At 72.9% G+C, this 922746-nt stretch carries 828 protein-coding genes, 5 tRNA genes, 1 other RNA gene, 21 pseudogenes and 1 riboswitch (2 of these 856 running past the window's edge); of the genes and pseudogenes, 381 read left to right on the top strand and 474 right to left on the bottom strand.

Going from position 1 to position 922746, the window contains the following annotated elements; all coding sequences use genetic code 11:
- The 3 genes in view from ACN26Y_RS18570 to ACN26Y_RS18560 are tightly spaced (at most 1 nt apart) and all read left to right on the top strand, a layout consistent with a single transcriptional unit that may run on beyond the window.
- Positions 1-587, top strand: the 3' end of a protein-coding gene (locus ACN26Y_RS18570) for a hypothetical protein (RefSeq protein ID WP_422733132.1). It extends 1819 nt beyond the left edge of the window; the window shows 587 of its 2406 coding nt (coding positions 1820-2406); the start codon falls outside the window, past its left edge; it ends in the stop codon at positions 585-587.
- Positions 584-2647: a phage tail protein gene (locus ACN26Y_RS18565; protein WP_155331498.1), complete on the top strand. Its 2064-nt coding sequence runs from the start codon at positions 584-586 to the stop codon at positions 2645-2647. Before ACN26Y_RS18570 ends, ACN26Y_RS18565 begins: the two co-directional genes overlap by 4 nt.
- Before the next feature lies 1 nt (position 2648).
- Complete coding sequence (locus tag ACN26Y_RS18560; RefSeq protein ID WP_155331497.1) at positions 2649-5207, top strand: DUF6519 domain-containing protein; 2559 nt, start codon at positions 2649-2651, stop codon at positions 5205-5207.
- A gap of 166 nt (positions 5208-5373) precedes the next feature.
- Here the strand turns inward: ACN26Y_RS18560 and ACN26Y_RS18555 are convergent, their stop codons facing one another.
- Together ACN26Y_RS18555 and ACN26Y_RS18550 are read right to left on the bottom strand one after the other, a co-directional pair.
- The gene (locus ACN26Y_RS18555; RefSeq protein ID WP_422733131.1) at positions 5374-8379 is read right to left on the bottom strand and encodes an eCIS core domain-containing protein; all 3006 of its coding nucleotides are present in this window, start codon (positions 8377-8379) and stop codon (positions 5374-5376) included.
- 102 nt (positions 8380-8481) lie between these two features.
- A complete protein-coding gene (locus ACN26Y_RS18550) occupies positions 8482-8892 on the bottom strand; it encodes a YbaB/EbfC family DNA-binding protein (protein WP_155331495.1) in 411 nt (136 codons plus the stop codon).
- A 160-nt stretch (positions 8893-9052) separates the two neighbouring features.
- On the opposite strand from ACN26Y_RS18550, the gene ACN26Y_RS18545 reads away from it, so the two are divergent.
- The 5 genes from ACN26Y_RS18545 (at position 9053) to ACN26Y_RS18525 (ending at position 11297) form a co-directional block, all read left to right on the top strand.
- On the top strand, positions 9053-9376 hold the full coding sequence (locus tag ACN26Y_RS18545; protein WP_155331494.1) for a PE domain-containing protein: 324 nt from the start codon (positions 9053-9055) through the stop codon (positions 9374-9376).
- Between the two features lie 5 nt (positions 9377-9381).
- A complete protein-coding gene (locus tag ACN26Y_RS18540) occupies positions 9382-9876 on the top strand; it encodes a hypothetical protein (RefSeq protein WP_155331493.1) in 495 nt (164 codons plus the stop codon).
- 157 nt (positions 9877-10033) lie between these two features.
- On the top strand, positions 10034-10501 hold the full coding sequence (locus ACN26Y_RS18535) for a DNA/RNA non-specific endonuclease (RefSeq protein ID WP_196255620.1): 468 nt from the start codon (positions 10034-10036) through the stop codon (positions 10499-10501).
- Between the two features lie 11 nt (positions 10502-10512).
- The gene (locus ACN26Y_RS18530; RefSeq protein WP_196255619.1) at positions 10513-10848 is read left to right on the top strand and encodes an immunity protein YezG family protein; all 336 of its coding nucleotides are present in this window, start codon (positions 10513-10515) and stop codon (positions 10846-10848) included.
- A 29-nt stretch (positions 10849-10877) separates the two neighbouring features.
- Positions 10878-11297, top strand: a complete 420-nt coding sequence (locus tag ACN26Y_RS18525; RefSeq protein ID WP_366599728.1) for an ankyrin repeat domain-containing protein — start codon at positions 10878-10880, stop codon at positions 11295-11297.
- Positions 11298-11403: 106 nt separating this feature from the next.
- On the opposite strand, the gene ACN26Y_RS18520 is transcribed toward ACN26Y_RS18525, so the two are convergent.
- On the bottom strand, positions 11404-11634 hold the full coding sequence (locus ACN26Y_RS18520) for a YrhB domain-containing protein (protein WP_366599729.1): 231 nt from the start codon (positions 11632-11634) through the stop codon (positions 11404-11406).
- Positions 11635-11775: 141 nt separating this feature from the next.
- Between ACN26Y_RS18520 and ACN26Y_RS18515 the strand changes: the two genes are divergently transcribed.
- Entirely contained in the window at positions 11776-12579 is an 804-nt protein-coding gene (locus tag ACN26Y_RS18515; protein ID WP_366599730.1) for an inositol monophosphatase family protein, read from the top strand.
- A gap of 384 nt (positions 12580-12963) precedes the next feature.
- Here the strand turns inward: ACN26Y_RS18515 and ACN26Y_RS18510 are convergent.
- Positions 12964-14106 (bottom strand): annotated as a pseudogene (locus ACN26Y_RS18510) (SigB/SigF/SigG family RNA polymerase sigma factor); the annotation flags it as partial.
- Between the two features lie 468 nt (positions 14107-14574).
- On the opposite strand from ACN26Y_RS18510, the gene ACN26Y_RS18505 reads away from it, so the two are divergent.
- The 3 genes from ACN26Y_RS18505 to ACN26Y_RS18495 all read left to right on the top strand — a co-directional run bounded on the left by ACN26Y_RS18505 (position 14575) and on the right by ACN26Y_RS18495 (position 17121).
- Positions 14575-15249, top strand: coding sequence for a putative glycolipid-binding domain-containing protein (locus tag ACN26Y_RS18505; RefSeq protein ID WP_422733130.1), 675 nt, complete (start codon positions 14575-14577; stop codon positions 15247-15249).
- An 86-nt stretch (positions 15250-15335) separates the two neighbouring features.
- Positions 15336-15758 (top strand): PRC-barrel domain-containing protein, encoded by a 423-nt coding sequence (locus tag ACN26Y_RS18500; RefSeq protein WP_366599732.1) that lies wholly within the window; start codon positions 15336-15338, stop codon positions 15756-15758.
- A 331-nt stretch (positions 15759-16089) separates the two neighbouring features.
- Complete coding sequence (locus ACN26Y_RS18495) at positions 16090-17121, top strand: S1C family serine protease (protein ID WP_422733129.1); 1032 nt, start codon at positions 16090-16092, stop codon at positions 17119-17121.
- Between the two features lie 182 nt (positions 17122-17303).
- Here ACN26Y_RS18495 and ACN26Y_RS18490 read toward each other — a convergent pair whose 3' ends face one another.
- Positions 17304-17681, bottom strand: coding sequence for an STAS domain-containing protein (locus tag ACN26Y_RS18490; protein ID WP_366599734.1), 378 nt, complete (start codon positions 17679-17681; stop codon positions 17304-17306).
- A gap of 19 nt (positions 17682-17700) precedes the next feature.
- On the opposite strand from ACN26Y_RS18490, the gene ACN26Y_RS18485 reads away from it, so the two are divergent.
- From ACN26Y_RS18485 to ACN26Y_RS18455, 7 genes and pseudogenes are all read left to right on the top strand, one after another.
- On the top strand, positions 17701-17829 hold the full coding sequence (locus ACN26Y_RS18485) for a hypothetical protein (protein WP_255456013.1): 129 nt from the start codon (positions 17701-17703) through the stop codon (positions 17827-17829).
- A gap of 291 nt (positions 17830-18120) precedes the next feature.
- Positions 18121-18248, top strand: a pseudogene (locus ACN26Y_RS18480) (AMP-binding protein); the annotation flags it as partial.
- Positions 18249-18409: 161 nt separating this feature from the next.
- The gene (locus ACN26Y_RS18475) at positions 18410-19321 is read left to right on the top strand and encodes an alpha/beta hydrolase family protein (RefSeq protein WP_422733128.1); all 912 of its coding nucleotides are present in this window, start codon (positions 18410-18412) and stop codon (positions 19319-19321) included.
- Positions 19322-19606: 285 nt separating this feature from the next.
- Positions 19607-21289: a TIGR02677 family protein gene (locus tag ACN26Y_RS18470; protein WP_422733127.1), complete on the top strand. Its 1683-nt coding sequence runs from the start codon at positions 19607-19609 to the stop codon at positions 21287-21289.
- Positions 21286-22545: a TIGR02678 family protein gene (locus ACN26Y_RS18465; RefSeq protein ID WP_366599738.1), complete on the top strand. Its 1260-nt coding sequence runs from the start codon at positions 21286-21288 to the stop codon at positions 22543-22545. The genes ACN26Y_RS18470 and ACN26Y_RS18465 overlap by 4 nt, the downstream gene beginning before the upstream one ends.
- Positions 22542-26669 carry a TIGR02680 family protein gene (locus ACN26Y_RS18460; RefSeq protein WP_366599739.1) on the top strand — a complete coding sequence of 1376 codons (4128 nt, stop codon included), beginning with the start codon at positions 22542-22544 and terminating at the stop codon, positions 26667-26669. Before ACN26Y_RS18465 ends, ACN26Y_RS18460 begins: the two co-directional genes overlap by 4 nt.
- Entirely contained in the window at positions 26666-27922 is a 1257-nt protein-coding gene (locus ACN26Y_RS18455; protein WP_422733126.1) for a TIGR02679 family protein, read from the top strand. The genes ACN26Y_RS18460 and ACN26Y_RS18455 overlap by 4 nt, the downstream gene beginning before the upstream one ends.
- Positions 27923-28576: 654 nt before the next feature.
- Here the strand turns inward: ACN26Y_RS18455 and ACN26Y_RS18450 are convergent.
- From ACN26Y_RS18450 to ACN26Y_RS18400, 11 genes and pseudogenes are all read right to left on the bottom strand, one after another.
- Positions 28577-29488, bottom strand: a complete 912-nt coding sequence (locus ACN26Y_RS18450; RefSeq protein WP_422733125.1) for a replication-relaxation family protein — start codon at positions 29486-29488, stop codon at positions 28577-28579.
- Between the two features lie 348 nt (positions 29489-29836).
- The gene (locus tag ACN26Y_RS18445; RefSeq protein WP_366599742.1) at positions 29837-30739 is read right to left on the bottom strand and encodes a DUF5996 family protein; all 903 of its coding nucleotides are present in this window, start codon (positions 30737-30739) and stop codon (positions 29837-29839) included.
- 4 nt (positions 30740-30743) lie between these two features.
- Complete coding sequence (locus ACN26Y_RS18440; RefSeq protein ID WP_155331478.1) at positions 30744-31457, bottom strand: alpha/beta fold hydrolase; 714 nt, start codon at positions 31455-31457, stop codon at positions 30744-30746.
- 12 nt (positions 31458-31469) lie between these two features.
- Positions 31470-31751 (bottom strand): annotated as a pseudogene (locus ACN26Y_RS18435) (alpha/beta hydrolase fold domain-containing protein); the annotation flags it as partial.
- A 41-nt stretch (positions 31752-31792) separates the two neighbouring features.
- Positions 31793-32038 carry a (4Fe-4S)-binding protein gene (locus tag ACN26Y_RS18430; RefSeq protein WP_155331477.1) on the bottom strand — a complete coding sequence of 82 codons (246 nt, stop codon included), beginning with the start codon at positions 32036-32038 and terminating at the stop codon, positions 31793-31795.
- A 31-nt stretch (positions 32039-32069) separates the two neighbouring features.
- Positions 32070-32378: a GNAT family N-acetyltransferase gene (locus ACN26Y_RS18425; RefSeq protein ID WP_155331476.1), complete on the bottom strand. Its 309-nt coding sequence runs from the start codon at positions 32376-32378 to the stop codon at positions 32070-32072.
- A 363-nt stretch (positions 32379-32741) separates the two neighbouring features.
- Positions 32742-32891, bottom strand: coding sequence for a hypothetical protein (locus ACN26Y_RS18420; protein ID WP_155331475.1), 150 nt, complete (start codon positions 32889-32891; stop codon positions 32742-32744).
- A 46-nt stretch (positions 32892-32937) separates the two neighbouring features.
- The gene (gene bla, locus ACN26Y_RS18415; RefSeq protein WP_422733124.1) at positions 32938-33846 is read right to left on the bottom strand and encodes a class A beta-lactamase; all 909 of its coding nucleotides are present in this window, start codon (positions 33844-33846) and stop codon (positions 32938-32940) included.
- 171 nt (positions 33847-34017) lie between these two features.
- The gene (locus ACN26Y_RS18410; RefSeq protein WP_230688624.1) at positions 34018-34578 is read right to left on the bottom strand and encodes a hypothetical protein; all 561 of its coding nucleotides are present in this window, start codon (positions 34576-34578) and stop codon (positions 34018-34020) included.
- Between the two features lie 180 nt (positions 34579-34758).
- The gene (locus ACN26Y_RS18405; protein WP_155331473.1) at positions 34759-35361 is read right to left on the bottom strand and encodes a response regulator transcription factor; all 603 of its coding nucleotides are present in this window, start codon (positions 35359-35361) and stop codon (positions 34759-34761) included.
- The gene (locus ACN26Y_RS18400) at positions 35358-36515 is read right to left on the bottom strand and encodes a sensor histidine kinase (protein WP_155331472.1); all 1158 of its coding nucleotides are present in this window, start codon (positions 36513-36515) and stop codon (positions 35358-35360) included. The genes ACN26Y_RS18405 and ACN26Y_RS18400 overlap by 4 nt, the downstream gene beginning before the upstream one ends.
- A 108-nt stretch (positions 36516-36623) precedes the next feature.
- Here ACN26Y_RS18400 and ACN26Y_RS18395 point away from each other — a divergent pair, with 108 nt between their 5' ends.
- From ACN26Y_RS18395 to ACN26Y_RS18370, 6 genes are all read left to right on the top strand, one after another.
- Positions 36624-37505, top strand: coding sequence for an ABC transporter ATP-binding protein (locus ACN26Y_RS18395; RefSeq protein ID WP_422733123.1), 882 nt, complete (start codon positions 36624-36626; stop codon positions 37503-37505).
- Positions 37506-37531: 26 nt separating this feature from the next.
- Positions 37532-38251 (top strand): ABC transporter permease, encoded by a 720-nt coding sequence (locus ACN26Y_RS18390; RefSeq protein WP_155331470.1) that lies wholly within the window; start codon positions 37532-37534, stop codon positions 38249-38251.
- Complete coding sequence (locus tag ACN26Y_RS18385; protein ID WP_155331469.1) at positions 38248-38928, top strand: GOLPH3/VPS74 family protein; 681 nt, start codon at positions 38248-38250, stop codon at positions 38926-38928. The genes ACN26Y_RS18390 and ACN26Y_RS18385 overlap by 4 nt, the downstream gene beginning before the upstream one ends.
- Positions 38929-39137: 209 nt before the next feature.
- Positions 39138-40202 carry an alpha/beta hydrolase family esterase gene (locus ACN26Y_RS18380; RefSeq protein WP_155331468.1) on the top strand — a complete coding sequence of 355 codons (1065 nt, stop codon included), beginning with the start codon at positions 39138-39140 and terminating at the stop codon, positions 40200-40202.
- A gap of 227 nt (positions 40203-40429) precedes the next feature.
- Complete coding sequence (locus ACN26Y_RS18375; RefSeq protein WP_422733122.1) at positions 40430-41320, top strand: NAD(P)H-binding protein; 891 nt, start codon at positions 40430-40432, stop codon at positions 41318-41320.
- A 165-nt stretch (positions 41321-41485) separates the two neighbouring features.
- On the top strand, positions 41486-41884 hold the full coding sequence (locus ACN26Y_RS18370) for a DUF4260 domain-containing protein (RefSeq protein WP_155331466.1): 399 nt from the start codon (positions 41486-41488) through the stop codon (positions 41882-41884).
- A gap of 162 nt (positions 41885-42046) precedes the next feature.
- Here ACN26Y_RS18370 and ACN26Y_RS18365 read toward each other — a convergent pair whose 3' ends face one another.
- The gene (locus ACN26Y_RS18365) at positions 42047-42634 is read right to left on the bottom strand and encodes a TetR/AcrR family transcriptional regulator (protein ID WP_155331465.1); all 588 of its coding nucleotides are present in this window, start codon (positions 42632-42634) and stop codon (positions 42047-42049) included.
- A 169-nt stretch (positions 42635-42803) separates the two neighbouring features.
- On the opposite strand from ACN26Y_RS18365, the gene ACN26Y_RS18360 reads away from it, so the two are divergent.
- Complete coding sequence (locus tag ACN26Y_RS18360; RefSeq protein ID WP_155331464.1) at positions 42804-43823, top strand: aldo/keto reductase; 1020 nt, start codon at positions 42804-42806, stop codon at positions 43821-43823.
- Positions 43824-43973: 150 nt separating this feature from the next.
- Positions 43974-44813, top strand: a complete 840-nt coding sequence (locus tag ACN26Y_RS18355; RefSeq protein WP_422733121.1) for an LLM class flavin-dependent oxidoreductase — start codon at positions 43974-43976, stop codon at positions 44811-44813.
- Here the strand turns inward: ACN26Y_RS18355 and fxsT are convergent.
- Positions 44700-46892: an FxSxx-COOH system tetratricopeptide repeat protein gene (gene fxsT / locus ACN26Y_RS18350; RefSeq protein ID WP_196255615.1), complete on the bottom strand. Its 2193-nt coding sequence runs from the start codon at positions 46890-46892 to the stop codon at positions 44700-44702. The genes ACN26Y_RS18355 and fxsT overlap by 114 nt on opposite strands.
- 378 nt (positions 46893-47270) lie before the next feature.
- On the opposite strand from fxsT, the gene ACN26Y_RS18345 reads away from it, so the two are divergent.
- Entirely contained in the window at positions 47271-48167 is an 897-nt protein-coding gene (locus tag ACN26Y_RS18345) for an IS982 family transposase (protein WP_155331462.1), read from the top strand.
- Between the two features lie 347 nt (positions 48168-48514).
- Here ACN26Y_RS18345 and ACN26Y_RS18340 read toward each other — a convergent pair whose 3' ends face one another.
- Positions 48515-49306 carry a nitroreductase family protein gene (locus ACN26Y_RS18340; RefSeq protein ID WP_155331461.1) on the bottom strand — a complete coding sequence of 264 codons (792 nt, stop codon included), beginning with the start codon at positions 49304-49306 and terminating at the stop codon, positions 48515-48517.
- Positions 49307-49414: 108 nt separating this feature from the next.
- Between ACN26Y_RS18340 and ACN26Y_RS18335 the strand changes: the two genes are divergently transcribed.
- Together ACN26Y_RS18335 and ACN26Y_RS18330 are read left to right on the top strand one after the other, a co-directional pair.
- A complete protein-coding gene (locus ACN26Y_RS18335; RefSeq protein WP_155331460.1) occupies positions 49415-50341 on the top strand; it encodes a LysR family transcriptional regulator in 927 nt (308 codons plus the stop codon).
- Positions 50342-50520: 179 nt separating this feature from the next.
- Positions 50521-51639 (top strand): mandelate racemase/muconate lactonizing enzyme family protein, encoded by a 1119-nt coding sequence (locus ACN26Y_RS18330; protein WP_155331459.1) that lies wholly within the window; start codon positions 50521-50523, stop codon positions 51637-51639.
- A gap of 10 nt (positions 51640-51649) precedes the next feature.
- On the opposite strand, the gene ACN26Y_RS18325 is transcribed toward ACN26Y_RS18330, so the two are convergent.
- A complete protein-coding gene (locus tag ACN26Y_RS18325) occupies positions 51650-52129 on the bottom strand; it encodes a MarR family winged helix-turn-helix transcriptional regulator (RefSeq protein ID WP_155331458.1) in 480 nt (159 codons plus the stop codon).
- A 169-nt stretch (positions 52130-52298) separates the two neighbouring features.
- Between ACN26Y_RS18325 and ACN26Y_RS18320 the strand changes: the two genes are divergently transcribed.
- The 8 genes from ACN26Y_RS18320 to ACN26Y_RS18285 all read left to right on the top strand — a co-directional run bounded on the left by ACN26Y_RS18320 (position 52299) and on the right by ACN26Y_RS18285 (position 61019).
- Positions 52299-53345, top strand: coding sequence for a cupin domain-containing protein (locus ACN26Y_RS18320; RefSeq protein ID WP_196255614.1), 1047 nt, complete (start codon positions 52299-52301; stop codon positions 53343-53345).
- A 1-nt stretch (position 53346) separates the two neighbouring features.
- A complete protein-coding gene (locus ACN26Y_RS18315) occupies positions 53347-54519 on the top strand; it encodes an FAD-dependent monooxygenase (protein WP_155331457.1) in 1173 nt (390 codons plus the stop codon).
- Between the two features lie 28 nt (positions 54520-54547).
- The gene (locus tag ACN26Y_RS18310; protein ID WP_422733120.1) at positions 54548-55897 is read left to right on the top strand and encodes an MFS transporter; all 1350 of its coding nucleotides are present in this window, start codon (positions 54548-54550) and stop codon (positions 55895-55897) included.
- Between the two features lie 30 nt (positions 55898-55927).
- The gene (locus ACN26Y_RS18305; RefSeq protein ID WP_230688622.1) at positions 55928-56803 is read left to right on the top strand and encodes a fumarylacetoacetate hydrolase family protein; all 876 of its coding nucleotides are present in this window, start codon (positions 55928-55930) and stop codon (positions 56801-56803) included.
- A gap of 249 nt (positions 56804-57052) precedes the next feature.
- Positions 57053-57895 carry a fumarylacetoacetate hydrolase family protein gene (locus ACN26Y_RS18300; protein ID WP_422733119.1) on the top strand — a complete coding sequence of 281 codons (843 nt, stop codon included), beginning with the start codon at positions 57053-57055 and terminating at the stop codon, positions 57893-57895.
- A gap of 28 nt (positions 57896-57923) precedes the next feature.
- A complete protein-coding gene (locus tag ACN26Y_RS18295; protein WP_422733118.1) occupies positions 57924-58646 on the top strand; it encodes a maleylpyruvate isomerase family mycothiol-dependent enzyme in 723 nt (240 codons plus the stop codon).
- A 108-nt stretch (positions 58647-58754) separates the two neighbouring features.
- Positions 58755-59756 carry an NADPH:quinone reductase gene (locus ACN26Y_RS18290; protein WP_422733117.1) on the top strand — a complete coding sequence of 334 codons (1002 nt, stop codon included), beginning with the start codon at positions 58755-58757 and terminating at the stop codon, positions 59754-59756.
- 276 nt (positions 59757-60032) lie between these two features.
- Positions 60033-61019: a pentapeptide repeat-containing protein gene (locus tag ACN26Y_RS18285; protein WP_196255613.1), complete on the top strand. Its 987-nt coding sequence runs from the start codon at positions 60033-60035 to the stop codon at positions 61017-61019.
- Here the strand turns inward: ACN26Y_RS18285 and ACN26Y_RS18280 are convergent.
- Positions 60990-62009 (bottom strand): hypothetical protein, encoded by a 1020-nt coding sequence (locus tag ACN26Y_RS18280; RefSeq protein ID WP_155331452.1) that lies wholly within the window; start codon positions 62007-62009, stop codon positions 60990-60992. The genes ACN26Y_RS18285 and ACN26Y_RS18280 overlap by 30 nt on opposite strands.
- 392 nt (positions 62010-62401) lie before the next feature.
- Between ACN26Y_RS18280 and ACN26Y_RS18275 the strand changes: the two genes are divergently transcribed.
- From ACN26Y_RS18275 to ACN26Y_RS18265, 3 genes are all read left to right on the top strand, one after another.
- Positions 62402-62854: a PH domain-containing protein gene (locus tag ACN26Y_RS18275; RefSeq protein ID WP_422733116.1), complete on the top strand. Its 453-nt coding sequence runs from the start codon at positions 62402-62404 to the stop codon at positions 62852-62854.
- 140 nt (positions 62855-62994) lie between these two features.
- On the top strand, positions 62995-63225 hold the full coding sequence (locus tag ACN26Y_RS18270) for a hypothetical protein (protein ID WP_422733115.1): 231 nt from the start codon (positions 62995-62997) through the stop codon (positions 63223-63225).
- Positions 63226-63379: 154 nt separating this feature from the next.
- A complete protein-coding gene (locus ACN26Y_RS18265; protein WP_422733114.1) occupies positions 63380-64135 on the top strand; it encodes an AEC family transporter in 756 nt (251 codons plus the stop codon).
- A 477-nt stretch (positions 64136-64612) separates the two neighbouring features.
- Here ACN26Y_RS18265 and ACN26Y_RS18260 read toward each other — a convergent pair whose 3' ends face one another.
- The 4 genes from ACN26Y_RS18260 to ACN26Y_RS18245 all read right to left on the bottom strand — a co-directional run bounded on the left by ACN26Y_RS18260 (position 64613) and on the right by ACN26Y_RS18245 (position 69535).
- On the bottom strand, positions 64613-65749 hold the full coding sequence (locus tag ACN26Y_RS18260; RefSeq protein WP_370463252.1) for an XdhC family protein: 1137 nt from the start codon (positions 65747-65749) through the stop codon (positions 64613-64615).
- On the bottom strand, positions 65715-66284 hold the full coding sequence (locus ACN26Y_RS18255) for a nucleotidyltransferase family protein (RefSeq protein ID WP_422733113.1): 570 nt from the start codon (positions 66282-66284) through the stop codon (positions 65715-65717). The genes ACN26Y_RS18260 and ACN26Y_RS18255 overlap by 35 nt, the downstream gene beginning before the upstream one ends.
- Positions 66285-66350: 66 nt before the next feature.
- On the bottom strand, positions 66351-67742 hold the full coding sequence (locus tag ACN26Y_RS18250; RefSeq protein ID WP_422733112.1) for an NF041680 family putative transposase: 1392 nt from the start codon (positions 67740-67742) through the stop codon (positions 66351-66353).
- Positions 67743-67984: 242 nt separating this feature from the next.
- Entirely contained in the window at positions 67985-69535 is a 1551-nt protein-coding gene (locus ACN26Y_RS18245) for a PucR family transcriptional regulator (protein WP_422733111.1), read from the bottom strand.
- A 145-nt stretch (positions 69536-69680) separates the two neighbouring features.
- On the opposite strand from ACN26Y_RS18245, the gene uraD reads away from it, so the two are divergent.
- The 9 genes and pseudogenes from uraD to alc all read left to right on the top strand — a co-directional run bounded on the left by uraD (position 69681) and on the right by alc (position 77741).
- Positions 69681-70199, top strand: coding sequence for a 2-oxo-4-hydroxy-4-carboxy-5-ureidoimidazoline decarboxylase (gene uraD, locus ACN26Y_RS18240; protein WP_422733110.1), 519 nt, complete (start codon positions 69681-69683; stop codon positions 70197-70199).
- Positions 70196-70531, top strand: coding sequence for a hydroxyisourate hydrolase (gene uraH, locus ACN26Y_RS18235; protein WP_422733109.1), 336 nt, complete (start codon positions 70196-70198; stop codon positions 70529-70531). Before uraD ends, uraH begins: the two co-directional genes overlap by 4 nt.
- 5 nt (positions 70532-70536) lie before the next feature.
- A complete protein-coding gene (gene pucL, locus ACN26Y_RS18230; protein WP_155331447.1) occupies positions 70537-71403 on the top strand; it encodes a factor-independent urate hydroxylase in 867 nt (288 codons plus the stop codon).
- The gene (locus ACN26Y_RS18225) at positions 71403-72281 is read left to right on the top strand and encodes an FAD binding domain-containing protein (RefSeq protein ID WP_155331446.1); all 879 of its coding nucleotides are present in this window, start codon (positions 71403-71405) and stop codon (positions 72279-72281) included. The genes pucL and ACN26Y_RS18225 overlap by 1 nt, the downstream gene beginning before the upstream one ends.
- Positions 72278-72619: pseudogene (locus ACN26Y_RS18220) on the top strand ((2Fe-2S)-binding protein); the annotation flags it as partial. The gene ACN26Y_RS18225 and the pseudogene ACN26Y_RS18220, both read left to right, overlap by 4 nt.
- Positions 72620-72623: 4 nt before the next feature.
- Positions 72624-74240, top strand: a complete 1617-nt coding sequence (locus ACN26Y_RS18215; protein WP_422733108.1) for a molybdopterin cofactor-binding domain-containing protein — start codon at positions 72624-72626, stop codon at positions 74238-74240.
- On the top strand, positions 74240-75424 hold the full coding sequence (locus tag ACN26Y_RS18210) for a DUF6986 family protein (protein ID WP_155331442.1): 1185 nt from the start codon (positions 74240-74242) through the stop codon (positions 75422-75424). Before ACN26Y_RS18215 ends, ACN26Y_RS18210 begins: the two co-directional genes overlap by 1 nt.
- Positions 75421-76731 (top strand): allantoinase AllB, encoded by a 1311-nt coding sequence (gene allB, locus ACN26Y_RS18205; protein ID WP_422733107.1) that lies wholly within the window; start codon positions 75421-75423, stop codon positions 76729-76731. Before ACN26Y_RS18210 ends, allB begins: the two co-directional genes overlap by 4 nt.
- Entirely contained in the window at positions 76728-77741 is a 1014-nt protein-coding gene (gene alc / locus ACN26Y_RS18200; protein WP_422733106.1) for an allantoicase, read from the top strand. Before allB ends, alc begins: the two co-directional genes overlap by 4 nt.
- Before the next feature lie 27 nt (positions 77742-77768).
- Here alc and ACN26Y_RS18195 read toward each other — a convergent pair whose 3' ends face one another.
- From ACN26Y_RS18195 to ACN26Y_RS18185, 3 genes are read right to left on the bottom strand one after another with little or no spacing between them, the layout of a single operon-like run.
- A complete protein-coding gene (locus ACN26Y_RS18195) occupies positions 77769-79163 on the bottom strand; it encodes a DUF1116 domain-containing protein (protein WP_422733105.1) in 1395 nt (464 codons plus the stop codon).
- On the bottom strand, positions 79156-80622 hold the full coding sequence (locus ACN26Y_RS18190; protein WP_155331438.1) for an FdrA family protein: 1467 nt from the start codon (positions 80620-80622) through the stop codon (positions 79156-79158). The genes ACN26Y_RS18195 and ACN26Y_RS18190 overlap by 8 nt, the downstream gene beginning before the upstream one ends.
- A complete protein-coding gene (locus ACN26Y_RS18185) occupies positions 80619-81485 on the bottom strand; it encodes a DUF2877 domain-containing protein (protein ID WP_196255612.1) in 867 nt (288 codons plus the stop codon). Before ACN26Y_RS18185 ends, ACN26Y_RS18190 begins: the two co-directional genes overlap by 4 nt.
- 52 nt (positions 81486-81537) lie before the next feature.
- Between ACN26Y_RS18185 and ACN26Y_RS18180 the strand changes: the two genes are divergently transcribed.
- From ACN26Y_RS18180 to ACN26Y_RS18100, 17 genes and pseudogenes are all read left to right on the top strand, one after another.
- A complete protein-coding gene (locus ACN26Y_RS18180; protein ID WP_155331436.1) occupies positions 81538-83184 on the top strand; it encodes a PucR family transcriptional regulator in 1647 nt (548 codons plus the stop codon).
- 128 nt (positions 83185-83312) lie between these two features.
- Positions 83313-84791, top strand: a complete 1479-nt coding sequence (locus ACN26Y_RS18175) for a uracil-xanthine permease family protein (RefSeq protein ID WP_422733104.1) — start codon at positions 83313-83315, stop codon at positions 84789-84791.
- On the top strand, positions 84791-85669 hold the full coding sequence (locus ACN26Y_RS18170; protein WP_155331434.1) for an FAD binding domain-containing protein: 879 nt from the start codon (positions 84791-84793) through the stop codon (positions 85667-85669). Before ACN26Y_RS18175 ends, ACN26Y_RS18170 begins: the two co-directional genes overlap by 1 nt.
- Positions 85656-86138 carry a (2Fe-2S)-binding protein gene (locus tag ACN26Y_RS18165; RefSeq protein WP_155331433.1) on the top strand — a complete coding sequence of 161 codons (483 nt, stop codon included), beginning with the start codon at positions 85656-85658 and terminating at the stop codon, positions 86136-86138. Before ACN26Y_RS18170 ends, ACN26Y_RS18165 begins: the two co-directional genes overlap by 14 nt.
- Positions 86135-88537 (top strand): aerobic carbon-monoxide dehydrogenase large subunit, encoded by a 2403-nt coding sequence (gene cutA, locus ACN26Y_RS18160; protein ID WP_155331432.1) that lies wholly within the window; start codon positions 86135-86137, stop codon positions 88535-88537. The genes ACN26Y_RS18165 and cutA overlap by 4 nt, the downstream gene beginning before the upstream one ends.
- Positions 88534-89208 (top strand): SRPBCC family protein, encoded by a 675-nt coding sequence (locus ACN26Y_RS18155; RefSeq protein WP_155331431.1) that lies wholly within the window; start codon positions 88534-88536, stop codon positions 89206-89208. Before cutA ends, ACN26Y_RS18155 begins: the two co-directional genes overlap by 4 nt.
- Before the next feature lie 17 nt (positions 89209-89225).
- On the top strand, positions 89226-90122 hold the full coding sequence (locus ACN26Y_RS18150) for a carbon-nitrogen hydrolase family protein (RefSeq protein ID WP_422733103.1): 897 nt from the start codon (positions 89226-89228) through the stop codon (positions 90120-90122).
- Between the two features lie 104 nt (positions 90123-90226).
- On the top strand, positions 90227-92281 hold the full coding sequence (locus ACN26Y_RS18145) for a hydantoinase/oxoprolinase family protein (protein ID WP_422733102.1): 2055 nt from the start codon (positions 90227-90229) through the stop codon (positions 92279-92281).
- Positions 92278-94104 (top strand): hydantoinase B/oxoprolinase family protein, encoded by a 1827-nt coding sequence (locus ACN26Y_RS18140; protein WP_422733101.1) that lies wholly within the window; start codon positions 92278-92280, stop codon positions 94102-94104. Before ACN26Y_RS18145 ends, ACN26Y_RS18140 begins: the two co-directional genes overlap by 4 nt.
- A 26-nt stretch (positions 94105-94130) precedes the next feature.
- Positions 94131-94427, top strand: a complete 297-nt coding sequence (locus ACN26Y_RS18135) for a hypothetical protein (RefSeq protein WP_155331427.1) — start codon at positions 94131-94133, stop codon at positions 94425-94427.
- A gap of 43 nt (positions 94428-94470) precedes the next feature.
- Positions 94471-95400, top strand: coding sequence for a carbamate kinase (locus tag ACN26Y_RS18130; RefSeq protein WP_155331426.1), 930 nt, complete (start codon positions 94471-94473; stop codon positions 95398-95400).
- The gene (locus tag ACN26Y_RS18125) at positions 95325-96539 is read left to right on the top strand and encodes a ring-opening amidohydrolase (RefSeq protein WP_230688615.1); all 1215 of its coding nucleotides are present in this window, start codon (positions 95325-95327) and stop codon (positions 96537-96539) included. Before ACN26Y_RS18130 ends, ACN26Y_RS18125 begins: the two co-directional genes overlap by 76 nt.
- Positions 96536-98026: an acyl-CoA synthetase gene (locus tag ACN26Y_RS18120; RefSeq protein ID WP_422733100.1), complete on the top strand. Its 1491-nt coding sequence runs from the start codon at positions 96536-96538 to the stop codon at positions 98024-98026. Before ACN26Y_RS18125 ends, ACN26Y_RS18120 begins: the two co-directional genes overlap by 4 nt.
- 339 nt (positions 98027-98365) lie before the next feature.
- A pseudogene (locus ACN26Y_RS18115) lies at positions 98366-99630 on the top strand (IS701 family transposase).
- Between the two features lie 96 nt (positions 99631-99726).
- Entirely contained in the window at positions 99727-99960 is a 234-nt protein-coding gene (locus tag ACN26Y_RS18110; protein WP_422733099.1) for a hypothetical protein, read from the top strand.
- Between the two features lie 780 nt (positions 99961-100740).
- Positions 100741-101088 (top strand): AbrB/MazE/SpoVT family DNA-binding domain-containing protein, encoded by a 348-nt coding sequence (locus ACN26Y_RS18105; RefSeq protein ID WP_422733098.1) that lies wholly within the window; start codon positions 100741-100743, stop codon positions 101086-101088.
- Positions 101089-101132: 44 nt separating this feature from the next.
- Positions 101133-102116 (top strand): tyrosine-type recombinase/integrase, encoded by a 984-nt coding sequence (locus ACN26Y_RS18100; protein WP_422733097.1) that lies wholly within the window; start codon positions 101133-101135, stop codon positions 102114-102116.
- Positions 102117-102514: 398 nt separating this feature from the next.
- Here the strand turns inward: ACN26Y_RS18100 and ACN26Y_RS18095 are convergent, their stop codons facing one another.
- Genes ACN26Y_RS18095 through ACN26Y_RS18080 form a run of 4 tightly spaced genes read right to left on the bottom strand, consistent with a single transcriptional unit; the run spans position 102515 to position 105385 of the window.
- Positions 102515-103408: an alpha/beta hydrolase gene (locus ACN26Y_RS18095; RefSeq protein ID WP_422733096.1), complete on the bottom strand. Its 894-nt coding sequence runs from the start codon at positions 103406-103408 to the stop codon at positions 102515-102517.
- Entirely contained in the window at positions 103405-104136 is a 732-nt protein-coding gene (locus tag ACN26Y_RS18090; protein WP_422733095.1) for a flavin reductase family protein, read from the bottom strand. Before ACN26Y_RS18090 ends, ACN26Y_RS18095 begins: the two co-directional genes overlap by 4 nt.
- A 37-nt stretch (positions 104137-104173) precedes the next feature.
- Positions 104174-104962 (bottom strand): alpha/beta fold hydrolase, encoded by a 789-nt coding sequence (locus tag ACN26Y_RS18085; RefSeq protein ID WP_422733094.1) that lies wholly within the window; start codon positions 104960-104962, stop codon positions 104174-104176.
- 21 nt (positions 104963-104983) lie between these two features.
- On the bottom strand, positions 104984-105385 hold the full coding sequence (locus ACN26Y_RS18080; protein ID WP_422733093.1) for a tautomerase family protein: 402 nt from the start codon (positions 105383-105385) through the stop codon (positions 104984-104986).
- Between the two features lie 175 nt (positions 105386-105560).
- Here ACN26Y_RS18080 and ACN26Y_RS18075 point away from each other — a divergent pair, with 175 nt between their 5' ends.
- Complete coding sequence (locus ACN26Y_RS18075; protein ID WP_422733092.1) at positions 105561-106025, top strand: MarR family winged helix-turn-helix transcriptional regulator; 465 nt, start codon at positions 105561-105563, stop codon at positions 106023-106025.
- An 80-nt stretch (positions 106026-106105) separates the two neighbouring features.
- Here the strand turns inward: ACN26Y_RS18075 and ACN26Y_RS18070 are convergent, their stop codons facing one another.
- The 6 genes and pseudogenes from ACN26Y_RS18070 to ACN26Y_RS18045 all read right to left on the bottom strand — a co-directional run bounded on the left by ACN26Y_RS18070 (position 106106) and on the right by ACN26Y_RS18045 (position 111404).
- The gene (locus ACN26Y_RS18070) at positions 106106-107455 is read right to left on the bottom strand and encodes an MFS transporter (protein ID WP_422733091.1); all 1350 of its coding nucleotides are present in this window, start codon (positions 107453-107455) and stop codon (positions 106106-106108) included.
- A 280-nt stretch (positions 107456-107735) separates the two neighbouring features.
- Positions 107736-108164: a nuclear transport factor 2 family protein gene (locus ACN26Y_RS18065; protein ID WP_422733090.1), complete on the bottom strand. Its 429-nt coding sequence runs from the start codon at positions 108162-108164 to the stop codon at positions 107736-107738.
- Between the two features lie 139 nt (positions 108165-108303).
- A pseudogene (locus ACN26Y_RS18060) lies at positions 108304-109056 on the bottom strand (IS1634 family transposase); the annotation flags it as partial.
- Between the two features lie 59 nt (positions 109057-109115).
- Positions 109116-109697, bottom strand: a pseudogene (locus ACN26Y_RS18055) (tyrosine-type recombinase/integrase); the annotation flags it as partial.
- A gap of 368 nt (positions 109698-110065) precedes the next feature.
- Entirely contained in the window at positions 110066-110674 is a 609-nt protein-coding gene (locus ACN26Y_RS18050) for a hypothetical protein (protein WP_422733089.1), read from the bottom strand.
- Positions 110667-111404, bottom strand: coding sequence for a hypothetical protein (locus tag ACN26Y_RS18045; protein ID WP_422733088.1), 738 nt, complete (start codon positions 111402-111404; stop codon positions 110667-110669). Before ACN26Y_RS18045 ends, ACN26Y_RS18050 begins: the two co-directional genes overlap by 8 nt.
- A gap of 910 nt (positions 111405-112314) precedes the next feature.
- Between ACN26Y_RS18045 and ACN26Y_RS18040 the strand changes: the two genes are divergently transcribed.
- From ACN26Y_RS18040 to ACN26Y_RS18015, 6 genes are all read left to right on the top strand, one after another.
- Entirely contained in the window at positions 112315-113349 is a 1035-nt protein-coding gene (locus ACN26Y_RS18040; protein ID WP_422733087.1) for a hypothetical protein, read from the top strand.
- Between the two features lie 127 nt (positions 113350-113476).
- Positions 113477-113815, top strand: coding sequence for a pilin (locus ACN26Y_RS18035; protein WP_422733086.1), 339 nt, complete (start codon positions 113477-113479; stop codon positions 113813-113815).
- Between the two features lies 1 nt (position 113816).
- The gene (locus tag ACN26Y_RS18030; RefSeq protein ID WP_422733085.1) at positions 113817-114833 is read left to right on the top strand and encodes a conjugal transfer protein TrbL family protein; all 1017 of its coding nucleotides are present in this window, start codon (positions 113817-113819) and stop codon (positions 114831-114833) included.
- Positions 114834-115074: 241 nt separating this feature from the next.
- A complete protein-coding gene (locus ACN26Y_RS18025; RefSeq protein WP_422733084.1) occupies positions 115075-115299 on the top strand; it encodes a hypothetical protein in 225 nt (74 codons plus the stop codon).
- The gene (locus tag ACN26Y_RS18020; protein ID WP_422733083.1) at positions 115286-116224 is read left to right on the top strand and encodes a PrgI family protein; all 939 of its coding nucleotides are present in this window, start codon (positions 115286-115288) and stop codon (positions 116222-116224) included. The genes ACN26Y_RS18025 and ACN26Y_RS18020 overlap by 14 nt, the downstream gene beginning before the upstream one ends.
- 1 nt (position 116225) lies before the next feature.
- Complete coding sequence (locus ACN26Y_RS18015; RefSeq protein ID WP_422733082.1) at positions 116226-118016, top strand: VirB4 family type IV secretion system protein; 1791 nt, start codon at positions 116226-116228, stop codon at positions 118014-118016.
- A gap of 346 nt (positions 118017-118362) precedes the next feature.
- Here ACN26Y_RS18015 and ACN26Y_RS18010 read toward each other — a convergent pair whose 3' ends face one another.
- A complete protein-coding gene (locus ACN26Y_RS18010) occupies positions 118363-119607 on the bottom strand; it encodes a magnesium transporter MgtE N-terminal domain-containing protein (RefSeq protein WP_422733081.1) in 1245 nt (414 codons plus the stop codon).
- Positions 119608-119720: 113 nt separating this feature from the next.
- Positions 119721-120152, bottom strand: a complete 432-nt coding sequence (locus ACN26Y_RS18005) for a hypothetical protein (protein WP_422733080.1) — start codon at positions 120150-120152, stop codon at positions 119721-119723.
- Positions 120153-121112: 960 nt separating this feature from the next.
- Between ACN26Y_RS18005 and ACN26Y_RS18000 the strand changes: the two genes are divergently transcribed.
- Entirely contained in the window at positions 121113-121298 is a 186-nt protein-coding gene (locus ACN26Y_RS18000; protein WP_422733079.1) for a hypothetical protein, read from the top strand.
- Between the two features lie 838 nt (positions 121299-122136).
- Here ACN26Y_RS18000 and ACN26Y_RS17995 read toward each other — a convergent pair.
- Both ACN26Y_RS17995 and ACN26Y_RS17990 read right to left on the bottom strand, forming a co-directional pair.
- Positions 122137-123371, bottom strand: a pseudogene (locus tag ACN26Y_RS17995) (IS3 family transposase).
- 72 nt (positions 123372-123443) lie between these two features.
- Positions 123444-123827 (bottom strand): hypothetical protein, encoded by a 384-nt coding sequence (locus tag ACN26Y_RS17990; RefSeq protein ID WP_422733078.1) that lies wholly within the window; start codon positions 123825-123827, stop codon positions 123444-123446.
- Between the two features lie 33 nt (positions 123828-123860).
- Here ACN26Y_RS17990 and ACN26Y_RS17985 point away from each other — a divergent pair, with 33 nt between their 5' ends.
- A complete protein-coding gene (locus tag ACN26Y_RS17985) occupies positions 123861-124703 on the top strand; it encodes a hypothetical protein (protein ID WP_422733077.1) in 843 nt (280 codons plus the stop codon).
- A gap of 464 nt (positions 124704-125167) precedes the next feature.
- Positions 125168-126685 (top strand): recombinase family protein, encoded by a 1518-nt coding sequence (locus ACN26Y_RS17980; RefSeq protein ID WP_422733076.1) that lies wholly within the window; start codon positions 125168-125170, stop codon positions 126683-126685.
- 172 nt (positions 126686-126857) lie between these two features.
- Here ACN26Y_RS17980 and ACN26Y_RS17975 read toward each other — a convergent pair.
- Positions 126858-126941 (bottom strand) — tRNA-Leu (locus ACN26Y_RS17975).
- Between the two features lie 189 nt (positions 126942-127130).
- Between ACN26Y_RS17975 and ACN26Y_RS17970 the strand changes: the two genes are divergently transcribed.
- The 5 genes from ACN26Y_RS17970 to ACN26Y_RS17950 all read left to right on the top strand — a co-directional run bounded on the left by ACN26Y_RS17970 (position 127131) and on the right by ACN26Y_RS17950 (position 137028).
- Positions 127131-129593 (top strand): tetratricopeptide repeat protein, encoded by a 2463-nt coding sequence (locus ACN26Y_RS17970; RefSeq protein WP_422733075.1) that lies wholly within the window; start codon positions 127131-127133, stop codon positions 129591-129593.
- A gap of 149 nt (positions 129594-129742) precedes the next feature.
- Positions 129743-132352 (top strand): fibronectin type III domain-containing protein, encoded by a 2610-nt coding sequence (locus ACN26Y_RS17965; RefSeq protein ID WP_422733074.1) that lies wholly within the window; start codon positions 129743-129745, stop codon positions 132350-132352.
- 29 nt (positions 132353-132381) lie between these two features.
- The gene (locus ACN26Y_RS17960; protein ID WP_422733073.1) at positions 132382-133377 is read left to right on the top strand and encodes an AAA family ATPase; all 996 of its coding nucleotides are present in this window, start codon (positions 132382-132384) and stop codon (positions 133375-133377) included.
- A gap of 13 nt (positions 133378-133390) precedes the next feature.
- Positions 133391-134563 carry a DUF58 domain-containing protein gene (locus tag ACN26Y_RS17955; protein ID WP_422733072.1) on the top strand — a complete coding sequence of 391 codons (1173 nt, stop codon included), beginning with the start codon at positions 133391-133393 and terminating at the stop codon, positions 134561-134563.
- Positions 134539-137028: a transglutaminaseTgpA domain-containing protein gene (locus ACN26Y_RS17950; protein WP_422733071.1), complete on the top strand. Its 2490-nt coding sequence runs from the start codon at positions 134539-134541 to the stop codon at positions 137026-137028. Before ACN26Y_RS17955 ends, ACN26Y_RS17950 begins: the two co-directional genes overlap by 25 nt.
- Before the next feature lie 31 nt (positions 137029-137059).
- On the opposite strand, the gene ACN26Y_RS17945 is transcribed toward ACN26Y_RS17950, so the two are convergent.
- The 3 genes from ACN26Y_RS17945 to ACN26Y_RS17935 form a co-directional block, all read right to left on the bottom strand.
- On the bottom strand, positions 137060-137482 hold the full coding sequence (locus ACN26Y_RS17945; protein ID WP_422733070.1) for a nucleotidyltransferase domain-containing protein: 423 nt from the start codon (positions 137480-137482) through the stop codon (positions 137060-137062).
- Between the two features lie 15 nt (positions 137483-137497).
- Complete coding sequence (locus ACN26Y_RS17940; protein WP_422733069.1) at positions 137498-138124, bottom strand: M23 family metallopeptidase; 627 nt, start codon at positions 138122-138124, stop codon at positions 137498-137500.
- A 66-nt stretch (positions 138125-138190) separates the two neighbouring features.
- Entirely contained in the window at positions 138191-138982 is a 792-nt protein-coding gene (locus ACN26Y_RS17935) for an SDR family oxidoreductase (protein WP_422733068.1), read from the bottom strand.
- Positions 138983-139109: 127 nt separating this feature from the next.
- Here ACN26Y_RS17935 and ACN26Y_RS17930 point away from each other — a divergent pair, with 127 nt between their 5' ends.
- A complete protein-coding gene (locus tag ACN26Y_RS17930) occupies positions 139110-139991 on the top strand; it encodes a DUF1028 domain-containing protein (protein ID WP_155331367.1) in 882 nt (293 codons plus the stop codon).
- A 51-nt stretch (positions 139992-140042) separates the two neighbouring features.
- Here the strand turns inward: ACN26Y_RS17930 and ACN26Y_RS17925 are convergent, their stop codons facing one another.
- Entirely contained in the window at positions 140043-140717 is a 675-nt protein-coding gene (locus ACN26Y_RS17925; protein ID WP_422733067.1) for a maleylpyruvate isomerase N-terminal domain-containing protein, read from the bottom strand.
- Positions 140714-141595 carry a phosphatase PAP2 family protein gene (locus tag ACN26Y_RS17920; RefSeq protein ID WP_422733066.1) on the bottom strand — a complete coding sequence of 294 codons (882 nt, stop codon included), beginning with the start codon at positions 141593-141595 and terminating at the stop codon, positions 140714-140716. Before ACN26Y_RS17920 ends, ACN26Y_RS17925 begins: the two co-directional genes overlap by 4 nt.
- 170 nt (positions 141596-141765) lie before the next feature.
- Between ACN26Y_RS17920 and ACN26Y_RS17915 the strand changes: the two genes are divergently transcribed.
- Positions 141766-142467: a DUF3159 domain-containing protein gene (locus ACN26Y_RS17915; RefSeq protein ID WP_155331364.1), complete on the top strand. Its 702-nt coding sequence runs from the start codon at positions 141766-141768 to the stop codon at positions 142465-142467.
- 295 nt (positions 142468-142762) lie between these two features.
- Here ACN26Y_RS17915 and ACN26Y_RS17910 read toward each other — a convergent pair whose 3' ends face one another.
- Entirely contained in the window at positions 142763-145657 is a 2895-nt protein-coding gene (locus ACN26Y_RS17910) for a glycoside hydrolase family 48 protein (protein WP_422734951.1), read from the bottom strand.
- Positions 145658-146422: 765 nt separating this feature from the next.
- Here ACN26Y_RS17910 and ACN26Y_RS17905 point away from each other — a divergent pair.
- Complete coding sequence (locus ACN26Y_RS17905; protein WP_422733065.1) at positions 146423-147901, top strand: GH1 family beta-glucosidase; 1479 nt, start codon at positions 146423-146425, stop codon at positions 147899-147901.
- A gap of 51 nt (positions 147902-147952) precedes the next feature.
- Here the strand turns inward: ACN26Y_RS17905 and ACN26Y_RS17900 are convergent, their stop codons facing one another.
- The 3 genes from ACN26Y_RS17900 to ACN26Y_RS17890 all read right to left on the bottom strand — a co-directional run bounded on the left by ACN26Y_RS17900 (position 147953) and on the right by ACN26Y_RS17890 (position 152336).
- Complete coding sequence (locus tag ACN26Y_RS17900; RefSeq protein WP_230689074.1) at positions 147953-148366, bottom strand: roadblock/LC7 domain-containing protein; 414 nt, start codon at positions 148364-148366, stop codon at positions 147953-147955.
- A gap of 5 nt (positions 148367-148371) precedes the next feature.
- The gene (locus ACN26Y_RS17895) at positions 148372-150861 is read right to left on the bottom strand and encodes a nitrate- and nitrite sensing domain-containing protein (protein WP_422733064.1); all 2490 of its coding nucleotides are present in this window, start codon (positions 150859-150861) and stop codon (positions 148372-148374) included.
- 95 nt (positions 150862-150956) lie between these two features.
- On the bottom strand, positions 150957-152336 hold the full coding sequence (locus tag ACN26Y_RS17890; protein WP_422733063.1) for an FGGY family carbohydrate kinase: 1380 nt from the start codon (positions 152334-152336) through the stop codon (positions 150957-150959).
- 241 nt (positions 152337-152577) lie between these two features.
- Between ACN26Y_RS17890 and ACN26Y_RS17885 the strand changes: the two genes are divergently transcribed.
- Positions 152578-154491, top strand: coding sequence for a chorismate-binding protein (locus tag ACN26Y_RS17885; RefSeq protein ID WP_155331358.1), 1914 nt, complete (start codon positions 152578-152580; stop codon positions 154489-154491).
- Positions 154492-154576: 85 nt separating this feature from the next.
- Here ACN26Y_RS17885 and wrbA read toward each other — a convergent pair whose 3' ends face one another.
- A complete protein-coding gene (wrbA, locus tag ACN26Y_RS17880; protein ID WP_155331357.1) occupies positions 154577-155194 on the bottom strand; it encodes an NAD(P)H:quinone oxidoreductase in 618 nt (205 codons plus the stop codon).
- A gap of 99 nt (positions 155195-155293) precedes the next feature.
- Here wrbA and ACN26Y_RS17875 point away from each other — a divergent pair, with 99 nt between their 5' ends.
- The gene (locus tag ACN26Y_RS17875) at positions 155294-155782 is read left to right on the top strand and encodes a GNAT family N-acetyltransferase (RefSeq protein WP_155331356.1); all 489 of its coding nucleotides are present in this window, start codon (positions 155294-155296) and stop codon (positions 155780-155782) included.
- 180 nt (positions 155783-155962) lie between these two features.
- Here ACN26Y_RS17875 and ACN26Y_RS17870 read toward each other — a convergent pair whose 3' ends face one another.
- From ACN26Y_RS17870 to ACN26Y_RS17845, 6 genes are all read right to left on the bottom strand, one after another.
- Entirely contained in the window at positions 155963-156349 is a 387-nt protein-coding gene (locus ACN26Y_RS17870; protein WP_155331355.1) for a DUF4190 domain-containing protein, read from the bottom strand.
- A gap of 89 nt (positions 156350-156438) precedes the next feature.
- On the bottom strand, positions 156439-157260 hold the full coding sequence (locus ACN26Y_RS17865) for a BPL-N domain-containing protein (RefSeq protein WP_422733062.1): 822 nt from the start codon (positions 157258-157260) through the stop codon (positions 156439-156441).
- 16 nt (positions 157261-157276) lie between these two features.
- Positions 157277-158665 carry a heparan-alpha-glucosaminide N-acetyltransferase domain-containing protein gene (locus ACN26Y_RS17860; RefSeq protein ID WP_155331353.1) on the bottom strand — a complete coding sequence of 463 codons (1389 nt, stop codon included), beginning with the start codon at positions 158663-158665 and terminating at the stop codon, positions 157277-157279.
- Entirely contained in the window at positions 158662-159420 is a 759-nt protein-coding gene (locus ACN26Y_RS17855) for a BPL-N domain-containing protein (RefSeq protein ID WP_422733061.1), read from the bottom strand. The genes ACN26Y_RS17860 and ACN26Y_RS17855 overlap by 4 nt, the downstream gene beginning before the upstream one ends.
- On the bottom strand, positions 159420-160229 hold the full coding sequence (locus ACN26Y_RS17850; RefSeq protein ID WP_155331351.1) for a dimethylarginine dimethylaminohydrolase family protein: 810 nt from the start codon (positions 160227-160229) through the stop codon (positions 159420-159422). Before ACN26Y_RS17850 ends, ACN26Y_RS17855 begins: the two co-directional genes overlap by 1 nt.
- Before the next feature lie 78 nt (positions 160230-160307).
- On the bottom strand, positions 160308-164237 hold the full coding sequence (locus tag ACN26Y_RS17845) for a Pls/PosA family non-ribosomal peptide synthetase (RefSeq protein WP_422733060.1): 3930 nt from the start codon (positions 164235-164237) through the stop codon (positions 160308-160310).
- A 485-nt stretch (positions 164238-164722) separates the two neighbouring features.
- On the opposite strand from ACN26Y_RS17845, the gene ACN26Y_RS17840 reads away from it, so the two are divergent.
- Positions 164723-165832: a winged helix DNA-binding domain-containing protein gene (locus ACN26Y_RS17840; protein WP_422733059.1), complete on the top strand. Its 1110-nt coding sequence runs from the start codon at positions 164723-164725 to the stop codon at positions 165830-165832.
- Between the two features lie 4 nt (positions 165833-165836).
- Here the strand turns inward: ACN26Y_RS17840 and ACN26Y_RS17835 are convergent, their stop codons facing one another.
- Positions 165837-166184: a hypothetical protein gene (locus ACN26Y_RS17835; protein ID WP_422734950.1), complete on the bottom strand. Its 348-nt coding sequence runs from the start codon at positions 166182-166184 to the stop codon at positions 165837-165839.
- A gap of 404 nt (positions 166185-166588) precedes the next feature.
- On the opposite strand from ACN26Y_RS17835, the gene ACN26Y_RS17830 reads away from it, so the two are divergent.
- Together ACN26Y_RS17830 and ACN26Y_RS17825 are read left to right on the top strand one after the other, a co-directional pair.
- Positions 166589-167389 (top strand): helix-turn-helix domain-containing protein, encoded by an 801-nt coding sequence (locus ACN26Y_RS17830; RefSeq protein WP_422733058.1) that lies wholly within the window; start codon positions 166589-166591, stop codon positions 167387-167389.
- Positions 167377-167577 (top strand): DUF397 domain-containing protein, encoded by a 201-nt coding sequence (locus ACN26Y_RS17825; RefSeq protein WP_422733057.1) that lies wholly within the window; start codon positions 167377-167379, stop codon positions 167575-167577. The genes ACN26Y_RS17830 and ACN26Y_RS17825 overlap by 13 nt, the downstream gene beginning before the upstream one ends.
- 18 nt (positions 167578-167595) lie before the next feature.
- On the opposite strand, the gene ACN26Y_RS17820 is transcribed toward ACN26Y_RS17825, so the two are convergent.
- The 6 genes from ACN26Y_RS17820 to ACN26Y_RS17795 all read right to left on the bottom strand — a co-directional run bounded on the left by ACN26Y_RS17820 (position 167596) and on the right by ACN26Y_RS17795 (position 173835).
- Positions 167596-168171 carry a hypothetical protein gene (locus tag ACN26Y_RS17820; protein ID WP_422733056.1) on the bottom strand — a complete coding sequence of 192 codons (576 nt, stop codon included), beginning with the start codon at positions 168169-168171 and terminating at the stop codon, positions 167596-167598.
- Positions 168172-168335: 164 nt separating this feature from the next.
- Positions 168336-169190, bottom strand: coding sequence for a hypothetical protein (locus tag ACN26Y_RS17815; RefSeq protein ID WP_422733055.1), 855 nt, complete (start codon positions 169188-169190; stop codon positions 168336-168338).
- A gap of 263 nt (positions 169191-169453) precedes the next feature.
- Positions 169454-170659 (bottom strand): ABC transporter ATP-binding protein, encoded by a 1206-nt coding sequence (locus ACN26Y_RS17810; protein ID WP_155331345.1) that lies wholly within the window; start codon positions 170657-170659, stop codon positions 169454-169456.
- A 9-nt stretch (positions 170660-170668) separates the two neighbouring features.
- On the bottom strand, positions 170669-171502 hold the full coding sequence (locus ACN26Y_RS17805; RefSeq protein WP_155331344.1) for a carbohydrate ABC transporter permease: 834 nt from the start codon (positions 171500-171502) through the stop codon (positions 170669-170671).
- Position 171503: 1 nt separating this feature from the next.
- Positions 171504-172499: a carbohydrate ABC transporter permease gene (locus tag ACN26Y_RS17800; protein WP_422733054.1), complete on the bottom strand. Its 996-nt coding sequence runs from the start codon at positions 172497-172499 to the stop codon at positions 171504-171506.
- A gap of 49 nt (positions 172500-172548) precedes the next feature.
- Positions 172549-173835, bottom strand: a complete 1287-nt coding sequence (locus ACN26Y_RS17795; RefSeq protein WP_155331342.1) for an ABC transporter substrate-binding protein — start codon at positions 173833-173835, stop codon at positions 172549-172551.
- Between the two features lie 235 nt (positions 173836-174070).
- On the opposite strand from ACN26Y_RS17795, the gene ACN26Y_RS17790 reads away from it, so the two are divergent.
- The 5 genes from ACN26Y_RS17790 to ACN26Y_RS17770 all read left to right on the top strand — a co-directional run bounded on the left by ACN26Y_RS17790 (position 174071) and on the right by ACN26Y_RS17770 (position 177502).
- Positions 174071-174649, top strand: a complete 579-nt coding sequence (locus tag ACN26Y_RS17790) for a DsbA family protein (protein WP_422733053.1) — start codon at positions 174071-174073, stop codon at positions 174647-174649.
- 163 nt (positions 174650-174812) lie between these two features.
- Positions 174813-175706: an endonuclease domain-containing protein gene (locus ACN26Y_RS17785; protein WP_422733052.1), complete on the top strand. Its 894-nt coding sequence runs from the start codon at positions 174813-174815 to the stop codon at positions 175704-175706.
- A gap of 171 nt (positions 175707-175877) precedes the next feature.
- A complete protein-coding gene (locus tag ACN26Y_RS17780) occupies positions 175878-176582 on the top strand; it encodes a VOC family protein (RefSeq protein ID WP_422733051.1) in 705 nt (234 codons plus the stop codon).
- Between the two features lie 171 nt (positions 176583-176753).
- On the top strand, positions 176754-177185 hold the full coding sequence (locus tag ACN26Y_RS17775) for a hypothetical protein (RefSeq protein WP_155331338.1): 432 nt from the start codon (positions 176754-176756) through the stop codon (positions 177183-177185).
- Between the two features lie 47 nt (positions 177186-177232).
- On the top strand, positions 177233-177502 hold the full coding sequence (locus ACN26Y_RS17770; RefSeq protein ID WP_155331337.1) for a hypothetical protein: 270 nt from the start codon (positions 177233-177235) through the stop codon (positions 177500-177502).
- Between the two features lie 386 nt (positions 177503-177888).
- Here ACN26Y_RS17770 and ACN26Y_RS17765 read toward each other — a convergent pair whose 3' ends face one another.
- The 3 genes from ACN26Y_RS17765 to ACN26Y_RS17755 form a co-directional block, all read right to left on the bottom strand.
- Entirely contained in the window at positions 177889-178644 is a 756-nt protein-coding gene (locus ACN26Y_RS17765) for a DUF4184 family protein (RefSeq protein ID WP_155331336.1), read from the bottom strand.
- 17 nt (positions 178645-178661) lie between these two features.
- Positions 178662-179357: an HAD family hydrolase gene (locus ACN26Y_RS17760; protein WP_422734949.1), complete on the bottom strand. Its 696-nt coding sequence runs from the start codon at positions 179355-179357 to the stop codon at positions 178662-178664.
- A 75-nt stretch (positions 179358-179432) separates the two neighbouring features.
- The gene (locus tag ACN26Y_RS17755; protein ID WP_422733050.1) at positions 179433-182168 is read right to left on the bottom strand and encodes an MGH1-like glycoside hydrolase domain-containing protein; all 2736 of its coding nucleotides are present in this window, start codon (positions 182166-182168) and stop codon (positions 179433-179435) included.
- Positions 182169-182210: 42 nt separating this feature from the next.
- Here ACN26Y_RS17755 and ACN26Y_RS17750 point away from each other — a divergent pair, with 42 nt between their 5' ends.
- From ACN26Y_RS17750 to ACN26Y_RS17725, 6 genes are all read left to right on the top strand, one after another.
- The gene (locus ACN26Y_RS17750) at positions 182211-184148 is read left to right on the top strand and encodes an amylo-alpha-1,6-glucosidase (protein WP_422733049.1); all 1938 of its coding nucleotides are present in this window, start codon (positions 182211-182213) and stop codon (positions 184146-184148) included.
- A 144-nt stretch (positions 184149-184292) separates the two neighbouring features.
- Entirely contained in the window at positions 184293-185621 is a 1329-nt protein-coding gene (locus ACN26Y_RS17745; protein ID WP_422733048.1) for a glycosyltransferase family 4 protein, read from the top strand.
- Between the two features lie 148 nt (positions 185622-185769).
- Positions 185770-187455 (top strand): serine/threonine-protein kinase, encoded by a 1686-nt coding sequence (locus ACN26Y_RS17740; RefSeq protein ID WP_422733047.1) that lies wholly within the window; start codon positions 185770-185772, stop codon positions 187453-187455.
- Positions 187456-187599: 144 nt separating this feature from the next.
- Positions 187600-189219, top strand: a complete 1620-nt coding sequence (locus ACN26Y_RS17735; RefSeq protein ID WP_155334138.1) for a serine/threonine-protein kinase — start codon at positions 187600-187602, stop codon at positions 189217-189219.
- 98 nt (positions 189220-189317) lie between these two features.
- Positions 189318-190127 carry a metal-dependent hydrolase gene (locus ACN26Y_RS17730; protein ID WP_155331332.1) on the top strand — a complete coding sequence of 270 codons (810 nt, stop codon included), beginning with the start codon at positions 189318-189320 and terminating at the stop codon, positions 190125-190127.
- Positions 190128-190129: 2 nt separating this feature from the next.
- A complete protein-coding gene (locus ACN26Y_RS17725; protein ID WP_422734948.1) occupies positions 190130-191023 on the top strand; it encodes an amidohydrolase family protein in 894 nt (297 codons plus the stop codon).
- A gap of 3 nt (positions 191024-191026) precedes the next feature.
- Here ACN26Y_RS17725 and ACN26Y_RS17720 read toward each other — a convergent pair whose 3' ends face one another.
- Both ACN26Y_RS17720 and ACN26Y_RS17715 read right to left on the bottom strand, forming a co-directional pair.
- Positions 191027-191620 (bottom strand): nucleotidyltransferase family protein, encoded by a 594-nt coding sequence (locus ACN26Y_RS17720; protein WP_155331330.1) that lies wholly within the window; start codon positions 191618-191620, stop codon positions 191027-191029.
- Between the two features lie 186 nt (positions 191621-191806).
- Positions 191807-193486, bottom strand: a complete 1680-nt coding sequence (locus tag ACN26Y_RS17715) for a bifunctional 3'-5' exonuclease/DNA polymerase (RefSeq protein ID WP_422733046.1) — start codon at positions 193484-193486, stop codon at positions 191807-191809.
- A 307-nt stretch (positions 193487-193793) separates the two neighbouring features.
- Between ACN26Y_RS17715 and helR the strand changes: the two genes are divergently transcribed.
- Complete coding sequence (gene helR, locus ACN26Y_RS17710; protein WP_422734947.1) at positions 193794-195938, top strand: RNA polymerase recycling motor ATPase HelR; 2145 nt, start codon at positions 193794-193796, stop codon at positions 195936-195938.
- An 86-nt stretch (positions 195939-196024) separates the two neighbouring features.
- Here helR and ACN26Y_RS17705 read toward each other — a convergent pair whose 3' ends face one another.
- The 5 genes from ACN26Y_RS17705 to ACN26Y_RS17685 all read right to left on the bottom strand — a co-directional run bounded on the left by ACN26Y_RS17705 (position 196025) and on the right by ACN26Y_RS17685 (position 201124).
- Complete coding sequence (locus tag ACN26Y_RS17705) at positions 196025-196825, bottom strand: carbohydrate ABC transporter permease (protein ID WP_230689072.1); 801 nt, start codon at positions 196823-196825, stop codon at positions 196025-196027.
- A 169-nt stretch (positions 196826-196994) separates the two neighbouring features.
- Positions 196995-197936: a carbohydrate ABC transporter permease gene (locus tag ACN26Y_RS17700; RefSeq protein WP_155331326.1), complete on the bottom strand. Its 942-nt coding sequence runs from the start codon at positions 197934-197936 to the stop codon at positions 196995-196997.
- A gap of 23 nt (positions 197937-197959) precedes the next feature.
- The gene (gene ngcE, locus ACN26Y_RS17695) at positions 197960-199363 is read right to left on the bottom strand and encodes an N-acetylglucosamine/diacetylchitobiose ABC transporter substrate-binding protein (RefSeq protein WP_422733045.1); all 1404 of its coding nucleotides are present in this window, start codon (positions 199361-199363) and stop codon (positions 197960-197962) included.
- A 25-nt stretch (positions 199364-199388) separates the two neighbouring features.
- Positions 199389-200138, bottom strand: a complete 750-nt coding sequence (locus ACN26Y_RS17690; protein WP_422733044.1) for an SIS domain-containing protein — start codon at positions 200136-200138, stop codon at positions 199389-199391.
- The gene (locus tag ACN26Y_RS17685) at positions 200135-201124 is read right to left on the bottom strand and encodes a MurR/RpiR family transcriptional regulator (RefSeq protein WP_422733043.1); all 990 of its coding nucleotides are present in this window, start codon (positions 201122-201124) and stop codon (positions 200135-200137) included. Before ACN26Y_RS17685 ends, ACN26Y_RS17690 begins: the two co-directional genes overlap by 4 nt.
- 192 nt (positions 201125-201316) lie before the next feature.
- On the opposite strand from ACN26Y_RS17685, the gene ACN26Y_RS17680 reads away from it, so the two are divergent.
- Positions 201317-202318 (top strand): N-acetylglucosamine kinase, encoded by a 1002-nt coding sequence (locus tag ACN26Y_RS17680; RefSeq protein ID WP_422733042.1) that lies wholly within the window; start codon positions 201317-201319, stop codon positions 202316-202318.
- A gap of 13 nt (positions 202319-202331) precedes the next feature.
- Here ACN26Y_RS17680 and ACN26Y_RS17675 read toward each other — a convergent pair whose 3' ends face one another.
- The 3 genes from ACN26Y_RS17675 to ngcE (ACN26Y_RS17665) all read right to left on the bottom strand — a co-directional run bounded on the left by ACN26Y_RS17675 (position 202332) and on the right by ngcE (ACN26Y_RS17665) (position 205634).
- Positions 202332-203240 (bottom strand): carbohydrate ABC transporter permease, encoded by a 909-nt coding sequence (locus ACN26Y_RS17675; RefSeq protein WP_155331321.1) that lies wholly within the window; start codon positions 203238-203240, stop codon positions 202332-202334.
- On the bottom strand, positions 203237-204145 hold the full coding sequence (locus ACN26Y_RS17670; protein WP_155331320.1) for a carbohydrate ABC transporter permease: 909 nt from the start codon (positions 204143-204145) through the stop codon (positions 203237-203239). The genes ACN26Y_RS17675 and ACN26Y_RS17670 overlap by 4 nt, the downstream gene beginning before the upstream one ends.
- Positions 204146-204218: 73 nt before the next feature.
- Positions 204219-205634 carry an N-acetylglucosamine/diacetylchitobiose ABC transporter substrate-binding protein gene (gene ngcE / locus ACN26Y_RS17665; RefSeq protein WP_155331319.1) on the bottom strand — a complete coding sequence of 472 codons (1416 nt, stop codon included), beginning with the start codon at positions 205632-205634 and terminating at the stop codon, positions 204219-204221.
- Between the two features lie 191 nt (positions 205635-205825).
- Here ngcE (ACN26Y_RS17665) and ACN26Y_RS17660 point away from each other — a divergent pair, with 191 nt between their 5' ends.
- Positions 205826-207277, top strand: a complete 1452-nt coding sequence (locus tag ACN26Y_RS17660; RefSeq protein WP_155331318.1) for an acyltransferase family protein — start codon at positions 205826-205828, stop codon at positions 207275-207277.
- Here ACN26Y_RS17660 and ACN26Y_RS17655 read toward each other — a convergent pair.
- On the bottom strand, positions 207249-208739 hold the full coding sequence (locus ACN26Y_RS17655) for a CoA-acylating methylmalonate-semialdehyde dehydrogenase (RefSeq protein WP_155331317.1): 1491 nt from the start codon (positions 208737-208739) through the stop codon (positions 207249-207251). The two genes, ACN26Y_RS17660 and ACN26Y_RS17655, sit on opposite strands and share 29 nt — an antisense overlap.
- Before the next feature lie 17 nt (positions 208740-208756).
- Entirely contained in the window at positions 208757-210061 is a 1305-nt protein-coding gene (locus ACN26Y_RS17650) for an aspartate aminotransferase family protein (RefSeq protein ID WP_422733041.1), read from the bottom strand.
- Between the two features lie 502 nt (positions 210062-210563).
- Here ACN26Y_RS17650 and ACN26Y_RS17645 point away from each other — a divergent pair.
- On the top strand, positions 210564-211157 hold the full coding sequence (locus ACN26Y_RS17645; protein WP_422734946.1) for a hypothetical protein: 594 nt from the start codon (positions 210564-210566) through the stop codon (positions 211155-211157).
- A 136-nt stretch (positions 211158-211293) separates the two neighbouring features.
- Here ACN26Y_RS17645 and murD read toward each other — a convergent pair whose 3' ends face one another.
- A complete protein-coding gene (murD, locus tag ACN26Y_RS17640) occupies positions 211294-212643 on the bottom strand; it encodes a UDP-N-acetylmuramoyl-L-alanine--D-glutamate ligase (RefSeq protein ID WP_155331315.1) in 1350 nt (449 codons plus the stop codon).
- An 85-nt stretch (positions 212644-212728) separates the two neighbouring features.
- Between murD and ACN26Y_RS17635 the strand changes: the two genes are divergently transcribed.
- Entirely contained in the window at positions 212729-214078 is a 1350-nt protein-coding gene (locus ACN26Y_RS17635; RefSeq protein ID WP_422733040.1) for a hypothetical protein, read from the top strand.
- 170 nt (positions 214079-214248) lie between these two features.
- Here the strand turns inward: ACN26Y_RS17635 and ACN26Y_RS17630 are convergent, their stop codons facing one another.
- Both ACN26Y_RS17630 and ACN26Y_RS17625 read right to left on the bottom strand, forming a co-directional pair.
- Positions 214249-216177 carry a PucR family transcriptional regulator ligand-binding domain-containing protein gene (locus ACN26Y_RS17630; RefSeq protein WP_422733039.1) on the bottom strand — a complete coding sequence of 643 codons (1929 nt, stop codon included), beginning with the start codon at positions 216175-216177 and terminating at the stop codon, positions 214249-214251.
- A 101-nt stretch (positions 216178-216278) separates the two neighbouring features.
- Positions 216279-217220 (bottom strand): TrmH family RNA methyltransferase, encoded by a 942-nt coding sequence (locus tag ACN26Y_RS17625; protein WP_370463342.1) that lies wholly within the window; start codon positions 217218-217220, stop codon positions 216279-216281.
- A gap of 171 nt (positions 217221-217391) precedes the next feature.
- Here ACN26Y_RS17625 and ACN26Y_RS17620 point away from each other — a divergent pair, with 171 nt between their 5' ends.
- Both ACN26Y_RS17620 and ACN26Y_RS17615 read left to right on the top strand, forming a co-directional pair.
- Entirely contained in the window at positions 217392-218804 is a 1413-nt protein-coding gene (locus ACN26Y_RS17620) for an endo-1,4-beta-xylanase (RefSeq protein ID WP_422733038.1), read from the top strand.
- A 127-nt stretch (positions 218805-218931) separates the two neighbouring features.
- Positions 218932-220773, top strand: coding sequence for a thiamine pyrophosphate-requiring protein (locus ACN26Y_RS17615; protein WP_155334136.1), 1842 nt, complete (start codon positions 218932-218934; stop codon positions 220771-220773).
- A gap of 10 nt (positions 220774-220783) precedes the next feature.
- Here the strand turns inward: ACN26Y_RS17615 and ACN26Y_RS17610 are convergent, their stop codons facing one another.
- Together ACN26Y_RS17610 and ACN26Y_RS17605 are read right to left on the bottom strand one after the other, a co-directional pair.
- The gene (locus ACN26Y_RS17610) at positions 220784-220972 is read right to left on the bottom strand and encodes a DUF397 domain-containing protein (RefSeq protein ID WP_155331310.1); all 189 of its coding nucleotides are present in this window, start codon (positions 220970-220972) and stop codon (positions 220784-220786) included.
- Positions 220963-221763, bottom strand: a complete 801-nt coding sequence (locus ACN26Y_RS17605) for a helix-turn-helix domain-containing protein (protein WP_155331309.1) — start codon at positions 221761-221763, stop codon at positions 220963-220965. Before ACN26Y_RS17605 ends, ACN26Y_RS17610 begins: the two co-directional genes overlap by 10 nt.
- 183 nt (positions 221764-221946) lie before the next feature.
- On the opposite strand from ACN26Y_RS17605, the gene ACN26Y_RS17600 reads away from it, so the two are divergent.
- Positions 221947-222498 (top strand): hypothetical protein, encoded by a 552-nt coding sequence (locus ACN26Y_RS17600; RefSeq protein WP_422733037.1) that lies wholly within the window; start codon positions 221947-221949, stop codon positions 222496-222498.
- Positions 222499-222657: 159 nt separating this feature from the next.
- Here ACN26Y_RS17600 and ACN26Y_RS17595 read toward each other — a convergent pair whose 3' ends face one another.
- The 6 genes from ACN26Y_RS17595 to ACN26Y_RS17570 all read right to left on the bottom strand — a co-directional run bounded on the left by ACN26Y_RS17595 (position 222658) and on the right by ACN26Y_RS17570 (position 229411).
- Positions 222658-223014 carry a hypothetical protein gene (locus ACN26Y_RS17595; RefSeq protein ID WP_155331307.1) on the bottom strand — a complete coding sequence of 119 codons (357 nt, stop codon included), beginning with the start codon at positions 223012-223014 and terminating at the stop codon, positions 222658-222660.
- A 155-nt stretch (positions 223015-223169) separates the two neighbouring features.
- Positions 223170-225383 (bottom strand): transglycosylase domain-containing protein, encoded by a 2214-nt coding sequence (locus tag ACN26Y_RS17590; RefSeq protein ID WP_422733036.1) that lies wholly within the window; start codon positions 225381-225383, stop codon positions 223170-223172.
- A 179-nt stretch (positions 225384-225562) separates the two neighbouring features.
- Positions 225563-226372: a hypothetical protein gene (locus tag ACN26Y_RS17585; protein WP_370463360.1), complete on the bottom strand. Its 810-nt coding sequence runs from the start codon at positions 226370-226372 to the stop codon at positions 225563-225565.
- Between the two features lie 144 nt (positions 226373-226516).
- Complete coding sequence (locus ACN26Y_RS17580; protein ID WP_155331304.1) at positions 226517-227626, bottom strand: SPFH domain-containing protein; 1110 nt, start codon at positions 227624-227626, stop codon at positions 226517-226519.
- A gap of 4 nt (positions 227627-227630) precedes the next feature.
- Positions 227631-228098, bottom strand: a complete 468-nt coding sequence (locus ACN26Y_RS17575; protein WP_422733035.1) for an NfeD family protein — start codon at positions 228096-228098, stop codon at positions 227631-227633.
- An 86-nt stretch (positions 228099-228184) separates the two neighbouring features.
- A complete protein-coding gene (locus ACN26Y_RS17570; RefSeq protein WP_155331302.1) occupies positions 228185-229411 on the bottom strand; it encodes an RNA-guided endonuclease InsQ/TnpB family protein in 1227 nt (408 codons plus the stop codon).
- A gap of 277 nt (positions 229412-229688) precedes the next feature.
- On the opposite strand from ACN26Y_RS17570, the gene ACN26Y_RS17565 reads away from it, so the two are divergent.
- Complete coding sequence (locus tag ACN26Y_RS17565) at positions 229689-230996, top strand: serine hydrolase domain-containing protein (protein WP_422733034.1); 1308 nt, start codon at positions 229689-229691, stop codon at positions 230994-230996.
- Positions 230997-231065: 69 nt separating this feature from the next.
- Here the strand turns inward: ACN26Y_RS17565 and ACN26Y_RS17560 are convergent, their stop codons facing one another.
- Complete coding sequence (locus tag ACN26Y_RS17560) at positions 231066-231881, bottom strand: DUF3097 domain-containing protein (protein ID WP_155331300.1); 816 nt, start codon at positions 231879-231881, stop codon at positions 231066-231068.
- A gap of 225 nt (positions 231882-232106) precedes the next feature.
- Between ACN26Y_RS17560 and ACN26Y_RS17555 the strand changes: the two genes are divergently transcribed.
- Positions 232107-232901: a hypothetical protein gene (locus ACN26Y_RS17555; RefSeq protein ID WP_155331299.1), complete on the top strand. Its 795-nt coding sequence runs from the start codon at positions 232107-232109 to the stop codon at positions 232899-232901.
- A gap of 301 nt (positions 232902-233202) precedes the next feature.
- Here ACN26Y_RS17555 and ACN26Y_RS17550 read toward each other — a convergent pair whose 3' ends face one another.
- A complete protein-coding gene (locus ACN26Y_RS17550; RefSeq protein WP_155331298.1) occupies positions 233203-233808 on the bottom strand; it encodes a TetR/AcrR family transcriptional regulator in 606 nt (201 codons plus the stop codon).
- 28 nt (positions 233809-233836) lie between these two features.
- Between ACN26Y_RS17550 and ACN26Y_RS17545 the strand changes: the two genes are divergently transcribed.
- Positions 233837-234595: an alpha/beta fold hydrolase gene (locus ACN26Y_RS17545; RefSeq protein WP_422733033.1), complete on the top strand. Its 759-nt coding sequence runs from the start codon at positions 233837-233839 to the stop codon at positions 234593-234595.
- 6 nt (positions 234596-234601) lie between these two features.
- Here ACN26Y_RS17545 and ACN26Y_RS17540 read toward each other — a convergent pair whose 3' ends face one another.
- The 4 genes from ACN26Y_RS17540 to fabG all read right to left on the bottom strand — a co-directional run bounded on the left by ACN26Y_RS17540 (position 234602) and on the right by fabG (position 238051).
- Complete coding sequence (locus ACN26Y_RS17540; protein ID WP_196255872.1) at positions 234602-235468, bottom strand: HAD-IIA family hydrolase; 867 nt, start codon at positions 235466-235468, stop codon at positions 234602-234604.
- On the bottom strand, positions 235417-236448 hold the full coding sequence (locus ACN26Y_RS17535; RefSeq protein ID WP_155331295.1) for a ferrochelatase: 1032 nt from the start codon (positions 236446-236448) through the stop codon (positions 235417-235419). Before ACN26Y_RS17535 ends, ACN26Y_RS17540 begins: the two co-directional genes overlap by 52 nt.
- Positions 236449-236555: 107 nt before the next feature.
- Positions 236556-237323: an enoyl-ACP reductase FabI gene (gene fabI / locus ACN26Y_RS17530; RefSeq protein WP_155331294.1), complete on the bottom strand. Its 768-nt coding sequence runs from the start codon at positions 237321-237323 to the stop codon at positions 236556-236558.
- 23 nt (positions 237324-237346) lie between these two features.
- Entirely contained in the window at positions 237347-238051 is a 705-nt protein-coding gene (gene fabG, locus ACN26Y_RS17525; protein ID WP_155331293.1) for a beta-ketoacyl-ACP reductase, read from the bottom strand.
- A 417-nt stretch (positions 238052-238468) separates the two neighbouring features.
- On the opposite strand from fabG, the gene ACN26Y_RS17520 reads away from it, so the two are divergent.
- Positions 238469-238621 carry a hypothetical protein gene (locus ACN26Y_RS17520; protein WP_155331292.1) on the top strand — a complete coding sequence of 51 codons (153 nt, stop codon included), beginning with the start codon at positions 238469-238471 and terminating at the stop codon, positions 238619-238621.
- Positions 238622-238691: 70 nt separating this feature from the next.
- Here ACN26Y_RS17520 and ACN26Y_RS17515 read toward each other — a convergent pair whose 3' ends face one another.
- The 3 genes from ACN26Y_RS17515 to ACN26Y_RS17505 are packed head-to-tail and all read right to left on the bottom strand — an operon-like array spanning position 238692 to position 241725.
- Entirely contained in the window at positions 238692-239642 is a 951-nt protein-coding gene (locus ACN26Y_RS17515) for a VWA domain-containing protein (RefSeq protein ID WP_155331291.1), read from the bottom strand.
- A complete protein-coding gene (locus ACN26Y_RS17510) occupies positions 239639-240640 on the bottom strand; it encodes a DUF58 domain-containing protein (RefSeq protein WP_155334135.1) in 1002 nt (333 codons plus the stop codon). Before ACN26Y_RS17510 ends, ACN26Y_RS17515 begins: the two co-directional genes overlap by 4 nt.
- Positions 240619-241725, bottom strand: a complete 1107-nt coding sequence (locus ACN26Y_RS17505; protein WP_155331290.1) for an AAA family ATPase — start codon at positions 241723-241725, stop codon at positions 240619-240621. Before ACN26Y_RS17505 ends, ACN26Y_RS17510 begins: the two co-directional genes overlap by 22 nt.
- 239 nt (positions 241726-241964) lie before the next feature.
- Between ACN26Y_RS17505 and ACN26Y_RS17500 the strand changes: the two genes are divergently transcribed.
- From ACN26Y_RS17500 to ACN26Y_RS17490, 3 genes are read left to right on the top strand one after another with little or no spacing between them, the layout of a single operon-like run.
- Complete coding sequence (locus tag ACN26Y_RS17500) at positions 241965-242189, top strand: hypothetical protein (protein WP_155331289.1); 225 nt, start codon at positions 241965-241967, stop codon at positions 242187-242189.
- A gap of 22 nt (positions 242190-242211) precedes the next feature.
- Positions 242212-242838, top strand: coding sequence for a PH domain-containing protein (locus ACN26Y_RS17495; protein WP_370463341.1), 627 nt, complete (start codon positions 242212-242214; stop codon positions 242836-242838).
- Positions 242835-244310, top strand: a complete 1476-nt coding sequence (locus ACN26Y_RS17490) for a PH domain-containing protein (protein WP_422733032.1) — start codon at positions 242835-242837, stop codon at positions 244308-244310. Before ACN26Y_RS17495 ends, ACN26Y_RS17490 begins: the two co-directional genes overlap by 4 nt.
- A 9-nt stretch (positions 244311-244319) precedes the next feature.
- Here ACN26Y_RS17490 and ACN26Y_RS17485 read toward each other — a convergent pair whose 3' ends face one another.
- Positions 244320-245384 carry a phosphatase PAP2 family protein gene (locus ACN26Y_RS17485; RefSeq protein ID WP_422733031.1) on the bottom strand — a complete coding sequence of 355 codons (1065 nt, stop codon included), beginning with the start codon at positions 245382-245384 and terminating at the stop codon, positions 244320-244322.
- A 134-nt stretch (positions 245385-245518) separates the two neighbouring features.
- On the opposite strand from ACN26Y_RS17485, the gene ACN26Y_RS17480 reads away from it, so the two are divergent.
- The gene (locus tag ACN26Y_RS17480) at positions 245519-245914 is read left to right on the top strand and encodes a thioesterase family protein (protein WP_422733030.1); all 396 of its coding nucleotides are present in this window, start codon (positions 245519-245521) and stop codon (positions 245912-245914) included.
- Positions 245911-246768 (top strand): MBL fold metallo-hydrolase, encoded by an 858-nt coding sequence (locus tag ACN26Y_RS17475; protein WP_366604056.1) that lies wholly within the window; start codon positions 245911-245913, stop codon positions 246766-246768. The genes ACN26Y_RS17480 and ACN26Y_RS17475 overlap by 4 nt, the downstream gene beginning before the upstream one ends.
- A 145-nt stretch (positions 246769-246913) precedes the next feature.
- Here ACN26Y_RS17475 and ACN26Y_RS17470 read toward each other — a convergent pair whose 3' ends face one another.
- Positions 246914-247849, bottom strand: coding sequence for a PfkB family carbohydrate kinase (locus tag ACN26Y_RS17470; protein ID WP_155331284.1), 936 nt, complete (start codon positions 247847-247849; stop codon positions 246914-246916).
- 384 nt (positions 247850-248233) lie between these two features.
- Between ACN26Y_RS17470 and ACN26Y_RS17465 the strand changes: the two genes are divergently transcribed.
- A complete protein-coding gene (locus ACN26Y_RS17465; protein WP_366602212.1) occupies positions 248234-249337 on the top strand; it encodes a lytic polysaccharide monooxygenase in 1104 nt (367 codons plus the stop codon).
- 70 nt (positions 249338-249407) lie between these two features.
- Here ACN26Y_RS17465 and asnB read toward each other — a convergent pair whose 3' ends face one another.
- Positions 249408-251369, bottom strand: a complete 1962-nt coding sequence (asnB, locus tag ACN26Y_RS17460; protein WP_422733029.1) for an asparagine synthase (glutamine-hydrolyzing) — start codon at positions 251367-251369, stop codon at positions 249408-249410.
- A 178-nt stretch (positions 251370-251547) separates the two neighbouring features.
- Between asnB and ACN26Y_RS17455 the strand changes: the two genes are divergently transcribed.
- Entirely contained in the window at positions 251548-253029 is a 1482-nt protein-coding gene (locus ACN26Y_RS17455; RefSeq protein ID WP_155331281.1) for an aminopeptidase P family protein, read from the top strand.
- Positions 253030-253327: 298 nt separating this feature from the next.
- Positions 253328-255511, top strand: a complete 2184-nt coding sequence (locus ACN26Y_RS17450; RefSeq protein WP_422733028.1) for a hypothetical protein — start codon at positions 253328-253330, stop codon at positions 255509-255511.
- A gap of 84 nt (positions 255512-255595) precedes the next feature.
- On the opposite strand, the gene pulA is transcribed toward ACN26Y_RS17450, so the two are convergent.
- The 5 genes from pulA to ACN26Y_RS17425 all read right to left on the bottom strand — a co-directional run bounded on the left by pulA (position 255596) and on the right by ACN26Y_RS17425 (position 264022).
- Positions 255596-261103 carry a pullulanase-type alpha-1,6-glucosidase gene (gene pulA / locus ACN26Y_RS17445; RefSeq protein WP_422733027.1) on the bottom strand — a complete coding sequence of 1836 codons (5508 nt, stop codon included), beginning with the start codon at positions 261101-261103 and terminating at the stop codon, positions 255596-255598.
- 173 nt (positions 261104-261276) lie between these two features.
- Positions 261277-261948, bottom strand: a complete 672-nt coding sequence (locus ACN26Y_RS17440; protein ID WP_422733026.1) for a cellulose binding domain-containing protein — start codon at positions 261946-261948, stop codon at positions 261277-261279.
- Between the two features lie 85 nt (positions 261949-262033).
- Positions 262034-262693, bottom strand: coding sequence for a hypothetical protein (locus ACN26Y_RS17435; protein ID WP_155331277.1), 660 nt, complete (start codon positions 262691-262693; stop codon positions 262034-262036).
- Positions 262694-262887: 194 nt separating this feature from the next.
- Entirely contained in the window at positions 262888-263277 is a 390-nt protein-coding gene (locus ACN26Y_RS17430; protein ID WP_155331276.1) for a hypothetical protein, read from the bottom strand.
- Between the two features lie 37 nt (positions 263278-263314).
- On the bottom strand, positions 263315-264022 hold the full coding sequence (locus ACN26Y_RS17425) for a hypothetical protein (RefSeq protein ID WP_366602204.1): 708 nt from the start codon (positions 264020-264022) through the stop codon (positions 263315-263317).
- Between the two features lie 159 nt (positions 264023-264181).
- Here ACN26Y_RS17425 and ACN26Y_RS17420 point away from each other — a divergent pair, with 159 nt between their 5' ends.
- The 4 genes from ACN26Y_RS17420 (at position 264182) to ACN26Y_RS17405 (ending at position 268204) form a co-directional block, all read left to right on the top strand.
- Entirely contained in the window at positions 264182-264364 is a 183-nt protein-coding gene (locus ACN26Y_RS17420; protein ID WP_155331274.1) for a hypothetical protein, read from the top strand.
- A 242-nt stretch (positions 264365-264606) separates the two neighbouring features.
- The gene (locus ACN26Y_RS17415; protein WP_422733025.1) at positions 264607-267462 is read left to right on the top strand and encodes an aconitate hydratase; all 2856 of its coding nucleotides are present in this window, start codon (positions 264607-264609) and stop codon (positions 267460-267462) included.
- Positions 267463-267578: 116 nt separating this feature from the next.
- The gene (locus tag ACN26Y_RS17410; protein WP_155331272.1) at positions 267579-267833 is read left to right on the top strand and encodes a type II toxin-antitoxin system Phd/YefM family antitoxin; all 255 of its coding nucleotides are present in this window, start codon (positions 267579-267581) and stop codon (positions 267831-267833) included.
- Positions 267830-268204: a type II toxin-antitoxin system VapC family toxin gene (locus ACN26Y_RS17405; protein WP_155331271.1), complete on the top strand. Its 375-nt coding sequence runs from the start codon at positions 267830-267832 to the stop codon at positions 268202-268204. Before ACN26Y_RS17410 ends, ACN26Y_RS17405 begins: the two co-directional genes overlap by 4 nt.
- A 1-nt stretch (position 268205) precedes the next feature.
- On the opposite strand, the gene ACN26Y_RS17400 is transcribed toward ACN26Y_RS17405, so the two are convergent.
- The 7 genes from ACN26Y_RS17400 to ACN26Y_RS17370 all read right to left on the bottom strand — a co-directional run bounded on the left by ACN26Y_RS17400 (position 268206) and on the right by ACN26Y_RS17370 (position 276487).
- A complete protein-coding gene (locus tag ACN26Y_RS17400) occupies positions 268206-268808 on the bottom strand; it encodes a GTP-binding protein (RefSeq protein ID WP_155331270.1) in 603 nt (200 codons plus the stop codon).
- Complete coding sequence (locus tag ACN26Y_RS17395; RefSeq protein ID WP_155331269.1) at positions 268789-269175, bottom strand: DUF742 domain-containing protein; 387 nt, start codon at positions 269173-269175, stop codon at positions 268789-268791. The genes ACN26Y_RS17400 and ACN26Y_RS17395 overlap by 20 nt, the downstream gene beginning before the upstream one ends.
- A gap of 5 nt (positions 269176-269180) precedes the next feature.
- Positions 269181-269600: a roadblock/LC7 domain-containing protein gene (locus ACN26Y_RS17390; RefSeq protein WP_155331268.1), complete on the bottom strand. Its 420-nt coding sequence runs from the start codon at positions 269598-269600 to the stop codon at positions 269181-269183.
- A 94-nt stretch (positions 269601-269694) separates the two neighbouring features.
- Positions 269695-272517 carry a nitrate- and nitrite sensing domain-containing protein gene (locus tag ACN26Y_RS17385; RefSeq protein ID WP_422733024.1) on the bottom strand — a complete coding sequence of 941 codons (2823 nt, stop codon included), beginning with the start codon at positions 272515-272517 and terminating at the stop codon, positions 269695-269697.
- A gap of 135 nt (positions 272518-272652) precedes the next feature.
- Complete coding sequence (locus ACN26Y_RS17380) at positions 272653-274275, bottom strand: prenyltransferase/squalene oxidase repeat-containing protein (RefSeq protein ID WP_155331266.1); 1623 nt, start codon at positions 274273-274275, stop codon at positions 272653-272655.
- On the bottom strand, positions 274272-275156 hold the full coding sequence (locus tag ACN26Y_RS17375; protein WP_196255871.1) for a terpene synthase family protein: 885 nt from the start codon (positions 275154-275156) through the stop codon (positions 274272-274274). Before ACN26Y_RS17375 ends, ACN26Y_RS17380 begins: the two co-directional genes overlap by 4 nt.
- Positions 275153-276487: a cytochrome P450 gene (locus ACN26Y_RS17370; protein ID WP_370463359.1), complete on the bottom strand. Its 1335-nt coding sequence runs from the start codon at positions 276485-276487 to the stop codon at positions 275153-275155. The genes ACN26Y_RS17375 and ACN26Y_RS17370 overlap by 4 nt, the downstream gene beginning before the upstream one ends.
- Positions 276488-276750: 263 nt before the next feature.
- On the opposite strand from ACN26Y_RS17370, the gene ACN26Y_RS17365 reads away from it, so the two are divergent.
- Complete coding sequence (locus ACN26Y_RS17365; RefSeq protein ID WP_196255870.1) at positions 276751-277005, top strand: DUF2630 family protein; 255 nt, start codon at positions 276751-276753, stop codon at positions 277003-277005.
- A gap of 106 nt (positions 277006-277111) precedes the next feature.
- Here ACN26Y_RS17365 and ACN26Y_RS17360 read toward each other — a convergent pair whose 3' ends face one another.
- The 3 genes from ACN26Y_RS17360 to ACN26Y_RS17350 form a co-directional block, all read right to left on the bottom strand.
- Positions 277112-278047, bottom strand: a complete 936-nt coding sequence (locus tag ACN26Y_RS17360) for a serine protein kinase RIO (RefSeq protein WP_155331264.1) — start codon at positions 278045-278047, stop codon at positions 277112-277114.
- A 208-nt stretch (positions 278048-278255) separates the two neighbouring features.
- Entirely contained in the window at positions 278256-278900 is a 645-nt protein-coding gene (locus ACN26Y_RS17355) for an HAD family hydrolase (protein ID WP_155331263.1), read from the bottom strand.
- A 61-nt stretch (positions 278901-278961) separates the two neighbouring features.
- Positions 278962-279831, bottom strand: a complete 870-nt coding sequence (locus ACN26Y_RS17350) for a carbon-nitrogen hydrolase family protein (protein ID WP_155331262.1) — start codon at positions 279829-279831, stop codon at positions 278962-278964.
- 93 nt (positions 279832-279924) lie between these two features.
- On the opposite strand from ACN26Y_RS17350, the gene ACN26Y_RS17345 reads away from it, so the two are divergent.
- From ACN26Y_RS17345 to mug, 6 genes are all read left to right on the top strand, one after another.
- Complete coding sequence (locus tag ACN26Y_RS17345; RefSeq protein ID WP_155331261.1) at positions 279925-280497, top strand: TetR/AcrR family transcriptional regulator; 573 nt, start codon at positions 279925-279927, stop codon at positions 280495-280497.
- A gap of 114 nt (positions 280498-280611) precedes the next feature.
- A complete protein-coding gene (locus ACN26Y_RS17340; protein WP_422733023.1) occupies positions 280612-281517 on the top strand; it encodes a TIGR04222 domain-containing membrane protein in 906 nt (301 codons plus the stop codon).
- Entirely contained in the window at positions 281514-282332 is an 819-nt protein-coding gene (locus ACN26Y_RS17335; protein WP_155331259.1) for a DUF692 domain-containing protein, read from the top strand. The genes ACN26Y_RS17340 and ACN26Y_RS17335 overlap by 4 nt, the downstream gene beginning before the upstream one ends.
- Positions 282333-282346: 14 nt before the next feature.
- Positions 282347-282826, top strand: a complete 480-nt coding sequence (locus tag ACN26Y_RS17330) for a hypothetical protein (protein WP_422734945.1) — start codon at positions 282347-282349, stop codon at positions 282824-282826.
- A 183-nt stretch (positions 282827-283009) separates the two neighbouring features.
- On the top strand, positions 283010-283771 hold the full coding sequence (locus tag ACN26Y_RS17325; protein ID WP_422733022.1) for an SDR family oxidoreductase: 762 nt from the start codon (positions 283010-283012) through the stop codon (positions 283769-283771).
- On the top strand, positions 283771-284334 hold the full coding sequence (gene mug, locus ACN26Y_RS17320) for a G/U mismatch-specific DNA glycosylase (RefSeq protein WP_155331257.1): 564 nt from the start codon (positions 283771-283773) through the stop codon (positions 284332-284334). Before ACN26Y_RS17325 ends, mug begins: the two co-directional genes overlap by 1 nt.
- A 176-nt stretch (positions 284335-284510) precedes the next feature.
- Here mug and ACN26Y_RS17315 read toward each other — a convergent pair whose 3' ends face one another.
- The 3 genes from ACN26Y_RS17315 to ACN26Y_RS17305 all read right to left on the bottom strand — a co-directional run bounded on the left by ACN26Y_RS17315 (position 284511) and on the right by ACN26Y_RS17305 (position 287647).
- Positions 284511-286487: an ABC transporter ATP-binding protein gene (locus tag ACN26Y_RS17315; RefSeq protein ID WP_155334130.1), complete on the bottom strand. Its 1977-nt coding sequence runs from the start codon at positions 286485-286487 to the stop codon at positions 284511-284513.
- 118 nt (positions 286488-286605) lie between these two features.
- On the bottom strand, positions 286606-287373 hold the full coding sequence (locus ACN26Y_RS17310; protein WP_422733021.1) for an enoyl-CoA hydratase/isomerase family protein: 768 nt from the start codon (positions 287371-287373) through the stop codon (positions 286606-286608).
- Between the two features lie 46 nt (positions 287374-287419).
- Positions 287420-287647 carry a helix-turn-helix domain-containing protein gene (locus tag ACN26Y_RS17305; protein WP_007462679.1) on the bottom strand — a complete coding sequence of 76 codons (228 nt, stop codon included), beginning with the start codon at positions 287645-287647 and terminating at the stop codon, positions 287420-287422.
- Positions 287648-287873: 226 nt separating this feature from the next.
- Here ACN26Y_RS17305 and ACN26Y_RS17300 point away from each other — a divergent pair, with 226 nt between their 5' ends.
- Positions 287874-288473, top strand: coding sequence for a cadmium resistance transporter (locus tag ACN26Y_RS17300; RefSeq protein ID WP_230689029.1), 600 nt, complete (start codon positions 287874-287876; stop codon positions 288471-288473).
- A gap of 101 nt (positions 288474-288574) precedes the next feature.
- On the opposite strand, the gene ACN26Y_RS17295 is transcribed toward ACN26Y_RS17300, so the two are convergent.
- Positions 288575-290182 (bottom strand): ABC-F family ATP-binding cassette domain-containing protein, encoded by a 1608-nt coding sequence (locus tag ACN26Y_RS17295; protein ID WP_155331254.1) that lies wholly within the window; start codon positions 290180-290182, stop codon positions 288575-288577.
- A 244-nt stretch (positions 290183-290426) separates the two neighbouring features.
- On the opposite strand from ACN26Y_RS17295, the gene ypfJ reads away from it, so the two are divergent.
- Positions 290427-291341, top strand: coding sequence for a KPN_02809 family neutral zinc metallopeptidase (ypfJ, locus tag ACN26Y_RS17290; RefSeq protein ID WP_422733020.1), 915 nt, complete (start codon positions 290427-290429; stop codon positions 291339-291341).
- Positions 291342-291509: 168 nt separating this feature from the next.
- Here the strand turns inward: ypfJ and ACN26Y_RS17285 are convergent, their stop codons facing one another.
- Positions 291510-292172: an acVLRF1 family peptidyl-tRNA hydrolase gene (locus ACN26Y_RS17285; RefSeq protein ID WP_422733019.1), complete on the bottom strand. Its 663-nt coding sequence runs from the start codon at positions 292170-292172 to the stop codon at positions 291510-291512.
- A 134-nt stretch (positions 292173-292306) separates the two neighbouring features.
- Positions 292307-292933, bottom strand: coding sequence for a LysE family transporter (locus tag ACN26Y_RS17280; protein WP_422733018.1), 627 nt, complete (start codon positions 292931-292933; stop codon positions 292307-292309).
- Between the two features lie 265 nt (positions 292934-293198).
- Between ACN26Y_RS17280 and ACN26Y_RS17275 the strand changes: the two genes are divergently transcribed.
- The 3 genes from ACN26Y_RS17275 to ACN26Y_RS17265 all read left to right on the top strand — a co-directional run bounded on the left by ACN26Y_RS17275 (position 293199) and on the right by ACN26Y_RS17265 (position 299570).
- Positions 293199-296702, top strand: coding sequence for a DEAD/DEAH box helicase family protein (locus ACN26Y_RS17275; protein ID WP_422733017.1), 3504 nt, complete (start codon positions 293199-293201; stop codon positions 296700-296702).
- On the top strand, positions 296699-298054 hold the full coding sequence (locus ACN26Y_RS17270) for a restriction endonuclease subunit S (RefSeq protein ID WP_422733016.1): 1356 nt from the start codon (positions 296699-296701) through the stop codon (positions 298052-298054). The genes ACN26Y_RS17275 and ACN26Y_RS17270 overlap by 4 nt, the downstream gene beginning before the upstream one ends.
- Positions 298055-298148: 94 nt before the next feature.
- Complete coding sequence (locus ACN26Y_RS17265; protein WP_422733015.1) at positions 298149-299570, top strand: HsdM family class I SAM-dependent methyltransferase; 1422 nt, start codon at positions 298149-298151, stop codon at positions 299568-299570.
- A gap of 200 nt (positions 299571-299770) precedes the next feature.
- On the opposite strand, the gene ACN26Y_RS17260 is transcribed toward ACN26Y_RS17265, so the two are convergent.
- Positions 299771-300031 carry a hypothetical protein gene (locus ACN26Y_RS17260; RefSeq protein ID WP_422733014.1) on the bottom strand — a complete coding sequence of 87 codons (261 nt, stop codon included), beginning with the start codon at positions 300029-300031 and terminating at the stop codon, positions 299771-299773.
- Between the two features lie 180 nt (positions 300032-300211).
- On the opposite strand from ACN26Y_RS17260, the gene ACN26Y_RS17255 reads away from it, so the two are divergent.
- On the top strand, positions 300212-300562 hold the full coding sequence (locus tag ACN26Y_RS17255) for a hypothetical protein (RefSeq protein ID WP_422733013.1): 351 nt from the start codon (positions 300212-300214) through the stop codon (positions 300560-300562).
- The gene (locus tag ACN26Y_RS17250; RefSeq protein ID WP_422733012.1) at positions 300559-300876 is read left to right on the top strand and encodes a hypothetical protein; all 318 of its coding nucleotides are present in this window, start codon (positions 300559-300561) and stop codon (positions 300874-300876) included. The genes ACN26Y_RS17255 and ACN26Y_RS17250 overlap by 4 nt, the downstream gene beginning before the upstream one ends.
- 90 nt (positions 300877-300966) lie before the next feature.
- On the opposite strand, the gene ACN26Y_RS17245 is transcribed toward ACN26Y_RS17250, so the two are convergent.
- From ACN26Y_RS17245 to ACN26Y_RS17210, 8 genes are all read right to left on the bottom strand, one after another.
- Positions 300967-301341, bottom strand: a complete 375-nt coding sequence (locus ACN26Y_RS17245) for a metal-sulfur cluster assembly factor (RefSeq protein WP_155331249.1) — start codon at positions 301339-301341, stop codon at positions 300967-300969.
- On the bottom strand, positions 301338-301814 hold the full coding sequence (gene sufU / locus ACN26Y_RS17240) for a Fe-S cluster assembly sulfur transfer protein SufU (RefSeq protein WP_155331248.1): 477 nt from the start codon (positions 301812-301814) through the stop codon (positions 301338-301340). The genes ACN26Y_RS17245 and sufU overlap by 4 nt, the downstream gene beginning before the upstream one ends.
- Positions 301814-303118 (bottom strand): cysteine desulfurase, encoded by a 1305-nt coding sequence (locus ACN26Y_RS17235; RefSeq protein WP_422733011.1) that lies wholly within the window; start codon positions 303116-303118, stop codon positions 301814-301816. Before ACN26Y_RS17235 ends, sufU begins: the two co-directional genes overlap by 1 nt.
- Before the next feature lie 22 nt (positions 303119-303140).
- Positions 303141-303914 (bottom strand): Fe-S cluster assembly ATPase SufC, encoded by a 774-nt coding sequence (sufC, locus tag ACN26Y_RS17230; protein ID WP_155331246.1) that lies wholly within the window; start codon positions 303912-303914, stop codon positions 303141-303143.
- Entirely contained in the window at positions 303914-304240 is a 327-nt protein-coding gene (locus tag ACN26Y_RS17225; RefSeq protein ID WP_155331245.1) for a non-heme iron oxygenase ferredoxin subunit, read from the bottom strand. Before ACN26Y_RS17225 ends, sufC begins: the two co-directional genes overlap by 1 nt.
- A complete protein-coding gene (sufD, locus tag ACN26Y_RS17220) occupies positions 304240-305382 on the bottom strand; it encodes a Fe-S cluster assembly protein SufD (protein ID WP_155331244.1) in 1143 nt (380 codons plus the stop codon). The genes ACN26Y_RS17225 and sufD overlap by 1 nt, the downstream gene beginning before the upstream one ends.
- A gap of 97 nt (positions 305383-305479) precedes the next feature.
- Positions 305480-306910, bottom strand: coding sequence for a Fe-S cluster assembly protein SufB (gene sufB / locus ACN26Y_RS17215; protein ID WP_155331243.1), 1431 nt, complete (start codon positions 306908-306910; stop codon positions 305480-305482).
- Positions 306907-307662: a helix-turn-helix transcriptional regulator gene (locus tag ACN26Y_RS17210; protein WP_155331242.1), complete on the bottom strand. Its 756-nt coding sequence runs from the start codon at positions 307660-307662 to the stop codon at positions 306907-306909. The genes sufB and ACN26Y_RS17210 overlap by 4 nt, the downstream gene beginning before the upstream one ends.
- A gap of 97 nt (positions 307663-307759) precedes the next feature.
- On the opposite strand from ACN26Y_RS17210, the gene ACN26Y_RS17205 reads away from it, so the two are divergent.
- A complete protein-coding gene (locus ACN26Y_RS17205; protein ID WP_196255869.1) occupies positions 307760-308725 on the top strand; it encodes a COX15/CtaA family protein in 966 nt (321 codons plus the stop codon).
- A gap of 112 nt (positions 308726-308837) precedes the next feature.
- Here the strand turns inward: ACN26Y_RS17205 and ACN26Y_RS17200 are convergent, their stop codons facing one another.
- The 3 genes from ACN26Y_RS17200 to ACN26Y_RS17190 form a co-directional block, all read right to left on the bottom strand.
- Positions 308838-309758 carry an ATP-grasp domain-containing protein gene (locus tag ACN26Y_RS17200; protein ID WP_155331240.1) on the bottom strand — a complete coding sequence of 307 codons (921 nt, stop codon included), beginning with the start codon at positions 309756-309758 and terminating at the stop codon, positions 308838-308840.
- Between the two features lie 6 nt (positions 309759-309764).
- On the bottom strand, positions 309765-310100 hold the full coding sequence (locus ACN26Y_RS17195; protein ID WP_155331239.1) for a hypothetical protein: 336 nt from the start codon (positions 310098-310100) through the stop codon (positions 309765-309767).
- A gap of 263 nt (positions 310101-310363) precedes the next feature.
- Positions 310364-311320 (bottom strand): heme o synthase, encoded by a 957-nt coding sequence (locus tag ACN26Y_RS17190; RefSeq protein ID WP_155331238.1) that lies wholly within the window; start codon positions 311318-311320, stop codon positions 310364-310366.
- A gap of 265 nt (positions 311321-311585) precedes the next feature.
- Here ACN26Y_RS17190 and tkt point away from each other — a divergent pair, with 265 nt between their 5' ends.
- From tkt to pgl, 6 genes are all read left to right on the top strand, one after another.
- On the top strand, positions 311586-313724 hold the full coding sequence (gene tkt, locus ACN26Y_RS17185; protein WP_422733010.1) for a transketolase: 2139 nt from the start codon (positions 311586-311588) through the stop codon (positions 313722-313724).
- A 16-nt stretch (positions 313725-313740) separates the two neighbouring features.
- Entirely contained in the window at positions 313741-314919 is a 1179-nt protein-coding gene (gene tal / locus ACN26Y_RS17180; RefSeq protein WP_366602166.1) for a transaldolase, read from the top strand.
- 76 nt (positions 314920-314995) lie between these two features.
- Positions 314996-316645, top strand: coding sequence for a glucose-6-phosphate isomerase (locus ACN26Y_RS17175; RefSeq protein WP_366602164.1), 1650 nt, complete (start codon positions 314996-314998; stop codon positions 316643-316645).
- Positions 316646-316683: 38 nt separating this feature from the next.
- Positions 316684-318201 (top strand): glucose-6-phosphate dehydrogenase, encoded by a 1518-nt coding sequence (gene zwf, locus ACN26Y_RS17170; RefSeq protein ID WP_366602216.1) that lies wholly within the window; start codon positions 316684-316686, stop codon positions 318199-318201.
- A 34-nt stretch (positions 318202-318235) separates the two neighbouring features.
- Entirely contained in the window at positions 318236-319252 is a 1017-nt protein-coding gene (locus ACN26Y_RS17165; protein WP_155331234.1) for a glucose-6-phosphate dehydrogenase assembly protein OpcA, read from the top strand.
- 61 nt (positions 319253-319313) lie between these two features.
- A complete protein-coding gene (gene pgl / locus ACN26Y_RS17160) occupies positions 319314-320084 on the top strand; it encodes a 6-phosphogluconolactonase (RefSeq protein ID WP_155331233.1) in 771 nt (256 codons plus the stop codon).
- 53 nt (positions 320085-320137) lie between these two features.
- Here the strand turns inward: pgl and ACN26Y_RS17155 are convergent, their stop codons facing one another.
- The 8 genes from ACN26Y_RS17155 to rapZ form a co-directional block, all read right to left on the bottom strand.
- Positions 320138-320488, bottom strand: a complete 351-nt coding sequence (locus ACN26Y_RS17155; protein ID WP_155331232.1) for an RNA polymerase-binding protein RbpA — start codon at positions 320486-320488, stop codon at positions 320138-320140.
- Positions 320489-320629: 141 nt separating this feature from the next.
- Positions 320630-320893 (bottom strand): preprotein translocase subunit SecG, encoded by a 264-nt coding sequence (gene secG / locus ACN26Y_RS17150; RefSeq protein WP_155331231.1) that lies wholly within the window; start codon positions 320891-320893, stop codon positions 320630-320632.
- 95 nt (positions 320894-320988) lie between these two features.
- Positions 320989-321780, bottom strand: coding sequence for a triose-phosphate isomerase (gene tpiA / locus ACN26Y_RS17145; protein WP_155331230.1), 792 nt, complete (start codon positions 321778-321780; stop codon positions 320989-320991).
- Entirely contained in the window at positions 321781-323004 is a 1224-nt protein-coding gene (locus ACN26Y_RS17140) for a phosphoglycerate kinase (protein ID WP_155331229.1), read from the bottom strand.
- Entirely contained in the window at positions 323001-324005 is a 1005-nt protein-coding gene (gene gap / locus ACN26Y_RS17135; RefSeq protein ID WP_155331228.1) for a type I glyceraldehyde-3-phosphate dehydrogenase, read from the bottom strand. The genes ACN26Y_RS17140 and gap overlap by 4 nt, the downstream gene beginning before the upstream one ends.
- A 267-nt stretch (positions 324006-324272) precedes the next feature.
- Positions 324273-325253, bottom strand: a complete 981-nt coding sequence (gene whiA, locus ACN26Y_RS17130) for a DNA-binding protein WhiA (RefSeq protein ID WP_155334128.1) — start codon at positions 325251-325253, stop codon at positions 324273-324275.
- Between the two features lie 54 nt (positions 325254-325307).
- Positions 325308-326402 (bottom strand): gluconeogenesis factor YvcK family protein, encoded by a 1095-nt coding sequence (locus tag ACN26Y_RS17125; RefSeq protein WP_155331227.1) that lies wholly within the window; start codon positions 326400-326402, stop codon positions 325308-325310.
- Positions 326399-327283 carry an RNase adapter RapZ gene (gene rapZ / locus ACN26Y_RS17120; RefSeq protein ID WP_155334127.1) on the bottom strand — a complete coding sequence of 295 codons (885 nt, stop codon included), beginning with the start codon at positions 327281-327283 and terminating at the stop codon, positions 326399-326401. Before rapZ ends, ACN26Y_RS17125 begins: the two co-directional genes overlap by 4 nt.
- A gap of 325 nt (positions 327284-327608) precedes the next feature.
- Between rapZ and recQ the strand changes: the two genes are divergently transcribed.
- Positions 327609-329444, top strand: coding sequence for a DNA helicase RecQ (gene recQ, locus ACN26Y_RS17115; RefSeq protein WP_422733009.1), 1836 nt, complete (start codon positions 327609-327611; stop codon positions 329442-329444).
- A 135-nt stretch (positions 329445-329579) separates the two neighbouring features.
- Here the strand turns inward: recQ and uvrC are convergent, their stop codons facing one another.
- Positions 329580-331559, bottom strand: coding sequence for an excinuclease ABC subunit UvrC (uvrC, locus tag ACN26Y_RS17110; protein WP_422733008.1), 1980 nt, complete (start codon positions 331557-331559; stop codon positions 329580-329582).
- Positions 331560-331709: 150 nt separating this feature from the next.
- On the opposite strand from uvrC, the gene ACN26Y_RS17105 reads away from it, so the two are divergent.
- Complete coding sequence (locus tag ACN26Y_RS17105) at positions 331710-334988, top strand: penicillin acylase family protein (protein ID WP_422734944.1); 3279 nt, start codon at positions 331710-331712, stop codon at positions 334986-334988.
- Between the two features lie 90 nt (positions 334989-335078).
- Here the strand turns inward: ACN26Y_RS17105 and ACN26Y_RS17100 are convergent, their stop codons facing one another.
- The 4 genes from ACN26Y_RS17100 to tnpB all read right to left on the bottom strand — a co-directional run bounded on the left by ACN26Y_RS17100 (position 335079) and on the right by tnpB (position 341551).
- Complete coding sequence (locus tag ACN26Y_RS17100) at positions 335079-335555, bottom strand: Rieske (2Fe-2S) protein (RefSeq protein WP_155331224.1); 477 nt, start codon at positions 335553-335555, stop codon at positions 335079-335081.
- A 207-nt stretch (positions 335556-335762) separates the two neighbouring features.
- Positions 335763-338705, bottom strand: coding sequence for an excinuclease ABC subunit UvrA (gene uvrA / locus ACN26Y_RS17095; protein WP_155331223.1), 2943 nt, complete (start codon positions 338703-338705; stop codon positions 335763-335765).
- A 210-nt stretch (positions 338706-338915) separates the two neighbouring features.
- On the bottom strand, positions 338916-339995 hold the full coding sequence (rsgA, locus tag ACN26Y_RS17090) for a ribosome small subunit-dependent GTPase A (protein ID WP_155331222.1): 1080 nt from the start codon (positions 339993-339995) through the stop codon (positions 338916-338918).
- 140 nt (positions 339996-340135) lie between these two features.
- Entirely contained in the window at positions 340136-341551 is a 1416-nt protein-coding gene (tnpB, locus tag ACN26Y_RS17085) for an IS607 family element RNA-guided endonuclease TnpB (protein ID WP_230689028.1), read from the bottom strand.
- Between the two features lie 153 nt (positions 341552-341704).
- On the opposite strand from tnpB, the gene ACN26Y_RS17080 reads away from it, so the two are divergent.
- Positions 341705-342421, top strand: a complete 717-nt coding sequence (locus ACN26Y_RS17080; RefSeq protein ID WP_155331221.1) for a maleylpyruvate isomerase family mycothiol-dependent enzyme — start codon at positions 341705-341707, stop codon at positions 342419-342421.
- 7 nt (positions 342422-342428) lie between these two features.
- On the top strand, positions 342429-343082 hold the full coding sequence (locus tag ACN26Y_RS17075) for an MBL fold metallo-hydrolase (RefSeq protein ID WP_155331220.1): 654 nt from the start codon (positions 342429-342431) through the stop codon (positions 343080-343082).
- A gap of 15 nt (positions 343083-343097) precedes the next feature.
- Here ACN26Y_RS17075 and ACN26Y_RS17070 read toward each other — a convergent pair.
- Together ACN26Y_RS17070 and ACN26Y_RS17065 are read right to left on the bottom strand one after the other, a co-directional pair.
- Positions 343098-343691: pseudogene (locus ACN26Y_RS17070) on the bottom strand (DedA family protein); the annotation flags it as partial.
- 93 nt (positions 343692-343784) lie between these two features.
- Complete coding sequence (locus ACN26Y_RS17065) at positions 343785-344474, bottom strand: class I SAM-dependent methyltransferase (RefSeq protein WP_155331219.1); 690 nt, start codon at positions 344472-344474, stop codon at positions 343785-343787.
- A gap of 174 nt (positions 344475-344648) precedes the next feature.
- Here ACN26Y_RS17065 and ACN26Y_RS17060 point away from each other — a divergent pair, with 174 nt between their 5' ends.
- Positions 344649-344852: a cold-shock protein gene (locus ACN26Y_RS17060; RefSeq protein WP_155331218.1), complete on the top strand. Its 204-nt coding sequence runs from the start codon at positions 344649-344651 to the stop codon at positions 344850-344852.
- A 47-nt stretch (positions 344853-344899) separates the two neighbouring features.
- On the opposite strand, the gene ACN26Y_RS17055 is transcribed toward ACN26Y_RS17060, so the two are convergent.
- The 5 genes from ACN26Y_RS17055 to ACN26Y_RS17035 form a co-directional block, all read right to left on the bottom strand.
- Entirely contained in the window at positions 344900-346243 is a 1344-nt protein-coding gene (locus ACN26Y_RS17055; protein ID WP_422733007.1) for an MFS transporter, read from the bottom strand.
- Entirely contained in the window at positions 346240-346815 is a 576-nt protein-coding gene (locus ACN26Y_RS17050) for an ArsR/SmtB family transcription factor (protein WP_155331217.1), read from the bottom strand. Before ACN26Y_RS17050 ends, ACN26Y_RS17055 begins: the two co-directional genes overlap by 4 nt.
- 129 nt (positions 346816-346944) lie before the next feature.
- Complete coding sequence (locus tag ACN26Y_RS17045) at positions 346945-347811, bottom strand: hypothetical protein (protein WP_422733006.1); 867 nt, start codon at positions 347809-347811, stop codon at positions 346945-346947.
- Positions 347812-347970: 159 nt separating this feature from the next.
- Positions 347971-349632: a CocE/NonD family hydrolase gene (locus tag ACN26Y_RS17040; protein ID WP_422733005.1), complete on the bottom strand. Its 1662-nt coding sequence runs from the start codon at positions 349630-349632 to the stop codon at positions 347971-347973.
- Between the two features lie 6 nt (positions 349633-349638).
- Positions 349639-350145, bottom strand: a complete 507-nt coding sequence (locus tag ACN26Y_RS17035) for a MarR family winged helix-turn-helix transcriptional regulator (RefSeq protein WP_155334123.1) — start codon at positions 350143-350145, stop codon at positions 349639-349641.
- Positions 350146-350294: 149 nt separating this feature from the next.
- Between ACN26Y_RS17035 and ACN26Y_RS17030 the strand changes: the two genes are divergently transcribed.
- On the top strand, positions 350295-352421 hold the full coding sequence (locus ACN26Y_RS17030) for an MMPL family transporter (protein WP_422734943.1): 2127 nt from the start codon (positions 350295-350297) through the stop codon (positions 352419-352421).
- Between the two features lie 44 nt (positions 352422-352465).
- Here ACN26Y_RS17030 and ACN26Y_RS17025 read toward each other — a convergent pair whose 3' ends face one another.
- Together ACN26Y_RS17025 and ACN26Y_RS17020 are read right to left on the bottom strand one after the other, a co-directional pair.
- Complete coding sequence (locus ACN26Y_RS17025; protein ID WP_155331214.1) at positions 352466-353335, bottom strand: lytic transglycosylase domain-containing protein; 870 nt, start codon at positions 353333-353335, stop codon at positions 352466-352468.
- Between the two features lie 264 nt (positions 353336-353599).
- A pseudogene (locus ACN26Y_RS17020) lies at positions 353600-355018 on the bottom strand (DedA family protein); the annotation flags it as partial.
- 136 nt (positions 355019-355154) lie between these two features.
- Between ACN26Y_RS17020 and typA the strand changes: the two are divergent.
- The 3 genes from typA to ACN26Y_RS17005 all read left to right on the top strand — a co-directional run bounded on the left by typA (position 355155) and on the right by ACN26Y_RS17005 (position 358673).
- Positions 355155-357023: a translational GTPase TypA gene (gene typA / locus ACN26Y_RS17015; RefSeq protein WP_155331213.1), complete on the top strand. Its 1869-nt coding sequence runs from the start codon at positions 355155-355157 to the stop codon at positions 357021-357023.
- Between the two features lie 67 nt (positions 357024-357090).
- Positions 357091-357954, top strand: coding sequence for a serine hydrolase (locus ACN26Y_RS17010; protein ID WP_155331212.1), 864 nt, complete (start codon positions 357091-357093; stop codon positions 357952-357954).
- Positions 357955-357977: 23 nt separating this feature from the next.
- Entirely contained in the window at positions 357978-358673 is a 696-nt protein-coding gene (locus ACN26Y_RS17005; protein WP_155331211.1) for a lysoplasmalogenase, read from the top strand.
- On the opposite strand, the gene ACN26Y_RS17000 is transcribed toward ACN26Y_RS17005, so the two are convergent.
- Positions 358642-359439 (bottom strand): tyrosine-protein phosphatase, encoded by a 798-nt coding sequence (locus ACN26Y_RS17000; protein ID WP_422733004.1) that lies wholly within the window; start codon positions 359437-359439, stop codon positions 358642-358644. The genes ACN26Y_RS17005 and ACN26Y_RS17000 overlap by 32 nt on opposite strands.
- Positions 359440-359551: 112 nt before the next feature.
- Between ACN26Y_RS17000 and ACN26Y_RS16995 the strand changes: the two genes are divergently transcribed.
- Together ACN26Y_RS16995 and ACN26Y_RS16990 are read left to right on the top strand one after the other, a co-directional pair.
- A complete protein-coding gene (locus tag ACN26Y_RS16995; protein ID WP_366601999.1) occupies positions 359552-360649 on the top strand; it encodes a mandelate racemase/muconate lactonizing enzyme family protein in 1098 nt (365 codons plus the stop codon).
- Between the two features lie 59 nt (positions 360650-360708).
- Positions 360709-361623, top strand: a complete 915-nt coding sequence (locus ACN26Y_RS16990; protein WP_422733003.1) for an NlpC/P60 family protein — start codon at positions 360709-360711, stop codon at positions 361621-361623.
- A gap of 58 nt (positions 361624-361681) precedes the next feature.
- Here ACN26Y_RS16990 and ACN26Y_RS16985 read toward each other — a convergent pair whose 3' ends face one another.
- Positions 361682-362680, bottom strand: coding sequence for a TerC family protein (locus ACN26Y_RS16985; protein ID WP_155331207.1), 999 nt, complete (start codon positions 362678-362680; stop codon positions 361682-361684).
- A 316-nt stretch (positions 362681-362996) separates the two neighbouring features.
- Positions 362997-363368, bottom strand: coding sequence for a hypothetical protein (locus ACN26Y_RS16980; RefSeq protein WP_422733002.1), 372 nt, complete (start codon positions 363366-363368; stop codon positions 362997-362999).
- A gap of 76 nt (positions 363369-363444) precedes the next feature.
- Here ACN26Y_RS16980 and ACN26Y_RS16975 point away from each other — a divergent pair, with 76 nt between their 5' ends.
- Positions 363445-363738: an antibiotic biosynthesis monooxygenase family protein gene (locus ACN26Y_RS16975; protein WP_155331206.1), complete on the top strand. Its 294-nt coding sequence runs from the start codon at positions 363445-363447 to the stop codon at positions 363736-363738.
- A gap of 124 nt (positions 363739-363862) precedes the next feature.
- Here the strand turns inward: ACN26Y_RS16975 and ACN26Y_RS16970 are convergent, their stop codons facing one another.
- The 4 genes from ACN26Y_RS16970 to uvrB form a co-directional block, all read right to left on the bottom strand.
- A complete protein-coding gene (locus ACN26Y_RS16970) occupies positions 363863-364723 on the bottom strand; it encodes a helix-turn-helix domain-containing protein (protein WP_155331205.1) in 861 nt (286 codons plus the stop codon).
- A 128-nt stretch (positions 364724-364851) separates the two neighbouring features.
- Positions 364852-365220, bottom strand: coding sequence for a VOC family protein (locus ACN26Y_RS16965; RefSeq protein ID WP_155331204.1), 369 nt, complete (start codon positions 365218-365220; stop codon positions 364852-364854).
- A gap of 24 nt (positions 365221-365244) precedes the next feature.
- Positions 365245-366096, bottom strand: a complete 852-nt coding sequence (locus tag ACN26Y_RS16960) for a helix-turn-helix domain-containing protein (protein WP_422733001.1) — start codon at positions 366094-366096, stop codon at positions 365245-365247.
- Positions 366097-366106: 10 nt separating this feature from the next.
- The gene (gene uvrB, locus ACN26Y_RS16955) at positions 366107-368206 is read right to left on the bottom strand and encodes an excinuclease ABC subunit UvrB (RefSeq protein ID WP_155331203.1); all 2100 of its coding nucleotides are present in this window, start codon (positions 368204-368206) and stop codon (positions 366107-366109) included.
- Positions 368207-368502: 296 nt separating this feature from the next.
- On the opposite strand from uvrB, the gene ACN26Y_RS16950 reads away from it, so the two are divergent.
- Positions 368503-370125 (top strand): hypothetical protein, encoded by a 1623-nt coding sequence (locus ACN26Y_RS16950; protein ID WP_155331202.1) that lies wholly within the window; start codon positions 368503-368505, stop codon positions 370123-370125.
- Between the two features lie 4 nt (positions 370126-370129).
- Here ACN26Y_RS16950 and coaE read toward each other — a convergent pair whose 3' ends face one another.
- Together coaE and rpsA are read right to left on the bottom strand one after the other, a co-directional pair.
- Entirely contained in the window at positions 370130-371311 is a 1182-nt protein-coding gene (gene coaE / locus ACN26Y_RS16945) for a dephospho-CoA kinase (RefSeq protein WP_155331201.1), read from the bottom strand.
- 372 nt (positions 371312-371683) lie between these two features.
- Entirely contained in the window at positions 371684-373168 is a 1485-nt protein-coding gene (gene rpsA / locus ACN26Y_RS16940; protein WP_366601989.1) for a 30S ribosomal protein S1, read from the bottom strand.
- A 395-nt stretch (positions 373169-373563) separates the two neighbouring features.
- On the opposite strand from rpsA, the gene ACN26Y_RS16935 reads away from it, so the two are divergent.
- The 3 genes from ACN26Y_RS16935 (at position 373564) to ACN26Y_RS16925 (ending at position 375216) form a co-directional block, all read left to right on the top strand.
- Complete coding sequence (locus ACN26Y_RS16935; RefSeq protein ID WP_155331199.1) at positions 373564-374370, top strand: class I SAM-dependent methyltransferase; 807 nt, start codon at positions 373564-373566, stop codon at positions 374368-374370.
- Between the two features lie 185 nt (positions 374371-374555).
- Positions 374556-374798 carry a DUF2945 domain-containing protein gene (locus tag ACN26Y_RS16930; protein ID WP_422733000.1) on the top strand — a complete coding sequence of 81 codons (243 nt, stop codon included), beginning with the start codon at positions 374556-374558 and terminating at the stop codon, positions 374796-374798.
- Positions 374785-375216 carry a DUF3140 domain-containing protein gene (locus ACN26Y_RS16925; RefSeq protein ID WP_155331197.1) on the top strand — a complete coding sequence of 144 codons (432 nt, stop codon included), beginning with the start codon at positions 374785-374787 and terminating at the stop codon, positions 375214-375216. Before ACN26Y_RS16930 ends, ACN26Y_RS16925 begins: the two co-directional genes overlap by 14 nt.
- A 9-nt stretch (positions 375217-375225) precedes the next feature.
- On the opposite strand, the gene polA is transcribed toward ACN26Y_RS16925, so the two are convergent.
- The gene (polA, locus tag ACN26Y_RS16920; RefSeq protein WP_422732999.1) at positions 375226-377925 is read right to left on the bottom strand and encodes a DNA polymerase I; all 2700 of its coding nucleotides are present in this window, start codon (positions 377923-377925) and stop codon (positions 375226-375228) included.
- Between the two features lie 370 nt (positions 377926-378295).
- Between polA and ACN26Y_RS16915 the strand changes: the two genes are divergently transcribed.
- A complete protein-coding gene (locus tag ACN26Y_RS16915) occupies positions 378296-381070 on the top strand; it encodes an AfsR/SARP family transcriptional regulator (protein WP_422732998.1) in 2775 nt (924 codons plus the stop codon).
- A gap of 62 nt (positions 381071-381132) precedes the next feature.
- On the opposite strand, the gene ACN26Y_RS16910 is transcribed toward ACN26Y_RS16915, so the two are convergent.
- The 7 genes from ACN26Y_RS16910 to ACN26Y_RS16880 form a co-directional block, all read right to left on the bottom strand.
- Positions 381133-381843: an ABC transporter ATP-binding protein gene (locus ACN26Y_RS16910; protein ID WP_422732997.1), complete on the bottom strand. Its 711-nt coding sequence runs from the start codon at positions 381841-381843 to the stop codon at positions 381133-381135.
- Positions 381833-382738, bottom strand: coding sequence for an ABC transporter ATP-binding protein (locus ACN26Y_RS16905; protein ID WP_155331193.1), 906 nt, complete (start codon positions 382736-382738; stop codon positions 381833-381835). Before ACN26Y_RS16905 ends, ACN26Y_RS16910 begins: the two co-directional genes overlap by 11 nt.
- Positions 382739-382745: 7 nt before the next feature.
- Positions 382746-383864, bottom strand: coding sequence for a branched-chain amino acid ABC transporter permease (locus ACN26Y_RS16900; protein ID WP_230689069.1), 1119 nt, complete (start codon positions 383862-383864; stop codon positions 382746-382748).
- A gap of 32 nt (positions 383865-383896) precedes the next feature.
- Positions 383897-384850, bottom strand: coding sequence for a branched-chain amino acid ABC transporter permease (locus ACN26Y_RS16895; RefSeq protein ID WP_155331191.1), 954 nt, complete (start codon positions 384848-384850; stop codon positions 383897-383899).
- Between the two features lie 91 nt (positions 384851-384941).
- Complete coding sequence (locus ACN26Y_RS16890; protein WP_155331190.1) at positions 384942-386108, bottom strand: branched-chain amino acid ABC transporter substrate-binding protein; 1167 nt, start codon at positions 386106-386108, stop codon at positions 384942-384944.
- 260 nt (positions 386109-386368) lie between these two features.
- Complete coding sequence (locus tag ACN26Y_RS16885; protein ID WP_155331189.1) at positions 386369-387550, bottom strand: hypothetical protein; 1182 nt, start codon at positions 387548-387550, stop codon at positions 386369-386371.
- 55 nt (positions 387551-387605) lie between these two features.
- Positions 387606-388226 (bottom strand): ANTAR domain-containing response regulator, encoded by a 621-nt coding sequence (locus ACN26Y_RS16880; protein ID WP_155331188.1) that lies wholly within the window; start codon positions 388224-388226, stop codon positions 387606-387608.
- Between the two features lie 104 nt (positions 388227-388330).
- Between ACN26Y_RS16880 and ACN26Y_RS16875 the strand changes: the two genes are divergently transcribed.
- Positions 388331-388407 (top strand) — tRNA-Leu (locus ACN26Y_RS16875).
- A 13-nt stretch (positions 388408-388420) separates the two neighbouring features.
- Positions 388421-389188, top strand: coding sequence for a transcriptional regulator (locus tag ACN26Y_RS16870; RefSeq protein ID WP_230689024.1), 768 nt, complete (start codon positions 388421-388423; stop codon positions 389186-389188).
- 7 nt (positions 389189-389195) lie between these two features.
- Here the strand turns inward: ACN26Y_RS16870 and ACN26Y_RS16865 are convergent, their stop codons facing one another.
- A complete protein-coding gene (locus ACN26Y_RS16865) occupies positions 389196-390356 on the bottom strand; it encodes a trans-sulfuration enzyme family protein (RefSeq protein ID WP_422732996.1) in 1161 nt (386 codons plus the stop codon).
- A gap of 102 nt (positions 390357-390458) precedes the next feature.
- Here ACN26Y_RS16865 and ACN26Y_RS16860 point away from each other — a divergent pair, with 102 nt between their 5' ends.
- The 3 genes from ACN26Y_RS16860 to ACN26Y_RS16850 all read left to right on the top strand — a co-directional run bounded on the left by ACN26Y_RS16860 (position 390459) and on the right by ACN26Y_RS16850 (position 393760).
- A complete protein-coding gene (locus ACN26Y_RS16860; protein WP_155331186.1) occupies positions 390459-390938 on the top strand; it encodes an Lrp/AsnC family transcriptional regulator in 480 nt (159 codons plus the stop codon).
- 46 nt (positions 390939-390984) lie between these two features.
- On the top strand, positions 390985-391995 hold the full coding sequence (locus ACN26Y_RS16855) for an LLM class flavin-dependent oxidoreductase (protein ID WP_196255868.1): 1011 nt from the start codon (positions 390985-390987) through the stop codon (positions 391993-391995).
- A 331-nt stretch (positions 391996-392326) separates the two neighbouring features.
- Positions 392327-393760, top strand: coding sequence for a pyridoxal-dependent decarboxylase (locus ACN26Y_RS16850; RefSeq protein WP_422732995.1), 1434 nt, complete (start codon positions 392327-392329; stop codon positions 393758-393760).
- 114 nt (positions 393761-393874) lie between these two features.
- On the opposite strand, the gene ACN26Y_RS16845 is transcribed toward ACN26Y_RS16850, so the two are convergent.
- From ACN26Y_RS16845 to ACN26Y_RS16815, 7 genes are all read right to left on the bottom strand, one after another.
- Entirely contained in the window at positions 393875-394822 is a 948-nt protein-coding gene (locus ACN26Y_RS16845) for a sulfite exporter TauE/SafE family protein (protein WP_422732994.1), read from the bottom strand.
- A 135-nt stretch (positions 394823-394957) separates the two neighbouring features.
- Entirely contained in the window at positions 394958-395428 is a 471-nt protein-coding gene (locus ACN26Y_RS16840) for an RrF2 family transcriptional regulator (protein ID WP_366601967.1), read from the bottom strand.
- Between the two features lie 85 nt (positions 395429-395513).
- Positions 395514-396398, bottom strand: coding sequence for an acyl-CoA thioesterase (locus tag ACN26Y_RS16835; RefSeq protein ID WP_155331183.1), 885 nt, complete (start codon positions 396396-396398; stop codon positions 395514-395516).
- The gene (gene pyk / locus ACN26Y_RS16830) at positions 396395-397843 is read right to left on the bottom strand and encodes a pyruvate kinase (RefSeq protein WP_155331182.1); all 1449 of its coding nucleotides are present in this window, start codon (positions 397841-397843) and stop codon (positions 396395-396397) included. The genes ACN26Y_RS16835 and pyk overlap by 4 nt, the downstream gene beginning before the upstream one ends.
- 231 nt (positions 397844-398074) lie before the next feature.
- Positions 398075-398440: a YciI family protein gene (locus tag ACN26Y_RS16825; RefSeq protein WP_366601965.1), complete on the bottom strand. Its 366-nt coding sequence runs from the start codon at positions 398438-398440 to the stop codon at positions 398075-398077.
- 237 nt (positions 398441-398677) lie between these two features.
- Positions 398678-399535, bottom strand: a complete 858-nt coding sequence (locus tag ACN26Y_RS16820; protein WP_155331180.1) for an esterase/lipase family protein — start codon at positions 399533-399535, stop codon at positions 398678-398680.
- A 183-nt stretch (positions 399536-399718) separates the two neighbouring features.
- A complete protein-coding gene (locus ACN26Y_RS16815; RefSeq protein ID WP_422732993.1) occupies positions 399719-400420 on the bottom strand; it encodes a hypothetical protein in 702 nt (233 codons plus the stop codon).
- A 19-nt stretch (positions 400421-400439) separates the two neighbouring features.
- On the opposite strand from ACN26Y_RS16815, the pseudogene ACN26Y_RS16810 reads away from it, so the two are divergent.
- The 3 genes and pseudogenes from ACN26Y_RS16810 to ACN26Y_RS16800 all read left to right on the top strand — a co-directional run.
- Positions 400440-400520 (top strand): annotated as a pseudogene (locus tag ACN26Y_RS16810) (pentapeptide repeat-containing protein); the annotation flags it as partial.
- A gap of 33 nt (positions 400521-400553) precedes the next feature.
- Positions 400554-401123: a pentapeptide repeat-containing protein gene (locus ACN26Y_RS16805; RefSeq protein ID WP_422732992.1), complete on the top strand. Its 570-nt coding sequence runs from the start codon at positions 400554-400556 to the stop codon at positions 401121-401123.
- Between the two features lie 107 nt (positions 401124-401230).
- Positions 401231-401659: a nitroreductase family deazaflavin-dependent oxidoreductase gene (locus ACN26Y_RS16800; protein ID WP_422732991.1), complete on the top strand. Its 429-nt coding sequence runs from the start codon at positions 401231-401233 to the stop codon at positions 401657-401659.
- Between the two features lie 100 nt (positions 401660-401759).
- Here the strand turns inward: ACN26Y_RS16800 and ACN26Y_RS16795 are convergent, their stop codons facing one another.
- The 8 genes and pseudogenes from ACN26Y_RS16795 to ACN26Y_RS16760 all read right to left on the bottom strand — a co-directional run bounded on the left by ACN26Y_RS16795 (position 401760) and on the right by ACN26Y_RS16760 (position 407841).
- Positions 401760-402527, bottom strand: a complete 768-nt coding sequence (locus ACN26Y_RS16795) for a VOC family protein (protein ID WP_155331177.1) — start codon at positions 402525-402527, stop codon at positions 401760-401762.
- A gap of 87 nt (positions 402528-402614) precedes the next feature.
- Positions 402615-402893, bottom strand: a pseudogene (locus tag ACN26Y_RS16790) (VOC family protein); the annotation flags it as partial.
- Positions 402894-403216: 323 nt separating this feature from the next.
- Entirely contained in the window at positions 403217-405193 is a 1977-nt protein-coding gene (locus ACN26Y_RS16785; RefSeq protein ID WP_422732990.1) for a S9 family peptidase, read from the bottom strand.
- Between the two features lie 216 nt (positions 405194-405409).
- Positions 405410-405973: a dihydrofolate reductase family protein gene (locus tag ACN26Y_RS16780; RefSeq protein ID WP_422732989.1), complete on the bottom strand. Its 564-nt coding sequence runs from the start codon at positions 405971-405973 to the stop codon at positions 405410-405412.
- Between the two features lie 58 nt (positions 405974-406031).
- Positions 406032-406361 (bottom strand): hypothetical protein, encoded by a 330-nt coding sequence (locus tag ACN26Y_RS16775; protein WP_422732988.1) that lies wholly within the window; start codon positions 406359-406361, stop codon positions 406032-406034.
- 96 nt (positions 406362-406457) lie between these two features.
- Positions 406458-406910 carry a YunG family protein gene (locus ACN26Y_RS16770; protein ID WP_422734942.1) on the bottom strand — a complete coding sequence of 151 codons (453 nt, stop codon included), beginning with the start codon at positions 406908-406910 and terminating at the stop codon, positions 406458-406460.
- 417 nt (positions 406911-407327) lie between these two features.
- Positions 407328-407462, bottom strand: coding sequence for a hypothetical protein (locus ACN26Y_RS16765; RefSeq protein ID WP_255456189.1), 135 nt, complete (start codon positions 407460-407462; stop codon positions 407328-407330).
- Between the two features lie 160 nt (positions 407463-407622).
- The gene (locus ACN26Y_RS16760; RefSeq protein ID WP_155331173.1) at positions 407623-407841 is read right to left on the bottom strand and encodes a winged helix-turn-helix domain-containing protein; all 219 of its coding nucleotides are present in this window, start codon (positions 407839-407841) and stop codon (positions 407623-407625) included.
- 261 nt (positions 407842-408102) lie between these two features.
- Between ACN26Y_RS16760 and ACN26Y_RS16755 the strand changes: the two genes are divergently transcribed.
- Positions 408103-408288 carry a hypothetical protein gene (locus tag ACN26Y_RS16755; protein ID WP_422732987.1) on the top strand — a complete coding sequence of 62 codons (186 nt, stop codon included), beginning with the start codon at positions 408103-408105 and terminating at the stop codon, positions 408286-408288.
- 8 nt (positions 408289-408296) lie between these two features.
- On the opposite strand, the gene ACN26Y_RS16750 is transcribed toward ACN26Y_RS16755, so the two are convergent.
- From ACN26Y_RS16750 to gltB, 7 genes are all read right to left on the bottom strand, one after another.
- Entirely contained in the window at positions 408297-409121 is an 825-nt protein-coding gene (locus tag ACN26Y_RS16750) for a hypothetical protein (RefSeq protein WP_422732986.1), read from the bottom strand.
- A gap of 2 nt (positions 409122-409123) precedes the next feature.
- Positions 409124-411676, bottom strand: a complete 2553-nt coding sequence (locus ACN26Y_RS16745) for an FtsK/SpoIIIE domain-containing protein (protein WP_422732985.1) — start codon at positions 411674-411676, stop codon at positions 409124-409126.
- A gap of 185 nt (positions 411677-411861) precedes the next feature.
- On the bottom strand, positions 411862-414555 hold the full coding sequence (locus tag ACN26Y_RS16740; protein ID WP_422732984.1) for a hypothetical protein: 2694 nt from the start codon (positions 414553-414555) through the stop codon (positions 411862-411864).
- Positions 414556-414673: 118 nt separating this feature from the next.
- Positions 414674-415471 (bottom strand): SGNH/GDSL hydrolase family protein, encoded by a 798-nt coding sequence (locus ACN26Y_RS16735; protein WP_422732983.1) that lies wholly within the window; start codon positions 415469-415471, stop codon positions 414674-414676.
- Between the two features lie 171 nt (positions 415472-415642).
- Positions 415643-417094: an MFS transporter gene (locus tag ACN26Y_RS16730; RefSeq protein WP_230689021.1), complete on the bottom strand. Its 1452-nt coding sequence runs from the start codon at positions 417092-417094 to the stop codon at positions 415643-415645.
- A gap of 214 nt (positions 417095-417308) precedes the next feature.
- The gene (locus tag ACN26Y_RS16725) at positions 417309-418817 is read right to left on the bottom strand and encodes a glutamate synthase subunit beta (protein WP_155331167.1); all 1509 of its coding nucleotides are present in this window, start codon (positions 418815-418817) and stop codon (positions 417309-417311) included.
- Entirely contained in the window at positions 418810-423567 is a 4758-nt protein-coding gene (gene gltB, locus ACN26Y_RS16720) for a glutamate synthase large subunit (RefSeq protein WP_155331166.1), read from the bottom strand. The genes ACN26Y_RS16725 and gltB overlap by 8 nt, the downstream gene beginning before the upstream one ends.
- A 146-nt stretch (positions 423568-423713) precedes the next feature.
- On the opposite strand from gltB, the gene ACN26Y_RS16715 reads away from it, so the two are divergent.
- A complete protein-coding gene (locus ACN26Y_RS16715; protein ID WP_155331165.1) occupies positions 423714-424559 on the top strand; it encodes a GNAT family N-acetyltransferase in 846 nt (281 codons plus the stop codon).
- 6 nt (positions 424560-424565) lie between these two features.
- Here the strand turns inward: ACN26Y_RS16715 and ACN26Y_RS16710 are convergent, their stop codons facing one another.
- Positions 424566-425753 carry an FAD-dependent oxidoreductase gene (locus ACN26Y_RS16710; protein WP_155331164.1) on the bottom strand — a complete coding sequence of 396 codons (1188 nt, stop codon included), beginning with the start codon at positions 425751-425753 and terminating at the stop codon, positions 424566-424568.
- Between the two features lie 14 nt (positions 425754-425767).
- A complete protein-coding gene (lgt, locus tag ACN26Y_RS16705; RefSeq protein ID WP_155331163.1) occupies positions 425768-426958 on the bottom strand; it encodes a prolipoprotein diacylglyceryl transferase in 1191 nt (396 codons plus the stop codon).
- A gap of 104 nt (positions 426959-427062) precedes the next feature.
- Between lgt and ACN26Y_RS16700 the strand changes: the two genes are divergently transcribed.
- Positions 427063-427566 (top strand): NUDIX hydrolase, encoded by a 504-nt coding sequence (locus ACN26Y_RS16700; protein WP_422732982.1) that lies wholly within the window; start codon positions 427063-427065, stop codon positions 427564-427566.
- A 30-nt stretch (positions 427567-427596) separates the two neighbouring features.
- On the opposite strand, the gene trpA is transcribed toward ACN26Y_RS16700, so the two are convergent.
- Genes trpA through trpC form a run of 3 tightly spaced genes read right to left on the bottom strand, consistent with a single transcriptional unit; the run spans position 427597 to position 430473 of the window.
- Entirely contained in the window at positions 427597-428400 is an 804-nt protein-coding gene (gene trpA / locus ACN26Y_RS16695) for a tryptophan synthase subunit alpha (protein WP_155331161.1), read from the bottom strand.
- Positions 428401-428404: 4 nt separating this feature from the next.
- Complete coding sequence (gene trpB, locus ACN26Y_RS16690; protein WP_155331160.1) at positions 428405-429640, bottom strand: tryptophan synthase subunit beta; 1236 nt, start codon at positions 429638-429640, stop codon at positions 428405-428407.
- Between the two features lie 29 nt (positions 429641-429669).
- Positions 429670-430473: an indole-3-glycerol phosphate synthase TrpC gene (gene trpC / locus ACN26Y_RS16685; RefSeq protein WP_196255915.1), complete on the bottom strand. Its 804-nt coding sequence runs from the start codon at positions 430471-430473 to the stop codon at positions 429670-429672.
- Between the two features lie 489 nt (positions 430474-430962).
- On the opposite strand from trpC, the gene ACN26Y_RS16680 reads away from it, so the two are divergent.
- Complete coding sequence (locus tag ACN26Y_RS16680; protein ID WP_155331158.1) at positions 430963-431220, top strand: hypothetical protein; 258 nt, start codon at positions 430963-430965, stop codon at positions 431218-431220.
- 51 nt (positions 431221-431271) lie between these two features.
- Here ACN26Y_RS16680 and ACN26Y_RS16675 read toward each other — a convergent pair whose 3' ends face one another.
- The 3 genes from ACN26Y_RS16675 to hisI are packed head-to-tail and all read right to left on the bottom strand — an operon-like array spanning position 431272 to position 433899.
- Positions 431272-431850 carry a Trp biosynthesis-associated membrane protein gene (locus ACN26Y_RS16675; protein ID WP_422732981.1) on the bottom strand — a complete coding sequence of 193 codons (579 nt, stop codon included), beginning with the start codon at positions 431848-431850 and terminating at the stop codon, positions 431272-431274.
- Between the two features lie 55 nt (positions 431851-431905).
- Positions 431906-433453, bottom strand: coding sequence for an anthranilate synthase component I (locus tag ACN26Y_RS16670; RefSeq protein WP_155331156.1), 1548 nt, complete (start codon positions 433451-433453; stop codon positions 431906-431908).
- Positions 433450-433899 carry a phosphoribosyl-AMP cyclohydrolase gene (gene hisI, locus ACN26Y_RS16665; protein WP_155331155.1) on the bottom strand — a complete coding sequence of 150 codons (450 nt, stop codon included), beginning with the start codon at positions 433897-433899 and terminating at the stop codon, positions 433450-433452. The genes ACN26Y_RS16670 and hisI overlap by 4 nt, the downstream gene beginning before the upstream one ends.
- Positions 433900-434055: 156 nt before the next feature.
- Between hisI and ACN26Y_RS16660 the strand changes: the two genes are divergently transcribed.
- The 3 genes from ACN26Y_RS16660 to ACN26Y_RS16650 all read left to right on the top strand — a co-directional run bounded on the left by ACN26Y_RS16660 (position 434056) and on the right by ACN26Y_RS16650 (position 436322).
- Complete coding sequence (locus ACN26Y_RS16660) at positions 434056-434823, top strand: ABC transporter ATP-binding protein (protein ID WP_422732980.1); 768 nt, start codon at positions 434056-434058, stop codon at positions 434821-434823.
- Positions 434820-435575 carry an ABC transporter permease gene (locus ACN26Y_RS16655; RefSeq protein ID WP_155331153.1) on the top strand — a complete coding sequence of 252 codons (756 nt, stop codon included), beginning with the start codon at positions 434820-434822 and terminating at the stop codon, positions 435573-435575. Before ACN26Y_RS16660 ends, ACN26Y_RS16655 begins: the two co-directional genes overlap by 4 nt.
- Before the next feature lie 150 nt (positions 435576-435725).
- On the top strand, positions 435726-436322 hold the full coding sequence (locus ACN26Y_RS16650) for a TetR family transcriptional regulator (protein ID WP_155331152.1): 597 nt from the start codon (positions 435726-435728) through the stop codon (positions 436320-436322).
- 73 nt (positions 436323-436395) lie between these two features.
- Here ACN26Y_RS16650 and ACN26Y_RS16645 read toward each other — a convergent pair.
- From ACN26Y_RS16645 to ACN26Y_RS16625, 5 genes and pseudogenes are all read right to left on the bottom strand, one after another.
- Positions 436396-438480 (bottom strand): annotated as a pseudogene (locus ACN26Y_RS16645) (glycogen debranching N-terminal domain-containing protein).
- Positions 438477-438905, bottom strand: a complete 429-nt coding sequence (locus ACN26Y_RS16640; RefSeq protein WP_155331150.1) for an SCP2 sterol-binding domain-containing protein — start codon at positions 438903-438905, stop codon at positions 438477-438479. The pseudogene ACN26Y_RS16645 and the gene ACN26Y_RS16640 overlap by 4 nt, the downstream one beginning before the upstream one ends.
- Positions 438906-439015: 110 nt before the next feature.
- On the bottom strand, positions 439016-439771 hold the full coding sequence (locus ACN26Y_RS16635) for a DUF2470 domain-containing protein (protein ID WP_155331149.1): 756 nt from the start codon (positions 439769-439771) through the stop codon (positions 439016-439018).
- A 65-nt stretch (positions 439772-439836) separates the two neighbouring features.
- A complete protein-coding gene (locus ACN26Y_RS16630; RefSeq protein ID WP_155331148.1) occupies positions 439837-441612 on the bottom strand; it encodes an ABC transporter ATP-binding protein in 1776 nt (591 codons plus the stop codon).
- A complete protein-coding gene (locus ACN26Y_RS16625) occupies positions 441609-443495 on the bottom strand; it encodes an ABC transporter ATP-binding protein (RefSeq protein WP_155331147.1) in 1887 nt (628 codons plus the stop codon). Before ACN26Y_RS16625 ends, ACN26Y_RS16630 begins: the two co-directional genes overlap by 4 nt.
- A 187-nt stretch (positions 443496-443682) precedes the next feature.
- On the opposite strand from ACN26Y_RS16625, the gene ACN26Y_RS16620 reads away from it, so the two are divergent.
- From ACN26Y_RS16620 to ACN26Y_RS16610, 3 genes are all read left to right on the top strand, one after another.
- Positions 443683-444312, top strand: coding sequence for a TIGR03085 family metal-binding protein (locus ACN26Y_RS16620; protein ID WP_155331146.1), 630 nt, complete (start codon positions 443683-443685; stop codon positions 444310-444312).
- Positions 444313-444438: 126 nt separating this feature from the next.
- On the top strand, positions 444439-445380 hold the full coding sequence (locus ACN26Y_RS16615; protein WP_155331145.1) for a terpene synthase family protein: 942 nt from the start codon (positions 444439-444441) through the stop codon (positions 445378-445380).
- 139 nt (positions 445381-445519) lie between these two features.
- Positions 445520-447343, top strand: coding sequence for an AMP-dependent synthetase/ligase (locus ACN26Y_RS16610; protein WP_155331144.1), 1824 nt, complete (start codon positions 445520-445522; stop codon positions 447341-447343).
- Between the two features lie 63 nt (positions 447344-447406).
- Here ACN26Y_RS16610 and ACN26Y_RS16605 read toward each other — a convergent pair whose 3' ends face one another.
- Both ACN26Y_RS16605 and ACN26Y_RS16600 read right to left on the bottom strand, forming a co-directional pair.
- Positions 447407-448717, bottom strand: a complete 1311-nt coding sequence (locus ACN26Y_RS16605) for a low temperature requirement protein A (RefSeq protein ID WP_155331143.1) — start codon at positions 448715-448717, stop codon at positions 447407-447409.
- A 105-nt stretch (positions 448718-448822) separates the two neighbouring features.
- Positions 448823-450280 (bottom strand): PLP-dependent aminotransferase family protein, encoded by a 1458-nt coding sequence (locus ACN26Y_RS16600; RefSeq protein WP_155331142.1) that lies wholly within the window; start codon positions 450278-450280, stop codon positions 448823-448825.
- Between the two features lie 58 nt (positions 450281-450338).
- Here ACN26Y_RS16600 and ACN26Y_RS16595 point away from each other — a divergent pair, with 58 nt between their 5' ends.
- A complete protein-coding gene (locus tag ACN26Y_RS16595) occupies positions 450339-450992 on the top strand; it encodes a YczE/YyaS/YitT family protein (RefSeq protein WP_422732979.1) in 654 nt (217 codons plus the stop codon).
- Between the two features lie 150 nt (positions 450993-451142).
- Positions 451143-451604 (top strand): hypothetical protein, encoded by a 462-nt coding sequence (locus ACN26Y_RS16590; RefSeq protein ID WP_155331140.1) that lies wholly within the window; start codon positions 451143-451145, stop codon positions 451602-451604.
- Positions 451605-451656: 52 nt separating this feature from the next.
- On the opposite strand, the gene hisF is transcribed toward ACN26Y_RS16590, so the two are convergent.
- From hisF to hisD, 15 genes are all read right to left on the bottom strand, one after another.
- Positions 451657-452424, bottom strand: coding sequence for an imidazole glycerol phosphate synthase subunit HisF (gene hisF / locus ACN26Y_RS16585; protein WP_366598997.1), 768 nt, complete (start codon positions 452422-452424; stop codon positions 451657-451659).
- A gap of 120 nt (positions 452425-452544) precedes the next feature.
- Complete coding sequence (locus tag ACN26Y_RS16580; protein WP_422732978.1) at positions 452545-453543, bottom strand: NADP-dependent oxidoreductase; 999 nt, start codon at positions 453541-453543, stop codon at positions 452545-452547.
- A 40-nt stretch (positions 453544-453583) separates the two neighbouring features.
- Positions 453584-454015: an organic hydroperoxide resistance protein gene (locus ACN26Y_RS16575; protein ID WP_155334118.1), complete on the bottom strand. Its 432-nt coding sequence runs from the start codon at positions 454013-454015 to the stop codon at positions 453584-453586.
- Positions 454016-454020: 5 nt separating this feature from the next.
- Positions 454021-454464, bottom strand: a complete 444-nt coding sequence (locus tag ACN26Y_RS16570) for a MarR family winged helix-turn-helix transcriptional regulator (RefSeq protein ID WP_422732977.1) — start codon at positions 454462-454464, stop codon at positions 454021-454023.
- 42 nt (positions 454465-454506) lie between these two features.
- Complete coding sequence (locus ACN26Y_RS16565; RefSeq protein WP_422732976.1) at positions 454507-455949, bottom strand: hypothetical protein; 1443 nt, start codon at positions 455947-455949, stop codon at positions 454507-454509.
- A 12-nt stretch (positions 455950-455961) separates the two neighbouring features.
- Positions 455962-456510 carry a hypothetical protein gene (locus tag ACN26Y_RS16560; RefSeq protein ID WP_366598993.1) on the bottom strand — a complete coding sequence of 183 codons (549 nt, stop codon included), beginning with the start codon at positions 456508-456510 and terminating at the stop codon, positions 455962-455964.
- 82 nt (positions 456511-456592) lie between these two features.
- The gene (locus tag ACN26Y_RS16555) at positions 456593-456856 is read right to left on the bottom strand and encodes a hypothetical protein (RefSeq protein WP_366598992.1); all 264 of its coding nucleotides are present in this window, start codon (positions 456854-456856) and stop codon (positions 456593-456595) included.
- 46 nt (positions 456857-456902) lie between these two features.
- Positions 456903-459647 (bottom strand): AAA family ATPase, encoded by a 2745-nt coding sequence (locus ACN26Y_RS16550; protein WP_422732975.1) that lies wholly within the window; start codon positions 459645-459647, stop codon positions 456903-456905.
- An 85-nt stretch (positions 459648-459732) separates the two neighbouring features.
- Positions 459733-460458: a bifunctional 1-(5-phosphoribosyl)-5-((5-phosphoribosylamino)methylideneamino)imidazole-4-carboxamide isomerase/phosphoribosylanthranilate isomerase PriA gene (priA, locus tag ACN26Y_RS16545; RefSeq protein WP_155331132.1), complete on the bottom strand. Its 726-nt coding sequence runs from the start codon at positions 460456-460458 to the stop codon at positions 459733-459735.
- A 16-nt stretch (positions 460459-460474) separates the two neighbouring features.
- A complete protein-coding gene (locus ACN26Y_RS16540) occupies positions 460475-460798 on the bottom strand; it encodes a hypothetical protein (RefSeq protein ID WP_155331131.1) in 324 nt (107 codons plus the stop codon).
- A 33-nt stretch (positions 460799-460831) separates the two neighbouring features.
- On the bottom strand, positions 460832-461464 hold the full coding sequence (gene hisH, locus ACN26Y_RS16535; RefSeq protein WP_155331130.1) for an imidazole glycerol phosphate synthase subunit HisH: 633 nt from the start codon (positions 461462-461464) through the stop codon (positions 460832-460834).
- Between the two features lie 58 nt (positions 461465-461522).
- Positions 461523-461696, bottom strand: a complete 174-nt coding sequence (locus ACN26Y_RS16530) for a hypothetical protein (RefSeq protein WP_196255867.1) — start codon at positions 461694-461696, stop codon at positions 461523-461525.
- A gap of 58 nt (positions 461697-461754) precedes the next feature.
- Positions 461755-462366: an imidazoleglycerol-phosphate dehydratase HisB gene (gene hisB / locus ACN26Y_RS16525; RefSeq protein WP_155331129.1), complete on the bottom strand. Its 612-nt coding sequence runs from the start codon at positions 462364-462366 to the stop codon at positions 461755-461757.
- On the bottom strand, positions 462363-463436 hold the full coding sequence (locus tag ACN26Y_RS16520) for a histidinol-phosphate transaminase (RefSeq protein WP_366598987.1): 1074 nt from the start codon (positions 463434-463436) through the stop codon (positions 462363-462365). Before ACN26Y_RS16520 ends, hisB begins: the two co-directional genes overlap by 4 nt.
- 76 nt (positions 463437-463512) lie before the next feature.
- On the bottom strand, positions 463513-464835 hold the full coding sequence (gene hisD / locus ACN26Y_RS16515; RefSeq protein WP_155331127.1) for a histidinol dehydrogenase: 1323 nt from the start codon (positions 464833-464835) through the stop codon (positions 463513-463515).
- A gap of 106 nt (positions 464836-464941) precedes the next feature.
- Here hisD and ACN26Y_RS16510 point away from each other — a divergent pair, with 106 nt between their 5' ends.
- Entirely contained in the window at positions 464942-465646 is a 705-nt protein-coding gene (locus ACN26Y_RS16510; protein WP_155331126.1) for an LON peptidase substrate-binding domain-containing protein, read from the top strand.
- On the opposite strand, the gene ACN26Y_RS16505 is transcribed toward ACN26Y_RS16510, so the two are convergent.
- From ACN26Y_RS16505 to mraZ, 25 genes are all read right to left on the bottom strand, one after another.
- The gene (locus ACN26Y_RS16505) at positions 465561-466448 is read right to left on the bottom strand and encodes a DUF2567 domain-containing protein (RefSeq protein WP_155331125.1); all 888 of its coding nucleotides are present in this window, start codon (positions 466446-466448) and stop codon (positions 465561-465563) included. The two genes, ACN26Y_RS16510 and ACN26Y_RS16505, sit on opposite strands and share 86 nt — an antisense overlap.
- Before the next feature lie 61 nt (positions 466449-466509).
- Positions 466510-467946, bottom strand: coding sequence for a MinD/ParA family ATP-binding protein (locus ACN26Y_RS16500; protein ID WP_422732974.1), 1437 nt, complete (start codon positions 467944-467946; stop codon positions 466510-466512).
- Between the two features lie 77 nt (positions 467947-468023).
- Positions 468024-469049: a hypothetical protein gene (locus ACN26Y_RS16495; RefSeq protein ID WP_422734941.1), complete on the bottom strand. Its 1026-nt coding sequence runs from the start codon at positions 469047-469049 to the stop codon at positions 468024-468026.
- Positions 469050-469167: 118 nt separating this feature from the next.
- Positions 469168-470112 (bottom strand): RluA family pseudouridine synthase, encoded by a 945-nt coding sequence (locus ACN26Y_RS16490; RefSeq protein WP_422732973.1) that lies wholly within the window; start codon positions 470110-470112, stop codon positions 469168-469170.
- Positions 470109-470819 (bottom strand): signal peptidase II, encoded by a 711-nt coding sequence (gene lspA / locus ACN26Y_RS16485; RefSeq protein WP_155331122.1) that lies wholly within the window; start codon positions 470817-470819, stop codon positions 470109-470111. The genes ACN26Y_RS16490 and lspA overlap by 4 nt, the downstream gene beginning before the upstream one ends.
- A gap of 68 nt (positions 470820-470887) precedes the next feature.
- On the bottom strand, positions 470888-471307 hold the full coding sequence (locus ACN26Y_RS16480) for a TraR/DksA family transcriptional regulator (protein WP_007463005.1): 420 nt from the start codon (positions 471305-471307) through the stop codon (positions 470888-470890).
- A 221-nt stretch (positions 471308-471528) separates the two neighbouring features.
- Entirely contained in the window at positions 471529-473028 is a 1500-nt protein-coding gene (locus ACN26Y_RS16475; protein ID WP_155331121.1) for a potassium/proton antiporter, read from the bottom strand.
- A gap of 184 nt (positions 473029-473212) precedes the next feature.
- Positions 473213-473530, bottom strand: a complete 318-nt coding sequence (locus ACN26Y_RS16470; RefSeq protein WP_155331120.1) for a DUF167 domain-containing protein — start codon at positions 473528-473530, stop codon at positions 473213-473215.
- Positions 473514-474107: a hypothetical protein gene (locus ACN26Y_RS16465; RefSeq protein ID WP_155331119.1), complete on the bottom strand. Its 594-nt coding sequence runs from the start codon at positions 474105-474107 to the stop codon at positions 473514-473516. The genes ACN26Y_RS16470 and ACN26Y_RS16465 overlap by 17 nt, the downstream gene beginning before the upstream one ends.
- A 71-nt stretch (positions 474108-474178) precedes the next feature.
- Complete coding sequence (locus tag ACN26Y_RS16460) at positions 474179-474979, bottom strand: DivIVA domain-containing protein (protein WP_155331118.1); 801 nt, start codon at positions 474977-474979, stop codon at positions 474179-474181.
- Positions 474980-475023: 44 nt separating this feature from the next.
- On the bottom strand, positions 475024-475329 hold the full coding sequence (locus ACN26Y_RS16455) for a YggT family protein (RefSeq protein WP_155331117.1): 306 nt from the start codon (positions 475327-475329) through the stop codon (positions 475024-475026).
- Between the two features lie 31 nt (positions 475330-475360).
- Positions 475361-476056 carry a cell division protein SepF gene (locus ACN26Y_RS16450; RefSeq protein ID WP_155331116.1) on the bottom strand — a complete coding sequence of 232 codons (696 nt, stop codon included), beginning with the start codon at positions 476054-476056 and terminating at the stop codon, positions 475361-475363.
- A 191-nt stretch (positions 476057-476247) separates the two neighbouring features.
- Entirely contained in the window at positions 476248-476994 is a 747-nt protein-coding gene (locus tag ACN26Y_RS16445; RefSeq protein WP_155331115.1) for a YggS family pyridoxal phosphate-dependent enzyme, read from the bottom strand.
- 9 nt (positions 476995-477003) lie between these two features.
- Positions 477004-478119 carry a cell division protein FtsZ gene (gene ftsZ / locus ACN26Y_RS16440; protein WP_155331114.1) on the bottom strand — a complete coding sequence of 372 codons (1116 nt, stop codon included), beginning with the start codon at positions 478117-478119 and terminating at the stop codon, positions 477004-477006.
- Positions 478120-478347: 228 nt separating this feature from the next.
- Positions 478348-479163, bottom strand: coding sequence for a cell division protein FtsQ/DivIB (locus ACN26Y_RS16435; protein ID WP_422732972.1), 816 nt, complete (start codon positions 479161-479163; stop codon positions 478348-478350).
- Entirely contained in the window at positions 479160-480692 is a 1533-nt protein-coding gene (murC, locus tag ACN26Y_RS16430) for a UDP-N-acetylmuramate--L-alanine ligase (protein ID WP_422732971.1), read from the bottom strand. Before murC ends, ACN26Y_RS16435 begins: the two co-directional genes overlap by 4 nt.
- A 55-nt stretch (positions 480693-480747) precedes the next feature.
- Positions 480748-481854, bottom strand: a complete 1107-nt coding sequence (gene murG / locus ACN26Y_RS16425) for an undecaprenyldiphospho-muramoylpentapeptide beta-N-acetylglucosaminyltransferase (RefSeq protein WP_155331111.1) — start codon at positions 481852-481854, stop codon at positions 480748-480750.
- Positions 481854-483248 carry an FtsW/RodA/SpoVE family cell cycle protein gene (locus tag ACN26Y_RS16420; RefSeq protein ID WP_196255914.1) on the bottom strand — a complete coding sequence of 465 codons (1395 nt, stop codon included), beginning with the start codon at positions 483246-483248 and terminating at the stop codon, positions 481854-481856. The genes murG and ACN26Y_RS16420 overlap by 1 nt, the downstream gene beginning before the upstream one ends.
- Positions 483249-483527: 279 nt before the next feature.
- The gene (mraY, locus tag ACN26Y_RS16415; protein WP_155331109.1) at positions 483528-484652 is read right to left on the bottom strand and encodes a phospho-N-acetylmuramoyl-pentapeptide-transferase; all 1125 of its coding nucleotides are present in this window, start codon (positions 484650-484652) and stop codon (positions 483528-483530) included.
- A complete protein-coding gene (locus ACN26Y_RS16410) occupies positions 484649-486106 on the bottom strand; it encodes a UDP-N-acetylmuramoyl-tripeptide--D-alanyl-D-alanine ligase (RefSeq protein WP_422732970.1) in 1458 nt (485 codons plus the stop codon). The genes mraY and ACN26Y_RS16410 overlap by 4 nt, the downstream gene beginning before the upstream one ends.
- The gene (locus ACN26Y_RS16405) at positions 486103-487620 is read right to left on the bottom strand and encodes a UDP-N-acetylmuramoyl-L-alanyl-D-glutamate--2,6-diaminopimelate ligase (protein ID WP_155334116.1); all 1518 of its coding nucleotides are present in this window, start codon (positions 487618-487620) and stop codon (positions 486103-486105) included. Before ACN26Y_RS16405 ends, ACN26Y_RS16410 begins: the two co-directional genes overlap by 4 nt.
- A 118-nt stretch (positions 487621-487738) precedes the next feature.
- A complete protein-coding gene (locus tag ACN26Y_RS16400; protein ID WP_422732969.1) occupies positions 487739-489898 on the bottom strand; it encodes a peptidoglycan D,D-transpeptidase FtsI family protein in 2160 nt (719 codons plus the stop codon).
- A 3-nt stretch (positions 489899-489901) separates the two neighbouring features.
- Positions 489902-490507, bottom strand: coding sequence for a hypothetical protein (locus ACN26Y_RS16395; RefSeq protein ID WP_155331106.1), 606 nt, complete (start codon positions 490505-490507; stop codon positions 489902-489904).
- Positions 490497-491600 (bottom strand): 16S rRNA (cytosine(1402)-N(4))-methyltransferase RsmH, encoded by a 1104-nt coding sequence (gene rsmH, locus ACN26Y_RS16390; RefSeq protein WP_155331105.1) that lies wholly within the window; start codon positions 491598-491600, stop codon positions 490497-490499. Before rsmH ends, ACN26Y_RS16395 begins: the two co-directional genes overlap by 11 nt.
- Positions 491601-491805: 205 nt before the next feature.
- Positions 491806-492237, bottom strand: a complete 432-nt coding sequence (gene mraZ / locus ACN26Y_RS16385; RefSeq protein WP_155331104.1) for a division/cell wall cluster transcriptional repressor MraZ — start codon at positions 492235-492237, stop codon at positions 491806-491808.
- Between the two features lie 357 nt (positions 492238-492594).
- Between mraZ and ACN26Y_RS16380 the strand changes: the two genes are divergently transcribed.
- The 3 genes from ACN26Y_RS16380 to ACN26Y_RS16370 are packed head-to-tail and all read left to right on the top strand — an operon-like array spanning position 492595 to position 495291.
- A complete protein-coding gene (locus tag ACN26Y_RS16380; RefSeq protein ID WP_155334115.1) occupies positions 492595-493842 on the top strand; it encodes a MurT ligase domain-containing protein in 1248 nt (415 codons plus the stop codon).
- Positions 493832-494554, top strand: a complete 723-nt coding sequence (locus ACN26Y_RS16375) for a type 1 glutamine amidotransferase (protein WP_155331103.1) — start codon at positions 493832-493834, stop codon at positions 494552-494554. Before ACN26Y_RS16380 ends, ACN26Y_RS16375 begins: the two co-directional genes overlap by 11 nt.
- Before the next feature lie 26 nt (positions 494555-494580).
- On the top strand, positions 494581-495291 hold the full coding sequence (locus tag ACN26Y_RS16370) for a TVP38/TMEM64 family protein (RefSeq protein ID WP_155334114.1): 711 nt from the start codon (positions 494581-494583) through the stop codon (positions 495289-495291).
- 122 nt (positions 495292-495413) lie between these two features.
- On the opposite strand, the gene ACN26Y_RS16365 is transcribed toward ACN26Y_RS16370, so the two are convergent.
- Both ACN26Y_RS16365 and ACN26Y_RS16360 read right to left on the bottom strand, forming a co-directional pair.
- The gene (locus ACN26Y_RS16365; protein ID WP_155331102.1) at positions 495414-496070 is read right to left on the bottom strand and encodes a response regulator; all 657 of its coding nucleotides are present in this window, start codon (positions 496068-496070) and stop codon (positions 495414-495416) included.
- Positions 496067-497287, bottom strand: coding sequence for a sensor histidine kinase (locus ACN26Y_RS16360; protein WP_422732968.1), 1221 nt, complete (start codon positions 497285-497287; stop codon positions 496067-496069). Before ACN26Y_RS16360 ends, ACN26Y_RS16365 begins: the two co-directional genes overlap by 4 nt.
- Before the next feature lie 132 nt (positions 497288-497419).
- On the opposite strand from ACN26Y_RS16360, the gene ACN26Y_RS16355 reads away from it, so the two are divergent.
- Together ACN26Y_RS16355 and ACN26Y_RS16350 are read left to right on the top strand one after the other, a co-directional pair.
- Positions 497420-498331, top strand: a complete 912-nt coding sequence (locus ACN26Y_RS16355) for an ABC transporter ATP-binding protein (protein ID WP_155331100.1) — start codon at positions 497420-497422, stop codon at positions 498329-498331.
- The gene (locus tag ACN26Y_RS16350; RefSeq protein WP_155331099.1) at positions 498328-499182 is read left to right on the top strand and encodes an ABC transporter permease subunit; all 855 of its coding nucleotides are present in this window, start codon (positions 498328-498330) and stop codon (positions 499180-499182) included. The genes ACN26Y_RS16355 and ACN26Y_RS16350 overlap by 4 nt, the downstream gene beginning before the upstream one ends.
- Before the next feature lie 105 nt (positions 499183-499287).
- On the opposite strand, the gene leuS is transcribed toward ACN26Y_RS16350, so the two are convergent.
- The 7 genes from leuS to mbhE all read right to left on the bottom strand — a co-directional run bounded on the left by leuS (position 499288) and on the right by mbhE (position 508014).
- Positions 499288-502128: a leucine--tRNA ligase gene (gene leuS, locus ACN26Y_RS16345; RefSeq protein ID WP_155331098.1), complete on the bottom strand. Its 2841-nt coding sequence runs from the start codon at positions 502126-502128 to the stop codon at positions 499288-499290.
- Between the two features lie 250 nt (positions 502129-502378).
- On the bottom strand, positions 502379-502735 hold the full coding sequence (gene mnhG / locus ACN26Y_RS16340; RefSeq protein WP_155331097.1) for a monovalent cation/H(+) antiporter subunit G: 357 nt from the start codon (positions 502733-502735) through the stop codon (positions 502379-502381).
- Positions 502732-502989, bottom strand: coding sequence for a monovalent cation/H+ antiporter complex subunit F (locus tag ACN26Y_RS16335; RefSeq protein ID WP_155331096.1), 258 nt, complete (start codon positions 502987-502989; stop codon positions 502732-502734). The genes mnhG and ACN26Y_RS16335 overlap by 4 nt, the downstream gene beginning before the upstream one ends.
- A gap of 3 nt (positions 502990-502992) precedes the next feature.
- Positions 502993-503394: a Na+/H+ antiporter subunit E gene (locus ACN26Y_RS16330; RefSeq protein ID WP_155331095.1), complete on the bottom strand. Its 402-nt coding sequence runs from the start codon at positions 503392-503394 to the stop codon at positions 502993-502995.
- The gene (locus ACN26Y_RS16325; protein WP_422732967.1) at positions 503391-504860 is read right to left on the bottom strand and encodes a proton-conducting transporter membrane subunit; all 1470 of its coding nucleotides are present in this window, start codon (positions 504858-504860) and stop codon (positions 503391-503393) included. Before ACN26Y_RS16325 ends, ACN26Y_RS16330 begins: the two co-directional genes overlap by 4 nt.
- A complete protein-coding gene (locus tag ACN26Y_RS16320) occupies positions 504857-505180 on the bottom strand; it encodes a sodium:proton antiporter (RefSeq protein WP_155331093.1) in 324 nt (107 codons plus the stop codon). Before ACN26Y_RS16320 ends, ACN26Y_RS16325 begins: the two co-directional genes overlap by 4 nt.
- On the bottom strand, positions 505177-508014 hold the full coding sequence (mbhE, locus tag ACN26Y_RS16315; RefSeq protein ID WP_422732966.1) for a hydrogen gas-evolving membrane-bound hydrogenase subunit E: 2838 nt from the start codon (positions 508012-508014) through the stop codon (positions 505177-505179). Before mbhE ends, ACN26Y_RS16320 begins: the two co-directional genes overlap by 4 nt.
- Before the next feature lie 369 nt (positions 508015-508383).
- Between mbhE and ACN26Y_RS16310 the strand changes: the two genes are divergently transcribed.
- The 3 genes from ACN26Y_RS16310 to ACN26Y_RS16300 are packed head-to-tail and all read left to right on the top strand — an operon-like array spanning position 508384 to position 513224.
- Positions 508384-509436: an AAA family ATPase gene (locus ACN26Y_RS16310; RefSeq protein ID WP_155331091.1), complete on the top strand. Its 1053-nt coding sequence runs from the start codon at positions 508384-508386 to the stop codon at positions 509434-509436.
- Position 509437: 1 nt separating this feature from the next.
- Entirely contained in the window at positions 509438-510736 is a 1299-nt protein-coding gene (locus ACN26Y_RS16305) for a DUF58 domain-containing protein (RefSeq protein WP_155331090.1), read from the top strand.
- A 16-nt stretch (positions 510737-510752) separates the two neighbouring features.
- Positions 510753-513224 carry a transglutaminase TgpA family protein gene (locus tag ACN26Y_RS16300; RefSeq protein ID WP_155331089.1) on the top strand — a complete coding sequence of 824 codons (2472 nt, stop codon included), beginning with the start codon at positions 510753-510755 and terminating at the stop codon, positions 513222-513224.
- Positions 513225-513483: 259 nt separating this feature from the next.
- Here the strand turns inward: ACN26Y_RS16300 and ACN26Y_RS16295 are convergent, their stop codons facing one another.
- From ACN26Y_RS16295 to ACN26Y_RS16255, 9 genes are all read right to left on the bottom strand, one after another.
- Positions 513484-513879 (bottom strand): DUF3040 domain-containing protein, encoded by a 396-nt coding sequence (locus tag ACN26Y_RS16295; RefSeq protein WP_155331088.1) that lies wholly within the window; start codon positions 513877-513879, stop codon positions 513484-513486.
- A 115-nt stretch (positions 513880-513994) separates the two neighbouring features.
- Entirely contained in the window at positions 513995-515254 is a 1260-nt protein-coding gene (locus ACN26Y_RS16290; RefSeq protein ID WP_155331087.1) for a DNA polymerase IV, read from the bottom strand.
- A 38-nt stretch (positions 515255-515292) separates the two neighbouring features.
- Positions 515293-516486 (bottom strand): alkaline phosphatase family protein, encoded by a 1194-nt coding sequence (locus ACN26Y_RS16285; RefSeq protein WP_155331086.1) that lies wholly within the window; start codon positions 516484-516486, stop codon positions 515293-515295.
- Positions 516483-517250: a methyltransferase domain-containing protein gene (locus ACN26Y_RS16280; RefSeq protein ID WP_155331085.1), complete on the bottom strand. Its 768-nt coding sequence runs from the start codon at positions 517248-517250 to the stop codon at positions 516483-516485. Before ACN26Y_RS16280 ends, ACN26Y_RS16285 begins: the two co-directional genes overlap by 4 nt.
- 29 nt (positions 517251-517279) lie before the next feature.
- Positions 517280-517462: a hypothetical protein gene (locus ACN26Y_RS16275; protein ID WP_155331084.1), complete on the bottom strand. Its 183-nt coding sequence runs from the start codon at positions 517460-517462 to the stop codon at positions 517280-517282.
- A 98-nt stretch (positions 517463-517560) separates the two neighbouring features.
- On the bottom strand, positions 517561-520935 hold the full coding sequence (locus tag ACN26Y_RS16270) for an error-prone DNA polymerase (protein ID WP_155331083.1): 3375 nt from the start codon (positions 520933-520935) through the stop codon (positions 517561-517563).
- Positions 520936-521145: 210 nt separating this feature from the next.
- Positions 521146-522828 (bottom strand): DNA polymerase Y family protein, encoded by a 1683-nt coding sequence (locus tag ACN26Y_RS16265; protein ID WP_230689068.1) that lies wholly within the window; start codon positions 522826-522828, stop codon positions 521146-521148.
- A gap of 77 nt (positions 522829-522905) precedes the next feature.
- Positions 522906-523697, bottom strand: coding sequence for a hypothetical protein (locus ACN26Y_RS16260; protein ID WP_155331081.1), 792 nt, complete (start codon positions 523695-523697; stop codon positions 522906-522908).
- 147 nt (positions 523698-523844) lie between these two features.
- Entirely contained in the window at positions 523845-524294 is a 450-nt protein-coding gene (locus tag ACN26Y_RS16255; RefSeq protein ID WP_155331080.1) for an SAV_6107 family HEPN domain-containing protein, read from the bottom strand.
- A 457-nt stretch (positions 524295-524751) separates the two neighbouring features.
- Between ACN26Y_RS16255 and ACN26Y_RS16250 the strand changes: the two genes are divergently transcribed.
- From ACN26Y_RS16250 to ACN26Y_RS16225, 6 genes are all read left to right on the top strand, one after another.
- Entirely contained in the window at positions 524752-525240 is a 489-nt protein-coding gene (locus ACN26Y_RS16250) for a YbaK/EbsC family protein (RefSeq protein ID WP_422732965.1), read from the top strand.
- A 28-nt stretch (positions 525241-525268) separates the two neighbouring features.
- On the top strand, positions 525269-526030 hold the full coding sequence (locus ACN26Y_RS16245) for a monooxygenase (protein ID WP_155331078.1): 762 nt from the start codon (positions 525269-525271) through the stop codon (positions 526028-526030).
- A gap of 81 nt (positions 526031-526111) precedes the next feature.
- Entirely contained in the window at positions 526112-526681 is a 570-nt protein-coding gene (locus tag ACN26Y_RS16240; RefSeq protein WP_155331077.1) for a GNAT family N-acetyltransferase, read from the top strand.
- Positions 526678-527544, top strand: a complete 867-nt coding sequence (locus ACN26Y_RS16235; protein ID WP_155331076.1) for a carotenoid biosynthesis protein — start codon at positions 526678-526680, stop codon at positions 527542-527544. The genes ACN26Y_RS16240 and ACN26Y_RS16235 overlap by 4 nt, the downstream gene beginning before the upstream one ends.
- A 43-nt stretch (positions 527545-527587) precedes the next feature.
- Positions 527588-528715, top strand: coding sequence for a glycosyltransferase (locus tag ACN26Y_RS16230; RefSeq protein WP_155331075.1), 1128 nt, complete (start codon positions 527588-527590; stop codon positions 528713-528715).
- 15 nt (positions 528716-528730) lie between these two features.
- On the top strand, positions 528731-530218 hold the full coding sequence (locus ACN26Y_RS16225; RefSeq protein ID WP_155331074.1) for a phytoene desaturase family protein: 1488 nt from the start codon (positions 528731-528733) through the stop codon (positions 530216-530218).
- A 68-nt stretch (positions 530219-530286) separates the two neighbouring features.
- Here the strand turns inward: ACN26Y_RS16225 and ACN26Y_RS16220 are convergent, their stop codons facing one another.
- Positions 530287-530976, bottom strand: a complete 690-nt coding sequence (locus ACN26Y_RS16220; protein ID WP_155331073.1) for a CDP-alcohol phosphatidyltransferase family protein — start codon at positions 530974-530976, stop codon at positions 530287-530289.
- 43 nt (positions 530977-531019) lie between these two features.
- On the bottom strand, positions 531020-531937 hold the full coding sequence (metF, locus tag ACN26Y_RS16215) for a methylenetetrahydrofolate reductase [NAD(P)H] (protein WP_155331072.1): 918 nt from the start codon (positions 531935-531937) through the stop codon (positions 531020-531022).
- 154 nt (positions 531938-532091) lie between these two features.
- Here metF and ACN26Y_RS16210 point away from each other — a divergent pair, with 154 nt between their 5' ends.
- Positions 532092-533174 (top strand): polyprenyl synthetase family protein, encoded by a 1083-nt coding sequence (locus ACN26Y_RS16210; protein WP_155331071.1) that lies wholly within the window; start codon positions 532092-532094, stop codon positions 533172-533174.
- 37 nt (positions 533175-533211) lie between these two features.
- Here the strand turns inward: ACN26Y_RS16210 and ACN26Y_RS16205 are convergent, their stop codons facing one another.
- Positions 533212-533580, bottom strand: coding sequence for an Rv2175c family DNA-binding protein (locus tag ACN26Y_RS16205; protein WP_155331070.1), 369 nt, complete (start codon positions 533578-533580; stop codon positions 533212-533214).
- Positions 533581-533768: 188 nt separating this feature from the next.
- Here ACN26Y_RS16205 and pknB point away from each other — a divergent pair, with 188 nt between their 5' ends.
- Positions 533769-535742 (top strand): Stk1 family PASTA domain-containing Ser/Thr kinase, encoded by a 1974-nt coding sequence (gene pknB, locus ACN26Y_RS16200; RefSeq protein ID WP_155331069.1) that lies wholly within the window; start codon positions 533769-533771, stop codon positions 535740-535742.
- Positions 535743-535744: 2 nt separating this feature from the next.
- Complete coding sequence (locus tag ACN26Y_RS16195; protein ID WP_422734940.1) at positions 535745-536638, top strand: deoxyribonuclease IV; 894 nt, start codon at positions 535745-535747, stop codon at positions 536636-536638.
- A gap of 34 nt (positions 536639-536672) precedes the next feature.
- Here ACN26Y_RS16195 and ACN26Y_RS16190 read toward each other — a convergent pair whose 3' ends face one another.
- From ACN26Y_RS16190 to ACN26Y_RS16175, 4 genes are all read right to left on the bottom strand, one after another.
- Positions 536673-537701: a threonine aldolase family protein gene (locus ACN26Y_RS16190; protein WP_422732964.1), complete on the bottom strand. Its 1029-nt coding sequence runs from the start codon at positions 537699-537701 to the stop codon at positions 536673-536675.
- Between the two features lie 50 nt (positions 537702-537751).
- The gene (locus ACN26Y_RS16185) at positions 537752-539158 is read right to left on the bottom strand and encodes a class II 3-deoxy-7-phosphoheptulonate synthase (protein ID WP_155331067.1); all 1407 of its coding nucleotides are present in this window, start codon (positions 539156-539158) and stop codon (positions 537752-537754) included.
- Between the two features lie 85 nt (positions 539159-539243).
- On the bottom strand, positions 539244-539723 hold the full coding sequence (locus tag ACN26Y_RS16180) for a hypothetical protein (protein WP_155331066.1): 480 nt from the start codon (positions 539721-539723) through the stop codon (positions 539244-539246).
- Positions 539724-539873: 150 nt separating this feature from the next.
- Positions 539874-541505 carry a glycosyl hydrolase family 18 protein gene (locus ACN26Y_RS16175; protein ID WP_422732963.1) on the bottom strand — a complete coding sequence of 544 codons (1632 nt, stop codon included), beginning with the start codon at positions 541503-541505 and terminating at the stop codon, positions 539874-539876.
- A gap of 198 nt (positions 541506-541703) precedes the next feature.
- Here ACN26Y_RS16175 and ACN26Y_RS16170 point away from each other — a divergent pair, with 198 nt between their 5' ends.
- From ACN26Y_RS16170 to ACN26Y_RS16150, 5 genes are all read left to right on the top strand, one after another.
- Positions 541704-542198 carry a glutathione peroxidase gene (locus ACN26Y_RS16170; RefSeq protein ID WP_155331064.1) on the top strand — a complete coding sequence of 165 codons (495 nt, stop codon included), beginning with the start codon at positions 541704-541706 and terminating at the stop codon, positions 542196-542198.
- 147 nt (positions 542199-542345) lie between these two features.
- On the top strand, positions 542346-543020 hold the full coding sequence (locus ACN26Y_RS16165) for an NADPH-dependent F420 reductase (protein ID WP_155331063.1): 675 nt from the start codon (positions 542346-542348) through the stop codon (positions 543018-543020).
- A gap of 119 nt (positions 543021-543139) precedes the next feature.
- Positions 543140-543991, top strand: a complete 852-nt coding sequence (locus tag ACN26Y_RS16160; protein ID WP_155331062.1) for a DUF4397 domain-containing protein — start codon at positions 543140-543142, stop codon at positions 543989-543991.
- Positions 543988-544632 (top strand): class F sortase, encoded by a 645-nt coding sequence (locus tag ACN26Y_RS16155; RefSeq protein WP_230689019.1) that lies wholly within the window; start codon positions 543988-543990, stop codon positions 544630-544632. The genes ACN26Y_RS16160 and ACN26Y_RS16155 overlap by 4 nt, the downstream gene beginning before the upstream one ends.
- 225 nt (positions 544633-544857) lie before the next feature.
- On the top strand, positions 544858-545454 hold the full coding sequence (locus ACN26Y_RS16150; RefSeq protein ID WP_155331061.1) for a flavoprotein: 597 nt from the start codon (positions 544858-544860) through the stop codon (positions 545452-545454).
- A 63-nt stretch (positions 545455-545517) separates the two neighbouring features.
- Here ACN26Y_RS16150 and ACN26Y_RS16145 read toward each other — a convergent pair whose 3' ends face one another.
- The 5 genes from ACN26Y_RS16145 to ACN26Y_RS16125 form a co-directional block, all read right to left on the bottom strand.
- Positions 545518-547089, bottom strand: a complete 1572-nt coding sequence (locus ACN26Y_RS16145; protein WP_155331060.1) for a phytoene desaturase family protein — start codon at positions 547087-547089, stop codon at positions 545518-545520.
- A 318-nt stretch (positions 547090-547407) separates the two neighbouring features.
- A complete protein-coding gene (locus ACN26Y_RS16140; RefSeq protein WP_422732962.1) occupies positions 547408-547563 on the bottom strand; it encodes a hypothetical protein in 156 nt (51 codons plus the stop codon).
- 153 nt (positions 547564-547716) lie between these two features.
- The gene (gene proC / locus ACN26Y_RS16135) at positions 547717-548535 is read right to left on the bottom strand and encodes a pyrroline-5-carboxylate reductase (RefSeq protein WP_155331059.1); all 819 of its coding nucleotides are present in this window, start codon (positions 548533-548535) and stop codon (positions 547717-547719) included.
- A gap of 73 nt (positions 548536-548608) precedes the next feature.
- Positions 548609-549637: a 6-phosphofructokinase gene (locus ACN26Y_RS16130; RefSeq protein WP_422732961.1), complete on the bottom strand. Its 1029-nt coding sequence runs from the start codon at positions 549635-549637 to the stop codon at positions 548609-548611.
- 193 nt (positions 549638-549830) lie between these two features.
- Positions 549831-550337, bottom strand: a complete 507-nt coding sequence (locus ACN26Y_RS16125) for a polyadenylate-specific 3'-exoribonuclease AS (protein ID WP_155331057.1) — start codon at positions 550335-550337, stop codon at positions 549831-549833.
- 273 nt (positions 550338-550610) lie between these two features.
- On the opposite strand from ACN26Y_RS16125, the gene ACN26Y_RS16120 reads away from it, so the two are divergent.
- Positions 550611-551303, top strand: a complete 693-nt coding sequence (locus ACN26Y_RS16120; RefSeq protein WP_155331056.1) for a Crp/Fnr family transcriptional regulator — start codon at positions 550611-550613, stop codon at positions 551301-551303.
- A 19-nt stretch (positions 551304-551322) separates the two neighbouring features.
- Here ACN26Y_RS16120 and ACN26Y_RS16115 read toward each other — a convergent pair whose 3' ends face one another.
- The 4 genes from ACN26Y_RS16115 to ACN26Y_RS16100 form a co-directional block, all read right to left on the bottom strand.
- Positions 551323-552036, bottom strand: coding sequence for a lysophospholipid acyltransferase family protein (locus tag ACN26Y_RS16115; RefSeq protein ID WP_155334111.1), 714 nt, complete (start codon positions 552034-552036; stop codon positions 551323-551325).
- Between the two features lie 429 nt (positions 552037-552465).
- The gene (locus ACN26Y_RS16110; protein ID WP_155331055.1) at positions 552466-552762 is read right to left on the bottom strand and encodes a hypothetical protein; all 297 of its coding nucleotides are present in this window, start codon (positions 552760-552762) and stop codon (positions 552466-552468) included.
- Positions 552763-552771: 9 nt separating this feature from the next.
- Entirely contained in the window at positions 552772-553332 is a 561-nt protein-coding gene (locus ACN26Y_RS16105; protein WP_422732960.1) for a suppressor of fused domain protein, read from the bottom strand.
- Positions 553333-553475: 143 nt separating this feature from the next.
- Positions 553476-561551, bottom strand: coding sequence for a LamG-like jellyroll fold domain-containing protein (locus ACN26Y_RS16100; RefSeq protein WP_422732959.1), 8076 nt, complete (start codon positions 561549-561551; stop codon positions 553476-553478).
- A gap of 438 nt (positions 561552-561989) precedes the next feature.
- Between ACN26Y_RS16100 and ACN26Y_RS16095 the strand changes: the two genes are divergently transcribed.
- The 3 genes from ACN26Y_RS16095 (at position 561990) to ACN26Y_RS16085 (ending at position 566014) form a co-directional block, all read left to right on the top strand.
- Positions 561990-563360, top strand: a complete 1371-nt coding sequence (locus ACN26Y_RS16095; protein WP_230689018.1) for a serine hydrolase domain-containing protein — start codon at positions 561990-561992, stop codon at positions 563358-563360.
- A 222-nt stretch (positions 563361-563582) separates the two neighbouring features.
- Positions 563583-564395: a DUF308 domain-containing protein gene (locus ACN26Y_RS16090; RefSeq protein ID WP_155331051.1), complete on the top strand. Its 813-nt coding sequence runs from the start codon at positions 563583-563585 to the stop codon at positions 564393-564395.
- Positions 564396-564595: 200 nt separating this feature from the next.
- Positions 564596-566014: an alpha,alpha-trehalose-phosphate synthase (UDP-forming) gene (locus ACN26Y_RS16085; protein ID WP_422732958.1), complete on the top strand. Its 1419-nt coding sequence runs from the start codon at positions 564596-564598 to the stop codon at positions 566012-566014.
- Positions 566015-566026: 12 nt separating this feature from the next.
- On the opposite strand, the gene ACN26Y_RS16080 is transcribed toward ACN26Y_RS16085, so the two are convergent.
- The 6 genes from ACN26Y_RS16080 to ACN26Y_RS16055 form a co-directional block, all read right to left on the bottom strand.
- Complete coding sequence (locus tag ACN26Y_RS16080; RefSeq protein WP_155331049.1) at positions 566027-566842, bottom strand: alpha/beta hydrolase; 816 nt, start codon at positions 566840-566842, stop codon at positions 566027-566029.
- A gap of 55 nt (positions 566843-566897) precedes the next feature.
- Positions 566898-568304: a flavin-containing monooxygenase gene (locus ACN26Y_RS16075; RefSeq protein WP_155331048.1), complete on the bottom strand. Its 1407-nt coding sequence runs from the start codon at positions 568302-568304 to the stop codon at positions 566898-566900.
- A 94-nt stretch (positions 568305-568398) separates the two neighbouring features.
- On the bottom strand, positions 568399-569109 hold the full coding sequence (locus ACN26Y_RS16070) for an endonuclease/exonuclease/phosphatase family protein (protein WP_155331047.1): 711 nt from the start codon (positions 569107-569109) through the stop codon (positions 568399-568401).
- Positions 569110-569132: 23 nt separating this feature from the next.
- The gene (locus ACN26Y_RS16065) at positions 569133-570080 is read right to left on the bottom strand and encodes an ROK family glucokinase (protein ID WP_155331046.1); all 948 of its coding nucleotides are present in this window, start codon (positions 570078-570080) and stop codon (positions 569133-569135) included.
- Between the two features lie 69 nt (positions 570081-570149).
- Positions 570150-570788, bottom strand: a complete 639-nt coding sequence (locus ACN26Y_RS16060) for a hypothetical protein (RefSeq protein WP_155331045.1) — start codon at positions 570786-570788, stop codon at positions 570150-570152.
- Between the two features lie 40 nt (positions 570789-570828).
- Complete coding sequence (locus ACN26Y_RS16055; protein ID WP_155331044.1) at positions 570829-571284, bottom strand: SRPBCC family protein; 456 nt, start codon at positions 571282-571284, stop codon at positions 570829-570831.
- A 129-nt stretch (positions 571285-571413) separates the two neighbouring features.
- Here ACN26Y_RS16055 and ACN26Y_RS16050 point away from each other — a divergent pair, with 129 nt between their 5' ends.
- The 5 genes from ACN26Y_RS16050 to ACN26Y_RS16030 all read left to right on the top strand — a co-directional run bounded on the left by ACN26Y_RS16050 (position 571414) and on the right by ACN26Y_RS16030 (position 578364).
- Positions 571414-573210 carry an AMP-dependent synthetase/ligase gene (locus ACN26Y_RS16050; protein WP_155331043.1) on the top strand — a complete coding sequence of 599 codons (1797 nt, stop codon included), beginning with the start codon at positions 571414-571416 and terminating at the stop codon, positions 573208-573210.
- 14 nt (positions 573211-573224) lie between these two features.
- Positions 573225-574916, top strand: a complete 1692-nt coding sequence (locus tag ACN26Y_RS16045; RefSeq protein ID WP_155331042.1) for a GAF domain-containing sensor histidine kinase — start codon at positions 573225-573227, stop codon at positions 574914-574916.
- 7 nt (positions 574917-574923) lie between these two features.
- Entirely contained in the window at positions 574924-575592 is a 669-nt protein-coding gene (locus tag ACN26Y_RS16040; protein ID WP_088972416.1) for a response regulator transcription factor, read from the top strand.
- Positions 575593-575747: 155 nt separating this feature from the next.
- The gene (locus tag ACN26Y_RS16035) at positions 575748-576563 is read left to right on the top strand and encodes an SAM-dependent methyltransferase (RefSeq protein WP_155331041.1); all 816 of its coding nucleotides are present in this window, start codon (positions 575748-575750) and stop codon (positions 576561-576563) included.
- A 145-nt stretch (positions 576564-576708) separates the two neighbouring features.
- A complete protein-coding gene (locus tag ACN26Y_RS16030) occupies positions 576709-578364 on the top strand; it encodes a putative bifunctional diguanylate cyclase/phosphodiesterase (RefSeq protein ID WP_230689067.1) in 1656 nt (551 codons plus the stop codon).
- A gap of 31 nt (positions 578365-578395) precedes the next feature.
- Here the strand turns inward: ACN26Y_RS16030 and ACN26Y_RS16025 are convergent, their stop codons facing one another.
- The 8 genes from ACN26Y_RS16025 to ACN26Y_RS15990 form a co-directional block, all read right to left on the bottom strand.
- Complete coding sequence (locus ACN26Y_RS16025; RefSeq protein WP_155331039.1) at positions 578396-579520, bottom strand: glycosyltransferase family 4 protein; 1125 nt, start codon at positions 579518-579520, stop codon at positions 578396-578398.
- Position 579521: 1 nt separating this feature from the next.
- Positions 579522-580781, bottom strand: a complete 1260-nt coding sequence (locus tag ACN26Y_RS16020) for a M48 family metallopeptidase (protein WP_155331038.1) — start codon at positions 580779-580781, stop codon at positions 579522-579524.
- 211 nt (positions 580782-580992) lie between these two features.
- The gene (locus ACN26Y_RS16015; RefSeq protein WP_366598919.1) at positions 580993-581784 is read right to left on the bottom strand and encodes an ABC transporter permease; all 792 of its coding nucleotides are present in this window, start codon (positions 581782-581784) and stop codon (positions 580993-580995) included.
- Positions 581781-582734: an ATP-binding cassette domain-containing protein gene (locus ACN26Y_RS16010; RefSeq protein WP_422732957.1), complete on the bottom strand. Its 954-nt coding sequence runs from the start codon at positions 582732-582734 to the stop codon at positions 581781-581783. Before ACN26Y_RS16010 ends, ACN26Y_RS16015 begins: the two co-directional genes overlap by 4 nt.
- 25 nt (positions 582735-582759) lie before the next feature.
- On the bottom strand, positions 582760-583608 hold the full coding sequence (locus ACN26Y_RS16005) for a DUF4097 family beta strand repeat-containing protein (protein ID WP_155331035.1): 849 nt from the start codon (positions 583606-583608) through the stop codon (positions 582760-582762).
- A 66-nt stretch (positions 583609-583674) separates the two neighbouring features.
- The gene (locus ACN26Y_RS16000; protein WP_155331034.1) at positions 583675-584193 is read right to left on the bottom strand and encodes a ribbon-helix-helix protein, CopG family; all 519 of its coding nucleotides are present in this window, start codon (positions 584191-584193) and stop codon (positions 583675-583677) included.
- 208 nt (positions 584194-584401) lie between these two features.
- Positions 584402-584617 carry a hypothetical protein gene (locus ACN26Y_RS15995; RefSeq protein WP_155331033.1) on the bottom strand — a complete coding sequence of 72 codons (216 nt, stop codon included), beginning with the start codon at positions 584615-584617 and terminating at the stop codon, positions 584402-584404.
- Positions 584618-584831: 214 nt separating this feature from the next.
- Positions 584832-586280, bottom strand: a complete 1449-nt coding sequence (locus tag ACN26Y_RS15990) for an NYN domain-containing protein (protein WP_155331032.1) — start codon at positions 586278-586280, stop codon at positions 584832-584834.
- Between the two features lie 161 nt (positions 586281-586441).
- Between ACN26Y_RS15990 and ACN26Y_RS15985 the strand changes: the two genes are divergently transcribed.
- The 3 genes from ACN26Y_RS15985 (at position 586442) to ACN26Y_RS15975 (ending at position 591381) form a co-directional block, all read left to right on the top strand.
- On the top strand, positions 586442-588199 hold the full coding sequence (locus ACN26Y_RS15985) for a DEDD exonuclease domain-containing protein (protein ID WP_155331031.1): 1758 nt from the start codon (positions 586442-586444) through the stop codon (positions 588197-588199).
- Between the two features lie 128 nt (positions 588200-588327).
- Positions 588328-590118, top strand: a complete 1791-nt coding sequence (locus ACN26Y_RS15980; protein WP_155334110.1) for a RelA/SpoT family protein — start codon at positions 588328-588330, stop codon at positions 590116-590118.
- Between the two features lie 564 nt (positions 590119-590682).
- Positions 590683-591381, top strand: a complete 699-nt coding sequence (locus ACN26Y_RS15975) for a class I SAM-dependent methyltransferase (protein WP_155331030.1) — start codon at positions 590683-590685, stop codon at positions 591379-591381.
- A 185-nt stretch (positions 591382-591566) separates the two neighbouring features.
- On the opposite strand, the gene ACN26Y_RS15970 is transcribed toward ACN26Y_RS15975, so the two are convergent.
- Together ACN26Y_RS15970 and ACN26Y_RS15965 are read right to left on the bottom strand one after the other, a co-directional pair.
- Positions 591567-591857, bottom strand: a complete 291-nt coding sequence (locus ACN26Y_RS15970; protein ID WP_155334109.1) for a DUF1905 domain-containing protein — start codon at positions 591855-591857, stop codon at positions 591567-591569.
- A gap of 8 nt (positions 591858-591865) precedes the next feature.
- Positions 591866-592087 carry a VOC family protein gene (locus ACN26Y_RS15965; RefSeq protein ID WP_370463358.1) on the bottom strand — a complete coding sequence of 74 codons (222 nt, stop codon included), beginning with the start codon at positions 592085-592087 and terminating at the stop codon, positions 591866-591868.
- Between the two features lie 118 nt (positions 592088-592205).
- On the opposite strand from ACN26Y_RS15965, the gene ACN26Y_RS15960 reads away from it, so the two are divergent.
- Entirely contained in the window at positions 592206-592640 is a 435-nt protein-coding gene (locus ACN26Y_RS15960; protein WP_155331028.1) for a VOC family protein, read from the top strand.
- 128 nt (positions 592641-592768) lie between these two features.
- Here ACN26Y_RS15960 and ACN26Y_RS15955 read toward each other — a convergent pair whose 3' ends face one another.
- On the bottom strand, positions 592769-593155 hold the full coding sequence (locus ACN26Y_RS15955) for a VOC family protein (RefSeq protein WP_155331027.1): 387 nt from the start codon (positions 593153-593155) through the stop codon (positions 592769-592771).
- 334 nt (positions 593156-593489) lie between these two features.
- Complete coding sequence (locus tag ACN26Y_RS15950; protein WP_155331026.1) at positions 593490-594695, bottom strand: MFS transporter; 1206 nt, start codon at positions 594693-594695, stop codon at positions 593490-593492.
- A gap of 312 nt (positions 594696-595007) precedes the next feature.
- On the opposite strand from ACN26Y_RS15950, the gene ACN26Y_RS15945 reads away from it, so the two are divergent.
- A complete protein-coding gene (locus ACN26Y_RS15945; RefSeq protein ID WP_155331025.1) occupies positions 595008-595364 on the top strand; it encodes a VOC family protein in 357 nt (118 codons plus the stop codon).
- A 46-nt stretch (positions 595365-595410) separates the two neighbouring features.
- On the opposite strand, the gene ACN26Y_RS15940 is transcribed toward ACN26Y_RS15945, so the two are convergent.
- Positions 595411-596331, bottom strand: coding sequence for a tyrosine-type recombinase/integrase (locus ACN26Y_RS15940; RefSeq protein ID WP_422732956.1), 921 nt, complete (start codon positions 596329-596331; stop codon positions 595411-595413).
- A 210-nt stretch (positions 596332-596541) separates the two neighbouring features.
- Here ACN26Y_RS15940 and ACN26Y_RS15935 point away from each other — a divergent pair, with 210 nt between their 5' ends.
- Entirely contained in the window at positions 596542-597057 is a 516-nt protein-coding gene (locus ACN26Y_RS15935) for a DivIVA domain-containing protein (RefSeq protein ID WP_155331024.1), read from the top strand.
- A gap of 218 nt (positions 597058-597275) precedes the next feature.
- Here the strand turns inward: ACN26Y_RS15935 and ACN26Y_RS15930 are convergent, their stop codons facing one another.
- Complete coding sequence (locus ACN26Y_RS15930) at positions 597276-597557, bottom strand: YrhB domain-containing protein (protein WP_155331023.1); 282 nt, start codon at positions 597555-597557, stop codon at positions 597276-597278.
- Between the two features lie 10 nt (positions 597558-597567).
- Positions 597568-598155: a DinB family protein gene (locus ACN26Y_RS15925; RefSeq protein ID WP_155331022.1), complete on the bottom strand. Its 588-nt coding sequence runs from the start codon at positions 598153-598155 to the stop codon at positions 597568-597570.
- A 5-nt stretch (positions 598156-598160) separates the two neighbouring features.
- Between ACN26Y_RS15925 and ACN26Y_RS15920 the strand changes: the two genes are divergently transcribed.
- The gene (locus ACN26Y_RS15920) at positions 598161-598289 is read left to right on the top strand and encodes a hypothetical protein (protein WP_422732955.1); all 129 of its coding nucleotides are present in this window, start codon (positions 598161-598163) and stop codon (positions 598287-598289) included.
- Between the two features lie 294 nt (positions 598290-598583).
- Here the strand turns inward: ACN26Y_RS15920 and ACN26Y_RS15915 are convergent, their stop codons facing one another.
- Positions 598584-599450 carry an aldo/keto reductase family oxidoreductase gene (locus ACN26Y_RS15915; protein ID WP_230689015.1) on the bottom strand — a complete coding sequence of 289 codons (867 nt, stop codon included), beginning with the start codon at positions 599448-599450 and terminating at the stop codon, positions 598584-598586.
- A 141-nt stretch (positions 599451-599591) separates the two neighbouring features.
- Here ACN26Y_RS15915 and ACN26Y_RS15910 point away from each other — a divergent pair, with 141 nt between their 5' ends.
- Positions 599592-600035: a winged helix-turn-helix transcriptional regulator gene (locus ACN26Y_RS15910; RefSeq protein WP_155331021.1), complete on the top strand. Its 444-nt coding sequence runs from the start codon at positions 599592-599594 to the stop codon at positions 600033-600035.
- Positions 600036-600170: 135 nt separating this feature from the next.
- Here the strand turns inward: ACN26Y_RS15910 and ACN26Y_RS15905 are convergent, their stop codons facing one another.
- Entirely contained in the window at positions 600171-600917 is a 747-nt protein-coding gene (locus tag ACN26Y_RS15905; protein ID WP_155331020.1) for an MBL fold metallo-hydrolase, read from the bottom strand.
- A 259-nt stretch (positions 600918-601176) separates the two neighbouring features.
- Positions 601177-601863: an SHOCT domain-containing protein gene (locus ACN26Y_RS15900; RefSeq protein WP_155331019.1), complete on the bottom strand. Its 687-nt coding sequence runs from the start codon at positions 601861-601863 to the stop codon at positions 601177-601179.
- Between the two features lie 404 nt (positions 601864-602267).
- Between ACN26Y_RS15900 and ACN26Y_RS15895 the strand changes: the two genes are divergently transcribed.
- From ACN26Y_RS15895 to ACN26Y_RS15885, 3 genes are read left to right on the top strand one after another with little or no spacing between them, the layout of a single operon-like run.
- A complete protein-coding gene (locus ACN26Y_RS15895) occupies positions 602268-602810 on the top strand; it encodes an NUDIX hydrolase (protein ID WP_422732954.1) in 543 nt (180 codons plus the stop codon).
- Positions 602807-603721: a nucleotidyltransferase family protein gene (locus ACN26Y_RS15890; RefSeq protein WP_155331017.1), complete on the top strand. Its 915-nt coding sequence runs from the start codon at positions 602807-602809 to the stop codon at positions 603719-603721. The genes ACN26Y_RS15895 and ACN26Y_RS15890 overlap by 4 nt, the downstream gene beginning before the upstream one ends.
- On the top strand, positions 603718-604005 hold the full coding sequence (locus ACN26Y_RS15885) for an Lrp/AsnC family transcriptional regulator (RefSeq protein WP_155331016.1): 288 nt from the start codon (positions 603718-603720) through the stop codon (positions 604003-604005). The genes ACN26Y_RS15890 and ACN26Y_RS15885 overlap by 4 nt, the downstream gene beginning before the upstream one ends.
- 90 nt (positions 604006-604095) lie before the next feature.
- Here ACN26Y_RS15885 and ACN26Y_RS15880 read toward each other — a convergent pair whose 3' ends face one another.
- The 5 genes from ACN26Y_RS15880 to ACN26Y_RS15860 form a co-directional block, all read right to left on the bottom strand.
- Complete coding sequence (locus ACN26Y_RS15880; protein ID WP_155331015.1) at positions 604096-604767, bottom strand: DUF4142 domain-containing protein; 672 nt, start codon at positions 604765-604767, stop codon at positions 604096-604098.
- 136 nt (positions 604768-604903) lie between these two features.
- Positions 604904-606526 carry a cytochrome b gene (locus ACN26Y_RS15875; protein WP_155331014.1) on the bottom strand — a complete coding sequence of 541 codons (1623 nt, stop codon included), beginning with the start codon at positions 606524-606526 and terminating at the stop codon, positions 604904-604906.
- Positions 606523-607617 carry a ubiquinol-cytochrome c reductase iron-sulfur subunit gene (locus ACN26Y_RS15870; RefSeq protein WP_155331013.1) on the bottom strand — a complete coding sequence of 365 codons (1095 nt, stop codon included), beginning with the start codon at positions 607615-607617 and terminating at the stop codon, positions 606523-606525. Before ACN26Y_RS15870 ends, ACN26Y_RS15875 begins: the two co-directional genes overlap by 4 nt.
- 67 nt (positions 607618-607684) lie before the next feature.
- Positions 607685-608518 (bottom strand): cytochrome c, encoded by an 834-nt coding sequence (locus ACN26Y_RS15865; RefSeq protein ID WP_155331012.1) that lies wholly within the window; start codon positions 608516-608518, stop codon positions 607685-607687.
- A 73-nt stretch (positions 608519-608591) separates the two neighbouring features.
- On the bottom strand, positions 608592-609191 hold the full coding sequence (locus ACN26Y_RS15860; protein ID WP_155331011.1) for a cytochrome c oxidase subunit 3: 600 nt from the start codon (positions 609189-609191) through the stop codon (positions 608592-608594).
- Positions 609192-609299: 108 nt separating this feature from the next.
- Here ACN26Y_RS15860 and ACN26Y_RS15855 point away from each other — a divergent pair, with 108 nt between their 5' ends.
- The 4 genes from ACN26Y_RS15855 (at position 609300) to ACN26Y_RS15840 (ending at position 612317) form a co-directional block, all read left to right on the top strand.
- Entirely contained in the window at positions 609300-610244 is a 945-nt protein-coding gene (locus ACN26Y_RS15855) for a cytochrome c oxidase assembly protein (protein WP_155331010.1), read from the top strand.
- Positions 610245-610338: 94 nt separating this feature from the next.
- Entirely contained in the window at positions 610339-610734 is a 396-nt protein-coding gene (locus tag ACN26Y_RS15850; RefSeq protein ID WP_155331009.1) for a hypothetical protein, read from the top strand.
- 82 nt (positions 610735-610816) lie between these two features.
- Positions 610817-611863, top strand: a complete 1047-nt coding sequence (trpD, locus tag ACN26Y_RS15845; protein ID WP_155331008.1) for an anthranilate phosphoribosyltransferase — start codon at positions 610817-610819, stop codon at positions 611861-611863.
- Positions 611864-612110: 247 nt separating this feature from the next.
- Positions 612111-612317 (top strand): hypothetical protein, encoded by a 207-nt coding sequence (locus ACN26Y_RS15840; protein WP_155331007.1) that lies wholly within the window; start codon positions 612111-612113, stop codon positions 612315-612317.
- Positions 612318-612661: 344 nt separating this feature from the next.
- On the opposite strand, the gene ACN26Y_RS15835 is transcribed toward ACN26Y_RS15840, so the two are convergent.
- Together ACN26Y_RS15835 and coxB are read right to left on the bottom strand one after the other, a co-directional pair.
- Complete coding sequence (locus tag ACN26Y_RS15835; RefSeq protein ID WP_155331006.1) at positions 612662-613087, bottom strand: cytochrome c oxidase subunit 4; 426 nt, start codon at positions 613085-613087, stop codon at positions 612662-612664.
- A 10-nt stretch (positions 613088-613097) separates the two neighbouring features.
- Positions 613098-614069, bottom strand: coding sequence for a cytochrome c oxidase subunit II (coxB, locus tag ACN26Y_RS15830; protein ID WP_155331005.1), 972 nt, complete (start codon positions 614067-614069; stop codon positions 613098-613100).
- A gap of 255 nt (positions 614070-614324) precedes the next feature.
- Here coxB and ACN26Y_RS15825 point away from each other — a divergent pair, with 255 nt between their 5' ends.
- Both ACN26Y_RS15825 and ACN26Y_RS15820 read left to right on the top strand, forming a co-directional pair.
- The gene (locus ACN26Y_RS15825; protein WP_155331004.1) at positions 614325-615476 is read left to right on the top strand and encodes a cysteine desulfurase family protein; all 1152 of its coding nucleotides are present in this window, start codon (positions 614325-614327) and stop codon (positions 615474-615476) included.
- Positions 615473-615706, top strand: coding sequence for a sulfurtransferase TusA family protein (locus ACN26Y_RS15820; protein WP_155331003.1), 234 nt, complete (start codon positions 615473-615475; stop codon positions 615704-615706). Before ACN26Y_RS15825 ends, ACN26Y_RS15820 begins: the two co-directional genes overlap by 4 nt.
- A gap of 82 nt (positions 615707-615788) precedes the next feature.
- Here the strand turns inward: ACN26Y_RS15820 and ACN26Y_RS15815 are convergent, their stop codons facing one another.
- The 3 genes from ACN26Y_RS15815 to ACN26Y_RS15805 all read right to left on the bottom strand — a co-directional run bounded on the left by ACN26Y_RS15815 (position 615789) and on the right by ACN26Y_RS15805 (position 618597).
- Positions 615789-616766: a carbohydrate kinase family protein gene (locus tag ACN26Y_RS15815; RefSeq protein WP_422732953.1), complete on the bottom strand. Its 978-nt coding sequence runs from the start codon at positions 616764-616766 to the stop codon at positions 615789-615791.
- A 163-nt stretch (positions 616767-616929) separates the two neighbouring features.
- Entirely contained in the window at positions 616930-617298 is a 369-nt protein-coding gene (erpA, locus tag ACN26Y_RS15810) for an iron-sulfur cluster insertion protein ErpA (RefSeq protein WP_155331001.1), read from the bottom strand.
- Between the two features lie 162 nt (positions 617299-617460).
- Positions 617461-618597, bottom strand: coding sequence for a glycerate kinase (locus tag ACN26Y_RS15805; RefSeq protein WP_422732952.1), 1137 nt, complete (start codon positions 618595-618597; stop codon positions 617461-617463).
- Between the two features lie 68 nt (positions 618598-618665).
- On the opposite strand from ACN26Y_RS15805, the gene nadA reads away from it, so the two are divergent.
- From nadA to ACN26Y_RS15790, 3 genes are all read left to right on the top strand, one after another.
- On the top strand, positions 618666-619865 hold the full coding sequence (gene nadA, locus ACN26Y_RS15800; protein WP_155330999.1) for a quinolinate synthase NadA: 1200 nt from the start codon (positions 618666-618668) through the stop codon (positions 619863-619865).
- A gap of 211 nt (positions 619866-620076) precedes the next feature.
- On the top strand, positions 620077-621432 hold the full coding sequence (gene murA, locus ACN26Y_RS15795; RefSeq protein ID WP_155330998.1) for a UDP-N-acetylglucosamine 1-carboxyvinyltransferase: 1356 nt from the start codon (positions 620077-620079) through the stop codon (positions 621430-621432).
- Positions 621433-621522: 90 nt separating this feature from the next.
- Positions 621523-622119 carry a DUF3043 domain-containing protein gene (locus tag ACN26Y_RS15790; RefSeq protein ID WP_155330997.1) on the top strand — a complete coding sequence of 199 codons (597 nt, stop codon included), beginning with the start codon at positions 621523-621525 and terminating at the stop codon, positions 622117-622119.
- 92 nt (positions 622120-622211) lie between these two features.
- Here the strand turns inward: ACN26Y_RS15790 and ACN26Y_RS15785 are convergent, their stop codons facing one another.
- Together ACN26Y_RS15785 and ACN26Y_RS15780 are read right to left on the bottom strand one after the other, a co-directional pair.
- Positions 622212-622520 carry an AzlD domain-containing protein gene (locus ACN26Y_RS15785; RefSeq protein WP_155330996.1) on the bottom strand — a complete coding sequence of 103 codons (309 nt, stop codon included), beginning with the start codon at positions 622518-622520 and terminating at the stop codon, positions 622212-622214.
- Positions 622514-623320: an AzlC family ABC transporter permease gene (locus tag ACN26Y_RS15780; protein WP_422732951.1), complete on the bottom strand. Its 807-nt coding sequence runs from the start codon at positions 623318-623320 to the stop codon at positions 622514-622516. The genes ACN26Y_RS15785 and ACN26Y_RS15780 overlap by 7 nt, the downstream gene beginning before the upstream one ends.
- A 67-nt stretch (positions 623321-623387) precedes the next feature.
- Here ACN26Y_RS15780 and ACN26Y_RS15775 point away from each other — a divergent pair, with 67 nt between their 5' ends.
- Entirely contained in the window at positions 623388-623948 is a 561-nt protein-coding gene (locus ACN26Y_RS15775; protein WP_155330994.1) for a helix-turn-helix domain-containing protein, read from the top strand.
- On the opposite strand, the gene ACN26Y_RS15770 is transcribed toward ACN26Y_RS15775, so the two are convergent.
- The 3 genes from ACN26Y_RS15770 to ACN26Y_RS15760 are packed head-to-tail and all read right to left on the bottom strand — an operon-like array spanning position 623894 to position 626569.
- A complete protein-coding gene (locus ACN26Y_RS15770; protein WP_422732950.1) occupies positions 623894-624907 on the bottom strand; it encodes an ABC transporter ATP-binding protein in 1014 nt (337 codons plus the stop codon). The genes ACN26Y_RS15775 and ACN26Y_RS15770 overlap by 55 nt on opposite strands.
- Entirely contained in the window at positions 624904-625725 is an 822-nt protein-coding gene (locus ACN26Y_RS15765) for an ABC transporter permease (RefSeq protein ID WP_155330992.1), read from the bottom strand. Before ACN26Y_RS15765 ends, ACN26Y_RS15770 begins: the two co-directional genes overlap by 4 nt.
- On the bottom strand, positions 625718-626569 hold the full coding sequence (locus tag ACN26Y_RS15760; RefSeq protein WP_155330991.1) for an ABC transporter permease: 852 nt from the start codon (positions 626567-626569) through the stop codon (positions 625718-625720). The genes ACN26Y_RS15765 and ACN26Y_RS15760 overlap by 8 nt, the downstream gene beginning before the upstream one ends.
- A gap of 100 nt (positions 626570-626669) precedes the next feature.
- Here ACN26Y_RS15760 and ACN26Y_RS15755 point away from each other — a divergent pair, with 100 nt between their 5' ends.
- A complete protein-coding gene (locus tag ACN26Y_RS15755; protein WP_255456185.1) occupies positions 626670-626801 on the top strand; it encodes a hypothetical protein in 132 nt (43 codons plus the stop codon).
- A complete protein-coding gene (locus tag ACN26Y_RS15750; protein ID WP_422732949.1) occupies positions 626798-631765 on the top strand; it encodes a WG repeat-containing protein in 4968 nt (1655 codons plus the stop codon). The genes ACN26Y_RS15755 and ACN26Y_RS15750 overlap by 4 nt, the downstream gene beginning before the upstream one ends.
- A 188-nt stretch (positions 631766-631953) precedes the next feature.
- Here the strand turns inward: ACN26Y_RS15750 and ACN26Y_RS15745 are convergent, their stop codons facing one another.
- Complete coding sequence (locus tag ACN26Y_RS15745; RefSeq protein ID WP_155330990.1) at positions 631954-632505, bottom strand: DUF3558 family protein; 552 nt, start codon at positions 632503-632505, stop codon at positions 631954-631956.
- 26 nt (positions 632506-632531) lie between these two features.
- Complete coding sequence (locus tag ACN26Y_RS15740) at positions 632532-633011, bottom strand: cupin domain-containing protein (protein WP_155330989.1); 480 nt, start codon at positions 633009-633011, stop codon at positions 632532-632534.
- A gap of 93 nt (positions 633012-633104) precedes the next feature.
- Between ACN26Y_RS15740 and ACN26Y_RS15735 the strand changes: the two genes are divergently transcribed.
- Both ACN26Y_RS15735 and ACN26Y_RS15730 read left to right on the top strand, forming a co-directional pair.
- The gene (locus ACN26Y_RS15735; RefSeq protein ID WP_155330988.1) at positions 633105-633764 is read left to right on the top strand and encodes a TetR/AcrR family transcriptional regulator; all 660 of its coding nucleotides are present in this window, start codon (positions 633105-633107) and stop codon (positions 633762-633764) included.
- Between the two features lie 92 nt (positions 633765-633856).
- A complete protein-coding gene (locus ACN26Y_RS15730; RefSeq protein WP_155330987.1) occupies positions 633857-634855 on the top strand; it encodes an aldo/keto reductase family protein in 999 nt (332 codons plus the stop codon).
- Positions 634856-634925: 70 nt separating this feature from the next.
- On the opposite strand, the gene ACN26Y_RS15725 is transcribed toward ACN26Y_RS15730, so the two are convergent.
- Positions 634926-635723, bottom strand: coding sequence for a site-2 protease family protein (locus tag ACN26Y_RS15725; protein ID WP_155330986.1), 798 nt, complete (start codon positions 635721-635723; stop codon positions 634926-634928).
- On the bottom strand, positions 635723-635923 hold the full coding sequence (locus ACN26Y_RS15720; RefSeq protein WP_155330985.1) for a hypothetical protein: 201 nt from the start codon (positions 635921-635923) through the stop codon (positions 635723-635725). Before ACN26Y_RS15720 ends, ACN26Y_RS15725 begins: the two co-directional genes overlap by 1 nt.
- Positions 635924-636039: 116 nt before the next feature.
- On the opposite strand from ACN26Y_RS15720, the gene ACN26Y_RS15715 reads away from it, so the two are divergent.
- From ACN26Y_RS15715 to ACN26Y_RS15700, 4 genes are all read left to right on the top strand, one after another.
- Positions 636040-637842, top strand: a complete 1803-nt coding sequence (locus ACN26Y_RS15715; protein ID WP_422732948.1) for a protein kinase domain-containing protein — start codon at positions 636040-636042, stop codon at positions 637840-637842.
- A gap of 71 nt (positions 637843-637913) precedes the next feature.
- Positions 637914-639872: a bifunctional adenosylcobinamide kinase/adenosylcobinamide-phosphate guanylyltransferase gene (locus ACN26Y_RS15710; protein ID WP_422732947.1), complete on the top strand. Its 1959-nt coding sequence runs from the start codon at positions 637914-637916 to the stop codon at positions 639870-639872.
- Positions 639862-640635, top strand: coding sequence for an adenosylcobinamide-GDP ribazoletransferase (locus ACN26Y_RS15705; protein WP_422732946.1), 774 nt, complete (start codon positions 639862-639864; stop codon positions 640633-640635). Before ACN26Y_RS15710 ends, ACN26Y_RS15705 begins: the two co-directional genes overlap by 11 nt.
- A 66-nt stretch (positions 640636-640701) precedes the next feature.
- Positions 640702-641997, top strand: a complete 1296-nt coding sequence (locus tag ACN26Y_RS15700; RefSeq protein ID WP_422732945.1) for a DUF2314 domain-containing protein — start codon at positions 640702-640704, stop codon at positions 641995-641997.
- A gap of 98 nt (positions 641998-642095) precedes the next feature.
- Here ACN26Y_RS15700 and gcvT read toward each other — a convergent pair whose 3' ends face one another.
- Positions 642096-643226: a glycine cleavage system aminomethyltransferase GcvT gene (gene gcvT / locus ACN26Y_RS15695; RefSeq protein ID WP_155330980.1), complete on the bottom strand. Its 1131-nt coding sequence runs from the start codon at positions 643224-643226 to the stop codon at positions 642096-642098.
- Positions 643227-643388: 162 nt separating this feature from the next.
- Here gcvT and ACN26Y_RS15690 point away from each other — a divergent pair, with 162 nt between their 5' ends.
- Complete coding sequence (locus ACN26Y_RS15690; protein ID WP_155330979.1) at positions 643389-644963, top strand: leucyl aminopeptidase; 1575 nt, start codon at positions 643389-643391, stop codon at positions 644961-644963.
- Positions 644964-645045: 82 nt separating this feature from the next.
- Here ACN26Y_RS15690 and ACN26Y_RS15685 read toward each other — a convergent pair whose 3' ends face one another.
- The gene (locus ACN26Y_RS15685) at positions 645046-645375 is read right to left on the bottom strand and encodes a hypothetical protein (RefSeq protein ID WP_155330978.1); all 330 of its coding nucleotides are present in this window, start codon (positions 645373-645375) and stop codon (positions 645046-645048) included.
- A gap of 180 nt (positions 645376-645555) precedes the next feature.
- Here ACN26Y_RS15685 and lpdA point away from each other — a divergent pair, with 180 nt between their 5' ends.
- Together lpdA and sucB are read left to right on the top strand one after the other, a co-directional pair.
- Positions 645556-646944: a dihydrolipoyl dehydrogenase gene (gene lpdA, locus ACN26Y_RS15680; protein ID WP_155330977.1), complete on the top strand. Its 1389-nt coding sequence runs from the start codon at positions 645556-645558 to the stop codon at positions 646942-646944.
- 67 nt (positions 646945-647011) lie between these two features.
- Positions 647012-648823: a 2-oxoglutarate dehydrogenase, E2 component, dihydrolipoamide succinyltransferase gene (gene sucB, locus ACN26Y_RS15675; protein WP_422734892.1), complete on the top strand. Its 1812-nt coding sequence runs from the start codon at positions 647012-647014 to the stop codon at positions 648821-648823.
- 61 nt (positions 648824-648884) lie between these two features.
- Here sucB and ACN26Y_RS15670 read toward each other — a convergent pair whose 3' ends face one another.
- A complete protein-coding gene (locus tag ACN26Y_RS15670) occupies positions 648885-649835 on the bottom strand; it encodes an SDR family NAD(P)-dependent oxidoreductase (RefSeq protein WP_155330975.1) in 951 nt (316 codons plus the stop codon).
- Between the two features lie 202 nt (positions 649836-650037).
- Here ACN26Y_RS15670 and ACN26Y_RS15665 point away from each other — a divergent pair, with 202 nt between their 5' ends.
- Genes ACN26Y_RS15665 through ACN26Y_RS15650 form a run of 4 tightly spaced genes read left to right on the top strand, consistent with a single transcriptional unit; the run spans position 650038 to position 652718 of the window.
- Complete coding sequence (locus ACN26Y_RS15665; protein WP_155330974.1) at positions 650038-650616, top strand: TetR/AcrR family transcriptional regulator; 579 nt, start codon at positions 650038-650040, stop codon at positions 650614-650616.
- Positions 650617-650662: 46 nt separating this feature from the next.
- A complete protein-coding gene (locus tag ACN26Y_RS15660) occupies positions 650663-651994 on the top strand; it encodes a low temperature requirement protein A (RefSeq protein WP_155330973.1) in 1332 nt (443 codons plus the stop codon).
- 48 nt (positions 651995-652042) lie between these two features.
- Positions 652043-652312 (top strand): type II toxin-antitoxin system Phd/YefM family antitoxin, encoded by a 270-nt coding sequence (locus tag ACN26Y_RS15655; protein WP_155330972.1) that lies wholly within the window; start codon positions 652043-652045, stop codon positions 652310-652312.
- On the top strand, positions 652302-652718 hold the full coding sequence (locus ACN26Y_RS15650; RefSeq protein ID WP_230689012.1) for a type II toxin-antitoxin system VapC family toxin: 417 nt from the start codon (positions 652302-652304) through the stop codon (positions 652716-652718). The genes ACN26Y_RS15655 and ACN26Y_RS15650 overlap by 11 nt, the downstream gene beginning before the upstream one ends.
- A gap of 21 nt (positions 652719-652739) precedes the next feature.
- Here the strand turns inward: ACN26Y_RS15650 and ACN26Y_RS15645 are convergent, their stop codons facing one another.
- Complete coding sequence (locus ACN26Y_RS15645) at positions 652740-653642, bottom strand: LysR family transcriptional regulator (RefSeq protein ID WP_155330970.1); 903 nt, start codon at positions 653640-653642, stop codon at positions 652740-652742.
- A gap of 70 nt (positions 653643-653712) precedes the next feature.
- Between ACN26Y_RS15645 and ACN26Y_RS15640 the strand changes: the two genes are divergently transcribed.
- Both ACN26Y_RS15640 and ACN26Y_RS15635 read left to right on the top strand, forming a co-directional pair.
- A complete protein-coding gene (locus tag ACN26Y_RS15640) occupies positions 653713-654591 on the top strand; it encodes a dihydrodipicolinate synthase family protein (protein ID WP_422734891.1) in 879 nt (292 codons plus the stop codon).
- Positions 654592-654761: 170 nt separating this feature from the next.
- Positions 654762-655454, top strand: coding sequence for an MOSC domain-containing protein (locus ACN26Y_RS15635; protein WP_422734890.1), 693 nt, complete (start codon positions 654762-654764; stop codon positions 655452-655454).
- 71 nt (positions 655455-655525) lie between these two features.
- On the opposite strand, the gene ACN26Y_RS15630 is transcribed toward ACN26Y_RS15635, so the two are convergent.
- Positions 655526-655753 carry a GntR family transcriptional regulator gene (locus tag ACN26Y_RS15630; RefSeq protein WP_422734889.1) on the bottom strand — a complete coding sequence of 76 codons (228 nt, stop codon included), beginning with the start codon at positions 655751-655753 and terminating at the stop codon, positions 655526-655528.
- A 334-nt stretch (positions 655754-656087) separates the two neighbouring features.
- Here ACN26Y_RS15630 and ACN26Y_RS15625 point away from each other — a divergent pair, with 334 nt between their 5' ends.
- The 7 genes from ACN26Y_RS15625 to ACN26Y_RS15595 are packed head-to-tail and all read left to right on the top strand — an operon-like array spanning position 656088 to position 665057.
- Positions 656088-656423 carry a hypothetical protein gene (locus ACN26Y_RS15625; protein ID WP_155330966.1) on the top strand — a complete coding sequence of 112 codons (336 nt, stop codon included), beginning with the start codon at positions 656088-656090 and terminating at the stop codon, positions 656421-656423.
- Positions 656420-656776: a hypothetical protein gene (locus ACN26Y_RS15620; protein ID WP_230689011.1), complete on the top strand. Its 357-nt coding sequence runs from the start codon at positions 656420-656422 to the stop codon at positions 656774-656776. Before ACN26Y_RS15625 ends, ACN26Y_RS15620 begins: the two co-directional genes overlap by 4 nt.
- A complete protein-coding gene (locus tag ACN26Y_RS15615) occupies positions 656773-658314 on the top strand; it encodes a type I restriction-modification system subunit M (protein ID WP_155330965.1) in 1542 nt (513 codons plus the stop codon). The genes ACN26Y_RS15620 and ACN26Y_RS15615 overlap by 4 nt, the downstream gene beginning before the upstream one ends.
- A complete protein-coding gene (locus ACN26Y_RS15610) occupies positions 658311-659519 on the top strand; it encodes a restriction endonuclease subunit S (RefSeq protein WP_196255863.1) in 1209 nt (402 codons plus the stop codon). Before ACN26Y_RS15615 ends, ACN26Y_RS15610 begins: the two co-directional genes overlap by 4 nt.
- Positions 659520-659565: 46 nt before the next feature.
- Positions 659566-662982: a DEAD/DEAH box helicase family protein gene (locus ACN26Y_RS15605; RefSeq protein WP_155330963.1), complete on the top strand. Its 3417-nt coding sequence runs from the start codon at positions 659566-659568 to the stop codon at positions 662980-662982.
- Positions 662983-663003: 21 nt separating this feature from the next.
- Positions 663004-664410 carry an AAA family ATPase gene (locus ACN26Y_RS15600; protein ID WP_155330962.1) on the top strand — a complete coding sequence of 469 codons (1407 nt, stop codon included), beginning with the start codon at positions 663004-663006 and terminating at the stop codon, positions 664408-664410.
- Positions 664407-665057, top strand: coding sequence for a DUF4276 family protein (locus ACN26Y_RS15595; protein ID WP_155330961.1), 651 nt, complete (start codon positions 664407-664409; stop codon positions 665055-665057). The genes ACN26Y_RS15600 and ACN26Y_RS15595 overlap by 4 nt, the downstream gene beginning before the upstream one ends.
- Here ACN26Y_RS15595 and ACN26Y_RS15590 read toward each other — a convergent pair.
- The gene (locus ACN26Y_RS15590) at positions 665043-665423 is read right to left on the bottom strand and encodes a MerR family transcriptional regulator (protein ID WP_155330960.1); all 381 of its coding nucleotides are present in this window, start codon (positions 665421-665423) and stop codon (positions 665043-665045) included. The genes ACN26Y_RS15595 and ACN26Y_RS15590 overlap by 15 nt on opposite strands.
- Before the next feature lie 54 nt (positions 665424-665477).
- Between ACN26Y_RS15590 and ACN26Y_RS15585 the strand changes: the two genes are divergently transcribed.
- Both ACN26Y_RS15585 and ACN26Y_RS15580 read left to right on the top strand, forming a co-directional pair.
- Positions 665478-666485 (top strand): aldo/keto reductase, encoded by a 1008-nt coding sequence (locus ACN26Y_RS15585; RefSeq protein WP_422734888.1) that lies wholly within the window; start codon positions 665478-665480, stop codon positions 666483-666485.
- A gap of 46 nt (positions 666486-666531) precedes the next feature.
- On the top strand, positions 666532-667431 hold the full coding sequence (locus ACN26Y_RS15580) for a TIGR01777 family oxidoreductase (RefSeq protein ID WP_422734887.1): 900 nt from the start codon (positions 666532-666534) through the stop codon (positions 667429-667431).
- 60 nt (positions 667432-667491) lie between these two features.
- Here the strand turns inward: ACN26Y_RS15580 and ACN26Y_RS15575 are convergent, their stop codons facing one another.
- Entirely contained in the window at positions 667492-668700 is a 1209-nt protein-coding gene (locus ACN26Y_RS15575; RefSeq protein WP_155330957.1) for an alpha/beta hydrolase family esterase, read from the bottom strand.
- 232 nt (positions 668701-668932) lie between these two features.
- On the opposite strand from ACN26Y_RS15575, the gene ACN26Y_RS15570 reads away from it, so the two are divergent.
- Together ACN26Y_RS15570 and lipB are read left to right on the top strand one after the other, a co-directional pair.
- Complete coding sequence (locus ACN26Y_RS15570) at positions 668933-670765, top strand: DUF2079 domain-containing protein (protein WP_422734886.1); 1833 nt, start codon at positions 668933-668935, stop codon at positions 670763-670765.
- Positions 670766-670815: 50 nt separating this feature from the next.
- Positions 670816-671454, top strand: coding sequence for a lipoyl(octanoyl) transferase LipB (gene lipB / locus ACN26Y_RS15565; RefSeq protein ID WP_155330955.1), 639 nt, complete (start codon positions 670816-670818; stop codon positions 671452-671454).
- A gap of 6 nt (positions 671455-671460) precedes the next feature.
- Here the strand turns inward: lipB and ACN26Y_RS15560 are convergent, their stop codons facing one another.
- Positions 671461-672048: a peroxiredoxin-like family protein gene (locus ACN26Y_RS15560; RefSeq protein ID WP_422734885.1), complete on the bottom strand. Its 588-nt coding sequence runs from the start codon at positions 672046-672048 to the stop codon at positions 671461-671463.
- A gap of 48 nt (positions 672049-672096) precedes the next feature.
- Between ACN26Y_RS15560 and ACN26Y_RS15555 the strand changes: the two genes are divergently transcribed.
- From ACN26Y_RS15555 to ACN26Y_RS15545, 3 genes are all read left to right on the top strand, one after another.
- Positions 672097-672747, top strand: a complete 651-nt coding sequence (locus ACN26Y_RS15555) for a TetR/AcrR family transcriptional regulator (protein ID WP_230689009.1) — start codon at positions 672097-672099, stop codon at positions 672745-672747.
- 134 nt (positions 672748-672881) lie between these two features.
- Entirely contained in the window at positions 672882-673535 is a 654-nt protein-coding gene (locus tag ACN26Y_RS15550) for a hypothetical protein (RefSeq protein ID WP_422734884.1), read from the top strand.
- A complete protein-coding gene (locus ACN26Y_RS15545) occupies positions 673532-674206 on the top strand; it encodes a DUF4166 domain-containing protein (protein WP_155330953.1) in 675 nt (224 codons plus the stop codon). The genes ACN26Y_RS15550 and ACN26Y_RS15545 overlap by 4 nt, the downstream gene beginning before the upstream one ends.
- A gap of 104 nt (positions 674207-674310) precedes the next feature.
- Here the strand turns inward: ACN26Y_RS15545 and aspS are convergent, their stop codons facing one another.
- Positions 674311-675597, bottom strand: coding sequence for an aspartate--tRNA(Asn) ligase (aspS, locus tag ACN26Y_RS15540; RefSeq protein WP_422734883.1), 1287 nt, complete (start codon positions 675595-675597; stop codon positions 674311-674313).
- A 400-nt stretch (positions 675598-675997) separates the two neighbouring features.
- Between aspS and lipA the strand changes: the two genes are divergently transcribed.
- Complete coding sequence (gene lipA, locus ACN26Y_RS15535) at positions 675998-677050, top strand: lipoyl synthase (RefSeq protein ID WP_422734882.1); 1053 nt, start codon at positions 675998-676000, stop codon at positions 677048-677050.
- A gap of 66 nt (positions 677051-677116) precedes the next feature.
- Positions 677117-678793 (top strand): hypothetical protein, encoded by a 1677-nt coding sequence (locus ACN26Y_RS15530; RefSeq protein ID WP_422734881.1) that lies wholly within the window; start codon positions 677117-677119, stop codon positions 678791-678793.
- A 12-nt stretch (positions 678794-678805) separates the two neighbouring features.
- Here ACN26Y_RS15530 and ACN26Y_RS15525 read toward each other — a convergent pair whose 3' ends face one another.
- A complete protein-coding gene (locus tag ACN26Y_RS15525) occupies positions 678806-681754 on the bottom strand; it encodes a helix-turn-helix transcriptional regulator (protein WP_422734939.1) in 2949 nt (982 codons plus the stop codon).
- A 332-nt stretch (positions 681755-682086) separates the two neighbouring features.
- Complete coding sequence (locus ACN26Y_RS15520) at positions 682087-682257, bottom strand: hypothetical protein (RefSeq protein ID WP_196255862.1); 171 nt, start codon at positions 682255-682257, stop codon at positions 682087-682089.
- Positions 682258-682452: 195 nt separating this feature from the next.
- Here ACN26Y_RS15520 and ACN26Y_RS15515 point away from each other — a divergent pair, with 195 nt between their 5' ends.
- Positions 682453-683142 (top strand): DUF4191 domain-containing protein, encoded by a 690-nt coding sequence (locus ACN26Y_RS15515; RefSeq protein ID WP_155330949.1) that lies wholly within the window; start codon positions 682453-682455, stop codon positions 683140-683142.
- 64 nt (positions 683143-683206) lie between these two features.
- Here ACN26Y_RS15515 and ACN26Y_RS15510 read toward each other — a convergent pair whose 3' ends face one another.
- A complete protein-coding gene (locus ACN26Y_RS15510; RefSeq protein WP_196255861.1) occupies positions 683207-683605 on the bottom strand; it encodes an RDD family protein in 399 nt (132 codons plus the stop codon).
- Between the two features lie 254 nt (positions 683606-683859).
- Here ACN26Y_RS15510 and glnA (ACN26Y_RS15505) point away from each other — a divergent pair, with 254 nt between their 5' ends.
- Positions 683860-685284 carry a type I glutamate--ammonia ligase gene (gene glnA / locus ACN26Y_RS15505; protein WP_155330947.1) on the top strand — a complete coding sequence of 475 codons (1425 nt, stop codon included), beginning with the start codon at positions 683860-683862 and terminating at the stop codon, positions 685282-685284.
- A 134-nt stretch (positions 685285-685418) separates the two neighbouring features.
- Here glnA (ACN26Y_RS15505) and ACN26Y_RS15500 read toward each other — a convergent pair whose 3' ends face one another.
- The 4 genes from ACN26Y_RS15500 to mptB (ACN26Y_RS15485) all read right to left on the bottom strand — a co-directional run bounded on the left by ACN26Y_RS15500 (position 685419) and on the right by mptB (ACN26Y_RS15485) (position 689215).
- A complete protein-coding gene (locus ACN26Y_RS15500) occupies positions 685419-685877 on the bottom strand; it encodes an SRPBCC family protein (RefSeq protein WP_422734879.1) in 459 nt (152 codons plus the stop codon).
- A 14-nt stretch (positions 685878-685891) separates the two neighbouring features.
- The gene (locus tag ACN26Y_RS15495; protein WP_155330945.1) at positions 685892-686245 is read right to left on the bottom strand and encodes an ArsR/SmtB family transcription factor; all 354 of its coding nucleotides are present in this window, start codon (positions 686243-686245) and stop codon (positions 685892-685894) included.
- Positions 686246-686324: 79 nt separating this feature from the next.
- Complete coding sequence (gene mptB, locus ACN26Y_RS15490) at positions 686325-687800, bottom strand: polyprenol phosphomannose-dependent alpha 1,6 mannosyltransferase MptB (protein ID WP_422734878.1); 1476 nt, start codon at positions 687798-687800, stop codon at positions 686325-686327.
- A complete protein-coding gene (gene mptB, locus ACN26Y_RS15485; protein ID WP_155330943.1) occupies positions 687797-689215 on the bottom strand; it encodes a polyprenol phosphomannose-dependent alpha 1,6 mannosyltransferase MptB in 1419 nt (472 codons plus the stop codon). The genes mptB (ACN26Y_RS15490) and mptB (ACN26Y_RS15485) overlap by 4 nt, the downstream gene beginning before the upstream one ends.
- Positions 689216-689260: 45 nt before the next feature.
- On the opposite strand from mptB (ACN26Y_RS15485), the gene ACN26Y_RS15480 reads away from it, so the two are divergent.
- Positions 689261-690934 carry a hypothetical protein gene (locus ACN26Y_RS15480; RefSeq protein ID WP_422734877.1) on the top strand — a complete coding sequence of 558 codons (1674 nt, stop codon included), beginning with the start codon at positions 689261-689263 and terminating at the stop codon, positions 690932-690934.
- A 133-nt stretch (positions 690935-691067) separates the two neighbouring features.
- Positions 691068-691712 carry a class I SAM-dependent methyltransferase gene (locus tag ACN26Y_RS15475; RefSeq protein WP_155334103.1) on the top strand — a complete coding sequence of 215 codons (645 nt, stop codon included), beginning with the start codon at positions 691068-691070 and terminating at the stop codon, positions 691710-691712.
- Positions 691713-691749: 37 nt separating this feature from the next.
- Here ACN26Y_RS15475 and ACN26Y_RS15470 read toward each other — a convergent pair whose 3' ends face one another.
- Both ACN26Y_RS15470 and ACN26Y_RS15465 read right to left on the bottom strand, forming a co-directional pair.
- Complete coding sequence (locus ACN26Y_RS15470; protein ID WP_155330941.1) at positions 691750-694836, bottom strand: bifunctional [glutamine synthetase] adenylyltransferase/[glutamine synthetase]-adenylyl-L-tyrosine phosphorylase; 3087 nt, start codon at positions 694834-694836, stop codon at positions 691750-691752.
- Positions 694836-695600: a type 1 glutamine amidotransferase gene (locus ACN26Y_RS15465; protein WP_366598845.1), complete on the bottom strand. Its 765-nt coding sequence runs from the start codon at positions 695598-695600 to the stop codon at positions 694836-694838. Before ACN26Y_RS15465 ends, ACN26Y_RS15470 begins: the two co-directional genes overlap by 1 nt.
- A 53-nt stretch (positions 695601-695653) precedes the next feature.
- Between ACN26Y_RS15465 and ACN26Y_RS15460 the strand changes: the two genes are divergently transcribed.
- Positions 695654-696583 (top strand): S66 peptidase family protein, encoded by a 930-nt coding sequence (locus ACN26Y_RS15460; protein WP_422734875.1) that lies wholly within the window; start codon positions 695654-695656, stop codon positions 696581-696583.
- A gap of 312 nt (positions 696584-696895) precedes the next feature.
- A complete protein-coding gene (locus tag ACN26Y_RS15455) occupies positions 696896-697348 on the top strand; it encodes a hypothetical protein (protein ID WP_422734874.1) in 453 nt (150 codons plus the stop codon).
- Positions 697349-697550: 202 nt separating this feature from the next.
- Here ACN26Y_RS15455 and glnA (ACN26Y_RS15450) read toward each other — a convergent pair whose 3' ends face one another.
- The gene (gene glnA / locus ACN26Y_RS15450) at positions 697551-698900 is read right to left on the bottom strand and encodes a type I glutamate--ammonia ligase (RefSeq protein ID WP_155330937.1); all 1350 of its coding nucleotides are present in this window, start codon (positions 698898-698900) and stop codon (positions 697551-697553) included.
- Positions 698901-699112: 212 nt separating this feature from the next.
- Here glnA (ACN26Y_RS15450) and ACN26Y_RS15445 point away from each other — a divergent pair, with 212 nt between their 5' ends.
- The 3 genes from ACN26Y_RS15445 to ACN26Y_RS15435 all read left to right on the top strand — a co-directional run bounded on the left by ACN26Y_RS15445 (position 699113) and on the right by ACN26Y_RS15435 (position 702698).
- Entirely contained in the window at positions 699113-700873 is a 1761-nt protein-coding gene (locus tag ACN26Y_RS15445) for an NAD+ synthase (protein WP_422734873.1), read from the top strand.
- A gap of 151 nt (positions 700874-701024) precedes the next feature.
- Positions 701025-701870, top strand: a complete 846-nt coding sequence (gene panB, locus ACN26Y_RS15440; protein ID WP_155330935.1) for a 3-methyl-2-oxobutanoate hydroxymethyltransferase — start codon at positions 701025-701027, stop codon at positions 701868-701870.
- Positions 701871-702041: 171 nt separating this feature from the next.
- Positions 702042-702698, top strand: coding sequence for a class I SAM-dependent DNA methyltransferase (locus ACN26Y_RS15435; RefSeq protein WP_155330934.1), 657 nt, complete (start codon positions 702042-702044; stop codon positions 702696-702698).
- 248 nt (positions 702699-702946) lie between these two features.
- On the opposite strand, the gene npdG is transcribed toward ACN26Y_RS15435, so the two are convergent.
- From npdG to ACN26Y_RS15415, 4 genes are all read right to left on the bottom strand, one after another.
- Complete coding sequence (npdG, locus tag ACN26Y_RS15430) at positions 702947-703645, bottom strand: NADPH-dependent F420 reductase (protein ID WP_155330933.1); 699 nt, start codon at positions 703643-703645, stop codon at positions 702947-702949.
- A 205-nt stretch (positions 703646-703850) separates the two neighbouring features.
- Complete coding sequence (locus ACN26Y_RS15425) at positions 703851-705284, bottom strand: RNB domain-containing ribonuclease (protein WP_155330932.1); 1434 nt, start codon at positions 705282-705284, stop codon at positions 703851-703853.
- 287 nt (positions 705285-705571) lie between these two features.
- Positions 705572-706405: a histone gene (locus ACN26Y_RS15420; RefSeq protein ID WP_422734872.1), complete on the bottom strand. Its 834-nt coding sequence runs from the start codon at positions 706403-706405 to the stop codon at positions 705572-705574.
- Positions 706406-706481: 76 nt separating this feature from the next.
- The gene (locus tag ACN26Y_RS15415; protein ID WP_155330930.1) at positions 706482-706685 is read right to left on the bottom strand and encodes a hypothetical protein; all 204 of its coding nucleotides are present in this window, start codon (positions 706683-706685) and stop codon (positions 706482-706484) included.
- Between the two features lie 223 nt (positions 706686-706908).
- Between ACN26Y_RS15415 and ACN26Y_RS15410 the strand changes: the two genes are divergently transcribed.
- The 3 genes from ACN26Y_RS15410 to ACN26Y_RS15400 are packed head-to-tail and all read left to right on the top strand — an operon-like array spanning position 706909 to position 709473.
- Positions 706909-708174 carry a M48 family metallopeptidase gene (locus ACN26Y_RS15410; protein ID WP_155330929.1) on the top strand — a complete coding sequence of 422 codons (1266 nt, stop codon included), beginning with the start codon at positions 706909-706911 and terminating at the stop codon, positions 708172-708174.
- Positions 708175-708193: 19 nt separating this feature from the next.
- Complete coding sequence (locus ACN26Y_RS15405) at positions 708194-708679, top strand: NUDIX hydrolase (RefSeq protein WP_422734871.1); 486 nt, start codon at positions 708194-708196, stop codon at positions 708677-708679.
- Entirely contained in the window at positions 708676-709473 is a 798-nt protein-coding gene (locus ACN26Y_RS15400; protein ID WP_155330927.1) for a nucleotidyltransferase domain-containing protein, read from the top strand. Before ACN26Y_RS15405 ends, ACN26Y_RS15400 begins: the two co-directional genes overlap by 4 nt.
- A gap of 268 nt (positions 709474-709741) precedes the next feature.
- On the opposite strand, the gene ACN26Y_RS15395 is transcribed toward ACN26Y_RS15400, so the two are convergent.
- Together ACN26Y_RS15395 and ACN26Y_RS15390 are read right to left on the bottom strand one after the other, a co-directional pair.
- Entirely contained in the window at positions 709742-709918 is a 177-nt protein-coding gene (locus ACN26Y_RS15395; protein WP_155330926.1) for a hypothetical protein, read from the bottom strand.
- 332 nt (positions 709919-710250) lie between these two features.
- Positions 710251-710787, bottom strand: a complete 537-nt coding sequence (locus tag ACN26Y_RS15390) for an alpha/beta hydrolase (protein ID WP_155330925.1) — start codon at positions 710785-710787, stop codon at positions 710251-710253.
- Between the two features lie 398 nt (positions 710788-711185).
- On the opposite strand from ACN26Y_RS15390, the gene ACN26Y_RS15385 reads away from it, so the two are divergent.
- Complete coding sequence (locus tag ACN26Y_RS15385) at positions 711186-711356, top strand: hypothetical protein (RefSeq protein ID WP_366598834.1); 171 nt, start codon at positions 711186-711188, stop codon at positions 711354-711356.
- Positions 711357-711550: 194 nt separating this feature from the next.
- Here the strand turns inward: ACN26Y_RS15385 and rnpB are convergent.
- An RNA gene (gene rnpB / locus ACN26Y_RS15380) (RNase P RNA component class A) lies at positions 711551-711963 on the bottom strand.
- A gap of 234 nt (positions 711964-712197) precedes the next feature.
- On the opposite strand from rnpB, the gene ACN26Y_RS15375 reads away from it, so the two are divergent.
- The gene (locus ACN26Y_RS15375; protein WP_422734870.1) at positions 712198-712959 is read left to right on the top strand and encodes a sulfite exporter TauE/SafE family protein; all 762 of its coding nucleotides are present in this window, start codon (positions 712198-712200) and stop codon (positions 712957-712959) included.
- Positions 712960-713096: 137 nt separating this feature from the next.
- Here the strand turns inward: ACN26Y_RS15375 and mctP are convergent, their stop codons facing one another.
- Both mctP and ACN26Y_RS15365 read right to left on the bottom strand, forming a co-directional pair.
- Positions 713097-714746: a monocarboxylate uptake permease MctP gene (gene mctP, locus ACN26Y_RS15370; protein WP_155330922.1), complete on the bottom strand. Its 1650-nt coding sequence runs from the start codon at positions 714744-714746 to the stop codon at positions 713097-713099.
- A complete protein-coding gene (locus ACN26Y_RS15365; protein WP_155330921.1) occupies positions 714746-714988 on the bottom strand; it encodes a DUF3311 domain-containing protein in 243 nt (80 codons plus the stop codon). Before ACN26Y_RS15365 ends, mctP begins: the two co-directional genes overlap by 1 nt.
- A gap of 160 nt (positions 714989-715148) precedes the next feature.
- On the opposite strand from ACN26Y_RS15365, the gene ACN26Y_RS15360 reads away from it, so the two are divergent.
- Positions 715149-716006, top strand: coding sequence for an alpha/beta fold hydrolase (locus ACN26Y_RS15360; RefSeq protein ID WP_155330920.1), 858 nt, complete (start codon positions 715149-715151; stop codon positions 716004-716006).
- A gap of 42 nt (positions 716007-716048) precedes the next feature.
- On the opposite strand, the gene ACN26Y_RS15355 is transcribed toward ACN26Y_RS15360, so the two are convergent.
- The 5 genes from ACN26Y_RS15355 to ACN26Y_RS15335 form a co-directional block, all read right to left on the bottom strand.
- Entirely contained in the window at positions 716049-717254 is a 1206-nt protein-coding gene (locus ACN26Y_RS15355; protein WP_155330919.1) for a bifunctional RNase H/acid phosphatase, read from the bottom strand.
- Positions 717255-717257: 3 nt separating this feature from the next.
- Entirely contained in the window at positions 717258-717995 is a 738-nt protein-coding gene (locus ACN26Y_RS15350; RefSeq protein ID WP_155330918.1) for a zinc ribbon domain-containing protein, read from the bottom strand.
- A complete protein-coding gene (locus tag ACN26Y_RS15345; protein WP_422734938.1) occupies positions 717985-718821 on the bottom strand; it encodes a Nif3-like dinuclear metal center hexameric protein in 837 nt (278 codons plus the stop codon). The genes ACN26Y_RS15350 and ACN26Y_RS15345 overlap by 11 nt, the downstream gene beginning before the upstream one ends.
- 165 nt (positions 718822-718986) lie before the next feature.
- Entirely contained in the window at positions 718987-719562 is a 576-nt protein-coding gene (locus ACN26Y_RS15340; protein ID WP_155330916.1) for a flavoprotein, read from the bottom strand.
- 16 nt (positions 719563-719578) lie between these two features.
- Positions 719579-720805 carry a helix-turn-helix domain-containing protein gene (locus ACN26Y_RS15335; RefSeq protein WP_155330915.1) on the bottom strand — a complete coding sequence of 409 codons (1227 nt, stop codon included), beginning with the start codon at positions 720803-720805 and terminating at the stop codon, positions 719579-719581.
- A 246-nt stretch (positions 720806-721051) separates the two neighbouring features.
- Between ACN26Y_RS15335 and ACN26Y_RS15330 the strand changes: the two genes are divergently transcribed.
- A complete protein-coding gene (locus ACN26Y_RS15330) occupies positions 721052-721723 on the top strand; it encodes a bifunctional DNA primase/polymerase (protein ID WP_155330914.1) in 672 nt (223 codons plus the stop codon).
- A gap of 326 nt (positions 721724-722049) precedes the next feature.
- Here the strand turns inward: ACN26Y_RS15330 and ACN26Y_RS15325 are convergent, their stop codons facing one another.
- From ACN26Y_RS15325 to ACN26Y_RS15305, 5 genes are all read right to left on the bottom strand, one after another.
- A complete protein-coding gene (locus ACN26Y_RS15325) occupies positions 722050-722772 on the bottom strand; it encodes an FAD:protein FMN transferase (RefSeq protein WP_155334102.1) in 723 nt (240 codons plus the stop codon).
- Positions 722773-722873: 101 nt separating this feature from the next.
- Positions 722874-723470, bottom strand: a complete 597-nt coding sequence (locus tag ACN26Y_RS15320; RefSeq protein ID WP_230689005.1) for an FMN-binding protein — start codon at positions 723468-723470, stop codon at positions 722874-722876.
- A 7-nt stretch (positions 723471-723477) separates the two neighbouring features.
- Positions 723478-724899: a ferredoxin reductase family protein gene (locus tag ACN26Y_RS15315; protein ID WP_155330913.1), complete on the bottom strand. Its 1422-nt coding sequence runs from the start codon at positions 724897-724899 to the stop codon at positions 723478-723480.
- Positions 724896-726275 carry a DUF1501 domain-containing protein gene (locus ACN26Y_RS15310; protein WP_155330912.1) on the bottom strand — a complete coding sequence of 460 codons (1380 nt, stop codon included), beginning with the start codon at positions 726273-726275 and terminating at the stop codon, positions 724896-724898. The genes ACN26Y_RS15315 and ACN26Y_RS15310 overlap by 4 nt, the downstream gene beginning before the upstream one ends.
- Positions 726276-726283: 8 nt before the next feature.
- Entirely contained in the window at positions 726284-728302 is a 2019-nt protein-coding gene (locus tag ACN26Y_RS15305; RefSeq protein WP_155330911.1) for a DUF1800 domain-containing protein, read from the bottom strand.
- Between the two features lie 518 nt (positions 728303-728820).
- On the opposite strand from ACN26Y_RS15305, the gene ACN26Y_RS15300 reads away from it, so the two are divergent.
- The gene (locus ACN26Y_RS15300) at positions 728821-729078 is read left to right on the top strand and encodes a DUF3040 domain-containing protein (RefSeq protein ID WP_155330910.1); all 258 of its coding nucleotides are present in this window, start codon (positions 728821-728823) and stop codon (positions 729076-729078) included.
- 33 nt (positions 729079-729111) lie between these two features.
- Here the strand turns inward: ACN26Y_RS15300 and ACN26Y_RS15295 are convergent, their stop codons facing one another.
- Positions 729112-730035 carry an SWIM zinc finger family protein gene (locus ACN26Y_RS15295; RefSeq protein ID WP_422734869.1) on the bottom strand — a complete coding sequence of 308 codons (924 nt, stop codon included), beginning with the start codon at positions 730033-730035 and terminating at the stop codon, positions 729112-729114.
- Positions 730032-733433 (bottom strand): SNF2-related protein, encoded by a 3402-nt coding sequence (locus ACN26Y_RS15290; protein ID WP_422734868.1) that lies wholly within the window; start codon positions 733431-733433, stop codon positions 730032-730034. The genes ACN26Y_RS15295 and ACN26Y_RS15290 overlap by 4 nt, the downstream gene beginning before the upstream one ends.
- Positions 733434-733496: 63 nt before the next feature.
- Here ACN26Y_RS15290 and ACN26Y_RS15285 point away from each other — a divergent pair, with 63 nt between their 5' ends.
- Positions 733497-734372 carry a carbohydrate kinase family protein gene (locus ACN26Y_RS15285; protein ID WP_155330907.1) on the top strand — a complete coding sequence of 292 codons (876 nt, stop codon included), beginning with the start codon at positions 733497-733499 and terminating at the stop codon, positions 734370-734372.
- 53 nt (positions 734373-734425) lie between these two features.
- Positions 734426-734632 carry a hypothetical protein gene (locus ACN26Y_RS15280; protein WP_155330906.1) on the top strand — a complete coding sequence of 69 codons (207 nt, stop codon included), beginning with the start codon at positions 734426-734428 and terminating at the stop codon, positions 734630-734632.
- A 56-nt stretch (positions 734633-734688) separates the two neighbouring features.
- Here ACN26Y_RS15280 and ACN26Y_RS15275 read toward each other — a convergent pair whose 3' ends face one another.
- The 5 genes from ACN26Y_RS15275 to ACN26Y_RS15255 all read right to left on the bottom strand — a co-directional run bounded on the left by ACN26Y_RS15275 (position 734689) and on the right by ACN26Y_RS15255 (position 738412).
- Complete coding sequence (locus tag ACN26Y_RS15275) at positions 734689-735837, bottom strand: polysaccharide pyruvyl transferase family protein (RefSeq protein ID WP_155330905.1); 1149 nt, start codon at positions 735835-735837, stop codon at positions 734689-734691.
- Between the two features lie 266 nt (positions 735838-736103).
- Positions 736104-736901 (bottom strand): alpha/beta fold hydrolase, encoded by a 798-nt coding sequence (locus tag ACN26Y_RS15270; protein WP_155330904.1) that lies wholly within the window; start codon positions 736899-736901, stop codon positions 736104-736106.
- 22 nt (positions 736902-736923) lie between these two features.
- The gene (locus ACN26Y_RS15265; RefSeq protein ID WP_255456183.1) at positions 736924-737058 is read right to left on the bottom strand and encodes a hypothetical protein; all 135 of its coding nucleotides are present in this window, start codon (positions 737056-737058) and stop codon (positions 736924-736926) included.
- A 73-nt stretch (positions 737059-737131) separates the two neighbouring features.
- On the bottom strand, positions 737132-737785 hold the full coding sequence (locus tag ACN26Y_RS15260) for an alpha/beta hydrolase fold domain-containing protein (RefSeq protein ID WP_422734867.1): 654 nt from the start codon (positions 737783-737785) through the stop codon (positions 737132-737134).
- A 129-nt stretch (positions 737786-737914) separates the two neighbouring features.
- Positions 737915-738412 carry a DinB family protein gene (locus ACN26Y_RS15255; protein WP_155330902.1) on the bottom strand — a complete coding sequence of 166 codons (498 nt, stop codon included), beginning with the start codon at positions 738410-738412 and terminating at the stop codon, positions 737915-737917.
- A 142-nt stretch (positions 738413-738554) separates the two neighbouring features.
- On the opposite strand from ACN26Y_RS15255, the gene ACN26Y_RS15250 reads away from it, so the two are divergent.
- The 6 genes from ACN26Y_RS15250 (at position 738555) to ACN26Y_RS15225 (ending at position 742190) form a co-directional block, all read left to right on the top strand.
- A complete protein-coding gene (locus tag ACN26Y_RS15250; protein WP_155330901.1) occupies positions 738555-739241 on the top strand; it encodes a helix-turn-helix domain-containing protein in 687 nt (228 codons plus the stop codon).
- A complete protein-coding gene (locus ACN26Y_RS15245) occupies positions 739238-739897 on the top strand; it encodes an arsenate reductase ArsC (RefSeq protein ID WP_155330900.1) in 660 nt (219 codons plus the stop codon). Before ACN26Y_RS15250 ends, ACN26Y_RS15245 begins: the two co-directional genes overlap by 4 nt.
- A 55-nt stretch (positions 739898-739952) precedes the next feature.
- Entirely contained in the window at positions 739953-740696 is a 744-nt protein-coding gene (locus ACN26Y_RS15240) for an aquaporin (RefSeq protein WP_155330899.1), read from the top strand.
- Positions 740697-740874: 178 nt separating this feature from the next.
- A complete protein-coding gene (locus tag ACN26Y_RS15235) occupies positions 740875-741282 on the top strand; it encodes an arsenate reductase ArsC (RefSeq protein ID WP_422734866.1) in 408 nt (135 codons plus the stop codon).
- A gap of 105 nt (positions 741283-741387) precedes the next feature.
- Positions 741388-741744, top strand: coding sequence for a hypothetical protein (locus ACN26Y_RS15230; protein ID WP_155330897.1), 357 nt, complete (start codon positions 741388-741390; stop codon positions 741742-741744).
- Entirely contained in the window at positions 741741-742190 is a 450-nt protein-coding gene (locus tag ACN26Y_RS15225; protein WP_155330896.1) for a MerR family transcriptional regulator, read from the top strand. Before ACN26Y_RS15230 ends, ACN26Y_RS15225 begins: the two co-directional genes overlap by 4 nt.
- A 162-nt stretch (positions 742191-742352) precedes the next feature.
- Here the strand turns inward: ACN26Y_RS15225 and ACN26Y_RS15220 are convergent, their stop codons facing one another.
- Together ACN26Y_RS15220 and ACN26Y_RS15215 are read right to left on the bottom strand one after the other, a co-directional pair.
- Positions 742353-742760, bottom strand: a complete 408-nt coding sequence (locus ACN26Y_RS15220) for a DUF805 domain-containing protein (protein ID WP_155330895.1) — start codon at positions 742758-742760, stop codon at positions 742353-742355.
- A 306-nt stretch (positions 742761-743066) separates the two neighbouring features.
- Positions 743067-743339, bottom strand: coding sequence for a hypothetical protein (locus ACN26Y_RS15215; protein ID WP_155330894.1), 273 nt, complete (start codon positions 743337-743339; stop codon positions 743067-743069).
- A gap of 581 nt (positions 743340-743920) precedes the next feature.
- Here ACN26Y_RS15215 and ACN26Y_RS15210 point away from each other — a divergent pair.
- A pseudogene (locus ACN26Y_RS15210) lies at positions 743921-744249 on the top strand (hypothetical protein).
- Positions 744250-745199: 950 nt separating this feature from the next.
- Here the strand turns inward: ACN26Y_RS15210 and ACN26Y_RS15205 are convergent.
- Positions 745200-745370 (bottom strand): annotated as a pseudogene (locus ACN26Y_RS15205) (BldC family transcriptional regulator); the annotation flags it as partial.
- A 525-nt stretch (positions 745371-745895) separates the two neighbouring features.
- On the opposite strand from ACN26Y_RS15205, the gene ACN26Y_RS15200 reads away from it, so the two are divergent.
- The 5 genes from ACN26Y_RS15200 (at position 745896) to ACN26Y_RS15180 (ending at position 749584) form a co-directional block, all read left to right on the top strand.
- Entirely contained in the window at positions 745896-746282 is a 387-nt protein-coding gene (locus tag ACN26Y_RS15200; RefSeq protein WP_422734865.1) for a hypothetical protein, read from the top strand.
- 14 nt (positions 746283-746296) lie between these two features.
- Positions 746297-746572 (top strand): hypothetical protein, encoded by a 276-nt coding sequence (locus ACN26Y_RS15195; RefSeq protein ID WP_422734864.1) that lies wholly within the window; start codon positions 746297-746299, stop codon positions 746570-746572.
- Between the two features lie 209 nt (positions 746573-746781).
- Complete coding sequence (locus ACN26Y_RS15190; protein ID WP_422734863.1) at positions 746782-747666, top strand: hypothetical protein; 885 nt, start codon at positions 746782-746784, stop codon at positions 747664-747666.
- Between the two features lie 70 nt (positions 747667-747736).
- Entirely contained in the window at positions 747737-748279 is a 543-nt protein-coding gene (locus ACN26Y_RS15185) for a hypothetical protein (RefSeq protein ID WP_422734862.1), read from the top strand.
- Positions 748280-748903: 624 nt separating this feature from the next.
- Positions 748904-749584, top strand: coding sequence for a site-specific integrase (locus ACN26Y_RS15180; protein WP_422734861.1), 681 nt, complete (start codon positions 748904-748906; stop codon positions 749582-749584).
- Positions 749585-749658: 74 nt separating this feature from the next.
- Here the strand turns inward: ACN26Y_RS15180 and ACN26Y_RS15175 are convergent.
- From ACN26Y_RS15175 to ACN26Y_RS15155, 5 genes are all read right to left on the bottom strand, one after another.
- Positions 749659-749733: transfer RNA gene (locus tag ACN26Y_RS15175), tRNA-Val, on the bottom strand.
- Positions 749734-749820: 87 nt separating this feature from the next.
- Positions 749821-750288: a peroxiredoxin gene (locus ACN26Y_RS15170; RefSeq protein ID WP_155330893.1), complete on the bottom strand. Its 468-nt coding sequence runs from the start codon at positions 750286-750288 to the stop codon at positions 749821-749823.
- A gap of 82 nt (positions 750289-750370) precedes the next feature.
- A complete protein-coding gene (locus tag ACN26Y_RS15165; RefSeq protein WP_155330892.1) occupies positions 750371-750808 on the bottom strand; it encodes a DUF3052 domain-containing protein in 438 nt (145 codons plus the stop codon).
- 111 nt (positions 750809-750919) lie between these two features.
- Positions 750920-753292, bottom strand: coding sequence for a transketolase C-terminal domain-containing protein (locus ACN26Y_RS15160; RefSeq protein ID WP_370463357.1), 2373 nt, complete (start codon positions 753290-753292; stop codon positions 750920-750922).
- A gap of 579 nt (positions 753293-753871) precedes the next feature.
- A complete protein-coding gene (locus ACN26Y_RS15155; protein ID WP_155330890.1) occupies positions 753872-754354 on the bottom strand; it encodes a MarR family winged helix-turn-helix transcriptional regulator in 483 nt (160 codons plus the stop codon).
- A gap of 81 nt (positions 754355-754435) precedes the next feature.
- Between ACN26Y_RS15155 and ACN26Y_RS15150 the strand changes: the two genes are divergently transcribed.
- From ACN26Y_RS15150 to ACN26Y_RS15140, 3 genes are read left to right on the top strand one after another with little or no spacing between them, the layout of a single operon-like run.
- A complete protein-coding gene (locus ACN26Y_RS15150; RefSeq protein WP_155330889.1) occupies positions 754436-754915 on the top strand; it encodes a GbsR/MarR family transcriptional regulator in 480 nt (159 codons plus the stop codon).
- Positions 754908-755819 (top strand): ABC transporter ATP-binding protein, encoded by a 912-nt coding sequence (locus ACN26Y_RS15145; protein WP_155330888.1) that lies wholly within the window; start codon positions 754908-754910, stop codon positions 755817-755819. Before ACN26Y_RS15150 ends, ACN26Y_RS15145 begins: the two co-directional genes overlap by 8 nt.
- Complete coding sequence (locus ACN26Y_RS15140) at positions 755806-756603, top strand: ABC transporter permease subunit (protein WP_422734860.1); 798 nt, start codon at positions 755806-755808, stop codon at positions 756601-756603. Before ACN26Y_RS15145 ends, ACN26Y_RS15140 begins: the two co-directional genes overlap by 14 nt.
- Before the next feature lie 48 nt (positions 756604-756651).
- On the opposite strand, the gene ACN26Y_RS15135 is transcribed toward ACN26Y_RS15140, so the two are convergent.
- Positions 756652-757056, bottom strand: coding sequence for a YjbQ family protein (locus ACN26Y_RS15135; protein WP_155330887.1), 405 nt, complete (start codon positions 757054-757056; stop codon positions 756652-756654).
- A gap of 52 nt (positions 757057-757108) precedes the next feature.
- Positions 757109-757564, bottom strand: a complete 456-nt coding sequence (locus ACN26Y_RS15130; protein WP_422734859.1) for a hypothetical protein — start codon at positions 757562-757564, stop codon at positions 757109-757111.
- Positions 757565-757771: 207 nt separating this feature from the next.
- Between ACN26Y_RS15130 and aceE the strand changes: the two genes are divergently transcribed.
- The 3 genes from aceE (at position 757772) to ACN26Y_RS15115 (ending at position 763046) form a co-directional block, all read left to right on the top strand.
- Positions 757772-760510: a pyruvate dehydrogenase (acetyl-transferring), homodimeric type gene (aceE, locus tag ACN26Y_RS15125; protein WP_422734858.1), complete on the top strand. Its 2739-nt coding sequence runs from the start codon at positions 757772-757774 to the stop codon at positions 760508-760510.
- Positions 760511-760788: 278 nt separating this feature from the next.
- Positions 760789-762078, top strand: coding sequence for a choice-of-anchor B family protein (locus ACN26Y_RS15120; protein WP_155330884.1), 1290 nt, complete (start codon positions 760789-760791; stop codon positions 762076-762078).
- Positions 762075-763046 (top strand): hypothetical protein, encoded by a 972-nt coding sequence (locus tag ACN26Y_RS15115; protein WP_422734856.1) that lies wholly within the window; start codon positions 762075-762077, stop codon positions 763044-763046. Before ACN26Y_RS15120 ends, ACN26Y_RS15115 begins: the two co-directional genes overlap by 4 nt.
- A 94-nt stretch (positions 763047-763140) precedes the next feature.
- Here the strand turns inward: ACN26Y_RS15115 and ACN26Y_RS15110 are convergent, their stop codons facing one another.
- Entirely contained in the window at positions 763141-763587 is a 447-nt protein-coding gene (locus tag ACN26Y_RS15110; protein ID WP_155330883.1) for an SRPBCC family protein, read from the bottom strand.
- 185 nt (positions 763588-763772) lie between these two features.
- On the opposite strand from ACN26Y_RS15110, the gene ACN26Y_RS15105 reads away from it, so the two are divergent.
- The 3 genes from ACN26Y_RS15105 (at position 763773) to gltX (ending at position 767895) form a co-directional block, all read left to right on the top strand.
- Positions 763773-765122 carry a GH1 family beta-glucosidase gene (locus ACN26Y_RS15105; RefSeq protein ID WP_422734855.1) on the top strand — a complete coding sequence of 450 codons (1350 nt, stop codon included), beginning with the start codon at positions 763773-763775 and terminating at the stop codon, positions 765120-765122.
- Entirely contained in the window at positions 765119-766390 is a 1272-nt protein-coding gene (locus ACN26Y_RS15100) for an MFS transporter (protein WP_422734854.1), read from the top strand. The genes ACN26Y_RS15105 and ACN26Y_RS15100 overlap by 4 nt, the downstream gene beginning before the upstream one ends.
- Before the next feature lie 95 nt (positions 766391-766485).
- Positions 766486-767895 carry a glutamate--tRNA ligase gene (gene gltX / locus ACN26Y_RS15095; RefSeq protein WP_422734853.1) on the top strand — a complete coding sequence of 470 codons (1410 nt, stop codon included), beginning with the start codon at positions 766486-766488 and terminating at the stop codon, positions 767893-767895.
- Between the two features lie 106 nt (positions 767896-768001).
- Here the strand turns inward: gltX and ACN26Y_RS15090 are convergent, their stop codons facing one another.
- The gene (locus ACN26Y_RS15090) at positions 768002-768601 is read right to left on the bottom strand and encodes a copper resistance CopC family protein (RefSeq protein WP_422734852.1); all 600 of its coding nucleotides are present in this window, start codon (positions 768599-768601) and stop codon (positions 768002-768004) included.
- A gap of 277 nt (positions 768602-768878) precedes the next feature.
- On the opposite strand from ACN26Y_RS15090, the gene ACN26Y_RS15085 reads away from it, so the two are divergent.
- Entirely contained in the window at positions 768879-769529 is a 651-nt protein-coding gene (locus tag ACN26Y_RS15085) for a hypothetical protein (RefSeq protein WP_155330878.1), read from the top strand.
- Positions 769530-769545: 16 nt separating this feature from the next.
- On the opposite strand, the gene ACN26Y_RS15080 is transcribed toward ACN26Y_RS15085, so the two are convergent.
- The 3 genes and pseudogenes from ACN26Y_RS15080 to ACN26Y_RS15070 all read right to left on the bottom strand — a co-directional run bounded on the left by ACN26Y_RS15080 (position 769546) and on the right by ACN26Y_RS15070 (position 770291).
- Entirely contained in the window at positions 769546-769593 is a 48-nt protein-coding gene (locus ACN26Y_RS15080; RefSeq protein WP_422734937.1) for a hypothetical protein, read from the bottom strand.
- A 128-nt stretch (positions 769594-769721) separates the two neighbouring features.
- Positions 769722-769811: pseudogene (locus ACN26Y_RS15075) on the bottom strand (NADP-dependent oxidoreductase); the annotation flags it as partial.
- Between the two features lie 147 nt (positions 769812-769958).
- Complete coding sequence (locus ACN26Y_RS15070; protein ID WP_155330876.1) at positions 769959-770291, bottom strand: hypothetical protein; 333 nt, start codon at positions 770289-770291, stop codon at positions 769959-769961.
- Positions 770292-770465: 174 nt separating this feature from the next.
- Between ACN26Y_RS15070 and ACN26Y_RS15065 the strand changes: the two genes are divergently transcribed.
- From ACN26Y_RS15065 to ACN26Y_RS15025, 9 genes are all read left to right on the top strand, one after another.
- Positions 770466-771674, top strand: coding sequence for a sensor histidine kinase (locus ACN26Y_RS15065; protein ID WP_422734851.1), 1209 nt, complete (start codon positions 770466-770468; stop codon positions 771672-771674).
- Entirely contained in the window at positions 771671-772381 is a 711-nt protein-coding gene (locus tag ACN26Y_RS15060) for a response regulator (RefSeq protein WP_155330874.1), read from the top strand. Before ACN26Y_RS15065 ends, ACN26Y_RS15060 begins: the two co-directional genes overlap by 4 nt.
- Before the next feature lie 50 nt (positions 772382-772431).
- Positions 772432-773796, top strand: coding sequence for a PucR family transcriptional regulator (locus ACN26Y_RS15055; RefSeq protein ID WP_422734850.1), 1365 nt, complete (start codon positions 772432-772434; stop codon positions 773794-773796).
- Positions 773797-773874: 78 nt separating this feature from the next.
- Positions 773875-775044 carry an acyltransferase domain-containing protein gene (locus ACN26Y_RS15050; RefSeq protein WP_155330872.1) on the top strand — a complete coding sequence of 390 codons (1170 nt, stop codon included), beginning with the start codon at positions 773875-773877 and terminating at the stop codon, positions 775042-775044.
- A 46-nt stretch (positions 775045-775090) separates the two neighbouring features.
- Complete coding sequence (locus ACN26Y_RS15045) at positions 775091-776035, top strand: beta-ketoacyl-ACP synthase III (protein ID WP_155330871.1); 945 nt, start codon at positions 775091-775093, stop codon at positions 776033-776035.
- A 76-nt stretch (positions 776036-776111) separates the two neighbouring features.
- A complete protein-coding gene (locus ACN26Y_RS15040) occupies positions 776112-776351 on the top strand; it encodes an acyl carrier protein (protein ID WP_007072348.1) in 240 nt (79 codons plus the stop codon).
- Between the two features lie 2 nt (positions 776352-776353).
- The gene (gene fabF, locus ACN26Y_RS15035; protein WP_155330870.1) at positions 776354-777580 is read left to right on the top strand and encodes a beta-ketoacyl-ACP synthase II; all 1227 of its coding nucleotides are present in this window, start codon (positions 776354-776356) and stop codon (positions 777578-777580) included.
- A 22-nt stretch (positions 777581-777602) separates the two neighbouring features.
- On the top strand, positions 777603-779027 hold the full coding sequence (locus tag ACN26Y_RS15030) for an acyl-CoA carboxylase subunit beta (protein ID WP_422734849.1): 1425 nt from the start codon (positions 777603-777605) through the stop codon (positions 779025-779027).
- Between the two features lie 118 nt (positions 779028-779145).
- The gene (locus tag ACN26Y_RS15025; protein ID WP_422734848.1) at positions 779146-779829 is read left to right on the top strand and encodes a lipoprotein; all 684 of its coding nucleotides are present in this window, start codon (positions 779146-779148) and stop codon (positions 779827-779829) included.
- A gap of 10 nt (positions 779830-779839) precedes the next feature.
- Here ACN26Y_RS15025 and ACN26Y_RS15020 read toward each other — a convergent pair whose 3' ends face one another.
- Together ACN26Y_RS15020 and ACN26Y_RS15015 are read right to left on the bottom strand one after the other, a co-directional pair.
- Positions 779840-781573 (bottom strand): glycoside hydrolase family 3 protein, encoded by a 1734-nt coding sequence (locus ACN26Y_RS15020; RefSeq protein WP_155330867.1) that lies wholly within the window; start codon positions 781571-781573, stop codon positions 779840-779842.
- Positions 781574-781672: 99 nt separating this feature from the next.
- Positions 781673-782164, bottom strand: coding sequence for a DUF3145 domain-containing protein (locus ACN26Y_RS15015; protein WP_155330866.1), 492 nt, complete (start codon positions 782162-782164; stop codon positions 781673-781675).
- 311 nt (positions 782165-782475) lie between these two features.
- Between ACN26Y_RS15015 and ACN26Y_RS15010 the strand changes: the two genes are divergently transcribed.
- On the top strand, positions 782476-782805 hold the full coding sequence (locus tag ACN26Y_RS15010; RefSeq protein ID WP_155330865.1) for a hypothetical protein: 330 nt from the start codon (positions 782476-782478) through the stop codon (positions 782803-782805).
- A 130-nt stretch (positions 782806-782935) separates the two neighbouring features.
- On the opposite strand, the gene ACN26Y_RS15005 is transcribed toward ACN26Y_RS15010, so the two are convergent.
- A complete protein-coding gene (locus tag ACN26Y_RS15005; RefSeq protein ID WP_155330864.1) occupies positions 782936-783562 on the bottom strand; it encodes a carbonic anhydrase in 627 nt (208 codons plus the stop codon).
- A gap of 149 nt (positions 783563-783711) precedes the next feature.
- On the opposite strand from ACN26Y_RS15005, the gene ACN26Y_RS15000 reads away from it, so the two are divergent.
- From ACN26Y_RS15000 to ACN26Y_RS14985, 4 genes are all read left to right on the top strand, one after another.
- Positions 783712-784650, top strand: coding sequence for an alpha/beta fold hydrolase (locus ACN26Y_RS15000; protein ID WP_155330863.1), 939 nt, complete (start codon positions 783712-783714; stop codon positions 784648-784650).
- 118 nt (positions 784651-784768) lie between these two features.
- Positions 784769-786886, top strand: coding sequence for a HelD family protein (locus tag ACN26Y_RS14995; RefSeq protein ID WP_155330862.1), 2118 nt, complete (start codon positions 784769-784771; stop codon positions 786884-786886).
- An 86-nt stretch (positions 786887-786972) separates the two neighbouring features.
- Positions 786973-787890 carry a cation diffusion facilitator family transporter gene (locus tag ACN26Y_RS14990; RefSeq protein WP_155330861.1) on the top strand — a complete coding sequence of 306 codons (918 nt, stop codon included), beginning with the start codon at positions 786973-786975 and terminating at the stop codon, positions 787888-787890.
- Positions 787891-788042: 152 nt separating this feature from the next.
- Positions 788043-788174: riboswitch (cyclic di-AMP (ydaO/yuaA leader) on the top strand.
- Between the two features lie 17 nt (positions 788175-788191).
- On the top strand, positions 788192-789238 hold the full coding sequence (locus ACN26Y_RS14985) for a coiled-coil domain-containing protein (RefSeq protein ID WP_196255909.1): 1047 nt from the start codon (positions 788192-788194) through the stop codon (positions 789236-789238).
- 52 nt (positions 789239-789290) lie between these two features.
- Here ACN26Y_RS14985 and ACN26Y_RS14980 read toward each other — a convergent pair whose 3' ends face one another.
- Positions 789291-789746 (bottom strand): SRPBCC family protein, encoded by a 456-nt coding sequence (locus tag ACN26Y_RS14980; RefSeq protein ID WP_155330859.1) that lies wholly within the window; start codon positions 789744-789746, stop codon positions 789291-789293.
- A 168-nt stretch (positions 789747-789914) separates the two neighbouring features.
- Here ACN26Y_RS14980 and ACN26Y_RS14975 point away from each other — a divergent pair, with 168 nt between their 5' ends.
- Both ACN26Y_RS14975 and surE read left to right on the top strand, forming a co-directional pair.
- Positions 789915-790901, top strand: a complete 987-nt coding sequence (locus tag ACN26Y_RS14975) for a 1-phosphofructokinase family hexose kinase (RefSeq protein ID WP_422734847.1) — start codon at positions 789915-789917, stop codon at positions 790899-790901.
- Positions 790898-791722, top strand: coding sequence for a 5'/3'-nucleotidase SurE (gene surE, locus ACN26Y_RS14970; protein WP_155330858.1), 825 nt, complete (start codon positions 790898-790900; stop codon positions 791720-791722). The genes ACN26Y_RS14975 and surE overlap by 4 nt, the downstream gene beginning before the upstream one ends.
- Positions 791723-791890: 168 nt before the next feature.
- Here surE and ACN26Y_RS14965 read toward each other — a convergent pair whose 3' ends face one another.
- The gene (locus ACN26Y_RS14965) at positions 791891-792253 is read right to left on the bottom strand and encodes an STAS domain-containing protein (protein ID WP_155330857.1); all 363 of its coding nucleotides are present in this window, start codon (positions 792251-792253) and stop codon (positions 791891-791893) included.
- 483 nt (positions 792254-792736) lie between these two features.
- Here ACN26Y_RS14965 and ACN26Y_RS14960 point away from each other — a divergent pair, with 483 nt between their 5' ends.
- Together ACN26Y_RS14960 and ACN26Y_RS14955 are read left to right on the top strand one after the other, a co-directional pair.
- On the top strand, positions 792737-792886 hold the full coding sequence (locus ACN26Y_RS14960) for a hypothetical protein (RefSeq protein WP_155330856.1): 150 nt from the start codon (positions 792737-792739) through the stop codon (positions 792884-792886).
- 115 nt (positions 792887-793001) lie between these two features.
- The gene (locus tag ACN26Y_RS14955; protein ID WP_422734846.1) at positions 793002-793409 is read left to right on the top strand and encodes a hypothetical protein; all 408 of its coding nucleotides are present in this window, start codon (positions 793002-793004) and stop codon (positions 793407-793409) included.
- Positions 793410-793494: 85 nt separating this feature from the next.
- Here the strand turns inward: ACN26Y_RS14955 and ACN26Y_RS14950 are convergent, their stop codons facing one another.
- Together ACN26Y_RS14950 and ACN26Y_RS14945 are read right to left on the bottom strand one after the other, a co-directional pair.
- Positions 793495-795714, bottom strand: a complete 2220-nt coding sequence (locus ACN26Y_RS14950) for a cellulose binding domain-containing protein (RefSeq protein ID WP_422734845.1) — start codon at positions 795712-795714, stop codon at positions 793495-793497.
- On the bottom strand, positions 795597-796253 hold the full coding sequence (locus tag ACN26Y_RS14945) for a WD40/YVTN/BNR-like repeat-containing protein (RefSeq protein ID WP_422734844.1): 657 nt from the start codon (positions 796251-796253) through the stop codon (positions 795597-795599). The genes ACN26Y_RS14950 and ACN26Y_RS14945 overlap by 118 nt, the downstream gene beginning before the upstream one ends.
- Before the next feature lie 275 nt (positions 796254-796528).
- Here ACN26Y_RS14945 and ACN26Y_RS14940 point away from each other — a divergent pair, with 275 nt between their 5' ends.
- A complete protein-coding gene (locus ACN26Y_RS14940; protein WP_155330853.1) occupies positions 796529-797215 on the top strand; it encodes a BON domain-containing protein in 687 nt (228 codons plus the stop codon).
- A gap of 183 nt (positions 797216-797398) precedes the next feature.
- Complete coding sequence (locus tag ACN26Y_RS14935; protein WP_155330852.1) at positions 797399-797947, top strand: DsbA family protein; 549 nt, start codon at positions 797399-797401, stop codon at positions 797945-797947.
- Between the two features lie 79 nt (positions 797948-798026).
- Here the strand turns inward: ACN26Y_RS14935 and ACN26Y_RS14930 are convergent.
- Positions 798027-801007 (bottom strand): annotated as a pseudogene (locus ACN26Y_RS14930) (LuxR C-terminal-related transcriptional regulator).
- A 175-nt stretch (positions 801008-801182) separates the two neighbouring features.
- Here ACN26Y_RS14930 and ACN26Y_RS14925 point away from each other — a divergent pair.
- From ACN26Y_RS14925 to serS, 5 genes are all read left to right on the top strand, one after another.
- The gene (locus ACN26Y_RS14925) at positions 801183-801557 is read left to right on the top strand and encodes a hypothetical protein (RefSeq protein ID WP_230689062.1); all 375 of its coding nucleotides are present in this window, start codon (positions 801183-801185) and stop codon (positions 801555-801557) included.
- Complete coding sequence (locus tag ACN26Y_RS14920; RefSeq protein ID WP_422734843.1) at positions 801554-802726, top strand: zinc-dependent alcohol dehydrogenase; 1173 nt, start codon at positions 801554-801556, stop codon at positions 802724-802726. Before ACN26Y_RS14925 ends, ACN26Y_RS14920 begins: the two co-directional genes overlap by 4 nt.
- Before the next feature lie 91 nt (positions 802727-802817).
- Positions 802818-803987 carry a saccharopine dehydrogenase family protein gene (locus ACN26Y_RS14915; protein WP_155330849.1) on the top strand — a complete coding sequence of 390 codons (1170 nt, stop codon included), beginning with the start codon at positions 802818-802820 and terminating at the stop codon, positions 803985-803987.
- Positions 803988-804093: 106 nt separating this feature from the next.
- Positions 804094-805149, top strand: a complete 1056-nt coding sequence (locus ACN26Y_RS14910; RefSeq protein WP_422734936.1) for a MerR family transcriptional regulator — start codon at positions 804094-804096, stop codon at positions 805147-805149.
- A gap of 118 nt (positions 805150-805267) precedes the next feature.
- Positions 805268-806551, top strand: a complete 1284-nt coding sequence (gene serS, locus ACN26Y_RS14905; protein WP_422734842.1) for a serine--tRNA ligase — start codon at positions 805268-805270, stop codon at positions 806549-806551.
- Positions 806552-806662: 111 nt separating this feature from the next.
- Here the strand turns inward: serS and ACN26Y_RS14900 are convergent, their stop codons facing one another.
- Genes ACN26Y_RS14900 through ACN26Y_RS14890 form a run of 3 tightly spaced genes read right to left on the bottom strand, consistent with a single transcriptional unit; the run spans position 806663 to position 810455 of the window.
- Positions 806663-807271: a redoxin domain-containing protein gene (locus ACN26Y_RS14900; RefSeq protein WP_155330847.1), complete on the bottom strand. Its 609-nt coding sequence runs from the start codon at positions 807269-807271 to the stop codon at positions 806663-806665.
- A 23-nt stretch (positions 807272-807294) separates the two neighbouring features.
- The gene (locus tag ACN26Y_RS14895) at positions 807295-808764 is read right to left on the bottom strand and encodes an NADH-quinone oxidoreductase subunit NuoF family protein (protein WP_155330846.1); all 1470 of its coding nucleotides are present in this window, start codon (positions 808762-808764) and stop codon (positions 807295-807297) included.
- Positions 808761-810455: a hypothetical protein gene (locus ACN26Y_RS14890; protein WP_230689000.1), complete on the bottom strand. Its 1695-nt coding sequence runs from the start codon at positions 810453-810455 to the stop codon at positions 808761-808763. The genes ACN26Y_RS14895 and ACN26Y_RS14890 overlap by 4 nt, the downstream gene beginning before the upstream one ends.
- A 286-nt stretch (positions 810456-810741) precedes the next feature.
- On the opposite strand from ACN26Y_RS14890, the gene ACN26Y_RS14885 reads away from it, so the two are divergent.
- The 3 genes and pseudogenes from ACN26Y_RS14885 to ACN26Y_RS14875 form a co-directional block, all read left to right on the top strand.
- Positions 810742-812187 carry an alpha-amylase gene (locus ACN26Y_RS14885; RefSeq protein WP_155330845.1) on the top strand — a complete coding sequence of 482 codons (1446 nt, stop codon included), beginning with the start codon at positions 810742-810744 and terminating at the stop codon, positions 812185-812187.
- Positions 812188-812267: 80 nt separating this feature from the next.
- Positions 812268-813191: a L,D-transpeptidase gene (locus ACN26Y_RS14880; protein ID WP_230688999.1), complete on the top strand. Its 924-nt coding sequence runs from the start codon at positions 812268-812270 to the stop codon at positions 813189-813191.
- A 68-nt stretch (positions 813192-813259) separates the two neighbouring features.
- Positions 813260-813416, top strand: a pseudogene (locus ACN26Y_RS14875) (DUF397 domain-containing protein); the annotation flags it as partial.
- Here the strand turns inward: ACN26Y_RS14875 and ACN26Y_RS14870 are convergent.
- Positions 813404-813898, bottom strand: a pseudogene (locus ACN26Y_RS14870) (S9 family peptidase); the annotation flags it as partial. The pseudogenes ACN26Y_RS14875 and ACN26Y_RS14870 sit on opposite strands and share 13 nt — an antisense overlap.
- A 111-nt stretch (positions 813899-814009) precedes the next feature.
- Between ACN26Y_RS14870 and ACN26Y_RS14865 the strand changes: the two are divergent.
- The 3 genes from ACN26Y_RS14865 to ACN26Y_RS14855 all read left to right on the top strand — a co-directional run bounded on the left by ACN26Y_RS14865 (position 814010) and on the right by ACN26Y_RS14855 (position 815923).
- Entirely contained in the window at positions 814010-814216 is a 207-nt protein-coding gene (locus tag ACN26Y_RS14865; protein ID WP_155330844.1) for a type II toxin-antitoxin system VapB family antitoxin, read from the top strand.
- Positions 814213-814632 carry a PIN domain nuclease gene (locus ACN26Y_RS14860; protein ID WP_155330843.1) on the top strand — a complete coding sequence of 140 codons (420 nt, stop codon included), beginning with the start codon at positions 814213-814215 and terminating at the stop codon, positions 814630-814632. The genes ACN26Y_RS14865 and ACN26Y_RS14860 overlap by 4 nt, the downstream gene beginning before the upstream one ends.
- 151 nt (positions 814633-814783) lie before the next feature.
- Positions 814784-815923 carry a site-2 protease family protein gene (locus ACN26Y_RS14855; RefSeq protein ID WP_155330842.1) on the top strand — a complete coding sequence of 380 codons (1140 nt, stop codon included), beginning with the start codon at positions 814784-814786 and terminating at the stop codon, positions 815921-815923.
- Between the two features lie 52 nt (positions 815924-815975).
- On the opposite strand, the gene ACN26Y_RS14850 is transcribed toward ACN26Y_RS14855, so the two are convergent.
- The 3 genes from ACN26Y_RS14850 to ACN26Y_RS14840 form a co-directional block, all read right to left on the bottom strand.
- Positions 815976-816698 (bottom strand): NUDIX hydrolase, encoded by a 723-nt coding sequence (locus ACN26Y_RS14850; protein ID WP_196255859.1) that lies wholly within the window; start codon positions 816696-816698, stop codon positions 815976-815978.
- Positions 816691-818190, bottom strand: coding sequence for a hypothetical protein (locus ACN26Y_RS14845; RefSeq protein WP_422734841.1), 1500 nt, complete (start codon positions 818188-818190; stop codon positions 816691-816693). The genes ACN26Y_RS14850 and ACN26Y_RS14845 overlap by 8 nt, the downstream gene beginning before the upstream one ends.
- A 112-nt stretch (positions 818191-818302) precedes the next feature.
- Positions 818303-819547 carry an FAD-binding protein gene (locus tag ACN26Y_RS14840; protein ID WP_422734840.1) on the bottom strand — a complete coding sequence of 415 codons (1245 nt, stop codon included), beginning with the start codon at positions 819545-819547 and terminating at the stop codon, positions 818303-818305.
- A 298-nt stretch (positions 819548-819845) separates the two neighbouring features.
- On the opposite strand from ACN26Y_RS14840, the gene ACN26Y_RS14835 reads away from it, so the two are divergent.
- Positions 819846-820229, top strand: a complete 384-nt coding sequence (locus tag ACN26Y_RS14835) for a hypothetical protein (protein ID WP_422734839.1) — start codon at positions 819846-819848, stop codon at positions 820227-820229.
- A 70-nt stretch (positions 820230-820299) separates the two neighbouring features.
- Here ACN26Y_RS14835 and ACN26Y_RS14830 read toward each other — a convergent pair whose 3' ends face one another.
- Positions 820300-821229: an LLM class F420-dependent oxidoreductase gene (locus ACN26Y_RS14830; protein WP_422734838.1), complete on the bottom strand. Its 930-nt coding sequence runs from the start codon at positions 821227-821229 to the stop codon at positions 820300-820302.
- A gap of 52 nt (positions 821230-821281) precedes the next feature.
- Here ACN26Y_RS14830 and ACN26Y_RS14825 point away from each other — a divergent pair, with 52 nt between their 5' ends.
- Entirely contained in the window at positions 821282-821431 is a 150-nt protein-coding gene (locus tag ACN26Y_RS14825) for a hypothetical protein (RefSeq protein ID WP_230688998.1), read from the top strand.
- Positions 821431-821961, top strand: a complete 531-nt coding sequence (locus tag ACN26Y_RS14820; protein ID WP_422734837.1) for an SRPBCC family protein — start codon at positions 821431-821433, stop codon at positions 821959-821961. The genes ACN26Y_RS14825 and ACN26Y_RS14820 overlap by 1 nt, the downstream gene beginning before the upstream one ends.
- Before the next feature lie 62 nt (positions 821962-822023).
- Here ACN26Y_RS14820 and ACN26Y_RS14815 read toward each other — a convergent pair whose 3' ends face one another.
- Together ACN26Y_RS14815 and ACN26Y_RS14810 are read right to left on the bottom strand one after the other, a co-directional pair.
- The gene (locus ACN26Y_RS14815) at positions 822024-823061 is read right to left on the bottom strand and encodes a hypothetical protein (RefSeq protein WP_155330836.1); all 1038 of its coding nucleotides are present in this window, start codon (positions 823059-823061) and stop codon (positions 822024-822026) included.
- Complete coding sequence (locus tag ACN26Y_RS14810; RefSeq protein WP_155330835.1) at positions 823061-823330, bottom strand: hypothetical protein; 270 nt, start codon at positions 823328-823330, stop codon at positions 823061-823063. Before ACN26Y_RS14810 ends, ACN26Y_RS14815 begins: the two co-directional genes overlap by 1 nt.
- A 595-nt stretch (positions 823331-823925) precedes the next feature.
- Here ACN26Y_RS14810 and ACN26Y_RS14805 point away from each other — a divergent pair.
- From ACN26Y_RS14805 to ACN26Y_RS14795, 3 genes are all read left to right on the top strand, one after another.
- Positions 823926-824300, top strand: a complete 375-nt coding sequence (locus tag ACN26Y_RS14805) for a YciI family protein (protein ID WP_230688997.1) — start codon at positions 823926-823928, stop codon at positions 824298-824300.
- Entirely contained in the window at positions 824264-825529 is a 1266-nt protein-coding gene (locus ACN26Y_RS14800) for an RNA polymerase sigma factor (RefSeq protein ID WP_230688996.1), read from the top strand. Before ACN26Y_RS14805 ends, ACN26Y_RS14800 begins: the two co-directional genes overlap by 37 nt.
- A 100-nt stretch (positions 825530-825629) precedes the next feature.
- Complete coding sequence (locus ACN26Y_RS14795; protein WP_155330833.1) at positions 825630-826334, top strand: dihydrofolate reductase family protein; 705 nt, start codon at positions 825630-825632, stop codon at positions 826332-826334.
- A 30-nt stretch (positions 826335-826364) separates the two neighbouring features.
- Here the strand turns inward: ACN26Y_RS14795 and ACN26Y_RS14790 are convergent, their stop codons facing one another.
- On the bottom strand, positions 826365-827174 hold the full coding sequence (locus tag ACN26Y_RS14790) for a hypothetical protein (RefSeq protein WP_155330832.1): 810 nt from the start codon (positions 827172-827174) through the stop codon (positions 826365-826367).
- A gap of 196 nt (positions 827175-827370) precedes the next feature.
- Between ACN26Y_RS14790 and ACN26Y_RS14785 the strand changes: the two genes are divergently transcribed.
- Positions 827371-829587: a DUF4153 domain-containing protein gene (locus tag ACN26Y_RS14785; protein ID WP_422734836.1), complete on the top strand. Its 2217-nt coding sequence runs from the start codon at positions 827371-827373 to the stop codon at positions 829585-829587.
- A 45-nt stretch (positions 829588-829632) separates the two neighbouring features.
- Here ACN26Y_RS14785 and ACN26Y_RS14780 read toward each other — a convergent pair whose 3' ends face one another.
- The gene (locus ACN26Y_RS14780) at positions 829633-829797 is read right to left on the bottom strand and encodes a hypothetical protein (protein ID WP_155330831.1); all 165 of its coding nucleotides are present in this window, start codon (positions 829795-829797) and stop codon (positions 829633-829635) included.
- Positions 829798-830313: 516 nt separating this feature from the next.
- On the opposite strand from ACN26Y_RS14780, the gene ACN26Y_RS14775 reads away from it, so the two are divergent.
- Both ACN26Y_RS14775 and ACN26Y_RS14770 read left to right on the top strand, forming a co-directional pair.
- Positions 830314-830556, top strand: a complete 243-nt coding sequence (locus ACN26Y_RS14775; RefSeq protein ID WP_155330830.1) for a hypothetical protein — start codon at positions 830314-830316, stop codon at positions 830554-830556.
- Positions 830557-830560: 4 nt separating this feature from the next.
- The gene (locus ACN26Y_RS14770) at positions 830561-830815 is read left to right on the top strand and encodes a hypothetical protein (protein ID WP_155330829.1); all 255 of its coding nucleotides are present in this window, start codon (positions 830561-830563) and stop codon (positions 830813-830815) included.
- A 79-nt stretch (positions 830816-830894) separates the two neighbouring features.
- Here ACN26Y_RS14770 and ACN26Y_RS14765 read toward each other — a convergent pair whose 3' ends face one another.
- Positions 830895-831449 carry a Uma2 family endonuclease gene (locus tag ACN26Y_RS14765; protein WP_155330828.1) on the bottom strand — a complete coding sequence of 185 codons (555 nt, stop codon included), beginning with the start codon at positions 831447-831449 and terminating at the stop codon, positions 830895-830897.
- 61 nt (positions 831450-831510) lie between these two features.
- A complete protein-coding gene (locus tag ACN26Y_RS14760; RefSeq protein WP_155330827.1) occupies positions 831511-832530 on the bottom strand; it encodes an NAD(P)/FAD-dependent oxidoreductase in 1020 nt (339 codons plus the stop codon).
- Between the two features lie 80 nt (positions 832531-832610).
- Between ACN26Y_RS14760 and ACN26Y_RS14755 the strand changes: the two genes are divergently transcribed.
- Entirely contained in the window at positions 832611-833201 is a 591-nt protein-coding gene (locus tag ACN26Y_RS14755; RefSeq protein WP_155330826.1) for a helix-turn-helix domain-containing protein, read from the top strand.
- Between the two features lie 54 nt (positions 833202-833255).
- Here ACN26Y_RS14755 and katG read toward each other — a convergent pair whose 3' ends face one another.
- From katG to ACN26Y_RS14740, 3 genes are all read right to left on the bottom strand, one after another.
- A complete protein-coding gene (katG, locus tag ACN26Y_RS14750; protein WP_422734835.1) occupies positions 833256-835487 on the bottom strand; it encodes a catalase/peroxidase HPI in 2232 nt (743 codons plus the stop codon).
- A 49-nt stretch (positions 835488-835536) separates the two neighbouring features.
- Positions 835537-835956 carry a Fur family transcriptional regulator gene (locus tag ACN26Y_RS14745; RefSeq protein ID WP_155334091.1) on the bottom strand — a complete coding sequence of 140 codons (420 nt, stop codon included), beginning with the start codon at positions 835954-835956 and terminating at the stop codon, positions 835537-835539.
- 92 nt (positions 835957-836048) lie between these two features.
- A complete protein-coding gene (locus tag ACN26Y_RS14740; protein ID WP_155330824.1) occupies positions 836049-836327 on the bottom strand; it encodes a hypothetical protein in 279 nt (92 codons plus the stop codon).
- A 145-nt stretch (positions 836328-836472) separates the two neighbouring features.
- On the opposite strand from ACN26Y_RS14740, the gene ACN26Y_RS14735 reads away from it, so the two are divergent.
- The 3 genes from ACN26Y_RS14735 to ACN26Y_RS14725 all read left to right on the top strand — a co-directional run bounded on the left by ACN26Y_RS14735 (position 836473) and on the right by ACN26Y_RS14725 (position 841365).
- A complete protein-coding gene (locus tag ACN26Y_RS14735; protein WP_155330823.1) occupies positions 836473-837039 on the top strand; it encodes an RNA polymerase sigma factor in 567 nt (188 codons plus the stop codon).
- A complete protein-coding gene (locus ACN26Y_RS14730; protein WP_422734834.1) occupies positions 837036-838118 on the top strand; it encodes a hypothetical protein in 1083 nt (360 codons plus the stop codon). The genes ACN26Y_RS14735 and ACN26Y_RS14730 overlap by 4 nt, the downstream gene beginning before the upstream one ends.
- A 109-nt stretch (positions 838119-838227) precedes the next feature.
- Positions 838228-841365 carry a BTAD domain-containing putative transcriptional regulator gene (locus ACN26Y_RS14725; RefSeq protein WP_155330821.1) on the top strand — a complete coding sequence of 1046 codons (3138 nt, stop codon included), beginning with the start codon at positions 838228-838230 and terminating at the stop codon, positions 841363-841365.
- Here ACN26Y_RS14725 and ACN26Y_RS14720 read toward each other — a convergent pair.
- The 6 genes from ACN26Y_RS14720 to ACN26Y_RS14695 form a co-directional block, all read right to left on the bottom strand.
- Positions 841349-842098 carry an ABC transporter permease gene (locus ACN26Y_RS14720; RefSeq protein WP_155330820.1) on the bottom strand — a complete coding sequence of 250 codons (750 nt, stop codon included), beginning with the start codon at positions 842096-842098 and terminating at the stop codon, positions 841349-841351. The genes ACN26Y_RS14725 and ACN26Y_RS14720 overlap by 17 nt on opposite strands.
- Entirely contained in the window at positions 842095-843036 is a 942-nt protein-coding gene (locus ACN26Y_RS14715; RefSeq protein ID WP_155330819.1) for an ATP-binding cassette domain-containing protein, read from the bottom strand. Before ACN26Y_RS14715 ends, ACN26Y_RS14720 begins: the two co-directional genes overlap by 4 nt.
- Before the next feature lie 207 nt (positions 843037-843243).
- Positions 843244-843441 carry a hypothetical protein gene (locus tag ACN26Y_RS14710; RefSeq protein ID WP_155330818.1) on the bottom strand — a complete coding sequence of 66 codons (198 nt, stop codon included), beginning with the start codon at positions 843439-843441 and terminating at the stop codon, positions 843244-843246.
- 239 nt (positions 843442-843680) lie between these two features.
- Positions 843681-844574, bottom strand: a complete 894-nt coding sequence (locus ACN26Y_RS14705) for an RNA polymerase sigma-70 factor (RefSeq protein WP_155330817.1) — start codon at positions 844572-844574, stop codon at positions 843681-843683.
- A gap of 74 nt (positions 844575-844648) precedes the next feature.
- Positions 844649-845032 carry a DoxX family protein gene (locus ACN26Y_RS14700; protein ID WP_155330816.1) on the bottom strand — a complete coding sequence of 128 codons (384 nt, stop codon included), beginning with the start codon at positions 845030-845032 and terminating at the stop codon, positions 844649-844651.
- A gap of 135 nt (positions 845033-845167) precedes the next feature.
- Positions 845168-846352: an NAD(P)/FAD-dependent oxidoreductase gene (locus ACN26Y_RS14695; RefSeq protein ID WP_155330815.1), complete on the bottom strand. Its 1185-nt coding sequence runs from the start codon at positions 846350-846352 to the stop codon at positions 845168-845170.
- Between the two features lie 358 nt (positions 846353-846710).
- On the opposite strand from ACN26Y_RS14695, the gene ACN26Y_RS14690 reads away from it, so the two are divergent.
- Positions 846711-847679, top strand: coding sequence for a GNAT family N-acetyltransferase (locus ACN26Y_RS14690; protein ID WP_155330814.1), 969 nt, complete (start codon positions 846711-846713; stop codon positions 847677-847679).
- A gap of 97 nt (positions 847680-847776) precedes the next feature.
- Here ACN26Y_RS14690 and ACN26Y_RS14685 read toward each other — a convergent pair whose 3' ends face one another.
- Positions 847777-848853: a bifunctional NAD(P)H-dependent oxidoreductase/GNAT family N-acetyltransferase gene (locus tag ACN26Y_RS14685; protein ID WP_155330813.1), complete on the bottom strand. Its 1077-nt coding sequence runs from the start codon at positions 848851-848853 to the stop codon at positions 847777-847779.
- Positions 848854-848884: 31 nt separating this feature from the next.
- On the opposite strand from ACN26Y_RS14685, the gene ACN26Y_RS14680 reads away from it, so the two are divergent.
- Both ACN26Y_RS14680 and ACN26Y_RS14675 read left to right on the top strand, forming a co-directional pair.
- On the top strand, positions 848885-849382 hold the full coding sequence (locus tag ACN26Y_RS14680) for a MarR family winged helix-turn-helix transcriptional regulator (RefSeq protein WP_155330812.1): 498 nt from the start codon (positions 848885-848887) through the stop codon (positions 849380-849382).
- A gap of 172 nt (positions 849383-849554) precedes the next feature.
- Positions 849555-850160: an AAA family ATPase gene (locus ACN26Y_RS14675; RefSeq protein ID WP_422734832.1), complete on the top strand. Its 606-nt coding sequence runs from the start codon at positions 849555-849557 to the stop codon at positions 850158-850160.
- Here ACN26Y_RS14675 and ACN26Y_RS14670 read toward each other — a convergent pair.
- The 3 genes from ACN26Y_RS14670 to ACN26Y_RS14660 are packed head-to-tail and all read right to left on the bottom strand — an operon-like array spanning position 850089 to position 851382.
- On the bottom strand, positions 850089-850322 hold the full coding sequence (locus ACN26Y_RS14670) for a hypothetical protein (protein ID WP_370463330.1): 234 nt from the start codon (positions 850320-850322) through the stop codon (positions 850089-850091). The two genes, ACN26Y_RS14675 and ACN26Y_RS14670, sit on opposite strands and share 72 nt — an antisense overlap.
- Positions 850319-850684, bottom strand: a complete 366-nt coding sequence (locus tag ACN26Y_RS14665; protein WP_422734831.1) for a transcriptional regulator — start codon at positions 850682-850684, stop codon at positions 850319-850321. The genes ACN26Y_RS14670 and ACN26Y_RS14665 overlap by 4 nt, the downstream gene beginning before the upstream one ends.
- A complete protein-coding gene (locus tag ACN26Y_RS14660; RefSeq protein WP_155330809.1) occupies positions 850681-851382 on the bottom strand; it encodes a hypothetical protein in 702 nt (233 codons plus the stop codon). The genes ACN26Y_RS14665 and ACN26Y_RS14660 overlap by 4 nt, the downstream gene beginning before the upstream one ends.
- Positions 851383-851557: 175 nt before the next feature.
- Here ACN26Y_RS14660 and ACN26Y_RS14655 point away from each other — a divergent pair, with 175 nt between their 5' ends.
- The 5 genes from ACN26Y_RS14655 to ACN26Y_RS14635 all read left to right on the top strand — a co-directional run bounded on the left by ACN26Y_RS14655 (position 851558) and on the right by ACN26Y_RS14635 (position 856314).
- Positions 851558-852673 (top strand): MerR family transcriptional regulator, encoded by a 1116-nt coding sequence (locus ACN26Y_RS14655; RefSeq protein WP_155330808.1) that lies wholly within the window; start codon positions 851558-851560, stop codon positions 852671-852673.
- Between the two features lie 103 nt (positions 852674-852776).
- Positions 852777-853523, top strand: coding sequence for a phosphotransferase family protein (locus ACN26Y_RS14650; RefSeq protein ID WP_422734830.1), 747 nt, complete (start codon positions 852777-852779; stop codon positions 853521-853523).
- A 385-nt stretch (positions 853524-853908) separates the two neighbouring features.
- Positions 853909-855114, top strand: coding sequence for an acyltransferase family protein (locus tag ACN26Y_RS14645; RefSeq protein WP_155330807.1), 1206 nt, complete (start codon positions 853909-853911; stop codon positions 855112-855114).
- Between the two features lie 336 nt (positions 855115-855450).
- Positions 855451-855696, top strand: coding sequence for a hypothetical protein (locus ACN26Y_RS14640; protein ID WP_422734829.1), 246 nt, complete (start codon positions 855451-855453; stop codon positions 855694-855696).
- Between the two features lie 141 nt (positions 855697-855837).
- The gene (locus tag ACN26Y_RS14635; RefSeq protein ID WP_422734828.1) at positions 855838-856314 is read left to right on the top strand and encodes a hypothetical protein; all 477 of its coding nucleotides are present in this window, start codon (positions 855838-855840) and stop codon (positions 856312-856314) included.
- 474 nt (positions 856315-856788) lie between these two features.
- On the opposite strand, the gene ACN26Y_RS14630 is transcribed toward ACN26Y_RS14635, so the two are convergent.
- A complete protein-coding gene (locus ACN26Y_RS14630) occupies positions 856789-858057 on the bottom strand; it encodes a PQQ-binding-like beta-propeller repeat protein (RefSeq protein ID WP_422734827.1) in 1269 nt (422 codons plus the stop codon).
- A gap of 431 nt (positions 858058-858488) precedes the next feature.
- On the opposite strand from ACN26Y_RS14630, the pseudogene ACN26Y_RS14625 reads away from it, so the two are divergent.
- Positions 858489-859872 (top strand): annotated as a pseudogene (locus ACN26Y_RS14625) (IS1380 family transposase).
- Between the two features lie 232 nt (positions 859873-860104).
- Here ACN26Y_RS14625 and ACN26Y_RS14620 read toward each other — a convergent pair.
- Positions 860105-860332, bottom strand: a complete 228-nt coding sequence (locus tag ACN26Y_RS14620) for a hypothetical protein (RefSeq protein WP_422734826.1) — start codon at positions 860330-860332, stop codon at positions 860105-860107.
- Between ACN26Y_RS14620 and ACN26Y_RS14615 the strand changes: the two genes are divergently transcribed.
- Positions 860322-860654, top strand: coding sequence for a tyrosine-type recombinase/integrase (locus tag ACN26Y_RS14615; RefSeq protein ID WP_422734825.1), 333 nt, complete (start codon positions 860322-860324; stop codon positions 860652-860654). The two genes, ACN26Y_RS14620 and ACN26Y_RS14615, sit on opposite strands and share 11 nt — an antisense overlap.
- Before the next feature lie 123 nt (positions 860655-860777).
- Here the strand turns inward: ACN26Y_RS14615 and ACN26Y_RS14610 are convergent, their stop codons facing one another.
- From ACN26Y_RS14610 to ACN26Y_RS14580, 7 genes are all read right to left on the bottom strand, one after another.
- On the bottom strand, positions 860778-860951 hold the full coding sequence (locus tag ACN26Y_RS14610; RefSeq protein ID WP_422734824.1) for a hypothetical protein: 174 nt from the start codon (positions 860949-860951) through the stop codon (positions 860778-860780).
- A 184-nt stretch (positions 860952-861135) separates the two neighbouring features.
- Positions 861136-861297: a hypothetical protein gene (locus ACN26Y_RS14605; protein WP_422734823.1), complete on the bottom strand. Its 162-nt coding sequence runs from the start codon at positions 861295-861297 to the stop codon at positions 861136-861138.
- Positions 861294-861593, bottom strand: a complete 300-nt coding sequence (locus ACN26Y_RS14600) for a hypothetical protein (RefSeq protein WP_155330804.1) — start codon at positions 861591-861593, stop codon at positions 861294-861296. Before ACN26Y_RS14600 ends, ACN26Y_RS14605 begins: the two co-directional genes overlap by 4 nt.
- 212 nt (positions 861594-861805) lie before the next feature.
- A tRNA-Ile gene (locus ACN26Y_RS14595) sits at positions 861806-861879 on the bottom strand.
- Between the two features lie 141 nt (positions 861880-862020).
- Positions 862021-863262: an FAD-dependent oxidoreductase gene (locus ACN26Y_RS14590; protein WP_422734822.1), complete on the bottom strand. Its 1242-nt coding sequence runs from the start codon at positions 863260-863262 to the stop codon at positions 862021-862023.
- On the bottom strand, positions 863252-865366 hold the full coding sequence (locus ACN26Y_RS14585; protein ID WP_155330802.1) for an MMPL family transporter: 2115 nt from the start codon (positions 865364-865366) through the stop codon (positions 863252-863254). Before ACN26Y_RS14585 ends, ACN26Y_RS14590 begins: the two co-directional genes overlap by 11 nt.
- A gap of 248 nt (positions 865367-865614) precedes the next feature.
- Positions 865615-865687, bottom strand: a tRNA-Asn gene (locus tag ACN26Y_RS14580).
- A 271-nt stretch (positions 865688-865958) separates the two neighbouring features.
- Here ACN26Y_RS14580 and ACN26Y_RS14575 point away from each other — a divergent pair.
- Positions 865959-866354, top strand: coding sequence for a hypothetical protein (locus tag ACN26Y_RS14575; protein WP_422734821.1), 396 nt, complete (start codon positions 865959-865961; stop codon positions 866352-866354).
- A 137-nt stretch (positions 866355-866491) separates the two neighbouring features.
- Positions 866492-867676 (top strand): ROK family protein, encoded by a 1185-nt coding sequence (locus tag ACN26Y_RS14570; protein WP_422734935.1) that lies wholly within the window; start codon positions 866492-866494, stop codon positions 867674-867676.
- 152 nt (positions 867677-867828) lie between these two features.
- Here ACN26Y_RS14570 and ACN26Y_RS14565 read toward each other — a convergent pair whose 3' ends face one another.
- The 25 genes from ACN26Y_RS14565 to ACN26Y_RS14445 form a co-directional block, all read right to left on the bottom strand.
- A complete protein-coding gene (locus tag ACN26Y_RS14565; RefSeq protein WP_366599888.1) occupies positions 867829-868836 on the bottom strand; it encodes a sugar phosphate isomerase/epimerase family protein in 1008 nt (335 codons plus the stop codon).
- Positions 868837-869045: 209 nt separating this feature from the next.
- Positions 869046-869867, bottom strand: coding sequence for a tyrosinase MelC2 (gene melC2 / locus ACN26Y_RS14560; protein ID WP_155330798.1), 822 nt, complete (start codon positions 869865-869867; stop codon positions 869046-869048).
- Positions 869868-869888: 21 nt separating this feature from the next.
- Positions 869889-870287, bottom strand: a complete 399-nt coding sequence (locus ACN26Y_RS14555; RefSeq protein ID WP_196255854.1) for a tyrosinase family oxidase copper chaperone — start codon at positions 870285-870287, stop codon at positions 869889-869891.
- A gap of 421 nt (positions 870288-870708) precedes the next feature.
- Positions 870709-872820 (bottom strand): ThuA domain-containing protein, encoded by a 2112-nt coding sequence (locus tag ACN26Y_RS14550; RefSeq protein WP_422734820.1) that lies wholly within the window; start codon positions 872818-872820, stop codon positions 870709-870711.
- Between the two features lie 75 nt (positions 872821-872895).
- The gene (locus ACN26Y_RS14545; RefSeq protein WP_155330795.1) at positions 872896-875754 is read right to left on the bottom strand and encodes an RICIN domain-containing protein; all 2859 of its coding nucleotides are present in this window, start codon (positions 875752-875754) and stop codon (positions 872896-872898) included.
- Positions 875755-876003: 249 nt separating this feature from the next.
- On the bottom strand, positions 876004-877071 hold the full coding sequence (locus ACN26Y_RS14540; RefSeq protein ID WP_422734819.1) for a polyprenyl synthetase family protein: 1068 nt from the start codon (positions 877069-877071) through the stop codon (positions 876004-876006).
- A complete protein-coding gene (locus tag ACN26Y_RS14535; protein ID WP_422734818.1) occupies positions 877068-878513 on the bottom strand; it encodes an alkaline phosphatase family protein in 1446 nt (481 codons plus the stop codon). Before ACN26Y_RS14535 ends, ACN26Y_RS14540 begins: the two co-directional genes overlap by 4 nt.
- A complete protein-coding gene (gene eboE / locus ACN26Y_RS14530) occupies positions 878510-879769 on the bottom strand; it encodes a metabolite traffic protein EboE (protein ID WP_422734817.1) in 1260 nt (419 codons plus the stop codon). The genes ACN26Y_RS14535 and eboE overlap by 4 nt, the downstream gene beginning before the upstream one ends.
- Positions 879769-880620, bottom strand: coding sequence for a TatD family hydrolase (locus ACN26Y_RS14525; protein WP_422734816.1), 852 nt, complete (start codon positions 880618-880620; stop codon positions 879769-879771). The genes eboE and ACN26Y_RS14525 overlap by 1 nt, the downstream gene beginning before the upstream one ends.
- Positions 880620-881249: an EboA domain-containing protein gene (locus tag ACN26Y_RS14520; RefSeq protein WP_155330790.1), complete on the bottom strand. Its 630-nt coding sequence runs from the start codon at positions 881247-881249 to the stop codon at positions 880620-880622. The genes ACN26Y_RS14525 and ACN26Y_RS14520 overlap by 1 nt, the downstream gene beginning before the upstream one ends.
- Before the next feature lie 56 nt (positions 881250-881305).
- Complete coding sequence (locus tag ACN26Y_RS14515; RefSeq protein WP_422734815.1) at positions 881306-882340, bottom strand: sugar phosphate isomerase/epimerase family protein; 1035 nt, start codon at positions 882338-882340, stop codon at positions 881306-881308.
- Positions 882337-883212 carry an SCO3242 family prenyltransferase gene (locus ACN26Y_RS14510; protein WP_155330788.1) on the bottom strand — a complete coding sequence of 292 codons (876 nt, stop codon included), beginning with the start codon at positions 883210-883212 and terminating at the stop codon, positions 882337-882339. The genes ACN26Y_RS14515 and ACN26Y_RS14510 overlap by 4 nt, the downstream gene beginning before the upstream one ends.
- Positions 883196-884356: an inositol-3-phosphate synthase gene (locus tag ACN26Y_RS14505; protein WP_155330787.1), complete on the bottom strand. Its 1161-nt coding sequence runs from the start codon at positions 884354-884356 to the stop codon at positions 883196-883198. The genes ACN26Y_RS14510 and ACN26Y_RS14505 overlap by 17 nt, the downstream gene beginning before the upstream one ends.
- Before the next feature lie 532 nt (positions 884357-884888).
- Entirely contained in the window at positions 884889-886070 is a 1182-nt protein-coding gene (locus ACN26Y_RS14500; protein ID WP_370463356.1) for a Gfo/Idh/MocA family protein, read from the bottom strand.
- A 53-nt stretch (positions 886071-886123) separates the two neighbouring features.
- Positions 886124-887176 carry a substrate-binding domain-containing protein gene (locus ACN26Y_RS14495; protein WP_155330785.1) on the bottom strand — a complete coding sequence of 351 codons (1053 nt, stop codon included), beginning with the start codon at positions 887174-887176 and terminating at the stop codon, positions 886124-886126.
- 94 nt (positions 887177-887270) lie between these two features.
- Positions 887271-888392: an ABC transporter permease gene (locus ACN26Y_RS14490; protein WP_155330784.1), complete on the bottom strand. Its 1122-nt coding sequence runs from the start codon at positions 888390-888392 to the stop codon at positions 887271-887273.
- Positions 888389-889900, bottom strand: coding sequence for a sugar ABC transporter ATP-binding protein (locus tag ACN26Y_RS14485; RefSeq protein WP_422734934.1), 1512 nt, complete (start codon positions 889898-889900; stop codon positions 888389-888391). Before ACN26Y_RS14485 ends, ACN26Y_RS14490 begins: the two co-directional genes overlap by 4 nt.
- Before the next feature lie 119 nt (positions 889901-890019).
- The gene (locus tag ACN26Y_RS14480; protein ID WP_155330782.1) at positions 890020-891198 is read right to left on the bottom strand and encodes an ROK family protein; all 1179 of its coding nucleotides are present in this window, start codon (positions 891196-891198) and stop codon (positions 890020-890022) included.
- 369 nt (positions 891199-891567) lie between these two features.
- Positions 891568-892584, bottom strand: coding sequence for a YihY/virulence factor BrkB family protein (locus tag ACN26Y_RS14475; RefSeq protein ID WP_155330781.1), 1017 nt, complete (start codon positions 892582-892584; stop codon positions 891568-891570).
- 68 nt (positions 892585-892652) lie between these two features.
- Entirely contained in the window at positions 892653-893462 is an 810-nt protein-coding gene (locus tag ACN26Y_RS14470; RefSeq protein WP_155330780.1) for an ABC transporter permease, read from the bottom strand.
- 11 nt (positions 893463-893473) lie between these two features.
- On the bottom strand, positions 893474-894274 hold the full coding sequence (locus tag ACN26Y_RS14465; RefSeq protein WP_422734933.1) for an ABC transporter permease: 801 nt from the start codon (positions 894272-894274) through the stop codon (positions 893474-893476).
- Positions 894275-894511: 237 nt separating this feature from the next.
- Positions 894512-895291 (bottom strand): dienelactone hydrolase family protein, encoded by a 780-nt coding sequence (locus tag ACN26Y_RS14460; RefSeq protein WP_422734814.1) that lies wholly within the window; start codon positions 895289-895291, stop codon positions 894512-894514.
- 149 nt (positions 895292-895440) lie between these two features.
- Positions 895441-895626: a DUF397 domain-containing protein gene (locus ACN26Y_RS14455; RefSeq protein ID WP_422734813.1), complete on the bottom strand. Its 186-nt coding sequence runs from the start codon at positions 895624-895626 to the stop codon at positions 895441-895443.
- Positions 895617-896024, bottom strand: coding sequence for a DUF5753 domain-containing protein (locus ACN26Y_RS14450; RefSeq protein WP_422734812.1), 408 nt, complete (start codon positions 896022-896024; stop codon positions 895617-895619). The genes ACN26Y_RS14455 and ACN26Y_RS14450 overlap by 10 nt, the downstream gene beginning before the upstream one ends.
- A complete protein-coding gene (locus tag ACN26Y_RS14445; RefSeq protein ID WP_422734811.1) occupies positions 895913-896407 on the bottom strand; it encodes a Scr1 family TA system antitoxin-like transcriptional regulator in 495 nt (164 codons plus the stop codon). The genes ACN26Y_RS14450 and ACN26Y_RS14445 overlap by 112 nt, the downstream gene beginning before the upstream one ends.
- A 432-nt stretch (positions 896408-896839) precedes the next feature.
- Here ACN26Y_RS14445 and ACN26Y_RS14440 point away from each other — a divergent pair, with 432 nt between their 5' ends.
- From ACN26Y_RS14440 to ACN26Y_RS14430, 3 genes are read left to right on the top strand one after another with little or no spacing between them, the layout of a single operon-like run.
- The gene (locus ACN26Y_RS14440; protein WP_422734810.1) at positions 896840-897109 is read left to right on the top strand and encodes a flavin reductase; all 270 of its coding nucleotides are present in this window, start codon (positions 896840-896842) and stop codon (positions 897107-897109) included.
- Between the two features lie 22 nt (positions 897110-897131).
- Complete coding sequence (locus ACN26Y_RS14435; protein ID WP_422734809.1) at positions 897132-897443, top strand: PadR family transcriptional regulator; 312 nt, start codon at positions 897132-897134, stop codon at positions 897441-897443.
- Entirely contained in the window at positions 897443-897781 is a 339-nt protein-coding gene (locus ACN26Y_RS14430; protein ID WP_422734808.1) for a hypothetical protein, read from the top strand. The genes ACN26Y_RS14435 and ACN26Y_RS14430 overlap by 1 nt, the downstream gene beginning before the upstream one ends.
- 99 nt (positions 897782-897880) lie before the next feature.
- Here the strand turns inward: ACN26Y_RS14430 and ACN26Y_RS14425 are convergent, their stop codons facing one another.
- From ACN26Y_RS14425 to ACN26Y_RS14390, 8 genes and pseudogenes are all read right to left on the bottom strand, one after another.
- Entirely contained in the window at positions 897881-898813 is a 933-nt protein-coding gene (locus ACN26Y_RS14425) for an ABC transporter ATP-binding protein (protein ID WP_422734806.1), read from the bottom strand.
- 150 nt (positions 898814-898963) lie between these two features.
- The gene (locus ACN26Y_RS14420; RefSeq protein WP_155330771.1) at positions 898964-899407 is read right to left on the bottom strand and encodes a GNAT family N-acetyltransferase; all 444 of its coding nucleotides are present in this window, start codon (positions 899405-899407) and stop codon (positions 898964-898966) included.
- Positions 899408-899451: 44 nt separating this feature from the next.
- On the bottom strand, positions 899452-899988 hold the full coding sequence (locus ACN26Y_RS14415) for a hypothetical protein (RefSeq protein ID WP_422734805.1): 537 nt from the start codon (positions 899986-899988) through the stop codon (positions 899452-899454).
- A gap of 27 nt (positions 899989-900015) precedes the next feature.
- A pseudogene (gene dnaG / locus ACN26Y_RS14410) lies at positions 900016-901912 on the bottom strand (DNA primase).
- A 141-nt stretch (positions 901913-902053) separates the two neighbouring features.
- Positions 902054-903688, bottom strand: coding sequence for a BCCT family transporter (locus ACN26Y_RS14405; RefSeq protein WP_155330768.1), 1635 nt, complete (start codon positions 903686-903688; stop codon positions 902054-902056).
- Between the two features lie 109 nt (positions 903689-903797).
- Positions 903798-904634, bottom strand: coding sequence for a siderophore-interacting protein (locus ACN26Y_RS14400; RefSeq protein WP_422734804.1), 837 nt, complete (start codon positions 904632-904634; stop codon positions 903798-903800).
- Between the two features lie 10 nt (positions 904635-904644).
- A complete protein-coding gene (locus ACN26Y_RS14395) occupies positions 904645-905922 on the bottom strand; it encodes a deoxyguanosinetriphosphate triphosphohydrolase (protein ID WP_155330766.1) in 1278 nt (425 codons plus the stop codon).
- Positions 905919-906272: a VOC family protein gene (locus tag ACN26Y_RS14390; RefSeq protein WP_422734803.1), complete on the bottom strand. Its 354-nt coding sequence runs from the start codon at positions 906270-906272 to the stop codon at positions 905919-905921. Before ACN26Y_RS14390 ends, ACN26Y_RS14395 begins: the two co-directional genes overlap by 4 nt.
- A gap of 195 nt (positions 906273-906467) precedes the next feature.
- Between ACN26Y_RS14390 and ACN26Y_RS14385 the strand changes: the two genes are divergently transcribed.
- Entirely contained in the window at positions 906468-906947 is a 480-nt protein-coding gene (locus ACN26Y_RS14385; protein WP_155330764.1) for a roadblock/LC7 domain-containing protein, read from the top strand.
- Positions 906948-906996: 49 nt separating this feature from the next.
- Here ACN26Y_RS14385 and ppdK read toward each other — a convergent pair whose 3' ends face one another.
- Complete coding sequence (gene ppdK / locus ACN26Y_RS14380; RefSeq protein ID WP_155330763.1) at positions 906997-909705, bottom strand: pyruvate, phosphate dikinase; 2709 nt, start codon at positions 909703-909705, stop codon at positions 906997-906999.
- A 314-nt stretch (positions 909706-910019) separates the two neighbouring features.
- Here ppdK and ACN26Y_RS14375 point away from each other — a divergent pair, with 314 nt between their 5' ends.
- Positions 910020-911747, top strand: a complete 1728-nt coding sequence (locus ACN26Y_RS14375; protein ID WP_155330762.1) for a beta-N-acetylhexosaminidase — start codon at positions 910020-910022, stop codon at positions 911745-911747.
- Positions 911748-912112: 365 nt separating this feature from the next.
- Positions 912113-912784, top strand: a complete 672-nt coding sequence (locus ACN26Y_RS14370; protein WP_155330761.1) for a C39 family peptidase — start codon at positions 912113-912115, stop codon at positions 912782-912784.
- Between the two features lie 173 nt (positions 912785-912957).
- Here the strand turns inward: ACN26Y_RS14370 and dusB are convergent, their stop codons facing one another.
- Entirely contained in the window at positions 912958-914121 is a 1164-nt protein-coding gene (gene dusB, locus ACN26Y_RS14365) for a tRNA dihydrouridine synthase DusB (protein ID WP_155334087.1), read from the bottom strand.
- A gap of 187 nt (positions 914122-914308) precedes the next feature.
- On the opposite strand from dusB, the gene ACN26Y_RS14360 reads away from it, so the two are divergent.
- Together ACN26Y_RS14360 and ACN26Y_RS14355 are read left to right on the top strand one after the other, a co-directional pair.
- The gene (locus tag ACN26Y_RS14360; RefSeq protein ID WP_230688993.1) at positions 914309-914605 is read left to right on the top strand and encodes a type IV toxin-antitoxin system AbiEi family antitoxin domain-containing protein; all 297 of its coding nucleotides are present in this window, start codon (positions 914309-914311) and stop codon (positions 914603-914605) included.
- A 56-nt stretch (positions 914606-914661) separates the two neighbouring features.
- The gene (locus ACN26Y_RS14355; protein ID WP_422734802.1) at positions 914662-915267 is read left to right on the top strand and encodes a hypothetical protein; all 606 of its coding nucleotides are present in this window, start codon (positions 914662-914664) and stop codon (positions 915265-915267) included.
- A 59-nt stretch (positions 915268-915326) separates the two neighbouring features.
- Here ACN26Y_RS14355 and ACN26Y_RS14350 read toward each other — a convergent pair whose 3' ends face one another.
- From ACN26Y_RS14350 to ACN26Y_RS14340, 3 genes are all read right to left on the bottom strand, one after another.
- A complete protein-coding gene (locus ACN26Y_RS14350; RefSeq protein ID WP_155330760.1) occupies positions 915327-916706 on the bottom strand; it encodes a glycine--tRNA ligase in 1380 nt (459 codons plus the stop codon).
- Positions 916707-916819: 113 nt separating this feature from the next.
- Positions 916820-917398: a hypothetical protein gene (locus tag ACN26Y_RS14345; RefSeq protein ID WP_230688991.1), complete on the bottom strand. Its 579-nt coding sequence runs from the start codon at positions 917396-917398 to the stop codon at positions 916820-916822.
- 24 nt (positions 917399-917422) lie between these two features.
- Positions 917423-917764: an antibiotic biosynthesis monooxygenase family protein gene (locus ACN26Y_RS14340; RefSeq protein WP_155330759.1), complete on the bottom strand. Its 342-nt coding sequence runs from the start codon at positions 917762-917764 to the stop codon at positions 917423-917425.
- A 27-nt stretch (positions 917765-917791) separates the two neighbouring features.
- Between ACN26Y_RS14340 and ACN26Y_RS14335 the strand changes: the two genes are divergently transcribed.
- The 7 genes from ACN26Y_RS14335 (at position 917792) to ACN26Y_RS14305 (ending at position 922139) form a co-directional block, all read left to right on the top strand.
- Positions 917792-918049 (top strand): hypothetical protein, encoded by a 258-nt coding sequence (locus ACN26Y_RS14335; protein ID WP_155330758.1) that lies wholly within the window; start codon positions 917792-917794, stop codon positions 918047-918049.
- Positions 918050-918104: 55 nt separating this feature from the next.
- On the top strand, positions 918105-919094 hold the full coding sequence (locus ACN26Y_RS14330) for a metal ABC transporter substrate-binding protein (RefSeq protein ID WP_155330757.1): 990 nt from the start codon (positions 918105-918107) through the stop codon (positions 919092-919094).
- A complete protein-coding gene (locus tag ACN26Y_RS14325; protein ID WP_155330756.1) occupies positions 919091-919852 on the top strand; it encodes a metal ABC transporter ATP-binding protein in 762 nt (253 codons plus the stop codon). Before ACN26Y_RS14330 ends, ACN26Y_RS14325 begins: the two co-directional genes overlap by 4 nt.
- 2 nt (positions 919853-919854) lie before the next feature.
- Positions 919855-920724: a metal ABC transporter permease gene (locus ACN26Y_RS14320; protein ID WP_155330755.1), complete on the top strand. Its 870-nt coding sequence runs from the start codon at positions 919855-919857 to the stop codon at positions 920722-920724.
- Between the two features lie 37 nt (positions 920725-920761).
- Entirely contained in the window at positions 920762-921088 is a 327-nt protein-coding gene (locus ACN26Y_RS14315) for an ArsR/SmtB family transcription factor (RefSeq protein ID WP_155330754.1), read from the top strand.
- A gap of 105 nt (positions 921089-921193) precedes the next feature.
- A complete protein-coding gene (locus ACN26Y_RS14310; protein WP_155330753.1) occupies positions 921194-921796 on the top strand; it encodes a hypothetical protein in 603 nt (200 codons plus the stop codon).
- Positions 921797-921971: 175 nt separating this feature from the next.
- Positions 921972-922139 carry a hypothetical protein gene (locus ACN26Y_RS14305; protein ID WP_196255853.1) on the top strand — a complete coding sequence of 56 codons (168 nt, stop codon included), beginning with the start codon at positions 921972-921974 and terminating at the stop codon, positions 922137-922139.
- Positions 922140-922312: 173 nt separating this feature from the next.
- Here ACN26Y_RS14305 and ACN26Y_RS14300 read toward each other — a convergent pair whose 3' ends face one another.
- A protein-coding gene (locus ACN26Y_RS14300; protein ID WP_155330752.1) for an acyl-CoA dehydrogenase family protein crosses the window boundary here: on the bottom strand, positions 922313-922746 show its final stretch. It continues 1570 nt past the right edge of the window; only the last 434 of its 2004 coding nucleotides appear in the window; its start codon lies beyond the right edge, outside the window; its stop codon occupies positions 922313-922315.

Here is a 922746-nt window from a genome sequence, read left to right as displayed (position 1 = left end):
CCGCCGCGGCCCGGGTCCGCGCGCTGGACCGCGCGGTGTCACTGGACGATCTGGCCGACCTGGCGCTCGGCGTGCCGGGGACGAGCCACAGCGTGGCGTGGCGGGGCGCGGGCCCGGTGGGCTGCCCCTGCGGCGGGAGCGGTCTGCATGTGGCGTCGCTGCGGTTCGGCGACACGGGGGTGCGCGCACCGCTGCCCGCCGAGCTGACCTCGCTCGCCGGCTACCTGGACGCCCGGCGGGACACCTCGGTGGGCCTGTGCGTGTGCGCGGGCGTGCCGAGCGCGCTGACCGCCACGCTGACGGTGACCGCCGACCCGCGCCGGGACCCGGTGACGGTCCGGGAGGCGGTCGGCGCGGCGCTGCTCGACCCGGCCGGCCCACTCGCGCCCCGACCGCGCGACCTGGGCGTGCCGGTCGACGCGAGCGACGTGCTGGCCGTGGCGCAGGCGGTCACCGGGGTCGTCGGCGTGGTCGCGCTGTCGGTCACCCCGGGCGTCCGCGCGCCGTCCGCCGCCGAGGCCGCGATCGGCCGGACACCGGCTGAACGGTACGAACTGTTGAGCGTGACGGCGGTGCATCTCCAATGAGCGAACGTTTCCTGCGTATGGTGCCGCCGGCCCTGCTGAACACCGGGCCGGCCGGCGCCGACACACCGCCGCTGCTCGCGTTGCTGGCGGCGTTGGAGGAGCAGTGGCTGCTGCTCGCGGCGGACGTCGACCGGGTGCTCGACGACGCCTTCCCGGACAGCGCCGCGGACTGGGCGCTGCCGTACCTGGGCGCGCTGCTGGGGCTGCCGCCGGACGCCGACCGGCGCGAGATCGCGTACGCGACCGCGCTACGCCGGCGCAAGGGGACCCCGGCCGCCCTGGAGGACTTCGCCGAGGTCGTCACGGGCTGGTCGGCACGGGTGCGCGAGGGCTGGACGGCGACGGTGTGGTGCCAGCAGCTGCGCCACCCGGTCCGGCGTACCGCCTCGCTGGACCTGCGCAACGGCGAGCACCTGCTGGCGGGCACCGGGCTCGACCCCGCGCGACGGTCGGTCACGCCGGGCGGGTCGTTCCACCCGGCGGCGGCGACCGTGCAGGTGTTCCCGTGGCAGGTGCTCGGCTACGAACAGGTCCAGGTGGCGCCGCTGGGGGGCGGCCGGTTCGCGCTGCACCCGCTCGGCGGCAGCGCGCCGCTCTACCTACGGCCGCGACCGCTGGAGATCGCCAGCGACGCCGAGGACGAGCGACCACCCGGCGAGCCGCCCGCACCGCGTCGTCCGCGCACGCCGGACGAGCTTCCGGTACGCGCCACGTGGCGGCTGATCGACGCGCTCGGCGACGTGAGCTACGGGCCGGTGTGGACGCTCGCGGCCGACCATCCTCTCACCGGTGACGGGCCGGCGCTGCTGGAGCTGACCGTGGACGGCGTGCCGCTGCCCTGGGCGAAGATCGGGCTGACCGCCCTGCCGCCCGCCGGGTCCCCCGCCGCCCCGGCGGGGACGGTGCTCGTCGACCCGTACCGGGGGGTGGTGAAACCGGCCGGGGACGTGCCGGGCACCCTCCGCGCCACGTTCTACCGGGCCGTCCCGGGGCGGCTCGGCGCGGTGGCGAGCACCGCCGAGACCCGCGACGACGCGGGCGTGGTGATCGTCGTCGATCCGGCGTCGGGTCCGCACCCCGCCGGGCAGATCGTCGTGCCCACCCTGACCGCGGCGTTCGCCGCCGCCACCGCGGCGACCAGCAGTTCCAGCGAGCCGGACGCCCCGCAGGTGGAGATCCGCCTGCTCACCAGCGACCGGCTCGCCGCGCCCGCGGCGCCGGTGACCGGCACCCCGACGCTGACCCGGTGGCGGGTCGTCGCCCCGACCGGGTGCACCCCGGTGGTCACCGGGGACCTGTCCCTGCAGCTGACCGACGTGCGGATCGAGCTCTGCGGGTTCCTCCTCGCGGGCGCGCTGCGGATCGGCGCCCAGCTCGCCGGCGTCGACCTGGTCGGGATGACCGGCGACCCCACGTCCGGGCACGGGATCGACGTGGACCCGACCGCGTGGACGGTCCGGCTGGCCGCGACGCGCTGCCTGCTCGGCCCGATCCGCGCCGACCTGTCCGCGTACCCGATCCAGCTGACCGACTGCGTCGTCGACGGGCGGGGCGCGGCGCTGATGCCGTGCGGCGGCGATCCGGGCGGCGACCCGACCCGCGCCGCGGTCGCCGCCGCCGACCGGTTCCCGCCCGACCTCGTCGCCACCGGGGTCACCTTCGTCGGGCCGGTCGGAGCCGACGAGGTGTGGGTGACCGACTGCCTGTTCACCGGCGGGCTGCGCACCACCGTCACGTCCACCGGCTGCGTGCGCTACTGCCACCTGGGCGAGCACGACTCGCCGCAGGCCCACCCGCCCGCGTACCACTGCCTGACCGGGCCGTTGCCGCGCTTCGGCGGGATCGGCTTCGACTCGGCCGGCTACTACGCGCCGGTGCTGGACGCCCCGTCGGCCCGCCCGTCGCCGGCACTGCTCACCGGCGCGAGCGACGGTGGCGAGATCGGCGCCTACCACCACGCCCGCCGCGGGCCGCTGGCCGTCCGGCTGGCGCAGCGCCTGCCCGAGATGACCCCGCTGACCGTGCATCCGCACCTGAGCGTCGCGCACCCGGAGGAATGACATGACCGGAGACGTCACCAGCGTCCCGTTGCGCGCCACCGACCGGTGGACCGCTGCGCTCATGCAGCAGGGCCGGGTGCTGCTCGACACCGACTGGAACCTGGTCGTCGGGGGCTCCGCCCGGGACGCCCGGCAGCTCGCCCGCGACGCGATCGGCCCGGCCGGGGTGCCGGTCGGCAGCACCGCCTTCAAGGTGGAGTTCGTGGGCGGGGCGTTGACGGTCCGCGCCGGGACGATGTGGATCGGCGGGCTGCTCGCCCGCAACCCCGCCGACCTGGGGTACGCGGCACAGCCGGAGGTCGCCGCGCTGCCCGCGTCCGGCCTGGTGAACGTCTACCTCGACGCGTTCGTCGAGGAGGTGCAGGCGGCGGAGGACCCGAGCCTGCTCGACCCGGCCCTCGCCGGCGTCGACACCACCACCCGCACCCGGGTGGGCTGGCGGGTACGGGCCGTCCCCGCGACGTCCCCCACCTGCTCGGGCGCCGGCCTGCCCGTACCGGTGTCGACCGGCCGGCTGGACGTCTCGCGGACCGCCGCGCCGGTGTCACCGGACCCGTGCGCGCCTCCGGACGACCCGCGCAGCAAGCTGCCCGACGGGCTGCTGCGCATCGAGGTGCTCGACGCGGGCACGGAGAAGACGGCCCGGTTCGCCTGGTCGTACGCGAACGGCAGCGACGCGGTGGCGGCGACGGTGGCCGGCACGACGGTGACCCTCGCCCCGTCGCCCGCGGTGACGTTCGCCCCCGGCGACCTGGTCGAGGTGTCGACGCTGGCGCGCCGGGCCGACCGGCGCGACCACGGCGCGCTGTTCACCGTGGCGGCGGTGGCGCCGTCGGCCGGCGGCGACACGGTCACCCTCGGTACGGCCAGCCCGCTGGCGGGCGACCCGCCGGGTACCTGCCTGCGGCGCTGGGACGGGCAGGTCGTCGGCGCGGCCACCGCGGTCCCGCTGACCCTCGGCGGGGCCGACGTCGGCATCGCGTTCACCGCCCGCGCCGGCGGCTACCAGGTCGGCGACTGGTGGGGGGTGCGGGTCCGCGGCAGCGCCGCCGACGCGGTGGAGACGCTGACCGACGCCCCGCCCGACGGCGTCGTGCACACCGCCGCGCCGCTGGCCGTGGTGGACCTGACGAACAAGACCGTGCTCACGGACTGCCGGCCGACCTTCCCGCCGCTGACCGACCTGCGCGGCGGGACCTGCACGGTGACCGCGTTCCCGGGTGACGACCTGCAGGCCGCCCTGGACGCGTTGCCCGCCACCGGCGGCGAGCTGTGCCTCGCCGCCGGCACGTTCCGGGTCGGTGCCCCGCTGACCGTCACGGGCAAACAGCGGGTGGTGATCACCGGGATCGGACCGGCCACGGTGCTGGTCGGCGAGAAGCACGAGGCGGTGCTGGTCGCGACCCGCTGCCCGGACATCGAGGTCACCCGCCTGCGGGTGGAGTCCGGCCGGGCCCCCGACACCCCGCCCGGTGAGGAGCACCTGCTGGGCGCGTTGACGTTCCTGGGCTGCGACGGGGTGCGGGTGCGCGACTGCGAGGTGTGGTGCCCGGACTCGTCCGGGCGTGCGCAGTCGGGCATCTACGCGGCGCCCGACCCGGACGGCAGGCGTCCCGGCGCGGTGGAGGTGCGTGGCAACCGGCTGGAGATCGGTGACCACCAGGCGGGCGTCATCGTCGCGTCGGCGACCGAGAGCACGGTCGTGGACAACACCGTCGTGCTGTCGGCCGGCAAGGCGACCACGCTGATGACCCGCCTGGTGGCCCGCGAGCTGGGCCGGTTCGTCGCCGGCCACCTGGCCGCCGACCCGGCGGCCGGCGGCGGCGCGGCGGTCGAGCTGGCCGACGGGCGCACGGTACGGATGGGCGGCCCGGCCGCGCTGCGCCGGGTGGCCGCCGACTGGGCGAAGGCCACCTCGACCCGGCGGCTGAAGTCCCGTGCCTCGCTGCACCAGGGGCTGGCGCGGTTCGTCACGGCCAGCGCCACCGAACCGCACCAGGCGGCGGTCGGCTCGGTCAGCGGCCGGTTCCTCGCGGCGGCGCTGAAGGACACCCGGGCCGTCGGGCAGGGCATCGTGGTGGCCGGCGACCGGGCGAACCTGGTCCGGGTCGAGGGCAACGAGGTGACCGGGGCGCTGCAGGGCGTCCATGTGGCACTGCGGGCGGCCGGCGGGGGCCGGCGGGTGCTCGGCCAGGTGGTGATCAGCAACAACACGGTGTCCTGCGCGGTGCCGTTCTTCTGGGGCCGCCAGCGGCACGCCTTCTACGTGGGCAGCTTCAGCAGCCTGACCATGCTGGACAACCACGCGCGGTTGCACCGTACGGGCGACCAGACCGACGGCACGCCGGTCGACGCGGTGCGGGTGACCGGCCAGCTCGGCGCGTTCCTGCAACTACGCGGCCTCGACGCGTCCGGCCCGTTCCGGGCCGGCGTGGTGCTGCGCGACGAGGGGGCTGCGCAGAGGGTGTCGTTGCGTTACGTCAGTGACGTGCTCAACCCGCTGGGCGTCGGGGTACGCGTCGAGTCGGGCTCGTTCCTGCTGGACCGTTGCTTGCCATGACGGCGGGGAATATCCTCGTAGGTCCAGGCATGCGCCAACCCGCGGTAGGGACAGCCGAGACCTTGTGTAGCGGATGAGGGGTTCGACACCCCGTATGGCTGGACGGCACGGATGAGAAGGCGCCGACGAGGTCGGCGCCTTCTGATGTGTCCGGGGTCGTTCGGGCTCACCAGCCGTTGGCGGGGGTGATCGTGCCCCCGCCGGTGGGTGAGTAGTCGGCGTTGAGCTGGCGGATCCGGATCCGGCCGGCGGCGAACGCGGCCCGGATCGCGTTCTCCAGCGCGGGGTCGCCGAGGTTCAGCCGGCCCGGTGCGATGGCGGCCTGCAACTCGGCCCGCCAGGTGGGCTTGAGGGTGGTGGCCGGCGTCGGGAAGCTGCCCACGGTGGACAGCTTCACGTCGGTCGCGATGAGAGTCACCTGACCGTTGGCGTCGATCTGGGCGGTGTAGAAGTCGCCGCCGGGCACGTTCGAGCCGGTCGGTCCCTGCAACCCGATCTCGCCGCGGGCCAGTGCCGCCCGCCAGGCCGCCGCCTCGCCCTCGTCGGCCCGGATGCCGGTGATCAGCGACCGGGCCGTCTGCGCCGACGCGGACCGCTGCCCGAGCACCTCGCCGGAGAACGGGTCGACGACCTGGCGGGCCGGGTTGGGAACGAACGCGCCGGTGGAGACCCGGATGGTCAGCGCCTGCTGCGGTTGCTGCGCCGGCGCCTGCTGCTGGACCGGCGCCGGCGCCTGCTGCTGCACCGCTGCCGGCGCCTGCTGCTGGACGGTTGCCTGCTGCTGCACCGCCGCCCGGCCCTGCTGGACGAAGCCGCCGTCGCTGTCGCGCACAACGATAGTGGTCGAGGCGGAGGACTCCCCCACCCGCAGCGACGGCCCGACGTTGCCCAACCCGATCATGGCCGCGCCCGCGTACGCCCGCACGCCGCCCATGAACTGCCGGCCGAGCTGGAAGGCGCGCTGCTGGGTCGGGGTGACCGTGGTGGGCTGGCGGCCGGCCAGCCCGCCGACGGTGAGCCCCAACGCGCCGGCCTGCAACGTCTGGCTCCAGTCGCCCCCCGACTGGAGGTACGTCCCGCCGGCGCCGGCCAGGCTGGGCAGCCCCACGCCGACGCCGAACCGCGCTCCGGGTGAGCTGAGCCACCGGGAGCCGGTCCCGGCCGCACCGCCGAACATGCCGAGCCCGGCGCCCCACGCCCCGGAGCGCAGCACGAAACTCGCCCGGCTCTCGCCCTCCGGGACGTCGCTGAGCGCGGCGCCGGTCATCGACCCGATCGCGTTGCCGCCGCCACCGGCGAGCGCACCGCGCCACAGCTGCCCGCCGCGACTCAGCCCGGTCGCGCCCATGCCGAGGTTGCCGGCCAGCCCCAGGCTCGCCCCGCCGCCGACGCCGATCGCGAAGCCCGCCCCGCCGACCCGTCGCCCCTCGCTCAGGCCGGTCCGCAGCGCCGCCTCGCCACCGTGGCCGGCGACCAGCTCACCGCCCGCCCCACCGGCGAACCCGAGCAGGAAGCCCTCACCGCCGACGACCGCCCCGGTGCCGACCGCGGTCATGCCGGTGGCCAGCAGGCCGGTCGCGCCGGTCCCGGCGACGCCGGCCGCGACCACCGGGGCGGCGAGGATCGCGCCGATGGACAGCGCCACCGCGAACGCGAGGTTCCGGGTGATGGTCAGGCCGGTGACGATCGAACCGGCCGCCGCGACCGCCCGGTCGATGCCGTCGAGCACGACGGTCTGCGCCTGGTCGGCCTTCTCCACGGCGGTGAAGACGGCGTCCGCCATCTCGGTCAGCGAGCCGCGTTGCTGGGCGTTACGGAAGCGGCTGAGCGCGATGTTGGAGTCCGCCATCGGGTCGAGCATGCGCCGCTGGACGTCGACCGGCTCCTCGCCGCTGACGACGCTGACGAAGAAGCCGACGACGTACTGGTCCTCGTAGTTCAGTCGCATGTGCTCGCGCATGCGGTACTCGGTGCTGTCGTTCACGTCCCGCGCCCGGCGCGCCGCCTCCTGCAGCGCGGCGGTGACCTCGGCCCGCACCCGGTCGGCGAGTTCCTGCGGGAAGACGAGCAGCTCGCCGTCGTGCATGACGTACGCCATACCCGGCTGCTCCTGGTAGGGCCGGATCGATTCGATCAGCCGGATGTTCGCGAGCACGCCGGACCGGTCGGCACCCGCCGCCGGGGACAGGGCGCGGGCCAGTCGCTGCTGCTGCCGCTGCGCGCTCGCCCGGCCGAGTTCCGCGCCGAGGCCGGGCTCCAGCGCCGCGAGCTCCTGCCGCAGGATCCACCGGGTGTCCCGGCTCAGGTCCGGACGCTGCAACCAGGCGGTGATCAAGTCCACCTCGGCCCGTATCTCGTCCGGGTCGGTGAGCTGTCTGCTGTTCCGCTCCCGCAGGATGCGCGGCATCTCGGTCTGCTCGGGCAGCTCCGGCTGGGCGGGCGCCTGCCCCGCCCGGCCGCGGCCACGGCGTCGCGGTGGCGGCCGGTCGGCGGCCCGGATGGCGGCCTGCCGGCGGGCGAGCTCCGCCTGCAGGGCCTCCTTGGCCTCCATCATCCGGTCGGTCTCCTGCGAGCCCACGATCTGCCGGTTGAGCCATTCGTCGACGGCGCGCAGCTCGTCCACCAGCTCGGTGAACCCGTAGTGCCGGACATCCGGGGTCGTCTGCAGCCAGTCCTCGGGGGCGAACGCGACGTACCACGTGCCGGTGGTGCGCAGCGGCCCGAGCGCGTCGAGGTCGTGCGCGCCGTGGTGCGCCTGCGCCTCCGCGTCGTCGGGTGCGGCATCCCCGTCGCCGGACTGCTGGGCGGCGTGGATCAGCTCGTGGGTGAGCAACGCTTCGGGGAGCTCCTGCCCCGGCCCGACCGCGATCCCGATGTCCCGCCCGGCGGTGAACGCGGCGGCGCGGCCGGCCCGGGCCGCCGTCCGCACGTGCGGGCCGGTGTGCACCCGTACGCCGGCCAGCGACACGCCGGTTGCGGCCTCGACGGATGCACGGACCGCGCCGTGGACGGGCCGGACCGGGTCGGCGAACGCCCGCTCCAACGCCACCCGGCCGAACTCGGATCCGGCTGCCGGCCGCGGCGACGCGGACGGGCGTTGCTCGGTGGTCGGAACGGTCTTCACCGCGGGCGGGGCGGCGCTCGGGGCGGCAATGGCGTGGGATTGGCTCACCGCAACTCCATCCGTCCCTGCCCATCATGCCGGCGCGCCGATGGTCGAACAAGGACCGTTCGGGCTGGTGAGCATCACCGCGCCAGCGGACCCGCCGCGCGGTTACCGTCGCGTGGCGCGGGCGGCGGCGTCCTGCTGGGCGCGGGTCAGCGCGTCCACGAACGAGCGCAGCTGCGGGACCGCGGCCTCCTGGACCTGCTTCAGTTGCGCCATCATCTCGGACAGGTCCACTGCCGGCCCACCATGGCCGCGTTGGGCCTGCTGCTCGTCCAGGGCCGCGTTGACCGCCTCGACGATCGCGGCGGCTACCCGCTCCATCGGCAGCCCCTTCAACCCCGGATCGAGCGTCAGCGCGGCGAGCCGTCCATCCGCGCCCAACTCGGCCTCGACCCAGCCGTTCGCCGCGCTCGTGCGCACCGGCTCCGCGCCGCCGGTGGCTGCTTCCTGCACCCTGCCGGCGGCGGCGACCACCTGGTCCAGCATCTCGGCGAAACCCTCACTGCTCGGACGCATACCCCGCTCCCCTGTCCCCTCGGCCGCCCCTGAGCGTACGAACATGCCACACCGTCCGCGGCCCGCACCCGACGGACCCGGGACCGTCCGCGTAACCCGCGGGTTGGCGTCTGCCGATAGGATCCGTGCCGCCACAGTCCGTCACTCGATCGGGGGAACGGTGCCAGGCTTCGACGTGCAACCGGAGGCGATCCTCACCGCCGGCAACAACCTCGCCACCAGCGGCGAGGATTTCCTGGAGCAGTTGGCGGCGTTCGAGGCCGCCACCGCCGCCTACGACGGCGCCTGGGGCGACGACACCATCGGCACCTACATCGGCACCGCCTACGTCGCCGTCGCGCAGTGGGCGCTCGACTGCTGGCACACCGTCGCCGACGAGCTGGCCGCCGCCGGCGACGACCTGGTCGGCGTGGCGGAAGCCTACGAACGGGTCGAGGCGGACGCCTTCGCCGCGTTGAACGCCCTCGGCGAGAGCCTCGGCTGACCGGCATGGGACTGCAGCTACCGGGTGAACTGGTGTCCATCCTGGGCATGCTCGGCTACGACTGGCCCACCTCGGACGAGGAGCGGTTGTTCCAGCTCGGGCAGTTGTGGGTGGAGTTCGCGCCGAAGATGGAAGCCGCGGGAGCCGCGGCCCTCGCCTCAGCCTCCACCTACTTTGCGAACAACCAGGGCGAGGCGGCCCAGGCTTTCCAGGCGTGGTGGAACGGCGCCGACAGCCCGGCGAACGCGCTTGCCCAGGGCATCCCCGGCGCCTCCCTCGTCGGGGCGGGAATCATGGTCTGCGCCGGCGTCGTCCTCGCCCTCAAGATCCAGGTGATCGTGCAGTTGGCGATCCTTGCCGTGCAGATCGCCCAGGCCATCGCGACCGCCGCCGTGACGTTCGGTGCCTCGCTCCTCGAAATCCCGGTCTTCAAGATGATCACCTCGCTGATCCTCGACCAGCTCATCGCCATGGCCGTCGAAGCGGTGCTCAATGGCTAGAGGCCGAGGCGGGCGAGGCAGCGGACGGCGTGCGACCCCGGGCGGCGCACCGAACGCCCGCGGACCGATCGGCGCTGCCGGACGAGTCATCCCCGCCCCACGCACCCGCGCCCGGATCGACTTCAACGCCGGTCAGCCCGGAGCGTGGAACCGCACGGTGAACCGGCGCAAACTCCAACCCAACACGACCTACGTGGAACGCACCACCGGCTACACCTACAAGACCGACTCCAAGGGCCGGGTCACCCACTTCAGCGGACGTCTCCAGGCGGTGGACGGACACCGCAACGCCTACCAGCAGCGCGTCGCCGGCAGGCCGTTCCGCAAGTCGACCGACCAGGGCGGCCACCTGTTCGCCCACATCTTCCGCGGTCCCGGCGAACGCATCAACCTCGTGGCGATGGACTCCAACCTCAACCTGTCCGCCTGGAAACGGATGGAGAACAGGTGGGCGCGGGCCCTGGACCCGGACCACCCCACCCCCGGCGCCGGCTCCCAGACCGTCCGAGTCGAGGGCCGGGTGCACTACGATCCGAACTCAGCATCAACCCGGCCGACCGCGTTCACCATCACCGAGCAGATCGACAACGGCCCCAAACGCACCCACCGATTCCGGAATCCATGAAAGGTGCCGTCGTGCCTGACGGTCGTGACAGCGACATCATCACCCGCATCGGGCAGATCCTGCTGTCGGTCCTGCCCGACAACGCGGAAACCATCATCGCCAACGGCGAAACCGACGTCGACTACGCCAACGCGTCCCTGGAACTTCGGGGGCCCGACGGGAAAGCGTTCTACTTCTCCTGGGACGACAACCCCGACGAGGCCGTCGACGAGATCACCGACCTGCTCATCGACCTGCGGCAGGTGATGATCGACGACGGCGGCGACCCCTGGTACGGGTTCACCATGGCCGTCCAGCGCGACGGCGCCTTCGAGGTCGACTTCTCGTACGAGCCCCCCGCCGACTGACCGGACGCCACACCGGACCCCCTGTTCCGATGCTGGTGAACGTCCGACAGCGCAAGAAGCTCACCGCCCGCCTGATGGCGTCGCTGCTACGTGACGATCTTCCGGCCGTGCTTGCGCTGTTGCGCGCGGGGGCAGACCCGAACGCGGCAGACCGTGACGGCACCACGCCTCTCTACCTGGCCGCGCTGCAGGACAAGCGTGCGGCGGTGCGGATCCTCCTGGACGCCGGTGCGGACCCGAACGTCGAGAGCGGGCGCGGCGAGGAGGGAACACCGTTGACTGGAGCCGCAGCGTGGGGACATGCCGATGTCGTCCGCGAACTCCTGACAAGGGGCGCAGATCCGAACCTCCGCGAGGACCACGGCAGCGGGCTGTCGCCCCTCGAATGGGCCGTCCGAAGTGGCCACCCTAAGACGGAATCGCTGCTCAAAGCCGCAGGGAACGGTTGAGCGACGAGGACGCTGCGAGCTCATGCGACTGCAGCGCTCTGGCCCAGGTGCTTCTGCTGGGGTTGTAGCCCGGCACCGGCGCACGATCAGCGGCATGCCAGTGCGTTCAGCCGAGGGTGGGCCGCCCCTCGGCGATCTGTTCTTCCACCGGCCGACCGGACCAGGCCAGCCATGGCTCCGCGCCGGACTTGGGTACGACCACAGGTCCGTTGCCTACCAACGAATCGGGTATGTCCCTTGACTCGATGAAGGCGCGTGACTGGTAGCCCACGGACCATGCGGTCTCGTGCTCTCGCGCGCCGATGATCACCCATTCACCGGTGTGGATCTTTTCCATGCGACGTCCGTCCGACCGGCAGCCAGGCCAGCTCGGCGTCACGCTGCCTAACGCGCGGCAGATCCGGGTACTTGACCGATGCTCGCTGGCCGTGGCGAGGCCACGCGCGTTCGAGGTGCGGTGGACATCTATGGTCCCTGCATGTCGATCACCGACCAGGACCTGGTCATCGAAGCGGCGGAAGCCGGGGCTGCGGTCGTCCGCTCGCACTACGGATCATCGCTGACACGCTTGCAGAAGTCCGCAGGTGACTTCGCCACCACGGCCGACATCGAGGCCGAAAGAGCCATCATCGACGTGTTGCGTACCGCGCGCCCGGACGATCTCGTGCTGGGTGAGGAGAGCGGGCGCACGGGCAACGGCGACAACGATCGTACGTGGCTGGTCGACCCGTTGTGCGGAACGTTGAACTATGCCGTGCGTAACATGCTGGCCTCGGTGAATGTGGCGCTGCGAGCCGGTGAGCAGGACACGGTGGCCGCCGCCGCGGACCCGTTCACGAACGAGGTGTTCTGGACTGACGGTGCCGCTGCATACGTGCGTCGCGGTGGTTCGGACCAGCGACTTGCCCCGTCGGCCGAGTCGAGACTGGTCGACGTCAATCTCGACCCACCGTTTCCCAACAAGGGAGTCTTCTCGGCCGCCCGGATGCTCGCCGACGAAGGATTCATCGAGCAGTTCCGCCCTCGCGTCGTCTCCACCACCCTGGCCGTGGCTTGGGTCGCCGCTGGCCGCCGCGCCGCCTACGTCACCGATGGTCACCTGTCCGACAGCGTTCATTTCGCGGCGGGAATCGCCCTCTGCCAGGCAGCCGGTTGTGTGGTCACCGGAATCGACGGCCAGCCGATGCACACCGGTCTGGGCGGTCTGGTGGTGGCTGCGGACGAGCAGACGCATGCCGCCATACTGACCCTCGTCGCGAACCAGCGCCCACGAACGGAGTGATCCGGTTTCCCCTTGGCGCAGCGGGCATCGTCGTCGCTGGGCGCGCCTGTCGTCGAGGAAGCGGTGACCCGCACGATCCTCCACCGCCTTGGGGAGGCCGGCATTCCCATCGCCTCCGCCACCCGGGAGGTGACGCTCCGCCGGGCAGCTGGTGGCGAGTCGTGACGGACACCGTGTCCGGTCCATCCACACTCGCCGCCAGGCCCGGGTCCCGACGGCGGCACCGCTGCGGAACCGGCGGCGGTACCTTGTCCGGTCCGGCGGTCCGGGCAGCGGGACGGTTGCGGTCGCATCGGCGGGACGGGCGGGCGTCACAGGTCCGCCGGCTGTGGTCGGCGGAGCAGGGGTACGCCCGGCGGCCGCCGCGCCCGCCGCCGGGCGGACGTCCAGCAACCGGTCGAGCCCGGTGCGGTGCAGCGCGTGGTATGCCTCCGGGCCGACGTTGACCAGGCAGAAGCGGGATCCCACGTGCCCGCAGGCGCGGCGGGCGTCGAGCAGGGTCCGGGCGGCTGCCATCGGCAGGTGCCCGGCGTGACGCAGGTCGACGACGAGCATGCGCGGCCGTCGGGCGAGCGCCAGGTCCATGAGCAACTGTCGGAGGCGGGCCGCCGCGGCTGCGTCCACGACGTCCGCGACCGCCACCACCGCACAACCCCGACCGGCCTCGTACGTGCGCACGCGCAGGTCCCCGTGGCCGTCGACGGCGGGCCGCGGTTCCGAGGTCCGTTCGGACAGCGTCGCCCGCAACTGGGCGAGGGCCTGCGTGAGCACCCGCGACACTGTCATCTGCGAGGTGCCGAGGTCGGCGGCGATCTGCGCCTGCGTACGGTTGCGGTAGAAGTACTCGTGCACGGCGTGCCGGGCCCGGGGCGCCAGTCGCTCGACGGCGGCCCGCAGCGTTACCCGGTCGCACACCGCTTCCAAGGCCTCGTCCCGCGCGCCGAGCAGGTCCTGCTGTTCGCAGCTGTCGTCGTCGGGCCTCGCCGGCCGGTTCAGCGAGTCCGCCCGGTACGCCGACATGCTGCCCTCGGTGGCGCGGACGTCGGCCGCGCTGACACCGAGGGCGGCGGCGATCTCCCCTGCCGACGGCCGCCGGTGCAGGCGCTGCGTCAGGTCATCGCGGGCCCGGGTGACCTCCAGGCACCGCTCCTGCAGCCGCCGCGGCACGTGCACGCTCCACACCCGGTCCCGGAAGTGCCGTTTCAACTCGCCGAGCACGGTGGGGGTGGCGTAGCCGGTGAAGCTGGGGCCCCGGCCCGGGTCGTACCCGTCCACCGCCTTGACGAGCGCGAGCGCCGCGACCTGCTGCAGGTCGTCGAGGCCCTCGCCCCGGTGCTGGTAGCGCCGGGCCAACCGCCGGGCCAGCGGCAGGTTCCAGCGCACCACGTCCTGCCGCAGGCGGTCACGCTCGCCACCGGAGCACCGTGGGTCGCGCAGCCGGCGGATCGCCGCGACGGTCGCCTGCTCCCGGCGCTCGGCCCCGACAACACCGGTGTGGGTGTCCCGGACAGCATCGATCGAATACATGTCGCTCCCGTGGTCGTCGAGTGGGCGGGCCGTCGGCCCTGCCGCCGCGGGGCGCGGATGGTGCTCAACGGACGGCGCCAGCGCCGCTGGCACGGGCTCCACACCGATCACGCCCCGCCACCTCGGCACCGGTTGGCGGACCTGCCGTCCGGCGCCCCACGGTCAGCAATCTCCTCGACGTCGCCCGGAAAACCGCCTTTGAAGGATCGTCAACGACTTGTCACCGACCTGTGCAACGCCGACCGGCCCAGCGTCGAACGTCCACCCGGCGAGGTGACGGGAGGGCCGGTCGGACAACGCGCCGCTTGGGACCCACGGGCATCGTCGGTCGGCTCCCTTCCGTCGGTATCGGACCGGTTCGGCGCTACCACCGACGCCCGCGGTGGTCCGGAAACCGGGGGGACGGCCCTGCGTCGGGGCCGGCCGGGACGGGTAGAGCCAGCCGCCGACCGAGGAAGGGAGACGATCATGTTCAGCCTCACCGCCAACCGGGAAACCGCCGCGGAGGAAGCCGCTGCCCTGCTCGATCCGGCCCTGGACCGTGCGCTGCTGTGGCAACGCCTCGACGTCGTCGGCACCGACTTCGCCGTCGTCGACCAGCAGCTCACCGCCGCCGACGGCGTCGCGCTCATCGGCGGAGTCCTGCCGTACTGCCTGCACTACCGCCTGCGCCGGGAGCCGGACGGCCGGTGCACCACGCTGTCGGTGACCACCGAGGGCGCCGGCTGGCGCCGCCGCGTACGCCTGCGACGCGACGCGGAACAGTGGCGGGTCGACACGCACGAGAGCGGCGACCTCGACGCCGCGCTGCGCCGCGCCGGACGTCCAGTGGCCCCAATCGCCGGCATCGATGACACCAACCGCCTCGACGCCGTCGGTGAGATCGCCATCGCCCGCGCACCGCTGTTCGCCACACTGCCAGGGCGACACCGCGACGGGTCGGAACCGACGCGCACCCGGGTCGGCCTGGTCGTACCGCCGTCACTGGCCGTCGTCGTCGTCGACAGCCAGCGGCATCCGCTGCCCGACGGCGGCATGCGCGTCGAGTCCGACACCGGCAACGCCACCATCTCGTTCGACAAGGCCGGATTCGTGACCCACTGGCCCGGCGTCGCCCGACGGGCACCAGCCCACCTGGCCTGACCGGTGCCGTTTATCCGCCGCACCGCCCCGGTAGTGGCTGCGGAACGCCCTGTGCGACGACCGACAACGACAGAAGGGAGACCCCGATGACCCGCCAGAGTTCCCTGTCGCTGACCAAGCTCGGCGACAGCGATCAGGTCCTCGTCGACCCCGCCGAGGACATCCGGGGCCGCAAGGTCCGCGACCGGGACGGAAACGACCTGGGCAAGGTCGACGACCTGCTCGTCGACAGCGAACGGCACAAGGTACGGATGCTGCGGGTGGAGCACGGCGGCATCCTCGGCCTGGGCGCCACCCCGTCGTACCTCCCGGTCGACGCCGTCACCAGCATCTCCGACGACGTCGTGTGCGTGAGCGAAGCCCGGGACCGGGTGTCCGACGCACCCCGGTACGACCCCGACCTCGTCGACGAATCCGACTACTACCAATCCCTCTACGACTACTACGGCTACCCGCCGTACTGGGGAGCCGGCTACGTCTACCCGACCTACCCCTACTACCGCTTCTAGCGGCGGGCACGGTGGTGTGCCGGACCGAACCGGCACACCACCGCCCCGGCCCTCGCCGGCGGGACGGTCAGGCGCGCGGCCGGCGAGGCCAGGTTCAGGCTTCCAGCCGGCGGACCCGGTTGCTGACGTCGTGCACTCCGGGTGTGCGCCAGGCGAGGATGTGCGCCTTGGCGCTCAGCTCGGCCGTGACGAACGGATGACGATTCCTGCCCACCCCTGTGACGGTCCGGCGATGGGCGGCGGTCCGAGGTTTGCCGGCGGGGGGTTCGGGTAGCGGGCCAGCCAGGGCGCAGGCCTGCGCCGCCGGACGACCGCGGAGGAGGACGGAGCCGTGACGCGCCGATCGCGCTGGGTGGCACTGCTGGGCAGCGGAGCGATGCTGGTCGCCACCGCCGGCTGCACCGCCGACGACGGTGACACGGCGACGGCGGCACCGACCGCCGGGGCGACGGCCGCGCCGGCACCGGCCAGCGTCGACCTGCCACAGATCATCGCGCGGTTGCAGCCCTCCGTCGTAGCCGTACGGGTCGGGCAGGGCCTCGGCTCCGGGGTGGTGTTCCGGGACGGCGGGCTGATCCTCACCAACGAGCACGTCGTGGGTGATCGGGAGAGCGTGGAGGTCGCCCTCGCCGACGGCACGCGCGTACCGGCCCGGGTGGTCGCCGCCGACGCCGTCACCGATCTCGCCGTGCTCCGCGCCGAGCGCGCCGACCTGCCGCCCGCCCCGTTCCGCACCGAGCTGCCCCCGCCCGGCGAGCCGGTGGTCGCCCTGGGCAGCCCGCTGGGCTTCCTCAACAGTGTCACCGCGGGCATCGTCTCCGGCGTCGGCCGGGAGATCCCCGGTTCGGCGAGCCAGGGCAACGCCCTTGTCGACCTGATCCAGACCGATGCGGCCATCTCGCCCGGCAACTCGGGCGGCGCGCTCGCCGACTACTCCGGGCGGGTGATCGGCATCAACGACGCGTACCTCCCGCCGCAGACCGGCGCGGTGTCCATCGGGTTCGCGATCCCCGCCGCCACCGCCCTGGACATCGCCGACGACCTGCTCGACGACGGCCGGGTCACCCAGCCGTACCTCGGGGTGGCGGTGGCCCGGCTGACCCCGCAGATCGCCAGGTCGCTCAATGCCGGCACCGACCGGGGGGTCCTGGTTCGGGACGTCGACGGGAACGGTCCGTCGGCCGCGGCCGGCCTGCGCCCGGGGGACATCGTCACGCAGGTGGCCGGTGAGCGCACCGACACGCTGGAGGAGTTCCTCGGCGCGCTACGGTCGGTCGAGCCCGGCCAGCGCGTGTCCGTGACCTACCTGCGCGACGGCGACACCCGGCAGACCACCGTCACACCGACCGCCGCCACCCGCTGAGGCCGCCGTGCCCGACCGCCACCGGAAGCCGCGGCCATACCGCGCCGGGCGATCTCGCCGTCCGCGGCTCCCGCTCCGCCGGACGCCTGCTGCGCGCCGGCTTGGCGGATCGAGCCGGCCGGACAGGTTGATCACCGCTCGGGTGTGGCGGTCGCTGCTGTGAGGGTTGACAACGCAACGGCTCAGGTGACCGGACCGCCGCCGAGTTCCACCGCCGCCCGACGACCGGACGAGGCGCCTGGCCACGAGCGTCCTGAGACGATTGACAGGTCCTGGTCGACGCGCAGTAGCCGTAGCACGCGGTGGACGCGCGGGGCCGGATCTGACACGATGAGCCGCCCACCGTGCTGACGCAGCCGCCGGTTCAGGTCGATCAGGTGCCCGACGGCGGCAGCGTCGATGTGTCGACACTCGGACAGGTCGACGACGAGACGTGCCGGCCGCAGTGCCAGGAGTTGGCCGCACAGCGCCTCCACCTGCGGCACGCATGCCAGGTCACACTCGGTGATCCGCACCTCGACGAGCGACAGCCGGCAACCGCCTGGTGCTGGCGTCGTCACGGGACACCCTCCTTTCGTCATGTCGCTGCTCGATAAATCACGCTGGGCGATTGCCGTAGCGGTCGCCGCGCGGATCGATGACAGTTGCTCAACAAGTGCCGAGCAAACGAAATATCAGGGATCTAAGAGCGAGATTCTGAGCGACTGATCGGGCCGGCGGCCTTCACAGCAGCTAGATTCCCGACAGCCCGGTCAACAGACGCCGCTCCAATTCCGATAATCGCCGCTCAATACCGGCTACGCTCCGTCCCCTCAACCGCCGGCCTGGAGGCAGCCATGCCCCGCACCCACCAGCAGACCATCAGGCTGTTGTGTGCCCGACGACGGAGGTGGCGTCGCCGGTAGGGGTGGCCTGCTCCCGCACCCCGACTACGGTGGGACGTCCGGCACTGTGCGCCACAGGCGCCGGCGCCACCGCGCGGCCCTCGGCGCGAACCGCACGGTGGTCGGTGTCGTCGGCGCGCTGCTGGCCGGGGCGGCGGTCGTACCGGTGCCGCCCGATGCCGGACCCAGAGAGCGTGAGCACATCCTGCGCGATTCGGGGCCGAGGCGATGCTCGTGCCGGCGGACGGTGTGGGACCCCGAATCACGCGGGTGCCGCCGCCGGCCTGGTGGGTCACGCGGGCAACGCGGTCATAACACCGTCGGTATTGCTCATTCGGACTGCGCGCGCCGTTGCCACTCGATGCTCTCCTCTATTCACGTCGATGCATCGATAGGAGGCAGTCATGTGGAGACGGCTCACCGCCGCCGGCGCGACGGTTCTCGCCCTGGCGCTGCCCGCGCCGCTCGGAGCCAGCGCGGGCAGCGCTGTCCCCGATCCGGGCAGCGCGGGTGCGTACGCCGCCGGCTACGTCGACACCACCGTCAGCGCGGCCGGCCGATCCTTCTCCGCCCGGGTCTACTATCCCGCCACCACCCCCGGCAACGGCCAGCCCGTCGCGGCGGGCCGGTTCCCGGCCATCGCCTTCGGGCACGGCTTCCTGCAGGGGATCTCGCGCTACCACTCGACCCTCGGCCACCTCGCCACGTGGGGCTTCATCGTCGTCGCGCCCGGCTCGCACGGCGGGTTGTCCCCGAACCACAGCGCCTTCGCCGACGACCTGAACGCCGCGCTCGCCTGGACGGTCGCGCAGGACGCAACCGCCGGGTCACGGTTCGCCGGGCGCGTCGACACCGACCGGCTCGGCCTGTCCGGTCACTCCATGGGCGGCGGCGCCAGCCTGCTCGCCGCGGCCCGCAACCCGCGCGTCGTGACGGTGGCCAACCTGGCCGCCGCCGAGACGAACCCGTCCGCCAAGGCAGCCGCCGCGACGCTCACCCTCCCGGTGCAGCTGGTCGCCGGGGAACGGGACAGCATCGCCGGGATCTCCGGCCACCAGCGGCCAATTTACGACAGCAAGCCACCCGCGAAGCAGCTACGCACCATCCGGGGCGGCTACCACTGCGGCTTCCTGGACAGCTCCTCCCTCTTCTGCGACAGCGGAAGCATCAGCCGAGCCACCCAGTTGCAGCTCACCCGGCGACTGCTCACCCAGTGGTTCCTCCGCCACCTGGCCGGCGACCCGGCGTACGACGCGGCGGTCTGGGGCACGCCCGCGCAGACCGATCCGGCGGTCGCCTTCGAGGGCGTCCGCTGACCGACCCGGCCGGGCCGCCGACCCCCGGATGGGCCGGGTGCGCCGAGCCGAAGCGGTCAAGTCCCAAGCTCGACTCGGCGCACCCCCACCGCATGACGAACGGGCGCTACCGGAGACGGAACGTCCGGGTGGCGTACGGGCCGAGCGGAATCGCGGCGCCGCAATCGAACACCTGAGCGGCGCCGGTCTCCGCCAGGTCGCACTCCGTCAACGAACCGTCGGCGCCGGACAACGCGGGGCTCCGGCGGCGGCCGGGCGACCGGACGGGATGCGATGATGAGGTCCATGCCTCTCGGGACCGGGTCGACCGCTGCGCCGTTCGCCCACCTTCAGGCACAGCACGCGACCCTGTACCGACAGGTTCTCGACGTCTTCGTCCGGGCCAAGCAGCGGTTCACCGTGCATCTGCGTCCTGAGGATGTCGTCGCCGAGATCGGCGCCGGCCCGTCGCTGGAGACCGTCCGTGCCGCCCTGGACCAGCTCGCCGACTGGGGCAACCTGCGCGCCGACCCGGACACTGGCCGGGTCACCACGGTCGAGGACTTCCACCGGGCCCGCTATCTCTACCAGCTCAGCCCGGAGGGGCATGCGGTCGAGGAGGCGGTCGCCGCCTACGAGGCGGCGCTCGGACGGCGCGGGGCGTTGCAGTCGGTCGCGCTGTCCGACATCGCGGAGCAGCTGCGGGCACTGCTGGTCGTCGCCGAGGCGGCCGCAGCCGGCGAACTCCCGGACTCGGCCAAGACCCACCTGCTGATGATGAGCCTCGTCGACCGGTTCACCGGCCTGGCTGACAACGCGCAGGCCTTCATGGCATCGTTGCGCCGGGCCATCGACTTCGCCGACGCCAACGTCGCGGCGTTCCTGGCGTACAAGGAACAGTTGATCGCCTACCTGGAACGGTTCATCGCGGATCTGGCCAACCGGGGCGCGGAGATCGCGCTGCTGGCCCGGCAGATCGAGGCGGCCGGCGTTGAGCCGCTGCTGCTGGTGGTGGCCCAACGCGAGGCCGCCGACGCGGCCCCCACCGAGGTACCCGAGGATACCGGCACCGACCCCAAGTCGGAGGCGACCGGCACCGCGGCGCAGGCCGATCCGGCAGCCGGCGCCCGGACGGAGACCGCCGCCGGTGTGACGGACGATGTCGGTACGGACGCGGGCGGCCCCCACAGCCATGAGGCCGCCGTCGGGGAGGCGCTCGACGCATGGCGGCAGCGCTGGGTTGGACTGCGGGACTGGTTCGTCAGCGCTGACGGCAGCCGCCCGTCGCAGGCGCGGCTGTTGCGGACGGCTGCGATTGGGGCGATCCGGCAGCTGCTCGGCATTGTGGCGGCGATCAACGAGCGGCGGTCCGGACGCTCCGACCGTACCGCCGACTTCCGCCGGCTCGCCCTCTGGTTCGCCCAAGTCCCCGACGACGAAGCGGCACACCGGCTCTGGCACACGGCGTTCGGCCTCTCCCCCGCCCGGCATCTCACCGTGACCGCCGAGACGCTCGCCGTCACCGAGCAGCAGCCGGTCCCGGCGGCCACCCCGTGGGCTCAGGCCCCGCGGCTGCAGATCAGCCCCCGGCTGCGCCGCACCGGCTCGTACGAGCGGCGCGGCTCGCCGAATCGTGTGCTCGACCGCACCGAGCAACGGCGCCTGCTCGCCGAGCGGATGCGACACGAGGCGGAACAGACCGCGCGGGCCCGCGCCGCACTGGCCACTGCGGGCCCGGTCACCCTCTCCGAGCTGGCCCGACTCGACTCCGCCGAGTTTCGGCTCTTCCTCCAGTTGCTCGGCGACGCCCTGGCGGCCAGCCGACCCGACGGCTCTGGGGCAGAGACCACCACCTCCGACGGGACGATGGCGGTACGGCTGCGTCGGGTGGCCGGCGGCGCGACAGTCCGGATCGTGACCGAGGACGGGGTGCTCGCCGGACCGGAGCACCTCATCGAGATCGTCGATCTGGTCGGGGCGGACCGGTGAGGGCACGCGGCGCCGCCGAGGATGTCCCCGAGGCCCGCAAGCGCCGGGCGGCCCGGCTGCTGCTCGCCCGCCCGCTGCTGGTCGCCGGGCAGACCGCCGACGACGAGTTCCGCCTGGTTCGGGCGTACGCGGCGGAGCTGCGCGAATGGTTCGACCGGGAGACCGGCTGGCGGCTGCTCGCCGACGCCCAGACGATACGGCTGATGAAGCTGACCGCCGACCCCCTCGACGGCAGCCACCCGGCCCGGGACCCGCGCTCGCGTACCCCCTTCTCCCGGCAGCGGTACGTCCTCACCTGCCTCGCCCTGGCCGCGCTGGACCGCGCCGACGGGCAGATCACCCTGGGCCGGCTCGCCGAGGATGTGGTGGCAGCGGCCGCCGAACCGACCCTGGTCGCGACCGGTTTCACGTTCGCACTGGACCGCCGGGAGCGGCGGGCCGACATGGTCGCCGTGGTCCGCCTGCTGCTGCACTGGGGCGTGCTGCGCCGGGTCGCCGGAGACGAGGAGGCCTACCTCGGCGCCGGCGGCGACGTCCTCTACGACGTGGACCGACCCGTCATCGCCGGTCTGCTCGCCACGACCCGGGGGCCGTCGATGCTCGGCGGGGCGACCCTGAAAGATCGGCTGGCAGCGCTGACGCTGGAGGTCGTACCGGACGTCGACGACGCCCGCAACCGGGCGCTGCGGCACCGACTGACCCGGCTGCTGCTGGAGCAGCCAGTGGTTTACTACGACGAACTCACCGAACCGGAACTGGCGTACCTGACCAGCCAGCGGCACGCACTGTTGACCCGGATCACCTCGTTCACCGGGCTGGTCGCCGAGGTGCGACGGGAGGGGATCGCGATGGTCGACCCCGACGACGAGCTCACCGACGTACGGATGCCGGCCGAGGGAATGCAGAGCCACCTGACCCTGCTGCTGGCTGAGCGGATCGCCGCCAGCGACCACGGAGTACGCGTCAGCGACCTGCACCGACACGCCCGGGAGCTGGCCCGCGAGCATCGGTCGTACTGGCGCAAGCACGCCACCGATCCCGGCGCGGAGGTGGACCTGGTCGCCACGGCTCTCGACGCGCTGCGCGCGCTCAAGCTGGTCACCGTCGAGTCGGGCGACGACCCGCTCGTGCTACCCCGCCCGGCGATCGCCCGGTACGCCCTGGCCGAGCCAACCATTCGAGAGCCCGCCGCTGCCGCGCCGGCCGAGGGGCCGGGGCCACATTCGCCCGAACGAACGAGGGAGTCAGCCCGGTGACCGACGCACTGCCGCAGCCCGACCGGCAGCGGTGGCAGCCGCTGCGCGCCGGACTGGTCGACGTCTTCTACTACGACCAGGAGGAGTTCCACTTCCACGGCGGAAGCCTGCTGCTGCGCGGCAACAACGGCACCGGCAAGTCGAAGGTGCTGGCTCTGACCCTGCCGTTTCTGCTCGACGGGGAGCTGACGCCGTACCGGGTCGAACCCGACGGCGACCCGAACAAGCGGATGGAGTGGAACCTGCTGCTCGGCGGCAAGCATCCGCACCCGGAACGGCTCGGCTACACCTGGCTGGAGTTCGGCCGCCGCGACCGCGACGGCGACCACTTCGTCACCATCGGCTGCGGCCTCAAGGCGGTCGCCGGTCGGGGCATCGCCCGGCACTGGTTCTTCGTCACCAGCCAACGGATCGGCGTCGACCTGGCACTGGTCAGCCCGACCGGCACCGCCCTTGCCCGGGACCGGCTGCGCGACGCGATCGGGACCGCCGGCATGGTCTACGACCGGGCGGTCGACTACCGGCGGGCCGTCGACGAGGCGCTGTTCGGGCTCGGCAACCGCTACGAGGCACTGGTCTCGCTGCTGATCCGGCTCCGCCAGCCGCAGCTGTCGAAACGGCCGGACGAGAAGAGCCTGTCCCGGGCGCTGAGCGACGCGCTGCCACCGCTGGACGAAAACCTGATCACTCAGGTCGCCGAGGCGTTCCGGGGGCTCGAAGGCGAACGGGAGACGCTGCGCGAGCTCGCCGAGACCAAGCGCGCCGCAGACGACTTCCTGACCCGCTACCGGGAGTACGCCCGAGTGGCGACCCGCCGCCGCGCCACCGTCCTGCGCCAGCAGCACAGCCGGTACGAACACCTCGGCCGGGAACTCGCGGACGCCCAGCGCGGCTGGGAGCAGGCCGACGCCGAGCTCACCGGGGCGCTGACTCGCCTCGACGAGTTGGCGACCCGGACACAGGAGTTGGGTACCCGCCTCCAGGCGCTGCGGGAGAGCCCGGAGGCGCGGACCGCTGACCACCTGCGCCGGCTGGCTGAAGTTGCCGCAGACCGGGAGCTGATTGCGGGCCAGCAGCAGCGGCGGCTCGGCGAGTTGCAGGCGGAGGCGGCCCGCGCCGCCCGAGACGCGCAGGACGCCGTCCGGCGGCTGCGGGACGCCCAGGCGTCCGAGGAGGCGACCCGCGACCGGGCGGCCCAGCAGGCCGTGACGGCCCGGATCGGCGACCGGCACACGGCCCGGGTGGCGGCGGCCCTGCCGTACGGGGTCGGCGAGGCGACCCGGGCCGCCGAGGAGCTGGTCGAGTCGCGGAGATCGGCGCTGCGTACCCTCGACAGGTTGCGCAGCACCGCCGAGGCCGCGCGGGATCGGGCCGAGCGGGCCCGCGAGGAGGTGGACCGGCTCGACGCCGAGGTCGCCGCCGCCGACCTACGCATCGCCGACGCCGAGACGGCCGCGACGGATGCCGGGCATCGGCTGGTCGACCAGACCCGGGAGCACCTCGCCGGACTGGTCGAACTTCCGGTCGGCGACCCCGAGGCGGTGCTCGCCGAGCTCGAACTCTGGGTTGCCAGCCTGGCCGGGGAGAACCCGGCGGCCCGGGAAACGGCCCGCGCCGCCCGAGCCGCGACCGAAACCCTGGCCCGCGCCGACGCCGCTCTCGACGCCGAGGAGGGCGGGGCCGGGGCCGCGCTGGCACAGGCCGAGGCCGAACTTCGTGAGCTCGAGGAGGGCGGGCACCACCCACCGCCGTCTCCCTATACCCGGGCCGACGAGGTACGCCGGGACCGGCCCGGCGCTCCACTGTGGCGGGTCGTCGACTTCGAGCCGGAGGTGACGCAGCGGGCGCGGGCCGGCATCGAGGCCGCGCTGGAGGCGGCCGGTGTGCTCGATGCCTGGCTCGACCCGGACGGCGCACTGCGCGACCCGGTCACCGGGGACGCCGTGCTGCGCCCCGGCCCGCCGGCAGCCGCGAATCTGGGCACCGTGCTCCACCCGGCGATCGACCGCGCCGATCCGGGCTGCGCCGCGTTGAGCGACGGGGCGGTCACGGCGGTCCTCGCCGCGATCGGCCTCGGCGTCGACTCGACGGCGACGACCTGGGTCGACCCGAGCGGCGCCTTCCGCAACGGCGTCCTCGCCGGGCGGTGGGCCAAGCCCGCGGCGGAGCACATCGGCGACGGCGCCCGGGAGGCGTACCGCCGGGCCCGGATCGGGCAACTGCGGGATGAGATCGCCCGGCTCTCGGCGACCCTGACCACGATCGCCGAAGCGCGCGGCGAGTTGCGCGAGCGGCGCGACCGGATCACCGCGGAGGCGGACAGCCTTCCCCCCGATCAGCGCCTGCGAGAGGCACACGCCCTGGTCCGCGGCGCCCACGAGGCCCGCCGCGGCACGGCCGACCGCCGAGCGGAGGCTGACGGGCGGCTGCGCCAGCGTCACACCGAGGCAGCCTCCGCGCTGGCCGAGGCGGCCGAATTCGCCGCCGACGTGGACCTGCCGTACGACGTCGACGAGCTGGCTGTGGTTCGCGACGGGTTGCACGCGTACCAGCTGGCGCTCGCGGCCTGGTGGCCGGCGGTGACCGCCGTACGGACCGCGACCGGCTACCGGGACGAGACGGCCAGCCGCCACGCGGAGCTGTTGGAGCGGCTGGAGCCGGCGGCCGCCGACGCGGCCCGGGCCCGCGACGCGGCGACCGCCGCCCGGGTGGAGTACGAGACCCTCGACGCCGCAGCCGGCGCCTCCGTCGCCGAGCTGGAACGGCGTCTCGCCGAGGCGACCACGCAGCTCGACGAGTGCGAACGGGAGCGCGGGGAGGCAGGCCGGCAGGAAGCCGCGGCCCGCGACGCCCGGGGTAGGGCCGACGGGCTGCGCGAGCGCCTCCACGCGGAGCTGGACGAGGCGACCGCCGGCCGCGATGCCGCCGTCAACGGGTTGCGTGCGTTCGCCGGTACGGGTTTGATCGCGCTGGTCTGCCCCGGGCTGGAGGTGCCGGAGCTGGCGCAGCCGTGGGCGGCGACCCCAGCGGTGACCCTGGCCCGCGGCATCGAACGGGAGCTCGCCGACGCCGATGACGACGACCGCCGCTGGGACCGGCTGCAGCAGCAGGTCAGCGTCGAACTCAAGACGCTGACCGACAGCCTCTCCCGGCACGGGCACCAGGTGCTGCCCACGGTCCACGAGGAGACCATGGTCGTCGAGGTGACCTTCCAGGGCAGCACCCGCAGCGTCGCCGACCTCTCCGCCGCCCTGGTCGACGAGATCGACGAACGGCACCGGCTGCTCTCGGCGCACGAGCGTGAGGTGTTGGAGACTCACCTGGTCAACGAGGTGGCCGGGGCGCTCCAGGAGCTGATCGTCGGCGCCGAGCGGCAGGTCGGTGGGATGAACACCGAGCTGGAGCGCCGCCCCACCTCCACCGGGATGCGCCTGCGGCTGTTGTGGCGCCCGACTCGGGACGCCCCGGCCGGGCTGGCCGAACTGCGGGCCCGGCAGCTACGGCAGAGCACCGACGTGTGGAACGACGAGGACCGGCGCGCCGTCGGTGCGTTCCTGCAGGAGCAGATCAACCGGGAACGCCTGCGCGACGACGCGGCGACCTGGACCGAGCAGCTCACCCGGGCGCTGGACTACCGGGCCTGGCACGAGTTTGCGATCCAGCGACACCAGGACGGGCAGTGGCGGCCGGCGACCGGTCCGGCCTCCGGCGGCGAGCGGGTGCTCGCAGCGAGCGTGCCGCTGTTCGCAGCCGCCTCCTCCTACTACGGGTCGGCGGGTAACCCGCACGCGCCCCGGCTGATCGCGCTCGACGAGGCGTTCGCGGGGGTCGACGACGACTCCCGGGCCAAGTGCCTCGGCCTGCTCGCCACCTTCGACCTGGACGTGGTGATGACCAGCGAACGGGAGTGGGGCTGCTACCCGCAGGTGCCGGGCCTGGGCATCGCCCAGCTGGCCCGCCACGACGGCATCGACGCCGTTCTGGTCACGCCGTGGCGGTGGGACGGCCGGGAACGGCGGTTGATGACCCGTCCGGAGCCCGCACCGCGTCCCCCGCACCAGCGCGAACCCGAGCCGCAGGATCACCAGCAGGTTGCGGCACCGGGGCTCTGGGAAACCGAATGACGGACCTGGAGCGCCTGCGGCGGCAACTCGGCGGCCCGGAGACCGGGCGGCTGCTGCAACGCCTACGCCGCCGGCTCACCCGGGGGCAGCCGCTGACCGGCACACTCTCGCTCAACCAACCGAGCCCGGACGAACGCCGGGCCATCGAAGGGCTGCTGGGCCGCCCGCCCGGCCGGGGCGGCACCCTGACGGTCAACCTGGACGAACTCGACCAGGTGGTCCGACGCAGCGGCATGCACCCAGCCGGATTGGCCGCCGCGGTCGAGGCGCTGACCGGGACCATCGCCGTACTCGCCGACGTTCGGGCCGCCGAGGCAGCGGCCTGGCGCGCCGCGTCAGCGCCACTCGTCGCGCTCGGCGAGGCCCGTACCGAGCTGGCCGGGTGGTGCACCGATCCACGTACCACCACGCTGCTGCGCCGGCTGTCCGGCTCGCCGGAGGCGGCGGCCCGCCTCGCCAATGCGCTGGTCGCCGTGCTCGGCGCGTTGCCGGCCGCCGGGGAGCCGCTGAGCCGGCTGGCGGCGCGGACGACGGACGACGCGCACGCCCTCGACCCGGACCGACCGCTGGCCACCCTGGTCCGCTCGGCCATCCGGGCAACCTGGTGGGGCAGCGAGCCGCTGCCGGAGTCGGCCGCCATGCAGCGCCGGATGCTCTGGTACGCGGTCGGGGTCACCGTCGACGAACTTTCCTCCACGGTGCTCGCGGTCAACCTGCCCACCCGGCCCGGCTGCCGGCTGCACACCCTCGCCGGGCCAGCCACGGCGCTCGGCGAACCGGTGGTACTCACCCTGCGACAGCTCACCCGCGACGAGCCGAGATTCGCGGCGGAAGAAATCTATGCCTGCGAGAACCCGACCGTGCTCGCCGCCGCAGCCGACGAACTCGGCCCGGCCTGCCCGCCGCTGGTCTGCGTCGGCGGGCAACCCACCACGGCCGCGCTGCGCCTGCTCACCGCGTTGACGGCGGACGGCGCCCGGCTGCGCTACCACGGCGACTTCGACTGGGGCGGCCTGCGGATCGCCAACCTGCTGCACGCCCGGCTGCCCTGGCGACCGTGGCGTTACCAGGCCGAGGACTACCTCGCCGCGCTCGCGGTGCATGGTTCGACCCGGCCGCTGCGAGGCAGCACCGTGGATGCGGCCTGGGATCCCGAACTCGCCGCCGCGTTGCAGGGCCGCGGGGTACGGGTGGAGGAGGAACTCGTCCTCGACGACCTCCTCGGCGACCTGTCCGAATTCGCCAGCGCCTGAACCGGTTCTGTCTTGGCGGTGAGCGATCTGCTTGCCCCTTTGCGGTTTCCAGAACTCGTCGCACCTCTGCGACAGCTCAACCAGACCCCGCACGCACAGATCTCGGCAGATGTCAACTCAGCTCGCCCGCGGCGGCGAGGCCCTGCGGAACTGGCCGCCGGTCTAGTTAGCGACTCAAGGATCTTGGTGTCGAGGGTGTAGCGCGTGGGTCGTCGCTGCGAGATGTCTGACATCGAGTGGGAGGCGCTGTCGCGGTATCTGCCGTCGGCGGTGACTGGTGGTCGGCCGCGGATCGATGACCGGCGGGTGCTCAACGGGACCGTGTGGAAGTTCCGAGCTGTCGAGCGGATGCTCGCCGGGTCCGGGCCGATGCGGACGCGGCTGGGGACATCGACCGGCTGCTCTCGGTCGACTCGTCCATTGTGCGGGCCCACCAGCACGCCGCGGCCAGCCGCCGGGACGGTCACCTGCACAAGGAACCACCGGTGGCGTGGCCACCGAATTCCGACGATCACGGGCTGGGCCGCTCGGCGGCGGGGTCACCCACAATGACGCACCTGGCCTGCGAGCAGGGCCGCGAAACCCTCGCCGTGGTGATCACTGTCAGGGCAGCGCGCAAACAGCCCGGCAGTTCATCACCGTGCTGGAAATGGATCAGTGATCGTCGGGGTCGATGTAGCGGTCGGGGTTGGTGGCGGTGGTGTGGGGGCCGTGGTCCGACGGCAGATCGTGCAGCCATCGGCGCAGGCCGGGGTCGGTGGTGAGGGTCCAGGCGGGGCCGGCAGGGTGCTCGTCGTGCAGGCCGGTGGCCACGGGCATGGCGGTGGGCACGTCGGCGAGGGCGTCGAGCAGGCTGGCCTCGCGGCGGCGGTGGGGCACGCGCAGCAGGACGGGGTATCGGGGGCCGTACTCGGCGAGGCGCTCGTAGGCGCGCAGCTTGCGCAGCACGCTGGCAGGCGGTTCGGTGCCGTTGTCGTGTTCGAGGAAGAACCCCACGGTCCGGCCGCCGGCGGTCCAAATGCCGTGGCCGTCGGGGCGGATCCCGGCGAGATGGTAGGCGGCGGTGGCGTGCTGCTCGGACCACCAGCGTCGCAGGTGGGCACGTGAGTCGGTGCGCGTGTAGGCGATCAGGTCGACGAAGAGCTGGTTGACGCCGAGCAGGTGCCGCAGCCGGGGGCTGCCGATGATGCGTTCGGTACGCTCGATGCTGCTGCGTGGCGGTCGAGCGTCCGGCCGGTCGGGATCGGTGTATGTGGTGGGATGTACGAGCATCCCGAGCGGGCCGAGGGTGTAGAGGTGCTGGCTGTCGCCGGTGGTGACGTCAACGAACCGGTGCACGGCGTCGATGCGGTGCAGGGTGTCCAGGCGCAGCCGGGCCGAGCGCTCCGACGGGAACAGCGCCCGGGTGATCTGGGCGGTGGACAGCACGTAGTGCTCAGCGAGCCACGGGAGGAGCTCACGGTCGAGCAGGGTCAACCGCCGCAGGTGCGACAGTCGCTGTGACTTGTTGGACGGAGTTCGGGGCGACGACGGACGGAACACGGGAATGGAGGAATCGCTGTTCATGAGGTGTTTCTTCAGGGAGTAGCGGGAAGGGACCCCTCCCGTGGGGAGGAAGTCTGGAACTGTCGCCGCTGATGACGGTGGACGGTCACGGGGCGGCGTGCTGAGGCCGTGCCGTGGGAACCGTGACCGGCAGATCCACACCGAGCCCCGGTCGATCGCCAGTCGGGCAGCAACTGGGGTGTTCGAGCCTGCCTCCGCAGACCAGCACGATCCGTGCCTCTCACCGCGCTGACGCCTGCGCCGTCTTACGGTCTGCACCCTGCGACGGCGATCGATCGGCACCGGCCAGCGGGATCGTCGGATCCGGCACTCCACCACCAAGCTGATGGAAACTGTCGACTCAGGACGCTAGCCCTTCGCCTCCAGAGCGGAGCGTTCCCATCTGGCCAGGTCGGCGGCGGCCGCGTAGGTCGAGCGGAGGAACTCGGTCAGCACGGCGTCGGGATCGGGCGCGCTGGCGACCGTCTCGTAGGGCAGCACGCACTCCCGCAGGTCTTGGTCGTAGAAGGCGGCCGTGCGCTCTGGATAGCCCGGCGGCTCCGGATAGGCGTACGCATAGAAGGCGCCTTCCTCGCCGCCGCCCGGCCAGAAGCCGAAGCTCGCCAGCTCGTGCGAATAGCCCTCCTGCATCACCGCCGGCGGGCAGTTGGGCACGCCGCCCGGGTGGGCCGGGGCGACGCGGCCGGAGAATCGCGTGTAGGCCAGATCCATCGCTCCCCAGAAGAAGTGCACCGGGCTTGCCTTGCCCACGAACTCTGAGCGGAAGCGGCCGAGGACGCGTTCGGCCTGCAATAGTTGCTGCCAGAAAAGATGCGCGGCCTCTCCGTCGTACGACTTGTTCTTGTGGTCGTCAGCGAAGGGGATCGCGATCTCGACCTCGTTGGGAATCGCATGGATCTGCGGCTCGAGTCCGAGCGCGGCCAGCGTTTCGAGGGTTTCGCCGTAGAACGTCGCGACTGGCTTTGGTTCGAGGGCGATGTCGCTCGAGCCGCCGTCGCTGGTGCGCAGGCGAAGCCGGTGATCGAGGAAGTCGAACTCGATGTCGAAGGCCCCCTCGCGGTACGGCACCGGCGACGTGGTCAGGCCACGCGCGGTCGGATAGAGCGTGACGTGCCACCAGTGGTTGACCGCCGGCGCGTAGGCCATGCGAATCTTGCCGATGATCTGGGTCCACATGTGCAGCGTGTCGCGGGTGTCGGCCCAGTCCGCCACGCGCAGCCGGGGCCATGACGCGGTGATCGCGTTCTGCATCGCCTTAACCCGCCCAGCCGGTCGACGTGGCCGCCTTGAGAATGATCTCGGCCACCGCGGTGGGCTCCGAGGCGGGGATCGCATGCGACGCACCGGGAAGTTCCACGCTCGCGCGAGCACCGGCGCGCTCGGCCATGAAGCGGTGTGCCTCGAGCGGGATGTTGTAGTCCAGCTCCGGGTACACGAACCAGGACGGCACGGTCTTCCACGCCGGTTCGCCGGAGCCCTCGTTAAGCGCCGTGGTGTTGAGCGGGCGCTGGGCGGCCGCGTCGACGGCGGCTCGCTCGGGCGGAACATCGGCGGTGAACTGGTGGTGGAACTTATCCTGCTGGATGTACAGATCAACCGTTCCGTCCGGCAGGGGGACTTCCTGGAGGGTCTCGCCAAGGGTGCCACCGGGGAACTTGCCGGACAGCTCGCCGATGCTCTCACCGGCTTCAGGCGCGAAGGCGGCAACGAACACGAGCGCCTTGACGTGGTCGTGGCCGACAGCGGCGTTGGAGATGACCGCCCCACCGTAGGAGTGGCCGACGAGTACGACCGGTCCGCCGATCGTGGCCACGACGCTGGAGATGACGGCGGCATCGCCGGACAGGCTGCGCAACGGGTTGGGCGCGGCGACGACCGGGTAGCCGTCGGCGTGCAGCCGCTGGATCACGCTGTTCCAGCTGGCGGACTCGGCGAACGCGCCGTGGACGAGGACGATGGTGGGTTTCATTCCAGTGCCTTTTCATCGGGTCGACAGCAGGACGGTGGACAGGAACTCGGCGGCCTGGCGGATCGCAGCCTCGGCCGCCCGGGTTTCACGGAGCACGTTGAGCATCACGAAGTCGTGAATGACGCCCTGGTAGCGCACCGCGGTAACGGGCACGCCGGCTTGACGCAATTTGTCGGCATACGCCTCGCTTTCGTCACGCAGCACGTCGGCCTCGGCGACGATGACCAGGGCCGGCGGCAACCCGGCCAGTTGCTCGGCGGTGGCGCGCAGCGGCGAGGCGGTGATCTCGGCACGCTGCGCGGCGTCGGTGGTGTTCCTTCAATGATCTGCGTGGATCAGTCCGGGGTTTCGGCCCCGCCGTCCACCAGTTCGTACTGCAACGCCCCCGACGGGCAGCGCCGCACCACTTCGGCCAAGCGCTCGGCCTCGGCACCGTCGGGCCGAATCCACGGGCGCTGGCCCGTGTCGAAGACTTCCGGCAAGCCGCGCACGCACTCGGCGGCGTGTAAGCAACGCCTCGCCTCGAACGTGACGGTGATCTTCTGGCCCTCATACGCTTTCTTCTCGGTTCTGCTGCTCATGCGGGCCTCCGTCGCTGCCATGTCCGGCTGTTCAATCGCTGACTCTGCTGTAGGACTGGTACACCAGGTCCTGATACTCGGGGTGCCTGGCGATCCACCCCGCGATAAATGGGCAGGTGGCCAGGACCAGCAGGTTCGCGGCGCGCGCCTCGTCGAGGGCGGTGCGGGCCAGTGCTGCCCCGACTCCCCTGCCCTCGTACTCGGGCGGAACCTCGGTGTGGACGAACGCGACGAGTTCCGTGGTACGGATGTACTGCGCGACGCCCGCGACCTTGGACTCTCCCTCGATTCGGGCCTCGTACCGCTTGGCCTCGGGAGCATCACTCACTCTGACTGCCATGTGTCCTCCAGGTGTCTTTGGCGTGGGTCTGAATTCACACCGGTTCGGTCTGTCTAGCTGATGCGTCACTTAAGGTCACCGGCCTTCTGGGCCGACCCGTTATCAGGACTTGGTGGACAACGCGTCGCTGGGCGTCGCCAGGTTGAGCGGGCGCAGCCGTCTCCGCGTCGTCTCGGCGAGCGCGGCAATCCTGCGGCCACCACCCAGTGTGCGTCAGCAACCGGCCACGACCAGTGACACCGCGTCACATGCGGTGATGACACGGCGCCACTGCCGGATGAGCTGCGCGCGCTTCAAGAAGGCCTGACCACCCTGGCCACGGAGCCGCCGAATCGAGCGGATGGCCAGTACTCATGGAGTGCTCTACGACCTGGTCGCCGCCGACCAGTACTCCGTAGAGCGGCCAGTCCGGTCGGTCAGGATGCCGGCCACCAGGCCACAGATGATCAGCGACACGGTGTTGGTCAGAATCGTGCGGTCACGCATCGCATTCTGGTCAACCTCGATCCACATGGTGCAGCCAGTTGGCGGTGCCACGGCCCCGGCGGGCCGCTCACCGTCACAACGTGGCGATCACGACCTCGGCCGCCCGGGCGATCAGGGCGTTGTCGTAGCCGGCGTCCTTCTGGTCGCGGCTGGACAGCACCGCGAGGACGATCGGCGCACGATCCGGGGGCCAGATCACCGCGATGTCGTTGCGGGTGCCGTAACCGCCGGCACCGGTCTTGTCCCCGACGACCCAGCCGTCGGGCACACCGGCGCGGATCAGCTCGCCGCCGGTGGTGTTGCCCCGCAGCCAGCCGTTGAGGATGTCGCGGTCCGCGGGTTCGAGGGCGTCGCCGACGGCGTACGCCCGCAGGTCCTGGGCCATGGCCCGCGCGGTGCTGGTGTCCCGCCGGTCACCCGGCCTGGCCTCGTTGAGCGCGGTCTCGTAGCGCGCCGGATCGGTGACCTTGTCGCCGACCTCGCGCAGTTCCTTCTCGAACTTCTGCGGTCCACCGAGCCGGCGCAGCAGCAGGTTACCGGCGGTGTTGTCGCTGTACCGCACGGCCGCGTCGGCGATCGCGCGCAGCGTCATGCCGTCGGCGACGTGCCGCTCCGTGATCGGCGAATAGGTCACCAGGTCGTCCGCCGAGTACCGCACCACCCGGTCCAGCTCGGCGTCGGTGGTCTCGTCGAGGACCTCCGCGGCGGCCAACGCCTTGAAGGTCGAGGCGTACGCGAACCGCTCGTCGGCCCGGTACCCCACCGTCCGGCCGGTGCCGGTGTCGATCGCGTAGACCCCCAACCGCGCGTCGACCCTCTCCTCCAGCCGTCGAAACTCGCGGTCCGGGTCGGTCTGGGCGGAGACGGTGGCCGTCGCCACGGGGTCGGGCGGCGGCGGCCCGGCGGCATCAGCGGGGCCGCACGCGGCCAGGGACACCGCCGCCACCGAGGCCACCAGACGGTGTGTCGCAAAGGTCATCATCGCTCCTTGCTCGCTGCCGTGGGTCCGGCGCGGGCGGCGCCGGTCGGACAGGACTTGACCCTGGCAGGGATCTGGCATGCGGTCGAAGACGGAACTGGCGGTGTTCATGCTGATCTGGCATTGCCGGCGCGGCGCGGATCGGACCGGTCCTGCTCGAGATCAGGCCGGCGGTCACGAGCTGGGATCCGCGAGGGGACCGTCGGCGGTGAACGCCCGCTTCGCGAAGCGTTCGGCGATGCGCCGGTGGGTGGCGGTGTCCGGGTGGAGCTGGTCGGGCAGCGGCAGGTCGGCGAAGTCGGATCGGCCGTAGAGGTCGAGGCCGTCGAGGTGGTGCAGGTTCGGGTCGCCGGCCGCCCGCTGCGTGCTGATGCGGGCCAGCTCGTCCCGGGTGACGCCGAGGGTCAGCTTTTCGCTCGCCCGCTCCGCCGGGTCGCCGGTGGCCCGGAAGCGCACCTGTCCGGTGCCGAGGCGGTGGGGCTGGTGGCGTTGGGGCCCTGGCTGATGGAACTGCCGTGGTGCAGCCAGACCCGGCGCCCCCCGGTCGGGTACCGGTGCGACGGGGGCGTCGGTGCGCAGGGCGACGAGTTCGGTCCTCTCGTGGTGCGGCAGCCAGATCTCGACGTCCTTCACGCGGTCGGACAGTCCGGTGAAGCGGACGGTCCCGGGTGGGCCGGATCGGCGCTCCGTGGTCCCGCTGGTCATGTCGATGGTCACCGTGTCGCCACCGGTCACGCTGGCCTGGTCGGTAACGGCCGGTGCGGCAGCACACCGCGCGCCGTTTGCTGCACGTCGAGTGCGCCGCGCAGGAGGTCCGTGCTGATCGGGGGTGGTGATCCAGGTGGAGGTCGTGCTCTCGATCCGTCGATCGGTCTGGGGTGGGTTGCGCCCGGCGAGGACCGGCCGGCCCGCCGGTTACAGCCAGTCGTGTTCGCGGGCGTAGCGCGCCGCTTCGTGGCGGGTCCGGGTCTGGGTCTTGCGCATGGCGTTGGAGAGGTAGTTCCGGACGGTTCCCGGCGCGAGGTGCAGCCGAGCGGCGATGTCGACGACCGAGTAGCCCTCACCGGTGACCCTCAGCACGTCGACCTCGCGGTCGGTCAGGGGGCAGTCCTCGGTGACCGCGAGTGCGGACACGTCCGGGTCGATCCAGCGTCTACCTGCGTGCAGGGTGGCGATGACTGAGGTGATGTGGGCCGGCTCGGCGGACTTGCTGACGAAGCCCTGGACGCCGAGTCTCAGGGCCTTGCGCAGCACGCCGGGCCGGGCGTGCCGGGTCAGCATGAGGACCACCTGCTCCGGGCGCGTGCGGCGGATCTCCGCGACCGCGCCGAGGCCGTCCACGCCGGGCATCTCCAGGTCGATGACCAGGACGTCGGGCCGGTGCCGCAGGGTGGCCTCGATGGCGGTCTCGCCGTCCTGCGCCTCGGCGAGGACGGTGATGTCGCCTTCCAGGGGCAGCAGTGCGGCGAGGGCCGTACGGAGCAGCACCTCGTCGTCGGCGAGCACGATGGTCGTCATCGACCGTCCTCCTCCCCCGGGGCCGGCGGGGCCGCGGCGCCACGGGCGGGCGGGAACGTCGCGGCGGTCCGGAACCGCCCCTCGTGCTGCTCCACGATCAGCTCACCTCCGTCGCCTGCCACCCGCTGCCGCAGCGCGGACAGTCCCCTGAGCTGCGGCGGTGTGTCGGCGGTCGCGCCGTCGTTGACGATGGTGATGCCCGACTCGGAGAGCGTGATCTGCACCTGGGTGGCCTGCGCGTGGCGCAGGATGTTGGTGGTCGTCTCGCGCAGCACCTGGCCGAGCAGTTCGCTGACGCGGACGTCCACGTCGGCCTCCCGGGTCACCCGGACCCGGATGCCGGCGGCCTCGAACAGGTTCTTCGCGTTCTCGATCTCGGCGGTGAGGTTGAGCCGCCGTTGGGCGTAGGCGAGTTCCTTGGTCTGTGCGATGGTGTCGCTGACCAGCGCGTACGTCTCCCGCAGTTCCTTCTCCGCCCGTGCGGTGTCGCGGAGCAGCAGTCGCTGGGCCAGAGCGATCTTCAGCTTGACCACGTGCAAGGTGTGGCCCTGGATGTCGTGCAGGTCGCTGGCGAACCGGACGCGCTCCCGGACCACGGCCAGCTCCGCCTCGCGTTCCCGGGTCTGTTCGAGCTCCCGGATGAGGTCGTAGAACCGCTCGCCCACCATCGTGAAGACCGTCACGACGACGGTGAGGGCGGTCGGGATGAGGACGTAGGTGACCAGGACGTGACCGATGTCGTCCCGCTGCACCAGCAGCCGCGCCGCGCCGACGGCGGCGACATAGCAGAACAGCCCGGCCACCGCCAGCCTGCGGTGTCGCCGGACCTCGCGCAGGGCGAGGGATCCCACGGCGCAGAACCCCCAGTAGGCGTTGGGGCTGCCGGTCACCAGGACCCCCAGTGGCCACACCGCTGCCCCGACGATCACGCACGGCAGCGCCACCCGTGCCAGGTCGTTGGCCGTCCACCGTTCGAAGGCCACCACGGCCGCCACGGCTCCGGGCGCCAGGACGACGAGGTGCCACCAGGTCCGCGCGTCGGTGTAGAGCAGGACCACGGCGGCGATCACGACCGGCGGCAGGGACGTCGCCAGGTTGAGCCGGCGCAGCCTTCCCTGCGTCGACTCGGTGAAGCGCGGCGATCGTGCGGTCACCGCACCAGTATCCGGCAGCCAGGGGCCACGACCAGTGACAGCACGTCACATACGGTGATGACGTGGTGCCACTGACGGGCCGGCGGCGCCCGCGCTGTCATAGGGTGCATGTCCGCCACACCCGTCATCGAAGTCGACCGGCTGAACCTCACCTACGGTGACTTCCACGCCGTCAAGGACCTCTCCTTCGAGGTATGGCCCGGAGAGCTGTACGCGCTGCTCGGCACCAACGGGGCCGGGAAGACCTCGACCTTGGAAGTTGTCGAGGGCCACCGGAGGCCGGCCTCCGGCACCGTGCGCGTCTTCGGGCACGACCCGGGCGACCGGCGCGTGGTCCGTCCCCGAATGGGCGTCATGCTCCAGGAGAGTGGTTTCTCCCCGGACCTCACGGTTCGTGAGTCCGTCCGGCTCATCGGCCAGCTCACCCGGCGCAGCGACGACGTCGGGCGAGTGCTCGACCTCGTCGACCTCACCGGCCGGGCCAGCCGCAAGGTGTCGCAGCTCTCCGGTGGCGAGAAGCGGCGGCTGGACTTCGCCACCGCCGTCTACGGCACCCCGGAGCTGCTCTTCCTGGACGAGCCGACCACCGGCCTCGACATTCAGTCCCGCGACGCCGTCTGGGCGACCGTCGACCGGCTCCGCGAGAACGGCGCGACCATCGTGCTCACCACCCACTACCTGGAGGAGGCACAGCAGCGCGCCGACCGCATCGGGCTGATGCACCAGGGCACCCTCCACCGCGAGGGCACCGTGGCCGAGTTGACCCGCACCCTCCCGGCGGTCATCCGCTTCACGCTGCCCCCGGCGGCGCCGACGCTGCCGCTGCAGGCCGCCGTCGGCCCCGACGGAAAGGTCGTGGTCGAGACCGTCGCCCTGCAGAAGGACCTGCATGTCCTGCTCCGGTGGGCCCAGGACCACGCCGTCGAGTTGCAGGGCCTGGAGGCCGGGCCGACCCGCCTCGACGACGTCTTCCGCGCCATCAGCAACTGACCCGCCACCTCGACAGGAGTGCCACCGTGTTGTCCATCGCCGCAAGCGAGCTGATCCAGATCTTCCGCAACCGGCTGGTACTGATCACCAGCCTCATCATCCCGGTAGTCGTCAGCGCGTTCTTCGTCCGCCAGCACGAGACCTACGCCGCCCTCGGCAGCCTCGGCTACATCGCCGCGATCGTGATGTTCACGATCACCGCCTTCGGCCTCTACGCCACCGCCGTCACCACCCTGGCCTCCCGACGGCAGAACCTCTTCCTCAAGCGGCTGCGCTCCACCGCCGCAAGCGACACCCGCATCCTCGCCGGCCTGCTACTGCCCGTCGTCGTCCTCGCCCTGATCCAGGTCACCGCGATCCTGACCGCCCTGGCCCTGGTCGCCGGCGGGCCGGCCAACGTCGCCCTGCTCGTGGTGGCGACCGTCGCCACCCTGGCCATGATGATCGGGCTGGCCCTGGCCACCGCCGGGCTGACCAACTCACCCGAGCACGCCCAGGTCACCACCCTGCCCGTCACTCTCGGCGTGATCGCCGTGTCCAGCTGGATCGGCATCACCGGCACCACCGACCTCACCTGGCTCAAGCGACTCCTGCCCGGCGGCGCCGCCACCGAATTGACCATGAACGCCTGGAACGGCGGCGTCGCCGTGACCGAATCCCTCGCCCTGCTCGCACCCACCCTGGCCTGGGTCGCCATCGCCGTCACCCTTGCAACCCGACTCTTCCGCTGGGAGCCCCGCCGATGACCACCGAACCCCGGTCGGACGTCCCGACCCTCGCGGAAGATCTCCTACTGCTCCTGTTCCAGCCCAGGTCCGGGACCATCGCGGGGGAGAACACGCTGTTCTACGTCCTCGGTGGAGCCGTCCTCGCGGACCTCGCCCTCGGCGAACACCTGACCACGCCGGCCCGGGGCCGGGTCAGGAGTGTGGAGGGCCACCCACCGTCGGACGACCTCCTCCGCCCGGCATGGGACTACCTCGCCGAGAAACCGAGGGGGGTGCAGACGGCACTGGCGGCGATCGGTCCCGCCCTGCGCAAGCCGGTGTTGGACAGGCTCATCACGCGAGGCGAGATCGACCAGCAGCCGCACAAGGTGCTAGGCCTGTTCCGCACGACCGCCCTGCGCGAGGGTGGGACCGGACGCCGGGCGCGTCTGCTCGCCGACGTCCGGCACGCCCTCGTGGACGGTGCACAGCCGCAGACCCGCATCGCCGCGCTCGCGGCACTGCTCTCCGCGAGCGGTACCCTCCCGCAGTTCCACCGCGAGATCCCGTGGACGGCACCGGTGATCAACCGGGCCAAGGAACTCGAGCGCGGCGACTGGGGCGCCGACGCCGCGGCGCAGGCCGTGACCCGCACCGTGACGGCCACGGTCGTCAACAGCGCCATCGCGGCCATCACCGCGCTTCCGCGCAGCTAGTGCGCCCGCATTTGGGACGACATCGACACCCACCCGAGGTGTACGGCGTGCCCGCCGAGCTCAGCCTGCTCCGGCCGCGTGCGGGCCGGGCGCGGGACAACTACACGCCGGTGGCGGCGTCGGCTACCTCAGCTATCCGGCACACCCGACCCACGCCGCACCGTGTCGACATCCACCAGACGCGGTCCCGTACAACTAAGGAGACGCGCGTGACCTCCCCGTCTTCCGCGCCGGATACCGACGCCGAGCCCACCCGTCCTTTGCGACGGCGGTGGCTCCGGATCGTATCCGGCGTCCTCGCCACCGTGGTGGCCGCCGTCAGCCTCGGCGTCGCCGCCCTGCAGCTCGGCCTGCCCTGGCAGATGGGCGACGGCGACCGCAACCACGTCTACGAGGGCGACGCCGGTTCGCAGCGCTACCAGGTCCACCTCCCGCCCCAGCACAAGGGGACGACCCGGCTACCGGTCATCATGGCGATCCACGGCTGCGGCATGACCGGCTACGGGTGGAACTCCATGAAATCCACGACGCAGTTCAACCGCCTGGCCGACCGGGAGGGCTTCATCGTCGTCTACCCCACACAACTGATCACCCGCAACCTGATCGCCTGCTGGAACTCCGCCAACCCACGGCATCAGCACCGGTACACCGGCGAACCCGCGCTGCTCGCCGGCGTCGCCCGCCAGGTGGTCGAGAAGTACGACGCGGACCCCGCGCGGGTGCACGTGGCCGGCGCCTCGTCGGGCGCGGGAACCGCGGTCATCCTCGCCGCGACCCACCCCGACATCTTCGCCACGGTGACCTCGGTCGCCGGCGGCGAGTACGGGCTCAACCAGGTCGACCCGGACGATCCCGACTCGACGTCGCCGCTGGACACGGCACGTCAGGCCTGGGCCCAGATGGGCGACCGGGCCCGCCGGGTGCCGCTGCTGGTCATCCAGGGCGAGCGGGACGAGGTCGTGCCGCCTCTGGTCGCCACCCGCCTCGTCGAACACTGGACCGCGGTGGGCGACCTCGTCGACGACGGCCTGCCCAACGACAGCCTCGACACGACCGAGAAGACCGTGTCCATGCCCGCCGCGGCGGGGCGGCACGCGTACACGCAGACGACGATCTCGGCGCCGGACGGCTCGTCGATCGTCGAGGCGTACCGCGTCCAGGACATGGGGCACGTCTGGCCCGGTCCGGACGGCGACGGCCGCTACACCGATCACGCGGGCCCCGATGCCAGCGCGATCGTGTGGGAGTTCGCCGAGCGCCACCCGATGGCGTGAGGACCGCGTCGGCCCGGCCGCGCCTATCCGGGGCCGGTCGTCTCCTCAGCCAGGTCGACCGGGCGCGCCTTGAGCTTGGTGGCGATGCGCATCAGCGCGCGTCGGTCCGCGGGGGTGAGCGGGTCGAGTTCGCGGGAAGGCTGATCGCCTTCGACGACGCCCGTGTGCACTGACAGCGCGACCAGGGGTTGACACACACGAGTTACCAACCAAAGGAGTGGTTCACGGTGCGGAGTTCGCAATCGGCTGAGGCCGGCGTGCCCCGGGTGCTGGTGACCGGCGTCCGCGGCAAGACTGGTCTACCACTGGCGGAGCTGCTCGTGGCACGACGAGACGTCGACGTGCTGCGCGGCAGCAGCGATCCGTCCACCATCGGCATCGACGGCGTTCACCCTACCGCCTTCTCGTGGGACGAGCCGTCCGGGTGGGCGGCGGCGACCGAGGACGTCGACGCCGTGTACGTGGTCCGGCCGGACCGCGCGGACGCGCCGCAGCTCGTCGGTGCGTTGCTGGCCGGAACGTCGCCCCGGACCCGGGTGGTACTGCTGTCCGACCAGGACGGCGGCCACCCAGGCCCTGACCATCCGGACCCCGCCGGCTGGGCACCGCGTGTCGAGCGTGCGGTACGCGACAGTGGGCGCGCCTGGACGGTCCTGCGGCCGGGTTGGTTCATGCAGGTCCTCACCGATCCGCGCTTCTACCGCGACCAGATCGTCGGTGCCGGTGAGCTGCCGTTTCCCAGCGGCGACGCCATGGTGGCCTGGATCGACGCCCGGGACATCGCGGCCGTCGCCGCGCGGGCGCTGCTCGAGGACGGGCATGCCGGCCGGACGTACCGGATCTCCGGTCCGGAGGCACTGTCGTTGCCGCGCACCGCGGAGCTGCTCTCCGCCGCGGCAGGGCATCCCGTGACCCACCGGGACGTGACCGTCGACGAGGCTGTTGCCGGTCTTGAGGGCTTCGAACGAGACCTCTCCGCGCTGACGTTCGAGCGGGTACGCGCCGGCAGGTTCGCGGAGGTAACCGACATCGTCGAGCACGTCACCGGACGGCCGGCGCGTGCGCTGCGGAGCTTTCTCGCCGACACCGAGCCGGCGTTGCGGCGCGGGGGTCGCTGACATCCGGGACGGCCGACCTCACGAGGGCCTTTCTCGACCGAGCCCTGCGTGCCGCCTGACCGCACATGGAAAGGTACCGAAGTGCGCACCGGCGAGAGCGGCACCGTCCGGTCGACGCACGCGGGATCGGCGCCAGCGGAACCCTGACAGATACCGAGGTGTGAGATGCCAGATGTGAACCCGGTTGCAGCGCAGCGCATCGAGGCCGCTGTCGTTGCTGCCCTCGCCGTCGTCGTGACCGTCACCGCCGGGTACCCGTGGTGGTGGCTGCTTGCCCTCTTCCTCGTCTTCGACCTGTCAATGCTCGGCTACCTGCACGGGCCACGCCTTGGAGCCACCTGCTACAACCTGGCGCATTCCTACACCCTGCCGGCGTTGCTCGGTGCGGTGGCCGTGATCACGGCCGCACTCCGCGACCCGATCGACTGGCTCGGAGTCCTGGCCGTCGCCTGGGCATTCCACATCGCGGTCGACCGCGCCCTCGGTTACGGCCTCAAGACGACCGAGGGGTTCGAACACACACACCTCGGTCGGATCGGGAAGGCCCGGCCCCTCGACCGCTGAACCAGCCGGCTTGGTGGAGGCGCTCCGGGAGACGACCCGACGGCATCCGGAAGCTACGGGCCAGCAAGCGCAATTACGTGCTGTCCGGCCACCGTTTAGGCCAAGGGATCCGAAGGCGGCCGGCCGCCCGCGTTCGATCCGGTCGTCTACCGGCAGCGTCACCTAGCGGACGCGAAGCCCGGCGACGAGGAGATCGACCAGGCGGCGTGCGTCGTAACCGGGATCGCTGCCCGCGCCGATGCAGAGATTGCCGACGCCCCGCAGCAGTCCGTAGGCGTCCATGTCGGGGCGGATCTCGTCGGCGGCGACGGCAGCGTCGAGGAGCTGGTCGCACACCGGGACGAGCCGGTCGAGGAAGTAGGCGTGCAGGGTCTGGAAGGCGGCGGCGTCGGACTGTAGCGCTGCGGCGAGACCGTGCTTGGTGACCAGGAAGTCGACGAACAGGTCGATCCACTGCGCCAGGGCGGCGTGCGGTGTGTCGCTGTCGGCCAGTAGGGCCGGTCCTGCCTCGGCGCACGCCTCGATCTGGTGCCGGTAGACGGCGACGATGAGGTCGGATCGGGTGGGGAAGTGGCGGTAGATCGTGCCCACGCCGACGCCCGCCCGTACGGCGATGTTCCGCACGGGGACGTCGACGCCGGAGGTGACGAACGCCGCGGCGGCAGCGTCGAGCAGGGCCTTCTCGTTGCGCCGGGCGTCGGCCCGCTTGCGCGGGACCGGTTGCTCCGAGCCCCTGTCGATGTTGGCCACGTCGCGTTACCTCCGTCACTCCCCTTGGCATCCGGAACGCCGTTCCGTATGTTGTTTATCGGAACAGCGCTCCGCTTGCTCAGCATACTGACCGGACGGGCTGCCACCAACTGACCGGACGGGCTGCCACCAAATCGTGGACCGCCGGACGCCTGAAGGAGAAACAGTCATGCAGTACCGCACCTTGGGTCGCACCGGTGTGCAGGTCAGCACCCTCGCACTCGGCGCGATGAACTTCGGCAGGATCGGCAACACCACCCAGGACGACGCCACGGCCATCGTCGACGCAGCGCTCGAGGCGGGGATCAACCTCATCGACACCGCCGACGCCTACAGCGGCGGCCAGTCCGAGGAGATGGTCGGCAAGGCCATCGCCGGCCGCCGGGACGACGTCGTCCTGGCCACCAAGGCGACCCTGCCGATGGGCGACGAGCGCAACCAGCGGGGCGGCTCGCGCCGCTGGCTGGTCACCGCGTTGGAAAACAGCCTGCGCCGCCTCGGCGTCGACCACGTCGACCTCTACCAGATGCACCGGTGGGATCCGACGACCAGCGACGAGGAGACGCTGTCGGCGCTGACGGACCTGCAGCGCGCGGGAAAGATCCGTTACTTCGGCTCCTCGACCTTCCCGGCCTACCGCATTGTGCAGGCGCAGTGGGCCGCCCGCGAGGGACGCCTCAGCCGTTACGTGACCGAGCAGCCGAACTACTCGATCCTGCAGCGCGGCATCGAAACCCACGTGCTGCCCGCGACGCAGGAGTACGGCATGGGCGTGCTCGCCTGGAGCCCGCTGGCGTCGGGCTGGCTGTCCGGGGCGATCCGTGCCGGCCAGGAAATCAGCACGAACCGCTCGGGCTTCATGCAGCAGCGCTACGACATCAGCATCCCCGCCAACCGCGCCAAGCTCGACGCCGTCGAGCAGCTCGCCACAGTTGCCGACGAGGCTGGCCTCAGCATGATCCAGCTCGCGCTCGGCTTCGTCACCGCGCACCCGGGCGTGACCAGCGCGATCATCGGCCCCCGCACGATGGACCACCTCCGCTCGCAGCTCGCCGCCGCGGACACGGTGCTTTCGGCCGACGTGCTGGACGCGATCGACGCGATCGCGGCTCCCGGCGTCGACCTCGCCGCCCACGAGAAGAACGACACCCCACCCGCTCTGCTCGACCCGGCGCTGCGCCGCCGCTGATCACTCGGCACTCGGTGACCAGGCTGCAGACGGACGTGCGCCTGCGCGTCCGCCTGCCGCCTGACCCGCCGCACAGCCAGGCCTTCCCAGGCTAGCGCCGAAAGCACGAACGGACCCATGCCAAGCAAGCCCTCGCCCAGCCTCGGGCTCATGACCGCCCCGATGTACGTCGACTACCACGACATCCTGCGGGTTCGGCAGGAAGCGGACGCCATCGCCGAGATCGAGCACGCCTGGCTGTTCGACCACCTCATACCCATCAGTGGCGACCCGGGCGGACCGGCGTACGAAGGCTCGACCCTGCTCTGCGCCCTCGCCACGCAGACCGAGCGGCTGCGCCTGGGCGTGATGGTGACCAGCAACCGCTTTCGGCCTCCCGCGATGCTCCCCAAGATCGCCACGGTCGTCGACATCGTCCCCGGCGGGCGCCTCGACTTCGGCATCGGCGTCGGGTCGCGGCCTGGTCACCCCCTGGCCCGGCGGGAGTACGCCGCACACGGCCTGCCCTTCGCCGACGCCGTGGGCAACCTCGCCGAGGCGCTCACGGTCATCCGGCGACTCTGGACCGACAACGAGCCGTTCGATTTCTTCGACACCCTCGCCGCAGTGCTGCGGCCGGGCCTGCCCGTCGAGATCGTCGATCACGATCCGGTCGGTGCGGTCCGGAAACATCGACGCGTACGCGGCCCGAGCGCCGACCCGTACGACGTTCCAAGAAAGCTCGCCTTCTCCTCCCCGAGCGCAGCCCGGATCGCATCCAGGTCCCGCGCCGTGTTCGCCGTCGTCACATGCCGCAGCCGGCCCTGCGTGTCGTTGGCCGCGCACCGGTCCAAGCAGGAGACCATGGAGCAGCGTCCCGGCGGGGCATCCGATCATTCAGGGCGGGAACTCGTGCAGCGATGGCAGCCGCTCCAGGCTCGACCGGGCGCTCGCCGTGTATGGGTGCGCTTGACCCAGCACCCGAACGTAGTCGGCCAGCACGTCCGTTAGCACGCTTCTCGCCCGACGACGCTGGCCTCGTACCGCGAGGGCCAGTCCCAGGTTGCGGCGCGCGTTCAGCGATGCGGTGTGGTCGGCGCCCAGTATCCGCTCCCGGTCCTGCACCACCCGCTCGAACAGTCGCAGTGCCCGGCGGCCCTGGCCTGCGGCCAGCAACGCACGGGCGAGGAAGAGTCGCAACCGGATCAGGCTGGGGTTGTCCCGCGGAAGAGCTGCCTCGGCCTGTTCAACGAGGCCGCGCAACAACGCAATCGCATCGCCATGGCGGCCTGCGGCCGAGTAGGCGGCCGCTCGGTACTGCGGCCACCACATGACCTGCGTTCCAGCGGCCTCGGCGCAGTGCACGCTAGCGTTGATCTCGTGGAGCGTGACCGCCTCCGCCGCACGGCCCGCCCGGACATATGCTCGGGCGAGTTCGCCACGGGCGTTAATGGTCGACTCATGCTCGGGCCCGTACACGCGGATATTCTCGCGAAGATTTTCTTCGAAGATCGGCACCGCGTCGTCGTTCCGGCCCATTGAGCGCAGCGTGCTGGCGATGTTGATGCGCGCGGCCATGGTCGAGCGGGCATCGGGGCCGCAGATGCGCAGGCTCTCCTGCAGGTTGTAGCGGTGGATTTCCAGGGCGCGCTCTAGGAGGCCGGCGCATTCGCAGCAGTATCCGAGAAGGTTGCGGGTCGCCACGGTGGCCGCCTGGTCGGGGCCGTGCACGCGCATCCGGTCCGCGAGAACTTCCTCGGCGAACGCCAGCACGTCGAGTTCGCGGTGCGTGCCAATGCCCGCGTCGATCACTGCGCGGCGGGCGAGGAAGACAGCCTCGTCGTCGATGCCGTCTGTGTTCTGATGCTCCTCCAGCACGACGAACGCGGTGGTCAGTGAGCGGGAGGATTCCCCGAGGATGCCGAGCCGTTCGACGCTCCACCGGCGTAGCCGCAAGAGTTCGGATACGAGTGCCTCTGCCTCGGGGTCGCCGTTCAGGTCGCGGCGCACGGCGGCCCAGACATCGGCCACGTGGTCGACGACGTCGGTACCGGACGGCGGTGTGGCCGCAGCGGCGGCGCCAAGCACCTTGGTCGCTTCCTGCGCCGCTGCCCGTACTCGACCCTGGGTTCGCATACGTGTCAGTGCGAAGCGCCGCGTAAGCCGGTGCATCACTACGACTGTTCCGGTGACATCGAACCCGATGACGGACGCGCCGGCGAGCGTCCCGAGGGCGTCGTCGACTCCAGATCGCTCGATGGGCAGGTAGTACAGCAGGTCGCGCCGGATGCCGGCGGGTGACAGCAGGGCCATGAGATCGACGATGCGTTGGGCGACGCCGGTCGGGTCGGCCGCTTCCGCGTCGGCGATCGAGCGGAGTGTGGCTTGCTCGACGCTGTTCGGGTAGGCGTCGCCTGGTACTCGGGCCAGCATCGAGGCGAGCGGCCCGGTACGGAGTCCGGCGAGGTAGTCGCCAAATGACTGGCGCCGGCGGCGAATCACCGCACCCGCCTGGGACAGTGCGAGGGGTAGATCGCCGAGTTCGTGCGCGACAAGCGCGGCCTGTTCAAGGTCGTCCAGGCCACTGCGGGTGCAGAGAAAGGCCGCCGCCTGTGCCGGGGTGAACACCTCGACGCGGACCTCGGTGCCGAGTTGAGCGAAGTCCTGGTTGGTCGTGGTGATGACGACTCGCGCTCGGCCACGGCGGGGCAGCCAGGGCAGGACGGCGTCGGGGTCGAGGGCGTTGTCGAGGACGATGAGCGACGGCGTGGGTCGCTCTTCGATCCAGCGCAGCGCGGCCTTCGCCGCGGCGTCGGCATCGATAACCGTCTCGACGAGCCTGACCTCGCGGGCCAGGGCCGCCAGTGCCGTCGTGATCGCGGCGGCGTCCTCGGCGACGATCCAGAGCACCAGCCGCAGTCGCCGGGCTAGGTGTTCGCGGGTGTACGTCGCGGCAAGGTGGGTTTTGCCGACGCCGCGCCCACCGGTCAGCGCGGTGACGGGGCCGTTGTCGACGGCGCGTGCCAACTCGTCGAGCAGCGCTGCCCGGCGGGTGTAAGCCAGTGGCTCTCGCGGCACGTCGCCGATCACGACTGGCGCCCGCCACCGCGCGGGCCAACGCGACGCACCCTTGGTTGAGGTCTGGCGCAGCTGGAGGTACGAGACCCCAAGCCCGGCTACGGCCACGATCGCGCTTACAACGCCCACCGTCACCTCGGCGCTCACATGCTCCAGGCAACCATAGGCAGGGATCCGTGTGACTCCGCCGTACGGAGAGACAATCACTCATGTCGAGCATGGACAATGGCTCAGTCCGCCTCCGCCTTCGCTCCGCACCGAATCCACGACACCATCGCCGCGATTGCAGACAGCCAAGACGAGTCGCACCTAGACGAGTGATTCCCAACTCTGGGTTGAGCGGCGTGGCAGGTTGACCAGCGCAAGTAGAGAGGGCATCGATGGTCGTTTGTGAAGACAGACCTCGACACCCTCTTGACCGCACTGTACGTGCTTATCGACGACCACGTCATCCCGCCCGGCCGCAAAGGCCCGGGCCGGCCGAAGCGACTTTCCGAGGCCGAACTGGTCTGCCTGGCCGTGGCTCAGGTGCTGCTGGGCGCCCGCTCCGAGCACCACTGGCTGCGGATCTGCTACGGCCGTCTCGGGCATCTGTTTCCCTACCTGCCCAAACAGCCCGGCTACCACAAGCGGGTCAAGGCCGCCGCGCCGCTGATCTGCCGAACCACGATGTACCTGGCCGGGCTGTGCCCCACCATCGGCGACCAGCTGCGGCTGCTGGACGCCACCCCGGTGCCGTGCGGCACCTCTCGGTCCACCGTGCAGCGCTCCGCGCTGGCCGAGATCGCCGGCTACGGCTACTGCGCGTCGCACTCGCGCTGGTACTGGGGCCTGAAGCTGTACCTGTTGACCACCGCCGAAGGGCTCCCGCTGGCGTGGTGCCTGGCCGACCCGAAGATCGGCGAACGCGAGATCGCCGAGGACCTGCTCGACTACGCACGCGAACTGGGCGCTCTGGCACCGGGCATGGTCGTGCTGGCCGACAAGGGCCTGGCTGGCAGGGCGATCGAACGCTACTGCGCCGAGCAGGTCGAGGTGCTACTGGCCAGGCCGGACCGCAAGGACGAACGGCGCCGTTTCGGCAACCTCGCCGGGGTCCGGCAGTGGATCGAGTCGGTCAACCAGACCCTGAAAGGCCAGCTCAACCTGGAAGGACACGGCGGTCGTACACCGGCCGGGGTGTACGCCCGCGTCGCCCAACGGCTCCTGGCCATGACCGCCGCGATCTGGCACAACTGGCGCATAAACGCCGACGTCAAACGCTCCCTGACCGCGTACGACCACTGATCCATTCGGAATCACTCGTCTAGAGGAGAGAGCGACCGTACTGGCCCGCGCTCAACTCGCCGACTGCGATACCAAGCTCCCGGGCAGCGCTTGAAGCCGGCGCGGATCCCAACATCGTTACGGGATGGATCGCTGAGGTTGAGGCGGATCGTCAGCGTGCCCTCGCAGTGCTGAACGAGCCCAAGCCGAGGTCCGCTCCCAGGATGAGCCGTGAGCAGATCACGGAACTCGTCCAGCAACCGGGCGACATCACCGCGGCCTTGGGCGAGGCCGACCCAGCCGACCGCACCGAGGTCTACCGGCAACTCGGACTGCGGCTGACCTACCACCCGCAACAACGCGGGTCATCAGGCGGGATCCTCGGTCGGGCCCCGGCCCTTCAGTCCGTTGTTCGACCGGAACCCACCGAGCAGTGTGTCGTCCCAGAGGAACCGCTCCACAGCCTCCTGATCGCGGCTCCTGTCCTGGTCGTAACGCTCGTGGTGGACGATCTCGTCGAGCCCGCGCCGCGAGGTCGGGGTCGGCATCACGGCCGGGTATCCGACGCCGAACATGTCGTAGATCCGCATGTGCCGCGGGATGCCGAGCCAAGACTTGATCATCGTGCTCATGTAGGGCGAGCTCACGTCGCTGACCCACTGCGAACCGAGGCCGAGCGAGGCGACCGCGAGATGGGCGAAGACGGTCGCCTGAGCCAGGCTCGTCACGAAATGGGACTCGCCCTTCTCCAGCGCAGTCCGCACGGGATAGGCATCGATCACTCGTGGGTCGCCCAGCACGAGGACGAAGACCGGCGAGTGCCGGAAACCGGTGTAGCCAATGTGGTCGCGATGACCCCACACGGCCTCCTGCATCTCGCGCTTGTCGGCCATCTGCCGGGCGTAGAGCTCGGCGATCCGCTTGCGCGTTTCGGCGTCGCGCACCACGAGGAATTCCCACGGCTGGGCGTTGCCCGCCGAGGGCGCCCAGCGGGCGACCTCCAGGATCTTGTCGATGGTCTCGTCAGGCACCTCACGGTGCGGATCGATGGCCCGCACCGAGCGGCGGTGCCTGGCGAGCGCGAGGAGTTGGTCGTACGTCGCGGCGTCCGGCGGGGGCGTGCCGACCTGCTGCCCGTCGGTCTCTGCCGTCGTTGTCATCGCGTCTCCTTCGTCGTGATGTGGTGCCCCAGCCTGGACGAAACTAGTGAGAGCGTCCAATATCGGTTCTCATCTGTCTGATAGCGCGGCGTGATCAGAGGTGGAGTGGTGGAGTTCCGACATCTGCAGTACTTCGTGGCGGTAGCGGAGGAGCTGCACTTCCGCCGGGCCGCGGAACGGCTGCACATCGTGCAGCCCGCCCTCAGCCAGCAGATCGCTCGCCTCGAAGAGGAGCTCGGGGTCCGGCTGCTGCAGCGCACCAAGCGGCACGTCGAGCTGACCGCGGCGGGCCGGGTCTTCCTGGTTGAGGCCCGGGCAATGCTCGAGCACCGCGACGAGGCGACCGCCGCGGTGCGCAGGGCCGCGGCGGGCAGCACAGGGCGCCTCGCCGTGGGGTTCGTCGGCCCGGCCGCGTACAGCGTCCTACCGGGGGTGGTGCGCGCGTTCCGCGGCGAGTATCCCGACGTGGACCTGAGCCTGCACGAGCACACCACAGCCGAGCAGCTCGAGATGCTGGCCGCGCGCCAACTCGACGTCGGGTTCGTTCGCCTGCCTTCGGCAGCGGAGGGCCTCGAGCTCGAACAGGTGCTCTCCGAGCCGATCTGCGTCGTGCTTCCTGCGGGACATCCGCTTGACAATCGGCCGAAGGGCGCTCCACTGGAGGTCACCGAGCTCCGTGGTGAGGGTTTCGTGGTGGTCCCCCGCTCCCGCGAGGCGCTGGTCTTCGACCGGATCGTCGCGCTCTGCCACGGTGCGGGGTTCAGCCCGCGCGTCGTCCAGGAGGCACAGCAGGTCCACGCCATCATCGGCTTGGTGGCTGCCGGCATGGGTATCGCCCTCGTGCCGGACTCCATGCGAGCTCTGCGACGCCCGGGGGTCGTCTACCGGTCACTGCCGCCGTCCTCGAACACCGCGGTCGGAACCGGACTCGCCTGGCGGCGAGAGGAGGAATCACCGATCGTCGAGCCGTTTGTCCGCATCGTCCGGGCCTTGGCGAAGAACCAGGTCGACGGTGCGACATCAGCCAGGCCGTGAGGAACCGGTCGGGCTCAGGACACCGGCGCCGAGGACAACCGACCGCGGAGGGTCCGACCGGCCGCGCGCGAACGCGATCACGGGCCGCCTGACGCCGCAGTCCGGGACCCACCCGACGAGCGGGCGCAGGGTAGGTACTCAGTACACTGACCATTCTCGGCGAATCGGAGGCGAACCGAATGACGGCACGGCAGGCGGGCCATGACGGTGTGGTGGACCGCGTCGAGGTGAAGCTGGTCGACATGCCCCTCGGGGCGGCCCGCGGCGGATCCGGAGCGACGCAACTGCAGCTCGTCCGGGTCGAGGTGACGGCCGATGACGGCGCCGCAGGCGTCGGGTTCACCTACTCGCTCGGCCCGGGAGCCGAGGCCGTCGCGGCGTTGCTGGAGGCGGTGCACCTGCCCGCCGTGCTCGGGTTGCCGCTGCAGGACTGGGACCGCACCTGGTACGCGCTGCGCGACCGGACGAGCCGCCTCGGCGCGGGAGTCGCCCTCCTCGCGACCTCCGCCGTGGACATCGCCGTGTGGGACCTGCGCGCCGTGCGCGCCGGGGTCCCGCTCTTCCGGCTGCTCGGCGCCCACCGCGAAGATGTGCCGGTGTACGGCAGTGGCCGGGCCACGCACGGGATGTCGACGGCCGAGCTGGTCGAGGGGGCCCTGTCCTACGTCGCGGAGGGATACCGGGCGGTCAAGCTGCGGGTCGGGGTCCATCCCCCTGCCGTCGACGTCGCCCGGGTCGCTGCCGTGCGGGCGGCCGTGGGTGACGAAATAGCTATCATGGTGGACGCCAACGAGCGGCTCGATCTGGCGACCTCACTGTGGATGGGACCCGCGCTCACCGAGCTGGGCGTCGCCTGGTTCGAGGAGCCGCTCCCGTCCGCCCACGTCCGGGCGCACCACACGCTCGCCGCCGCGGCGGCGCCACCCCTCGCCGTCGGCGAGCACCTGCTCGGGCTGGGCGGCTTCACGCCTTTCGTCTCCGGCGGCGCCGCGATCCTCATGCCCGACGCTCCGCTCACCGGCGGCGTGTCGGAATTCCGGCGCATCGACGCGCTCGCCGAGGCGCACGGGCTCGCCCTCACGCCGCACTTCCTGCCCGAGCTGCACGTCCACCTGACGGCGGCGGCGCGCAGCGGCACGTGGCTCGAGCACTTCCCGCTGCTCGACGATCTCCTGGGCGAGGTCCTCACCCCGGTGGACGGGCGGGTGGCGCCGCCGCAGCGGCCGGGCCACGGCATGGTGTGGGACGAGGCGGCGCTCAACCGGTTTACTGTCCGCACCGCCGTGGCCGTCCGCTGACCCAGACGGGTCAGTCGTAGGCGACCTGGTGGTGGTCGACGACCAGGTTCAGTAGCCGGACGAACTCCACGCGCTCCCGTTCGCTCAGCCCGAGCAGGAGCTGCTCGCTGACGCGCTCGGCCGCGGGGAGCGCCCGCTGCAGCAGTGCGCGGCCGGCGTCGGTCACCCGGAGCAGGTTGCGCCGGGCGTCCCCGGCGTCGCGGAACCGGACCAGGAGGTCCCGCGCGACAAGGCGGCGGACGATCTCCGCGGTAGTCGAGCGGTCCATGCCGGCCAGTTCCCCCAGCATCCGCTGGTCGATCCCGGGCTTCTGGTCGAGGATGTTCAGCACCGCGAACTGCGCGGACGTGACGTCGCCGGGCACCTCGCGCGCCCAGATCTCCCGGTGCACCTGTTGCAGCCGGCGGACGAGGTGACCGGGGGCCGCACGCAGCTCGAAGGGCTCGCTCGACTCCTCCTGGGCATCAGTCAGGCGATCGGCCGGGGACATGCCCACAGTGTAGTGACGGGACTGCTCCGGCCACGCCGTCCGGGAACTCGCCACGCCCGGCCTATTGCGCACGCCGCCCCGCTCTCCTAGCCTCTTGCCCCAAGATGCTCAGTGTACTGAGCATCTATGTGGTCAGTGTACTGAGCATTGGCGACGAAAGGGGCTGATCATGACCATGAACACATCGGAGAAGGCGTACGAGGAGCTGGACGCCCTCGCCGTCGCCCCACTCTGGCGGTACTTCGGGGAGCTGTTCCTCCCCGAGCCACGCAGCGCCGCCCGCCCGCACCGCTGGGAGTACGCGGCGCTGCGGCCACACATGATGCACTTCGCCGACGCGCTGTCCCTTGAGGACGCCGAGCGCCGGGTGCTGATGCTGATCAACCCGGGGCTGCAGGACCCGCCGGCCACCGTGAACAGCCTGTTCGCCGGCCTCCAGATCATCATGCCGGGCGAGACGGCGCAGGCGCACCGACACACCGCCAACGCCTTCCGTTTCATCATCGAGGGTGACGCCGCGTACACCACGGTGAACGGCGAGCGAGTGCACATGCACCCGGGCGACCTGCTGATGACGCCGGGTTGGCACTGGCACGACCATTATCACGCGGGCGACCGGCCGATGATCTGGCTCGACGGCCTCGACTTCCCGATCACCAATGCGTTCGAGGCGGGCTTCTTCGAGCTGTTCGGCGACCGCTCGCAGAAGTCGACGGTGCCGGACGACCTGTCCAGCCGCCGGTTCATCCACGGCAGGCTGAACCCGGCCTGGGAGCAGGCCGCCGGGCCCGCCTCCCCCGTCGGCAACTATCCCTGGCGCGAGACCGAGCGCGCGTTCGCCGCGATCGCCGACGACGCCGAGGGCAGCGAGTCCGAGGGCGTCGTCCTGGAGTACACCAACCCCTGGACCGGCGGTTCCGTCCTCCCCACGATCGACTGCAAGGTCAGCAGGCTGCGCCCGCGCTTCGGCGGCAGGCCCCGGCGCACCACTGCGAGCACGATCCTGCAGGTGGTTCGCGGGCAGGGGCACGTCGAGATCGGCGACGAGCGGTTCGATTTCGCCCCCCACGACGTGATCGCCGTGCCCGGTTGGGCGCCGCACCGGTTCGTCAACGGCTCGGCGACCGAGGACGTCGTCCTGTTCGCCTACAGCAACCGCCCGGCCCTGCGGGCCCTCGGGATGCTCCGCGAGGAGATCCCGGGAACGGAGGTGTGACATGGTGCGCCTCGGAGAGGTCGTGATCGCCGGCGGCGGGATCGGCGGCCTCGCCACCGCGCTCGCCGTGCGGCGCAGCGGTGCCGCCGCCCGGGTCCGCGTGCTCGAACGCGCCGGGGAGTTCGGCGAGGTGGGGGCCGGGCTGCAGCTCGCACCGAACGCGGTCCGCGCCCTGCGCTGCCTTGGCCTCGACCGCGAGATCGACGACTACGCCTTCTACCCGCGCCGGCTCGTGATGCTGGACGCGCTGACCGGCGACCTCGTCACCGCCCTCGACCTCGGCGGCGACTTCCGCAGACGCTACGACGCGCCGTACGTGGTGATGCACCGCAGCGACCTCCTCGCGATGCTGCTCGACGAGGCCAAGCAGCACGACGACATCGAGCTGTGCAGCGGAACCGAGGTCACCGGCGTCGACCAGGACGACCGGGGAGTGGTGGTCCGCACGGCGCCGGGCGAGGAGTTCCGGGCCGACCTCCTCGTCGGCGCGGACGGGCTGCGCTCCGTCGTGCGTGCGGGCATTGTCGCGGACGGCGAGCCGGTCGGCGCCCGCTACGTCGCCTACCGCGGCACCCTCCCGTTCGACGACGTCGCCGGGATCGCCGGCGGCGAGGACGTGCTGCTGTGGGCTGGACCCCGGATGCACCTGGTGCAGTATCCGATCCGCCGCGGGGAGCTGTACAACCAGGTGGCCGCATTCGAAAGTGACCGCTACACCCCCGATCACGACCGTTGGGGCGACCCTGCCGAGCTCGACGAACGGTTCGCCGAGGCCTGCGCCCCCGTGCGGACCGCGGCCGCGCTCATCGACCGCAGCCGACGCTGGCAGATGCTCGACCGCGAGCCCGTACGGAACTGGGTACACGGACGGATCGCGCTCCTCGGCGACGCGGCCCATCCGATGCTGCAGTACGTCGCCCAGGGCGCCTGCCAGGCCATCGAGGACGCCGTCGCCCTCGGTACGGCCCTAGAGGCCGAGGCGGACGTCGACGCCGCACTCGCCCGCTACCTCCACGAGCGCGTGGACCGCGCCTCTCGGGTTCAGCACACCGCCCGCCTGTTCGGCGAGCTGATCCACCTCGCCGGGATGGGCGCCACCGTCCGCAACCGGCTGCTCTCCGCCCGCCCGCACGACGACTACAGCGACATCGACTGGCTCTACCAGACCGCCTGACCCCCGCTGACGTCTCGAAGGAGAGATCATGTCCAGCGCCGTTCCCGCAGTGCCCCCCGCCGTGTCCCCCGCTCCCCCGGCTGCCGCCGACGTCCCGGCCGACCCGGCCGCGAGCCGTCGGGTCGCCGCCGCCAGCCTGATCGGCACGACCATCGAGTACTACGACTTCGCCGTCTACAGCATCCTCGCTTCGATCGTTCTCGGCCCGTTGTTCTTCCCCTCGGCGAGCAGCACGGCCTCCACCATGGCCGCCTTCGCGACGTTCGCCGTCGCGTTCGTCGCACGGCCGATCGGGTCGATCCTGTTCAGCACGATCGGCGACCGCGTGGGACGCCGTCGCTCGCTGCTGATCTGTCTGCTGATGATGGGCGGCGCCACCGTCGCCATCGGGCTACTGCCGACCTACGCCGGCGTGGGCGTGCTGGCCCCGGTGCTCCTCGTCGTCCTACGGATCCTGCAGGGCCTCGCGCTGGGCGGGGAGTGGGGCGGCGCGGTGCTCCTCGCCACCGAGCACGCCCCGCCCGGCAGGCGCGCGATCTTCGGGTCCGTCCCGCAGATCGGGCCGCCACTCGGCTTCGTGCTCGCGAGCCTCGTCGTTGCCGCCGTCACCGGCGTCATGGACCGTGCGCAGTTCGTCGCGTGGGGCTGGCGCATCCCGTTCCTGATCAGCGTCGTGATGGTCGCCGTCGGCCTGTGGGTCCGGTTCAAGGTCGCCGAGTCACCGGTCTTCGAGCAGGCGGCGCAGAACCGGCAGCTCGTCCGCTTCCCCGTCGTCACCGTGCTCCGCGAGTTCCCCGGCCGGTTCGCGATCGGCGTGGCCGCCCCCGTCGGCGGGCTGGCGACCTGGTACCTGATCACCGCGTTCAGCGTCTCCTACGGATCCTCCGCGCAGGGAATCCCGCAGGCTCAGATGATCCTCGTGGCCTGTGCGACGGCCTTCACGCACATGGTGCTCGTCCCCCCGGCGGCTCTGATCGCCGAACGTTTCGGGCGGCGCATCCCCATGCTCATCGGCGCCGCCGGCGTCGCGATCTGCGTCGTGCCCGCGTTCGCGCTGCTCGAGACCGGCAACGCGCTCCTCGTGGGCGTCGGCTTCTGCGTCACCATGATCCCGTTCACGCTCATCTTCGCCCTCGTCGGCGCGTGGCTCGCGGAGTTCTTCCCCACCCGGGTGCGTTACAGCGGGGCGTCCGGCGCGTTCGTCCTCGCCGGCGTGCTGGGCGGCGGCTTCGCCCCGCTGATCGGAACCGCCCTCCTCGCCAATGGCGGTTCCCCGATCCGGCTCGGCCTCTACGCGGGCGCGCTGTCCCTGATCTCGACCGCGGCACTGGCGTTCGCGCCGGAAACCAGGCACCGCGCACTCACCTCGACCCACTGAGATCGCCATCCCCGACCCAGGAGGTCCGCCATGCGGCTCGCCACCTTCGACGACGACCGCGTCGGTGTCGTCACCGAGACGGGCGTCGTCGACGTCTCCGACCTGATCGACCGCCCGGTCGACGGCCCGATCGCCGCTGCTCCGGGAACCAGCCGGATGCGCCGGCTCGCGGCCGCGCCCGCACTGCTCGCCCGGATCCGGCACGAGTTCCCGGCACGCAGCCCGCGTCCGCTGGCCGACGTGACCTTGCAGGCGCCGCTCCCCGATCCCGGCAAGATCGTCGCCGCACCGGTGAACTACCGGGACCACAAGGCCGAGATGCGCCTCAAGGGCGACATCAACGCCATGGGCTTCTTCCTCAAAGCACCTACCTCAATGCTGGGCCCCGGCGGGCAGGTGCGGCTGCCGTACACCGACCGGCGCATCGACCACGAGGCCGAGTTCGCCGTGGTGATCGGAGCGCCGGCACGCCACGTCCGCCCGGACGAGGCGCTCGGCCACGTGTTCGGCTACACCGGCCTGATTGACGTCACGATGCGCGGCGGCGAGGACCGGTCAATGCGCAAGTCGTTTGACACCTTCACCCCCGTCGGCCCGTGGATCGTGACACCGGACGAACTCGGCGATCCGACGGACGTCGGCTTCACGCTGTGGACGAACGGCACAGTGCGGCAGAAGAGCAACACCGCCGAGCTCATCTGGGACGTCGCCCGGTTCGTCGCGTTCGCCTCGACCGTCACCACGCTCCTACCTGGAGACGTTATCTCCACAGGCACTCCCGCGGGCGTCAGCCCGCTCGCCGATGGCGACACCGTCACGCTCGAGATCGACCGCATCGGCCGGCTGACCGTCACCGTCACCGCGGACGGCGCCGTTCCCTGTCCCCTCACCCCGGTCGAGGGCTGACCGCCTGGCGGGCCATGGCGCTCGAGCACACGTGCGGCCGGCATGGGCCGCACGTGTGCTCGCAGGGGTAAGGCAAGTGCATCGTGGTAGGCGATGTCGATCGAGGCGCTCGTGCTGGCGACCCCTCTCGGTCAGGTCCGAGGCCTCGGCGTCCGACTCCGAATCGGCTGCCCTCGATCTCTTCCGGTTCAGCGACAGCCCGATGTTCGAGGCGCTGCAGCCGGACAGCTTCCAGACGGAAGGACAGGAATGAAGCTCGCCACTATCCGCACCCGCGACGGCGCGACTCAGGCCGTGCGCGTGGACGGGGAGACGCTGATCGACCTCGGCCTTGCCGACGTCGGTGAACTGCTGGCCGAGCCGGACTGGGCCGAACGCGCCGCCCGTGCCGGGGACACGGTCAAGGCGTTCGGCTACGCGCCGGTCGTGCCCCGCCCCGGAAAGATCATCTGCGTTGGGCTGAACTACCGCAACCACATCCTGGAGATGGGGCGGGAGCTGCCGCAGTACCCCACGTTGTTCGCCAAGTACCCGGAGGCGCTCATCGGGGCGTACGACGAGATCCAGCTCGCGCCGGAGTCCGAGCAGGTCGACTGGGAGGCCGAACTCGCCGTCGTCATCGGCAAGACCGTGCGCCGCGCCACCGAGGCCGAGGCAGGCGGGGCCATCGCCGGGTTCGCCGTCCTCAACGACGTCACCATGCGCGACTGGCAGTACCGCTCCCAGCTGTGGCTGCAGGGCAAGACCTGGGAGAACAGCACCCCCTTCGGCCCCTATTTGGTTACCCCCGACGAACTGCCCGGCGGCACCCGACCTTCGCTCACCCTCACCGGATTTGTCGATGGTGAGGTGGTGCAGCAGTCCGACACCTCGAACCTCGTGTTCGACCCCGTCGCCCTGGTGCGGTACATCTCCACGATCGTCACCCTCAAGCCGGGCGACGTCATCGCCTCCGGTACGCCTGGCGGGGTGGGCCATGCCCGAAAGCCGGCCCGGTACCTTACCGACGGCAGCGTTCTGACCACCGAGATCACCGGTCTGGGGCGTTCCGAAGCACAAGCTGTCACGGAGTTCATCTCTAATGGTCGCTGATCGCACCCACGTCGACAGCCTGCGATGGATGGCCCAGGGCACCAAAATCTTCTTCGATGCCCTGGCCGCCCTGCCCGATGATGAGCTTGACCAGCCGACCGCGCTCGATGGCTGGACCGGCAAGCATCTGCTGGCCCACGTCGCCGCCAACGCCGACGCGCTGGTCAACCTGACACGCTGGGCGCGCACCGGCGAGGAAACGCCGATGTACTCCTCTCCAGAGCAGCGTGACGCCGACATCGAGGCCGGCACCAGGCGGCCGACGGCCGAGTTGCGTGTCTGGGCCGCGCAGGCCGCCGCGGCCCTCGACGCACGGCTCGCCGAGCTGAACGAAAAGCAGTGGACCCACCGGGTCCGGACCGCCCAGGGCCGCATGGTCCCTGCCGAAGAGATCCCCTGGATGCGCGCCCGCGAGGTCATGGTCCACGCGGCCGACCTCGGCGCCGGAGTGGGCTTCGACGATCTACCGTCCGATTTCCTCGCCGCCCTGATAGACGACATCGCCGCCAAGCGTTCCGGCGGCGGCGGTCCCGCGCTCATGCTTGCGGCCAGGGACCAGAAGTGCACGTGGGCCGTCACCGGCACCGGCACCGGCACCGGCACCGGCACCGGCACCGGCACCGGCACCGGGGAACCCATACTCCTGACCGGCACCGTCGCCGGCCTCGCGGCGTACCTGTCCGGCCGAGCGGCCGACGGCGTCACCGGCTCAGGCGGTCAGCCCGCCCCCGAACTGCCGCGGTGGCTCTAGAACGGGCCCGACCTTCCTGAAAGGAGCGTCGGCTCGTCGATTCCTGGAGTGCGGGGTACGCCGCCGTGCGCCAGGGCCCGGCCGGCCCGGTGGGAAAGGAGACCGTCGGTGGGTCTGCCTGACATGATGCTGGCGGCGTACCTCACCGAACTCGGGGGCCCGGAAGGCATCCGGATCGGCCACCTTCCGGTGCCGGTTCCAGGCCCCACCGACGTTCTGGTGAGGACGGCGCTGATGGCGGTCAACCACGTCGACACGTTCGTACGCTCCGGCGGGTACAGGACACAGACGCCGATCCCGTTCGTGATCGGTCGCGACCTGGTCGGCACCGTGGTACGGACCGGCGAGGGGGTGGACGACCTCGCGATCGGAGCAAAGGTCTGGTGCAACAGCCTGGGGCACCAGGGGCGTCAAGGGTCATTCGCGGAGTTCGCCGTGGTGCCTCGGGAACGTCTCTACCGCCTGCCGGCGCAGGCCGACCCGGCGACCGCCGTCTCCGTACTGCACACCGCGGCGACCGCCTACCTCGGCCTGTTCCGGACCGGCTCCCTGCGGCCCGGTGAGACGGTCCTCGTCGCCGGGGCGGCGGGTGGGGTCGGGAGTGCGGCCGTACAGCTTGCGGTGGCGGCGGGTGCTCGCGTCATCGCCACGGCGGTGCCAGAGGACTTCGACTGGTGCCGCCGGTGCGGCGCGGATGTGCTGATTGACTACCGCGACCAGGCCTTACCGGCTCTGCTGGCGGAGGCCGCGCCGGAGGGATTCGACCTGTGGTGGGACAACTCGGGACGCCACGACCTGGACCTTGCCGTACCGCTGCTCAAGCGGGGTGGACGGATTATCGCGCTGGCCGGGATGGCGGCCCGGCCGGTGCTGCCGATGGGCGCACTGTACACGCGTGACGCCAGCATCAGGGGGTTCGTCATCAGCAACGCCTCGGCCGCGGACCTGGCGGAGGCGGCCGCCGTTGTCAACGACCTGCTGGCCACCAACCGGCTCATCTCGCGAATCAACGGCACCTACCCGCTAACGGCGGCCGCCGAGGCTCACCGCCAGATGGAGGCCGGAGTGAAAGGCCGGATCCTCGTCGCCAGTGACCCCGATCCGGGCTGATGCGCGCACACCAGGAAACGTAGACGACAGCGGGGGTGGCTCACCATATCGGGGCCCGAGTCGGTAGGCGAGGCGCCTGTGGCGGCGGCCAGCACCGACCGTACGGACGGCAGCGGCCAGTGCCCGCCGGGAGCGCCGACGAGCAGATCCTTATCAAGGAACTCCATCAAAGCGGGAGATTTCAATCCGCCAGAGGATCGCCCGGCCGAGCTGACAACCACGATCCGCGTGCCATCATAAGCCATGCGTTCTCGGCGGCGCCGTTTGGCTTCGGGCATGGACATGGTGGAACGGCGGCTGTCCCGCGCCAGCGCGATCCACCGACGCTGGCCGCTCCTCTTGCTGGCCTTCTCGGCATTCGCCGCGCTCGGCGTCCTGGTCCTTCTCATCGGCCCGGTGGCTCGATGGCTGACGCCGCTGACCGGTGTGTTCGGCAAGGACATTCCAGCCTCCCTTAACGCGACACGTCAGATGCTCCTAGTGGCCGTCGCCGGCATAGTGGCGACCGCCGGGCTGGCCTTCACCGCGCGCACCTTCTTCCTCACCCGACGCGGTCAGTGGGCAGATCGGTACGGCAAGGCGGTGACGCAGCTCGGCTCGGCAGAACCGATGGAGCGAGTCGGCGGGATCTACGCCCTGGAACGCCTGATGGCCGAGTCCCCGCACGACCACTGGACGGTCGTCGAGGTCCTGGCCACCTTCGTCCGCCGGCACGCCGCACGGCTGGAGGGCGAGTCAGCGGACAGCGGGTCGCCCACGCCACCCGCGGTCGACGTTCAGTCGGCCCTGACCGTGCTGTGCCGCAGACCCCGGAGGCCGGAGACCCACACCCTCGATCTGTCGGGCTCCGATCTCCGCGGCGCGGCGATGTCCGGCGGGCATCTGCCGCGGACGCGCTTCGACAACTCCTGCCTCAAGCGAGCCGACCTCAGTGGAGCCGACCTGCGCGGCGCATCGTTCCTGACGGCCGACCTGACGGAGGCGCTGCTGGTAAACAGCAATCTCGAGGACGCGTTCCTGACCGCCGCCGATCTGAGCTGGGCTGCTCTTGCCGGGGCACGGCTGGATCGGGCGAGTCTCGTGGCGGCACGACTAGAGGGCACGATCCTCGAGGACGCCCGGCTGCACGGCGCTCTGCTGACCCCACCGGACGTCGACGGTCTCACCGCCGCCCAGTTAACGACGGCTCTGCTGGACGACGCTACGGAGCTGCCGTCGCACCTCGCCACGCCCTCAGGACCGGACCGGGCCGCCCGGGCCTGACACCTGCCGTGGCACGAGGAGGCGAACCCACCACCGGCGGTAAACCTGATCGATCTGCTTGTAAGCGGTGTCCAGGGAAGCGCCGTACGCCCTGTTCTCGGCCCGCAGTTGCTGGTTCGCATGCTGGAAGCTCGCCCTGTCCCTGCTCGCCTCAGACAGTGACTGCCGCAACTCGACGGCCTCCCGCGCCGCCTTCTCCCGGGTCGCGGAAAGCTCGTCGGTCAGCCGCTTCATTTGGGCGCCCCAGATCTCGTCGAGTTTGCGGAGTTCCTCCTGGGTGTCGCGCAGTTGCAGCTCGGCTTGGTGCTTGAGCCGCTCCTCGTACTGCGCCCGTTCGAACTGGAACTCGACCAGCCGGTGATTCACCTCCGCAAGCTCGGTGGCGATCCGCTCGCGTTCGGTGCTGACGACGAAGAGCTCACCCTTCAAGCGTTTGATGTCCCGGCGTAGCCGGCGGCGCTCGGACTCCAGCTCGGTGATCCGCTGCGCCAGCCGGTCCTCGTCGGCCTTCTTGCGCAGGGCCACGATCAGGGCCGAGACGCGGTCGACCTCGCCCTCGACCGAGCGCATGCCACGGACGATCTCATCGTGGTGCTCGCGCTCGGCGTCCGCGCGGCGACGCAGCTGCCGGCCCCGCGCCTGGAGGTCCGCGGGATCACTCGGGATCGCGATGGCGCGCTCCCCGGCCGTCGTGTCGCCCGATCCAGTCTGACCGAGCTCGAAACTGCCCTCCTCCTTGACGGCGGCGACCCACAACTTCTCGATCACCTGCACATCACCACCGAGGGCCTCGGTGACCTGCAGCCAGTATTCCCAGGCCGGCAGGGCCGGACCGGAGAGCATCTTCATCACCGTCTCCGGGATGACACCACCGGCCGTACGGGCAGCGATCTGGACCGGGTCGAGCGCGCCAAGCGTGGAGCAGAGCGCCCGGAAATGGTCCTTGAGGTCTTCGAGAGCCTTGGTCGACGTAGGACCATCCGATGGCATGGCGACTCCTGACAACCGCGACTGTGGGCTCTCTCGATGGAGACCCACAGTACCGACTGGGTACCTGAATCTGACGCACAAGGCGGCCGGAGGTGTCGGAATTCCGTCCCGGGAGCCTAGTAATGCGACGGCAACCGTGCCACTGCAAATGCCGAGGTGGCAAAAAGTACAGCCAGGTCCGCTTCGCCCACACCCGGCATGGCCCCGACCGGCGGCCACCACCCCGAAACACAGGCGCTGCAGGTGTTGAGCAGCCTGTCACGCTTCGCAGGGAGCTGATCGCGGCCGTCCGTGCGCCCGATCTTGACTGCGGCTGTTGATCGGACGACGCGACGTCACGGTCAGACGGGACTACACCGTTGGCCGGAAGTCCCTCCGTAGCATGTCGCGCCATGAGCCGCATCGTCGTCAGGCCCCGCATCCAGATCCCGATCCTGGTCGTGATCTTCACTGTGTGGACCCTGCTGGGCGTCACCTACTTCACCTCGGGGGACGTAGTGGCCGAGCGTGACTGGTTCGGCATCGTGCTGGGATGCGTGCTCGTCACGAGCGGCCTGACCGGGATCTGGCGTGCTGTTCGACTCGGCGTGGTCATCGACGCAGAGGGTGTCCGGGTCCGCGGCTTCGACAGCCGTGACCAGGTCACACCATGGAGCGCGATCCAGTCAGTCGACTGCGTGCAGATCGACGAACGGGGAGGCTTCCCGCTTTACGCTCCCGTCCTCCGCCTCGGTGACGAAGCCGGGGCCATGGCTCTTTCGGCGCTCGGCTCGTACTTGCGCCAGGATGCCGAACGCAAGGTCGAACAGCTGCGAAGCTTCAAGGCCGGCGCCGCGCGGTCCTGATCGAGATGCAGAGGCGGGCGCCCGACCAGCGGCAGATGTGCACGTTAGGGATGACCATGTGAAGCTGCGGATGAGCGGGATGTTTGCTCGGTCCGGACGGGATGCGAGGCTGAACGCGTGGCTTCCCGATCGACGTACACGTGGACAACTCCCGGCTGCCCGGCGGCTTGGTACGCACCTTGGACGCGTCGGTGTATCTGAAGACCGGCGAAAGCGCGGTGGAGTGTCACGGAACCGGGCTCACCCTGCGGCAGGTCGATGACATCCTCGCACAGGTGGAGCTTGTCGCCGGGTTCCTCGACTCGTACGCCCCGGACGCCCGCCAGTACCTGAGCCGGCGCGACGCCCGCCCGCCGGTGACGCCCGTATGAGCTTGGTGTCGGCGTTCGTACCGATCTGGATCCTTACCGCGGTCGGCTACGCGGCCTGTCGTTGGGGCCTGCTGGGCGAGGCGGTGGCGTCGGTGCTCGGCCGGTTCGTGTTCCATCTTGGATGCCGTCCGCCCTGTTTCTAGCCCTGTCCCGAATGCCGCTTTCCGGGTTCGCCGGCCGGTCGCTGCTCGCCTTTGGGGTGAGCACGGCCGCGGTCGTCGGGTTCGGCTGGGTCGGCGCGAGCTGGCTGTTCGGTCGCACGCCCGGCGAACGGCCGATCTGGGGCATGGCCGCCGGGTACGTAAACTCGGCGAACCTCGGCATCCCGATCGCAACGCAGGTTCTCGGCAACGTGTCGTTCCTGGCGGAGGTGGTGCTGCTGCAGGTGCTGGTGGTGACGCCCGTGATCGTGGTCGCCCTGGACCGGCACAGCGACCCGGCCGGGCGGGTACGGGTCCGCCGTATCGCCTCCCTGCCGGTACGCAACCCTGTGATCCTGGCGTCGCTGCTCGGTGTCGCGTGCTCGGCTGCCGGCCTGCATCTGCCGTCTGCGGCCGGCGCGTCGCTCACCCTGCTGTCGGGCGCCGCGGTTCCGGCCGCCCTGGTCGCGCTCGGCGCGTCGCTGCACCGCACGGCGCCGCCGCGGGCAGAGCCGGCCGAGCTGGCCGTGATCACCGCGCTGAAGCTCGTCGCACAGCCGGTCATCGCGTACGCGGCCGGGCTGGCCTTGCACCTGTCCGCGCCGCAGTTGCTCGCCGTGGTGGTGTGCGCGGGCCTGCCGACAGCGCAGAACACGTTCATCTTCGGCCAGGAGTACGGCGTCGGCGAGGCGGTGGCCAACCGGGCGGTGGTGGTGACCACGACGCTGTCGCTGGCCACCCTGGCCGCGGCGGCGGCGCTGCTCGGGTAGGTCCGTCAGCTGACTCGTCCAGCAATCATGGTGAGTCACGCCGACCATGGCGCTGGCGGCCAGGTCTGCAGCCACGATCATCGCCTGATGATGGGCGGCCTGTCGACCACTCACTCGTCTTCATCCCACCGCGACAGCTCTCCCCGCCGAGCGAGATAACGGCAAGCAAAGTCGCTCAACAACCAACCGCCCAACCAAGCGAGTGCTGCGACGAAGATGAGGTCAAGAAAGGCGTTGGACGCAAAGCGACCAACGCCCCAGGCAACCGCGGCGATTACCCCGGCTGGCCAGGTGACCCATCGGACCAGCGCCCGATCGTCCGACCCCATCAAACACCTCCGAATCCAGAGCGGCCCTCCACAGCGACTCCTCGGCACGGACCAACACGATCAAACGAAGACCAGCAATGTGCAAGGACTGTCTCTGGCATTTCGTCCTGGCGCCAACTCGCCCTGGCGATGGCCCGTTGAGCAGACGTCAGTGATGGATGCGGCCGGTGGTCTTGGACAGCCGGGCGCCGTCGCCGCCCCACCGGGCCGCGACGATCTCGGCGGCGATGCTGACCGCGGTCTCCTCGGGCGTACGCCCGCCCAGGTCCAGCCCGATCGGCGAGGCGAGCTTGGCCAGCGCCGCCTCCGGCACGCCGGCCTGGCGCAGCTGGGTCATCCGCACGTCGTGGGTACGCCGGGAGCCCATCGCGCCGACGTACGCCAGCGGCAGGTCCAGCGCGAGCCGGAGCACCGGGACGTCGAACTTGGGATCGTGGGTGAGCACGCAGACGACGGTGCGCTCGTCGATCCGGCCGGCCTCGGCCTCGGTCGCCAGGTACCGGTGCGGCCAGTCGACGACCACCTCGTCGGCGTCGGGAAACCGGCGGGCGGTGGCGAATACCGACCGTGCGTCGCAGACGGACACCCGGTAGCCGAGGAAGGCGCCTACGCGGGCCACCGCGGCGGCGAAGTCGATCGCCCCGAACACGATCATCCGCGCCTTAGGCGCGAACGAGTTCACCAGCACGGACAGCCCACTGCCCCGCCGTTGACCGTCAACACCGTAGTGCAGCAGGCCGGTCCTGCCCGCGGCCAACATGCCCCGCCCGTCGTCGGTGACCGCCGCGTCGAGCCGTTGCGAACCGAGCGTGCTCCGGCACTCTTCCGGCCCGATCACCATCCGCCGGCCGAGGCTTTCCGGCGGGCCCGTCACGCAGGTCACCGTCGCCACGGGGCGCTGCGCGGCGATCGCCGCCGCCACCTCCGGCAGGTCCGGGAACCGGTCCGGGTCGACCCGTTCGACGTACAGGTCGATGACGCCGCCACACGTCAACCCGACGGCGAACGCGTCGTCGTCGCTGACGCCGTACCGCTCCACGCGTGGCTCCCCGGACCGGATCACCTCCTGACACAGCTCGTAGACGGCCGCCTCGACGCAACCACCGGAGACGCTGCCGACGGCGGTGCCGTCCGGACCGACCAGCATGGTCGCGCCGGGCGGCCTCGGCGCGCTGCGCCAGGTGCCGGTCACCGTCGCCATCCCCACCGGCTGCCCGTCCCGCCACCAGCGCAGCAACTCTTCCAGCACGTCACGCATGGGGTGCCAGATCCAGGTCGTCGTCATCGGCCACGTCGGCGCAGGGCACCACCCGGACGGCGGCGGTGTGCGCTCGCAGGTACGGCCGGGCGCCGGTGTCACCCACGGCCAAGGCCGCGACGCCGGGCCAGTGGTCGCGTCCGAGTAGCACCGGATGGCCGGACCGGCCGTTGTCGTAGCCGGCCATGATCAGCTCTGCAGGGCCAGCGCCAGCAGCGACCCGCCGCACCGCTGCGGCTGTCACACCGGGCATGTCGACCAGCGTCACCACGGTCGCGGCGGCGCCGGTGTCCGCCAGCGCGGCCAGTCCGGCCCGCAGGGACGAGCCCATGCCGGTGGTCCACTCAGGATTGTCGACGACCGCGACCCCGTCGAGGGCCGCCCGAGCCCGGACATCGTCGGCCGCCGCGCCGAGCACGACGACCACGGGGGCGCACCGCGCTGCGCGAAGAACGCCGATCGCCCGGTCGACCAGGAGCTGCCCGTCCTGGCGGACGAGAGCCTTCGGCATGCCGAAGCGGCGCCCGCCGCCGGCGGCGAGGAGAAGCCCGGCCACCATCATCGGCGGAGGCTAGCATGCTGCCTGACGTCAGGGTTCCCCTGATCGGGGCAGGTTTAAGCTTGTTCTTTAACCTTTGCGCTGCTTACGGGCGGTGATGCTTAGGTCGCGTTTGACGGTTTTGCCGACGTCGTGGCGGGGGGCGGGTCGTCGGTTTCGGGAGCCGGGCGGCCGTCCTGGGCCGGGTTTGGCGGGTTTCGGGACGCTGGCTGGTAGGGCGCTGGTCGCGCGGATGTTGCGAAACCCTCGGCGTACGCGGGCGGGGGTGAGCCGTTCGGGTGGTGCGGGGCGTTCCCAGGGGCGGCGTAGGTCAGCGGCCAGGGGCCGGGCCAGGTGTAGCTGGGTGTAGGCGACGATGACTAGCCACGTCCAGCGGTCAGCGGCTTCGGTGGTGCGGATCTTCGGCCGGGTCCAGCCCAGGGTCTGTTTGAACAGGCGGAAGGTGTGTTCGAGGTCGAAGCGGCGCAGGAACGTCTGCCACCATCGGTCGATGTCGGCGGTGGTGGCGTTCGTGGCCGAGCACCACAGCCAGACCGGTTTGGGGTCACGCTCGCCGGGCAGGTGCTCGACCTGCAGCCGGATGAGGGTGCCGTCAATGACCGGCAGGTCGCCGTCGTGGTCGATCCAGCAGGTGCGGCGGGTCAGCCTGGGGTGTAACCGGTCCCAACTGTCGGCTCGTGCGGTGCCGTAGCGGCTGGTCGGGGTGAGCGTGGTGTGTTGCGGCGTTGGCCAGGTGGCCGGGTCATTGCAGGCGAACTCGGTACCGTGTTTGCGGGGACGGCCGGTGGCGCCCGGCTGCCTGGTCGGCTTGGGAAACCGTAGGACCCGGTCCGAGCGGATTCGGCCGACCAGTAGCACGGGCAGGTCGGACAGCACCCAGGCCAGTCGAGTGGTGTCGTAGCCGGTGTCACAGACGATCAGGATGTCAGGGTCGCCGGGCCGCCAGTGCCCGGCGCGGATCAGCCGGTCGATCAGCTGCCGGAGTTGGTCGGCGGTGACTGCGGTGGCGTCGTCGGCCGGGTCCAGCCGCACCGCGTCGAGCACCTGCGTCCACGATGTGCGGCCTGGTTCCAAGGCGGCGACGAACGAGTACGGCCAGCCGGGGATCATCTGGGCGGAGCCTCTGCCGCGGCCATAGACGTGGCAGAACAACCGATCCGGGCTGGTGGCCGCGTCCGGGCGCAGCCAGTTGCTGACGTCAACGGCGAGCATGATCCGCCCGTCGACGGCGCGGGGCAGCGCCAGCCCCGCGAGGGTCACCCGCAGCCGGCCGACATCAATCCCGCCAGCGCCCAAAGCGTCGTAGAGGGCGCCGTGACCACGGCGAGGCTCGGCGGCCAACGACAGGTCGACCAGGCTGGTCACGGGCCCGCCCGAGCACAGCAACGCGTCGGTGAGCTCGAACAACGCGTCCGCCCGACGTGGCAGACACCGGTAGAAGTCCCGACGAAACCCCGCCAACCTCGCCGCTGAATCCTCGGCCGACCTGACCGCCGACGTGTCAGAGGGGACGGGCGTGTCGGGCAACACGAGGCCACCCAGGTGGTCCAAAATCGTGGCCACGGCCACCGCCTGTTCTGTTCTTCGCGTCCTTGCAGGGAACGCAAAGGATCATCAGACGGTGGCCGGTCTACGTCTCCACGACACGCCGAGTCCACACAGGACTACCAGCCAACCGAGACGTCCGAGGTTAAAGAACAAGCTTAGCCGGGCAGGCGCAGTGCGAGGAAGAAGTCGACCCGGTCCTCGAAGCGGCTCAGGTCGCGACCGGTGAGCTGCTCGACCCGGCCGATCCGGTAGCGAAGTGTGTTCACATGCACGTGGAGCAGTTCCGCGCAGCGGCTCCAGGAACCGGAACAGGCCAGGAACGTCTCCAGCGTCTGTACCAGGCGGGCGTCGTGGACGCGGTCGTACTCGACGAGCGGGCCGAGCAGCCGGCCACGGAACGCCCGCCGGGTGTCCGTAGGCACGCCGGCCAGCAGCAGCAGGTGCGAGGCGAGTTCGCCGGCCGACACGACGGTGGCCCGACCCGGCCGCTCGCTCGCCGCGCGCCAGGCGTGCCGGGCCTCCTCTACCGCCCCGGACAGCGCGACGGCCCCCGCGGCCGGCCCGCTGATCCCGACGGTGAGCCGGCCGGCCCCCAGCGCCGGCACCAGCGCCGCGATCTCGGCCCGTACGGTGTCGAGCACGGCCGGCGCCAGCTGAGCCGGCACGGCGACGACGGCCAGGACACCGTCCGGGTCGGCGGCCAGCCTGGCGACCAGGGTCTGCGGCGCGTACGGCCGCAGGATCTCCTCGACCACAACCACGGCCAGCTCCTCGGGCGCCGACAGCCGGGCCAGGCTCGCGGCCAGAGCGAAGAACGTCGCATTCGGCGACAGCCCGCACGACGACAGCCGCGCGCGGAGCTCAGCAAGATCACCGCCGGAGTCGAGCAGCGAGCCGACCCGGTCAGCGAGCCGCCGCTCCACCCTGGTCGCCTCGTCGGCTTGGGCTCGGGCCAGCGCGACCAGGCTGACCAGTTCATCGGCGGCGTCGGGAAGCGGGGCCCGGGCGGCTCCGGCAGTCACTGCGAGCAGCCAGGACGCCAACCGGTGCTCGGGCCGGCCCGGCACGGCGAGCACGGTCAGCGGCCGCCCGTCCACAGTGATCGCTAATGGCAGCCGGTCGGCCGCGACGAACGCCGCGGCCAGTTCGGCCCGGGCGGTGGCGTCCAGGCCCGCGGTGCCCGCGACGATCCGGCCGGTCGGAGTCAGCACCCAGCAGTCCACACCCAGGTCGGCGGCGACCGGCGACAGCAGGTCACCCAGCCGCGCCCCGGCCGCCATCGCCGCCACCAGGCCGCGGTGCCGGACCAGCACGGTCGCCAGTCCGGTGGCCCGCCGCGCCCACAGCGACGGGTTGACCTCGTCGAGGATGTCCCGGAAGGAAACCTCGACCGGGACCTCGAACAACGGCATCTGATGGGACCGGCACGTCTCGACCAGGTCCGCCGGCACGGAGCCGTACGCCGCGTCGCCCGCGCCGATCGCGGCCACGCCGGCTGCCGCGCAGGCCGCCACGAAGGTCTCCGAGTCGGCCGGCGACCGCCGCCACATCAACCCCGTCAGCACGACCTCGCCGCCGGACAGGTACCGACGGGGGTCGAGCAGGTCGGTGACGTAGAGGCGGGTGAGCGGCCGGTCCAGGTCGTCGGCGCCGGCCAGCACCGACAGCCGCAGCTGTGGGATGCCCAACACCTCGCGCAGCAGCATGGCCGACCTTCCCGTACGCGCCGACCGGTCGCCCGGCTTGTAGGAACGCACAAGAAGCGTACGGCGGGCGTGCCACGGATTCGGTGTTCGAGCCGATGTCGCCCGGACGCCACCGCTGCTCTACTGCTCCTCAAGGAAGAGGGAGGTGATCGTCATCAGCCCAGGTGGCGGCGCTTTCGCCGAATTCAACCGCGCCCCGGCCGCGCTGGCCGAACGCGACCTGCTCGCCTGTTGTGCCGTACCGGAATGGGCCCGCGCGGTGGCGGGCGGCCGGCCGTACCGGGATCTACCCGCTCTGCTGGACTCGGCCGATGCCGGTCTGCTCCGGCTCTCCTGGGAGCAGGTCGCGCAGGCGCTCGCGGCGCACCCGCGGATCGGCGAGCGAGTGGCCGGCACGGACCGCGAGTCGGCCTGGTCGCGGCGTGAGCAGGCCGGCATGGACGGCGCCGACGCGGCGACGAGGGCCGCACTGGTCGAGGCCAATCGGGCGTACGAGCGGCGCTTCGGCCACATCTTCCTGATCTTCGCCAGTGGACGCACCGACGCGGAATTGCTCGCGGCGGCGCGTGGCCGGCTGACCAACGACGCCGCCACCGAGCGGCAGGTGGTGCGCCGGGAACTACGCAAGATCGCCCTGCAGCGGCTGGAGAGGCTCGTCGGATGAGGTACGCCGCGATCTCGACCCACGTGCTCGACACGGTGCGCGGTGAGCCGGCGCCCGGCGTACCGGTCCGGTTGGAGCGGGCCGGACCCGAGGGCTGGACCGTCGTCGCGGACGGACACACCGACACCGACGGCCGGTTGCGCGACTGGGTGGCGGAGCCGCACTGGGGCGCCGGCGGGTACCGGCTGGTGTTCGACGTTGGCGCCCACCTCGGGCCGGACGCCTTCTTCGCCGAGATCACGGTGGCCTTCCAGGTCCACGATCCGGCCCGCCATCACCACGTGCCGCTGCTGCTCAGCCCGTACGGCTACACGACCTACCGAGGGAGTTGACACCCATGGGCATCGCGCTCGGCGCCAACCAGTACGGCAAGGCGGAGACGCGGGTCGTGCGGGTGGTCCGCGACGGGCCGCGCCACGAGTTGCGCGACCTGAACGTCAGCACCTGCCTCGCCGGTGACCTCACCGCCACCCACCTGACCGGCGACAACGCCAACGTCCTGCCGACCGACTCGCAGAAGAACACGGTGTACGCCTTCGCCAAGCGCCACGGCATCGACCAGATCGAGGACTTCGGGCTGCTCCTCGCGCGGCACTTCGTGACGTTGCAACCGGCGATCACCCGGGCCCGGGTGGACATCGAGGAGTACGCCTGGCAACGGCTCGGTCCGCACTCGTTCCAGCGGGCGGGCGGGGAGGTGCGTACCGCGTCGGTGACGGTCGACGGCGACGGGACCCAGGTGGTGTCCGGGCTGACCGGGCTGGTGCTGCTCAACTCGACCGACTCGGAGTTCGCCGGCTTCGTGCAGGACCCGTACACCACGTTGCCGCCGACCAAGGACCGGATCCTCGCCACTGCGGTGAACGCGCACTGGCGGCACGCCGGCGAACGGGCGGCGCAGGACGCCGACTGGGCCGAATCCTATGCCGGGGTACGCGCCGCCCTGGTCGGCGGCTTCGTCGAGACGTACAGCCTCGCACTGCAGCAGACCCTGTACGCGATGGGTGAGCGGGTGCTGCGTGAGTGCGCCGGGATCGTCGAGGTGCGGCTGTCCCTGCCCAACAAGCACCACCTGCTGGTCGACCTGGCGCCGTTCGGGCTGGAGAACCCGGGTGAGGTCTTCGTCGCGACGGACCGCCCGTACGGGCTAATCGAGGGCACGGTGCTCCGCGACGACGCGCCGGCACCGGAGGGGGCCGGGTGATGGAGTTCCTGCAACCGTCCAGCTGGTCGGATGCGCTGGCGGCGAAAGCCGCCCGACCCGACGCGGTCCCGATCGCCGGGGGCACCGACGTCATGGTCGAGCTGAACTTCGACCGCCGTCGCCCGCCCGCACTGCTCGACCTGACCCGAGTGGGCGCGCTGACCGAGTGGGGGTACGACGGTGACCTGCTGCGCGTCGGGGCGGGCGTGAGCTATCGGCGGATCATCGACGAACTCGGTGGTGTGCTCCCCGGCCTGGCGATGGCAGCGCGCACGGTCGGCTCCCCGCAGATCCGCAACCGGGGCACGGTCGGCGGCAACCTCGGCTCGGCGTCGCCGGCGGGCGACGCGCACCCGCCGCTGCTGGCCACCGACGCGCTGGTGGAGGTGGCATCGGTGCGGGGCACCCGCACGGTGCCGGTGGACGAGTTCTTCACCGGGCCGAAGCGGTCCGTGCTGGCCCCCGACGAGCTGATCGCGGCTTTCCTGGTCGCACCGGCCGCCGGACCGCAGCAGTTCGCGAAGATCGGCACACGCAACGCCATGGTGATCGCGGTCTGCTCCTTCGCGGTGGCGCTGCACCCCGCCACGCGCCGGGTCGGCACCGGAATCGGGTCCGCCGCGCCGACGCCGCTGCGCGCTCATCAGGCCGAGGAGTTGCTCGCCGCCGAACTGCCGTGGCACTCACGCGGCTCGCTGCCCGCTCCACTCGTCCGCCGCTTCGGCGAACTGGTGGCCGGTGCGGCGGCGCCGATCGACGACGTGCGCGGCACCGCCGCCTACCGCCGACAGGCGCTGGCCGTACTCGCCCGGCGCACGCTCGGCTGGGCCTGGGCGCAGTTGTCGGCATCGCAAGGGGAACCAGGAGGCCGCTCGTGAGAATCACCTGCACGGTCAACGGCGAGCGCCACGAGGCCGACGACGTGTGGCCCGGCGAGAGCCTGCTCCACGTGTTGCGGGAGCGGCTCGCCCTGCCCGGCGCCAAGAACGCCTGCGAGCAGGGCGAGTGCGGCTCCTGCACGGTCTACCTCGACGGCCTGCCGGTCTGCGCCTGCCTGGTCGCCGCCGGCCAGGCGCAGGGCCGGACGGTCATCACCGTCGAAGGGCTGCCGGCCGAGGTCCACCCGGGACTGCCCGCCGGAACCGGGGAGGGGCTGTTTGCCGACGCCGGCGCGCTCGACCCGGTGCAGCGAGCCTTCATCGAGGCGGGTGCCGTCCAGTGTGGATTTTGCACTCCCGGTCTGGTCGTGGCGGTCCACGACCTGCTGGCCGGGCGGCGCGTTCGGCGCCCGCGAGGACCTGTCGATGCAGGTACATGCCAGCATGCTGGCCCTGCACACCCGCCGCCCGGTGAAAATGGTTTACTCCCGCGAGGAGTCCTTCTTCGGGCACGTGCACCGCCACCCGGCCCGGCTCCGGTACGAACACAGCGCCACCCCCGACGGACGGCTGGTCTCGGTGCGGGCGCGCATCCTGCTCGACGGCGGGGCGTACACGTCCACCACCCCGGCGGTGGTGGCCAACGCCGCCACCCTCGGCATCGGTCCGTACGAGGTGCCGAACGTGGCGCTGGACGCCTACGGCCTCTACACCAACAAGCCGCCGTGCGGGGCCATGCGCGGGTTCGGGGCGGTGCAGGCGTGCTTCGCCTACGAGTCGCAGATGGACAAGCTCGCCGCCGCCCTCGGGCTCGACCCGGTGGACCTGCGGATTCGTAATGCCATGACGACCGGCTCGGTGATGCCCACCGGACAGGTCGTCGACGGTCCGGCGCCCGTGGCCCGCCTGCTGCAGCTGGTCCGCGACCGGCCGGCCCCGCCGCCGGCCACCGGTGATCCCCGCGAGCTGCCGGGCGGGGTCGCCAACACCACCCACGGCGAGGGCGTGGTGCGTGGGGTCGGGTACGCCATCGGCATCAAGAACGTGTGCTTCTCCGAGGGGTACGACGACTACGCGACCGCCCGCGTCCGACTGGAGGCGATCGGCGGGGAGCCGGCGGTGCTGGTGCACACCGCCGCCGCCGAGGTCGGTCAGGGCGTGGTGACCGTGCAGGCGCAGATCGCCCGTACCGAGCTGGGCGTGCAACGGGTCACCGTGGCCACCGCCGACACCGCCGTCGGCAGTGCCGGATCGTCGTCGGCGTCGCGGCAGACGTACATGACCGGTGGGGCGGTGCGGGCCGCGTGCCGTGCGGTACGCGACCGGCTGCTCGCCCGCCTGCCCGCCACCGACCTCCGGCTTGCCGGCGGCAAGGTGGTCACGGCTTCCGGGGCGGTGGTCGCCGACCTTGCCGAGGTGATCGGCGAAGAGCCGGTCGAGGAGACGGTGGTGTGGCGGCACCGGCCGACGTACCCGCTGGACCCCCGGACCGGCCAGGGTGACGCGCACGTCCAGTACGCCTTCGCCGCGCACCGGGCCACCGTCGACGTCGACACCGAACTGGGCCTGGTGCGGGTGGTGGAGATCGCCACCGCTCAGGACGTCGGAAAGGCGGTCAACCCGCAGGCGGTGCTCGGCCAGATCCACGGCGGCACCGCGCAGGGCCTGGGGCTCGCACTGATGGAGGAGATCCAGGTGGTCGGCGGGATCGTCCGGAACCCGTCGTTCACCGACTACCTGATCCCGACGATCCTCGACATGCCGCCGATGGCGGTTGACGTGCTGGAACTGGGCGACCCCACGGCTCCGTACGGTCTGCGCGGGGTCGGCGAGCCGCCGACCATCTCGTCCACCCCGGCGGTGGTCGCGGCGATCCGGGCGGCGACCGGACTGGCGCTGAGCCGGGTGCCGGTGCGCCCGGAACACATCTGCCTGCCGACCTACAGACTGGCCCACTGATGGGGAAGCTGCCCGAGGGCGTCTACGCCGAACTCGACGAACGGCTCGGGCCGGTCGACGCGGCGCTGCGGGCCCGCTACCCGGGCGGGCGGGGCCGCCGCCGCCAACCGGTGCACACGGTGTACGTGCCGGCCGACCGGGTCCGGCCGGGTCTGGTCGACGACTGGGGCGCCGCGGCGCTGAGGGCACTGACCGAGCACCCGCCGCTGCCGTACGCGGCCGAACTGTCCGACCGGGTGGTCGCCAAGCTGCGGCGGGAGCCGATCGAGGATCTGCGGATCGACTTCGAGGACGGGTACGGCGTACGCGACGACGACGCCGAGGACGCGGCCGTGCGGTCGGCCGTCGCGGCGCTGCGCGACGGCACGGTGCCGCCATTTGTCGGGTTGCGGATCAAGAGCCTGGAGGCGGCGACCCGGCACCGGGCGGTACGCACCCTGGACACGTTCCTGGAGGCGTACCTGGGGGCGTTCGCCACCGTGCCGGGCACCTTCGTGGTCACCCTGCCGAAGGTCAGCGCACCGGAGCAGGTCGAGGCGATGGTGCTGCTGTGTGAGCGGCTGGAGCGGGCGTACGGGTTGCCGGCCGGTGCGCTGCGCTTCGAGGTGCAGGTGGAGATCCCGGCGGCGGTGCTCGGCGCCGACGGCACCGCGACCGTGGCGCGGCTGATCACGGCCGGCGGGATGCGGCTGTCGGCCCTGCACTACGGCACGTACGACTACAGCGCCGCCTGCGGTGTGGCGGCGGCCCAGCAGAGCCTGGCGCATCCGGTGGCCGACCACGCGAAGGCGGTGATGCAGGTGGCGGCGGCCGGCACCGGCGTCCTGCTCTCCGACGGTTCGACCAACGTGCTGCCGGTGGGCGGCACCGAGGCGGTCCAGGCGGCCTGGCGGTTGCACGCGGGGCTGGTCCGCCGTTCCCTGGCGGCCGGCTTCTACCAGGGCTGGGACCTGCACCCGGCCCAGTTGCCGACCCGCTTCGCGGCGACGTACGCGTTCTTCCGCGACGGCGCGGCCGCCGCAGCCGACCGCCTCGCCGCGTACCTGCAACGCCGCGCGAGCGGGGTGCTCGACGAGCCGGCGACCGCCCGGGCACTGGCCGGCTTCCTGCTGCGCGGGCTGGACTGTGGCGCCCTCGACCCGGCCGAGGTCGGTTTCCCCCGCGAACAGCTGGAAACGCTATGAACTCCTATGACCTGGTGGTGCGGTCGCGGTGGGTGATGCTGCCGGACGGTCCGCGGCCGGCCGCGGTGTGCGTACGTGACGGACAGATCGCGGCGATCGAGGAGTACGACGCGGTCGGCGGCCACGACCTCGGTGATGTGGCGCTGCTGCCCGGCCTGGTCGACACGCACGTGCACGTCAACGAGCCGGGCCGCACCGAGTGGGAGGGGTTCGCCAGCGCCACCCGGGCGGCACTGGCCGGTGGGGTCACCACGATCGTCGACATGCCGCTCAACTCCCTGCCGCCGACGGTCAGCATCGACGCGCTGGCGGTCAAGCGGGCGGCGGCCGCCGGGCAGATCCACGTCGACGTCGGCTTCTGGGGCGGCGCGGTGCCCGGCAACGCCAGTGACCTGCCGCCGCTGCACGCCGCCGGGGTGTTCGGGTTCAAGGCGTTCCTGGTCGACTCGGGGGTTCCCGAGTTCCCGCCGTTGGACCCAGCCGGGCTGGCGGCGGCGCTGGACGCGGTGGACGCCCTGTTCGTCGTCCACGCCGAGGACCCGACCGAGGTCACCGATGCGCCGGCCTCACGGCGCTACGGCGACTTCCTCGCCTCCCGACCACCGGCTGCCGAACTGCGGGCGATCGGCACGGTGCTCGACGTGGCGCGCCGTACCGGCGGGCGGGTGCACATCCTGCACCTGTCCGCCGCCGACGCGCTGCCACTGCTGAAGCAGGCGAGGGCGGCCGGCGTCCGGGTGAGCGCGGAGACGTGCCCGCACTACCTGACGCTGGCCGCCGACGAGGTACCGGACGGGGCGACCGAGTTCAAGTGCTGCCCGCCGATCCGCGGGACCGGCAACCGGGATCGGTTGTGGGCGGCGCTCGCGGCGGGCGTCGTCGACTGCGTGGTCTCCGACCACTCCCCCTGCTCCCCGGCACTGAAGTGCGGCGACACCGGTGACTTCGCGGCGGCGTGGGGCGGGATCGCGTCGGTGCAGCTCGGCCTGCCGGTGGTGTGGACAGCGGCCCGCCGGCGTGGCCACCCGCTCGAAGACGTGGTGCGGTGGATGGCGACGGGTCCGGCGGCGTTGGTGGGGTTGCGACGCAAGGGACGCATCGCCGTCGGCTGCGACGCCGACCTGGTCGCGTTCGACCCGGACGCGCCGTTCACCGTCGACCCGACGGTGCTGCATCACCGGCACCCGGTCACGCCGTACGCCGGCCAGGTTCTCACCGGCGTCGTCCGGGCCACCTGGTTACGCGGCATGCCGGTCACGCCCGGCGGACCACCGCGGGGGCGGCTGCTGGACGGGAGAGACGAATGAGCGACTTCACCGCGCTGCCCGACCTCGCCTCCCGCCTGCTCGGCGGCGGCGTTGTCGACGCCAACGACGAGTTCTTCGCGGCGCGCGACAACCTGGTCACCACCGAGCCGCCGGTCTTCGCCGCGGGCACCTTCGGCCCCAAGGGCCAGGTGTACGACGGCTGGGAGACCCGCCGGCGGCGAGAGCCCGGCCACGACTGGGCGGTCGTCCGGCTGGGCACCCCGGGTGTCGTGCACGGGATCGTGGTGGACACCGCGTACTTCACGGGCAACTACCCGCCGTACGCCTCCGTCGAGGGGTGTGACGTGGCGGGTTACCCGAGCCCCGCCGAGCTGGCCCGCGCCGACTGGTCGACGCTGCTCCCCCGCGCGCCGCTGGCCGGGGACATCCGCAACGCCTTCCCGGTCAGTTCCGAACGCCGGGTCACCCACGTACGGCTGTCCATCTACCCCGACGGCGGCGTGGCGCGGCTACGGGTGCACGGGGTGGTCGTACCCGATCCGCGCCTGTGGCCCGACGGCCGGCTGGACCTCGCGGCGCTGGAGCACGGCGGGCGTGTGGTGGATTGCAGCAACGGGTTCTACGGGGCACCGCACCAGCTCATCGCGCCGGGGCTGGCCAGGGTGATGGGCGACGGTTGGGAGACGGCCCGGCGGCGCGACGGCGGCAACGACTGGGTCGTCGTGCAGCTCGTCGCGCCCGGCCGGGTCCGTCTCGCCGAATTGGACACCATGCACTTCAAGGGCAACGCACCGGACGCGGCGACGCTGCGCGGGGTGGACGCGCGGACGGCGGACCCGGACGACTCGTCGGCCTGGTTCGACCTGCTCCCGCGTACCCGGCTGCAGCCCGACACCCGGCACCGGTTCCCGCTCGACGACGTCGCGGTGGCGACGCACGTACGGCTGGACGTGTTCCCCGACGGCGGGATGGCACGGTTGCGCCTACACGGGGTGGTCGACGCCGACGACCTCACGACCCTGGAACGGCGCTGGCGGCAGTCGGGGTAGGACCGCCCGCGGGCGGATGACCGCTGCCTACATCGGCGGTGCGGCCGACGCGAGGGCGGACAGCGCGGTCGTGAAGCATTCGACCGGCGGCTGCACCAGGCCGGCGCCGACCTGGCCGGTACCGGGTACCCGACCGGCGATGCCGGTGTTGATCTGGGGAAGCAGGCCGGTGCGGACCACGGAGGCCACGTCGATGCCGGTCGGCGCGCCCCGGAACTCGAGGACCGGCAGCGCGTACGCGGGGTTCTCCGCCACGGTGATCTCGTACATCTCGGACGTGGTACGGACCGCATCGGGCACGGTGCCGCCGACGAACCGGACGATCGCCGGCGCGCCGGCCATCGCGAAGCCACCCAGCCCGGCGGTCTCGGTGATGGCGGAGTCACCGATGTCGGGATTGGCGTCGTCAGGCCCGTACCCGCCCAGGAACAGCCCGGACGGCACGCCGGCTGGGCCGGTGAACCAGGCGTCCCCCGTACCGGAGACCTGGATGCCGAAGTCGGTGCCGTTGCGGGCCATGGTGGTGACCACCGTGGCGCCGGGGATGTTCGCCGCGGCCGCGGTCTGCAGCTTCGCGGCCGGCATGACGAGGTTGAGGAAGAAGTGGTCGTTGCCGCCGATGAGGCGGGCGACCGCGGCGACGTCGGTGGACGGCAGGCCGGCGTCGACGAGATGCGGAAGCAGGTCGCGGAGCAGCATGAGCGTGCCGGCGCGGTTGCGGTTGTGGCCTTCGTCGCCCATCTGGACCATCTGCCCGATGATCGCCTTGACGTCGATCGGCCCGCTGCGCCGCACGGCGGCCTGCAATGCGGGCCCGAGTACGGCGGACATCCAGCGGAGCCGGTCGATCACCTCGGGTGCGTAGGCGCCGTAGCGCAGCACCTTGCCGAGCCCCTCGTTGAGCGTGCACCAGCTCGTGCGGTCGTGCGCTTCGTCGCGGAGCACGAACACCCACATCGACGGCGAGACGACACCGGCCATCGGCCCGACCCCGCCCCGGGCGTGACAGGGCTCGATCGGCACGCTCCCGCCGGCGAGCAGCGACGATGCCTCGTCCGGTGATCCCGCGAGGCCCTCGAAGAGCATCGCGCCGATCAGCGCGCCACGCAGCGGTCCGGACGCGCGCTCCCAGGTGATCGGCGGCCCGGCGTGGCAGAACTCCCCGGGTCGCAGCCCGACGACCTCCGCGGCGGGGAGCACGTCGACCAGGGTCGCGCCCGCCGCGAGCATCCGCTCGGCGGCCACGGCGTTCGCGGCGGCGCGGCGCGGGTCGCCGAGGACCCGGGCGAGCTCCTGGTCGGTGCCCGGCAGTGGCGGCCGCCAATCGACCGGTAGATGCGCGACGGCCTGCGCGGCGAGCGCCTCGTCGAGGAGGCTCACGCCGGCGGTCACGATCCGGGGTTCGGCGGCGAGATCAACCATGGCCAGACTCCGAGTTCACGAGTTCGACGGCGCGCCGGGCCGCGTCGGCGTTGGAGGCGTAGACGGCGGCCCCGGCGCCGCGCAGCAGCGACGCCTGCCGCTGCAGGCCCTGCGGGTCGCTGGCCGTACCGACCAGCGACACGACGACGGGGACACGCACCGCGGCGATCGCCGGCGCCAGCTCGGCAGCCGGGTCCGGGTGTGCACCATGCCCGAGTACGACGTCCATCAGCACGACCCCGCACGCCGGGTCGGCGGCCTCGGCAGTGAGCCGGTCGAGGCGCTGCCTGCCGTCGATCATGGGGTGTGGGCGGCCCTGGGTCAGCACGTCGTCCCCGAAGTCGATCATCGCGTGACCGTCTGCGCGCAGGTCGCCCGGCAGCGCCCACTCGGGCCGCAGCGGGATGTTCGACCGCACCGGTCCGAGCGCGCCACTGACGATCAGCATCGCCTCGTCGCACAGCGTCCCGCCGGAGAACAGGCCACGGATCGCCGGTCCGGTCACCGCGGGCAGCGCGGGCGGCAGCCAGGCCGGCCACGTCGACGGGACCGGCGCGCCGATTCGGCGCAGTACCCGGGCGGCGACCTCGGTCAGGTCGGGTTCACCCGCGTCGAGCAGCGCGAACTCCACCGGTGTCGCCAGGCGCCTCGCGTGTTCCCGTACCCGCGCCGCGACATCGGGCGCCGGGGGCTTGGAGATCACCGCGATCAGTTCGGTCGCCACGTCGGCGTCCAGCATGTCGAGGGCGGCGAGGGTGGCCCGCGCGGCCACCGCCGCGGACAGGTCGCGGCCGCCGACGCCGAGGACGTGCGACACGCCGACCCCCGCCGCGTCGAGCAGGGTCGTCAGGTGCTGGGCGCCGGTGCCGGACGCGGCGACGACTCCCACTGGGCCTGGACGTACGACGTTCGCGAACCCGAGCCCGACGCCGCCGATGACGGCCGTACCGCAGTCGGGGCCCATCGCCAGCAGCCCACGCTGGGCGGCCACCTCCTTGAGCCGGATCTCCTCGGCGACCGATACGTTGTCGGAGAACACCATCACCGAGGTACCGGCGTCGAGCGCGTCCATCGCGTCGGCGAACGCGTACCGGCCGGGGGTGGAGACGAGCGTCAGGTTCGCCCCGAGCCGCCGTACGGCGGAGCCCACCGTACGCGGCGCGACGATGGGCGTTCCTGATGTGCCCGGTACCGGCGTGCTGTTCAACTCGACGTCGAGGCGGGCGAGTGCGGCCCGCAGCGATTCGTCGTCGACAGCGGCAACCGCGATGAGCATGTCGTTCGCGGTCGCGTCCGGCGGCGGCGTGAACCCCATGCCGGCCGCGAGGTCGACGTTGAGTGGGGTGGCCATCGCGACGAATCCGGCGGACACTCCCGGGGTGCCGGTGAGGGCCTGGCTGATCTGCATGAGGCGCACCGAGTCGCGGTAGGCGCCGCGCCGCAGTTCGACATGGTTCATACGGTCCTGCCCTCGTTCGCGACTGCGGGACTCCGCTTCGCTGCGTTCCTCGCGCTCACGGTCCTGCCCTCGTTCGCGACTGCGGGACTCCGCTTCGCTGCGTTCCTCGCGCTCACGCTCACCTCGTGAAGGGGCGGCTGGGCGGCGCATACCCCGTGCGCCAGACCGGCACCGGAGGTATGGCCGACGCGCAGCAGCGCCTCGGTCGCGCCCGGGGCGCCGGCGATGAGGGCGGCGAGTTCCGGCACGCATTCACCGCGTGCGGCGTGCCACAGCAGCGCGGCGGAGACGAAGGTCGTCCGGTGCGGCGCCCGTTGAATTGTCTCGGCTGCCAACCGGGCCCCGGCCGGGGAGTCGGCCGCGACGAGCGCGACGAGCGCTCCGGCGAGGACGTCGTCGCCGAGCGGTGTCAGTCCGGGACCGCGCCCGAGCAGCGCGGTGACGGGCCCGGCGAGCGGCGCGTCGCTCGCGAGATCCCGCGCGAGCCGGGCCACAGCGCCGGAGGTTCCGGCATCGAGCGGAGGTAGATGCGCGGCGGGCACCGCACCGACGGTTCGCGCCGGGCGCGCCGGCCGCCACCACCGTGCCGGCCGGTACGCCGCACCGCCCAGCACGAGTTGACCACCGCCGACGAGCCCCGTGTCACCGACCGTCACGTCCGGCGGTGGCGCGCAGTCGCCGAGGACGAGCGCGCACGGCACCCGGACGGCGCTCGACGTGACCAAGCAGATCGCCGGGCAGTCGGGGTCGCCGGTGTCCAGATAGACCGCCCGGTCGGTGACAGCGGCGACCGCGACGAGCCGGCGGGGGCCGCGCAGCACCGGGGCGACCGACACCGCGGCGGCGACCGGAAAGTGCTGCACGCCCACCTCCTGAGGACCCCTGAAAGGTAGGTGAGTCGGCTACAGTGCGCGGATGGTAGAACCTGCCAAAGGTCTTGGCGATCCTTCGGCTGAAGTCGCCCAGTTGGACCGGGTCGCCCCCGCGCTGGGCCTACGGGTACAGGAGATTCTCGGCGTTTCGTCGCTGGCCGGCGCCAAGGTACTCGCCGGCGCCGCCGGCCTGGATCGGATCGTGCGGTACCTCAATGTGATGGAGGTGCCCGACATCCTCCCCTGGGTCAAGCCGAACGAGCTACTGCTGACAACCGGCTACCCGCTCCGCGAGGATCCGCAGGCGCTTGTCGGCCTCGTCGGTGAGCTTGACAACCGCGGCTTGGCGGCGCTGGCGATCAAGCTGCACCGGTATCTCGACGAGGTGCCGGCCGCGATGCTCGCCGAGGCTGATCGGCGGGGCTTCCCGATCCTCGAGGTCCCGCCCGACGCTGGCTTCGCCGACGTGCTCAACGAGGTGCACGGCGAGTTGTTGAACCGGCAGGCGGCGGTGCTCGCCCGCAGCGAGGAGGTGCACCGCGCGCTGGTGTCGGTGGTGCTCGACGGCGGAGACCTCACCGATCTGGCCACCGAGCTGACCCGGCTGCTCGGCGGGCCGGCGCTCATCACCACGCCCGACGGCCGGGTGCTCGCCCGGGCCGGCGAGATCCCGACCGGCTTCGACCCGTCGGGTCGATTCCTGGTCGAGTCCGAGGGAGAGCACACGGTCGTACCCATCGTCGCCGGTCGGGTCGACCACGGCCGGATCGTGGCGTTCCCGGCCGACCCACGGACTCCGCTGACCGACGCCGACGTCCATCACCTGGAGCGGGCGGCGACCGTGGCGGCGCTGGCGATCACCAAGAAGCTCGCGGTGGCCGCGGTGGAGAGCAAGTACCAGGCCGATTTCCTGCGCGACCTGCTGGCCGGCCGAGTCGACGACCTTCCGGCCGCGGTCACGCACGCCCGCGCGTTCGGTTGGGAGATCGACCGCCCGTCGGTCGTCGTCGTGGCCGAGCTGGACCCCGATGCGGTGCCGCCTGCCACGTCCGCGCCGCAGCTCCGGCCGATCCAGGAGCGGTTCGCCGCCGCCTGGCAGGGCGTCGTGCGCTGGCGTGACCCGCAGGCGGCGGTCGTCAACTTCAACCGAGAGGTCGTGGTGCTGCTCGGGCTTCCCGCCGACGGCGACATCGACCGGCTGGTGGCCGAGCTGGTCCGGCTGGTCAAGGGCGACGGCGGCGGCGGGCGGCGCTCGTTCTCGCTCGGCGTCTCGCGGGCCGCCGCCGCGCCGCAGGAGCTTGCCCAAGCCTACGAGCAGGCGCGTGCGGCGGTCCGGATCGGCCGGCGGCTGCACGGGAACGGCGCGCGAGCCAGCTTCGACCGGCTGGGCGTGCACCGGCTGCTGTCGCTCATCGAGGACGGTGAGGAACTGCGCGGGTTCGTCGCCGACGTGCTCGGCGAGTTGGTCGCCGACAACGCCGAGAACGCCGACCTGCGCCACACCCTGGCCGTGCTGCTGGAAACCAACTGCAACGTGGCGGAGACGGCGCGACGGCTGCATTTCCACTACAACACGCTGCGCTACCGGATCGGCAAACTGGAACGCACGGTCGGGCCGTTCACCACCGATGCGATGCTCCGGCTCGACCTCATGTTGGCGCTACGCGTCCTCGAGATTCGCGGGCTGTGAAGTCTTGCCAAGTCCGCTCCGCCATGTTGGCGTGATATTGCCAATGATTCTCGGGTGACGTGGGCCACATCCTGATCGGCAATTCAGGCGCGGCCTGTCGCCGCGAGCTGCCATAGAGAGGAGCGGACATGGCCTTGCTGGACTGGCGGGTCGTCCATGGGGGAAAGACTCCGCCCCCGGGCGAGGTGGTCCGCCCGGACGAACGGCTCTCCTGGCCACGCACCTTCGGGCTGGGCGCGCAGCACGTCGTAGCGATGTTCGGTGCGACATTCGTCTTCCCGCTCATCATGGGGCTGAACCCGCAGCTCGCGATCATGATGAGTGGGATCGCGACGATCTGCTTTCTGCTGATCGTCAAGGGCAAGGTGCCCAGCTACCTCGGCACCTCGGCGTCGTTCGTCGGCGGTGTGGTGGCGATCCGGGCACAGGGTGGCGACTCGGCGGACGTCACCGGCGCGATCCTGGTGGCCGGTCTGATCCTGGCGCTGTGCGGCGTCGCCATCCACTTCCTCGGCGCGCCGGCATTGCACCGCGTCCTGCCTCCGGTGGTGACCGGCGCCGTCGTCATGCTGATCGGTTTCAACCTCGCACCGGTCGTGGCCGGCATCTACTGGCCCCAGGACCAGTGGGTGGCGCTGCTGACGATGCTCGCCGTGATGGGCATGGCGATCGGGTTCCGCGGCTTCCTCGGCCGGATCGCGGTCTTCCTCGGCCTGATCTTCGGCTACGTCCTGTCCTGGGTCTTCGACCGGGTCTTCGGAAGGATCAACTCTTTCGACCCGGCCGCCAACGAGACCACCGAGCACTTCCGGGTCAACTGGGCCGGAGTCCAGTCGGCGGACTGGTTCGGCTTCCCGCCGCAGACCTCGACGGGTCCGGACGGCAAGGAGATCGCCGGCTGGCACCTGCCCGACTTCAAGCTCACGTTCATCCTGCTCGTGCTGCCCGCCGTGATCGCGCTGATCGCGGAGAACGCCGGACACGTGAAGGCCGTCGCCGAGATGACCGACACCGACCTGGACCCCGTCATGGGCAAGGCGATCGCCGCCGACGGCGTGGGCACCGCACTCGCCAGCGCGGTGGGCGGTTCGCCGACCACCACGTACGCCGAGAACATCGGGGTCATGGCCGCAACCCGCGTCTACTCCACGGCCGCCTACTACGTCGCGGCGCTCGTCGCGATTCTGTTCGGTTTCTCGCCGAAGTTCGGCGCCATCGTCTCCGCGACGCCGGGCGGCGTGCTGGGTGGCATCACCGTCGTGCTCTACGGCATGATCGGGCTGCTCGGCGCGAAGATTTGGAAGGAAAACCGGGTCGACTTCGGCAACCCGATCAACCTGATCCCGGTGGCCGCCGGCATCATCATCGCCATCGGCAACACCACGCTGGTGTTCAACCAGGAGTTCCAGCTCGCCGGGATCGCGCTCGGCACGATCGTCACCGTCGTCTGCTACCACCTCGTCCGCGCCATCGCGCCGCCGCACATGCTCGACCAGCAGCGCGCCGAGGCAACGGTGATAGTCCCGGACCCCCGTCCGCCGGCCGAGGCCGGCGCCGCGGAAACGGCCGAGACCATCACTCGCGACGGCACGGCACCCAGGGCCTGATGAAGCCGTCGTCCTTCGATTACCACCGGCCGACCAGCCTCGGCGAGGCCCTCGCTGTCCTCGCCGAGGCTGGGCAGCACGGCAAGGTGCTCGCCGGCGGCCAGAGCCTGGTGCCCGTGCTCAACATGCGGCTGGCCGCACCGCGCGAGCTGATCGACATCAACTCCCTCACCGAACTGGCCTACATCCGGGTCCTCGACCGTGGCGTCGAGGTCGGCGCGCTCGCGCGGCATGCCGACCTGGAGCGCGACGCCGCGGCGTACGAGGCGATTCCGCTGCTGCGCCAAGCAACCGGGCACGTCGCCCACGCGACGATCCGCAACCGGGGCACGACGGTCGGCAGCCTGGTCCACGCCGACCCGTCGGGCGAGATGCCGGCGGTCCTCGCTCTGCTGGACGGCTGCGTCACGCTCGCGTCGACCGACGGCCGCCGCACCGTGGCGGCGGAAGACTTCTTCGTCGGGCCGCTGGAGTCCTGCCTGCGGCCCGGCGAGCTGGCCGTGTCCGCGACGTTCCACACACCGCCGGCCGGCACCGGCAGTGCCTGGCTCGAACTGTCCCGCCGGCACGGCGACTACGCGCTCTGCGGTGTCGGCGTACTCGTGACGCTCGACCCCGACCTGCGGGTCGTCCACGCCAGGGCGGCCTTCATCTCGGTCGGTCCGACACCGGTGCTCGTCGACCTGACCGAAGCGGTGATCGGCCAGCACGTCGACACCGCCGACTGGGCAGCCGCCGGGGCGCTGGCCACCGGCGCGGTCGAGCCGGAAGATGACATCCACGCCACCGCCGCCTACCGCCGGCACCTGGTCGGCACCCTGACGGCCCGGGCGGCGCGGGCCGCCGCGCGGGAAGCGAGCGCACATGTCCGAGCATGAGGTCCGGCTGACCGTCAACGGGATCGAGCGGGCGGTCCGGGTCCCCGCGCGGCGGCTGCTCTCCGACTGCCTGCGCCACGATCTCGGGCTCACCGGCACGCACGTCGGCTGCGAGCACGGCGTCTGCGGCGCGTGCACGGTGCTGGTCGACGGCGCTCCGATGCGCTCCTGCCTGTTGTTCGCGGTGAGCGTGGACGGCGCCGAGATCACCACCGTCGAAGGCTGCCGGGCGGTCGACGGCGGGCTGGGCCCGGTGCAGCAGGCGTTCCAGGACTGCCACGGACTGCAGTGCGGCTTCTGCACACCGGGGTTCGTCACCACGATCACCGCGTACCTGCGGGACCATCCGGAGCCGACCGAGGCGGACGCGCGCGAGGCGATCGGCGGGAACCTGTGCCGCTGCACGGGATACCAGAACATCGTCGCGTCGGTTCTACAGGCCGCCGACATCATGCGGAGCGAGCGATGAAGGTGTTCGGCGAGCCGATCGCGCGTCTCGAAGACCCGCGGCTGGTCTCCGGGCAGGGCCGCTATCTCGATGACCTCGGGGACAAGCGCACCCTAGGGGCCGCCTTCGTGCGCAGCCCGCACGCGCACGCGCGGATCATCGACGTCGACGTCACCGACGCGCTCGACGTCGACGGACTCGTGGCGATCTACACGTACGACGACCTGGACGACCGGGTGGCCGATCCGCTGCCGGTTCTCATCCCCCACCCGGCGCTGCACGCACCGCGCACCGGGTATCCGCTCGCCAACGGCGTGGTGCGACACGTCGGCGAGCCGGTCGTGATGGTGGTGGCCAGCGACCGGTACATCGCCGAGGACGTCTGCGAGCGGATCCGGGTGTCGTACGAGCCGCTGCCCCCCGTCGTCGGCATCGGCACCGCGTTCCGCGCCGAGCACGCCGTACATCCCGACGTGCCCGACAACGTCGCCGCGCACCTCGTCCAGGAGGTCGGCGACGCCCGTGCCGCCATCGAAGCAGCGCCGCACAAGCTGGAACTCCACCTCGACATCGAACGCTCCGCCTCGATGCCGATGGAGGGCCGGGGCGTGTACGCCCGCTGGGACGCCCACGACCGTTCACTTCGGGTGTACTCCTCCACCCAGACGTCCACGTCCCTGCGCTTCGCGATCGCCCACAAGCTGAACGTGCCCGTCGACCGGGTCGAGGTCGTCACGCCCGACGTGGGCGGCGGGTTCGGCGTGAAGATCATGCACCCGTGGCCGGAGGAGATCCTCGTGCCGTGGGCCGCGATCCGACTCGGCCGCGAGGTCAAGTGGGCCGAGGACCGCCGAGAGCACTTCATCTCCTCGGCTCACGAGCGGGGCCAGCAGCACACCGTACGGGTCGGGTTCGACGACAGCGGACGCCTCCTCGGCCTCGACGTCGAGTTCCTGCACGACAACGGCGCCTACACGCCGTACGGCATCATCGTGCCGGTCATCACCGCCACCCAACTCCTCGGCCCGTACAAGCCGGGCACGTACCGGGTCGAGTTCCACTCGCTGTACACGAACACCGTCATGGTCACCCCGTACCGGGGCGCGGGCCGGCCGCAGGGCGTGTTCGCGATGGAGCGCACGATGGACGCGATCGCCGATCACCTCGACCTCGACCGGGCGACGGTCCGCGAACGCAACTTCATCCAGCCCGAGGAGATGCCGTTCGACCAGGGCCTGACGTTCCAGGACGGCCGTGGGCTGGTGTACGACTCCGGCGACTTCCCGGCCTCGCTCGACAAGCTGCGCAAGCTGATCGGCTGGGACGACTTCGCGGCCTACCGGGAGCAGGCGCGGGCCGCGGGTCGCCGGGTCGGCATCGGGCTGGCCTGCTACGTGGAGGGCACCGGGGTCGGGCCGTACGAGGGCGCGCACGTGCGCGTCGAGACCAACGGCCAGGTCCACGTCGCGACCGGCCTGACCACCCAGGGGCAGGGCCACGAGACCGTGTTCGCGCAGGTCGCCGCGGAGGAACTGGGCGTGCCGGTCGAGGACGTCACCGTCGTCACCGGAGACACCCGGCGGTTCAAGTACGCGGTCGGTACGTTCGCCTCCCGGGCGGCGGTGATGAGCGGTAACGCCGTCGCGCTGGCGGCCCGCAAGGTGCGCCGCAAGGCCCTGCGGATCGCCGCCGAGGCCCTGTCCTGCTCCCCCGACGACCTCGACATCATCGACGGCGTGGTGCGCTCCGAGGGTGGTGCGGAGATCCCCCTGAAGACGGTCGCGGTGCTCGCCAACCCGATGCGGTACGCCTTCGACGCCGAAACCGCCCGCGCCACCCAGTTCGCGGTGGGTGGGCGCACCGACCGGCCGCCGGTCGAGGAGGGTGACGAGCCGGGGTTGGAAGCCACCGACTACTACTCCCCGCTGCGCTCCACGTTCGCCAACGGGGCACACGCCGCGATCGTGGAGACCGACCCGGAGACCGCCGACATCAGGATCCTGCGGTACTGCGTGGTACACGACTGCGGCACCCTCATCAACCCGCGGATCGTGGCCGGTCAGGTGCACGGCGGCGTGGCGCAGGGCGTCGGCGGGGCGCTGTACGAGCGCATCGTCTACGACGAGCACGGTCAGCTGCTGAACGCCTCCTACATGGACTTCCTGATCCCGTACGCCTCCGAGGTGCCCAAGATCGAAGTCGACCACCTCGAGACCCCGTCCCCACTGAACCCCCTCGGGGTCAAGGGCGCCGGCGAGGCCGGCGTGATCCCCGGCGCGGCAGTGATCGCGGCCGCGATCGAGGACGCGGAGGGGTTCCGCATCGACCGGATGCCGATCTCGCCGTCCGAGCTGTGGGAGCTGCGCCGGCGCCACGAGGCCGGCGAGGTGCCCGGCCTGAAGAGGAAGGTAAGCCCATGAAGGTGTCCGGCACGGCGTTCCTGCACGGCCCGGTCGAGACGGTGTACGCCGTGCTCAACGACCCCGCCGTGCTGGTGCGGACCATCCCCGGCTGCGAGACGCTCGAACAGGTCGGCCCCGACGCATATCAAGCCACCGTCACCGCGGGCGTCGCATCGATCAAGGGCTCCTTCGCCGGCGAGGTGCGGCTGACCGACCAGAACGCGCCGCACTCGTTCGTGCTGCACGCATCCGGCGCCGGGGCGCCCGGCACGGTCTCGGCCGACGTCACCGTCACGTTGGCCGACGAGGGCGACGGGGTGACCCTGCTGTCGTACGACGCCGAGGCGGTCGTCGGCGGGATGATCGGCGGCGTCGGCCAGCGGATCCTCGCCGGGGTGGCGAAGAAGACCGCCGCTGAGTTCTTCGCCGCCGTCGACGCGGTGCTGACCGGAGCCGCACCCGCCGAGGAGGCGCCGGCCCCGGTGTCGGCGGAGGCGCCGGCGGGGCTGCCGGTTGAGGCGACGGCCGCGCCCACCCTCTTCAGCAGGCCACATGCCGTTTCCGCACCGGCCGGCGGCCTCCTGCCGGGCGGCGACTTCACGCTCGGCGTGGCCGTCGGCGCCGGCATCGCGCTGCTCGGCGCGCTGGTCGGCGGCCTGGTCGCCGGCCGGGCCGCGCGCCGTCGCTGACCAGAGAGGATCGGACCATGCGCGCGTTCACCGCAGCTGCCATCCAGATCGCACCGACCCCCGGCCCGCTCACCGCCGAGTCGGTCAAGGCGAATCTCGACAAGTGCGTCGAGTACGTCGAACGCTGCGTCGACGCCACCGGTGCCGAGTTGCTCGTCCTGCCGGAGACGGTTACCACCGGGTTCACCCCCGCTCTTCCGCCCGAGGAGTTGTGGGATCTGGTGGGCCCACTCGCCGAGCCGATCCAGCAGGCCGCGTCGCGGATGTCGGTGCACGTGGTCTTCCCCACCTACGCGCGCGGCACCTCCCGCGGCGAGGTCTACAACACGGCGTCGCTGATCGGCCCGTCCGGCGACGTTCTCGGCACGTACCGCAAGACGCACCTGTTCGTCGGCGAGGACCGGCCCTCCGGCGGCTGGGTGACCGTGGGCGACGAGGCGGTCGTCGTCGACACCGAGCTCGGCAAGATCGGACTGATCATCTGCTTCGACGGCGACTATCCGGAACTGGCCCGCGTGGAGGCCGTACTCGGCGCCGAGGTGATCTGCCGGCCCTCGGCCCTGCTGCGCTCGGCCGACATCTGGGAGCTCACCAATCGGGCCCGCGCCTACGACAACCACGTGTTCATGATCGGCGCGAACGCCACCGGCGTCGACCCCGCCGGCATTCCGTACTTCGGCAACTCCATGATCGTCACTCCGATCGCCGAGGTCATCGCCCGCGCCGCCTCGCACGAGGGCTGGGTCAGCGCCCACCTCGACCCCCACACGGCCATGGCGTCACTGACGCCCGGGTCGAACGTCCCGCAGCGCTTCGATCACCTCGCCGACCGGAACCTCGCCTTCATCGAGCGGCACCTCGACGACCTCCGGCGGCCGGCGCACACGTCGTTCCCGCACGGCGAACGCGCGTAGGCCGATCGCCACCTGCTCACGCGAAGCGTTGGCACATGTTGCCGACGAGTTGGGCGTGCCTCGCCGGTTGAATGCTCGCCAAGGCGCCAGAAGGGACAGCGAACATGCCGGAGCAACGTCGCCGCGTCCGGGTGGGCATCGACACCGGGGGCACGTTCACCGATGTGGTGGCCTTCGACGAGGACACCGGCGAGGTGTTCACCACCAAGACGCCGTCGACGCCGGCCGACCCGGCCGACGGGTTTCTGACCGGCCTGCGGAAGGTGCTCCCGGAGGACGCCGTCGACATCGTCGCGGTCTGCCACGGCACGACCGTCGCCACCAACCAGCTCCTCGAAGGCAAGATCGACCGGATCGGCTTCATCACCACCGAGGGATACGAGTTCCTGCTCGAAATCGCCCGGCAGAGCGTGCCCGACGGGTATGGCAACAGCTACTTCTGGGTGAAGCCGCCCCGGATCGTCCCCGCCGACCTTGTGAAGACCGTCGGCGGCCGACTGGACCACACTGGCGCCGAACTGCGACCGTTCGACGAGGACCAGGCCCGCGAGACGGCCCGGTGGTTCGCCCGCAACGGCATCACGACCATCGGGGTGTGCTTCCTGCACGCGTACGCCAACCCCGCGCACGAGCTGCGGATGCGCGAGATCCTCGCCGAGGAGCACCCCGCCGCGGTGGTCTCGGTGTCGTGCGAGGTCCTGCGCGAGTACCGCGAGTACGAGCGGGCAATGACCACTCTGATCGACGCCGCCGTCAAGCCCCGGGTCGGCCGCTACGTCCAGAGCATCATACAGCGCCTGGGCGACACGCCGTTCTACATCATGAAGTCGAACGGCGGGGTGCTCTCCGCCGACGAGGTGACGAAGCAGCCGATCACCACGGTGCTCTCCGGCCCGGCGGCCGGCGCGCTCGGCGCGGCGCTGGTGGCCCGCACGGCGGGCTTCGATCGGGTGCTGACCCTCGACGGGGGCGGCACCTCCACCGACGTGTCGGTCGTGCTGCACGGCGAACCGACCCTGACGACCGAGGGCAGCATCGGCGCGTACCCCTCGAAGATTCCGATGATCGACGTGGTGACGGTGGGCGCCGGCGGCGGGTCGGTGGCATGGCTCTCCCCCGAAGGCACCCTCAAGGTCGGCCCCCGGTCGGCCGGAGCCGACCCGGGGCCGCTCTGCTACCGGCGGGGCGGCTCGGAGCCGACCGTGACCGACGCGCACGCCGTGCTCGGCCGGATCCCGCCGCACCTGCTCGGCGGCGAGGTGCCGCTCGACGTCCAGGCCGCCCGCGACGGGCTCGCGGCGCTCGGCGCCAAGCTCGGACTGAGCCTGGAGGCCACGGCCACCGGGATCCTGGAGATATCCGCCTGGAACCAGGCGAACGCGCTGCGCCAGGTCACCGTCAAGCGCGGCCTGGACGTCCGCGACTTCGCCCTCACCACCTTCGGCGGATCTGGGTCGCTGCTGGCCTGCCGGCTGGTCGACATCCTCGGGCTGCGCGCGGTGGTGGTGCCGCGCAATCCGGGCAACCTGTCCGCGTTCGGCCTGCTGACCGTCGACGTGAAGAACGACTATGTGCAGACGTACGTGGCCCGGCACGCCAACCTCGACGTCGACGCTGTACAGGGGCACTTCGACGTGCTGACGCGCCGCGCGGCCGAGGCGCTGGACGCCGAGGGCTTCCCCCGCGACCAGCACCGGTACGTCCGCTCGGCGGACCTGCGTTACTACGGGCAGGCGTTCGAGGTGCGGGTTCCGGTCGACGACCTCGATCCGGACGCGGTGGTGGCGGGCTTCCACGACGCCCACGAACAGCTCTACGGCTACTGCTTCCGGCACCGGCCGGAGCAGCAGGTCGAGTGGGTGAACCTCCGGGTGACCGGGATCGGCCCGATCCGGCGTCCGACCCTGCCCAGCCTCGACGCCGGCCCGGCGGCCCAACCCACGTTCCGGCGGGTGTGCTTCGGTGACGAGTACGCCGACACACCCATCTACTCGCGCGACGACCTGCGCCCGGGGGACACGGTCGAGGGCCCGGCGGTGATCGACGAGTACGGCTCGACCGTGCCGCTGCATCCCGGCTTCACCGCGACCGTCGACACCTACGGAAACCTGGTGCTGACCCTGGTGGACGCCAGCTGGGACGGGAGGGACGACTCGTGAACGTGGACCCGATCGTGTTGGAGATCGTCGAGGGCACGCTGGCCTCGATCGAGCGGGAGGTCGAGACGGCGATCGGCCGTACGGCGCGCTCGCCGATGATCCGCGACGCGCACGACTACCGCGCCGGCATCCACGACCGAAAGTTGCGCAAGCTCACCGGCCGTTCCTACTCGGCACTCGTGCACCCGGTGGCGCGCGACTACCCGCTGGAGACGATGCGGCCCGGCGACGTGTTCTTCCACAACGACGTCTACCTGTCCGAAGGGGGCATCGGGCACCTGCCGGACCTGTGCGTCACCGTGCCGGTCTTCCACGACGGCGAGGTCGTCGCGTTCGTGCAGGCGTTCGGCCACCACGACGACATCGGCGGCGCCTGCCCCGGCTCGATGCCCTCCGGCGCGACCAGCGTCTTCGAAGAGGGTCTGATGGTGCCGCCGATCCGGCTGCGGGACGCCGGGGTGCCCAACGAGGCGGCGCTGAAGATCATGACCCGGAACTCGCGGATGCCCGACTCGCTAGCGGCCGACCTCGATGCCGAGTGCGCGGCCTGCCTGATGGGCGCGCGGCGGTTGACCGACCTGTTCGCGCGCTACGGCCGCCAGACGGTCGAGGCGTGCTTCGACGCGATCGTCGAGAAGACCACCGAGACGTTCCGCCGCGAGATCCTGGCGAAGATCCCCGACGGGACGTACGTCTGGGAGGACTACGCCGAGCACGACGGTGTCGACGAGCCCCGACTGCACACCCAGCGGATCACGCTGACCAAGGTGCCCGACCGGCTGATCATCGACTTCACCGGCACCTCACCACAGGCCAAGGGGCCGATCAACCACTGCGGCGACTACGCGGACGGTAACTTCCTCAAGAAGTGGCTCGCGCCGATCCTGCGCAACCTCGCGGACACGCCCGAGCGGATGGCCGAACTGGACGTCAACGAGGGCGTGGTGCCGCTCATCGAGATGCGGTTCCCACCACCGGGGACGCTGCTGACGCCGGTCTTCCCGGCGCCGACGAACGCGCGCACGTTCGTCATCCTGCGCCTGCTCGGGGTGCTGGCCGGAGTGCTGGCCAAGGCGGTCGACGGTCGGATGCCGGCCGACCAGGAGACCATCCGGTACACCGGGGTCTACGGCACCGACGCCGAGGGCCGCCCCTACCTGATGCGCGAGGTGCTGGGCGGCGGCTCGGGCGGCCGGTACTACGCCGACGGCGAGGACACGATCCACGTCGTACCGGACTCGCGGAACATCCCCGTCGAGTTCGCCGAGTCCCGCTGGCCGTTCGTCGTGGAGCGGCTCGGCCTGGCCGTCGACTCGGGCGGTCCCGGCCGCTACCGCGGCGGCCTGGGCTACGACAAGCACATCCGGATGCTGCGCGACGCGAACTTCATGTCGATCGCCGACCGGTCGGTGCTGTCCTGCTGGGGCGTCAAGGGCGGGCAGGCCGGCCGACCGTTCAGTGTGGTGATCGACCCGGGCGGGCCGAACGAGCGGGAGGTGGACGCGCTCGCCGACGCCGAGCCGGTACGGGCCGGCGAGGTGATCCGGATCCGCACCACCGGCGGCGGCGGCTGGGGCGATCCGCTCACCCGCCCGTACGACGAGGTGGCCCGGGACGTGGCGTGGGGCAAGGTGAGCGTGACCGGGGCGCGCGACGACTACGGTGTCGTCATGGCCGGTGACCGGGTCGACGAGGCGGCCTCGGACGCACTCCGCGCGACGCTGCGGAGTCGGCGCACCGGCGACCAGCCGTTCTTCGACCGCGGTCCCGGCTACGCGCGGCTCTCCGGCGGTCGCCCGTGGGCGGAGGTCGACCGGGTGTGAGGAGATCGGCGCGTGACCTGATCGATTTGGTCATCGAGCCCGGAACCTGGGAGCCGTGGGACGAACCCGTCACCGACCCGGCCCCGCTCGACCCCGACTACGCGGCCGCGCTGGCGACCGCGCGCCAGACTGCGGGCGTCGACGAGGCCGTCATCACCGGCGCGGGCCGACTCGGCGGACGGCGCGTCGCCGTCATCGCCGGCGAGTTCACGCAGGTCGCCGAGAACCTCCGCAGACGCGGTCTGATCGACGCCGTCGAGCGCGGCAGCGTCAACTCTAATGGGCGCGAACTGTTGCCGAACAGAGCTGCCTCATTCGGCTGATGTTGCCCATGCATCGCCGTCGGAACCTTCTTAGAGTCCATCCGTGCGAGTGCTCGTCGCCCTCGGTGGCAATGCAATGACCTCCGCGGACGGCCTCGCCCGCGCGGAGGATCAGATCGCTGCCGTGCAGCGTGCGGCGGAGCGGATCGCCGAGGTCGTCGCCGCCGGCGCCGAGGTGGTCGTCACCCACGGCAACGGCCCCCAGGTCGGCAACCTGCTCGTCAAGAACGAGCTGGCCGCTGCCGTCGTACCGCCGGTGCCGCTCGACTGGTGCGGCGCGCAGACCCAGGGCACGATCGGTTTCATCCTGCTGAACGCGCTGGCCCGGCACCTGCGCACGCCGGTGGCCGCGCTGGTCAGCCGGACTCTCGTCGATCCTCAGGACCTCGGGTTCGCGGCGCCGAGCAAGCCGATCGGCCGGTACCTGCCCCGAGCCGAGGCGCAGGTCATGATCGATCACGGCCAGGTGTGGCAGGACCGGGGCGTCCGGGGCTGGCGCCGGGTCGTCGCCTCCCCCGAGCCGATCGAGGCGCTGGAGGCGCCCGCCGTAACCGCGCTGCTGGCCGCCGGGTACGTCGTGGTGGCCGGCGGGGGTGGCGGCATCCCGGTCGTGCGGAATGCCGACGGCAGCCTGCGCGGGGTCGAGGCGGTCATCGACAAGGACCTCAGCGCCGCGCTGCTCGGCCGGGCGATCGGCGCGGACGTGCTCGCGATCGCCAGCGACGTCCCCGCCGCGATGGTCGGTTGGGGGACCCCACAGGCCCGGCCGCTGGGCGCGGTCGACGTCAGGCAGCTGCGTGGCTACGCCGCCGAGGGGCACTTCCCCGCCGGTTCCATGGGCCCCAAGGTGGAGGCCGCCTGCCGCTTCGTGGAGCAGGGCGGCGGGCGCGCGGTGATGTGCACGCTGGACCAGATTGCCGAGGCGGTGGCCGGCCGGGCCGGCACCGTCGTGACCGCGAAAGACGAGAGGTGACCGCTGTGCCGCAGCCCATCGAAGTCCGCAAGGTGCCGATCAAGCACGTGTCTGACGCGTCCGGTCTCGCAGAGCTGATCGACTCCGGCGTGCTCGACGCCGATCGGGTCATCGCCATCATCGGCAAGACCGAGGGCAACGGCGGCGTCAACGACTACACCCGGATCATCGCCGACCGGGCGTTTCGTGAGGTGCTGGTGGCGCGCGGCAGCCGTACCGTCGAGGAGGTGGCCGGCATCCCGATCGTCTGGTCGGGCGGCACCGACGGCGTCATTTCGCCGCACGCGACGATCTTCGCGACGGTGCCCGCCGAGTCGGCCGAGGCGACCGACGAGCCGCGGCTGACCGTCGGGTTCGCGATGAGCGAGCCGATCCTGCCCGAGGAGATCGGCCGACGGGGCATGATCGAGAAGGTTGCCGCCGCGGTAACCGAGGCGATGGAACGTGCCGGCATCACCGACCCCGCCCACGTGCACTACGTTCAGACCAAGACGCCGCTGCTGACCATTCACACCATTCGCGACGCGAAGAGCCGCGGCAAGGATGTCTGGACCGAGCACACGCACGAGTCGATGGACCTGTCCAACGGCACGACCGCGCTCGGCATCGCCGTCGCTCTCGGTGAGATCAAGATGCCCGACGACGACGCGGTGATGCACGACCGCTCGCTGTTCTCGTCGGTCGCGAGCTGCTCGTCCGGGGTCGAGTTGGACCAGGCGCAGGTCGTCGTAGTCGGCAACGTCCAAGGCGTCGGCGGCCGGTACCGGATCGGCCACGCCGTGATGCGCGACGCTATCGACGCCGACGGCATCTGGGCGGCGATCCGTGACGCCGGGCTCGACATGCCCGACCGCCCCCACCACAGCGACCTCGATGGGCGGCTGGTCAACGTGTTCCTCAAGTGCGAGGTGTCCTCCGACGGCATGGTCCGCGGCCGCCGCAACGCGATGCTCGACGACTCCGATGTGCACTGGCACCGGCAGATCAAGTCCTGCGTCGGCGGGGTGACCGCGTCGGTGACCGGGGACCCGGCGGTGTTCGTGTCCGTGTCCGCCGCGCATCAGGGACCCGACGGCGGCGGACCGGTCGCCGCCATCGTCGACCTCGGCACCGACCCGACGGGTTACGTGGCACCATGACGGTCTTGTTCGCCCCGCACTGGTCGGCGCACCTGGCACCCGGCGTCGAGGCGGACCTCGGCCTCGGCGCCACGCTCGCCGGAGCGTGGACCGCGCGGTGGGCCGCCAATCCAGGCGCCGAGGTCATCGCCACTCCGTCCGGGCGAAGCGTGACCGCCGCCGAGCTCGAACAGCTCACCGCCGCGGCCGCCGGCCGGTACGCGGCGGCCGGGCTGTCGCCCGGCGACCGCGTCCTCGTGTCCGCCGGGCCGAGCGTGGAACTTGTCGTCGCGTACCTCGCCGCGTTGCGGTACGGGCTCACCGTGGTGCCGGCGAACACCGCGTACACCGCCATCGAGCTGGCCAACCTCGCCGCCGACTCACAGCCGTCGCTGGCGGTGCTCGACGACGTCGGCCGTGCACCGGACATCACTGCGACGACGCCGGACCTGGCCGGTCTGCCGGCTTCGCAGCCGACGCCGCTCGACCGCGTCGCGCCGGCGGATCCGGCGCTGATCGTCTACACGTCGGGCACCACCGGCAAACCGAAAGGTGCCGTGCTAAGTCACGCGAACCTGCTCGCGAGCGCGCACGCGGTGCGGCTGGCGTGGCGCTGGACACCGGAGGACCGGCTCGCGCTGTCGTTGCCGCTGTTCCACATCCACGGGCTCGGAGTCGGGCTGCACGGCGCGCTCGTCGCCGGCGGTTCGCTCCTGCTCGTGCCGCGGTTCGAGCCAGCCGCGATCGCCTCCGCGATCGACGCCGGTGCCACGATGTTCTTCGGCGTCCCCACCATGTACCACCGGCTCGCCGCGTCGCCGTACCTGGACGGCCTGAGCAGGCTGCGGCTGGCGGTGAGCGGATCAGCCCCGTTGCCGGCCGACCTGCACGACACGGTGCGCGAGCGCACCGGCCAGCGGATCCTGGAGCGCTACGGCATGACCGAGACGATCATGCTGGTTTCCAACCCGTACGACGGGCCGCGCCGACCGGGCACGGTCGGCCTGCCCTTGCCCGGGGTGTCGGTGCGGTTGGCGCCCCGCGAGGGTGGCGTCGCCGAGATCGAGGTCGCCGGGCCCAACGTCTTCGGCGGTTACCTCGACCGGCCCCAGGCGACCGCCGAGGCGTTCACCGACGACGGCTGGTTCCGCACCGGCGACCTGGGCGTCCTCGACGACGACGGGTACCTGCGCATCAGTGGCCGGGCCAAGGAACTCATCATCACCGGTGGGTACAACGTCTACCCGCGGGAAGTGGAGGACGCGCTGCGGTCCCATCCCGGCGTCGCCGACGCGGCTGTCGTTGGCAGGCCGTCGGCCGAGTGGGGAGAAATGGTCGTGGCGCATGTCGTACCAGCCGACGCGGTCGACGCCTCGGTGTTGGAACGTGAGCTGACCGAGTGGTGCACCGAGCGGCTGGCGCCGTACAAGCGGCCCCGCGCGTGGCGCTGGGTCGAGACCCTGCCGCGCAACGCGCTCGGCAAGATCCTCCGCCACAGGCTGCCCTGAGCATGCAGGCCCGAACCGGCGCCATTGCCCCGTCGGCAGAGCACTCCTTTTCGGGAGGTCACGCTGGCCCCCGGGCCATGTCGTCGGAGGGTCAGCGCGTCATCCTTGGTTTCAATCCGCTTGACCACTTCGGACGCGCTGACCACTTCGTTGAGCTGCACCCATTCTGCACCAGACTAGTACGGCAGCCGCCGTTTGAGATCTTGCTGGTGGACCGGGGTGGACGCGAGGCGGCCACCGCGTGATCGTCTGTGCGTTGTGGACACAACTTCAGATCTTGCGGTGGCCGCGTGCCACAGCGTAGCGGTTGGTCGGTGGGAGCGGGTGCTGGCCGAGGTGCTGGGCTGCTTCGCGGGCCGGTTCGGGCGGGTGGAACCGCGCCGTGCGGCGGGACAGTTCGTGACCGGGCTGCTCTCCGATTGTGAGGTCAAGACGTGCTGGCAGTTGGCTGAGCAGGCCGGACATGCCCGGCCGGATGCGATGCAGCGACTGTTGTACCGGGCGGTGTGGGACGCCGACGCCGTCCGCGATGACCTGCGGCAGCTGATCACCGCCCGGTTCGTGGTCCGGACGCGGTCTTGGTCGTTGACGACACCGGTGACCTGAAGAAGGGCGTTCACACGGTCGGGGTGCAGCGGCAGTACACCGGCACCGCTGGGCGGATCGAGAACAGCCAGGTCGGGGTGTTCCTGGGCTACGCCGGCGTCGATGGGCACACCCTGATCGATCGGCGGGTGTATCTGCCGGCGTCGTGGACCGACGACCGGGACCGCTGCCAGGCCGCTGGCGTGCCCGACGAGGTTGGGTTCGCCACTAATAAGCCGGAGCTGGCCGCCGAGATGATCACCGCCGCGCTGGACGCCGGAGTGCCGGCGGGCTGGGCCGCTGCGGACGAGGCTTACGGCAACAGCGCCGCTTTCCGCGCTGGCCTGCGCGAACACGGGATCGGCTATGTCTTGGCGGTGTCCCGCAGCCACCTGGTCCCGCTCGACGGCGGTAAGACCCGCGTCCGCGTCGACCGGGTGGCCGCTGACCTGCCCGCCACGGCATGGCAACGCCGATCGGCCGGCGCCGGATCCAAGGGCCCGCGCTTCTACGACTGGGCCTGGCTCGACGACGTCTGCACCGACGCCGACCCCGACGACGACGGCCGGCACAGCCTCCTGATCCGAAGGAACGCGACCACCGGTGAGCTGGCCTTCTACCGCTGCTGGACCCCCAGACCGGCCACCCTCGCCCAACTCGTGCGGGTCGCCGGCATCCGCTGGACCGTCGAAGAAGCCTTCCAGGCCGCCAAGGGCCAGGTCGGCCTGGACCAGCACCAGTTTCGCCGCTGGGACTCCTGGCACCGCTTCACCACCCTCGCCCTGGCCGCCCTCGCCGTCCTGGCGATCTGCGCCGCCGACACCACCGACGGCCCAACCGACACCGGACTGATCAAGCTCACGGTCAACGAGGTCCGCCGCCTGATCAACGCCTGCATCATCCGCCCGATCAGCGACCTCACCCACCGTTTGCACTGGTCAGGCTGGCGCCGCCGGCATCAAGCCCGAGCCCGACGAGCCCACTACACACGCCGCCTCAACCTCGAACTCCAGCCATGATCTCGAACGGCGGCTGCCGTACTAGTCATCCAGTCCCAAGGCGCAGACGAGACGATCGTCCGAGTCTGGCAACCGACGAGCGGTGAGGTCTGGACGGTGACGGAAGATTTCTGGTCGCCAGACGTCCTCGGAGTCGCGCGGATGAACGGAGACGAGCACCTCGTCGTAACCTATGACCGCCGCTCCATCGACCTGTTGGACCTGCCCTTCGGCCGCAAGCGCCGGAGCATACCGGTGCACCGCCATATCGAGGCCTGTTTCGACACACCCTTCGGTTTGGTGGTCCGCCTCGACATGGGGTTCATCGTTCTGCGGTTACAGCGTCCCTGACGACGACCTGCTGCGGGATCGGGTGCGGCTGGCTGACGGATCCCTCGCGCGTCGGCCTGCTGCTCTTCGGCGAGACACTGACGGTCACCGACGGAGCCGCCGGGACCCAGCTCCCTGTCTCAATCTTCCTGTGCATCTCGGCTAGCGTGACGGCGCGGTACTTGCCCAGGCAGCCCTCGTGGGGAACGAGGAGACTTGAACCCACAAGAACCTCACGTCAAGCCTCCTCCTTCAGGGCTTGTCATTGGTTGCCAAGACCCCTGGTTACCAACCGTAGCCACCCCGAGATTGTCATCGTTTGCCGCAAGTGGTCGTTTACCTGCACAGATGCAGCCAGGCGTTGGTCCCTTCTTGTCACTGGTCGTGAGCATCAGGACAGGGTTTTCGGGGGGTAAACAGGGGCACCGTCGGGACCCGTTCACGCCTCACCGCATTCCCACCACTGCGCAGTTCCCGCGCATCGAAGGACGGGCTGACCCTCACCTCAGCGGCAGTCAAACCGTGGGGGTTCATGTCGGAGGGGGGACTTGAACCCCCACGGTCCGCACTGGTGCGCAATATCCCGTACGTGTGTTTAAGCCTCCTTGAACACCACATCGACCGTCTGGCGTCACTGCGGGTGTCAGCCGAGCAGAGGCGGGGGTGGTTGCGATGACCGCCTCGTTCGTGCCGCCGGTGATTCCCAAGGTGATCCCCGGAGGCGCCGGTGCCGGCCCAGGACCATTGGGTCGGGCCCGACGGCCGCTTTCCGTGCCAGCCTTGGATTCCCAGTTCACACGAGTGACCGACACCGTCTACGCACTGGGCGCTGTGGACAAGAGCGGCCGGGTCGCCGATCGCAGCATCGTCCGGGCGCTTGGCTGGATGCCGGGCACCCGACTGGACATCCGCGAGCGGGCCGGCATCATCGTGGCCTGCACGGCCCCCGGCGGTGTCCACCGCATCGACGACCGCGGTCACCTGCATCTGCCCTTGTCGGTGCGTCGGTGGTGCCGGCTCGTTGCCGGGGACCGCGTTCTACTGGCCGCCGACCGTGCCACCGGTGTGCTGGTGGCGCATCCTCTTGCGATGCTCGACCGGCTGCTGTCTGACGTGCAGGCTGCTATGGAGGACGGTGAGGCGGCGTGAGCCAGACTGCCGCTGGCCGGGCGGAGTTGGAGGCGGCCCGGCTGTTGCTGGAGCGGATGGGCATCTCCCCCGCCGATCTGCTGCAGGTACGGCCGGCCCGTCCGCTGGCCCCGACGTTCGCCGAGTACGTGCCAGTGGTGGCCGCCGCGGTGTCGCCGGGTACTCGTCGGGCGTACGGCTCGTACTGGAATCGGGTGGTGCAGGCATGGGGGGAGCGGCGTATCGACGAACCCCGCCCGTCTGAGATCGAGCAGTTGCGGGCCCAGGTGCAGGCCAACGTGGTGGCGCGACGCAACAACCGCGGCGGCCGATCGGCTGCCGAACATCTGGTGGCCGCGCTGCGCTGCCTGTACCGGCGGGCGGTAGCGGACGGATACCTGGACGCAGCCGACAACCCGGCGTTGAAGGTGGACAAGCCACGCCGGCTGCCCAGCACCCGGCGGGCGATCGGCGACGCACGCCTGGCGGAGATCAACGAGGTGGCGACCAGCACGGGCGATGACCCAGGTCTGGACAGTTTGCTGATCCGGCTGCACACCGAGACGGCCTGCCGTCGTGCCGGGGCGCTGGCGCTGCGCCCGCGGGATCTGGACACCGACCAGTGTCTGATCTTCCTGCGGGAGAAGGGCGGCACGTCCCGGTGGCAGCCGGTCTCGCCGACGCTGGTGCGGCACCTGCTGGCGCATCATGCCGAGCGGGGTGACGGCGACCGGAACGGCAGTCTGCTGCGTTACCGCAACGGTCGGCCGCTGACCTACCGGCGTTACGACCATCTGTGGGTGCGGATCGGGCAGCATCTGCGATGGGTGCACACCCAGCAGATCAGTACACACTGGCTGCGGCATACCACCCTGACCTGGGTCGAGCGCACCTACGGCCATGCCGTGGCCCGCGCCTACGCTGGCCACACTGACGGCGGCAGTGGGAGCGGCTCGACAGCCACCTACGTGCGGGCGACCTTGCACGAGGTCGCGGTCGCTTTGGCCGGCCTGACTGGCGAGGACCATCCACTCGCCGCGGAAGCCTAAACGATGTCACCTGGTGGCCTCCCTCGCCTGCGGCGAGGGAGGCCACCCGTCCCGGAGAACAGCGTCGTCACCCCGATGATCCACTACAGGCCGATGGGGATCAGGATCGAGTGGCTTCCCTCACTCTGATGGAGCGGGTCCATGAAGCGGGGTGCCTCAACCCCGCCGCGCCGTCACTTCCACGTCCATAACCTCCCGGGCTTGGATGCGAGCCGCCGTCGGTGGATCCCGGTGTCAGGCCGCCGCCCGTACCCAGTCCCAGCACCCACCGATCGCAATCGCGACCTCGATGACCGGCGCAGCGGTCAGGTACGCCAACGAGCTCGTCGACCCCCGACTGGGACGAGTGGAGCGGCGGCCCGGAGAGCGTCCCGTTCCGCGTCGTCACCCGGCGGTGCTCAGGTCAGGTGCTCTCGGAACCAGACGCGTGCCGCAGCGCTCGACTCGGCGAACCTGGACAGGTACGGGTCGAAGTGGCCACCGGGGACGAGGGTCAGCTTCTTCGGTTCCAGTGCTCGCTCGTACGCGGCGAGGGCGAGGTCCGCGACGGTGATCGTGTCGTTGGCCGCCACGACCAGCAGCAGGGGTGTCGGTGACACCCGGCCGATCCAGGCGCCGGGCTCGTACATACGGGCGGCGCGCGTGGAGCGGAGGGTCACCTCGTTCGCCCAGGCGCCCGTAAGCAGGGGCTGGCGGTAGAAGGCGATCGCGTCCCTGGCCCGGTACGCCGCGGGTACCGCCGGGTCGTCGCTGACGACGGCCAGGGTGCGGGGCGCCTCGCCGCGGAGCTGAGCGCGCTCGTCCGCGGCGAAGGCCTCCTCAAGGCCAGCCACGGCTTCGGGCGAGACCCGACGCAGCCCCTGCTCGTAGCCGCTGATCGTCGGCACCTGGGCGACGACGCAGCGCAGCCTGCGGTCGGTGGCGCCGAGGACGAGCGCGTGACCACCCGCGTAGCTGGTGCCCCACAAGCCGATCCGCACGGGGTCGACCTCGGGCCGGCTTTCCAGGAAGGAGATCGCGCGGCGCCAGTCGGCGATCTGCCGCCAGGGGTCCACGTCCTGGCGCGGCCTACCGTCGCTGGCACCGAAGCCTCGGTGGTCGTGGACGAGGACGACGAACCCGTCGTCGGCGAACGCCTCGGCGAAGCGCTCGAGCCCGTGCTCCTTCACGGCCGCGTAGCCGTGCGCCATGGTGATCGCCGGGTGTGGGCCGGGCCCGTCCGGGAGGTAGAGCCACCCGCGCAGCGTCACCCCGCCCTCGGCGGTGAAGGCGACATCCTCGCGCTGTGTCACGCGTTCGCCTCCTTTGCCAACGCCGTCGACCCCGACGGCGACCACTCCGCTGTGTCGATGGGCGACCAGTTCTCCGCGTGCGCGTCGAGCCGGGCCATCCGTTTGGTCTGCCGAGTCTCCAGCACATCCTCGTCGAGCGGGGTCGTGAAGACGTTGTTGACGAGCGTGTACTCCGCGGCGAGGCGCCCGACGACCGGGACGGCCGCGGTGTCGATACGCCCCCGGTCCAAGTACAGATCGTCCCTGATGTGGAAGTTGACGACCTGTCCCCAGACGACATGGTCGAGCATGTCGCCAACGGGAATGATCCGGTCCACCACGCACTCGAAGGAGATCGGCGCCCCGCAGATGCGCGGAGCTCGAATCGTCTGGCACGGCCCCTTCTCCAACCCGAGGGCCTCGAACTCGTCCACCTCCGAGGCGAACTCGACAGCGGAGCGGTGCATGTGGTGGGCCTGCGGGAGCGACACCAGGTTGGTGGCGAACTCCCCCGTGTCCTGGATGTTGACCAGGGTGTCCTTCAGGGTCACCCCATCGGACCGCGGCTGAAGGGTGATGGACACCATAGGCGGCTTGCGCGATACCGCGGTGAAGAAGGAGATCGGCGCGATATTGCCGACTCCGTCCCGGGAAACGGTGCTCACCCAGGCGACCGCGCGGGGCACGATGCTCCCGATCAGCAGCTTGTACGCCGAGGCGGCGTCGAGGCCACTCGCTTCGACGATCATCTGTGTTCCTCCACGTCTGACGCCGCCGGTTCGGCGATTATCGATCGGTCGCGACGTCGTCGGGACGACGCGAGATGTGGGCGGTGAGCAAACCCGCGGTGCGGGCCGGAGCCTCGGCCGGCGGGAAGTGGCCCGCCCCGACCACCACGTCCTGCCGGACGTCGATGAATTGGGGGACGATCTGCTCGGCCGTGAGGTCCGCGGTCAGCACCGGGTCGAACTCACCGGTGAGGACCAGCACCGGGTTGGTGTAGCCGCCGACCTCGGCGGACACGTCGTCGACCGACCACGCCCTCAGGTACGCCTCGAGCGTCGGCGCCGAGGCCGTGCTCGTGGACAGCGCACCGATGTGCTTGCCGAACTGGGGGCCGAGGCGGCCTGCGGTGAGGTTGGTGACCACGGCGGCCATTACCTCGGGATCGTTGGCCGCCGCGGTGAACACCTTCTCCGTATCGGCGTCGAGCGGAAACCCACGGCTGGGCACCGCGCTCACGAGCGAGAGCGTGCGGATCCGGTCCCGGGCGTGGGCGTTCCCGGACAGCAGCTGCGCCGCCTTGCCACCCATCGAGTGTCCGACGAGGTGGAAGGAGTCCCACCCCAACTCGTCGACCACGTCGAGCAGGTCCTGGGCCATCTCCCACGTGGTCATCTGTCCACTGAGGTCGGCGGACGAACCGTACCCCCGAAAGTCGGGGAAGACCCAGGTCATCCCGTCGGTGTCGAGATACGGGTGCAGCGGCGTAAGCGTCGCGCTCGAGGCCGGCCACGAGTGCGCGACGAGAACATGCACCGGCCCGGCGCCGATCGTGGTGTACGACAGAGTCATTGCTTTCTCCTTAGAGTGACGTCACCAGCGAGGCGTGCCGTCAGCGAGTTGGAGCTCGCCTCGGCCGAAGGAGAAGTTCTCGATCGGCACCGGGATGAGGGCGACGAAGATGTCGTCCGGCAAGATGTCCAGCGCCTCGACCACCAGCTCGTTGATGGCCGCGGTCACCTTGCGCCGGTCCTCGAGCGGCCGGTGCGCGCCGAAGAGCACGGTGATGATCATGGCATCGGGACCGCGCCTCATCCCCATGAAGGTCGGGTCCAGATGCAACTCGCTCTCGTCGTGCTCGCTGATCACGATGAAGCGGTCGCCCTCGGGGATGTTGAGCCCCTGAACCAGTGACTGGTTGAGCGCGTCGGCGAGCGCGCGCTTCTTGTCCGGCGCGAAGCGGTTGGCCGGGATGTGAGCGTGGAATACGGGCATGTAACTCTCCTTGGGGTTTGCGGCGGTAGCAACGTTTCCTCGACCACCCAGACGATAGGAGCATATGCTCATGTCGTGGTTGACCTCAAGACCACGGAGCGAAGAAGGAGCGCTCACCTTCAGGTGCGCCGACGTGTTTGCGGGTTCCGAGCAACTGCGCATACCCTGACTCATGATGTCTCAGCGGACCACCATCGACCCGGCCGTCATCGATGGCATGTGCAACTGCTTCGCCATGCGCAAGGCGGCCCGGTACCTCACGGCCAGCTACGACAAGGCGTTGGCCCCGGCCAAGCTGCGCGCCACCCAGTTCACGATCCTCCATAAGGTGGCCACCCACGGCGAGACGACGATCTCCACGCTGGCCGCGATGATCGGCATGGACCGCACGACGCTCGCCACCAACCTCAAACCGCTGGAACGAGACGGCCTGCTGACCACCGCGCCAGCGGAGAACGATCGCCGCGCGCGGATTGTCCAGATCACCGCAGCCGGCCACGACCGGCTGGAGCAGGCGCTGCCGCTCTGGCAGTCCGCCCAGAACCGGTTCGAGGACAGCTTCGGCTCCACCGAGGCTTCGTCGCTGCGCTCGCAGCTGCGCGCGGTCCTCGACACCGGCCTTGATCCCTGGGCCGAGTAGCCGCTCCCCGTCGCCGGGGTGCTGCCCGCGCACCAGGGTGTTCCGCGATGCGCGGGCAGAGTCGTCCCACCGCGCCGGGCTCAAGAAGCCGACAGGCTGGCCTCCTGCTCCGCGGGTTGCGGCACGGTCGCCACGGCACGGTCGCGGCGGTTGGTCTCGGTGAGCACGAGGACACAGCAACACGAGATCGTCGCGGCGGCCACGACGAGGATCGCGACCGGCACGAACGAGCCGGCCTCCGCGTAGAGCCAGGTCGCCACGAGCGGAGTCAGGGCTCCACCGAACAGGAGCCCGATCTGGTAGCCGAGCGAGGCGCCCGAGTACCGGACCCGCGCGGAGAACAGCTCGGAGAAGAAGGCGGCCTGCGGGCCGTACATGGCAGCGCACAGCAGCTGGCCGACGATCAGGCTGAGCCAGACGAGCGGCGTCTGGCCGGTGTTGACCAGCAGGAACGCCGGGAAGGCCCACAGCCCCATGCCGAACGCCCCGAGGAGCAGCACGCGACGGCGGCCGATCCGGTCGGACAGCAACGCGAAGCCCAGCATGGCCGGCACCTGCAAGATGGCCCCCGCCAGGACGCCGCCCAGCACGGTGTTCTTCGGCAGCTGGAGCACCGTCGTGCCGTAGGACAGCATGTACGTGACGAACAGGTAGAGCCCCACGCCGAGCGCGATGACGGCGCCGGCCGCGAGCGCGACGTTCTTCGAGTGGTAACGCAGTACGTCGTACACCGGCGAGCGGGACGAGCCGCGGTCCTGCCGGGATTCCTTGCCGCCCGCAGTCTCCTCGAGCTTGCGGTGTGCGTAGAGCGCGACCCCGAACAGCAGAATGCTGAACAGGAACGGCACCCGCCAGCCCCACGCGGAGAAGTCCTGCTCGCTGATCCGCGCCATGATCACGAGGTACACCAGGCTGGAGAGCACCAGGCCGATCGGCACGCCGAGCTGGGGGAAGCTGCCGTAGAACCCGCGCCTGTTCGGGGGCGCGTTCTCGGTGGCGATGAGCACTGCGCCGCCCCACTGCCCGCCGACGGCGATGCCCTGGAGGAAACGAAGGACCACGAGCACGATCGGCGCGGCGACTCCGATCGTGCCGTACGTCGGCAGCAGGCCGATCAGCGTGGTCGAGCCACCCATCAGCAGCAGCGCGGTGACCAGGGCCGGCTTGCGCCCCAGCTTGTCGCCGAGGTGCCCGAACAAGGCGCCGCCCAGCGGGCGTGCGACGAAGCCAACCGCGAAGGTCGTGAACGCCAGCAGAGTTCCCACCAGCGGGTCGGTCTGGGGGAAGAAGAGCTTGTTGAAGACCAGCGCCGCTGCGGTGCCATAGATAAAGAAGTCGTACCACTCGATGGCCGATCCGGCACTGCTCACCGTGACGATCTTGGCGAGCGAGGCGGACCGCGGCGCGGAGCGATCGCGGGTTTCGGGCATGAACGTCTCCGGTGGGTAGGCGGCGACGGGCGCGTCGCCGCGCAAGGAGGGAGGAAGGAAGGTGCCGGATCACCACTGGCCGCAGGGTGGCTGGTGACGACGGCGCGACGTGTGCAGTGCCGGAAGGGCACTACACACATGTGATGAACGCGAGGTCGTCCAGGGTCACCGCGGTCGCCGGTGGCCGGGGAGACATCCGCGGCGTCTGCTGTGAACTCGTTGGTGCTGAAACAGCGCGAGTGGGCCGCAATCGTGTTGGGAGAGCAGGGAACGCGACGGGTCAGGCGAGGACGGCCCTCGGGTAGCGCCGCGGCTCCTGGCCGGAGATCACGTCACGGCCGCGCGCGGTGTCGGCGTAGAGACGGCCGAAGACGACCCGCCCGTCCTTGACCTTGAACAGGAACAGGTGCTCGTTGCGCATCCGGATACCGCGTGTGGACAGTGCGTCGGTCTTCACCGGGACGACGATGGTGTCGCCGGCGTCGATGATCTCGTGGGCGTCGTAGCGGAAGTACTCCCACTGCTTGGCAACCTCCTTCCAGTACGCGACGAACTCGGCCGCTCCGACGTACTTTCCGCCGTAGGGCAACGAGTCGGACATCTCGAAGGTGAAATCGTCAGCGAGCAGCGCGATCAGCGGTCCACGGTCGTTGCGCTCATATCCGATGAAAGCGGTTCTGAGTGCCGCCACGATCTCGTCATTGGGCATTCGGGGCCTCCTGGTCGGTGATGTGCGCCATAGGGTAGGCGCATATGCTCCTAACCGTCAACAGCGAACTTCCGTCACACTGTCGCTCCGGGTTGGGCCGGTGACATGGCGTGTCACTAGGCCGTGGTGTTGCTGCAGGTCAGGCGGTTGCGGGTGTCGCGTCGAGGACGCGGGGCGGCTCGGTGGTTTTCAGCTTGGTGAGCAGGGTCTTCTGGGGCTGGGACAGCTCGGTTCGTTGGGCGAAGGTGCCGGCGGGGCCGGTGAACACGCCGATGTGCAGCCGGTCGATCTCGGTGCGGATCTTGTTCCAGGTGTGGCCGGTTTCGGTTTCGGCGACGCGGACGAGCAGCAGGGCCAGCCAGCAGAGCGGGATGTGGGCGCGGATGCGGTCCTCGCGGCGGTGGAACACCGGGCGCAGGTCGAGGGTGGTCTTCATGTCGCGCCAGCCGCGTTCGACCTCGAGCAGTTGCTTGTAGCCCAGGGCGATGTCCTCGGCGGACAGTTTCGGGTCGGAGCAGCGCAGCAGGTACTTGCCGTCCAGGCGTTGCTCGGATCTGACCTTGGCCTGGTCGATGCGGAGTAGGCCGCTCGGGGTGGTGCGCAGGAATCGGTTGAGGCCGGGCTTGGTGGAGATCTGCCCGCGCAGTTCGGCCCGTTTGGTGGCCGACAGCTGGTCCGTGCCGTCGATGAGCGTGCTGAGCTGGTTGATCAGGCGTTCGCGGATGGCGGCGTCACGCTCGGCGGCTTCGGGGTTATAGCAGATGACGAACCGGTCGTCGGTGTCGATGTTGACTTCTTTGACCTGCAGGTTCTCCGCGACGGTGGCGCAGCGTCCCTGCCGGGCCAGAGCCTGGTCGGCTTCGACGGTGCCGGCGCGTAGCTTCTCGCCGAGGGGTGCGGCTCGCCGGTGAGCGTGGCGAGGGCAGCGGCGACTTCTTGGACTTCGGCGCGGACGTAGGTCATGGTGGTGCCGATGTCGTTCTTGCCGCTGTGTCCGGCGTAGGCGCGGGCCACCGCGTAGCTGAAGGTGCGCTCGACCCAGGTCAGGGTGGTGTGGCGCAGCCAGTGGGTGCTGACCTGCTGGGCCGCGACCCAGGGCAGGTGGGTGCCGATGCGGTGCCACAGGTGGTCGTAGCGGCGGTAGGTCAGTGGCCGACCGTTGCGGTAGCGCAGCAGGCTGCCGTTGCGGTCGCCGTCGCCACGCTCGGCGTGGTGGGCCAGCAGGTGCCGCATCAGCGTCGGTGAGACCGGCTGCCAGCGGGAGGTGCCGCCCTTCTCCCGAAGGTAGATGAGGCACTGTTCTGGATCCAGGTCTCGCGGGCGCAGCGCCAACGCCCCGCCGCGGCGGCAGGCGGTCTCCAGGTGCAGTCGGATCAGCAGGCTGTCCAGGTGCGGGTCGTTGCCCGTGGTGGCAGCGATGTGGCTGATCGCGGCCAGCTGCGCCTCTGGGAGGGCGCGGCGGGTGCTGGCCAGCCGGCGGGGCTTGGCGACCCTGGCGGCGGGGTTGTCGGCCTCTCGGATCAGCCCGTCCATGACTGCGTGCCGGTAGATGCAGCGCATGGCAGCGATCAGGTGTTCGGCGGCGGTGCGGCCACCGCGCGTGTTGCGGCGCACGACCACCTCGCCGCGGATCTCCTCGGCCAGCCGTTTGATCTCGAGGGGTGTCGGCTCGGTGATGCGCCGGGTACCCCAGTGCTGGCAGATCCGTTGCCAGTACGAGGTGTAGACCCGGCGGGTGCCGGGTGAGACGGCCTCGGCAACCTGCCAGACGTACTCGTCGAACGTCGGCACCGCCACCGCCGCTGGCGTTGAGTCGGCGAGCAGCTGCTCAGGGGTGACACCAAGTTGCTTGAGCAGGCTGCGCAGCGTCTCCAGCTGCGCGTGCTGATCCATCGGGCCGGTCATCGCCCGGCCCCGCTGTCGTCTGCCGGGCGGTAGAGGACGAGCATGTCGTCGAGCGTGGCCATCGGAATCACCAGCAGCTCGACCCGCCGCTGGTTCGCGACGACGAGTACTCGATTTCCGGCGGCGATGCGGCACCTGCGGCGTACCGTCAAGGGAAGTCGTAGATGGCCCCGCGGGTTGATGCGGACGGTACGACCGGTGCGGGCGACCACGATCGGGCCGGGCTCAATCGTCAACTCCACCGCCTGCCCGGCGGCCCAACCCATCAGTTTCAACGCTGACCGATCGGCCAGCCGCCCATCACGGTCAACCGGCGTGACCACGCAGCGGATCCCAGCACCGCGCGCAGCATCTGGCGGCACCGGCATCGGCAGCCCCGGCATGGGCCGCAATTGCGCGCCGGTGCCCGTGTGCGGCGGCGAGGCTGGCCGAGTACGCACCTCGAATGGCGCATCGTCGGCATCGCGCCGAGCGGAGGGGCGGCCTTTGGTCGGAGCGGCGGCACCGTAGCCGGTGACTCGTGCTGAGTCGCCGCTGCCGCCGCGGCGGGGGGTGGCGCGTTGCGATGCGCCACCCCCGACCTGTCGCGAGTCGCGGTCAGTCACGGCGACTCCTGTTGGTAAGGACCAGGAGGTCGACGCTGTAGCTCGGACCGTTGTCGCCGGCCGGCCAGCCCTGCCGTGCCGCCTCGGCTTCGGCCCGGGTGGCGTAGTACAGGAACTCATCGCCGTCGCCGTCGCCGTCGCCGGGGGCGGTGACGGCGACGATGCGCAGGACGTGAGTCAGGCCCGCGGCGCGGGCAGCGGGCAGGAGTTCACCGAGGTGCTCGGCGTAGGTCGTGCCGGGTTCGCCGGGCGCTGCGGAGCTGACGGCGGCGATGGCGCAGGTGTCAGCGGTCATGATGAGCCGGCAGGCGGCGAACAGGTCGGTGATGCTGGCCGGTGTCCGGGTGGTGTGTCGGGGCGGCCACCGCAGGACGACGAGGCTGACGGGTTCGGTGAGCATGTCGAGGTCGGCAACGGTGCTGGGGTCGGTGATGGACAGGTATGTGCGGGACGTATGGGCGCTGGCGTGCGCCAGGTGCGGGTCGTTGTCGAAGTCGACGACCGCGTCGCCGCGTCGGGTGTATACGAAGACGAGTCGCTGCGCCAAACGCGACGCAAGCCTGGTGCCGGGGGCGACGGCGGGTCCGGTGTCGTCGCGGTCGTCGAGCCGCCAGACGGCGATCGGGACGTCGCCGCCGACGAGGACTGCGTCGTCGTGCTGTCGTGCGTCGTGGTTGGACCGGTTCGGACGGGCCACGCCGTTCGGCGTGGGGTCAGGTACAGCAGTCATGTGCGGGTGGCTCCCGCGCTGCCTGGCCGTGTTCGCACCTACGAATGGCCTTGCCGGCCCGGCTCAGAGCATCGCCGCCGATGGGCGGGGACCCAACAGCGCCCAACAGCGTTCAGGTCTGTTGGGTGGCGCTACCCAACAGTTCGAGGGGTTCGCCCAACAGCTTCTCGGGTTCGACCCAACAGCCATCGGTGTTGGCCAACAGCGTCCGGTGTTGGCCTAGCTGGCGGTTTTCGTGCGCGCTGTTGGGTAGCCAACAGCCGGCATCTTGTGGTAGGCGACCCCGGGCGGCGGTCTCGCAGCGAGGGTATGGCAGCTGCCGCCGTTGGTGTCAGGGGTCGTTACGGCGCCCGTTCGTCACGCGAGCGTTGAGTTCGCCGGCGGCCTCAGCGCCCTCCGCGTTCAGGTCGCGTCTCAGCTGGTACCTGGCCCAGAGACGGCGACGACGGCCGGGTCCGAGTAGGGAGATCACCGGCCGGAGCGACTCCGCGATCCAGACCGCCCGGATCAGCCCGGCAGGCGGCGGCTCGGGTGCTACGTGCCCGACCACCACGGCAGCGCCGCCTGCCACAGCGGTGTGGACCAGGCCAAACAACGCCATGCCGGGCGCTTTGAGCCGGCCCGAATGTGGATGGTCAGGGTTGTAGGTGCACGGGGACATGCTCAATGTGTCCCCGTGCCTTCTTCCGGACCGACCACCGTGGCCGAGGCCGAGAGTTCGTGGAACCCGCGGATCTTCTCGGCCAACAGTACCCAACAGGGGCCGTGAGCTGCGCTGTTGGATCGCATTGCCTGACGATGCCGGGCACCGTACTCCTGTCGAATGTTGGGTGGACATGCCCACTGAGCAGGCCCAACAGGCTCCCGGACCCACTCGCATGATCGTGGACTGTCGGGTGGACGTGCGCGGATGGAGGTCTCGCGCCGCCGTCAAGGTGCGGTGCCGGACGTCTCGCAAAGGGATGCCATGTCTGCTCGATCCTGGCCGTCGTCGCCGCTGGCTGCGGCCGGCCGTGCCTTCACGCTGCTGGTCCAGCCGCCCACCCATGTCGGATTCGACGGCCGCGGGTTCGACGGTCTGCCGGACGAAATTCTGCCGCTGGAACGGCTCCGTGCGCTGCTGCTGGCGCCGCACACGAGCGTCGAGGTCCGCGACGCGGTGTGGCGTGAGCTGGTCGTTCGCGCTCGCCGGGACGGCCCGGCCTGGGTCGTGGCCTCGGTGGGCATTGCCCTGCCCGGCCTGCGGCACGTCGCTGGGCTGCTCGCCGCCGGGTGGCGCGGGGATACCCGTGATCTGGACGCGGAGCTGCTGGTCGGGTTCGTCGAACGGCTCAAGACCATCGACCTGGAGCCGCCGCGGGTGGTCGGCCGGCTCATCGACGCTGGCCTGCGCGCCGCTCGGAAGGCACGCGATGCCGACTCCGACGCCCAGCTCATTCACACCGACGCGACCGGGCCGATCGCGCCAATTCAGCCGTGGGACCACCCGGACTTGGTCCTCGCGCGTGCGGTCGCGGCTGGCGTCATCGACGCCGACGAGGCGAACCTGATCGCCGCGACCCGGCTGGAGCACGCCACGCTCGCCCAGGCGGCGGCGCGGATCGGCATCACGTCCAGCCTGGCTTCGTCGTGGCGGTTGAAGGCCGAACGTCGCCTGTTGGAGGCGATCCGCGAGGGTTCCCTCGCGTTCGTGCCGCTTCGGCCCCGCCGCCGCGGTGTCGCGACCCAACGGGTCGCCGCGACCCACCAGCGAATGGCAGCCGCCCAACAGCAATCCGGTGCTGCGGGTGCGACCCAACAGCGACGGGCTGTTGGGTCGCTGTTGGGTGGCGCCGCGGCGGCGGACGTCGTGTTGGCTACCCAACAGCAGGCATTCGTGGGCAAGACATCGGACCGAGAGGCGGCCGGTGTCGGCGCCCCGGGGATCGGGGTGCGGCCGGCCTGAGTGGCCGTGTTCGCACCCGATCACGTCATGGCTGGAAGGAGCGACGCTCCCACGGCCCGCCCCGATTCCCCGGCGGCGCACCTCAAATCCGATGCGAGCCCCGTATACGGGGCGGGAGGTGCCAACCATGTTCCGCCGCAACATCTACCGCATCACCGCAGTCACAGTCGTGTTCCTGGCGACCGTGACCGGGGCGGCTCCGGCGTACGCGGCCGAGCCGCACATCGTGGCCGCGCATCCGCTGCCTGTGATCATCGGCAACATCACGAATTGGATCATCGGGATCTTGGTAGGTGTGGCCACCCTGTTCCTCACCATCGGTGGCCTGCGCCGCCTGGCCGCCGGCGGCGACCCGACCGAGATCGACAAGGCGAACTCCGCGTTCAAAAACGCCCTCATCGGCTACGCCCTCGCGGTCCTCGCGCCGATCCTGCTCGCGGTCGTGCAGGGCTGGATCGGGGGCTGACATGGGCGGCTGGCTCGCCGACCAGATCATCGGCCCCATCCTCACCTGGTTCGCCGAGATGGTGATCGGCGCGCTGAACGCCTTGTGGGACCTGCTGTCGGTCACCGCGTTCGTCAGCCCGGACGTGACCGAACTGCCACAGGTCACCGCGTTCGCCAGCACGTCGCTGGGCATCGTGAATGTCTGCTACGTGCTGGCGTTCCTGTGGACGGCCATCCTGGTGATGGGCCGCGACACCATCCAGTCCCAGGTCGGGCCAGGCGAGCTGATCCCTCGCCTGGTCATCGGCCTGATCGCCGCCAACTTCGCCATCCCGCTGTGCTCCACCGTCATCGGTCTGGCCAACGCGTTCACGGCCGCGTTGACCAGCCAGGACATCACCGCACCCGGCTCGATGCACCAACTTCGCGCCACCACGGTCAGCGCGTTGAACGGCCAGACCGGCGCCACCGCGGTCAGCTTTCTGTTGCTGCTCATCGGCCTGCTGATCGCGGTGCTCACCGGCATCCTCCTCGTGCAGTGGATCATCCGGCTCGGGGTGCTCGTCGTCGCCGTCGGCATCTCACCCATCGCCCTGGCCCTGCACGGCACACCGCAGACCGAAGGCGCCGCCAAACTGTGGTGGCGCACGATCCTCGGCACGCTCGGCACCGTCGTGATCCAGGCGGTCGCCCTGCACACCACGCTGCGGGTCTTCCTCAACCCGGACAGCAACCTGCGCGTGCTCGGGCTGCCGATACCCGGCGGCGAACCCGCAGCGGTCATGAACCTGCTCATCGTCGTCTGCCTGTTGTGGGGCGTCGTCAAGATCCCCGGACTGATGCGCTGCTATATCACGCAGACCCGGCCGAACGCGATGGGCATGATCCTGCGCGTCGTGCTCGTGCAGCAGCTGACCCGCGGGATCTCCCGCGCGTTCAGCGGCGGTCGAAGCGCCACGGGGGCCGCCGGCCGCGCGGGCCGCGCCGGCGGCGGTGCAAGCGCCGGCGGGGCCAATCGGCCGTGGCCGGTGAACTGAGGCGGAGGCGGGACCGCACTCGCCCCGCCGTGCCCTCCGCGCCGTCCCCGACACCTCGCTCGGGGGCCGCGCCCCGGCCGTTGCCGCAGCCGGCGGGTGCCGGTCCCGGCCGGACCGGCATCGCCTATCCGACCGGTCGACCCGTACGCCCCTACACCCGTGACGAACTCGCGGGCGGCGTCGACCTCTACACCCGCGCCATGAAGGCCCGCGCCGGCACGCCCTCCCGAAAGGCACCCTGATGACAGCCGAAGGCCACACCTCGCGCCTTCACGACGAGGTCACTGAACTGTTCGACGCTCCGCACGAAACCTCCACCATCGTCGCCATCGCTTGGCCCACCGGTCGGCCTATCCACCGGTACACGGCCGCCGAGATCGCCGAGGGTGTGGACCTCTACACCCGGGCGATGAAGGCCCGTGCCGCTGGCACCACGCATCGGGGAGGCCATGATGCGCCCGAGTGATGACGTCACCCCGCACGCCCGAATTCCGGCCAACGTCGACACCCCCGACAAGATCGTCTACGGGTTGACCGCCCGCCAGCTGGCCATCCTCGCCGTGGCCGGCGTGATCGGCTACGCCATCTTCCGAGCGGTAGGGACGCTACTGCCACAGCCGGTCCTGTTCGCGATCCTCACCCCGCTTGTCGGTGCGGCGATCGTGCTGGCGTTGGGCCGCCGCCACGGCCTGTCCATGGACGCCTGGCTGCTGTCGGCGGTGCGGCACACCCGCAGCCCCAAGCGGATGGCCCCGGCCTCGTCCGGACGGCCAACATCGGCACCCGCGTGGGCGCCGACCACCGAGACGCCCAATGCGACAGTGCCAGTGCTGCGGCTGCCAGCCAAAGCGATCAGCGACACCGGCGTCATCGACACCGGCTCCCACGCCGTGGCCCTCGTCGCGTGCACCACCGTGAACATCGGGCTGCGCACCGGCGACGAGCAGGCCGCCCTGATCGGCAGCTACGGACGGTGGCTCAACTCCCTGTCCGGGCCCGTGCAGATCGTGATCTCCGCCCAGCGGGTCGACCTGTCCAGCCACGCCCAGCGCATCGCCGACAACGCGCAGACGATCGCCAACCCAGCCTTGGCCGACGCCGCCCGCGACTACGCCGACTTCCTCGACGACCTCGCGGCACGGTGGGACCCTCTGTGGCGCACGGTCACCGTCGCGGTCACCGCTGCCGGCGACAAGGGCCGCGACACGGAGGTCCTGCGCCGGGCCGAGCACGCCGCGTCCGCGTTGTCCGCGCTCGGGGCGCAGACCGCTGTCCTGGACGGCGGTCGGGCCGCTGCGGTGTTGACCTGCGCCACCGACCCGTACACCCCGGCCGACGTCACCTGGGCCCGTGCCCTGCCCGACGCGGCCATCACCGGACCAGGAGACTGACATGCCCATACTGCGACGGCACAAGACCGCCAGCACCGACGCGAGCCCGGCCGAATCGGCCCGGCTCGCCGCCGTTCTGGGCCCGGCCGCGATCGAGAACACTCCCCGCTACCTGCGGGTCGGTGACGGGTACGCGGCCACGCTGATCGTGACCGGCTACCCCGCCGAGGTCGGCCCGGCCTGGCTGGACCCGCTGCTGGCCTGGCCCGGCCGGCTCGACGTCGTCGTCTACATCGACCCGCTCCCGCCGCAGACCGCCGCCACCCGGCTACGCAAGCAGCGAGCGCGGCTGGAGTCCAACCGGCGCACCGACACGGAGAAAGGCCGCCTCGTCGACCCCATCACCGAGGCCGCCGCCGACGACGCCGCCGAGCTGGCCGACCGGATCGCCCGCGGCCAGTCGAAGCTGTTCCGGGTCGGCCTGTACCTGTGCGTGCACGCCACCACCCTGGACGAGCTCGACGAGGCGGTCGCGCACGTGCGGGCCACCGCCGCCTCCGTGCTGCTCGACACCCAACCCGCGACCTGGCGTCAACTGCAGGGCTGGACCGCCACCCTGCCGCTGGCCACCGACGGGCTCGGCATGCGCCGGGTCATGGACACCGACGCGATCGCGTCGGCGTTCCCCCTCGCCTCCTCGGACCTGCCGGCGCCGCTGCCCGGGGAGCCCGGCGCCATCGGCGGCATGCTCTACGGCCTCAACCCCGACAGCAACGGCATCGTGTGGTGGGACCGATGGGCACAACACAACGCCAACAGCGTCATCCTCGCCAGATCCGGCGCCGGCAAAAGCTACTTCGTCAAGCTCGAAGTGCTCCGATCCCTCGCAGACGGCGTGCACGTGGCGGTGATCGACCCGGACAACGAGTACATCCGCCTCGCCGACGCGGTCGGCGGCGTCACCATCGCCCTCGGCGCCGGCGGGGTACGACTCAACCCCCTCGACATCCCGCCCGGCGACCGCCGACCGCAGGCCCGCACCTACCGGGCACTATTCCTCCACACCCTCATCAGCGTCCTGCTCGGGCAGCAGCCGCCGCCGTCAGAGCGCGCCGCGTTGGACAAGGCGATCAACGACGCCTACGACCAAGCCGGAATCTCCAACGACCCCTCCACCTGGCGCCGACAGGCACCCCTGCTGCGTGACGTCGCCGCCGCGCTCACCGCCCAGCACACCGAAGCCGCCGACACCCTCGCGGCACGGCTGACGCCATGGACCATCGGATCGTTCCGGGACCTCTTCGACGGACCAACCACGACGGTCCCATCAGGGCAGTTGGTGTGCTGGTCCACGCGACAACTCGCCGACGAGCTACGCGCCCCCGGCATGCTCCTCGCTCTGGACGCGATCTGGCGCGACGTGGACACACCGGCCATCCGCTCGGCGCACACACCGAAGCGGCTGGTCGTCGTCGACGAAGCCTGGACCCTGCTCCACGACGACGAAGGAGCCAAGTTCCTCTCCCGCCTCGCAAAATCCGCCCGCAAACGGCGCGCCGGGCTGGCGGTCATCACCCAGGACGTCGGTGACCTCCTCGGCTCCGACCTCGGCCAGGTCGTCATCGCCAACGCCGCCACCCAAATCCTCCTACGGCAGGCACCCCAGGCGATCGACATCGTCGCCGACGTGTTCGGCCTGACCGCCGGCGAAGCCCGGCTACTGCTCGGCGCCCGCCGCGGCGAAGGCCTACTCATGTCCGGCACCCACCGGGTCAGCTTCCACGCCGTGGCCTCCAAAAAGGAGCACCGGCTGTGCATCACAGGCTTCGAGTTGGAGGAGTCTGACCGGTGATTCTGACTGAACTCTGGGGTGCTTTCCCCGAGTGCGGGGGGGGTATCCCCCAGAGTTCAGGGAACTCCGGACGCCGGCATATATGCGCGCTTGATGATGGATCTGGAGACCCAGCGACCGGTTGAGGTACCCGAGGTGCGACACGGCACCGTGGCGGCATGGCTGGCGGCGCATCCCGAGATAGAGGCGGTCTGCCGCGATCGAGGCCGATCCACTGCGGCGGCTTACCCCTCTTCGCGTTCAAACAGGAAGTCTTCATGTTCCGGTCCGGGGCCTTACAGACCGTGACCGTCAGCGTTGTGGAAAATAATGGCCCCAGGTTTCGCAGGCCACGGAGTCGTCGATTTCATTTGGCCCGAGTCATCCGGACCCGCACCACGGCCGCCCGATCTGGTGGCATCCAAGCCAACACAACGGCCGCCCGATCCGGTGGCATCCAAGCCAACACCACGGCCGCCCGATCTGGTGGCATCCAAGCCAACACAACGGCCGCCCGATCTGGTGGCATCCAAGCCAACACAACGGCCGCCCGATCCGGCGGCACCCAACCCAACACAACGGCCGCCCGATCTGGTGGCATCCAAGCCAACACAACGGCCACCTGCTCGGACGGCATCTTGCCTCCCAACACCGCCCGCATATGGTCGTCTGGCAACCTGCCCAGCGCCGCCGCGACTCCCCCCCTTGCCGGTATCTCTGCCAGCGTCGCCCGCACCTCGTGGTCGTTGGCCATCGTGGCCAAAATCGCCGCCGAGCGGTCGGCCGACATTTTGGCCAAGACCGCGGCTACCCATTCGGCTGGCATCTTGGTTAGCACTACCGTTGCGCGGTTTACCGGCATTTCATCCAACAACGCCTGTACCTCGTCATCTGGCATCTCAGCCAGCACCGCCCGCACCTGCTCGGACGGAACCTTGCCCCCCAGCATCGCCTCCACCCAGCGAATCGGCACATCGACCGCGATCATCGCCCGCACCTGCGCAGCCGGCATCTTGGAAACCAACGGCGTCAACTCCTGGACGGTCATGCCTACCATCGCCCGCACCGCCTTGGCCGCCGGCATCTCAGCCAACACCACCGCCGCATGGTCGACCGACATGTGGGGCAACATCGCCCGCACCCGGTCGTTTGACGTCTCGGACAGCACCGCCGCCTCCCGGTCGGGCGGCATCGAAACCAACACGCACACTGCTGAGAATTCGCTCATTTCAGCCAACGCCGCAGCGGCCACGTCGGTCGGCATCTCGATCACCACCGCCGCTGGCCTGTCGATCGCAGCCAACATCACCGCTGCCTCCGCAGTAGGCATTGCGGCCACCACCGCCGCCACGCGACCGGGGTTCATGTGGCTTAGAACAGCAGCCGCTTGTTGTGGGGACATCTCCATTAGTCGTTGGCCGGCTAACTGCTCATCGACTTCGATCAGCAGGTCGGCACTTCGTCCAGGGGGCATGGCGGCCAGCCGTCGCGCGGCGGATACGGCGTCCATCTCGGTAAGGATGGCTACCGCTTCTTCCCCACGCATTTTCATCAGCGTTTCCGCAGCCAGGAGAACAGGCATTGCCGCGAGGCGCTGCGCGTCAGACCGCACCTGCCCGGAGCTAATGTGGATGCTACCCTGGGCGACCTGGTAAACGTGGGCGTTTCCGTCAGCGCTAGCGTGGAAATGAGATCCGCCAGCAGGCGGCGGCGCAGGGTCCCGGCTCATCGTTCGTTGACATGCAGCGCGCCCTGGCCGACCTGATATACGCGGCCATGCCCGGACGCTTCTGCCCGCATGGCCACGTCACCGGTCCACGCCTGGCCGGTTACCGGCAGAGCCTGGGTGAGCTCCTCGTCCAGCAGTCGCAGCAGCTCCGCTGCCACGCTGGGGTCGGCAGCTAGTAGCCGCCGCAGCCGGCGCTGCCACTCCCGGACCAGTTCGGGCTCCACCTCGTCGTGCCCGGCCGCCCGGGCTGCCACAACCTCGGCGCGGGCCTCTACCAACTCGGCCTGCACCGCCTCAGCCCTCTCCGGATGCACCCTCTGCCACAGACTGCCGACGGCGGACTTCGCTGTCTCCCATGCATCCGTAGCCAGCAACGTCACCACGGTCGCCCCGGCCGTGTTGGCCAATGCCAACAACTCCGCGTCCACCCCGAGACACCTCACCCTCGCCGACAACGCTGACACTTCACTTTAGAGGTCGATGTCTAGCAAATCGCAGGCTGTTCTGGGCATCGGTTGGCTGCTAAAAGCCGGCGCGGCCGTACACCAGGCATGCGCGATGGGCGAACCAAGTGGCAGCATCATCCTGGACGCGGAGGCGAAGGCCTCACACCTCCAGGTCGCCCAACCGGGCCGACGCCGACGCCGACGCCGGCGTCTGCGTCCACATTGCAGGCATCTTGCCGTGGCCTGTTCTCCAGCTCGGCCTCTGATACCCGGGACCAGCCAGGTCTTGGCGCGCCTCGATCACGGCTGCCCTTGCCGAACCAGATATGCACACTGCCGCACTCCCCCAGATCACGGCGAGTACGGCAGGTCCAGGATGCGGGTCTCGTTCATCCTCAACCCGATACGCCGTCGACGGCGCCGCCAGGTAGTCACGCGCGGCGGATAGGGACTTACGCGCCGACGGCAGCCACTGCCGCCACTGCGAGAACAGCTCAACATCGTCCGGCACCCGAGCGGCCCCGTAGTCGGCGTTCACCGGTGGGTTGAACTCGTCAACGACCTGCTCGACAAAGTAGCCGGTCAGCTAATCGATGCCCCTCTGATGCCGGGCGATCAGAGAGTTGAAGAACTCTCCCATGCTCCACGCCATCTTCTGCACAGTCAGGGCTGCACGGCCTGCCCGCGCCGCGAGGACCCCGTCCGCGTCAGCTGGCTTCGCCGTCGAAACCGGCCGGTCAAGGAAGCGGATGAACTCAAACAACGTCCACCGATCGCCGCTGACGGCGTAGTCGCAGATCCCCCCGCCGACACGCGCCAGCAGCTACCGGTTCACCAACTCCTGCTCGTAGTCCGCCTCATCCTCAGCCGACCCGAGCCGACGCGGCGAACCCATCGAGGGCACGACAGCCAGCCCCACACCCCCTCCAACGATCGAAGAACGTGGCAGGAGGTCATGAAACAGACGACAGGTCGGAATTCCTGACCTTTGGTCAAACGCCCGTGCCGCTGGCGAGCGAGGCGAGATCGAAGGTCTGGTCACCGACCGCACACGCCACCAAGAACATCGACCGCAATCAACTATTGGTAGTTCCGGCAGGAGACCTGGAGCTGCCCGACGACGAGTGAACCCCAACACGCCTGTCGGTGTACGGGCTCAACTCCCGAAGTCCGGTACAAAGTCACTTCCAGAACCGGCCGGCAGCAGAGCGCGACCAATTCACCACTGAAAGTCACGGCAGGTAGCCGTCGCCGGTCGGTCGGGCGCCGACGGGTACGTTCTCATCGCGGCTACATGAGTACGTCCGATCAAGGTGAGCTGCGCGGCTTCCTGGGCGGACAGGCGTCGCCCCGGTTCGCTTACAAGATCAACCCGCTTCTTTGCCGTCCGTTGCGCTCGATCGAGTTGCGCGTCGACCCTCGTCAGCCGGCCGCCAAGTCGTCGCCTCATCTTCCAACTGCGTGGACTGAACGATCTTGCACTCAAGTGTGTTTCGTGCAGCGCCGCCGTCGTCTCGGATGGCTTGGCCGATTGAGTCGAGCGACGACACTACCTTCTTGATTTGCTGAACCACCGAATAGAGTGTGGTCGGGGCAGCCCAACCACCCTGGTACGGCGTCAGGTCCAAGTCGTAGCTGGCGGTCTCGACCGGCCCGAACGGCCCGTCACAGTCAACCTCGAAGCGGCACCGCAGCGGCGAGTTGCCCTTGAAAGGCTGGAAGCTGGGAGTTGCCCCCTGGTCCTGGACACTTGAGCCTTGGATCGTGATGGTCCGGGGAGATCAGGAGTCCCTGACAGGTGACTATTCAGGTAGGGCGGGGAGCCACGGGTTTCCGGTGAGGGCGTCTCGGAGGGCTGTGATCGCTGAGATGCCGTGTTTGCCGGTGGTGGAGATGTAGGAGCGCACGCGCAGCCAGGCGTGGGCGCCGGGGATGGTGTCAAGCCCCGGGTTTGGTGGAGAGTTGGTTAGCTGGTTTTCAGGGGTGCGGTGACCGGGTGGGTCATCGCGTGTAGTGCCTCGTGTTCGGCGGGTGGGATGTGGCCGAGTTCGCCGTGCAGCCTTCGGTTGTTGTACCAGTCGATGTACTCGACGGTGGCCATCTCGAGGTCGTCGAGCCCGCGCCACGGGCCTCGGTTGCGGACGAGTTCGGCCTTGTACAGGGAGTTGAACGCTTCGGCCATGGCGTTGTCGTACGAGTCTCCCTTGGCCCCGACCGAGGCGACGGCGCCGGCCTCGGCGAGCCGCTGGCTGTAGCGAATCGCTCGATACTGGACTCCCCGGTCCGAGTGATGGACCAGTTTACGCAGGTCAGCGTCCTGGTTCTCGCGGCGCCAGATCGCCATCTTCAACGCGTCCAACGCGAGGTCGGTGTAGAGCGACGGGGACACCTGCCAGCCGACGATCATGCGGGAGTACACGTCGAGGACGAACGCGGCGTACACCCAGCCCACGGCGGTGCGTACGTAGGTCAGGTCGGCGACCCACAGCTGGTTCGGATGTTCCGCGGTGAAGTCGCGTTTGACCAGGTCACCGGGGCGTCCCGTCTCGGCGGCGGGCCGGGTCGTACGCGGCGCCTTGTCCCGTAGCAGCCCGCGCAGTCCGGACTCGCGCATCAGTCGCTCGACCGTGCACCGGGCCACCGGCACCCCTTGGCGGTGCAGCTCGTGCCAGATCTTGCGGGCGCCGTAGACGCCGTAGTTCTCCTGGTGGATGCGCTCGATCATCTCGGTCAGTTCCTCGTCGCGCCGTGACCGGGCCGAGGCCGGGCGGGTCTTGGTGGCGTAGTAGGTCGACGGTGCGATCTGTGCCGGCGTGTCTTCGAGCGCCTGCAGGACCGGCTGGACACCGTGCTCTGCCTTCTGGGAGTCGACGAAGGCGACCTTCATCGCGACGGGCGGTCCAACTCCGCCGCGAAGAAACTCGCCGCGGACTTCAAGATCTGGTTGGCCCGCCGCAGCTCACGATTCTCCCGCTCCAACGCGGCAAGGCGTTCCGCGTCGCTGCTGGTCGTGCCCGGCCGCTGTCCGGCGTCGGTCTCGGCCTTCTTCACCCACGTGCGCAACGCCTCTGGGTGAATGCCGAGCTGACCGGCGATCCGCTGGATCGCCCCAGTCGCGGACGCCGGATCCCGACGCGCCTCGACCGCCAGCCGGGTCGCACGCTCACGCAGCTCATCGTTGTACTTCTTCGGTGCGGGCATCGCAGGTGTTCCTCCCAGGTTTCGATGTCTCCATCAAACCCGGTGCGGGACACGACCACCGACGACGACCCACTACGCGCGGACATAACCGACCAGACTCAGGACGGACGAGTCCTGCTGGAATCCGTCCGCCAGGCCAGACAACTCCTCGTTGCGCAGGACCGCGCGCCGGTCCTGCTCCCCGCGCCCCGCAAACCCGCCGTGATCACCCGCGACGATGTCGCGGTCGCCGCGCAGCCCCTCCTCGACGCGGTTCACGATGCGGTCCGTGACATCCTCGACGCCGCCGACATCGACCGCCAGCACCTCGCCGGCGTCATCCTTCACCAAACCGAGCCGGTGCCCGGACTGGCGGATCGGCTGGCCACCGCGACCGGCCTTACCCCGGCCACCCTCACCGGCCAGTCCCACGCCCTGGCTGACGGCGCCCTCGCCCTCACCGCACCACAGCCTCACGCACGTACCGCCGCCAACACTCAACTGCCGCGCGTGCGACTCCGCGTCCGGGACCTGACCAGCGCCACCGTGCTCACCGCCTGCTCACTCGCCCTCCTCCTGCAAGCAGTGCTAACCGCCGACATCACGACCGTCGAGTTTCGGATCATCGGCGTTCGCACCTCCCTACCCCAGCTCGGCGCCGCGGGTGCGCTCGCCATGCTCACGGCCTTCGCGGTAGCGCACCTCGCCCCGACTACCTGGCTCGCCGGAACACCCACCACATCAGCACCCGAACCCGCCACCGGCACCCTCATCCGACGCGGATACCTCGCCGCCGCCGTCGCAGGAGCCGTCGCCGCCGCCCTCTACGGCCTCGCCACCGGCACCTCCGTCGGATACGACTACAGCCCTTACCTGAAATGGACCCTCGGCGCCGCACTACCCCTGGCTGCCTGCGCCACCGTCATTGCCGCCACCGCACCGCGCATCCCCGCCACCGACCTGCCCACCTGGCTCGAACGCACCCGACCCGCAGTCGTGCACGCCGCCATCGCCACCGTCGGCATCTACCTCATGCGGGCGGCTCTCACGATCAGCCCACCCGTCGACTGGACCGGCATGCCGGGCCTCATCGGCAGCGCCGGAGCGGCTCTCCTCGGCATCGCCACCGCCCTGACCGCCAGCCGAAGCCGCACCATCCGCACCATCACCGCGCCCGGCCTCGCCATCGGCTACGCCATCGTCTTCACCAGCAACACCAGCAGCGCACTGATCGTCGGCTACCTCTTCACCCTCACATGGTGGGGAATTCAACTCACCGCGCACACACTGCGACTCGCCTTCCCTACCGCCGGGCAGGCGCTACGCCATTTTATCGACAAGCAAACCAGCTGAAGATTTCAACCAAACTACGGGCCGCTGTGACCGGATAGCAGGGTAGCGGCTCCAGTCAGTAAAGGCCCCACCGAGTTCTGGGTGGGGCTTTTCGCTGTGCCTCCATGTCGTCGTTAAGCGACAGACAGAATCCCGCAGAGCTGATGCGCTGCGGGCTACTCCATCTCCGAAGTAGCAAGCCCACGGAAGGAAGGCACCCGATGAAGGTTTCGTGTCAAGTCAATCAAACGATGACCATTAACCCTCGGAGCGCCTATGGCACCACAGAAACCAGATTTTCCGATTTCCCATGACCACGAATACAATCACCCCAGGGGACAGACGACACACAAACAGGACCCCCAACGACTAACCGTAATCGTGCCAACGGATCCACCCGACCTCAATCAGGTCGCCGCGCGCACACTTCTACGGGTACTGCTTGCCGCGCATCAACGACTTCTTCACCCCAAGAGCAAGGAAGCATGACAATGGAATGGACGAACAAAAGCCATAGCTCCACAGTGCGGACTTTTGCTTCACAGCCGCTTCGATTCGCGTTCTACGGACGAGTGTCGACTGAGGACCAACAGGATCCGGAAGCCTCTCGGGCATGGCAACTATCCCGGTCACGAGCGCTCATCGAACCGGCAGGCGGACAGGTGGTCGTCGAGTTCTTCGACGTCGGCCTGTCCCGCTCACTGCCCTGGAAGCGCCGCCCGGAAGCGGCCCGCCTGCTCGCCGCGCTCCGCGAGCCGCGCCGCGGCTTCGACGCCGTGGTGATCGGCGAGCCGCAACGCGCCTTCTACGGCAACCAGTTCGGCCTCACCTTCCCGCTGTTCGAGCACTACGGTGTCGCGCTGTGGGTGCCCGAGGTCGGTGGGGCTGTCGACCCGGGCAGCGACGCCCACGACCTCGTCATGGCACTCTATGGGGGAATGAGCAAGGGCGAACGTAACCGCATCAAGGTGCGGGTGCGCAGTGCCATGGCCGCCCAAGCTGCCACGGAGGGCCGATTCCTTGGTGGACGGCCACCCTATGGCTACCAAATCGTTGACGCCGGCCCCCACCCGAATCCGAGCAAGGCCGCTGACGGTCGACGGCTGCACCGGTTGGAACCTGACCCGCTCACGGCACCCGTCGTACGGCGCATCTACGCCGAATACCTCGCCGGACACGGCATCTTCGCCATCGCCGAAGGACTCACCCGCGACGGCATCCTCTCCCCATCGGCCTACGACCGGCGACGCAACCCGCACCGCACGACCGCAGCATGGAGCAAGAGTGCCATCCGCGTCATCCTGACCAACCCCCGCTACACCGGACGGCAGGTATGGAACAAGCAGCGCAAGACCGAGATCCTGATCGACGTTGACGACGTCGCCCTCGGACACGAGACCAAACTGCGCTGGAACCCCACCGAGGAGTGGATCTACTCCGGGGCCCTGGCCCATGAACCGCTCATCGATGACGAGACCTTCACTCGCGTCCAGACGCTGATCGCCAGTGCGGGCAGGCGCCCCGACGGGGTCATGAAGCCCCGGGCCAGCAAGCGCAACTACGCACTGTCCGGCCTCCTGAACTGCGGCATCTGCCAACGACGCATGATCGGCAGCTACAACAACGACCGCAACAACTACCGCTGCACCTACGCCGCCGAGTACGCCGATGCCAACCGCATCGCACACCCCCGCAGCGTCTATGTCCGCGAGGACCACATCCTCGAACAACTCGACCCATGGCTCGCCCGAGCCTTCTCGCCCAGCCGACTCACCGCAACTGTCCAGGCCATGGCCGACGCGCAGCACGACGACGTCGACCAACAGGCGATCAAGGCGGCACGGGAAACCCTGCGCCACCCGGCTGGACCGCTACCGCGCCGCCCTGGACAGCGGCGCCGATCCCACCGTCGTCAGCCGATGGATCGCCGACGTCCAAGCCGAACAGGTCACCGCCGAGGCCAACCTGCGTCGCTTCACCGGACGTCGGACCATGAGCGCTGACGAGATCCACCGCGTCGTAGAGGCTCTGGGAAACATTGCCGCCGTGCTCCGCGACGCTGACCCTGCCGATAAGGCATTGATCTACCGCGAACTGGGGCTCACCCTGACCTACCGGCCGACGACCCGCACGGTGTCTGCTCAGGCGGCCCCAAGTGGATCATGTACAAGATTGTGTCCGAGGGGGGACTTGAACCCCCACGCCCTATACGGGCACTAGCACCTCAAGCTAGCGCGTCTGCCATTCCGCCACCCGGACCTGCACGTCCAGCCTACCGCGCCGGCCGAGGTGATCTTCTCACCGGTCGGCCGCCCGGCGGGCCGCACGGGGAGTTACTGTACACCGCCCCCGTGGATCATGCACATCGACTCCCGGCGGGTGGGCGGAACCGGACGAACGGGCCGCTCCGGGTAGCGTCGGAGCACATCGTGCCGGCAGCATGACGACGTGTCGCATCCCTCCCCCCTGGCCGCCGTCCAGCACCGGGCCCTCGCTCTGCGCGACGCGGGTGACCTGACCGCCGCACGCCGGTTGCTGGGCGAGGCCGTCGAGTCCGCCGGTCCGCCTTACGGCCCGGACCACCCCGACGTGCTGAGCACCGCCCACCTGCTGGCCCGGCTCCACCGCGAGGCCGACGACCCGGCCGCCGCCCGCCGGGTCCTGGAGGAGGCGTTCGCGGCCGGCGAGCGCCGCTGGCCGCACGCCGACCCGCTGATGTTGGCGCTCTCCTTCGAGCTGGCCGCAGTGGCCGACGAACTCGGCAACCGGCACGAGGCCCGCCGCAACTACCGCCGCGTCGCCACCGCCGGGCCCGCCGTGCTCGGCGCCGACCATCCGGCGGTACGCGCCGCACGCGCGTACCTCGGCGATGCCGCTCCCGCCCCGGCCGACACCGCGCCGGGTACGCCGGACGCCGTCGATCAGGCCCCCGGCCTCGCCGCGTCGACCGGTCTGACGCCTCCACCGGACGTGCACCCGGTCGGCCCGCCGCCCTCGCCGACTTCCGGCGGCGCGGGCTCCTCCGGGAGCGTGCCCGATCTCGCCGCGCTGACCGCACCCACGGTTTCCCTGGCGGTGCTCAGCACCTCCTGGCGACCGCACGACGGCGCCACGACGGTCGCCCGGTCGACCACCACGGGCCGCGGCCCGTCCTCTGCGCCGCCACCGACCGCTCCGGCACCCGGCCGCCCCGCGCCGCCGTCGGTCACCGCTCCGCTCCACGCCCCGCCGGCGCCGTCGCCAGTCCCCTTCCCGCTCCAGGTTCCGCCAGCGCCGCGGCAGGTGGTCGCCCCGACCTCGGGCCCACCGGTGTCGCCGCAGGCTGTCCCCCCGGCTGCCAGCCCATCCACCCGGCCTCCGTCCGCCGAGCCGACCCGGCCGGCCACCACAACCGGGCCGTCCGCCGGGCCATCCCGGCCAGCCACCACAACCGGGCCGGTCGGCGCGACGCCACACCGGGCAGCAGCCACGACCGGCCCATCGGCGTACGTGGCACCGCCCGTCACGCACGCCCCGTCGCAGGGGTCACCGCCGTCGGCGTTCCAGCCGACTCGGCCGCATCCCGAGCCGCACCCCTCACCGCCCGCGCCCGACCCCGTCAAGGGCGGGCCGGCAGCCCACGGGACGGCGCCCGGCACCGCCACGCGACAGTCGCCCACCCTGCCTGCTTCTCGGCAGCCGATCAGCGACACGGGCCCGGCCGACGCGGCCGACGGTCGGGGCGGCAGACTGGCCCCCGCCTCCGGGCCGCCGACCTCGGCCGGCCCGTCCGCCGAGGCGGTGCCCGGAACGCGTTGGGACGCCCCGACGGTCCGGGTACGGCAGATCGAACCGCTGCTCGCCGAGGAGGCCACGCGCGGAAGCGCCCGGCCCGGCAAGCAGGCACCGCCGGTGGCTCCTCGGCACGGCGCCGAAGGCGCGGCGGCCGGCGATCCGGACACCGGGCCCGCCTCGAACCACCCGGTGGGCGGTTCACCACCGGGGACGCCTCCGGCCACCGCTTCGCCGGTGAGCACGCCGCCCGGGCCGTCGCAGGTCAGCGAGCCTCCCTGGCCGCACTCCCCCGCCAGCGGGCCCCCGGTCAGTGCGGCACCGGTCCCGCCCTGGGTGATGGCCGAGTCGCGGTGGGACGCCGCTGCACCACCGGCGTTTGCCAGCCGGTATGACGTTCCGTCCGGCGCTGGCGAGCCGGCGATCCTGACCAGCGGCGCACCGGCCACCGGCACCGCCGGCAGCACCCAGCCCGCGTACCCGACCAGCGGCGCACCGACCGCCGGCACCGCCGGCAGCACCCAGCCCGCGTACCCGACCAGCGGCGCACCGACCGCCGGCACCGCCGGCAGCACCCAGCCCGCGTACCCGACCAGCGGCGCACCGACCGCCGGCACCGCCGGCAGCACCCAGCCCGCGTACCCGACCATCGGTCCGCCGGGGGGTGGGCTGTCCGCGTACCCGGTCAGGGAGCCGGAGGGGCGCGGCCGGAACCGCATCGTGGTGATCGGCCTGGTCGCGGCCGTGGGCCTGGCCATCGTGGTGGCCGCCGGAGTGGGCGCGGTGGTGCTCGGCCGCGACGAGCCGGCGCCGGCCGCCGCTCCCCCGCCGGTCACGACGGCGAGCCCGAGCCCGAGCGTGGCGACCGGTGCGCCGCCGACGGACCTGGCGCTGCGGGACGACTCCGCCACGATCACCCTCACCTGGACCGACCCGTCCGGTGGGGCGGTGCCGTTCATGGTGGCCGCCGGTCGTGCGGGTCAGGGCCTGGGCGTGCTGGCCAGGGTGGACCCGGGTGTGACCAGCTACACGGTCAACGGGCTGAACTCCCGGGTGGACTACTGCTTCACGGTGCTCGCCGTGTACTCGACGGACACGTTCGCCACGTCCGGACAGGTCTGCACCGACCGGGCGAGGTGACGGCGGGATCGCACACGCTGTGTGTCCACAGGGGGACGGTACGGGTTCCCCTGGCACGGCCGGGCCCATATGATGGCACCCGGCTTTCGGGGAGGGCCGCCGCTTCCGGCCCCGTCACCTGCTCAAACGACACGGAGAGGCAGCCGGTTGTGGCCACCGCCGACGACACCGTGAACGCCCCGCCCCGCCGGTTCCGGGGCGGGCTGGTCACCGTCGCCACGGTGGCGGCCCTGCTGGCCGCGTTGGGGTTGACGGTGCTGGGTGTCGGCGCCGCCGACAACGCGGTCGCCAGCTACGACGCGAGTTCCTGGCTGTGGAGCACCGCGCGCAGCGAGCTGGCCCGGGTCAACGGGGTGACCGCCCGGGTGGACACCCGGGTGGAGGTTCCGGGCGCGCGGCGGCACTTGATGCAGGTCACCCAGACCGACCGGCTGCTGGTCCTGCGGGATCTGACGACCGGCCAGGTCAGCTCGCTGGACCTGGCCACCCTCCAGATCACGGCCACCTCGCGGACGACCCCCGGGCTGGGCGTGAACGTCGCGCTGCACGAGGACGCGGCGTTCGTGGTGGACGCGGTGCAGGGTGTCGTCCGGCAGCTCGACCCGCGCTCGCTGGCGCCGGTGGGCGAGCCGGTCCGCTACCCGCCGGGGATCACCGGGGGGTCGTTCGACGGCGAGGGTCGGCTGTGGATCGCCGTCCCGAGCGAGGGCACGGTCTCGGCGGTCACCGCCGCGCCCCTGCCGTCGGCACCGGTGTCCGCCGCACCCGCCGGGGCGGGCCTCAGCCCGAAGCGGGTCGAGACGTACGAGGTGGCCGAGCCGAGCCACGAGCTGGTCGTGTCCGCCCTGGACGACGGGGTGGCGGTGCTCGACCGGACGGCGGGCGTGCTGGTCCTGGTGCGCCGGGGCGACGTGACGCGGACGCCACTGACGACGTCCGCGCCCGCCGCGCTGCCCGCCCGCACCAGCGGGCCGGCGGTGCCGGTCACCGTGCCGGCCGAGCGGCGGGTGCACGTCGTCACCGACGGCGTGGTCCGCAGCTTCACCGTGCCGGGCAGCGGGGCCGGCCTCGGCCCGGCCGTGTCGTGGGCCGGCCGGATCTACTGCGCGGACGAGGCGACCGGCACCGTGTACGCGTTCGACGGTGCCGGCCAGCTGGTCGACACCGTGAAGGGCCGGCCGGCGGGGCCGCTGGAGCTGGAGGTCCGGGAGAACCACCTCTTCATCAACGCCCCCGACTCCTCGACCGCCCGGGTGGTGGACGACCGGCACCAGGTGCGCGAGGTCGACAAGTACGCCAACGACGTGCTCGGCGGCGACCCGCCGCCGGCTCCCCCGCCGCCGCCCCCGCCGAAGAAACCGACGGTGGGTAAGCCGGGGCCACCCCGCGCGGTCACCGCCGCGGCCGGCAACGCCCAGGCGCGGGTGAGCTGGCGGGCCGCCGCCGCCAACGGCGCCGAGATCACCAGGTACGTGGTGAGCGGGGGCGGCCAGCGCGTCGAGGTGGGCGCCAACCAGCGCGCGGTCGAGGTCAAGGGCCTGACCAACGGCGAGACGTACCGGTTCTCGGTGTTCGCCGTCAACGCCAAGGGCGACGGCCCGGCCCGTACCAGCAACCCGGTGACGCCGACGGCGGCGGTCCCGGACCCGCCGGCGAGCGTCACCGCCGAGGCGCGGCCGGACGGCACGGTGGTGGTGCGCTGGCCGGCGGCGAACGGGCAGGGCAACACGATCGCCCGGTACGCGGTCACCGCCTCCTCGGCCGGCACGAACGCCCCGGCCGGCGAGTCGACGAAGACGGAGCTGGTGGTGCCGGCGGGCGAGCTGGAGTACGGCACGCAGTACGCGTTCACGGTCGTGGCGGTGAACGACAAGGGCGCGGGTTCGGCGGCGTCCCCGGTGAGCAACACCGTCGTGCCGTACGCGGCGCCCGGGCGGCCGGTGGACCTGCGGGCGACGACGGTGGCCGACCAGCCCGGCACGGTCGCGGTGCGGTGGTCCCCGGCCGAGCCGAACGGGCGGCCGGTGACGGGTTACCTGGTCGATGTGGGCGGCCGGCGCAGCGAGGTGACCGACACCCGCACGACGGTGAACGGCCTGGGCGACGGGCAGAACGTGACGGTGACCGTCAAGGCGGTCAACGAGGCCGGGCCCGGTCCGGAGGCGACCGCCACCGCCCGGACGGTGGCTGAGCCCCGGGTGACGGTGACCGGCTCGTCGGCGACGGCCACCGCGGCGACGGTGACGTTCACCGTGGACGCCGGCGGCGGTCAGGCGACCTGCGCGCTCAGCACCGGCGGCGAGCCGGCGAAGGCCGGCCCCTGCTCCCGGATCACCATGTCCGGGTTGGCGCCGGGCACGGCGTACACGTTCACGGTCACCGCGAGCAACGCGGCCGGCCAGGGCACCGCCACGCGCGCCCAGGCGACCGCCGCGCTCTACGGGACGGCCACCTGCCGTAACGGTGACTCCGGGGCGGAGGCCACGTACTGCGACGCGGACGTCGACGGCCGCAACGGCAACGAGGTCTTCTCCGTTCCCCGGCAGGACAACAACCGGCAGGTCGGGTGGGCGCGGCCGGGGACGCGGCTCAAGGCGTTCTGCAGAAGGCAGGGCGAAGAGGTGTACGCGTACATCTACAACGACCACAAGCGCAGCACCTGGTGGGTGCAGGTCGACTACAAGGGACGCAACTACATTCCCTGGGCCTGGCTGAACCTCGACGGCGGCGACGACATCGGCGTCCTGCCCACCTGCTGACTTCGACGCCAGGCAAGGAGCACCACCGCGTGATTCCCCCCGAGCCGCTCACCCAGCCGGAGGTGCAGGGCTTCGCCGCGCTCGCCGCCCGGCTGGCCGAGAACGTCAACGCGGTCGTGCTGGGCAAGCCGCAGGTGGTGCGGCTCGCCCTGACCGCCCTGTTCGCGCAGGGGCACGTGCTGCTGGAGGACGTGCCGGGGGTCGGCAAGACCACCCTGGCCCGGGCGGTGGCGGCCACGGTGAAGGGTGAGTGGCGGCGGATCCAGTTCACGCCGGACCTGCTGCCCTCCGACGTGTCCGGGGTGACCATCTTCAACCAGGCGACCCGGGGGTTCGAGTTCCACCCGGGGCCGGTGTTCGCCAACATCGTCATCGCCGACGAGATCAACCGGGCGTCGCCGAAGACCCAGTCGGCGCTGCTGGAGGTGATGGAGGAGCGCACGGTCACCGTGGACGGCGTCCGCCATCCCGTGCCGCAGCCGTTCCTGGTGGTGGCCACGCAGAACCCGGTGGAGATGGACGGCACGTACCGGCTGCCCGAGGCCCAGCTGGATCGCTTCCTGGTGAAGCTCTCCGTCGGGTACCCGGACGAGGCGGTCGAGGTGGAGGTGCTGCGCGGGGCGACGGTCCGCTCCCCGGAGGCGCTGACTCCGGTGACCGACACGGCCACCGTCGGGGAGATGGTGCGGATGGCCCGGCGGGTGCACATCGCCGAGCCGTTGTACGCGTACGCGGTCAAGCTCGCGACCGCGACCCGGAACCACCCGCAGGTCCGGGTCGGGGTGAGTCCCCGGGGGGTGATCGCGCTGACCCGGGCGGCGTGCGCGTACGCCCTGATCGACGGGCGGGGCTGGATCATGCCGGAGGACCTGAAGACCCTCGCCGAGCCGGTCTTCGCACACCGGCTGCTGCTCACCCCGGACGCGCAGGTGCGCGGGGTGACCGCGACGGAGGTGCTGCGCCAGGCGGTCGCCTCGGTGCCGGTGCCGCTCCCCTCCGGGCAGCCGGCCCCGGCGCGGAGCTGACCGGGGCGCTGCCGTGGGGATCACCGCCCGGGGTGTCGGGCTGCTCGTCGCCGCCGTCGTGCTGCTGGCCGTCGGCTTCCGGTTCGCGTACCCGGAACTGGCGCTGCTCGGCGCGGCGGCCGGGACCGCGGTCGGGTACGCGCTGGTCACCGCGGCGTGGCGGCCCCGGCTGGAGGTGACGCGCCACGCCGAACCGGACCGGGTGGCCCGGGGTGAGCCGGCCGCGATGACGTTGACCGTGCGGAACACGGGCCGGCTGCGCGCGGCGAGCCTGGTGGCCGAGGACCGGTGCGGCGGGGCGGGCGTGCCGGTGCCGCTGCTGCGGCTGCGTCCCGGGCGGGACACCACGGTCCGGTACGACGTGCCGACGGCACGCCGGGGTGTCGTGCCGGTGGGGCCGCTGCGGGTCACCCGGCGGGATCCGCTGGGGCTGGTGGCGCTGTCCCGCCCGTACGGCGGGACGGTCCCGGTGTGGGTGCACCCGCGAATACACCCGCTGACGGCGGTGCCGACCGGCGCCGGCCGCAGCCTGGACGGGCGGGTGGACGCCGTGCCGCACGGTTCGATCACGTTCGACTCGCTGCGGGAGTACGTGGTCGGCGACGAGTTGCGCCGCGTGCACTGGCGGACCAGCGCCCGGGTGGGTGAGCTGATGGTCCGCGAGAACGTCGACACCAGCCTGCCCCGCCTGGTGGTGCTGCTGGACAACCGGGCGACGGCCCACCCGGATCGGGTGAACGGGGTGGCGGAGTCGTTCGAGTCGGCGTGCGAGGCGGCGGCGTCGGTGGTCACCGCCGCCGTCCGCGCCGACCTGCCGGTGGTGCTGCTGCTGGTCGCGCCGGAAGCGGCCGACACGACGGGATTCACCGCGCCGGGATCCGGCACGGCGGGATCCGGCACGGCCCCGCTGGACCGGCTCGCGGCGGCGCAGCTCGGCGAGAATGCACTCGACGCCACCCTTACCCGGCTGCGGCGGGACCGCCCCGGCGACACGCTGGTGGTCCTCACCGGCCCCGGCGGGCAGGGTTCGCTCGGGCGGATCGGGGCGCTGCGGGGCGCGTACCCGTCGGTGGTGGTCGGTGTGTTCGGGGCCGCGCGGCCGGCGCAGGCGACCGACCTGGTGGTGATCGACGCCGTGGACGGCGCCGCGTTCGCCGCCGAGTGGGACCGGGTGCGGCGCTGGTGACCGCGACGACCCGAACCCCCTGTCCGGACCCGGTGGATGCCCGGCCCGAGGTGTTAACAAGGGGCCCTTCTACTACCGCAGGCGTTGCGAGGGGGCCCTTCCTTACCGACATTCCGGTGGTGGTGGCGGTGGGGGGCATGGTGGCGCTCGCCGGGGTGGCGTTGGGGCGGGTGTACGCGGGGGAACTGCTCACCGGGTTGGTCGCGGGCGCGGCGGCCGGGTCGGTGCTGGTCGGGGTGGCGTGCCGGCGGCTGCCGTCGTGGCTGGTGGCGCCGCTGTCGGTGCTCGGCATGACGGCGTGGACACTGTGGTCGCTGCGATTGGCCGCGGGCCGGGCCGACCTGCCCGGATCGCTGGTCGAGGTGGCCGCCGACGCCGCCCGCAACGGCATCCCCCGGCTGCTGACCGCGATGATCCCGGTCGAGCCCACGCCGGACACGGTGCTGGTCCCGGTCGTCGCCGCCTGGCTGGCCGGCCTCGCCGCCACGGAGGTGGCGCTGCGGGCGGGCCGGGTGCTGCTCGGCTACCTGCCGCCGGTGCTGCTCTACGCCGGCGCGCTCTACGTGGTCGGGCCGAACGCCGACCCGGCGGTACGGCCGACGCTGGCGTTCGTGGCGGTGGCGGTGCTGGGGCTCGCCGTCCCCCGTGCGGCCGGGACGGCCGCCGACGACCCGGCGCTCGGCCTGCCACCGGCGGCGCGCGCCGCGCTGCGGACCCGGCTCGCCGGGGCGTCGGCGGCCGGGGCGGCGGTGGTGGTCGGGCTGGCCGCGCTGCTCGGTCCGGCGCTCGCCGGGCAGGTCGGGGGGCACCCGGTGGATCCCCGCCGGTACGTGGATCCGCCCCGGGTGGACACCCTCGACGAGAATCCGCTGATCCGCATCTCCGGCTGGGCCCTGAACCCGGACCAGAAGCTGCTGGAGGTGACGACGCGGCCGTCATCCGGCGCGGACCCGACCGCCGCCTTAGCCGAAGCGCCCGCCGGTGGCGGCCCGGCCGCGGGTGCCGGCGGCGACGACGTGCGGATCCGGCTGGCGGTGCTCAGCGACTACGACGGTGTGACCTGGCGGGTCGGGGCGACGTACCGCAACGCCGGCCGGGTCCTGCCCGCCACGGCGCCCGCCGCCGGCAGCACCGTCGACACGGTACGGCAGGACATCACCGTCGCCGACCTGACCGGGCGGCTGCTGCCCGCCGTCGCCACCCCCCGCGAGGTCACCGGAGCGCGGGTGGCGTACGACCCGGCCACCGGGACGCTGATCCGCCCGGAGGGGCTGACACCCGGGCTGCGGTACGCGGTGACCTCCGCCCGGGAGCGGCCGGACGCCAACCTCCTGGCCACGGCGAACGTCCCGGCCGGGGAGGAGGTGGCCCGCGTGCTGCGGGTGCCCGACGGGGTACCCGACCCGCTGCGGCGGCTCACCGCCCAGCTCGCCGAGTCCAACGGGGCACCGTACGCGCGGGCCGCCGCCGTCGAGCAGTTCCTCGCCGAGCACTACCGGCTCGTCGCGGACGCGCCGAGCGGGCACGCGTACCCGAATCTGGCCTTCTTCCTGTTCGGGCCCCGCGACGCGGGCGGGCAGCGCGGCACGTCCGAGCAGTTCGCGGCGGCGTTCGCGGTGCTGGGCCGCCTCGCCGGCCTGCCCACCCGGGTGGTGGTCGGCTTCCAGTCGCCGGGCAGCGGCCCGGTGCGGGCCGGTGACGCGTACGCCTGGCCGGAGGTGCTCTTCGACGGGCTCGGCTGGGTGCCGTTCGACCCGCTGCCCCGGCCGGACACCGAGCCGCGCCCGGTGGAGGAGGACTTCCGGCCGCCGCCGGAGGAGCCGCCGCCGTCGGAGGCGCCGCAGCCCACCCCCGAGCCGACGCTCCCGCCGGAGCCGGTGGCCGCGCCGGGCCGGCCGGCCGGGTCCGGCGGCCCGTCCACCCCGGTGCTGGTGGCCGGCGGCACCGGCGGCACGCTGCTGGTGGCGGCGGCGCTGCTGCTGGCCCTGCTGTGGCTGCGCCGCTCGCTCAGCCGGAACCGGTTGTCCCGGGGTGGCCCCGGCGAGCGCGTGGCGGGCGCCTGGCGGGAGGTGACCGACGCGCTGCGCCTCGCCGGTCATCCGGTCTCCGGCGACCTGGCGGCCACCGAGGTCGCCGCCCGCGCGCGCGACGTCCTCGCCGCCGCGCGCCGGTCCCCCGCCGGGACCGACGACGAGGCGGTCGGGGTGAGTGTCCGGGAGCTGGCGGGCCTGCTCAACCGGGTGGCGTTCGCACCGGGCACGGTCGCCGAGGAACAGTCGACCCGGGCCGTCGTCGCCGCTCAGGGCTACGTGGCGGCGCTCCGCGCCGCCCGTCCGTGGTGGCGCCGGCTTCTCTGGTCCGTGCATCCCGGTCCCCTGTTCCGGGCCCGGCGTCCCCCCACCGGCCGGGTGAGCGCCCGGGACGGACGACGCCGTGGTGAGCGAATGACGGTGGGCCGGCGTTGAGACCGCGCGTCGACCGGCGGCCGTCATCCGATCACGGCGCGCAGGCGGCCGACAGCGCGGCCAGCAGGCCGGCCGGGTCGTGCACGGCGCGGTGGCCGTCGCTGACGACGCGGCGGGTGCCGGCGTCGACCGGCCCGGTGCGCGCCCAGCTCACCGGAGCGACACCGATCTCGACCTCGAACCCGGACGGGCGCCGTACGCGGATCTCCCGCAGCGGCCCCCACTCGGCGAGCCGGGTCACCTCGCCGCCGAGCAGACCGGTCCAGAGGTCCGCGTCGGCGTACCGCGGGTCGTCGGTGAGGACCACGATGTCGATGTCGGAGTCCATCCGCGCCGCCCCGCGCGCCCAGGAGCCGACCACCAGCACGCCCCGGACGTCCTCGCGGCCGGCCGCCCACCCGGCCACCCGGTCGACCACCGACCACGCCTCCCGGGCCCGCTCCTCCGTCACCATCCGGGCTCCCGACACCTATCGTTCGCCGTCGACGCAGTTGGTGCTGGTCAGCGTGACCGAGTACTCCCGGTCGTCGGTCGTGACGCCGGACGGCGCGCCGTCGAACCAGGTCTCGACCTTCTCCCAGCCACGCCGCTGCTCGTAGTGCAGGTGCGGCGCGCCGGAGTTGCCGGTGCTGCCGACCCGCCCGATCTGCTCGCCCTGGGCGACGCGCTGGCCGACCTCGACCAGCGGCGGTTCGAGCAGGTGCAGGTACTGCGTCTCCCACCGGCCACCGTGGTCGATCTTCACCCAGTAGCCGCCGCCGCGCCCGCGCGGGCCGGTCGGGTTGCCCGGGGTACGACCACCGAGCGACCCGTTGATTCCCGCGACGGTGACCTTCCCGGCGGCGGACGCGAGCACCGGCCGCCCCCACGGGTCGCCCGCCGTCGGGAACAGGTCGACGTCGTAGTCGTCGTGGCCGGGATAGGTGCCGAGTCGCCACCTCTCGCCGCAGGCGACGGGGAGTTGGAAGTGCGGGCGCGGGCCCGGCGGGAGCAGCAGCGGCACGACGAGCACGGCGACCGCGACGACGGCCGCGACCGCCGTGACCACCAGGACCAGGCGGAGGGTGGGGCGTCCGGAGAGGCGGTCGGTCGTCATCGTTTCGAGCATCGCAGACGCCGGCAAGCCGCGGGCAGGCCGGTTCCGCCGCCCGGACCCGCTGCGTCAGGCGGTGAGGCGGCGGACCAGTTTCCGCAGGCCGGCCTGCCAGCCGTCGGGGTCCTCGGCGCGGCGGAGGGCGTACGCGGCCACCTCCGGGTGCGGCAGGATCAGGAAGCGCTCCTCGACGAGCCCGGCCACCACCGAGTCGGCGACCTGGTCCGGGGTGAGCACCGCGCCGGACGCGGCGATCACCTTCGCGCCCAGGTGACCGGCGGTCAGCCCTTCCGAGAGCATCGCAGTGTCGACGCCCTGCGGGCAGAGGGCGCTGACCCGGATGCCCCGGTCCCGGTAGGTGATCGCGAGCCATTCGGCGAAGCCGACCGCCGCGTGCTTGGTCGCCGTGTACGGGGCGTCGCCCACGGCGGTCAGCACGCCCGCCGCCGAGCAGGTCATGAGCAGGTGCCCGCCGCCCCGGGCGAGCATCGCCGGCAGCACCGCCCGGGCGGTGTAGACGTGGGAGAGCACGTTCACCCGCCAGGCCCGGTCCCAGTCGGTGTCCGGCGCGTCGACGCCCCCGCCGGTCGCCACGCCGGCGTTGGCGCAGAACAGGTCGATGCGCCCGTACCGCCGCTCGGTGTCGGCGACCAGCGCGCTCACCTGCTCCTCGTCGGTGACGTCCACGCGCACCGGGTGCGCGACCGGCCCGACGGTCCCGGCGACCGCGCGGGCCGCGTCGCCGTCCAGGTCGGCCACCACGACGGCGGCGGCGCCCTCGGCGGCGAACCGCCGGGCCAGTGCCGACCCGATGCCCCCGGCGCCACCGGTGACCACCACGACCCGGTCGGTCAGGTTCACCGCGACCCACCCCCGCCCAGCGGCACCGTCATACCCCATCGCGTCGTCACCCGTCGATGATGTCGGCTCCCGACGTCGAGGAGCAAGATCCGGTGCGCGGTCTTCCGCGCGCGCTACCCTCCGTTGCGTGACCTTCTCGCTCGTCGCCCGCTCCGACGACGGCCGGCTGCACGGCGTCGTCGTGGCCAGCAGGTTCCTCGCCGCGGGCGCCCTGGTCCCGGCCGCCGAGGCCGAGGTCGGGGCCCTCGCCACCCAGGCCCACGTGAACCTCGCCTACCGGCCGCAGGGCCTGGCGCTGCTGCGTACCGGTGTGGCCGCCACGGACGTGGTCGCCGGCCTGGTCGCCGCCGATCCGGAGCGCGAGCACCGGCAGCTCGGCGTGGTCGGCGCGAGCGGGGCCGGCGCCTCCTGGACCGGCCCGGCGTGCCATCCCTGGGCGGGTGGCCAGGCCGGGGACGGGTGGGCCGCGCAGGGCAACATCCTCGCCGGCCCCCACGTGATCGACGCGGTGCGCGACGGCTGGCTCGGCGGGTCGACCCTGGCGTTCCCGGACCGCCTGGTCGCCGCCCTGCGCGCCGGTGACCAGGCCGGCGGCGACCGGCGGGGCCGGCAGAGCGCCGGGCTGCTGGTGGTGGAGCGCGGCGGTGGGTACGGCGGCACCGGCGACGTCCTGGTGGACCTGCGGGTGGACGACCATCCCGACCCGGTGGCCGAGCTGGGCCGGCTGCTCGCCGTGCACACGCTGCTGTTCAGCCGGCCCGACCCGGCGACCCTGCTCGACCTCACCGGCGCGGTCGCCGCCGAGGTCGCCGCCCTGCTCACCGCTCTCGGGCACCCCGCCGACCCGGCCGCTCCCGAGGAGGCGCTGTTCTCCTGGGCGGGCCTGGAGAACCTGGAGGAGCGGCTGGTGCCGGGCCGCATCGACCCGGTCGTGCTGGACCAGCTCCGCAAGGCGGTCCCGCACGTCCCGGCGCCGCGACCCGCCGGCGAGGCCCTGCCCGCCGCCTGACGCGGGGCACCACCGACCCGACGGCGGCACGGGCCGCCGCCGGCGCGGCGGTCAGGGCGCGAAGGAGAGCCAGCGGAAGCCGGCGGCGTCGACGACGGCCCGCTCCGCGCCGGTCAGGGGTGTCCGGCCGGTGGCCTTGCGGATCAGCGTGAGCCGGTCCCATCCCAGGGCGTCCGGCGCCGGCCGGCCGCCGGTGAGGAGGTCGGCGACGACCGCGGCCGCGGTCGGGGTCAGCCACGGCGGCCGGTCGAGCGCCGCCGCCAGGTCCAGGCCGTGCACCCCGACCTCCACCACCCGGGTACGCAGGAACTCGACCACGGTCATCGCGTCGCCGTGCCGGGTGCGAACCAGCCGGCCGGCCGGCTCGGCGTCGACGGCCTCGAGGGTCGCCCGCCACACCCGGTCCACGTCGTCGGCGAGGTCCGCGGCGGTGAGGTCCCGGCCCTCGCGGCGGCCGGCGTCGATGCGCGCGGCGTCGACGGGCGGGGTGAACTTCGGCGCGCCGAAGTAGCCGGCGGCGTCCACCTCCGCCCGGGGCGGTGCCGGGGCGGCGAGCATGTCGGTCAGCCGCCCGAGCCCGGTGCGGACGTGCGCGAGCAGGTCCCGGACGGCCCACGGCCGGCAGTCGGTGGGCCGGTCGAGGTCGTCCTCGGTGATGGCGCGGAGCACGTCGACGAGTCGGCCGCACTCGTCCCGGAACGCCTCGCGTACCGCCGGCACGGTCACCCCTTGATCCGTGGGACGAGGCGGTGCACGCTGACCAGCACCAGCGCCATGACGATGCCCATGGTGCCGGCGATCCCGGCGGCGCTACCCGCGTACCCGACGAAGAGCGGGCGGCGGCTCAGCTCGTCCGCGGCGACCCGGGGCAGGTCGGTCAGCCAGGTCAGGGCCAGGGCGCAGGCCACCACCGCCAGTGCGCCGCCGATGCCGAGCACGCCGGCGGCGACCCGGTGCGCGTCGGCGGACTCGACCTGCGCCTGCTCCCGCTGGGTGATCAGCAGCAGCAGCCCGCCCAGCGCCGCCCAGACGCCCACCACGAGGTACGCGGCCACGGCGTCGCTGGGCCGGTGCCAGCCGGCGGAGAGGGTGGCGACTCCGGCGGCCGCGGCGTACGCCGCCCCGATGAACGCGCCGGCGGCCCGCATCGTACGGGGCAGGACGAGCACCAGGGCCACCGCGACCGATGCGGCGACCGTCGTGTGCCCGCTCGGCAGGCTGTTGCCGGCGTAGATTCGCTCCGGGTCGACGCCGAAGTCCGGCCGGGCGAGCCCGTACTTGAGCGCCTGGGTGGTGGCGTTCGCGCCGACGATGAGCAGCGTGGCGGTGACCGCGAGGGCGATCCGCCCCCGGATCAGCGCGATGAAGCCGATCACGGCCGTGGCGGCCAGCAGCGACACGACCGACATGGCGTTGAGGATCCGGTCGACCGGTCCGTCGATGCGGTCATGGCCGATCCGGTTGCCGGTCAGCGCGACCGTGTCGAGCCACTGGCCCAGCTCGGTGTGCACGGCCACGCGCCAGACGGCGAGGAAGGCGGCCGCCTGCACCAGCACGAGCACGACCAACCAGACCGCCGTCCAGCCCCTCGCCGTCGTCCGCACCCCGACAACCTACCGACACGTCACAGCCGCCGCCCGGGTGGCCCGCCACCGCTCCGCGACTAGGTTGGGACGTGTCCCGCGGGTGCCGGTCAACCGGCGCCGGGCCCGGTGACCGGCGCCTGGACGCCGCTTCGACCGGCACTCGTGGCGCGGACGGTAGGAGGTGAACGGTGACCAGCACACCGGAGCAGGGCACGACCCCGGCGGGGCCGCCGGAGTCGCTCGCCGACCTGCTCGGGGGGCGCCGCGGGGCGGTCGACGCCACGTTGCCGCCGGTGGCGTTCGCGGCGGGCTGGCTGCTCGGCGGGGAGTCGCTGCCGCTCGGTGTGGGCGCCGCGCTGGTGACCGGGGCGGCGGTGGCCGTCTGGCGGTGGCGCCGCGGGCAGCGGCCCCGGTCGGTGCTGGTCGGTCTGCTCGCCGTCTGCGTCGCCGCGCTGGTCGCGTTGCGGACCGGCCGCGCCGAGGACTTCTTCCTGGTGCAGCTGGTGGCCAACGCGGCGAGCGCGCTCGCCTGGATGGTCAGCATCGTGATCCGCTGGCCGCTGCTCGGGGTGCTCGTCGGCGTCGCCCTCCGCCAGCGTGGCCGGTGGCGGCGGGATCCGGCGCTGCTGCGGGCGTACCGGCGGGGTAGCTGGGTGTGGGCCGCCACGTACCTGCTGCGGGTGGCGGTGTTCCTGCCGCTGTGGCTCGGCGGGCAGGTCGTCGCGCTGACCGTCGCCCGGGTGGCGCTCACCTGGCCGCTGGTGGCGACCGCGCTCGCGGTGAGCTGGGTGGTGGTCCGCCGGTCGCTGCCCGCCGGCCATCCCGGTTTGCGTCACCCGTTGGACCCGGCGACGCTCGCGACGCCGGCGACGACCGCCCACGAGCGATGACGGCCGCAAAATGAGGGAGAGGCCGCCACGGGGGGAGCGGCCTCTCCGGTGACGTACGTTACTCCGTCGCGGTCCCGTCCGTGATCCCCGACGGGCCCCTTTTTCGGGCTTTTTCGCGCCCTGTGCACAACCGGGTGATGGGGTGGGCCGGCCGATCCGCTGCGTCGGCCGGACGGCCGGCCCACCCCGGCCTGACCGTGGGGAGTCAGGCCGTCCACCGGCGGGCGTCACGATCCCCCACGCCCGGCCGGCGTTCCCGGGCGGGCGTACTCGACGCCCGCCCGGAGGTGTGCGGTCAGCCGTCGGGGAACAACTTTCCGTAGTCGGCGTACGCCATCGCGACGTCCGCCTGGGCCCAGAACCGGTGGTACCGGAACTCCGGCTCGGCCCCGCCGTTCAGGTACGCCTGCACCTTCGGCCAGGCCGGGTCGTTCTTGTAGAACGACCGGATGTCGACGAAGCTCTTGCCCGGCGCGACCACGTCGCCGTTGGGCATCTCGCCGGTCCAGCCCTGCGGGACGTAGAGCCCCTGGCCGGTGCTGGCGTCGTAGACGTCGTCGAAGCGCCGGTAGTCGCCACGCTTCTCCACCGTCGACACGCCCTGGGTGTCACTGGCGGCGTGCAGCGCGTCCAGCAGGCCCTTGGCCGTGTTCTTCGCGGCCACGTTGCCCGACTTCGCCGCGTACGCGATGAGGGTCCGGGCGTACGCGGCGGCGACGCCGACGTCCTGACCCTTCACCGTGACCTCGACGTGCAGGTTGGTGTTGGGCTGCGGGTTGGTCGGGTTCCAGGTGGTGGGCTGGCCGGTCCAGCGCATGTCCGACGGGATCGACCAGTTGGTGCCGACCGTGGTGTTGGCGATGGCCCACGGCACCCACCTGTCGAGCAGCGCCTTGGCCTTCGCGTTGCCGGTGACCAGGTACAGCTCGGCGATCCGCTGCATCGACCAGGCCTGCATGCCGAACCACTGGTTGGACGGCGGGTCGTTGTAGACCGGGTCGACGTCGTAGTACATGCCGTAGAAGGTCGACGTGCCGGCCGGCGGCTGGCCGTAGTGGCCGCCCCAGCTGTTGGTCGCGCCGCCGGCGATGCCGCCCTCGGCGGACTGGAGCCAGGTGTAGAACTCCAGCTGCCGCTCGAAGCTCTTCTCCCAGTCGGCGACCGCGGTCGGCGACTTCGGCTTCAGCTCGTTCACGTTGGTCAGCGCCCACGCGGCGAACGGGTTCTGGTAGCCGAAGTGGTTGTGGCTGGAGCCGATCCGCCAGGACCAGTTCTGGTTCGGCTCGTACGCGCCGCCCCAGGCGTAGTACCAGGAGAGCAGGTAGTGCGCCGAGTCCTTGCCGCTGCCGGCGGGGCAGGCGGTGGGGCCGACGCAGTTGCCGATCTTCTTGAAGTACTTGTCGAACATGGCGTACCGCAGGTAGTCGCCCATCTTCGCGGCCTTGGCGACGGTGGCCGCCACGTCGGCCGCCTTGCCCTGCTCCTTGGCCCAGGTCAGGGCCCAGTACGCGGCCTGCACGGCCCGGGCGTCGGCGTCCGGCGCGTTGGTGTACTTCCACTGCTTCGCCGGGGCGTTGGACTCCTTGATGAACAGGTCGAGGTAGCCGTACTGGCCACCGTGGGCGAAGGTGTCGCAGGACGGCTGCGGCACCGTCTCCCACACCGACTCCTGGGTGCCGCGCTGGAAGGTGTTGATGTACGCCGGCCGGGTGGTGCCGTCGCCGCAGCGACCGAAGCCGTAGACGTTGTCGACGTCGAGCAGCCAGTGCATGCCGTAGATGTCGCCGGTGCCGTACGTGGACTGCAGCTCGGAGCGCAGCGGGTCCTGGCCCACCGACACGTTGGGCTCCAGCTGCGACGGGTACTGGCTGGGCAGGTCGTGCTCGGCGGCGTACTGCGGGGTGCCGGCCGCTCCCGCGGTGGGCTGGTCGGCGTGCGACGGGATGATGTACTTCTCCATCACCGTCCAGGCGTTGTTGAACGGCGCCCAGTTCTGCGTGACCCGGCCGTAGTAGGCCTCCAGCCACAGCCAGAAGCTGAACGCCTCCGAGGTGGTCTCGTGCCCGTGGTCGGGCGCCTCGACGATCAGCGTCTCGATGGAGTGGTACGGCACCCCCTCGGGGCTGAAGTACCCCGAGTTCTTGAGCTTGCCGTACTGGGCGAGGAAGCGCTCGACGTACTCGCCGTCGCCGCCACCCGGCACGTCGTTGTCGATCTCGGTGGCGGTGATCGCCAGCGGCGCGTACCCGCTTGCGGACGCGGTGATGGTGGCGGTGCCGCCGACGGTGTCGCTGTCCTCGGCGGCCGCGACGGTGACGGTCACGCCGGTGCTCCAGTTGCTGGGCGTGAGCGTCACCGACGTCGGCGCGACGGTGACGTCGGCGTCCCCGGTGCGGGCGAGGGACACCGGGACGTTCGCCGCGGGCGCCCTGGTCAGTTTCAGGTTCACCGTGGAGGTCCCGCCCTCGGTGACGCTCACCGCGGACGGCGTGGCGAGGAGCTGCGGGCCGGAGGCCGGCGTGACGGTGAACGCCTGCTCCGCGACGGCGGAGAGGTTCGCGTTGTCGTACGCCTTGGCCTGCACCGTGTAGTCACCGGCCGGCAGGTCCTCCAGGGTGTAACCGTAGGGGGCCGTCGTGTCGGTGTTGACCAGCAGGCCGTTGCGGTAGAACTCGACCTTGCCGATCGTCCCGTCCGGGTCGCTGGCGGTGGCGGTCAGCGGCACGTCGGCGGGTGCCTCGAAGGGCCCGGCCGGCACGCTCAGCGCGACCGTGGGCGGCTGCTGCTGCGCCCCGCCGCAGGTGACCCCGTTGACCGAGAAGGACGTCGGCTTCGCGTTGGTGCCGCTGTACGAGGCGTTGAAGCCGATGTTCGTCGAGGCGCCGGTGCCGAGGTTGCCGTTCCACGACTCGTTCGTGGCGGTGACCTGGTTGCCGGTCTGGCTCCACCTCGCCGACCAGCCCTGCGTGATGCGCTGGTCGCCGGGGAAGGCGAACCGCAGCGTCCACCCGTTGACGGGATCGCCGAGGTTCCTGATGGTGATGTTCGCGGTGAAGCCGGTGCTCCAGTCGTTGGTCGCGTAGACCACGTCGCAGGCCGGAGCGGCCTGCGCGACGCCGGCGGGCAGGGTGACCCCGCCGACGGCCAGCGCGGTGACGGCGACCATCGCCAACCGGCGACGTCGTGCCAGATGTCTCATGTGCGCGGTGTCTCCTCGGACCGGGCCGGGACGGGTCGGGGTCCCGGCGGGGCGCCTGGCCGGTGTCGTACCGGTGGGCGAGGCGCCCGGGATGAGGGTCTCCCCGGCGGGGCCGGGGCCGGCGGGAGCGACGGTGACCTGCCGTCCCACCTCGGGTGCCGCGCCGGACGCACCGGCTGCCCTCGGCGACCCGCGCTCACGTGACGCTGGCTCGGGCGTCAGTGTGCCATGCATGGAAGCGCTCCCACAAGCACGTGGGCGCGTTGCAGCAGATCGATGTTTCGATCTCGTTTTGGGGCTTTCACAAAGCGGTGACGGGCGTTACAGTCGCACCATCGCCGATGGGAGCGCTTCCATCGACGAAGTTCCACCAGGAAGATCACCCGGACCCGGTCCTGCCGGTGCCGGGAAGGCCCCGATGGCCGACGGCGGGCCAGCCCGGACGCCGCCGCCGGCCATCATCCCACCACTGTGGAGGGAGGTGGATCCTCAAGCCACTCGCGTGGCCCGGCTCCCGCGCGACACGCACGACTGGACGCCCATCCCGAACGTGCGTGTGCAGCACCGGTGGGGACGGGGGTTGCCCTCCCCCGTCCCCACACTAAACCCCCGTTCACGGTGGGAGAAAGAGGCGAACGGCCGACCCCGCCGCGCCCGTGACATTCCCGTCGCCCCGGACTCCCGGCCGGGAGAGCCGGAGGCTCACCCCGCGCTGTTGTGGGAGCGCTCCCGGTGGCACGTCCAGAGGAGACTCCCATGTCGATACTCACCCGGCGCCGGCTGCTCCGCCGCGCCGCGCTCTCGGCCACCGCGACGGCGGCCACCAACGCCGGACTCGCCGCCGCGACGGCGGCGGGCGGCGTACTGGCCGGCTGCGACGGGCCGCACGACCCGGAGGGCGCGGCGACGCCGGCCGCGGGCCTGCGCTTCCCACCCGGCTTCGGCTGGGGTGCGGCCACCTCCGCGTACCAGATCGAGGGGGCGGCGAAGGAGGACGGCCGCGGAGAGTCGATCTGGGACACGTTCAGCCGGACCCCGGGCCGGACCCGCAACGGCGACACCGGCGACGTCGCCGCCGACCACTACCACCGGTACGCCGAGGACCTCGACCTGATGCGCGAGCTGGGCCTGCGCAGCTACCGGTTCTCCATCTCCTGGCCCCGCGTCCAGGCGGACGGCACCGGCGCACCCAACCAGCGCGGGCTCGACTTCTACCGGCGGCTGGTGGACGGGCTCCACGAGCGGGGCATCGCGCCGATGGCCACCCTGTTCCACTGGGACCTCCCGCAGGCGCTGCAGGACGCCGGCGGCTGGGAGTCCCGGGAGGTCGCGTACCGGTTCGCGGACTACGCCGACATCGTCTTCGGCGCCCTCGGCGACCGGGTGCCGGTCTGGCTCACCATCAACGAGCCGAAGACCGTCGTGCAGAACGGCTACCTCTCCGGCCACCACGCCCCCGGGCACCGGGACCCGCAGGCCGCGTACCTGGTGGCCCACCACCTCCAGCTCGCGCACGGCCTCGCCGTCCGGGCGCTGCGCGACGGCGGCGGCACCGGACGGATCGGGCCGGCGTTCAACCTGCACCCCTGCTACCCGGCCGACGACTCACCCGGCGCGGCCGAGGCCACCCGGCTACACGACGGCTACGAGAACCGGCTGTACCTCGACTCCGCCCTCACCGGCCGCTACCCCGACGACGTGCTGGCCGACCTCGGGCCGGACAGCCGGATGGTCCGCGGCATCCGCGACGGCGACCTCGGCGTCATCTCGGCCCCGGTCGACCTGGTGGCGGTGCAGTACTACACGCCGATCTACGTCACCGCCGACGGCACCACCGTCCGGCGGTGGCCGACCTCGGAGGCCGACTGGCAGCAGATCCACCCCGACGGGATGTACGACATCCTCACCCGGGTCACCCGCGACTACGGCCCGGTGCCGCTGACCGTCACCGAGAACGGCCTGCCCACGCCCGACACGCTCGCCGCCGACGGCACGGTCGACGACGCCGGACGGATCCGGTTCCTCCGCGACCACCTGGCCGCCGCCCACCGCGCCCTCGCCGCCGGCGTACCGCTGGAGGGCTTCCACGTCTGGTCCCTGCTGGACAACTTCGAGTGGGCCGAGGGGTACGACCAGCGATGGGGGCTGGTCTACGTGGACTACCCGACCCAGCGGCGGGTGCCCAAGCGCAGCGCGCACTGGTACCGCGAGGTGATCGCCGCCGGCGGGCTGTGACCGGCGGGCCCGCCCGAAGCCGGCCCGCCGGCGGTCCCGGGCGGGGACCGGTCAGCGCGGCAGGGCCTGCTGGAGCTCCGCGCGCAGGGCGGGGGTCAGCATCTCCCCCGCCTGCTTGGCCAGCCGCGCCATCTCGTAGCCGACCACGCCGATGTCGGCGTCGGCGCCGGCCAGGGTGGCCAGGATCGAGCCGTCGCGGACCTGCATCACCAGGAAGTAGCCGCGACCCATCTCGACCACCGTCTGCTTGACCACGTCCCCGTCGAACATCTGCGCCGCGCCGGCGGTGATGCTCATCAGGCCGGAGGTGACGGCGGCGAGCTTGTCGGCGTGGTCGCGGGGCAGGTGATCGGAGATGGCCACCAGCAGCCCGTCGGAGGAGACCACGACCGCGTGCGCCACCCCCGGCACCCGCTCCGCGAACGCGCTGACCAGCCAGCTCAGGTCACGGGCCTCCTGGCTCAACGTCGTCACTGCTGTCCCCCTTCGGTGCTCCCGCGCTCCATCGGCACGGGCAGTTCGGTGGTGTCCTCGGTCTCGGCCCGGCGGACCCCGCTGTACAGGCGGGACAGCATGCCGCCGACCGCCTCCGGATCCGGGTCGTGGCGTCGCGCCGGTTCCTCCGGCCGCGCCGACTGGGTGACGGCGGCGAGCTGCGCCATCGGCACCCGGACGGGCAGACCGCGGTCGTTGGTGCCGCCGGTGACCGGCGCGGACGGCGGGGTGACGGGCGCCTCGGCGCCCCGGGTGGGGCCCTGGCGCGTCCACCAGCCGCCGTCGGACGGGGCGGACGCGTCAGCCGCCGGGGCGAGCACGTCCTCGGCCCGTACCGGCACCTCACGCGCCTGGCGCGGCACGACGGCCTCCGGGCGCCGGCCGGCCACCGGCAGCTCCACCGGCCCCCGCCGGCCCCGGGCCGGCCCGGCCGACGGCAGCCCGGCCGGCTCCGGCTCGTCGGCGGGTGCCGGGGCCAGCAGCCCCCGGGGCAGCCGGACGCGGGCCACCAGGCCGCTCTCCCCGGCGTGCAGCCGCACCTCGACGCCGAGGCGGGCGGCCAGGTGGCTGACCACGAACAGACCCATCCGCTCCACGGTGGCGACGTCGGCGGCGGGCGGCGTGGCGAGAACGCCGTTCGCCTCCGCCAACGCCGTCGGGCTCATGCCGAGACCGTGGTCGACGATCTCGATGAGCGCTCCGCGGGCCTCCCGGACGGCGACGACCTCGACCGTCGTGTCCGGACGCGAGAAGGCGGTGGCGTTCTCCAGCAGCTCGGCCAGCAGGTGGACGAGTTCGCCGATGGCGTGGCCGACGACGTGCAGGTCGGCCACCTCGTGGTGGCGCACCCGCTGGTACTGCTCGATCTCCGCGCTGGCGGCGAGGAGCACCGAGCCGAGACCGACCGGCCGGTTCCACCGGCGGGTCGACTCGGTGCCCGCCAGCACCAGCAGGCTCTCGTCGTTACGCCGCATGCGGGCGGCGAGGTGGTCCAGCTTGAACAGGTTCTCCAGCTGGTCCGGGTCGTCCTCCTCACGTTCCAGGTCGTCCAGGAGCTCCAGCTGGCGCTCGACCAGGACCTGGCTGCGGCGGGCGAGGTTGACGAACATGGCGTTGACGTTGCGCCGCATCGTGGCCTGCTCGACGGCCACGCCGACGGCGCTGCGGTGCACCGCGACGAACGCCTCGGCCAGCTCGCCCATCTCGTCGAGCGACCGGATCACCGCCGGCGCCACGTCGATGGGCGGGACTCCGCCGGTGACCGTCCGCAACCGGTCCAGGGCCTCCGGCAGCTCGATCTGGGCGATCCGCAGGGCCTGGCTGCGCAGCAGGCGCATCGACCTGGCGATGGACCGGCCGACCAGCAGCGAGATGAGCACCGCCACCAGCAGCACCGCGACGACCACGCTGACGACCAGCAGGGTGGTCCGCAGCTGCGCCCCGCTCACCTCGTCGGCCTGCCGGACCGCGTCCTCCAGTACCGACGCCTCGATCTGCCGGAGCAGCTCCTGGCGCTGCTCGCTGGCCGCCCACCACTGGGTCGCCGGCAGCACCACCGGTGCGGCGCCGTCGCGCGGCAGGCTCTGCTCCTCCAGCCGGGTCGCCGCCACGAACGCCGGGTCCACGGAGGTCTCGTCGTACCGGCGGACCTGGTCGGTGGTGGCCGCGACCCGGTACGCGCCCAACGCGGTCAGCTGCTGCGCGCGCAGGTCGGTCAGGAGGACGCGGTCCTCCAGCCCGTAGCCGCCGGCGCGGGCCGCCTCGTAGAGCTGGGCCCGGATCCGCGAGGTCAACTCCTTGACGCGGGCGAGCTGGACGTACCGCAGGACCGCGTCGCCCAGCGTGGGGCGGTCCTCGCCGGGGCTCGGCTCCGCCAGCAGGTTCAGCAGCGCGTCGACCACCCGGTTGTACGCGCCGAGGATCGTGTCGCTGCCGAGGACACCCTGCGGCACCGCCGCCCGGATGGCGACGACCTGCTCGTACGCCTCCCGCACCTCCGAGTACGCGACCCGCCAGCCGGCGTCCGCGGAGGCCAGCGGGTCGGCGGCCCGGGCGAGTTCGCCCATCGCCCGGTCGCTCACCTCCTGCAGCGGTGCGAGCGCGAGCACGGCGGCGTTCGGGTCGGCCGCGTCGCCCGCCCGCCGCAGCGCGCCCAACTCGCCGGCGGCCCGGTCGCGCTCCTGCTGGAGCTCGTGCACGGCGGCGGTGATCTCCCGGCCGATGCCGACCTGCTCGGCGAAGTCACCCAGCGCCGTGGTGCGCCCGACCAGGCTCTGCGTCTGCACGGCGGCCAGCACCAGGAACGCCAGCGAGGGGATCACGAGCACGGTGGCGAGCTTGGTGCGCATGCGCCAGTCGTGCGGGCGCAGCGCGGACCGCCGCCGATGGGGCACGACCCGGACGTCGAACCGACGCCGGCGGTGGCTCGGCACCGCGCTCTGCGCCGGCTCCGGACCTGCCCCCACACGCGCCTCCCACTCTTCCGCTCCTCCGACCCGAGGAGCGGAGTCCATCCAACCAGCCCCGGGAGCTGTGTCAACGGGCCAGGCGTCGCTGCGATTCAGGAGGGTGAGGCGGTCTCGTCCGTCCGGCCGATGTCGGCGAGCCGTGCGGCGTCGCCGACCCGACCGAGTGCGACGAGGGCCGCGCCCGTCGCGCCGATCTCCGGGTTGCGCTGGTGCCACACCCGCCGCGGCGCCAGCGCCGCGCCGAAGGCCGCCCGCCACCACGGGGACGCGGCCACCGCGCCTCCACCGAGGACCACCTCGACCGGGCCGTCCACCCTGGATTCGAGCAGCGCCAGATCCGTCACCACCAGGTCGCACAGGCCGCGCATCAACCCGGCGAGGATCTCCACCGAGGTCGTGCCGAAGCTCAGCCCGCGTACCTCGCCCGAGCCGGCCGGCGCCACGCCCGGCGGCCGGTCGCCGCCGAACCGGACGTTCGCCGAGGAGCCGCCGACGACGGGGACCAGCGCCAGGGCCTCGTCCAGGGCGGGCCCCTCCGGCAGGCGCAACTCCCGGTTCGCCCAGGCGAACAGGTTGCCCCCGGAGGAGTACGCGGCGCCGGTGACCACATGGTTGTGGTCCACCCGGTACCGCCACAGCTGCGGCGACAGGCGGGGCGGTGGGGCTCCCGCCGGAAGGGCCTCGATCATCCGGACCGCCGCCGAGGTGCCCACGGTCACCGCCACCCGGGTCGGGTCGACGCAGCCGGAGCCGACGTTGGACGCCGCCCCGTCGCCCACGGGGGCGGCCCACCCCACGCCGGCGAGCTGTGGCCAACGGCGGGCATGCTCGGGGCGCAACCGCCCACGCCAGCCGGCCGGTGCCAGCTCGGGCAGCTCCCCGGCGTGCGCACCGGCCAGCGCGCACGCCTCCGGATCCCAGTCGAGGGTCCGCAGGTCGAGCAGCCCGGTGCCGGAGGCCTGCGACATCGACATGGGCGCGGTGTCGAGCAGCGCGCCGAAGACGTACTCGGCCAGGCCGACGAAGCGGGCGATCCGCCCCGCGGTCCGGTCCCGCAGCCAGGGCAACCGGACCGTCCAGTAGCAGCGGTGCCACCACGTGCCGGTGCGCTGGTGGAAGGCGTCCGCGTCGGCCGGGCCGGCCGCGCCCGGCGGCGGCTCCGGTCGCGTGTCCAGCCAGGCCAGCACCGGCCCCAGCGGCGTCCCGTCGTTCCGCACCGGAAGCACCGAGTGCCACTGCGCGGAGGCCGCCACGAGCTGGACGTCGCGGAGGTGGCCGCCGGCCGCCAGTTCGTCCAGGCACTCGACCAGACAGGCCAGGTAGCCCACGGCGTCCAGGGTGCCGGTGCCGTCCTCACCGACCGTCAGGGTGACCCGGCGCCGGGCCAGCGCCCCGGGCAGCGGCCGGGCGTCGGCGTCCAGCACGAGGCCGCGTACCGAGGAGGTGCCCAGGTCGAGTGCGAGAATCTTCATTGCCGGTCACGTTATCGGTCCCGTCGGTCCCCCGCCGCCTGACGCGTCCGGCTTCCGGCCGGGGCGGGGACCGCGTAGGGTGGGCGCATGCTCGCGCACCTGTCCTGCTGGTGGCCCGCCGACCCGGCGGCCATCCCCCGCGCGTAGCTTCCCCACGCGGCCGCCCGACGAGGCGGCCGCCGGTCTCATCCGGGCACCCCGACCGCCCCGCCGGGCGGCACCCGGCCCCGAGGAGACCCGAATGACCGACCTTTCCGAGCTGATCGCCGCCGTCGCCGCCGGCGTCGATCCCGGCCCGTTCGCGCTGGTACGCCGCGAGGGCGCCGACCACGTGGACCTGTTCACCGGAACGGTGGACGTGGTGGAGCGACTCGCCGACATCCCGCTACCCGACGGGGCGCCCGGACCCCGCACCCTGGCGCTGGTGCCGTACCGGCAGGTCACCGAGCGGGGCTTCGCCTGTGTCGACGACGGCACCCCGCTGGAGTGCCTGGCCGTCGGACGGCACGACCGGGTGGACCTCGCCGCGGCGGTGGACGCGCTGCCCGCCGCGCCGGTGGTCACCACCGGCGCCCGGTTCGACGTCCCGGACGACGAGTACGCCGCCACCGTGAGTCGGGTGCTGGCCGAGGAGATCGGCCGCGGGGAGGGCGCGAACTTCGTCATCCACCGCACCCTGCACGCCACCGTCCAGGGCCCGCCGCTACGGGCGGCGCTGGCGGCCCTGCGGTCGCTGCTGCTGCGGGAACGCGGCGCGTACTGGACCTTCGTCGTCCACACCGGCGCCCGCACCCTGGTCGGGGCGAGCCCGGAGCGGCACGTCAGCGTCGACGACGGGCTGGTCATGATGAACCCGATCAGCGGCACCTTCCGGCACACCGGCGCGGCGGCCGACCGCGCCGCGCTGCTGCGCTTCCTCGCCGACCCGAAGGAGGTCGAGGAGCTGTACATGGTGCTCGACGAGGAGCTGAAGATGATGGCCACCGTGGCCGACCGGGGTGGGCAGGTCGTCGGGCCGTACCTGAAGGAGATGTCGCACCTCGCGCACACCGAGTACCTGCTCGCCGGCCGCGGCTCGAAGGACGTCCGCGAGGTGCTGCGGGAGACGATGTTCGCGCCGACGGTGACCGGCAGCCCGATGGAGAACGCCTGCCGGGTCATCGCCCGGCACGAGCGCACCGGCCGGCGGTACTACGCGGGGGTGCTGGCGCTGCTCGGCCGGGACGACACCGGCCGGCAGACGCTGGACGCGCCGATCCTGATCCGTACCGCCGAGCTCTCCCCCAGCGGCGAGCTGCGGGTGCCGGTCGGGGCGACCCTGGTCCGCCACTCGACACCCGAGGGGGAGGTCGCCGAGACCCACGCGAAGGCCGCCGGTGTGCTCGCCGCGCTGGGTCTCGGACCGCAGGCGCCGGTACCGGCCCCGGGGTCGCTGAGCCGACTCGCCGACGACCCCGAGGTACGTGCGGCGCTGGCCGCCCGCAACGCGCCGCTGGCCCGGTTCTGGCTCGACCAGCGGCCGGTCGACGCCTCCGGGCGCCCCGGGTTGGCCGGCCGCCACGCGCTGATCGTCGACGGGGAGGACACGTTCACCGGCATGCTCGCCCACCAGTTGCGGGCGCTCGGCCTCACCGTGGACCTGCGCACCTGGGACGCGCCGGGCGCCCTGGACGGGTACGACCTCGTCGTCGTCGGCCCGGGTCCGGGCGACCCGACGGACCTGGCCGAGCCGAAGATGGCGGCGATGCGGGGGCTGCTGGCCGGGCTGCTCGCCGCCGGCCGGCCGACCCTGGCGGTGTGCCTGGGCCACCAACTGCTCTGCGGGCTGCTGGGGCTGCCCCTGCACCGCCGCGACGCGCCCTACCAGGGCCTGCAACGGGCGGTGCCGCTCTTCGGCTCGCGGCGACGGGTCGGCTTCTACTCCACGTTCACCGCCCGGGCGGACGCCGACCGGCTGGACACCCCGTACGGGCCGGTGGAGGTGGCCCGCGACGCCACCGACGGTGCGGTGCACGCGCTGCGCGGCGCGGGCGTGGCCGGCGTGCAGTTCCACCCGGAGTCGGTGCTCAGCGCGGACGGGGTGGACGTCCTCGCCGAACTGCTCGGCGGGCTGTTGCCGGCACCGAGCGAGCCGTCGGCGGCGACGCGCGCATAGCGTCGCCGCTCCGGGGTACAGGTGGCGGCGGCCGGCGCTGCCGGGCGGGCCGAGAGCCCCCGTCCGGCACCGCCGGTCGTCCCGGTCAGGCGGCCAGGCCCTTTTTCAGCGCGGTCCCGATCTCCACGGCGCGCCGGGCGGTGAGCGCCGCCGCGCCCAGCGCGAGGCTGTCCGGCGCGATCTCACCGTTGTTGCTGGTGTGCGACGCGCCGTACGGGTTGCCGGCGACGAACTGGCTCGGGTCGGTGTACGCGGGGGTGACCACGACCCCGCCCCAGTGGTAGAAGATCGTGAACAGCGAGGTGAGCGTCGTCTCCTGGCCACCGTGTGAGGTGGCCGTCGAGGTGAAGCCGGAGTAGACCTTGTTGGCCAGTGCGCCCTGTGCCCACAACGGTCCGGTTGTGTCGATGAACTGCTTGAGCTGAGCGGCGATCATGCCGTACCGGGTGGGCGAGCCGAAGATGACCACGTCGGCCCATGCGATGTCGTCCAGTTGGGCCTCGGGCACGTTCTGGGTCTCCAGGTGGTGCGCCTGCCAGCCGGAGTTGGAGCGGATCGCCTCGTCCGGCGCCAGCTCGCGCACCTTGCGCAGCCGCACCTCGGCGCCGGCGTCACCGGCGGCCTCGCATACCGCCTGCGCCAACTGGTAGGTGATGCTGGTCGCGCTGTAATAGATCACCGCGACGTTCGTCCGGGCAGCCATCGGATGTCTTCCTCCTCAACGATCGGGCCAGCCCGGCGGTCTACCCGGTAGTTGCGGGGGCAAACGCCGCCGACCGGGACAGAATGGCATGCTCGTCCGGTGGAGATCCGCGACGCCGCACCCGACGACTGGCCCCGCATCTGGGCGTTCCTGCGTGAGATCGTGGCGGCCGGCGAGACGTACACCTGGCCCCGGGACGTGGACGAGGAACAGGCCCGCCGGCTGTGGCTGGCGCCGCCGCCGGGCCGCGTGGTGGTCGCGGTCGACACCGACGGCACCGTCCTCGGGTCCGGGAAGCTGGTTCCCAACCAGGCCGGCCCGGGCGGCCACGTGGCGAACGCCAGCTTCATGGTCGACCCGGCCGCCGGCGGGCGCGGGGTGGGGCGGGCGCTCGGCGCGTACGTGCTCGACCTCGCGCGCGCCGAGGGATACCGCGCGATGCAGTTCAACGCCGTCGTCGCCACGAACACCCGGGCGGTGGCGCTGTGGCGGTCGCTGGGCTTCGACGTCGTCGGTCGGGTGCCGGAGGGCTTCCGGCACCCGACCGAGGGGTACGTGGACCTGCTGGTCATGCACCGCTTCCTGTAAACACTCCTCAAGATTTCCGCAAGTTCCGCTCCGTGCCGGCGGCATGACGGCGGGTGGGCGGGATCCTGGTCACACCGGTGCCGGCAGCCACCGCCACGCCGGTGCGCCCGAACGGGGGGATCGCGCTGCGCCGGCAGTGGGCCGGCGTAGCGCGATCCGGGGGTCCTCCGCCCCTGACGGTCACTCGTTCAGGCGGTCCCGCAGGTCGTCCACCTGCTGCTGCAGCCGGTCCACCGCCGCCTCGTTGTTGACGACGGTGGTCACCCCGGCGGTGAGCGCCAACCCGATCAGGACGGCCAGGCCACTGAGCACCAGACCGCCGATCGCGACGCCCCGGCCGGTGACCTCCGGACGGCGGGCCATCCGCAGCGCGACGATGCCGAGGATGACGCCGATGATGCCGAGCACCACACCGAGCGGCGCCAGCACCGCGATCAGCACGCTGAACAGCCCGGACACCCCGAACACGAGCGCGAAGGTGGCCGCCGCGCTGGTCTTCATCCCGGCGCCGCCCCGGGTGCGGGCCGGCGCGCCGGCGCCACGGACCGGCTCACTTGACGCAGTCATGTCGCTCCTTCCCGCGCGCTGGGTGCGCGTACTCCACCCGTCGCATCCCCCCTGCGTTCCGGCTTATGCGTGCCGCGGACCGCTCCGGATCAGCCACGATCGAGGGTCGGGCTCGTCGCGTCCACCGTGCTGCGGATCAGGTCATGGCCCAGGTCGAAGCGGACGCCCTCCGGGTTGGTGAGTTGCGCCTCGGCGTACCAGGACCGGTCGGCTTCGGGGTGGGGGCCTGCCAGTCCCACCCGTCCGGCGCCGAACGTGGTGACGACGGCGGCGGCCGCGCCGTTGTCGTAGGTCGCGAGCACCGTGCCCGGCGCCCCAGGAGCCAGATTCAGCGTCGGACCGTCCTGGAAGTACAGGTACCGGGGGCGGCCGCGCCACCGGACCTGGATCACCGTGTCGTCGGCGTTGTCGACGCTCGCCCCTTCGGTGCGGATGTACTGGCCGACCTCCCCGTTGATCAGCCCGAAGCCGGGCCGGGCGGCGAGATACGCGCCGAGGCAGAAGCCGAGGTAGTGGCCGCCGTTGTGGACGAAGTCCCGGATGTCCTCGGCGTGGCCCCGCAGCCTTCGCCAGGCCGGGTTGACGTGGCCGCCGCCGGGTTGGGCGTAGACCACCGCCTCGGCCAACGCGTCCCGTGAGATCTGCCGCCGCTCGTCCGGACCGCAGTACTCGGTGCGGAACCCGGCCGGTGCTCTGCGCAGGAGGGCCGCCACCGCCTCCGCGCAACCGGAGCAGGCGGCCGGGCCCCGGTAGACCAGTGCCAGCGGCCGGTCCCGGTCCCCCGTGACCGCCGACACACCGGCCCAGCCCAGCGTGGCAAGGCCGCCCGCCGCGCCCAGACCGATCACGAGTCGCCGCCGGCTGATCTTCTGCGTCCCGTCGAGCAGCAGCCCGGGTCCGGTCCGCCTCATGTCCTTCCGCTGCCGTTCACTGCCGCACCCCGCTCGCCTGCCAATCGGCCCAGACCTCGCGCCCGGTCGGCTCCGGGGCGAGGTTCGTGAGCATGCCCGTCTCCTCGCGCTGGTACATCGACATGCCGGCGCGTTGCTGGGCTGATTGGACCGTCCTGGTGGCCAGTCGGCCGCCACCACGGGCGAGGAGCGTCACGGCCCCTTCCAACGGTCCACGGCCCGCCGTGGCCCACCATGCGGTCCCGACCAGCACGATGGCGACGATCTGCCAGACGTATCCGACCATCGGGTCGAAGGAGTCGAGTCCGGAATTGATGAACACGATGTGCGCGGTGTAGAACGTCAGCGTCATGCTTCCCGCGGCGGCCAGGGGCACCAGCAGCAGGGAGAGCGCCCGTCGCGGGAAGGGGTGTGCGACACGGCTGGCGAGCAGCATGACGCCGAGCAGGGCGACGGCGCTCCCGATCGTGCCGGCCAGGTCGAGCGGCGTGCCGGTGTGCGGCGCGTCGACGGCCAGCCACCACCACGTCGAGGTGGGTGTGCTGCCGTCACCGCCGAACGCGAGCAGCTCCGTCGTGTCCGCCACGGTGAGCCCGCTCTTCGGCTGGTTCAGCCAGATCTGCTGCCAGCCCGCGTACCGGTACAGCAGGACGTACGACGCCAGCGGCGCCGCTGCGGCGAGCGCGACTCCGGTGGCGAGCAGTCCGAGGATCACCGTCAGCCTGGTCAGCGTCAGCCGCCCGATCACCAGGCCGACGCAGAGGTACGCCAGCCACGTCACCGCCGGAAACTCCCCCGTCAGCGCAAGCTCGCTGAGCAGCGCGCCCGGATCGCCGACGAGATCCGCGAACTCCGGGTTCTCGTAGGCCGCCACCGGCAGCCGCGGCAGCAGGAGCTGCCGAAGCACGGGAGCACCGGCGGCCACGGCCACGGCGGTGACCGCCACCAACCAGGTCGGCAGGAACACCAGCGGAATCGCCAACAGGAACATCACCGCGTAGGCGGGCAGGATCACCGACGCCAGGGACGCGTCGGTGTAGCCGAGCGCCAACCCGATCGCGCCGATCGCCAGGGCCCGGACGCCGAGCGCCGCGGCCGGGCCCGAGCCGCCGGTCAGGCGGACCCGCCGTCGGCCGGTCATGAACGCGATGCCGACCCCGGCCAACACCGCGAACAGGGCGGCCGCCCGACCACCGAAGATCGTGAACGACCAGGTCGGCCGCCCCGCGGCGTCGGACACATAGAGCGAGTGCACGGCGATCATGCCGAACAGGGCGACTCCCCGGGCGGCGTCCACGCCGAGCAACCGGGGACGCCCGGCGGGCCCGGCCGGCGCGGCCGGCGCGGCCGGCGAACGGTCATCGGCCCGGCCGGCGGCGCGGCCGAGCTGGACGGTCTGGGTCACGGCCGCATCACCTCGTCCAGCAGATCGCAGCCGAGATCCACGCCGAGCCGGTCGGGGACGCGCAAGCCGGCGTCGAGGTACCAGTCGTCGGTGGCTTCGGGGTGCGGGCCGACGACACCGACCTTGCCGTCGCCGAAGCGGGTGACCACCGCGGCGACGGCACCGTTGAGGTAGGTGGCGAGGACCTCGGCGTCGGCGTCCGGCCGTAGCCGGAAGTACGGTCCGTCCTGGAAGAAGAGCGTCCGCCGCCGGCCGCACCAGGAGACCTGGACGACGGTGTCCTCCTCGGAGTCGACGGTGGCGCCGGCGGAGCCGACGTACTGGTCGGTGTCCCCGGGCAGCAGGGCGAATCCCGGGGTGGCCCCGGCGAGGTAGCCGCCGAGGCAGATGCCGAGGTACCTACCGCCGGAGTGGACGAACTGCCGGATCTCGTCGCGGTGGCGCTTCAGCTGCCGGTAGCCGCGCTTGAGGCTGCCGCCCCCGGGCTGGGCGTAGAGGGCCGCTCCGGCCAGGGCCTGACGGCTCAGCGGAAGGACCTCGTCGGGGCCGACGTACCGGACGTCGAAGCCCCACCGGCTGGACTTGAGCAGCGCCGCCACGGCCTCCGGACAGCCGGGCACGGTCGCCGGCCCCCGGTAGACCAGCGCCACCGGCGGATACGGCGACGGGGGCAGCGGCGAGCGTACGGTCAGGTTGCGGCCGGCGGTCACTCTCCTCGCAGCGGCGAGCAGCCGCCCGATACCTCCCGTCGCCATCACGACCTCGCCGGCAACGGGTTGTCGAGGGTCAGTGCCGTGCAGCGGACGCCGCCACCACCCTTGGCGAGCTCGGTCGTGTCGAGCTCGACGACCCGCAGATCGCGCTCCCGCAGCGCGGCGGCCAACCGGGGCGCCCCGCTGGTCATCGTCACGGTGGTGCCGTCGCTGATCAGGTTGAGCGCGAAACAGGCCGCCTCCTCGACACAGACCTCGATCAGGTCCATCCCGAGCCCGCGCAGCCGGTGCCGGCTCGGCCGGTCGAGGGCCTCCGGGCAGTAGGCGAGCACCCGCCCGGGCTCGACGACCCCGACCGCCAGGTCGAGGTCGTACCACTGCGGGCTCACCGTCCGCAGCGGCACCACCTCGTAGCCGAGTTCCTGCGCGAGTACGGCGTGCATCCGCCGGTCGGTGCGCTGTCCGTACCCGGCGAGCAGCAGGTCGCCGCAGGCCAGGGCGTCGCCCTGGCCGCTGAACGGGTACGGCGCCTCCAGCACCTCGTAGTCGTTGTCGATCAGCCACTCCTGGAAGTAGGGCAACTCGGCCTTGCGCTCCGGCGGCGGTGCTCCCAGCACCGCCCGACCGCCCCGCACCAGGGCCGCATTCGCGGTGAAGACCATGTCCGGGCACTCCGGCGCCGACGGCACGTACTCGATGTGGCGGCCCACCGCCCGGTGGACGGCGACGATGCGTTCGTGCTCGAGAAGCGCCGCCGCGTGGTCGGGCTGCACCGCGGTGTGCATGTACGGGTTGATCTCGTAGTCCACCCGGAAGTGCGCGGCGTCGGAGACCAGGAGTGCCTTGTTCATGGTGAGTGTTGTCCTCGGTTGGTGATGGATGGATGGACGGGGTTCGCCGCGGGCGGTGCGCTCGCGGCCGTACGGGTGTCAGGCCGCCCGTTGCGCAGCGGCGGGTTCCCGAGTGAGCACCCCTTGGGCGGGGATCCCCCGCCATCGGGTGCCGGCAATGAGGTGCTCGCCCTTCATCAGCAGCGAGAGCGAGCCCAGGAAGACGTCGTCGCCGACCACGGAGTCGTAGAGGACGATCGCCCGCGTGCCGATGGTGGCGCCGGGACCGACGGTGACCACCGACATCTTCATCACCCGGTCCTCGAACAGGTGGGTCTGCAGGGACACCTCGGTGCCCACGGTCGCGTCGTCACCGATCTCGACCAGGTCGAACTCGGTGAGGTAGGTGGTCCCGATCCAGGTGCGTCTGCCGACCTGGACCCCGAACCAGCGCAGCACCGGTGGCAGGAACGGCGTGCCGACCAGGAGACCGACGCCGGCGGGGACCGCCGCCGCCTCGAAGAGGCCGGTGACGAACTCGGTGCGGCGGACGAAGCCGCTCCAGAGTGGTTCCACGCGGGGGCGGTAGGTGCCGATGACGTTGCGCTTGGTCGCCGCGCAGAAGGCGATCACCGCGATGCTCGACAGCATCGCGACAAAGGGTGACACCAGCGCCGGGACGAGCAGGTCGCGGCCGTTGGCGAGCCAGGAGAGCGCCCAGAGATACAGGTAGAAGCTGGCCCCGAGCACCGCCGCGGGCAGGGTGGCGCGGAAGAACTCGACCAACAGCCGGTGGGCCACCACCCTGCGCGGCGGGCGGAACGTCTGCTCCTCGGAGAAGGTTCCGCTGCTCTGGCGCACCGGCAGGTGCATCGCCGGTGAGCCCAGCCAGGAGGTGCCCTCCGGGACACCGGCGTCGGGCGGCAGGGTGCTGACGCCGATCAGGGAGCCGTCGCCCAGCACCGTGCCGGCCGGCACGAACGCGGCGTTCCCGACGAAGGCCCGGTCGCCGATCGTGGTGGGCAGGAACGCCACCCGACCGTTGGCGAACGTCGCGGCGCCGAGGCTCGCCATGTCCGCGACGAAGCTGTCCGATCCCAGGGTGAGCAGGTCCGGGTCCAGGTGCGCGGCGGTGGAGACCTCGGCCCCGGGACCGACCTTGGCACCGAGCAGTCGCAGCCAGGGTCCGGTGTAGAGGGTCGCGTACAGCGAGTTCGTGAACGTCAGGCTGGCTTCGAGCAGCTTGTCGGCCACCCACTTGCGCACGCCCAGCATCGAGTGCACCTGATGGTGGACGCCGACCGGCACCCGTCGCAGCACCAGGCGCTTGCCGGCGGCGACCAGCGCACATACGGTCAGCACGTAGACGATGCCGGCCGGAATGGTCGCGACCAGGCCGGCGAGCAGGCCCCGGGTCAGCAGCACCCACCAGACCAGCGCCACGCTGGGCAGCACCATCGCGATCGTCCCGAGTTCCAGGCCGATCAGCCCGATCAGACCGGCTGCGACGTGGTGCAGGCGCCAGCCATGGCGCAGGGGGCGGTAGCTGAGCATGGATTCGACGGTGGGGGCGAGCCGGGTGGTCGGGGCCGGCGGTGACCCGGCCCAGCGGGCTCCGGGCGGCACCGTCTCGCCGTGGACGAGGACGGACTGCTCGCCGAGGCCGGCGTACGCCCCGACCGTGGCGCCAGGTTCGAGGACCGCGTTCGCGCCGACGAAGGCACCCGATCCGATCGTGATCGGCGCGACCACGACCCACCCGTCCTCCGCCCGCCACGGGCGTACCGACACGCCGTACCCGATCGAGGCGCCCGGCCCGACGGTGACCAGGGTCGGCAGGCTGATCGCGCTGGTGGCGATGATGGTCCGGTGGCCGACTCGGGCACCGAGCAGCCGCAGGTAGGTCGCCATCAGGGGAGAACCGCTCAGGACGGTCAGCGGCCCGATCGCCAGCAGCGTGTTCAACGCCCAGAGCCGGACGTAGGTCGGCCCCCACAACCGGTACCGGCCCGGCCGGATGCCCGCGGCCAACGGCCGGGCCAGCAGCACCGGCAGCACCCAGCGCACGCCGAGGTAGCTGAGCAGGATCGCGACCATCAGCTCGGCGAGGACGCGGGCCGACACGAAGCCGTCGTTGCGGGTGTAGACGTAGGAGACGGGCAGCGTGACGGCCAGCAACAGCAGGTAGATCACCGCCCCCTGGCCGAACCCGGCCACGGCGATCCGCCGGCTGGGGTGCCGCAGCGGTTCGGGACGGGGTGGTGCGGTCGTCCCGCCAGCCCGCTCGGCCGCGCCGAGACGAGCTGCCATGCCGCGTACGGTCGGGTGGGCGTACAGGTCCCGGACTGCTGGGCTCACGCCGACGTTGCGGGCGCGCAGCAGCGACACGACCCGCGCCGCGAGCAGCGAGTGCCCGCCGAGATCGGTGAAGAAGTCCGCCTCGACCGAGAGCGTCTCGGGCTCGATGCCGAACGCCTCCGCCCAGGCCGCACGTACCTGCTCCTCCAGCCCGCCGGCGGCCGCGACGACCGGGCCGGTCGTGCGGGTGAGGCGGCGGCACGGCGCGGGCAGCCGCTTCCGGTCGACCTTTCCGCTCGGCATGGTCGGCAGCGCGGTGACGACGTCCAGGAAGGACGGGACCATGTAGCCGGGAAGCCGGGTCTGGAGGGTCTGGCAGAGCCGGCCGGTCAGTTCCTCCCAGCCGCGCTCGTCACCGTCGAGCGGAACGACGTAGGCGGCCAGCTCGCGGGGGGCGTCCGGGCCGTCGGCGACCGGCACGAGCGCGGCCACGGCCTCGGCCACCCCGACGTCCTCCAGCAGCACGCTCTCGATCTCGCCCAGGTCCACCCGATGGCCGCGGATCTTGACCTCGGAATCCGCCCGGCCGAGGTACTCGATCTCACCGTCCTCGGTGATCCGCCCCAGGTCACCGGTGCGGTAGAGGCGGCTGCCGGGCGGCGCCAAGGGATGCTCGATGAACCGGTCGGCGGTCAGTTCCGGGCGACCGACGTACCCGCGAGCCACCCCCGGGCCGCCGATGCAGATCTCGCCGACCTCGCCGTCGGCGACCGGCCGCCGCTCCTCGTCCAGCAGCACCGCCGAGTAGGTCGGCAGGGGCCGTCCGATGGTGACCGTCCGTCCGGGCAGCAGTTCGCCCCAGGTGGCGGTGACCGTGGCCTCGGTCGGACCGTAGGTGTTGAGAATTCGCCGGCCCGGCCTGCTCCACCGCTCGACCAGTTGTCCCGGGCACGCCTCCCCGCCGACGAGCAGGTTCCGGATCCGGGGCAGGTCCCGGGGGATCGTGGCCAGCAGCGTGGGTACGCAGTAGAGAACGGTGATGCGCGCCTCGTCCAGGAAGTCCGCGAGCTCGGCGCCGAGGCGGCGGGAGTCGTTCGGCCCGGCCACCAGCGTCGCGCCGACCGACCAGGTCGGCCAGATCTCTTCGATCGCGAAGTCGAAGGCGATCGTCATGCCCTGGTAGACCCGGTCGCTCGGCCGTACGTCGTACACGCCGGGCACCACGTCCAGGAAGTTGCAGATGCTCGACTGCGCGACCTCGACCCCCTTGGGCCGGCCGCTGGAGCCGGAGGTGTAGATCACGTAGGCGGTGGGGTCAGGTACGCCGTCGCGGCTGAGGTCCGGCCGATCGCTCGGCGCCGAGGCGACCTCGGCGACGTACTGGTCGAGGACGAGAGCGCGCCGGTCCCCCACCCGGTCGGCGAGCGCCGAGGAGGTCAACACCAGGTCGACATCGGAGTCCTCGGCGATGTAGGCGACCCGGTCGGCCGGGGACTCGGGGTCGATCGGTACGAACGCGGCGCCGGCCTTCCCCACGCCCAGCAACGCCACGTACGTCGCGACCGAGCGTTGCAGCAGGATGGCCACCCGGGAGCCGCTCGCGACGCCGAGGGCCCGCAGCCGGTGGGCGAGCCGGTTGGCGCGCTCGTCCAACTCGCGGTAGGTCAACGACGCGCTGCCGCACTCGAGCGCGACGGCCGCCGGTGTTCGATCGCACGCGGATTCGAACACGTGGTGCAGCCGACGCGTGCCGGCGACCGCGGGCCCGTCCGGCTGCCCGCTCGCCGAGTACCCGGTCGCCGAGCCCACGAGGCGGACGTCCGCCTCCGGGGGACGCTCCGGTCGCTCAGTTGACCTTGACGTGCCGAGGGACCCGAACTGCTGCACGGAACTGCCAACCTCCTGCGCCGAACACGTCTCGAACACATGTGCCGTGCAGCCACGACCGTGCCGGACTCGGCGGGTCACCCGGGGAGGTGACGCAGGAGTGCCGGCAGGCATGGAGACCACGGCGCATAACTCACGAAAGGTGAAAATCCGCCGTAAGGCCGGCAGAGCAACATGAAGGTAGCAGACACTCTCATCCCGGGTCGGCGAAAAGCTGATTGACGCCACAATCAGCGTTTCGCGGAGCCGGCGGGGCTGAGGCCGGCCGGCGGGTTCCGGGCAAGTGGGGTGGTCCTAGGGTGGTACAGACCCCCTGACCGAGGAGCCCCATGGCCGTGGAGCTGACCGCACAGGCCGCGCTCGCGCTGCGGATGAGCAGCCTGCTGCTACGCCCGCACCCGACCGTCCACCTCCGGACGGTCGGCGAGGTGGTCGAGTGGTTCGGCGCGATGCAGGCCCAGGACCTGGCGAGCGGCATGTGGTCCCTGGGCGTCCGGCTGCCCGAGCTGCGGCACAGCGACGTGCACGCCGCGCTGGAACGCCGGGAGGCGCTGCGCACGTGGCCGATGCGGGGCACCCTCCACCTCGTCCCGGCCCGGGACGCCCGCTGGATGCTGGAGCTGACCGGCGTCCGGGTCCGGACCGCCGAGGCCACCCGCCGCGCGCAACTCGGCCTCACCGAGGTCGAGGCCGAGCGGGCGGTGGCGGTGCTCGGGGGCGCGCTGGTTGGCGGCGGCCGGCTGACCCGCGCGCAGTGCCTGGCGACGCTGGAGGCGGCGGGCATCGGCACCACCGGGCAGCGCGGCTACCACCTGCTGTCGCACGCGAGCTTGACGGGCGTCACCTGTCTCGCCCCGAACGTCGGCGCCGAGCAGACCTTCGTCCTGCTCGACGAGTGGGCGCCGGCGCAGCACCGGCCGGAGCGGGACGAGGCCCTGGCGACGCTCGCCCACCGGTACGTCCGCTCCCACGGCCCGGTCACCGCCCGGGAGTTCGCCGGCTGGACGGGGCTGACGCTCACCGACGCCCGCCGGGGCTTCGCCGCCGCCGGCGACGCGGTCGCTCCGGTGCTGGTCGACGGCGAGACGGCGATGGTCGATCCGGTCCTGCTCGACACCGCTCCCCGCCCGGTGGACGACCTGCTGGTGCTGCCCGGCTTCGACGAGTACCTGCTGGGCTACCGGGACCGCTCACTCATGGTCGATCCCGCGCACACGAACGCGATCGTGCCCGGCGGTAACGGCGTCTTCCAGGCCACCGTCGTGCGTGGCGGCCGGGTGGTGGGCACCTGGAAGCGAACGATCGACAAGGCCCGGGTGACGGTGACCGTCGCACCGCTCGCCCCCTTGGACGACCGGGTCCGGGCACGGGTGGAGCGGGCCCTGGCCCGCTACGCCACCTTCCTCGACCGGTCACTGCGTCTCGTCTGGTCCGGATGACATCTCATCCGGGCAGCGAGGGCGGGCGCACCATGGGTCTGCGGAACGGGCCCCAGCCCACGAAGCGGTCGAACAGGTCGCGCGGGCGCGGCCCGTCGTGCGGGTTCAGGTGGTAGAGGTCGTGCATCGCCTCGTACAGCAGGCCGGCGAGGTAGATCGACAGGGTCGGGTACCGCCCGTCGAACTCGGCCTTGAGCAGGAGGCGGGCCTCGGCGCACGGCCACGGCTGGCCACACGCCCGGCACGCCCACACCGGCCGCAGCGGGGTGTGCGGCGGCACGCGCTCGGTGCGGTAGCGGGGGTGCTCCGGGTACGGCCCGAGCCTCGGCTGCGGCAGGTCGGTGAAGCTCACCACCGGCCCCCGTTCGCCCGCCACCGCTGGGCCGGGGTCAACCAGCCGGCGCGGCCGGCCCGGGGGTGGGCGGCGGTCGGCTCCGTCATCCACGCCGGCAGGTTCGCGCGCCGCACTCGTCGCGGCAGCGCCGGCGGGTCATCGTCGCGGCAGCGGAACCAGCGGGTACGCACATCGACCTCCTCGGTGGTGGAAGGAGGCCGCTCTGCCCTGGGGGAAGCAGAGCGGCCGGCCGCAGGACCCGCCCCGTCCACCTCTCGGTACCGAAGCGGGTCCGCGTAGTGACAGTCTGCTGAGGACACCGCTACGGTCGATACGTGCTCCCGCCATCCGTGCAGGTCAGGGCAGCGGTTGAGCAGGCACGGGGGACATGTCGACGAGGACGAGCAGGAGTTGAGGAATCGATGGGGACCGCTGCCGGGTACATCATCAGCGAGCTGCGCCTGTTCCGGGCCGGCCTCGGGCTCAGTCAGGAGGACTTCGGCCGGGGCATCGGGTACTCGGGCTCGCACGTCAGCTCGGTCGAGACCGGCGGCCGGGCGCCCACGAAGGAGTACATGGCGGCCGTCGACAACACCCACCGGACCGGGGAGCGGTTCACCCGGATGCTGCGCGACCTGGGCCAGCTCGACACCGCGCCACCCTGGCTGCGGGAGTGGATCGAGTTCGAGCGGGAGGCGAACACGCTGCGCTGGTTCGAGCTGGCCTACCTCCCCGGCCTGCTGCAGACCGAACGGTACGCTCGCGCGACGCTCAGCGGCGGCCGGTTCACCGCCGAGGAGGTCGACCGGAACGTGGCGTCCCGGCTGGACCGGCAGGCGATCCTGGACCGCGACGAGCCGCCGCAGCTCATCGCGGTGGTGGACGAGTCGGTGCTGCGCCGGCCGGTGGTCGACCAGCCGGGGCTGATGCTGGAGCAGTGCGAGCGGCTGGTGGAGCTGGCGGCGCGGGAGCACGTCCAACTGCACGTGGTGCCACCGGATGCCGGGATGTACCTGGGGCTGGCCGGCCAGTTCATCATCGCCGAACTGCCCGACGGCACCCGGGTGGCGTACGCCGACAACCAGCTCAAGGCGCAGATCGTCGATGCCCCGGCGGATGTCGCTAAGCTTGCCAAGACGTGGGAGATCGTTCGCAACGAGGCGCTCCCCCGCCGGAAGTCGATCGAGCGAATCAAGGAAGCGGCCAAGTCATGGATGTACTGATCCCCCGGTGGCGCAAGTCGAGCAGGTCCGGCGGCAACGGCGGAGCGTGCGTCGAGGTGGCCGACAACCTGCCGGGCGTCGTGCTGGTGCGCGACACCAAGGACCGCGACGGCGGCACCCTCACCTTCAGCCCGTCGTCGTGGCAGTCCTTCGTGGATCTGGCGAAGCGGGTTGGCCCACTGGGCTGATCCGCATTCGTCGCGGCGTCACCGCACGATGCGGCGCAGCGCGGTCCTGCGCCTGCGATCTGGCGTGTCCAGTTGTTTCGGAATCCGGCCCGGCGGCCGGTCCGCCGGCCAGCGCCGTCCGAGCGCGCGCGTGGGAGGTGGCCACATCGGGCCGCTCACGATCTGGAAATTCTCCAGAACGACAACAAGCGCCTTCTCCACCGCCGGGAGGCGGCTGCGGAACTCTTCGTCACTGACCTTGTCGTGCAGGGCGGCGAACGGGCGCAGCCGGTCGACCTCGCCCTCCAACATCAACACATCGGTGCGGAGACGGTCCCAGTACAACGCCTCGCGCCGGACGAGCGCCACCCGCTCGACGAGCAGGCGCACCTTGGCCATGAGGTCGTCGGCGGCGACCGCCTCGCCGTGGGCCTCCTTCACGGCCTGCATGTACTGGGCTGCCGGAACCTCCTCCTCGAACACGACGAGGAGCTCGGTGACGTCCTTCTCCCACCTCTCCCGGCGGCGCCCGCGACCCTGGACCCAGGGCACGACGAGGATCTGGACCACGCAGGTGACGGCGAGCGTGACAAGGCCTCCGACGAGTACGGTCACGCCGACGCGGTAGACGCGCGGCCCTGCCGGATCGGGATGGCTCGCTGTCTCCCCGCGGTCGGGTGAGCGACAGCGAGCCGTCCGGATCCGGCCCCTCCGGTCAGTCGGCCAGCGCCAGCGGGAGCCACCATCTCGGCGACGTGGTCAAGCACCCCGCATCACGATCACGTGTCGAGGGGGCGCCACTGGCCGGAGGTGTAGCAGTGGTCGCTGGCGTCGGTGGGGCAGTACGCGCTCTTGTAGGTGTGGCTGCCGAACGCCTGCACGAAGATGTAGTCGATCTGCCGGTTCGTCTTCGGACGGGTCGGGAACGTGTCCCCGAGGACCAGGTCCACCATGTTGCCGTACGCGCCCGGCAGCTTGTCCCGGGTCAGGTTGAAGTCGCCGGCCAGGGAGAATCGGCGTCCCGGCTCCATCCAGGCCGTCGCGTTCCAGATGTACTCGGCGGCCTGGTGAATGGTGTCGCTTTCCTTTCCGGCGCCGAGGTGCGAGGTGCACTGCCCCATGGGGCCCGCGTAGGTGCCGAGTTTCAGGCACAGCATGGTGCGGCATTCCGTTTCCGCGTCGGTGCAGGTCTTGCCCGGGTTGGACAGGAACCAGGCCCGCCCGTCCTGGCGGACCCCGCCGGGATGGAAGATCGCGTTGCCGAACTCCTGATTCCCGCAGTTGGTCTCCCGTTGCTTGCTGACCACGAAGGTGCCGGCGCTGTTCAACCGATCCGCCAGCGTCCGGAACGAGGTCACACAGATCTCGTTGACGGAGATGAACCAGGCCCCGTCTGCCACCGCCATCCAGACGAGGACGTCCCGTGCGGTGGCGGCCTGCTCGATCGTGCACGCCTCCCGCTTCGCGTTGCAGATGTTGTAATGGTGGATCTTCGCACTCACCGCCGCCGTCGACATCACCGCCGGAGCCGGGCGGGGCGTCGCCGGACCGGCAATGGTGATCACCGGAGGCGCCGGCACCTCGGCCGCGGCGGCGGCGACACCGGTCGTCGTGACGGCGGCGCCGGTGCTCATTAGAAGGACCGCAATGGACAGGGCCAGTCCGCGTCTCATGGTCGCCACTCCAATCGTCGGTAGCCGCCATGAGCTCACATACATCGATCTGTGTCAACTTGTTGATCAGCGACGCGGCGGCCCGGCCGCAGGATCGCGCGGAGGCGTCCAGGGTCAGGGGGTTGCCTTCCGCCGGTTCGGGAACACGACGGATGGCCAGCTGTCACCCCCATTCGGAGACGCGGACAGCCGGCCATCCGTTCGACGGATCCAACCCCTCCCGCTCAGTCGGCCAGCGCGCCCGCCGCCCGGCCCTCGTGCAGGGTCAGGTTGCGCCCGGTGTTCGGGTCGAACAGGTGGATCTTCTCCAGGTTGAACCAGACCCGGTGGTTCTCCCCCTCGCGTACGGCCGACTCGGCCGACAGCCGGGTGACCAGGCTCGCGCCCCCGCCGGTGAAGTCGGCGCCGGCGTCGGCGGCCAGCTCCTCCAGCTCGGCGGCGCTGGCCCGCTCCCCCTCGACGCCGAAGTAGACGTACTTGTCGGAGCCCATCGACTCGACGATCTCCACCGGCGCCTCGAACTCCATGCCCCGGCGGCGGGTGTCGTCGTCGACCAGCGCCGCGTCCTCGAAGTGCTCGGGCCGGATGCCGAGGATCAGCTCGCGCGGGGCGTCCGCGTCGTCGAGCTGGCGGCGGACCCGGTCGCCGAGCGGCACGTCGCCGAGCGCCGTCCGCAGCGAGCCGTCCTGCACGGCCGCGTGCAGGAAGTTCATGGCCGGCGAGCCGATGAACCCGGCGACGAAGAGGTTGCGCGGGTGGTCGTACAGCTCCTGCGGCGGGCCGACCTGCTGCACGGCGCCGCCCCGCATGATGACCACCCGGTCGCCGAGGGTCATCGCCTCGGTCTGGTCGTGGGTCACGTACACGGTCGTGGTGCCGAGCTGCTTCTGCAGGCGGGACACGACGGTCCGCATCTGCACCCGCAGCTTGGCGTCGAGGTTGGACAGTGGCTCGTCCATGAGGAACGCCTTGGGCTGGCGGACGATCGCCCGCCCCATCGCCACCCGCTGCCGCTGGCCCCCGGAGAGGTTGGCCGGCTTGCGGTCCAGCAGCGGGGTCAGCTCCAGGACCTTCGCCGCCTCCTCGACCTTCTGGTTGATGGTCTCCTTGTCCAGCTTCTGCAGGCGGAGCGGGAACGCCATGTTCTCCCGGACGGTCATGTTCGGGTAGAGGGCGTAGGACTGGAACACCATCGCGATGTCCCGATCCCGGGGGGCCTTGTCGTTGACCCGCTGGCCGCCGATGCGCAGCTCGCCGGAGCTGATGTCCTCCAGGCCCGCGATCATGTTGAGGGTGGTGGACTTCCCGCAGCCGGACGGTCCCACCAGGATGACGAACTCGCCGTCGGCGATCTCCAGGTCGACGTCGGCCACCGCGACGGTGCCGTCCGGGAACTTCTTGCTCACCTTGTCGAGCACGATGTCAGCCACGACTACCACCTATCCCTTGACTGCGCCGGAGGTCAGGCCGGAGACGATGCGGCGCTGGAAGAAGAGCACGAACAGGATGATCGGAATGGTGATCACCACGGCGGCGGCGCAGATCGCCCCGGTGGGATCCTCGAACTGTGACTCGCCGGTGAAGAACGACAGCGCGACCGGCACCGTACGGGCCCGTTCGGTGGAGGTCAGCGTGATGGCGAACAGGAAGTCGTTCCAGCAGAAGATGAAGACCAGGATCGCCGTGGTGAACAGCCCCGGCGCGGCCAGCGGCGCGATGACCCGGCGGAACGCCTGGCCCTGCGTGGCGCCGTCCATCTTCGCCGCCTTCTCCAGGTCCCACGGGATCTGCTTGAAGAACGCCGACAGCGTGTAGATGGCCAGCGGCAGGGCGAACGTGATGTACGGCAGGATCAGGCCGGGCCAGGTGTCGAAGAGGCCGAGCTGCCGCTCGATCTCGAACAGCGGCGACACCAGCGACACCTGCGGGAACATCGCGATCAGCAGCGACACGCCGACGAGCAGCTTCTTGCCGGGGAAATCCAGCCTGGAGATCGCGTACGCGGCCATCGCACCGAGCACGACCGCGATCAGGGTGGCGATCAGGGCGATGCCGATCGAGTTGACCAGGGCACGGACGAACTGGTCGGTCTGGAAGATCGTCCGGTAGTTGTCCAGCGTCCACTCGCGCGGGATGAACTTCCCGTCGGTGAGCGTGGCCGGGGTCTTGAACGACAGCGACGCGATCCACAGCACCGGGATCAGCGCGAAGACGACCACGAGGACGTCGAGCAGTCCCCAGCGCAGCTTGGCCTTGGTGGTGGTGTCCGCCATGTCAACGCCTCTCCCCGTCGTCGCTGCCGGGGGCAGCGGTACCGAACAGCTTCACGAAGATGAAGGCGATGATCGCCACGGTGATGAAGATCAGCACCGACATCGTGGACCCGATGCCGAGGTTCAGACCCCGGATCAGGTTGTTGTAGGCGATCATCGACACCGACGACGTCTCGTTCGCCCCGGACGTCAGGACGTAGATGTTGTCGAAGACCCGGAACGCGTCCAACGTGCGGAACAGCAGGGCGACCAGGATCGCCGGCTTCATGACCGGCAGCATCACCTTGGTGAACCGCTGCCAGGCCGTCGCACCGTCGGTGGAGGATGCCTTGAGCAGGTCCTCCGGCACCAGGGCCAGGCCGGCCATCAGCAGCAGCGCCATGAACGGCGTGGTCTTCCAGATCTCGGCGAGCATGATGATCGCCAGTGAGCTGGCCCGCTCGGTCAGCGGCGCGCCCTCGCTGAACAGGTTCGCCAGGTAGCCGGTGCCGGGCGTCCACGCGTACCGCCAGGAGAACGCGGCGACGACCGTGACGATGCCGTACGGGATCAGCGCCGCGGTCCGGACGATCCCCCGGCCGACCAGCGTCCGGTGCATGATCAGCGCCAGCCCCATGCCGAGCACCAGCTCGACGGCGACCGTGACGACGGTGATCAGCACGGTGACGCCGAACGCCGTCCACCAGAAATCGTTGGTAAGCACGGTCACGTAGTTCTCCAGCCCGATGAACTCGCGCTGGTCGGGGAAGCGCAGGTCGAAGCGCTGCATCGACAGCCAGACCGAGTAGAGGATCGGGTACGCCGTCACCAGCACCATGACCAGCGCGGCCGGCGCGCAGAGCAGCCAGCCGAGCTTGCGCTCGGCGCGCTTGTTCTCGCTCAGCGGGGCCTTGCGGCGGCCGGCCCGCTGGGCGGGCACGGCCGCGTGCCGCCCGGTGCGGGTGGCGGTCTCGTCGGCGGAGACGTCCGCCCCCGCCGGCGTCGCGTTGATGCTCATGCCGTCACCTCCCGGCGGCCGGAGTCGACCGCGTAACGGGTGCACTCGCTCACGGCAGGACCCCCTTCGATTCCAGCGCGTCGGAGATGGCGTCGCGCAGTTCGTCCGCGGTCGCAACCGGGTCGATCGCCGACGGCGGCGAGAGGATCGCCGACATCACCGTGGAGATGCTCTGGTACGCCGGGGTCAGCGGCCGCACCGCCGGCTCCTTCAGCTCCTCGAGGATCGTCTCCTTCATCGGGTACGCCTCGGTCATCTCCGGGTCGTCGTAGATGCTCTCGATGGTCGGCGGGACACCGTCGTTGATCGCGGAGAACTTCTGGTTCTTCTCGTTGCGGATGCACGTGGCGGCGTCGAACGCCTCCTCCGGGTGCTCCGAGTAGGCGCTGACGGCCAGGTTCACGCCGCCGATCGTGACCTTGCTCGGGGTGCCCGGCTCGATGCCCGGCACCCGCGCCCAGCCGACCTGCCTGGCCAGCTCCGGGTCCGCCTCCTGTAGCGCCGGGTAGACGAACGGCCAGTTCAGCTGGAACGCCCCGGCGCCGGACTGGAACTCCAGCCGGACCGGGTCCTCGGTGGCGTTGCTGAACGACGGCGACGTCACGCCCGACGTGGCGAAGCGCTGCAGCTGGGCGAGGGCTCGCACCGCCCCCTCGTCCATCACCGCCTCGGTGCCGTCGTCGTTGAGGATCCGCCCGCCGGCGCTCTCGACGAGCGTGTTGAAGAGCACCACCAGGCCCTCGTACTGGGCGCCCATGGTGAGCACCTGGTACGGCTTGCCCTGGTTCTTCAGCTCCTGGGCGGCGACGATCATCTGGTTCCACGTCGCCGGCGGCCCGGGCATCAGGTCCTTGCGGTACCAGAGCAGCTGCACGTTGGTGTTCTTCGGCGCCGCGTAGAGCCGGCCCTCGTACCGGGCGGTCTCCAGCGGGCCCTCCAGGGTGCCCTGCTCGGCCTCGGCCCGGTTCTCGCCGGTCCACTCCAGGATCCAGTCCGCGCTGGCGAACTCCTGGGTCCAGGTGACGTCGAGGCCGAGGACGTCCATGCCGGTGTCCTCGGCGGCGAGCCGGCGGACCATCTGCACCCGTTGCTCGTCGGCCTGCCGGGGCAGCACCCGGTAGACGATGTTGTACCGGCCCTGCGCCTGGGCGTTGCAGTCGTCGACGACCTTCTGCAGGTTCTGCTCGGGCGGGTAGTACAGGTTGATCGTGGGCGTACCGCCGTCACCGCCGGTCCCGCAGGCGGCCATGGGCGCCACCAACGTTAGCGCCGCGGCGGCGGCGACCGCGCGGGCGCGGGGTCGACGTCGCCGTCGGGCCTGGTCAGAGTCGCTCATCACCCCTCCCCTCCTTCTCGGCCAAAGCCGGGGGAAGGCTCCGTGCCCCGGCGCACGGCGAGACGGACGGGGCGCCGACCGGACAGATGCGTCGCGCCCCGGGCGTTTCGTGGCCTGAACACTGCCCGACCTGCGAAGTTCCGAAACCTGACGGCAACCGGAGCGCCACGATCCGTCCCGGTGTGGCGCACATCACCACGCTGCGGGCCGGGACGGGCGCCCGTACGCTCGCCCGATGGACGTCACCTTCTTCTTCGACCCCGCCTGCCCGTGGACCTGGCGTACGTCCCGCTGGCTGGTGGCCGTCGCCGACGCCCGTAACCTGCGCATCGAGTGGCGGGCGTTCAGCCTGGCCCTCCTCAACGAGGGGAACGTGCCGCCGGAACGCGCCGATGCGATGACCGCCTCGAGCCGGGCGTTGCGCCTGGTGGAGGCGCTGCGCGCCGAGGGGCGGCACGACGACGCGGGCCACTTCTACGCCGAGCTGGGCACCCGCACGCACGACGCCGGCAACCGGCCGGACCCGACGATCGTGGACGCGGCCGTCGAGGCGGCCGGGCTCGGCGGCGCGGCGGCGGCGCTCGACGACGAGCGCTGGGACGCGGCGGTACGCGAGTCGCACGCGCTCGCGTACACGTCGGTGGGCCCGGACGCCGGCTCGCCGGTGCTGATGCTGCCCGGCGCCGAGCGCGGCCTGCACGGGCCGATCCTGACCGAGGTGCCCGGCACCGATGACGCCCTGACCATCTGGGACTGCACCGTCCCGCTGATGCGCCTGCCCACCTTCCACGAACTGAAACGCGCCCGCCACTGACCCCGCCCCGGCAGGATCCGCGCAACTTCGGGGAAGATGTCCCCTCGCCGCGCGCCGAGGCAGCATCTTCCCCGAAGTTGCCCTGCCGAGCGTCGGGTAGGCCGTGGGTGCTGGTTATCCACAGGGGCAGACGGGGGCGGTGGGGGTCGTCCACCGTGGATGGATGCCGGTTCCTCCTCGACGGCCCGCGCGCCTGCAGGGGCGCCTCTTTCGTGGGTCCCAGGTCGTGTCCCAAGGGCTGCTCACCCGCGCTGAGCTGCGAAGCACCGCATGGCGGCCACTCTTCAAGGACGTCTACGCCGACGCCGGACTCGTCGTCTCGCATCCGACACGCTGCGCGGCGGCGGCACGGTGGTTGATCCCTCCCGGTGCGGCGATCGCCGGGCGAAGTGCCGCGGCCCTGTTCGGAGCCGGCCGCGTGGAGGCACACGAGTCACTCGACGTCCTGGTGCCCGCCGGCCGGCGGTTCGGTCCGGTGAGCGGCCTGGCCGTGCACACCGCCACCCTGCCCGGGACCGACGTGGTCCTCCGGGCCGGCGTTCCGGTCACCACGCCGGAACGCACCTGCTGGGATCTCGCGCAGTGGCTCCGGGTGGAGGATGCCGTCGCCCTCGTCGACGTACTCGTCCGTCGCCGGCTCGTCGACGCCGGGCAGCTGACCGAACGGGCGCGTCGGCACACGGGTGAGCGCGGCTGGAAGCGGATGCTCCGGGTCGCCGGACTGACCGACGGGGGCGCGGAGTCGCCCCCGGAGTCCCGCCTGCGAGTCCGGCTCGTCCTGGCCGGCCTCCCCGCCCCGGCCACCCAGTTCGTGGTCGAACGCGATGGCGCCTTCGTCGCCCGACTCGACCTCGCCTGGCCGCAGTGGAAGATCGCGATCGAGTACGACGGCATCTGGCACCACGACCCGGAACAGCTCCACCGGGACCGCCGCCGGCTCAACCGGCTGGTCGGTGACGACTGGATCGTCCTGCACCTGACCTCGAAGCGCCTCGCGACCGACTTCGACGGCTTCCTCGCCGAAGTCCGCCACGCCATCCGCACCCGCAAACGGTGAGACCCGCGCCAGCGAAGGACGGACACGTCCACGCGTCGAGGGACACGGGTCAACTTCGGGGAAGATGCTGCCTCCCGCGCGGACGAGACAGCACTTTCCCTGAAGTTGCGCGGCCGGGCCGGGGTCGGGGTCGGCGGTGGGGCGGGGCGGCCGGGACGGCATGATGGGGCCGTGATCGCGCGGTTCAAGGATCTGTGTCTCGATGCTGCCGACGCCCAGGTGCTCGGCGAATTCTGGGGGCGGGTGCTCGACGGGGAGGTCGTGGATGCCGGGGACGGGGACACCCGCGTTGATCCCCGGGCGGCAGGCTCCGGCGCCGAGTCGATCTGGGTCAACCGGGTGAGCGAGCCGCGTACCGGCAAGACCCGCGTACACCTGGAACTGCGGCTGGCCGGCGCGGACCCGGCGCCGCTGGTCGCGGCCGGAGCGCGAATCGTCCGCGAGCCGGACGAGGAGATCGAGTGGTGGGTGCTCGCCGACCCGGACGGCAACGAGTTCTGCGCCTTCGCCGGCCGGCCGGACACCCGGCCGGGGCCGATGGAGCTGGTGGTGGACTGCGCCGAACCGGAGCGACTGGCCGGCTGGTGGGCCGGCGTGCTCGGTGGCGAGGTGGAGATGACCGGCTGGGACGCGGCCTCGTTGATCGGCGCGACCGGCTTCCCGTGGGACGAATGGATCTTCAACCCGGTGCCGGAGCGCAAGACGGTCAAGAACCGGATGCACTGGGACGTGGACCTGGTCGACCCGGAGCCGACCGCCCTGATCCGGGCCGGTGCCACGCTGCTGCGCGAGCCGACCGACCAGACCCGCTGGTGGGTGCTGGCCGACCCGGAGGGGAACGAGTTCTGCGCCTTCCCGCCCCGTCCCACCGAGTGAGCGGACGGTTACCCGGCGACCATCGGGTGGACTAGCGTTTACCTGCGCGTTCGCCACCGACGTCGACACGCCTCGGCCGACCCCGGCCCGCCCGATCGGTTGGTTCTCGCGGGAACTCCCACCGCCGCCGCCCCGGTTGGGCAGGATCGTCCCCAACGAGGAGGTGCCGTCGTGCAGGACACCCGCGCTCTCGCCCTGACGTTCGAGGTGAGCGGCCTGCCACCGGTCAAGACCGAGGCGCTGTCCATCTTCGCCGCCGGGCATCGGCAGGCGACGAGGGTCCGCGCCCTGCTCCAGGCGGCCTGCACGGCGGCCCAGCGCACCGGCTGGACCCCGCTGTCCGGGCCGATCGAGGTGGACCTCGTGCTGCGTTGCCCGCCGGGGCACCGCACCTCCGACGCGAGCACCCTGCTCGGCGGGGTGTGCGCCGTGCTCCAGGACAAGAAGCGGGTGGGCAGCATCGGCCTGGCCCACCTCGGCGTCCTGGTGGACGTCGCCCTCTACGACGACGACCGGCAGATCCGGAAGTTGTCGTACACGGAGGAACCGGCGGAGAACTTCTCATATCAGGTACGGGTGGCGGCCGTACCGGCCGCGGTTTGACCGACGGCCGCGGTGGGGTACCGCGGTCGCCGAGGAAGGGAGCGCCGATGTCGGAACCACACGTCACGCTGGATCCCCGCGACGCGGTGCAGGAGAAGCTGCGCGGCCCGCTGGAGGATCAGCTGACCTCGGCGTTGCAGGCCGCGACCGAACGGGTGCGGGCCAGCTACGCCGGTGAGCCGGTCGAGCAGGTCTGCCAGCGGCTGCTGGACGAGACCCGTGCCGGCCTGCACCCCGACATCGCGGCCGGCTTCAACCCGGACATGGAGGAGTTCTGCCGGGTGGCGGTGGCGATCGTCCGCGGCGCGGGCAGCTGACGCCCGGCGGCCGGACCCGCCCTGCCTCTCATCAACTGCCTCGACGAGCTGTCGGCGGCGGGCATCGAAAATGGGTCAGGACCGGGTCCGCAACTACCCGGCCCTGACCCTCCGCCGTCCGGTGTGGTAGCGGACATCGCCATGGTGGACGCGCGGGCGCGGCACGCCGCCCACGCCGGGCCCACCACAGCGAGCCGGCCCGCCTGCACTCAGCTCCACGGTGCCCACAACCGGACCGCACGCGCTCCGACTCACCCCGAAGAGCCGTGAGCGCCGGATCAGGTTAGGCGCGTTTTCGCAGCGCAAACAAGGTTCGCACCGGCCGTGGGAGCGTGATTGATACCAAGGTGAAAAAGCGGCATGTCGACGTAACGCGCCACTGCGACCTAGCGCTGTTTCCGGTCGAGGCGACCACTACGCGCGCGGCCGGCGACGGTCGCCGCGACCCCGCCGGCGAGGAGGGCGCCCGCCAGCACGTGCAGCATCCGTACGCCGGTCGGAGCGATGTGTTCCGCAGCCGGCAGCAGCGGCACCACCGCCACCCCGACGGCGAGGACCACCCCCGCCACCGCGACGAACACCGCCCGGCGGGCCGGCACCGCCGACGGTGCCTCCGTCAGCATGTCACGGCGGTCCGCGACCCGACGTGCGACCCCGACGGTGACCACCGCGCCGAGCAGTGTGCTGGCCGGATCCGACACCGTCCACCAGTGCACGCCGGTGGCGCTGTACCAGTCGACGCCGAGGGCCCCCAGCCAGTTCGTGTGGGTGACCCGGTCCCACACGACGTGGCTGATCGCGCCGAGCAGCGCCGACCCGGCGGTGATCCACCAGGGATGCCGGACCGCCGCCAGCGAGGTGTAGTCCGTCCACCGGAAGCGGGAACCGGCCGGCAGGTGGGGGGCGACCACCGCCACCGCACGACGGAAGACCCACGCGTACGCGAGGGCCACCGGCAGGCACCACCAGAGCAGCCCGGCGGCCGTGTGCGTCCGTGGGAGATCCCACGCGGTGCCGGTGAACAGGTACGCCACGTCCGGCGAGACCGCCCCGGTGACCAGGGCGACCCCGTCGAACCAGCGGGGTCGCCAGAGCTTCAGCGGCAGCACCGCCGCCGGATGGGACGGAAACGTCAGCGGCACGCCGGGAGGTTACCGGGTCAGAAGTGCCGCAGCAGGTCCGGAAACGCGGCCAGGTGCAGGACACTCGGGTCGCTGGCGTCCAGTTCGTCGTGCTCCAGCACCCACGTGTTCTCGTTGGGGATGAACACGGCGTTCATCCCGGCCGCGCGGGCCGGCAGGATGTCCGACTTCGGGGAGTTGCCGATCATCCAGGCGTCGGCCGGGTCGAAGTCGTGCTCCTTGGCCAGCCACCGGTAGGTGTCGACGGTCTTCTCCGGCACGATGTGCGCGGCCCGGAAGTGGTGCAGCAGGTCGGACGCGTCGAGCTTGCGCTGCTGCTCCTCCCGTTCGCCCTTGGTGAGCAACAGCAGCTCGTGGCGGCCGGCCAGCTCGTCCAGCGCCTCGGCCACGCCGGGCATCAGCTCCACCCGGTGCTCGACCAGGGCGACCGCCAGGTCCTCGATCTCCCGCTGCTCGGCCTCGGTGGCCGGCCGCTCCCGCAGGTGCTGGAAGCACTCCCCCAGGCTGCGCAGGAAGACCTTGCTGCCGTAACCGTGCGTCACGGCGTTGGCCCGCTCGATGTCATCGAGGATGGCGCGGACCTCGGTGCGGTCCAGCGTCGGGTGGTCCACCCACGCCAGGAAGTCGTCGATGACCCGCTCGAACAGGACATTGTTCTCCCAGAGCGTGTCATCGGCGTCGAAGACCAGTACCCGTCCCGGCTCGATCACCACGTCACCCGTCACGTCGCCCCCTTCGTCGCCCGGCCACCGTACTGGCAACGGCCAGCCAGGTCACCCGAGTTCCGTTCAGCGGCGGAGGTCGAGGATGAGGTCGGCTACCAGGGCCGTCCAGCCGGTCTGGTGCCAGGCGCCCAGCCCGGCCCCGTTGTCGCCGTGGAAGTACTCCGGGAAGCAGATCAGGTCCCGCCAGTCCGGGTGGGTCTGGAAGAGCTGCGCGGCGCCGTAGATCGGCCGCCGGCCCCAGCCGTCCCGGGTGAACAGGGAGATCAGCCGGGCCGACAGGTCGTCGGCGATCTCGTCGAGGCTGCGCTTCACACCGGACCGGGTCGGGTACTCGACCTGGAGGTCGTCGCCGAAGAACGCGGCGTAGTCGCGCAGCGCGCTGATCAGCAGGAAGTTGGTCGGCATCCAGATCGGGCCACGCCAGTTCGAGTTGCCGCCGAACAGGCCGCTGGTCGACTCGGCCGGCTCGTACCCGACGCAGAACTCCTGCCCGCCGAGGGTGACCGCGAACGGCTTGTCCAGGTGGGCGCGGGAGAGCGTCCGCAGCCCGTACTCGGAGAGGAACTCGTCGGTGTCGAGCATCCGGGCCAGCAGCCGGACGATCTGCTCCGGGCCCACCATGGACAGCAGCCGCTGCTGACGGCCGTCCGGGCCGAGCCGCCGGGCGCCGATCACGTCGGCGTACTCGGGCCGGTTGGTGAGGAACCAGCGCAGCCGCGCGCCCAGCTCGGGCAGCCGGTGCAGGGTACGGGCGGTCAGCCGGGTGACGGCGGCGAGGGGCAGCAGCCCCACCACCGAGCGGACCTTCAGCGGCACCTTCGTGCCGTCGGCGAGCCGCAGCACGTCGTAGAAGAAGGCGTCCTCGTCGTCCCACAACCCCTGCGAGTACGCGGCCGCGGCGATGTACGCGAAGTGTTCGAAGAATTTGGTGGCGGTGTCCACCCAGGTGCGGTCGTGCTCGGCGAGGACGACGGCGATGTCGAGCAGGTTGAGCGCGTACATCGCCATCCAGCCGGTGCCGTCCGACTGCTCCAGCACTCCGGCCACCGGCAGCGCGGCCGAGCGGTCGAACGGGCCGACGTTGTCCAGCCCGAGGAAGCCGCCCTCGAACACGTTGTTGCCGCCGGTGTCCTTGCGGTTGACCCACCAGGTGAAGTTCAGCAGCAGCTTGTGCATCACCCGGGCGAGGAACGTGTGGTCCCGGCCCCCGTCGATCTCGAACACCTTGAGCGCCGCCCAGGCGTGCACGGGCGGGTTCACGTCGCCGAACGCCCACTCGTACGCGGGGATCTGCCCGTTGGGGTGCAGGTACCACTCGCGGAGCAGGAGCAGCAGCTGCTCCTTGGCGAAGCCCGGGTCGACCCGGGCGATGCTCACGCAGTGGAACGCGAGGTCCCAGGCGGCGTACCAGGGGTACTCCCACGGGTCCGGCATGGAGATCACGTCGAAGCTGGTCATGTGCCACCAGTGGCTGTTGCGCCCGTGCCGGCGACCGGCCGGCGGTGGCGCGGAGCCCGGGTCGCCTTCCAGCCACCGCTTGACGTCGAAGTGGTAGAACTGCTTGCCCCACATCAGCCCGGCGATGGCCTGCCGGGCTACCAGCGCCTCGTCCGGGGTGGCCTTCGCCGGGATCACCCCGGCGAAGAAGCGGTTCGCCTCGGCCCGCCGCGCCCACACCACCGCGTCGTAGCCGTCGCCGAGGTCGGCCGGCGGGGGCGGTGTGCCGCCGGGCGGTGGGGCGGTCCGGGTCAGCCGCAGGCGGATCTGCCGGTACCCACCGGCCGGCACGGTCAGGACGTAGTGCAGCGCCCCCTTGGTGCCCTCCCGCTCCGGGTTGACCGTCGGCGCCCCGGCGACGACGTGGTCGTTGATCCCGTCCTTCGGGTAGCGGGACCGGCTGGGCAGCCCCCACAGCCGCTCGGCGTTGGTGTCGTTGTCGCACAGCAGCGGTGTGGGCTCGCCGTCGCCCTCCAGCACGAGCTGGCCGAGCACCCAGTGCTCGCCGACCAGCCGGGCGCCCGCGCCGTCGGGGGCCGAGCCCGCCGCCGAGCCGACGATGCGGGGCACCCGGTCACCGCCGGGCAGGCCCCACGCCCACGTGTTGCGGAACCAGAGGGTCGGCAGCACGTGCAGGGTCTCCGCCCGGTCGCCGCGGTTGGCGACGGTGATCAGGACGCACAGGTCCGTCGGGCCGGCCTTGGCGTAGTCGACGGTCACCGCCCAGTACCGGTCGTCGTCGAAGATCCCGGTGTCCACCAGCTCGTACTCGGTGTCGTCCCGGCCGCGCAGCGCGTTGACCGCGACGAGTTCGTCGTACGGGAAGGCGGCCTGCGGGTAGTGGTAGCGCCAGCGCATCCAGGAGTGGGTGGGCGTGGAGTCCTCGTACCACCAGTAGTCCTTCGCGTCCTCGCCGTGGTTGCCGCCGTCCCCGCCGAGGCCGAACATGCGCTCCTTCAGGATCGGGTCCCGGCCGTTCCACAGCGCCAGGGCGAAGCAGAAGGTCTGCCGGTCGTCGCAGACGCCCGCCATGCCGTCCTCGCTCCACCGGTAGGCTCGGGACCGCGCGTGGTCGTGGGGAAAGTAGTCCCACGCCGTACCGTGTTCGCTGTAGTCCTCCCGTACCGTCCCCCACGCCCGCTCGGACAGATAGGGACCCCATGCGCGCCACTCCCGCTCCCCCGCGTCGGCCTGGGCGAGCCGGATCCGCTCAGGGTCGGGCGCGGAAGCGTCGGGAGGCGGCACGTCGGTGATCACTCGCACATCTTCGACGCCGCCGGGGTACTTCACCACAGCGGCCATTCTTCTCGTGCCGCGTCACACCTCGCCGCCGGTGGAGGGAAATTGATCGACATCACCTTCGGTCCACAGGTCTGCGGTGAGCTGACCAGCGCCGCCACCCGGGAGTGGCTGGTGCCGGACGGTCTCGGTGGGTACGCCATGGGCACGGTCGCCGGGCTGCGCACGCGCCGCTACCACGGTCTGCTGGTGGTGGCGGGCGAGACACCGGCGTCCCGACGCGTGGGACTGGCGAGCCTCGACCCGGCGGTCGTGCTCCCGTCCGGGGCGCGGGTACGGCTCGGCGCCCACGAGTGGGCGTCCGGTGACGTGGATCCACGGGGCTTCGAGTTGCTGGAGCGCTTCGACCTGGCCGACGGGCTGCCCCGCTGGCGCTGGCGGATCGGCGACGTGGTGATCGAGCGGGAGCTGGCGACCGTGCACGGCCGGCCGTGCGTCGCGGTGGTGCACCGGCTGGTGACCGGCAGCCCGGTCCGGCTGGAACTCGCCGCGGCCTGCACCTGGCGGGACGCCCACGGCGAGCGCCGCGCCGACGGGCCCACGCCACGGATGGACCCGGTCGCCGACGGCGCCGTGGTCGAGGGCTGTTTCCGGCTGGCCGGGCCGGGCTGGGTGCCGGAGGGGCAGTGGTGGCTCGGCGCGCACCACCGCGAGGAGGCCGCGCGCGGCCTGCACCCCGACGAGGATCTCTGGTACGCGGGCGGCTTCGTCGGCGCGCTGGACCGGCCGGGTGACACCGTCTCGGTGCTCGCCTGGGCCGGCGACCTGGCCGCCGAGCCGCCGCCCGGGCCGGAGGTGGTGGCCGCCGCACGGGCCCGCAACCGGGCCGTGGTCGCGGCCGCGCAGCCGGTCGACCCGGTCGAGGCGACGCTCGTCCTGGCCGCCGACGCGTTCGTGATCGGTACCGGCCGCGGCCCGGACGTGGTGGCCGGCTACCCGTGGTTCGGCGCCTGGTCGCGCGACACGATGATCTCCTACGAGGGTCTGTTCCTGTGTACCGGGCGCGCGGACGAGGGCCGCGAGCTGCTGCGGTCGTACGCGGCGACGCTGTCGGAGGGGATGTGTGCCAACACCGCCGACACCGGCCGGGTGGAGTACAACACCGTCGACGGCACGCTGTGGTTCCTGCACGCGGTGAGCCGGCACGTGACCGTCACCGGTGACACCGACCTGGGCGCGGAGCTGCTGCCCGGGCTGCGCGGCGTGATCGACGCGCACGTGGCCGGCACCCGGTTCGGCATCGTCGTCGACCCGGCGGACGGGCTGCTCACCCAGGGCGCCCCGGCCGTCGCGTTGACCTGGATGGACGCCCGGGTGTACGGGGTGCCGGTGACGCCCCGGGCCGGCAAGCCGGTCGAGGTCAACGCGCTGTGGATCAACGGTCTGGCCGGGCTCGCCGAGCTGGCGGAGCTGGTCGGGCAGGACGCCGCCGAGCTGTGGCGGCTGCACGACCGGGCGGTCTCCGCCTTCCGGGAGCGGTTCCCCGCCCCGACCGGATGGCTGCACGACGTCGTCGACGCGCCCGCGCCCGCGTACCCGCTGGGCGGTGCCGCCGTCCACGACGACGACCTGCTGCGGCCCAACCAGCTGCTGGCCTGGTCGCTCCCGTACGCCCCGCTGGACCCGGACGAGCCGACGCTGCGCCGCGTCGCCGCCGGGCTGCTCACCCCGCTCGGCCCCCGCAGCCTCTCCCCGGACTCGCCGGAGTTCGTCGGCCGGCACCGCGGCGGCCCGGCCGAGCGGGACGGCGCCTACCACCAGGGCACCGTCTGGCCGTGGCTGCTCGGCCCGTTCGTGGACGCGAGCCGGCGGGCCAAGCTCCCCGTCGACGAGCTGTTCGTCGGGATCGAGGCGCACCTGACCGAGTTCGGCCTCGGCTCGGTCAGCGAGACCGCCGACGGCCTTCCGCCGCACCGGGCCACCGGGTGCCCGTTCCAGGCGTGGTCGGTGGCCGAGTTGCTGCGGGTGCGCCGGGTCCGGTAGGCAGCGGTTTACACGACCGCAACGGTTGTGTCTCCGCTGGTTAGCCAGCTACCAGCAGGATTGGTCCCGATCCAGTCGCGACGTCAACGGGGCACCGAAATGGTGCCGGCCGGCGCGCGCTCGGGGACAACTCAAGGGGGCCGCATGTCACCAGACGCCGCCGTCATCGACCTCCAGCCCGCCCGGCACGAGCGCGTGCTGATGTTGTCGTGGGAGTACCCGCCGGTGCTCGTCGGCGGCCTCGGCCGGCACGTCCACGCCCTGTCCGTCGCCCTCGCCGCCGCCGGCCACGAGGTCACCGTCGTCACCCGCCACGCCGACGGCGCACCCCTGGAGGAGTACGCCGACGGCGTCCGCATCGTCCGCGCCGCCGAGGACCCCGTCACCTTCCCCCTGGCCACCAGCTCGCTGCTGGCCTGGACGATGGCGTTCAACCACACCCTCACCCGCGCCGCCCTGCGCGCCACCGAGACCGGCGGGTACGACGTCATCCACGCCCACGACTGGCTCGTCGCCCACACCGCCATCACCCTCGGCGAGCATCTCGGCCTCCCGCTCGTCACCACCATCCACGCCACCGAGGCGGGCCGGCACCAGGGCTGGCTCCCCGAGGAGATGAACCGCACCATCCACGGGATCGAGCACTGGCTGAGCAACGCCGCCACGCGGGTGATCACCTGCTCCGGTTACATGCGGGACCAGGTCACCACGCTGTTCGAGGTGCCGGCCGGTGACGTCGACGTGGTGCCCAACGGGGTCGACGACCGGGCCTGGCACGCCCGCCCCCGGGCGGTGGCCTCCGCCCGGGCCCGGTTCGCCGGGGACGGCCCGCTGATCGGGTACGCCGGCCGGCTGGTGTACGAGAAGGGCGTCCAGCACCTCGTGCGCGCGGTGCCGTACCTGCGCCGGCGGCATCCCGGGCTGCGGGTGCTCATCGCCGGCGACGGGCCGTACCGGGAGGAACTGGTGGACCAGGCGCGGGGGCTGCACCTGCACGACACGGTCCGCTTCGCCGGGTTCCTCGACTCGACGCAGCTGCCGGCCGTGCTGGGCGCCACCGACGCGACCGTCGTACCGAGCCTCTACGAGCCGTTCGGCATGGTCGCGCTGGAGGCGGCCGCGGCTGGCGCGCCGCTGGCGGTGGCCGCGACCGGCGGGCTCGCCGAGATCGTCGAGCCGGGGGTCACCGGGGTGACGTTCCCGCACAGCGACCCGGACGCCCTCGCCGGAGCGGTGGACCAGCTCCTCGCCGACGAGGTGTTCGCGCGGCGGGTTGCCCGCCGCGCCCGGGCCATGGTCGGCGAGCGGTACGGGTGGGCGACGATCGCGGCGCGCACCGCCGGCACGTACGCCGCGGCCCGCCGTGCGCACCTCACCGGCGGACGGCTGGCCAGGGCCCGGCCCGGCGAGCGCCGACGGAGCATCGAGATCCCGGAGGGGAACCTCCTCGCGGTGGGCGGTGCTGCCGGCTGAGCGGCGGTCGGTAGCCCCGGACCGGGCCGTCCCCGCGGCCGCCGAGCCACCGCGCACCGGCGGACGGCCGGCAGCGCGCCCGCTTCAGCGGATGAATCCCGCACATCTCCTGGCCTAGGGTGTACGCCGGGCGGTGGATGGGAGCACTGTGGAGCGAGTGCTGATCGCCGGCCGGTACCGGCTTCTGGAGATGGTCGGGCGCGGCGGCATGGGCCGGGTCTGGTGGGCCCACGACGAGGTGCTGCACCGGGAGGTCGCGGTCAAGCAGATCGTCCCGCCGAGCTGGCTGACCGGCGAGGAACGCGACGAGCTGCGGCTCCGCACGCTGCGGGAGGCACGCACGGCCGCGCGCATCGACCATCCCCACGTCGTCAAGGTGTACGACGTGGTGCCGATGGGCGACAGCCCGTGGATCGTGATGGCGTACGTGCCGTCCCGGACCCTTCAGGACGTGCTCGACGACGACGGCCCGCTGCCGCCCCGGCGCGCCGCCGCGATCGGGCTGGACCTGCTCGCCGCCCTCGACGCCGCGCACACCTCGGGGGTGCTGCACCGGGACGTCAAGCCGGCGAACGTGCTGGTCGCCCGCGACGGGCGGGCCCTGCTCACCGACTTCGGGCTGGCCGTCTTCGACGGCGGCGACGGTGCGATGACCCGCCCCGGCATGGTCCTCGGCTCACCGCAGTACGTGGCACCGGAGCGCGCCGCCGAGGGGGTGTCGAGCGCGGCGGCGGACCTGTGGTCGCTCGGTGCCACGCTGTACGCGGCGGTGGAGGGGCGGTCCCCGTACGCCCGCAGCACCGCCATGGCCACGCTCAGCGCGCTGGCCGCCGCACCACCGGACCCGGCCCCGAACGCCGGGCCACTGGCCCCGGTGCTGGCCGGGCTGCTGTGCCGCGACCCGGGCGACCGCACCGACCACGACGAGACGCGGCGCCGGCTGACGGCCGCAGCGGAGTCGCCGGAACCCACGGCCGACACCGGGGCAGCCGCGCCGCAGCCGGTCACGCCGCCCGCCCCGACGGGCGCCGGCGCGGGCGGTCGCCCCGCGCACCGGACCGCCGTCCGGCGGTGGGGGCTGTCGGCCGCCGCACTGCTGGTCGCCGTCGCCGCCGGGGTGGGGACGGCCCTGACGGTGGCCGACGAGCCGCCGGAGCGTCGCGACTGGTCCCGGCCGTCCGACGGGCCGGCCACCCACGACCGGGACCGCCGCCACGGGCCGGCGCCCGGCGACCCCTGGGCAAGCGCGGTCGGCGACGGGCAGGACGGCGGGCCGGACCACCCGAAGCCACCGCCGCCCGGCCGGCGCGGCTTCCCGCCGCCGCCGTTCTCCTGTGTCCGACCCGACGCGGTCGGCGAGCCCGTGGTCGCCGCCGCCCCACCCGCCGGGGAGACGTTCCGCCCGCCACGTGGCTGGGCCTGGCACGCCGACACCCGCGGCTTCCGGATCGCCGTGCCGGCCGGCTGGCGGTACTCCGGTGACGGCGACGTGGCCTGCTTCCAGGACCCGACCACCGGACGCGCGCTGAGCGTCGCCATCCCCGGCGGCGGTCCCGCCGGAGCGCTGGACCGGCTGCGTGCCGCCCGGGAGCGCGCGCTCGCGGCCGGCGCGCTGCCCGGGTACGCCGAGTTCCGGCTCGGCGCCGCCGGCGCGGCGGCGGAGTGGGAGTGCGCGTGGGACACCCCGCACGGCAGCCGGCTGCGGGCCCTCCAGGTGGTGCTGGCGGCACCGACCGCCGGCTGGACGCTCGGCTGGATCACCCACGACGCCGACTGGCCGGCCGCGACGGCGCAGCTCACCACCGTCCGGACGAGCCTGCGCAGCGTCCGCTGACCGACCGGCCACCGATGCTCCGGATGAGAATCTGCACGCCGCTGACTATCGTGTGACACGGGGTGACCGAGGGGGAACGCGAGAGTGCGGCAGGGGCTGATCGCGGGCCGGTACCGGCTGCTCGACCTGGTCGGTACCGGCGGAATGGGCCGGGTCTGGCTGGCCCGGGACGAGATGCTGCACCGGGACGTCGCGGTCAAGGAGGTCGTCCCGCCGAACTGGCTGGCCGAGGCCGAGCGGGACGAGGTACGGCTGCGCTCGCTGCGGGAGGCGCGGACCGCCGCCCGCCTCGCCCACCCCAACGTCGTCCGCGTCTACGACGTCGTCCACGACGGCGACAGCCCGTGGATCGTGATGGAGTACGTGCGGTCCCGCTCCCTGCAGCAGATCATCACGACCGACGGGCCGCTGGGCCCCCGCCGGACCGCCCGGATCGGGCTGGCGGTGCTGGCCGCGCTGCGGGCGGCGCACCTGGCCGGCGTCCTGCACCGGGACGTCAAGCCGCACAACGTCCTCGTGGCCGACGACGGCCGGGTGGTGCTGACCGACTTCGGGTTGGCCACGTTCGACGGTGGCGACGGCGCGATGACCGGGCCCGGCATGGTGCTCGGCTCACCGCAGTTCGTGGCGCCCGAGCGGGCGCGGGACGGGATTTCCGACCCGCGTACGGACCTGTGGTCGCTCGGCGCGACGCTCTACGCCGCCGTGGAGGGCCAGTCCCCGTACGCCCGGCCCACCGCGATGGCGACGCTCAGCGCGCTGGCCACCGAGCCGCCCGACCCGATGCGGCGGGCCGGTCCGCTGCGCCCGCTCCTGACCGGCCTGCTGCAACGCGACCCGTGGCGCCGGTTGACGGCGGCCGAGGCGGAGCCGCTGCTGCGCGCCGCGGCGGCCGACCACGACCGGCCGGTCGGGCCGACCCTGCCACCTGGCGCGGGTGCCACTGCCGGTCGGCCTTCCTCGGCGGAGGCCGGCCCGCCACCCGCACCGCCGGCCGATCCGATGTCGACTCGGCACCGGCCGGCGGGCGCCGGTCAGGCGGCGGCACCGGCCGGCGGGCCAACCGCCGGCCAGGCGCCGGGACGGCGTCCGAGGAGCTTCCGGCGGCGACGGCCGTGGATCGCCGTGGGCGCGGTGTTCCTGGTGCTCACCGCGCTTGGCGTCGGCCGGGCCCTGGTGGGCGGCGACGGCGGCCGGCCGGAGCCGGGGGCCGGTTCCGGTGGGGGCGTCGCACCGGAGCGCCCGGCCGCGTTCGCCTGCGCCGCGCCGCCGCCCGCCGCCACCCCGGTGCCGTCGGTGCCGCCGCCCACCGGCGCGCTGCGCCTGGTACGCGGCTGGACGTGGCACGTCGACCCGGGCGGGTGGCGGATCGCCACGCCGGTGGCCTGGCTGCGGTGGACGGAAGGGACGGTGACCTGTTTCCGGGAGCCGGGCGGCGTCCGCATGCTCAGCGTCGAGGCCGGTCCCCACCGGGTTGACCCGGTGGGTTGGTGGCGGTCGGAGGAGCAGCGGCTCACCGGTGGCGGCCTCCTCAGGGACTACCGCCGGTTCCAGATCGCCCCGCTGGACATGTTCGACGGTGCCGCGGTGTGGGAGTGCGCCTGGGTCAACGCCGCCGGGGTACGCGTGCACACGGCCCGGCTGCTGCTGAACGTGACGACCGCTCGCGCGTACACCGTGTCCTGGTTGACCTCGGAGTTCGACTGGGGGGTCAACAACCCGTACCTCCTGATGGTCCGGCAAAGCTTCACGCCGCTGCCCTGACCGACGGATGTGAGCGGCCGGCCGCCACCCCGCGGGTGCGGCGCTGAACTACAGTGACGTAGTTTCGGCGCTCAAGATCCCCGGGAGGATGAGCGGACATGATGGGACCGTCGCATGCGCTGTCCGGCGCGTCGGTGTGGCTGGCCGGGTCCTGGGCGCTGGACCACTTCGCCGGCTACGAGCAGTCGCCGCTGGCGCTCGCGGTCGGCACCGCGGTCTGCGCGGGCGGCGCGCTCTTCCCCGACCTCGACCTGTCGGGAAAGGTCACCCGCAACCAGGGCGGCGCCACCGTCGCCCGCACCTTCGGCGTCTTCTCGCTGTTCATCGCCGAGGTCACGGAGAAGGTGTCGCTCGGGGTCTACTACGCGACGAAGCTCAGCAAGGATCCACGCCGCAGCAACGGCCACCGGACGCTCACCCACACCATCCCGTTCACCGTGCTGGTCGGCTGGGGCACCACCACGCTGTGCGCCGCGTACGGCAAGTGGGCCGTGATCGGCATCCTGTTCTTCATGTTCGGCCTCGCCCTGCGCGGCCTCTTCGACGAGTGGGCCGAGCGGGCCGGCTGGGTGGTCGTGACCCTCCTGTCACTCGCGGCGGCGTGGTTCACCTTCGCCACCCTGCCCGGCGACCGCGGTTACCCGATGATCGGGCTCGCCGTCGGCGTCGGGAGCTTCGTGCACATCCTCGGTGACATGATCACCCGGGCCGGGGTACCGATCCTCTGGCCCATCCCGATCAAACGTCGGATGTGGACGATGATCAGCCTGCCGGATTCGATCGCCCTGCGCGCCGGCAGCAAGACCGAGGTGGTGGTGGTCCGCGCCGCGCTGACCGTCATCGCGGTGCTGGCCGCCGTCGGGCTCGTCGCCCCCTCGGTGCTGCAACGCTTCAACATCGAGGTGTGACGGTGGTGGCGGAGGCCGACGACGCGGACGTGCCCGCGTTCTGGCAGGGCCTCGGGCTGCCCGGCCTGGCCGACGTGCACGTGCACTTCCTCCCGCCGCGGCTGCTGCGCCGGGTGTGGGCGTACTTCGACGCGGCCGGCCCACTGGTGGGCACCGAGTGGCCGATCCGGTACCGGTGGAGCGACGCCGAGCGGGTCGCGTACCTGCGAGAGCTGGGCGTACGGGCGTTCAGCGCCCTCGCGTACGCCCACCGGCCCGGCATGGCCGCCGATTTGAACGGTTGGACGCTCGACTTCGCCCGCGCGACGCCGGGGTGCCTGCCGTCGGCGACGTTCTTCCCGGAGCCGGAGGCGCCGCGGTACGTCGCCGACGCCCTCGCCGCCGGCGCCCGCGTGTTCAAGGTGCACGTCCAGGTGGGCGGCTTCGCTCCGACCGACCCGCTGCTCGACCCCGTGTGGGGGCTGCTCGCCGACGCCGGCGTGCCCGTGGTCGTGCACGCCGGGCACGCCCCGGTCGGCACCACGCACACCGGGCCGGACCCGTTCGCCGCCGTGCTCGCCCGCCATCCCGCGCTCACCGCGATCGTGGCGCACCTCGGCGCGCCGGACTACACGGCGTTCCTCGACCTCGCCGAGCGGTACGAGCGGGTACGGCTGGACACGACGATGGCGTTCACCCCGTTCTTCGACCGGTTCGTGCCGTTCCCCAGCGAGGAGCGTCCCCGGCTGCGCGAGCTGGGGCTCGCCGGCAAGGTGCTGCTGGGCAGCGACTTCCCGAATCTGCCCTACGCGTACGCGGAGCAGCTCGCCGGACTGGCCCGCCTCGATCTCGGCGACGACTGGCTGCGCGCGGTCTGCTGGGGCAACGCCGCCGAGCTGTTCGACCTGCCCGGCTGACTCTCAGACCCCGACCCGCTGCTCGGGGACGCTGAGGCCGTAGAGGGCCATCAGCTCGGGGCTGTCGACCCGGCTGCCGTCGGCCACCGCGTCGCAGGCGATGTCGACGATCTGGTCCTTGTGCGCCAGCAGGTACGGGCGAGCGCCGACGTCGGCGCTGGCCAGGGTGGCGATGCCGGACCAGTGCCGGCGACCGAACAGCATCGGGTACCCGCGCAGGCCGTCGTAGGTGGCGCAGACCAGCACGTCCGGGTACGGCAGCGCGGTCACCCGGCGGACCGCCACGGCCGTCAGGCCGGGCATGTCGACCGGCACCACGACCACGGCCTCGATCCCGTCGTCGTCGATCGCCGCGAGGCCGGCGCGGATCGACGAGCCGACGCCCGTCCCCCAGGCCCGGTTGACCACCACCGTGGCGCCGCTGAGATCCGTCGTCTCGCGCACCTGGTCGGCCGCGGCGCCCAGCACGACCACGATCCGCTCGCAGCCCGCCTCCGTCATCGTGTCGATCATCCGGCTGACCAGGGGCTTCTCCCCCTGGTGCAGCAGGGCCTCCGGGCCGCCGATCCGGCGTCCCCCACCCGCGGCGATGATCATTCCTGCGATCCGGTTCAGCGCTGCGCCCCCTTCACCAGAGGCTGCCGGGAGATCCCGGTACGCGGTTTCCCGACAGCCTCTTGGAGCGGGCCGCGCCACGTCGGCCTGGCCCGCTCCGTCGTACGGACATGAGGAGAAACGAGCATTCCCGGGCGCGGGTAGCGGGGCAAAAGGGAAAATTGTGGGCTAAGCCGCGTCGGCGTAGCAGTCCACGATCGACACGTCGAGCGGGAACCGGACCGGCGTGTGCCCGAAGAGCAGCGCGGTGGCCCGCGCACCGGACCGGACGACCGCCGCCGCGACCACGTCGGCCCGCACCTTCGGGCAGTGCACGACCACCTCGTCGTGCTGGAAGAACACCAGCTCGCCACCGGTGCCGGCCAGCTCGCCGCGCAACGTGGCGAGCAGCGTCGACGCCCACTCGGCGGCCGTGGCCTGGATGACGAAGTTGCGGGTGAACCGTCCGCGCGACCGTGCCCGCGCCGACCGGTCGCCGCCGTCCGGCGCCGCCTCCTCCCCGTCGAGGCCGGCCGAGCCGGGCGGGCAGGTGCGGCCCAGCCAGGAGCGGACCAGGCCGCCGGTCTCACGGGCGGCGGCCTCGACGTGGCCGAAGGCGGTCGGGTAGTGGCGCCGCAGCACCTCCAGCGCGGGCACCGCCGCCCCACCGGTCTGCCCGTACATCGCGCCGAGCAGGGCCACCTTGGCCCGCGCCCGGTCGCCCCCGAAAGCGTCCCGGGCGAGAGCGGCGTAGAGGTCGCCGGCCCCACCGGCGGCGGCCAGCCGGGCGTCCTCGGAGACCGCGGCCAGCACGCGCGGCTCCAACTGGCCGGCGTCGGCCACCACGAAGGTCCAGCCCGGGTCGGCCACCACCGCCCGGCGGATCACCTTGGGGATCTGCAACGCCCCGCCGCCCCGGGTCGCCCACCGCCCGGAGACCACGCCGCCGGGCACGTACTCCGGGCGGAACCGCCCGTCGCGCACCCACGCGTCGCGCCAGGCCCAGCCGTGCGCCGTCCAGATCCGGTAGAGCTCCTTGTACTCCAGGACCAGCGGCACCGCCGGGTGGTCGACGCCGCGCAGCACCCAGGCTCGCGTGTTGGGCACCTCCACCCCCGCGCGGGCGAACGCCCTCACCAGTTCCGCCGGAGAGTCGGCGTGCAGCTGGCGTACGCCGAACGCGTCGGCGATGCGGGCCGCCAGCTCGGCGAGGCGCCGGGGCGGCCCGCCCACCGGGGACGGCTCGCCGAGCAGCTCGGCGAGGACGGCGTCGTGGACGTCGGCCCGCCACGGCAGCCCGGCGGCGCCCATCTCGACGGCGATCAGCGCGCCGGCCGACTCGGCGGCCACGAGCAGCCGGAACCGGCCGGGATGCTCGGTCGTGGCGACCCGGGCGAGCTGGTCCGCGTACACCTGGGTCAGGACGTCGACGCCGGGGCCCGGCGGGCCCGGCAGGGCCTCGAAGAGCGCGTCCTGGCCGTGGCCGGGCGGCTCGGCCGCGCGGGGCGGCGGGTCGGGCGGCACCGGCGCACCGGTGAGCCGCGCCCAGGCGGCGGCGAGCGAGCGGGGCTCACCCCAGCGGCCGGCGTGGCCGAGCAGCAGCGCCTCGGTCAGCTCGACGTCGTGACAGCGGTCGACACGGACACCGGCGCGCAGCAACGCCGGGTAGACCGTCGCGCCGGACGCCCACACCCAGCGCGGGCGGTCGGCCCGCTCCCGAGCAGCCACCGCGCCGGCCAGGTCGGCCACGGGCTCGGGCGGCGCGGTCGGCCGCCCGGCGGCGTCGAGGGGTTGCAGCACTCCCCCGCCGACCTCGTCCGCCACCACCGCCACCAGCACGGACGCGATTCTGCCCCGTCGGTGCGACACTCCCCCGCGCGCCGTCGGCCAGGCTCGTGCGACGCGTCGCGGGGAGATCGCCCCGCCACGGTGGCGACAACGAAAAACGGGGAGCATCTGCTCCCCGCCACTCTCAACGTATACCGCACCGGGGGGCTTGCGGCAAGACCCCAGGGGTGCCGCAGAATCGTCGGCCGAGGCCACGACCTGCGGAAACAGGAACCGCGTGGGTGGCGTTGACGCGTGCGTGCCACCGGACGGCGACGTCGCGCGCCGGCCGGTCGGTGCGCGCGATCGGCGCGAGCGGCCTCAGATCGGAGCTGATGACGTGAACCCGCTGACCACCAGCGCCTTTGATCTTCCCGACCACCTCTCACCCAAGGCCGACCCGGGTCTGATCGCCGGTGACGAGCAGCACTTCGCGGCCATCGCGGAGACACTCCGGCAGTCGATCGACGACCTGTCCGGCCGCCTCGACGCCGCCCGCCGGGCGCCCGGCGGCAAGGGCCGGCGGGCCGTGGACCGGGACCAGGAGGTCCACCGGCTGACCGCTCGCCTGCGTGGACTGCGTCGCTTCGGTCTGGACCTGTGTCTCGGACGCATGGTCGGCGCGGACGACTCCGAACCCGTGTACGTCGGGCGGTTCGGCCTCACCGACAGCGCGGGTCGCCGGCTGCTGCTCGACTGGCGCTCGCCCGCGGCGGAGCCGTTCTTCGGGGCGACCCACGCCAACCCGATGGGTCTGGCGAGCCGCCGCCGGTACCGCTGGACCCGTGGCCGGGTCACCGACTACTGGGACGAGGTGTTCACCCCGGACGGGTTGGACGGGCACGCGGCCCTCGACGACCAGTCCGCCTTCATCGCCAGTCTGGGCGGCAGCCGATCCACCCGGATGCGGGACGTGCTCGCCACCATCCAGGCGGACCAGGACGCCGTGATCCGGGCGGGATCGAGCGGCGCGCTCGTCGTCGACGGCGGCCCGGGTACGGGGAAGACCGTCGTCGCCCTGCACCGCACCGCCTACCTCCGCTACGCCGATCCGCGCCTCAACCACCGCCGGGGCGGGGTGCTGTTCGTCGGTCCGCACCAGCCCTACCTGGCCTACGTCGCCGACGTCCTCCCCAGCCTCGGCGAGGAGGAGGTGCAGACCTGCACCCTGCGGGATCTCGTTCCCGAGGGCGCCGCGGCGACCGTCGAGACCGACCCGGACGTGGCGCTGCTGAAGTCGTCCGGTGACCTGGTGGCGGCGGTCGAGGCGGCCGTCAGGTTCTACGAGGAGCCGCCGGCCGAGGGGATGACCGTCACGACCGACGACTGCGACATCTGGCTGAGCGCGGACGACTGGGCCGAGGCGTTCGCGGCGCCGGGGCCCGGCACGCCGCACAACGAGGCGCGGGACGAGATCTGGGAGGAACTGCTCACGATCCTGCTGGACCGGTACGACGGCGACGAGCCGGCGGACCTGGTCCGCAGGTCGCTGCTGCGGAACCGGGAGCTGCGGACGGCCTTCAACCGGGCCTGGCCGCTGCTCGACGCAGGCGACCTCGTCGGCGACCTGTGGTCGGTCCCCGCGTACCTGCGCCGGTGCGCCCCCTGGCTCGGCCCGGACGAGGTCCGGAGGCTGCACCGTCCTGACCCCCGGGCCTGGACGGTGTCCGACCTGCCGTTCCTGGACGCGGCACGGCAGCGGCTCGGCGACCGGGAGGCGTCGCGACGCCGGCACCGGCGCGACGCCGCCGTCGCCGTCGAACGGGAACGGATGGCCACGGTCGTCGACGAGCTGATCGAGGCCCACGCCTACGACGACGGTGAAGGTGTGCTGTCGAGCCTGCGCCAACTGGACCTCCAGGATGCCCTGGTCGACGAGGCGGCACTGCCCAGCGCCGAGCCGGACCCGCTCGCCGGCCCGTTCGCGCACATCGTCGTGGACGAGGCCCAGGAACTGACCGACGCGGAGTGGCAGATGTTGCTGCTGCGCTGCCCGTCCCGGAGCTTCACCATCGTCGGGGACCGCGCCCAGGCGCGGCACGGGTTCACGGAGTCGTGGCAGGAGCGGCTCGAGCGGGTGGGGCTCGACCGGATCAGCCTGGCCACCCTCAGCATCAACTACCGGACGCCGACGGAGGTCATGGCGGAAGCCGAGCCGGTCATCCGCGCCGTGCTCCCGGACGCGAACGTGCCCCGCTCCATCCGCGACAGCGGCGTCCCCGTCGTACGCGGGTCGGTGTCGGACCTGGGTTCGATCCTCGACAACTGGCTCGCCGCGCACGCCGACGGCATCGCCTGCGTCATCGGCGACCCCACGGTCCGGGCGACGTCCCGCGTCCGGTCGCTGAGCCCGGAGCTGTCGAAGGGGCTGGAGTTCGACCTGGTCGTCCTCGTCGACCCCGAGGCGTTCGGCACGGGCATCGAGGGAGCGGTCGACCGCTATGTGGCGATGACCCGCGCCACCCAGCAACTCGTGGTCCTCACCAGTTCCTGACGCGCACGCTTCCGCATCGCGATGGGAAAGGGCGGCCGTCCCCGTGGAACGGCCGCCCTTTCGCAAACGCGCGACTCGACGTCCGGTTACTTGCCGACGCCGGCGGTGAGGCCGGACTGCACCTGGCGCTGGAAGACGATGTACACGATCAGCACCGGCAGCATCGCCATCGTGACCCCGGCGAAGAGACCGGACCAGTCGGACTTGTAGCCCTGGTTGACCGACAGCTCGATCAGGCCCTGGGCGATCACCTGGTTCTTCGGCTCGCCGGCGACGGACTGCATCAGCAGCGTCGGCAGGTACCACTGGTTCCACTGCCCGAGCACGTTGAAGATGCCGATGCTGATCAGGCCGGGCTTGGCCATCGGCAGCATGACGCTGAAGAACAGGCGGGTGTGCGAGGCGCCGTCGACCAGGCCGGCCTCGGCGATCGCGGTCGGCAGGGTCCGGAAGAACGAGTGCATGAAGAAGACCGTGAACGACAGCGACCAGGCCACGTACACCAGGATCAGCATGACGTGCTTGTTCGGCCCGAGCAGCGGGAGCACGACGCCGGTGTTGTAGACCCCCTTGAACAGCGGGACGGCGGCGAGGTAGATCGGCAGCGTCAGCCCGGACAGGAACATCCAGTAGATCAGCCGGTTGCCGGGGAACTCGTAGCGGGCCAGGGCGTACGCGGCCATCGAGCCGAGCAGCATGGTGAGGAAGACACTGCCGACGAGCACCAGCAACGTGTTCAGGAAGAAGCTGTCGATGCCCGCCGTCCAGGCGCGCGCGAAGTTGTCCCACTGCAGTGACGAGGGGAACAACGACAGCGGCTCGCGGATCACCTCGGAGTCGGTCTTGAGGGCCGACATGACCACCCACAGCAGCGGGTAGACGACCATGATCGCCCACACCACGAGGAAGAGGTGCGAGAAGCCGTTGAAGATCCGTGCGCCGACGCCGTTGGCGGCGGACTCGGCCACCGGGCCGCGGGTGGTGCCGGTCGGCGGGGGCGGGGTGGGCCGGGCCCGGCCGGAGGTGTGGGTCACCGTGCTCATCGTCCAGGCCTCCTCAGTACTCGATCCGCTCACGGCGGGTGATCCGAAGCTGGAGGGCGGCCAGCAGGATCGTGAAGATCGCCAACGCCACGGCGATGGCACAGGCGTAGCCGAACTGGCCCTTCTGGAACGCGTTGAAGTTGATCACCGATGCGAAGATCTCGCTGGCGTGGTTCGGCCCGCCCTGGCTGGGTGTCATGACGTAGACCAGGGCGAACATGTCCAGGGCGATGAAGCCCAGGTAGACCCAGGCGACCGAGACCGTGTCCCGCAGCAGCGGCAGGGTGATCCGGAAGAACGTGTGGAACCGGCCGGCGCCGTCGAGGATCGCCGCCTCGTAGACGTCCTTGGGGATCGACTGCATCGCCGCGGAGAACAGCACCATGTAGAACCCGGCGCCGCTCCACACCGCGATGAGCAGCAGCCACCACAGCACCGCCGGGACACCGAGGAAGGGCTCGGGGTCGTTGGTGAACGCGATCGGGTTGTCGGCGTCGACCAGCCCGATCTTGATGAGCAGGCCGTTGATCAGGCCCTGGCCGTCCGTCCGGTAGATCTGCTGCCACATCACCGCGATGACGACCAGGGACAGCACCTGCGGGAAGAAAAAGATGACCTTGTAGAGGCCGGAGCCGAAGACCCCCCGGATGCCGGCCCTGTCCTCGCGTCCGCCCACATTGAGCAGGAACGCGAGGAACAGGGCCAGCGCGATCGTGAACAGCGGCACGGTGACCAGGAAGAACACGTTGTGCCAGAACGCCTTCCTGATCAGCTCGTCGGAGAGCAGCCGGACGTAGTTGTCCAGCCCGACGAACTGCTGCCGATCGGAGTAGCCACCCCAGTCGGTCAGCGAGTACCCGGCGGCCTGCACGAAGGGCCAGACCACGTAGAAGAGGTAGAGCGCGACGGGCAGGGCCAGGAAGCCCGTGACGAAACGCGCGACACCGTGCCGCATTGGACTCACTCTTTCCGTTGGGATCAGGCGGTACGGGTCTGCTTCTTGATCGACGAGTCCTTGGCGACCTTGTCGGCGGCCGCCTGCATCTTGTCGACGAACTGCTGGGCGGTCAGCCGGCCGGCCATCAGCTCCTCGGAGAGGTTCTGGCTCTCCTTGTCCAGGTCGGCGTAGAAGTTCCAGAACTTGACCGAGACGAGGTCCTTCGGTGCGTTCTTCATCAGCTCGTTCGCGCTGGCCAGCGCCGAGTCCTGGACGTTGTCGCCGGAGCCCTTGGTGGAGGCGAGCGACTTGGTCAGCTCGGCGAACTTCGCCGAGCCGGCCTTGGAGAGAACGGCCCGCAGGAACTCCTTGGCGGCGGCCTTGTTCGGGGCCTTCGCCGGCACCACGATGCCCTCACCCGCGCCGGCGTAGACGTCGTTCGGCGCCTTGTCGCTGGCGCCCAGGCCCCAGTAGTCCGAGATCTTCATCTCGAAGCCCGGCGGGATGGTCGCCGCCATCTCGTTCTTGAGCCAGGTGCCGACCTGGATGAACGCGGCCTTGCCGTCCAGCCACGCCTGCTGCGACTGGGTGTGGTCGAGCTTGCCTGGGAGCAGCAGCTTGTCCTTGACCAGCTTCTCCCACGCCTGCAGGGCCGGCAGGATGCCGTCGGCCTTCCAGGCGTTCTCCTTCAGGTTGTCGATGTCGACCACGGCCTGCTTGCCAGCGGACTTCCAGATGGTCGCCATCAGTGCCCAGCGCGGGTAGTAGCCGTGCACCGCGTCGTGGACGTACGGGGCCATGCCCTTCGCCTTGATCTTCGGTGCGAGCGCGAAGAACTCGTCGAAGGTCTTCGGCGGCTGCCAGCCCTCCTTGTTGAACAGCGCGGCGTTGTACCAGTTGCCCCAGACCGTGTAGGCGATGTTGACCACGTAGAACTTGCCCTGGAAGGTGCCGTCGGCGACGGTGCCCGGCAGCAGCGTGTCGGCCACCGTTCCGTCGCTGTCCCAGGCGGGGGCGGTGAGCAGGTCGTCCAGCGGCTCGATCGCACCCTCGTTGACCAGGGTGCTGATGTCCATGATGTCGGCGCCCGAGTTCATGACGACGTCGCTCGGCTGCGTCGCCATCTTCGGCTGCTCTTCGGTCTTGATCTTCTGGGTGGAGCTCATGTTGACCGTGATGCTCGGGTGCTTGGCCTTGAAGATCGCCATGTCCTCCTTGGCCCACTGGTCGCCCAGCCCGCCGTTGAAGACGACGACCTTGACGGCGCTGCCGTCCTTGACGCCGAACGGGTTGTCCTTGCTCTTCGCGCCGCCGGTGTCGTCGTTCTTGGCCGGCTCGCTGCCGGCGCACGCGCCGAGCAGCCCGGCGGCCGGTGTGACCAGCAGACCCGCGGCCGCGGCGCGACGCAGCAGAGTCCGGCGGTCGAGGTCGGGGGAAACAGACATCTCTGACTCTCCTTGGATATTCGGGTCAGGCGGTCCGCCGGAGGCGCCCGGCGTACCGCGACTCGAGGGCGTGGTTGTGCTCGTCCCCGCCGGGGACGTTGGCGGAGAGGTAGATAGGGGGTACCTCCCCGGCCTGGTGGAACCGTCGTACGACCTCGGCGGTCAGCAGCTGCGCCAGCAGCGCCGCGGTGACCGAGGAGACCGCACAGACCGCGCCGCCGTCCTCGAGCGGCAGCAGTGCGTCGCCGTACGGCGCGCCGTTGTCCAGCACGACGTCGGCGATGTCGGCGAGCCGGTGCCCGGACGGGTGCCGGGGGGCGACCCGCGCCGTGTGCTCGACCGAGGTGACCGCGATCAACGGGTGACCGCGCCCGGTGACCAGCGTCGCCAGCTCGACCACCGAGCCGTTGATGCCGGACTGGGACGCCACCACGAACACGTCCTGCGGCAGCGGGTCCGCGAGGGCGTAGATCTGGTGGGCGATGGAGGGGTCGCGCTCCAGCTTCGGATCGGCGAGCACGTCGCGCGGGGCGTCGCCGTGCAGCACCAGGTCGTGGATGGACAGCCGGTTGGTGGGGACCAGCCCGCCGGCCCGGGCGACCAGCTCCGCGGCGAACGCCTCGGAGTGCCCCGCCCCGAAGGCCTGGAGCACGCCGCCCGCCCGGAGGCTTCCGGCGATCAGGTCGGCGGCGGAGGCGAGCGCGTCGGCGCTGGAGTCGACGAGGCGGTCGAGCACCGGCCGGACCGCGTCGGCGTACCGCTGGGCGCTGATCATCGGCTGGCCCCCTCGCCGGTTCCGGTGTTGCCCGGCAGCCGCCTGGCGGCCTTGTGCCCGTCGACGGCCTGGGCGGTACGCCGGAAGGCCGCGTGGGCGCGGTCGTGGGTGCGCTGGGCCACCGCGATGTAGAGCAGGTCGAGCACGACGAGCTGGGGGTGCCGGGCCGACAGCGCGTCGGGGCGGAAGGTGGTGGCCTGGCTCGCCGTCAGCAGCGCGATGTCGGCGAGCTCGGCCAGCGGCGAGCGGGGAAAGCCGGTCACGGCGACGGTGGTCGCGCCCCGGCTGCCGGCCTCCGCGAGCATCTCGATGGTCTCCCGGGTCTGGCCGCTGTGGGAGACGCCGAGCGCGACGTCACCGGCGCGCAGCAGGGCGGCCGAGGCGAGACCCTCGTGGACGTCGTTCCAGGCCCAGGCGGCGACCCCGATGCGGTGCAGCATGAACTGCATCTCCTCGCCGACCAGCGCGCTGCCGCTGGCGCCGAAGATGTTCACCCGGCTCGCGCCGGCGATGGCCACCGCGGCCCGCTCCACCTCGCCGAGGTCGAGCAGCGCGGCGGTGTCGTGCATGGCCCGGGTGTCGGCGGCGATGATCTGGTCGAGCACCCGGCGCAGCGGGTCGCTGGGCTGGATCTCGCGCCCGATGTCGACGGTCCAGCCGGCCGAGCGGGCCCGGCCGGTCTCGGCGGCGATGCCGAGCCGCAGGTCCGCGTACCCCTCGAAGCCCATCGCCCGGCAGAAGCGGGTGATGGTGGCCGGCGACGTGCCGCTACGCTCGGCCAGCTCCACGATCGTCGCGCGGGCGGCGGCCTCCGGGTCGCTGAGCACGTGCTCGGCGACCCGCCGCAACGCTCCGGTCAGCTCACCGGCGCCGGCCCGGACCCGGGCGAGCACGCCGCCGGCAGCGACCCCGGCGCCCCGCCGGTCGAACCCGTCGGCGTCGACCACCGCGGTCACCGCGGTGGCGTCCACCTCGTGATCAACCATCGGACGCCCTTTCGGAAAAGACTGTTAACTGTTAGTGGTAAAAGTTCTTACTGAAGGCCCCTCCGTGTCAAGGCCGTGGGCGAAGTTTTCAAACTGTTACCTGGCGCACAGTCCGGGACCGGTCCGCTCCCCTTGCCCGGCACGCCCCGGCCGACCAGCATGAACGCCGTATCCGATCAAGGGAGGTGGGCGGTGTCCGGCACCGTCGTGGTCGGTCTCGACGTCGGGGGTACGTCCACCCGCGCCACCGCCGTGACCCTGGACGGGGAACGGCTCGGCACCGGCCGGGCCGGTGGCGGCAACCCGACCAGCCACGGCGCCGAGGCCGCCGCCCGGGAACTGCGCGCCGCCCTGCGCGCCGCGCTCAGCGGCGTCGACCCGGCACGGGTACGCGCCGGGGTCGTCGGGCTGGCCGGGGCCGCCCGGTTGCTCGCCGACCCGGACGGCCGGGCCGCCTTCGACCGGGCCTGGCACGACGCCGGGCTGCGCTGCCCGTACGCGGTGCACGGCGACGCCCTGGTCGCGTACGCCTCAGGCACCGCCGCACCGGACGGGACGATCCTGATCGCCGGCACCGGGGCGATCGCGGCGCGGGTACGCGACCTGCGACTGGACCGGGTGGCCGACGGGCACGGCTGGCTGCTCGGCGACGCCGGCTCGGGCTTCTGGCTGGGGCGGGAGGCGGTCCGCGGGGTGCTCGCCGACCTGGACCGGGGCACCGCACCCGGCCCGCTGGGCGCCGCCGTCCTGCGCGACCTGCTCGGCTCGGCCGAGGTCGCACCCCGGTCCCGGGACACGGTCGACACCCTGATCCAGGCCGTCACCCGGCGCCCGCCGGTGGAGCTGGCCCGGCTGGCCCCCCTGGTGACGACCGCCGCCGTCGACGGCGAGCCGGTGGCCCGGCGGCTCATCGACGAGGCCGCGCTGCACCTGGCGGAGAGCACCGCCCGGATCCGACCGGCGGGCGAGCGCACGCCGATCGTGCTCGGCGGCGGCCTGTTGACCGGCGGCACGCCGCTCGCGGCGGCCGTACGGGCGGAGGTGCGGCGACGTTGGCCGGACGCGCCGGTCCACCTCGCTGGCGACGGCGCGGCCGCCGCGGCCTGGCTCGCCGCCCGGGACCTGCCCGAGGTCACCGACCCGGCGGCGTTGCACGCCCTCCTGCTCCCCACCCGGGGAGCGCCGAGGTCGTGACGGCCAGCCCGCCCTACTTGAGCTGGCCGGCGGTCAGGCCGGCCTGGATCTGGCGCTGGAAGGCGATGTACACGACCAGCACCGGCAGGGTGGCGATGGTCAGGCCCGCGAAGAGACCGCTGTAGTCGCCCTGGTAGCCCTGGCTGACCGCGAGCGCGGCGAGCCCCTGGGCCAGCACCCACTTGGAGTCGTCGCCCTGCATCAGCACCTGCGGCAGGATGAACTGGTTCCAGTGGCTGAGGAAGTTGAAGATCGCAATACTGATCAGTCCCGGTCGCGCCATCGGTAGCATCACCCGGAAGAAGAGCCGGAAGTGACCGCACCCGTCCATCAGCGCCGCCTCGGCGACCGCGGTCGGCAGGGTCCGGAAGAAGGCGGTCAGGAAGAACACCGTGAACGGCAGCGAGTAGGCGGCGTACACCAGCATCAGACCGGTCCAGGTGCCGAAGAGACCGGCGTTGCGCACCACGAAGAAGAGCGGCACGAGGGCCAGGAAGACGGGGAACATCATCCCGCCGACGAACAGGTAGTAGCAGATCTGCCGGCCGGGGAACTCGTACCGGGCGAACACGTAGGCCGCCGTGGCGCCCAGCAGCATGGTCAGGCTGAGGGAACCGGCCACCACGATCGCGCTGTTCAGGAAGTACTGGCCGATGTGCGCCTCGGTCCAGGCCCGCGCCCAGTTCTCGAACCGCAGCGCGCCCGGCAGCCCCCACGGGTCGGACAGGATCTCCCCGTCGCTCTTGAACGAGCTGAGGAACATCCAGAGCAGCGGCAGCACGGTCAGCGCGCCCCAGAACACCAGGAACCCGTGCGAGAAGACGTTGGCGCCGCCGGTCTCGCGGCGCAGCTTCCGGACCTCCGGCGCCGACCGGTCCCCCGCGGCGGTGCCGCCGGACGCGGGCTTGTCGAGAATGGTCACGAGTACTCGATCCGATCACGTCGAGCGGCCCGCAGTGCCAGCACCGCCACCGACAGGGTGAGGAAGAACAGCACCACCCCGATGGCCGAGGCGTAGCCGAACCGGTTCTCGCTGCCGAACGCCGTCTCGTACATCCGAAGGCCGATGACGTCGGAGGAGAAGTTGGGGCCGCCGTTGGTCATCTGCTGGATCAGGATGAACCCGTCCAGCGCCGCGATCGCCAGGTAGATCCAGGCCACCTGGACGGTGTCCCAGAGCAGCGGGATGGTGACCTTGCGCAGGGTGGTCCAGCGGGACGCCCCGTCGAGCATCACCGCCTCGTAGATGTCCCGTGGGATGGCCGACATGGCCGCGCCGAAGAGCACCACGTAGAAGCCCACGTTGCTCCAGACCATCACCGCCAGCACGCACCAGAAGGCCGTACGCGGGTCGCCGAGCCAGGTCGGGGTGGGCAGGCCGACGGCACCCAACGCACCGTTGAGCAGGCCGCTGTTGGGGTGGTAGACCTCCCGCCAGAGCAGGGCGATGATGACCACCGAGAGCACCTGCGGGAAGAAGTAGACCATCCGGTAGACCGAGGTGCCGCGGACGCCCGTCACCCCGGCCCGGCCCTTGCGACCGCCCATCGCGAGCATGGTGGCGAAGAAGAGGCCCAACCCGATGGTCAGCACCGGCACCACGGCCAGCAGCCACGCGTTGTTCTTCAACGCGTTCCACACCCGACCGTCGTCCAGCAGCCGCTCGAAGTTGGCCAGCCCGACGGGATCGGCCTCGGCCGAGTAGCCGAGCCAGTCGGTGGTCGAGATCTGGAAGGCCTGCAGGTACGGCGAGATGACGAAGATGCCGTAGAGCAGCAGCGGCGGCACCAGGAACGTGACGATCAGCGGGTACTTGCCATGTCTCACGAGAAGGACCTACTCCCGATGCGAAGGCGGTGCTCCGGTGGGGACGGTCGTCGCCGCCCCCACCGGCCGGACGTCACACGGCCCGCTTGTACTTCTTGATCGAGCTGTCCTGGGCGATCGAGTCGGCGCCCTGCTGGCACCGGTCGAGGAACTCGGCCGGGCCGATCCGGCCGCTGAAGAACTCGCCGCACGCGGCGTCGACGAGTTCCCGCTCCAGCTTCCGGTAGTAGTTGTTGTAGACCCAGTTGAAGCCGTCGCCGCCGGAGGCGTCCAGCGCCTTCACCACCGTACTGAGGCCGAACGGCAGTTCGACGCCCTCGGTGGAGCCGGCCACCACGGTCAGGCTGGAGACCTTCCGGGTGAAGTCCTGGGCGCCCTTCCTGGACAGCATGATCCGGAAGTACTCCAGGCCGCCGGCGATGTTCTTCCCCTTCGCCGGCACCATGAACGGCTCGCCGGCGGTGCCGCGCATCGCCTCGAACGGCAGCTTGTCGCCGCCGCCCAGGCTCGGGGTCGGCTGGATGGTCATGTTGAAGCCCGCGGGCGTCACCTTCTTCTGCTCGCTCTCCAGCCAGGAGCCGCAGGAGATGAAGGCCGCCTTGCCCTGGCACCACTCGGTCTGCGACTGCACGTGGTCGAGGCCGGGCGAGCCCTCCAGGATGTACTTGTCCTTGACGATCTGGTGCCACGCGTCCGCCGCGGCCTTCATCGCGTCGGACTTCCACGCGTTCGGCTCGAGGTTGTCGATCGCGGTGGCGACGGAGGGCCCGCCGAACTTGATCGCAGTGGAGATCAGCGGCCAGCTCATGTAGCGCGGGTGCTTGCCGGCGTACGTCCACGGCGCGATCCCGGCCGCCTTGATCTGCTTGCAGAGCGCGATGTGCTCGTCCCAGGTCTTCGCGTACTGCCAGCCGCGGTCGCTGAACAGCTTGGTGGAGTGCCAGATGCCGTACGCGGTGTAGGTGTAGTTGAGCACCAGGAACCTGCCGTCGTACGACCCGACCTCGACCGCGCCGGGAAGCAGGGTGTCCTTGACGGTCTTGCCGGGGATGTCGAGGCTCGGCGCGTTGAGCAGTTCGCCCAGGTCGGCGATGGCGTTCTGGGAGACCAGCCCGTTGAAGTCGATCTGGCCGGCGCCGGAGTTGTTCACCACGTCCGGCGGGGTGCCGTCGACGAAGCGCGGCTGCAGCGTCTTGTTGATCTCCTGGGTGGCGGAGTGTTTGATCGTCGCCTTCGGGTACTTCTCGGTGTACATGGCCTCGTGGGCCTTCGCGTACTCCTCGCCGAAGCCACCGTTGAAGATGACCACCTCCAGCGGGGCGTCCTCCTTGACCCCGAGCGGGTTCTGCTCGGTCTTGGTGCCCTGGTAGGTGCCGCCGTCGCCCTGGTCACCGCCACCGCCGGTGGCGCAGCCGGTGAGCAGGCCGGCGGCCGGGGTCGCCAGGAGGCCGGCGGCGGCGCTGCGCCGCAGGATGTCACGCCTGTTCATCATCACTCCTCGGATCGGGTCTCCGGCGGCCACCGGGCAAGGGGGGTGGTGGGTCGCCGCGCGAGGCAGGGGGGGGGGAAGTTTGTCTTCAGTTTGACAAATATTGCTGAAGAATTTCTACGGCAGGAGCGTCCGGACTTCAAGACCCGAAGACCGAACCGTTACCGCGGCCTTGACCTAGGCTTGCGGCCATGGGTCGACTGCGCCGACTCGCCGAGGCCACGCCGCCGAGCCGGGACCGCTACGTCGATCTGCTCCGGGCGCTCGCGATCGTCATGGTCGTTCTCGGTCACTGGGCGGTCGCGACGATCGGGTACGACGACGCCGGGCAGCCCACCGGGCGCTCGGCGCTGCCCGAACTACCCTGGGCGTACCCGCTCACCTGGCTGGTCCAGGTCATGCCGGTGTTCTTCCTGGTCGGCGGGTACGCCAACGCCGCCTCCCTGACCGCCCACCGCCGCCGGGGCGGCGACGCCACCGGCTGGCTGCTCGGCCGTAGCGCCCGGCTGCTCCGGCCGACCACCGTGCTGGTGGTCGTCCTCGCCGCCGCGGCCCTGGTCGCCCGGGCGCTCGGTGCCGAGCCGTCGCTGATCCGGACGGTCGTCTGGTTCGCCACCATCCCGCTGTGGTTCCTCGCCGCGTACCTGGCCGTGGTGCCGCTGACCCCGGTGATGTACCCGCTGCACCGGCGCTTCGGGCTCCTCGTACCGCTCGCGCTGGCCGCCCTGGTGGCCCTGGGCGACCTCGGCCGAGGGCTCGGCCCCGCCGCGGCGGCCCTGCCGAACTACCTGTTCGGCTGGCTGGTCGTGCACCAGCTCGGCTTCGCCTGGTACGACGCCCGCACCGAACGATCACCGCACGACGACCGGGCCGAACCGTCGCCGCACGATGTCGCCGGTGAGCCGCCGGACCATCGCACCGGGCTGCGGTCGCGGCGGCTGCCGGTGTCCCGGCGGGCGGGGTGGACGGCACTGCTCGGCGGGCTGGCGGTGGCGGTGCTGCTCACCGGGCCGGGCCCGTACCCGGTCAGCATGATCAACATTCCCGGCGAGCGGCTGGACAACGCCGCGCCGCCCAGCCTGGCGCTGCTCGCGCTGACCACGGCGCAGCTCGGGCTGATCCTGCTGCTGCGCGGCCGGGCGGAGCGGTGGCTGGGGCGCGACCGCCCCTGGATGGCGGTGATCGCCGTCAACGCCGTGGTGCTGACCGTCTTCCTGTGGCACCTGACCGCGACGATCCTGCTGGTCGGCGCGCTGGACGCGGTCGGGCTGCTCCCGACGCCGGCCGCCGGCTCCGCCGCCTGGGCGGCCTGGCGGCTGCCGTGGGTGCTGATGCTGGCCGTCGTGCTCGCCGTCCTGGTCGCGGTCTTCGGCCCGGTGGAGGCCCACACCGGCCGGCCGCCGGCGGCCCGTGGCCCCGGACCGTCGTCCGGCGGCGGGGAGGGCCGCCGGTGGCGGGCCGCCGGCCGCGCCACGCTCACCGCCGCCGGTTTCGCCGCCGTGGTGTACGCGCTGGTCGACAACGCGGTCACGTCGCGCGAGGCCCCGGAACCACTGGGACTGCCCGCCTCGGCGCTGGTGGCGTACCTGGCCGGGGCGGGCATCCTGCGGCTGCTCAGGTCTGGGTGGGGAAGCCGAGGTTGACCCCGCCGTGGCGGGGGTCCAGCCAGCGGCTGGTGACCACCTTGCCCCGGGTGAAGAAGCGCACCCCGTCCTCACCGTGGGCGTGCAGGTCCCCGAAGAGGGACGACTTCCAGCCGCCGAACGAGTAGTACGCCATCGGCACCGGGATCGGCACGTTGACCCCGACCATGCCCACCTCCACCTCGTGCTGGTAGCGCCGGGCCGCGCCGCCGTCGTTGGTGAAGATCGCCGTGCCGTTGCCGTACGGGTTGGCGTTCACCAGGTCGACCGCCTCGTCGTACGAACCGACCCGGACCACGGACAGCACCGGCCCGAAGATCTCGTCGGTGTAGATCGACATGTCCGGGGTGACGTGGTCGAACAGCGTCGGCCCGAGCCAGAAACCGCCCGCGTCGCCGTCCGGCTCGACGTCCCGGCCGTCGACCACCGGCACCGCGCCGGCCGCCACGCCCGCCGCCACGTACGACCGGACCCGCTCGGCGTGCGCGGCGGTGACGAGCGGACCCATGTCGCAGCCGCGCCGCCCGTCGCCGGTGCGCAGCCCGGCCATCCGCTCGGCGATCTTCGTCACCAGGGCGTCGGCGACCGGCTCGACCGCGACCAGCGCGGAGATCGCCATGCACCGCTCCCCCGCCGACCCGAAACCGGCGTTGACGGCGGCGTCGGCGGCCAGGTCCAGGTCGGCGTCGGGCAGCACCACCATGTGGTTCTTCGCCCCGCCGAGCGCCTGCACCCGCTTGCCCGCCAACGAGCCGCGCTGGTAGACGTACCGGGCGATCGGGGTGGAACCGACGAACGACACCGCCTTGACCGCCGGGTGGTCCAACAGGGCGTCGACGGCCTCCTTGTCGCCGTTGACGACGTTGAACACCCCGTCGGGCAAACCGGCCTCGGCGAACCACTCGGCCAGCAGCAGCGCCGCGCTCGGGTCCTTCTCGCTGGGCTTGAGCACCACCGCGTTGCCGGCGGCGACCGCCACCGGGACGAACCACAGCGGCACCATCACCGGAAAGTTGAACGGGCTGATCACCGCGACCACGCCGAGCGGCTGCCGGAGCGAGTACGAGTCGACCTCGGTGGAGACGTTCTCGCTGAACCCGCCGCGCAGCGCCGACGGGAGGCCGCAGGCGTACTCGATGACCTCCAGCCCGCGTTGCACCTCGCCGGCGGCGTCGGCGAGCACCTTGCCGTGCTCGGCGGTGACGACCGCGGCCAGCCGGTCCCGCCGGGCGTGGACCAGCTCCCGGAACGCGAACAGCACGGCCGTCCGCTTCGCCAGGGAGGCGTCCCGCCAGGACCGCGCGGCGCGCTCGGCGGCCCCCACCGCCGCCGCGACGTCCACGGTGGAGGCCAGCTCCACCTCCCCGGTACGCCGACCGGTGGCCGGGTCGAAGACGTCGCCGCGTCGCGGGGACGCGCCCACCACGCGCTTCCCGTCGACGAAGTGCCCGATCAGGTTCACCGGCTCCCTCCTCGCGCTCACCGGGCCACCGCCTCGGCGGCGGTGCGGATGGCGTCGACCAGGATGGCGAGGCCCTCGCGGGCCTCGTCCTCGGTCAGCGTGAGCGGCGGGCCCATCCGCAGCACGTTGCCGTGCAGGCCGCCCTTGCCGGCGAGCAGGCCGCCGGCCCGGCACGCCTCGAAGACGCGGGTGGCCAGCGCCGCGTCGGGCTCGCCCGTACCCGGCCGGACGAACTCGACGCCGAGCATCAGGCCCTTACCGCGAACCTCGGCGACCTCCGGCAGGTCGCCCACCGCGGCGCGCAGTCCGTCGGCGAGGATCGCGCCGACGCGGGCCGCGTTCGCCTGCAGGTCGTGGTCGAGCAGGTAGTCCAGGACGGCGTTGCCCGCCGCGGTCGAGACCGGGTTGCCGCCGAACGTCGAGAAGCTGATGGCCGGCACCGACTCGACCACCTCGGCACGGCCGACGACACCGGCGAGGGCGAAACCGTTGCCGATGCCCTTGGCGAAGGTGAGCAGGTCCGGCGTGACGCCGTGAGCCTGGTAGCCCCAGAAGTGCTCGCCGGTACGCCCCCAACCGGTCTGCACCTCGTCGGAGACGAGCAGGATGCCGTGCTCGTCGAGCACCTTCTTCCAGGCGGCGAAGAGCCCGTCCGGGCCGTGCACGAAGCCGCCGACGCCCTGGATCGGCTCGGCGATCAGGCACGCCACGTCACCGGCGGTCTGCGTGGCGAGCACCTCGCGCAGGTCCTCCACCGCCGCGTCGACCCGGTCCGCCTCGGGCAGCCGGGCCAGCAGGCCGCGCAGCCGCTCACCGGAGTGCAGCCAGGCCACCTGCAGCGGGTTCAGCGGGCTGGCCGACCAGCCGCGGTTGCCGGTGACGCCCATCGCCGCGTACGACCGGCCGTGGTAGCTGTTGCGGACGGCCAGGACCTGGTGGGAGCGGCGGTGGTTGGTGGCCATCAGCAGCGCCGCCTCGTTGGCCTCGGTCCCCGAGTTGGTGAAGAAGACCCGCGGGTCCGGGATGCCGGAGAGCCGGGCCACCTTCTCGGCCAGCTCCACCTGCTGCCGGATCAGGTAGAGGGTGGAGGTGTGCACGATGCCGGTGCTGAGCTGGCGCTCCACCGCCTCCCGGATCTCCGGGATGTCGTAGCCGATCATGTTCGTCAGCACGCCGCCGAAGAAGTCCAGATAGGTGCGCCCCTGCGCGTCGGTGACCCGGCGGCCCTCGCCGGAGACGAGTTCGAGCGGCTCGGCGTAGTAGAGCGGCATCCAGGACGGGAGCACGGCCCGGTGCCGGGCCAGCAGGTCGTCGGCGGTCATCGTGGCGCCTCCCAGCAGTTGCGGTTACCGCACGCTCTCATCAGGCCCGGCTCGGGACAACTGTCACCGTGTAGCGCACGCGCCCCGGCGACCTGACAGCACGTCAGCTCCGGACGTTGACGCATCACCTGGTCGGTATGTCCGGGTCCGCTGTCGCCCGGTGTGCCGGATGTCCGGTTCGGCGGGTGACCGGCGGCACCGTCGCGGCGGAATGGTGGCCGGGCCGGGGTCGTTACATCACCTGGACGATCGAGCAGGGCCGCCGCCCCGAGCGGGCGCGATCCCCGGCCCACCGGCCGGAATGATGGCGGCCCGGCGGTCGTTACACATGGTCCCGGCGCCGTGAGGGCCCCCCGCCCCGCGTGGTCGCCGGTCCGGACACCCGGGACATCGCCGGTCCGACCCCCTCGGACCGTGCCTGCGAGCCCGGACGTCGCATCCGTTCGCTGATCCCCCCTTCTTGTCGGCGCGGGTGCCCTTCCCCCGAATGGAGCTTCTCGTGATGAACACGATGCTGCGTAAGAGCGTTCTCGGTATCGCTGGTCTGGCCGTCGCCGGTGGTCTCGCCGCCGGCCCGCTGAACCACGACACCACCACCGCCGGCACGGTCGGCACCACGTCGCTCGCCGCCACCGTGCAGGCTGACACGGTGGACAAGAACACGCTGATCCCGCACGGTGTGCAGGGCAAGCAGTCGCGTATCGACCTGGACGACGAGCAGATCGGCAACGTCAAGGCGATCATCGCGGCGACGAAGAAGGCCGACATGGACGAGCGGGCCGCCGTGGTGGCCATCGCCACCGCGTTGCAGGAGTCGAAGCTGGTCAACCTGGGTCACCTGGGTGAGCGCAACGACCACGACTCGCAGGGCCTGTTCCAGCAGCGCCCGTCCAGCGGGTGGGGCACGGTCGAGCAGATCACCGACCCCGAATACTCCACGCTGGCGTTCCTGAAGGGTCTCAAGCAGGTCGACGGCTGGCAGGACATGCCGCTGACCAAGGCCGCCCAGACCGTGCAGGTGTCGGCCTACCCGTTCCACTACGCCCAGTGGGAGACCCAGGCCGCCGACCTCGTCGCCGAGCACTGGAACAACTGACAACCGAAGTCTTTCCTCGACAGGGGGAACCACGCCGCTGGCCGGCACCCGAACCCGGGTGCCGGCCAGCGGCGTTTGTGCAAGGAAGGGCACCTTGTTAACGCCTGGTGTTGTACAAGGGTCCCTTCCTAACACCTCAGCCGGCGGCGGTGTCGCGGACCGCCTGGGCGAACACCTCCGAGCGGTGCTCGAAGTTGCGGAACCGCCCGTAGCTCGGCGCGGCCGGCGACAGCAGCACGACCCCGCCGACCGGCGTGACGTCGCGGGCCAGCCGTACGGCGTCGACCAGGTCGTCGACGACCTCGCAGCGCACCTTCGGCAGCCCGTCGAGCGCCGCCACGATACGTGGGCCGCTGTCCGGCACGCCGATGACGGTGATCTCCCGTTCGGCGAGGTGCTCCCGCAGCGGCGTGTAGTCCAGGCCGCGGTCAGTGCCGCCGACGATGACCGTGAGCGGCCGCCCGTCGTACGCGTCGATCGCGTGCATGGCAGCGTACGGGCTGGTGGCGAGCGTGTCGTCGACGAACGTGAGCCCGGACGGGTCGACGATCTCGGTGAGCCGGTGGGCGAGGCCCTGGAACTCGGCGACCGCCACCGCGAGCGTGTCCCGCCGGGCGACCACGTCGACGCCGAGCGCGTCGAGCACGGCGAGCGCCACGCACAGGTTGCCCTCGTTGTGCCGGCCCACCAGTGGCAGGACGGCCCGCGCGAAGAGCGGCTGGTCGCCGAGGTGGAACCAGGGCGTGCCGTCCGGGCCGGTCGCCACGTGGGTGGTGTCCGGGGTGCCGGCGCGTACGGCGGGCCGGTCGCCGAGTTCGGCGGCGAGTCGCGCATCGGCGCCGTTGACGACGATCGTCTCCGGGTGGTGCGCCAGCAGGTTGAGCTTGTCGCGGTAGTACTCCCGCTCGCCGCCGTGCGCGTCCAGGTGTTCGGGGAACAGCGCCGTGACCACGGCGACCCGCGGCGAGTCGGCCAGGTCGCTGCACTGGTAGCTGGACAGCTCCAGCACGTACAGCTCGGCCTCCGGCAGGTCCAGGGTCGGCACGCCGATGTTGCCGCCGAAGACGTTGGGCCGCTCCACCGCGGTGAGCAGGTGGCTGATCAGGCTGGACGTGGTGCTCTTGCCCTTGCTGCCGGTGACGCCGACGGTGCGTGCGGCGTGGTCGGCCAGCCACAGGGCGGTGCCCTGGGTGACCGGGACATCGCGCCGCCGCAGCTCCACCAGCCACGGGTGCGTGTTCGGCACCCCGGGTGAGCGGACCACGACGTCGGCGGCGAGCAGCCGATCGAAACCCGCCTCGCCGGTGACCAGCGGCGCCGCCTCGGCGAGGGGCCCCTCCCAGGGAAGGCTGAGGAAGGAGCGGCTGTCGTCGACCGCGACCAGGTCCGCCGGGCCGTGCGCGGCGATCGCGGTCACGGCGGCCCGGCCCTCGCGGCCGGTGCCCCAGACGGCGACTTTGCGTCCGCGCAGGTCAGACAGGCGCACGTGCTCTCCTCGGGATGTCGGCGACGTCGGCGGGCGGGTCCGGCGCACTCGGGCACGGCGGACGAACCAGGGCCTAGTATGGCGTGTGCCCAACGAGCAGCTCCGGCGGATGGACGCCTTCACCTTCCCGTCCTACTCGATCGACCTCTCCACCGGGGAGGTGTTGTTCGACTACGCCCTGACCGGGCCCGACGGCGAGCAGCGCTTCACCGAGGTGGTCACCCTGCCGCTGCCCGACGCGCCCCCGTCGGACGAGACGGTCGCGACCCTGGGCCGCGTCCTGGAGCTGCTGCACGTGGTGGCGGGCGTCAGCTACTACAAGACGGCCGCGCCGCGCCGGCTGGTGCTGCCGGCGCCGCTGGGGTCGGCCGCCGTCGAGCTGGTCACGGCCGTCTACACCAAGGGCCTCGGGGAGTACGCGTACCGCAACGCGCTGCCGCACGTGCTGGAGCTGCGTCCCGAGGTACCCGCCGGTGAGGTCGCACCGGCCGTCGGGTACGACACCTACGGCCGGCGGCCGCTGTCGGCGGTCGGCGGCGGCAAGGACTCGATCGTCAGCCTGGAGGCGCTGCGCCGGGGCGGTTTCGACCCGGTGCCCTTCTCGGTCAACCCGAACCGGGTGATCGAGTCGGTGAACGCGGCGTCCGGGCTGCCGGCGCTGGCCGCCCGCCGGCGGATCGACCCGGTGCTGTTCGACCTGAACGAGGCCGGCGCGCTCAACGGTCACATCCCGGTCACCGCGATCAACTCGCTGATCGCCGTCGCGACGGCGGTGCTGAACGGCCTCGGCCCCGTGGTGATGTCCAACGAGCGCTCGGCGTCGGACCCGAACCTGGTCTGGGACGGGCACGAGATCAACCACCAGTGGTCCAAGGGGGTCGAGGCGGAGGGGCTGCTGCGGGCGGCGCTCGCCGAGCACGCCGGGCTCACCGACCCGTACTTCTCCCTGCTGCGCCAGTTGTCGGAGCTGCACATCGCGCGGTTGTTCGCGTCGATCGACCGGTACGACGACGTGGTGACCAGCTGCAACGCGGCGTTCAAGCTGCGCGGCGCGAGCGAGCGCTGGTGCCGGAACTGCCCGAAGTGCCGGTTCGTCTTCCTCGCGCTGGCGCCGTTCATGCCGCGCGAGCGGATCACCCACATCTTCGGCGGTGACCTGCTCGCCGACCCGGTCCAGCTGCCGGGTTACCGGGAGCTGCTCGGCGTGGACGGGCACAAGCCGTTCGAGTGCGTCGGCGAGGTCGAGGAGTCGGTGGTGGCGCTCAGCCTCCTCGCCGAGCAGGAGCAGTGGCGCGATGCCCCGGTCGTCCGGGCCCTCGTGGACGCCGTCCCCGAAACGGCCTGGCAGGCGGCAACCACCTCGGACGTCCTCACCCCCGGCGGCCCCACCTTCACCCCCACCATCTACGCAAAAACCCTGGACTCCCTCACCTAACCCCACCCTCCCCCCACCCACCCCCCCCCACCCACCCCACCCACCCACCCACCCACCTTGCCCGCCGCGGCCCCGCCCGGGTTGATCATGAAGTTAGCGGGTCCGAATCGGGACGAACCAACCCGCTAACCTCATGATCAACAGGTAGGGGCGGGGCGCTGGGTCGGGAGTTAGGGGGTGCGGATGGCGTCCAGGGCCAGCAGGGCCACGTGCAGGGAGAGGCAGGCGTCGACCGAGTCCAGGTCGACGTCGAGGATGCGGCCGATCCGGGCCAGGCGCTCGTAGAACGCCGGGCGGGACAGGTGCGCGGCCGCAGCGCCCGCCGACTTGTTGCGGCCCTGCTCCAGGTACGCGCGCAGCGTGCCCAGCAACTGCTCCCGGGGGTGCTGGGCGTCGTACGCGAGCAGGGCCCCCAGCTCGCGCTCGACGAACGTCTGCACCCGGGGCTCGTCCCGCAGCAGGTGCAGCAGGCCGGCGAGTCCCACGTTCGGCAGCCGGAAGACCGGCAGGTCCCGGCGGTCGCGCCGGGCGGCGTCGGCGATCTGGCGCGCCTCGACCAGCGACCGCCGCGCCTCCCGCAGGCTGCCCACGCCCGAGCCGGCGGCGATGACGACGGCGGCGGACGGCACCAGCCGCACGGGCGCGGCACCGCCCCGCGGCACGCCCCCCACGCCCGACGCCTCCCGGGGTGCCGGCACACCGCCGCCACGGGTCTCCTCGTCCGGACCGGGCGCGGCACGGGAGGGCTCGGCCGGCCGGGGCACGTGCGCGTCCGGGCGGGTGCGGCGCAGGGCGGCGGCGAAGGTGGCGAGCGCCCGCTCCTCGGACGACGCGTCCGGCAGGGCGAGCAGCGCCCCCACGGCCTGGTCGTCGAGGGCGCTGGTCAGGGCGGTGAGCTTCGCTTCGCGGACGGCGTGCCCGACCGCCTCGGCGAGGTCCCGCAGCCGGGCCGGCCCGGCCTCCGGCGCGCCCGGGGCGAGGCCAGGTTCGCCGGCCGGTTCGTGGCCACCGTCGCCGGCCGGGTCGTCGGTCCGGTACCGGACGACCACGCCCACCAGGTGCCGCCGTTCCAGCACCACGCCGAGAGCCCGCGCCCGCAGCGCCACCTCGTCCACCGGCCGGGAGTGGTCGAGCAGAGCGGTGAGCAGGGTGCGGTGCAGCTGCCGCTCCAGGCCTTCGGCGTCGCGGCGGATGAGCCGCCCCAGCGCCAGGGTCGACGCCGCCCGCTCCACGAGGATGGTCAGCCGGGTCGGCGGGCTGTCCGGGGTGCCCGCGCCGGCCGCCGGCTCGCCGGGTCGGGCCCCGCCGGTGGGCGCGTCCCGCCCGGACTCCGACGGCCGGCGCGGGCCACGGGTGGTCAGTTCGCCGTCGCCGGGCCAGCGCAGCAGCAGCCGCCCCCAGTCCTGCCCACGGGCCCCGACCATGGTCACCAGCCAGCCGCTGTCCGTGTCGTACGCGGTCCGCCCGGCCGGCCGGATCCGCCGCGAGTGCTGCTCCCAGCCGTCGAGCAGCAGTTCGGCGCTCTCCCCCGCCGGGTCGTACGCGAGCACCTGCCGGGACAGGTTCTCCAGCACCACCGGGCATCCGGACAGCTCGGCGGCCTGCCGGACCACCTCGCCCGGACCGGCGCCCTCCACGGACAGTTCGGTGAACCGCTGGTGGATCTCCTCGGTGGCCCGCAGCTCGGTGAGCTGCGCGTCGACGATCAGCGCGTGCACGGCCTCGGTGATCCGCACGAACGGCGTGGCGCGCCGCAGCTCGACCAGGGGCAGCCCGCGCCGCTCGGCGGCGGCCGCCATCACGCGGGGTACCCCGCTGAGGTACCGGCGGCCCAGCTCCACGACGAGGCCGGACACCCCGACGTCGGCCAGGTCGCCGATGAACGCCCGCAGCCCGGTGTCGTCGGCCGGTAGCCCGATCCCGGTGGTCAGCACCAGTTCCCCACCGCCGAGCAGGGTGGCGATGTCGGGTACCTCCGCCACGTGCACCCAGCGGACCGGCCGGTCCAGCCCGGCGTCGCCCGCGACCAGGCGCGGCGCGCCGTGCCGCACCGGCTCCAGCGCGAGCACCTCACGGACGGTAGGGAACACGGCCGACACGCTACCGTGAGTGACCTCGCAACGCTCACCCCTGGTGGTCCGCCCGGTCACGGACGGAGTGGCCGCGGCACCACCGTGCCGGTGCGGCGACGGTGGTCCGGTCAGAGCGGGTCGTCGCGGCCGAGTTCCCAGCAGGCGACGGCGGTGGCGGCGGCGACGTTGAGCGAGTCGACGCCACGCCGCATCGGGATCACCACGCGGACGTCACTGGCGTCCATGGCCGCCCGGGTCAGGCCGGCGCCCTCCGCGCCGAGCAGCAGGGCCGCCCGGGCCCGTTGGCCGGCGTCGAGGTGCTGGATCGGCACCGCGTCCGGGGCGGGGGTCATCGCCAGCACGGTGAAGCCGGCCGCCCGCACCTGGGCGAGCGCGTCCGGCCAGGGGTCGAGTTTGGCGTACGGCACGGCGAACACCTCGCCCATGCTGACCCGGACGCTGCGCCGGTAGAGCGGGTCGGCGCAGGTCGGCGAGAGCAGAACCGCGTCGACGCCGAGACCGGCGACCGCCCGGAAGATCGCGCCGAGGTTGGTGTGGTTGTTGACGTCCTCCAGGATCACGACGCGGCGGGCGGCGGCGAGCACCTCGGCCGCCGGTGGCAGGGGGCGACGCCGGAACGACGCCAGCACTCCCCGGTGGACGTGGAATCCGGTGGCCTGTTGCAGGACGTCCGGCGTCGCGGCGTAGATCGGCGCGTCCCCGGTGTCCAGGTCGGCGAGCTGGTCGGTTCGTTTGGCGTCCACCAGGTACGACCGGACCGGGTAGCCGGCGCGCAGCGCGCGGCGGAGCACCAGTTCGCCTTCGGCGATGAACAGGCCGTGCGGTGGCTCCCAGCGGGTCCGCAGTTCCACGTCGGTGAGGGCGCGGTAGTCGCCGATCCGCTCGTCGTCGGGGTCGGTGATGAGGTGGACGGGCACCCGACGATTCTGCCGGACGGCCCGCCGCCTCCCGCAGACGCCGCCCGCCGGCCGGTTACCGGAACGTCCTGAGGGGCCGGCACGGCATCGATCAGGTTGAGCATCTTGGTCGGCCGACGCCGCCCCGGACATCGAGGTTGAGCTTTCCGGAAACATTCCGTTAGCATCGATCTGCGCGGATGGGCACCCCACCGGAATTCTCGCAGGCACCCGGGCAGCCTGCGGCGGGTCGCGCCCGGCGCGGATGGGCAGCGCCGGCGGAACCCCGCACCCACCATCCGACCTCCCGGAAGGCATTTCGCCATGAGCAACCCACCGGTCCCCCGTGCGGACCGACCGAGCCGGGCCCGCGCCGCCCGACTCCTCGCCCTGACCGCAGCGGTCACGGGTGCCCTGGTCGGCGCGACCGTCGCCCTCGCCCCGACGGCCAGCGCCGGCACGACACTCGGCGCGTCCGCCGGCGAGAAGGGCCGCTACTTCGGTGCCGCGGTCGCGGCGAACAAGCTGTCCGACAGTACGTACGTGGGCATCCTGAACCGCGAGTTCAACTCGGTCACGCCCGAGAACGAGATGAAGATCGACGCGACCGAGCCGCAGCAGGGGCAGTTCACCTTCACCAACGCCGACCGCATCGTCAACCACGCCCGGTCGAACGGCATGAAGGTGCGGGGCCACACCCTGGCCTGGCACTCGCAGCAGCCGGGCTGGATGCAGAACATGTCCGGCACCGCGCTGCGCCAGGCGATGCTCAACCACGTCACCCACATGGCCACCTACTACCGCGGCAAGATCGATTCCTGGGACGTGGTGAACGAGGCGTTCGCCGACGGCTCCACCGGCGCCCGCCGCGACTCGAACCTCCAGCGCACCGGCAACGACTGGATCGAGGCGGCGTTCCGCGCCGCGCGGGCCGCGGACCCGAACGCGAAGCTCTGCTACAACGACTACAACACCGACGACTGGACGCACGCGAAGACGCAGGCCGTCTACCGCATGGTCCAGGACTTCAAGCAGCGCGGCGTGCCGATCGACTGCGTCGGCCTCCAGTCGCACTTCAACAACCAGTCGCCGTACCCGAGCAACTACCGCACCACGCTGTCCAGCTTCGCCGCGCTCGGCGTCGACGTGCAGATCACCGAACTGGACATCGAGGGGGCGTCGGCGGACACCTACCGCCGGGTCGTCGAGGACTGCCTCGCCGTCGCCCGCTGCAACGGCATCACGGTCTGGGGCATCCGGGACACCGACTCGTGGCGGGCCTCGCAGAACCCGCTGCTCTTCGACGGCAGCGGCAACAAGAAGCCCGCGTACACCGCGGTGCTGAACGCCCTCAACGGCGGCGCCACGCCGCCGCCCAGCACCACGCCGCCGCCGACGACCCCGCCGCCGTCGACGCCGCCGCCCAGCACGCCCCCGCCCGGTCCCGGCGGCTGCTCGGCGACGGTGTCGCTGCAGACCTGGACCGGCGGCTTCGTCGCCACCGTACGGGTCACGGCCGGCTCCGCCGGCACCAACGGCTGGGCGGTCAACCTGACGCTTCCCGGCGGCGTCACCCTCGTCAACACGTGGAACGCCACACCGAGCGCCAACAGCGGGGCGGTCCGGTTCAGCAACGTGAGCTACAACGGCCGGCTGGGCTCCGGCCAGACCACCGAGTTCGGGTTCCAGGGCAACGGCAACGCCGGCACCCTGACCCCGGCCTGCTCGGCGAGCTGACCGGGCCGGCGCCCGGTGCGGGTTCCCCCCTCCCCGCACCGGGCGCCACCCTTTCGTGGCGTTTCGTCCGGTCCGCTCCGGGAACCCGCCCGCCGCAGGCGCGAGCGGAGGGACCGATCAGGTGAGCATGGACGGCGACAGGTACATCCCGGCCGCCCCGTGGCCCCTGCCCCGCGACGCCACGGTCGCGGACCACATCGTGCAGCGGATGGCCTGCTGGGGCGTGCGCCGGTACTTCGGCTATCCGGGCGACGGCATCAACGGCATGACCTCGGCCCTGCAACGCACCCACGAACAGGCGCACTTCGTGCAGGTCCGGCACGAGGAGACCGCCGGCTTCGCGGCGTCGGCGCACGTCAAGTACGGCGGCGGCCCGCTCGGCTGCATCCTCGTGACCAGCGGTCCCGGCGCGATCCACGTCCTCAACGGCCTGTACGACGCCAAACTCGACCACCAGCCGGTCGTCGCGCTGCTCGGTCACACCGCGCTCACCGCCGAGGGCGGCGGCTACTACCAGGAGGTCGACCTGCTCGCCCTCTACAAGGACGTCGCCGCGGCGTTCCTCGCGCAGGTCGACCACCCCGCCCAGGTCCGCCACCTGGTGGACCGGGCCTGCCGGACGGCGCTCGACCGCCGTACCGTCACCGCCCTGGTCCTCCCCCTCGACCTGCAGGACAAGCCGGCGGTGCCGGACCCACCGCACGCGCACGGCTACTACCACACCAGCAGCGTGCCGAGCACCGGCCCGACCGTGCCGCCGGAGGCCGACGTCCGCCGCGCCGCCGAGGTGCTGGGCAGCGGCGAGCGGGTGGCGATGCTCGTCGGGCAGGGCGCGCTCGGCGCCGAGACCGAGGTACGCGAGGTCGCCCACCGGCTCGGTGCGGGCGTCGCGACCGCCCTGCTGGGATTCGCCGCCGTCGACCACCGTGAGCCCTGGGTCACCGGCGCGATCGGCCTGCTCGGCACCCGGCCGAGCTGGCACCTGATGAACCACTGCGACCGGCTGCTCATCGTCGGCAGCAACATGCCGTACTCCGAGTTCTATCCGCCGCCCGGGCAGGCACGGGCGGTGCAGATCGACCGGGACGGCACGCTGATGGGGCTGCGCTACCCGACCGAGGTGAACCTGACCGGCGACGCCGCACCCACCCTGCGGGCGCTGCTGCGGGAGCTGGGCCCGGGGCCCGGACCGACGAGGTGGCGGGAGACGATCACCCGGGAGACGGCGGCGTGGCGGCAGGCGCAGCGCGACCTCGCCCAGCAGCCCGCCGACCCGGTCAACCCGCAACTGCTCTTCGCCGCCCTGAGCGACCGGCTGCCCGACGACGTGATGCTGGCCGTCGACTGCGGAACCGCGACCGCCTGGTACGCGCGCCACGTCCAGGTCCGCCCCGGGATGCTGGCCAGCCTGTCCGGCACGCTGCTGTCCATGGGCGGCGCCATGCCGTACGCCCTCGCCGCCAAGTTCGCCCACCCGGACCGCCCGCTCGTCGCGCTGATCGGCGACGGCGCGATGCAGATGAACGGCGTCAACGAGCTGATCACCGTGGCCAAGTACTGGCGCGGCTGGCCCGACCCGCGCTTCGTCGTCCTGGTGCTCAACAACCGGGACCTGGCGTTCGTCAGCTGGGAGCAGCGGTCCACCGAGGGCACGCCGATGTTCCCCGACAGCCAGCAACTGCCCGACATCGGCTACCACCGGTGGGCGGAGGTGCTCGGACTCGGCGGCGAACTCGTCGACTCCCCCGACCAGATCCCGGCGGTCTGGGAGCGGGCGTTGACCGCCGACCGGCCGACCGTGATCAACGCGCTGGTGGACCCCGCCGAGCTGATGCTGCCCCCGCACTTCACCGCCGACCAGGCCCGCAAGACCGCCGGGGCGCTCTTGCGCGGCGACACCGACTGGGCGGGCATCCTCCGGCGGGGCCTGCCCGCGACGGTCGCCGCGTACAAGCCGCGCCGGGGTTGAGCGCCGTCGGTCAGTCGCGCTTCACCGCGGCGACGAAGACCCCCCAGGCGTACGGCTCGAAGCGCAGCGTCCCGCCGTCGCGGTCCTTGGAGTCGCGCACCAGCACCACACCCGGCAGATTGTCGGCAACCTCCACACAGGACCCACCGTTCGAACCCGAACGGGTCGACGTGCGCCATCGGGCGGCGTTCAGATCCATGGCCTCGCCACCTCCTCGATCAGTGTGAGCGACTGACTCCGCGACAGCGCTTCGCCACGAACCGTCTCCCACATCCCTTGAAGGGTAACGATGTCCTCGGCCTGCGCGACGACCTGTGCCCTGACCTGCTGGTCAAGATGAGCCACTGCTGATCCGTCCGGCAGCGTGGCCAGGATGAAGCCGCCCTGTAGTCCGGGATGCAGGCCGGCGGTCGCCGGTATCACCGCCACCTGGATGTTCGGTTGCCGCGCGCGGTCGAGCAGCAGCCGGAACTGCTGCGCCATGACCGAGGCGTGGTTGACCATCGGGCGACGGAGCGCCATCTCGTCGATCACCACGAGCATCTGTGGCGGGTCCTCCCGCTGGAGGATCTCCTGACGGGTGAGCCGCGCTGAGACCAACTGGTCGACCCGAGCCGCAGGCAACGGGACCCCGGCGAGCGTGGCGCGGGCGTAGGCCTCGGTTTGCAGCAGCCCGGGAAGGTCGGCCGGTTCGTACCAGCGGAGCGGGACCGCTTCCCGTTCGAACTCGATCCATTCGCGCAGCCAGACCGGGGCGGCGTCGTCCTTGACCAGGTCGGACCAAAGCCGGACGAACAGCCCGCCGGTGTCGAGCGCCTTGTCGATCGCGGCGAGGTAGTCCTCCCGGGGCGGCCGGGTGCCCAACTCCACGGCGCTGACCTGCTTGCCGGAGAAGTGCGCCCGCTCGCCCAACTCGTCCTGGGTGAGCCCGGCCAGGGTGCGCTGGCGGCGCAGTTCGGCCAGCAGGAACTCCGACGCGGACACGCTCATCGGTTCTCGATCCCCTCTACGCCGACCCGCCGCGATTCGCGGCCGTTCTCCGGCAGAGTGGCCAGGCTCCCCGGCGACCTGCCGAAGCTTCCGAGCGTAACGGTGTCCTCACCAGACTGTGCGCGTGCGGCGCCGGATCGGTCCGTCCCCCGGCCGATCCGGCGCCGCTCCGAGGAGGCGAACATGATGGACGGTGATGTCGGCCCGCACGCCCTACCCGTCGCGCTGCCGGAGTGTGGCGACTCGGCGGCGACGCGGATCGAGGTCTACTCGGCCGACTCTCTCGACGCGAACGCCTACACCTGCCACGTCCACACCGACGAGGCCCTCGCCGCGATCGGCCGTGCTGGGCTCCACGGGCACCCGGTGCCGCTCGCCCCCGACATCACCCGGCCCTGCGGACACGTGCACGTCTACCCCACCGGCCAGTTGGGTGACCGGCACAACCCGGGCCATCCGCCGTGGTGCGACCGGGCCGGCTGCACCACCCGTGGCCAGCACCGGTCCGTCCAACTGCCGATCAGCGTCGGCCAGCCGGAGGCGGCCATCGCCTATCTGGCCCTCACCCGGTGCCTCGCTCCGGCCCTGGAGCCGGCGCTGACTCTCACGGTCGTCGACGGCGACACCGGCACCGAGGTCGTGCTGTCCCTCGGGCAGGGTCGCGTCCTGTCGTACCGGGTCCGCCGACTGCTCGACCTGGCGACCCGACACCCCGGCAGGCGACCGCGCCGGTAGTGCCCCATCGGTCGACGGCGGCCCGCCTCGGTTCACCGAGCGCAACGGACGCTGGGAGGGCGCTGCACACGAGGAGCCCGCTAACCGGGGCGAGGGCTGGACAATGATGAAGCGCCCGTTCGAGGGCCGCCCCGGCTGCGGTCCATCGGCCCGGCTGCCCTACTGCGGCGGGTACTGCTGCGGCGGGTACTGCTGCGGGGGCGGCGCGACCTGGGTCACCGTCGTCGTCGAGCGACTCTTCGACTGGGCGAACCACCAGTGGATCGGCCAGATCACCCAGGCGATGCCGCAGGTGAACAGGCCGCCGACGGCGTAGAGGACGTGCATCCAGCCGGGAATCCCGCCTGAAGCCACGGTGGTCTGGTGGTAGCCGATCGGCGGGGGGTACGCCTGGGGCGGGTACGGGCCGGACGCCTGCGGCGGCGGGTACTGCGGGCCCCCCATCGGCGGCGGGTACGAGCCGGCTTGCGGCGGAACGGGCTGCTGCTGATGCTGGGTCGGGTCGTCCGGATACATCGGGCCAGGCTATCGCCGCGGGTCCACATCGGGCGCCCGCCAATCGGGCATGAAAAGCCCCGCCCTCGCCCGACCGCCGACGGGCACCGCGCCGGCTCGTTAAGAAGGGCCCCTTGTACAACGCCAGGCGTTAACAAGGGGCCCTTCCTTACACCTCAGCCGCGGCGGTCGAGCCAGCGGCGGAATTCCTCCAGCGGGTCCTCGGTGCGGTCCTCGCGGCGGTCGTCGCGCTGCGGGCGGCGGTCGTCCGGCTCGGGACGCTCGGTCGGGCGCTGCGGGTCGCCGACCAGCGCCGGGCTGGGCGCGGCGAACGCCTTCTCCGGCTGGCCCGCCACCGCGGTGGCGATCACCCGGGCCACCGCGTCGATCACCTTCGCCTGCACCGGGCCGCCGACGGCGTCGGTCGTGTCGTCGGGGTTGGCGGCGATGCCGGCCACCGCGACCTGCGGGGTGAAGCCGACGAACGTCTCGGTGGCGTTGCCCTCGGAGCTACCGGTCTTGCCGGCGACCGGGCGGCCGTCGAGGATCCGGGTCACCGAGGTGGCGGTGCCGCCGTTGCACTGGCCGAACGGGGACTGCTGGCCGACCGGGCAGCGGGCGGCGTCGGTGGCGGCCCGCGCGACGTCGGCGTCGAGCACCCGCTTGCAGGACGGCTCGACCGACACCGTCGAGCCGTCCGCCGCGGTCACCGAGACCACCGGCAGCGGCTTGCAGTACGTGCCCTCCGCGGCCACGGTGGCGTACGCGTTGGCCAGGTCGAGCGGGGTGGTGGAGGCGACGCCGAGGGTGAAGGCGCCCCAGTTCTCGGCGTTGTTCTCGGCGAAGGTGGCGTCGGCGTCGGCGCGGAAGGTGATGCCGAGGCGCTGCGCCATCTCGACCACCTTCTCCGGCCCGACCTGCTCGGCGAGCCACACGAAGTACGTGTTCACCGAGCGGCCGAAGCCGTCCCACATCATCCGGTACCCGTCCATCCACTCCGGGTTGGCGTTGGCCGGGCACCACCGGCCGTCGCAGGAGCCCTCGCCGTCGGCGGCGTACCGGGTGGGCAGGCGGCTCGGCGCGTCGAAGCCGGTGGACAGCGGCTTGCCGGCCTCCAGGGCGGCGAGCATGGTGAACAGTTTGAACGTCGAACCCGCCTGGTACCCGGCGACGCTGCCGCCGCCGGAGATCAGCGGGTTGACGGTGTTCGGGTGGTTGACCTGCCCGTCCGGGTTCGCGTCGAGGCTGTAGTGCCGGTTGACCGCCAGGGCGAGGACGCGGCCGGTGCCCGGCTCGACGGCGGCGATCGGCAGGGCGCGCTTGTTGTCGTACCCGTAGACGCTGGTCGCCTGCTGCTGGGCGGTGGCCTGGACCTGCGGGTCCAGCGAGGTGACGACGGTGTAGCCGCCGCGGCGCAGCGCCTGCTCCCGCTCCTCGACGGTCGCGCCGAAGGCCGGCTGGGTGAGCCACCACTGGCGCAGGTAGTCGCAGAAGAAGCCCCAGTCGTCGTGTCCGCCGGCCGGGGCGGTGCAGCCGTTGGGCTGGGCGGTGGGGCGCAACGTGAGCTTCTCGGCCTTGGCGGTCGCGGCCTGGTCGGCGGTGGCCGCGCCGGTGGCGACCATCGCGTCGAGCACGTACGCCCGCCGGTCCAGCGCCGCGTCGGCGTCGCCGTCGATCGGGCTGTACGCCTCGGGCGACTGCACCAGCCCGGCGAGCAGGGCCGCCTCGGCCAGGGTCAGGTCGGCCGGCGCCTTGGCGAAGTAGCGCTGGCTGGCCGCCGCGATGCCGTACGACCCGGACCCGAAGTACGCGATGTTCAGGTAGCGGTTGAGGATCTCGTCCTTGCTGAGGCTGTCCTCCAGCGCGTTCGCGTACCGGATCTCCTGGAGCTTCCGCTCGACGGTCTGCTCGGTGGCCGCGGCGCGCTGCTCGGCGGTGCGGCCGGGGTCGTTCTTGAGGACGTTGCGGACGTACTGCATGGTCAGCGTGGAGCCGCCCTGCGCGGTCTCGCCGCCGCGGACGTTGGCGACCAGGGCGCGGGCCATGCCCCGCAGGTCGACGCCGCCGTGGCTGTAGAAGCGGCGGTCCTCGGCCGCGACGATGGCCTGCCGCATCACCGGCGCGATCTCGTCGAGGGGCACGTCCGTGCGGTTGACGTCGTAGAACGTGGTGATCAACGTCTTGCCGTCGTTGGCGTAGAGGTAGGAGCGCTGCGGCGTGGCCGGGGTGCGCAGCGCGTCGGGCAGCGCCGAGTAGCCCCCGAGGGCCGCGCGGGCGGCGAACCCGACCAGCAGGTTCCCCGGCAGCGCGGCGACCGCCAGGATCAGGCCGGCGACGAGGCCGGCGAGCAGCACGGTGAACAGCCGCGCCAGCGGCGTACGGGAGGCCATGGTCCCCAGGATTGCCACGAAAGCCGCCAACCGACCACCCTGAGCAGGCCGTTGTCAGCAACCTCACGGTAAGTAACCAGCCCTCTCCCAGCCGCCGCCGACCTGGTCGATCATGAAGTTGGCGGGTGATGTGGAGATCGACACGCCCGTCAACTCCATGATCGACAGGAGCTGGGGCGTCAGCCCGCCGCCAGGGGGCCGCCGGGGGTGCCGGGGGTGCCGGGGGTGGGGGTGGAGGTTGCCACGCTGGCGTTCGTCGCGTCGCGGATGATGTCGCGCGGCAGCAGGCGGCCGGAACGGTAACCGATGCCGATACCGGCGATCAGCACGAAGATCGCACCGAACGTCTGCAACGAGCCGATCAGCGACCCGCCCAGGCCGAGCAGCGGCGCCGCGATCATCAGCATCGCGCCGTCCCCCATGCTGAACATGCCGGAGCGGGCCACCGCCCAGCCGATCGACAGCCACGCCAGGCTGTAGAACGTCGCGCCGACGAGCACCAGCGTGCGGGCGGTGGTGCCGAAGACCGGCGTCTCCTCCGCCAGGCCGGCGAACGGCAGCATGAGCACGGTGCCGGCGAGGCCCAGCAACAGGCCGGCCACCGCACCGCGGCGGCTGCGGGTCGCCGCGAGCAGGCCGGTCAGGGCGAGCACCGCCAGCAACCCGAGCCACACCGCGACCACCCACCCCACCAGGTAGAGGGGACGCCCGTCGGCCGGGTACGGGTCGTTGCCGATCCCGCCGTCGCTGGCCATCGACACGAGGCCGTAGAGGATCGCGTACGCGGGAAGCAGCCACACCGCCGCGCGGGCCAGCCGTCGCAGCGACCAGGCCCAGGTGGCGTTGGTGGCCGGCGCCGCGGGCGGCGGGTCGCCGACGAACGGCAGCACCCCGAAGCCCCCGCCGGTACGCCGGGTGCCCAGCGGCCCGGCGGGGTCGTGCGCGCCCGGCACCGCCGCCGAGGACCGTGACCGCTTCGCCGGATCCATCATGGGTGACCTCGCTCCCTGCACGAGCGGTGCGGGACACGCCGGGGCGCCCCGAGGCCTGGTCACCGCCCGTCCTAGGACCGATGGTGGCAGGCGCCGGAGCGCCCCATGAGGAGTTCTCGGTTTTGGCCCGGGTTTACCGGATCAGCCCCGTTCGCGCTGGTCGGCGGGGTCGCTGAGGAGGCTGGCCGGGGAGACCGGCTCCGGCGCGGGGAGCCCCTGCGGCGCCTTGCCGCCGGTGGCCTGCGCCTCGGCGACGCGTACCTCGTCGTGGATCTCCTGCGCGGCGGCGGCCGCGGCCTGCGCCGCCTCGGCGGCCTCGCGCTCGACCTGGCTCGCGCCGTCGGAGGCCTCCGGCGACGGGACGTCGCCGACCATCTGGCTCAGCCCGCCCAACGCGCCGCCCATGCCCTCGAGGGCCTTGGTCAGCTCGGCCGGGACGATCCAGACCTTGTTGGCGGTGCCGTTGGCGATCTGCGGCAGCGCCTGCAGGTACTGGTACGCGAGCACCTTCTGGCTCGGGTTCGCCTGGTGGATCGCGTCGAAGACCGTGCGGATCGCCTTGGCCTGGCCCTCCGCCTGGAGGATCCGCGCCTGCCGGTCACCGTCGGCGCGCAGCACCGCCGCCTGCTTCTCACCCTCGGCGGTCAGGATCTGCGACTGCTTGTGCCCCTCGGCGTTGAGGATCGCGGCGCGGCGGTCCCGCTCGGCGCGCATCTGCTTCTCCATCGAGTCACGGATGCTCGGCGGCGGCTCGATCGCCTTGATCTCCACCCGGGTGACCTTGATGCCCCACCGGCCGGTGGTCTCGTCGAGCACGCCGGACAGGTGCCGGTTGATCTCCTCGCGGCTGGTGAGCGCCCGCTCCAGGTCGAGGGAGCCGATCACGTTCCGCAGCGTGGTGACGGTGAGCTGCTCGATGGCCTGGAGGAAGTTCGAGATCTCGTACGTCGCCCGGACCGAGTCGACGACCTTGAAGTAGAGGACCGTGTCGATCGAGACGACCAGGTTGTCCGAGGTGATCACCGGCTGCGGCGGGAAGCTGACCACCTGCTCCCGCATGTCGACCTTGGTGCGCACCGAGTCGACGAACGGCACCAGCAGGTTGAGCCCCGGGTTCAACGTGCGCTTGTAGCGGCCGAGCCGCTCCACCACGTCCTGGCGCTGCTGCGGCACGATGCGCACCGACTTCGCCAGGGTCACCACCGCGATCACCGCCACGGCTATCAGCAGGACCGGGAACACGAGTTCCATATGCTCACCTTTTCGCGTCGGGTAGCTCGCCGGGGGAAGAAACGTCGTCCCGCCACACCAGGGCGGTGGCGCCGCGTACCTGGATCACCTGCACCCGGTCGCCCGGGACGAAGACCTGGGTCGCGTCGTACGAGCGGGCCTGCCACAACTCGCCGTCGATCTTGACCAGGCCGTGGTCGGTGTCGACCCGCTCCAGCACGAGGGCGGTGGACCCCTCGATGGCCCCCACGCCGAACGGCTCCTCGCCGCCGGCCGACGTGGAGCGCCGGCGCAGCGCCGGGCGGACGCCCAGCACGGTCAACGCCGAGACCACGGCGAAGACGATCGCCTGGATCTCCACGGGGGCGCCCAGCGCCGCGGCGCCCGCGGCGGCGAACGCGCCGACCGCGAACATGATCAGGAAAAGCGTCGTCGTGAAGATCTCGGCGATGGCGAGCACCACGCCGAGCACGATCCACAGCACCGCGTCCACGTAACGATCGTGACACGCGAATGCCAGTGTCATCGAACTGTCATGTTGGCCTCCACCCCACGGCTTTAGCCGGGGGATCCCCGTAGCTAAGGCGTTTCAGGCCGTAGCCGTTGGGGTGGTTGGCGCTTCGTTGACCGCCCAGCGGCGAGGTCTCCACGCCCGATCACCGCAAGCCCGGCGGCGAGGATGTTCTTGGCCGCGTTCACGTCGGCGTTGTCCTGGTGCCCACAGGCGACGCACCGGAAGACCACTTGGCTCTCGCGGGACTGTCGGGCGACATGCGTGCAGGCATTGCAGGTTTGCGACGTGTACGCGGGGTTGACCTTGACAATGGTCGCCCCATGGTAGCGGGCGGCGTGCTCAATCTGGACCAGGAACGCCCCCCAGCCCTTGGCGAGAATGGCCCGATTCAGGCCAGCCTTCTGCCGCACGTTACGGCCGGGCTGCTCGAGGCTGCCCCTGGCGCTGGCGGTCATGTTCGCGATCCGCAGATCCTCCACGACGACCAAGCCGTGGTCGCGAACGAGCTGCACGGCGGTCTGCGCTGCGAAGTCAGCCCGCCGGTCGCGGATACGGGCATTGAGACGGGCAAACTCACCTCGGATCCGATCGCGACGATTCGACCGGCGGTTACGGCCATGCACCCGCAACGAACGGGACAAGCGTTGCTGCAACCGCTTCAGTCTGACCGTCTCGCCTGGGGTGACGAACCCCCGGTCGTGCCGGTCGCCGTCGGAGGTGACCACCGCCACAGCTACACCCCGATCGACGCCGACTGGCGGCTTCCCGTTGGGCGCCGACTCGGCCACGCCGTCCTCAACGCAGAACGAGATGTACCAGCGCCCACCGCGGCGCGAGACGGTAGCGTTGCGGACGGCGCCGCCGAGCGGCCGACTCCACCGGAACCGCACCGCTCCAAACTTCGGCAGCCGCACTTCACCCCACCGCCGACTGAGCCGACGCACTACGATCTGCTCGCGATCGGGAAACCGGAACGACGGCGCGGTACGCGACTTGGACCGCCACCGCACCTTCCACGTCCCATGCGCCTTGCAGGCCCGTTCCAGGTCCCGCAACGTCTGCTGCAGCACGTGCGACGGAGCGTCGGCCAGCCACGCGCAATGCGGGTCCTTCTTCGCCTCAGCCATCTGCCGAGCCTGGCCCACATAGCCGATGAACGCCCCACGTCGACGGTACTCACGGCGCTGCTCCAACGCCGTGTTCCACACTGCCCGGCACGCCGCACCAACCTGTTCGGCATAGGCGGCCTGCTCATCGGTCAACGCGAGCAGGTAACGACGGCCGGTCAACATTCAACGCCCCTGGCCTGCTCCACGTACTACGTCACCGTCGCCAGCGGGCGCCACCGTAGCCGCCAGAAGCACGAGTTGACCTACGACGCCGCCAGCCAGCAGCAAGCAACCTGAACCCTCCCGCAACCCCATGGCGGACACCCAGCCAGCGTACAGCTGAGCACGACCCGCCGTCCGTCCACAACTGACACGCGGGCCCTACGCCCAACGCCCGGTTCTGCGTGCTACGCATTTCGTGATCAGTAGGCTTCGGGCAGCCGCGCCAGGAGGAGAGCCTGTGTCCCTGCTGCCCGAGACCGCCCGCCGGATCGACACCCTGGTCGCCGAGGCGCAGTCCGCCGGACGTACGCCGTCGCTCGCGATCGGCCTGGTTCGGGACGGCGCGCTCGCCCACCTCGCCACCGCCGGCGACACCCCCCGCCCGGACGCCGACCTCCAGTACCGCATCGGCTCGATCAGCAAGACGATGACGGCGACCCTGGTCCTGCAGGAGCGCGACGCGGGCCGGCTGGCGCTGGACGACCCGCTCGACCGGCACCTGCCCGGCACCCCGGTCGGCGGGCTCACCCTGCGGCACCTGCTCGGCCACGCGAGCGGCCTGCAACGGGAGCCGGTGGGCTCCTGGTGGGAGCGGGCCGAGGGCGGGGACCTGGCGGCACTGCTCGCCGGGCTGCACGCCGACAAGATCGCCTACCCGCCGCACCGGTCGTACCACTACTCGAACCTGGCCTACGGGCTGCTGGGCGGCGTGCTCGAACGGGTCACCGGCACCGCCTGGGCGGACCTGCTGCGGCAGCGGATCCTGGAGCCGCTCGACATGCGCCGGACCACGTACGCCGCGACCGAGCCGTTCGCCCGTGGCTACGTCGTCCACCCCTGGACCGACACGCTGCGGGAGGAGCCCCGGACGGACACCGGCGCGATGGCCCCCGCCGGTCAGCTCTGGTCCACCGTGGCGGACCTGGCCCGCTGGGCGGCGTTCCTCGCCGACCCCGCCCCGGACGTGCTCACGCCGGAGACGGTGACCGAGATGTGCGCGCCGGTGGTGATCAGCGACCTGGAGTCGTGGACCGGCGGGCACGGTCTCGGCCTGGAACTCCACCGGCGCGGCGACCGTGTGTACGTGGGCCACGGCGGCTCGATGCCCGGCTACGTCGCCGCCCTCGCGGTGCACCGGGCGAGCCGCACCGCCGTGGTCGGCTTCGCCAACTCGTACGGCTTCCGCAAGGGCGGGATCGGCGGCCTCGCCCTGCGGCTGCTCGACCTGGTGCTGGACGCCGAGCCGGTGCCCCCGGCGCCCTGGCGACCCGCCGCCGCGCCGCCGGACGAGGTGGCCCGGCTGGCGGGGCGCTGGTGGTGGATGGGCGTGCCGATGGACGTCACCTGGGAGGCCGGCGAGCTGGTGGCCGCCGTACGCGGCGAGCGGGTCAGCCGGTTCGCCGTGGAGGGGCCGGACCGCTGGCGGGGCCGCTCCGGGCCGGAGGACGGTGAGATCCTGTCGGTGCTGCGCGACGGGGCCGGCGCGGCCGTGGCGCTGGACATCGCCACGTTCGTCTTCACCCGCAGCCCGGACGAGGAGCCGTGAGGTCTCGGCGGCGTCGGACCGGCTCAGCGCCAGGGCCGGGCCGGCCCCCGCGACGTGCCGGGCGGCCCCTCAGTCCTCCGGCTCGGTGACGAAGTCGATCAGGCGCTCCATCGCGTTGATCAGTGGTGTCTCGACGTCGGCGAAGCTGTCCACCCGGGAGAGGATGTGCCGCCACATGTCGGCGGGCTCGGCCACGCCGAGAGCGGCGCAGACCCCCTCCTTCCAGGGCCGGCCGGGCGGCACCACCGGCCACGCCGCGATGCCCAGCGCCGCCGGCTTGACCGCCTGCCACACGTCGACGTAGGGGTGCCCGGTCACCAGCACGTACGGGGAGGTCACCCGGGCCACGATCCGGCTCTCCTTGGAGTTCGGCACGAGGTGGTCGACGAGGACGCCGAGCCGCCGGCCCGGGCCGGGCGCGAAGTCGCGGACCTCCGCGTCGAGGGCGTCGATGCCGTCCAGTGGCTCCACCACGACGCCCTCGATGCGCAGGTCGTCACCCCAGATCCGTTCGACGAGGGCGGCGTCGTGGATCCCCTCCACCCAGATCCGGCTGGCCTTGGCCACCTGGGCGCGGACGTTGTCCACAGCGATCGAGCCGGAGGCGGTGCGCCGCCGGGCCGCCGGCACCGTGGGGCGTGCCGGACGGCGCAGCGTCACCGGCCGGCCGTCGAGCAGGAACGCCGCCGGCAGCAGCGGGAAGTTGCGCCGCCGCCCGTGCCGGTCCTCCAGCACCACCGCGCCGGACTCGAAACCGACGACGGCCCCGCAGAAACCCGAGTCGGCGTCCTCGACCACGAGGTCGATCTCGGCGTCCACCTCCGGGGTGACCTTGCGCCGCCGCCAGTCCCCCGCCAACACGTCCTGGTCGTACCGCCCCACCATGCCGATCACGCTAACGACCCGTGCCCGCGTCCCGCTCCCGCCACGCCGCCCGCCCGCCCGGCCCTCGTCGATCACGAAGTTGCGGTGCCTGACAAAGGCCACGGAACGCCAGAAACGTCCACCACAACTCCATGATCGGTGAGAGTGGGACGAGCAGGGCGCGGGAGACCGACGGCACGGGCGGCAGTCGAGACAGGGGCGGTCGTCAGCACGTACCCTTTCGGCATGTCCACCCCCGCAGCGGGCGCCGCCACCATCGCGCCGCGCCGGTCCAGCCGGTTCGTTGCCTGGGTACGCGCGTGGCGCGCCGGGCTGGTGCCCTTCGACGAGGTCGCCGACGCCATCGCCGGTGACGAGGAGCACCTGGTCGCGGACGCCCCCGGCACCTGGACCGACGTCCCGCTGCCCGAGGCCCTGCCCACCCTCGCCAAGCTCTCGCCGGACGAGATCCGCCTGGTGCTGCCCGCCCCGGGTGACCCGCGGGGGCTGCCCGGGCCGGGTGACTTCGCCGGTGCGGCGCTGCTCGCGGGCGAGGCGGTGGTGGCCGGCGCGCTCGGCCTGATCCCGCAGGTCCGCACGCACACCTCCGGCTCCGGGGACACGTTCGAGACGGTGCTGTGGCGGGTCTACCCGCTGCCCGCCGACGCCCCGGCGGCGTCGCTCGCGCTGCCCGGCGCCGCCGAGGCGGAGGCCGAGCTGGCCGCCGCGCTGGCCGAGACCACCGCGGCACTGACCCGGCTGGACGTGGCGCAGTGGCGCCCCGAGCTGGCCGGAGCCCTGGAGGCGCTGCGCCGCCCCGACGGCACCACCGACCTGCCGCCCGGTTTCGACCCGCGCGCCCGCCGGCTGTTCGCCCGCGCCGCCGTACTCGACCGGGTGCTCGCCCTGGCCGGGCACGCCGCGCCCGGCGGCGCGATCAACAACTACGAGGCCCAGCAGCGCGACGCCGCGTTGCGCCCACTGACCACCGCCTGCCGGCAGGCGCTGGTCGCCGCCTGCAACGCCCCGCTGCGCGCGTAGCCCACGCCGGCCCCACCGGTCCGGTCGCCGCGTCCGCCCCGCGTGCCGTACTCGCTTGGCACCGGCCCGGCCTGCGTGTTCGCCTCCGCGCCGGCCCGGCCTGCCGTGTTCGCTCCGATCGGGTCGCCTCTCCGGCCGGGCGACATACCCGTCGGCCCCTTTGCTCTGCTTCAACCCACGCACCGGTTCCGGCACAAAACCGTTGCGTCCGTTGAAGCAGAGCAAAGGGAGGGACGCGGGACAGTCGGGGACGGCGGAGCGAGGGGCCACCCGAGGGTGCCGGCGGGGTCTCCGGCGATCCTTACGTCCCGTACGCCGCTAGGAAGACCCGCACCGCCTCGTCGGCCCAGCGGTGCAGGTCCGCCTCGGGGAACGTGTCGCGGACGCCGAACATCGCCTCGTTCAGCGGGATCGACAGGATCAGGTAGTTGAGGTGCTGCGCGGCGAGCAGCGGGTCGGGCGCGCGCAGCAGCCCCCGCTCGGTGAGCCGCGTGATGACACCGGCGAGGGTGGCGTGGGCGCGCTCGGGCGCGGCGCGGTGCCAGGCGCGGGCCAGGTCGGGGAAGCGGCCCGCCTCGGCGATGAGCATCCGCCGCAGCTGGATCAGGTGCGGCCGGGTCACGCCGACGATGTGCTCACGGGCGAACGCCCCCAGGTCACGCGGCAGGTCGTCGGACTCGGCGAGCGCGTCGACGAACGCCGAGCCGGCCTGTTCGGCGTCGGCGACCGCCCGGGTGAACACCGCTTCGAACAGGGCGTGCTTGTCGGCGAAGTGCGCGTACACCGTCACCTTGGACGCGCCGGCCCGGGCGGCGACACGGTCCATCCCGGCGCCGACGTAGCCGTGTTTCAGGAACTCGGCGAGGGCGGCGTCGAGGATCGTCCGCCGTTTCAGGTCTTTCCGCACACCAAAACTGTACTGTACCGTTCAGTTCATGCCCACGGTCACCTCGCGGGACGGCACCCGCATCGCGTACGAGAGCACCGGGTCGGGGCCGCCGCTGGTCCTCATCGACGCCGCCGGCCACTTCCGGGCCAACAGCTCCCTCCGCGAACTCGCCGACCAGCTCGCCCCGGAATTCACCGTCCTCCGCTACGACCGCCGCGGGCGCGGCGACAGCGCCGACACCCCGCCGTACGCGCCGGCACGGGAGGTCGAGGACCTCGCCGCGCTGGTCACGGCGGTCGGCGCACCCGCGTCGCTGTACGGATACTCGTCCGGCTGTCTCCTCGCGCTGCACGCCGCGGCGGCCGGCCTCGACGTTCACCGGCTGGTCCTGCTGGAGCCGCCGCTCGACCCGGCCGAGGACTCCGCCGAGCAGCGGGCGTTCACGGCGGCGCTGCGAGAGTCGTCCGGCGAGGACACCGTCGCCTTCTTCCTGACCGGCATCGGCGTGCCGGAGGAGATGGTGGCCGGCATGCGCGGCTCGCCGCACTGGCGGGCCATGGCGTCGGTCGCGCACACCTTCGCGTACGACAGCCAGCTCAGCGAGGAGACGACGGCCGCGCTGCTCAGCCGCGTGACGGTGCCGACGCTGGTGCTGGACAGCGCGGGCAGCAGCGGCGATCTGACCGGCATGGCCGCCACCGCGGCGGCGATGCTGCCGAACGCCGTCCACCGCAGCCTCCCCGGCGAATGGCACCAGGTACCGGCGGAAACGCTTGCGCCGGCGGTCGCCGACTTCCTGCGGTAGCCGGCCTCAGACCTCGTCGATCAGGTCGGCGACGGAGTCGACGATCCGCGACGGCCGGTACGGGTACCGCTCGGCCTCGGCGCGGCTGCTGATGCCGGTGAGCACCAGGATCGTCTCCAGCCCGGCCTCCAGGCCGCAGAGGATGTCGGTGTCCATCCGGTCGCCGATCATCGCGGTGGACTCGGAGTGGGCGTTGATGGTGTTCAACGCCGAACGCATCATCATCGGGTTGGGCTTGCCGACGAAGTACGGCTCCACACCGGTCGCCTTCGAGATCATCGCGGCGACCGACCCGGCGGCGGGCAGCGCCCCCTCCACCGAGGGGCCGGTCGCGTCGGGGTTGGTGCAGATGAACCGGGCCCCGTCGTTGATCAGCCGGACCGCCTTGGTGATCGCCTCGAAGCTGTAGGTGCGGGTCTCCCCCAGCACCACGTAGTCGGGCGCGAAATCGCTGAGCACGTAGCCGACCGCGTGCAGGGCCGTGGTCAGCCCGGCCTCGCCGATGACGTACGCGGTGCCGCCCGGCCGCTGGTCCGCCAGGAACTGCGCGGTGGCGAGCGCGGACGACCAGATCGCCGACTCCGGGACGTCCAGCCCCATCCGGGCCAGCCGCGCCTGGAGGTCCCGCGGCGTGTAGATCGAGTTGTTGGTCAGCACCAGGAACGGCTTGCCGGAGGCGCGCAGCTTGGCGATGAACTCCGGTGCGCCGGGAACCGGCTGGCCCTCGTGGACCAGCACGCCGTCCATGTCGGTGAGCCAGCTCTCGACGGGCTTGCGGTCAAGCATCGTGATTCCCAGGGGGTGTCGGGCCGCCGGGGCGGTCAGGAGGGGCGCCGGGCGGGGACGCAGCAGGCGGTCGGGCAGGTGTCCCACATGGGCAGCTCGCCCAGTCGGCGGCGCAGCGTCGCGCCGGCCGGGTCGGTGCGTTCGCGGACCAGTTCGCGCACCATCGCGACGAACCGCGGGTCGGTGCCGGGCGTGCGGGCACGGACGAAGTCGAGACCGAGCTGCTTCGCCGTCTCCAGGGCCTCGGTGTCGAGGTCCCACACCACCTCGAGGTGATCGGAGACGAACCCGATCGGGCTGACCACCACGCTGGTCACCCCCTGCTCGGCCAGCGCGCCCAGGTGGTCGTTGACGTCCGGCTCCAGCCACGGCACCTGCGGCGGGCCGGACCGGCTCTGCCACACCAGGTCGTACGGCAGGTCCGGGGCGGCGGCCGCGTGCACCAGCCGGGCGGTCTCGGCGAGCTGCGCCTCGTACCGGCCGCCGTGCGGGCCCGCGGTGGCCGCCGCCGAGACGGGGATCGAGTGGGCGGTGAACACGATCCGGGTGCTCTCCCGCTTCGCCGGGTCGAGCTGGGCCAGCGCCGCCGTCACCGCGTCGGCGTGCGGCTCGACGAAGCCGGGATGGTCCCAGAACTGCCGGAGCTTCTCGACCACCGGCGCGTCCGGGCCGACGGCGGCGCGGGCGGCGGCGATGTCCTCCTGGTACTGCCGGCAGGACGAGTAGCCGCCGAACGCGCTGGTCACGAACGCCAGCGCCCGCTTCACCCCGTCGTCGCGCATCCGGGCCACCGTGTCGGCGAGCATCGGGTCCCAGTTCCGGTTCCCCCAGTAGACCGGCAGGTCGACGCCGTTGGCGGCGAAGTCCTCCCGGATCGCGGCGAGCAGCTCACGGCACTGCTGGTTGATCGGCGAGACCCCGCCGAAGTGCAGGTAGTGCTCGGCGACCTCGGTCAGCCGCTCCGGCGGCACGCCCCGCCCCCGGGTCACGTTCTGCAGGAACGGCATCACGTCCTCGGGCCGCTCCGGCCCGCCGAAGGAAACCAGCACCACCGCGTCGTACACCATGGTCCCATTCTTGCCCGCGGCCCGGACCGGGCAGACGACGCCCCCGATTCCGGGCGTTAAGAAGGGGCCCCGCCTCTACCGGAGACGTTAAGAAGGGGCCCCTCCTTTCAGGCGCCGAGGGCGTGGTAGCCGCCGTCGACGTGGACGATCTCGCCGGTGGTGGCCGGGAACCAGTCCGACAGCAGCGCCAGGCAGGCGCGGGCGGCCGGCTCCTGGTCGGTCAGGCTCCAGCCCAGCGGGGCGCGCTCGGTCCACGCGTCCTCGAACTGATCGAAGCCGGGGATCGACTTCGCGGCGATGGTGCGCAGCGGGCCCGCCGCGACCAGGTTGCTGCGGATGCCCTGCTTGCCGAGGTGCAGCGCCAGGTAGCGGGAGGCCGACTCCAGCCCGGCCTTGGCCACGCCCATCCAGTCGTAGACCGGCCACGCCTTCGTCGCGTCGAAGGTGAGACCGACCACCGCGCCGCCGGGAGACATCAGCGGCAGCGCGGCCATGGCCAGGGACTTGTAGGAGTACGTCGAGACGTGCAGCGCGGTCGCGACGTCCTCCCAGGGGGCGTCGAGGAAACCGCCGCCGAGGCAGCTCTGCGGGGCGAAGCCGATCGAGTGGACGATCCCGTCCAGGCCGTCGACGTGCTCGCGTACCTTGTCGGCGAGCCCCGCGAGGTGCTCGGCGTTGGTCACGTCCAGCTCGATCACGGGCGCCGGCTCGGGTAGACGCTTCGCGATCCGCTCCACCAGGGAGAGCCGGCCGAAGCCGGTGAGCACGACCTGGGCGCCGTTCTCCTGGGCGAGCTTCGCCACCGAGAAGGCGATCGAGGCGTCGGTGATGACCCCGGTGACCAGCAGCCGCTTACCGGCCAGCAGTCCTGACATGTCGGTGTGTCCTCCGTGCTTTCTCAGTGGCCCATGCCGAGGCCGCCGTCGACCGGGATGACCGCGCCGCTGATGTACGCCGCGGTGTCGCTGGCCAGCCAGGTGACCACGCCGGCGACCTCGTCGGCGGTGGCGAACCGGCCCGCCGGGATGGCCTTGCGGTACTCGGTGCGGCGCTCCTCGGGCAGCGCGGCCGTCATGTCGGTGTCGATGAAGCCGGGCGCGACGACGTTTGCGGTGATGTTGCGGCTGCCCAGCTCGCGGGTGATCGAGCGGGCGACGCCGACCAGGCCCGCCTTGCTGGCCGCGTAGTTGACCTGGCCCGGGCCGCCGTACAGGCCGATCACCGACGAGATGAAGATCATGCGGCCCCACTTGGCGCGCAGCATCCGGCCGGAGGCGCGCTTGGCGCAGCGGAACGCGCCGGTCAGGTTGGTGTCCAGGACGCGGGTGAACTGCTCCTCCGACATCCGCATGAGCAGCGTGTCGTCGGTGATGCCGGCGTTGGAGACCAGCACCTCAACGGCCCCCAGCTCGGCCTCGATCGTCCCGAACGCCGCGTCCACCGAGTCGTAGTCGGTGACGTCGCAGCGGACACCGAACAGCCCCTCGGGCGCGTCGCCGCTGCGGTGGGTCACCGCCACCCGGTCGCCCTGCTTGACGAAGGCCTGCGCGATGGCCAGGCCGATCCCCCGGTTGCCCCCGGTGACCAGGACGGTACGGGCCACGGTTCCCCCTCTGCTCAGCCGATCTCCACGTCGGTCGGAGCCTAGGGGTTACCGGTAGGTAAGCGCTAACGCCGGAGACGTCGTACCTGGTCAGCGGGGGTGTGAAGGACGCCACGTCCGGCCGGGCGGACGGGTGTCGTCGGCCGGTCGGCCGAGTGCGCGCACCGCCGGCGGCGGGTGTACGATGATCCCCGTTTGCGAGCCGGGAACCGGCTCGCGTTTCGGGCCCCGCCGACCGCAGGAGGTGATCGCTGTGCGAGATAGCGATCCTCCCAGTCGTGGCCGGGACCCCCGTCAGCCCCGCTGAGCCCTGACCCGCCAGCCCGGCTGACCAGCCCTGCTCCCCGCACCGTCCGACCCGGCCGCCGGCCGGGACGACCGCTGGTGTCGGCCGGAGCCGCCCGGTCACGACTTCGTGTGCGCGTTCTGACCCATCCCCGCGGGCTGCCACGCCCGCGCCCAGTCGCCACCGGAGCCGATCCCATGAGCCGTTACGTCGCCCCGCTGGGCTTCACCCTGGCCGCCGTCTGGGTGGCCGTCCTCTTCGTCCTCGCCAACGGCGGCCACTGACCCGCCGCGCCGGTCCAGGACCGGTCGCCGCCATTCGTCGGCGGCGGGCCCTGGACCGACGCGAGTCGTCCTAGAGGATCCGGGACGACCACAGCAGGCTCGCCGCCCCCGCGCAGAGCGCGAACAGCAGCGCCACCCCCGCGTACCACTGGGTGACCTCACGGGGCTCGGTCCGGAACCCGATGGACGAGCCCATGTCCTGGTAGACCTGCTTGAGTTCGCTCACCGACGCCGCCTCGTAGAAGTACCCCTCGGTCGTCTCCGCCAGGTCCGCCAGGGCCAGCCGGTCGACCGGCACCCGCTGCAACTGGCCACCGATGTCCACCTGGCCGCCGTCGGTGCCGAAGGCGATGGTGGAGACCGGCACGTTGGCCGCCTGCGCCGCCGCCGCGGCCTCCTCGACCGACCGTCCCGAGGTGCGGTAGCCGTCGGAGAGCAGCACGATCCGCGCCGGGGGAATCCCGGCGGCGCCGTCGGCCGGCACCGACCGGATCGCCTCCAGGCACGTGAACACGGCCTCCCCGGTCGCCGTGGACTCGGCCAGCACCAGGCCGTCGATGGCGGCCGTCACGGCCTGCCGGTCCTTCGTCGGGGACACCAGCACGTTGGCCGCCTTCGCGAACGAGACCAGGCCGAGGTTGTAGCTGTCCGGCAGTTCGTCGACGAACTGCTTCGCCGCCTCCTGGGCCGCCGCCAACCGGTTCGGCGCCACGTCGTCGGCCTGCATGGACAGCGACACGTCGATCGCCAGCATCACGGTGGCCCGCTCCAGGGGCTCCCGGGTGTCCACCGCGGGCCGGGCCAGGGCGGTGGCCAGCACCAGCAGGGAGAGCAGGAACGCCGCCGCGGGGACGTGCCGGCGCCAGCCCAGGCCCTTCGGCGCGAGCGTACGCAGCAGGTCCACATTGGTGAAGCGCATCGCGTACGCCCGGCGGTGCAGCTGCCGCCACACGTAGAACGCCGCGAGGGCGAGCACCGGCAGCACGGCCAGCAGCCACCACGGTTGCAGAAAACGGATCATCGTGTCGTCCCCCGGGTGCGGGCGTGCCGCTGCGCGGCGACGAAGCGCACCATGTCCAGCAGCCAGTCTCGGTCGGTGCGCAGTCGTAGGTGGGCGGCGCCGGCGGAGCGCAGCGCGGCGGCGATCTCCGCCCGCTGGGCCGCGGCGGCCTCGGCGTACCGGGCGCGCAGCCGCGGATCGGCGGTCTGCACCTCGTGGAGTTCGCCGGTCTCCGGGTCGACCACCGGGAGCACGCCGACGTCGGGCAGTTCCAGCTCACGCGGGTCGACCACCTCGACGGCCAGCAGGTCGTGGCGGACCCGGAGCTTCCGCAGCGGGCGGACCCACTGCGCGGGCGGCGCGAGAAAGTCGGAGACGACCACGGCCACGCCCCGCCGGCGGGGCGGCCGGTTCAGCATGTCCACGAGCACGCCGAGGTCCCCGCGCCCGGGGCGGATCTCGGTGCCGGCGATCGCCCGTAGCAGACCCTGCGCCTCCTTGCGCCCGGAACGGGCGGGCAGCCGGGTGAACAGGCCGGGCCCGGGCGCCGGCGGCCGGCGTCGCCGACCACCCGCGGCGGGCTCGTCACCGGTGCCGACGACGGCGCCGATCCGGTTGCCACCGCGCACGGTCAGGTGAGTGAGGGCGGCGGCCGCGGCCACCACCACGTCCCGCTTCAGCCAGCGGCCGGTGCCGAAGTCGAGGCTCGCCGACAGGTCCACCGCGAGCCACGTCTCCAGCTCGCGGTCGGCCACCGTACGCCGCACGTGCGCCGTCGTCGTCCGGGCGGTGACCGGCCAGTCCATCCGGCGTACGTCGTCGCCGGGGCGGTACTCGCGTGACTCGCCCGCCTCGCTGCCCGGGCCGGGCAGCAGCCCGACGTAGTCGCCTTGGAGGAGGCCGTCGAGCTTGCGGGTGACGAGCAGTTGCAGGCGCGACAGGGCGGCCTCAGAGCGGTCGCGGGGGGTGGCGTCGGGGGGCCGACGGGTGGGTGAGGTCACGGCCGCTGCCCGGGCCAGCCGGCGCCCGGCGGCGCGGCGGCCGGTGTCGGCGTGGCCTGCTGCCGCGGAGCGACCGACGGCAGCGGGATGGTCGCCATCACGCGGTGCACCACATGGTCGGCCGGCACGTCGTCGGCGAGCGCGTCGTAGCTGAGCACCAGCCGGTGCCGGAGGATGTCGGGGGCGATGTCCTGCACGTCCTGCGGCAGCGCGTAGTCGCGGCCGCGCAGCAGCGCCAGGGCCCGCGTGGCGCGGACCAGGCCGAGGGAGGCGCGCGGGCTGGCACCGTACTGGATGAGTTGCGCGACGTCGGGCATGCCGTGCTCGGCCGGGCTGCGGGTGGCCAGCACCAGCCGGACCGCGTAGTCGACCAGCGCGTTGTGCACGAAGACCTGGTCGGCCTTGCGCTGGAGGGCGACCAGGTCCGGGGTGTCGAACACCGGCGTGGGCTCCGGGGGCGCGACGCCCATCCGGTACACGATCTCCCGCTCCTCGGCGTCCGTCGGGTACCCCACGATGATCTTCATGAGGAAGCGGTCGCGCTGCGCCTCCGGCAGCGGGTAGACACCCTCCTGCTCGATCGGGTTCTGGGTGGCCATCACGAGGAACGGGTCGGGCACCCGGTGGGTCTCGCCGCCGATCGACACCTGCCGCTCGCTCATCACCTCCAGCAGCGCCGACTGCACCTTGGCCGGTGCGCGGTTGATCTCGTCCGCGAGCAGGAAGTTGACGAACACCGGCCCCAGCTCGACGTCGAACTTCTCGCTGGACTGCCGGTAGATCCGGGTGCCCATGATGTCGGCCGGCACCAGGTCGGGCGTGAACTGCACGCGCGCGAACGTCCCGCCGACGACCTTCGCGAGGGTCTCCACGGCGAGCGTCTTCGCGACGCCCGGCACGCCCTCCAGCAGGCAGTGGCCACGGGCGAGCAGCGCGACCATCATCCGCTCGACCATCCGGTCCTGCCCGACGATCACCCGCTTGATCTCGAACAGCGCCCGCTCCAGCAGCGTCGCGTCCTCCGCCGGCGTCGTCGCCGGGGTGGGTGTCTCCGGGCCCGCCCCGTCGGGGGTCGTGGCGTCGGGCGTGGTCGGCTGGGCCACCGGTCCTCCACAGCATGATCGGTTGTCGGGCGTGGTGCGTTACAAGACTGACATGCCCGGCTGAGCACCGAGGTGATGAGAACCCGATTTCCGCCACGCCGTCCGGTGTCCCCGAATCGCCGATCACGGGTGGACAGGAACGGGGCCGGCACGTGCACGATTCACCCCGTCGCCGGGCGGCTCCCCCCGTGGCCGCCCGGCGCTCATCTTCTCCTCCCCGCCACCCTAGACTGGCCGGGATGGACACCCCCGCACCCGACGCCCTGGTCTGCTCGGCCCGTGGCTGCCGCGCCCCCGCGGAGTGGGCACTGCGGTGGAACAATCCGCGCCTGCACGACGCCGCCCGGCGCAAGACCTGGCTGGCCTGCGCCGACCACCGCACCTCGCTCAGCGACTTCCTCGACCTGCGGGGCTTCCTGCGTGAGGTCGTACCGGTGGCCGGATCGCCTACCCTCGAAGCGTGAGCGCGCACAACGGATTCCCGCGGTGAGCGGTGACGACCGCGCCGGGCCGCCGCCCGCGCCGACCGACCCGCCCTCGGCCCCGCCCGGCCGGCCACCGGCCCCGCCCGGCCCGCCCACGGCGCCGCCCGGCCCGCCCACGGCGCCGCCCGGCCGGCCGCCGGCCGGCCCGCTGGAGCCGTGGCCGGAGACCGTCCGCTGGCAGTCCGTCTCGTCGAACCTGATCTGGGTCGAGCTGCTGCGGCTGGCCGCTCTCCTCCTCGTCGTCATGGCGCTGCTCGCCATCGGCTGGGCCCTCAGCGGCAGCGGGCTGTTCGGCGCGGCGGTCGCGGTGGTGCTGCTGCTCGGCTGCCTGCGGGTGGTCGCCATCGTGCGCGCGGTCCGCGCCTGGGGGTACGCCGAACGCGAGGACGACCTGCTGGTCCGCCACGGCCTGCTGGTCCGCCGGCTGTCCATCGTCCCGTACTCGCGGATGCAGTTCGTCGACGTCAGCGCCGGCCCGTTGGAGCGCGCGTTCGACCTGGCCACCGTCCAGTTGCACACCGCCGCGGCGGCCAGCGACGCCCGCGTGCCGGGGCTGCCTCCGGCCGAGGCGTCCCGGCTGCGTGACCGGCTCACCGCGCTCGGCAGGGACCGGGCGGAGGGCTTGTGAGCGACCGCGCCGAGCGGGGCCCGGAGGAGGTCCGGCCACCCGCCCCGGAGCCGCACCCCGCTCCCTACCCACCCTCCGGCGCCGCGCCGCACCACGGCGCCTTCCCGACGCCCGGACCCCATCCGGCGGCTCCCGGCCCCGGCCTCCCGGCCGGCCAGGCGGAGCCCCGGCACCGGCTGCACCCGCTGTCCCCGGCGCTGCACGGCGCCAAGTCCCTGGTGGTGGTGATCGCCGGGCTTTCCTGGTCGACGCTGTCCCGGGTGGGCCTCGGCTGGTTCGCGGTGATGGCGGCGGTGCTCGCGCTGGGCGCCACCGTGCTCGCGGTGATCAGCTGGTACAACACCGGTTACCACGTCGTCGGCCGGGAGCTGCGCGTCTACGAGGGGCTGCTGTGGCGGCGTACCCGCGCCATCCCGTTGGAGCGGCTCCAGGCCGTCGAGGTGGTCCGGCCGCTGCTCGCCCAGCTCACCGGTCTCGCGGAGCTGCGCCTGGAGGTGGTCGGCAGCGGCAAGACCGAGGCGCCGCTGGCGTACCTCAGCGTCGCGGACGCGGCGGCACTGCGGCAGCGGCTGCTCGCCCTGGCCGGCCGCGCCCCCCAGGACGTCGCCGCACCGGAGGCCCCGGCCGAGGGTGCGGCGCCCGGCGACGCGGCCGTCCCGCCGGGCCGGCCGCTGCACGCCGTGCGCAACCAGGATCTGCTGCTCAGCCAGTTGCTCACGCCGCAGGCCTTCCTGGTTCCGTTCGGCGTGGCGTTCGTGGTGGCGCAGTTCCTCTCCGAGGGTTCCTGGTCGTTCATCGCGGTCGCGAGCACGCTGACCGCCATGGCGGGCGTGCTGCTGCAACCGATCCGCCGGGTGCTGGACGACTGGAACTTCCGGCTCGCCCGGGACGCCGGCACACTGCGCGTCCGCAACGGGCTGCTGGAGACCCGCGCACAGACCGTGCCGCTGCACCGGGTGCAGACGGTCGGGGCGACCTGGCCGCTGCTGTGGCGGGTCAAGGGGTGGCTGCGGCTGCGGCTGGAGGTGGCCGGCTACGCGGTGGGCGAGTCCGACGAGCGCAACCGGCCGGACCGGCTGCTCCCGGTCGGCGACCTGCGCACGGCGGAGACGATCCTCGCCGAGGTGCTGCCCGGGGTACGCCTCGGCGAGCTGCCGCTGACCCGACCGCCGGCGCGGGCCCGCTGGCTCAACCCGCTCAGCCGGCAGGTGCTCGGCGCGGGGCTGCACGGGAAGGTCTTCGCCGTCCGGTCGGGCCTGCTCACCCGACAGGTGGTCGTCGTGCCGTACGCCCGGATCCAGAGCGTGCGGGTCGTGCAGGGGCCGGCGCAGCGGCGGCTGCGGCTGGCGACGGTGCACGCCGACACGGCCGGCGGCGCCGGCGCCGCCGCGCAGGACCGGGACGTGGCCGAGGCGTGGGCCCTGGCGGCGGAGCTGACGGCCCGGTCGCACGCCGCGCGCCGCGCCGGCTGACCCCCGCGGTCAGCGGCCGGCGGACACCGCGCCGTCGCCCGCCGCGGGCACCTCGCCGGCCACCGGCCCGTCGAGGGTACGCCCGGAGCGCGGGTGCGGGATGGACCACGAGCGCTGGGTACGCCGGCCGCGCCGCGCCGCCCACCAGCGCTCCCCCAGGCCGACGGCGAGGAAGGTCATCCCCACGTACGCCCAGCCGACCAGCACGTCGATCACGTAGTGCTCGCCGCAGTAGACCAGGGTGAACGTCATGGCGAGGGGGTACGCGAGCAGCAGCGGCCACCACCGCTTCCGCGTCGCGCGCAGGAAGAACAGCACGACGAACAGGGCGAACGCGGTGTGCAGCGACGGCATCGCGGCGACCGGGTTCGAAGCGATCTGACCGGCGTTCAGCAGGTTGCCGGCGCCGTGCAGGCCGAACGCCTTCCAGCCCCGGGTGGAGATCCGGGCGACCTCCTCCAGCAGCCCGTTCTGCGCCGCCCACCAGGGCGGGGCCGCCGGGTAGAGGAAGTACGTCACCAGGCCGGTGGCGCAGAGGAAGCCCCAGCGGCGCATGAAGGCGGCCCACCGCCCCCGGTCCCGCAGCCAGAGCACGGCGGCGGCGGCCAGCGCCACCACGAAGTGCGAGAAGTAGACCCAGCTGGCGAGGACGTCCCACCACCGCACCTCGGGCTGGTACAGGTGCTGCTGGAGCCAGACCGTCGGGACCTGCCCGCCGGTGGCCCAGCCGAACATCAGCCGGTCGGCGACGATCAACTCGTACGCGTGCGGCGTCGCCCCGTTGTCGGCGAAGCCCCGGGACAGGTTGTAGACGACGAGCAGCAGCACGACCGGCAGCCAGTCCCGGGCGAAGCGGAGGTGGCTGCGCCACGGCCGGGTGGAGTTCCACGCGACCGTCGCGGCCCAGATCCACAGGAACGCGTACGCCGGGTCGGTGGGCAGGCCGATGAGAAGCCAGCCGGCGACGAAGCCGACACTCCAGAGGGTCATCGCCACCACGCGGCGACGTCCGCCCTCGGCCACCGGGGTCGGGTCGGTGCGGGCGGGAGGCTGGGGGTCGGTCGCGACAGACATCGCGGTCAAGGTTAACGGCGGTCGCCGTGGAGGCGGACGGAGGACCACCGGGAGTTGACGTCCGTGGTTTCCGGCTCAGGCGTGGCCCGCCGCAGCCGCTGCGGGCTCCTACAGGAGTCGCTTAGGCTGTGGACATGCAGGAGCAGCCCTTCACGGCGGGGTTGACCGCCCGCGTCGAGCTGACCGTCACCGACGCCGACACGGCGCAGGCGGTGGGCTCCGGGGACGTGCCGGTGCTCGGCACGCCGCGGGTCCTCGCGCTGGCCGAGGCGGCCACGGTGGCGGCGACCGCCACCCGGATGCCGAGCGGCTCGACGACCGTCGGGGTGCGGGTCGAGTTGGAGCACCGGGCGGCCACGCCGGTCGGGCGGACCGTGGTGGCGCGCGCCCACCTCGCGAAGGTCGACGGGCGGCGGCTGCTGTTCGAGGTGTCCGTCACCGACGGCGACACGACGGTCGCCGACGGCCGGGTGGAGCGGCTGCTGGTCGACCGGCAGCGCTTCGTGGAGCGCGCCGCACAGCCGTCATGACCGGCCGCTCCGCCCCCGGCCACTTCGCCACCGGTCGTTTCGTCGAGGTCGCCGACCGGGTGCACGTGCTGTGCGAGCCGCTGCTGCGGGTCAACGTCACGCTGGTCGTGGGCGACGGCGCGGCGCTGCTGGTCGACACCCTCTCCACGGCCCGGCAGGCGGCGGAGCTGGCCGAGGCGGCGCGGGCGGTCACCCCACACCCGTGGACCGTGGTGAACACGCACCACCACTTCGACCACTGCTTCGGCAACGCGACGCTCGCCGGTGAGCCACCCCGCCCGGTGTACGCGCACGAGCTGGCCGCCGCCGCCATGCGCGAGCCGGACCGGCTGCGCCGGGAGGCGTACGAGGAGATGCGCGACGAGCAGCCGGCGCTGGCGGACGAGCTGGCCGGCACCGACCTGCTGGCGCCGACCCACACGGTGCACACCGAGACCACGCTCGATGTCGGTGGCCGGCGGGTGGTGCTGCGCCACCCCGGTCGCGGGCACACCGCCGGGGACCTGGTCGTGCACGTGCCCGACGCCGACGTGCTGGTCGCCGGGGACCTCGTCGAGCAGAGCGGGCCGCCGGCCTTCGAGGAGTCGTACCCGTTGCAGTGGCCGGAGGCCGTCGCCGACCTGCTCCGGATGACCACGGCCGCCACGGTGGTCGTCCCCGGGCACGGCGATCCGGTGGATCCCGAGTTCGTCCGGGCCCAGCATGCGCAGCTCGCCGACCTGGCGTGGCTCATCCGCGCCGGCCACACCGGCGGCGCACCGCCGGAGCGGGTGGCCGCGGAGTCCCCCTTCGGCGCCCGCCCGGCCCTCACCGCCACCCGCCGCGGCTACGCCCACCTAAACGGCACCCCCTAACCCCCACCCACCACCCACCCCACCCGGCGGCCGGGGGGTGCGCGTTGATCATGGAGTTAGCGGGTGGTTTGGAGATCGAACCACCCGCTAACTCCATGATCAACGGGGACGGGGGGGGCGGGGGTGGGGGGTACCGCGCGTGCCGTCAGCCGGCGAAGCGGTTGACCACCTCGGCGCGGGAGGGCATCGCGGTGGCGCCGCCCCGCGACTCGCAGACGAGACCGGCGACCCGGAGCGCGAAGGCGACCCGCTCGTGCCACCCGGCCGGCTCCACGGGCTCGCCGTCGGCGAGGAGGTCCGCGACGAGCGCCCCCATCACCGCGTCGCCGGCGCCGGTCGCGTCCACCGCGTCGACCTTCGGCGCGGGTACGCGTACCGGATCGCCACCGGCGGGGGCGACCACCGCGCCGGCGGCGCCGAGGGTGACCACGACGGTGCCGGCGCCCAGCTCGCGCAGGTACGCGGCGACGCCCTCGACCGGCTCGCCAGGGTAGAGCAGGGCGGCGTCGGCGCTGCTCAGCTTGACCAGGTGGGCGCCGGCGGCGAACTCGGCCACCACCGCCCGCAGCCCGTCCAGCGCCGCCGGCCCGGCGAGCAGCCGGGGCCGGACGTTCGGGTCGAACACCCGCAGGCCGGTGGCGAGGGACCAGGCGTGGCGGGCGGCGGCGAGCGTCGCCGGGTGCAGCAGGACGATCGAGCCGCAGTAGGCGACGCCCGCACCGGCCACCAGGTCGGCGTTCAGGTCGTCGACGGTGAGCAGCGCGTAGGAGGGCGGCTCCCCGTAGAAGCGGAAGTCCGGCTCGGGACCGGTGTAGGTGGCCACCGCGAGCGCGGTCGGCGCCGGCGCGGTGACCGCGCCGGCCAGGCCGACGCCGGAGCGGCTGAGGAAGTCACGGATGCGGGCGGCCAGTGCGTCGTCGCCCAGCGACCCGACGAACTGGACCTCGCCGCCGAGCCGCGCCACGGCGACCGCCACGTTGAGCGGCCCGCCGCCGACGGCCTGCCGGTAGACCGGCTCGCCGTCCCACTCGGCGTCGAGGAGGTCGACCAGCGCCTCGCCGAGCACCACCGCGTATCCCATCCGGTCCTCCGTCCGCCGAACCCTTCCGCGCCCACCGTAGCCGGGTCGGAGGGTCCCCACTCGGCGGCTGCGCCGCAGCAGGCCACCTCCTGATGATCCGGGCGCCGGGGCGGCCCGTTCTACACATCGAGCAACGGCTATTGCACCGGGCCGGTCGTCCGTGATGGGATGGCGCATGCCGGGCGGTGCGGGGGCTGCCGCACCGCCGGCGCCGGGACATCACGCGAGGGCACCGGTCCGCGAGGCGGACCGCTGCGGCGCGCGTGCCCGCATCTCCTGCCGCACGCCCGCCGCGACCGTCGTGACCGCTCGTCGCCGCGGGCCGGCCGTGCCGCCCGCGCGTCACCCGCGGGGCGGTCCGCGCCCCGCGAGTCAGGAGTACCCGTGTCCCACCGTTCCCGTACGGCCGCGCTGCTCACCGCGGCCGCGACCCTCCTCGTGGGCGCCGTCGCGCTCACCGCCGGTCCCGAGCCGGCCGCCGCCCACGGTGCCGCCATGACGCCGGGCAGTCGGACCTTCCTCTGCTGGAAGGACGGCCTGACGGCCACCGGAGAGATCCGCCCGAACAACCCCGCCTGCGCCGCCGCGGTGGCCCAGAGCGGGGCGAACTCGCTCTACAACTGGTTCAGTGTGCTGCGCTCCGACGCGGGCGGCCGAACCGTCGGCTTCATCCCGGACGGCCAGCTCTGCAGCGGCGGCAACTCCGGGTTCCGCGGCTACGATCTGGCCCGCACCGACTGGCCGCTGACCCACCTGACGGCCGGCCGGACGATGGAGTTCCGCTACAGCAACTGGGCGCACCACCCGGGCACCTTCTACTTCTACGTCACCAAGGACAGCTGGAGCCCGACCCGTCCGCTGGCCTGGAGCGACCTGGAGGAGCAGCCGTTCCTCACCGTCACCAACCCGCCGCAGCGGGGCGCGGTGGGCACCAACGACGGCCACTACTACTTCACCGGCGCGCTGCCGGCCAACAAGAGCGGCCGGCACATCATCTACTCGCGGTGGGTCCGCTCGGACAGCCAGGAGAACTTCTTCGGCTGCTCGGACGTGACGTTCGACGGCGGCAACGGTGAGGTGACCGGGATCGGTTCCGGCGGCACCACCCCACCGCCGAACCCGACCACGCCGCCGCCCAACCCCACCACTCCCCCGCCGAACCCCACCACCCCGCCGCCGCACAGCGGCGACTGCATGGCGGTCTACAAGGTGGTCAACTCGTGGTCCGGCGGCTTCCAGGGCGAGGTCGAGATCATGAACCACACCACCTCGACCTGGTCGGGGTGGACGGCCACCTGGACCTGGCCCAGCGGGCAGACGATCACCCAGGTCTGGAACGGGACGCACACCGGTTCCGGGTCGTCGGTGACCGTGACCAACGCGTCGTACAACGGCACGCTGGCACCCGAGGGAAGAACCACGTTCGGCTTCCTCGCCAACACCACGGGCACCAACACCCTCCCGACGGTCACCTGCACCGGTCGCTGACGCCCGGGGCCGGGTTAAGAAGGGCCCCCTGCTATGCACCAGGCGTTAACAGGGGGCCCTTCCTTACACCTCAGCGGACCATGCTGCCCACCACGGGCTTGGTGAGCAGGGCGGACTGGTTGCGCTGGATGCCCGGGTCGAGGGTCTTCGCGACGAAGATCGCGTGCCAGATGCAGAAGATGAGCACCGTCCACACCTTGCGGGAGTGGTCCGCCTCCTCCCGCTTGTGCTCCTCGAGCAGGCGCAGCGCGTACGACAGGTCCAGCAGGTCGCCCGCGCCGGAGGTGGCCAGCACGTGCCGGGCCCACTCGTACATCTCGCCGCGCAGCCAGACCCGGGTCGGCGTGGGGAAGCCCAGCTTCTTCCGGTTGACGATGGCCGGCGGCACGACCCCCTGCAGCGCCTGGCGCATCGCGTACTTCGTGGCGTCGGAGCGGGGCGGGAGCTTCAGCTCGACCGGGATCTTCGACGCGACCTCGAAGACCTCGCGGTCGAGGAAGGGCACCCGCACCTCCAGCGAGTGCGCCATCGAGATCCGGTCGGCCTTGACCAGGATGTCGCCGCGCAGCCAGGTGTAGAGGTCGACGTACTGCATCTTGGTGACGTCGTCGAGCTCCGTGCACTCGGCGTAGATCGGGGCGGTGACGTCGGTGTAGCGCACCGAGGGGTCGTACCGGCGCAGCAGCTGCTGCTTCTCCTCCTCGGTGAACATCCGCGCGTTGCCGTAGTACCGCTCCTCGATCGGGGTGGTGCCGCGCTCCAGGAAGCTCTTGCCCTTGACGCCCTGCGGGATGGCCTTGGACACCGCCCGCAGCCCCTTCTGCACGCCGCCGGGCAGCCCGTTGACCGTGCTGAGCGACAGCGGCTCCCGGTAGATCGTGTAGCCGCCGAAGAACTCGTCCGCGCCCTCGCCGGAGAGCACCACGGTGACGTGCTCCGCGGCCTTCTTCGCCACGAAGTACAGCGGCACCAGCGCCGGGTCGGCGACCGGGTCGTCCAGGTGCCAGACGATCTTCGGAAGCGCCTCGATCATGTCCTGCGGCCCGATCTTGGTCGGGATCGTGGTCACGTCGAGGTGGCGGGCCGACTCCTGGGCGACGTCGATCTCGGAGTAGCCGGGGACGTCGTAGCCGACCGTGAAGGTCAGGATGTTCGGGTTGAACTCGCGGGCGAGGGCCACCACCGCGGTGGAGTCGATGCCGCTGGACAGGAACGAGCCGACCGGCACGTCCGAGCGCATGTGCATCCGGACGCTCTCCCGCAGCGTCTCCCGGATCTCGTGGTAGAGCTTCTGCTCGTCCGGGACCGGGGCGGGCCGGAAGACCGGCCGGTACCAGCGGCGGACGTCGATGCGATCGCCCGGCGTCCAGGTCAGGTACTCGCCGGAGCCGATCCGGCGGATGCCCTGGTGCAGGGTGCCCGGCTCGGGCACGTACTGGAGGGTCAGGTAGTGACTGAGGTTCGCCGTGTCGATGCCGGCGTCACCGGCGTAGTTGGCCGGTGCGAACGGCAGCAGTGCCTTCTTCTCGGAGGCGAGGTAGAGGCCGTCGGCGGTCTCCAGGTAGTGCAGCGGTTTGATGCCGAAGTAGTCCCGGCCGCCGAACGCGCGCCGCTCCTGCCGGTCCCAGATGACGAACGCGAACATGCCCCGCAGCCGCGTGAGCACCCGCTCACCCCAGTAGTGGTAGCCGGCGACGATCACCTCGCCGTCGCCCGCCGTGGCGAACTGCGCGCCGAAGTCGCGGGCCAACTCCTCCCGCAGCTCGATGTAGTTGTAGATCTCGCCGTTGAAGGTCAGCAGGTAGCGCCCGTTCGCGTACGGCAGCGGCTCGTGGCTGGAGGCCACGTCGATGATCGCCAGCCGCTTGTGGGCGAACACCCCGTCCGCGTACCGGCCGGTCGCGTCGCCGACCACCTCGACCCCGGTCTCGTCCGGGCCGCGGTGGTGTAGGCATTCCAACGCCCCGGCGATGTGGTCGCGGTGGGCGGCGGCGTCGCCGCGCGCGCTGAAGAAGGCCAGGAGTCCGCACATGGTCGTCATCTTTCCACGCGTCCGTCACAGCCGTCGCGGCCGTCCGGCGAACCTGCCGGACGGCCGGGCCGCCCAGCCGCGACCGGTCGGCGTCGACGGCCCGGCACCCGGCGGGTCCCCGCCGGCACCGGCGCGCGGTACCGTCGGGGCCAGCAACGACGCGAGAGGGAGCGGGACCATGACCGAGGAGCGCACCGACACCAGACCCGCGGACGGCACCGAGTCGCACGACCCGGACTTCCCGGAGGCGTTCCTGGCGTTCATGCGGCAGGGCTGGCGGGACACCACGCTGCCGGTCGGTCCGCGCCCCGAGGTGCCGAACTACGCCAAGCGCCGCGCCGCGCTCTCCGCGGCCTTCCCGGGCGAGACCCTGGTGATCCCGACCGGCGGCGAGAAGGTACGCGCCAACGACACCGACCACCGGTTCCGGCCGGGCAGCGACTTCGTGTACCTGACCGGCGACCACGACCCGGACAGCGTGCTCGTGCTGCGGCCGAACGGCTCGGGCCACGACGCCACGCTGTACATGCGGCCCCGGTCGTCGCGGCTGACCGACGAGTTCTTCCGCAGCCGGCACGGCGAGCTGTGGGTCGGCCGGCGGCACACCCTGGCCGAGAAGTCGGCCGAGCTGGGCCTGCCCACCGCGGACCTCACCGAGCTGGACGGGGTGCTGGCCGACCTGGCGCCGGCCCGCACGCGGGTGCTCCGCGGCTTCGACTCCGGCGTCGACGCGGCCGTGCGCCCGTACGACGGCCCGCGCGAGGAGGGCCAGCCGGCCCGCGACCGGGAGCTGGCGATCACCGTCGCGGAGCTGAAGCTGGTCAAGGACGAGTGGGAGATCGCCCAGCTCCAGGACGCGATCGACGCCACGGTCCGCGGCTTCGAGGACGTCGCCCGGGCGCTGCCGGCCGACCGGGCCGTGTCCGAGCGGCTGCTGGAGGGGATCTTCGCCCTGCGGGCCCGGCACGACGGCAACGACGTCGGCTACGGCTCGATCGTCGGCGCCGGCGAGCACGCCACGATCCTGCACTGGGTGCACAACCACGGCGCCACCCGTCCGGGTGAGCTGCTGCTGATGGACATGGGCGTCGAGAACCGCCACCTCTACACCGCCGACGTGACCCGCGTGCTGCCGGTGGACGGCCGGTTCACCGCGCTCCAGCGGCAGGTCTACGACATCGTGTACGCGTCCCAGCAGGCCGGCATCGACGTCATCAAGCCCGGCGTGAAGTTCAAGGACGTGCACCTGACCTGCATGCGGGTGCTCGCCGAGGGGCTGGCCGACCTGGGGCTGCTGCCGGTGAGCGTGGACGAGGCGATGGACGAGAAGTCGACGGTCTACCGCCGCTGGACGCTGCACGGATTCGGGCACATGCTCGGCATCGACGTGCACGACTGCTCGAACGCCCGCAAGGAGATGTACCGCGACGGCACGCTCGGCGAGGGCTACGTGCTCACCGTGGAGCCGGGTCTGTACTTCCAGCCCGAGGACGAGCTGGTCCCCGAGGAGCTGCGCGGCATCGGCGTCCGGATCGAGGACGACGTCCTGGTCACCGCGACCGGCGCGGTGAACCTGTCCGCCGGTCTGCCCCGGACCGCCGACGACGTGGAGCGGTGGCTGGCAGAGCAGCGGGAGGCGGGTCCGCGCCTGCCGGGCTGACCCGCCCGTAACGACCACGGCGGGCCCCGCCGCCGGCGTCTGCGACGTTTCTCGTCGTCTGGATGCCGGTGGTGGGGCCCGCCGTCGTTTGCGCTGCTCACGCCCCACCGGGCGGGACGTCCGCACTCCCGCTGTCCGGACCCACCCCGTACCCAATGTGGGGTTTTTTCAGATACGCGCTCATAGTGAAGAACTCTCCCATACGGTGTTGTTTGCCAGCTACAACCGATTTGTAGCGGAGGTTGCCTCGCCACGGCGAAGCGACCTTGTCGGTACAAGGAGAGGACAGAGAGCTCCGATGTCCAACAACCTTCGCAATAACGATGACCCGACCCGCGACAAGAACTCACCGTTCCGCCGGCGCGGGCTCTGGTTCGTCACCGGCGTCGCCAGCCTCACCGGGGCGGTGAGTCTCGCCAGCGTCGCGTACGCCACGACGGGCGTGACCGGCTCGCACCGGGTGACCGACGTCAAGTGGTCCACCGCCCAGGTGGTCAGCGACAACGACAAGGACAAGGGCAAGGACGACAAGGGCAAGGACGACAAGGGCCACGACGACAAGGGCAAGGGCCACGAGGACAAGGGCAAGGACGACAAGGACTGGGACAAGGACTGGGACAAGGACAAGGACAAGGGCAAGGACGGCAAGGGCGACCACGGCAAGGTGCGGGAGGTGGCCTGCGACGACGACGAGTTGATCGAGGCCCTGGACCTGGCCAACCGTGACGACGGCGGCACGCTGAAGTTGGCCAAGGACTGCACCTACGAGCTCGACGAGTTCGACAAGAAGGACGAGGCGGGCCTGCCGACGATCAAGCAGGACATCAAGATCGAGGGCAACGGCGCGACGATCAAGCGCGACTCGAAGGACGGGTTCCGGATCTTCCGGGTGGCCGACGGTGGTGACCTGACCCTGAAGGACGTCGCGGTCAAGAACGGCGCCGCCGGCGACGAGAAGCCCCGGCACCACGACAACGGCAGGCACGACGACAAGGGCAGGCACGACGACAAGGGCAAGCACGACGACAAGGGCAAGCACGACGACAAGGGCAAGCACGACGACAAGGGCAAGCACGAGTCGCCGCGGGCCAACGGCTACCAGGGCGGTACCGGTGGCGGCGCTCCGGCCCCGGCGCCCGCTCCGGCGACCGCGAAGCCGACGGCTGCCCAGCTGGCGGAGGCCAAGCTGGCGGCTGCCCTGAAGGAGGCTGTCCAGAAGGCGGCCGCCAAGAAGGCCGCCGCGGTGCCGGCGCAGGGCGGTCAGTCGTCGGGCGGCAACGGCTGGAACGGCGGCAACGGCAAGGACTCCGGCGACCGGCAGGGCAAGGACCGCAAGGACTGGAACGACAAGGACGACAAGGAGCACGAGGGCGACGGCGGCGGTCTGCTGATCGAGCGGGGCGGCAGCGCCCACCTCGTGAACACCAAGTTCTTCCTCAACAGCGCCGAGAACAACGGCGGCGCGGTCGCCAACTTCGGCCGGCTCAAGGTCGAGAGCAGCATCTTCGACAACAACCACGCCGGCAAAGACGGCGGCGCCATCTTCAACGCCGGTGTCCTCAAGGTCTCGGGGTCCCACGACGGCAAGGGCGGCGAGTCCCGCATCACCAACAACACCGCCGGCAAGAACGGCGGCGGCGTGGCCAACGGTCACGGTGAGGAGGACAAGAAGAAGCACGACGACAAGAAGAAGCACGACTGGAACGGCAACGGCCACGACCGTCACGACGACAAGGACGGCAAGGACGGCAAGGCCGGCACCGTCGAGATCGAGAAGACCCTCATCGAGGGCAACACCGCCAAGAAGAACGGCGGCGGCCTGTTCAGCAACGACGGCTTCGTCGAGGTCCGCTGGAGCTTCGTCAAGAACAACACCGCCGGCGAGAACGGCGGCGGCATCTACGCCGTCGACACCGTCCTGACGGTCAAGGAAAGCAAGATCGAGAAGAACAAGGCCCACAAGGACGGCGGCGGCATCTACAACGTCAACAGCGACGAGAAGGACCGCAACCGCACCACGTCCTGGAACAAGGACGACAAGAACGACAAGGACGAGGAGAAGCGGGGCAGCGCCACCGTCACCGACAGCGAGATCCTCGAGAACAGCGCCGGCCGCTTCGGCGGTGGCATCTTCAACGGCAAGCCGATCGAAGAGCACAACGGCCAGCCGTCCCCGAGCAACTGGTCCAACGACAAGAACAAGGACCACGACGACTTCGGGGCCTCCCTGGTCCTGCGCGACAGCAAGGTCAAGGAGAACTTCGCCGGCAAGAACGGCGGCGGCATCTACAACAACAAGGGCAAGGTCACGCTCTCCGAGACCAAGGTCACGAAGAACAAGGCCGACAACGGCGACGAGCACAACAAGATCGCCGGTGGTGTCTTCAACAACGATGGCAAGGTCAAGCTCGACGACGAGTCCACCATCACCGACAACGACCCCACCAACTGCGCCAAGACCGTCGAAGACTGCTTCAACTGAGCGCGTCGAAGCGCTCTGGGGAACAGCCGGACGGAAAGGTCGGCCCCCTGCCACCGGAGGTGGCAGGGGGCCGCACCATGCGAACTAGCGCTGCACGAAGACCGCCACGCTGCGGGCGGGCACCGTGAAGGTGCCGCTCGACCGGTCGAACGAGGCCGTCCGCAGCGCCTCGTCGGCGGAGGTCCGCAGCACCGGGTGCAGCGCCACGTCCGCCCCGCGCAGGCCGGTGACCTGCTGGGTCGCCGTCACCGTGGTGGCGTTGAAGACCACCGTGACCGACTTCCAGCGCCCGTCGAGGCCGCGACCGTCCAGCGTCATGGTCAGCACACCGGGGGTCTCCGCCGTGCCGGACAGCGGGAACGCCACCCGCTTCTGCACCTGCTCGGCCGTGGCCAGCCCGAAGACCGGCGACGACGCCCGGATCGCCAGCAGCTCCGCGTACCGGGCGTCGGTCAGGTCGATCGCCGCGCAGTCCGGCACCAGCTTCGGGTCCGCCAGCAGGGGCTTCGCGTACGGCCACTTGTCCTTGTTGTCCTGCTCCGGCGGGAGGCCGGCGCCGAACCCGTTGCCCTGGCCGCAGTCCCAGCGGATCTGGTTGAACCAGTCCCCGGAGTTGTACGAGTTGCGGTCCAGCGACTTCGACCGCAGGCGCTCGGTGCCGGTGGTGACGAAGCCGGTGCCCTGGCCCATCACGACGGTGCTGAGCGCCAGCACCTGCATCCGGGCGCGGTCCACCGCCGCCGTGTCCTGCGGCAGCTTGTACGCCAGCGCGTCGTACAGGATCTCGTTGTCGTGCGCGTCGACGTACGTGACGGCCTCCCCGGGCGCGGCGGTGTACCCGGCGGGCGACCCGTTGTAGTCCACCTGGGCGCCGGTGACCTGCCGCCCGGCGGAGTCGGTGAACCGGTAGCCGCGCAGGTTGCCGGTGAGGCCCACCTTGATCAGGTCGTGCTGGTGCAGCAGCCGGGCCCGCTGGTCGGCCGCCGACCCGTTGACCGGATCCCCGTTGGGGTCGGTGAACAGCCCGGAGGCGAAGCCCTGCTGGCGCGGGTTGGCGTCGAACGGGCCGCCGCCGCGCACCGCGTCGCGGAGCCGGTCGTTGAACGTGCCGATCCCGGTGCCGGCCATGTTGGCCTGGGTGGCCTGGACGAACCGGACGTCGTTGGCGACCTCGCCGAAGTTCCAGCCCTCGCCGTAGAGCAGGATCTTCCGCCCGTCCACGCCGTCCCGCGCGACGGTCAGCTCGTCCAGCGCCGCCCGCACGGCCAGCATGTTCGCCTTGGGGTGGTGACCCATCAGGTCGAACCGGAAGCCGTCCACCTTGTACGCCTTCGCCCAGGTGACCACCGAGTCCACCACGAGCTTGCCCATCATGGCGTGTTCCGGGGCGGTGTTGGCGCAGCAGGTCGAGTTGGCGACGGTGCCGTCCTCCAGCAGCCGGTGGTAGTAGCCGGGCACGATCTGGTCCAGCACCGACTTCGGGTCGGTGCCCGCCGCGGAGGTGTGGTTGTAGACCACGTCCATCACCACACGCAGCCCGGCCGCGTTCACCCCGGCGACCATCTGCCGGAACTCGGTGGTGCGCGCCGCGCCGGCCGGGTCGACGGCGTAGCCACCCTCGGGCACGGTGTAGTGCAGCGGGTCGTACCCCCAGTTGTAGCCGTCGGTGTCGGCCACCGCGGCGATGCACTTCTGCTGCTCGTCCGAGTCCGGCGGCAGCTTCGCCAGGTCGCAGGGCGGCTGTTTCTGGTCGGCGCGGCGCTCGGGGATCGTGGCGAAGTCGAACGCCGGCAGCAGGTGCAGGTGGGTGACTCCGGCGTCGCCGAGCGCCGTCAGGTGCTTCATGCCGGCGGTCGCCGGGTCGGTGAAGGCGAGGAAGGTGCCGCGACGCTCGGCCGGGACGGTGCTGTCGGCGATGGAGAAGTCCCGTACCGACAGCTCGGAGATCTGCACCTTCGTCGACGGCACCGCCGCCGGCTTGCGCAGGCCGGCCCAGCCCGCCGGCGCGAGCCGCGGGTCGGCCAGGTCGACGATCTGGCTGTGCGTGGAGTTCGGTGCGAGCGCCAGCGAGTACGGATCGGTCACCGACGCGGTGACCACCTTCTGCGCCGCCGGCTGCCACGCCTCCACCTGGTAGCGGTAGTACTTCCCGGCCCACGAGCGGGACCCGCGCACCGACCACACGCCGGTCCGGTCGTCCCGGCGCATCGCGAGGGTACGCGGCTGCGCCGTCGGCGCGTCGAACAGCTGCAACGACACCGTCCGGGCGGTCGGCGCCCACAGTGCGAGCGTCGGGACGCCGCCGGTGAAGGTCGGGCCGAGGCGCGCCCCGGTCGCCCGGGAGTAGACGTCGTCGAGCACACCCGGGATCTGCACGCCGGTGGCGGCGAGCAGCGCGCCCTCGGCGTCCCGTTCGGTCAGCACGAGCTGCCCGCGTAGCGCCGCCGGCACCTTGGCCAGGTCCCGCCGGTCCAGCGTGAACGTCTGGTACGCCCACAGGTGCGGGAACCGGTCCCGCTGCGCCTCGGTCAGCCCGTTGCGCTGTGCCCGTAGCGGGATCGTCGTGTACGTCCCGGCCAGCTCGCCGTCGGCGACGGTCACCCCGCCGGTTGCCGCGGCCACCAGGGCGTACGTCTTGCCGTCGGTGGGGCCGGTCGGCCAGGCGAGGGTGGCGCGGTCGATCCAGTGCGCCTTCTGCTTGGTCAGGTCGATGTCCTTCGCGGTGCCGGTGGTGGCGGCCGGCAGCAGCCGGCCGCGCGTGCCGGCGAGCAGCCACACCTCGCGTCCCGCGCTGGCGAAGTCCAGGCGCTGGTCCTCGGGCAGGTCCTTCTCGTCTCCCTTGTGGATGATGTAGCTCAGCCCGGTGGCCCCGGCCGCGAGCGGCACCCGGAACTCGGCCCCGAACGAGTCGACGCGGGTCGGCGGCATCGGGTTCGCCCAGTCGGTCGGGCTGGCCGCGCCGTCCCACAGGTGCAGGCCCCAGCCGTCGTAGTTGCCGTCGGCCCGCCGGTAGTGGAGGACGGCCGTGCCCTCCTCGACGACCGGGTCCGGCTCACCGGTGGCCGCCTGCCGGGTGGGGTGGATCGTCGGGTCGCCGGCCTTCAGCCAGACCTCGCCGGTCTTCGTCACGTCGACCGTGCGGTCCTGCTCGACGTCCTTGGTGCCGTTCCTGTCGACCACGAGGAAACCCACCGACTTCGCGCCGGGCTTGAGTTTCACCCAGGCGAACCGACCGTAGGAGTCCGCACCGGCGAACGGCTGCCCCTTGGGCCACTCGGTCACGTACGCGGGGTCGATGTCGCCCCAGGCGTAGAGGCCCCAGTCGTCGTACCCGCCGGCCGGTCGCTGGTAGTGCACCACCAGCCAGTCGCGGGCGGCGGCCTGCGTGGGCGTGCCGACGACGGCGGTGGTGCGGGCGGTGGCGGTTCGCCCCTTCCCGTCCCGGACCACGGCCTTGTACTCGATCTTCGTCCCGCCGGCCAGGCCGGCCAGGTCGTGGTGCACGGTGTACGGGGCGCGGTCCGCCGACCCGAGCAGTGTCCACTTGCCGCCGGCGACGCGGGCCGCCACCGTGACGGTGGCCAGCGGGTCGCCGGCCACCTGGGCGGTGACCGCGGCCCGGGTGGGGACCGGCGTGTCCGCCTCGGGCGCGGTGATGCTGACGGTGGGCGCCGCCGACGGAAGCGCGATCGGCGTGCCGGCCCGGTGCACGACGGCCGACAGCGCCGGCACGGTGATGGTGAGCTTGCCGTCCCCGCCGGCCACCGGTGCGGTGGTGGTGCCGTAGACGCCGCCGAAGGTGGCGCCGGCCGACCAGGTGTCCACGGTGACAGTCTGCGGGGTGGTCGCGTTGTTCACCGCGACGACGTACTCGGTCCGCTGCTTCCGGTCGACGCGGGAGGCCGCGAAGACGCCCGGCCCGTCGGCGGCGTGCCGGGTGACCTGGACGCCGTCGCGCAGCGCCGGGTGCTCCTGGCGCAGCCGGCCCAGCTCGGCGATCGTCCGGTAGATCGGATGCGCCGGGTCGAACTGGTCGGCGGCGTGGGTGCGGTCGGTGCCGAGCAGGTCGTCGTCGAGGTAGTCGGCGGTCTTCGAGGCGAACATGTCCTGCCGGGCGTCCTTGTCGCCGCCGGCGCCGGTGAAGCCCTGCTCGTCGCCGGAGTAGATCACCGGCTGACCGCGGGTGAGGAACATCAGCTCGTGGGCGAGCTGGTCGCGGCGCAGGTGGGTGGCGGCGTCCGTGCCGCCGCCCGCGATGAACGCGCCGATGCGGCCCATGTCGTGGTTGCCGAGGAAGGTGGTGAGCCGGTTCGCGTCGGTGTCCCGCGCGTGGTAGAGGTCGTCGCGGGCGTACACGTCGGCGAGGGCCTTGGCGGAGCCGGCGCCCGAGACGAAGCCCTTCGCGGCGTCCTGGAAGGGGAAGTCGAGGGTGGCGGGCAGGCCGCCCCGGCGCACGTACGTCGAGGTGATCTCCGGGTCGGCGCTGTAGACCTCGCCGAACATGAAGAAGTCCTGCTTGCCCGCCCGGTCCGCGGCCTGCTCGACGCCCTGGCTGAACTGGGGCCAGAACTCCAGGTTCGAGTGCTTGACGGTGTCGATCCGGTAGCCGTCGACACCGGTGGTGCGCACCCAGTCGGAGTAGATCTTCGTCATGCCGCGCACGACCTCGGGGCGCTCGGTCCACAGGTCGTCGAGGCCGACGAAGTCGCCGTACTCGCTGTTCTCCCCGACGAAGGTCGAGTCGCCCCGGTTGTGGTACATGGTCGGGTCGTTCAGCCACGCCGGGACCTTGACCTTCGCGTCGGCCGGGGTCTCGAAGGCCGGCGTGTACGGGAAGGACTTCGTGTTCACCTCGGGGAAGTCGCGGGTGCCGTCGGCGTAGTGGCGGTCCTCGAAGGGCCGGCCCTGCGCGTCCCGGTATGGGGACGTCTTCTTGTCGACGTAGGCGTACTTGTCCTCGGCGTACCGGATGACGTCCGCGGTGTGGTTGACGATGATGTCCAGGTAGACCTTCATGCCGCGCCCGTGCGCGAGCCGGACCAGCCGCTTCAGGTCGTCGTTGCTGCCGAAGTGCGGGTCGACCTGGGTGAAGTCGGTGATCCAGTAGCCGTGGTAGCCGGCGGAGGCGTCCTTCCCCCCGCCCTGCACGGGGCGGTTCTTGAACACCGGCGCCAGCCAGATGGCGGTCGTGCCGAGCCCCTGGATGTAGTCCAGCCGGTCCATGACGCCCTTGAGGTCGCCGCCGTGGTAGAAGCCCTTGTCCGCCGGGTCGTGCCCGGTCTTCAGCCGGTCGCCGGTGAGGCCGCCCCGGTCGTTGCGCGGGTCGCCGTTGGCGAAGCGGTCCGGCAGGACGAAGTAGAACTGCTCGGCGCGGGCCTCGCGGTCACCGGCGGCGAGCAGGGCCGCGGCGGAGGGCTCGGTGCCCCACTGGGCCGCACCGGCGGCGGCGAGCGGATCGACGGGTGCGCCCGCGCCGCGACCGCTGGCGTCGGCGCCGAGCTGGTGTACGGCGACCGGAGCGCCGACGAGGGTGAGGGTCAGGAGGGAGACGAGGGCGAGCAGAGCCTTGCGCGGTATCGGCGGGGGTTTCATCGACGGCCTTCCTCTGGTCGCTGATTCGCCCGCACGCTAGCCCTTGCCGAAACATTCTGCAATACCTTGCAAACAGAGTCGCAACAAAGCAGTCTGCTTGCAGCAACCTTTCCGTCACGCGGGCCGGAAGAGCCGGTCCGCCGCGACCGTGTGCACGTGTCCGAGGTGGATCGTCAGCCGAGGACGCAGGGCACGCCGTCGACCGTGCAGCCGGTCGGGCGGGGGTCCGTCCGTTCCATGTGGAAGCGCAGCGTGGCACTGCCGCCCGGAGCCACGTCGACGCCGCTGCGGTAGGTGAAGCCACCCTCGGTGGGGGTCGCCTTGCCCTGCTCGGTGCCCTCGACCCAGGCGGTCACGAACCGCCCGCCGGCGTACGTCAGCCGCACGGTCCAGCCGCGCCGCTCCGCCGACCCGTTGCGTACCAGGATCTCGCCGATGAACCCGCCGTCGAAGGAGTTCACCACCCGGTAGCGGCCGGTCGTCCCGGCCGGCGGCGGTGGCGACGTGGGGTGGGCGGCGCGGCTGGTGACACCCGGCGTGGGGTGCGGGGGCCTCGCGACGCCCGTGGTGGGCTGGACCGACGTGCGCGGGGACAGCCCGGGCTGGACCGCCCCGGTCGGAGACGGGGCGGCCGACGACGACGGCGGCGGCGCCTCCGGCAGGAGCAGCGGCGGCGCGGGCGGGGCCGGTGCCGTGTCGGCGCCGCTGCGGCTTCGGTACGCGCCGAGCGCGATGACCAGCAGCACGATCATGACGACCACCCCGGCGGCCACCAGGATCCACGGAGAGGACACGATGGCGGCGGTGGCGCGGGACGACCGCGGGGCACGACGCAGGCCGGACATGTCCCTCCTCAGCGAGCCGTCCGGCAAGCGTAGCCACCGACCAGGTCGGACGGTTCCGGCCCGGCCACGCCCGCCGGGAACCCCGTCATTCGATGACGCAGTCGGCGTCGTTGACCGTGCACCGGTCGGGCTCCGTGTCGGCGCCGTCATGGCTGATCCACAGGTGGAACCGCTCGGCCTCCCCCGCGCCGACGGGCCCCGTGCCGCGCAGCACGTACCGGCCACCGCCCTCGGCCGACACGGAGACCCCGGACCTCCCGTAGACCCGGAAGCTGTCGATGTCGCCGGTGAACGTCAGTTCCACGCGCCAGTCCCGAGCCTCGCCCGTCCGGTTGCGGACGACCAGCTCGGCTTCGAACGAGTCGCGGTGCCGGTCGGTCACCTCGTACCGCGCGGTGACCTGGCCGGCGGAGGCGTCGCCGCCCCCCACGAGCGGGCTGGGCGGGACCGGGGAGCTCGCCGTGGCCGGCGGGGTGGACCTGGTCCGGGTCGGCCTGGGCACCCGCGTGGCCGTGGTGGTCGCGGACGCGGACGCCGTGGGGGACGCGGCCGCCGTCGCGGACGCGGGCGCCGGTGACGGGTACGCCGACGCCGCGGCGGCCGGCGTCGGCAGGACCAGCGGCGGCGCCGGCGGCGGCGCGGCATGCCGTTCGGACCCGCGGAACGACAGCAGCGCCATCACGAGCAGCACCACCAGCAGCACGACACCGGACAGCACGACGATCCACGGGACCGACGCCAGCACCCTGGATGTGGTTCGCCCATTGGTGTCCCCGGCCGGCTGCACTGACATCGGGCCCCCCTCATCGAACCGCCGCGCCAGCGTAGCCACCGACCGCCACCGGCGGAACGGCCCGTCCCCGGAACCGGCCGACCGGGCAGCGGGCGGCCGACGACAGGTGGTCGCCCGGCGACCGTCGGTCCCTCGGGCTCGGGCGGTCAGGCCACGCGGATGACAGTGCAGATGGCCGGCCCGTCGTCCGTGGAGCGCACCAGGTAGCGGTAACGCTCCCCCGGGACCCGGCGGCCCTGGCTGTCGAGGAACTCCCACTCGACGGCGACCATGGTGAGCAGCGCCGACACCTGCTGCACATCCTCGATGGTCGCGTGCGCCGCGACGAGTTCGCGCTCCTGGTAGTCGGGTGCGGCGCCCACGAAGGACAGCGCCACCGCCGCCGGCGAGGTGAACGAGAAGCTGTACGTGTCGGCGACCACGAGCCCGGGCAGGGCGTAGCAGCCGGTCAGGGCCGGCACGTCGCCGGCGGTCAGTGCCGCGCCGTACCGCCCGAAGAAGTCGGTCAGGGCGTCGAGTTCGGTGGAAGCCGTCACGCGGATGGGAATTGCCTGCGCGGGACTGACCCAAACCTCAACGCGGTGGTATGCGCACCTCGATCTCCGCCCCGAGCCGTGCGCCACCGGCCAGGCCGAGGTCGTCCCCGCTCCAGAAGCGGCCCGGGTCGTACCAGTTCGGACGCCGGCCGGGCGGGAGCAGCCCCATGGCCTCGTAGGTGACCGCGACGACCTCCGCGCAGTACGCCGTCTCCAGCCGGTGCTCGGGCACGGGGGCGCGGCCCCGGTCGTCCGCCGACCGGCCGTTCGGCGGGTCCCCGCGGCCGGGGCCGAGCGGCCCCCGCTGGCCGGGTAGCCGGACCGCCGGCGCCCGCCCCCGCAGCCATCGCCAGGCGAGTTGGGCGGTGGACGGGAACGGGGTGCCGTCGAGGCGGGCGATCGTCCGCAGCACCGCCTTCTCCATCTCCGCGTCGGCCGGCGGCTCCAGTTGGCGCAGCCAGCCCCGCTGCCCGTACCGGTTGGCCCAGACGCAGACCGCGTCGCGCAGGTCGTGCAGTTGCACGCCACGCTGGTGCGTGCCCGACCACAGGTCCGGCAACGACCGGCCCAGCTCGGCGTGCCACATCAGCGGCGGCATGTCGTCCAGGACCACCGCCATGCCGACGTGGTTGACCGGGCTGTTGGTGGTGAGCTGGATGGCCCGGTCCGGCACGCTGCGACCGCGGAACACCCACACGTCACCGGTGCGGGTCAGCTCCACGGCCTCGTCCAGGTCGAGACTCATGCCGGCGCTCCCGACCGCTCCGCGCCGGCCCGCGGCGCCACCGCGCCGCACCGGTGACCCGCCGGCCGGCGCTCGCCCGGGTGGCCCGATCCGAACCGCCGCGCCGGACACGCGGGCGCGACGCCGATATGCACGCTCATGAGCACCTACCCTAGGCCGATGCGGAAGAGGATGCGGTGGTGGAAGGTGCTCGGACTGGCGGGGCTGGCCGGCGTGGCGGCGTCCGGTGTGGTCATCGCCCGCGCGGAGCGGCGGCGCCGGGCGTACACGCCCGAGGAGATCCGGGCCCGGCTGCGGGACCGGCACGCGGAGGCGACGGTCACTCCCCGCGACGAATCCTGACCCACCCGTCGCCCGGCCGCGCGCGTCCTGGGTGACAGAGGCCCACGGCAGGTCGCACTCCGCGCCGTCGTCGGGCACCGGCACCGCGACCTAGCGCTACCCGAGTGGATCACACGAGGTTGCGCGAATAGCAAGACGGACGTACGGTTTTGTTGAGCATCCGTCCCGGGTAAGTGTTGCCTAAGCACGGCACCCTCCCGGCCGGTGCGACAGACTGCTCAGGACTACTCACGGTCGCTGGTGTGAAGGAGTACGACGTGGCGAGCCTCGACACCTTCGGTGCGAAGACCCAGCTACGCGTCGGAGACGCGAGCTACGAGATTTTCAAGATCAGTAAGGTGGAGGGCCACGAACGGCTCCCCTACAGCCTGAAGATCCTCCTGGAGAACCTGCTCCGGACCGAGGACGGCGCGAACATCACCGCCGACCACATCCGCCAGCTCGGCGCGTGGGAGCCGACCGCCGACCCGAGCGTCGAGATCCAGTTCACCCCGGCGCGGGTGCTCATGCAGGACTTCACCGGCGTACCGTGCGTCGTCGACCTGGCCACCATGCGCGAGGCCGTCCGCGACCTCGGCGGCGACCCCACCAAGGTGAACCCGCTCGCCCCGGCCGAGCTGGTCATCGACCACTCGGTCATCGCCGACCTGTTCGGCCGTGAGGACGCGTTCCAGCGCAACGTCGAGCTGGAGTACGAGCGCAACAAGGAGCGCTACCAGTTCCTGCGCTGGGGCCAGACCGCGTTCAACGAGTTCAAGGTGGTGCCGCCGGGCACCGGCATCGTGCACCAGGTCAACATCGAGTACCTGGCCCGTACGGTGATGGAGCGGGGCGGCCAGGCGTACCCGGACACGGTCGTCGGCACCGACTCGCACACCACGATGGTCAATGGCCTGGGCGTGCTCGGCTGGGGCGTCGGCGGCATCGAGGCCGAGGCCGCGATGCTCGGGCAGCCGGTGAGCATGCTCATCCCGCGGGTCGTCGGCTTCAAGCTCTCCGGCGAGATGCCGGCCGGCACCACCGCCACCGACCTGGTCCTCACGATCACCGAGATGCTGCGCAAGCACGGCGTGGTCGGCAAGTTCGTCGAGTTCTACGGCCCCGGCGTGGGCGCGGTGCCGCTGGCCAACCGGGCCACCATCGGCAACATGTCCCCGGAGTACGGCTCGACCGTCGCGATCTTCCCGATCGACGCCGAGACCGTCCGCTACCTCGAGCTGACCGGCCGGGACCCGCAGCAGGTCGCGCTCGTCGAGGCGTACGCCAAGGAGCAGGGCCTCTGGCACGACCCGGCCGCCGAGCCGGAGTACTCGGAGCGCCTGGAGCTCGACCTGAGCACCATCGAGCCGTCCCTCGCCGGCCCGAAGCGCCCGCAGGACCGAGTGCCGCTGGGCAGCGCCAAGACGCTGTTCCGCTCCGCGCTGACGGACTACGTGGCGGCCGACGAGACCGGCGGCGACCGGGACCGCAAGGCGGGCGTGCCGCAGCTGGAGAAGCCGTTCGGCGTGGCGGGCCACGCCGACGAGGCCAGCGCCGAGTCCTTCCCCGCCAGCGACTCCCCGGCCAACGGGGTGATCGACCCGGCCGACGCCCCGCGTGACCTGGAGACCGCGGCGGTGGGCTCCGGCGGCCGGATGACCAACCCGGTCCGGGTCACCGGCGCCGACGGCACCGAGTTCGAGCTGGACCACGGCGCGGTGGTGATCGCCGCGATCACCTCCTGCACCAACACCTCCAACCCCCAGGTGATGATCGGCGCGGCCCTGCTGGCCCGCAACGCGGTCGAGAAGGGCCTGAGCCGCAAGCCGTGGGTGAAGACCACCCTCGCGCCCGGCTCGAAGGTCGTCATGGACTACTACGAGCGGGCCGGCCTCACGCCGTACCTGGAGAAGCTGGGCTTCCACCTGGTCGGCTACGGCTGCACCACCTGCATCGGCAACTCCGGCCCGCTGCCGGAGGAGATCTCCGCCGCGGTCAACGCGAACGACCTCGCGGTCGTCTCGGTGCTCTCCGGCAACCGGAACTTCGAGGGCCGGATCAACCCGGACGTCAAGATGAACTACCTGGCGTCGCCGCCGCTGGTGGTCGCGTACGCGCTGGCCGGCACGATGGACATCGACCTGGCCAACGAGCCGATCGGCGAGGACAGCCAGGGCAACCCGGTGTTCCTGCGGGACATCTGGCCGAACACCGCCGAGATCCAGGACGTCATCGCCTCGGCGATCGGCGCCACCGGCTTCAGCTCGGCGTACGCGGACGTCTTCGCCGGCGACGCGCGGTGGCAGTCGCTGCCGACGCCGACCGGTGACACGTTCGCCTGGGAGGGCGAGTCGACGTACGTCCGCAAGCCCCCGTACTTCGAGGGCATGGAGCGGGAGCCGAAGGCGGTCGGTGACATCACCGGCGCTCGCGTGCTGGCCAAGCTGGGCGACTCGGTGACCACCGACCACATCTCCCCGGCCGGCTCGATCAAGGCCGACTCGCCCGCCGGCCGGTACCTCGCCGAGCACGGCGTGCCGCGCCACGAGTTCAACTCGTACGGCTCCCGGCGGGGCAACCACGAGGTGATGATCCGGGGCACGTTCGCCAACATCCGGCTGCGCAACCAGCTGGTGCCCGGCGTCGAGGGCGGCTTCACCGTCAACCACCTCACCGGCGAGCAGACGACCATCTACGACGCCTCGGTGGCCTACCAGGAGGCCGGTATTCCGCTGGTCGTCCTGGCCGGCAAGGAGTACGGCTCCGGCTCGTCGCGGGACTGGGCGGCCAAGGGCACGATGCTGCTGGGCGTGCAGGCCGTCATCGCCGAGTCGTACGAGCGGATCCACCGCTCGAACCTGATCGGTATGGGCGTCCTCCCGCTCCAGTTCCCGGCCGGCGAGACCGCCGAGTCGCTGGGCCTCACCGGCACCGAGACGTTCTCGATCGCCGGGGTCACCGCGCTGAACGACGGCGAGACCCCGCGGACCGTCAAGGTCACCACCGACACCGGTGTGGAGTTCGACGCGGTCGTCCGCATCGACACCCCGGGCGAGGCGGACTACTACCGGCACGGCGGCATCCTGCAGTTCGTGCTGCGCCGCATGATCGCCAGCTGACCCACCACGCGAACGGGCCCTTCCCCGACTCGGGGGAAGGGCCCGTTGCCGTACCGGCCGGCCCGCTACTGGCCTGCGACCCCGAGCGGACTAACCTCTTAGCTAAGGAGGCGACCATGTCGGGTGAGGCGGCAGCACAGTTCAACATCCACGACGCGAAGACTCACCTCTCGCGGATCATCGAGCGTGTCGAGCACGGCGAGGAGATCGTGATCAGCCGGTCCGGCACGCCGGTCGCCAAGGTCATTCCGCTACGTCACCAGCCTCGGCGCGGTCGCGGGTCACTACGCGGCCGGCTGGTGCTGGCGGACGACTGGGATTCCGAGGACGTCAATGACTCGATTGCCCGGGACTTCGGGGGGACCGGATGAGGGTGCTGCTCGACACCCATGTCGCCCTGTGGTGGCTGACCGACGACCCGACCCTCAGCGAAGAGTTGAAGGAGCACATCGACACCGAGCCTGAGGTCTATCTGAGTCCGGTCAGCGTCTGCGAGGTCGGCGTCAAGCAGGCGCTCGGTAAACTCTCCGGGCCCGATGACCTGGCCCGACTCGTCGCGGAGGCCGATCTGCGGGAGTTGCCGATCCGCCACGAACACGCCGTCACCGCGGCCACCCTGCCGCCCATCCACCGCGACCCGTTCGACCGCATGCTGATCGCCCAGGCTCGGCACGCCGGTCTCACCCTCGCGACCCGGGACGTCCAGATCCAGAAGTACGGCGTGCCGATCCTGGCGGTGTGAGTCAGCCGGCGTCGCGGCGGGCTTCGAGGGTCTTCATGGCGTGCTCCATCAGGGTGATGAGCACCTCCTTGCCGGACTTCCGCTGCCGGGCGTCGCAGAGCAGGACGGGCACGTCCGGGTCGAGATTGAGCGCGGCCCGCACCTCGTCGAGCTGATACGCACGGGCGCCCTCGAAGCAGTTCACCGCCACCACGAACGGGGTGCCCCGCCCCTCGAAGTAGTCGATCGACGGGAAGCAGTCGGCCAGCCGCCGGGTGTCCGCCAGCACCACCGCGCCGATCGCACCCAGCGACAGTTCGTCCCAGACGAACCAGAACCGGTCCTGACCCGGGGTGCCGAACAGGTAGAGCACCAGGTCGTCGCTGATGGTGATGCGACCGAAGTCCATCGCGACGGTGGTGGTGGTCTTGCCCTCCACACCGGACAGGTCGTCGATGCCGACCCCGGTCTCGGTCAGCACCTCCTCGGTGCGCAACGGGCGGGTCTCGCTGACCGCGCCGACCAGGGTCGTCTTGCCCGCGCCGAAGCCACCCGCGATCAGGATCTTGATCGCGGTGGGCAGGGGCGTCGCTCCCGCCGACCGCTCAGAGGGCCCGAAGTCCATTGATAACCGCCTCGAAAACGCTGTTGTCGGGAAGGCCGGCCGTCACCCGCGGCTCGCGTACCTGCACGAGGTTGCGGGCCACCAGGTCACCGAGCAGGACGCGGACGGTGCCAACCGGTAGGTCCAGGTGAGCGGCGATCTCCGCGACGGACTGCATGCGCTGGCAGAGCGCCACGATCGCCAGGTGTTCCGGGCCCAGGCCGATCTCCGGAGTCACGTCCACCCGGGTGGCGGTCACGAGGGAGATCAGGTCGAACGTGCCGGCGACCGGGCGGGCCCGGCCGCGCGTCACCGCGTACGGGCGCACGACCGGCCCGGCGTGGTCGTCGACCCATTGGTGCTCCGCCGACTCTCCCTGCACCGTCATCGCCGCTACTTCCCGCCGGCCGGCTGCTCGGCGCGCGACGGCGACGCGACGTACTTGCCGACCCGGGTGACCAGCATCGCCATCTCGTACGCGATCAGCCCCACGTCGGCGTCCTCGGTGGCCAGGACCGCGAGGCAGGCGTTGCGGCCGGCCGCTGTGACGAACAGGAACGACGACTGCATCTCGATGATCGTCTGCTGCACCTGCCCGCCGCCGAAACGCTTCCCGGCGCCGCGCGCGAGGCTCTGGATGCCGGCGGCCATCGCCGCCAGGTGCTCCGCGTCGTCCCGGGTCAGCCCACGGGAGGACGCCATCAGCAGGCCGTCTGTCGACAACGCGACCGCGTGCTCGGCCTGCTTGACCCGGCCGACCAGATCGTCCAGCAACCACGTCAGGTCGGCCGTCGAAGCCGTCTTCTGCGTCACTCGTCGCCCTCTTCTTTCCCGGCTCTGTCCGCCGGCTCGTCTTCGGCTGGCTGTCACGCCGGGGGCGTCTCGACGCCTCGCCCGGCGGTGCCGATCAGGTTGCCTGCTGGTCTCCCGGATCGGGGGCCGCGTCCGGCGGGTCGCCCACGCCGAGCAGCTTGGCGGCGTCGGTGCGCCCACGCCGGGTCCCGGTCTGGTACGAGCTCATCATCCGGCGCACCTGCTCCGGCTGGCGCACCGTGTCGGTGTCGGTGTCGGTGGTGTCGGCGTCGTCGTCGGCCGGCTCGTCGCGCAGTTCGGGCGCGATGCTGGCCTGCCGGACGCGGACCGGCAGCCCGGACTCGGTGAACGCCAGCTCCGGGTCGGCCGGCGAGGGCGGCGTCCCGGCCGCGGGGCCGGCCGACGCGCGTGCCGGGTCAACCGGCACGGCCCCGCCGGACACGGCGGGCGCGGCCTCGCCGGACACGGCCGGTGCGGCCTCGCCGGACACGGCCGGTGCGGCCCCGCCGGACACGGCCGGTGCGGCGCCGGTGGAGACGGCGGGCGCGGCCGGCGCGGATGGTACGGCGGTCCGCGCCGACGCGGCCGTCGGCGGTTCCCCGTCGCCGTCGGCGCCGTGGCCGTCCCGGGCCGGCCCGGTGGTGAGCGGCAGGCCGGTCGGCACCGTCGGCCCCTCCAGCGCGCCCGTGCCGCTGCCGGAGCGGGCCGTCGCGGCGCCGCCGACGGCCTCGGCGAGCGACCGCCCCCGCGACCGCGTCGGCAGGCCGCCGTCGGTGGGCAGGGCACCGTCGACGGGCAGGGCTCCGTCGACGGGCAGGGCTCCGTCGGTGGGCAGGGCTCCGTCGGTGGGCAGGGCTCCGTCGGTGGGCAGGGCCGGGTCGGCGGGCAGGGCCGCGTCGAGCGCGGGCCGGGGTCGGGGCGCGGTGAGCGGCTCGGCGATCGCCACCGGGGCGGGGCGTCCGTCGGCCGCCCCGCCGCCCCGTACGCCGGGCGAGTCCGCCGCACCGGCCAGGAAGCCACCCGAGGTGCTCGGATCGTCGTCGGCGGTGACCAGGTCGACCGGGATCAGCACGACCGCCGTGGTGCCGCCGTACGCGGACTCCTTCAGCTGCACCCGGACGCCGTGCCGCTCGGTCAGCCGGCTCACGACGTACAGGCCCAGGCGGGCGGCGTTGGCCAGGTTCAGCTCGGAGCGGTCGACGATCCGCTGGTTGGCGGCGGCGAGGTCCTCCTCGCTCATGCCGAGACCGCGGTCCTCGATCTCGATGACGAACCCGTTGCCGACCAACTGCCCCCGCACCTCGACGATGGTGTGCGGCGGCGAGAACGACAGACCGTTCTCGATCAGCTCGGCGAGCAGGTGGATGACGTCACCGACCGCCCGACCCGCCAGGGAGACCGAACCCAGGGGCAGCACGGTGACCCGGGTGTAGTCCTCCACCTCGGCCACCGCGCCGCGCACCACGTCGACCATCGGCACGTTGCGCCGCCAGGCCCGGCCGGGCGTGGCGCCGGAGAGCACGATCAGGTTCTCGGCGTTGCGCCGCATCCGGGTGGCGAGGTGGTCGACGCGGAACAGGTCCTCCAGTTCCTCCGCGTCCTGCTCCCGCCGCTCCATCGCGTCGAGGAGCGTGAGCTGGCGGTGGACCAGCGCCTGCGTACGCCGGGCCAGGCTGAGGAACACCTCCCGCACGTTGCGGCGCAGCTCGGCCTGCTCGACCGCGGTGCGGATCGCGGTCTCCTGCACGGCGTTGAACGCGTGGCCCACCTGGCCGATCTCGTCGTCGCCGAACTCGAGCGGCGGGGCCTCCTTGGCGACGTCGACCTCGTCGCCGCGGCCGAGCCGCTCCACCACGCCGGGCAGGCGCTCGTGGGCGAGACGGAACGCGGCCTCGCGCAGCCGCTCCAGCTGACGGAGCAGGGTACGCGCGGTGGTGACGGTCACAACGATGGAGGCGATCACCGCGACCAGACCGAGACCGGTCGCGAGCAGCACCCGGACGATCACGAGCGCGGCGATGCTGGCGGCGCGGCCGACGATGCCCTCGCCGCCGGCCACGACGACCTTGTTGATCTCCGCTGCCGCCGGCTCGACCGTGTCGCGCCAGTCCGCCGCGCTGACCGGCAGCGTCGTCGACGGCCGACCGTCGCGGATGATCCCGTCCTGGACGGCGCGGAGCCGCCGGAACGCATCCGACTCGACCAGCTCCCGGTACCGCCGCTGGTCCGCCTCGGACAGCTTCAGCCGGGTCTCCTCGCCGAGGAACCGTTCGGCGCCCACCAGCGAGCTGAAGCGGGCGTACTCGGGGCCGCTGATCCGGCCGCTGCCGACGAGGCCGCTGACCAGCGCGTCCTGCTGGGAGATCAGCTCCTTCATCCGGTTGAGCTGGATGAGGGCCGCCGCGTCCGCCGCCAGTTCCTTGTCGTCGAGGCTTCCGGTGACGTCGTAGATGAGGAAGATCGACCGGATGGCCTCGGTGTAGCGGTCGGCGGCCGCGAGCCGGTCGACGCCCCGGGACAGGACGGCGGCGCGCGTCTCCTTGAGGCTCTCCAACCGGCTGACCGATTCTGACAGGCGGCGCCCGAGCTCGTCGCTGCCGGCGAGGTCGACCTGCCAGCTCCGCACCGACGCGGCGAAGGCGGTCGCGAGCTCCTCGGTCCGGCGGTGCTCCGCCTCCAGGGCCGCCCGCCGGGCGGGCTCGGGGTCGCCGAGGTACTCCTGCGTCAGCCGCCGCTCGACCTGCAGTTCCTGCAGCAGCGGCTCGCTGGGCACGTACACCTTGGTGTTCAGCAGCTGCACGCCGAGCAGGTTGAAGCCGTCCCGGAGGGTCACCCAGGCCGCGAACATCCACAGTGCCACCAGCGAGAGCAGCAGTGCGACAACCTTGGTGCGGACACTCGTACCGCGAGATCGCATGGAACCGTCCCAGGCCGGGTTGACTCAGCTCATCAACGGATGGTCACAAAGGGCAGACGTCCCGTGCCGAACGGCGTCCGGGACGAGGGCCCTGCGTACGCTAGCAGTGTCCACATTTCGCCTCAAGGTGCGTGATCAAGACTCCGGCCCGAAATCGGAACCGGCTGCGGCGCGCTCCCGGGTCAGCCTGGAGTGGACGACGTGGGTCCCCGCGGTGACCGTGGCCCGCACGATTGTGGTGGGGCAGTAGAGCTCCTTGCCGTACCACAGTGGGGGGTGGTCGCGCCGGTTCCGGTTCCGCTGCAGGTAGGAGTGGCCGCGCAGGGCCGCCACGACGACCGCCGGATCGTCGCCGGGCAGGGCGAGGATGATCTGGAGCGCGTACGCCGTCTCCTCCGGCGTGCCCTCCCAGCGGCCCCAGGACCCGTCGTCGCGTTGCCGGGCCAGGGCCCAGCGTGCCGCCGCGCGGAGCGCCGCCGCGCTCTCCGCACAGCCGGACGCCGCCAGGGCCAGCACGCAGCACGCGGTCGCGTAGTACGCCGAGGCGTGCCATCGGTCGCGCCAGGCACCGTCGGCGTCCTGCCGGTCGAGGAGCACCCGCACCAGCCGCCGCACGGCCGCACGGTAGCGGTCCGCGTGCGGCTCACGCCGGAGGTGGTCGGCGAAGCTGTCGAGCACGTGGGCGTTCGTGGTGACCGAGAATCCGTCCTCACCGGGCCAGGTGCAGAAGCCGTCCGCCGTCTCGTACCGCCACAGGCTCGCGGGATCCGGCGCGTGGCCGAGGCGGCCGAGCGCGTACAGCGTCACGGAGGTGGTGTCCGCGTCCGCCAACAGGCCGGCGCCGGTGGCCGCACCGTCGACGCCCACGGCGCCGGCCAGGCTGGCCACCAGCGCCGGGGACGGCCGCACGTCCACACCGGCCCGGACCAGCGTGCTGAGCGTCCAGGCCCGTTCGAAGACGGTGATCGGCGACGGGCAGGGCACCGGTCCCCTGCTCTCGCCGACAAGCTCGTCGAGGAAGCGCCGCGCCTCCGCGCCCTCCCCCGCGCCGCAGACGTTCAACCAGGCGACCGTGGCGGCCGGTGAGGCCCCAACGGCCGGACCGGCCGGCGCGGACCGGCCCACCGGCCCGGCGAGCACCTCCCCGAAGTGCGCGAGTTTCGGCGGCAGGTCCGCACCGGCGGCGTACGCCGCGCGGACGGCCGTCAGGCGCGCGTCGGCGCCGGGCGACGGCAGGCGTACCGAGCGGGGCGCGGCGGCGGGAACACCGGGCCCCGCCAGACGCCTGTTGATCGACTCCACCAGCGCCGGCACGACCAGGTCGAAGGCGGGCGTGCCGGGCTCCGGCGGGGCGGTCGCGAGCAGCGCCGGGAGCGCGGCGAGCGCTCTGCCGACCGCGGCCTCCACCGCTGGGCGCCGTCCGGCCGGCGACCCGGCGTCCGGGAGGACCGCGAGGAGCGCGTCGGTGGCGCTCAGCGTGGGCACCACCGCGTACCCCTCCGGCGGCCCCCAGGCGCCGTCGGCCCGTTGCCGCCCCAGGAGGAAGGCGATCCGCTCGTCGTGCCGGTCCAGCCACGGCGCCAGCGCGACCAGCCGGCCGGTCTCGTAGACCGACGGGGCCACCTGCCCCCAGGGCCGCAACGCCATCGCGGCGACGAGCGCGCGCGCCTGCGAGCCGCACTCGTCGGACCCGCAACCGGGGTCGGCGGCGAGGGCCGACGCCGGCGGGATGACCGTCTGCGGCTGGCCGTCGCTCATGCTGCTCCCCAGAAGTCCGACACCTGGTAGAACCCGCTCGTGTAGGCGATCTGCCGACGCAGGTAGTCGGCCTGGTCCGGATCGGGGAGCCGGCCCAGCTCCTGCTCGGTCCGGTCGGTCAGGGCGGCCAGTCGCTGCCGGACCTCGGCCGGGTCCGGCACCAGCATCAGGGCGTTGAGGTCGCCCCACCGCACGTCCCGCCGGTACGTCGCCAGGTCGTTGACCAGCCGCAGGACACGCTGGACCCCGCGGCCGGCGGCGAGCAGCTCGTCCAGGTGCCGCAGGCACCCGTCGTCCCCGGTGGCGAGCCAGTGGGTGGCGTTGACGAACGAGCAGGCGAGGTTGTCCGCGTTGTCGAGGTACTCCTGGAACGTCGGCAGCGACCGGTCGTTCTTCCAGTGCCACTCCCGCTCCACGGCGGCCAGCATCCGGGCGAGTTCGTCGCGCCAGACGCCGGCGCGGCGGGTGAACGCCGGAACCGCCGCCAGGTCGTCGCGGATCTCCGCGAGGAGCCGGGCGAGGTGCCGCCCGGGCGGCGGGGTGGCGCCGTCCGCGACCGCCAGGCAGTCCGTCACGATCCGGCGTACGTCGTCGGCCGACCTCGCCCGGTAGTCGACCTGCCAGTCCGCGGCGAACACCCACAGCAACGTGCGGGTCGTCGTACGCAGCCGCGCCGCGTCGTACCCGGGCGCCGTGAAGGCGATGGCCGTGGCCACGGACCCGAGCAGCGCGGGGTCGAACGTCGCGTCGGCGAACAGCTCGGGATGGGCGGCGGTCACCTCCTGCAGGTCGCGCGTCCCCCGGGTGGCGAGGGCACAGATGCGCCCCTGCTCGGTCACCGCGGCCCAGATGTCCCGGAGCGGGACGTCCACGCCGGTCACCGGGGCTCGTGCTCCACCGGACGCAGCGTCAGTCGCGTCCGCTGCCGCGGCGAGAGGGAGGCTCCGATCCGGGGCGCCAGGTCCACCGGTTCGGTGCTGCGGAAGTGGTAGCGGCTGAGCACCGTGCTCACGATGAGCTGCGCCTCCAACAGGAACAGGTACTGGCCGAGGCACTGGTGGGGGCCGCCGCCGAACGGGTAGTAGGAGTAGCGGTAGCGGCGGCGGGGGCGCCCCGGCGCGAAGCGCTCCGGGTCGAAACGGTCCGGCTCGGGCCAGAACATCGCCATCCGCTGCGTGACGTACGGGCTGACCAGCACGGTGGCGCCCGCGTCGACGCGGACACCGCCGAGTACGTCGTCGGCGACGGCGGTCCGCGGGATCATCCAGCCGGCCGGGTAGAGCCGGAGGAGTTCCTCCAGCACCATCCGCCCGTACCGCAGCTCGGGCAGGTGCTCCCGCCGGACCGGACCGCCGCCGACCACCTGGTCGAGCTCCTCCCGGAGGCGGCCGGCCACCTCCGGGTACGCCTCGAGCACCGGCCACAGCCAGGACAGCAGCGCGATCGTCGTCTCCGTGGCGGTCGAGAACATCGCCACCACGTCGCCCCGCACCTGGTACTCGTCCGGCTGCCGCCCGTCCGGGCGTGGCCGGCAGAGCACGGAGATGATGTCGTCGCCGTCGCTCGGCCGGGCCCGCGCCTCCCGGATGATCGGCAGCACCACGTCGTCGATGGTCCGGACCGCGTTCCGGAAGGCCCGGTCCCCGGGCATCGGCACCGAGTACGGGACGAACGGCACGAGCAACCGGGGAAGCATGGCGGTCGTGACCGTGTCCAGGGCGGCGCTGATGCGCTCGGCGTCGGGCACGGATATCCGGTCCGCGAAGAGCACCCGCATGGTGGTCCGCAGGACGATCCTCGTCAGCTCCCGGCCCGCGTCGATCGGCTGCCCGCGGCCGGCCGGCTCGGCCCAGCCGTCGACGGCCTCGCCGATCGCCTCCGCCATCCGGTCGACCAGCGTCTCCGCCCGCTTCGCGGTGAACAGCGGTTGCAGGGCGCCGCGGCTGGACTCCCACACGTCCCCTTCGGCGACCAGGATCGCCTCGCCGACGATCCGTCGGACCGGCCGCCAGAGGAGCCCGTCGCCGTCGCGGATGTAGTTGGCCACGTTGTCGCGCAGCACGTACTGGAGGTGCTCCGGGTGGCTGACGAGGTAGGGGCGGAACGTCCCGAGGTTCAGGCGGACGACCTCACCGCGGGCCTCGTCGGCGAACCGGACCAGCGCGCCGAGCGGATCCCGCAGCAGCGCCGGCAGGGCGCGGTGCAGTGGGATTGTCGAGGCCTGCGCGGGGATCGGTGGGGTGCTGCTCACCGGTAGCTGCGACATCGCCACCACGTCTCCTCGCCACGTCGCCGCCCAGGAACGACGCGGGTCCCTCGTGGAACTTCCGCGTCGAGTGACGAGATCATGTCACTTTCGCGCGTTCGTCTCCAGGGTCTGTGACATGAGAAATGTCCCTCCGTCAGACAAGTTGGCCGGTTGCAACGCCCGGCGGCACCGATCGCGGGCGCTCCGGGGCACCCTGTGCCAGGCTCATGGTCATGGACGACACGACCATCCTGAAGCGGATCTCCGAGCTGGTCGACGAGGAGCACCGGCTCCGCGCCGACGCCCAGGCCAACGAGGCGGGCACCGACGAGGAGGCCCGCACCCGCCTGCGTGAGCTGGAAGAGTCGCTGGACCAGTGCTGGGACCTGCTGCGCCGGCGGCGCGCCGCCCGGGCCACCCACGGCGATCCCGACGCGCAGGGCGTACGCCCGTTGCCGGAGGTCGAGCGCTACCTGCAGTGAGAGGCCGACGGCCTCGGCGACCGGCGGTCCGGCGCCGCCCACGGGGGCGGTGCCGGACCGCCGCGCGGTCCCGGGCGGCCTCGGCGGCCGCCCGGGACGGTCGGGGTCAGCGCAGGCCCGCCTCCCGCAGCAGCAGCCCGGTCAGGCTCTCCGGGTCGGCCTGCGCCGCCGGCAGCCCGCGCGCGGCGAACCACGTGGCGACCACCCGGACGTCCCGGGCCAGGAACTCCGGGCCCTGCGGGTTGGCGACCAGGTCGACGATCTGCGGCAGGTCGATCAGCACCAGGCGCCCCGCGTGCACCAGCAGGTTGTACGGCGACAGGTCGCCGTGGGCGTGGCCGGCGCGGGCGAGCACGACCAGCGCGTCCACGAGTTGCCGCCACAGGTCACGCAGCTCCTCGCCCTCCGGCCGCAGCTGGGCCAGTCGCGGGGCGGCGCGCCCGCCGTCGGCGTCGCCGAGGAACTCCAGCATCAGCTCGGTGCCGCGCAGCTGCACCGGGTACGGCACGGCGATCGTGCCGTACCGGGAGCCGATCTCCCAGAGCCGGCTCAGCGCGGCGAACTCGGCCGCCGCCCACTGCCCGGCGATCATCTGGCGGCCGAACGAGGTCCGGCCGGTCATCGCCCGCATCTCCCGCGACCGGCGGACGCGGCGTCCCTCCAGGTAGCCGGCGTCCCGGTGGAACAGCCGGTGGTCGGCGTCGCGGTACCGCTTGACGGCGAGCAGGCAGGACCGGTCGGTGCCGGGTACAGCCCGGCGGACCAGGTGGACGTCGGCCTCCTTGCCCGTCTTCAGCACGCCCAGGTCGGTGTCCTTGGCGGCCAGCTCGGTGACCAGCCAGTCCGGGTGCGGCTCGGGGCCGTGGACCGCGTCGTCCCAGGACGACCAGGTCTCCCCCGTCTCCGGGTCCGGCTCGGTTTCGGGGTCGGCGAGCAGCGGCTCGGCGGGCCGGCCGCGCTTCAGGAAGTGTGGTTCGTCGTCGTCGAAGCGGCGCTTGCCGCGGGTACGGCGCTGCGGCGCCGGAAGGTCGTGATCGCGCACTGCGGTGAGAGTCCCTTGGTCGAGGTTGCTGGAGGCAGGTGGAAGCGACCTGCGAAGACGGCCATGACCGACCCCCTCTCCTCGACCGGGCGTCCGGCCCGGGTTCACGCTGTCGCCCGACGACCGCCTGCGACGGCCGGCGCGGCGGTGCGGATGCGGCACCATGCTCACCGCCCGCGGCCCGGCGGGGCAACCGATTTAGCTCGGGTCAGGCGCCGAGGACCGTGGCGACGGCGGCGATCAGGCCGTCCACGGTGTAGGTCGGGGCGAACCGGCCGTCGGTCCAGGGCCGGCCCCGGTGCAGCCAGACGCTCGGCAGGCCGACGGCGGCCGCACCGCCGATGTCCGCCTCGGGACCGTCGCCGATCACCCAGGCCCCCCGCAACGGCATCCGGACCCGCTGAGCGGCCAGCGCGAAGATCCTCGGGTTCGGCTTGCTCACGCCGGCTTCCTCGGAGATGACCCAGTCGGCGACGTACCGGTCCAATCCGGTCCGCCGGATCTTGGCGTCCTGCTGGCGCACCGAACCGTTGGTCACCACCACGGGCACCCAGCCGGCGTCGTCGGCGATCCGCAGCGCGCAGGCCACGAGCGGGTCCAGGCGGGTGTACGCCACCACCCCGTCGTGCAGTTCCTCCACCAGGTCGATGGACGGGATCCGCAGCCCGTACCGGTCGCGGATGGCGTCGGCGATGTCCCAGCGGTCCGTGAGCCCGTCGGCGTCGATGGAGAGCAGCCAGTCGATGTCGGCGGCCGGCGCACCGATGCCGGCCAGGAACTGCTCACCCCAGGCGCGGAACGGACCCTCCCGGTCGAGCAGGGTGTTGTCCAGATCGAGCAGGAGCAGCGGCACTCGGGAACCCTACGGGACCGACCCGTCCCGCCGACAGGGCCGAGTGACCGGTCGCCGTCCGTCAGGCCGTCAACGACGAACGGGTGAGGCCCTGATCGGGAAGCCGGTCGAGGAGCATGGAGTGCGCGGCGCGGGTGCGGGCCAGCGCGTCCGGGTCCAGCGTGGCGACCAGCACCGCCTCCCCGGTGTCGGCGCCCCGGGCCAGCGGGCGGCCCTCCGGGTCGTAGACGGCGGCGCCGCCGTTGAACCGCCACGGGTCGGCGCCACCGACGGCGTTGGCGAACACCACGTACATGGTGTTGTCCAGGGCGCGCGCGGCGTAGTAGAGGTCGCGGCGGTGCGCGGAGCCGGCCAGGTAGCCGCTCGGGCAGAGGTAGGCGTGCGCGCCGTCCGCCGCCGCCGCCCGACCGTGCTCGGGGAAGCAGCCGTCGTAGCAGATGCCGAGGCCGAGGCGCCAGCCGTCGAGGAGCAGGGTGGCGCCCCGGTCGCCGGGATCGAACAGCTCCCGCTCGCCGCCCCAGAGCTGCTGCTTGTCGTACCCGACGTGGACCTCTCCGGCCCGGTCGACCACCAGGGCGGAGATGGTGCGCCGGCCGTCGGGGTGCCGGACCGCCGCGCCGACCACGACGACGGTGCCGCCGCCGCGCGCGGCGTCGCGCAGCGGCGCCAGGCGGGGGTCCGCGACCCGGCGCGCCGGGTCGGCCGCGACGTCGGTGCCGGCCGGGTCCACGGCGAGGGTCGGCGGGTGGTACGCGGGCAGGAACAGCTCCGGCAGGACGACCACCCGCGCCCCGTCACCGGCTGCCCGGCGCACGAGGGCCGCGCCGCGGGCCGCGTTTCCGGGCACGTCTCCCGGGGCGGGCTGGGACTGCACCGCCGCGACGGTCAACGGGGCGGTGGGGAGGGCGGAGGCGGTGGGGGGAGGCGTCACGCGCGGATCCTAACCGGCGGGCCGGCGAGGCCCACCAGCCACAAGCCGTACGTACGGTTTGCGTGACCCGGGGTGACCTGACACGATCGACCCGTGCCCAGAGTAAGTCAGGACCAGCTCGACGCGCGCCGGCAGGAGATCCTCGCCGCGGCGCGGGCCTGTTTCGCCCGGCACGGGTACGAGGGCGCGACCGTGCGCCGCCTGGAGGAGGCCACCGGCCTGTCCCGGGGTGCGATCTTCCACCACTTCCGCGACAAGGATTCGCTCTTCCTCGCCGTCGCCGAGGACGACGCGGCCACGATGGTCGAGACCGTCGCCCGCAACGGCCTGGTCCAGGTGATGCGCGACCTGCTGGCCCGCGCGGTCTCTCCGGACACGACCGGCTGGCTGGGCAGCCAGCTGGAGGTGTCCCGCCGGCTACGCACCGATCCGGCCTTCGCCAAGCGGTGGGCGGAGCGGTCCGCGGCCATCGCCGAGGCGACCCGCGACCGCCTGGCGCGGCAGCGGGAAGCGGGCGTCCTGCGCGACGACGTGCCGATCGCCGTGCTGGCGCAGTTCCTCGAGCTGGCGTACGACGGCCTGGTCCTGCACCTGGCGATGGGCCGGCCCGCCGGTGACCTCGGCCCGGTGCTCGACCTCGTGGAGGAGGCGGTCCGCCGCCGGTGACCGGCGCGGCCGCGTCGGCACGTTGCGGTCCGGTAACCGCACCGCCGCGCGCGGCGGTGCTGGCGGCGCTGCTCCACAATGGGTCCGCGATCCCTCTCGCGACAGGAGCAGCCCATGACCGTCCTCGCGGCCCCCGGCGACACCTGGGGCATCCCCGGCCCGGTCTTCCTCCGGCTCTACCTGCTGGCCGCCGCCGTGCTCGTCGTCGGCACACTCGTCCAGCGGGCCCGGTTGCTCCGCGGCGAGGCGCCCGACGCCGGCCCGCTCGGGCCCCAACAGGTCGCGTACCTCAACGGCGGCGAGCAGCTGGCCATCTGGACGTCGCTCGGCGGGCTGCGAAGCAGCGGGGCGATCGGCGGACGCCCCGGCCGTCGGCTCACCACCGGCGGCCCGCTGCCGGCCGGCGTCACCCCGCTCGACCAGGCGATCCACGTCGCCGCGGGCCGTGGTGTCCACACTCGGGAGCTGCGCCAGGACCAGTTGGTACGGTCGGCGCTCGACCAGCTGCGCACCGGTCTGGAGCAGCGCGGCCTGGCCCTGACCGCGGAGCGGCGGGGCGCCCTGCGCGTCGGCCCGACGCTGCTCACCGCCCTGCTGGGGATCGGCATGCTGCGGTTCTTCGCCGGCATGGGAAACGGCCGTCCGGTGGGCTGGCTCCTCCTGACCCTGATCCCCCTGATCCTGGTGACCGTCCTGCTGTACCGGCGGCCGTGGCGCACCCGCGCGGCCGACCACGCCCTGCGCCGGCTGCGCCGGGAGCACACCCACCTGGCGCCCCGGTCCGCGCCGGCCTACTCCACCTACGGTGCGACCGGAGCCGCGATGGGCGTCGCCCTGTTCGGCACGGCCACCCTCTGGGCCATGGACCCGGGCTTCGCCGAGCAGGCGGGGATCCAGCGGCAGGCGCTCAGCGACGGCGGCGCCTCCGGAGGTGGCGGCTGCGGGGGCGGCGACGGCGGAGGCGGCAGCTCCTGCGGGGGCGGGGGCGGCTGCGGCGGTGGCGGCGGGTGCGGCGGATGACCGGGCCGGCCGGGGTGGGCATCGGCTGGCGACCGGAGATCGCCGGATTCGTCGCCGAACTGCCCGCGCTGCGCTTCGTCGAGGTCGTCGCGGAATCGGTACCCGCCACCGGCCGGCTCCCGGACGGGCTCGCCGCCCTGCGCGAGCGGGGCGTCACCGTCGTACCCCACGGGGTGCGGCTCTCGCTCGGCGGCGCGGAGGCGGTCGACCCGGCACGGGTGGCCCACCTGGCCGCGGTCGCCGACCTGACCGGCGCGCCGCTGGTCAGCGAACACATCGCCTTCGTCCGCGCCGGCGGCCTGGAGGCGGGGCACCTGCTGCCCCTGCCGCGCACCCGGGAAGCCGTCGCGGCGGTCTGCGCCAACGTCACCCGCGCCCAGGCCGAGCTGCCGGTGCCGATCGCGCTGGAACCGATCGCGGCGCTCTTCGACTGGCCCGACGACGAACTGGACGAGGCCGCGTTCGTCACCGAGATCCTGGAACGCACCGGCGCGCTGCTCCTGCTCGACGTCGCCAACGTGTACGCCAACGCCCGCAACCGGGGTGCCGACCCGCTCGCCCTGCTGGACCGGCTCCCGCTGGAGCGGATCGCGTACGCGCACGTGGCCGGCGGGGCGGAACACGGCGGCTTCTACCACGACACGCACACCGACCCGGTGCCGCGCCCGGTGCTGGACCTGGTCGGCGAGCTGTGCGCCCGGCGACGGCCGCCGGCCCTGCTGCTGGAGCGCGACGGGCACTACCCGCCAGCCGAGGTGCTCCGCGAAGAGCTCGACACGCTCGCCGCCGCGTCCGGGTTCCCGGTGGTCACGTGAGCGCGGACCACCGGGTGCCGGGGTCGACGTCGCAGGCCGCCGGGACGCCGGGCCAGCCCCTGGCGGCCCGTCAGGCCGCCCTGGTCGCGGCGCTGGTCGCCGACGCGCCAGCACCGCCGGGCTTCGCGCCGGAGCCGCTCGCCGCCGCGCGTACCGCCCTGCTGCGCAAGCGGGCCGGCGAGGTGGCCCGGCACTGGCCGCTGCTCGCCGCCGGTCTCGGCCCGGAGTGGCCGACGGTCTTCGCCCGCTGGGCCGACGGGCGGCCGAGCGCCGGTTCTCTGCGCGACGGCTGGGACTTCGCCCGCGACCTGCGCGACGAGAGGACGCTGCCGCCGCTGGGCGCCGAGGAACTGGCCGCCCGGGAGGCGGGCCACCGCTACGACGGGCGGGGAACCCCACGTCCGCGCCGGCTGCCGGCCTGGGGTCGCGCCGGCGGCGCCGTCGCGGTCCAGCTCGCCGGTCGCGTACGCCTGCTGCGCCCCGCCCGCCGCTGACCCTCCCCCTCCCCGTGCCCCCCGCCCCCGCGCGCCTCCCGCGCGCCTCCCGCGGCCAGCAACTTCGGGGAAGTTGCTGACTCGAGCGGGCATGAGGCGACAACTTCCCCGAGGTTGTCGCCGCACGCTCCGGCGGACGGCACCGCGCGCCCGGTCACGACGGGGTGCGGGAGGATCGACGGCATGGATCTCGGACTGACCGATCGCGTGTACGTGCTGACCGGCGCCTCCCGGGGGCTCGGTTACGCCACCGCCGAGTGCCTCGTCGCCGACGGGGCCCGCGTGGTCCTCTCCGCCCGGGACGCCGACGCGGTGGAGGCCGCCTCCCGGCGCCTCGGCGGTCCGGGGCACGCCGTCGGCGTGGCCGCCGACCTGGCCGACCCGGACACGCCGGAACGCCTCGTGGCGGCGGCCCTCGACACGTACGGGCGGATCGACGGCGCGCTGGCCTCGGTCGGCGGTCCGCCGCTCGGCAGCGCGGCGTCGGTGAGCGACGAGCAGTGGCGCCGGTCCTTCGAGACGGTCTTCCTCGGCACGGTCCGGACGGTGCGGACCGTCGCCGGCGCGCTGACCGGAGGCGGGGCGATCGGGCTGGTGCTGTCCACGTCCGCCCGGAGCCCGCTGTCCGGTCTGGGGATCTCCAACGGGCTGCGCCCCGGTCTGGCCGGCGTCGCCAAGGACGTCGCCGACGAGTACGGGCCCCGGGGCGTACGGGTGGTGGCGCTGCTGCCGGGACGGATCATGACCGACCGGAACGTGCAGCTCTTCGCCGCGACCGGCGACCCGGAACGGGCGCGGGCCGAGGCGGAGGCGGACATCCCGCTGCGCCGGCTGGGCGATCCGGCCGAGTTCGGCCGGGTGGCGGCGTTCGTGCTCTCCCCCGCCGCGAGCTACCTGACCGGGATCACGCTGCCGGTGGACGGCGGCGCCCTGCGGGGCCTGTGATGGCCGCACCCCGCTACCCGCGCCCGACGAAGGCCGAGCTCGCGGCTGCGGCGGACCGACTCCTCCCCGACGTCGTCGCGTCCGGGCTGGACGTGCTGTTCGTCGGGATCAACCCCGGCCTGTGGTCGGCCGCGACCGGGTGGCACTTCGCCCGGCCGGGCAACCGGTTCTGGCCGGCGCTGCACCGGGGCGGGTTCACGCCCCGGCAGCTGCACCCCAGTGAGCAGCACGAGCTGCCCGGCTACGGGCTGGGCATCACCAACATGGTGGCGCGGGCCAGCGCCCGGGCGGACGAGCTGACGCCGGCCGAACTCGTCGCCGGTGCGGAGATCCTCGCCGGCAAGGTCGCCCGGTACCGGCCGCGGTGGGTGGCGGTGGTCGGGGTGACCGCGTACCGGATCGGGTTCGCCCGGCCGAAGGCGGCCTTCGGCCCGCAGCCGGAGTCGCTGGCCGGTGCCCGGCTCTGGGTGCTGCCCAACCCCAGCGGGTTGAACGCGCACTTCACCCCGGAGTCACTGGGTGCCGCGTTCGGCGAGCTGCACACCGCCGCCGCACCCAGCTGACCGCCCCCCGCCCCCGCCCCGCCCCCCGCCCCGCCCGTCCCGTCCCGGGTCGATCATGAAGTTAGCGGGTGATTTTGCGATCAACTCACCCGTCAACTTCATGATCGACACGGCGGGGCGGGTGGGAGGGAGGGGAGGGGGGTGGGCGGGAGGAGGGGGTGGGGTGGTCGGGTGGGCTAGTTGGCGGCGGCGGGCGGCAGGGCCTCGTCGGCGAGGTACGAGCGCATCGGCACCGCCAGCGGCTCCGGCCCGGTCGCGTCCTGGTACGGCGCCGGCGAGTCGGCGACGGCGAACTGCGTCCGGTACAGCTCGGCGTAGAGCCCGCCGACCGCGACCAGCTCCTCGTGCCGGCCCCGCTCGACGATGCGCCCCTGGTCGAGCACCAGGATCTGGTCGGCGTCCCGGACCGTGGAGAGCCGGTGCGCGATGACCAGCGCGGTCCGCCCGGTCAGCGCGACCGACAGCGCCCGCTGCACCGCTGCCTCGCTCTCCGAGTCGAGGTGGGCGGTGGCCTCGTCGAGGATCACGATCGACGGCGCCTTGAGCAGGAGCCGCGCGATCGCGATGCGCTGCTTCTCGCCGCCGGAGAAGCGGTAGCCGCGCTCGCCGACGACGGTGTCGAGGCCCTCCGGCAGGGCGCGCACCAGGTCGGCGACCTGCGCGCCGGCCAGGGCCGCCCACAGCTCGTCGTCGGTGGCGTCGGGCCTGGCGTAGCGCAGGTTCTCCGCGATGGTCTCGTGGAACAGGTGTGAATCCTGCGTGACCACGCCGATCTCGTCGCGGAGCGAGTCGAGGGTGGCGTCCCGGACGTCGACGCCGCCGACCAGCACCTGGCCGTCGGTCACGTCGTAGATGCGGGAGATCAGCATGGACAGCGTCGACTTGCCGGCGCCGGACGGGCCCACCAGGGCCACCATCTGCCCCGGCTCGACGGTGAACGAGACGCCCTTGAGCACCGGCTCGGTGACCGTGCGGTCGAGGGTGGCGACCTCCTCCAGGGAGGCCAGCGAGATCTCGGCGGCACTGGGGTAGCGGAAGCGCACGTCCCGGAACTCGACCCGGCCGTTGCCCTGCGGGACCGGCACGGCACCCGGCTTCTCCGTGATGCCCGGCTGGAGGTCGAGCACCTCGAAGACCCGGTCGAACGAGACGAGCGCGCTCATCACGTCCACCCGGACGTTGGACAGCGCGGTGAGCGGGCCGTAGAGCCGGGTGAGCAGCAGCGCGAGCGTCACGACGGTGCCGGCGCTGACGCTGCCGGTGACCGCCAGCCACCCGCCCAGTCCGTACGTGAGCGCCTGCGCGAGCGAGGCGACCAGCAGCATGGCCACGAAGAAGGTCCGCGAGTACATCGCGGACTGGATGCCGATGTCACGGACCCGCTCGGCCCGCCCGGCGAACCGGCCCGCCTCCACGTCGGGCTGGCCGAAGAGCTTGACCAGCAGCGCACCCGAGACGCCGAAGCGCTCGGTCATCGTCGCGTTCATCTTCGCGTCGAGGTTGTAGGACTCGCGGGTGATCTCGGCGAGCCGCTTGCCGACCCGGCGGGCCGGAATGATGAACACCGGCAGCAGCACCAGCGACAGCGCGGTGATCTGCCACGACAGGGTGAACATCACCGCCGCGGTGAGCACCAGCTGGATGACGTTGCTGACCACGCCGGACAGCGTCGAGGTGAAGGCGCGCTGCGCGCCGAGCACGTCGTTGTTGAGCCGGCTGACCAGCGCGCCGGTCTGGGTACGCGTGAAGAACTGCAGCGGCATCCGCTGGACGTGGTCGTAGACCCGGGTGCGCAGGTCGAGGATGATGCCCTCGCCGATGCGGGCTGAATACCACCGCTGGGCCAGCGAGAGCAGGGCGTCCGCCACGGCGAGCGCGGCGATGATCAGGGCCAGCCGGACCACCAGGTCGCCAGCCGCCGAGCCGCCCTGGTGGATCGCGTCGATCACGTCACCGGCGAGCACCGGCGTGGCGACGCCGATGACCGCGGCCAGCACGACGGTCACCAGGAAGACGACGATGTCGCGCCGGTACGGCCGGGCGAAGGCCACGATCCGCCGGGCGACGCCACGCTGGAGCCGGTGGGTGGAGATGTCGTCCCGGTTGCGCATCGACCGGAGCATGCTCCACCCGCCCATGCCACCGCCGGACATCGGATTGGACACGCTCACCTCCGGGTCGTCGGGCCGACCGCACCGCCTGAGGTCAATTCTCCCGACGACTGTGACAACCTCGGTCGTAACCCGGATCTTCCCGAACGGTCCTTACTGACTATTCTCCGCGCCCCGCGAGGTCGCGCAGCCGGCGGGTCTGCGCCTCCCGCTCCGCCCGCTGCTGGTCGGCGTGTGACCTACCGGCGGCACCGGCGAGCAGCGCCTTGATCTCCACGACCGCGTCCCGGTTGCCGGCGAGCAGCCCGGCGGTCAGGTCCCGGACGGCACCGTCCAGCTCGGCGGTCGGCACCACCAGGGTGGCCAGGCCGATCCGCTCGGCCTCGGCGGCGTCCATCCGCCGGCCGGTCGCGCAGATCTCCAGCGCGCGCGAATATCCCACCAACTCGACCAGGCGTTTGGTGCCGGCGAGGTCCGGGACCAGGCCCAGCGTCACCTCGGCCATGGAGAGCTTGGCGTCCTCGGCGAGCACGCGCAGGTCGCAGGCGAGCGCCAGCTGGAAACCGGCGCCGATCGCGTGCCCCTGCACCGCCGCCACCGAGATCAGATCGGGTCGATGCAGCCAGGTGAAACCGGCCTGGAACTCGGCGATCCGGTCCGCGCACTCCTGCTCGGGCAGGGTGGACAGCTCGGCGAACGAGCCCGGCCCGGTCGCACCGGCCACCGACAGGTCGAGGCCGGCGGAGAACGCCCGGCCCTCGCCGCGTACGACCACGACGCGCACGTCGCCGGGCAGGTCCCGGGAGAAGTCGCTCATCGCGCGCCACATCGCCGGGGTCTGGGCGTTGAGCACGTCGGGCCGACACAACGTGACCGTGGCGATCGGCCCGTCGCATTCCAGCCGTACCCCGGTCGCCTCGGGGGTCACCGGGCGGCCCGGGGCGCGGCGCTGATGGACGACGCTGGTGGGCGGGTCACGCCTTCTTGCGACGCCGGGCGCCGCCGCGCTGCCGCAGCTGCACCCCGGACTCCGTGAGCACCCGGTGGATGAACCCGTAGGAACGGCCGGTCGAGGCCGCGAGCGCGCGGATGCTCTCCCCCGAGGTGTACCGCTTGACCAGGTCCTTGGCGAGCGTCTGACGCTCGGCTCCGACGATCCGGCGACCCTTCTCAGTGCTGGTGGCTGTGCCAGTGGCTGCCATGCTGTGTCCTCACGTCCCAGACTGTGCGGTTCGGATACGGTCCCACCTATTAGACCGCCTCGAACGATCATGCGCCAGATATCAACTATTCGCCAACCGACACGCTATGCGATGTCAGGTTCCCGATAGGGTGACCCCGCGGCCCCGGGGCCACCGGCCCGGCCGGTCGGCCCGGCGCCGATACGGCAGGCGGCGGAGCGGCCACGGACGCCGTACCCTCCCTGGCGTGTTCGATCTCCTCGGCAGCGCGGCGGGCGCGGCGGTCGTGTTCGCCGCCACCGACGTCGACGACATCGTCATCCTGACGCTGTTCTTCGTCGCCGCCCGCACCACCGGGCGACCCCGGCCCGGACAGATCGTCGCCGGGCAGTACCTCGGCATCGGGGCGCTCGCTCTGGCCAGCGCGGTGGTGGCGGCCGGGCTGCTCGTGGTGCCTGACCCGTGGACCGGCCTGCTCGGCCTGCTGCCCGTCGCGCTCGGCGTCCGGGCGCTGCTCGACCGGGACGACGACGAGGCGCCCGACGTGGTCGGCGGGACGCTCGGCGTGGCCGGGGTGACCATCGCCAACGGTGCCGACAACGTGGCCGTCTACGTACCGGTGTTCCGGGCGCTGGGCCCCGCCGACAGCGCCGTCTTCCTGCTGATCTTCGTGGTGCTCATCGCCCTGTGGTGCGCCGCCGGGGCCTGGCTGGGCGGTCACCCCCGGGTGATCCGGCTGGTCGAGCGCACCGGGCGTTGGCTCGTCCCGGCGGTCCTCGTCGCCATCGGCGTGGCCATCCTGGCCACCTCCGGCGTCGTCGGCCACCTACTCGACCTGGCCGGCTGACCCGCCGCCGGCGTCGGCGGGCGACGTCGGCGGCGCGGCGGGCGACGTCGGCGGCGCGGCGGGCGACGTCGGCGGCGCGGCGGGCGACGTCGGCGGCGCGGTCAGGCCAGCTCGACCAATTCGAGGAGGTCGTCGCTCCAGGCGTCCTCGTCGCCGTCGGGCAGCAGGATCGCCCGGTCCGGCTTGAGCGCCGTCACCGCGCCGGGGTCGTGCGTGACCAGCACGATCGCCCCCGGGTAGCGCGCGATGGCGTCGAGCACCTGCTCCCGGCTGACCGGGTCCAGGTTGTTCGTCGGCTCGTCGAGCAGCAGCACGTTCGCGCCGGAGCAGACCAGGGTGGCCAGCGCCAGCCGGGTCTTCTCGCCGCCGGACAGCACCCCGGCCGGCTTGTCCACGTCCTCGCCGGAGAAGAGGAACGCACCGAGGATCTTGCGCAGGTCGGTGTCGCTCTGCTCGGAGGCGGCGCTCCGCATGTGCTCCAGGATGGTCCGGTCCACGTCCAGCGTCTCGTGCTCCTGGGCGTAGTAGCCCAGCCGCAGGCCGTGGCCCGCGTGCACGTCGCCGGTGTCCGGCTCCAGCAGGCCACCCAGCATCCGCAGCAGCGTGGTCTTGCCGGCGCCGTTGAGCCCGAGGATGGCCACGCGCGAGCCCCGGTCCACCGCCACGTTCACGTCGGTGAAGATCTCCAACGACCCGTACGACTTCGACAGGCCGGTCGCGGTCAGCGGGGTCTTGCCGCAGGGGGCCGGCGTCGGGAAGCGCACCTTCGCCACCCTGTCGGCGACGCGTACCTCGTCCAGGCCGGACAGCAGGCGCTCGGCGCGGCGGGCCATGTTCTGCGCGGCCACCGTCTTGGTCGCCTTGGCCCGCATCTTGTCGGCCTGCGCCATCAGGGCGCCGGCCTTCTTCTCGGCGTTGGCCCGCTCCCGGCGGCGGCGCCGCTCGTCGGTCTCCCGCGCCTCCAGGTACGCCTTCCAGCCCAGGTTGTAGACGTCCACCACGGACCGGGTGGCGTCCAGGAACCAGACCTTGTTGACCACGGCCTCCAGCAGCGAGGCGTCGTGGGAGATCACGATGAGGCCGCCCTTGTGGTTGGCGAGGAACCCGCGCAGCCAGGTGATCGAGTCGGCGTCCAGGTGGTTGGTCGGCTCGTCGAGCAGCAGGATGCCGCCGCCGTTCTCGCCCGCGTCGCGGAAGAGGATCCGCGCCAGCTCGATGCGGCGGCGCTGGCCGCCGGAGAGGGTGCCGATGGTCTGCGCGAGGGCCCGGTCGGGCAGGCCCAGGTTGGCGCAGATGCGGGCGGCCTCGGCCTCGGCCGCGTACCCGCCGAGCGAGGCGAACTGGTCCTCCAGCGCGCCGTAGCGGCGGACCAGCTTCTCGTCGTCGGCGCCTTCGGCGAGCTTCGCCTCCAGCTCCTTCATCTGGGTCATCAGCACGTCCAGGCCGCGGGCGGAGAGCACCCGGTCCCGCCCGGTGACCTCCAGGTCGCCGGTACGCGGGTCCTGCGGCAGGTAGCCGATGTTGCTGCGCCGGTCGATCTGCCCGGCGTACGGCTGGCCCTCGCCGGCCAGGACCTTCAGCGTGGTGGTCTTGCCGGCACCGTTGCGGCCGACCAGGCCGATGCGGTCGCCAGGCTGCACCCGCAGCGTGGTGTCGGACAGCAGGATCCGGGCGCCGGCGCGGAGCTCCAGGCCGGTGGCAGTGATCATGTCGGAGGACTCGCTCTCGGGGTCTGGAAGGGCTGACTCAGGGCACGCGAGAGCGCCGGCGGGCGGGAGACCCGTCGGCGCGGGGCGGTTCAGCCTTCGCAGAGCAGCACGCGGCAAGTGTACCGGGCGTCGCCGGATCATCCCGCCGGATTACCGCCCAAGATCATCGGGTACGGGAACGGACGTCCGGACCCGGTCCGGTACCGCAACCACCACACGGAATCAGACGGTGATCGGGGTAGACATGGAGCTGAACGAGAACGCGCGGATCGACACCAGCCAGGTGGACGACCGGCGAGGGTCCGGCGGCGGCGGTGGCGTCGGCGGGATCCCCATCCCGATCGGGGGCGGGCGGGGCGGCATCGTCGGCATCGTCATCGCGGTGCTGGTCGCCCTCGTCGGCGGCGGCTTCGGCCTGAACGCGGCCACCAACGGCGGCGGCGAGCAGGGCGACAACACCTCCCTGGAGCAGAAGTGCTCGGCGGACGACGCCCTCCAGCAGCTGGACTGCCGCAACACCCTGTACGTCAACTCGATCCAGGCGTACTGGCGGACCGCCCTGCCGCAGGCGTTCGGCGAGCAGTACCGCGCCACCGACACGGTCTTCTTCAGCCAGGCCGTCAACACCGCCTGCGGGCAGGCCGACTCGGGGGTGGGACCGTTCTACTGCCCCGCCGACGCGCAGGTGTACATCGACCTGACCTTCTACCGGGTGCTCGCCGAGCAGCTCGGCGCCGAGGGCGAGTTCGCCCAGCCGTACGTGCTGGCCCACGAGTACGGCCACCACGTGCAGAACCTGCTCGGCACCAACGAGCAGGTGCGGCGCCAGCAGCAGCGCGACCCGGACAACGCCAACGCGCTGTCGGTGAAGCTGGAGCTCCAGGCCGACTGCTACGCCGGGGCGTGGGCGCGCAACGCCACCGGCACCGCCGACGAGAGCGGGCAGAAGATCTTCAAGAGCATCAGCGAGCAGGACATCGCCCAGGCCATCGACACCGCGGAGAAGATCGGCGACGACGCCATCTCGGAGCGGGCGAACCGGCCGGTGAACCCGGAGGAGTTCACCCACGGCTCGTCCGAGCAACGCCGCGAGTGGTTCACGAAGGGCTACGAGACCGGCGACCCGAAGTCCTGCGACACGTTCTCCGGGGCGGCCTGACCGGCGACCGCCCACGGAAGGACCCCGGCGACCATCCGACGCCGGGGTCCTTCCGTGCGCGCGGGTCGGCGCGCGGGTTCAGGGGCGGCATCACGACCTGGTCAGCCGAGCCTCCTGTTGGGCGGTGCAGGGCGGGCGGCGACGCGACGGCACCGCCAACCGCTGACGTCAGTCGGCGCGCTCGGGTGCCGGGTCGCGGACCCGGATCCGGACCGCGCGGGCGGCGGCGATCGCGTCGACCAGCACCGCGTGCCGGGGCTCGGGCACGTCGAGCAGCCGGTCCGCGCGCAGCGCCGCGAGCGGGGCCAGCCGCCGGTCGGCCAGCACGGTGTCCACCGCCCGCCGGTCACCGCCGCACACCAGGGCGGCCAGCGTCGCCGCCTCCGGCAGGAGCAGCCGTACGGCCAGGTCCACCGCGTCGCCCAGCGCCGCCTTCGCCTGGTTGTCCCGCCGTCGCGCGAAGCGCTGCTGCGACCAGCCGCCCGCGGCGGTACGACCCTGCACGTACCGGGTGTCCACCTTCGACACCACGAGCTCCTCCCCCACGGCGATCCCGACCGCGACCGCGCCCTTGCGGGCGAGCAGCAGGCCGATCCGCCGGGGCGCGGTGGCGGCAGCGACGAATCCGTCGAGGTCCCCGGCGCCCGGCGCGCCGGGCGAAGCGTGCAGCTCGGCGGTCGCCCCGTCCGGAGCGGTGAGCAACAGCCCGTACTCCTGCGGACCAACCTCGGGCGAGCCATGCCGGCCGGCAAAGCCGTCAACCCAGCGGGCCACCCGTCCCGGGTCCACCTCAACCCAGCGACCACCCCCGGCTGCAGGCCTGCTGCTCACGCCTCGAACCTACGGCACCCACCCCTCCCCGCCCCTCCTCCCCCGCGATCTTGCATTTCCTGCCCGGTCGAACCGGCGCGAAAGCCGCAATCAGGGGACCGAAACTGCAAGATCGCGGGGAGAGGGGGGCGGGTTTACCCGGGCAGGAGGGTGGTGACGGCGAGGGTGGCGATGATGGCGCTGGAGGCCAGGGCCGTCAGCAGGCGGCCGCGCGGACCGGCGAGCACGCGGCCGACCAGGGTGCCGCCCCCGGCGATCAGCAACTGCCAGCTCGCCGACGCGAGGAACGCCCCGAGCACGAACGCGCCCCCGACGGTGAGGTCGGGGTCGGCGGCGTCCCGCCGGCCGAGGACGAGCGCCGCGAAGTAGACGACGGTCGCCGGGTTGAGCAGGGTCAGCGCGAGCACCCCGGCGAACGCCCGGGACGGGCTGTCCAGACCCCGACGCGGGGTGTCGGTCGTGGTGCCGCCCGCCGGGCGGAGGGCCCGCCAGGCGGTGTGGACGGCGAGGCCGAGCAGCACCAGCGCGGCGGCCACGCGCAGCGGACCGGCGACCGGGGCGATCAGGGCGGCCAGGGCCGCACCGCCGAGGGCGGCGACGGCGGCGTACAGGCCGTCGGCGGTGGCGACGCCGAGTGCGGCGGCGGCGCCGACCCGGAACGACGTCCGCGCGGCCAACCCCATGATGAGGACGGCGATGGCGCCGACCGGGATCGCGACGCCGTACCCGGCGACCAGCCCGGCCAGGAAAGCCCCGGTCACGACCGTGGTCGGCGGGTCGAGCCGGACCCGGACGAGGTCCGCTGTCGACGCGCGGGGGTGGCCGCGCGGACAGGGACCTGCACGGGGTACGCCTCGATCACCCGGTCATCATGGTCGAAGTCGGGCCGGCAGCGCGACCGGTTATCGCCGTCGCCCGCGCCAGGCCGAGATCGGCGAGACACAAGTGGGCATTGTTCACTTGTTCCGTTCCGGCTACCTACCCCGCTATGCTGCATTGTTCTGCTCGGCTCGACGGGTGGGGAATATGGCTCAGCAGATCGATGAGTTGGCGCGACGTTCGCAGAACTTCGGGTTCCTGGCGCCGCACGAGCCGCTGCTCGTCCTCGACGGCGCCGGTGCTGAAACGTACGTCTACTCGGACCCGGACGCGGCGTTGTTCAAGGCGCGTCGGTTCGGGGAGACCTTGGCGAAGAAGCTGGTCGCACTCACACAGACCCGCGTGGACGGCACGACCCAGCATGCCCGGCTCCAGGCATTGACCAACGCGGGGGTACTGCTCCCTAGGATCCGGCAGGCATTCGACGAGGTACGCAACTCTGGTAACCGGGCCGTGCACACCCATTTCGGGGACGTCCGGGTGGCGCTTTCGACGGTCGGGACCTGCTTCGAGCTGGGGCTGTGGTTCCACCGCGCCATCACAGGAGACCGCGAGCCCAGAGCATTTGTCCCGCCAGCAGAGCCAGAGGCCGACGGCGCAGCGGTAACGACCATCGAGCAGGCAGAGCTGGAGCAGCTCCGTAGCGAGTTGAGCCGTTACCGGCAACGGTTGGCTGAGATCAAGCTCCGCCGGGACGATCAGGCCACTCAGCTGGAGGCCGAGGCACGAGCTCGACTCGCCGCAGAGCAGGCGCTCGCCCAGGCTAAGGCGGACCGGGACCAGTTGCAGGTGCTGGTCGAACAGATGAATGCCCGTCTGGCCGAGGTCGAGGCGAAGTTCCTGCTCGAGCTGGCAACGCCGCCCAAGGTAAGCGCCGCCAAGCGCGATGCGTTCATTGAGAGCGCGCAGAGGGCTGCTCGGGAACCCTTGACCGAGGCGGAGGTGCGTGCCGAGGTCGACGCGATGCTGACCGCGGCGGGCTGGGTAATTCAGGACGCGAAGGCGCCGAACGTGTTCGCTGGTGACGGAATTGCGGTGCGAGAGGTCCGCACGGCGTCCGGTCCGGCCGATTATCTGCTGTACGTTGACCGCAAACTGGTCGGGGTAATCGAGGCGAAGCGGGAAGGGCAGATCCTCTCTCCGGTCGAGGCCCAGTCCGCCCGATACGCGACCAGCCTGACGGCGTCTCAGCAGTTGCAGGCGTGGCGACTGCCACTGCCGTTCCGCTACGAAACCACGGCGGCCGAGACGCACTTCACCAACATGCTCGACCCGGCACCTCGGGCCCGTGAGGTGTTCTGGTTTCACCGGCCGGAAACGCTTGCCCGCTGGATGCGGGAGGCGGACGCGGACGAGTCAGCTCCCACCCTGCGGGCACGACTCCGGCGGCTGCCCCCGCTCGATGAGCGGGGGCTTCGGCCAGCCCAGATCGACGCGGTCAAGGGTTTGGAGCGATCGCTGGCGCAGGACCAGCCCCGATCGCTGATCCAGATGGCCACCGGTGCCGGGAAGACGTACACCGTGGTGGCCGAGTCCTACCGACTGCTCAACTACGCCAACGCCAACCGCATCCTGTTCCTCGTCGACCGCAACAACCTCGGCATACAGGCCAAGACCGAGTTCGACAACTACGTCACGCCCGACGACGGGCGTAAGTTCACGGAATTGTTCAACGTTGAGCGGCTGTCGGGTGCGGGGATGCTCGCCTCGACGAAGGTCGTGGTCTCCACGATCCAACGCCTGCACGCGATGCTACGGGGCCAGAGCGTGGACCCGGACCTCGAGGACCCGGACCTGGACTCGTACGACATCGACGAAGTTGCGGAGGTCGGCTACAACCCGGGGGTACCGCCGGAGACGTTCGACCTGATCGTGGTGGACGAGTGTCATCGCTCGATCTACGGCAAGTGGCGGCGGGTGCTGGAGTACTTCGACGCGCACCTGGTCGGCCTTACCGCCACCCCGATCAAGCAGACCTTCGGGTTCTTCCACCAGAACCTGGTGAGCGAATACACCTACGCCCAGTCGGTTACCGACAACGTCAACGTCGACTTCGAGGTCTACCGCATCCGAACCAAGCAGACGGAGCAGGGCGACACAATCGAGGCCGGCACGGTCGTGCCGAAGCGGGACCGGCGTACCCGCCGCCAGCGGTACGAAGAACTCGACGACGACCTCGCCTACAACGCTGGCCAGGTCGGCAAGGACGTGATCAGCAAGGGCCAACTCCGGCTGGTGCTGGAAACGTTCCGCGGCCGACTGTTCACGGAGATCTTCCCCGGTCGCCGGTACGTGCCCAAGACGCTGATCTTCGCCCGCGACGATAACCACGCCGAAGAGATCGTGCAGATGACCCGCCTGGTGTTCGGGCAGAGCAATGACTTCTGCGCGAAGATCACCTATTCGGCGCGGGATCCGCAGAAGCTGCTCGCCGCGTTCCGCAACAGCCCGGAGCTGCGCATCGCGGTCACCGTAGACATGATTGCCACCGGCACTGATGTACGCCCCTTGGAGTGCGTGTTCTTCCTCCGCGACGTGAAGAGCTGGGCCTACTTCGAGCAGATGAAGGGGCGCGGCGCCCGCACCCTCGACCCGGCCGAACTCGCCCAGGTCACTCCTGACGCCCAGGTCAAGGACCGGTTCGTCATCGTCGACGCCATCGGCGTCACGGAGTCCCCGCGGGTGGACGCCTCGCCGCTGCAGCAGCACAGCGAGAAGCAGATCAGCCTGGAGCAGTTGCTCCGCAAAGCCGGCACGCTGACTCTCTCCCCAGAGGAGACCGGCACTCTTGCCTCCCGGCTGGCGAAGCTCAACCTGCAAATCACCCCGGACGAGCGTGCCGAGCTCGAACAGCTCGCAGGCCAGCCTCTCACGGCCGTGGTCACCTCGTTGCGACGCGCCACGGACCCTGACGAGCTCGAGCGCGCGGAATCCCGGGGCAGGCAGGGCGTGCGGGAGCTGGTCGAGGAGGCCGTACGGCCGCTGGCGGCGAATCCCGAACTACGCAACCGGCTACTGGAGATCCGCCGGGCGCACGACATTGTCTACGACGAGATCAACCCGGACGAGCTGATCGAGGCGCAGGGCGTCGACCCGAAGAAGCGCGCCCAGGAGACCGTCACAAGCTGGCGCAACTTCATCGAGGAGCACCGCGACGAGATTACCGCAATCGAGATCGCCTACCGGCATGGCGGCGGTCGAGGGGTCTACAGGCAGCTCAAGGAACTAGCCGCTCGCATCGGCCGCCCCCCACACGCGTGGACGCCCGAGCGGCTGTGGCGGGAGTACGAACGACTGGAACTGACCGCTCGCCGGCCGGGCCTCAGCTATGGGCCGGTCGATCTCATCGGCCTCATCCGGTACGAACTCGGCCTCGACGTCGAGCCTCGGCCGCATCGTTCGGCCGTGGAGGAACGCTTCGCCGCCTGGTTGCTCAAGCAGGAGCAGGCGGGGGTCACCTTCACCGTCGATCAGACCTGGTGGCTTGAGCGCATCCGCGACGTCGTCGCAACCAGCGCGGCCTTCGAGCACACAGATCTCGATCAAGTACCCTTCACCGAGCGCGGCGGCACCGACGGCTTCCTCCACACCTTCGGGGACGACCACGCCGAAGCCATCCTCACCGACCTCCACCGGGACCTCACAGCATGACCGAACTGCCAGCAGGCTGGACAAAGGTATCTCTCGGCGATCTGGGCACCTGGCTTGGCGGAGCTACGCCATCAAAGGCTCGCCAGGAGTTCTGGCAGGGCGGCGAAATTCCGTGGCTGTCACCCAAGGACATGGGCGCCGAGGTGATCAGTTCGACTCGTGATCATATTACGCAGCCAGCCTTACAACAGTCGCCCGTCCGCATGGTTCCGCCCGGTTCAGTTGCCATTGTCGTCCGATCAGGCATCCTTGAACACTCGATTCCGGTGGGAATTGTTCCGTTCGCAACCACTCTCAACCAAGACATGAAGGCTCTTTCCCCTGCCAACGGCGTCGACACCCGTTGGGTCGCATGGGGATTGCGAGCCTATGAACAAGAAATTTTGCGAACATGCAGGAAAGCGGGAACAACAGTTGCCTCCATAGAGCTTCCCCGCCTAATGAAGTTCTCGCTGCCACTGCCGCCTCTCGCCGAGCAGCAGCGCATCGTCGCTGCGCTCGAAGACCATCTCTCCCGGCTAGATGAAGCCATGCGGGGATTGTTGACCGCAACTTCGCGATTGGCGCGCTGGCGAATGGCGCTGCTCAATGCGACCATCAACGGCCGGCTTCCTGGCTATCAAGGCAAGTGGCCCGAGGTAGCCATTGGCGACCTAGCAGAGGTGGGAACAGGTGCCACCCCGCTGCGGTCTCGTCGAGACTTCTATGAGGGCGGGAGGATACCATGGATAACGAGCGCTTTACTTAATCGGCCGTACGTCGACAACGCCGAGCAGTACATCACCGATAAGGCGATCACCGAGACAGCAGCGAAGATCCGGCCTGCTGGCACTCTACTAGTAGCGATGTATGGCGAGGGGCAGACACGGGGACGTTGTTCCGAACTTCGCATCGCGGCTGCCACTAACCAGGCATGTGCAGCTATTGTGTTCCGCAAGGAGACCGAGGAGCGGCGGCCTTGGCTCAAGCTGTTCTTAGAGGCGACATACGAACAGAACCGCCGTCTTGCGTCAGGCGGCGTCCAGCCTAACCTTAACCTCGGACTAATTCGGTCCATAAAGATTCCGCTTCCGCCCTTGGAGGTACAACGCGCAGCGCTCCGCGATGTTGACGCCCAACTGACCATTGGGTCGCGCCTCCATCAAGAGTTGACGTCCGCGAGACGGAGGGCCCACAACCTGAGATCTTTGATCTTGCGGCAGGCACTCGCCGGCGGATTGGTGCCGCAGGACGTGTCGGATGAGCCGGCGTCGGAGTTGCTGGCGAGGATCAAGGCCGAGCAGCTAAAAATGCAGGTGCCGAGAGCGCGGCGTATCAGGAAATCTGCTGACATCGAGGGAGTCGGAGCGTGAGCACAGGCGACACTCGCGCGTTAGTCGCGAAGCTGTGGAATTACTGCAACGTGCTGCGCGCGACGGCGTTTCCACTATCGACTACGTTGAGCAGTTGACGTACCTGCTGTTCCTAAAAATGGCACACGAGCGCGCTACCCGAAAGCTCAACGCAGACACGTCGCTGGCGAACGTGGCGGGCGCGTGGCAGCGACTGCTGGACGCCGACGGGGACAAGCTGGAGATCGAGTATCGACACACGCTGGAGGAACTGGGCAAGCAGCCCGGCACCCTCGGCGTGATCTTCCGCAAGGCCCAGAACAAGATTCAGGACCCGGCAAAGCTTAAGCGGCTCATTGTCGACCTGATCGGCCAGCAGAGCTGGTCGAGCCAGGGTGTCGACGTCAAGGGCGACGCGTACGAGGAACTGCTTGCCAAGGGCGCGGAAGACATCAAGTCAGGAGCCGGGCAGTACTTCACTCCTCGTGCATTGATCTCCGCCATCGTGGACTGCGTCCAGCCCGGCCCGGACGACACCGTCTGCGACCCCGCCTGCGGCACCGGCGGATTCCTCCTAGCCGCCGCCGACCACATCACCGAACATTACGGCGCTACGCTTACTCCCGAGCAACGCGATCGGCTCGCCACGGGCGGGATCTGGGGCGTGGAGCTAGTGGATGGCACGGCCCGCCTGGCAGCGATGAACATGCTGTTGCACGGTATCGGCCGTCCCAACGGACCATCGTTGATCGAGGTGCGCGACAGCCTCGCTGAGCCGCCGAACAGGTATCCGAGTGTAATCCTGGCCAATCCCCCATTCGGCAAGAAGTCCTCGATCACGGTGATCGGGGAGAACGGGCGTGCGGCGCGCGAGGACATCGCCTACAGCCGCAACGACTTCTGGGTTACCACCACGAATAAACAACTCAACTTTGTCCAGCACATCGCTTCGATGCTCGGCGTACCCGGCCGAGCAGCCGTCGTCGTACCCGACAACGTGCTGTTCGAAGGCGGGGCCGGCGAGACCATCCGGAAACGGCTGCTCAAGCAGTTCGACGTCCATACCCTGCTGCGCCTTCCGACCGGCATCTGGTACGCCGGTGGCGTCAAGGCAAATGTGCTGTTCTTCGACAAGAAGCCGGCTCGGCCCGAGAAGCCGTGGACGTCGAAGCTGTGGGTGTACGACTTCCGCGTCGGCCAGCATTTCACCCTGAAGCAGAACAGGCTGCAGCGTCACCACCTGGACGACTTCGTTTCCCACTACCTCCCCTGCCAGCCGCGTGAAAGGCGGGAGGAGTCCGAGCGGTTCCGGGCCTTCACCTACGAGGAGTTGCTCGCCCGAGACAAGGTCAACCTCGACATCACCTGGCTGAAGGATCCAAGCCTCGAGGATGCCGACTCGCTCCTGCCGCCCGAGGTGATCGCTCGGGAAATCGTCGAGGACCTAGAGGCCGCCCTCAGCGAGTTCGCGGCGATCGCCGAGGCTCTGGAAGCCGCCAAGGCACCTTTGGCGGTTTCGGACGATTCCACGCAGTGAATCGTTACCAGGCCCCGGCAGGGCTAGCTGCTGCCCTTCCGGCTGTCGCGAGTCTGGGCCGACTGATCTGACTGGGTCCAGGCCGATGCAGTACCAGTCTGTGTGCAGGGCCCTCCATACGGTTGGTTGAGGTAGTCGGCGACGCGGTCCCTGTCACAGCCGTGTAAGAAGGCGAGATCGCGGACTCGCCGACTCATGGGCTACTCCGGCTCCACACCGCCGGCACGCAGGATCTGCCGCACTCGCTCGCGTGAGTAGCCCGTCCGCTTGACGAGATCCACCTGCCGAGCACCACGCCGGTACTCCTCGACCATGGCGCGATGCAGCTCTGCGCGGGCCTGGTCGAGCCGGGCCCGCGCCTCGGCCTTGATCTGCCTGGCCCGCTGCTCAGCTCGCGCCTCTGCTCGCGGCAGGGCGGCCTCTGCAACCCTCAGCGCACGCATCGCCTCGTCGAGGTCCACTTGGCCATCTTTGCTGGCAGCGGCATAGGCAAAACGCCTCGGGGCCCAGATTAGGCCAACCGTGAGGTTCACAGAGAAGGCCAACATGACTACTGTGCGAAGTTGGCCCTATAGAACGTCCCCCGGCCAGCGCCTCTAACGCCAACCAGGGGACTTGATCGGCCCCAGGGAGGTCGACCCGTGACAATCACGCCTGATCATCAGTCCGTCGTCCGTGCGGCGGTGGCCGCGCTGGACGCATTCGGCGCGCACTCCGCCCGCGAGGCGACCATCCTCATCGGCTACTGGTGCCGCCGCGACGAACTCACCCCAGACGACGTCGACGCCGTACTGCGCCGTTACCCGGACCGGGCCACCGATTCGCTGCCGCCCACGCCTACCCCGTACACCGCCGCCAGCCCGCACCGGGCAGGCGACGCGACCATCGGCGACCCGGGCGGCTGGACCTACGACCGCGCGCACGACACCAAGACGCCCGGCGGGCCGATCCCCGGCATCATCGCCGGCTACCCGGTGGGCGGCCGGCGATGAAGAGCCCCTCCACCACCCCCGACCCGCCCGCCTGCCCTCGCTGGTGCGACCGGGCCGACTGCGCTCGCCGAGGCCGGCACCAGTCCCGCGCCCGGCATGTCGAAACCGCCCGAGCCGAGGCGTACGTCATCGACCTGTCGCTGACCCAGTCGACACACCCGGCCGGCGAGCCGCTGCTACTGCTCACCGGCGTGGACGACGCCACCGTCGCCACCCTCACCCTGTCGCTGGCGCAGGGCGCCGTGCTGCGCTACCGGCTCGCCGCGCTACTCGACGTGGCCAAGATTGTCAGCAACCAGCGCAGGTGGTCGTGACGGCCTAGCCGACGGGCATCAGCAGCGCAGACGCGTCGAGCGCGACGCCCTAGTGGGCGTCGCGCTCGACGAGCGACCGGTGGCGTCCGGTCAGACGTTGAAGCCGAGGGAGCGGAGCTGGTCGCGACCCTCGTCGGTGATCTTGTCGGGGCCCCACGGCGGCAGCCAGACCCAGTTGATCCGGATGTCCTTGACCAGGCCGCCGCCGGGCCCGGTGGTCAGCGCCGACCGGGCCTGGTCCTCGATGACGTCGGTCAGCGGGCAGGCCGCCGAGGTGAGCGTCATGTCCAGGGTGGCGACGTTCTCGTCGTCGACGTGGACGCCGTACACCAGACCCAGGTCGACCACGTTGATGCCCAGCTCCGGGTCGACGACGTCCTTCATCGCCTCCTCGATGTCGGCGACGGCGGCCTTGCCGCCGCCGGTCGCCGGCGTCGCCGCGGTGGCGGTTTCCTCGCTGCTCATGCCTTCACCTCCGTCGGGCTGACGCCCACACCGGCGCGTGCCGCGGCGTCCTTGAACGCCATCCACGGCAGCAGCGCGCACTTGACCCGGGCGGGGTAACGGGCCACGCCCGCGAACGCGACCCCGTCGCCGAGCACGTCCTCGTCCGGCGTGACCTGGCCACGCCCGGACATCAACTCCACGAACGCCTCGTGCACCACGGCCGCCTCACCGGCCTTCCGGCCGGCCAGCAGCTCGTGCAGCACACTCGCCGAGGCCTGGCTGATCGAGCAGCCCAAGCCCTCGTACGAGACGTCGTGCAGCACCTCGCCGTCGGTGGCCACCCGGACGGTGACCTCGTCGCCGCAGGTCGGGTTGACGTGGTGCGCCTCGGCGACGGTCGCCGCCGGGTGGTCCGCGTCGCGCAGGCCGCGGCCGTGCGGGTGCTTGTAGTGGTCCAGGATGATCTCCTGGTAGAGCTGGTCGAGCTGCATCAGTCGAACACCTTCCGCACCTGCTCCAGGCCCGCCACCAGGGCGTCGATCTCCTCCGTGGTGGTGTAGAGGTAGAACGACGCCCGGGTCGTGGCCGGCACCCCGAACCGGGTGCAGACCGGGCGGGCGCAGTGGTGGCCCACCCGCACCTGCACGCCGAGCGAGTCGAGGACCTGGCCGACGTCGTGCGGGTGGATGTCGCCGAGCGCGAACGAGATCGTGCCGCCCCGGCCGACCGGCACCGTCGGGCCGAAGATCCGCAGCCCCGGGACGGTCGCCAGGGCGTCCAGCGCGTACGCGGTCAGCTGCTTCTCGTGCCACTGGATGGCCCGCATGCCGATGCCGGACAGGTAGTCCACCGCCGCGCCGAGCGCCACCGCCTCGGCGATCGGCGGGGTGCCCGCCTCGAACCGCGCCGGCGGCGCGGCGAAGGTCGACCCCGACATCGCCACGGTCTCGATCATCGAGCCACCGCCGAGCACCGGCGGCATCGCCGCGAGCAGCTCCGAGCGGCCCCACAGCACGCCGATGCCGGTCGGGCCGCACATCTTGTGCCCGGTGAAGACGATGAAGTCCGCGTCGTGGTCGACCACGTCCACCGGCATGTGCGGCACCGACTGCGAGCAGTCGAGCAGCAGCAGCGCACCCACCTCGCGGACCCGCGCGGTGATCCGCGAGGTGGCGTTGACGGTGCCGAGGATGTTGGACATGTGCACCAGCGAGACGATCTTCGTCCGCTCGGTGACCAGGTCCTCCAGGCCCGACTCGTCGAGGCGGCCCTGGTCGGTGACCGGGAACCAGCGCAGGGTCGCGCCGGTGCGCTCGCACAGCAGCTGCCAGGGGACGATGTTCGAGTGGTGCTCCATCTCGGAGATCACCACCTCGTCACCCGGGCCCAGCCGGAAGCGCGGGTCGGCGGCCGGACGCAGCGAGGCGTTCGAGAACGCGTACGCCACGATGTTGATCGCCTCGGTGGAGTTCTTGGTGAACACCACCTCGTCCACGCTCGGGGCGTTGATGAAGGCGGCCACCTTGGCCCGCGCGCCCTCGTACGCCTCGGTCGCCTCGGTGCCCAGCGTGTGCACCGAACGCGACACGTTGGCGTTGTGCCGCTCGTAGTGCTCGCGCAGCACGTCGAGCACCTGGCGCGGCTTGTGCGAGGTGTTCGCGCTGTCCAGGTAGACCAGCGGGTGCCCGTTGACCTCCCGGTCGAGGATCGGGAAGTCGGCGCGGACCGCGGCGACGTCGTAGCGCGGCACGTCGTCGTACTGCGGCATGCCCGACGGGATCGCGATGGAGGTCATCGTCCTGACCGGCCCTTCCTGGTCAGGCCCGCGCCGACCCGGCCCCGGCGACGTACCGCTCGTAGCCCTCTTCCTCGAGCTTGTCGGCCAGCTCCGGGCCGCCCTCCTCGACGATCCGGCCGGCGACGAACACGTGCACGAAGTCCGGCTTGATGTAGCGCAGGATCCGCGTGTAGTGGGTGATCAGCAGCAGGCCGGTGTCACCGGTGTCGCGCACCCGGTTGACGCCCTGGCTGACCACGCGCAGCGCGTCCACGTCGAGGCCGGAGTCGGTCTCGTCGAGGATCGCCATCTTCGGCTTGAGCAGCTCCAGCTGCACGATCTCGTGCCGCTTCTTCTCACCGCCGGAGAAGCCCTCGTTGACGTTGCGCTGGGCGAACGCCGGGTCCATCTGGAGGCGCTCCATGGCGCCGCGCAGCTCGCCGCCCCAGGTGCGCAGCTTCGGCGCCTCGCCGTCGATCGCGGTCTTGGCGGTGCGCAGGAAGTTCGCCACCGAGACCCCGGGGACCTCGACCGGGTACTGCATGGCCAGGAAGAGGCCGGCGCGGGCCCGCTCGTCGACGGACATCTCCAGGACGTCCTCGCCGTCGAGGGTCACCGAGCCGCCGGTGATCTCGTACTTCGGGTGCCCGGCGATCGAGTACGCCAGGGTCGACTTGCCGGAGCCGTTCGGACCCATGATGGCGTGGGTCTCCCCCGACTTCACGGTCAGGTTGACGCCGTGCAGGATCGGCTTGAGCTCACCCTCGGGCAGCTTCACCGACACCTGCAGGTCGCGGATCTCCAGGGTGCTCATTATCGGGTCACTCCATTGCTCGGCGTCAGGTCGACGTAGATGTCACCGTCGCGGATCTCGACGGGGTAGACGGGTACGGGTTCGGTGGCGGGCAGCCCGGTCGGCTCGCCGGTCCGCAGGTCGAAACGCGAGCCGTGCAGCCAGCATTCCAGCGTGCAGCCCTCCACCTCCCCCTCGGAGAGGGCGACGGCGGCGTGCGAGCACTCGTCGTACACGGCGTAGAACTCGCCGTCCTCGCCGTGGACCAGCGCGATCTGCGTGCCGTCGACGTCGGCGCTGATCGCGGTGCCCTTCGGCACGTCCTCGGTGGAGCAGATGCGGATCATCAGGCGCCGGCCTTCGCCAGCCGGGCCTCGATCGCCTCGCCGAGGCGCTCGCGCAGGGAGTCCACCGGGATCTTGTTCAGCAGCTCGGCGAAGAAGCCGCGGACCACCAGGCGGCGGGCCTCGGCCTCCGGGATGCCCCGGGCCATCAGGTAGAACAGCTGCTCGTCGTCGAAGCGGCCGGTCGCGCTCGCGTGGCCGGCGCCGGCGATCTCGCCGGTCTCGATCTCCAGATTGGGTACGGAATCCGCCCGCGCGCCGTCGGTGAGCAGCAGGTTCCGGTTGATCTCGTACGTGTCGGTGCCGGTCGCCTCGGCGCGGATCAGCACGTCGCCGACCCAGACCGTGCGGGCGCTGTCGCCCTGCAGCGCGCCCCGGTAGCCCACGTAGCTGCGGCAGTCCGGCACGCTGTGGTCGACCAGCTGCCGGTGCTCCAGGTGCTGGCCCGAGTCGGCGAAGTACACGCCGTACAGCTCGGCCTCGCCGCCACGCTCGGTGTACTCGACGGTGGTGTACTGGCGGACCAGGTCACCACCGAGGGTCACCTGGACGTGCAGCACGCGCGCGTCCCGGCCCAGCTTGACCTTGAGGTGCTGCGCCTGCACCGCGTCGTCGGCCCAGTCGGACACGGTGACCAGGGTGAGCTTCGCGCCGTCGGCCACGGAGACCTCGACGTTGTCGGCGAGGGTCGCCGAACCGACGTGCTCCAGCACCAGGACCGCCTCGGCGAACCGGCCCACCTCCACGAAGGTGTGCCCGTAGGCCAGGGCGTCGGCGCCCTGGCCGACCACCCGCACGGTCACCGGCTCGGCCACCACGGCCTCGCGGGCGACCTGCACCAGCAGCGCACCGACCGCACCGCCGTACGCGAGGGCGCTGATCCGGTCGACCGGGGTCAGCACGCTGCCGACCCGGGGGTCGTCCGAGCCGATCCGCTCGACGGTGACGCCGGCCGGCAGGTCGCCGTACTCGTGCCCGACCGTGCCGGTCGCGGCCTGTACCCCGCCCGACAGGCCGCGCAGCCGCTTGAGCGGGGTGAAGCGCCACTCCTCCTCCAGGCCGGTGAGGGCCGGGAAGTCGGCGACGTCGTACGAGCGGAGCGCCTGCGACTTGGTGCTGGGCGGCGCGGAAGCCTGGGTAGTCATCTCTTCCTTGGTTGTTCTGCGACGACGGTGTCATTGATCGGAGGGCGGGCCGGGGTTCGCCCGGCCCGGCCCGACGGGTCGGCGTTCGCGGTCGGCGTCAGCCGACCGCGCCCTCCATCTGCAGCTCGATCAGGCGGTTGAGCTCCAGCGCGTACTCCATCGGGAGTTCCTTGGCGATCGGCTCGATGAAGCCGCGGACGATCATCGCCATCGCCTCGTCCTCGCTGAGGCCCCGGCTCATCAGGTAGAAGAGCTGGTCCTCGCTGACCTTGGAGACGGTCGCCTCGTGCCCCATCGACACGTCGTCCTCGCGGATGTCGACGTACGGGTAGGTGTCCGAGCGGGAGATGGTGTCGACCAGCAGCGCGTCGCACTTCACGGTGCTCCTGCTGCTGTGCGAACCCTCCAGCACCTGGACCAGGCCCCGGTACGAGGTGCGGCCGCCGCCCCGGGCGATCGACTTGGAGACGATGGTGCTGCTGGTGTGCGGCGCGGCGTGCACCATCTTGGCGCCGGCGTCCTGGTGCTGGCCCTCGCCCGCCATGGCCACCGAGAGCACCTCGCCCTTGGCGTGCTCGCCGGTCATGTAGACCGCCGGGTACTTCATGGTGACCTTGGAACCGATGTTGCCGTCGATCCACTCCATGGTGGCGCCCTCGTGGCAGACGGCGCGCTTGGTGACCAGGTTGTAGACGTTGTTCGACCAGTTCTGGATGGTCGTGTAGCGGCAGCGGGCGTTCTTCTTGACGATGATCTCCACCACGGCGCTGTGCAGCGAGTCCGAGGAGTAGATGGGCGCGGTGCAGCCCTCGACGTAGTGCACGTACGCGCCCTCGTCGACGATGATCAGCGTCCGCTCGAACTGGCCCATGTTCTCCGTGTTGATCCGGAAGTAGGCCTGCAGCGGGATCTCCACGTGCACGCCCTTCGGCACGTAGATGAACGAGCCACCGGACCACACGGAGGTGTTCAGGGCGGCGAACTTGTTGTCGCCGACCGGGATCACCGTGCCGAAGTACTCCTTGAAGAGGTCCTCGTGCTCCTTGAGGGCGGTGTCGGTGTCGAGGAAGACGACGCCCTGCTCCTCCAGGTCCTCACGGATCTTGTGGTAGACGACCTCGGACTCGTACTGCGCCGCGACACCGGCGACGAGGCGCTGCTTCTCCGCCTCGGGGATGCCCAGCTTGTCGTAGGTGTTCTTGATGTCCTCGGGCAGGTCCTCCCAGCTGGTGGCCTGCTTCTCCGTGGACCGCACGAAGTACTTGATGTTGTCGAAGTCGATCCCGGTGAGGTCGGCGCCCCAGGCCGGCATCGGCTTGCGGTCGAACAGCCGCAGGCCCTTCAGGCGCAGGTCGAGCATCCAGGCCGGCTCGTTCTTCTTGGCCGAGATGTCCCGCACCACCGCCTCGCTGAGACCGCGCTGGGCGATCGCCCCGGCGACGTCGGGGTCGGCCCAGCCGTACTCGTAGTTGCCCAGGGCGGCGAGCTGCTCCTCCTGGGTCAGGGGCTGGACGATCTGCTCGGTCATCTATCTGTCCTCACAGTGGTGACGGTCTTACCGGACTGGGCACGCCCCGGCTGGGCCGGGATGTGCGTGGTGCACACCCCGTCGCCGTGCGCGATGGTGGCCAGGCGCTGCACGTGGGTGCCGACCAGACGGGAGATCACCGCGGTCTCGGCCTCGCACAGCTGGGGAAACTCGGCGGCCACGTGCGCCACCGGGCAGTGGTGCTGGCACAGCTGGCCGCCCGAGGCGATCGTGGACGCGTTGGCAGCGTAGCCCTCGGCGGTCAGCGCTCCGGCGAGCGCCTCCGCCCGCGCGAGGGGGTCGTCGCCGGCGTCCTCCATGGCGGCCCGGCACCGGGCCTCCAGGGCGGCCACCTGGTCGGCGGCGAACGCCTCCACCGCCTCCGGCCCACCGTTACGGGCGATCCAGCGCAGCGCGGCGGTCGCCATGTTGTCGTAGTGGTGGGTGCCGCAGCGGATCCGGGCGGCGTCGGTGAGCAGGAAGACCTTGGCGGGTCGGCCCCGGCCCCGGTGACCGCGTACCGCCTGCTCACGGGCGACCACGTCGCCTTCGGCGAGCATCGCGTCGAGGTGCCGGCGGATGGCGGCCGGGCTGAGCCCGAGCGCGTCGCCGAGCTGGGCGGCGGTCGTGGCACCCCGCTCCAGCAGCAGCTGGGTGACCCGGTCCCGGGTCGAGAGATCGGACGCGGCAGACTGACCGGCGGCCGGTACGGGCGCCGGCCGGTGCCCGGAGACCCCCGCCGCGTTTTTCACAACGCCAACGTTACGTAATTCGTCAGGGGCCCGCAAACCCGGGGTCGGTGATCCGAACCACCGCACCGGCGGAGTCACCCGATCGGGTTCCACTACGGTGCGTAGGATTTGCGCCGTGACTCCTGCCGTCCGGTTCCCGGTCTCCACCACCCTGCTGCGCCGTCTGGCGTTCGCCAACATCGTCGCGAACGTCGCGATCGTCGTCACCGGCGGGGCGGTCCGGCTGACCGCGTCCGGCCTGGGCTGCCCCACGTGGCCCCGGTGCACCGACGAGTCGTACATCACGACGCCCGAGATGGGCGTGCACGGGGTGATCGAGTTCGGCAACCGCCTGCTCACCTTCGTCCTGGTGCTGATCGCCGGTGCCACGCTGCTGGCCGCGTGGGCACACCGCCCCCGCCGGCGCAGCGTGGTGCTGCTGGCCGTGGCGGTGGTGCTGGGCATCGCGGCGCAGGCGGTGATCGGCGGGATCACGGTGCGGATGCAACTGCACCCCTCGATCGTCGGCATCCACTTCGTGGTCTCCATGGTGCTGCTGCTGGCCGCCTACGCCCTCTGGCGCCGCATCGACGAACCGGACGGCCCGACGCACCCCCTGGTCCCGGCGCCGCTCCGGACGCTGGTGCAGATCGTTGTCGCGGTCAGCGCGGCGGTGATCGTCGTCGGCGTGGCGGTGACCGGCAGCGGGCCGCACGCCGGTGACGCCGACGCGGTGCGCAACGGGCTGAACCCCGAGACGATCTCCCAGGTGCACGCCGACCTGGTGTTCCTCCTCGTCGGCCTGAGCCTGGCGCTGTGGCTGGCGCTGCGGGCGGTCGGCGGGCCGGCGAGCGCCATCCGCGCCGCCCGCGTGCTGCTCGTCATCGAGCTGGCTCAGGGGATCGTCGGCTTTGTCCAGTACTTCACGGATCTGCCGGTGCTTCTCGTCGGCGCGCACATGCTCGGGTCCTGCCTGGTGTGGCTCGCCACCCTGTCGGTCCTCTGGTCGACCCGCGAACGCCGCCCGACCGCCCCCACCGGCACCACGCCCGCCACCGAGATACCGGTCGCAGTCCACGCCTGACGATCGCTGCTGTGGTGAGGGGACAACGTCGGGGAAGATGTCCCCTCGCTGCCGCTTGAGACAGCAACTTCCCCGAAGTTGCCGCGCCCCGCGCCCGCAGGTGGCGCGGGCGTCAGGTGCGGCTGGTGAGGTGGGTGAGGATGGCATCGGCGAGGCGCTCGGGGGCGCCGTCGGCGTACGCCAGGAAGAGGGACGGCTCGGTGAGCTCCAGCTCGACCAGGACCGGGCTGCCGTCGGCGCCCGGGATCAGGTCGACGCGGGCGTAGAGCAGCCGGTCGGGGCCGCCCGGCACCGCCGCGAGGGTCTTCTCGGCCACCGCCAGCTGCTCCGCCGTGGCGGTGCGGGCGGTGATCGCCTCGGGCTTGTAGAGGCCGTCGACGCCCAGGTCGGGACCGCTCAGCATCGCACCCTTGCGGATCGCGTGGCTGTAGGTGAGGCCGCCCGGGCCGGCGACGAACAGCAGCGCGGTCTCGCCGGCGGTGTCGACCGCCGAGAGGTACGGCTGGACCATGGTGACCCGCCCGGCCGCGCCGAGCCGCCGTACGTGCTCCCGGGCGAGGTCGCGGTGCCCGGGGTCGGCCAGGTCGTACCGGCCGGTGTCCTGGCTGCCGGCGCTGACCGAGGGCTTGAGCACGTACTCGCCGTGCTCGCCCGGCGGTTCCCACTCCTCGCCGGGGGTGACCCACGCGGTGGGGACGGTCGGCACCCCGGCGGCGGAGAGCTCGTCGAGGTACCGCTTGTCGGTGTTCCAGGCGACGATCTCCGCCGGGTTCGCCAGGGCCGGCACGGCCGCCGCCCAGGCGACGAACTCGTCGCGGCGGGGCATGTAGTCCCAGGGCGAACGGAGCACCGCCAGGTCGTAGGCGGCCCAGTCGACGGCGGGGTCGTCCCAGACGACCGGGTCGGCGCTGACGCCCCGGGCGGCGAGGGGAGCGACGACGAGACGGTCGTCGTCCTCCAGGTCGGGCAGGGCGGCGCAGGTGACGAGAGCGACCCGGGGTTCCCCCCGGGTCGACTGGTGGTGGTTGGTCAATTTATGTCAACGGGCCATCGTGCGCCGGGCCATCGACCGCCAGAGGTCGTTGCTCGGACGCATCTGGTCCATCAGTTCACGCTCCCAGGCGTTCTCGACGGTGACTCCCGCCTTGGCGCACGCCTGCCGCGCGACGACGGTGTCGTCCGCGAACTGGTCGCCCCAGGCCCCGTCGGAGCCGACGAGGACGATGCGTGCGCCGCGCTTGCCGACGTACTCGATGACCGCCTTCGCCCCGCCGTGTCCGGCGGCGAACGACTTGATACCGGCAACCAGGCCGTTGGGAGCCTGGTCGTTGGCGGTCTGTTCAGCCGTCAGCGTCGTATCGGAACCATCTGCCATGACGCGAAGCCTAAGCAGACTCGCACCCATGCGGGCGAGTTCCGTGAACCTTTTGTGATGCCAATTACCCCGAGGTTTAAGGAAGACCACAGGTGATTCGACCGGTTTTATCCCGTAATTTCCTCACGAATGGGTGGCGCCAAAGTTGCATAGACATGAACGTGAAAGACGGACCCGGGGGTGTGAGGAAATTACTATCTACCAAATGAAAAGCCGGACAACTCATCCATGAGGATGACTTGTCCGGACTGTTCGGGAGTGGATCAGATCAACGCGTCGAGCGCGACCGCCGCGAACACGATGGTCAGGTACGTCGTCGACCAGTGGAACAGCCGCATCGGCTTGACCGCCTCGCCCCGGCTCGCCCGGCGCGCCAGCTTGTGCGCCTCCACCAGGAAGATCGCGCCCACCACCAGGGTCGGCACGCCGTAGACGGCGCTCATCCCGAGCGGCCAGACCGCCAGCGAGGTGAGCACGGTCAGCCAGGCGAAGACCAGGATCTCGGCGTTGACCCGGCGGGTGGACGCCACCACCGGCAGCATCGGGATGCCGGCTCGCGCGTAGTCGTCCTTGTACTTCATGGCGAGCGGGTAGAAGTGCGGCATCTGCCAGAAGAAGACCACCGCGAACAGCGCCCACGCGGCGGGCGCCAGCGAACCGGTCACCGCCGCCCAGCCGATCAGCACCGGCGCGGCCCCGCACGCGCCGCCCCAGAAGGTGTTCGCCGCGGTCGTGCGCTTGAGCCAGGCGGTGTAGACGAGGTCGTAGTAGACGATCGCCGCCAGGGTGAGGCCGGCCGCCAGGAGGTTGGTGAACGCCGCCATCAGCGCCACCGACACCACGGCCAGCACCAGGCCGAAGACCAGCGCGTTGCGCGGCGTCACGGTGTGCGCCGGCAGCGGGCGACGCTTGGTCCGCCGCATGAGCTGGTCGATGTCCCGGTCGATGTAGCAGTTGAGGACGCTGGCCGCGCCGGCGGCGAGCGACCCGCCGACCAGCACCACGGCGACCAGCCACAGCGAGGGCATGCCGCCGTGCGCGAGCATCATCGCGGGCACGGTGGTGACCAGCAGCAACTCGACGATCCGGGGCTTGGTCAACGCCACATACGCCGCGACGACCGCCCGCACGTCCCGCCGCGAGGTGGCCTCGTCGGCCGGCACCGTGCGCACCGGCTGCCCGGCAGGGTTGCTGACGGGGCGCTCGGTGATCATGCTCACGGATTGCCACCTTCCGGCGTCGGCTGGGGAGGTCGGGATCGGCGCGACCCGGCTCGGGGTCCACACACCGCCCCACACACTACGCGCTGTCGTTTTGGCAGCCCGGGCGACCCGGCAACGGTGCGGGGCGTCACACCCTCGATCGAACGTGCAACCGCGCGGAGACGTACAGAACAGCATGCAGAGATCCCTGGGCGGACGTTTAGGACCGCTCGATAGGGTCACCAGTGAGGGTTCCGCCCATCTGCCGAGGAGCACAACCATCGTGGCTGCCAACCGACCCGAGCACCCCGCACTGAACTGGTCCGACCTCGACCGCCGGGCCGTCGACACGGTCCGCGTGCTGGCCATGGACGCCGTGGAGAAATCCGGCAACGGTCACCCCGGCACCGCGATGAGCCTCGCGCCCGCGGCCTACCTGCTCTTCAACCGGGTCATGCGGCACAACCCCGCGGACCCGACCTGGCCGGGCCGGGACCGGTTCGTCCTCTCCGCCGGCCACTCCAGCCTCACCCTCTACATCCAGCTCTTCCTCTCCGGTTACCCGCTGGGCCTGGAGGACCTGAAGTCGCTGCGGCAGTGGGGTTCGCTGACCCCGGGCCACCCGGAGCACGGGCACACCCCGGGCGTGGAGACCACGACCGGCCCGCTCGGGCAGGGCGTCGGCAACGCGGTCGGCATGGCGATGGCGGCCCGCCGGGAGCGTGGCCTGTTCGACCCGGAGGCCGAGCCGGGCGCCTCGGTCTTCGACCACGACATCTGGTGCATCGCCTCCGACGGCGACATCGAGGAGGGCATCTCCCACGAGGCGAGCGCGCTCGCCGGGCACCAGCAGCTGGGCAACCTCTGCCTGATCTACGACGACAACGAGATCTCGATCGAGGACGACACCCGCATCGCCAAGAGCGAGGACGTCGCGGCCCGTTACGAGGCGTACGGCTGGCACGTCCAGACGGTGGACTGGCGCCGCGGCGACGCCGACCAGGGCGACTACCACGAGGACGTGGAGGCCCTGTACCGGGCGCTGCTGGCCGCCAAGGCGGAGACCGGCCGCCCCTCCTTCATCGCGCTGCGGACCATCATCGGCTGGCCCGCCCCCAACAAGCAGAACACCGGCAAGATCCACGGCTCGGCGCTCGGCGCCGACGAGGTCGCCGCCACCAAGCAGATCCTCGGCTTCGACCCGCAGAACACCTTCGAGGTCGACGAGGAGGTCCTCAAGCACGCGCGGCAGGTGATGGAGCGCGGTGCGGAGGCACAGCGCTCCTGGACCGACGCCTTCGAAACCTGGGCGCAGGGCAACCCCGAGCGCAGGGCGCTCTGGGACCGGCTGGCCACCCGTACGCTGCCGCAGGGCTGGACGGACGCGCTGCCGGAGTTCCCCGCCGACGCCAAGGGCATCGCCACCCGCGCCGCGTCCGGCAAGGTGCTCGAGGCGCTCGCGCCGGTGCTGCCGGAGCTGTGGGGCGGCTCCGCCGACCTGGCCGAGAGCAACAACACCACCATGAAGGGCGAGCCGTCGTTCGTCCCGGCCGTGCACGCGACCAAGGACTTCCCCGGCCACGAGTACGGCCGCACGCTGCACTTCGGCATCCGCGAGCACGCGATGGGCGCGATCCTCAACGGCATCGCCCTGCACGGCGGCACCCGCCCGTACGGCGGCACGTTCCTCGTCTTCAGCGACTACATGCGCCCCTCCGTCCGGCTCGCGGCGCTGATGAAGCTGCCGGTGATCTACGTCTGGACGCACGACTCGATCGGCCTCGGCGAGGACGGCCCGACCCACCAGCCGGTGGAGCACCTGACCGCGCTGCGGGCCATCCCCGGCCTGGACGTGGTCCGCCCGGCCGACGCGAACGAGACCGCGTGGGCCTGGCGGCGGGCCCTCGAGCACACCGACCGGCCGACCGCGCTGGCGCTCAGCCGCCAGGCGCTGCCGACCGTCGACCGGTCGACCCTCGCGGGCGCCGAGGGTGTGGCGAAGGGCGGGTACGTACTGGCCGAGGCGTCCACCGGCAAGCCGCAGGTGATCATCGTCGGCACCGGGTCGGAGGTGCAGCTCTGCCTCACCGCCCGGGAGCGGCTGGAGGCCGACGGCACCCCCACCCGCGTGGTGTCGATGCCGTGCCAGGAGTGGTTCGCCGAGCAGGACGAGGCGTACCGCGAGTCGGTCCTGCCGCGGAGCGTGCGGGCGCGGGTCAGCGTGGAGGCGGGTGTCGCGATGTCGTGGCGCGCGATCGTCGGCGACTGCGGCGAGACCGTCAGCCTGGAGCACTACGGGGCGAGCGCCCCGCACTCGGTGCTCTTCGAGCAGTTCGGGTTCACCCCCGACCGGATCGTGGCCGCCGCGCACGCGGCGCTGACCCGCGTCGGTGACATCACTGGTTTCACCACCGGCAACTGAGGGGAGCGTGGACGGCATGACGGACAGGTTGGGTGAGCTCACCGCCGCGGGCGTGGCGGTCTGGCTCGATGATCTTTCACGGGTACGGCTCAGCTCCGGCGGACTGGACCAGCTGCGCCGGGAACAGCACCTCGTCGGCGTGACCAGCAATCCGACGATCTTCGCCAAGGCGCTGAGCGACGCCGACGAGTACGACTGGCAGCTGCGCGACCTGGCCATCCGCGGGGTGGACGTCGAGGAGGCGGTGCGCAACCTCACCGCGTACGACGTGCGGTGGGCCTGCGACGTGATGCGCCCGGCGTACGACGCCACCGCCGGGGTCGACGGCCGGGTCTCCCTGGAGGTGGACCCGCGGCTGGCGTACGAGACGGAGCGGACCGTCGCCGAGGCGAAGGCGCTCTGGTGGCTGGTCGACCGGCCGAACCTCTTCATCAAGATCCCGGCCACCGAGGCCGGCCTGCCGGCGATCACCGCCACCCTGGCCGAGGGCATCAGCGTCAACGTCACCCTGATCTTCGGCCTGGACCGGTACTCGCAGGTCATGGACGCGTTCCTCGCCGGTCTGGAGCAGGCGAAGGCCAACGGCCACGACCTGTCCAAGATCGGATCGGTGGCGTCGTTCTTCGTGTCGCGGGTCGACACGGAGGTCGACAAGCGCCTGGAGAAGATCGGCTCGGCGGAGGCCAGGGCGCTGCGCGGCAAGGCCGCGGTCGCCAACGCGCGGCTCGCCTACGAGCGTTACACCGAGGTCTTCTCCTCCGATCGCTGGCAGGCCCTCGCCGACGCCGGGGCGCACCCGCAGCGCCCGCTGTGGGCGTCCACCTCGACGAAGAACCCGGACTACCGGGACGTGATCTACGTGGAGGAGCTGATCGCGCCCGGCACCGTCAACACCATGCCGGAGCCGGTGATCCACGCGTTCGCCGACCACGGCGAGGTCCGGGGCGACACCGTCACCGGCGCGTACGACGACGCCCGGCAGGTCTTCGCGGGTCTGGAGTCGGTCGGCGTCGACATGGCCGACGTGATCGAGACGCTGGAGCGCGAGGGCGTGGAGAAGTTCGAGACGAGCTGGAACGAGCTGCTCGACGGCGTCCGCAAGTCGCTGGAGGCGGCGGTCAAGGGCACCGGTCACCCGGGTGGCGCCGCCAAGGACAGCGCCGAGGCCGCGCGGAAGGCCGGAGGTAACGCGTGAGCGAGCGCAGCGAGCGAACCATCAGGCACCGCAGTGTGGCGCCTCGCGCCGCCGCCGAGCGAAGCGAGGTGGCGGCGTGAGTGACCTGCTTTCCGGGCCGGTGGAGGCGGCGGCCGGGCTCGCCGTGTACGGGGCGGACGCCGTCGACCGGTCGGCACCTGCCTCCACCCGCCAGGCGCTCGTGGCGAACGAGGCCCCGGGCCGGCTGGCCCGCAAGGACCCGACCCTGTGGGGCCCGGAGGCCGAAGCCGAGGCGAAGATCCGGCTCGGCTGGGTGGACACCCACCGCCGCAGCCGCGAACTGCTCCCCCAGCTCGCCGAGCTGAAGGCGGAGCTGGGCGACCTGGACCACGTCGTGCTCGCCGGCATGGGCGGCTCGTCGCTGGCCCCCGAGGTGATCGCGCTCACCCTCGGCAGGCCGCTGACCGTGCTGGACACCACCGACCCCGGCCAGGTCCGGGCGGCCCTGGCCGACCGGCTGGAGCGGACGGTGGTCGTGGTCGCCAGCAAGTCCGGCTCGACGGTGGAGACCGACAGCCACCGCCGCGCGTACTGGCAGGCGTTCCTGGACGCCGGGATGACCGAGGAGGAGGCCGGCCGGCACTTCGTCGTCGTGACCGACCCGGGCTCCCCGCTCGAGCAGACCGCCGCCGAGATGGGCGCGTTCTGCGTCCTGGCCGATCCCAACGTCGGCGGGCGCTACTCGGCACTGACCGCGTTCGGGCTGGTCCCGACGGCGCTGGCCGGTGTCGAGGTGGCCGACCTCCTCGACGAGGCCGACGCGCTCGCCGAGTCCCTGGGCCGGGACCGGGACAACCCGGGGCTGGCCCTCGGCGCCGCGCTCGGAGCGGCGGCCACGATGGGCCGGGACAAGGTCGCGCTGGTCTCCGACGGCACCGGCATCGACGGGCTCGGCGACTGGATCGAGCAGCTGGTCGCCGAGTCCACCGGCAAGGCCGGCGTCGGCATCCTCCCGGTCGTGGTGGAGTCCCCCCAGGGCCCCGGCACCACGGGCCGGAACGTGCTCACCGTGACCTACGGCGGCGCACTGCCCGCCGGCACCGTCCCCGGCGGCGGCGCCGACCCCGACGTGGCGGTCAACGGCCCGCTCGGCGCCCAGTTCCTGACCTGGGAGTACGCCACCGCGATCGCCGGCGTGGTGCTCGGCATCGACCCGTTCAACCAGCCGAACGTGACCGAATCCAAGGAGAACACCAACAAGATCCTGGCCTCGGGGCCGCCGGCGGAGACGCCGTCGTTCACCGAGGGCGCGATCGAGGTGTACGCGCCGGCGGGCGCACCGGGCGACCTTGCCGGCGTCCTGCGCTGGCTGCTCGACGGGGTGGAGGACGACGGGTACCTCGCGGTGATGGCGTACCTCGACCGGTTCGCCGACGCCGACGCGGCCCGACTGCGGCCGCTGCTCGCCGGGCGCACCGACCGGCCGGTGACCTTCGGCTGGGGGCCGCGGTTCCTGCACTCCACCGGCCAGTACCACAAGGGCGGCCCGCAGCTCGGCAGCTTCCTGCAGATCACCGGCGCGGTCGACGTTGATCTGCAGGTGCCCGGCAAGCCGTACACCTTCGGGGAGCTGCAGGCGGCGCAGGCCGCCGGCGACCGGCAGGCCCTGGCCGGCCGGAAGCGCCCGCTGCTGCGGCTGCACCTGACCGAGCGGTCCGCGGGCGTGGCCCAGCTGCTCGATGCGGTCGGGGCACCGCGCGCGTGACGATGACGGACGTGACCGAGGCGGAGCGAGGAGGCGGCGTGAAGAACCCGCTACGCGACCCGCAGGACCGGCGGCTGCCGAGGATCCCGGAGCCCTGCGCTCTGGTGATCTTCGGCGTCACCGGGGACCTGGCCCGCAAGAAGCTGCTGCCGGCCGTGTACGACCTCGCGAACCGGGGGCTGCTGCCCCCGGGCTTCGTCGTGCTCGGCTTCGCCCGCCGCGACTGGGGCCACGGCGACTTCGAGACGCTGGCCTGCGAGTCGGCGAAGAAGCACGCCCGCACCCCGTGGCGGGAGGAGGTGTGGGCCCGGCTGGCCGGCAACATGAAGTTCGTCGGCGGGTCGTTCGACGACGACTCCGCGTTCGACCACCTGGCGGACACCCTGGACGAGCTGCGCAGCACCCACGGCATCCCCGGCAACGCCGCCTTCTACTTCTCCATCCCCCCGGCGGCGTTCCCGGTGGTGCTCAAGCAACTCGCCCGCACCGGCATGGCCGACAACGCCAAGTCCGGCGGGTGGCGCCGGGTGGTGGTGGAGAAGCCGTTCGGCAACGACCTGCCCTCGGCGAAGGCCCTCAACGACCTGGTCGACGACGTCTTCACCCGCGAGGACGTCTTCCGGATCGACCACTACCTGGGCAAGGAGACCGTCCAGAACATCCTCGCCCTGCGGTTCGCCAACAACCTCTTCGAGCCCCTGTGGAACTCGAAGTACGTCGACTCGGTGCAGATCACCATGGCCGAGGACGTCGGCATCGGCACCCGGGCGGGGTTCTACGACTCGGCCGGCGCCGCCCGGGACGTCCTCCAGAACCACCTGCTCCAGCTGCTGGCGCTGGTGGCGATGGAGGAGCCGACCAGCTTCGCCCCGGACGAGATCCGCACCGAGAAGCTGAAGGTGCTCAAGGCGATCACCCTGCCGAAGGACGTCGACAAGGGCACCGTCCGGGGCCAGTACCTGCCCGGCTGGGTGGGCGGCGAACGCGCCGTGGGCTACCTGGAGGAGGAGGGTGTGCCGCCGGACTCCACGACGGAGACGTACGTGGCGGTGCGGCTGGGCATCCAGAACCGCCGCTGGGCGGAGGTGCCGTTCTACATCCGGGCCGGCAAGCGGCTGCCGCGCCGCGTCACCGAGGTCGCCATCATGTTCAAGAAGGCGCCGCACCTGCCGTTCGACGACACGGACGTCGAGTCGCTGGGCAACAACCAGCTCGTCATCCGGGTCCAGCCGGACGAGGGCGTGGTCCTCAAGTTCGGCTCGAAGGTGCCGGGCACCGCCATGGAGGTCCGCGACATCGCGATGGACTTCCAGTACGGCGAGGCGTTCACCGAGTCCAGCCCGGAGGCGTACGAACGGCTGGTGCTGGACGTACTCATCGGTGACCGGACGCTCTTCCCCGACGCCGCCGAGGTCGAGCAGAGCTGGGCGGCGGTGGACCCGTTGGAGCGGGCCTGGGCGGGTACGACGCCGGAGCCGTACCGGGCCGGCGAGTGGGGGCCCCGCGCCGCCGACGAGATGCTGGCCCGCGAGGGCCGGGCCTGGCGGCGGGCGTGACGACCGAGCGACGTGAGCACACCGGGAGGCTCCTGTGATCGGCCTGTGGGACACCACCGGCAACGAGGTGGTCAAGGCGCTCGCCGCCGAGCGGCGCAGCGCCGGCGGGGTGGCCAGCGGTATGGCGCTCACCCTGATCGTGGTGGTGGACGAGAAGCGGGTCCGCGAGGCCGAGGCGGCGGCGACCATCGCCGCCGCCGCCCACCCGTGCCGGCTGCTGGTGGTGGTCCGCTCCGACGTCGAGCGGGACCGCAACCGGCTGGACGCGGAGATCGTCGTCGGCGGCCGGCTCGGCCCGTGCGAGGCGGTGGTCACCCGGATGTACGGGCGGCTGGCCCTGCACGCCGAGTCGGTGGTGATGCCGCTGCTGGTGCCGGACGTTCCGGTGGTGACGTGGTGGCACGGCGAGCCGCCGGCCGAGATCGCCACCGACTTCCTCGGTGTCGTCGCGGACCGGCGGATCACCGACGCGGCGCAGGCGGCCGACCCGGTGGCGGCGCTGCGGCAGCGGGCCTGGGACTACGTGCCCGGCGACACCGACCTGGCCTGGACGCGGATCACGCTGTGGCGCACGCTCGTGGCGGGCGCGTTCGACACCACCGAGGCGCAGGTCACCGACGCGACCGTGGTCGCGCCGCGCACCGACCCGACGGCCGCTCTGATGCGCGGCTGGTTGGCCGCCCGGCTGGGGATCGACCCGCAGTGGCAGCACACCGACCAGCACCCGCGGATGCACGAGGTGCAGCTGCGCTGCGCCAACGGCGACGAGCTGACGCTGACCCGGACCGACAGCATGGCAATCTTCCGGCGGACCGGCCAGGAGGACCGGCACCTGCCGCTGGTCCGCCGGCCGCTCGGCGACGAGCTGGCCGAGGAGCTGCGCCGGCTCGACGCCGACCAGGTGTACGCGGAGGCGCTGGGCGCCGCGGCCGGGCTCACCGGGCTGGACCAGCGCCCCGCCCAGCGGGTGCACGTCTGGAAGGATCCGGCGGAGGCCCAGCGGGCCGAGGCGGGGATCACCGCGCACTCCGGGACCAGCGGGCAGCACTGATCGCCCGGCGACGGGCCCGACGCGGCACCGGCCCAGGGGCCGGAGAAACGAAGGCACAGGCATGAGTGAGGCGAGTGTCGCCGTCCACGCCGACGCGGAGTTGCTGGCGCAGGCGGTGGCGGCACGGCTGGTGGTCCGGCTCCTCGACGCGCAGGCCGAACGCGGCCAGGCGTCGGTGGTGCTCACCGGCGGCCGGGTCGCCGCCGCGGTGTACCGGGCGGTGGCGGCGCTGCCCGCCCGGGACGCGGTGGACTGGTCCCGGGTGGACGTGTGGTGGGGGGACGAGCGGTTCCTGCCGTCCGGTGACCCGGAACGCAACGAGACGCAGGCGCGGGCGGCGCTGCTGGACGCGGTGCCGCTGGACCCGGCGCGGGTGCACGCGATGCCGGCCTCGGACGGCCCGTCGGGGCACGACCCGGAGGAGGCCGCCGCCCGGTACGCCGCCGAACTGGCCCGCTCGGCCCGCCCGGGCACCGCCGCGCTTCCCCACTTCGACGTGCTGCTGCTCGGCGTGGGCGAGGACGGGCACGTGGCGTCGGTCTTCCCGGAGCACCCGGTGGGCTACGAGAGCCGGCCGGTCAGCGCGGTCCGCGGCAGCCCGAAGCCGCCGCCGGTCCGCATCACCCTCACCCTCCCGGCGATCAACACCGCCGAGGAGGTGTGGCTGGTGGCCAGCGGTTCGGACAAGGCCCGCGCGGTCGGCATGGCCCTCGCCGGCGCGGGTCCGGTGCAGCTGCCGGCGGCCGGCGTGCAGGGCACCGGGCGTACCCTCTGGCTGCTGGACCGGGCCGCGGCGGCCGACGTGCCGGCCCGCTTCCGCAGCCTGCGCTGAAGGTGTAAGGAAGGGCCCCCTGTTAACGCCTGGCGTTGTACAGGGGGCCCTTCTTAACGCTCCGGCCGGCCGCGGCGGCGGCGCAGGGCGTCGAGGGCCTCGGCGAGGATCGCCGCACCCTCGGCGTCGGTGCGCCGCTCCTTCACGTACGCCAGATGGGTCTTGTAGGGCTCGGACCGGACGCGGCCCGGCGGGTTCCCGGGGTCGCGGCCGGCGGGGAGCCCGCAGCGCGGACAGTCCCACACCTCGGGTACCGGCGCCTCGGCGGCGATCCGGATCTCGACGTCGTGGCCGTTGCGGCACCAGTAGGTGACCGGCCGGCAGGAAGCCGGCTCGTAGCGTTCGGCGGGGCGGGCCGGGGCGGAGCCCACCCGGCTGCCCCGGAGGACGTTACCGTTGCGCACGGCTGCTAGCTCCTTCGTCGGAGGGGAACCGCCGTCGAGGGGGTGGCGGCGGGCGACGGCGGTGCAGCGGGATTGAAACGGACTGCGCGCGGCCCGTCGGGGGACGGACCGCGCGCAGATTGTACGACTTGGCGCGCCTGCTCAGGCGACGCCGCTGGTCTGCTGGAGCCGGAGCCAGAGCCCGAGCCCGACGATGCAGGCGAACCAGACGATGCCCACCAGCACGGTGTAACGATCCAGGTTCTTCTCGGCGACCGACGACCCGGCCAGGCTGGAGCTGACACCGCCGCCGAACATGCTGGACAACCCGCCGCCCTTACCGCGGTGCAGCAGGATCAGCATGGTGAGCAGGATGCTCGTGATGACCAGCAACACGATCAACGTGTATGCGAACCAGATCGGCATGGCTGGGGACAGTCCTCTCGTTGCGATCCTCGCCCGGGCAGATCGGGCACGGTGGCACCGGCCGGCGGACGGGCGGAGTCAAGAATAGCGAGCGATCAGCGGGCGGTGTGCTCCGGGAACCGGCAGATCTTCGCGAACTCCTCGGCGTCCAGGCTGGCACCGCCGACCAGGGCGCCGTCCACGTCCGGCTGGGCCATGATCGCCGCCACGTTGGAGGACTTGACCGACCCACCGTACAAGACCCGGACCTGGTCCGCGGTCTCCGAGCCGAAGGTGTCGGCCAGGCGCTGGCGGACCGCCGCGCACACCTCCTGGGCGTCCTCCGGGGTGGCCGTCTTGCCGGTGCCGATCGCCCAGACCGGCTCGTACGCGACCACGACCTTCGCCACCTGCTCGGCGGAGAGCCCCTTGAGGGCGCCGTCGAGCTGGTCGCTGCAGTGCGCCACGTGGGTGCCCTGCTCGCGGACGTCCAGCCCCTCCCCCACGCAGAGGATCGGGGTGAGCCCGTGGGTCAGCGCCGCCTGCACCTTCGCGTTGACCAGCGCGTCGTCCTCGTGGTGGTACGCCCGCCGCTCGGAGTGGCCGACCACCACGTAGGTGCAGCCCAGCTTCGCCAGCATCGGGCCGGCGATGTCCCCGGTGTACGCGCCCGACGTGTGCGGCGACAGGTCCTGCGCGCCGTAGCCGATGAGCAGCTTGTCGCCGTCCACGGCGGTCTGCACCGTGCGCAGGTCGGTGTACGGCGGCAGCACCACCGTCTCGACCTCGGTGAGCTGCTTCTCGGTGAGGCTCGCGGCGAGCTTCTGCACCAGCAGGTTCGCCTCGAGGTGGTTGAGGTTCATCTTCCAGTTGCCGGCCATCAGCGGCCGGCGGGTGGTGCTCGCCATTCAGTTCTCCAGGGCCGCGATGCCGGGGAGGGTCTTGCCCTCGAGGTACTCCAGGGAGGCGCCGCCACCGGTGGAGATGTGGCTGAACGACTTCTCGTCCAGGCCGAGCACGCGCACCGCCGCGGCGGAGTCACCGCCGCCGACCACGGAGAACGCGTCGGACCCGGCGATGGCTTCGGCCACCCCCCGGGTGCCGTTGGCGAAGGCCGCCATCTCGAACACGCCCATCGGGCCGTTCCAGAAGATCGTCTGGGCGTTCGCCGGGTCGCCGGTGGCGGACGTCTTGACGGCGGCGGCGAAACCCGCCACCGTCTCGGGGCCGATGTCCAGCCCGACGCGCTTGCTCGGGATGCCGTCCGCGGGGACCACGTCGTGCGGCGAGTCGGGGGCGAACGCGTCCGCGGCCACCACGTCGACCGGGAGCAGGATCTTGTTCTCGGAGCGCTCCAGCAGGTTGCGGCAGGTCTCCACCATGTCCTCCTCCAGCAGGGAGGAGCCCACCTCGTGGCCCTGGGCCTTGAGGAAGGTGAAGCACATGCCGCCACCGATGAGCAGCCGGTCGACCTTGGGCAGCAGCGCCTCGATCACCGCGAGCTTGTCGGAGACCTTGGAACCGCCGAGCACCACCACGTACGGGCGCGCCGGGTCGCCGGTCAGCGTGGAGAGGACCTCCACCTCGCGCAGCAGCAGCCGGCCGGCGTAGTGCGGCAGCCGCGCCGCGACGTCGTACACGCTGGCGTGCTTGCGGTGCACCGCGCCGAACGCGTCGTCGACGTACGCGTCGCCGAACGCGGCGAGCTGATCGGCGAAGGCGCCCCGCTCGGCGTCGTCCTTGCTGGTCTCGCCGGCGTTGAAGCGCAGGTTCTCCAGGAGGGCGACCTGACCGTCGGCCAGGCCCTCCACCGTGGACCGGGCGGAGTCGCCGACGGTGTCCTCGGCGAACCGGACCTCGGCGCCGAGCAGCTCACCGAGCCGCCCGCCGACCGGACGGAGGCTGAACTGCGGGTCCGGGCTGCCCTTCGGCCGGCCCAGGTGCGAGCAGACGACCACCTTCGCACCCGCCTCGACCAGCGCCGACAGGGTCGGCAGGACGGCGCGGATGCGGCCGTCGTCCGTGATGTCACCGGTCTGCTTGTCGAGCGGGACGTTCAGGTCGGCGCGCACCAGCACGCGCCGACCCGACACCCCCTCGGCGAGCAGGTCGTCGAGGGTCCGGATGCTCACAGCGACTGACCAACCAGCTTCACGAGGTCCACCAGGCGGTTCGAGTAGCCCCACTCGTTGTCGTACCAGCCGACGACCTTCACCTGGTTGCCGATGACCTTCGTCAGCGGCGCGTCGAAGATGCACGACGCCGGGTCGGTGACGATGTCGGTCGACACGATCGGGTCCTCGTTGTAGACCAGGATGCCCCGGAGCGGGCCGTCGGCGGCGGCCTTCATGGCGGCGTTGACCTCGTCCACCGAGGTCTCCCGGCCGACCGTGACGGTCAGGTCGGTGGTGGAGCCGGTCGGGATCGGCACCCGCAGCGCGTAGCCGTCGAGCTTGCCCTTCAGGTCCGGCAGCACCAGGCCGATCGCCTTCGCGGCGCCGGTGGAGGTCGGGACGATGTTCAGCGCGGCGGCCCGGGCGCGGCGCAGGTCCTTGTGGGGGGCGTCCTGCAGGTTCTGGTCCTGGGTGTACGCGTGGATGGTGGTCATCAGGCCCTGCTGGATGCCGAACGTGTCGTGCAGGACCTTCGCCATCGGCGCCAGGCAGTTGGTGGTGCAGGAGGCGTTGGAGATGATGGTGTGCTTGGCCGGGTCGTACTGGTCCTGGTTGACGCCCATGACGACCGTGACGTCCTCGTTCTTCGCCGGCGCCGAGATGATGACCTTCTTGGCCCCGCCGTCGATGTGCGCCTTCGCCTTGGTGCCGTCCGTGAAGAAGCCGGTCGACTCGATGACCACGTCCGCGCCGACCTCACCCCACGGCAGCGCCGCCGGGTCCTTCTCGGCGTACGCCTTGATGGTCCGGCCGCCAACGGTGATCTCGTCCGCGGTGGCCTTCACCTCATGCGGGAGGCGGCCGAGGATGCTGTCGTACTTGACAAGGTGGGCGAGCGTCGCGTTGTCGGTCAGGTCGTTGACCGCCACGACCTCGATGTCAGCGCCGGACGCCAGCACTGCCCGGAAGAAGTTGCGGCCGATCCGGCCGAAGCCGTTGATGCCAACCCGGATGGTCACAGGTCCCATCTCCTCGCGTTCTGGTCCGCCGGCGTGGTGACCCGCGGCCGGCGGAGTGGTGTGCGCCGACCGTTGGAGCCGGCCGTTGACGGTTCATCTCGGCCGCCCCGCCGCGGTCTGAGGGACCTGACCGCCCGAGGCGGTGAGCACGGCGAGGAGTGCCGGTGCCGGCCCCCTTGCCGTACGCAGCGACCATATCCGAGCGCGCGGGGTCGCGCTGCGGCGGGTGGTGATCCTTCCCGCGCCGTAGGACCCGCCACCGTCCTATCAGACCACGAGCATGTCGGGCGTGACAGCCGCTTCGGTATCCGGGATGCCCAGGTCACGCGCCCGCTTGTCGGCGAGCGCGAGCAGCCGCCGGATCCGGCCGGCGATGGCGTCCTTGGTCAGCGGCGGGTCGGCGAGCGCGCCCAGCTCCTCCAGCGAGGCCTGGCGGTGTTCCAGCCGCAGCCGGCCGGCCGAGGTCAGGTGGTTCGGCGCGTCCTCGGCGAGGATCTCCAGGGCCCGGGTCACCCGGGCGGCGGCGGCCACCGCGGCGCGCGCCGAGCGGCGCAGGTTCGCGTCGTCGAAGTTGGCCAGCCGGTTGGCGGTGGCGCGCACCTCGCGCCGCACCCGACGCTCCTCCCAGGCGAGGACGCTGGCGTGGGCGCCGATGCGGGTGAGCAGGGCGGCGATCGCGTCGCCGTCCTTGACGACCACCCGGTCCACCCCGCGCACCTCCCGGTTCTTCGCGGTGATGCCGATGCGGCGGGCCGCGCCGACCAGGGCGAGCGCCGACTCCGGGCCGGGGCAGGTGATCTCCAGTGCGCTGGACCGGCCCGGCTCGGTCAACGAGCCGTGCGCCATGAAGGCGCCCCGCCACGCGGAGACCGCGCAGCAGACGTTCGCGGCGACCACGTGCGGCGGCAGGCCCCGCACCGGCCGGCCGCGGACGTCGAGGAGCCCGGTCTGCCGGGCCAGGGACTCGCCGTCCTTGACGACCCGGACGATGAAGTGGCTGCCCTTGCGCAGGCCGCCGGAGGCGAGCACGTGGATCTCACTCGGGTACCCGTACACCTCGGCGATCTCCCGCCGCAGCCGCCGGGCCACCGCGCCGGTGTCCAGCTCGGCCTCCACGACCACCCGGCCGGAGACGATGTGCAATCCGCCGGCGAAGCGCAGCAGCGCCGCCATCTCCGCCCGCCGACAACAGGGCTTGGGCACGTCGACCCGGCTCAGCTCGTCCTTGACCGCCGCCGTCATCGCCATTGTGCGTCCCCTCACGGACCGGTTCCGGCGTGTCGCCGGAGATTACGTACGTGTCTAACGAGCGGCGCCCAGGACCGGCACCAGAGCGGCACCGAGGGCGGCCGGATCATGACGGGGAGTGCCGTCGGTGACCGCGACGGGGGCGAGGACCAGCCGGGCACCAAGCGATTCTGCCGCACGCCCGACCGGTTCGGGATCACCCACCGCCTTGGAATCCCCGAGCACGTAGTCCACCTTCAACTCCGGTAGGTACCAGCGCAGCTCAGCCAGGTGGTCGGCGAGGGACAACCCGAACGTCTCCTTCTCCGCCGCCAGATTGAGCGTGACCAGCCGGCGGGCCGGGCTCCCGACGATGGCGGCGGCCAGCTCCGGCACCAGCAGGTGCGGCAGCACGCTGGTGTACCAGCTGCCCGGCCCGAAGATCAGCCAGTCGGCCGCGCCGATCGCGTCCAGCGCCTGCGGGCAGGCCTCCGGTGCCTCCGGGTTGAGCCGCAGCGACTCGACCCGCCCCGTGGTGACGGCCACCTGGTGCTGGCCGGTGACGGTGTCGACGTCGTCGGGACGGGCCGGGTCGACGCCCCGGACCCGCGCCTCGATCCCCACCGGCTCGCAGGACATCGGCAGCACCCGGCCGACCGCGCCGAGCATGGCGCCGGCGTGCTCCAGGGCGGCCACCGGGTCGCCGAGCAGCTCCATCAGGCCGCAGAGGACGAGGTTGCCCACCGCGTGCCCGGCCAGCCCGTCGCCCTGCGGCACGGTGTGCCGGCCTGCGGCACCGGTGGGCGTCTCCCGGCCGGTGGGCGTCTCCCGGCCGGCGGGCCAGGTCGGCGTGCCACCGCAGGCGGCACCGGTGGGCGCGCCCCGACCGGCCCCCTGCGCGGACACGTCGGCGAAGCGGTGCTGGAACAACCCGGCGCTGCGCCGGGTCGACGGGTGGTCTCCGGCCAGCGCGACGAGGGCCTGGCGCAGGTCGCCCGGCGGCAGGCCACCCCGCTCGGCGCGCAGCCGGCCGCTCGATCCGCCGTCGTCGCCGACGGTGACCACCGCGGTGATGTCCAGGTCGAGCTCGGGTGCGCAGCGCCGCAGCGCACGCAGCGAGGCGGAGAGGCCGTGCCCTCCCCCGAAGGCGACCACGCGGCTGGCCGTCATTCGCGCCCCAGGTCGCGGTGCTGGGCGTTGGCGGCGATACCGGACTGGCGCAGCCGGGCGGCCAGTTCCTCGGCGATGGCGACGCTGCGGTGCTTGCCGCCGGTGCAGCCCACCGCGACGGTCAGGTAGCGCTTGCCCTCCCGCTCGAAGCCGGCGGTGGTGGCGTTGACCAGGTCGGCGTACGTGGCCACGAAGGCGTCCGCGCCCTCCTGGCCCAGCACGTACGAGCTGACCGCCTGCTCCCGCCCGGTGTGCTCGCGCAACTCCGGCACCCAGTACGGGTTCGGCAGGAACCGGGCGTCGCACACGAAGTCGGCGTCCGGCGGGAGCCCGTACTTGAAGCCGAAGGAGAGCACGGTGACCCGCAGCCGGCGGGCGTCCTCCCCGCCGAACAGCTCCTCGATGCGCCGCCGCAGCTGGTTGACGTTCAGGTGGCTGGTGTCGATGATCACGTCGGCCTGGTCGCGGGCCTCCGCCAGGAGCCCACGCTCCACGGCGATGCCGTCGGCGAGCCGGCCCTCTCCCTGGAGGGGGTGCGAGCGGCGGACGCTCTCGAACCGCCGGATCAGCACCTCGTCGTCGGCGTCGACGAAGACCACCCGGGGCGAGAAGCCGCGTTCCTTGAGCTCACGGATCGCCCCCACCAGGTCGGTGGAGAACGCCCGCGAGCGCACGTCCAGCACCATCGCCGTACGCCGGGCGGCGCCGCCGGCCTTCATGGCCAGCTCGGCCATGTCGAGCATGAGCGCCTGGGGCAGGTTGTCCACCACGTAGTAGCCGACGTTCTCGAGAGCCCGGGCGACGGTGCTGCGACCGCCGCCGGACACGCCGGTCACCACCACGAGGGTGGTGTCCGCCTCCGCCGGCGCCGGCTGGCCCATGATCTCCGCAGCCGCCGTGGCGGCCTGCTCCGCGGTCCGCGCCTCGCTCACCAGAAACCCCCACCCGTGACGTCGCGGCCGGCCCGGCCGCGCATGGTCAGTCAGCGACTCTAACGGCTCCGACCCCACCCGGGATTCCACGGGGTGGCGCCCGGAACACCTGATTGTCCGGATACGTCGTATTCCACCCGGCCGACCGCCCGTCAGCGGTGGCGTCGGCCGTGGCGCTCGGCCGCGCGTGAGGCCCGGCGCTCGCGGTGGCACCCAGCCGAGTGTTCAGCCGCGCGTTCGGCCGCGCGTCGGGGGTCGCTCGTAGACTGCGCCAATGTCCTCCCCCACCGATCAGCGGCCCGGCGCGCTGGAGGCGCTGCGCCGGGTCTTCGGCTACGACGCGTTCCGGGGCTTCCAGCATGAGGTCGTCGACCACGTGGTGGCCGGCGGCGACGCGCTGGTGCTGATGCCGACCGGTGGCGGGAAGTCGCTCTGCTACCAGATCCCGGCGCTGGTCCGCGACGGCGTGGGCGTGGTGGTCTCGCCGCTGATCGCCCTCATGCAGGACCAGGTCGACGCCCTGACCGCGGTCGGCGTCCGGGCCGGCTTCCTCAACTCGACGCAGGACCCGCAGGCCCGGCGCCGGGTGGAGGCGGCGTTCCTCGCCGGCGAGCTGGACCTGCTCTACCTCGCCCCGGAGGCCCTCGCCGGCCGCGGCACGGTCCACCTGCTGGAGCAGGGGCGGATCGCGCTGTTCGCGATCGACGAGGCGCACTGCGTGTCGCAGTGGGGGCACGACTTCCGCCCCGACTACCTCAACCTGTCGATGCTGCACGAGCGCTGGCCGGGCGTCCCCCGCATCGCGCTCACCGCCACGGCCACCAGCGCCACCCGCGCCGAGATCGCGACCCGGTTGCGCCTCACCGAGGCCCGGCACTTCGTGGCGAGCTTCGACCGGCCCAACATCCAGTACCGCATCGTGCCCAAGCGGGAGCCACGCAAGCAGTTGCTCGGCCTGCTGCGCGACGAGCACGCGGGCGACGCGGGCATCGTCTACTGCCTGTCCCGGGCCTCGGTGGAGAAGACGGCCGAGTTCCTCGTCGGGAACGGGATTCCCGCCCTGCCGTACCACGCCGGGCTGGACGCGGCGACCCGGGCGGCGAACCAGCAGCGCTTCCTGCGCGAGGACGGGCTGGTCATGGTCGCGACGATCGCGTTCGGCATGGGCATCGACAAGCCGGACGTCCGCTTCGTCGCCCACCTGGACCTGCCGAAGTCGGTGGAGGGCTACTACCAGGAGACCGGCCGCGCCGGCCGCGACGGGCTGCCGTCGACGGCGTGGCTCGCGTACGGCCTCCAGGACGTGGTGCAGCAGCGCCGGATGATCGAGACGTCGGAGGGCGACCTGGCGCACCGGCGCAACCTGGCCGCCCACCTGGACGCGATGCTCGCGCTCTGCGAGACGGTCCGCTGCCGGCGGATGCAGTTGCTGGAGTACTTCGGTGAGACCTCCGCCGCCTGCGGCAACTGCGACACCTGCCTTGAGCCCCCGGAGTCCTGGGACGGCACGGTTCCCGCGCAGAAGCTGCTCTCCACGGTGTACCGGCTCGACCGCGAGCGCAACCAGCGGTTCGGCGCCGGGCACTGCGTCGACATCCTGCTCGGCCGCACCACCGACAAGATCACGCAGTACGGGCACGACTCGCTGACCGTGTTCGGCGTCGGCGCGGAGCTGAGCGAGGCGGAGTGGCGGGGCGTGGTCCGCCAACTGCTGGCCGAGGGGTTGCTGGCGGTCGAGGGCGACTACGGCACCCTGGCCCTCACCGGGACCAGCGGCGAGGTGCTAGGGCGGCGCCGCACGGTCATGCTGCGCCGCGAGCCGGCCCGCGCGCCGTCGGGCCGGTCGGCGAAACCACGCGGCGCGGCGACCGTGGTCGCCGAGCTCACCCCGACCGCCGCCGGCGTCTTCGAGCGGCTGCGCGCCTGGCGGGCCGCCACCGCGAAGGAGCAGGGCGTCCCGGCGTACGTGATCTTCCACGACGCCACCCTCCGCCAGATCGCCAACGACGCGCCGGCCTCCCTCGCGGACCTGTCCCGGGTCAGCGGGGTCGGCGAGGCGAAGCTCGCGAAGTACGGCGAGCAGATCCTCACCGTCCTCGCCGAGACCTGACCCGACCCCCGTCACACCCGCGCCGCGTCGCACCCGTTCCAAACTCCAAGCAACATCGGGGAAGTTGCTGCCTCAGCCGCACGGGAGGCAGCAACTTCCCCGACGTTGCCGTCTCGTCGCCTGCGGGCGCGGCGGTCAGTCGGCGGCCTGAGGCTTCGACTCGCCGCCGAGCGCGGCGAGGATCGCCTCGGCTGTCCGCCGGCCGACGCCCGGCACCTCGGTGATCTCCTCCACGCTGGCGGCGGAGAGTCGCTTGAGCGAGCCGAAGTGCCGCAGCAACGCCTTGCGCCGCACCTCCCCCAGGCCGGGCACCCTGTCCAGCGCCGACTCGGTCATCCGCTTCGAGCGCCGCTGCCGGTGGAACGTGATCGCGAACCGGTGGGCCTCGTCACGGACGCGTTGTAGCAGGTAGAGCCCCTCGGAGGTGCGCGGCAGGATGACCGGGAAGTCGTCGTCGGGCAGCCACACCTCCTCCAGCCGCTTGGCCAGCCCGCACAGCGCCACGTCGTCGACGCCGAGCTCCGCGAGGGCCTGGGCGGCCGCCGCGACCTGCGGCGCGCCGCCGTCCACCACCACCAGCTGCGGCGGGTACGCGAACTTGCGTGGCCGCCCCGTCGTCGGGTCGATCAACGTGCCGACCCGCGGCTCGTCGGGGACCCCCTGCCCGGCCGGGGCCTCCGGGTCGTCGGCCGACTCGACGCCCGCCTCACCGGTCTCGGCCCGGGCGTCGAGGTAGCGGGCGAAGCGCCGCCGCAGCACCTCGGACATCGCGGAGAGGTCGTCGGTGGCGCCCCGGATGATGAACCGCCGGTACTCGCTCTTGCGGGGCAGCCCGTCCTCGAAGACGACCATGCTGGCGACGACGTCGGTGCCCTGGATCTGGGAGATGTCGAAGCACTCGATGCGCAGCGGCGACGTCCGCATGCCCAGCGCGTCGGCGATCTCGTCGAGGGCCTTGCTGCGGGTGGTGAGGTCGCCGGCCCGCTTGAGCTTGTGCCGGGCGAGCGCGTCCCTGGCGTTGCGTTCCACCGTCTCCAGCAGGGCGCGCTTGTCGCCGCGTTGTGGCACGCGCAGGGTCACCCGGCTGCCCCGGTGGGTGGTGAGCCAGTCGGCGAGCGCGTCGGCGTCGGCGGGCAGCTCGGGGACGAGCAGCTCCCGGGGGACGTCGGCCTCGCCGTGCTCTCCCCCGTAGACCTGGGTGCAGAAGTGGTGCACCAGGTCGCCGGTGGTCAGCTCCTCGGTCTTCTCCACCACCCAGCCGCGCTGGCCGCGCACCCGCCCGTCGCGGACGTGGAACACCTGGACGGCGGCCTCCAGGGGGTCGTCGGCGAACGCGACCACGTCGGCGTCGGTGCCGTCACCGAACACCACGGTCTGCTTCTCCAGCGCCCGGCGCAGGGCGGCCAGGTCGTCGCGCAGCCGGGCGGCCCGCTCGAACTCCAACTGCGCGCTGGCCTCACCCATCTCGCGTTCCAGCTTGCGGACCATGGTGTCGGTGCGACCGCCCATGAAGTCGCAGAAGCCGTCGACGATGGCCCGGTGCTCGTCGGCGGAGACGCTGCCGACGCACGGGGCGGAGCACTTGCCGATGTAACCCAGCAGGCAGGGCCGGCCGACCTGGCCGGCCCGCTTGAACACGCCGGAGGAGCAGGTGCGCGCGGGGAAGACCCGCAGCAGCAGGTCGAGCGTCTCGCGGATCGCCCAGGCGTGCGAGTACGGCCCGAAGTAGCGCACCCCCTTGCGCTTCGCGCCCCGCATCACCTGCAGGCGCGGGAACTCCTCGTCGAGCGTGACGGCGAGGTAGGGGTAGGACTTGTCGTCCCGGTAGCGGACGTTGAACCTCGGGTCGTACTGCTTGATCCAGGTGAACTCCTGCTGGAGCGCCTCCACCTCGGTGGCGACGGAGATCCAGTCCACCGACTCGGCCGTGAACACCATCTGCCGGGTGCGCTGGTGCAGGTTGACCGGGTCGGCGAAGTACGAGTTGAGTCGGCTGCGCAGGTTCTTCGCCTTGCCGACGTAGATCACCCGACCGGTGCCGTCGTGGAAGCGGTAGACCCCCGGCGACTCCGGGATCGTGCCGGGCGCGGGACGGTAGGTCGAGGGGTCAGCCACGGCAGCAAGCCTAGTCCGCGCCCCCGACAGCCCCGGGTCGTCGGCGTACCCCGGATAACTGATTGACGTCTTCCGATGCAAGGCGGGAAAGGTTACCATCCGGTTTCCGAATGTTATTCGTGAATGATCCCCATCCCCCGGGAGATCACCATGCCGCGTACCCCCCACCCCCTGCTCGCCGGCGTCACCGCCCTCGCCGGGGTCGCCGCCCTGCTGGCCACCACCCCCGCCGCAGCCGACGCCACCACCGCGACGGCGAGCGCCACCGCGACGGCGACCGCCGCCGCTACGGGCGCCCGCCCGAGCGTCACCACCTTCACCCCCGACGACCACTGTCTCGGCGAGTGCGGCGACATCCTGCCGCCCGGCCAGAACGGCAACGCCACGCTGGTCGAGATCCTGGGCCACCAGGCCTTCGGCACCCTGCCCAGGCACTCCGCCGACCAGCTCGGCCGGTACGCCGACCTCGTCTACGGCTACGCCGGCCTGCGCGAGGACCAGATCGGCACGTTCTTCAACGACGCCTCCTTCGGCGTCCCACCCGGTCAGGTCGAGCGGGACTACTCGCCCCGTGCCGACGTACGGATCGTCCGCGACAAGGCGACCGGCGTCCCGCACGTCACCGGCACCACCCGAGGCGGAACCATGTTCGGCGCCGGGTACGCCGGTGCCGAGGACCGGCTGTTCACCATGGACCTGCTGCGCCGCGTCGGCCGGGGCAGGCTGACCTCGTTCGCGGGCGGCGCACCCGGCAACCGGGCATTGGAGCAGAGCGTCTGGCGCACCTCGCCGTACACCGAGGCCGACCTCCAGGCCCAGGTGGAGGCGCTGCGGACCAGGGCCGGCGCGCGCGGCGAGCAGCTCCACGCCGACGTGCAGGAGTACGTGGCCGGCATCAACGCCTACATCGGCGCCTGCATGGCGAACCGCAACTGCCCCGGCGAGTACGTGCTCACCGGCCACCTCGACGCGATCACCAACGCCGGCGGTCCGGAACCGTTCCGGATGACGGACCTGATCGCCATCGCCGGTGTCGTCGGTGGCCTGTTCGGCGGCGGTGGCGGCACCGAGATGCAGTCCGCACTGGTCCGCATCGCCGCCCGCGCCCGGTACGGCCCGGTCGAGGGCGACCGGGTGTGGAACGGGTTCCGCGGCCGGAACGACCCGGAGACGGTGCTGACCCTGCACGACGGGCAGAGCTTCCCGTACGGCGACGCCGACGACGACGCCCCCAGCGTGGTGCTGCCCGACCCCGGGTCGGCGCGGGTGGAACCCGTGGTGACCGACCCGACCGGCTCGGCCGCCGGCACGGCGGCGGCGACGTCGACCCGCTCGTCGGAGCTGGCGGCGGCGCTGTCCGGGCTCACCGTCGGCGCGGCCCACCGGGGCATGTCCAACGCGGCGGTCGTCTCCGCCGCCCACTCGGCCACCGGCCACCCGATCGCCGTGTTCGGGCCGCAGACCGGCTACTTCGCGCCGCAGCTGCTCATGGTGCAGGAGCTGCAGGGCCCGGGCATCAGCGCCCGCGGCGCCGCGTTCGCCGGCCTGAACCTGTACGTGCTGCTCGGCCGGGGCCGCGACTACGCGTGGAGCGCCACCTCCTCGGCCCACGACATCACCGACACGTACGCCGTCCCGCTGTGCACCCCCGACGGCGCGACGCCCACCCTGGCGAGCAACCACTACCTGTTCCGTGGCCGGTGCCTGCCGATGGAGGAGATCACCCAGGTCAACCGGTGGAGCCCGACGGTCGCGGACGGCACCCCCGCCGGGTCGTACAAGCTGGTCGCCCGGCGGACCAACCTCGGCCTGGTGGCGTGGCGGGGCACGGTCGACGGACGACCGCACGCCTTCACCCAACTGCGCTCCACCTACCGCCACGAGGCGGCCTCGGCGATCGGCTTCCAGATGTTCAACGACCCCGGGCAGATGGGCACCGCCGACGCCTTCACCACCTCGGCGAACCACGTCGAGTACGCCTTCAACTGGTTCTACGTCAACTCCACCCAGGCGGCGTACTTCAACTCGGGCCGCAACCCGGTACGCGCCGACGGGTCCAACCCGAACCTGCCGATGCGGGCCGAGCAGCGCTTCGAGTGGCAGGGCTACGACCCGGCCACGAACACCGCCAGGTACGCGCCGCTGGCGGCCCACCCCCGCTCGGTGGACCAGGACTACTACGTGAGCTGGAACAACAAGCAGGCCCACGACTTCGGCGCGGCCGACGGCAACTTCAGCTTCTCCGCCGTACACCGGGGTGACCTGCTGGACCGGCCGGTGCGGGCGGAGATCGCGGCCGGGCGGAAGGTCGACCGCGCGTCGCTCACCGCGCTCGTGCAGCGGGCCGGCCTCACCGACCTGCGCGCCGCCGAGGTGCTCGGGGAGCTGATCCGGGTGCTGGAGAGCCAGCCCGTCACCGACGCCACCCTGGCCGCCGAAATCTCCCGGCTCAAGGCCTGGCGGGCGGCGGGGTCGCTGCGGGTCGAGACCGCACCCGGCTCGAAGGTCTACCAGCACGCCGACGCGATCCGGACCCTCGACGCGTGGTGGCCGCTGCTGGTCCGGGGCGTGTTCCGGGCACCGCTCGGTGCGGATCTCTACCAGTCGCTGGTCAACACGATGCAGGTCGACGAGCCGCCTTCCGGCCGCCACGGCGGCGACGTCTCGGACCTGCCGACCTCCGCGAACAGCGCCCAGACCCACAAGGGCTCCGCCTTCCAGTACGGGTGGTGGGGCTGGGTCGACAAGGACCTGCGCGCGCTCCTCGGCGAGCCGGTACGCGGCGGCCCCGGGCGGGCCTTCTGCGGCGACGGAAACCTGGCCGCCTGCCGGCAGGTCCTGCTCGACACGCTGCGGGCGGCGAGCACCACCCCGGCCGCCGAGGTGTACCCGGGCGACGAGCACTGCGCCGCCGGCGACCAGTGGTGCGCCGACGCCATCGTGCAGTCCCCGCTCGGCGGCATCACCCACGCGAAGATCGCCTGGCAGAACCGCCCGACCTTCCAGCAGGTCGTGTCGTTCCCGGCGCGGCGCGGCGACGACCTGCCGAACCTGGCGGCGGGCCGGCCGGTGACGGCGTCCAGCAGCCAGTGGTTCCACGGGCCCGGCCGGGCGGTCGACGGCGACGACCAGTCCCGCTGGGCCAGTGCCTGGTCCGACGACCAGTGGCTCACCGTCGACCTGGGCGCGGCGCGGCAGGTCGGCCGGGTGGTCGTCGCCTGGGAGGCGGCGTACGCCCGGTCGTACCGGATCGAGGTCTCCACGGACGGGACCAGCTGGCGCACGGCGTGGTCGACCACGGCCGGGGACGGCGGCACGGACGTGGCCGCCTTCCCCTCCGGGTCGGCCCGGTACGTGCGGATGCGCGGGCTGACCCGGGCCACCTCCTACGGGTTCAGCCTGTGGGAGATGGCGGTGTACGACCGCTGAGACGAGGCACGGCCGGCGCGGGTGTTTCCGCGCCGGCCGTGCGCCGGGTGCCTGGTCACCGGGGCCGCGTCGCGGCGGGCCCGGCCCGGGTCAGGCGAGCGAGATCCGGTCGCCGTCGACCGTGACGTTCTTCGCCGGGAGGGGCTGGGTGGCCGGGCCGGCCTTCACCGAACCGTCCTCGATCGAGAACTTGCTGCCGTGGCAGGTGCAGTTGATCGTGCCGCCGTCGACGTTCGACACCGGGCAGCCCTGGTGGGTGCAGATCGGGTCGAAGCCCTTGAACTGGCCCGGCGACGGCTGCGTGATCACGACGCCCTGGGCGGCGAAGACCGCGCCCCCACCGACCGGGATGTCGGTCGTCCGGGCCAGGGACTGGGCGCCCTGGCGGTCGCCCCCGCCGGCGTCGCCGGTGTTGGACACGGCCGGGCCCGGGCTGGGCGCGCCGTCGCCGGAGTCGTCGCTGCCGCAGGCCGCCAGGACGACCGCCGCGCCGACGGCACCCGCGCCGGTCAGCAGCGCCCGACGGGTCTGGGTGCCCGGTCCGGTCAGCGCCTGATCGTCACTCATGCCTCGCCCTCTCCTCGACACGCCGCTCGTCATGATCCGCGGCTCTATCCCGGTACACGAACCACTCTGCCCGGCGGTTCACCCGATCGGCGACCCGGCCGCCGGCAACGGACGCCCAGGCTCCGGACCCGGGCCGGCTTCCGTCACCGAACCGCCGCCGGGCACGGACGCCGAGCGCCGGCCCCTGGGCGGACGTCCCGGCGGGGCTCAGCGGGCGCCGGCCGGCACCTTCCGCGTCGTCCGGGTCTTCGCGCCGTTGGCCTTGGCCGCCCGCGAGGTGGCCGCGGCGGCGCCCTTCGCCTCGCCGTCGAGCTTGAGGACCTGGCGCAGGAACTGGCCGGTGTGGCTCTCGGGCACCTCGGCGACCTCCTCCGGGGTGCCGGTGGCGAGCACCGTGCCGCCCCGGTGGCCACCCTCGGGGCCCATGTCGATGATCCAGTCAGCCGACTTGATCACGTCGAGGTTGTGCTCGATGGTGATCACCGTGTTGCCCTTGTCGACCAGCCCCTCCAGGACCATCAGCAGCTTGCGGATGTCCTCGAAGTGCAGACCGGTCGTCGGCTCGTCGAGCACGTAGACCGTCCGCCCGGTGGAACGCTTCTGCAACTCGGAGGCGAGCTTCACGCGCTGCGCCTCGCCGCCGGAGAGGGTGGGCGCGGGCTGGCCGAGCCGGACGTAGCCGAGACCGACGTCGACCAGGGTCTTCAGGTGCCGGTGGATGGCCGGGATGGCGGAGAAGAACTCGGCGGCCTCCTCGATCGGCATGTCGAGCACCTCGGCGACCGTCTTGCCCTTGTAGTGCACCTCCAGGGTCTCCCGGTTGTACCGGGCGCCCTTGCAGACCTCGCACGGGACGTACACGTCGGGCAGGAAGTTCATCTCGATCTTGATCGTGCCGTCGCCGGAGCAGGCCTCGCAGCGGCCACCCTTGACGTTGAACGAGAACCGGCCGGGGCCGTACCCCCGGACCTTCGCCTCCGTGGTCTCGGCGAAGAGCTTGCGGATGTGGTCCCAGACGCCGGTGTAGGTGGCCGGGTTGGAGCGCGGGGTGCGGCCGATCGGCGACTGGTCCACACCGACGACCTTGTCGACGTGCTCCAGGCCGGCCACCCGGGTGTGCCGGCCCGGCACCAGCCGCGCGCCGTTGATCTGGTTGGCCAGTACGGCGTGCAGGATGTCGTTGACCAGGGTCGACTTGCCGGAGCCGCTGACCCCGGTGACCGCGATCAGCTGGCCGAGCGGGAAGCTCACCGTCAGGTTGCGCAGATTGTGCTCGCGGGCGCCGTGCACGGTCAGCTCCCGCCCCGGCGTCTGCGGGCGACGCTGCCGGGGCGTCGGGATCACCTTGCGGCCGGACAGGTACGCCCCGGTGACCGAATCCGGATTTTCCAGCAGGGCCGGGACGGACCCGCTGTGCACGATCCGGCCGCCGTGCTCGCCGGCGCCCGGGCCGATGTCGACGATCCAGTCCGCGGTGCGGATGGTGTCCTCGTCGTGCTCGACCACGATCAGCGTGTTGCCCAGCCCGCGCAGGCGGACCAGCGTCTCGATCAGGCGGTGGTTGTCCCGCTGGTGCAGGCCGATCGACGGCTCGTCCAGCACGTACAGCACGCCGACCAGACCGGAGCCGATCTGGGTGGCGAGCCGGATGCGCTGGGCCTCGCCCCCGGATAGGGTGCCGGCGGGCCGGTCCAGGGAGAGGTAGTCGAGGCCGACGTCGAGGAGGAACCGCAGCCGGGCGTTGATCTCCTTGAGGACGCGCTCGGCGATCAGCTTCTGCCGGTCGGTCAGCTCGATGCCGGCCAGCAGGTCGGCGCACTCGCCGACGGACAGGTTGCAGACCTCGGCGATGCTCTTGCCGGCGAGGGTCACCGCGAGCACCTCGGGCTTGAGCCGGGCGCCGCCGCAGGCCGCGCAGGGCACGTCCCGCATGTAGCCCTCGTACTTGTCGCGTGACCACTCGGACTCGGTGTCCGAGTGGCGGCGCTCGATCCACTGCACCACGCCCTCGAAGCCGGTGTAGTAGGAACGCTCACGGCCGTACTTGTTCCGGTAGCGCACGTGCACCTGGTCGTCGGAGCCGTGCAGGATCGTCTTCTGCGCCCGCGACGGCAGCGCCCGCCACGGCGTGTCGACGTCGAAGTGCTCCGCCTCGCCCAGCGCCTCCAGCAGGCGCAGGAAGTATTCCAGGTTGTGGCCGGTCGACCAGGGCTGGATCGCGCCCTCGCGCAGGGTGCGCTCGGGGTCCGGGACGACCAGCTCCGGGTCGACCTCCTTCTTCGTGCCCAGGCCGGTGCACTCGGGGCAGGCGCCGTACGGCGCGTTGAAGGAGAAGACCCGGGGCTCCAGGTCCTCGATGGCGAGGGGGTGGTCGTTGGGGCAGGCCAGGTGCTCCGAGTAGCGGCGCTCCCGCTCCGGGTCGTCCTCGGGCAGGTCGACGAAGTCGAGCAGGACGATGCCGCCGGAGAGGCCGAGCGCGGCCTCGACCGAGTCGGTCAGCCGCTGCTTGGCGCTGGGCTTGACGCTGAGCCGGTCGATGACCACCTCGATGGTGTGCTTCTCCTGCTTCTTGAGCTTCGGCGGCTCGGTCAGCGGGTGCACGACGCCGTCGACGCGGGCCCGCGCGTAGCCCTTGGCCTGGAGCTCGGCGAAGAGGTCCACGTACTCGCCCTTGCGGCCGCGCACGACCGGGGCGAGCACCATGAACCGGGTGCCCTCGGCCATCGCGAGGACCCGGTCGACGATCTGCTGGGGGCTCTGCCGGGAGATCCGCTCCCCGCAGACCGGGCAGTGCGGCTCGCCGATGCGGGCGAAGAGCAGGCGCAGGTAGTCGTAGACCTCGGTGATCGTGCCCACGGTCGACCGGGGGTTGCGCGAGGTCGACTTCTGGTCGATGGACACGGCGGGGCTCAGGCCCTCGATGAAGTCCACGTCCGGCTTGTCCATCTGGCCGAGGAACTGCCGGGCGTACGACGAGAGCGACTCGACGTAGCGGCGCTGCCCCTCGGCGAAGATCGTGTCGAACGCCAGGCTCGACTTGCCCGACCCGGACAGCCCGGTGAACACGATGAGGGCGTCCCGCGGCAGGTCGAGACTGACGTCACGCAGATTGTGCTCGCGCGCGCCACGGATGATCAGTCGGTCGGCCACGGTGCCTGTACTCCCGGGTGCAGAAGATGGGGTGGTTCTGTCCGCTCGACGGCCCGTCCGAGCGGTTGTGCGGGCGCGGGAAAGGCGCCTCGGCAAGACTAGTCCTGAGGTACGACACTTTCCCTCGCCCGCACATTCCCCCAGCTCAACCCGGTCCGGTGGACCGCCGGCACCCGGCCGCCGGCCGCCGGGGCGTCGGACGCCGGCGGGTCAGAAGTCCCCCGCCGCGGGCGGTCGGGCGGACCGGCCCGCCCGCCGGCGCCCGCCACGCCAGCCGCCGCGCCGTTCCGCGGCGAGCCGGGCGTCGCGCCGCCGCGTCTCGTACCCCACCTCGCGTTGCAGCCGTCGCCAGCTCTCCCACCGCCGGGCGGTCAGCTCCCCGGACTCCAGCGCCTCCCGCACCGCGCACGCCGGCTCCCCGTCGTGCCCGCAGTCGGCGTACCGGCAACCGGTGGCCAGCGCGGCGATGTCGGCGAACGCCCGGTCCAGACCGGCGGAGCCGTCGAGCAGGCCCACCGCCCGTACCCCCGGGGTGTCCAGCACGGCCCCGCCGCCCGGCACCGGGACCAGCGCCCGCCAGGTGGTGGTGTGCCGGCCCTTGCCGTCGACCCGGCGGATCGCCTGGGTCGGCATCACCACCGCCCCGGCCAGGGCGTTGACCAGGCTCGACTTGCCCGCGCCGGACGGCCCGAGCAGGCCCAGCGTCCGGCCCGGCGCCACCTCCGCGCGCAGCGGGCCGAGCCCGCTGCCGTGTTCCGCGCTGACCGGCAGCACGGGCACGCCGGGCGCCACGGCCGCGATCTGCCGGGCCAACGCCGCCGGGTCGGGGGCCAGATCGGCCTTGGTCAGGACCACGACCGGGCGCGCGCCGGACTCGTGGGCGAGCGCGAGCAGGCGCTCGATCCGTGCCATGTCCGGTTCCGGGTGCACCGGCTCGACCACCGCCGCGGCGGTCAGGTTCGCGGCCAGCACCTGGCCGCTGGCGTCCTTGCCGGCGGTACGGCGGACCAGCGCGGTTCGCCGGGGCAGCACCGCCTCGACCGTGACGTTGCCGTCCGGCCAGGTGGCGAGCAGCACCCAGTCACCCGCGCAGGGCAGGCAGGTCAGGTCCCGGGCGGCGGCGGCCAGCACGGCCCCGCCGAGCGTGGCGCGGACCGGGCCGTCCACGCCGAGGACGGTGCACACGCCGCGGTCGACCCGGGCCACGCGGCCCGGTCGCTGGTCGGTGCGCCGTCGTACGTCACGCGCCCGGTCGGCGTCCCAGCCGAGGGCGGTCAGGTCGATCGTCATGGCGTCCTCACGGGTGTGGGTTCGGATGGCTCACGCGTGCTCCGACCGGCACGATCACCACCTCCTCCGACCTCCCGGTGCCGCGTTCGACGCCGACGGTAGGGCGCGCGGCGACCCGCCGAAAGCGATTTCCGTTCCTCTCATGACGCAGGAGTGAGCTCATGATCGGATGTCCTGCCTTGCGGTGGGACGGTCCCGGTCTTGCCCACAGACGTGGTGCCGGGTTGACGTTTCACAGCCACCGGCCCCGCGGGCGGGGTCTTACAGTCGGCTCGGCGTCCGTTTAGCGTCTCCGGGCCACTCCCGGCGACGGCGGCCGCCAGGGCCGCCAGGTTGCGTGCGGCGTTGACGTCCCGGTCCGCGACCAGGCCGCAGGTGGTGCAGGTGAAGGTGCGCTCGGACAGGGCCAGCTTGGTTCTCACCGCTCCGCAGCCCGAGCACGTTTTCGAGGAGGGGTACCAGCGATCGGCCACCACCAGCCGGCCGCCGTACCACTGGGTCTTGTAGACGAGTTGCCGGCGGATCTCGGCGAAGCCGGCATCAGCGATCCGCCGGGACAGTCTGCGGTTGCGCAGCATGCCGGCGACGTTGAGGTCCTCGACCACGATCGTGCCGTACGTGGCGGCGAGGCGGGTGGTGAGCTTGTGTAGGCCGTCGCGGCGCAGGTTCGCCACCCGGGCATGCACCCGGCCGAGCCGGCCGCGCGCCCGCTGCCACCGCTTAGAGGCATCACGGCGAGAGCGCCGGTCGGGGCCGACCTTGCGGGACAACCCACGGCTGATCCGGCGAATCTTCCGCAGCGCGGCATCAAGATGCTGCGGGTTCGGCACCGGTTCGCCGGTGGACAGCGCCGCCAGGCGCCTCACCCCAAGATCGACGCCCACCGTCGCATCCGGACACGTGGGGGTGCGGCGCGCCCGCTCGACCTGGCAGGTGAACGACACGTACCAACGGTGACCGTCACGGCGCACCGTCGCGGACAGGATCCGGGCGGTGCCAGCCGCCAGCCGGCGGGCCAGCTTGCGGGCCGACTCGTGCAGCCTCAACCGGCCCAGCCGGGGCAGCACCACATGCTTCCGATCCGGGTCCACGCGAATGGTGCCGGTGGTGAACCGCACCGACGGAGTCGACCGGCGGCGCGACTTGAACCGGGGAAACCCAACCCGGCGTCCGGCCCGCTTACCCGAACGGGAGTCGGCCCAGCTGTTCAACCCGCGCGCCAGCGCGTCCAGGCCGGTGTTATACGCCTCCTTCGAGTAATCCCGCCACCACGGCGCCACCTCACCCTTCGCCGCGTTCCACCCCCGACGCAACGCCGGCAGAGACCACCCGATCGCCGGGGTGAGCTCGTCCTCCGGGATGCCGTAGCTGCGTTCGGCCGCCCGCTGATCCAACACCGCCTTCACCCGAGCCAGCGCCCAGTTGTACGCCATGCGGGCCGCACCCACGTGACCCAGCACCGCCCGCTCCTGCGCCGGGGACAGGTCAAGAGCAAACCGGTACGCCTGCACGACGCTCAGCCGATCCCGGTGTCCCACACCCGGCACGATAACCATCCGGTACGACATCCACCCCGGCCAGCCACACCCCGTACCACCCACGCCACGAGCCAACTCTCACAAGCACACCAACGCATGTCAGCGCTTAGTCCATCAGCAACAGTTGACAACCCCGGCGACGCGACGCCGCCCGACCGCTAGGGTCGACACGTGACCACGGATCCGCTTCTGCTGACCGGCGAGGTGGACGACGCCACGGCTCGCCTGCTGCGCACCGCGGCGACCTTCGACGAGGCGGATCTCGCCGCGCCGTCCCTGCTGCCCGGCTGGACGCGGGGGCACGTACTGGCCCACCTCGCCCGCAACGCCGACGGGTTCGTCAACCTGCTGACCGCCGCACGCACCGGGGAGCCGATCCCCATGTACGCGAGCGCCGCCGCCCGTACCGCCGACATCGACGCCGGCGCGCCCCGGCCGCCCGCCGAGCACCTCGACGACCTGCGGCGCACCGCGGACCGGTTCGCCGAGGCGGTCGCGGCGATGCCGGTGGAGGCGTGGGGCGCCACGGTGGAGACCCGCCGCGGGCCGTGGCCGGCCGCGATGCTCGTCTGGGGGCGGTTGCGGGAGATCGAGGTGCACCACGTGGACCTGGCCGCCGGCTACCGGCCGGCCGAGTGGCCGGAGGCGTTCGGCCACCGGCTCCTCCACGAGGTCGCCACCGGCCTGGCCGAGCGCCCCGACGCGCCCCCGATGGTCCTGCGCTTCGACGGCACCCGGCACGAACTCGTGGTCGGCGACCGCTCGGCCGCCCCCACGGTGACCGGCGCCGCCCCCGAACTCGCCGCCTGGCTGATCGGCCGCAGCCCGGGCACCGTGCTCAAGGTCACCCCCGACGGCGCCCTGCCGACCCCACCGGAATGGATCTAGACGACTCATGACCTACACCGGAGACGTCACGCCCGGCGGTGCGCCGGCCGTACGCGACCTCGACCGGCTCACCATCACGAAGCTGTCGGTGGGCCCGATGGACAACAACGCCTACCTGCTGCGCTGCCGGGCCACCGGCGAGCAGGTGCTGATCGACGCGGCCAACGAGGCGCCCCGGCTGCTGGACCTGGTCGGCGACGGCGGGCTCGCGGCGGTGGTCACCACCCACCAGCACATGGACCACTGGGTGGCGCTGGAGGAGGTGGTGGCCAAGACCGGCGCCCGCGCGCTGGTGCACGCCGAGGACGCGTCCGGGCTGCCGATCGAGGCGGAGACGCTCGGCGACGGCGACAGCGTGCCGGTCGGCGACTGCGCGCTGGAGGTCATCCACCTGCGGGGCCACACGCCCGGCTCGATCGCGCTGCTCTACCGCGACCCGGCCGGCGTCCCTCACCTGTTCACCGGCGACAGCCTCTTCCCCGGCGGCGTCGGCAACACCGACAAGGACCCGGAGCGCTTCGGCCGGCTCATCGACGACGTCGAGCGGAAGCTGTTCGACCGGCTGCCCGACGAGACCTGGTTCTACCCGGGTCACGGCAGGGACAGCACCCTGGGCGCCGAGCGCCCCGCCCTTCCCCAGTGGCGAGCCCGCGGCTGGTAGCGACGCTCGGACCGACACCAGCCGCCGCCGCGTCAACGCCAGCACCACGCCGGCCAGCGCGACGCCGACCGACATCGTCACCACCATCGGGCTGGGCGCACCGGGCAGCAGACCGGCGAGCGACCGCGCCACTGTGCCGAGCAGCAGGTAGAGACCGGCCCAGGCCGCCGCGCCGAGCGTCGCGCAGCCCAGAAAACGCCGGTACGACATCCGCAGCCCGCCCGCGGCCAGCGGCAGCAGCGCGTTGAGGACCGGCAGGAAGGGCGCCACCAGCACCATCCGCCCGCCGCCGCGGCGCAGGATTCCCTCCGCCGCGGCCCAGCGCTCCTCGCCGATCCAGTCGCCGACCCGGCTGTGCCGCAGCCGGTCCCCCCAGCGGCGGCCGGCCAGGAAGGTCAGCGACCAGCCGGCCAGGCAACCGGCGACGACGGCGGTGAAGGTGGCCAGGCCGGCGGTGGGGCCACCCACCCCCACCGCCGCGAGGATCGCCACGTCCCCGGGAACCAGCACACCCAGCAGCGGCACGGCGTCGAAGATCATCACCACCCCGAGCACCCCCATCAGCAGGGTGGTGGGTAGTTCTCCGACCTGGGCCAGCCAATCCGCCATGCCACGTACGCTATGGCCGCCGGTCCACCCGGGACATCGGGTCGGATCCCCCACCGTCCCCTGGTCCCCGCCTCGGGGTCGTCCCTGATCCCGTCATCCGGGCCGCAGGACCTGAACCCGGCGCACGGGCGGGCCCGGGCTGGGTTCGGTGATCGGCACGAGGTAGTCGGCCACCACCACCAGCCCGTCCGGCGGCCGGTGGCCCCGTCCGGGGTCGCCCACCAGCACCTCGGCGCCGGCGGTGGCGGCGCGGCGCAGGAACGGCAGCACCCGGGCGGCCATCCCCGCGTCGTAGAGGACGTCGCCGGCGACCAGGAGGTCGACCGGGGTCGGCGCGGTGTCGAGCAGGTCCTGCCCGGTGGCCCGCACCGCCACCCGGTTGACCCGGGCGTTGACGGTGACGGCGGCGACCGCGTACGGGTCGACGTCGTTGGCGACCACGGCCGCTCCGGCCAGCGCGGCGGCGATCCCGACCAGGCCGGAGCCGGTGGCGAGGTCGAGGACCCGGCGTCCGGCGGCGAGTTCGGGGTGGTCGAGCAGGTGGCGGGCGAGCGCCTGCCCGCCGGCCCAGACCGACGCCCAGTACGGCGGCGGCAGCGCCCGTCCCGCGTGCGCCTCCATCCGCGCCCACCAGACGATCGGGTCCTCGGCGAGGTGCAGCCGGACCTCGGGGACGAAGGGGGTGGGCACCAGGCACAGCCGGTCCAGACCGGCGCCGGGCGCGTCGATCTCCCGTTCCAGGTCGATCAGGGCGTTCGTGACTCGGCTCACCGACGCCAGCATGCCGCACCCGGCGGTCCGCCACGCCGGGTCCGCCGAGCCTGTTCCGAGAGTTCACCGGACCGCCTACGGCACTTCGCCCGGCAGATCGGGGTTTGGGCGGTTACTGTCGGGAAGGTACCGGGCGATCGTCGGCCTGCGGTCGGTGGTCGCCTGCTTGGGAACAGGGAGAGATGCATGGCAACCGGCACCGTCAAGTGGTTCAACGCGGAAAAGGGCTTCGGCTTCATCGAGCAGGACGGCGGGGGGCCGGACGTCTTCGTCCACTACTCCGCGATCCAGTCGAGCGGTTACCGGGAGCTGAACGAGGGCCAGAAGGTCGAGTTCGAGGTGACCCAGGGCCAGAAGGGCCCGCAGGCGGACAACGTCCGTCCGATCTGATCCGTGGCGCCGGCGGCGGCCGGGTCCGGCCGCCGCCGCTCCCGCGGTCAGACCGCGAGCGGCGCCACCGGCAGGTCCCGGCGGTGGCGCAGCGGACCGACCAGCAGGATCAGCGGCGTGAGCGCCAACCAGCCGGTCATCACCGCGATCGCGGGGCCGGCTCCCAGGATGCCGGCGAGCACGCCGCCGGCCAGGGCGGCGACGGGGATCGTCCCGTAGTTCAGCAGCTGCATGCTGACCGTGACGCGCCCCAGCAGATGCTGCGGGGTGTACGTCTGCCGGAAGCTGCCCTTGACGACGTTGCCGACCGCGACCCCGAAGCTCACCAGTGCACCGCCCAGGGCCAGGCACCCCAGCCGCCAGCCGGGCGCCGCGAGGGGGATGAGCAGGGCCGGCGGACCGGTGAACGCCGCGGCCACCAGCAGGGCGCGGGCCGTCCCGCACCATCGGCCCACCGCCGTGGCCAGCAGCGCGCCCACGATCCCGCCGGCGCTCATCGCCGCCAGGAGCAGGCCGACCAGCCCCGGCGCGAGGTGCACGTCGCGGACCAGGAGGACCACCATCAGAGCCTGGTAGCCGGTCAGGCCGAAGTTGCTGGCCGCCCCGAAGACGGTCAGGACCCGGAGGTACGGGTCGTGGGCGACGACGCGGACGCCTTCGGCGATCTCGCGTCGCAGACGGCGGCGCGCCCGGGTACGCGAGGGGCGGCGCTCGTCCACCCGGATGCGCGACAGGCACAGGGCGGAGAGCAGGAAGCTCACCACGTCGAGCAGGAGTGCGGCAACGGCGCCCACGGCCTGCGCCACCAGGCCGGCGATGCCGGGGCCGAGCAGGTAGCTCGCCGTGCGGGTGGCCTGCAGGCGGGCGTTTCCGCCCGGCACCTGCTCCGGACGGAGCACCACGGGCAGGTACGCCTGGTCGGCCGTCTCGAAGAAGACCTTGGCCAGCCCCGCGCCCAGGGCGACCGCGAGCAGCTGACCGATGGTGAGCACGCCGAGCACCGCGGTGACCGGGACGCTGAGGAACAGCGCCGCGGACAGCAGGTCGCAGGCGATCATCACGGGCCGGCGCGGCAGCCGGTCCACCCACGCCCCGGCGGGCAGACCGACCAGCAGCCAGGGCAGCCACGCGGCCGCGGTCAGGACGGTGACGGCGAACGGGGTGGCGTCCAGCACGGCGACGGCCACCAGGGGGAGCGCCACCACGGTCACGTTGCTGCCGACGCTGCTGGCCGCCTGCCCGATCCACAGCAGACGGAAGTTGCGCTCGTGCCACAGCCCCCGTGCCGGCACACCGAGCGTGTCGACCGACGGGCCGGTCGACGTGGAGTCGGGATCCTTCCCGGCGGTCGGCCGTACCGGGTCGGCGGCCCGCGTCCCGGCGCGGCTCACGGTCGGGCCGGGACGCCGTGGGCGAACACGAAGACGGAGTCGCGGACGCGACCGTCGTCGGGCACCTCCCGCTCGGCCCAGCGGGCGAGCAGGTCGGTGATCTGGCGGCCGAGCTCCGCCAGTTCCTCCGGGGTGAGGCGCAGCCAACGGTCGGTGGAGAACGGCCCCTCCCCCCAGGCCGTACGCGCCTCGTCGTCGGCGCCCTGCCACGCGTGGACAAGCGCGGCGTGGCGTTCCATGTTCAGAGTGGCGGCCGCGTCGGCGACGGCCCGAGTCGCCGGGTCACCGGCGAAGTCGGTGGCGGACCACCGCACCGCCCGGTTCACCAGCCGCCACCAGCGTTCCCGCCGGTCGCGGGCGCGTTCGGGAACCTCCTCCACCAGGTCGACACCGGCCAGCATCCGCATGTGGTGGCTGACGTTGGCCGGTGCCTGCCCGGTGCGCTCGGCCAGCATCCCGACCGTCGACGGGCCGTCAACCTTGAGGACGTCCATGAGCCTGCGGCGCAGGGGGTGGGCGAGCAGCGCGAGCACCCTGGCGTCGGTGACCGTGCGGACGTTCTGTCTCTCCATGCCTCGGAGGCTAGTTCAGCAATAGTTCTTGCGCAATGCTTCTTGCCGAATACCGGGGCGGCCCGGCGGGAGGTTCCGGGCGATCCCCGCACGGGGCGGCGGCCCGCCGACCCCGGGCCGGCGCACCGGTCAGGCGGCCAGGCGGCGGGCCAGCTCGTCGGCCACCTGCTGGGCGAGCGTCGGTGGGATCGCCGCGGCGATCTTCTCCGGGGTGAGACTGGCCAGCACCCCGGTGACGATCGCCTGCTCGTCGGTGAAGTCGCGGTTGGACAGCGCCGTGAGCTGGTTGACCAGCACGTCCAGGCGCTGCATGGTGTAGTCGAGCTTGGCCACGAGACTGTTGCTGGCCGGCCTGGATCCCGAGCCGTCCGGGTCGACCCGGCGGCCCATGCTGTTGCCACCGATGAACATCCCGGTGAACACGCTGTCGATCTGCTGCTCGGCCTTCTCGCTCATGACGTCCTCCAGGAGTCCCATGCTGGTCAGGTAGCGGCGGAAGAGGGGGGTCTGGTCCCGGCCCGCCTTGATCGAGTCGCGGAAGAAGCTGAAGTGCGTGTGCCACAGGTGAGAGCTGTCACCGCTGGTACGCCGGCCGAGCCGGTCCCACCGACGGACGGTCCGGCCGTCCGGGCTGTAGATGATCTCGCGGATGTCCCGGGCGTCCGCGGCGTTGGCGACGCACTGCTGGACGCACCAGATCGAGAAGGTGCGCAGGGTGTGGGTACCGCCGCCGGAGCGGACCTCGAAGGTTCCGACGTCGAGCGCGGCGGCGTCGAGGGTCAGCCCGGCGGAGTCCCGCGGCGACTCGACGACCGAGTAGTCGTTGGCCACCACCCGGTCGGACCCGCAGTGGTAGCCGCCCCGGTGGTTGGAGTCGCCGACGATGCCCACCTCGGCCGGTTCGAGGTCCTGGCTCCGGACGGTGTTCGGGTCGACGTTGAGGTGGGTGAGGAGCAGGCCGCGAACGGCCAGCAGGTTTTCCGGAGCCCGCGTCATGGGTCCCCCTTGCGGATGATCGGGGGCCGGGCACGACGGTGACACCGCGTACGCGGGGTGGGGGCCTTACGAGCGAGCCCGGCCGTGATGCGCACAGCGCCGGGCGTGGCTCAACCATAACCCGCCGGACAATAAACGCCCAGTTCAGAGTGGCACTGTTTACCGTGGAGACAGGTAGGAGCCGGAGTGGACGATGGGGAGCACGACGGCGGACGGGTGCCGTGAGTCGTGCAGGATCTCCCGCCATCCAGCACGCAGAGTGACCGCCGTGCTGAGGGGCTCGCCGGTGCCGGGGTTGCGCGCGTACCGGGGGTGCGCGCCGCCGGACACCTGCACCCGCAGCCGGTGACCGGCCGCGAACCGGTGCGCCGTGGGCCACAGCTGCACCGGCACCCGGACGGCACCGGTCTCGTCGGCGCGGAACCCGTCCGGCGTCACCCGGACCAGCCCGTCGCACACGTTCCAGGACCGGCCCCGGGCGTCCACGTCGCACAGTCGCACGAAGACGTCCAGGTGGGGCAGGTCACTTCGGACGAAGATCTCCGCCCGGACCGGCCCGACCACCTCCACCGGAGCCGGCAGGACCTCGCTGGTCCAGGTCAGCACGTCAGGGCGGGCCTCGACGGGACGGTTGTCCACCGGCCCGGCCCGCTGGGCGACGAGCAGCGGGCCGCCCAACGACGGGGTGGGGTCGGCCGGGTCGTACCAGAAGCCGTCGGGGGCGGACTCCACCGGCGGCGCGGTGCTCAGCCCGCCGTACGGGTGCAGGTGCCAGGTGGTGGGCGTGGCGGGCGGCGGCCAGTCGGGCAGGTCCCGCCAGCCACCGCCGGCCCCGCCGACGTGCACCCGAACCGGGGCGCGTCCGGGCGCCGGCCGCCCGCCGAGGTGTTCGTCGAGCCAGTCGAGGCCGTCGCGCAGGGAGGCCACGAAGAGCCCGGGGCTCCCGTGCGTCCACGGCCCGACGGTGAGCCGGGGTCGGCCGCCGGCGGCACGCAGCGCCGCGAAGTCACGCAGCTGCGCCGGGAGGAAGATGTCGTGCCAGCCGCTGATCATGGCGACGGGAGCGCGGACCTCCGCGAGACGGTCGCCGAATATCCGGGTACGCCAGTACGCGGCGTCGGGCGTGTGGTGGCGCAGCCACTCCTGGAAGAAGGGCACGGTGACCCCGGTGGCCACCCGGTCCGCCTCGGCCAGCGGCAGGTGCGCGAGCGCAGCGGCGAGCCGCGGCTGGCCCCGCTTGAGTTCCCACTGCCGGGCGAGCCAGGGCACGGTCTGCGCCTGGAGGAGCTCCGCCCAGGTGAGCACGGTGTCCAGGGCGAAGGACTCCCCCGCGTACGTCGAGTCGCGGGTGCCGGAGGCGGTCACGACCGCCACCATCGCGCGCAGCTCCGCCCCGGCGTCGGCGGCCAGGGCCCACTGGACGAAGCCCTGATAGCTGGCGCCGAACATCCCGAACGCGCCGCTCCACCAGGGCTGGCGGCGCAGCCAGTCGAGGGTGTCCAGACCGTCGTCGCGCTCGTGGACGAGCGGGTCGAACACGCCGCCGGAGCCGTGCGTGCCCCGGCAGGACTGGATCACCACGTGGTAGCCCCGCTCGGCGGCGAGCCGGCCCAGCAGGCGCATCGGGCCGCCCCGCCCGTACGGGGTGCGGATCAGCACGGTCGGGGCGCCCGGCAGGTCCGGCGCGTGGTGGTCGGTGCGCAGCGCCACGCCGTCGCGGACCCGAACCGGGAGGTCGCGGGTCAGGGCGACCCGCCGGGTCCGGGGTGGTGGGAGCCGCAGCACCGCCGTGGCCAGCCGGGTCGCCAGCGCCGTGAGCACGACGGGTCAGCCGTTCGTCCGCCGCGGTGATGCGGCGCGTACGGCGTCGCGGTGCTCCCGGACCGTGGCGCTCATCGCCGTCATGAACCGGTGGACGGTCTCCAACTCGTCGTCGGTGAAGTCGGCCATCACCGCGTCGGTGCGCCGCCCGAGCGGCTGGAAGAACTCCATGGCCACGGCGGCGCCCCGGTCGGCGTAGTGCAGCAGGACCTTGCGCCGGTCGGTGGCGTCGCGGTCGCGCCGGATGTGACCGGCGCGCTCCAGCCGGTCGATCAGCGCGGTGACCGACCCGGACGACAGGTTGAGCTGCTCGCCGAGGCGGCCGGGGGTGATCGGGTCGCCCCGCAGCTCGGCGTCCATGACCGCGATCAGGGCCTGCAGGTCGGTGGCGCCCAGACCGTGCAGCCCGGCGAAGGCGTGGCCGACGTGCTGGGCGTCCACCGCGTACCGCCGGAGGTTGTTGGTGATCTCCGCGACCAGCTGCTCACGTCGCGTGTCGCGCCGCCGGTACATGCCGTGACCTGCCACGTCCCGCCGCATCTCCTCGTCTCGGTCCGGTTGCAGCATAACTCAGCGGCCGATAATCTCGTTCATCGAGATACTCGATGAGCCGGACATTCCTGGCCGTCGAGCGGTTTCCCGTCCAGCCCCGTGAGGAAACGATGTCCCTGTTCACCCACGTCGCCCGCGGCCGGTTGGCCGCGTGGCTCACCGTGGTCGCCGCGATCGTCCTCGGTGCCGCCGTGTTCGGCCTGCCGAAGCCCGACAACCCCGCACCCGTGTCGTCCACCGGGCTGTCGGTGGAGTGGCAGTCCACCCAGGTGGAGCGGCTCCAGGAGCAGCTCCCGTCCAGCGACGTCCAGCCGGCCCTCGTCGTCGCCAGCCGCGCCGACGGGGGGCCGCTCACCGCCGCCGACCGGGAAGCGCTCGCCGCGCAAGCCGGCGACCTGAGCCGGTTCGCCGTCGGCGGACAGGTCGCTCCCCCGCAGTTCTCCCCGGACGGCACGGTCGCGCTGGTCGCCGTGCCGCTGTCCACCGCCGGCGGTCAGGAGCAGGTCGCCGACACCGTGGAGCGGCTACGCGCCGCGCTCGACGACGCGCCCGCGGGCCTCACCGTCGACGTGACCGGTGGGCCGGCGTTCACCGCCGACCTCACCAAGGTCTTCGAGGGCGCCGACGTGACCCTGCTCGCGGTGACCGCCGGGGTGGTGGCGCTGCTGCTGCTCGTCACGTACCGCAGCCCGTTCCTGTGGATCGTGCCGCTGGTGGTGGTCGCGGCGACCGAGCAGCTGACCCTGCGGGCCGTCGACACGATCGTCCCCGCGGTCGGCATCAACCTCCAGGAGGGCGCCGTCACCGGCATCGCCAGCGTCCTGGTCTTCGGTGCCGCCACCGACTACGCCCTGCTGCTCATCGCCCGCTACCGGGAGGAGCTGCGCCGCGAGGCGGACCGCTTCCGGGCCATGCGCGCCGCGCTGCGCCGCACCGCCGAACCCATCCTGGCCAGCGGAACCACCGTGGTGCTCGGCGTGCTCACGCTGCTGCTGTCCGAGCAGGAGACCAACCGGGCGCTGGCGGTGGCCTGCGCGACGGGCGTCGTCCTCGCCATGCTCTCGGCCCTGCTCGTGCTCCCCGCCGCGCTGGTGCTCCTCGGTCGCGGCCTGTTCTGGCCGTTCGTGCCCCGGGTCGGCGGCGCGGTCCGCGAGGGCCGGCTGTGGGGCCGGCTGGGCGCCGGTGTCGTCCGACGGCCGGTGTCCGTCGCCGCCCTGGCGACGCTACTGCTGGTCGGCCTCGCCCTGGGCGGGCTGGGCATCCGCACCGGCCTGTCGGAGACCGAGCAGTTCCGGGTGGAGCCGGAGGCGGTCGCCGGGGCGCAGACCCTCGCGAAGGCCTTCCCGGCCGGGACGACGCAGCCGGTCGCCGTACTCACCAACCCGGCCGCGGCGGGGGCGGTCACCGAGGCCGCCGCAGCGGTGACCGGCGTCGCGTCGGCGCGGCCCGGCAGCGCCGGCGCCGGCGTCGCCCAGGTCGACGTGGTGCTGGAGGCCGAGCCGGGCACCGCCGCGTCCGACCGCGCCATCGAGGCGCTGCGGGACGCGGTCGCCACGGTCCCCGGCTCCGCCCCGCCCACCGTGGACGGCGCCGGTGCGCTCGACGGGGCCGTGGTGGGCGGCACGGTCGCCGCCACCTACGACACCGCCGAGGCCAACGCGAAGGACCTGCGGCTGATCCTGCCGATCATCCTGCTGCTGGTCGCGGCCGTCCTGGTGCTGCTGCTGCGGGGCCTGCTCGCCCCGGCGCTGCTCGTGCTCACCGTCATCGCGTCGTTCTTCGCCAGTCTCGGGGCGGCGTGGCTGCTCTTCGACCACGTGCTGGACTTCCCCGCGCTGGACAGCGGCGTCATCCTGCTGGCGTTCGTGTTCCTCGTGGCGCTCGGCGTCGACTACAACATCTTCCTCGTCACCCGGGCCCGCGAGGACGCCCGCCGGGCGGGCACCCGCGACGGGATGCTCTCCGCCCTGCGGGTCACCGGCGGGGTAATCACGAGCGCCGGCGTGCTGCTCGCGGCGGTCTTCGCCGTCCTCGGCGTGCTGCCGCTGATCCTGCTGACCCAGATCGGCGTCATCGTCTGCATCGGCGTCCTGCTCGACACGCTGCTCGTGCGGACGGTCCTCGTGCCGGCGCTGGCGTTCGTGCTGGGCGACCGGTTCTGGTGGCCGGGCCGGGTCCGCCGGGAGGCCGGGGCGCAGGCGCCAGCACCGCGTGAGCCGGTCACCGCGCACGACTGACCGTACGGTCGGCAGGGGTTGCGGCGTCCCCGCGCCGCAACCCCTCAGTACGAGAGGCAGACGCACTCGGTCATGAGGGCGCGGACGTTGCGCACGTACTGCGGGTTCGGGATGGTGAGCGGCTCCCCCTCGCGGGCGACCGCGCCGTGCCCGTAGTTGTACGCGGCGATCACCGCGTTGAGCAGGCACGAGTTCAGCTCGGTGGTGCACAGGGCCGCGTCCAGCCGGTAGTCGGCCTCGAAGTACATGTCGCCGATGTACTTCGTCAGCCAGGCCAGGTAGTTGGCGCCGAGGTAGGCGTTGTCGCGGTAGTCACGCACGTCGTAGCTCTGCCCGAACCGCTGGTTCATCCAGTCGGCCGTCGCGGGCATCACCTGCATCAGCCCGATGCCGCCGTCGCAGGCGACGATGTTGGACTGCCAGCCGCTCTCCTGCCAGGCGGTCGCCTTGACCAGGGGCAGCGGGATCCGGATGTCGGGAGCGGACGTCGGCCAGTACGTCTTCGCCGCCGCGTCGCCGAGCGCCGCCTTGACCTGCGCGCGGGTGGCCTGGGTGCCCTCGTAGCGGGGCGTGCAGGCGGTCGGTGCCGGCTTCGGCGGTGGCGGCGGCACCTTCGTCTCGGTCGGCGGCTTCGCCGCGGCGCGGGGAGCGGTGGCGCGGGTCGGCCGGTGCGTGGGCCGGGCGCTGGGCGACGGGCTGCGCCGCGGCGCCGCTCCCATCGACTCCCGCGCGGGCGGTGTCGCGGTCGCTGTGGCGGCGTCGGTCTCACCGGCCGGTGCGGCGCTCGCCTCGGCCGTCGCACCGACCGGGGCCGCGATCTCAGGCGCGGCGGCCCGGTCGCGCGCGCACCCGGCGAGCCCGGCGGCCAGCACAAGCGCCGTGAGCGTCGCCGTGGCCCCACGGCCTCCTCGCATGTCGACCCCTTCCCCCGGTGACCGCCGCACGGTAACAGGAGTCGACGGTGAGCCGCCGCCCCGCGCCGGACGGGCACGCGGACCCGGCGCCGACGTGGGCCCGTCGGGTCAGGCGTCGCCGGGCCGGTCGGCGGCGGGCGCGTCGGCCCCCGGCATGGTGGCCGCGGCGGCCCCGCGGGTGCCCGGCGAGCCGCCGACCGCCTGCTCCGGCGGCGCGGCGGCAGCGGCGGCCGGCGGCTCCGCGACGGCATCGCCCGGCACGTCGGCGACCGCCGCGCCGTCGGCGCCTCGTGCCGGTGGTGTGCCGGCGGTCACGTGCGGCGGGCCGGCGGCCGGCGGCTGCACGCCCACCGCCCGGTCGCGGGTCACCCACGCCACCATGAACACCGCCGTCCAGGCCACCCCGAGCAGGAGCCCGGTGAGGGCGCTGCTGCCCGTGCTCAGGCCCAGGTAGAGCCGGGCGCCGCCGACGCCGACGACGCCGGCGGCGGCGACCGTCCAGGCGGCGACCGCCACCGGCCAGCGCGCGCCCCGGGACAGCAGCCACGCGAGGGTGCACAGGCTCGCGGTGACCACCGCGTCCTGGGTCGGGAACAGGACCGGCGGCCCGGACCCGTCCGGGCGGGCCAGGTCGGCCGCCGCCGCGAGCACCACCAGCGGCACGAACGCGCCGGCGGTGCCGAGCACGCTGAGCAGGTCGGCCTGCCAGGGCCGGTGCCGCCAGGCCAGCACGCCGGCCACGACCGCCACCACCACGATCAGCACCGGCCCGCGCAGCACCGACACGACCGTGAGGGTCACGTCGACGGCCTCCGGGGTGCGGCGGGCCGCGAACCAGTCGGCGATCGCGCCGTCGACCACCGACAGGCCGCTGTGCCGGACCACGGCGCCGAGCACCCAGGCGACGGCGAGCCCGGCCAGGAAGAGCAGCAGGAGACCGGCGGCCAGGTTGAGCAGCAGGGTCCAGCCGGGCCCGATGTGCATGGCGAGCAGGAAGAACAGCACCCCGTACCGGCCGGTGAGCCAGCGCACCGGCGGCAGCGCGCCCGCCCGGGCCAGCAGCGCCCGGACCGGATCCGGGTTGCGGCCCAGCCAGCGCCCGACCAGCAGCACCGCGACCACCGCGCCCAGCAGCACCAGCACCGCCCCGGTGGCCCGGCCCAGCAGGTGCGACACCGTCTCGTACGACTCGCCGGCCAGGTTGCCGGCGAGCACGGAGGCACCCACCCAGGTCACCACCCCGGCCAGGTTGAACGGCGCGAACCGCCGGTACGGCATGTCCGCCGCCCCGGCCAGCCGGGGCACCAGGGTCCGGGCGAAGGCCACCCAGCGGGCGGTGAACACGCCCCGGCCGCCCAGCCGGCCGAGCATCGCGTCCGCCCGGCTCCACCGCTGCGGACCGATCCGGGCGCCGAAGCGGCTCGCGCGCAGCCGCGGCCCGTACCGGCGGCCGGCGCGGAAGGCGAGTGTGTCTCCGATCACGGCCGCGCCCACCATCACCAGCAGCGCCGGGCCGAGCCGTAACGTCCCCGCGTACGCTAGGAAACCGACCAGCAGCAGGGTCGCCTCGCCCGGCACCAGCAGTCCGAAGATCACGGCGGTCTCCGCCGCGACGATCAGGGCGGCGACCAGGTAGATCAGCAGGGGCGGCAGGCCCTGCAGTGCGGTCACCAGGTCGTGCATCTGACCCCCATGAACACGAGGGTCAGCATGCCAGTCGTGCCAACGGCTGGGACACATGTTTCGCCAGAGACCCGGGCCAACTGGGGGATCACCCCGACGCGACCCCGGCAACCGCAGACAGGAGAGTATGGAGGGTATGCAGCTTCGCACCGACCTCCGCAACGTCGCCATCATCGCCCACGTCGACCACGGCAAGACGACCCTGGTCGACGCCATGTTGCGGCAGGCCGGCGCCTACGGCGCCCGTGGTGAGGTGACCGAGCGGGTCATGGACTCGATGGACCTCGAGCGGGAGAAGGGCATCACCATCCTCGCCAAGAACACCGGCGTGCGGTACCTGCCGACGGACGGGTCCGACCCGGTCACCATCAACATCATCGACACCCCCGGGCACGCCGACTTCGGCGGCGAGGTGGAGCGCGGCCTCACCATGGTCGACGGCGTCGTGCTGCTGGTCGACGCCAGCGAGGGCCCGCTGCCGCAGACCCGGTTCGTGCTCCGCAAGGCGCTCAAGGCCCGGATGCCGATCATCCTGGTGATCAACAAGGTGGACCGCCCCGACGCCCGGATCAAGGAGGTCGTGGACGACACGTACGAGCTGTTCCTCGACCTCGACGCCGACGAGGAGCAGATCGACTTCCCGATCGTCTACGCGTGCGCCCGCGACGGCATCGCCTCGCTCACCCAGCCCGCCGACGGCTCGGTCCCGCAGGACAGCCACAACCTGGAACCGCTGTTCCGCACCCTGCTCGACACCATCCCGCCGCCCGCGTACGACGAGGAGGCCCCGCTCCAGGCGCACGTCACCAACCTCGACGCCTCGCCGTTCCTCGGCCGGCTCGCGCTGTGCCGGGTGCGGCAGGGGACGATCGCCAAGGGCCAGACCGTGGCCTGGTGCCGCACCGACGGCAGCACCCAGCGGGTCCGCATCTCCGAGCTGCTGATGACCGAGGGCCTGGAGCGCAAGCCCGCCGACTCCGCCGGGCCGGGCGACATCATCGCCGTGGCCGGCATCCCGGAGATCATGATCGGTGAGACGCTCGCCGACGCCGAGGACCCGCAGCCGCTGCCGCTGATCACCGTCGACGAGCCGGCCATCTCGATGACCATCGGCACCAACACCTCGCCGCTGGTCGGCCGGGTCAAGGGCGCCAAGGTCACCGCCCGCATGGTCAAGGACCGGCTCGACAAGGAGCTGATCGGCAACGTGTCGCTGCGGGTGCTGCCCACCGAGCGCCCCGACGCGTGGGAGGTGCAGGGCCGCGGTGAACTGGCCCTCGCGATCCTGGTCGAGCAGATGCGCCGCGAGTCGTACGAGCTGACCGTCGGCAAGCCGCAGGTCGTCACCAAGGAGATCGACGGAAAGACCTGCGAGCCGGTGGAGCGGCTGACCATCGACGCCCCGGAGGAGTACCTGGGCGCGATCACCCAGCTCCTCGCCACCCGCAAGGGCCGGATGGAACAGCTGGTCAACCACGGGACCGGCTGGATCCGCATGGAGTGGCTCGTCCCCGCGCGCGGCCTCATCGGCTTCCGCACCGAGTTCCTCACCGAGACCCGGGGCACCGGCATCCTGCACCACGTCTTCGAGTCGTACGAGCCGTGGTTCGGCGAGCTGCGGACCCGCAACAACGGCTCCCTGGTGGCCGACCGGTCCGGCTCCGTCACCGCGTTCGCCATGACCAACCTCCAGGAGCGTGGCCAGCTCTTCGTCGAGCCCGGCACCGAGGTGTACGAGGGCATGATCGTTGGGGAGAACTCCCGCTCCGACGACATGGACGTCAACATCACCAAGGAGAAGAAGCTCACCAACATGCGCTCCTCCACGGCGGACGAGACCGAGAAGCTGATCCCGCCGCGGAAGTTGTCGCTGGAGCAGGCCCTCGAGTTCTGCCGCGAGGACGAGTGCGTCGAGGTGACCCCGGCGGCGGTCCGCATCCGCAAGGTGGTGCTCGACCAGACGCAGCGGGCGCGCACCGCCGCCCGCCGCAAGCACGCCGGCTGAGCACCGGCAGGGGCCCCGCACCACGCCGTCGTGGTGCGGGGCCCCTGCGCACCGCTACCCTCGGCGGGTGATCTTCGACGCGCTGGACGCCCACCTCGACCGGGTGCCCGGCACCGTGTCCGCGTACGTGGGCCGCCTCGACACGCCCCCCACCTGGACCCGGCACCCGGACGCGACCCACTACGCGGCGAGCACGATGAAGGTGGCCGTGCTGGTGGCGCTGCACCGCGCCGCCGAGGCCGGCCGCCTCGACCTCGACGCTCCGGCCCCGGTCCGCAACGAGTTCGACTCCGCGCTGCCCGGCGCGCCCCGCTTCTCCTGCGCCCAGCACTACGACAACGACGACACCGTCTGGGACCGGGCCGGCGGCGCCGCACCCCTGCGCTGGCTCGCCGAGCGCATGATCGTCCGGTCCAGCAACCTCGCCACCAACGTGATCATCGACCAGGTCGGCCTGCCGGCCGTGGCCGACGTGTGGGCCCGCGCCGGAGCCCGGCACAGCGTCACCGGCCGCGGCATCGAGGACTTCGCCGCCCGGGACGCCGGCATCACCAACCTGGTCACCGCCGCCGACCTGGCCGCTCTCCTCGGCGGCCTGGCGCGCGGCGCCGCCCGGCCCGGCCGGCTGGCCGCACCGGAGAGCTGCGCCGCGATGCTCGACACCCTCGCCGCGCAGGAGCACCGCGAGGACCTCGCCGCCGGCCTGCCCGCCGGCACGCGCATCGCCCACAAGAACGGCTGGGTCCGCGGCGTCCGCCACGGCGTCGGCGTCGTCGCGCCCGACGACGCGCCCCCGTACGTCATCGCCGTCTGCACCACCACCGACGCCGCCGACGGCGGACCGAGCGGCGAGGACGTCGAGGACGACGCCTGCCGCCTCATCGCCCGCATCTCCCGCGAGGCCTGGAACGCCCGCCACAACCTGAACTGACCGCTGCGCCGCGAGGAGCCACCATGCCGTCCCGTCGTGTCCTGCTGGCCGCGTTCGCCGTCGTGGCCGCCGCGAACCTGCTCGCCAACGCCACCGGCAGCGCCATCGGTGAACTCCTCACCAAGCCGCTGCTGATGCCGCTGCTCGCCGTATACCTCTGGCGGGCCGGCACCGACCGCGGCGCCCGGCCCGACCGGCTCGTCCTCGCCGCGCTGGCCTTCTCCACCGGCGGCGACGTCGCGCTGCTCGGCGACGGCGACGCGGCCTTCCTCGCCGGGATGGCGCTGTTCCTGGCCGCGCACGTCTGCTACGTCGCGGCCTTCACCCGGGGCGGCGCCGCCGCCGCGCTGCGCCGCCCGCCGCTGGCCGCCGTCCCGCTGGGGTACGCGGTGCTGACCGTCGCCGCGCTCGCCTGGATGTGGCCGGGGCTGAGCGACGCCGGCCTGGCGGTGCCCGTCGCCGGGTACGCGGCGGCCCTGGCCACCATGGCGAGCACCGCCGCCGCGCACGGCTGGCGCGTCGGCCTCGGTGGCGCGCTCTTCCTCGGCTCCGACCTGCTCATCGCCACCGGCGTCGCCGGAGTGGGGACCCTGCCCGGCCCACCGATCTGGGTGATGGCCACCTACGCCGCCGGTCAGGCCCTCATCGTCACGGGCTGGGCCGCCCGCCCCACCGCTCCCGCACCGGTCACTCCAGCAGCCGCGCCCGCAGCGCCGTGACCAGATCGTCGTTCACCCCGAGCCCGTCGCGCAGGTACGCCCCGAACGACCCGTGCACCCGCCGCACCTCGTCGTACGCGGCGTCGAGGTACTCGTCGCGCACCTCCAGCACCGGGCGTACCGCGTCGACGTCCAGGTCCGGCTGCCGCCGGCGCATCGCGGTCAGGATCACCTCGCGCAGGCTCTCCGTCAGCGGGTTGTTGGCCAGGTAGTCGGCGCGGACCGCCGCCTCGTCCACCCCGAGCGCGTGCAGCAGCACCACCGTCAGCCAGCCGGTGCGGTCCTTGCCGGCCGAGCAGTGGTAGAGCAACGGCAGATTGTCCGCCTCGGCCGCCAGCCGCACGGCGGTGCCGAACCCGACCCGCGCCGACTCCCCGGTCACGAACCACCGGTAGATCGCCGTCATCGCCGCCGGAGTGCCCTGCCCGGCGAGTTCCGCGTACGCCCCGAGGTCGTGGCCGAGCAGCACCGCCGACACGTACGTGAAGACCGGGTGCGCCGCGTCGTGCACCGGCAGGTGCACCACCCGCGGCTCGCCCGGCAGCCGGTCCGGCGGGGCGACCGCCTGCTCCGAGGCGTCCCGCAGGTCCACCACGCAGGACGGTCCCAGCTTCGCCAGCACCGGCAGGTCCTCGTCGGTCAACCGGCCCAGCGCCGGGGTGCGGATGAGCACCCCGGGGCGTACCCGCCGCCCGTCCGCCCCGACCAGTCCGCCGAGGTCACGCGCGTTCGGCGCGCCCACCAGATCCCACTCGCGCGCCCTCATGCCGCCGCCCCGCCGCGCTCGGCGGCGCCCCGCGGCACCAGTCGGCTGTGCGTGATCCGCTCGCTCATCCGGCCTCCCCATCGCCTGCCCGTCCCCCTATAGGGTGCCCGACATGACGATCACCGCGGTACGCACCCACCGGCTCTCCGCGCCCCTGCACACCCCGTTCGTCACCGCGCTGCGCCGCACCACCACCGTCGACACCCTCGTCGTGGAGGTCGTCGACGCCGACGGGCGCCGCGGCGTCGGCGAGGCGCCGCAGGTGTGGCAGGTGACCGGGGCGTCGACGGCCGGCTCCGAGGCGTGCGTCCGCGAGGTGCTCGGCCCGCTGCTCACCGGCCGGGACCCGGACGACCTGGTGGCCCGCTGCACCGAGGTGGGGCGGGCCGTGGCCGGCAACGAGGCCGCCAAGTCGGCCGTCGACGTCGCCCTGCACGATCTGGCCGCCCGGCGGCTCGGCGTACCGCTGGTGCGGCTGCTCGGGGGCACGGCCCTGCGCGTCCCGACGGACGTCACGCTCGCCGCCGGCGACGCGGTGGACCTCGCGGCCGCCGCCCGGGCGCGCCGGTCCGAGGGCTTCGACGTGCTCAAGCTCAAGGTCGGCACGGACGCGGCCGGCGACCTGGACCGGGTACGCGCGGTCCGCTCCGCGGTCGGCGCGCGGGTCCGCATCCGGCTCGACGCCAACCAGGGCTGGACGCCCCGCGACGCCGTCCGGGTGATCCGGGGCATCGAGGACGCGGGGCTGGATGTGGAACTGGTGGAGCAGCCGGTCCCCCGGTGGGACCTGGACGGCCTGGCCTGGGTCAGCGAACGGGTGTCCACGCCGATCCTCGCCGACGAGGCGGTCTTCGGCGTCCGGGACCTGGTCGAGGTGATCCGCCGGCGCGCGGCCGACCTGGTGAACGTCAAGCTCGCCAAGTGCGGCGGCCTGCACGTCGCCCGTACCCTGCTCGACCTCGCCGTGGCCCATGGCATGGGCACGGTCGTCGGCTCCATGATGGAGACCCAGGTCGGCATCGGCGCGGCGGCCAGCCTGGTCGCGGCGTACGGCACGACCGCCGTCCCGGACCTGGACGCGGCGTGGTGGCTGGCCTGGTCGCCGGTTCGCGGCGGTCCCCGGTACGAGGGCGCGTCGGTGGTCCTCGCCGACGCTCCGGGCCTCGGGATCGACGCGCTCGCTGAAGCAAAGATTCAACAGGTCGATTGATCTTTGGCGGAAACTTTCATATCGTCGCGGCAGCGGGCGGCGTGACCTGGGGGTGGACCGTGGAGCTGCAAACCGGCCGCGAGGCCGTCGTCCGGGTCGGTGTCGCCACCCTGTGGGCCTCCCCCGAGGCGGTACGCGCGGTCGACAGCCCCGCCCTCGCCCCGCGCACCGACATCGCCGCCTGGATCGCCGGAATGGACGCCGACCAGCAGGTCGGCGACTGCGTGCTCAGCCAGCTCCTGCTCGGCGAGCGGGTGCTGGTGACCGAGCTGCGTCCCGACGGCTGGGCACACGTCGTCGCGGTGGAACAGCCCGCCAAGCTGGACCCGCGCGGCTACCCCGGCTGGCTCCCGGCCGGCCAGCTCGCCCCGGCGACCGCGCTCCCCGACACCGACCCGCTCGTCGTGGACGCCACCGTCACCGCCCTGCACGCCACGCCCGACGGTCCGGTCCGGCTGCCCGGCGTCGTCCTCGGCACCCGGCTGGCCACGGCCGGCCCGGTCGTGGCCGGCTGGCGGCCGGTGCACGCCCCGGGCCACGACGTGCCGCTCTGGATCCCCGCCCGGCACACCGCCGCCGTCGCGGACGCCGCCCCCACCGCCGAGGAGGTGCTGGCCGTCGCCCGTCGCCTGCTCGACGTCGTGTACGTGTGGGGCGGCGTCTCCTCGTACGGCATCGACTGCTCCGGCCTGGTCCACCTGGCCTGGCGGCGCTTCGGCGTACGGCTGCCCCGCGACGCCGACGACCAGGCCACCGCCACCACGCCCCTGCCGCCCGGCAGCGAGCGCCCCGGTGACCTCTACTTCTTCGCCCGCCCCGGACGGGGCATCCACCACATCGGCATCGTCACCGCCGACCCGCGCCCCGGCGACGACCGCCGGATGCTGCACGCCTGTTACCGGCAACGCCGCGTCCTGGAGGAGCGGCTGCCCGCCGACCGCACCGCCACCCTGGTCGCCGCCCACCGGGTCTGACACCACACGAACGACGGCGGGGGCGCCCCACCGGAGCGCCCCCGCCGTCACCGGCGTCTCAGCCGCGGGCCTTGACCAGCTCCCGGCGGCGGTCCCGGGACGACTTGACCAGGCTCGCCACGGTGGCCGCCAGCAGGGTTCCGAGGATGACCGTCAACGACAGCCAGATCGGGATGTGCGGGGCCCAGGCGACGTGCTCGCCGCCGTTGATGAACGGCAGGTTGTTGTCCGCGAGGGCCTCCAGCACCAGCTTCACGCCGATGAAGCCGAGCACCACCGCGAGGCCGTAGCTGAGGTAGATCAGGCGGTCCAGCAGGCCGCCGAGCAGGAAGTAGAGCTGCCGCAGGCCCATCAGCGCGAACACGTTCGCGGTGAACACCAGGTACGGCTCCTGGGTGATACCGAAGATCGCCGGGATCGAGTCGAGCGCGAAGATCAGGTCGGTCGTGCCGATCGCGATCATCACGATCAGCATCGGCGTGAACAGGCGGCGGCCGTTCTCGTACGTGGTGAGCTTCGCGCCGTCGTAGTCGCGTGAGATGGGCAGCGCCCGGCGGCTCCACCGGATCAGCACGTTCTCGGTGAACTCGTCCTCGTCCGGCTCGCCCTGCCGGGCCAGGTTGACCGCCGTGTAGATGAGGAAGGCGCCGAAGATGTAGAAGACCCAGGAGAACTGGGAGATCAGCGCGGCACCGGCGGCGATGAAGCCGCCACGCATGACCAGCGCGAGCACGATGCCGACGAGTAGCACCTTCTGCTGGTACTGCCGGGGCACGCCGAAGCGGGCCATGATGATCACGAAGACGAAGAGGTTGTCCACCGAGAGGCTGTACTCGGTCAGCCAGCCCGTGTAGAACTGGCCCGCCGCGCTCGGCCCGGACGCGAGCCAGACGCCCGCGCCGAAGATCAGAGCCAGGGCGACGTAGAAGCCGACCCAGAGGCTCGACTCGCGCACGCTGGGCTCGTGCGGGCGTCGACCGATGATCAGAAGGTCGACGAGCAGGATCGCCGTCAGTGCGACGAGCGTTCCCGCCCACACCGCTCCGGACACGTCCAAGGTTCATTCCTCCGGCAGACACGCAACGTCCGGCACACCGTACGCCCTCACGGGGCGCGGTGAGCCGGTGACGCTGACTCTGGTGACTGTCGGAGGTCTCTTCCGCCGCCGCCCCCGGATGGGACGGCGACCGACGGGGCCGGGTCGCGCCACCGGGGGCCGGCGGTCGACCGTGCTGACGACTCCGTCGCAGGGGAATACTCCCCTCCTCGCCCGTCATTCTCACCCACTGCGGCCAGTGACCGCACCTTGGGCGTCCGGTGTCCCTCCCCACCTCTCCGAACGGAATAGCGCCGATCACCGCGCATAAGGCTTCCTAGGAGGCTAGCCTCCAGCCTCGACCCGGCCGGCGCCCGGCCCGGCCGGCGCGGAACACCGCGCAGTGCAGGTCCCAGACCGCCGGATCGGCGTAGTCGACCGGATGGTCGTCGTACGTCCCGACGAAGCACACCCACGGGGCACCCGCGTGCGCCTCACGCAGCCAGGCCAGCCGCAGGTCGAGCGGGATCGACTCCCGGCGCGACGGTGCCACGACTACGGTGACGGCGGCGCAGCGGACGGCGGCGGCGGCGATCAGCGCGTGGTGCCCGGCGTGCGGCGGGTAGAACTTCCCGACCACCAGGCCGTGCCGGAAGTCGGCACCGCGCCGCACCTGCGGGCCGACGCCGGACCGTTCCCGCCCGATCACCCTGGAGATCCGTCCAGCCGGCGGGAAGCCGCCCCCGCCGCGAACCCCGCGCGCGCCGCCGTGCGAGGCTGCGCACATGGTGCTTGAGGTCGCGTTGATCGACGTGCTGCCGGGACACGAGGACAAGTTCGCCGCGGCGTACGCGGAGGGGCACCGGGTGCTCGCCGGCACGCCCGGCTGCCGGTCGGTGCGGATGACCCGGGGCGTGGAGTCGCCGTCGCGGTTCGTGCTACTGGTCGAGTGGGACTCGGTCGAGGCGCACACCGAGAACTTCCGGAACACCGAACGGTTCACCCGGTGGCGCGAGCTGATCGGCCCGCACTTCGCCAACCCGCCGCTGGTCGAGCACTTCGTCGACGTGCTCGCCTGACCCTGTCGTACCCGACGCCTATCGTGCTGTCCGCACGCGCCGGTCGCCGGTCCCGACGGGCTCGGGGGCGCCGGGCCCGGACGACCGCGCGGCTGCCGCCGTCAACCCTGCGACGGCCACCACGTCAGTCGGCGAGCCGCCGGCCCAGCGCCGCGACCGTCTCCTCCGGTGTCAGCGCGGCCTCCAGCAGCCACCCGGTGAGCCGTTCGTACCGGTCCACGTCGACCGGTGCGACCAGCCGGACGTCGGTGGTCAGCGCCTCCAGCATCACCGTGCGGGGGTCGGCCGGATCCGGGAACGAGTAGCAGGAGTACGGCGTGAGCGGCTGCACCCCGCCGCGTGGGGCCCGGTCGCGGGGCAGCAGGCGGATCGTCACGTTCGCCAGCTCGGCCAGGTCGACGAGGTGCCGGAGCTGCTCGCGCCACACCTCGGGCGGTGTGTCGCCGGCCTCGCACGCCGCCTCGGCGAGGATCGCCGTGTAACGGGGTGGGTCCTCCCGCCGCAGCACGTCGTGCCGGATCAGCCGGGCCCGGACGTCCCCCTCGACGTCCACCGTCGGGTCCACCAGGTGGCCGGCGGTGACCCGCAGCCGCGCGTACGCCGGGGTCTGGAGCAGCCCGGGCACGACGGCGGGCTGCCAGTCGACGATGCTCGCCGCACCGGCCTCCAGCTCCGCGTACGTGCGCTGCCGCTCCCCCATCTCGCCCAGCGCCCGCCACCAGCCCCGGCTCGTGGCGGCGTCCCGGGCGATGACGATGAGCGCGTCCCGCTGGGCCGGTGGCACCTGGTAGACGTCGAGCAGGTCCAGCACGTCGGCGAGGTCCGGGCGGCTCTGCCCGAGCTCGATGCGGGACAGCTTGGAGGTGGAGGCCCAGCCGAGCCGGTCGCAGACCTGCTCCAGGGTGAGTGCCTCCCGTCGGCGCAGTTGACGCAGCTCGGCACCGAGTCGCGCGCGTCGGATGACCGGACTTGTTGGCAACGGCATTTCCCGCCTCCCCACCGAGGGAGAGTACGCAGGACGATCACCCAGCGCAATACAACGCTTGCGGAAAGCGACGTTCCCGGGTGTGGCGCTGCCGGCCCCGGCCGCTCCGTCGGCCGGGGCCGCCGCGTTCACGGCCGGTACGTGCCGAAGGACCAGACCCGGCCGGCCGGGTCCCGAGCGGCGTAGTCGCGGGAGCCGTAGTCGGTGTCGAAGGGGGCGCGGACGATCTCGGCACCGGCGGCCCGGGCCCGTTCGTGATGGGCGTCCAGATCGTCCACCGCGACGTAGACCGCGTAGTCGTCGTCGGCCGGGCGGCTCCGCGGGCCCGGCCCCGTGCCCACCATGACGATCCCGTCGTCGAAAATCAGTTCGGCGTGCGTGACGGAACCGTCAGGTGTCTCGTGCACCTCGTGCACCCGGAAGCCGAACGCCCGGCACAGCCACTCGATCGCGCCCCGCCCGTCCGGATAGCGGAAGGTCGGATAGATGCTTCTCATGGGGCGATCCTGTCGGCCACCCGGTCAGGCCGGATTGGACGAATGTGATCCCGCCAGCGCGCCGGGGGTGGTGCCGGTGAACTCGCGGAAGTCCCGGATCAGGTGCGACTGGTCGTAGTACCCGCAGCACGCCGCCAGCTCCGCCCACCCGCCGCACCCCCGCCGAGGGGCGGCCCCACCGGGCGTCGGCGGGGACACCAGGTCCCGGGAGACGGTCGCGTACGCCCGCTGGAACCGCAACAGCCGGGCGGCGGTCTTCGGTGACACGCCGATCTCCTGCCGGAAGCGGACGGTCAGGTGCCGGCGGCTCCACCCCAGCTCGTCGGCCAGCTCGGCGACGCCGATCCCGCCGGCGGTGCCGGCCAGGCGTCGCCAGGCCCGCCCCAGCCGGGGGTCGACCGGCGCGGTGGCCGCCAGTCGGGTGGCCACCGCGGCGTCGAGCAGCGCGAACCGGCGGGTCCAGGTGGCCTCGCCGGCCAGCCGGTCGCCGAGCCGGGCCAGCCACGGGTCGGGCAGCCGGTCGAGTGCGACCGCCCGGTTGGTCACCTCGTCCAGTGGCAGGTCGAGCAGCCGGCGCGCGGCCAACGGGGTGAGGATCAGCTCGATCCCCGTGCCGACGCCCCGTGTCGTGGTCGTGCACCACCCGTCGTACGGGCCGGCGACGAACGAGGTCACCCCGACGGCGCCGGGCGCGGCCGCCCGCGGGTCCACGACGTCCAGCGGGTCGCCCCAGCCGAGGACGAGCACGACGAACGCGCCGGCCGCCTGACGCCGCACCAGCGGGAGCGGCGCGGTCTCCCGGTAGCCGAGGTAGTGGTCGACGAACGGGCGCAACCGCGCCTCCGGCGTGCCGACCACCACCTCGTCCATGGTCATCCCCGGGCGCTCACTTCACCCCGGCGGCGTCCATGCCCCGCAGTTCCTTCTTCAGCTCGGCGATCTCGTCGCGGATCCGGGCCGCCAGCTCGAACTGCAGCTCCCGGGCGGCGGCAAGCATCTGGTCGTTGAGCTCCTGGATCAGCTCCGCCAGCTCGGCCCGGGCCATCCCCTCCCGGGCGGGACCGGCGGCCCGACCCCGGCTGCGGGTCTCCTTGACCGGCGCCTTGCCCCGGGAGAGCTGCCGCACCGCCCCGCCGACCCGGGTGTCGGTGTCCTCCGCCTCCCGGTAGATGTCGTCGAGAATGTCGTGGATCTTCTTGCGCAGCGGCTCGGGGCTGATGCCGTTCGCCTCGTTGTGCGCGATCTGCTTGGCCCGCCGGCGGTTGGTCTCCTCGATCGCCTCCGCCATCGACGGGGTGATCTTGTCCGCGTACATGTGGACCTGGCCGGAGACGTTGCGCGCCGCGCGGCCGATCGTCTGGATCAGCGACCGGCCGCTGCGCAGGAAGCCCTCCTTGTCCGCGTCGAGGATGGCGACCAGCGACACCTCGGGCAGGTCGAGGCCCTCGCGCAGCAGGTTGATGCCGACCAGCACGTCGTAGTCGCCCTTGCGCAGCTCGCGCAGCAGCTCGACCCGGCGCAGCGTGTCCACCTCGGAGTGCAGGTACCGCACGCGGATGCCGTTCTCCAGGAGGTAGTCCGACAGGTCCTCGGCCATCTTCTTGGTCAACGTGGTGACCAGGACCCGCTCGTCCCGCTCGGTGCGCAGCTTGATCTCGTGCATGAGATCGTCGATCTGGCCCTTGGTCGGCTTGACGACCACCTCCGGGTCGACCAGGCCGGTCGGACGGATCACCTGCTCGACGAACTCGCCCTGGGCGTGCTCCAGCTCCCACGGGCCGGGCGTGGCCGACAGGAACACCATCTGGCCGACCCGCTCCAGGAACTCGTCGAAGCGCAGCGGCCGGTTGTCGGCGGCGCTGGGCAGCCGGAAGCCGTGATCGATCAGCATGCGCTTGCGGGAGGCGTCACCCTCGTACATGCCGCCGATCTGCGGGATCGTCACGTGCGACTCGTCGACGACGGTGAGGAAGTCGTCCGGAAAGTAGTCGAGGAGGCAGTGCGGCGGGCTGCCGGGCAGCCGACCGTCGATGTGCATCGAGTAGTTCTCGATGCCGGAGCAGAAGCCGACCTGCCGCATCATCTCGATGTCGTACGTGGTGCGCATCCGCAGCCGCTGCGCCTCCAGCAGCTTGCCCTGCCGCTCCAGCTCGGCCAGCCGCTCACCCAGCTCGGTCTCGATGTCGCGGATCGCCCGCTCCATCCGCTCCGGGCCGGCCGCGTAGTGCGTCGCCGGGAAGATCAGCAGGTGGTCGACCTCACGGACGACGTCACCGGTGAGCGGGTTGAGGTAGTAGAGCTTCTCCACCTCGTCGCCGAACAGCTCGATCCGGACCGCCAGCTCCTCGTACGCCGGAATGATCTCCAGGGTGTCGCCGCGGACGCGGAACGTGCCCCGCTGGAAGGCCATGTCGTTGCGGGTGTACTGGATGTCGACGAGGCGGCGCAGCAACTGGTCCCGGTCCAGCTCCTGGCCGACGGCGACCCGGACGGCGCGGTCCAGGTACTCCTCGGGGGTGCCCAGGCCGTAGATCGCCGAGACGGTGGCGACCACCACCACGTCGCGGCGGGTCAGCAGCGACATCGTCGCCGAGTGGCGCAGCCGCTCGACCTCCTCGTTGATCGAGGAGTCCTTCTCGATGTACGTGTCGGTCTGCGGAATGTACGCCTCGGGCTGGTAGTAGTCGTAGTAGGAGACGAAGTACTCCACCGCGTTGTGCGGCAGCAGCTCGCTGAACTCCTTCGCCAGCTGGGCGCAGAGCGTCTTGTTGGGGGCCAGCACCAGCGTGGGGCGCTGCATCCGCTCGATGAGCCACGCCGTGGTGGCGCTCTTGCCGGTGCCGGTCGCACCGAGCAGCACCGTGTGACGGTCGCCGCGCCGGACCCGCCGCTCCAGATCGTCGATCGCGGCCGGCTGGTCACCGGCCGGCTGGAACTCACTGATGACCTGGAAACGGCCGTCGAGCCGGGGAATGTCGAGCGCCATGACATCCACGGTACGCCCGGGGTCCGACACCCTGGGCCGACTACCGACGGTCCGTGACCGGCTTCGATATTCCCATTGTGTGCCCCATCCCACAGGACTACGCTTTTCGCGTAGGCCGCTCGCGGCGGCCGACCGGGCCGGTGGCCGGGCCCTCGACGGCCGGCCGCCCCCGGCACAGGGGTCGCAGCACCCGTTTCCGGAGTGCGCACCCGACGTGGTCGCGCTGACGGCGCTGACCGGCCGCCGCGAGCGCCCCTACACGTCACCCCCGGCCGGTGAAATCCGTTCAACCTCGCGTGGAGTCCTCCGCCCGCCGCCGCCGCACGCCACCCGAACCGGAGCGCCCGCCGGCCGCCGGCCGCGCTCCGCACCCGGTCGACCCCGACCACGTCGAGCCGGATCCGCCGCCGACGCCCGGCGACACGGCACCGGCCCGCACCCCGGCGCCCGGCACCGCCCCACGCGGCGCCCGCCGGCGCCGGATCCCCGGCGGCGTCCCTCCCCCGGCACCCCACCGCCCGCTGCCCGACGGTACCCAGACCGGTCAGCTTCCCCGGGTGCTCACCGGCCGCCGCCGCACCACCCTCCTGGTGCTCGCGGCAGTGGCCCTGGTCTCCGCCGTCGCCCTGGTCGTCGGGCTGCTGAGCTGGGCGCCCCGACCGTCGGACCCGCCCCGCGCGCTGACCGCCGAGGAGCGGACGCGGCTCGCGGCGATGCGGGTCACCAACTACCGCGACCTGCGGGCCGGCGTGCGTCTGACGGCGGGAACCGGCGGCGAGCGCACCGAACTGGTCGGCTGGGTGGACTGGTCCCGCCCCCTGGTCTACCTCGACGTCGGTGGACCGGGCGCGGGCCCCGCCCGAGGGCTCCTCCAGGCCACGCCGTCGACGGTGGTCCTGCGGCCGGACCCCGACGCCGTACCGACCCCGGCGCCCCCGCCCCTGGTGCCGCCGGCCGACCGGTGGCGCCTGACCGCACTGCCCGCCGGCGGGCGCCTCGCCCCCGTCCTCGATTTGCTGTTCGGGCTCGCGGCCGACCGGCCCGACGCGCCGGCCGCCGACACGGCGCGCTGGACCGGCCGGACCGACGTGGCGGCCCAGCCGGTGGACATCCTGACCGCGCCGCTGCCGGCACCCGCCGACGCCGCCACGCCCGCGCTTCCGGACGGGCGCTGGTGGGTGGACGGCGACGCCCGGCTGCACCGGCTCGAGGTCCGGCTGCCCGGCGCCGGTCCGGTCACCGTGCAGCTCAACCGCACCGACCGGCCCACCCTGCGCCCGGTGGACGCCCTGGGCGGACGACCCGGGACGCCACGGACACTCACCCCCGCCGAGCAGCGCCGCCTGGAACGGCTCCCCGCGCGCCTGCGCGACGTGGGCGGGGCGACCGTCACGGTCACCGCCCCGCTCGGCCCCGGCACGAACCTGCGCGGCGCCGGCTGGCTCACCTGGAGTCGGCGGGACGCCTACCTCGTCGTCGCCGACCTCGACCAGCCGGGGCGACGGACGCTGGTGCGGCACGACGCCGGCCGCGCCACCCGGACGGACGTGCCGGCGGGCACCGTCCCCGGCACCGTGGAGGCGCCCGGCCGCCCGCCGCTGCCGGTGCCGGTGGACGGCTGGCGGGCCGCGCCCGCCGACGACCTCACCACGCTGGTGGCGACCGCCCTGCGGGCCGGAACCGCCGCGCCGATCGGCACCGCCCGACGGATCCGCGAAGACAGCCTCGCCGGGACCGGCGTCGACGTGGTGGAGCTACGGTCGTCCGGCGCGCGGCTGCGCTACTGGATCGACCGGTCCGGCCTGCTGCGCCGGCTGGAACTGCCGACCCGGGCACACACGTGGGCGCAGCTCGACCTGGTGCCGGGGTCGGTGCCCCGACTCGACGCCGCACGCACCACCACGTCGGGCGGGCGGTGACCGGTCAGGGCCGCCAGCCGGTCTGCACGGCCCACTCCTCGGCCCGCAGGTGCTCCTCGTCGAACCACGGGTCCTTCGCCGTCGAGTAGGTGACGGCGTCCGGCGCGGAGGCGGCCAGCTCGCGCTTGAGCAGCAGATACGCCGCCCGCTGGTCCGGGTCCGCCCGCAGGTGGTCCCGCATCAGCAGCGCGTACCGCCAGCCCGGCGAGCCGGCTACCCGGACGTGCAGGTACGCCGGCCGGGCCGGGTCGGCGCTGCCGTGCAGCCGCTTCTCCCACCGGTCGTCACCGGGCAGCCGGGGCGTGTCCCACCACTCGCCGGGCAGGCGCGGGAAACCCGCCTCGGCGAGACGCTCGGCCAGCGGCCCGTCGGCGTCGGCGAGGCGCGGCACGGTGAGCTGGACGTCGATCACGTCCTTGGCGGCGAGGCCGGGGACCGCCGTGGAGCCGATGTGGTCGATCCGCAGGTCGGCCGGGGCGACGGCGTGCCGGATCCGGGCGGCCAGCCGGGCGTACTGCAGCGGCCACGTCGGGTCCGCCTCGATCAGTTCGACCCGCGGCGGTCGGACCGCCCGCCGTTGGCGGACGTTCGCCTCGTAGGGCAGCAGTCGGTCCGCCCAGAGCGCGTCGACCGCGGCGTGCAGCTCGGCGAGGGTGCCGTCGTTGGTGAGCACCACGTCGGCCGCCGCCCGCCGGCGGGTGTCGTCGGCCTGCGCGGCGATCCGCCGCCGGGCCTCCGCCGGGTCCATCCCCCGGTCCCGCGCCAGCCGCTGCAGCCGCGTCGGCACGGCCGTCTCCGCCACGACCACCAGGTGGTACGTGGGCGCGAGCCCCACCTCCACCAGCAGCGGCACGTCGTTGACCACGATCGCGTCCGGCCCCGCCGCGGCGACCAGCTCGGCGCTGCGCGCCCGCACCCGCGGATGGATGATCGACTCCAGCGTCCGGCGGGCGTTCTCATCGGCGAAGACCACGGCGCCCAGCGCGGCGCGGTCCAGCGCACCGTCGGGGGCGAGCACGCGCTCGGAGAAGGTGGCGACGATCTCGGCGAGCCCCTCGGTGCCGGGGGCGACCACCTCCCGGGAGATCAGGTCGGAGTCGACGACCACGGCGCCCCGCTCGGCCAGCCGGGCCGCCACCGCGCTCTTGCCGGAACCGATCCCGCCCGTCAATCCCACCTTCAACACGGCACCAGTCAACCGGATCATCCGCGACGTGCCAAACCGGACTCGGGCCCCGCGATGTCCGGCCGCGCGCCGCGGTGACGCCGGCATCGCGCTGTCCGGTCTGGCCGGATGCCGCGACGGCGTTGGCATGGAGTGGATCACGAGGTCGAGGTGATCGACTCAGCCTGCGGCAGCTCGGGCCTGGTCGCGGCAGGACGGGCCCGGTATGCCCCGTCCCGCGTCGATCATGTGTGGTGGCCGGCTCGACGGCCGGCGTGGAAACGGCGAGGGCCCCGCCCCGGCGATCTGTCGATCGCGGGGACGGGGCCCGTCGTCAGCGACGGCTCCGGGCGCTGCGGCGTCAGGCGCGCCGAGCTGGAGTTGTCGTGAGGGTCACTTGCCGCCGGCGAGCTTCTCCCGCAGCGCGGCGAGCGCCTCGTCGGTGGCGAGGGTGCCGGCCGGCTCCTCGGCCTGCCGGCTCGGGGCCGGGCTGGTCGTGGTGGTGGTGCCGGTGGCCGGAGCCGGGGCGGCGGCCGCCTCGGCGTCGGCGGCGCGGGAGGTCTGCACCTGCTTCTGGTGGGCCTCCCAGCGCTGGCGCGCCTCGGCGTACTGCTGCTCCCAGGTCTCGCGCTGCTTCTCGTACCCCTCGAGCCACTCGCCCGTCTCCGGGTCGAAGCCCTCCGGGTAGATGTAGTTGCCCTCGGCGTCGTAGGTCGCGGCCATGCCGTAGAGGGTCGGGTCGAAGTGCTCCTCGCCCTCGACGAAGCCCTCGTTGGCCTGCTTCAGCGACAGCGAGATCCGGCGACGCTCCAGGTCGATGTCGATGACCTTGACCATGACCTCGGAGCCGACCTGGACGACCTGCTCCGGGATCTCCACGTGGCGCTCGGCCAGCTCGGAGATGTGGACCAGGCCCTCGATGCCGTCGTCGACCCGGACGAACGCGCCGAACGGCACCAGCTTGGTGACCTTACCGGGCACGATCTGCTGGATCGCGTGGGTGCGGGCGAACTGCCGCCACGGGTCCTCCTGGGTCGCCTTCAGCGACAGCGAGACCCGCTCGCGGTCCAGGTCGACGTCCAGGACCTCGACCTCGACCTCCTGGCCCACCTCGACGACCTCGGACGGGTGGTCGATGTGCTTCCAGGACAGCTCGGAGACGTGCACCAGGCCGTCCACGCCGCCCAGGTCGACGAAGGCGCCGAAGTTGACGATCGAGGACACGACGCCCTTGCGGACCTGGCCCTTCTGGAGCTTGTTGAGGAACTCGGTGCGCACCTCGGACTGCGTCTGCTCCAGCCAGGCCCGGCGGGACAGCACCACGTTGTTGCGGTTCTTGTCCAGCTCGATGATCTTGGCCTCGAGCTCGCGGCCGACGTACGGCTGCAGGTCACGCACCCGCCGCATCTCGACCAGGGAGGCCGGCAGGAAGCCGCGCAGGCCGATGTCGAGGATGAGGCCACCCTTGACCACCTCGATGACCGAGCCGCGGACGACGCCGTCCTCGTCCTTGATCTTCTCGATCGTGCCCCAGGCGCGCTCGTACTGGGCGCGCTTCTTCGAGAGGATCAGACGCCCCTCCTTGTCCTCCTTCTGGAGGACAAGGGCCTCGATGTGGTCGCCGACCGACACCACCTCGGCCGGGTCCACGTCGTGCTTGATCGACAGCTCCCGAGAGGGGATGACACCCTCGGTCTTGTAGCCGATGTCGAGCAGGACCTCGTCCCGATCGACCTTGACGACGGTGCCTTCGACAATGTCGCCGTCGTTGAAGTACTTGATGGTCTCGTCGATCGCGGCGAGGAAAGCCTCCTCGGAACCGAGATCGTCGACGGTGACCTTGGTGGCGCTCGAGGGGGCCTCGATGCTGCTCGTCATGTGGGCGGTTGCTCCGGTCGGATGGGTTGTCATCACGGACGTGGGCCGCGGTGACCTGTTCGCGCCAGCGGATCCGCCGCCGGGCACACCCTACGATCGCTGATGGGGATCATGATGTGGCTCCGTCGACCGCGCACCTGCTCCCTGCCGAGGCACACGATCCGCGAGCGCATCGTCTAGCCTACCCGCTGCATTACCACAGCGTGCAAGCCCTCCCACCTCATCGCTACCTCGTCAGCTGCGAAAGCGGAGATTTCAGCCCGAACTCGCCTCGGGTGTCACGCGAGTCACACCGGCCCCACCGGGCAAGGGTAGGGCGTGGTCGGGGGGCCGAGGACCGACGCGCCGACGGCCCCGCCGGCCGCGGGCGCCGGGTCGCCGCCTAGCGTGAGCGGGTGGACGACGACAGCCGGGTGGCCCGCCGCACCGTCGGCGACGCCGAGGCGCGCCGCGCCAACCGCCGCTGGTGGGACGGCGACGCCGACGCGTACCAGGCCGAGCACGGAGCCTTCCTGGGCGAGGTGGACTTCGTCTGGTGTCCCGAGGGGCTGCGCGAGGCGGACGCGCGCCTCCTCGGCGAGGTGTCCGGGCGGCGGGTGCTGGAACTGGGGGCCGGAGCCGCCGCCGCGGCCCGGTGGCTGGCCACGCAGGGAGCCCGGCCGGTCGCCCTGGACCTGTCCGCCGGCATGTTGCGGCACGCGGCGCTCGCCGCCGGCCACACCGGGGTACGCGTACCGCTGGTGCAGGCCGACGCGCTCGCCCTGCCGTTCGCGGACGCCGCGTTCGACGTGGTGTGCACGGCGTTCGGCGCGGTCCCGTTCGTCGCGGACTCGGCGGCCGTCATGCGGGAGGTCGCCCGGGTGCTGCGTCCCGGGGGGCGCTGGGTCTTCTCGGTGACCCACCCGATGCGCTGGATCTTCCTCGACGATCCGGGCGAGCACGGGCTGACCGCCGTGCACTCGTACTTCGACCGCTCCCCCTACGTGGAGCAGGACGAGCACGGGGTCGCCACGTACGTCGAGCAGCACCGCACGCTCGGCGACCGGATCCGGGAGCTGGTGGGCGCGGGCTTCCGGCTGGTCGACCTGGTCGAGCCGGAGTGGCCGGAGGGGCACGAGGGAATCTGGGGCCAGTGGAGCCCGCTACGGGGGCGGCTCTTCCCCGGCACGGCCATCTTCGTCACCGAGAAACCGCCCACCTGAGAACCGGACCCGCGGGGACCGGACGCCTGAGGACCGGACCCGCGGGGACCGGACGCCTGAGGACCGGACGCGCGGGGACCGGACGCGCGTGAGGGCGCGGGCGGGCGGCGGTCCGGGCCCGGGGCCGACGGCGCGGAGCCGGCCGGGCGAGACCGGTCAGGCCCCGGCGGCGGTCGTTTCCGCCGATGTCCTCCGGGTACCCGGACGGCATGGCCAAGCAGGAGTTCCGCGAGGGTGACCACGTGTCCTGGGCCAGCCACAGCGGCCGGGCCCACGGCGTGGTCAAGGAGAAGCTCATCGACCGGACGCATGTACGCGGGCACACCGTCGACGCGTCACCGGAGGACCCGCAGTACCGCATCCGCAACGACCACTCGGGGCGGGACGTCGCCCACCGGCCGGAGGCGCTTCGCCATGAGCGGCGGTGACCAGGACCGGGACACCTACCGGGAGTTCACCGAGGCGGTGAACATGAAGCCCCGCGAGCTGTCCACGTGGCTGGAGACCGACGAGTCCAAGCACGTCGGCTGGCGCCGGAAGGGCGCCAAGAGCGGCGAGTCGGTCGGCCACGAGTCCGGCCGGAAGATCATCGACCTGTTGCGCCGTAAGCGTGGCGACCTCTCCGAGGCCGACTACAAGCACATGCGCAAGGTCGTCGGCTACGTCCGCCGGCACATGGCTCAGCGGCCCAGCGGCGACGTCCGCGACACCCGGTGGCGGTACTCCCTGATGAACTGGGGGCACGACCCCCTGAAGGGACCGCTTCCGCCGCCGGGCGGCCCGTCGAGGAAGGCGCTGGAGCGGCGCGGGGCCCCGCCGAAGGAACGCCGGGGCCCGGGCCGGTAGCCGGCGGGGTCAGTGGTCGGCGCTGTTCCAGTCGCGGCCCTCGCCGACCGAGACCTCCAGCGGCACCGACAGCGGGTACGCCCCACCCATCTCGCGCCGGACCAACGCCTCCAGGGTCTCCCGCTCGCCGGGGGCCACCTCGAAGACCAGTTCGTCGTGCACCTGGAGCAGCATCCGGGAGCGCAGCCCGGCCTCGCGCAGCGCCGTGTCGACGTGCAGCATCGCGACCTTGATGATGTCGGCGGCCGAGCCCTGGATCGGGGCGTTGAGCGCCATCCGCTCGGCGATCTCCCGCCGCTGCCGGTTGTCGCTGACCAGGTCGGGCAGGTAACGGCGGCGGCCGAGGATCGTCTCGGTGTAGCCGTCGTGGCGGGCCCGGGCCACGACCTCCTGGAGGTAGTCGCGCACCCCGCCGAACCCGGCGAAGTAGTCCTCCATCAGGCCACGCGCCTCCTCGGTGCTGATCCCGAGCTGCTGGGAGAGGCCGAAGGCGCTCAGCCCGTACGCCAGGCCGTAGTTCATCGCCTTGATCTTGCGCCGCTGGTCGGCGGTGACCGCCTCGACCGGGACCTGGAACACCGACGAGGCGGTGGCGGCGTGGAAGTCGGCGCCGGAGTTGAACGCGTCGATCAGGGCGTCGTCCGACGACAGGTGCGCCATGATGCGCATCTCGATCTGGCTGTAGTCGGCGGTGAGCAGGCACTCGTACCCCTCGCCGACCACGAAGGCCCGGCGGATCCGCCGGCCCTCCTCGGTGCGGATCGGGATGTTCTGCAGGTTCGGTTCGGTGGAGGAAAGCCGGCCGGTCGCCGCCACGGTCTGGTTGAACGTGGTGTGGATGCGGCCGTCGTCGGAGACCGACTTGAGCAGACCGTCCACGGTGGTCTTGAGCTTGGCCACGTCGCGGTGGCGCAGCAGGTGCGCGAGCACCGGGTGCGGATTCTGTGCGTGGAGCCACTGGAGGGCGTCGGCGTCGGTCGTGTAGCCGGTCTTGATCTTCTTGGTCTTGGGCAGACCCAGCTCGCCGAAGAGGATCTCCTGGAGCTGCTTCGGCGAGCCCAGGTTGAACTCCCGCCCCACCGCCTCGTACGCGCCCTGCGCGGCGGCCTTCACCTCGGCGGCGAAGTGCGCCTCCAGCTCGGACAGGTACTGGGTGTCGGCGGCGATGCCGGTGCTTTCCATGGCGGCGAGGACCCGCATGAGCGGCAGCTCCACCCCGGCCATCAGCCGGGCGGACTGCTCCCCGTCGCGCGACAGCTCGGCGTCGATGGCGTCGGCCAGGTCGAGGGTGGCCCGGGCCCGGAGCATCAGGTTCTGCTCGGCCTCGCCGTCGTTGCCGAGGCCGTCGAAGGTGAGCTGGCCGGTGTCCGGCGTGTCGACCCGCAGCTCGCGGTGCAGGTAGCGCAGGGCCAGGTCGGTCAGGTCGTACGACCGCTGGTCGGGCCGGGCCAGGTACGCGGCGATCTGCGTGTCGCGGGCGACACCCTCCAGTGACCAGCCGTGCGCGGCGAACGCGAGCACCGCCGGCTTGCTGTCGTGCAGCACCTTGGGGCGGGTCCCGTCGGCGAGCCACCCGGCCAGGGCGGACTCGTCGGCGGCGTCCAGCCGCGCCGGGTCGAGCCAGGCGCCGGCGCCGGCCGCGGTGGCCAGGGCGATGCCGGTCACCGAGGCGGTGTGCCGCCGGTTGGGGCCGGTGTCCAGCGTGACGGCGACGCCCACCGCGGAGCCGGCCGGAGCGTGCGTTCCCAGCCAGGCGGCGAGCGCCCCCGGCTCGGACAGCACCTCGCCGGCGAGGTCGAAGCCGGCCTCCGCCTCCGGCTCGACGGCCTCCAGGTACTGGTAGAGCCGGTCGCGCAGGATGCGGAACTCCAGCGTGTCGAAGACCTGGTGCACCGCCTCCCGGTCCCACCCGGCCCAGCGGGCGTCCTCGGGACGCAGCGGCAGCTCCAGGTCGGACACCAGGCAGTTGATCTCGTAGTTGCGGATCACGTCGGCGAGCCGCTCCCGCAGGCTGTCGCCGGCCTTGCCCTTGATCTCGTCGGCGCGGGCGACGACGCCGTCCACCCCGCCGTACGCGGTGATCCACTTGGCGGCGGTCTTCGGGCCGACACCCGGGATGCCGGGCAGGTTGTCGCTCGACTCGCCGACCAGCGCGGCCAGGTCGCGGTAGCGCTCCGGCGGGACGCCGTACTTCGCCTCGACCGCCGCCGGGTCCATCCGCGCCAGGTCGGACACACCCTTGCGCGGGTACAGCACCGTGACGGCGTCACCGACGAGCTGGAACGCGTCCCGGTCGCCGGTGGTGATCAGCACCGACATGCCCTGGTCCCGGGCCTGACAGGCGAGGGTCGCGATGACGTCGTCGGCCTCGTAGCCCTCCTTCTCGACGACCGGGATGCGCAGCGCCGCCAGGACCTCCTTGACCAGGCTGACCTGGCCCTTGAAGTCGGCCGGGGTCTCGCTGCGGCCGGCCTTGTACTCCGCGTACTTCTCGGTGCGGAAGGAGCGCCGGGACACGTCGAAGGCCACCACGATGTGGGTCGGCTGCTCGTCACGCAGCACGTTGATCAGCATGGAGGTGAAGCCGTAGACCGCGTTGGTCGGCTGGCCCGTCGTGGTGGAGAAGTTCTCCACCGGCAGGGCGAAGAACGCCCGGTAGGCCAGGGAGTGTCCGTCGACGAGGAGCAGGCGCGGCGTCGTAGCTGTCACGGTGGCGACTCTAGTCCGTACGCCCGACAATCCCCGCCCCGACATGGTCGGCCCGCGCCCGGCGCCCGGCCCGCCCCTCCCGGCGAAGCCGCAGCTTGCGGCCCGGCGGGAAGGGAACGGGAAGCGCCGCCGTCGATGCTGGCGGCGGACGTCCACCGTCATCGGCCGGCCCGGTGCCGGCGACCCGCCCGGCCGGAGGGTCATTCGGGGGCGGGCGGGCCCGACGCGGTCCGCCCGCAGCACCCTCCGCCGTCGGCGCGGCGCGGGTCGGCCCGGCAGGGGCCGGCCCCGCCGGCGCCGATCACCCGCGGTCCCCCGACCACGACTAAACTCGCGGCGAATCCCGTTCGCCGCGCCGCAGAGGACGTCGTTGGAGCTACGCCTGCTCGGTCCCGTCGAGATCCGGCACCACGAGCGGCCCGTCGCTGTTGGTCGCCGCATGCACCGCCTCCTGCTGGGGCTGCTCGCCCTGCGGGCCAACACGGTGGTGTCGACCAGCGAGCTGGTCGACTCGCTCTGGCCCGCCCGCGCCCCGCGCACCGCCCGGGCGATGGTGCACTCGCGGGTGTCCGAGCTGCGCGCCGCGCTGACCGCCGCCGGCGTCGACGACGACCGGCTCGCCATCCTCACCGACGGTGCCGGCTACCGCGCGATGCTCGACCCCACGACCGTCGACGTGCACGAATTCCGGCGCCTGGTGGCGCGGAGTCGCGCCGCCGACGACGCGCTCGGCTGGCCGGAGCGGCGGGACATGTTGCGCGAGGCGGTCGCCCTGTGGCGTGGGCCCGCCTTCGGCGGATGGATGCCACGCCAGCCGCCGCCACCCGAGGTCGAGTCGCTCGAGGACGCCCGCCTGACCGCCCTGGAGCAGCTCTACGAGGCCGAACTGAACGCGGACACCGATGGCGGTGTGCTCGTCGAGCGGCTGGGCCCGCTCGCGGCGCAGCACCCCAGCCGGGAACGCTTCACCCTGCTGCTCATGCGCGCGCTCGCCGCCAGCCACCGGCCCGGCGACGCGCTTCGCGCCTACGACCAGCACCGCCGCTGGCTCGCCGCGGAGCTGGGCGCCGACCCGGGAGACGAGCTGCAGCAGCTGCACCTCGAACTGCTGCGCGCCGTCACCCCGGGCGGTTCGGCGGCTGCCGCCGCTCGGCCCGCGCCCGACCCCGCCGTCCCGCCCGGGCCGGCCGAACTGCCCGCGGAACCGGCCGGCTTCGTCGGGCGCAGGGCCGAGCTGGCGCGCCTCGACGCCGCCGTGGACGAGGGCGGCGCCCGCACCCTCGCGCTGGTCGGTCCGGCCGGCGTCGGCAAGACCGCGCTCGCCCTGCGCTTCGCGTACGCCCGACTGCGCCGCCGGCCCGCCGCCCACCTGTACGCGGACCTCCGCGGCGGCGCCGACCCGGTCGCCCCGGCGGCGGTGCTGGAACGGTTCCTCCGCGCCCTCGGCGTCCCCGGCGACGCCGTCCCCGCCGACGTGGAGGAACGGGCCGCCCGCTACCGGTCGGAGCTGGCCAGTCGGCCGGTGCTGGTGCTGTTGGACAACGCCGCCTCCTCCAGTCAGATCCGGCCGCTGCTGCCCGGTGCCGGCGACAACCTGGTGCTGATCACCAGCCGGCGCCGCCTCGACGGCCTGGTGGCCACCCAGGGCGCCACCCAGCTGGTTCTCGCCCCGCTCGCCGAGTCCGACGCCCACGACCTGCTCCGGCAGGGGCTCGCCCCCGGGGCCTCGGACGAGCGGGCGGAGCTGCGCCGGGTCGCCGAGCTGTGCGATCGGCTGCCGCTGGCGCTGCGGATCGCCGCAGCGCGGCTGGGCGCGCCCGGTGGCGGCGCAGCCCTTGCCGGGCAGCTCGCCGCCGAGGGCGACCGGATCGGCCTGCTGACGGCGGAGGACGTCTCGGTGCGCGCGGCGCTGCAGGTGTCCCTCGCCGCGCTGGACGGCCCGAGCCGCCGGATGTTCCACCTGCTCGGCCTGCATCCGGGGCGGCTTCCCAGCACCGACGCGTGCGCGGCGCTGGCCGGGCTGCCGCTGGCCGCGACCCGCGACCTGCTCGATAACCTGGCCGTGTTCCACCTGGTGCAGGCGCTCGGCGACCGGCACCAGATGCACGACCTGGTCCGGCTGTTCGCGGCCGAGGGGGCCGCCGCCGACCCGGCCGCCGCGTCGGCGGCACTGGAGCGGGTGCTCACCTTCTACCGGGACGCGACCGCCGCGGCCGACCGCGTCCTGCGCCCGGCGGAACGGCCCAACTTCGACACCACCGAAGCCGCCATGCGGTTCGCGGACCTGCCGGCCGCGCTGGCATGGCTGGATGCCGAGGCCGACAACCTGGTGGCGGCCGTCGAACGGGCCGAGACGGAGCATCCGCGGCTGGCCTGGCAGATCGCCGCGGCCATGTACGGCTGGCTGTTCCGCCGCCACCAGCGCGACCACTGGGTCGACCTGTACTCGCGCGGGGTGCGGGCAGCCCGGCAGGTCGGCGACCATCGGGGCGAGGCCCTGCTCAGCGGCCGGCTGGCGATCCCGCTCAGTCTGCTGGGCCGGCACGACGAGGCGGCCGGCCACTGCACCCGCGCGTACGAGCTGCGGGTCGCCGGGGGCGACCGGCTGGGCGCGGCGACGGCGCTGCTGAACCTCGCGGCGATCGAGAACAACGCTGGCCGCCCAGCCGAGGCGATCCGACGGCTCACCCAGGCCGAAGAGCAGAGCCGGTCCCTGCCGGACGCGGGCCACCTGCGCGCCCTGGTCGCCAGCAACCTGGGCGAGGCCCACCAACTCGCCGGGCGGTTCGCGCCGTCGGTCGAGCACTACCGCACGGCGTTGGCACTCGCCGAGGCGCACTGCGGAGACCGGGACGTCGCGGAGATTCTGGTCGGGCTGGCCCGTACCCACCGCCGCGCCGGCGAGCCGCGCGAGGCCCTGCGCCTCGGCGAACGTGCCGTCGCGCAGGCCCGGCAGGCCGGGGACGTGCTGATCGAGGCCGAGGCGCGCGAGGAGATGGGCCGCGCCCACCTCGCCCGTGGAGAGCACGGCCGCGCCCTGACGGAACTGGCGACCGCGCTGGAGATCTACCGGGAGAAGGGCCACCGGAGCACCGCGGACCTGGCCCGCCAGGTGGCGGGACTGACCCGGACGGCGGCGCTCTGAGCGCCTCCCGGACAGCGCGGACCGGCCGGTGGCGACGACCACCGGCCGGTCCGCGGCACGGGTCAGGCCACGCCGAGGTACGCCTCCTTGACCGCCGGGTCGTGCAGGAGCGCCTCGCCGGTGCCCTCCTTGACGATCCGGCCGGTCTCCAGCACGTACCCCCGGTGGGCCCGGGAGAGCGCCTGCTGGGCGTTCTGCTCCACCAGCAGGATCGTGGTGCCCTGCTCGTTGATCCGCGTGATGATCTCGAAGATCTGCTGGATCAGCTTGGGGGCGAGCCCCATCGACGGCTCGTCCAGCAGCAGCAGCCGCGGACGGGCCATCAGGGCCCGGCCGACCGCCAGCATCTGCTGCTCACCGCCGGAGAGCGTGCCGCCGGGCTGCTTGCGCCGCTCGGCCAGCCGGGGGAACAGGTCCAGCACCATGTCGAGATCCTTGTTGATCTCGCTCCGGTCCCGGCGGGTGTACGCCCCCATCTCCAGGTTCTCCAGGACGGTCATGCCGGGGAACACGCCCCGGCCCTCGGGCGCCTGCCCGATGCCCCGGATCACCCGCAGGTCGGCGCGCATCCGGGTGACGTCGGTGCCGTCGAACACGATCGAGCCCGACGCGATCGGCCGCAGGCCGGAGATCGCCCGCATGGTGGTGGTCTTGCCGGCGCCGTTGGCGCCGATCAGCGCCACCACCTCGCCCTCGTTGACGTGCAGGCTGATCCCGTGCAGCGCCTGGATCCGCCCGTACAGCAGGGTCAGGTCCTTGATCTCAAGCAGCATCGGTCGGCACCCCCAGGTACGCGGCGATCACGTTCGGGTCCTCCCGGACCTCGGCCGGCAGGCCCTCGGCGATCTTCTTGCCGAACTCCAGCACCACGATCCGGTCGGTCACACCCATCACCAGCCGCATGTCGTGCTCGATCAGCAGGACCGTGACCCCCTGGTCACGGATCTTGCGGATCAGGCCCAGCAGCTCCTCCTTCTCCGCCGGGGTGAAGCCGGCGGCCGGCTCGTCCAGGCAGAGCAGGGCCGGGTCGGTGGCGAGGGCCCGGGCGATCTCCAGCCGCCGCTGCTCACCGTACGACAGGTTGCGGGCCAGGTCGTCGGCGCGCCGCTCGATGCCGACGAAGCGCAGCAGCTCGCGGCCCTTCTCCCGGCCCTGCTTCTCCTCGCGCCAGTGCCGGGGCAGCCGCAGCATCGCGGAGATCACGCTGGTCTTGTGGTGGACGTCCGCGCCCACCATCACGTTCTCCAGCGCGGTCATCTCCGGGAACAGCCGGATGTTCTGGAAGGTACGGGCGATGCCCGCCTTGGTGATCCACGACCGTCGCTTGCCGCTGACCCGCTCCCCCTTGAACCGGATCTGGCCCTCGGTGGGGCGGTAGACGCCGGTCATCGCGTTGAAGCAGGTCGTCTTGCCGGCGCCGTTCGGGCCGATCAGACCGAGGATCTCCCCCTTGTACAGGGTGAAGGTCACGTCGTTGAGGGCTACCACGCCGCCGAAACGCAGCGTGACGTGGTCGACCTCCAGCAACGGCTCCCGCCCGGCGGCGTCCGGCGCGGCCGGGGTGACCTCGGCCGGTTCGGCCGGGCCCTTCTCCGGCGGGACGCCGACCGTGCTCCGGCCGTCGGCGACGATGTCCCGGTCGCTCGACTTGTCGCGTTCGCTACTCATTCGCGGCTCATTCACTGGGCACCGTCTCCTGGGGAACCGCTTCCTTGCGCCGGTCGGCGAACTCGGCCGCCCGCCGCCGGTTGGGTACCAGACCCTGGGGCCGGAAGATCATCATGACGATGATGACCAGACCGAACACGAGGATCCGGTACTCGGCCGCGTCGAACTCGACGCCGACCAGGTCGCCGACGCCCCGCAGCCACTCCGGCAGGTACCAGGTGAGCGCACCGCCGACGATGGCTCCCTTGATGTTGCCGGCACCACCCAGGATGACCGCCGCGAGCACCAGGATCGAGCTCTCCAACAGGAACTGGTCTGAATTGATGAACGTCTGCTTGCCGGCGAACACCGCACCGGTGAGACCGGCGACCGCGGCACCGATGGCGAACGCCCACAGCTTGTACTTGAACGTCGGCACGCCCATGATCTCGGCCGCGTCCTCGTCCTCGCGGACGGCGATCCAGGCCCGGCCGACCCGGCTGTTCGCCAGGTTCCGCACCAGCAGGATGACGACGAGGATGAGGGTGAGCATCAGCCAGTAGTACGGCTTGGCGTCCACCACGCCGAACAGCGGCTTGCCGTCGGCCCCGGTGCCCGGCGGGTGCGGGATGTCCGGGATGCCCCGCTGACCCTGGAGGACGCCCTCGTTGCGCGCGGCGTAGAGCCGGATCATCTCGGCGAAGCCGAGCGTCACGATGGCCAGGTAGTCACCGCGAACGCGCAGCGTCGGGCCGCCGAGGAGGACACCGGAGATCATCGCCACCATGACCGCCAGCGGCACCGCCGCGAGCCACGGCCACTCGGTGCCGAGACGGCTCTCCGGCGACGTCAGCAATGCGACGGTGTACGCGCCGAGCGCGTAGAAGCCGAAGTACCCGAGGTCGAGCAGACCGGCGAAGCCGACCACGACGTTGAGCCCGACGGCCAGCAGCACGAACACGGCGGTGTCGAAGAGCACGCCGGCGAAGTCCGACCGGGTGGTGTAGAAGGCGAAGTACTCGCTGCCGATCGGGAAGCCCAGGTACTCGTAGAACCAGCGGTTGGGCAGGATGTACAGGAAGACGACCAGGGCCGCCAGGGCCGCCCAGCGGACCTGCTTGGGCAGGTGCGACCAGCGCGCCTTCATCCGCGAGGTCTTTCCGTTCTCCGCGGTGGCGGTCATGCGCGCGCCCTCCCGAGTGATTCACCGAGCAGACCGGTCGGCCGGAACATCAGCAGGACGACCAGCAGCACGAAGCCGGTGAAGTCCTTCCAGTCCCCACCGAACAGGCCCACGGCGTAGTTCTCCGCCATCCCGAGCAGCAGACCGCCGAGCAGCGCACCGCGCAGGTTGCCGATGCCGCCGAGCACCGCGGCCGCGAAGGCCTTCAGGCCGAGCAGGAAGCCGACGTTGAACTTGGTGTAGCCGAAGTTACTCACGTCCCACAGCAGCGCCGCGACACCGGCCATCAGGCCGCCGAGCACGAAGACCAGCAGGATGACCCGGTTCTTGTTGACGCCCATCAGCGCGGCGGTGTCCGCGTCCTGGGCGACCGCCCGGATACCGCGACCCAGCCGGCTGCGGTTCACGAACTGGTCCAGGCCGACCATCATCACCAGCGTCACACCGAGGATGATCAGCTGGATGTTGGTGACCTCCGCGCCGAAGATGGTGAAGAGCGTCTTCTGGGGCACCAGCGTCGGCATGCCGAACGGGGCGCGGTTGGTGCCGATACCGAACGACTCGGCGAGCACGAAGGACGCGCCGATCGCGGTGATCAGGAAGGCCAGGGGCGGTGCATTGCGCTTGCGCAGCGGCCGGTACGCCACCAACTCCACCGTGACGGCCGTGGCCGCCGAGGCGAGGGCCGCCATGACGAGCCCCGCCACCAGGGCGATCAGCAGCGGGCCGATGGCCGGTGCCGGGCTGTTCTGGTTGTAGCCGAGGGCCTCCCAGGTCCACAGGGCGGTGAAGGTACCGACCATGAAGACCTCGGAGTGGGCGAAGTTGATCAGGCGCAGCACACCGTAGACGAGCGTGTAGCCGAGGGCGATGAGCGCATAGATCGCGCCCTGCTCCAAACCGGTTATCGTCAGCGCCGGGAAGTTTCCGATGAGCTCATCAAAGTTCAAGTGGGGCTCCAACTGTGCGGCCAAACGGAGCGGCCGGGAGCAGAACTCCCGGCCGCACCGTGGGTATCCCGTAACGGGACCGGTTACCCGGTCAGGCCTTGGGGATCTCGACGTCCGGGACGACCTTGCCGGCGTTGACCTTGAACGCCCAGACCACGACCTGGGCCGGGTCCAGCTCACCGGTGTCGGTGAACTTGTAGGTCACGCCGGTCGCGGTGCCCGCCTTGTTGTACGACTTGATGAAGGACAGCAGGTCGGCACGGGTGGCCTTACCCTCCTTGATGCCCTCCAGCATGACCTTGGTGACGTCGTACGACACGTCGGCGTAGGTGCCCGGCTCGGCGTTGTCGAACGCGGCCTTGTAGTCGGTGAGGAAGCTGCCCTTGGCCGCCGTGGCCGGAGCGCACGGGCAGGTCAGGACGGTGCCCTCGGCAACGGCGTCGCCGGCGACCTTGATGAAGTTGGCGTCGTTGACACCGTCACCGGCCACCATGGTGCCGGTCCAGCCGGCACCCTTGAGCTGCTTGAGCAGCAGGCCCGCCTCGGTGTAGTAGCCACCGAAGAACAGCACCGTCGCGCCACTCGACTTGATCTTGCTGACCACGGCGGAGAAGTTGGTCTGCTTGACCTGGATCTTGTCCTCGCCGGCCACCGAGCCGAGGACCTTCTTGACCTCGTCCACCAGGCCCGCGCCGTACGCCGACTGGTCGTCGACGACGTAGACCTTCTCGGCCTTCATGACGTCCTTGATGTACCGACCGGCGGCCGGGCCCTGCGAGGTGTCGTTACCGACGCCCCGGTGGAAGATCTTCCAGCCCTTGGTGCTCAGGCTCGGCCGGGTGGCCGACGGGGTGATGATCGGCAGACCCGCCTCGTCGAAGATCGGGTCGGCCACCTCGGACTCGCCGGAGAACGCCGGGCCGACGACGCCGACGACCTTCTGGTCACCGACGGCCTGCTGGGCGAGGGCCGGGGCCTTGGCCGGGTCACCCTGCGAGTCGTACTCCTCCAGGTTGACCTTGCAGTCGGCGTTCTCCTTGTTGTACTGGTCGATCGCCAGCTTCGTGCCGTTGCGCATGTGGATACCGAGACCGGCGGCGTCACCGGTCAGCGGGCCGAAGAAGCCGATCTTGAGGTCGCACGCGGCGTTGCTGCCGCCACCCTCGCTACCACTGTCAGCCTTGCAAGCGGCCGCGCCGCCGAACACCAGCGCGCTGATGGCGACGCCACTCAGCACCCGTGCGAGCTTCTGCCTCACGGCTCGTACCCTCCTCCATCCCAATGGTCCGAACCACCCGGCGCCGATTGGCCCTTGCGCGGGCGGCCGAACCAGACCGTCGTCGCCGGTCTGGGGCCGGACGTTATCCCACCGTTGAGCTGTGACGTAAGCCCCAGGGGAGTGGGTTGACCGAACCGTTACACGCCGTGCCTGATCGGAAACGATCGCTGTAAGAACCTTCAGTTGTGAAAGCTTTTCACCTTCGTTTCGTCGGTAACGAGCGAAAGTCGTTAGACCAGCTACCGACCGACCGTCGGCACCCGCCCCCACCAGGCACGGGACCCTTTTCCGTCATCCTCCACCAACAGCAATCGATCTCCATCGGAAGCCACCGCCACCGCCGTGTCACCGGTGTCCGGAACCGCCCTCGGCAACGCCATCGCCCGCCACGAATCTCCCAGATCGGGCGAGAGCCACAGGCCGTGCCCGCCCGCCCCGCGCGTCGCCGCCACCAGGCCCCCACCGGCCACCGCCAGACCCCCCACCGACCGCACCCCGGCACCGGCGGCGCCGAACGCCCCCGCCCACCGCCACCCGTCCGCCGTCGACCGCCACGCGCCGAAACCCGCCGCACCCGCCGGGCCCACCGCCACCGGCCCGCCCCGGGTCGCCACCACCCGCTCGGCCGCGCCCGATCCGGCCGGCCCGCCCGGCAGCTCCGCCCGCCGCCACGCGCGGCCGTCGGCCGACGTCCACGCCACCGGGCGCGACCCCGCCGCCGCCAGCACCGACCCCACCACGAGCCACCCCGACGGTACGGCCACCGCGTCCTCCGCGGCCGTCCGCCCGCGACCGTCGCCCGCGAGCTCCGGCGCACCCTCCACCAGACTGAACGCCGACGAGTCCGGCGAGATCCACACCGCCGCCCCGGCCACCCGCGAACCCACCACCAGCCAGCCCCGCGGACCCGCCACCATCCGGCCGACACGCACCGCCCGCGGCCCACCGAACTGCTCGAACGGCGCCGGCACCTCCCGCAACACCCCGTCCGGGCCCTGCGTCCAGGTGCCGACCCGCGGATTGCCGTGCACTCCCCCGCTCTTCGACCCGACCGCCGCCACCCGCGACCCGCGGCACGCCACCGACGACAGCACGTGCTGCTCGCCGGAGAGGCTCGACGGCACCAGCGTCAGCGGCGTGAAGGCCACACCGTCCGCACTCGTCCACGCCGCCGGCCGGGTGCCACCCGCCGTGTCGGCGACGCCACCCGCCACGTACCACCGGCCCCCGCAGGACGCCGCGGCACGCAGCAGCAGCCGCCCCGGACGGCCCGGCGGGACCGGCAGGGTCAGTGGCGCCCAGGCCGGCGTGAGCGCGGGCTCCGGCCGCTCGACGGGCCTCGGCCGCTCGCAACCGGCGACCAGCACCACGGCGGCGAGCACCAGGGCCACAAACACCGTCGTCAGCCGCCGTACGGACACGGATCCGATGCTATCGATCCGGCGCGGTTACCGGACCGGCCGGACGGCGGGGTCCTCAGGTGGCCGGGCGGGCCACCTCGCCGCCGGCGGTCTCCGCGAGGATCCGCTCGGCGACCTCCTTCATGGTCATCCGGTGGTCCATCGCGGTGCGCTGGATCCACTTGAACGCCTGCGGCTCGGTCATCCCGTACGTCGTCATCAGCGCGCCCTTCGCGCGCTCGACCGTCTTGCGGATCTCCAGGCGGTCGGTCAGGCCGGCGACCTCCGCCTCGAGGGCGGCGATCTCCGAGTACCGCGACAGGGCGATCTCCACCGCCGGGACCAGGTCGCTCTTCTGGAAGGGCTTCACCAGGTACGCCATCGCGCCGGCGGCCCGCGCCCGCTCCACCAGGTCCCGCTGGCTGAACGCGGTCAGGATGATCACCGGGGCGATCCGGGCGCCGGCGATCCGCTCGGCGGCGGCCAGCCCGTCCATGATCGGCATCTTGATGTCGAGGATGACCAGGTCGGGCTTCAGCTCCTCGGCCAGCCGGACGGCGGTCTCACCGTCGCCGGCCTCGCCGACGACCTCGTAGCCCTCCTCGGCGAGCATCTCGGCGAGGTCCAGCCGGATGAGCGCCTCGTCCTCGGCGATCAGTACGCGCCTGCGCTCGGCGTCCGTCTGCGTCTCGGCCACGAGCCACTCCCACCAGTCTGAACCCGACACCCGACCGACCGGGCGCCACGCCCCATAGCGTAGTGGGTACTCTATGAGGCGCCACCAAGGCGTTCCGCGAGGAAGTCCCCGTATTCCAACCGGTAGAGAAACGGAGCTCAAACCTCCGACAGTGTGGGTTCGAATCCCACCGGGGACACCACATTGTCGCACGCTTGTTCGAAGATGCCCGTGTGCATCCACCCCACGTACGCGCCGGCGCGCGAACGCTGTACCTGGGCGGCGCGACCGTCGCGGAGGTCGCACGGAGCGTAAGCCTGCCCTATTCGACCGTGCGCTACTGGTGTAAGGATCGACCAGAGCCGAAGCAACTGGGCACCGCCGCCCGCTGCTTCCGCTGCCGCCCGGACGTCGACGATCCGACAGATCCCACGAGCTACACGTACCTGCTGGGCCTCTACCTCGGCGACGGCCACCTGGTGACGTCGGCCCGGGTACCGGTGCTTCGCGTCTCCTGCAGCAACAGTTGGCCGGGCCTCATCGACGCCTGCGACGCGGCGATGCGGGCGGTCCTGGCGAACAAGGTCCAGCGGGTCGCGCACCAAGGCTGCGTCAGCGTCCAGAGCTACGGCAGGCACTGGCCGTGCCTCTTCCCGCAGCACGGGCCGGGCGAGAAGCACCGACGCGCGATCGTCCTCACAGACTGGCAGCGCGAGATCGTGAGAGCCCGTCCGGGCGATTTTCTCCGGGGCCTCCTCCACTCCGACGGCGCGCGGTTTGCCAACCGGGTGAAGGTGCGCGGCAAGGAGTACGTCTATCCGCGCTACATGTTCACGAACGAATCCACCGACATCATGGGGCTCTGCCAGTGGGCCCTCGACCTGCTCGGCATCGCCTGGCGGATGAACCGCCGAAACTCACTCTCAGTCGCCCGCCGGGAGGCGGTTGCCGCCCTCGACGTGCACGTCGGCCCGAAGTACTGACGGGAAGTCAGCCGAGCGTGGCGAGCGCCGCTGCCAGGTCCTCGCGCAGGTCCTCCGGGTCCTCCAGGCCGACCGAGAGCCGCAGCAGGCCGTCGACCGGCTTGGCCTCTCCCTGCACCGGCCGGTGGGTGAGCGACGCCGGGTGCTGGATCAGCGTGTCGACGCCACCGAGCGACACCGCGTGGGTGATGAGCCGGCAGGCACCGGCGACGGCGGCCGCGGCGGGCGCGTCACCGCGTACCTCGAAGGCGAGGAGGCTGCCCGGGCCGGCCATCTGGCGGCCGACGAGCCCGGCGGGGTCGTGCAGCGAGGGGTGGTGAACGCGCGTGACGGCGGGGTGGTCGGCGAGCCAGGCGGCGAGTTTCTCGGCGCCGGCCTGCTGGGCGCGGACGCGCAGCGGGAGGGTCTGGAGGCCGCGGTGGGCGAGGTACGCGCCGAGGGGGTGCAGGATCGCCCCGGTGAGCGCCCGGACCTGCCGGAGCCGGGCGGCCCAGTCGGTGTCGCAGGCGACGACGCCGGCGAGGACGTCGCCGTGGCCGCCGATGCTCTTGGTGGCGCTGTGCAGGACGAGGGTGGCGCCGTGCCGGGCGGGCTGTTGGAGCACGGGCGTGGCGACGGTGTTGTCGACGAGCAGCGGCGCGGGCCCGGCGGCGCGGGCGAGGGCGGCGATGTCGACGAGGTCGAGGGTGGGGTTGGCGGGGGTCTCGACGAGGACGAGCGCGGTGTCGGGGCGGACGGCGGCGGCGACCTCGTCGGGGCGGGCCCAGGTGATGTCGGTGCCGAGCAGGCCGGTGGCGAGGACGTGGTCGGTGCCGCCGTAGAGGGGGCGGACGGCGACGAGGTGCCGTTTCCCGTCGCGGGTGGCGGCCAGCAGGGTGGCGGTGAGGGCGGCCATGCCACTGGCGAAGGCGACGGCGTCGGTGGTGGCTTCGAGTTCGGCGAGGGCGGTTTCGAAGCGGGCGACGGTGGGGTTCCACAGCCGCTGGTAGACGGCGGTGCCGCCGGGTGGGAGGGTCCCGCCGGTGGCGAGGGTTTCGTACGCGTCGCCGCCGGTGTCGACGGAGGGCAGCGGGTTGGTGGTGGAGAGGTCGATGGGCGCGGCGTGGACGCCGAGGGCGGCGAGGTCGTCGCGGCCGGCGTGCACGGCTCGGGTGTCCACGGTCGTCATGCCGGGAAGGATCGAACATGTGCGGCATGGAGAGCAATAGGCGCGAACATGATTCGGGAAGGCGGCTAGCCAGGGCCGTGCGATTCGGGAGAGGATGGCGGCATGCCCCTTGCACCGAACGATGTGCGGCCGTACGCGAGCCTGGACGACACCGACCGCGCGATCCTGGCGGAGTTGGCCGCGGACGGCCGACTGCCGAACAACGCCCTCGCCGAGCGGGTGGGGGTGGCGCCGTCGACCTGTCTGGCGCGTACCCGGGCGTTGCGGGAGTGCGGGGCGATCCGGGGGTTCCACGCGGAGGTGGACCCGGCGGCGGTGGGCCTGCCGTTGCAGGCGCTGGTGTCGGTGCGGCTGTCGGCGCACGACCGGGCGGTGGTGGACGCGTTCCGGGCGCGGTCGGTGCGGCTGCCGGGGGTGGTGTCGGTGTTCCACGTGGCGGGCGCGGAGGACTACGTGCTGCACCTGCGGGCGGCGTCGGCGGACGCGTTGCGGGACTTCGTGCTGGACCATCTGGCGGTGGATCCGGCGGTGCAGCACACCCAGACGAGTCTGATCTTCGAGCAGGCGCGCGGCGTGGGTTAGGCCACCGCCCGAAACAAACGGGACGCGGCGCGGGTTGGCGAGGGTTGTGATCGACGTACCGTTGGCTGTTCTTGATCTTGCTCCGGTGGCGCGTGGCGCGAGTGCCGGGGAGGCGCTGCGGCACACCACCGAGCTGGCCCGCCGCACGGAGGAGCTCGGGTACCACCGGTTCTGGGTGGCCGAGCACCACAACATGCCGGCGATCGCGTCGTCGGCGCCGGCGGTGCTGCTGGCGCACCTGGCGGCGCAGACGAGCACGATCCGGCTGGGCTCGGGCGGGGTGATGCTACCCAACCACGCGCCGCTGGTGGTGGCCGAGCAGTTCGGCACCCTGGAGGCGCTGCACCCGGGCCGGATCGACCTGGGTGTCGGGCGCGCGCCGGGCACCGACCAGGTGACGGCGCTGGCGCTGCGCCGGACGATGGAGGGACTGTCGGCGGAGGGGTTCCCCCGGGAACTGGCGGACCTGATGAACTACTTCACCGGTGCGGATCCGGGGCCGATCACGGCCACGCCGGGCCTGGGGCAGCGGCCGGTGGTCTGGCTGCTGGGCTCCAGCGGGTTCAGCGCCCGGTTGGCCGGGCTGCTGGGTCTGCCGTTCTCGTTCGCGCACCACTTCAGCGCGCGGAACACGCTGCCGGCGCTGGCGCTGTACCGGCAGAGCTTCCGGCCGTCGCGGTGGCTGGAACGGCCGTACGCGATGGTGGCGGTGAACGCGGTGTGCGCGGAGACCGACGAGCGGGCGGAGTGGCTGGCCGGGCCGGCCGGGCTGTCGTTCCTGAAGCTGCGTTCGGGCCGTCCGGAGCCCCTCGCCACGCCGGAGGAGGCGGCGGCGTACCCGTACACGGAGCTGGAGCGGGAGTTCGTCGCGCAGCGCCGGGAGGGGCAGGCGACGGGTTCGCCGGAGACGGTCCGCCGCCAGCTCGGTGACCTGCTGGAGCGGACGGGCGCGGACGAGCTGATGCTCACCACGCTGGTCTACGACGTGGCCGACCGGGTGCGGTCGTTCGAGCTGATCGCCGAGCGGGTCGCCGGTGGACTGCGCCGGAACTCCTGAAACACGATCTTCACGCCGACGTCACTCCCGGGACGCGCGGCGCGCATAGCTTGGGTTCCGGTGGTGGTACGGCACTCCCGGTCGGGACGGGTCGGGGGTGCCACGGTGTGGCGCACCGGGTCGGAGTCAGCGGTTCCGCGGCTCCGGCCCGGTGCCTCATTCTTTCCGGTCAGCGCAGGTGGATGTCCGGGATGGGTGGTGGGGTCATGCCGGCCCCGAGGAAGAAGCTCGTCTGCGACTCCGCGCAGCAGGGGTGCCAGAGCAAGCGCCTTCTCGACACGATCGGTCGCCGTCCTTGCCTCCGCCCCGCCATTCTTGATCCACTCGCGGGATGGCTGCGCACATGACCCCCGAGGAGTTCCGCCGCGCCGGGCACGCCGTGGTGGACTGGATCGCCGACTACTGGGCCACGCTGCCCGAACGCCCGATCACCTCGGCGGCCCCGCCCGGCACGGTGGTCGCCGCCCTCCCGGACGGGCCGCCCGAGCGCGGTGAACCGGTCGAGGCGGTCCTCGCGGACCTCGACACGCTGGTCACGCCGCACCTCACGCACTGGCAGCACCCGGGCTTCTTCGGCTACTTCCCGGCCAACACGTCCGGCCCGAGCGTGCTCGGCGACCTGGTCAGCGCGGGGCTGGGCGTGCAGGGGATGCTCTGGGCGACCGGGCCGGCCTGCACCGAACTGGAGACCGCGATGCTGGACTGGCTCGCCGACCTGCTCGACCTGCCGAAGCGGTTCCGGTCCGCCGGCGCCGGCGGCGGCGTCATCCAGGACTCGGCCTCCTCGGCGACCCTGGTGGCGACCCTGGTCGCGGTGCACCGGGCCAGCGGCGGCCGGTGGCGGGAGGGCGGCGTCGACCGCCGCTACCGCGCGTACACGTCCACCCAGGGCCACTCGTCGATCGAGAAGGCCGCGCGGATCGCCGGGCTGGGCACCGACGGCGTCCGGGCGGTCGAGGTGGACCCGGAGACGCTCGCCATGTCACCGGCCGCGCTGCGGGCCGCCGTCGAGGCGGACCGGGCCGACGGGGTGGTGCCGGCCCTCGTGGTCGCCACCGTGGGGACCACCTCCACCACCGCCGTGGACCCGCTGCCGGAGATCGGCGCGATCTGCGCCGAGTACGGCATCTTCCTGCACGTGGACGCCGCGTACGCGGGCGCCGCGGCGGTCTGCCCCGAGCTGCGGTTCGGGCACGCCGGCCTGGAGTACGCCGACTCGTACTGCTTCGACCCCCACAAGTGGCTGCTCACCGGGTTCGACTGCGACGCGTCCTGGGTGGCCGACCGGGGCGAGCTGACCGAGGCGTTGACGGTGCTGCCGGAGTACCTGCGCAACGCGGCCAGCGAATCCGGCGCGGTGATCGACTACCGGGACTGGCAGGTGCCGCTGGGTCGCCGGTTCCGGGCGTTGAAGCTGTGGTTCGTCCTGCGCTGGTACGGGGTGGAGGGCCTGCGCGCGCACATCCGGTCGGGGGTGGCGCTCGCCGCCCGGTTCGCCGACCGGGTACGCGCCGACGAACGGTTCGAACTGGCCGCGCCGCACCCGTACTCGCTGGTCTGCTTCCGGCTGCGGGCCGACGACGCGGTCAACGCCGAACTGCTCGCCCGGGTGAACGCGACCGGCCGGGTGCACCTGACGCACACCAGCGTGGCCGGCCGGTACGCACTCCGACTGGCGGTCGGCTCACCCCAGACCACCACGTCTCACGTCGACGAGGCCTGGACCCTCCTGACGGAAACGGCCACCACCCTCCTCCCCCACTGACGCCCGACCCGGCCCGACCCGGCCCGACCCGGCCCGACCCCGTTGATCATGAAGTTGACGGGTGATTCGAAGATCGAACCACCCGCCAACTTCATGATCGACAAACGAGGGGGGTCAGGGGGTGGGGGCGGTGGTGACCGGTTCGGGGGTGGGGTGGGCGGGGGTGGTGGGGGGCGTGTGGACGGCGTTCGCCAGCGCCCGGGCGCGGCGGGTGCGCAGCAGGGCCCGGACGGCGAGCCCGAGCGCGGCGACCCAGCCCGCGACCAGCAGCGCGTACACGGCCGGCCGGACCCCGCCACCGAGGTCGGCGGCGCGCATCAGGGTGCGGGCGTTGGTCAGCACGATCACCCCGCCGATCGCCGCGCCGAGCAGCTGGGCGGGCACGATGCGGACCAGCCAGGCGGCCAGCGGCGCGGCGATCAGCCCGCCGACCAGCAGGGCGGCCACCATCGGCAGGAGGAAGCCCTCGGAGCCGAGGCCGATGAGGAACCCGACGCTGGCCGCGCCGGCCACCAGGAACTCGGCGGTGTCCACCGAGCCGATCACCTTGCGGGGCTCCATCCGGCCGCTGACCAGCAGCGCGGGCGTCGCGACCGGCCCCCAACCCCCGCCGCCGGTGGCGTCGACGAACCCGGCGACCAGGCCGAGCGGGCCGAGGAAGCGCCCGCGCAGCCGGCCGGCGCGCCGCTCGGTGCGCAGCGGCCGGGAGAAGCGCACCAGCAGGTACGCGCCGAGCGTGAACAGGATGGCCGCCATCCACGGGGCGGCGGCCTCGGTGGAGATGGCGCTGAGGAAGGTGGCCCCGGCGAACGCCCCGAGCGCGCCGGGCACGGCGATGCGGCCGACCACCCGCCAGTCGACGTTGCCGAACCGCCAGTGCGCCACGCCCGCGGCGAGCGTCGTGCCCACCTCGGCGAGGTGCACCGACGCCGAGGCGGCGGCCGGTGCGACGCCGGCGAGCAGCAGCAGCGTCGTCGAGGTGAGCCCGTACGCCATGCCGAGCGCGCCGTCGACGAGCTGGGCGGCGAGCCCGACGAGCGCGAGGACGAGCAGCTTGCGCACGACACCTCCCGAGTTTCTGGGTATCTCCTATCGACTTGGTCGACAATGCGGGACGGGGGGTGCCAGGGTCAAGCCCCTGTTCGGTCAGTGGGACGACCCACGCCCGGTCGCCGGGTTCGGCGGGTGGACGGCCGGTCAGGTCCAGGCGGCCGGGTCGGCGGCGAGTTCGGTGACCCGCGGCGGGAGCGTGCCACCGGCCACGTCGGCGACGGTCACCAGCTCGAGGATCTGCCGCTCACTGGCCCGCAGGGCGATCCACACGTCCTGCAGGGCGCGCGCCGCCCCGTGGTAGCCGAGGTCCTCCGGTCGCTGCCCCCGCACGTGCGCCAGCGGCCCGTCGATCACCCGGATCACCGCGGCGAGGGAGATCTCGGCGGCCGGCCGGGCCAGCCAGTAGCCGCCCTCCGGGCCCCGCTGGGCGTGCACGATGCCGCCCCGGCGCAGTTGCAGCAGGATGCTCTCCAGGAACTTCGGCGGGATGTCCTGGGCGCGCGCGATCTGCTCGGCCGTCACCGGCCGCCCCCGCCCGGCGGTGGCGCCGCCGGTCACCGAGGCGAGCTCGGCGACCGCGCGGAGGGCGTAGTCGACCCGGGCGGAGAGACGCATGCCGGACAGGTTATCCGGCCGGTCACCCCGCCCGGCCGATCACCCCTCGGCCGATCGGCCGGGCAGCGGCCGATCCGGGCCCAGGTCAGGCGCCGACGCGGCGCAGCAGGCCCTCCTGGACGGCGCTGGCGATCTGCCGCCCGTCCCGGGTGAACATCCGGCCGGCCGCCAGACCCCGCGCGCCGGACGCCGACGGGCTCCAGCAGTCGTAGAGGAACCACTCGTCGGCCCGGAACGGCCGATGGAACCACAACGCGTGGTCCAGGCTCGCGCCCACCAGGCCGCCGGGACCCCAGACCTCGCCGTGCACCGACAGCACCGAGTCCAGCAGGGTCAGATCGGAGGCGTACGTCAGCGCGCACGCGTGCAGCAGCGGGTCGTCGGGCAGCTTGCCGTCGATCCGCATCCACACCCGCTGGTGCGGCTCCGCCGGACGGTCACCGGGGCGGACCCAGCCCGGCTCGCCGACGTAGCGAACGTCGATCGGGCGCGGGATCTGCGCCCAGATGCCGAGCCGCTCCGGGTAGCGGGCGAGCCGGTCGCTCATGGTCGGCACCTCGTCCGGCCCGGGCACGTCCGGCGGGGCCGGCGCCTGGTGGTCCAGCCCCTCCTCCACCCGCTGGAATGACGCGGACATGAAGAAGATCGGCTTGTCGTGCTGGAGCGCGACCGAGCGGCGGACCGAGAACGAGCGGCCGTCGCGGATGTTCTCCACCTGGTACTCGATCGGCTCGACCGGGTCGCCGGGGCGCACGAAGTAGCCGTGCAGGGAGTGCACGAACCGCTCCGGGTCGACGGTGCGGCCGGCGGCGACGAGGGCCTGACCGGCGACCTGCCCCCCGTACACCCGTTGCGGGCCGACCGGCGGGCTCATCCCCCGGAAGGCCATCTCGCCGGTCGGCGTGAGGTCCAGGACCTCCAGCAACTGGTCGACGGCGGCCTGACCGACCGCGACGTCCGCGGCGCTCACCGCAACGCCCGCGCGGACGCGGCGTCGACCAGCGACCCGAGCTGGTGTACGCGCAGCGTGTTGGTCGAGCCGGGGGTGCCGGGCGGGCTGCCCGCGACGATCACCACGTACTCGCCGGGATTGGCCCGGCCCAGGCCGAGCAGCGCCTCGTCGACCTGCCGGAACATGTCGTCGGTGTGCTCGACGAAGGGCATCAGGAAGGTCTCCACGCCCCAGGAGAGGGCGAGCTGGTTGCGCACCTCGAGAACCGGGGTGAACGCGAGCAGCGGCAGGTCGCAGTGCAGCCGGGACAGCCGGCGGACGGTGTCGCCGGTCTGCGAGAACGCCACCATCGCCTTGGCGCCGATGGCCCGGGCGATCGACGAGGCGGCGACGGTGAGCGCGCCGCCGTGCGTACGCGGGTCGTGCTGGAGCCGGGGCACGCCGATCGAGCCGGACTCCGTCGTGGTGACGATCTTGGCCATGGTGCTGACGGTGAGCACCGGGTACTTGCCGACGCTGGTCTCGCCGGAGAGCATCACCGCGTCCGCGCCGTCGAGCACCGCGTTGGCCACGTCGGACGCCTCGGCGCGGGTCGGCCGCGAGTTCTCGATCATAGAGTCGAGCATCTGGGTGGCCACGATGACCGGCTTGGCGTTCTCCCGGCAGAGCTGCACCGCGCGCTTCTGCACCAGGGGAACCTGGTCCAGCGGCAGCTCCACGCCGAGGTCGCCGCGGGCCACCATCACGCCGTCGAAGGCCAGCACGATCGCCTCGAGGTGGTCCACCGCCTCCGGCTTCTCCACCTTGGCGAGGACCGGGCGGTGGACGCCCTCCTCGGCCATGATCGCGTGGACGAGCTTGATGTCGTCGGCGGAGCGGACGAAGGAGAGCGCGATCAGGTCGACACCGAGCCCGAGCGCGAACCGCAGGTCCTCGGAGTCCTTGTCGGACAGGGCGGGGACGCTGACCGCCACGTTCGGCAGCGACACGCCCTTGTTGTTGGAGACCGGGCCACCCTCGGTCACCAGGCAGCGGATGTCGTTGCCGGTGACGTCGGTTACCTCGACGGCGACCCGGCCGTCGTCGATCAGGAGCCGGTCGCCCGGCTTCACCTCCTGCGGCAACTTCTTGTAGGTGCAGGAGACCCGGTCCTTGGTGCCGAGGACGTCGTCGCTGGTGATCACCACGGAGTCGCCGGTGCGCCACTCGTGCGGGCCCTCGGCGAAGCGGCCGAGCCGGATCTTGGGGCCCTGCAGGTCGGCCAGCACGGCGACGGGGCGGCCGGCCGCGTCGGCCGCCTCCCGTACGAGCCGGTAGACGGCCTCGTGGTCGGCGTGGCTGCCGTGACTGAAGTTGAGCCTCGCCACGTTCATGCCGGCCTCGACGAGCCCGCGGATGCGCTCGGGCGAGGAGGTGGCGGGACCAAGTGTGCAGACGATCTTCGCGCGGCGTGTCACGCCCATCAGGCTAGTCTCTCCTCCGGGCCGGACTGCGGGCCGACCCCTGTCGCACTGCGAACCAGGTTTGTCCGACGATGCGCGGGTGCGCGACCGGGGGTGGGACACCCGCCGGGGACGTCGTGACGGCGGGCATCGGCGACCGCGCGCCCGGAATCGTACCGTCCGGTGTCAGCCCGGCCGCCGGGCGTGGGTGAACGGCGCCGGGCCGGTCGACGAACGCCCATGGAGCTGGCCCTAGCTCTGGGTCTTGGCCAGCGGGAACTCCAGCGAGCCGGCCGGGCAGTAGAAGCTCATGACGTCGACACGGTAGAGGCCGGCCTGCACGGCGGGGTCGGCCTCCATGACGCTGCGGACGTCGTCCACGGAGCCGGTGCGGGCCAGGCCGAACCCGAGCGGCGGGTCCGGCTCGCGGGCGGGTCCGTCCACGGCCCCGGCGACCAGGACGATGCCGCGCCGTTGCATGGCCTGCAGGTGCGCGTTGTGCTCGGCCTGGAGCCGCTGCACGGTCTCCGCCGGCAGCGCCCGCCCGGACGCGCCGGGATAGAGCACGATGCACTCGTACGTGTCGAGCGCGAAGTCGACCTCCGGCGTCCCCGTCATGGCGTTCTCCTCCCGCCCGTCACGCCGGAGGCGGGTCGACGCCGACCGGCACGGGCACAGCGTCCCACGAGCCGGAGGCCGGTACGGCCAACTTCGCGCAGCGCGGTGCGGTGCGGCGACACCGCCGGCCCGGCCCCGTCGAGGCGCTCGCGGTGCGGCGGCCCGGAAGCCGTCCGCGCACGCGCCGGCGGGGCGGTCGGTGCACCGACCGCCCCGCCGGACACGTACGGGTCGCACCTACAGCGCGAAACAGTTGGGGCGGATCGCCCGGTCGCGCAGCGCCTGCCGGATCACCGTGTACGTGGTGCCGTCCAGCGCGAGCCCGAGGTGCCCGACCAGCCGCAGCGGGCACCACGCCTGGATCAGCGCGTTGGTGGCGCCGTCGGCCAGCGTGGCGTTGCCCACCGGGCGGACCAGTTCGTCCTGCCAGGTACGCACGGTGGTGTAACGGACCGCACCGGGGGTGTCGTCGCCGGCGTTGAGGTCCTCGATGAAGTCGGAGCCGGTCATCATCTGCTGGCAGGAGACGACGCCGGCGCAGCTACCGAGCCCGATGAAGTTGAGGATGTTGGCCACGTACGTCCCCTGTTCCGGGGTGCCGAGGCTGACGTACCGGCCGACGGCGCCGGTGCCGTTCAGCCGCTTCAGGTAGTAGCGGGCCACCAGGCCGCCCTGCGAGTGCGCCACGACATCGACCTTGGCCGCACCGGTGACGGCGCGGACCTGGGCGACGTACCCGGCGAAGGCGCGGGCGGAGGTGGGGATGTCGCCGAAGCCGAGCCCCGGCAGTTCGTAGATGAACGGACGGAAGCCGTCGCCGCGCAGCCGGGCGGCGAGCGGCTCGTAGACGGCGGCGAAGCCGCTGAGGCCACCGACGACGATCACCGGGTTGGCGTTGGCGTCGGCGCGTTCGGCGGCCTCCTCGGCGGCCGGGACGGCGGTGGGTCCGGACGCCGCCGCAGCGGTCGGGGCGGCGGTGGGTCCGGACGCCCTCGCAGCGGTCGGGACGGGCTCCGCGGCGGCGGTCGCGGCCGGGAGTGCGAGCGTCGCGGCGAGTGCTGCCGCGAGCACGGTGGCGGTCTTTCGGAGCAGCATGGCTGCACCTCCGGGTGGTGGTGGGTGCGGTGTCCGATCGACCGGTGCGAACGATGATGGGGCCATTGATTCAGGCTCGTCAATGCTAAGTTACGCTTCGGTAACCCGTTGTTCCATCAGAGGCGCATTCCGGCATTCCGGATGCCATATGTCCACATTGGAGTAGTTGCGGCGCGGAAGCTGTTACGCGGCAACGGTGTCGGCGCGATCCCCCACCCGGTGGCGTCCCGGTGGCATGCTGTGGCCGTGACCCCACCACCCGACGAACGGCTGCGGGTGATGCCGTGGTGGCTGGTGCTGGTCGGGCTGCTGCTCGCCGTCGCCCTCGGCTGGTGGGTGCTGGACTGGCTGCTCGGCGAGGCCGACCGGGCCACCCAGCCGGACACCCGGGCCACCCTGCGCGTCGACGCCATCCGCACCGGGCTGACCGTGGTCGCCGGCACCGGCGGTGGCCTCGCGCTGCTGCTCGCTGCCCGCCGGCAGTGGATCAGCGAACGCGCGCAGCGCCACCAGGAGGCCGTCGCCGCCCAGGACCAGACGCACCGCGAACGCGTCCAGGCGCACGCCGAGGCCGTCGCCGACGCGGCGCAGCGCCACCAGGAGCGGCAGACCCGGGCGGCCGACCACGACGCCGCCGAGCGCCGGCTGACCGAGCTGTACACCCGCGCCGTCGAGTTGCTCGGCAGCGACAACGCGGCCGTCCGCCTGGGCGGCCTGCACGCCCTGGAGCGGCTCGGTCAGGACAACCCGGGGCAGCGGCCGACCATCGTCGCCGTGCTCTGCGCGTACCTCCGGATGCCGCCGGCGGACGACCCGCGCGAGACGGAGGTACGCCGGACGGCCCAGCGGGTGCTCACCCGGCACCTGCGCGCGGACGGCGACCACTTCTGGCCCGAGTGTCAGCCTGGACCTGACCGGTGCCCGGCTGGCGGGGTTCGACGCCGCCGGCTGCACCCTGGTCGACGCCGACCTCACCGGGGCGGTCTGCACGGGCGTCACCCGCCTCACCGGCGCGACCGTGCGGGGGCGGCTGTCGTTGGGGGCGACGTTCGAGGAGTTGCGGCTCGACGAGGTCACCGGCGACGCGGAGATCGTGCTCGACGGCGCCCGGAGTCTCCGCACCAGCGTCGACCGGGCCGACCTCGGGGGCACGCTGTCCTGCCGGGGCGCCACCTTCGGCCGGGCGACGTTCCGGGGCACGACGTTCCGCGAGACGGCCACCTTCGACACCGCCCGGTTCACCGACAGCGCCACGTTCCGCGAGGCGGACTTCCGCGCCGGCCTGTCGATGGAGCACGCCGTGTTCGGCGGGTACGCCGGTTTCCGCCAGGCCCGCTTCGCCGACCTGGCCTTGTTCCGGTTCACCGAGTTCGGTGGCGACGCGTTCTTCGAGCAGGCCCGCTTCGAGAACAAGGGCAGCTTCGGCCGCGCCCGCTTCCACGGCCGGGCGCGGTTCGGCGGTGCGACGTTCGCCCGCCGCCCCGGCGTCGACCAGGCCCGCGCCAGCACGGCGCACTCCCACGCCTGGCCGGACGGCTGGCGGGCGAGCCCGGTCGACGACGACTGGCTGCTGCTGACCGAGACCTGAATCGTCACCGCGCCGACGCAGCCGCACAGATCTTGGAACGAAGTGGCCCCTCCAGGGGCCGAAATCGTCCATGATCTGGCCGCGCTCGAGCGGGTTAGGCTACGGGGATGAGCGAGGTGATTGAGGACAGTCCGGTCGGGTGGGTCGCCAGCCACGTCCGGCGGTACGTCGCCAGCGACGGCGCCGACGGTGGCACGTTCCACGGCTATCCCGCCCTGCTGCTCACCACGCGGGGCCGCCGCTCCGGCGCGCTGCGCCGCACCGCCCTGATCTACGGCCGCGACGGCGACCGCTACCTGCTGGTCGCCTCGAACGGCGGGGCGGCCCACCACCCGTACTGGTACCTGAACCTGCGGGACGACCCGGAGGTCCAGGTGCAGGTCGGCGCGGAGCGCTTCGCCGCCCGGGCGCGGACCGCCACCGCCGAGGAGCGACCCCGGCTGTGGGAGCTGATGACGGCGGTGTTCCCGACCTACGCCCGCTACCAGAAGGAGACCGACCGGGAGATCCCGATGGTCGTCGTCGAGCGCGCCTGACCTGGGTGCTGTTTCACCTCCGCGGCCCGGATCGCGTCAGCCAGCCGCCAGGGATCCCTGTCCGGGTACGAACCATCGCGTCGGCCGGATCCCCGTGCGGTCAGGGCGGAGTAGTCCCGAGGATCGAGAAGAACGCCCCCTGTGGATCGGTGAGCACCGCGAAGCGGCCCCGCGTCAGGTCCGTCGGCTGAACGGCGAGCGTCGCGCCCATCCCTAGCGCCTCGGCGACGACCCGGTCGGTGTCGGTGACCGCGAAGTAGATCATCCAGTGGGACGGGAGGTCGCCCCAGTCTTCGCCGATCATGGGCATCATCCCGCCGACGGGACGACCGTCCAGCTGCCAGGTGGTGTAGGTGATCGGGCCCATCGGTTGGTCGTCCGCCGTCCAGCCGAACACCGACCCGTAGAACTCCTTAGCCCGGTCCGGCTCCCGCGTGGTCAGCTCGGGCCAGGTCAGCGAGCCGGGTACGTCGAACACCTCGGCCCCCGGCATGCCGAGCGACTGCCACACCCCGAACGGCGCCCCGGCCGGGTCGGCGAAGAGCGCCGTCCGCCGAGAGCCGGGGACGTCGAAGGGCTCGGTCAGGATCCGGCCGCCGGCGGCGGTCACCCGCTGGCAGGCACCCTCGGCGTCGTCGGTCGCCAGGTAGGGCATCCAGGCAGGCGGCCGTTGCGGGCCGGCCCCCAGCCCGGCACCGGCCACCGTTTTGCCCTGCTGGTGGAAGACGAGGTGACCGTCAGCCGCGGGTTGCCGGTCCGCCTCGGCGACGGCCCACCCGAACAAGGGCGCGTAGAAGCGCGCCGCGCCGGGGAGGTCGGTGGTGACCAGGTCGACCCAGGCGGGTGCCCCCGCTGGAATATCTGTCATGGCTTCGGCTTCGCTTTCTCTGCTCGGGCAACTCTCAGCGGGATGGCGGCGGGCGGGCCCGACAGCCGACGGCCGTCAGCCGGCACCGGCGCCGAGCCGCCAGCCGGTGTAGGTAATCGTTCCCATCGGCTGGTCGTCCGGGTGCCAGCCGAAGACCAGCTCGTAGCAGACCTTCGCGCCCTCCGGGTCGTGGGTGACCAGCTCGTTCCAGGCCATCGCGCCGGGGACGTCGAACCGCCCGCCTCGGGCTCCGGCGTGATCCGCCCGGTCCAGCCGAACAGCTCCGGGTAGAAGCGCCGCGCATCGGCGGGATTCCGGGGTGGCCAGGTCGGCCCAGCAAGGCGTGCCCGGCGGGACGGTGCTCACGTCGACCCCTCTCGACTGGGGGCGGCCACCGCCGGCACGCCCTGCCGGCATCGTGGCACCGTTCGCGCGTCGTACGGGGCGGATCGGGCGAATCGTCAGCTTCACCGTCGTCCGGATCTAGCCGCGAAGCGCTCGTCACGGAGGTAACCGGATCGCCGGCCCCTGCATCCGGACGTAGCCGGGATGAGTGCGTGGGTGCTGTGGAACTTGGACGACGATCAGCAGCTGCGTCAACGCTTGCCGCTGCTTGCCGCCCTGTTTCTGGAATAGGTGGTCTGGCCTGCCGCGGTAGGCCGTGGCGGTCGTGGCGGTCGGGCGTTGGGTCATCCGAGCCACCGGTCGAACCATGCGCGGGTGCGGCGGAGCACGTCGAGTTGGTGGTTGCGTTCGCGGATCGAGTGGTTCTCCCGGGGATAGACGACGTACTTGTGCTCGGCTCCGAACCTGCGTAGGGCTCGGTGGAAGAACTCCGCCTGTGATACCGGAACGTTGGTGTCGTTCTCGCCATGCAGGATCAGCACCGGCGTGCGGATGTTGGAGGCGTACGAGATCGGGCTGAGCCGGTCGTGGCGGTGTGGACCTGTTCCTTCCCAGCCGCTGCTGCCGCCGAGGGCGGCCTCGAACGGCCCCTGTTCTCCGGTTGCGGCGAGCATTCCCCAGTCGCTGATTCCGGCGCCCATCACGGCGGCCTTGAACCGGTCGGTCTGCCCGACCGCCCATGCGGCCATGAACCCGCCGTGGCTCCAGCCGCCGATGCCCAGCCGGTCGGGGTCGGCGACGCCGTCGGCGATGAGCAGGTCGATGCCGGCACAGATGTCGGTCCACTCGTCGAGGCCGACCGCACCGGCGACGCGCACCGCGAAGTCGTGGCCGTGCCCTTGGCCGCCGCGCGGGTTCGGCAGAAACACGGCGTAGCCCGCAGTCGCCAGCCACTGGCCGGACGGGTGCCAGCCGAGCATGAGCCGGTCGGCGTGCCGCTCGTACGGGCCGCCGTGAACCAGTGTCACCAGCGGAAACGGCCCGTCGGTGTGCGACCGGCCGGCGGGCAGGATCAGCAGGCCGTCCAGGGCCAGCCCGTCAGATGCCTCGTACGACAGGCGTTCCTGGACACCCCACCGGATGTCGCGGAGTTCGGGCCTGAGATCGGTCAGGCTCGTCAGCGGCCCGCACGTGGGGCCGGCGTGGACGTTCCCGGGCTCGTAGGACGTGCTCACCACCGCCGCGACGGCGTCACCGTGCCGGCTCGTGGCAAACGACGTCGCGAGGCCGTCGACCCGGGACACCTCGACGAGGGTGGGCCCGACCGGATCGAGCCGGTGGATCGCGGTATCGAGCCCGTCGGCGACCAGCACCAGCGGCAGACCGGCGTCGACCTGAACCAGGTTGCTCGGGCACACGGTCGTGCCGGCGGTCAGGTTACGGTGCTCGCCCACCGGCCCGCTCACCGGCACGGCGACATCGAGAACCGCATGTCCACCCACCAGAGCGGGCGGAGTCTTCGCGACATATGCCAGGTGCCAGCCGTCGTCGGCGGGCCACCAGACGAGCGACGACGCGTCCGCCGCGGCCGAGCCGAGGTCCCGCGTCACGCCGCTGTCCGGATCGAGCAGGTGGAGACCGGGCTCCACAAGGCCCGGGTCCACGTCGGGGGTCGACCAGGTCAGTACCGCCAGGATTCCATCGTCGGGCCGCTGGACCACCTCGACGACATGACGATCGCCGAACGCATCCGGTGTCCGGACCTCCCGGCTCCGTACGTCGAGCAGCCGCAGCCGGTCCGGGCGTACGCGTTCACCCCACACCCGAGCGTCGTCACGCTCCCTCACCCGGCGTTCGTCCTCGGCGGACGGTTCATCGGCTGCGATCACCACAACCACGTCCGGATCGGCCAGCGGGAGGTGACCGGACACCCCACCGGCCCAGCACGTGACCGCCTCCACAACACCGTCGACCAGCCCCACCCGGTGCAGTTGCGCCGTGCCACGCTCAGCCCGGTCGGAGAGAAAGTAGACCAGCAGCGAATCCCCGGCCCACCGCGGCGCCGAATCGTACGCCTCACCCGAAGTCAATCGTCGCGGAGACCCAGTCCCGTCGACGGCGGCGACCCACACCTCGCTGACCGGGTGATCACCAGCCCGCCCGACCGGGGCGACCACGTAGGCGACCCACTTGCCGTCCGGCGACAGCGCCAATGCCTGCGGAACACGACCGTCAACCACCAACTCGGCAGTGAGCTGCGTACGGGCCACCGAGGCACAGTATCGATCAACTACTACGGCTGCCAACCGCTGCCGCAGCACGCCGCAGCCAAAAGACGCTGCCCAGGGAGTAGTTGTCGGGGCGCTCCCCAAAACTGGGGTTCGCTGTCGCCACCGCCGTCCAGACGCGGCGGTTGACGCCTGCGCACACTGCGACTTGACGCAACCCGCGTTCGTGATGGGCGACCTCATCCGGCCGACTCAGTCGTCGGCGCTCCGCCTGCCACGCAAGCGCCGGCGATCGGACAGGACTGTCGTTCATTGTCCGAGTGCGCGGTAGCGCAGGTGTACGGTGCCGTTTCGGAATCGGCGCTCATCGAGCAGCTCAAGGTCGGTGCGCATGCCGGTCGGCAGCCCTGGCTTACCCCCGCCGACGACCACGGGCCAGACGAACAGCTGGCACTCGTCGACCAGCCCGGCCCTGAAAGCCTGCGTCGCGAGGTTGGCACCTCCTACGGTGAGATCGCTGCTGGCCGTGGCCTTCAATTGGTGTACCGCGGCGGGGTCGAAACGGCGTTCGAGTCGGGTGTCGGCAGTTGATACCGCGGCGAGGGTCGTGGAGTGGACGACTTTGTTCGCCGCCTGCCAGGCGCTGGCGAAGTCTGCCATGAGCTCGGACTGGGCGGCCAGACCGGTATTGGTTTCCCAGACCGCCATCGATTCGTACAGGCGCCGTCCGTAGAGGAACGTGCCGACGGATCGCAGGAGGTCGGTGGTGAACGCGAATACCTCGTCGTCGGGCGGGAACCAGTCGAAGGCGCCGCGCTCGTCCTCGATGTAGCCGTCGAGCCACACGTTCGTCACGTAGATCAGCTTTGCCATGCCTCTACCTCGCGGTGCACGAAGGACCCAATGGGAGGTCACCTCTTCTACGAACGACTCAGCCCGGATCCGACGCCATCCCGAGAGAGGTTCCACGGATCCTCGACTGGTCCGGCGCACGCCAGCGGTGTCCGCTTCTGCCGCCGAGCAGGCGCGCCGGAATGCAGGAACTCCCGTCACTCTCCGTGGATATCCTGCGCAGGCGTCGGCGCACGGCGGTGAGCATCAAGAGATACGACTCGTTGCCGAGACGCGGGCTGTCAAGGTCGGACGTCTCGAACCACGCCACAGCGTCGTGCTCGTCCGGCGCGGCGTTGACGGGTGTTCCGGTCCACCTGTCGATCAACCAGATCTGCATGTCGTACGTCGCGGTCCGGATCTCATGCATCGGCGGGCCGGACGGCTCCGATGCCGTGATTCCCAACGCCGTCGCGAAGAACGGCCGTCACAATCCGGACCGGACCGGAGTCGTCAGCGGAGATCGTCATGGGCACTCGCTGACCCATGCGGACCTGCCGCCGTTCGTGCGTTCGGCCTGTTCGCCAGCCGTCACGGTTGCGTGTTGCGTTGGATCGCCGCCGTAGAGGGCTGCGAAGACGCGGTGCCGCAGGATCTCGTACTGCTGGCGGCATCGCCGAGGTGGGCCCGGCGGGCGTTGCTGGACCTGACCGCCGACAACGACTTCTGGTGGCTGGAACTGGTCAGCTGTCAGGTCAACCTCGCGGCCGTCGGCCAATCGATTCCAGTAGTGGTAGCCGACCTTGGCGTCTCCGGCGAGGACCTCGCCGAGGATCAGCTCTCCGCCGAGCAGGTCCTGAATGATCAAGGCAGTCACCCCGCATTGACCACGGGCTGGGTTGCCGGCGTGCCAATCCTGCACATCGTGCGGGTCACAGGTATCCGGTCCCCAAGCGCCGCGCAGTACCGGCCGCAGCATCTCCAGGTCAATCGCGAGAGGGACTGATCGGTGGTCGCGCTCTTCAGACGTCACCCAGGAAGGGTCAGCCCTCGACCAGGTCGAGAGTCAAGAAAATATCCGCCTCGGGTCCTGGCCGGCCGAACGGCGCCACAACGGGCGCGCTCCTTCTGCCGCGCTCCGCGCGTGCTACGCAGCGTTACGCCGAGCTGGTCTGGATGCCGTGCAGGCGTGTGCCGATGAGTGCGCAGCCCGGCGGCGATCCGGCGACCGTCGCCGCGGCGGCGGGCTACCTCCTCGACTGGTCCGAACTGAACCCAGAGGAGAACGTCGAGGCCTGCCGCCTGCACCTCGCCACCACCGATATCAGCCTGCCTGGTCACGGTCCTCCGCCCTGTTGTTCGACGGCTGACCTGACTGTGCGCTCGCCCTCGATGGCTACCGGCTCTGCTCCCCGACGGAGAGGGCGGTCGACAGCAGGGCCTCCTCGTCAAGATGCCCGGGGTCGATCACGCGCAGCACATGGACCCGCAGGTCCACCCGGTAGCCCTCGGCCACCGGGCGCTCCCACACCCGGGCCGGACGTCCTCCCACTCGCTGGCGAAGTCCGAGACCTCGGCACCGACAGCGGCGGGCACCCGCCCGATGTGGAAGCCGTCCAGCACACCGCCGTCCCGGGTCACCGTTTCCGGCAGCTCCGCCATCCCGCCGCCTCCACCTTGCCGAGAAGGGATCAGCGCTCGGCGACGAAGACGCCGAGGCCGTGGACGCCCTGCACCCATCCCTGCGTCTGAAGGACGAGGATGGCTTGGCGAACCACAGTGGTCGAGACGCCGTGTTGCGCTCTGAGCTGCGCGGTGGACGGCAACTGGTCGCCGGGTGCGAGTTCACCCGACTCGATCTGGCTCCGGATGTGGTCGGCGAGTTGTTCCCACTTGGGCTTGACGGGCATCTGTACTCCCAGGTCTGCACCGCCATTCGATCACGCGCCGACTTCATGTGACAAGTCACGTGTTGTCGCGCTTGCTTTCCGTGACTAGTTGTGTAAAGTTCGATTCGACCGGCTCCCAGGTCTGCAAACCAAGAGTTGGTCCTTCCCCACCGCGCAGAGCGCCCGGCTGGTCGACCCGTGGGGCCGGCCGGGCGTGCCGTGGCCCGCCCCTTGGGGCGGCACCGGAGTCAGCAACACGCAGGCCCTCGGACAGGAGCCATCGTGGACAACGACGACACCACTCCCCTGGCGTCCGACGAGGACGTCGCCGACGCGGACGACATTCTCTTCGCCCACCCGCCCCGCGTGGTGACCCGCTGGCTCTGCGGCTGCGGGGAGGACTACCCCTGCCCGGACGTGCGTTTCGCCCAACTGGTCAAGAGCGCCCGGGTCAGCAACACGGGCTGAGCACGCCCTCAGAACAGGGTGCGGAAGAGCAGCAGGTAGCCGCAGTAGGCCAGCGGCAGGGCGAGGAAGCACACCAGGATGCCCAGCACCGGGTAGCGGGCCGCCGTCCCGGCGACCATCGCCGGCCTCCCCCAGCGGCCGAGCACCAGCCAGCCGGCGATCAGCGACACGGCGGGCAGCCCGGCGCACATCCAGGTGTACAGGGTGCCGAGGCCGACCACCCCGACGCCGGACGCGAGCACCAGGACCAGCATGAGCACCACGCCCACGGCAGCGCAGCCCAGGTACACGGCGAGCGCCCGCGCCACCGGCGACCAGGCCGGCAGCAGCGGCGGCCGCTGGGCCAGCAGCTCGGCCTGCTGCCCGTACCGGTCGGCCTCGTCGGCGTAGCGCCGCGCCAGCTCCAGCTCCGCCGCCGGGTCGGCCTCCCCGGCACGGGGCCCGGGCACCGCCGGCACCGCCAGCGCCGTCTCAAGACCCCGGGAGTACGCCCCGACACCCGGCCGCCCCGGCGCGGCGGCTGCGCCGCCGGCCCGCCCCTCCCCCGGTTCGTGGTGCGTTCCGGGGTGCCCGGTCGCGGGCGGGCCGGCGGCGGGCGGGGACGGCTCGGCGGGCGGCGGTGCGGGCGGGCCGGCGGCGGGGGCGGTGACGCCGATGGCGCGGCCGAGGTGGTCGAGGCGCTGCCCCTGCGCGGTGAGGCGGTGCTGGAGGGAGTCGGCGGCGGCGTGCAGGTTGCGCCGGTGTTCCGCCTCCACGGCGGCGCCCTGCTCGCCGGCGCGGCGCTGCTCGGCGAGCAGCCGGGCCAGCGCGGCGTAGTCGGCGAAGGTGGCCACGTTCAGCCCTCCCCGTCGTCGTCGGCGGGCTGGCCGTCCCGGGCGAACGGCACGATCAGCCGGGTGCGGTGGTCGTGCCGGTCGACCAGCAGCGCCCGGTCGGGACGGGGTTGGTAGCTCAGGTCGGGCACGCCCAGGTGCAGCCCGAGGTCGGCGCCGGGCACGTTCAGGGCGACGAGGCAGGCCACGTCGTCGCGGTTGTGCGTACCGCCGAGGTCGTCGGCGAGCCGGCGCAGGCCGCGCCACCAGCCGAGCAGGTGCACTCCGCGCCCGGGCCCCTGCCGGAGCACCTGCCGCAGGTCGTCGTGGCCGCTGCGGAAGGTCGCCGGGTCGGCCGCCGCGAGGACGGTGCCGGCGGCGTCCATTCCGAACACGACGAGGTAGGTCCGGGCGTGGCCGGCCGCCGGCTGGTCCGCGCCGTCGGTGGCCGGTGGCGGGTCGGCCAGCTCGTGGAGGCGGGCCCGCAGCCCGTCGGCGTCGAGGCGCTCGACCGGGTGGCCGGCGGCGGCGAGCACGTCGGCGGTGTCGTCGACGGCCGGGTCGGCGGCGGTGACGAGGGGGACGAGCAGGAACCGGGCGTCGCCGGGGGTGTGCTGGCGGGCCAGGCTGAGGGTGGCCGCGCGCAGCACCTCGGCGCCGGCGGCGGAGGTGCCCACGACCGCCAGGTGCCGGCCGGGGGTGCTGTCCATCAGGAACAGCGCCGACGTGCCGTCCACGTCGACGGTGCGGCCGACCAGGGCGAGCGGGCGGCGACCGCCGGGCCGCAGCCCGGTGAAGGTGGGGTCGTCCTCCAGCCGCGCGGTGTCGTACCCCTTGAAGACCGACGGTGGGCGCGCGCCGGACGAGCGGGCCGCCCACAGGTCGTGGCGCAGCCGGGCCAGGTCGGCGGCGGCCGCGTGGGCGTCCGGGAAGCGCACGACGGTGTCGGCCCCGGCCGCCCCGGCGGCGGTGTTGAGCACGGCGGACCCGACCGGCAGGGTGGCGGCGGAGTCGTTCAGCGGGTCGAGCACACCGCCGCCGCCGGGCAGCGCCACCCGCAGGGCGAACTGCCCGAAGATCGCCTCGGCCCGGCCGTAGAGGGCCTCGATGCCCGTCGTGCTCTGGCTGGCGAGCACCAGGTGCACGCCGTACGAGCGGCCCTTGCGGGCCAACTCCTCGAGCAGGTCGACCGACTCGCGGGCGAGCGGGTCGTTGCCGGCGAGCAGCACGTGGAACTCGTCGACCACCGCGACGATCCGGGGCAGCGGCGCCTCGCGGGGCAGGTCGGCGAGTTTGGTGACGCCGTGCCGCTTGAACGCGGTGGCGCGGCGCTGCAGTTCGCGGCGCAGCTCGCGGAGGACCGCGACGCCGTACTCCCGGTCGGATTCGATGCCGACCGCCCGCGCGTGCGGCAGCCAGGACGGGTCCCGGCCGGTGGGGACGAACTCGGTGAAGCTCACCCCCTCCTTGAAGTCGAGCAGGTAGAGCTGGAGTTCCGCCGGGGAGTAGCGGGCGGCCAGGCTGTAGAGGACGTCGAGGAGGAAGACGGTCTTGCCGGCGCCGGTGCGGCCGCCGACCAGCCAGTGTGGAGTGGCGTCGTCGAACGCGACGGTGACCGGGTCGCGGCCGGCCCGGCCGACCACCGTGCGCAGCCCGGCGACGGACGACTCCGCCCAGCGTCGCGCGGGAAGCAGCTCCGGGAAGCGCACCGTCGCGCCCTGCCGGACGGCGGCGCCCAGATGCCCGGCGAGGGCGGCCACGGAGGCGGCCGGGGGGTCGCCGTCGAGGCGCACCGGGGCGGCCAGGCCGCTGCCGTCGGCGCTGAACGGGGCCCCGGGCGGGTCGCCCACGTGGGCGTGCTCCCCGGTCAGCCGGACGCTGGTCGTCGCGCCGAGGGCCGGTGCCCCGCTCGCGGCGAGGAGGACGCACACGGAGGCGGCCGGGCCGGCGTGGGTGAGCGCGGCGAGGCGGGCGGCCTCCCGGGGCGGCGGCAGGGCGGCGGCGACCACGAGCAGCAGTTCCTGGTCCGGCCGGTCGGCGGCACGGGCCGTACGGGCGTGCGCTTCGGCGGCGTCGAGCAGCGCACCGGCCTCGGCCTCGGTGGTGGCCGGCGGGTCGAGTACGCCGGCGTCGACGAGCGGCCGCAGCGGCCCGAAGGTGGCGCCGAGCGCGGCGGTGTCGAGGCCGGCGACGCGGACGCCGCCGGGCGGGGCGGTGGCGAGCAGGCGGAGCACGACGGCGCGCAGCAGCGCGGCGACCCGGGGGTCGCGGGCGTCGGCGTCGACGGCGAGGTGGTGGCCGCTGCCGAGCGGGACGACGACCGGGAAGGCGCCGCCCGCGGTGGCGGCGTCGCCGAGGCGGACCGGTGCCGGGCCCGCGGCGAGCGGGGTGGCGCCGGGAGTGGGTGTGGCGAGGGCGTCGCCGAGCTGGGCGAGGCGGGCGAGCAGGTCGGCGGCTCCCGCCGGGGCGGCCGGGGGCGGGGCGGCGCCGAGGGCCCGGCGGGCGGTGTCGAGGTGCGCGCGGGCCGCGCGGTGGGCCGCGACCGCCTGCCCGTACGCCGACGCGAGCCTGCCCACCCTCGTTGCCGCTCCCGTCGCCTCGCCCGCTCGGGCCGTGTCCCCGCCTCCCGCGGGAGCCGCGGTGCGTTCGGGGAGCGCACGGCGCGGCGGGGTGATGGCGTCGGTACCCGGCCTCGGTCCGCCGAGAACCCTAACCGACCCCGGGGACGCCGGGACAGTCCGAAGGCGACGCGACACGCCGGTCAGCGCGGTCGCGACCGGGTGGCCGCGCAGGGGGCGGGTGTCGCGGTGGGACGGTCGGCGGTGCCGCAGTACCAGACCTCGACCGGCTCGACGGTGACGTCGGGCACCCGCTCGACCCGCAGCAGCGCGAGCCGCTTGTCGACCGGCTCGCCGGAGTCCGGCGGGTACCGGATCAGGCCGGACACGCCCGGGTAGCCGGTGCCGGCGTTCTGCCGCAGCACCTCGGCGTGCACGCCGACCGGGTTGACCGCCGTCGGCTCCCACCGCTGCCCCGCGTCGGCGTGGTGCAGCCGCGCCGCGAGGCTCTCCACCGCGCGGACCATCATCATCGCCGCGTCGTACGCGAGGCTGACCCGCTCCCCCACCGGGTGCGGCCGGTCCGGGCGGCAGCGTGGCGGGTCGAGCAGGTCGTCGGCCTGGATCCAGGTCAGGAAGCTGGCGCGGGCCTCGTCGCGCCGCTCCTGCGCGGCCCGCAGCGCCGTGCAGGTGCCCAGCGACGCCTTCGACACGTACGTGACGGGGATGTTGCCCGGGGCGGCGGCGCGCAGCCCGGGGTTGGCGATGTAGCGGTTGACCGAGTCGTCGCCGACGAGGTGCCGGGGCGGGTTGTCGCCGCACTCGCGCAGGGCGCGCAGGAAGCCGTCGAACTCCGACCAGCGTCCGGCGAAGAAGAGCAGGCCGTCGTAGCCGCACTCGGCGGTGAGCCGCTTGCCGGTGCGCCACTCCTCCAGCCGGGTGAGCCGCGGGCCGAAGCGTTCCTTCAGGCCGTCGACGAGGGTGTTCACGTAGAGGTCCTTCTCGAAGGAGCTGCCCTCCCCGGTCGTCCAGTAGACGTGCGCCTCGTCGACCTTGAGCACCTGCCGGGCGTACGCCTCGACCATCCGCACCTGGTCGGTGTTGGGCGCGCTGACCTGGAGGTAGAGGCGCGAGTTGGCGTCCATCCGGTCGGCCGGCAGGGTGGGTGCGAGGACCGGCAGGCCGATCCGGTTGAGCTCGGCGAGGGCCCGCGCGGTGCTGGCGCGGCTCTCCACCATGCCGACCACGCCGAGCACCGTGGGGTCGTCGCGGGCGAGGTCGGCGAGCATCGCGACCGCCCGGTCGGCGTGCCGCATCTGCCGGCCGCCGTTGGCGACGACGACGCGCAGCAGCGCGGCGCCGTCCGCGCCGGCCGACTCCTTGAGCAGCGCGTACTGGGCGGTCGCCATGCCCTCCAGCTCCTCGCGTTCGGAGACGTAGGACTCCTCGTCGGCGCGGGTGCGGTTGCCGGTGAGGGTGCCGAAGTAGACCAGCGTCAGGTAGGGACGGCGGCGGTCGCTGCGCCGCCACACCTCCTCGGCGGCCCGGTTCTGGGCGAAGATGCGCTGCTGGACGGCGCGCAGCCGGTCCTGGCCGGGGTCGTCGTTGAAGAGCTGGGCCGCGCTGTCGCTGTAGCCGACGCACTCGCCGTCGACCAGCTCGACCGCGACCCGCCCGCCGTCCAGCGACGGGTGGCAGCCGGGCCCCCACCGGGTACCGGCCCAGGTGCCACCCGCCGCCACCAGCACCACGGCCAGCGCCGCCGGCAGGAACCGGCGGGACCACCAGGGCGGCTCGGGCGCGCTGAACGGGCGCAGGCCGCCGCGCGGCGGCGGGCCGGTCTCGACCGGGTCCGGCCGGAGCACCACCAGCCAGGCCGCCGCCCGGCGCAGCCGGCGCATCTCGGGCAGGGCCGCGGACCACTCGTCGTACGCCTCGTCGGCCTCGTCGAGGGGGTGCGGCTCGGCCAGCTCCGGCGGGGGCACGTCGCCGGCCGCGACCACGAGCAGCGGGTCGTTGCGCCCGGTCTCGTTGCGGACGTCGGTCAGCAGGCGGACCAGCACGTGCCCGAGGTTGCCGGGGGCGACGCCGTCGAGCAGCAGCACCGGGTACGCGGTGCGCCGCCAGTCGGCCGGGCGCCACAGCCGCCGCCGGTACGCCTCACGCAGGTCCTCCAGGAACGCGTGCAGCAGCAGCTTGTTGACCTGGTCGGGCTGCTCCCCGTCGCGCCACCCGGCGGTGAGCCGCTCGGCGAAGCCGAGGAAGGTGACCGACTGCCGGGGCGCCAGGTACTGCTGGCGCATGAACCAGCGGTAGTGCCGGCCGATCACGGGCACCCGGCCGGAGACGGCGAGCCGGAACACCGCCCCGGGCACGGCCCGGCGCACCAGCCAGAGCAGCACGTGCGAGGCGATCGAGACGGTGTCCCCGCCGGCCGGCAGCGGCTCGGCGGCGCCCCGGGGCCCGCGGCGGTCGCGCAGCCGCCGGACCAGCGCGGAGCGGCCCTCGTCGGCGTCCAGGCCGACGCTGAGGCTCTGCTGCATCAGCCAGTCGGCGAGCGGGTAGTGCCGGAACCGGAGGCGGGCCGCACCGAAGGCCTCCAGCGAGAGTTGCCGGTGCAGGTCGCGCAGGAGCGCGGGGACCTCGGTCCCGGGGGGCTGCGACGTGACGTCGACGGCGGCGTGCGGCACGCGCCGTCGTGGGCCCTGCCCGAGGAACCGGCGGACGAGGGTCAGCACGTCGGGCGTGCCGGGCGGGCGGACGAGCCAGAGGACCGGTAGCCGGCGGTCGCCCCGGCGCGGCCGGGGCAGCAGGCGCGCGAGCAGCGCGAGGAACTCCCACCCGCCGATCGGTAGCCGGTCCCGGGTGGGCGGTTTCTGGCTGGTCGACTCCCGCATGGTCACCTCCGGGCAGTGGCTTACCGTGTCCGTCCTGTTTACTGAGTGTGGCGGATCTCGGCAAGACGACCGGCGGCCGCCGGTCCGGGGTGGACCGCCGGCCGCCGGGTCGGGCGGGTCAGCGGGTGACGGCGTTCAGCGCCGGCAGGTAGCCGTGGCGGTAGCCGTCGGCGTCCGGGTGGTACGCCTCGATCACCCCGGTGACGTCGCGGATCCACGGGTCGGAGGCGCACACGCCGTGGCCGGCGAAGTAGGGGCGGGTGTCGGCGAAGGTGGCCCCGGCCGCGGCGGCCCGGGCGGCGGTGACGGTGGCCAGCACGTCGGCGGCCTCGTTGAGGATCGTCCGCTTGTAGCTGCTCATCGCGAACCATCCGCAGGAGCCGGTCTCGAACAGGCGCGGGTAGCCGAGCACGATCAGGCGGGCGTTCGGCGCCCGGTTGCGGATGGCCGCGTACGTGGCGTCCAGGCGGCCGGGCAGCGTGGTGGTGGCGAACGACTTGGCGGTGTTGACGGCGTTGGTGCAGCTGGAGGTGCTGCCGAACCGGCAGGTGGTCATCACGTCCGCGAAGCCGGCGTCGTTGCCGCCGATCGTGATGGTCACCAGGGTGGTGGTGCTGCTCAGGGAACCCACCTGCGCGTTGATGACGTCGGCGGTGACGGCGCCGCCGCAGGCGGGGAACCGGAAGCTGGTCACGGCGTTGGCCGTGGCCCAGAGCGGGGCGTACGACTTCTGGCTGCGCAGGCAGCCGGAGAGGTCGTACGGGCCGGCGCCGACGCCGGAGGAGTAGGAGTCACCGAGCGCGACGTAGTTGACGGTCGCGGCGTGTGCGGTGCCGGGGACGAGCACCGCGCCGGTGACGGCGGTGAGGACGGCGACCAGCGCGGCCAGGGCGCGGGCCAGCGGGCGGTGTGGCATGAGGGACCTCCACAGGACAGGGGTGGTGGGGCCCGGTGACCGCGCGCGTGGCCAGGGGTGCAACGGTTGTTACTAGTCGGTAATGCTATCGAAACATTTAGATCAAGTGAATAGTCGTTAAGCGGCGGAGTCCCCTGCCCGGACCGGGTTTGTGGCGCTGCCGGGGTCCGGTCAACGGCCCGGCAGCGGCGAGCCGGCACCGGTGCGGTTCCGCGGGCGGGTCGTCGCCGGCCGCCGCGACCACGGGCCCGGCCCGACCCGCGGCGCCCGGACCGCAGCGTGCCCGGCCGGTCGGGCGTCCCCCACGGCCAGCCACGCCGGGCGGACCACCCGGGCGGCGGATCCGGCGACCCGGCGACCCGGACGCCGCAGCACGCGGACGGCGAGCACCCGCGCGACCCGGTTGCACAGCCGGCGCTCCCGCAGGCGGTCCAGGGCCACCCCCGCCGCAGCGGCGGCCACAACGGTGACGGCGCCGGCCAGCACCAGGGTCTGCCGGGGACCGGCGTGCTCGGAGAGCCAGCCCAGCAGCGGGGCACCGACGGCGGCCGACACGGAGCCGGTCACCGCCAGGGCGCCGAGCACCCGCCCGCGCATCACGTAGTCGGTGTCGAGCTGGGCCCGGGTGCCGACGGTGGTGTCGATGACCACCGCGGCGGCGGCCACCGGCAGGATGACGGCGGCGAAGCTGAGGGTGCCCGGCGCCAGCCCCGCGACGATCTGCAGGGCGCTGGCCAGCAGCCCGGCGCCGACCAGCACGCCGTAGCCGAGCTCGCGGCGGCGCGCGGCCACCAGCGCCCCGACGACGGTGCCGACGGCGAAGACGGTGGACAGCAGCCCGTACCCGGCTGCGCCCCCGCCGAGCGGCCCGTCGCTCATCGCGGCCATCGTCACCTGGTAGTTGCGGCCCAGACTGCCCAGTACGAAGGAGAGGGCCAGGGCCACCAGCACCACCGGCTGCCCCAGCAGGTAGCGGAAGCCGGCCCGGATGCCACCGGCGTCCGGTGCCGCCTCGACCGGCTCCGGGGCGTACCGGTCCCGCTCGCGGACGGCGCACAGCGCCACCACCACCGCGACGAAGCTCGCGGCGTTGACGGCGAACAGCAGCGCGGGGCCGACGGCGGCGACCACGACGGCGCCCGCGCTCATGCCGAGGATCCGCCCGGCGGAGTTGGTGAGCGACCCGAGGGCCAGCGCGTTGCCGAGGGTGTCCCGGTCCACCAGCGTCGAGGCCCAGCGGCCCATCATCGGGCCCTCGATCGCGGACACCGCCCCGGAGACCAGCGAGATCGCGTAGATGGCCGGGAGCCCGCCGGCGCCGGTCACGGCCACCAGGGCGAGCCCGGCCGCGAGGGCCGCGTGGGCGCCCTGCGCCGCGATCAGCAGCGGCCGGGCGGGCAGCCGGTCGGCCAGGGCCCCGCCCCACGCGCTGAGCAGCAGGGTGGGGATCGCCTGGAGGAGGATGGCCAGCCCCATCGACGTCGCCGAGCCGGTCTCGGCCAGGACGTACCAGTTGACCCCGAGCACCTGCATCCAGGTGCCGACGACGGAGACGAACCCGGCGGCGGCCCAGATGCGGTAGTTGCGGTGGCGCAATGCGGCGAAGGTGGTTCCGAGCGCCACGAGGACCCTCCCGGCCAGACGGCGACAGACGAAAGGCCGGACCCGTCCGGGTCCGGCCGGCGACAAGTCTGGCCCGCGTCAAACCTTCCGGCGACTGTTGGTGAGGGGGTTCACCGGCCGGTCCGGGCAGCCCGCACCAGCCGGGCACGAACCGGACACGGCGGCGCCCCGGTCCCCAGCCCTGCGCGGGCCGGAGCCGGGGCGCCCGGCGAGGTCAGCGGGCTGCGAGGGGCTGCGCGGCCGGCGCCACCGGAGCGGGCAGCGACCCCGCGCCGCCCAGGTACGCGTGGATGGCCGACGCCGCCGCCCGGCCCTCCGCGATCGCCCACACGATCAGCGAGGCGCCACGGTGCATGTCGCCCGCGACGAACACCCCGTCGACGTCGGTCTGCCAGTCCGGGCGGGCGTCCACCGCGCCGCGCGTGTTGCGGGTCACCCCGAGCTGGTCGAGCAGCGGCTGCTCCTCGGTCCCCTCGAAGCCGATCGCCAGCAGCACCAGGTCGGCGGGCAGCTCCCGCTCGGAGCCGGGCAGCGCGGTGACGATGCGCCGGCCGGCACGCTTCTCCACGGTCACCTCCGCGATGCGGACCGCCCGCACCGCGCCGGTGCCGTCGTCGACGAACTCCTGCACGGCCACCGCGAAGACGCGCTCGCCGCCCTCCTCGTGGGCCGGGTACTCGCGCAGGATCCACGGCCACGTCGGCCACGGGTCGCGCTCCTCGTCCCGGGAGCGGGGCGGCTCGGGGTAGAGGTCGAGCTGGTGCACGCCGGCCGCGCCCTGCCGGTGTGCGACACCCAGGCAGTCGGCCGCCGTGTCGCCACCGCCGATGATCACCACGTGCCTGGCCGCCGCGTCGATCGGGGTGCCGTCGGGCAGCACCGCGAGCGCCGGGTTGCCCTCCCCGGCGGCGGCGACCACCCGGTTGGCGGCGACCAAGTGGTCCATCGCCTGGTGGACGCCGCGCAGCGCCCGGCCCGGCGTCTCCGGGGTGTCCCGGCCGGCGAGCGCGCCGCAGGCGAGCAGCACCGCGTCGTGCTCGGCGCGCAACTGCTCCGCGGTCACGTCGACGCCGACGTTCACCCCGGTACGGAAGCGCACCCCCTCGGCGGCGAGCTGCGCCAGCCGCCGGTCGATGTGCTGCTTCTCCAGCTTGAAGTCGGGGATGCCGTACCGCAGCAGGCCGCCCAGGGCGTCGTCGCGCTCGTACACGGTGACGGCGTGACCGGCGCGGGCCAGTTGCTGTGCGGCGGCGAGCCCGGCGGGGCCGGAGCCGACCACCGCGACGGACCTCCCAGTCGGCGCCGGCACCGGCCGGGGGCGCAGCCCGCCGCGGGCCACGGCCGCGTCGGCGATCTCCACCTCGACCTGCTTGATGGTGACCGGCTGCTGCCCGCCGAGGCCCAGCACACAGGCCGCCTCGCAGGGCGCCGGGCAGAGCCGGCCGGTGAACTCCGGGAAGTTGTTGGTGGCGTGCAGCGACTCCACCGCGGCATCCCAGTTGCCGGTGCGGACCAGGTCGTTCCAGTCCGGGATGCGGTTGCCCAGCGGACAGCCGTCGTGGCAGAACGGGATGCCGCAGTCCATGCAGCGGGTGGCCTGCTCACGCACCAGCTCCTCGCCGGCCGGCGGGTACACCTCGCGCCAGTCCATGATCCGCACCGGCACCGGCCGGCGCGCGGGCAGCCGCCGGTCGTAGCGCAGGAAACCGTTCGGGTCAGGCACGAGCCACCTCCTGGACGGCCACCCGCGGGGCGGGCGGCATGGACGCAGCGGAAGGCGCCGCCGGCGCCGCTGGGGCGGCTGTCGCCGCCAAGGCGCTCATCACCGCGTCGTCGACGTCGTGGCCGGCGGCTTCGGCGGCCCGCATGATCTCCAGCACCCGGCGGTAGTCCCGGGGCACCACGGCGGTGAACTCCTCCACCGCCTCCGGCCAGCGCTTGAGCACCTCCTCGGCGACCGCCGAGTCGGTCTCGGCGAAGTGCCGCTGCACCAGCTCGTGCAGCGCCGCCCGCTCCTCCTCGCGCAGCGGCGCCAGGTCGACCAGCTCGGTGTTCACCCGCCGCCGGTCCAGCCGCCACACGAAAGCCGTCCCGCCGGACATGCCGGCCGCGAAGTTGCGCCCGGTCGGGCCGAGCACCACCACGGTGCCACCGGTCATGTACTCGCAGCCGTGGTCGCCGACGCCCTCGACGACGGCCACCGCGCCCGAGTTGCGCACCGCGAACCGCTCACCCACCCGGCCACGCAGGAAGACCTCGCCCGCGGTGGCCCCGTACAGGATCGTGTTACCGGCGATGATCTGGTCCTCGGCCCGCGCGCCCCCGGCGGCCTCGGCGGCCACGAACGGCGCGGCCTCGTCCGGCCGGACCACCAGCCGGCCGCCGGAGAGGCCCTTGCCGACGTAGTCGTTGGCGTCGCCGTGCAGCCGCAGGGTCACCCCGCGCGGCAGGAACGCGCCGAACGACTGCCCGGCGGTACCGCGCAGGTCGAACTCGATGGTGTCGGCGGGCAGGCCGGCGCCGCCGTGCCGGCGGACGACCTCACCGCCGAGCATCGCGCCGACGCTGCGGTGCTCGTTGCGGACCGGCACCTCGACCCGGACGCGGGTGACCGGTGCGGCGTCCCGCGCCTCGACGCCGGCCGCCGCCCGGGACCCCCGCAGGGCGGGCTCGGCGAGCGCGATCAGCTCGTTGTCCAGCGCCAGCTCCAGGCCGTGGTCCTGGGCGCGGACGCCCCGCCGGGCGGTGCCCTCGGGCAGGTCCGGCAGGTGCAGCACCGGGGCGAGGTCGAGGCCCGAAGCCTTCCAGTGGTCGACCGCCGGAGTGACGTCGAGCAGCTCGGTCCGCCCGATCGCCTCGTCGATCGACCGCAGGCCCAGCTCGGCCAGGTACCCGCGGACCTCCTCGGCGAGGAAGAGGAAGAAGTTCTCCACGAACTCCGGCTTGCCGGTGAACCGCTCGCGCAGCACCGGGTTCTGCGTCGCGATGCCGACCGGGCAGGTGTCCAGATGGCACACCCGCATCATCACGCAGCCCTCCACGATCAGCGGGGCGGTGGCGAAGCCGAACTCCTCCGCGCCGAGCAGCGCGGCGACCAGCACGTCCCGGCCGGTCTTGAGCTGGCCGTCGACCTGCACGGTGACCCGGTCGCGGAGCTTGTTGAGCAGCAGCGTCTGCTGCGCCTCCGCCAGGCCCAGCTCCCACGGGGTGCCGGCGTGCTTCAGCGAGTTCAGCGGGGACGCGCCGGTGCCGCCGTCGTGGCCGGAGATGAGGATGACGTCGGCCTTGAGCTTGGCCACGCCCGCCGCGACCGTGCCCACGCCGACCTCGCTGACCAGCTTGACGTGCACCCGCGCGGACGGGTTGACGCACTTCAGGTCGTGGACGAGCTGCGCCAGGTCCTCGATGGAGTAGATGTCGTGGTGCGGCGGCGGGGAGATCAGCCCGACACCGGGCGTGGCGTGGCGGGTCCGCGCGATCCACGGCCAGACCTTGTTGCCGGGTAGCTGGCCGCCCTCGCCGGGCTTGGCGCCCTGTGCCATCTTGATCTGGAGGTCGTCGGCGTTGACCAGGTACTCCGTCGTCACACCGAAGCGGCCGCTGGCGATCTGCTTGACCGACGAGCGGCGCTCGGGGTCGTACAGCCGCTCGACGTCCTCACCGCCCTCACCGGTGTTGGACCGGCCGCCGAGGCGGTTCATCGCGATCGCGAGGGTCTCGTGCGCCTCGGCCGAGATCGACCCGTACGACATGGCGCCGGTCGCGAACCGCTTGACGATCTCGCTGGCCGGCTCCACCTCCTCGATCGGCACCGGCGGGCGCACGCCGGCGCGCAGCGTGAACAGGCCGCGCAGCGACCCCGCCTTCGCGGCCAGCTCGTCGACCTTCGCGGTGTACTTCCGGAAGACGTCGTACTGCCGGCTGCGGGTGGCGTGCTGGAGGAGGAAGACGGTCTCCGGGTTGAACAGGTGCAGCTCGCCCTCGCGGCGCCACTGGTACTCGCCGCCGACCTCCAACAGGTCGGTCGCCGCCGCGCCGGGCGCGGGCCAGGCGCGCGAGTGGCGGGCGGCCACCTCGGCGTGGATCTCGCCCAGCCCGATGCCACCGATCTTGCTGGGGGTGCCCCGGAAGTAACGCTCGACCAGGCGGGTGTCCAGCCCGACCGCCTCGAAGACCTGCGCGCCGCAGTACGAGGACACGGTGGAGATGCCCATCTTCGACATGATCTTCAGGACGCCCTTGCCGAGCGCCTTGACGTAGTTGCGGACCGCCGTGGCGGGTTCCACCCCGACCAGCGCGCCCGTCGAGATCATGTCCTCCACGGACTCGAAGGCCAGGTACGGGTTGACCGCCGCCGCGCCGTACCCGATCAGCACCGCCGCGTGGTGCACCTCCCGGCAGTCACCGGACTCGACGATCAGCGCCACCTGCGTACGGGTCTGCTCGCGGACCAGGTGCTGGTGCACCGCCGCGGTGAGCAGCAGCGACGGGATCGGGGCCAGGTCGGCGTTGGAGTCCCGGTCGGACAGCACCAGGATGCGGACGCCGTCCTCGATCGCCTCGGAGACGTGCCGGCAGATCTCGGTCAGGCGGGCCTTGATGCCGGCGCCGCCCTCGCGCACCCGGTACAGCCCGGAGACCCGGACCGCCTTGAAGCCGGGCAGGTCGCCGTCCTCGTCGATGGAGAGGATCTTCGCCAGCTCGTCGTTGTCGACCACCGGGTACGGCAGCACGATCTGCCGGCAGCTCGCCGGGCCCGGGTCGAGCAGGTTGCCCTCCGGACCGATGGTGGACTGCAGGCTGGTCACCAACTCCTCGCGGATCGCGTCCAGCGGCGGGTTGGTGACCTGGGCGAAGAGCTGGTGGAAGTAGTCGTAGAGCAGCCGCGGCCGGGTGGACAGCGGGGAGATCGGCGTGTCCGTGCCCATCGAGCCGATCGGCTCGGCGCCGGCGCGCGCCATCGGCGCGAGGAGGATCTTCAACTCCTCCTCGGTGTAGCCGAAGGTCTGCTGGCGGCGGCGGACCGAGTCGTGGGTGTAGACGATGTGCTCGCGGGCCGGCAGGTCGGTCAGCTCGATGAGGCCGGCGTGCAGCCAGTCGGCGTACGGCTGCGCCGCGGCCAGCTCCGCCTTGATCTCGTCGTCGTGCACGATCCGGCCGGCGACGGTGTCGACGAGGAACATCCTCCCCGGCTGGAGGCGCCCCTTGGCGACGACGGTGGCCGGGTCCAGGTCCAGCACGCCCGCCTCGCTGCCGAGCACGACGAGCCCGTCGGCGGTCTGCCACCAGCGGCCCGGGCGCAGGCCGTTGCGGTCCAGCACCGCCCCGACGACCTCGCCGTCGGTGAACGCCACCGACGCCGGCCCGTCCCACGGCTCCATGAGGCTCGCGTGGAACCGGTAGAACGCCCGCTTGTCGGCGGCCATGTCCGGGTCGTTCTCCCAGGCCTCCGGGATCATCATCAGCACCGCGTGCGGCAGGCTCCGCCCGGCCAGGTGCAGCAGTTCGAGGACCTCGTCGAAGTTGGCCGAGTCGGAGGCGGCGGGCGTGCAGACCGGGAAGATCCGGCGGATGTTGCCCGGCAGGTTCGGGGTGCGCAGCAGCGCCTCCCGGGCCTGCATCCAGTTGCGGTTGCCCCGGATGGTGTTGATCTCGCCGTTGTGGGCGATGAAGCGGTACGGGTGCGCCAGCGGCCAGGACGGGAACGTGTTGGTCGAGAACCGGGAGTGCACCAGCGCGATCGCGCTCTCCACCCGCTCGTCGGTCAGCTCCGGGAAGAACGCGGGCAGCTGGTCCGGGGTGAGCATGCCCTTCCAGACCATCGTCCGGCCGGACAGGGACGGGAAGTACGCCGCCACGTCGCGCTCGGCGGCCTCCCGCTCGGCCTGCTTGCGGACGCAGAACGCCACCCGCTCCAGCTCGACGCCGCCGAGGCGGGACCCGGCCGGCCCGTCCGGCGAGTCGATCAGCCGGTGCGCGGCGAGGAAGAGCTGCCGTACCCGGGGCATCGCCGCGAGGGCCGTCTCACCCAGGCCGGACGGGTCGACCGGCACGTCCCGCCACCCGAGCACGTCGGCGCCCTCGACCAGCGCGTACTTCTCCACCACCCGGCGGGCGCGCGCCTCCGCCTCGTCGTCGTCGGGCAGGAAGACCAGGCCGGTCGCGTACTCGCCGGCGGGTGGCAGCGGGAAGTCCACCACCGCGCGCAGGAACGCGTCCGGCACCTGGATCATGATCCCGGCGCCGTCGCCCGTGTTCGGCTCCGCGCCACGGGCACCCCGGTGGTCCAGCCGGCAGAGCGCGCCGAGCCCGTTCGCCACGACCGCGTGCGACCGCCGGCCGTGCAGGTCCGCCACGAAGGCCACCCCGCAGGCGTCATGCTCGTGCGCGGGATCGTAGAGCCCGGCCGCCGGCGCGCCGGGGCCGAGGTGCGGGACCTGCTGCGGGCTGCTGTGCGGGTACGGAAAGGCCACCGGGCCTCCTGTCGTCACTCAGGTTGGATCTCGGTGGGGACGACGTCGGCCCTCAGGGGTCATTTGAGTCTACGTTAGGGGGGTCGGCGCAAGGCCAGTGCAGATTGATCACACCTTCCAGAGTCTGGGACGTGTAGTCTCGCGCGGTGGATCCCCTGCGCAAGGATACGGTCGACCGGCTGGAGCGTTTCTACGACGCGGTGCCGCGGGACTCCGCCCTCGCCGAGGAGCACGGCACCCTGGTGCTGTTCGTCCGCGACGGTGCCGGCTGGCCGTTCTACGCCCGGCCCCGCCTCGACGTCCCCGGGCCACCCACCCTCGCCGACGTCGCGGCCGTCCGCGAGCGCCAGCGGGAACTCGGGCTGCCGGAGTCCTTCGAGTGGGTCCACGAGGTCACGCCCGACCTGCTGGCCGTCGCCCGCTCGGCGGGCCTGTCCGTGCTCGAGGCGCCGCTGATGGTGCTCGACCCGGCCGCCCTGCCCGACCCGGCGACGCTCACCGACGTACCCGTGCGGCTGCTCGACCCGGCGGACCCGGACTTCGCGGCGGCGGTGGCCGCCCGCCGGGCCGTCGCCGCGGTCGGCTTCGCGGCACCCGGCACCGGCCGGGGTGCGGGTGGCCCCGCCGAGCGCGACGCCGCCCTCCCCGAACTCGACATGGCGGCGCTCGACGAGGAGCGGGCCCGGGTCGCCGACGGCCGGCGGCTGTCCGCCCTGGCCGGCACCGCGCAGGAGGGCACGCTGGCCAGCGGGATGGCGATGCGGGTGGGCGACGTCGCCGAGATCGCCGGCGTGGCCACCCTGCCGGCCGCCCGCCGTCGCGGCCTGGGCGCCGCCGTCACCGCCACCCTGGCCCGGGCGCTGCTCGCCGCCGGCACCGACGTGGTCTTCCTCTCCGCCGGCAGCGAGGAGATCGCCCGCGTCTACCTGCGGGTCGGTTTCCGCCGCATCGGCACCGCCTGCATCGCCGAACCCGCCCCCGTGGTCCCCTGACCGGAGCTACTGCGGCGGGCGCCACTCGGCCGCGCTCGCGGCGGCGCTGGCCAGCAGGCGCGGGCTGAGCGTGCCGAGGGCGGCGTCGCGGGCCCGCAGGGCGAGCCGCCCCCGGGCCTGGAGCACCGCCGACATGCGGCGGGTCTGCCGGATCACCGTCGCCGCCCGGGGCCGGCGCACCCGGTCGTACGCGACCACGGCGTCCGGCAGCCGCGACTCGCGCAGCAGCACGGCGAGCGTGGCGGCGTCCTCGAAGGCGAGGCAGGCGCCCTGGCCGAGGTGCGGCGGCATGGCGTGAGCCGCGTCACCCAGCAGCACCGCTCCCCCCGGGCCGGCCGGGAAACCGTACCCGCGGGGCAGCGGGCGCAGCTCGCGGATCTCCTGCTGGACCAGGTCGGCGGGGTCGGTGGCGTCGAGCAGGTCGGCGATCGGCGCGGGCCAGCCCGCGTACCAGCGGCGCAGCAGGGCGAGCTGGGTCTCCGGCGGCTCCGGCCGGGGCGCGCCGGCGGCGGTGGCCACCCAGTAGATCCCGCCGCGGCTGGACGCCCCGGAGGAGCCGCGCTCACCGAGCGACGCCGACACGAACCGGTAGCCGGCGCCCAGGACCTCGCCGGCGGGCAGGGCGTCGGCGGGCAGCCGGGGCGCCCGGTACCAGGGGATCACCGCCCGCCAGGCCGCGGAGCCGGAACTCACCACGGCCGCCTCGGGTGCGAGCTGCCGGCGGACGACGCTGTCGGTGCCGTCGGCGGCGACGACCAGGTCGGCCTCGATCGTGTGCCGCCCGTCACCGACCGACGGGCGGGCGCCGGACTCGGCGCGGACGGTGCGGACCGTCACGCCGGTCCGCAGCTCGACCCCGTCACCCAGCCCGGCGATGAGCGCGTCGTGCAGGTCCTCCCGGTGCACCACGACCGGCATCCGGTCGGCCGGGGTGGGGCGGGGCTGCACCAGCCACTGGCCGTCCGGGCGGCGTACCCCGCCGTCGGGTAGCGGCGTGGCGATCGCGTCCAGCCCGGCGCCGAGGCCGAGGGCGTGCAGCGCGCGGACCCCGTTGGGCCAGAGCACCACGGCCGTGGGCTCCGGACGGATCCGGTCGGCCCGCTCGACCAGGGTGACGCGCCACCCCGAGCGGGCCAGCGCGCCGGCGACCGCGAGACCGCCGACGCCGGCTCCGACCACGACCGCGCTGCGCATGCGGCGCCCCCCGCTCAGCTGTCGCGGTCGGCGGGGCGCGCACCGGTGTCCGGCGCCCCGGCGTCCCCGGCGTCCGCGTCGCCGGTCGCCGCCTGGCGCGCCGGCTCCGGCGCCCGGTCAACCGCGGTGGCGTCGTCGGCGGCCGGGGCGTCGCCGTCGTCGGTGGCCGCGGGCCCGTCCACCGCCTCGGGCGGCAGCTCGCCGGTCTCCCGCCAGCGGCGGAACTGCTGCTCGTCGACCACCCGGTACCCCTCCGGGGCCACCGGCCGGGCACCCGCCTCGCGGGCCGACAGGTCGACCTGGGACAGGTCCGACTCGGGGGCGGGCGTCGCCGCGGCGACGCCGACCGGGACCAGGTACTCCCGGGGACCGCGCACCCGCAGGAAGTAGACCAGCGCGGCGAGGAAGACCACCGCCGCGGTCCAGACGTTCAGGCGTACGCCGAAGAACGTGTTCGCCTCGTCGGTGCGCATCAGCTCGATCCAGAACCGGCCGGCCGTGTAGCCCATCACGTAGAGCGCGAACGCCCGGCCGCGGCCCAGCTTGAGCCGGCGGTCGAGGACCAGGACCAGGGCGGCGACGCCCAGGTTCCACAGCAGCTCGTAGGCGAAGGTGGGGTGGTAGAGGCCCTCCTCGAGGATGGGCCGGCCGGCGTCGTCGCGCAGCGCCTGACCCGGGTTGTCCGGGTCCATCCGGTGGATCTCCAGGCCCCAGGGCAGGCTGGTGCGGCCCCCGTACAGCTCGTTGTTGAACCAGTTGCCGAGCCGGCCGATCGCCTGCGCCAGCGGCAGCCCCGGTGCGACGGCGTCGGCCACCACCGCGAATGGGATGCCGAGCTGCCGGGCGGCGATCCACGCGCCGACCGCACCGCCGGCGACGGCGCCCCAGATGCCGAGACCGCCCTCCCAGACGGCGAACGCCTTCAGCGGGTCGCCGCCGGTGCCGAAGTACTTCTCCGGTGAGGTGACCACGTGGTAGATCCGGGCACCGATGATGCCGGTCGGCACCGCCCACACCGCGATGTCGAGCACCGCGCCGGGCGCGACCCCGCGCTGGCGCAGCCGCCGCTCGGCGACCCAGCAGGCCACCACGATGCCGACGATGATGCAGAGCGCGTACGCCCGGATCGGCACCGGGCCCACCTGCCACACGGCGGTGGTCGGGCTGGGCAGGGCCGCCAGGGGTGTCTGCGAGGCGAGGGTCACGGATGCACAGGCTACCGCCGATCGGCCCTTCCGTGGCACCCCGGTCCGCCGGCCCGCTCACCGCTCCATGACTTCCGGCGGCCACCGCCGTAGGCTCGGGTGCCATGAGCGCGCTCACCTGGGCCGTCGCCGCCGTCGTCACCGACAGCGCCGGTAGGGTGCTGCTGTGCCGGCAGGGCCGGGGCGAACGCCGGTACGCGCTGCCCGGCGGGCGCCTGCGCCCCGGCGAGAGCCCGGTCCGGGCGGTGCACCGGGACATCCGGGCCGAGACCGGCTGGGACGTCGACGTGGTCGACCTCGTCGGGCTCTACCACCTGGCCGAGCCGGGCACGCCGCCGGCGGGCCGGGGCGGCCCGCTGCCCGACGTGCTCGTGCACGTCTTCCGTGCCCGCGTGGTCGGTTCGGTTCCGGCGGGCGCCCCGACCGGCGGCTGCCGCCTCTCCTGGCACGATCCGGCCGCGCTGCCCGAGGTGCTGACCCCGACCACCCGGGCCGCCCTGACCGACGCCCTGTCGGGCCGCAGCGGCGTCGTCCGCGACTTCCCCCCGCCGCCCGCTGCTCCGGCCCCGCGGAGCGTCCCCCCGACGACCCTCGCGACCCGCCCCTGACGATCCGCGTCCGGGGCCGGAGCGGACGGGTCAGCGGGTGGGTGTGCGGACGCCTTCGGCGAGTTCGTTGCTCAGGGCACGCAGGGCGGTCAGGCCGGACGGCAGGTCCGGGGCGTCCAGGAGGCAGCGGATCAGAGCACTGCCCACGATGACGCCGTCGGCGTACCCGGCGACCGTGCTGGCCTGCGCCCCGGTGCCGACGCCGAGGCCGACACCCACCGGCAGGTCGGTGACCTCCCGGACCCGGGAGACCAGGATCGGCGCGGCCTCGGAGGTCTGCGCCCGCGCTCCGGTGACGCCCATGATCGCCGTGGCGTACACGAACCCGCGGCAGTGCTCGACGGTCATCCGCAGCCGGGCGTCCGTCGAGGACGGGGAGACCAGGAACGTCCGGTCCAGGCCGTACGCGTCGGAGGCGGCGAGCCACTCCTGCGCCTCGTCCGGGATGAGATCCGGTGTGATGAGGCCGGTGCCGCCGGCGGCGGCGAGGTCCCGGGCGAAGGTGTCCACGCCGTACTGCTCGACCGGGTTCCAGTAGGTCATCGTGACCACCGGGGCGCCCGTCGCGGCGACCGCCTCGACGATGCGCAGCGCGTCCGCGACCCGGACGCCGCCGGCCAGGGCGATGTCGCTCGCCTTCTGGATGACCGGCCCGTCCATCACCGGGTCGGAGTACGGGATCTCCATCTCGATGACGTCCACGCCGGCCTCGACCATCGCGGTCATCGCGGCGATGCTGCCCTCGACCGTCGGAAAGCCGGCGGGCATGCAGCCGACCAGCACCGCCCGACCGTCGGCGCGGGCCTTGTCGAAGGCGACCCCGATCCGGCTCACAGTCTCACTCCTTGTCGAGGATGCCGAAGTACTCCCCGGCGGTGTGCACGTCCTTGTCGCCCCGGCCGGAGAGGTTGACCACGACGACCGGCTCGCGCCCGAGCTCGGCGGCGAGCTTCGGGGCGATCGCGACGGTGCCGGCGAGCGCGTGCGAACTCTCGATCGCCGGGATGATCCCCTCGGTGCGGCAGAGCAGCTCGAAGGCGGCCATCGCCTCGGCGTCGGTGACCGGCAGGTACGTCGCCCGGCCGGTGTCGTGCAGCCAGGCGTGCTCCGGGCCGACGCCCGGGTAGTCGAGGCCGGCCGAGATCGAGTGCGACTCGACGGTCTGGCCGTCGGCGTCCTGCAGGACGTACGTGCGGGTGCCGTGCAGCACCCCGGACGAGCCGCCGGTGATGCTGGCCGCGTGCCGCCCGGTCGCCACCCCGTCGCCGCCGGCCTCGAAGCCGTACAGGCGCACGTCCGGGTCGTCGACGAAGGCGTGGAAGATGCCCAGCGCGTTGGAGCCGCCGCCGACGCAGGCGGTGACCGCGTCGGGCAGCGCGCCGGTGAGGTCGAGGCACTGCTGGCGGGCCTCGTCGCCGATGCCGCGGACGAAATCGCGCACCATGGCGGGGAACGGGTGCGGGCCGGCGGCGGTGCCGATCAGGTAGTGGGTGCTGTCGACGTTGGCGACCCAGTCGCGCATCGCCTCGTTCATCGCGTCCTTGAGCGTGCGCGACCCGGTGGTGACCGGCACGACGGTGGCGCCGAGCATCCGCATGCGGGCCACGTTGAGCGCCTGCCGTCGCGTGTCGACCTCGCCCATGTAGACCACGCACTCGAGGTCGAACAGGGCGGCGGCGGTGGCGGTGGCGACGCCGTGCTGCCCGGCCCCGGTCTCGGCGATGACCCGCTTCTTGCCCATCCGCCTGGTCAGCAGCGCCTGGCCGAGGACGTTGCGCACCTTGTGCGCGCCGGTGTGGTTGAGGTCCTCCCGCTTCAGCAGCACGCGGGCGCCGACCTTCGCGGAGAAGCGCCGGGCCTCGTAGAGCAGCGACGGGGTGCCGGCGTAGTCGCGCAGCAGGGCGCCGAACTCGGCCCGGAACGACTCGTCGGTCATCGCGGTGCGCCACGCCCCGTCCAGCTCGTCCAGCGCGGCCACCAGGGCCTCGGGGACGAACCGGCCGCCGAACCGGCCGAAGTGGCCGGTGCCGTCGGGGTACGAACCGGCCGGGGCGGCCAGCGCGTCGGCGCTCATCGCGGTTCCTCTCGCGTCTGGCCCGGCGCTCAGCGCACCGGGCGGGGCGTCGCCGGGTGGTTCCCGGCGTTGACCAGCTCGGCCACCGCCTCGCGGGGACTCTTCTGGGTGACCAGACCCTCGCCCACCAGCACCGCGTCGGCGCCGGCCGAGGCGTACCGGATCAGGTCGTGCGGGCCCCGCACACCGGACTCGGCGATCTTGACGACCCGGCTGGGCAGGCCGGGCGCGATCCGCTCGAACACCGAGCGGTCGACCTCCAGGGTACGCAGGTCACGGGCGTTGACCCCGATGACCTGGGCACCGGCCTCCAGCGCCCGGTCGGCCTCCTCCTCGTCGTGCACCTCGACCAGCGCGGTCATGCCGAGCGACTCGATCCGCTCGAGCAGGCCGACCAGCGCGTTCTGCTCGAGGGCGGCGACGATCAGCAGCACCAGGTCGGCGCCGTGGGCCCGGGCCTCGTGCACCTGGTAGCTGGAGACGACGAAGTCCTTGCGGAGGACCGGGATGTTCACCGCGGCGCGGACGGCGGCGAGGTCGTCCAGCGAGCCGCCGAACCAGCGGCCCTCGGTGAGGACGCTGATCGCCCGGGCCCCACCGGCCGCGTAGTCGCCGGCCAGGTCGGCCGGGTCGGCGATCTCGGCCAGCTTGCCCTTCGACGGCGAGGAGCGCTTGACCTCGGCGATCACCGCGACGCCCGGCTTGCGCAGGGCGGCGTACGCGTCCAGCGGCGGCGGGGCGGCGGCGGCCAGTTCCCGGATGCGCTCCAGCGGAACCTGCTCCTGCCGCCGGGCCACGTCCTCGCGCACACCGGCCAGGATCTCGTCGAGCACGCTTACGGACTTCGCCGCACCGGCGTCGTCCCCCTCCGCGTGCGCATGCTCAGCAGTCACCAACGGACTCCCCTCTCCGGGTGTCATGGGCCGATGCTAGGGGGGCGCTACCCGGCGCGGACCGCCGGGGGTATGGCGCTCCTCACGAAACGGGCTGCGGCATAATGCCCGACTTCGGTGAAGGACGGATCACGCACGGCCACCACGCCGCTCGACGGGGCGCCGCCGGGTGCCGGCCGCCCGCCCCTGACATCGACACGATGCTATCGACCTGGCACCGCTCCCGCCCGGTACGCGGACGCGGCGACGACGCCCGTCGATGCTGTGAGCAAGCTCAAGGCCGTACGGCCCTTTCCCAGGTGAGAGCCGTCGATGGAGAGTTGACGCGCCGGTCACGAGCGCGAAACGCGAGCCGGCGAACATGTCCCTCGGGCAGACTCGATGAGGCGTCCGCCCGGGTCACACAGCATCTCCGTACGGGGTTGAATCATGAGCACTACCGCACCGCACCAGCACATCGGCCTCACCACCATCTCCCGTACCGTCGCGTCGCTCGCCGTCGGCGTGGTGCACACCCTCGAACGCGCCGTGGTCGGGGAGGGACGCATGCGCACCGCCCGGGGCAACGCGTGGGAGGCGGTCTGCGCCGACCGGGCCCGCGCCGACCAGCGTGCCGAACTGGATCGCCTGGTGGCCGAGCTGGCGGCGGCCCGTTCCGCGGCCCGCGAGCGGCAGCGGGTGGGCTGAGCCCGGCCCGGGCCAGCCCGGCCGCATCGACCCGCCGGCCGGCACCGGCGCTCAGTCCCGCGTCGGGTCCTCGCCCCGGTCCAGCGCGTCCCACGCCTCGGTGGTGCGCCGGCCGGTCACCGGGCCCGGCTCCGGCCGCGCGGCGCTCACCGTCCGGGCCCGCCGCTCGTACCGGGCGCCCATCGCGGGCCACCGCCGTGCCCACAGCGCCGTCAGCAGGCCGCCCGCCGCGGTGAGGACCCCGCCGACCAGGCAGAGCAGCGGCCACTGCCGGCTGACGTCACCGGCGAACCCGGCGACCAGCCCGTAGCCGCCGCCCGCCGCCACCGCGACCCCCAGCCCGGTCAGCAGGCCGCCGAGGAGCCGCCGCAACCGCCCCCGGGTGGCGAGCACTGCGCCCCCGCCGGCCAGCGCGACCAGGGCCAGCGCCGGCAGCCAGGGCAGCAGGTCGGCGCCGGTGCGCCCGGCGCGAACCGGCGGCAGCGGGGCGGGGCGCGGGGTCAGTTCCACCGCCCAGGTGCGGGTCGCCGCCCACGCCGCGAGTCCCGCGCCGGCCACGCAGAGCAGCACCGCGTACGTCAACTCGCGCCGGCCCGCCGCGCGGGGTGTGCCGGTGTCGGCCGCGCTCACCGGGCCGGCCTTCCGTCCGCGACGGCGCGGCTCCGCCGGGCCGCGCTCCCCGTCCTCACCGGGCGGCCCGCAGGGTCTCGGCGGCGGCGATCGCGGCGAGTACGGCGGCCGCCTTGTTCCGCGTCTCCTGCTCCTCGGCGGCCGGGTCGGAGTCGGCGACCACCCCCGCGCCGGCCTGGACGTACGCGCGCCCGTCGCGGATCAGCGCGGTGCGGATCGCGATCGCCATGTCGAGGTCGCCGCCGAAGCCGAAGTAGCCCACCGTGCCGCCGTACAGCCCACGCCGTACCGGCTCCAGCTCCTCGATGATCTCCATCGCCCGCACCTTGGGCGCGCCGGAGAGCGTGCCGGCCGGGAAGGTCGCGGCGAGGGCGTCGAAGGCGGTGCGGTCGTCGCGGAGGGTGCCGACGACGGTGGAGACGATGTGCATCACGTGGCTGTACCGCTCGATGGTGGCGAACTCGGGCACCTCCACCGTGCCGGGCCGGCAGACCCGGCCCAGGTCGTTGCGGCCCAGGTCGACCAGCATCACGTGCTCGGCCCGCTCCTTCGGGTCGGTGAGCAGTTCGGCGGCGAGGCGGGCGTCGGCCTCGGGGGTGCCGCCGCGCGGCCGGGTGCCGGCGATGGGGTGCAGCAGGGCCCGCCGCTGCCCCTCGGCGTCGGTGGTGACCTTGAGGTGGGCCTCCGGTGACGATCCGACGATGTCGAAGCCGTCGAAGCGCAGCAGGTACATGTACGGGCTGGGGTTGGTGGTGCGCAGCACCCGGTACACGTCGAGCGGGTCGGCGTGGGTCGGCCGTTCGAAGCGCTGGGCGAGGACGATCTGGAAGCACTCGCCGGCCCGGATCGCCTCCTTGGCCGCCTCCACCGCCTTCGGGTAACCCGCCTCGGGCGTACGGCAGAGCACGTCGCCGGCGGGCGCCCGGTCGACGGTCGAGATCATCGGCGGGATCGGCCGCGACAGCGCGGTGGTCATCGCGTCCAGCCGGCCGACGGCGTGGTGGTACGCCGCGGCGACGGCGGCCTCCCGGTCCGGTTCGTCGGGTGGCGGCAGGATCGCGTTGGCCACCAGGATCGCCGAGCCGTCGTAGTGGTCGAGCACCACCAGGTCGGTGGCGAGCAGCATCCCCAGCTCGGGCACGCCGAGGTCGTCCTCGGTGAGGGCGGGCAGCCGCTCGAAGCGCCGGACCAGGTCGTAGCCGAGGTAGCCGACCATGCCGCCGGTCAGCGGCGGGAGCCCGGCGTCGGCGGCCGGACCGGCCAGGGCCGCCACGGTCTCGCGGAGCACCGCGACCGGGTCGCCGGTGGTGGGCAGTCCCGCGGGCGGCCGGCCCGCCCACACCGCGGCGCCGTCGCGCTCGGTCAGCGCGGCGACGCTGCGGACGCCGATGAACGAGTACCGCGACCAGGCCAGCCCCGCCGAGCCGACGCCCTGCTCGGCGGACTCCAGCAGGAAGGTGCCCGGGCCGCCGGCCAGCTTGCGGTAGACGCCGACCGGGGTCTCGGCGTCGGCGAGCAGCCGCCGGGTGACCGGTACGACCCGCCAGCGCGCGGCCAGCTCGGCGAAGGTCGCCGCGTCGGGGCTCACCGTGCCGTCGGTCATGCCCGGACCCGCCCCTCGTCCCCGGGGCCCGCGACGCCGGTGACCGGCAGGTCGGTGTGGAAGCACGTGCGCTGCCCGGTGTGGCACGCCGGGCCGACCTGGTCGACGCCGACCAGCAGGGCGTCGCCGTCGCAGTCGAGGGCGACCGAGCGGACGTACTGGTGGTGGCCGGAGGTGGCACCCTTCACCCAGTACTCGTTGCGGCTGCGGGACCAGTACGTGGCCCGCCCGGTGGTCAGCGTGCGGTGCAACGCCTCGTCGTCCATCCAGGCCACCATCAGCACCTCGCCGGAGTCGTGCTGGCGGACCACCGCGGCCACCAGGCCGTCCGGCGTGCGCCGCAGCCGCGCGGCGACGGCCGGGTCCAGGCGGGAGGGCCGGGCCGGGCCGCCGGCCGGGTCCGGGCTGCGTTCGGCGCCGGTCACCGGCGCGTCAGGTACGGGCACAGTCACCCATTCTCCCGTACGCGCCACGGACACCGTCGGGGGCTCCCGGCGCGGCGGGAGACGCGCGGAGCACGACCGTGGCAGCCCCTTGCCAGCGGGACAGAATCTCACCTAGCGTTGAGTTCAACGGTTGATGAGTTTTTGCGGAGGTGGGCCATGGAGGACGCGATCGCCGTCCGGGACCTGGTCGTGGACCGGGGCGGGCGGCGGGTGCTGCACGGCATCGACGCGACCGTGCCGCGCGGCGCGGTGACCGGTCTGCTCGGCCCGAGCGGCAGTGGCAAGACCACACTCATGCGGGCCGTCGTCGGGGTGCAGGTCGTCACGTCCGGCTCGGTGACCGTGCTGGGGCGTCCCGCCGGCGTTCCCGAGCTGCGCCGCCGGGTGGGTTACCTCACCCAGGCCCCGAGCGTGTACGCGGACCTGACCGTCCGGGAGAACGCCCGCTACTTCGCGGCGCTGCACGGGCGCGGGGCCGCCGACGCCGACCGGGCGGTGGCCGACGTCGGGCTGAGCGGGGCGGCCACCCAGCTCGTCGGCACCCTCTCCGGCGGCCAGCGCAGCCGGGCCTCGCTGGCCTGCGCGCTGGTGGGCGAGCCCGAGCTGCTCGTGCTCGACGAGCCGACCGTCGGGCAGGACCCGGTCCTGCGGGCCGAGCTGTGGGCCCGGTTCCACGCGATGGCGGCCGCCGGCACCACCCTGCTGGTCTCCAGCCACGTCATGGACGAGGCGGCCCGGTGCGACCGGCTGCTGCTGATCCGCGAAGGGCGGCTCATCGCCGACGACACCCCGGACGCCGTCCGCCGGGCGACCGGCGTCGACGACCTGGAGGAGGCGTTCCTCCGGATGATCCGCGCGAGCGAGGCCGGCACGAGCGCAGCCGGCACGAGCGAGGCCGGCACGGCCGGGCGGGAGGCGTCGTGAACCCCCGGATCCTCGCGGCCACCACCGGCCGCATCCTGCGCCAGCTGCGCCACGACCGACGTACGGTGGCGCTCCTGCTGATCGTGCCGGCGGTGCTGCTCGCGCTGGTCTACTACATGTTCGTCGACCAGCCGACGCCGCCGGGGCAGCCGTCGGCCTTCGACCGGATCGCGCTGGTGATGCTCGGGTTCTTCCCCTTCATCATCATGTTCCTGGTGACCAGCATCGCGATGCTGCGCGAGCGCACCACCGGCACGCTGGAGCGCCTGCTCACCACCCCGCTGGGCAAGCTCGACCTGCTCTTCGGGTACGGCATCGCGTTCGGCCTGGCCGGCGTCGTGCAGGCGACGGTGGCGTCGGCCGTCGCGTACTGGCTGTTCGACCTCGACACCGCCGGCAGCAGCGGCCTCGTCATCCTCGTCGCGGCCGTCAACGCGGTGCTCGCCGTCGCGCTCGGCCTGTTCTGCAGCGCCTTCGCCCGCACCGAGTTCCAGGCCGTACAGTTCATGCCGGTCGTGGTCGCCCCGCAGCTGCTGCTCTGCGGGCTCTTCGTGCCCCGGGACGAGATGGCCGGCTGGCTCCAGGCGGTCAGCGACGCGCTGCCCCTGTCGTACGCGGTCGAGGCGTTGCAGGAGGTCGGCGCGCACGCCGAACCGACCGGCACGATGTGGCGGGACCTGGCGATCGTCGGCGGCGCCGCCGTCCTGGCGCTGGTACTCGCCGCGGCCACCCTGCGGCGGCGCAGCGGCTGAGCCGGCCGTCGCCGCCGGGCCAGCCGACGGCCCGGCGGCGACGGCCGGACACGGCGGCGACGCTGCCCGGCGGCGACGCTGCCCGGCGGCGACGCTGCCCGGCGGCGGCGCTTCCCGGCGGCGACGGAATGGAACGAGCGAAGGGCGGCGATGAGGCGGCGGACCGGACGGCGACCCGGCAACCCGGACACCCGGGCGGCGATCCTGGAGGCGGCGCGCGCCGCGTTCGCCGACCGGGGGTTCGACGCGACCTCGATCCGGGCCATCGCCGCCGCCGCGCAGGTCGACCCGGCGCTCGTGCACCACTACTTCGGCAGCAAGGACCAGCTCTTCCTGGCCGCGATGGAGGCGCCGGCCGACCCCCGGGAGGTGCTGCCGAGGGTGCTCGCCGGCGACCGCGAGCGCGTCGGCGAGCGACTGGTGCGCACCTTCCTCGGCGTCTGGGACTCGCCGGCCGGCGCGGCCGGGCTCGCGCTGCTGCGCTCGGCGGTCAGCAACGAGTGGACCGCCCGGCTGGTGCGGGAGTTCCTGACCACCCAGGTGCTCCGCCGGGTCCTCGACCACCTCGACATCGACCCGGCGGAGCTGCCGCTGCGCGGCTCACTGGTCGCCAGCCAGCTGGTCGGGCTGGCGATGATGCGGTACGTGGTCCGGCTGGAACCTGTCGCCTCCGCGGCGCCGGAGACGCTGGTCGCCGCCATCGGCCCGACGGTGCAGCGCTACCTCACCGGCGACCTGCCGGCCTGAGTCGGGACCGGGCCCCGGCCACCGGGACCTGCCGCCGGCGGTCCGGGGCGAGGGCTCGGCGTCGGCCGCCGTCCTAGAGCGCGGGCGGACGCGCCGGGAAGGCGGTCCCCTCCAGCTCCGCCTCCTCGGGGGTGCGGCTGCGGCCGAAGGCGTCCATCCTGCCCCAGCGGCCGGGGATGTTCAGCAGCTCGATACGCCCGATGCCGGTGGGCAGCTCCGGGTCGACGATGAGGTGTTCGCCGTGCGGGTCGAGGCCGAGCAGGACGCGCAACAGCAGCAGCGGGGCCCCCGTCGACCAGGCCTGTGGGCTGCAGGCGGTGGGGTACTCGACCGGGTACGTGGTGCGGGTTCGCGGGTAGCCGGCGAACGCCTCGGGCAGCCGGCCGTGGAAGTGCTCGGCGGCGTCGAGGATGCCCTGACAGATGGTGGCGGCCTCGCGGCGGAAGCCGTACCGCCACAGGCCCCAGGCGACGATGGAGTTGTCGAACGGCCAGACCGTGCCGACGTGGTAGCCGAGCGGGTTGTACCGGGCGCTGTCGGTGGCGAGGGTCCGCACCCCCCAGCCGGAGAAGAGCCGCGGGCTGAGCAGGAGTTCGGCCACCCGGCCGGCGCGGGACTCGTCGACGATGCCGCTCCACAACAGGTGCCCGATGTTGGACGACAGCGCGTCGACCTGACCGCCGTCGGCGTCGAGGGCGAGGGCGTAGTACTCCCCGTCGGCGATCCAGAACTCCTCGTTGAACCGGGCCTTGAGGTCGGCGGCCTCGCGTTCCAGGCGGTCCGCGTAGGCCGGGTCGTTCCAGAACAGGCGGGCCAGGCGAGCGCCACGCATCTTCGCGTCGTAGGCGTAGCCCTGCAGTTCACAGGTCGCCCGGGGGAAGCCGGGCAGGCGGCCGTCGCGGTAGGACACCGAGTCCGGGGAGTCCTACCAGCACTGGTTGGGCAGCCCGGTCGCGGGGTTGCGGGTCTGGTACCAGAGATATCCGGTGTCGAGGAGGTCACCGTAGGTGTCGATCCACCGCAGCGCGGCGCGGGCCTCGAACTCGTACGCCCGCACCAGGGTCGCGTCCCCGGTCCAGCGTTCGTACTCGTCGAGCAGGATCACGAACAACGGGGTGCTGTCGGCGGACCCGTAGTACGGGGAGTGCGGCTGCTCCTCGAAGCCCGCCGACTCGCCGTAGCGCAGCTCGTGCAGGATCTTGCCCGGTTCCTCGTCGGAGAAGTCGTTGACCCGGGTGCCCTGCGCGTAGACGAGGGTGCCGAGGGTGGCCGGCACGAGCTGCGGGGTGAACGGCAGGGCCTGCAGGCAGGTGAAGATGCTGTCGCGGCCGAACACGGTCATGAACCACGGCAGGCCGGCGGCGACCAGATGCGCGGCCATGGTGATCGACGTGTACCGCAGCGCCGCCAGGTCCACCAGGCTCCGCCGGTAGGTCGACATGATCGACGGGTTGTCGCTGCAGAGTCGCGGCGCCGCGGACGTCCACCGGCGCAGCTCCTCGTCCAGCTCGTCACGGGAGCGGGCGTGCCGCAACTTCACGGTGTCCCGGAAATCCCGTTCCTGCGCACCGAGCACGAGGGTTCGCACCTGCAGCCGTGTCTGCCACTCCCCCTGCGGCGGGACCCGGACCTGGAAGGTCATCCCGCTGGGATCGATGAGCGCGGCGGCGTCGGTGGAGATCACGGTTTCCCGGTGGAACCGGTCGCGCCGGTAGCGCAGCCGGAGCTGCCCCTCCTCCACGATCGCCGACACCGGCGCCTTCTTGGGCTGCGGGTTCTTGACCTCGAAGATGTCGGCGAAGTCGCTGCCCATGTCCACCCGCACCGTCACGTCCACCTCGCGGTCGCCGTGGTTGAGGACAGCGAGGTCCTCGACGAAGCTGCCGCCGATCATCCGGTTGCGGATCACCGACACCTTCGCGTCGACATAGTGGGTGGGTTCCCCGGGCACGAGGAAGAACCGGGTCTCGAAGTACCGGATGTCGTCGACCGACAGCGCGTGCAGGCGCTCCCCGTTCAGCCTCAGCCGCCAGGTGGACAGGAAGCGGGTGTCGTAGGAGAACAGGCCGGTCGGCACACTGGGCGACGGGTCGACGTCGCCCCGCTCGTCGCAGACGAGGAAGGTGTTGCCGTCCAGGATGCTGATCGATTTCCTCATCCCGGCGTCACCGGGGCCGTCTTCCGCAGCCGCTCCCGCCACACGGGCCCGTGCAGGGCCTGCCGCCGGGCGACCTCCCGTGGGTCGAGCGTGCCGGACGGCGCGGGGAAGAACCGCCGGAACGTCAGGACCAGACGGGGGTCACCGGCGGACGTCGCCTCGTTGCGGAACAGCGCGGCGATCAACGGCGTGTCACCGCGGATCAACCGCTCGAAGAACTCGTGCGTGGTCGTCATGACCGTGTCGGCGGGCTTCGCCTCCTGGGTGACGACGACCGCGTCCTCGGCGGTCATGTCCACGTACCAGTGATCGGTGTGACCGCCGTCGACGAGGTCGACGCGGATGCTTCCCCGGATCCGTGGCGGCAGATCCGCACGACCGCGTTGCCCCAGCCCGAGGAAGAACGCCTCGACGGCCCCACCCATACATCCCCCCACGCAGCTCACCGCAGTCTAGGCAGGCGCCGACGGTCTCGGGGTGGTTTCGCGGACCGTTGCGGACCGTCGCCGGCAGCGTGATCGCGCGGCGGCGGAACCTACCGGCGTCCCTCTCCGGCGCCGACGTGCGGGCAGAGCATCGGGTGCAGCAGCCGGGCCAGTTCGGCGTGGTCGGCCACCGGCCGGGGGAAGGCGAGCCGGGCCCGGCGCGGCGCGCCCGGCCGGCCGTACGCGACGAGCAGCCCGTACCGGTCGAGGCGCACCACCCGCGGCCCCGCGTCGGCACCGCCGTCGACCAGGCCGAGCTGCCGGCGCAGGTACGCCGACAGCTGCTCGGCGTGGTGGTCGGCGAGGTCGGCCAGCAGCGCCGCCTCGACCGGGTGCAGCGGATCCGGCTCGGCCTCGGCGTACGCCTCGGGGTCGACCCGCCGGACGGAGCCGGCGCGTTCCCAGCGGGCCTCGACCACCTCGAAGCGGAACAGCCGGAACCGGGTGCCGACGTCGAGCAGGTCACCGGTGGCGTCGACGGCGGCGAAGTCCACCGCCGCCGCCCGCGCCCCGGCGCCGTGCAGCTCCTCGGCCCAGCCGGAGACCCAGGCGCGGCCGAGCGCCGGCGCGCCGGCCGCCGGGGGCAGGTCGAGCACGTCCAGCACGATGGCCACGTCGGAGCCGCCGGCGGTGGGCCGCAGCGCGGCGGCGAGGTCGCTGACGACCGGCACCAGCAGCAGCACCCGGCCGTCGGGGTCGGTGACGTGCCGGACGTGGTGCGGGCCCGGACGGTGCGCCACGTGGACGAGGCCGGGCAGCCGGCCCGCGACGAGGGTACGGACGATCTCCGCGGGACTGGGCCGCATGGCACGACCTCCTCAGTAGGTTAGGCTCACCTAACTCAGAGCGTAGAGCACCGGCACCGCCGCGTCTACCTGGTCTGTTCGAGCCAGGAGGCGTAGAGCAGCCCGTACACCGACTCGGGGTCGCGGACCAGCTCCTCGTGCGGGCCACGCTGCACGATCCGGCCCCGGTCCACCACGATCACCTCGTCGGCGGCCTGCGCCGTGGAGAGCCGGTGCGCGATGGCGAGCGTCGTCCGGCCCCGGGTCACCGCGTCCAGGGTGCGTTGCAGCCGCACCTCGGTGGCCGGGTCGACCGCGCTGGTCGCCTCGTCGAGCACCAGCAGGTCCGGGTCGGCGACGTACGCCCGGGCCAGCGCGACCAGCTGCCGCTCGCCGACGCTGAGCGCCTCGCCGCGCTCCCCCACCGGCGTGTGCAGGCCGGCCGGCAGCCCGTCCAGCCAGTCCGCCAGCCCCAGCTCGGTGAAGGCGGCGGCCAGCTCGTCGTCGGTCAGGTCGGGACGGGCGAACCGGACGTTCTCCGCGACGGTGGCGTCGAACAGGAACCCGTCCTGCGGCACCATCACCACCCGCGAGCGCAGGGAGGCGAACCGCACCTCCCGCAGCGGGACCCCGGACAGCAGCACGTCCCCCTCGGTCGGATCCATCAGGCGGGTGAGCAGCTTCGCGAACGTGGTCTTGCCGCTGCCGGTCTCGCCGACCACCGCCACCCGGCTCTTCGCCGGAATGTCCACGTCGATGTCGTGCAGCACCGGCGCACCGCCCGGATAGGCGAACCCCACCCCGGCGAACCGGATGTCCAGCGGGCCCGGCGGCAGCTCCCGCCCCTGCTCGCCCGGGTCCGCGACGTCCGGCGCGACGTCCAGCACGTCGAGCACCCGGCGCCAGCCGGCGATCGCGTTCTGCGCCTCGTTGAGCACCTCGGTGGCGATCTGCACCGGCTGGATGAAGAGCGTGACCAGGAACAGGAACGCGGTCACCTCGCCGATGCTGAGCGTGCGGTCGGCGCCGAGCAGCACCCCGAGCAGCACGACACCGGCGAGGGCCACACCGGCCGCGATCTCGCCGACCGAGCTGCCCAGGATGCTGATCCGGATGGCCCGCTGCTGGGCCCGGCGCTGGTTGTCGATCGCCTCGTCCAGCCGCCGCGCGGTCCGCCCGGCGATCCCGTACGCCCGGATCACCGGCGCTCCGACCACGCTCTCGGCGATCGCGCCGAGCAGCGTGCCGGTGCGCTGCCGCACCACCCCGTACGCCCCGGCGAGGCGCTGCTGGACGCGCCGGATCACGAAGACCGCCGGGCCGAACGCGGCGAACACCACCAGGGTCAACTGCCAGGAGTACGCGAGCATGACGGCCGTGGTCACCACCAGCTGGCCGAGGTTGACCAGCAGGATCACGCCGCCCCACTGGAGGAACTGGGTGATCTGGTCGACGTCGCTGGTCACCCGGGACACCAGCGAGCCGCGCCGCTCGGACTGCTGGTGCAGCATCGACAGGTCGTGCACGTGCCGGAAGGCGCGGACCCGCACGTTGGCCAGCGCCGTCTCGCTGACCGTGAACAGCCGCCGCATCATCAGGTAGCCGCAGGTGGTGGTGACGACGAGCACCGCCGCCGTGACGGTCACGACCGTCCACACCACGCCCAGCTCGAGGCCGCCGGCGATGCCGTTGTCGATGCCCTGCTGCACCGCCACCGGCACGGCCGCCCGGCCGACCATGTAGACCAGCGCCAGGCCGAGCGTGCCGGCCAGCCCGACCCGCAGCTCCGGGGAGAGCGCCAGGCCGCGCCGCAGCGTCCGCCAGGTCGTCTCGGTCGCCTCCGGCGCCTCCGGGACCGTCACCGGTCCACCTCCATCTCCAGGCCGGACGCCAACGGTGGCGTGACCTCGTCGTCGTACGTGCGCTGCTCGGCCTGCTCGACCTCGGCCTGCTCGTACGCGGTGACCAGGTCGGCGTAGCCGGGGACGGTGGCGAGCAGCTCGGTGTGCGTGCCCCGGGCGACCACCCGGCCCTGCTCCAGGTAGATCACCTCGTCGGCGAGCGCGATGGTCGCCCGCCGGTACGCGACCACGAGGATCGACGCGGCCGCCGCACCCGGGTGGCCAGCCGGCGAGCGCAGCCCGGCCAGGATCGCGGCCTCCACCCGGGGATCGACCGCGCTGGTGGCGTCGTCGAGCACGAGCAGGCGCGGCCGGCCGGCCAGGGCGCGGGCCAGGGTGAGCCGCTGCCGCTGGCCGCCGGAGAGCGAGGTGCCCCGCTCACCCACCCGGGTGTCCAGCCCGTCGGGGAGGGCGGCGACGAAGCCGTCCGCCTCCGCCAGCCGCAGCGCCGCCCAGACGTCGTCGTCGCCGATGCCCGGCCGGTCGAGGGTGATGTTCGCGCGGACGGTGTCGTCGAAGACGAACGGCACCTGCGCGACGAGCGCGGCGGTGCCGGCGAGGGAGGCGGCGGTGAGGTCCCGCACGTCCACCCCGTCGATCGCGACGGTGCCGGTGCGCGGGTCGACCAGCCGGACGGCGAGTGAGGCGACGGTGGACTTGCCGGCGCCGGTCGGCCCGACGAGGGCGACCGTCTTCCCGGCCGGCACCGTGAAGCCGACCTCGCCGAGCACCTCCGCGCCGGGCAGGTGCGCCTCGACCGGTTCGTACGCGAAGTGGACGTCGGTGAAGGTGAGGGTGGCCGGCCGGGGGTCGGCGGGGTCGAGGACGCGGTCGCCGTACGGCATCTCGCCGCTCGCGTCGAGCACCCGCCGGACCCGGTCCCAGCCGGCGACGCTGCGCGGCAGCTCGGCCAGCACCCAGCCGATGGCGCGCACCGGGAACGCCAGCACGGTGAACAGGAACGCCACGCTGACCAGCTCGGCGACGCTGATCGCGCCCTGCCGCAGCCGGAAGGCGCCGACCACGAGCACCGCGAGCGTGCCGAGGCTCGGCAGGGTCTCCAGCATCGGGTCGAAGACGCCGCGCAACCGCCCGACCGACACCAGCGCGTCCCGCAGCTCGCGGGCGCGGGCGCCGAACCGGTCGGTCTCCTGCGCCTCGCGCCCCATGGTCTTGACCACCAGCGCGCCGTCGAAGCTCTCGTGGGCGATGCCGCTCACCTCGGCCCGCAGCCGCTGCGCCCGGGCCTGGCGGGGGGCCATCCGGCGGGAGTAGACGACGTTGAGCGCGAAGAGCGCCGGGAAGACGGCGAGACCGACCAGGGCGAGGGCCCAGTCGGTCACGAACAGCGACACCACCGCGCCGACCAGCATCACCAGCGTGCCGACGGCGAACGGCAGCGGCGCGATGGGGTACCACGCGGCCTCGACGTCCGAGTTGGCGTTGGAGAGCAGGGTGCCGGTGGCGTTGCGGTGGTGCCAGGACAGCGGCAGGTCGAGGTAGCGCCGGGTGACCCGGCGGCGGTAGGCGGCCTGGAGGCGGAACTGCATGTACCCGGCGCCGAGCCGCCGGCCGAAGATGCCGACCACCCGCAGCACGCTGATGCCGAACAGCGCGGCGGCGGCCAGGGCGAGCGCGCCGACCTCCACCGAGCCGTCCGCGATCGCCGGCACCACCACGTCGCCGACCACCGCGCCGACCACGTACGCGCTGGCGATGATCATCAGCCCGAAGAGCACGCTGCCGGTCACGGCGACCGCGAAGATCCGCGGCTGTTCCCGGATCGCCCGGCCGAGGACGGCCAGTCCCCGCCAGAGCACGTCCCGACTCGTCCCGCTCGCCACGCTCTCCCCCGCCGTAAGCCGCAATTATCTCTCCCATCCTTACGTGTCGGGGCCAGCTCCGCCGACCCGGGCGGGCATGTCCACCGTCACCTCTCCGGCCGGCGCGGACGGCCGGCGCGCACCGGCCACCCGGCACCGCGGGTCCGGGGACCCGCCGTGCGGGGTGACGGGGCCTACCATCGATGCCATGCCGCGGCACGCCCGATCGGAGCGCGAGGCGCTCGCCGATCTCCTGCAGACGCTCGGACCGGACGCACCGACGCTCAACGAGGGCTGGAGCACGCGGGACCTCGCCGCCCACCTGGTGCTGCGGGAGCGGCGCCCGGACGCCGCCGGCGGCATCCTGCTCACGCCGCTGCGGGGGTACGCGGAGCGGGTCCGCCGCCGCATCGCCGCCCGGCCGTGGCCCCAACTGGTCGACCAGGTGCGCCGTCCGCCGGTGTGGAGCCCGGTCAGCAATCCGGTGACCGACGAGCTGGCCAACACTCTCGAGTTCTTCGTCCATCACGAGGACATCCGCCGCGCCCGGCCGGACTGGCTGCCCCGCGACCTGCCGGTCGCGCTGCACCGGGCGCTGTGGAAGCGCGCCGCCCCGCTGGCCCGGGTGGCGCTGCGCCGCTTCCCGGCCGACGTGTTCGTCCAGGCGCCCGGGCACGGGGGGCTGTCGGTCGGCCGGGGCGGGGAACCGGTCCGGGTGGTGGGCGCGCCCGGCGAACTGGTGCTCTTCCTGACCGGTCGGCAGCGCGCGGCGCGGGTGCAGGTCGACGGGCCGACGCCCGTCGCCGACCGGCTGCGGGCCGCCCGGCTGGGAATGTAACGGAGTGTGCTCAAACGGTCACGCGACACTCCGGGACGCCTTCGCCCCACTGATCGCGGCCGATCCCGTCCTCCCGTACGCTGTGCCGCGCCGCCCGCCCCGGGGCGGCGCGACAGGGGGAGCACCATGCGGACCTTCGCGGTCTCGGCGCTTCATGAGCCGCCCTTCCCTGCCGGACCGCACGTCGAGACGGCGCGGCTGGAAGGGCAGAGCATCGCCTGGGCGCAACGCTTCGGACTGATCACTAGCGGGCACCGGCTCCGCCGGGCGGACGCCGCCGGCCTCGCCGGGCGCGCCTGTCCCGGTGGCCCCGTCGAACGGGTCCGCCTGCTGGCCGACCTGATCACCTGGTTGTTCGTCATGGACGACGCCTGCGACGAGGACGGTCTGGGTGCGTCGCCCACCCGCCTGGCCCCGACCGTCGCGGTGCTGCTCGACGTGCTGGACCGGCAGGGTGACCCGGGGGCGGCGCAGCCGACCGGCGCGGGCCCGCTGGGCGACGCGCTGGACGACCTCTGCCGGCGGGTCCGGCAGCTCGGCCCACCCGGCCTGCTGCTGCGGTTCACCAGCCAGGTCCGCGACTACCTGCTCGCACTGCTGTGGGAGGCGGCCAACCGGGAACACGGCCGGGTGCCCCTGCTCGACGAGTACGTGCAGATGCGCCGGCACACCGGCGCGGTGCAGCCGAGCTTCACGCTGACCGACCTCGCCGCCGGCGGGTTGCCGGGGCCGGGGCGGCGCGCCGATCCGGCGCTGGTCGCCCTCGACCTGCTCGCCGCCGACCTGGTCTGCTGGTGCAACGACCTCTTCTCGTACGGCAAGGAGACCCGCGACACCCGGGACGCGCACAATCTGGTGACCGTGCTGGTCGAGGGGTCCGGCGGCGACGAGGCGGTGGCGCTGCGGGCCGCGGCCGACCGGTTCAACGGGGCGCTGGCGGCGTACCTGGCGGCGGACTCGGCGCTCTGGGCGACCGGGGACGACGTGCTGCGGACGGTCCTGCGCAACCGCCGCGCCTGGATCCGCGCCACCTACGACTGGTCGCGGACGGCGGCCCGGTACGCCTGACCGGCAGTGTTCCACCAGGTGGGACGTGGGACGCTCCCGCGGGCAGGGCTAGCCGAGGCCCGGGGGCAGGCAATACTCTTCGGTAACGCACATTGGCGTGACGACCGTCACGCCACCACCCCCGAAGGCGGCTACAGCGATGGCTCTCGATGTACCGTACCGTTCCATCCCTGACATGTTTCTCAAGCGCGTCGCGGCGAGTCCCGACCGCCGCGCTTTCGGTCACCCGGGCCCGGACGACTCCCCGGTCTGGCTGACCTGGGAGCAGGTTGCCCACCGCGCCAAGGCGATCGCCGCCGGGCTGCACGGCCTGGGCGTCGGTCAGGAGGATCCGGTGGCGATCCTGGCGAACACCCGGCTCGAGTGGGTGCTCGCCGATTTCGGCATCATGTGTGCCGGCGGCGCGACCACCACCGTCTACCCCACCACCGAACCGGAGGACGCGACCTACATCATCGCCGACTCCGGCTCCCGGGTGTTGTTCGCCGAGAACCCGGCCCAGGCCGCGAAGATCGCCGGCGCGGAACTGCCGAGGCTCACCCACGTCGTGCTCTTCGACGGCGCGGCGGACCCGGCCGCGGCCGTACCGCAGCTCACCCTGGCCGAGCTCGAGGAGCAGGGCGCCCGCGCCCTCGCCGCCGAGCCCGACCTGATCGACATGCTGGTCGCCGGCATCGGTCCGGACCACCTGGCCACCCTCATCTACACCTCCGGCACCACCGGTCGCCCGAAGGGCGTCGAGCTGCTGCACGGCGGCTGGTGCTGGGAGGGCGTGGCACAGGCCGAGCTGGGTCTGCTGCGCGAGGACGACCTGCAGTACCTGTGGCTGCCGCTGTCCCACTCGTTCGGCAAGACGCTGCTCTGCGGGGCGACCCACGTCGGCCTGCCGACGTACGTCGACGGCCGGGTGGACAAGCTCGTCGAGCTGCTCGCGGTGGTCAAGCCGACGCTGATGTGCGGCGCCCCGCGCATCTTCGAGAAGGTCTACAACAAGGCGGTCACCACGGCCCAGGACGCCGGCGGCGCGAAGGCCAAGATCTTCGCCTGGGGCGTCCGGGTCGGCAAGGAGAAGGTCGCCCTGGAGCAGGCCGGCAAGCCGGTCCCGGGCGGGCTGAAGCTGAAGTACGCGGTGGCCGAGAAGCTGGTGTTCAGCAAGCTCCAGGCCCGCCTGGGCGGCCGGATCCGGGTGCTCGTCTCGGGCGCGGCGCCGCTCAGCCCCGAGATCGCCACCTTCTTCGCCGCCGCCAACCTGCCGATCTCCGAGGGCTACGGCCTCACCGAGACCAGCGCCGGCAACTTCGTCAACCCGCCGGACGGGCTCCAGATCGGCAGCGTCGGCAAGGCGATGGGCGACCTCGAGTGCCGGATCGACACCGACGGCGAGATCCTGATCAAGGGTCGGCCGGTGATGCGCGGCTACCACAACCTGCCCGAGGAGACCGCCGCCGCGTTCACCGAGGACGGGTACTTCCGCACCGGCGACATCGGCACGCTGGACGAGAAGGGCTACCTGCGGATCACCGACCGCAAGAAGGACCTGGTGAAGACGTCCGGCGGCAAGTACATCGCCCCGTCGCACATCGAGGGCATGTTCAAGGCGACCTGCCCGTACACGTCGCAGGCGGTGGTGATCGGGCAGGCCCGCAACTACTGCACCATGCTGGTCACCCTCGACCCGGACGCGATCAAGGGCTGGGCGGCCGGCACGCCGCTGGAGGGCCGCAGCTACGCCGAGATCGTCGCCTCGCCGGAGGCGCAGGCCATGGTCGACGAGTACGTCGCGCAGCTCAACAACAAGCTGAACCGGTGGGAGACGATCAAGAAGGTCACCATCCTGCCCCGCGACCTCACCATCGAGGACGGCGAGATCACCCCGTCGCTGAAGATCAAGCGGCGGGGCGTGGAGAAGAACTTCGCCGCGGAGATCGACCGGATGTACGAGGGCACGCTCGCCGAGCTCTGACCGGTCCGACCGGCGGCCCCGCACCCCGACCGGGGTGCGGGGCCGCCGCCGTACCGGGCCGGCTCACAGGTGGCGGCCCCGCCAGGCGGTCTGGTCGGCCTCCGCCGTCACCTGCTCCCGCAGCGCCACCTCCCGCACGTTTCGCCGCAGCGGCGCGTCGACGACGGTCTGCACGGCGACCAGCACCACGGTGGCCAGGGCGAGCACGGAGAGAGCGAGCATCTCCCCCAATGGGGCGGCCAGCGGCACCAGGACGGCGAGCAGCACCACCGCCGTCACCGACGGCCAGCGCACGGTCCCCAGCACCCGGAGGCCGAGTGCGACCAGGCCGAGCAGGTAGAGCGCGACGCCGCCGTAGAGCGCCAGCAGGTCCAAGCCGGGCAGCGGCAGCCCCCAGGTCGGCGTGGACGAATCGGCGCCCTCCTCCAACAGGCCCTTGAGGCCCAACGCGAGCAGGATGATCCCCGCCACCAGCACCGTGTGCAGGTAGGTGTACGCGTCCCGGGCAAGAGCGGCGCGGACTCTGGGAACCCGCGCCCGGTGCAGCGTCTGCTCGGAGGCCAGCGCCAGCGTGTCGAAGTACGCCCACCACAGGGCGGCCACCACGGCGATGCCGAGCAGCGCCGCGATGATGATCGGCCAGCTCAACGGCAGTCCGGCGGTGAAGCCGGGTCCGATCCCGAGGGCGATGATCGTCTCGCCGAGGGCCACCAGGACGATCAACGCGTGCCGCTCCGCCCAGTGCCCGGCGGACAGCACAGTCCAGCCGGTGCCGGGCAGGACCAGTCCCGACCCGTACTCGACGCCGATGGCGGCGAACCAGAGCGCGAGCCGGACGACGTGCTCGACGCGGTCCTCGGCGAACCGCTGCGGCAGCACCGCGGCGATGAGGAGGAATCCGGTGGCCGCCAGCACCGGCACCACCGGCAGAAACCGACGTAACCGCGAGCGCTCCTGCCGGACCATCCAGCCGAAGACCGCCACCTGGCTTATCCGGATCACGAAGTAGCAGACCGCGAACACCAGTGGCCCGGGCAGGCCGCCGGGCAGGTCCCGGAACGCCTTCGGCATCGCGAGAGCGAACACGAAGGCCGTGGCCGTGGCCGCGAACCCGACGAACGGGACGACGCCCTGATCCGTACGGACGAGGTTGCCCAGCACCGCGAAGCCGGTCCAGGCCCACCACAGCAGGGCCAGCACCAGCAGGCCCTGCACCAGGCCGCGCAGGGTCGGGTTGCCGGCAACGGCCGTGGTGACGTTGAGGAAGGCGAAGACGAACACCAGGTCGTAGAAGAGCTCCAGGCGGGTGGTCCGGGAGCCCGGCGCGCTGGGCTGGACGCCGCGCGGCCATGGCGTCCCCCGAACGCTCTCCACCTGCGTAGTCTGTCAGCCGAGGCGCTGCGGGCAGGCAGGATTGACCGACCGGCGACCGCCGCGAAGCCCCCGGTGCCCACCGGTGTGCGTCGCACCGGGGCGGCCTCACGCGATGACCGTCGGCTCCCGCCACTGCGGACGGCCGGCGCGGTCCAGGTCGTACCGGACGGCGGCGATCCGGCCGACCGCCTCCACCAGGTCCGCGACGGGCAGGGTGAACGGCAGCCGGAGGAAGCGCTCCAGCGTGCCGTCCAGGCCGAACCGGGGGCCGGGCGCCAGGCGTACGCCGACCTCCTCGGCGGCCCGGGCGAGGGCGCTGGAGATCGGCCCGTCGAGTTCGGCCCAGAGGGTGACCCCGCCGTGCGGCACGGTCACCCGCCAGTCCGGCAGGCGCTCGGCGAGGGCGTCGAGCAGCGCGTCGCGCTGCGCGGTGAGCTGCGCCTGGCGGGCCGCCACGATCGCCGGGGCCTGGGCGAGCAGGTGGACGGCGACCAACTGGTCCAGCACCGGGCTCGCCATGTCGACCCCGACCCGGGCGGCGGCGAGGCGCTGCACCTGCGGGGCGGACGCCCGGATCCAGCCGATGCGCAGGCCACCCCAGAACGGCTTGCTCATCCCGCCCACCGTGACGACCCGGGAGTGCCGGTCGAAGCTCGCCGTCGGCGGCGGCACCACCGTGCCGTCCAGCGGCAGGTCCACGAAGGACTCGTCGATGATCAGGTCGGTGCCGACGGCGTGCGCGGTGGCGACCAGCCGCTCCCGCAGCGGCGCCGGCATCAGGTGGCCGGTCGGGTTCTGGAAGTCGGGGATCAGGTAGGCGAGCTTGGGCCGGCCCTGCCGCAGTGTGCCGAGGAGCAGGTCGGCGTCCCAGCCGGGCTCGTCGAGGGCGAGGCCGTGGGTGGTGATCCGCGCCCGCCGGGCGGCGAGGGCGGCGAGCGCGTTCGGGTAGCTGGGCGCCTCGACCAGGACGCTGCCGCCGGGGCTGTGCGCGAGCCGGAGGACCAGGTCCAGGGCGTGCTGGGTGCCGCTGGTGACCATGATCTGGTCGGGCGAGGTGGGCAGGCCCCGCTGGGCGTACGCGTGGGCGATCGCCTCCCGCAGCTCGATGATGCCGGTCGGGTGGTAGCCGGCGCCGCCCAGGTAGCACGGAAGGTCCTCGGTGGCGGCGCGGGCGGCGGGCAGCAACTCGGGCGGGGCGGCGAGCGCGGCGACCCCGAGGTCGATCATGTCGCGGTCGTCGAGGGGGGTCCACAGGCCGGTGCCGGCCATCCGGTGGTTGCCGGGGAGCATGGTCCAGCTGCCGGCGCCGCGCCGGCTGGCCAGGTGGCCGCTCTCCCGCAGTTCCCGGTAGGCGGCGGTCACCGTGGTGCGGCTGATCCGCAGGGCCTCGGCGAGCTCGCGTTCGGCGGGCAGGCGTACGCCCAGCGGCAGCCGGCCGTCGGCGAGCAGCCCACGGACGGCGGCGGCCAGCGCGGCGTAGTCGGGGCTGCGCCGGCGGCCCGGCAACGCGTGCCACTGGCCGAGCAACCGGGCCAATTGGACGCCGCGTACCTGACTGGTCATAGCCACTCCCGCGATATTGGCTCTTCTCTCTCAGCAATTGGCACCTAGGGTGGCATGCGTGGCTGCGATTGGCAATCTCCGGTACCGGCCGGCACGACGGCTGGCCCAGCTCTACGCCGGGCTCGTCCTCTACGGCGTGAGCATGGCCCTGATGATCCGCTCCGGCCTCGGCCTGGATCCGTGGGACGTCTTCCACCAGGGCATCTCGGAGCGGACCGGGCTCTCCTTCGGCACGGTGACCATCGCGATCGGCGCGCTCGTGCTGCTGCTGTGGATTCCGCTGCGGCAGCGGCCGGGCGTCGGCACGGTGAGCAACGTGGTGGTGATCGGCCTGGTCGTCGACGCCACGCTGCCGCTGCTGCCGCCGGACCTGCCATTCACCGCCCGGGTGGTCCTGCTGACCAGCGGGATCGTCGCCAACGGCGCGGCCACCGGGCTCTACATCGGCGCGCGGCTCGGCCCCGGCCCGCGGGACGGCCTGATGACCGGGTTCGTCGCCCGCCGACCCCGCTTCTCGATCCGGCTGGTCCGCACCGCCATCGAGGTGACCGTGCTGGCGCTGGGCTGGCTGCTCGGCGGCACGGTCGGCGTCGGCACGGTGGCGTACGCGCTGACGATCGGGCCGCTGACCCAGTTCTTCCTGCCCCGCGTGACGGTTCCCCTCCCGTCACCCCCGCCGGCGACCGCCACCCCGACCCCGGCCACCCCCTGAAGCTCGCGGTCACGCACTCCCGGCCTCCCGTTGCGCCGGTTCGGCGCGGCCGAAAACGCAAGATCGCGCAGGGTGATCAGAGGGTGACGGGCGGGTGGCCGGTGGGGGTCGGGTGTTTCCTTTCCCCGGGGCGGCCGGCAGAATCTGGCCATGGTGGAGAACCGCTGGCGGTGGACCGACGCCTGGATCTTCGTCTCGTTGGTGATCGCGAGTGGTGCCGGCCGGCACCGCCGGGCCGCGTCGAGCCGTCGACCCGAAGGGGTCCGCCTCGCCGACGTGCTCTCCACCGCCGACCACCTCAACCAGTCGATCCCGGAACGGCACGACGTCGAGATGGCCGTCCGCCGCCTGGCGGGCGCGGGGCTGGTGAGCGTCACCGACGGCTGGTTCCGCATCACCCCCGACGGCGAGCACCTCTGGCGCACCCGCCCGAACGCCGGGCTGGCCACCACGGTCGACGCGGTCCAGAGCGCGCTCAGCCGCCGCCACACGCCCGGCGACGCGGAGTGGCACCTGGACGAGGCCGACCACGCGGCGGCCGTGCAGGAGTACGTGGTGCGGTCGATCCCGGCGCCTCGCCGCTCTCCCGAGAACCACGCCCGCCGGGAGTGACGGGCGCGCGCGGTCCGCGTACGCGAGACGGCGCGCCGGACCGCGACGGCGGTCAGCGGACGGGGTGGCCCGCCCCGCGCAGCGCGTCCTTCACCTGGGCGACGCTCAGCTCGCCGAAGTGGAAGACGCTCGCGGCGAGCACCGCGTCCGCGCCGGCGCCGATCGCCGGCGGGAAGTGGGCGACCTCGCCCGCGCCGCCGCTCGCGACGACCGGAACGTCGACCACCTGCCGTACCGCCCGGATCAGGTCGAGGTCGAAGCCGGCCTTGGTGCCGTCGGCGTCCATCGAGTTGAGCAGGATCTCGCCCGCGCCCAGCTCGGCGCCCCGCCGCGCCCACTCGACGGCGTCGATGCCGGTGCCGCGCCGGCCGCCGTGGGTGGTGACCTCGAACCCGCTGGGCGTGGTGCCGGCCGGAGCGCGGCGCACGTCGAGCGAGAGCACCAGCACCTGCCGGCCGAAGCGGTCGGCGATCTCGGCGATCAGCTCCGGACGGGCGATGGCGGCGGTGTTCACGCCGACCTTGTCCGCACCGGCGCGCAGGAGGGTGTCGACGTCCGCGACCTGCCGCACCCCACCGCCGACGGTCAGCGGGATGAAGACCGACTCGGCCGTGCGGCGGACCACGTCCAGCATCGTGCCGCGGTCGCTGGCGGAGGCGGTGACGTCGAGGAAGGTCAACTCGTCGGCGCCGGCGCGGTCGTACGCCGCGGCCAGCTCGACCGGGTCGCCGGCGTCCCGCAGGTCGAGGAAGTTGACGCCCTTGACGACCCGCCCGGCGTCCACGTCCAGACAGGGGATGACCCGTACCGCCACCGTCATGCCGCGAGCCTATCCAACGCACCTCCGCCGGTGGCCGACCTGTGAGGCCGGCCACCGGCGGGTGCGTCGTGTTAACAAGGGGCCCTTCCTCTACCGCAGGCGTTAAGAGGGGGCCCTTCCTTACACCTTCACGAGCATTTTGCCCAGGTTCTCGCCGCGGAGCAGGCCGAGGAAGGCCGCCGGGGCGTTCTCGATGCCGTCGACGACCGTCTCGTCGTACGCGAGCTTCCCGTCGCGCAGCCACCCGGCGACCTCCCGCACGAACTGGTCGCGGAGGTGGCCGTGGTCGCCGACGAGGAAGCCGCGCAGGGTGAGCCGCTTGCCGATGAGCAGCGCGAGGTTGCGGGGCGCGGCCGGCGGCTCGGTGGCGTTGTACTGCGCGATCATGCCGCAGACGGCCGCCCGGCCGTGCGGGCGCATCGCGCCGATGGCGGCCTCCAGGTGCTCGCCGCCGACGTTGTCGAAGTAGACGTCGATGCCGTCCGGCGCGGCGGCCCGCAGCTGCTCCCGCACCGGGCCGTCGTGGTAGTCGAAGGCGGCGTCGAAACCGAGGGCCTTCAGCCGGTCGACCTTCGCCGGGGACCCCGCGCTGCCGACCACCCGGGCGGCGCCCTTGAGCTTGGCGATCTGCCCGACCACGCTGCCCACCGCACCGGCCGCGCCGGAGACGAACACGGTCTCCCCCGGCTTCATCGCGGCCACGTCGAGGAGACCGGCGTACGCGGTGAGCCCGGTCATACCGAGCACACCCAGGTACGCCGTGACCGGGGCCAGGTCCGGGTCGACGGTGCGGGCGGCCTTGGCGTCGAGCAGCGCGTACTCCCGCCAGCCGAGCCCGTGCAGCACGGTGTCGCCGGGCGCGAACCCGTCGGCCTCGCTGGCCACCACCTCGCCGACCGCGCCGCCGTCCAGCGGCGCGTCCAGGGCGAACGGGGCCACGTACGACTTGACGTCGTTCATCCGCCCGCGCATGTACGGGTCGACGGACAGGTACGTGTTGCGGACCACGATCTGGCCCGGCCCCGGGGTCGGGATGTCGGTGGTGACGAGGCGGAAGGTGTCCTCGGTCGGCCACCCCTGTGGGCGGGCGGCCAGGTGGATCTCACGGTTGGTGGTCATGGGCGTCCTTTCGTCGTACGCGGGCGGGGGCGTCGTGGCGTCACGCCGCCAGCGCCTCGCGGACGCGCAGGGCAACCTCGACGTTCCCGCGGGTCGCGTTCGAGTACGGGCAGACCTGGTGGGCCTGGGCGACCAGCTGCTCGGCGGCCTCCCGGGGCACGGCCGGCAGGTCGACCACGAGGGCCACGGTCAGCCCGAAGCCGCCGCTGCCGTTCGGCCCGATGCCGACCTCCGCCTCGACGAGGGAGCCGGTGACGTCGGCCTTCGCCCGACGGCCGACCAGGCGCAGCGCCGAGTGGAAGCAGGCCGCGTAGCCAGCGGCGAACAGCTGCTCCGGGTTGGCGGCGTCGCCCGACCCGCCCATCTCCTTGGGCACGGCGAGGTCCAGGGCGACGGTGCCGTCGGAGGTGCGGACGTGACCGTCGCGGCCGTCGCCGCTGGCCGTGGCGTGGGCGGTGTAGAGCACCTGCATGGTCGTCACTGCTCCTTCTGTCGGTGGATCGTCTCGGTGACCCGGGTGAGGGTGTCGCGCAGCGCGACGAGGTCGTCGGCGGTCAGCCCGGTCGCCCGGGCCACCCGCTGCGGCACGTCGGCCATGCGCTCGCGCAGGGCCCGCCCCTGCGCGGTCAGCTCGACCACCACCCGCCGCTCGTCGACCGCGGACCGCCGCCGGACCACCAGGCCCGCCCCCTCCAGCCGCTTGAGCAGCGGGGAGAGCGTGCCGGAGTCGAGGTGCAGCCGGTCGCCGAGCGCGGAGACCGTGGGCGCCTCGTCGTGCTCCCACAGGACCAGCAGCACCAGGTACTGCGGGTAGGTCAGGCCGAAGCCGTCGAGGATGGGCCGGTACACGTCGGTGAGGGCGCGCGACGCGGCGTAGAGCGCGAAGCACACCTGCCGCCGCAGCACCAGATCATCGGTCACCACAGAACCGTAGCGCACAATTCAATTGGGCACAACCAATAGTCACGTGGCGCACAGCGGGACGTCGGGTGGGATGGTCTCGGCCCGTTTCACCACCGTGGTCTCGTCACCGAGTCCGCCCGTACGCTGGATCGGCCGGGTCCGGAAGACCTTCAGGAAGAAGTTGACGACGTCGGCGACCACCTGCGGGATCGAGTAGCTGATGCCGTACCGCAACGTCACGTTGATGCCGGCGCCCCGACAGACCGCCAGCGGAGCGCCAGCGCCGGAGCCGAGCGTCGCGCCGACGCCGGCCCGCAGTCCGGCGTACACCCCGGCGGTGAATCCCAACGCCCCGATGCCGACGGTGAACTTGACGTCGTAGCCGAACAGGATCCCGTTCACCCCGATCGACACGCCGGTGATCGAGTTGGTGAGGCTGTCGCGGACGGTGAACCCGGCGGGCATCACCGGCCCCCAGTAGGGACGGTGGTAGCCGTAGCCGAGCGCGCCGGTCAGCGCGTACTCGCCGGCGGCCTCGATCGAGCCGTCCTTGGCGGTGAACACCGTCCTGATGTCCAGCACCTGGTCGACGGTGGCGGAGAACGGGATCCCGAGGATCGTGCCGACCGGCACGCTGAACTGCACCGGCACCGCGACCGACTTGGCGAGGTTGCGGACGTTGCCGACCCGGGTCGCGGCCTTGACCGCCACCCGCAGGCCGGCCCCGCCCGTGACGCTGAACTCCGCCCGGGTCACCGTACCGCCGCTGATCACGAGGTCGAAGCTGGCGGACGGCCGCTGCATGATCAGTGTGACCTCACCGGTCATCCGGATCTCACCGTCGTCGTAGCCGAAACGCAGGCCGACTCCCTCGGCGCAGCAGGTCGGGGTCATCCGGAACCTGCCCGCCGTCACGGCCTCCCCGGCGGTCGCGAGCTTGGCCGGCGGCTGCGGGGGCCGCGGCGGGGACGGGGCGGACGCGAGCCCGGTGCCGGCGGGACCGCCGCCACCACCGCCCGCCGGCAGGTCACCGACCGCCCACGCCGGCTCCCCCGCCGCGTACCGGACGGGCCGGTCGAGCGGCACCGGCCGCTCGGTACGGAAAGCGCCGTCCCGCACCACCTCGGTCAACTCGACCGGCGCGACCGTCACCGCCAGATCGTCACCCTCCGGGCGGACGTCCACCACCCGGCCGACCGCCCGCGACGTCAGGAACATGACCTTTCCCGGGGCGAGGTCGTCCGCCCGGTCGGCCTCCCGATCGATCCGCCACGTGAGGCCGTCGTCGGTCACCGACCGCACGACCGCACCGCCACCGCCGACCAGCACCACGTCCGGCTGGTAGGTGACGTCGGGGTGCGGTCGCGGCGCGAGCCCGTACCGGATCGCGTCCGGGTGGTAGGGATCCGCCGCCTCCCCGCCCCGCGGTTCGCCACCCTGGCAGGCGCTCGCCAGCAGAACGGCCACCAGGGCCAGGACCGCTACCGGACGACTCGTCCTCATCGCCGCACCCGCTCAGATCCGCCCGGCCACGGTCCGGGCGACCCGCTCCAGCGGCGCCCGGTTCTCCGCCGGGTCGTTGAGCCGGACCAGCCGCACCGCCACCCAGCGCCCCGCCCGGTTCACGAAAGCGGCCTCGGCACTCACGTACGCCTCGTCCGCGACGCCGGACAGCGGGCGCAGCTCGTGCCCCAGGCTCCGCTCGACGTCGAGGAACTTCTTCGCCCCGTCACCGACGAACACCTCCACCTGGGCGGTCGGCCCGGTGACCGGCCCGGTGTAGGTGCACGTCTCCCGCACCGGCACCGCGTCCTCCAGCTTCGTGCCGGCGAGTTGCTCGGCCTCCTGCTTGGACACCAGCGCGCAGGCGTCCGGGCCGGCTGCCGCCGAGGTGGCCACCGGCTCCCCCTCCGCGCCGGCCGGCGGCAGTTGCGAGTCGACCGGGGGCGGTGCGGCGGGCGTCGCCGCCGGCTCGTCACCGCCGCAACCGGCGAGCGGTACGACCATCAGCCCCGTCACCACCAGCAGCGGCAGCGACCGTCCACCCCGACCTGTCTGCTTCACCTCGACGTCCCTCCTCGACGAAAGTTCCCGGACCAGGGGCGACCGCCGACGACGCACCGGCCGGCGGTCCCCGGCCCGGCGGTCACCACCCGGTGCCGTCCGCGTCCGGTACGGCGATCCACTCGGCCGGGCCCAGCCGGTCCACCCGCCAGCCGGCGGCCGCCGCCGCCTCCGCGACGGTGTCCGCGTCCGGCCCCTCGACGAGCGCGAGCACGACGTCGTCAGCGGGGATGCGCAACGCACCGCGTAGCCGGGTGACGCCGGTGCTCAACCGGCTGAGCGACTCGTCGGCGCGGTCCTCGGGGACCCGGTCGTAGCGTTCGAGGACGAAGAGGCGGGTGGCCATGCGCCGACGCTAGGTCGCCGCGCCACCCGGGTAATCGGGTGTTTCCCTATGCTTCGACGTCGGCGCCCCGGGCCATGGCCGCGCCCAGCTCGGCGCGGCTGCCGACACCGAGCTTGCGGTAGACCCGGGCCAGGTTGGCCTCGACCGTCTTCGGGCTGATGAACAGCGTGTCGGCGATGACCCGGTTGGTCCGGCCGGCGGCGGCGAGCCGGGCCACCTGCAGCTCGGTCGCGGTGAGCTGGCGGGGCGCGGGAGGGCGGCCACCTGTCCGGCCCGCCTCCAGCCGGGCCCGGGCCGCCAGGGCGACCGCGCCGAGGGCGTCGAACTCGACGGCCGCCGCGGCCAACGCGTCCCGCGCCTCGCGCCGGCTGCGGAGCCGCCGGTACGCGACGCCCGCCACCAGCAGGCACCGGGCCCGGTCGAAGGGCAGCACGTCGGCCGGCACGGCGGCCCGGGCGGCGACCAGCTCAGCGAGGGCGTCGGACGGGTCCCGGCCGAGGGCCCCGGCCAGCAGCACGCGACTGCGCGCCAGTCCGAGCGTGGTCCACGGCCGGGGCAGCCGCCGGTGCCGGGCGGCCAGCCGGTCCAGCACCGCCCCCGCGGTGGTCAGGTCACCGGCGCCGACACAGGCCTCCAGCCAGTCCGGCTCGAAGCGTTGGGCGAGCGGCTCGACGAGACCCATCTGGTCGATGGTGGCGGCGAGGTCGCCGTAGTGCCGGGCGGCCGCCGGTAGCCGGCCGTCGATCAGCGCGGCGAAGCCGGCCAGTTGCTCGTGGATCCGCCGGCACCACTCGTCGTCCGTCTCGGCCGCCCGGCGCAGCCCGGACTCGGCGATCCGCGTGGCCTCGGCCAGCTGGCCGCGGTGCACGAGCAGCAGCCCGTCCAGCCACTTCACGCCGACCTGGTCGCTGCCGTTCTGCTCGCCCAACTCGCGGGCGGCGGCGATGTGCGCGGCGGCGGCCGGCCACCGGCCGGCGAGCAGCTCGACCTCCCCGAGGTGGGTCCGGAGTTCGTGCTGGGACGGCTCGTCACCCCGCATGGTGGCCCGGTCCAACAGGGTGTGCAGCCGCTCCCGCGCCCGGTCGTGCTCGTCGATCGCCCGCCACCAGACCGCCGGCACGATCCCCGCCAGCCACGACGGCGCCGGCCCCTCCAGTTCCAGCGCCCGGTCCAGCAGCTCGGTGCGCGCCGGCAGCCCGCCACGGACCTCGTTGAGGAACAGCAGCAGCAACGCGGCGGCCTGCATGTCCCGATCGTTCCGACTGCCCGCGAGCAGCTCGATGGCCGCCTCGCCGTGGTGCCGGGCCGGGTCCGGGGCGTCCCGGAACAGGCTGAGGTGGGCGTGGATCCGTCCGGCCAGCGTCGAGCCGGCAGGCGCGGCCGCGAGTGCCGCCTCGGCCGCCCGCTCGGCCGCCCCCGGCGGCTCGTCGGAGCTCCACGCCACGACCGCACGCAGCAGCAGGGCCTCCGCCCGCGCGGCACCGGTCAACTCCCGCGCCGCCTGGTCGGCCGCCGCCTTGGTGGCCGGGAAGTCACCGCCGTCGAACCGGCACTGCACCGCGGCCAGCCGCCATCGGGCGTGCTCCCCGACCGGCGGCGGAACCAGGCGGGCGGCACAGTCGTACAGGCCCGCCGCCGTCTCCGGCGCCCCGCGGGCCCGCTGCCGGTCGGCGGCCGCCGCGATCTCCGCCGCCGCCGCCGGGTCCGGCCCGGTCACGCAACGGGCGAGGTGCCGGGCCCGCTCGTCGGGGTTCTCCGTGGTGTCGGCGAGCAGCCGATGCAGCCGCCGGCGCACCCCCGGCGGGATCTCGGCACGGACCGCCGCCGCGTACACCGGGTGGGCGAACCCGACCACGTCACCGCCGACCGTGACCAGGCCGGCCTCCTCCGCGGCGTCGAAGGCGCTCGGTGGCACGCCGGCTCGGGCCAGCCCGGCCAGGGTGGGGACGCCGGACAGGGCGGCCAGGCGGATCGCGTCCCGGGTCTGCGGGGGAAGGGTGGCGAGCCGGTCGACGACCAGGCCCCGCAGCGACGGCGCGGCCGGCAGGTCGGCCCCGGGTGCCGGCGGGTGCGGCATCCGGAGCACCGCCCGGGCCAGCTCGATCGCGAGCAGCGGGTTGCCGCCGGCCTCACCGGCGATCCGGACGAGCAGCGGTCGGGGCAGCGCGGCGCCGAGCTCGGCACGCAGAACGTGGTGCAGGGACCCGACGCCCAGCGGGTCGAGCGTGAGGCATTCCGGTCGGGCGGCCCGGTCGAGGCCCAGCGGCGCGGGCTCGGCGCCGGACTGCTCGACGCGGGCGGTCGCCAGGACGGCGACCCGCGGCACCAGCCGGCGCAGGGCGAACCGCAGCGCCCGTTCGCTCGGCGGATCGAGCCACGGAGCGTCGTCGACCGCCACGAGCAGCCGCGGCTCGGCCGGATCGGCCAGGGCGGCGCCGAGCAGTGCCTGCGTGGCGGCCCCGACCGACCGCTCGTCCACCGGCTGGGTGGCCTCGTCGGTGAGCAGCACGTTGGCGAGCGCGGCACGCTGCGGTGCGGGCAGCCGCGGCACCCGGTCGGCCAGCGTGGCCAGCAGGTCGGCCAACGCCGCGAACGGCAACCCCGCCTCGATCTCCGTCGGCGCGCAGTCCAGGACGCGCCAGCCGTCGCGACGCGCCGCGTCCAGGATCGCCCGGTGGACGACGGTCTTGCCGATCCCCGCCGGGCCCTCCAGGAGGACCGGCCGCCCCTCGGCCAGGGCACGCCGCGCACGGTCGATCACCTCGTCCCGGCCGACGACCGCCCCGCTCACCGAGCCAGTCTGGCAGCGCGAACAGCGGTCGGTCGAGCACGAACGGCGGGTCGCCCGACACCCGTACGATCCTGTGCGGCCGGGCTCAGGCGGCGGCCAGTGTCTCCAGCGCCTCGGCCACCGTGAAGGCGCCGGCGTAGAGCGCCTTGCCGGCGATCACGCCCTCGACACCGACCGGCTCCAGTGCGGCCAGCGCCCGAAGGTCGTCCAGAGTGGACACGCCGCCGGAGGCGATCACCGGGGCGTCGGTGCGGGCGCAGACCTCCCGCAGCAGGTCCAGGTTCGGCCCGCGCATCGTGCCGTCCTTGGTGATGTCGGTGACCACGTACCGCGACGCCCCGGCCTTGTCGAGCCGCTCCAGCACCTCCCACAGGTCACCGCCGTCGCGCGTCCAGCCCCGGGCCGACAGGGTACGGCCCCGCACGTCGAGCCCGATCGCGACCCGGTCGCCGAACTCGGCGCAGACCCGGTCGCACCACTCCGGATCCTCCAGGGCGGCGGTGCCGATGTTCACCCGGGCGGCGCCGGTGCCGAGGGCGGCCCGCAGCGACTCGTCGTCCCGGATGCCGCCGGACAGCTCCACCTTGACGTCGAGCTGCCGCACCACCTCGGCGAGCAGGTGCGCGTTGGATCCCCGGCCGAACGCCGCGTCCAGGTCGACCAGGTGGATCCACTCGGCGCCGTCGCGCTGCCAGGCGAGCGCGGCGTCGAGAGGATCGCCGTACGTCGTCTCGCTGCCGGCGGCGCCCTGCACGAGGCGGACGGCCTGGCCGTCGGCGACGTCGACGGCGGGCAACAGGGTGAGGCTCACGGAATCTCTCCTCGGATCAGGTACGACGGTCCAGAGCGATCACCACGATCGCCGGCAGTACGAGCAGCAGCAGCGCGACCAGGGCGAGTCGCAGCGCCAGATCGTCCACGAGGGACCAGATCAGCAGGATCGCCGCCCCGGTCAGCACCACGATCGCGGCGCGCTCCCCGCGACTGTGCCGCGGCAGCCGGCCGGTCCGCCCCCGGCGCACCGTGGGCGTCAGCCGGCGGACCAGTGCCCGCCGGCGGGCCCGGCGGGCCAGCCGCCGCTCCCGGACCACCCGCTCCCGCGCCGCCTCCGCCTCCCGCACGGCCCGGCGCCGGGCCCGTTCCTTGCTCATCGGACCTCCCCGGCGCCGCTTCCCGGCAGTCTCTCAGTCACCGGCGGGCAGCGTCGCGAGCCAGTTGCGCAGCAGCGCGGCACCCGTGTCGGCGGACTTCTCCGGGTGGAACTGGGCGGCGGAGAGCGGGCCGCGCTCCACGGCCGCCACGAACTCGGCCTCGTGGCGGGCGGTGGTGACGGCGGCGCCGGCAGCGGCGAGCCCGGCCACGTCGCCGACGGCGTACGAGTGGACGAAGTAGAACCGGCTGTCGCCGGACAGGCCGGCGAAGAGCACCGAACCGGCCGGCGGACGCACCGTGTTCCACCCCATGTGCGGCAGCCGCCGGGCCGGCAGCTTCGTAACCCCGCCGGGCAGCAGCCCGAGGCCCTTCGTCACGACGCCGTGCTCGTCGCCGTGCTCGAAGAGCACCTGCATGCCGACGCAGATGCCGAGCACCGGCCGGCCGGCGGCGACCCGCCCGGCGATGACCGGGCCGGCGCCGAGCGCCTCGATGCCCGCCATGCAGGCGGCGAACGCACCCACGCCCGGCACCACCAGGCCGTCCGCGTCGGCGGCGGCGGCCAGGTCGTCGGTGACCGTCACGTCCGCACCGGCCGCGGCCAGCGCGCGCTCCGCCGACCGCAGGTTGCCCGAACCGTAGTCGAGTACCACCACACGGCTCATGCCGCCGCCCCCTTCCGGTCGGCGCCGCCGCGGGACGCCGGTGCGCTGTACCGCTCGCTCACGACCCCTCCCCCGGGAGCAGCCACAACCCGCCGGCCACGGCGGCCAGCACGGCCAGCACCGCGGTGACCGCCAGCGCCCCGCGCGGGGCCCCCTGCCGGTGCAACGAGAGCACCCCACCGGCGAGCACCCCGGCCAGGACCAGCAGCAGGATCGGAAGCAGGCTCGCCATCAGAGCCCTCCGCCATCCGCGACCGCGGTACTGCGCCGCACTGCGTTCCTCGCGTTCATCAGAGGGCGCCCTTCGTGCTCGGCACCACGCCCGCCGAGCGCGGGTCGATCGCGGTCGCCTCGCGCAGCGCCCGGGACACCGCCTTGAACTGGGCCTCCACCACGTGGTGGGCGTCCGGGTGACCGCCGGGCCGGGCGGCCCGCAGCACGTCCACGTGCAGCGTGATCCGGGCCGACTGCCCGAAGGACTCCCAGATGTGCCGGGTCATGCTGGTCGGGTAGACCGGGCCGATGTACGGCGCGAGCGCCGGCTCGTCGTGCACGACGTACGGCCGGCCGGACAGGTCCACGGCGGCCCGGACCAGCACCTCGTCCATGGGGACGGTGGCCGAGCCGTACCGCCGGATGCCCGCCTTGTCGCCCAGCGCCTGGTCGAACGCCGCGCCCAGCGCGAGCGCGGTGTCCTCCATCGTGTGGTGCGCGTCGATCTCCAGGTCGCCGACGGTCTGCACGGTCAGGTCGAAGCCGCCGTGCCGGGCGATCTGGTTCAGCATGTGGTCGTAGAAGCCGACACCGGTGCTGATCTCGGCCTGGCCCGTCCCGTCGAGGTCGATCTCGACGAGGACCTTGGTCTCCTTGGTGACCCGCTCGATCCGGGCGGTCCGACTCATGACAGCTTCTCCATCGCAGACAAAAAGGCGTCGGTCTCGGCGGGCGTGCCGGCGGTGACCCGCAGCCAGCCCGGCAGGCCGACGTCGCGGACCAGTACCCCGGCGTCCAGCAGCGTCCGCCAGGCGGCGGCCTGGTCACCACGGGTCTCGAAGAGCACGAAGTTGGCGTCGCTGTCGGCCACCCGGTGGCCGCGGGCACGCAGGGCGGCCACGATCCGGTCCCGCTGCTCCATGATCGCCGCGACGGTGCCGAGCAGGGCGTCGCGGTGCGCCAGGGCCGCGCGGGCGGCGGCCTGGGTGAGCGCCGACAGGTGGTACGGCAGCCGGACCAGCTGCACCGCCGCCACCACCGCCGGGTCGGCGGCGAGGTAGCCGAGCCGCCCGCCGGCGAACCCGAACGCCTTGCTCATCGTGCGCGTCACCACCAGCCGGGGGTGCCCGGGCAGCACCGCGAGGGCGCTGACCGTGCCCGGCCGGGCGAACTCCGCGTACGCCTCGTCCACGACCACCATGCCCGGCGCCGCGTCGAGCACGGCCGCGACCACGGCCGGGTCGAGGGCCGTGCCGGTGGGGTTGTTCGGCGAGCAGAGGAACACCACGTCCGGCTGGTGCTCCCGGACCTGCGCCACCGCGTCGTCGGCGCTCAGGCCGAAGTCGGCGCCGCGCCGGCCGGGCACCCACCGGGTGCCGGTGCCGAGCGCCAGCAGCGGGTGCATCGAGTACGCCGGCGTGAAGCCGAGCGCGCTGCGCCCCGGCCCGCCGAACGCCTGGAGCAGCTGCTGCTGGATCTCGTTGGAGCCGTTGGCCGCCCACACGTGGTCGACGGTGAGCCCGTGCCCCAGGTACGCGGCCAGGTCGGCGCGCAGCGCCACCGCGTCCCGGTCCGGGTAGCGGTTGAGGTCGCGCAGCTCGACGGCGAGCGCCTTGGCGATGGCGTCCACCACCGCCTCGGGCACCGGGTACGAGTTCTCGTTGGTGTTCAGCCGGACCGGCACGTCGAGCTGCGGCGCCCCGTACGGGGACCGGCCGCGCAGGTCGTCCCGGATCGGCAGGTCGTCCAGGGCACTCATGCCGCCGCCCCGCTCCGCTCGGCGCCGCCCTGACGGCGGCGAGGGCTGAGCCCGATGGTTCGCTCGCTCCGCTCGCTCACGGGGTCTCCCCCGGGAAGCGCGCGCTGACCGCCTGGCCGTGCGCCGGCAGGTCCTCGACGGTGGCCAGGGTGACCACGTGCGGCGCCACCTCGCGCAGCGCGTCCCGCGTGTACTCCACCAGGTGGATGCCCCGCAGGAAGGACTGCACCGACAGGCCGGACGAGTGCCGGGCGCAGCCGCCGGTGGGCAGCACGTGGTTGGAGCCGGCGCAGTAGTCGCCGAGCGACACCGGCGACCAGGCGCCGACGAAGATCGCGCCGGCGTTGCGGACCCGCAGCGCCCAGTCGCGGGCGTTCTCGGTCTGGATCTCCAGGTGCTCGGCCGCGTACGCGTCGACCACCCGCAGCCCCGCCTCGAGGTCGTCGACGAGCACGATGCCGCTCTGCTCGCCGGACAGCGCCGTGGTGACCCGCTCGGCGTGCTTGGTCGCCGGGACCTGGCGGGCCAGCTCCCGCTCGACCGCGTCGGCCAGCGCGGTCGACGGGGTGACCAGCACGCTGGCCGCGAGGGGGTCGTGTTCCGCCTGGCTGACCAGGTCCGCGGCGACGTGCGCCGGGTCGGCGGTGTCGTCGGCGAGGATGGCGATCTCGGTCGGGCCGGCCTCGGCGTCGATGCCGACCACGCCGCGCAGCAGCCGCTTGGCGGCGGTCACCCAGATGTTGCCCGGGCCGGTGATCATGTCGACCGGCGCGCAGAAGACCGTGCCGGCGGGGTCGACCGCGGCGCCGTACGCGAGCATCGCCACGGCCTGCGCGCCGCCGACGGCGTAGACCTCGTCCACCCCGAGCAGGGCGCAGGCGGCGAGCACGCGCGGGTCGGGAAGGCCACCGTTGTCCTTCTGCGGCGGGCTGACCACGACCAGCGAGCGCACCCCGGCCGCCTGGGCGGGCACCACGTTCATCACCACGGTCGACGGGTACATCGCCAGGCCGCCGGGGACGTACAGGCCCACCCGGTCGACCGGCACCCAGCGCTCGGTGACCGTGCCGCCGGGCACCACCTGGGTGGTGTGGTCGGTGCGGCGCTGGTCGGCGTGCACCCGCCGGGCCCGCGTGATCGACTCCAGCAGCGCGGCGCGCACCTGCGGGTCGAGCGTCCCCTCGGCCTCGGCGATCACCTCGGCGGGCACGCGCAGCACGTCCGGGCAGACCCCGTCGAACCGCTCGCTCGCCTCCCGGATCGCCGGGTAGCCATGCTCCCGCACCGCCTCCACGAGGGGGCGGATCCGCTCGACGGCCACGGACACGTCGAGCTGGGCACGAGGCAACAGGCGGCGCGGGTCACGGACACCGCCGCGCAGGTCGATCCGGTTCAGCACCCTTGCGAGTCTAGGCGGACACGTCCGGCACCGACCGGCACCGCCCGCACGACGGGACGGTGAGCCGGGACACGCCGCCGGGACCGGATCCGGATACGCTCGACGCGTGACTGCGCGGCTGCCGGTGTTTCCGCTCGGAACCGTCCTCTTCCCCGGTCTGGTGCTGCCGTTGCACATCTTCGAGGAGCGTTACCGCGCGCTCGTCCGGCACCTGGTCGATCTTCCCGACGGCGCGCCGCGGGAGTTCGGTGTGGTGGCGATCCGGGCCGGCTGGGAGGTCGCCCCGAAGGGGCCGGACGGCCGTCCGCTGCCCGACGGCGGCGAGCTCACGCTGCACGACGTGGGCTGCACCGCCGAGCTGCGGCAGGTGACCGAGCTGCCGGACGGCGGCTTCGACATCGTCACCGTGGGCCGGCGGCGGTTCCGCGTCGGCGAGGTCGACCGCGCCGGCGCGCCCTACCTGACCGCCGAGGTCGAGTGGCTGCCCGAGCCGGCGACCCCGGACGAGGCCGCCGGCCTGCTCGCCGCCCGCGTGCTCGCGGTGTTCCGGCAGTACCTGGGGCTGGTCCGGGCCGACCCGGAGGAGATCTCCGAGCAGCTCCCGGAGGATCCGACGGTCCTTTCGCACCTGGTCGCCGCGACCGCGGCGCTGACCGTCGCCGACCGGCAGCGGCTGCTCGCGATCGACGACACCGCCGCCCGGCTCCGCGCCGAGCTGCGGCTGCTCAACCGCGAGGCGGCTCTGCTGCGCCAGGTGCGGGCGGTGCCGGTGCCGCTGGGGGAACTCGCGTCGCCGCCGACCCCCAACTGACGCCGGGCACCGGCCCGGGGTGCAGCGACGGCCACCGGGACCAGCCGGCCAGCAGGGTGTACGCGACGGCGGCGCCGAACGCGGGCAGCAGCACGTTGCCGTACGGCACCGGGAGCACGCCCAGCACCCACTCGATCCCGCCGGCCCGCAGGTCGGCCGGCTTGCCGAACGCCTCGCCCTCCGGGGCGGTCGTCAGCAGCCGCTCGAAGGTGGCCAGCCCCACCCGGCGGCCGACCTGCCAGGCGACCAGCGCCGCGCCGAGCGAGCCGAGGACCGCGGCGAGCAGCCCGACCGGGCCCCGGCCCCGGCGCAGCACGAACCAGAGCGCGATCGCCGCCAGCACGCCGAAGCCGAGACCGAGCAGGCTGAACCAGCCGTCGGCGGCGATCGGCTGCTCGGGCTGCGGCTCGCCGTAGATGGCGCCCTCCGCGGTCCGCACCACCGGGGTGTCGGGTGCCACCGCGGCCCAGAGCAGCCCGAGCGGCGCGCCGAGCACCACCAGGCCGAGGGCCGCCGCCACGGCCCGCGCGATTCGCGGGCGGGGTGGCTCCTCCGCCACCGGGGGCGGACCGTCGTACCAGGTCGCCGGGTACACCGGGCCGGCCGGCCCGCCGACGGGCGCCACCGGCGGGCCCTTCGCCGCAGCGGGCCCCTCGGCCGCGACCGGCGTCGTCGGGTCGCCGCCGGACGGGCGCTCCCGCGGCACGGCCGGTGCGGGCGGCTCGACTGGTGGCTCGGCGTGCGGCGCCGCGGCCGCGGGCCGTGGCTCGGGGCGGTCGGGGTCGGGGGTGTCCGCGCTCACCCCGTGATCCTCTCAGGCGCGGCGCCGCGACGGGTCGCCGGTGGACGAGACGCCCGGCCGGTCAGCGGGCGAACGGCTCCAGCATCACGGCGGCGGCGTTCAGCCACGCCTCCCGGGTCGCCGGCTGGAGCTGGTGGTACTCGATCGACGAGCCGCTCTCCAGCGCCGGGTCGTACGGCACCACGGTCACCGCCCGGGTACGGGTGGCGAAGTGGCGCTCCAGGTCGGCCTGGAGGTCGGTGCGGCCCGGGGTGGGGCAGGAGATCAGCGTCACCGCGTTGTCGGCCAGCTCGCCCATGCCGACCTCGTGCAGCAGGTCGAGCATCCAGTCCGCGCTGAACGCCGCGTCCTCCCGGGGCACCGTGGTGACCACCAGCTGGTCGGCGGCCTGCATGACGGTGCGCCAGTTGGCGCTCTCCACGTTGTTGCCGGTGTCCACGCAGATCACGTCGTGGGTACGCCGGAGCAGCTCCAGCACCCGGCGCACGGTGAACTGGTCGAGCCGCTGGGCGAAGCGGGGGCTCTCCTCGCCGGCCAGCACGTCGTACGAGCCGTCCGAGGCGTGCCGCAGGTAGTCGTCGAGCTGGTCGAGCAGCTCCGGCCCGTCCTTGATCTCGATGTGGGCGAGGTCGCTGATCAGGTGCCGGATGGTGCGCGCGTGCCGGGCGCTGCCGGCGCGCAGCCCGAGGGTGCCGCGCAGCTCGTTGTCGTCCCAGGCCAGCACGCCACGGCCGCGGATACTGCCCACGGTCGCCGCGGCCAGCACGGTCGCCGTGGTCTTGTGCACGCCGCCCTTCGGGTTGGCGAACGCGAGCACCCGGGGGGTGCCCAGCTCGCGCCGGAGCACCGAGGCGGCCCGCTCCCGCTCGCTCTCCACCGCCTGCGGCCGCCACTCCACCCGGGCGTATCCCCGGTCGGCGGCCGGCGGCGCGTACGCCGGCTCGGGCTGGTGGCTTGTCCCCGGCGGCGCGTACGCCGGCTCGGGCTGGTGGCCGGTCCCCGGCGGCGCGTACCGCGGGTCGACCGGTGCGTGCCGGTAGCCGTTGTCGAGCAGGGCGTACCGCGACTGGGCCGGCGGGGGCGGCTCGGGCTCGGGGTAGCGCGGCTCCGGGCGCGGAGCCGGCGGCGTCCGGTACGCCGGGTCGGCCCGGTAGGTCGGGTCCACCCGGTAGGTCGCCTCGGCACGGTAGCCGGCGTCGTCCCGCGGGCCGCCGGCGTACGGTGGCGGTTCCGCGCCGTAGGGCGGGGGCTCGGCGCCGTACGACAGCTCCGCGGGGTGCCCGACGGCCGGGACCCGGGCGGCGTAGCCGTTGCCGGCGGCGCGCCGGGGCAGCGGCTCGGGCGCCGGGGAATCCGCCCGCCGGTCCGACTCGCCCTGCTCAACGGCGCGGCCAGCCAGCCGCGCCCGGTCGAGCAGCGCCCGCCACCGCGGTGCCGGTTCGGCCGACCGTCCCCAGCCGGTCTCGCTGCCCTCCACGGCTCGCCCTCCCGACGCCATCCTGCTCCGCCTGACAGGCTACGAACGAAACCCTATTCGGGCCACACCGGTACGCGCACCGGCGGGCCCGCCCACTGTCAGGAAGTGGGCTCCGGCGAGCGGATCTCGGAGGAGTCTGTCGAGGTCACCGGCGACTGCGAGGTCGCCGGTGACGGCGGCGTGGTCGACGGAACCGGTGACGAATTAATCACCGGTGGTGCCGGCGACGGGGTCGCGCCCGCGTCGGGCGTCGGCGCGGCGGCCGAACTGGGGACCGGATCGGCGGTCGCCGGGGCCGCGGGCGGGGGCACGGCAGCGTCCCTCGGCGGACTCGCCACCTCGTCCTGCTCCGGCAACGGAGGCGTGAAGACGGTGCGATCGAGCCGGCGCACCTCCGGAGCCGGGTCCACCACCCGCACCCCCGGCCGGGACGCCACGCGGCGCAGGGCGACCGGCTCCGCCCGGACCACCGCGGCGTAGAGGCAGGAGCACCCGGTGCGGTAGGCCGTCGCCTCCGCCGCGGCCACCTCGGCGCCGCTGACGTACCACTGGCGGAGCTCGCGTTCCTCGGGGCCGCCACCGGTCACCGCAGCGGCCCGCGCCAGGTAGTCGGCGGCCTCCCGGTCCTTGCGGGCGGCGACCTCGCCCATGGCGGCGACCGCGTCGTCGGGCAGCCGCTGCGCGGCGATGCGGACGATCTCGGTCTGCCGGTCGGGCAGCGGCACCCGTCCGAAGACGGCGGCGACCGGCACGTCGCCGAGAACGCTGGCCGCCCGCTGCGGTGTCAGGTACGCGGAGAGGGAGACCAGCGCGTACGTGCCGTCGCCGGACGACGGGACGGCCGCCGGCATCGCCGCCAGGTCGGCCGCGGCCGCCTGGACGTAGCCCGGGATGGAGTCCCCGGCGGCCACCCCGACCCGGGTGACCTCGCCCACCGTGCGGTCGCCGACCGGAGCGCCGTCGGTGGCCCAGACGGCGGTGAGCAGCACGGCGGCGCAGGAGAGCAGCGCCACCGTGGGCAGCACCCGGGGCCGGGCCGGGCCCTGGCCCAGCCGGCCGGCGGCGGCCAGGAGGCGGGGCAGCAGCTGCTGGTCCAGCTGGCGCAGCAGGTCACCGGCGCGCACGGGCGGGGGTCCCCCTCGTCGGGTCGTCACGGGCGGGTCTCCTGGATCTCGTCGACACCCGGAACGGGTCCGGCCGGCGAGATCCGTGAGACACGTGCTGGGGCGGTCGCCGCCGCCGTCAGTCCCGCAGGAGTGCCAGCGCGCGGTTCAGATCGTCAGGGTAGTCGCTGACGAAGCGCACCTCGTCCCCCGTTCGGGGGTGGCGGAACCCCAACTCGCGGGCGTGCAGCCACTGCCGGTCGAGGCCGAGCCGGGCGGAGAGCGTCGGGTCGGCACCGTACGTGAGGTCGCCGACGCAGGGGTGGCGCAGCGTCGAGAAGTGGACCCGGATCTGGTGGGTGCGGCCGGTCTCCAGCCGGACGTCGACGAGGCTCGCCGCCGGGAACGCCTCGAGCGTGTCGTAGTGGGTGATGCTCGGCTTGCCGCCGGAGACGACCGCCCAGCGGTAGTCGTGGTGGGGGTGCCGGTCGATCGGGGCGTCGACGGTACCGCGCAGCGGGTCCAGGTGGCCCTGCACCACCGCGTGGTAGCGCTTGTCCACCTCGCGGTACTTGAACGCCCGCTTCAACACCGTGTACGCCTGCTCGCTCTTGGCGACCACCATGATGCCGGTGGTGCCGACGTCCAGCCGGTGCACGACGCCCTGCCGCTCGGCGGCGCCACTGGTGGAGATCCGGTGGCCGATCGCGGCCAGCCCGCCGACCACGGTCGGGCCGGTCCAGCCGGGGCTGGGGTGGGCGGCCACGCCGACCGGCTTGTCCACCACGACGATGTCGTCGTCGGCGTACACCACGGTCAGGCCGGCCACGGCCTGCGGCACCACGGCGGGCGGGGCGGCCGGTGGCGGCAGCGTCACCTCCAGCCAGGACCCGGCCCGCACCTTGTGCGAGTTGGCCCGGACCGCGCCGTCCACCAGCGCGGCACCCGCGTCGACCAGGGCCGCGGCGGTCGTCCGGGAGAGCCCGAAGAGTCGGGCGACGGCCTGGTCGAGCCGCAGGCCGTCCAGGCCGTCGGGCACCGGCAGCGAACGCTGGTCACCGCCGGCCGCGAAGGCCGACGTCATGCCCGCCCCCGCGGCTCGCCGTCGCCGGTGGCCGCGTCGGCGGCCTCGACGGGACGGCCGTCGCGCCCGAGTCGGCTGCCGTCGCGCTGGCGGCCGGTCAGCTCGAGCAGCACCGCCAGGATGACGCCGCAGACCAGGGAGCTGTCGGCCAGGTTGAACACCGGCCAGACCCGCCCGTACGGGTCGAGGAGGCTGACCATGTCGACCACGTGGCCGACGAACCAGCCGGGGGCCCGGAAGATCCGGTCCATCAGGTTGCCCAGCGCACCGCCCAGCACCAGGCCGAGCGAGAGCGCCCAGGGCAGCGAGCGCAGCCGCAGCGCCATCCAGAGGATCCACCCGACCACGCCGATGGTGATCAGCGGGAAGATCCACGTGTGGTCGGCGCCGATGCTCCACGCCGCACCGCTGTTGCGGGTGAGGCTGAGGTAGACGAGGCCACCGAACAGCTCGACCGGCGCGCGGTCCTCGAGGGCCTGGAGGGCGAGGTGCTTGGTGAGCAGGTCCAGGGCGAGGGAGGTCAGCCCGACGCCGAGCAGGACCGCGAGGGCCCGTCGCCGCGGCGTACGCCCGCCCCGGGTCGGCGGGTCGGCGGGCCCGTTGTCGCCGGCGGGCCCGGTCTGGCCGGCCGGCTCGGCCTGACGGTCGGAGCCGGGTTGCCCGGCGGTCCGGGCGCGGCCGGGGCCGGGGGTCGGTGCTGCGGTCATCTGCTCCCCATCGACGCTCGCGGCGGCGCCGGGGCGCCGCCTCCTCTCCGCCGCCGGGGAGCGTCGCCTCAGCGCCGCTCCTCCAGCTGCTTGCAGGTCACGCAGAGGGTGGCCGACGGGAAGGCGGCGAGCCGCTCCACCGGGATCGGGTTGCCGCACCGCTCGCACCAGCCGTAACCACCCTCGTCGAGCCGCTCCAGCGCCCGCTCGACCTGCGTGATCCGTTCCAGGATGCTGTTGGCGAGGGAGATCTCCTGCTCCCGCTCGAACGTCTTGGTGCCGGTGTCGGCCTGGTCGTCCCCGGCCGAGTCGGTCAGCCGATCGCGCTGCAGCTCGGTGATCTCGCTCAGCGTCTGATCGTACTCGGCGCGAAGCTCGTCGCGCCGCGCCGCCAGGGCCGCCCGGATCTTCTCGGTCTCCGCCGCGCTGCGGGTGGCCTTGGCCACCGGCTTGCGGCCGGCGGTCCTGGTGTCGGCTGGCTTCGCCATCGTCGCTCCCTCGGCCGCGGAGCCGCGGGGACCGCGGCACCTGGACAGGGGTCGCCGCGTTCGGCGCCCCCAGGTACGAAACGGGCGCGCCACCACAGGGCAGCGCACTCCGGAGGTTGGCAAGGATACGGAACGTACAGGCGTCCGACAACGTGCCGCACCGACGCCCCGTCGTTCAGCCCCTACTCATGCCATATCGGGGCAAAAGGAACGCTAGCAGATCAACCATCCCGGTCCTCGCCGTACTCGCCAAACCACCGGGCCAGGCGGCCCTGCCGGCTGACCGCCCGCAACCGGCGCTCCGCCTGGTCGCGCACCCCGTGGGTCGCCACGATCAGCAGGCTGTCGCCGGTCTTCAACCGGAAGTCCGGGCCGGGTACGAAACCCACCCCGTCGCGCAGCACGAGCGTCACCGAGGCGCCCAGCGGCAGCCGCAACTCGTCCACGTGCACCCCGGCCAGGCGGGAGCCGGGCGGCACCTCCAGCTGGAGCAGGTCGGCCCGCATCCGCTCCAGCGGCGCCGTCTCCACCCGGATCTCCGCCGCCTCCGCGGGCGCGGTCACCCGCAGCCAGCGGGCGGCCGGGGCCAGCGTGCCGGCCTGCACCAGCGTGAAGATCACCACCAGGACGAAGACCGCGTCGAAGAGCCGGTCCGCACCCGGCACCCGCTCCGACAGCGGGATGGTGGCCAGCACGATCGGCACCGCCCCGCGCAGCCCCGCCCAGGACAGGAAGGCCTGTTCCCGAAGGCCGACCCGGAACGACAGGGCGGACGCGGCCACCGAGACCGGCCGCGCGAGCAGCACCAGCGCGAGCCCGGCGACCAGCGCGGGCAGCACCGCCGAGCCCAGCCGGCTCGGCGACACCAGGAGACCGAGCAGCACGAAGAGCCCGATCTGGGCCAGCCAGGCCAGCCCGTCGGCGAAGCCGAGGATGGCCTGGCGGTGCGGCAGCCGGGCGTTGCCGAGCAGCACGCCCGCGACGTAGACGGCGAGGAAGCCGGAGGCGTGCAGCACCGAGCCGGCCGCGTACGCCAGCACGGTCAGCCCGACCGCCGCGATCGGGTAGAGCCCCGCCGAGGGCAACGCCGCCCGGCGCAGCGCCCACCGCCCGCCCACGCCGGCCGCGAAGCCCACCAGGGCGCCCAGGCCCAACTCGTACGTGACCAGGCCGACCTCGTACCACCAGGGGTGCTCGACCGTGGGCCGGGACAGCAGCACCACCAGCAGCACGACCGGGGCGTCGTTCATGCCCGACTCGGCCTCCAGGGTCGCCACCAGCCGGGGCGGCAGCCGCAGCCGGCGCAGGGTCGCGAACACCGCCGCCGCGTCGGTCGAGGAGAGCACCGCGCCGTAGAGCAGCGCCAGCCGCCAGTCCAGCCCGAGCAACAGGTGCACGACGAGCCCGACCACCAGGATGCTCACCACCACGCCGACCGTGGCGAGCGCGGCGGACAGCCCCAGCACCGGCCGCAGGGTGCTCCACCGGGTGCTCAACCCACCCTCGGCGATGATCAGGATGAGCGCGCAGAACCCCAGCGTGCGGGTGAGGTCGACGTCGTCGAAGCGGATGCCGAGCCCCGCCTCGCCGATCGCCACTCCCAGCGCGAGGTAGACGAGCAGGCTCGGTACGCCGAGCCGGGTGGACAGGCGGACCGCGCCCACCGCCACGAGAAGCACCGCCGCGCCGAGCAGGAGCGCGACCTCCAGACCGGGACTCACGGGTGGTCCGCGCGGGCGGGGCCCGGGCGGGCACCGCCGGGCCGCCCCGAACGCGGGCGACGACCGGCAGCGGCGGTGGTGCCGATCGGCACGGCTGTCACACCGGAACCGGCACCGGTCACCGCCCGTCCGGATGGCGCATGCCGTCTCGTCGCGACTCGCGCCGGGACGGCGACCCCGGCCCTCATCCGTCGCGGAGGCGGTGCAGCGCCCCGGGCAGGTCCGGGGTGGCCCCCTCGACGAGGAAGAGCTTGTCGCGGCTGGCGGCGCCGGTGCGCAGCGACACCGCGGCGGGCCGGACGCCGAGCGCGTCGGCGAGGGCCTTGCGGGCCGCCTCGGTGGCCCGCCCGTCCACCGCGGGCGCGGTCACCGCGACGACCAGGGCGGGACCGTGCGGGCCGTCGAACCGGCCGCCGACCCGGGTACGGGAGGAGCCCGGCTTCACCCGGACGGCGATGGTGAGCGGACCGCCGCTGCCCGGCGCGTCAGGCACCCGCGCCACCACTGGCGATCCGCCCGTCCTCGGCGAGCAGGGCGGTGACCGGCGCGCAGTGGGCGCACGGCGTGAAGCCGAGGTCGACGGCCTCGGCCACCGGCACCGGTTCGTGCTCCCGGCCGACCAGGTGCGGGCACCCCGCGAGGTGGTACCGGGGGCGGCCGTCGACCACCCGCACCTCGTGGTCGAGGCGGGCCAACCGCGCCGCGTCGCCCACCGGGACGTCCTGCGCGGCGGGCTCGTCGTCGAACGGCTCGACCCCTGCCGACGGGTCGGCCGTCGGCGGCTCGGGTGGTTGCCGCCACCCGGAGCCGTCGTCGACCGGCGGAGGAACGTGCTGGACCGGGACACCCGTGTCCACGGCCGGCCCGTACGCGCCGGCGGGGGCCGGGCCGCCGCGGGGCCGGATCCGCTCGGCCGTCACCCGGGCGGCGGCCACCTGGCGGGCACCCGCGACCAGCGCGACGGCGGCCAGCAGGCTGGCCGCGATGGAGATGACCAGCAGGAGGCTCGAGCCGCCGGCCAGACCGATCACCAGCAGCACGACCGCGAGGACGATGAGCAGGAGACTGGCGACTATCACGGCTCACCCCCGCCGCGTCGTACCGATGTGGCGAAGCCGGCGACCGTCACCGGACGGTCGCCGGCCGGTGGTCAGCGACCGCCTTCCAGGGCGCCGGAGCGACCGCCGCCGTAGGAACCGGCGAGACCGGCCGCGGCCAGGCCGTTGCCGCCCGCGACCCGGCCGCTCTCGGCGCGGTTCATCTCGGCCTCGAGGCCCTGGCCGCGACCGTCGAGGTCGCGCAGCTGGCTCTCCAGGTAGGCCTTCAGGCGGGTCCGGTACTCACGCTCGAACTGCTTGAGCTCCTCGATGTGCTTCTGCAGCGCCGTGCGCTTGGCGTCGAGGCCACCCATGGCCTCCTGGTGGCGCTGCCGGGCGTCCCGCTCGAGGGCGTCGGCCTTGGCGCGCGCCTCCCGGGTGACCTCCTCGGCCTTGGAACGGGCCTCGGAGAGCAGCTGGTCGGCCTCGCGGCGGGCGTCGGAGACGTGGTCGTCGGCGGTCCGCTGGGCCATCATCAGCACCCGCAGCGCCTGCTGCTCGCCGTCGCCGGTCACCGCAGCGCCCCCCGTGGCGCGGACCTGCTCCAGCTCCGCCTGCATCGCGCGGGCGGCCTGCTCGGCCGCGGCCTTGTCCCGCTGCACCCGGTCGAGCTGCGCCTTGACCTCGTTGAGCTCGGCGGCGAGACGGGCGTCGCCACCGGGACCGGCGGGGGCCGGGCCCCGGCCACCGCGCTCCACCTGGGCGCGCAGTTCGTTGTTCTCCTCGATCAGACGGGCAAGCTCGCGCTCGACCTCGTCCAGGAAGGCGTCGACCTCCTCCTCGTCATACCCCCGCTTGCCGATCGGCGGCTTTTTGAAGGCGACGTTGTGGACGTCGGCCGGGGTCAGCGGCATCGAAACTCCTCGGGTCAGTTGCGGCCGCGAAAGCGCGTCGGTCATCAGGCGGTCCTGAAGATCAACGGCCTCAACACGAACTCCATCAGCACGAACAGGATAACCAGGAGCACAAGGGAGGCCAGGTCGATGCTCACGGTACCAATTCGCAGCGGAGGGATCACACGCCTCAACGCGCTGAGAGGGGGATCAGTGACGCTCCACACGGATTCCAGACCCGCCGATGCCGCGCGCCCCGGCTGCCACCGCCGGCCGTACTGCAGAACGGCGCTCAACACGAATCGGGACAGAAGAACCAGAAGGAAGACAAACAGGATCAGGTAGAGAACCTGGAGCACGATCGACAACACGACAGGCGACGTCCCTTGCGCTCGGGCGGGGTCAACTGAGACTGAAAAAGCCGCCCTCAGCGATCTTGGCCTTGTCCTCCGCGGTGACCTGGACGTTGGCCGGTGAGAGCAGGAACACCCGATTGGTCACGCGCTCGATCGTACCGCGCAGCCCGAACGCCAGACCGGCGGCGAAGTCGACCAGGCGCCGGGCGTCCGCCTCGTCCATCTCGGTGAGGTTGATGATCACCGGGACGCCGTCGCGGAAGTGCTCGCCGATGGTGCGGGCCTCGCGGTAGGTGGTGGGGTGCAGCGTCGTGATCTGGTACCGCTGCTCCTCGTCCGCCACGACCGCGCGCTCACGGGCCTGCGACTGCGGCGCCAGGGCCAGGTTGTCGCGGGTGTGGTAGGTCAGCGCCCCGGACGTCTCGGCGGCGGCGGACCGCGTGATGGACCGGACGCTGGACCGCTCGGCCCGCTCCGGCCGCTCCGCCTCGAGCCGATCGCCGTCGGCGGAACGCGCGGCGGCCCGCTCGCTCAGGCGGCCCCGGTCGCCGAGCCGGGGTCGGGGCGCCGGCGGCTCGTCCGCGTCGTCCTCGTCCTCGTCGCCGAAGTCCTCCGGGTACCGGCTCGACCGGTACCGCGAATCGCGGTAGCCACCCTTGTCGTAGCCACCGTCGTCGTAGGCCCGCTCGTCGTCCTCCTCGACCAGACCGAGCCAGACCCCCGCCTTGCGCAGCGCACCCATCCCGCGCCCTTCCCGTCCGCCGTGCGGCACGCGCCCCCGTGCCGTGTCGCCTGTCGCGAGTGGATCATCTCTGCCCACCGGACCGGACCGGCAATCCCCCGGCGCACGATTCGCGTCGCGCGCCACGACCCCGATCCGGGATGCCGCTCCCACCAAAACAACACCGATGTAATTTGCTTCTGGCGGTCAGGCTACCGCAGCGTGGAACGCATTCCGAGCAACGCGCTGCCCACCCGGACATGTGTCGCGCCGTACCGGATCGCCATTTCCAGGTCGCCGCTCATTCCCGCCGAGAGAACCGTCGACTCCGGATGGCGCGCCCGGAAAACGGCCGCCACCTCCGCGAGCCGGGCGAACGCCCGCTCCGGTTCCCAGCCCAGCGGCGCGACCGCCATCAGGCCACCGAGCCGGAGCCCGTCCGCGCCGGCCACCGCCTCCGCGACCTGATCCAGCCCCGCGTCCGGGTCGGCGGAGCCCGGCAGCGCGCCCCCGCGGGCCGCGTCGCCGTCGATGCTCACCTGCACCAGCACGTCCAGCGGCCGGTCCCGGCCGGCCGCCGACGCCGCGTCCAGCGCCCGGGCCAGCCGGACACTGTCGACGGACTGCACGACGTCGGCGTACCGGACCACCGACTTCGCCTTGTTGCGCTGCAACTGGCCGATGAAGTGCCACCGGGGCGTCACCCCGGCCGCCGCCACCTCGGCCGCCTTCCCGGACGCCTCCTGGTCCCGGTTCTCCCCCACGTCGGTGACCCCGAGCCCGACCAGCGCGACCACGTCGCCGGCCGGGTACGTCTTCGTCACCGCGATCATGGTGACCTCGCCGTGGTCCCGGCCGGCGGCCGTGCAGGCGTCGGCGATCCGGGAGCGGACACGGGCGAGGCCGGCCGCGAGTTCGGCGCGACGGTCGGGACGCACCGGAGCGGCGGAGCTGTTCATCGGCAGGGCTCAGGAACCGTTCTTGAGGAAGTCGGGCACGTCGACGTCGTCGAAGAGCACCCGACGGGGGGACTGCTGCGGGGCCGGCATGGTGGCCGGCGGCGGCACCGGCGTCGTGGGCGGCGCCGGCTGGTTCTGGTTGGTCTTGCGGGCCGGCTCGGCCGCCTTGTACGCGGGAGCGCCCCCGTCGAAGCCCGCCGCGATCACGGTGACCCGCACCTCGTCACCGAGGGCGTCGTCGATGACCGCGCCGAAGATGATGTTCGCGTCCGGGTGCGCCGCGTCGGTGACCAGCTGGGCCGCGTCGTTGATCTCGAACAGGCCCAGATCGGAACCGCCGGCGATGGAGAGCAGCACGCCGCGCGCGCCGTCCATGCTCTGCTCCAGCAGCGGGCTGGAGATCGCCGCCTCGGCCGCCTCCACCGCGCGGTTCTCCCCGCGGGCGCTGCCGATGCCCATGAGGGCGCTGCCCGCGCCGCTCATGACGCTCTTGACGTCGGCGAAGTCCAGGTTGATCAGACCGGGGGTCGTGATCAGGTCGGTGATGCCCTGGACACCGGAGAGGAGCACCTGGTCGGCGGTGCGGAACGCGTCCATCATGGAGATGTTCCGGTCGCCGAGCGCGAGCAGCCGGTCGTTCGGGATCACGATCAGCGTGTCGCACTGGTTGCGCAGCTCGTCGATGCCCGACTCGGCCTGCACCTGGCGGCGCTTGCCCTCGAACGAGAACGGCCGGGTCACCACGCCGATGGTGAGCGCGCCGAGCTTGCGGGCGATGTTCGCCACCACCGGCGCTCCACCGGTGCCGGTGCCGCCGCCCTCGCCGCAGGTCACGAAGACCATGTCGGCGCCCTTGAGCACCTCCTCGATCTCGTCGCGGTGGTCCTCGGCGGCGTTCTTGCCGACGTCCGGGTTGGCACCGGCGCCCAGCCCTCGGGTCAGCTCACGGCCGACGTCCAGCTTGACGTCGGCGTCGCTCATCAGCAGCGCCTGCGCATCGGTGTTGATCGCGATGAACTCGACGCCCTTGAGCCCAACCTCGATCATTCGGTTGACGGCGTTCACGCCGCCGCCCCCGATGCCGACGACCTTGATGACCGCCAGGTAGTTGTGCGGAGGTGTCATCTGAAGGTCCTTTCCCCCTCGAGATTGGCATGGGCCGGCCCCACACGGCTTGGCCAGGTCAGCGGTCGACGGACGCTGTGCACCAGCGGGGTTCGGGCCTAAACCCTCACCCTCTACTAGAGGCTTACAGTTATGTCAACCACTGATCCTCTTCGGGGCAACGTAAGCGCCCCCGCCCGTCGAACCAAGCAACCACGCGGCGTGTCGCCGCCTTCGGACGCGTCACACTCACCGGAAGGTCACCACGTCGGGGGCGCTCACGTCGATCGTCGCCGCCTCGCGGTCCAGCAGCGCGGTGGCGACCCGCGCCTTGTCCTCGCCCCGGGTCGCGTCGCCCCACACCACCCGCCGCTCGCCCCGCAGGTTGAGCGTGATCCGGGCGAGCCCCTCGACGGTCACGTCCACCAGCTCCGCCCGCAGCTGCGGAGTCAGCGCGGCGAGCACGTCCAGGGCGGCGCGGGTGTCCGCGTCCCCCGGGCCGGGCGCGGCCAGCCGGACCAGCGGCAGGCCCCCGGGCCGCTCGGCGAGGGTCCGGAAGACCACGCCGGCCCCGTCGACGACGACGAACTGCTCCCCCCGCGGCACCACGGCCACGCCGGTCCGCTCGGTCACCCGGACCACCAGCGCGTCCGGCCAGTCGCGGATCACGTGAGCCCGCTCGACCGCCGGCAGCGCACCGATCCGCCGGGCGGTGCCCGCCAGGTCGACCCGGGCCAGCGGCGTACCGTCGGCGACGCCGGCGGCGTCGCGCACCTGCACCGGGGTGACCAGCGTCGCGCCCTCCACCCGCACCTCGCGGACGCCGAACAGCCCGGTCCCGAGCACGGTCCAGGCGACCAGCCCGGCGAGCGCGAGCACGCCGGCCGCGACCGCCCACGGCAGCGCCGCCCGCATCCGGCGCTGCCGGGCGCGGGCCATGAACCGGCGGGTCGAGGCGGGGACGGCGTCGCTACCGGCCCGCACGAGCTGCCAGCGGCGGGCCGGGCCCCGCCGGCCGCCGCCGTCCGCGCCGGTGGTGCGCCCGCGCGCGGGCCCGGGACTCATCCGGCCGCGGAGGCGTCCGGGACCGCGCCGCCGGTGACACCCGGGACGGTGCCGCCGATCGTCGTCGCGCCACCGGCCTCGCCGCCGGGCACGGTGCCGGCGGGCTCGCCCTCCCCGCGCACCGACAGCGCGGCGAGCAGCTGGTCGCCCATGAGCGAGATGGGCGGAGCGCCCATGGTCACCACGACGTCGCCCGGCCGGGCCCGCCGGGCCACCTCGGCCGGCACCGCGTCCCACGAGTCGACGAAGACCTTCCGGTCCGCCGGCAGCGGCACCGCCTCGACCAGCGCCACCGAGCCCTCCCCCGGCCCGCGCTGCTCGCCCGGGCCGAAGACCTCCAGCAGCACCACCTCGTCGGCGATGGCGAGGGCCCCGGCGATCTCCGTCTGGAGGTCCCGGGTGCGGTAGAGCCGGTAGGGCTGGAACACCACGATCAGCCGGCCGTCGCCGGCCACCTCCCGCAACGTCTGCAACGCCAGCGTCATCGACGTCGGGTGGTAGGCGTACTCGTCGTACACCAGCACGTCGTCGGCCACGCCCTTGCGCTCGAAGCGCCGCCGCACGCCGGGGAAGGCCGCCAGCGCCGCCTCCGCGGCCTCCAGGGGCAGGCCCAGGAGGTACGCGGTGAGCACCGCCGAGGCGCTGTTGAGGCCCATGTGCCGCCCCGGCACCGGCATCCGGAACTCACCCAGCGAGCGCCCGTCGATGCCGGCGAGGTAGCGGATCCCCTTGGCCGAGGACGTCATCTCGGTCAGCCGCAGGTCGGCGTCGTCCGAGGTGCCGTACGTGTACACCCGCCGGCCCTCGCCGCGCAGCGTCTCGGCCAGCCGCCGGCCGCCCGCGTCGTCGGCGCAGGTGACGATGAACCCGTCCGGGTCGGTGAGGCGGGCGAACTCGGCGAACGTCGCCTCCAGGTTGGCCAGGTCGCCGTACGTGTTGAGGTGGTCCGCCTCGATGTTGGTGATGATCGACACGAACGGCCGGTAGATGAGGAAGGAGCGGTCGCTCTCGTCCGCCTCCACCACGAAGTACTCGCCCGTGCCGTGGTGCGCGCCCGAGCCGACCTCGGAGATCTCCCCGCCGATCACGAAGGACGGGTCGGCACCGGCCTGCTGGAGCACCATCGTCACCATCGACGTGGTGGTGGTCTTGCCGTGGGTGCCGGCGACCGCGACCGTCCGGCGGCCGGTCATGGCGGCCGCGAGCGCCTCGGAGCGGTGCAGCACCCGCAGGCCGCGGCGGCGCGCCTCCACCATCTCCAGGTGGTCCTGCGGGATCGCCGACGAGTAGACGACGGTGTCCACCCCGTCGAGGTTGGACACCTCGTGGCTCATGTGGATCGTGCCGCCGAGCGCGCGCAGGCCGGCCAGCGACGGCCACTCGCGCAACTCGCTGCCGGAGACCGGGATGCCCCGGGTGAGGAAGAGCCGGGCCAGGCCGCTCATGCCGACCCCGCCGACCCCGATCAGGTGGATCGTGCCCAGATCCTCGGCGGTGAGTGTGCCGGCCGGGGTGAACTGCGCGGTCATCGGACCAGCCTTTCGTTCGCGACTGCGGGGCTCCGCTGCGCTGCACTCCTCGCGCTCACCGGGCCACCGCCTCGTAGACGAAGTTGAGCAGCGCCTCGTCGCCGTCGCGGCGCCCGTACGCGCCCGCGGCGGCGCCCATCGCGGCGAGCCGCTGCGGGTCACGGATCAGCGGGATCAGGGTCTGCTCGACCCAGGCCGGGGTCATCTCGGCGTCGTCGACGAGCACGCCACCCCCGGCCTCCACCACCGGCAGCGCGTTGCGCCGCTGCTCCTGGTTGCTGTGCGGGTACGGCACGTACACCGTGGGCAGGCCGATCGCGGCCACCTCGGCGCAGGTCATCGCCCCGCCCCGGCCGAGCATCAGGTCGGCGGCGGCGTAGCCGAGCTCCATCTGCGACAGGTACGGCAGGGTCACGTACGGCACCGGCAGGTCGGTCGGCACCGGCACCGGCTCGTTGCGGGCGCCGATCACGTGCAGCACCTGCACGCCGTTGCGGGCCAGTTCCTTGGCCGCGCCCGACACCGCGAGGTTGATGGAGCGGGCGCCCTGCGAGCCGCCCGCCACGAACAGCACCGGCAGGTCGGGGCGGAGGCCGAAGTGGGCGCGCGCGGCGTTGCGCATCGCGTACCGGTCGAGGCCGGCGATCCCGCGGCGCAGCGGCACCCCGACCACGCGGGCGTCGCGCAGCACCTCCGCCTGAGCGGGCTGGTGCGGGAAGCCGACGGCGACGTGCTTGGTGAACTTCATGCCCAGCCGGTTGGCCACCCCCGGCGGCACGTTGACCTCGTGGATGACGATGGGCAGCTCGCGCCGCCACGCGGCCAGGTAGGCCGGCACCGAGACGTACCCGCCGAAGCCCACCACGACGTCGGCCCGCACCTCGTCGATCACCTTGCCCGCGGCGCGGGCCGCGGTCCACATCCGGCCCGGGGTCTTCACCAGGTTCATGTTGACCGAGCGGGGCAGCTGGTACGCGGGGATCTGGCGCAGGTCGTAACCGGCCGGCGGGATCAGCTCGTTCTCCAGGCCCTTCGGCGTGCCCACGCAGGTGATCCGGACGCCGGGGTCGTGCCGGCGCAGGCAGTCGGCGAAGGCGAGCAACGGATAGATGTGCCCCCCGGTGCCGCCTCCCGCGAGCACCACCGAACGCAGCGGACCCATCACCGTCTCCTCTCGTCCGCCGACCCGCGCCTCGTCCGGTCCCCCCGGACCCGCGGTGCGGCCTGGTCGTCTCCGCGCCGCTCCCTGGGCACCCGGGCCCGGGCGGCCGGCGGGGCACCCGCCCGACGCCGGCCGGGAAGCGGCGGCAACGGGGCCCACACTAGTCGGACCCATCGGGCCGGCGGACGGGCATGGAGGGCTCTCGCCGCATCAGGTTCGGCGCGGGCGAACGACGCGAGCATCCCGATCGCGGCGAGCGTGACGACCAGGGCGCTTCCACCGTCGGAGATGAACGGCAGTGGCACGCCGGTGAGCGGCAGCAGCCCGACCACCCCGCCGATGTTGATGAAGGCCTGGCCGACCAGCCAGGCGGTGGCCCCGGCGGCGGCCAGCCGCCGGAACGGGTCGGTCACCCGGCGGGCGATCCGCAGCCCGGTGTACGCGAGGACGGCGAACAGCACGACGACCACGCCGCACCCCACCACGCCCAGTTCCTCGGCGATGACGGCGAAGATGAAGTCGTTCTCCGCGGCGGGCAGCCACTCCCACTTGAGGGTGCTCTTGCCGAGGCCGGTGCCGAACCAGCCGCCGTTCTCGATCGCGTACCGGGCCTGCACCATCTGGTAGCACTCTTCGAGCTTGCACTGCTCCGGCGGCGGCGGGTCGATGAAGGTGGTCAGCCGGGCCAGCCGGTAGTTCTCCGCGCCCCGCTCGCCGGACCCGGCGCCGAGCGAGGCGACCGCCACCAGCAGGCCGATGCCGAGCAGGCCGACCGCGGTGAGGGTGGCGAAGACCCGCAGCCGCACCCCGGCCGCCCACAGCAGCCCGACCACCAGGGCGAGCAGGCAGAGCATCGTGCCCAGGTCGTTGTAGCCGACCAGCACGAACAGCAGCCCGACCACCGGGAAGAGCGGGGTGGCCAGCTCCCGCCACCAGCCGAGCTTCGCGCCCTTGCGGGCGATCACGTCCGCGCCCCACAGCACCAGGGCGAACTTCGCCAGCTCCGACGGTTGCAGCTGGATCGGGCCGAGATGCAGCCAGTTCAGGTCCGCGTCGAAGGGGCCGAGCTGGTCGGCGTCGGCCAGCGACTCCAGCGCCATCAGCGCGTTCAGCAGGAGCAGCAGCACCACCGACACGCCGAGCGCCGGCCAGGCGACCGAGCGGAAGGTGCTCGCCGGTAGCCGCTGGCAGGCCCAGAAGGCGACGATCCCGATCACCGCGAAGATCGCCTGCTTGGCCAGCGTGGCGGTGGCGTCGCCGCCCTCGGCGTAGTCGCGCACGCTGGTCGCCGAGAAGACCATGGTGAGGCCGATCAGCAGCAACAGGCCGGCGCTGGACAGCAGCAGGTAGTACGACGCGAGCGGCCGCTCCAGCAGGCCGCGCAGGGCGGCCAGCCCGCCGGCGGCGTCCAGGCCGCGCAGTCCGGGCGGGGCAGCCGGCCCCTCCGGCGGCCGCGCCGCGGCGCCCTCCGGCGTACGGGTACCGCCCGGCCGCCCGGTCGTGGTCTCCGTCGTCACCTCAGTGCCTCGTACCTCCCCCACCCCGACATCATCGCCGCTGCCCGGCGCCGCCACCCCGGCAACCGCTCCCTCGGCGTGTCGGGGTGCAAGGAAGGGCCCCTTCTTAACGCCTCAGGTAGAGGAAGGGCCCCCTGTTAACGCTCCGGTGAGCGGTCAGCCGACGTGGGCGAGGAAGTCGCTGTAGAAGAGGCCGAGCGCGATCGCCACCCCGATCCCGGCGATGATCCAGAAGCGCACCACGATGTTGACCTCGCTCCACCCGGCCAGCTCGAAGTGGTGCTGCAACGGGGACATCCGGAAGACCCGCTTACCGGTGGTCCGGAACGAGATGATCTGGATCACCACGGACATCGTGATGATGACGAAGAGCCCGCCGATGATCGGCAGCAGCATGATCGTCCGCGTCGACATCGCCATGCCGGCGATCAGGCCACCGAGGCCGAGCGCCCCGGTGTCCCCCATGAAGATCCGCGCCGGCGACGTGTTCCACCAGAGAAACCCGACGCAGGCGCCGGCCGCCGCCCCGGCGATCAACGCGATCTCGAGGGGGTCGCGGACCGTGTAGCAGTAGTCCTGGGTGTAGCTCGGGTCCGCGCACCAGTGCCGGTACTGCCAGAAGGCGATCAGCGCGTACGCGGCGAGCACCATCACCGAGGCGCCGGTCGCCAGCCCGTCCAGACCGTCGGTGAGGTTCACGCCGTTCGTCGCCGCCATCACCACGAAGATGAAGACGATCACCGCACCGACCTTGGTGAGCTCCAGGGCGGGGATGTCCCGGATGAAGCTCAGCGTGGTGCTGCCGACGGTCTCGGTGTTGGTCGCCTGGCCCTCCGCGTCGGTCATGCTGCTCGGGAAGTACAGGGCGATCACGCCGAAGAGCGCGCCGACCAGGATCTGGCCGAGCAGCTTGCCGCGCTTGTTGAGGCCGCCGCTGTGCCGCTTGCGCACCTTGAGGAAGTCGTCGATGAAGCCGACCGCGCCGGAGAAGACCATCAGCCCGAGCAGCACCAGCGCGGTGATGGTCGGCTCGACCTGGGCGATCTGGGCGTCCGGAAGCGTGGTCAGGGCCAGGTGGCCCGCGACGTACGCGATGACGGTGGCCAGGATGAAGACCACCCCGCCCATCGTCGGCGTGCCCTTCTTGCCCTGGTGCATCGCCGGGCCCTCGGCCCGGATCGGCTGGCCCGCCTTCAGCCGGGTGAACACCCGGATCGCGATCGGTGTGCAGAACAGCGAGACGAGGAACGCCACCCCGACGGCGACGATGACCGCCCTCATGCCGGGTCACCTTCGGTCGCGACGGCGGGGCTCGCAAGCTCGCTGCTCGCGCTTCCGCCCGACCCGGCCGCCGGCACGGCGTCGGCGCGCAGCGCGTCCGCAACCTCCCAGGTGCGGTACCGGGAACCCTTCACCAGGACGACGTCGCCCGGCCGTAGCTCGTTCCGCAGCACCTCGACGGCGCCCGCCTGATCGGTGAGCAGCACCGATTCTCCTCCCCAGTCACCTACCGAATTCGCGCCCTGGTGGATCGGCGCGGCCGCGTCGCCCACCACGAGCAGGCGGTCGACGCCCAGCTCGGCCGCGAGCCGGCCGACCTCGACGTGCCCGTCGTGCTCGAACGGTCCCAGTTCGGCCATGTAGCCGAGCACCGCCACCGTGCGCCGCCCCTGCCCGACGCCGGCCAGCGCGCGCAGCGCGGCCGCCATCGAGGCCGGGTTGGCGTTGTACGAGTCGTCGATGACGGTGACCCCGTCGGTGCGCTCGAACACGTCCATCCGGCGGGTCGACACCAGACCCAGCTGGCCGAGCGCGATCGCCAGCTCGGTCAGCGGCATGCCCAGTTCCCGCGCCACCGCCGCGGCGGCGAGCGAGTTGGAGACCTGGTGCCGACCGGTCAGCCCGAGCCGGACCGGCGCGTCACCCTCGGGCGTCACCAGCGTGTACGACGGCCGGCCGCGCTCGTCCAGCGTCACGTCGACCGCGCGGATGTCCGCGTCCGGCGCCTCCCCGTACCGGACCACCCGGGCCGCCGTCCGCGTGGCCATCGCCGAGACCAGGTCGTCGTCGGCGTTGAGCACCGCGAGCCCGTCCACGGGCAGCGCCTCGACCAGCTCGCCCTTGGCCAGGGCGATGGTCTCCCGGGAGCCGAACTCGCCGATGTGCGCGACCCCGACGTTGAGCACCACGGAGATGCGCGGCGGCACCACGTCGCACAGGTACCGGACGTGCCCCACGCCGCGGGCGCCCTTCTCCATGACGAGGTATCGGGTTTCCGGCCCGGCCTGCAACGCCGTGTACGGGTGCCCCAGCTCGTTGTTGAACGAGCCGGGTGGCGCGACCGTCGGCCCGAGCCGTGCGGTGAGCTGCGCGATCAGATCCTTGGTGGTGGTCTTGCCGGACGAGCCGGTGAGCCCGATGACGGTCAGGCCGGGCAGCCGGTCCACCACCGCGCGGGCCAGCCGTCCCATCGCCGCGAGGGCGTCGTCGACCAGCACCATCGGCACGCCGGGCACCTCGCGGGTGCCGAGCACGGCCACCGCGCCCGCCTCGACGGACCCGGCGGCGTAGTCGTGCCCGTCCACCTTCTCGCCGGGGAAGGCGACGAAGAGCCCGCCGGGGCCGACCTTGCGGGAGTCGAACTCGACGGTGCCGGTGACCGTGACCTCCGGGTCGGCGGCGATCAGCCGCCCGCCGACGGCCGCCGCCACCTCGGCCAGGCGCAGCGGGATCACCGCCGCCCCTCCGGCTCGCCGAAGCGGGCGTGCAGCGCGGCCGCCAGCTCGGTGCGGTCGTCGAAGGGGTGCACCTCCCCGGCGACCTCCTGCCCCTGCTCGTGGCCCTTGCCGAGCAGCGCCACCACGTCGCCCGGCTCGGCCAGCCGGACCGCCTCGGCGATGGCCGCCCGCCGGCCGGGAACCTCCAGGATCCGGGCGTCCGTGGCCGCCCGGTACGCCCCGGCGAGCACCTCGGCCCGGATCTCGGCGGGGTCCTCGGTGCGCGGGTTGTCGTCGGTCACCAGCACCACGTCCGCTCCCTCCGCCGCTGCGGCGCCCATCAGGGGCCGCTTGCCCCGGTCCCGGTCGCCGCCCGCGCCGATCAGGCAGATGAGCCGGCCGCCGCTGAACTCCCGCAGGGCGGCCAGCGCGGCGACGATCGCGTCGGTCTTGTGCGCGTAGTCGACGACGCCGCGCACCGGGCCGGGCGCCCGGACCAGCTCCAGCCGGCCGGGGACGCCCCCGCAGGCGGCGACGCCCTCGGCGGCGGTCTTCGGGTCCACCCCGGCGGCGACCAGCGCGGCGACGGCGAGCAGCGCGTTGGCGACGTTGTGCCGGCCGGGCAGGGACACCCCGGCGGGCAGGGTGAGGCCGTCCGGGCCGTGCAGGGTGAACCGCTGCGCGTACCCCTCGCCGCCGATCTCGTCCGCCCACCAGGTGGCGGACCGGTTGCCGGCCGCCGAGTACGTGACGGTGGCCGGCTTGTGCAGCGGACGCAGCGCCGGGTCGTCGTGGTTGAGCACCTCCACCGCGCAGCGGCCGTCGAAGAGCTTCGCCTTCGCCGCGAAGTAGTCGGCCGCGTCGGCGTGGAAGTCGAGGTGGTCGGAGCCGAAGTTGGTGTACCCGCCGACGGTGAACCGGACCCCGCCGACCCGCCCCATGGCGAGGGCGTGGCTGGACACCTCCATGACGAGGGCGGTCACGCCGCGCTCCCGGGCCGCGGCGAGCATGGCGTGCAGGTCCGTCGCCTCGGGCGTGGTGCGGACGCTGTCGATCACCAGGTCGCCGAGGCGGGTCTCGACGGTCCCGATCAGGCCGGTGGTGTGCCCGGCGGCCCGCAGGCCGGACTCGACCAGGTACGCCGTGGAGGTCTTGCCGGCGGTGCCGGTCACCCCGATCACGGTCAGCCCCTCGGTGGGGTCGCCGTAGACGGCGCTGGCCAGGTCGCCGAGCACCGCGCGCGGGTCGGGCACCACCAGCGCCGGCAGGCCGGCCTCCTCCGCCGCCGGCGCTCCGGCCGGGTCGGTGAGCACGGCCACCGCGCCGGCCGCCGCGGCGGCGGGGACGAACTCCGCGCCGTGCCGGCGGGCTCCGGGCAGCGCCGCGTACAGGTCGCCGGGCCGGACCTCCTGGCTGGCGTGCGTCACGCCGGTGATCACCGGTTCCGGGGCGGCCGCCCGGGGATCGACGGCACCCGCGCCGGGCTCGGCGGCGAGGCGGGCGGCGAGGTCGCCGAGCCGGACTCCGGTCACGGTGCGGGGGCGAGGATTGCCGGACACGGCGTCAGACCCTACCCGGTCGTCCGGTTCCGGCCGCACAGCCGCCCCGGTGGTTCGTCCGCACTCACCGATGATGTCCCGTTCCCGCCGGTCAGCGCGGAAAGACCTCGAACTTCGGCGCGGCGGCGGACGACGGCGGGACCCGGTCGTGACGCAGGGCGAACTGCATCATGTCCCGGAACGCCGGGGCGGCGATGTCGCCGCCTCCGCCGCCGGGCGTGTGCGCGAAGACCGCGATCACGTACCGGGGCTTCTCGGCCGGTGCCATCCCGATGAACGAGGCCACCTCGCCGGGCTGCTTACGGCCTTCGACCAGCCGCCAGCCGGTGCCGGTCTTGCCGGCCACCCGGTAGCCGGGGACCGCGGCCGCGAGGCCGGTGGCGTGGTCGACGGTGGTCACCGCCTCCAGGATCGTGCGCAGCTCGGCGGCGGTGTCCGGGCTGAGCACCGACCGGGTCGGCGGGGCCTCGGGCTTCGTCCGCTTGCCGTCCGGCCCGATGATCTCCTTGACCAGGCGCGGCGCGACGTACGTGCCGTTGTTGGCGATCGTGGCGTACGCGGCGGCCATCTGCAGCGGCGTGGCGTCGACGCTGTGCCCGATCGGCACCGACCCGCGCGACGAGTCGCTCCACTCCTCCGCCGGCAGGAGCCGCCCGGTCGCCTCGCCGGGCATGCCGACGCCGGTCGCCTCGCCGAGCCCGAACCGCTTCTGGTAGTCGATGAGGCGGTCCCGGCCGAGCTTGTCGGCGATGGCGATGGTGCCGACGTTCGACGAGTACGCCATCATGCCGGCCAGGCTCATCCGCTTCCCACCCGCGGGGTGGGTGTCCTCGAACCAGGTGTCGCCCTTGCGGACGGCGTTCGCGATCGGCAGCGTCGTGTCCGGGGTGATGACGCCCTCCTGCAGGGCCGCGCCGAAGGTGATCGCCTTGTGCACCGAGCCCGGGTCCACCACGAAGCCGGTGGCCACGTCCTCCCGGTCGGCCGGCTCGCTGTTGAGGGGGTTCGCCGCGTTGTAGGTGGGGTACGCCGCCTGCGCCAGCACCTCGCCGGTGCCGACCTCCAGCACGATCGCCGCGCCGGTCGAACCCTTGACCTTCTCCATCCGCTTGGCGAGCAGCCCCTGCACCACGAACTGGAGGTCCCGGTCGAGGGTGAGCTTCAGCGAGCTGCCCGGCTTCGCCTTCGTCGTCTCGCTGAAGCCGCCCGGGATCGGGGCGGCCAGGTCGCCGAGCCCCACCTCGTACCGGCGCTGGCCGTCCTTGCCGGCGAGCAGGTCGTCGTAGCGCGCCTCCAGCCCTTCCAGACCGTTCATGTCGGCGCTGGTGAAGCCGATGAGGTTCGCCGCGAGGTCACCGCCCGGCACCTCGCGGCGCTCGTCGCGGTGGGCGTTGATGCCCGGCAGCTCCAGCGCCATGATCTGCCGTGCCCGGCCGACGTCCACGCCGCGGGCCAGGTACTCGAACCGCGAGGGGATCCCGCCCGGGAGCATGCGCTGCTTCATCTTCTCGGCCAGGTCCGACGCGGGAATGCCGAGCAGCGGGGAGAGGGCGCGCGCGGTCGCCTGCGGGTCCTTCACCAGGGTCGGGTCGGCGTAGACGTACCGCGCCTCGATGCTGTGCGCCAGCGCCGCGCCGTCGCGGTCGTAGATCGCCCCGCGCGGCGCCGGCAGCACCACCGTCCGCAGCCGGTCGGGGAGCCCCGCGTCGGCGTACGCCGGGCTCTCCACGGCCTGGAGGACGACGAGCCGGATGCCGATGACGGCGAACAGGGTCAGGGCCAGCGCGGTGCCGAGCCGCAGCCGGCGGCCGGGGTCGGCCAGCCGGGGCGGCTTCGGTGGCTTGCGCGACGGGCGCCGGGCCGCCGGCCGGGCCGGCGTGCTGCGCGCGGGGCGGCGGCGCGGCGGCGGGTCCTCCCGGGGCGCCCGCTCGGGCACCGTGCGGACCACGGGGGTACGACGGGTCGGCTCCCGCCGGCCGGTCCGCCCACCGTCGAGCACCTGGAGGGCGGGGCGGAACGGGTCGCCGGAGCGCCCGCCGCGCGGCGTGCGCCGCTGCTCGGCCCGGGCGGCGCGGGCGTCGCCCAGCCGATCCTCGCCGATGGTGCGTCCCCGGGGCGTGTACGCGCGGGCGCCGGAGATCCCGCCGACCCCCGGCTCGCCGGTACGCGGATCGGCGGTTCCGTCGCCACGGGACGGGCCGCGCCGGGAGCCCGTGGCGTCCCGGCGCGGTTCCTCCGATCTCGGGGGCACGGCCTACCCCCCGGCGCCCTGCTGGCTGGTGACCGACGGCTGCCCGCTGGCCGGCTGCGGCACGCCGATGGTCTTGCCGTCCGGCAGCCGGATGTACGCCGGCTCGCCGGCCTCGACGAGGCCGAGCCTGCGCGCGGCGGCGGTCAGGTTGCCCGGCGCCTCGTGCTCGGCGATCTGCCGGTTCAGCTGCTGCTGCTCCAGGTCCAGCTTGGCCTGCTGCTGCTGGAGCTTCTCCAGCCGGAACGCGTTCTCGTTGATCTTCGTGTTGACCAGCAGGATGCCGAGCACCCCGCCGACCACCAGCGTCACGATCAGCGCCGCGAACGGCGCGCGCGGCACCGACACCGGCGCCGGCGGCGCCACCCGCAGCCGGGGCGGGCGCGGCGCGGTCGCGCCGTCCCGCTCGGCCGGGCGCAGCGCCGCGGTGCCCTGGGTCGGGAACTCGCGCGCCCCCCGGGCGCGAGCCTCCCCCAGCCGGCCCGTCCGGTCCGCCTGCGGCGTGCCCGTGCCGACGCGCGTGGCCCGCTCCGCCGCGATCCGGCCCCCCGACCGCGGTGTGCGCTGCCCGCCGCCGGTCACGTCCCGGCGGTCGCGCTTGTCAATCGTCATGTCCCTCCCCCTCTTCGTCCGTCCCTGTCCCGTCCCCCGGAGCCGGCCGTCGCGCGGCCGACCCCGTGCCCGGTTGGTGCATCGCCCGGACCCGCCGGCGGTACCGTTCGCGGTCGGTACGCCGGTGCTGCTCCGCGGTCGGGTCGAGCCGCTCCGCGGCCCGCAACCGCACCGAGGCGGCGCGCGGGTTCGCCGCGACCTCCACCTCGCTCGGCAGTTCCGCGCCCCGGCTGAGCAGCCGGAACGTCGGACCGGTCCCGGGCAGCTCGACCGGCAGGTCGACCGGGCCCTTGCTGCGGACCCGGTCGGCGAGCGCCAGCTTGGTGAGCCGGTCCTCCAGCGAGTGGTAGGACAGGACAACCATGCGGCCGCCCACCGTGAGCCGGTCGAGCGCTGCCGGCAGCGCCGCTTCCAGCGCCACCAGCTCTCGGTTTACCTCTATCCGTAAAGCCTGAAACGTTCTCTTTGCCGGGTGCCCCCCGGTTCGCCGGGCTGGCGCCGGAATGCTGTCCCGGACCAGCTCGGCCAGGCGCGCCGACGAGGTGATCCGGGCGCGCTCCCGCTCCCGGACGATCGCCGACGCGATCCGCGTCGCGAACTTCTCCTCGCCGTAGACCCGCAGCACCCGGGCCAGTTCCGGGTGCGCGTAGGTGTTGACCACCTCCTCGGCGGTCACACCCCGGGTCTGGTCCATCCGCATGTCCAGCGGCGCGTCCTGCGCGTACGCGAACCCGCGGTCGGGCGCGTCGAGCTGCAACGAGGAGACGCCCAGGTCGAACAGGACCCCGTCGACCGCCGGGTACCCGAGCCGGCCCAGCACCTCGGGCAGCTCGTCGTACACGGCGTGCTCCAGGTGGATCCGGTCGGCGAACCGGGCCAGCCGTGCCCGCGCGTGGGCGAGGGCCTCGGTGTCCCGGTCGAGCCCGACCAGCACCGTGCGCGGGTGCGCCTCCAGCACCGCCTCGGCGTGCCCGCCCAACCCCAGCGTGGCGTCGACGTGGACCGTGCGCTCCCCCCGGTCCAGCGCGGGAGCGAGCAGCTCGAGACACCGCTCGAGCAGCACCGGCACGTGCGTGCCGCGTAGCTCCCCCATGTCGACCCCCACTGCTTGAAACCGTCAGTCGTCTCGCGCCCGTCGCCGGACGACGCCGTGCCGTCGTACCGCCAGATCCCCATCCGCTCCCGCCCGCCTTCCGGCCACGGCCCCCCGATCGGATCGTGCGCCTGGCACCGGGGAAGGGATGCCAGGAACTCGAAAGCGGCTGGAGATCTCGCAGTACGTCGGGCGTCGCCACGCCCTACAGGCCGCCGGGCAGCACCCCCTCCTCGATGTCGGCGAAGCCGTCCTCGCTCTCCGAGAGGTACGTCTCCCAGGCCGCCCGGTCCCAGATCTCCACCCGCGTGTGCGCGCCGATCACGACCAGGTCACGGTCGAGTGCGGCGTACTCCCGGAGGTGGGCCGGGATGGTCACCCGCCCCTGCTTGTCGGGGACCTCGTCGTGCGCGCTCGCGAAGAAGACCCGGCTGTAGGCCCGGGCCGCCTTGTGCGTCATCGGCTGCGCGCGTAACTGATCCGCGATCCGCTGGAACTCCGGCGTCGGGAAGACGTAGAGGCAGCGCTCCTGCCCTTTGGTGATCACGACACCCCCCGCCAGCTCGTCCCGGAACTTCGCCGGAAGGATCAACCGGCCCTTGTCGTCCAGGCGCGGGGTGTGGGTGCCGAGGAACATCGGCCCAACCCCCTCGCCCATCTAGCGGCGTTCGCGGCGCCGCTGACCCCCCGGGCCGGTGGGCCCTCCCGGCCTCACCATCGCGCCCCACTCTACTCCACTTCCCTCCACCCGCAACCGGAATCGCCCGCGCGGCGCGCGTGTCGCCCGGCCAAAACCGCACGTCAACGAGGGTGGAGCGGAGTGGAGGGCGGAGCGACCCGCCGGGCGCCGTCCGCTTTCCGACATAGATCGATTCCATCCGGCCGATCCGCGCCCGACGAGGCGCCGGAGTGTCACCGGCCGAACGGTTCGCCCTCGGCGGCGATCTGGGGGGCCCGCCGGTGGAGTAACCTCGCTCGCGTGACGGACGCGAAGATGCCCCTGCGGGCGAAGGTGGCCAGCTCCGTGTCGCGGACAGCCGCGGCGCTGTCGCGGGCCGCGGGCCGCGGCGACGGCTCGGTCATCGGCGGCTGGATCGGCCTCAAGATCGATCCGGACCTGCTCGCCCACCTCGCCGCCGGCCGCGCCATCGCGCTGATCTCCGGCACCAACGGCAAGACCACCACCACGCGCCTCACCACGGCCGCCGTCGGCGTGCTCGGCAAGGTCGCCACCAACTCCTTCGGCGCGAACATGCCCACCGGGCACACCTCTGCGCTGGCCAAGGCCGGCAGCACGCCGTACGCGGTGCTCGAGGTCGACGAGCACTACCTCGCCCAGGTGCTGGAGTCCACCGAGCCGCACGTGGTGGCACTGCTCAACCTCTCCCGCGACCAGCTCGACCGCGCCAAGGAGGTCGCCATGATGGCGCAGCTCTGGCGCGCGGCCCTGGTCAAGCACTCCGACGTCCGCGTCATCGCCAACGCCGACGACCCGATGGTCGTGTGGGCGGCCACCCCGCCGCCCAACCACGACCACCGGATCAGCCCGCCGCAGGTCACCTGGTTCAGCGCCGGCCAACGCTGGCACGACGACTCGTGGGTCTGCCCGGAATGCGGCTCCACCATCGCCCGCGAGGGCGACCAGTGGTGGTGCACCGGCTGCCCGCTGCGCCGTCCCGAGCCGCACTGGACGGTGGAGGACGACGGCGTCGTCGACCCCACCGGCGCCTGGCACAAGGTCAAGCTCCAGCTCCCCGGCAAGGTCAACCTCGGCAACGCCGCCACCGCCCTCGCGGTCGCCGCCGAGTTCGGCGTACGCCCCGTCGACGCGGTGCTCAAGCTCAGCACGGTCACCTCGGTCGCCGGCCGGTACGCGCAGGTCGAGCGGGACGGCCGGCTGATCCGGCTGCTGCTGGCGAAGAACCCGGCCAGCTGGCTGGAGGCGTTCGACATGGCCGACGAGGCACCCACGCTGCTCTCCATCAACGCCCGCGACCCCGACGGGCTGGACACCTCCTGGCTCTTCGACGTCGACTTCAGCCCGCTGCGCGGCCGGCAGGTGCTCATCACCGGCGACCGGGCGTACGACCTGGCGGTCCGGCTCGACGTCAACGGCGTGCCGTTCCAGCACGTACGCACCTTCGCCGAGGCGGTCCGGACGGCCCCGCCGGGCCGGCTGGAGGTCATCGCGAACTACACCGCCTTCCAGGACATCCGAGCGGAGTTGGACCGTGTCCTCTGACAGCCTGCGAATCGTCTGGGTCTACCCCGACCTGCTCTCCACCTACGGGGACCGCGGCAACGCGCTGATCCTGGCCAGCCGTGCCCAGCGGCGCGGCTACCCGGTGGAGGTGCTGGAGGTCCGCTCCGACGAGCGCCTGCCCGCGACCGCCGACATCTACCTGATCGGCGGCGGCGAGGACGGCCCGCAGGCGCTCGGCGCGCAGCGGCTGATCGCCGACGGCGGCCTGCACCGGGCCGTCGCGCAGGGGTCGGTGGTGTTCGGCGTCTGCGCCGGCTACCAGCTGCTCGGCTCCTCCTTCTTCGCCAAGGGCACCAAGTGCGCGGGGCTGGAGCTGCTCGACCTGTCCTCCGACCGGGGGCCCACCCGGGCCGTGGGCGAGCTGGCCGGCGACATCGACCCCCGGCTGGGGCTGCCGCCGCTCACCGGCTTCGAGAACCACGGCGGCCGTACCCACCTCGGCCCGGAGGCGGCACCCCTCGCCCGGGTCACCGCCGGCGTCGGCAACGACGGCGCCACCGAGGGCGCCTGGCGCGGCAAGCTGCTCGGCACGTACTCGCACGGGCCGGCCCTGGCCCGCAACCCCGCCCTGGCCGACCTGCTGCTGCGCTGGGCCATCGGCGTCAACCAGCTGCCCCCGCTGGACGACACCTGGTCCGACCGCCTCCGCGCCGAGCGCCGCGCCGCGGTGGCCGCCGCCGCCCGACCGTGACCGGCGAAGGCCGCCGCCCGACGACGATGACCCGCGGCGGCCGCCGCTCCGCCATGACCCGTGCCATTCGGCGGCTGATCGGAGATCCGGCAGCCGCCCGGTTCGCGGTGCTGCTGCTCGTGCTGGGAATCCTCGCGCCGGTCGCGCTGCTGGCACCCCGGCCGGACCTGGCGGACCTGCCGGGGCACGCCGACCGACTCGGCGCGTACGCCCCGGTGGCGGCCGTCGTCGGCGGCGCGCTGCTGCTCGTGGCGCTGGTCCCCCGCACCTTCATCACGCTGGCGTCCGGAGCGCTGTTCGGCGCCCTTGAAGGGGCCGCGTACGCGCTCGGCGCGGCGCTGCTGGCGGCGGCCATCGGGTTCACCGTGGGCCGGGTGCTCGGGCGGGAGTTCGTCGCCGAGCGGGTCCGTGGCCGACTGGCCCGCCTGGACGGCTGGTTCGCCCGGCAGAGCGTGCTCGGCGTGATCACCGTCCGGCTGCTGCCGATCGCCGGCTTCGGCCTGGTCAGCTACGGCTACGGCACCACCGGTGCCCGGGTCCTGCCGTTCCTGGCCGGCAGCCTGCTCGCGTCAGCGCCGACCGCCTTCGGGTACGCCGCCGTCGGCGCGGCGGTCACCTCGCCCGGCGAGGTCAACTGGTTCGCCGCCGCCCCCGCCGGCCTCGGCGTGATCGCCAGCGCGGTTCTCATCCACCGCTGGTGGCGCGCCGAACGCCTCCGCCGCCTCGGGCCCACCTGACATCACCCCCGGGCCGCCAAGATCCGCACAACTTCGGGCAAATAGCGGCCTCCGCTCGCCTTGGAGGCCGCTATTTCCCCGAAGTTGTCACCTCGTCCCGGCGGGGCGGGTGGCCCGGGGGGTCAGGACGAGGGGGTGACCAGGCCGGCGTCGTAGGCGGCGATCACCAGGTGCACGCGGTCCCTCGCACCGAGCTTCGTGAACAGCCGCGCCACGTGCGACTTCGCGGTGGCCGCGCTGATCACCAGCTCGGCGGCGATCTCGGCGTTGGACAGCCCTCGGCCCACGAGCGTGAGGACCTCGCGTTCCCGATCAGTGACGCCGTCCAGGCCACGGCGGGCGGCGGCCGGGGCGGGCCGGCGGGCGAACTCGGCGATCAGCCGGCGGGTCACGGCGGGCGCGATCAGCGCGTCACCGGCGGCGACCACGCGGACCGCGGCGAGGATCTCGTCCACCGCCACGTCCTTGACCAGGAATCCGCTCGCCCCGGCGCGCAGCGCGGCGTGCACGTGCTCGTCGTCGTCGAAGGTGGTGAGCACCAGCACCCGTGCGGGCCCGCCCTGTGCGGTGATCGCGCGGGTGGCGGCGATGCCGTCCGTGCCGGGCATCCGCAGGTCCATCAGCACCACCTCCGGGGCCGCGTCGCGGGCCAGCCGGACGGCGTCGGTGCCGTTGCCGGCCTCGCCGACCACGACCAGGTCGGGTGTGTCGGCGATCAGCACCCGCAGGCCGGCGCGGACCAGTGGCTGGTCGTCGACCAGCAGCACTCGTATGCTCACCGCTCCCCCGTCCCGGGCCGCGATCCCACCGGCTCGCCGGCCGTCGGTGGCACCGGCAGCCACGCGGCCACCCGGAAGCCGCCCTCCGGTCGCGGGCCGGCGCGGAACCGCCCGCCGGCCATGGCGACCCGCTCCCGCATGCCGACAAGCCCGTGCCCCGCACCGCCGACCGCGCCGCCCCGGCCGTCGTCGACGACCTCCACCGCAAGCTCGTCCGGGCCGTGGGTGACGGTGACCCGGCACCGATCGGTGCCCGCGTGTCGTACCACGTTGGTGAGCGCCTCCTGGACGATCCGGAACGCGGCGAGGTCGAGGTCGGCCGGGACGGGCCGCCGCTCGCCGCGCTGCCGTGCCTCGACCCGGACCCCGGCGTCGGCGGCGGCCGTCACCAGGCGGTCGAGATCGGCCAGCCCGGGCGTCGGGTCCAGCGGGGCCGACTCCGCCTCCGGGCGGCGCAGCGCCCGGAGCGTACGCCGGAGGCCGGCCAGCGTCTCCCGGCTGGTCTCCTCGATGGTGGTGAGGGCGGCCCGCGCCTGCGCCGGCTGGCTGTCGATCACTCGCGCCCCCATGCCGGCCTGGATAGCGATCACCCCGATGCTGTGCGCGACCTGGTCGTGCAGTTCGCGCGCGATGCGCAGCCGCTCGGCGGTGACCGCCTCGGCGGCCTCGTGTTCGCGTAGCACCTCGGTGTGCCGGCGGCGGGTCCGGATCGAGTCGCCGACCGTCCACACGGTCACCACCGCCAGCGCGGAGAGGGTGGCCCGGCTCAACGGGTCCACGGGCGGGTTCACGAAGCCGGCCGCGACCTGCACTGCGAGCACGACGACCGCGGCCGGCGCCGAGACGCGCCGGGAGCGGTGCGCCGCGACCAGCCCGACCACCAGGTCGATGCCCAGGAACTGGGCGTACCAGATGTCGCGCAGGTAGCCGTTCTCCGGGACGTTGACGGTCACGGTGACCAGGCACGCCGCGACCAGCATCAGCCCCAGGGCGAGCAGCGGGCGGCGGCGCAGCAGGCCGGCGGGCAGGGCCAGGACCAGCAGCGGCAGCAGGTAGCGCTCGGGGATCCACCAGTCGCCGAGCCCGAAGCCGGCCCGGCTGGACGCCGCGGCCGGGGCGAGCAGCACGGCGCCGGGGAGCAACGCGACGCCGACCCAGGGCAGCACCGTGCGCGCCCGCGAGGAGGCCCGGCGGGGCGGCGGCAGGGTGGCGTCCATGCGGACACGGTAGCCAGCCGGCCCGGGACCGGGCATCGGCCAACGGACGTACGCCCCGGGGCGGGTACGGGGCCGCCGGATGTGGCCGCCGGCGCGACGCCGGCGCGGCCTCGGCCCGGCAGCGTGGGTCAAATGATCGAACTCCACGCCCTGACCAAACGGTACGGCCCGGCCACGGCCGTCGACGACCTGACCCTCACGGTGCGGCCCGGCCACGTCACCGGGTTCCTCGGCCCGAACGGGGCCGGCAAGTCCACCACGCTGCGGATGATCCTCGGTCTCACCCGGCCGACCAGCGGCACCGCCACTGTGGCCGGCGTCCGGTTCGCCGACCGGCCGCGCGGGCTGCGGCACGCCGGCGCCCTGCTGGACGCGGGTGACGTGCACGGCGGGCGGTCCGCCGTCGCCCACCTGACCGCGCTGGCCCGCGGCAACGGCATCGGTCGCGCCCGAGTCGACGAGGGGCTGCGGGAGGTCGGGCTGGTCGACGTCGCGCGACGCCGGATCGCCGGGTTCTCCCTGGGTATGCGGCAACGGCTCGGCATCGCCGCCGCACTGCTCGGCGACCCGCCGGTGCTGCTCTTCGACGAGCCGTTCAACGGCCTCGACCCGGAGGGGGTCCGCTGGGTGCGTGACCTGTTCCGGCGGCTGGCCCGCGAGGGGCGCACGGTGTTCGTCTCCAGCCATCTGATGAGCGAGATGGAGAACTGCGCGGACCGGCTGGTGGTGATCGGCCGGGGCCGGTTGATCGCCGAGCAGAGCCTCGCCGAGTTCGCCGCCCGCGGCACCCCGATCAGCGTGGCCGTCCGTACGCCCGAGGCGGCGGCGCTGGCCGCGGTGCTGGCGGACGAGGGCGGCGCCGTGCGCCCGGACGACGCCGGGACGCTGGTAGTGACCGGTCTGACCGCCGAGCGGATCGGCGACCTGGCGCTCGCCCACCGCATCCCGCTGCACGAGCTGACCACCCGGACCGCCTCCCTTGAGGAGGCGTTCATGGAACTCACCGCCGCCAGCGTCGAGTACACCGGAGGGACGACCCGATGACCACCCTGACGCCGCTGCCCACCCGTGCACCGGTGACCGACGCGCCGGCCCGGTTCCGCGACCTGCTCGCCGCCGAGTGGATCAAGCTGTGGTCGCTCCGCTCGACCCGGTGGACGCTGCCGCTGGTGTTCCTCTTCGTCGTCGGGGTGAGCGTGCACGCCAGCCTCGCCGACTACCGGAACTGGCCGAGGTACCCGGACGGGACGCGGGAGATGTTCCACCTGTACGGGCCGGCGCGGGACGCCTTCCCCGAGGCCGGTTACCTGCTGCTGATGCTCGCCGCCGCCAGCGTCGGCGCACTGACCGTCGTCGGCGAGTACCAGAGCGGGCTGATCCGGGCCACGTTCGCCGCCGTTCCCGCCCGCCGGTCGGTGGTGGCCGCGAAGGCGGCCGTGCTGACCGCGGTGATGCTCGTGCTGGGCCTGGTCACCGCGGCGACCTCGTTCTGGGTGTCCCAGGCGATCTTGTCCGGGCGGGACGCCGGCTGGTCGATCGGCGATCCGGGGGTGGCACGGGCGGTCCTGGGAAGTGCCCTGCTGGTACCGGTCTGCGCGCTGATCGGGATGGGGCTGGGCGCAGTGATCCGGCACGCCGCCGGGGCCGTCGTGGCGGCCACCGCGGTGCTCGTGCTGCTGCCACTGGTGGTGGACAGCGACAAGCACCGGTGGATCGCCGAACTCCGGCACGTGCTGCCCGTCCCGGCCTGGCAACGGCTGCTCGAGGTGCACCCGGACGTCCTGAACCCGGACCGGTTCCCGGCCACCGTCACCGGCTCCTGGCTCGCGTTCGCCGGCTGGTCACTGGCCGCGACGCTGGTCGCCGCGGCCGTCGTCCACCGTCGGGACCCGTAGCCGCCACCGGCAGGGCCGTCGCTGGCCGGGCAGGCGCTGCCCGGCCGGCGACGGCGCCGGGCAGGGCCTCGTGCGGAAGACGCAGCGGCCCTGCCCGGCGGCGGGTCACGCCACGACCGAGACCATCCGCCCGGGGACCACGATGACCTTGCGCGGCTCCCTGCCGCCCAGGGACGCGGCGACCGCCGCCAGGGCCGCGGCCCGCACCGACTCCTCGTCGGCGTCGGCGGGGACCTCGACCCGGCCGCGCACCTTCCCGTTGACCTGCACCGGGTACGTCACCGTCTCGGCCACCAGCAGGGCCGGGTCGGCGACCGGGAAGTCCGCGTACGTCAGCGACGTGTCGTGGCCCAGCCGGCGCCACAGCTCCTCGGCGACGTGCGGGGCGAACGGCGCCAGCATCAGCACCAGCGGCTCGGCCACCTCGCGCGGGGTCTCCGACAGCCGGGTCAGCCCGTTGGTCAGCTCGATCAGCTTGGCGATCGCGGTGTTGAACCGGATGCCCTCCATGTCGCCGCGGACCCCGTCGATCACCTTGTGCAGCAGCCGGCGGGTGGCCTCGTCGGCCGGGGCGTCGGTGACCCGCAGCGCGCCGGTCTGCTCGTCGACGACCGCCCGCCACACCCGCTGCAGGAACCGGAACGAGCCGACCACCGCCCGGGTCTCCCACGGGCGGGACACCTCCAGCGGGCCCATCGACATCTCGTACACCCGGAAGGTGTCCGCGCCGTACGCCGCGCACATCTCGTCCGGCGTCACCACGTTCTTCAGGGACTTGCCCATCTTGCCGTACTCGCGGTCGACCTGGACGTCGCCCAGGTAGAAGCCGCCGTCACGCTCGACGACCTCCTCCGCCGGCACGTACGCGCCCCGGGCGTCGGTGTACGCGTACGCCTGGATGTAGCCCTGGTTGAACAGCTTGCGGAACGGCTCGAAGCTCGACACGTGGCCCAGGTCGTACAGCACCTTGTGCCAGAAGCGGGCGTACAGCAGGTGCAGCACGGCGTGCTCGGCGCCGCCGACGTACAGGTCGGTACCGCCGCAGTCGCCCTCGCCGCGCGGACCCATCCAGTAGCGCTCGTTGTCCGGGTCGACGAACCGGTCGGGGTTGGTCGGGTCCAGGTAGCGCAGCTCGTACCAGCAGGAGCCGGCCCACTGCGGCATCACGTTGGTCTCGCGGGTGTAGCGCTTCGGCCCGTCACCCAGGTCCAGCTCGACCTCGACCCAGTCGCGCCGCCGCGACAGCGGCGTCTCCGGATTCGACTGGGCGTCCTCCGGGTCGAAGGTACGCGGCGAGAAGTCCTCCACCTCGGGCAGCTCGACCGGCAGCATCTCCTCCGGCAGCGCGATGGCGGCGCCGGTCTCGTCGTACACGATCGGGAACGGCTCACCCCAGTAGCGCTGGCGGCTGAACAGCCAGTCCCGCAGCCGGTAGGTCACCGCGCCCTGGCCGTGGCCGTTCGCCTCCAGCCACGCGATGATCCGCGCCTTGGCGTCGACGACCCCCAGGCCGTTCAGGTCCAGGCCGCGGTCGGGCGCGGCGCTGTTGATCGCCGGCCCGTCCCCGGTGTACGCCTTGCCGTCGAAGCCCTCCGCGGGCTGCACGGTGCGGACGATCGGCAGGTCGAACACCTCGGCGAAGGCCCAGTCCCGCTCGTCCTGCGCGGGCACCGCCATGATGGCGCCGGTGCCGTAGCCGGCCAGCACGTAGTCGGCGATGAAGATCGGGATCCGCGCGTCGTTGACCGGGTTCGTGGCGTACGCGCCGATGAAGACGCCGGTCTTCTCCTTGGTCTCGGCCTGCCGCTCGACGTCGGTCTTGGCCGCGGCCGCCTTGCGGTAGGCCTCCACCGCCGCCCGAGGGCTGGCGTGCCCGCCGGTCCAGGCGTCCTTCGTCCCCTCCGGCCACGCCGCCGGCACCAGCGCGTCGACCAGGTCGTGCTCCGGCGCCAGCACCATGTACGTCGCGCCGAAGACGGTGTCCGGTCGGGTGGTGAAGACGCGGATCGGCTCGGCGGTGGTCGGGAAGTCGATGTGCGCGCCGGTGGAGCGGCCGATCCAGTTGCGCTGCATCATCTTGATCGGCTCGGGCCAGTCCAGCGTGTCCAGGTCGTCCAGCAGCCGGTCGCCGTACGCGGTGATCCGCATCATCCACTGCTTCAGGTTGCGCTTGAAGACCGGGAAGTTGCCCCGCTCGGAGCGGCCGTCGGCGGTGACCTCCTCGTTGGCCAGCACGGTGCCCAGCCCGGGGCACCAGTTGACCGGGGCCTCCGAGACGTACGCCAGCCGGTGGTCGTCGACGATCCCGCGGCGCTCGGCCCCGGTCAGCTCGGCCCACGGGCGGCCGTCCGGCGTGCGCCGGGTCCCGCCGGAGAACTCCGCGATCAGCTCGGCGATCGGGCGGGCCCGCTCCGCCTCGGCGTCGTACCAGGAGTTGTAGATCTGCAGGAAGATCCACTGGGTCCAGCGGTAGAAGTCGGTGTCGATGGTGGCCACCGAGCGGCGCTCGTCGTGGGCCAGGCCCAGCCGGCGCAGCTGGGCCTTGTACCGGGCGATGTTCGCCTCGGTGGTGGTGCGCGGGTGGGTGCCGGTCTGCACCGCGTACTGCTCGGCGGGCAGACCGAACGCGTCGAAGCCCATGGCGTGCAGCACGTTGCGGCCGGCCATCCGCTGGTAGCGCGCGAAGCAGTCGGTGCCGATGTAGCCCAGCGGGTGGCCGACGTGCAGGCCGGCGCCCGACGGGTACGGGAACATGTCCAGGACGTACAGCTTCTCCGCCCCCGCCCGCGGATGGCCCGGGTCGGCCAGCGGGCCGGTCGGGTTGGGGGCGTGGAAGGTGCCCTCCCGCTCCCAGATGTCCTGCCAGCGGTGCTCGATCTCGTCGGCCAGGGCCGCGGTGTACCGGAACGGGGGGATGTCGCTGGCCGGTGCGGCTGCCTCAGTCATGGCTCTCCTCGCTTCGTTCGGCGCGGGTCGTCTCGTGCGGTCTCGGTCGGTGCTCGCCGCCCGCCTGACGGAACCGGGCCGACGACGGGCACGAAAAAGCCCCTCGCGCAGGAGGGGCCGCCGTGCTGTCGCGCGTTCAGCGCATCAGCACGGCCCGGTAAGAAGCAGGAAGACTCCGGCCATGTTCCGCAGTGTACCCCCGACGGTGACCCGGAGCGTGCCCGAGGCCACCGGGCGGGCCGGGACGGCGTCAACCGCCGCCCTCCGGCCGTTCCCCACCGGGTACCCGCCCCGCGAGTTCGTCGTACCGGGTGCTGTCGGCCAGCGGGCTGCGCGCCCGGTACGCGGCGCGGGCCAGTGCGTACCCGCCGACCGGCGCGGAGACGAGCTGCAACCCGACGGCGACCAGCACCACCACGGCCGTCCGGACGCCCGGCATCAGCAGCAGCACCGCCAGCAGGACGCAGATCAGACCCAGGCTGCCGGCCTTGGCGACGGCGTTCATCCGGTTGTAGACGTCCGGCAGCCGGATCAGCCCGAGGGCGCTGACCGCGATCAGCCCGGTGCCCACGACGAGCAGCGCCGACGCGACCACGGTGCGGATCACGGCCGCCGCCGGTGCACCAGCCGCGCCAGCGCGACCGTGGCCAGGAAGCTGACCAGGGTGCCGGTGAGGACCACATCCAGCAGGTCCGGCGACTCCAGCCGGACGGCCAGCACGGCCACCGCCGCCAGGAACACGAAGAACCCGTAGTCGAGCGCCGCCGCCCGGTCGGCGTCGGTCGGGCCGACGACCACCCGCCCGACGACCACGATCATCGACAGGGCGAGCACGACGAGCACCGCGTCGAGCAGGAACATCCGTCACCTCCGTCCTTCGGTACCGGCCCGACCCACCGGGGTGGCCCCGGCGACCGGGCGGGCGGCCGCCAGCAGCCGCTCCTCCAGCTCCGCCAGCGTGCGGCGGAACGCCTCCGCGTCCGCCGCGTACATGCCGTGCACCCACATCACCCGCGGGTCGCGGCGCACCGCCAGGGTGAGGGTGCCCGGGGTCAGCGTCACGCAGAGGGCGACCAGGGCCACCTCGGTGTCCGTCCGGGACCGCAGCGGTACGCGGACCACGGCCGGCTGAAGCCCCGAGCCCGGCGTGAGGATCTCCCGGGCCACCACCAGGTTCGCCACCACCAGCCGGGCCACGAACCAGGCCAGGAACCGGGCGATCCGCGCCGCCCGCACCACCACCCGCCGTGGCGCCGCCCCGGTCACCGTCCGCTCACCGCCCGCAGGTACCCGGCGGGCTCGAGCAGCCCCGCCGCGGCGGCGTCCGCCACCTGCAGGAGCGGCCCGCCGAGCGGCCCGAGGAGCAGGGCGCACGCGCCAAGCGCCAGGGGCGGCCCGACCAGCGCCGGCCCGGCGCGGGTGGGGCGCTGCGGGGCCGCCCGCGCGGGAGCCTCGCCCCAGAAGACGGCCCCCCAGATCTTCAGCATCGACAGCAGCGTCACCAGGCTGACCAGCACCGCCACGGTCATCGAGAGCCAGTCGCCGACGTCGCCGGCGGCCCGCAGCACCAGGAACTTGGCGAGGAAGCCCCCGAACGGCGGCAGGCCGGCCAGGGACAGGGCCGCTGCGCCGAAGGCCAGGGCGAGCACCGGGCAGGCCCGGGCCAGCCCGCCCAGCTGGCTCAACCGGTCCGTGCCGCGGACGGTCCGGACGGCCGCCGCGCACAGGAACAGCGCCGCCTTCACCAGCACGTACTGGGCCAGGTAGAAGACGGCGGCGGCGAGACTGGCGGCGGTGAACAGGGCGAGTCCGAGCAGCACGTACCCGACCTGACTCACCATGTGGAACGACAGCACCCGGCGCATCGAGCCGGCGCCCACCGCACCGAGCACGCCGACCACCATGGATGCCAGCGCCACGGCCACCAGCAGCGGGTGGTACGCGGGGTCGCCCCCGTACAGCACGGCGTAGACCCGGATGACCGCGTACAACCCGACCTTGGTGAGCAGGCCGGAGAAGAGCGCGACGACGACCGGCGACGCGACCGGATAGGCGCGGGGCAGCCAGTCGTGCAGGGGCACGAGCGCGCTCTTGAGCGCGAACGCCAGCAGGACCAGGCCGCCGGCGACCGCCACCGCCGGGACGTCCCGGGCCGCCCCGGCGAGGTCGGCGAGCCCGACCGTCCCGGTGATCCCGTAGATCAGCCCGACGCCGGTCAGCAGGAGCGTGGACCCCAGCAGGTTCGTGGCGACGTACACCCGCCCGGCGCCGGCGCGGCCCGGGCCGCCGGACAGGGCCAGCAGGACGTACGACGGGACGAGCATGACCTCGACCAGCACGAACAGGTTGAACAGGTCGGTGGTGAGCAACGCACCGTACGCGCCGGCCGACAGCACCAGCGCCAGCGGCAGGAACGCCCGCCGGCGGTCCTCACCCGTTGCCGCGGCCGCCACCAGACAGGCCAGCACCACGGTCGCCGTCACCATGACCAGCAGCGCGCTCAGCGGGTCGGCCGCCAGGGTGATCGCGACGACGGCCGGCCAGTCCCCGACCCGGACCACCGGCACCTCCCCGCCCCGGCCCGCCGCCAGCAGGGCACCGCCCACCGCGAGGACCGCCGCCGTGGCGACGAGCGCCACGGCCCGCCGCAGCACCGGCCGGCCCGGCAGGGCGAGCAGCGCCCCGGCGGCGAGCAGCGGCCCCACCAGGGGAACCACCAGCAGGGCGCTCACCGGGCGGCCCCGTTCCGGTCGTCCGGCGGCCGGCTTCCCCGTCGAGGTGCACGGCGCAGCAGGCGCAGCAGGTGGATGGTGATGCCGAAGGTGATCACGATCGCGGTCAGCATGAAGGCCTGGGGCAGCGGATCGGCGCTCGCCGGCCCGGCGCCGTCGACGGCGTCCTCCCGCCGGCGCAGGCCGCCGGCCGCCAGCAGGAGCACGTTCACGGCGTGGCCCAGCAGGACGAACCCGAGCACCAGCCGCAGCTGCCCGGGCCGCAGCAGCAGGAACACGCCGGCCGCCACCAGCACGCCGACGATCAACGGCCCGCTCACGGGACGCGCTCCCGGACCGGGCCGGGCGCGGGACCGGCCGGCGCGGTGTCCAACCGGCGGACCGCCGCCACGATCAGGGCCAGCACCACCAGGTACACGCCCAGGTCGAACACGAGCGACGAGGTGACCGTGGTGAGGCCGGGCACGGTGACCTTGACCGGGGTGAGGAGGGCCCGGCCGGCGGCCACCGGCGCCACGCCCGCGGCGAGCGCCAGCAGCAGACCGGCGGTCAGCAGCGGCACCGTCCGGAGACGGCCGAGCAGCGGCGCTCCGACGGGATGGGCCAGGTGGCCGAGACCGACGGCCGTGCCGGCGATCAGCGCACCGATGAAGCCACCGCCGGTCTCCTCGTGACCGCGCAGGAACAGCAGCACGGACACGGCGAGCATGACCGGGGCCAGCACGCGGTACGCCAGACCCAGCACCGGGTCGACCGCGTACCGCACGGCCCGGCCCGGGCGCCGTCCGGTCCGGTCCCGCCGGGCGCGGGTCGGCCCGCCGGGACCGGCTGCCGTAGGAGCACCGGGCCCGGCCGCGGTGGGGCGGGGTGGGGTGCCGCGACCGGCGCCCCGGGCCAGCGCGACCAGGCCGAGGGCGACCACTGCCAGCACGACCGCCTCGCCGAGCGTGTCGAGGGCCCGGAAGTCGACGAGGATGGTGTTCACGACGTTGTCCCCGCCGGTGGCCGGCTCCGCCTCCCGCAGGTACCACTCGCCCGCCGGGGACAACTCGCGGCGGCCGGTCAGCGCCGTCGCCGCCGTCGCCGCCGCCCCGGTGAGCACCGCCAGCGCGGCCCCGCCGGCGATCCCCGGCCGCCGGCCCGGCGCGACCATCCGGCTGGGCCGGTCCCGAAGGGCGAGCATGACCACCACCGCGGTGAGTACCTCGACCAGCATCAGGGTGAGTGCGACGTCCGGCGCGCCGGTGGTGAGGAACCAGGCCGACAGGATCAGGCCGACCACCCCGGTCAGCGCGACCGCGGCGAGCGCGGAGCGGGTCGTGAGCAGGCCGGCGAGAGTGACCACCAGCAGCCCGAGCACGAGCCAGTCCCCGCCGCGGGTGGAGTCGTCCCGCGGGGCGGGCAGCGGGCCGAGCAGCACCACGGCGACCGCCGCGAGCACCACCACGGCGAGCAGCGGCCGGGCCAGGTACGGCGCCGGATCGGCGGCCCGGGCGGGCCGGCCCACGACCGCCCCGAGGTGCAGCAGCGCGTCGCGCCCCCGCTCCAGGTGACCGGCGAACGGCGGCCCCGTCGGGAGGGCGTCGACCGCCCGGCCGGTCCGGCGCCGGTACACGAACAGCAGCGTCCCGAGCACGACGGTGAGCGCGGAGAGGCCGAGCGCGGGCGTGAAGCCGTGCCAGAAGGCCAGGTTGGGCGGCTGCCCCTGGGGCCGGGCGTCGGTGGCCGCCCGCTCCACCAACGGGCTGAGCTCGGCGACGGCCGGGCCGAGGGCGGTGGCGATGACGGCGGCGACGGCCGCCGGGGCGAGGAAGGACCACGCCGGCTCGTACAGCTTGCGCTGCCGGCTCGGGCCGGCGGCGATCCCGTGGACCAGCCGCGCCGTGTACGCGAAGGTGAGCACCGAGGCGAGCACCGCCAGACCGGCCGCGGACCACCCGAGCCAGGGCACGCCGTGCACCTCGCCCAGCGCCTCGAAGATCGCCTCCTTGCCGACGAAGCCGATCGTCGGCGGCAGTCCGGCGATCGACAACGCGGCCAGCCCGGTGAACGCCACCGTCATCGGCATCTCCCGCCACAGCCCGGACAGTTCCCGGAGGTTCCGGCTGCCGGCCTCGTGGTCGATGATGCCCACCAGCATGAACAGCGTGGCCTTGAACAGGGCGTGAGCGATCGTGTAGAGGATCGCCGCCGCGTCCGACGCGGGAGTCCCGACGCCGATCACCCCGACCAGCAGGCCGAGCTGGCTCACCGTCGAGTACGCCAGCAACGCCTTGAGATCCTGCTGGCGCAGCGCCAGCAACGCGCCGACGACGGCGGTGAGCAGCCCGACGCCGATCAACGCGAGGTCCCACGCCCACCGGCCACCGAACAGCGCCGAGAAACGCATCAACAGGTAGATGCCGGCCTTCACCATCGTGGCCGCGTGCAGGTAGGCGCTGACCGGGGTGATCGCCACCATCGCGCCGGGCAGCCAGAAGTGGAACGGCACCTGCGCCGACTTCGTGAACGCGGCGACGACGACCAGGGCGCCCGCCGCCCAGGCGGGTCCGGCCGCCAGGACGCCCGGGTCGCTCAGGATCCGCCCGAGGTCGGTGGTGCCGAGACTCCCGGCGAGCACCACCACCGCCGCCAGCAGCGCCAGGCCACCGGCCGAGGTGACCAGGAGAGCCCGGACCGCGGGCCCGCGAGCCGTCGACCGGCCGTCCTGCCCGATGAGAACGAACGACAGGACGCTGGTCAGCTCCCAGAACACGAACAGCACGAGCAGGTCGTCGGCGAGGACCAGGCCCAGCATCGCCCCGGCGAACAGGGTCATCGTGACGTACACCCGGGTGTGCCGGCCGTGCGCGCTGAGGTAGCGCGGGCAGTAGGCCATGATGAACGCGCCCACGCCCAGCACCAGCAGGGCGAAGACGAGGCTGAGCGCGTCCATGCGCAGGGCGGCGGACACCCCCAGCGACGGCAGCCACGGCCAGGAGACGGCGACCGCCCGGTCGTCGAGGACGACCGGGAGCCGGGTGAGCAGCAGACCGGCCCCGGCCAGGTAGCCGGCCGCCAGCACGAAGCCGGCGTCCCGCCCCAGGCGCCGGGTCAGCGCCGGCGCGGCGGCGGCGAGGAGGACCTGCCACCCGAGGACCGCCACGAGGATCATGGCGCCCCGGCGGCACCGGGGCGTCCGTTCGACGCCCCCGAGGTCAGGGCTGCCGCACCGGCACCGGACCCCATCAGATGGCGGGCAGCACGTGGCCGAGAGCGACCGGCACCGCCGTCCCGTCCATGATCCTCCCTCGCGCCGGAGGCAGCGCGACTACCCAGGGTCAGCACCTTCACACCTCACGACCGGGCGAATATTCGGGGCGTAAGCGACGGACTACCTGCGGCGGTCGGCGAAGCCGACAAACATGGCTAGCCTGAGAGGCCAATGAGTTTTTTGCGGCAGACGAGGCTCGCTCGCGCGAACCGATCAGCGGGTCCAGGTGCTCTATACAGAGCTGCCGTCCAGGCGACGAGGAGGAGGCCCGTGACACAACAGACCTGGGACGAGGTGGGCGGTCTGCTGCCGCACGACGAGTTCCGCGCCGCCAGTGACGCCATCGTGGCGAACATCGAACAGGTCATCGAGGGCAAGACGGCCACCGTCCGGCTCGCGCTCGCGGTCCTGCTCGCCGAGGGCCACCTCCTCATCGAGGACGTGCCCGGCGTCGGCAAGACCAAGCTGGCCAAGGCCCTCGCGCGGTCCATCGACTGCACGGTCCGCCGCATCCAGTTCACCCCCGACCTGCTGCCCAGCGACGTGACCGGCGTCAGCGTCTACAACCAGGACACGCACGACTTCGAGTTCCGCCCCGGGGCCGTCTTCGCCAACCTGGTCGTCGGCGACGAGATCAACCGGGCCTCGCCGAAGACGCAGTCCGCGCTGCTGGAGTGCATGGAGGAGCGGCAGGTCACCGTCGACGGGGTGACCTACCAGCTCCAGACGCCGTTCATGGTCATCGCCACCCAGAACCCGATCGAGATGGAGGGCACGTACCCGCTGCCCGAGGCCCAGCGCGACCGGTTCACCGCCCGCATCGCGATGGGGTACCCGGACGCCGGCGCCGAACTGGCGATGCTCGACGGGCACGGCGCGACCGACCCGTTGCAGGCCCTGCGGCCGGTCTCCGACGCCAACACCGTACGGCGGCTCATCGCGCACGTCCGGCAGGTGCACGTCGCCGACGCCGTCAAGCAGTACGCGGTCGACCTGGTCACCGCCACCCGGGAGGCGCCCGACCTGCGCCTCGGCGCGTCGCCCCGGGCCACCCTCCAGCTGCTGCGCACCGCCCGCGCCGTCGCCGCGCTCGAGGGCCGCGACTACGTCCTCCCCGACGACCTGCAGGTGCTGGCCGTGCCCGTCCTGGCGCACCGGATCATCCCGACCGCCGACGCGCAGCTAGCCCGGCGTACCACCGACGCGGTCGTCTCCGACCTGGTGCACCGACTGCCGCTGCCGCACGAGCGCCGCCGCTCGCCGTACGACACCCGGCCCGCCACCGGCAACGGTCGCGCCCCGTACGAGCCGCGGAGGCCGTGACGTGCGTGACGGGCTGCGCGGGCTGACCACCCGCGGCCGTTCCTTCCTCGCCGCGGCCATCGCCGCGGCGATCTCGGCCGCGATCCTCGGCGAGAAGGACCTGCTGCGGGTGGCCGTGCTGCTCGGCGTCCTGCCGCTGCTCGCCGCGCTCTACGTCGGTCGCAGCCGCTACAAGCTGGCCTGCCACCGCTCGCTGGACCCGCACCGGGTGCCGGTCGGGGCCAGCTCCCGGGTGGTGCTGCGCCTGCAGAACCTGTCCCGCCTGCCCACCGGCACGCTGCTGTTGGAGGACCGGCTGCCGTACGCGCTGGGCAGCCGTCCCCGGGTGGTGCTCGACCGGCTCGGCCCGCACCAGGCCAGCTCGGTGGCGTACACCGTGCGGGCCGACGTGCGCGGGCGCTACGACGTCGGCCCGCTGGTGGTCCGGATGACCGACCCGTTCGGCCTGTGCGAGCTGACCCGGGCCTTCCCCAGCACCGACCGGCTGACGGTCATCCCGCAGGTCCACCCGCTGCCGACGGTCCGGCTCCCCGGCGAGTACGCGGGCAGCGGTGACAGCCGCGCCCGGTCGGTGGCGGTGCACGGCGAGGACGACGCGGCGACCCGGGAGTACCGGGTGGGCGACGACCTGCGGCGCGTGCACTGGAAGTCGACCGCGCGCACCGGCGAGCTGATGGTGCGCCGCGAGGAGCAGCCCTGGGAGAGCCGCGCCACCGTCCTGCTGGACACCCGGGCGTACGGGCACCGCGGCGACGGGCCCACCGCCAGCTTCGAGTGGGCGGTCTCCGCCGCCGCGAGCATCGCCGTGCACCTGCGGCACGGCGGCTACAAGCTGCGGCTGGTCACCGGCTCCGGCGTCGACGTCGACGCGACGGAGCTGGCCGGTGACGGCGTTCTCCTCGACCACCTCGCGGAGGTCCGCCTCGACCAGCGGGTGGAGATCACCACGCTGGTGCAGCGGGTCCGGCAACGCTCCGACGGCGGCCTGATCATCGGCCTGTTCGGGACGCTGAGCACCGCCGAGGCCGAGCTGCTGGCCGGGCTGCGCGGCAACGGCGCCACCTGCGTCGCGTTCCTGCTGGACAGCTCCACCTGGCTCAACCTGCCGGCCAAGGCGCGGGCCGAGGCCGACCAGGCGCACGGCACCGCCGCCCTCGCGCTGCTGCAGAGCGGGTGGCGGGTGATCGGCGTCGACCACGGCACCCGGCTGCCGGTGCTGTGGCCGCAGGCCGCGCGGGGCTCACAGGGCTTCGCCGTCCGGGCGGCGCTGGCCGAGACGGTCGCCGGCGGCATGCGATGAACGGAAGGCTCCCCTCATGATCGCCCACCGGAACCTGGGCCTGGTCGCGGCCGCCGCGACGCTGCTCGCCGCGGCGCCGCTGTCGGCCATCTTCGACCGCTGGACGTGGCTGATCCAGTCCACCATCGCGGTCGCCGTGGTGGCCGCGGCCGCGGCGCTGACCCGGCTGGGCCGGGTGCCGCTGTGGGGGCAGGTGCTCGGCATGGTGGCGGGTCTGACGCTCGGCCTGACCTGGCTCTTCCCGTCCGGCTCGGAACTGCTCGGCATCGTGCCCACCCCGGCCACCTTCGGTCACTTCGGCTCCCTGGCCCAGGCGTCGATGGAGGACATGCGCTCGTACGGCGTGAAGGTGCCGGACACCGACCCGCTGCTGTTCGTCACGGTGCTCGGCATCGGCGGGGTGGCCGTGCTGGTCGACCTGGTGGCGGTCGGGATGCGGCGGCCGGCGCTGGCCGGCCTGCCGATGTTGGCGGTGTACTCGGTGCCGGTGGCGGTCTACGTGGACAGCGTCCCCCCGGTGCCGTTCGTCATCGGCGCGGCCGGGTTCCTGTGGCTGCTGGTCACCGACAACGTCGACAAGGTCCGCCGGTTCGGCCGCCGGTTCACCGGCGACGGCCGGGGCGTGGACGTGTGGGAGGCCTCTCCGCTGGCGTCCGCGGGTCGCCGGCTCGCGGCGGTGGGGGTGGCGGTCGCCGTCGCGCTGCCGCTGGCCGTGCCGGGGATGACCGGTGGCCTGCTGGACACGATCGGCTCCGGCACGGGTGACGGCACCGGCCGGCCCGGCCTGGGCGGCGCGCCCGGCCGGGTCGACCTCTTCGCGGCGCTGAGCGGTCGGCTCAACGACCGTGAGGTCGCCGACATGGTAAAGGTCACCACGAACGAGCCGGCGCCCTTCTACCTGCGCTTCGGCGCCGCCGACGAGCTGCGCTCGGACGGTTTCCGGGTCCGCAACCCCAGCGGCCGTCCGGTGACCCGCGAGCTGCCCGGTCCGCAGGAGCCGGACCGGGCCGGGATGGTGCGCAACCGCTACCGCGCCACGGTGGAGGTGACCAGGAACCTCGAGATGCCGTACCTCCCGGTGTACGGCGAGCCGCTGCGCACCGAGGAGCTCAACGGCAACTGGTCCTACGACACGAACCTCCAGGTGGTCTTCTCCAACCGGGAGACGTCGCGGGAGAAGCGCTACGCGTTCGAGTACGTCCGGACGACCTTCACCCCGGCGGCGCTTCGGCGGGCGCCGGCTCTCCCGGCCGACCACACCCTGCGCCGGCAGATGCTCACCCCGCGGGTGCCCGAGGTGGAGACCCTGGTCGGCACCCTCATCAAGGGCAGGACCACCGAGTACGACAAGGTCCGCGCGATCTACGACCACTTCTCCGCGGACAACGGGTTCAGCTACGCCCTGAGCACCGAGGGCGGCACCAGCGGCCAGGACATCGTCAACTTCCTCACCAACAAGGTCGGCTTCTGCCAGCAGTACGCCGCCGCGATGGCGTGGCTGGTCCGCGCCGCCGGCGTGCCGGCGCGGGTGGCGTTCGGCTTCACCAACGGCGCCAACTCCGGCGACGGCACGTACACCCTGACCAACCGGAACCTGCACGCGTGGACCGAGGTCTACTTCGTCGGGTTCGGCTGGGTACCGTTCGACGCCACCCCCGCGTACGGCGTGCAGGGTGCCGCCCGGTCGGCCTGGGCGCCGGACACCGACGCCCCGGAGCAGACCACCCCGGAGCCGGGCACGTCGGCCGGGCCGGCGGGGCCGGAGGCCACGCCCGGCGTGGAGCGCCGCACCGACGGGCAGGAGGACCCGTCCTCGGGGCTGCCGGCCGACTCGGGCACGCCGACCAGCAGTGTGCCGGTGTGGCTGTGGTGGGTCGCCGGGGTGCTGGCCCTGCTCGTGCTGCTCGCCGTCCCGGCGTTGCGGCGGCTCGCCCTGCGCCGGCGACGCAGCGGCGGCCGGGCACCCGCACCGGTCCCGGAGGCCGCCGAGCCGGACACCGCCGAAGTGCCGGCCGGCGGGCGGCGGATGGTGGTCCTGGCCGACGCCGACCGGGCGCGGGCCGACGCGCACGCCGCCTGGGACGAACTGCTCGACACGCTGGTGGACTTCCGCGTCCGGGTCGACCGGGCGGAGACCCCCCGGGCCACCGCCGACCGGATCGCCCGGGAGACCCTCGCCGAGGACACCGACGCGACGACGGCGGTACGCCTGCTCGGCCGCGCCGAGGAGCGGGCCCGGTACGCCCGGGACCCGCTCACCGGGGAGCCGCTGCTGCCGGCGCTGCGCCGGGTCCGTGGCGCGCTCGCCGCGCGGGCCGACCGTCGCACCCGCCTGGTGGCGGCGGTCCTCCCCCCGTCGGTGCTGCTGCGCTGGCGTGCCGCCACGGCGGACGGGTCGGCCCGGCTGGTGGCGTCGTACGGACGGCTCCGGTACGCGGCCCTGCGCTGGAGTCCCCGACGACTGCTCGCCAACCGCCTCGCCCGCTGACCGTCGTGGCGGCGCCGCCACGACGGCCGGTCGGGGTGTCCGCCCGCCTTCGTGAAGATCGTGCTCGAACAGGGAAGTAGTGGCCTCATTGACGCCGCGAGGCCACTACTTCCTGGTTCGAGCACGATCTTGGGGGGTGTCGCGGGGCGTGACGAGGCGAGGGCTCGGTGCGGTCGTCGGGGCGCACGGAAGCGCGAAGCGTCGCCGGAGCCGCGACGACGCGCTTGCCCCGGCGGCGGGCCGGTCGGTCAGCTGAGGGTCAGCGGTGCCCCTCCGGGCGCTGCCGCCACCGGTCCTCCATCCGGTCCAGGATCGACGGACGCCGACCTGTCCGCCCGCGGGGCCGGCGACGAGTGGTCGTCCCGCCCACGACGTGCAGGTCCGGTGACTGCGCCCGCCGATGCGACTGCACCGCGAACGCGGCCGAGGCCAGCATGACGACGAAACCCGCCACCGACACCAGCGCGGTGGTGATCACCACGCCGTAGACCAACAGGGCCAGGCCGACGATGATCGCGACGGCAGCGACGAGCAGGCGACGCCGCGCGTGGAAACGCGGGTCGCTGGCGCGCACGGCCGAGGCGAATTTGGGGTCCTCGGCAAGCGACCGCTCGATCTGCTCGAACAGCCGCTGCTCGTGCTCCGAGAGCGGCACGGCACTCCTCCCCGGTCACGTGGGTCGGCCCGGTCGGGCCGACAGACCGTGGCAGCCAACCGGCTGCTTACCCGCAAGTCTACGAGGGGCCCCGCGCGTCGGAAAGCGGGACGACCTATGGCCGGCGCGGATTTTCGTCGGGGCGTGGATCTCGGACCCGGAGCAGACTGGCCGGACCTATGACGGACCGCCCGAAACGGGCAGCGGCGGCGTCGGCGGCAGCTTCCGCCTCCCGCCAGCCGCGCTCAGGAGCGCCGAGCGCGAGCTGGCGCGGCGTCTCCCGGGCCCCCGAGAGCCCCTCGGCCCGGACGCCGACCAGGCGGATCGGCTCACCCGGGTCGAGGGCCGTGAACAGCGCCCACGCCGTGTCGAACATCTCCCTACCGACATCGGTCGGCACATCGAGGGTGCGGGAGCGGCTGACGGTGCGGAAGTCGGCCAGGCGCACCTTCAGCGCCACCGTCCGCCCGACCTGGCCGGAGCGGCGCAGGCGGGCGCCCACCTTCTCGGCCAGGCCGAGCAGGGCACGGCGGATCTCCTCCGGGTCGGCCACGTCGACGTCGAACGTCACCTCCGCGCCGATCGACTTCTCCGCGTGCTCCGGGGTGACCCGGCGGGGGTCGCGCCCCCACGCCAGGTCGTGCAGGTGGCGGGCGGCGGCGTCGCCGAGCGCCTGGCGGAGCATGCCGTACGGCGCCTGCGCCAGCTCGCCGACCGTGGTCAGGCCGAGCCGGCGCAGCGTCTCGGCGGAGCGCTCCCCGACGCCCCACAGCGCCGACACCGGCAGCGGGTGCAGGAAGTCGAGCACCCGGGTGGCCGGGACGACCAGGAGGCCGTCGGGCTTGGCCCGGGTCGACCCCAGCTTGGCGACGAACTTGCTGGACGCCACCCCCACCGAGCAGGTGAGCTCCTGCTCGCGCGCCACCCGCTCGCGGATCAACCGGGCGATCTCGGCCGGCGGGCCGAACAGCCGCCGGGCGCCGGCCACGTCGAGGAACGCCTCGTCCAGGGAGAGCGGCTCGACCAGCGGGGTGACATCCCGGAAGATCCGCATGACCGCCCGGGAGGCCGTCGAGTAGGCGCTGAAGTCGGGCGGCAGGAACACCGCCCGCGGGCAGAGCGCGCGGGCCCGCATGGTGGGCATGGCGCTGCGGACGCCGTACCGCCGGGCCTCGTAGCTGGCGGAGCTGACCACGCCGCGGGGGCCGACCCCGCCGACCACGACCGGCCGGCCGCGCAGCTCCGGCCGGCGGCGCACCTCGACGGAGGCGAAGAACGCGTCCATGTCGACGTGCAGCACCGGACAGCCGGAATCGTCGGCGTCCGGCCCGAAGCGCGGATCGCCGCCCCGGGGCAACGACTGGCTGCGGCCCATGCCGGAAGGCTAGCGGCCGGGCCCGACGAAACGCCGGGTCAGCCCCGCACCACCAGCAGCGGGATGGTCATCTCGGCCGCCGTGTCCGCCCCGTGGTACGCCACCAGCCGGCTCGCCATCGGCGGCTCGGAGCGGGTGGCGAGGACGGCGTACGTGTCGTTGCACACGACCACCACGTCCCCGATCCGGCTCAGGTGCTCCTCGGGCACCGGGCCGAACCAGCCGGCGGCGACCGCCTCCTCCCGGGTGCGCACCCGGGCCGCGGGCCCCAGCACCGCCGACCAGCTCGCCACCACGTCGTCCCGGGCGCCGGGCCCGACGTGCAGGTAGCGGACGCGGGGTTCGCCCGCGACCACGGCCACGCCGGCGCGCAGGCGCGGATCGGTGTCCAGGTCGAACCGGTGACCGGCCGGGACGTCGAGCTGCCCGTGGTCGGCGGTGACCAGCAGCGCGGCGTCCGGCGGCAGCCCGTCCACGAGGCGGGCCAGCAGCCGGTCCACGTCGGCGGCCGCGATCCGCCACGGCACCGAGTCGACCCCGCTGAGGTGGCCGTGCCGGTCCAGGTCGGGGTGGTAGCCGGAGACCAGGGTCGGCCCCGGCCCGGCGCTCAGCGCGGCGAGCATCTCCCGGCCCAGCGCGTCGACACCCGCCGCGCCCCGGTAGTCGCCGCCGCGGTTGGCCGCCACCGTCAGCCCGCTGCCACCGAACTCCGGCCGGCTCACCACCGTCACCTGCACACCGGCGGCCCGCGCCCGCTCCAGCTGGGTCGGGACCGGCTGCCAGCGCAGCGGCTCCGGGTCGCCGGCCCACTCGACGTGGTTGAGCACCCGGTCGGTGCCGGGAACCCGCAGGGTGAAGCCGAGCACGCCGTGCGCGCCGGGAGCGGCCCCGGTGCCCAGGGTCACCAGGCTGGTCGGGGTGGTGGACGGGAAGGCGGAGGTGAGCGGCCGGCCGACGGTGGCGGCGAGACCGGCCAGCGTCGGCGCGTACGGCGCGGCGGTCGGGATCTGGTACCACCCGAGGCCGTCGACGAGCAGCACGGCGATCCGGCGGACGCCGGCCAGCGTCGTGGTCAGGTCGAGCGCGTCGGTGGCGCCGGGCACCCCGAGCACCGCGAGCGCGGCGGGGAGGACGTCGGCGAGGCTCGCCGCGCCGTACCGGGGGGCGACGGTCTCCAGCGGACCGGGCGACCCGTCCGGCCCACGCCCGTCCGACGAGGTCGGACCGGTCATGCCGGGCGGCGGGCGAACAGGTGCAGCTGCGCGGCGAGGTCCCGCCAGGGCGTCCGGGCGGCGAGCGCCCGCTCCAGCTCCAGCAGGGCGGTCGGCTGGCCGTCGGCGACCACGGCGGGGAGCAGGTCGGCGAGGACGCGTACGCCGTGGACCTCCTCCACCGTCAGCCCGGCGGCGGCCAGCAGCGCGGCGGCGCTCTCGGCGTCGTAGCGGCGGCGCAGGGTGTCGCGTGGCCCGGCGCTGCCGATGGGGTCGGCGGCCAGCGCGGCGGCGACGTCCAGGTGCCCGTTCATCGCCCGGCCGAGCACGGCGGCGGCCCGCCCGGCGACCAGCACGCTCGCGGCGCCGCCCGGGCGGAGGGCGGCGGCCAGCGCGGCGACCACCGGCTCCGGGTCGTCGACCACCTCGAGGACGGCGTGGCAGAGCACCAGGTCCACACTGGCCGGCTCGACGAGCCCGGCGAGCGCGTCCCCGTCCCCCTGCACCGCGCGGACCCGCGCGGCGACCCCGGCCTCGGCGGCGCGGCGGGTCAACGCGGCGAGCGCGTCGGGACTGGCATCGACGACGGTCACCCGGTGGCCGGCCTGGGCCAGCGGCACGGCGAACCCGCCGGTGCCGCCCCCCACGTCGAGGACGGTCAGGTCGGTGTCACCGCGGCGGTCCAGCTCGGCGCGCAGCACCGACCAGATCACGGCGGTACGGGGGGTCAGCGGCGGCCCGGCGAGCCGGCCTCGGGTGTGCTCCACCCCGACGAGCCTAGTCACCCGGTCCAGCTCGGCCGGGGACGCAGCGGTCAGGCCTCGCCTCCGCCGGCGGCGGTGTCCTCCTCGTGGCGGGAGCGCACGGAGTTGGCGACGGGCCCGTCGGTGACCTCGTACTCGCGGATCTCCATGTGGTGCGCGGGCACCCAGCCGGCGCCCAGCCGGGTCCGTCGGGCGTTGGCAACTCCACCGCTGTTGGCGCGATACCCCGTCATCGGTACGTTCCCCTCGTGACGCGCGGGCCACTCTGCCCGCGCGGGCAGGAGTCTCCCGCCGTCGCGGGCGGAAAACCGTAACCTGAATCACTTATTGATCAACGGAAATCGCGTGCGGCGGGGCTGACCGGAGGATCAATCGGGTCCAACCGGTCGGCGGTGAGATTGATCACTCCCTCGTGGCGCTGCAGCCGCCCCCGGACCACCAGCGCGGCGCTGGTCCTCGCCACCCGCCGGTACCGCTGCCAGAGCCCCGGGGAGCAGGTGACGTTGAGCATCCCGGTCTCGTCCTCCAGGTTGAGGAAGGTGACCCCGCCCGCGGTCGCCGGGCGCTGCCGGTGGGTGACGATCCCGCCGACCCGGATCCGCCGGCCCGGCTCCACCCGGCCGAGCCGGGCGATCGGCACCGCGCCCAGGGCGTCGAGCTGGCCGCGGATGAACCGGGCCGGGTGGCTATCCGGCGACAGCCCGGTCGCCCACACGTCCGCGACGAGGCGGTCGACCGCCTCCATCCCGGGCAGGGTCGGCGCGGCCGTGCCGGTCACCGTGCCGGGCAGGCGACCCGGCCGGTCCTGGGCCGCCGCACCGGCGGCCCACAGCGCCTCCCGGCGGGTCAGGCCGAAGCACGCGAAGGCGTCCGCGGTGGCCAGCGCCTCCAGCTGCGCGGCGGTGAGACCCACGCGCCGGGCCAGGTCCGGCATGTCACGGTACGGCCCGTGCGCCACCCGTTCGGCCTCGATCCGCTCGGCCACGTCCTCGCCGAGGGTACGCACGCTCGACAGCCCCAGGCGGACGGCCGGCCCGCCCAGCCCCCAGGCGTGCGGCGGCTCCCCCGGCCGGCTCCCCCAGCGGGTGTCCGGGGTGGACTCGAGGACGGCCTTCGCCCCGCTCGCGTTGACGTCCGGCCGGCGGACCTCCACCCCGTGCCGGCGCGCGTCGTCGACCAGGGTCTGCGGCGAGTAGAAGCCCATCGGCTGGGCGTTGAGCAACGCGGCCAGGAACGGAGCCGGGTGGTAGCGCTTGAGCCAGGAGCTGGCGTAGACCAGGTACGCGAAGCTCATCGCGTGGCTCTCCGGGAAGCCGTAGCTGGCGAACGCGGTGAGCTTGCGGTAGACGTCGTCGGCCAGCTCGCCGGTGATGCCCCGCTCGGCCATGCCGGCGTAGAGCCGGTCGGCGATCTGCGCCATCCGCTCCACCGACCGTTTGGCCCCCATGGCCCGGCGCAGCTGGTCGGCCTCGGCGGCGTCGAACCCGGCCAGGTCGATGGCGAGCTGCATGAGCTGCTCCTGGAACAGCGGCACGCCGAGGGTCTTCTCCAGCGCGTTGCGCATCAGCGGGTGCGGGAAGGTGACCGGCTCCTGGCCGTTCTTGCGCCGGATGTACGGGTGCACCGAGCCGCCCTGGATCGGGCCGGGCCGGATCAGCGCCACCTCCACCACCAGGTCGTAGAAGCAGTGGGGCTTGAGCCGGGGCAGGGTGGCCATCTGGGCGCGGCTCTCCACCTGGAACACCCCGACCGAGTCGGCCCGGCAGAGCATGTCGTACACCTCGGGGTCGTCCAGGGTCATGTCCCCCAGGTCGAGGCTCATCCCGATCATGTCGTAGCCGTAGTGCAGGGCGGAGAGCATGCCGAGGCCGAGCAGGTCGAACTTGACCAGCCCGACGGCGGCGCAGTCGTCCTTGTCCCACTGGAGCACGCTGCGGCCGGGCATCCGCCCCCACTCCACCGGGCAGACCTCGATCACCGGCCGGTCGCAGATCACCATGCCGCCGGAGTGGATACCCAGGTGCCTCGGGAACGTCTGCAGCTCGTTGGCGTACCCGACCACCTGCTCGGGGATGTCCGCCACGTCGACCGCGGCGACCGAACCCCAGCGGTCGATCTGCTTGCTCCAGGCATCCTGCTGTCCGGGGGAGAACCCGAACGCCTTCGCCACGTCCCGCACCGCCGACCGCGGCCGGTACGAGATGACGTTGGCGACCTGGGCGGTGTGCTCCCGGCCGTACCGGGCGTAGACGTGCTGGATGACCTCCTCGCGGCGGTCGGACTCGATGTCCACGTCGATGTCCGGCGGGCCGTCCCGCTCGGGGGCGAGGAAACGCTCGAAGAGCAGCCGGTGCCGTACCGCGTCCACGTTGGTGATCCGCAGCGCGTAGCAGACCGCCGAGTTGGCCGCCGACCCCCGGCCCTGGCAGTAGATGTCCTGCTCGCGGCAGAACGTGACGATGTCGTAGACCACCAGGAAGTAGCCGGGGAAGCCCAGCTCCTCGATCATGTTCAGCTCGTGTTCGAGCTGCGCGTACGCCTCGGGGTGCGCCTCCGGCGGGCCGTACCGCTCCCGCGCGCCCTGCGCGGTGAGGTGCCGCAGCCAGCTCATCTCGGTGTGCCCCGGCGGCACCGGGTACGCCGGCAGCGTCGGTGCGACGAGCTGGAGGTCGAAGGCGAGTTCCCGGCCGAACTCGGCGGCCCGGGCCACCGCCCCCGGGTACGCGGCGAACCGGGCCGCCATCTCCGCGCCGCTGCGCAGGTGCGCGGTGCCGGCGGCGGGCAGCCAGCCGTCGAGCTCGTCCAGGCTGCGCCGGGCCCGGACCGCGGCGACCGTGGTGGCCAGCCGGCGCCGCCCCGGGGTGGCGTAGTGCACGTTGTTCGTCGCCACCGTCGGCAGCCCGGCGGCGGCGGCCAGCTCGGCGAGGGCGTCGTTGCGGTCGGCGTCGACGGGGTGCCCGTGGTCGGTCAGCTCCACCGCCACCGTCTCGGCGCCGAAGAGCGCGGTCAGCCGGTCCAGCTCCCGGGCCGCCGCGTCGACGCCCTCGGTGAGCAGGGCGGCCGGCACGTGCCCCTTGCGGCAGCCGGTGAGCACCAGCACGTGGTCGCGCAGTTCGGCGGCGACCTCCGCCAGCTCCCCGTAGACCGGGCGGCCCTTCTCCCCGCCGCGCAGCTGGGCGCGGGAGATGGTGGCGGCCAGCCGGGCGTACCCCTCGTGGCCGTGGGCGAGCAGCAGCAGGTGCCGGCCGAGCGGGTCCGGTTCGCCGTTCTGCGGGCCGGGCAGGTCGAGGGAGAGTTCCGCGCCGAAGACCGTCGGCAGGTGCAGGGCGCGGGCCGCCTCGGCGAACCGCACCACGCCGTAGAACCCGTCGTGGTCGGTCACCGCGAGGGCGGTCAGCCCCAGCCGGGCGGCCTCCTCGGCCAGCTCCTCCGGATGGCTGGCGCCGTCGAGGAAGCTGAAGTTGGTGTGCGAGTGCAGCTCCGCGTACGGCACCACGCCGTCCGGGCGGTCCAGCGGCGGCGGCTCGTACTGCTGCCGCTTGCGGGTCCAGGCCGGCGAGTCCCCACCGTCGGCGTCCACCGCCAGGGGGTCCACCACGTGCAGGTGCCGCTCGCCGTGCGGCGTACGGCGTTGCCCCCGGGCGGGCTTGCCGGTGAGCACCCGCTCCAGGTCCGACCACGGCAGATCCGGATTGTGGAAACTCACGCCCCCACCCCCGGATGCGCCGGGCGCGCCGGGCTCGCTGGGCGAGCTGGGCGAGCTGGGCGAGCTGGGCGAGCTGGGCGAGCTGGGCAGACCTTGGAGGATTTCGGCCCCTGGAGGGGCCGTTTCCTTCCAAGATCCGTCGGGAGCGGGGCTGGGAGCGGGGCTGGGAGCGCCGCGGTCGCACGGAGGGGGCAGCTCGACAGGGGACGGTCAGTCATAGACCGCCTCCACCAGCCACCGGCCGCCCTCGACCGCGAGCAGCAGGGCGGTGCCGTCGGCGAGGCCCACCTGGAACCGGGCCCGCCGTCGCGCCTCGGCCGGCGCCCACCAGCGTTCGTCCACCGGCCACGGCCCGGTCCAGCCCACGATCTCCACCGGGCGGGCGGTCCCGACGGCCAGCCGGGCCGGTGCGGCGCTCACCGCCAGGCGGGCGGTGACCACGACCGGCTCGCCGGCCGCGTCGTGCACGGTGGCGGCGAGCGGCTCGGGGAGCACCACCGCCGGCGCCGGCGGCGGAAGCCGCCCCGGCCACGGCGGCTCCGCCACCCGGCCCGCCGACCGTCCCGCCACCCGGCCCGCCGATCGCCCCGCCGATCGCCCCGCCGACCGGGCCGGGAGCGGGTCGGTGTGGGTCGGGAGCGGGTCGAGGCGGGACGGCAGCGAGGACGGCAGCGGGGGCGGGCCGGGGCGGGCGGGGAGGCGTTCGTCGCCCCACGGCACCAGGCGTACCTGGTCGGCCGGGGACCGCCCGCCGCCGAGCACCGCCGTGACCACCGCCTCGGGGCCGAGGATGCCCTGGACCCGGCTGAGCGCCCGGTGGGCCCGTTCCCGCTCCTCCCCGGCCTCCCCCCACAGGCCCGGTTGCAGGGCGCCCTGCGCGATCACCCCGTCGGGGACCAGCCGCAGCCGGATGATGCCGGCCGTCGGCCGGGCGGGGCGGGCACCGGCCCGGCCGGGCCGGCCGCCGGAGAGCCAGCCGTCGAGCTGCCACCGCACCCGGTCGGCGATGGCGGCGGCGGTGAGCAGACCGTCGTGCCGCCAGACCCGGTGCAGCTCCTGGCCGTGCGCGGTGACCGCCTCGATGCCGAGCCGGGTGCAGGCCAGCCCGTGCGCGGCGAGACGGTCGTGCAGCCGCTCGGCCAGCGCCCGGGCGACGAAGGCCGCCGCGTCAACCCGGTCGAGGGGGTCGTCCTGGTCGGCGGTGACCGCCAGGTCGGCCGGGGGTTGCCGGACCGCGAGCGGACGGTGGTCCCGCCCCGCCGCCAGCCGGTGGGCCAGCGCACCGTCGAAACCGAACCGGGCCAGCACGTCCCCGGCGGGCAGCGCCGCGAAGTCGCCGAGGGTACGCACACCGAGCCGACGCAGCAGGTCGGCCAGGGCCGGACGGCCGAGCGCCTCGACCGGCAGGTCGGCGAGGAACCGCGGTGTCCCGTCGGGCGGGACGACCCGGCCCGAGCGGGCGGCCAGCCCCGCGGCGAAGACCCCGTCGGCGATGCCGATCTGGCTCTCCACCGCGCAGGCCTGGGCGACGTGCTCGACGATCCGCTCCGCCGCCGCCTCCTCGCCCCCGAGGTAGCGGCTCGGCCCCCTGGCCGCCACCGCGCACGCGCCGGGGCGGACCACCTCGACGCCGGCCACCAGCTCCTCGACCGCGGCCACCACCGGCTCGAACGCCCGGGCGTCCCGGGCCGGGTCGTGGTCGACGACGATGAGCCGGGGGCACCGGCCCTGCGCCTCCCGCCTGCGCAGCCCCCGGCGCACCCCTTCCGCCCGGGCCTGCTCGGAGCAGGCGACCACCCGGTTGGCGTGCAGCACCGCGACCGGCTCGGTGGCCGGCACCCCGTCGACGATCTCGGCGGCGATCACCGGCCAGTCCGGACACCAGAGCACCAGCGTGCGTACCGGCGCGGCGGACCCGCCGGCCGCCGCGGGACGGGACCCGCCGGGCGCCGCGGGACGGGACCCGCCGGTCACGCCGGGCCGACCAGGGTGAGCGCCGGCGGGGACGGCCCGGCGGCGGAGGCCGCCGGCACGGCGCGGAGCCGACCGGCGGCCGAGCGGCCGGTGACCGAGGCGACCGGGGCACCGGGGACCGGACGGGGAATGATCCGGGTCAGCGCGTCACCGGGCAGCCAGACCGTCACCTCCCGGGGGCGGGCGGCGGCGCCCCGGCCCCGCGCCGAGACGGTGACCTCCCGGCGCCGCAGCCGGCCCCGGCCGGCACCGAGCCCCTCCCAGGCCCCCCGGACCACCTGGAGGGTCACGTCGGCGCCGTCCCACCGCCCGTACGGGACGAGGACACAGCCCCGCTGTCGGGCCCGGGCGGCCAGCCGGTCGGCGACCGAGGCGGAGACCGTGGCCGGCACGGCGGTGACCACGACGTCCACCCCGTCGATCAGCGCGGCGACGACGGTGGCCCACTCCGGCCCCGGGTGCGGCACCAGGGCGAGCCGGTCCAGGGCGATGCCGAGCTCGGCGGCGGCACCCGCCCCGAAGGTCGGCACCCCCACCACGGCGCACCACGAGCCGGCCCGGGACGCCTCGGCGAGCAGCGCCAGGACCAGGGAGGTGGCGCCGCTGGGCCGGGGCTGGCCGACGGCGACCGCGATCGTGCTGCCACGGCGCAGCCCCCGGTTGGGCAGCAGGCCGGTCAGTTCCGGGGTCACCGGCAGCACCCGGTGACCGCCCGCCGGGTCCGGGGCGCTCGCCGGGCGCACCAGACCCGCCAGTGCGGCGGTACCGACCACCATCCGGCCCGCCATCGGACCTACCCCCTGTCGTGCTGCTGTGCGGTGTGCTGCTGATAGCTCAAAACGGATCGGCCGCGCGGACGGCCCTCGTCCCCGCCCTGCCGGCGCAGGGCAGGCCGCCCCGGGGACCGGCGCGGGCCCGGGGACGGATGCCGGGGATCAGGCCGCGAGGCCGTCGAGTGCCGGTTGGTGGGCCACGCCGAGCGCGGTCTCGACCACCGTCACGAACTCTTCCGCCGCGCGCAGCAGGTCGTCGGCCTCCCGGGCGGTGACGACCCGGGGGATGCCGGCCTCGGCGGCGGCGCGCTTGCTGGCGCCGACGGCGAAGAACCGGGCCCACTCGTCCAGCTCGGGGGCGACGCCGGAGAGCAGGACCCAGACGCTGGTGACCCGGTTCCGCCGGGTCGGCGCGGGACGGGCGCGCGCGGCGAGCACGGCCGCGGCGGCGCGGAGAGCGGCCAGGTGGGCCGCCGCGTAGCGGAGGCCGTCCGGACCGGTCCGGGCGGCCTCGGCCAGCCCCTGGCGGGCGACCGCGAGAAGCTGTGCGGGGGTGCGGTGCGGCAGCACGTGCGCCGGCACCGTCGGTGCCTGAGCCGGGTTGGTCGGCATGGGTCTGTCTCCTCCACGTGGCCGAGGCGCGCACCCCGCGACGGAAGCCGGTCCGCCGGCGGGACCGCCGGGTCGAGTGGTGCGGAGGAAGACGCACCGGTGTGGAAGCCGGCCGGGTGTGGACGCTTCCCCACACCACACCCGGCCGGCATGACCGGCGGGTTCGTCGCCCGCCGCCCGGGGGTCGAGGGCGGCGGGCGACGCTCCTGCCTTGACGGGCCCGGGCTCGCGACTGCCCGGAACCTGGTGCGGCCCGCGGAGCCGCACCCGCCCGGAACCGGTGCCGCGAAACACCGCTCCGGGCTGTTGGAACGAGCGTACGAGGCAATCGAACACTCGTTCTAACTACTGCTGACAGTACACCCTCCCTCCGACGAAAATGCAACGTGTGACTCGCCGGAGATGCCTCAGCGTGGCCGGCTGAACCCGTTCCGGGCGCACCGGGAAGAATGGCGGCATGCAGCCACACCCGAACGTACGGGCGGTGCAGGAGGCGCTCGACGGCGCGGACGCCCGCGACGGCTCCGGCACGCCGAGCGCGGTCCGCCTGCTGCCCGACGCGGTCCACACCGCCGCGGCCGCCGCCGAGGCACTCGGCGTCGAGGTCGGACAGATCGCCAACTCACTCGTCTTCGACGCCGACGGCGCACCGCTGCTCGTGCTGACCTCCGGGGCCCACCGGGTGGACACCGCCGGTCTCGCCGCGTCGATCGGGGTCACCCGGCTGCGGCGGGCCACCCCGGAGTTCGTCCGCGAACACACCGGGCAGGTGATCGGGGGTGTCGCCCCGGTCGGCCACCCGCGGCCGCTGCGCACCGTGGTGGACACGGCCCTCGATACGTACGCCGAGATCTGGGCCGCCGGAGGCGTCCCCCGGGCGGTCTTCCCCACCACGTACCCCGAGCTCCTCCGGGTGACCGGCGGCACGCCGGCCGAGGTGGCGTGAGCGAGCGGACGTCGCCCGGAGTGACCGCGTGAGCCCGGCCGGCCGCGGTGAGCCCGTTCCCGACCTGGTCACCCTGCACGTGTGGCGCACCGCCCGGGGCGGGTTGCCCCGGGCGCTGGTCCGGATGGCCCGCGATCCGCGCCGGCTGCGCGCACTGCCCGGCGTACGCTTCGCCAAGCTGCTCGGCACCGGGACCGGCACCGGCTTCGGGCCGGGTGACGCGGACCTGACCCGGTGGGCCGCCCTGACGGTGTGGGACTCCCCCGCCGCGGCGGCCGGCTTCGACGGCTCCCCGGTGGGGCGGGCCTGGGCGCGGCTCGCGCGCGCCGCCGTCCGGGTCGACCTGCGCCCCCTCACCAGCCGGGGCGAGTGGTCCGGCCGCCGGCCGTTCGGCGACCCGCCCGGCGGGCCGGCCGACGGCCCGGTGCTCGCGCTGACCCGGGCCCGGCTGCGCCCCGCCCGCGCGGTCACCTTCTGGCGGGCGGTCCCACCGGTGGCCGCCGCGCTGCGCGCCGCGCCCGGCCTGCTCGCCCGGTTCGGCGTCGGGGAGGCGCCGCTGGGCTGGCAGGGCACGGTCAGCGTGTGGCGCGATCCGGCGGACCTGGTCGCGTTCGCGTACCGTCACCCGGAGCACCGGGACGCGATCATCCGGACGCCCACCGAGGGGTGGTACGCGGAGGAACTCTTCGCGCGGTTCGCGGTGCGCGACGTGGTCGGCGACCGGACGGTGCTGGGGTGGGGCGCCGACGGCGACCCGGGTACGGCGGAGGGGCCGCGTGAGCGAGCGTAACGAGCGAACCATCAGGCACAGCAGCGCGAGGAGTGAGCCGGGGTGGCGAGCCCCGCGGTCGGGAACGGGAGAAGGTACGGCATGAGGCTGGTGCGGTGGACACCGGAGGATCTCGTCCGGCGGCTGGACGACGTGGTGGCCGTCTACGGCGAGGCGATGGGGTACCGCACCGACCTGCTGGACGCCCGCCGCGGCTACATCGCCACCCACGTCCGGCGGCCCGGATTCCGCGCCGTCGCCAGCCTCACCACCGAAGGCCACCTGGCCGGCTTCGGCTACGGCTACCTGGGCGCGGCCGGCCAGTGGTGGCACGACCAGGTGTGGCGCGCGCTGGACCCGGCCGCCCGGCAGCGCTGGCTGGGCAACTGCTTCGAGGTGGTGGAGCTGCACGTCCGGCCGCCCGCGCAGGGGCACGGCCTCGGCGCGGGGCAGCTGCGCGCGCTGCTCACCATGGCCGAGGGGACGACCACCCTGCTGTCCACGCCGGAGGCCGACGAGCAGCGGTCCCGCGCCTGGCGGCTGTACCGGCGCTTCGGCTTCGTCGACATCCTGCGCGACTTCCACTTCCCCGGCGACGAACGCCCGTTCGGGGTGCTCGGCCGGGACCTGCCGCTGGCCGCACCCACCTCCCCGGCGCCGGCCGCGGCATGACCGGTCCCGTGCCGGCCACCCGCGCCGCCCGCCCGGCCTGGGCGGTGCTGGCGGTGCTGGTGCTGGCACAGATCTGCTACCCGCTGGCCGCCGGGCAGACCCGAGCCGGGCTCACCGTCGCCACGGTGGTGCTGGGCTACCTGCTCTCGGTCGGCCACGCGCTGCTCAGCCGCGGCCCACGGGCGGCGGCGGCGCTGGTCGCGGTGGCCACCGGAGGCGGCTTCGCCATCGAGGCGCTCGGTGTGGCGACCGGGTTCCCGTTCGGCAGCTACGACTACTCCGGCCAGCTCGGCCCGAAGCTGGCCGGTGTGCCGCTGGTCATCCCCCTCGCCTGGACCTGGATGGCCTGGCCGGCCTGGCTCGCGGCGGTACGGCTCACCGGCGGCGGGCCGGGCGGATCCGGCGGCGCCGGGATCGGGCGGACCACCCGGCGGATCGCGCTGGCGGCGCTCGGCCTGGCCACCTGGGACCTCTTCCTCGACCCGCAGATGGTCGCCGAGGGGTACTGGTCCTGGCGGGACGCCACCCCCGCGCTGCCCGGCCTGCCCGGCATCCCGGTCAGCAACTACCTGGGTTGGCTGCTCTTCGCGGTCCTGCTGATGGGCGCCCTGCGTCCGCTGGCCGGGCCCGCCGTCGCCGCCACCGACGGCCGCGACGACCCGATGCTCGCCCTCTACCTGTGGACGTACGCCTCCAGCGTGCTGGCCCACGCCGTCTTCCTCGGCCTGCCCGCCTCGGCGCTGTGGGGCGCCGCCGGCATGGCGGTGACGGCCGTCCCGCTGGCGGTGACACTGCTCCGCGCGGGCCGCCGCCCCGGTCCGGCCGACCGGAACCCCCGACCCCGCGTCGACGCGCCGGCATGAGCGGGCGGAGCGCCGGCCGGAGCGGGCATGGCGGGGCGGCGGCGTGAGCGTCGTGCTGGCGCTGCTGGCGGGAGTGGCCGCGTTGACCGCGCACACCGCCGTCAACGCCGGCCGGTGGCTGCGCCGCCCCGCCCCGGCGCCGGCGGAGGTGACCGAGACGGTGGCGGTGCTGCTGCCGCTGCGCGACGAGGCGGCCCGGGTCACCCCGTGCCTGCGCGCGCTGCTGGCCCAGCGCGGTGTGCCGCGGCTGCGGATCGTGGTGCTCGACGACCGGTCGACCGACGGCACCGCCGACGTGGTCCGCGCGGTCGCCGGGACCGACCCGCGGGTCACCCTGCTCGACGGCGCCGCCCCGCCGCCGGGCTGGCTGGGCAAGCCGCACGCCTGCTGGCAACTCGCCACCCGCGCCGACCCGGCCGCCACCGTGCTGGCGTTCGTCGACGCCGACGTCGTCCTCGCCCCTGAGGCGGTGGCCGCGGCCGTCGGTGAACTGCGCGCCGCGCGGGTGACGCTGCTGTCGCCGTACCCCCGGATCGTGGTGGCGACGGCGGCCGACCGGCTGGTCCAGCCGCTGCTGCAGTGGCTGTGGCTGACCTTCCTGCCGCTGCGCGCGATGGAACGCTCGGCGCGGCCGTCCCTGGCGGCGGCCGGCGGGCAGTTCCTGCTGGTGGACCGGGCCGGCTACACCGCCGCGGGCGGGCACGCGGCGGTGGCCGACCGGATCCTGGAGGACGTCGAGCTCGCCCGCGCGGTCAAACGGGCCGGCGGGCGGATCGCCCTGGCCGACGGCTCACGGCTGGCCACCTGTCGGATGTACGACGACTGGCCGCAGCTGCGCGACGGCTACACCAAGTCGCTGTGGGCCACGTTCGGGCACCCGCTGGCCGCCGGCGTGGTGGTCGCGCTGCTGCTCCTGCTCTACACCGCTCCCCCGCTGGTCACCGTGGCCGCGCTGGCCGCCGGCGCGCCGGGGGTGGCCGCCGGCGCCGCCGGGGCGTACCTGCTGGGGGTCGCCGGTCGGGTGCTCAGCGCGCGGGCGACCGGCGGCCGGTGGTGGCCCGACGCGCTCGCACACCCCGTGTCGGTCGCGGTCCTCGGTTGGCTGACCCTGCGGTCGTACCATCTGCGGAAGCGGCGGCGCCTGACCTGGCGGGGCCGTCCGGTCGTCTAGGTCTGGGGGCGCGGCATGGCGCGGATCGTGGTCGTCGGCGCCGGGGTGGGTGGCCTCGCGACCGCCGCCCGGCTGGCCACCACCGGGCACGAGGTCACCGTCTTCGAGCAGGGCGACACGGTCGGCGGCAAGCTCGGCCGACACGTGCACGACACCCCGGCCGGCCCGTTCCACTTCGACACCGGGCCCAGCCTGCTCACCCTGCCGCAGGTCCTCCACGACCTGTTCGAGGACACCGGCGCGAAGCTCGACGAGTACCTGGACCTGCTCCCGCTGGACCCGATCGTGCGGCACGTCTTCCCGCACGGCGGGCCGACGCTGGACTCCTGCGCCGACCCGACCGGATTCGCCAGCCGGATCGGCGCGGCCCTCGGCGACCGTGCGGCAACGGACTGGCAGCGCCTGTGGCGGCGCGCCGAGCGGGTCTGGACGGCCTCGGAGCGGGACATCCTGCGCCGCCGCGTCGACTCGCCCCGCGACCTGGCGACGCTGGCGTGGCGGCTGGGTGACCTGGCCGCGATCGCGCCGGGCCGCACCCTGCGCGGCCTGGGCCGCACGCACCTGTCCGACCCCCGGCTGCGGATGCTGCTCGACCGGTACGCCACCTACACCGGCGCCGACCCCCGCCGGGCGCCGGCCGCGCTGGTCGCCGTGCCGTACGCCGAACTGGCCTTCGGCGGCTGGTACCTGCGCGGCGGGCTGGGCACCCTGGCCGACGCGCTGCTGACCCGCTGCCTGGACCTCGGCGTCGTCGTGCAGACCGGCGCCCGGGTCACCCGGATCGACGCGGCCGGCGGGCGGGTGCACGGCGTACGCCTCGCCGGCCGGGCCGCCCCGGTCCCCGCCGACGTGGTGGTGGCCAACGTCGACGCGCTCACCGTCTACCGGGACCTGCTGCCCTCGCCGCGCCGGCTGGCCGGTCTGACCGACCGCAGCCTCGCCGGCTTCGTGCTGCTGCTCGGCGTACGCGGCGACTCCGGGCTGGCGCACCACACGGTCTTCTTCCCCGACGACTACGACGCCGAGTTCGACGCGGTCTTCGGGGCACCGGGGCGGGGTGTCCGGGCCCGCCCCGCGCTCGACCCGACGGTCTTCGTCACCGTGGCGGACGACGAGATGGTCCGCCCGGCCGGGCACGAGGCGTGGTTCGTGCTGGTCAACGCCCCCCGGCACGGCACCGCCGCCGGTGCGGTGGACTGGCGGCGGCCCGGCCTCGCCGAGGCGTACGCGGACCACGTCCTCGACGTGCTGGCCGCCCGGGGCGTGGACGTGCGGGACCGGCTGGTGTTCCGGGAGATCCGCACCCCGGCGGACCTGGCCAGCGCCACCGGCGCGCCCGGTGGGGCGATCTACGGCACCGCCGGCGGCCTGCTCCGCCCGGCCAACCGCGGGCCGGCCCGCGGGCTGTGGCTGGTCGGCGGCTCCAGCCACCCGGGCGGCGGCCTGCCGATGGTCACCCTCTCCGCCCAGATCGTCGCCGAGCAAATCGGCCCGGCCTGGTAAGGAAGGGCCCCTCCTTAACGCCTGGGGTAGAGGAAGGGCCCCTTCTTAACGTCCTCTCCCCGGGAACGTCAGCCGGCTTCGAGCAAGGTACGGCGGACGGCCGCCAGCAGCTGCCCCAGGCCGAAACCGGCCAGCAGCACCCACACGGCCGTCGCCATGGTGATGGTGCCGGCGGCCAGGTCGGGGTCGATCAGCCCGGTCAGGCCGGCCAGCAGCAGGCCCACCAGGGCCACCGAGACGCGGGTCGGGCGCTCCCCCACGGTCACCGCGCCGATCTCCCGCATGCCGGCGGAGACCGCCCGTGCCCGGACGTACTCGTGCAGCCAGGAGAGCCCGCCGCCGGCGGCCACCAGCGCGCCGGGGGCGCCGATCAGCCAGAACGCGACCAGCCAGGCCGCCTCGCCGAGCCGGTCGGCCACCGAGTCGTAGACGTACCCGAGCCGGGTGGTGCGGTTCGTCGCGACCGCGACCGCCCCGTCGACGCTGTCCGCCACCGAGGCGAGCAGGACGAACAGCGCACCGAGGAACGGCCCGTCCTGGGGCCGTACGGCGAGCAGCGGCACGCAGAAGCAGAGCAGCACCCCGACCACGGTGACGGCGGTCGGGGAGACCCGCAGCCGGCCCAGCACGAAGCCCACGTGGTACGCGAAGCGCAGCCAGGCGCGGACGACCGGGGCGGCGGCGCGGGGGTCGAAGCCCCCGTGCAGGCGTGCCCAGGCCGTCGCGTACTGGTCCCAGTTCAGCTGTGTGCCCACCACGGATCAACCGTCGCACCTGGCGGGAGGTGTCGCGGCACGAAGGTCACACCCGGGCGCCGGCTTGCAGGTTCTGCCAGATCTCCCGGGTGGCCGTCGACCGGTTGAAGGTGATGAAGTGGATCCCCGGCACGCCCTCGTCGAGCAGCCGCCCGCACATCTCGCTGGCCTGCTCGATGCCGAGCCGGCGGACCGCCTCCGGATCGTCGGCGACCCTCTCGAAGCGCGCGGCCAGGGCCGGCGGGAAGGGCGCGCCGGAGAGCTGCACCGACCGCTCGATGGTGCTGAACTGCGTCACCGGCATCACACCGGGCAGGATCGGGGTATCGCAGCCCGCCGCGGCCACCCGGTCCCGCAGCCGCAGGTAGTCCTCCGCGTCGAAGAACATCTGGGTGATCGCGAACTCGGCGCCGGCCCGGCACTTCCGGACGAAGTACTCCGTGTCGGTGGCGACGTCGGGCGAGCGGGGGTGCTTGTACGGGAAGGCGGCGACGCCCACGCTGAAGTCGCCGGAGTCCCGGACCAGCCGCACCAGGTCCTCCGCGTAGCGCACGCCCTCGGGGTGCGGGACCCACTCGCCGGTGGGGTCGCCCGGCGGGTCGCCGCGCACCGCGAGCACGTTGCGCACGCCCGCGCCGGCGAGCCGCCCGATCACGTGGCGCAGCTCGGCGACCGAGTGGTTGACCGCGGTCAGGTGCGCCATCGGCAGCAGGGTGGTCTCGGTGGCGATCCGTTCGGTGACCGCGACCGTCGTGTCGCGCGTCGACCCGCCGGCGCCGTAGGTGATCGAGACGAACGACGGGCGCAGCGACTCCAGCTCCCGGATGGCCTGCCAGAGCAGCCGCTCGCCCTGCTCGGTCTTGGGTGGCATGAACTCGAAGGAGAACGTCGGCTGGTGGTCGCGGATCAGCTCCCCGATCGCCGGCTGGGGATTGGGGAGGACCGAGGGGAGACCGAGCGCCACCTCACGACTGTAGCGGTGCACGGCCGGTCGACCCACGGTCTTCCCACCCGGCGGACGGGCGACGGCGCGCCGCGCCCACCCGGCCGACGGGCGACGGCGCGCCGCGCCCACCCGCCGGTACGTCGTGGGCGGCGCGACCGGCTAGCGTCGGGGCGTGACTCACGCTGCTCCCGTCTCCCCGGTCGACCGCGCCGGGCTGCGTCAGCGCGTCGACAAGGCGCTGACCGAGTTCCTGGCCGCCCAGCGCACCTGGATGACCGGCGTCGACGACGCTCTGGTCCCGGTCGCCGAGGCGATCGAGGCGTTCGTCCTCGGCGGCGGCAAGCGGCTGCGGCCCGCGTTCGCGTACTGGGGGTTCCGGGGCGCCGGCGGGGTGGACACCGACCAGGTCGTGACGGCCCTCGCCGCGCTGGAGTTCGTCCAGGCCAGCGCACTGATCCACGACGACCTGATGGACCGCTCCGACACCCGCCGGGGCGAGCCGGCCGTGCACCGCCGGTTCGCCGCCCGGCACCGGGCGGCCGGCTGGGGCGGGGACGCGGACGGGTTCGGCGACGCCGCGGCGATCCTGCTCGGCGACCTCTGCCTGGTCTGGTCGGACGAGCTGCTGCACTCGGCCGGGCTCGATCCGCGCACGGTGGCCCGGGCACGGCCGGTCTTCGACGAGATGCGCACCGAGGTCACCGTCGGGCAGTACCTGGACGTGCTGACCCAGGCCACCGGGGACACCTCGCTGGAACGGGCCGGGAAGGTGGCCCGCTACAAGTCGGCGAAGTACACGGTCGAGCGCCCGCTGCTGCTCGGTGCCGCCCTGGCGGACGCCTCGCCGGACGTGCGGTCGGCGTACTCGGCGTACGGGCTGCCGCTGGGCGAGGCGTTCCAGCTCCGCGACGACGTGCTGGGGGTCTTCGGCGACCCGGCGCAGACCGGCAAGCCGGCCGGTGACGACCTGCGCGAGGGGAAGCGCACCTACCTCGTCGCGGCGGCTCTCGAGGCGACCGACGAGGCCGGGCGGGAGGTGTTGCTCGGCGGTCTCGGCGATCCGGCGCTCGACGAGACGGGCGTGACCCGGCTGCGGGACCTGATCGAGGCGAGCGGCGCGCTGGCCCGTACCGAGCAGCGGATCCGGGCGCTCACCGACGCCGCGCTCGCCGCGCTGGCCACCGTCGACCTGGACACCGAGGCCCACCAGGCCCTGGTCGACCTGGCCATCGCCGCCACGCGCCGCCCTGCCTGACCCCGCCGCCCCCGTCCGCGCCGCGGCGCGGACGGGGTCAGAAGCCCAGGGCCTGGGCTCGGCGCTTGATCTCGCGGGCCTGGTCGCCGGCGAGGGCCGCGGCCGCGGTGCCGCCGGGCAGCGTGTCGTCCGGCTGGTACAGCCAGCGCAGGCTCTCCTCGTCGTCGTAGCCGGCGTCGGCCAGCAGGTTGAGCACCCCGGGCAGGTGCTTGAGGGCGCCCTGGCTGGCCACCAGTTCCTCCGGCACCCGGCGGACGCCGTCCCGGCGTACCGCGATCAGCTCCCGGTCCCGGATCATCTGGTGCACCTTGCTGATCGGCACGTCGAGGCGCTCGGCGACGTCCGGGAGGGTCAGCCAGGCGGCCGGTTCGGCGGCACGGTTCGCGGCGGGTACGGAGTCGGTCACCCGACCACCCTGCCACGTCCCTCCCGCCGGACGGGTGGCGGCACCCCGTGACGACCGCGATCGGCCGCCGGCACAGCCCGTTCGACCTGCGGCGACACGTGGCGCCGCCACAGCCGGCCCGGCCGGTTGCCCGTCCGCTGTAGCATCCAGTTCAACCTTCACCCCCTGGACACATAGACTCCCTGCCGATGGACACACAGGTCGCCGACACGTTGCTGGGCTCGCTGGTCGACGGGCGCTACCGCATCCGCGGTCGCGTGGCCCGTGGTGGCATGGCGACCGTGTACACCGCCACCGACGAGCGCCTCGAGCGCACCGTGGCGGTCAAGATCATTCACTCGGCGCAGGGTCCGGAGGGCCGGGGCTTCGTCGAGCGCTTCACCGACGAGGCGAAGACGATCGCCCGGCTCACCCATCCCAACGTCGTCGCGGTCTACGACCAGGGCACCCACGGCGGCCGGCCGTACCTGGTGATGGAGTACGTGCGGGGCCGTACCCTGCGCGACGTGCTCGCCGAGCGGCGCCGGCTCAACCCGGACGAGGCGCTCGCCATCACCGAGCAGATGCTCGCCGCGATCGCCGCGGCGCACCGGGCCGGCCTGGTCCACCGCGACGTCAAGCCGGAGAACGTGCTGGTCGCCGAGGCCCCGACCGGCGGCGTGGCCAACCTGGTGGACAGCGTGGTGAAGGTCGCCGACTTCGGGCTCGCCCGGGCGGTCGAGGCGAGCGCCCACGAGGAGCAGGGCAGCCAGCTCATGGCCACCGTCGCGTACGTCGCGCCGGAGCTGGTCACCGACGGCCACGCCGACCCGCGCACGGACGTCTACTCGGCCGGCATCGTGCTGTTCGAGATGCTGACCGGCCGGGTGCCGTACGACGGGGACCGGCCGGTCGAGGTGGCCTGGCAGCACGTGGACCGGGACGTGCCGGCGCCCTCGACCCTGGTGCCGGCGCTGCCGAAGGCGCTCGACGACCTGGTCGCCAGGGCCACCCGGCGCGATCCGGGTGCCCGTCCGACCGACGCCGGGGCGCTGCTGTCCGAGGTGCAGATGGCCCGGGAGGAACTGGGCAACCCCAACACGCGTACGGCGGTGCTGCGCCGCGTGGCGGACGAGCCGGCGGTGGCCCAGCCCACCATGATGGTCGCGGCCGTCCAGCCGGTCGAGCGGCCCGCCTGGGCCCGGCTCCCGGAGGGCGGTTCCCGGGCGGGCCGGCGGCGGGCGGCGCCGGCGGGGGGCGACCTCTGGTCCCGGCTGGCCGCGCTGCGGACCGGGCTGCTGGGGCACCCGCGGGGCCGGCTGGCCGCCGCCGCCGTCGTCGTGGTGCTCGGCCTGATCGCCGCGGTGGGCGGCTGGTGGGTCGGTGTCGGCCGCTACACGGTGGCGCCACAGCTGGTGAGCCTCAGCAAGGCCGAGGCGGAGGCGCAGGCGGACCGGGCCGGCTTCGTCCTCAGGTACGCCGATCCCCGCCACGACGAGCAGGCGCCGAAGGACGCCGTCCTCCAGCAGGACCCGGTGTCGTCCACCCGGATCAAGAAGGGCGGCACGATCACGCTCACCCTGTCGCTGGGCCCGGAGCGGTTCCCCGTGCCGGACGTGGTCGGCAAGGAGTTCGAGCTGGCCGCGACCGACCTGGCCGACGCGCAGCTCAAGGTGGTCAAGGGTGCCGCCCGCTACGACGACAGCCTCCCGGCCGGCGTGGTGATGGCGACCGACCCGAAGGCGGGCACCGAGGCCAAGCCGGGCGACAAGGTCACCGTGATCCTCAGCAAGGGGAAGGCGCCGATCTCGGTACCGAACCTGGTCGGTAAGAACCTGAACGAGGCCCGGGGGATCCTGGCCCGGCTGGGGCTGGTGCTCGTCGAGCCGCCGACGGTGAAGGAGTCCGACAAGCCCAAGGACGAGGTCGTCGGGCAGAGCCCGGCCGACGGCACCGGTGTGGAGAAGGGCGCCCAGGTCCGGCTGGAGGTCAGCCAGGGGCCGCCGCTCGTCGTCGTCCCCCGGGTGCTCGACCTGCCGTGCGCGCAGGCGCAGCAGGTGCTGCAGAGCCAGGGCTTCCCGGTGACGGTGCAGTTCAACCCGAACGGCATCGCCCGGTTCCAGAGCCCGAACGAGAATTCGCAGGTGCCTCCGGGCACCCCGGTCACCCTCGGGTGTCTGTGACGATGACCGCGCCGGTGACCGGCGCCGACCGCGACCCGGCGCAGCACCGGCCGGTCGGCACGCACACGCCGACCTCGGGTGGCCTGGCGAAGGCGGCCCTGCCGTACGTCGACGCGGCGGGCTCGGAGGTCGTGCAGGTGTACGTCTCCAACTCGCGGGGCTGGGCGCTGCCACCGGGTGACCCGGTCCAGGACGCCCTGTTCCGGGAGGGTTGCGCGGAGCGCGGCGTTCCCGTCTTCATCCACGCGTCGCTGCTGGTCAACCTGGGCTCTCCCACGGCGGCGACGGTCGAGCGGTCGGCGGCCACGCTGGCGCACGCGCTGCGCCGGGGGACGGCGATCGGGGCGCGCGGGGTGGTCTTCCACGCCGGCAGCGCGGTGGACGCGGGCCACGCCGAGGCGGCGATGCGGCAGGTCCGCGAGGCGCTGCTCCCGCTGCTGGACGCGGCGGGCGACGCCGGCGGGCCGATGTTGCTGGTCGAGCCGAGTGCGGGCGGCGGGCGGTCGCTCGCCTCGCGGGTGGAGCAGCTCGGCCCCTACCTCGACGCGGTGGACGGGCACCCGATGCTGGGCGTCTGCTTCGACACCTGCCACGCGTGGGCGGCGGGGCACGACCTGGCCGCCGAGGGCGGCATGACGGCGACGCTGGACGTCCTGGTCGCCACGGTCGGGGCGGAGCGGCTGCGGCTGGTGCACGCGAACGACTCGAAGGACCTGTGCGGCTCCACCCGGGACCGGCACGAGAACATCGGCAAGGGCACCATCGGCGAGCCCGCGTTCGCCGAGCTGATGCGCCACCCGGCCACCGCCGGCGTGCCCGTGGTGGTGGAGACCCCGACGGAGAAGCACGTCGGCCACGCCGCCGACGTCGCCACCCTCAAGCGCCTCCGCCCCTGAACCCGGCCCGTCCGCACCGGCGCGCTCGAATGGGTCAGGCGCGCAGGATCCGGGTGACGGCCTCCACGGCACGGTCGATGGCGCTGTCGTCGACGTCCATGTGGGTCACCAGGCGGGCCGTGCGGGGGCCGAGCACCGAGACCAGCACGCCCTCGGCCCGGGCCGCGGCGGCCAGGGCCTTCGCGTCCAGTGGATGCTTGGTCAGGTCCAGCGGGACGAGGTTCGTCCGGACCGGGCCGGCCAGCACCCCGAACGGCGCGACCGCCTCGGCGAGCCGGGCCGCCTTCGCGTGGTCCTCGGCGAGCCGCTCGACGTGGTGCGCGAGGGCGTACCGGCCGGCCGCGGCGAGGACGCCCGCCTGCCGCATGCCGCCGCCCATCCGCTTGCGGACGAACCGGGCCCGCTCGATCCGGTCGGCGCCGCCCACCACCAGCGACCCGACCGGCGCGCCGAGGCCCTTGGACAGGCAGACCGACAGGGTGTCGAACAGCCCGCCGTAGGTCGCCAGCGGTACGCCGTCGGCGACGTGCGCGTGCCAGATGCGGGCGCCGTCGCAGTGCAGCGCGACCTGCGCGTCGTCGGCGACCCGCCGCAGCTCGCGCAGCGTGTCCAGCGGGATCACGCCGCCCCCGCCGCGGTTGTGGGTCTGCTCGACGGCGATGGCCCGGGTGGGCACCGCCCAGTAGCCGTCGGGCCGGATCATGGCGGCGACAGCGTCGGGGTCGACGTCCGCGCCGACCGCCGGCCACGTCCGCGACGAGATGCCGCCGTACGCCGCGGCGGCGCCGATCTCGTACGTCACCACGTGCGCGTCGGCGTCACAGAGCAGCTCGTTGCCGGGCGGCACGAGCAGTTGCAAGGCGATCTGGTTGGCCATCGACCCGGTCGGGCAGAACAGCGCCGCCTCGTGGCCGAAGAGCGCGGCGACCTCGGCCTCGAGGGCGTTGACCGTCGGGTCCTCGCCGTAGACGTCGTCGCCGACGTCGGCGGCGGCCATGGCCTCCCGCATCCCGGCGGTCGGCCGGGTCACCGTGTCCGAACGAAGATCGATGAGGTCAGCCACGGTCATCCTTTCGGCTGCCGGCTGCGGGGCTCGCAAGCGCACTCCTCGGGTCAGCCACGGAGCATCTCCGCAACCAGGAAGGCCAGCTCCAGCGACTGCTGGGTGTTCAGTCGCGGGTCGCAGGCGGTCTCGTACCGGTCGGGCAGGTCGAGGTCCTCGATGCCCTGGGCGCCGCCGAGGCACTCGGTGACGTCCTCGCCGGTCAGTTCGACGTGCAGGCCGCCGGGGTGGGTGTCCAGACCCCGGTGGACCTCGAAGTAGCCGAGCACCTCGTCGACGATGCGGTCGAAGTGGCGCGTCTTGTAGCCGTTGGACGACTCGTGGGTGTTGCCGTGCATCGGGTCGCACTGCCAGACGACCTTGGCCCCCGCCGCGGTGACCTTGGCGACGATCGGCGGCAGGACGTCGCGGACCCGGTGGTTGCCCATCCGGCTGATCAGGGTGAGCCGGCCGGGGACGTTGTCCGGGTTGAGCTTCTCGCACAGCTCGATGGCCTCGTCGGGCGTGGTGGTCGGGCCGAGCTTCACGCCGATCGGGTTGGCGATCCGGGAGATGAAGTCGATGTGCGCCCCGTCGAGCTGCCGGGTGCGCTCCCCGATCCACAGGAAGTGCCCGGACAGGCCGTACGGACGCTGGTCGGAGACCCGGGTGAGCGCCCGGTCGTACTCGAGGGCGAGCGCCTCGTGGGAGCAGTAGAGGGTGACGGTCCGCAGCGCCTCGTCGTCGGTCATCCCGCAGGCCCGGATGAAGGCGAGGGCCCGGTCGATCTCCCGGGCGATCGCCTCGTACCGCTCGCCGGCGGGCGAGTTGCGCACGAACCCCTTGTTCCAGTCGTGCACGGCGTGCAGGTCGGCCAGGCCGCCGGCCAGGTACGCGCGGAGCATGTTCATCGCGGCGGCGGAGTTGGCGTACGCCCGGATCATGCGCTGCGGGTCGGCGATCCGCGCCTCCGGTGTCGCCTCCAGAGAATTGATCATGTCTCCGCGGTAGGCCGGCAGGCCGCGCGCGTCGGTCGGCAGGGACCGGGGCTTCGTGTACTGGCCGGCGACCCGGGCGACCTTGACCACCGGCAGGGAGGCGCCGTAGGTCAGCACGATCGCCATCTGGAGCAGCGTGCGGGCGTTGGCCAGCAGGTGGCTCTCGGTGTTGTCGGCGAAGGTCTCGGCGCAGTCGCCGCCCTGGAGCAGGAACGCCTTGCCCTCGCAGACCAGCGCGAGCTTCTGCCGTAGCTGGTCGACCTCGTAGGGCGCCACGACCGACGGCACGTTCTCCAGCACCTTGCAGACCTCGGCGACCTGGGCCGGGTCCGGCCAGGGCGGGGTCTGCGCGCGGGGCAGGTCGCGCCAGAGGTCCAGGCCGAGGGCCGCGTCCTCGGCGGAGTCGACGGTCGGCCGGCTGGTCTGGAGCACGGGGCTGCCGACGGCCGGATGGCTCAGCTGATGCCACTCATGGCGCATGCCAGAAAGCGTACGGCGACGGGCCGGGCGGCCGGGCGGCGAGGGGCGCCGTTCCGGCAGGTGAGAGATCCCTCACCGGTTCCGGTCAGGGGCTGGCGGCGGGGCTGGGCGGGTTGCCGCCGGGGGCCTCGCCCGCGATGCACCAGTCGGCCCCGTCGCGGGTGACCGTGAACAGCAGCGGGCGGGTGAGCTTCTGCCGCCCCGAGGTCACCGACACCGCCGTGCTCACCTGGAGGCCCTGCGGGCCCGGGCGGATATCGGTGATCTGCGCCTGGGGCACCTCGAAGTGGTCGGCGAAGTCACCGTTCGGCCCGGTGGCGGCGGCGTCGAACGCCTCGTGCATCGCCGCGCAGAGCTGGCTGCGCCCGGCGGCCACGTCCTTGGCCGTCATGGCGTCCAGGTACGCCTGGACCCGCTCCCGGGCCTTCGCCGAGGCCTCCTCGACGGGCGCCCGTCCGGGGCGCTCCGCCGGCTGGTCGTCGCCGCCGATCCCGCACCCCGTCAGGGCGGGCGGCAGGGCCACGACGAGGGCGCCGACCGCCAGCCTCCGGTACGCCGTACGCATGCCACCTCCGAAACGCCCGTGGACAGTCAACCCCCGTCGAGCGGCGAGTCTGTCACATCGAGCCGGCCGACGGCCCGTCGGCACACGCGGGCGGGGAGGGACCGGTGCGCGGTCCCTCCCCGCCGTGTGGGTGATGCGTCGGCCTGCGGACTAGCCGAGACCGCCCTTGATGGCGCCGATCAGCTCACCGTTGCTGGTGTCACCGGAGAGCTCCCAGAAGAACGCGCCACCGAGGCCCTGGTTCTTCGCGTACGTCATCTTGCCGCCGATGGTGGAGGGGGTGTCGTAGCTCCACCAGTTGCTGCCGCACTTGGCGTATGCCGTGCCGCCGACGGTGCCGGTGGCCGGGCAGGTGTTCTTGAGGACCTTGTAGTCCTCGATGCCCTGCTCGTAGGTGCCCGGGGCCGGGCCGGTGGCGGTGCCGCCCGGCGCGGTCTGGGCCACCCCGGTCCAGCCGCGGCCGTAGAAGCCGACGCCGAGCAGCAGCTTGTTGGCCGGGATGCCCTTGCTCTTGAGCTTCTGGATCGCCGCGTCGGACCAGAAGCCCTGCTGGGGGATGCCCGGGTACGAGTACAGCGGGGAGTGCGGGGCGGTCGGGCCCTGCGCGTTGAAGGCGCCGAAGTAGTCGTACGTCATCGGCATGATCCAGTTGAGGTACGGCGCCGCGCCGGCATAGTCGGCGGCGTCGATCTTGCCGCCGTTGCTGCCGTCCGCGGTGATCGCCGAGGTGACCAGGGCCGACGAGCCGAACCGCGAGCGCAGCGCGCTCACCACGTTCTTGAACGCGGCCGGTCCGCTGGAGTCGCAGGTGAGGCCGCAGGCGTTCGGGTACTCCCAGTCGACGTCGATGCCGTCGAACACGTCCGACCAGCGCGGGTCCTCGACCAGGTTGTGGCAGCTCTCGGCGAACGCGGCCGGGTTCTGCGCCGCCTGGGTGAAGCCGCCGGACCAGGTCCAGCCGCCGAACGACCAGATCACCTTGAGGTGCGGGTACATCCGCTTGAGCTTGCGCAGCTGGTTGAAGCTGCCGCGCAGCGGCTGGTCCCAGGTGTCGGCGACGCCGTCCACGCTGTCCGCCGCGGTGTACGCCTTCTCGTAGTCGGCGTAGCTGTCCCCGATGGTGCAGCGGCCCCCGGTGGTGTTGCCGAAGGCGTACAGGATGTGCGTCAGCTTCGCGGCCGAGCCGCTGGTGTGGATGTTCTTGACGTGGTAGTTGCGGGCGTAGACGCCCCACTGCGCGAAGTAGCCGACGATCTTGCGGTCCCCGCTCGGCGGCGGCGTGGTGGGCGGCGGCGTCGTCGGTGGCGGGGTGGTGGGCGGCGCCGTGGTCGGCGGGGCGGTGGTCGGCGGCGCGGTGGTGGTCGGGGGCGGGGTGCCGCCGCCACCGCCGCAGGGGGCGCCGTTGATGGTGCAGTTCAGCGGGGCCTTGTAGGCGCCGGTGCCGTTGTAGCCCCAGCTGAAGGTGGCACCCGGGGCGAGCGGGCCGGCCCAGCTCTTCTTGACCGCCACGTAGTGGTTGCCGGTGCGGGTGACGTCGGCGTCCCAGGAGCTGCTGATGCTGGTGCCCGCGGGCAGGTCGAACTCGATGCGCCAGGTGCTCACCGACGCGTCCGAGCCGTTGGTGACCGTCACCCGCGTCTCGTGACCGGTCCCCCAGTCCTGCACCTTGGCGAACGTGGCGGTGACACTGCCGGCCCCGAACGCCGAGGCCATCGGGACCGTCGTGGCCGTGAGTGCGACCACGGCGCCGACCCAGAGGGCCCGGCGGAACGATCTCTTCATGTGGCGTCTCCCCAAACAGTTAGGAAACTTTCCAAAATGATTGCTGAGACGCTACTCACGGCGTCACCAGTTCGTCAAGATGTCCATGTATCGATTTCATGAGGAGCAAAGCCCGGCCGGATGGCCGGTTCGACGCCGGCCACGGCGAGGGGTACGCCCGCCGGCAGCGGCGGCTCCGATCCGCGTAGCCTCGCCTCCATGACGGTCTTCGACACCCCGATCGACGCCCTCACCGGCGGGCCCGCCGACCTCGCCCGGTACCGGGGTCGCGCCCTGCTGGTGGTCAACGTCGCGTCCCGCTGCGGCCTCACCCCGCAGTACGCCGGCCTCCAGGCCCTGCAGGACGAGTACGCCGACCGGGGCCTCGTGCTGCTCGGCGTGCCCTGCAACCAGTTCGCCGGCCAGGAACCCGGCAGCGCCGCGGAGATCAGCGACTTCTGCCAGGTGAACTACGGCGTCACGTTCCCGCTCACCGAGAAGGTGGACGTGAACGGCCCGCACCGGCACCCGCTCTACGCGGCCCTGGTCGACACCCCGGACGCCGACGGCCACACCGGTGACGTGCGGTGGAACTTCGAGAAGTTCCTGGTGGCGCCGGACGGCACGGTCGCGGCGCGGTTCGCGCCGACCGTCGAGCCCGGTTCGCCGGAGTTGCGCGCGGCGATCGAGAAGGTCCTTCCCGCGACCACCTGACCCCGCACGGCCGGTCCGGACCGCCGGCCGGCACGCCGCGCCGTCCCCGGCCCGGACGCGCGGAACTCGGCAACGTGCGGGGCGCACGGCAGTACGTTGGGCAGACGGGGCCGGGGCGCGCGGCACGACGGTCGGACGGGGGTCGGGGTGGCGACGGTGGGGCTGATCGGCAGTGGGCACATCGGGAGCACGGTCGCCCGGCTGGCGGTGGCCGCCGGCTACGACGTCGTCCTCAGCAACCGCCGGGGGCCGGCCACGCTCGCCGACCTGGTCGGCGAGCTCGGCCCCCGGGCCCGCGCCGCGACCCCACCGGAGGCGGCCGCGGACGGCGACCTGGTGGTGGTGACGATCCCGCTCAAGGCGTACCGGGACGTGCCCGTCGACCCCCTCGCCGGCAAGCTCGTGATCGACACGAACAACTACTACCCCGAGCGGGACGGCCGCTTCCCCGAGTTGGACGCCGGCCCGACCACCAGCAGCGAGCTGCTCCAGCGGCACCTGCCCCGGTCCCGGGTGGTCAAGGCGTTCAACAACATCTTCTTCAAGCACCTCCTCGCCCTGGCCCGCCCGGCCGGCAGCGCGGACCGCAGCGCGCTGCCGGTCGCCGGCGACGACCCGGGCGCGAAGGCCGAGGCCGCCGCCTTCCTCGACCGGCTCGGGTACGACACGGTCGACGCCGGGACGCTCGCCGACAGCTGGCGCTACCAGCCGGACACCCCGGCGTACGGGGTCGTCTACTCGGCCGACCCGCAGGACTGGGAACGGGAGTCCCCGGCCGACGCGGACAGCGTGCGCTCGGCCCTCGCCGCCGCCACCCGCTGACCCGCACCGCGGAGCGCCGGCCGCGGCGGTCCGGAGTGGACGGCGTGTCGAGGGTTGCGCGGGAGTCCCGTTCACGGGACTCTGGTGACGGGCACCCGTCCCCGCGCCCCGGAGGCCACATGCAACCGCTCCGCACCGCGTCCCGCCGGCCGCTCGTCACCGCCGCCGCGCTCCTGCTCGCAGCCGGCGGTGTCGCCGTCGTCGCCGGCCCGGCGCAGGCCGCCCCGGTCGGCTACGTCCGGCTGGCGCACCTCTCCCCCGACACCCCCGCCGTCGACGTCTACCTGGCCGCTTCCGGTCAGGAGAAGCCCCAGGTCTTCCCTGGCGTCGGCTACGGGGTTGTCTCCACCTACCTGCCGTTGCCCGCCGGCCGCTACGCGGTCGCCATGCGCGAGGCCGGCGCCCCCGCCGACGAGCCTCCGGTGCTGACCACCGAGGTGGCGGTGAGCGGCGGCGCGGCGTACACGGTCGCCGGGGTCGGCCGGCACGCGGACCTCGGGCTGCGGGTGCTCGACGACGACCTGAGCGCTCCGGAGCCGGGCCACGCCAAGGTCCGCGTCGTGCAGGCGTCGGTGCGCGCCCCGGTGCTCGACGTCGCGGCGGCCGACGGCCCGCCCATCGCCACCGGCGTCCGGTTCGCCACCACGACGGACTACCAGCAGGTCGAGCCGGGGCGCCTGCGGTTGCGCCTGAGCAGTGCCGGCGGCCCGACGACCGACGTACAGGTCACGCTGACCGGCGGGGCCGTCTACTCGCTGCTCGTGCTGGACGCGAAGCAGGGCGGGCTCACCACCGAGCTGCGGCAGGACGCCGCGGGCGGGGTCGTCGTCGTCCCGACGGGCGGCGTCGACGCCGGCGCCGGCGGCAGCACCGGGCCGCCCGCGTACCCGCTGGTCGCCGGCGGCCTCGCGGTGGCCGCGCTGACCGCGGGCCTGGTGTTCGTGGGCCGCCGGCGGCGCGGCGTCTGGTGACCGGCCGGCCCGGCGCCACGATCCGGCGGCACCGCGACCGCGGGGCGCCGGCCACCGCGCTCGTCGCGGCCGGGGCGGCGCTCTGCCTGGTGGCGGGGACGGGGGTCGGGCTGGCCACCACCACCTCGCCGCCGCCGGCCGTGGACTGGCGACCGGGCTGCACCACCGACTGCCCCCGGGCGGCCCCGCGGCCCGCGCGGCTGCCGGCCCCGACCCGGGTACGCGTGCCGCGCATCGCGGTCGACTCGCCGCTGGAGGTACTGGGTGTGGACGCGGCCGGCGCCCTGGCCCCGCCGGTCGACTTCGCCCGGGCCGGCTGGTACGGCGCCGGGCCGGCCCCCGGCGACCCCGGTCCGGCCGTGATCGCCGGACACCTGGACTCCCGCACCGGACCGGCCGTCTTCGCCCGGCTGGGCGAGCTGCGACGGGGCGACCGGGTGCAGGTGTGGCGCGGCGACCGGGTGGTGTCGTTCCGGGTCACCGGCACGGTGCGGGCGCCCAAGGACCGCTTCCCCACCGCCGCCGTGTACGGCCCGACGCCCGGCCCCGAGCTGCGGCTGGTGACCTGCGGCGGCGACTTCGACCGGCGGACGCGCCACTACCGGGACAACGTGGTGGTGTTCGCCGTCGCCGAGCCGTAGCTGACCGGGCAGCGGACGACATGGTCGGCGCGGGGACCGACCAGCTGTCGGCGTTCGACCGGTGCCGGCGGCCGCATCTGCCCCACTGACCAACCGATCAGGCGCGGGCGCGAACCGATCCAGCCGGATAACTGGATTCCGGCTCGCGTCCGCGCCCGGCTCGCTACCCTCGGCTGCGGGACCCACACGGACATCCGCGGTGCACGTCATGCCGATTGGAGCGCCATGCCCGCCACGTCACGACCGCCTGTCCTGCACCTCGTCGTCGGCGCCGCCGAACCGGCCGCCCAACTCAGATCCTTCATCACCGCCTGCCAGCAGCTGGGCTGGGAGGTCCACCTCGTCGCCACCCCGGACGCGTTCGACGTGATCGACCCGGACGCCGCAGCTGACCTCACCCACCACCCCGTCCACACGGACGAGCAGGTCACCGAACTGCCGCCGGCCGAGGCCTACGCGGTCGCCCCGGCCGGTTTCGACCTGGTCAACAGGTGGGCGTACGGCTTCAACGACAACCTCGCCCTGCGGCTGCTCAACGAGGCCACCTCCATCGGCCTGCCGGTCGTCGCCGTGCCCGTCCCGGACCCGGCGCTCGCCCGGCACCCCGCGTTCGTGGAGAACCTGGAGCGGCTGCGGCACTGGGGCGTCCTGGTGACCGCGCCCGCCGAGCCCGCGGACCGGGCCCCGTGGCGCGCCGCCGTGCGGGTGATCGCCGAGTGGACCCGCTTCGCCCGGATGCCGGTACAGCCGACAGCGGTGCCCGAGCAACCGGGCGGAGACCGGCCGCGCAGCGCCGACGACCTGGCGTTGCAGTCCGGCTGAACGCCCCGCGCAGAGCGACGAGGATCGCGCGAACCGCGGAAACAACGAAGCTGACAAGATGGATCACGCGCCGAGCAGTTGCCGGGCGACGATGAACCCGGAGCCGCCGCTGACGCCGGCCCCCGGCCAGGTGCCGGCACCGAGCTGGTACAGGCCGTCGATGGGCGTCCGGTGGCCAGGCTGGCCGGGCAGCGGACGCAGCAGGTAGCTCTGCGCCAGGTCGTGCGCACCACCGTACGGATCACCCGGACCGCAGTTCGGGTTGTAGCGCGCCAGGTCGTCCGGTGTGGTGACGGCGTGCGCGGCGATCGCATCGGGGATGTTGGGGATGTGCCGGCCGACCATGGTGATCACCCGGTCCACGAGCCGATTGGTCAGGTCGTCACTCCAGCCACCGTCGCCCACATCGATCACCCCGGCCGCGTCCCCACGCGGGCGGATCGGCATCTCCAGCAGCTGGATACGAAGGATCGCCGCACCGGCCGGAGCGCGGCTGGGATCCAGCGCGGTCGGGCAGTCCACGGTGAACGTCGGGTCGGCGGGCAGCAGACCCGCCATGCCCTGCGCCACGGCAAGCGCGCACTCGTCCAGGCCGCTGGTCAGGAACGGCTGACCGATGGTCGCGAAACGAGGGTCCGGCCAGCGCGGCGGTTCCCGTAGGGCGAGATGGATCTGCACGCATCCGCGACCGTACCGGTACCGGGCTGCCTGTGCGCGCAGCGTGTCCGGCGCGTCGCCGCCGAGCAGCTTGAGATAGAGCTGGTCGGCGTTGGTGCAGGCGAGCACCGCCTGGCGAGCGGCCATCCGGGTCCCGTCGGCGGTGACCACACCGGTCGCCCGCCCCTGATCGACCAGGATCCGATGCACCTCCGTGCCGGTGACGATCCGCCCGCCGTGCTCAGTGACCAACTGGGTCAGGGCGGTGACCAGGGCCTCGCTGCCACCGACCGGAAACGGCATGCCCGCCCGCATCGCGGTCTGGGTGAACAGGGTGACCCAGATGCCGCTGCCCGGCTCATTCGGCGTGCGCCCCATGTGGAGCACCCAAGACGCGAGCATCGCCCGCAGTACCGGCGAGGAGAACCGGGACACGGTGGTCTGCGCGGTGTCGAAGAGGTCGACCGCGAACGGAGTCAGCCCCGCGCCGTCGCCCCGGAGCAGCCGACCGATGGCGGCCCTGGCACCCGGCTCGCTCAGCTCGCGCGAGAGGAGCCCGAAGACATCGCCCGCGTACGGCGCGAAGGCCGACATCCATGCGGCGAAGGCATCGCCGTCGCCGGGCGAGAGCTGGTCCGCCTCGGCCACCATGGCATCCATCGACCGGTGCAGGACGGCCGTACGGCCGTCCGGAAAGGACACTCCGGTGGGCGGGTCCGGGTTGACGTAGCTGAGGCCACGCGCGGTCAGCTCCTCGCCGAGGTCGGCCCAGACGGGGCCGGCGTGCAACAGCGGATGCACCGCGGAGTAGACGTCGTGCAGGTAACCAGGCAAGGTCATCTCTTCGGTACGCACCAGGCCGCCGGGCCGGTCGTTGCGTTCCAGGATCAGCACTTCGCGCCCGGCCCTGGCCAGGTAGGCGGCGGCAACCAGGGCGTTGTGCCCGCTGCCGACGACGATGATGTCGTAGCTGTCCACTGCGTCTCTCCCCCATCGGCGCTCCGTCAGCGGGGCGAGCGCCGACGTCAACCGGAGGTCGGGCCACCGGCGCGGTGGTAGCCGGCCGGCCCCCACGAGGCATCGCGACATTCGGGCCGCGAGGAATCTGGTCGAAACGAACTCTATAGACGTTGCCGCTCCGGGTAGCGGGTTTCCCTGGTTCCTACCCTCGGCGGCGATCCAAGCCGTGCTTCAGGTCGGCGCGTTGATCCATCTCGACCGACCGTGCGGATCAGATCGCCCGTCGATCGACACACGAGACGGATCACCGACAGTTGAACTCCGCCGACCGGACCGTCAGTCGGCATCGGTGGTCATGCCGGTGCGGCGCCCACCTGCAGGTAGACCAGCGATCGCGACCGGTGGCGGCGGGCAGACCTGCCGGCACCGGAGGCCTGCGGTCATCACCCGGAGGAAGACCGGCGCCTGGATCTGGATGTCGAACTCGGCCAATCGCAGCTCCCGCCCGTACGTCTACCGCAAATCGCCTGCGTCGCGGCCTCGGTCGGGCACCTCAGCCGACGAACCCCACGGGCAAATGGACCGGCGGGGGCCGGACACCGGCGGCGAGCAGCCGCCGGTGAGTGGATCAACCCAGGGTAAGCCTCAGTCGGCCTGGGCGGCGAGCTCCCGGGCGCGGTCGCGGGCGGCCTCCAGCGCGGCCAGCAGCGCCGCCCGCACGCCGTGCTTCTCCAACTCGCGGATGGCGGAGATGGTGGTGCCGGCCGGCGAGGTGACCGCCTCGCGCAGCTTGACCGGGTGCTCGCCGGAGTCACGCAGCATGACCGCGGACCCGATCGCGGTCTGCACGATCAGCTCGTGCGCGACCTGCCGGGGCAGGCCGAGCAGGATGCCCGCGTCGATCATCGCCTCGACCAGCAGGTAGAAGTACGCCGGGCCGGAGCCGGACAGTGCCGTCACCGCGTCCTGCTGCGACTCGGGCACCCGGATGGTGGCGCCGAGGGGCTTGAACATCTCCTCGGCGAGGGCCAGGTGCGTGCCCGTGGCGTGCGCCCCGGCGGAGATGGCGGTCATCGCCTCGTCGACCAGGGCCGGGGTGTTGGTCATCACCCGCACCACCGGGGTGCCGTCGGGCAGCCGCCGGCTGAAGAAGGTGGTCGGCAGGCCGGCGCAGAGCGAGATGACCAGCTTGTCGGCCGGCACCTTGGGCCCGATCTCCTCCAGCAGCACGCCGGCGTCCTGCGGCTTGACCGAGATCGCGAGCACCTCGGCCTCGTCCACCGCGGTCAGGTTGTCGACCACCCGGACGCCGTAGCGGGCGGCGAGCTCCTCCGCCCGGGCCGGCCGCCGGGCGGTGGCCAGCAGGCGGTCCACCGGCCAGCCCGAACGCAGCAGCCCGGAGAGCATCAGCTCGCCGATCTTGCCGGCCCCGATGACCGCGACCGTGTGCACCGAACCCGCCATCGGGCCGTACCCCTCTCGCCGTGAAGCCGGCGCGCGGCGGACCCGGGGGCCCGCCGCGTCGCCGTGGGACGGATCAGCTGCCGAAGAAGACCTCGGCCTCGGCGTACCGCTCCAGCGGCACGGTCTTCAGCTCCCGGGTGGCCTCCGCCAGCGGGACGCGGACGATGTCCGTGCTCTGCATGGCGACCATCTTGCCCCAGTCGCCCTCGTGGGCGGCGTCGATGGCCTGCAGGCCGAGCCGGGTGGCGAGCACCCGGTCGAACGCGGTCGGGGTGCCGCCGCGCTGGATGTGACCGAGCACGACCGTGCGGGCCTCCTTGCCGGTCTTGGCCTCCAGCTGCTCGGCCAGCCACTGGCCGATGCCGCCGAGGCGGACGTGGCCGAACGCGTCCAGCTCCTGGTTGTGCAGGACCATCTGACCCTCGAGCGGGTGGGCGCCCTCGGCGACCACGACGATCGGGGCGTACTGGTGCTGGAAGCGCTTCTCGACGTAGCCGGCGACCTGGTCGACGTCGAACTGCCGCTCCGGCAGCAGGATCACGTTGGCGCCACCGGCGAGGCCGGCGTGCAGGGCGATCCAGCCGGCGTGCCGGCCCATCACCTCGACGACCAGGGTGCGGTGGTGGCTCTCGGCGGTGGTGTGCAGCCGGTCGATCGCCTCCATGGCGATGTTCACCGCGGTGTCGAAGCCGAAGGTGTAGTCGGTGGCGCCGAGGTCGTTGTCGATCGTCTTCGGCACGCCGATGACGTGGACGCCCAGCTCGTGCAGCTTGGTCGCCACGCCGAGGGTGTCCTCACCGCCGATCGCGATGAGCGCGTCCACGCCCTGCGCGGCGAGGTTCTCCTTGATCCGCTCGACGCCGTTCTCGATCTTGAACGGGTTGGTGCGGGACGAGCCGAGGATGGTGCCGCCGCGCGGCAGGATGCCGCGGACCTCCGCGATGCCCAGCGGGCGGGACAGGCCCTCCAGGGGGCCCTTCCAGCCGTCCCGGAAACCCTCGAACTCGTGACCGTAGTTGGTGACGCCCTTGCGGACCACCGCCCGGATCACCGCGTTGAGACCTGGGCAGTCGCCGCCGCCGGTGAGCACGCCGATACGCATGATCTGCTCATCCTCCTGGGAGCATTGGGTGAAGCCCGGTAAGCCCCAGGATAGGTGTCAAGAACAGACCATCGGCGCCGTTGCCGGCCCGGGGCGGGCCGTCAGTGCGCACTGTAGTCCGCGCGGGTGTCCGCCGGCACCGCGGCCCGGTTACCGTCCAGTAGCTGCTGACCTGGGCTTTCCGGCCGCCCGGTCAGCGCCCACCGGGTCCGGTCATGGCGCGCCACCGCAGCAGGTTGTGCCGCGCGTCGACCAGCGCGTCGTGCCGGGCCGCCTCGGCCTCCGGCAGTGGCGGGCGGCCCCGGTCGTCCCAGACCTGGCGCAGTTCCTTAGTGAACCGGGGGATCTCGCGGGGCAGCGCGGTCATCGGGCCCCAGAGCTGCGCGAGAGCCACATGGTCGTACGCCGCGTACCAGGCCCAGAGCTCGATCTGCTCGCCCGGACGGTCGCGCACCGGCTCGAGGAGGAAGTCCAGCAGGTCGTCCCGGATCCGCTCCCGGGAACGCCAAGCCCGGTCGGCCGGCGACGGAAGCTTGTCGAGCACGTTGCGGCGCACCCACGGCACGGCCCGGGAGTCGTCGAACTCGGTGGAGACGGCATAGAACTCGCGGCCGTACTCGTCGACGACGCCGATCGACACGAGATCGACGATGCGGCCGTCCTCGATGAACTCACAGTCGTAGAAGTAGCGGTAGACCATCACCGCCATCCTCGCGTACGCCCCCGCCGCCGCGCCGGGCGGGTGGCGACAGCCCGACCTCCGGCACGTTCGCGCAGGTCACGACGGGGATGAGGGACGGCCTCGAGTACGCCTCGAACGTCACGGAGATGAATTGAGGGGTGTACAGCAAGCGACCGGACCGTCATGATCTGATGTGTACCGCTACCGGAGGTGTCGGAGCACCTGGGCGGGGGGCCCGTCAGGTTCACCCGGTGAGCGAGTTGTGGTCCTTGACCGGGGAGGGGTTGGGCCGTGGAGGTGCGCCTTCCGGAGCCGGGTGACGCGCTCACGGGTGTCGAGATGTTCGCCGGCCTCGAGCCGGAGGTCCGGCAACGCGTGATCGCGGCGGCCGTCCCGCGCACGTACCGCAAGGGGCAGCTGCTCTTCGTCGAGAACGATCCCGGCGAGTCGCTGATCGTGCTGCGGCGAGGCGCGGTCGCCGTCTTCCGCACCGCACCGACCGGCGAGCGGGCCGTGCTGTCGGTGATCCGGCCGCCGGACGTGCTGGGCGAGGTGTCCCTGCTCGACGCCTCCACCCGCTCCGCGTCGGCCGAGGCCATCGAGGACTGCTCGGCCCTCGCGCTGTCCCGCGGCGCGTTCATGGAACTGGTGCACTCCAACCCGCGCATCCTCGACGCGGTGATGCGTTCCCTCGGCGCCCTGATCCGCCGCCTGACCGAGCAGAACGCCGACCACGTCTTCCTCGACCTGCCCGGCCGCGTCGCCAAGACGCTGGTCCGCCTCGCCGGCGAGAGCCAGGCGCCGATGATCACCATCGAGCTCAACCAGAGCCAGCTCGCCGAGATGGCCGGCGGTTCCCGGCAGAGCGTCAACCAGGCGATCGGCTCGTTCGCCAGCCGGGGCTGGCTGCGCACCGAGGGCCGCCGCATCGTGGTCACCGACGTGGCGTCGCTGCGTCGCCGCGCCGGCATGAGCGAACGCTGACCGTCGGGCGACGCCGCCGTCAGGCCGCGATCGGCTCGCGGGGCTTCGGCGCGGGCGGCGGAGGCACCGACTTCGCCTTCTGGGCGTACATGTCGACGTACTCGCGGCCGGACAGCTCCATCAGCTCGTACATGATCTCGTCGGTGACCGCGCGCTCGACGAACCGGTCGCTCGCCATCCCGGCGTAGCGGGAGAAGTCCAGCGGCGGGCCGAACCGGATGCGCACCCGCTGCACCTTCGGGATGATCTTGCCCGGCGGCTGGATCTCGTCCAGGTTGAGCATCACCACCGGCACCACCGGGGCGCCGCTCTCCAGCGCGAGCCGGGCAACGCCGGTCTTGCCCCGGTAGAGCCGCCCGTCCGGCGAACGGGTGCCCTCCGGGTAGATGCCCGCGACCCCACCGGCCCGCAGCACCTTGAGCTGGGTGTCCAGCGCCGCCCGGGCGGCCCGGCCGCCGGAGCGGTCCACCGGGATGGTGCCGGTGCCGACGAAGAACATCTTGGTCAGCCACCCCTTGAGGCCCTTGCCGGTGAAGTACTCCGCCTTGGCGACGAAGGTGACCTTCCTCGGCACGATCAGCGGGGTGAAGATCGAGTCGGAGAAGGAGAGGTGGTTGCTGGCGAGGATCACCGGGCCGGTCGCCGGTACGTGGTGCAGGCCCTCCACCTGCGGGCGGAAGATCAGCTTCAGCAGCGGCCCGAGGATGACGTACTTCAGCAGCCAGTACAGCACCGGCGTCCTTTCCCGTGGGGTTGCCCGCGACAGCGACCCGTCCCCGGGAGCGCTGCCGTCGCCGACGAGCCTACGGAGCACCGGCCCTCCGCCACAACGGACGACCGATCAACTTTCCCGTCACACCACCTGTGGCGCCCCGGAGGAGCGCCCTCTCCCACTCGTCCAGCCCGTCGCCGCTCGACCTGGCCGTCGCGACATATTCCACCCCGGAGAACCGGTCGCCCGTCGCTCGTCCGCACCTCCACGGCGGGCACCAGGTCACGCTCCGCCGCGCAACTCCGGATGTCGGCCGCCAGACCGTCCGCCTCCGGGTCAATCCTCACGCCACCCTTCCGCTTCCCCGGAACCTCCGCGAACCCCGCCGACCGTCATCCAGCAACCTACGCAGCGCCGGGCGGTGACCGTACGGTCGCATCTGGCCGTCCTCTACAGCGAGGTGACGGCCAGCCACTCCCCTTTCTTCAGCCATTCGCGCTCAAAGACGTTCCCGGGGGCAGCGGTCGCCAGATGGGCCGAGGTGTCGTCGATCTGCATGGTGCCGAGCCGGGTGCCGACCTTGCGATAGCCATTGGATCGCAAGCGTCGGACTGCGGCACCGGTGCTCTTATCGGCGACGAGAACCTGGACGGCCTCGCACGCTCCCCTCGGATCCGCGACCACCGCTGTGACGACAACCCAACCGTCAAACCGCCGCGCGCCACTCAGCCCGCTGATGTCGACCACTCGGTGGGATCACGCTGCGGACAGCACAGCGCGCCCCAGGTCAGAAACGTCGACCTCGTGCTCTTCCAGGGCGTCGTAGAGGGCATCCGGCCCGTTCGCGGCAAGGAACTCGGCTTCGACGGCATAAGCGGGCACGAGGAGACAGAAGTTCGTCTCCCCGTCCCGCTCGGCCACGAACTGGAAGTCGTCGTCGAACAGGGCGGCGGGAGTGGGGAGCAGGAAACGCAGTTCGGTGCTGGAGGGAACCGGCGCGTTCAGCCGTACGGGTTCCGTCCAGGACAGGAGCTGCCGCTGTTCGACGAATCGCCGAGCGCACGTTAGAACGAAGTCGAGGATCTCTTCGCCAAAATGCCGCCGGTCGAAGACGAAGACCAGTTCCTGTGCGTACCCGTCGCTCCGCGCCCAGCCGCCGCGCCGCGCGGCGCCCGCCAGGCCCTGGGTAACGAGGGTCACCTGCTCGTCACCCGGAACGTCCGCGAACCCGGCGAGGCGCACCTTCACGCCACCGCCGACAGACTCCTCAAGCTCACTGAACGGCGTACCGAGATGTCTGCGGAGGTGTCGCGCCACCTCCGCACCGTCCGATGGACGGCGGTTGAACCTCACCATCGTGGCCCTCCCCTCCATCCCCTCGCCGAGGCGAGGCTACCCCGGCCCCGGCGTGGGCCGAGACCGGGGTGCTCGCCGGAAACAGTCGGTGGCAAGAAGATCAGCTATTGATCGCGCCTGTTGCACCGCTGGCACCGGGCCCGCAGGTTCGACAGGTGGTTGTAGGCGTCCAGGAACGCCTTTCGAGTCGCCCACACCCGCTTCTTGAGCTTGCGGACCTTGAAGATGTGATCGATGTCCCAGTCGCGGAAGGTCCGCTTACCCTGCTTGACGGTTCCGCCGATCTTGATCCCACACGTGGAACAACGCGGAATGCCGCTCGCGTCCCTGGACTTCGCCAGGACCTTCTTCGCCACCCCGCCGCGGAACCCTCTCGGGCGCTTGCAGTGGGCGCTGTTGTTGTGAACGAGGACGTCCGCTCCGTCGACAGCGACGAGGAACGTGTGGACGGTCGCGACATTGAGGTTGTACACCTCGCTGTCCTGCACCCAGCCGTAGTCCACGACCCGTACGACGGTCTTCTCGTTGTCGTAGCCGTCCGTGACGACGTCGCCGACGTGCACGTCGTCGGCGCGGACCCAGCCCCTGCCGACCACCCACACCGGATGCTCCGCCGTGGCGGTGAGGACGCCGTCAGCCCCCTCGTCGAGATCGATCCCGATGAGCCGCCTGCTGCCCTGGCCGACGAAGACCTCAAGCACCGGCTGGGCCGTGACGTCGCCGGTCGTCGGATCGACTGCCGCCACCTGGTCACCGATCCCCAGCGCGCCGATCGGCAGGTAGTTTCCGTCGGCCATGCGGACCGGAGTGTCCGGGACGAAGGAGTTGCAGCGGCTCCGGTGACGGCCCTTGTAGGCACGACGAACCTTGCTGGCCTTACGCGCCTTGTAGGCGGCGCGGGCACTGTTCACGGCGAGGCGGGCGCCCTTCACCGCCGCTCCGGCGCCGACGACGGCCGCCGCCGCTCCCGCGAACGCCCAGGCCGCCTCCCGCCAGTTGCCGGTGGCCGCGTACGACACGGCGGACACCACGCCGGCGATCGTGCCGATCGGGCCGGGGATCATCGAGGCGTACGAGGCCACCTTGGCGACCTTCGACAGCCCCTTCTTGATGCTGCCCCAGCCCCACTTGCCGTCCAGGTCGGTGCAGTTGACGGGGTCGCCGGCGCAGTAGTCGTACGCCGTGGCGTTGCCGCCGTCGATTGGGTCCACCTGGAGGAACCGGCCGATGCCGGGGCTGTAGAGGCGGACGCCCATCAGGATGACGTCGCCCATCGCCTCGCCCGAGCGCTGCTTCCCGCCCAGCCAACCGTACCGCTGGTCGGCCTGCCCGGCCATCGGCACGCCGAACTCGTCGTAGTCGAAGAACTCCGGCTCGGTCAGCGCCGTGTCGACCGTCGCCGCCACGTCACCGTGCAGGTTCGTCAGTTGAAGTACGACGTCGCCGGTGGCCGAGGTGGTGGCGGCCAGGTCGCCGTCCGGCCCGGACACGTTGCGGGTGATGCTGCCCAGCGTGGTGTCCTCGACGATCCACCGCGGCTCGTCGGAGTCGTCGCCGTAGTGGTTCAGCTTCGACGTCGCGCCGACCCAGTTGCCGTCGACCAGCGTCTCGGTGGTGTACGCGCGGAACCGGTGCGCAGGGTCCAGCGTCCACGTCTGCCGCGCGTCGTCCAGCTGCTGGCGCTGTACCAGGTCGTTGGCGAAGTAGCTGTTGACCAGGCCGCCCGGCAGCGCCGTCGTCCGGCCGAAGGCGTCGTAGACGTACCCGTCGTCGGTGAGCCGGTCCGCAGTGTCGTACGTGTGGATCCGGCTGGCGGTCGCCGTTGACTCCTCGCAGGTGCCGTCGGCCGCCGGGGCGAAGCTGGTGCTTCCGGTGCGGTTCGTCCGGTCGTCGTAGGCGTACGTCCGGGTGAGGCACCCCTCGGTGATCGCGCTGTCGTGCTGGGCGCGCACCAGCCGGCCCAGCCGGTCGTACCGGTAGGTCTTGCTGCCGCCGGTGTAGGTGTGGTTGACCCACTGGCTGGCGGTGTTCTCCGCCACCGACTCGGAGAAGACCACCGCGCCGTCCGAGTCGCGGGTGTAAGTGCGCTCCACCGGTTGCAGGTTGGCGTCCAACCGGTCGGTCCGGGTCAGACCACCGGGGTACTTCAGCTCGGTGAGCTGCCCGTCCGGGGCGTACTTCGCCGAGAAGGTGCCGGCGATGCTGTCGGTGACGCTGGTCAGCAGGCCGCGCGGCTCGGCCGCCCGGTCGTAGGTGAAGGTGGCGTGGCCGGTCGGGTCGGACACCTTGACGGCCTTGCCGAACCGGTCGAACTCGTTGACCGTGGTGCCGCCGTCGGCGTCGGTGTACGACGCGAGCCGGCCCAGCAGGTCGTATTCGCGGGTGATGGTCGCGGTGCCCATCGTGGTCACGGTGACGTCACCCGAGGTCGGGCTGTAGGTGGTGGTCACCGCCTCGACCGGCGTGCCCTCGTCGGACGTGATCGCGGTGCTGGTCACCCGGGTCGCGGCGTCGTACGTCGTGGTCGTGGTGCGGGTCTTGCCGGCCGCCGTCTCGGCCACCACGGCCTCGTCGCCGTAGCGCGTGTACGCGACGACCCGCCGGACCGGCAGCTCGGTGGTCATGCGGGTCGGGTCGTGCCCGGTGACCGCGCCGACCGCCCGGGTCACGCACGGCTCGCCGGCCCACTCCGGCCGGTTGCCGCACGCGCTGTCCTGGGCGTTGGCCCCGGCCGTGTAGTAGATGATCTCGTTGGCCCGGGCGTCCGCGCCGGACGAGCCGATACCCCACGACTGGAGTACCTGACCGGCGGCGTTGAAGACGGCGTACGCGGTGAGGTTCTCCCCGCCGGTACCGGCGTCGGCGACCACCTTCGTGGGGGTCTTCAGGATCCAGCCGGATACACCACCGTGCTCGGCGTCGTAGCCGTTCTTGCTGACGCGCACGTCGGCGTCCGGGTAGCCGACGATCTGCGCGCCCTCGCTCTCGGTGGTGACCAGGTGGTACGCGGCGCCGTCCGGCTTGCCCTCGTCGTACTTGTTGACGGCGTGCACCCGCCCGATGACCGTCGCGCCCGCCGGGATGACCTCCAGCGGCCCGGTGCCGTCCGGGTCGGCGACCGGGTTCTCGAGGACCATCGTGGCCGTCGGACCGAGCATCTCCAGCAGGTCGACCCCGTCGGAGCTGTACGTGCTGATGGTGGACAGGGCAAGCGCCCGCGTCGCCGTGTCCGAGCCGGCCAGGCCCAGCTCGGCCAGGTAGGCGTCGGCGCCGGGCAGGGTGCCCAGAGCCAGCGCCCGGTCGGTGGCCTCCAGCGTCCGGACGACGTTGCCGAACCGGTCGTACTCCTGGGTGTCGATGTGGCCGCCCGGGGTGGCGGTGTTGACCTCCTTGCCACCGGCGGACAGGTAGTGGACCGTGGCATACCGGTAGCCGTTGGTGCCCGGCGCGGCCGGGGTGGCGCTGCTGCGGCCCGGGTCGTCCTCCGGACCGAACACGGCGGTCGCGTCGGTCGGCAGGTCGACCTGGCCCCAGGTGGAGATGGCGGCGGAGTCGAGGTTGTACGGACCTCCGGCGCCCTGGGTGAGCGGCACGTTGTAGACGACGGTGGTGCCGATCTCACCGTCGGTGGCCGTCGTCGAGCCCTGCTGGAGCGCGGGGCGGCGCACCTTGAGCAGCTTGCCGGCGTTCTCGTCCCCGGCCAGGTCGGCGACCTGGGCGTCGGTGAGCGCCTTGCCGTAGATGCGGACGTCGTCGACGCCGCCGTGCCAGATGTTCGCGGCGGCCCCGGCCCACTTGGCCCGGCCGACCACGTACCCGCCGGTGGCGTTCCAGCCGCCGACCGCGGCGGTGGTCGTCTGGAGGACGCCGTCGACGTACAGCTTCATCCGGCCGCTTGCGGTGTCGTAGACGCCGGCCAGGTGCGTCCACTTACCGAGCACCGGCGCGGTGTTCGAGGTGGCCCGGACCGGGGTGGCGCTGTCACTGTCGGCGCTGACCCGGGAGAACGCGAACCGGTCGTCGGCGGCGACGTAGTTGAGGAAGAAGCCGCTGGTCCGCGACCCGTCCTTGGACACGGCGGTCCGGTTGACGGACTTGTCGGTCAACCGGACCCATGCCGAGACGGTGTAGGAGGACGTGTTGGACAGGGCGGTGCCGGCCACGCTGATCTGCTGGCCGGTGCCGCCGGTGAACCCGGCTGCCCGGTCGGCCGGGTTGTCCGGGTCGTTGCCCTGCGCCCAGAAGACACCGGAGGCCATGGTGCCGGTGCGGCCGCCGCCGGAGGAGTCGGCGACGCTCGTGCCGGAGCCGGCGTCGAGGTCCCAGCGCAGGGCGGCGGAGTCGACGTCAGGGTTGCCGTAGTCGACGTGCCAGGGCAGTTCGCCGGCGGGGGTGATCTTGGTGACCCGGCCGCCGGCGTACTCGTAGATGGTCTTCAGCGCGGGGCTGACCCGCGGGTCCCACACCTCACGGAGCTGGCCCAGGTTGTCGTACGCGTAGCGGGTGACCTGGGTGGCGGTCATCGCGGAGGTGTCCGGGTCCCACGCCCACAGCTTCACCCCGGAGACCCGGTCGGTGTAGTCACCGAAGGCGGTCTGGCTGAGTCCGGCTGCGGTGGACGTGGCGTACTCGTACTCGAGCACCTCACAGCCGCGCGCCGGGGTGGCGGCGGTGCAGTTGTGGGTGTCGTCAACGCCCGGCTCGACCGGGTTGATGACCTTTTTGAGCAGCAGTCGGCTGCCCGCCGTGTCATAGACGTAGCGGGAGGTGGTGTCCGACTCGGGCGTCCACGACGAGGTGGCCGCCCACATTCCGCCCTGCTGGGTGAACTCGGTGACCGTGCCGTCCAGCTCGCTGAGCCGGTACGCGGTGCTGCCGACCTTGCTCAGCACCAGCCCTTCGGCGCCGGGCTCCGGCGTGAAGGTGGTGCCGTCGGGGTTCTTGGCGAAGGTGATCCAGCCGCCGCCGATGGTGTTGACCCGGGCCAGCGAGGGCTCCGGCAGCGTGACGGTGGTGTAGTCGACGTCCGCCGCGCCGCCGGTCGCGCCCCCGGTCCAGGACGGGCCGAACGGGGCGACGATCTCGGTGACGGAGAGGTTGTCCCAGTAGACCTTGCGGCCGGAGCCGCCCTGCATGCCGTTGTAGAGCCGGAAGAACGCCTCGGTGGCCCCGGCCGGCACGGTCATGTCGACCGACAGCTCCTGCCAGCCGTCGGTGTAGCCGGCCATCTGGGAGGCGACCTCGGTGTAGGTGGTGCCCACCTTGTGGAAGCCCACGATCCGCAGGCCACGCTGAGTGTGCGCGGGTACCAGCCCGGTGGCGGCCGGCACGTGGATCCAGCCGGTCATCCGGTACGTCTTCCCCGGGCTCATGCTGAGCCGTAGCCCGCCGTTGTCCCCGCCGACCGCGACGTAGGTGTCGTTGCTGGTCGTGGTGACCGGGGTGATCTCCAGGGAGTCGGCCGGGGTCGTCTCACCCTGGCCGCGGGCGGTGGAGCGCACCGCGGACGACGTGCCGGGGACGGTGAAGCCGGTCAGGTCGGTGGAGACCTGCTGCTGGTTGGCGGTGAGCCGCTCCGCCATCGGCTGGTAGCCGTCGGCCGGGTTGCGCGACGAGGCCGAACGGCTGACCGACAGGCCCAGCTCCTCGGCGTCGGTGGAGGAGAGCGCGTAGTCGCCGGTGAGCAGGTTGACCGAGCCGGGGCCGACCTCGTCGTCGGCGGCGCCGTCGCCGCTGGAGTCGACGGTCACCCGGACCCAGGGGATGGTGTACGCGGGTGTGGTGCCGGTGGCGGTGTAGAGGTGCGCGCGCACCTCGACGACGCCGCCGACCAGGCCGAGGGTGTCGGTGGCGTTCCAGATCGCGTACCCGCCGAGGGACGACAGGGCGACCGGGCTGGCGGCGGTGGCGGTGATCGGAGCGCCGGTGGCGGAGGTCAGGTTGGCCGAGGGCACCGGCAGGGTCGCCCCGCCGGGACCGCGCCGGTACTCGAAGTACGTCCGGGTGTAGCCGGCGACGGGAGTGGTGATCCGCAGCTTGGTGCGCTTGACGATGGTCGCGCCGGGCAGCGGCTCGGCCAGGGCGGCGTTGCCGGCGTCGAAGACGTACAGGTTGGGGCTGGACAGGTTCCCGGCGGAGTCCTTGGCCTGGACGGTCAGGGTGCGGTGGCCGTCGCGGGGTGCGAGGGTCACCGACTTCGCGCCGGTGGCGGCGACGGTCGTCGCCGCGCTGTCGTAGTCGAACTTGTAGACGAAGGCCGCGAGGTCGGTGGTGCCGTTGGCGGGGGTGAAGGTGAACGTGTCGGGCTGGCTGGCGCCGCCGTGCGGCTGCCCGTCGTTGAGGTAGATCGTCGCCGCGACGAACGGCACCCCGGGCTTGTCGGTGTCGACGGTCAGCGGTGTCCACGCCGTCCAGGCGCCGTGGTTCCACGGATCCTTGGCGCGGACCTGCCACTCGTACTGGGTGCCGTTGGCCAGGTCGACCGGCACCTGCCAGGAGGCGGTCGAGCCGTTGGTCCAGGCGGGGCTGCCGGAGCGCAGGCCGGACGAGCTGACCACCGCCTGGGTGGCCTTGTTGCGCACCACGAACTCGGCCTGGAGCGTCTGACCGGCGTTCGCGTCGGCGAGCTTCGCCGAGAGGGTGGGCCGCAGCGACGCGGTCCGCGCCCCGGATCCGCAGGCGGTGTAGCAGGGGGCGACGGCGAGCGCGGTCGGCGCCGACGGTGCGCTGTTGTAGGTGATGGTCACCACCGGCGGGTGGGTGCCCTCGGCGGAGTCGAACCGCTTCCAGCCGGACGTCGAGGTCTCCGAGGTGGCGCGCAGCATGACGCTGGCGCTGGTGAGGTTGTTGTCCGCGCTGTGCTGGAGCGCGCCGCCGACCTCGATGTAGACGTAGCCGTCGCCGCAGGAGGAGTTGTAGCCGCGGGTCTCGGTCGAGGTGCCGACCTTCGCCCGGGCGGTGGGCTGATTGGTCCAGCGGACCGAGGAGTCGACGTAGTCGGTGCGCCAGGCCTCCCAGGACGCGGCGGTGCACGACCACGAGTGGTAGTTCCACAGCCGCAGCTTGGCGGTGATGATCCGGCTGCCGCCGAAGCCGGTGGTGTTGAACCGCAGGTACGACCGCGCGTAGAAGGTCCCGCCGTCGTTGGAGTAGCCGAGCTTCAGGTCGCTCGACCCGGACTGGTCGCTGGAGTAGCTGTTCTGCACGAACGCGTCGAACGACGGCGACAGCGACGTCGGCGGGTCGATGGTCACCGGGAAGGTCAGGTCGGGTCGGGCGAGGAAGTCCTTGTCCGGGGTCAGCTCCATGACGGTCCGGCCACCGGCGGCCGTCGTCCGCAGCGCGACCGGGGCGTGGTTGACGTGGTCACCGGAGAGCGGCGAGACCTTCGCGTCCCACATGAGCGGCGTCTGCGCCCGGCCGATCTGGCGACCGCGCGAGTTCTTGAAGACCAGGCCGCCCATGCCGTCGCGGGCCGCGGTGAGCTTCCCGGTGCGCAGCGGCAGCTTCAGCGTGCGCACCTGGGCGAGGCCCGCCCGGTCCTTGACCACGACGTGCTGCTCGTAGCCGGTGGCGTGGGCGTGGAAGACCAGGTCGACACCCGGCCGCACGTCCGGGTAGGTGACGGTCCGGCCGTTCAGGACGGGCTCGGGAAGCGGACCGGGCCAGCCGACCACCGCGCGTTCGGAACCGGTGCCGACCGAGGCCACCTCGTGCTCCCCGGCGCCGGGCGCGGCGCCGGCGAAGGTGAGGCCGCGCGGGTGCGCCTTCGGAGCCACGACGCCGTCGGCCCGCCGCTGGAGGGTGAGGTCGACGGGCACCCAGGTGTCGCCCTGCCGGACCCGGACCGGGGCGAGGGCCTGCTCCTCGGTCAGGGTGCCGTCCGCGTTGGCGAAGACCTGGGTCGTCTCGGACCGCCGATTCGCCACCTCGACCCGGGCCCCGCAGAGCCGCGCCGCCACCGCCGCGGACACCTCGTCCGGCCGGTCGTCGGGGCAGGCGGGCTTCGGCTGCGCCGCCGGCTTCGGCGCCGCGACGGCCGGCCGCTCGACCCGGGCGGGAACGTCCGACATGGTCGCTGCCAGGACGACGGCCAGCAGCAACGCCACCCGTCGCCCCCAGCGGGCGAACACCCCCCGCGCCAACGAGACGAAAACACCGGTACGCAGATGCTCTTCCACGGCAGCCCCCGTGTTCGCAACCGAAAAGTTGGCGCAGCATAGGAACATCCGTCGTCGGCGATCAATGTCTTGACAGGCAGTTGGGCGAGCCGTAGAACCGGTGATCCTTTGCGGACACCTACCGCCGAAATGGATCCGTCGCACCGAGCCGGATGAGTCGGACTCTTCCGGCTTCCGTCCGTCACCGAGCGCCGCGGGCGGACCAGCCATGATCGGGGCGGGCTCCAGCGCCCGATGCCGCCACCTGCGGCTCGGCCCCACCCGGACGACGGCGGTGCACCGCCCTGGTGACGATCGGTGACCCTACCCGGCCGGGACGCCGCGCCGACCCCGGAACACATCGGCCTTCGCCTATGACGTGAATCACAGTCGCCGTCGATGTCCGCGGCTGGCCGGGCAGGCTGGATTCGCTCGGCCGCAGCTGCCATGATGCGCCGCATGTCCCTGCACCGTCGTACCGTGCTCGGCATCGGTCTCGCGGTCGCCGCCGCGACCGTCGCCGGCTGCCGCGAGGTGGCCCGGTCGGCCACCGCCGGCCCGTCCGCCGCGCCCACCGCGAGCGCGGGCGCGAGCGCGTCGGCCGCGCCCAGCCGGTCCGCGGCGGCACGGATCGCCGCCCCGGACGCCACCGGGACCAGCGGGGCGACGGTTCGCGGCGGCGCCAACGCGGCGGGCCGGCTGGTCATCATCACACTCGACCGCCATCTCTCGCCGACCCGTGCCAACCCGCAGCATCCGGCGTACGCGGGCGCGGTCGCGCTGTGCCTGGTCAACGGGGCCATGGTGGCGCGGGCGGTGACCGGCAAGGCGCTGCGCTACGACGCCGGGCCGGTCCTGCTGCCCGCGTCGAAGCAGGTGACGATGCGGTACGACTCGATCTTCGACCTCGCCTCGATCACCAAGGTCTACACCTCGATCCTGGCGTTGCAGCAGGTCGACAAGGGACGGATCGACCTGTCCGCGCGGGTGGTGGACTACCTGCCCGGCTTCACCGGCACCGGCAAGGACAAGGTCACCGTCGCCATGCTGCTGTCCCACACCAGCGGCCTGCCGGTCGGGGCGAAGGTCGCCGGCCTGCCCGACGACGCGGCCCGCCGGGCGGCCGTCCTGGCCACCCCCCTGGTGAGCGGCGCCGTGCCCGGCACGGTGTTCCGGTACTCCAGCGTCGGGCTGATGGTCCTCGCGTTCCTCGTCGAGAAGGTCACCGGGCAACGGTTGGACCAGGCGCTCAAGACCGGGCTGACCGGCCCGCTCGGCCTGCGGTACACGGGCTTCAACCCGAAGACCTGGCTCAGCGCCGCCGACCAGGCCGCCCGGCTCGTCGCCACCGACGCGCGCTCGTCGCGGGGGCTGCTCCGGGGGGTGGTGCACGACGATGTCGCCAACCACATGGGCGGGATCGCCGGCCACGCCGGCATCTTCAGCACCCCCGCCGAGGTGGCCGTCATCGGTGAGCTGCTGCTGAACGGCGGTGCCTACCGGGGCGTCCGGATCCTCTCCGAGGAGATCACCCGGCAGATGCTCACCAACGTCAACGCCGGCCTGCCGGCCGTCGACCCCGAGCGGCCCACCCGTACCGCCGCGCACGGCCTCGGCGTCGTGCTCGACCAGCCGTGGTTCATGGGCCGGCTGAGCGGTCCGCGCACCTTCGGGCACACCGGCTTCACCGGCACCTCCCTGGTGGTGGACCCGGACCGGCGGATGGTCCTGGTCCTGCTGACCAACCGCGCCCACCCGAACTGGAGCTGGGCGAACCCGGACCCGGTCCGGGTCGACGTCGCCGACATCGTCGCGGCGATCCCCCGCTGAGCCGAGTCGCGGCGGCGGAGATCACGCCGGCAGAGGGCGCGGTCCGCGCACAAACGGACAAACACCCGCGCCCGCCACCAGCGGAGCGACCCCTGACGGGCAAGACGCGACACAACGCACTCCCGGAACCGGGTGCCGACGTGTCACGATTCATGGCACGGCGTGGGGACGCCGAGGGGGCTCAGGTGGCGCGCCGCGGGCGCGCGTTGAGGAGGTTGTCCGGTGTCAGCGGGTGGCGCCCGCCGGGGGCGGCGGGACAACGGGCTCGACGCGACCGAGTACGCGGTCGCCGGCGACGTCGACCCCCGGGTCGGCGAGCACCTGCTGGACGTGCTGGCGGCCGGGGGCATCGCCGCGTACCTGCAACCGTCCGCCGACCTGAACCCGGTCACCCGCACCACCACGGTCCCGTCCCGGCCGGTCGACCGCCTGTACGTGGACCGCTCGCACCTGACCACCGCCCGCGACTACCTGACCCAGCTCGCCGACGAGGGCGCCACCGACCGCGCGCGTGACGACGAGCCCGACATCGACGCCGAGTGGGCCCGCATCGTCGCCGGTTTCCACGCCACCGCCCCGACCGGTGACAACCCGTGGCCTGCCGCCGAGGACGTCGACGACACCCGCCCGGGTCGGCCCGGCGTCGACGAGCCGACCGTCACCGAGGCCCGGCCGCTGCCGTACGCGGCCGACATCTCCGGGGTGACCGTCGGGCGGGGCCGGGACGACGCGCCGTCGCTGCTGGACGGGCTGGACACCTTCGGGGCGGACCTCCCCGACGACGAGGACGAGGAGCGGTACACCCCGCCCCCGCCCCCACCGCTGCCCCGGATCTCCAAGTACGCCGCGGTCGGCACGCTGGCCATCGTGGTCGGCTTCGTGCTGTTCCTGTTCCCCACGGTGTTCCCGGCCGACCCGTCCGTGGTCACCCTGCTCGGATTCACCGGCATCCTGGCGGGCTTCGTCACGCTGGTCTGGCGGCTGCGGCCGGGTGACCGCGACGAGCAGGACCCGGACGACGGCGCGGTCGTCTGACCGCCCGATCCAGCGGACGCCTCGATCACCGTCACTGCGCCCGCATCCCGGGACGGCCACTCCCCCACCATGGGCGTAACAGTGGTGTAACTTACGGTCAGTAGGAATACCGCTGCCCGTCACGTCCCCTCCGCTGACTGCCGGTCGTTCCTCCCCCTTCGCACCGGCGGTCGCTTCCCCGGCAGATCGGAACGCCCGAGATGCGACAGAGTTCCCTCGTGGTGGTCGCCAACCGCCTCCCCATCGACGACAGTGTGGCGCCGGACGGTGCGTGCGAATGGCGCCGCAGCCCCGGCGGCCTGGTCAGCGCGCTGCACCCGCTCCTGCGGCACACCCCCGCCACCTGGGTGGGGTGGGCCGGCGGCACCGGACCGGCCCCCGTGCTGCCCGACATCGACGGCGTCCGCATGCACGCCGTGGCGCTGACCACGGAGGACCTGCGCGACCACTACGAAGGCTTCGCCAACGCCACCCTGTGGCCGCTCTACCACGACGCCGTAGAGCAGCCTGAGCACCACCGCCGCTGGTGGGAGGCGTACCAGCGGGTCAACCAGCGCTTCGCGGAGGCGACCGCCGAGGTGGCCGAGCCCGGCGCCGTGGTGTGGGTGCAGGACTACCACCTCCAGCTCGTTCCGGGCCTGCTCCGGGCGCTGCGACCGGACCTGCGGATCGGCTTCTTCCTGCACGTCGCCTTCCCACCGCCGGAACTGTTCATGCAACTGCCCCGCCGGGCCGAACTGCTGCGCGGCATGCTCGGCGCAGACCTCGTCGGCTTCCAGCGGGCCCAGGCGGTGCACAACTTCGCCCAGCTCGCGGCGAAGGTGCTCGGCCTGCCCGCCACCGACCGCCGCATCGCGGTCGACGACCGGGTGGTGCGCATCGGGGCCTTCCCGGTCTCCATCGACACCGCCGAGATGGCCGCCCTGGCCGCCCGGCCGGACGTCGCCGAGCGGGCCGCCCGGCTGCGCCGCGACCTGGGCAGCCCCGACCAGGTGATCCTCAGCGTCGACCGGATGGACTACACCAAGGGCATCGAGCAGCGGCTAAAGGCGTACAGCGAGCTGATCGTCGACGGTCACGTCAAGGTCCGGGACACGGTGCTGGTGCAGGTGGCGGTGCCGAGCCGGGAGCGGGTCGGGCAGTACCAGATCCTCCGCGAGCGCGTCGAGCGCGAGGTCGGCCGGATCAACGGCGAGTTCGGGCGGGTCGGCGAGCCGGCCATCCACTACCTGACCCAGCCGTTCGACCGCGCCGATTTGGCGGCCCTGTACCGGATCGCCGACGTGATGGCGGTGACCCCGCTGCGGGACGGCATGAACCTGGTGGCCAAGGAGTACGTCGCCGCCCGGGTCGACGACAGCGGGGCGCTGCTGCTGAGCGAGTTCGCCGGCGCGGCCGCCGAGCTGTCCCAGGCGTACCTGGTGAACCCGCACGACCTGGAGGGCCTCAAGCAGGGGCTGCTCGCGGCCCTGCGGGCCGCGCCGGACGACGTCCACGAGCGGATGCGGGCCATGCGCGCGCACCTGCGCCAGCACGACATCCGCGCCTGGGCCCGGTCCTACCTCTCGGCGCTCGACGAGGACGGGTCGCTGGTCAGCCGGCTCGGCGCCGGGGGCTGATCGCGTCCGCGCTCAACCTCGGACGGGATCCTTCTCCAGCCAGTCCAGGATCGCGTCGACCGGTTCCCGCCAGCGCACGTCGAGCATCAGGTCGTGCCCCATGCCGGGGAAGAGCAGCGGCGCGGAGCCGTACCGCCGGGCCGCCCGGGTCAGCGCCGCCGCCGGCACCACCCGGTCGTCCGGGCTGCCGAGCACCAGCACCGGCGGGTCGCCCACCGCCGGCTCCGGCTCCCGGCCCAGCAGCAGCTGCCACTGGGCACGCCGGGCGGCCCGGCCCAGCCGGGAGACGTGCCGCCGGGCGTCCGCCGCCGGCAGCTCGCGGCTGAACAGCTGGGAGCGGCTCAACCGCAGCCGGCCGCCGGCCAGCGCCGGCAGCGTCCCGAGGGGGTTGCGGCGCAGCGCGGTCAGCGCCGTACCCCAGCCGCCGAGGACCGGCGCCACCAGGACGGCGGCGCGGGCCGGGTAGCGCGCCAGGGCGTGCGCGACCACGAGCGCCCCGGCGCCGTGCCCCACCAGCACCGCCCGGCGCGGCAGGCCCGCCGCCACCTGGACCACGTCATGGGCGTACGCGCGCAGCGTCGCGTCCGGCGCCGGGCCGCTGCCGCTGTGGCCGCGCAGGCTCAGGGCGTACGCGGGAAAGCCGCGCCCGGCGGCGTGACCCAGCCAGTGCTCGGCGAACGCCCACGCCCCGTGCCCGAACCCCGGCACGAACAGCAGTGGCGGGCGGCCCTCCTCCAGCTCCGGGGCGGCGCCGAGCACCTCGCGCCGGACCGGGCGGACCGGCCGGGCCCACTCCCACCCCCGCATGATCCGCACCTGCTGGCTCACCGTGCCGACCTTTCGTTCGCCACTGCGGGGCTTCGCTCCGCCGCACTCCTCGCGCTCACCGCGCCTCCAGGTCCCGCATGGCGCGCTGGACGGCGCGCAGGTAGTCGGCGTGGCCGACCTCGAACCAGTGCCGGGTGCTGTCCTTGACCGGCCCGGAGTAACGCTCCCCCGCCTTCGCGGTGACCTTCCCGGCGAAGGCCGCCGCGCGGTCCGGGCGGGTCACCCGCAGCCGCAGCAGCCGGGCGAACAGCACGGCCTGCCAGTGCGACAGGGTGAAGATGCCGGAGTCGGGCTGCACCAGGCCGGCCACCGCGAGCGTCGGGTGACCGGGCACGAACGCGTTGAGCCACAGCGTCGGCCGGCCGGTTCCGCCGTCGTCGCCGAGGATCTTCGGGTCGAGGAACTCGAACCGCGGCAGGTAGCCGGTGGCGAAGACGACCAGCTCCGGGTCGATCCGCCGGCCGTCGGCGAGCTCGACGGCGTACGGGTGGAAGCGGGTGACGTCCGGGACCGGGGTGATCCGGCCGTGGCCGACGTGGTACACGAGCTGGCTGTTGGCGATCGGATGGGTCTCGTACACCCGGTGGTCGGGTTTCGGCAGGCCGAACCGGGTGAGGTCACCGACGGTCAGCCGCAGCGTCAGGTGGTAGAGCCACTGCCGGACCCGCCGCGGGACCCGCAGCGCCAGCAACTCGTCGTTGACCTGGTCGGCGGGGCGGCCGAGGACGTACTTGGGGGCGTACCAGTAGCCGCGGCGCGTGGAGTGCCAGCAGTGTGACGCCTGCTGCGCGGCCTCCACGGCGATGTCGCAGCCGGTGTTGCCCGCGCCGACCACCAGCACCCGCTTGCCGCGCAGCTGCGCCGGGTCCTTGTACGACGAGGAGTGCATGATCTCGCCGCGGAACTCGGCGAGGCCGTCGTAGCTCGGCAGCTTCGGGGACCAGTTGTGGCCGTTGGCGACCACGACGGCCGCGTACCGGGAGGTGCGCTCCGGGCCGTAGCCGCCGGTGCTGCGGGTGGTGACGTCCCACCGGTCCCCGGCCACCGGCTCGACCCGCACCACCTCGGTGCCGAACCAGATGTGCCGGCGCAGGTCGAAGTGGTCGGCGTACCGCTCGAAGTAGGACAGCAACTGGCTGTGGTGCGGGTAGTCCGGCCAGTCGTCCGGCATCGGGAAGTCGGGGAACTGGGTGAACGGGCGCGACGAGATGAGGTGGGTGCTCGCGTACACCGGGCTGCGGTCGTGCCGCCAGTTCCACGCGCCGCCGACCCCCGTCTCCCGCTCGTAGCAGTCGACGCCGAACCCGTGCTCGGTGAGGTTCTTGATGGCGGTCAGCCCGCTCGCGCCGGCACCGATCACGCAGACCGTGTCGCCCCGGTCCGAGACCGGGCGGCCGTCGCGGGTCACGTCGAGGGTGCTCGACTCCGGGTCGGGCCGGCCGTCGTCGGTGGAGGTGGACACCGAGGGTTCTCCTTTGTGCGGCACGGGTGCCGGGTCGCGCAGCATCCTGCCCACATCGGATGGCCGATGTCCAGCCCCGGCCCCGGCGCCGCGGTCAGGCGGTCGGGGGCAGCAGCAGGTCGACCAGGACCGGGAAGTGGTCACTGGCGCGGCGGGTCTCCGGCGTGTCCACCACGTCGTAGTCGACGACGGTGATCCGTGGGTCGACGAAGAGCGCGTCGATCCGCCGGCTCGGGTTGGCGCACGAGTAGGTGAGCCGGTCGGCCCGGTCCGTCGCCACCGCGGCGTCGGTGCGGCCGGCCGCCACCGTCGCCCAGGCCGGCCCGTCCGGCCCCTCGTTGAGGTCCGCGCCCGCGATCACCGGCCAGGGCGCGTCGGCCAGCCCCCGGGCGAACAGCTCGGCCTGGACCGGCCGCTCCGCCGGGTCGGTGGACAGGTGCGCACCGGCGAGCGTGAACCGGGCGCCCCGCTCGACCACGCAGTCGGCGTACGCGGCGCCCCGCAGGTGCCGGCCGGGGGTGAGCGGGAACCGCTGGCACCGGTCCGCGGTCACCCGCACCCGGAGGCTGGTCAGCAGCAGGTTGCCCAGCGCGGGCAGCCCGCCCGCCGCGACCACCAGCCCGAACGACGCGGCGAGCGCCGCGGACTTCTGCCGCCAGCGGAACCGGCGCGGTCCCTCCTGCACGATGACCACGTCCGGCGCGGCGGCGCGGACCACCGCCGCGAGCGCGGCGGTGTCGTCCCGCTGGCTGTGGATGTTGTACGACACGACGCGCAGCGGCACGCCGTCACCCGGTGCGGTCACCGGGGCCTGCGTCGACACCGGCCCTAGATCCGGCGGGCGAGGTCGGCGGCGCCGATGACGCCCGCGGTGTTGCCGAGCTGGGCCGGCCGGATCTCGGCCACCGGCAGCCGGCTGCGCTGCGCCAACGCCTCGGTGAAGGAGCGGCGGGTCGGGCCCATCAGCAGGTCACCGGCGTCGATGACGCCACCGCCGACGACCAGCACCTGGGGGTCGAGGATCTGCGCCATGTCCGCGAGGCTGGTGCCCAGCCAGCGGCCGACCTGGGCGAACGCCTCGGCGGAGACCGGGTCGCCGCCCTTGGCGGCAGCCGTCACCATCGGGCCGGTGATCGCCTCGGCCTCCCCGCCGGCCAGGTCCAGCAGGGCGGCGGCGCGGTGCGGCTCCTGCCGGGCCGCGGCGCGGGCGAAGCGGACCAGGGCGCTGCCGCTGGCGTACTGCTCGATGCAGCCCAGCCGGCCGCAGCCGCACTGGTGCCCGTCGGGCACGGTGAGCATGTGCCCGAGTTCGGCGGCGATGCCGTTGGCGCCGCGGACCAGCTCGCCGCCGAGGACGATGCCGCCGCCCACGCCGGTGCCGATGGTGAACATGACCATCGAGTCGTCGGCGTGGCGGGCCGCGCCGTGCCGGAACTCGGCCCACGCGGCGACGTTGCCGTCGTTCTCGACGATCACCGGCAGGTTCACCGCCGCGCTGACGTAGTCGCGCAGCGGCTCGTCGCGCCAGGCCAGGTTGGGGGCGAAGAGAACGGTGGAGCGACCGGCGTTGATCCAGCCCGCCGCGCCGATGCCGACCGCCTCGACCGTCCGCCCGTGCGCCAACTCGCCGACCACCTCGATGATGACGTCGCGGGTCTTGCCGACGTCATCGGCGGGAGTGTCCCGTCGGGCCTGCACCAGGACCCTGCCGGCGTCGTCCACGACACCGCCGGCCACCTTCGTGCCACCGACGTCGACTCCGATGGTCAGCGTCACCGCTGCCACTCCCCTCTGCTGTGCTGCCCCGGCCCCACGGCATCGCTCGGTGGGGTCGGGAGGTGGTGGTCAGGCCCCCCGGGCGTCCTCGCCCGCGTCACCGGGCACCCGGGAGGCGGGCACCACGGGACGGTCGGCCGCCGCCCGTACGGTCACCGGCGCGGCCGGCCCGGCGACGTCGACGGGCGGTGCGGCGGCCGGGTCGGGGGTCTCCTCCGTGCGGGTGGCAGCGGACCAGACGTCCCCCTCGGGCGCCGACGGAGAATCATGCCCGCTCCGGGTGGCCTCGCGCCACACGTGATCCTCCGTGCCGGCGGTCGGCGGGGCCGGGGCGGGCTCGTCGGCCCGCTCGTGGGCCGGCTCGGCCGGGGCGAACGCGCGGAGCAGGCTGGCCACCCCGGCGGCCAGGTCGCCGGCTCCGGTGGCGAGCCGCTCGGCGAATTCCGGACTCGGGTCCCGCAACGCGGCGACAGCCCGGCAGACCGGGCAGATGCAGCACTCCGCGGTTCCGGTGGCGAAACCACCCCCGGTGGAACCCGCCGACCCGCCCGGGCCGCCGCTGTGACCGAGGACACTCGACACGATCCCACCGAGCGGACCCCACGCCGCCGACCCCGATCCCGCCGCGGCCAGCCGCGCGGTGGCCAGCAGCGTGGCGACCAGTCGTTCCGCCTCTTCCCGGGCCGAGCCCGGATCCGTTGTCCCCACGCTCGGCTCCTCTACCGGGGCGGCCGGGCCGCCGGCCGCGTCACTGCGCCGCACCGGGTGCTTCTACCCGGCGTTTGAGCTGCTTCAACGCGGTGTCCATGATCATTTTTTCGGCCTTGCGGCGGAACATGCCCAGCATCCCGACCGACAACTCGACCTCCAGCGTGTAGGTCACCGTCGTCGTGCCGTCGGGGTTGCCCACCAGGTCGTACGAACCGCGCTGGGCCTTCTGCATCTTCGAGGGCGCCACCAGGTGCCACTCGATACGGGTGAGGTCCTCCGCGTACTCGTAGGCGAGCACGTACTCGTCGGCCATCACGCCCGCGTCGATGGTGAACCGGACCTGGCTCGCGTAGCCGTCCTCGTACTCCTCGACGACCTCCACGTCCCGTACCGCCTCGGTCCACTCCGGGTAGCGCGGGAAGTCGCAGATGACCGCCGCCACCCGTTCCGGTGGCGCGCCGATGATGATCGACTGGGTGGAGGAGTCCGCCATGGGGGGGAGGCTACCCGGCGGCGGGAGGAACCTGCCTGCGCCACCCACCCGCTCGGGCGGGTAGGTTTCGACAGAGCCGACCCGAGGTGGCGGCCCCGCCCGGCCAGTGTGAGCACGAGGAGAGTGCAGGTGCGCGAGTTCTCCGTCCCGCCGATCGTCACCGTCGGCGACTCGGCCAACCTCACCGATCCGGTCTGGGACAATGCCGAGGTCGCCCCGGACGCGGTGCAGTTCGTCCGACCGGGCCCCGACGGCACCCCGGTCGAGGTGACCTGCCGGCAGTTCCGCGACGAGGTCGTCGCGGTCGCCCGGGGCCTGGTGGCGGCCGGCGTGCAGCCCGGCGCCCGGGTCGCCCTGATGAGCCGCACGCGCTACGAGTGGACCTTGTTCGACTACGCCATCTGGGCGGCCGGCGCGGTGACCGTGCCGATCTACGAGACGTCCAGCGCGGAGCAGGCCGCCTGGATCCTGTCCGACTCCGGCGCCGTCGCCGCGCTGGTGGAGACCAACGCACACGCCACGTTGGTCGCCGGCGTACGCGACCGGCTCCCCGAACTGGCGAACGTGTGGCAGATCGACCTCGGCGCGGTCGACGAGCTGGTCGCGGCGGGCGCCGCGGTCGACCCGGTGGAGATCGAGCGGCGCCGTTCGGCGGTACGGTCCGGCGACCTCGCCACCATCATCTACACCAGTGGCACCACGGGCCGCCCCAAGGGCTGCATGCTCACCCACCGCAACATGTACGCCGACATCGCCAACGCGGTGCCGGTCCTGCCGAACCTGTTCGGCGAGAACGCGTCGACCCTGCTGTTCCTGCCGCTGGCCCACGCCTTCGCCCGGCTCATCCAGATCGGTGTCGTGCAGGCGCGCGCCACGATGGCGCACTGCGCCGACACGAAGAACCTGGTCGCCGAACTCCAGGCGTTCCGCCCGACGTTCGTGCTGTCGGTGCCGCGGGTCTTCGAGAAGGTCTACAACGCCGCCAAGCAGAAGGCCGAGGCCGACGGCAAGGGGAAGATCTTCGCCCGCGCCGAGGCCGTCGCCATCGCGTACAGCGAGGCGCTGGAGACCCCGGCCGGCCCCGGCCTGGCGCTGCGCGCGCAGCACGCGCTCTTCGACCGGCTCGTCTACCGCAAGCTCCGCGCGGCGCTCGGCGGCCGGTGCCGCGACGCCATCTCCGGCGGCGCGCCGCTCGGTGCCCGGCTCGGGCACTTCTTCCGGGGCATCGGGGTGAACATCTGCGAGGGGTACGGCCTGACCGAGACCTCCCCCGCGGCCGCCGCCAACCTGCCCGGCGCGACCCGGATCGGCACCGTCGGCCGGCCGCTGCCCGGCGTGACCATCCGGATCGAGGACGACGGCGAGATCCTCATCGCCGGCGACCTGATCTTCAAGGGCTACTGGCGCAACGAGGTCGCCACCGGCGAGGCGCTGGCAGACGGCTGGTTCCGCACCGGCGACCTCGGCCACCTCGACAGCGACGGCTACCTCAGCATCACCGGCCGCAAGAAGGAGATCATCGTGACCGCCGGCGGCAAGAACGTCGCCCCGGCGGTCCTGGAGGACCAGGTCCGGGCGCACCGGCTGGTCAGCCAGTGCGTCGTCGTCGGTGACCGGCAGCCGTTCATCGCGGCGCTGGTCACCGTCGACGAGGAGGCGCTGCCGACCTGGCTGGAGGCGGCCGGCCTGCCGACGGACACCCCGGTCGAGGTGCTGTGCGAGCACCCGGAGCTTCGGGCCGAGATCCAGATCGCGATCGACGCCGCCAACCAGGTGGTGTCCAAGGCCGAGGCGATCAAGGTCTTCCGGATCCTGCCCCGGGACTTCACCGAGGCGACCGGCGAGCTGACCCCGTCGCTCAAGGTCAAGCGGCAGGTCGTGCACAAGTCGTACGCCGCGGAGATCGCCGACATCTACCGCGGCTGACTACGATCCGTCACGTGCCCGCCTCGACATCCGCCCTCCCGCGCCCGCACCCTCTCGCCGCCGCCGCGCGCGTGGTCATGCTGGCGCTGGTCGCCGTCCTGACCCTGTTCGCGACGCGGGACGTCGCCCAGCTGTGGTGGATCGCGCTGCTGGCGGTGGCGGGCCTGCCCGCGCTGCTCGCGCCGACGCACCACCGGCTGGGGCCGCTCAGCCGGGTCGCCGAGGTGGTGGTGCTGGGGCTCGCCGCGAGCCAGGTCGCCTCGGTCGCGACGATCGGCGCGCAGAACGGCGGGCTGGGCGCCTCGGCGGTGCTGCCGTACCTGGCCGTCCCGGTCACCGTCACGGCCCTGCGCCGGCGGTTCCGCGAAGGCGCCGCGCTGCTCGCCGTCGCCGCGGTGACCCTGCTGGTCGCGGGCGCGCTGACCGAGGTCGACGGGAGGCGCCAGCTCGCCCAGATCGGTTACCTGGCCGTCTGCGCCCAGTGGCTGATCCTCGCCGGCCTCGGGCTCTACGCGGCGAGCACCCTGCACCGGGTGATGCAGGCGCGCGGCGACGGCAAGCCGCAGCCGTACGCCGAGGCGACCCGGCTGCTCACGCAGCTCCGGACGGTCGCCCGCCAGCTGCCCGGCGCCACCCTCGACCCGGGCGGCATCTCGGAGCACCTGCTGGAGGAGCTACGGTCGGTGGCCCGGGCGGACCGGGCGGCGGTGCTGTCGGCCAGCGGCGGCGGGCGGCTGGTGGTGCTGGCCCAGTCGGGCGTCGACCGGGTGGACTGGGAGACGACGCTCGACGCGGATTCGGCGATCGCCGACGCGTGGGCCAGCCAGCAGCCGCAGACCGCGGCCCGCTCGCAGGCCCGCTCCCACACCGGCAGGGAGGTCTCCGCGCTGATCGTCCCGCTGGTCGCCGGGGTGCGTACGGTGGGGCTGGTGGTGCTGGAGGCGGACGCCGCGCACGCGTACCCGCCCGAGGTGGTGTCCCGGGTGACCGCGTTGACCAGCCCGGCGGCGCTGCGGCTGGAGGCGGCGCTGCTCTTCGACGAGGTGCGGTCGCTGGCCACCAACGAGGAACGGCAGCGGCTGGCCCGGGAGATCCACGACGGCGTGGCCCAGGAGCTGGTGATGGTCGGCTACGGCATCGACAACGCCCTGGCCACCGTGCACGACGACGCCGAGGAGACCGCCGAGAGTCTGCGGACGCTGCGCCAGGAGGTCACCCGGGTGATCACCGAGCTGCGGCTGAGCCTGTTCGAGCTGCGCAGCGAGGTGGACCGGCACGGCGGGCTGGCGGCCGCGATCGCCGAGTACGCGCGCACCGTCGGCGCCTCCGGCGGGCTGCGGGTGCACCTGTCGCTGGACGAGTCGACGGCCCGGCTGCCCGCCGCCACCGAGGCGGAACTGCTGCGCATCGCCCAGGAGGCGGTGACCAACGCGCGCAAGCACGCCGGCGCCGCGAACCTCTGGGTCACCTGTGAGGTCGACCCCCCGTACGCCCAGATCGAAGTGTCGGATGACGGTCACGGGATGGGTGACCAGCGCACCGATGGGCACTACGGTCTTGCGATCATGGCCGAGAGGGCGGAACGTATCCGGGGCCGATTGGAGATCAGGCCGCGGCAACCAAGTGGCACGACGGTGGCGGTGGTGGTGGGTTCGTCACCCCGACGCGATACCGTGCGTGGCAGCGCAGCAGCAGAAGGGGAGTAACGCGAGGATGACCACAAGCCCGACACCGGCCACCCGCACCAAGGTCCTCCTTGTCGACGATCACGATCTGATCCGCAAGGGCCTCCGGCACGCCTTCGAGCGCGACCGCCAGTTCGAGGTCGTCGGCGAGGCCGCCACGGCAGCCGAGGGCGTCCGCCAGGCCGGCGCGCTCCAGCCCGACGTGGTGATCATGGATCTGCGCCTCCCCGACGGCAGCGGCCTCGAGGCCACCCGCGCCCTGCGCAAGTCCAGCGCCACCATGGGCATCGTCGTGCTCACCATGTACGCCGGCGACGACCAGCTCTTCGGCGCGCTGGAGGCCGGCGCGAGCGCCTTCGTACCGAAGACGGCCCCGGCCGACGAGGTGGTCGCGGCGGCCCGGCACGCCGCCTCCTCCCCCAGCGCGTTCACCGCCGCCGACCTGGCCGAGGCGATGAAGCGCCGGCTGGCTCCGTCCGGTCCGCAGCTCTCCCCCCGCGAGGGTCAGGTGCTCCGGCTGCTCGCCGACGGCATGAGCGTCGCCGGCATCGCCAAGCAGCTCTTCGTCAGCGAGTCCACCGCCAAGACCCACATCTCCAAGCTCTACGAGAAGCTGGGTGCCGCCAACCGCGCCCAGGCGCTGATGACCGCGCTGCGGCTCGGCCTGCTCGAGGCTCCGGACGCGCCGAAGTTCTGACCTCGCCGTCCACAGTGTTCGCGTCCGCCCACCCGGCGGGCGCGAATCTTTTTCATCGACCGCTGTGTCCGGCCGGTGCGGTGGCGCGCTATGGTCTCCCCCGGCGGAAGGCGGTCCACGGGCGGCGCGGCCCGGGCGCGGCGAAGAGGTGAGGCATGGGACGGCCGGACTGGGCACCCGACGAGATCGACATCGAACGCCCCAGCGTGGCCCGCATGTACGACTACTACCTGGGCGGCTCGCACAACTTCGCGGTCGACCGGGCGGCGGCGCAGGCGATGGTCGCGGCGGTGCCCGAGGCGCCACTGATGGCTCAGGCCAACCGGGCCTTCCTGCGGCGGGCCGTGCAGTTCCTGGTCGACGCCGGAGTCCGGCAGTTCCTCGACGTCGGCTCGGGCATCCCCACCGTCGGCAACGTGCACGAGATCGCCCAGCGGGCCGCGCCCGACGCCCGGGTCGTGTACGTGGACGTCGACCCGGTGGCCGTGGCGCACAGCCGCGAGATCCTCGCCGGCAACGACGGAGCGACGATCGTGCAGGAGGATCTGCGCCACCCGCAGCGCATCGTCGACCACCCCGACGTCCGCCGGCTGCTCGACTTCGACCAGCCGATCGCCGTGCTCGTCGTCGCCGTCCTGCACTTCGTCTCCGACGACGACCGCCCCGCCGAGCTGCTGCGGACGCTGCGCGACGCCCTCGCCCCGGGCAGCTGGCTGGTGCTGTCGCAGGCCAGCGCCGACGGGCGGGGTGACGACGAGCGGGCCGAGGCCGAGGCGGTCTACCGGCGCACCGACAACCCGCTGTGGATCCGCAGCCGCAGCGAGTTGACCGCACTGTTCGACGGCTTCGAGCTGGTGGACCCGGGCGTGGTCTGGGTGCCCCAGTGGCGCCCGGAGTCGCCCGAGAGCGCCGAGGACGCCGAGCGGTCGGCGTTCATCGGCGGGGTGGGGTGCCTTGGTGCCAGCCGCTGAGCCGCCCGGGACGGCGTTCCGGCCCCGCGGCCCGGCCGGGGCCGCCAGGGCCGCGTGGCCCGCGGAGACCGGCGTCGCCGCGTCCGGCGCGGCGACCTTCGCCCGCGCGTGGGCGAAGGCGGTAAGCGGGACGAGCTACCTGCCGATGGCCCAGGCCCAGCTCGAGGCGCTGCTGTGCCGCCTCGCCCAGGACCTGGCGGCGGCCCTGCTCGCCGAGCCGTTCGACCTGCGCGCCGGCCAGCGGGTGGGTGCGGAACTGGTGGCCGCGCACATCGCGTCCGCGGAGGGGCTGGGGCGCACGGTCGAGGTCGTCCACCTTCGGCTGGTACGCGACTTCGGGCTGGTCGCCGACGACGTGGAGGACCGGATGGCCCGGCTCCTCGCCGCCGTGGCCACCGGATACGCGCGGGCGCTGCGGGACCGCACGCTGGACGAGCAGGAGTCGATCCGGCGCGCCGCGATGACCGCGTGGGCGGAGGCGGAGCGGGCGCTGCGGGCCAGTGAGGCCCGCTTCCGGCACCAGGCCACCCACGACCCGCTCACCGGCCTGCCGAACCGGGCGCTGTTCACCGAGCGCCTCGCCGCGGCCGTCAACTCCCCCGGCCGGGCCGCCGAGCGGGTCGGGCTCTGCTTCCTCGACCTGGACCGGTTCAAGCGGGTCAACGACTCGTACGGGCACCAGGTCGGCGACACCCTGCTCACCATCGTGGCCGACCGGTTCCGGCGGGACCTCGACGGCCATCTCGTCGCGCGCCTCGGCGGCGACGCGTTCGTCGTCCTGATCGAGAACACCGCGGGCACCCGGGACGTCATCGCGGTCGCCGAGGCCGCCCTCGCCGCCGTGCACGAACCGGCCCTGGTGGCGGGGCACGAGGTGGCCGTGACGGCGAGCGTGGGCCTGGTCGAGCGGCAGGTCGCCGGCACCTCCCCGGGCGAGCTCATGCGTGCCGCCGACTGCACGATGCACTGGGCCAAGTCGGCCGGCGGGGACTGCTGGGAGTTGTACGACGCCGAGCGCCACCACCGCCAACTGGCCCGGCAGGCCCTGTCGGCGGCGATCCCGGCCGCGCTGGAGCGGGGCGAGTTCTTCCTCGACTACCAGCCGCTGGCCTCCCTGCGCGACGGCCGCCTCATCGGCGTTGAGGCCCTCGTGCGGTGGCGCCACCCGGAGCTGGGGGTGCTGCGTCCGGACAGCTTCATCGACCTGGCCGAGGAGACCGGGCTGATCGTGCCGCTCGGCGGCTGGGTGCTCGCCGAGGCGTGCCGGGCAGCGGGTACCTGGTCGGCGGGCGGCGGGCCGGCGCCCTTCGTGAGCGTCAACCTGGCCGTACGCCAGGTGCACCGCCCAGGCCTCGTGCAGGAGGTCCGCGCGCTGCTGCGGCACACCGGGCTGCCGCCGGAGCGGCTCCAGCTGGAGATCACCGAGAGCACCATGATGAGCACCGCCGAGGAGCCGGTTCGGGCGCTGCGGGTGCTCGCCGACCTCGGCGTGCGGATCGCCATCGACGACTTCGGCACCGGCTACTGCAACCTGGCGTACCTGCGGGACCTGCCGGTCACCGAGCTGAAGGTGGCCGGGGAGTTCGTCGCCGGGCTGCGGACCCCGGACGCCCGGGCCGACGAGCGGATCCTCGCCTCACTGGTGTCGTTGGCGCACGCGCTGGACCTGACGGTCACCGCCGAGGGTGTGGAGACGGCCGGCCAGGCGGAACGGCTGCGCGCCATCGGCTGCGACGCGGGGCAGGGCTGGCACTTCGGCCGCCCCGAACCGGCCGACCGCATCCTGGCCCGCCTCTCCTGACCGCCGCCGCGCCCCGACCGCTGGGCCCGGCTCAGCCGGCGAGGAGGGCCGCCATCCGCTGCGCCTGGGTCTCCCAGCGCCACTCCCGTTCGACCCAGGCACGGCCGGCGGCGCCGAACTGGCGGGCCAGGTCGCGGTCGGCGAGCAGCGTCGCCACCCGGTCGGCGAGCTGGGCCACGTCGCGTCCGCGGACCACGAAACCGGTCTCGCCGTCGCGGACGGCGTCCGGCGCGCCGCCGGAGTCACCGGCGACCACGGGCAGGCCGGTCGCCGATGCCTCCAGGTAGACGATCCCGAGCCCTTCCACGTCCAGCCCCCGGTTGCGGGTGCGGCAGGGCATCGCGTACACGTCGCCGGCCGCGTAGTGCGCGGGCAGCTCGGCCGCCGGAACCGTGCCGGTGAAGACGACGTCGCGCTCGACCCCGCTCTGCCGGGCCAGCTTCTCCAGCGCGGCCCGGTACGGGCCGCCGCCGACGACCAGCAGCGCCGCGTCCGGAACCCGGCGGCGGATCGCCGGCATCGCCCGGATCAGCATGTCCTGGCCCTTGCGCGGCACCAGCCGGGACACGCAGACCACGACCGGACGGTCGGCCAGCCCGAGCCGGACGCGCACCGGCTCGCCGTCGACCGACGGGTGGTACGCGTCCACGTCGACGCCGGGGGCGAGGCGGCGCAGCTCGGTCAGCCCGTGCAGCGCCCGCTCCAGCCGGACCCGCGTGTACTCCCCCAGGTAGGTGGTCACATCCACGCCGCGGGCGATGCGGCGCAGCGCGGCCCGGGCGCCGGGCAGCGCCGCCCAGCCCACCTCGTGCCCGTGGGTCAGCGCCACCGCACGGCGGATCCCGGCCCGCCGGCGCAGGCCCGCGGCGAGCAGTCCGAGCGGGGCCGCCGCGCCGAACCACACCGTGTCGCACTCGTACGCCCGCGCGAGCCGCGCCGCCCGCCGGGCCACCAGCGGGGTGGGCAGGAGCACGCGGGTGCGTTCGCGGACCACCTCGAAGGGCTGGTCGGCGTCGAACTTCTCGGCGCCCCGCCAGCTGGAGGCGTAGACCACCACCGATCCCGGAGGCTGCCGGACGGCGAGATTGTGCACGAAGGACTGGATGCCGCCGGGCCGGGGCGGGAAGTCGTTCGTGACGAGCAGGGTGCGGCCCACGCTATCGACCGGCCTCTCGGGCGTAGGCGCGGGCGGCGGCGATCCGCTCCACGGTGGACGGGTGGGAGGCGGAGTACAGGTACTCCAGACGAGGCGGATCGGGGTCGGCGAGGTTGATGCCGGCGAGCCGCCGCTGCATCGCCTCGAAGGCCGCCGGGTCGCCGGTGAGCGCGAGCGCGTGGGCGTCGGCGCGTGCCTCGACCCGCCGGGACATCAGCGCCTGCGCCGGCGCGGACAGCAGCCCGGCCACCGTCACCAGGGCCACCAGCAGCGGGAACGCGCGCGGCTGGGCGACCGAGTCGACGCCGGCCAGGCGCAGCAGCGGACCGGAGGAGCCGAGCAGGTAGAGCGCCACGACCGCCGCCGCCGCGCCCAGCGCGCCGGTGAGCGTGCCGACCGCCACGTCCCGGTCCTTCGCGTGGCCCAGTTCGTGCGCCACCACGGCGGTCACCTCGGCCGGGCCGGCCTCGCGCAGCAGCGTGTCGTACACGACGATGCGCCGGGTCGGGCCGAGCCCGGAGACGTACGCGTTGACCGCTCGGGTGCGGCGGGACGCGTCGGCCACCAGCACGTCGCGGACCGGTACGCCGTCGCGGGCGGCCAGGTCCATCAGCTGGGTACGCAGCGGGCCGGGCTCCATCGGGGTGAACCGGTTGAACACCGGCTCCACGAGCACCGGCAGCACGAACGACAGCAGCACCACCAGGCCGGCCGCTCCGGCCGCACCGAGCGCCCACCACCAGCGCGGCGCCAGCCGGATCACGCTGTAGAAGCCGAGCAGGGCCACCGCGCCGATGACGGCGCTGACGGCGTACGACTTGAGCAGGTCGACGGCCCAGCCGCCCCAGCCGTTGGTGGCGAGCCCGTAGCGGGTCAGGACGGCGTGCCGCCAGGCGGCGAACGGCAGCGTGACCAGGTCGGCGACGAGCACCACGGCGAGCCCGCCGAGCACCGCCTGCGCGGCCCAGTGCCCGCCGAAGGGGCGCCCGGCCAGCTCGACCAGGCGGCTGCCCAGCGGCGTGAGCCCGAGCGCGAGCGCCACCAGCAGCCCGATCCCGAGCGCGGCCCAGCCACCGGGCCGCAGCGCCGCGCGGAACTCGCGGCCCCGGGCCACCTGCTCGGCCGGCAGGTCGCGCAGGGCGGCGAGCTGGTCGGCGCGGGGGGCCGGCGGGCGCTGCCACGGGATGAGGACGGCGGCGGCGACGGCCAGCGCGAGCACGAGCCCGACCAGCGTCAGCACGGCCCACCCGCGGTGGCTCACCGGACCGTCTCCCGGCCCGGCGCGCCGGCCATCACGACGGGCCTGCCGTCGTCGCGCCGTGTCCGCGTCATACCGCTCCTCCCGCTGTGAGCGCCCATCGTAGTGCCCTCGCCGTCCGCCGCGGCGGGAGTCCACGACCTGATCCGTGGTGTGGAAGGACCGCGACGGTGCCGCGTGGGCCCACGTGACACCCGTCGGCCGGTCGGGTGGATCAGCGGGAGGGGTCGCGGTTGTACAGCTTCCGGGCCCACAGGTAGCAGGCGACGGTGACGACGGCGCTCCAGGCGACGGCCAGCCAGGCGCTGTTGCCGATGCCGGTGCCCAGGAGCAGGCCGCGGAGCGTTTCCATGACCGGGGTGAAGGGCTGGTACTCGGCGAACCAGCGCACCGCCGCCGGCATGGTGTCGGTGGGGACGAACCCGCTGCCGAGGAACGGCAGGAGGATCAGCGGCATGGGGAGGTTGCTGGCCGTCTCGACGCTCTTGCTGACCAGGCCGCAGGCGACCGAGAACCAGATGACCGCGAAGGTGATCGCGGCGAGGATGCCGATGGCGGCGAGCCATTCGATCGGGGTGGCGGTGGGCCGGAAGCCCACGAGCAGGGCCACCCCGGTGACGACCAGCAGCGCCAGCATGGTCTGGATCATGCTGCCGACGACGTGACCGGTCAGCACGGAGGGGCGGAAGATCGCCATCGTGCGGAAGCGGGCGATGATGCCCTCGGTCATGTCCATCGCGACGGAGATCGCCGTGCCCTGGACGACGCCGGCGACGGTGATCAGAAGCACGCCCGGCGTGATGTAGTTGGCGTAGTCGGCCCGGCCGCCCGAAGCGCCGCCCAGCCCGGCACCCATGGTGCCGCCGAACACGTAGACGAACAGCAGCAGGAATACGACCGGTATGCCGAGGAGCATCAGCGTCATCGACGGGTAGCGCTGCATGCGTCGCAGGTTGCGCCGCAGCATGGTCGCCGAGTCGCGTACGGCGTAGGTGGCGGTGCTCATCGCACGGATGCCCTTTCCTGCTGGGGTTGCCCGGTGAGGGTGAGGAAGACGTCGTCGAGGTCCGGTGTGTGCACCGACAGTTCCTCGACCTCGACCGCGGCGTCGTCGAGCCGGCCCAGCAGTGCCCGCAGGGACCGGACGCTGCCGTCGTGGGGGATCCGCAGCGTGAGCGCGTCGTCGTCGCGCGCCCCGTCGGCGAACGTGCGGGCGGCCCGGCCGAGGTCGGCGGGGTCGGTGAACCGCAGTTGGACGTGGCCGCCGGGGATGCGGCGCTTGAGTTCGTCGGGGCTGCCTTCGGCGATCAGCCGCCCGTGGTCGAGCAACGCGATCCGGTCGGCGAGTTGGTCCGCCTCCTCCAGGTACTGGGTGGTGAGGAAGATGGTCACCCCAGCGCGCACCAGGTCACGGATGATCTGCCACATGGTGCGACGGCTGCGCGGGTCGAGGCCGGTCGTCGGCTCGTCGAGGAAGATGACCCGTGGGCTTCCGACCAGGGTCATGGCGAGGTCGAGGCGGCGGCGCATGCCGCCGGAGTAGGTGACCACCGGTTGGCGGGCGGCCTCGACCAGGTCGAACTGGTCGAGGAGTTCGGCGGTGCGCCGCCGCCCGGTGGTCCGGTCCAGGTGACGCAGGTCCGCCATCAGCCGCAGGTTCTCCTCGCCGGTCAGCAGGTTGTCGACCGCGGAGAACTGCCCGGTGACGCCGATCGCGTCGCGTACGGCGTCGGGGTCGCGCGCCAGGTCCCGCCCGTCGATCCGGATGTCGCCGGCGTCGGCGCGGATCAGGGTGGAGAGAATCTGGACGGTCGTCGTCTTGCCGGCGCCGTTGGGGCCGAGCAGCGCGAAGATCGTTCCGGCGGGAACCGTCAGGTCGATGCCGTCGAGTACGAGCTTCTCACCGTAGGCCTTGCGCAGCCCGGTGGCGCTGATGGCCGCTCGGGGTGTGGACATGGGATCTCCTCCGGGTGTCCGTGGGTCAGGCGCGGCGGATGATGATGTCGCCGGCGGAGGTGCGGGCCCGCACCTCGACGGTCTGGTCGGTGCTGTCGGGCGCCGGGGTGGTGGAGAGTTCGTTGCGGACGCGCCCGGCGGAGGTCTTGAGCTCTAGCCAGGCGGCGGTGCCCGCGCTGATGCCCACGTCCAGGGAGCCGGCGGCGGTCTCGACCGCCACCGCGCCGCGGGTGACCTCGCCGATCCGTACGCCGCCGCTGGCGGTCTTCGCGGTGACGCCGGCGTGTGCCCGGTCGACGCTGATGTTCCCGTTCGCCGCGTTGACCCGCAGGTCGCCGGTGACCTCCCCGATCCAGCTGTCGCCGTTGGAGTTCTTCACCCTCGCCGGCCCGTCGATCCGGCCGATGCGTACCGCGCCGCTGCCGGTGGTGACCTCGGCGCCGCCGTCGACACCACTCACGATGACGTCCCCGAAGCCGCTGTTCAGGTGCACCGGGCCGGCCTGGTCGAGTCGGATCGGTCCGTATCCGGACTTGAGCCGGCACTCGCCGAACCGCCCCTCGCAGTGGAACTCGCCCATCCCGGTGTCGCCCTGCACCTGGGAGCCCGACGGCAGCTCGATCGTGACGTCGACCCCGCCGGTCCGGCCGAACAGGGCGCTGAGCTGCTTCGGAACCCTGACCGTGAGCGTGCCGTCGGCGTACTCGACGCGGGTCTGTTCGACGACCTTGAGGTCCGCCTTGCTGGACGCGTCCATGGGTCGTACGTCGACTGTGGTGTCGCCGCGGTCGCTGGCGATGATCCGTACGTTGCCGGCGACGAAGCTGAGGCTGATCGTGGCGGAGATCGGGTCGGGCGTGTCAAAGGTCGGCATTGCTGATCCCCAATGCGTGAGTGGCGACGGGATGGTTGGCGGCTGGTCGCGGTTTCGCGGGCCGGGTCACCGCGCCCAGCCGGTGAATCGCTGACCGGAGCTGGCGGCGGCGGTGCTGGCGCTGGGGCCGGTGCCCAGCGCGGCGGCGGCAGCCCGGACGAGCCAGGAGTTGACCGAGAGCCGCTCGCGGGCGGCGGCGTCCTCGACCCGGGCCTTGAGGTCGTCGGGGAGCCGGAGGTTGACGCGTGCGGTGGCGCCCCTGTCGCCGGCGGACGTCGCGGTCTCGTCGACCGTCGCCGCGGGGGCGGCCGGTGCCTGGTCCATGGCCGCGGGCTGCTCCGTGGCCGCCGGCGTCACGACGAAGTCCGGGTCCCGCCCGGTGAGGCGCAGGTGGACCGAGCCGGGGGCCAGGTCGCGGGTGATCTCGGCGGTGGCCGCGGAGAGCGCCTCCAGCAGGGTGAGCCGGATCGCCGACTCGAGGGGCGCGGTGAGGCGCTCGGCGAGCTCCCGTGCCTCGTCCCCGCCGGCCGCGGCGGCCACCGCGAGTTCCCGGCGGAGCAGTTCGACATAGGGCGTGAGGTTCATGGTGCCATCATGGCACCATGGCGGCGCCATCGCAAGGCACCTTTGGCTCAGGTGAGATGCCACGGCGACTTGGAGCTGGCGCCACGGGGGGACGATCTGCTGCCACCACAACGGCGGGCCGAAGCCGGTCGTCCTGGTCAGAACGTGCGGAAGGCCGGTCGGCCGTCTTCTGCCGCCACGGCGTCGCCGGCTCGCCGGAACGGACCCGTCAGGCCACCCGCCGGCGGCGGCCGGTGGCGCGCACCTCGCGCCGCGGCTCCGGCAGCACCTCCACCTCGAACCCGGCCCGGGCGAACACCTCGATCGCCCGGGCCTCGGCGGAGCCGAGCCCCGCGGTCGGGGACGCCTCGTCGAACAGGGCGGTCACCAGGCAGCCGGAGCAGCCGTCACCCCGGATCCCGCACCGGTCACACTCGATGAGCATCACGCCTCCTGATGAGCTGGCGGCGATCATGCGGCATCGTCGCCGCCCGACCACCGTCGGTCACATCGACGCTAACCGCGGGGTACGACAGAATCCGGACAAGCGGCGGCCATCAGGGAGATCCTGGAAGGAAACGGCCCCGGGCCGGTTCGGTGCGTTCCACGCCTTGTCGGCCGGTGCCGGCGCGACGGCGGTCGGCGGACGATCCGGCCGGTCAGGAGCGGGCGAGCCGGCGCACCAGCGCGTCGGCCCCGAGCGGGTACGCGCCGTGCCGGCGGACGCCGTCGGCCACCTCGCGGTCCGAGGAGACCACCACCACGGGCCGGCCCGGCGGCTCGGCCCGGACCAGGCGTCGGATCAGCTCGTCGGCGGTCTCCCCCTTGCGGGAGAACAGCACGCGGACGCCGCGCGGGGTCGGCGGCAGGCCGTGCATCCGCTCGGCACCGTCGAAGACGACCGTCACCTCGTCACCGGTCTGCGCGGCGATCCCGCCCAGACCGGTGATGAGCCGCTTGCGCTGCTGCTCCAGCGACATCTCGCCGAAACCGCGCTTGGTGACGTTGTAGCCGTCGACCACGAGGTGCGCCCGGGGCAGGGCGAGCAGCTGGTCCAGCCGGGCCGGGTCGTCGGTGTCCCGGGCACGGGCCGCCGTGCCGGCCGCGGTGGTGCTGGACTGGTCGGCGAAGGCGTCGGCGACGAAGTCGCCAGGCAGCTTGTCCACCGGGTCCAGCGCCAGCTCCCGCCGCAGCCCGACGGCGGCCTGGCCGATGGTCTCCAGCAGCAGCCACAGCCGGGCGTCGTCGACCGACCGGGCCTCCTTGGCGCTGGCCCGCGCGACCCCCGCCGCGGCTTCCGCCTCGGCCAGTCGTGCCCGGGCCCGCCGCAGCTCGGCGTCGGCGTCGGCCGCCGCCCGGGCCGCCCGGCCGCGCTCGGTGGCGAGCAGCTCGGACGCCTTCCGTTCCCGGGCCTGCGTCTCGCGCAGCGACCGCCCGAGCTGCCGCGCCTCCTCGCGGAGCTGCCCCAGCTCCTCCCGGACGCGGGCCAGCTCGTCGCGGAGCTTCTCCGCCTCCACCCGGGCCACCGCCCGGTCGTGCTCGGCGCGGGTCGCCCGCTGCTCGGCTTCCCGGACCAGCTCGGCCACGACCGCGCTGTCCGCCTCGGCGCGGACCGCCGCGCCGCTGGCCTCGACCAGCTCCCGCCAGCCGCGCGGACGCGCCAGGTACGCCAGCGCCGCCACCTCCACCGGGTCGGCGGCGGCCGGCGCGGTGCCGTCGACCACGGCCGCGCCGAGGTCCCCGGCGTCGGCGAGCACCCGGGCGGTGACCCGCTGCCGGAACAGCGGGTCGCTGGTGAGCTGGGCCGCGATCGCCGGGGCGCCGAGGCGCGCGCGGCGGTTGGGGGCGAACTTCGCCACCCTGCGCAGCGGGACCGGCACCTCGTCGGCCGGCAGGACGGGCAGGACGGCGGCGGCGAGGGTCACGATCCGCTGGCGGACCGGCTCGGGCAGCACCGGCTCGGGCTCCGGACCGCCGTCGTCGGCGGTGGCGCCGGCCACGACGGGGTCGTCGAGGGTGCCCCCCGTACCCTCGACGCCCGCGTCGGGCGCGGCGGCGACCGGTTCCTCCGCGGGGAGGTGGTCGTCGTACGGCTCGGCGAGGGGCATGGGCCAAGTCTCCCACCGAGACCGGGCCCAGCGCCCATCGAGTGAACCGATCTCTCGTTGCGGCGGATCTCCGGAGGGTCGCGACAACGTTCCCGGGGCGACGGTGGCCGCCGGGGCCGGTGGGGCGGGAGTGTCGGACCGGGCCGCTAGCCTGCCCGCCGATGGCACAACAGGAGTACGTCCAGGAGTCGCTCGCCGGTCTCGACCCGACCGTCGGCGGCGTCGACCCGGAGCTGCCGCTCCACGCGACCACGTTCGTGGTGGTCGACCTGGAGACCACCGGCGGCGCGCCGGACGGCGGTGGGATCACCGAGGTCGGCGCGGTGAAGGTCCGCGGCGGTGAGGAGCTGGGCGTGCTCGCCACCCTCGTCAATCCCGGCGTGCCGATCCCGCCCTTCATCACCGTGCTCACCGGCATCACGCAGGCGATGCTGCTGCCGGCCCCGCCGATCGAGCAGGTCCTGCCGAGCTTCCTGGAGTTCCTCTCCACCGACGCGGTCCTGGTGGCCCACAACGCCCCGTACGATGTCGGCTTCCTCAAGGCGGCCTGCGCCGCGCACGGCTACCGGTGGCCCAACCCCCGCGTGCTGGACACGGCCGCGCTGGCCCGGCGGGTGTTGACCCGGGACGAGGTGCCCAACCGCAAGCTCGGCACCCTGGCGGCGTTCTTCCGCACGGCCACCCAGCCGACCCACCGTGCGCTCGACGACGCGAAGGCCACCGTCGACGTGCTGCACGGGCTGATCGGCCGGCTGGGCGGCCACCGGGTGCACACGATCGGCGACGCGATCGAGTTCGCGCGCGCGGTCACGCCGACCCAGCGCCGCAAGCGGCACCTCGCCGAGGGGCTGCCCAAGGCCCCCGGCGTCTACATCTTCCGGGCCGCCGACGACCGCCCGCTCTACGTCGGCACCTCGGTCGACATCGCCACCCGGGTCCGCAGCTACTTCACGGCGGCCGAGAAGCGGGCCCGCATCTCGGAGATGCTCGCCGCCGCCGAGCGGGTGGAGGCGGTGGAGTGCGCCCACTCGCTGGAGGCGGAGGTGCGGGAGCTGCGCCTGATCGGGGCGCACGCCCCGCCGTACAACCGGCGGTCGAAGTTCCCCGAGCGGGTGGTCTGGCTGAAGCTCACCGACGAGGCGTACCCCCGGTTGTCGGTGGTCCGCGACCTCGCTCCCGGCGACGAGGCCTACCTGGGGCCGTTCACCTCCCGCCGGGCGGCGGAGCTGGCCGCGGCGGGCTTCCACGACGCCGTGCCGCTGCGGCAGTGCACGCACCGGCTCTCGCTGCGGACCGTGACGCCGGCGTGCGCGCTGGCCGAGCTGGGCCGGTGCGCGGCGCCCTGCGAGCACCGGATCAGCCCCGAGGAGTACGCGGCCCGCGCGGCCACGCCGTTCCGCACCGCCACCGCCAGCGACCCGCAGGTGGTGGTGGACGCCCTGCTCGCCCGGATCGAGGTGCTCTCCCGGTCCCAGCGGTACGAGGAGGCCGCCGTGGTGCGGTCCCGGCTGGCTGCGGTACTGCGCGCCGCCGTGCGCATGCAGCGGCTCGCCGCGCTCACCGGGATCGCCGAGTTGGCCGCCGCCCGGCCGGCCGCGCGCGGGGGCTGGGAGCTGGCGCTGGTCCGCCACGGGCGGCTCGCCGGCGCCGGTGTGTCACCGCCCGGTGTCCATCCGCGACCGACGATCGCCGCGATCCGGGCCACCGCGGAGACCGTCCTGCCCGGCCACGGGCCGGTCCCCCGCGCCTCCGCCGAGGAGACCGAACGCATCCTGTCCTGGTTGGAGCGTCCGGAGACCCGCCTGGTCGAGGTCTCCTCCGGCTGGTCGTCCCCGGTGGCCGGTGCGGGCCGCTTCCGGGACCTGCTGGCCAAGGCGGAGGGCGCGGCGTCCCACCAACTCTCGACCGAAAGCTCATGACCAAGTGACCGATCGGATGACGTCGACTCGCTTACGCTGTTAAGGAAGTGCAGTCCTGCCCGTTTCGTGGGCCTGCTCCCGGTTGCCGGGTCCGGCGGCCGTGGGGCCGGGGTGAGGAGGTGTCCCTCGTGGACGTCGACGCCGGACACGGCGCCGCCCTGGGGGGCGCGCTTCCGACCCAGCCGGGCGACCTGCCGCTGACCCGCCGTCTGCGTTCGCTGCTGACCTGGCCCACCGCCGACACCGACCCGGTCGGCCACCTGGTCCGCACCCACCGGAGCATCCACTCCGGGACGGACCCGTCGGTGCTGCGCCGGGCGTACACCATCGCGGAGACCATGCACCGGGGGCAGTTCCGTAAGAGCGGTGAGCCGTACATCACCCATCCCCTCGCGGTCGCCCAGATCTGCGCCGACCTGGGCATGGACACCACGACCCTGGTGGCGGCGCTGCTGCACGACACGGTCGAGGACACGCGCTACACCCTGCAGGCGCTCGCCGACGACTTCGGCCCGGAGGTCGCCCACCTGGTCGACGGGGTGACGAAGTTCGACAAGGCGTTCTACGGCAAGGCCGCCGAGGCGGAGACGATCCGCAAGATGATCATCGCGGCCGGCAAGGACGTCCGCGTGCTCATCATCAAGCTGGCCGACCGCCTGCACAACATGCGCACCCTCGGGGTCCGGTCGGCCGCGTCCCGGGAGCGGATCGCCCGCAAGACGCAGGAGGTGCTGATCCCGCTCTGCGACCGGCTGGGCATCCAGACCCTCAAGCGCGAGCTGGACGACGTGGTGCTGCTGCACCTGGAGCCGGAGGAGCACGCCCGGATCGCCCGCCACGTGCACGACCGGCCGGGCTGGGCCGCGTACCTCGAGGCCGTCGTCGCCCGGGCCAGGACGGCGCTGCGCCGCAGCCGGGTCGACGCCGAGGTGACCCCGCGACCGCGACACCTGTACTCGATCTGGAAGGACACGGTCGCGGGCGGCCACACCGCGCCGTACGACCTGCCCCGCATCGCGGTCATCGTGGACGGTCCGGCCACCGACTGCTACGCGGCGCTCGGCGCCATCCACGGCGTCTGGCGCCCGGTGCCCGGCCGCTTCAAGGACTACATCGCCTCACCGAAGAACAACCTGTACCGGTCCCTGCACACCAGCGTCTGCGGCCCCCGGGACCACACCGTGGAGGTGCTGATCCGCACGGCCGAGATGCACCGCTCGGCCGAGTACGGCATCGCCGCGACCTACCGCTTCCCCCGCGCCAGCGCGGGTGCCGCCGTCCAGGCCGAGCAGCTGGACTGGCTGCGCCGGGTGCTGGACTGGGAACAGGAGACGGCCGACCCGGCCCAGTTCCTGGAGTCGCTCCGCTGCGACCTCGCCGAATCGCAGATCCAGGTCTTCGCCGACGGGCGCCAGGTCGTGCTGCCGGCCGGCGCCACCCCGGTCGACCTGGCGTACGAGTTGGGCACCGAACGCGGCGACCACTGCCTGGCCACCCGGATCAACGGCCGGCTCGCCCCGCTCTCGTCCTGTCTGGAGGACGGCGACGTGGTGGAGATCTTCACCGAGACGGACGCGGCCAACGGCTTCGACGCCGACGCCGCCCCGCGCGGCCCCCGCAAGGAGTGGCTCGGCTTCGTCAAGTCGCCGCACGCGCAGATGCAGATCAACCGGTGGTTCGCCGACCACACCGAGCCCGGAATCTCGATCACCGACAAGGTCCGGCTCGGCCGGGCCACCATCGGCCTGGCCCTGCGCAGGCACAATCGCGGCCTCGCCAGCGACCTGCCGCTGCTGCGGCTCGCCGAGGAACTGGGCTACCCCGACCTGGAGACCCTGCTCGTCGCGGTCTTCGACCGGGTCATCGAGCCGGACGCGGTGGTCCAGCAGCTCATCGACCTGGTCGACCACCGGCAGTGACCCGTCGCGCCCCGTGCCGGGCTGCACTTGATCCGTTACACATCGACTTCACTTGAAGGGTGACAGTTGGCCGGCTCTCCCCGGGCTCGGCTGTCACGGTGCGTAACTGGCGTGCCGCCTATTGCTGAGGCATGCGATCCTCGACGCCGGTCAGGACGCGCGATCAGCGGCAAAAGAGTGTGGCCCACGGCATCGCGCAGGTGAAGAACCACCGGGCCTCTCTGCCAGGGGGCCGGTCTTTACCGCCGAACTCGCGGCGGCGCTCACGGCCGAAGGTGGGATACGGCTGGCTGAGCAGGTCGGGCGGCTGCGAGTCCACGACGAGATCAGGTACGTCGAAGCGCTGTACCGGTCACCGCTGTGCTGATCGCGCCCGCCTCCGCAGCCGCGCGCCGGCGGGTGCACTGTCATCCGCACGTCCCCCGCAGTCACCCCCGTGCTCCTTGACGCGGGTTCCCGGCATGAGCGCGTCCGACTGCGCCGCCTGCGGCCGGGGTAGAGGTACGTCGGCTTCCATGGCAGGATCGTGCGCTCGACCTTGGAGCATGCTTAGGAGACAGCCTGGTGAAGGCCGACCACTACGACAGTTTCGCCGAGCGCTACTCCGCGGCTAACGAATCCAACCTGATGAACGGCTACTACGAGCGGCCCGCGATGATCAAACTCGCCGGGGACGTGAACGGTCGACGGATCCTCGATGCCGGCTGCGGTTCAGGTCCCTTGTCCGCAGCTCTTCGCGAGCGAGGGGCCATCGTTACTGGTTTCGACTCCAGCCCCGCGATGGTCAAGCTGGCCGAACGGCGGCTGGGTGAGGATGCCACGCTGCTGGTGGCCGACCTCAGCGAGCCGCTGCCCTTCGCCGACGCTGCGTTCGACGACGTCGTAGCGTCCCTGGTCCTGCACTACCTGAAGGACTGGACTGCGCCCCTGGCTGAGCTGCGCCGGGTCTTGAGGCCAGGCGGCCGCCTCCTCCTGTCGGTGAAACACCCGATCGCCTACGAGGTAGTGAACCCGGACGGCGACTACTTCGCCCTCGCGCGCTGGTCGGAGGAGTGCACGTTCGACGGGCACCGCACAGAGCTAACCTACTGGCACCGGCCGCTGCACGCGATGACGGATGCGTTCACCGACGCGGGCTTCCGAATCTCGGTCATCAGCGAGCCCCCCATGTCTCCCGATACTCCGCGCGAGCTCCTGCCTCCAAACCTCGTGGACCGCACGGCGTTTCTCTCCTTCATCTTCTTCGTCCTCGAAGCGCGCTGAGTCGGAGTCCAAGCTGCCGCCGCACGCCGCTCAATCAGCATGCGCACTAGCCACCCTGTCATCGGCACGACCGGACGGTCTCGGCGCTGCGGTCACTTACCGAACGTGACGCCCGATCGGCGGCAGTTGCGGGTTCCGCTGAGCGGCGGGCAGCTGACTCCGTGGCGGGACGATCGGCGGGAGTGTTATCCCGCACGGACGACCAGGCGGACGTGCACGACGTCGTTGAGTTCGATCTCCTCTTTGTTGCGCACCGAGTCCCGCAGCGGGAGCACGTAACCGCCGTCCTTGGGGAACAACGCGGTCCGCCATCGGCTCCGCCCGAGCCGAACCTCGACGGGCACCATGCCCCAGCCATAGGTGACCCCCGACGCCAACTGGCGCACTACGTCGGCCCACTCGCGCGGGACCGTCACGAAGTGGTACGGGGACGGCCCTCGCCAATCCCACACCACGCCCTCGAACTCGCACTCCATCACGGCAATCAGGCGACGCAGAACTCGTTGCCCTCGGGGTCCTGCATGACGACGTGTCCCAAGGCGTCGCCGTACCACTCCTCGCGGACCACCGTCGCGGCGGCGTCCACCAACTCGGGCACCTTCTGCCGGATCAGTCGTGCGCGCTCGGCCATGTCGCAGGGGCCCGGGCCCGCCACCCGGACGTCAACATGCATCCGATTCTTGGCGGACTTGCCCTCGGGGCATATGGAAAGAAAAGGACATCTTGCCCGAGTTGGTCAGGGCGGCCTTCGGAAACCAAGTACCGATCGGTATTGGTCTCGGGGCGGCCTATGGCGGCGGAAGAGCCTGCTTTAGGGTGAAGCCATGAAGTCGATCAAGAAGTTCCAGGTCACTTTCGACTGCAAGGAGCCTGGGCGCGTCGCTCGATTCTGGTGCGAGGTGTTGGGGTACGTCTTGCCGCCACCACCGAAGGGGTTTGCCAGCTGGGAGGACTACAACCTCGCCCTGCCGTCCGAGCAGCGGGACGCATGGTCGGCCTGCATCGACCCCACCGGCGTCGGCCCGCGACTGTTCTTTCAGCGCGTCCCAGAAGGCAAAGTCGTAAAAAATCGGCTGCATCTCGATGTGCGGACCGGCGCCGGGCTCGTGGGCGCCGAGCGTCTGGCCGTACTTGAGGCCGAAGGCGCACGGCTGATCGCGCTCGGCGCGACACCTGTGCTGCTGCAGCATGCCGATGAGGAAAACGAGTCGTGCTACACGCTGCAGGACATCGAAGGCAACGAGTTCTGCCTCGACTGAGTGCCGCACATGCCGGCTTCGCAGTCAACCGGTGCAGTTCGCCATCGCGAGATCCGGGTGCGGAATCCGACAATCTCCGGTCCGGCAAGCGCGATTTCAGGGATTGTTGAATCGAGGAAGCCCGAGGATCAGGCGACGCAGAATTCGTTGCCTTCCGGGTCGGCCATCGTGACCCATGTATGTGGCCCCTGCCGGCCATCCCACAGCTTCATCGCACCACGAGCGATCAGCTTCGCGACCACCTCAGGGTGGTTCTCGGCCCCGACCCGAATGTCGAAGTGCAGCCGGTTGTGTCGCCGCACCGATTCGGGATCGTCGTCTCTTGGTTCACGAACTCTCCCCTCAGGCACCTTCAGGAAACCAATGGCGGGCCCCCTGCCATCTGGGTCGACGATGGACGCGTTGTCAGGCTCATCGAAACCAGGTTCCCTGACATAGCCGAGAGCAAGCGCCCAGAAAGCAGCGATCCGCTGGGGATCGTCGGCATCGCACCCCAGGGTCCAGTGGGTCGCCATGGCGTCAACGTACGCGCGCCAGGACACCCTGTCATCGGCACGACCGGACGGTCTCGGCGCTGCGGTCACTTACCGAACGTGACGCCCGATCGGCGGCAGATCCGGATGCCTTGTTAGCTGCGATGGGTGCCGGATAGGTAGAGCCGGTCGCGTCCGCCGCGTGGCTACCTCAGCCGGGAAGTGCTCCCAGACCGGCGAGTAACTCGTCTCTTTCGGATGCTGACAGGGCCAGGACACAGAGGGGTGCCAGATCCGGATGCCGTGCCGAGGCTGTCTCTGCCTAGCACCCGGCCCCGAACACCGAGGTACTTCTGTTCAGGGCCGAGTGGGGTGGTTAGGCGGTTGCTTCGCGCAACCGGTGCCATGCGAGGGTGGTGACCACTGTCATCACCACGGCGGCGATCCAGAACGGTGTGGTGATCTCCCAGACGCTGGCGAACAGACCGCCGAGGAGAGAGCCGACTGCGGCTCCGCCGAGGTCCAGAAGCGCGTACACGCTGCCGACCCGACCGCGCAGATGTTCGGGCACCGTCCGCTGCCGGACTGAGGCGACAGTGATGCCCCAGACCATGGCGTGGATGCTGAATGTGACCAGGATGACCGCGGCCACCCAGGGTGTTGTCGTGGTCGCCAGGATCACGTGCGTGACGACCTCGATGACCAGGCCGGCACGTAGCACCGCAGCGCTTCCGAAGGCTCGGGTGAGCTTGGCGGCGACTGTCGTACCGAACAGGCCCCCGACCGCGAAGGCGGTCAGCAGGAAGCCGTAGCCGACGTCGGACAGGTCCAGTCGCTGCCGGCAGTAGAGAACGAACACCGCGAACGCGGCACCGAATGCGATGTTGCCCACGCCTATGGTGACAGCGAGGGTCCGCAGCAGCCGGTGCCGCCACAACCACCGCACACCGGCGGCGATCTCGCCGCGCAACGAGACCCGCAGGTGGGGTTGCGCCGGTGCGGGCACCGGTCGGATACCCGCTATCAGAGCTGCGGCCACGACGAACGTGAACGCGTCGAGCCCGAACGGTACGGCCGCGGAGATGACGAACAACCACGCGCCCAACGGTTTGGCGACGAACTGGTTGCCGATGGTGAAGCTCGCGTAGAGCCGGGCATTGGCGCTGGGCAGCTGCTCGGGTGCGACCACCGACGGGAGTAGGGCACCCATGGCGGTGTCCGCGAGGGTCTCCCCGGTACCGAGCAGGAAGAGCACCGTGTAGATGATGGGCACGGTGACGGTCTCGGTCGCGATGGTGGCCGCCAACCCGGCTAGGGCGACAGCGCGTACCAGATTGACGGCTACGACCAGCTGCCGTCGGTCGAGCCGGTCGACGTAGGCGCCGCTGATCAGAGCGAACAACAGCCAGGGCAGCTGCTGGGCGAAGGCAGCTCCGGCGATGGAGGCCGGATTGTCACTGACGGAGGCGACCAACAGCGGGCCGGCGGCCATGGTGACGCCGTCGCCGACGTTGGACACCGCAGAGGCGGTCCACAGTTTGGTGAAGTCCACGCCCAGACGCGCGGATACAAGGGCACGCAAAAGAGCTCCTCGAGCCGAGAAAGGGAAACGGTCGTAGGACCGCTCCGCGGCGAGGAGCGCCGCACCCGCCGGCTAGGTCTCTCCGGCGGCGAACGATCAGTGCGCGGTGTGCTCTCGCGGCGAAGCGGGGAGCGTGACCATGGCGAGGCGCATCTCAGCTCCTAACTGTGGATCAATAACCCGAGCAGGGTAGTCGGGGTGCCGCTGCGGCTCAAGCGGATACGTCAGACCACCCACAGCCACTGATCTTTCGGGAGCGCGGCTGATGAGGGCGAACGAACCGCCAGCCGGAGGCTCTGTCAGGATCAGCACATGGCCACCACCTGGTCCGGTGTCACGATCGATTGCCTTGACCCCGAGCGAGTAGCCCGATTCTGGAGCGCCCTGCTCGGTCGAGCGCCCGGGCCTTCGCAGGAAGGCTGGGTCTACCTCGGCGAACGAGGTGACCTTCAGCCGCGGCTGGTGTTCCAGCCAGTGCCTGAGCCCCGAACTGGCAAGGTGCGGATTCACCTCGACGTCTCCGTCGACGACATCGATGAGGCCATACGGTCGGTCATCGATCTCGGTGGCCGGTTCACCGGCGAGCGGCACGACTACGACGAGGGTGTGGTCGTCGTCATGGCTGACCCAGAGGACCACGAGTTCTGCCTGGTTGAGCACTACAACTAGCGGCAACACACGACGCGCGATGATAGGCAGAGGCGCGAGCGGTTGGCTATGTCCCGGAGGCCATGTACGCGGCCAGGATGTAGTTTGGGTGCCGGTCGAGGTTCTTGCGGGCCCGGTCGTAGCGCATCGTGGTTCGCGGGTCGGCGTGGCGGGCGGCGATCTGCACGTCGCGCAGGCTGACGCCGGCGTCGAGCATGGTGGTCACGAAACGTGTGGCGGAGCATGTGGGGATGCATCCTTGGCATCCGGATCCCGGCGGCGTGGGCCAGGTGCTTGAGCCGGCGGGTGGCGGCGTGGCGGTCCATCCGCACCCCGAGGGTGTTGCGAAGGATCGGCCCGGTGGTGCGGTCGTCGACGGCCCGTCGATGGCTCGGGCCACCGCGGGTGGCAGCGGGACGAGCACGACCTTGCCACCCTTGCCGCGCACGCGCAGTACCCGGTGGCCGTGCTCCTCGCCCAGGTCGGCGATGCTCGCCCCACAGGCTTCGAAGATCCGCAGACCGAGCAGGCCCAGAAGCGCGACCAGGGCGAAGTCGTTCGGGTTGCTCGACAGCCGGGCGGTGGTGATCAGTGCCTCGAACTGCAGGTGACCCAGCCCGAGGGTCGGCGACTCGGCCGGCACCGTCGGCCGGCGGACGTAGTCGGCCGGCGAGTGGTCCAGGATGGCGTCGATGACGCAGACCCGATAGAACCCGACCACGACGGACAGGCGCCGCGAGACCGTCGAGGGCTGGTACCGGCGTACGTCCTGCAGCCAGCGCACGTACCGCTCGACGTCCACCCGTGCCGCAGCCAGCGGGTCGAGGTCCTGGTCGGTGCACCAGCGTAGGAAGACTCGCAGGTCAGACTCGGTATGAACGCGAGTCTGGCCACGGTAGCGGCCCAGGAAGGCGGGAGTTGCCGCGGCGCGCAAAACGAGCTGATCGGTAGGTACGACACCGGAAGCGGGAGCAGGAAAGGCAGCCATACATCACCGTGCGTCACCAACGGCGATGAACGCCAGCACGCCCGGAGCGGCAGATTCGGATATTCGATCGTCCGCCACTGGGGACTTCGACCTCGGCTGATTCAGCGCCCCTCGTGCGCCCGGGACCTTCCGTCGGGAACCGACCCGGGTTGACTCGTTCGTCATGCTGGAACCGGAAGCCCCACGCCCGCACCACCCCGAGGAGGACCTATGCGCAAGCCGGCCAAGACTGCCGCCGTCCTTTTCGGGCTCGGCGTCGGCGCCACGGTCGGTCCATCCCTCGGGCCGGCCGCCGTCTGGTCCGGCGTCGCGATCGCCGCGCTCGGCGTCGCGCTCTCCCTGGTCGGTACGACCGAGTCCGATCTCGTCGGGGACGGCCTGGTCGACCGCGACGAAGACGCCGGGGTGGCAGGCGACGGGACGACCACCGGAACCGCGGTCGCAGCGGAACGACGACGGCGGAACCGGCAGCGGCCAACCCTCAGCGGCCTGGGCACCCGGGTAGAACAGATCCTCAAACTCGCCAAGGAGCAGGCCGACGACCACCGCGCCGAGGCGCGGCTCGAAGCCGAGGGGATCGTAACCACCGCCCGACGGGAGGCGGAGGCGATCCTGAACCGGGCGCACGAACAGGCGGCCGGGATCACCGGCACCCGCCGGGATCTGTCTCCGGTACCGCCCTCCCGGGCGCCGTCACCGGACGAGGATCCGAGCCCTAATGCCTGACGGAAGCGGAGCCGCCGGACGGATCCCGATTGTCAGGCGGGCCGCCAGAGACCGACCGGCGCAGCCGGATGATGAACCCGTAAAGGATGCAGTCCGAGGGTTTCTGGAGTTGTCAAGACCGGACCAGCGGCGCACCCTCCCATCGGCATGTCCGGCCGCCAGCCAGCCCGACCCGTCGTGAGGCCCGGCGGCGAGCGGATCGCGGCATGTCAGTGCGTTCAGCCGAGGGTGGGTCGCCCCTCGGCGATTTGTTCTTCCACCGGCCGACCGGACCAGGCCAGCCATGGATCCGCGCCGGACTTGGGCACGACCACATGTCCGTTGCCTACCAACGAATCGTGTATGTCGCCTGACTCGATGAAGGCGCGGGACTGGTAGCCCACGGACCATGCGGTCTCGTGCTCCCACACACCGATGATCACCCATTCACCGGCGCGAACCTTGTCAATGCGGTCAGCGAGGAGGGCAAATGCGACCTCGCGAGCCTCTTCATCGGTCATGCTCGTGTCCCTAATAAGCCTTGATTGGTGCGGCCGACCTGGCAACCTGCTCGATCTTCGCGCAGTAGGCTGCACGGGCTTCCTCGTCGATCTGCTTCTCGTGTTCGGCGCGCAACCCGGTCCGGCCGTCGAGGCCCTCGCGCAGGATATCGGCGTGCCCGGCATGCCGGATGGACTCGCCGAGGACATGGACCATGATGGCGAACAGGTTCGTGTCGGCATAAGGCTCCGGCCACCACGGCACGTGGCCGGGGGCGTCGAGGGGAAGCTCGTTGATCGTCGCGTCCGAGTGTTCCCACGTGCGCCGGTAGAACCCGATGATCTGATCGCGGGTCTCGTCCTCGGTCGCCCACAGATCGCTGCCGTTGGAGTCCTGCCACCGGGGCAGCGGTTCCGGGGAAGGGCGGTCGAAGACCTCGCCGAAGTACCTGGCCTCGACGGTGGCCACGTGTTTGACCAGGCCGAGGAGATTGGTCCCGGTCGCTGTCAAAGGTCGGCGGGCGTCGTATTCGGACAAGCCGTCGAGTTTCCAGAGCAGCGCCTTGCGGTCCCGCCGCAGTCTCCCGTGCAGGTTGTCTTTCGCGAAATCATCGATCATGCGGCATGAGCCTGCCATGGGCTGCTCGTGGTCTCAAGATCCCGTACGTGGTCCGCAACGACCGGCGGAGCCGAGGCCTGGCCATGGCCGCCGCCCTGACCTGCTACAAGAAGCTCGCGAAACTTGCCACGTGAGACAACCTCTAACGCTGAGACGACATGCAGGACCGAGCCAACGCGCTGCCATCGGCACGTCCGGATGCATGCACCGTGAGCTGCTTACCTTGCGTGACGAGCGCTTCGCGGCAGTTCAGTGCGTTTTCCTCGGGGCCAGGCAGGTCGACGAGGATGCCGCCCGAGGTCGCCTTCGGCGTCCTCGGGCGGCGGGTAACCTGTGCCGTCCTCATCTGACCGGGCCGAAGGCATCGGGTGTACCTGATGTCCGGTGAGTCGGTCGAACATGGCAAGCCCAAGCCGGCGGATGTTTGGCTAGCGGCCGATCGTGTCCAACTCGGCGTGGTCGTCGTGGGAAAGGGAGAGTCCCGCGCCCGCGATGTTCTCGCGCAGGTGTGTCGTGGACGAGGTGCCGGGGATCAGCAGGATGTTCGGCGAGCGCTGCAGCAGCCAGGCCAGGGCGACAGACATCGGTGTCGCCTCCAGCCGGGCGGCTACGGTCGAGAGCGCCGAGGACTGCAGCGGGCTGAAGCCGCCGAGCGGGAAGAACGGCACGTAGGCGATGCCCTGGTCGGCGAGCGCGTCGATCAGCTCGTCGTCCTGGCGGTGCGCGAGGTTGTACATGTTCTGTACGCACACGATCGGCGCGATCGTCTGCGCCTCGGCGACCTGTTCCGGCGTCGCGTTGCTCAGTCCGAGGTGCCGGATCAGGCCCTGCTGCTGCATTTCGACGAGCGTCTCGAGCGCCTCGGCGACTGAACCGGGCTGGGGTCCCTCGGCATTGCCGAGCCGGAGGTTGACCAGGTCGAGCACATGGAGACCGAGGTTCTCGAGGTTCTCGTGCACAGAACGGCGCAGGCTTTCCGGGTCACGGGCCGGGGGCCAGCCGCCCTGCTGGTCGCGGTTCGCGCCGACCTTGGTCACGATGTGCAGCGAGTCGGGGTACGGGTGCAGCGCTTCCCGGATCAGCTGGTTGGTGACGTGGGGCCCGTAGGCGTCGGCGGTGTCGATGTGGGTGATGCCGAGTTCGACGGCCTCGCGGAGGACGGCGAGTGCGCCGTCGTGGTCGGCCGGCGGTCCCAGGACCCAGGGGCCAGCGAGCTGCATGGCGCCGTAGCCGAACCGGGTGACGGTCAGGTCTCCCAGCGTCCAGGTGCCGCCGGGAAGGGAAGTGGAGGCCATGCTCATACCTCTGGCTTTCGGTGTCGCGCTGAGCGGTTCTGGTGCATCGCGGATGCCTGCTCCACTATCAGGGCGTAACTTCCTCACGGGAAGTAGGCACCTGCAGGTTCGTAACGCCCCAACGGTGGAAGGAGCGGTTCGATGGCAACGACGACAGCGGCACAGGAGAGGGCGCAGGCCAAGGCGGAGTATGATGCTTTCCTGGCGCAATGCCCCAGTCGCAAGCTGCTCGACCGAATCGCGGACAAGTGGGTCATGTTGGTTGTGGCCGCGCTACGCACCGACGGCTCGCATCAGTTCGGCGCCGACTGCGCCGGTGAACCCCGGCCGATGCGGTACTCGGAGCTGTCGCGTCTGCTGGCCGGCGTCAGCCAGAAGATGCTGACTCAGACGCTGCGCTCCCTGGAACGCGATGGTCTGATCACCCGCACTGTGGTGCCGACCGTGCCCGTCACGGTCACCTACGAGCTGACCGACCTCGGACTCTCCCTGCACCAGATGATGCGCGGCTTGAAAGCCTGGGCCGAAATGCACATGGACGACGTGCTCGCCAACCGCGCGACGTACGACAACCACGTCGCCTGAGCCCGTCAGACACGACGTCACCCCAGCGGCTCTGCCTTCATCGAGTGCACTCAACTCGGCACGTCCGCAAGGGCACCCGAACCGGCGCGACGGGACGCTGCGTAGCGCGCCTCGCGGCAGATCCGGTCGGCGGGTTCAGGTGGCGTCGAGCGGGATGACCAGGTCCTCTTCTGCGGTGAGCACTTCTCCGTCGAAGCCGATGCGTGTCGACTCGACGGCGGCCTTCCTGTCGTTGCCCGGCCAGAAGTGGGTGAGCATCAGGCGGCGTGCGCCTGCTCGGGCCGCCCATTGTCCGGCTTCTGAGGAGGTGAGGAGGTTACGTTGGGGTTGCTGGGTCTCCCCAGCACGGTCGGTGGCCTCGATGATGAAGAGGTCGACGTCTTTGCCCAGCTCGGCCAGGCGCTGGTGCGGGCCGGTGTCGCCGGTGTAGGCGAGTGCGAAGCCGCTGGTCTCTAGCCGGATGCCGACATTGGGCACGTAGTGCGGAAGCAGAACGCCACTCAAAGTGAACGGGCCGACCTGATGACTCCCGGGCAACCGGTGGATGTCAAACACTTTGTCCAGGTCTACGTCGGGTTCTAGGGCGGCAAGCCGGGACGGCACGCCCGGAGTGCAGTACAGCGGAAGTCGGCGACCACGTGCCGGGCCGTAGAGGTGGATCCGGAACAGTCCGTGCAGGTCGATGCAGTGGTCGGGGTGCTCGTGAGTGATGACCACCGCGTCCACAGCAGCGTCCGGGCAGTGGGCGAGCAGACGCGGCAGGGTCGCGTAGCCGAGGTCGAGCACCAGGCGGAAACCGTCCCATTCGAGCAGGAAGCCGCTGCAGGCCCGACCCGGCTCCGGGTAGGCGCCGCAACCTCCCAGAACTGTGAGTTGTCGCATTGGCAGAGCATGCAGGTCCGGGCACGGCACGCCGCACGTGGCCCTGGTCTCAGCGACGCAGGAGTGGGAGATCCGGACGGATCTCGGCACGACCGGAAGCCGGTCGGCTCAAGGTACCGTGACGCTCCGTAGCGCACTGATCGCGGTATGTGCGGGCGTTACCGCGCAGTGGCCGATGGCGGGAGGTGCGAGTGTGACCCTGAGGGCGCGCAGCTGCGTCTCCCGCCGGGTGGATACCAGCATCTCTGACGGGCTGGAATCAGGGGCCACCGAGCAGTTGCTGGCGAGCCGCAGCGAACTCCTCGTCGGTCAACTCGCCGCGTTGATGCTGCCCGACCAGCACCGACAGTTGGGAAATCTGGCCGATGATCGGACGGGCTGCCCCAGCGACCGGCGCTGGCACCGAGTCGCCCAGGTAATGAGTTGCTGGCGCCGAGTCGCCCAGGTAATGAGTTGCTGGCGCCGAGTCGCCCAGGTAATGAGTAGCTGGCGGCGGTGCCAGCTGTCTGACCGGACGGAAGAAGCGGTTGGCTGAGGGTCGCGCGAGCAGCACGACGACGACGATCAGGGCGAGCATCGCGAAGAGGGCAAAGCCGGCGCTGAGGTACTGATAGGCCGCCGGGTACGCGGCCGGCAACCGCTGGACGAACGTGTTAGTTCCGGAGGCGTCACGGCTGAAGGCGGACACGTAGGCGATTCCGCTGAAAGCGGGCGTACCAGCTTGGCCCAGCCCGCAGAAGCTGCACGTCAGGGACAGACCGATCGCGATCCAGGCGATGATGCGGCCCGCGAAGTGCCCCGCACGCACCGAGGCCGCGATACCCAGTAGGACCAGTGCTGCCACGGCGGTGATCAACGCCGCGACGTAGGGCAATGCCGAGACCAATGGCTTGATAGCGTCAAAGGCACGTGGGTCGACCTCGGAGGCGTTCAGTGCCTCGCGCACACGGTCCGGGTATGCAGCTGCCCCAGCGGCGACCGCCACCGCGTCTGCGAGATACCCGACGGCCACGACGGTCATCAGAGTCGCTGCAATCGTTACTGACCGCGGCCGTCCACCGACCTCCGCCCGATCCACCATCGGCACTCCCTTCTCAAGGGTTGCCGGTGACGCTAGCAGCGGCCGTCGATGGGACGCGACCCGATCGAACGCCTCGACCACACTCTCATCGACAGAAGCGGACGCCTGGCACGCCAGCCGTCGTGGACAGTCGGCGTCACGGTCCGTATCCGGCATGCTCAAGGCCCGTGTAACCCATCAACTGAAGCCACCGTCGCATCAAGCGGAGTACGACAACCCATCGCGCCCCGGACCGTCCGAACATTCCTCACGGGCACTAGCCTGGAGCCATGATCCCCCGTTCCCGCGTCACCGGGCGCGCCGTGGCGTACCAGGTCTTCTACCGGCTGCCGTTGCCGGTGCGGCGCCGCCTGGTCCGGCTGGCCGTGCCGAAGTACATCGTCGGCGCGGTCACCCTGGTCCGCGACGCCGAGGCCGAGGGGGCGGGCCGGTTGCTGCTGCTGCGCCAGCCGCCCGGCAACGGCTGGACGCTGCCCGGCGGGCTGCTGGAGAAGCGGGAGATGCCGGTGGTCGGCGCGGCCCGCGAGCTGTACGAGGAGACCGGCATCCGCCTGTCGCCCCGCGACCTGCGCCCGGCGACGCCGAACGCCGTCGTCCACGCCAAGGGCTGGGTGGACGTGGTGTTCACCGCCGAGGTGCCGGCCTCCACCACCACCTTCACGGTCGACGGCGCCGAGGTCTTCGAGGCCGCCTGGCATCCGCTGGACGACCTGCCCCGGCTGACCTGGCCCACCGCCCGCCTGCTCGCCTACTACGACATCGGGCCGCTGGCCGGGCAGTTCCCGCCGCCCGTGCCCGACGCCCGGCCGTGACCCCGCAGGGCGCGCCCGTCTGCGCGGTGGTCCTCGCCGCCGGCGAGGGCACCCGGCTGCGGCCGTTGACCGAGCGCGTCCCCAAGGCGCTGTGCCCGGTGGGGAACGTGCCGCTGCTCGACCGGGTGCTCGCCCGCCTCGCCGGGCTCGACCTGACCGGACCGGCCCGGGTGGCGGTCAACGCCAGCTACCTCGCCGAGCAGGTCGTCCGCCACGTCGGCGACCGCGCGCACCTCTCGGTGGAGCCCGACGGGCCGCTCGGCACCGCGGGGGGCGTGGCGAACCTCCGCGACTGGATCGACGGGCGGGGCGTCCTGGTGGGCAACGCCGACGCGTACCTCGCCGACCCGGCCCGCCCACCCGGGCCGGACATCGCCGCGCTGCTGGGCGGCTGGGACGGCGAGACCGTACGCCTGCTCGGCCAGCCCGCCCCGGACCCGGCCGCGCCGGGCACCTTCGACGGCCACGTCTTCACCGGGTTCTCGCTGCTGCCGTGGCGGCGGGTCCGGGACCTGCCGGTCGAGTTCGGCGACCTCGTCCGGACGGTGTGGCGGCCCGCCGAGGCGGCCGGGGAACTGACCGTCGTCCCCTACCGGGGCACCTTCTACGACACCGGCACCCCCGCCGACTACCTCGCCGCCAACCTGCACGCGGCGGGCGGCGGCACCCTCGTCGACGCCGGTGCCGTGGTGACCGGCCGGTGCCGGGAGGCGGTCGTCGGAGCGGGCGCCGTCGTCCGCGGCGACGTCACCCACGCCGTGGTCTGGCCGGGTGCCACGGTGCACCCCGGCGAGCACCTGCGGGACGCCGTCCGTGCGGGTACCGACCTCACCGTCGGCGTCGGCCAGCCGCCCCGCCCGGGAACATCTAGCATGAGCGACGACGCCGACGAACGGAGAACCGTCCCGTGATCACCGCGATCGTGCTGATCGACTGCGCCACCGACTCGATTCCCGAGGTGGCCGAGGCCCTGGCCGCTCTGCCCGGCGTCAGCGAGGTCTACTCGGTGGCCGGGCACGTCGACCTGATCGCGATGGTCCGGGTGCGCGAGTTCGAGCAGATCGCCCAGGTCATCGCCGGGAGCATCTCGAAGGTGCCGGGCGTGCTCAACACGGAGTCCCACATCGCGTTCCGGGCGTACTCCCAGCACGACCTGGAGGAGACGTTCGCGATCGGCCTCGCGGGCGCCGACTGACCACGGAGGCCGGGCCGCCGCGCCCGACACGACGCACGACGGCCGGTCCACCCAGTGGTGGACCGGCCGTCGTACTGCGTACCCCGAAGGTCAGCTCTGGCCCGGAGCCGGCGACTCGGGGGTGCCACCCGGAGCCGGCGACTCGGTCGTGCCGCCCGGAGCCGGGGTCTCGGTGCCGGGACCCCCCGGCGCGGTCCCACCCGGGCTCGGGGTACCGGTGCCGGTGGCCTGCGGGACCGGGATGCCGAGCTGCTCAGCCAGCTGGACCAGTTCGTCGTAGTGCGCCTGCAGCGTCGGCAGCGCCGTCTGCGCCAGCTGGACCACCGCCTGCTCGGAGCCCTGCGAGATCTCCGTCTGGGTGGCCTGGATGGCCTGGACGTGCCCGGTCAGCTGGTTGGTCACCCAGAGCCGGTCGAACTCCTCGCCGCTGGCATTGTTCAGCTGGTCGATGATGTTCTGCTGCTCCGGCGTGGGCTCGTCCGGCAGCTCCACGTCGAACTGGCCGGCGACGTCCTGGACCGACTGGTCCAGCTGGGTGTGGTCGGTCTTGAACATCTCGCCCAGATTCTTGACCTGCTCGTTCTGGCCCTTCTCCTGGGCCAGCTCACCCGCGGTGATCTCGAACAGGTTCACCTGGTGGATCGCCTGCAGGTACTGGGTGTCCTGTTGTGACGGCTGCACCGCGGCCTGGGCGGCCGCGGCGGGTGCGATACCCACCAGCACCAGCGCGGCCAGCAGGCCCAGGCGCTTGATTCCCAACATGCCTTCCCCCCCTTGAGACGTTGGACCGCACGGATACCCGGCTGGCCCGGGTTATTCCTCCGTCTCCGTCGGTGGGAGAAACGCGTAGCGCCCGCCGGACGAATCCGGCGGGCGCCACGAGATGGTACGAGGTGGGTCAGCGGCGTTCGCCGCTGCCGATCTCCTCCCGCTCGGCGCGGGGCTCGACCGGCGGGTGCCCCGGCGAGACCGGCGCCTCGGCCGGCTTCTCGATCGGGTAGAAGAAGCCCCGGATCGCCGGCCCGAGGGCACCGAGCCGGTTCATCTTCTTCGGGACGACCCAACCGGCGTACTCCAGCGCGCCGTGCCCGTCGTGGTCGGCCGCGCTCAGCGGCTGGTGGACCTCGACGAACCGGCCGTCCGGCAGCCGCCGGATGATGCCGGTCTCGACACCGTGGGCGAGAACCTCCCGGTCGTGCTGCTGGAGACCCAGGCAGACCCGGTAGGTCACGTAGTACGCGATCGGCGGCAGGACGAGCAGACCGATCCGGCCGGCCCAGGTCATCGCGTTCAGGCTGATCTGGAACTTGTCGGCGATGACGTCGTTCGCCCCGGAGAGGGTCAGCACCACGTAGAACGCGACCGCCATGGCACCCACCGCGGTGCGGGCCGGGACGTCCCGGGGCCGCTGCAGCAGGTTGTGGCTCTTACGGTCCTTGAGGTGCCGGGCCTCCAGGAACGGGTAGAGCGTCGACAGGCCCACCAGGATGCCGGGTAGGACGACCGTCGGCCAGAACAGCGGCGGGATCACGTACCCGTCGCCGATCGGGATGGTGATCTCCCAGGCGGGCATGAGTCGGGTGGAGCCGTCGAGGAACATGACGTACCAGTCCGGCTGGCTGGCGGCCGAGACCACCCACGCCTCGTACGGGCCGAACAGCCAGATCGGGTTGATCTGGAACAGACCGCCCATCAGCGCGATCACGCCGAAGACGACCATGAAGAAGCCGCCCTGCTTGATCGCGTACCGCGGGAACATCCGCTCGCCGACCACGTTGCCGTTGGTCCGGCCGGGACCGGGCCACTGGGTGTGCTTCTGCTTGAAGACCAGGCCCAGGTGGACGCTGATCAGCGCGACCAGCAGACCCGGGATGAGCAGCACGTGCGCGATGTAGAACCGGCTGATGATGATCGTGCCGGGGAACTCACCGCCGAAGATCGACGAGGTGAGCCACGAGCCGATCACCGGGATCGACAGCATGATCGCGGAGGCGATCCGCAGGCCGGTGCCGGAGAGGCCGTCGTCCGGCAGCGAGTAGCCGGTGAAGCCGGCGAGGAAGCCCACCCAGAACAGCAGCGAACCGATGATCCAGTTCGTCTCGCGGGGCTTGCGGAACGCGCCGGTGAAGAAGACGCGCAGCATGTGCACCACGATCGCGGCCATGAACAGCAGGGCCGACCAGTGGTGCATCTGCCGCATGATCAGGCCACCCCGGACGTCGAACGAGATGTCCAGGCTGGAGGCGTACGCGGCCGACATCGGCGTGCCCCGCAGCGGGGCGTAGCTGCCGTTGTAGACCACCTCGGTCATCGCCGGCTCGAAGAAGAAGGTGAGGAAGACACCGGTCAGCAGCAGGACGATGAACGAGAACAGCGCGATCTCGCCCAGCAGGAAGGACCAGTGGTCCGGGAAGACCTTGTTCAGCAGCCGGCGCAGCGGGGTGGCCACCTGGAAGCGGTCGTCCACCCCCCGGGCGGCGTTGCCCGGGACGGCTGCCATGTCAAACTTTCGCCGCTTCACGGCCGCTCCCAGAAGTCGGGCCCGACGGTCTCGGTGTAGTCGGACTTCGCCACGAAGTAGCCCTCGGCGTCGACCTCGATCGGCAGCTGGGGCAGCCGCCGGCTGGCCGGGCCGAAGATGGGCTTCGCGTTGTCGGTGATGAGGAACTGCGACTGGTGGCACGGGCAGAGCAGCCGGTTGGTCTGCTGCTCGTACAGGCTGGCGGGGCAGCCGGCGTGCGTGCAGATCTTCGAGTACGCGGCGTAGTTGCCCCACATGTAGTCGCCGTGGCCGATCCGCTCGTTGGCGCGGCGGGCCTCCTGCGCGTCGGAGTCACGCAGGTGGATCAGCAGCGCCGGCGAGTCGGCGTGCTTGTTGCTGATGCCGTGGTCGATGCCGGGGAACACGGTGAGCTGGCCGCCGCTGCTGATGTCGGCCGGGCGGACCGGACGGCCGTCCTCGCGGACCAGCCGGATCTTCCCGCCACCCTCCGCCGGCGCGAAGCCGGTGGTGAACATCTGGTTGTTCTTGTGCGGGTCGGAGATCAGGCCACCCACCAGCGGCGCCGCGGCCACCGCGCCGACCGGCGCGAGACCGGCCAGCAGCGAGAGGCCGAGCAGCGGCCGGCGCTTCACGCCCAGCTCGTCGGCCATGTAGAGCATCGTCTGGCCGGTGATGATGCGGTCTTCCTCGGAGCCGGCGCCCTCGTGCCGGTCCTGGATCGACACCTCCTTGGGCAGCAGCTTCTTGCCCCAGGTGAGGATGCCGAAGCCGATGCCGAGCAGGGCGATGCCCAGGGTGACGCCGAGCAGCGGGGTGTACCACTTGTCGCCGCCGCGGCCCGGAGCGTACTCCCACGGCCACCAGATGTAGATGGCCAGGAAGGCCGTCGCGGCGAGGCCGGTCAGCAGGAAGAACGACGCGACCGTGCGGACCAGCCGGCGCTCGGCCTTGCTGCCCGGGACGACCTGCGGCTCGTAGTGGACGATCTCGATGTCGTCCCGCCGGGCGCCCTCCTGCACGATCTCGAACCGGCTGAGCCGGGGTTCGGTCACGTCGAGCGGCTCCCGGCTGGCCGGGATCCGCGGATGCCCGGTCTGGGTGGTGGTCATGCCGTCACCTCGCTACGGACGGTGCCGGCGAGCGACACCAACGCAATCTTATCCACGGGTCGGCCGGTCACGACTTGCCCGCAATCCACAGGCTGGCGAAGACCAGCGCGACGATGCCCACCAGGAAGATCGCCAGGCCCTCGGTCGACGGGCCGTAGCGGCCGAGGTTGAAGCCGCCCGGGTCCTGGTCGTGCTTCAGGGTCTCCTGGATGTAGGCGATGATGTCCGCCTTCTGCTCCGGCGTGATCTGGTTGTCACCGAAGACCGGCATGTTCTGCGGGCCGCTCAGCATGGCCGCGTAGATCTGGCGGTCGGTGGCCGGGTTCAGGCTCGGCGCGTACTTGCCCGAGGAGAGGGCGCCGCCGCCGCCACCGAAGGCGTGGCACTGCGAGCAGTTGATCCGGAACAGTTCGCCACCGGCGGCGATGTTCGCGTCCTCGTGGAGGTTGTCACCCGCCGGCACCACCGGGCCGCCGCCGAGTTCCTGGATGTACTGGGCGAGCTGGCGGGTCTCCTCGTCGGTGAAGACCTCCGGCTTGCGCTGCGCCTGGGCCTCCTGCCGGGCCATCGGCATCCGGCCCGTGCTGACCTGGAACTCGACCGAGGCGGCGCCGACGCCGATCAGGCTCGGGCCCCGGCCCTCGACACCCTGCGCGTTGCGACCGTGACAGGTCACACAGCTCACGTCGAACAGCGCCTTGCCCTCCGCGGCGGCGCCGGACAACGGCGTGTCCTGCGCCTGCACGCCGGGAGCGAAGACGGTGTAGGCACCGCCGGCCAGCATCAGCGCGGCCAGCAGCCGGACCGCGGCACCCAGCCGGCGGCGGCCCCTGCTGCGCGCTGCGGGCCGCCCGCGCAGGCGCGCGAGCAGACCGCGTCGGCGGTCGTTGTCAGAAGTCATGACCTGTGTCCTTAACCGGTTGGACCTTGCCTGAGGGGGACGGAGCAGCGGCGCGGTTCGTGACGCGCCAAGATCACTGGAGCCAGTAGATCATGGCGTAGAGCCCGATCCACACGACGTCGACGAAGTGCCAGTAGTACGACACGACGATCGCCGCGGTGGCCTGTGCCGGCGTGAACCGGCCCATGGTGGTGCGGATCATGAAGATGATGAAGGCGACCAGACCGCCGGTCACGTGCAGACCGTGGAAGCCGGTGGTCAGGTAGAACATCGACCCGTAACCGTCTGAGTTGATCTTGATGCCCTCGTGCACCAGCTCGCGGTACTCGTTGACCTGGCCGAGCACGAAGATCAGGCCCATCACGAAGGTGACCGTGAACCAGCGCCGCAGCGCGTGCACGTCGCCCTTCTCGGCGGCGAACACGCCGAGCTGGCAGGTCACCGACGAGAGCACCAGGATCACCGTGAACGTCGTCGCGTACGGGATGTTCAGGTGCGGGGTGTGCTCCGCCCACTGCTCCGGCGCCGCCGCGCGGATGGAGAAGTACATCGCGAACAGCGCCGCGAAGAACATGAGTTCGCTGGAGAGCCACACGATCGTCCCGACGCTGACCATGTTGGGTCGGGTCAGGGAGTGGATCCGGCTCTTGTCAATGGCTGGGGCCGCAGTCACGCGGTCATTATTGCCGTTGACCGGCGCCCGCGATCAGCGGGGTGCCAAACCGGTGGTCCAGGCAGCCCGATCGGGGTGGTCCGGTTCGCCTGACCTAGGCTGAAAAGCGTGCTGCACGTCGATCCGATCTCCACCGCGACCTCGGTCGCCGCACCGGCGGTGACCGCGGCCACCCCGCCGCCGTTCACCGTCACCTCGGTGTTCACCGAGACGCGGCTGGACAGCTGGCTCGCCGTCGGCCTGGTGCTCGCCGCCGGACTCTACCTCTACGGCGTGCACCGGCTGCGGGTCCGCGGCGACCGCTGGCCGGTCGCCCGCACGGTCTTCTTCCTCGGCCCGGGCCTCGGCGGCATCGCGGCGGTGACGGTCAGCGGGCTGCACGCGTACGACACCGCCCTGCTGTCGGTGCACATGGTCCAGCACATGGTCCTGTCCATGATCGCGCCGATCTTCCTCGCGCTCGGCGCACCGATGACGCTGGCCCTGCGGACGCTGCCGATCCGCCCGCGCAAGCGGCTCCTGACGATCGTGCACAGCCGGATCGCCCGCGTCTACAGCTACCCGCTGGTCGCCTTCGCGATCTTCGTGGTGAACCCGTTCGCGCTCTACTTCACGGACCTGTACCGGTACACGCTCGAACACGCCTGGGCGCACGAGCTGGTGCACGCGCACTTCATCCTGACCGGCTGCGTGTTCTTCTGGCCGCTGCTCGGCCTGGACCCGCTGCCGGGCCGCTGGCCGTACCCGGGCCGCGCCCTGCTGATGCTGCTGTCCGTGCCGTTCCACACCGTGCTCGGGCTCACGATCATGCAGTCGACCACGCTCTTCGGCGGCGACTGGTACCCGTCGCTCGGCCTGACCTGGTCGGACCCGTGGGAGGACCAGGTGGTCGCCGGGGGCATCCTCTGGGCCGGTGGCGAGTTCGTCAGCGTCACCATGCTGGCGGTGCTGGTCGTGCAGTGGATGCGCCACGCGGAACGTGAGGCCCGCCGGATCGACCGCGAGCTGGACCGCCAGGAGGCCCGCCAGCGCGCCGCGGAGACCGCGGCCTGAGCCGCGCCGACGCGTACGCCCCGGGCGGGGCGTCGGGTATCTCACACCGACCGGTACGATCGGCGGGCAGCTACGAGGTGGGAGCACGTCAACCATGAGCGATCGTCAGTGCACCGTCCTGCTCTACAGCGACGACCCGCAGGTCCGCGACCGGATGCGGCTCGCCGTCGGCACCCGGCCCGCACCCGGCCTCCAGATCGAGTTCGTCGAGGCGTCGACCTACGCCGAGTGCGTCCGCCTCGTCGACGACTACGAGATCGACCTGATGCTGCTCGACGGTGAGGCGACGCCCGGCGGCGGCATCGGCATCGCCCGCCAGATCAAGGACGACCGGGACGACGCTCCCCCGACCTGCGTGGTGATCGCCCGCGCCGCCGACCGATGGCTCGCGGCGTACGCCGAGGTCGACGCCACCCTGGTGCACCCGCTCGACCCGGTGACCACCGGCACCACGGTGGCCGAGCTGCTGCGGACGCACGCCCCCGCCTGACGTCCCCCACTCCGGCACCACCTCGGCGCCGGACCCGCCGGCGCCGGTTCCCCATCCACCTGGACCGCTCGGGAGGCCCACCATGGGCGAACGGACCTGGCCGCACCTGCTCTCCGCGCTGCTTCGCGGTGAGGAACTCTCCACCGCCGACACCGCCTGGGCGATGGGCGAGATCATGTCCGGGTCCGCCGCCCCGGCCCAGATCGCCGGCTTCGCGGTGGCGCTGCGCGCCAAGGGCGAGACGGCCGCCGAGGTGGCCGGCCTGGTCGAGGCGATGCTGGGGCACGCGGTCCTGGTCCAGCTCCCCGACGAGCTGCGGGCCAGCGCCCTCGACGTGGTGGGCACCGGCGGTGACCTCGCGCACACCGTGAACATCTCCACCATGGCCTCGCTGGTGGTCGCCGGCGCCGGCGTCCGCGTGGTCAAGCACGGCAACCGGGCCGCCTCCTCGTCCTGCGGCACGGCCGACGTCCTGGAGTACCTGGGGCTGCCACTCGACCTCGGCCCGGAGGGCGTGGCCGCCTGCGTCGCCGAGGCCGGCATCGGCTTCTGCTTCGCCGCGCGGTTCCACCCGGGCATGCGGCACGCCGGCCCGGTCCGGCGCGAGCTGGGCGTCCCGACCGCCTTCAACTTCCTCGGCCCGCTCACCAACCCGGCGCGGCCCCGGGCCGCCGCGGTCGGCTGCTTCGACGCCCGGATGGCCCCGGTGATGGCGGACGTCTTCGCGGCCCGTGGCGACTCGGTGCTCCTCATGCGGGGCGAGGACGGGCTGGACGAGTTCACCACCGCCGCGCCCACCCGGGTCTGGGCGGCCCAGGGCGGCACGGTCCGGGAGTCGCTGCTGGACGCCGCCGACCTGGGCGTGCCCCGGGCCACGCTGGCCGACCTGCGTGGCGGCGACGCCGCGTACAACGCCGGCGTGGTGCGCCGCCTGCTCGCCGGGGAGACCGGCCCGGTACGCGACGCGGTGCTGGTCAACGCGGCGGCCGCGCTGGCCACGCAGGGCCCGCTCGACGGGGACCTGACCGAGGCGCTGCGCGCCGGCCTGGCCCGTGCCGCCGAGTCGATCGACTCGGGCGCCGCCGCCCGCGTCCTGGACCGCTGGATCGAGGTCGCCCGGTCCCGCTGACCGCCACCCCGCTGCCCCACCCGGCCGGCGCTGCCCCACCCCGGGCCGCTCGGCGGGCAAGACCCGCTCCATGCCGCCGACATCGCGCCTTTCCGCCGGCCAGGACCCCGCGATGGCGGCGGCATCGAGTCGGTCATGAGCCCGGGTGGGTGGCGCACGGAGGAATGTCGGGGGTGCGTGGAAAACTACAGGCGAGTAGTTCTCCGCCCGTCGCCCGTCGACGGAGCCGCAGCGAGAGGAGCCGCCCGTGTCGACCCGCGAGATGCAGTGCGACGCGTGTGAGGGCGTGCAGCCGTTCGAGGTCCCGCCCTGCGTCGACGGTCACGGCAGCGACTGTCCCGAGCTGATCTGCACCGGCTGCGGGGCGGCCGTGCTCATCGCCACGTTCGCCTTCCCCGCGCCCCGCCTGGCGACCCGCCGACGGCAGCCCGGCGTCCACCGCCGCGCCGCCTGACCCGCGCAAGCCGACGCCGCCCCGCCGCCCACCACCTCCCCCGCCCGCCACAGACGCAGGCCGCCCACGGCTCGCGACGGCGCCACCGGCGACAGTCCTCGGCCGGTTGGTGCCCCTGGAGGCGTCGAGTTCTTCCGCGATCTGCTTGAGGCGCGACGCACAGAGCACGGGGCACAGCGACAGGCCGGGCACCCCGGCGGGTGCGGGACCGGCGCGGCGCCGCACACGAACGATTCGATCGACCCACCTCACGCCGGTGCAGGGACGGCGTGGCGCGAGCCGCATGCGCGAAGGCCCGCTTCCCTCCGGGGAAGCGGGCCTTCGCGTGCGTTACGGGTGGCGGCTCAGTGCTCGGCGGTGCGCCGGGTGCCGCTGTAGTACTCGAAGAGCAGGCCGCAGGCGGCGAAGACGACCGCCACCAGACCGACGCCCAGCAGCCAGAACTGCCAGAACACCAGGCCCAGACCGGCGATCGACGCGGACAGCGCCAGGCCGAACGGCCAGTAGCTGCCCGGGCTGAAGAAGCCGACCTCGCCCGCGCCCTCGGCGATCTCCGCGTCCGGCCGGTCCTCCGGACGCAGGTCGATCCGGCGGGACACGAACCAGAAGAAGCCACCGCACATCGCGCAGAGCAGGAAGCTCAGCAGCAGGCCGACGGTGCCGACCCACTCGACCCGACCGGCGTCCGCGGCGGTCCAGCCGCCGTAGAGGAACGTGGCGAAGAGCAGGAACCCGGCGATGACCAGGAAGATCTTCCACTCGGTCTTCATGCCTGCCCCCTCAGTTGCCCGCGCCGGCGGACGCGTTGTCCGGGTTGAAGTTCGCCTGCGTACGCCGGGTCTCGAACGGCCGGGTGGTCTCCGCGTACGGCTTCTCGCCGATGGCGGTCAGCGCCTCCTGCGTCGACCGGCCAGCCTGCTTGGCGGCGAGGAACTGGTCGTACTGCTCCGGGGAGACGACGCGCAGCTCGAAGTTCATGAAGGCGTGGTAGCTGCCGCACAGCTCGGCGCAGCGGCCCACGTACGCGCCCTCCTCCTCGAACTTGGAGACCTCGAAGACGTTGCGGATCTCGCCCGGGAAGACGTCCCGCTTGAACAGCATCTCCGGCACCCAGAAGGAGTGGATGACGTCGCGGCTGGTCTCCTCGAAGCGGATGGACCGGTCGGTCGGCAGCACGAGGATCGGGATGACCTCACTGGTGCCGAGGACCGAGGCCACGGTGTTGGCCTCCGGGCCCTGCCCGTCGCGGTAGTTGAACTGCCAGTTCCACTTGAAGGCGACGACCTCGACGGTGACGTCCGGGTTCGCCGTCGTCCGCACCACGTTCGTCTGGACGATCGCCGTGTAGTAGAAGAGCACGGAGACGATCAGGATCGGCGCGATGGTGTAGAGGAACTCCATCGGCATGTTGTAGCGGGTCTGCGCCGGCAGCTCGTTGCCCCGCTTCCGGTAGCGCACCACGCACCAGAAGATGAGGCCCCACACGAACACGCCGACCGCGAGCGCCGCGATGCACGACGCGATCCACAGGTCGTACATCCGGTGCGCCTCGGGCGTGATGCCGCCCTGCGGCCAGCCGAAGCCGTCGAACGCGGCGCCGACGTCGCAGCCCGTGAGCAGGACCAGCAGCGCCGCTCCGCCGAGACCGAGCCCGGCGAGCCGACCGGCACCCCGCGCCCGGCGCCCACCGGCTCCCGGGGAAGCGCTGCGTCGTACGGCCGACGGCCGTACCTCCGAACTCCTTGCGACCACCTGGTCCTGCCTCCCTAGCGCGCCGCGGTGTGTGTCTTGTCTGCCGGTCTCCGCCGGGCGGAGCGACAGCACCGGCGGCAAAGGCGTCACCGACGGTCGCAGATTACTCGACCATGACGGGCTGGACCGTGTTGGGGTCGCTCTCCGCCCCCATCGGGGAGATCACGGGCCGGACGGCGCGATAGCGTGAGCTTCCGTGAGCGCGAGGAGTGAGCCGGGGTCGCGAGCCCCGCAGTCGGGAACGTGGGTGGCGCCGTGAGCGCTTCCCCGGTCTACCTGGACGCGGCGACCGCCGCGCCGCTGCACCCGGTGGCCCGGCAGGCACTGCTGGCCGCGCTCGACGACGGCTGGGCCGACCCGGGACGCCTGTACACGCAGGCCCGTCGGGCCCGCCAGCTCCTCGACGCCGCCCGTGAGGCGACCGCGGCCACGCTCGGTGTCCGACCCGACGAGTTGTCCTTCACCCCCAGCGGCACGGCGGCCGCGCACTCCGCCGTGCTCGGCGGTCTCACCGGGCGGCGCCGGGTCGGCGCCACCCTGGTGCACTCCGCGATCGAGCACTCGGCGGTGCTGCACGCCGCCGAGAAGCACGTGGCCGGCGGCGGTACGGCGACACCCGTGCCGGTGGACCGGCTGGGCCGGGTGGACGTCGACGCCTGGTCGACGGCGGTCCGTGAGCCCGGCGTGGCGCTCGCCGCGCTGATCGCCGCCAGTCACGAGGTCGGCACGGTGCAGCCGGTCGGTGTGGCGGCCGACGCCTGCGCGGCGGCCGAGGTCCCGCTCTACGTCGACGCCGCCCAGGTGGTGGGCCGCGCTCCCGTTCCGGAGGGTTGGTCGGTGCTGACCGCGAGCGCCCACAAGTGGGGCGGGCCGCCCGGCGTCGGGGTGCTGGCCGTCCGCAAGGGCACCCGCTGGGAGTCGCCGTGGCCCGCCGACGAGCGCGAGTCGGGGCGTACGCCCGGGGTGTTGAACCTGCCGGCGGTCGTGGCGGCGGCGGCGAGCCTGCGCGCGGCGGCGGCCGACGCGGCGGCGGAGGCGGCCCGGCTCGCGCCCCTGGTGGACCGGATCCGGGCGCGGGTGGCGGCGGAGGTGCCGGACGTCGAGGTGGTGGGTGATCCGGATCACCGGCTCCCCCACCTGGTGACGTTCTCCTGCCTGTACGTCGACGGCGAGGCGTTGCTGCACGCGCTGGACCGGCGCGGCTTCGCCGTCTCCTCCGGCTCCTCCTGCACGTCGTCGACGTTGCGCCCGTCGCACGTGCTGGAGGCGATGGGTGTGCTGTCGCACGGCAACGTACGGGTCTCGCTGCACCGGGAGACCACCGAGGCAGACGTGGAGCGTTTCCTCGCCGAGCTGCCGGGGATCGTGGCGGGGCTGCGCGCCGAGGCGGGGGTGGTGGGGCTGTGACGCTGCCGGAGGAGGTGCTCGACTGCCGGGGGCAGCGCTGCCCGCTGCCGGTGATCGCCGTGGCCCGGCGCCTGCCCGACCTACCGGTCGGCACGGTGGTCCGGGTACTGGCGGACGACCCGGCGGCCGCGGTGGACATCCCGGCCTGGTGCCGCATGCGCGGCCAGGAGTTCGTGGGCCGGCTCGACGGCCCGGACGGCCCGGCGTACGACGTCCGCCGCCGCCACTGACCCGCCCCGCCTCCGGCCGGGCCGCCAGGATGGTCCAGCTAGCCCACCCCGGGCAGCCCGGCGCACGCGACGAGCGGGGGTGTCACGGCAGGAGGTGCGGCCGTACGTCCTCGGCGGCCTCGTCGCCGTACGACTCGGCGAGGCGCTTGACGAACAGGTCACGGCGGACCTGGTACTCCTGCGTGCCGACGGTCTCCAGCACCAGCGTGGCGAGCAGCGACCCGACCTGGGCGGCCCGCTCCAGCCCGAGGCCCCAGGAGAGCGCGGCGAAGAAGCCGGCCCGGAAGCCGTCGCCGACGCCGGTGGGGTCGACCGCGCGGATCTCCCGGGCGATCGGCACGTGGATCGGGTCGATGCCGCGGCCGGCGATCTCCACGCCGTGCTTGCCCAGCGTGGTGACCCGGACCTTCACCATGTCGAGCAGCTGTTCGTCGCTGAGGCCGGCCTTGCTCTGCAGCAGCGACTTCTCGTAGTCGTTGGTCATCAGGTAGTCCGCGCCGTCGATCAGCGCGACGATGTCCTCGCCGGGCATCCGGGCGAGCTGCTGGGAGGGGTCGGCCGCGAAGGCGTACCCCCGCTCCCGGCACTCGGCGGAGTGCCGCAGCATCGCCTCCGGGTCGTTGGCGCCGACCAGCACCAGGTCGAGGCCGTCGATGCGGCGGGCCACCGGCTCCAACTCGATGTTGCGCGCCTCGCTCATCGCACCCGCGTAGAAGGACGCGATCTGGCACATCTCGGTGTCGGTGGTGCAGACGAAGCGGGCGGTGTGGGCGACCTCGCTCACGTGCACCGAGTCGCAGTCGACGCCGTGCCGCTCCAGCCAGGAGCGGTAGTCGGCGAAGTCCGCGCCGACCGCGCCCACCAGCGCCGGGCGCAGGCCGAGCTGCCCCATGCCGAAGGCGATGTTGGCGGCCACCCCGCCGCGGCGCAGCACCAGGTCGTCCACCAGGAAGGAGAGCGACACCTTGTGCAGCTGGTCGGCGATGAACTGGTCGGCGAACCGGCCGGGGAAGCTCATCAGGTGGTCGGTCGCGATCGAGCCCGTCACGGCGATCTTCATGTCAACCCTCGGGGGTCGGGAGCAGGGCGCGGTCAGCCTACCGGTCCGGCCACCGGACGGAGACCGGTCGGTCGGACCGCGGCCACCTCCCGCACACCGTGCGGACACACGACGGCGGGGCCGTCCCCTCGTCGTCGAGGGACGGCCCCGCCGTCGGGAAGGCTCAGCTGAACGAGTCGCCGCAGGCGCAGGAGTTGCCCGCGTTCGGGTTGTCGATCGTGAAGCCCTGGGCGTCGATCCGGTCGGCGAAGTCGATCGTGGCGCCGGCCAGGTAGGGGGCGCTCATCCGGTCGACGACGACCTCGACGCCGTCGAAGCCGGTGACGACGTCGCCGTCGAGCGACCGCTCGTCGAAGAAGAGCTGGTACCGCAGGCCGGAGCAGCCGCCCGGCTGCACCGCGACGCGGAGCCGCAGGTCGTCACGGCCCTCCTGCTCGATCAGAGCCTTGACCTTCTGCGCCGCGACGTCGGTGAGGATGACGGTCGTGGGGGCCTTGGCCTCGGTCGACTCGGTCTGCGCTGGCGTGGTCACGTGGAATTCTCCCTGCACGCGTACGGTGTGGTCGTCCTGGCCAACGTCACCCGTCGGTCAGCGATTCCCACAGTGGTCCAATTTCCGATTGTAGGCCGCCGGGCGGGAGGTCACCCAGGTGACGCGGCCCGCATCGGCCGTCCGGTCCCGCGCAGCCCGCCGTCAGCGGCTCCACTGCCGGGCCAGCCGGGCGCCCAGTGCCCGCAGGCCCTCGGCCGGGCGGCCCATCGCCGCCTCGACCCCGCCGCGCTCCTCCCCGCCGAAGTGCTCCACCAGGCTGTACGCCTCGGTGACGCCGGCGGCGGCGGCCTCACGGCGGCCGGTGCTCACCCGTCCCGCCAGCACCACGCAGGGCACCCCCCGGTCCCGGGCGGCGCCGGCCACCCCGGCGACCACCTTGCCGCGCAGCGACTGGTGGTCGAACGACCCCTCGCCGGTGATCACCAGGTCGACGGTGTCGAGCGCGGTGTCCAGCCCGACCGCCCCGGTGACCAGGCCGATGCCGGACTCGCACCGGCCGCCGAGCGCCAGGACGGCCGCGCCCAGCCCGCCGGCCGCCCCGCCGCCGGGCAGGGCGCCCAGCCCGGCGGGGCAGCCCGGCAGGTCCCGCTCCAGGACGGCGGCGAAGCGCTCCAGCGCGGCGTCGAGCAGCAGCACGTTCGCTTTGTCGGCGCCCTTCTGCGGGCCGAAGACGTTGCTCGCGCCGTGCAGCCCCAGCAGCGGGTTGTCGACGTCCGTTGCGGCCACCAGGCGGGCGTCACGCAGCCGGGGTACGCCGTCCAGGGCCGCGACGGCGGCCAGCGCCGCTCCCCCGTACGGCAGGGCACGGCCGGCGTCGTCCAGCGGTGTCACGCCCAGCGCGGTGAGCATGCCGGCCCCGGCGTCGTTCGTGGCGGAGCCGCCGAGCCCGATCACCACCTGCCGGGCGCCGTGTTCGACGGCGGCGGCGACCAGCAGCCCCAGCCCGTACGAGGTGGTGGCCTTCGGGTCGCGCTCGGCCGGGGTGAGCAGGTGCAGGCCGCACGCCTGGGCGCTCTCCACGTAGGCGGTGCCGTCGGCGGTGACCAGGATCTCACCGGCCGCCGGCCGGCCGAGCGGGTCGACGGTCGGCACCGGCACCCGGCGGGCGTCCAGCGCGTCGGCGAGCACGTCCAGGAAGCCGGGGCCGCCGTCGGCGAGGGGCCGCACGAGCAGTTCGTCGCCGCCGGCCACCTCGTGCCAGCCGTCGGCGACGGCCGCGGCCACGTCCGGGGCCGACAGCGTGCCGGCGAACTTGTCGGGACAGAGCAGCACGCGCATGCCGAGCAGTGTGGCAGCCCACACCGGCGGAGCCGGCGGCGCGTCCGCGCTGTGGGACCATGGGGTACGTGACGTCGACCTGGGTAGAACCTTCCAACACGGCCACCGCACTGCTCCTGCTCGGTCGCGGCAGCGACCCCGCCACCGAGCGCGGCGTCGAGTGCCCGGGTGACCTGCCGGCGCCGAGCGACCCGGATCTGGTGGCCCGCGCGGCGGCGGCGAAGGCGAAGCTGGGCAGCAAGGTGTTCGTGCTGGGCCACCACTACCAGCGCGACGAGGTGATCCAGTTCGCCGACGTGACCGGTGACTCGTTCAAGCTGGCCCGGGAGGCCGCGGCGCGGCCGGAGGCGGAGTACATCGTCTTCTGCGGCGTGCACTTCATGGCCGAGAGCGCCGACATCCTCACCTCGGACGCGCAGAAGGTGGTCCTGCCCGATCTGGCGGCCGGCTGCTCGATGGCCGACATGGCGGTGCTGTCGCAGGTCGAGACCGCCTGGGACGTGCTGACCGACCTCGGCATCGCCGGGCACACCGTCCCGGTGACGTACATGAACTCCTCGGCGGACATCAAGGGCTTCGTCGGGCGCAACGGCGGCGTGGTCTGCACCTCGTCGAACGCGAAGCGCGCCCTGGAGTGGGCGTACCAGCAGGGTGAGAAGGTGCTCTTCCTGCCCGACCAGCACCTGGGCCGGAACACGGCGGTGCTGGAGATGGGCTTCTCGCTGGACGACTGCGTCCTGTACGACCCGCACAAGCCGAACGGCGGGCTCACCCCGGAGCAGCTGCGCGACGCGAAGATGATCCTGTGGCGGGGCCACTGCTCGGTGCACGGCCGGTTCACCCTCGACAGCGTCAACGACGTGCGGGAGCGGGTGCCGGGCGTGAACGTGCTGGTGCACCCGGAGTGCCGGCACGAGGTGGTCAACGCCGCCGACTTCGTCGGGTCGACCGAGTACATCATCAAGACGATCGAGGCCGCGCCGGCCGGTTCGGCGTGGGCGGTCGGCACCGAGCTGAACCTGGTCCGCCGGCTGGCGCTGGCCAACCCGGACAAGCAGATCATGTTCCTCGACAAGGCGGTCTGCTACTGCTCGACGATGAACCGCATCGACCTGCCGCACCTGGTGTGGGCGCTGGAGGAGCTGGTCGCCGGCCGGGTGGTCAACCAGATCACGGTGGACGCGGACACCGCGCACCACGCGCGGGTGGCGCTGGACCAGATGCTCGCGCTCCCCGGGGCCGACACCCCGCCGTCGAGCGCCAGCTGATCACTCTCGGTAGCGCCATTGGTACGGGATAGTGCCGGATCACCCATAAGTACCCGCGAGGGCGAAGTGACCGGGTCCATTCTCGTCACGGAGGGCTATGCTGCCGGGGCGACGACGCACGGGGTCCCCGGTTACGGCCAGCGCCGTTCCGGGTAGCTGGACATCCCGCCCCATCATCGACACGGCACCACCCGACGCGCTGGAGGTTGCGTTGACCGACGACGTCCTGGTCGTACACGGAGGCACTCCGCTGGAAGGGCGGATCCGCGTGCGCGGCGCGAAGAACCTGGTCTCGAAGGCGATGGTCGCCGCCCTGCTGGGCGACAGCCCGAGCCGGCTGTACGACGTGCCGAAGATCCGTGACGTCGAGGTCGTCCGCGGGCTGCTCGGCCTGCACGGGGTCAAGGTCAGCGACGGCAACGAGGACGGCGAGCTGGTCTTCGACCCCGCGAACGTGGAGAGCGCCAGCACCGACCAGATCAACGTGCACGCCGGCTCCAGCCGGATCCCGATCCTGTTCTGCGGGCCGCTGCTGCACCGCCTCGGGCACGCGTTCATCCCGGACCTGGGCGGCTGCCACATCGGTCCCCGCCCGATCGACTTCCACCTCCAGGCGCTGCGGGAGTTCGGGGCCACCGTCGACAAGCGGCCGGAGGGCCTGCACCTGTCGGCGCCGAACGGCCTGCACGGCACCAAGTTCGCCCTGCCGTACCCGAGCGTCGGCGCCACCGAGCAGGTGCTGCTCACCGCCGTGATGGCCGAGGGCGTGACCGAGCTGCGCAACGCGGCGGTCGAGCCGGAGATCATCGACCTGATCTGCGTCCTGCAGAAGATGGGCGCGATCATCAAGGTGCACACCGACCGGGTGATCGAGATCCAGGGCGTGCCGAAGCTGCACGGCTACACCCACCGGCCCATCCCGGACCGGATCGAGGCGGCGAGCTGGGCGGCGGCCGCCCTCGCGACCCGCGGGCACGTCGAGGTGCTCGGCGCGCAGCAGGCCGACATGATGACCTTCCTCAACATCTTCCGCTCGGTCGGCGGCGAGTACGAGGTGACCGACGCCCGGCCGCCGAAGCTGGGCGACCCGGGCCAGGAGGGCGGCATCCGGTTCTGGCACCCCGGTGGCGAGCTGAAGTCGGTGGCGCTGGAGACCGACGTGCACCCCGGCTTCATGACCGACTGGCAGCAGCCGCTCGTCGTGGCGCTGACCCAGGCGCGGGGCCTGTCGATCGTCCACGAGACGGTCTACGAGCAGCGGCTCGGCTACACCGAGGCGCTCAACTCGATGGGCGCCAACATCCAGGTCTACCGGGACTGCCTCGGCGGCACGCCGTGCCGCTTCGGCCGGCGCAACTTCAAGCACTCGGCGGTCATCGCCGGGCCGAGCAAGCTGCACGCCGCCGACCTGGTCATCCCGGACCTGCGGGCCGGCTTCAGCCACCTGATCGCCGCGCTCGCCGCCGAGGGCACCTCCCGGGTGTACGGCGTCGACCTGATCAACCGCGGCTACGAGGACTTCGAGGCGAAGCTCGCCGACCTCGGCGCGCACGTCGAGCGGCCGTGACGGTCGACCGGCCGTAACCTCGGCCACTGCCGTTCGCGCCCGGTGCACCGCGATGTGCACCGGGCGCCGGCGTTTGGCTACCCTTGCCGCGTGTCGCTGTTTCGCCGCAAGTCCGCCAACCTCGTCGAGGAGGCCACCACCTCGGTGACCCCTGAGGAGGAGACCACCTCCGCCCGTCCCCGCGGCTACACCCCCGCCAAGGGACGCGAGACGCCGAAGCGTCCGGCGGCCGGCCGCCGTCCGGCCACGGCGGCGAAGCCGCTGACCAAGGAGGAGCAGCGGGAGCGGCGGCGCCAGTTGCGCGCCGACGCGGCGGCGGAGTTCCGGCGCGAGGGCGGCCCCCGCGACCGCGGGCCGGAGCGGCTGCTCGCCCGCAACGTGGTCGACTCCCGGCGTACGGTGGGCACCTGGTTCTTCGGCGGCGCGCTGATCGTGCTGATCGGCTCGAACCAGGCGATGCCCCCGGTGGTCCAGCTGGTCTCCAACATCCTCTGGGGCGCGCTGGCGTTCGGTGTGATCGTCGACTCGATCCTGATCTCGCGAAAGATCAGGAAGCTGGTCCGCGAGCGCTTCCCGAACACCGGGCAGCGGATGGGGTCGCTCTACCTCTACGCGATCATGCGGTCGATCACGTTCCGCCGGATGCGGGCCCCCGAGCCGCGCGTCAACATCGGCGACCCGATCTGACCAGCGGCGGTCGGAAACTCGGCCGCTGAGACGGTCCGGCCCCTTCCCGCGCTGCGGGAAGGGGCCGTCGTCGTTCCGGGGCGGGTGGCGGATCACTCCACGCCGAGCAGCCGCAGCAGCGCGGTGGTACCGGCCGCCCCGAGCACCACCAGCACGAACGGCGCCCGACGCCAGGCCAGCAACACGCCCACCAGCACGCCCGCCGGGCGGGCCCAACCGGCGAACCGGCCGGCCTCGGTGAGCGCGGCGGTGGCCGCCAGGGCGGCCAGCAGGGCCGCCGCGCCGATCGGCAGCACCTGCCGGGACCACTCCGGCAGGTCGAGCCGGTCGCGCAGCAGCACGCCGGCCACCCGGAACCCGTACGTCCCGGCGGCCAGCGCCAGGATCACCGCCATCAGCACGACCGCTCCCCCTCCCACCGGGCCGGCACGCCGGCCGCCGTTCCGACCGCTTCTCCGACGCCGCCGTCCTGCCCGGCCGGCTGTGCGGTGTGGGCGGCCGGTGGTGGCGCGGCCTGACCGGTCGAGGCGGCGCGCCGGGCGCTCCGGACGGCGAGGATCGCCGGACCGGCCAGCGCCAGCAGCACGGGCAACCCGGCCGGCAGCAGCGGGGTGGCGAGCACCGCGAGCACGGCACCGGCCAGCGCCGCCCGCCGGGTGTCCCGGTCCCGCAGCGTCGGCAGCAGGAGGGCGATCAGGCCGGCCGGGAACGCCGCGTCCAGGCCGAGCGCGGCGGGATCGCCGGCCACCCCGCCGGCCAGCACGCCCAGCACGGTGCCGACGTTCCAGGCGAGGAAGAGCAGGACGCCGGCCAGCCAGAAGGCCCGCCGCCGGTCGGCACCGGGCGGACGGGCCAGCGCGAAGGCGGTGGCCTCGTCGGTCATCAGGTGGCTGCCCAGCAGCCGGCGCCAGAGCGACCGCCCCACACTGTCGGCGAGGGTCAGCCCGAACGGCAGGTGCCGGGCGTTGAGCAGGAGCCCGGCGAGGACGGCGGCGGGCGGGCTGCCGGCGGCCACCAGCCCGACGGCCATGAACTGCGCGCCGCCGGCGTACACCAGCACGGACATGGCGACGGTCGCCCAGGCGGGCAGGCCCGCGGCCACCGCGACCGCCCCGAAGGACGCGCCCACCGCGACCATCGCCGCCCCGATCGCGGCGACGTCGCGGAGGACCGGGTCGGGTGTTCGCTGTACCGTACGCATGGTTCAAAATGATGAACTCGACTCTTGGTGGTCGTCAAATCGAACAAACAGACCGATGGAGCGAACAATGTCCGCCGAGCCGGCTCCCCCGCTCGCCACCATCGCCGCCGCGCTGCGCCGCGAGCGCGAGCGGGTCAACATCTCGCTCACCGAGCTGGCCCGCCGGGCCGGCATCGCCAAGTCGACGCTGTCGCAGTTGGAGTCGGGGGTGGGCAACCCGAGCGTCGAGACGCTCTGGGCACTCGGAGTGGCCCTGAATGTGCCGTTCAGCCGGCTGGTCGAGCCGCCGAGCGCCGCGGTCCGGGTCGTCCGCGCCGGCGAGGGTCCCCGGATCCGCTCCGAGCACGCGGAGTTCACCGCGACGCTGCTCAGCTCCGGGTCCGCGCACGTCCGTCGGGACGTCTACCTCATGGAGCTGGAACCGGGGACCGTCCGCACCGCCGAGGCGCACACGGCCCGGAGCACCGAGCACATCGTGGTGGGCGCCGGGCGGCTCCGCGTCGGGCCGGAGCAGGAGCCGGTCGAGCTGGGGCCCGGTGACTACGCCACGTTCCCCGGCGACGTGCCACACCGCTACGAGGCACTGGCCCCCGGCACCTTCGCGGTGCTGGTGATGGAACACCCCTGATCCTCCCGCCGGTACAGGCGGGCGACCACGTCCTCGATGTCGGACTCGACGATCGAGACGTCCCGCAACGCGCCCAGGCTGGCGAGGGCGGCCACCACCTCGGCAACCCCCGCCGACTCCAGCGCGTACACCAGGCGGTGCCCGTCGGCCTCGACCCGCTCCAGCGGGGCGCCCGGCAACGCCGGTGGCCGGGCCGGCGCGGTGTCCAGGTCGGCGACGAGCAGCCGCCGGGAGCCGTACCGCCGGTGCAGCTCGGCGATCGAGCCGTCGTGCACCACCCGCCCGTGGTCGACCACGACGAGCCGCGCGCAGAGCCGCTCGATGTCGGCCAGGTCGTGGGTGGTCAGCACCAGCGTGGTGTCGCCCGCCCGGCCCAGCTCGGCGAGGAACCCCCGGACCGCCTGCCGGCTCACCACGTCGAGGCCGATGGTCGGCTCGTCGAGGAAGAGCACCTCCGGCCCGTGCAGCAGCGCGGCGGTCAGCTCGCCGCGCATCCGCTGGCCCAGCGAGAGCTGCCGAACCGGGACGTCCAGGAACGAATCCAGGTCGAGCAGGCTGCGGCAGCGCCGCAGCCGGGCCGCGTGCGCGTCGGCGGGCACCCGGTACACGTGCCGGAGCAGCGCGAACGAGTCCCGCAGCGGCAGGTCCCACCACAGCTGCGAGCGCTGCCCGAACACGACCCCGATCCGCAGGGCGAGCCGGGTGCGCTCGGCGACCGGACGCAGGCCGCACACCCGGACCTCCCCGGCGGACGGCATCAGCACACCGGTGAGCATCTTCAGCGTCGTCGACTTGCCGGCGCCGTTCGGCCCGATGTAGCCGAGCAGCTCGCCCCGGGCGACCCGCAGGTCGATGCCGTCGACGGCGGCCACCCGCCGCTTCTCCCGGCGCAGCCGGCCCGCCCGGACCCGCACCGTGAAGTCCTTGCGCAGCCCTTCGGCCACGATCACGTCGGTCATGATCCCGTACTCCGGTAGTGCCGGACACCCGTACGCCAGGCCGCCGCGGCCAGGGCCGCCGCGACCAGCGCGACGGCCGGCGCGGCCCAGCCCACCGCGGCCGGCAGGCCCAGCGGGTCGGCCCGGCCCAGCAGCGCCAGCGCCGGGTGGTAGCTCACGAAGGCGAAACCCAGGCCGTACGCGAACAGCGCCCGGAACCAGCCACCGTAGACGGTGACCGGGTACGCGGTGAAGTCCCGCCCGCCGTACGTGACCGCGTTGGCCAGCTCACCGGAGTCGACCCACCAGAACGAGACGGTCGCGGTCGCGACGAACACCGAGCCGAAGAACACCACCCCGGCGAGCGGGGCGACGACGACCAGGGCGACTCGGGCCGGCGTCCACTCGATGCCGGCCGAGCCGAGCGCGACGACGAGGACCGCGAGGCCGAACACCGCCCGCGACACCTTGCGCAGCGGCAGGTCCATCAGCAGGAGCTGCGGCAGGGTGCCGAGCGGGCGGACCAGCACCGCGTCGAAGAGCCCGGTCCGCACGTACCGGGGCAGCCGCTCGATGTTGCCGACCAGCAGGTCGGCGGTGGCGAACGCGGCGGTGGCGAGCCCGACGATCACCATCGTCTCGCGGAGGGTGAAGCCACCCAGCTCCCGCGTCACCCCGAAGATCACCAGTACGGTGAGCACGTCGAAGACGGTGGAGCCGACGTTGCCGAGCACGTCCACGACGAACGACGTCCGGTACGCGGTCTGCGAGCGGGCCTGCGCGCCGAGCAGGGCCCGGTACGCCGCGAGCCTGCCTCCCGCGCCGGTCCGCTCAGCCACCGTGCACCACCAGGTGCTGTTCGGCGCGCCGCTGCACCCAGCGGCAGGCGGCCAGGATCACCACCGTCCAGGCGGCCTGTAAGCCGACCAGGGCGACCTGCACGCCGGTCGGGTCCCGCTCGACCAGCACGTCGAGCGGAGTCTGCAACAGACTCGGGAACGGCGTGCCCAGCCAGAGCGCGACCTGGAGCCACTCGGGCAGGAAGCGCAGCGGGAAGTAGAGCCCGGCGAGCACCCCGGAGCAGACCGTCCAGAGGATCATCGCGCCCCGGACGTCGTGCAGCCAGTACGCGGACGCGTTGACGAGGAACCGGCAGCCGAAGCAGAGCACGACGGCGGCGAGCACGGACACCGCGAACAACGGTCCGGTGGCCCACCGCGACGGCACGTGCACCTCGAAGAAGAGCGGCCCGACCAGCACCGGCGGCACCATCCGGACCAGCACGGCGTGCCCGGCCCGCCCGAGGTCGGCGGCCAGGTACGCGGTGACCGGGTGCACCGGCCGGAGCAGGTCGGCGGCGATCTCGCCGGAACGGATCCGGTCGGCCAGCTCCGTCCAACCCCACAGCAGGACGACGGCGAGCAGGCCCTGGCTCACCCAGACGAACGTGGCCAGCTGACCCCGGTCGTACCCGGCGACGGTGCCCGCCGCCCCGGCCGCCGCGAGCAGCACGTAGCAGCGCAGGAACCCGAAGACGACGTTGGTGACCAGCCCGGCGACGGAGGCTTGGCGGTAGGTGGCGTAACGTCGGAAGCCCGAACCGGTTATAGCCTTAAATGTCCGGAACCATAGGATAACGTTTGAGGCCCGGGACGGTGCCACAGTGGCGGTGACCGAGCCCACGCCGTTACCCTCCATCCGCAGCTACGCCGTGCCGGAACGGGGGACTCTACCGGCAGGCGGGGTGCCCAGCGCGACAATGTGCAACGAGGTGACAATCGCCGTGAGCGAGCGGACGCGAGCCGGCCACCGGGGCGCGGCCGTGAGCGAGCGGACGCCCGCCGGCCGGCCCGGCGTGCCCGCCCGGGCGGACGACCCCGCCGCCGCGCGCACCGACGACGGGTCGCCCGGATGAGTCGCGGCTACGGCGACCGGTGGCACGACCCCGCCGAGCCGTCCTGGGTGGTCGAGCCGACGAACGAATGGCACCCCCAGTTCCCCGGCCAGCGCTACCCCGGTGACATCGGCGTCGAGCACGCCCCGCCGCCCGCCCCGCGTGGCCGGGCCGCCGTGGTCGGCCGGGCCGAGGTGCCGCCGCTCGCGCCGACCCGCCCCGACGGGACGTACGTCGGCCGGTCCTGGGACGACGAACCGGACGGCTGGCGCGGCCACCACGACGACCGGCGCCCCGGCGACGAGGCGTACCGCCCGCCGGCCGGCGACCCGGCCAGGACGGACACGCGGGGGCGGGGCCAGCGACCGGACCAGCGCAACGGCCGACCCGCCGGCGACCCTGGGTGGAGCCCCGACGACCACCGGGCCGACAGCCGTGGCCGCCACGACGACTCCGGCCGGTACGACGACCGCCGCCCCCGATACGAGCCGGCCGGACGGGACCGGCCGGTGTCCCCGGCGGGACACGCGGACCTCGGCTGGCTGCGGGAGACCGAGGAGGACCGACCCCGGGGCCCCGAGCCCACCCACGCCGGACACCGGGACGGCGCGGAGCCGCGCCGGACGCGCTACCCCTGGGGACGCTCCGGATCCGACGACCGGGGCCGGCCCGCCGCGCACTCCCCGGACCGTCGCAACGGCGGGCCACAGGACCACACGTACACCGGCCCGTGGGACCGCGCCGACGGGCCCCGCCACCCCGGCGCGCCCCACGGGCACGTCGTGCCCGACCCGCGGGACCGAATCAACGGCCGACGCGATCGCGCCCCGGACCATCCCCGCGACCCCCGTGGCGAAGGCCCCCGCGGCCGCGTGACGGACGGTCCCCGCGACGGCGCCCGCGATCGGGCTGCCGAGGGACCACGCGATCGGGATGCCGACGGTTCCCGGAACCACGCGGCGGGTCCGCCGCGACCGGCGGACCGCCGCCCGGAGCCCGCCGGCGAGGGACCGTGGGACCGTTCCGGCGACGGATCGCGGTACGGCCACGCCGACCGCCGGCCGCATCCCGAGCGGACGCAGGCCGAGCCGCCGTCGCGCGGTGCTCGTCATCGGGAGCACGACGGCCCGTGGGGCGGACGCGACGCGGCGGCGCGCGCGGACGGGTATCCGCAGCGCCGTCCCGCCGAGCCGGACCGCCCGCCCGCGTACCGGGACCCGGAACCCCAGCGGAACGGCGAGCGGGCCGGCGACCGTCCGGCGGACCGGTACCGTGCCGAGCGACCGCAGGCCGACCGGCGGCCCGACGAGCGGCTGCCCTGGCCGCCGCCCGGCCCGGTCCACCCCGGTTTCGACCGGGACGCCGTCCGCCACGGCGAGCCGCGGCCGGACCACTCCCGTCCCGCCGAGCGGCCACCTCACGATGCCCGACCGGCGCGGTACGACGAGGTGCACCCGGCCGCGGGCGCCCGTCCCGCCGGCGCGCCGGTGTCCGTCCCGCCGTCCCCGGCGCACGACCGGCCCGTGTCGGGCGCGCCCGGCCGTCCCGTCTCCCCCGGGCCCGTCCCACCAGCACCGGCGCGGCCCGTCTCACCCGCACCCGCCCCGACCGGCGAGGACCGCCGACTCCCGGACCGACCCGTCTCCCCCGGACCCGTTCCACCACCACCGGCGCGGCCCGTCTCACCCGCACCCGCCCCGAGCGGCGAGGACCGCCGACTCCCGGACCGACCCGTCTCCCCGGCGTCTCGTCCCGGCCGGTACGACGACCGGCCGGCGCCGATCGCCCCCGGCACCGACGGGCCGGGCCGGTGGCCGGTACCTCCCGCCTCCGGTCACGATCGCGGGACGCCCGGCCGGCCGGTGTCCCCGGCTCCCGTCGAGCACCGGCAGGACCGGCGACACCTCGACCGTCCGGTGTCGCCGGCAGCCGGACCCGCCGAGCGGCCCCCCGGCACCGCGCCCGTCCCGTACGGACCGGACCGCCCGGTCTCCCCCGCCCCCCGCCCGTACGGACCGGCCACACCACCGGAGCCGGTCGACCGGCGGCCGGCACCGGAGCCGGGTGACCGCGGGGCGGATCGGGCGACGACGCGTCCCGGCTCGCCGGCGGGCACCACGCCGCTTCCGTCGTCGCCGGACGATCGGCCCCGGGTCGAGTTCCGTCCGGCGCCGGAACGCGCGGCCCGGCCCGAGGACATCCGGCCGGCCGGCGTGTCCCCGACACAGGAGGAAGCGGCAACGGCCGGATCGGCACCGGACACCGCCTCGGGCACGACGCCGGTCATCACGCCCTGGAACCCGCGCCGGTACGTGCCGCCACCGCCGTCGGATCAGCCCGTCGTCGAGCCGCCGCGCGCGCAGACCCCGAAGCGGAGCGGCCCGGCCGCCTGGTTCGGGTCGGCCGCGCCGCCCGCCGAGCCGGAGCCGGCGCAACCGACCTCGCCGGCGGAGGCTCCCCCGGCTTCGCCGGTCAGCGCGGAGAGCGCGGCGGACTCCGGCACGACCGCCGACATGGACGGGCGGCCCCTGCCGCCCGCACCAGCCGGCGACGAGCCGGTCGGCGGCACCGCTGCGACGTCGTCCGCCCCGACCTCGCCGGCACCTTCCACGGCGGCAGCGGACGCCGGCAGGCCCGCCCCGTCCGACGCCCTCCCGTCCGCGCCCGTGCCGTCCGGCTTGGTGGAGCCCCCGCCGGCGGTCGATCGACCTGTGTCGGCACCACCCGCCCAGGTGGTGTCGGCACCACCCGCCCGGCCGGTCTCGGCGCCACCGGCCCAGCCCGTCTCGGCGCCACCGGCCCAGCCGGCCTCGGCGCCGGCGGCTGGCGCGGTGGAATCCCCCACACCGGTCCCGGCACAGCCGGCCGCGCCCCGGTCGGCCGCGGCTCCCGCCGCCCCGGCAGCAGAGCACCCGGACTCCACCGCACCGGCCCCGGAAACCCCACCGACCGCCGAGGCACCGGCCACCACCGGCCCGGTCGCGGCACCACCCACGCACCTGGTCGGCACGTCCCCAACCAACCCGACGTCACCGGTCTCCGCGCCACCCGCCCAGCCGGTGTCGGCGCCACCAGCCACCTCCCCGTCGCCGCCAGCCGCGACCGGTTCGACCCCGCTGGGCGACGACCTGTCGGATGCGCCGGTCACACCGCCGGTGGCAGCCTCCCCGATCCCCGAGCCCGCCGCCCCGCTGTCGGAACCGGCCGGTCACCGGAGCGACCGGGCGCACGAGCCGGGCGAGCGACCGGACCCGGACGACGCCGAGGTGCCCGCCGCGCCGGCCGGGCCAGCGGTCGCGCCGCGTCCGCCGGCGGAATTCCCGACGGCTGCCCCCTCGACCGGGACACCGCCGACCGTCGACCCGACGACCGCACCCGCGAGCGACACCGACACGCGGCCGACGTCGGCAGCGCCCGTCGACGTTGCGGCCGAGCCGACGCCACCCGCCGCCGTGGCCGCGACGGGGTCGGCGACGGACATCCCCCCGTACGGGGCCGAAGGCGACCATGATCTGCCGGCACCCCCCGACGGCACCGGCGACACGACGGCGACCCCCGACGGCACCGGCGCGACGGCGCCGACCGGGACCGGACCGACCGGCTCGGTCACGGCGCCCTTCTCGGACGACAGCGAGGACGGGCCCGACCCGCGCCCCGACGCCGCGCCGGGCGGGACGCGGTTGTCGGAGCAGGGTGATCCCGAGCAGATCCTCGCGAGCTACCACTGGCAGCTGGACCCGGCGACGCTCCGCGAGATCGTGACGGAAGCCGACGAGTTCCGGGTGATCCGTCGCCGCCTCACCGAGAAGCTCGGTACGGCCGTCGACAACAGGTCCCGTGCCCGGCTGCTCAGCCTGCGGGCGGTGGTGTCCCGGATCGTCGGCGACCTGGACGACGCCCTCGCCGACGGGCGGCTCGCCCTCACGTACGCGGAGGCGACCGGTGAGCTGCGGCGGACAGCGCTGGCGCAGGCCCGGCTGGCGCACGTGCTGCGGTGGCGGGGCGAGTACGACGAGGCCGACCGGCTCCTCGCCGAGGCGAACTCGCCGGAGCTGCCCGACCGCCTGCGGGCCACGCTGCACGAGCACGCCGGCCGGTGCTGCTTCGACCAGGGCCGGCTGATGGAGGCGTGCGACCACTTCGAGCGGGCGCTGAACCTGCGGGGCGCCGCCGACCCCGAGCTGCTGGCGCGGGTCCGGATGAGCCTGGACGCGGTCACCGAACGGGCGGCGGGGACGGGCTTCGGGCCGTACCCCCGGAGCCGGGAGGAGCTGCTGGAGCGGGACCGGCCCCCGGTGCCCGCGCGCGACGGCGAACGCTGGGGCTACAGCGACCCCGACGGCGACCTGGTGATCGGCGCGGAGTACGCGGAGGCGCAGCCGTTCCGGGAGGGGGTGGCCTGGGTACGCCGGCCGACGACCGACCGGTGGTCGCTGATCGACCTCACCGGCGCGACCGTGCTGGAGCCGTCCTGGACGGCGGTGCGCCCGTTCTCCGACGGGCTGGCGTGGGTGTCGCACGGCGAGCCCGGCGGCTGGCGGGCGATCGACATGACCGGCGAGGTGGTCGTGCCGCCGGGTTTCGCCGACGTACGCCCGTTCCGGCGCGGCGTCGCCGCGGTCCGCCGGGAGGGCTGGGGAGCGGTGGACCGCACCGGCCGGATCGTGGTGCCGACCCGCTACCACGGGTTCGCGACCACCCTCGCCGACGGCCGGCACGTCGACGGTTTCACCGACGAGGGCCTGGCCGTGGTGGACGTCGCCGGGCGGTACGGCGTGGTGGACCGGACCGGGCGGGTGGTCGTACCGCCGGTGCACCCGGCGCTGGTGGTGCACCCCGTCGCGTTCCTGGTCGCCGTCGGCACCGGCCGCTGGGGGGCGCTGGACCGGCGGGGCGAACCGTTGATCGACCCGGTGCACCCCGACCGGGGCGAGGTGGCGGCCGAGATCGACCGGCTGCTCACCGACACCGTGCCGGTGATCTGACCGGGCCTGCTAGGCGGCGCGCTCCGCCGGCCGGGTCCGGCGCTGCCCGGGACGAGGTCCCCGACGCCTCGGCCAGCCGCCGGTGCCCGGGGCAGGCCGGCGACCGTCCGGCGCGGCCGGCCGTCCCGTGCCCCGCCAGCCACCCGGGCGGTGCGCCCCCTGCTGACGCGGCCGGAGCCCGCCGGGCCTCACAGCCGGTCCCGGACCAGGCCGGCGAGCCGGACCATGGTGTCGCGGTCGCGGTCGTCGACGACGCTCGTGACCACCCGCAGCCGGCAGATCCGGTCGCCGTCGGCGAACTCCGCCTCGTCGATCACGAACCGGATCCCGTCCGGGCCCGGTTCGGGCTCGCCCAGCACCGGGTCGGGCGGTGGCAGGACGCCCTGCGGGGCGGTGCCGGGCCGGCCCACGAACAGGGTGACCGAGTGGCCGGTTTCCCGGTTCTCCCACACGCAGCCGTCGGCGCCGGCGACGCCGGTGCCGGCCCGCCCGATGACGTCGGTGATCTCGGCTTCGGTCAACAGCGAACAGTCGTCGACCTCCTCGCCACCGGCGGCCGGCCCGCCGGTGGTCGGCCCCGCCTGGTCCGGCGCGCCGGCCGGGGGTGGAGCGGTCGGGGACGGGTCGGTGGCGCAGCCGGCGAGGGCCGGCCCGAGTGCCAGGACCAGGGCGGCGACGGTGGCCGTACGGAACCGTCGGCTCCGCGCCGGGACGGCCGACGCGACGGATTGCACGATCATGCTTCGCTCCTCGGGAGACGGGTCGGTCACCGGCCGGGCGGGGGCCCGAGCAGGTCGATGCCGTGCCGTGCGGCGGCGTGGCCGAGAGCCGCCGGGTCGATCGGCGCCGGGTCCGGCAGCCGGCGTTCCGCCGCCGGGACGCCGGCCTCGGCGGCGAACCCCTCGAACCCGGACGGAGTGGTGATCTGCAACGCCCGCAACGGCTCGTCCTCGCCGACCACGAAGGTGTGCGGGACTCCGACCGGCAGCAGGACGAAGTCACCGGGCCCGGCGCCGAACCGCTCGTCCCCGCAGTGGAACACCGCGGTGCCGGAGATCAGGTAGAACATCTCGTCCTCCACCTGGTGCCGGTGCAGGGGCGGGGCGAAGCCCGGCGGGTTGACGAACTGCGCCACCGTGATCCGCCCGCCGGTGTGCGCACCGGACGCCTTGACCGTGACCAGGTTGCCGAGGAACCAGTACGCCTCTCCGTCGTCGGGGCGGAGCACGTAGGGGTGAACGGACATGTCGCCTCCCGGCGGACCGACGTGATAGTCGATGAACACTGTACTATTGGATAGCCATCAGTACAGTGAATGTGTTGCTAGTATGACGACGCCATGGGTGAAGTCAAGGACGGAAAGCCGACGCGGCCGTACCGGTCCCGGGTCCGGGAGGAGAGCGCCCGCCGCACCCGGCAGGCCGTGGTCCGCGCCGCGACCGATCTCTTCGTCGCCCGCGGCTACACGGCGACATCGCTGGCCGACGTCGCCGCCGAAGCCGGAGTGGCCCGCCCCACCGTGTTCGCGGCGTTCGGCTCGAAGGCGGCCCTGCTGCGCCAGGTGCTCGACGAGGCGCTCGCGGGGGACGACGAGCCGGTGCCGGTGGCGCAACGCCCCTGGTTCCGCCCGGTGCGGGAGGGGCGCACCGGCGCCGAGGTGCTCGACGGGTACGCCGGCGTCTGCACCCTGATCGGCGCCCGCGCCGCCCGCGTGTTCGAAACGGTCCGCCGCGCCGCCGACGGCACGCCCGAAGTGGCCGAGGTCTGGCAGACCCTGCTGCGCAACCGGCGGGCCGGCGCCCGGATGGTGGTCGAGCGGCTGCGCGAACTCGACGTGCCGTTGCGGCAGGGGTCCGACGTGGAGCACGCGATCGACGAGTTGTGGTTCTACAACGACCCCGCCCACTACGGCGCGCTGGTGCTGGACCGCGGCTGGCCCGAGTATGCCTTCCGGGCCTGGCTGGGCCGCAGCATGCGGCACGCCCTGCTGCCGGCCTGACGGTCGCCGCGCCGCGCCCCAGCCCTCGGGGTGAGGATCCACACCACCGGGCAACCGGTGAACCCCGGTGCACGCCGGACTAGGGTCGAGGGATGGAATTCCGACACCTGGGCCGGTCCGGCCTCATGGTCAGTGAGATCTCGTACGGCAACTGGATCACCCACGGCTCGCAGGTCGAGGAGGAGGCGGCGTTCGCGTGCGTCCGGGCCGCCCTGGACGCCGGCATCACCACCTTCGACACCGCCGACGTGTACGCGGGCACCCGCGCCGAGGACGTCCTCGGCCGGGCGTTGGAGAACGAGCGGCGCGAGGGCGTCGAGCTGTTCACGAAGGTGTACTGGCCGACGGGGCCGGGTCGTAACGACCGGGGCCTGTCCCGCAAGCACATCATGGAGTCGATCAACGGCTCGCTGCGCCGGCTGCGCACCGACTACGTCGACCTCTACCAGGCCCACCGGTACGACTACAGCACCCCGCTGGAGGAGACGATGGAGGCCTTCGCCGACGTCGTCCACTCCGGCAAGGCTCTCTACATCGGCGTCTCCGAGTGGAAGGCCTCGCAGATCCGCGAGGCCCACCAGCTCGCCCGCGAGCTGCGCATCCCGCTCGTCTCCAACCAGCCGCAGTACTCGATGCTCTGGCGGGTCATCGAGGCTGAGGTCATCCCCACCAGCGAGGAGCTGGGCGTGGGGCAGATCGTCTGGTCCCCGATGGCGCAGGGCGTGCTGTCCGGCAAGTACCAGCCGGGCCAGCCGCCGCCGGCCGGCTCCCGCGCCACCGACGAGAAGTCCGGCGCGGGCTTCATCGCGCAGTGGATGACCGACGAGGTCCTGACCCGGGTGCAGCGGCTCAAGCCCCTCGCCGAGCAGGCCGGGCTCAGCATGGCCCAGCTCGCCATCGCCTGGGTGCTGCAGAACCCGAACGTGTCCTCGGCGATCGTCGGCGCGTCCCGCCCCGAGCAGGTCCACGACAACGTCAAGGCGGCCGGTGTGAAGCTCGACGCCGACCTGCTCAAGGCCATCGACGAGATCGTCGAGCCGGTCACCGAGCGCGACCCGTCCCGCACGGAGTCCCCCGCCCAGCGCCCGTGACGCGCACCGTCGCGGCCGGCGTGCGACATCGGCGCCGGCCGCGACGGACGGGCACCGCCTCGATCCGCCGTCAGCCCTGCCAGAAGCGCACGAGCTCCAGGCCGCGGGCGTACAGGCCCGGCGGCAGGCCGAGGGCGTCGCCGACGGCGAAGACCGCCCCGAAGAACCAGCCGCCGATGGTCGGGTTCCACAGCAGCGCGAACAACAGGATGAAGCCGTACGGCGCGAAGAGGTCGTACATCCGGCGGTACGGCGGGCTGAGCCACGGCTGGATCATGTTGCCGCCGTCCAGACCCGGCACCGGGAGCAGGTTGAGCAGGCTCGCGGTGAGCTGGAGGAAGGCCAGCAGCGCCACGGCGGCCCAGAAATCGACCGGCCCGCCGCCGGGCGCGCCGACGCGGAGCGCGGCGACCAGCACCAGGGTGAACAGCACGTTGGTGGCCGGCCCGGCGAGGCTCACCAGGGTGTGCCGCAGCCGCCCCGGGATGGCGTGCCGGTCCACCCAGACCGCACCGCCGGGCAGACCGATGCCGCCGAGCAGCACCACCAGCACCGGCAGCGCGATGGACAGCAGCGGGTGACTGTACTTCAACGGGTTGAGCGTCAGGTAGCCCTGGTGGGCGACGCTGCGGTCACCGGCCCGGAAAGCGACGAGCGCGTGCGCGTACTCGTGCAGGCAGAGCGAGACCAGCCAGCCGGACACGACGAAGAGGAACACGTCGAACCGGACGTTGCCGAACCCGCGCCAGGTCATCACCGCGCTGGTGACGAAGAGCGCCACCAGGGCGAGGAAGACCGGGCTGGGCCGGAACGCCGCCCGGGGTACGCCGAGCACCAGCCCCTCGCCACCCGGGCGGTCGCCGGCCATCACTCCGCCGGAGGCAGCAGGCTCATCCGGTACTCCACGCGGTCGTCCTCGACGAGCGCGACCGAGGTGACGCCGGACGCCGCGAGCTCCCGCCAGGTCTGGCCGATCCAGGACTCGGCGTCCGCCTGGCTGCCGAACGACTCCGCCGGACCCTGCGCCGGCTCGCCGTTCGTGCCCTCGTACCGCCAGCTCCACGCCATGTGCGCGTCTCCCCTCGCCGCTGATCTCCCGCCAGAGTAATGGGCCGGACGGACAACGGCTGCGCGTCGGGTGAGTGCGTGATCGCCCCGCGGGGGCCGGCCGGTACCGTGACCCGGTGCTGACTCGAGGTGGGACGCTCAGCGACCGGTACCGGTTGGACGAGCGGGTGGCAACCGGCGGCATGGGGGCGGTCTGGCGGTGCACCGACGTCGCACTGGAACGCGTGGTGGCGGTGAAGGTGCTGCTCCCGGCGCTGACCGAGGACCCGGAGTTCACCACCCGGTTCCGCTCCGAGGCCCGGATGCTGGCGGCGCTGCGCCACCCCGGCGTGGTCGCGGTGCACGACGTCGGGCGGGCCACCCTCGGCGACGGCTCCGCGGTCGACTACCTGGTGATGGAGTACGTCGACGGCGAGCCGCTCGGCACCTGGCTACGCCGGGCGGGGCGGCTCGACCCGGCCTCGACCATGTCCGTGGTGGCGCAGGCCGCCGACGCGCTGCACGCCGCGCACGTCGCCGGCATCGTCCACCGCGACGTCAAGCCGGGGAACCTGCTGGTGAAGCGGGACGGCCGCGTGGTGCTCGTCGACTTCGGCATCGCCCGCTCCGGCACCACGGCCGGCCTCACCGCCGCGAACATGGTGCTCGGCACCGCCTCGTACATGTCCCCCGAGCAGGCCGCGAACCAGCCGGTCTCCCCCGCGACGGACGTCTACGCCCTCGGCGCCGTGGCGTACGCCTGCCTCGCCGGCCGGCCACCGTTCGACGGGGACAACCCGTTGCAGGTGGCCCTGCGCCACCTGCAGGACGAGCCCGCGCCGCTGCCCCCGGAGACCCCGGCGGGGGTCGTCGCCGTGGTGGAGCGCGCCATGGCGAAGCGCCCGGCCGACCGCTGGCCCGACGCGGCGGCGCTGGCCGACGCCGCCAGCGCGGCGAGGGAGGCGACCCTGGCGGTGGTCCCGGACTCGGCCCGTCCACCGTGGGCGGTCGCCGGAGCGTCGCCCGCCGCCGGCCCGCCGGGATTCTCCGCCGCACCGGTCCCGCCGTCCACCGCCGCACCGGTCCCGCCGTCCACCGCCGCGCCGGTCCCGCCGATCCCCGCTGCCGCCGCCGCGCCGGACGGCAGGGGTCCGGACGGCTCGGGGCCGTCCACGCCGCCGTGGCAGCCGTCCGCCCACCAGACCGACCCGACGTCGTCGCCCACCCGGGAGGAGCCCGCCGCCCGGCGGCCCGGCCGGCGGGCCGCCCTCGTCGGCGCGGCCGTCGCGGTCGCCGTCGTGACCGTCGGCGCCGTCACAGCCGCGGCGCTGCTCATTGACGGAAGCAGCACCGCCCCTGACGCGGACCGCGCCACCCCGGCCGCCGCCGCCTCCGTGGGCGGGATCAACCCCGGGAGCCCGACGCCCAGCGCGGCGGCCCCGACCGGCACCGGGCGTCCGGCCACCGCCGCCACCCCGTCGGCGGGCCGCACCTCGGCCCCCGCCTCGGCGGCTCCGGCGCCCGCGCCGTCGGACGCGGGTACCGCCACCGCCACGTCGCCGCGCCCGGGGCCGACCACCGCCACCGCCGCTCCCCCGAAACCCAACCCGTACACCGCGGGCGAGGTGTGCGGCAGCGGCTACCAGGTGATCGACTCCGCCCCGCTGACCGCCGGCGGCACCCGGACGGGGCGCGTCTACCTGCTGTACCACAACAGCACCGGCAGCAACTGCGTGGTGACGCTCAAGGACAGCGCCGTGGGCACGGCCACCGCCGCGTCGGCCTGGCTGGAGGTGCAGGGGCGGGCGCGCAGCACCGACAGCGGGTCGTTCGCGTACTACGCCGGTCCGGTCCGCGCCAAGGCCGCCGGGGTCTGCGTCAAGTGGGGCGGGTCGACCGGCGGCGCCAGCTACGGCAGCGGTTTCGAACACTGCGGATGAGGTCGCGCGGACCGGCCGGCGGCGTACGGGCCGGAGGGCGGGGGGACACCGGGCGGCCTTAAGGTACGGGCATGTCCGTTGACGGGTGGAACACGGTCCTGGTGCTCGGCGGTATCCGGTCCGGCAAGTCCGAGTTCGCCGAGTCCCTGGTCGCCGACGCGCCGCTGGTCCGCTACGTGGCCACCGCCGCCGACGCCGGCGACGACGAGGAGTGGGCGGCGCGGTTGGCGGCCCACCGGGCCCGCCGCCCGGAGACCTGGACCACCGAGGAGACGGCCGGGGACCCGCGTCGGCTGGCGGACGTGATCTCCGCCGCCGGGTCGCACGAGACGCTGCTCGTCGACGACCTGGGCGGCTGGGTGACCGTCCTGCTCGACCCGGCCCATCAGCCGGCCGACGACACCGCCACCGTCGCCGAACTGGCCGAGGCGGTGCGTTCCTGCCGGGCCCGGCTGGTGGTGGTCAGCCCGGAGGTCGGGCTCTCCCTGGTGCCGACCACCACGCTCGGCCGGGCCTTCACCGACGCGCTCGGCGCCGCCAACCGCGCGGTCGCCGACGCCTGCGACGCGGTCGTCCTGGTGGTCGCCGGCCAGCCGGCCTGGCTGAAGCCCGCCGCGCCGGCGGCCCCCGTACCGCCGCCGAGCGTCACCGTGGGAGCGGCGGGCGCCCCCACGCTGGACGGCGGGGCCGGCGAGCCGACCGACGAGACCGAGGTGACGCCGCGCGGGGAGCCGGCGGCGCTGCCCGAGGTGCTGACCCCGACCGCCCCGGCGGGACCCGCCGACGGCGGCGGCACCGCCTGGGCGGCCCCGACGATGGCGCTGCCGATGGTCGCCACCGGCCTGGTCATCCAGCCGGGCATGGAACTGCCCATGCCCGACGAGTACGCGGGGCCGCAGGCCGTGGACCGGCTCGCCACCCTGGACGTGCCCGGCGCCGGGTTCGGCGTGCTCGATCGGGTGGTCGGCTTCGCCGCCGCGACGCAGGGCACCCCGACACCGGTGCCCTGGGGCTCGGTGCGGGCACTGCTGGTGCACGGCGACCACGCGGGTGGCGCCGCCGCCGGCACGGTCCCGGGCGACTCCACCCGCCGCGCCCAGGACGCCCGGGCGGGCCGGGGTGCCCTCGCGCGGCTGGCCGCGGAGTCCGGCGCCAGCCTCCAGGTGGTGGACGCGCCGACCGCCGGCCCGATGGAGGTGGAGCCGGCGCTGACCCTCGACCAGGTCGAGTCGGCGCTGCGCCAGGGCTGGCGGCTGGCCGAGCAGGCCGCCGACGACGGCGTACGGCTGCTGGTGCTGGGCGCGTGCGGCGCCGGCACCGAGGCGGCCGCCGCGGCGGTGCTGGCCGCCACGGCCGGCGCCGAACCGCCCACCGTGCTCGGCCGGGTCCTCACCGACGCGGGCGAGTACGACGACGCCTCCTGGATGGTCCGCTGCGCGGCCGTCCGGGACGCCCTGCACCGCAGCCGGCACTCGCCGCGCGGTGCCAAGGACATCCTGGCCGAGCTGGGCGGCGGCGACATCGCCGTGGCCACCGGCGTGCTGCTCGGCGCGACCGCGCGGCGACTGCCGGTGCTGCTCGACGGGCCGGTCGGCGTGGCCGCCGGCCTGGTCAGCCGGGACCTGGCCGGTCAGGCCCGGCACTGGTGCCTGCTCGCCGACCACGGCGGGCACCCGGCGGTACGGCTGGCCGCCGACGTGCTCGGCCTGACCCCGCTGCTCGACCTGCGGCTGGACCTGGGCGAGGGCGCGAACGCGCTGGTGGCGCTGCCGCTGCTGCGTTCGGTGCTCGGGCTGGCCGCCGCGCTGCCGGCGCACCCGGCGTTGGGCGGCGGCGTCCCGGACGAGACCGAGCCGGAGACCGGGGAACCCGACGCCGAGGAGCCGGACTTCCACGAGCCGGAACCGGCGGGGCCGGGGCCGACCACGACCGAGCCGGACGTCCACGAGCCGGAACCGGCGGGGCCGGGGCCGACCACCACCGAGCCGCGGTCCGCGTCCCTGGATCCGTCCGGCTGGCGTGCCGGCTGACTCGCGGCTCGCCGCCGGGGTGCGGCTGGCGCTGACCACGTTCACCACGCTGCCGGTGCGCGCCGGCCGGATCGACCGGGCGGTCGCGGGCACCGCGATGGCGCTCGCTCCCGCCGTCGGGGCGCTGCTCGGCGCCGCCCTCGCCGGGGTGCTGCTGCTCGTCGGCGCGCTCGCGCCGCCGCTGGTGGCGGCGGGCGTCACGGTCGCCGCCGGCGCGCTGCTCACCCGGGGCCTGCACCTCGACGGGCTGGCCGACACCGTGGACGCGCTCGGGTCGTACCGGCGGGGAGCGGCCGCGCTGGAGATCATGAAGAAGCCGGACGTGGGCCCGTTCGGGGTGGTCGCGCTGGTGGTCGTACTCCTCGTGCAGGCGGCGGCGCTCGCGGACCTGGCCGGGCGGTCGGCGCCCGCAGTGCTGGCGGCGGTGGTGACCGCGACCGCCGCCGGCCGCCTCGGGGTCGCGGTGGCCTGCCGGCGCGGGGTGCCCGCGGCCCGGCCGGAGGGTCTGGGCGCGCTGGTCGCCGGCACCGTCGGGCCGCTCGCGCTGGCCGCCGGCGCGGCCGCCGTCGGGCTGGTGGCGGTCGCGGCCGTGCCGGGCCGGCCGTGGCAGGGGCCGCTCGCCGTCGCCGCCGCCCTCGCCGTCGCGGTGGGGCTGCTGCGGCACGTGGTACGCCGCCTCGGCGGCGTCACCGGCGACGTGCTGGGCGCGACGGTGGAGGTGGTCACCACGCTGACCTACCTGGGACTGGTGTTGTCCGGCTGAGTTCGGCCCCGCCCGGCGGGTAGCGTTCGGGGCGACAGCACCGGCGCGGCCACCCCGGGGGACGACATGCTCATCACGGACGACTTCCTGCCGGTACCGGTCCCCGAATCGCTGAGCGCGACCTACCTGGTGCCGATGGCCGGGTTGCCGGCGGTGGGCACGAAGACGGCGGTGCAGCGGCTCGCCGGGCGGCTGGCCGAGCCGGTGCACGGGCTCGCGCGGCAGATGCTGGACAGCCCGCTGATGAGCGTGGACACCCGGCCGGTCGACGAGTTCCCCGAGCTGCCGCCGGACCTGCTGACGGCGTTCGGCGCGACCGAGGCGCAGCTGGCCCGGCTGGCGGCGGCGACCCACCTGGTGGTGGTACAGGCCGAGTACCGGCCGGGGTGGCCGCCGGCGCACGAGTGGGCGGCCCGGGCGGTGGCCGCCGCGGTCGCCGACACGGTCGGCGGCGACGTGGTGGACGTCTTCGGGCTCCAGTTCCTGGACCCGGCGACCGCGCTGCGGTCGCTGCCGGACGCGCAGGGGCGGATCCGGCTGGTCGACTGGGTGCTGGTGCCGTACTCGTCGGACGCCGAGGGGCTGTGGTTCACCACGAAGGGGCTGCGGCGCTTCGGCCTGCTGGAGCTTCAGGCGCAGGGGGTGCCCGACCATCTCACCAGGGCGTGGGGCGCGGTGATGACCGGGGCGGCGCGCCGGCTGCTGCGGGACTGGACGGACGGCCTGGCCGGCGAGGAGGTGCCGGCGTTCGTGCAGTTGCCGGTGCTGGCCACCGTCACCGGGCACGACATCGCGGTGGCGTACGGCAACCCGGAGCAGCACGGGGCGACCGCGCCGGTGCTGCTCCGGCTGGAACTGGACCCGGCGACCGACCCGGAGGCCGACTCGTTCCTCAGCCTGCGCCCGCCGGCCGGGCACCCCGGCCCGGACGGCCGCTACTACGCCGCCGCCTGCGCCACGCTCTTCAACGGCATCCAGCCGGACGTGCGGTACGCGCGGCCCGGGGACGCGATGAGCCGTGCGGTCGCCACCGCCCGCGCCTCACTGGGCGACATCCGGGCGCGGTTCCTCGCCGGGCAACTCCCGCCGGAGACGCAGCTCGTGGTCAAGTACGGGCTGCCGGGTGACGACGGCCCCGAGTACGTCTGGGCCGGGGTGACCTCCTGGGACGTGCCGGAGCGGATCGAGGGTGCGAGCGCCAGCGACGCGAACACCGACCCGACCGTCCGGATCGGCTCCCCGGTGGTGGTGGAGGCGACCGACGTGGTCGACTGGGCGGTCCTCGACGGCACCGGCGTCATCGAGGGCGGCTGGACCCAGGCCGTCCTGGACGCCGGCGAACGCCCCACCCCACCCCTCTAACCCCCACCCCCACCCCACCCGACCAGCGTGATCATGGAGTTAGCGGGCGAGTTGATCTCCAAATCACCCGCCAACTCCATGATCAACGGGGATCGGTGTCAGCGGACCGAGGGGTTCACGAACGGGGGGCGGGTCAGGCGCATCGACGCGCGGCGGCCACGGATGTCCACCTCGACCTCGGTGTCGTCCGTCAGGTTGGGGGCCGTGTCGATCAACGCCAGGGCGATGCCCTGCTTGCGCGTCGGGCTGAAGGTGCCGCTGGTGATGGTGCCGACCCGGGTGTCGCCGACGTACACGGCCATGCCGGGGCGCGGGATGGCGCGGTCGACCGCCGCCAGGCCGCGCAGCGCCCGCCGGGGGCCGGCGGCCTTCTCCGCGAGCAGCGCGTCCCGGCCCCAGAAGGCGGGCTTGTCCCAGCCCACCGCCCAGCCCGAGCGGGCCTGCACCGGGGTGATGTCCAGCGACAGGTCCTGCCCGTGCAGCGGGTACCCCATCTCGGTGCGCAGCGTGTCCCGGGCCGCCAGGCCGCAGGCCCGCAGCTCGTACGCCTCCCCGGCGGCGAACAGCGCGTCCCACACGGCGACCGCGTCGCCCGCGGGCACGACCAGCTCGTACCCCAGTTCCCCGGTGTAGCCGGTGCGGCAGACGGTCAGCTCGGCGCCGGCGAGGGTGGCGGTCGAGAAGCTCATGTACCCGTGCTCGGTGGGCAGGCCCAGGGCGCCGAGCAGGTCGGCCGAGCGCGGGCCCTGCACGGCGAGGACCGCGTACGCCTCGTGCTCGTCGCTGACCGTGACCGACGGCGGCGCGGCGGCGCGCAGGCGGCGCACGACCTCGGCGGTGTTCGCGGCGTTCGGGACGAGGAAGACGTGGTCGTCGCCGTGCAGGTAGGCGATGATGTCGTCCACCACGCCGCCGGTGGCGTCGTCGCAGCAGAGCGTGTACTGCGCCCGGCCCGGCCCGATGCGGCCCAGGTCGTTGCTCAGGCAGGCGTTGACGAAGTCTGCCGCGCCGGGACCGGTCACCCGAGCCTTGCCCAGGTGGGACACGTCGAAGACGCCGACCGAGGTGCGCACCGCGGTGTGCTCCTTGAGCACGCCGCCGCCGGCGTACTCCAGCGGCATCTCCCACCCGCCGAACGGGGCGAACTTGGCGCCGGCGGCGGTGTGCCGGTCGTGCAGCGGGGAACGGCGGAGCCGGGTCTCGGCAGCGCCGGAGGTCACGTCGGTCATGGGTGGGAACTTACCGGGGCCTGAACCGCTGGTTAGCATCGGCGGGACCCGCCGGAGCCGTCGGCGGGACAGCCCTCACCTCCGGCGGGTACGGTCCGCCGGAGACCTTCATCGCCGGTTCGCGACGATGCGACCGGCCCGGCCCGCCCGGGAGCAGCTTCAGTGACACCGCCCAGCACCACCACCCTGAGTTTGGTCGACACCGACCCCGCCGAACTCGCCGTCGACGCCATCGTCATCGGTGTGCACAGCCAGACCGGCGAGCCGGCCGCCAGCAGCGGCCACGCCGCCACCCTGCTGCTGGCCAGCGGCGCGGAGAGCATCGCCGCGGCCTTCGACGGAAAGCTGACCGAGACGCTGGCGCTGCTCGGTGCGACCGGCCGCCCCGGCGAGGTGATCAAGCTCGCCACGCTCGGCACGGTCACCGCCCCGGTGGTCGCCGCGGTGGGCCTCGGGCCGGAGCCGACCGGCGCCGCCCCCGCCCCGGAGGCCCTGCGCCGGGCGGCCGGCGCGGCCGTTCGGTCCCTGGCGGGCGCCTCCCGGGTGGCCCTGGCCCTGCCGCTGCCGGACGACACCGACGCGCCGGCGGCGCTGCGGGCGGTCGCGGAGGGCGCCCTGCTCGGCGGCTACCGGTTCGCCGGCTACAAGACCCGCCCCCAGCCCGCCCGCCGGGAGCCGGTGGCCGAGGTGCTGGTGTCGGTGCCGGACGCGGGCGACGCGGTCGCCACGGCCGAGGTGGCCCGGGCGCAGGCGGTGACCGACGCGGTGCGCCGCACCCGGGACTGGGTGAACACCGCCCCGAACGACCTGCGCCCGCCGGCGTTCGCCGACGCCGTGGCCGCCGCCGCTCGCGAGGCCGGCCTGGCGGTCGAGGTTCTCGACGAGGCGGCACTGCGCGAGGGCGGGTACGGCGGCATCGTCGCCGTCGGCCAGGGCTCGGAGGCCCCGCCGCGGCTGGTGCGGATCAGCTACACCCCGGCCGGCGGCGGCACCGGCAAGCGGGTCGCGCTGGTCGGCAAGGGCATCACCTTCGACACCGGCGGCATCTCGATCAAGCCCGCCCAGGGCATGTGGGAGATGAAGTCCGACATGGCGGGCGCCGCCGCCGTGGCCGCCGCCATGCTGGCGGTCGCCGCGCTCAAGCCGTCCGTGCCGGTGACCGCGTACCTGCCGATGGCGGAGAACATGCCGTCGGGCACGTCGTACCGGCCGGGCGACGTGATCACCATGTTCGACGGCAAGCGGGTCGAGGTGCTGAACACCGACGCCGAGGGCCGGATGATCCTCGCCGACGCGATCGCCCGCGCCTGCGCCGACGGCTGCGACTACCTCTTCGAGACCTCCACCCTGACCGGCGGCCAGGTCATCGCCCTCGGCAAGAGGGTGGCCGGCGTGATGGGCACCCCGGAGCTGTGCGACCGGGTGAAGGTGGCCGGCGACGCGGTCGGCGAGCCGGCCTGGCCGATGCCGCTGCCGGACGACGTGCGCAAGGGCATGGACTCCGACGTCGCGGACATCTCCCAGGTCAACGCCGGCATGGACCGGGCGGGTCACATGCTCCAGGGCGGGGTGTTCCTGCGCGAGTTCGTCACCGCGGACGTGTCGTGGGCGCACATCGACATCGCCGGGCCGAGCTACCACTCCGGCGAGCCGACCGGCTACTGGACCAAGGGCGGCACCGGCGTCCCGGTCCGCACCCTGCTGCACCTGATCGAGGACGTCGCCGCCAACGGCTGACGCGCAAGGAAGGGCCCCTTGTCAACGCCTGGCGTTGCACAAGGGGCCCTTCCTAACACCCCGGGCGCTCGGTACGCCCACCTCAGAACAGTTCGGGGCGGCGCTTGCGGCGTTCGTTGTAGTCGCGCATCCGCTGCGGGTAACCCATCAGGCGGACGTCGTACACGGGGATGCCCATCCGGTACGCGAAGCGCCGCGCGCCGTCGGGACCGTCGATGCGGCGGCGGGTCCACTCGCCGTCGCTGGCGATCAGCATGACCGTGGTCTCGGTGACGGTCGTCCGGGGCTCGATGTACGCCTCGACACCCTGCCGGGTGCGGACGAAATTCTCAAGGTGCTCCAGATCGGCACGGTCGGCCGCGCGGTCCAGGCTGACCGCAGGCCTCTTCTTCCGTCGTCGGAACAGTCCCACCGGCCGTCTCCCCCAACCCGCGTCATCGAAGCCCGTGCCAAGCGTACGTGTCGACGACGTGTCGTTGGGCACCTCGTTACGCGGGCGGAGCGCGGTGGTGACAAGATGACCGAGGTGGGGTGTGCCCGCATTACCCTGCTGTGACCCCCCGAATGCAGCGACGCGACCTGGGAGTTGGACGTGAGCGAGCCGAACCAGACCTTCGACATCGTCATCCTCGGAGGTGGCAGCGGCGGCTACGCGACGGCGCTGCGCGCCGCCCAGCTGGGCCTCTCCGTCGCGCTGGTCGAGAAGGGCAAGCTCGGCGGCACCTGCCTGCACAACGGTTGCATCCCGACCAAGGCGCTGCTGCACGCGGCGGAGATCGCCGACCAGACCCGCGAGTCGGAGCAGTTCGGTGTCAAGGCCGAGCTGGTCGGCATCGACATGGCGGCGGTCAACTCGTACAAGGACGGGGTCGTCTCGCGGCTGTACAAGGGCCTGCAGGGTCTGGTGGGCGGCGCGAAGAACATCACCTTCGTGGCCGGCGCCGGCAAGCTGGTCGCGCCGAACGCCGTCGAGGTCGACGGCAAGCGCTACACCGGCCGCAACGTGGTCCTGGCCTCCGGCTCGTACGCGAAGAGCCTGCCCGGCCTGGAGATCGACGGTGAGCGGGTCATCACGAGCGACCACGCCCTGACCCTGGACCGGGTCCCGTCGTCGGTGATCGTGCTCGGCGGCGGCGTGATCGGCGTCGAGTTCGCCAGCGTGTGGAAGTCCTTCGGCGTGGACGTCACGATCGTCGAGGCGCTGCCGCGGCTGGTCGCCGCCGAGGACGAGGAGTCGTCGAAGGCGCTGGAGCGGGCCTTCCGCAAGCGGAAGATCAACTTCAAGGTCGGCAAGCCGTTCGAGAAGGTCGAGAAGACCGACAACGGCGTCAAGGTGACGATCGCCGGCGGCGACACCGTCGAGGCCGAGCTGCTGCTGGTCGCCGTCGGCCGCGGCCCCAACACCGCCAACCTCGGGTACGAGGAGCAGGGCGTGAAGATGGACCGCGGCTACGTGCTGACCGACGAGCGGCTGCGCACGAACGTGCCGAACGTCTACGCCGTCGGCGACATCGTGCCCGGCCTCCAGCTCGCCCACCGGGGCTTCCAGCAGGGCATCTTCGTCGCCGAGGAGATCGCCGGGCAGACCCCGGCCGTGATCGACGAGGCCGGCATCCCGCGGGTCACCTACTCCGACCCGGAGCTGGCGTCGGTCGGCCTGACCGAGGCGAAGGCCAAGGAGCAGTACGGCGCCGACAAGATCAAGACCTACAACTACAACCTGGGCGGCAACGGCAAGAGCCAGATCCTCAAGACCACCGGTTTCGTGAAGCTGGTGCGGGTCGAGGACGGGCCGGTCGTCGGCGTGCACATGGTCGGCGCCCGGGTCGGTGAGCTGATCGGCGAGGCCCAGCTCATCTACAACTGGGAGGCGTACCCGGCCGAGGTGGCGCAGCTCGTGCACGCCCACCCGACGCAGAACGAGGCCCTGGGCGAGGCGCACCTGGCCCTCGCCGGCAAGCCGCTGCACGCGCACGCCTGACACGACAACCGCGGCGTCCGGCGACGGGCGACGATCCCACCAGGGGAACCGAAGGAGTCTGGAGAACATGCCGGTATCGGTCACCATGCCCCGGCTCGGCGAGAGCGTCACCGAGGGCACCGTCACGCGCTGGCTCAAGCAGGAGGGCGACACCGTCGAGGTCGACGAGCCCCTGCTCGAGGTGTCGACCGACAAGGTCGACACCGAGATCCCGTCGCCCGCGGCCGGCGTGCTGACCCGGATCGTCGTCGGCGAGGACGAGACCGCCGAGGTCGGCAGCGAGCTGGCCGTGATCGACGGTGAGGGCGGCGCCGCTGGCGGCGGCGAGGCCGCCCCGCAGCGGCAGGCCGCTCCGGAGCCGGAGCCGACGGCCGCCGCCGCGGGCACCGCCGAGCAGGTCGCGCAGGAGGAGGCCCCGCAGGCCGAGGCGCCGAAGGCCGCCCCGGCGCCGTCGGGCGAGGGCACCCCGGTCACCATGCCGGCCCTGGGCGAGAGCGTCACCGAGGGTACGGTGACCCGCTGGCTCAAGCAGGTCGGCGAGACCGTCGAGGTGGACGAGCCGCTGCTGGAGGTCTCCACCGACAAGGTGGACACCGAGATCCCGTCGCCGGTCGCCGGCACCGTCCTGGAGATCAAGGTCGCCGAGGACGAGACCGCCGAGGTCGGCGCGACCCTGGCGATCGTCGGCGCGGCCGGTGCCGCCCCGGCCGAGGCGAAGCCGGAGCCGAAGGCGGAGGCGCCCGAGCCGAAGCCCGAACCGAAGCCGGAGCCGGAGCCGCAGGTCAGCGAGCCGACGCCGGGCCTGTCGTACAACGAGCCGGCCGCCGAGGCCGAGGTCGCGGCCGAGCCGGTGAAGGCCGAGCAGGCCGCCACCCCGCCGGCCCCGACGCCGCAGCAGCGCCCGTCGGCGCCGGCGCCCGCCGGTGGCGAGGAGGCCGCCGGGTACGTGACCCCGCTGGTCCGCAAGCTCGCCGGCGAGCACGGCGTGGACCTGTCGACCGTCAACGGCACCGGCGTGGGTGGCCGGATCCGCAAGCAGGACGTGCTGGAGGCGGCGGAGAAGGCCCGCGCGGCCAAGGCCGCCCCGGCTCCGGCCGCTCAGCCGGCCGCGGCGGCGGCCCCGGCGAAGCCGGCGGTCAAGCCGACGCCGAGCGGCAAGCGGGGCACCACCGAGAAGTTGACCCGGATCCGCTCGGCGATCGCCAAGCGGATGCAGGAGTCGCTGCACGAGATGGCGCAGCTCACCACGGTGATCGAGGTGGACGTCACCAAGATCGCCAAGCTGCGGGCGCAGGCGAAGGACTCCTTCCAGCAGCGGCACGGCGTGAAGCTGTCCTTCCTGCCGTTCTTCGCCCTCGCCGCCGTCGAGGCGCTGCAGGCGTACCCGATCGTCAACGCCCGGATGGACCTGGCGGCCGGGACGATCACCTACCCGGACGCGGAGCACCTCGGCATCGCCGTGGACACCGAGCGCGGGCTCCTGGTGCCGGTCATCCACAACGCCGGTGACCTCAACCTGGGCGGCATCGCCAAGCGGGTCGCCGACCTGGCCGAGCGCACCCGGACCAACAAGATCAGCCCGGACGAGATCGCCGGTGCGACGTTCACGCTGACCAACACCGGCAGCCGGGGCGCCCTCTTCGACACCCCGATCGTGCCGTCGCCGCAGTCGGCGATGCTCGGTACGGGTGCCGTCGTCAAGCGGCCGGTCGTGGTCAACGACCCGGAGCTGGGCGAGGTCGTCGCCGTACGGTCGATGGTGTACCTGGCCCTGTCGTACGACCACCGGCTCATCGACGGCGCGGACGCCGCCCGCTTCCTGGTCGCCGTCAAGGAGCGGCTGGAGGCCGGCAACTTCGAGGCCGAGCTGGGCCTGTAGGGCTGACGCTCCACGACGAAGGGCTCCCCGGGTGACCGGGGAGCCCTTCGTCGTCGCGGGGTCACGCCGCCTTGAGGGTCTCCTCGGAGACCTCCCACAGCCGCTGCGCGGCCTCCGGGTCCAACGCGTACGGCGCGTACCCGGTGCGGGTGCCGGGCTGGTTCGGGCCGGCCTCCTGGCAGTCCTCGAAGTAGCGACCGCCGACGCCGTCGAGCAGCGGCGACGTGGCCACCAGCACGGACGTGGCGGCACCCTGCTCGACCGTCTTCCAGGCCGGCGCCGCCGGTCCGCCGCTGGCGGCGCGCAGCCGGGCCAGTTCCTCCTCGGTGATGTGGCGCTGCAGGTTGGTGCGGATCGCGCCGGGCATCAGCGCGTTGGTGAGGATGCCGTCGTCCGCCCAGCGCCGGGTCGCCTCGACCGCGAAGAGCACGTTCGCGGTCTTCGACTGCCCGTACGCGGCCCACGGCTCGTAGGGCCGGTCGTGGAAGTGGATGTCCTCGAAGACGACCGGCGAGCGCAGGTGCGCGGCCGAGCTGACCGAGACGACGCGGGCTCCCCCGGCCGCGGCGAGCGCCCGGTGCAGGCCGGTGGCCAGCGCGAAGTGGCCGAGGTGGTTGGTGGCGAACTGGAGTTCCCAGCCCTGCTGCGTCCGCATCTCCGGCGACGCCATGACACCGGCGTTGTTGACCAGGATGTGCAGCGGACCGTCCCAGGTCGCCACGAACGCGGCGACGGAGGCCGGGTCGGCCAGGTCGAGCGGGGCGACCAGGATCCGGTCGTTGCCGGTCGTACGCGTGATGTCGTCGGCGGCCCGCCGCCCCTGGTCGAGGTTGCGGACGGCGATGGTGACGTCGGCGCCGGCGGACGCCAGCGCCCGGGCGGTGTCGACGCCGATGCCGGATCCCCCGCCGGTGACGACGGCCCGGCGGCCGGTGAGGTCGATGCCCTGGATCACCTCGAGGGCGGTGGACTCTGCGGTGAACGGCGTGCTGACAGGTGTGCTGGTGGTCATGATCCGTCCTTTGTCAGAGGTGGCACGGCGGAACCCGGTCCGGCCGCTACCATCGGAAGCGGAGGCTCCTCCGCTACGGATCCAGCGTAACCGGAGGATCCTCCGCTTGCCAACCGGCCTGCTCCCGGCCGGCGTCCTGCAGACGCCCCGGCGTACCGTCGCGGGACGGGCCGCCGGAGCCCGCCGAGCGCCAGGAGGAGACGTGCCCGACCCCGCCCCCCGACCACTGCGCGCCGACGCGCAGCGCAACCGCGAGCGGCTGCTGGACGCGGCGGTCCGGGCGTTTTCCCAGGCCGGGGCCGACGTAACGCTGGACGCCATCGCCAAGGACGCCGGAGTCGGCATCGGGACCCTCTACCGGCACTTCCCCACCCGGGAGGCGCTGGTCGAGGCGGCCTACCGCAACGAGTTGGCCAAGCTCTGCGACGCGGCGGAGGACCTGCTGGAGCGGCTGCCGCCGGCCGACGCGACCCGCGCCTGGATGGACCGGTTCATCGACTACCTGTCCACCAAGCGGGGCATGGCCGACGCGCTCCGGCTGGTCATCGCGGCCGGCACCAACCCGTACGCGCAGAGCCGCGACCGCCTCGTCGCCGCCCTGACCCGGCTGCTCTCGGCGGGCGCGGCGGCCGGCACGGTCCGCGCCGACGTCGACCCGGCGGACGTGCTCGCCGGCCTGAGCGGCGTCTCCCTCGCCGCCGGCGGCCCCGAGCAGCGCGACCAGGCCCGGCGGCTGCTGGACCTGCTCATGGACGGCCTGCGCTACCGCCCCGGGGACTGAGCCGATTCCGGCCCGGCCGGTCTCCGGGCGCTGAGAGAGTGGTCGGGTGGGCGGGAAGGGGTGGCGGGACCGGCTGGGGCCGGCCGTCCCCATCGCCCCCGGTGCACGGGTCGACAAGTTCGAGGTCTTCTTCGACCTGGTCTTCGTCTTCTCGTTCTTCATCATCACCCGGGCCACCGCCGCCAACATCACCGGCCGGACGCTGCTGCACGCGATGCTCGTGCTCGCCGTGCTCTGGTGGTGCTGGGTGATCCACAGCGTGGTCGCCACCCGGGTCCGCCTCGGGCTCGGCTTCGTGCCGGTGCTGATGGTCATCGGGATGGCGGCGCTCTTCTGCTTCGCGCTGGCCCTCCCACAGGCGTTCGGCGATCCGCGCGAGGGCGCGGCCGGGCCGGTGGTGGTGGCGATCAGCTACGTGGTGATCCGGGCGGTGCACTTCCTGCTCTTCTGGCACGTCGTACGCGACAGCCCGAACGAACGGCGGCAACTGCTCCGGTTCTCCCCGGAACTCGTGTTCAGCACGCTGCTCCTGGTGGCCGCTGCCATGGCGCCGTCCGTGATCGAGGATCCGGAGGCGGCCACGCTCGCCCGGGACGGACTGTGGCTCACCCTCGTGCTGCTGCAGTACACCACCGGCATCCTCGTCGGCACCTGGGGCTGGGGTGTCACCTCCGCCGAGCACTGGACCGAGCGCTACGACCTGATCCTGATCATCGCCCTGGGCGAGTCGGTGATCTCCGTCGGCGTGGGCAGCAACCTGCTCGGCCAGCCGCCGACCTGGTCGGCGGTGGCGGCGGCCGTCCTCGGCATCGTCTTCACCGCCGCCCTCTGGTGGGCCCACTACGACATGATCGGGCCGGCCGCCCGCATCGCCCTGCACGCCGCCAAGGACGGTCCGCGGGTGGCGTTGGCCCGCGACTCCTACGCCTACCTCTACCTGCCGATGATCGCCGGAATCATCCTGTTCGCCCTCGGGGCCGAGGGCATCGTGCACGAGATCGCCGATCCCAAGATCCCGATCACGCAGCCGGCGCACGGTCCCGACGTACCGCTGCTGTTCGGTGGGGTGATCTGCTACCTGTCGGCGAACATGTTGTTCCAGCTCCGTACGCTGCACACCCTGTCCTGGACCCGGGTCGGCACGGTGCTGGTGCTCGCCGGCAGCATCCCGATCGCCTCCCACCTGCCCGGCCTGGCCGCCCTCGCCCTGCTCACCGCCATCTGCGTCGGGCTGATCGCGACCGAAGTGGTGCTCTTCACCGACGCCCGGAGGGCCCTGTACGCCGCCGTGTACCAGGAGCGCACCACGCACGAGGCGCACGAGGCCGCCTTCCGCTCCCGCTGGCACGACACCACCCCCGACGACCCCTCGACGTAGGACCGCCAGTCGTAGCACTTCGTAGCACCCTGGACTAGTATCGGGTTCATGGCCGAGCATGCTCATCGCGAGATCACCCAGCGCGAGCTGCGCAATGAGTCCGGTGCCATCATGCGCGGGGTCGAGCGGGGTGAGTCATACGTCATCACGCGCAACGGCACACCGATCGGCAAACTCATTCCTCTCCGCCGGAGAACCTTCGTCCCGCGCGCCGAGGTCATGGCGGCGTTCGCCACCGCACCGGTCCTCGATGCCGACAGGTTCCGTGAGGACATCGACTCATCCGTCGACCAGGACCCGTTCAGCCGTGAGTGGTGACGCCGCGAGCCGCGGACTCGTCGACACCAACGTCGTCATCCACCTGGCCGCCCTGGACCTGGCGGAACTGCCCGAGGAGATGGTGATCTCCGCGGTCACGCTCGCCGAACTCTCCGCAGGCCCACACCACGCCGACGATCGCACTGAACGAGCACGTCGGATGAGCGTGCTCCAGCACGCCGAGGCGACCTTCGATCCCTTACCCTTCGATGCCGAGGCGGCGCGCGCCTTCGGCATGGTCACAGGTGCGGTCCTCGCCACCGGCCGGACAACCCGTCGGCGGATTGCCGACCTGATGATCGCCTCGATCGCGTACGCGAACGGGCTGGCGCTCTACACCACGAACCCGACCGACTTCGTCGGTCTCGATGATCTGGTGACGGTCCGACCGGTACGACGCCCCTGACCCAAGCGACTGCCGTTACGTTCAGCCGGTCGACGAGCCCACGTCGACGGACCGAAGCGCCGCGACGCAGGCGGCGACCGCCGGGTGGCCGGCCGCGCCCCTCCGGTACGCGATCCGGGTGCGCCGGGTGAAGCCGAGGGGTACCAGACGGACCCCGGCCGCGGGCGGTTGCCCGACCGCGAGTCGGGGCACGAGCCCGACGCCGTGGCCGGCGGCTACCAGGGCGAGCATGGCGGCGAAGTCATCAGCGTGATGACGCACGGTCGGGCGGAAGCCGGCCAGCTCGCAGGCGTGCACGGCGAGCGAGTGGCAGAGGGTTCCCGGGCTACCCGCGATCCACCCCGCGTCGCGTACCGAGCGCAACGGGTCGCCGGCCAGGTCGCACTCCAGGTCGGCGGGTACGGCGAGAAAGACCGTCTCGTCCAGCAACGGCGCCGAATCCAGCGCCGGATCGGGTTGCACCGGCGCGATGTCGTAGTCGTGCACGAGGGCCACGTCGAGCCGGCGGTCCCGCAGTGCGGCGGGCACGGCGACCGGGTCCAGTTCGGTGACCGTCAGGTCCAGCGCGGGGTGGTCCCGGGCCAGCGTGACCAGGGCGGGCAGCAGCACGGGACGCACGGCGCTGGGATAGGTGCCGATGCGCAGCGTGCCGGAGAGCCCCCCGCGTGCGGCGGCCAGGGTGGCGTCGGCCGCCTCCAGGGCGGCGAGGATCACCTCGGTGTGCCGGACCAGTGCCTCCCCGGTCGGGGTCAGGGCGACCCGGCGGCCGGCGCGTTCCATCAGCGCGACGCCGGCGTCCCGTTGCAGCGCGGCGAGCTGTTGCGAGACGGCGGACGGCGTGTAGGTGTGCGCCTCGGCGACCGCGGCGATCGTGCCGAGCCGGGCCAGGTCCCGCAGGAGACGCAGCCGGCGGACATCAAGCATCAGCTCAGCTTACGTGTCTGGTGAGGAATCTGAACTGGTCCTACACGATCCTCTGTCGCAGGCTGAAGGCATGACACCGACAGGGCTGTACGTACCGCTGGTCACGCCGTTCGACGACCGAGGCGAGGTCGCCCTCGACGCGTTGACCGCCCATGCCCACGACGTGCTGGAGTCCGGCGCTGCCGGCCTGGTCGCGCTGGGCACCACCGGGGAACCGCACGCACTCGACGACGGCGGGCAGCGTCGGGTGGTCGACGCCGTCGCCGAGCTCTGCCGGGAGCACCAGGCCGGGCTTCTGGTCGGCGCCAGCACGGTCGACGCGCTGCACGCCCTGGCCGGACGGCCCGAGGTCACGGCGGCGCTTTGCCTGGTGCCGCCGTTCCTCCGGCCCGGCGAGGAGGCGGTGGTCGCGCACTTCGCCCGGCTGGCCGAGGCCTCCCCGGTGCCGCTGGTCGTCTACCACGTCCCGTACCGCACCGGGCAGCAGCTCTCCGCCGGGGCGCTGCGCCGACTGACCACGCTGCCCGGGGTGGTGGGTATCAAGCACGCGGTCGGCGGCATCGACGCGGACACCATCGCCTTCCTCGCCGACGTACCGCCGGGCTGCGCCGTGCTCAGCGGCGAGGACGCGTACGTCTCGGCGCTCCTCGCCCTCGGCGGGCACGGCGGCATCGTCGCCTCGGCGAACGTCGCCACCGCCGACTACGCCGCGCTGGTCGAGGCGTGGCGGGCGGGGGACGTCGCGCGGGCCCGGCCGCTCGGCCACCGGCTCGCCACTCTCTCGGCCGCCCTCTTCGCCGAACCCAACCCGTCCGTGATCAAGGCGGTGCTGCACGCCCGGGGCCGCATCCCGACGCCGGCGGTCCGCCCGCCACTGCTGCCCGCCACCGACGCAGCCACCGCACGAGCCCTACGCCACCTGGCCGAACTGACCAAGCTGCCGGCCTGACCGCGCTCAACGTCGCCAGATCTTGGAAGGAAACGGCCCCCGAAGGGGCCGAAATTCTCCAAGATCTCGCGGCCGGTCGCTTCGTTACGGGTACGCCGCGACGCCCTCGGCCCGCTCACCCACGGGCGGCTGGATGACCCTGCTCCGTCCGGCCATCTACAGTGACGCCGATGGAGCTAGCCGAGATCCGCCGGTATCCGATCAAGTCGCTACTCGGCGAGCAGCTCGCCGCCGTCGACGTCGACCAGCGGGGATTGGTTGGTGACCGTTCGTGGGCCGTGCGAGACGCAGACGGGAAGCTGGGCAGCGGGAAGAACACCCGTCGCTTCCGACGGATGCCGGGGCTGTTCACGCTCCGCGGGCATTTCGGTGATCCGGTGCCGCTCGTCGAGTTGCCCGACGGACGCCGCTTCGCCGCCGATGCGGCAGCAGGGCATGAGGCGGTCAGCAAGGTGCTCGCCCGTCGCGTCACGATCGAGCGTCAGGCTGAGGTCATGCACCATGACGAGGGACCGGTAAGCCTGATCAGCACCGCCGCCCTGCGACGACTGCATGATCTCCTGGGGGAGCCGGTCGAGCCGTTGCGGTTCCGCGCCAACCTGCTCGTGGATGTGCCGGGAAGCGACTTCCCGGAAGACGGATGGCTCGGGAGGACCGTTCGCATCGGTTCCGAGGTCGTCTTGAGACCACGCCAGCGGCTTACTCGATGCGTCATGATCGACCTCGCCCAGGAGGACGCCCCGGAGCACGGGCATCTCCTGAGAACCGTCGCCGATCACCACGACATGACCTTCGGCGTGTGGGCCACAGTCGAACGCCCTGGTCGTATCGCACTAGGGGATGCCGTCGAACCGCGTCCCTAGCTGAAAACGAGCGGTTCGCGGAGTGTCACCCAGGTCCGGAGACCGGACACATCATTTGATCGAGAAGCCCCTCAGGCGTCGGGGCGTTCGGCAACGAAGACGCCGACGCCGTGCACGCCCTCGACGAGGCCTTGCATCTGTAGGACGAGGATCGCCTGCCGCACGACGCCAGCCGACACACCGTGCTGCTCTCTGAGCTGAGCGGTGGACGGCAGTTTGTCGCCTGGGGCGAGTTCTCCGGACGCGATCTGCTCGCGGATGAGCTCCGCAAGCTGCGCCCACTTTGGTTTGGCGGGCATGGTGACTCCCTGGTCTGCACCCGCCATCTGATCACAAGAAACTTGTCAGTACAAGTACGAAGTAGTCCGTTGACTTTGCCAGACTAGTCTGACAAAGTTCCCATCGATCGGCTCCCTGGTCTGCAACCGGGGCTGGTCGTTCCGTGAAAACGCGCCCGGCCGGCCGCCATTCCCCCGGAGGTCGGTCGGGTGCCACGCCCTGCCCGACACCGCTCGTCGGGCAGGACCAGCAGGCCCGGGGCGGGTGCCGGGCTCCAGCCGTCAGGCGCGGACCCGAACCGCCATGACGGCTGCCCCCGCCCGTCCCGGCGCCGCTGACCGGAGAGGAGACGACGTGCGTTCACCCCTCCCCCGGCCGCCCAACTCACTGCGCATGGCGCAGGGCGGCGCGGCTGTCCGCGTACTCCTCGGGAGGTGGCGGCGGCGCGACCCGCCGGTGCCGCTCGGGCCTCGGCACCGGCGGACCTGGCGGGGGTTGCGGCGCTGGTGCTCGTGCGGCCTGCGCTGGACCGCCTGCCCCGACCGGCACGCGACCACCCCGACCGAGCCGCCGACGCCGCCCCGCAACACCCGCTGGCGCGACGAGCCGACGCGGGCGAACCCGCAGGTCGGGCGGGTCGGCCGGCTGACGCCCGCGCAGACCTGGCGGGCCAACGGCGGACGCTGGTGACCGCCCGCCCGCACACGCCGTTGCGTCCACTGTGGCTGTGCCGGGCCTGCGCGGCGCCCTGGCCGTGCGGGCCGGCCCGGCTGACGTTGCTACGGGAGTACGCACACGACCGGGTGGCGCTGCTGGTCTACCTGGGCGGGCTGCTGCACGACGCGGCCGGGCAACTCCACCCGCTCGACCCGCACGACGGCCCCGACCCGACGCAGCTCTTCGACCGCTTCCTCGGCTGGGCAATCGTCCGCAGGTCGCCTGGCGAGTCGCCCCAACACCCCATGCCGGAGGTCCCCGTCACCGGACTACCCTGCGAAGGTCAACTCGACATGGCCGACGGCGTGGGGACCGAAGCTACGTGATCACTGGTGAGCTGAAGAGCAGGATCGACCGCATCTGGGACGCCTTCTGGTCGGGTGGAATCTCCAACCCGCTGGAAGTGATCGAGCAGATCACGTACCTGCTCTTCATCAAGCGCCTGGACGACCTGCACACCCTCGAAGAACGGAAGGCCGCTCGCACCGGCAAGCCGATGGAGCGGCGGATCTTTCCCGAAGGTGCCGACGGCCAGGGGCGCAAGTACGACGACCTGCGGTGGTCGCGGTTCAAGAGCGCCGCGCCGAGCGAGATGTTCGAGACCGTGGGCGAGCGGGTCTTCCCGTTCCTACGGACGCTCGGCGGCGACGGGTCGACGTACTCGCACCATATGAAGGACGCCCGGTTCACCATCCCCAACCCGGCGCTGCTGTCCCGGGTCGTCGACATGCTCGACAACATCCCGATGGAGGATCGGGACACTAAGGGCGACCTCTACGAGTACATGCTGAGCAAGATCGCCACGGCCGGCCACAACGGACAGTTCCGCACCTCGCGGCACATCATCCAGCTCATGGTCGAGATGACCAAGCCGACGCCCAAGGACGAGATCTGCGACCCGGCCTGCGGCACCGCGGGCTTCCTGGTCGAGGCCGGCGAGTACGTCCGCCGCAACCACCCCGAGGCGATGCACGACGCGGCGCAGCGGAAGCACTTCCACGAGAGCATGTTCCACGGCTTCGACTTCGACGGGACGATGCTGCGCATCGGCAGCATGAACATGCTGCTGCACGGCGTCGAGAACCCGGACATCCGCTACCGCGACTCGCTCGCTGAGAACGTCAGCGGGGAGTCGGAGAAGTACTCGCTGATCCTCGCCAACCCGCCCTTCGCCGGCAGCCTCGACTACGAGAGCACCTCGAAGGACCTCCAGCGGGTCGTCAAGACCAAGAAGACCGAACTGCTGTTCCTCGCGCTGTTCCTGCGCCTGCTCAAGCCCGGCGGTCGGGCGGCGGTCGTGGTGCCCGACGGCGTGCTGTTTGGCTCCACGAAGGCACACAAGGAGTTGCGCCGAATCCTGGTCGAGGAGCAGAAGCTCGACGGAGTGGTGAAACTGCCCAGCGGTACGTTCAAGCCGTACTCGGGCGTGTCCACGGCGATCCTGTTGTTCACCAAGACTGACAGCGGCGGCACCGACAACGTCTGGTTCTACGAGGTGACCGCCGACGGCTGGAGCCTCGACGACAGACGGATGCCGTTGCTGCCCACCGAGAAGCTGGGCCCCGTGCCGACGGTGGCGCTCATCGAGGACGAGCACGCCCAAAACAACCTGCCGGATGCTCTGGCGCGCTGGTCCCGTCGTAATGGGACCGAATTGCAGCGGGCGCGGACCGAGCAGAGCTTTTGCGTAGCCAAGGCCGACATCGTCGAGCAGGGATACGACCTCAGCCTCAACCGTTACAAGGAGATTGTCCACGGAGAGGCCGAGCACCGATCGCCGCTAGAAATTCTGACCGACCTGGAATGCCTGGAGTCCGAGATTCAGCAGGGCATGACCGACCTGAAGGCGATGCTCGAACGATGACTGTCCCCACGAAGCGCCTGGGAGATCTTCTCCTTGAGGCCAAGCCGGGTTTCGCCTGCGGGGAGGAAGCAGAAGACGGCATCTTCCAGATTCGGATGAACAACATCACCAGGGATGGCCGTCTCGACCTGTCGAAGCGTCGCTTGGTCCCTGCCCAGCGGCCCGGGATAGCTGGCTTCTTGCTACGTGAGGGCGATGTCCTTTTCAACGCGACCAACAGCCCGGACATGGTGGGCAAGACAGCGCTGATCTATGCAACCGACGAGCCGACCGTTTTCAGCAATCACTTTCTTCGACTCCGGGTCGATCGTTCGACACTCCTACCCGCCTACCTTGCCCGTTGGCTACATCTGCAATTCGACGGTGGGATCTTCAAGGCCATGTGTCGCCAGTGGGTCAACCAGGCGACAGTCGGACGGGACACGCTGTTGCGGCTGGCGGTACCGCTCCCGTCGTTGGCGGAGCAGCGGAGGGTTGCGGAGGTACTGGATCGGGCGGACGAGCTGCGCGCCAAGCGCCGCGAAGCCCTCAATACGCTCGACGACCTCACCCAGTCCATCTTCCTCGACATGTTCGGTGATCCCGTCGAAAACGAGCGCCGGTGGCCTACAGGGTCAGTCCGGGACTTCGTGGCTCGCTTCGAGAGCGGCAAGAACCTCGTGGCGGAAGACGAAGACGATCCAAGGGCACAATTCCGCGTTCTCAAGGTTAGCGCCGTAACGTCGCTGACGTTTATAGCGACGGAAAGTAAGGCAGTCCCTTCCGGCTACATTCCGCCCCAATCGCACGTTGTGCGGGACGGCGACCTACTGTTCAGCCGGGCGAACACGGAGGCGCTCGTCGGCGCGACCGCCATGGTGACCGATCCACCCCACAACTTGCTGCTGCCCGACAAGCTTTGGCGTTTCGTCTGGCATGAACCAGTTAGGTCGGCTCCACTCTACGTGCGTCAACTCTTCCAACAGCCGTCGTTCAGACGCGAGATCAGTCGGCGAGCGACCGGCACCAGTGGGTCCATGAAGAACATTTCGCAGGACAAGGTGCTTTCGATCACCACCGGCATACCTCCGCTGACTCTCCAGCATTCGTTCGCTCATCGTGTTGCGAAGGTGGAACTGCTTAAGGCGGCACACCGGGCGAGCCTGGCGGAACTCGACGCATTGTTCGCGTCGTTGCAGGATCGGGCCTTCCGGGGATTGCTGTGATGTGAGACGATCGAGGGCTGCTGTCGACTGTGGGGGTTGGCGCTCGATGAGTAACTTCGCGTTTCTGCGGGCCGAGTGGCCTGAGCTGTTCCGCGAGGCCGCCAAGGCTGAGCGGAACACCGTCCTCGATCCGCGTACGGCGTGCTTCTATGCCCGCCGAGCTCTGGAGCACACCCTGACCTGGCTCTTCCAGGTCGACGGCACCCTCGCCCCGCCCTACAAGAAGGACCTGGCGGGGATGATCCACGAGCCGACGCTGCGGCACCTGGTCGGGCCGGCGCTGAACGCCAAGATGGACATCATTCGCAAGCAGGGCAACTGGGCGGTGCACAAGAACGCCCCGGTCAGGTCGACCGACTCGCTTCCGGTGGTACGGGAGTTGTTCCACGTCCTGTACTGGGTTGCCCGCCACTACACCCGTGACCAGTCACAGGTGCCGCCGAGCGCGCTCGCCTTCGACGAGACGCTCATCCCCCGGCCGTCGCACGGCGGCGGCCCACAGCAGACGAGTCAGGCCGACCTGAAGGCCCTCGCCGATAAACTCGCCGCCCACGATGCTGCGCTCGCCGCCGAGCGAGAGAAGAACGCCAGCCTGGACGCCGAGCTGGCGAAGCTGCGCGCCCAGATCGCCGCCGCGAAGGCCGCGAACGAGGCTCGGCCCGACGACCACGACTACGACGAGGCGCAGACCCGCGACCTCTTCGTCGACGTGCTGCTCAAGGAGGCCGGGTGGGCCCTCGACCAGCCGCGGGACCGGGAGTTCCCGGTCAGCGGCATGCCCAACGGCACCGGTAAGGGCGCCGTCGACTACGTGCTGTGGGGTGACGACGGCAAGCCGCTCGCCGTGGTCGAGGCCAAGCGGACCCGCCGGGACGCGACTGTGGGCGAGCAGCAGGCCAAGCTCTACGCCGACTGCCTGCAGCAGGCGTACGGGCAGCGCCCGGTCATCTTCTACACCAACGGCTACGAGCACTGGCTCTGGGACGACACCGCATACCCGCCCCGCCCGGTCCAGGGCTTCTACACGAAGGCCGAGCTGCAACTGCTCGTACAGCGGCGGGAGAGCCGCCGGTCGCTCATCGGGTGCGACATCAACGAGCGCATCGTCGAGCGGCACTACCAGAAGCGAGCGATCCTGGCGGTCGGCGAGGCGTTCGAGCTGAACCGGCAGCGGCAGGCGCTCCTCGTCATGGCGACCGGGGCGGGCAAGACACGTACCGTCATCGCCCTGGTCGAGCAGCTTATGCGGGCTAACTGGGTCAAGCGGGTGCTCTTCCTCGCCGACCGGAACGCGCTGGTCAACCAGGCGGTCAACGCCTTCAAGGCGCACCTGCCCGAGGTGGCCACGGTCAATTTGGTCACCGAGAAGAACACCGACGGCCGCGTGTGCGTGTCCACGTACCCGACCATGATGGGCCTGATCAACGAGACCGTGAGTGGCGTGCGGCGCTTCGGACCGGGCTACTTCGACCTGGTCATCGTCGACGAGGCGCACCGGTCGGTGTACCAGAAGTACCGTGCGATCTTCTCCTGGTTCGACTCGCTGCTGCTCGGGCTCACCGCCACGCCCCGCAACGAGATCGACCGCAATACCTACAGCCTCTTCCACCTCGAAGACGGGGTGCCCACCGACCACTACGACCTCGACGAGGCCGTCGAGGAGGGCTACCTGGTGCCGCCGCTGGCGGTGTCGGTGCCGCTCAAGTTCCAGCGGGACGGCATCCGCTACGACGACCTCAGCGAGGAGGACAAGGACCGCTGGGACGCCTTGGACTGGGGAGAGGACGGCCCGCCGGACGGCGTCGACCCGGACGCGGTCAACAAGTGGCTTTTCAACGCCGACACCGTCGACAAGGTGCTGAAGACCCTGATGACCCACGGGCACAAGGTCGCCGGCGGCGACCGGCTCGGCAAGACGATCATCTTCGCGAAGAACAACGATCACGCGACCTTCATCCGGGAGCGGTTCGACGCCAACTACCCGCACCTGAAGGGCCAGTTCGCGAAGGTCATCACTCACCAGGTCGAGTACGCCCAGAGCCTGATCGACGACTTCTCGGTCAAGGACAAGGCGCCGCACATCGCCATCTCGGTGGACATGCTCGACACCGGCATCGACGTGCCCGAGGTCGTCAACCTGGTCTTCTTCAAGATCGTCCGGTCAAAGTCGAAGTTCTGGCAGATGATCGGCCGGGGCACCCGGCTCTGCCCGGACCTGTACGGCCCCGGGCAGGACAAGAAGAACTTCTACGTCTTCGACTGCTGCCAGAACTTCGAGTTCTTCAGCCAGGACGTGCCGGTCAGCGAAGGGTCGCTGGGCGAGTCCCTCACGGAACGGCTCTTCAAGGCCCGGCTCGAACTGCTCTACCGGCTCGATCAGCGCCTTCCGCAGGGTGGCGAGCCCGATTCCGATGGCACCAAAAGCGAGGCCGGACTGCGCTCGGACGTCGCTCACCACCTGCACGAGCGGGTCACCGGCATCAACATGGAGAACTTCGTCGCGCGCCCGAAACGGCGCGTGGTGGAGTACTACGTCGACTTCGCCAACTGGCATCGGCTGACGCCGGAAGCGGTCGAGGAGATCGGGAGCAACCTCGCCGGGCTGCCGTCCTCGGTCAAGGACGAGGACGAGAACGCCAAGCGCTTCGACCTGATGATGCTGCGCCTTCAGCTCGGCCACTTCGACGTGGAACCAGCGTACGAGCGGCTGCGCAAGCAGGTGCAGGAGATCGCGTCGGCCCTGCTGGAGCAGACCAGCATCCCGGCGATCCGCGCGCAGCAGGAACTGCTGGACGAGGTCGCCGGTGACGAGTGGTGGCAGGACGTCACCCTGCCAATGCTGGAGCTGCTGCGCCGCCGGGTCCGGTCGTTGGTCAGGCTGATCGAGCGGAGCAAGCGCACCATCGTCTACACCGACTTCGAGGACCAGCTCGGCGAGCTCACCGAGGTCCCCATCCCGCAGGCGCGAGTCGGGACGGACTTCGAGCGGTTCCGGATCAAGGCCCGCGCCTATCTGCGATCCCACGAGGATCACGTGGCGTTGCAGAAGCTGCGACGCAACCGGCAGCTCTCCCCGAGCGACCTGGCCGAGCTGGAGCGGATGCTGGCCGAGAGCGGCGCCGGCGCCGCCGAGGACATCGAGCGGGCCCGGCGATCGGCGGACGGGCTCGGCCTGTTCATCCGCTCACTGGTTGGCCTGGACCGGGAAGCCGCCGCGGAGGCCTTCAACGAGTTCCTCATCGGGCGCACTCTGAGCAAGAACCAGATCCATTTCATCAACATGATCATCGGCCACCTGACCCAAAACGGTGCCATGGAGATCGACCGGCTCTACGAGTCGCCGTTCACCGAGATCGCCCCGCACGGGCCAGAGTCGATCTTCACCGAGGACGACGCGGACCGGATCGTCTCGATCCTCAGGTCCGTACGCGCCACCGCCGCGCCGGCACACGAGGTGGCGTAGGTCCCCGACTAAGCTCAGCTCATGCTCACGCGGCTGCAGGTGCAGGGATTCAAGAACCTGCTCGATGTTGACATTGAGTTCGGCCCATTCACCTGCATTGCCGGCGCGAACGGTATGGGCAAGTCGAACGTCTTCGACGTGATCGAGTTCCTGTCCTACCTCGCCACGGACTCCCTGGCTCAGGCAGCACAGCGGGTCCGCACAACGGCAGGGGCTGCCGGCGGTGATCCTCGTGACCTGTTCTGGGACGGGTACCGCCAGCGCGAGCACCGGATCAAGATCGCCGCTGAAATGATCGTTCCGGCCGAGGTGGAGGACGAGCTGGGCGCCCGGGCACGTGTCGCAGCGACCGCTCTTCGCTATGAAATCACCCTCGGCTACGGGCCGAGCCGGACCGACCACACTGGAGGACGCCTCTACCTGCTTGATGAGGACCTTCGCGAGATCAGCGACCCGCGTACTCGAACAAAGTTCCCAGCCAGCCCCGGTTTTCTCGATGCCGTGATCCCCGATCGCGGCGGTAACCAGGTGTTCCTTTCCACTGACCGTCGAGGCATGCAGGGCATTTTCATCAGTGCCCATGAGAGTGGGCAGCCGGTGGAGAAGACGCGCTACCCGGGCCGCGCCGCCCGGACAGTGCTCAGTGCCACGATAACCGCCGATAATCCGACCGTCTTAGCTGCCAGGAACGAAATGAGAAGCTGGCGGCGCCTGGCACTGGAGCCCTCTGCACTGCGCGCGCCGGACGGCACAGTCGGCCCAGAATCGCTGGCTCCAGACGGCCGATACCTCCCCAGCACGCTCTACCGGGTTGCGCACGCACCCGAGTGGTCGGCCGAGCCTGACCGGGTCTACGCGGCGGTGGCCGGACGGCTTTCGGACCTTTCTGGAATAGCCGTCGAGGACCTGGAGGTGGAGTACGACGAGGCGCGAGAGCTTTTCACTCTCTTCCTTCGGGAGAAGGGAGGCCTACGACTTCCTGCCCGGGCGCTGTCCGAGGGAACGCTGCGCTTCCTCGCGCTCTGCGTGCTGCTGGAAGACTCGACGTTCACCGGCCTGATCTGCATGGAGGAACCGGAGAACGGGATCCACCCCGCAAACCTTCCCGCAATGGTGCAGCTCGTCCGAGACCTGGCCGTCGATCGCGACCACCCACCAGGCGACGACAACCCATTCCGGCAGGTCATCATCAACACTCACTCCCCGGGGGTGGTGCAGCTCTGCGATCCGGAGGATCTGCTGCTCGCCGACACGAGACTGCGTCCCATGCCTGATGGTGGGGCGGTCCGCGCCCTCGCTCTTCTTCCCTTCCGCGGCTCCTGGCGCGCCAGGCCGGGAGTGCAGACGTTCTCCCACGCGGATGTCGTGCCCTATCTCGCCGAGCCGCCCGAGGCCCGCCTTCGTCTTCCGTCGGACCTGACGACATGAGCGGCCACTTCTACTCTGGTTTGTTCATCGCCGAGGGCACGTCCGACGAGCCGCTGTCGAGACACGTCGAGTGGCTATTCCTCGGACGCGGCATTTCGGTGAGCCTGACACTGCCCGACTTCTCTCGGCTTCCGAAGGTCGCCAAGGACGTGGGGTCCCGCGTCAAAGCTGCCCTGAAGCTCGAAGGCAGGCCCGTAGACCTCATCGTCGTGCATCGGGACGCCGACAACGCGGGACGGCTGAGCCGGCAACGCGAGATCGAGTCAGCGGTACGACCGCTGGAGGCCACCGCTGAGTTGGTTCCCGTGATCCCTGTGCGGATGACCGAGGCATGGCTTCTGTTGGACGAAGCGGCCATCCGGCAGGTCGCCGGCAATCCACGTGGCCGGACGCGACTCAGCCTGCCGAGGCAGCACGAGGTGGAGTCGAAGCACGACCCGAAGGACATCCTCCGCGAATGCCTCCTCGCGGCGGCTGACGTGACCGGCCGACGTCGGGACACCGTGGCCAAGCGGTTCAACCAACATCGGCGGCAGTTGCTGGAGCGCCTCGATCCCACCGGCCCGGTCGCTGAGCTCGACTCGTGGCGTCAGCTCGTTTCCGACGTCGACGACGTTGTCAAGCGGTGGCGCTCAGTCAGTTCCTGAACCCGACGCCGTGATTCGCTCGTAGAAGCGGGTCTTCTCGCGCAGGTGGTCGTACTGGCGCTGGAGCAGGCGCATCTGCTCCTCGACCCGCTCCGCGTGCCGCTCCAGCAGAGCCTGCCGCTCGCCGGCGGTGTGCTCGCCCTCCCGGGCGAGTTCGGCGTACCGGCACATCTCCGCGATCGGCATGCCGGTGTCCCGCAGGCAGCGGAACAGCGTCAACCAGCCCAGGTCGTCGTCGGTGAAGACGCGCCGCCCACCGGAGGTGCGGCCGATGCCGCTGAGCAGGCCGATCTTCTCGTAGTACCGCAGGGTGTCGAGACTGAAGCCGCTGCGGCGAGCCGCCTCGGAGGGCGCGTACCCGGACATGCCGGCAGCCTAGCGCTTGACCTGGAGCGCACTCCAGGTTGAAGGCTTGGCGGCATGACGACGACACGGACACTGGGCCGCAGCGGGATCGAGGTCGGCGCGATCGGCATGGGTTGCTGGGCGATCGGCGGGCCACTGTGGGGAGACGACGGGCAGCCCTTCGGCTGGGGCGAGGTCGACGACGACGAGTCGGTGCGCACCGTCCACGCCGCCCTCGACCTCGGGGCGACCCTCTTCGACACCGCCAGCAACTACGGCGCCGGGCACAGCGAGCGGATCCTCGGCCGGGCGCTCGCCGGCCGCCGCGACCGGGCGGTGATCGCCACCAAGTTCGGCAACCGCTCCGACGGGGCGACCCGCCGGTGGACCGGCAGCGACCACAGCCCCGGCTACGCCGTGGCGAGCCTGGAGGAGTCACTGCGCCGGCTCGGCACCGACCACGTCGACCTCTACCAGCTCCACCTCAACGACCTGCCGGCGTCCGCCGCGCTCGACCTGGTCGACACCCTGGAGGGCCTGGTCACCCAGGGCAAGATCCGGGCGTACGGCTGGAGCACGGACCACCCGGAGTCGGCGGCGGCGTTCGCGGCGGCCGCCCCGCACTGCGCGGCGATCCAGCACGACCAGTCGGTGCTGCTGGACAACGCGGCGATGCTCGCGGTCTGCGACAGGTACGACCTGGCCAGCGTCAACCGGGGTCCGCTGGCGATGGGACTGCTCACCGGCTCGACCCGAGCGGTCGGCGCCGACGACGTACGCGGGAGGGCGCCGGAGTGGCTGGTCTGGTTCACCGACGGGCGGCCGTCACCCCGGTGGGCGGAGCGCGTCGCGCAGATCCGGGCGGCGCTCACCGCAGACGGTCGCACCCTGGCGCAGGGCGCGTTGGGCTGGCTGCTCGCCCGCAGCCCCCGGACGGTCCCGATCCCGGGTTGCCGGACCGTCACCCAGGCCGAGGAGAACTTCGGCGCGCTCGCCCTCGGGCCGCTGCCGGCGGACGCGGTAGCCGAGGTCGAACGCCTCCTGGCGGATCTCCGACACACACCGGCCGAATCGGGGGTGTGATCCGCTCAACGCATCCGGATCGTCACCCGTATCCGAAGATATGAGCATGCGGATCCTGATGGCCGGCGCGTCCGGCTTCCTCGGCACCCGGCTGGCCGACCTGCTCACCGCCGATGGCCACGAGGTGACCCGGCTGGTCCGCCGGCCGCCGCGCACCCCCGACGAGCGGCAGTGGAGCCCGTCCGCGGCCCAGCTCGACCCGGCGGTGATGGCGGCGGCCGACGCGGTGGTCAACCTGGCCGGCGCGGGTGTCGGCGACCGGCGGTGGAACGACGAGTACCGGCGGATCATCCGGTCCAGCCGGGTGGACACCACCACCACGCTGGCGATCACCATCGCCGGGCTGCCCGCCGCGGACCGGCCGGAGGTGCTGGTCAACTCCTCGGCGGTCGGCTGGTACGGCAACACCGGCGACCGCACGGTCGAGGAGGACTCACCGGCCGGCGAGGGGTTCCTCGCCGATGTCTGCCGGGTGTGGGAGGCCGCGACCCGGCCGGCGGAGGACGCCGGCGTACGCGTGGTGCGGCTGCGGACCGGGCTGCCGCTGCACCGCGACGGCGGGCTGCTCAAGCCGCAGCTGCTGCCGTTCCGGCTCGGCATCGCGGGCCGGCTGGGCAGCGGCCGGCAGTGGCTGCCGTGGATCTCGATGGAGGACTGGCTGAACGCGGCCGCGTTCACGATCGCACGGGCCGACCTGGCCGGGCCGGTCAACGCGGTCGGGCCGGCGCCGGTGACCAACGCCGAGTTCACCCGCGAGCTGGCCCGGCAGTTGCACCGGCCGGCGATCATCCCAATCCCGGCGCTGGCGCTGAAGGTGGCCCTGGGCGGGTTCGCGCAGGAGGCGCTGACCAGCGCTCGGGTCCTGCCCGGCGTGCTGACGAAGGCCGGCTTCACGTACCGCCACCCGGACCTGCGCAGCGCCCTGCACGCCGCCCTGGTGGAGTAAGGAAGGGCCCCTTGTTAACGCCTCGCGTTGTACAAGGGGCCCTTTTTAACCACGGAGCCGTCAGCAGCCGATCACCCAGTAGTTGGGGCCGGTCTGCTTCAGCGTCGTCGTGTAGAAGGTGTTGTAGAGGCCCATCCGCTGGTTCGAGCCGTTGGCGTAGGCGTACCCGCCGGACTGGTAGGCACGACCGGCCGTGACGTGCGCGTAGTTGGACGCGGTGACGCAGGTCGGGCTGGTCGTCGGCGTCGGGGTGGGCGACGGGGACGCCGTCGGCGTCGGGGTCGGGTTGGGCCCGCCGCCGTTGAGGCCGAAGAAGACGGCGTCGTGGTAGGTCGAGCAGATGGTGTCCAGGATGTACGCGGCGGCGGTGCCGCACTGGTCCGGCGCCGTACCGGGGTCGACCGGGGTGCCGTGGCCCATGCCGGAGACACGGTAGACCCGGACGTCGTTGTTGCCGTACACCTCGAGGCTGGTGTTGGCGGGCAGCGACGCGGTGCTGGTCGGGGTCTGCGACACCCCCCGGACGTTGGTCCACTGGTCCCGCAGCTCGGTGGCGTTGGCCGGCACCACCGTGTAGTCCGAGGTGCCGTGCCAGATCGACACCCGGGGGTACGGCCCGGAGTAACCCGGGTACGCGGCGCGGACCAGGTCACCCCAGGCGGCCGGGGTCTTGTCGACGCCGCTGTACTGGCAGGTGCTGGTCGAGGCCGGCGGCGAGCAGCGGTAGGGCAGGCCGGCGATGACCGAGCCGGCGCGGAACACGTCCGGGTACGTGGCGAGCATGACCGCGCTCATCGCCCCGCCGGCGGAGAGGCCGCTGACGAAGACCCGGCCGGGGTCGGTGCCGTAGGTGGCCTTGGCGTGGTCGACCATCTGCTTGATCGACAGCGCCTCGCCGAAGCCGCGCCGGATGTCGTTCTCCACGAACCAGTTGAAGCAGCTGAGCTGCTGGTTCGCGCTGGACTGCTGCGCCACGATGACGGTGAACTTCCACTGGTCGGCGTACTTCTGCCAGCCGGTGTTGCCGAAGTAGCCGGTCGCGTTCTGGGTGCAGCCGTGCAGCAGCACGACGGCGGGCGCGCCGGCCGGCAGGTTGTCCGGCCGGTACGCGTACATGGCGAGGTTGCCGGGGTTGGAGCCGAAGCCGGTCACCTGCTGGAGGCTGGCGGCCTGGGCGGGGGTGGCGACGGCGACGGCCGCCGTGGCGGCCAGGACGAGGCCGGCGGCCGCGCCGGCCAGCCGGGCGAGGAGGGAGGGGTTGCGGCGCACGGGGAGCCTCCTGACGGGGGGTGTGAAGTGGGTCACCCGCGAATTGCCGCGACGTTACGCCAATGTGTCGAAGTGATGACATGGCTCGCCTTCACACATTCACCACTGTGGACGTGTGTGCGTACGCGGTGGGTGATTGGAGGGGCCCCTTATACAACGTGACGCGTTAACAAGGGGCCCTTCCTTGCAGGTCTGTCCGGGGTGTCCGGGTCCGGTTGGTAACGTCCGCTGCGTGCCGACCTCCCCGTCCCTGGCTCCCGCCCCCGTCCCACCGGTCCGGGCCGTCCGTGACCGCCGGGCCGACCTGGTTGTCGCCCTCGCCGCGCTCGCCCTGGCCGGGTGGGTGACCAGTGGCCTGTGGCGCGACCCGAACGGGCGGGCGATCACGGTCAACTCCAGCGACCAGGCGCTGTTCGAGTGGCTGCTGGCCTTCGGCGGGCACGCCCTCACGCACGGGCAGAACCCGCTCTTCACCTACCTGATCAACGTCCCGGACGGGGTCAACCTCGCGGTCAACACCTCGATCACCGTGTACGCGGCCGTCTTCGCACCGCTGACGTACCTGATCGGACCGCCGGCGACCTTCCTGGTGGTCCTCACGCTGAACCTCACCGCCACGGCGCTGGCCTGGTACTGGCTGCTCAACCGGCAGTTCGGCCGTGGCCCGCTGGCCGCCGGCCTCGGCGGGCTGTTCATCGGCTTCGCCCCCGGCATGGTCTCGCACGCCAACGCCCACCTGAACTGGACCGCCGGCTGGCTGGTGCCGCTGCTGGTCTGGCGGACCTTCGCGCTGCGTCGCCCCGAACACCGGATCCGCAACGGGGTGATCCTCGGCGTGCTGGTCGCGGTGGCGTTCTCCATCGCGGCCGAGGGCCTCTTCTTCACCGCGCTCGCTCTCGGCCTCTTCGTCGGCGTCCGGGCGCTGCACCCGCAGGGCCGCGCCGAGGCCCGGGCGGCGCTGCCCGGCTTCCTCGGCGGTCTCGGCGTGACGGCGCTGGTGGCCGCCGTGCTGCTGGCGTACCCGCTGTGGCTGCACTTCGCCGGCCCGCAGCGGTTCCACGGCACCGGCTTCGACGCGGTGATCCACTCCGAGGACGTCGCCTCGTACGCGGCGTACCCCAGCCGTTCGCTCGCCGGCGAGGCCGGGCTGCGGACCGGCCTCGCGCCGAACCCGACCGAGGAGAACTCGTTCTTCGGGCTCCCCCTGCTGCTCCTGACCGTCGCCGCCGTGGTGCTGCTGTGGCGCCGGGCCCGGGCGCCGCAGCGGGCCACCCTCTGGGCGCTCGGCGCGGTGGCGGTCGTCTTCACGGTGCTGTCGTTCGGCCCGGTGGCCAAGGTCGACGGCCGGCGCACCGACCTGCCGATGCCCTTCGACCTGGTGGGCCACCTCCCCGTGGTGAACGCCGCGCTGCCGGCCCGCCTGGCGCTGGTGGTGGCGCCGGTGATCGGCGTGCTGCTCGCGTACGCGGTCGACGCCCTGCGCGCCGACCCGCCGCAGTCCCGACCGGCCCGGGCGGTGTGGCTGGCCGCGTTCGCGGTGGCCCTGGTGCCGCTGCTGCCCGTCCCGCTGCTGACGATCGAGCGGGAACCGGTCCCCCGGTTCTTCACCTCCGGCACGTGGCGGGAGTACGTGTCGCCCGGCGGGGTGCTCACGCCGGTGCCGCTGACCCTCGACGTCTACCCGGACGGGCAACGCTGGCAGGCGTACGCCCTCTCCCACCGGCAGGGCGAGTTCGCCATCCCGTCCGGGTTCTTCCTCGGTCCGGGCGGGCCGGACGGGCGGGGCCGGATCGGCCCGCCGCCCCGGCTGCTGAGCACGCTGATGGACCAGGCCGCCCGGTTCGGCGCGGTGCCCATCGTCACCGAGGGCACGATCAGGGAGGTCCGGGCCGACCTCCGGCACTGGCGGATCGAGGCGGTGGTGCTCCCCGACCGGGTACACGGCGCGAAGTGGGCGGTCAACCAGGAGGCGGTACGCCGCGCCGCGACCGCGCTGTTCGGCGAGCCGGAACGCGTCCAGGACGTGTGGGTCTGGCGGATCCCGCAGGACCGACCGACCCGGTGAGCCGGCTCACGTGCGGGGGTGACCGGCGGGTACGGGACTACGCTGGGGCCGTGACCACGACGACCTCCGGCCTCACGGCCGTCCGCGCCGGCGTCCTCGACTACGAGGCAGCCTGGGAGGAGCAGCGCCGGCTGCACGAGTCCGTGGTGGCCGGCGAGCGCGGCGACACCGTGCTGCTGCTGGAGCACCACAGCGTCTACACCGCCGGCAAGCGCACCGAGCCGTGGGACCGGCCGATGGACGGCACCCCGGTCATCGACGTCGACCGTGGCGGCAAGATCACCTGGCACGGCCCTGGTCAACTGGTCGGCTACCCCATCCTGCGCCTGCCCGACCCGGTCGACGTGGTCGCGTACGTGCGGCGCACCGAACAGATGCTGATCGACGTGTGCGCCGAGTTCGGGCTGACCGCCGGCCGGGTCGAGGGGCGCAGCGGCGTGTGGGTCCCCGAGGACGACCGCGGCCCCGCCCGCAAGGTCGCCGCCATCGGCATCCGGGTCGCCCGCGGCGTCACCCTGCACGGTTTCTCGATCAACTGTGACTGCGACCTGGCGCACTTCGACCGGATCGTGCCCTGCGGCATCCGCGACGCCGGTGTCACCTCGCTGACCGCCGAGCTGGGCCGCCCGGTCACCGTGACGGACGTCCTCCCGGTGGTCGAGCGCCGCCTGCCGACCCTGCTCGCCTGATCCCGGTCAGGTGTCGGCACCGGCGGGCTCGCTCCGGTGGTCCCGGACGGCGGCGAGCAGCTCGTCCACCGACCACTGGTCGTCGGCGTGCGCGCCGTACCGCGCGGCGAGCACCCGGCCATCGGCGGCGACGAGGAGGTCGGCCGGCAGGCCCAACCGGCCGGCCGGCTGCCGCAGGCGGGGCGGCCGCTGCCGGCGGCGCAGCACCGCCACCACGTCGAGGACGACACCCAGCAGGATCGCCCGCCACGCGCGGGGGTCGAGCAGGGACCGTGGGCCGGCCTCCACCCCGAACTCGCGGTAGAACCGGCGCTCGGGATCGGCGACGAGCGGGAACGGCAGTTCCTCGGCGTACGGGAGCAGCTCGTCCGCCGGCGAATGGAAGAAGACCACCTCACGGACGCCGGCGGCGGTGATCTCGTCGTGCCGGCGGACCACCGACCGCAGGTGCAGGTTGCAGATCGGGCACCCGGCGAAGCGGCGGAACTGAAGGTGCAGCAGCCCGTCCGGATCGGGCAGGCGGATCTCGCCTCCGGCCACCGCCGTCAGGGTTCTCGCCGGTATCCGTCGCCCGGGCGTCAACCGTCGCGTCACAGCACCCTCCCCGTTTGCGTACGCCGTACCCCTAACATGGTTAGGCGTATGGCGTACTCTGTCAAGGCCATGCCGCGACCCCGATCCCTGGACCACGACCGCATCGCCACCGCGGCGCTCGCCGTCATCGACCGCGCGGGCCTCGACCAGCTCTCGATGCGCACCGTCGCGGCCGAACTGGGCGTCGGGACCATGTCGCTCTACCGGTACGTCGCCGACCGCCGCGAGGTGGAGGCCCTGGTCGTCGACCGGGTGCTGGCCTCCCTCGATCTCACCGTGACCCAAAGCGCCGAGTGGACCGACCAGGTCGCCGACGTGCTCGGCCGCGTCCGGGACGCCGTGCGCGCCCACCCGGCGGTGGTCCCGCTGTTCCTCAGCCACCGGCACACCAACGTCCAGGTCATGCGCTGCGGCGAAGTGCTGCTGCGGATCCTGGCCGGCGCCGGCCTCACCGGCGCCGACCGCGTCGTGGCCTTCCGGACCCTGATCAGCTACCTCGTCGGCGCCCTCAGCAGTGACCACCTCGGCCCGCTCTCCGGCGCCGGCACCGCCGCGCTGGCCCGGCTGCCGCGCGACGACTTCCCGTACCTGGCGGACACCGCCGGCACGGCCCGCGCCATCGGTCCCGACGACGAGTTCCGGGGCGGACTCGACGTCGTCCTGGCCGGGCTGCGGCACCGGCTCGGCACCCCGGACTGAGCGGAAGACCCTCTTGAGCGATTGCTCAAATCGCTCTACCCTCACTCTTGAGCACTTGCTCAAGAGTGAGGGGCGGTATGCGACCCGTCTACGTCGAGACAGTCATCGGCGCACCCGTCACCGAGGTGTGGCGGATGACGCAGGACCCCGTCCAACATCGCCGGTGGGACGTCCGCTTCGGCCGGATCGACCCGCTGCCGGGTGGCCCGCCCGCCCGGTTCCGGTACGCCACGCGGGTGGCCCCCGGCGTCACGATCGCCGGCTGGGGTGTGCACGCCGGCGAGCGGAACCGGCCGGACGGCAGTCGCACCTCCGCGCTGCTGTTCGGCTCCGACGACCCACGCTCGTTGATCGCGGCCGGTGCCGGCTACTGGCGCTACCTGCCGGGTCCGGACGGGGTGCGGTTCCTCACCGGCTACACCTACACACCACGCTGGGGACCCCTGGGGCGCGCCGCCGACCTCGGGTTCCGCCCGGTGTTCGGGTGGGCCACCGCCTGGTCGTTCGACCGGCTACGGCTCTGGCTGGAGCACGGCGTCACCCCGGAGCGCGCCCGGCGCAACGCCGCCCGGGAGATCGCCGTACGGCTCCTCGGGGTGCTGGCCGCCGGAGCGTTCGCCGCCGGCTCCGGCCTCCCGGCCGCCACGGTGGCCCTCACCGTCCTCGGCAGCACGGTGGCCGCGCTGGCCGTACCGCCGCGTCCGCACACCCCCGCGGCCCGCCGCTGTCGACGCCGACCACCGGACCGCCTCGCCGCCCGGGCACCCGAGAAGGTGGAGAAGCTGTGACCGCCGTCTTCCGTACCGCCCTGGGTGCCGACTTCGACCGGCTCCACCCCGAGTTGCGGCGCCGCTTCGACGTCGACGGCGACACCCACCTGGGCTGCGTGGGCACCGGGGTGATGGACCGCGTCTGGCGGGGTGCCGCCTTCACCCTGCCGTTCCTGCACCTCGGCACCCTGCGGCACATCCTGTTCCCGGAGACCGGCGTCGACATCCCCTTCACCATCGAGAACTACGCCTACACCGACTCCTACGGCCGCCCGACGCTGACCTTCGTCCGGACCTTCCAGGTCGCACCGGACCGCCGGCGGCGCTTCGACGCCACCATGGTGTGGAGCGAACGGCGGGCCGTGCTGGTCGACTACCTCGGGACCCACCAGCACCTGGCGGTCGACCTGCACCCCGCCGTCGACGCCGCCGGCGCCCTCACGATCCGCAGCGGCACCTACCGCGCGCGCGGCGGGCTGCGCTGCCCGGCCACCGTGACCGGGGAGGTCCACCTGCGCGAGTGGTACGACGACCGGGCCGGGCGGTTCCGCATCGAGGTGGCGGTGACGAACCGCCGGTTCGGGCCCCTGTTCGGCTACACCGGCAGCTTCACCATCCGCTACCTGCGGCCGGGCCGCGCGCCGGTCCCCGCCGCCGTCCGACCGCTCCGGGAGAACCCCCGGGAATGACCGCCGCGAACCCGCCGCGCCGCCCGCCGAGTCGATCAAGAGGTCTGCGTCGCCGTGATGGTTCATCCGTAAACCTCTTGATCAACCGGCACCCGTCGGGGAGGTTACGGCGTGAGGCGGTGCAGGTCGCGTGGGAAGGCGGTCACCTCCCGGACGTTGCCCGCGCCGGTCAGCCGGGCCACGAAGCGCTCCAGGCCGATCGCGAAGCCGCCGTGCGGCGGCATCCCGTGCCGGAACGCGTCCACGTAGCCGGCGTACGGCTCGACCGGCTCGCCACGCGACGCGAGCGCCGCCAGGTAGTCGGCGTGCCGGTGCAGCCGCTGCCCGCCGGTGACCAGTTCCACGCCCCGAAAGAGCAGGTCGAACCCGTTCGAGTACGCCGGCCGCGCCAGGTCCGGATGGGTGTAGAAGGGCCGCTTCGCCATCGGGTAGCCGGTGACGAAGAGGAAATCCGAGCCGTGCTCCCGCCGTGCCCACTCCCCCAGCGCACGCTCGTGTGCCGGGGCGAGGTCGGGCTCGTCCGCCGGGGCACCGGCGATCTTCAGCGCCTCGGTGAAGTGCACCGCGGGGATCCCGGCCGGCACCTCCGGCGCGGTCACGCCGAGCGTGGCGAGCGCGGCACCGGCCCGGTCGCCGACCGCGTCGAGCATCCCGGCCAGGGTGTCCCGCAGCACCGCCATCACGTCCCGGTGGTCGGTGACGAAACCCAGTTCGGCGTCGAGGGACGTGTACTGCGCCAGGTGCCGGGCGGTGTCGTGCGGCTCGGCCCGGAACACCGGCCCGACCTCGTACACCCGCTCGAAGACGCCCACCATGAGCTGCTTGTAGAACTGCGGCGACTGCGCCAGGTACGCGGGCCGGCCGAACCAGTCCAGGGCGAACACGTTCGCGCCGCTCTCGGTGGAGGAAGCCACCACCTTCGGGGTGTGGATCTCCACGAACCCACGGGCGTCGAGGGCGGCCCGGAAGCCGGCGACCGCCGCCGCCGAGACGCGCAGCGCGGCCGAGCGCACCGGATGCCGCAGCGCGACGGGCGCGTGGTCCAGTTGGGTGGGGAGGCCGGCGGTGAGCGCCGGCCGATACAGGTCGAACGGCGGCGGCACGGCGGGCGGGCCGAGCGGCCGTACCGTCGGCGCGGTGAGCTCGACCCCGGCGGGCGCCGCCGGGTTGGCGACCACCGTGGCGACCACCTCGACGACGGTCTCCTCGGTAAGGGCCTCGACGGCCGCGCGGGCCGCGGGCTCGGTGACCACGACCTGGGCGAGCCCGGCCGCGTCCCGGAGGATCAGGAACGCCACCGACTTGAGCAGCCGGCGGCGGTGCACCCAGCCGGCGACCCGAACAGGTTCGCCGACATGGGCGGGAAGCTGGGTGGAAAGGATGCGTTGCACGGCGGGTACCTCCTCGGTCTGGTCGCAACGCCATCCCGGGAGGTGTGGGCGAGCGGGTCCTCGCGGTGCCACCACACCTTCGCCCCCGCCGGAGCGGGAGCCTCGTTCGTCGCCTGTTCACCGGGGCCAGCCGGGCGGGGTCTACTGGGTGTTAGGAAGGGACCCTTCCTCTACCGGTGGCGTTGAGAAGGGGCCCTTCCTTACCGTTCTTCCCGCAGCTCGGGAGGGTCTTCGCGGCCCGGTGCCAGACCGCCTCGCAGCAACCGGCGGCTCTCTTCAACTGGCGGGGCGGGGCGCTACTCGGCTCCGTCACAGCTCTGCGGCGCACGCTAGCACCCCGGCGGGATGGGTGTGACGGGGATTTTTGTGCGGTGGTGTCCGGCGTCACAAGGGTGGGGGCGTGACGGCGGTCGCCCGACGTGCATCGACACCCGCCGTCGGGCGTAGGCTCGACTTTGTGACGATCGAGCACTCCGCGCCGACGACCGGCCAGGCAGCGCGCACCGCGACGCCCGCCCCCGAGGGGCGGCGACTCCTGCGGATCGAGGCGCGCAACGCCGAGACGCCGATCGAGCGCAAGCCACCGTGGATCAAGGTCAAGGCCAAGATGGGCCCGGAGTACACCCAGCTGCGCGGGCTCGTCTCGCGCGAGGGGCTGCACACCGTCTGCCAGGAGGCCGGCTGTCCCAACATCTACGAGTGCTGGGAGGACCGGGAGGCCACCTTCCTCATCGGCGGTGACCAGTGCACCCGCCGCTGCGACTTCTGCCAGATCGACACCGGGAAGCCGGCCGAGTTCGACGCCGACGAGCCGCGCCGGGTCGCCGAGTCGGTGGTCTCGATGGGCCTGCGGTACGCCACCATCACCGGCGTCGCCCGGGACGACCTGCCCGACGGCGGGGCCTGGCTCTACGCCGAGACCGTCCGGCAGATCCACGCCCTCCAGCCCGGCTGCGGCGTCGAGCTGCTGATCCCCGACTTCAACGCCGTCCCCGCGCAGCTCGCCGAGGTGTTCGGGTCGCGGCCGGAGGTGCTCGCCCACAACGTCGAGACCGTGCCGCGGATCTTCAAGCGGATCCGGCCCGCGTTCCGCTACGAGCGTTCCCTCGACGTGATCCGGCAGGCCCGCGCCGACGGCCTGGTCACCAAGAGCAACCTCATCCTGGGCATGGGCGAGGAGCGCGCCGAGGTCTCCCAGGCGCTGCGTGACCTGCACGAGGCCGGCTGCGAGCTGATCACCATCACGCAGTACCTGCGCCCCTCCCCCCGCCACCACCCGGTGGAGCGGTGGGTCAAGCCGGAGGAGTTCGTCGAGCTGCGCGAGGAGGCCGAGGAGATCGGCTTCGCCGGGGTGATGAGCGGCCCGCTGGTGCGCTCGTCGTACCGCGCCGGCCGGCTCTACCAGCAGGCCCTGGAGGCCCGCCGGGCCGCCCCGGTCGGCACCGCCGGCTGACGACACCCGGCCGCCGCGTCGGGCACCGCGCCGCGCGGACCACCGACCGGGTGCCATGATCGGCCCATGACCACCGGGGTACGCGAGGAGCACCGCGCCGCGCTGCGCGCGCTGCCGCGGGCCCGGTGGTACCGGCTGCCCGACGCGCTGGCCCTCGTGGCGATCCTCGCGGGGGTCGCGTACCGCCTCGGTCTGCTGCTGCACGCCACGCCGCCGACCAACAGCGACGAGGCCACCATGGGGCTCGCCGCCCTGCACATCGCGCAGGGGCGGGAGTTCCCGGTCTGGTTCTACGGTCAGGCGTACATGGGGACGCTGGAGGCGTACCTGGCCGCACCGCTGTTCGCGCTCGTCGGGCCGTCCACCCTGACGCTGCGCCTGCCCACCCTGGCCCTGTACGCGGTGTTCGTCCTGCTGGCCTGGCGCCTCGCGGGGCGGCTCACCGGGGACCGGTGGTACGCGCTGCTGGTCGCCGTCCTGCTCGCGTCCGGCTCGGACCGGATCGTCAAGAACCAGCTCATCGCCGGCGGCGGGTACCCGGAGATGAACGCCGCCGGGGTGGCCCTCGCCCTGCTCGCGTACGACCTGGCGGCCGGCCGGCCCGGACGCGGGCTGCCCCGCTGGGCGGTGTGGGGGTTCCTCGCCGGCCTGATGGTGTGGGTGGACCCGCTGGTCCTGCCGTACGTGGCCGCCGCCGGGGCGGTGCTGGTGGCGTTCCGGTGGCGGGACCTGCGCGGCCGGGCGGGCGCCCTGCTCGGCCTCGGCGCGCTGGCCGGTGCGGCACCGCTGCTGGTCGACGCCCTGGCGTCGGGGCGCAGCCCGCTCGCCGCCGTGCTGGCCGCCGGTGGCGCCGGGGAACCCGCCGGCTGGGCCGAGCGGCTGCACGGCGCGCTGGTGCTCGGGCCGGCGCTGGGCATGGGCTTCTGCTCGCCCGGCCGGTGCGCCGGCTGGCAGCTGTGGTGGTCGGCCGCCCTGCCGCTGCTCCTGATCGCCGCCGCCGTCACGGCGTGGCGCCGGCTGCGCGCCCCGACGCCGCCGCGAGGTGTCCCGACGGTCGCCGGCCCGGGGCGGCTGCCGGACGCCGCGGACGGGCGACCCGACGAGGCCGGCGCGGCCCGTCCGGTCGGGGCGGCCCTCGCGCTGGCCCTGGTCGGGGCGGCCGTGCTGACGCTGGCCGTCTACGCGGCGAGCAGCGCGTCGGGCCGTACCCCGGTCGAGAGCTCCCGGTACCTGTCCTGCCTGCTCATCTCCGTGCCCGTGCTGCTGTGGCCGGTGTGGGAGGCGGCCCGGCGGCGGTCGGGGCGGGCCGGTGGCGCCCGCCGGGTCGCCGCCGCGGCGGTGCTCGCCGCGACGCTCGGCGGCGCGGCCGTCGCCACCGGCGGGGCGGTCTCCGCCGCGCCCGCGCACGGGGCCGCCGAGGACCGGCACGCCGGCCTCGTCCGCGCCCTGCGCGCGCTGGACGTCCGGCACGTGTACGGCGGCTACTGGACCTGCAACCGGCTCATCTTCGCCACCGGGGAGGAGGTCCTCTGCGCGGTCGTCGACGACCACCTGAGCCCCGGCCACGACCGGTACCGCCCCTACCGGCGCGCGGTGGACGCGGACCCCCGGGCGGCCTGGGTCGCCCCGGAGGGCTCCCCCCTCGCGACCCGACTCGACGCGCAGCCGGCCAGCCGGCACACGATCCCCGGCTGGCGCATCTACCTGCCGGCCACCCGGACCACCCCGCCACCCGGCCGCTGACCGTCCCGGCGGTCAGCGGGTTTCGGCCAGCAGGCCCAGGCGGTGGGCGACGGCGGCGGCCTCGACCCGGTTGTGCACGTCCAGCTTGGCGATGATGCGCGAGACGTGGACGCTGGCGGTCTTCGGCGAGATGAACAACTGCTCGGCGATCCGGCTGTTGCTGTGCCCCTCGGCGACCAGCCGCAGCACCTCCCGCTCGCGCTCGGTCAGCAGGTCCGCACCGGGACGGCCCCGGTTCGCGCCGCGCAGCCCGACCCGCCGGGCGAGGGTCGCCGCCTGCTCGGCCAGCGGCGCGGCACCGAGCCGGTCGGCGAGCGCGGCCGTCTCCGCGACGGCCGCCGCCACCTCGTCCCGCTCCCCCGTCGCGGCGGCCACCTCGGCCAGCGCGAGCAGCGCCCGGGCCAGCGGGTACGGCTGCCCGTCGGCCCGCCAGGCCGCCACGGCCGCCCGCCACCGGGTCAGCGCGCCGGTGTCGCCGGCTTCCACGGAGGCCCGGGCGGCGGGCACGGCGACCGGCCCGCCGGCGGGGACCGACCCGCCCACCGTCGCCGCGACCTGGGCGGCGTACGCCCGCTCGGCGGGGAAGCGCACCGGAACGGCGGCGGCGAGGTCGGCCGTCCGGGCGGCGAGGTCGTCGTCGCCGACGTGGCGGGCGGCGCGGGCGAGGGCGGTCAGCACCGGCCAGCCGTACCGGGGATGGTCGGCGACGCCGCTGTCGGCCAGTGCCGCCGCCGCGGCCCGCCGTGCCTCGGGCCGGTCGTCGGCGGCGAGGGCGGCCTCCAGCCGCAGCTCGATCAGGGGCAGCCGCTGGTGCGGGTGCAGGTACGGCTTGGTGAGGAAGCTCAGCGACCGGCCGATCGTCTCGTCGACGGCCGGGTGGCCCTGGGCCAGCCGCAGCGCGGCACACAACTGGAGCCAGTGCGAGCCGGTGACGCCCGGCGGGTCGATGCGGGCGGCGTCGGCGAGCACCTCGTCCGCCTCCGCCCACCGGCCCAGGGCGAGCAGCGCCTCGGCCCGGTTGGACAGCAGGTAAGCCCCGGTTGAGCGGCTGATCCCGACCCGGCGCGCCTCGGCCACGCCGTCGGCGGCGGCGCGGGCCGATTCTTCGTACCGGCCCAGCTCGAACAGCACGTCGGAGATGTGCACCAGGGCACCGACCAGCGCCGGCGCGGCGCCGGCGGCCCGGGCCAACGCCTCGGAGCGGCGCAGCTCGGCCAGCCCCAGATCCGTCGCGTGGTCGGCGCGGCGCAGCAGCGCGACGACCTTCACCGGGAGCTCGGCGTTGTCGACACCCGAGGCGTGCGCCGCCGCGAGCACGTCGGCGGCCAGCAACGCACCCTGGGCCCGGTCCACGCGGGCGACGTGGGCGGCGACGTCGGCGAGCAGGTGCAACCGCTCGGGGCCGTCCGGCGCCCCGGCCGCCAGCCGGTACGCCTCCCGCAGCTCGGCGGCGCCGTCGCTCTTGCCGAGCATGGCGAGCATCCGGCCGCGCCGGTCGAGCAGCCGGGCGGCGCGCAGCGGCTCCGCGGTCCCGTCCACCTCGGCCAGCGCGGCCCGGGTCAGGGTGAGGGCGCGATGGTAGTCCCCGGCGGTGGTGGCCGCCGCGATCGTCTCCTCCAGCAGGGCGAGGTGGTCCATGCCGAGCCGGTCGGCCGCGTCGGGGACCAGCTCCCACAATTCCAGCGTCCGTTCCAGCAGCCGGCTCTGCTCGGCGTACGCGTAGCGGTCGGCCGCCGCGCACGCCGCCGTCCGCGCGGCGACCAGCGCGCGGGCGTGGTCGTGCGCGGCGTACCAGTGGTGGGCGATCTCGGCGGGCGCGCGCCCGGCGGCGACCAGGCGGGGCTGCGCCTCGATGGCGGCGGCCCAGCGGGCGTGCAGCCGGGCGTGTTCCCCGGGCAGCAGCTCGTCGTGGACGGCCTCGCGGACCAGCGCGTGCCGGAACTCGTAGTCGCCCTCCGGGTCGGCCACCACGAGCTGGGCGGCGACGGCGGCGCGCAGCGCTTCCTCCAGGTCGGCGTCCGGCAGGCCGGCGACCTCGGCGAGCAGTTCGTGGGCGAACCGGGTGCCGCCGGCGGCGGCGATGCGCAACACCCGCTGCGCCGGCTCCGGGAGCCGGTCCACCCGGGCGAGCAGCAGGTCGCGCAGCGTCTCCGGCAGGGCGGCGCAGCCGATCGGGTCACCCGCGGCGGCCAGCTCCTCGATGAAGAGGGGGTTGCCCTGCGTGCGGTCGTGGATGTCGTCGACCGCGCGGGCGGCCGGCTCGGCGCCGAGCAGGCCGGCCAGCACCGCCCCGGTGCCGTCCCGGTCCAGCCGGCTCAGCTCCATCCGCTCGACGCCCCGGGCCCGGTCCAGCTCGGCCAGGAACGGCCGCAGCGGGTGCCCCCGGTGCAGTTCGTCGCTGCGGTACGTGCAGACCAGCAGTAGGCGGTCGGCGCGGGCCGCCCGGACGAGGAAGCCGATCAGGTCCCGGGTGGAGCGGTCGGCCCAGTGCAGGTCCTCGATGAGCAGCACCAGCGGCTGCTCGTCGGCGAGGCGTGCGAACAGCTCGGCGACCAGGTCGAACAGGTAACCGCGCGGGGCGTCGGAGGACGGCGGCGGCGCGGCTCCGAGCGGGCCCCGGGCCAGCTCCGGCAGGAGCCGGGCGAACTCCGCCTCGTACCCGTCGAAGACGGCGGGGCCGTCGCGGCGCAACACCGCGCGCAGCGCCGCCGCGATCGGCGCGAAGGGCAGGCCCGCCTCGCCGAGTTCCAGGCACTGCCCGACGAGCAGCCGGACCCCGTCGGCGGCGCCGCCGAACTCCTCCAGCAGCCGGGTCTTGCCGACCCCGGCCTCGCCGCCGACCAGGACGGTGGTCGGCTCGCCGGCTCGGGTCCGCGCGAGCGCGTCCCGCAGTGCGGCCAGTTCACGCTGGCGGCCGACGAGGGTGGTACAGGCGGGGCGTGCGGTCACGGCACCGAGCATGCCACGACCGCCGCCGCCCCCGGCCCCGCCGGCGGCCGACGATCCAGTCGCGATCATGGACAAACCGGACGGCGTGGCGGGCCCACCCGGCGACGTGGCGGGCGCGCCCACCCCCGTGATGGGCGCGCCCGCCGTCCGTCGGGCCGGGTGCGCCTCGGCGGACCCGGCCGGTGGGACCGGTTGCGCCTCGGCGGACCCGGGCGGTAGGACCGGCGCCGACGGTGCGGCTGGTGCCGACGGTGCCGCCGGTGCCGACGGTGGGGCCGGCGAAGCCGGTGCCGCCGGTGCCGACGGTGCGGCCGGCGCGGCCGGTGCGACCGGCTGCGCGGTGGTCACCGGCGGCTGTCGCCGGGGCGGCCGGCGTGGTGACGCCGGCTCAGCCAGCCGCGGGCGGAACGGTGCGGCAGGCTCCGGGCCAGCCGGTCGACGGCGGCCTCGGCCCGCAGCTCGGCGGCGTGCGTACGGTGGACGGAGAGCAGGAACTCCGCGTCGTGGGTGAACATCTCGGGCTCCTCGTGGTCGTTGTCGTTTGCCGACTCTGACTCTCCGCCCGAAGGTGCCCGCGGGGCATGGGTGCACCGCCTGATCTTCGCCAGCCCGCCCTCCTTACCTCGACCGGCGGCCGGCGCTACGGCGACGTAAGGTACTCAGCCGCCCGCGGATCACCGGGGGGTGCGCCGACCACTAGACTCAGCGGCATGGCAAATCCCCAGGAGAAGGTGTCGTTCGGCCAGCGGCTGAAGCAGATCGGGATGGTGTTCCGGTTCACCGCCAAGCAGGACAGGTGGTTCGCGCCCCTGGCCTTCGCCGCGGTGGTCATCCCGCTCGCGCTGACCGTGGTCGCGTTCCTCGCCTGGGGCTGGTTCGCGATCCCGCTCGGCATCCTGTTCACCCTGCTCTGCCTGCTGATCGTGCTCAACCTGCGGTCCAACCGGGCGATGATGAACGCGGCCGAGGGCCAGCCGGGCGCGGCGGCGCAGATCATGGAGAGCATGCGCGGCGACTGGCGGGTCACGCCGGCGGTCAGCTCGACCACCCAGATGGACATGGTGCACCTGGTCATCGGCCGGCCCGGCGTGATCCTGCTGGCGGAGGGGAACCCGCAGCGGGTGCGCGGCCTGCTCGGCCAGGAGAAGCGCCGGCTGGCCAAGGTGATCGGCTCGGCGCCGCTCTACGACTACGTGATCGGCCAGGAGGAGGGTGAGCTGCCCATCCGCAAGCTGCGGATGACGTTGATGAAGCTGCCCCGGAACCTGACCGGCAAGGACGTCAACGCGCTGGACAAGCGCCTCAAGGCGCTCAGCGCCCGGCCGCAGCTGCCGAAGGGCGCGATCCCGAAGAACATGCGGCCCCCGCGCGGCGCCTTCCGCCAGTCCCGCGGCCGCTGACCCACGCCGTACGCAGCGGGAGCCGGGCCCCCTCGGGGCCCGGCTCCCGCCGTCTCGTGGGCGGTCAGCGGGGGGCGGAGGTGACGACGGAGGCGGCGGCGCGGTCGTGCAGGCCGCGACGGTTGGCGTCCATGATCAGGGCGGGTACCACGAGGGCGAGCAGGACGCCGCGCAGCAGCCCGCGGAGCACCCCGATCCGGCCACCGTCGGCCCAGGACACGCAGCGGACCCTGGTGATGAACATGCCCGGGGTCTGGGCGAAGAGGCCGAGGAAGAAGCCGTACTCGACGATCAGGACCAGCACCGGCGCCCAGCCCTCGGTCACCGGGTCGGCGAAGCCCCGGGCGACCAGCAGGCAGAGCACCCAGTCGATCACCAGCGCGCCGAAACGCCGGCCCAGGCCGGGCGGGGTGAAAGTCGGGTCCGAGGCGGGCGGTACGGGGCGGTCGGCCGGGTTCGTCACAACGGACAAGGGTAGTCAGGCGGCCGGGCCGGGACCGGCCACCCCGGGACGCAAAAACGGACCAAGCATGGCAGTTGTCACTACACTGGCACAGCCGGACGCCTCCCACCGGCCGGCCAGGCGCGGTTGAGCCGCGCGGATGACGCTCCGCGAGGGACGTAACACGGCAGAAACACCGAAGACATGGCCGGGCAACCGCGCGGCCATAGCGTCGCCAGAAGCCCAGCCACCCAGTGGACGTGCCAGGAGGACGAGTGTTCGCCAATCCCGAGGAACTCCTGCGTTACCTCAAGAACGAGGACGTGAAGTTCGTCGACGTACGTTTCTGTGACCTGCCCGGCGTGATGCAGCACTTCAACCTGCCGGTCGAGTCGGTCGCCGACGACCTCTTCACCGACGGCCTCGCCTTCGACGGGTCGTCCATCCGCGGTTTCCAGGCCATCCACGAGTCGGACATGCTCCTGCTCCCGGACGTCGCCACCGCCTTCATCGACCCGTTCCGCGCGCAGAAGACCCTCGCGTTGAACTTCTTCATCCACGACCCGTTCACCCGCGAGGCGTACACCCGCGACCCGCGGAACGTGGCGAAGAAGGCCGAGGCCTACCTGGCGGCGAGCGGCATCGCCGACACCGCGTACTTCGGCCCGGAGGCCGAGTTCTACATCTTCGACTCGATCCGCCACGAGACCTCGGCGCACCAGGCGTTCTACTACATCGACTCGATCGAGGGCGCCTGGAACACCGGCCGTGAGGAGGTGGGCGGCAACCGCGGCTACAAGACCGCGTACAAGGGCGGCTACTTCCCGGTGCCGCCGGTCGACCACTACGCCGACCTGCGCGACAGCATCGTCCGCCGGCTCGTCGACACCGGCTTCACCGTGGAGCGCTCGCACCACGAGGTGGGCACCGCCGGCCAGGCCGAGATCAACTACAAGTTCTCCACCCTGCTGCACGCCGGTGACCAGCTCCAGCTGTTCAAGTACATCGTGAAGAACGAGGCGTGGGCCAACGGCAAGACCGCGACCTTCATGCCCAAGCCGCTCTTCGGTGACAACGGCTCCGGCATGCACACCCACCAGAGCCTCTGGCTCAACGGCGAGCCGCTGTTCTACGACGAGACCGGCTACGCCGGCCTGTCCGACACCGCCCGCTGGTACATCGGCGGCCTGCTGCACCACGCCCCGTCGCTGCTGGCCTTCACCAACCCGACGGTCAACTCGTACCGCCGCCTGGTGCCGGGCTTCGAGGCGCCGGTCAACCTGGTCTACTCCCAGCGCAACCGCTCCGCCTGCACCCGGATCCCGGTGACCGGCAGCAACCCGAAGGCCAAGCGGGTCGAGTTCCGCGTGCCGGACCCGTCGGCGAACGTCTACCTGGCCTTCTCGGCCATGCTGATGGCCGGCCTGGACGGCATCAAGAACAAGATCGAGCCGCCGGCGCCGATCGACAAGGACCTGTACGACCTGCCCCCGGAGGAGTGGGGCGACGTCAAGCAGGTGCCGGGCTCGCTGCCGGAGGTGCTCGACGCGCTCGAGGCCGACCACGACTACCTGCTCGACGGCGGCGTGTTCACGCCGGACCTGATCTCGACCTGGGTCGAGTGGAAGCGGGCCAACGAGGTCGACCCGGTGCGCCTGCGCCCGACCCCGCACGAGTTCGCGATGTACTTCGACTGCTGACCACCCACCAGCACCGGCCGGGCCGGCTCCGCGACACCGCGGGGCCGGCCCGGCCGTTTCCGCCTCGATGCGGGTTCGAGAGGTACTGGCCGGCCCGCCGGATCCCGGCGCGACCGCCACTGCTCGACGACGCCTCAGCGGGCGAGCAGCGCGTCCAGCTTCGTGAAGGAGCTGCCCCAGCCGCCCTCGGCGCTCGACCGCCAGTCGGCCGGGAACGGGCCCTGCCGCAGCTCCAGCCGGGTCTTGCCGCCCGGCTCGTCGTGGAACTCCAGCCGCAGGGTCATCCGCGTGCCGTCCTCGATGCCCGGCATGCCCTTGACCTCCTCGTAGCCGACCAGCAGCTCGTTCTCGACGACCTCGGCGAAGGTGCCGTCCGCCGGGGAGGTCATGGCCGGGTCGTCGTCGTTGACCATGGTGAAGCGCTGGTGCCCGCCGACGCGGACGTCGAAGTCGACCGTCTCGCGCGGCACGGACCAGCCGACGGGGCCGAACCAGGCGGCGAACTGGTCGGAGTCGGTGAAGGCCCGCCAGACCAGCTCCCGGGGCGCGTCGAAGACGCGGGTCATGACGAGTTCGTTGGCGGCGTCGGTCATCGTGCTGTCCTCTCTCACTGCGGATCGTCCGTCGTCGGCGGTGCCGGCGCCTGGATCCGGCGCAGGTGGGCGTCGAGCCGGTCGAAGCTGGCGTCCCAGTGCCGCCGGTAGCGCTCCATCCAGGCCGTGGCCTCCCGGAGCGGCTCCGGGTTCAGGCTGCTGGAACGCCACTGGGCGCTCCGGCTGCGGGTGATGAGGCCGGCCTGCTCCAGCACCTTCAGGTGGCGGGAGATCGCCGGCAGGCTGATGTCGAACGGCTCGGCCAGCTCCGTGACGGTGGCGTCGCCGTCCGCGAGCCGGGCGAGGATCGCCCGGCGGGTCGGGTCCGCCAGCGCCGAGAAGATGACGCTGAGCCGATCGGTCACCACTTGCTTAACCACCTCGTTAATTAGCCGATGCGTTAAATGTAGGGTGAGAGGACGTCGCGGTCAAGGACCTGCCGGAACGTCAGCGCGGCCGAACGTTGCGGAGCCGGGGCAGACCCCACACCGCCAGCGCGACGACCAGGACGGTCATCACCAATGCACCCGGAGCCTTGACCAGCCGGGCGAGGTTGGTGCCGTCGGGTAGCGCGAGGAAGGCCGCGACCGCGCACGGCAGCACGAACCAACCGGTCCGTACCGCCACGACCGCCAGCACGGCCAGCGGCCAGGTCGCGTACCAGGGGTGGAACACCGGGGCCAGGGCGACCGTGGCGGCCAACGCGAGCCCCGCCCCGAGCAGGGACACCCGGACCCGGGCGGCGTCCATCCGCGCCACCCGCTGCCGGACGTCGTTCAGCTCGCGCAGCGCCGTCCCGGCCCGCCACCACAGCAGCGCCAGCAGGGCGACCAGCACGGCCAGCGCCACCGCCCGCGCCACCGGGACCGCGGCGGGTCGCCGGCCGAGCAACTCGCCGGCGTAGTCCACGACCATGCCGACGGCCGTCGGGGGCGACGTCCACTGCTCCGAGTCGCCGCTGCGGTTCAGCCCGCGCACCCAACCCAGGCCGAGGCCGGAGAGCAGCGACGCGCCCGCCAGGGCGGCGAACACCCCGGCTGCCAGCCAGCCGCCGTCGCGCAGCAGCGACCGTACGGTGTAGCGGCCGAGCACCGCCGCCAGGGCCGCGAACGGCAGCACCACCACCGCGGTCGCCTTCACGCCCACCGCCAGCCCCAGCAGCACCCCGGCGACCAGCAGCGGGCGCGGCTTGCCGGGGAAGCGGACGAGCACCAGCAGGCCGAGCAGCAGCAGCCCGAGCATCAGCGCGTCGTTGTGGGCGCCGGCCACCAGGTGCACGGCGACCAGCGGGCAGGCCAGCACCAGCCAGGCCGCCCGGCGCGTCGGCACGCCCGCCGCCCGGGCCAGCCCGAGCAGGCACAGCCCGGCGAGCAGGACCCCGGCCACGGCGACCAGGCGCAGCACCACCAGCGCGCCGACCAACCCACCGCCCAGGGTCACGGCCAGCGCGGCGAGCAGGACGAACACCGGCCCGTACGGCGCCGGCGTGTCCCGCCAGATCGGCGCGACCGCGTCCACCCACGGGCAGCCGGCCGCCGCCACCCCCGTCGCGTACGGGTCGACGCCGTGCGCGTACGCCCAGCCCTGGCAGGCGTACGAGTAGACGTCCCGGCTGCCCAGCGGCGGCGCGACGAGCAGCGGCAGCGCCCACAACCCCGCCGTGCGGTACGCCCAGCCGGTCGACGGCGCACCGTCGCGCAGGGCCCACCAGGCGCCGACGAGCAGGCCGGTGCCGACCAGCCAGAGCACGACGGTCAGCGGGCCGTCCGCGGAGCGCCACACCCGGTCGGCGGTGGTGCCGGGCAGCGCCCCGCCCACGTACCCGGCGACGGCCAGCAGCACGGCGCCGGCCAGACCGGCGTACCGCGCGACGAGCGCCCGCCCGGGCGCGATCGGACCCGGCGCTGCGCCGGGTCCGGTCACCGGCGTACCCCTCCCGACTCGGCGGCGGCCGGCCGACGGGCCGCCCGCGCCGACCGTACCAAGCGGACCGTAACCACGATCACCAGCAGCGTCATCAGCGGCGCGCCGACGGTCTTGGTGTACCGGGGCAGCCCGGTGCCGTCCGGTAGCACCAGGAACGACGCGACCAGCGCGACCAGGGCCGCCCAGTCGGCCCGGCGGGCGGTCGCCGCGAGCACCACCAGGGGCCAGGTCCAGTACCAGGGGTGGAAGAGCGGCGCGAGCGCGACCGTGGCGGTCAGCGCGAGCCCGGCGTGCCAGAGCGCGTCCCGGGTCCGCGCCCGCCACCACAGCCACGGCAGCAGCAGGAGGAGCACCGCCAGGCCGATCCCCCGGGTCACCGGCAGCGCGTCGACGTGCCAGCCGAAGGGCAGCACGAGATACCCGAAGGTCTGCCCGACGGCGGTCGGCGGCGACGTCCAGCCGATCACCAGACCCCCCTGCTCCAGCCCACCGATCCAGCCGAAGTCGAGGCCAGCGGCCAGCGTCGCGCCGACGACCGTGGCGACGGCGCCGCCGACCACCCACCCGCCGTCGCGGATCAGCGCCCGGACCGAGTACCCCCCGGCGAGCGCGGCCAGCGCCGCGAACGGCACCACGACCAGCGCGGTCACCTTGATCCCGGCGGCCAGGCCGAGCAGCACACCCCCGGCCAGCAGCGGGCCGGGGCGCGCGGGACGGGACGCCACGACCGCCAGCCCGGCGACGAGCAGCCCGACCATCAACGCGTCGTTGTGCGCGCCGGAGACCAGGTGCACCCCGACCAGCGGGGAGCCGAGCGCCAGCCACAGCGCCCGCCCGGGCGCCACCCCGCACCGACGGGCCAGCACCGGCAGTACGGCCGCCGTGAGGCCGACGCCGGCCACCGCGAGCAGCCGGAACACGACGATGCTGGCGACCAGCGAGTCGGTGGCCGCCACGATCGCCCCGGAGACCAGGACGAACAGCGGACCGTACGGCGCCGGGGTGTCCCGCCAGATCGGCGAGATCGTGTCCAGCCACGGGCACGGCAGGGCGGACACCCCCTGCTCGTACGGGCTGAAGCCGGCCGCGTACGTGGCGCCCTGGCAGGCGTACGCGTACACGTCCCGGCTGCCCAACGGCGGCGCGACCAGCAGCGGGACCAGCCAGAGCCCGACGGTGACCAGTGCCCACCGCGCGGAGGGCACGCGGTCCCGGACCGACCACCACGCTCCGGCGGACAGCGCCAGGCCGACCACCCAGAGCGCGATCAGCAGCGGCCCGTTCGGGCCCTGCCAGATGCGGACCGGGTTCGCCAGGTGCGACCCGGAGGGCAGGGCGCCGCCGAGGAAGGCGGCAACGGCGAGCATCGTCGAGCCGGCCAGGCCGGTCCAGCGGGCGAGGTGGAGAGGCACGGAAGCACATGCTGCCAGTACGGTGGTCGCGGTACGGAGGTGGGCATGCGGGACAGGCGGGTCGTGGCGCTGGCCACCGCGTCGGCCGTGGTGCTCGGTGTGACGTACCTGACGTTGCCGCCGGCGGGTTCGGACCTGGCCGCCCAGGTGGCGCGGGCCGACTTCTTCGCCGCCCACGGCACCGCCCCGGTCGACCTGCGCTGGTACGGCGGGGTGAACCAGTTCGGCTACAGCCTGGTGTCCCAGCCGGTGATGGCGCTGCTCGGCGTCCGGGTCACCGGCGTGCTCGCGCTGGTCACGGCGGCGGCCGCCCTCGCCGCCCTGCTGGCCCGGACCGGGGTGCCCCGGCCGCTGCTCGGCGCCCTGGTGGGCGTGGTCACCCTCACCGGGAACCTGGTTGCCGGCCGGGTCACGTACGGCCTCGGGGTGGCCCTCGGCCTGGTCGCCCTGCTCGCCCTCACCCTGCCCGCCGACGGGCGTGAACCCGCCGTCGCGCGGGGGCGACGCGGAACGGTGCGGCTCGGGCTGGCCGCCCTCGGGGCGCTGCTGGCGTCGGCGACCAGCCCGGTGGCCGGCCTCTTCGTCGGCCTGGCCGGCGCGGCGCTGCTGCTGTCCCGCCGGTACGCCGACGGCCTGGCCCTCGGGGTCGCCGCCGCGCTGCCCCTCGGGGTCACCGCGTTGCTGTTCGGCGACGGCGGCTGGATGAACATCAGCCGCACCGACACCCTCCGCACCGTGGTGACCAGCCTGCTGGTGGCCGCGCTGGTGGCGTACCGGCCGGTGCGGGCGGGCGCGTTGCTGGCCGCGGCGGGGGTGCTGGCCGCGGCCCTGGTGCACACGCCGGTCGGCCTCAACGCCACCCGGCTGGCGGCGATGTTCGCACTACCCGTACTGGCCGCCGCCGCGGGTGTAAGGAAGGGCCCCTTGTTAACGCCTCCGGTAGAGGAAGGGTCCCCTGTTAACGCGTCGCGGCCTCGGTGGGCGCCGCTACGGGGCCGGTGGGGGGCCGCCGCCGCGCGCGGCGGGCGGGTCGGGGCGACCATGCTCGCCGTGCTGCTGGCCACGGTGTGCTGGTGGCAGCCACCGGTCTCGCCGGCCGACCTGCGCAGCGTCACCGACCCGGCGGCCCGGCCGGCGTACTTCGCGCCGTTGCGGGACTTCCTCGCCGCTCAGCGCCTCACCGGCCGGGTGGAGATCCCGCCGACCCGCGGCTACTGGGAGGCGGCGTCCCTCGGCGAGGTGCCGCTCGCGCGGGGCTGGCTGCGGCAGGCCGACATCGACCGCAACCCGCTGTTCTTCACCACCGTGCCGGGCGCCGCCGGCACCGGGGTGCCGTTGACACCGGACAGCTACCGGGACTGGCTGCTCGACAACGCGGTGCAGTACGTCGCCGTCCCCGACGCCCCGCTGTCGTGGGTGGGCCGGCCCGAGGCCGACCTGGTCGCCGGCGGCCTGCCCTACCTCACCCCGGTCTGGTCCGGCCCCCACTGGCGGGTGTGGGCGGTCGACGGGTCGCGCCCGATCGTCGGCGCCCCGGGTGAACTGGTCCGATCCGACGCGGCGTCGCTGACGTTCCGGGCGGCGGCGGCCGGCCCGGTCCCGGTCCGCGTACGTCACAACCGCTGGCTGACCGTCACCGGCGGCGCCACGCTCGCCCCCGACGGCGACTGGACCACCGTCACCGTGCCCGGTGCCGGGGAGTACCGACTCGGCAGCTGACCCAACTCTTTTGCCGTTCCGGCAAACATCCTTGCCGAATCGTCGGGCTCCGGGCAACGATCGACGCGACGGTCCCGACCGGGAGCGGCACGAGCAGCGAGGAGGAACGGTGCGGGAGAGCGCTGACCGCGCGATGGACGACGTCCGGCAGCGGGACGTGGACCTGGAGGCCGCCCGGTTCTGGGACGAGCTCTACGGGGAACGGGACCAGATCTGGAGCGGCCGCCCCAACCCGCGCCTGGTCGACGTGGCCGGTCCGCTGCCGGCCGGCACCGCGCTGGACCTGGGCTGCGGCGAGGGCGCCGACGCGATCTGGCTGGCCGGCCGGGGCTGGCGGGTGACCGCCGTCGACATCTCCGCCACCGCCCTGGACCGGGCCGCCGCCCGGGCGGACGCCGACGGCGTCGCGGCACGGATCGACTTCCAGCGGCACGACCTCCTCCGCACCTTCCCCGAGGGCGTGTTCGACCTGGTGTCCGCCCAGTTCCTCCAGTCACCGCTGGACTTCCCCCGGGAGGACGTGCTGCGCGCGGCGGCCCGGGCCGTGGCGCCCGGCGGCCGGCTGCTGGTCGTCGAGCACGGTGAGATGCCGCCGTGGAGTCGGCACGCCCACCCGCACGTCCGGTTCCCCACACCCGAGGAGACCCTGGCCGGGCTCGACCTGGACGCCGACCGGTGGCACATCGAGCGGGTCGACGGCGTGCCGCGGCCGGCCACCGGCCCGGACGGGCAACCCGCGACGCTGCTCGACAACGTCGTGCTGGTGCGCCGGCGGTAGCGGCCGGACTCCGACCGCCGGCCGGTGACGCCCGGCCTCAGCTCTCCAGCACCCGCTCCATGGCGGCGCGGGAACGGCGACCGGTGCGCAGGTATTCGTCGAGGAACTCCCCCGGGTCGTCGCGGCCGAGCAGCCGCACCACGCCGGCCAGCTCCACCCCGTGCCGGGGGAGCTGGTCACCGGCCCGGCCCCGCACCAGCATCAGCGCGTTGCGGACCTGCGCGGCGAGGGTCCACCCGGCCGCCATCGCCTCGGCGTCCGCCCGGTCGACCAGGTCCGCGTCCCGCGCGGCCGCGAGGGCGTCGAGCGTACGCGTCCCGCGCAGCTCCGGCAGCCGCCCGCCGTGCCGGAGCTGGAGCAGCTGCACCGCCCACTCGACGTCCGACAGCCCGCCCCGCCCCAGCTTGGTGTGGGTGGCCGGGTCCGCGCCCCGGGGCAGCCGCTCGGTCTCCACCCGGGCCTTGATGCGACGGATCTCGACGACCTGCTCGCGGGTCAGCCCGTCGGCCGGGTACCGCACCGGGTCGATCATCGCCTCGAACTCGGCGCCCAGGTCCGCGTCGCCGCAGACGAACCGGGCCCGCAGCAGCGCCTGCGCCTCCCACACCCCCGACCAGCGCGCGTAGTACTGGGCGTACGCGGCGAGGCTGCGGACCAGCGGACCCTGCCGCCCCTCGGGCCGCAGGTCGGCGTCGACGCCGAGCGGCGGGTCGGGGGCGGGCATGCCGAGCAGCCGGCGCAGTTCCTCGGCGATCGCGTGGGCGGTGGCGCTCGCCGCGCTGTCGCTGACGCCGTCCGGCCCGTCGTAGACGAACAGCACGTCGGCGTCGGAGAGGTAGTTCGACTCGTACCCGCCGAGCCGGCCCATGCCGACCACCGCGAACCGCAGCCCCGGCACCGGTGCCTGGGACGCCCGGGCGGTCCGCAGGGCGGCGGCCAGCGTGGCGTCGGTGACGTCGGCCAGCGCGGTGCCCACGGCGGTCACGTCGGCGAGGCCCAGGGCCGGTGCCGACGTCCCGGCGCGGCCGGGCTGCGACGTCGGCGCGGCCCCCTGCGCGGCACGGTCCTCGGCGCGGGGTGGCGACGGTGCCAGTGACCCGGCGCGGCTCAGCACGTCGGCGCAGGCCAGCCGGACCAGTTCCCGGCGGCGCAGCGCGCGCACCGCCCGGGTCGCCTCGACCGGGTCGTCGGCGTGCCGGGTTGCGGCCGCCGCGAAGCCCTCGCACAGCACGTCCCGCGGGCGCGGGACCAGCTCGCTCTCCTCGGCGAGCAGGCGCAGCGCCTCCGGCTCGCGGGCGAGCAGGTCGGCCGCGTACCGGGAGGAGGAGAGCACCCGGGCGAGCCGGCGGGCGACCGGCCCCTCGTCGCGCAGCAGCCGCAGGTACCAGGGTGTGCTGCCGAGCTTGTCGGAGACCTGGCGGTAGTTGAGCAGCCCGCGGTCCGGCTCGGGGGCGTCGGCGAACTCGCTCAGCAGCACCGGCAGCAGGGTGCGCTGGATCGCGGCGGTACGGCTGACCCCGCCGGTGAGGGCCTGGAGGTGTCGCAGCGCCCCTGCCGGGTCGGCGAAGCCGAGGATCTCCAGCCGGTGGCGGGCCGCCTCGGGGGTGAGCCGCAGTCCGTCGGCGGGGACCCGGGCGACCGACTCCAGCAGGGGCCGGTAGAGCAGCTTGGCGTGCAGCCGGCGTACCTCGGTGGCGTGGGTGACCCACTCGGCGCGGAACTCCTCGACGGCGCTGCGGCCCGGCGTGGCCGCGTGGCCGAGCGCGGCGGCCAGCCAGCGCAGCGCGGCCGGGTCGGTCGGCACGGTGTGGGTCCGGCGCAGACCCTGGAGCTGGAGCCGGTGCTCGACGGCGCGCAGGAAGCGATAGCCGCGCAGCAGCGCCTCCCCGTCGGCCCGCCCGACGTAGCCGCCGGCGACCAGCGCCCGCAGCGCCGGGACCGTGCCCGGGACCCGTAGCGTCTCGTCACCGCGGCCGTGCACCAGTTGCAGCAACTGCACCGCGAACTCGATGTCGCGCAGCCCGCCCGGGCCGCGCTTGATCTCGCGGTCCAGCTCCTTCGGCGGGATGTTGTCGATGATCTTGCGGCGCATGGCGCGCACGTCCTCGACCGCCTCGGGGCGTTCGGCGGCCCGCCAGACCAGCGGGGCGAGCTGGTCGATCCACTCCCGACCCAGGGCCAGGTCCCCGGCCGCCGGCCGGGCCTTCAGCAACGCCTGGAACTCCCAGGTCCGGGCCCACCGCCGGTAGTAGGCGAGGTGGCTGGCGAGGGTCCGCACCAGCGGGCCCCGGTTGCCCTCCGGCCGCAGCGCGGCGTCGACCGGCCAGGCGACCAGCCCGCAGATGTGGATCAGCCGGGTGGCGACCGTGGTGGCCGCCGGGAGGTCGTCGTCCTCGGCCGCCACGAAGATGACGTCGACGTCGGAGACGTAGTTCAGCTCGTCGCCGCCGCACTTGCCCATCGCCACCACGGCGAGCCGCGGCCGGGGCGTGCCCTCCGGCAGCTCCCCCACGGCGATCTCGTACGCGGCGGCGAGCGTCGCGTCGGCCAGCGCGGACAGCGCGGCCATCGTCTGCTCCAGCCCGCGCCCGCCGGTCAGGTCGGCCGCCGCGATCCGCAGCAACGCCAGGCGGTACGCGGTCCGCAGCACCGCGACCGGGTTGCCGTCACCGGTCCGGTCGAGCCGCCCGTCGGCGGGCGGCGCCAGACCGTCCGGGGCGGTCCGGAGGGCCGTCCACTGGTCCGGGTTGGCCACCAGGTGGTCGCCGAGCGCCGAGGACGCGCCGAGCACGGCGACCAGCCGCCGGCGCAGCCCCGGATCGTCGTGCAACGCCTCGATCAGGGCGGACCCGGCGCCGATGCCGGCCGGACCGCCGCCGTTGCCGGCCGCGCGGCGCTCCGCCTCGACGAGCCGGTGCAGCTGGCGCAGCGCCAGCTCCGGGTCGGCGGCCCGGGACAGGGCGGCGAGCAGCTCCGCCGCCGGCTCGTCGGCCGGCTCCTGGGTGTCCGGCCGCCACAGGCCCAGCCCGTCGGGGCCGAGCAGGTCGGCGGCCCGGGAACCGGCGTCACCGGCGCCGAACCCGTACCGGGCGAGCCGCCCCGCGGCCCTGGTCGGCCGGCCCATCAGTGCCCGAGCAGGGGCAGGCTGCGGCGGGTGCCCTCGTCCAGCTCGCCGAGGGCCAGGGCCGCGAAGCGCGCCGCGAAGGGCTGCCACACCTCCTCCACGTCGACCATCACCGCGTCGCAGGCGGCCACCACCGCCTCCGGGTCGTAGCCCAGCTCGGCGAGCAGCCTCGAGTCGGTGGCCCAGTCGGCGATCATCGCGGTGTCGCACTCGATGTGGAACTGGAGCCCCCAGGCCCGGTCGCCGAGGCGGAACGCCTGGTGCGGGTAGCGGGTGGAGGCGGCAAGCAGGGTCGCGCCGGCGGGCAGCTCGGTGATCTCGTCGGAGTGCCACTGGAGCACGTCCGGGATCAGCGGGACGTACCGGAAGAGCGGGTCCGCCTCGGCGGCGTCGCGGCGGCCCACCACGCCGGGGCCGACCTCCGGGCCGGACGGGCTGCGCTCGACGGCGCCGGCGTGCGCGGTGGCGAGCAGTTGGGCGCCGAGGCAGATGCCCAGGGTCGGCACGCGGTACCGGACGGCCTTGCGCAGCAGCGCCTCCACGTGCGGGAACCAGGCCGCCCCGGGTGAGCCGTCGGGCAGCGGGTACGCCTGCTGCTCGCCGCCGAGCACCACCAGCGCCGCGTACCCCTCCAGGTCGGCCGGCAGTTCGTCGCCGGCGTGCGCCCGGACCACCCACAGGTCCAGGCCGGCCTCGGTCAGCCACTCCCCCAGCCGGCGCGCGTCGTCGGTCGGGTCGTTCTCGATCACCAGCGCGGTTGCCACGCCGTCGAGGCTATCCGGTACGCCCGTCGAAGAGCTGGTTAGGCTCGGCGGTTGTGATCACCGAGGACGTCGTCCGGCCGCCGGCGCTGCGCCCCGGCGACACGGTCATGCTGGTGTCGCCGTCCGGGCCGACCCGGCCGGAGCGGGTGGCCCGGGGCGTCGAACTGCTCACCGGCTGGGGGCTGCGGCCGGTCCCGGCCCCGAACGCGTACGCCCGGCAGGGCTACCTGGCCGGCGCCGACGAACTGCGGGCGGCGGACCTGAACGCCGCGTTCGCCGACCCCTCGGTGCGGGGCGTGATCTGCACCCGGGGCGGCTACGGCGCGCAGCGGGCGGTGGACGCGATCGACATGGCCGCCGTACGCCGGGACCCGAAGGTCGTGGCCGGCTTCTCCGACATCACCGCCCTCCAGTTCGCGCTCTGGCGGGGCGCCCGGCTGGCCGGCGTGCACGGGCCCGGGGCGGCCTGGCGGGACGAGCGCACGACGCTGGACTCGGCGCAGTCGCTGCACGCGGCGTTGATGACCACCGAGCCGGTGACCGTGGCGGCCCGCGACGGGGAGGAGACCGCCGGCGTCCGGGTGCCCGGCCGGGCCACCGGCCGGCTGCTCGGCGGCAACCTGTGCCTGATCGTGGCGTCGCTCGGCACCCCGGACATGCCGGACCTGACCGGGGCGGTGCTCCTCGTCGAGGAGGTGCAGGAGCCGCCGTACAAGATCGACCGGATGTTGACCCAGCTCCGCCGGGCCGGCGTGCTCGACGGCGTGGCGGGGGTGGCGGTCGGGCAGTTCACCGACTGTGCGGACGGGTGGGCGGTGGACGTCGCCGACGTCCTGACCGACCGCCTCGGCGACCTGGGCGTCCCGGTCCTCGGTGGCCTTCCGGTCGGTCACGGGGTCGGTCAGCTCACCGTCCCCGTCGGCACCGAGGCGGTCCTCGACGCCGACGCCGGCACGCTCACGGTCGCTTCCGCCGTCCGCTGACCCGCCGCCTCTCCGCTCGCCGCCTCCACTTCCGCCCTCACCGACCCGCGTCCCGCGCCCGTCCGCCCCACCACTCCCGTGCCCGCTGGCAGGCGGCCAGCAACTTCGGGGACGTTGCTGCCTCGACGGGTGCCGGACGCAGCAACGTCCCTGAAGTTGTGTGGGTCTTGGGACGGCCGCAGGCCGACTGGGCGGTCTGTCCGGCTTGGCGGGCGGACTGCCAGCCCATTCATAGGCTCGCCATGGGTTTCCTCCAGCCGCCCAGGTCACCGTCGGTGAGGTCATCGCACCACCGACGAGTTGGAGGACGACATGTCCCGCACGATTCGAAAGAAGCACCTGCTGGCCGGCTTCGCCGCCGCCGGCCTGCTCGGCGTCGGGATCGCGGCGCCGACCGTCGCATTCGCCGCCGACGGCGCCTCGCCGTCGGCGAGCGCCAGCGCCGAAACCGACCGGGAGCAGCGGCGGGCCGACCGGCAGGCCGAGTTCGCCGAGGCGCTCGCGACGGAGCTGGGCGTCTCGACCGACCAGGTGACGGCCGCGCTGGAGAAGCTGCGCGAGCAGCGGAAGGACGAGCGACCCGAGCGGCCGGACGCCACCGACCGGCAGGCCGCGCTGAAGGAGCGGCTCGACCGGGCGGTCGAGGACGGCAAGCTCACCCGGGAGCAGGCCGACGCGATCATCGCCGCGGCCGAGGCGGGCGTCCTCCCGGGCCCGGGCGGGCGCGGCGGCCACGGCGGGCCGGGCGGCCTCGGCGACAAGTGACCGGACGCCGCCCGCCCCGGCCGCGTGGCTGGGGCGGGCGGCGCCGTGACCTTCGGAGGGGACGGCGCCGCCGGGACGCCCCGGTCGGCTTCGGACGGTCAGGCGATGCGGGCGCGGACGATCAGGGCGGCGCCGACGTGCGTGCCCGGGGTGAGCAGGCGCGGCACGAAGAACGCCAGCGCCTCCGGTTTCCCGGCACCTCCTACAGCGACAGGTAGCGCTGCCGCTCGTACGGGGTGACCTCGCGCCGGTACTGCTCCCACTCGGCCCGCTTGTTGCGCAGGAAGAAGTCGAAGACGTGCTCGCCGAGCACCTCGGCGACCAGCTCGGAACCGGCCATCACGTCGATCGCCTCGGAGAGGTTCTCCGGCAGCGGCTCGTACCCCATCGCCCGTCGCTCGGCGCTGGTCAGCGACCAGACGTCGTCCTCGGCGCCCGGCGGCAGCTCGTACCCCTCCTCGATGCCCTTCATCCCGGCGCCGAGCAGCACCGCGAAGGCCAGGTACGGGTTGGCCGCCGAGTCGAGCGACCGGACCTCCACCCGGGCGGAGTTCGGCTTGCCGTACGCCGGGACGCGGACCAGCGCGGACCGGTTGAGGTGACCCCAGCAGACGTACGCGGGGCTCTCGGTCACCCGGTCCGGCAGGGCCTGCGGGAACAGCCGCTTGTACGAGTTGACCCACTGGTTGGTGACCGCCGTGTACTCCCGGGCGTGCACGAGCAGGCCGGCGATGAACGCGCGGGCCACCTTGGACAGCTTCATCGGGTCGCCGGCGTCGTGGAACGCGTTGCGCTCGCCCTCGAACAGCGACAGGTGGGTGTGCATGCCGCTGCCCGGCTGGTCGGTGAACGGCTTCGGCATGAAGGTGGCCTGCACCCCGGTGGAGAGCGCCACCTCCTTGACCACGTGCCGGAAGGTCATGATGTTGTCGGCGGTGGTCAGCGCGTCGGCGTAGCGCAGGTCGATCTCCTGCTGGCCGGGGGCGACCTCGTGGTGGCTGAACTCGACCGAGATGCCGATCCGCTCCAACGCGAGCACCGCCTGGCGGCGGAAGTCCCGCGCGACCGCGTGGGTGGTGTGCTCGAAGTACCCGCCGGTGTCGACCGGGGTGGGCACCGAGCCGTCCATCGGGCCGTTCTCCAGCAGGAAGAACTCGATCTCCGGGTGGGTGTAGAAGGTGAAGCCCTTCTCCGCCGCCTTGGACAGGGCCCGGCGCAGCACGTGCCGCGGGTCGGCCCAGGACGGGCCGCCGTCGGGGAGCAGGATGTCGCAGAACATCCGGGCGCTCTCGCCGCTGACGCCCCCCTCGAACGGGAAGACCTGGAACGTGGTCGGGTCGGGCATGGCGACCATGTCGGACTCGAAGACCCGGGCGAAGCCCTCGATCGCCGAGCCGTCGAACCCGATGCCCTCCTCGAAGGCCGCCTCCAGCTCGGCGGGGGCCACCGACACGCTCTTCAGCGTGCCCAGCACGTCGGTGAACCACAGCCGGACGAACCGGATGTCCCGCTCTTCCAGCGTACGGAGGACGAACTCCTGCTGACGGTCCACTTCCACCCCTCGCGACCCTGTTGTCCGCCTTCGGCCGGGGGTGACCCGGCCTGACCGACCAGTCTCCACCGGCCTCGTTACGCCGACGTTACGCGACCTGCCGGCGCTCGTCCCGCCCAGTCCCACCCCGGTGCGGTCGCCCGCTCGGGGGTGGCCCCCGTCTCCCCCGGGCGGGCCGTGTCGGGCCCGGACGGCTGGGGCAAGATGAGGACATGCCCACCCTGCGTCTCGCCCTCTGTCAGGTCAACCCGACCGTCGGCGACCTCACCGGCAACGCCGCGCTGATCCGGGAGTGGACCCGGCGCGCCGCCGACGCCGGCGCTCAGCTGGTCGCGTTCCCGGAGATGATGCTGACCGGGTACCCGGTCGAGGACCTGGTCTTCCGCCGGTCCTTCGTGGCGGCGTCGAAGGCGGCCCTGGAGCGGCTCGCGGCCGACCTCGCCGCGGACGGCCTCGGTGACCTGCCGGTGCTGGTCGGTTACCTGGACGCGGACGGCCCGCCGCAGGTCAGCGGTGACGCGGAGCCGGGTCACGGTGCGCGCAACGCCGCCGCCCTGCTGCACGGCGGTGGGACCGTCGCCACCTACTTCAAGCACCACCTGCCGAACTACGGCGTCTTCGACGAGGACCGGTACTTCGTTCCCGGGGACATGCTGACCGTGGTCCGGATCGGCGGGGTGGACGTCGCGCTGACCATCTGCGAGGACCTGTGGCAGGCCGGGGGCCCGTTCGCCGCCGCCCGCCAGGCCGGCGTCGGTCTGGTCCTCAACATCAACGGCTCGCCGTACGAGCTGAACAAGGACGACATCCGGCTGCCGCTGGTCCGCCGCCGGGCCGCCGAGGCGGGGGCCACCATCGCGTACGTCAACATGATCGGCGGCCAGGACGAGCTGGTCTTCGAGGGCGACTCGATGATCGTGACGGCGGACGGGACGTTGCTGGCCCGGGCGCCGCAGTTCGTCGAGCACCTGCTCGTGCACGACGTGGAACTGCCCGAGGCGGAGCCCCACGCCGGCGAGGACACCGAACTGGCCGACGCGCTGCGGGTGGTCCGCCGTACCGTCGGATCGGTGCCGGCCGCGCCCACGGGCCCGGCGGCGACCGGCGGCGTCATCGAGCCGGTGGCCGACGAGGCCGAGGTGTGGCAGGCGCTGGTGCTGGGCCTGCGCGACTACGTCAACAAGAACCGCTTCCCGTCGGTGGTGCTCGGCCTGTCCGGCGGCATCGACTCGGCGGTCGTCGCGGCCCTCGCGGTCGACGCGCTGGGCCCCGACCGGGTGGTCGGGGTGTCCATGCCGAGCCAGCACTCCTCGGAGCACTCCCGGGAGGACGCGGCGGACCTGGCCAAGCGCACCGGCCTGGACTACCGGGTCGAGCCGATCCAGCCGATGGTCGACACCTTCCTGGCCAACATGTCGCTGTCCGGCGTCTCGGTGGAGAACCTGCAGGCCCGGGTCCGCGGGGTGATCCTGATGGCCCTGTCGAACCAGGAGGGCCACCTGGTGCTGACCACCGGCAACAAGAGCGAGCTGGCGGTCGGTTACTCCACCCTCTACGGCGACTCGGTCGGCGGCTTCAACCCGGTCAAGGACGTCTGGAAGACGCTGATCTGGCGGCTGGCCACGTGGCGCAACGCGGACGCCGGCCGGCGCGACGAGACCGCGCCGATCCCGGAGAGCTCCATCGGCAAGCCGCCGTCGGCCGAGCTGAGCCCGGGGCAGCTCGACAGCGACACCCTCCCCGAGTACGACGTGCTCGACCCGATCCTGATCGGGTACGTCGACGGCGACCTGGGCCGGGACGGGCTCGTCGAGTCCGGCCACGACCCGGCGGTGGTGGACCGGGTGCTGCGGATGGTGGATACCGCCGAGTACAAGCGACGCCAGTCCGCCCCCGGCACGAAGATCTCCATGAAGGCGTTCGGGCGGGACCGCCGGCTACCGATCACCAACCGCTGGCGGGAGAACGGCTGACGCACGGGTACCTGGTCACCGGCGCCGGTCTCCGGTGCTGGCGGTCGGGAGTGAAATCCTCCACTGGCCTCTGCCGCCGCCGGGCGTCCAGGTGCGACGATCGCGGCGCAACCCGGGGACCGCGTACGCGGCCTCGAGGAAGGAGAGAACCATGGTGGAATCCACCCCGCCCGAGGTGACCGCCCTCTACGGCGGACCGGCGACCCGGCGGGTCCGCACCCGCGACCTGATCGCCGCCAAGGAGCGCGGCGAGCGGTGGCCGATGCTCACCTCGTACGACCAGTACACGGCGGCGATCTTCGACGCCGCCGGCATTCCCGTGCTGCTGGTCGGCGACTCGGCCGCGAACAACGTCTTCGGCTACGAGACGACCCTGCCGGTGACCGCCGAGGAGCTGCTGCCGCTGGTCCGGGCGGTCGTCCGGGCCACCCGGCAGGCGCTGATCGTCGGCGACCTGCCGTTCGGCTCGTACGAGGAGGGGCCGACGCAGGCCCTGCGCACCGCCGTCCGGTTCATGAAGGAGGGCGGCTGCCACGCGGTGAAGCTGGAGGGCGGCCGGCGCTGCGCCGACCAGATCGCCGCGATCGTCGGCGCCGGCATCCCGGTGATGGCGCACATCGGCTTCACTCCGCAGAGCGAGCACACCCTCGGCGGGTACCGGGTGCAGGGCCGCGGTGACGCCGCCGACGAGGTGATCGCCGACGCCCGGGCGGTCGCCGAGGCGGGCGCCTTCGCCGTCGTGCTGGAGATGGTGCCCGGTGAGGTGGCCAAGCGGATCACCGCCGAGCTGAGCATCCCGACCGTGGGCATCGGCGCCGGCCCGGACACCGACGCCCAGGTGCTGGTCTGGCAGGACATGGCCGGCCTGCGTACCGGAAAGGCGCCGCGCTTCGTGAAGCGCTACGCCGACGTGGCCGGCGCGCTGACCGACGCGACCCGCCGCTTCGCCGACGAGGTCCGCGGCGGTCAGTTCCCGGCGGCCGAGCACACCTTCTAGGGGTACCGGAGGGCTCCCGGCCGACGTACCCGTCAGGCCGGGCGCCCTCCTTCCCGGGCACCCGGCCACTCTGACCACCGCGGGCCGGCTCGACGGGCGGATCGGTCGCGGCGCGGCCGGCTCGACGGGCGGGTCGGTGTCGGCGAGGCCGGGACGTTACCCTCCAGCACCATGCCGGACGCGAGCTTCCTCGACGCCACCCGCGACTCGTACGACGCGACGGCCGCCGAGTACGCCGACTGGCTCGCCACGGACCTGGACGGCCGGCCCCTCGACCGGGCGATGCTGGCCGCCTTCGCCGAACTGGTCCGCGCCAACGGTTCCGGTCCCGTCGCCGACGTCGGCTGCGGGCCGGGGCGCGTCACCATCCTGCTGCACGGCCTGGGGTTGGACGCGTTCGGCGTCGACCTCTCCCCCGGCATGGTGGCGCTGGCCCGCCGCACCTACCCGCACCTGCGGTTCGAGGTGGGCTCCATGCTCGCCCTGGACCTGCCGGACGCGTCCCTCGGCGGGCTGCTCGCCTACTACTCGGTCATCCACGTCCCGTGGGACCGTTGGCCGGACGTGTTCACCGAGTTCCATCGCGTTCTCGCACCGGGCGGGCCGCTGATGCTCGCCTTCCAGATCGGCGACGAGCGCTACCACCGCGACGAGGCCTTCGGCAAGGCGATCGACCTCGACTGGTACCGGCACCGCCCGGACGCGGTGGCCGGCCTGCTGCGGGACGCGGGCTTCGAGACGTGGGTGACGGTGGTGAAGGAGGCCGACGTAACCGAGCGGACCCAGCAGGCCATCGTCATCGCGCGTAAACCGGCCGCGGGGGCGTAGCTCGCCGCCCGGAGCCGCCGCGCGGACCCGCAGCGGTAGCGGTGACCTCCTGGTGGCGGCGGACGTCCACCCCGGCCGTCCCCGGCCGCACCTCGACCCTCAGGCGGCAGGGTGGGCCGGGGGAACAGTCGGCAGCTCACCGGGCGTGCCGCTGCTCTGGTAGTGGGTGGGTTCGCCCCGCGGACGCTGCCCGGACCGGCGGCCAGCAGGGACAGCGCGTGCCGGACGGTGTCGTCGGCGGCGCCGGGTCAGAGGTCGGTGACGCGGATGCCGGCGTGGGCCTTGTAGCGCTTGTTGATGGCGATCAGGTTGGCGGTGAGCGCCTCGACCTGGTGGGCGTTGCGCAGGCGGCCGGCGTAGATGCCACGCATCCCCGGGATCCGGGCGGCGAGGGCGCCGACGATGTCGACCACTTCCCGGTCCTCGGTGCAGATCAGCACGTCGAGCTCGATGCGGTCGATCTCCGGGTCGGCGAGGAGCGGGGCGCTGACGTGGTTGAACGCGGCGCACACCCGGGAGTCGGGCAGCAGGGCGGCGGCCTGCTGGACGGCGCTGCCCTCCTCGACGGTCAGCGCGTACGGGCCCTGCTTGTCGAAGCCGAGCGGGTTGACGCAGTCGACGACGATCTTGCCGGCGAGCGGCTCGGCGAGGGCGGCGACGGTGGCCGCGTGGCCGTCCCACGGCACGGCGATGATGACGACGTCGCTGCGCCGCGCGACGTCCTCGTTGCCGGCTCCGGTGACGCTGGCACCGGCGGCGACCCCGGGGAGGCTCCCGATCTCCGCGGCGGACTGGGCGGCCCGCTCCGCCGACCGGGATCCGATCAGCACGGTGTGGCCGGCCCGCGCGAACCGGTAGGCGAGACCCCGCCCCTGGTCGCCGGTGCCACCGATGATGCCGACGGTGAGCCCGGACACGTCGGGCAGGTTGCTCGCGTCGTAAGCCATGGCGACATCCTCGCAAACCCGCCGGCCCGAGAGCAGCGGCGAACGCTGTGACAAACCCCGCTGCCGACGCCGTCAAGGGTGCGCCGAGGGACAGGTGCGCCCCGGCCCGACGCGGCAGACCTCCCCCCGACTTCTCGATCCGGAGCGGGAACCGGGCAGCGGGCAGCGGGCAACGGGCAACGGGCAACGGGCAACGGGCAACCTGTCAGGCGCGCTCGAAGGCCACCGTACGGGTGGTGGGGTCGGCGGTGACCAGGCGGACCCGGATCCGTTCGCCCAGCGGAAGGTCGCCGACGCAGCGGGCGCGGACCGGCGGGTCGTCCAGGGCCACCGTCCCACCGGGCGGGCGGCCGGGCCGGGACCGGCCGTTCGGGGGTGCGTCGACGTCCAGCACCGCCGCGTCGAATGTTTCCCCGACCCGATGCTCCAGCAACACGGCCTCGGCGAGTTCGACGGCGCCACGGGTGGCGGCGGAGGCGGTGCGGTCGGTCGCCGCCATCACCTCGGGCAGCTTCGGCAGCGCCGACCGCGCCCAGTCGGGGACGTCGCGGCCGTCGTGCAGGGCCAGGCAGACCTCGGTGGCGTACCGATCGGCCAGGCGCCGCAACGGCGCCGTGACATGGGCGTACGCGGCCGCGACCCCGCCGTGCTCCGGCTGGTCCGGGAGCGCGGCGTCGAATGCGGTGTACGCGGCGCCGCGCATCAGCTCGGCCGCCTGGTCGATGAACGCCGCCGCCCGGGGCTGTGTCGGGTCCAACCCGGCGATCACCTCACCGGGGCCCGCCCCGTCCGGCCAGGGCACGCCCAGCGGGGCGGCCGCGGCCCGCAGCCGCTCCACCGCCTCCGGTTTCGGGGCCGGCATCGTCCGCAGCAGACCGATCCGCCCGGCGAGCATGATGTCGGCGGCCGCCATCCCGGTCAGCAGCGAGATCTGGGCGTTGTGCTCCTCCAGCGGCACCGGCCCGCGCAGCACCAGCCGCCAGCCGTCACCGTCCGGCTCCACGTCCTGCTCCGGTAACGGCAGGTTGATGGCGCCCCGGCGCAGGCCGCGCGCGGTCAACAGGGCGCCGACGTCGGGCAGCAGGGCGATGGGCTCCGGCAACCGGCCCGCGTCGGCGTCCGCCTGCACGCCGTCGTAGTCGAGCTGCGCCCGGCTGCGGACCAGCGCCCGCTCCACGTGGACCGCGACCGTCGCGCCGTCGCCGTCCAGGTCGATCGTCCACACGACGGCGGCCCGGTCGACGCCCGGCAACAGGCTGGCCGCTCCCTCACTCAGCGTTCCGGGGTGCAGCGGCACGGTGCCGTCCGGCAGGTAGACCGTCTGCCCGCGCCGCCACGTCTCCTCCTCCAGCGCCCCGCCGGGGCGGACGTGGGCGGCGACGTCGGCGATCGCGTACGTGACCCGGAAGCCGCCGCCCGCCCGGCGCGCGAGGTGCATCGCCTGGTCGAGGTCCCGCGAGCCGGCGGGGTCGATCGTCACGAACGGAACGTCGGTGCGGTCCACGGCCGGCCGGGGCGGGTCGGCCGCCGCGGCGTCGGCCTCCCGCTGCGCCGCAGCGGGGAAACCGCCCGGGAGGTGCAGCTCGCGGCGCAGTGCGCCGAAGTCGATGCGGGGCGCGAGGACACGTCGGATCACCACGGCGTCCATCCTGACAGCGCCCGGCCCGAACCGCTTTCCCGCAGCACCGAGCGCCGCCGTGACTCCCGGCCACCGCCCTTCCACCGGCACCTGGCGGAGCGCCGGCGCCCAGGCCACCGCCACCCCGGCACCGCCCGCCGCCGGCCGGCACCTGTCACCGGTACGGCCGGTCCTGCCACCACCGCGACCCGGGCAACCGGATCGTGTGGCAGCGCGGGGGCCCCTGACCGGTGGGGCGTTCGCGGGACGGGACCGGGACGTGCCGCCGGAGAGGTCGGCGCCTGGGGTCAGCCGGTCGTCTTGCGGGCGACTGCCCGCGTACCCCGGGTGGTGGTGGCCCGGCCCGCCGCGGAGCGGGCCGGCGCCTTGCGGGCCGTGGTCGTGCGGGCCGTGGTCCTGGTCGCGGTGGTCTTCCGCGCCGGGGCCTTCTTCGCCGCCGTGGTCGTCTTCTTGGCGGTGACCTTCTTGGCTGGGACCTTCTTCGCCGCGGTGGGCCGCGCGGTGGCGGTCGGTCGGGTCGAGGGGGCCTTCTTGGCGGGGGCCTTCTTCGCGGGTGCCTTCTTCGCCGCGGTCTTCTTGGCCGTCGCGGTGGTCTTCTTCGCGCCCGAGGTGACCTTGCGGGCGGCGGTCCCCGTCTTCGTGGGGGCCTTCTTCGCCGCCGTGGTGGCCTTGGTCCGCGCGGTGGCGGTCTTCTTCGCGGCCGTGCCCTTCGCCGCGGCGGTGGTCTTCTTCGCGGTCGCGGTGGTCTTCTTCGCCGCGGCCGTGGTGGTCTTCTTCGCCGCCGCCGTGGTCTTCTTCGTGGCGGGGGCCTTCTTCGCCGCCACGGCGGTCTTCTTCGCCGCGACGCCGGCCTTCTTCGCGCCGGGGGCCTTCTTGGCGGGAGCCTTCTTGGCGGGAGCCTGCTTCGCCGGGGTCTGCTTCGCCGGGGCCTTCGCGGCGGTGGTCCTCTTCGCCGGGGTCCGGCCGGCGCCGCCGGCCGCCTTGCTGGCCGGGGCCTTCTTCGCCGCCGTCGAGGACGTCCGCGCCGTCCGGGTCGCCCCGGCGGTGCGCTCCGCGGCGGCGGTCTTCTTCGCGGCGGTACGGCGGGCGGCCGGGCGGGTGGCCTGCTGTGCTACGGCCATCTCGGTTTCCCTCCTTGGGGACGTGCCCGCACCGTCGCGGAGCACGCGGTACCTCGACGCGGGCCTCCCGCGCCGCCTATCTGTCCTCCCCGGCCCAGCGGGCGTCCTCGGCGTCCCATGCTTCGTTGCGGTCCCGCACCTGCTGGAGCGCGTTCTCGGCGTCGGCGGCTGAGGCGTACGGCCCGAGAACGTGCCGGGCGGGGCACACGTCGGCATCGGTCTCGACCCGGTGGTGTCGGGTGCACCAGTAGTAGTGCCCCCCGATTCCGCTGTCGCTCATGGGATCACTGTGCACCGCGATCCACCCGGCCGCCACCGGAACACCGCAAGTCGCCGATGATCTCCACAGTAGACGTGCTCCCGGCCATAGGGGGCGCGAACAGCGAAAACAGCCACCGACGGACCCGGGCGACACCACGCGCCCACTCGCCCGCCGCCGCCTGGCGGGCATCGGCTGAACGGCCGGTACCGCCACGGGAAGCCCGCCGGCACAATCGGCGCTCATGATCGACACGACGGCGGTCGACGGCACGTGCCCGCGATGTGGCACGGCCGCGGTCTCCCAGCTCGAAGCGACGCCGTGGTGCCCGTCGTGCGAGTGGAACCTGGAGGCGTACGACGAGAAGCGGAGCCGCCCGCTCTTCGGCTGGCGGTGGCTGGACCGCCGGGCGCACCACCTCGGCTACCGGATGACCCGCCGGCAGTTCGACCGGCTGCTGGGACGCCCGCTCGATGCCACCGGTGCGGGAGCGGCGACCGTCATCACGACAGTCGCCTCGGTGGTGCTGTTCCTCGGGGTGGCGACCCTCGCCGGCACCGGGATCTGGTTGGTCGTCGGTCATCCATTCCCGGGCCCGTCGATCCTGCTCGCCGTACCGTTGCTCGCCCTGGCCATCGGACTGCGGCCCCGGTTCGGTCGGCTCGACCCGTACGCGGAGGTCCTGTCCCGCGACCGCGCGCCCGAACTGTTCGGCCTGGTGGAGGAGGTGGCGCGGGCGGTGGGCAGCCCGGCGCCCGACGTCATCGCGGTCGACGACGACCTGAACGCGTACGCGCAGGCGGTCGGCGTCCGTCGCCGCCGGGTGCTGTGCCTCGGGCTGCCCTACTGGGGGGCCCTCGGCCCGCAGGAACGGGTCGCCCTGCTGGGGCACGAGTTGGGGCACTTCGTCAACGGAGACCCGCGGCGCATGCTGCTCACCCAGCCCGCGTTCACCACGCTCGGATCGGCGGCGGACCTGCTCCGCCCGGCACCGTCGACCGAGCGCGGCCTCGTCGAGATGGTTGGCGCGGCCCTCGGACGGGTGCTCCAGTGGCCCCTGTCCCGCCTGCTGTTCGCACTGCACCTGGTGCTGGTGTGCGTCGCGTTGCGGGACAGCCAGCGGGCCGAGTACCTGGCCGACGAGCTGTCCGCGAAGGTGGCGGGCACAACGGCCGCGACGGACCTGCTGGACGTCACCCTGCGGGTCGAGTCGATGGAGCTCGCCGTACGCCGGGAGGCCCGGGCGGGGCACGGGCCGGCACGGTGGCGGGCGGCGTTCGCCGAGGCTCGGGTGGCCAACGCCGGCCGGCTGCCGCAGCTGCGGCAGCTGTCGGCCCGCGAGGAGGCGTCGCTGTTCTCCACCCACCCACCCACCGGCCTGCGGCGGCTGATGCTCGACGGCCGGGAGCGGCACGAACCGGCCGTGGTGCTCACCGAAGGGCGGTCGGCCCGGATCGACGAGGAGCTGGCGAAGGAGTACGAGACGGTGCGCCGGAACCTGGCCTGGTGAACCCGGTTAGGGTCACCCGATGGGCGTCCCCGAGTACATCCGGCAGTTGCGCGCGCACGTGGGCCGCGACCTCCTCCTGCTGCCGAGCGTCAGCGCCGTGGTCCGCAACGACACGGGCGAACTGTTGCTCGCGCAGCGCGCCGACGACGCGCGCTGGTCGGTGGTGAGCGGTGTCCTGGAGCCGGGCGAGCAGCCGACGACAGCGGTGGTCCGGGAGGTACGGGAGGAGACCGGTCTGGACGTCGAACCGGTACGGCTGAGCAGCGTCCTCACGCACCCGCACACCTATCCCAACGGGGACCGGTGCGAGTTCGTGAACCTGGGATTCCGGTGCCGGCTGACGGGCGGCACGGCGCGGGTCAACGACGACGAGTCGATGGCCGTGGGGTGGTTCCCGCCGGACCGGCTGCCCGAGTTGGACCGACACGCGCGGCTGGTCATCGGGTACGCGCTCGACGACGGTGCGGCGGCGGGCTTCCTGCCGCCCGGGGTGGCGTGGACGTGAACGCGGACGCGGACGTCCGCCGCTACCTGACCGGGCTGGTCGCGGCCGGCCGCGCCGTGCTCGGGAACCGCCTGGTCGGCGCGTACGCGGCCGGCTCGGTCGGGCTGGGCGCGTACCAGCCGTCTCGCAGCGACGTCGACGTCGCGCTGGTCAGCGCGGACGCCCTCGACGAGGAACGGAAGCGGACCCTGGTGGCGCGGCTGCGGCACGAGGCACTGCCGTGCCCGGCCCGGGGGCTGGAGCTGGTGGTCTACCGGTGGGAGGTCGCCCGGTCCGGCAGCGCCGAACCCGGCTTCGAGGTCGAGCTCAACACCGGGGCGCGGATGCCGTTCCGGGCCACGTACGACCCGGCGGACCGGCCGGCCACCGACGGCCACTTCTGGTACGGGCTGGACCGCAGCATCCTGCACCAGCACGGGTACGCGCTGTTCGGCCCGCCGGCCCGCGAGGTCTTCGCCGACCTGTCCCCCGCCGACCTGCGCCGGCTCCTCGTCGACGCGCTGTCCTGGTGGCTCGCCCGGCCCCTGTCGCCCGGCGACGCGGCGGCGCCGGGCACGGAGGACGCGGTGCTCGGCGCGGCCCGCGCGCTGGTGCGGTTCCGCCACGGCGAGTGGCTGGCCAAGGCCGATGCCGGGCGCCGGCTCGCCGGGGTCCTCCGCACGGAACCGGCGTGGGGCGACGCACCGGACCTGCTGGAGCGGGCTGTCGCCGCCCGCAACGGTGGCGAGTCACCGCGCGGGCCGGAGGCACACGACTTCCAGCGCCGGGTGCTGGCCGAGATCACCGGCGGGTGACCCGACCGACTCGTCGGACTCGGCGCGGTGGAGGTCGACCGATGGCTGGACTGCCGTACCCTCCGCGCGCCCGGCGGCCACCTCCTGTGCGTCATCCCCCCGCACAGCGACCCGGCGACCTTCGAGAAGCACTCCCACGCCTGGCGGTAACTCGCCGGTGATGACGGCCGACCCACCGCCCTCGCCTGTTCGTCCACTTGCGCCACCACGACTCGGCCCGGCCGAGCGAACAGCGCATATTACAGGGGCGCAGCGACGCCGAAGGATCTCACCTGGGCCACAGCACGGCGGTAGACAGCAGAAGCGACGCGACGAGCAGGCCCAACCCGGTTGCGAGGAGAGCGTCCAGCCGAGGCTTGAACCAAGGGCTGCGGTGGGTCACGGCGAGGGCGAGCCACGCCACAGGTGCGGCCACCACGAAGAGCGGCAGCAGATAGATCGACATGTAGAGTCCGCTGAGCCAGCTTGAGAACAGCGCCAACAGCACAACGACGACCCCGTGAGCGGCGAGAAGGTATCCGGGCACGTACAGGCAGGTCCGCCACGCCCGAGGCGAAGTTGGCTGGGCTTGCATCGAGTCCCCCCGGTCGCGAACTCCGCATCCCCGCGCACGGTGCGGCCACTGGTCGGGCACCGACCTCCGGACATCGCGGTTCAGGGTGCCGTCGTCGCAGGCGATGGCCAGCCTGGTGGCTGTGACGTGGATGGTGACGGTGCAGCCGGCCGAGGGCAATTCTTCCATGACCATCCCGCTGCCGGAAGCGCTGCCGCAAGGTGTCAGCTCGGCCAGCCAATGGCGTCGAGGAACTCGTCCACCGCGACCACGACTCGGCTGAGCACCGCGATCGACTCGGTAAGCGGACCAGGTACGTACATGCCGTGATCCGCGCCGTCCACCTCCAGCACGTGCGGGGACAGCCGGCGGGCGATGTCACCGTCCCACAGTTTGTCGGCAGTGCCACCCACGAGCAGGAATGGCGCGGTTGCACGGTCCAACGCGTCAGCCACCCACGGCAGTGTGAGCAAGGGCGTGAGCCATACGGCGGGCAGACATCTGTCGGCGGCAATCGCTGCCGCATTCGTGCCGAGCGACTTGGCGATCAGCAGTGGGTGACCGCCGACAGTGTCGATCAGCGGAGCGATCTCGCCACTGACCCAGCCCTCGATCTCTGGCTGATCAAGCTTCGGAAGGGCCTGAGACCACGAGTATCGGTGCACCGTCGCGCCTCGCTGCTCCGCCACATCGCCGGCATACATCAGCAGGGGAGCACCCGGTCCGAACCTCCCGCCGGGAATCACGACAGCGTCCGCCACGCGGACGACCTTATCTCGCTTCCGATGGGACAGGATTGCCGTGTTCCGCAACGGGCCGCACGCACCGCCGCTTGGGCGCGCGCCGGCCGCTGCCGCTGTCGCTCTGCGGCCGTCACGCCTGATGCCCGGCGGCTGGCGCGGAGGGCGGGGAGCCCGGAGCGCCAGACCGACAGATCGTTGACGGTCGACAAAGGCGTGTCCACACGGGCCCCTGCCGCCAGTGACGGTTGCAGCGCCTGATCAAAAATGCACGATGGCAACAACTGGCGACATGGACCGACGCACCTTCCAAACTGAACGGTGGCTAGGGAAGTCGCTAGGCTGACCAACTCGGGTGACGGTTGGAAGGAGGAGGGTTGAGGCACGGCCGGCGCGACCGTAAGCGTTGGGAGCAGGTCGTGGAGGTCCTGGCCGTCATCATGCTGGCTATACCGACGAGCCTGATTCTGTTCTCCGCTGACCTGTTGTGGCGGGACGGCTTGGCGGCAGGCGTCCTGCTGCTGGCTACGTTCACGGTTCCACCGGTTCTGGCGCTCTGGCTGATCGAGCGTCGGGGCCGCCAGCGGTGAGTAGAGGATCGGGCATCTCCTGCAACGGAGCCAGCTCCTCTCAAGCTTTCACGCCCTCAAGATCAGGGCGTCCCCAGGGCGTCAGGGCGTCTCCAGGGCGTCGATCGCCAGCCAACAATGACCGCCAACGCCCATAGACAGCCGGGCATACGGCGAGGTCGCAGCCTTGATCGAGGCTGCGACCTGGTGGGCGACGGACGAGTCGACCTGTACGCCGGATTCTGTGCGCGGCGCGTACCCGGGGGTTCGCGCCGGCGGCGGTCATCCATCTCGGCCTGCCGTCACCGACAGGCTCCAGCGGCCTACCCGCAGACATCGGGCGGGCCGCCCTCGAACGTCTGCGCGGACCGTCACCTCGCGGTGGCGACCCTTTCTTGGCCTTGCTCCGGGTGGGGTTTACCGAGCCACCCCGGTCACCCGGGGTGCTGGTGGGCTCTTACCCCACCGTTTCACCCTTACCGTCCCGTTTCGGGTCGGCGGTCTGTTTTCTGTGGCACTGTCCCGCGGGTCACCCCGGGTTGCCGTTAGCAACCACCCTGCCCTGTGGAGTCCGGACGTTCCTCGGCGGCGGGTTTCAGCCCGCCGACGCGACCGCCCGGTCGACTCGTCCGTCGCGCACTCATCCTAACGACGCGGCGGCCGCCCCCATTTCCGCCCCGAACGGGCCTGGATGATCGACTCGGTGCCGCCGGCACAGCGGTGTCGCACGGCACCGGACAGGCCGATGCCGGCGGCACGGCGTTGATCTCAGATCCCGGGCGACGCGGAGGGGATCACGGCCGGTGTGACCTCGCCGACCGCGACCGGCGACGACGCGGCACGCGTACTAGCCTGCGGGATCATGGACATCGCCGACGCCGTGCTGCTCGTCGCCGCCGGTCTCGCCGCGGGCACGGTGAACGCCGTGGCCGGCGGCGGTTCGCTCATCACCTTCCCGGCGATGATCGCGGTCGGGCTGCCGCCGATCCCGGCCAACGTGAGCAACTCGGTCGCGGTCTTCCCGGGGTACGTGGCGAGCGTCGCCGGCAGCCAGCAGGATCTGCCCCGCGGGCGCGCGCTGGCCATCCTGGTGCCCACCACGGTCCTCGGCGCGGTGGCCGGGGCGGCGCTGCTGCTGGCCACGCCGGCACGGGCGTTCGAGCTGGTCGTACCCTTCCTGGTGCTCGGCGCCACGGCGGTGCTGGCCTTCCAGGACCCGCTGCGCCGATTGGTCGGGCACCCGCGCGACCTGTCGCCGCGCCGCCGTACCGTCTCGGTCCAGACCATGGTCGCGGTCGGCGCGGTGTACGGCGGCTACTTCGGCGCGGCGCTCGGAGTGATGCTGGTCGCGGGGCTGGCGCTGGTCCTGGACGCGACGCTGGCCCGGGTCAGCGCGATCAAGAACCTGCTGTCCGCGGTGGTGGGGCTCACCACGCTGGTGGTGTTCGCGCTCTTCGGGCCGGTGAACTGGGCGGCCGTCGCGCTGGTCGCGCCGGCCACGCTGGTCGGGGGGTACGCCGGCGCCCGGCTGGTCCGCCGGCTGCCGTCGGTGGCGCTCAAGACCGTGATCGTCGTGTTCGGCTCGGTCATCGGGCTGTACCTGCTCTGGCGCGCGGTGCGCTGACCAGCCGCCCCCCGCGAGCGGGCCGCCCCGGCGCGACGCTCGCCGGCCGGCCGCGGCCGCGACCGCCCCGTGGCACAGGCGTTGGGAAGGGCCCCTTGTACAACGCCAGGCGTTAACAAGGGGCCCTTCCTTACCCCTCAGGCGACGGGCTCCGGGGCCGCGTCGGCGCCGCGGCGCTCGCCCGGGGTGACCCGCGGGTCGCCCTCGTCGGCGAAGTAGTCGTCCGGCGAGGTGCCGTCGCCGCCGTCGTGCACCTTCCCGGCCCGCAGCGCCAGGGTCACCAGCGCCGCCACCACCAGGTTGACCAGTACGGTCACGAACCCGACGTAGATGGTCATCTTGGTGTCGAACCCGAACTTCTCCAGCGGGAACGCGGAGCCGCCGAAGTGCTTCCGGGTCGGGCTGGACACCTGGTAGAGCATCCACATGCCCAGCGCCATGCCGACCGCCCAGCCGGCGATCAGCGCGCCCCGGTGGAACCAGCGGGTGTAGAGGCCGAGCGCCACCGCCGGCAGCGTCTGGAGGATGATGACGCCGCCGATCAGTTGGAGGTCGATGGAGAACTGCGGGTCGAGGAAGACGATGCAGGCCACCGCACCGACCTTCACCAGCAGCGAGGTCACCTTCGACACCTGCGCCTCCTGCGCCGGTGTGGCGTCGCGCCGCAGGTACTCCTTGTAGATGTTGCGGGTGAACAGGTTCGCCGCCGCGATGGACATGATCGCCGCCGGCACGAGCGCGCCGATGCCGATGGCCGCGTACGCGACGCCGGCGAACCAGTCCGGGAACTGCTGGTCGAACAGCACGGGCACGACCGTGTTGTTGTCCACGCTGCCCTCGGTGGCGCCGGGCAGGGGCTTCACGCCGGCCGAGATGGCCATGAAGCCGAGCAGCGCGATGAGCCCCAGCAGCAGGCTGTACGCGGGCAGCGCGGACATGTTCCGCTTGATCACGTCCCGGTTCCGGCTGGCCAGCACACCGGTGAGGCTGTGCGGGTAGAGGAACAGCGCCAGCGCCGAGCCGAACGCCAGGGTGACGTACTGGAGCTGGTTGTTCGCGTTCAGCAGGATGCCGTCGTTCGGGTTCGGCGAGGCCTGGAACTTCGCGTCCGCCGCGTCGAAGATCGAACCCCAGCCGCCCAGCTTGTACGGCAGCCAGAGCACCGCCACCAGGATGACGATGTAGATCAGCGTGTCCTTGACGAACGCGATGAGCGCCGGCGCGCGCAGGCCCGACTGGTACGTGTACGCGGCCAGGATCGCGAACGCGATGATGATCGGCAGGTGCCGGGCGAACGCGCTCTCGCCGGTGACACCCATCGTCTTGAGCACCGCCTCGATGCCGACCAGTTGCAGCGCGATGTACGGCATGGTGGCCACGATGCCGGTGATCGCCACCAGCAGCGCCAGCACCGGGGAGTCGAACCGGCTGCGGACGAAGTCCGCCGGGGTGACGAAGCCGTGCCGGTGCGACACCGACCAGAGCCGGCAGAGCACCAGGAAGACCAGCGGGTAGATCACGATGGTGTACGGCACCGCGAAGAAGCCCATCGCGCCCGCGCCGAACACCAGCGCCGGCACCGCCACGAAGGTGTACGCGGTGTAGAGGTCACCGCCGACGAGGAACCAGGTGATCCAGCCGCCGAAGTTGCGCCCGCCCAGCCCCCACTCGTCGAGGTGGGCCATGTCCTTCGGCGCGCGCCAGCGCGCCGCGACGAAGCCCATCGCGCTGACCAGCAGGAACAGCGCCGTGAAGATGATGATCTCGGTGAGGTGGTCCTGCCACATCAGCGGTCACCCCGCTTCTTCGTCATCTGGTAGACGAGCGTGGTGGTCGCGACGCCGAGCAGGATGTACGTGAGCTGGAGCCAGTAGAAACGCGGGAAGCCGAGGATCCGCGGCGAGTCGGCGTTGAAGAGCACGGGGATCAGCGGGACGAGGATCGGCACGAAGAGGAGCCAGTTCCACGGGCTCTTGTCCTTCGCCCGGGTCCTCGCGGTAGCCCGCGTCTCCGGGTCGGGTGCGGCCATCGGCACACCTCCGGTGGGTGGTTGGACATGTGACGGCCGGAGGCTACGGCCGTGTGAGCGCCGTCACGTTCGATCAAGGAACCCCGCTGCGCCGAACGGCCGATCCGGTGCGCCGAACGGCGGGGCACCGGCGGACGTGTGGATCTGGCACGATGCCCCGATGCCGAGCTTCTCCTCGTACGACGGCACGACCCTCGCCTACCACCGCCTCGGCGACGGCCCGCCGCTGGTCTGCCTGCCGGGCGGCCCGAGCCAGGCGTCGCGCTACCTCGGCGACCTCGGCGGCCTGTCCGCGGGCCGGACGCTGCTGCTGCTCGACAGCCGGGGCACCGGCGACTCCGCGGTGCCGGCGGACCCGTCGAGCTACCGCTGCGACCGGGTCGTCGAGGACGTCGAGGCGTTCCGCGCCCACCTGGGACTGGACCGGATGGACCTGCTCGCCCACTCGGCCGGCGCCAGTGTCGCGCACCTGTACGCCACCCGGTTCGCCCACCGGCTCCGCCGGCTGGTGCTGGTCACGCCGAGCCTGCGCCTGCTGGCTACCGCGCCGGTGGGCATGGCGGAGGCGCTCGCCGGCCGCTCCGCCGAGCCCTGGTACGCCGACGCGACGGCGGCGATGGACGCGTGGGGGGAGGCGCTCAAGCGTGGCGCCGACGACACCGAGATCGCACCGCTGCGGCTGGCCGCCGCCCCGTTCCTGTACGGCGAGTGGACCGAGCGGGCACGGGCGCACGCCGAGGCCCAGGAGCACGACCGGGCGCCGGCGGCGGCCGTCGGCTTCTACGCCGGCGTCGACGTCGACCGGGACGCCCTCCGGGCGGCGCTGACCGAGGTGGGAGTGCCCACCCTGGTGGTGGCCGGCGCGCTGGACCCCGCGCCGACGCCGGAGTTCGCCCACGAGTTGGCCGAGCTGCTGCCGAACGCCGAACTGGTGGTGCTGCCCCGGTCCGGCCACGTACCGTTCGTCGACGAGCCGAACGAGTTCGCCGGCACCGTGGAGCGGTTCCTCGCCGACTGAGCGGCGGTCGCCGAACCGGCGCCGTACCCGACCGCCGCCGACTCAGTCGGCCGGGAGGTGGGCGGTCTCGTTGACGGAGCGGACGGCGACACCGCCGTCCGGCCACAGGTCCACCACCGAGATGCCGGCGGCGTCGAGGAACAGCCGGTGCAGGAGGGTGTCACCGGCCCCGAGCGCGTCGCGCAGGATCAGCTTGATCGGCGACACGTGCGAGACCACGACGACGGTCTCCCCCCGGTACGCCTGCCGCAGCCCGTCGACCGCACGGCGGCTGCGCGCGGCGACCTCGGCGAACGACTCGCCGTCCGGCGGCGCGACCTTCGTGGAGGCGAGCCAGGCGTCCATCTCTCCCGCCCAGCCCTCGCGTACCTCGGCGAAGGTCCGCCCCTCCCACGCGCCGAAGTCGCACTCGACGAGGTCGTCGTCGAGGCGTACCGGGAGGCCGCCGAGCGCGGCGGCGATGGCCTCGGCGGTGTGCGTACACCGGGACAGGGGTGAGCTGACCACGGCCGCGACGGACGGGGCCAGCGCGGCGACCCGGGTGGCCGTGGCCTTGACCTGGGCCCGGCCGCGCGCGGACAGCGGCACGTCGCCGCGACCGGAGTAGCGGCGCTGCTCGGTGTACTCGGTTTCGCCGTGCCGGACCAGGACCAGGCGGGTGGCGGTGAAGCTGGGCCGCGGCTCCCAGGAGGCGGGAGCGGTCGCCGGGTCGGTGCCGGTGGTCCGCGCGGTGGCCGCGCGGGCCGCCGCCTCGCGGGCCGCCGCCCGCGCCGGCGAGTCGGGTGCGGCGACCTCGCGGGGAGGCTCGGCGGGGCGCGCCGGGCGCGCCGGGGCACCGGCGGCGGCGTCCATCGCGGCGTTGGCCAGCGCGTCGGCGTGCCGGTTGCGCTCGCGGGGGATCCAGGTGAACCGGACGGCGGCGAACCGGCCGACCAGCCCGGCCGCCTGGGCGGCGAGGGGGCGCAGGCCGGGGTGCTTGATCTGCCAGCGGCCGCACATCTGCTCGACCACGAGCTTGGAGTCCATCCGGACCTCGACCTCGCCGGCGCCCAGTTCGGCGGCGGCCTCCAGCCCGGCGATCAGGCCCCGGTACTCGGCGACGTTGTTGGTCGCGGTGCCGATCGCCTCCGAGCGCTCGGCCAGCACCTCACCGGTGTCCCGGTCCCGGACGACCGCACCGTACCCGGCGGGGCCGGGATTACCCCGGGACCCGCCGTCGGCCTCGACGACGACCACGCGCGGCGCCATCGACTACAGACCGGACTCGTTGGTGCGGACCATGATCCGGCGGCACTCCTCGCAGCGCACCACGTCGTCCGGGTCCGCCTTGCGGATCCGGGCCAGGTCGGCGCCGGACAGCTCCAGCCGGCACCCGCCGCACCGCCCGGCGGTGAGCAGGGCCGCGCCGAGGCCGGTGTCCTCCCGGATCCGGTCGTAGAGCGTGACCAGGTCGGCGGGGAGGTCCGCGGCGAGCGGCTGCCGCGCGCCCCGCTTGAACTCCTCCTCCTTGGCGATCCCGGCCAGGCTCTCGTCGCGGCGCTGCTCGACGGCGGCCCGCTTCTCCCGTGCCTCCGCGAGCCGCTTCTCGACGCCGTCGAGGACGCCCTGCGCGGTCTCCCGCTGCTCCATCAGCTCCAGCTCGGCGTCCTCCAGGTCGCCCTGGCGACGGTTGAGGGAGGCCAGTTCGTGCTGGAGGGCCTCCAGCTCCCGGGCCGGGCCGGTACCGGCGGCGAGCCGGTCCTCGTCCTTGCTCTTGCGGGCGCGGACCTGGTCGATGTCCTTCTCCAGCCGGGCGATGTCCCGGTCCAGGTCGTCCACGGCGACCTGGGCGCGGACGCGCTCGTCCTCCAGCGCGGACAGCTCCCGGGCGAGGGCCTCCAGCTCGGCCCGCTCGGGCAGGGCCCGGCGGCGGTGGGCGAGCTGGGCGAGGGCGGTGTCGATCGCCGCCAGGTCGAGCAGGCGGCGCTGGACGTTCGGGTCAGCCTTCACGGTCGGGCTCCTTGTCGTCCGCCGCGGGTGGGGCGGCGTGTACGGTCCACGGGTCGGTGTCCAGGTCGGACACCAGCGTCTCGACCCCGGTCGTCTCCCGCAGGAGCGCGGCCAGGTCGTCCAGCCAGGGTCGTTCGGTCGCCCAGTGGGCGGCGTCGAGCAGGGCGGGCCCGCCGGTGGCCAGGTGTTCACCGGCGGGGTGGTGCCGCAGGTCGGCGGTGAGGAAGGCGTCCACCCCGGCGGCGGTCGCGTCGCCGAGGAAGCTGTCGCCGGAGCCGCCGCTGACGGCGAGGGTACGCACGATGCGTCCCGGGTCGCCGGCGGCTCGGACGCCCCAGGCGGTGGCGGGCAGCACGGCGGCCGCGTGGCGGGTCAGCTCGGCGAGGGTCATCGGCTCGGGGAGTTCGCCGATCCGGCCGATCCCCCGGCCGTCGCCGTGCGCGGGCGAGCCCGGGGCGGGCCGGTGCAGCGGGCGCAGCCCGGTCAGCCCGAACCGGGCGGCGAGCGCGTCCGAGACGCCCGGTTCGGCCACGTCCGCGTTGGTGTGCGCCACGTAGAGCGCGATGTCCGCCTTGATCAGGCGGTGGATGATCCGCCCCTTGTACGTGGTCGGGGCGACCGACGACACCCCGCGCAGCAGCAGCGGATGGTGGGCGACGATCATGTCGACCCCGGCGTCGACCGCCTCGGCGACCGTCTCCGGCACGACGTCAACCACGCAGAGCACCCGCCGGACCGGCCCGCCCGGTTCGCCGAGCACCAGCCCGACGCGGTCCCACTCCTCGGCCCACGCCGGCGGGTAGCGCCGCTCCAGCTCCGCCACCACGTCGGCGACGGTCGGCGGGAGTGCGGGAGTGCTCACGGCGGGCCAGCTTACCGGCGCAGGCGGCGACGGGGCGCGTCGCCACCCGGACGCGACCCGTCGCGCCGCCGGCACCGCCCTGGTGATCGTGCCCGTGCCGGCGGTCGAGCGGCGGTCGACCGCCGTCCGTCAGGCGGCGGAGGCCGCCGGTGACCGGTCCCGCAGCGCGGCCACCGCGACCTCCCAGGGGAAGGTGTGCAGGTGGCGCTCGCCGGAGCCCGGCGGGTGCAACGGGACGACGTGGTCGCCGAACAGCACGGTCACACCCCACTCGGTCAGCCGGCCGAGACCCGCCCGGAACGCCGGGTGCGCGGCCATCGCCGTGTTCGTGTACGGCACCGCCACCAGCGGCACCCCCAGCCCCTGGGCCTCGACGAGGAGCCCGAGGGCCAGGGTGTCGGCGATGCCGGCCGCCCACTTGTTGACCGTGTTCACCGTCGCCGGGCAGACGATCATCGCGTCGGCCGGCGGCAGGACGTCCGGGTCGCCCGGGTTCTTGTAGTGCGTACGCACCGGGTGCCCGGTCTGGCCGGCCAGCGCCGGCCGGTCGATGAACTTCGCACCGTCCGGCGTGGTGACCGCGCAGACCTCCCACCCGTCCTGCTGGGCCAGCTCGACGAGCCGGCCGACGTGCCGCGCCAGCGGCGAGCCGCAGACGATGACGTAGAGCACCTCGCGGTGCTCACTCTGGTGCGGGCCGGCCATCAGACCGGCTCCGCGCTCATACCCCTACTCCCATGTGCTCAGCCAACTCCGCGATCGGAGAAGGCGGCGCACCACGTGTGCGACGCAGGATGTCCGACATCACCTCGTGGGCGATCGGACGGCAGCGGATCTCCGACGGGGCCAGCCGGTCGCCGCGCAGGAGCACCTCACCGGCGTTCGCCACGTCCCCGACCTGGGCGAAGCCCCGCGCGATGTCGAGCAGGTGGTGCGCCCGGCGTTCGGGAAGCAGCCCGCTGAAGGCCGGCTCCGGGATGCGCTGGTGAATCTCCACCGCCCGGCCGCCGTCGCCCAGCTCCACGGCCGCCGCGGCGCGGTGCAGCTCCACATTGGTCGGGCCGAACGACGTCCAGTAGTGGTTCTGGTCGCCGCCGAGCAGGGTGGCCGCCTCGTCGGCGCCGCCCAGCAGGTCGTCCACGGTGGCCGAATCGCCGATCCGGGAGGCGGCCATCGCGCCCTGCAGCAGCAGCATGCCGTACACCGACAGGCGATCCGGCGAGGCGTCGTTGCCGCCGCCCGGCGCCAGCCGGTTCGCGATCGTGACGTTCAGCTCCAGGGCCGGGCGGGGCCGGCCCATCGCCACGAGCGCGTTGCAGACCCGGGTGGTGGCGATGCCGGCCAGTAGCGGGTCGTCCGCGCGCTGGGCGACCGCCATGGACCGGTCGGCGGCCAGCCAGGCCAGGTCGCACTCCCCGAGCTTGCGCAGGACCGACGAGGCGATCTGGTAGACCTGCCCGAGCAGGTGGGCCGCCTGCCGGCCGTCGTCCCCGCCGAAGCCGGCGTCGGCCGCCTGCGCGTCGCGCAGCAGCTTCGGCAGCGCCCGGGTGAGCATCCCGTAGCGGCCGTACTGGTAGGTCAGCCAGGCGTGGGTGACGGCCTTGCGCATGTCCGCCAGCGGCGGCGGGTACGGCGCCGCGTCGAAGTAGGCGCTCATCGAGTCGTACCGCTCCAGGGCGGCCCGGATCTCCTGGACCTCGACCTGGTCGATGCAGTTCAACGCGTCGGTACGCCGCTCCGGGTCCTTGCCGAGCAGCAGTTGGACGTCGACCTGGAGGATGTCGGCGATCTCGTACAGGACGGAGAACTTGTCGAGCCGGCGCACTCCACGCTCGACCTTGTCCACCCAGCTCTTCGACTTGCCCAGCCGGTCCGCGAAGACCTGCTGCGACATCTTGCGCCGCCCCCGCCAGTAGGCCACCCGCCGCCCTATGGGTAACTCGTCCATCTCCCCATCCCTCCCCTGTACCGTCCACACCGGCCGGTGGGCCGGGGGTTCTCCTCGGGCGCGACGCTTCGTGTTCAGGTTTTCGCCGGTCGCACAGTGTGTGCGTCAGCCGTACGGCTGATCCTCGTAGTTTTCGTGCAAGTTGCATCAGCCGTTCGTCAACTCAACGACCGCGGGTTACGGCAGTGACGGTGTTCGACGTGCCACCTGTGCACCGGCCGGGTCCGACGAGGGGAGATCGCACACATGTGGGGGAATGTCGGACCACGCGTCGCTCAACTGTCGCCTCTGGAGCGGGTACGGCTGCGCCGGGTCGCCGTACGCTACGCGCTGCACGGCTGGGAGGTGACGCCCGGTGCGTGCCTGGCCCGCAGCCGCTTCGTGTGCGGCCGGGCCGGCTGCCCCACCGTCGGCTGCCACCCGGCCCTGGAGGACTGGGAGCACGCCGCGAGCGCCGACCCGGCCCGGGTGGCGACGTGGTGGCGCGCCCGTCCGCACGGGGTGCTGCTCCCCACCGGCCGGGCGTTCGACGTGCTGGAGGTGCCGGCGCACCTCGGCCGGCAGGTGCTCGCGGCCATGGAGAACCATCCGGCGGGCCTCGCCGTCCGCGGGCCGGTGCTGGCCACCCCCACCGGTCGCTGGATGTTCCTGGTCCGCCCCGGCGACCCGCTGCGACCCGAACTGGACCACTGCTTCCACGTCGTCCGGCACGGGCCGGGCTCGTGGATCCCGGCGCCCCCGACCCGGCTGCCCGAGGGCACCGTCCGCTGGGTGGTCGCGCCGGAGCAGGCGCGCTGGCAACTGCCCGACTCGTACCTGTTGCAGAACACCCTGATCGGGGAGTTACAGGCGAGCGGGGTCACGCTCGTCGCCGAACTGCTCCCGGGTCACCTGCCACTGCCCCGCCGGGGCCGCTGAGACGCAGCGCCGGCCGGCCGCCCGCGGCCCGCAGCGTCGCCCCGACGGTCGGCCAGGTGAGCCCGCGGACGGCAGCGTCGTCCGGGCGGTCCGGCTCGTTGGACCTGGTGACGGCGCGGACGCGCCACGAGCGGGGGGTTGCATGTCCACCGACGACACCAGGCGCGAGCCGGGCGGCGCCGAGCCGCCACGCCACCACCGGCCCCGGTACCGCTGGGCCGGCACCCGACCGGCGGGCTCCCGTCCCGGCCGGCCCCGTCCACTCGGCTCCCGCCCCGCGGGCACCCGCCGCCCCGCCCGCTGAGTCCAGCCACCGACGGGCCGGATCAGGGTGCCAGGGGAAGGCCCGTCGAGTGCAGGAGGCGGCCGTCGTCGGTGACGATCGCGTGCCGGTGGCCGGCCAGCCGGTCGAGCCAGCCCACGCCGGCCCCGCCCATGGCGACGGCCGCCGTGGCGTACGCGTCCGCGAGCCCCAGGTCGGTGCCGACCACGGTGACCGACCGCAGTCCCCGGGCCGGCGCCCCCCGGCGCGGGTCGAGCACGTGGTGGCCGCGCTCGTAGCCGCCGGACGTGGCGACGGCCAGGTCGGAGCCGGTCAGCACCAGGCAGGTGGCCATCGGGTCCCACGGGTGCCGGACGCCGACCCGCCACGGCCGGCCGGAGGCGGACAACCCGCGCACGCGTACGTCGCCGCCCGCGTTGAGGCAGTGGTTGGCCGAACCGGCGGCGAGCAGCCGGTCCGAGGCGACCTGGGCGGCCCAGCCCTTGACGTAGCCGGACGGGTCGAGGCCGCCGGTGGCGTACGCGTCGAAGAACCCGTCGGTGGCGCCCCACAGGTCGGCGCAGCGCTCCAGCACCAGCCGCAGGTCCGCCGACGCCTCCGACAGCAGCAGCTCCCCCCGGTCGAAGCGGCACACCTCGCTGTCGGCCCGGTACGTGCTGAACCGGGCGTCCACCTCCCGGAGCCAGCGGAAGACCTCGTCGGCCAGTTCGTCCAGCTCGGCGCGGGGCAGGTCGTCGGCGAGGTCGAGGCTGATCGGCGTACCCATGACCTGCTCGACCCGGCGCAGGCCGGGCCGGGCCGGCGACGCCGGGACCAGGGCCGGCGCCGAGGCCCCGGCGTGGCCGGACGGTGACGTCGGCACAGGCCCTAGTTCGCCCGGTCGATCGCGGCCTGCAGCGACTGCCGGTACGAGTCGCTGGTGGCCGTCGCCCCGGACACGGTGTCGAGGTCCGCGCCCTGCTGCTGCACCACCAGCCCCGACGTGCCGCTGTACCGATCGTCCACCTGCTGGCTGCGCTGGTCGGACTGGGCCGTCTCCTCCGGCAGCTCCAGCGCCACCGCGTCGACGATTCGCGAGCCGGAGAGGGTGATCTGGACCTGCACCGCTCCGTACTCGTTCTCCACCACCGGCCCGGTCACGGTCCGCGTGGTCGGCCGGGCCGGCGTGCTGCTCGTCCGCGGGGCGGACGGCACCCGCGCATTGGAGGTGGGGCGCGTCGCGGGGGCGCGGGTGGCGCTGCGGCTGGGCCGGGGCGACGTGGCGGCGCCCGACGTGGACGCCTCGGGCTCGGCGGCGCCGCCGTCGGCCGGGGCCGGCCCGGCGGGAGCGGGCGTCACCGGCCGCCCCTCGACGGGCAGTTCCTGGGCGACCGGGCCGGCGCCCGGGCCGCTCTTCAGCACCACCATCGCGGTGGTGCTGGCGGCCAGGCCGGTGATCGCGAGCAGGGCGCGACGCATGGACATGCCCTTCCTACAACTCGAAGGTGGCGAGGTGGACCTGCCGGCGCGGCACGCCGGCCTGGCGCAGCACCCCCAGGGACTGCGCGACCAGGCCGGGCGGCCCGCACAGGTAGACGTCCCGGCGGACGAGGTCGGGGACCAGCCCGCGCAGCCCGTCCGGGGTGAGCACCTGGCGGGGACCGGGGTCGTTCCGGGAGCCGATGACGTACCAGATCCGCACGTCCCGGGCCTGGGCGAGCCAGTCCAGTTCCCGGTGCAGCAGCACGTCGGCCGGTGTGCGGGCCCGGTAGATCAGCGCCGAGCCCGGTGGCAGCTCCTCGAGCATCGCCCGGATCGGCGTGATCCCGCTACCGCCGGCGATCAGCAGCGCCCGGTCGCCGGTCCGGTGAGCGGCGGTGAACGTGCCGGACGGTCCCTCCGCCCAGACGGGCGTCCCCGGGTCGAGGTCGCGGAGGTCCCGGGTGTACGCGCCGACCACCTTGACGGTGAGCCGCAGCCAGCGGCCGTTGGCGGCGGCCGAGACGGAGAACGGGTGCGACTGCCACCAGCAGCCGCGGGTGAGGAACCGCCAGCGGAAGAACTGGCCGCCGAGCAGGTCCAGCTCGCCCAGCCGCTCCCCGGTCAGGTAGATCGAGATCGTGTCCGGGCTCTCCGCGACCACGTCGGCCACCCGCAGCCGGTGCCGCAGGTTGAACGCCAGCGGCGCGACCACCCGGCCCCAGACCAGGGCCGCGACGACCACGACGTACATGGCGATCCACAGGGTGCGGACCGGGCCGGACCGGAAGAGCTGGGCACCGTTGCTGAACTGGTGGCCGAAGCCGAGCAGCAGCGCGAGGTAGCTGGACAGGTGCAGCGCGTGCCACAGCTCGTACGGCAGCACCCGGCGGATCGCCCGGACGCTGGTGAAGCCGATCAGCACCAGCACGCCGGCGGCGGCGAACGCGGAGACCATGTCCTCGTAGTCGCGCAGCAGCACGCCCGCCTCGGTGAGGACCGGGTTGTCCTCCAGGTCGGCGTACCCGACCAGGATCAGCGCCGCGTGCGCGAGCACCGCGACCAGCAGGGTGGCGCCGAGGTCGCGGTGCCAGCGGGCGATCTGCTCGCCGCCCATCCGGCGCTCCAGCACCGGCAGCCGGCTCATCATCAGCACCTGCACGAGCAGCAGGTAGCCGGCGACGAGGCCGGTGATCCGCCCGGCGGCGGTGAGGGTCGCGGCGGTGGTCTTCAGGGAGCCGGCGGGGGTGTCCAGCCACCAGGGCAGCACGCTGGCGAGCAGGCCGAGCACGAGCAGCGCGGCCAGCACCCGCCGGCCGCCGGGTCCGCGCCGCGGCGGCACCTGGGGGCGTACGTCGGCAGCCGGCCGGCCGCCGGCCCGGGACGGTGTCGTCCCGGCCCGGCGGCCGGTGGCGTGGGTACGGGGGTACGTCACGCGTACAGCTTCATCGGGGCGTACTTCATCCGCGGGAAGATCTTCGCCACCTCCGCGTTGGTGAGCCCGAACCGGCCCTGCGCCACGGACCCGTAGACGTTGAACATGTTGTTGTACTCGGGTACGTCGCCGGAGTCGAGCTGGTTCAACCCGTTCCAGGTGCCGAGCAGGGAGCCGGCGAGCTTGCGGCCGGACAGGACGGTGATGACGCCGCCGTGCCCGTGGTCGGTGCCGCCGCCGTTGGAGGCGACGCGCCGGCCGAACTCGCTGGACACCATGATCGTCACGTCGGCGGCCAGGTCGCCGAGGTCGGTGAAGAAGGCGGCCATCGCCGAGGCGAGCTCGCCCAGCCGCCGGTGCAGCTGGCCGCCGTCGCGGGTGCCCTGGTTCTCGTGGGTGTCGTAGCCACCCATGCCGACGGTGGCGACGCGGACGTTGGCGCCGCCCTTGATGAGCTGGGCGAGCTGCTGGAAGGCACGGCCGACGCCCCGGTACTCGACGCCCTCCGCCGGCTGGTACGGCTTCGCGGCGAGCCGCTGCGCGGTGGCCAGCGCGCCGAGGCCGTCCTGGACCGCCTCCTCGACCGGGTGGTTGATCCCGGTGAACAGGCCACGGATCGCCTTCTCGGTCGCCGCGCGGTACTTCTCCTCGCCGTTGAGCCGCAACGAGCCGACGCTGTTCAACGACAGCGCGCCGTTCGTGCCGACCAGCGAGCGGGGCAGGGTGCTGCCGATGCCGACGCTGCGGAACGCGGTGCCCTTGCCGAGCGCGTCGACCAGGCTGTCCAGCCAGCCCCGGCCACCGGTCTCACCGGGCAGGCCGCCGAGGTTGCAGGCATCCGCGGCCTGGAAGTGGCTGCGGGACAGGCGCTCGTCGGAGACGCCGGGCACGAAGCCGAGGTTGCCCGCGCGCAGCCACGGTTCGAGCGGCTTGAACGCGCTGGTCAGCTTGAAACCGCGGCCGACGGCCAGGGAGTCGTCGGCGAGCAGCAGGTCCGGGCGGGCCCGGGCGAGCACCGGGTCGTCGGCCGGTGCGACCAGGCTCAGACCGTCCAGCCCGCCGTAGAGGAAGACGTGGATCAGGGTGCCGGTCTTCGTCGCCGCGAACGACGCCGACGTGGTGACGAACTGTGCGGTGGCCAGGGCGGTGGCGGTGGCGGCGGCACCGGCCACGAAGGTCCGGCGGGTGACGCCGCGGCCGTCCTGCTGCGCCTCCTCCAGTTCCTCCAGGCGACGGTAACGGTCCCGCTCGGCGGCGTTCTCGGCGGCGACGATGTCGGCCTCCGCCCGCAGCAGCGCCTCGGCCGGGTTGTCGGCCAGCCGCCGCACGTCGGGGCAGTCGGGGTGCAGGGGGTACGAGTACACGGTCTTCTCCATCGGAGGCCTCACCGGAGGTGGTGCTGGGGGGAAGCGAGGATCGCCCGCGCGACGGCGGTGACGGCCCCGTTGAACGTCGCGTCCACCCGGGCGCCGGCCGACAGGCCGGCGATGCCGAGGATCAGCGACTTCTCCTTGGCGCTCAGCTTCTGGCCGACCAGCCGCTGGGCGAGCGCGTCCACGTACGCCCCGGCGGTCGCCGGCGGTCGGGCCACCAGCTTCTCCGGCTTCGTGTACGTGAAGACGGTACGGCGGGCCGCGACGAGTTCGCCGGCCTCGTTCCAGCCGTTGACCATCGTCCCGGCCGACGTCCAGGCGACGTAGACGTCCGGGTAGCCGTCCGGGGTGGGCTGGCCCATCGGGTACTGGCCCAGCTCGCGCATCTTGTCCTGGATCTGCCGCAGGCCCCGGCCGAACGGGGTGCGCCGGTTGTCGCGGTTGTCGTGGCCCGGCGACGCCTCCGGCGAGACGCCGAGCGCCCGGTACGTGGCGACGAGGTACTCCATCGGCCGGCGGACCTTCTGCCCCACCGCGGCCCAGAACTCCGAGGAGCTGAAGAGGGTCATCAGCAGCGGCTTGACCATGCCCTTGTTGGTCAGGTACGTCTTCGCCAGCCGGTCCACGAGGGACTTCGGCGGGGTGTCCGAGACGAACCGGGTGGCCAGGCTCTGGGCGACGTACTTCGCCGTCGAGGGGTGCAGGGCGATGTACGTCAGGTACGCGTCGATCGCCGCCTCGGCCTTCTTCGGGTCCTTCGAGTTGTTGGCGTGGGTGAAGCCGAGGATCTTCACCTTGCCGACGTAGTGCCGCTCCGGGCGGAAGACGTACTTGCCGTCGGCGACGCCGCGTCCCGTCTGGAGCAGGGCCGCCTGCCGGACGTCCTTCTCGGTGTAGCCGCCGTCGACGCCCACCGAGTACAGCTCCAGGTTCTCCCGGGCGAGGTTCTCGTTGACCGCGTCGGCGCGGGAGTCGTTCTGGTTGAGGTAGAGCAGCAGCGCGGGGTGCCGGTTCGCGGCGAGCAGCATGTCCGGGTAGCTGCCCAGGGCGTGCGGCCGCACCACGTCCCGGTCGAAGGAGTTCCGGTACACCTCGCCGCCGTCGAAGTCGGCCGCGACGTGCAGGAAGTCGTTCCAGAAGTCGACCATGACCTCGTACAGCTGGCGGTCCGACCAGATCTGCCGGGCGATGGTGGCGTCGACCATCTCCCGCTCCGGCTGGGCGCCCCGCTCGTTGAGCTGGTCGCGCTGCGCGCGCAGCTGGTCGGTGCTGAGCTTGAGGGTGGGCAGCTCGGCGAGCTTCAGCTCGGCCTTCGTCGGGGCGACCTTGTCGGGGTCGAGCTGCCAGCGCAGCCAGCCGTCGATGCCCCGGTCCTTGATGTCGGCGAGGACCTTCGGGGTCACGCCGAAGGTGGCCCGCCGGGCCAGGTGCAGGATCGGGTCCTTGGCGAGGACCGTCTTGACGGTCACCGGGGTCTCCGCGGCGGCGGCCGCCGGCCCGGAGAACGTCCGGCCGCCGGCCGGGTTGTTCTTCTTCAGCGCCGCACCGGCCCGCGAGCCCATGTAGCTCTCGTTCTGCTCGGTGTAGGTGCGCACCGTGCTCGGCTGCTGCCCACTGGGGCGGGCGGCGGTGCCGTCGGTCACCTGGGTGCCGGTGGCGTCGCCGGCCACCACGTCGTCACCGAAGAGTCCCCGCACCTGCGGTGTCATCGCCAGCGCGGCGCCACCGGCGACCACCGCGGCGGTGCCGCCGAGTGCGGCGAGCGCCTTGCGGCGGCCCACCGGGCGGCCGGGTTCACCGCCGTCGTCCAGGGTAGGCAGTCCGGCGCCGGGGGTGCGGGCCGGCGTGACAGATGGCCCGAAGCCGTTCGGGCCGACCCACTGGGGGCCCTGCGGGGCCGGCGACTGGGGCGCGTCGTAGGCGTACGGGGTGGACGCGTACTCGTCGCGGTACGCCTCGGGGTGCGGTCGCCCGTCCCACCCGCGGTCGTCCCACGATCGGTGTGGTGGTGGCACATTCTGGTCGGCCATGTACCAATCCGTTTCTGCTGCGCCGCAACGACCGTGACCGGGCAGGATACGGGTGCGACGGCTGATGCCTGGGGGGTTGCTACGGCAAGGTAGCCAAGGGGTGAGAGGCCTTCAAGCAGCGTCGGACGGCCCCCAACCGGCACTTAAGACGGCCCTCAGCGCCCCGGAGCCGCCCCGGCGGCCGACCGGCACCGGACAGACGGTCCCGAGCAGGGCCGACGCGGGCGGGCCGGGCACGCGCGTAACGTTTCCGGCGCACGCGGCGCTGATAGCACCGTTCAACGGCACAGGCAAACTTAAGGTTCGGATAACCCGGTCCTCAAGAGCCCCGGAACGGCCACCCCGCGCACCGTGCGTCGCCGTTCCCACGCCGGCGGTGCGCGCGATCCCGAGCGCGGCCCGGGCGGTTTCCGCGCGGCGAGGCCCGCGACCGCAAAGAGGCGGTAACAGGGGAGCGTGAGCCGCCGCCGCAGCGGGTATGCCGCCGAACCGCTGCTGAACGCGTGAGGGGAAGGCACATGCTCAGCAAAGAGGATCAGCGCAGGTTCGAGCAGATCACCCGCCACCTCCGGGAGAGCGACCCGGCGTTCTTCGCCCGACTGGACAACCGCGCACGGGGACGTCGCGGCCGGTGGCTGATGCTGTTGACCATCGTTCTCTGGGCGGCACTGCCGGCGACGACCGTACTGGCCGGACGGCTGGCCGGCGCGATCTGCGCGGTGGTCCTGGTGGCCAACGCCGCGGTCATGTGGCGTTTCCGACAGCGCTGGCTGTGACGCCACGACGGGCGACGCCGGTCCTTCCGCCGGTCAGTCAGCCAGCCGCCGGTACGCCCGGCGCAGCCGTTCCACCAGCCCCGGTCCGCCGATGGCGGGAGCGGGCGCGCCGAGCTGACGGAGCACCAGGTCCGGCCCGGTCATCAGGGTGGGTGGCCGGTCGGGCAGCGGCACCGGCGGGGACCAGAACCGGTCCACCGCCTCGGCCAGCGGCGCCGGCGGCAGCCCGGTGACCGCCCGCGCGGTACCGACCGGCGGAACCTCCACAGTGGTACGCGGACCGTCCGGGGCGGACCGGACGGCCGGGGGACCGGCCACGCCACCGCGCAGGACCCGCAGCCGGTCGAGCAGCTCGTCCCGGTGCCGGCCCCGCCAGTGCAGCAACTGGAACGGGTCGGCGTCGAACGCCTCGGCGAGCAGGTAGAAGGTCGCCGCGAGGTGCTTGCAGGGGACGGCGGCGTCGGGGCAGCTGCACCGCTGGTTCAGCTCGGCGACGCCGGCCGGGAACAGCGGCGCGCCGGCCGCGGCGAACAACTCCTCCAGCTCGGCCGGAAGATCCCCGGCGAGCAGGCGGGCACTGAAGAACGCCTGCGCCGCGAGGTCCGCCTCCAGCCGCGCCCAGAGCTCGGGCGGGAAGGCCGGCAGCGCGATGCGCACGTCGTACGGGCGGGCGCGGGAGCCCTGCACGACGGCCGTCACCTCGCCGGGCGCCACGTCGAGGCGGACCACCTGGCCGGCGCGCGCGTACGACCGGCCCCGGGTGAGGCGGGTACCGAGGGCGAACGACTCCAGCACCTCCAGGAAGCGCCGCGACCACCAGGACCGGCCGATCGCGCCGCGGGTGCTGCGCGCCCGGAGTCCACCCTCGACCTTGCGGGGCGGCCCGTAGTCGGCGAACCGCCCGGGGACGCCGTCGCCACCGCGATCGGTCGTGCCGCCACCGGCTCGCGGGCTCACTCGACCACCGCCCCGGCCTCCAGACGGAACAGGTCGCGCAGTTGGGCGGTGGACAGCTCGGTGACCCACTGCTCGCCGCTGCCGACGACCGTCGAGGCGAGGCGGCGCTTGTCGGCGATCAGCGCCGCGACCTTCTCCTCCACCGTGCCGGCGCAGACGAACTTGCGGACCTGGACGCGCCGGCGCTGGCCGATGCGGAACGCCCGGTCGGTGGCCTGGTCCTCCACCGCCGGGTTCCACCAGCGGTCGACGTGCACGACGTGGTTGGCGGCGGTGAGGGTGAGCCCGGTGCCGCCGGCCTTGAGCGACAGGACGAACAGCGCCGGACCGTCCGGGGACTGGAACCGGGTCACCATCGCGTCCCGGTCGGCCTTGCCGACGCCCCCGTGCAGGAACAGCGTCTCCCGGCCGAAGCGGGCCGACAGGTGGGCGCGCAGCATGCCGCCGAACTCCGCGTACTGGGTGAAGAGGAGGGCCTTCTCCCCCGCGGCGAGGACCTCGTCGAGGATCTCCTCCAGCCGGGCCAGCTTGCCGGAGCGACCGTCCAGGGCGGAGCCGTCGCGCAGCAGGTGAGCCGGGTGATTGCAGACCTGCTTGAGCCGGGTCATGGCGGCCAGCACGAGCCCCCGGCGTTCGATGCCGTCGCTGGACTCGATCCGCGCCATCATGTCGTCGACCACCGCCCGGTAGAGGGCGGCCTGCTCGGCGGTCAGGTTGCAGACGACCTCCATCTCCAGCTTTTCCGGCAGGTCGGAGATGATCGAGGAGTCGGTCTTGAGGCGGCGCAGGACGAAGGGGCCGGTGATCCGGCGCAGCCGCTCGGCGGCGTCGGTGTCGCCGTGCCGCTCGATCGGCTCGGCGTACCGCTTCTTGAACGTCGCCGCCGGGCCGAGCAGGCCCGGGTTGGCGAACTGCATGATCGACCAGAGGTCGGCGAGCCGGTTCTCCACCGGGGTGCCGGTGACGGCGATCCGGTGCCGGGCGGGCAGCGCGCGGACCGCCTCGGCCTGCCGGGTGGAGGCGTTCTTGATGGCCTGCGCCTCGTCCACCACCACCCGGTGCCAATCGATGCCGGCCAGGTCGACGGCGTCGCGGGCGGCCACGGTGTAGGTGGTGAGGACCACGTCCGCCGCGTGCACGGCGTCGGCGAACGCGTCCCCCCGGGCACGCTCGGCGCCGTGGTGGACGTGGACGCGCAGGTCGGGCGCGAACGTCGCCGCCTCCCGCTGCCAGTTGCCGACCAGCGACATCGGACAGACCAGCAGGGTCGGGCCGGCGTCCGGCGGGTCGCCCGCGAGCAGGGCGAGCAGTTGGACCGTCTTGCCGAGACCCATGTCGTCGGCGAGCACCCCACCCAGGCCGAGTGACTGGAGGAAGGACAGCCAGGCCAGTCCCCGCCGCTGGTACGGGCGCAGCGTGCCGCGGAACGACGGCGGCGCGTCCAGCGGGGTGAGCCGCCGCTCCACCGTGCCGGCCAGCAGGTCGCCCAGCGCGCCGTCGGCGCTGACATCCAGCACGGGCAGCGCGTCCGTCTCGGCGTCGGACAGGCCGAGGCGCAGCAGGTCACCGACGGTCAGCTCGCCGGCCGAGCGGAGCAGCCGCAGGCCGGCGGCGAGACGCTTCGGGTCCAGCTCGACCCAGCGGCCGCGCAGGCGTACCAGCGGTGTCTTCAGAGCCGCGAGGGACGCCAGTTCGTCGGCGGTCAGCGGGTGGTCGCCGAGCGACACCTCCCACCGGTAGTCCACCAGCGCGTCCAGCCCGACACCGCCGCCGGCCCCGGCGACGGTGCCCGGAGCGGTCCGGCTGCGCGCCTGGAGGCGGGCGCCGAGCCGGGACGACGGGCGTTGCCACCACGACGGCAGCAGCACGGCGAACCCGGCCGCGTGCAGCACCGGGGCACCCTCCCGGAGGAACCGGTGCGCGCCCTCCACGTCCAGGACCAGTGCCTCCGGCGTGGCGGTCCGCAGCGCCGCATCCAGCTCCGGCCAGAGCCGGCTGGCCCGGCCCAGCTCCGCCAGCAGCGTCTCCTCGGGGCTGACCAACCCGGTGACGGTCTCCGGCTCGTGCCAGATCCGCCCAGCGTCGACGTGCAGGCTCGGCTCGTCGGCGGCCTGGAGGCCGAACTCGACCCGCCAGAGCCCGCCGGTTCGAGCCTGGACCGAGGCGTCCGCCGGCACCACGGTGACCGGCTCGGTGACCTCGTCGAGGGACGGCTCGACCAGGCGGAAACTGGCCCGGACCGCGCCGCCCGCGGCGTCGCGCTGCCAGGCGTCCAGCTCGTCGCGGAGCGTCGCCAGGGCCGCCGGGTCGGCGGCGAAGTCGCGGTGCGGGCCGCTGAGCGCGGCGAGCCACGCCGGCACCGCACCGAGCCGGCGTACGCCCTTGGCGAGCACGGCGTCGGCGAGCGCGGCCCGCACGGCGGCGTCGGTGAGCGCGTCGAGCGCGTCGGCGACCAACTCCCCCGGGGTCCACCCGTCACCGTCCCGGCCGGCGGGCCACCCGCCCGCCCGCGCGACGGCGGTCCCGCTCGCGGACCCACCGTCGTCCCGCGTCGGGTCCGGACCGCCCACCGCCGCGATGCCGGCGGCGTCGGCTGATCCCGCCCCGCCGGACCCCACGATGCCGGCGGCGTCGAGTGGATCGAGCAGGACCTCCACGGTGGCCCGGGCGGCCGGCGGCAGGGCCAGCGCGAGCGAGCGGGCCCAGGCGGCGTCCGTACCGGTGAGCAGGGGCCGCCACACCGCCCGCGCGTTGGCGGCCGGCCCGCCCGGCCCGGTCGACCGCCCCGCGGTCACGTCCGGGCCCGTCGGGTCGACCGCCGCCAACTCGGCCGACTGCGCCGGCTCCGGCCCGGCCGGCCGGCGCGATCGCGCCCCGCGCGGCCGGGCCGGTTCCCCGCCCGGCCGGCCGGGCTCGGCAACCCCGGCCCCCGCCAGCGGCAGGACACCGGGCAGGACGCGGCCCCGGGCCGCCAGGTCGGCGGCGAAGTCCGCCAGCTCGGCGAGGTGGCGCAGGGTCGCCCCGGCCACCGCCACGTCGCCGACCCGGCGCAGCAGGGCCAGGGCGGTATCCGGGGCGTACGCCAGGACGGGGACCCGCCACCCGGCGAGGGTGACCGGCCCGCGGACCGGCTCGACGGGCCCGGTGCGGACCAGTTCCGGCGAGTCGAGCGGCGAGCCGGAGCGGGTGGGCAGGGTGAGCAGGGCCGTACCGAGCGCGGTCGGCTCGGCCACCTCGGCCAGGGCGGCGGCGAGCGCGGCGTGGTCGGCGGCGAACGGATGCGGACGTTCCCGGGGTGCCCGGCCGGGACGGCGCGGGGGATGGGGCGGGAGCGTGCTGTCCTCCGCCCAGACGGCGAGCCCGGTGCCGGGCCGCCACGACCCGTGGATGACCAGCACGCGCTCCCCCTCGTCGACGCCCGGGCCCAGGATAGGCGGCCCCGACCGGCTATCGTCGCCGCCGTGGACGACCTGCTCGTGATCGGGGGCCTCGGGGTGGACGTGCGGGTCCGGGTCCCGGCGCTTCCGCTGCCCGCCGCCGACTCCTTCACCGTCGATCCGATCGACCTGCGGATCGGCAACACCGGGGCGGGTGTCGCCCTCGCCGCGCACGCGCTCGGTCTGCGCGTGACGGTGGTGGACGTGCTCGGCGCCGACCCGACCGGCGACGTGGTACGGGCGGCGTTGGGGCGCACCGGCGTACGGGCCGTGCTGGCCGACGCCCCGGCCGGTACGCGACGGTCGGTGAACCTGGTCGACGCGGCCGGGCGGCGCAGCTCGCTCTACGACCCCCGGCCGTGGTCCGGGCCGGCGCCGTTCCCGCCGGCGGAGCTGGCGGCGCTGATCCGGGGCGCGGCGCACGTCCACGTCTCGATCATGGACTGGGCGCGGGACCTGCTGCCCGAGGTGCGGGCCGCGCTCGCCGAGGGGGCCGCGCTCTCCACCGACCTGCACGACTGGGACGGCGCGAACCCGTACCACCTACCGTTCGCGGAGGCCGCCGACCTGGTCTTCGTCAGCGCGGTCCGGCTGGACGACCGCGCCGGTACGGTGGCGGCGGGCCTGGCACCTCGGACGGTCGTGGTCACCCGTGGCGGCGACGGCGCCGACGTGCACCCGGCCGGCGGGGCGCCGACCCGGGTACCCGCCGCGGCGCCGCCCGCGCCGGTCGTCGACACGAACGGCGCCGGTGACGCCTTCGCGGCGGGCCTGATCGCCGCCCGCCTGCGCGGCGCGGCGCTGGCCGACGCGGCGGCGTACGCGGCCCGCGTCGCGGCCGCCGCCTGCACCCACGACGGCATGGAGTACCCGCCCGCCCTGCTCCCCCGTCCCGCCTGAGCGCGGCGGGCGCTTCCGCTGCGCGGGTACGCGGCTCGGGGCAGGATGGGCGCATGGCATCAACCGCGGAGATCCCCCTGGTCGGTGGCGCGGCCGACGGGCAGAGCGTCACCGTCGAGCTGGACCCGAACGGCCGGCCGCCACTCACCCACCACCATCTGGGCGACGGCGGGCTCGCGGAGGCGGAGATCTACGAGCTGGAGACGGTGGAGGGCGCGGGCGACCGGTGGCGCTACTGCTGGCGCGGCCCGGCGGTCTGAGCCGGCGGTGGACCCGCGGCGGCTGATCGGCGGTCCGGTCAGCCGGCACGGCACGTTCAGGCGCCGACGCGGATCATGGACTGGGCCCGGAGGCTCTCCAGCACGGCCCGGGTGACCTGCGAGGTGCCGCGGGCCTCCTCGCACACGTCGGCGACCCGCCGGGCGGTGGCGTCGGCGCGCTGCTCCCGCTCGTCCCACAGCCGGTCGACCTCCGCCAGCAGCGGGCCTTCCACCTCCCGTTCCACGCCCCGCAGCGCCGGCACGCCGAGCCGCTGGGCCAGGTCGAAGACCTTGCCGGCGTACGGCAGCGGCAGGAACGGGGTGCCGACCATCGCGGCGAAGATCAGGAAGTGCAGCCGCATGCCGACCGCCAGGTCGAAGTGGCGCATCAGGCCGAGCACCTGTTGAGGTGAGTACGTGCCGTGCAGGATCCGCCCCCGCTCGGCGGCGATCATGTGCGACAGCACCCCGTGCGAGTGCCGGATGTCGTCCCGCTCCATGGGGACGAACAGGACGTACGCGTCGATCCGCTGCACGAGGAAGTCGCCGATCTGCGCCAGCAGCCGGTGGTAACCGTCGATGTCGAGCCGTTCGGCGGCCCGGCCGGGCTCCCGTACGCTCATGCCCACCAGCCGCGTGCCGGCCGGCACGCCCTCCTCACGCAACAACTGCTCGGGGAAGTCCTCGGGTTCCAGCAGGAAAGCCGGGTCGGCGGTGACCGTGATCGGGTTCAGCAGGCCGGCCTCCTCCAGCACCATCCGGGACTCCTGGTCCCGCACGGTCACCTGGGTGGCACCGGCCAGGGTCTCGCGCACCATCCCCGTGTCCACGGTCTCGCTGAGCGGGCCGACCCCCACCGCGTACGTCAGCAGCGGCAGGCCCCGCTCCTGGGCCACCCGGACGACGCGCAGGTAGCGGCGCGCCTCGCGGTCGTAGAGGATGCCGCCGCCGCCCAGGATGAGCAGGTCGAGCTGCGCGAGCACGACGGACGAGTCGTTGCGGCTGACGCCCTCCCAGGGGACCGCCTCCACGTCCGGGTGGGCCACCCGGGTGTGGGCGGGGTTCCGTGAGAAGACGATGATCCGGGCGTTCGGCTCCTGCTCCCGCAGGTCGGCCAGGAGGCCGGTGAGGATGGCCTCGTCGCCGAGGTTCCGCCCGCCGTACGAGCCGAGCACCCCGATGGTCAAGCCGGCGCCACGCGTCATCCGTCGCTCCTCCCCAGGTGCGTCCCGGGCGTTTTTCCCGGTACGCCGCGGAACAGTCCTGCCCCGTTCGCCCGACGCCCGGCGGGTACCACATCCGGGGTACGCGGGAGCGTCCGAGCCGACGCGGAACCGCTTCTGCCATCGGAGCGGGAGGCGGACCGCCCGGGTGTCCGCCGGCGGCGCCCGGGGGCGGAGCACTGACGCCGTTGTCCTCGCACCCGGGCGACGCCCTGCCGCCCTGGGTGGCCGCTCGCCTCCGCTGACCGTCACCCCGGCGCGACGGCCGGGTGCGTGAGGAACGGCAGGACGGCGGCGGGCAGCGCGGGCGACCCCAGGATGTCGTAGTGGGTGAGGCCGGGCAACACGGCCAGGCGCGCGGCCGGCCGGTCGGTGCCGTCCCGGCCGGCGTCCCGGTGACCGCCGCCGAGCAGCCCGAAGAACTCCACCATGTGCGCCGTGGTGACCGAGTCGGCGTCGGCGAAGACGAGCAGGGTGGGCAGGGTGAGGGCGGCCACCTCGGGCGACCAGTCGTACTCGCGGCGCAGCAGCTCACCCGACTTCGCCCACAGCCGGGGCCAGTCCGCCGGCCGGGGCGCCACCCGCGTGTAGAGCTGGTGCATCGGGCTGCCGCGCATCCGCTCGCCCGTCGTCTCGTCGTGCCGGGCCATGGCGGCCAGCACCTCGGGGTACCAGCCCTGCCGCCGGCAGGGCGCGGAGACCAGCACGAGCCGGCCGACCAGGCCGGGGTGCTGGATCGCGGCCCGCAGGGCCACGCCGCCGCCGAGCGAGTACCCGAGCAGGTCCACCCCGGTCAGGCCGAGGTGCACGATCAGGGCGGCTACGTCGTCGGCCATCGACTCGTACCGCAGCGGGCGGTCCACGTCCGCGGTCCGGCCGTGGCCCTGGAGGTCCACGGCGATCACGCGGCGGCGCTCGGCCAGCGCCGGGAGCAGCGGGGCGAACATCTCGGTCGAGCCGAAGCCGCCGTGCAGCAGCACCAGCGGCCGGCCGGCACCGTGCTCGGCGTACCAGATCCGGAGGCCGTCGACCTCGGCGTAGCTCACCTGGCCCGCCCGACGTGCCCGCTCACGCCGCCGCCCTCGTCAACGCGGCGACCGCGCGGGCCGGAGTCTCGTCGACGACCTGCCCCTCGGCGGGCCGGCGGCACCCGGCGGCCAGCTCGGCGCGGCCCCGGCGCACCGCCTCGACCTCCGTCGTCAACCGGGGAGTCGGTCTTCCGGACCCACGCACCACCATGCGCCGAGTATGCGCGCCGGCGATGGCATCGGAGGGCTCACCGGACCGGCACGGCAGCGGTGACCTCAGCCAGGAACCGGCGTACGGCGGCCGCCAGGTCGGGCCGGCGCAGGTCCAGCTGGCCGTGCTCCCCGTCGGCGACCGTCACGTGCACGCGGTGACCGGCGGCGACGAGCGCGGCGGCGAGGTTCAGCGTCTGCGTCACCGGGACCGATGCGTCGTCGAGACCGTGGGCGAGCAGCACCGGCGTGCCCGCACCCACATGGGTGGTGACCGTGCAGTCCACGGTGGCCGCGTCGCCCGGCGCGGGCAGGTGCCCGAGGAGCTGGTGCCACGGGTTCCCCTCGGCCCGGCCGCGGGGCCAGTCCGGCGCGAGCGGGTCGACCGGTGGCTCCAGGGCCAGGACGGCGTCCACGTCGCCGGGAACGTCCACGCCCCGCAGACCGACCTGCAGAGCCAGGTGGGCGCCGGCGGAATCCCCGGCGACGACGAGCGGCCGGCCCGGCAGCAGCGCGGCGCGCGCCTCGGCACGGACGTCGTCGAGCTGCGCTGGCCAGGTGGCCTCGCCGCTCAACCGGTAGCGGGCCTGCACCACCCGCATCCCCAGCTCCTCGAAGAGCGACACGTCGGTCGTGTCCCGCGAATGCCACCCGCCGCCGTGCACCCACAGCAGCACCGCACCGTCCACCATGCCGCGATCGTACGGCGGGCGACCGACGCTCCGCCGCCCCCGGGCGGCCGGCTCCGGCGCCCCCCGCGTCGGCGGTCCGGAGCCGGGCTCCCCGACCAGCCGATGGGGCGGGTGCCCGGCGGAGGTTGGCTAGCCGGCTCGGAGTTGCTCGCGGAGGATGTCCGCGTGCCCGCAGTGCTGGGCGAGTTCGCGGAGCACGTGGAGGTACACCCAGCGCAGCGGGAGCGGGCCGCGGCGGTTGCCCTGGAGCACGTCGTCCAGCCCGAGGGTCGACGTCGCCCGGCGGGACGCCTCGCAGGCCTCACGATGTGCCTGCCGGATGCTGGCGATGGTGTCGTCGTCATCGAGGATGAACGACTCGTCGGGCGTCGCGGGGATGCCGATCTCGGCGCGCGACCGGCAGGTGATGGCCTCGTCGAACCAGACCTTCTCGACGACGGTCGCGTGCTTCACCAGACCCAGCAGCGTCGTCCTGGAGGGCACCAGCGACCGGCGTGCCTCCTCCTCGGTCAGCCCGTCCAGGCAGCGGTTGAGGGCGTCGCGATGCTCGTCGATGAAGGCTTCGAACTGGACCTTGACCGAGCTGTTGATGGCGTCTTCGCTGAACGTCACCGGAAGTGCGGGCATGTGCCAAGCATTCCAAACAGCGGGCCAGGCCGGAGCACACGGGTCCGGGCGAGCGAGCACGGTGCACAGGTTCGGCGCTGCCCGTGCGGGCCGTGACGCCGCCGCTTGACGATCGGCACATCACTCAGCGATAGTTGACTCAATGAAGGCTGAGCTTGCTTCCCTGCATGGCCGGGCCCGGGTCCACGCCGCCCTGGGCGATCCGGCGCGCCTGGCGATCGTGGACGCGCTCACCCTGGGCGACGCCTCCCCCGGGGAGATCGCCCACGACCTGGACATGCCGACCAACCTCGTTGCGCATCACGTGAAGGTGCTCACGGAGGCCGGTCTCGTCGTGCGGGCCCGGTCGGAGGGCGACCGGCGGCGCACCTACCTGCGCCTCCAGCCGGCCGCCCTGGCCGCCCTCACCCCGCCGCCGCTGGCGGGTGTCGGTCGGGTGGTCTTCGTGTGCACCCACAACTCCGCCCGCTCGCAGCTGGCCGCGGCGCTGTGGAAGCGCCGCACCAGCGGCGACGCCGCCTCGGCCGGCACCAAGCCGGCACCACGGGTCCACCCTCGCGCGATCGCGGTGGCCCACCGCCACTCCCTCGATCTCGACCCGACCGGCACCGCCCACGTCGACGACGTCGTCCGCGACGACGACCTGGTCATCGCCGTCTGCGACAACGCCCACGAAGAACTCACCGGACCGGTCCGCCCCCGCCTGCACTGGTCCGTTCCGGACCCGGTCCGCGTCGACACCGACGAAGCGTTCGAGACGGCCTACGCCGACCTCGCCGACCGCGTCGACCGCCTCGCACCCACCGCCACCCTGAGAGGCACCCGATGACTGACACCAGCGCCCGCTACCAGGAGATCACCCTCGACCAGCAACTTGCCCTGCACACCGCAGCGAGCCGACTCGCCGAGGAGTTCACCGGCATCTACGGCACCGAGACCATCGAGCGGTTCCTGCACAGCAGCTACGACCAGTTCGCCACCGCCGCCAGCATCCCGAACTACCTTCCGCTGCTCGCCGAGCGCTTCGCCCGGCAGCGTCTGCGGGCCCTGGCCCGGGTCGAGGGACACCACCGCGACGGCCGGCCGGTCGTGCTGTTCCTGTGCACGCACAACGCCGGCCGCTCCCAGATGGCGCTGGGCTTCTTCACCCACCTCGCCGGCGACCACGCGATCGCCTGGTCCGGCGGCAGCGAACCCGGCATCGAGATCAACCCCTCCGCCGTCGCCGCGATGGCCGAACGCGGCATCGACATCGCCGAGGAGTTCCCCAAGCCGTGGACCGACGAGGTGGTCCGCGCCGCCGACGTGGTCGTGACCATGGGCTGCGGCGACGCCTGCCCCGTCTTCCCCGGCACCCGCTACGAGAACTGGGATGCCGACGACCCGGCCGGCCTCGACCTCGCCGACGTGCGGCCGATCCGCGACGAGATCGAACGCCGGGTTCGTCGCCTGCTCGACGAACTGCACGTCCCCACCATCCGATAACCCCCCCCGACCGGCACCCGGCCCGGGGCGTTCAACCATGGGAGAGAACAGACCGATGACCATCGCACTCCGGCGGCGCCTGCTGGCCGAGTTCACCGGCACCGCGCTGCTGGTCACCGCCGTGGTCGGCTCCGGCATCATGGCCGCCACCCTCTCTCCCGGCGACGTCGGCCTCCAACTGCTGGAGAACTCGATCGCCACCGCCTTCGCGTTGGCGGCGTTGATCCTTGTCTTCGGCCCTGTTTCCGGGGCGCACTTCAATCCGGTCGTGTCGGCCGCGGACTGGTTCCTCGGCCGCCGCGCCGGCACCGGGCTGACTGGCCAGGACCTCGCCGGCTACGTGGTTGCCCAGATCACCGGCGCGATCGCCGGGTCGGTGCTGGCGAACCTGATGTTCGACCTGTCCGCCGTGGCCTGGTCGAGCAAGGACCGCTCCGCCGGGCACCTCTGGCTGGGTGAGGTCGTCGCCACCACCGGCCTGATCCTGCTCGTCTTCGCTCTCGCCCGCTCCGGCCGCGCCCCGGTCGCCCCCGCCGCCGTCGGCGCCTACATCGGCGCGGCCTACTGGTTCACCTCGTCGACCTCGTTCGCCAATCCGGCGGTCACGATCGGCCGCGCGTTCACCGACACCTTCGCGGGCATCGCCCCGGCCTCGGTGCCCGGCTTCGTTCTCGCGCAGGTCGTCGGCCTGGCCGTCGGCGTCGGGCTGCTGGCCGTGCTCTACCCCGACGCCGGCCGCGCCGCAGACCAGGTGGTCGTCCCCATCGACGAGGACGCCGCCGTGGGCCACCGCCGGTGACGGCCGGACGCGTACGCGGCCGTGCAGCGTCCCCTTGGACCGGCCTGGTGAACAGGCCCTACGGTTCCGGTCGCCACCGACTGCTCGACCGCAACGGCGACCCCCACCGCCGGTCCCTGGATCCCCACGATGAGCCGGTCAACCGGCCCGGTGACCCGTACTGCCAGAAAGGCTCCTGATGAGCGACAAGCCCAGCGTCCTGTTCGTCTGCGTCCACAACGCCGGACGCTCCCAGATGGCCGCCGGCTGGCTGCGCCACCTCGCCGGCGACACCGTCGAGGTCCGCTCCGCCGGCTCCGCCCCCGCCGACCAGATCAACCCCGCCGCCGTCGAGGCCATGCACGAGGTCGGCATCGACATCACCGACCAGACCCCCAAGCTTCTCGAGTACGAGACGGCGGAGTCGTCGGACGTCATCGTCACCATGGGCTGCGGCGACGCCTGCCCCGTCTTCCCCGGCAAGCGTTACGAGGACTGGAAGCTCGAAGACCCCGCCGGCAAGGGCGTCGAGGCCGTCCGGCCCATCCGCGACGAGATCCGTACCAGGGTGGAGAAACTCCTCGCCGAGCTGCGGCCCGCCGCCTGAGACACCCCGTCACCGCTGCCCGCCCGCCGGCGCTCCACCGGGTGGCGGAGAAGGTACACCTCGGGCTTGCATCCGGTACCCAGGTACAGGCTTACCGTCGGAGGTATGAGTGACCACCACATCACGACGGACGACGCCTGGGTACCGGACGCCTGCACGCTGCCGACGGTTGAGCGGCCGCTGCGGCTCGCCGAGTTCGATCAGTTCTTCGCCGCCGCCGTGCGGGGCGTCGACCGGCCGTCGGCTCAGCATCTGCGGTTGCGGCTCGACGGCGCGGCGCAGGTCGAGGAGACGGCACGGGATCTGACGGCCCGGGAGGCGTCCTGCTGCTCGTTCTTTGCTTTCGACCTCTCCCGGTCCGGCCCGGACGCGCTGGCATTGGACGTCCGGGTGCCGGCGGCACACGTCGACGTGCTCGATGCCCTCGCCGAGCGGGCGGTGTCCGTCCGGGATCGGGGATGACCGGGTCGGGACTGCGCAGCGGCCAACTGGCCGACGCGGCCGGGGTCAACCAGCAGACGCTGCGCTACTACGAGCGTCGCGGCCTGCTCGCCGCACCGCAGCGGTCGCCGGGTGGGCACCGGCTCTATCCGGCCGAGTCGGTCACCCTGCTGCGGGTCATCAAGACCGCGCAACGTCTCGGCTTCACCCTCAACGAGGTTGCCGACCTGCTCGACGCCGGCCGGCACCAGCACGGCGGCCGACCGGACAGCGGCCTACCGGCACGTGCCAGGGAGAAGCTCATCGAGGTGGAGCAGAAGCTCGCCGACCTCACCGTCATCCGTGACACCCTGCGCGCCGCCATCTCCGCCGGTTGTGACGACCTGGTCGCCTGCGCCGGCAGCCCCTGCTGTCCCCTGCCCTTCGCTGAACTGGTCGAGAGGACCGATCGTGCGGACACCCGCTGACCGACTACGGTCGGACCGCTACGACGCATACGGCAGGATCGCTTCTCGCGCTGGCCGACAACCGATGAGTGGTGCCGGCGGCGACCGTCGCGCGCTGTCAACCGCCGGCATGGATCTCTTGGGCTGGCTCAGCTCCAGCAAGCAGCCACTCGATGGGCCCTGTCAGGCCATGCTGGGGGAAGCGGCCTGCGGAGCGTCCTTCGGGTCGGCACCGTACCGGTTACTTCCCCGAGTTCCGTCCATCACGAAGAAGACGAGCAGGACGATGCCGCCCACGAGAGGCACGAGTCCGATCAACAGCCACCAGCCCGAGCGGTCGGTGTCGTGCAGTCGCCGCACGGCAACGGCCAGGCCCGGCAGCAGCAGGGCCAGGCCGACAATGAGCCCGATGACGCCGGTAGCGCTCGCGCCCGATCCGATGTTGGTTCCCAGCGCGCCATCCAGAATTCCGGCGACGATGCCGACGATCAGGGTGAAGAGGAAGAACCACCAGTACTCGGACCGGCGGGCTCGACCGCGGAAACCGGCGTACTGGGAGAGGACCGATTTGATGGCATCAATGGGGGACATACATTTCTCCAGCGCAGTGAGAGATTGAGACCTGCAAGGTCAACTGCGACGCAGCAAAACAGACGGCCGGCGGGCCGTCAATGGCCGTTCGGCTGCCCCTGTACGGTCGGGGTCTGGAACTTGGACGCTGAGCCCCTCGGAAGTGGCATAGATCCTCTCGGATCGGGTGAATCGACGCGTGAACCCGGGCGATACCTGGTGTTGTCTTCAAGCGGCCGGACCTGGGACGAGTGCCATGCCAAGCGTCAAACCTGGATACCAGTGGCATCATCCGGTGAGCCACTCGCTTCGACATCCCGTTGGTGCTCAGCGGACTGTACGCCACTGGCTGCGCAGGATCATCCCTTTCGGACCCGCGGACATTCGAGGATGGAATGTCCCGCGCCACATCAAGAATCCCAGCAAGCCGTAAGGCACCGCGAGGGCGAGCGCAACGCGCAAGTCGCCGTCGGTCGCAAGAGCTTGATGGGCGAAGAAGGCCACCACCCCTACGGCCATGACGCCGAGCAGCAGGCCGGCAAAGATCCTCAACGCGACACCCAGTCGCCACACCCGCACCTCGTCCAAGTCGATCGGCACTCCCGACCCCTATCTGTCCGATGCGGTCGTGGAAAGTGCCATACACCCTGCCCGCGAGCATCCGTAGCAACCATCATCATCCATCAACGCCGTACCGAGCCCTTGACGCAGGTTCGGAGGCTGCCGGGTCGGGCGGTGGTTTGCTCGGCTTGCCCGGGTCGACGGTGGGCGGGCTGGCCCGGTGCACTCATCCACGGACCCGGCGGCTGCCGACGATCGTCGGCCGTCCGGGAGCCGGAGCACCTCCGCTGTAGGGCGCAGTGACCTCAACCCCGCGACTGCCGGCTCGCCGACGCGGCCGACGCGCTCCCCTACACCGCGCGGCCTGTTGGCCGCGCGGCCCGGCCGGCTGCCGGCTCGGGCTGCGCTGGTCGGACCTCGACCCCGTTGCTGTCATCGGCCGACGCTCGGATCCTGTGGTCGGCGTTGATGCTGTGAGGTGTGGTGGGCGCGGCAGGTTTCGAACCTGCGACCCCTCGCTTGTAAGTTCTAGGCGCTTCGTCCGGCGGGGTCCATCCGCGTCCGCGACCTCGGACGACCGTCCGCGCACGGCGGCCGGCGGCTGTCCGTATCGCGGCTCGTTGCTGTCACCGTTGCTGTCGACAGCCAGCCCGGGTGGGAGAGTGAGCGCGTGGGGCTGAACAACGAGACCGCAGCGCAGCTCGCCGAGGCACGCCTGGCGGAATGGCGACGCAACGGCTATGACGAGTGGCGCGCAATGCTCGACGACAAGGATGTGCGCCTGGTCGTGGGTGAGGACGGCAAGCGGTACGCCGTGGTCAGCTACGCCATTGACGACGGCGACGGTCGGGTCCGCATGTCAGTCACCGTGGACGATGGCGGCTCGTCGGCGTTGGTGCCGCTGCTGAGAGACGAGATCATGAGCCCGGACGGCACCTTTATCACGTGACCTCTTCGGTGTGAATGTTGATCTCGGCTGCCACCACGCTTCAACCGGTGCCGTCTGATGTCGTCGTATGCGCGCTGGCCGCCGATAGAGGCCGCTTCTCCGCAGATGAGCCCAGACTTCTGCTGACTGCTTGCTGATGTAAGGTTCCCGGCGGCCTGGCCGATGCCGGCACGCCGCTTGACCCGCCCGGACAGAATCTCGGCACCCGCGCCGGGGCACAACCGTCAGGCCTGCTGCTCCTGCGGCGCGTGCCCGACGAGATCCGCCGACGCCAGCGCCGTGGCCAGGGCCTCTATCACCTGGGATGGGTCGCGCTGGATCTCCGGATAACGCTCCAGCAGGCGGATCTCCGGCTGCGACAGGGTACGCGCCAGCACCACGGGGCCGTGCGCGCCGGGGTACTTCACCAGCAGCAGCGAGCCGACCCGGAGGCAGGCCTGCGGCACGTCCGCGAGAGACTCCATGAGCTGACCCACAGCCTGTGCCTCCTTGGTGTCGACGTCCGCCTGCACGGCGTCGATCCGGGCGAGTTCCAGGCTCCGCTCGACCTTGATGAGTCGATCGGACAGTTCCTTCGAGGTCAGTGCCTTCTTGGCCGCGGTCCGGGCCCGCCACCAGAACGAGCCCCGGATCAAATCGATTTGTTCGGGTTCGGCATAGCCCAGCGCGTCGGCCAGTCTGGCGACGGCCCACGTCACCCGCTCGAACACGTCCTCGTCGTCGGTATCGAGGTAGAGGTCGATCACCATGGTTTGGTCGGAGTTATTCTGGCGTCCCCACGGGCGCTGCGGAGGGTGTGCCCGGTAGGCCGGGACCTTTGGCTTCGGCGGGGGCGACGGGGCCACGAATCGAGAAGCCGGCGGGGTGGTGTCCAGCGCATCTCCGCCAGGCCCAGCCGGAGCCGATTCGAGCCCGACGCCGGCGGCGACCGGTTGGCCGGCGTCGGACCCGAGGCCTTGCAACAGCGCCCGGACATCTGATTCCCGATATCTGCGGTGTCCGCCGAGGGTTCGGATCGCGCTGAGCTTGCCTGCCTTCGCCCACCGCGTGACCGTCTTCGGATCGACCCGGAACAAAGAGGCGATCTCGGCCGGCGTCAGTAGCCGTTCTTCCGACGTCACGGCTCCTCCTAGAGCGGGTACCGACCGGCCGCCGGTCCAGACACCGACCTCGGCAGCCCCATACGGATCGAAGTATGCCAGCGCCTCGCAATCGGCCGACATCGCCCGCACATCCCTACCGACCATGCCGGCCCCTCGCTGGGTGTGGGAGCGAGCGTCAGGAGACTGGTCCAGGCGGTCCCGCCCGGAGCATGGCCGCTGCGCGGCGGAGCAACGGGTCACAGAATCCGGCGTACAGGTCGACTCGTCCGTCGCCCACCAGGTCAGCCACCGTTACATGGTGGCTGATCTGCTCTTTTCGGCCGCTGCTGGTCGTCGTCGGTCGTCTTTGGTCAACGTCTGACGGCCCGGTGACGGCCCGGACGGCCCAGGGGCGGCCCAACAATCGCGGAGGGGATGGGTAGCGAAGCCCGAACGTATGTACGGCGTGTCGTGTGCTCCCGAGCGTTGACAGCATCGAGACTGGTTGTAGATCAGATCAGATCCGCACCCGCCGGGTGCACGATGTTGGTGGAGGAACGCTTCGTGAGGAGCCCCGAGCAGTTGGTCGCTGCGACGTTGGCATGTCTGCGGGACCACGCTCTCGATGATGATCGGTACACGGAGCTTGGCGACGACCGGAAAGTGGACTTGCACCCGCTTCGCGGAGGTCCGAGAGGCTGGTCATTCGATGTGAATGACGTAGTCACGAAGATCACGGCGCAAACGCGGGACATCCGAGAGACCGAGGCAGAGGCCTTTGCAGATGCTGTCCGTTTGCGGGACGCCCTCGTCGAGGCTGCCGGCATCGAGACCGAGCAGGCACGGGGCGAGGTGGTTGCGCAGACGGTTCAGAGCTGGGGCACTTACCGCGTAGCGGGTTGGCTCGGAATGGTCTATCTGCTTGTGCCCACCGGAGTGAAGTCGCTGTAGGAGGGGTGTCGGGCGTGAAGCCGAGCAGTGCGAGCAACCTGCCGCTGGATACCGCCCGGGCCATGGGGCTCGCGAGCCGGATCCTGCTGGCCTACTTCGACGACGACATGGACCAGGTTGCCGCTCTGATCAACCCTCGGTCGCACGAGGCGATCGAGGCGCTGATCATTTTGGCGCAGTCGGCGATGATGCAAGCCACCGGCGGCCCAGTCGAAGCGACGGCCAAGTTGCGCGAGTTCGCTGTACGAGCCGAGATCGAGCTAGGCGAGAACTACCCCCCACAGCCCTAGCGCTGGATTCAGACTGTCGAGATGCTGGTGGAGGGCTGCGCCCAGGTAGAACGGCAGCAGCGTTCTGCGTCGCTCTGAGGTAGCGATGTAGGCCTGTCCACCCTCGGCCCCTGTCATATCTTGGACACTCGCTGAGATCGCAGCTTTGCGCCCACCTCCGTAGATTGTTCGGATTAGGAGTGCTTCCTATCCTGGGTGGTGGACTTTCTGTGACAAAGCAGCGCCGGGTAGTATTCGCCAGGATCAATCGCCGCAACAGCACCCTCGGCATGCGCCCCTTCGCGGAGGACATGCGGGCCCTGGCTGAGAGCCGGCTGACGACGTTCGTTGTGCCGGCAACGCCTGAGCGGCCAGCCCGTGCCTGGTACGCCGCCGACATGCGTCTAGCCATGGGCGACGACTTCATGACTGGCGTCCTGGGGTACTCGGTGGTTGATCAAAAGCGCTACTTCGACCCGGACAGCTGGTCGTGGATCAAGGGTGCCACCGAGGACTCCGACGCTGCATCCCAGGACACGGTGGTTCCGTTCGCAGTCGACCTGCGGGAGCACAACCGTTGGGTCGCCTTTACAACCACCCAGCGCATCCAACCGGCGAGCTTCCGGCCCGCCTTCGGTCAGGTGCTGTCGGCAGCAGCCCAGAACCTCAACCTTATGCCCGCCGACTGGGAGTGCGACCCTGTCGTGTCTCAGCACACTGTCGAGGAGTGGATCGAGCAGCATCCCTACGTCAAGCTGCTGCGTCGCACCGTCAAATTTTCGAACCCAGGGCGCGACCTTGATGAGGTCCGAGCCAAGATGCGGGCAATGAAAGCAAAGCGGGCAACCGAGGAATATGCCGCTTACCATTCTCAGGTACTCGACGTCCAAGCCGAGGCGTTCTGGGACAAGCTCCAAGGGTTGGAGACTGGCGACGCACGGGTCCAGATGGAGTCACGAGAAGCGCAGGGCGTAGACGCCAAGTTCGACAGCGACACGAAAACTGACGAGACGCGGATCGATGACTATGGCAAAGATCTTGAGCGGGGCATGGATCTTGTGCTCCAAGCTCTCGTGGTCTACGCCGGCACCCGGCCGCCAAGGCCCGCCGTCTAGGTGATCACGCTCGATGTTCTGTCACACCCGGAGCGTACGTTTGTTCTAACGCAGAGGAGGTGTGACGGGTATGGCGAGCCAGATCAATCGGCACTTATGGGCGGCGCTCGACTTCAAACTTAGCGAGCTACTGCGCGTGGACCTCGGCGTGGGCGTCGCCTTCGGAGTGGCTGCGCTCGCCTTGTCGTTCACCTACCCCGACGCTGTCCTGCGGGCGGCCCCCGGAGCCATCGGAGTAGTTGGCGTCATCGTGGGAGCCGTCATCGCTGGCATCTCCTTCCAGGCGGCGTTCATGGATCAGGCGTTCCTGAGAAAGCTTCGGGCCATCGAGTCCGAGCCGGTGTACTACCTGGCACCCTTCCTCTTCACGTCGGTTTTAGGGGTGGTGTCCATGCTTGCCCTGATCACGTTGTCGGCCGTCAGCCCGAAGGCCCCCGAAGCACTGATCGCGCTCGTCAGCACCCCAACCGCCTTAATCACGGCGTGGACCATTGCGAGTCTGATTCCAGGCCTAGCAACCTTGGTGCAGTTCGTTGGCCTAAAGATGGACGCTCTCGACGTTCCTGATGACATCGCCTTGCCAGAGAGGGAGCGGCGACCGCCCCCTCAGTGACAACCCTGCGCCATCCCGTCTGCCCTCGGCCCGCCCTCTGGGGAGCGGGCCGCCGCCCGGTGCGCCACGTCAAGTGGACCTTGACGTAGGTTCGGACGCTGGCGCGCCGGGCGGGGGTCTGCTCGGCTTGCCCCGGGTCGAGGGCAGGCGGGATGGCCTACCGCAACCATCCACGGACCGCGACCCGCCGACGGAGCCCCGGCCATCCTGGAGCCGGAGCGCCCCCGCCGGCGGCGCACTAGCCGCAACCCCGCAACTGCCGCCAGCTCGCCAACGGGGCCGGCGTCCGCTCCCCCACGCCGCGCGGGCTCTTGGCCGCGCGGCCCGGCCGGCTGCCGGCTCACCACACCACCGGTCAACGGCCTGTCGTTCTGCGGCGGCCCTCCGGGCTCCCCGCTCTCCGCGCCAGCCGCCGGGCGTCAGGCGTGACGGCCGCAGAGCGACAGCGGCAGCGGCCGGCGCGCGCCCAGGCGGCGGCGCGTGCGGCCCGTTGCGGGCCGCCTTGACACGAGTCGTCGCCCTGACCGCCGCTGCTGCTCGGTCGGCCGGTGCTGCCAGCGCTACCCCAGCAAGCGACAGATCCAGTACGTGCACGCGGTGCTGCGCAACGCTCTCCAACACGCCATGCGTGAGGAGCTGGTCTCGCGCAACGTCGCCAAGCTTGTCCGGGTTCCCGCACCCCGCTACAAGGTCGGCAAGGGCCTGTCCGTCGACCAGGTACGTAAGCTCCTCGCCGCTGCGGAAGACCACCGCCTGTACGCGCTGTACGTCGTGGCTGCGACTCTCGGCCTTCGGCGGGGCGAGCTGCTCGGGCTGCGCTGGTCGGACCTTGACCTCGACAACGGCACCGCGACAATCGGTCAGACCGTGCAGCGGGCCGGCGGCGAGCTGCGCATCCAAGACACCAAAACCGAGGACTCGGACAGCGTCCTGCCGCTGCCGGACTGGACCTGGCTGGTGCTACTCGACCACCAGGAGCGCCAACGACGGGAACGAGCCCGGCTCGCCGATGTCTGGCACGATCACGGCCTGGTCTTCCCCTCCGAGGTCGGCACCCCGATGGAGCCTCGCAATCTCAACCGCCACTTCGCCGCGCTGCGCGAGAAGGCCGGCTGCCCCGACGTCCGGCTGCACGACCTGCGGCACACCGTCGTGTCCCTGCTGATGGAGCTGGGCGTTCCGCCGCACGTCGTCCAGGCCATCGCCCGGCACGCCGACGTGAAGCTCACCCTCAAGGTCTACTCGCACGCCAACCTTGACGCCATGCGACAGGCTCTCGGCAAGCTCGACGGGCGGCTCTCGTGAACACCGTTGCTGTCGGCGTTGCTGTCATCGGCCGGCTCGCTGATCTTGTGGCCGGTGTTAGTGCTGGTGAGGTGTGGTGGGCGCGGCAGGTTTCGAACCTGCGACCCCTCGCTTGTAAGGCGAGTGCTCTCCCACTGAGCTACGCGCCCCGGCGCCCGTGCGGCGGGCCGGAGGTTGGCAAGCTTACCCTGCCGACCGTGGGCCACGTCGCACGGCCGCGCACCGGTCGTCGCGGGTCAGGCGGAGGCCGTCTCGGCGAGCGCCTTGCGCCAGCCCTGCTGGTCCCGGGCCTCCCCCGGCATGTTCATCTCGGCGAAGCGGACCACGCCCGCCTTGTCGATGACGAAGGTGCCCCGGTTGGCGATGCCGGCGACGTCGTTGAAGACGCCGTACGCCTGGGCGACCGCGCCGTGCGGCCAGAAGTCCGACAGGAGCGGGAACTGGTAGCCCTCCCGGTCGGCCCACACCTTGTGCGCGAACACCGAGTCGACGCTGACGGTCAGCACCTGGACGTCGTCGTTGAGGTACTCGTTCAGGTTGTCCCGCACCTCGCACAGCTCACCCTGGCAGACGCCGGTGAAGGCGAGCGGGTAGAAGACCAGCAGCACGATGCGCTTGCCGCGGAAGTCGGAGAGCCGGACCTCCTGGTTGTTCTGGTCCTTGAGCACGAAGTCCGGCGCCTCGGCGCCAACCTCGATGGGCATGAGAGAGCTCCTTGCGTCGAGTCGAAGGTGACGACAGCCTGCCACACACGGTGGTGGCCCCACCGTGGGTGAAATTGCGCAGTTACTTCTTGGCCTTCGACCCGCGCCGGAGCACCAACCGGGCACCGCTCCAGTCCCGGCCGGCGTTGATCGTGGAGGTCTGCTGGAGGCCGGCGGTGGGCGCGGACTCGGCGATCTCGCTCGGCTCGACGTGCCCCTCGCGCCCGGCCTTGGGCGTGAGCAGCCACACGACGCCGTTGTCCGCCAGCGGGCCGAGGGCGTCGACGAGCAGCTCGAAGAGGTCACCGTCGCCGTCCCGGTACCACACCAGCACCGCGTCGACCACCTCGTCGGTGTCCTCGTCGACCAGGTCCCCACAGCGGTCGGTCAGGGCGTCCCGGAGATCCTGGTCGACGTCGTCGTCGTACCCCATCTCCATGACGACCATCCCCGGCTCGATCCCGAACCGGTCCGCCAGGCTGCGTACCCCGTCGGCGGCCTGACCAGCGGTCGCGCTCACTGTCGCGTGCCTCCTCATCTCATCCCTGCTCGCGGCGTCGTACGACGTCGTCGGGCCAAGTCCACACAGTTGCGGCTCGCCGCGCAAGTGGCGCACCGGGTGGAACGGAATTTACCGTGCCAGGAGCGTGCGGGCACCCTGGGTAATGGCATCCTCGGAGACCAGAACCTGACGGGCAGCCGGACCTAATGGTACAAACGAGTCAACTGCGGCTACTCGCCGCGCCGCTCCGACATATCCGGCATCGACCAGGGCCGCGATCACCCCTTCACCGACCCCACCCGAGCGCCGCGTCTCGTCCACGACCAGCACCCGGCCCGTCGCCGTGGCCTCCCGGATGAGATCGGCGACCGGCAACGGCGCCAGCCAGCGCAGGTCCACCACCCGGGTCCCCACCCCCTCGTCGGCGAGCGCCGCCGCGGCGCGCAGCGACAGCCGGACGCCGTTACCGAAGGTGAGGATCGTGATGTCCTCGGCCGAGCCCACGCCGTAGACCCGGGCCCGGCCGACCGGCACGTGCGCGCTCGGCCAGGCGCCCGGCTCCGCGTACTCGGCGAGCCACTCCCCGTCACCCTCGCTGTGCAGGTCCCGGGTGTGGTAGAGGGCGATCGGCTCCAGGAACACGCACACGCTGCCGTCGACCGCCGCGCTCGCCAGGCAGGTCCGCAGCATGGGCGCGGCGTCGTCCGGCCGCGCCGGCACCGCGACCACCAGGCCGGGGACGTCCCGGAGTACGGCCACCGAGTTGTCGTTGTGGAAGTGCCCGCCGAACCCCTCCTGGTACGCCAGCCCGGCGACCCGGACCACCATCGGGTTCCGGAACGCCCCCCGCGAGAAGAACTGCATGGTGGCCGCCTCGCCGCGCAACTGGTCCTCGGCGTTGTGCAGGTACGCGAGGTACTGGATCTCGGGCACCGGCAGCATCCCGGCCAGCCCGGCGCCCAGGCCGAGCCCGAGGATCGACGTCTCGTCGAGCAGCGTGTCGAACACGCGGGCGGCGCCGAAGCGCTCCCGCAGGCCCTTCGTCACCCCGTACACCCCGCCCTTGGCGCCGACGTCCTCGCCGAAGACGGCCATCTGCGGGTGGTCCAGCAGCCCGTCGGCCAGCGCGGCGTTGATGCTCTGCGCGAGCGTCAGCGGGCCGGCGAGCTCGGGGAGCTTCCCGCCGAAGGCCTCGGTCCGCGCGGCCACCCCCGGACCGGCCGCCCGCGCGGCCGCGTCGGCCACCGCCCGGGCGACCCGGACCGGTCGCCGGGGTGCGAGCGGCGCCACCACCTCGGCCGGGTCGGCCAGTTTCGGCTCGTCCAGCACCTCCTCGGCGATCCGGCGCGTCCGCCAGCCGATCTCGTCGTACCGGGCCAGCAGATCGGGGCCGGTGGCGACACCCGCCCGGACCAGCAGCCGCGCGGTGGCGAGCAGCGGGTCCCGGTCGAGGTCGGCCGCGATCTCCGCGGCGGTGCGGTACGCGGTCTCGACGTCCGCGCCGGCGTGCCCCATCAGGCGGACGGTGGACAGGTGCAGCACGGCCGGACGCCGGTGCCGGCGGACCCACGCCGCCGCCTCGGCCGCCATCGCGTACGCCCCGAGCAGGTCGCTCCCGTCGGCGGCGAAGTAGCGGATCCCCGGCTTGGCCCGCAGCGTGGCCTCCACCCAGCCGCGCGGCGAACGGACGCTGATTCCCAGCCCGTTGTCCTCGCAGACGAAGAGGACCGGGATGCGCAGGCCGGTGTGGTCGTACCAGCCGGCGGTGTTGAGGGCGGCGGTGGCGCTGGCGTGGTTGACCGAGGCGTCGCCAAACGAGCAGACCACGATCGCGTCGGGCGGCCACGCCGCGTGGGACGCTCCCCCGCCGCTGCCGGCCCGGATCCCGGTCCGCCGGCCCGCACCGTCGAGCCGGCGCAGCCGCTCCACCGCGAGACCCATGCCGACCGCCCGGGGCAGGTGCGAGGCGATCGTGGAGGTGGTCGGCACGACGGCGAGCTCGGACCGGCCGAACACCTTGTGCCGGCCGCCGGCGATCGGCTCCCGCGCCGAGGCGACCATGCCGCGCAGCACGTCGCGGGCCGCGTCCGCGTACCCGGGCGCCAGGGGCCGGTCCGCCACGGGTCCGGCGGGCAAGATGGTGCGCTCGGTGGCATCCGCCCCCCGGGGGGTCGCGGCGAACCGCGCCGGACCGCCGTCACCCGGCCCGGCGTCGTCCGGCAGGACGGCAGTGTCGGCGGCACCCGGACCGTCGGCGGACCGGGCGTCCGGGACGAGGTCGGTCGCGGCGCGGTCGGACCCGGCGAGGCCGGGCCTGGCAGGGCTGGCCCCGGCGAGGTCGGGGCCGGCAACGCTGGGTTCGGCCGGGTCGGGGCCGGCAGGGCTGGGCTCCGGGGCGGCCAGGGCGACGCCGGCGGCGGTGGCGGCATTCGAGCCGGCTGCGGACGGTGACGGGACCAGGCCGACCTCCGCGCGCTCCGGCTGGCTGTCGACGGTACGGATGCCGGTGGTGTCGGCGTCCGGCCCGGGTGCGGCGGCGGCCTCCACGCGGTCGGCCGCAGCGGCGTCGTCCGCGCGGCGCGGCAGCGGGACGACAGCGGCGCCGCCGGCAGCTCCGGGCGGTGCCGGACCCTCGTCCGTGGCCGGGCGGTCGGCGGTTCCACAGGGTACGCCGTCGGCGCCGGCGGCCTGGGCGGCGCGGACGCAGTAGAAGGCGCCGGAGCGGTAGTGCAACAGGGCCGGGTCGGTGGGCCGCAGGGCGGCGGCGACCGCGGCGTTGCCCTCGTGGCCGGCGGAACCGATCGTGTAGAACCCTTCGCCGAAGCTGCGCAGCCAGCGACCGGCAAGGTCGAGCTGGCGGCTGACGACCTGGGCGTCGAAGAGGTCCAGCGCCTGCGCCCCGGTCAGCGGCGCGTCGTCGGTGACGGGCCGGGCCGGATCCCGCCTCCGCTCGTCGTCGGCGGTCAGTGCTCCCAGCGCCTCGCGGAGCCGTTCGTCAAGATCGTGCGGGGTGGTCACGAACGACAGCATTACCGACCATGGCGCGGTCCGCCCACCTGGACACGATCGGCGCGTCCGCGCCTACTCGGTCCCGCAGGCCTCCGGGCAGCCGCCGTCGGAGACCTTGAACACGAGGTCCCGCAGGGTGGCGAGCTCGGCGTCGGTGAGACCGGCGAGGAGGCGGGAGTCGGACATCACGTGGTGCACCCGCGCCCGCATGCCCCGGCCGGCCTCGGTCACCACGAGCGTCTTCTGCCGCCGGTCGGCGGGGTCGACCCGGCGTTCCACGAGGCCCGCCTGCTCCAGCTTGTCCACCAGCGCGGTGACGTTGGACCGGTCGCAACGCAGCCGGTCGGCCAGGTCGCGGGCGGGCAGCGGATGGTCGGGGTCCAGCTGGTGCAGGGCCCGGGCCACCGCCGGGGTGAGCCCCAGCTCGGCGATGTCGACGTCCTGGTAGTGCCGGATGGCCGAGGCGATGTGCATGATCCTGCGCACCGCGTCTCCGGCCAACCCGGAGCGACCGGTCAGCTCGGGACCGGTCGGCGAAACGGTGCTCGGGGCCATGACTCACATCCTACGTTCGGGACGCCCTCAGCTGAGGTACTCTTCGTTCAGAACTTCTTGAACGTTTGGAACGAGGTTGGGATGACGGAGCTGTCCGACCAGCGCCGGTACGCCGAGGAGGCGGCCGTCGTCCTGAGCGGCATGGGACTCTCGCCGGCGTACGGCAAGTTGCTCGGCTGGCTGCTGATCTGCGATCCACCCCAGCAGACCAGCGGACAGCTGGGCGAGGCCCTCGGGCTCTCCAAGGGGTCCGTCAGCACCGGCATGCGGATGCTGGAGAGCAGCGGCTTCGTCCGGCGGGTGGCGGCCCCCGGCCAGCGCGGCCACGCGTACGAGATCGTCCCGGACGCGATCATCCGAACGGTCGCCGAGCCGACCAAGTTCCGGATGTTCCGCGAGCTGATGGACCGCGGCCTGGCCCTGATCGGGGATCCGGACGCGCCGGAAGCCGCCCGGCTGCGCATCACCCGCGACTTCTACGCCTACATCGAGCACGAGATGCCACGGCTCGTCGAACGCTTCAAAGCCGAACACCTCCGGAAGGGAGACCACGATGGCTGACCCGGCCATCAGCACCGAGAACCTCGTCAAGACCTATGGCCGCACCCGCGGCCTCGCCGGGCTGGACCTGCGGGTCGAACCCGGCGAGGTGTACGGGTTCCTCGGCCCGAACGGGGCGGGCAAGACCACCACCATCCGGCTGCTGCTCGACCTGATCCGGCCGACCGGCGGGCGGATCCAGGTGCTCGGGCTCGACCCGCGCCGAGACGGCGTGGCGCTGCGCCGACGCCTCGGCTACCTCGCCGGAGATTTCGTCACCGACGGCCGGCAGACCGCGCGCGAGCTGCTCACGTACCTGGGCAACCTGCGCGGCGGGGTGTCCAGGACCCGGGTCGAGGAGCTGGCCGCCCGCCTCGACCTGGACCTGGGTCGGCGGATCAAGGGGTTGAGCAAGGGCAACCGGCAGAAGGTCGGCATCGTCCAGGCGTTCATGCACGACCCGGAACTGCTCGTCCTGGACGAGCCGACCAGCGGGCTGGATCCCTTCCTCCAGCAGGAGTTCCTGGCCATGGTGCGCGAGGCGCGGGCCGCCGGGCGGACGGTGTTCATGTCCTCGCACGTCATGAGCGAGGTGCAGCAGACCGCCGACCGGGTCGGCATCATCCGCGACGGGCGCCTGGTCACCGTCGCCCGCGTCGACGAGCTGCGGGAGCAGGCGGTGCGCCGGATCGAGATCCACTTCGAGGACCCGGTGACCGAGGCGGAGTTCACCGCCCTGCCCGGGGTCAGCGAGGTGGCCGTCGTCGGCACCACCCTGCGCTGCCGGCTCGACGGCCGGGCCGACGCGCTGGTGAAGGCGGCGGCCGGGCACACCGTCGTCGGGCTGCTCTCCGAGGAGCCCGACCTGGAGGAGTTGTTCTTCGGCTACTACTCGCGCGAGGAGGTCACCGGTGCTGCTGCGTGACCCGTTCACCAAGTTCCTGTACGACGCCCGCCGGTCCCTGCTGGGCTGGTCGATCGCCATCGTCGCCGTCGGCGCGTTGTACGCGTCGTTCTGGCCGACCATGCAGACGCCGGAGATGGCGAAGGCGCTCGAGGCGTACCCGGAGGGGGTGCTGGAGGCGTTCAACTACAGCGACCTGACCACCGCCGCCGGCTACCTCGGCAGCGCGGTGTACGGCCTGCTGGTCCCGCTGCTGACGGTGGTGTTCGCGATCGCGGCGGGGACCCGGGCGGTGGCGGGTGACGAGGAGGCCGGCACCCTCGACCTGGTGCTCGCGCACCCGGTGAGCCGCGCCCGGCTCGCCCTGCTGCGGTTCGCCGGGGTCTCCGCCGGCGTCGTCGTGGTGACCGTGCTGCTCGGCCTGGCCATGGTCGGGCTACGCGGCCCGGCCCAGCTGACGAGCATCAGCCTCGGCGGGTTCGCCGCGATGACGCTGCACCTGGCGCTGTTCGGGTTGGCGTTCGCCGCGCTCGCCTTCGCCGTCGGCGCGGCCACCGGCCGGCGTGCGGTCGCACTCGGCGCGGGTGCCGGCGTGGCCGTCCTCGGCTACCTGGCGAACTCCGTCTTCCCGCAGGTCGACGGGCTCGCCTGGGCGCAGGAGGTGTCACCGTTCCACTGGTACCTGGGTGGCTCGCCCCTGGTCGACGGCGTGCAGCCGGTCGGCGCGCTGCTGCTGCTCGCGGGCACCGCCGTGCTCGTGGCGGCCGGCACCGCCGCCTTCACCCGGCGCGACCTGGCCGCCTGACAGCCCACCGCCGCGCGCCGACCCGGGGACGGCGCGCGGCGCAACGGGTCAGCCCGGCAGGAACGAGAGGCGGACCTTCCGGGTCGGGTTGTCGCCGTTGGGATCGACCAGACACACCGACTGCCAGGTGCCCAGCGCCAGCCGCCCGCCGACCACCGGCAGCGTCGCGTACGGCGGGACGAACGCCGGCAGCACGTGATCCCGCCCGTGGCCGGGCGAGCCGTGCCGGTGCCGCCAGCGATCGTCGGCGGGTAGCAGGTCGTCGAGCGCGGTGAGCAGGTCGTCGTCGGAGCCGGAACCGGTCTCGATGATCGCCAGCCCGGCGGTGGCGTGCGGGACGAAGACGTGCAGCAGGCCGTCACCCTGCCCGGCGACGAACCGTTCGGCCTCGGCGGTGATGTCCCGGACCGTCGGCCGCGACCCCGTCTGGACCGTGATCACCTCGGTACGCATACGCCGCATTCTGCCCGAGCCGCCGGGTGCCCGCCCGGACGACCGGCCGGCGTCACCAGCTGCCGCCGCCCCCGCCGGAGTCCCCGCCGCCACCGGAGGACCAGCCGCCACCCCCGGAGTCGCCGCCACCGAAGAACCAGCCGCCTCCGGAGTCCCCTCCCGACGACCCGCGGCCGGAGTCCCCGTCCGACGACCCGCCGCCGGACGACCAGTCGCCCGGGTCGTCGCCGTCGCCGTGGTCCCGGTGCCGGTAGTCGGCGCCGACGTCCCCCGCCGGTCCCGGGACCACGCCGAACGCGCCGCCACGGCGGGCGCCCGCCGTCCGGGGTGCGGGGGCCCGCGCCCCGGCTCGCACCACGACCGCGCCGAAGCCGGCGAGTCCGGCGCCGAGGACGACGACCGGCAGCGCGGCGAGGTCCCCCGCGAGGAGACCGGTCCCCGCGGCGAGCGCCAACGCCAGCCCGCCCAACCCCAGCAGTACGCCCAGAGCCACCTGTCGTCCGTTCATGACCCGCACGGTAGGGACCGCCCGCAAGGCGGACACCGGACGGGCGGGCGGCCGGCGTACGGCGGAGTGAACCCGCGACCAGCGGAAAGTTACCGACGGGTACCTGTGTCGAGCGTCGCGTCTCCCGGCGGTGGACGTGACGGCGGGTGGCACGAGGGGGCAGGATGGCGCTAGAGACCTATCCCACACACAACCGAGGGAACGCCTGTGGCTACGGAACGCAAGCGCCCGGTGATCACCGCCGGTCTGCCGAGCCAGCTTCCGGACATCGACCCTGAAGAGACCAGCGAATGGGTCGAGTCGCTCGACGGTGTCATCGACGAGCGCGGGACCAAGCGCGCCCGCTACGTCATGCTGCGCCTGCTGGAGCGGGCCCGCGAGCGCCAGGTCGGGGTGCCGTCCCTGACCACCACGGACTACATCAACACCATCCCGCCGGAGCGCGAGCCGTGGTTCCCGGGTGACGAGCACGTCGAGCGGCGGATCCGGGCGTACGTCCGGTGGAACGCCGCGATGCTGGTGCACCGGGCGCAGCGCCCGGAGATCGGCGTCGGCGGGCACATCTCCACCTTCGCCAGCTCGGCCTCGCTCTACGAGGTCGGCTTCAACCACTTCTTCCGGGGCAAGGACCACCCGGGCGGCGGCGACCACCTCTTCTACCAGGGCCACGCCTCCCCCGGCATGTACGCGCGGGCGTTCCTGGAGGGCCGGCTCAGCGAGCACCAGCTCGACGGGTTCCGGCAGGAGCTGTCGCACCCCGGGGGCGGCCTGCCGTCGTACCCGCACCCGCGGCTGATGCCGGACTTCTGGGAATTCCCGACGGTCTCCATGGGTCTCGGCGGCGTCAACGCCATCTACCAGGCCCGGTTCAACCGCTACCTGCACCACCGGGGCATCAAGGACACCTCGGACCAGCACGTGTGGGCGTACCTCGGCGACGGCGAGATGGACGAGCCGGAGACGCTCGGCGCCATCGGGGTGGCCGCCCGTGAGGAACTGGACAACCTGACCTTCGTCATCAACTGCAACCTCCAGCGCCTCGACGGACCGGTCCGGGGCAACGGCAAGGTCATGCAGGAGCTGGAGGCGTTCTTCCGGGGCGCCGGCTGGAACGTCGTCAAGGTGGTCTGGGGCCGCGAGTGGGACCCGCTGCTCGCCGCCGACACCGACGGCGCGCTGGTCAACCTCATGAACACGACGCCCGACGGTGACTACCAGACCTACAAGGCGGAGTCCGGGGCGTACGTGCGGGAGCACTTCTTCGGCCGTGACCCGCGGACCCGCAAGATGGTCGAGCACCTCACCGACGACGAGATCTGGAACCTCAAGCGGGGCGGCCACGACTACCGGAAGCTCTACGCGGCGTACAAGGCGGCGATGGAGCACACCGGCCAGCCGACGGTGATCCTGGCCAAGACGATCAAGGGCTGGACGCTCGGCTCGCACTTCGAGGCCCGCAACGCCACCCACCAGATGAAGAAGCTGACGCTGGAGGACCTCAAGACCTTCCGCGACCGGCTCTACCTGGACATCCCGGACAAGGTGCTGGAGGAGAACCCCTACCTGCCGCCGTACTACCACCCGGGCGAGAAGTCGGACGAGATCGCGTACCTGCACGAGCGGCGTCGCCAGCTCGGCGGCTACCTGCCGTCGCGGCGGACCGAGCACAAGCGGCTGACGATCCCCGGTCCGGAGCGCTTCTCGGACGTCAAGCGCGGCTCCGGCAAGCAGAAGGTCGCCACCACCATGGCCTTCGTCCGCCTGCTCAAGGACGTGATGAAGGACAAGGAGTTCGGCAAGCGCTGGGTGCCGATCATCCCGGACGAGGCGCGCACCTTCGGCATGGACTCGCTGTTCCCGACGCAGAAGATCTACTCGCCGCACGGCCAGCGGTACACGTCGGTCGACCGGGAGCTGTTCCTGTCGTACAAGGAGTCGACCGTCGGGCAGATCCTGCACGAGGGCATCAACGAGGTCGGCTCGGTCGCGTCGTTCACCGCGGCGGGCACCTCGTACGCCACGCACAACGAGCCGATGATCCCGATGTACATCTTCTACTCGATGTTCGGGTTCCAGCGCACCGCCGACGGGCTCTGGGCGGCGGCCGACCAGATGGCGCGGGGCTTCCTGCTCGGCGCCACCGCCGGCCGGACGACGCTGAACGGCGAGGGGCTCCAGCACGAGGACGGCCACTCGCACCTGATCGCCGCCACCAACCCGGCGGTGGTCGCGTACGACCCGGCGTTCGCGTTCGAGATCGCGCACATCGTGGAGAACGGCCTGCACCGCATGTACGGCGAGGCGCAGGAGAACGTCTTCTACTACCTGACGGTCTACAACGAGCCGATCGTGCAGCCGGCGGAGCCGGCGGGCGTGGACGTCGAGGGCCTACTCAAGGGCATGTACCGCTACGCGGCGGCGCCCCAGGTGGACGGTCCGAAGGCGCAGCTGCTCGCCTCGGGCACCGGCATGCAGTGGGCACTCAAGGCCCAGCAGTTGCTCGCCCAGGACTGGGGGGTGGCCGCCGACGTGTGGTCGGTGACCTCCTGGACCGAGCTGCGGCGCGACGCGGTCGAGGCCGAGGAGCACAACCTGCTCAACCCGACCGGGGACCAGCGGGTGCCGTACGTGGCGCGGAAGCTCGCCGACGCCGAGGGCCCGAAGGTGGCCGTCAGCGACTGGATGCGGGCGGTACCGGACCTGATCTCCCGCTGGGTGCCCGGCGACTGGACGTCGCTCGGCACCGACGGGTACGGCATGTCCGACACCCGCCACGCGCTGCGCCGGCACTTCCACGTCGACGCCGAGTCGGTCGTGGTCGCCACGCTGCGGCAGCTCGCCCTCCGCGGCGCGGTGCCGGCGAACGTGCCCGCCGAGGCGGCCAAGAAGTACGCGATCGAGGACATCAGCGCGGCCCCGGTCGGCGAGACCGGCGGCGACAGCTGACCTGACGTACGCGAAAGGGCCCGGCGCGAACCCCGCGCCGGGCCCTTCGTCGCGTCCGGACCGCTCCCCGCGGGCGGTATGACGTAGCCGGTATCCGCCGCGCGTCTTGTCCCCACCCCTCATTTACATTCACAATTCTCAATACATTCGACGCCCTTCCGGGCTCCGTCGCACCCCCGGAGCCCACGCCGATCCGGTGGATGCCCCGTCGCGCCGGTCCACCACCCCGGGACGGTTCGGGTGCCGACGCCATCGAGGCGCGGCGGTAGGGAGTCGCCATGCGAATCGTCCGGATCGCGACCGTGCTGGCGGTCGGCGCCCTGACGGTGTCGATGCTCGGACCCGGGTCGCCCTCGGTGGCCCACTCACCCGACACGCCCGCCGGGCGGGCGTCCGCCCAGGAGTTCATGGCGCAGCGGGAACCCACCCACAAGCTCGCCGCGGTCGCCGCCGCCACCTGCACCAACGGCCAGGCCGCCGGGTACCCGTGCCGCAACGTGGACCTGCTGTCGTTCCTGCCGTTGGCGAACATGGGCGGCAGCCAGGGCAACGACATCTGGGGTTGGACCGACAGCGCCACCGGCCGGGAGTACGCGCTGGTCGGCCGGCGCAACGGCACGTCCTTCGTCGACGTCTCCGACCCGACCGCGCCGGTCTACCTCGGCAACCTGCCCGCCCACCAGAACCGCACCGCGATCTGGCGGGACATCAAGGTCTATCGCGATCACGCGTACGTGGTGGCCGACGTGTCCGGGCACGGCATGCAGGTGTTCGACCTGACCCGGCTGCGCGGCGTGACCTCAGCCCGGACGTGGTCGGCGGACGTGCACTACAACCGGTTCGGCAACTCGCACAACATCGCCGTCAACGAGCAGACCGGGTACGCGTACGCGGTCGGGTCCAACACGTGCAGCGGCGGCCTGCACATGATCGACATCCGGACGCCGAAATCCCCGGCCTACGCCGGCTGCGTCAGCAACGACGGGTACACCCACGACACCCAGTGCGTCGTCTACCGTGGCCCGGACGCCGCGTACCAGGGCCGGGAGATCTGCGTCAGCTCGAACGAGGACACGGTGACCGTGGTCGACGTGACCAGCAAGTCCGCGCCCCGGCAGCTGGCCCGGATCGGGTACACCGGCCGGGGGTACACCCACCAGGGCTGGTTCACCGAGGACCAGCGGTACTTCCTGCTCGACGACGAACTCGACGAGTCCCGGCGGGGCGTGAACACCCAGACGTACATCTGGGACCTCGCCGACCTGGACGCGCCCCGGCACATCGGCACCTACAGCGCCCCGTCGGGGGTCCGCGCCACCGACCACAACCAGTACGTCAAGGGCCGCTACAGCTACCAGGCGAACTACCGGGCCGGGCTGCGGATCCTGGACCTGCGTGAGGTGGCGGCCGGGCGGGCCACCGAAGCCGGGTACTTCGACGTCTACCCGTCGAGCGACAGCAGCTCGATGAACGGGGCGTGGAGCACCTATCCGTACTTCCCGAGCGGGATCGTCGTGGTCAGCGGGATCGAGCAGGGGCTGTTCGTCCTGCGGCCCCGGTTGTCGTGACCACCACCGGAGACCGGGCGGCGGCACCGGTGAGCACGGTCTCCGGTGCCGCCGCGCCCGTGGTCACCGTCGGTGACGCCGCCGCCGACGTGGCCGGGCCGGACCCGGCCGGTCCCGAGCGGTCGGCCCGCGGCACCGGGCGGGCCGGCCGGTACGCCGCCGCCGGCCTCGTGCTCGGCCTGGTCCTCATGATCGGTTTCGCCGCCGGCCGGGCGGGCCGACCCGACCCGGTTCCGGTCCGGGCGGCGGCACCCCCCGCACACGCCGGCCACGGCCCCGGTGGTCTGGAGGTGTCCCGGGACGGCTGGACCCTCGCCCTGGCCGAGGCGTCGCTGACCGCCGGCCGCCCCGGCGAACTGGCCTTCCGGATCATCGGCCCGGACGGCACCGCCGTGACCGCCTTCGAGGTCGTCCACGAACGACGGATGCACCTGATCGTGATCGGCCGGGACCTCGACGGCTACCAGCACGTCCACCCCGAGATGGCACCGGACGGCACCTGGCGGGCCCGGGTCGTCCCGGCCGCGGCGGGTCCGCTGCGGGTCATCGCCGACTTCCGTCCGCAGGGCGCCCCGGGGCCGGTGGCTCTGGGCGTCGACGTGCCGGTCCCGGGACGGTACGCGTCGCGCCCGCTCGCCCCGCCGGAGGAGACCCTCCTGGTCGACGGCTACACGGTGACCCTCGACGGCGGCCTGCGGGCGGGCGAGTCGAACCAGGTCCTGGTGTGGCTCGGTCGCGACGGCAAGCCGGTGGGCGACCTGCAACGGCACCTGGGCGCGTACGGGCACCTGGTGGCGCTGCGCCAGGGCGACCTGGCGTACCTGCACGTCCACCCGGCGGCGGCGAGCCGGCCCAGCTCGGTCGTGGCCTTCGGCGTCACCGTGCCCTCCGCCGGCACCTACCGGCTGTTCTTCGAGTTCCGGCACCTCGACCGGGTGCACGTCGCCGCGTTCACCGTGATCGTGTAGGCGGGGCGGGGACGCTGAAGCGGTGGCGGCCCGGGTGTGCCTGGACGGGACACCGGGGCCGCCACCGTCGCGGGTGACGCCAGGACGGGCCCGGTCAGCCGACGGCGGCCAGGTCGGTCAGCCGGGCGAGCGAGTCCTCCAGGTCGGCGCCGACCCGACGCAGGCCGAGCCGGAGCAGGGCGGCCTTGACCGGACCAGCCGGCCAGCGTACGACGATGAGCCGTACGATCGTCCCGCCCTCCTCCTCGTCGGCGGTGAGCTGGACGTAGATCTCGGTGCGCGCCTCCGCCCGGGCACCGGCGCCCTTGGCCCGTTCCCGCCAGCCGATCAGGGTCGGCTCCTGGTAGGCGATCACCTCGGCCTCATGCGCCGCGCCGCGCCCCGCCTGGACCAGCTGCCGCCGGCCGAAGCCCTCTCCCGAGAGCACCTCGGCCGCGCGGACCCCCGCCAGCCACGCCGGCAACTGTTCGGCCCGCTGCACGACGTCCCAGACCGCTTCGATCGGCGCCACCACGTGCGCACTGCGTTCCACGAGGATCATTTCCGTCTTCCTCCAGTGAGGACATCCCACGATATCGGCACTCTATGCGCAAATTCGGACGTACTTGGACGGGTTCGGAAAAGACACGCCGAAAACCATTGCGCCGGCGGGCTCCGCGACCTATGGCGCTCCACGCGGCCGCCCCCTAGAGTCGCGAACACGTTTCGCGTACGACGGGAGGGCGCATGCCGACCGCACCGCCGCCACGGTTCCCCGCCGGGTTCCGCTTCGGAGTGTCCACGTCCGCGTACCAGATCGAGGGCGCGGTCGCCGAGGGCGGCCGCGGACCGTCCATCTGGGACACCTTCGCCCGCTCCCCCGGCCGGATCGCCGACGGCAGCACCGGCGACGTGGCCTGCGACCACTACCACCGGTACGCCGAGGACGTCGCGCTGCTGGCCCGGCTGGGTGTCGGGGCGTACCGCTTCTCGATCGCCTGGCCCCGCGTCCGACCGGCCGGCGACGGCCCGGTCAACGCGGCCGGCCTGGACTTCTACGACCGGCTCGTCGACGACCTGCTGGCGCACGGCGTCGACCCGGTCGCCACCCTGTTCCACTGGGACCTGCCGCAGCCCCTCGAAGACGCCGGCGGGTGGCTCGACCGGGACACCGCGTACCGGTTCGCCGAGTACGCCGACGCCACCGCCGCCCGGCTCGGTGACCGGGTGAAGCTGTGGATCACCCTCAACGAGCCGTTCATCCACATGAGCCTCGGCCACGGCATGGGCGTGCACGCGCCGGGCCGGATGCTGCTGTTCGACGCCTTCCCGGTGGCCCACCACCAGTTGCTCGCGCACGGCCTCGCCGTCGCCGCGCTGCGCACCCGCACCGCCGGCCCGGTCGCCATCGCCAACAACTACTCGCCGGTGCGGGTCCTCGGCGACACCGGGGCCGACGCCGCCGCCGGGGCGGCGTACGAGGCGCTGCACAACCGGCTCTTCACCGACCCGCTGCTCGGCCGGGGCTACCCGGACGGACCCGGCTTCGAGCCCGGCGTGGTGCGGGACGGCGACCTGGCGGTCATCGCCGCGCCGATCGACGTGCTCGGCGTGAACTACTACAACCCCACCGGGATCCGCGCCCCGGAGGAGGGATCGCCCCTGCCCTTCGAGATCGTGCCGCTCGACGGCTACCCGCGTACCGCCTTCGACTGGCCGGTCGTCCCCGACGGGCTGCGCGAACTGCTCAACTGGCTGCGCCGCACGTACGGCGACGACCTGCCGCCGATCCAGATCACCGAGAGCGGCTGCGCGTACGACGACGCGCCGGACGCCGACGGGCGGGTGCACGACCCGGAGCGGATCGCGTACCTCGACGGGCACCTGCGGGCCGTCCGGGCGGCGATCGACGACGGCGTGGACGTGACCGGGTACTTCGTCTGGTCACTCCTCGACAACTGGGAGTGGGCCGAGGGCTTCACCAAGCGCTTCGGCCTCGTCCACGTCGACTACCCCACCGCGACCAGGACGCCCAAGTCGTCGTACGCCTGGTTCCGGGACGTGATCGCGGCCGCCGGCGGAGGTCCGGCGACGTGACCACCGTGAACCCGACGCCGGCCGCGCTGCCGGCGGCGCTCGCCGAGCCGACCGTCCCGGTCCGGCGGGGCTGGATCGCGCTGCTCGCCGCGGCGAACCTCGGCGTCTGGATGGCGTTCTTCACCCCGATCCAGGTGCTGCTCCCGCAGCAGGTGGAACGGATCGCGCCGGCCGACAAGGAGACCATGCTGGCCGTGGTCACCGGCGTCGGCGCGCTGGCCGCGGTGCTCGCCAACCCGCTCGCCGGTGCGCTCTCCGACCGTACGGCCCCGCGCCTGGGCGGGCGGGCCTTCGGCCGCCGGCACGCCTGGACCGCCGGCGGCGCGGTGCTCGGCGCGCTCGCCCTGGTGCTGCTGGCGCAGCAGCGCACCGTCCTCGGAGTGACGCTCGGCTGGGTCGCCGCGCAGGTCTGCTTCAACGCGATGCTGGCCAGCCTCACCGCCGCAGTGCCCGACCGGGTGCCGGTGGCGCAGCGCGGCGGCGTCTCCGGCTGGGTCGGCATCCCGCAGGCGCTCGGCCTGGTGCTCGGTGTGGTGCTGGTGACCGCCGTGGTCACCGGCAACGCGGCCGGGTACGCCGCCGTCGCGGTCGCCGTGCTGGTGCTCGCACTGCCGTTCGCCCTGCTCACCGTCGACGACCCGCTGCCGGCCGCGCACCGGCCGCCGCTGCGCGGGCTGCTCGCGTCCATCTGGGTGTCCCCCCGGCGCCACCCCGACTTCGGGTGGGCGTGGATCACCCGCTTCCTCGTCCAGCTCGGCAACGCCCTCGGCACCCTCTACCTGCTGTACTTCCTCACCGACGAGGTGCGCCTGGCCGACCCGGAGCGCGGCCTGCTGGTGCTGATCCTGCTCTACACGGTGGGGCTGGCGTCCACGGCGGTGGTGGCGGGGCGGCTGTCCGACCGCTCCGGGCGCCGCAAGGTCTTCGTGATGGCGGCCGGCGGCATCATGGCGGTCGCCGCGCTGCTGCTCGCCGTGGCGCCGGCCTGGCCGGTGGCGGTGGCCGCCGCCCTGCTGCTCGGCGGCGGGTACGGGGTCTACCTCTCGGTGGACGCGGCACTCATCACGCAGGTGCTGCCCCACGCGGCCGACCGGGCCAAGGACCTCGGGGTGATCAACATCGCCAACTCCGCGCCACAGGTGCTCGGCCCGGCGATCTCCGCGCCGATCGTGGTGTACCTGGGCGGCTACCCCACCCTGTACGCCGCCACCGCGGCGGTCACCGTGCTGGGCAGCGTCCTGGTACTGAAGATCCGCTCCGTTCGGTGACCGCCCGGAGTGCAAGGAAGGGACCCTTTTACAACACCAGGCGATAACAAGGGGCCCTTCCAAACCTGGTCGCGGACGCCCGTAGGCTGGGGGACGTGACGGTACGTGTACGCTTCGCCCCCTCCCCGACCGGAATGTTCCACGTCGGCGGCGCCCGCTCGGCCCTGCAGAACTGGATCTTCGCCAAGCAGCAGGGCGGGGTGTTCGTGCTCCGCGTCGAGGACACCGACGCGGCGCGCAACAAGCCGGAGTGGACCGAGGGCATCCTCTCGGCGCTGGACTGGATCGGCATCTCCCGGGGCAGCTACGAGGGCCCGTACTTCCAGTCGTCGTACGCGGGCGAGCACCGCGCCGCCGCCGCCCGGCTGTACGAGGGCGGCCGCGCGTACTACTGCGACTGCACCCGCGAGGCCGTGCAGGCGCGGACCGGCTCCCAGCACTCCGGCTACGACGGTTTCTGTCGGGACCGGGGCCTGGAGCCCGCCGAGGGACGCGCACTGCGCTTCCGTACGCCGGACGAGGGTGCGACGGTCGTGGTCGACCTGATCCGCGGCGAGCCCACCTTCGAGAACAGGCACATCGAGGACTTCGTCATCGCCCGCGGTGACGGGTCCCCGGTCTTCCTGCTGGCCAACGTGGTCGACGACATGACCATGGGCATCACCCACGTGATCCGGGCCGAGGAGCACCTGCCCAACACCCCCAAGCAGCAGCTGCTCTGGGACGCGCTGGGCGTCAAGCCCCCGGTCTGGGCACACGTCCCGGTGGTGGTCAACGAGAAGCGGCAGAAGCTCTCCAAGCGGCGCGACAAGGTCGCCCTCGAGGCGTACCGCGACGAGGGCTACCTGGCCGACGCGATGCGCAACTACCTGATGCTGCTCGGCTGGGCGCCGTCGGGCGACCGCGAGATCGTGCCCTGGTCGGTGATCGAGGACGAGTTCCGGCTGGAGGAGGTCAACCCGTCCCCCGCGTTCTTCGACGAGAAGAAGCTGCGCGCGTTCAACGGCGAGTACATCCGGGCGCTCCCGATCGCGGAGTTCGTCGCGGCGTGCCAGCCGTGGCTGACCGGCACCGACACCATCGCGCCGCCGCCGTGGCAGCCGGAGGAGTTCGACGCCGACGCGTTCGCGGCGGTGGCGCCGCTGGCGCAGACCCGGATCGCGGTGCTCAGCGAGATCGTGCCGAACGTCGACTTCCTGTTCCTCGACTCGCCCCTGATCGACGAGGCGGCCTGGACGAAGGCGATGAAGGAGGGCGCGGCGGAGCTGCTCGACGCGGCGGTCGCCGCCTTCGACTCGCTGGAGTCCTGGGACGCCGAGTCGATCAAGGCGGCGCTGGAGGCGGTCGGCGCGGAGCGGGGCCTCAAGCTGGGCAAGGCCCAGGCGCCGGTCCGGGTCGCGGTCACCGGCCGCACGGTCGGCCTCCCGCTCTTCGAGTCCCTCGAGGTGCTGGGCCGCGACCGCACGCTCGCCCGCCTCCGCGCCGCCCGCCTCCGCCTGTTCTGACCCCGCCCGGCCCCCTCCGCGCACCGAGCGTGCACCTGCTGCCGGGACTCGCGCCGGCTGCAGGTGCACGCTCGCCGGGGCCCGGGTGACCGGGCAAGGACGGGCGTCAGGGGGTGGATCGGCGGCGGCGAAGGGCGAACGTGGCCGCTCCGGCGCCCGCCAGCGCGAGGGCGCCGAGGCCGGCCCAGAGCCACGGGGAGCCGTCGTCGCCGTCCTGGCCCGCCGTCGGCTCGGCCGCCCCGGCGGAGGCGGTCCCGGCGGAGGCGGTCCCGGCGGAGGCGGTCCCGCCCGGGCTCGGCTCGGCGGGCGTGGCCGACGGTGAACCCGTCGGCGCCGACGGGGTGGCGGAGACCGACGGGTCGGCGGGAGTGCCGGTGGTCAGGGTGAACCGGACCTCGCCCGAGACGGGGTGCCCGTCGCTGGACTGGACCCGGTAGCCGACGATGTAGAGCCCGGCGCGGCCGGGCCGGAACGGCACGCTCACGCGGGTGCCGGAGAACGTCGGCGCGCCGCCGGCCGCCGCCACATTGTCCGGCCCGGTGACGGTGACCTTCGTCGTGGCGGGGTCGAGCTTCGCCAGGAAGCGCAACTCGATCCGGGCGGGCGCGGTGGCGATGCGCGCGCCGTCACGCGGGTCGCTGCCGGTCAACTGGTTGTGCGCGGCGGCCGGCGCCGGCGGCACCAGCAGCGACACACCGAGCGCCACGCCGAGCACCACTGGCCAGGCACCCGCCGCACGTGCGACCCTGCCCCCCATACACCCCTCCCGAAAGGTACGATCCGCCCGTTGATCAACGACCGCTGTCGAGTTAGTCGGTCGGGGATCGCAGATAGTTCCAATAACAGTTCCACAAGCTGCAACCAATCGCCGTCCGGCGGAGTCTTAGGGTGGGAGTCCGACCTGCGCGTCCGGTCACCACCGCCGACTTAGCAACGCGTGACCTGCAGCGAAGCCATCCATCGAACGGGGCGAGGAGGCGGCGATGGTCCGAAGGGTACGGCGACTTGTCGCCTTGGTCGTTGGGGCCCTCGCGACGGGGGTGCTGACACTCGGCCTGGTCGACCCGGCGAAGGCGGCCCCGAAGCCGCCACCCGCGGGCGTGGACATCACCGGTACGGGCCTCGCCGAGCCGCTGCGGCTCCGCGCCAACCGCCACCCGGCCGAGGTGGTGGCCGTCATCGACCAGGTCAACTTCCTCGGCCGCACCGGCCAGACCACCGGCCCGCGCAAGGGCGACCTCGGTCCGAAGTACACGATCGTGGTGCTGTCCGGCGAGACGCCCAAGCAGACGTACGACCTGTACCCGAAGGCGGCCGGGGGCCCGCGCGTCTACCGGCCCGCCAAGCAGCCGGACTCGCGGCGTACCACCGCCGGCTGGTTCCTCGGCCGGCTCACCATGTCGGAGACCCTGCGGAACGTCGGGGTGCCGCTGGAGCGCCAGTTCGACACGGTGAGCGGTGGCGTCGGCGGCGGTGAGCGGGTCATCCCGGAGGACGCCATCAACCCCGCCCAGGACATCGACGAGGCGCTGGGCGAGCTGCGGCGGCTGCTGCTGCTCAATGTGGCGGTCGTGCTCACGATCACGACCGGTCTGGCGGGGATCGCGCTGCTGATCCGCCGCCGGACCCGCTGACGCCCGCCGCCGGGCCTCACATCTCCACGACGACCTTGCCGCGGACGTGGCCCGTCTCGACCAGGCGGTGCGCGTCCGCGGCCTGGTCGAGGGGAACGTCCGGGCCACGTGGACGGTCAGCCGACCCGCGTCCACCACCTCGTCGCCCACCGCGAAGCCGGTCACCGCCGGACCCACCGCCGCCACCACCCCGGCCGCGTCCCAGCCCGGCACCAACGGGAAGTGGCTGGGGAATGCTCCCGCCAGATAGCCCTCGCGGACCTTCCAGTCGACGGGGTTCACTCCGGCGGCCCGCACCCGCACGAGGACGACGTCCGGAACGACCGGCGGATCGGGCAGCTCCCGCACGGTGAGCAGGTCGGCGGGGCCGTACTCGTCGATCGCGATGGCCTTCCACGACCAGCTAGGGGCCGGACGGCGCCCGTGCGGTCAGCACCAACGGCGTGGCGGTCGCTCCCGGCGGGTGGCCCGCTGCCGGGGCCGGACCGGGCCGTGCCGGTGCGCGCCCGCCCAACCCGGCAGGGCACTGCGGCAGCCGGCGGGCGCGTCGTCGACCGGCGGCGCCGGCTCCGCCGACCGCTGCCGCGGCACCGCGACCTCGTCCTCGGCGCGCTCGGTCAGCCGCCCGGCGGGGGTCTCCCCCGGGTGCGCCGGCAGACCGCCGGCGATCCGCCGGTGGTGTTTGGCCGCCGGCTGCTCGTGGTGGCCCGGCCGGCAGGGCTCGCCCTGGGCGCAGCCGTGGTCGGCCTCCCCGTGCGCCATCCCGGTCTCCTCACGCTCGCCGTCGCGCGCCGGTGACAGCCCGGCGTGCCCTGTCACCGTACTGGCCGGGCCTGACGAGCTGTGCAGCACGTACCCAGTTCAGCGGCGCGGGCGGCGGTGGAGATCCACCCGGCGGACGGCCGGAACGGACGCCGCTGTGGTGGGATCGAGGCCATGCGACCGCCACCGTGGCTCGGGCCCGACACCCTCGGCCGGGACCTCACGCTGGCGGGCGCGTCGCTCGCGGGCGGCCTGATCCTGTACGGGCTGGGCACCCAGCCGCAGCTGCCCGGCGGGACGGGTGCGCCGGAACCGCTGTTCCTCGTGCCGCTGGTGGCGGTGTGCGTGGCGGTCGGGCTGCGCCGGGCCGCCACCCGGGCAAGCCTCGCGCTGGGCACGGTAGCGGTGCTGGCCGACCTGGCGCTGGGCGGCTCACTGGCGACCGTCCTGGTCTACACGCAGGTGCTCTACGACGCCTGCGTGTACGGCTCGGCCCGGACCTGGCGGCGGCTCCTGCGGGTCACCGTGGCGCTGAGTGTGCTCGCGGCCGTCGCCGGTGTCCTGGTGCTGGGCCGCTGGCAGGGGGTCGGCGTCGCGGCTCCGGTGGTGCTCGCCGGGGTGCTGCCGGTGATCACCGGGCTGAGCGTCCGGCAGTACCGCGACCAGGCCGCCGCCGAGCGGGTTCGCGCCGAGCAGACCGCTCGGCTGGTCGAGCTGGACCGGCGGCAGGCGGTGAGCGCCGAGCGGGCCCGGATGGCGCGGGAGCTGCACGACGTCGTCGCCAACCAGCTGAGCGCGGTGGCGATCCACGCCACGGCCGTGCTGTCCGTGCCCGGGCTGGACCGGTCGCAGGTGGAGTCGGCCCTGCGGGTGATCCGGGAGAACAGCGTGCAGGGCCTCGCCGAGATGCGGCAGATGATCGGACTGCTGCGCGGGCCGGCCGACGGTGAGCCGGGCGAGCACGCCACGGCGGAGGCGACGCCCGCCCGGTTGAGCGAGGTGGCGGCCGTCGTGGAGCGGGTCCGCGCCGCCGGACTGGCGGTACGCGTCCGGTGGCGCGGCGAGCCCCGCCCGCTGCCGGTCGGGGTGGACCTCGCCGCGTACCGCGTCGTGCAGGAGTCGCTGACCAACGCGCTCAAGCACGGCGCGGGCGAGGCCGACCTGGAGGTCGCGTACGAGCCGGCCGCGGTCGTGGTGCGGGTGGTGAACCCGCTGCGCGGCGGCGACGCGGCGGTGACCGGCGCGGGCGCCGGCCTGGTCGGGATGCGGGAACGGGTGGCGCTGCTGGACGGCCGGTTCACCGCCGGGCCCCGAAACGGGCGGTGGTCCGTCCGGGCCGAGGTGCCCACCGGCGTGCTCGCCGGGGACGGGAGGACGACGTGACGGACCCGGTCCGGGTGCTGCTCGCCGACGACCAGCCCGCCGTCCGGGCCGGCCTGGTCCTCATCCTGGCCGGCGCGCCGGGCGTGGAGGTGGTGGGCGAGGCGCACGACGGCGTCGAGGCGGTACGGCTGTGCCGGGAGCTGCGGCCGGACGTCGCCGTGCTCGACGTCCGGATGCCCCGGCTGGACGGCATCTCGGCGACCCGGGAGATCGTCGCGGACCGGCTCGCCGACGTGCTGGTGCTCACCACGTTCGACCTCGACGAGTACGTCTTCGGGGCGTTGCGGGCCGGGGCCGCCGGGTTCCTCCTCAAGGACACCGACGCCGACGGCCTCGTCACCGCCGTGCGGACGGTCGCCCGCGGCGAGGGGTTCATCGCCCCGGCGGTGACCCGGCGGCTGATCACCGCGTTCGCGGCGACCGCACCGGCCACCTCCGCCGCCACCCGGGCGGCGGTGACCGCGTTGACGCCCCGGGAACGCGACGTGCTCGCCTGCCTCGGGCTCGGCCTTTCCAACCAGCAGGTCGCCGACCGGCTGGCGATGGCGGAGAGCACCACCAAGACCCATGTCAGCCGGATCCTCGCCAAGCTCGACCTGCGCAGCCGGGTGCAGGCCGCCATCCTGGCCCAGGAGCTGGGCCTGCCGGTACCCCCGCCGGCCGGCCCGCCGCCGGAGCAGGGCGGCACGGCTCCCACCGGAGCCTGATCCACTCGTTGCCGGCGGCATGGCGGGGTCCCGCCGACGCGGAGACCGCCATGGCGGCGGCATCACGTCGATCAAGGCGCCGCCGGGCCGGCCCGGGGTGCGGGAGCCGGCGAGCTGCCCCCGGCACGGCGGCCCAGGTCACGGCGTGTCAGGCTGGGGCCGTGAGCGAGCCGGACACCGAGCTGACGGCCACCCTGCGCCGCATCGAGCGGGCGGCCGGGGCGTTGGCCACCGCCAGCGTGGCGCGGATGGACGAGACCCTGCCGTGGTTCCGCGCGCTCCCGGCCGACCAGCGCTCGTGGGTCATGCTGGTGGCCCAGGCCGGCGCGCGCTCGCTGGTGCAGTGGCTGCGCTCCGGCGGCGGCACCGCCGACAGCACGCAGGAGGTCTCCGACGAGGTCTTCGCGACGGCGCCGCAGGCCCTGGCCCGCTCGATCAGCCTCCAGCAGACCGTGGCCCTGATCAAGGTGACCATCGACGTGGTGGAGGAGCAGGTCCCGCACCTGGCCGCCCCGGGCGAGGAGCCGCAGCTGCGCGACGCGGTGCTCCGCTTCTCCCGGGAGATCGCCTTCGCCGCCGCGCGGGTGTACGCGCGCGCCGCCGAGTCCCGTGGCTCGTGGGACGCCCGGCTCCAGGCGCTGCTGGTGGACGCGCTGCTGCGCGGGGACTCGCCGGACGTGCTGGCCAGCCGGGCCGCCGCCCTCGGCTGGACGGACGCCCCGCCGGTGGCGGTGGCCGTGGGCCGCTCCCCGGGCGGCGAGGTCTCCGCGGTGCTGCACACGGTCTACCGGCAGGCCCGGCGAATCGGCGCCGAGGTGATCGGCGGTGTGCACGGGGACCGGCTGGTCATCGTGCTCGGTGGGGCGGCCGACCCGGTCGCCGCGACCGGCGAGCTGCTCGAGGCGTTCGGGGAGGGGCCGGTCGTCGTCGGTCCGGCCGTGCCGAGTCTGGACGAGGCCACCGAGTCGGCCCGCGCCGCCCTCGCCGGGTTCCGGGCCGCGCCGGCCTGGCCGGCGGCGCCCCGGCCGGTGCCGGCCGCCGACCTGCTGCCCGAGCGGGCGCTCGCCGGGGACGCGGAGGCCCGCCGGCGGCTGCGGCACGACGTGTACGCGACGCTGGCCCGCGCGGGCGGCGAGCTGCTGGAGACGCTGGACGCCTTCTTCGCCGCCGGGGGGACGCTGGAGAGCGCCGCCCGGGCGCTGTTCGTACACCCGAACACGGTGCGCTACCGGCTGCGCCGGATCGCCGAGGTCACCGGGTTCTCGCCGCTCTCGGCGCGGGACGCGTACGCGCTCCAGGTGGCGCTCACCGTCGGCCGTCTCGACCCGGTGGTCACGGTGGTCCCGACTCAGACAATGGCCCCAGGCGTGAGGAAAACATCACAGACGGGTGATGATCTCGGCCGATCTTTGTAGGATCCCTCCAAAGGTCCTAGTGCGGTTTGGTCGGGGGCGGCACAGCGCTACCCGCGCGTATCCGGGAGAGTCTTAGACGTGCTCGCCGTACTCTCCCCCGGCCAGGGTTCGCAGAAACCCGGCTTCCTGACCCCCTGGCTCGATTTGCCCGGCGCCGAGGCGCGGCTCCGCTGGTGGTCGGCGCTCGCCGGGGTCGACCTGGTCCACCTCGGCACGGCCGCCGACGCCGACGAGATCAAGGACACCGCCCGCACCCAGCCGCTGCTGGTCGCGGCGGCGCTGCTCGCCGCCGAGCACCTGCCGATGTACGACGTCGCGCTCACCGCCGGCCACAGCGTCGGCGAACTCGGCGCGGCGGCGCTGGCCGGGGTGCTTCCGCCGGAGGCCGCGATCACCCTGGCCGGCGTCCGGGGCCGCGAGATGGCCGCCGCCTGCGCGCTGGAGCCGACCGGAATGGCCGCCGTGCTGGGCGGCGACCCGGACGAGGTGCTCGCCGCGCTCGCCGCGCACGGGCTGCACCCGGCCAACCGCAACGGCGCCGGCCAGGTCGTCGCCGCCGGCGCGCTGGACGGTCTGGACAAGCTGGCCGCCGAACCGCCGGCGCGCACCCGGATCATCCGGCTCCAGGTTGCCGGCGCCTTCCACACGCCGTACATGGCCCCGGCGGAGGCGGCGCTGGCGACGGTGGCGGCCGGTATCACGCCCACCGACCCGGCCCGCATCCTGCTGTCCAACCTGGACGGCTCGGCCGTGAACCACGGCCGGGAGATGGTGCAGCGGCTGGTCCGTCAGGTCACCGCCCCGGTCCGTTGGGACCTGTGCATGCGGACGCTGGCCGACCTCGGTGTCACCGGGGTGATCGAGCTGCCGCCGGCCGGCACCCTCGCCGGCCTGGTCAAGCGTGAGCTGAAGGGCGCCGCCGCGCCGGAGATCGTCACCCTGAACACCCCCGACGACCTGCCCGCCGCGCGGGACCTGATCGCCCGGCACAGCGGTATCGGCGGCCACGAGCCGGTGATCCAGTTCCGGGTGGTGGTCTCCCCCGCGGCCGGCACGTTCACCCCCGCGGCGGACCTGGCCGAGGGCGCCGGCCTGCGCAGCGGCCAGGTCATCGGCCACGTCGCCACCCGCCAGGGCGCGGTCGAGGTGACCGCGCACGACAACGGCCTGCTCACCGAGTGGCTGGCCCACCACGACGACCCGGTCGCGCCGGGGCAGCCGCTCGCTCGCATCGGCGGCCACGCATGAGCCCGACACCGCGCGCGACGCGGCCACGCAGGGAAGGACAGCTTCGATGACGGGCAGCCGGATCGTCGCGCTCGGCCACTACCAGCCGTCGCGGGTGGTGACCAACGACGAGATCGCCCAGCTGGTGGAGACCAACGACGAGTGGATCCGCGACCGGGTGGGCATCGTGACCCGGCGGATCGCCGACGGCGAGACGGTGGCCGACATGGCCGCCGCCGCGGCGGGCAAGGCGCTGGCCGGCTCGGGCCTGACCGCCGCCGACATCGACCTCGTCGTGGTGGCCACCTGCACCTCGGTCGACCGCAGCCCGAACGTCGCCTGCCGGGTCGCCGCCAAGCTCGGCATCACCGCACCGGGCGCGTACGACATCAACACCGCCTGCTCGGGCTTCGCGTACGCCCTGGGCACCGTCGACCACGCCATCCGGGCCGGCGCCTCGCGCAACGCGATCGTCATCGGCGCGGAGAAGCTGTCCGACTTCACCGACTGGACGGACCGCTCGACCTGCATCATCTTCGGCGACGGCGCGGGTGCCGCGGTGGTCACCGCCGCCGGTGCGGACGAGCCGGCCGGTGTCGGCCCGGTGGTCTGGGGCTCGGTGCCGGAGCGGGGCGACGCGGTCCGCATCGAGGGCTGGCGCCCGTACATCCAGCAGGAGGGGCAGGCGGTCTTCCGCTGGGCCACCACCGCGCTGGCGCCGCTGGCGCTCCAGGCCTGCGAGCGGGCCGGGGTCGACCCGTCGGAGCTGGCCGCGTTCGTGCCGCACCAGGCCAACGCCCGGATCATCGACGGCATCGCCAAGCGCCTCGGCATCCCCGACGCGATCATCGCCAAGGACATCGTCGAGTCGGGCAACACCTCGGCCGCGAGCGTCCCGCTGGCCCTGTCGAAGCTGGTCGAGCGGCGGGAGGTGCCCTCCGGCGCCCCGGTGCTGCTGTTCGGTTTCGGTGGCGGCCTGACCTACGCCGGTCAGGTCGTCCGCTGCCCCTGAAGACCCGGCGCGGTCCCGCCGCGCCGCCTTCGCCACCACGGCGGAGAACAACCCCCGATGAGAGGAACCAACCGCAATGACCCGTGACGAGATCACCGCCGGCCTCGCCGAGATCCTCGAAGAGGTTGCCGGGGTGAACCCGGACGACGTGGCCGAGGGGAAGTCCTTCACCGACGACCTGGACGTCGACTCGCTGTCGATGGTGGAGGTCGTGGTGGCCGCCGAGGAGAAGTTCGGCGTCAAGATCCCGGACAACGAGGTGCAGAACCTGAAGACCGTCGGGGACGCCGTCAGCTACATCGAGGCGCAGTCCTGACCATGGCACACACCGACGTCGTCGTCACCGGGCTCGGCGCGACCACCCCGCTGGGCGGGGACGTCGCGTCGACCTGGGACGCCATGCTCAACGGCCGCTCCGGGGTGAGTGCGCTCACCCAGGAGTGGGCCGCGCAGCTGCCGGTCCGGATCGCCGCCCAGCTCGCGGTCGATCCGGCCGGCCTGCTGGACCGCGTGAAGCTGCGCCGGCTGGACCGCTCCGAGGCGATCGCGATCATCGCCGCGCAGCAGGCCTGGGCGGACGCCGGCCTGGCCGACTCCGGGCTCGACCCGGAGCGGCTCGGCGTGAGTGTCGGCTCGGGCATCGGCGGGGCGCTGACCCTGCTCGCCCAGGACGACGTCCTCGAGGCGTCCGGCCCGCGGCGGGTCTCCCCGCACACCATCCCGATGCTGATGCCGAACGGCCCGGCCGCGTGGGTCGGCCTGGAGCTGGGCGCCCGCGCGGGCGTGCACTCCGTCGCCAGCGCCTGCGCCACCGGCGCGGAGGCGATCGCCCTCGGCATGGACATGATCCGCGCCGGTCGCGCCGACGTGGTGGTGGCCGGCGGCACCGAGGCGGTCATCCACTCGCTGCCGATCGCCGGCTTCTCCTCGATGCGGGCGATGTCGACCCGGAACGACGAGCCGGAGCGGGCCTCCCGCCCGTGGGACAAGGGCCGCGACGGCTTCGTGCTCGGCGAGGGCGCCGGCGTCCTCGTGCTGGAACGCGCCGAGCACGCCGCCGCCCGGGGCGCCCGGGTGTACGCGCGGCTCGCCGGCGCCGGGATCACCTCCGACGGCTACGACATCGTCCAGCCGCACCCGGAGGGGGCCGGCGCGATCCGGGCCATCGCGAAGGCGATCGCCGACGCGGACGTCGCCAAGGCCGACATCGTGCACGTCAACGCCCACGCCACCTCGACCCCGGTCGGCGACCTCGCCGAGATCAAGGCCCTGCACCAGGCGCTGGGTGACCACCCGGTGCTGACCGCGACGAAGTCGATGTCCGGGCACCTGCTCGGCGCGGCCGGTGCGCTGGAGTCGATCGCCACGATCCTGGCGATCCGCGACGGCGTCGTACCGCCGACGATCAACCTGGACGACCCGGACGACGGTCTCGACCTGGACGTGGTCGCCAACAAGGCGCGCCACATGGAGATCCCCGCCGCACTGAACAACTCCTTCGGCTTCGGCGGGCACAACGTGGCTCTCGTCTTCACGCGGGCCTGAGACCACAGCCTTGGAGGCTCACGTGACCACCACCGTTGCCGGCACGGAGACGTCCACCGTGGACCACCGGGATCCGGAGCTGCGGCTCCGGGCCCTGTTCGACGCGGGCACGCTGCGCCTGCTGGCACCCCGGGACACCTCCGGGGTGCTCTGGGCGCGGGGTGAGATCGAGGGCGCACCGGCCGTCGCGTACGCGACGGACGCCACGAAGATGGGTGGCGCGATGGGCACCGACGGGTGCCGGCACATCGTCGACGCCATCGACACCGCCGTCCGGGAACGGGTGCCCGTGCTGGGGCTCTGGCACTCGGGCGGCGCCCGGCTGGCCGAGGGCGTGGTCGCGCTCGACGCGGTCGGCCAGGTCTTCGCCGCCATGGTCCGGGCCTCCGGCCGGGTGCCGCAGATCTCCGTGGTGCTCGGTCCCGCCGCCGGTGGCGCGGCGTACGGGCCGGCGTTGACCGACATCGTGGTGATGAGCGGCACCGGGCGGATCTTCGTCACCGGCCCGGAGGTGGTCCGCAGCGTCACCGGCGAGCAGGTCGACATGGAGCGCCTCGGCGGCCCCGAGCCGCACGGCCGGCGCTCCGGCGTGGTGCACGTGACGTGCCGGGACGACGAGGAGGCGCTGGCCGAGTCGCGCAAGCTCGCCGCGCTGCTGGGCCGCCAGGGCCGGCTCTCTCCGGACGACGTGCCCGCGTCCGGCGGGGACGGCCACGACCTGGCCGCCAAGATGCCGGCCGAGGCCAACCGCGCGTACGACGTCAAGCCCGTCGTGAAGGCGCTGCTCGACGCCCCGGGCGTGGAACTGCACGCCAAGTGGGCGCCGAACATCGTCACCACGCTGGGCCGGTTCGCCGGCCGGACGGTGGGCGTGATCGCCAACAATCCGCTGCGCCTGGGCGGCTGCCTCGACGCGTCCAGCGCCGAGAAGGCGGCCCGGTTCGTGCGGATGTGCGACTCGCTCGGCGTGCCGCTGATCGTGCTGGTCGACGTACCCGGCTACCTGCCCGGCCTGGGCCAGGAGTGGGACGGCGTGGTGCGGCGCGGCGCGAAGCTGCTGCACGCCTTCGCCGAGGCCGTGGTGCCGCGCGTGACGCTGGTGACCCGCAAGGCGTACGGCGGCGCGTACATCGCCATGAACTCCCGGTCCCTGGGCGCCACCGCGGTCTTCGCCTGGCCGAACGCGGAGGTCGCGGTGATGGGCGCCAGCGCCGCGGTGAACATCCTGCACCGCAAGAAGCTGGCCGCCGCTCCCGTCGAGGAGCGCGAGACGCTGCGCGCGCAGCTGATCGAGGAGCAGATCCGCGTCGCCGGCGGCGTGAACCGGGCGCTGGAGATCGGCGTGGTCGACGACGTCATCAAGCCGGCCGAGACCCGGCGCCGCATCGCCGAGGCGCTCGCCGCCGCCCCGGCCGCCCGGGGCGCCCACGGCAACATCCCCCTGTAGCGGGAGCCGCGCGACAGGGCCCTCGGGGTGGTACCCGGGGGCCCTTCCGTTGGCCTTGACGGCCCGCACCCCGACCGGTTTGCTGTACCGGCTGAAGATCGGAAACGGGGAGATCGTCGTGCCACGTCGTACCACCGCGGCCCTGCTGGCCGCGCTGACCCTCACCCTGCCGGCCGGCTGTGGCGGCGACGACGACCCGGCCGCCGCCGGTTCGCCGGCCCCGTCGGCGACCGGCGAGCCCTGGTACGACGAGGTCACCACGGCCGAGCGGGACGGCGAGGTCGGTCCCGCCGGTACGCCCTGCCCGCTGCCGGTCACGTTCCCACTCGCCACGGGCTGGCGGCCCAAGACCATCGAGCCGCCCGCGACCGCCCCGTCCGGCGGCCCGGAGGCCGAACTGGGCGCGGAGCTGATGGCGGCGCTCGGCCGGCGCGGCGGCGCCACCCTCCGGTGCGAGGTGGACGGCCGCCGCCGGGGCGGGGGCTTCCTGCGGGTGTGGACCGCCGACCGGGCCGGCGTCGCGCCCCGCGCCGCGCTGGACGCCTACCTCGCCGACTCCGCGGTCGAGACGGCCGTCGAGCCACGGTTCCGCGACGTCACCGCCGGCGGTCTCGCCGCTGTCGAGGCGACCTGGCTGAGCCGCAGCGAGCTGCTGGGCGAGGAGAACCGCGGCTGGGCGGTGGCCGTCCAGGCGGGCGGGCGGACCCTGCTGTTCACCACGAACGAGAGCCTGATCGCGGAGCGGACCGACGTGCTGCCGGCGTACCGGTTGGCGGTCCAGGGGCTACGCGTCGGCGCGTGAGCGTCGGCGGTCAACCGGCGCAGGTGGTGGCGGGCAGGCCGGGCACCGGCACCGGGGAACGACCGGCCGGCGGCGCCTTTCCGGCCAGCACCCGGGCGAGGGCGGTCATCGACGCCCGACTCGACGAGTACGTGGCCAGCAGCGTCGGTGAGGTGGCCTTGGCCAGCACGTACGGGGTGTCCATGGCGACCGTCACCGCGGCGTCGGCACGCAGGTCGTCGGCGCCGTCGCCGTACCCGACGAGGTGGACGACGGTGCCGCCCTTCGGGACCACGCGCACCCCGGCCGACGTCAGCGCCTCGGTCAACGCGGCCCGCGTGTGCGCCCGGCCGCCGGAGGTGGTCACCGTCACCGGCCCGCGCACCGGCGCGCCGCACGGCCCGCGCAGCACGGTCACCGCGGCGGCGGCCAGCTCTCCGGCCGCGTCGCGGTGCGCCGGCGCGGCGAGCGTGGACAGGTCGGGGGTGGCCCGGCCGGCGAGGGCGAACTTCATGGTGAGCACCCGGGTCGCCGCCTCCACCAGGCGGGCGCGGGGCAGCGAGCCGTCCCGCAGGGCGGCGAGCAGCCCGTCGTACGCCTGCCCGACGTGCGGCGGCATGAGGATGAGGTCGTTGCCCGCCTTCAGGGCGCGCACCGCGGCCTCCCCGGGCGACCAGCGCTTCGCCGGCGCCATGTTCATCCCGTCGGTGATCACCACGCCCTTGAAGCCGAGCTGGTCCCGGAGCACGCCGGTGAGGAGCTTGTGCGAGAAGGTCGCCGGGGTGCCCGGGTCGACGGCCCGCACGTCCAGGTGGCCGGACATCACCGCGAGGGCGCCCGCGTCGACACCGGCCCGGAACGGCACCCAGGCGCCGGCCTCCAGCGCCGCGCGTGGCTGGTCGAGCACCGGCAGGTCGGTGTGGGAGTCGGTGGCGCTGTGGCCGTGGCCCGGGAAGTGCTTGAGGGTGGCCGCGACCCCCGCGGCCTGGAGGCCCCGGACGGCGCCGCCGACCTGTGCCCCCGCCGCCTTCGGGTCCGCGCCGTACGAGCGGGAGCCGATGACCGTGCTGCGGGTGACGAGCACGTCGGCGACCGGGGCGAAGTCGACGTTGACGCCCATCGCCGCGAGTTCGGTGCCGGCGGCCCGCCAGGCGGCCTCGGTCAGCTCCGGCTTCCCGGCCGCACCGGCGGCGAGCGCGCTGGGCAGCAGCGTGACGCCGTCGGTGATCCGGGTGACCACCCCGTGCTCCTGGTCGGTGCCGATGAGGAACGGTGCCGCTCCGGCCGGCAGGTCGGCCGCGGCCTCGCGCAGCCCGCTGGTCAGCGCGCGGACCTGCTTCGGGTTGTCGACGTTGGTGGTCTCCTGGTTGCCCTTGGTGGGGTCGTCGGCGCTGAAGCCGACCAGGATCAGCCCGCCGAGGCGGTACTTCCCGATCATCTGGGCGGGGGTGTCGACGCCGGCGAGGGAGCGGTTGCCGGCGGCCGACGCGGGCGAGACGCGGTCCGCGGCGTCGCCGTAGGCGTACGGCATCAGCACCTGGCCGACGAGGTCCTCGTCGGCGAGGCGGGTGACGAGGGCGGCGGCGTGGGCGGCCGGGTCCCCGGCGGGGACCGGCACCGGCGTGGTGGGTGCCGCCGACGGCACGCTCGCCGCCGGTGCCGGGGCGGCGGTCTCCCGCGGGTCGGCGCAGCCGGAGACGAGCAGTGCGGTCAGTACGGCGAGCGCGACGCCGCCACGCCGCAGAGTTGTCGACACGCGAGTCATCCCACCAGTTCGACGCTAATCGGGGCAACCCGAACCCTACGCGGGCCGACCGGCCACCGCCCTCGTGCGGCGGCCGCCTCGCGGGGCCCGCGCGGGGGCTCAGCCCACGCGGGTGAGCAGGGTCACCGGCGCGCCGTCACCGGCGTAGCGGTACGGTTCGAGCTCGGCGTCCCAGGCGGTGCCGAGCGCCTTGTCGAGGGCGTGCGCGAGGGCCTCCGGTGCCCGTGCGCCCGCCATGATGCTGCGCAGCCGGTCCTCGCCGAGCTGGATGTCGCCGGCCGCGCCGACGGTGGCGCGGAACAGGCCCCGGCCCGGCACGTACATGAAGCGCTCCCCGTCGGCGCCGGGACTCGGCTCCTCGGTGACCTCGAAACGGATCATCGGCCACTGCCGGAGGGCAGCAGCCAGCTCGGCGCCCGTCCCCGGACGACCGGTCCACCCGCACTCCGCCCGGCGGGCGCCGGGGTCGACGGGCTGAGCGGTCCACTCGAGGCTGACCGGCGCGGCAAGGACGCGCGCGATCGCCCACTCGACGTGTGAGCACACGGCGAGCGGGGTCGAGTGGACGTATACGACGCCACGCGTTGGCACGGTGACCTCCCGGAGAGCGAGGTGCGTCTTCCCCTACGACCTCGGCCAGCCGGGTGGCTTCTGGAACACATGATGACTGCTGTGACGGATGGTGCGCCAGAGAATCGGAAAATTCGCCGGTGGAATAGCCGGTCGGGTGACCGTGGTTGACCACCACGACGCGGTGACCAGCCAGGGATCGTGGTCGTGTACAGTTCCATCGGCGGCCTGTGCCGCGAACGTCTTCCGCGGGACCACCCACCGGGTGAAGCCCGCACCCAGCCCCCGGACGTCTACCGCGTCCTCCCGTACGTCTTGCAAGGAGTACCTCCGTGGCGAGCAACACCTCTAAGACCGCGCGCGCGTCAGTCCGGGCCGGCCAGGCTGGCCAGGGTGGCGCCCTCAGCGTGCTGGGCGAGTTCAAGTACGTGATCCCGCTGAACGGCGGCAAGCACGCCTACGTGCGGAACCTGACCAACGGCAAGACCGCGCACCTGCGCACCGACTCCGAGGCCTTCGTCGAGGAGATCCGGGTGCTGGCCGCGGCCGGTCACGCCGCCAAGATCCGGGCCGAGCTGTCCGCGCTCAACGCCGCCCACCCGGGCGACGGCTGGGACGCCACCGAGAAGCGCCTCGTCGAGGCCGGCGTCTTCGAGGGCTGAGCCCCTCCCGCAGCAACCACGAACCGCCCGTCGGGACACCTCCCGGCGGGCGGTTCCGCGTCTGCGCCGGCCGCCGACGGGTCAACAGGGGACCCCTCCTCTACCGTCCGCGTCAAGAAGGGGCCCTTCCTTACTCCGTCAGCGGGGTGACCTCGCCGGTCGCGAGGTCGTACAGGGCGCCGACCACGGCCACGTGCCCGGCGCTGACCGGCGCGGCGAGCAGGTCGTCGGCGCGCAGCGCGGCCACCGTCCGCTGCACGTGCCGCCGGATCGCGAGCGGGCCCACCCGCGGGTCGGACACACCGACCTCGGTGACCGCGGGCGCGATCTGGTCGACCAGGTGCGCGAGCGAGCCGCCGGGCCGCTCACCGGCGCGCAGCGCCTCCACCGCCGCCGCGACCGCGCCGCACCGTTCGTGGCCGAGCACCATGACCAGCGGTACGCCGAGCTGCCCGACCACGAACTCGATCGAGCCGAGCACGGCCCGGTCCAGCACGTGCCCGCCGGTCCGGATCACACAGATCGAGCCGAAGGTCTGGTCGAAGATCGCCTCCAGCGGCACCCGCGAGTCGATGCAGCCGAGCACGACGGCGTACGGCTGCTGGTCACCGGAGGCGGCCGCGGCCGCGGCGGTGACGTCGTGGCCGTGGATCGGCTGGCCGCTCACGAACCGCCGGTTGCCGGCGAGCAGCTCGGCCAGCGCGGCGCGGGGCGTACCCCCGGCGCGGCGACCCGGGTGGTGCGGCGCTGCTGCCATGCCGGTCAGCCTGACCGGTACGCCGGGGTTCGCGGGCCGGGTTCCGAATCTTCTTTCGGGCGCGGTTGGCGTGATGTCATGACGGGTAGCCGGTGTTACCACCGGGTATCCCCGGTGTGACGGACTGGTGCGGCCCGGGGGAGGTGGCGATGCCGGAGGTACGGGAGGTACGACTGCCCGACGACGTCCGCCTGCACGTGGAGATCGACGGTCCGGCCGACGCCGAGGTGACGGCGGTGCTGCTGCACGGCTGGACGCTGGACGGGCGCGCCTGGCACCGGCAACTCGCCGACCTGCGGGAACGCTTCGCCGGTGCGGTGCGCGTGGTGACCTACGACGCCCGCGGGCACGGCCGTTCCAGCTGCATGCCGCTGCCGACCGCCACCCTGGCCCAGCTCGGCGACGACCTCGCCGCGGTGCTGGACGCGGTGGTCCCGGCCGGGCCGGTCGTGCTGACCGGCCACTCGATGGGCGGTATGACGATCATGGAGTACGCGCACCGCCACCCCGCGCACTTCGCCGCCCGCGTCGCCGGGCTGCTCTTCGTCTCCACCACCGCCGAGGGGCACACGCACACCGTCTACGGCCTCTCACCCCGTATCGCCCGGTTGATCCGGCTCGCCGAGACCACCGGTGCCGGCGTCCTGGCCCGGTGCGGGTCCTGGCGTCCGCCCCGGGCGCTGCTGCGCGCGCTGCGGCCCAGCATCCGCTGGATGCTCTTCGGTGACCGCTGCGACCCGACCGACATCCGTCTGGTCACCTCCGCGGTGGCCCGCGCGTCGCTACGCTCCATCGGCGGCTTCCGGGCCTCGATCGGGGCGCAGCACCGGCTGGAGACCCTGGCCGAGCTGGCCCATCTGCCGGCCGCCGCGCTGGTCGGGGACCGGGACCGGCTGACCCCGCCGCCGTGTGCCGAGTCGATCGCGGCCGCGCTGCCGGCGACCGAGCTGACCGTCTGCCCGGGTGCGGGGCACATGCTGATGATGGAGCGCCCCGACGAGGTGAACGGCGCCCTGGCCGGGGTGCTGCGCCGGGTGCTCGTGCGCTCCGCCGCCGCCGACGCCGGACCGTCGGCGGTGGCCGCCTAGCGCGTTCGCGCACCTCCGGCGCCGCCGGTGGCGCCGGGGCCGTACCCTCGTGCGGTTGGCCGGCGTACGGCCGCGCGTACCGCGCCGCCCTCGCCGTCGACGTCAGGAGGAGCGAGCGTTGACCGACCAGACCGCGCTGGAACAGGAGATCGCCGTCGAGCAGCGGCACCTCGACCGGGTGTACGCACGCCTGGCCGAACTGCGCCGGTCGGCGATCCGCGCGGAGAAGGAGGGCTACCGGCTGGCCCGGGTCGGCAACTTCGGCGCCCTGGTGGAACGGGACGCGATGGTGTTCCACGCGGCGCAGCGTCGGCACCTGTTCGACGCCGAGCACGAGGGGCTGGTGTTCGGCCGGCTCGACCTGCGCGACCGGCAGGTGCTGCACGTCGGCCGGCTCGGCATCCGCGACGAGAACGCCGCCACCCTGGTGGTGGACTGGCGCGCCCCGGCCGCCGCCGCCTTCTACCGCGCCACCCCGGCGCAGCCGCTGGACGTCGTCCGGCGCCGCATGATCCAGTCGAGCGGGGAGCGGGTCACCCGCATCGAGGACGACCTGCTCGACCCGGGTGCCGCCCCGCCGGACATGACGGTGGTGGGTGACGGCGCCCTGCTGGCCACGCTGTCCAAGGCGACCGGGCGCGGCATGCGGGACATCGTCGCCACCATCCAGCGGGAGCAGGACGAGGCGATCCGCTCCCCCGGTTCGGGGGTCACGATCGTCTCCGGCGGTCCGGGGACCGGCAAGACGGCGGTCGCCCTGCACCGGGCGGCGTACCTGCTCTACGCCGACCGCAGCCGGTACGCCGGCGGCGGCATCCTGGTGGTCGGGCCGTCGGCGGTCTTCGTCGAGTACATCGCCTCGGTGCTGCCCTCGCTGGGCGAGGACACCGCCACGCTGGCCTCGCTCGGCGCGCTCTTCCCCGGGATGCGCGCGACCCGCACCGACCCGCCGGAGGTGGCGGCGGTGAAGGGCTCACTGCGGATGCGGCGGGTGCTGGAGCGGGCCGCACGTGACGCGGTGCCGGGCGGTCCCGGCGAGCTGCGCCTGCTCTACCGGGGTGAGCTGCTGCGGATCGACCGACGCGAGCTGGACGCGATCCGGGACCGGGCGTTGCCGCGCGGCGCGCGGCGTAACGAGGTCCGCCGGGCCGGCTTCGACGGCGTCTTCGCCGCGCTCTGGGCGCAGGCCCGGCGGCTGGGCGTCCCGCGCCTGCCGGAGCAGCGCGCGTTCGAGGACGAGATCGCCGAGCGGCCGGAGTTCCGCGAGTTCCTCAAGGCGTGGTGGCCCCGCCTGCATCCGCGCCACGTGCTCGGGTGGCTGGCCCGCCCGGACCGGCTGCGCCGGTACGCGGGCGGGGTGCTCTCCGGCCGGGAGATCCGGCTGCTCACCGACGCGTACCGGACGTTGGACCACCAGGGGCTGACCATCGCCGACGTCGCGCTGCTGGACGAGCTGGACGCCCTGCTCGGCAAGCCGATGAAGCCGGCCCGGCCGAAGCGGGACCCGTTCCAGCTGGCGGGCGGGGTACGCGAGCTGAGCACGTTCACGGAGCGGCAGCGCGCCGCCCGGGAGGCGGCCCGCCAGCGCCCGGAGGACTACCGCGAGTACGCCCACGTCGTGGTTGACGAGTCGCAGGACGTCTCGCCGATGCAGTGGCGCATGATCGGTCGGCGCGGGCGACTCGCGTCGTGGACGGTGGTGGGCGACCCGGCGCAGACGGCGTGGACCGGCGACCCGGACGAGCTGGTGCGGGCCCGCGACCAGGCCCTCGGCCGCCGCCGCCGGCAGCACTTCACGCTCACCACCAACTACCGCAACTCGGCCGAGATCTTCGCCGTGGCGGCGGCGGAGATCCGGCGGCTCGACCCCGACCTGCCGCTGCCCACCGCCGTACGGTCGACCGGCGTCGACCCGGTGGAGCTGGTCGTGCCGCCGGCCGAGCTGGAGACGTCGGTGGTGGAGGCGGCCAGTGCGCTGCTCGCCGAGGTCGCGGGGACGGTCGGGGTGATCACGCCGGTGCCGCGCCGCGACGAGGTCGCCGGGTGGCTGGGCGGGCTGGGCGCGCCGCGCCTGCAGGTGGTGACGAGCCTGGAGGCGAAGGGCATGGAGTACGACGGGGTGGTGCTGGTCGCTCCGAGCGAGATCCGGGCCGACGCGGCGTCGGGCGTACGGACCCTGTACGTGGCGCTGTCCCGGGCCACGCAGCGGCTCACGACGGTCGACCCGACCGGCTGAGGATCGGGTGGCCGATCTCAGTTGCATACATAGCGATGTGAGCATAGATTGGACGCGGGTCCGGACGGGTGACGGAAGGTGTCCGCGTGGGCGCAGGTCATGACCACCACCACGGGTCGGTCGCAAACGCGGCGCAACGGCACCGCGGACGCCTCTGGGCGGCCTTCGCCCTGCTCGCCACCCTGATGGTGGTGGAGGCCGTGGCCGCGTTCCGCACCGGCTCGCTGGCCCTGCTCAGCGACGCCGGACACATGTTCACGGACGTGCTCGGCATCGGCATGGCCCTGGCCGCGCTCACCGCCACGCGCCGGACCACCGGCGACCCGCAGCGCACCTTCGGCCTCTACCGGCTGGAGGTGCTGGCCGCGCTCGCCAACGCCGTGCTGCTCTCCGGTGTCGCGATCTTCGTGCTGGTCGAAGCCGTCCGGCGCTTCGGCGACCCGCCGGAGGTGCAGACCGGTCCGATGCTCGCGGTGGCCGTCCTCGGCCTGCTCGCCAACGTGGGCGCCTTCGCCCTGCTGCGGTCCGGCGCCCGGGAGAGCATCAACGTGGAGGGCGCCTACCTCGAGGTGCTGGGCGACCTGCTCGGTTCGCTCGGCGTCATCGGCGCCGCCCTGCTGATCGCCGCCACCGACTGGTGGTGGGCCGACCCGCTGGTCGCGGTCGCCATCGGCGCGTTCATCCTGCCGCGCACCTGGCGGCTCGGGCGGGCGGCGCTGCGCATCCTCGTCCAGGCCGCCCCGGAGCACCTCCAGGTCACCGCCGTGCACGACCGGCTGGTCGCCGTCCCGGGCGTCACCGAGGTGCACGACCTGCACGTCTGGACCCTCACCTCCGGGATGGAGGTGGCGTCCGCGCACCTCACCCTGGCACCCGGTGCCGAGGTCGGCACGGTCCTCGCCGCCGCGCGGACGGCCCTGCGGGACGAGTTCCGCATCGAGCACGCGACGTTGCAGATCGAGCCCGGTGCGGCCCCTGGGAGCTGCGGGGCGGTTGAGTGGTAACGGACACATCCGTGATCTGAGCGGCTATTGTCCATTGATGTCGGATTAGGCGGTGACCACACGGACACCGTCAGTCACATCCGCTGCACCTGCCCCAACCGTCCCGGTAGGCTCTGTTCCGGCCTCCGCCAGGCGGCACGCACCGGTGCCGGCGGTGGCCGCCGCCTAATCGCCCGCAGGGCGAGCCGGGGAACCAGGTACCGGGGGTGCATCCGCGTCGAGCGGTAGGGATCTTCCGTCCCGAACCCGTCAGCTAACCCGGTCGGCGGCTGACGGAAGGACATGTGGACAGATGCCAGAAGTGGCACCCGTACGACGACGCGCCGCCCGCGTGGCGGCCCTGCTCAGCGCGGCGCTCACCCTCGGTCTCGCCGCCACGCCGGTCGCCCCCGCGGCGGCCGCTCCCCCGGCCCGCCAGGCCGCCGCACCCGGCGACCCGGAAGGCGGCACCCCCGCCCTGCGCGCCCAGCTCGAGGCGGCCAGCAAGGGCTTCCTGGACGCGAAGCGGGCCCTGGACACCTCGGTCAAGCGCCAGCAGCAGCTCGCCGAGCAGCTCAAGACCACCGAGACCCAGCTCACCGAGCGGACCTCCCGGGTCGGCCAGATCGCCGGCCTCGCCTACCGCACGGGGCGGCTCGGCACCGCGTCGGCGCTGCTCAACAGCACCTCGCCGGAGGGCTTCATGGACCGGGCCGCCGCGCTCGACGCGGTGGCCGCCAACGAGGACCAGGCCCTGCGCGAGCTGCTGGAGACCCGTGAGCAGGTCAGCAAGGCCAAGCTCGCGGTGGAGGTGGAGATCACCGAGCAGCGCAAGCAGCAGGCGGTGATGGCCAAGCGCAAGCAGCAGGCCGAGAAGGCGCTGACCGTCGCGAACTCCCGGGCCGAGGCACCCGCCGCCAGCCGGAGCGCGTCCCGGACGGCCGCACCCGCCCCGCGTAACTCGGACGGCTCCTGGCCGTCGGAGTCGTGCAGCGTCAACGACCCGACGCCCGCGAACGGCTGCATCACCCCGCGCACGCTCCACGCGCTCAACCAGGCCAAGGCGGCCGGGTTCACCCGCTACGTCTCCTGCTACCGCTCCGGCGGGTCGGGTGAGCACCCGAAGGGCCGGGCCTGCGACTTCGCCGCCCAGCAGAACGGCTTCGGCGGCGACGCCACCGGCGGCGACCGGACGTACGGCAACAACCTGTCGGCGTTCTTCGTCAAGAACGCCGACCGACTCGCCGTGCTCTACGTGATCTGGTACCGGCAGATCTGGCTGCCCAGCAGCGGGTGGAGGTCGTACAGCGGGGCGGGCGGCGACCCGTCCAGCGACCACACCAACCACGTGCACCTGTCCGTGTACTGACGCCGCTCGGCCCGGTGCCCTCCCGACAACGGAGGGCCCGGGCCGCCGTCGTTCAGGCGGCCGGCGGACCGGCGTCCAGCATCGCCCCGAGCCGGCTGGCGAGGCCGAGGTGGGCCGACCGGGCCTGCGCGAAGGCGTACCCGAACAGTGGCGCCGGCGCGGCGAGGGTGATCTCCACGTCGATGCGGACACCGTCCGGCTCGGCCTCCAGCCGGGTGCGGTTACGGACGGTCGTCGCCGGCCACTGCCGGGCGACGGTCACCACCTCGTCGGCGGTGGCGACCAGCACGTCGGCCCGGTAGGTGACCGGCAGGCGCACCGGCCCGACCGCGAGCCGGTCGGTGATCGCGTAGCTGGCGTGGGCGCCGGAACGCGGCCGGAGCCGCCGGACCCGCACGATCAACGGGTGCAGGTCCACCTGCCGGACCGGGTCGGCGAGCACCTCGGCGGCGACCGCCGGTGAACAGCGAGCCTGGACGGTGTAGCTGAAGGATCCTCGCCTGAGCACGCCGTCTCCCCACCGTCGTCGCCTCGCCAGATCGTCGCCCACCCGCACGGGTGCTGGCAACGTCCGACCCGACACCTTGGGGACACCCGGAATTCACCCACCCGCCCGACTACGGTCGGCTGATGGGGTACGACGGTCCGTGGTGGACGACGACCCGGGTGGGAGGCGATGCCGGTGAACGAGCACGTGATGGTCTTCGCGCCGACGCCGCGGCTCACGGTCACGGTCGACCAACCGAGCGAGGCCCCCGAGCTGCACCTGCACCCGGGTGGCCAGGGTGTCTGGCAGGCGCGCATGATCATTTCGCTCGGGGTCGACGTGGTGCTCTGCACGGCGCTCGGCGGTGAGGTCGGCCAGGTGCTGGAGCCGCTGCTGGTCAGCGAGGGGGTCGACCTCAAGACGGTGGTCCGCGACTCCGGCGGGAACGGCGGGTACGTGCACGACCGCCGCGAGGGCGCCCGCCGGGAGGTCGTGGACGTACCGGGTGAGGCGCTCGGCCGGCACGAGCTGGACGAGCTGTACAACCTGGCCCTCGGCGAGGGGCTGCGCGCGCCGGTCAGCGTCCTGAGCGGACCTCACCAACCGCACCTCGTCCCAGCCGAGCTCTACCGGCGCTTCACGGCCGACCTGCGGGCCAACGGCGGCAAGGTGGTCGTCGACCTGGCCGGCGAGCACCTGGCCGCCGTGCTGGACAGCGGCGTCTTCTTCCTCAAGGTGAGCCACGAGGAGCTGATCGCCGACGGCCGGGCCGCCGGCGACGACGAGGACCAGCTCGCGCGGGCGATGTACGACCTGCACGCGGGCGGCGCGGAGAACGTGGTGGTGAGCCGCGCCGCCGAGCCGGCACTCGCCCTGGTCGACGGCGAGGTGTTCGAGGTGGAGATGCCCCGCCTCCAGGCCGCCGACCCGCGCGGGGCGGGCGACTCGATGACCGCCGGGGTGGCCGCCGTGGTGGCCCGGGGTGGCGACATCCGGACGGCGGTCCGCACCGGGGCCGCGGCGGGGGCGCTGAACGTGACCCGGCACGGGCTCGGCACCGGCCGGCTCGACTCGATCCGGGGGCTGGTGGAGCGGGTCCGGCTGGTGCCGGCGGGCAGCCGCCAGCAGGAGCGTACGACCCCGGACGAGCTGGCGGACCGGGCGGCCGAGCGATGACCGTGCGGGTGCTCATCACCAACGACGACGGGATCGCCGCACCCGGCATCGCGGCACTGGCCCGGGCCGCGGTCGACCGGGGCCTGGACGTCGTGGTCGCCGCGCCCCGCGAGGAGGCGAGCGGCACGAGCGCGGCGATGACCGCCGTGGAGCGGGACGGTCACGTGGTGGTCGATGTGCATCCGCTGCCCGGGCTGGACGGGGTGCCGGCGTACGGGGTGGGTGGCTCGCCCGGCTTCATCGCGCTGATCGCGGTGCACGGGGCGTTCGGGCCGCCGCCGTCGGTCGTGCTCTCCGGCGTGAACCGGGGCGCCAACGCCGGCCGCGCCGTGCTGCACTCCGGCACGGTGGGTGCCGCGTTCACCGCCGCCGCCAACGGCTGCCGGGCGATGGCCGTGTCCCTGGACGTGCTCTCCGCCGGCGAGGCCACCGCCGTCAGCGGCGGCGCGGCGGTGGCGGCGGCCGCCCGGGTCCGGGACGCCGAGCGGCACTGGTCGACGGCCGCGCACGTGGCCCTGGACCTGCTGCCCCGGCTGACGGCCGGGCCGGTGGAGAGCGTACTCAACGTGAACGCCCCGGACGTGCCGCTCGCCCGGCTGCGGGGCGTACGCCGGGGCCGGCTGGCCAGTTTCGGTCAGGTGCAGATGACGGTGGCCGAAGCGGGGCACGGCTTCGTACGGACGGCGCTGGAGGAGCCGGGCGAGGCGGCGCAGACCGGCACCGACGTGGCGCTGCTCGCCGAGGGGTACGCGTCGGTGACGGCGGTCCGGGCGGTCACCGAGGTGCACGACATCGACCTCACCGGGCTCGACCCGGACTGACCGGCCCTCGTTTCCTCACCGGGCTCGGCCCTCGCTTCCGCAGCGGGCTCGATCCTCGCTTCCGCGGCGGGCTCGATCCTCGCTTCCGCGGCGGGCTCGGCCCGGCCTGAACGGCCCTCGCTTCCGCGCGGCGGGCTCGGCCCGGACGGACACCGGACGGACACTCGCTCAGGCGCCGGGGAGGACCTCCGGGGCCGGGGTGCCCGCGTAGTAGGGCTCGGGGGCGCCGAAGAGCCCGAGCAGGCCGGTCACCCAGAGCTGCCGGTGCACGAACCGGCTCGGCTCGGTGACCACGAGCTTGACGCCGCTCACCTCGGCGGTCTGGAAGCCGGCGACCATCGCGCTGATACCGACCGAGTCGATGAAGGTCACCAGCCGCATGTTCAGCTCGATGCGGGCGGGACGCCCCTTGGCCAGCACCTCGGCGATCGCCTCGCGCACCTCGTACGCGGTGTCGACGTCGATCTCGCCGCGCGGCGCGATCTCGACGACACCCCCGGACTGCACCGACTTCACGATCGACAGGCTCACGCGAGCACCTCCACTCGCCCGTCCGACGGGCGCCTCATCAGTACGCGGGCCGCGACCGAGAGTATTCCTCCGACGCCCTCGGTCGCCACCCCTCGGGATGAGCAATTCTTGTGGTCCGGGGCACCAAGCCGCCTATATCCGGACATTTCACCTTCTGTTTCCCAACAATCAACCGTCGCTGACGGCCGCCGAACCAGGGTAGCGGGCTTCGGCCACTCCGGCCGCAACCCGACCTCCCGGGCGTGCCCGCCACCCGGCGCCCACCACCCGTGACCTGCGGTCCGCCACCCTGCGACGGCGCCCGCCGGGCGTCAGAGGGCCGCGTGTCGCCCGCCAAGATCCGGACAACATCCGGGACGCTGTCCCCTCCGAGGGCCGGTGATGCCACTACTTCCGGGAAGTTGCGCGTGGACGACTCGGCCGGGTTGTTTCGTGTGCCTAGCATCGGCGGGCAGGACGGTACCGCGACGGAGAGGACGATCGATGATCCGGAGACTTGCCGCGCTGGCCGGGGTCGGCGCGCTGCTCGCCCTCATGCTGGCCTGCGGCTTCGGCGGCGGCGGGGACGACGACGATGACGACGACGACGACTTCGCGCGCGGTGTGACGGCGGCGGTGGTCACCCTGCGCTGACCCCCGGTTTGCGGCATCCCGTCCCGGGGCAATGCCGGACCAGGAGGACCGTGACACGCCGGAGAGACGCCGAGTCCGAAGTGGCCGCCGGCTTCGGCACCCCGAGGAGGTAGACATGTTCGGAACCAAGCTGCTGGACCGCCGTGGCAGGCCGGAGCGGATCGCGGATCAGGCGTGGCAGCACCTGGTCTCGGCGGTCAGCTCCGCGGGGGACAGCGTCCGTGACACCGCCCGTTCCGCCCGCCGGGGCGGCACCGACCTGGCCGACGACGCCAGCGACCTGGTCGGCGCGGCGGCCGAGGAGGCCCGGCGTCGGGCCACCCTGGCCTTCGACGCCCTCGCCGGCCGGCGGCCGGCGCTGCCGTGGACCCTGCTGATCAGCGCCGCCCTGGTCGGTGCGGCGATCGGCTGGGCCGCCGGCACCGCGGCGCGCGCGGTGGGCAGCCGCTCGGACCGGTCGGTCGACGACATCGAGTTCGTCGACGTGGACCGGCCCAGTTCCCCCGCTAACCTGGACGGCTGAGCAGAACGCACCGGACGGGCCCCGGACGACGCCGTCGTCCGGGGCCCGCGCTGCCCCTCGCCGGGAGGCGCCGGATCGACGGCGGTCAGCGGGCGGTGCAGGTCGGTGACGACGGGGGGTTGTTCGTCGTCGTCCAGCTCGCCAGGAAGCCCACGGTGCTGGTGGCGCCCGGGCCCAGGTTTCCGTTCCAGCCGGCGTCCCGGACCGAGACCGTCGCTCCGGACTGGGTGTGGGTGCCGCCCCAGAGCTGGGTGATCCGTTGACCGTTCGGGAAGGTCCACCCGACGGTCCAGCCGGCGATCGCCGACGTGCCCGCGTTGCGGACCACCACCTCGCCCTGGAAGCCGCCGGACCAGGAGCCGGTGATCCGGTACGTGGCGGAGCACACGCCCGGCGGAGGCGTCGTCGGCGTCGGGCTCGGGCTGGGGCCGGTCGGCGTCGGGGTGGGGCCGGTCGGCGTCGGGGTCGGGCCCGTCGGCGTCGGGGTCGGGCCCGTCGGCGTCGGGGTCGGGCCCGTCGGCGTCGGGGTGGGGCTGGTCGGCGTCGGCGTCGGGGTGCCGCCGAGCCGGTCGGCGACCAGGATGCCGCGGCCGTTGGTGCCGAGGTACACGCGGCCGTGGACCCGGGGGTCACCGGTGAGCGCCTCGCCCGCGTTGCCGTACTGGTGCCTGTCGTCGTTGATCCGTACCCAGCTCGCGCCGGTGTCGTCGGACCGGAAGACGCCGTGCTGCCCGTCCACCGTGCCGATCAGGAAGACGGCCGGGTGGGTACGGCCCGGCGCCGCCCGGCCGAAGCCGACGTTGATCGAGGTGGACACACCGGCCAGCCTGGTGAAGCTGGCGCCCGAGTCGGTGGAGCGCCACAGGCCGCCCGCACCGGCCAGCCACAGCTCGCCCTCCCGGCCGGGTACGGCCTTGCGCTTGACGTTGCCCGTCGGGAGTCCGCTCGCCGCCGACGCGGTGAAGCTGGCCCCGCCGTTGGTGCTCGTGTACAGCCGGCCGTCCTTGACGGCGTAGAACCTGTTCGGGTTCACCCGGTCGGACTCGACGGTCGCGTTCACCGGCACGCCCGTGGACGGCGTCCAGGAGGCGCCGAAGCCGACCGTGTGGACGACCTGCTGGCCGGCGTCCCCCGGCGCCCAGACGAACCGGCTGCCGTCGGCCGCCGCGGCGACCGTGCCGCCGTTGTTGACGCCGCCCGGCTCGCCGCCCTGGAACCAGTTCGCCCCGCCGTCGGTGGAGAAGGCGACATGGCTGTCGTTCGGGCGGTCGGCGTCGGTGAAGTTGCCCGCCCGGACCATGACCGAGGGGTTGGCCTCCGCGTAGTCCAGGCTGGTGGTGCTGGTGAAGACCGGCTGGGTGAACATCGTCGACGGCACCACGTCGAGGTTGGTGTGCCGGAAGCCGCCGATGTCGCCCAACGCGCTGACCAGCGGTGCGCCGGAGGGCGGGCTGACCAGGTCGAGCACGGCGGTCTCCTCCAGCCCCTTGACCATCGGCCGGATGGTGAAGGTGCCGCCGGTGTCCCACTTGGTGAGGTCGGTGCTGCCGTAGATGGTGGCGCCGGTGCCGTACAGGAACCGGTCGGAGTCGTGCGGGTCGATCTCCACCGACTCGTTCATCCAGCCCAGCTTCGGCGCCTCCTCCGGTGGCGACGGGTTCGCCCCGAAGGTCAGCCACGGCACCGAGCTGATGTCCATCGTGTACTTCCTGGCCCGGTTGGGGTAACTGCTCCAGTCCCAGATCCGGCTCCAGGTGGCGCCCCCGTCGGTGCTGCGCCAGAAGACCGCGTCCGGCCACCAGGAGATCTGGGTCGCGACCAGCAGCGTGTTCGGGTTCTTCCGGTCGATGGTGAGGCCGCTGTAGCCGAAGTAGTCGTCGGCGCTGGTCGAGGGGACCGGGCTGATCCGGGTCCAGACGCCGGTGGACCGGGTGAACTTCCAGACGTCACCCTTACCGCCGTCGTACGGGCCGCCGGTGTCGCTGGTCGCGATGTAGAGGTGGCCGCCGGTGTGGTCCACCACGCCCTTGTGGGCGAGGTACCCGGTCGGTTGGCCGGGGATCCGCTCCCAGGTCGTGCCGCCGTCGGTGCTGCGGTAGACCGGGTTCTCCTTGTCCGCCACACCGACGTAGACGGTCCGCGTGGCAGCCCCCGACGTGCCCGTGGCCCGGTCGAAGGCGACCCAGGTCAGACCCTGGTTCTGGCTCTGGTAGCCGCTGGTGTCGTTGGGTCGGCGACGTAGTTGCCGGCGTTGGGGAAGCTGGTCACCTTCGCCCAGGTCGCGCCGTGGTCGGTGCTGCGCCACAGCCCGTTCCCGCCCTCGGCGGCGTAGTAGACGACGCTGTTCCGGTTGGGGTCGACGGCCAGCCGCTCCCCCATGCCCCGGCCGGGCATGTTGCCGCCGTTCTTGAACGGCAGCTCGAACGCCTGCCAGGTGGCGCCCTTGTCGGTGGAGCGCAGGATCGCGCCGTTGTTCGGGTCCCAGCTGTTGGTGTACATGCCGACGGCCGCGTACACCCGGTTGGTCTGCACCGGGTCGGTCGCGACGCTGACCACACCGTTCCAGCCCCACCGGTCGGCGCCGACCCAGTCCAGCAGCGGCGTCCAGGACCCGGTGGCCTGTTCCCAGCGGTACAGCCCGCCGATGTCGGTCCGGGCGTAGATCAGGTCCTTCTCGGTGGGGTTGAAGACGATGCCGGGGACGAAGCCGCCCCCGTCGATCCGGACGTTCTTCCAGGCGTACGCCTCGGAGGGTGGCGCTCCGGCGGCGGTGAACGGCACCGCCACCACGGCCACGGCGGCGGCCAGGGTGGCCACGACCGCGCCGGCGAGACCCTTGCGCATGCTGCGGTTCCTTCCCGGGAGGGGGACGCCCCGGCGGGCGGGTTGACGCGCGTCCGGGGGCGGATGTTGTGCTCCGACCGGAGCTGCCCCGGCTCCGGCGCGCTCGGGGAGACGGCTCCCGCACCCGAAGGAACACACTTACCCTAGCCGATCACACACATCTATGGAAGCGCTCCCAGGGGTTGTCATCCGTCCCGGGTGACGGCGCCTCACCCCCGGGCCGGACAGGATCGTTCCGGACGGGCGCGCGCCTGCCACCGAGGAAGGAGCCAGCGATGACTGTCGTGACCGTGAGCCGCATCGACCAGGACATCCAGGCCGCCGTGCTCGACGAGCTGACCTTCGAGCCCCGGGTTCAGCCGAACGAGATCGGCGTGACCGTGTCCGAGGGTGTGGTCACCCTGACCGGCCGGGTCGACAGCTACGCCCGCAAGTGGGCGGCCGAACGCGCCGCACACCGGGTGCCCCGCGTCCGGGCCGTCGCCAACGACCTCACCGTGCAGATCGGCACCGGCGCCGAGCGCCCCGATCCGGACCTCGCCGCCGCGGTCACGCACGCTCTGGAGTGGGACGCTTTCGTCCCGGTCGAGCGGATCGACGTGAGCGTGTCGCGGGGCTCGGTCACGCTGCACGGCGAGGTCGACTGGGAGTACCAGCGCCGGGCCGCCGAACGCGCCGTCGCCCGGCTGGCCGGCGTCCGCGCAGTGAGCAACGGTCTCTCCGTCCGCCCGGCCGCCCGCGCCGACGGGCACCGGCTCGCCGAGGCGATCGCCGACGCGCTCGCCCGCAACCGGGCCACCGAGGCGGAGCGGATCACGGTCCGCGTACACGGCGACACCGTCGTGCTCGGCGGACTGGTCCACTCCATGCCGGAGCGGGCCGAGGTGGAGCGGGTCGTCTGGTCGGCGCCCGGCGTCCGGGAGGTCCAGAACCACGTCGCGGTGGCCCCGGTACTGCGGTGACGCCACCCCGGCGCCCCGGGCCGGACGGCGGTGAACCACCCGGCCCGGGTGAGCCACCTTCACCCCGATCCGGGCGAGCGTGGGAGTCATGACTGATCCGAACGGGCTCCGACCCGGGTGCGCCGCACCCGGGTCGACCCTGCGGGTACACCGCCGTCGCTCGGATCGGCGGGGGGTGGCGCGATGAACACGCCGCTTCAGATCACCGCCCGCCTGCGCACACCCGTGACCGAGACCGACCACGTCCGGGGACCGGCGGACGCCCCGGTGACGATCGTCGAGTACGCGGACTTCCAGTGCCGGTTCAGCGGGGCCGCGTACCCGAACCTGGCCGAACTGCTCCGCCAGCGCGCCGACACGGTACGGCTGGTCTACCGGCACTTCCCCATCGCCAACGTGCACCCGTACGCGGAGAGCGCCGCCGAGGCGAGCGAGGCCGCCGCCGAGCGCGGGCGGTTCTGGGACCTGCACGACTGGCTCTTCGAGCACCAGGACCAACTCGACCCGGTGCACCTGTCGCTCGGCGTCGAGCAGATCGGGCTGCCCGCGGACGACATCGGCGCCGAGGTGGGCCGCCGGGCCCACGCCGACCGCGTACGGCGCGACTTCGTCGGCGGCATCCACAGCGGCGTGGCCGCCGCCCCGACGCTGTTCGTGAACGACGTCCGCCTCGGCGGCGGCTACGACCTCGCGGACCTGCTCACCGCCGTCGACGCCGCCGCGCCCCCGTGACCGGCGGACCAGCCACGCCACGTCCCGCACGTCGCCGCGCCACCACCACGTGCGGGACGTCGTTCCGGTCCGGCGCCCGTCAGATCAGCCGCAGGTCGCGGGCGCGCCGCACCGCCTCGCGGCGGCGCGTGGCGTCCAGCTTGCGGTAGATGTTGCGGACGTGCGTCTTGACCGTGTTGACCGACAGGGACAGCTCGGCGGCGATCTCCACGTTGGACAGGATGCTCTGCAGGTACCGCAGGATCGTCAGCTCACGCTCGGTGAGGGGTTCGTCGAGCGCCGTCGGGGCGCCCTCGGCCGGTGCCCGCTCCACCGGCTCGTCGGCCCCGCGGACCAGGTCGCTCACCGTCGGCCAGTGCGCCGTCCCCGTGTCGAGATGCGCCGCGAGCAGGTCACGCACCCCCGGTTCGGCGCGGGTGAACGGCCGGCGGATGCCCTCCGGTCCGGCCAGGTCGAGGGCCCGCTCCAGCACCCGCCGGGCCCGCCGCTCGTCGCCCGTACGCCCGGCGAGCACCGCCTCCAGCACGGCGGCGTCCAGGCGTACGGGCAGCGGCCAGCCGTCCGCCTCCGGGGCCGACCAGTCGGGCAGGACGGCCTCGGCGGCCCGGTCGTCGCCGGCCCGTAGCTCGACCCGGGCACGACCGACGGCCAGGGCCGGGTCCCCGTCGTCGCCGAGCAGGTCCCGCGCCGTGTCCAGGTCACCCCGAGCCCCCCGCAGGTCCGCCTCGGCGGCCACCAGCCAGCGGCCCAGCGCCCCGGCGCCGGGACGCCCGGCCAGCCGTTCCCGCGCGGCGGCCAGCACCCGGTGCCCGGCCGCCAGATCCCCGGCGTCCCGCAGCAGGTGCGCCCGGCACAGCGCGGCCACCGCCCCGGCCTCGGGATCCCCGGTCGCCGGCTCCGCCAGCGCCAGGTCCGCCTCCGCCTCCTCGGGCTGGTCCCGGTGCACCGCCACCACGGCCAGCGCCAGGTACGCGTACCCGCAGTCGGTCCGCCCGGACCACCCCTGGCCCGGCGGCAGGGCGAGCGCCTCCCGAGCCAGCGCCTCGGCCCCGCGCAGCGCCCCGCGCACGGCGTGCAGCAGAGCCATCCGGCTGGCGCCGAGCAGCTCGGTCCGCGTCCGGCCAGCGGCCCGGGCCGCTTCCAACGCGAAGCCGAAATGCGCCTCGGCACGGCGCAGATCGCCGTCGGCGAGGTCGGCCAGACCGAGGGCGGTGCCGGCGGCCGCCCGCACGTCGGTGTCCTCGGCAGCAGCACCGCGCGGCTCGGCGGTCGGCGCCGGCGCGGCGAGCAACCGGTCGACCGGTGGCGCGGGCACCGCGCCGGCACCGCTCGGCGTGGGCCCGGCCACCCCGGCGGTGTCGGGCAGGCGGGCCGCCGGGCGGGTGGCGAGCAGGCGGGCGGCGGTGTCGCGTACCGCCGGGAGGTCGCCGGACAGGCGCGCCACCGCCAACTCGACCGCGGTGGCCAGCCGGGCGAAGCGCTCGCGGCGGGGCACGGGCAGCGACCGGCCCGCCTCCGCCGCGGACCGCAGGTATCCGACCGCGGCCGGCGCGTCCCCCGCGTGGGCGCGCTCCGCGGCGCAGGCCAGCGCCAGCTCCGGGTCGGCCGCCAGGACCTCGGCGGGCGGGGGCGCGGGCGCGGACCCGGGTGCCCCCTCGTGGCCGTACGGGGCCAGCTCGGGCCAGTTCGCCACGAACAACTCGGTGGCCCGGGCCCAGTCGGCGCCGGCCAGCGCGTGGCGCAGCCCGTCGGCGGGCCGGCCGTTGCCGGCGTACCAGCCGGCGGCGCGCAGGTGCAGGTCCCGCTGCTCGTCGGCGGGCAGCCGGCTCAGCTCGGCGTGCAGCAGGTCGGCGAGCAGCGGGTGGCAGCGATACCAGGGCGGGCGGCCGTCGTCGCGGCGCAGCAGCCCCCCGCCGCCGGACAGGGCGACCAGCGCCGCCTCCGCGTCGGTGCGGCCGGTGAGCGCGCCCGCGAGACCGGCGCAGACGGCGTCCGCCACCGCCGCGCGGCGCAGCACGTCCCGGTCGCCGGGGTCCAGCCCGGCGAGAACCTCCTCCCGCAGGTAGCTGGCCACGTCCGGCTGGTCGCCGCCGAACTGCTCGACCCATCGGGCCGGATCGGGCTGGCCCCGCAGCCCGAGCGCGGCGAACCGGAGTGCGGCCGGCCAGCCGCCGGTCCGTTCCCGCAGCCGCCGCACGGCCGCCGCCGGGAGCACCGCCCCGTGCGCGGCCAGCAGATCGGCCACCTCGTCACCGGTGAACGCCAGCTCGTCCGGGCCGAGTTCGGTCAGCTCCCCGGCCAGCCGCCAGCGGTGCACGGGAAGCGGCACCGCGGCCCGGGCGCCGACCACCAGGCGGAGCCGCTGCTCGGCATGCCGGAGCAGGAACTCCAGCCCGGTGACCGCCGCCGGGTCGGTGATCCGGTGCAGGTCGTCCAGGACCAGCAGCACCGGCCGTTCCCGGCCGGCGAGGGCCGCGGCCAGCAACTCCAACTGGTCCGGGCGGGGGGAACGGTCGGGCACCGACGGCTCGGCCGGACCGTCGCCCGGGTCGGTGGCGCTCCGCAGGGCCGCCGCCAGGTACGACCAGAGACGGTCGCCGTCGTCGCCGGCCTCCACCGACACCCACCCCACGTCGGGCCGCTCCCGGCCCGGGTCGGGGCCCGCCGCGCCGAAATCCCCCGGTGGGGCGCTGGCCGGTGGCGCGTCCCGGGCGCCGTCGGCGGCCCCGGTCACCGGCCCGCCCCGGACCGGGTCACGGCCGGCCGTCCCGGCGGCCCGGAACCACGACGCGAGCAGGGTGGTCTTGCCCCAGCCGGCCGGCGCGGCGACGAGGGTCAGCGGCACGGCCGTCCCCTCGTCCAGCGCCCGCAGCAGCCGGGGCCGGAGCACCACCGGTTCGGGCAGCGCGGGTGGGCTGAGCCGGGAGGCCAGCACCGGCGCTCCCGGTCCCGTGACGACTGCGGTCTCCCGTCGGTCCTCCGGCACCCGGCCCCACCCCCATGGACGTGTCCACTCCCCCGGTCCTGCGGCCGGCGGTTACCCGACCGACGGCGGTTCACCCCTTCGGGGCGAGCACGCTTCACCCCGCCCCGGGCGAGGGTGGCGGTACGCGTGCTCCTTGCGCGCGCCCGGCGCCGGGCGCGCGGATCGGGACGGGAGGGACAGGTGGGACGGATCGCGACGGTGGCCGGCGGCGCCCTCGCCGGTGCGGTGGTGGGAGCCGTGTCCGGCCGGGTGCTCCGGGGCCGGCGGCACCGACCTCCGGCCGGCCGGCCCCGAGCCCACGCCGACCCGGTGGGCGGCTGGCAGGTCGTCACGGTGGACCGGGCACCCCGCGCGGTGCTGCCCGGCGGGCGGTGGCCGGAGCCCCTGCGCCGGCTCGGCGGCGCGATCCAGGTGGAGGTACGGCCGGCGCCCGGCTGCCGGGGCACCGAACTGGCCGCCCGGCCCCGCCCCGGCGTCCCGCTCCCGGGGCTCGCCGCGCACGTCGTCGGCGACGACCCCGCCCGCGCGGTCCGGGCCGCGCTACGGCAGGCCAAACAGCTCGCCGAGACCGGCGAGGTGCTGCGCGCCGACCGGACGCCGATGGACCGGGGGCCGGCGGGATGAGGGCGCTGTGCTGGACGGGCGCCGGCCAGGTGGCGGTACGGCAGGTGCCCGACCCGGAACTGCGCAACGGCCACGACGCGATCGTGCGGGTGCGGCAGAGCGCCACCTGCGGCGGTGACCTGCCGCTGCTGGCCGGGCGGACGCCGTACGTGGCCGTGGGGGACGTGCTGGGGCACGAGTTCCTCGGTGAGGTCGTCGAGGTGGGGCCGGAGGTGCGCCGCCACCGGGTCGGCGACCGGGTGGTGGTAAGCGCCTCGGTGGCCTGCGGCACCTGCTGGTACTGCCGCGGCGGGCTCCCGTCGTGCTGCGACAACGGCAACCCGGAGCCGGAGGTCGGTGAGGCCGTGTACGGGCACGCGGTGCCCGGCGCGTTCGGGCGGCCACGCGCGACGGGCGGCTTCGCCGGCAGCCACGCCGAGTACGTGCGCGTCCCGTACGCCGACGTCGGCGCGTTCGGCGTGCCCGACGCCGTCAGCGACGACCGCGCGCTCTTCGCCTCGGACGCCGCCCCGGCCGGCTGGATGGCCGCCGACGTGGGCGGGGTACGCCCCGGCGACGTGGTGGCGGTGTGGGGCGCCGGAGCGGTCGGGCAGCTCACCGCCCGGGCCGCCGGTCTGCTCGGGGCGGAGCGGGTCATCGTCGTCGACGACCAGGACGACCGGCTGCGGATGGCGGAACGGCACAGCGGCGCGGAGACCGTCGACCCACGCCACGTCGACGTCCCCGCCGAGCTGCGCGAGCGGACCGGCGGGCGGGGCCCGGACGTGTGCGTGGAGGCGGTCGGGCCGGCCTGGGACGGGCAGGTCCGGACCCTCGCGGAACGCTTCACCGCCGGGGCGCAACGGCCGCCGGCGGTCCGCGAGGCGGTGCACACCTGCCGCAAGGGCGGCACGGTCGTGGTGCTGGGCGAGTTCGACGGGCACGTGGACGCCTTCCCGCTGGGTGCGGTCAGCGCCAAGGGGTTGTCGGTGCGGGGCGTACGGCAGCACGGGCAGCGGTACGTACCGATGCTGCTGGAGCGGATGGCCCGCGACGAGCTGCGCACGGAGCACCTGGCCACCCACCGGTTGCCGCTGGAGCAGGGCGCGCACGGGTACGCGCTGTTCCGGGACCGGCGGGACGGCTGCGTGCGTACCGTGCTCAACCCGGACCTGCCGGCCGGCCCGTGAACGGGCGGTGCGCGCGGCAGCGCGGCGCCCCGCGGGGCCGGCGGGTGGAGCGGGGCGGCGGCCCGGTCGGGGCGGATGGCAGACTCGGCGGATGCGTGAGGATCGGACGTACGACCTCGTCCTGTTCGGAGCCACCGGTTTCACCGGGGGGCTGACCGCCGAGTACCTCGCCCGGCACGCGCCGGCGGGGCTGCGCTGGGCGCTGGCCGGGCGCAACCCCACCAAGCTCGCCGCCGTCCGGGAGCGGCTCGCCGCGATCGACCCGGAGCTGGCGGCGCTGCCCCTGCTCACCGCCGACGTCACCGATCCCGGGTCGCTGCGGGCGGTCGCCGAGAGCGCCCGGGTGGTCGCCACCACCGTCGGCCCGTACGTCCACCACGGCGAGCCCCTCGTGGCGGCGTGCGCGCGGGCGGGCACCGACTACCTGGACATCACCGGGGAACCGGAGTTCGTCGACCTGATGTACGTACGGCACCACGCCGAAGCGGTCCGCACCGGCGCCCGCCTCGTGCACACCTGCGGGTTCGACTCGATCCCGTACGACCTGGGCGTCTGGTTCACCCTCAAGCACCTGCCGGCCGGCGTCCCGGTCACCGTCGACGGGTTCGTCCGGGCGGGCGGGCGACCCTCCGCCGGCACGTACCACTCGGCGCTGACGGCGTTCTCCCGTACCGGTGAGATGAGCCGCGCCGCGAAGGCCCGGCGGGCGGTGGAGCCCCGGCCGGAGGGCCGGCGGGTCCGCGCGGTCCCCGGCCGGATCGCCCGCTCGCCGGAGCTGCGCATGTGGACGGTGCCGCTGCCCACCATCGACCCGCAGGTGGTGCGCCGCTCGGCCGCCGCCCGCCCGGAGTACGGCCCGGACTTCCGCTACCGCCACTTCGCGGCGGTGAAGCGGCTACCGACCGTGCTGGCCGGCGTGGCCGGGCTGGGCGCCCTGGTCGGTCTCGTGCAGGTGCCGCCGACCCGGCGCTGGCTGCTCGGCCGGCTCTCCTCCGGGCAGGGCCCGAGCCCCGAGCAGCGGGCGCGCTCCTGGTTCCGGGTGCGGTTCCTGGCCGAGGGCGGCGGGCGGCGGGTGCAGACCGAGGTGTCCGGCGGCGACCCCGGCTACGACGAGACCGCGAAGATGCTCGCCGAGTCGGCCCTCTGCCTCGCCCTGGACGACCTACCCCGGACGTCCGGCCAGGTGACCCCGGTGACGGCCATGGCCGACCCCCTACTGACCCGCCTCCAGAACGCCGGCATCACCTTCCGCCTGCGGTGAAAGGAAGGGCCCCTTCTTAACGCCTCCGGTAGAGGAAGGGTCCCCTGTTAACAGCTTGACCCTCGACCTGCTTGAGGACACAGGATCCATTGCCGTGGAGAGCGACCTGCACAGCATCGGCGAGCTGGCCCGGGCCAGCGGGCTGACCGTCAGCGCCCTGCGGTTCTACGACTCGGCCGGGGTGCTGGTCCCGGCCCGGGTCGACCCGGTGACCGGCTACCGGTGGTACACCGACGACCAGGTGCGCCCGGCCCGGCTGGTCGCCGGGCTGCGCCGGGTCGGGATGCCGGTGCCCGAGATCGCCGCGGCGGTACGGTCCGGGCCGGCGGCCGCACACCGGCTGCTGGACACACACCTGCGCCGCCTCGAGGACGGTCTCGCCGACGCCCGCCGTGAGCTCTCCCGGATCCGTACCCTCATCGATCCCGAGGAGCAGCCGATGACCACCCACCTGACCCTGTCCCGCACCGACCTGGCCGCCGCCGTTGACGCGGTCCGTTTCGCCGTCGCCACCGGACCCGACCTGCCCGAGCTCACCGGCGTCCTCTTCGACGTGGACGCCGGCGGCGTCCAGCTGGTCGCCACCGACCGGTACCGGATGGCCCTGGCCCGGATCGGCGCCGACGTCGACGGGCCGGCCGTCCGCGCCCTCGTCCCGGCCGGCTTCGTCGACGAGACCCGCACGCTGCTCGACACCGCCGGGGAGGTGCGGCTGGCCGTCGGCGACGGCACCGTCGCGGTCACCGTCGCCGGGCGTACGCTCGACGCCGGCACCCTGCCGTACGACTTCCCGGACCACCGGCGGCTGCTGCGCGCGGCGCCCGGCGGCCCGGCCCACCGCGCGACCGTCGACGTGGCCGCCCTGCGCGCGGCCCTCACCAGCCCGGACGCTCCCGTCGTCCACCGGGAGCACGGTGGCGCCGCGCTGCCGGTGAGTGTGCTCGGCCCGGACGGCCGGGGCGGGGTACGCCTGTACGGCGAGGACGAGCTGACCGGGGACGCGCCCCGGATCGGGGTGAACGCCGGCTACCTGCTCCAGGCCCTCGACGCGGGCGGCCGGGGCCAGCTCGTCCTGGAGCTGGACGGCCCGATCGCGCCGCTTGCCGTCCGCCGTCCCGACGACACCGACGCCTTCTCGGTCCTGATGCCGATCCGCCTCTGACGGGCCGTCGTGTCCCGGCCGCCCGGCGCCAGCGACGAGACCGGGCCCGGACCGGCCGGGGCGCGACGGTAGCATCTGAAGGTCCACCTGACGTCCGGACGGAGGCGTACGGAGCAGCATGCTCGACATGGAGTTGATCCGGAAGGATCGCGACGCGGTGGCGTCCGCGCTGGCCAAGCGGATGGACCCGGCGGAGGTGAGCCGCGCGCTGGACGAGATCCAGCAGCTCGACCAGGAGCGGCGCAGCCTGATCACCGAGATCGACGGCGAGCGCCAGCGCCGCAAGGCCGAGGCCCGGGCGTACGCGGAGGCCAAGCGGGCCGGCCGTGAGCCCGAGGTCGCCGCGCCGGAGGCCGGCCGCAAGCAGCTCTCCGAGCTGGAGGCCGAGCTGGACGAGGTGCAGGCACGCCTGCGGGACCGGATGAGCGAGCTGCCCAACCTGCCGGCGGACGACGTCGTGCCCGGCGGCAAGGAGGCCAACCGGGTCGTCAGGACCTTCGGCGAGCCCCCGGCGATCGAGAAGGTCCGCGACCACGTCGAGCTGTCCCGGATGCTGGGCCTGGTGGACCACGAGCGGGGCGTCAAGCTCGGCGGTTCCGGCTTCTGGATGTACACCGGGGTGGGTGCCCGGCTGGAGTGGGCGCTGCTCAACTTCTTCATCGACGAGAACGTCAAGGCCGGCTACGAGTTCCTGCTGCCGCCGCACCTGCTGCTGGAGAGCGCCGGCTTCGCCGCCGGCCAGTTCCCGAAGTTCACCGACGACGTCTACCACCTGGACCGGGCGTCGGCGCCGCGCGCGCAGTTCCTGCTGCCGACCGCCGAGACGGCGATCCTCGGTGCGTTCCAGGACGAGATCATGGACACGGCGAAGCTGCCGCTGAAGGCCTTCGCGTACACCCCCTGCTACCGCCGGGAGGCGGGTGGATCCCACTCGGACGAGCGCGGCACCGTGCGCGGCCACCAGTTCAACAAGGTGGAGATCTTCCAGTTCACCCTCCCGGAGCAGGCGGAGGCGGCGCACGAGGAGATGGTCACCCACGCCGAGAGCCTGGTCGAGAAGCTGGGGCTGCACTACCAGCGCACGCTGCTGTCGGCCGGCGACGCCAGCGCGGCGATGCGCAAGACCCTCGACATCGAGGTGTGGATGCCGAGCACCGGCAAGTACAAGGAGGTGTCGTCGGTCTCCTGGGGCGGTGACTACCAGGCACGGCGGGCGGCGATCCGCTACCGGGAGCCGGGCGGCAAGCAGACCCGCTTCGTCCACACCCTGAACGGTTCGGCGCTGGCGACGAGCCGGCTGTTCCCGGCGATCCTGGAGCAGTTCCAGCAGCCCGACGGCAGCGTGGTGATCCCGGAGATCCTCCGCGACCGCGTGGGCACCGACTGCCTGACCCCACGCTGACCCGCTCCGCGCTTCGCGGCGGGACCCGGACGTACGTCCGGGTCCCGCCGCTTCAGCAGGTGTTAAAAGGGGATCCTTCCTCTACCGGAGGCGTTAACAAGGGGCCCTTCCTTACACCTCAGCCAGGGATGCGAGGCGGCGGGTCAGGTCTTCGCCGTCCAGGAAGCCCTGGTGGATCACCCGGCCGGTGCGGTCGAGGATGACGAAGGTGCTCTGCTCGGCGACCTCGAAGCGGCGCCACAGCGCGCCCGCCCGGTCGTCCACCTGCGGGACCCCGGCCAGTTCGAACTCGGTCACGAAGTCCTTCATGGCCTTCTGCTGGCCGAGGCCGGCGACGCCGACGACGGGAACCGTGTCGCGGTACTGCGGCGCCACCTCGGCGACCGTCCACGCCTGACTCGCGCACGTGGCGCACCAGGGCGCCCAGAACCACAGCACCACCGGTTTACCGGCCAGGGCGGCGGCGTCGAAGGCCGCGCCGTCGAGGGTCTTCGCCGTGAAGCGCAGCGTCTCCGGCACGGTGGGGGGCCGCTGCGCCGCGCTGGGTGAAGCCGCCGAGGGCGAGCCTGTCGCGGTGGGCGTACCGGCTGCGGGGGGCGGGGACGCCGCGTCACCGGTCGTGGTGGTCGCGGACGCACCGCCGTCGCCGCCGCAGGCGGTCGCGCCGAGCAGGGCGACCGCCGTCACGGCCGCCAGGACGGTACGCGGAAGCCTCCGCATCCGGGCCTCCCTCCGGTACGGGGTCACGACTCGGCCCTGGTCAGCCGCAGGGCGAGTTCGGGGCAGACCTTGACCGCCTTGAGCGCCCCCTCGCGGAGCCAGGTCGGCACGGGTGTGGCCGGGAACGCGGGGTACCCGTTGGCGTCGAGTCGGATGAAGTCGGGCACGACGTGCGCGCAGAGCCCGTGCCCGTCGCAGCGGGACCAGTCGAGCATCAGCTTCTGCGGGTTGGGGTCGGGGGCGCCGGGCAGCCCCATCAGGCCCTTGACCCGCTTGCCGCAGCCGTCACCGGTGGCGTGCAGCCGCAGGTCCTCGGCGAAGACCTCCATCGCGGAGAGCGCGAACCGGGCCGTACCGTCCGGGTGGCTGCACGCCCCACGGCCCTTGACGTCGCCGGCGGCGGCCCGGACGACCTCCACCGGGGCGCTGCCGGAGACCGCGAGGTCGACCGAGCGGGCCAGCTCCGGCAGGCCCATCCTGCACGGCCCGCACTGGCCGGCGGACTCGCCCGCCAGGTAGCGGACCACCTGGGCGGCCTCGCCGAGCGGGCAGCTGTCCGGGCCGAGGGGCACGATGATGCCGGCGCCGAGCGTGCCGCCGACGGCGGCGAGTCCCTTGCGGGAGATCTCGGCCCGGTCGGCCCCCTCCTGGGTGATCCACTTTCCGTGGTAGCCGCCCACCAGGATGCCCGGCCCGTCCGGCACCTCGCACAGGTCGAGGATCTCCCGCAGCGGGGTGCCGGCGGCGCATTCGACCACGGCCGGTCGCTTCGCCGCGCCGGTAACGGTGAGCAGCACGGTGCCGGGTTCGTCGTCGGTGCCGAGCGCCGCGTACTCGTACGGCCCGAGCCGGGCGGCGATCGCGAGTTGGGCGTACGTCTCCGCGTTGGAGAGCAGGGTGGGCAGGCCACCGACACCCGAGTCGCTGGAGCGCTTCTTCGTGCCCGGCGGGATGTGCGGCAGGCCGTTGATGCCGTTGACCAGCGCCCCGCCCTCGCCGGAGATGAACCGGTGCGGCACGGTGACGACGCTCGTCGGCACCGGCATCCGCCGCTCCCCCAGCGCCTCCATCAGGGACTCCTGGCCCACCCCGTCGTCGGCCACGCCGATGATGATCTCGTCGGCGTCCAGCGCGTACGCGGCCAGCGCCGCCCCGTCGAGGATGAGGTGCGGGGCCCGGGTGAGCAGCACCTTGTCCTTCCAGCTGGCCGGCTCCCCCTCGGAGGCGTTGACCACGACGATCGCCGAGGCGTCCTGCCGTTCGCAGGACTCGAGCACGGCGCGCAGCTTCGTGGCGAACGGGAAGCCCGCCCCGCCCTTACCCTTGAGCTGGATGCCGTCGGCGAGCCGCAGCAGGTTCGCCGGTTCCATCGGGCCGATCGGGCCGTGCACCTCCTCGTGGGTGAACAGGTCGAGGCGGCCGAACTCGGCGAAGCCCGCGGTCAGCCGGGGCTCGCCGACGCACGCGACCGGCGGGACGGTCGTCCGCATCACTTGGCCTCGCCCCGCAGCCCGGCCCAGTACGCCGTGTCGACGGCGTCCGCGCTCGCCCGGCGCCGCCGCCGGCTCTCCTTGGCCTCCCGGCGCGCCCGCCGGGAGGCGAGGTCGACCAGGGTCGGGGTGTCGTCCGGCGGCAGCGCGTCGTCCTCCGGGACGTACCGGGCCGGCGGCCGCCAGTAGTCCGTCTCCTCCGGCACGTCCTCGTCGGCGCTGTGCCGGCCGCCGCCGCTGCGCGGGGCGGACGAGATCGGGGTGCCGGAGACCGGGCCGCCGGAGATCGGCCCGGCCGACACGGGTCCGGCCGAGATGGGTCCGGCCGAGATCGGCTGCGTGGTCTCCCAGCGGCGCGGGCTGGTCCAGGGCTCCTCCGGCTCGTCGCGGCGCTGCGGCGGCACCGAGTACCGGGTGCCCGTGTCCACCTCGCCCCGACTCCGCCGGGAGGGGCGGACCTCGTCGTCGTCGCGCCGGCGCCGGCCGGCCGGCTCCTCGTCGCGCCGGCGGGACCGCGACTCGTACTCGTACGCGTCCTCGCGCCGCCGGGCCACCCGCTCCTCGTCGCGGCGGGCCACAACGGGCTCGCGCTCCTCCGACCGTCGCCGGGACCGGGTGGGCGCCGGCTCCTCCGACCGGCGGCGGGCGGGCCGCTCGCCGCGACGGGCCGGCACCGGCTCGACCTCGTCGCGACGGCCGCGGCCCGGCGCCGGCTCGCGCAGCGAACCGGGCTCCGGCACCACCGGCACGGTGAACCGTTCGGGGTCGCGGCGGCGGCTTCCGGGCGCGCTCCACGAGCCGGCGAGGGTGGTCTCGGACCAGGTCGACGCCCGCCCGTCCCGCGTCTCACGCCGGTCGTCGGCGTCGCGCTTGCGGGCGAGCGCGCCGAGGAGCGCACGGCCCTTGCCGTCGTCGGTCACCCGCGCGGTCATCGCCTTGTTCATCGCGGCGGCCTGGTGCTGCTCGCGGCTGCGCCGGCCCAGGTGCACCGAGACCCGGACCAGCAGCGCCAGCACCACGAGCAGTACGCAGGCGAGGTAGCTGACCACCACCCAGGGCTTCGCCGGCCGGCCGGCGTTCAGGCCGTGGAAGATGGCGAACGGCCACGCGGCGTACGCGGCGGAGTGCAGCGTCCGCCACAGCCACTTCGGACCGACCCCGGCGAACCGGGCGCGGATGATGCCGGTCCAGAGCACGCTCACCATGAGCAGCCCGGCGACCGTGCCGAGGCCGACGTAGAGCCCGCGCCCGCTGACGAACGGAACCACCGCGTCGGTGCTCGCCGCCCGCCCGGTCGCGATCTTGGTGATGACGTGGAAGACCAGCCCGGCGACGCCGAGGATGCCGGTCGCCCGGTGCGCGGACTGGAGCAGCACCCGGTGCCGGATCATCAGCACGAGCCGGTCGGTGGCGAGCAGCCCCAGCATCACGGTGAGGCTGAGCGACACCAGGGCGATCACGCCGGCGAAGAACTCGGTGAAGAAGAAGCCGTACGAGTACATCGCCCCGCCCACGCCGGTCAGCATGGTGACGGCCCACAACGCGGCGAGCGCGGAGACGGTCAACAGGACGACCGCGGACCGCGACGGGGCGCGTACGCCCCGGCTGCTGGTGCTGGTCCGAACGGGCGCCGCCTTCTGTTTCTGCTGTGCCGGGGCCATCTGCTCCTCGATCGTCTCGCGGTGGCGCGCCACCGGCCGACCCTGCTCCCTCCTCCTGTACGGACGGACCGCGCCCCCGGATCACCGGTCGGCCAAGAATTTCCGCGCGGACCGTCGAACCGACCCGCCGCGCGGTGCGTGTACGCGACCTCCGGGGACGGCGATTACAGCGACAGATGTCCATACATTGACAGCGCCTGCAACACGCTTGTAAAGTTTCGGAAACTTTCAGCCCGGCGTGCAAGACACCGGCAACCTGGAAGCCCTCCCACGGCTCCACCACCACCTGCTTTCCCCACACCCCCGTAGGGAGAATCCGATGCATCGACGTCGACGCCCGTCGGCGATCGTCGCCCTGGGCGTGATCGCCGGCCTGCTCCTCCCGGCCATCGTGGCGGCACCCCCGGCCGCCGCGGCCCCGGCCGGCACCAAGAAGGTCATCGCCAACCTCTTCGAGTGGAACTGGACCTCAGTAGCGAGCGAGTGCCAGTCGACCCTGGGCCCCAAGGGTTACGGCTGGGTCCAGGTCTCGCCGCCCCAGGAGCACGTCCGGCGCTCCGAGTGGTGGGTCTCCTACCAGCCGGTCAGCTACCGGATCGAGTCCCGCAAGGGCACCCGCGCCCAGTTCAAGTCGATGGTGGACACCTGCCACGCCGCCGGCGTCAAGGTGATCGTCGACGCGGTGGTCAACCACATGTCCGGGCAGGACAACCCGGGCACCGGGTGGGCCGGGTCGTCGTACAGCCACTACGACTACCCCGGCATCTACCAGTCGCAGGACTTCCACTTCTGCGGGCGGCCGGGCAACGAGATCAGCAACTACGGCGACCGGTGGGAGGTCCAGAACTGTGAACTGGTCAACCTCGCCGACCTGAAGACCGAGTCGGAGTACGTCCGCTCACGGCTGGCCACGTACCTCAACGACCTGCTGTCGCTGGGCGTGGACGGGTTCCGGATGGACGCCAGCAAGCACATGCCGGCGGCCGACATCGCGGCGATCAAGGCCAAGCTCTCGCGGTCCGCGTACATCGTGCAGGAGGTCATCTACGGCGCCGGCGAGCCGATCACGCCGAACGAGTACACCGGCAACGGTGACGTGCACGAGTTCCGATACGGCAAGGACCTGGCCCGCGTCTTCCGCTCCGAGCGGCTGGCCTACCTGCGCAACTTCGGCGAGGGCTGGGGGCACCTGCCCAGCTCGGTCTCGGCGGTCTTCGTCGACAACCACGACACCCAGCGCGACTTCGGCGGGGTGCTGACCTACAACGACCGGGGCATCTACGCTCTCGCGAACGCGTTCATGCTGGCCTGGCCGTACGGGTCGCCGACGGTCATGTCCAGCTACACCTTCGGCAACCGGGACCAGGGCCCGCCCCAGGACTCCTCCGGCCGGACGCGCAACACGACCTGCTACTCCGGCTGGGAGTGCGAGCACCGCTGGCCGGTCATCGCCAACATGGTCGGTTTCCGCAACGCCACCGAGGGCGCCGGGGTCGCCAACTGGTACGACAACGGCTACCAGCACATCGCGTTCAGCCGCGCCGGCAAGGGCTACCTCACCGTCAACGACGAGGACTTCGCGATCAGCGGCCGGTCCTACTACACCGGCCTGCCGGCCGGCCGGTACTGCGACGTCATCCACGGCACGTACAGCAACGGGACGTGCAGCGGCCCGGTGATCACCGTGGACGGCAACGGCTGGTTCGCCGCCACCGTCCCCGCGCACGACGCGATCGCCATCCACGTGGGCGCCCGCCTGAGCTGAGCAGGAAGGAAGGGCCCCTTGTTATCGCCTTCTGCATAACAAGGGGCCCTTCTTAACACGGCATCCCTTAGAGTGATTTGGTGCTGTTTGACCGAATGGGCTCGCGCCTCCGCTGGACGGCCGTCGGGGTCGGCGTACCCCTGCTGCTGGTGGCCGCCGGCATCACCGGCTGGCGACTGACCCCGCAGCCGGAGCCCACACCGGCCGCCCAGCCGGTCATGGAGCAGCCGGCACCGGAGGAATCCGAGACCCCCGAGGCCCCCGAGACGCCCGTACCCGAGGAGACCGTGCCGGTCGCGGCGCCCGCGCCGGACGACCTGCCGGTCGTCGACTACGACCCGGCGCCCCGCGGCTTCCCGGCCGACCCGGAGCCGCTGGACCCCGCGCCCCTGACCGAGGGCGTGCACCCGACCCGGCGGATCGCCGCCTACACCGCGCCCGGCGGGAAGCCCGTCGCCTTCCTCGCCCCCACCATCAACGACGTCGAGCTGACCATGCCCGTCGTCGAGCGCCGCAGCGGGTGGACGGCTGTGCTGCTCCCCTCCGCCAACCGCACCCTGGCCTGGCTGCCGCCGGGCGGCTTCACCACCGTGCCCCTGCCCGACCAGATCGTCGTGGAGCGCCGGCACCACCGGCTGACGTGGTACCGGAGCGGCCGGGCCGTCCGGTCCTGGCAGGTCAGCCTCGGGCAGAGCGGTCAGGAGACGCCGCTGGGGCGGACCTTCGTCCTCGGCCGCACCGAGCCGCCCGAATCCGTGTACGGCGGAGTGGACATCTTCGCGCTCGGTGCGATCCCCGACGACCCCGACTCGGTCCCGGCCGGCCTGCGCGGCGCGCACATCGGGCTGCACAGCTGGTACCACGACGGCGAGCTGGGCCGGAACACCACCAACGGCTGCATCCGGCTGACCAAGAGCGGGCAGCGGCACCTGCTGTCCGAGGTACGCCCCGGCACCGAGGTCCTGGTCGTCGACGAACTGCCGGAGCCACCCCCGACCGCGTGACGATCAGGTCACGACGAAGCGAACCGGCTCGCCCAGCGCGGTGGCCGCCGGATACAGGTCGGCCGGACGACCTGGCGGGCAAGGTCGGGGCTACGCGACAGCAAGGACCCGAGCGGACCAGTTCTGACCTTCGCGCCCACGGCTTGGCAAACGAAGTCGCGCTCGAATCCCGGTGTCGGGTCGTGCGAGGCCCAGGCGGCGACGTCCGTGGCGGACGCCTCATAGACAGTCTCGGCCTCGGACAGCGGCGTACCCCGTCGCCACCGCTTGACGATGCGGGGGTATCCGGCGGTGCTGAGCGATCCCGCCCCGAAGTCGGTGCCGACGTAGATATGGTCCACGTCGATCCAGCAGACCGTGGTCTTGGCCTCGGCGATCGTGAAACCACCCTCGACGAAGGCCCGGCGATCCAGGTCGTACTCACGCACCACGACGGCGTCCGCACCGCCTCGCGACAGGCTGACCAGGCAACGCCGACTGCCCGCACGCAGCACCGTCACCCCGCTCCAGACCCAGTTCTCGCCCTCGTCGTTGGCCAGCGCGTCGACGTCGAGCAGGACATCCCATACCGGCTTCCGTCGGCGGTACTGGTCGAGCGTCGTCCGTCGCCACATTCCTCGCGGGTGCGTCGCGTCCTGCCAGAAGTCGTAGGAGAAATGGTCCCCACGCCAGCCCGGGAAGGGGATGCGGTCGTCGGCGTCGAGCACCTGCCGGATCTCCGCCACAGCAGCCGCCGGCGCCACCCTCAGTCATATATCAAGATCAGCGGCGCTTGATATCATCTGGGCGGTATCCCGCGAGACTGAGAGGAGCCAACCATGTCCAGGACCATCCTCGACGTCGATGACGAACTGCTCGCCGAGGCTGCGAAGATCTTCGGCACCACCACCAAGAAGGCGACCGTGAACGCAGCTCTGAAGGCTGCCGTCGACCGGGAGAAGCGGCGCGAATTTGCCGACTGGCTCAAGAGCGGCGGCCTGCCGGGTCTGACCGGGCCCACCGACGTGAAGCCGAATGCGGCGTGAGTCGAGAACTCTACCTGCTCGACAAGTCGGCTCTAGCCCGCTGGCCCAAGTCCGCCGTCGCGCCCGTCCTCGACGAATTGTCCGAACGCGGTCTGTTGGCGGTGTGTGGCGCGGTCGAGATCGAGGTGATCCAGAGCGCCCGGACGGCCAAGGACGCCCAGCGTGCCCGCTGGCTGCTCGGTGGCTTCCACTGGCTCCCGATGCCAGACGAGGTCTGGGATCGTGCAATAGACGTTCAACTCCAGGCGCTGCACAAGGGCAACCATCGCGCCCTCTCCATGGCTGATCTGGTGATAGCCGCAACCGCAGAGCGGCACGGGGCGACGGTGCTGCACTACGACGGTGACTACGACATGATCACTGCGATCACTGGTCAGCCCACCGTCTGGGTCGTGCCTGCCGGCACCGCAGACTGATCAGCCGATCTGCCCTCGCTCGTCGAGGTCGTCCAGCGCGGCCGAGACGACTGGTCGCCATGTTCGCGCGACACGGCGAAACGGTCAGCGAGTGTGATCCTGAGACCTTCGGCCCTGGCATGGGCGCGGCCTTCGGGGGTATGACCGGAACATGAGGGCGAGTTTCCGGCTTGGCCGGATCGCGGGCGTACCTGTCGGCGTCAACTGGAGCGTCCTGGTCATCTTCCTGCTCATCGCCTGGGGGCTGTCGGCCAACCAGTTCCCGCGCGCCTACCCCGACCGGCCGTGGATCGCGTACGCCGCCGCGGGCCTCGCGGCCGCGGTGGTCTTCTTCCTCGGCCTGCTCGCCCACGAGATCTCCCACGCGATCGTGGCCAAGCGCAACGGGCTCCAGGTCGGCGGCATCACGCTGTGGCTCTTCGGCGGCGTGGCCGAGCTGAAGGGCGAGGCGCCCAACCCGGGCGCGGAGCTGCGCATCGCCGGGGTGGGCCCGCTGGTGAGCCTGCTCATCGGCATGTTCTTCGGTGCCATCGCGGTGGCGCTGGCCCTGGCCGGTTCCGAGGGGCTGCTGCTCGGTGCTCTCGCCTGGCTGGCCGGCATCAACGTGCTGCTGGCCGTCTTCAACGTCCTGCCCGCCGCGCCGCTCGACGGTGGGCGGCTGCTGCGCGCGGCGGTCTGGAAGGCCACCGGCGACCGGACGAAGGCGTCGGTCGTCGCCGCCCGGGCCGGGTGGGTGCTCGGCGCGCTGCTGATCGGCCTGGGCTTCTGGCAGTTCTTCGCCGGGGCCGGCTTCGGCGGGCTCTGGCTGATCCTGATCGGCTGGTTCCTCATCGGCGCCGCCGGGATGGAGGAGCGGCAGGCCCGGATGGGCAGCGCCCTGCGCGGCGTCCGCGTCGCGGACGTGATGACGCCGCAACCGCAGACCGCCTCCGGGGACCTGACGGTGGCCGACTTCGTCGACAACTACCTCTTCGCGTACCGGCACTCGGCGCTGCCGCTGACCGAGGAGGGGCGGCCCGTCGGGCTGGTCACCCTCGACCGGGTACGGGACGTCCCGGTCGACCGGCGCGGCGCCACCACCCTCGCCGAGGTCTCCTGCCGGGCCGACGAGTTGGTGCTCGCCTCCCCCGACGAGTCCCTGAACGACCTCCTGCCCCGGCTCAGCGAGTGCGCCGACGGGCGGGCGCTCGTGGTGGCCGACGGCCGGCTCGTGGGCATCGTGTCGCCGAGCGACATCAGCCGGGCGGTGCAGCGCGGCAGCATGCGCGAGCAGATCACCGGCCGCCGGTAGGTGCCAGGCGGGCCCGGAGTTCCGGAGTGATCGGGCTGGACAGCTCCGAGGATCACCGACCCGTACCGGTGACCGGTCCCGGAACGCCGCTCAGCAGGCCCCGCAGCCACGCTCGGGTCCAGGCGGCGATGGTGAACGAGTCGGTGACCACCCCGTCGCGGATCAGCTCGCCGACCCGCCCGGCCGGGTACGTCCGTGCGGCGCGGATGCCCTCCTCGGCTGCGGTGTCGCCCAGCTCGGCGATCTCGGCCAGGTAGAGCCGCACCGTGCTGGTCGCGATGCCGGTGTCCGGATGCAGAACCCCCAGGTCGACCAGGCGGGCCGGTGCCACGCCGATCTCCTCGCGCAGCTCCCGCGCCGCCTGTTCCTCCGGCGGCACACCGGCCTCGCCGAACCCACGCGGCGCCTCCAGGTGCCACCGGCGGGTGGTGTGCCGGAAGTGCTCCACCAGCACGACGCCGCCGTCGAGCACCGGCAGCACGACCAGGCCGTCGGCGCCGCTGCTGGGAAGCGACCGGAGGTACGTCCCGAGCACGCCACCCGGGAAGCGGACCGGATCGCGGATGAGCGTCAGGTAGTCGTCCTGGAAGACCACCCCGGCCCGGCTCCACTCCACGGGCAGGCCACGGGCGCGCAGGACATCCGCCCTGGCCCGTTCCGCGGCTGCCACCTGCCCCGACTCGTCCAGGATCTCCACCGCGGAGTCGGGCGGGTTGGCGAAGAGGTCCGGGTGGCGCCGTCGCAGCTCGACGTACTGCCTCCAAAGTTCACTCACCCTCGTCCTCCTGCGGCCGGTCGATGTTCGGCTCGTCGTCGCGACCCGTGTCACCCGGACTGACCGGGAATCCCGTCTCCTGCAGCCGGCGCACCAGCTCCCGCCAGTCCTCCCCGGCCCGTTGCAGGTGTACCCGCATAACGTCGACGCCGGTGCCGAGGTCTCGGGCGGCGCGGCGCTGGTCCCGGTTGACCACGGCGAAGCGGACCACGGCGGTGGCGCCCCGCCCGGCCACCTCGGCGGCCACGTCACCGACCAGCTCCACCCGTGGATCACCGTCGAAGACCAGCGAGACGGTGCTGCCCAGCACCTCGACCGTCACCCGGATCACCGGTTCCCACGCCCGCGCCCGTTCCAGGCGCCGTTCCCCGACGATGCCCGCCAGGCGCTGGGCCAGAGCTACGTAGCGGTCGTACACCCGCTGCGCCCGGGTGACGAAGTCGAGCGGCTCGGCGAGCAGTTCCCGCAGGGCGGCCACGTACTCCCGCCACTCGTCGGTGTCCCGCGCCTGCCGGACATGGTGCAGCTCCAACCCGGTCAGGTCGAGGCGCAGCGGCAGCTGGGCCAGGTCGAAGGCGTACGGCCGCAGCGTCCTCACCAGGGTGAGCAGGTCGTCCAGGTTCCGGTCCGGCGGCCGCTCCCGCCGGTACTCCTGCATCGCGGTGCGGCGCAGGGAGTCGGCGGGGATCAGCGCGTACCCGTCGACGGCGTCCGGCAGCGTGGTGTTGTAGCGCAGGTCGACCAGTTGCTTGAGCTGGCCGACCAGCGGCGCGGAACGAAACCGGCCCTCGGCCGGATTCGTGTCGGGCTCCACCAGGAACTCCCGGTAGAAGCCCTCCCGGGTGGCCTGCTCCGTCTCCACCGCCCAGAGCGTCACCTCCTGCATCCGCCGGCGCAGCACCGGGCGGCTCTCCTCCGGCAGCCGAAGATCCCGCCGGAGCTCCTCGATGTCGAAGGCGGCGAGCTGGAGCAGGAAGCGGCGGAACTCGGCGAACATGCAGCGCTCGGTGAGGCGGTCGTTCTCCGCGTCATCCCACGACAGCCGCAGGCAGCGGACCTCGTCCACCTCGCCCAGCAGCCGCAACCAGCCCGACCAGCCGGCGCTGTCCACGCCGAACCCGGGCTCCGCCGCCAGGCTGCGCTCGCGCAGGAGGAACGGCACGAGGACGCCGTCGGCCAGCAGCTCCCGGAACGCCGCCCGCTGCGGCCCGTCCGCCGTGAAGTCCCGGTGGACGACGGGGTTGTTGAAGAAGTACGCCCGGTTCACCACCACCTGCTCGGCGTTGAGGATCGCGCGCAGGTACTCAGCCCGCGCGTCGCGGCGGCGGCGCTGCTCCACCTCCCGGTACGACTCCCGCCGCGCGACCATCCGGGCGAGCAGGTCCTGCGTGACCCACTGGTTGTCCAGGCACTGCGCGACGACCGTGATCGGGGCCAGGGCCCGGTTGTCGATCGGCGTCAGCCGGAGACCCGTGCCGGAGGGATCCGTCATGTCACTCCATCCCTTGTGGACGTCAAGGTCGGTGACGAGGCAATCACGGAACCCGCCCGGTCGGAAAGCCGACGAAGGGCCGAGGCTGCTTTCTGACAGTCGGCGCCGGCGCTCAGGGGCGGGGGAAGTAGCGGTCGAGCAGGTCGGTGCGGAACGTTCCGGACGGGTCGAGGCGAACCATCAGGGCGAGGAAGTCCGCATACCGGGGCCAGGCCGCGGCGACCGCGGCCGGGGCCAGACCGAAGACCTTGCCCCAGTGCGGGCGCGGGCTGAACGGCGCGAGGCGTTCCTCCACGGCCGCCACCACCGGAGTCACCGCCGCCGCGTCGCCGACCCAGGTGAAGTGGATCGCGAGGCTGTCGCGCCCGTGGTTCGGGCTGAGCCACAGCCGGTCGGCCGCGACCGCCCGCAGCTCGCAGACCTGGAGCACCGGGGCGATCAGGTGCGCCACCTCGTCCAGCGCGGCCAGCGCGTCGGCCCCCGCGGCCCGCGGCACGTGGTACTCCGACTGGAGTTCGTCCCCGCTGCTCGGGATGAAGCCGAGCCGGAAGTGCGGCAGGCGCTCGTGCCACGGCCCGGGGGGCCCGAGCTGCGGGGTGCAGTGCTCCGGGGACAGCCCGGCCACCGGATGCCGGGGCGTCTCGGCGGCGGTCGTCCCCAGCCAGCCCGCCGGGGGTGGGGGCAGCTCCGCGTGCTGTTTGACCCACACCTCGCGGAGCAGCGGCGTACGCCAGTCGGTGAAGATGCTGACGCTGTACGCGGAGTCGAGCGCCTCGTCCAGCGCCTCCCGGGCGAGGCCGAGGCGCACGTACTGGCACAGGGTGAAGGCCGGCGCCACGTCGAGGGTGACCCGGGTGACGACGCCCAGCGCGCCGAGGGAGACCACGGCGCCGGCGAACATGTCCCCGTCCGCGTCGCGGTCGAGGGTCAGCAGGTCACCGTCGGCGGTGACCAGTTCCAGGGCCGCGACGGCGCTGGCCAGGTTGCCGTTGCGTACGCCGGAGCCGTGGGTGCCGGTGGCGACGGCCCCGGCGACCGAGATGTGCGGCAGGGAGGCGAGGTTCGCCAGCGCGTGCCCCTGGGCGTGCAGGGCGGTGGCGAGGTCGCCGTAGCGGAGGGCGGCCGGCACGGTGACGGTGGACCGGTCCCGGTCGAGGGTCACGTCCGGCGGCAGCCCGGCCAGCGACACCAGGTCACCGGTGGTGTCACCGAACCGGTTGAACGAGTGCCCGGTGCCGGCCGCCCGGAGCCGGTCGCTGCCGGCCACCAGCCGCCGCAGCTCGTCGACCGACGTCGGCTCGTGGAACCGCCGGGCCGCGTAGTGGACGTTGCCCGCCCAGTTCCGCCGCGCCACCATCACGCCCCTCCGCGTCCCGCCCCCGGCACCCCGGCCGAACCTGCCGGCACACCCGCCCGCCGAACGCTACGCCCACCCGACCGCCCCCGCCGCCCCCCGCCGCCCCCCGCCGCCGCGCGCCTCCCTCACCCGCCCGCGCGCTGCCCCGCGCCGCGCACGTCGATCATGAAGCTGGCGGGTGCTTGGATCTCCAGATAGCCCGCTAACTCCCGATCAACGGAGCGAGCCGGAGGCGGGGTGATGCGGCGGTGGGACGGGTGGGCGGTTATCCCGGGCTCGGGTGGGGAAATGGGGGTGGATGAGTAGTTACCGCGATCCCGCCCCGCGGGGTGACGTCTTCCCCTCCGAGGAGGAGATGGACCCGACCGGGGTCGGTGTGCTGCCGGGGAGCGCGCCGCCGGACACCACCCCCGGGCCGCAGCCGACTCCGGCGCCGCCGCCCGCCCCGACACCGGTGCCGCACCCCGGGCCCCCGCCGCGCGCGGAGGCCCGGTCGATCGTCACGCACCGCTTGGACGGGGCCGTCGAGGTGGTCACCGACCTGGACGGGGACGGCGTCGCCGACGTGGTGCAGGTGGACTTCGACGGCGACGGCGTTCCGGACGTCACGTACGTCGACAGCGACCGCGACGGCCGCCTCGACACCGTGCTCCGCGACCCCGCCGGCACGCGTACCCACTGAGCGTCGCGCCCCTCAAGGTTGTTAACAGGGGACCCCTCCTCTACCGGAGGCGTTGACAGGGGGCCCTTCCTTACACCTTGGGCAGCACCTCGGCGGCGACCAGGTCCAGGTGGTCCAGGTCGGCGAGGTCGAGCACCTGGAGGTAGATCCGCTGGCTGCCGGTCTCGGCGTACCGGCCGATCTTGTCGACGACCTCGGCGGGGGTGCCGGCCAGGCCGTTGGCGCGCAGCTCGTCCGGCTCCCGGCCGATGGCCGCGGCCCGGCGGGCCACCTCGGCGTCGTTCCGCCCGCAGCAGAGCACGAGCGCGTTGGACCAGGTCATGGTGGCCGGGTCGCGCCCGATGCCGGCGCAGGCGGCGCCGACCCGCTCGAACTGGGCGACGGTGTCCTCGATCGAGGCGAAGGGCAGGTTGAACTCGTCGGCGTAGCGGGCGGCGAGGCGCGGCGTGCGCTTCGGGCCCATGCCGCCGAGCAGGATCGGCGGGCGCGGGGTCTGTACCGGCTTCGGCAGGGCCGGCGACTCGCTGACCGGGTAGTAGCGCCCGGCGAAGTCGAACGTACCGCCCGCCGGGGTCTCCCACAGGCCGGTGATGACCGCGAGCTGCTCTTCCAGCCGGTCGAACCGCTCGGCGAGGGACGGGAAGGGGATCCCGTACGCGCTGTGCTCCTCGGCGAACCAGCCGGTGCCGATGCCCAGCTCGACCCGGCCGCCGCTCATCTGGTCGACCTGGGCGACGGTGATCGCGAGCGGGCCGGGCAGCCGGAAGGTGGCGGCCGTCATCAGCGTGCCGAGCCGGATCGACCGGGTGTCGCGGGCCAGCCCGGCGAGGGTGGTCCACGCGTCGGTCGGGCCGGGCTCGCCGGTCACCGAGCCCATCTTCAGATAGTGGTCGGAGCGGAAGAAGGCGGCGAAGCCGGTCTCCTCGGCGCGGCGGGCCACGGCGAGCAGGTCGTCGTAGGTGGCGCCCTGCTGGGGTTCGGTGAAGATCCGCAGTTCCATGGTCCCGAGCATAGGGAGGTCGGCGGGGTGCCGCCCAGCGACCGCACATGCCTTGACCGGCATATGCTCCGCCCAGCAGCGCATCTACCGGATCGAGGTCCGGCCGTTGCAGGCGGTCGACGGGTGGCTGGCGCCGTACCGACGGCTCTGGACCACCCACCTGGACGCCCTGGAACGCCACCTCGACAGTCAGGAGCCGTGATGGACCGCGCCGACTTCCGCCCGACCCCGCCGGCCGACGTCTCCCTGGAGACTGCCGGCGGGCGCCGGACCGTCGTGTTCGTCCGCGACCTGCGCCACCCTCCGGAGGTGGTGTGGTCGGCGCTGACCGAGCCGGGCCGGCTCGCCGAGTGGGCGCCGTTCCTCGCCGACCGCGACCTGGGCTCCCCCGGTGACACGACGCTCACCATGATCGACGGTGAGACCACCGAACGGCACCGGGCTACGGTACGCCGGGCCGAGCGCCCGCACCTGCTGGAGTACACGTGGGGCGACGACCTGCTGCGCTGGGAGCTGATCCCCACCGCCGCCGGGACCCGCCTGACCCTGCGCCACACGCTCGCCGACGGCGGCATGGCACCGATGGTCGCGGCCGGCTGGCACCTCTGCCTCGACGTCGCCGACCACCTGATCGCCGGTGACCCGGTCGGCCCGATCCGGGGGGCCGAGGCGATGAACTTCGGCTGGCCGGAGCTGCGCGACGCGTACGCGGAGCGGCTGACCGGGGACTGACGTCACCCCGGGCGCCCGGCGGGCGGATCCCCGCCCGCCGGGCGCCGGGCCGAGCGGGGGTCTCAGACGTACGGCCGGGTGGCGTAGGCCGTCTTCAGCGCGGCCAGGCCGGTCGCCTTCGGCGAGAGCGTGCCCCAGCCGGAGTTGAAGTAGTTCGTCCGCACGATCCGGGGTCCGCGCTCGGCGTTGAGCGCGGCGACGGCCGCCGGGACGGTGCGGATCCACGCCGCCTGGTCGGGGATCTCGGCCGCCCGGACGCCCCACTCGGCGATCAGGACCGGCCGGGAGAGCGCGACCGGGCCGAGGTCGGCGACCGCCCAGTCCTTGGTCCGGCGGAACCGGGCCAGCGCGGTGTGGGTCGGGTCCGTGGCGTAGACGTTCCACTGGAGGAAGTCGAGCTTGGCCATCAGCGCCTCCGGGTGGGTGCGCTGGTAGCAGGCCCGGTCGAAGCCCCCCACCCCCACCGAGAAGGTGGTGCCGGCGGGCAGGCCGCGCGCCTTGAACCAGTTGACGATGTACGTGACGGCCTGCACCGCGCGGGCGTCGGACTCCGCCCACGTGTACGCCTTGCCCGCCTCGGTGGTGCCGAACTCGTGGTCGGTGTCCAGTTCGGAGGCGAGCTGGATGTTCACCCCGAAGCCCATCGTCCGGTACTGCGACAGCGCCCGCGCGAACAGCCCGTCGCACTGACCGGCGAGCACCTGGCTGTAGCCGTACGCCCGCGGCCAGGTCGTTCCCGGTCGCTGCTGGATGGTCATGGCGGGCGCCGGGACGGTGTAGCGCACGCCGTCCACGGTGAAGGTCTGCGCGTCGGTGTTCGGGGCGCCGTAGTGCTTGAGCTCCAGCACCATGTTGATCTTTATCCCGGCCTTGCCCAGGTCGACCAGCCAGGGCCGGTTCCAGCCGGGGAAGACGTAGCCGTCGGCGAAGCTGCGGTACTGGGTCAGCGAGCGGATGTTTCCGCCCGCCATGTCGGCCGTCGGGTCGGCATTGCCGGAGAGGTAGTAGCCGCCGAGCACCGGCGGGGCGATCGTGTAGGTGGCGGTTGCGGTGGCGGTGCGCCCGCCGTTGTCACGCACCGTCACGGTGACCCGGGGCATCACGCCACCGCCCGGTAGACGGCCACCGCGCCGGTGTCCGACAGCTTCGTCCAGGTGCGTCCGGAGTCGTCGGTGACGGTGACGGTGAGCGGGTCGATGACGGCGGTGACCCGCGCCGGGGCGCTGCTGTTGCCCTGGGCGTCGGTGACGACGACGGTGACGGTCACCGGGCGGGTGTCGGCGTCGCCGTACGTGACGGTCAGCGTCATCGGGTCGGCGGGAGAGTAGACCGCGGCGTTCAGGGCGGCGGTCACGGTGGGAGCGGCCATCGCCGCCTCCTCTCATGCTTCGGCCGGCGGCCGTCGGGCCTCCGCGCCCGACCGGTCCGGCCGTGCTGGATCTCGGGCGGCGACCGGCCCCGCCGGGCCCGCGCCCGGACGGCCGGTCATCGGGTACGGCGGACCGCCCGGCCCGCGTGCGACGGCGGAACGGCGGTGCTGCCGTACGGGTGGTGTCTCGACCTGCACGTTCGCGCGACGGCGGTGGGCAGCGGTCGTTCCGCCGCGTCGACGCGGCGGGGCGGACGTGTCGGAAGGTGGCGACGTCGGTGTCCGGAGGTGACACCGGGGCGGGGCGCCCGGTCCCGGTGTCGGGCGGAGCGCGGCCCGTGGGGCGGAGCCGGCGGTGCGCTACGCCGGATCCGCCACGGCGACGGGGCCGGGCTCGGTGGCGGCGGTGTCGGCGGGGACGGTGCTGTCCCCGCCGGGCCCGAGGATCGGGATGTGGCCCGCCATCCTTACGCCTCTCACCTGCTACAACAGTGCGACGGCGAGGTGCCCGGCGTCCTGTCCGGAATCCGACTCCGTCGTGTCGCGCAGATGGTTGCGACATGCCGCCTGACCTGCCTTGAGAGGAGAGCCTCCGGTGAAGTACCTGATGCTGATCTACGGCAACGAGGAGATCTGGAACAGTCTGCCCGCGGGCGACCTGACCGCGCTGATCGGCGAGGTCGACGCGTTCAACGAGGCGCTGCGCGGCTCCGGCGAGCTGGTGGAGAGCCAGGGCCTGGTGTCCCGGGCCCGGTCGGTCCGCATGGTGGGCGACGCGCCCGTGGTCACGGACGGCCCCTACCTGGAGGCGAAGGAGTACGTGGGCTCGTACTTCGTGGTGGACGTCGACAGCGAGGAGCGGGCGCTGGAGATCGCCCGGTCGTACCCGGCCCTGCGGTTCGGCAGCGGACCCAGCGGCGGCGGCCTGGAGGTGTGGCCGCTGATGACCGGCACCGGCGGCGACCTCTGACCGGCGACGACCGCGTCGGTGACCTGCTGCGCGACCTCGCGCCGCAGGTCCTCGGCGCCCTCGTACGCCGGTACGGCGACTTCACCCGCGCCGAGGACGCCGTGCAGGAGGCCCTGCTCGCGGCGGTCGAGACCTGGACCGCCGACGGCGTGCCGGAGCACCCGGCGGGCTGGCTGCGCACGGTGGCTGCCCGCCGCTACGTGGACCAGGTCCGCGCCGACGCCGCCCGCCGGCGCCGGGAGCAGGCCGTCCTGGACGCGACCCCCCGCGACGCGCTGTTCGCTCCGCCGCCGGACGCCGAGCCCGCCCACGACGACCTGCTCGAACTGCTGTTCCTCTGCTGCCACCCGGCGCTGGGACCGTCGGCGCAGGTGGCGTTGACGCTGCGGGCGGTCGGCGGGCTGACCACGCCGGAGATCGCCGCCGCCTTCCTGGTGCCGGAGAAGACGATGGGGCAGCGCATCGTGCGGGCCAAGCAGCGGCTGCGGGAGGCGGGTGCCCGCTTCGCGCCGCCGCCCGAGCCGGAGCGGGAGCCACGGCTCGCGGTCGTCCTGCACGTGCTCTACCTGATCTTCAATGAGGGGTACGCGGCCAGCAGCGGACCCGCGCTGCGCCGGGTCGACCTGACCCGGCAGGCCATCCGCCTGACCCGGCGCCTGCACCGGCGGCTGCCCGCCGACGGCGAGGTGGCCGGCCTGCTCGCGTTGATGCTGCTGACCGAGGCGCGGGGACCGGCCCGTACCGGGCCGGAGGGCGAACTGGTGCCGCTGGCCGAGCAGGACCGGACGCGCTGGGACGGCTCCGCGATCGCCGAGGGCACCGCGCTGCTGACCGACGCGCTGTCGACCGCGCCGGTCGGCCCGTACCAGGTGCAGGCCGCGGTCGCCGCCGTGCACGCCGAGGCGCCGTCCGCCGAGGAGACCGACTGGCCGCAGATCCTGGGCCTGTACGAGCTGCTGGAGCGGCTGGCCCCCGGGCCGGCGGTGACCCTGAACCGGGCGGTCGCGCTCGGCATGGTGCGGGGGCCGGCGGCTGGCCTGGACCTGGTGCGTGAGCTGGCGGACGGGCCGCTCGCGGGGCACCACCGGCTGCTGGCGGTCCGGGCGCACCTGCTGGAGCGGGCCGGGGAGCGGGCGGCGGCCGCCCGGGAGTGGCGGGAGGCGGCCCGGCTCGCCGGCAGCCTGCCCGAGCGGCGCTTCCTCGTCCGGCAGGCCGCCCGACTGGTGTGAGCCGGGTCACAGGGATGTCGTGTCGAACGGCCGCCGCCCGCTCCGATCCCTCGGTGAACGGGGACCACGAGGTGCCCCGCCGAGGAGAGGACGATCCGCGATGACCAAGGTGACCGCACAGCTGTCCGTGTCGCTGGACGGGTACTACGCCGGCCCCCGCCACACCGGCGACGGCCACTGGATGGAGTCGGCGGAGGCCGCCGCTTTCTTCCGGGTCACCCGGTGGGCGACCGACGCGATGGCCTGGCGTGAACGGCAGGGCTTCGCCGGCGGTACGCACGACACCAACTCGGAGATCGTCGCCGAGAGCTTCGCGGCGGCCGGCGCGTACGTCATGGGGCGCCGCATGGCCGACGGCGGCGAGGTGCCCTGGGGCGCGGAGCCGCCGTTCCGGGCGCCGGTCTTCGTCGTCACCCACCGCCCCCGGGAGACCCTGGTGCGCGGCGGCGGCACCAGCTTCACGTACGTCACCGACGGCGTCGCCAGCGCCGTCGCGCAGGCCCGCGCCGCCGCCGGAGGGAAGAACGTGGCGGTGGCCGGCGGCGGCAGCCTGGTCCGGCAGGTGCTCGCCGCCGGCCTGCTGGACGAGCTGGAGCTGCACATCGTGCCGGTCGTGCTGGGCGCCGGCCTGCGGCTGCTCGACGCCGACCTGGGCCTCGGCGAGAAGGAGGGCATCGAGCTGGTCCCGACGCGGGTCGTCCACTCCCCCGACGTGACCCACGTCCGCTACGCCGTCACCGGCCGCGCACCACTCCTGCTGGACGACCGCGGCAGCGGCGGCGGCCCCACGACCACGGTTTCGTGACGCCCGTCCTTCCTCCGCCGGGCAGGGGGGTCACCAGGGCTCGGGGATGTTCAGGGCCAGGCAGCGTTGGGTGCCGAGGGTCGGCTGGTAGCAGGCGGATGCCTCCAGGTTGTTCGTGTGGTCGAACCGCGTGAACGAGGCGCTGCCACCGTTGGCGCAGGTGCTGCCGCTCGTGGTGGTCCCGCCGGTGACCCGGCCGCTGGCGCAGCCGAGGGTGGTCGCCGTCTTCTCCACCGTGTTCAGCGACGAGCGCTGGTCGGTGTACTGGTGCGCGCCGTAGCCGGTCAGCCGGACGCCGGGGCGGGTGATCGAGTACTGGAACGCGGTCGAGGTGTAGTACGACCAGCTCGCGCCGGTGCCGACCGTCCGCAACTGGGAGTCGCTCAGCGACGGCGGGATGTAGAGGTGGAAGCCCTTGTCGTGGGTGCTCGTCCCCTGGATCATCCGGTAGACGATCACGAGCAGGCCCTGCTGGTAGCTGACCGTGCTGTAGGTCAGGTAGCTGCCGTTGCCGCAGGTGGTCCGGTCGGCGATGTAACCGACCCCGTTGGCGTACAGCAGGACGCGGGCACAGCGGCTGTCGTTGGCGGTGTCCTCGATGGTGCCGACGGTGCTCGAGACGCCCGAGCTGTCGGTGGCGTAGCCGGTCAGCCGTACGCCGGGCAGCGTGCCCGCGTACTGGTAGGCGGTGGGGTGGTAGTAGCTCCACGAGGCCGACCAGCCGCTGCCCGAGGGCAGGGCGAGCGCCGGTGATGCGGGCAGCAGGGCGGCGACCAGGGCGACGATCACGGCCACGACCAGCGTGGCCCCGCTCGACCGCCATCGGGGATGGGTCGTCATCGGTCCTCCGATCAGGTTCGGGGTTCACCGGTGAGCGTGGCGCGGAAGGTGAGGACGACTCAGTCCCGAAGTGGACGCTGACCGGTTCCGGTCACGCCGACGGGGCGGGCGGTGCGTGCGCCGGCACGAAAGGCGGGGCGGCGGCCGGGGCGGTGTGGCCGTACAGTGTGCCCACCCCTTGATCAAGGAGTGTGCCGTGACCCAGCCACCACCGGCGCCCCGACCGCCCGCCGAGGATTCCGCCGGCGGGAGCGCGCCGCCGTACCTGCTGGCCGCGCCCGCCACCGCCGACGCTCCCGGCGCCTTCCCGTGGCCCGAGGGCCAGCCCGCGTGGGCGATCCCGGTCAGGCTGCCACCGGGGACCCGTGGGTACGCGGTGTTCATCCCTCTGGTGCCGGTCGCCGAGGCGGATGGCGCGGTGCCGGCCGGTGCCCCGGCGGCCACGACGCAGGCTGCGCCGACGACCCCGGTCACCGCCCCTGCGACGAACGGCGGTGGGCCGGTCCGGGTGGCCGAAGCCGTACCGGCCACACCGTCCGGGTCGGCAGCCGACGGCGCTTCGACGACGCCGGCGGGCGGTACGACGCCCGGCGGCCCGGCCGCGGGCGTCAAGCCGGAGGTCGCGTCCGCCGGCGGCGAGACCGCCGCCAGGGACGGGTCACCGGAAGCGGGCACCGATCAGCCCGCTCGGCCTCAGGGGGCGCCCAAGCCCATCGGGACGCCGGCCGGCAGCGGGCCGTCGACCACACCCGCCCTGGCCACCGGTCCGTCAGCGGCGTCCGGCGCCACGGCGGCGGCCGCACCCGCGCCGGGTGACCCGGTGCCGTACGCCGCGGGGCCCGGCCGGGCCGGCGTGCCGCCGTACCCCGGGATGTCCGGTGGTTTCTACCGGCCGGCGCCGCCGGGGCCGTCGTGGTTCCAGCGGCACTGGCCCGGGCCGAAGCCCACGCGGGGGCGCGCGGTGCCCGCCGCGGTCCTCGCCGGTGCTCTCGGGCTGGCGTTCTTCGTGCCGCTCAGCCGCACCGGGATCGGATGGTTCCTGGGCTGGCTGGCCCTGACCGTCGGCGTGGTGGTCGCGGTCCGCCGCCCGGTCGCCGACCTGCCGCGGACCGAGCGGTGGGTCCGCGCCGGCTGGGCGGCGGCCGCGCTGGCGTTGCTGGCGGTCCTGGCCTTCCGCAACGCGTGGTGGTTGGTGACGTTCTGCGTCCTCGGCGCGCTCGGGTGCGCGGCCCTCGCGGTGGTCGGCGGTCGGGGCGTCCGGTCGATCCTGTTCAGCGTGGTCGCGGGGCCGGTCGCGGCCGTCCGGGGCCAGCCCTGGGTGCGGGCCCACTTCCGGTCCAACGCCGACCCGGGGCTGGTGCGCCGTGTGGTCGGTTCGGTCGCGGCCACCGTCGCCGCGCTGATCGTGTTCGGCGCGCTGCTCGCGTCGGCCGACGGCGCCTTCTCGGTGGTGCTCGGTGCGGTCGTGCCCGAGGTCAGCATCGGTACAGTGTTCCGCTGGATCTTCCTCGCCACGGTCGGTGCGCTCTGCGTCGTGGCCGCCGTCTGGACGCTCGCCGCGCCGCCGGACCTGTCCAGCGTGGACCGGCCGACCCGGCGCAGCTTCGGCATGGTGGAGTGGGCGCCGGTCATCACGGCCGTGACGCTGCTGTTCGCCGGTTTCGTGGCGGTGCAGTTCACCGTGCTGTTCGGCGGTCAGCGGCATGTGCTGCGCACCGCCGGGCTCAGCTACGCCGAGTACGCGCGCAGCGGCTTCTGGCAGCTGGTCGCCGTCACCCTGCTGACGCTCGCCGTGCTCGGCGGGGTGGCCCGCTGGGCGCGGCGCGAGAGCCGTGCCGAGCGGATCGTGCTGCGCGTCCTGCTCGGCGCGCTGAGCGCGCTCAGTGTCGTCATCGTGATCTCGGCGCTGTCCCGGATGTACACGTACCAGAAGGTCTACAGCTTCACCGGCGAACGGATCTTCGTGATGGCGTTCGAGCTGCTGCTCGGCACGGTCTTCCTGATGATCCTCGTCGCCGGGCTGCGCTGGAAGGGCGGTTGGATCCCGCGCGCGACCGTGGCACTCGCCGTGGTCATGCTGCTCAGCCTGGCCGTCCTCAACCCGGAGGACTACGCCGCCAGCCGCAACATCGCCCGCTACCAGACGACCGGGAAGATCGACGCCTGGTACCTCCGGGCCCTCTCGGCCGACGCGACGCCCGCCCTGGCCGAGCTGCCCGACCCGGTACGCCGCTGCACCCTGAGCTGGATCGCCGACGACCTCGACGAGCCGGACCCCTGGTACGCCTGGAACCTGGGCCGGGTCCGCGCCCGGCAGGCGCTGGAGCGGGTGGGGCCGAGCGCGGTCGGCGGACCGAGCGACTGCAAGGCCGCCGACCAGTTCGACCTGCCCAAAACCCGCCGCCCCCGCTGACCCGCCCCCGCCCTGCGGAGCCGCCCTGCGACGCCTCGCCCCGCCTCAGTCGCCCCGACGCCGGCTGGTGAGGTCGAGCAGCCGCCGCATTTGGGACGACAGCACACGCCCCTGCCCCAGCGACAGCGTCACCTCGTGGCTGCCCGCGTCGACCACGGCCAGCGCGATCACCGGTTCCAGCCCGGCCGTCAGCCCCTGCGTCAGCGACACCTCGGCGACGGCCGCCTCCGGCCGCCCACCGGTGACCGGCAGGCGGAGCGACCGGTGCCGGTGCGAGGCAATCTCGCCGGTCGCACCAGTGCGGATGGGCGAGGTCCGCGAGCCGGCCGGTGGGATAGCGGTACGCGTACCCGCACGGCCTCGTCACGAGCGGACGGACGGCGGCCGGTTCCGCCCGCCAGCCGTACGCGTCGAGCGCCGCCGCACCCGACGTCACGTGCTGCCGGCAGACGTAGAGGGACGCATCCAGGCTGTCGCCCCCGTAGACCTCGATCCGGACGTCCGCCGGCCGCCCGCAGCCAGGGAGTGTGGGCAGAGCTTGGGGTGGGCTGGACACGGGCCGCCTCCCTCAGTCGATCCCGGATCCGGCCGGTTCTCGGAGCGTGGGAACCCACGGCCGGCTGAATGCCGGTAACGCTACTTCATGATGGCCAATAACTAAAGCCATTGCTGGCCAGTTTCCCAGCTCAGAGTTGGCCAAGATCGGCTGTGTGTCACGCTGACGCCGTGGCACAGGACTTGGCTTCCGCGACCGCCGCCTACCGCGCGGCACAGGATGCCGTCGAGAGCGCCAAGGAGCAGGTGCGCACGAGCCAGGACACTCTGCGCCAGGCTCGCCGGGACCTTGCCACCGCGATCGTCGCCGAGGCCAGGCGCGGAACCCGCATGCGGGACCTGGTCGCCACGACCGGACTCTCCCGCGAATGGATCCGCACACTCCTGCGGCAAGCCGGCGTCGAGCCCGATTGATCGCGTGACGGACGACCTGGCGGCTGCGGTCCGGGCCTACGAAGAGGCGCGGGCTGCCGTTATGGACGCCCAGGCCCGGGCGGAGCAGCTCGTCACGAACGCGAGGAACGACGTGGCCGAGGCCCGTTCGCGGTTCGCCGAGGCAATTGTCGACGCCGCTCGTGACGGAATGCGGCAAGTCGACATCGTCCGGGTCACCGGATACACCCGCGAGCGGGTCCGCCAGATCCTGCGGGCTGGCGGCGTCGAAGCGGAGTGAGTCCGGCGGCGCTCAGTGCGTCGCAGTTCCCCGAACTGCCCCGGCCGTCCGCCCACACCGGTCCCGCCACCGCCGCCTGCTAGTCGAGGTGCTCGGCCGGGGCCGTCTGGAGCAACCAGGCCAGCGGCATTCTGGCCTGCTCCTCGTAGTCGCCGCGCTCCGACAGCCGATACAGGGTGACGGTCTGCCCGCTGTCGCGGTCCACCATCCAGTAGCGGGGAATGCCGGCGGCGGCGTACTCCCGGACCTTGGTGACCGAGTCGATCGCCTCGGAGCCCGGCGAGACGATCTCGACCACCAGCGCGACGTCCGCCGCGACGGACCAGACGCTCCGCGGCGGCGGCTTGCGCCACACGGTGAGGTCAGGGATGCGGCCGCCGACCCCGTCGGGGCCGGGCACCCGGAGGCCGGCGGCCTGGAGAACCTGCTCGGCGGGCCACCCGGCGATGATGAGCCACGCCATCAGCCGACTGGCGATCATCGCGTGCTCCGAGTCCGGCGGCGGCATGACCGACAGCACCCCCTCGGGGCTCGTCTCGTACCGGTGACCGTTGGGATCGGCGGCGTTCATGGCGGCCAGATCCTCGAGCGTCACGACAGCGGGCATGTGCCTGCCGACGGCCTCTGCGCTCATGGGCTCATCCTAGGCGCCGTACCCCTCCGGCCGATCGCTCAGCCACGCCGGCGTCCCTTGTTCACAGCCCGTGGCGGCGGTCGCCGGCCACCAGTTCGGCCACCCGCGCCTCGGACCCGGCGGAGAACCGCTGCCGCCGGGCGTCGACGGCCTGCCGGGTCTCCTCCGCGACCAGGTCGCTGTTGATCATCGCCGCCGCCAGGGCGCCGCCCGCCGCGGCGGCTCCCACCTGCGCCGCCAGGTCCGTGACGTTCCCGGCCACCCACACCCCGGGTACGTCGGTACGCCCGGTCGGGTCGGCGGGGACGTGCTCGCCCATCCCGCTCGGGTGCTCCACCGGCCGCAGCCCGAGCCCGGCCAGGAGTCCGGCCCGCGCGACCATCCGCGCCCCGACCGCCAGCGCGTCCCGCTCGACGACCGTTCCGTCCGCGAGCCGTACGCCGGTCAGCCGGTCGTCGACGATCTGCAGGGCCGCGACCGCACCGGTCACCACCCGGATGTCGCGGGCGGCGAGCTGTTCCGCCTGCTCCTCGTCCGGGCCGGCGGACAGGTGCGTGAAGTACGTGACGTCGGCACTCCACTGGCGGAACAGCAGCGCCTGGTGCACCGACATCGGGCCGGTGGCCAGCACGCCGATGGCCCGGTCGCGGACCTCCCAGCCGTGGCAGTACGGGCAGTGGATCACGTCCCGGCCCCACCGCTCCCGCAGTCCGGCGACGCCCGGCAGGTCGTCCACCAGCCCGGTGGTCACGAGCAGCCGGCGCGCCCGCACCGACCGCCCGTCGGCGAGCGTCACGGCGAACCCGTCACCGTCGCGCGCCGCGGCGTCGACCTGGCCGGCCACCACGTGACCGCCGTACCCGCGCACCTCGGCCCGGCCGCGCTCCAGCAGTTCGGCCGGCGGCGTGCCCTCGCGGGCGAGCAGCCCGTGCACCCCGTCGGCCGGCGCGTTACGCGGGGCGCCGGCGTCGATCACCACCACCGACCGGCGGGCCCGGGCGAGCATCAACGCCCCGTTCAACCCGGCGGCGCCGCCGCCGACCACCACCACGTCGTAGTCGCTGCTCAACTGATCGGTCATCCTGACCACCTCCCACGCCAACCATGCGCGGACTGCGGCCGTACCAGCAAATGTTGTTGCCGTTGTGGCAAACTTGCCGGATGGACGGTGATCTGGACCAGGCCCTCGACGCGGTCGGCCCGCGGCTGCGCGCCCTGCGGAAGCAGCGCGAGACCACCCTGGCCGACCTGTCGACGGAGACCGGCATCTCGGTGAGCACCCTCTCCCGCCTGGAGTCCGGTGCCCGCCGCCCGACCCTCGAACTACTGCTCCCCCTGGCCCGCGCCCACGGCGTCACGCTCGACGAGCTGGTCGGCGCCCCGCCCACCGGCGACCCGCGCATCCATTTGCGCCCCGTCACCCACCACGGCATGACGATGCTGCCGCTGACCCGGCGGGCGGGCGGCATCCAGGCGTACAAGCTGGTGATCCCGGCCCGCAAGGGGACCCCGGACCCGCAGACCCACGAGGGGTACGAGTGGCTCTACGTCCTCAACGGGCGGCTGCGGCTCGTCCTCGGGGAGCACGACCTGGTGCTCGCGCCGGGCGAGGCGGCCGAGTTCGACACCCGGGTGCCGCACTGGTTCGGTGCCGCCGACGCGGAACCGGTGGAGATCCTCAGCCTCTTCGGCCGCCAGGGCGAACGCGCCCACCTGCGCGCCCGCCCGACATCCCGTTCCGGGTCGTCATGACGACGCGGGCGGCGGCCACCACCTGGTGACCGCCGCCCGGCCCGGGCGTCCGGATCAGGCCAGGTCGTACCGGCCCAGGTTCATGACCTTGGTCCACGCCGCCACGAAGTCCCGGACGAACTTCTCGCGGGCGTCGTCGCCCGCGTAGACCTCGGCCAGGGCGCGCAGCTCCGAGTTGGACCCGAAGACGAGGTCGGCGCGGCTGCCGGTCCACTTGACCGCGCCGGTGGCGAGATCGCGCCCCTCGAAGGTGTTCGCGTCCTCGGACGTCGCCTTCCACGTCGTACCCAGGTCGAGGAGGTTGACGAAGAAGTCGTTGGTCAGCGCACCGGGGGTCGTGGTGAGGACACCGAGCGGCGACTGCTGCCAGTTCGCACCCAGGACGCGGAGACCGCCGACGAGAACCGTCATCTCCGGCGCGCTCAGGGTCAGCAGGTTCGCCTTGTCGACCAGGAGGAACTCGGCCGGCAGGCGGTTGCCCTTGCCGAGGTAGTTGCGGAACCCGTCCGCGGTCGGCTCCATCGCCGCGAACGACTCCACGTCGGTCTGCTCCTGCGAGGCGTCCGTACGTCCCGGCGTGAAGGGCACCGCGACGTCGACCCCGCCGTCGCGGGCGGCCTGCTCGACGGCGGCGTCACCGGCGAGCACGATGAGGTCGGCGAGCGAGATCTGCTTGCCGCCGGTCTGCGCGGCGTTGAACGCCTGCTGGATGCCCTCCAGCGTGCGCAGCACCGTCGCAAGCTGGTCGGGGTCGTTGACCTCCCAGCTGTGCTGCGGCTCCAGGCGGATCCGCGCCCCGTTGGCGCCGCCGCGCTTGTCGCCGCCACGGAACGTCGAGGCCGACGCCCACGCGGTGGAGACGAGCTGGGCCACCGTCAGCCCCGAGGCGAGGACCTGCGCCTTGAGAGCCGCGACGTCCTGCGCGTCGACGAGTTCGTGCGTCACCGGCGGGACCGGGTCCTGCCAGACCAGTGTCTCGGTGGGAACCTCCGGGCCGAGGTAGCGCTGGATCGGGCCCATGTCGCGGTGGGTCAGCTTGAACCAGGCCCGGGCGAAGGCGTCCGCGAACTCGTCCGGATTCTCGAGGAACCGTCGCGAGATCTGCTCGTAGACCGGGTCGAAGCGGAGCGCCAGGTCCGAGGTCAGCATCCGCGGCTCGCGGCGCCTCGCCGGGTCGTGCGCCTCCGGCACCATGTCGGTGCCCGCGCCGTTGCGGGGCCGCCACTGGTGCGCGCCGGCCGGCGACGTCATCAGTTCCCAGTCGTAGGCGAAGAGGATGTGGAAGAACTCGTTGTCCCACCGGGTCGGGTGGTAGGTCCAGGTGACCTCGAGACCACTGGTGATCGTGTCGGCGCCCTTGCCGGTGCCGAAGCTGTTCCGCCAGCCGAGGCCCTGCTCCTCGATCGGGGCGGCCTCGGGCTCGGCACCGACGTGGTCGGCCGGGCCCGCACCGTGGGTCTTGCCGAAGGTGTGGCCGCCGGCGATCAGCGCGACCGTCTCCTCGTCGTTCATCCCCATGCGGTGGAACGTCTCGCGAATGTCGCGGGCCGAGGCGAGCGGGTCCGGGTTGCCGTTCGGGCCCTCCGGGTTGACGTAGATGAGGCCCATCTGGACCGCGGCGAGCGGGTTCTCGAGTTCCCGGTCGCCGGTGTAGCGGTCGTCGCCGAGCCAGGTCGTCTCGGGACCCCAGTAGACGTCCTCCTCGGGCTCCCAGACGTCCGGCCGGCCACCGGCGTACCCGAAGGTCTTGAAGCCCATCGACTCCAGGGCGACGTTGCCGGCGAGGATCATCAGGTCGGCCCACGAGATGCTCTGGCCGTACTTCTTCTTGACCGGCCACAGCAGGCGCCGGGCCTTGTCGAGGTTCCCGTTGTCCGGCCAGCTGTTGAGCGGCGCGAAGCGCTGCATGCCGGCGCCGGCGCCGCCGCGGCCGTCGCTGATGCGGTACGTGCCCGCGCTGTGCCACGCCATCCGGATCATCAGCGGGCCGTAGTGGCCGAAGTCGGCCGGCCACCAGTCCTGCGAGGTCGTCAGGACCTCCGCGATGTCCCGCTTCACGGCGGCGAGGTCGAGGGCCGTGAACGCCTCGGCGTAGTCGAACTCACCGTCGAGCGGGTTCCGCTCGGCGGGGTTCTTGGCGAGGATCTTCAGGTTGATGCTGTTCGGCCACCAGCCGCGGTTGCCGCCGCCCTGGGTCGGGTGGGGGGCGCGTCCGTGCGCCACCGGGCAGCGCGACTCGCTCCCCGCGCTCGCGTCGTGGACGACGGCCTCGTGGTTCTCGGACATCGGGTTCTCGGACAACGGATTCCTTCCGTGACGTGCCGTATCAGGGGGATCAGGAGTTGCCAGCGTCGGAACAGTCGGGGCACCGGCCCCAGTAGACGACCTCGGCCTCGTCGACCGAGAAGCCGCTGTCGTCGGACGGGGTCAGGCAGGGCGCCTCGCCGACGGCGCAGTCGACGTCGGCAATCAGACCGCAGGACCGGCACACCAGGTGGTGGTGGTTGTCCCCGATCCGCGACTCGTAGCGGCCCACCGAGCCGGACGGTTCGATGCGCCGCACCAGGCCCGCGGTGGTCAGCGCGCGCAGGCCGTCGTACACCGCCTGGCGCGACACGTCAGGCAGGTCCCGGCGCACGGCGGCGATGATCGATTCCGTGTCGGCGTGCGGATGCGCGTGCACCGCGTGCAGCACCGCCACTCGGGGACGGGTCACGCGCAACGCCGCCCTCCGCAGCATCCGCGGGACGTCCATGATCGTGGCCACGCCGGAAGTCTTGCTCTTTTTCTGGAATGAGTCAAGATTATGGGTGGGACGTCACGCCACCGCCAGCGGCACCCGCAGCCCTACTCCTCGATGTATCCGGTGGTGGGATCGATCATGGCCAGGAACGTCCGGACGTGCTCCTCCATCTCGGGCCGGGTCATCGCCGAGCCGCCGGAGATCGCGAAGCCGTACTCGTGCGGCCCGTTGAGCCAGTCGAAGTCGTAGGTGCGGGGCTTTCCGGCACGCTCACGCACCCGGAACTCCTGCCCGTCGATGGTCAGCACGATCGGCGGTTGATCATCTCGGTACCGGATGCGCAGGTGCTCCGGCACAAGACCCGGCTCCGGCTCCGTCGACATGCGTGCTCCTTCTCCGCCGACCCGACCGCATCTCATCGTCCCTCGCGACCACGTCACAGTTCGCCATCAAGAAGCGCTTTCAGCAGAGGCAGCTGTCGTGGTCGGATCGGGTCACGATGGGCGCTCGACCGGACATGGAGTAGACGTGAGTTCCGGGACTGAACACGAGGACCGCTTCCGCCGCGTCTACACGATGAACTTCGAGCCGCTGCTGGCGTACGCGATGCGGCGTGTCGAGCAGCCTGAGGACGCGGCCGACGTGGTGGCCGAGACCTTCCTCGTCGCCTGGCGGCGCAGCCGTGACATGCCGCCGGAGGCCGAGGCCCGGCTGTGGCTGTACGGCGTGGCCCGCCGGGTGCTGGCCAACCACCACCGCGGCGGGGTGCGCCGGGAACGGCTGGGCGATCGGTTGCGGCAACGACTCAGGGTCGCCGTCGCCGTCGACCCGGGCAGCGAGGTGCCCGAACGGCTCACGGTCCAGGCCGCGCTGGCCCGGCTGGGCGATCTGGATCGGGAGGTGTTGCTGCTGACCTTCTGGGAGGGCCTGGAGCCGCGCGAGGCCGCGGCGGTTCTCCAGGTGAACCCTGCCGCGGTCCGTACCCGGCTGTCCCGGGCCCGGGCCCGATTGCGCGATCTCGTCGGTGACGACCTGGACCCGACCGGACATGTACCCGACGTCATGGCAGCACGCGGCTCAGAGGAGGGCAGATGACCGACGAACACCTCGACCGGATGGTCCGAGACGCCGACCCGTACCGACCCGATGTCATCCGGCACCTCGACGAGGCCGCACAGAACCTCCTGGAGGAGATCATGTCCGTGCCGACCCTCGAACCCGTCGCCGAGCCACCCGGCAGGCGCCCCCGGGCGCGCCGCGGCATGATGAGCGGCCTCGCCGGCGCAGGCGTCGCGGCCACCCTTCTCGCCGGCGTCCTGGCGGTCTCGATCATCGAAGGTGACCAGCCGGACGGACATCCGGCGAACCCGCCGATCACCTCCGAAGCGAGGGACCCGGCCACGTACTCCGCGATGGTGCTCAAGGCGGCCGAGGAGAACCCGCGGCTGCTGATCGACCAGCCCGGCTGGAAGGCGACCACCGTCTACGGGTTCGCCGAGAAGGAGGGCACCATCGCGTTCAGCAACGGCGGACGCCACCTGGCGATGAACTGGTATCCGGCCGCCCAGTACGACGGCTACCACAAGGATCGGCTCCACGTCAGCAAGCCGGAGGCGGTGAAGGTCGACGGCTGGCCGGCCGACCTGTTCCGGTACAGCGCGAGCGACTTCGCCGTCATGCTCCGGCCCCGCGACGGTTCCTTCGTCGAACTGCGTACCGGGGGCGCCTGGACCCGTGGCGAGTTCGATCGCGCTCTCGCCGACGTGGTCCGCGTCGACGCCCGCACCTGGCTCGCCGCGCTTCCGGCCGAGATCGTCACTCCCGACCGGGTGAACGAGCAGGCGGCCAAGGTGCTCGCCGACGTGCCGCTCCCTCCGGGCTTCGACACCGCCACGTTGAACAACCTCGGCACCAACGACTCCTACCAGTTCGGCGCCAAGGTGACCAGCCGGATCGGCTGCGGATGGATCGCCGAATGGCTGCGGGCGAAAAAGTCCGGTGACGACGCCGCGCTCCGCCGGGCCGCGGACGCGTTGCGCAGCAGCCACAAGTGGAAGGTGCTGCACCAGATGAACGACGAGGGCGACTGGCCGGAGGTGTTCTGGGAGACCGCCGACAAGGTGGCCGCCGGTAGCCCGCCCGCCCAGTACGAAGATGCCCTGGGCTGCGAGTAACCGCCCGGATCGCCGAGCAGGTTCGGGCCGGGCGCCGAGGATCAACTGATCCTCGGCGCCCAGCGCCTGGTCTGGAGGCCTGCCGACCGCCCGTGGCAGGATCTGCCGGGTGCAGATCGGGATGCTCGGGCCGTTCGAGGTTCGCACGGACGACGGCGGCTCCGCCGACGTGCCGGGCGCCCGCCTGCGCGGGCTGTTGATCGCCCTCGCGCTCAGACCGGGCCAGGTGGTCCCCAAAGCGACACTCGTCGACTGGATCTGGGGTGAACACCCGCCCTCCGACGCGGCGAACGCCTTGCAGCGCCTGGTTTCCCGGCTGCGGAAGGCGCTGCCGGAAGGGGCGGTCGAGGGGCAGCCGGACGGCTACCGGTTGACGGTGGACCCCGACGCCGTCGACGCCGTACGGTTCGAACGCCTCGTCGGCCAGGCCCGCGATGACGCGGGTCCGCAGCGGGCCCGGCGGCTCCGCGAGGCCCTCGCGTTGTGGCGCGGTGCGGCCATGCAGGATGTCGGTCTGCCCGACAGTGCGGCGCTCGACGCGGCGGCCACCCGGCTGGAGAGGCTACGCCTGACGGCCATGGAGGATCGGTTCGACCTGGAGGTCAGCCTCGGCCACGGTGCGGAACTGGTCCCGGAGCTGACCGACCTGGTGGCCGCGCACCCGGTGCGCGAACGGCTTGCCGTCGCGCTGATGCGTGCCCTCGCGGCGACCGGTCGCGACACCGAGGCGCTGCTCGTGTACCAGCGCACGAGCGAGGCCCTCGCCGACGCGCTGGGCGTCGACCCCTCCCCGGAGCTCTCGGCACTGCACGTCGCGCTGCTGCGGGGCGAGGTGGGGCGGCGGGAGCAGAACCGGAAGACCAACCTGCGTGCCGAGCTGAGCAGCTTCGTCGGCAAGGACGGAGCTGTCACCGAGATCGGCGCACTCGTCGCCAGGCACCGGCTCACCACCCTGATCGGGCCGGGCGGCTCGGGAAAGACCAGGCTGGCCACGGAAACCGCGCGCCGGCTGCTCGACGACCTGCCGGACGGCGCCTGGCTGGTGGAACTCGCCGCCATCGGCACCGACGGAGACGTCGTGCAGGCGACGCTCGCCGGTCTCGGCCTCCGGGACGCTCTGCTCGGCGAGGCGCCGAGCACGGAGCTGATCGACCGGCTCATCGCCGCGATCCGCGAGCGGGAGGCGCTGCTGGTCCTGGACAACTGCGAGCACGTGATCGAGTCGGCGGCGGCGTTCGCCCATCGACTGCTCGGGGAGTGCCGGCGGCTGCGGATCCTGGCGACGAGCAGGGAACCGCTCGGCATCACCGGTGAGGCGCTGTGGCCGGTCGAGCCGCTGGCGTTGCCGAAGGGGGACGCCGGGCCTGGCGAGATCGAGTCCTCTCCCGCCGTCCAGTTGCTGCGGGACCGGGCGAGCGCGGTGCGCAGGGATCTCGCGGTCGACACCCACACGTTGTCCACGATGGCACGGGTCTGCCGGGCGCTGGACGGGATGCCGCTGGCGATCGAACTGGCCGCGGCCAGGTTGCGCACCATGTCCATCGATCAGCTCGCCGAGCGGCTCGACGACCGGTTCCGCCTGCTCACCGGCGGCAGCCGTACCGCGTTGCCCCGGCACCGGACGCTGCGCGCGGTGGTCGACTGGAGCTGGGAGCTGCTGACCGACGCCGAACGGACGGTCCTGCGCAGGCTCTCGGTGTTCTCGGGCGGGGCGAGCCTGGAAGCGGCCGAGCGGGTCTGCGCCGGCGACGCGGTCGAGCCGGAGGAGGTGCTCGAACTGCTCACCGCACTGGCCGAGAAGTCGCTGCTGGTCGCCGAGGGCGACGGCGCACCGCGTTACCGGATGCTCGGCACGATCAAGGAGTACGCCTCGCACCGGCTCGCCGAGGCGGGGGAATCGGACCTGGCGCGGCACGCGCATCTCGCCTACTTCACCGAACTCACCGAGGCCGCGGAGCCGCAGCTTCGCCGCGCCGAACAGCTGAACTGGCTCGCCGTCCTCGAGGTCGAGCACGACAACATCGGTTCCGCGATGCGGGGCGCGCTCGCGGCCGGCGAGGCGCCCGCGGCGATGCGGCTGGCCGCGGCCGCCGGCTGGTACTGGTGGCTCGGCGGTCACCGGACCGAAGGCATGGAGCTGATCACCGCGGCCACCGCAACGCCCGGCGAGGTGAGCGACGAGATCCGGGCCACCGTGTACGCGCTCGTCGTGCTGTTCCTGAACTCCGGGCCGGGCGACGAACACCACGCGGCGGAGTGGATCCACAAGGCGTACCGGCTCAGCCGGCGCAGTCGAGGCAGCCACCCGGGGATGGCGCTCGTCGTCCCGCTGGAACGCATGGTGCGGGAGCCGGACGCGCTCCTGCCCGCCTGGGAGACCCTGCTGGACCACGAGGACCCCTGGGTCCGCGCGCTGGCCCGGCTGCACCTCGGCAAGCTGCGGATCATCCTCGGCCAGGACGGGCGGGATGTGGACGCGTACTTCGAGCGGGCGCTCGTCGAGTTCCGGGCCCTCGGCGAACGGTTCGGGATCTCGTTCGCCCTGAGCGAGCTGGCGGAGCTGATCGCCGTACGCGGTGAGTTCGCCGCGGCGTGCGCGCACTACGAGGAGGCGATCGCGGTCGTCACCGAGGTCGGCGCCGTCGAGGACGTCATCCGGATGCGGTCGCGGCAGGCGCGGCTGTACTGGTTGTTGGGCGATGAGGACGCCAGCGTGGCCGCCCTCGCCGAGGCGCAACGGTTCGCGGACCGGGTCACGTGGCCGGGTGCGCTGGCCGAACTGGCGCTGTCCAAGGCGGAGCTCGCGCGCTGGCGCGGTGACGCCGAGGAGGCGTACGAGCAACTCGGAGTCATGACAGCGCTGCTGGGCGACGAGGCGGAGCTGGCGGGTATCCGTGCGGGGACCCACGACCTGCTGGGCTACCTGACCGACGATGTCGACCAGGCCCGTACGCATCGCATGGTGGCCTGCGAGGCGGCGCGCGAGGCCGGTTACGCACCGTTGATCGCACAGGTGCTCGTGGGGGTCGCGGACCTGGCGCTGCGCCGCGACCAGCCCGAGCAGGCCGCGCGGCTGCTCGCGGCGAGCGCTGCGGTGCGTGGACTGCCGGACCGCTCGCACCCGGACCTGGCCCGGATCGAGCAGACAGTGCGACGCCGCCTCGGCGAAGCGAAGTTCGCCGAGGCGGCGCTGGCAGGCACTGCGACCAGCTGGAGTCAGTTGGTCGCGGTCACGCTCGCTTGTTGAAGGTGGAACGCGCCCACAGGTACCCGACCAGAGCGATGCCGACGCACCAGGCGAGAGCGGGGATCACGTCACCGGTGGCGGGCGCGCCGGCGAGGAACCCGCGCAGGGTTTCGATGATCGGCGTGAAGGGCTGGTACTCCGCGAACTCCCGAAGCCCGGGCCCCATCTTCTCCGCCGGCACGATCGCGCTGCTGAAGAACGGCAGCATGACCAGCGGCACGGAGGCCAGACCCGCCGTTTCCGGCGACTTCGCGGACAGGCCCAGGGCGACCGTGAGCCAGCCGGCCGCGAAAGCGAGCAGCACGATGACGCCGATCGCGCCGAGCCAGTCGAGGGCGCTCGCCGACGGGCTGAATCCCAGCAGGAAGGCCACCCCGACGAGCGCCGCGATGGCGATCAGGTTGGTCAGCACGCTGGCGATGACGTGACCGGCCAACACCGCGCCGCGGGAGACGTGCATGACCTTGAACCGGTTGATGATGCCCTTCGTCATGTCGGAGTTCACCGACGTCGCGGTGGCCCCCAGCCCGTAACAGACGGCCAGCAGCATCAGCCCGGGTGTCGCGTAGTCGATGTAGTCGACACCGACGTTGAACGCGTCTCCGAACATGTACACGAACATCAACATGATCACGATCGGCATCAGGACCGCGTTGAACACCGAGGTCGGATTCCGGGCGATGTGTGTGACGTTGCGACGCAGCATGACGATCGGATGGGACTTGGCGCTCATTTCGCGGCCACCTCCGTGGTACGGCCCGTCAGGGCGAGGAAGACGTCATCGAGATCCGGTGTCTGCACGGACAGCCCGTCGGCACTGATCGCGTACTCGTCGAGCCGGTCCAGCAGGACCCGCAGCGACCTCGTCCCGCCGTCGCTGGGAACCCGCAGGGCCAGTGCCTCGTCGTCCCGCGTGGCCTCGGTGAGGACCCGCGCGGCCGCGTCGAGTTCGGCGACGGTGGTGAACCGGAGCCGGACGTGCGTCCCGGGAATCTGGCGCTTGAGCTCGTCGGGGGTGCCCTCGGCGACCAGGCGGCCCTGATCGAGCACCGCGATCCGGTCGGCGAGCTGATCGGCCTCCTCGAGGTACTGGGTGGTGAGGAAGACGGTCACACCGTCGGCCACCAGCTCACGGATGATCGACCACATCGTGCGACGGCTACGCGGATCCAGTCCCGTCGTCGGCTCGTCGAGGAAGATGATCCGCGGGTCGCCGACGAGCGTCATCGCCAGATCCAACTTCCGCCGCATGCCCCCGGAATAGGTGGACACCGGCTTCCGCGCCGACTCCACCAGGTCGAACCGCTCCAGCAGGTCCGTGACGACCCGCTTGCCGTCCCGGGCGGGAACCGGGCTCAGATCCACCATCAGCTGCAGGTTCTCCCGCCCGGTCAGCAACTCGTCGACCGCCGCGAACTGACCGGTGACCCCGATCGCCGCGCGCACCGCCCTGGGCTGGGTCGCGACATCATGTCCGGCGACCCGTACCGTCCCACCGTCGGCCCGCACCAACGTGGTCAACACGTTCACCGTCGTCGTCTTGCCCGCCCCGTTCGGACCGAGCAGGGAGAAGATCGTGCCGGCGCGGACCTCCAGATCGATGCCGTCGAGCACGACCTTGTCCTTGTAGGCCTTGCGCAGTCCTGTGACCGCGATCGCTGAACTTGTCATGCGACCACCATGGGCACCCGCCCTGTCACCCGCCTGACACGACCCTGACACGGCCCCTGACACGGCTTCTGGCGGCGGTACGACCGCAGACCTCACATCACATGTGTGGCCGGAAGTACCGGAATCAGCGAGTTGTTCCTCCGTGCGCCTCCGCGGCCACCGCCGGACCAGTCCCACGGCCGGCGGTGGCCCAGATCTGGCCGGCGGTCAGAAGCACGGGTTGCGCAGCACCCACTCATCATCGCTGCCAGCCGCCGCCGGCCGGCCGGGGCGAGCGCTGGATTCGACCAGTACGACGTGATCCTCGGGTCGTATCTGGGCGGGCAACCGGCCGAACCGCTGGACACGCTGCGCCGCGAATTCCTCGTCCGAGAACCGCATCCCGGACTCACGCTCCTCAAGCACGGCGCCCTCCCTCTCCAGACCAGTTGTTGCTGCTCAGGTACCAATTGTTGCGGCGTTACCGCCACCGTTGCCACCATCGCGGCGGCCGGCACCGCGCGACCGCCGTGTCGTGCGCCACTGCCCGTCGAACGCGGCAGACCGCCGGCTTCGACAGCCGGGTCTGCCACACGTGTCCCTCGCCGAAACAGCTCGGCTCGGCGATGCACCTGATTCGCGGGTGGCTGTCTCGGCACCCGTTCTCATCGCAGGGTGAGCGGGGTCACGGATTCGACGCGGGTCAGCTTCTCCGGGTTACGGACGTAGTAGACGCCGGTGATACGGGCGTCCTCGACACGGATCGCCATGACCCCGTCAAGTTCGCCGTCCAGGCGTACGAGGAGCGCCGGGTTGCCGTTGACCACGGTCGGTTCACCGGTGAGCGTGCCTTCGACCTTGCCCAGACCGCCGAAGAACATACGGGCCACCTTCTCAGCGCCGACGATCGGTCGCAGCGCGGCCTGCTTGACGCCGCCGCCGTCGCCCACCAGAACGACGTCCGGGGCGAGCACGTCGAGCAGGCCCTGCAGGTCCCTGGTTTCGACCGCGCGCTGGAACGCTTCCAGAGCTGCCCGGGTCTCGCTCGCGGAGACCACCTGGCGGGGGCGGCGAGCATCGACGTGCTGGCGGGCGCGGTGCGCGATCTGATGGACGGCCGCGGAGCTCTTGCCGACGGCGGCCGCGATCTCGTCGTAGCTGACATCGAAGGCCTCGCGCAGCACGAAGACGGCCCGCTCGGTCGGCGACAGAGTCTCCAGGACGATCATGAGCCCCATCGACACGCTCTCGGCGAGTTCGACGTCCTCGGCCACGTCCGGCGCGGTGAGCAGCGGATCTGGCAGCCAGGGGCCGACGTAGGCCTCCTTGCGGCGCTTCATTGTGCGCAGCCGGTTGAGCGACTGCCGGGTGGTGATCCGGACCAGGTAGGCCCGCTGGTCGCGCACGTGCTCCGCGTCGGTCCTGATCCACCGTAGCCAGGTTTCCTGCAGGACGTCTTCGGCGTCGGCCGCCGACCCGAGCATCTCGTACGCGACGGTGAAGAGCAGGTTGCGGTGGGCGACGAAGGTGTCGGTCGCCGGGTCACTGGCGTGGCTCATGTCTCGACCCTTCTTCTTCGCGGGTGGCCCTGGTTGCCGGAGGCCTTTAACCGGGCATCAACGGCACATCGTCGTCAGCTGGCGAAAGGTTCAGGGCCGAAGCGGCCCCACGCGATGAAGGCTGCGAGCGCAACGTAGCCCAGGTTCACCATTACCAACGTGAACTGACCAAGACGGCCATGGATGATCATCGCGCCGACCATGAGCAGAACCCAGCAGACGGCAGTCACCGGCACCATGAACGGTGCGATGTCGAGCACGGCCGGCAGGATCAGGCCAACCGCGGCCAGGAGCTCGAGGACCCCGATGGTCTTGATGAAGCCGACGCTGGCGTGTCCGGTCCACTCTCCGCCGTTGAGCGCAGCCAGTCTCTCCTTGGGTACGAACGTCTTGGTGATCCCGCCGGTCAGGGAGACTGCTGCCAGCAGTCCGGCGGCAATCCACAGGGCGAGGTTCATACCGTCCCTCCTTGCCTTGGGTAGGTGACTCCGGTGTCCTGGGACCATCCGGCACGGGCGGAGCGCCAATGGGACACCCTCGGTGGTTGGTGGCGGTTCGAGCTGGGATCGCCGATGCGCGGCCCAGCTGTCCGTTCAGCGGGTGGCCGGCGCCGCGCCACGCCTGGCCCGCAGCAACTCTTGGCGCTTGTCGTCCTTGACCCAGGTGAGCGAGCCGGGCTTGCGTGCCTCGTCCGCCAGATGCTTGACGGTGTGCTTGCAGACGAACTCCTTGAGCTTCGCGCCCGGGCCGCCACCGACGTACAGCCCGTTCGCGGTGTCGTCCCTGGCGGCGAACTGGAAGATTCCGGCGCGACGCCCCAGGCTGATGCACTGGCCGAAGAACCCCAGGTTGATGGGGGCCGGCTGCTCGCCCGCGATCCGGGCCAGCACCGTGTCGGCGGCGTGCGCGCCGATCCTCGTCGCGGCCTGGCAGCTCATCCGGAACGGCAGGTCCGACGGTGCCGCCGAGTCCCCGGCCGCGACGATGCGCACGTCGTCCACGCTCGTCAACGTCTCATCGGTAAGCAGGCGGCCCAGCGCATCGGTGCTCAGCCCGCTGCGGCCGGCCAGGTCCGGCACGCCGAACCCGGCGGTCCAGACGGTCACCGTGCTCGGCAACTCGCGGCCGTCACCGAGCTGCACGGCATCGCGTGTCACGGCCGTCACCTTCGCGCCGGGGCCGTCGAGCACGGCCACACCGAGCCGGGCCAGCCGCTTGGCGACCGAGCGTCGCCCCCGAGGATGCAGGTACGGGCCGAGCACCCCGCCGCAGACCAGGGTCACGGTACGGCCAGCCTCCGCCAGTTCGGCGGCGGTCTCGATGCCCGTCGGACCGGCTCCGACCACCGTCACCGAGGCCGTTCCCGGTAGAGCGTCGACGACCGGCCGCAGCCGCTGCGCCTCCTCCAGGCTGGCAATCGGGTAGGCGAACTCGGCCGCTCCGGGCACGCCCGGGTCGGCGCTGCCACTGCCCACCGCATAGATCAGGTAGTCGTAGCCGACCGTGCCGCCGGCCGCCAACGTCACGCTGCGCTCGGCCGCGTCGATCCGGGTCACCGTGTCGACCACCAGCCGGACGCCCTCGCCCAGGACTTCCTGGTAGTCGACGACCGCGTCGTCGGACCCGCCCACCAGTTGGTGCAGGCGGATCCGCTCGACGAAGGTCGGGCGCGGGTTGACCAGGGTCACTGTGACGCCATCGCGCTGCGTGAGGCGATTGGCCGCCATGACACCGGCGTACCCGCCGCCGGCCACGACCACATCGACGTTCCCAGTCATAGTGGCTCCTCCGTCTCCAGGGGTTCGGCCTCAAGACACCGCGTGACCGATCGTCCTGACAGCGTGTGAGGCAGGCCACTCCACAGGCGCGGCTCGCACCCTTCCCCCGCTGCCCGCCACCGGCTTGCGGGCTGAATGCGGTCCGCTAGCGGATCTGCGTCCAGGTACCCGGTGGGTGCGGCGGAAGGCGCAGATCCGCGAGCACCGCGAAGTGGTCGCTCGCCCAGGAAGCCGCCAACCTTGACGCCGTCATCCCGGTCGATCGAGGGACGTGCGAACACGTTGGGCGTTCGGCGCATCATGTTGGCCGCCGAAAACCCGGATGACCTCGGCGCCGATGGTGCGTAGCGTGCCGGCCATGTCCCGGACAGAGCTACGGCCGTTCACGGCCGCCGATCTGGCTGCCTGCGGCTCGTTGCTGGCCGACCGGCACCGTCGGCACCGCGTCGCCCAGCCGCTGCTGTCCGCCCGGTTCGAGGACACCGCTGTTGCGCTGGCGGAGCTGACCGCAGCGTACGAGACGCCGGACGCGTCAGGAGCGGTCGCGTACCGCGCCGGCGTCCCGGTGGGCTTCGTCCTCGGCGCCCCGAAGCCGTCACCGCTGTGGGGGCCGAACATCTGGGTGGAGGCCGCCGGACTCGCGGTCACCGACCCCGAGGTGATGCGCGACCTGTACGCGGTCGCCGCCGCCCGGTGGGTCGACGAGGGTCGCACGGCGCACTACGTCGTCGTGCCGGCGCACGACGCGGAACTGGTGCGGGCCTGGTTCCGCCTGGGCTTCGGCCAGCAGCACGCGCACGCCATCCGGCCCGCCGCCCGGCCGGGGACGGGTACGCCGGCCGGGCTGTCGGTGCGTCGGGCGGCCCGGGCCGACATCCCCGCGCTCGCCCAACTCGAACTCGAGTTGCCCCTGCATCACGGTCGGTCCCCGACCTTCTCCGCCGGCCGGGTGGGCACGTTGGAGGAGGCCCTCGCCGAGTGGACGGTCGACATCGACAATCCCGCGTACGCCACCTTCGTGGCCGAGTCGGACGGCCGGGTCATCGGCTCGGCCGTCGGCTGCGCGCTGGAGAATTCGAGCGGGCACCTGAGCCTGGCCCGCCCGGACCACGCCGGGTTCCTCGGGTTCGCGGCGGTCTTCCCGCACGCCCGTGGCACCGGCGCCGGACGGGCCCTCGGCACCGCCGTCATCGACTGGGCCGTGTCGGCCGGGTTCGACAGCGTGGTCACCGACTGGCGGGTGACCAACCTGCTCTCCTCGCGGGCCTGGCCGGCGCTCGGCTTCGACGAGACGTTCCTCCGGCTGCACCGGCTGATCGGCTACTGACCGGCCGCGACCGTCACGCCCGTCAGCGGCTGCGGGCTCGGCGCGGAGAGCGGCATGAGCGCGCCCCTAGCCTGGCCGGGTTCGTGGATTGGCAGCGTCAACGCTGCCCAACGGGTAGGCCCTTGGTGAGGCAGGCGGTTCCGTCAGGGCCGGCGAGTGGCATCGACCGGTACCCCTCGCTGTGATAGAGGTCGATGTTCCGCAGGCTCTTGGCGCCGGTGTACAGCAGGATGCGGCGGCAATCCGGTTGGGCGGCGGCTTCGGCGGTGCGCAGCAGCCATCGGCCCAGCCCCTGGCCGCGCAGGTCGGGCACGACGGCGAGCCTGCCCACGTGCCAGTCGGTGTCGACGCGACGGGCCCGCACCATGCCCAGCAGCCGGCCGTCCAGCCAGATGCCTGTGGTGTGCCAGGCCGCCAGCCAGTCACGCACCTCCTGCAGCGACTCGTGCAGGGCCGGTATGGCCATGGTGTCGTTGACGACGGCCTCGTCCACCCAGCAACACCGCTGCAGCACAGTGACCTCGGCCGCGTCGTCAGGGGTCAGCGGTCTCGCGTAGGACCCTGGCAACGGTCCGGACAGGGCCCCGGCTCGTGCGCGCTCGCGCATCGGCCGCAGGGCGTGGGCGACCCGGACCAGTTCGTGCAGCAGGCCGACACCCGCCGTGTCGCGGGCCGCGTCGGGCCGCAGCCGACCATTCTCCGTCGCGTCACCGATGCGGATCGCGACCGTGGCGCCCAACGGAACCAGGCGCAGCGTGGTCACCACCTGCTTGGCGTGCTGAACCGACCGGGTGCCGGCCGACGTGTTGCCGTAGCTGACGAAGCCGATCGGCTTCCACGCCCATTCGCGGCTGAGGTAGTCCAGCGCGTTCTTCAGGGTCGCTGGCATCCCGTAGTTGTACTCCGGCGTGACCACGATGAACCCGTCCGCCGCGTCGACGATCGCGCTCCACCGACGTGTGTGTTCATGCCGGTAGACACCCGACGACGGGTGTTCCTCTTCGTCCAGGAACGGCAGGTTCAGATCGCCGAGGGCCACCGGCACAAGCTCGACGCCGAGTCGGGCGGCAGAAGGGGTGATCGTCTCGATCAGCCACTGTCCCACTGCGGGGCCGAGGGCGCCGGGGCGGGTGCTGCACGTGAGCACCAGGACACGCGTCGGTTTCGTTGACATGGAAACGAAGCCTAGATGCTAGGTTGATTACATGTCAACGAGACGGCCGGCCGGCAGCGTGCGGTGGTTGAACGCCGACGAGGAGCGGGCGTGGCGGGCATTCCTGCGCGTGATGGTCGCCGTTCGGACCGGCACGGCGCGCGACCTGGCCGCGATCGGCCTCTCCGAACCCGACTACGAAGTACTCAGCACGCTGTCGGAGCGGCCCGACCACACCAGCACCCTGGGGGAACAGGCCGACAAGATGGGCTGGTCACGCAGTCGGCTGTCCCGGCACGCCACCCGGATGGAAGCGCGCGGTCTCCTGCGGCGCGAACCCGACCCGACCGACGGCAGAGGCTGCCTTCTCGTACTCACCGCGCACGGTCTGGACACACTCGACAACGCCGCACCGGCCCACGTCGAGTCGGTACGACACCACTTCATCGACCGGCTCACCCCGGAGGACCTCGTCGCCGTCGAACAGATCGCCCGGAGGCTGCAGGAAACCCCCGACCGGCGACGATCGACCGCCCGACGGGCCGGATGACCGCCACCTCGCACTTTTACGTGGCGCTGCCGCTGCGATAGCCTGCCGGTGGCGCCGCGCCGATCGAGTCCAACTCTCGGTGCACCTGGTGCCGCAACCGCTTCGCCGTTTGGCGTCGGATCGATCAGCAGTCCTGCAGTTGCTTCCCGCATGTCCGGTTATCGGAGAACCCATGCCCGCCTACATCCTCACCGGCGCCCCAGGGTCCGGCAAGACAGCGATCCTGCGCCAGCTGGAGATCGACGGCCACGCCGTGGTCGAGGAGGCTGCGACGGACGTCATCGCCCTGCGGCAGGCACTCGGCCGGCCAGAGCCGTGGCGAGAGCCCGGCTTCGCCGACCGCGTGTTGAATCTCCAGCGGAAGAGACAGCTCGCGGCCAAGACGGACGCCGCTGACGTCGTGTTCTTCGACCGGTCACCGGTCTGCACCTTGGCACTGTGCCGCTACCTCGATCTGAAGGCACCGCGTCACCTGCTCGAAGAGGTCGAGCGCCTGGTGGGTGAGCGTTGGTATGAGCAGACAGTCTTCTTCGTACGACATCAGGGTTTCGTCCAGGCCACCGCCGCTCGTCGGATCAGCTTCCACGACTCGCTCGCCTTCGAGAGAGTCCATGAACTCGCCTACCGCGAGGTCGGATTCGACCTCGTCGAAGTTCCGGCAGCTCCGCTACCGGTCCGCGTGGCAGCGATTCAACAGGCGGTCGCGTCAGGCGATGAACCGCACCTCCGGGAAGGCCGGGTTCGGGCCTTCGAGCAGGCGCCGCCGCCGGTGGCGTAGGTGCAGGTCGAAGAACGCGAGCGGGTACGCCTGCTGGATCCGCACCGCCCGCGCCGGGTCGAGGGTGCCGACCCAGCCGGCGAGGTCCTCGTCGCTCATCCCGACGATGCCGGTTGCGAGCGTGGCTGCAAGCAGGTGTCGGCGGGTCAGTGCGGTGGTCATCGGTCCTCCGGGGTGGCGGTGGTTTCGACCCGTGCGATGAGCAGCTTCAGTCGGCCGATCTCGTCGGCGAGGGCGGTGCGGCCGGCGGCGGTGAGGGTGATCCAGGTTCGGCCGCGCCGTCCGGTGTAGCCCTTCTCGACCTCGATCAGGCCGGCCGTCTCCAGCACGCTCAGGTGCTGGGAGAGGTTGCCGGCGGTTAGCTCCAGTTGGGTGCGCAGGTAGCCGAACTCGACCCGGCGTGCCTCGTGGGCGATGGTGAGGATGCCCAGCCGTACCCGCTGGTGCACCACGTCGTCGAGGCCGGTGACGGGATGCGGGGTCCCGGCCTCGTCCGTCTCGGGGGTGTCGGCAGGGCCGGTCACCGGGGCCGCCGCAGCCGTGACGCCAGCGCGAAGCCGGCGCTGCCCAGCAGCAGCAGGCCGCCGTTGATCACGAGCTGCGGCGCGAAGGCCCAGTGTTGCCCCCAGCCGACCCCCCACCCGAAGTCGACCGGCACCAGCACCACCGCCAGGTATCCGAGAGCGAACAACAGCAGCGCGACGCGCCGCTCCAGCCAGGCCAGTGCCAGCAGGGCCAACCCGATTGCGCCGGTCGGATCGAGCAGCCGGAGCAGCAACTGGACAGCGGCGGAGGGCTCGTCCGGGAACGTCAGCGGGTCGAGGTAGATCAGAACCGCCGTAGCGGCGGCGGACAGTGCGACGAGCGCGACGCCGGTGAGCACATACGGCAGCACCCGGGTGCCCAGTCCCCGGGCCCGGGCGACCCGCAGGTACCCGCCGGCGATCACCACGTACGCCAGCAACAGCGCCGCCCACCAGTAGAACTGCGCGGCCTGGTACCAGCCCTTGCACACCACCTGACCGTTCTGCACCGCCTGGCAGTCGCTGAGGACCGGCTGGCTGAACCGGTACACCAGGATCGCCCCGAACGTCACCACGGCCAGCACCAGCAGCGGCAACCACGTCACCCGCTGGGCAAGACGAACCCGGCGCGCGAGGTCGCGCGCATCGGCCAGCAGCCGGCGGGGATCACCGCCGGCAGAAACCGCGTCTGAAGTCATGCCAATAGGTTTCCATAACAAACTTATTGGCGCTACTGCCACTTTGCGGCGGCGCGGTCCGGCCCAGCGCTGGTCGCCCGCCACAGCGCCGCCCGACTGATCCGATCCGCGAATCGGTCATGCCAGCAGCGAAGCGCTTGCTCCTCACGCGGCGTCATGCCACATAGTCGGTGGCGTGGAGGAGCACCTGACCGTGGGGCGTGTGGCGGGGTTGGCCGGCGTCAGCGTCCGCACACTGCATCACTATGACGAGATCGGCCTCCTGGAGCCGTCCACGCGGACCGCGGCTGGGCACCGGGCCTACTCCGCGGACGACGTGGAGCGACTCCGGGAGGTGCTCGCCTACCGGCGGCTCGGCTTCGGATTGCGGGAGATCGCGGATCTGGTTGACGACCCGACCACCGACGCGGTCGCGCACCTGCGCCGACTGCGCGGCCTGCTGATGGACCAGCGCGACCGCGCTGCTGCCATGGTGACGGCCATAGACAGGGAACTGGAGGCACGTGCAGTGGGAATCAGGACGACACCAGAGGAACAGCTGAAGGTGTTCGGCGCGCAGTTGTACGACGCCATCGGATCCGCTTACCCAGCGACCCGGCGAACCGAGCCACGGATCGCCGCGCGCATCTGGGACGCACTGGGGGACGCACGTACGGTGCTGAACGTCGGGGCTGGCACCGGCTCCTACGAACCACCCGACCGCGACGTCACGGCGGTTGAACCGTCAGCGGTCATGCGGGCGCAGCGTCCCGTAGGTGCGGCGCCGTGCGTCGCCGCCGCCGCGGAGAGCCTGCCGTTCGAGGACCAGTCCTTCGACGCCGCGATGGCGGTCAGCACCGTCCATCACTGGCCGGACCCGGTCGCCGGGCTGCGTGAAATGCGGCGGGTGGCCCGCCGCGTGGTGGTGTTCACGTACGACGCCGATGACACCGGCTGGCGTCAGCGGTTCTGGCTCACCCGCGACTACTTACCTGAGTTCGCAGACCTCCTCGTCGGCTGGCCGTCCCTCGCCGACCTGACCCGCGCAATCGGAGGACGCGCGGAGCCGGTGCTCGTCCCGTGGGACTGCGCTGACGGCTTCTTCGAGGCACACTGGCGCCGGCCTGAGGCGTACCTGGACGAACAGGTACGCCGCGCGGTTTCGGTCTGGACCAGAGTCGGACCGCAGGCTGAGCAACGGGCAGTCAGCACACTCCGCGGAGACCTTTCCTCAGGCCGGTGGGCCGAGCGCAACCGCGACCTCGTCGCCCTCGACACGGCAGAGCTTGGTCTCCGCCTGCTCGTAGCCTGAACCAGTGGTCGGTGCCGCGCACGAGGCCGCCGGGCAGCGGACGCGGTCAGCCCGCCGTCGCACGCGATAAACCCGGGGCGGCGTCGATGATCATCCCGCGATAATGGCCGACGTGGAAGAGGTCAAGGTCGTCGTCGCCCATGACGAGCGGGCGACCCTGCGCGTCGGCGACGTGTTCCTGAAGATCGACGCTGATCAGACGCGCACCGACATCGAGGTCGAGGCGATGGCGTTGGCGCCGATCCCGACTCCGCAGGTCCTGTGGCGCAAGCCGCCCGTGCTCGCGCTCGCCACCCTGCCCGGGACGGCACTGGGCCGCCTCGGCGAGCCGTCGCCCGCGTCGTCGGCGGCCTGGGCCGCAGCGGGTGCGGCCGCGCGGACGCTGCACGACGCGCCCCTGCCGCGATGGCCCGGTCGGCGCCTCGACGAGATCGCGTCGCGCCTCGACGGCGAATGCGAGTGGCTCGTCACGAACGGCGTCCTTCCCACCGACCTGGTCACCCGCAACCGCCAGGTTGCCGAGGCTGCGCTCCGGCCGTGGAAACCGGTGTTCACGCACGGCGACCTGCAGATCACCCACGTGTTCGTCGACGGTGACGAGATCACCGGCGTGATCGACTGGTCCGAGGCGGCCCAGGGCGATGCCCTGTACGACCTCGCCGTCCTGACGCTCGGACACGAGGAGCACCTTGACGACGTGGTCGCCGGCTACGGCACCGACGTCGACCTCGACGTGATCCGCGCGTGGTGGTCGTTGCGAAGCCTGCTGGCGGTCCGCTGGCTGGTCGAGCACGGCTTCGACCCGTCCCTGCCCGGCTGCGAGTTCGACGTGTTGAGATCTCGGAGGTGAGGCTGCACGAGCCCGACGGCTACGAGTGCCGTTGCTTCGCGCCGAGCGGGCCATCTCTCGAGGCGCATCGTCTTCCGGGCCGACGAGGTCATGGTCCTCGAAGATCCCGGCAGCCGGTCGGTGACATCGGCAGCCGCACGACGCATGCGCCTATCGGTCACGGACGGCTCAGCGCGCTGCTGGCGTCGGTAGAGGTGCAGCAACGCACGTCTGTTCGGAACGCCGCTGCTCCGGACCGTTACTCCCAGCGTGACGTGGCGGTGCAGGTCCCGCTGGCCTGAGTAACCGCGGGAGCCGTACCTGGCTGGCCGGTCGGGTGATGTGACGGGCGCCCCGAGACCGAAACAATGACCGTCATGGCAGAGTACGTCCACACTCGGTGACCATGCGGCAGGATCGGCTGCGCCACGACGACGTCCGCCCGCCACAGCGACGGCGTCCGGAGCTGGACGCGCTGCGCGTACTGGTGGTCGTCGGGCTGGTGTTCTTTCACTCGGCCCTGGTGTTCGATGCCCGCGACGACTACTACGTGAAGAACCCGGAGACCACCGAGGCGACCATGATCGCCGCCGGTTTCGCGGTGGTGTGGGCGATGCCGATGCTGCTCCTGATCGCCGGGTTCGGCGCGTGGCACTCGTTGCACCGGCGGAGTCCGGGCGGGTTCGCCGTCGAACGGCTGCTGCGGCTCGGCGTGCCGCTGCTGATCGCCACCGCCACGCTGCTCCCGCTGCCACAGTGGTTGCGGCTGCGGGCGGCCGACCCCGGCTACCGCGAGTCGTACCTCGATTTCCTGTCCCGGTTCTTCACCGTGCGGCTGGACCTGGCCGAGTTCCCGTTCGTCGTGCGGGGGGAGCACTTCGAGACGGGACATCTGTGGTTCGTGGTGCTGCTGTTGGCGTACTCGCTGCTGCTGACGCCGTTCGCCCGCTGGCTGCCCCGCGCCCGCGCCCGCCGGCTCCGTGACGGGTTGGCGGCCGCGACCCGGCGGCGCGGCGTGGTGTTGCTGCCGGCCGTACCGGTCGCGTTGGTCAGCGCTTTGGTCGGGCTTGAGGAGGAGTACGCCGGCTGGAGCCGCTGGGCATACCTGCTGTTCTTCCTGTACGGCTTCGTGCTCGCCGCCGACGACCGGTTCCGCGCGGCGATGCGGCGGGATGCGGGGCTGGCCACGGCGCTCGGGCTGGTCCTGTTCGTGGCCAGCTCGCCGGGCTTCCTGTTCGCCGACGACCCGTTCACCGGCTGGACGCCGCTGGCGGTCGCCTCGCGGACCGCGTACGGGGCGGCCGGCTGGTGCTGGCTGGTGGCGATCCTGGGCCTGCTGGACCGCCGGCGGGCCGCGGGTTTGCCGTCCAGGACACCGAACGGCTGGCTTCGACGGGGGTACGCCTACCTGGCCCTCGCCGCGTTGCCACTGTACGTGCTGCACCAGCCGGTCGTGGTGGCCGTGGCGTACCACGTGGTCCGGTGGGACGCCCCGATGCCCGTCAAGTACGCCGTGATCGTCACCGCGTCCCTGCTGCTGACCGTGGCCGCGTACGACCTGTTGGTACGCCGTACCCGATTCACCCGCTTCCTGTTCGGCATGCGGGCCTGACCGGTCGGACGGGGAGGAGCAGAGTCTGCAGCTGTCCTGGCAACACTCCGACCATCGGAACTGGGCCCCTTTGGGGACCAGCGATTTCCATATTGTGAGGTGACGTGAAAGGCCAGGCCAGCGGCATGATCAAGTATTCCTTGAAATGCCGCTGGCCTGCGGTTTCGGGTGGGGCGGGGCTCGAACCCGCGACCGAGGGATTATGAGATCAAGATTGGCGGCCCGCCGAGCTGCGCTGACGGGCCTCTAGCAGCGGAAACGCCTCTCGACACCTCTCACCACTCCCCCGCCGTCCGCTGACCTCTTGCGGACTAGATGCGGACTGGTCGGCCGTTCGTGATCGAATACGACGCTATGGGGTTGGACGAGTGCCTGACGGAGTTGCTGGTCCAGCTCGGGGATCGCGGCCTGGTCGCCATCGTCAAGATGGACGGCGAACGTCAACGGGGCCGCTGGACAGTGCTGGTTTCGGGAAAGCCTCTCGGCGGCGAACTCGTGCGGTGGGACGGCGACGACCTGAACGCTGGCCTGTCGCGGATGATGGCCGAGCTTCGGGAGCGGGTTCCGGACCTGATCGATTGAGGTACGGCCTGGAGGGCTAGAAGAAGATCAGCGATGGCTGGTCGGGCGCCTGTGTCCCTGGTCAGCCTGTCCGGCACTGTCGGACAGCGTCAGCGCTCGCAGGCGGACTTGGCTGTACGGATGGCTGTACAGTTCCCGCGCATGAGCAACACCAACTCGCAAGACGCACCTGGCGGATCTGGTCCGGCAACCACTGCGACGTTGGGCCTGGCTACCCGGTTGGCGCACGAGCTGGCCGACGCAGCAGAGGTGAAGATCGAGAACCCAAAATGGGGCCTGTCTGTGACGATCACGCCGACAAATCCCAACGCTCGCGCCTTCGGATGGGCCGACTTCGGCGACGAGATCGTCCTACAGGTTGGCGAGTACGGCGGCAGGTGGGAACTGTGCCCGGTGCCCGAGGACCTGGCCTTCCTCGACGACATGGCTCGTTCGGTCGTCGCGGGACGCGTCCGAGAGGTCCTTGCGCGGAAACGCTCGCTCATCGAGGTGGTGATGCCCGATGGGTCGGTCGAAAGCCATACCGGATACGAGGGCCTAGCCGGCTGCCTACCGCTGCCCGCCTGGCGTCGCCGGTCCCGCAGCGTTCAATACGCGCCGTACAGTTCATCCCCCTGAGGCTGCTGCCGCCTCGCGCCTATACCCAAAGCCCATCTCCGCCGTGAGTCCGCACATCGTGGAACGGGCCTGTTCCCCGGTGTCAACACAACGCTCCACCGTGTTGACACCGGGGAGCAGGTCTGTTCGGCTCCGCCCGGACTCACGGTGGAGGTGGGCGGCCCAAATCTCTGTCGAAGATCCCCGCCGGAGGCATCGGTTCTAGGTGCCTGGCGCAGTCTGCAACATTGGCCGGCCGCGCCGGCCGATGCCGGCGCTTGCGCCGCCAGCAGGCCGAGCGCGGCCGGCGCGGCCCGCTTGCGGGCCGCCTTGATCCTCAAGAGGTCAAATCGGCAGTATCGGCACGGGCCGGCCTACCCGTGTCCTCCGTCGACTGATGCGCGACACGCGTCCGCCAACTGATCCTCGACACGGTCGGCGCGCTGATCGCGGCTAGATCCGGATGCCGCCGCCGGTCCAGGCGAACCGATGCGGTCAGCGCCGCAGCCGCCACAGGCCGAGCGACCCGTCGTGCCGCAGGCACACCAGGCCACCGTCGACCGCCTGGCAGCCGCCAGCCGCCTCGGGCAGCACGTCGAGTATCCGAACGGTGGCCGCCACCAAATCCACCTCGGCGACCACCGCTCCTCTGGCCGGGTGCGGGCGGACGGCGAGCAGTGGCTCGTCGCCGCTCCACCGGGGTGCCAGTTCCCAGCGGCCCAGCTCCGCCCGTGTTTCGCCGGTGACCGGGTCGAGCAACGCCAGGTCCATGAGGGTGGTGGCGCTCGTCACCCCGGTGACGATCAGCCCGTCCGGCTCCGCCAACAGCGGGTTCAGGTCCGTCCGGGTCCACAGCAGACGTCCGGTCGTGGCGTCCAGCGCCGACAGGCTGCCGGGCTGGACGTGAACACAGACGAAGACGCCGCAGTCCATCGCATACATGGCGGCCGGCACGGTCGCCGTCCAGCGCCGGTCCAGCCGATCCAGCCCGTACGCGGTCACCCGCGCGCCATCGACGCTGACCAGCACGTCGGCAACGACCGACCACTGCCGGCTCGGACTGCCTTCCGCGGGGCCGAGGTCGGCGGTCGCCAGGACGGCGCCGGTGCCGGCGGCGCGCACCTCGACCCGCCCCCGCGGATCGCCGAGCACCACCCGGTCGACCAGCGTGCCGGTGGCACCGTACGTGGGACCTCCCGCCGAGACCCGGGCGCGCCACCGCAGCGTTCCGCAGCACGGGTCCACGGCCCGCACCGCCCCGCTTCCGTCCTCGCCGAGGGCCTCCAGGAGCAGGCCCCCGCCGGCCACGGGGACGGCTCTGCCCGGCTGCCGCCAGCGGGACGTCCCGGTCCGGGGGTCCAGCGCCACGGTCTCGCTCTCGTAGGACTCCGGGTCGAATCCGGTGACCAGCAGCAGACCAGCCTGGGCGTGGCCGCCCCAGAACGTGCCGGACGCCGGCAGCGGCACCCGCCACACCGGATCGCCGCCGGACAGCCGGTACGCCGTCATCGAACGCGGGCCCCCGCGCCGGTCCGCCGGATCGACGACCATCAGCAGGCCGCCGGCGACGATCTGGTCCGCCCCGAGGCGGGACGGCACAACGACGACGTCCCGGACCGGCAGCGGGGTCGACGCGGCCAGCGTTGCCAGGGCGGCCAGCAGTACCGCGAGGAACACCGGCATCCGCAGGGCCACCCGGCGCGGGCGGGCCGACGACTCCGGGTGCTCGACGTCGCGCAGTTCACCCAGGTCGATGAGAGTCATTCGCCACCCCTCTGAGGGTCGCGCGCCGGATCGGGCGACCTACGAGACCGGAAGCGTATGCGCCGCGGGCCGGTTCCGTCCGCCCCGCCGACACAACCCGGTGACGCGGCGCGCACCACCCCTGGCAAACCCGGCCAGGGCCGTACGGGGACCGCTGCGGGACCGCTGCTCTTACTGCCGATTTCAAAAATGAAATCTCTCGTCTGGACCGCAGCCCGCGTCGTCCTCCTGCTGGAGCCGGTAGGTGCAGGCGTGGCACAAGCCCAGCCACCGGGTGCCCGCCAACTGAGGCCCTACTAGCCTCGGCCTTTCACGGCAGCCGTGATCTTGGATGTCCAGCGGGCCGGTAGATATGGCGAAGTGCCTGCCACGTAAGGAAAACTGCCCGGTGTCGAGTCGTGCAGGTACCCCGCGTGGAAGGCACTTCGTAGGTGCAGGTTACCCAGTGGTCGAAGGGATTGTCCGTCGAGGTCGGCGGTCATGGTGTGGTCTCGCATGTCGGGGGCGGCGTTGTTGCGGTTGCTGGCTGATCGCAGCGGGTTGACGCAGGCGTTGTCGGCCGCGCTCAGCCGGCGTGGGTTCGTCCCGGGCCGGGACCGGGGCCGGGTGCTGGTCGACTTGGCGGTGATGATCGCCGACGGCGGTGAGGCGATCGCGGATATTGAGGTGCTGCGCCACCAGAGCGAGGTGTTCGGCCAGGTCGCGTCGCCGGCGACGTGCTGGCGGGCCCTCGATGAGATCAGTGACGTCGGGCTGCGTCGGATCGCCAGGACGCGGGCGAACGTCCGTGCCCGGGTATGGGGCCTGATCGGGTCGGTGTCGTCTGCTCGTGCCGCGGGCCGGGATCTCGGCGAGGGCATGGTGGTGCTGGATGTGGACTCCACGATCGTGCTCGCGCACAGCGACAAGGACGGCGCGGCGGCCACCTACAAGCACACGTACGGCTTTCATCCGATCCTGGTGACCTGCGACAACACCGGCGAACTGCTGACGATCAAACTGCGGCCCGGCAACGCCGGAGCCAACACCGCCGCCGACCACCTCACCGTGCTGACCGAGGCGTTCGCGCAGGTCCCGGTCGCGCACCGGCGGCACCTGCTCATCCGCGGCGACTCGGCCGCCGCCACCCACGCCGTGCTGGACTGGCTGACCGCGCAGGACGCCAAGCGCAACCGACGCGTCGAGTACTCGATCGGTTGGTCGATCGGCGAGGCGGAACGCGCTGCCATCAGCGCGCTGCCGGCCGCGGCCTGGTCACCGGCCCTGGCAGCCGGCGGCGGCATCCGCGACGGCGCGCAGGTCGCCGAACTGACCGGGCTGCTGGCTTTGGCCGGCTGGCCGCCCGGCATGCGGGTGATCGTGCGTCGCGAACGGCCGCACCCGGGCGCCCAGTTGTCGCTGTTCGAGGAACGCGACGGCTGGCGCTACACCGCGCTCGTCACCAACACCACCGTCGGCGCCTTGCAGTGGCTGGAAGCCCGCCACCGCGCCCACGCCCGCGTCGAAGACCGGATCCGCTGCGCCAAAGACACCGGACTGCGCCGGCTACCGTCACGCGAGTTCGCCATCAACACCGCCTGGTGCCAGATCGCGGCCATGGCCTGCGACCTGATCGCCTGGCTACAACTGCTCACCCTCGACGGCGACCTGGCCAAAGCCGAACCGAAACGGCTGCGCTACCGCCTGCTACACACCGCCGCCCGCCTCACCCGAGGCCAACGCCGCCGCCAGCTACGCATCCCATCGACCTGGCCCTGGGCCGACCAGATCACCGCCGCTTTCCACCGAATCGCGGCGATCCCCGCCCCCGGCTGACCAGCTCAGCCCTGACCCAACGACCGGAGAACCCAAGGAGACCACGCCCACCGCCGCGACAGACGGCCCGCCACCATGCCCCGGACCCGGTCGCATCGAACACCAGCGATCACAGGCGCGGGAACAAAGCGGCCGACATCAGCCGTGAATGATCGAGGCTAGGGTGCTGGATCTGTCGCGCATCAGTTGGCGGACGAGTGTCGCGGATCTGTCGTCGGATCACAGGGCCGGCCTACCCGCCGCCGAGGTTCCGGATCTCGTCGTAGAGGTCGTCTGCGGCGCTGGATCCGCGATACGGGTCGCGGCGGAGCATCGCGGCGAAGCGGCCGAGTCGTTTCTTGATCCAGGAGATTTGGCGGTCTGCTGGTAGGTCGAGGATCGGCCGGATGGCTGCGGTGGCGGAGTCGAGGTCGCCGATTTGGAGGTAGGCGGCGTCCCCGAGTGGCGAGGTGTTGCGCAACAACAACTTCCGTCGCCGGGTCTTCGACCGGGCTGCCGAGTCGATCGGGCTCGCTGGCCTGACACCGCACGAGCTGCGGCACACGGCGGCCAGTCTCGCGGTGGCCGAGGGCGCCAACGTGAAGGCGGTGCAGCGGATGCTCGGGCACGCCTCGGCGGCCATGACGCTGGACGTGTACGCGGACCTCTTCGAGGACGACCTCGACCAGGTGGCGGACCGCCTCGACCGGGCGGCGGGTCGTGCTGCTGCGGACTCAGTGCGGACTGAGGGCGTCGGTCCGGACCTCGATGCGATCCGTCCGGGTCGCCGGCAGCATGGCTGACCAGGGAAAACGGCTGGTGGGCCGGAGGTACCACCAGGCGAACCACACCGCCACGATCGCCGGTGAGCCGTTACCGCTGCGTTCGCGCAGTTCCCGTACGACGTTGGAAGCCCGATGACGCAGCTACGAGTCGTCGAAAACGTCGTCGAGCACGAGTCTTGCCCGGCCTGGGACCTCCTCCTCCGGGAAGATCTCCGCGCACCGGGCGAGGACCTGCTCCGCACTGGTCAACCCGAGGTGACCGACCAGGAAGCGGATGTCCTCGGCGTCCCGCCGTCGTGCGGCAAGCACCTTCATGGCCAACAGATGTTCCGGAGAGGCCGCCGCCACTCGCAGCCCCGGGTGATCGAATACGCGCGGAGCCGTCGCATCACCGCCCGGAGCGACATAGGCACTCGCCTGCTCGTTGAGCCACCAGTGCGGCAGGCCGAGTTCATCCGAGCCTCGTCGAGCACAATGCCATGGGGTTGGAACACGGCGTCTATGTCACGAGTAGCCCGTCGGCGTCGTAGGCCAGAGCCATGGCCGCCCCGCCGAAGATGTAAAGGTCCGCGACCACACCTCGCCTCGACAGCCGGTCCCCGAGCCGGCGGAAGGCATCCTCGATCGCCGCGCGGTCCAACAGTGGATCATCAAGGCTCACGCGACGTTCAACTCCTGCGCCGACACGTACACGCCCCGACGACGGAACGCTGCTGGCGCGTGTACCACCGCGTCGACCCGGGCGGCACGCGTGTTGAAGGGAAACCAGAATCGCCGGAGCGACCGCGTCTCGACCCACGGCGGCGCACCCCGCCCGTCCTTGGCCGCCAAGTGCTCCGTCAATGCCGCGAGGAACACATCCCAGTGCTCGTCGCCGGTAGACGTTGGTTCCTGGTCCAGCAGACCGGCGCGCATCTCGGCTGGTTCCCATCGGTACTCCTCAAGGAACTCTGCCACCAGCCGCCACCGTCGCGTCTCGTCGGATCCAACGAGCAAAGCACCTAGGCGTGCCACCGTCAGTGGCTCGTACCTCGCAGCGCGGTTCCTCATTCCCTCGACGCTAGTACATCCGGCGGCGGATCCGCGGCCAGCCGCAGTCCGCGTCGAGCAGCCGCACAGAGCGTCGCGACGCGCCGCGGCCAGCTGGTTCGCACGAAAGATCAACAAGGTGGGGCGGGCGGGACTCGAACCCGCGACCGAGGGATTATGAGTCCCCTGCTCTAACCGGCTGAGCTACCGCCCCGGCACCGCGCCGGATCGTAACCCGCCCGGTTGATCAGCGGCCAGCACGAACCGGCTCCCCTCGCTCACGGCGCCTGGCGCAGCAGCACGATGGGCAACGCGAGGATAACAGCGTGCAGTCAGGCCACCGCGCGAGGAGGTGTCAGGCCGGTGGGCGCAGGTACGCCAGGACCACGCCGGCCGTACGCCAGCCGCTGGCGAGCGCCCCCTGGATGGACGGGCTGTCCCGATGGTCGCCCGCGACGAACAGCCCCTCTCCCAGGGCCACCGGTTTACGCAGGCGGCCCTGGGGCGGCGGCGCGGCGGGCAGCGCGTCGGGGACCGCCACGGTGGTGAGGTGGGTCCAGTCCGCCGTGGAGCGTCCGTAGAGGCGGGTCAGCTCCTCCCGGATCACCGGTTCGGGTGGGGCGGACGGCCCGACCACCGAGGTGGCGACCAGGTGCCGCCCCTGCGGGGCGTACGTCGGCACGGCCTTGCTGACGACGACCGTGTTGGCGACCAGTTCCCGCCGGTCGCCGTCGACGAGCAGGATCGGCTCGTCCAGGGGCGGCGTGTCGGTCGCGTGGTAGTAGGTCGTGTAGCTGTGCATGCGTACCCGGGCCAGCATCGGCAGCAGCGTCGCCGCCGCCGGCGGGTCGACCGCGACCACGACGGCGCGGGCCGCGACGTCGCCGGCCTGGGTGCGGACCCGGCCGGGCGCCACCTCGGCGACCGGGGTGTCCAGGTCGATCAGGTCGGTGGGCAGCGGCGCGGCGACGGCCCGGGGCAGCGCCGCCATCCCCTCGGCCGGCAGGCCGATGCGGCCACGGGCGAAGGAGCGCAGCACCATCGCGAACACGTGGCTGGACGTCTCCAGCTGGCGGTCGATGAACACGCCGGAGAGGAACGGCCGCAGCAGCTCCTCGACGATCGCGTCGGAGAGGCCGGCGCGGCGCAGCGCCACCTCCGTGGTGGTCTCCGGTGCCTCCAGCAGCCGCCGGGCGGGCAGGGTGGCGCAGCCGGCGGCGAGCGCGGCGAACCGCAACCGGTCCGGCAGCGAGCCGACGCCGGCCAGGGCGGTGCCGGGCGCGCCGGCCGGCTTCCGCAGCGGGTTGACCAGCCGCGTCAGGGTGCCGCCCCGGCGGACCAGAACGCCGGAGGTGAAGTACCCGAGGTGGAGCCGGTCGACGTCCAGCAGCGTGCCGAGCCGGGGGTAGGCGGTGTTGAGCACCTGGAAGCCGCGGTCGAGCAGGAAGCCGTCGACCGCGTCGGTGGCGACGCGCCCGCCGAGGCGGCCGCTCGCCTCCAGCAGGCGCCAGGGCACGCCGGCCCGGTGCAGCCGCCGGGCCGCCGCCAGGCCGGCCAGGCCGCCGCCGACGATCACCACGTCGGTCTCAGCCAGCACGCTGCACCTCCCGCTCACCGTTGGACCGCGACAACCGGCCCGGCCACCAGATTTTCGGACCGATGTCGTACGACAGGGCGGGCACCAGCAGGGAGCGCACCACGATGGTGTCGATCAGCACCCCGACGGCGACCGCCACGCCCAGCTCGACGAGCACGACCAGCGGGAGTACGGCGAGCGCGCTGAACGTGGCGGCGAGCACGATGCCGGCGGACGTGATGACACCGCCGGTGACGGCGAGGCCGGCGAGCACGCCGGCGCGGGTGCCACGCCGGACGGACTCCTCCCGGACCCGACTCATCAGGAAGATGTTGTAGTCGATCCCGAGGGCCACCAGGAAGACGAAGGCGAAGAGCGGGAACGAGGCGTCCACGCCGGGAAAGTCCAGGACGTACGTGAAGATCAGTGCGCAGAGCCCGAGGGTGGCCGCGAAGCTGAGCAGCACCGTCGCGATCAGCAGGACGGGGGCGAGGATCGCCCGCAGCAGCAGCGCCAGGATGATCGCGATGACGAGCAGGACGACCGGGATGATGACGTTCTGGTCGCGCCGTGAGGCGTCGGCGGTGTCCACGTTGATCGCGGTGAAGCCGCCGACCACGGAGTCCGAGTCCGGTACGGCGTGCACGGCGACGCGCAGGTCCCGGATGGTGCGCTCGGCGCCGTCGGAGTCCGGCGGGTCGGCGAGCGTCGCCTCCAACTGGACGATGCCGTCGACGACCTTCGGCGGCGCGTTCGGGGCCGGCGGCCCGGTCGGGTTGTCGGTTACCGGGCGTACCGCCGCGACGCCGGGCACGCCCCGCGCCACCTCGGCGACCTGCCGCGCGGTCTCCTGCGTCGTGAAGACGGTGGCGGGGCTGCCGGTGCCGGCCGGGTAGTGCCGGGCGATCGCCTCCTGCCCGGCGACCGATTCGGTCCGCTCGGTGAAGAGGTCGCTCTGGCCGAGGGTGGTCACGCCGAGCTGCGTGAGGCCCACCGCCGACGCGGCCAGCGCGACGCTCGTGAGGAGCCAGACCACGCGGGCCCGCCGTGCGACGAACCGGGCGACGCGGCTCCAGATGCCGTGCTCGGCGCGGGGGTCGGCGCGGTCGACGAGTGGCCGGCGCGGCCAGAACGCCCACCGCCCGCCGAGCAGCAGCAGTGCCGGCAGGAAGGTGAGCATCACCAGCAGCGTGGCGGCGATGCCGATGGCCGAGACCGGCCCGAGTGCGCGGTTCGAGTTCAAACTGGACAGCAGCAGGCAGAGCAGGCTGACGATGACGGTGCCGGCGGAGGCCACGATGGCGGGGGCCGCGCCCCGCCAGGCCGCCGTCATCGCGTGCCAGGGGCGCTCGTGCCGGTGCAACTCCTCCCGGTAGCGGGCGACCAGCAGCAGCGCGTAGTCGGTGCCGGCGCCGAAGACGAGCACGGTGAGGATGCCCTGGGCCTGCCCGTTGAGGGTGATCGCGCCGGCGTCGGCGAGCAGGTAGACGAAGACCGAGGCCAGCGCGAAGGACATGCCGGCGGCGAGCAGCGGGAAGATCCACAGAACCGGGCTGCGGTAGACCACCAGCAGGATGACCAGCACCACGCAGAGGGTGACCAGCAACAGCGTCCCGTCGATCGCGGAGAACACCTCGATCAGGTCGGCGAGCAGGCCGGCGGGCCCGGCCACGTCGACGGTGAGCCCGTCCCGGTCGGCGCCGGCGACGGCGCGCAGGTCCTCGACGACCGTCCCGATCTCCTCGCCCCGGTCGTCGTCGATCGGGACGACCACCTGCACCGCCTGCCCGTCCTCGCTGGGGATCGGGGGCGGCAGCGGGCCGACCACGCCGGGGACCTCGGCGAATCGGGCGGCGTCGGCGGCGATCCGCTGCCGGTCCGCGTCGGTGATGCCGGTGGTGCGCTCGTAGACGACGAGCGCGGGCAGTGTGGGCTCGTCGACGAACCGCTCGGACAGTTCCTGGGCGCGGGTCGCCTCGGCGTCGGCGGGGAGGAAGGACGCGTTGTCGTTGGTGGCGACCTCACCGAGCCGCCCGGAGTACGGCCCGGCCACACCCCCGACCACCAGCCAGGCGAGGACGACCAGCAGTGCGATCAGCGTGACCCGCCCGCCTCGTCCGGACATCCGCACCACCCGTGATTTCGACGCACTGATCGACGCAAGCGGAAGTCTAAGCCGACCCCACCCATCCTGCCCGTCGAACCGGTCGTGGGTAGCCGAAACCGCCCACGCCTGCTGCGTCGATCTCGCACTTCCGGTGCACCGGGGTTGCGCCGTTCGTCGGGCCGGAACTGCCAGGACCAGCGAGAGCACCCGGGGGCCGGAACGACGAAACGCCGCCGGTCAGTCGGCGGGCGTTGGGTGGAGAGAAGCTCCCCCGTTTGGACTCGAACCAAAAACCTGCCGGTTAACAGCCGGCTGCTCTGCCAATTGAGCTACGGGGGACCGTGCGGTCACGCGGCTTTCGGATCTCTCCGGCTCCGTGCGACGGGACAAGAGTACAGGACTCCCCGGGGTCTTGGTCCAGGGGGTTACCCCGCGCCCACCCGCACGCCGACCCAGGGATATAACGGGACAAATCGTCATCGCGGCACAAGGAGGTATGAGCGGAGAGCAGGATGGGTAGTTAGCTGCCGACGACAGGACGCAGGCGCATCGGTCTGTCCCGACGGGTATGTGGCGGGACGACGGCGCGTCAGGTACGGAAGGAGCCGCCATGCGCGGAAAGATTATGTTTCTTGGCGGGCTGGCTGCGGGATTCGTCCTGGGCGCCCGTGCCGGCCGGGAGAAGTACGAGGAGCTGGTGATCCGGGGCCGCAAGGTGCTCGACCACCCGACCGTCCAGGAGGCGGCCGGCGTCGCCCAGGCCCAGGCGACGCGGCTCTACAGCGAAGGCAAGGACAAGCTCGGCCAGTCGAAGCTGGGCGAGAAGCTGAGCGGCAACGGCCACCGGCAGGAGCTGACCGCCGCCGACGACGCGTTCGCCGGCACCCCGGCCACCGTCGGCGCCAAGTCCGGCTCGTCCGGCGCCGGCTCGACGCCCGGGTCGTCGACTGCCAGCAGCACGTCCCGCAAGCCGTCCGGCTCGGGCAGCAGCGGCAGCACCCTGTAACGCGTACGCCTCAGCGGGCCGGTCGTCCTCGGACGGCCGGCCCGCCGGCCTGTGACCGGAGGCGAACCGCCCGCGGCCCCGGCGCGCTACGGGGTGGTAACAACACCGTGGCAGACTCCCGCCGGGAGGTGGTGGAGATGGTCTCCGTCCGGCCGGAGAACGCGGACCAGGCGCGCCTGGTCACGCTGCTGCGCGACCAGGGCCCCCGGTCCCGGGTGGAGCTGGGTGATGCGCTGGGCCTGGCCCGTGCGCGGCTCGTCGCCGGGATCGAGCGGTTGACCGAGGTCGGGCTGGTGGAGAGCGCCGGGCCCGCCGCCTCCCGCGGCGGCCGGCGCTCGTCGTTGCTGCGCCTCGGGCGCGGGGTACGCTTCGCCGCCGTCGTCGTCGGTACGCGGGAGCTGACCGTCACCGTCACCGACGGCGAGTTGACCCCGCTCGCCGACCTCACCGAGCCGGTCGACGTACGGCAGGGGCCGGAACCCGTGGTCCGCCGTGCTGTCGAGCTGATCGGCAAGCTCCGGGCGGAGCTCGGCCTGGGCCGGCTCACCGGGGTCGGCGTGGCCCTACCCGGGCCGGTCGACCTACGGGAGGGCGTGCCGGTCTCGCCACCACTGCTGCCCGGCTGGCACCGCTTCCCGATCCGCGACACGATCGCCGCCGAACTCCGCTGCCCCACGGTGGTCGACAACGACGCCAGCGTCAGCGCTCTCGGCGAGCGGCACGCCGGCGTGGGACGCGCCTTCGACGACTTCCTCCGGGTCACCCTGGGCTCCGGCGTCGGCTGCGGTCTCGTCCTCGGCGGTCACCTGCACCGGGGAGCCACCGGCAGCGCCGGGGACATCGCCCATCTGACGGTCACCGAGTACGGCCCGACCTGCGTGTGCGGCGAGGTCGGTTGCCTCGAGGCGTACTGCGGCGACAGCGGGCTGGTCGGGGCGGCGCTGGCGGCGGCGCGCGGTGGCCGCTCACCCGCCCTGGCCGCCCGGCTCGCCGAGACCGGTGACCTCACCGTGGCCGACCTGACGGCCGCCGCCGGCGACGGCGACCCGGCCGCGAACGCGGTGGTACGCGAGGCGGGGCGCCGGCTGGGTCAGGTGCTGGTCGGGCTGATCAGCTTCGTCAACCCGGCCATCGTCATCATCGGCGGTGCTCCCGCCGGCCTGGGACACACGCTCCTGGCCGAGATCCGGGCACTCGTCTACCGCCGGTCGGCGCCCCTGGCCACCGGCACGATGCCCATCGTCCTGTCGGACCTCGGCGACCGGGCGGCCGTGATCGGCGCCGCCCGCCTGATCAGCGACCAGACCCTGACCCCCCGCTGACCCCCCACCCACCCACCCCTCACCCGCCCGCGCTTAGTCGATCATGAAGTTAGCGGGGTGACACGCCGACACGGGACCCGCCAACTTCATGATCAACACAAGCGGGGGACCCGGCCGGGGGGTGGGACAAGGCCGGCCGGGTTGGGTCGGCGTCAGTCCTTGCTGGTGAAGGCGGCGTCGAAGGCGGCCGCCGGGGCGTCGAAGGCGAGCCGGCGGACGAACTGCAACGCCTCGGGGGCGCCGACCAGGCGGTCCATGCCGGCGTCCTCCCACTCGATCGAGATCGGACCGTCGTACCCGATCGCGTTCAACGCGCGGAAGCAGTCCTCCCACGGCACGTCGCCGTGCCCGGTGGAGACGAAGTCCCAACCGCGGCGCATGTCCGCCCAGGGCAGGTGGGAGGCGAGGCGACCGCGCCGGCCGTCGCCGGTACGCACCTTCGCGTCCTTGCAGTCGACGTGGTAGATCCGGTCGGCGAAGTCGAAGATGAAGTTCACCGGGTCGAGTTCCTGCCAGACGAAGTGCGACGGGTCCCAGTTGAGCCCGAACGCGGGCCGGTGCCCGATCGCTTCGAGGGTCCGCTTCGTCGTCCAGTAGTCGTACGCGATCTCGCTCGGGTGCACCTCGTGGGCGAAGCGCACGCCGACCTCGTCGAAGACGTCGAGGATGGGGTTCCACCGGTCGGCGAAGTCCTGGTAGCCGCGTTCCAGCATCGCCGGCGGCACCGGCGGGAACATGGCGAGGGTGTGCCAGATCGACGAGCCGGTGAAACCGACGACGGTTTTCACGCCGAGCTTCGCCGCCGCGCGCGCGGTGTCCTTGATCTCCTGTGCGGCCCGCTGGCGTACGCCCTCGGGTTCACCGTCGCCCCAGATCCGCGCCGGCAGGATCCCCTGGTGCCGCTCGTCGATCGGGTGGTCGCACACCGCCTGGCCGACGAGGTGGTTGGAGATCGCGAAGACCTGGAGGTTGTGCTTGGCGAGGGTCTCCTTCTTCCGGTCGACGTACGACTCGTCGGCGAGCGCCTTGTCGACCTCGAAGTGGTCGCCCCAGCAGGCGATCTCCAGGCCGTCGTAGCCCCACTCGGAGGCGAGCCGGCAGACCTCGTCGAACGGCAGATCGGCCCACTGACCGGTGAAGAGCGTGATGGGTCGCGCCATGGTCCTGTTTCCCCTGTCGTGATGGGGATTCCGTTCGTGCGTGACCGGGGCGAGGGAGTGCCGGGTGTGGGCGGCCCCGACGGTGCACCGGTGGGCGCGGTCGCGCCTGGGGCCGACGGGTTGCGCCTCCCGTCGGCTCACCGGCCACCTCGCGGTCGCCGCCCTCACTCTAGGCGCGATGGGCGCGGCGCAAAAGGGGCCCTCCACCCTCAGGCGTACGTGTACCAGGCGTCGTGCGACAGCAGGTCGGCCGGGCTCACCGTGTTCCAGGGCGTCATCACGTCGCGCAGGTCCACCACGTTCGGCGTGCCACCGGTGGGCAGGTAGGCGGCGGAGGGGCGGGCCCGCTGCCAGTCCGACCAGAGCTTGTCGACGTGGCAGTGGTGCAGCCAGAAGACCGGATCGTTCGGGGAGACGCCGGTCGCCATGGTGCCGCCGACCCACACGTGGACCCGGTTGTGCAGGTTGGGACCGCGCCAGCCCTCCACGAAGTTGCGGAAGCCGGACGCGGACGTGCTGTTCCAGGGCGCGACGTCGTACCCGGTCTGGGCGAGGACGGTGGCGACCTGGCTGGCGGTGGGCAGGCTCTGCCCGCCGGCGCCGAACTGCCGGCGCAGGTAGCTGCGGCTGTCCACCCGCACGGTCAGCGTCCAGTTGCCGGCGCCGTACGCGAACGGCCCGGTGGTGACCTGGCCGTCGCCGCTGCGCCCGTTGCCGCCGAGGAAGTCCGGCGACCAGAGCGACGCGGTGGTGGACCGGTCGGTGGTCCAGTCCCAGTACGGCAGGTCCACGCTCGGGTCCACCGCCTGCAGGGCACGCTCGAACTCCAGCAGGAACTGCCGGTGCCAGGGCAGGAACGACGGCGAGCGGTGGCCGACCCGGTTACCGGTGTCCGTGTCGCCGAGGATGAAGTCGTTGTGGGTACGGACGAACTGGTCGTAGACGCCGCTGCGCTTGAGTACGAGCACGGCGTCGACGAACGCGCGCCGCTCGGTCGGGGTCAGGTCACGCTGGTTCTTGCGGATGCCCATGCGGATGCCTCTCGGGGTCGGTCAGCCGTGCAGCGGGATCAGCCGGGCGCCGTCGAGGTCGTCGACCGCGGCGCGGGCCAGGGTTCGCAGGTCCTCGAACGACCGGTAGTGGTGGACCGCGCTGACGTAGCTGCCATCGGCATTCGCCATCACGTGCAGGTCCACGTCGTCGATCCGGACGGCGGGCGCGGGCAGGCCGTGTGCGGTGCCGTGCCGGTGCCCGGCGTGAGCGGGCGCACCGATGCTGATGCGCCGCCCCCGGTAGGCCTCGGTGACCGCGCCCGTGCCGTCCGGCGTGGGACGCGCCGGCGCCGGTCGTTCGGTCGCGTCGGCGACCCGGGTGACGCCCATGATGGATCCCGCGGAGACCGCCGCCGCGGCGGCGACGCGTAGCACCTCGCGCCGGTTGACCTGGGCCATCCTCACCATTCCTCTCAATGCCAGCCGATGATGAACACTCGAAGAAAGCAAACTTTCATCCGAGAAGTGCCGAAGATTCTTCGGCGGCTGCGGAGCGAGAGGAAGCTATCAACGGACAGTGGCGTCCTTCAAGGACGATCGACAGCGGAGTGACGACTCCGGTGACGGGACGTCACCGGGTCCGTCGTTGTCGCGGCAGGCAAGTAGTGGAGGCGGATCGATAGCCGCCGCTCCAGCCGACCGGAGCAGACAGCGCATGTCCATGCACCGATGTAGCGCAGGGTCATCGGGCGTGTTCGACAGGTGACGCAGGACACGCCACGGGCCCCCTGCCGGAGCAGCGGGCCCGTGCGTCGACGCGGGTGTTAGGAGGGGCCCCTTGTACAACACTAGGCGTTAACAAGGGGCCCTTCCTTTCAACTCAGGGCAGGGTCCACTTCTGGTTGGCGCCGGTGTGGCAGGTCCACAGGTGCACCGCCGTGCCGTCGGCCGAGTTGTTGCCGGAGACGTCCAGGCACTTGCCGGACTGCGGGTTGCGCAGGGTGCCGTCGGCCTGGGCGGACCAGTTCTGCGCGCCGGTGCCGTTGCACGTCCAGAGCTGGATCTTGGTGCCGTCGGCCGACCCGCCACCGGAGACGTCCAGGCACTTGCCCAACGCCTTGACCGTCGAGTTCGGCGACACCGTCCACGTCTGCGCCGCCGTGCCGTTGCAGGTGTAGATCTGGATCTGCGTACCGTCGGCGGTGGCCGCGTTCCGGACGTCCAGGCACTTGCCGGCCAGCCCCTTGATCGGGCCTGTGCCGGGGGTGCCGCCACCCCCCTTCACCAGGGTGAAGTCGTCCACGTCGTAGAGCCCCGTGCCCGACCCGGTGAAGGTCAGGTAGAGATTCCGCGTTCCGGACGGTACGCCGGACAGGGTGGTCGTGACGTCGGCGAAGGTGGTCCAACTGCCGGTGTTCGGCACCGCGACCGAACCGAGCACGGTGCCGGTGGTCGAACCGGTGCGCACCTGGAGCGTGCCGCCCGGTCCGCCGGAGACCACCCGGGCCCGGAACGACGTGACGCCGGTCAGGTCCACCCCGTTGTACGCGGCCCAGTCGCCCGGGTCGATGTAGCCGAGGGTCTGGCCACCGTTGGCGCCGGCCTTGGTGAACGGGGTGACCCCGCTGGCCGAACTGTACGCCTCCGCCTGGATCGTGGTGTTCCCGCCCGGCGGGGTGGAGCCCAACTCCTTGATCCGGATGTTGCGGAACGAGGCGTCGTCGCCCGTACCGTGGTTCTGCAGCCCGATGTGGCCGGCGAGCGACCGGGCCGGGTCGGTGTTGGTGAAGTCGTTGATCTTCACGCCGTTCAGGAAGACCTGGAGGCGCTCGCCCTCCACCAGCAGTTCGTAGGTGTTCCACTCCCCCGGCGGGTTCAGTGCGGCGTCCCGGGCGGCGATGTCGGCGGACTTGAAGGTGTAGACGGCACCCGTGGTGCGGTCCGCCGCGTCGGTCGCGTCGATCTGGACCTCGTAGCCGTTGTTCACCGCCGACCACGGATCGCTCGACGGCGGGAAGCCGATGAAGACGCCGGAGTTGTCGTCACCGGCGAGCCGCCAGTCGAGCTTCAGCGCGTAGTTGGTGAACTGCTTCGCGCTGTACCAGTAGAGACCCATGCCGCCCACCGAGGTGAGCGTGGCGTCGGCGTTGCTGAAGCTGCCCGGCCCGGCCTGCGACCAACCGGTGGTCGAACCGTTGTAGAGGGTGGTGTAGCCGGTCTCCGGACGGCAGTCGGCCTTGGTGCGGCCGGCCGCGTACCGGATGCCGCCGAGCAGGTGGGCGCGGAAGGCGGGCTCGGCGTACGAGGCCTGCGTGTGCCCGCCGCCGGTGTAGAAGGCCCGGCCGCCGCTGTAGGTCTTGCACCACGAGTGCGGGTGGTCGGCGCCCATCGAGCCGCCCGAGTACGACGACTCGTCGAGCGTGGCCAGGACGCGAGCCGTGGAGCGGGCGTTGGTCTGGTAGTTGTACCACTCGTCGGTGCGCGTCCAGGTCTGCGGCAGGTGGGCCGTGGCCGCGTGGGCACGGTTCTCGGCCTTGACGTTGGCCTGCTGGATGGCCGGGTGCGACGCGAAGTACGCCCCGACGAGGTTGCCGTAGAAGGACCAGCCGTACTCGGTGTCGGCGGCGGCGTGGACGCCGACGTACCCGCCGCCGGCGCCGATGTACGCCTCGAAGGCGCTCTGCTGGCTGGCGTTGAGCACGTCACCGGTGGTGTTGAGGAAGACCACCGCCTCGTACTGGGCGAGGTTGCCGGTGGTGAAGGCGGCGGCGTCCTCGGTGGCGGTGACGGTGAAGTTGTTCGCCGCCCCCAGATCGCGGATGGCCTGGGTGCCGACGGCGATGGAGTCGTGCCGGAAGCCGGCCGTCTTGGAGAAGACCAGCACGTCGTACGCGGCGTCGGCGGCGCTGACCGGGCCGGCCTGGGAGGTGCAGGCGAGGACGGCGAGGACGGCGGTGGCCACGCCGAGGACGGGTCGGAGGAGTCTGCGCATGTCGCTCTCCCAACGGGTGTTAGGAGGGGCCCCTTGTACAACACTAGGCGTTAACAAGGGGCCCTTCCTTTCAACTCAGGGCAGGGTCCACTTCTGGTTGGCGCCGGTGTGGCAGGTCCACAGGTGCACCGCCGTGCCGTCGGCCGAGTTGTTGCCGGAGACGTCCAGGCACTTGCCGGACTGCGGGTTGCGCAGGGTGCCGTCGGCCTGGGCGGACCAGTTCTGCGCGCCGGTGCCGTTGCACGTCCAGAGCTGGATCTTGGTGCCGTCGGCCGACCCGCCACCGGAGACGTCCAGGCACTTGCCCAACGCCTTGACCGTCGAGTTCGGCGACACCGTCCACGTCTGCGCCGCCGTGCCGTTGCAGGTGTAGATCTGGATCTGCGTACCGTCGGCGGTGGCCGCGTTCCGGACGTCCAGGCACTTGCCGGCCAGGCCGACGATCGGGCCGACCCCGCTACCGCCACCGGTGGTGAAGGTGAACGAGTCGACGTCGTAGAGCGCGCCCGTGCCGGAGCCGGCGAAGGTCAGGTAGAGGGTGGTGGTACCGGCCGGCGGGTTGCTGATCGTCCCGTTGACCGTGGTGAACGTGTCCCAGGCGCCGGTGACCGGGACGGTGGCCGAGCCGAGCACGGTGCCGGAGGCCGAGCCGGCGCGGACCTGGAGGGTGCCGCCGGCGCCGGCCGAGGAGACGCGGGCGCTGAACGACGTCACGTTGTTGATCCGGTACGGCTCGAACGCGATCCAGTCGCCGTTGTTGATGTTGCCGACGGTCTTGCCGCCCTCGGCGGTGGCCTTGTCGAAGGTCGCGATGCCGGACGAGGTCTTGAAGTGCTCCGCCTGCCGCTTGCGCGGCTGGAGGGTGTGCTGGGTGTGGGTGGTGAGGCCGCCCGCGTCGGTGTACTCGGCGTCGAAGATCGCGAAGATGTTCGCCGCGTCGTCGTGTTCACCGTCGACCGGGATGGCGATCGAGCCGGTGCAGCCGGTCTTGGAGGTGATCTGGTGGCCGTGCTGGTCGTGGCCCAGCACGTAGGTCATCTTGACCTTGGTGCAGTCGATCGTCCCGTCCTCGGGATCGGTGACGGTGATGCTGAACGGCACGGTGTCACCGAAGGAGAAGAGCGATCCGTTGGCCGGGGCGTTGATGACCACTGTCGGCGCGGTGTTGCCGACGCCGATCTGCACGCTCGCGGTGCCGGTGGCGCCCTGCGGATCGCGGACGGTCAGCGTGGCGGTGTAGGTGCCGTTCGCGGTGTACGTCTTCGTCGGGTTGGCAGCGGTGGAGGTGGTGCCGTCGCCGAAGGCCCACGAGTAGGTCAGCGCCCCGCCCTCCGGGTCCGACGACCCGGCCGAGGAGAAGTTCACGGTCAACGGGGCCGCCCCGGACGTCTTGTCCGCCGACGCCACCGCCGTCGGGGCCCGGTTGCCGCCGCCGATGTAGTCGTACCGGTAGAGGGCCGAGTTGGCGTCACCGTTGAAGTAGCCGGTGCCGTAGTCCAGGACGTAGAGCGCGCCGTCCGGCCCGAACGCCATGTCCATGACCTGTTTGCCGTTCCACGGGAACGTGTCGATGGTGCCGACCGAGCCGTCGGCGTTCACGTGGATCGGCTTCACCCAGCCCCGGCCGAACTCGCCGGCGAAGAACTGCCCGTCGAAGCTCTGCGGCCACTTGGTGGTGGAGGTCGACGAGGCGTTGTAGCGGTAGACCGGGCCGCCCATCGGCGACTCCGAGCCGCCGCCGAACTCCGGCGGGCTGCCGGCGTCGCCCGCGTACCGGATCCACGACGCCTTGGCGCCGGGCAGGGTGGTCAGGCCGGTGTTGCGGAACGAGTTGTTGGTCGCCCCGCCGGTGCAGTTGTACTTCGCGCCGGCGGTGCCGGTGGCGAAGTTCCATTCGGCGTACGTCTCGTTGGCGGTGTTGGTGCCGGTGCAGTACGGCCAGCCGTAGAAACCCGGGCCGGTGACCCGGTTGAACTCGACCTGACCGCTCGGGCCGCGGGTGGTGGTGGTGCCGGCGTCCGGCCCGTAGTCACCGACGTAGACGATGCCGGTGGCCTTGTCGACGCTCATCCGGAACGGGTTGCGGAAGCCCATCGCGTAGATCTCGGGGCGGGTCTTCGGATCCGAGTCGACGAACATGTTGCCGGCCGGGATGGAGTACGTCCCGTTCGCGTTCACCTTGATCCGCAGGATCTTGCCGCGCAGGTCGTTGGTGTTGGCCGAGGTGCGCTGCGCGTCGTACGCGGGGTTGCGGTTGGTGCGCTCGTCGATCGGGGCGTACCCGGAGGAGTCGAACGGGTTCGTGTCGTCGCCGGTGGACAGGTAGAGGTTGCCGGCCGCGTCGAAGTCGATGTCACCGCCGACGTGGCAGCAGATGCCCCGGTCGGCGGGGACGTCGAGGACGTCGACCTTGCTGCCGGTGTTGATGGTGAAGTCGGCGTTGAGGGTGAACCGGGAGAGCCGGTTGACGCCCTGCCAGGCGGAGAAGTCGCTGCCGGTCGCGGGGGCGTCCCCGGTCGGGGTGGACAGCGGGGGCGCGTAGTACAGGTAGATGTGCCGGTTGCTGGCGAAGTTCGGGTCGACCCCGACCCCCTGCAACCCCTCCTCGTCGTGGGTGTAGACGGCGACGGTGCCGATCACCGACGTGGTGCCGGCCGCGTCGGTGCGGCGGACGGTGCCGTTGCGGGCGGTGTGCAGGACCGAGCGGTCCGGCAGCACCGCGATGGTCATCGGCTCGCCGACCTCGGCGACGCCCTTGGCGAGGGTGACCTGCTGGAAGTCGGTGGCGACGATGGGGTGGGCCTGGGCCGGGGTGGGGCCGCCCAGGGCGGCCGGGCCGGCGCCGAGGGCGACGGTACCGGCGGCGGCGACCAGGAGCAGGGCCGCGCCACCGGCGAACCAGGGACGGTGGTGGGGAGTGTGCCTCGTGGACATCGCTGTGCTGTCCCTTCCTGACGAGTGACTGCCAGGGCGGGGCGCGCGCCGTCGCGCCGGATGCCGTAGCGGGATGCCGTCGGTTCAGTCGATGGGTTCCCGCGCCGCCGGTTCACCTCGACGAAACAATCCGGTGTTGGCGAAGACCCTAAATGGCATAGGTCGATGTGTCCATACCTTCTGACGATCCAGCATGGACTTTCGCTGGATCTGTCGAAAGTTGCCCGGGTCGACGGCGGGCGGAGCGGGTCAGCGGTGGCGGTCGATCGCCTGGCCGGCCAGGGCGGCGAGTGCCGCCCGGCTCTGCGGGGTCACCGGGGCCCGTTCCAGCGCGGCCAGGGCGGCGTCGGCGCGGACCCGGATCATCTGCTCGATCTTCTCGCGGGCGCCGGTGCTCTCGATGATCTTCCGCAGCTCGGCGGCGCCGTCCGCGTCCAGCTCCGGGTTGCCGAACAGCTCCCGCAGCCGCGCCGTCTGCGCCCGATCGGCGGCGTCCCGGACCAGCGCCATCATCACCGTCGGCTTGCCCTCGCGCAGGTCGTCCAGGACGGACTTGCCGGTGACCGCCGGGTCGCCGAAGACGCCGAGCACGTCGTCGCGGAGCTGGAACGCGTCACCGAGCGGGTCACCGAAGTCGGCCAGCGCGGCCACCAGCTCTGGCCCCGCGCCGGCCAGCGTCGCGCCGATCTGCAACGGCCGGGTGACCGTGTAGCGGGCCGCCTTCATCCGGATCACCGTCAGCGCGCTGGCGACCGAGCCGTCACCCACCCCGGACACCAGGTCCAGGTACTCCCCCGCGATCACCTCGGTACGCATCAGCGCGAAGACCGCGTACCCCCGGTGCACCGCGTCGGTGCTCAGGCCGCACTCGTGGAACATCTGGTCCGACCACGCGGCGCAGAGGTCACCGCAGAGCAGGGCGGTGTTGCGCCCGTACGCCTCGGGGTCGCCCCGCCAGGACGAGCGGGCGTGCAGGTCGGCGAAGATCCGGTGCACCGACGGCTCGCCCCGGCGGCGGTCGCTGCCGTCGAGGATGTCGTCGTGGATCAGCGCGAACGCGTGGAACAGCTCCAGCGCGGCGGCGGCGACCACGATCGGCGTACCGTCCGGCCCGCCCGCGCTCCGCCAGCCCCAGTAGCAGAAGAGCGGGCGCAGCCGCTTGCCGCCGGCCAGCACGAACCGGTGCAGCGCCGTGAACACCCCGCGCGGAGCGCCGTCCGGCCAGTCGGGCCCCTGCCGGTCGAGGAACGCGGCCAGCTCGGCGTCGAACCGGGCCCGCAGCCCACTCGCGTCGGTCGGCGCGACGGTGACGGTCACGACGCCTCCCCCGACCGCCCGTCGTCACCCGGCGGGGACGCGGCGACCGGCGGGCCGGCCGGGGCCAGCCCGGCCAGCTCCAGCAGCAGCGCCTTCACCTCGGTCGCGGCCAGCCGCTCCCGCGCCGCCGACGGGTCGGAGCAGAGCAGCAGCGGCCCGTCGGCGGGGTCGGCGGGCAGCCGCCCGTGCGAGCCCCGGACCGCCCGCGCGCCCGCGTCCAGCCCGACCACGCTCATCAGGTACCGCATCCCCAGCTTCTTGCGGGCCAGCGCGACCGCCGCCCGCCGCTTCGCCGCGCCCGGGGCCGCCGGGTCGAAGAACAGCTCCGCCGGGTCGTACCCGGGCTTGCGGTGGATCTCGACCAGCCGGGCGAAGTCCGGCACGCGGGCGTCGTCCAGCCAGTAGTAGTACGTGAACCAGGCGTCCGGCTCGGCGACCAGGACGAGGTCACCGGAGCGTGGGTGGTCCAGCCCGTACGCCGCCTTGCCGTCGGCGTCCAGCACCTCGGCCACCCCGGTCAGCCCCGCGCACAGCTTCGCCACCGCCGGCACGTCGGCGGGGTCGCGCACGTACACGTGGGCGACCTGGTGGTCGGCGACCGCGAAGGCCCGCGAGGTCCACGGGTCGAGGTACTCCATCCCCGCCTGCGTGTACACCCGCAGCAGCCCCTCGCGGCGCAGCAGCCGGTTCACGTCGACCGGCCGGGACACGTCGGTGATGCCGTACTCGGAGAGGACCACCACGGTGGCGTCCCGGGCGCGGGCGGCGTCCAGCAGCGGCGCGAGCACGCCGTCCAGCTCGGCCGCCGCCGCGGCGGCCCGCGGCGAGGACGGCCCGAAGCGTTGCAGGTCGTAGTCCAGGTGCGGGACGTAGACCAGGGTCAGGTCCGGGGACTGGTCGGCGAGGATCCGCTCGGCGGCCCGGCAGATCCACCGCGACGACGGCAGCCCGGCACCCGGCCCCCAGTACGTGAACAGCGGGAAGGTGCCGAGCGCGCCGGTGAGCGCGTCGTGCAGCTCCGGCGGGTCGGTGTAGCAGTCCGGGTCCTTGCGCCCGTCGGCGTGGTACACCGGCCGGGGCGTGACCGTCCAGTCGACGTCCGCGCCCATCGCGTACCACCAGCACACGTTCGCCACCGTCCACCCGGGCTCGACCCGCCGGGCGGCCTGCCACAGCTTCTCCCCGCCGACCAGCGCGTTGTGCTGGCGCCACAGCAGCACCTCGCCGAGGTCCCGGAAGTACCACCCGTTGCCGACGATCCCGTGCCCGGACGGCGGCACCCCGGTGAGGAAGGTCGACTGCACCGAGCAGGTCACCGCCGGCAGCACCGTCCCCAGCTCGGCCTGGAAGCCCTCGTCCGCCACCGCCCGCAGCCGGGGTATGTGCGCCAGCAGCCGCGGGGTCAGCCCCACCACGTCCAGCACGACCAGCCGCCTGCTCATGCCGCCACCTCGCTCCGCTCCGCGCCGGAGACGGTCAGGCCGAGCGCGACCAGCTCGTCGCGGGCGAAGGCCAGCTCGGCGGCGATCCCGGCGGCCAGCTCCGCGTCGGTGCGCGGTCGCCGCGCCGCCGGCAGCACCCCCCAGGTGTACGTCTCGACGTCGAGGTGGTCGCAGCCGGCGTCCGGGCCGGCGAAGAGCGCGGCCAGTGCGGCGCGCAGCACCGGCAGTGTCGAGGCCAGCGGCGGCTCGGGCGGGGCGTGCAGCGGCACGTGGTAGTGCACCCGCCACGGGCCGGGCAGCGCCGCGTCGAGGGCCGCGTCCAGGTCGTCGGCCGCCCAGGCGGGGTCCGCCGGATCGGCCGTCCCGTCGACGCCGGCCGGGACGCCGTCCGCACCGGGGGCGGACCGGGGCGGACCGGTCGCGGCGGCGCAGCCGGCCGCACGGGTCTGGTGCAGGAATCGCGGCTCCACCCAGCGGCGCAGGGCGTCCGCGTCGGCGACCGGGTGGGTGGCCTCCAGCGCGGCGGAGACCTGCACCTTGACGACCGGCAGGCCGGCCGCGCGCAGCCGGCCGAGGGCGGCGGCGGGATCCTCCCAGGCGCAGGCGAGGTGGGCGAGGTCGAGGCAGATCCCCAGCCGCCCGGTGTCCATACCGGACAGTACCGCCGTGGCCTGCCCGGTCGACTCCACCAGACAACCGGGTTCCGGTTCGAAGCCGACCCGCACCGGCCGACCGGTGTCCCGCTCGACGGCCGCGAGTCCCGCCGCCAGCTCGTCGAGCCGGCGGCGGGCGGCGTCGGCGCGGGCCGCGTCCCACGGCTCCCGCCAGGCGAGCGGCAACGTCGACACCGAGCCGCGGGCGGCGTCGTCCGGCAGCAGGTCCGCGAGCACCCGGGCCAGGTTCAGGGTGTACGCGAGCCGCCCGGCCGTGGTCCAGTCCGGGTGGTACACCGCGCCCTTGACGACGGGCGCCTGGAACGCCGCGTACGGAAAGCCGTTGAGGGTGACCACCTCCAGGCCCCGCGCGGCCAGCCCGGTGCGCAACCGGCGGCGGGCGCCGGGGTCGGCGGCCAGCTCGGCGGCGACCGGGGCGGCGAGCCACAGTCCCAGCCCGAGCAGGTCGGCGCCGAGCGTCTCGCGGACCGGCACGGCGTACGTGTCGAGTTGGGCGAGGATGCCGGCGAGGTCCTCGGCGGGGTGCACGTTCGTGCAGTACCCGAGGTGGACGGTGGTCCCGCCGGCGTGCCGGAGCCGCATCAGCTGCCGCCGCGCAGGATCGAGTTGCCGGCGAAGGTGGCGTCCGGCACGTCCCCGTCGCCCAGGTCGAGCCGTCCGGACTGTCCGTAGAATTCGACCGGGTTGCGCCAGAGCACCCGGTCCAGGTCGTCGTCGGTGAACCCGGCCAGCAGCATCGCCTCCCCGGTGGCCCGGGTGAGCAGCGGGTCGGAGCGCCCCCAGTCGGCGGCCGAGTTGACCAGCACCCGCTCGGTCCCGTACGCCTTGAGCAGCTCCACCATGCGCGGCGGTGACATCTTCGTGTCCGGGTAGATGGAGAAGCCGAGCCAGCAGCCGGTGTCCCGGACCAGCTCGACGGTCACCTCGTTGAGGTGGTCGAGCACGACCCGGCCCGGTTCGACGCCCGACTCGGCGACCACGGCGAGGCTGCGTTCCACGCCGCGCGCCTTGTCCCGGTGCGGGGTGTGTACCAGCGCCGGCAGGTCGTGCGCGACGGCCAGGGCGAGCTGGGCGGCGAAGACGTCGTCCTCCTCGGGCGTCATCGAGTCGTACCCGATCTCGCCGACCGCCACCACGCCGTCCTTCTCCAGGTAGCGCGGCAGCACGTCGAGCACCGGCCGGCAGCGCGGGTCGTTGGCCTCCTTGGGGTTGAGCGCCACCGTGGCGTGGTGGCGGACCCCGAACTGCCCGGCCCGGAACGGCTCCCACCCGATGAGCGAGTCGAAGTAGTCGGTGAACGAGCCGACACCGGTGCGCGGCTGGCCCAGCCAGAACGCCGGCTCCACCACCGCGCGGACGCCGGCGGCGGCCATCCGCTCGTAGTCGTCGGTGGTGCGGGACGTCATGTGGATGTGCGGGTCGAAGATGCGCATCACGCCTCCTTGGGGCCGGTGTGGGGGCCTGTGTCGGCACCGGCGCGGAGCCGGTCGAGCAGGTCGGTGGCGTCGGCGGGCATGGTACGGCCGGCGGCGGCCCGCTCGGCGGCGAGCGCGGCGAGCATCGCCGCCAGCTCACCGTCGGCGCGGGCGTAGAGGTCGGCCACGACGGCCAGCGGCACGCCGGTGAACACGCACTTGAGCACCGCCTGCCGCCAGGCCGCCGGGTCGAGGTGCCGGGCGTACCGGCCGAGGGCCGCCGCGACCAGCCGGGTGTCGTTGGTGCGGATCGCGTCGTGCAGCAGCGGCACCCCGGCCCCGCCGACCGGCAGTAGCGGCAGCGCCTTGAGCACGGCGCGTTTCTCGGCGGCGTCCCCGGTCCGGTAGAGCGCCTCGGCGTGCGCCGCGTGGTCGGCGGGCAGGGCGGCCAGCAGCAGTGCGCGGGCCGCCTCGTCGGCGGTCCAGCCGGGCAGGTCGGGCAGCTCGGCCCGGCCGCAGCGCCGGCCGGCGGCCGGGAAGAGCCGGGCGATCGCGGCCGGCTCGGCCGCGACGCGGCGCAGCGCTGCCGCCAGCCAGTCGGGATCGGGTACGCCCCGCAGCGCGTCCCGCAGTCGATCCGGTGTCATCGCCGTCTCCTCCCTCTGCTGCCGCCAGGGTCACCGCGAGCCCCCTTTGCTCTGCTTCACCCCACGCAACGGCCGGTGTCCGGATAGCGGACGCCGGGCGGTGCGTCCGTTGAAGCAGAGCAAAGGGCGCCGGTGTGGTCCTGTCCCGTCGCCGGGGCACCGGCGGGCGCGGCGCCTCCCGCACGATCGACCGTCCCGCCGTTCGGCCCGGCCGCCGCGCGGAGAAACTCCAGCGAGCGGGCGGCGACGGTGGGCGCGGCGTGCGAGTGGCGGGGCAGCTCGACCGCGACCAGCCCCCGGTAGCCGACCTCGCGCAGCGCGGCCAGCACCGGCGGGAAGTCGATCTCGCCCGTGCCGAACTCCAGGTGCTCGTGCACGCCCCGCCGCATGTCGTCGATCTGGACGTTGACCAGGTGGGCGGCGACGTCGCGGACGCAGTCGGGCACCGGCAGCGGCTCCAGGCAGCGGCAGTGTCCGATGTCGAGGGTGAGGCCCAGCCGGTCGGGCGCCCCCAGGGCCGCGTGCAGCCGGCGCCAGCCCGCGATGTCCTCGACCAGCATCCCCGGCTCGGGTTCGAAGCCCAGCGTCACGCCGGCCGCGTCGGCCGCCTCGACCACCGTGGCGCATCCGGCCAGCAGGCGGTCCCAGGCCACGGCGGGCGGCAAGGCCGCCGGCCGGACACCGGCCCAGAAGGAGACCGCCTCGGCGCCGAGGTCCGCGCCGACCGCCACCGCCCGGCGCAGGAACTCGATCCGGCGGGCCGGGTCGTCGTGCAGCAGCGTCGGGGCGTGCTTGTGCCAGGGGTCGAGCAGGTACCGGGCGCCGGTCTCGACCACCACGGCGAGGCCGAGCGCCGCCAGGCGACGGCCGACCGCCTCGACCCGCCGGGCCAGCGCGGGCGCGAACGGGTCCAGGTGGTCGTGGTCCAGCGTCAGCGCCACCCCGGTGTACCCGAGGTCCGCGATGACCGCGAGCGCGTCGTCGAGGCGGTGGTTGGCGAAGCCGTTGGTGCCGTACCCGAACCGCAGCCCGCCGCCCGCCGGCACGGACGCCGTGGGATGACCGGGAGCCGGCGGCCGGGCGGCGGTCATGTCGGGGAGACCTTCCGGGCCAGGCGCCGGCCCAGCGGCGCGGCCGCCGCCACCGCCAGTCCCAGCAGGCCGGCGCCGGCGCGGGCGGTCAACGCGCCCTGCAACGCGGGCAGGCCGGTGATGCCGGCGCCGACCGCCGCGCGGACCCGGCCGGCGGTCGGCTCGGCCACCACCCGGGCCTGGGCGGTGCCGTAGCGGGCGGCGTACCCGCCGGCGAGCAGCACCGGCAGGGCCGCCGCCACGGCGGCCACGCCGCTCCGGCCGGCGGCGGGGCGGTACGCGGCGCTCGCGGCGACCAGGGCGGTGCCGGCGAGGGTGCCCAGTGGGAGCGTGGTGTCGGCACCACTGACCTCGCGGCGGGAGAGCGCGGTGACGGTCCAGGTGTGGGCGGCGACGGTGACCGCCGCGGGGACGGCGGTGCGCATCCGGCCGCCGGTCGCGCCGAGCAGGACGTCCAGCCCCCGGCACGCCGCCATCGCGGCCGGCCCGGCGGCGGTGTTCTTGGCCGCGAGGTCGTACGCCCAGACGGTGGCGGCGAGCGGCACCGCGACGGCGGCGGCGCGCCGGCCCCCGGCGGCGACGGCGAGCCCGACCCCGGCGGCGGTGAGGCCGGTGGCGATCCCGAGCGCGAGACCGGGGTCGACCCGGCCGCTGGGGATCGGCCGCTCGGGGCGCTCGACGGCGTCCAGCCGCCGGTCGGCCCAGTCGTTGGCGGCCATGCCGGCCCAGTACAGCAGCACCGACGCGGCGGCGAGGGCCGGCGTACGCGGACCGAGCGCGCGGGCCGCGGCGGCCCCGGCGACGACGTCCCCGGGCACCGAGAGCGCGGCCGGGGCGCGGACCAGCTCGGCGAGGTCAGCGACGCGGGGCATCGGTGCCTCCCTTGTGCAGCCGGCGGGCGAGGTCGCACAGCCGGGTCCACTGGTCGGCCAGGGCGTGCGTGGTGGTGCCGAGCGGGTCCTTGAAGAAGAAGGCGAGGTCGGTCAGGGGGCCGGTGTGCCCGGCGGCGTGCGCGGCGGCGGTGAGCCGGGCCAGGTCGAGCACCAGGGGCGCGGCGAGCGCCGAGTCGCAGCCGTGCCAGGTGAACTGCAGCCGCCCGCCGGTGCCGAGGAAGCCGGCGAAGGTGACCAGGTCCCAGGCGGTCTTGAAGTCGCCCAGTTCCTCGACGTACTCGATCCGGGTGCCGCCCTGCGGGAGGTAACCGAGCGTCTCACCGAGGAGCCGCTGCTTGCTGCGCACCTTCGCGGCGTTGGCGTCCGGGTCGGCGAGGGTGGCGCCGTCGCCGCCGCCGAGGAGGTTGATCCCGGACCAGGATCGGACCTCGAGGTGCCGCATGGCGAACATCGGGGCGAGCACCGACTTCAGCAGCGTCTCCCCGGTCTTGCCGTCGTGGCCCGCGTACGGCACGCGGTGCTCGTCGGCCAGCGCCGTCAGGGCCGGCAGCCGCAGGCCGGTGGACGGGGTGAAGTCGACGTACGGGCAGCCCGCCGTCACGGCCGCGTACGCGTACAGCGAGCTGGGGGGCAGCACCTCGTCGGGGCCGGTGAGGGCGGCCCGCAGGGCGGCCGGGTCGGCGTGCGCCGGGTGCGGGCGGGGTGCCGGTTCGGTGGCCGAGACGTTGACCACCACCACCCGGGCCAGCCGGTGCCGCTGCCGGAAGTCGGTGAGGTCGCGGACGATCGCGGCGGCGCGCTCGGCCTGCGTCCCGCCGGTGGGCGCGAGGCGCAGCTCCGGCTCGACCGCGGCCAGCTCGTCGGTCAGCGCGGCGACCAGGCGGCCCGGCAGCACGCCGGCGGCGGCGAGGGCCTCGGCGCGCTTCGCGAGCGGGGTGGTGACGACGTCGTGCCCGCCGAGGACCAGGTCGGTGAAGGACGGCAGGGCGGGACCGCGCACCTCGGGAAGCTCGGTGACGCACCCGGTCGGCCCGGTCAGGCCGGCCCGCAGGGCGAGCGCCCCGACGATGCTGGTGGTCGCGACCGAGCCGCGCGCCCCCACCAGCCAGACACCCGTACGCATGGCACTCCTTCCCGGTCGGGGAAACCGGCCTGCATAGACCTACATAGATATCAGAAGATCGTTCCGAAAGATACCCTTTGTGCGGGTGGGCCCCGCCCGCCGTCCACCCCGGGAAGCTCACCGGCCGGCACCGAAGTCGGCGGCGACGACGCCGGACCGGCGCCCGGTGCGGGTGCGGACGGGCGGGGCTGGCAGGCAGGGACGGTCGGCGTCTCGCCCCTGCCTCCCCCGCATCCGCCGGTCGGACGGCGGCGCGCCCGAGCGGACGACTTCATCGGAGGCGGTCGTGCCCGACCGTGGTGGGCGGTCGGGCGGTGGGCCGCCAGGGGGTGGGTGGTGTCGGGGTGGTGGCGACCGGCCCGGTCGCCGTGGGTGGCGGTCCTCCGGTGCGGCCGGGGAATCCCGGTCCGGCCGCACCGGACGACCTGCTCGTGCCGCCGGTCGACCCGGTGACACATCCTCCGGTCCCGACCCGAACCCGGCCGCGGGGCGCAACCGCGGCCGGCCCTCGCCGGTCGGTCCCGGAGGTGACTCAGGCGGCGACCGTCGCCAGTGCCGGCTCCACGTCGGTCCACGAGGAACCGAGCTCGGCCGACCGGCTCACCGCGTCCAGCACCAGTTGGACCTGCAACGCGTCGGCGAACGAGGGCGCCGGGTCGACGCCGGTCGCCACCGCCTCGACGAAGTCCCGCATCTGGTGGGTGAAGGAGTGCTCGTACCCGATGATGTGGCCCGGCGGCCACCAGGCCGACATGTACGGGTGCTCGCCCTCGGTCACCAGGATCCGGCTGAAGCCCTGCTCGGCGGCGGGCCGCGTCGCGTCGTAGAACTCCAGTTCGTTGAGGCGTTCCAGGTCGAAGACCACCGAGCCGAGCGACCCGTTGATCTCCACCCGGAGGGCGTTCTTCCGGCCGGTGGCGAACCGGCTCGCCTCGTACGTCGCCAGCGCGCCGCCGTCCAGCCGCGCGACGAACACGGCGGCGTCGTCGACGGTCACCGGGCCGGTGGCGGGGCGGTGCCCGTCACCGTCCAGCGTGGCCGCCAGGCCGCTCGATCCGGCGGGCAGCGGCCGTTCCTTGACGAACGTCTCGGTGACGGCGCTGACCCCGGTGATGAGCTGGCCGGTGACGTACTGGGTCAGGTCGATGATGTGCGCGCCGATGTCGCCCAGCGCGCCGGAGCCCGCCTTGTCCTTCTGCAGGCGCCAGACCAGCGGGAACTGCGGATCCACGATCCAGTCCTGCAGGTAGGTCGCCCGGACGTGCCGGATCACCCCGAGCCGTCCGTCGGCGACCAGCTGCCGCATCATCGTGACCGCGGGCACCCGGCGGTAGTTGAACCCGCACATCGACCGCACCCCGGCGGCCTGGGCGGTCGCCGCCGCGGCGGCCATCGCCCGGGCCTCGGACACCGTGTTGGCCAACGGCTTCTCGCACAGCACGTGCTTGCCGGCGGCCAGCGCGGCGAGGGCGATCTCGGCGTGACTGTCGCCCGGCGTGCAGACGTCGACCACGTCGATGTCGTCCCGGGCGACCAGGTCGCGCCAGTCCGTGGTGTACGCCTCCCAGCCGAGCCGGTCGGCGGCCTCGGCCACCTTCCCGGTGTCCCGGCCGCAGATCAGCGCCATCCGGGCCCGCGCCGGCAGGTCGTACACCCGGTTCACGGTGCGCCACGCCTGTGAGTGCGCGGCGCCCATGAACGCGTAGCCGACCATGCCGACCCGCAGTTGCTTGTCTGTCGTGGACAAGGTGGGTCTCCCCCCGTGTGTCAGAACCCGAGCTTCAGGTAGTTGCTCGCGTTCTCCTTCGTGATCGTCTCGGAGGCGAGGATGATCTCCTTGGGCACCTGGAGCTCCACCAGGTCGGACATGCCCTTGCCCTGCCCGATGAGACGGGCCAGGGAGATGGCCGAGGAGGCCATCGAGGGGCTGTAGGTGACGGTGGCCTTCAGCACGGTGTTGTCGGCCTGGATGTCCTCGATGGCCTTCTTCGAGCCGGCGCCGCCGACCATGAAGAACTCGCTGCGGTTGGCCTGCTTGATCGCGGCCAGTACGCCGATGCCCTGGTCGTCGTCGTGGTTCCAGAGGGCGTCCATCTTCGGCAGGGCCTGGAGGAGCTGGGCGGCCTCCTGCTGGCCCGTGTCGGCGGTGAACCGGGCCGCGCGGCGGTTCTGGACCTTGAAGCCGGCCTGGGCCAGCGTGTCCGCGAAGCCCTTCGACCGCTCCTGGGTCAGCTCCAGCTCGTCCATGCCGGCGATCTCACCGATCACCGGGGCGGTGACGTTCTTGGCCTTGAGCTGGGCGATGATGTACGTGGCGGCGGCCACGCCCATGCCGTAGTTGTCGCCCTTGATCTGCAGCCGGTACGCCTTGGCGTCCGGGAACGCCCGGTCCAGGTTGACCACCGGGATGCCGGCCTGCATCGCCTCCAGGCCGAACGCGTTGAGTTCCTTGCCGTCGTGCGGCAGCAGCACGATCACGTCCGGCTTCTGCGAGATCAGCGTGGACAGCGCTGCCCGCTGGGCCGCCGCGTCCGCGCCGGCCTCGACCGTCTTGAACTCCACGTCGGAGTACGCGCCGGCCTGCGCCTTGGCGTTGTTGGTGATGGCGGCGATCCAGCCGTGGTCGGCGGCGGGGGCGGAGAAGCCGATGACGACGCGCTTGCCCGGCTCGTTGTTGCCGCCGGGTGCCGCCGCCTTGGTCTGCGCCTCGGTCGGCTGGGCCTCGTTGCTGGTGCAGCCGGCGAGCAGGACGCCGGCGCCGACAGCGGCCCCGCCGAAGAGCAGCCGGCGGCGCGACAGGTCGCGGCTGTGCTGGGTCATGACGACCTCCTGGTTTGCGGTGGTGGAGGGAATTTGGGGTGTGCGAGGTCCGGCCACCGTCGTCGAGTTCGGGTGGCCCAGGTGCGTGTGTCGATCAGGTGGTGGTGAGCCGGTTCCGGTTGAGGAACTGGGTGAGGCTGCGGAACTGGACCTGCTGGACCAGGACGGCCGCGACGATGATGCCGCCCTTGACCATGTTCTGGGCCTCCGTGGAGAGGCCGTTGATGGCGAAGAGGTTGGTGATGGTGGCGAAGATGACCACCCCGAGCAGGGAGCCGATGATGGTGCCCCGCCCGCCGCTGAGCAGCGTGCCGCCGATGATCGCGGCGGCGATCGCGTCCAACTCGTAGAGGTTGGCCATCGCCGCCTGCGCCGAGTTGGCCTGGGCGGTCAGCATGATGGCCGCGATGCCGCAGCAGAGGCCGGACAGCGCGTACAGCAGCAGGGTGTGCCGCTTGACGTCGATGCCGGCCAGCCGGGCCGCTTCCGGGTTGCCGCCGACCGCGACGGTCCGCCGGCCGAACGTGGTGCGGTTGAGCAGCACCCAGCCGGCGGCGACCACCGCGGCGAGGATGTAGACCAGCAGCGGGATCCCGAGCAGGTTCGTGCTGGCGATGCCGTTGATGAAGGTGTTGTCGGACACCTGGGTCTGTTTGTCGGAGATCTCCGCGGCGAGGCCCCGGGCGGCGACCAGCATCGCCAGGGTCGCGATGAACGGGACCAGCCGCCCGTACGAGATGAGCAGGCCGTTCACCACTCCCACCGCGAGCCCGACGGTGAGTGCGCTGAAGATCATGCCCCCGGCTCCGTAGCTCTGCGTGGCGAGCGTGGTGCACCAGACCCCGGCGAGCGCGACGATCGCGCCGACGGAGAGGTCGATGCCGCCACCGATGATCACGAACGTCATGCCGACCGTGACCACGCCGACCACCGACGCGAGCTTGAGGATGCTGAGCATGTTGGCCCAGACCCAGTCCGGGTCGGAGTAGAGGTCGGAGCGGGTGGCCGCGCCGATGATGATCAGCACGACCAGAACCCCCACCAGGGCGAGGTTGCGTCGGGCGCCCTCGCCCCCCTCGCCGTGCCACCAGGAGAGCCGGCCGCCGGTCTTCTCGCTGGCCAGGGCCGTCTCCGCCGGATCCACGGGCGGCGACTGCGCCGGCAGCCCCGTTCCGCGCTCCGGCGCGGCGGTGGAGGTGGGCGTGGAATCGCTCATGCCGGTGCGCCTTCCATCAGGGACCCCGCCATGACGAGGTCGAGCACGGTGTTCTCGTCGAGTTCGGTGGCCGGCGCCTCGCGGACGACCCGGCCCTCCCGCATGACCAGCACGCGGTCGGCGAGGCCGAGCACCTCGGGCACCTCGCTGGACACCAGCAGCACCCCGACGCCGCGGGCGGCCAGGGCACGGATCACCTGGTACAGCTCGGCCCGCGCGCCGACGTCCACGCCCCGGGTCGGCTCGTCGAGCAGCAGCAGCTTCGTGTCGCCGAGCAGCCACCGCCCGACCACGACCTTCTGCTGGTTGCCGCCGGAGAGCGTCCGCACCGGCCGCCGGACGTCGCGGGGCCGCAGGTCGAGGCTCTCCGCGATCCGGTCCGCCTCGGCCCGCTCCCGCGCGGCGTCGGTGAAACCCGCCCGGGAGTACCGGCCGAAGGTGGCGAGCGTGACGTTGCGGTAGATCGGCTCGCCCAGCAGCAGCGCCTGGCTCTTGCGCTCCTCGGGCGCCATGCCGAGGCCGGCGCGTACGGCGGACCTGACGCTGCCCGGGCGGAGCGCCCGGCCGGCGACCCGCACGGTGCCGGCGTCGGCCCGGCGGGCGCCGTAGATGGTCTCCAGCAGCTCGGACCGGCCGGAGCCGACCAGCCCGGCGATGCCGACGATCTCGCCGGCCCGGACGCCGAGCGAGACGTCGGCGAACTCGCCCGCCCGGGTCAGCCGGTCGACGCGGAGCAGGTCGTCGCCGGCCGGCGCCGCGGCGGGCCGGTCCGGGAAGACGTACTCGATGGTCCGGCCGGTCATCTTCGAGACCAGGTCGCGGGTCGGGGTGTCGCGGGCCGGCAGGTTCGCCGCGGTGGTCCGGCCGTCCTTGAGTACGGTGACCCGGTCGCCGATCTCGCGGATCTCCTCCAGCCGGTGGGAGATGTAGATGACGGCGATGCCCTGCGCGGTCAGCTCGCGGATGATCCGGAAGAGGTTGCCGACCTCGTCGTGGGCGAGCACGGCGCTCGGCTCGTCCATGATGATCAGTCGGGCCTCGTGGGACAGCGCGCGGGCCATGCTGACGACCTGTTTGCCGGCGGCCGGCAGCGACCGGACCATCCGGTTCGGCGGGATCTCGGCGTGCCCGAGCCGGCCGAGGATCTGGCGGGTCCGGCGGGCCATCTGACCGCGTCGGACGAAGCCGAGGCGGCGCGGCTCGTGGCCCAGGAAGGCGTTCTCCGCCACCGACAGGTCCTCGACCAGGTCCAGTTCCTGGTAGATGGTGGCGATGCCGGCACGCATGGCGGCCTGCGGGTTGGTGAACGTGACCGGCTCGCCGCGCCACTCGACGGTCCCCGAGTCCGGGCGGTGCACCCCCGCGAGGACCTTGATCAGGGTGGACTTGCCGGCGCCGTTCTGCCCGAGCAGGCAGTGCACCTCCCCGGCGCGGACCTCCAACTGCACGCCGTCGAGGGCGCGTACGCCCGGGAAGGTCTTCACCACGTCGGTGAGGCGCAGGACCACCTCGCCGGCGACGGTGCCGGCGGGCGCTTCGACCAGCGGGGCATCGGTCACGACGGCCTCCTCGGTTGGGTCACTGGTGCCGGCACCCGGCGTCGCTGCCGGCCGGTCCTTCGCCCCCCTCATGACGCCTCCAGGAAGGCCAGGTCGCTGGCGAGGACCGCGGCGCCCGTGACGCCGGCCCGCGATCCCAGCTCGGACAGGACGACCGGGAGGTTGCCGGTGGCCAGCGGCAGCGACCGGCGGTACACCACGCTGCGGATCTCGGCGAGCAGGATGTGGCCGAGTTGCGCCAGCCCACCGCCGATCACGATCATCGACGGGTTGGTGAAGCTGACCAGCCCGGCCAGGACCCCACCGACCCGCCGGCCGCCGTCGCGGATGAGCTGGATGCAGGTGACGTCGCCCTCGACGGCGCCCTCGGCGACGTCCACGGCGGTGACGGCGCCCCGGGCGGCGAGCCGTTCGGCGAGGGCCGGTGACGCGCCGCTGCGCGCGGCCGCCGCCGCGTCCTTGGCCAGGGCCGCGCCGCTGAACAGCGCCTCCAGGCAGCCGACGTTGCCGCAGGAGCACATCGGACCGTGGGAGTCGACCTGGATGTGGCCGATGTCCCCGGCGCAGCCGTCGGTGCCCCGGTAGACCTCGCCGCTGAGGTAGATCCCGCACCCGATCCCGGTGCCGATCTTGACGAACAGGAAGTCGTCGACCGAGTGGGCCACCCCGCCGTGCCGCTCCCCGATCGCCATGATGTTGACGTCGTTGTCGACCACCGCCGGGCAGCCGTGCTCCCGGGTGAGCAGCTCCCGCACCGGGAAGCGGTCCCAGCCCGGCATGATCGGGGGTGAGACCGGGACGCCGTCGCGGAAGCTCACCGGCCCTGGCACACCGACGCCGACCGCGTCGAGCCGCTCGTACGCCCCGTCCACGCGCGCCTTGTGCAGCAGCTCGTTGACCCGCTGGAGCGTCACCTTGGGACCGTTGCGGATGTCGGCCGGCTCCGCGTACGCGGCCACCGGCTCCAGCCGGCCGTTGACCACCTCGACGTCGATCGAGCTGGCGCCCAGGTCGACGGCGGCGAAGCGCAGGTGCGGGCTCAGCTCGACGAGGGTGGAGCGCCGGCCGCCCCGGGAGGCCGCGAGGCCGGCCTCGGCGACGTAGCCGAGGCCGACGAGGCGCTCCAGCTCGGCCAGCAGCCTCGGGCGCGGCATCTGGAGGCGGTCCGCCAGCTCGGCCCGGGACACCGCCCCCTCGTCCCGGAGCAGCCGCAGCAGTCGCACGTGCAGGGGATCGACGGTCCGCACGGGACTCACCTCTTCGTCGGTGTCGTTCACATCGGTGCAATGTCGATGTGTCGTGTCCGACACAGTAGGAGCCTTCCGCGCCGCCTGTCCAGAGCTTCAGCCATTTTGTTTCCAACTTCTGTCCATACGAACAAAAGCTATAAGTGGATCAAGAAAAGATCCCCCTTCCCGCCTGGGCGATCCTGGGCCTCCCACCCGCGACGAGAGAGCGTGGCGGCAACTTCGGGGAAAGTGCTGCCTCCCGAGGCCCGGAGGCAGCACTTCCCCCGAAGTTGCGACCTGCCACCCTCACGGGGGTGCCCGTGGTGGCGGACACGGGAACGCCCCGCCGTCCGGGCGGACGGCGGGGCGTGGCAGCGGCGGGTCGGCTCAGCGCCGGCCGGCGTTGCGCTTCTTGCGGAGCTTGCGGTCGTCCCGCAACTCGACGTACGGCTCCTCGTCGGCCGAGTGGCCCGCCGAGATGGCGCGGCTGCGCTCCAGTTCCGCGTCGAACTCGGCGCCGAGCAGGATGGCGATGTTGCTGAGCCACAGCCAGATCAGGAAGATGATCACACCGGCGAGCGCGCCGTACGTCTTGTTGTACGAGCCGAAGTTGCTGACGTAGAGCGCGAAGAGACCGGAGATCACCAGCCAGATCACCACGGCCAGCACGCCACCCGGGCTGACCCAGCGGAAGCCGCCGTGCCGCGCGTTGGGTGAGGCCCAGTAGAGGATCGCGAACATCAGGCTGACCAGCACCAGCAGCACCGGCCACTTGGCGATGTTCCAGACCGTCACCGCCGTGTCACCGAGCCCCACCGCGTTCCCCACCGCCTCGGCGAGACCGCCGGTGAACACCACGATCAGGGCGCTGGCCAGCAGCAGTACGCCGATCACCGCGGTCACGCCGACCCGGATCGGCAGGGTCTGCCAGATCGGCCGGCCCTCCGGCACGTCGTAGATGGTGTTCGACGCCCGCATGAACGCGGCGATGTAGCCGGAGGCCGACCAGAACGCGGCCAGCAGACCGACGATCGCGCCGATGCTCGCCAGCCCGCCGCTTCCCTGGGCCTGTCGGATCGCGGCGTCGATGATGTCCTGGATGTTCTGCTGCGGCACCGCCTGGTTGACGGTTTCCCGCACCCCCTCGGTGGCCCGAGGCCCGAGCAGGCCGAGGAGCGAGATCAGCACCAGGAGGCCGGGGAAGATGGACAGGACCCCGTAGTAGGTGAGCGCCGCCGCCCAGTCGATCAGGCTGTCGTCCTGGAACTCGCGGACGGTGCGCTTCAGCGCCGCCTTCCAGCCGGCGCCGGGGAGCTCCGTCGGGCTCTGCGGCCCGTCGTCCGGGCCGACCGGCCGGTCCCGGAACTCACGCCCGTTCCGGGCAGAAGACTCATCGGAGGCCATCGCCCCTCCCCCTCACGTCGGCAATGGTGCTCCTCCGACATGCCCCGGCGGCGGCAGGGGTTAACCACCTACCTGTAGAGCAACCTGCCCATCCGGCGCGAAGCGACCAGCAGGCCGAGCGCCAGGACCAGCAGCAGGTAGAGGATGTCGAGCAGCCAGCCCCAGCCCGCCGTGCCGACGGTGACGCCCCGGATCAGGTGCACGGCCCGGTAGAGCGGGGTCACCTCGACCAGCCAGCGCAGCACCGCCGGGTACGCCTCGGCGGGAACGAACGTGCCGGAGAACAGGAACAGGACGAACTGCGCCGAGCCCATCAGGTCGAAGTCCTGCCAGCTGCGCATGAACGTGGAGATCGCCATGCCGAGCGCGCCGAACGCGAACCCGACCAGCACCGCCGCCGGGAAGGCCGCCAGGGCGCGGCTGACGCTGGTCAGGTCCATCACGGCCATCACGGCCAGGAACGCGGCCGAGTACGCGCTGCCCCGCAGCATCGCCCACGCCAACTCGCCGAGGGCGATCTCGAACGGCTGCACCGGGGTGGCGATCACCCCGTCGTACAGCTTCATGTACTTCATCTTGCCGAAGAAGTTGAACGTGGTCTCCGCGAGCGCACCCGTCATCGCCGACGAGGCGAGCATGGCCGGCGCGACGAACGCCGCGTACGTGACGACCGCGCCACCGGGCAGGGTGAGGTCGCCGACCAGCGCGCCCACGCCGACGCCGATCGAGAGCAGGTAGAGCAGCGGCTCGACGAAACCGGAGACCAGCAGCAGCCAGTAGACGGACTTGAGGGCCGCGACGTTGCGCTCGGTCACCGAGGCCGACCGCCGCGAGGCGGCGGAGACGTCGACCAGCCGGGGCAGGACCAGACCTACCATGACACCCCTTCCTAGACGACGAGCTTGCGGCCGAAGGTGCGGCGGGCCAGCAGCCAGCCGCCGACCGCCCAGGCGGTCAGGTAGAGCAGGTGGCCGAGGACCGACCACTGCGGAGCGACGCCGAGGGTCGCCGCCCGGCTCAGGTCGACGGCGTGCCACAGTGGCGTCGCGTACGCGAGCCAGCGCAGCCCCAGCGGCAGCGACTCGACCGGGAAGAACACCCCGGCGAAGAGCGTCATCGGGATCACCGCGAACCGGAACAGCATCGCCAGCCAACTGTCCGTGTCGACCGCCGCCGCGTACGCGAACGTGGGTGCCGCGACCGCCAGGCCGAGCAGCGCCGCCACCGGCAGCGCCAGCACCGCCCACGGCGACCGGAGCGCCCCCAGCAGCCCGGTCACCAGGAGGAACGCCACGATCGAGGTGAGCACCCGGAACAGCACGAACGCCAGGTGACCGGCGAGGATGTCACCGACCCGCAGCGGCGCCGCGCTCTGCGCCGAGTAGAGCTTGACCCACTGGAAGTTGCTGAACACCGGCCAGGTCGACTCGCCGATCGCCACCTGCATCGCCGTCGAGGCGAGCAGGCCACCGACGATCCACTCCAGGTAGGAGACGCCGCCGACGCCCTGGTCGATGTACGCCCCGACGCCCACCCCGAACCCGAGCACGGTCAGCGCGGGCAGCAGGAACGACGAGAACACGCCCGCCCGCCAGGTGCGCCGGTAACCCACCAGGTAGTGCGCGAGCACCGCCAGCGCCGGCACCCGCGGCAGGGGCGGTCGAGCCTGCTCCCGCGCCTGTTGCGCCACACTCACGCGACCACCCCGCCTCGCTCCCCGTCCACCACGGCCTTCCTACCGCAGGGGTATGACAGGCCGCCGGTCACCCTACGGCGGCCCCGCCGCCCTGTCGCCCCGTTTTGTGAGGTGGGGCGCCATCAGGGGTGCCGCCCGCCTGTCACGGTGGTGCAGAGCAGCACCAGTGCCGCGACAGACCCCGCGACGTGTGGCAGACCAGGTGCCGCTTTGTGCTGGCAGCGGATCAAATCACGGAGCCGAAGCGGGCAGATGTTCAAGGAAATGAAGGACCTGATTCCAGGCGCCGCTGCAAGCCTCCTCGTGTTCGGCGAAGGAGCGGTCGAAGAACGAGTGCGGGGCGTTCGGGTAGGTAATCAACTGGTGGCGTACTCCTGCCCGGCCGAGAGCGGCGTCGAACTCCTCGATCTCCTCGGCGGGGATAGCGGGGTCATCGCCGCCGAACAGACCGAGCAGCGGGACGCCGATGCTGCTTGCCCGCTCGGCAGGCCTGGGCAGCCGGCCGGGGCTGAGCTTGCCGTAGAAGCCGACCACCGCGTCGAGGCCGAGGCCACGGTTTGTCCCGGCCAGGAAAGCGTGGGTGCCGCCGAAACAGAACCCGACCGCCACTGCCGGCCGGGCACCGATCCGCCGGCGAAGCACGGCAACCGCGGCCGAAATGTCACTCTGCACCTGCTCGAGAGTGGTGGCAGAAAGGTGGGGTTGGAAATCGAAGTCTTCACCGCGCGGCGCGAGACCAGCGGTGCGGGCGAAGTAGTCCACCACGATCGCATCGTGACCTGCCTGGGCGAAGCGTTCGGCGAGTCGTTCGTAGAACGGGTAGAGGCCGCGCACATCGGGCAGGATGACCACGCCCTGCCCAGCTTGAGGCGCTTGGGCCAGCGCTGCGGACACCGGGGTCCCGTCAGCAGAGATCAACTCGAAACGTTGAGCTCGCGGGGAGTCGCCCGCGGTTACCCGGACACGCTCTTGAGGTAGTTCCGGCGGACAGGCATCGACCGCAAAACACATCATCGACTCCTAGCACAGAGGACAGTGCACAAACCAAAGGTGCGACGGTGGAGGAGGCACGACAGCCCTCACAGCCTTCGGCCGCTCGGACCCGGAAAGCCGCTTCACCACCCCCTGAAGGGCGGCGCACTGCGGCTTACTTCTGGTAGCTACCGGGCGACGCGTGCGACAAACGCCCGCCAGGCGGCGGGCTCGAAGGTCAGGGCGGGCCCGCTCGGGTCCTTGGAGTCGCGCACGGCGACCAGGCCGGGCAGGTTGTCGGCGACCTCCACGCAGTTGCCGCCTTGGCCGTTACTGCGGGTGCTCTTGCGCCACCGGGCGCCGGTCAGGTCCATGTCTCCGCCACTTCCGCCATCAGGTCGAGGGACTGCTGCTGCGATAGTGCCTCACCCCGGATCGACTCCCAAACCTCGACCATCTGCCGCACGTAGTCGGCCCGGTCGATGACCTGCCCGTGGAGCTGCCCCTCTACGTAGACGACGTCTTCTCCACCCGGCAAGGTCGCGATCACGAAGGGGCCGCCGAGCCCAGCGTAGGCCCCCGCGGAGAGCGGCACGACCTGGATTCGGACCCGGGGCAGCGCGGAGCCGAGCTTCACCAGGTGTAGCAACTGCTCGCGCATCACCTCCGGTCCGCTGATCCGGCGGCGCAGCACGTACTCGTCGATGACCACGCTGAGCAGCGGCGGCCGGTCGCGAGTGAGCACGCCCTGGCGGTCCAGCCGGGTCGCCACCTGCTGCTCGATCTCGTCCGGCGCGCGAACAGCCCGCCGCCAGCATGAATGGCGCGGGCATATGCCTCGGTCTGCAACAGGCCCGGCACATAGAGCGGCTCGAACGAGCGCAGCGCCGTCGCCTCCTGCTCGATGCCGGCCCAGTCGCGAAACCACGGCACCACGGTCTCCCGGCTGATCCGCTTCTGGATGCGCTCGAACCGCCCGTCCGCCCCGAACACCGTATCGCACCGGCGGGCGAAGTCCAGACTCGGCCGGCGCTCGCAGGTCTCCACCTTGGCCACCAGCGCGCCCGAGTAGCTCAGCGCCTCGGCCAGCGCGGTCTGGGACATGCCGCTGACGGCCCGGGCGAGCCGCAACTCTTCCGCGAAGTGGTCCAACATGGACGAACGGTCCACGGACAACCTCCGTACATCCTCGTACCGCCCGGGCTCGGCCCGGATACGCGCTGGGCGTCGGCGCGCGGGACCTCCCACCGTAGTCGCGTCGCCAACAGACTGTCACGCAGCGGAACCGCTCACGGGATCGGACGGCGGGCGGAACCAGGCCGGGAGCGCCCCGGCCCGACAGCTCCGGGGCGCTCCCTCCCACCTCGACGGAGGCTCACCCGTGCGATTCCGACTGTGGCGCCGCCCGCGCCCGACACCACCCGCCCCACTGCCCCGGCGTACCCGGAACGAACTTCCGACGTGGGCGACCGCCCCGACGGAGGCCTTCCCGACGAATGGTCCGGGACGCCCGGGGCGGCTGACCCGCGCGCAGGAGTGGCGGGCGAACGGGGGCCACTGGTCGTGTGACCCGGAGGGCCCGCGCTGATGCCGCGTTACCGCCCGCACGTCGCGGCGCGACCGTCCTGGCGGTGCCGGGTGTGCGGCGCGGCATGGCCGTGCTCGCCGGCCCGGCTGGCGTTGCTCGGTGAGTACCGCGAGAACCGGACCAGCCTGCTCGTATACCTCGGCACGCTCATGGCCGAAGCCACGGCCGACCTGAACGGCCAGGTCTCGCCGGCGGGGCTGGCCGATCGCTTCCTCACCTGGGCCCGGGCTCGGGGTAACGACGGCGGCGGAATGCGTGGACACGCTTAATCTACATAGGTAGGGTAAGGGCATGGAGCCGCTCGGACGGATCGGTGGTGCCACCGTCGACGTGCTGCGCGTCCTGCTCGACGGGGAGCGACCACGCTGGGGCCTGGAGATCATCAAGTTGACCGGGCGTCCGTCCGGCAGCGTCTACCCGCTCTTGGATCGCCTGGAACGGCACGGCTGGGTCACGTCCTCCTGGGAGGAGACGGATCGGCGCGGACCCCGGCGACGCATGTACGAGCTGACCGCCGACGGTGCCCGGGAAGGGCAGCGAGTATGCGCCCGGGCGGCCGCGCGGACGAGCCCGGTCCGGTCCCCCCGACCACGGGAGGCCTGATGGATCAGCTGACCGTCGCACTCGCGCTGGCCCGCTGCGCGGCGGCACTGCTGCCCGCGCCACACCGCGCCCGCTACCGCGAACAGTGGCGGGCCGACGTGCAGGGGGCAGCCGAACTCGGCCTGTCGTCCCTGCGCCTCGCGGCGGGAGCCGCTGTCGCCGCCGCCCGCATCACCGTCGTCAACCGGAAGGGGTCATTCGCCATGCAACCCATCGGACCGCTCGCCCTCGCCCTCCGCCTCGTCGGCGGTCCCGGTGCCCGTCGCCGCGCCGCGACCCTGGCCGCGCTGTTCGGTGTCGCCCTGCTGGCCGGCCTCGGACTGCTCCTCACCGGCTGACAGCCTGCAATTACTCCACGCCGAGCCGTCTGGGACGGGAGTGTTAGGAAGGGCCCCCTGTACAACGCCAGGCGTTAACAAGGGGCCCTACCTCACACCTCAGTCGACCAGCGTGCGGCCGGTGAGGTGGAGGAAGACATCTTCCAGGCTGCTGCGCCGGACCAGCACGTTGACCGGGTGCAGGCCGAGCGCGGCGACCTCGGCCACCGCCGCGTCGCCGTCGGCGACGTAGAGCAGGATCCGGTCGGGCAGCACCTCGACCCGCTCCCCCAGCCCGTCGAGCTTGCCGGCGAACGCCTCCTGGGACTCCGCCGGGAAGCGCAGCTCGACCACCTCCCGGGTGGAGTGCTGCTCGATGAGCGCGCGGGGCGACCCCTCGGCGACGATCCGCCCGCCGTCCATGACGACCAGGCGGTCGCAGAGCTGCTCGGCCTCGTCCATGTAGTGCGTGGTCAGCACCAGCGTGACGCCCTGCTGCTTGAGCCGGAACAGCCGCTCCCACACCAGGTGACGGGCCTGTGGGTCGAGGCCGGTGGTCGGCTCGTCCAGCAGCACGATCTCCGGCTCGTTGACCAGCGCCCGGGCGATGGTGAGCCGCCGCTTCATGCCGCCGGAGAGCGGCTCGACCTTGCTGTCGGCCCGCTCGGCGAGCTGCACGAAGTCGAGCAGCTCACCGGCGCGCGCCCGGGCCACCCGGCGCGGGATGCCGAAGTAGCGCGCGTAGGTGGTCAGGTTTTCCCGGACGGTCAGCTCGGGGTCGAGGTTGTCGAGCTGCGGGCAGACGCCGAGGCGGGCCCGGATCGCCGGCCCGTCGCGCACCGGATCCATGCCGAGGATGCGCAGCTCCCCGCCGCTGGGCGGGGAGATGCAGCCGACCATCCGCATGGTCGAGGACTTGCCCGCGCCGTTGGGCCCGAGGAAGCCGAACGCCTCGCCGGCGCGGACCTCCACGTCGATGCCGTCGACGGCGGTGAAGTCGCCGAACCGCTTCACCAGCCCCCGTGCCTGGATGAGTGGTTGTGCCGTGGTCACGCACCGACCCTAGCGACCCGGTCCGACACTCCCCACCGAGTTACCGGCAAACCATGATCGGATACGCCACACCGACCCGACACGCCGAGCCACATGCCGCTCCCGCGTATTCGATCGTGCGTCCCGGCTCCGACGGTGAGGGTGCCGTTGTCAGAAGCTGATCTGATACACGATGAAGCCTCGATTCAGTGCAACCTCGTCGTACAGTCGGCGCGCCGTGGCGTTGGACTCGTGGGTGGTCCAGTAGACCCGGCTGCAGTCCCGGGCGCGCGCCCACTCGACGACCGCCGCGATGAGGGCACGTGCCACGCCCTGGCCACGAGCGTCCGGTGCCGTGAACAGGTCCTGGAGGTAGCACCAGTCTCGACCGGGTGGTGCCGCGGTGTTGGCGTGCGCAAGGAAGTGGGTGATGCCGACGAGGCGGCCATCGATCTTCGCGCCGAGGGCGTGCACTCTGGTGTCGTCGGCGAAGGCTGCCCAGGCGCGATCGATCTCCTCGGCGGTCAGGGAACGCTCGTAGAAGTCAAGATAGCCGCGGAAATGCTCTTCCCAGTGGATGCGGTCGCGCTGGTCGAGCTTGCCGACTGTGATCATGCCTGATCCTATGGGCCAGAGCCCGGGGGCGGCGCCCCGTCCGGTCAGGCGTCCCGGGGCGTCGTCGCGGCCCGGGCGGCGGCGACCAGGCGGTCGGTCTCGGCCAGCACCTCCGGGTCGTCGGCCGGGGTGCGGGGCTCGAAGCGGACCGTCCAGGTCAGACCGTCGACTCCGGGCACCCGGCGGGCGGCGATCCGGCCCGCTCCGCCGGGCACCGGGTGGGCCTCGGTGTACGCCACCGACTTGGTGACCCTGGTCCGGACCTGGTGCGGCAGGTCCCCGGGGTCGAGCAGCAGGTACGTCTCGGCGGGACAGTCGGCGACCACCAGGTAGCCGTCGCGTTCGGCGACGCGTTCGGCGGGGGTGACGGTCAGCTCCCGGCCGGACCAGACCGCCTTGAGGATGTCGTGCCACCCGAGGCGGTGCCCCCGGCCCGGCAGCCAGAGCCCGAGGTTGGTGGCGACCAGCACCCCGTCGCCCTCCCCGTTGCCGGCGGCGGCCCAGGCCAGCACGCGCTCGTCGGGGCCGAGCGGCGGACGGTCGGCCGGCGGCAGCTTCGGCCGGCGACGGAACAGTGCCATCTAACGCCCTCCTGCGGAGAGTGCCACCTACAGCCCTCCCGCGGCCTGCTCGCGCAGCGCCCGGGCGTGCTGCTCCAGCGACAGCAGCTCGCCGAAGGCGGCGAAGTACTCGTCCTTGTTGCTGACCGGGTTGATCCGTTGGATCTTCGACTTCAGGTCCCGGATCCGGCCGGTGACCGAGCCCCACTGGAGGCGGGCCATGGTGACCGAGACGTAGCGCGGATCCGGCTCGCCGTCGATGCGCAGCGGCTCGACGGCCAGCTCGCCGACGAGCGCCTTGGCGGCGAGGTCGTCGCAGGCGTCCCGGACCGACTCGATCCACACCGCGCCGCCGGTGGCCGCCGCCGCACCGCCGGCCGCGGCGACCGCCGCCCGGACCGCCACGTGCACGGGGTGCCGGTACTCCGGGGCCTCGACCGCGTCGAACATCGGCCCGGCGAGCACCGGCACCTGGAGGGCGAGCTTCAACGCCTCCCGCTCGACCATCGACCGCGGGCTGTCCACGCTCGGCTCGGCGGGGGCGGAACGCGGCGGCGCGCCGTCGCCCCGTCCCGGCGGCGGGGCGTGTCCGGCCGCCAGCACGGCCCGCTGCACCGGCTCGATCTCCATGCCGAGGTCACCGGCGAGCTTGCGGACGTACTCCGGGCGCTTCTCCCGGTCTTTGATCTTGGCGACGAGCGGCGCCGCCCGGCGCATCGCCTCCACCCGGCCGTCGACGGTGTCGAGGTCGTACCGGCTGATCACATGGCGCAGCGCGAAGTCGACCAGCGGCTCGCGGCGCGCGACCAGGTCGCGGACCGCGAGGTCGCCCTTGGCCAGGCGCAGGTCGCACGGGTCCATGTTGTCGGGGCTGACGGCGATGAAGGTACGCCCGACGAAGCGCTGGTCGTCGTCGAACGCGCGCAGCGCCGCCTTCTGGCCGGCCGCGTCACCGTCGAACGTGAAGATGATCTCCCCGGCCACCGCGTCGGTGTCGAGCAGCAGCCGGCGCAGCACCCCGATGTGGTCGGCGCCGAACGCGGTGCCGCAGGTCGCCACGGCGGTCGGCACGCCGGCGAGGTGGCAGGCCATCACGTCGGTGTAGCCCTCGACCACGACCACCTTGCCCTGCTTGGCGATCTCCCGTTTGGCCTGGTCGATGCCGTAGAGGACGTGCGACTTCTTGTAGATCGGCGTCTCGGGGGTGTTCAGGTACTTCGGGCCGTCGTCGTCGTCGAAGAGCTTGCGCGCGCCGAAACCGATGACGTCACCGGTCAAATCGCGGATCGGCCAGAGCAGCCGGCGACGGAAGCGGTCGATCAGGCTGCCGGAGCGCGCCGGCCGGGACAGCCCGGCGGTGACCAGTTCGTCGTGAGTGAAGCCGCGCTGGCGCAGGTGCTTGGTCAGCAGGTCCCACCCGTCGGGGGCGAAGCCGCAGGCGTACCGCTCGGCGGCGGCCCGGTCGAAGCCGCGCCGGGCCAGGAACTCGCGGGCCGGGCGGGCGCCGGGCGTGGTGAGCTGGGCCTGGTAGAACTCGACGGCGGCGGCGTGGGCGGCGACCAGCCGCTGCTTCTGCCCCTGCTGCGGGCGCGCGCGCGGCGCCGAGTTGTCGCTCTCGACGTACCGCAGTTGGAGGCCGGCGCGCGCGGCGAGGCGCTCGACGGCTTCGACGAAGCTGAGGTGCTCGGCGTCCATCAGGAACTTGATGGCGTCGCCGCCGGCACCGCAGCCGAAGCAGTACCAGACGTTGCGAGCGGGCGAGACGTTGAACGACGGGCTCTTCTCGTCGTGGAAGGGGCAGAGACCCTTCAGGTTGCCGCCGCCGGCGGACCGGAGGGTGACCGTCTCGGAGATGACGTCGGCGATCGAGGTGCGCTCGCGGACCAGCGCGATGTCCTCGTCCCGGATCCGCCCCGCCATTGGCCGCCACCTCCTCGCCGTACATCCTGCCCTGCCCGACCGACGATCCGTCGCCGGGGGACACCGCGTGTGGCGACCACCGCTGTGGTCCGCCACGGTCGGCGTCCCGCCGGCGCCGGGCGGCGGGCGCGGTCGGCGTCACGCCGGCGCCGGGCGCCGGGCGCGGTCAGCGCGGCCGGCGGCGGAGGTAGCGCCGGACCGGCGGCGGGTCCTCCTCCTCGTACGACCGGGCGGCCCGGATCGCCGCGGCCAGCCCGTACCGCCTGGTAGGGGCCACCGGGCGGATCGCCGGGTCCTCTGACATCTCCTTCACCAGCGACACGGCGAGGCCGAGCATCACCACCACGAACGGCAGGGCAACCATGATCGTCGCCTGTTGCAGGGCGCTCAGGCCACCGACCAGCAGCAGCACCGCCGCGGTCGCGCCGATCAACACCCCCCAGGTGACCACGAGGACCCGGTGCGGGCGCAACGCTCCCCCGGAGGTGAGCGACCCGAGCACCAGCGAGGCCGAGTCCGCGCTGGTGACGAAGTACAGCGCCACCAGCACCATGGCCAGCACGCTGGTCAGCGCCGCCAGCGGCAGCGCGTCGAGCAACCCGAACAGCGCCTGCTCGGTGCCGGCGGCGGCGTCGGCGACCAGGTCACGGGTGCCGGTGGCCTGCACCCGCAGCGCGCTGCCGCCCAGCACCGCGAACCAGAGCGCGCTCGCCCCGCTCGGCACCAGCAGCACGCCGACCAGGAACTGGCGCACCGTACGCCCACGGGAGATCCGGGCGATGAAGGTGCCGACGAACGGGGCCCACGAGATCCACCACGCCCAGTAGAAGATCGTCCAGGAGCCCAGCCAGGACGGGTCGGAGAAGGCGCCCGTCCGGGTCGACATGAAGATCAGGTTGTCGAGGTAGTCCCCGATCGAGGCGGGCAGCACCTCCAGGGTGTAGATCGTCGGGCCGACCACGAACACGAACAGCATCAGCGCCACCGCCAGCACCACGTTGGTGGTGGACAGCCACTTGATGCCCCGGTGCAGCCCGGAGAAGGCCGAGATGACGAAGGCCAGCGTCAGCGAGCCGATCACCACCAGCTCCACCGTGGTGGTGTCGGGCACCCCGGCGACCAGGTCCAGGCCGGCGGCCACCTGGAGAGCGCCGAGGCCGAGGCTGGTCGCGGAGCCGAAGACCGTGGCGAAGACGGCCAGCAGGTCGATGATCCGGCCCGCCGTGCCGTCCGCGTGCGCGCCGAGCACCGGCCGGAACGCCGCCGAGATCCGGTTCTCCCGGCCCTTCCGGAACGTCGAGTACGCCAGGGCGAGCGCCACCACCGCGTAGATCGCCCACGGGTGCAACGTCCAGTGGAACAGGGTGAACTGCATGGCGGCGGAGGCGGCGGCACCGGTCTCCGGTTCGACACCGGTGGCCGGCGGCGGGGTCGCGTAGTGCTGGATCGGCTCGGCGACCGCGAAAAAGACCAGCCCGATGCCCATGCCGGCGCTGAACATCATGGCGACCCAGGCCAGCGTGCTGAATTCGGGCTGGTCCGAGTCGCCGCCCAGCCGGATCGCGCCGAACCGGGACAGTGCCAGCACCACGGCGAGCACCAGGAAGGCGTCCGCCGCGACGACGAAGAACCAGCCGAACGTGTCGATGACCCAGGCCAGCCCGGACGCGCCGACGCCGGCCAGCGACTCCCTGGCCAGTACGCCCCAGGCCACGACCGCCAGGACACCACCGACGCCGAGAGCCAGCACCAGGCGGTCCGGGCTCCCGGTGACGGGCCGTTGCCCCACCTGCTCGCCCATGGTCACCCCCTGCCCATACTGCGGGTCGGGCGAGCGACGCGCGGTCGATATCGACCGACGGCCGCGCCTCCCCCGGGTTCCTGACGAGGGCGGGCCGGGCGACGCGGCGTCAGGCGGCGAGGGCGGCCGACTCCTCGACCTCGACCTGGCGGTTCCAGTCCGGCTTGCTGGCCCGCCAGCCCTCGTCGTCCAGGCCGCGACGCCAGTAGCCGGAGATGGACAGCCACTCGCGGGGGATGCCGCGCTCGACGCGCAGCAGCCGGCGCAGCTCCTTGACGAAGGTCGCCTCACCGTGCACGAAGGCGTGCACGTCGCCGGGCGGGAAGTCCAGCGCGCGGACCGCCGCGACGAGCGCCGCCCCCACCGGCCGGTCGCCGCGGTGCAGCCAGGTCAGCTCGACCGCGCCAGGGCTGGGCAGGGGCTGCTCCTCGGCCGGGCCGCTGGTCTCGACGAGGACGGTGGCCGGCGCGCCGGCGGGCAGCCGTTCCAGCGCGGCGGCGATGGCGGGCAGCGCGCTCTCGTCACCGACCAGCAGGTGCCAGTCGGCCTCCGGGCTGGGGGCGTACGCGCCGCCGGGGCCGACGAATTGCACCGGGTCGCCGGGGCGCAGCGCGGCCGCCCACGGGCCGGCGAGTCCTTCGTCGCCGTGGTGCACGACGTCGACGGTCAGCTCGTTGGTGACCGGGTCGAAGGCCCGCACGGTGTACGCGCGCAGCCGGGGCCACTGCGCGGGCGGCAGGTCTCGACGGATCGCCGCGAGGTCCATCGGCTCGGGGTAGGCGACCCCGGGCACCGGGAAGAGGATCTTGATGTAGTGGTCGGTGAACTCGCCCACCGGCAGGCCGGCCAGTTCGTCGCCGCCGAGCACCAGCCGGACCAGGTGCGGGGTCGGCCGCCCGGTGCGGACGACCCGGGCGGACGTGACCTTCTTCGGGCGCTCCGTCATGCGGGTTAGGCTAGCCTAAGTTGCGCGGGCCGCCCACCGCGGGTCGCCCGTCCGCCGCCTCGCCGGCCAGCCGGGCGTGCCAGGCCACGGCCGCCGGGTCGGTCAGCGAGGCGACCTGGTCGATCACCACGCGCAACCGGGCCGCGTCGTCGGGGGCCACCCGCCACAGCGGCGCGAAGACCACGTCCAGCGCGTCCGGAGCCCGGTCGGTCAGGATCTCCACCAGGTCGGTGAGGATCCGCCGCTGCCGCTCGTAGCGGCCCCGGGAGCCGGGGCGGCGCATCACGTACCGCAGCGCGATGCCCTTGAGCAGCGCGCACCGCGCCCGGATCCCACGGGGGACGACCAGGTCGGCGGCGTAGCGGCGGTGCGGACCGGAACCGAAGTGCGCCTGCGTCGCGGCCACCGCCGCGGAGACGAAGCCGCCGGTCAGCACGCTGGTGGTGGCCTTCAGCGCGGCCTGCGCCCGGTGACTGCCGTCGTAGTGGGCCAGCGGCGCGAGCACCGGGTCGGCGAGCAGGTCGACCAGCACCTCCGCCAGGTCGGCCGGGGACTCGCCGGAGTACGTGGCCGCCACGTCGGCGCAGAGCGCAGCCCGCTCGTCCGCGTCGGCCAGCAACGGGCGCAGCGTCACGTACCCGCCGTGGATGCCGTCCTCGACGTCGTGCACCGAGTACGCGACGTCGTCGGCCCAGTCCATCACCTGCGCCTCCAGGCAGCGGCGCGCGTCCGGGACGCCGGCCCGCAGCCAGTCGAAGACCGGCCGGTCGTCGGCGTACACGCCGAACTTGCGCTCGCCCGGACGCCGGGTCCACGGGTACTTGCTCACCGCGTCGAGGGAGGCCCGGGTGAGATTCAGCCCGGCGGAGGCGCCGTCCGGGCCGATGACCTTCGCTTCCAGGCGGGTGAGGACGCGTAGCGTCTGCGCGTTGCCCTCGAAGCCGCCGCACGGTGCGGCCAGGCCGTCCAACGCGTCCTCACCGTTGTGCCCGAACGGCGGGTGCCCCAGGTCGTGCGCCAACCCGGCGGCGTCCACCACGTCCGGGTCGCAGCCGAGCCGCGCCCCCATCTCCCGGGCGATCTGGGCGACCTCCAGCGAGTGCGTCAACCGGGTCCGCAGGAAGTCGTCGGTGCCGGCCATGTGCACCTGCGTCTTGGCGGCGAGCCGCCGGAACGCCGCCGAGTGCAGCACCCGGGCGCGGTCCCGCTCGTACGCCGTGCGGCCGTACCCGGTGTCCTTCGGCGGCTCGTCGACCCACCGCCGCTCGTCCGGATCGGGGCCGGTCACCCCCCACGCTGCCGCAGGACGCAGAACTCGTTGCCCTCCGGGTCGGCCAGCACCGTCCACCCCACGTCGCCCTGGCCGACGTCGACGTGCCGGGCACCCATGTCCACCAGCCGCTCGACCTCCGCCTCCTGGTCGTCCGGACGCAGGTCGACGTGGAGCCGGTTCTTGCCCTCCTTGCTCCCCGTCACCGCGACGAACACGATGCCGGGCAACCGGTCGGGCGCCTGCCGGATCTCCACCTCGTCCGGCTTCTCCGTGACCACCTGGTAGCCCAGCGCCTCGGCCCACCAACGGGCCAGTCGGGACGGGTCACGCGCATCGACGGTGAGGCTCTCCCAGGCGCTGCTCATCCCGACAGGTTACGCCGGAGGGCATCGCCCGGCGCGCCGGGCGACCGGCGTCGGCCGGCGTCGCAACCCCCGTTCAGTCGGGAGTTGCCGACCGATCGCCGAGGGTTACGGGATCGCGGGCGACGGCGGGCGGCCGGTAACGTTCCCGACGCGGAACGTCACCAACCAGCCAATCCGACGACGGGGGAGACTCTCGTGGACGTGGACACGATGGTGGGTACCGAACTGCTCCGGTTGCGGCGCCGCCGGCCGGAGGTGGCCGGCGCCGTGCTCGCGGGGACCGACGGACTGGTCATCGGCAGCGACCTTCCCGGGACGGAGGCCACCCACCTGGCGGCGCTCGCGGCGGCCGGCTTCGGAGTGGCCAGCCGGGTGGCGACCACGGTGCGGCGTGGCGCGTTCCAGGAGGCGCTGGTCCGCACGGCGGGCGGCACCGTCGTGACGTACCCGGCCGGGCGCGACGCGCTGCTCACGCTCATCGCCGACACCACCGACGACCTGGAGGGGCTGCACGCCGAGGCCCGAAAGGTGGCGCACCGGGCCGGTTCGGCGCTGGACGCACGGCCCCGCGCGGCGACGCCCGACGCGCACGCCCCACTCGCGCACCGTCCGGCGAGGACGACGCTGCCGCGCCGCACGACGCACCACACCTGGAGCCGACCGCCGATCCGCTGACGCGCCGATGGCGGGCCCGCGCCGGGCCCGCCATCGCGTCGTACGTCCGTCAGCGGCTGTCGGAGCCGGTGGTCTCCACCGCCGCGCGACCCGCCTCCAGCCGGGCAACCGGCACCCGGAACGGCGAGCACGAGACGTAGTCGAGCCCCACCTCGTGGAAGAAGTGCACCGACTCGGGGTCGCCGCCGTGCTCGCCGCAGACGCCGAGCTTCAACCCGGGCCGCGCCGCACGCCCCTCCTCGGCGGCGATGCGCACCAGCCGGCCCACGCCCTCGCGGTCGATCGACTCGAACGGCGAGATGCCGAAGATGCCCAGCTCCAGGTACCGCCAGAAGAACGCGCCCTCGACGTCGTCCCGGGAGAAGCCCCAGGCCATCTGGGTCAGGTCGTTGGTGCCGAACGAGAAGAACTGCGCCGCCTCGGCGATCTGGCCGGCGGTCAGCGCCGCCCGGGGCACCTCGATCATCGTGCCGATCAGCACCTCGACGCCGCTGTCCCCGACCACCTCGGCGATGATCTTCTCAGCTTCGGCGCGTACCGTCTCCAGCTCCTGCACCGCGCCGACCAGCGGGACCATGATCTCCGGCTTGGCCACCGCGCCGGCGCGGGTGACGGTGACCGCGGCCTCCGCGATCGCCCGGACCTGCATGGCGAAGAGACCGGGGATGACCAGGCCGAGGCGGACGCCGCGCAGGCCCAGCATCGGGTTCTCCTCGTGCATCCGCCGCACGGCCGCGAGCAGCGCCTCCTCCTTCGCCACGTCCTCGCCCCGCTCCTGGGCGACGGCGACGTTCACCGCGAGCTGCTCCAGCGGCGGCAGGAACTCGTGCAGCGGCGGGTCGATCAGCCGGACGGTGACCGGCAGGCCGTCCATCTCGCGGAAGATCTCCTCGAAGTCGGCCCGCTGCAACGGCAGCAGCGCGGCGAGCGCGGAGTCCCGCTCGTCGTCGGTGCGGGCCAGGATCAGCTTCTCGACCAGCTCCCGCCGCTCGCCGAGGAACATGTGCTCGGTGCGGCACAGCCCGATGCCCTCGGCGCCGAAGCGCCGCGCCCGCGCGGCGTCCGCTCCGGTGTCGGCGTTCGTGCGTACCAGCAGCCGCCGCCGGGCGTCCGCGTGCGTCATGATCCGGTGTACGGCCTTGACCAGCGCGTCGTCGGTCTGCTCCGGGTCCAGCTCGCCCTCGAAGTACTGCACCACCTCGGACGGCATGACCGGCACCTCGCCGAGGTAGACCTTGCCGGTGGTGCCGTCGATGGAGACGACGTCGCCCTCGCGGACGGTCTGCCCGGCGACGGTGAACGTCCGCCCCGGGATGTCGATGTCCAGCTCGTCGGCGCCGGAGACGCAGGTCTTGCCCATGCCGCGGGCGACCACCGCGGCGTGGCTGGTCTTGCCGCCCCGGGAGGTGAGGATGCCCTGCGCGGCGATCATGCCGTTGAGGTCGTCGGGGTTGGTCTCCCGGCGGACCAGGATTACCTGCTCGCCCTCGCCGGCCAGCTCCACCGCCCGGGCGGAGGTGAAGACGACCTTGCCGACGGCGGCGCCCGGGGAGGCGCCGATGCCCTTGGCGACCGGCTGGAACTCGTGGTCGAGCTTGAAACGCGGGAACATCAGCTGCGCGAGCTGGGCGCCGTTGACCCGGTGCAGCGCCTCGTCGAGGTCGATGAGGCCCTCGTCGACGAGTTGCCCGGCGATGACGAACGCCGCCGCGGCGGTGCGCTTGCCGACCCGGGTCTGGAGCATCCACAGCTTGCCGCGCTCGATGGTGAACTCGATGTCGCAGAGGTCCTTGTAGTGCCCCTCGAGGCGGGCCATGTAGTCGAGCAGCTCGTCGTACGACTTCTTGTCGATCCGCTCCAGCTCCTGCAGCGGCACGGTGTTGCGGATGCCGGCCACCACGTCCTCGCCCTGCGCGTTCGCGAGGTAGTCGCCGTAGATGCCCTGCGCGCCGCTGGCGGGGTCGCGGGTGAAGGCGACACCGGTGCCGGAGTCCGATCCGAGGTTCCCGAAGACCATCGCGACCACGTTGACGGCGGTGCCGAGGTCGGCGGGGATGCGCTCCTGGCGGCGGTAGATCACCGCCCGCTCCGCGTTCCACGACTCGAAGACCGCCTTGATCGCGAGGTCGAGCTGCTCGCGCGGGTCCTGGGGGAACTCCCGGCCGGTGTGCTTGCTGAAGATCTTCTTGTACGCGTCGACCAGGCCGCGCAGGTCGCCGGCGTCCAGGTCGAGGTCGTTGGTGGTGCCCTTGGCGCGCTTGGCGTCGTCGAGCGCGTGCTCGAACTCCTCGCCCGGCACGTCGCAGACGGTCTTGCCGAACATCTGGATCAGGCGGCGGTACGAGTCCCACGCGAAGCGGTCGTTGCCGCCGGCCTGCGCGGAGAGGCCGACGACGCTGCGGTCGTTGAGGCCGACGTTGAGGACGGTCTCCATCATGCCGGGCATCGAGAACTTGGCGCCGGAGCGCACGGAGACCAGCAGCGGGTCCTCCGGGTCGCCGAGCTTCCGGCCCATCGCCGCCTCCAGCGCCCCGACGCGGGCGCTGATCTGGTCGGCCAACCCGGCGGGCTGCTCACCGGTGGCGAGGTACGCCTTGCACGCCTCGGTGGTGATCGTGAAGCCCGGCGGTACGGGCAGGCCGAGGTTGGTCATCTCGGCCAGGTTGGCGCCCTTGCCCCCGAGCAGGTCCTTCTGATCCTTGTTGCCCTCGGCGAAGTCGTAGACGTACTTGTGATCGACCGTCTCTTGCGCTGCCACCAGAGCCTCCCACGCGCGCCGGAATTGACACTTAACGAAGGTTCAGCTGCCACATACCCCGGAGCCGACCACCGGTAATCCCGGGGTACATGCCGATCGGTGGGCGAAGGTTAAGCGAACATCGAGTGGCCTGGGACCGTTCGGTGACAATAGGCACAGCTATCACGACCATCCGCGTTCGTGGCGTTTTTTGGGAACGCTTCCATGCGCAGGATCACGCAATCGCCGGCTCCCCGTACTCTTGACGTCACCGCATCCCGGTGAAGGTCACCTTTGCCATAACAGCCGCGAATACACCCCTCGGAGCCGTCGTCGTGTCATCCGCCCCCACCGCCGCCCCGGACCCGCTGGACGCCGGGACCGCGCCGCGGCGCGCCGGCGAGCCCGCCCGCCACGCCGACCCCGCGCCGCCCGTCCTGGCCGACCGGGCGCCGGCGGCGCCGGAGCTGGCCCGGGCGGCCGCCCGCACGGCCGGGGACCTGCTGGCCCCGCCGTCGCCGGTCCGGCTCGGCGACGTCGTTCCGGCCCCCGAGCAGGTCACGCCCGACCCGGCGGCGGACTTCGTTCTCCTCCCCGAGGCGGCGGTCCGGGTCAGCACCGACCCCGCCGCGCTGGCCGTCGGAGAGCAACTGGCCGCGCTGCTGCGCCCCGCCACGGGCTACCCGCTGCCGGTCACCGACGCGGCCCGCCCGGAGCCGGCCGGCGGCATCGCGCTGGCGCTCGACGACGACCCGGTTCTCGGCCCCGAGGGCTACCGCCTGGACGTGACACCGGCCGGGGTACGCATCGGCGCCGCCACCCCGGCCGGGCTGCTGCACGGCGTACAGACCCTCCGGCAGCTCCTCCCGGCGGCCATCGAGAACCCGACCCCGGTTGCGGAGCGCTGGGTGGTGCCCGGCGGGTCGATCACCGACCGGCCCCGGTTCGCGTACCGGGGCGCGATGCTCGACGTCGCCCGGCACTTCTTCGGCGTGGACGACGTGCTGCGGGTGATCGACCACCTGGCCCGGTACAAGCTCAACCACCTGCACCTGCACCTCACCGACGACCAGGGCTGGCGGATCGCCGTCGACTCCTGGCCCCGACTGGCGACGGTCGGCGGGGCGACGGCGGTCGGCGACGCCCCCGGCGGGTGGTACACGGCGGCCGACTACCGGCGCATCGTCGCGTACGCGGCCGAACGGCACATCACCGTCGTCCCGGAGATCGACCTGCCAGGGCACACCAACTCCGCGCTGACCGCGTACCCGGAGCTCGCACCGGACGGGGTCGCGCCGCCGCCGTACACCGGCACCGAGGTCGGCTTCAGCTACGTCGACCCGGCCAACGAGCGGACGTACGACTTCGTCACCGACGTGCTCGGCGAGGTCGCCGCCCGCACCCCCGGCCCGTTCCTGCACGTGGGCGGGGACGAGGCCTTCAAGGTCAAGGGGACGGCGTACACCGGATTCGTCGAGCGGGTGCAGCGCATCGTGGCGGACCTCGGCAAGACCGTGGTGGGCTGGCACCAGCTCGCCCCGGCGGCGCACACCGACGGGCGGGTCCTCCAGTGGTGGGGCACCGACGGCGCGGACCCGGTGACCGCCGACGCCGTACGCCGCGGCGCCCGGCTGATCCTCTCCCCCGGTAACCACGCGTACCTGGACATGAAGTACGCCCCGGACACCCCGATCGGGCACGACTGGGCGGGCCTGATCGACGTGCGTCGGGCGTACGACTGGGATCCGGGGACGCACGTGGCCGGCGTGCCGGCGGAGGCGGTCCTCGGCGTCGAGGCCCCGCTCTGGACCGAGTCGGTCACCTCGCTGGCGGAGATCGAGTTCATGCTCCTGCCCCGGCTGCCCGCCGTGGCCGAGCTGGGCTGGTCGCCGCGCGCCACGCACGACTGGACGGCGTTCCGCGAGCGGCTGGCCGGGCACGGCCGGCGGTGGGCGGCGGCCGGCATCGCCTACCACCGGGCACCGGAGATCCCGTGGCCCACGGACGAACCGGTCACCGCACACATCCCCGCCCAGACCGGCACCCGGACCCCAATCGCCTGAATCGGCGCGCCGTTCTCAGGTGTCAGCCCTCCGGGGGCCGTTTCCTTCCACGATCCCGCCGTGACCGAATGACCGGAATCGGCCAGGCTGTCCGGTGGCCGGGGCCACACCAGGGCCGGAATCGGCGGGCCGCCAGGGCTGTTGTACATACCGTGACCAGGGCCGCCGCGCCCTACCGGTGCCGCGCCCCGGCCCCACCGGCCGGAATGGTCCGCGCCCCCGGACGGTTACATCTTCGGACGCCCGAGCGGCATCCCCCAGCCGGGCGTACGGCCCGAGTGTGACACCGGGCTCCGTGAGCACGCCGGCGACGTGCATCCCCTTGCCCGCCGCGCGTCACCCCCGAGCGAAAGGCTTCGATCATCATGCGTACCGATTTCCTGCGTACCCGCAAGGCCGCCCTGGCCGCCGCCGGTCTCGCGGTGACCGGTGGCGTGATCACCGGTGTGATCCCCACCGCGTACGCCGACGACAAGCCGGCCGCCACCCAGGCCGAGCGCACCGGCGACTTCATGGGCGAGCTCAAGGGCGACCGCGAGCTGGCCGTCGACTACCAGGCTCAGCCGAACTTCTACTACTGCGGCCCGGCCGCCACCCGGAACGCCCTGTCCGTGCAGGGCAAGGCCGTCGACGTGGACGCCATGGCCGAGCGGATGGGCACCACCGAGGCCGGCACCGACTCCATCCACGACATCACCCCGGTGCTGAACGACGAGACCGGTGACGACGTCTACCGCAGCGTCGAGATCTCCGAGGGTCGGGCCGACGAGAAGCAGACCAACAAGCTGCGCAAGGACGTCAAGCGCACCGTCGACGAGGGCCGCGCCGTGGTGGCGAACATCGCCGGCACCGCGACCGACACCGAGGGCGGGCTGCACTCCTTCGAGGGCGGCCACTACATCAGCGTGGTGGGCTACCGGGACGGCGCCAAGCAGGTGAAGATCGCCGACTCGGCCAACCCGGACACCGCCTCGTACTGGATGACCACCGAGGCCCTGGCCGACTGGATCGCCACCCGCGGCTACAGCACCTCCTGACACACCGGCGTCACGACAGGGCCGGCCCCCACCGGGGGCCGGCCCTTCGTCGTCTCGCCCCCTTCGCGAGGCAGCCGACATTTTCGGGGAAGTTGCTGCCTCGGCGCGGAGCGAGGGGACAACGTCCCCGAAGTTGCCGCCGCCAAGCGCCGTCCGAGGCAGGCGAGCCGGAGTCAGCCGCCGGAGTCGTCCAGTTCGGCGCCCTCGGGGACGGTGTCGTCGTCGCGGCTGGCCAGCCAGCCGTCCGGCAGGAAGACCTTGCCCGGGGAGTTGGTGCGCCCGCGCGGCTGGCCGAGCGTCTCCACCGGGAACGGCACGGCCGGGTCGAGCTTGCCGAGCAGGTCGTCGAGCTGGGCCAGGCTCTCGATCATGGCGAGCGACCGGCGCAGCTCGCTGCCGACCGGAAACCCCTTCAGGTACCAGGCGACGTGCTTGCGGAAATCCGTGCAGCCGTCCCGCTCGCCCCGGGCGGCGTCGCGGGCGCCGGCGGTGAACTGCTCGACCAGCAACTCCGCGTGCCGCCGCATCGTCGCCGCGACCTCGCCCAGCGTCGGCAGCCGGCGCTCGGGCGACCCGTTGAACGCGGCCTCCAGGTCGGCGAAGAGCCACGGGCGGCCGAGGCAGCCCCGGCCCACGACCACCCCGTCGACGCCGGTGTGGGCCACCATCCGCAGCGCGTCGTCGGCCTCCCAGATGTCACCGTTGCCGAGCACCGGCACGTCGAGGGCCGCCTTGAGCGTGGCGATCGCGTCCCAGTCGGCGGTGCCCGAATAGCGCTGCGCCGCCGTACGCCCGTGCAGGGCCACCGCCGCGACGCCCGCGTCCTGGGCGGCGAGGCCGGCCTCGACGTACGTCAGATGGCCGTCGTCGATGCCCTTGCGCATCTTGACCGTGACCGGCACCCCCGCGGGCGACGCGGCGTCCACCGCGGCCTTGACGAGGCGGGCGAAGAGCCGGCGGCGCCACGGCAGCGCTGAGCCGCCACCCTTGCGGGTGACCTTGGGAACCGGGCAGCCGAAGTTGAGGTCGATGTGGTCGGCGAGGTCCTTCTCGACGACGATCCGCACGGCGGCGGCGGTGATCTCCGGGTCGGTGCCGTAGAGCTGGAGGCTGCGGGGCGACTCGTCCTCCCCGAAGGCGATCATGCGCAGCGTCTTCGGGTTGCGCTCGACCAGGGCCACCGTGGTGATCATCTCGCAGACGTAGATGCCGCCACCCTGCTCCCGGCAGAGCTGGCGGAACCCGACGTTGGTGATGCCGGCCATCGGCGCGAGCACGACCGGCGGCCACACCTCGTGCCGCCCGATCGTCAGCGGGCGCAGCACGGGAGCCGTCATCGTGGTCACCGCCCAAGTGTAAGGAAGGGCCCCTTCTTAACGTCTCCGGTAGAGCAGGGGCCCCTTCTTAACACGGCGCATATCACAAGCGGCCGCCAGCCGGGAGTTGTCCACAGGAGCGTCGGCTGTCCACAGATCCGGCCGCGCGGGCAGAAAGCGGGCGAGCGGCAACCGCATCCTGCGATGCATGCCTGAACACCCGCCCGAACTCGTGGACGTGGCCGAGCGCCAGCAGCAGATCGTCACGCGCGCTCAGCTCCTGGCCGCCGGCTTCGACGACATGTACCTGTACCGGCAGACCCGGCGCGGCCTGTGGCAGCGAGTGCTGCCGGCGACATACGCGCTGGTCACCGGCACCCTCACCGAGGAGCAGCGACGGATCGCCGCAACGCTCTACGCCGGTCCGGACGCGCAGCTCACCGGCTTGGCGGCCCTGATTGGTACGGCTTTCGGTACAGCCCTCGCACAACGGACGTACACCTGATCCTGCCGCACCACACACGGCGCCGATCGGCTGGCTACGCGGTGATAGCCCGGACCTTGCAGCTCGATCACCGGGCCCGGAAGACGGCCCTCTACCCGGTGTGCTCACCGGCCCGGGCTGTCGTGGACGCCGCCCGGGACCTGGGTCAGCTACGACCGGTCCGAGCCACCGTGGCCGAGGCCGTTCAGCGGGGCTTCGCCGACCTCGCAACCCTGGACGAGGAGATCCGCCGGGCCCGGCGCAGCCGGACCGCGCTGATCCGTAAGGCCTTCGCCGAGGTCGCGGACGGCACCCGCTCGGCACCGGAGACCGAGCTGCGCGAGTGCCTGGCCGGGAGCCGGCTGCTGCCGGAGATCCTGTGGAACCCACGGCTGTGGGCGGCGGACGGCGCGCGACTGCCGACCCCGGACGGGTATCTGCGGGACGGCGCGGTGGCGTTGGAGGTCGATTCGCGGGAGTACCACATCAGCCCCGACGACTGGACGCGGACGCTGGACCGGCACAACGAGCTGAGCCGGCAGGGCGTGCTGGTCATTCACTTCACCCCCGCCCAGATCCAGCGGGAGCCGGGACGGGTTCGCCGCATGGTCGAGGACGCGTGTTCGGCGCGTCACGGGCTGGGCACCGGGACCGGGATTCGAGCCGAGCCGAACAGCGGGTGAGCGTTAAGAAGGGGCCCCTTCTCTACGCCAGGCGTTAAGAAGGGGCCCTTCCTTCCGGGTCAGCAGCCGGGGAGGTGGTCGATGAGGTAGTGCTCGATCTGGTCCAGGGAGACGCGCTCCTGGGCCATGGTGTCCCGGTTCCGCACGGTCACGGCGTTGTCGTCGAGCGTGTCGAAGTCCACCGTCACGCAGAACGGGGTGCCGATCTCGTCCTGGCGGCGGTACCGGCGGCCGATGGCCTGCGAGTCGTCGAACTCCACCACCCAGCGCTTACGCAGGTCGGCAGCGAGCTGCCGAGCCTTGGGCGACAGCGCCTCGTTGCGGGACAGCGGCAGGACGGCGACCTTGACCGGCGCCAGGCGCGGGTCGAAGCGCATCACCGTGCGCTTGTCCACGCCGCCCTTGGTGTTGGGCGCCTCGTCCTCGTCGTACGCCTCCAGCAGGAACGCCAGCACCGCGCGGGTGAGGCCGGCGGCCGGCTCGATGACGTACGGGATCCAGCGCTCCTGCTTGGTCTGGTCGAAGTAGGACAGGTCGACGCCGGAGTGCTTGCTGTGCGTGGACAGGTCGAAGTCGGTGCGGTTGGCGATGCCCTCCAGCTCGGCGAACTCGGTGCCGCCGAACTGGAACCGGTACTCGATGTCGACCGTGCGCTTCGAGTAGTGGGAGAGCTTCTCCTTCGGGTGCTCGTAGAAGCGCAGGTTGGTCTCGGACAGGCCGAGGTCGATGTACCAGTTCCAGCGCTCCCGCAGCCAGTACTCGTGCCACTCCTCGTCGGTGCCCGGCTCGACGAAGAACTCCATCTCCATCTGCTCGAACTCGCGGGTACGGAAGATGAAGTTGCCCGGCGTGATCTCGTTGCGGAACGACTTGCCGGTCTGGGCGATGCCGAACGGCGGCTTCTTGCGGGCCACCGTCTCGACGTTCTTGTAGTTGACGAAGATGCCCTGCGCGGTCTCCGGGCGCAGGTAGTGCAGGCCCTCGTCGCTCTCCACCGGGCCCAGGAACGTCTTCATCAGGCCGTTGAACATCTTCGGCTCGGTGAAGGTGCCCTTGTTGCCGCAGTTGGGGCAGTTCAGTTCGGCCAGCGACGCCGGCGGGTTGCCGTGCTTCGCCTCGTACGCCTCCTCGAGGTGGTCCGCGCGGAACCGCTTGTGGCAGAACTGGCACTCGGTCAGCGGGTCGACGAAGGCGTCCAGGTGGCCGGAGGCGGCCCAGACGTCCCGGGCCAGGATGACCGCGGAGTCGAGGCCCACGACGTCGTCCCGCTGCTGGACCATGGTCTTCCACCACTGCCGGCGGACGTTCTCCTTCAGCTCCACGCCGAGCGGACCGTAGTCCCACGCCGAGCGGGTGCCCCCGTAGATCTCACTGGAGGGGAAGACGAAGCCTCGGCGCTTGGCGAGGCTGACAACGGCGTCGATACGGTCGGCTGGCATGTTTCCTCCTACGCCGGCTGGCGGTCGGCGGGGACACGGTGGGATGCGACGGGCAGTTCGGGACAACGGTACGACCAGGGACGTCCCGAGCCCAGGAGAATACCGGGGGCGGGTCAGTTGACCCCGCACACCTCCAGCTCGCCGGTCTGCCGGTCCTGTTCGAGGTTCACCTGCTGGCGGTCGCGGTCGCCGCCGGTGTAGGTCACGTCGACGGGCACGGTCAGCGTGTTCGGGTCGACGTCGCCGACGCGGAAGGACGCGACCTGCGGCTCGTCGGACACGCGCCGCTCGAACTCCCGGCGCGACTCCCGCCGCTGCGCCGCGTCGCACAGCTGGTCGTAGGCGGCGCCGTACCGGCGTTCCGCCAGGGCCCGGTAGTAGTCGGCGGAGACGGCCCGCCCCTGCTCGTCGATCGCCTGCACACCGGTCACGGCGAGCCCGATCACCGCCGCGCCCCCGCCACCGCAGCAGAGCAGCAGGGCGAGCGCGCCGGCGCCGAGCCCCAGCCAGAGCCGGGTGTTGCGGCCCTCGGTGGGCGGTGCGGCGAACGGCGGCGCGACACCGGGGCCGGCCGGCGGGGTGGGGACCCCCGGGTGCGCCGGCGGGCCGGGCACGGCCGGCGGGTGCGCGGCGCCCTCCTGGCCGGGCACCGAAGGGTACGGCGAGGAGGCAGCCGGTCCGGGAGCGGTCATGAGATCAATGTAGTGGTTTCCGGCTCACCGGTAAGGACCGGCGGACCTATCGCTCGCCGCCACGACCACCTCGCCGCCGGGCGCGGCGGTGGCGAGCGCCTCGTACGCGGACGGCTCGTCCACCGATTCGGCGAGCAGCGGGATCGCGGTGACCTTGACGTCGAAGTCGCCGAGCGCACGCCGGTAGGTGCCGACCGACTCCCACTCCGTCAGCAGGCACCAGTGCCGCGGGTCGTCGAGGGCGCGTACCAACTGGCCGCGCAGGTACCCGGGCCGGGCGGCGAGCGCGGCGAGCGCGGCGTGCGCCCGGGCGGTGAAGTCGTCGGCGACATCGACCTCGACCACGAACCGGTTGGTCACCAGCACCGGGTTCCTCCTCGTAGAGTCTGTGGGATGCAGCGTACGCAGAGCGGGTTGCCGGCCCGGTTGGCCCGGGCGAACCCGACGACGGTGTTCCTGGTCACCCTGGTGCTGGTGCTGGTCGCGTTCTTCACCCCGGGCGTGGTCGGCGGGCTGCTCACGCTGGCGCTCGCGGCGGGCGTCGCCGCGCTGCTGGTCACCACCTGGGCGGTGCAGACGCCGCCGACCCGGGTGATCCGGCTGCTGGTGCTGACGCTGCTGGTGACGGCGGGCCTGGTGAAGCTGCTCTGAACATGCACTCATGCGTTTTTGACAATCATTATCGTTGTCGCGGACAGTTGACGTCATGAACATCCGCTCCGCTCCGCGCACCCTCGCCGCCGCCGCGACCGCCCTGCTGGCCCTCGGCGGCGTCGCCGCCTGCTCCGACGACCAGGCCGGCGCCGACCCGCAGCGGGTAGACGTGGTGGCGGCGTTCTACCCGTTGCAGTTCCTGGCGGAGCGGATCGGCGGCGACGCCGTCACGGTGAGCAACCTGGTGAAGCCGGGCGCCGAGCCGCACGACGCCGAGCTCAACCCGGGCCAGGTCGGCGAGGTCGCACAGGCGGAGCTGGTCGTCTACCTCAAGGGCTTCCAGCCCGCCGTCGACGAGGCCGTCGAGCAGAACGCCGGGGACAAGGCCCTCGACGTCGCCACGGTGCAGCCGCTGCTCGACGCCGCCGCCGGTGGGCACGACCACGAGCACGAGGGCGAGGAAGCCGGGCACGCCGAGGAGTCGGGCGCGGCCGAGGAGCCGGGCCACGAGGAGGAGACCGGCGGCAAGGACCCGCACCTCTGGCTCGACCCGACCCGCCTGGCCACCGTCGGCGACCGGCTCGCCGAGCGGCTCGGCACGGCCGACCCGGACCGCGCCGGCGACTACACGGCGCGGGCGAAGGCCCTCCGGACCGAGCTGGAGAAGCTCGACGCGGAGTTCACCACCGGCCTGAAGACCTGCCAGCGACGCGAGATCGTCGTCAGCCACACCGCCTTCGGCTACCTCGCCGAGCGCTACCAGCTGGAGCAGATCGGCGTCAGCGGGCTGAGCCCGGAGGACGAGCCGTCGCCGCAGCGGCTCGCCGAGGTCGCCGAGGAGGCGCGGGAGCACAAGGCCACCACGATCTTCTTCGAGACGCTGGTCAGCCCGAAGGTCGCCGAGACCATCGCCGGTGAGGTCGGCGCGAAGACCGCGGTGCTGGATCCGCTGGAGGGGCTGTCCGGCGACGACGGCGGCGACTACCTTTCGGTGATGCGCACCAACCTGGCCACCCTGCGGACGGCGTTGAACTGCTCGTGACGTCCCCTGTCATCACCGTCACGCACGGGGTGGTCGGCTACGACGGCCGCCCCGTGCTCCGTGACGTCTCGCTGACCGTGACCGCCGGCGAGGTGGTCGCCGTGCTCGGCGCCAACGGCTCCGGCAAGTCCACCCTCATCCGCGCCGTGCTCGGGCTGGTCCCGCTCAGCTCGGGATCCGTCACCCTCTTCGACCACCCGTTGCGGCGGTTCCGGCAGTGGCACCGCATCGGGTACGTCCCCCAACGCCTAGGCGCCGGTAGTGGCGTCCCGGCCACGGTCCGCGAGGTGGTGGCCTCCGGTCGGCTGGCCCGCCGGGGCGTCCTGCGCCCGCCGGGACGCACCGACCGGGAGGCCGTCGAGGCGGCGCTGGCCTCCGTCGGTCTCGCCGACCGGGCCGGTGACCCGGTGTCCACCCTCTCCGGCGGGCAGCAGCAGCGCACCCTGATCGCCCGTGCCCTGGCCGGCAGGCCGGAGCTGCTGGTCCTCGACGAGCCGACCGCCGGAGTGGACGCGGCGAGCCAGGAGGCGTTCGCCGGCGCACTCAAGGACTTCGTGGCCAGTGGCGGCACCGTGCTGCTGGTCGCGCACGAGCTGGGGCCGCTGCGGCCGCTGATCTCCCGGGCGGTCGTCGTCCACGCCGGTGGGATCGCCCACGACGGCGCCGTCCCGGAGCCGGCCGGGCACCACGCCGACCCCGACCACGACCACGTGCACCCGCACGGTCCCGACGAGCCCGCCGGGCTCTGGAGCAGCTGAGCATGGAACTCTTCCAGTACCCGTACATGCAGCGTGCCCTCATCGGCGCGCTGGTCATCGGCCTGGCCGCCCCGGCGCTCGGCATCTACCTGGTGCAGCGGCGGCTGGCGCTGATCGGTGACGGGGTCGGGCACGTGGCGCTGACCGGTGTCGGCGCCGGGCTGCTGCTCAACCAGTCCCCGGTGCTCGTGGCGGTGATCGTGGCGACTCTCGGCGCGATCACCATCGAGCTGGTCCGGGCGCGCGGTCGCACCTCCGGGGACCTGGCGCTCGCGCTGCTCTTCTACGGCGGCATCGCCGGCGGCGTGATGCTCGTCGGGCTCTCCGACAACACCCGGGCGCTCAACGCGTACCTCTTCGGGTCGCTGACCACCATCTCCCCCGCTGACCTGACCACCATCACCGTGCTCGGCGCGGCGATCCTGGTCACCATGCTGGCGTTGCGCCCGGCGCTGTTCGCCGTCTGCCATGACGAGGAGTACGCCCGCGTCTCCGGCCTGCCCGTCCGTACCCTCAACCTCCTCCTCGCCGTCGCCACCGCGGTCACCGTGACGATCGCCATGCGCGCGGTCGGCGTGTTGCTGATCAGCGCGCTGATGGTGGTGCCGGTGGCCGCCGCCCAGCAGGTCACCCGGGGCTTCCGCGGCACGCTGGCGGCGGCGATGGCACTCGGTCTCTTCGCCGCCGGCTCGGGTGTCTACGTGGCGGCCAACGCCGACACGGCCCCCGGCGCGTCCGTGGTGCTGATGGCGATCGCGTCGTTCGCGGTGGTCGCGCTCGGCGGCGCGGTCTGGCGGGCGCTACGGCGCCGCGCCACCCCGGTCGCCGAAACCACCACCGAGCCGCACGAGGTCGTGCTGCACCGGTCCTGACCAGCCGGATGCGGATGGCATTGGTTACCGTTGCAGGGTGAGCAGCGGGTCAGGCTACGACGCCTTCGAGGATGCCAGCGAGCTGCTGCGCGCGCTCTCCGCGCCGATCCGGCTGGCCATCGTCAGCGAGCTCGCCGACGGCGAGCGGTGCGTGCACGAGCTGGTCGACAAGCTCGGCGCCCCGCAACCCCTGGTCTCCCAGCACCTGAGGATCCTGCGTGGCGCGGGCGTGGTGCGCGGCTCCCGGCGCGGCCGGGAGATCGCGTACGCCCTGGTCGACGAGCACGTCGCCCACATCGTGGCGGACGCGGTGAGCCACGCCGGTGAGGGCACCGCCACCGCCACACCCGCCGCCCGTCCCTGAGGTGCAAGGAAGGGCCCCTTGTTAACGCCTGGCGTTGTATAAGGGTCCCTTCCTAACACGCCGCACGGGGTGCCGCGGGCGCGTCGCCGTGGCACGCTGTCCGGCGTGAAGATCTACGCCGATCGCTTCCCGACCGCCGCCCGTCAGTTGCTCACCGACCTCCTCGTCGTCGCCTGGGTGTACGCGTCGGTGCGCGGCGCGCTGTGGCTGCACGACCTGGTGCAGAAGCTCGCCGTACCCGGACAGAAGCTGGAGGGCGCCGGCGGTGGCCTGGCCGACAACCTGGCCGAGGCCGGCGGCAAGGTCGGCCGGCTCCCGCTGGTCGGCGACGAGCTGACCGCGCCGTTCGAGCGGGCCGCCGGGGCGGCGCGCTCTCTCGCCGAGGCCGGGCGGGACCAGCAGGAGCTGGTCGACCAGCTCGCCCTGGCCCTGGCCGTCGCCGTGCTGGTCTTCCCGCTCGGCCTGGTGCTCCTCGGCTGGCTGCCGCTGCGGGTGCGGTGGATGCGCCGCGCCGGTGCCGCCGCGAAGCTGGCCGCCGCGCCCGCCGGCCGGGACCTGCTCGCCCTGCGGGCCCTGGCCACCCAGCCGCTGGGCCAGCTGGCCCGCATCACCCCCGACGTGGCCGAGGCGTGGCGGCGCGGCGACGACGACGCGGTCGAGGCGCTGGCTGCCCTGGAGCTGCGCGCCCTGGGCCTACACGGCCGCTGAGTCCCGCCGCGCCCGGCCCCACGCCGACCGGACGTCGACCTGGCGGGTGCCGGCGGCGGTGTGCTGCCCGCGCATGACTCGTACCGCCCCGGCCCGACCCTGCGGTCCGCCGGCCCGAGCGGCGCGGCTTCGTGCCCGGCGTCCGACACCGGCCGGGGGCCGTTAAGGTCGTCGGGTGTTCTACTTCCTGATTGTCGTCGCCGTGCTGTTGCTCGGCTACGCCGCGTTCCTGGTCCGGTTCGTCCGGCAGGGGCGCCGGATCCCGCCGGCGGCGTACCTCGGGCTGGCCGTGCTGAACGGCCTGATCCTGGCGGCGGTGCTGGCCTGGGCCATCGCCCGCTGACCGCCGGACGCGGCCGGGCGGCCGGGCGGCCGGGCGGCCGGGCGGCCGGGCCATGATCGACACGAGATCCTGCATATCGCGGTGTCCGGGTGACTGGAATACCGCGATACGCAGGATGTCGAGTGGATCAAGCTAGCGAGGGCGGTTCAGCAAACCCCCTGCCGCGGCTCGCGTCACTCCGGGCGGGGGATGCGCCGGCGGGCGTCGGTGGCGGTCGACGGGCCGGGCGACCAGCGGGCGACCCACGGCAGGTCGGCCGACGGCGTGAGCACGCCGTCCTCCAGACCGGCGTAGCGACCGGCGAGGATCCGTTTGGCGGCCGCCGTGTCGACCGAGTCCGTGTTGTCCCAGAGGGCCGTGAAGAGCGCGTCCACCCGGACCCGGGCCTGACGGCAGAAGAGGTCGGCCAGCTCGACGTTCTCCGGCCGGGTGTCCCGCTCGGCCGCCGCGCGGACGCAGACCGCCGACATCGCGAACAGCTCCGCCCCGATGTCCACCACCCGGCCGAGGAACGCCTGCTTGCGCTCCATCTTTCCCTGCCACCGGGACATCGCGTAGAACGTCGACCGGGCCAGCTTGCGGGAGAACCGCTCCACCTGGCGCAGGT

Origin of the sequence: Micromonospora sp. WMMD558, from assembly GCF_049315255.1 — a bacterium.
In the GTDB taxonomy this organism is placed as follows: Bacteria; Actinomycetota; Actinomycetes; order Mycobacteriales; family Micromonosporaceae; genus Micromonospora.
The sequence above is the reverse complement of the archived record's forward strand: the minus strand, read 5'-3'. Positions and strand labels throughout refer to the sequence as shown.

Bases quoted from the DNA above. Each gene is read 5' to 3' on its own strand.
- ACN26Y_RS18150 (WP_422733103.1), top strand. From the start codon at position 89,226: ATGCGCGCGTTCACCGCAGCTGCCATCCAGATCGCACCGACCCCCGGC.
- ACN26Y_RS18035 (WP_422733086.1), top strand. From the start codon at position 113,477: ATGTTCCGCCGCAACATCTACCGCATCACCGCAGTCACAGTCGTGTTC.
- ACN26Y_RS15260 (WP_422734867.1), bottom strand. From the start codon at position 737,785: ATGGTGGACGGTGCGGTGCTGCTGTGGGTGCACGGCGGCGGGTGGCAT.
- ACN26Y_RS14645 (WP_155330807.1), top strand. From the start codon at position 853,909: ATGCGGCAGGATCGGCTGCGCCACGACGACGTCCGCCCGCCACAGCGA.
- ACN26Y_RS17620 (WP_422733038.1), top strand. From the start codon at position 217,392: ATGAGCAACCCACCGGTCCCCCGTGCGGACCGACCGAGCCGGGCCCGC.
- ACN26Y_RS15610 (WP_196255863.1), top strand. From the start codon at position 658,311: ATGACTGTCCCCACGAAGCGCCTGGGAGATCTTCTCCTTGAGGCCAAG.
- ACN26Y_RS14420 (WP_155330771.1), bottom strand. From the start codon at position 899,407: ATGATCACAGTCGGCAAGCTCGACCAGCGCGACCGCATCCACTGGGAA.
- ACN26Y_RS15775 (WP_155330994.1), top strand. From the start codon at position 623,388: ATGTCCGCCGAGCCGGCTCCCCCGCTCGCCACCATCGCCGCCGCGCTG.
- ACN26Y_RS17420 (WP_155331274.1), top strand. From the start codon at position 264,182: ATGCGGAAGAGGATGCGGTGGTGGAAGGTGCTCGGACTGGCGGGGCTG.
- ACN26Y_RS16930 (WP_422733000.1), top strand. From the start codon at position 374,556: ATGTCCTCCGGGTACCCGGACGGCATGGCCAAGCAGGAGTTCCGCGAG.
- ACN26Y_RS17720 (WP_155331330.1), bottom strand. From the start codon at position 191,620: ATGATCATCGCCGCGGGTGGGGGACGCCGGATCGGCGGCCCGGAGGCC.
- ACN26Y_RS17485 (WP_422733031.1), bottom strand. From the start codon at position 245,384: ATGTCTGTCGCGACCGACCCCCAGCCTCCCGCCCGCACCGACCCGACC.
- ACN26Y_RS14660 (WP_155330809.1), bottom strand. From the start codon at position 851,382: ATGACTTCAGACGCGGTTTCTGCCGGCGGTGATCCCCGCCGGCTGCTG.
- ACN26Y_RS14405 (WP_155330768.1), bottom strand. From the start codon at position 903,688: ATGGGCGAGCAGGTGGGGCAACGGCCCGTCACCGGGAGCCCGGACCGC.
- ACN26Y_RS17455 (WP_155331281.1), top strand. From the start codon at position 251,548: ATGACCGAGGAGCGCACCGACACCAGACCCGCGGACGGCACCGAGTCG.
- ACN26Y_RS14845 (WP_422734841.1), bottom strand. From the start codon at position 818,190: ATGACGGATCCCTCCGGCACGGGTCTCCGGCTGACGCCGATCGACAAC.
- ACN26Y_RS16635 (WP_155331149.1), bottom strand. From the start codon at position 439,771: ATGCGGCCCAGTCCCGCGGAGATCGTCCGTACCCTCGTCGCGGGCCGG.
- sufU (WP_155331248.1), bottom strand. From the start codon at position 301,814: ATGCAGCTCGACCAGCTCTACCAGGAGATCATCCTGGACCACTACAAG.
- ACN26Y_RS15915 (WP_230689015.1), bottom strand. From the start codon at position 599,450: ATGGCCTCCACTTCCCTTCCCGGCGGCACCTGGACGCTGGGAGACCTG.
- ACN26Y_RS16965 (WP_155331204.1), bottom strand. From the start codon at position 365,220: ATGAGAAGCATCTATCCGACCTTCCGCTATCCGGACGGGCGGGGCGCG.
- alc (WP_422733106.1), top strand. From the start codon at position 76,728: ATGAGCGACTTCACCGCGCTGCCCGACCTCGCCTCCCGCCTGCTCGGC.
- ACN26Y_RS18315 (WP_155331457.1), top strand. From the start codon at position 53,347: ATGGTGCGCCTCGGAGAGGTCGTGATCGCCGGCGGCGGGATCGGCGGC.
- ACN26Y_RS17755 (WP_422733050.1), bottom strand. From the start codon at position 182,168: ATGGCCGCTGTGGTGAAGTACCCCGGCGGCGTCGAAGATGTGCGAGTG.
- ACN26Y_RS15880 (WP_155331015.1), bottom strand. From the start codon at position 604,767: ATGTTGGGAATCAAGCGCCTGGGCCTGCTGGCCGCGCTGGTGCTGGTG.
- ACN26Y_RS17595 (WP_155331307.1), bottom strand. From the start codon at position 223,014: ATGTATCCGGACGACCCGACCCAGCATCAGCAGCAGCCCGTTCCGCCG.
- ACN26Y_RS15530 (WP_422734881.1), top strand. From the start codon at position 677,117: ATGACCACCGGGGTACGCGAGGAGCACCGCGCCGCGCTGCGCGCGCTG.
- ACN26Y_RS18170 (WP_155331434.1), top strand. From the start codon at position 84,791: ATGAAGCCGTCGTCCTTCGATTACCACCGGCCGACCAGCCTCGGCGAG.
- ACN26Y_RS17470 (WP_155331284.1), bottom strand. From the start codon at position 247,849: ATGGGATACGCGGTGGTGCTCGGCGAGGCGCTGGTCGACCTCCTCGAC.
- ACN26Y_RS14610 (WP_422734824.1), bottom strand. From the start codon at position 860,951: ATGAAGGTGCTTGCCGCACGACGGCGGGACGCCGAGGACATCCGCTTC.
- ACN26Y_RS16565 (WP_422732976.1), bottom strand. From the start codon at position 455,949: ATGAGGACGAGTCGTCCGGTAGCGGTCCTGGCCCTGGTGGCCGTTCTG.
- ACN26Y_RS18325 (WP_155331458.1), bottom strand. From the start codon at position 52,129: ATGTCCCCGGCCGATCGCCTGACTGATGCCCAGGAGGAGTCGAGCGAG.
- ACN26Y_RS17450 (WP_422733028.1), top strand. From the start codon at position 253,328: ATGTCCAACAACCTTCGCAATAACGATGACCCGACCCGCGACAAGAAC.
- ACN26Y_RS16015 (WP_366598919.1), bottom strand. From the start codon at position 581,784: ATGAGCACCGCCACCTACGCCGTACGCGACTCGGCGACCATGCTGCGG.
- ACN26Y_RS16355 (WP_155331100.1), top strand. From the start codon at position 497,420: ATGATCGAACTCCACGCCCTGACCAAACGGTACGGCCCGGCCACGGCC.
- ACN26Y_RS17730 (WP_155331332.1), top strand. From the start codon at position 189,318: ATGATGGGACCGTCGCATGCGCTGTCCGGCGCGTCGGTGTGGCTGGCC.
- ACN26Y_RS17410 (WP_155331272.1), top strand. From the start codon at position 267,579: ATGTCGGGTGAGGCGGCAGCACAGTTCAACATCCACGACGCGAAGACT.
- ACN26Y_RS18295 (WP_422733118.1), top strand. From the start codon at position 57,924: ATGGCCCAGGGCACCAAAATCTTCTTCGATGCCCTGGCCGCCCTGCCC.
- ACN26Y_RS15645 (WP_155330970.1), bottom strand. From the start codon at position 653,642: ATGCTTGATGTCCGCCGGCTGCGTCTCCTGCGGGACCTGGCCCGGCTC.
- tpiA (WP_155331230.1), bottom strand. From the start codon at position 321,780: ATGGCGAGCACCACCCGCCGGCCGCTGATGGCCGGCAACTGGAAGATG.
- ACN26Y_RS17425 (WP_366602204.1), bottom strand. From the start codon at position 264,022: ATGAGTCTCGACCTGGACGAGGCCGTGGAGCTGACCCGCACCGGTGAC.
- ACN26Y_RS15375 (WP_422734870.1), top strand. From the start codon at position 712,198: ATGGACATCGCCGACGCCGTGCTGCTCGTCGCCGCCGGTCTCGCCGCG.
- ACN26Y_RS14435 (WP_422734809.1), top strand. From the start codon at position 897,132: ATGGAGCCGCTCGGACGGATCGGTGGTGCCACCGTCGACGTGCTGCGC.
- ACN26Y_RS14505 (WP_155330787.1), bottom strand. From the start codon at position 884,356: ATGCGTACGGGTGTCTGGCTGGTGGGGGCGCGCGGCTCGGTCGCGACC.
- ACN26Y_RS15850 (WP_155331009.1), top strand. From the start codon at position 610,339: ATGAGCGATCGTCAGTGCACCGTCCTGCTCTACAGCGACGACCCGCAG.
- ACN26Y_RS14445 (WP_422734811.1), bottom strand. From the start codon at position 896,407: ATGTTGGACCACTTCGCGGAAGAGTTGCGGCTCGCCCGGGCCGTCAGC.
- ACN26Y_RS15990 (WP_155331032.1), bottom strand. From the start codon at position 586,280: ATGCCCCTCGCCGAGCCGTACGACGACCACCTCCCCGCGGAGGAACCG.
- ACN26Y_RS16825 (WP_366601965.1), bottom strand. From the start codon at position 398,440: ATGACGGGGACGCCGGAGGTCGACTTCGCGCTCGACACGTACGAGTGC.
- ACN26Y_RS15585 (WP_422734888.1), top strand. From the start codon at position 665,478: ATGACGACGACACGGACACTGGGCCGCAGCGGGATCGAGGTCGGCGCG.
- ACN26Y_RS17385 (WP_422733024.1), bottom strand. From the start codon at position 272,517: ATGCGATCTCGCGGTACGAGTGTCCGCACCAAGGTTGTCGCACTGCTG.
- ACN26Y_RS15590 (WP_155330960.1), bottom strand. From the start codon at position 665,423: ATGTCCGGGTACGCGCCCTCCGAGGCGGCTCGCCGCAGCGGCTTCAGT.
- ACN26Y_RS16300 (WP_155331089.1), top strand. From the start codon at position 510,753: ATGATCGCCCACCGGAACCTGGGCCTGGTCGCGGCCGCCGCGACGCTG.
- ACN26Y_RS17805 (WP_155331344.1), bottom strand. From the start codon at position 171,502: ATGGCGGACACCACCACCAAGGCCAAGCTGCGCTGGGGACTGCTCGAC.
- sucB (WP_422734892.1), top strand. From the start codon at position 647,012: ATGCCGGTATCGGTCACCATGCCCCGGCTCGGCGAGAGCGTCACCGAG.
- ACN26Y_RS16010 (WP_422732957.1), bottom strand. From the start codon at position 582,734: ATGTCCACACCCCGAGCGGCCATCAGCGCCACCGGGCTGCGCAAGGCC.
- ACN26Y_RS16370 (WP_155334114.1), top strand. From the start codon at position 494,581: ATGACCCGCGGCGGCCGCCGCTCCGCCATGACCCGTGCCATTCGGCGG.
- ACN26Y_RS15935 (WP_155331024.1), top strand. From the start codon at position 596,542: ATGCGCAAGCCGGCCAAGACTGCCGCCGTCCTTTTCGGGCTCGGCGTC.
- ACN26Y_RS16005 (WP_155331035.1), bottom strand. From the start codon at position 583,608: ATGCCGACCTTTGACACGCCCGACCCGATCTCCGCCACGATCAGCCTC.
- cutA (WP_155331432.1), top strand. From the start codon at position 86,135: ATGAAGGTGTTCGGCGAGCCGATCGCGCGTCTCGAAGACCCGCGGCTG.
- ACN26Y_RS14820 (WP_422734837.1), top strand. From the start codon at position 821,431: ATGGACCGCGCCGACTTCCGCCCGACCCCGCCGGCCGACGTCTCCCTG.
- pulA (WP_422733027.1), bottom strand. From the start codon at position 261,103: ATGAAACCCCCGCCGATACCGCGCAAGGCTCTGCTCGCCCTCGTCTCC.
- ACN26Y_RS15305 (WP_155330911.1), bottom strand. From the start codon at position 728,302: ATGGCCGACCAGAATGTGCCACCACCACACCGATCGTGGGACGACCGC.
- ACN26Y_RS18500 (WP_366599732.1), top strand. From the start codon at position 15,336: ATGACCCGCCAGAGTTCCCTGTCGCTGACCAAGCTCGGCGACAGCGAT.
- ACN26Y_RS16055 (WP_155331044.1), bottom strand. From the start codon at position 571,284: ATGGCGGACTCCTCCACCCAGTCGATCATCATCGGCGCGCCACCGGAA.
- ACN26Y_RS17590 (WP_422733036.1), bottom strand. From the start codon at position 225,383: ATGGCCTCCCGTACGCCGCTGGCGCGGCTGTTCACCGTGCTGCTCGCC.
- ACN26Y_RS16610 (WP_155331144.1), top strand. From the start codon at position 445,520: ATGGCTCTCGATGTACCGTACCGTTCCATCCCTGACATGTTTCTCAAG.
- ACN26Y_RS14515 (WP_422734815.1), bottom strand. From the start codon at position 882,340: ATGACCGCCGCCCGGCCGCCGGCTCCCGGTCATCCCACGGCGTCCGTG.
- ACN26Y_RS18015 (WP_422733082.1), top strand. From the start codon at position 116,226: ATGCCCATACTGCGACGGCACAAGACCGCCAGCACCGACGCGAGCCCG.
- ACN26Y_RS15870 (WP_155331013.1), bottom strand. From the start codon at position 607,617: ATGACCACCACCCAGACCGGGCATCCGCGGATCCCGGCCAGCCGGGAG.
- ACN26Y_RS17275 (WP_422733017.1), top strand. From the start codon at position 293,199: ATGGCTCAGCAGATCGATGAGTTGGCGCGACGTTCGCAGAACTTCGGG.
- ACN26Y_RS14490 (WP_155330784.1), bottom strand. From the start codon at position 888,392: ATGAGCGATTCCACGCCCACCTCCACCGCCGCGCCGGAGCGCGGAACG.
- ACN26Y_RS16590 (WP_155331140.1), top strand. From the start codon at position 451,143: ATGGTGGAGAACCGCTGGCGGTGGACCGACGCCTGGATCTTCGTCTCG.
- ACN26Y_RS14835 (WP_422734839.1), top strand. From the start codon at position 819,846: ATGAGTAGTTACCGCGATCCCGCCCCGCGGGGTGACGTCTTCCCCTCC.
- ACN26Y_RS15085 (WP_155330878.1), top strand. From the start codon at position 768,879: ATGGTCCGAAGGGTACGGCGACTTGTCGCCTTGGTCGTTGGGGCCCTC.
- fabF (WP_155330870.1), top strand. From the start codon at position 776,354: ATGGCACACACCGACGTCGTCGTCACCGGGCTCGGCGCGACCACCCCG.
- ACN26Y_RS17560 (WP_155331300.1), bottom strand. From the start codon at position 231,881: ATGGTGGGGCGGTACGACCAGGACGTGTTGGCGGGGGACTGGCGGCGG.
- ACN26Y_RS15835 (WP_155331006.1), bottom strand. From the start codon at position 613,087: ATGAAGACCGAGTGGAAGATCTTCCTGGTCATCGCCGGGTTCCTGCTC.
- ACN26Y_RS15550 (WP_422734884.1), top strand. From the start codon at position 672,882: ATGACGCAGGACCCCGTCCAACATCGCCGGTGGGACGTCCGCTTCGGC.
- ACN26Y_RS16960 (WP_422733001.1), bottom strand. From the start codon at position 366,096: ATGACCATGGACGAGGTGGTGGTCGGCACGCCGGAGGCGCGGTTGCGC.
- ACN26Y_RS16035 (WP_155331041.1), top strand. From the start codon at position 575,748: ATGGGACGGCCGGACTGGGCACCCGACGAGATCGACATCGAACGCCCC.
- ngcE (WP_155331319.1), bottom strand. From the start codon at position 205,634: ATGAACAGGCGTGACATCCTGCGGCGCAGCGCCGCCGCCGGCCTCCTG.
- ACN26Y_RS15805 (WP_422732952.1), bottom strand. From the start codon at position 618,597: ATGCGCGTGCTGCTCTGTCCCGACAAGTTCGCCGGCACGCTGTCGGCC.
- ACN26Y_RS16575 (WP_155334118.1), bottom strand. From the start codon at position 454,015: ATGCAGGTGCTCTACACCGCCCACGCCACGGCCAGCGGCGACGGCCGC.
- ACN26Y_RS18520 (WP_366599729.1), bottom strand. From the start codon at position 11,634: ATGGAAAAGATCCACACCGGTGAATGGGTGATCATCGGCGCGCGAGAG.
- ACN26Y_RS18370 (WP_155331466.1), top strand. From the start codon at position 41,486: ATGCCAGATGTGAACCCGGTTGCAGCGCAGCGCATCGAGGCCGCTGTC.
- rsmH (WP_155331105.1), bottom strand. From the start codon at position 491,600: ATGGGGGAGCTACGCGGCACGCACGTGCCGGTGCTGCTCGAGCGGTGT.
- ACN26Y_RS15740 (WP_155330989.1), bottom strand. From the start codon at position 633,011: ATGTCCGTTCACCCCTACGTGCTCCGCCCCGACGACGGAGAGGCGTAC.
- ACN26Y_RS15970 (WP_155334109.1), bottom strand. From the start codon at position 591,857: ATGGAGTGCGAGTTCGAGGGCGTGGTGTGGGATTGGCGAGGGCCGTCC.
- ACN26Y_RS15145 (WP_155330888.1), top strand. From the start codon at position 754,908: ATGGCTGACCCGGCCATCAGCACCGAGAACCTCGTCAAGACCTATGGC.
- ACN26Y_RS15110 (WP_155330883.1), bottom strand. From the start codon at position 763,587: ATGATCCTCGTGGAACGCAGTGCGCACGTGGTGGCGCCGATCGAAGCG.
- ACN26Y_RS17580 (WP_155331304.1), bottom strand. From the start codon at position 227,626: ATGGAACTCGTGTTCCCGGTCCTGCTGATAGCCGTGGCGGTGATCGCG.
- ypfJ (WP_422733020.1), top strand. From the start codon at position 290,427: ATGGAGCTGAACGAGAACGCGCGGATCGACACCAGCCAGGTGGACGAC.
- ACN26Y_RS14510 (WP_155330788.1), bottom strand. From the start codon at position 883,212: ATGCCCCGCGTCGCTGACCTCGCCGAGCTGGTCCGCGCCCCGGCCGCG.
- ACN26Y_RS14915 (WP_155330849.1), top strand. From the start codon at position 802,818: ATGCGTGAGGATCGGACGTACGACCTCGTCCTGTTCGGAGCCACCGGT.
- ACN26Y_RS14830 (WP_422734838.1), bottom strand. From the start codon at position 821,229: ATGGAACTGCGGATCTTCACCGAACCCCAGCAGGGCGCCACCTACGAC.
- eboE (WP_422734817.1), bottom strand. From the start codon at position 879,769: ATGCGGCTCCGGCACGCCGGCGGGACCACCGTCCACCTCGGGTACTGC.
- ACN26Y_RS17800 (WP_422733054.1), bottom strand. From the start codon at position 172,499: ATGAGCATCAACGCGACGCCGGCGGGGGCGGACGTCTCCGCCGACGAG.
- ACN26Y_RS16700 (WP_422732982.1), top strand. From the start codon at position 427,063: ATGAGCGCGCTCACCTGGGCCGTCGCCGCCGTCGTCACCGACAGCGCC.
- ACN26Y_RS17480 (WP_422733030.1), top strand. From the start codon at position 245,519: ATGCAGGAGCAGCCCTTCACGGCGGGGTTGACCGCCCGCGTCGAGCTG.
- ACN26Y_RS14810 (WP_155330835.1), bottom strand. From the start codon at position 823,330: ATGGCCGCTCCCACCGTGACCGCCGCCCTGAACGCCGCGGTCTACTCT.
- ACN26Y_RS14815 (WP_155330836.1), bottom strand. From the start codon at position 823,061: ATGCCCCGGGTCACCGTGACGGTGCGTGACAACGGCGGGCGCACCGCC.
- ACN26Y_RS16175 (WP_422732963.1), bottom strand. From the start codon at position 541,505: ATGAAGAGATCGTTCCGCCGGGCCCTCTGGGTCGGCGCCGTGGTCGCA.
- ACN26Y_RS15220 (WP_155330895.1), bottom strand. From the start codon at position 742,760: ATGTCCCCCATTGATGCCATCAAATCGGTCCTCTCCCAGTACGCCGGT.
- dusB (WP_155334087.1), bottom strand. From the start codon at position 914,121: ATGACGGCTCCCGTGCTGCGCCCGCTGACGATCGGGCGGCACGAGGTG.
- ACN26Y_RS18470 (WP_422733127.1), top strand. From the start codon at position 19,607: ATGCCTCTCGGGACCGGGTCGACCGCTGCGCCGTTCGCCCACCTTCAG.
- ACN26Y_RS15525 (WP_422734939.1), bottom strand. From the start codon at position 681,754: ATGCTCGGTGCCGTGACCGCACGCCCCGCCTGTACCACCCTCGTCGGC.
- ACN26Y_RS14955 (WP_422734846.1), top strand. From the start codon at position 793,002: ATGTTCGGAACCAAGCTGCTGGACCGCCGTGGCAGGCCGGAGCGGATC.
- ACN26Y_RS16925 (WP_155331197.1), top strand. From the start codon at position 374,785: ATGAGCGGCGGTGACCAGGACCGGGACACCTACCGGGAGTTCACCGAG.
- sufB (WP_155331243.1), bottom strand. From the start codon at position 306,910: ATGACCGAGCAGATCGTCCAGCCCCTGACCCAGGAGGAGCAGCTCGCC.
- ACN26Y_RS14350 (WP_155330760.1), bottom strand. From the start codon at position 916,706: ATGCCAGCCGACCGTATCGACGCCGTTGTCAGCCTCGCCAAGCGCCGA.
- ACN26Y_RS15635 (WP_422734890.1), top strand. From the start codon at position 654,762: ATGGAGCTAGCCGAGATCCGCCGGTATCCGATCAAGTCGCTACTCGGC.
- leuS (WP_155331098.1), bottom strand. From the start codon at position 502,128: ATGACTGAGGCAGCCGCACCGGCCAGCGACATCCCCCCGTTCCGGTAC.
- ACN26Y_RS17940 (WP_422733069.1), bottom strand. From the start codon at position 138,124: ATGACGACCGACCGCCTCTCCGGACGCCCCACCCTCCGCCTGGTCCTG.
- ACN26Y_RS17075 (WP_155331220.1), top strand. From the start codon at position 342,429: ATGACCTACACCGGAGACGTCACGCCCGGCGGTGCGCCGGCCGTACGC.
- ACN26Y_RS15245 (WP_155330900.1), top strand. From the start codon at position 739,238: ATGACTGACACCAGCGCCCGCTACCAGGAGATCACCCTCGACCAGCAA.
- ACN26Y_RS14685 (WP_155330813.1), bottom strand. From the start codon at position 848,853: ATGTCAACGAAACCGACGCGTGTCCTGGTGCTCACGTGCAGCACCCGC.
- ACN26Y_RS14695 (WP_155330815.1), bottom strand. From the start codon at position 846,352: ATGACTGGGAACGTCGATGTGGTCGTGGCCGGCGGCGGGTACGCCGGT.
- ACN26Y_RS14935 (WP_155330852.1), top strand. From the start codon at position 797,399: ATGAACACGCCGCTTCAGATCACCGCCCGCCTGCGCACACCCGTGACC.
- mug (WP_155331257.1), top strand. From the start codon at position 283,771: ATGGCCGCACCCCGCTACCCGCGCCCGACGAAGGCCGAGCTCGCGGCT.
- ACN26Y_RS17315 (WP_155334130.1), bottom strand. From the start codon at position 286,487: ATGTCCGGCGGTGGCATGGGCGGGTGGAGCATGCTCCGGTCGATGCGC.
- ACN26Y_RS15355 (WP_155330919.1), bottom strand. From the start codon at position 717,254: ATGGCGCCGCGCGTGGTCGTCGTCGAGGCCGACGGCGGGTCCCGGGGT.
- ACN26Y_RS14680 (WP_155330812.1), top strand. From the start codon at position 848,885: ATGTCAACGAGACGGCCGGCCGGCAGCGTGCGGTGGTTGAACGCCGAC.
- allB (WP_422733107.1), top strand. From the start codon at position 75,421: ATGAACTCCTATGACCTGGTGGTGCGGTCGCGGTGGGTGATGCTGCCG.
- ACN26Y_RS16995 (WP_366601999.1), top strand. From the start codon at position 359,552: ATGACGATCACCGCGGTACGCACCCACCGGCTCTCCGCGCCCCTGCAC.
- hisH (WP_155331130.1), bottom strand. From the start codon at position 461,464: ATGAGCCGTGTGGTGGTACTCGACTACGGTTCGGGCAACCTGCGGTCG.
- ACN26Y_RS15105 (WP_422734855.1), top strand. From the start codon at position 763,773: ATGCCGACCGCACCGCCGCCACGGTTCCCCGCCGGGTTCCGCTTCGGA.
- ACN26Y_RS18245 (WP_422733111.1), bottom strand. From the start codon at position 69,535: ATGCTGCTGCGCGAGGTGTTGGGCATCCCACAGCTGCGGCTGTCGGTG.
- ACN26Y_RS14975 (WP_422734847.1), top strand. From the start codon at position 789,915: ATGCCGGTGAACGAGCACGTGATGGTCTTCGCGCCGACGCCGCGGCTC.
- ACN26Y_RS14900 (WP_155330847.1), bottom strand. From the start codon at position 807,271: ATGCGGAGGCTTCCGCGTACCGTCCTGGCGGCCGTGACGGCGGTCGCC.
- ACN26Y_RS14765 (WP_155330828.1), bottom strand. From the start codon at position 831,449: ATGAGCGCAGAGGCCGTCGGCAGGCACATGCCCGCTGTCGTGACGCTC.
- ACN26Y_RS17405 (WP_155331271.1), top strand. From the start codon at position 267,830: ATGAGGGTGCTGCTCGACACCCATGTCGCCCTGTGGTGGCTGACCGAC.
- serS (WP_422734842.1), top strand. From the start codon at position 805,268: ATGCTCGACATGGAGTTGATCCGGAAGGATCGCGACGCGGTGGCGTCC.
- ACN26Y_RS14840 (WP_422734840.1), bottom strand. From the start codon at position 819,547: ATGGTGGCGCGGCGGAACTGGGCGGGCAACGTCCACTACGCGGCCCGG.
- ACN26Y_RS18330 (WP_155331459.1), top strand. From the start codon at position 50,521: ATGACGGCACGGCAGGCGGGCCATGACGGTGTGGTGGACCGCGTCGAG.
- ACN26Y_RS16445 (WP_155331115.1), bottom strand. From the start codon at position 476,994: ATGAACAGCTCCGCCGCTCCGGTGCGTCCCGACCGTCGCGCCGAACTC.
- ACN26Y_RS16640 (WP_155331150.1), bottom strand. From the start codon at position 438,905: ATGGGTGGGGCCGTCGAGGCGTTCTTCCTCGGGCTGGGGCAACGCGGT.
- ACN26Y_RS15045 (WP_155330871.1), top strand. From the start codon at position 775,091: ATGACGGGCAGCCGGATCGTCGCGCTCGGCCACTACCAGCCGTCGCGG.
- mctP (WP_155330922.1), bottom strand. From the start codon at position 714,746: ATGTGGCAGGACCACCTCACCGAGATCATCATCTTCACGGCGCTGTTC.
- ACN26Y_RS17060 (WP_155331218.1), top strand. From the start codon at position 344,649: ATGGCAACCGGCACCGTCAAGTGGTTCAACGCGGAAAAGGGCTTCGGC.
- ACN26Y_RS18355 (WP_422733121.1), top strand. From the start codon at position 43,974: ATGACCGCCCCGATGTACGTCGACTACCACGACATCCTGCGGGTTCGG.
- ACN26Y_RS17195 (WP_155331239.1), bottom strand. From the start codon at position 310,100: ATGGCAGATGGTTCCGATACGACGCTGACGGCTGAACAGACCGCCAAC.
- murC (WP_422732971.1), bottom strand. From the start codon at position 480,692: ATGACCGCGCAGTTCACCCCGGCCGGCACACTCACCGCCGAGGATCTG.
- ACN26Y_RS18145 (WP_422733102.1), top strand. From the start codon at position 90,227: ATGCCGGAGCAACGTCGCCGCGTCCGGGTGGGCATCGACACCGGGGGC.
- ACN26Y_RS16435 (WP_422732972.1), bottom strand. From the start codon at position 479,163: ATGAGTCCCGGGCCCGCGCGCGGGCGCACCACCGGCGCGGACGGCGGC.
- ACN26Y_RS15170 (WP_155330893.1), bottom strand. From the start codon at position 750,288: ATGCCCATCGAGGTTGGCGCCGAGGCGCCGGACTTCGTGCTCAAGGAC.
- ACN26Y_RS18560 (WP_155331497.1), top strand. From the start codon at position 2,649: ATGACCGGAGACGTCACCAGCGTCCCGTTGCGCGCCACCGACCGGTGG.
- sufC (WP_155331246.1), bottom strand. From the start codon at position 303,914: ATGAGCACCCTGGAGATCCGCGACCTGCAGGTGTCGGTGAAGCTGCCC.
- ACN26Y_RS17475 (WP_366604056.1), top strand. From the start codon at position 245,911: ATGACCGGCCGCTCCGCCCCCGGCCACTTCGCCACCGGTCGTTTCGTC.
- ACN26Y_RS16615 (WP_155331145.1), top strand. From the start codon at position 444,439: ATGCGGACCTTCGCGGTCTCGGCGCTTCATGAGCCGCCCTTCCCTGCC.
- pyk (WP_155331182.1), bottom strand. From the start codon at position 397,843: ATGGGCGTGACACGCCGCGCGAAGATCGTCTGCACACTTGGTCCCGCC.
- ACN26Y_RS18485 (WP_255456013.1), top strand. From the start codon at position 17,701: ATGTCGCTGCTCGATAAATCACGCTGGGCGATTGCCGTAGCGGTCGCC.
- ACN26Y_RS16490 (WP_422732973.1), bottom strand. From the start codon at position 470,112: ATGACGTCGGCCTTCGCGGCCGGCGGTGACCAGCGTTCGCTGCCGGTG.
- ACN26Y_RS16250 (WP_422732965.1), top strand. From the start codon at position 524,752: ATGCAGCCACACCCGAACGTACGGGCGGTGCAGGAGGCGCTCGACGGC.
- ACN26Y_RS15725 (WP_155330986.1), bottom strand. From the start codon at position 635,723: ATGGCCGGCGACCGCCCGGGTGGCGAGGGGCTGGTGCTCGGCGTACCC.
- ACN26Y_RS17745 (WP_422733048.1), top strand. From the start codon at position 184,293: ATGTCACCAGACGCCGCCGTCATCGACCTCCAGCCCGCCCGGCACGAG.
- ACN26Y_RS15275 (WP_155330905.1), bottom strand. From the start codon at position 735,837: ATGACGCGTGGCGCCGGCTTGACCATCGGGGTGCTCGGCTCGTACGGC.
- ACN26Y_RS18070 (WP_422733091.1), bottom strand. From the start codon at position 107,455: ATGCCCGAAACCCGCGATCGCTCCGCGCCGCGGTCCGCCTCGCTCGCC.
- ACN26Y_RS15895 (WP_422732954.1), top strand. From the start codon at position 602,268: ATGATCCCCCGTTCCCGCGTCACCGGGCGCGCCGTGGCGTACCAGGTC.
- ACN26Y_RS18075 (WP_422733092.1), top strand. From the start codon at position 105,561: ATGTCTCAGCGGACCACCATCGACCCGGCCGTCATCGATGGCATGTGC.
- whiA (WP_155334128.1), bottom strand. From the start codon at position 325,253: ATGGCGATGACGGCGGCGGTCAAGGACGAGCTGAGCCGGGTCGACGTG.
- ACN26Y_RS15130 (WP_422734859.1), bottom strand. From the start codon at position 757,564: ATGAACGGACGACAGGTGGCTCTGGGCGTACTGCTGGGGTTGGGCGGG.
- ACN26Y_RS16000 (WP_155331034.1), bottom strand. From the start codon at position 584,193: ATGAACCTCACGCCCTATGTCGAACTGCTCCGCCGGGAACTCGCGGTG.
- ACN26Y_RS18550 (WP_155331495.1), bottom strand. From the start codon at position 8,892: ATGCGTCCGAGCAGTGAGGGTTTCGCCGAGATGCTGGACCAGGTGGTC.
- ACN26Y_RS17685 (WP_422733043.1), bottom strand. From the start codon at position 201,124: ATGGTTGATCACGAGGTGGACGCCACCGCGGTGACCGCGGTGGTCGAC.
- ACN26Y_RS16680 (WP_155331158.1), top strand. From the start codon at position 430,963: ATGAGCACTACCGCACCGCACCAGCACATCGGCCTCACCACCATCTCC.
- ACN26Y_RS16030 (WP_230689067.1), top strand. From the start codon at position 576,709: ATGGCCCAGGCCCAGCTCGAGGCGCTGCTGTGCCGCCTCGCCCAGGAC.
- ACN26Y_RS16380 (WP_155334115.1), top strand. From the start codon at position 492,595: ATGCCCCTGCGGGCGAAGGTGGCCAGCTCCGTGTCGCGGACAGCCGCG.
- ACN26Y_RS15415 (WP_155330930.1), bottom strand. From the start codon at position 706,685: ATGAGCGACAGCGGAATCGGGGGGCACTACTACTGGTGCACCCGACAC.
- ACN26Y_RS14520 (WP_155330790.1), bottom strand. From the start codon at position 881,249: ATGACACCGGATCGACTGCGGGACGCGCTGCGGGGCGTACCCGATCCC.
- ACN26Y_RS18195 (WP_422733105.1), bottom strand. From the start codon at position 79,163: ATGGTTGATCTCGCCGCCGAACCCCGGATCGTGACCGCCGGCGTGAGC.
- ACN26Y_RS15940 (WP_422732956.1), bottom strand. From the start codon at position 596,331: ATGGCTGCCTTTCCTGCTCCCGCTTCCGGTGTCGTACCTACCGATCAG.
- ACN26Y_RS18525 (WP_366599728.1), top strand. From the start codon at position 10,878: ATGCTGGTGAACGTCCGACAGCGCAAGAAGCTCACCGCCCGCCTGATG.
- wrbA (WP_155331357.1), bottom strand. From the start codon at position 155,194: ATGGCTGCCCGGACGAACGTCGCGGTGATCTATTACAGCGCGACCAGC.
- asnB (WP_422733029.1), bottom strand. From the start codon at position 251,369: ATGTGCGGACTCCTGGCCTTCTTCAGCGCGCGCGGCGACGCCGCCGCC.
- ACN26Y_RS17365 (WP_196255870.1), top strand. From the start codon at position 276,751: ATGGTCATGGACGACACGACCATCCTGAAGCGGATCTCCGAGCTGGTC.
- ACN26Y_RS18430 (WP_155331477.1), bottom strand. From the start codon at position 32,038: ATGAGCAGCAGAACCGAGAAGAAAGCGTATGAGGGCCAGAAGATCACC.
- ACN26Y_RS16150 (WP_155331061.1), top strand. From the start codon at position 544,858: ATGCCCGCCACGTCACGACCGCCTGTCCTGCACCTCGTCGTCGGCGCC.
- ACN26Y_RS18450 (WP_422733125.1), bottom strand. From the start codon at position 29,488: ATGAACAGCGATTCCTCCATTCCCGTGTTCCGTCCGTCGTCGCCCCGA.
- ACN26Y_RS14960 (WP_155330856.1), top strand. From the start codon at position 792,737: ATGATCCGGAGACTTGCCGCGCTGGCCGGGGTCGGCGCGCTGCTCGCC.
- ACN26Y_RS18255 (WP_422733113.1), bottom strand. From the start codon at position 66,284: ATGATGGTGGCCGGGCTTCTCCTCGCCGCCGGCGGCGGGCGCCGCTTC.
- ACN26Y_RS15555 (WP_230689009.1), top strand. From the start codon at position 672,097: ATGGCGTACTCTGTCAAGGCCATGCCGCGACCCCGATCCCTGGACCAC.
- ACN26Y_RS17440 (WP_422733026.1), bottom strand. From the start codon at position 261,948: ATGTCCGGCCTGCGTCGTGCCCCGCGGTCGTCCCGCGCCACCGCCGCC.
- ACN26Y_RS18360 (WP_155331464.1), top strand. From the start codon at position 42,804: ATGCAGTACCGCACCTTGGGTCGCACCGGTGTGCAGGTCAGCACCCTC.
- ACN26Y_RS18210 (WP_155331442.1), top strand. From the start codon at position 74,240: ATGGGGAAGCTGCCCGAGGGCGTCTACGCCGAACTCGACGAACGGCTC.
- proC (WP_155331059.1), bottom strand. From the start codon at position 548,535: ATGGCGGGTTCGGTGCACACGGTCGCGGTCATCGGGGCCGGCAAGATC.
- ACN26Y_RS14795 (WP_155330833.1), top strand. From the start codon at position 825,630: ATGACCAAGGTGACCGCACAGCTGTCCGTGTCGCTGGACGGGTACTAC.
- ACN26Y_RS16820 (WP_155331180.1), bottom strand. From the start codon at position 399,535: ATGCTGCTCCGAAAGACCGCCACCGTGCTCGCGGCAGCACTCGCCGCG.
- ACN26Y_RS14745 (WP_155334091.1), bottom strand. From the start codon at position 835,956: ATGGACGTCCCGCGGATGCTGCGGAGGGCGGCGTTGCGCGTGACCCGT.
- mraY (WP_155331109.1), bottom strand. From the start codon at position 484,652: ATGAGGGCGGTCATCGTCGCCGTCGGGGTGGCGTTCCTCGTCTCGCTG.
- ACN26Y_RS17235 (WP_422733011.1), bottom strand. From the start codon at position 303,118: ATGACCTCCATCGCGATCCCGTCGGGCATGCCGCAGTACGACGACGTG.
- ACN26Y_RS15515 (WP_155330949.1), top strand. From the start codon at position 682,453: ATGGCAAATCCCCAGGAGAAGGTGTCGTTCGGCCAGCGGCTGAAGCAG.
- ACN26Y_RS14700 (WP_155330816.1), bottom strand. From the start codon at position 845,032: ATGAACCTCGCCCTGTGGATTGCCGCCGGACTGCTGGCAGCAGTCTCC.
- ACN26Y_RS14715 (WP_155330819.1), bottom strand. From the start codon at position 843,036: ATGACAAGTTCAGCGATCGCGGTCACAGGACTGCGCAAGGCCTACAAG.
- ACN26Y_RS15020 (WP_155330867.1), bottom strand. From the start codon at position 781,573: ATGACTCGCGTGTCGACAACTCTGCGGCGTGGCGGCGTCGCGCTCGCC.
- ACN26Y_RS16660 (WP_422732980.1), top strand. From the start codon at position 434,056: ATGGAGGACGCGATCGCCGTCCGGGACCTGGTCGTGGACCGGGGCGGG.
- uvrB (WP_155331203.1), bottom strand. From the start codon at position 368,206: ATGGCGCTCGACATTCCCCGGCTCGACGGCCGTTTCCAGGTCATCAGT.
- ACN26Y_RS14460 (WP_422734814.1), bottom strand. From the start codon at position 895,291: ATGTGTTTTGCGGTCGATGCCTGTCCGCCGGAACTACCTCAAGAGCGT.
- ACN26Y_RS16975 (WP_155331206.1), top strand. From the start codon at position 363,445: ATGGTGCTTGAGGTCGCGTTGATCGACGTGCTGCCGGGACACGAGGAC.
- ACN26Y_RS17340 (WP_422733023.1), top strand. From the start codon at position 280,612: ATGACCGTCCTCGCGGCCCCCGGCGACACCTGGGGCATCCCCGGCCCG.
- ACN26Y_RS17250 (WP_422733012.1), top strand. From the start codon at position 300,559: ATGAAGAGCCCCTCCACCACCCCCGACCCGCCCGCCTGCCCTCGCTGG.
- ACN26Y_RS15410 (WP_155330929.1), top strand. From the start codon at position 706,909: ATGATCGACACGACGGCGGTCGACGGCACGTGCCCGCGATGTGGCACG.
- ACN26Y_RS15120 (WP_155330884.1), top strand. From the start codon at position 760,789: ATGCGAATCGTCCGGATCGCGACCGTGCTGGCGGTCGGCGCCCTGACG.
- ACN26Y_RS15185 (WP_422734862.1), top strand. From the start codon at position 747,737: ATGGCGAGCCAGATCAATCGGCACTTATGGGCGGCGCTCGACTTCAAA.
- ACN26Y_RS16160 (WP_155331062.1), top strand. From the start codon at position 543,140: ATGCAACCGCTCCGCACCGCGTCCCGCCGGCCGCTCGTCACCGCCGCC.
- ACN26Y_RS18030 (WP_422733085.1), top strand. From the start codon at position 113,817: ATGGGCGGCTGGCTCGCCGACCAGATCATCGGCCCCATCCTCACCTGG.
- ACN26Y_RS15630 (WP_422734889.1), bottom strand. From the start codon at position 655,753: ATGCCCGCCAAACCAAAGTGGGCGCAGCTTGCGGAGCTCATCCGCGAG.
- panB (WP_155330935.1), top strand. From the start codon at position 701,025: ATGGTGGAATCCACCCCGCCCGAGGTGACCGCCCTCTACGGCGGACCG.
- ACN26Y_RS17830 (WP_422733058.1), top strand. From the start codon at position 166,589: ATGGGGACCGCTGCCGGGTACATCATCAGCGAGCTGCGCCTGTTCCGG.
- ACN26Y_RS15720 (WP_155330985.1), bottom strand. From the start codon at position 635,923: ATGGCGTGGAGCTGGCGGTACGAGGGCACGAACGGCGAGCCGGCGCAG.
- ACN26Y_RS14675 (WP_422734832.1), top strand. From the start codon at position 849,555: ATGCCCGCCTACATCCTCACCGGCGCCCCAGGGTCCGGCAAGACAGCG.
- fabI (WP_155331294.1), bottom strand. From the start codon at position 237,323: ATGTCAGGACTGCTGGCCGGTAAGCGGCTGCTGGTCACCGGGGTCATC.
- ACN26Y_RS15920 (WP_422732955.1), top strand. From the start codon at position 598,161: ATGAGCCTGCCATGGGCTGCTCGTGGTCTCAAGATCCCGTACGTGGTC.
- ACN26Y_RS15470 (WP_155330941.1), bottom strand. From the start codon at position 694,836: ATGGGCCGGCCGACCAGGGCCGCGGGGCGGCTCGCCCGGTACGGGTTC.
- ACN26Y_RS18175 (WP_422733104.1), top strand. From the start codon at position 83,313: ATGGCCTTGCTGGACTGGCGGGTCGTCCATGGGGGAAAGACTCCGCCC.
- ACN26Y_RS14440 (WP_422734810.1), top strand. From the start codon at position 896,840: ATGCCGCGTTACCGCCCGCACGTCGCGGCGCGACCGTCCTGGCGGTGC.
- ACN26Y_RS17885 (WP_155331358.1), top strand. From the start codon at position 152,578: ATGACCGACCTTTCCGAGCTGATCGCCGCCGTCGCCGCCGGCGTCGAT.
- mbhE (WP_422732966.1), bottom strand. From the start codon at position 508,014: ATGATCCTCGTGGCGGTCCTCGGGTGGCAGGTCCTCCTCGCCGCCGCC.
- ACN26Y_RS18540 (WP_155331493.1), top strand. From the start codon at position 9,382: ATGGGACTGCAGCTACCGGGTGAACTGGTGTCCATCCTGGGCATGCTC.
- ACN26Y_RS14575 (WP_422734821.1), top strand. From the start codon at position 865,959: ATGCGCGGAAAGATTATGTTTCTTGGCGGGCTGGCTGCGGGATTCGTC.
- ACN26Y_RS16555 (WP_366598992.1), bottom strand. From the start codon at position 456,856: ATGGCCACCCGCCTCTTCGTCCTCGAACGCTACGACCGGGTCCCCGAG.
- ACN26Y_RS17600 (WP_422733037.1), top strand. From the start codon at position 221,947: ATGATGGACGGTGATGTCGGCCCGCACGCCCTACCCGTCGCGCTGCCG.
- ACN26Y_RS14855 (WP_155330842.1), top strand. From the start codon at position 814,784: ATGAGGGCGAGTTTCCGGCTTGGCCGGATCGCGGGCGTACCTGTCGGC.
- ACN26Y_RS16865 (WP_422732996.1), bottom strand. From the start codon at position 390,356: ATGACGACCGTGGACACCCGAGCCGTGCACGCCGGCCGCGACGACCTC.
- trpB (WP_155331160.1), bottom strand. From the start codon at position 429,640: ATGAGCGCCGACGCGCTGGCCGCCCCGGCCGGTTCGTACCCCGACGGC.
- uraH (WP_422733109.1), top strand. From the start codon at position 70,196: ATGAGGTACGCCGCGATCTCGACCCACGTGCTCGACACGGTGCGCGGT.
- ACN26Y_RS15520 (WP_196255862.1), bottom strand. From the start codon at position 682,257: ATGTTCACCCACGACGCGGAGTTCCTGCTCTCCGTCCACCGTACGCAC.
- ACN26Y_RS16500 (WP_422732974.1), bottom strand. From the start codon at position 467,946: ATGGCGTCGGGAGGGCGAGCCGTGGAGGGCAGCGAGACCGGCTGGGGA.
- ACN26Y_RS16740 (WP_422732984.1), bottom strand. From the start codon at position 414,555: ATGCGGGAGTCGACCAGCCAGAAACCGCCCACCCGGGACCGGCTACCG.
- ACN26Y_RS15710 (WP_422732947.1), top strand. From the start codon at position 637,914: ATGTCCGTTGACGGGTGGAACACGGTCCTGGTGCTCGGCGGTATCCGG.
- ACN26Y_RS16460 (WP_155331118.1), bottom strand. From the start codon at position 474,979: ATGCCGCTGACCCCGGCCGACGTCCACAACGTCGCCTTCAAAAAGCCG.
- ACN26Y_RS17980 (WP_422733076.1), top strand. From the start codon at position 125,168: ATGACAATGGAATGGACGAACAAAAGCCATAGCTCCACAGTGCGGACT.
- ACN26Y_RS17245 (WP_155331249.1), bottom strand. From the start codon at position 301,341: ATGAGCAGCGAGGAAACCGCCACCGCGGCGACGCCGGCGACCGGCGGC.
- ACN26Y_RS16180 (WP_155331066.1), bottom strand. From the start codon at position 539,723: ATGCGTACGGCGTACCGGAGGCTGGCGGTCGGCGCCCTCGTCGTGGCC.
- ACN26Y_RS14470 (WP_155330780.1), bottom strand. From the start codon at position 893,462: ATGGTAGGTCTGGTCCTGCCCCGGCTGGTCGACGTCTCCGCCGCCTCG.
- ACN26Y_RS14720 (WP_155330820.1), bottom strand. From the start codon at position 842,098: ATGAGCGCCAAGTCCCATCCGATCGTCATGCTGCGTCGCAACGTCACA.
- hisB (WP_155331129.1), bottom strand. From the start codon at position 462,366: ATGAGTCGGACCGCCCGGATCGAGCGGGTCACCAAGGAGACCAAGGTC.
- ACN26Y_RS17795 (WP_155331342.1), bottom strand. From the start codon at position 173,835: ATGAGCGACTCTGACCAGGCCCGACGGCGACGTCGACCCCGCGCCCGC.
- ACN26Y_RS16480 (WP_007463005.1), bottom strand. From the start codon at position 471,307: ATGGCGAAGCCAGCCGACACCAGGACCGCCGGCCGCAAGCCGGTGGCC.
- ACN26Y_RS18385 (WP_155331469.1), top strand. From the start codon at position 38,248: ATGACCACCGAACCCCGGTCGGACGTCCCGACCCTCGCGGAAGATCTC.
- ACN26Y_RS17905 (WP_422733065.1), top strand. From the start codon at position 146,423: ATGTCGATACTCACCCGGCGCCGGCTGCTCCGCCGCGCCGCGCTCTCG.
- ACN26Y_RS17945 (WP_422733070.1), bottom strand. From the start codon at position 137,482: ATGGTGACGGAGGAGCGGGCCCGGGAGGCGTGGTCGGTGGTCGACCGG.
- ACN26Y_RS15640 (WP_422734891.1), top strand. From the start codon at position 653,713: ATGACACCGACAGGGCTGTACGTACCGCTGGTCACGCCGTTCGACGAC.
- ACN26Y_RS18310 (WP_422733120.1), top strand. From the start codon at position 54,548: ATGTCCAGCGCCGTTCCCGCAGTGCCCCCCGCCGTGTCCCCCGCTCCC.
- ACN26Y_RS15405 (WP_422734871.1), top strand. From the start codon at position 708,194: ATGGGCGTCCCCGAGTACATCCGGCAGTTGCGCGCGCACGTGGGCCGC.
- ACN26Y_RS16290 (WP_155331087.1), bottom strand. From the start codon at position 515,254: ATGGGCCGCAGCCAGTCGTTGCCCCGGGGCGGCGATCCGCGCTTCGGG.
- ACN26Y_RS15905 (WP_155331020.1), bottom strand. From the start codon at position 600,917: ATGCGACAACTCACAGTTCTGGGAGGTTGCGGCGCCTACCCGGAGCCG.
- ACN26Y_RS17735 (WP_155334138.1), top strand. From the start codon at position 187,600: ATGGGCCGGGTCTGGCTGGCCCGGGACGAGATGCTGCACCGGGACGTC.
- ACN26Y_RS14670 (WP_370463330.1), bottom strand. From the start codon at position 850,322: ATGACCACCGCACTGACCCGCCGACACCTGCTTGCAGCCACGCTCGCA.
- ACN26Y_RS17125 (WP_155331227.1), bottom strand. From the start codon at position 326,402: ATGACGGCCAGCCGCGTGGTCGCCTTCGGGGGAGGGCACGGCCTCTCC.
- ACN26Y_RS14730 (WP_422734834.1), top strand. From the start codon at position 837,036: ATGACCGACGAACACCTCGACCGGATGGTCCGAGACGCCGACCCGTAC.
- ACN26Y_RS14690 (WP_155330814.1), top strand. From the start codon at position 846,711: ATGTCCCGGACAGAGCTACGGCCGTTCACGGCCGCCGATCTGGCTGCC.
- ACN26Y_RS17610 (WP_155331310.1), bottom strand. From the start codon at position 220,972: ATGGATCTGAACGCCGCCCGATGGCGCACGTCGACCCGTTCGGGTTCG.
- bla (WP_422733124.1), bottom strand. From the start codon at position 33,846: ATGATGACCTTTGCGACACACCGTCTGGTGGCCTCGGTGGCGGCGGTG.
- ACN26Y_RS15310 (WP_155330912.1), bottom strand. From the start codon at position 726,275: ATGGAGAAGACCGTGTACTCGTACCCCCTGCACCCCGACTGCCCCGAC.
- ACN26Y_RS17815 (WP_422733055.1), bottom strand. From the start codon at position 169,190: ATGAGCACCGGCGCCGCCGTCACGACGACCGGTGTCGCCGCCGCCGCG.
- ACN26Y_RS17700 (WP_155331326.1), bottom strand. From the start codon at position 197,936: ATGCGGCACGGTGTCGCGCGTTTCGTCACGGGCTTCCTGGCCCTGCCC.
- ACN26Y_RS14920 (WP_422734843.1), top strand. From the start codon at position 801,554: ATGAGGGCGCTGTGCTGGACGGGCGCCGGCCAGGTGGCGGTACGGCAG.
- ACN26Y_RS17555 (WP_155331299.1), top strand. From the start codon at position 232,107: ATGTCCACCCCCGCAGCGGGCGCCGCCACCATCGCGCCGCGCCGGTCC.
- ACN26Y_RS15225 (WP_155330896.1), top strand. From the start codon at position 741,741: ATGACCGGGTCGGGACTGCGCAGCGGCCAACTGGCCGACGCGGCCGGG.
- ACN26Y_RS16130 (WP_422732961.1), bottom strand. From the start codon at position 549,637: ATGCGTATCGGCGTGCTCACCGGCGGCGGCGACTGCCCAGGTCTCAAC.
- ACN26Y_RS15475 (WP_155334103.1), top strand. From the start codon at position 691,068: ATGGACGACGTCCGGCAGCGGGACGTGGACCTGGAGGCCGCCCGGTTC.
- ACN26Y_RS16850 (WP_422732995.1), top strand. From the start codon at position 392,327: ATGGCTGCGCACATGACCCCCGAGGAGTTCCGCCGCGCCGGGCACGCC.
- ACN26Y_RS14500 (WP_370463356.1), bottom strand. From the start codon at position 886,070: ATGGTCGGCTACGCGTTCATGGGCGCCGCGCACTCACAGGCGTGGCGC.
- ACN26Y_RS17705 (WP_230689072.1), bottom strand. From the start codon at position 196,825: ATGGTCGTCTACCCGCTGCTGTGGGTGGTCATGTCGGCCCTCAAGACC.
- ACN26Y_RS16235 (WP_155331076.1), top strand. From the start codon at position 526,678: ATGACCGGTCCCGTGCCGGCCACCCGCGCCGCCCGCCCGGCCTGGGCG.
- ACN26Y_RS15250 (WP_155330901.1), top strand. From the start codon at position 738,555: ATGAAGGCTGAGCTTGCTTCCCTGCATGGCCGGGCCCGGGTCCACGCC.
- ACN26Y_RS15180 (WP_422734861.1), top strand. From the start codon at position 748,904: ATGCGTGAGGAGCTGGTCTCGCGCAACGTCGCCAAGCTTGTCCGGGTT.
- ACN26Y_RS16710 (WP_155331164.1), bottom strand. From the start codon at position 425,753: ATGCGCAGCGCGGTCGTGGTCGGAGCCGGCGTCGGCGGTCTCGCGGTC.
- ACN26Y_RS16395 (WP_155331106.1), bottom strand. From the start codon at position 490,507: ATGACGATTGACAAGCGCGACCGCCGGGACGTGACCGGCGGCGGGCAG.
- ACN26Y_RS15605 (WP_155330963.1), top strand. From the start codon at position 659,566: ATGAGTAACTTCGCGTTTCTGCGGGCCGAGTGGCCTGAGCTGTTCCGC.
- ACN26Y_RS15365 (WP_155330921.1), bottom strand. From the start codon at position 714,988: ATGGCCGCACCCGACCCGGAGACGCGGGCTACCGCGAGGACCCGGGCG.
- npdG (WP_155330933.1), bottom strand. From the start codon at position 703,645: ATGGCTTACGACGCGAGCAACCTGCCCGACGTGTCCGGGCTCACCGTC.
- ACN26Y_RS15230 (WP_155330897.1), top strand. From the start codon at position 741,388: ATGAGTGACCACCACATCACGACGGACGACGCCTGGGTACCGGACGCC.
- pucL (WP_155331447.1), top strand. From the start codon at position 70,537: ATGGGCATCGCGCTCGGCGCCAACCAGTACGGCAAGGCGGAGACGCGG.
- ACN26Y_RS18040 (WP_422733087.1), top strand. From the start codon at position 112,315: ATGGAGGTCTCGCGCCGCCGTCAAGGTGCGGTGCCGGACGTCTCGCAA.
- ACN26Y_RS17870 (WP_155331355.1), bottom strand. From the start codon at position 156,349: ATGACTGCGTCAAGTGAGCCGGTCCGTGGCGCCGGCGCGCCGGCCCGC.
- pknB (WP_155331069.1), top strand. From the start codon at position 533,769: ATGGACACACAGGTCGCCGACACGTTGCTGGGCTCGCTGGTCGACGGG.
- ACN26Y_RS17030 (WP_422734943.1), top strand. From the start codon at position 350,295: ATGTCCCTGTTCACCCACGTCGCCCGCGGCCGGTTGGCCGCGTGGCTC.
- ACN26Y_RS17035 (WP_155334123.1), bottom strand. From the start codon at position 350,145: ATGTACCGGCGGCGCGACACGCGACGTGAGCAGCTGGTCGCGGAGATC.
- ACN26Y_RS16335 (WP_155331096.1), bottom strand. From the start codon at position 502,989: ATGTTCCTGCTCGACGCGGTGCTCGTCGTGCTCGCCCTGTCGATGATC.
- ACN26Y_RS15395 (WP_155330926.1), bottom strand. From the start codon at position 709,918: ATGTCGATCTATCTGCTGCCGCTCTTCGTGGTGGCCGCACCTGTGGCG.
- ACN26Y_RS16170 (WP_155331064.1), top strand. From the start codon at position 541,704: ATGACGGTCTTCGACACCCCGATCGACGCCCTCACCGGCGGGCCCGCC.
- ACN26Y_RS15670 (WP_155330975.1), bottom strand. From the start codon at position 649,835: ATGACCACCAGCACACCTGTCAGCACGCCGTTCACCGCAGAGTCCACC.
- typA (WP_155331213.1), top strand. From the start codon at position 355,155: ATGCAGCTTCGCACCGACCTCCGCAACGTCGCCATCATCGCCCACGTC.
- ACN26Y_RS14335 (WP_155330758.1), top strand. From the start codon at position 917,792: ATGCAGCGTACGCAGAGCGGGTTGCCGGCCCGGTTGGCCCGGGCGAAC.
- ACN26Y_RS16860 (WP_155331186.1), top strand. From the start codon at position 390,459: ATGCCCCTTGCACCGAACGATGTGCGGCCGTACGCGAGCCTGGACGAC.
- ACN26Y_RS18080 (WP_422733093.1), bottom strand. From the start codon at position 105,385: ATGCCCGTATTCCACGCTCACATCCCGGCCAACCGCTTCGCGCCGGAC.
- ACN26Y_RS17395 (WP_155331269.1), bottom strand. From the start codon at position 269,175: ATGACGGTGCAGGGAGAGTCGGCGGAGCACCAATGGGTCGACGACCAC.
- rapZ (WP_155334127.1), bottom strand. From the start codon at position 327,283: ATGGGCCAGCCGGCGCCGGCGGAGGCGGACACCACCCTCGTGGTGGTG.
- ACN26Y_RS18065 (WP_422733090.1), bottom strand. From the start codon at position 108,164: ATGCCCAATGACGAGATCGTGGCGGCACTCAGAACCGCTTTCATCGGA.
- ACN26Y_RS17000 (WP_422733004.1), bottom strand. From the start codon at position 359,439: ATGAGGGCGCGCGAGTGGGATCTGGTGGGCGCGCCGAACGCGCGTGAC.
- ACN26Y_RS17270 (WP_422733016.1), top strand. From the start codon at position 296,699: ATGACCGAACTGCCAGCAGGCTGGACAAAGGTATCTCTCGGCGATCTG.
- ACN26Y_RS15055 (WP_422734850.1), top strand. From the start codon at position 772,432: ATGGCGGCGGCATCACGTCGATCAAGGCGCCGCCGGGCCGGCCCGGGG.
- ACN26Y_RS16195 (WP_422734940.1), top strand. From the start codon at position 535,745: ATGACCGCGCCGGTGACCGGCGCCGACCGCGACCCGGCGCAGCACCGG.
- ACN26Y_RS16530 (WP_196255867.1), bottom strand. From the start codon at position 461,696: ATGGCGAGCCTGCTTCCGATCCTGCTGCTGGTCCTGGCCGGGGTGCTC.
- ACN26Y_RS14400 (WP_422734804.1), bottom strand. From the start codon at position 904,634: ATGACGGAGCGCCCGAAGAAGGTCACGTCCGCCCGGGTCGTCCGCACC.
- ACN26Y_RS17325 (WP_422733022.1), top strand. From the start codon at position 283,010: ATGGATCTCGGACTGACCGATCGCGTGTACGTGCTGACCGGCGCCTCC.
- ACN26Y_RS16520 (WP_366598987.1), bottom strand. From the start codon at position 463,436: ATGAGTGCCCTGGACGACCTGCCGATCCGGGACGACCTGCGCGGCCGG.
- ACN26Y_RS17825 (WP_422733057.1), top strand. From the start codon at position 167,377: ATGGATGTACTGATCCCCCGGTGGCGCAAGTCGAGCAGGTCCGGCGGC.
- ACN26Y_RS14555 (WP_196255854.1), bottom strand. From the start codon at position 870,287: ATGGCCCAGGTCAACCGGCGCGAGGTGCTACGCGTCGCCGCCGCGGCG.
- ACN26Y_RS15985 (WP_155331031.1), top strand. From the start codon at position 586,442: ATGGCACAACAGGAGTACGTCCAGGAGTCGCTCGCCGGTCTCGACCCG.
- ACN26Y_RS15335 (WP_155330915.1), bottom strand. From the start codon at position 720,805: ATGGACGAGTTACCCATAGGGCGGCGGGTGGCCTACTGGCGGGGGCGG.
- tnpB (WP_230689028.1), bottom strand. From the start codon at position 341,551: ATGGTTATCGTGCCGGGTGTGGGACACCGGGATCGGCTGAGCGTCGTG.
- ACN26Y_RS14635 (WP_422734828.1), top strand. From the start codon at position 855,838: ATGAGCAACACCAACTCGCAAGACGCACCTGGCGGATCTGGTCCGGCA.
- ACN26Y_RS17380 (WP_155331266.1), bottom strand. From the start codon at position 274,275: ATGAGCGACGGCCAGCCGCAGACGGTCATCCCGCCGGCGTCGGCCCTC.
- hisF (WP_366598997.1), bottom strand. From the start codon at position 452,424: ATGACGGTGGCGGTACGGGTCATCCCCTGTCTGGACGTGGACGCCGGG.
- ACN26Y_RS15005 (WP_155330864.1), bottom strand. From the start codon at position 783,562: ATGGCAGCAGCGCCGCACCACCCGGGTCGCCGCGCCGGGGGTACGCCC.
- ACN26Y_RS15745 (WP_155330990.1), bottom strand. From the start codon at position 632,505: ATGATCGTGCAATCCGTCGCGTCGGCCGTCCCGGCGCGGAGCCGACGG.
- ACN26Y_RS14760 (WP_155330827.1), bottom strand. From the start codon at position 832,530: ATGACCGATCAGTTGAGCAGCGACTACGACGTGGTGGTGGTCGGCGGC.
- ACN26Y_RS18275 (WP_422733116.1), top strand. From the start codon at position 62,402: ATGAGCCGCATCGTCGTCAGGCCCCGCATCCAGATCCCGATCCTGGTC.
- ACN26Y_RS15360 (WP_155330920.1), top strand. From the start codon at position 715,149: ATGCCGAGCTTCTCCTCGTACGACGGCACGACCCTCGCCTACCACCGC.
- ACN26Y_RS15865 (WP_155331012.1), bottom strand. From the start codon at position 608,518: ATGACTTCTGACAACGACCGCCGACGCGGTCTGCTCGCGCGCCTGCGC.
- ACN26Y_RS14430 (WP_422734808.1), top strand. From the start codon at position 897,443: ATGGATCAGCTGACCGTCGCACTCGCGCTGGCCCGCTGCGCGGCGGCA.
- ACN26Y_RS14585 (WP_155330802.1), bottom strand. From the start codon at position 865,366: ATGTCCGGACGAGGCGGGCGGGTCACGCTGATCGCACTGCTGGTCGTC.
- ACN26Y_RS17865 (WP_422733062.1), bottom strand. From the start codon at position 157,260: ATGAGGCGGACCGGACCCGGGCTGCTGCTCGACGGGACGCAGAAGATC.
- ACN26Y_RS16795 (WP_155331177.1), bottom strand. From the start codon at position 402,527: ATGACAGATATTCCAGCGGGGGCACCCGCCTGGGTCGACCTGGTCACC.
- ACN26Y_RS16910 (WP_422732997.1), bottom strand. From the start codon at position 381,843: ATGCTGCTTGAGATCAAGGACCTGACCCTGCTGTACGGGCGGATCCAG.
- ACN26Y_RS15435 (WP_155330934.1), top strand. From the start codon at position 702,042: ATGCCGGACGCGAGCTTCCTCGACGCCACCCGCGACTCGTACGACGCG.
- ACN26Y_RS16085 (WP_422732958.1), top strand. From the start codon at position 564,596: ATGCGACAGAGTTCCCTCGTGGTGGTCGCCAACCGCCTCCCCATCGAC.
- ACN26Y_RS16260 (WP_155331081.1), bottom strand. From the start codon at position 523,697: ATGGCGGGCCGGATGGTGGTCGGTACCGCCGCACTGGCGGGTCTGGTG.
- ACN26Y_RS14705 (WP_155330817.1), bottom strand. From the start codon at position 844,574: ATGAGCCACGCCAGTGACCCGGCGACCGACACCTTCGTCGCCCACCGC.
- ACN26Y_RS17625 (WP_370463342.1), bottom strand. From the start codon at position 217,220: ATGTCCGGGGCGGCGTCGGCCGACCAAGATGCTCAACCTGATCGATGC.
- trpD (WP_155331008.1), top strand. From the start codon at position 610,817: ATGGGCGAACGGACCTGGCCGCACCTGCTCTCCGCGCTGCTTCGCGGT.
- secG (WP_155331231.1), bottom strand. From the start codon at position 320,893: ATGCCGATCTGGTTCGCATACACGTTGATCGTGTTGCTGGTCATCACG.
- ACN26Y_RS18260 (WP_370463252.1), bottom strand. From the start codon at position 65,749: ATGACGACGACCTGGATCTGGCACCCCATGCGTGACGTGCTGGAAGAG.
- ACN26Y_RS17770 (WP_155331337.1), top strand. From the start codon at position 177,233: ATGTCGGAACCACACGTCACGCTGGATCCCCGCGACGCGGTGCAGGAG.
- ACN26Y_RS17515 (WP_155331291.1), bottom strand. From the start codon at position 239,642: ATGATCCGTTTTCTGCAACCGTGGTGGCTGCTGGCCGTGCTGCCGGTG.
- ACN26Y_RS15600 (WP_155330962.1), top strand. From the start codon at position 663,004: ATGCTCACGCGGCTGCAGGTGCAGGGATTCAAGAACCTGCTCGATGTT.
- ACN26Y_RS16255 (WP_155331080.1), bottom strand. From the start codon at position 524,294: ATGCCGACCAACCCGGCTCAGGCACCGACGGTGCCGGCGCACGTGCTG.
- ACN26Y_RS17585 (WP_370463360.1), bottom strand. From the start codon at position 226,372: ATGGATCCGGCGAAGCGGTCACGGTCCTCGGCGGCGGTGCCGGGCGCG.
- ACN26Y_RS15780 (WP_422732951.1), bottom strand. From the start codon at position 623,320: ATGCGTACGGTACAGCGAACACCCGACCCGGTCCTCCGCGACGTCGCC.
- ACN26Y_RS17855 (WP_422733061.1), bottom strand. From the start codon at position 159,420: ATGGCGACGGGAGGTATCGGGCGGCTGCTCGCCGCTGCGAGGAGAGTG.
- ACN26Y_RS15500 (WP_422734879.1), bottom strand. From the start codon at position 685,877: ATGACCGACGCCGCCAACGAACTCGTCATGACCCGCGTCTTCGACGCG.
- ACN26Y_RS15000 (WP_155330863.1), top strand. From the start codon at position 783,712: ATGCCGGAGGTACGGGAGGTACGACTGCCCGACGACGTCCGCCTGCAC.
- ACN26Y_RS18395 (WP_422733123.1), top strand. From the start codon at position 36,624: ATGTCCGCCACACCCGTCATCGAAGTCGACCGGCTGAACCTCACCTAC.
- ACN26Y_RS15960 (WP_155331028.1), top strand. From the start codon at position 592,206: ATGAAGTCGATCAAGAAGTTCCAGGTCACTTTCGACTGCAAGGAGCCT.
- ACN26Y_RS16650 (WP_155331152.1), top strand. From the start codon at position 435,726: ATGAGGCGGCGGACCGGACGGCGACCCGGCAACCCGGACACCCGGGCG.
- ACN26Y_RS15700 (WP_422732945.1), top strand. From the start codon at position 640,702: ATGCTCATCACGGACGACTTCCTGCCGGTACCGGTCCCCGAATCGCTG.
- ACN26Y_RS14475 (WP_155330781.1), bottom strand. From the start codon at position 892,584: ATGGCCTCCGATGAGTCTTCTGCCCGGAACGGGCGTGAGTTCCGGGAC.
- ACN26Y_RS15995 (WP_155331033.1), bottom strand. From the start codon at position 584,617: ATGCTCATCGAGTGTGACCGGTGCGGGATCCGGGGTGACGGCTGCTCC.
- ACN26Y_RS18445 (WP_366599742.1), bottom strand. From the start codon at position 30,739: ATGCAGAACGCGATCACCGCGTCATGGCCCCGGCTGCGCGTGGCGGAC.
- ACN26Y_RS16450 (WP_155331116.1), bottom strand. From the start codon at position 476,056: ATGGGTGCGCTGCGCAAGGCGGGGGTCTGGCTCGGTCTGGTCGAGGAG.
- ACN26Y_RS15155 (WP_155330890.1), bottom strand. From the start codon at position 754,354: ATGGCCCCGAGCACCGTTTCGCCGACCGGTCCCGAGCTGACCGGTCGC.
- ACN26Y_RS14570 (WP_422734935.1), top strand. From the start codon at position 866,492: ATGGTCTCCGTCCGGCCGGAGAACGCGGACCAGGCGCGCCTGGTCACG.
- recQ (WP_422733009.1), top strand. From the start codon at position 327,609: ATGTCCTCCCCCACCGATCAGCGGCCCGGCGCGCTGGAGGCGCTGCGC.
- lspA (WP_155331122.1), bottom strand. From the start codon at position 470,819: ATGACCGCAGCACCGACCCCCGGCCCCGGCCGCGCCCGGACCGCCGGG.
- ACN26Y_RS14330 (WP_155330757.1), top strand. From the start codon at position 918,105: ATGAACATCCGCTCCGCTCCGCGCACCCTCGCCGCCGCCGCGACCGCC.
- ACN26Y_RS15150 (WP_155330889.1), top strand. From the start codon at position 754,436: ATGACGGAGCTGTCCGACCAGCGCCGGTACGCCGAGGAGGCGGCCGTC.
- rsgA (WP_155331222.1), bottom strand. From the start codon at position 339,995: ATGACGATCGACCTGACCGCCCTCGGCTGGGACGCCGACCGGGCGCGT.
- ACN26Y_RS17105 (WP_422734944.1), top strand. From the start codon at position 331,710: ATGCCGCGTACCCCCCACCCCCTGCTCGCCGGCGTCACCGCCCTCGCC.
- ACN26Y_RS17305 (WP_007462679.1), bottom strand. From the start codon at position 287,647: ATGGCAGCCACTGGCACAGCCACCAGCACTGAGAAGGGTCGCCGGATC.
- ACN26Y_RS17545 (WP_422733033.1), top strand. From the start codon at position 233,837: ATGCCCACGGTCACCTCGCGGGACGGCACCCGCATCGCGTACGAGAGC.
- ACN26Y_RS15815 (WP_422732953.1), bottom strand. From the start codon at position 616,766: ATGAAGATCGCCGTGACGGGCTCGATCGCGACCGACCACCTGATGAGC.
- ACN26Y_RS18180 (WP_155331436.1), top strand. From the start codon at position 81,538: ATGGTAGAACCTGCCAAAGGTCTTGGCGATCCTTCGGCTGAAGTCGCC.
- ACN26Y_RS18165 (WP_155331433.1), top strand. From the start codon at position 85,656: ATGTCCGAGCATGAGGTCCGGCTGACCGTCAACGGGATCGAGCGGGCG.
- surE (WP_155330858.1), top strand. From the start codon at position 790,898: ATGACCGTGCGGGTGCTCATCACCAACGACGACGGGATCGCCGCACCC.
- ACN26Y_RS14370 (WP_155330761.1), top strand. From the start codon at position 912,113: ATGCGTACCGATTTCCTGCGTACCCGCAAGGCCGCCCTGGCCGCCGCC.
- ACN26Y_RS16670 (WP_155331156.1), bottom strand. From the start codon at position 433,453: ATGACCGACGGCACGGTGAGCCCCGACGCGGCGACCTTCGCCGAGCTG.
- ACN26Y_RS17500 (WP_155331289.1), top strand. From the start codon at position 241,965: ATGGACACCCCCGCACCCGACGCCCTGGTCTGCTCGGCCCGTGGCTGC.
- ACN26Y_RS16285 (WP_155331086.1), bottom strand. From the start codon at position 516,486: ATGACCGGTCCGACCTCGTCGGACGGGCGTGGGCCGGACGGGTCGCCC.
- ACN26Y_RS16760 (WP_155331173.1), bottom strand. From the start codon at position 407,841: ATGCCCGTCAAGCCCAAGTGGGAACAACTCGCCGACCACATCCGGAGC.
- ACN26Y_RS15655 (WP_155330972.1), top strand. From the start codon at position 652,043: ATGGCCGAGCATGCTCATCGCGAGATCACCCAGCGCGAGCTGCGCAAT.
- ACN26Y_RS16360 (WP_422732968.1), bottom strand. From the start codon at position 497,287: ATGGACGCCACCCTGCCGCCGCCCCGCCGGGCCTCCTCGCGGGCGCGC.
- ACN26Y_RS15735 (WP_155330988.1), top strand. From the start codon at position 633,105: ATGGGTGAAGTCAAGGACGGAAAGCCGACGCGGCCGTACCGGTCCCGG.
- ACN26Y_RS14940 (WP_155330853.1), top strand. From the start codon at position 796,529: ATGACTGTCGTGACCGTGAGCCGCATCGACCAGGACATCCAGGCCGCC.
- ACN26Y_RS14525 (WP_422734816.1), bottom strand. From the start codon at position 880,620: ATGCGCATCTTCGACCCGCACATCCACATGACGTCCCGCACCACCGAC.
- ACN26Y_RS16350 (WP_155331099.1), top strand. From the start codon at position 498,328: ATGACCACCCTGACGCCGCTGCCCACCCGTGCACCGGTGACCGACGCG.
- ACN26Y_RS18420 (WP_155331475.1), bottom strand. From the start codon at position 32,891: ATGTGGATCGAGGTTGACCAGAATGCGATGCGTGACCGCACGATTCTG.
- ACN26Y_RS16780 (WP_422732989.1), bottom strand. From the start codon at position 405,973: ATGGCAAAGCTGATCTACGTGACGAACGTGTGGCTCGACGGCTACATC.
- pgl (WP_155331233.1), top strand. From the start codon at position 319,314: ATGAGTGAGGCGAGTGTCGCCGTCCACGCCGACGCGGAGTTGCTGGCG.
- ACN26Y_RS18455 (WP_422733126.1), top strand. From the start codon at position 26,666: ATGACGGACCTGGAGCGCCTGCGGCGGCAACTCGGCGGCCCGGAGACC.
- ACN26Y_RS16580 (WP_422732978.1), bottom strand. From the start codon at position 453,543: ATGACCACCAACCGTGAGATCCACCTGGCCGCCCGCCCACAGGGGTGG.
- ACN26Y_RS18425 (WP_155331476.1), bottom strand. From the start codon at position 32,378: ATGGCAGTCAGAGTGAGTGATGCTCCCGAGGCCAAGCGGTACGAGGCC.
- ACN26Y_RS18025 (WP_422733084.1), top strand. From the start codon at position 115,075: ATGACAGCCGAAGGCCACACCTCGCGCCTTCACGACGAGGTCACTGAA.
- ACN26Y_RS16735 (WP_422732983.1), bottom strand. From the start codon at position 415,471: ATGCCACACCGCCCGCTGGCCCGCGCCCTGGCCGCGCTGGTCGCCGTC.
- ACN26Y_RS17690 (WP_422733044.1), bottom strand. From the start codon at position 200,138: ATGATCAGCGCCCAGCGGTACGCCGACGCGGTCCGGCCGGTGCTCGAC.
- ACN26Y_RS15340 (WP_155330916.1), bottom strand. From the start codon at position 719,562: ATGGCCGGCCCGCACCAGAGTGAGCACCGCGAGGTGCTCTACGTCATC.
- murG (WP_155331111.1), bottom strand. From the start codon at position 481,854: ATGGGTCCGCTGCGTTCGGTGGTGCTCGCGGGAGGCGGCACCGGGGGG.
- ACN26Y_RS16240 (WP_155331077.1), top strand. From the start codon at position 526,112: ATGAGGCTGGTGCGGTGGACACCGGAGGATCTCGTCCGGCGGCTGGAC.
- ACN26Y_RS17295 (WP_155331254.1), bottom strand. From the start codon at position 290,182: ATGATCACTGCCACCGGCCTGGAGCTCCGCGCCGGCGCCCGGATCCTG.
- ACN26Y_RS15320 (WP_230689005.1), bottom strand. From the start codon at position 723,470: ATGTCCATGCGTCGCGCCCTGCTCGCGATCACCGGCCTGGCCGCCAGC.
- ACN26Y_RS16905 (WP_155331193.1), bottom strand. From the start codon at position 382,738: ATGAGTAGCGAACGCGACAAGTCGAGCGACCGGGACATCGTCGCCGAC.
- ACN26Y_RS14630 (WP_422734827.1), bottom strand. From the start codon at position 858,057: ATGACTCTCATCGACCTGGGTGAACTGCGCGACGTCGAGCACCCGGAG.
- ACN26Y_RS15240 (WP_155330899.1), top strand. From the start codon at position 739,953: ATGACCATCGCACTCCGGCGGCGCCTGCTGGCCGAGTTCACCGGCACC.
- ACN26Y_RS15325 (WP_155334102.1), bottom strand. From the start codon at position 722,772: ATGGGTACGCCGATCAGCCTCGACCTCGCCGACGACCTGCCCCGCGCC.
- ACN26Y_RS18020 (WP_422733083.1), top strand. From the start codon at position 115,286: ATGCGCCCGAGTGATGACGTCACCCCGCACGCCCGAATTCCGGCCAAC.
- ACN26Y_RS18405 (WP_155331473.1), bottom strand. From the start codon at position 35,361: ATGACGACCATCGTGCTCGCCGACGACGAGGTGCTGCTCCGTACGGCC.
- ACN26Y_RS17050 (WP_155331217.1), bottom strand. From the start codon at position 346,815: ATGGAGAGACAGAACGTCCGCACGGTCACCGACGCCAGGGTGCTCGCG.
- ACN26Y_RS15955 (WP_155331027.1), bottom strand. From the start codon at position 593,155: ATGGCGACCCACTGGACCCTGGGGTGCGATGCCGACGATCCCCAGCGG.
- ACN26Y_RS14455 (WP_422734813.1), bottom strand. From the start codon at position 895,626: ATGGACCTGACCGGCGCCCGGTGGCGCAAGAGCACCCGCAGTAACGGC.
- ACN26Y_RS17025 (WP_155331214.1), bottom strand. From the start codon at position 353,335: ATGCGAGGAGGCCGTGGGGCCACGGCGACGCTCACGGCGCTTGTGCTG.
- ACN26Y_RS15750 (WP_422732949.1), top strand. From the start codon at position 626,798: ATGAGTCGCGGCTACGGCGACCGGTGGCACGACCCCGCCGAGCCGTCC.
- ACN26Y_RS14550 (WP_422734820.1), bottom strand. From the start codon at position 872,820: ATGCGCAGACTCCTCCGACCCGTCCTCGGCGTGGCCACCGCCGTCCTC.
- ACN26Y_RS17650 (WP_422733041.1), bottom strand. From the start codon at position 210,061: ATGACCGCCGACGACCTGCTGGCCCGGCACCGGGCCGTGCTCCCGTCC.
- ACN26Y_RS18090 (WP_422733095.1), bottom strand. From the start codon at position 104,136: ATGATCGTCGAAGCGAGTGGCCTCGACGCCGCCTCGGCGTACAAGCTG.
- ACN26Y_RS15730 (WP_155330987.1), top strand. From the start codon at position 633,857: ATGGAATTCCGACACCTGGGCCGGTCCGGCCTCATGGTCAGTGAGATC.
- ACN26Y_RS16040 (WP_088972416.1), top strand. From the start codon at position 574,924: ATGACCACAAGCCCGACACCGGCCACCCGCACCAAGGTCCTCCTTGTC.
- ACN26Y_RS17890 (WP_422733063.1), bottom strand. From the start codon at position 152,336: ATGAAGATTCTCGCACTCGACCTGGGCACCTCCTCGGTACGCGGCCTC.
- ACN26Y_RS15925 (WP_155331022.1), bottom strand. From the start codon at position 598,155: ATGATCGATGATTTCGCGAAAGACAACCTGCACGGGAGACTGCGGCGG.
- mraZ (WP_155331104.1), bottom strand. From the start codon at position 492,237: ATGTTCCTCGGCACCCACACCCCGCGCCTGGACGACAAGGGCCGGTTG.
- ACN26Y_RS18305 (WP_230688622.1), top strand. From the start codon at position 55,928: ATGCGGCTCGCCACCTTCGACGACGACCGCGTCGGTGTCGTCACCGAG.
- ACN26Y_RS15930 (WP_155331023.1), bottom strand. From the start codon at position 597,557: ATGACCGATGAAGAGGCTCGCGAGGTCGCATTTGCCCTCCTCGCTGAC.
- ACN26Y_RS15235 (WP_422734866.1), top strand. From the start codon at position 740,875: ATGAGCGACAAGCCCAGCGTCCTGTTCGTCTGCGTCCACAACGCCGGA.
- gcvT (WP_155330980.1), bottom strand. From the start codon at position 643,226: ATGACCGACGTGACCTCCGGCGCTGCCGAGACCCGGCTCCGCCGTTCC.
- ACN26Y_RS17790 (WP_422733053.1), top strand. From the start codon at position 174,071: ATGGACGTCACCTTCTTCTTCGACCCCGCCTGCCCGTGGACCTGGCGT.
- ACN26Y_RS16540 (WP_155331131.1), bottom strand. From the start codon at position 460,798: ATGAGCAAGGAACGGGCCCGGCGCCGGGCCGTGCGGGAGGCGGAGGCG.
- ACN26Y_RS18280 (WP_155331452.1), bottom strand. From the start codon at position 62,009: ATGCCATCGGATGGTCCTACGTCGACCAAGGCTCTCGAAGACCTCAAG.
- ACN26Y_RS14790 (WP_155330832.1), bottom strand. From the start codon at position 827,174: ATGACGACCCATCCCCGATGGCGGTCGAGCGGGGCCACGCTGGTCGTG.
- ACN26Y_RS14740 (WP_155330824.1), bottom strand. From the start codon at position 836,327: ATGTCGACGGAGCCGGAGCCGGGTCTTGTGCCGGAGCACCTGCGCATC.
- ACN26Y_RS17850 (WP_155331351.1), bottom strand. From the start codon at position 160,229: ATGAACAAGGCACTCCTGGTCTCCGACGCCGCGCACTTCCGGGTGGAC.
- ACN26Y_RS18320 (WP_196255614.1), top strand. From the start codon at position 52,299: ATGACCATGAACACATCGGAGAAGGCGTACGAGGAGCTGGACGCCCTC.
- ACN26Y_RS17535 (WP_155331295.1), bottom strand. From the start codon at position 236,448: ATGGTGTACGACGCGGTGGTGCTGGTTTCCTTCGGCGGGCCGGAGCGG.
- rpsA (WP_366601989.1), bottom strand. From the start codon at position 373,168: ATGACGAGCAGCATCGAGGCCCCCTCGAGCGCCACCAAGGTCACCGTC.
- ACN26Y_RS18475 (WP_422733128.1), top strand. From the start codon at position 18,410: ATGTGGAGACGGCTCACCGCCGCCGGCGCGACGGTTCTCGCCCTGGCG.
- ACN26Y_RS15070 (WP_155330876.1), bottom strand. From the start codon at position 770,291: ATGGCGCACGGGGAGGCCGACCACGGCTGCGCCCAGGGCGAGCCCTGC.
- ACN26Y_RS14390 (WP_422734803.1), bottom strand. From the start codon at position 906,272: ATGAGCAGCGCCTGGGAGAGCCTCACCGTCGATGCGCGTGACCCGTCC.
- ACN26Y_RS18285 (WP_196255613.1), top strand. From the start codon at position 60,033: ATGGACATGGTGGAACGGCGGCTGTCCCGCGCCAGCGCGATCCACCGA.
- ACN26Y_RS18505 (WP_422733130.1), top strand. From the start codon at position 14,575: ATGTTCAGCCTCACCGCCAACCGGGAAACCGCCGCGGAGGAAGCCGCT.
- ACN26Y_RS18045 (WP_422733088.1), bottom strand. From the start codon at position 111,404: ATGACTGCTGTACCTGACCCCACGCCGAACGGCGTGGCCCGTCCGAAC.
- ACN26Y_RS14415 (WP_422734805.1), bottom strand. From the start codon at position 899,988: ATGGCACTGTTCCGTCGCCGGCCGAAGCTGCCGCCGGCCGACCGTCCG.
- ACN26Y_RS15445 (WP_422734873.1), top strand. From the start codon at position 699,113: ATGCCCACCCTGCGTCTCGCCCTCTGTCAGGTCAACCCGACCGTCGGC.
- ACN26Y_RS14495 (WP_155330785.1), bottom strand. From the start codon at position 887,176: ATGACCCAGCACAGCCGCGACCTGTCGCGCCGCCGGCTGCTCTTCGGC.
- ACN26Y_RS17660 (WP_155331318.1), top strand. From the start codon at position 205,826: ATGGGTCGACTGCGCCGACTCGCCGAGGCCACGCCGCCGAGCCGGGAC.
- ACN26Y_RS17605 (WP_155331309.1), bottom strand. From the start codon at position 221,763: ATGAGCGTGTCCGCGTCGGAGTTCCTGCTGGCCGAACTGCGCCGCCAG.
- ACN26Y_RS15455 (WP_422734874.1), top strand. From the start codon at position 696,896: ATGTCCCGCACGATTCGAAAGAAGCACCTGCTGGCCGGCTTCGCCGCC.
- ACN26Y_RS16125 (WP_155331057.1), bottom strand. From the start codon at position 550,337: ATGGTCTACCGCTACTTCTACGACTGTGAGTTCATCGAGGACGGCCGC.
- ACN26Y_RS18085 (WP_422733094.1), bottom strand. From the start codon at position 104,962: ATGACTCTGTCGTACACCACGATCGGCGCCGGGCCGGTGCATGTTCTC.
- ACN26Y_RS15330 (WP_155330914.1), top strand. From the start codon at position 721,052: ATGTGGGGGAATGTCGGACCACGCGTCGCTCAACTGTCGCCTCTGGAG.
- ftsZ (WP_155331114.1), bottom strand. From the start codon at position 478,119: ATGACACCTCCGCACAACTACCTGGCGGTCATCAAGGTCGTCGGCATC.
- ACN26Y_RS14650 (WP_422734830.1), top strand. From the start codon at position 852,777: ATGGCCGACGTGGAAGAGGTCAAGGTCGTCGTCGCCCATGACGAGCGG.
- ACN26Y_RS17005 (WP_155331211.1), top strand. From the start codon at position 357,978: ATGCCGTCCCGTCGTGTCCTGCTGGCCGCGTTCGCCGTCGTGGCCGCC.
- katG (WP_422734835.1), bottom strand. From the start codon at position 835,487: ATGTCCGAGAACCACGAGGCCGTCGTCCACGACGCGAGCGCGGGGAGC.
- ACN26Y_RS18225 (WP_155331446.1), top strand. From the start codon at position 71,403: ATGGAGTTCCTGCAACCGTCCAGCTGGTCGGATGCGCTGGCGGCGAAA.
- ACN26Y_RS17570 (WP_155331302.1), bottom strand. From the start codon at position 229,411: ATGTTGACCGGCCGTCGTTACCTGCTCGCGTTGACCGATGAGCAGGCC.
- ACN26Y_RS14945 (WP_422734844.1), bottom strand. From the start codon at position 796,253: ATGCGCAAGGGTCTCGCCGGCGCGGTCGTGGCCACCCTGGCCGCCGCC.
- ACN26Y_RS14565 (WP_366599888.1), bottom strand. From the start codon at position 868,836: ATGGCGCGACCCATCACGCTCTTCACCGGTCAGTGGGCCGATCTGCCG.
- ACN26Y_RS18190 (WP_155331438.1), bottom strand. From the start codon at position 80,622: ATGAACCATGTCGAACTGCGGCGCGGCGCCTACCGCGACTCGGTGCGC.
- ACN26Y_RS14360 (WP_230688993.1), top strand. From the start codon at position 914,309: ATGCCTGAACACCCGCCCGAACTCGTGGACGTGGCCGAGCGCCAGCAG.
- ACN26Y_RS17400 (WP_155331270.1), bottom strand. From the start codon at position 268,808: ATGGACTTCGGGCCCTCTGAGCGGTCGGCGGGAGCGACGCCCCTGCCC.
- ACN26Y_RS16225 (WP_155331074.1), top strand. From the start codon at position 528,731: ATGGCGCGGATCGTGGTCGTCGGCGCCGGGGTGGGTGGCCTCGCGACC.
- ACN26Y_RS15770 (WP_422732950.1), bottom strand. From the start codon at position 624,907: ATGACCGACGTGATCGTGGCCGAAGGGCTGCGCAAGGACTTCACGGTG.
- ACN26Y_RS15945 (WP_155331025.1), top strand. From the start codon at position 595,008: ATGGCCACCACCTGGTCCGGTGTCACGATCGATTGCCTTGACCCCGAG.
- tal (WP_366602166.1), top strand. From the start codon at position 313,741: ATGACGGACAGGTTGGGTGAGCTCACCGCCGCGGGCGTGGCGGTCTGG.
- ACN26Y_RS18565 (WP_155331498.1), top strand. From the start codon at position 584: ATGAGCGAACGTTTCCTGCGTATGGTGCCGCCGGCCCTGCTGAACACC.
- ACN26Y_RS14755 (WP_155330826.1), top strand. From the start codon at position 832,611: ATGGACGGTGATCTGGACCAGGCCCTCGACGCGGTCGGCCCGCGGCTG.
- ACN26Y_RS14535 (WP_422734818.1), bottom strand. From the start codon at position 878,513: ATGAGCAGGCGGCTGGTCGTGCTGGACGTGGTGGGGCTGACCCCGCGG.
- melC2 (WP_155330798.1), bottom strand. From the start codon at position 869,867: ATGGGCATCCGCAAGAACCAGCGTGACCTGACCCCGACCGAGCGGCGC.
- ACN26Y_RS17065 (WP_155331219.1), bottom strand. From the start codon at position 344,474: ATGCTGGCGTCGGTGAGCCGAGTCACGAACGCCCTGATCGACCTGGAA.
- ACN26Y_RS14885 (WP_155330845.1), top strand. From the start codon at position 810,742: ATGCATCGACGTCGACGCCCGTCGGCGATCGTCGCCCTGGGCGTGATC.
- ACN26Y_RS15255 (WP_155330902.1), bottom strand. From the start codon at position 738,412: ATGCCCGCACTTCCGGTGACGTTCAGCGAAGACGCCATCAACAGCTCG.
- ACN26Y_RS16600 (WP_155331142.1), bottom strand. From the start codon at position 450,280: ATGACCAGTCAGGTACGCGGCGTCCAATTGGCCCGGTTGCTCGGCCAG.
- ACN26Y_RS18300 (WP_422733119.1), top strand. From the start codon at position 57,053: ATGAAGCTCGCCACTATCCGCACCCGCGACGGCGCGACTCAGGCCGTG.
- ACN26Y_RS16800 (WP_422732991.1), top strand. From the start codon at position 401,231: ATGAGCGAGGTGATTGAGGACAGTCCGGTCGGGTGGGTCGCCAGCCAC.
- ACN26Y_RS17840 (WP_422733059.1), top strand. From the start codon at position 164,723: ATGGCCGTGGAGCTGACCGCACAGGCCGCGCTCGCGCTGCGGATGAGC.
- ACN26Y_RS14545 (WP_155330795.1), bottom strand. From the start codon at position 875,754: ATGTCCACGAGGCACACTCCCCACCACCGTCCCTGGTTCGCCGGTGGC.
- ACN26Y_RS16900 (WP_230689069.1), bottom strand. From the start codon at position 383,864: ATGAAGGCGCGCTGGTCGCACCTGCCCAAGCAGGTCCGCTGGGCGGCC.
- ACN26Y_RS16185 (WP_155331067.1), bottom strand. From the start codon at position 539,158: ATGCGCCATGAGTGGCATCAGCTGAGCCATCCGGCCGTCGGCAGCCCC.
- ACN26Y_RS16095 (WP_230689018.1), top strand. From the start codon at position 561,990: ATGTCCCTGCACCGTCGTACCGTGCTCGGCATCGGTCTCGCGGTCGCC.
- ACN26Y_RS17615 (WP_155334136.1), top strand. From the start codon at position 218,932: ATGGACGGCGACAGGTACATCCCGGCCGCCCCGTGGCCCCTGCCCCGC.
- ACN26Y_RS16840 (WP_366601967.1), bottom strand. From the start codon at position 395,428: ATGCGTCTCTCCGCCCGGGTCGACTACGCCCTCCGCGCGGTCGCCGAG.
- ACN26Y_RS15135 (WP_155330887.1), bottom strand. From the start codon at position 757,056: ATGCGTACCGAGGTGATCACGGTCCAGACGGGGTCGCGGCCGACGGTC.
- ACN26Y_RS16775 (WP_422732988.1), bottom strand. From the start codon at position 406,361: ATGCATGAGATCCGGACCGCGACGTACGACATGCAGATCTGGTTGATC.
- ACN26Y_RS15420 (WP_422734872.1), bottom strand. From the start codon at position 706,405: ATGGCCGTAGCACAGCAGGCCACCCGCCCGGCCGCCCGCCGTACCGCC.
- ACN26Y_RS14345 (WP_230688991.1), bottom strand. From the start codon at position 917,398: ATGACCGCTCCCGGACCGGCTGCCTCCTCGCCGTACCCTTCGGTGCCC.
- ACN26Y_RS15300 (WP_155330910.1), top strand. From the start codon at position 728,821: ATGCTCAGCAAAGAGGATCAGCGCAGGTTCGAGCAGATCACCCGCCAC.
- ACN26Y_RS15065 (WP_422734851.1), top strand. From the start codon at position 770,466: ATGCGACCGCCACCGTGGCTCGGGCCCGACACCCTCGGCCGGGACCTC.
- ACN26Y_RS17100 (WP_155331224.1), bottom strand. From the start codon at position 335,555: ATGAGTGACGATCAGGCGCTGACCGGACCGGGCACCCAGACCCGTCGG.
- ACN26Y_RS18120 (WP_422733100.1), top strand. From the start codon at position 96,536: ATGACGGTCTTGTTCGCCCCGCACTGGTCGGCGCACCTGGCACCCGGC.
- ACN26Y_RS18340 (WP_155331461.1), bottom strand. From the start codon at position 49,306: ATGACAACGACGGCAGAGACCGACGGGCAGCAGGTCGGCACGCCCCCG.
- ACN26Y_RS14865 (WP_155330844.1), top strand. From the start codon at position 814,010: ATGTCCAGGACCATCCTCGACGTCGATGACGAACTGCTCGCCGAGGCT.
- ACN26Y_RS17225 (WP_155331245.1), bottom strand. From the start codon at position 304,240: ATGATCCGCATCTGCTCCACCGAGGACGTGCCGAAGGGCACCGCGATC.
- ACN26Y_RS18155 (WP_155331431.1), top strand. From the start codon at position 88,534: ATGAAGGTGTCCGGCACGGCGTTCCTGCACGGCCCGGTCGAGACGGTG.
- ACN26Y_RS17785 (WP_422733052.1), top strand. From the start codon at position 174,813: ATGCCGGTTCCTCCTCGACGGCCCGCGCGCCTGCAGGGGCGCCTCTTT.
- sufD (WP_155331244.1), bottom strand. From the start codon at position 305,382: ATGACTACCCAGGCTTCCGCGCCGCCCAGCACCAAGTCGCAGGCGCTC.
- ACN26Y_RS15580 (WP_422734887.1), top strand. From the start codon at position 666,532: ATGCGGATCCTGATGGCCGGCGCGTCCGGCTTCCTCGGCACCCGGCTG.
- ACN26Y_RS15910 (WP_155331021.1), top strand. From the start codon at position 599,592: ATGGCAACGACGACAGCGGCACAGGAGAGGGCGCAGGCCAAGGCGGAG.
- ACN26Y_RS16275 (WP_155331084.1), bottom strand. From the start codon at position 517,462: ATGACGGGGTATCGCGCCAACAGCGGTGGAGTTGCCAACGCCCGACGG.
- ACN26Y_RS18265 (WP_422733114.1), top strand. From the start codon at position 63,380: ATGCCGCTTTCCGGGTTCGCCGGCCGGTCGCTGCTCGCCTTTGGGGTG.
- ACN26Y_RS15595 (WP_155330961.1), top strand. From the start codon at position 664,407: ATGAGCGGCCACTTCTACTCTGGTTTGTTCATCGCCGAGGGCACGTCC.
- ACN26Y_RS15480 (WP_422734877.1), top strand. From the start codon at position 689,261: ATGCGGGACAGGCGGGTCGTGGCGCTGGCCACCGCGTCGGCCGTGGTG.
- ACN26Y_RS18515 (WP_366599730.1), top strand. From the start codon at position 11,776: ATGTCGATCACCGACCAGGACCTGGTCATCGAAGCGGCGGAAGCCGGG.
- ngcE (WP_422733045.1), bottom strand. From the start codon at position 199,363: ATGTCTGTTTCCCCCGACCTCGACCGCCGGACTCTGCTGCGTCGCGCC.
- ACN26Y_RS14320 (WP_155330755.1), top strand. From the start codon at position 919,855: ATGGAACTCTTCCAGTACCCGTACATGCAGCGTGCCCTCATCGGCGCG.
- ACN26Y_RS17045 (WP_422733006.1), bottom strand. From the start codon at position 347,811: ATGACGCGGGCTCCGGAAAACCTGCTGGCCGTTCGCGGCCTGCTCCTC.
- ACN26Y_RS17335 (WP_155331259.1), top strand. From the start codon at position 281,514: ATGACCGGGCCGGCCGGGGTGGGCATCGGCTGGCGACCGGAGATCGCC.
- ACN26Y_RS17645 (WP_422734946.1), top strand. From the start codon at position 210,564: ATGAACACGATGCTGCGTAAGAGCGTTCTCGGTATCGCTGGTCTGGCC.
- ACN26Y_RS15040 (WP_007072348.1), top strand. From the start codon at position 776,112: ATGACCCGTGACGAGATCACCGCCGGCCTCGCCGAGATCCTCGAAGAG.
- ACN26Y_RS16970 (WP_155331205.1), bottom strand. From the start codon at position 364,723: ATGCCGTTGCCAACAAGTCCGGTCATCCGACGCGCGCGACTCGGTGCC.
- ACN26Y_RS16770 (WP_422734942.1), bottom strand. From the start codon at position 406,910: ATGCTGCGGCCGGTACTGCGCGGCGCTTGGGGACCGGATACCTGTGAC.
- ACN26Y_RS16620 (WP_155331146.1), top strand. From the start codon at position 443,683: ATGCCGCGGCACGCCCGATCGGAGCGCGAGGCGCTCGCCGATCTCCTG.
- ACN26Y_RS15280 (WP_155330906.1), top strand. From the start codon at position 734,426: ATGGCATCAACCGCGGAGATCCCCCTGGTCGGTGGCGCGGCCGACGGG.
- ACN26Y_RS18440 (WP_155331478.1), bottom strand. From the start codon at position 31,457: ATGAAACCCACCATCGTCCTCGTCCACGGCGCGTTCGCCGAGTCCGCC.